This is a genomic window from Paenibacillus sp. FSL F4-0122 (assembly GCF_038002845.1).
In the GTDB taxonomy this organism is placed as follows: Bacteria; Bacillota; Bacilli; order Paenibacillales; family Paenibacillaceae; genus Paenibacillus_AQ; species Paenibacillus_AQ odorifer.
The window spans coordinates 4,670,906-5,593,651 of sequence record NZ_JBBODI010000001.1 but is presented as its reverse complement, the minus strand read 5'-3'; the positions used below and the strand labels follow the sequence as shown (position 1 = coordinate 5,593,651).

Annotated in this window: 834 protein-coding genes, 1 tRNA gene, 5 pseudogenes, 1 riboswitch and 4 other annotated features (1 of these 845 running past the window's edge); of the genes and pseudogenes, 170 read left to right on the top strand and 670 right to left on the bottom strand. The window is 43.5% G+C overall.

Features of this window, described 5'->3' with window-relative positions; all coding sequences use genetic code 11:
- Window positions 1-613: 613 nt before the first annotated feature.
- From MHH49_RS24400 to MHH49_RS24365, 8 genes are all read right to left on the bottom strand, one after another.
- Window positions 614-1,876: a molybdopterin molybdotransferase MoeA gene (locus MHH49_RS24400; RefSeq protein ID WP_076179953.1), complete on the bottom strand. Its 1,263-nt coding sequence runs from the start codon at window positions 1,874-1,876 to the stop codon at window positions 614-616.
- A gap of 168 nt (window positions 1,877-2,044) precedes the next feature.
- Entirely contained in the window at window positions 2,045-2,551 is a 507-nt protein-coding gene (locus MHH49_RS24395) for a DUF4178 domain-containing protein (protein ID WP_076130052.1), read from the bottom strand.
- A 14-nt stretch (window positions 2,552-2,565) separates the two neighbouring features.
- Window positions 2,566-2,970, bottom strand: coding sequence for a DUF350 domain-containing protein (locus MHH49_RS24390; RefSeq protein ID WP_036687618.1), 405 nt, complete (start codon window positions 2,968-2,970; stop codon window positions 2,566-2,568).
- A gap of 123 nt (window positions 2,971-3,093) precedes the next feature.
- Window positions 3,094-3,762: a PspA/IM30 family protein gene (locus tag MHH49_RS24385; RefSeq protein WP_036687619.1), complete on the bottom strand. Its 669-nt coding sequence runs from the start codon at window positions 3,760-3,762 to the stop codon at window positions 3,094-3,096.
- A gap of 70 nt (window positions 3,763-3,832) precedes the next feature.
- Window positions 3,833-4,171 carry a prenylated flavin chaperone LpdD gene (lpdD, locus tag MHH49_RS24380; RefSeq protein WP_254924479.1) on the bottom strand — a complete coding sequence of 113 codons (339 nt, stop codon included), beginning with the start codon at window positions 4,169-4,171 and terminating at the stop codon, window positions 3,833-3,835.
- A 24-nt stretch (window positions 4,172-4,195) separates the two neighbouring features.
- Entirely contained in the window at window positions 4,196-5,128 is a 933-nt protein-coding gene (locus tag MHH49_RS24375) for a dihydroorotate dehydrogenase (protein ID WP_038571513.1), read from the bottom strand.
- A complete protein-coding gene (locus tag MHH49_RS24370; protein ID WP_076144768.1) occupies window positions 5,121-5,825 on the bottom strand; it encodes a dihydroorotate dehydrogenase electron transfer subunit in 705 nt (234 codons plus the stop codon). Before MHH49_RS24370 ends, MHH49_RS24375 begins: the two co-directional genes overlap by 8 nt.
- 87 nt (window positions 5,826-5,912) lie before the next feature.
- Complete coding sequence (locus tag MHH49_RS24365; protein WP_076141996.1) at window positions 5,913-6,947, bottom strand: NADH:flavin oxidoreductase/NADH oxidase; 1,035 nt, start codon at window positions 6,945-6,947, stop codon at window positions 5,913-5,915.
- 187 nt (window positions 6,948-7,134) lie between these two features.
- Between MHH49_RS24365 and MHH49_RS24360 the strand changes: the two genes are divergently transcribed.
- Window positions 7,135-8,016, top strand: coding sequence for a polysaccharide deacetylase family protein (locus MHH49_RS24360; RefSeq protein ID WP_036687626.1), 882 nt, complete (start codon window positions 7,135-7,137; stop codon window positions 8,014-8,016).
- A 104-nt stretch (window positions 8,017-8,120) separates the two neighbouring features.
- On the opposite strand, the gene MHH49_RS24355 is transcribed toward MHH49_RS24360, so the two are convergent.
- Window positions 8,121-8,777, bottom strand: a complete 657-nt coding sequence (locus MHH49_RS24355) for a 3D domain-containing protein (RefSeq protein WP_038571518.1) — start codon at window positions 8,775-8,777, stop codon at window positions 8,121-8,123.
- A gap of 400 nt (window positions 8,778-9,177) precedes the next feature.
- Between MHH49_RS24355 and ppk1 the strand changes: the two genes are divergently transcribed.
- Entirely contained in the window at window positions 9,178-11,292 is a 2,115-nt protein-coding gene (ppk1, locus tag MHH49_RS24350) for a polyphosphate kinase 1 (RefSeq protein WP_036687629.1), read from the top strand.
- Here the strand turns inward: ppk1 and MHH49_RS24345 are convergent.
- From MHH49_RS24345 to glgB, 6 genes are all read right to left on the bottom strand, one after another.
- Window positions 11,240-12,769 carry a Ppx/GppA phosphatase family protein gene (locus tag MHH49_RS24345; protein ID WP_076273273.1) on the bottom strand — a complete coding sequence of 510 codons (1,530 nt, stop codon included), beginning with the start codon at window positions 12,767-12,769 and terminating at the stop codon, window positions 11,240-11,242. The two genes, ppk1 and MHH49_RS24345, sit on opposite strands and share 53 nt — an antisense overlap.
- A gap of 161 nt (window positions 12,770-12,930) precedes the next feature.
- Entirely contained in the window at window positions 12,931-13,653 is a 723-nt protein-coding gene (locus tag MHH49_RS24340) for an amino acid ABC transporter ATP-binding protein (RefSeq protein ID WP_036687633.1), read from the bottom strand.
- The gene (locus tag MHH49_RS31260; protein WP_235219554.1) at window positions 13,640-14,305 is read right to left on the bottom strand and encodes an amino acid ABC transporter permease; all 666 of its coding nucleotides are present in this window, start codon (window positions 14,303-14,305) and stop codon (window positions 13,640-13,642) included. The genes MHH49_RS24340 and MHH49_RS31260 overlap by 14 nt, the downstream gene beginning before the upstream one ends.
- Before the next feature lie 105 nt (window positions 14,306-14,410).
- Window positions 14,411-15,229 (bottom strand): transporter substrate-binding domain-containing protein, encoded by an 819-nt coding sequence (locus MHH49_RS31255; protein ID WP_036687634.1) that lies wholly within the window; start codon window positions 15,227-15,229, stop codon window positions 14,411-14,413.
- 327 nt (window positions 15,230-15,556) lie between these two features.
- The gene (gene glgA / locus MHH49_RS24330) at window positions 15,557-16,981 is read right to left on the bottom strand and encodes a glycogen synthase GlgA (protein WP_036687636.1); all 1,425 of its coding nucleotides are present in this window, start codon (window positions 16,979-16,981) and stop codon (window positions 15,557-15,559) included.
- Window positions 16,982-17,028: 47 nt separating this feature from the next.
- A complete protein-coding gene (glgB, locus tag MHH49_RS24325; protein WP_341138557.1) occupies window positions 17,029-18,966 on the bottom strand; it encodes a 1,4-alpha-glucan branching protein GlgB in 1,938 nt (645 codons plus the stop codon).
- Window positions 18,967-19,182: 216 nt separating this feature from the next.
- Between glgB and MHH49_RS24320 the strand changes: the two genes are divergently transcribed.
- The gene (locus tag MHH49_RS24320; RefSeq protein WP_036687640.1) at window positions 19,183-20,406 is read left to right on the top strand and encodes a glucose-1-phosphate adenylyltransferase; all 1,224 of its coding nucleotides are present in this window, start codon (window positions 19,183-19,185) and stop codon (window positions 20,404-20,406) included.
- A gap of 100 nt (window positions 20,407-20,506) precedes the next feature.
- Here MHH49_RS24320 and MHH49_RS24315 read toward each other — a convergent pair whose 3' ends face one another.
- From MHH49_RS24315 to MHH49_RS24290, 6 genes are all read right to left on the bottom strand, one after another.
- Window positions 20,507-21,565 (bottom strand): GNAT family N-acetyltransferase, encoded by a 1,059-nt coding sequence (locus MHH49_RS24315; protein WP_341138556.1) that lies wholly within the window; start codon window positions 21,563-21,565, stop codon window positions 20,507-20,509.
- A 6-nt stretch (window positions 21,566-21,571) separates the two neighbouring features.
- Window positions 21,572-23,038 (bottom strand): HAMP domain-containing sensor histidine kinase, encoded by a 1,467-nt coding sequence (locus MHH49_RS24310; RefSeq protein ID WP_051491526.1) that lies wholly within the window; start codon window positions 23,036-23,038, stop codon window positions 21,572-21,574.
- Window positions 23,035-23,733, bottom strand: a complete 699-nt coding sequence (locus tag MHH49_RS24305; RefSeq protein WP_036687642.1) for a response regulator transcription factor — start codon at window positions 23,731-23,733, stop codon at window positions 23,035-23,037. Before MHH49_RS24305 ends, MHH49_RS24310 begins: the two co-directional genes overlap by 4 nt.
- Window positions 23,726-25,006 (bottom strand): hypothetical protein, encoded by a 1,281-nt coding sequence (locus MHH49_RS24300; RefSeq protein WP_232061383.1) that lies wholly within the window; start codon window positions 25,004-25,006, stop codon window positions 23,726-23,728. The genes MHH49_RS24305 and MHH49_RS24300 overlap by 8 nt, the downstream gene beginning before the upstream one ends.
- A 34-nt stretch (window positions 25,007-25,040) precedes the next feature.
- A complete protein-coding gene (locus MHH49_RS24295; RefSeq protein WP_036687647.1) occupies window positions 25,041-25,766 on the bottom strand; it encodes a phosphonate ABC transporter ATP-binding protein in 726 nt (241 codons plus the stop codon).
- Window positions 25,767-25,856: 90 nt separating this feature from the next.
- Entirely contained in the window at window positions 25,857-26,993 is a 1,137-nt protein-coding gene (locus MHH49_RS24290; protein WP_370510531.1) for an MFS transporter, read from the bottom strand.
- Window positions 26,994-27,171: 178 nt separating this feature from the next.
- Here MHH49_RS24290 and MHH49_RS24285 point away from each other — a divergent pair, with 178 nt between their 5' ends.
- The 3 genes from MHH49_RS24285 (at window position 27,172) to MHH49_RS24275 (ending at window position 29,689) form a co-directional block, all read left to right on the top strand.
- Window positions 27,172-28,089: an ArsR/SmtB family transcription factor gene (locus tag MHH49_RS24285; RefSeq protein ID WP_036687649.1), complete on the top strand. Its 918-nt coding sequence runs from the start codon at window positions 27,172-27,174 to the stop codon at window positions 28,087-28,089.
- A gap of 36 nt (window positions 28,090-28,125) precedes the next feature.
- Window positions 28,126-28,872, top strand: coding sequence for an HAD family hydrolase (locus MHH49_RS24280; protein ID WP_076098782.1), 747 nt, complete (start codon window positions 28,126-28,128; stop codon window positions 28,870-28,872).
- 109 nt (window positions 28,873-28,981) lie between these two features.
- Window positions 28,982-29,689, top strand: coding sequence for a DsbA family protein (locus MHH49_RS24275; protein ID WP_036687653.1), 708 nt, complete (start codon window positions 28,982-28,984; stop codon window positions 29,687-29,689).
- A gap of 141 nt (window positions 29,690-29,830) precedes the next feature.
- Here MHH49_RS24275 and MHH49_RS24270 read toward each other — a convergent pair whose 3' ends face one another.
- The 14 genes from MHH49_RS24270 to MHH49_RS24205 all read right to left on the bottom strand — a co-directional run bounded on the left by MHH49_RS24270 (window position 29,831) and on the right by MHH49_RS24205 (window position 45,639).
- Window positions 29,831-30,787: an ABC transporter ATP-binding protein gene (locus MHH49_RS24270; protein WP_076098781.1), complete on the bottom strand. Its 957-nt coding sequence runs from the start codon at window positions 30,785-30,787 to the stop codon at window positions 29,831-29,833.
- Entirely contained in the window at window positions 30,777-31,763 is a 987-nt protein-coding gene (locus MHH49_RS24265) for an ABC transporter ATP-binding protein (RefSeq protein ID WP_036687658.1), read from the bottom strand. Before MHH49_RS24265 ends, MHH49_RS24270 begins: the two co-directional genes overlap by 11 nt.
- A gap of 1 nt (window position 31,764) precedes the next feature.
- The gene (locus MHH49_RS24260) at window positions 31,765-32,667 is read right to left on the bottom strand and encodes an ABC transporter permease (RefSeq protein WP_080742512.1); all 903 of its coding nucleotides are present in this window, start codon (window positions 32,665-32,667) and stop codon (window positions 31,765-31,767) included.
- A gap of 36 nt (window positions 32,668-32,703) precedes the next feature.
- Complete coding sequence (locus MHH49_RS24255) at window positions 32,704-33,666, bottom strand: ABC transporter permease (protein WP_036687660.1); 963 nt, start codon at window positions 33,664-33,666, stop codon at window positions 32,704-32,706.
- A 75-nt stretch (window positions 33,667-33,741) separates the two neighbouring features.
- On the bottom strand, window positions 33,742-35,883 hold the full coding sequence (locus MHH49_RS24250; RefSeq protein WP_052097081.1) for a peptide ABC transporter substrate-binding protein: 2,142 nt from the start codon (window positions 35,881-35,883) through the stop codon (window positions 33,742-33,744).
- A gap of 542 nt (window positions 35,884-36,425) precedes the next feature.
- On the bottom strand, window positions 36,426-37,292 hold the full coding sequence (locus MHH49_RS24245; RefSeq protein ID WP_341031491.1) for an SDR family oxidoreductase: 867 nt from the start codon (window positions 37,290-37,292) through the stop codon (window positions 36,426-36,428).
- Window positions 37,293-37,294: 2 nt separating this feature from the next.
- Window positions 37,295-37,798 (bottom strand): hypothetical protein, encoded by a 504-nt coding sequence (locus tag MHH49_RS24240; RefSeq protein ID WP_172628827.1) that lies wholly within the window; start codon window positions 37,796-37,798, stop codon window positions 37,295-37,297.
- Between the two features lie 109 nt (window positions 37,799-37,907).
- On the bottom strand, window positions 37,908-38,474 hold the full coding sequence (locus MHH49_RS24235) for a MarR family winged helix-turn-helix transcriptional regulator (protein WP_036687664.1): 567 nt from the start codon (window positions 38,472-38,474) through the stop codon (window positions 37,908-37,910).
- A gap of 134 nt (window positions 38,475-38,608) precedes the next feature.
- Window positions 38,609-38,791 (bottom strand): HAD hydrolase-like protein, encoded by a 183-nt coding sequence (locus MHH49_RS24230; protein ID WP_256715430.1) that lies wholly within the window; start codon window positions 38,789-38,791, stop codon window positions 38,609-38,611.
- Between the two features lie 50 nt (window positions 38,792-38,841).
- Window positions 38,842-39,708, bottom strand: a complete 867-nt coding sequence (locus MHH49_RS24225) for a GNAT family N-acetyltransferase (RefSeq protein ID WP_036687666.1) — start codon at window positions 39,706-39,708, stop codon at window positions 38,842-38,844.
- A gap of 130 nt (window positions 39,709-39,838) precedes the next feature.
- Window positions 39,839-40,073 (bottom strand) — a binding site (T-box leader).
- 181 nt (window positions 40,074-40,254) lie between these two features.
- On the bottom strand, window positions 40,255-41,247 hold the full coding sequence (locus tag MHH49_RS24220) for a helix-turn-helix transcriptional regulator (protein WP_341138555.1): 993 nt from the start codon (window positions 41,245-41,247) through the stop codon (window positions 40,255-40,257).
- 526 nt (window positions 41,248-41,773) lie between these two features.
- Complete coding sequence (locus MHH49_RS24215; protein ID WP_076144753.1) at window positions 41,774-42,229, bottom strand: DinB family protein; 456 nt, start codon at window positions 42,227-42,229, stop codon at window positions 41,774-41,776.
- Between the two features lie 156 nt (window positions 42,230-42,385).
- Window positions 42,386-42,874: a YfbM family protein gene (locus MHH49_RS24210; RefSeq protein WP_076103932.1), complete on the bottom strand. Its 489-nt coding sequence runs from the start codon at window positions 42,872-42,874 to the stop codon at window positions 42,386-42,388.
- A 509-nt stretch (window positions 42,875-43,383) separates the two neighbouring features.
- The gene (locus MHH49_RS24205) at window positions 43,384-45,639 is read right to left on the bottom strand and encodes a type IA DNA topoisomerase (RefSeq protein WP_076098791.1); all 2,256 of its coding nucleotides are present in this window, start codon (window positions 45,637-45,639) and stop codon (window positions 43,384-43,386) included.
- A gap of 164 nt (window positions 45,640-45,803) precedes the next feature.
- Between MHH49_RS24205 and MHH49_RS24200 the strand changes: the two genes are divergently transcribed.
- The gene (locus MHH49_RS24200; RefSeq protein ID WP_076098774.1) at window positions 45,804-46,667 is read left to right on the top strand and encodes a pentapeptide repeat-containing protein; all 864 of its coding nucleotides are present in this window, start codon (window positions 45,804-45,806) and stop codon (window positions 46,665-46,667) included.
- 14 nt (window positions 46,668-46,681) lie between these two features.
- On the opposite strand, the gene MHH49_RS24195 is transcribed toward MHH49_RS24200, so the two are convergent.
- The 9 genes from MHH49_RS24195 to pdhA all read right to left on the bottom strand — a co-directional run bounded on the left by MHH49_RS24195 (window position 46,682) and on the right by pdhA (window position 58,555).
- Window positions 46,682-48,394, bottom strand: a complete 1,713-nt coding sequence (locus tag MHH49_RS24195) for a proline--tRNA ligase (RefSeq protein ID WP_076098773.1) — start codon at window positions 48,392-48,394, stop codon at window positions 46,682-46,684.
- 394 nt (window positions 48,395-48,788) lie between these two features.
- Window positions 48,789-50,276 (bottom strand): glutamate synthase subunit beta, encoded by a 1,488-nt coding sequence (locus tag MHH49_RS24190; protein WP_036687677.1) that lies wholly within the window; start codon window positions 50,274-50,276, stop codon window positions 48,789-48,791.
- 235 nt (window positions 50,277-50,511) lie between these two features.
- Entirely contained in the window at window positions 50,512-51,003 is a 492-nt protein-coding gene (locus MHH49_RS24185) for a dihydrofolate reductase (RefSeq protein ID WP_076098772.1), read from the bottom strand.
- An 84-nt stretch (window positions 51,004-51,087) separates the two neighbouring features.
- A complete protein-coding gene (locus MHH49_RS24180; protein WP_036687680.1) occupies window positions 51,088-52,068 on the bottom strand; it encodes a thymidylate synthase in 981 nt (326 codons plus the stop codon).
- 141 nt (window positions 52,069-52,209) lie between these two features.
- Window positions 52,210-53,184, bottom strand: a complete 975-nt coding sequence (locus tag MHH49_RS24175) for a S66 family peptidase (protein WP_445667573.1) — start codon at window positions 53,182-53,184, stop codon at window positions 52,210-52,212.
- 151 nt (window positions 53,185-53,335) lie between these two features.
- On the bottom strand, window positions 53,336-54,748 hold the full coding sequence (gene lpdA / locus MHH49_RS24170) for a dihydrolipoyl dehydrogenase (protein ID WP_036687684.1): 1,413 nt from the start codon (window positions 54,746-54,748) through the stop codon (window positions 53,336-53,338).
- A 2-nt stretch (window positions 54,749-54,750) separates the two neighbouring features.
- Window positions 54,751-56,388: a 2-oxo acid dehydrogenase subunit E2 gene (locus MHH49_RS24165; RefSeq protein ID WP_341138553.1), complete on the bottom strand. Its 1,638-nt coding sequence runs from the start codon at window positions 56,386-56,388 to the stop codon at window positions 54,751-54,753.
- 106 nt (window positions 56,389-56,494) lie between these two features.
- Window positions 56,495-57,472: an alpha-ketoacid dehydrogenase subunit beta gene (locus MHH49_RS24160; RefSeq protein WP_038571553.1), complete on the bottom strand. Its 978-nt coding sequence runs from the start codon at window positions 57,470-57,472 to the stop codon at window positions 56,495-56,497.
- A 15-nt stretch (window positions 57,473-57,487) separates the two neighbouring features.
- Window positions 57,488-58,555 (bottom strand): pyruvate dehydrogenase (acetyl-transferring) E1 component subunit alpha, encoded by a 1,068-nt coding sequence (pdhA, locus tag MHH49_RS24155; protein WP_036687689.1) that lies wholly within the window; start codon window positions 58,553-58,555, stop codon window positions 57,488-57,490.
- A gap of 265 nt (window positions 58,556-58,820) precedes the next feature.
- Between pdhA and MHH49_RS24150 the strand changes: the two genes are divergently transcribed.
- Window positions 58,821-59,552 (top strand): alpha/beta hydrolase, encoded by a 732-nt coding sequence (locus tag MHH49_RS24150; protein ID WP_036687691.1) that lies wholly within the window; start codon window positions 58,821-58,823, stop codon window positions 59,550-59,552.
- Window positions 59,553-59,690: 138 nt separating this feature from the next.
- On the opposite strand, the gene MHH49_RS24145 is transcribed toward MHH49_RS24150, so the two are convergent.
- Window positions 59,691-60,155 (bottom strand): low molecular weight protein-tyrosine-phosphatase, encoded by a 465-nt coding sequence (locus MHH49_RS24145; RefSeq protein WP_036687823.1) that lies wholly within the window; start codon window positions 60,153-60,155, stop codon window positions 59,691-59,693.
- A gap of 165 nt (window positions 60,156-60,320) precedes the next feature.
- Here MHH49_RS24145 and MHH49_RS24140 point away from each other — a divergent pair, with 165 nt between their 5' ends.
- Entirely contained in the window at window positions 60,321-60,962 is a 642-nt protein-coding gene (locus tag MHH49_RS24140; protein ID WP_036687693.1) for a thiamine diphosphokinase, read from the top strand.
- Between the two features lie 295 nt (window positions 60,963-61,257).
- Window positions 61,258-61,758 (top strand): C40 family peptidase, encoded by a 501-nt coding sequence (locus MHH49_RS24135; RefSeq protein WP_036687694.1) that lies wholly within the window; start codon window positions 61,258-61,260, stop codon window positions 61,756-61,758.
- Between the two features lie 45 nt (window positions 61,759-61,803).
- Here the strand turns inward: MHH49_RS24135 and MHH49_RS24130 are convergent, their stop codons facing one another.
- The 18 genes from MHH49_RS24130 to MHH49_RS24045 all read right to left on the bottom strand — a co-directional run bounded on the left by MHH49_RS24130 (window position 61,804) and on the right by MHH49_RS24045 (window position 79,792).
- Window positions 61,804-62,523: a response regulator transcription factor gene (locus MHH49_RS24130; protein ID WP_076103939.1), complete on the bottom strand. Its 720-nt coding sequence runs from the start codon at window positions 62,521-62,523 to the stop codon at window positions 61,804-61,806.
- A 116-nt stretch (window positions 62,524-62,639) separates the two neighbouring features.
- On the bottom strand, window positions 62,640-63,680 hold the full coding sequence (locus MHH49_RS24125) for a ThiF family adenylyltransferase (RefSeq protein ID WP_076103941.1): 1,041 nt from the start codon (window positions 63,678-63,680) through the stop codon (window positions 62,640-62,642).
- A gap of 73 nt (window positions 63,681-63,753) precedes the next feature.
- Window positions 63,754-65,307, bottom strand: coding sequence for an ABC-F family ATP-binding cassette domain-containing protein (locus MHH49_RS24120; RefSeq protein ID WP_036687697.1), 1,554 nt, complete (start codon window positions 65,305-65,307; stop codon window positions 63,754-63,756).
- A gap of 114 nt (window positions 65,308-65,421) precedes the next feature.
- Window positions 65,422-66,915 (bottom strand): serine/threonine-protein kinase, encoded by a 1,494-nt coding sequence (locus tag MHH49_RS24115; RefSeq protein WP_081386913.1) that lies wholly within the window; start codon window positions 66,913-66,915, stop codon window positions 65,422-65,424.
- A gap of 123 nt (window positions 66,916-67,038) precedes the next feature.
- Window positions 67,039-68,106 (bottom strand): SAM-dependent methyltransferase, encoded by a 1,068-nt coding sequence (locus tag MHH49_RS24110; RefSeq protein WP_036687700.1) that lies wholly within the window; start codon window positions 68,104-68,106, stop codon window positions 67,039-67,041.
- A complete protein-coding gene (locus MHH49_RS24105; RefSeq protein ID WP_282579836.1) occupies window positions 68,103-68,888 on the bottom strand; it encodes an ABC transporter ATP-binding protein in 786 nt (261 codons plus the stop codon). The genes MHH49_RS24110 and MHH49_RS24105 overlap by 4 nt, the downstream gene beginning before the upstream one ends.
- On the bottom strand, window positions 68,885-69,208 hold the full coding sequence (locus MHH49_RS24100; protein WP_038571558.1) for a thioredoxin family protein: 324 nt from the start codon (window positions 69,206-69,208) through the stop codon (window positions 68,885-68,887). Before MHH49_RS24100 ends, MHH49_RS24105 begins: the two co-directional genes overlap by 4 nt.
- The gene (locus tag MHH49_RS24095; RefSeq protein WP_341138552.1) at window positions 69,205-69,549 is read right to left on the bottom strand and encodes a cyclic-phosphate processing receiver domain-containing protein; all 345 of its coding nucleotides are present in this window, start codon (window positions 69,547-69,549) and stop codon (window positions 69,205-69,207) included. Before MHH49_RS24095 ends, MHH49_RS24100 begins: the two co-directional genes overlap by 4 nt.
- Window positions 69,546-70,409 (bottom strand): deoxyribonuclease IV, encoded by an 864-nt coding sequence (locus tag MHH49_RS24090; RefSeq protein ID WP_036687705.1) that lies wholly within the window; start codon window positions 70,407-70,409, stop codon window positions 69,546-69,548. The genes MHH49_RS24095 and MHH49_RS24090 overlap by 4 nt, the downstream gene beginning before the upstream one ends.
- Window positions 70,399-71,214 carry an Fpg/Nei family DNA glycosylase gene (locus MHH49_RS24085; protein WP_094902408.1) on the bottom strand — a complete coding sequence of 272 codons (816 nt, stop codon included), beginning with the start codon at window positions 71,212-71,214 and terminating at the stop codon, window positions 70,399-70,401. The genes MHH49_RS24090 and MHH49_RS24085 overlap by 11 nt, the downstream gene beginning before the upstream one ends.
- 45 nt (window positions 71,215-71,259) lie before the next feature.
- Window positions 71,260-72,048, bottom strand: coding sequence for a TIGR01457 family HAD-type hydrolase (locus MHH49_RS24080; RefSeq protein ID WP_341138551.1), 789 nt, complete (start codon window positions 72,046-72,048; stop codon window positions 71,260-71,262).
- A gap of 293 nt (window positions 72,049-72,341) precedes the next feature.
- Window positions 72,342-73,280 (bottom strand): ribonuclease Z, encoded by a 939-nt coding sequence (rnz, locus tag MHH49_RS24075; protein WP_036687710.1) that lies wholly within the window; start codon window positions 73,278-73,280, stop codon window positions 72,342-72,344.
- Window positions 73,281-73,423: 143 nt separating this feature from the next.
- Complete coding sequence (metH, locus tag MHH49_RS24070) at window positions 73,424-76,801, bottom strand: methionine synthase (protein WP_445667572.1); 3,378 nt, start codon at window positions 76,799-76,801, stop codon at window positions 73,424-73,426.
- 179 nt (window positions 76,802-76,980) lie between these two features.
- Window positions 76,981-77,406 (bottom strand): FixH family protein, encoded by a 426-nt coding sequence (locus tag MHH49_RS24065; RefSeq protein WP_038571571.1) that lies wholly within the window; start codon window positions 77,404-77,406, stop codon window positions 76,981-76,983.
- A 262-nt stretch (window positions 77,407-77,668) separates the two neighbouring features.
- Window positions 77,669-78,454 carry an HAD family hydrolase gene (locus tag MHH49_RS24060; protein ID WP_076141988.1) on the bottom strand — a complete coding sequence of 262 codons (786 nt, stop codon included), beginning with the start codon at window positions 78,452-78,454 and terminating at the stop codon, window positions 77,669-77,671.
- Between the two features lie 34 nt (window positions 78,455-78,488).
- A complete protein-coding gene (locus MHH49_RS24055; protein ID WP_036687716.1) occupies window positions 78,489-79,010 on the bottom strand; it encodes a hypothetical protein in 522 nt (173 codons plus the stop codon).
- Between the two features lie 55 nt (window positions 79,011-79,065).
- Window positions 79,066-79,269: a DUF896 domain-containing protein gene (locus MHH49_RS24050; protein WP_076141987.1), complete on the bottom strand. Its 204-nt coding sequence runs from the start codon at window positions 79,267-79,269 to the stop codon at window positions 79,066-79,068.
- 109 nt (window positions 79,270-79,378) lie between these two features.
- Window positions 79,379-79,792 carry a LysM peptidoglycan-binding domain-containing protein gene (locus MHH49_RS24045; RefSeq protein WP_341138549.1) on the bottom strand — a complete coding sequence of 138 codons (414 nt, stop codon included), beginning with the start codon at window positions 79,790-79,792 and terminating at the stop codon, window positions 79,379-79,381.
- A 251-nt stretch (window positions 79,793-80,043) separates the two neighbouring features.
- Between MHH49_RS24045 and lexA the strand changes: the two genes are divergently transcribed.
- The 4 genes from lexA (at window position 80,044) to MHH49_RS24025 (ending at window position 82,517) form a co-directional block, all read left to right on the top strand.
- Window positions 80,044-80,670 (top strand): transcriptional repressor LexA, encoded by a 627-nt coding sequence (gene lexA, locus MHH49_RS24040; protein WP_036687720.1) that lies wholly within the window; start codon window positions 80,044-80,046, stop codon window positions 80,668-80,670.
- 177 nt (window positions 80,671-80,847) lie between these two features.
- Entirely contained in the window at window positions 80,848-81,186 is a 339-nt protein-coding gene (locus tag MHH49_RS24035; protein WP_036687722.1) for a L,D-transpeptidase, read from the top strand.
- Window positions 81,187-81,338: 152 nt separating this feature from the next.
- A complete protein-coding gene (locus MHH49_RS24030) occupies window positions 81,339-81,719 on the top strand; it encodes a hypothetical protein (protein ID WP_038571576.1) in 381 nt (126 codons plus the stop codon).
- Between the two features lie 219 nt (window positions 81,720-81,938).
- Window positions 81,939-82,517, top strand: a complete 579-nt coding sequence (locus MHH49_RS24025; RefSeq protein ID WP_076273285.1) for a hypothetical protein — start codon at window positions 81,939-81,941, stop codon at window positions 82,515-82,517.
- Window positions 82,518-82,566: 49 nt separating this feature from the next.
- On the opposite strand, the gene MHH49_RS24020 is transcribed toward MHH49_RS24025, so the two are convergent.
- The 19 genes from MHH49_RS24020 to mutS form a co-directional block, all read right to left on the bottom strand.
- On the bottom strand, window positions 82,567-83,349 hold the full coding sequence (locus tag MHH49_RS24020; RefSeq protein ID WP_076098762.1) for an MBL fold metallo-hydrolase: 783 nt from the start codon (window positions 83,347-83,349) through the stop codon (window positions 82,567-82,569).
- The gene (locus MHH49_RS24015) at window positions 83,350-83,841 is read right to left on the bottom strand and encodes a cupin domain-containing protein (RefSeq protein ID WP_051491529.1); all 492 of its coding nucleotides are present in this window, start codon (window positions 83,839-83,841) and stop codon (window positions 83,350-83,352) included. It abuts the gene before it with no gap.
- 35 nt (window positions 83,842-83,876) lie between these two features.
- Window positions 83,877-84,080, bottom strand: a complete 204-nt coding sequence (locus MHH49_RS24010; RefSeq protein WP_036687728.1) for a DUF5316 domain-containing protein — start codon at window positions 84,078-84,080, stop codon at window positions 83,877-83,879.
- A 170-nt stretch (window positions 84,081-84,250) separates the two neighbouring features.
- Window positions 84,251-85,114 (bottom strand): IS3 family transposase, encoded by an 864-nt coding sequence (locus MHH49_RS24005; protein WP_244886534.1) that lies wholly within the window; start codon window positions 85,112-85,114, stop codon window positions 84,251-84,253.
- A gap of 11 nt (window positions 85,115-85,125) precedes the next feature.
- Window positions 85,126-85,443, bottom strand: a complete 318-nt coding sequence (locus MHH49_RS24000; RefSeq protein ID WP_038573118.1) for a transposase — start codon at window positions 85,441-85,443, stop codon at window positions 85,126-85,128.
- Window positions 85,444-85,796: 353 nt separating this feature from the next.
- The gene (locus MHH49_RS23995) at window positions 85,797-86,486 is read right to left on the bottom strand and encodes a hypothetical protein (protein ID WP_341138548.1); all 690 of its coding nucleotides are present in this window, start codon (window positions 86,484-86,486) and stop codon (window positions 85,797-85,799) included.
- A 910-nt stretch (window positions 86,487-87,396) separates the two neighbouring features.
- Window positions 87,397-88,725, bottom strand: coding sequence for a type I glutamate--ammonia ligase (gene glnA / locus MHH49_RS23990; protein WP_036687730.1), 1,329 nt, complete (start codon window positions 88,723-88,725; stop codon window positions 87,397-87,399).
- A 33-nt stretch (window positions 88,726-88,758) separates the two neighbouring features.
- On the bottom strand, window positions 88,759-89,169 hold the full coding sequence (locus MHH49_RS23985; RefSeq protein ID WP_019910684.1) for a MerR family transcriptional regulator: 411 nt from the start codon (window positions 89,167-89,169) through the stop codon (window positions 88,759-88,761).
- Between the two features lie 62 nt (window positions 89,170-89,231).
- Window positions 89,232-90,506: a methionine gamma-lyase family protein gene (locus MHH49_RS23980; RefSeq protein WP_036687732.1), complete on the bottom strand. Its 1,275-nt coding sequence runs from the start codon at window positions 90,504-90,506 to the stop codon at window positions 89,232-89,234.
- A gap of 133 nt (window positions 90,507-90,639) precedes the next feature.
- Window positions 90,640-91,929, bottom strand: coding sequence for a GTPase HflX (gene hflX / locus MHH49_RS23975; RefSeq protein WP_326047267.1), 1,290 nt, complete (start codon window positions 91,927-91,929; stop codon window positions 90,640-90,642).
- Window positions 91,930-92,183: 254 nt separating this feature from the next.
- Window positions 92,184-93,158, bottom strand: coding sequence for an AAA family ATPase (locus tag MHH49_RS23970; protein ID WP_076098759.1), 975 nt, complete (start codon window positions 93,156-93,158; stop codon window positions 92,184-92,186).
- Between the two features lie 317 nt (window positions 93,159-93,475).
- Window positions 93,476-94,132, bottom strand: a complete 657-nt coding sequence (locus MHH49_RS23965) for a YdcF family protein (protein ID WP_036687738.1) — start codon at window positions 94,130-94,132, stop codon at window positions 93,476-93,478.
- 2 nt (window positions 94,133-94,134) lie between these two features.
- Window positions 94,135-94,689 carry a DUF402 domain-containing protein gene (locus tag MHH49_RS23960; RefSeq protein ID WP_036687739.1) on the bottom strand — a complete coding sequence of 185 codons (555 nt, stop codon included), beginning with the start codon at window positions 94,687-94,689 and terminating at the stop codon, window positions 94,135-94,137.
- A 186-nt stretch (window positions 94,690-94,875) separates the two neighbouring features.
- Entirely contained in the window at window positions 94,876-97,437 is a 2,562-nt protein-coding gene (locus MHH49_RS23955) for a transglycosylase domain-containing protein (RefSeq protein ID WP_076273290.1), read from the bottom strand.
- A gap of 139 nt (window positions 97,438-97,576) precedes the next feature.
- Entirely contained in the window at window positions 97,577-97,816 is a 240-nt protein-coding gene (gene hfq, locus MHH49_RS23950; RefSeq protein ID WP_036687741.1) for an RNA chaperone Hfq, read from the bottom strand.
- 19 nt (window positions 97,817-97,835) lie between these two features.
- On the bottom strand, window positions 97,836-98,816 hold the full coding sequence (gene miaA, locus MHH49_RS23945) for a tRNA (adenosine(37)-N6)-dimethylallyltransferase MiaA (protein WP_063829841.1): 981 nt from the start codon (window positions 98,814-98,816) through the stop codon (window positions 97,836-97,838).
- Window positions 98,806-99,585, bottom strand: coding sequence for a class I SAM-dependent methyltransferase (locus MHH49_RS23940; RefSeq protein ID WP_036687743.1), 780 nt, complete (start codon window positions 99,583-99,585; stop codon window positions 98,806-98,808). The genes miaA and MHH49_RS23940 overlap by 11 nt, the downstream gene beginning before the upstream one ends.
- Before the next feature lie 44 nt (window positions 99,586-99,629).
- On the bottom strand, window positions 99,630-101,615 hold the full coding sequence (mutL, locus tag MHH49_RS23935) for a DNA mismatch repair endonuclease MutL (protein ID WP_076213474.1): 1,986 nt from the start codon (window positions 101,613-101,615) through the stop codon (window positions 99,630-99,632).
- A gap of 42 nt (window positions 101,616-101,657) precedes the next feature.
- A complete protein-coding gene (gene mutS / locus MHH49_RS23930) occupies window positions 101,658-104,387 on the bottom strand; it encodes a DNA mismatch repair protein MutS (protein WP_076213472.1) in 2,730 nt (909 codons plus the stop codon).
- A 207-nt stretch (window positions 104,388-104,594) separates the two neighbouring features.
- Between mutS and MHH49_RS23925 the strand changes: the two genes are divergently transcribed.
- Window positions 104,595-105,392, top strand: a complete 798-nt coding sequence (locus MHH49_RS23925; RefSeq protein WP_038571594.1) for a GNAT family N-acetyltransferase — start codon at window positions 104,595-104,597, stop codon at window positions 105,390-105,392.
- A gap of 16 nt (window positions 105,393-105,408) precedes the next feature.
- Here the strand turns inward: MHH49_RS23925 and MHH49_RS23920 are convergent, their stop codons facing one another.
- From MHH49_RS23920 to MHH49_RS23890, 7 genes and pseudogenes are all read right to left on the bottom strand, one after another.
- On the bottom strand, window positions 105,409-106,401 hold the full coding sequence (locus tag MHH49_RS23920; RefSeq protein ID WP_256717803.1) for a putative amidoligase domain-containing protein: 993 nt from the start codon (window positions 106,399-106,401) through the stop codon (window positions 105,409-105,411).
- 467 nt (window positions 106,402-106,868) lie between these two features.
- Complete coding sequence (locus MHH49_RS23915; RefSeq protein WP_036687755.1) at window positions 106,869-107,426, bottom strand: outer spore coat protein CotE; 558 nt, start codon at window positions 107,424-107,426, stop codon at window positions 106,869-106,871.
- A 226-nt stretch (window positions 107,427-107,652) separates the two neighbouring features.
- The gene (locus MHH49_RS23910) at window positions 107,653-108,675 is read right to left on the bottom strand and encodes an HD-GYP domain-containing protein (protein WP_051491532.1); all 1,023 of its coding nucleotides are present in this window, start codon (window positions 108,673-108,675) and stop codon (window positions 107,653-107,655) included.
- 164 nt (window positions 108,676-108,839) lie between these two features.
- Window positions 108,840-109,826: an aromatic acid exporter family protein gene (locus tag MHH49_RS23905; RefSeq protein ID WP_036687757.1), complete on the bottom strand. Its 987-nt coding sequence runs from the start codon at window positions 109,824-109,826 to the stop codon at window positions 108,840-108,842.
- Window positions 109,827-109,919: 93 nt separating this feature from the next.
- Window positions 109,920-110,698, bottom strand: a pseudogene (locus MHH49_RS23900) (ABC transporter permease).
- 56 nt (window positions 110,699-110,754) lie between these two features.
- A complete protein-coding gene (locus MHH49_RS23895; RefSeq protein WP_076142119.1) occupies window positions 110,755-111,531 on the bottom strand; it encodes an ABC transporter ATP-binding protein in 777 nt (258 codons plus the stop codon).
- Window positions 111,532-111,581: 50 nt separating this feature from the next.
- Entirely contained in the window at window positions 111,582-112,604 is a 1,023-nt protein-coding gene (locus MHH49_RS23890; protein ID WP_076213466.1) for an ABC transporter substrate-binding protein, read from the bottom strand.
- A 271-nt stretch (window positions 112,605-112,875) separates the two neighbouring features.
- Here MHH49_RS23890 and MHH49_RS23885 point away from each other — a divergent pair, with 271 nt between their 5' ends.
- Window positions 112,876-114,579 (top strand): alpha-amylase family glycosyl hydrolase, encoded by a 1,704-nt coding sequence (locus tag MHH49_RS23885; protein WP_341138547.1) that lies wholly within the window; start codon window positions 112,876-112,878, stop codon window positions 114,577-114,579.
- A gap of 808 nt (window positions 114,580-115,387) precedes the next feature.
- Window positions 115,388-115,627 (top strand): hypothetical protein, encoded by a 240-nt coding sequence (locus MHH49_RS23880; RefSeq protein WP_036687997.1) that lies wholly within the window; start codon window positions 115,388-115,390, stop codon window positions 115,625-115,627.
- Window positions 115,628-116,591: 964 nt separating this feature from the next.
- Here MHH49_RS23880 and MHH49_RS23875 read toward each other — a convergent pair.
- From MHH49_RS23875 to MHH49_RS23865, 3 genes are all read right to left on the bottom strand, one after another.
- Window positions 116,592-117,455 (bottom strand): IS3 family transposase, encoded by an 864-nt coding sequence (locus tag MHH49_RS23875; protein ID WP_244886534.1) that lies wholly within the window; start codon window positions 117,453-117,455, stop codon window positions 116,592-116,594.
- A gap of 11 nt (window positions 117,456-117,466) precedes the next feature.
- On the bottom strand, window positions 117,467-117,784 hold the full coding sequence (locus MHH49_RS23870) for a transposase (RefSeq protein ID WP_038573118.1): 318 nt from the start codon (window positions 117,782-117,784) through the stop codon (window positions 117,467-117,469).
- Window positions 117,785-118,219: 435 nt separating this feature from the next.
- Window positions 118,220-118,357 carry a hypothetical protein gene (locus tag MHH49_RS23865; RefSeq protein ID WP_170914292.1) on the bottom strand — a complete coding sequence of 46 codons (138 nt, stop codon included), beginning with the start codon at window positions 118,355-118,357 and terminating at the stop codon, window positions 118,220-118,222.
- Between the two features lie 213 nt (window positions 118,358-118,570).
- Between MHH49_RS23865 and MHH49_RS23860 the strand changes: the two genes are divergently transcribed.
- On the top strand, window positions 118,571-119,197 hold the full coding sequence (locus tag MHH49_RS23860) for an FMN-dependent NADH-azoreductase (protein ID WP_038571605.1): 627 nt from the start codon (window positions 118,571-118,573) through the stop codon (window positions 119,195-119,197).
- Between the two features lie 103 nt (window positions 119,198-119,300).
- Here MHH49_RS23860 and rsgA read toward each other — a convergent pair whose 3' ends face one another.
- From rsgA to MHH49_RS23840, 4 genes are all read right to left on the bottom strand, one after another.
- Window positions 119,301-120,392 (bottom strand): ribosome small subunit-dependent GTPase A, encoded by a 1,092-nt coding sequence (gene rsgA / locus MHH49_RS23855; RefSeq protein WP_038571608.1) that lies wholly within the window; start codon window positions 120,390-120,392, stop codon window positions 119,301-119,303.
- 381 nt (window positions 120,393-120,773) lie between these two features.
- Window positions 120,774-121,445 carry an HAD family hydrolase gene (locus MHH49_RS23850; RefSeq protein WP_341138546.1) on the bottom strand — a complete coding sequence of 224 codons (672 nt, stop codon included), beginning with the start codon at window positions 121,443-121,445 and terminating at the stop codon, window positions 120,774-120,776.
- A 160-nt stretch (window positions 121,446-121,605) separates the two neighbouring features.
- On the bottom strand, window positions 121,606-122,061 hold the full coding sequence (locus MHH49_RS23845; RefSeq protein WP_036688004.1) for a DUF3939 domain-containing protein: 456 nt from the start codon (window positions 122,059-122,061) through the stop codon (window positions 121,606-121,608).
- Between the two features lie 120 nt (window positions 122,062-122,181).
- Complete coding sequence (locus MHH49_RS23840) at window positions 122,182-122,778, bottom strand: DUF2087 domain-containing protein (RefSeq protein ID WP_036688006.1); 597 nt, start codon at window positions 122,776-122,778, stop codon at window positions 122,182-122,184.
- Between the two features lie 179 nt (window positions 122,779-122,957).
- Here MHH49_RS23840 and MHH49_RS23835 point away from each other — a divergent pair, with 179 nt between their 5' ends.
- Window positions 122,958-123,962, top strand: coding sequence for a YpdA family putative bacillithiol disulfide reductase (locus MHH49_RS23835; RefSeq protein WP_036688007.1), 1,005 nt, complete (start codon window positions 122,958-122,960; stop codon window positions 123,960-123,962).
- Between the two features lies 1 nt (window position 123,963).
- Window positions 123,964-124,407, top strand: coding sequence for a DUF441 domain-containing protein (locus MHH49_RS23830; protein WP_341138545.1), 444 nt, complete (start codon window positions 123,964-123,966; stop codon window positions 124,405-124,407).
- A gap of 69 nt (window positions 124,408-124,476) precedes the next feature.
- On the opposite strand, the gene MHH49_RS23825 is transcribed toward MHH49_RS23830, so the two are convergent.
- The 3 genes from MHH49_RS23825 to MHH49_RS23815 form a co-directional block, all read right to left on the bottom strand.
- Complete coding sequence (locus MHH49_RS23825) at window positions 124,477-125,412, bottom strand: DUF4179 domain-containing protein (protein WP_076098752.1); 936 nt, start codon at window positions 125,410-125,412, stop codon at window positions 124,477-124,479.
- Window positions 125,405-125,923, bottom strand: a complete 519-nt coding sequence (locus MHH49_RS23820; protein WP_036688013.1) for a sigma-70 family RNA polymerase sigma factor — start codon at window positions 125,921-125,923, stop codon at window positions 125,405-125,407. The genes MHH49_RS23825 and MHH49_RS23820 overlap by 8 nt, the downstream gene beginning before the upstream one ends.
- A gap of 185 nt (window positions 125,924-126,108) precedes the next feature.
- The gene (locus MHH49_RS23815; protein WP_036688015.1) at window positions 126,109-127,857 is read right to left on the bottom strand and encodes an ABC transporter ATP-binding protein; all 1,749 of its coding nucleotides are present in this window, start codon (window positions 127,855-127,857) and stop codon (window positions 126,109-126,111) included.
- Window positions 127,858-127,979: 122 nt separating this feature from the next.
- On the opposite strand from MHH49_RS23815, the gene MHH49_RS23810 reads away from it, so the two are divergent.
- Window positions 127,980-128,495: a hypothetical protein gene (locus MHH49_RS23810; protein ID WP_038571616.1), complete on the top strand. Its 516-nt coding sequence runs from the start codon at window positions 127,980-127,982 to the stop codon at window positions 128,493-128,495.
- A 113-nt stretch (window positions 128,496-128,608) separates the two neighbouring features.
- On the opposite strand, the gene MHH49_RS23805 is transcribed toward MHH49_RS23810, so the two are convergent.
- A complete protein-coding gene (locus MHH49_RS23805) occupies window positions 128,609-128,926 on the bottom strand; it encodes a HesB/YadR/YfhF family protein (RefSeq protein WP_094903204.1) in 318 nt (105 codons plus the stop codon).
- A gap of 493 nt (window positions 128,927-129,419) precedes the next feature.
- Here MHH49_RS23805 and MHH49_RS23800 point away from each other — a divergent pair, with 493 nt between their 5' ends.
- The 3 genes from MHH49_RS23800 to MHH49_RS23790 all read left to right on the top strand — a co-directional run bounded on the left by MHH49_RS23800 (window position 129,420) and on the right by MHH49_RS23790 (window position 134,658).
- A complete protein-coding gene (locus MHH49_RS23800) occupies window positions 129,420-131,168 on the top strand; it encodes an ABC transporter ATP-binding protein (RefSeq protein WP_076273304.1) in 1,749 nt (582 codons plus the stop codon).
- Window positions 131,169-131,226: 58 nt separating this feature from the next.
- Window positions 131,227-133,314, top strand: coding sequence for an ABC transporter ATP-binding protein (locus tag MHH49_RS23795; RefSeq protein WP_341138544.1), 2,088 nt, complete (start codon window positions 131,227-131,229; stop codon window positions 133,312-133,314).
- A 108-nt stretch (window positions 133,315-133,422) separates the two neighbouring features.
- Window positions 133,423-134,658 (top strand): winged helix-turn-helix domain-containing protein, encoded by a 1,236-nt coding sequence (locus tag MHH49_RS23790; RefSeq protein WP_341138543.1) that lies wholly within the window; start codon window positions 133,423-133,425, stop codon window positions 134,656-134,658.
- Here MHH49_RS23790 and MHH49_RS23785 read toward each other — a convergent pair.
- The 5 genes from MHH49_RS23785 to MHH49_RS23765 form a co-directional block, all read right to left on the bottom strand.
- Window positions 134,653-135,117 carry a hypothetical protein gene (locus MHH49_RS23785; protein ID WP_038571625.1) on the bottom strand — a complete coding sequence of 155 codons (465 nt, stop codon included), beginning with the start codon at window positions 135,115-135,117 and terminating at the stop codon, window positions 134,653-134,655. The two genes, MHH49_RS23790 and MHH49_RS23785, sit on opposite strands and share 6 nt — an antisense overlap.
- Window positions 135,118-135,161: 44 nt before the next feature.
- The gene (locus MHH49_RS23780; protein ID WP_341138542.1) at window positions 135,162-135,875 is read right to left on the bottom strand and encodes a hypothetical protein; all 714 of its coding nucleotides are present in this window, start codon (window positions 135,873-135,875) and stop codon (window positions 135,162-135,164) included.
- A gap of 16 nt (window positions 135,876-135,891) precedes the next feature.
- Window positions 135,892-136,836, bottom strand: a complete 945-nt coding sequence (locus MHH49_RS23775) for an ABC transporter ATP-binding protein (RefSeq protein WP_341138541.1) — start codon at window positions 136,834-136,836, stop codon at window positions 135,892-135,894.
- Window positions 136,837-137,088: 252 nt separating this feature from the next.
- The gene (locus MHH49_RS23770; RefSeq protein ID WP_036688030.1) at window positions 137,089-137,436 is read right to left on the bottom strand and encodes a four-helix bundle copper-binding protein; all 348 of its coding nucleotides are present in this window, start codon (window positions 137,434-137,436) and stop codon (window positions 137,089-137,091) included.
- Window positions 137,437-137,528: 92 nt separating this feature from the next.
- Window positions 137,529-138,548 (bottom strand): CobW family GTP-binding protein, encoded by a 1,020-nt coding sequence (locus MHH49_RS23765; RefSeq protein ID WP_341138540.1) that lies wholly within the window; start codon window positions 138,546-138,548, stop codon window positions 137,529-137,531.
- A gap of 165 nt (window positions 138,549-138,713) precedes the next feature.
- Here MHH49_RS23765 and MHH49_RS23760 point away from each other — a divergent pair, with 165 nt between their 5' ends.
- The 5 genes from MHH49_RS23760 to MHH49_RS23740 all read left to right on the top strand — a co-directional run bounded on the left by MHH49_RS23760 (window position 138,714) and on the right by MHH49_RS23740 (window position 143,452).
- Window positions 138,714-139,232 carry a MogA/MoaB family molybdenum cofactor biosynthesis protein gene (locus tag MHH49_RS23760; RefSeq protein WP_036688034.1) on the top strand — a complete coding sequence of 173 codons (519 nt, stop codon included), beginning with the start codon at window positions 138,714-138,716 and terminating at the stop codon, window positions 139,230-139,232.
- A gap of 504 nt (window positions 139,233-139,736) precedes the next feature.
- Window positions 139,737-140,774, top strand: a complete 1,038-nt coding sequence (locus MHH49_RS23755; RefSeq protein ID WP_341138539.1) for an ArsR/SmtB family transcription factor — start codon at window positions 139,737-139,739, stop codon at window positions 140,772-140,774.
- 24 nt (window positions 140,775-140,798) lie between these two features.
- Window positions 140,799-141,596, top strand: a complete 798-nt coding sequence (locus MHH49_RS23750; RefSeq protein WP_036688041.1) for an ABC transporter permease — start codon at window positions 140,799-140,801, stop codon at window positions 141,594-141,596.
- Window positions 141,597-141,617: 21 nt separating this feature from the next.
- The gene (locus MHH49_RS23745) at window positions 141,618-142,637 is read left to right on the top strand and encodes an ABC transporter ATP-binding protein (protein WP_212592223.1); all 1,020 of its coding nucleotides are present in this window, start codon (window positions 141,618-141,620) and stop codon (window positions 142,635-142,637) included.
- Entirely contained in the window at window positions 142,634-143,452 is an 819-nt protein-coding gene (locus MHH49_RS23740) for an ABC transporter permease (protein ID WP_038571637.1), read from the top strand. Before MHH49_RS23745 ends, MHH49_RS23740 begins: the two co-directional genes overlap by 4 nt.
- A 304-nt stretch (window positions 143,453-143,756) precedes the next feature.
- Here the strand turns inward: MHH49_RS23740 and MHH49_RS23735 are convergent, their stop codons facing one another.
- Together MHH49_RS23735 and MHH49_RS23730 are read right to left on the bottom strand one after the other, a co-directional pair.
- The gene (locus MHH49_RS23735) at window positions 143,757-146,063 is read right to left on the bottom strand and encodes a thiamine pyrophosphate-dependent enzyme (RefSeq protein WP_076273308.1); all 2,307 of its coding nucleotides are present in this window, start codon (window positions 146,061-146,063) and stop codon (window positions 143,757-143,759) included.
- 25 nt (window positions 146,064-146,088) lie between these two features.
- Window positions 146,089-147,099 (bottom strand): 2-oxoacid:acceptor oxidoreductase family protein, encoded by a 1,011-nt coding sequence (locus tag MHH49_RS23730; protein ID WP_038571642.1) that lies wholly within the window; start codon window positions 147,097-147,099, stop codon window positions 146,089-146,091.
- Window positions 147,100-147,421: 322 nt separating this feature from the next.
- On the opposite strand from MHH49_RS23730, the gene MHH49_RS23725 reads away from it, so the two are divergent.
- From MHH49_RS23725 to MHH49_RS23705, 5 genes are all read left to right on the top strand, one after another.
- Window positions 147,422-148,765 carry an amino acid permease gene (locus MHH49_RS23725; RefSeq protein ID WP_036688050.1) on the top strand — a complete coding sequence of 448 codons (1,344 nt, stop codon included), beginning with the start codon at window positions 147,422-147,424 and terminating at the stop codon, window positions 148,763-148,765.
- Window positions 148,702-149,016, top strand: coding sequence for a hypothetical protein (locus MHH49_RS23720; RefSeq protein WP_341138538.1), 315 nt, complete (start codon window positions 148,702-148,704; stop codon window positions 149,014-149,016). Before MHH49_RS23725 ends, MHH49_RS23720 begins: the two co-directional genes overlap by 64 nt.
- 55 nt (window positions 149,017-149,071) lie before the next feature.
- The gene (locus MHH49_RS23715) at window positions 149,072-149,389 is read left to right on the top strand and encodes a transposase (RefSeq protein ID WP_038573118.1); all 318 of its coding nucleotides are present in this window, start codon (window positions 149,072-149,074) and stop codon (window positions 149,387-149,389) included.
- Window positions 149,338-150,264: an IS3 family transposase gene (locus tag MHH49_RS23710; RefSeq protein ID WP_341138803.1), complete on the top strand. Its 927-nt coding sequence runs from the start codon at window positions 149,338-149,340 to the stop codon at window positions 150,262-150,264. Before MHH49_RS23715 ends, MHH49_RS23710 begins: the two co-directional genes overlap by 52 nt.
- Window positions 150,265-150,355: 91 nt before the next feature.
- On the top strand, window positions 150,356-150,913 hold the full coding sequence (locus tag MHH49_RS23705) for a hypothetical protein (protein WP_341138537.1): 558 nt from the start codon (window positions 150,356-150,358) through the stop codon (window positions 150,911-150,913).
- Window positions 150,914-151,096: 183 nt separating this feature from the next.
- Here MHH49_RS23705 and MHH49_RS23700 read toward each other — a convergent pair whose 3' ends face one another.
- From MHH49_RS23700 to MHH49_RS23650, 11 genes are all read right to left on the bottom strand, one after another.
- Window positions 151,097-151,273, bottom strand: coding sequence for a hypothetical protein (locus MHH49_RS23700; protein ID WP_339210104.1), 177 nt, complete (start codon window positions 151,271-151,273; stop codon window positions 151,097-151,099).
- Window positions 151,274-151,299: 26 nt separating this feature from the next.
- Complete coding sequence (locus MHH49_RS23695) at window positions 151,300-152,751, bottom strand: nicotinate phosphoribosyltransferase (protein WP_036688051.1); 1,452 nt, start codon at window positions 152,749-152,751, stop codon at window positions 151,300-151,302.
- Between the two features lie 51 nt (window positions 152,752-152,802).
- Window positions 152,803-153,342, bottom strand: a complete 540-nt coding sequence (locus MHH49_RS23690; protein WP_341121823.1) for a cysteine hydrolase family protein — start codon at window positions 153,340-153,342, stop codon at window positions 152,803-152,805.
- Between the two features lie 29 nt (window positions 153,343-153,371).
- Window positions 153,372-154,142: an NUDIX domain-containing protein gene (locus MHH49_RS23685; protein ID WP_036688055.1), complete on the bottom strand. Its 771-nt coding sequence runs from the start codon at window positions 154,140-154,142 to the stop codon at window positions 153,372-153,374.
- 242 nt (window positions 154,143-154,384) lie between these two features.
- Window positions 154,385-154,834 carry a RicAFT regulatory complex protein RicA family protein gene (locus MHH49_RS23680; RefSeq protein WP_036688057.1) on the bottom strand — a complete coding sequence of 150 codons (450 nt, stop codon included), beginning with the start codon at window positions 154,832-154,834 and terminating at the stop codon, window positions 154,385-154,387.
- A gap of 25 nt (window positions 154,835-154,859) precedes the next feature.
- On the bottom strand, window positions 154,860-156,446 hold the full coding sequence (gene miaB / locus MHH49_RS23675; protein ID WP_038571650.1) for a tRNA (N6-isopentenyl adenosine(37)-C2)-methylthiotransferase MiaB: 1,587 nt from the start codon (window positions 156,444-156,446) through the stop codon (window positions 154,860-154,862).
- A gap of 273 nt (window positions 156,447-156,719) precedes the next feature.
- Window positions 156,720-157,814, bottom strand: coding sequence for an NADH:flavin oxidoreductase (locus tag MHH49_RS23670; RefSeq protein WP_341138536.1), 1,095 nt, complete (start codon window positions 157,812-157,814; stop codon window positions 156,720-156,722).
- Between the two features lie 149 nt (window positions 157,815-157,963).
- Entirely contained in the window at window positions 157,964-158,809 is an 846-nt protein-coding gene (gene rhaD / locus MHH49_RS23665) for a rhamnulose-1-phosphate aldolase (protein ID WP_036688060.1), read from the bottom strand.
- 43 nt (window positions 158,810-158,852) lie between these two features.
- Window positions 158,853-160,109, bottom strand: a complete 1,257-nt coding sequence (gene rhaA, locus MHH49_RS23660; protein WP_036688063.1) for an L-rhamnose isomerase — start codon at window positions 160,107-160,109, stop codon at window positions 158,853-158,855.
- A 39-nt stretch (window positions 160,110-160,148) separates the two neighbouring features.
- Window positions 160,149-161,615, bottom strand: a complete 1,467-nt coding sequence (rhaB, locus tag MHH49_RS23655; RefSeq protein ID WP_341138535.1) for a rhamnulokinase — start codon at window positions 161,613-161,615, stop codon at window positions 160,149-160,151.
- A 27-nt stretch (window positions 161,616-161,642) separates the two neighbouring features.
- On the bottom strand, window positions 161,643-162,794 hold the full coding sequence (locus MHH49_RS23650) for an iron-containing alcohol dehydrogenase (protein WP_341138534.1): 1,152 nt from the start codon (window positions 162,792-162,794) through the stop codon (window positions 161,643-161,645).
- A 358-nt stretch (window positions 162,795-163,152) separates the two neighbouring features.
- On the opposite strand from MHH49_RS23650, the gene MHH49_RS23645 reads away from it, so the two are divergent.
- Window positions 163,153-163,908 (top strand): DeoR/GlpR family DNA-binding transcription regulator, encoded by a 756-nt coding sequence (locus MHH49_RS23645; protein ID WP_341138533.1) that lies wholly within the window; start codon window positions 163,153-163,155, stop codon window positions 163,906-163,908.
- A gap of 84 nt (window positions 163,909-163,992) precedes the next feature.
- Here MHH49_RS23645 and MHH49_RS23640 read toward each other — a convergent pair whose 3' ends face one another.
- From MHH49_RS23640 to MHH49_RS23625, 4 genes are all read right to left on the bottom strand, one after another.
- Window positions 163,993-164,634: a class I SAM-dependent methyltransferase gene (locus tag MHH49_RS23640; protein ID WP_076144713.1), complete on the bottom strand. Its 642-nt coding sequence runs from the start codon at window positions 164,632-164,634 to the stop codon at window positions 163,993-163,995.
- A 183-nt stretch (window positions 164,635-164,817) separates the two neighbouring features.
- Entirely contained in the window at window positions 164,818-165,711 is an 894-nt protein-coding gene (gnd, locus tag MHH49_RS23635; protein ID WP_036688068.1) for a phosphogluconate dehydrogenase (NAD(+)-dependent, decarboxylating), read from the bottom strand.
- A 71-nt stretch (window positions 165,712-165,782) separates the two neighbouring features.
- Window positions 165,783-167,318 (bottom strand): glucose-6-phosphate dehydrogenase, encoded by a 1,536-nt coding sequence (gene zwf, locus MHH49_RS23630; protein ID WP_076296501.1) that lies wholly within the window; start codon window positions 167,316-167,318, stop codon window positions 165,783-165,785.
- 1,917 nt (window positions 167,319-169,235) lie between these two features.
- A complete protein-coding gene (locus tag MHH49_RS23625; protein WP_143763725.1) occupies window positions 169,236-169,418 on the bottom strand; it encodes a hypothetical protein in 183 nt (60 codons plus the stop codon).
- A 173-nt stretch (window positions 169,419-169,591) separates the two neighbouring features.
- Here MHH49_RS23625 and MHH49_RS23620 point away from each other — a divergent pair, with 173 nt between their 5' ends.
- Entirely contained in the window at window positions 169,592-170,479 is an 888-nt protein-coding gene (locus MHH49_RS23620) for a fructose bisphosphate aldolase (protein ID WP_036688071.1), read from the top strand.
- A 385-nt stretch (window positions 170,480-170,864) separates the two neighbouring features.
- On the opposite strand, the gene MHH49_RS23615 is transcribed toward MHH49_RS23620, so the two are convergent.
- The 3 genes from MHH49_RS23615 to MHH49_RS23605 form a co-directional block, all read right to left on the bottom strand.
- On the bottom strand, window positions 170,865-171,227 hold the full coding sequence (locus MHH49_RS23615) for a DUF1304 domain-containing protein (RefSeq protein ID WP_036688073.1): 363 nt from the start codon (window positions 171,225-171,227) through the stop codon (window positions 170,865-170,867).
- 160 nt (window positions 171,228-171,387) lie between these two features.
- The gene (locus MHH49_RS23610; protein ID WP_076273599.1) at window positions 171,388-172,221 is read right to left on the bottom strand and encodes a hypothetical protein; all 834 of its coding nucleotides are present in this window, start codon (window positions 172,219-172,221) and stop codon (window positions 171,388-171,390) included.
- Window positions 172,222-172,313: 92 nt separating this feature from the next.
- Window positions 172,314-173,897 (bottom strand): glycoside hydrolase family 43 protein, encoded by a 1,584-nt coding sequence (locus MHH49_RS23605; protein WP_076273598.1) that lies wholly within the window; start codon window positions 173,895-173,897, stop codon window positions 172,314-172,316.
- Between the two features lie 121 nt (window positions 173,898-174,018).
- Between MHH49_RS23605 and MHH49_RS23600 the strand changes: the two genes are divergently transcribed.
- Complete coding sequence (locus tag MHH49_RS23600) at window positions 174,019-174,876, top strand: AraC family transcriptional regulator (protein ID WP_051491556.1); 858 nt, start codon at window positions 174,019-174,021, stop codon at window positions 174,874-174,876.
- A gap of 7 nt (window positions 174,877-174,883) precedes the next feature.
- On the opposite strand, the gene MHH49_RS23595 is transcribed toward MHH49_RS23600, so the two are convergent.
- On the bottom strand, window positions 174,884-176,338 hold the full coding sequence (locus tag MHH49_RS23595; RefSeq protein WP_076273597.1) for a glycosyl hydrolase family 28 protein: 1,455 nt from the start codon (window positions 176,336-176,338) through the stop codon (window positions 174,884-174,886).
- 212 nt (window positions 176,339-176,550) lie between these two features.
- Between MHH49_RS23595 and MHH49_RS23590 the strand changes: the two genes are divergently transcribed.
- Window positions 176,551-177,657, top strand: coding sequence for a glycoside hydrolase family 88 protein (locus MHH49_RS23590; RefSeq protein ID WP_051491557.1), 1,107 nt, complete (start codon window positions 176,551-176,553; stop codon window positions 177,655-177,657).
- 63 nt (window positions 177,658-177,720) lie between these two features.
- On the opposite strand, the gene MHH49_RS23585 is transcribed toward MHH49_RS23590, so the two are convergent.
- The 7 genes from MHH49_RS23585 to MHH49_RS23555 form a co-directional block, all read right to left on the bottom strand.
- The gene (locus MHH49_RS23585) at window positions 177,721-178,782 is read right to left on the bottom strand and encodes a glycoside hydrolase family 76 protein (protein WP_254924640.1); all 1,062 of its coding nucleotides are present in this window, start codon (window positions 178,780-178,782) and stop codon (window positions 177,721-177,723) included.
- 12 nt (window positions 178,783-178,794) lie between these two features.
- Window positions 178,795-179,850 carry a glycoside hydrolase family 76 protein gene (locus MHH49_RS23580; RefSeq protein ID WP_256717880.1) on the bottom strand — a complete coding sequence of 352 codons (1,056 nt, stop codon included), beginning with the start codon at window positions 179,848-179,850 and terminating at the stop codon, window positions 178,795-178,797.
- 33 nt (window positions 179,851-179,883) lie between these two features.
- Window positions 179,884-180,771 carry a carbohydrate ABC transporter permease gene (locus tag MHH49_RS23575; protein ID WP_036688085.1) on the bottom strand — a complete coding sequence of 296 codons (888 nt, stop codon included), beginning with the start codon at window positions 180,769-180,771 and terminating at the stop codon, window positions 179,884-179,886.
- 33 nt (window positions 180,772-180,804) lie between these two features.
- Window positions 180,805-181,692, bottom strand: a complete 888-nt coding sequence (locus MHH49_RS23570) for a carbohydrate ABC transporter permease (RefSeq protein ID WP_036688088.1) — start codon at window positions 181,690-181,692, stop codon at window positions 180,805-180,807.
- A 64-nt stretch (window positions 181,693-181,756) separates the two neighbouring features.
- Complete coding sequence (locus MHH49_RS23565; RefSeq protein WP_036688089.1) at window positions 181,757-183,061, bottom strand: ABC transporter substrate-binding protein; 1,305 nt, start codon at window positions 183,059-183,061, stop codon at window positions 181,757-181,759.
- A gap of 44 nt (window positions 183,062-183,105) precedes the next feature.
- Complete coding sequence (locus tag MHH49_RS23560; protein ID WP_341138532.1) at window positions 183,106-184,371, bottom strand: glycoside hydrolase family 125 protein; 1,266 nt, start codon at window positions 184,369-184,371, stop codon at window positions 183,106-183,108.
- A 245-nt stretch (window positions 184,372-184,616) separates the two neighbouring features.
- Window positions 184,617-185,801, bottom strand: a complete 1,185-nt coding sequence (locus MHH49_RS23555) for a GntR family transcriptional regulator (protein WP_076200730.1) — start codon at window positions 185,799-185,801, stop codon at window positions 184,617-184,619.
- Window positions 185,802-186,184: 383 nt separating this feature from the next.
- Here MHH49_RS23555 and MHH49_RS23550 point away from each other — a divergent pair, with 383 nt between their 5' ends.
- Window positions 186,185-187,879: a M3 family oligoendopeptidase gene (locus tag MHH49_RS23550; RefSeq protein WP_076184489.1), complete on the top strand. Its 1,695-nt coding sequence runs from the start codon at window positions 186,185-186,187 to the stop codon at window positions 187,877-187,879.
- 76 nt (window positions 187,880-187,955) lie between these two features.
- On the opposite strand, the gene MHH49_RS23545 is transcribed toward MHH49_RS23550, so the two are convergent.
- The gene (locus MHH49_RS23545) at window positions 187,956-190,709 is read right to left on the bottom strand and encodes a glycoside hydrolase family 2 protein (protein WP_339809990.1); all 2,754 of its coding nucleotides are present in this window, start codon (window positions 190,707-190,709) and stop codon (window positions 187,956-187,958) included.
- A gap of 143 nt (window positions 190,710-190,852) precedes the next feature.
- Here MHH49_RS23545 and MHH49_RS23540 point away from each other — a divergent pair, with 143 nt between their 5' ends.
- Window positions 190,853-191,785: an ArsR/SmtB family transcription factor gene (locus MHH49_RS23540; protein WP_341138531.1), complete on the top strand. Its 933-nt coding sequence runs from the start codon at window positions 190,853-190,855 to the stop codon at window positions 191,783-191,785.
- A 105-nt stretch (window positions 191,786-191,890) separates the two neighbouring features.
- On the opposite strand, the gene MHH49_RS23535 is transcribed toward MHH49_RS23540, so the two are convergent.
- The 6 genes from MHH49_RS23535 to MHH49_RS23510 form a co-directional block, all read right to left on the bottom strand.
- Window positions 191,891-192,286: an iron chaperone gene (locus MHH49_RS23535; protein WP_341138530.1), complete on the bottom strand. Its 396-nt coding sequence runs from the start codon at window positions 192,284-192,286 to the stop codon at window positions 191,891-191,893.
- Between the two features lie 19 nt (window positions 192,287-192,305).
- Window positions 192,306-192,680: a DUF4180 domain-containing protein gene (locus MHH49_RS23530; RefSeq protein ID WP_341138529.1), complete on the bottom strand. Its 375-nt coding sequence runs from the start codon at window positions 192,678-192,680 to the stop codon at window positions 192,306-192,308.
- Window positions 192,681-193,079: 399 nt separating this feature from the next.
- Window positions 193,080-197,741 carry an Ig-like domain-containing protein gene (locus MHH49_RS23525; protein WP_341138528.1) on the bottom strand — a complete coding sequence of 1,554 codons (4,662 nt, stop codon included), beginning with the start codon at window positions 197,739-197,741 and terminating at the stop codon, window positions 193,080-193,082.
- Between the two features lie 133 nt (window positions 197,742-197,874).
- A complete protein-coding gene (locus MHH49_RS23520) occupies window positions 197,875-198,966 on the bottom strand; it encodes a response regulator (RefSeq protein WP_341138527.1) in 1,092 nt (363 codons plus the stop codon).
- A 3-nt stretch (window positions 198,967-198,969) separates the two neighbouring features.
- Window positions 198,970-202,080, bottom strand: a complete 3,111-nt coding sequence (locus tag MHH49_RS23515; protein ID WP_341138526.1) for an ATP-binding protein — start codon at window positions 202,078-202,080, stop codon at window positions 198,970-198,972.
- 750 nt (window positions 202,081-202,830) lie between these two features.
- Window positions 202,831-203,064 carry a hypothetical protein gene (locus tag MHH49_RS23510; protein WP_326046858.1) on the bottom strand — a complete coding sequence of 78 codons (234 nt, stop codon included), beginning with the start codon at window positions 203,062-203,064 and terminating at the stop codon, window positions 202,831-202,833.
- Between the two features lie 214 nt (window positions 203,065-203,278).
- Between MHH49_RS23510 and MHH49_RS23505 the strand changes: the two genes are divergently transcribed.
- The 5 genes from MHH49_RS23505 to MHH49_RS23485 all read left to right on the top strand — a co-directional run bounded on the left by MHH49_RS23505 (window position 203,279) and on the right by MHH49_RS23485 (window position 213,536).
- Window positions 203,279-203,926: a transcriptional regulator gene (locus MHH49_RS23505; protein ID WP_341138525.1), complete on the top strand. Its 648-nt coding sequence runs from the start codon at window positions 203,279-203,281 to the stop codon at window positions 203,924-203,926.
- A 481-nt stretch (window positions 203,927-204,407) separates the two neighbouring features.
- Window positions 204,408-205,196, top strand: coding sequence for a MerR family transcriptional regulator (locus tag MHH49_RS23500; RefSeq protein WP_036688167.1), 789 nt, complete (start codon window positions 204,408-204,410; stop codon window positions 205,194-205,196).
- Window positions 205,193-205,870, top strand: coding sequence for a GNAT family N-acetyltransferase (locus MHH49_RS23495; protein ID WP_341138524.1), 678 nt, complete (start codon window positions 205,193-205,195; stop codon window positions 205,868-205,870). The genes MHH49_RS23500 and MHH49_RS23495 overlap by 4 nt, the downstream gene beginning before the upstream one ends.
- Entirely contained in the window at window positions 205,854-206,861 is a 1,008-nt protein-coding gene (locus tag MHH49_RS23490) for an alpha/beta hydrolase family protein (protein ID WP_036688171.1), read from the top strand. Before MHH49_RS23495 ends, MHH49_RS23490 begins: the two co-directional genes overlap by 17 nt.
- Before the next feature lie 837 nt (window positions 206,862-207,698).
- Window positions 207,699-213,536, top strand: coding sequence for a bacterial Ig-like domain-containing protein (locus tag MHH49_RS23485; protein ID WP_341043139.1), 5,838 nt, complete (start codon window positions 207,699-207,701; stop codon window positions 213,534-213,536).
- Between the two features lie 79 nt (window positions 213,537-213,615).
- Here the strand turns inward: MHH49_RS23485 and MHH49_RS23480 are convergent, their stop codons facing one another.
- Window positions 213,616-214,395 carry a helix-turn-helix domain-containing protein gene (locus tag MHH49_RS23480; protein ID WP_076274782.1) on the bottom strand — a complete coding sequence of 260 codons (780 nt, stop codon included), beginning with the start codon at window positions 214,393-214,395 and terminating at the stop codon, window positions 213,616-213,618.
- A gap of 120 nt (window positions 214,396-214,515) precedes the next feature.
- Here MHH49_RS23480 and MHH49_RS23475 point away from each other — a divergent pair, with 120 nt between their 5' ends.
- Window positions 214,516-216,432, top strand: a complete 1,917-nt coding sequence (locus tag MHH49_RS23475) for a right-handed parallel beta-helix repeat-containing protein (RefSeq protein WP_341043137.1) — start codon at window positions 214,516-214,518, stop codon at window positions 216,430-216,432.
- A 123-nt stretch (window positions 216,433-216,555) separates the two neighbouring features.
- Here the strand turns inward: MHH49_RS23475 and MHH49_RS23470 are convergent, their stop codons facing one another.
- Entirely contained in the window at window positions 216,556-216,906 is a 351-nt protein-coding gene (locus MHH49_RS23470) for a hypothetical protein (protein ID WP_341043136.1), read from the bottom strand.
- Between the two features lie 297 nt (window positions 216,907-217,203).
- Between MHH49_RS23470 and MHH49_RS23465 the strand changes: the two genes are divergently transcribed.
- The gene (locus tag MHH49_RS23465; protein ID WP_341043134.1) at window positions 217,204-218,034 is read left to right on the top strand and encodes a MerR family transcriptional regulator; all 831 of its coding nucleotides are present in this window, start codon (window positions 217,204-217,206) and stop codon (window positions 218,032-218,034) included.
- Window positions 218,035-218,047: 13 nt separating this feature from the next.
- Window positions 218,048-219,073 carry a serine hydrolase domain-containing protein gene (locus MHH49_RS23460; protein ID WP_076296232.1) on the top strand — a complete coding sequence of 342 codons (1,026 nt, stop codon included), beginning with the start codon at window positions 218,048-218,050 and terminating at the stop codon, window positions 219,071-219,073.
- A gap of 81 nt (window positions 219,074-219,154) precedes the next feature.
- Here the strand turns inward: MHH49_RS23460 and MHH49_RS23455 are convergent, their stop codons facing one another.
- Window positions 219,155-219,544: a hypothetical protein gene (locus MHH49_RS23455; protein ID WP_036688183.1), complete on the bottom strand. Its 390-nt coding sequence runs from the start codon at window positions 219,542-219,544 to the stop codon at window positions 219,155-219,157.
- 131 nt (window positions 219,545-219,675) lie between these two features.
- Window positions 219,676-221,421, bottom strand: coding sequence for a glycoside hydrolase family 35 protein (locus MHH49_RS23450; RefSeq protein WP_076106200.1), 1,746 nt, complete (start codon window positions 221,419-221,421; stop codon window positions 219,676-219,678).
- A gap of 154 nt (window positions 221,422-221,575) precedes the next feature.
- Here MHH49_RS23450 and MHH49_RS23445 point away from each other — a divergent pair, with 154 nt between their 5' ends.
- Window positions 221,576-223,030, top strand: coding sequence for a sulfatase family protein (locus MHH49_RS23445; RefSeq protein ID WP_341138523.1), 1,455 nt, complete (start codon window positions 221,576-221,578; stop codon window positions 223,028-223,030).
- 72 nt (window positions 223,031-223,102) lie between these two features.
- On the opposite strand, the gene MHH49_RS23440 is transcribed toward MHH49_RS23445, so the two are convergent.
- The 5 genes from MHH49_RS23440 to MHH49_RS23420 form a co-directional block, all read right to left on the bottom strand.
- Window positions 223,103-224,602 carry an arylsulfatase gene (locus tag MHH49_RS23440; RefSeq protein WP_076146426.1) on the bottom strand — a complete coding sequence of 500 codons (1,500 nt, stop codon included), beginning with the start codon at window positions 224,600-224,602 and terminating at the stop codon, window positions 223,103-223,105.
- A gap of 15 nt (window positions 224,603-224,617) precedes the next feature.
- Window positions 224,618-226,513 (bottom strand): family 20 glycosylhydrolase, encoded by a 1,896-nt coding sequence (locus tag MHH49_RS23435; protein ID WP_341138522.1) that lies wholly within the window; start codon window positions 226,511-226,513, stop codon window positions 224,618-224,620.
- A gap of 121 nt (window positions 226,514-226,634) precedes the next feature.
- On the bottom strand, window positions 226,635-228,266 hold the full coding sequence (locus tag MHH49_RS23430) for an extracellular solute-binding protein (RefSeq protein WP_076146430.1): 1,632 nt from the start codon (window positions 228,264-228,266) through the stop codon (window positions 226,635-226,637).
- Window positions 228,267-228,323: 57 nt separating this feature from the next.
- Entirely contained in the window at window positions 228,324-229,223 is a 900-nt protein-coding gene (locus tag MHH49_RS23425) for a carbohydrate ABC transporter permease (protein WP_051491567.1), read from the bottom strand.
- Window positions 229,224-229,247: 24 nt separating this feature from the next.
- Window positions 229,248-230,216, bottom strand: coding sequence for an ABC transporter permease (locus MHH49_RS23420; RefSeq protein WP_036688194.1), 969 nt, complete (start codon window positions 230,214-230,216; stop codon window positions 229,248-229,250).
- A gap of 249 nt (window positions 230,217-230,465) precedes the next feature.
- Here MHH49_RS23420 and MHH49_RS23415 point away from each other — a divergent pair, with 249 nt between their 5' ends.
- On the top strand, window positions 230,466-231,905 hold the full coding sequence (locus tag MHH49_RS23415; RefSeq protein WP_036688196.1) for a response regulator: 1,440 nt from the start codon (window positions 230,466-230,468) through the stop codon (window positions 231,903-231,905).
- Entirely contained in the window at window positions 231,892-233,670 is a 1,779-nt protein-coding gene (locus tag MHH49_RS23410; protein WP_036688197.1) for a cache domain-containing sensor histidine kinase, read from the top strand. Before MHH49_RS23415 ends, MHH49_RS23410 begins: the two co-directional genes overlap by 14 nt.
- Window positions 233,671-233,751: 81 nt before the next feature.
- On the opposite strand, the gene MHH49_RS23405 is transcribed toward MHH49_RS23410, so the two are convergent.
- The 5 genes from MHH49_RS23405 to MHH49_RS23385 form a co-directional block, all read right to left on the bottom strand.
- Window positions 233,752-235,140: a sulfatase gene (locus MHH49_RS23405; RefSeq protein ID WP_341138521.1), complete on the bottom strand. Its 1,389-nt coding sequence runs from the start codon at window positions 235,138-235,140 to the stop codon at window positions 233,752-233,754.
- Between the two features lie 106 nt (window positions 235,141-235,246).
- Window positions 235,247-236,080: a helix-turn-helix domain-containing protein gene (locus MHH49_RS23400; RefSeq protein WP_036688203.1), complete on the bottom strand. Its 834-nt coding sequence runs from the start codon at window positions 236,078-236,080 to the stop codon at window positions 235,247-235,249.
- Window positions 236,081-236,119: 39 nt separating this feature from the next.
- The gene (locus MHH49_RS23395; RefSeq protein ID WP_038571739.1) at window positions 236,120-237,097 is read right to left on the bottom strand and encodes a formylglycine-generating enzyme family protein; all 978 of its coding nucleotides are present in this window, start codon (window positions 237,095-237,097) and stop codon (window positions 236,120-236,122) included.
- Between the two features lie 35 nt (window positions 237,098-237,132).
- Window positions 237,133-237,666: a chromate transporter gene (locus tag MHH49_RS23390; protein ID WP_036688207.1), complete on the bottom strand. Its 534-nt coding sequence runs from the start codon at window positions 237,664-237,666 to the stop codon at window positions 237,133-237,135.
- Between the two features lie 11 nt (window positions 237,667-237,677).
- On the bottom strand, window positions 237,678-238,316 hold the full coding sequence (locus MHH49_RS23385) for a chromate transporter (RefSeq protein ID WP_341138802.1): 639 nt from the start codon (window positions 238,314-238,316) through the stop codon (window positions 237,678-237,680).
- A gap of 210 nt (window positions 238,317-238,526) precedes the next feature.
- Here MHH49_RS23385 and MHH49_RS23380 point away from each other — a divergent pair, with 210 nt between their 5' ends.
- The gene (locus MHH49_RS23380; RefSeq protein ID WP_036688209.1) at window positions 238,527-239,726 is read left to right on the top strand and encodes an ROK family protein; all 1,200 of its coding nucleotides are present in this window, start codon (window positions 238,527-238,529) and stop codon (window positions 239,724-239,726) included.
- A 63-nt stretch (window positions 239,727-239,789) separates the two neighbouring features.
- Here the strand turns inward: MHH49_RS23380 and MHH49_RS23375 are convergent, their stop codons facing one another.
- From MHH49_RS23375 to tyrS, 3 genes are all read right to left on the bottom strand, one after another.
- Window positions 239,790-241,034, bottom strand: a complete 1,245-nt coding sequence (locus MHH49_RS23375) for an anaerobic sulfatase maturase (protein WP_036688212.1) — start codon at window positions 241,032-241,034, stop codon at window positions 239,790-239,792.
- A 224-nt stretch (window positions 241,035-241,258) separates the two neighbouring features.
- Window positions 241,259-241,546 carry a hypothetical protein gene (locus MHH49_RS23370; RefSeq protein WP_341138801.1) on the bottom strand — a complete coding sequence of 96 codons (288 nt, stop codon included), beginning with the start codon at window positions 241,544-241,546 and terminating at the stop codon, window positions 241,259-241,261.
- Between the two features lie 205 nt (window positions 241,547-241,751).
- Window positions 241,752-243,011: a tyrosine--tRNA ligase gene (gene tyrS, locus MHH49_RS23365; protein WP_036688216.1), complete on the bottom strand. Its 1,260-nt coding sequence runs from the start codon at window positions 243,009-243,011 to the stop codon at window positions 241,752-241,754.
- A gap of 186 nt (window positions 243,012-243,197) precedes the next feature.
- Window positions 243,198-243,428, bottom strand: a binding site (T-box leader).
- 152 nt (window positions 243,429-243,580) lie between these two features.
- Between tyrS and MHH49_RS23360 the strand changes: the two genes are divergently transcribed.
- Window positions 243,581-244,027, top strand: a complete 447-nt coding sequence (locus tag MHH49_RS23360; RefSeq protein ID WP_036688218.1) for an Lrp/AsnC family transcriptional regulator — start codon at window positions 243,581-243,583, stop codon at window positions 244,025-244,027.
- Between the two features lie 78 nt (window positions 244,028-244,105).
- Here the strand turns inward: MHH49_RS23360 and MHH49_RS23355 are convergent, their stop codons facing one another.
- From MHH49_RS23355 to MHH49_RS23330, 6 genes are all read right to left on the bottom strand, one after another.
- Entirely contained in the window at window positions 244,106-245,656 is a 1,551-nt protein-coding gene (locus MHH49_RS23355) for an acetamidase/formamidase family protein (RefSeq protein ID WP_051491568.1), read from the bottom strand.
- A 233-nt stretch (window positions 245,657-245,889) separates the two neighbouring features.
- The gene (locus MHH49_RS23350) at window positions 245,890-246,702 is read right to left on the bottom strand and encodes a DNA alkylation repair protein (RefSeq protein WP_341138520.1); all 813 of its coding nucleotides are present in this window, start codon (window positions 246,700-246,702) and stop codon (window positions 245,890-245,892) included.
- 108 nt (window positions 246,703-246,810) lie between these two features.
- Window positions 246,811-247,494 (bottom strand): Crp/Fnr family transcriptional regulator, encoded by a 684-nt coding sequence (locus MHH49_RS23345; protein ID WP_340393868.1) that lies wholly within the window; start codon window positions 247,492-247,494, stop codon window positions 246,811-246,813.
- A gap of 82 nt (window positions 247,495-247,576) precedes the next feature.
- Window positions 247,577-248,632: an LLM class flavin-dependent oxidoreductase gene (locus tag MHH49_RS23340; RefSeq protein ID WP_038571758.1), complete on the bottom strand. Its 1,056-nt coding sequence runs from the start codon at window positions 248,630-248,632 to the stop codon at window positions 247,577-247,579.
- Between the two features lie 853 nt (window positions 248,633-249,485).
- Window positions 249,486-250,604 carry an acyltransferase family protein gene (locus MHH49_RS23335; protein WP_341138519.1) on the bottom strand — a complete coding sequence of 373 codons (1,119 nt, stop codon included), beginning with the start codon at window positions 250,602-250,604 and terminating at the stop codon, window positions 249,486-249,488.
- Between the two features lie 27 nt (window positions 250,605-250,631).
- On the bottom strand, window positions 250,632-251,576 hold the full coding sequence (locus MHH49_RS23330; protein WP_036688229.1) for an NAD-dependent epimerase/dehydratase family protein: 945 nt from the start codon (window positions 251,574-251,576) through the stop codon (window positions 250,632-250,634).
- Window positions 251,577-251,677: 101 nt separating this feature from the next.
- On the opposite strand from MHH49_RS23330, the gene MHH49_RS23325 reads away from it, so the two are divergent.
- Window positions 251,678-253,324 (top strand): glycosyl hydrolase family 28-related protein, encoded by a 1,647-nt coding sequence (locus tag MHH49_RS23325; protein WP_036688232.1) that lies wholly within the window; start codon window positions 251,678-251,680, stop codon window positions 253,322-253,324.
- A gap of 6 nt (window positions 253,325-253,330) precedes the next feature.
- On the opposite strand, the gene MHH49_RS23320 is transcribed toward MHH49_RS23325, so the two are convergent.
- From MHH49_RS23320 to MHH49_RS23260, 13 genes are all read right to left on the bottom strand, one after another.
- On the bottom strand, window positions 253,331-254,497 hold the full coding sequence (locus MHH49_RS23320; RefSeq protein WP_036688235.1) for a DegT/DnrJ/EryC1/StrS family aminotransferase: 1,167 nt from the start codon (window positions 254,495-254,497) through the stop codon (window positions 253,331-253,333).
- Window positions 254,494-255,627, bottom strand: a complete 1,134-nt coding sequence (locus MHH49_RS23315) for a GNAT family N-acetyltransferase (RefSeq protein WP_341138518.1) — start codon at window positions 255,625-255,627, stop codon at window positions 254,494-254,496. The genes MHH49_RS23320 and MHH49_RS23315 overlap by 4 nt, the downstream gene beginning before the upstream one ends.
- Window positions 255,620-256,417: a GNAT family N-acetyltransferase gene (locus MHH49_RS23310; protein ID WP_076214686.1), complete on the bottom strand. Its 798-nt coding sequence runs from the start codon at window positions 256,415-256,417 to the stop codon at window positions 255,620-255,622. Before MHH49_RS23310 ends, MHH49_RS23315 begins: the two co-directional genes overlap by 8 nt.
- Entirely contained in the window at window positions 256,414-257,040 is a 627-nt protein-coding gene (locus MHH49_RS23305) for a sugar transferase (protein WP_076129746.1), read from the bottom strand. The genes MHH49_RS23310 and MHH49_RS23305 overlap by 4 nt, the downstream gene beginning before the upstream one ends.
- 24 nt (window positions 257,041-257,064) lie before the next feature.
- The gene (locus tag MHH49_RS23300; protein ID WP_341138517.1) at window positions 257,065-258,183 is read right to left on the bottom strand and encodes an LCP family protein; all 1,119 of its coding nucleotides are present in this window, start codon (window positions 258,181-258,183) and stop codon (window positions 257,065-257,067) included.
- A 3-nt stretch (window positions 258,184-258,186) separates the two neighbouring features.
- The gene (locus MHH49_RS23295) at window positions 258,187-260,097 is read right to left on the bottom strand and encodes a polysaccharide biosynthesis protein (RefSeq protein WP_076194875.1); all 1,911 of its coding nucleotides are present in this window, start codon (window positions 260,095-260,097) and stop codon (window positions 258,187-258,189) included.
- Between the two features lie 66 nt (window positions 260,098-260,163).
- Window positions 260,164-261,474: a glycosyltransferase family 4 protein gene (locus MHH49_RS23290; protein ID WP_341138516.1), complete on the bottom strand. Its 1,311-nt coding sequence runs from the start codon at window positions 261,472-261,474 to the stop codon at window positions 260,164-260,166.
- Window positions 261,422-262,648: an O-antigen ligase family protein gene (locus tag MHH49_RS23285; RefSeq protein WP_076146451.1), complete on the bottom strand. Its 1,227-nt coding sequence runs from the start codon at window positions 262,646-262,648 to the stop codon at window positions 261,422-261,424. Before MHH49_RS23285 ends, MHH49_RS23290 begins: the two co-directional genes overlap by 53 nt.
- Before the next feature lie 75 nt (window positions 262,649-262,723).
- A complete protein-coding gene (locus MHH49_RS23280) occupies window positions 262,724-263,959 on the bottom strand; it encodes an oligosaccharide flippase family protein (protein ID WP_341138515.1) in 1,236 nt (411 codons plus the stop codon).
- A 5-nt stretch (window positions 263,960-263,964) separates the two neighbouring features.
- Window positions 263,965-264,672 carry a CpsD/CapB family tyrosine-protein kinase gene (locus MHH49_RS23275; protein WP_341138514.1) on the bottom strand — a complete coding sequence of 236 codons (708 nt, stop codon included), beginning with the start codon at window positions 264,670-264,672 and terminating at the stop codon, window positions 263,965-263,967.
- Window positions 264,620-265,378 carry a YveK family protein gene (locus MHH49_RS23270; protein WP_076272693.1) on the bottom strand — a complete coding sequence of 253 codons (759 nt, stop codon included), beginning with the start codon at window positions 265,376-265,378 and terminating at the stop codon, window positions 264,620-264,622. The genes MHH49_RS23275 and MHH49_RS23270 overlap by 53 nt, the downstream gene beginning before the upstream one ends.
- A 250-nt stretch (window positions 265,379-265,628) precedes the next feature.
- Window positions 265,629-266,591 (bottom strand): permease prefix domain 1-containing protein, encoded by a 963-nt coding sequence (locus tag MHH49_RS23265; protein ID WP_076272694.1) that lies wholly within the window; start codon window positions 266,589-266,591, stop codon window positions 265,629-265,631.
- A 6-nt stretch (window positions 266,592-266,597) separates the two neighbouring features.
- Entirely contained in the window at window positions 266,598-266,924 is a 327-nt protein-coding gene (locus tag MHH49_RS23260) for a PadR family transcriptional regulator (protein ID WP_036688249.1), read from the bottom strand.
- Window positions 266,925-267,840: 916 nt separating this feature from the next.
- Between MHH49_RS23260 and MHH49_RS23255 the strand changes: the two genes are divergently transcribed.
- Window positions 267,841-267,978 (top strand): hypothetical protein, encoded by a 138-nt coding sequence (locus MHH49_RS23255; protein WP_341138513.1) that lies wholly within the window; start codon window positions 267,841-267,843, stop codon window positions 267,976-267,978.
- 147 nt (window positions 267,979-268,125) lie between these two features.
- On the opposite strand, the gene MHH49_RS23250 is transcribed toward MHH49_RS23255, so the two are convergent.
- The gene (locus MHH49_RS23250; protein ID WP_076146457.1) at window positions 268,126-268,911 is read right to left on the bottom strand and encodes an SDR family NAD(P)-dependent oxidoreductase; all 786 of its coding nucleotides are present in this window, start codon (window positions 268,909-268,911) and stop codon (window positions 268,126-268,128) included.
- Window positions 268,912-269,110: 199 nt separating this feature from the next.
- Here MHH49_RS23250 and MHH49_RS23245 point away from each other — a divergent pair, with 199 nt between their 5' ends.
- A complete protein-coding gene (locus MHH49_RS23245) occupies window positions 269,111-269,764 on the top strand; it encodes a TetR/AcrR family transcriptional regulator (RefSeq protein ID WP_036688255.1) in 654 nt (217 codons plus the stop codon).
- A gap of 133 nt (window positions 269,765-269,897) precedes the next feature.
- Here MHH49_RS23245 and MHH49_RS23240 read toward each other — a convergent pair whose 3' ends face one another.
- The 15 genes from MHH49_RS23240 to MHH49_RS23170 form a co-directional block, all read right to left on the bottom strand.
- Window positions 269,898-270,713, bottom strand: a complete 816-nt coding sequence (locus tag MHH49_RS23240) for an ABC transporter permease (RefSeq protein ID WP_036689061.1) — start codon at window positions 270,711-270,713, stop codon at window positions 269,898-269,900.
- A gap of 2 nt (window positions 270,714-270,715) precedes the next feature.
- Entirely contained in the window at window positions 270,716-271,747 is a 1,032-nt protein-coding gene (locus MHH49_RS23235; RefSeq protein ID WP_341138512.1) for an ATP-binding cassette domain-containing protein, read from the bottom strand.
- 109 nt (window positions 271,748-271,856) lie between these two features.
- On the bottom strand, window positions 271,857-272,189 hold the full coding sequence (locus tag MHH49_RS23230) for an ArsR/SmtB family transcription factor (protein ID WP_036688259.1): 333 nt from the start codon (window positions 272,187-272,189) through the stop codon (window positions 271,857-271,859).
- A 1-nt stretch (window position 272,190) separates the two neighbouring features.
- A complete protein-coding gene (locus tag MHH49_RS23225) occupies window positions 272,191-272,613 on the bottom strand; it encodes an SRPBCC family protein (protein WP_036688260.1) in 423 nt (140 codons plus the stop codon).
- Window positions 272,614-272,826: 213 nt separating this feature from the next.
- Window positions 272,827-278,334 (bottom strand): OmpL47-type beta-barrel domain-containing protein, encoded by a 5,508-nt coding sequence (locus MHH49_RS23220; protein WP_341138511.1) that lies wholly within the window; start codon window positions 278,332-278,334, stop codon window positions 272,827-272,829.
- Window positions 278,335-278,365: 31 nt separating this feature from the next.
- Complete coding sequence (locus MHH49_RS23215) at window positions 278,366-279,802, bottom strand: glycosyl hydrolase family 28 protein (protein WP_341138510.1); 1,437 nt, start codon at window positions 279,800-279,802, stop codon at window positions 278,366-278,368.
- Between the two features lie 107 nt (window positions 279,803-279,909).
- Window positions 279,910-281,496: an extracellular solute-binding protein gene (locus MHH49_RS23210; RefSeq protein ID WP_036688263.1), complete on the bottom strand. Its 1,587-nt coding sequence runs from the start codon at window positions 281,494-281,496 to the stop codon at window positions 279,910-279,912.
- 87 nt (window positions 281,497-281,583) lie between these two features.
- Window positions 281,584-282,447 (bottom strand): carbohydrate ABC transporter permease, encoded by an 864-nt coding sequence (locus tag MHH49_RS23205; RefSeq protein WP_036688266.1) that lies wholly within the window; start codon window positions 282,445-282,447, stop codon window positions 281,584-281,586.
- Between the two features lie 30 nt (window positions 282,448-282,477).
- Window positions 282,478-283,452 (bottom strand): ABC transporter permease, encoded by a 975-nt coding sequence (locus MHH49_RS23200; protein ID WP_340951379.1) that lies wholly within the window; start codon window positions 283,450-283,452, stop codon window positions 282,478-282,480.
- Between the two features lie 195 nt (window positions 283,453-283,647).
- Window positions 283,648-285,879, bottom strand: coding sequence for an AraC family transcriptional regulator (locus MHH49_RS23195; protein WP_036688269.1), 2,232 nt, complete (start codon window positions 285,877-285,879; stop codon window positions 283,648-283,650).
- 209 nt (window positions 285,880-286,088) lie between these two features.
- Window positions 286,089-286,706 carry a glycerol-3-phosphate acyltransferase gene (locus MHH49_RS23190; protein WP_076141892.1) on the bottom strand — a complete coding sequence of 206 codons (618 nt, stop codon included), beginning with the start codon at window positions 286,704-286,706 and terminating at the stop codon, window positions 286,089-286,091.
- Entirely contained in the window at window positions 286,706-287,797 is a 1,092-nt protein-coding gene (locus MHH49_RS23185; protein WP_038571814.1) for a glycosyltransferase, read from the bottom strand. The genes MHH49_RS23190 and MHH49_RS23185 overlap by 1 nt, the downstream gene beginning before the upstream one ends.
- A gap of 65 nt (window positions 287,798-287,862) precedes the next feature.
- Entirely contained in the window at window positions 287,863-289,065 is a 1,203-nt protein-coding gene (locus MHH49_RS23180) for an MFS transporter (protein WP_076146469.1), read from the bottom strand.
- Between the two features lie 10 nt (window positions 289,066-289,075).
- Entirely contained in the window at window positions 289,076-290,113 is a 1,038-nt protein-coding gene (locus MHH49_RS23175; RefSeq protein WP_076146471.1) for an ROK family transcriptional regulator, read from the bottom strand.
- Between the two features lie 221 nt (window positions 290,114-290,334).
- Window positions 290,335-292,446: a glycoside hydrolase family 52 protein gene (locus MHH49_RS23170; RefSeq protein WP_076146473.1), complete on the bottom strand. Its 2,112-nt coding sequence runs from the start codon at window positions 292,444-292,446 to the stop codon at window positions 290,335-290,337.
- Window positions 292,447-292,619: 173 nt separating this feature from the next.
- On the opposite strand from MHH49_RS23170, the gene MHH49_RS23165 reads away from it, so the two are divergent.
- The gene (locus MHH49_RS23165; protein ID WP_038571818.1) at window positions 292,620-293,534 is read left to right on the top strand and encodes a helix-turn-helix domain-containing protein; all 915 of its coding nucleotides are present in this window, start codon (window positions 292,620-292,622) and stop codon (window positions 293,532-293,534) included.
- A 76-nt stretch (window positions 293,535-293,610) separates the two neighbouring features.
- Here the strand turns inward: MHH49_RS23165 and MHH49_RS23160 are convergent, their stop codons facing one another.
- The 5 genes from MHH49_RS23160 to MHH49_RS23140 form a co-directional block, all read right to left on the bottom strand.
- Entirely contained in the window at window positions 293,611-294,447 is an 837-nt protein-coding gene (locus MHH49_RS23160; protein WP_339825428.1) for a carbohydrate ABC transporter permease, read from the bottom strand.
- Window position 294,448: 1 nt separating this feature from the next.
- Window positions 294,449-295,387, bottom strand: a complete 939-nt coding sequence (locus tag MHH49_RS23155) for a carbohydrate ABC transporter permease (RefSeq protein WP_340940446.1) — start codon at window positions 295,385-295,387, stop codon at window positions 294,449-294,451.
- Between the two features lie 83 nt (window positions 295,388-295,470).
- Window positions 295,471-296,820, bottom strand: coding sequence for an ABC transporter substrate-binding protein (locus MHH49_RS23150; protein WP_036688291.1), 1,350 nt, complete (start codon window positions 296,818-296,820; stop codon window positions 295,471-295,473).
- A 202-nt stretch (window positions 296,821-297,022) separates the two neighbouring features.
- Entirely contained in the window at window positions 297,023-298,804 is a 1,782-nt protein-coding gene (locus MHH49_RS23145; protein ID WP_076098940.1) for a cache domain-containing sensor histidine kinase, read from the bottom strand.
- Between the two features lie 32 nt (window positions 298,805-298,836).
- Window positions 298,837-300,438: a response regulator gene (locus MHH49_RS23140; protein WP_076098939.1), complete on the bottom strand. Its 1,602-nt coding sequence runs from the start codon at window positions 300,436-300,438 to the stop codon at window positions 298,837-298,839.
- A 324-nt stretch (window positions 300,439-300,762) separates the two neighbouring features.
- On the opposite strand from MHH49_RS23140, the gene MHH49_RS23135 reads away from it, so the two are divergent.
- The 3 genes from MHH49_RS23135 to MHH49_RS23125 all read left to right on the top strand — a co-directional run bounded on the left by MHH49_RS23135 (window position 300,763) and on the right by MHH49_RS23125 (window position 303,451).
- The gene (locus MHH49_RS23135; protein WP_076141887.1) at window positions 300,763-301,245 is read left to right on the top strand and encodes a MarR family transcriptional regulator; all 483 of its coding nucleotides are present in this window, start codon (window positions 300,763-300,765) and stop codon (window positions 301,243-301,245) included.
- Between the two features lie 156 nt (window positions 301,246-301,401).
- Window positions 301,402-302,637, top strand: coding sequence for an MFS transporter (locus MHH49_RS23130; protein WP_076106292.1), 1,236 nt, complete (start codon window positions 301,402-301,404; stop codon window positions 302,635-302,637).
- Between the two features lie 61 nt (window positions 302,638-302,698).
- Window positions 302,699-303,451, top strand: a complete 753-nt coding sequence (locus MHH49_RS23125) for a YdcF family protein (RefSeq protein WP_340891563.1) — start codon at window positions 302,699-302,701, stop codon at window positions 303,449-303,451.
- Here MHH49_RS23125 and ybaK read toward each other — a convergent pair.
- From ybaK to MHH49_RS23100, 5 genes are all read right to left on the bottom strand, one after another.
- On the bottom strand, window positions 303,440-303,913 hold the full coding sequence (ybaK, locus tag MHH49_RS23120; RefSeq protein WP_036688304.1) for a Cys-tRNA(Pro) deacylase: 474 nt from the start codon (window positions 303,911-303,913) through the stop codon (window positions 303,440-303,442). The genes MHH49_RS23125 and ybaK overlap by 12 nt on opposite strands.
- A gap of 100 nt (window positions 303,914-304,013) precedes the next feature.
- Entirely contained in the window at window positions 304,014-304,265 is a 252-nt protein-coding gene (locus tag MHH49_RS23115) for a YolD-like family protein (RefSeq protein ID WP_036688306.1), read from the bottom strand.
- 85 nt (window positions 304,266-304,350) lie between these two features.
- Window positions 304,351-305,169, bottom strand: coding sequence for an SPL family radical SAM protein (locus tag MHH49_RS23110; RefSeq protein ID WP_076146483.1), 819 nt, complete (start codon window positions 305,167-305,169; stop codon window positions 304,351-304,353).
- Window positions 305,166-305,699, bottom strand: a complete 534-nt coding sequence (locus MHH49_RS23105; RefSeq protein WP_076316954.1) for a methylated-DNA--[protein]-cysteine S-methyltransferase — start codon at window positions 305,697-305,699, stop codon at window positions 305,166-305,168. Before MHH49_RS23105 ends, MHH49_RS23110 begins: the two co-directional genes overlap by 4 nt.
- The gene (locus MHH49_RS23100) at window positions 305,689-306,309 is read right to left on the bottom strand and encodes a bifunctional transcriptional activator/DNA repair enzyme AdaA (protein ID WP_076106295.1); all 621 of its coding nucleotides are present in this window, start codon (window positions 306,307-306,309) and stop codon (window positions 305,689-305,691) included. The genes MHH49_RS23105 and MHH49_RS23100 overlap by 11 nt, the downstream gene beginning before the upstream one ends.
- Before the next feature lie 213 nt (window positions 306,310-306,522).
- Here MHH49_RS23100 and MHH49_RS23095 point away from each other — a divergent pair, with 213 nt between their 5' ends.
- A complete protein-coding gene (locus MHH49_RS23095) occupies window positions 306,523-307,065 on the top strand; it encodes a MerR family transcriptional regulator (protein WP_076098933.1) in 543 nt (180 codons plus the stop codon).
- A 148-nt stretch (window positions 307,066-307,213) separates the two neighbouring features.
- Here the strand turns inward: MHH49_RS23095 and aspA are convergent, their stop codons facing one another.
- Window positions 307,214-308,638 (bottom strand): aspartate ammonia-lyase, encoded by a 1,425-nt coding sequence (gene aspA, locus MHH49_RS23090; protein ID WP_445667560.1) that lies wholly within the window; start codon window positions 308,636-308,638, stop codon window positions 307,214-307,216.
- Window positions 308,639-309,038: 400 nt separating this feature from the next.
- Window positions 309,039-310,715: a hypothetical protein gene (locus tag MHH49_RS23085; protein ID WP_341138509.1), complete on the bottom strand. Its 1,677-nt coding sequence runs from the start codon at window positions 310,713-310,715 to the stop codon at window positions 309,039-309,041.
- 229 nt (window positions 310,716-310,944) lie between these two features.
- On the opposite strand from MHH49_RS23085, the gene kduI reads away from it, so the two are divergent.
- Genes kduI through kduD form a run of 3 tightly spaced genes read left to right on the top strand, consistent with a single transcriptional unit; the run spans window position 310,945 to window position 313,369 of the window.
- Window positions 310,945-311,778, top strand: coding sequence for a 5-dehydro-4-deoxy-D-glucuronate isomerase (kduI, locus tag MHH49_RS23080; protein WP_036688322.1), 834 nt, complete (start codon window positions 310,945-310,947; stop codon window positions 311,776-311,778).
- 34 nt (window positions 311,779-311,812) lie between these two features.
- Entirely contained in the window at window positions 311,813-312,568 is a 756-nt protein-coding gene (locus tag MHH49_RS23075; RefSeq protein WP_038571843.1) for a DeoR/GlpR family DNA-binding transcription regulator, read from the top strand.
- A 45-nt stretch (window positions 312,569-312,613) separates the two neighbouring features.
- Entirely contained in the window at window positions 312,614-313,369 is a 756-nt protein-coding gene (gene kduD, locus MHH49_RS23070) for a 2-dehydro-3-deoxy-D-gluconate 5-dehydrogenase KduD (RefSeq protein WP_036688326.1), read from the top strand.
- Between the two features lie 514 nt (window positions 313,370-313,883).
- Here the strand turns inward: kduD and MHH49_RS23065 are convergent.
- Together MHH49_RS23065 and MHH49_RS23060 are read right to left on the bottom strand one after the other, a co-directional pair.
- On the bottom strand, window positions 313,884-314,324 hold the full coding sequence (locus tag MHH49_RS23065; RefSeq protein ID WP_036688330.1) for a hypothetical protein: 441 nt from the start codon (window positions 314,322-314,324) through the stop codon (window positions 313,884-313,886).
- A gap of 2 nt (window positions 314,325-314,326) precedes the next feature.
- Entirely contained in the window at window positions 314,327-314,851 is a 525-nt protein-coding gene (locus tag MHH49_RS23060) for a hypothetical protein (RefSeq protein ID WP_036688333.1), read from the bottom strand.
- A gap of 142 nt (window positions 314,852-314,993) precedes the next feature.
- On the opposite strand from MHH49_RS23060, the gene MHH49_RS23055 reads away from it, so the two are divergent.
- The gene (locus tag MHH49_RS23055) at window positions 314,994-315,644 is read left to right on the top strand and encodes an NUDIX hydrolase (protein WP_076098931.1); all 651 of its coding nucleotides are present in this window, start codon (window positions 314,994-314,996) and stop codon (window positions 315,642-315,644) included.
- The gene (locus MHH49_RS23050; protein WP_076098930.1) at window positions 315,641-316,186 is read left to right on the top strand and encodes a GNAT family N-acetyltransferase; all 546 of its coding nucleotides are present in this window, start codon (window positions 315,641-315,643) and stop codon (window positions 316,184-316,186) included. Before MHH49_RS23055 ends, MHH49_RS23050 begins: the two co-directional genes overlap by 4 nt.
- Before the next feature lie 49 nt (window positions 316,187-316,235).
- Here MHH49_RS23050 and MHH49_RS23045 read toward each other — a convergent pair whose 3' ends face one another.
- Complete coding sequence (locus MHH49_RS23045) at window positions 316,236-318,311, bottom strand: beta-galactosidase (RefSeq protein ID WP_036688343.1); 2,076 nt, start codon at window positions 318,309-318,311, stop codon at window positions 316,236-316,238.
- A gap of 155 nt (window positions 318,312-318,466) precedes the next feature.
- On the opposite strand from MHH49_RS23045, the gene MHH49_RS23040 reads away from it, so the two are divergent.
- The 5 genes from MHH49_RS23040 to MHH49_RS23020 all read left to right on the top strand — a co-directional run bounded on the left by MHH49_RS23040 (window position 318,467) and on the right by MHH49_RS23020 (window position 322,873).
- Window positions 318,467-319,372, top strand: coding sequence for a helix-turn-helix domain-containing protein (locus MHH49_RS23040; protein WP_235219562.1), 906 nt, complete (start codon window positions 318,467-318,469; stop codon window positions 319,370-319,372).
- Window positions 319,373-319,425: 53 nt separating this feature from the next.
- Window positions 319,426-320,217, top strand: a complete 792-nt coding sequence (locus MHH49_RS23035) for a glycoside hydrolase family 43 protein (protein WP_143758581.1) — start codon at window positions 319,426-319,428, stop codon at window positions 320,215-320,217.
- Between the two features lie 31 nt (window positions 320,218-320,248).
- Window positions 320,249-321,235 carry a phosphotransferase enzyme family protein gene (locus MHH49_RS23030; RefSeq protein WP_076098929.1) on the top strand — a complete coding sequence of 329 codons (987 nt, stop codon included), beginning with the start codon at window positions 320,249-320,251 and terminating at the stop codon, window positions 321,233-321,235.
- 187 nt (window positions 321,236-321,422) lie between these two features.
- Window positions 321,423-322,160, top strand: coding sequence for a glycosyltransferase (locus MHH49_RS23025; RefSeq protein ID WP_076098928.1), 738 nt, complete (start codon window positions 321,423-321,425; stop codon window positions 322,158-322,160).
- Window positions 322,136-322,873 (top strand): glycosyltransferase family 2 protein, encoded by a 738-nt coding sequence (locus tag MHH49_RS23020; RefSeq protein ID WP_256717813.1) that lies wholly within the window; start codon window positions 322,136-322,138, stop codon window positions 322,871-322,873. The genes MHH49_RS23025 and MHH49_RS23020 overlap by 25 nt, the downstream gene beginning before the upstream one ends.
- A gap of 99 nt (window positions 322,874-322,972) precedes the next feature.
- On the opposite strand, the gene MHH49_RS23015 is transcribed toward MHH49_RS23020, so the two are convergent.
- Entirely contained in the window at window positions 322,973-324,583 is a 1,611-nt protein-coding gene (locus MHH49_RS23015; RefSeq protein ID WP_036688356.1) for an S-layer homology domain-containing protein, read from the bottom strand.
- A 94-nt stretch (window positions 324,584-324,677) separates the two neighbouring features.
- Window positions 324,678-326,111 carry an MDR family MFS transporter gene (locus MHH49_RS23010; protein WP_076098927.1) on the bottom strand — a complete coding sequence of 478 codons (1,434 nt, stop codon included), beginning with the start codon at window positions 326,109-326,111 and terminating at the stop codon, window positions 324,678-324,680.
- A 229-nt stretch (window positions 326,112-326,340) separates the two neighbouring features.
- Here MHH49_RS23010 and MHH49_RS23005 point away from each other — a divergent pair, with 229 nt between their 5' ends.
- Entirely contained in the window at window positions 326,341-327,018 is a 678-nt protein-coding gene (locus MHH49_RS23005) for a TetR/AcrR family transcriptional regulator (RefSeq protein ID WP_038571872.1), read from the top strand.
- A gap of 86 nt (window positions 327,019-327,104) precedes the next feature.
- Here the strand turns inward: MHH49_RS23005 and MHH49_RS23000 are convergent, their stop codons facing one another.
- The 4 genes from MHH49_RS23000 to MHH49_RS22985 form a co-directional block, all read right to left on the bottom strand.
- The gene (locus MHH49_RS23000) at window positions 327,105-328,706 is read right to left on the bottom strand and encodes a hypothetical protein (protein WP_076225154.1); all 1,602 of its coding nucleotides are present in this window, start codon (window positions 328,704-328,706) and stop codon (window positions 327,105-327,107) included.
- A complete protein-coding gene (locus MHH49_RS22995) occupies window positions 328,699-329,412 on the bottom strand; it encodes an ABC transporter ATP-binding protein (protein ID WP_076098925.1) in 714 nt (237 codons plus the stop codon). Before MHH49_RS22995 ends, MHH49_RS23000 begins: the two co-directional genes overlap by 8 nt.
- A 1,378-nt stretch (window positions 329,413-330,790) precedes the next feature.
- Window positions 330,791-332,530, bottom strand: a complete 1,740-nt coding sequence (locus MHH49_RS22990; protein ID WP_341138508.1) for an ABC transporter ATP-binding protein — start codon at window positions 332,528-332,530, stop codon at window positions 330,791-330,793.
- Window positions 332,527-334,263, bottom strand: a complete 1,737-nt coding sequence (locus MHH49_RS22985; RefSeq protein ID WP_076143862.1) for an ABC transporter ATP-binding protein — start codon at window positions 334,261-334,263, stop codon at window positions 332,527-332,529. The genes MHH49_RS22990 and MHH49_RS22985 overlap by 4 nt, the downstream gene beginning before the upstream one ends.
- Window positions 334,264-334,413: 150 nt before the next feature.
- Between MHH49_RS22985 and MHH49_RS22980 the strand changes: the two genes are divergently transcribed.
- Window positions 334,414-335,283 (top strand): LysR family transcriptional regulator, encoded by an 870-nt coding sequence (locus MHH49_RS22980; protein WP_036688370.1) that lies wholly within the window; start codon window positions 334,414-334,416, stop codon window positions 335,281-335,283.
- 8 nt (window positions 335,284-335,291) lie between these two features.
- On the opposite strand, the gene metG is transcribed toward MHH49_RS22980, so the two are convergent.
- Window positions 335,292-336,938, bottom strand: a complete 1,647-nt coding sequence (gene metG, locus MHH49_RS22975; RefSeq protein ID WP_094903715.1) for a methionine--tRNA ligase — start codon at window positions 336,936-336,938, stop codon at window positions 335,292-335,294.
- Between the two features lie 43 nt (window positions 336,939-336,981).
- Window positions 336,982-337,243, bottom strand: a binding site (T-box leader).
- Between the two features lie 125 nt (window positions 337,244-337,368).
- Between metG and MHH49_RS22970 the strand changes: the two genes are divergently transcribed.
- The gene (locus tag MHH49_RS22970; protein WP_341138507.1) at window positions 337,369-337,833 is read left to right on the top strand and encodes a DUF4362 domain-containing protein; all 465 of its coding nucleotides are present in this window, start codon (window positions 337,369-337,371) and stop codon (window positions 337,831-337,833) included.
- A 61-nt stretch (window positions 337,834-337,894) separates the two neighbouring features.
- On the opposite strand, the gene htpG is transcribed toward MHH49_RS22970, so the two are convergent.
- Window positions 337,895-339,775, bottom strand: a complete 1,881-nt coding sequence (gene htpG / locus MHH49_RS22965) for a molecular chaperone HtpG (RefSeq protein ID WP_038571886.1) — start codon at window positions 339,773-339,775, stop codon at window positions 337,895-337,897.
- Window positions 339,776-340,028: 253 nt separating this feature from the next.
- Here htpG and MHH49_RS22960 point away from each other — a divergent pair, with 253 nt between their 5' ends.
- Window positions 340,029-340,451: a VOC family protein gene (locus tag MHH49_RS22960; RefSeq protein WP_051491575.1), complete on the top strand. Its 423-nt coding sequence runs from the start codon at window positions 340,029-340,031 to the stop codon at window positions 340,449-340,451.
- Here MHH49_RS22960 and MHH49_RS22955 read toward each other — a convergent pair.
- Complete coding sequence (locus MHH49_RS22955) at window positions 340,422-341,297, bottom strand: LysR family transcriptional regulator (RefSeq protein WP_036688377.1); 876 nt, start codon at window positions 341,295-341,297, stop codon at window positions 340,422-340,424. The genes MHH49_RS22960 and MHH49_RS22955 overlap by 30 nt on opposite strands.
- A 121-nt stretch (window positions 341,298-341,418) precedes the next feature.
- On the opposite strand from MHH49_RS22955, the gene dapA (MHH49_RS22950) reads away from it, so the two are divergent.
- Window positions 341,419-342,315: a 4-hydroxy-tetrahydrodipicolinate synthase gene (dapA, locus tag MHH49_RS22950; RefSeq protein WP_036688378.1), complete on the top strand. Its 897-nt coding sequence runs from the start codon at window positions 341,419-341,421 to the stop codon at window positions 342,313-342,315.
- Between the two features lie 188 nt (window positions 342,316-342,503).
- On the opposite strand, the gene MHH49_RS22945 is transcribed toward dapA (MHH49_RS22950), so the two are convergent.
- The 19 genes from MHH49_RS22945 to sleB all read right to left on the bottom strand — a co-directional run bounded on the left by MHH49_RS22945 (window position 342,504) and on the right by sleB (window position 361,642).
- Window positions 342,504-343,892, bottom strand: a complete 1,389-nt coding sequence (locus MHH49_RS22945) for a DEAD/DEAH box helicase (protein ID WP_036688380.1) — start codon at window positions 343,890-343,892, stop codon at window positions 342,504-342,506.
- 638 nt (window positions 343,893-344,530) lie between these two features.
- Entirely contained in the window at window positions 344,531-345,103 is a 573-nt protein-coding gene (pduL, locus tag MHH49_RS22940) for a phosphate propanoyltransferase (RefSeq protein ID WP_036688383.1), read from the bottom strand.
- Window positions 345,104-345,241: 138 nt separating this feature from the next.
- Entirely contained in the window at window positions 345,242-346,207 is a 966-nt protein-coding gene (locus MHH49_RS22935; protein WP_076272315.1) for a dipeptidase, read from the bottom strand.
- Between the two features lie 121 nt (window positions 346,208-346,328).
- A complete protein-coding gene (locus MHH49_RS22930; protein WP_019910496.1) occupies window positions 346,329-346,589 on the bottom strand; it encodes a stage V sporulation protein S in 261 nt (86 codons plus the stop codon).
- Window positions 346,590-346,788: 199 nt separating this feature from the next.
- Window positions 346,789-347,583: a TIGR00282 family metallophosphoesterase gene (locus MHH49_RS22925; RefSeq protein WP_076100408.1), complete on the bottom strand. Its 795-nt coding sequence runs from the start codon at window positions 347,581-347,583 to the stop codon at window positions 346,789-346,791.
- A 211-nt stretch (window positions 347,584-347,794) separates the two neighbouring features.
- Window positions 347,795-349,339 carry a ribonuclease Y gene (rny, locus tag MHH49_RS22920; protein ID WP_370510565.1) on the bottom strand — a complete coding sequence of 515 codons (1,545 nt, stop codon included), beginning with the start codon at window positions 349,337-349,339 and terminating at the stop codon, window positions 347,795-347,797.
- A gap of 316 nt (window positions 349,340-349,655) precedes the next feature.
- Window positions 349,656-350,381, bottom strand: a complete 726-nt coding sequence (locus MHH49_RS22915; protein WP_051491576.1) for a regulatory protein RecX — start codon at window positions 350,379-350,381, stop codon at window positions 349,656-349,658.
- A gap of 110 nt (window positions 350,382-350,491) precedes the next feature.
- Complete coding sequence (gene recA, locus MHH49_RS22910) at window positions 350,492-351,556, bottom strand: recombinase RecA (protein WP_036688391.1); 1,065 nt, start codon at window positions 351,554-351,556, stop codon at window positions 350,492-350,494.
- A 300-nt stretch (window positions 351,557-351,856) separates the two neighbouring features.
- On the bottom strand, window positions 351,857-353,143 hold the full coding sequence (locus MHH49_RS22905) for a competence/damage-inducible protein A (RefSeq protein WP_341138506.1): 1,287 nt from the start codon (window positions 353,141-353,143) through the stop codon (window positions 351,857-351,859).
- 108 nt (window positions 353,144-353,251) lie between these two features.
- Window positions 353,252-353,839 (bottom strand): CDP-diacylglycerol--glycerol-3-phosphate 3-phosphatidyltransferase, encoded by a 588-nt coding sequence (gene pgsA, locus MHH49_RS22900; protein WP_036688397.1) that lies wholly within the window; start codon window positions 353,837-353,839, stop codon window positions 353,252-353,254.
- 155 nt (window positions 353,840-353,994) lie between these two features.
- Window positions 353,995-354,486, bottom strand: coding sequence for a YajQ family cyclic di-GMP-binding protein (locus MHH49_RS22895; RefSeq protein WP_036688400.1), 492 nt, complete (start codon window positions 354,484-354,486; stop codon window positions 353,995-353,997).
- 210 nt (window positions 354,487-354,696) lie between these two features.
- On the bottom strand, window positions 354,697-354,858 hold the full coding sequence (locus MHH49_RS22890; protein ID WP_169744781.1) for a hypothetical protein: 162 nt from the start codon (window positions 354,856-354,858) through the stop codon (window positions 354,697-354,699).
- Between the two features lie 79 nt (window positions 354,859-354,937).
- Complete coding sequence (locus tag MHH49_RS22885; RefSeq protein WP_036688403.1) at window positions 354,938-355,870, bottom strand: helix-turn-helix domain-containing protein; 933 nt, start codon at window positions 355,868-355,870, stop codon at window positions 354,938-354,940.
- Between the two features lie 93 nt (window positions 355,871-355,963).
- Window positions 355,964-356,731 carry a DUF3388 domain-containing protein gene (locus MHH49_RS22880; RefSeq protein ID WP_036688406.1) on the bottom strand — a complete coding sequence of 256 codons (768 nt, stop codon included), beginning with the start codon at window positions 356,729-356,731 and terminating at the stop codon, window positions 355,964-355,966.
- A 177-nt stretch (window positions 356,732-356,908) separates the two neighbouring features.
- Window positions 356,909-357,172 carry a DUF3243 domain-containing protein gene (locus MHH49_RS22875; protein WP_036688409.1) on the bottom strand — a complete coding sequence of 88 codons (264 nt, stop codon included), beginning with the start codon at window positions 357,170-357,172 and terminating at the stop codon, window positions 356,909-356,911.
- Window positions 357,173-357,309: 137 nt separating this feature from the next.
- Window positions 357,310-358,077 carry an elongation factor P 5-aminopentanone reductase gene (gene ymfI / locus MHH49_RS22870; RefSeq protein WP_036688412.1) on the bottom strand — a complete coding sequence of 256 codons (768 nt, stop codon included), beginning with the start codon at window positions 358,075-358,077 and terminating at the stop codon, window positions 357,310-357,312.
- On the bottom strand, window positions 358,078-359,358 hold the full coding sequence (yfmH, locus tag MHH49_RS22865; RefSeq protein ID WP_038571902.1) for an EF-P 5-aminopentanol modification-associated protein YfmH: 1,281 nt from the start codon (window positions 359,356-359,358) through the stop codon (window positions 358,078-358,080).
- A 2-nt stretch (window positions 359,359-359,360) separates the two neighbouring features.
- On the bottom strand, window positions 359,361-360,599 hold the full coding sequence (yfmF, locus tag MHH49_RS22860; RefSeq protein ID WP_256717312.1) for an EF-P 5-aminopentanol modification-associated protein YfmF: 1,239 nt from the start codon (window positions 360,597-360,599) through the stop codon (window positions 359,361-359,363).
- A gap of 176 nt (window positions 360,600-360,775) precedes the next feature.
- Window positions 360,776-361,642: a spore cortex-lytic enzyme gene (gene sleB / locus MHH49_RS22855; RefSeq protein WP_036688421.1), complete on the bottom strand. Its 867-nt coding sequence runs from the start codon at window positions 361,640-361,642 to the stop codon at window positions 360,776-360,778.
- 172 nt (window positions 361,643-361,814) lie between these two features.
- Here sleB and MHH49_RS22850 point away from each other — a divergent pair, with 172 nt between their 5' ends.
- Window positions 361,815-363,779 carry an AraC family transcriptional regulator gene (locus MHH49_RS22850; protein WP_341138505.1) on the top strand — a complete coding sequence of 655 codons (1,965 nt, stop codon included), beginning with the start codon at window positions 361,815-361,817 and terminating at the stop codon, window positions 363,777-363,779.
- Between the two features lie 90 nt (window positions 363,780-363,869).
- Here MHH49_RS22850 and MHH49_RS22845 read toward each other — a convergent pair whose 3' ends face one another.
- The 77 genes from MHH49_RS22845 to MHH49_RS22465 all read right to left on the bottom strand — a co-directional run bounded on the left by MHH49_RS22845 (window position 363,870) and on the right by MHH49_RS22465 (window position 443,852).
- Window positions 363,870-366,530: an FtsK/SpoIIIE family DNA translocase gene (locus MHH49_RS22845; RefSeq protein WP_076100401.1), complete on the bottom strand. Its 2,661-nt coding sequence runs from the start codon at window positions 366,528-366,530 to the stop codon at window positions 363,870-363,872.
- Window positions 366,531-366,608: 78 nt separating this feature from the next.
- On the bottom strand, window positions 366,609-366,821 hold the full coding sequence (locus tag MHH49_RS22840) for a YlzJ-like family protein (protein ID WP_076100399.1): 213 nt from the start codon (window positions 366,819-366,821) through the stop codon (window positions 366,609-366,611).
- Entirely contained in the window at window positions 366,818-367,585 is a 768-nt protein-coding gene (locus MHH49_RS22835) for a ClpP family protease (RefSeq protein WP_076100398.1), read from the bottom strand. The genes MHH49_RS22840 and MHH49_RS22835 overlap by 4 nt, the downstream gene beginning before the upstream one ends.
- Before the next feature lie 213 nt (window positions 367,586-367,798).
- Window positions 367,799-369,478, bottom strand: a complete 1,680-nt coding sequence (locus MHH49_RS22830) for a ribonuclease J (protein WP_036688436.1) — start codon at window positions 369,476-369,478, stop codon at window positions 367,799-367,801.
- A 508-nt stretch (window positions 369,479-369,986) separates the two neighbouring features.
- A complete protein-coding gene (gene dapA / locus MHH49_RS22825) occupies window positions 369,987-370,862 on the bottom strand; it encodes a 4-hydroxy-tetrahydrodipicolinate synthase (RefSeq protein ID WP_076213352.1) in 876 nt (291 codons plus the stop codon).
- 16 nt (window positions 370,863-370,878) lie between these two features.
- Window positions 370,879-372,102 (bottom strand): aspartate kinase, encoded by a 1,224-nt coding sequence (gene dapG, locus MHH49_RS22820; RefSeq protein ID WP_036688442.1) that lies wholly within the window; start codon window positions 372,100-372,102, stop codon window positions 370,879-370,881.
- 260 nt (window positions 372,103-372,362) lie between these two features.
- On the bottom strand, window positions 372,363-372,959 hold the full coding sequence (locus MHH49_RS22815; RefSeq protein ID WP_036688443.1) for a dipicolinate synthase subunit B: 597 nt from the start codon (window positions 372,957-372,959) through the stop codon (window positions 372,363-372,365).
- Window position 372,960: 1 nt separating this feature from the next.
- Window positions 372,961-373,857 carry a dipicolinate synthase subunit DpsA gene (dpsA, locus tag MHH49_RS22810; protein ID WP_036688445.1) on the bottom strand — a complete coding sequence of 299 codons (897 nt, stop codon included), beginning with the start codon at window positions 373,855-373,857 and terminating at the stop codon, window positions 372,961-372,963.
- A 568-nt stretch (window positions 373,858-374,425) separates the two neighbouring features.
- A complete protein-coding gene (gene dut, locus MHH49_RS22805; RefSeq protein WP_170914171.1) occupies window positions 374,426-374,872 on the bottom strand; it encodes a dUTP diphosphatase in 447 nt (148 codons plus the stop codon).
- Window positions 374,847-376,115, bottom strand: coding sequence for a M16 family metallopeptidase (locus tag MHH49_RS22800; protein WP_036688449.1), 1,269 nt, complete (start codon window positions 376,113-376,115; stop codon window positions 374,847-374,849). Before MHH49_RS22800 ends, dut begins: the two co-directional genes overlap by 26 nt.
- Window positions 376,116-376,193: 78 nt before the next feature.
- Window positions 376,194-377,177: a polysaccharide deacetylase family protein gene (locus MHH49_RS22795; protein ID WP_341138504.1), complete on the bottom strand. Its 984-nt coding sequence runs from the start codon at window positions 377,175-377,177 to the stop codon at window positions 376,194-376,196.
- Window positions 377,178-377,412: 235 nt separating this feature from the next.
- Window positions 377,413-379,515 (bottom strand): polyribonucleotide nucleotidyltransferase, encoded by a 2,103-nt coding sequence (pnp, locus tag MHH49_RS22790; protein WP_036688453.1) that lies wholly within the window; start codon window positions 379,513-379,515, stop codon window positions 377,413-377,415.
- Between the two features lie 293 nt (window positions 379,516-379,808).
- Window positions 379,809-380,078: a 30S ribosomal protein S15 gene (gene rpsO, locus MHH49_RS22785; RefSeq protein ID WP_036656390.1), complete on the bottom strand. Its 270-nt coding sequence runs from the start codon at window positions 380,076-380,078 to the stop codon at window positions 379,809-379,811.
- Window positions 380,079-380,226: 148 nt separating this feature from the next.
- Complete coding sequence (locus MHH49_RS22780; RefSeq protein ID WP_038571921.1) at window positions 380,227-381,174, bottom strand: bifunctional riboflavin kinase/FAD synthetase; 948 nt, start codon at window positions 381,172-381,174, stop codon at window positions 380,227-380,229.
- 37 nt (window positions 381,175-381,211) lie between these two features.
- On the bottom strand, window positions 381,212-382,126 hold the full coding sequence (truB, locus tag MHH49_RS22775; RefSeq protein WP_036688456.1) for a tRNA pseudouridine(55) synthase TruB: 915 nt from the start codon (window positions 382,124-382,126) through the stop codon (window positions 381,212-381,214).
- Complete coding sequence (locus MHH49_RS22770; RefSeq protein ID WP_036688459.1) at window positions 382,123-383,100, bottom strand: DHH family phosphoesterase; 978 nt, start codon at window positions 383,098-383,100, stop codon at window positions 382,123-382,125. Before MHH49_RS22770 ends, truB begins: the two co-directional genes overlap by 4 nt.
- Window positions 383,101-383,172: 72 nt before the next feature.
- The gene (rbfA, locus tag MHH49_RS22765; protein ID WP_036688461.1) at window positions 383,173-383,520 is read right to left on the bottom strand and encodes a 30S ribosome-binding factor RbfA; all 348 of its coding nucleotides are present in this window, start codon (window positions 383,518-383,520) and stop codon (window positions 383,173-383,175) included.
- An 18-nt stretch (window positions 383,521-383,538) separates the two neighbouring features.
- Window positions 383,539-386,199, bottom strand: a complete 2,661-nt coding sequence (gene infB, locus MHH49_RS22760; protein ID WP_036688463.1) for a translation initiation factor IF-2 — start codon at window positions 386,197-386,199, stop codon at window positions 383,539-383,541.
- The gene (locus MHH49_RS22755; RefSeq protein WP_036688466.1) at window positions 386,192-386,515 is read right to left on the bottom strand and encodes a YlxQ family RNA-binding protein; all 324 of its coding nucleotides are present in this window, start codon (window positions 386,513-386,515) and stop codon (window positions 386,192-386,194) included. Before MHH49_RS22755 ends, infB begins: the two co-directional genes overlap by 8 nt.
- Window positions 386,508-386,816, bottom strand: coding sequence for an RNase P modulator RnpM (gene rnpM, locus MHH49_RS22750; RefSeq protein ID WP_036688467.1), 309 nt, complete (start codon window positions 386,814-386,816; stop codon window positions 386,508-386,510). Before rnpM ends, MHH49_RS22755 begins: the two co-directional genes overlap by 8 nt.
- Before the next feature lie 28 nt (window positions 386,817-386,844).
- On the bottom strand, window positions 386,845-387,942 hold the full coding sequence (gene nusA / locus MHH49_RS22745; protein ID WP_036688470.1) for a transcription termination factor NusA: 1,098 nt from the start codon (window positions 387,940-387,942) through the stop codon (window positions 386,845-386,847).
- Window positions 387,943-387,968: 26 nt separating this feature from the next.
- On the bottom strand, window positions 387,969-388,436 hold the full coding sequence (rimP, locus tag MHH49_RS22740) for a ribosome maturation factor RimP (RefSeq protein ID WP_076127842.1): 468 nt from the start codon (window positions 388,434-388,436) through the stop codon (window positions 387,969-387,971).
- A 199-nt stretch (window positions 388,437-388,635) separates the two neighbouring features.
- Complete coding sequence (locus tag MHH49_RS22735; protein ID WP_076100393.1) at window positions 388,636-392,964, bottom strand: PolC-type DNA polymerase III; 4,329 nt, start codon at window positions 392,962-392,964, stop codon at window positions 388,636-388,638.
- 269 nt (window positions 392,965-393,233) lie between these two features.
- The gene (proS, locus tag MHH49_RS22730; RefSeq protein WP_036688477.1) at window positions 393,234-394,682 is read right to left on the bottom strand and encodes a proline--tRNA ligase; all 1,449 of its coding nucleotides are present in this window, start codon (window positions 394,680-394,682) and stop codon (window positions 393,234-393,236) included.
- A 25-nt stretch (window positions 394,683-394,707) separates the two neighbouring features.
- Complete coding sequence (rseP, locus tag MHH49_RS22725; RefSeq protein WP_038571933.1) at window positions 394,708-395,982, bottom strand: RIP metalloprotease RseP; 1,275 nt, start codon at window positions 395,980-395,982, stop codon at window positions 394,708-394,710.
- 247 nt (window positions 395,983-396,229) lie between these two features.
- Complete coding sequence (locus MHH49_RS22720; RefSeq protein ID WP_076106343.1) at window positions 396,230-397,369, bottom strand: 1-deoxy-D-xylulose-5-phosphate reductoisomerase; 1,140 nt, start codon at window positions 397,367-397,369, stop codon at window positions 396,230-396,232.
- Between the two features lie 23 nt (window positions 397,370-397,392).
- Window positions 397,393-398,196: a phosphatidate cytidylyltransferase gene (locus MHH49_RS22715; protein WP_038571935.1), complete on the bottom strand. Its 804-nt coding sequence runs from the start codon at window positions 398,194-398,196 to the stop codon at window positions 397,393-397,395.
- A gap of 20 nt (window positions 398,197-398,216) precedes the next feature.
- A complete protein-coding gene (locus tag MHH49_RS22710) occupies window positions 398,217-398,984 on the bottom strand; it encodes an isoprenyl transferase (protein WP_036688488.1) in 768 nt (255 codons plus the stop codon).
- A gap of 78 nt (window positions 398,985-399,062) precedes the next feature.
- Window positions 399,063-399,617: a ribosome recycling factor gene (gene frr, locus MHH49_RS22705; protein WP_036688489.1), complete on the bottom strand. Its 555-nt coding sequence runs from the start codon at window positions 399,615-399,617 to the stop codon at window positions 399,063-399,065.
- A complete protein-coding gene (gene pyrH, locus MHH49_RS22700; RefSeq protein WP_036688491.1) occupies window positions 399,617-400,345 on the bottom strand; it encodes a UMP kinase in 729 nt (242 codons plus the stop codon). Before pyrH ends, frr begins: the two co-directional genes overlap by 1 nt.
- A gap of 102 nt (window positions 400,346-400,447) precedes the next feature.
- A complete protein-coding gene (gene tsf, locus MHH49_RS22695) occupies window positions 400,448-401,098 on the bottom strand; it encodes a translation elongation factor Ts (protein WP_036688492.1) in 651 nt (216 codons plus the stop codon).
- Window positions 401,099-401,230: 132 nt separating this feature from the next.
- Window positions 401,231-401,932, bottom strand: coding sequence for a 30S ribosomal protein S2 (rpsB, locus tag MHH49_RS22690; RefSeq protein ID WP_036688493.1), 702 nt, complete (start codon window positions 401,930-401,932; stop codon window positions 401,231-401,233).
- 161 nt (window positions 401,933-402,093) lie between these two features.
- Window positions 402,094-402,750 (bottom strand): endolytic transglycosylase MltG, encoded by a 657-nt coding sequence (locus tag MHH49_RS22685; protein ID WP_076272324.1) that lies wholly within the window; start codon window positions 402,748-402,750, stop codon window positions 402,094-402,096.
- On the bottom strand, window positions 402,747-403,325 hold the full coding sequence (locus MHH49_RS22680; RefSeq protein WP_076272325.1) for a hypothetical protein: 579 nt from the start codon (window positions 403,323-403,325) through the stop codon (window positions 402,747-402,749). The genes MHH49_RS22685 and MHH49_RS22680 overlap by 4 nt, the downstream gene beginning before the upstream one ends.
- A gap of 49 nt (window positions 403,326-403,374) precedes the next feature.
- Window positions 403,375-403,689, bottom strand: a complete 315-nt coding sequence (locus MHH49_RS22675; protein ID WP_341138503.1) for a hypothetical protein — start codon at window positions 403,687-403,689, stop codon at window positions 403,375-403,377.
- 51 nt (window positions 403,690-403,740) lie between these two features.
- Window positions 403,741-405,144 carry a DUF342 domain-containing protein gene (locus tag MHH49_RS22670; RefSeq protein WP_076272326.1) on the bottom strand — a complete coding sequence of 468 codons (1,404 nt, stop codon included), beginning with the start codon at window positions 405,142-405,144 and terminating at the stop codon, window positions 403,741-403,743.
- 29 nt (window positions 405,145-405,173) lie between these two features.
- Entirely contained in the window at window positions 405,174-405,962 is a 789-nt protein-coding gene (locus MHH49_RS22665; RefSeq protein WP_036688498.1) for a FliA/WhiG family RNA polymerase sigma factor, read from the bottom strand.
- A 90-nt stretch (window positions 405,963-406,052) separates the two neighbouring features.
- A complete protein-coding gene (locus tag MHH49_RS22660; protein WP_370510564.1) occupies window positions 406,053-406,463 on the bottom strand; it encodes a hypothetical protein in 411 nt (136 codons plus the stop codon).
- Between the two features lie 2 nt (window positions 406,464-406,465).
- On the bottom strand, window positions 406,466-406,963 hold the full coding sequence (locus MHH49_RS22655) for a chemotaxis protein CheD (protein WP_036688499.1): 498 nt from the start codon (window positions 406,961-406,963) through the stop codon (window positions 406,466-406,468).
- On the bottom strand, window positions 406,956-407,549 hold the full coding sequence (locus MHH49_RS22650; RefSeq protein ID WP_370510568.1) for a chemotaxis protein CheC: 594 nt from the start codon (window positions 407,547-407,549) through the stop codon (window positions 406,956-406,958). The genes MHH49_RS22655 and MHH49_RS22650 overlap by 8 nt, the downstream gene beginning before the upstream one ends.
- Before the next feature lie 36 nt (window positions 407,550-407,585).
- On the bottom strand, window positions 407,586-408,047 hold the full coding sequence (locus tag MHH49_RS22645; RefSeq protein WP_036688501.1) for a chemotaxis protein CheW: 462 nt from the start codon (window positions 408,045-408,047) through the stop codon (window positions 407,586-407,588).
- A gap of 27 nt (window positions 408,048-408,074) precedes the next feature.
- The gene (locus MHH49_RS22640; protein ID WP_341138502.1) at window positions 408,075-410,147 is read right to left on the bottom strand and encodes a chemotaxis protein CheA; all 2,073 of its coding nucleotides are present in this window, start codon (window positions 410,145-410,147) and stop codon (window positions 408,075-408,077) included.
- 34 nt (window positions 410,148-410,181) lie between these two features.
- Entirely contained in the window at window positions 410,182-411,507 is a 1,326-nt protein-coding gene (locus MHH49_RS22635) for a protein-glutamate methylesterase/protein-glutamine glutaminase (protein ID WP_076100384.1), read from the bottom strand.
- Window positions 411,508-411,540: 33 nt separating this feature from the next.
- Window positions 411,541-412,422: a MinD/ParA family protein gene (locus MHH49_RS22630; RefSeq protein ID WP_038571955.1), complete on the bottom strand. Its 882-nt coding sequence runs from the start codon at window positions 412,420-412,422 to the stop codon at window positions 411,541-411,543.
- Window positions 412,419-413,813 (bottom strand): flagellar biosynthesis protein FlhF, encoded by a 1,395-nt coding sequence (flhF, locus tag MHH49_RS22625; protein WP_076275227.1) that lies wholly within the window; start codon window positions 413,811-413,813, stop codon window positions 412,419-412,421. Before flhF ends, MHH49_RS22630 begins: the two co-directional genes overlap by 4 nt.
- Window positions 413,810-415,843 carry a flagellar biosynthesis protein FlhA gene (gene flhA, locus MHH49_RS22620; RefSeq protein ID WP_036688509.1) on the bottom strand — a complete coding sequence of 678 codons (2,034 nt, stop codon included), beginning with the start codon at window positions 415,841-415,843 and terminating at the stop codon, window positions 413,810-413,812. Before flhA ends, flhF begins: the two co-directional genes overlap by 4 nt.
- Before the next feature lie 18 nt (window positions 415,844-415,861).
- The gene (flhB, locus tag MHH49_RS22615) at window positions 415,862-416,956 is read right to left on the bottom strand and encodes a flagellar biosynthesis protein FlhB (protein WP_341138501.1); all 1,095 of its coding nucleotides are present in this window, start codon (window positions 416,954-416,956) and stop codon (window positions 415,862-415,864) included.
- A 22-nt stretch (window positions 416,957-416,978) separates the two neighbouring features.
- Entirely contained in the window at window positions 416,979-417,764 is a 786-nt protein-coding gene (fliR, locus tag MHH49_RS22610; protein ID WP_036688514.1) for a flagellar biosynthetic protein FliR, read from the bottom strand.
- Window positions 417,765-417,773: 9 nt separating this feature from the next.
- Window positions 417,774-418,043 carry a flagellar biosynthesis protein FliQ gene (gene fliQ, locus MHH49_RS22605; protein WP_036688516.1) on the bottom strand — a complete coding sequence of 90 codons (270 nt, stop codon included), beginning with the start codon at window positions 418,041-418,043 and terminating at the stop codon, window positions 417,774-417,776.
- 21 nt (window positions 418,044-418,064) lie between these two features.
- Window positions 418,065-418,826 carry a flagellar type III secretion system pore protein FliP gene (gene fliP, locus MHH49_RS22600; RefSeq protein ID WP_076100382.1) on the bottom strand — a complete coding sequence of 254 codons (762 nt, stop codon included), beginning with the start codon at window positions 418,824-418,826 and terminating at the stop codon, window positions 418,065-418,067.
- Entirely contained in the window at window positions 418,823-419,347 is a 525-nt protein-coding gene (locus MHH49_RS22595) for a flagellar biosynthetic protein FliO (RefSeq protein ID WP_036688521.1), read from the bottom strand. The genes fliP and MHH49_RS22595 overlap by 4 nt, the downstream gene beginning before the upstream one ends.
- Window positions 419,348-419,356: 9 nt before the next feature.
- On the bottom strand, window positions 419,357-419,722 hold the full coding sequence (locus tag MHH49_RS22590; protein ID WP_036688523.1) for a response regulator: 366 nt from the start codon (window positions 419,720-419,722) through the stop codon (window positions 419,357-419,359).
- Between the two features lie 26 nt (window positions 419,723-419,748).
- Window positions 419,749-421,053 (bottom strand): flagellar motor switch phosphatase FliY, encoded by a 1,305-nt coding sequence (gene fliY, locus MHH49_RS22585; protein ID WP_036688526.1) that lies wholly within the window; start codon window positions 421,051-421,053, stop codon window positions 419,749-419,751.
- The gene (gene fliM / locus MHH49_RS22580) at window positions 421,043-422,041 is read right to left on the bottom strand and encodes a flagellar motor switch protein FliM (RefSeq protein WP_036688529.1); all 999 of its coding nucleotides are present in this window, start codon (window positions 422,039-422,041) and stop codon (window positions 421,043-421,045) included. The genes fliY and fliM overlap by 11 nt, the downstream gene beginning before the upstream one ends.
- Window positions 422,042-422,080: 39 nt before the next feature.
- Window positions 422,081-422,548, bottom strand: coding sequence for a flagellar basal body-associated FliL family protein (locus tag MHH49_RS22575; RefSeq protein WP_076100380.1), 468 nt, complete (start codon window positions 422,546-422,548; stop codon window positions 422,081-422,083).
- The gene (locus MHH49_RS22570) at window positions 422,545-422,769 is read right to left on the bottom strand and encodes a flagellar FlbD family protein (protein WP_036688535.1); all 225 of its coding nucleotides are present in this window, start codon (window positions 422,767-422,769) and stop codon (window positions 422,545-422,547) included. Before MHH49_RS22570 ends, MHH49_RS22575 begins: the two co-directional genes overlap by 4 nt.
- A gap of 89 nt (window positions 422,770-422,858) precedes the next feature.
- Window positions 422,859-423,677, bottom strand: a complete 819-nt coding sequence (gene flgG / locus MHH49_RS22565; protein ID WP_076100379.1) for a flagellar basal body rod protein FlgG — start codon at window positions 423,675-423,677, stop codon at window positions 422,859-422,861.
- A 104-nt stretch (window positions 423,678-423,781) separates the two neighbouring features.
- On the bottom strand, window positions 423,782-424,165 hold the full coding sequence (locus MHH49_RS22560) for a TIGR02530 family flagellar biosynthesis protein (protein ID WP_076100377.1): 384 nt from the start codon (window positions 424,163-424,165) through the stop codon (window positions 423,782-423,784).
- Window positions 424,162-424,659, bottom strand: a complete 498-nt coding sequence (locus MHH49_RS22555; RefSeq protein WP_036688543.1) for a flagellar hook capping FlgD N-terminal domain-containing protein — start codon at window positions 424,657-424,659, stop codon at window positions 424,162-424,164. Before MHH49_RS22555 ends, MHH49_RS22560 begins: the two co-directional genes overlap by 4 nt.
- Window positions 424,660-424,692: 33 nt before the next feature.
- On the bottom strand, window positions 424,693-426,174 hold the full coding sequence (locus tag MHH49_RS22550; RefSeq protein ID WP_076275225.1) for a flagellar hook-length control protein FliK: 1,482 nt from the start codon (window positions 426,172-426,174) through the stop codon (window positions 424,693-424,695).
- A 24-nt stretch (window positions 426,175-426,198) separates the two neighbouring features.
- The gene (locus tag MHH49_RS22545) at window positions 426,199-427,116 is read right to left on the bottom strand and encodes a MotE family protein (protein WP_076275241.1); all 918 of its coding nucleotides are present in this window, start codon (window positions 427,114-427,116) and stop codon (window positions 426,199-426,201) included.
- Window positions 427,117-427,155: 39 nt separating this feature from the next.
- Entirely contained in the window at window positions 427,156-427,599 is a 444-nt protein-coding gene (fliJ, locus tag MHH49_RS22540) for a flagellar export protein FliJ (protein ID WP_038571963.1), read from the bottom strand.
- A 9-nt stretch (window positions 427,600-427,608) separates the two neighbouring features.
- The gene (gene fliI / locus MHH49_RS22535) at window positions 427,609-428,922 is read right to left on the bottom strand and encodes a flagellar protein export ATPase FliI (RefSeq protein ID WP_036688546.1); all 1,314 of its coding nucleotides are present in this window, start codon (window positions 428,920-428,922) and stop codon (window positions 427,609-427,611) included.
- A complete protein-coding gene (locus MHH49_RS22530) occupies window positions 428,915-429,763 on the bottom strand; it encodes a FliH/SctL family protein (RefSeq protein ID WP_038571966.1) in 849 nt (282 codons plus the stop codon). The genes fliI and MHH49_RS22530 overlap by 8 nt, the downstream gene beginning before the upstream one ends.
- Complete coding sequence (gene fliG / locus MHH49_RS22525) at window positions 429,756-430,772, bottom strand: flagellar motor switch protein FliG (protein ID WP_038571969.1); 1,017 nt, start codon at window positions 430,770-430,772, stop codon at window positions 429,756-429,758. Before fliG ends, MHH49_RS22530 begins: the two co-directional genes overlap by 8 nt.
- Window positions 430,773-430,776: 4 nt before the next feature.
- A complete protein-coding gene (fliF, locus tag MHH49_RS22520) occupies window positions 430,777-432,363 on the bottom strand; it encodes a flagellar basal-body MS-ring/collar protein FliF (RefSeq protein WP_076106359.1) in 1,587 nt (528 codons plus the stop codon).
- Window positions 432,364-432,397: 34 nt separating this feature from the next.
- On the bottom strand, window positions 432,398-432,709 hold the full coding sequence (fliE, locus tag MHH49_RS22515; RefSeq protein ID WP_036688553.1) for a flagellar hook-basal body complex protein FliE: 312 nt from the start codon (window positions 432,707-432,709) through the stop codon (window positions 432,398-432,400).
- 34 nt (window positions 432,710-432,743) lie between these two features.
- Window positions 432,744-433,190, bottom strand: a complete 447-nt coding sequence (gene flgC, locus MHH49_RS22510; RefSeq protein WP_036688555.1) for a flagellar basal body rod protein FlgC — start codon at window positions 433,188-433,190, stop codon at window positions 432,744-432,746.
- A 6-nt stretch (window positions 433,191-433,196) separates the two neighbouring features.
- Window positions 433,197-433,604 (bottom strand): flagellar basal body rod protein FlgB, encoded by a 408-nt coding sequence (gene flgB, locus MHH49_RS22505; protein ID WP_038571975.1) that lies wholly within the window; start codon window positions 433,602-433,604, stop codon window positions 433,197-433,199.
- A 390-nt stretch (window positions 433,605-433,994) separates the two neighbouring features.
- Complete coding sequence (gene hslU / locus MHH49_RS22500; RefSeq protein WP_076100372.1) at window positions 433,995-435,395, bottom strand: ATP-dependent protease ATPase subunit HslU; 1,401 nt, start codon at window positions 435,393-435,395, stop codon at window positions 433,995-433,997.
- A 33-nt stretch (window positions 435,396-435,428) separates the two neighbouring features.
- Entirely contained in the window at window positions 435,429-435,971 is a 543-nt protein-coding gene (gene hslV, locus MHH49_RS22495) for an ATP-dependent protease subunit HslV (RefSeq protein ID WP_036688562.1), read from the bottom strand.
- Between the two features lie 17 nt (window positions 435,972-435,988).
- On the bottom strand, window positions 435,989-437,371 hold the full coding sequence (gene trmFO / locus MHH49_RS22490) for an FADH(2)-oxidizing methylenetetrahydrofolate--tRNA-(uracil(54)-C(5))-methyltransferase TrmFO (RefSeq protein ID WP_076100371.1): 1,383 nt from the start codon (window positions 437,369-437,371) through the stop codon (window positions 435,989-435,991).
- A gap of 8 nt (window positions 437,372-437,379) precedes the next feature.
- Complete coding sequence (topA, locus tag MHH49_RS22485) at window positions 437,380-439,479, bottom strand: type I DNA topoisomerase (protein WP_036688567.1); 2,100 nt, start codon at window positions 439,477-439,479, stop codon at window positions 437,380-437,382.
- Between the two features lie 36 nt (window positions 439,480-439,515).
- Window positions 439,516-440,634 (bottom strand): DNA-processing protein DprA, encoded by a 1,119-nt coding sequence (gene dprA / locus MHH49_RS22480; RefSeq protein WP_076100369.1) that lies wholly within the window; start codon window positions 440,632-440,634, stop codon window positions 439,516-439,518.
- A gap of 224 nt (window positions 440,635-440,858) precedes the next feature.
- Entirely contained in the window at window positions 440,859-441,788 is a 930-nt protein-coding gene (sucD, locus tag MHH49_RS22475; RefSeq protein ID WP_076100368.1) for a succinate--CoA ligase subunit alpha, read from the bottom strand.
- A gap of 62 nt (window positions 441,789-441,850) precedes the next feature.
- On the bottom strand, window positions 441,851-443,011 hold the full coding sequence (gene sucC, locus MHH49_RS22470) for an ADP-forming succinate--CoA ligase subunit beta (RefSeq protein ID WP_038571984.1): 1,161 nt from the start codon (window positions 443,009-443,011) through the stop codon (window positions 441,851-441,853).
- A 352-nt stretch (window positions 443,012-443,363) separates the two neighbouring features.
- Window positions 443,364-443,852 carry a MarR family winged helix-turn-helix transcriptional regulator gene (locus MHH49_RS22465; protein WP_235219564.1) on the bottom strand — a complete coding sequence of 163 codons (489 nt, stop codon included), beginning with the start codon at window positions 443,850-443,852 and terminating at the stop codon, window positions 443,364-443,366.
- Window positions 443,853-443,994: 142 nt separating this feature from the next.
- Here MHH49_RS22465 and MHH49_RS22460 point away from each other — a divergent pair, with 142 nt between their 5' ends.
- On the top strand, window positions 443,995-444,423 hold the full coding sequence (locus MHH49_RS22460) for an organic hydroperoxide resistance protein (RefSeq protein ID WP_076100366.1): 429 nt from the start codon (window positions 443,995-443,997) through the stop codon (window positions 444,421-444,423).
- Between the two features lie 369 nt (window positions 444,424-444,792).
- On the opposite strand, the gene MHH49_RS22455 is transcribed toward MHH49_RS22460, so the two are convergent.
- The 11 genes from MHH49_RS22455 to MHH49_RS22405 all read right to left on the bottom strand — a co-directional run bounded on the left by MHH49_RS22455 (window position 444,793) and on the right by MHH49_RS22405 (window position 454,303).
- Entirely contained in the window at window positions 444,793-446,472 is a 1,680-nt protein-coding gene (locus tag MHH49_RS22455) for a YifB family Mg chelatase-like AAA ATPase (protein WP_076100365.1), read from the bottom strand.
- A gap of 207 nt (window positions 446,473-446,679) precedes the next feature.
- Complete coding sequence (locus MHH49_RS22450) at window positions 446,680-447,189, bottom strand: metallophosphoesterase (protein WP_076100363.1); 510 nt, start codon at window positions 447,187-447,189, stop codon at window positions 446,680-446,682.
- A 174-nt stretch (window positions 447,190-447,363) separates the two neighbouring features.
- Window positions 447,364-447,780 carry a hypothetical protein gene (locus tag MHH49_RS22445; protein WP_051491578.1) on the bottom strand — a complete coding sequence of 139 codons (417 nt, stop codon included), beginning with the start codon at window positions 447,778-447,780 and terminating at the stop codon, window positions 447,364-447,366.
- A gap of 154 nt (window positions 447,781-447,934) precedes the next feature.
- Window positions 447,935-448,321 (bottom strand): YraN family protein, encoded by a 387-nt coding sequence (locus MHH49_RS22440; protein WP_038571990.1) that lies wholly within the window; start codon window positions 448,319-448,321, stop codon window positions 447,935-447,937.
- Window positions 448,318-448,620, bottom strand: coding sequence for an EscU/YscU/HrcU family type III secretion system export apparatus switch protein (locus tag MHH49_RS22435; protein WP_038571992.1), 303 nt, complete (start codon window positions 448,618-448,620; stop codon window positions 448,318-448,320). The genes MHH49_RS22440 and MHH49_RS22435 overlap by 4 nt, the downstream gene beginning before the upstream one ends.
- A complete protein-coding gene (locus MHH49_RS22430; protein WP_076100361.1) occupies window positions 448,617-450,806 on the bottom strand; it encodes a hypothetical protein in 2,190 nt (729 codons plus the stop codon). Before MHH49_RS22430 ends, MHH49_RS22435 begins: the two co-directional genes overlap by 4 nt.
- Before the next feature lie 117 nt (window positions 450,807-450,923).
- Complete coding sequence (locus MHH49_RS22425; RefSeq protein ID WP_076100429.1) at window positions 450,924-451,535, bottom strand: ribonuclease HII; 612 nt, start codon at window positions 451,533-451,535, stop codon at window positions 450,924-450,926.
- Between the two features lie 188 nt (window positions 451,536-451,723).
- Window positions 451,724-452,584, bottom strand: a complete 861-nt coding sequence (ylqF, locus tag MHH49_RS22420) for a ribosome biogenesis GTPase YlqF (RefSeq protein WP_036688587.1) — start codon at window positions 452,582-452,584, stop codon at window positions 451,724-451,726.
- Between the two features lie 29 nt (window positions 452,585-452,613).
- On the bottom strand, window positions 452,614-453,222 hold the full coding sequence (lepB, locus tag MHH49_RS22415) for a signal peptidase I (RefSeq protein WP_036688589.1): 609 nt from the start codon (window positions 453,220-453,222) through the stop codon (window positions 452,614-452,616).
- A 298-nt stretch (window positions 453,223-453,520) separates the two neighbouring features.
- Window positions 453,521-453,865, bottom strand: coding sequence for a 50S ribosomal protein L19 (rplS, locus tag MHH49_RS22410; protein WP_036688590.1), 345 nt, complete (start codon window positions 453,863-453,865; stop codon window positions 453,521-453,523).
- A 147-nt stretch (window positions 453,866-454,012) separates the two neighbouring features.
- The gene (locus MHH49_RS22405) at window positions 454,013-454,303 is read right to left on the bottom strand and encodes a hypothetical protein (RefSeq protein WP_076100358.1); all 291 of its coding nucleotides are present in this window, start codon (window positions 454,301-454,303) and stop codon (window positions 454,013-454,015) included.
- A 411-nt stretch (window positions 454,304-454,714) separates the two neighbouring features.
- Here MHH49_RS22405 and MHH49_RS22400 point away from each other — a divergent pair, with 411 nt between their 5' ends.
- Window positions 454,715-455,665: a hypothetical protein gene (locus MHH49_RS22400; RefSeq protein WP_076100357.1), complete on the top strand. Its 951-nt coding sequence runs from the start codon at window positions 454,715-454,717 to the stop codon at window positions 455,663-455,665.
- Window positions 455,666-455,723: 58 nt separating this feature from the next.
- On the opposite strand, the gene MHH49_RS22395 is transcribed toward MHH49_RS22400, so the two are convergent.
- Entirely contained in the window at window positions 455,724-455,954 is a 231-nt protein-coding gene (locus MHH49_RS22395) for a hypothetical protein (RefSeq protein ID WP_036688596.1), read from the bottom strand.
- Window positions 455,955-456,159: 205 nt separating this feature from the next.
- Between MHH49_RS22395 and MHH49_RS22390 the strand changes: the two genes are divergently transcribed.
- Window positions 456,160-456,336 carry a hypothetical protein gene (locus MHH49_RS22390; protein WP_155288145.1) on the top strand — a complete coding sequence of 59 codons (177 nt, stop codon included), beginning with the start codon at window positions 456,160-456,162 and terminating at the stop codon, window positions 456,334-456,336.
- A gap of 604 nt (window positions 456,337-456,940) precedes the next feature.
- On the opposite strand, the gene trmD is transcribed toward MHH49_RS22390, so the two are convergent.
- The 8 genes from trmD to MHH49_RS22350 form a co-directional block, all read right to left on the bottom strand.
- Window positions 456,941-457,732 carry a tRNA (guanosine(37)-N1)-methyltransferase TrmD gene (gene trmD, locus MHH49_RS22385; RefSeq protein ID WP_076100428.1) on the bottom strand — a complete coding sequence of 264 codons (792 nt, stop codon included), beginning with the start codon at window positions 457,730-457,732 and terminating at the stop codon, window positions 456,941-456,943.
- On the bottom strand, window positions 457,732-458,256 hold the full coding sequence (gene rimM / locus MHH49_RS22380) for a ribosome maturation factor RimM (protein WP_038572005.1): 525 nt from the start codon (window positions 458,254-458,256) through the stop codon (window positions 457,732-457,734). Before rimM ends, trmD begins: the two co-directional genes overlap by 1 nt.
- 89 nt (window positions 458,257-458,345) lie before the next feature.
- The gene (locus MHH49_RS22375) at window positions 458,346-458,576 is read right to left on the bottom strand and encodes a KH domain-containing protein (RefSeq protein ID WP_036688600.1); all 231 of its coding nucleotides are present in this window, start codon (window positions 458,574-458,576) and stop codon (window positions 458,346-458,348) included.
- Between the two features lie 22 nt (window positions 458,577-458,598).
- Entirely contained in the window at window positions 458,599-458,871 is a 273-nt protein-coding gene (gene rpsP / locus MHH49_RS22370) for a 30S ribosomal protein S16 (RefSeq protein ID WP_036688604.1), read from the bottom strand.
- Window positions 458,872-458,925: 54 nt separating this feature from the next.
- A complete protein-coding gene (ffh, locus tag MHH49_RS22365) occupies window positions 458,926-460,314 on the bottom strand; it encodes a signal recognition particle protein (RefSeq protein WP_036688607.1) in 1,389 nt (462 codons plus the stop codon).
- Window positions 460,315-460,335: 21 nt separating this feature from the next.
- Window positions 460,336-460,692: a YlxM family DNA-binding protein gene (gene ylxM, locus MHH49_RS22360; protein WP_036688609.1), complete on the bottom strand. Its 357-nt coding sequence runs from the start codon at window positions 460,690-460,692 to the stop codon at window positions 460,336-460,338.
- A gap of 149 nt (window positions 460,693-460,841) precedes the next feature.
- Window positions 460,842-461,489 carry a PAQR family membrane homeostasis protein TrhA gene (gene trhA / locus MHH49_RS22355; RefSeq protein WP_076275221.1) on the bottom strand — a complete coding sequence of 216 codons (648 nt, stop codon included), beginning with the start codon at window positions 461,487-461,489 and terminating at the stop codon, window positions 460,842-460,844.
- A gap of 56 nt (window positions 461,490-461,545) precedes the next feature.
- A complete protein-coding gene (locus MHH49_RS22350) occupies window positions 461,546-463,063 on the bottom strand; it encodes a carboxypeptidase M32 (RefSeq protein ID WP_076275220.1) in 1,518 nt (505 codons plus the stop codon).
- Window positions 463,064-463,226: 163 nt separating this feature from the next.
- Between MHH49_RS22350 and MHH49_RS22345 the strand changes: the two genes are divergently transcribed.
- The 4 genes from MHH49_RS22345 (at window position 463,227) to MHH49_RS22330 (ending at window position 465,042) form a co-directional block, all read left to right on the top strand.
- On the top strand, window positions 463,227-463,568 hold the full coding sequence (locus MHH49_RS22345; protein ID WP_036688616.1) for an iron-sulfur cluster biosynthesis family protein: 342 nt from the start codon (window positions 463,227-463,229) through the stop codon (window positions 463,566-463,568).
- A 14-nt stretch (window positions 463,569-463,582) separates the two neighbouring features.
- Window positions 463,583-464,143, top strand: coding sequence for a beta-class carbonic anhydrase (locus MHH49_RS22340; protein WP_036688619.1), 561 nt, complete (start codon window positions 463,583-463,585; stop codon window positions 464,141-464,143).
- A 174-nt stretch (window positions 464,144-464,317) separates the two neighbouring features.
- Entirely contained in the window at window positions 464,318-464,749 is a 432-nt protein-coding gene (locus MHH49_RS22335; protein ID WP_076100426.1) for a hypothetical protein, read from the top strand.
- Window positions 464,750-464,757: 8 nt separating this feature from the next.
- Window positions 464,758-465,042: a YxcD family protein gene (locus MHH49_RS22330; protein WP_076100425.1), complete on the top strand. Its 285-nt coding sequence runs from the start codon at window positions 464,758-464,760 to the stop codon at window positions 465,040-465,042.
- Between the two features lie 47 nt (window positions 465,043-465,089).
- On the opposite strand, the gene MHH49_RS22325 is transcribed toward MHH49_RS22330, so the two are convergent.
- The 7 genes from MHH49_RS22325 to MHH49_RS22295 form a co-directional block, all read right to left on the bottom strand.
- Window positions 465,090-466,106 (bottom strand): S66 family peptidase, encoded by a 1,017-nt coding sequence (locus tag MHH49_RS22325; RefSeq protein ID WP_339210217.1) that lies wholly within the window; start codon window positions 466,104-466,106, stop codon window positions 465,090-465,092.
- A gap of 160 nt (window positions 466,107-466,266) precedes the next feature.
- Entirely contained in the window at window positions 466,267-466,644 is a 378-nt protein-coding gene (locus MHH49_RS22320) for a hypothetical protein (RefSeq protein ID WP_036688624.1), read from the bottom strand.
- A gap of 80 nt (window positions 466,645-466,724) precedes the next feature.
- Window positions 466,725-467,075 (bottom strand): Asp23/Gls24 family envelope stress response protein, encoded by a 351-nt coding sequence (locus MHH49_RS22315; protein WP_036688625.1) that lies wholly within the window; start codon window positions 467,073-467,075, stop codon window positions 466,725-466,727.
- 28 nt (window positions 467,076-467,103) lie between these two features.
- Complete coding sequence (locus tag MHH49_RS22310; RefSeq protein ID WP_036688627.1) at window positions 467,104-468,210, bottom strand: AI-2E family transporter; 1,107 nt, start codon at window positions 468,208-468,210, stop codon at window positions 467,104-467,106.
- Between the two features lie 41 nt (window positions 468,211-468,251).
- A complete protein-coding gene (locus MHH49_RS22305) occupies window positions 468,252-469,670 on the bottom strand; it encodes a sensor histidine kinase (protein ID WP_076143829.1) in 1,419 nt (472 codons plus the stop codon).
- On the bottom strand, window positions 469,648-470,355 hold the full coding sequence (locus tag MHH49_RS22300; RefSeq protein WP_170914177.1) for a response regulator transcription factor: 708 nt from the start codon (window positions 470,353-470,355) through the stop codon (window positions 469,648-469,650). The genes MHH49_RS22305 and MHH49_RS22300 overlap by 23 nt, the downstream gene beginning before the upstream one ends.
- Window positions 470,356-470,510: 155 nt before the next feature.
- Window positions 470,511-471,350, bottom strand: coding sequence for a DegV family protein (locus tag MHH49_RS22295; protein WP_038572015.1), 840 nt, complete (start codon window positions 471,348-471,350; stop codon window positions 470,511-470,513).
- A gap of 170 nt (window positions 471,351-471,520) precedes the next feature.
- On the opposite strand from MHH49_RS22295, the gene MHH49_RS22290 reads away from it, so the two are divergent.
- Window positions 471,521-471,745 (top strand): hypothetical protein, encoded by a 225-nt coding sequence (locus tag MHH49_RS22290; RefSeq protein WP_076100352.1) that lies wholly within the window; start codon window positions 471,521-471,523, stop codon window positions 471,743-471,745.
- 308 nt (window positions 471,746-472,053) lie between these two features.
- Here MHH49_RS22290 and MHH49_RS22285 read toward each other — a convergent pair whose 3' ends face one another.
- Genes MHH49_RS22285 through MHH49_RS22270 form a run of 4 tightly spaced genes read right to left on the bottom strand, consistent with a single transcriptional unit; the run spans window position 472,054 to window position 476,322 of the window.
- A complete protein-coding gene (locus tag MHH49_RS22285; protein ID WP_305953646.1) occupies window positions 472,054-472,851 on the bottom strand; it encodes a PHP domain-containing protein in 798 nt (265 codons plus the stop codon).
- 34 nt (window positions 472,852-472,885) lie between these two features.
- A complete protein-coding gene (locus tag MHH49_RS22280) occupies window positions 472,886-473,719 on the bottom strand; it encodes an energy-coupling factor transporter transmembrane component T family protein (protein ID WP_076100351.1) in 834 nt (277 codons plus the stop codon).
- Entirely contained in the window at window positions 473,706-475,451 is a 1,746-nt protein-coding gene (locus MHH49_RS22275; protein WP_341138500.1) for an ABC transporter ATP-binding protein, read from the bottom strand. Before MHH49_RS22275 ends, MHH49_RS22280 begins: the two co-directional genes overlap by 14 nt.
- A complete protein-coding gene (locus tag MHH49_RS22270; protein WP_076143825.1) occupies window positions 475,444-476,322 on the bottom strand; it encodes a cell division protein FtsQ in 879 nt (292 codons plus the stop codon). Before MHH49_RS22270 ends, MHH49_RS22275 begins: the two co-directional genes overlap by 8 nt.
- 181 nt (window positions 476,323-476,503) lie before the next feature.
- Here MHH49_RS22270 and MHH49_RS22265 point away from each other — a divergent pair, with 181 nt between their 5' ends.
- Entirely contained in the window at window positions 476,504-477,337 is an 834-nt protein-coding gene (locus MHH49_RS22265) for a MurR/RpiR family transcriptional regulator (protein ID WP_036688639.1), read from the top strand.
- Between the two features lie 31 nt (window positions 477,338-477,368).
- Here MHH49_RS22265 and MHH49_RS22260 read toward each other — a convergent pair whose 3' ends face one another.
- The 3 genes from MHH49_RS22260 to MHH49_RS22250 form a co-directional block, all read right to left on the bottom strand.
- The gene (locus MHH49_RS22260) at window positions 477,369-477,629 is read right to left on the bottom strand and encodes a helix-turn-helix domain-containing protein (RefSeq protein ID WP_036688642.1); all 261 of its coding nucleotides are present in this window, start codon (window positions 477,627-477,629) and stop codon (window positions 477,369-477,371) included.
- 15 nt (window positions 477,630-477,644) lie between these two features.
- The gene (locus MHH49_RS22255) at window positions 477,645-478,637 is read right to left on the bottom strand and encodes a hypothetical protein (protein ID WP_341138499.1); all 993 of its coding nucleotides are present in this window, start codon (window positions 478,635-478,637) and stop codon (window positions 477,645-477,647) included.
- Between the two features lie 1,021 nt (window positions 478,638-479,658).
- Entirely contained in the window at window positions 479,659-479,961 is a 303-nt protein-coding gene (locus tag MHH49_RS22250) for a DUF6809 family protein (protein ID WP_076100341.1), read from the bottom strand.
- A gap of 105 nt (window positions 479,962-480,066) precedes the next feature.
- On the opposite strand from MHH49_RS22250, the gene MHH49_RS22245 reads away from it, so the two are divergent.
- Window positions 480,067-480,297, top strand: a complete 231-nt coding sequence (locus tag MHH49_RS22245; RefSeq protein WP_341121914.1) for a helix-turn-helix domain-containing protein — start codon at window positions 480,067-480,069, stop codon at window positions 480,295-480,297.
- A 47-nt stretch (window positions 480,298-480,344) separates the two neighbouring features.
- Entirely contained in the window at window positions 480,345-480,563 is a 219-nt protein-coding gene (locus MHH49_RS22240; protein ID WP_341121915.1) for a helix-turn-helix domain-containing protein, read from the top strand.
- A 97-nt stretch (window positions 480,564-480,660) separates the two neighbouring features.
- Here MHH49_RS22240 and MHH49_RS22235 read toward each other — a convergent pair whose 3' ends face one another.
- The 8 genes from MHH49_RS22235 to MHH49_RS22200 form a co-directional block, all read right to left on the bottom strand.
- Entirely contained in the window at window positions 480,661-482,382 is a 1,722-nt protein-coding gene (locus tag MHH49_RS22235) for a helix-turn-helix domain-containing protein (protein WP_341138498.1), read from the bottom strand.
- A gap of 108 nt (window positions 482,383-482,490) precedes the next feature.
- Complete coding sequence (locus MHH49_RS22230; RefSeq protein WP_076100332.1) at window positions 482,491-483,267, bottom strand: IucA/IucC family C-terminal-domain containing protein; 777 nt, start codon at window positions 483,265-483,267, stop codon at window positions 482,491-482,493.
- 1 nt (window position 483,268) lies between these two features.
- Complete coding sequence (locus tag MHH49_RS22225) at window positions 483,269-484,318, bottom strand: ABC transporter substrate-binding protein (RefSeq protein WP_036688650.1); 1,050 nt, start codon at window positions 484,316-484,318, stop codon at window positions 483,269-483,271.
- Between the two features lie 404 nt (window positions 484,319-484,722).
- Complete coding sequence (locus MHH49_RS22220; protein WP_341138497.1) at window positions 484,723-487,299, bottom strand: glycosyl hydrolase; 2,577 nt, start codon at window positions 487,297-487,299, stop codon at window positions 484,723-484,725.
- 520 nt (window positions 487,300-487,819) lie between these two features.
- Complete coding sequence (locus tag MHH49_RS22215; protein WP_341138496.1) at window positions 487,820-491,824, bottom strand: hypothetical protein; 4,005 nt, start codon at window positions 491,822-491,824, stop codon at window positions 487,820-487,822.
- An 84-nt stretch (window positions 491,825-491,908) separates the two neighbouring features.
- A complete protein-coding gene (locus tag MHH49_RS22210) occupies window positions 491,909-492,403 on the bottom strand; it encodes a transposase (RefSeq protein WP_341138495.1) in 495 nt (164 codons plus the stop codon).
- A gap of 252 nt (window positions 492,404-492,655) precedes the next feature.
- Complete coding sequence (locus MHH49_RS22205; RefSeq protein ID WP_341138494.1) at window positions 492,656-493,423, bottom strand: restriction endonuclease; 768 nt, start codon at window positions 493,421-493,423, stop codon at window positions 492,656-492,658.
- A gap of 296 nt (window positions 493,424-493,719) precedes the next feature.
- Complete coding sequence (locus tag MHH49_RS22200; protein WP_341138493.1) at window positions 493,720-494,484, bottom strand: recombinase family protein; 765 nt, start codon at window positions 494,482-494,484, stop codon at window positions 493,720-493,722.
- A 128-nt stretch (window positions 494,485-494,612) separates the two neighbouring features.
- Between MHH49_RS22200 and kwaA the strand changes: the two genes are divergently transcribed.
- Both kwaA and kwaB read left to right on the top strand, forming a co-directional pair.
- Window positions 494,613-495,227 (top strand): anti-phage protein KwaA, encoded by a 615-nt coding sequence (kwaA, locus tag MHH49_RS22195; RefSeq protein ID WP_341138799.1) that lies wholly within the window; start codon window positions 494,613-494,615, stop codon window positions 495,225-495,227.
- Window positions 495,224-496,195 (top strand): anti-phage protein KwaB, encoded by a 972-nt coding sequence (gene kwaB, locus MHH49_RS22190; protein ID WP_341138492.1) that lies wholly within the window; start codon window positions 495,224-495,226, stop codon window positions 496,193-496,195. Before kwaA ends, kwaB begins: the two co-directional genes overlap by 4 nt.
- Before the next feature lie 180 nt (window positions 496,196-496,375).
- Here the strand turns inward: kwaB and MHH49_RS22185 are convergent, their stop codons facing one another.
- From MHH49_RS22185 to MHH49_RS22120, 14 genes are all read right to left on the bottom strand, one after another.
- A complete protein-coding gene (locus MHH49_RS22185; protein ID WP_341138491.1) occupies window positions 496,376-497,524 on the bottom strand; it encodes a DUF3626 domain-containing protein in 1,149 nt (382 codons plus the stop codon).
- 251 nt (window positions 497,525-497,775) lie between these two features.
- Entirely contained in the window at window positions 497,776-498,420 is a 645-nt protein-coding gene (locus tag MHH49_RS22180; RefSeq protein WP_341138490.1) for a Type 1 glutamine amidotransferase-like domain-containing protein, read from the bottom strand.
- 377 nt (window positions 498,421-498,797) lie between these two features.
- On the bottom strand, window positions 498,798-499,562 hold the full coding sequence (locus MHH49_RS22175) for a VOC family protein (protein ID WP_076223167.1): 765 nt from the start codon (window positions 499,560-499,562) through the stop codon (window positions 498,798-498,800).
- A gap of 2 nt (window positions 499,563-499,564) precedes the next feature.
- Complete coding sequence (proC, locus tag MHH49_RS22170) at window positions 499,565-500,371, bottom strand: pyrroline-5-carboxylate reductase (protein WP_341138489.1); 807 nt, start codon at window positions 500,369-500,371, stop codon at window positions 499,565-499,567.
- Between the two features lie 17 nt (window positions 500,372-500,388).
- Entirely contained in the window at window positions 500,389-501,216 is an 828-nt protein-coding gene (locus MHH49_RS22165) for a MetQ/NlpA family ABC transporter substrate-binding protein (RefSeq protein WP_036688665.1), read from the bottom strand.
- A gap of 11 nt (window positions 501,217-501,227) precedes the next feature.
- Window positions 501,228-502,247 (bottom strand): uroporphyrinogen decarboxylase family protein, encoded by a 1,020-nt coding sequence (locus MHH49_RS22160; RefSeq protein WP_326047667.1) that lies wholly within the window; start codon window positions 502,245-502,247, stop codon window positions 501,228-501,230.
- A 30-nt stretch (window positions 502,248-502,277) separates the two neighbouring features.
- The gene (locus MHH49_RS22155) at window positions 502,278-502,937 is read right to left on the bottom strand and encodes a methionine ABC transporter permease (protein ID WP_036688669.1); all 660 of its coding nucleotides are present in this window, start codon (window positions 502,935-502,937) and stop codon (window positions 502,278-502,280) included.
- Window positions 502,912-503,955 carry a methionine ABC transporter ATP-binding protein gene (locus MHH49_RS22150; protein ID WP_341121929.1) on the bottom strand — a complete coding sequence of 348 codons (1,044 nt, stop codon included), beginning with the start codon at window positions 503,953-503,955 and terminating at the stop codon, window positions 502,912-502,914. Before MHH49_RS22150 ends, MHH49_RS22155 begins: the two co-directional genes overlap by 26 nt.
- A 27-nt stretch (window positions 503,956-503,982) precedes the next feature.
- Window positions 503,983-505,143: an amidohydrolase gene (locus tag MHH49_RS22145; protein WP_341138488.1), complete on the bottom strand. Its 1,161-nt coding sequence runs from the start codon at window positions 505,141-505,143 to the stop codon at window positions 503,983-503,985.
- A gap of 21 nt (window positions 505,144-505,164) precedes the next feature.
- Window positions 505,165-505,836 (bottom strand): GntR family transcriptional regulator, encoded by a 672-nt coding sequence (locus MHH49_RS22140; RefSeq protein WP_341138487.1) that lies wholly within the window; start codon window positions 505,834-505,836, stop codon window positions 505,165-505,167.
- A gap of 261 nt (window positions 505,837-506,097) precedes the next feature.
- On the bottom strand, window positions 506,098-507,450 hold the full coding sequence (locus tag MHH49_RS22135; protein ID WP_036688675.1) for a sodium-dependent transporter: 1,353 nt from the start codon (window positions 507,448-507,450) through the stop codon (window positions 506,098-506,100).
- Between the two features lie 283 nt (window positions 507,451-507,733).
- Window positions 507,734-508,381 (bottom strand): FusB/FusC family EF-G-binding protein, encoded by a 648-nt coding sequence (locus tag MHH49_RS22130; RefSeq protein WP_094901181.1) that lies wholly within the window; start codon window positions 508,379-508,381, stop codon window positions 507,734-507,736.
- A 317-nt stretch (window positions 508,382-508,698) separates the two neighbouring features.
- Complete coding sequence (locus tag MHH49_RS22125) at window positions 508,699-509,571, bottom strand: carbohydrate ABC transporter permease (RefSeq protein ID WP_036688680.1); 873 nt, start codon at window positions 509,569-509,571, stop codon at window positions 508,699-508,701.
- Between the two features lie 15 nt (window positions 509,572-509,586).
- Complete coding sequence (locus MHH49_RS22120; RefSeq protein WP_036688682.1) at window positions 509,587-510,543, bottom strand: ABC transporter permease; 957 nt, start codon at window positions 510,541-510,543, stop codon at window positions 509,587-509,589.
- A 144-nt stretch (window positions 510,544-510,687) separates the two neighbouring features.
- Between MHH49_RS22120 and MHH49_RS22115 the strand changes: the two genes are divergently transcribed.
- The 3 genes from MHH49_RS22115 to MHH49_RS22105 all read left to right on the top strand — a co-directional run bounded on the left by MHH49_RS22115 (window position 510,688) and on the right by MHH49_RS22105 (window position 515,905).
- Window positions 510,688-512,499 carry a sensor histidine kinase gene (locus MHH49_RS22115; RefSeq protein WP_036688684.1) on the top strand — a complete coding sequence of 604 codons (1,812 nt, stop codon included), beginning with the start codon at window positions 510,688-510,690 and terminating at the stop codon, window positions 512,497-512,499.
- A gap of 4 nt (window positions 512,500-512,503) precedes the next feature.
- Entirely contained in the window at window positions 512,504-514,114 is a 1,611-nt protein-coding gene (locus tag MHH49_RS22110) for a response regulator transcription factor (RefSeq protein WP_036688687.1), read from the top strand.
- Window positions 514,115-514,219: 105 nt separating this feature from the next.
- On the top strand, window positions 514,220-515,905 hold the full coding sequence (locus tag MHH49_RS22105; RefSeq protein ID WP_036688689.1) for an ABC transporter substrate-binding protein: 1,686 nt from the start codon (window positions 514,220-514,222) through the stop codon (window positions 515,903-515,905).
- A gap of 68 nt (window positions 515,906-515,973) precedes the next feature.
- Here MHH49_RS22105 and MHH49_RS22100 read toward each other — a convergent pair whose 3' ends face one another.
- Entirely contained in the window at window positions 515,974-517,107 is a 1,134-nt protein-coding gene (locus MHH49_RS22100; RefSeq protein ID WP_341138486.1) for an SGNH/GDSL hydrolase family protein, read from the bottom strand.
- 166 nt (window positions 517,108-517,273) lie between these two features.
- Here MHH49_RS22100 and MHH49_RS22095 point away from each other — a divergent pair, with 166 nt between their 5' ends.
- The gene (locus MHH49_RS22095; RefSeq protein WP_341138485.1) at window positions 517,274-517,819 is read left to right on the top strand and encodes a CDP-alcohol phosphatidyltransferase family protein; all 546 of its coding nucleotides are present in this window, start codon (window positions 517,274-517,276) and stop codon (window positions 517,817-517,819) included.
- Here the strand turns inward: MHH49_RS22095 and MHH49_RS22090 are convergent.
- Together MHH49_RS22090 and MHH49_RS22085 are read right to left on the bottom strand one after the other, a co-directional pair.
- The gene (locus MHH49_RS22090) at window positions 517,806-520,922 is read right to left on the bottom strand and encodes an ATP-binding response regulator (protein WP_341138484.1); all 3,117 of its coding nucleotides are present in this window, start codon (window positions 520,920-520,922) and stop codon (window positions 517,806-517,808) included. The two genes, MHH49_RS22095 and MHH49_RS22090, sit on opposite strands and share 14 nt — an antisense overlap.
- A gap of 197 nt (window positions 520,923-521,119) precedes the next feature.
- Window positions 521,120-521,953 carry a sugar phosphate isomerase/epimerase family protein gene (locus MHH49_RS22085; RefSeq protein ID WP_038572064.1) on the bottom strand — a complete coding sequence of 278 codons (834 nt, stop codon included), beginning with the start codon at window positions 521,951-521,953 and terminating at the stop codon, window positions 521,120-521,122.
- Window positions 521,954-522,130: 177 nt separating this feature from the next.
- On the opposite strand from MHH49_RS22085, the gene MHH49_RS22080 reads away from it, so the two are divergent.
- Window positions 522,131-523,030, top strand: coding sequence for a LysR family transcriptional regulator (locus tag MHH49_RS22080; protein ID WP_341138483.1), 900 nt, complete (start codon window positions 522,131-522,133; stop codon window positions 523,028-523,030).
- An 8-nt stretch (window positions 523,031-523,038) separates the two neighbouring features.
- On the opposite strand, the gene MHH49_RS22075 is transcribed toward MHH49_RS22080, so the two are convergent.
- The 3 genes from MHH49_RS22075 to MHH49_RS22065 form a co-directional block, all read right to left on the bottom strand.
- Window positions 523,039-524,028, bottom strand: a complete 990-nt coding sequence (locus MHH49_RS22075; protein WP_341138482.1) for an aldo/keto reductase family protein — start codon at window positions 524,026-524,028, stop codon at window positions 523,039-523,041.
- Window positions 524,029-524,239: 211 nt separating this feature from the next.
- Window positions 524,240-525,328, bottom strand: a complete 1,089-nt coding sequence (locus MHH49_RS22070) for a DUF1648 domain-containing protein (RefSeq protein WP_038572069.1) — start codon at window positions 525,326-525,328, stop codon at window positions 524,240-524,242.
- 407 nt (window positions 525,329-525,735) lie between these two features.
- On the bottom strand, window positions 525,736-525,930 hold the full coding sequence (locus tag MHH49_RS22065) for a hypothetical protein (protein WP_249267671.1): 195 nt from the start codon (window positions 525,928-525,930) through the stop codon (window positions 525,736-525,738).
- 328 nt (window positions 525,931-526,258) lie between these two features.
- Between MHH49_RS22065 and MHH49_RS22060 the strand changes: the two genes are divergently transcribed.
- Entirely contained in the window at window positions 526,259-527,467 is a 1,209-nt protein-coding gene (locus MHH49_RS22060) for a GNAT family N-acetyltransferase (RefSeq protein WP_076100315.1), read from the top strand.
- A gap of 96 nt (window positions 527,468-527,563) precedes the next feature.
- Here the strand turns inward: MHH49_RS22060 and MHH49_RS22055 are convergent, their stop codons facing one another.
- The 13 genes and pseudogenes from MHH49_RS22055 to MHH49_RS21995 all read right to left on the bottom strand — a co-directional run.
- Complete coding sequence (locus MHH49_RS22055) at window positions 527,564-528,481, bottom strand: N-acetylglucosamine kinase (protein ID WP_076100313.1); 918 nt, start codon at window positions 528,479-528,481, stop codon at window positions 527,564-527,566.
- Window positions 528,482-528,509: 28 nt separating this feature from the next.
- Window positions 528,510-530,072, bottom strand: coding sequence for a glycoside hydrolase family 3 protein (locus MHH49_RS22050; protein WP_076100312.1), 1,563 nt, complete (start codon window positions 530,070-530,072; stop codon window positions 528,510-528,512).
- A 17-nt stretch (window positions 530,073-530,089) separates the two neighbouring features.
- On the bottom strand, window positions 530,090-531,232 hold the full coding sequence (locus tag MHH49_RS22045) for an exo-beta-N-acetylmuramidase NamZ family protein (protein ID WP_076100310.1): 1,143 nt from the start codon (window positions 531,230-531,232) through the stop codon (window positions 530,090-530,092).
- 98 nt (window positions 531,233-531,330) lie between these two features.
- Complete coding sequence (locus MHH49_RS22040; protein ID WP_076100309.1) at window positions 531,331-532,038, bottom strand: PIG-L deacetylase family protein; 708 nt, start codon at window positions 532,036-532,038, stop codon at window positions 531,331-531,333.
- A 2-nt stretch (window positions 532,039-532,040) separates the two neighbouring features.
- Complete coding sequence (locus MHH49_RS22035; protein WP_256717022.1) at window positions 532,041-533,012, bottom strand: GNAT family N-acetyltransferase; 972 nt, start codon at window positions 533,010-533,012, stop codon at window positions 532,041-532,043.
- Complete coding sequence (locus tag MHH49_RS22030) at window positions 533,013-534,233, bottom strand: anhydro-N-acetylmuramic acid kinase (protein WP_076100307.1); 1,221 nt, start codon at window positions 534,231-534,233, stop codon at window positions 533,013-533,015.
- On the bottom strand, window positions 534,233-535,093 hold the full coding sequence (locus MHH49_RS22025) for a carbohydrate ABC transporter permease (RefSeq protein WP_036688719.1): 861 nt from the start codon (window positions 535,091-535,093) through the stop codon (window positions 534,233-534,235). The genes MHH49_RS22030 and MHH49_RS22025 overlap by 1 nt, the downstream gene beginning before the upstream one ends.
- Before the next feature lie 18 nt (window positions 535,094-535,111).
- A complete protein-coding gene (locus MHH49_RS22020) occupies window positions 535,112-536,014 on the bottom strand; it encodes a carbohydrate ABC transporter permease (RefSeq protein ID WP_036688721.1) in 903 nt (300 codons plus the stop codon).
- Window positions 536,015-536,118: 104 nt separating this feature from the next.
- Window positions 536,119-537,573: an ABC transporter substrate-binding protein gene (locus MHH49_RS22015; RefSeq protein WP_036688723.1), complete on the bottom strand. Its 1,455-nt coding sequence runs from the start codon at window positions 537,571-537,573 to the stop codon at window positions 536,119-536,121.
- 57 nt (window positions 537,574-537,630) lie between these two features.
- Window positions 537,631-538,536 carry an N-acetylmuramic acid 6-phosphate etherase gene (gene murQ, locus MHH49_RS22010; protein WP_042129111.1) on the bottom strand — a complete coding sequence of 302 codons (906 nt, stop codon included), beginning with the start codon at window positions 538,534-538,536 and terminating at the stop codon, window positions 537,631-537,633.
- Window positions 538,537-539,108: 572 nt separating this feature from the next.
- A complete protein-coding gene (locus MHH49_RS22005) occupies window positions 539,109-539,972 on the bottom strand; it encodes a MurR/RpiR family transcriptional regulator (RefSeq protein ID WP_036688728.1) in 864 nt (287 codons plus the stop codon).
- Between the two features lie 305 nt (window positions 539,973-540,277).
- Window positions 540,278-540,806, bottom strand: a pseudogene (locus MHH49_RS22000) (MMPL family transporter); the annotation flags it as partial.
- Between the two features lie 63 nt (window positions 540,807-540,869).
- A pseudogene (locus MHH49_RS21995) lies at window positions 540,870-540,935 on the bottom strand (hypothetical protein); the annotation flags it as partial.
- A 212-nt stretch (window positions 540,936-541,147) separates the two neighbouring features.
- On the opposite strand from MHH49_RS21995, the gene MHH49_RS21990 reads away from it, so the two are divergent.
- Complete coding sequence (locus MHH49_RS21990) at window positions 541,148-541,849, top strand: response regulator transcription factor (RefSeq protein WP_036688733.1); 702 nt, start codon at window positions 541,148-541,150, stop codon at window positions 541,847-541,849.
- Window positions 541,850-541,855: 6 nt separating this feature from the next.
- Window positions 541,856-543,250 (top strand): sensor histidine kinase, encoded by a 1,395-nt coding sequence (locus MHH49_RS21985; RefSeq protein ID WP_076100302.1) that lies wholly within the window; start codon window positions 541,856-541,858, stop codon window positions 543,248-543,250.
- Window positions 543,251-543,332: 82 nt separating this feature from the next.
- Here the strand turns inward: MHH49_RS21985 and MHH49_RS21980 are convergent, their stop codons facing one another.
- The 4 genes from MHH49_RS21980 to MHH49_RS21965 form a co-directional block, all read right to left on the bottom strand.
- Window positions 543,333-543,686, bottom strand: a complete 354-nt coding sequence (locus tag MHH49_RS21980) for a YxeA family protein (protein ID WP_036688737.1) — start codon at window positions 543,684-543,686, stop codon at window positions 543,333-543,335.
- Window positions 543,687-543,691: 5 nt separating this feature from the next.
- Window positions 543,692-545,611: an FtsX-like permease family protein gene (locus MHH49_RS21975; RefSeq protein ID WP_076100300.1), complete on the bottom strand. Its 1,920-nt coding sequence runs from the start codon at window positions 545,609-545,611 to the stop codon at window positions 543,692-543,694.
- Window positions 545,598-546,365 (bottom strand): ABC transporter ATP-binding protein, encoded by a 768-nt coding sequence (locus MHH49_RS21970; RefSeq protein WP_036688742.1) that lies wholly within the window; start codon window positions 546,363-546,365, stop codon window positions 545,598-545,600. The genes MHH49_RS21975 and MHH49_RS21970 overlap by 14 nt, the downstream gene beginning before the upstream one ends.
- 154 nt (window positions 546,366-546,519) lie before the next feature.
- On the bottom strand, window positions 546,520-547,668 hold the full coding sequence (locus tag MHH49_RS21965; RefSeq protein WP_076100298.1) for a VanZ family protein: 1,149 nt from the start codon (window positions 547,666-547,668) through the stop codon (window positions 546,520-546,522).
- 184 nt (window positions 547,669-547,852) lie between these two features.
- On the opposite strand from MHH49_RS21965, the gene MHH49_RS21960 reads away from it, so the two are divergent.
- Window positions 547,853-548,899 carry a DUF418 domain-containing protein gene (locus tag MHH49_RS21960; RefSeq protein WP_341138481.1) on the top strand — a complete coding sequence of 349 codons (1,047 nt, stop codon included), beginning with the start codon at window positions 547,853-547,855 and terminating at the stop codon, window positions 548,897-548,899.
- Between the two features lie 132 nt (window positions 548,900-549,031).
- On the opposite strand, the gene MHH49_RS21955 is transcribed toward MHH49_RS21960, so the two are convergent.
- The 4 genes from MHH49_RS21955 to MHH49_RS21940 all read right to left on the bottom strand — a co-directional run bounded on the left by MHH49_RS21955 (window position 549,032) and on the right by MHH49_RS21940 (window position 555,388).
- Window positions 549,032-550,672, bottom strand: a complete 1,641-nt coding sequence (locus tag MHH49_RS21955; protein ID WP_036688747.1) for an alkaline phosphatase — start codon at window positions 550,670-550,672, stop codon at window positions 549,032-549,034.
- A gap of 173 nt (window positions 550,673-550,845) precedes the next feature.
- Window positions 550,846-551,220 (bottom strand): hypothetical protein, encoded by a 375-nt coding sequence (locus tag MHH49_RS21950; RefSeq protein WP_076100295.1) that lies wholly within the window; start codon window positions 551,218-551,220, stop codon window positions 550,846-550,848.
- A gap of 582 nt (window positions 551,221-551,802) precedes the next feature.
- Window positions 551,803-554,391, bottom strand: a complete 2,589-nt coding sequence (locus tag MHH49_RS21945) for a metallophosphoesterase (RefSeq protein WP_341138480.1) — start codon at window positions 554,389-554,391, stop codon at window positions 551,803-551,805.
- Between the two features lie 88 nt (window positions 554,392-554,479).
- Window positions 554,480-555,388, bottom strand: coding sequence for a chitosanase (locus MHH49_RS21940; protein ID WP_235219566.1), 909 nt, complete (start codon window positions 555,386-555,388; stop codon window positions 554,480-554,482).
- Between the two features lie 235 nt (window positions 555,389-555,623).
- On the opposite strand from MHH49_RS21940, the gene MHH49_RS21935 reads away from it, so the two are divergent.
- Window positions 555,624-556,463 carry an AraC family transcriptional regulator gene (locus MHH49_RS21935; RefSeq protein ID WP_341138479.1) on the top strand — a complete coding sequence of 280 codons (840 nt, stop codon included), beginning with the start codon at window positions 555,624-555,626 and terminating at the stop codon, window positions 556,461-556,463.
- Window positions 556,464-556,483: 20 nt separating this feature from the next.
- Here the strand turns inward: MHH49_RS21935 and MHH49_RS21930 are convergent, their stop codons facing one another.
- From MHH49_RS21930 to MHH49_RS21920, 3 genes are all read right to left on the bottom strand, one after another.
- The gene (locus tag MHH49_RS21930) at window positions 556,484-557,134 is read right to left on the bottom strand and encodes a polysaccharide deacetylase family protein (protein ID WP_341138478.1); all 651 of its coding nucleotides are present in this window, start codon (window positions 557,132-557,134) and stop codon (window positions 556,484-556,486) included.
- Window positions 557,135-557,212: 78 nt separating this feature from the next.
- On the bottom strand, window positions 557,213-557,818 hold the full coding sequence (locus MHH49_RS21925; RefSeq protein ID WP_036688755.1) for a YkoP family protein: 606 nt from the start codon (window positions 557,816-557,818) through the stop codon (window positions 557,213-557,215).
- 241 nt (window positions 557,819-558,059) lie between these two features.
- Entirely contained in the window at window positions 558,060-559,328 is a 1,269-nt protein-coding gene (locus tag MHH49_RS21920; RefSeq protein ID WP_341138477.1) for a hypothetical protein, read from the bottom strand.
- Between the two features lie 269 nt (window positions 559,329-559,597).
- Between MHH49_RS21920 and MHH49_RS21915 the strand changes: the two genes are divergently transcribed.
- Window positions 559,598-560,071: a hypothetical protein gene (locus tag MHH49_RS21915; RefSeq protein WP_076275206.1), complete on the top strand. Its 474-nt coding sequence runs from the start codon at window positions 559,598-559,600 to the stop codon at window positions 560,069-560,071.
- A 102-nt stretch (window positions 560,072-560,173) separates the two neighbouring features.
- On the opposite strand, the gene MHH49_RS21910 is transcribed toward MHH49_RS21915, so the two are convergent.
- The 9 genes from MHH49_RS21910 to MHH49_RS21870 all read right to left on the bottom strand — a co-directional run bounded on the left by MHH49_RS21910 (window position 560,174) and on the right by MHH49_RS21870 (window position 569,301).
- Window positions 560,174-561,382, bottom strand: coding sequence for a hypothetical protein (locus MHH49_RS21910; RefSeq protein WP_341138798.1), 1,209 nt, complete (start codon window positions 561,380-561,382; stop codon window positions 560,174-560,176).
- A 34-nt stretch (window positions 561,383-561,416) separates the two neighbouring features.
- Window positions 561,417-562,811, bottom strand: coding sequence for a hypothetical protein (locus MHH49_RS21905; RefSeq protein WP_341138476.1), 1,395 nt, complete (start codon window positions 562,809-562,811; stop codon window positions 561,417-561,419).
- A gap of 62 nt (window positions 562,812-562,873) precedes the next feature.
- Window positions 562,874-563,425, bottom strand: coding sequence for a DUF4303 domain-containing protein (locus tag MHH49_RS21900; protein ID WP_341138475.1), 552 nt, complete (start codon window positions 563,423-563,425; stop codon window positions 562,874-562,876).
- 63 nt (window positions 563,426-563,488) lie between these two features.
- Entirely contained in the window at window positions 563,489-564,055 is a 567-nt protein-coding gene (locus tag MHH49_RS21895) for a hypothetical protein (RefSeq protein ID WP_341138474.1), read from the bottom strand.
- A 37-nt stretch (window positions 564,056-564,092) separates the two neighbouring features.
- A complete protein-coding gene (locus MHH49_RS21890; protein WP_036688766.1) occupies window positions 564,093-564,842 on the bottom strand; it encodes a hypothetical protein in 750 nt (249 codons plus the stop codon).
- A gap of 181 nt (window positions 564,843-565,023) precedes the next feature.
- A complete protein-coding gene (locus MHH49_RS21885) occupies window positions 565,024-565,641 on the bottom strand; it encodes a hypothetical protein (RefSeq protein ID WP_341138473.1) in 618 nt (205 codons plus the stop codon).
- Between the two features lie 68 nt (window positions 565,642-565,709).
- Window positions 565,710-566,282, bottom strand: a complete 573-nt coding sequence (locus MHH49_RS21880; RefSeq protein ID WP_036688772.1) for a hypothetical protein — start codon at window positions 566,280-566,282, stop codon at window positions 565,710-565,712.
- Window positions 566,283-566,708: 426 nt separating this feature from the next.
- Window positions 566,709-568,640: an AraC family transcriptional regulator gene (locus tag MHH49_RS21875; protein ID WP_076141040.1), complete on the bottom strand. Its 1,932-nt coding sequence runs from the start codon at window positions 568,638-568,640 to the stop codon at window positions 566,709-566,711.
- Between the two features lie 289 nt (window positions 568,641-568,929).
- On the bottom strand, window positions 568,930-569,301 hold the full coding sequence (locus MHH49_RS21870) for a MerR family transcriptional regulator (RefSeq protein ID WP_038572105.1): 372 nt from the start codon (window positions 569,299-569,301) through the stop codon (window positions 568,930-568,932).
- A 135-nt stretch (window positions 569,302-569,436) separates the two neighbouring features.
- On the opposite strand from MHH49_RS21870, the gene MHH49_RS21865 reads away from it, so the two are divergent.
- Window positions 569,437-570,195, top strand: a complete 759-nt coding sequence (locus MHH49_RS21865) for an SDR family NAD(P)-dependent oxidoreductase (protein WP_076100281.1) — start codon at window positions 569,437-569,439, stop codon at window positions 570,193-570,195.
- A gap of 137 nt (window positions 570,196-570,332) precedes the next feature.
- On the opposite strand, the gene hcp is transcribed toward MHH49_RS21865, so the two are convergent.
- The 7 genes from hcp to MHH49_RS21830 form a co-directional block, all read right to left on the bottom strand.
- Entirely contained in the window at window positions 570,333-571,625 is a 1,293-nt protein-coding gene (hcp, locus tag MHH49_RS21860; RefSeq protein WP_036688774.1) for a hydroxylamine reductase, read from the bottom strand.
- Window positions 571,626-571,718: 93 nt separating this feature from the next.
- A complete protein-coding gene (locus tag MHH49_RS21855) occupies window positions 571,719-573,119 on the bottom strand; it encodes an MFS transporter (RefSeq protein ID WP_143758664.1) in 1,401 nt (466 codons plus the stop codon).
- A gap of 188 nt (window positions 573,120-573,307) precedes the next feature.
- Window positions 573,308-573,865 carry a cysteine hydrolase family protein gene (locus MHH49_RS21850; protein ID WP_036688775.1) on the bottom strand — a complete coding sequence of 186 codons (558 nt, stop codon included), beginning with the start codon at window positions 573,863-573,865 and terminating at the stop codon, window positions 573,308-573,310.
- 200 nt (window positions 573,866-574,065) lie between these two features.
- Entirely contained in the window at window positions 574,066-574,674 is a 609-nt protein-coding gene (locus MHH49_RS21845) for a CPBP family intramembrane glutamic endopeptidase (protein WP_036688777.1), read from the bottom strand.
- Between the two features lie 110 nt (window positions 574,675-574,784).
- Window positions 574,785-576,107, bottom strand: coding sequence for a sensor histidine kinase (locus tag MHH49_RS21840; RefSeq protein WP_076100280.1), 1,323 nt, complete (start codon window positions 576,105-576,107; stop codon window positions 574,785-574,787).
- The gene (locus MHH49_RS21835; protein WP_076100278.1) at window positions 576,108-576,833 is read right to left on the bottom strand and encodes a LytR/AlgR family response regulator transcription factor; all 726 of its coding nucleotides are present in this window, start codon (window positions 576,831-576,833) and stop codon (window positions 576,108-576,110) included.
- Window positions 576,834-576,961: 128 nt separating this feature from the next.
- Entirely contained in the window at window positions 576,962-578,176 is a 1,215-nt protein-coding gene (locus tag MHH49_RS21830; protein ID WP_038572114.1) for an MFS transporter, read from the bottom strand.
- Window positions 578,177-578,513: 337 nt separating this feature from the next.
- Here MHH49_RS21830 and MHH49_RS21825 point away from each other — a divergent pair, with 337 nt between their 5' ends.
- The 3 genes from MHH49_RS21825 (at window position 578,514) to MHH49_RS21815 (ending at window position 582,644) form a co-directional block, all read left to right on the top strand.
- Window positions 578,514-580,094 carry a spore germination protein gene (locus tag MHH49_RS21825; RefSeq protein ID WP_341138472.1) on the top strand — a complete coding sequence of 527 codons (1,581 nt, stop codon included), beginning with the start codon at window positions 578,514-578,516 and terminating at the stop codon, window positions 580,092-580,094.
- Between the two features lie 5 nt (window positions 580,095-580,099).
- On the top strand, window positions 580,100-581,269 hold the full coding sequence (locus tag MHH49_RS21820; RefSeq protein WP_036688784.1) for a Ger(x)C family spore germination protein: 1,170 nt from the start codon (window positions 580,100-580,102) through the stop codon (window positions 581,267-581,269).
- Between the two features lie 268 nt (window positions 581,270-581,537).
- Entirely contained in the window at window positions 581,538-582,644 is a 1,107-nt protein-coding gene (locus MHH49_RS21815) for a GerAB/ArcD/ProY family transporter (protein WP_036688787.1), read from the top strand.
- A 121-nt stretch (window positions 582,645-582,765) separates the two neighbouring features.
- Here MHH49_RS21815 and MHH49_RS21810 read toward each other — a convergent pair whose 3' ends face one another.
- The gene (locus MHH49_RS21810; protein ID WP_339809818.1) at window positions 582,766-583,569 is read right to left on the bottom strand and encodes a CAP domain-containing protein; all 804 of its coding nucleotides are present in this window, start codon (window positions 583,567-583,569) and stop codon (window positions 582,766-582,768) included.
- A 298-nt stretch (window positions 583,570-583,867) separates the two neighbouring features.
- On the opposite strand from MHH49_RS21810, the gene MHH49_RS21805 reads away from it, so the two are divergent.
- The gene (locus tag MHH49_RS21805) at window positions 583,868-584,857 is read left to right on the top strand and encodes a ketoacyl-ACP synthase III (RefSeq protein ID WP_036688791.1); all 990 of its coding nucleotides are present in this window, start codon (window positions 583,868-583,870) and stop codon (window positions 584,855-584,857) included.
- Between the two features lie 17 nt (window positions 584,858-584,874).
- On the opposite strand, the gene MHH49_RS21800 is transcribed toward MHH49_RS21805, so the two are convergent.
- On the bottom strand, window positions 584,875-585,456 hold the full coding sequence (locus MHH49_RS21800; protein ID WP_076213374.1) for a LysE family transporter: 582 nt from the start codon (window positions 585,454-585,456) through the stop codon (window positions 584,875-584,877).
- 124 nt (window positions 585,457-585,580) lie between these two features.
- On the opposite strand from MHH49_RS21800, the gene MHH49_RS21795 reads away from it, so the two are divergent.
- Complete coding sequence (locus tag MHH49_RS21795) at window positions 585,581-586,135, top strand: helix-turn-helix domain-containing protein (protein ID WP_038572120.1); 555 nt, start codon at window positions 585,581-585,583, stop codon at window positions 586,133-586,135.
- A 77-nt stretch (window positions 586,136-586,212) separates the two neighbouring features.
- Here the strand turns inward: MHH49_RS21795 and MHH49_RS21790 are convergent, their stop codons facing one another.
- The 3 genes from MHH49_RS21790 to MHH49_RS21780 are packed head-to-tail and all read right to left on the bottom strand — an operon-like array spanning window position 586,213 to window position 586,897.
- Entirely contained in the window at window positions 586,213-586,419 is a 207-nt protein-coding gene (locus tag MHH49_RS21790; protein WP_143763128.1) for a hypothetical protein, read from the bottom strand.
- 26 nt (window positions 586,420-586,445) lie between these two features.
- Complete coding sequence (locus MHH49_RS21785) at window positions 586,446-586,634, bottom strand: hypothetical protein (RefSeq protein WP_036688806.1); 189 nt, start codon at window positions 586,632-586,634, stop codon at window positions 586,446-586,448.
- A gap of 23 nt (window positions 586,635-586,657) precedes the next feature.
- On the bottom strand, window positions 586,658-586,897 hold the full coding sequence (locus tag MHH49_RS21780) for a hypothetical protein (protein WP_076100267.1): 240 nt from the start codon (window positions 586,895-586,897) through the stop codon (window positions 586,658-586,660).
- Window positions 586,898-587,015: 118 nt separating this feature from the next.
- Between MHH49_RS21780 and MHH49_RS21775 the strand changes: the two genes are divergently transcribed.
- Window positions 587,016-587,642 (top strand): glycoside hydrolase domain-containing protein, encoded by a 627-nt coding sequence (locus tag MHH49_RS21775; protein ID WP_036688810.1) that lies wholly within the window; start codon window positions 587,016-587,018, stop codon window positions 587,640-587,642.
- A gap of 525 nt (window positions 587,643-588,167) precedes the next feature.
- Here MHH49_RS21775 and MHH49_RS21770 read toward each other — a convergent pair.
- A complete protein-coding gene (locus MHH49_RS21770) occupies window positions 588,168-589,994 on the bottom strand; it encodes a M56 family metallopeptidase (RefSeq protein WP_076100265.1) in 1,827 nt (608 codons plus the stop codon).
- Window positions 589,994-590,383, bottom strand: coding sequence for a BlaI/MecI/CopY family transcriptional regulator (locus MHH49_RS21765; RefSeq protein WP_076100263.1), 390 nt, complete (start codon window positions 590,381-590,383; stop codon window positions 589,994-589,996). Before MHH49_RS21765 ends, MHH49_RS21770 begins: the two co-directional genes overlap by 1 nt.
- Before the next feature lie 276 nt (window positions 590,384-590,659).
- Between MHH49_RS21765 and MHH49_RS21760 the strand changes: the two genes are divergently transcribed.
- Entirely contained in the window at window positions 590,660-591,049 is a 390-nt protein-coding gene (locus MHH49_RS21760; RefSeq protein WP_076100261.1) for a hypothetical protein, read from the top strand.
- A gap of 136 nt (window positions 591,050-591,185) precedes the next feature.
- On the opposite strand, the gene MHH49_RS21755 is transcribed toward MHH49_RS21760, so the two are convergent.
- From MHH49_RS21755 to MHH49_RS21695, 13 genes are all read right to left on the bottom strand, one after another.
- Window positions 591,186-592,061 (bottom strand): amidohydrolase family protein, encoded by an 876-nt coding sequence (locus tag MHH49_RS21755; protein ID WP_076100259.1) that lies wholly within the window; start codon window positions 592,059-592,061, stop codon window positions 591,186-591,188.
- Complete coding sequence (locus MHH49_RS21750; protein ID WP_076100257.1) at window positions 592,048-595,218, bottom strand: GNAT family N-acetyltransferase; 3,171 nt, start codon at window positions 595,216-595,218, stop codon at window positions 592,048-592,050. The genes MHH49_RS21755 and MHH49_RS21750 overlap by 14 nt, the downstream gene beginning before the upstream one ends.
- Before the next feature lie 223 nt (window positions 595,219-595,441).
- A complete protein-coding gene (locus MHH49_RS21745; RefSeq protein ID WP_036688825.1) occupies window positions 595,442-596,461 on the bottom strand; it encodes an LCP family protein in 1,020 nt (339 codons plus the stop codon).
- A 30-nt stretch (window positions 596,462-596,491) separates the two neighbouring features.
- Window positions 596,492-597,613, bottom strand: coding sequence for an FtsW/RodA/SpoVE family cell cycle protein (locus tag MHH49_RS21740; RefSeq protein WP_076100255.1), 1,122 nt, complete (start codon window positions 597,611-597,613; stop codon window positions 596,492-596,494).
- A gap of 99 nt (window positions 597,614-597,712) precedes the next feature.
- Window positions 597,713-598,246 (bottom strand): hypothetical protein, encoded by a 534-nt coding sequence (locus MHH49_RS21735; RefSeq protein WP_038572145.1) that lies wholly within the window; start codon window positions 598,244-598,246, stop codon window positions 597,713-597,715.
- A gap of 90 nt (window positions 598,247-598,336) precedes the next feature.
- A complete protein-coding gene (locus MHH49_RS21730) occupies window positions 598,337-599,722 on the bottom strand; it encodes a sensor histidine kinase (RefSeq protein WP_076100253.1) in 1,386 nt (461 codons plus the stop codon).
- 3 nt (window positions 599,723-599,725) lie between these two features.
- On the bottom strand, window positions 599,726-600,430 hold the full coding sequence (locus MHH49_RS21725) for a response regulator transcription factor (protein WP_036689130.1): 705 nt from the start codon (window positions 600,428-600,430) through the stop codon (window positions 599,726-599,728).
- Between the two features lie 139 nt (window positions 600,431-600,569).
- Window positions 600,570-601,652 (bottom strand): Gfo/Idh/MocA family protein, encoded by a 1,083-nt coding sequence (locus tag MHH49_RS21720; protein WP_076100251.1) that lies wholly within the window; start codon window positions 601,650-601,652, stop codon window positions 600,570-600,572.
- A 17-nt stretch (window positions 601,653-601,669) separates the two neighbouring features.
- Entirely contained in the window at window positions 601,670-602,587 is a 918-nt protein-coding gene (locus tag MHH49_RS21715; RefSeq protein ID WP_235219571.1) for an AraC family transcriptional regulator, read from the bottom strand.
- A gap of 2 nt (window positions 602,588-602,589) precedes the next feature.
- Window positions 602,590-603,588, bottom strand: a complete 999-nt coding sequence (locus MHH49_RS21710) for a Gfo/Idh/MocA family protein (RefSeq protein ID WP_076100250.1) — start codon at window positions 603,586-603,588, stop codon at window positions 602,590-602,592.
- A 188-nt stretch (window positions 603,589-603,776) separates the two neighbouring features.
- Window positions 603,777-604,136 carry a GIY-YIG nuclease family protein gene (locus tag MHH49_RS21705; RefSeq protein ID WP_036688839.1) on the bottom strand — a complete coding sequence of 120 codons (360 nt, stop codon included), beginning with the start codon at window positions 604,134-604,136 and terminating at the stop codon, window positions 603,777-603,779.
- Between the two features lie 42 nt (window positions 604,137-604,178).
- Window positions 604,179-604,658 carry a DUF6530 family protein gene (locus MHH49_RS21700; protein ID WP_036688841.1) on the bottom strand — a complete coding sequence of 160 codons (480 nt, stop codon included), beginning with the start codon at window positions 604,656-604,658 and terminating at the stop codon, window positions 604,179-604,181.
- Between the two features lie 190 nt (window positions 604,659-604,848).
- Window positions 604,849-605,403, bottom strand: coding sequence for a GNAT family N-acetyltransferase (locus MHH49_RS21695; RefSeq protein WP_081382550.1), 555 nt, complete (start codon window positions 605,401-605,403; stop codon window positions 604,849-604,851).
- A gap of 116 nt (window positions 605,404-605,519) precedes the next feature.
- Here MHH49_RS21695 and MHH49_RS21690 point away from each other — a divergent pair, with 116 nt between their 5' ends.
- Together MHH49_RS21690 and MHH49_RS21685 are read left to right on the top strand one after the other, a co-directional pair.
- The gene (locus tag MHH49_RS21690; RefSeq protein WP_036688845.1) at window positions 605,520-606,101 is read left to right on the top strand and encodes a LysE family translocator; all 582 of its coding nucleotides are present in this window, start codon (window positions 605,520-605,522) and stop codon (window positions 606,099-606,101) included.
- Window positions 606,102-606,120: 19 nt separating this feature from the next.
- On the top strand, window positions 606,121-606,891 hold the full coding sequence (locus MHH49_RS21685; protein WP_339809815.1) for an AraC family transcriptional regulator: 771 nt from the start codon (window positions 606,121-606,123) through the stop codon (window positions 606,889-606,891).
- On the opposite strand, the gene nagA is transcribed toward MHH49_RS21685, so the two are convergent.
- The 5 genes from nagA to MHH49_RS21660 all read right to left on the bottom strand — a co-directional run bounded on the left by nagA (window position 606,880) and on the right by MHH49_RS21660 (window position 612,486).
- Window positions 606,880-608,028 carry an N-acetylglucosamine-6-phosphate deacetylase gene (gene nagA, locus MHH49_RS21680; protein ID WP_076104968.1) on the bottom strand — a complete coding sequence of 383 codons (1,149 nt, stop codon included), beginning with the start codon at window positions 608,026-608,028 and terminating at the stop codon, window positions 606,880-606,882. The genes MHH49_RS21685 and nagA overlap by 12 nt on opposite strands.
- A gap of 23 nt (window positions 608,029-608,051) precedes the next feature.
- A complete protein-coding gene (locus MHH49_RS21675; RefSeq protein ID WP_038572168.1) occupies window positions 608,052-608,837 on the bottom strand; it encodes a DeoR/GlpR family DNA-binding transcription regulator in 786 nt (261 codons plus the stop codon).
- Window positions 608,838-609,012: 175 nt separating this feature from the next.
- Window positions 609,013-609,492, bottom strand: coding sequence for a DinB family protein (locus tag MHH49_RS21670; protein ID WP_339809813.1), 480 nt, complete (start codon window positions 609,490-609,492; stop codon window positions 609,013-609,015).
- Window positions 609,493-609,530: 38 nt separating this feature from the next.
- On the bottom strand, window positions 609,531-610,997 hold the full coding sequence (locus MHH49_RS21665) for a protein adenylyltransferase SelO (RefSeq protein ID WP_339809812.1): 1,467 nt from the start codon (window positions 610,995-610,997) through the stop codon (window positions 609,531-609,533).
- Window positions 610,998-611,196: 199 nt separating this feature from the next.
- Window positions 611,197-612,486, bottom strand: a complete 1,290-nt coding sequence (locus MHH49_RS21660; RefSeq protein ID WP_038572174.1) for an L-cysteine desulfidase family protein — start codon at window positions 612,484-612,486, stop codon at window positions 611,197-611,199.
- 138 nt (window positions 612,487-612,624) lie between these two features.
- On the opposite strand from MHH49_RS21660, the gene MHH49_RS21655 reads away from it, so the two are divergent.
- A complete protein-coding gene (locus MHH49_RS21655; RefSeq protein ID WP_445259920.1) occupies window positions 612,625-613,428 on the top strand; it encodes a lipase family protein in 804 nt (267 codons plus the stop codon).
- 302 nt (window positions 613,429-613,730) lie between these two features.
- Here the strand turns inward: MHH49_RS21655 and MHH49_RS21650 are convergent, their stop codons facing one another.
- Window positions 613,731-614,072, bottom strand: a complete 342-nt coding sequence (locus MHH49_RS21650) for a DUF4181 domain-containing protein (RefSeq protein WP_036688860.1) — start codon at window positions 614,070-614,072, stop codon at window positions 613,731-613,733.
- A gap of 425 nt (window positions 614,073-614,497) precedes the next feature.
- On the opposite strand from MHH49_RS21650, the gene MHH49_RS21645 reads away from it, so the two are divergent.
- Window positions 614,498-614,929, top strand: coding sequence for a flavodoxin domain-containing protein (locus MHH49_RS21645; RefSeq protein ID WP_076104972.1), 432 nt, complete (start codon window positions 614,498-614,500; stop codon window positions 614,927-614,929).
- Between the two features lie 56 nt (window positions 614,930-614,985).
- Here MHH49_RS21645 and MHH49_RS21640 read toward each other — a convergent pair whose 3' ends face one another.
- The gene (locus MHH49_RS21640; RefSeq protein WP_339809810.1) at window positions 614,986-617,061 is read right to left on the bottom strand and encodes a serine hydrolase domain-containing protein; all 2,076 of its coding nucleotides are present in this window, start codon (window positions 617,059-617,061) and stop codon (window positions 614,986-614,988) included.
- Window positions 617,062-617,153: 92 nt separating this feature from the next.
- On the bottom strand, window positions 617,154-617,876 hold the full coding sequence (locus tag MHH49_RS21635; protein WP_076223119.1) for an MOSC domain-containing protein: 723 nt from the start codon (window positions 617,874-617,876) through the stop codon (window positions 617,154-617,156).
- 197 nt (window positions 617,877-618,073) lie between these two features.
- On the opposite strand from MHH49_RS21635, the gene MHH49_RS21630 reads away from it, so the two are divergent.
- The 3 genes from MHH49_RS21630 to MHH49_RS21620 all read left to right on the top strand — a co-directional run bounded on the left by MHH49_RS21630 (window position 618,074) and on the right by MHH49_RS21620 (window position 621,355).
- Window positions 618,074-619,537: an ATP-binding protein gene (locus MHH49_RS21630; RefSeq protein WP_256717306.1), complete on the top strand. Its 1,464-nt coding sequence runs from the start codon at window positions 618,074-618,076 to the stop codon at window positions 619,535-619,537.
- Between the two features lie 86 nt (window positions 619,538-619,623).
- A complete protein-coding gene (locus MHH49_RS21625; protein ID WP_076316272.1) occupies window positions 619,624-620,490 on the top strand; it encodes an AraC family ligand binding domain-containing protein in 867 nt (288 codons plus the stop codon).
- Window positions 620,471-621,355 carry a DMT family transporter gene (locus MHH49_RS21620; RefSeq protein WP_256717311.1) on the top strand — a complete coding sequence of 295 codons (885 nt, stop codon included), beginning with the start codon at window positions 620,471-620,473 and terminating at the stop codon, window positions 621,353-621,355. Before MHH49_RS21625 ends, MHH49_RS21620 begins: the two co-directional genes overlap by 20 nt.
- A gap of 81 nt (window positions 621,356-621,436) precedes the next feature.
- Here MHH49_RS21620 and MHH49_RS21615 read toward each other — a convergent pair whose 3' ends face one another.
- From MHH49_RS21615 to MHH49_RS21600, 4 genes are all read right to left on the bottom strand, one after another.
- Window positions 621,437-625,918 carry a hypothetical protein gene (locus tag MHH49_RS21615; protein WP_076316271.1) on the bottom strand — a complete coding sequence of 1,494 codons (4,482 nt, stop codon included), beginning with the start codon at window positions 625,916-625,918 and terminating at the stop codon, window positions 621,437-621,439.
- Window positions 625,905-626,663 carry a DUF6063 family protein gene (locus MHH49_RS21610; RefSeq protein WP_076100230.1) on the bottom strand — a complete coding sequence of 253 codons (759 nt, stop codon included), beginning with the start codon at window positions 626,661-626,663 and terminating at the stop codon, window positions 625,905-625,907. The genes MHH49_RS21615 and MHH49_RS21610 overlap by 14 nt, the downstream gene beginning before the upstream one ends.
- Before the next feature lie 12 nt (window positions 626,664-626,675).
- Window positions 626,676-628,184 carry a hypothetical protein gene (locus MHH49_RS21605; RefSeq protein WP_141240267.1) on the bottom strand — a complete coding sequence of 503 codons (1,509 nt, stop codon included), beginning with the start codon at window positions 628,182-628,184 and terminating at the stop codon, window positions 626,676-626,678.
- Between the two features lie 371 nt (window positions 628,185-628,555).
- Window positions 628,556-628,936, bottom strand: coding sequence for a GNAT family N-acetyltransferase (locus MHH49_RS21600; RefSeq protein WP_235219572.1), 381 nt, complete (start codon window positions 628,934-628,936; stop codon window positions 628,556-628,558).
- 404 nt (window positions 628,937-629,340) lie between these two features.
- Here MHH49_RS21600 and MHH49_RS21595 point away from each other — a divergent pair, with 404 nt between their 5' ends.
- Complete coding sequence (locus MHH49_RS21595; protein ID WP_036688882.1) at window positions 629,341-630,153, top strand: undecaprenyl-diphosphate phosphatase; 813 nt, start codon at window positions 629,341-629,343, stop codon at window positions 630,151-630,153.
- A 70-nt stretch (window positions 630,154-630,223) separates the two neighbouring features.
- On the opposite strand, the gene MHH49_RS21590 is transcribed toward MHH49_RS21595, so the two are convergent.
- The 3 genes from MHH49_RS21590 to MHH49_RS21580 all read right to left on the bottom strand — a co-directional run bounded on the left by MHH49_RS21590 (window position 630,224) and on the right by MHH49_RS21580 (window position 632,176).
- On the bottom strand, window positions 630,224-630,817 hold the full coding sequence (locus tag MHH49_RS21590) for a hydrolase (RefSeq protein ID WP_036688884.1): 594 nt from the start codon (window positions 630,815-630,817) through the stop codon (window positions 630,224-630,226).
- An 85-nt stretch (window positions 630,818-630,902) separates the two neighbouring features.
- The gene (gene csaA, locus MHH49_RS21585; RefSeq protein ID WP_038572193.1) at window positions 630,903-631,235 is read right to left on the bottom strand and encodes a chaperone CsaA; all 333 of its coding nucleotides are present in this window, start codon (window positions 631,233-631,235) and stop codon (window positions 630,903-630,905) included.
- Between the two features lie 35 nt (window positions 631,236-631,270).
- The gene (locus tag MHH49_RS21580) at window positions 631,271-632,176 is read right to left on the bottom strand and encodes a DMT family transporter (protein WP_076297665.1); all 906 of its coding nucleotides are present in this window, start codon (window positions 632,174-632,176) and stop codon (window positions 631,271-631,273) included.
- A 148-nt stretch (window positions 632,177-632,324) separates the two neighbouring features.
- Between MHH49_RS21580 and MHH49_RS21575 the strand changes: the two genes are divergently transcribed.
- Complete coding sequence (locus tag MHH49_RS21575) at window positions 632,325-633,215, top strand: AraC family transcriptional regulator (RefSeq protein WP_076297666.1); 891 nt, start codon at window positions 632,325-632,327, stop codon at window positions 633,213-633,215.
- Between the two features lie 321 nt (window positions 633,216-633,536).
- Window positions 633,537-634,592 (top strand): ankyrin repeat domain-containing protein, encoded by a 1,056-nt coding sequence (locus MHH49_RS21570; protein WP_076104981.1) that lies wholly within the window; start codon window positions 633,537-633,539, stop codon window positions 634,590-634,592.
- A gap of 138 nt (window positions 634,593-634,730) precedes the next feature.
- On the opposite strand, the gene MHH49_RS21565 is transcribed toward MHH49_RS21570, so the two are convergent.
- A complete protein-coding gene (locus tag MHH49_RS21565; protein WP_232061537.1) occupies window positions 634,731-634,811 on the bottom strand; it encodes a YjcZ family sporulation protein in 81 nt (26 codons plus the stop codon).
- Window positions 634,812-635,079: 268 nt separating this feature from the next.
- On the opposite strand from MHH49_RS21565, the gene MHH49_RS21560 reads away from it, so the two are divergent.
- Together MHH49_RS21560 and MHH49_RS21555 are read left to right on the top strand one after the other, a co-directional pair.
- Window positions 635,080-635,505 (top strand): MarR family winged helix-turn-helix transcriptional regulator, encoded by a 426-nt coding sequence (locus tag MHH49_RS21560; RefSeq protein ID WP_076100224.1) that lies wholly within the window; start codon window positions 635,080-635,082, stop codon window positions 635,503-635,505.
- Window positions 635,506-635,582: 77 nt separating this feature from the next.
- Complete coding sequence (locus MHH49_RS21555) at window positions 635,583-637,001, top strand: MDR family MFS transporter (protein ID WP_370510567.1); 1,419 nt, start codon at window positions 635,583-635,585, stop codon at window positions 636,999-637,001.
- A gap of 69 nt (window positions 637,002-637,070) precedes the next feature.
- Here the strand turns inward: MHH49_RS21555 and MHH49_RS21550 are convergent.
- From MHH49_RS21550 to MHH49_RS21515, 8 genes and pseudogenes are all read right to left on the bottom strand, one after another.
- Window positions 637,071-637,464 (bottom strand): annotated as a pseudogene (locus MHH49_RS21550) (GNAT family N-acetyltransferase).
- A 40-nt stretch (window positions 637,465-637,504) separates the two neighbouring features.
- Entirely contained in the window at window positions 637,505-637,774 is a 270-nt protein-coding gene (locus MHH49_RS21545; protein WP_076100221.1) for a hypothetical protein, read from the bottom strand.
- A gap of 93 nt (window positions 637,775-637,867) precedes the next feature.
- Window positions 637,868-638,521, bottom strand: a complete 654-nt coding sequence (locus MHH49_RS21540) for a DUF421 domain-containing protein (RefSeq protein WP_036688901.1) — start codon at window positions 638,519-638,521, stop codon at window positions 637,868-637,870.
- Between the two features lie 122 nt (window positions 638,522-638,643).
- Window positions 638,644-639,882 carry an ATP-binding protein gene (locus MHH49_RS21535; protein ID WP_036688904.1) on the bottom strand — a complete coding sequence of 413 codons (1,239 nt, stop codon included), beginning with the start codon at window positions 639,880-639,882 and terminating at the stop codon, window positions 638,644-638,646.
- 460 nt (window positions 639,883-640,342) lie between these two features.
- The gene (locus tag MHH49_RS21530; RefSeq protein WP_076100216.1) at window positions 640,343-640,942 is read right to left on the bottom strand and encodes a chorismate mutase; all 600 of its coding nucleotides are present in this window, start codon (window positions 640,940-640,942) and stop codon (window positions 640,343-640,345) included.
- Window positions 640,939-641,379 carry a 3-hydroxyacyl-ACP dehydratase FabZ gene (gene fabZ / locus MHH49_RS21525; RefSeq protein ID WP_076104987.1) on the bottom strand — a complete coding sequence of 147 codons (441 nt, stop codon included), beginning with the start codon at window positions 641,377-641,379 and terminating at the stop codon, window positions 640,939-640,941. The genes MHH49_RS21530 and fabZ overlap by 4 nt, the downstream gene beginning before the upstream one ends.
- Window positions 641,380-641,585: 206 nt before the next feature.
- Complete coding sequence (locus tag MHH49_RS21520) at window positions 641,586-642,059, bottom strand: GNAT family N-acetyltransferase (RefSeq protein ID WP_036688911.1); 474 nt, start codon at window positions 642,057-642,059, stop codon at window positions 641,586-641,588.
- Between the two features lie 154 nt (window positions 642,060-642,213).
- Window positions 642,214-642,525: an antibiotic biosynthesis monooxygenase family protein gene (locus MHH49_RS21515; RefSeq protein WP_341138471.1), complete on the bottom strand. Its 312-nt coding sequence runs from the start codon at window positions 642,523-642,525 to the stop codon at window positions 642,214-642,216.
- Window positions 642,526-642,649: 124 nt separating this feature from the next.
- Here MHH49_RS21515 and MHH49_RS21510 point away from each other — a divergent pair.
- A pseudogene (locus MHH49_RS21510) lies at window positions 642,650-643,079 on the top strand (LysR family transcriptional regulator substrate-binding protein); the annotation flags it as partial.
- Between the two features lie 209 nt (window positions 643,080-643,288).
- Here MHH49_RS21510 and MHH49_RS21505 read toward each other — a convergent pair.
- From MHH49_RS21505 to MHH49_RS21480, 6 genes are all read right to left on the bottom strand, one after another.
- Complete coding sequence (locus MHH49_RS21505; RefSeq protein WP_341138470.1) at window positions 643,289-643,720, bottom strand: collagen-like protein; 432 nt, start codon at window positions 643,718-643,720, stop codon at window positions 643,289-643,291.
- Window positions 643,721-643,982: 262 nt separating this feature from the next.
- Complete coding sequence (locus tag MHH49_RS21500; protein WP_341138469.1) at window positions 643,983-644,471, bottom strand: LURP-one-related/scramblase family protein; 489 nt, start codon at window positions 644,469-644,471, stop codon at window positions 643,983-643,985.
- Between the two features lie 46 nt (window positions 644,472-644,517).
- Window positions 644,518-645,033 carry a GNAT family N-acetyltransferase gene (locus MHH49_RS21495; protein ID WP_341138468.1) on the bottom strand — a complete coding sequence of 172 codons (516 nt, stop codon included), beginning with the start codon at window positions 645,031-645,033 and terminating at the stop codon, window positions 644,518-644,520.
- 1,173 nt (window positions 645,034-646,206) lie between these two features.
- A complete protein-coding gene (locus tag MHH49_RS21490; RefSeq protein WP_076105271.1) occupies window positions 646,207-646,668 on the bottom strand; it encodes a hypothetical protein in 462 nt (153 codons plus the stop codon).
- Between the two features lie 68 nt (window positions 646,669-646,736).
- Window positions 646,737-648,029, bottom strand: a complete 1,293-nt coding sequence (locus MHH49_RS21485) for a DUF4179 domain-containing protein (RefSeq protein WP_341138467.1) — start codon at window positions 648,027-648,029, stop codon at window positions 646,737-646,739.
- Entirely contained in the window at window positions 648,019-648,654 is a 636-nt protein-coding gene (locus MHH49_RS21480; RefSeq protein WP_370510948.1) for a sigma-70 family RNA polymerase sigma factor, read from the bottom strand. The genes MHH49_RS21485 and MHH49_RS21480 overlap by 11 nt, the downstream gene beginning before the upstream one ends.
- A gap of 119 nt (window positions 648,655-648,773) precedes the next feature.
- Between MHH49_RS21480 and MHH49_RS21475 the strand changes: the two genes are divergently transcribed.
- Window positions 648,774-650,639 (top strand): LTA synthase family protein, encoded by a 1,866-nt coding sequence (locus MHH49_RS21475; protein ID WP_038572228.1) that lies wholly within the window; start codon window positions 648,774-648,776, stop codon window positions 650,637-650,639.
- 69 nt (window positions 650,640-650,708) lie between these two features.
- On the opposite strand, the gene rbsB is transcribed toward MHH49_RS21475, so the two are convergent.
- The 8 genes from rbsB to MHH49_RS21435 form a co-directional block, all read right to left on the bottom strand.
- Window positions 650,709-651,632, bottom strand: a complete 924-nt coding sequence (gene rbsB / locus MHH49_RS21470) for a ribose ABC transporter substrate-binding protein RbsB (RefSeq protein WP_036688935.1) — start codon at window positions 651,630-651,632, stop codon at window positions 650,709-650,711.
- Window positions 651,633-651,645: 13 nt separating this feature from the next.
- Window positions 651,646-652,614 (bottom strand): ABC transporter permease subunit, encoded by a 969-nt coding sequence (locus tag MHH49_RS21465; protein WP_036688938.1) that lies wholly within the window; start codon window positions 652,612-652,614, stop codon window positions 651,646-651,648.
- A 2-nt stretch (window positions 652,615-652,616) separates the two neighbouring features.
- Complete coding sequence (locus MHH49_RS21460; protein ID WP_038572232.1) at window positions 652,617-654,098, bottom strand: sugar ABC transporter ATP-binding protein; 1,482 nt, start codon at window positions 654,096-654,098, stop codon at window positions 652,617-652,619.
- A gap of 21 nt (window positions 654,099-654,119) precedes the next feature.
- Window positions 654,120-654,515: a D-ribose pyranase gene (gene rbsD, locus MHH49_RS21455; protein WP_038572233.1), complete on the bottom strand. Its 396-nt coding sequence runs from the start codon at window positions 654,513-654,515 to the stop codon at window positions 654,120-654,122.
- Window positions 654,516-654,517: 2 nt separating this feature from the next.
- Window positions 654,518-655,396 carry a ribokinase gene (rbsK, locus tag MHH49_RS21450; RefSeq protein WP_036689135.1) on the bottom strand — a complete coding sequence of 293 codons (879 nt, stop codon included), beginning with the start codon at window positions 655,394-655,396 and terminating at the stop codon, window positions 654,518-654,520.
- A gap of 27 nt (window positions 655,397-655,423) precedes the next feature.
- Window positions 655,424-656,404 carry a LacI family DNA-binding transcriptional regulator gene (locus MHH49_RS21445; protein WP_036688945.1) on the bottom strand — a complete coding sequence of 327 codons (981 nt, stop codon included), beginning with the start codon at window positions 656,402-656,404 and terminating at the stop codon, window positions 655,424-655,426.
- A 147-nt stretch (window positions 656,405-656,551) separates the two neighbouring features.
- The gene (locus MHH49_RS21440) at window positions 656,552-657,019 is read right to left on the bottom strand and encodes a DinB family protein (protein ID WP_076147540.1); all 468 of its coding nucleotides are present in this window, start codon (window positions 657,017-657,019) and stop codon (window positions 656,552-656,554) included.
- A 60-nt stretch (window positions 657,020-657,079) separates the two neighbouring features.
- Window positions 657,080-657,982, bottom strand: a complete 903-nt coding sequence (locus tag MHH49_RS21435; RefSeq protein ID WP_076317124.1) for a LysR family transcriptional regulator — start codon at window positions 657,980-657,982, stop codon at window positions 657,080-657,082.
- A 158-nt stretch (window positions 657,983-658,140) separates the two neighbouring features.
- On the opposite strand from MHH49_RS21435, the gene MHH49_RS21430 reads away from it, so the two are divergent.
- On the top strand, window positions 658,141-658,758 hold the full coding sequence (locus MHH49_RS21430; RefSeq protein ID WP_076147536.1) for a histidine phosphatase family protein: 618 nt from the start codon (window positions 658,141-658,143) through the stop codon (window positions 658,756-658,758).
- 62 nt (window positions 658,759-658,820) lie between these two features.
- Here the strand turns inward: MHH49_RS21430 and MHH49_RS21425 are convergent, their stop codons facing one another.
- From MHH49_RS21425 to MHH49_RS21415, 3 genes are all read right to left on the bottom strand, one after another.
- Window positions 658,821-659,066: a hypothetical protein gene (locus MHH49_RS21425; RefSeq protein ID WP_036688955.1), complete on the bottom strand. Its 246-nt coding sequence runs from the start codon at window positions 659,064-659,066 to the stop codon at window positions 658,821-658,823.
- A gap of 665 nt (window positions 659,067-659,731) precedes the next feature.
- The gene (locus tag MHH49_RS21420; RefSeq protein WP_076100192.1) at window positions 659,732-660,283 is read right to left on the bottom strand and encodes a polymer-forming cytoskeletal protein; all 552 of its coding nucleotides are present in this window, start codon (window positions 660,281-660,283) and stop codon (window positions 659,732-659,734) included.
- Window positions 660,284-660,467: 184 nt separating this feature from the next.
- Window positions 660,468-662,057: a peptide ABC transporter substrate-binding protein gene (locus MHH49_RS21415; RefSeq protein ID WP_051491588.1), complete on the bottom strand. Its 1,590-nt coding sequence runs from the start codon at window positions 662,055-662,057 to the stop codon at window positions 660,468-660,470.
- A 201-nt stretch (window positions 662,058-662,258) separates the two neighbouring features.
- Between MHH49_RS21415 and MHH49_RS21410 the strand changes: the two genes are divergently transcribed.
- Window positions 662,259-663,170, top strand: coding sequence for a LacI family DNA-binding transcriptional regulator (locus MHH49_RS21410; protein WP_076147527.1), 912 nt, complete (start codon window positions 662,259-662,261; stop codon window positions 663,168-663,170).
- A gap of 48 nt (window positions 663,171-663,218) precedes the next feature.
- Window positions 663,219-664,484 carry an MFS transporter gene (locus MHH49_RS21405; protein ID WP_339809795.1) on the top strand — a complete coding sequence of 422 codons (1,266 nt, stop codon included), beginning with the start codon at window positions 663,219-663,221 and terminating at the stop codon, window positions 664,482-664,484.
- Between the two features lie 248 nt (window positions 664,485-664,732).
- Here MHH49_RS21405 and MHH49_RS21400 read toward each other — a convergent pair whose 3' ends face one another.
- Together MHH49_RS21400 and MHH49_RS21395 are read right to left on the bottom strand one after the other, a co-directional pair.
- A complete protein-coding gene (locus MHH49_RS21400; protein ID WP_341138466.1) occupies window positions 664,733-665,035 on the bottom strand; it encodes a hypothetical protein in 303 nt (100 codons plus the stop codon).
- A 242-nt stretch (window positions 665,036-665,277) separates the two neighbouring features.
- A complete protein-coding gene (locus MHH49_RS21395) occupies window positions 665,278-666,327 on the bottom strand; it encodes a phosphotransferase (RefSeq protein ID WP_076272008.1) in 1,050 nt (349 codons plus the stop codon).
- A gap of 156 nt (window positions 666,328-666,483) precedes the next feature.
- On the opposite strand from MHH49_RS21395, the gene MHH49_RS21390 reads away from it, so the two are divergent.
- Window positions 666,484-668,346, top strand: coding sequence for a rhamnogalacturonan lyase (locus MHH49_RS21390; protein WP_178944157.1), 1,863 nt, complete (start codon window positions 666,484-666,486; stop codon window positions 668,344-668,346).
- 86 nt (window positions 668,347-668,432) lie between these two features.
- Here the strand turns inward: MHH49_RS21390 and MHH49_RS21385 are convergent, their stop codons facing one another.
- The 10 genes from MHH49_RS21385 to MHH49_RS21340 all read right to left on the bottom strand — a co-directional run bounded on the left by MHH49_RS21385 (window position 668,433) and on the right by MHH49_RS21340 (window position 679,678).
- On the bottom strand, window positions 668,433-669,005 hold the full coding sequence (locus MHH49_RS21385) for a DUF305 domain-containing protein (protein ID WP_076297672.1): 573 nt from the start codon (window positions 669,003-669,005) through the stop codon (window positions 668,433-668,435).
- Between the two features lie 65 nt (window positions 669,006-669,070).
- Entirely contained in the window at window positions 669,071-669,835 is a 765-nt protein-coding gene (locus MHH49_RS21380; protein ID WP_036688966.1) for an ABC transporter ATP-binding protein, read from the bottom strand.
- A 14-nt stretch (window positions 669,836-669,849) separates the two neighbouring features.
- The gene (locus MHH49_RS21375) at window positions 669,850-672,189 is read right to left on the bottom strand and encodes an ABC transporter permease (protein WP_341138465.1); all 2,340 of its coding nucleotides are present in this window, start codon (window positions 672,187-672,189) and stop codon (window positions 669,850-669,852) included.
- 34 nt (window positions 672,190-672,223) lie between these two features.
- Window positions 672,224-673,471 carry an MFS transporter gene (locus tag MHH49_RS21370; protein WP_179086768.1) on the bottom strand — a complete coding sequence of 416 codons (1,248 nt, stop codon included), beginning with the start codon at window positions 673,469-673,471 and terminating at the stop codon, window positions 672,224-672,226.
- A gap of 42 nt (window positions 673,472-673,513) precedes the next feature.
- Entirely contained in the window at window positions 673,514-674,137 is a 624-nt protein-coding gene (locus MHH49_RS21365; protein ID WP_076129871.1) for a TetR/AcrR family transcriptional regulator, read from the bottom strand.
- A 599-nt stretch (window positions 674,138-674,736) separates the two neighbouring features.
- Window positions 674,737-675,414 carry a DUF1266 domain-containing protein gene (locus MHH49_RS21360; RefSeq protein ID WP_051491590.1) on the bottom strand — a complete coding sequence of 226 codons (678 nt, stop codon included), beginning with the start codon at window positions 675,412-675,414 and terminating at the stop codon, window positions 674,737-674,739.
- Window positions 675,415-675,430: 16 nt separating this feature from the next.
- Window positions 675,431-676,915, bottom strand: a complete 1,485-nt coding sequence (locus MHH49_RS21355; protein WP_312148318.1) for a J domain-containing protein — start codon at window positions 676,913-676,915, stop codon at window positions 675,431-675,433.
- Window positions 676,912-678,612: a molecular chaperone HscC gene (locus MHH49_RS21350; RefSeq protein WP_076129873.1), complete on the bottom strand. Its 1,701-nt coding sequence runs from the start codon at window positions 678,610-678,612 to the stop codon at window positions 676,912-676,914. Before MHH49_RS21350 ends, MHH49_RS21355 begins: the two co-directional genes overlap by 4 nt.
- A 219-nt stretch (window positions 678,613-678,831) precedes the next feature.
- The gene (locus MHH49_RS21345) at window positions 678,832-679,401 is read right to left on the bottom strand and encodes a 5' nucleotidase, NT5C type (protein ID WP_076129874.1); all 570 of its coding nucleotides are present in this window, start codon (window positions 679,399-679,401) and stop codon (window positions 678,832-678,834) included.
- Between the two features lie 85 nt (window positions 679,402-679,486).
- Entirely contained in the window at window positions 679,487-679,678 is a 192-nt protein-coding gene (locus MHH49_RS21340; protein ID WP_076129911.1) for a cysteine-rich CWC family protein, read from the bottom strand.
- Window positions 679,679-679,931: 253 nt separating this feature from the next.
- Between MHH49_RS21340 and MHH49_RS21335 the strand changes: the two genes are divergently transcribed.
- Window positions 679,932-680,480, top strand: a complete 549-nt coding sequence (locus tag MHH49_RS21335; protein ID WP_076129875.1) for a MepB family protein — start codon at window positions 679,932-679,934, stop codon at window positions 680,478-680,480.
- Here the strand turns inward: MHH49_RS21335 and MHH49_RS21330 are convergent.
- Complete coding sequence (locus tag MHH49_RS21330; protein ID WP_076129876.1) at window positions 680,450-680,980, bottom strand: hypothetical protein; 531 nt, start codon at window positions 680,978-680,980, stop codon at window positions 680,450-680,452. The two genes, MHH49_RS21335 and MHH49_RS21330, sit on opposite strands and share 31 nt — an antisense overlap.
- Before the next feature lie 107 nt (window positions 680,981-681,087).
- Here MHH49_RS21330 and MHH49_RS21325 point away from each other — a divergent pair, with 107 nt between their 5' ends.
- Window positions 681,088-681,696, top strand: a complete 609-nt coding sequence (locus MHH49_RS21325) for a methyltransferase family protein (RefSeq protein ID WP_076129877.1) — start codon at window positions 681,088-681,090, stop codon at window positions 681,694-681,696.
- A 127-nt stretch (window positions 681,697-681,823) separates the two neighbouring features.
- Window positions 681,824-683,092, top strand: a complete 1,269-nt coding sequence (locus MHH49_RS21320; RefSeq protein ID WP_076129878.1) for an alkaline phosphatase — start codon at window positions 681,824-681,826, stop codon at window positions 683,090-683,092.
- Window positions 683,093-683,158: 66 nt separating this feature from the next.
- On the opposite strand, the gene MHH49_RS21315 is transcribed toward MHH49_RS21320, so the two are convergent.
- Together MHH49_RS21315 and MHH49_RS21310 are read right to left on the bottom strand one after the other, a co-directional pair.
- Window positions 683,159-683,437, bottom strand: a complete 279-nt coding sequence (locus MHH49_RS21315; protein ID WP_076306955.1) for a hypothetical protein — start codon at window positions 683,435-683,437, stop codon at window positions 683,159-683,161.
- 212 nt (window positions 683,438-683,649) lie between these two features.
- Window positions 683,650-684,171: a PadR family transcriptional regulator gene (locus tag MHH49_RS21310; protein WP_036688994.1), complete on the bottom strand. Its 522-nt coding sequence runs from the start codon at window positions 684,169-684,171 to the stop codon at window positions 683,650-683,652.
- Between the two features lie 181 nt (window positions 684,172-684,352).
- Here MHH49_RS21310 and baiCD point away from each other — a divergent pair, with 181 nt between their 5' ends.
- The gene (gene baiCD / locus MHH49_RS21305; protein WP_341087152.1) at window positions 684,353-686,278 is read left to right on the top strand and encodes a bile acid Fe-S flavoenzyme BaiCD; all 1,926 of its coding nucleotides are present in this window, start codon (window positions 684,353-684,355) and stop codon (window positions 686,276-686,278) included.
- 386 nt (window positions 686,279-686,664) lie between these two features.
- Here baiCD and MHH49_RS21300 read toward each other — a convergent pair whose 3' ends face one another.
- The 8 genes from MHH49_RS21300 to MHH49_RS21265 all read right to left on the bottom strand — a co-directional run bounded on the left by MHH49_RS21300 (window position 686,665) and on the right by MHH49_RS21265 (window position 693,701).
- Window positions 686,665-687,753, bottom strand: coding sequence for a winged helix DNA-binding domain-containing protein (locus MHH49_RS21300; protein WP_076129880.1), 1,089 nt, complete (start codon window positions 687,751-687,753; stop codon window positions 686,665-686,667).
- A gap of 90 nt (window positions 687,754-687,843) precedes the next feature.
- Window positions 687,844-688,905, bottom strand: coding sequence for an LLM class flavin-dependent oxidoreductase (locus tag MHH49_RS21295; protein ID WP_217696505.1), 1,062 nt, complete (start codon window positions 688,903-688,905; stop codon window positions 687,844-687,846).
- A gap of 26 nt (window positions 688,906-688,931) precedes the next feature.
- Complete coding sequence (locus MHH49_RS21290; protein ID WP_076129881.1) at window positions 688,932-689,903, bottom strand: ring-cleaving dioxygenase; 972 nt, start codon at window positions 689,901-689,903, stop codon at window positions 688,932-688,934.
- 87 nt (window positions 689,904-689,990) lie between these two features.
- Window positions 689,991-690,458, bottom strand: a complete 468-nt coding sequence (locus MHH49_RS21285) for a MarR family winged helix-turn-helix transcriptional regulator (RefSeq protein ID WP_076219998.1) — start codon at window positions 690,456-690,458, stop codon at window positions 689,991-689,993.
- A gap of 80 nt (window positions 690,459-690,538) precedes the next feature.
- Complete coding sequence (locus tag MHH49_RS21280) at window positions 690,539-691,252, bottom strand: CPBP family intramembrane glutamic endopeptidase (RefSeq protein WP_341138464.1); 714 nt, start codon at window positions 691,250-691,252, stop codon at window positions 690,539-690,541.
- 98 nt (window positions 691,253-691,350) lie between these two features.
- Window positions 691,351-692,691: a sensor histidine kinase gene (locus MHH49_RS21275; RefSeq protein WP_341138463.1), complete on the bottom strand. Its 1,341-nt coding sequence runs from the start codon at window positions 692,689-692,691 to the stop codon at window positions 691,351-691,353.
- 1 nt (window position 692,692) lies between these two features.
- Window positions 692,693-693,388 carry a response regulator transcription factor gene (locus MHH49_RS21270; RefSeq protein WP_076105240.1) on the bottom strand — a complete coding sequence of 232 codons (696 nt, stop codon included), beginning with the start codon at window positions 693,386-693,388 and terminating at the stop codon, window positions 692,693-692,695.
- A 109-nt stretch (window positions 693,389-693,497) separates the two neighbouring features.
- Complete coding sequence (locus MHH49_RS21265) at window positions 693,498-693,701, bottom strand: hypothetical protein (RefSeq protein ID WP_341138462.1); 204 nt, start codon at window positions 693,699-693,701, stop codon at window positions 693,498-693,500.
- A 258-nt stretch (window positions 693,702-693,959) separates the two neighbouring features.
- Here MHH49_RS21265 and MHH49_RS21260 point away from each other — a divergent pair, with 258 nt between their 5' ends.
- Window positions 693,960-694,307, top strand: coding sequence for a PadR family transcriptional regulator (locus MHH49_RS21260; protein ID WP_076129886.1), 348 nt, complete (start codon window positions 693,960-693,962; stop codon window positions 694,305-694,307).
- Window positions 694,294-695,289 (top strand): HAAS signaling domain-containing protein, encoded by a 996-nt coding sequence (locus tag MHH49_RS21255; RefSeq protein WP_076129887.1) that lies wholly within the window; start codon window positions 694,294-694,296, stop codon window positions 695,287-695,289. Before MHH49_RS21260 ends, MHH49_RS21255 begins: the two co-directional genes overlap by 14 nt.
- Window positions 695,290-695,681: 392 nt before the next feature.
- Here MHH49_RS21255 and MHH49_RS21250 read toward each other — a convergent pair whose 3' ends face one another.
- From MHH49_RS21250 to MHH49_RS21190, 13 genes are all read right to left on the bottom strand, one after another.
- On the bottom strand, window positions 695,682-696,959 hold the full coding sequence (locus MHH49_RS21250) for an alpha-L-fucosidase (RefSeq protein WP_341138461.1): 1,278 nt from the start codon (window positions 696,957-696,959) through the stop codon (window positions 695,682-695,684).
- Window positions 696,960-697,008: 49 nt separating this feature from the next.
- Window positions 697,009-697,959 carry an ROK family protein gene (locus tag MHH49_RS21245; RefSeq protein WP_341138460.1) on the bottom strand — a complete coding sequence of 317 codons (951 nt, stop codon included), beginning with the start codon at window positions 697,957-697,959 and terminating at the stop codon, window positions 697,009-697,011.
- A 28-nt stretch (window positions 697,960-697,987) separates the two neighbouring features.
- Window positions 697,988-698,680 (bottom strand): copper homeostasis protein CutC, encoded by a 693-nt coding sequence (locus MHH49_RS21240; RefSeq protein ID WP_076129890.1) that lies wholly within the window; start codon window positions 698,678-698,680, stop codon window positions 697,988-697,990.
- 24 nt (window positions 698,681-698,704) lie between these two features.
- Entirely contained in the window at window positions 698,705-700,144 is a 1,440-nt protein-coding gene (locus MHH49_RS21235; protein WP_076129891.1) for a leucyl aminopeptidase family protein, read from the bottom strand.
- A 41-nt stretch (window positions 700,145-700,185) separates the two neighbouring features.
- Window positions 700,186-701,178 (bottom strand): ABC transporter ATP-binding protein, encoded by a 993-nt coding sequence (locus MHH49_RS21230; RefSeq protein WP_341138459.1) that lies wholly within the window; start codon window positions 701,176-701,178, stop codon window positions 700,186-700,188.
- Entirely contained in the window at window positions 701,175-702,176 is a 1,002-nt protein-coding gene (locus tag MHH49_RS21225; RefSeq protein ID WP_341138458.1) for an ABC transporter ATP-binding protein, read from the bottom strand. Before MHH49_RS21225 ends, MHH49_RS21230 begins: the two co-directional genes overlap by 4 nt.
- 13 nt (window positions 702,177-702,189) lie before the next feature.
- Window positions 702,190-703,020: an ABC transporter permease gene (locus MHH49_RS21220; RefSeq protein ID WP_370510612.1), complete on the bottom strand. Its 831-nt coding sequence runs from the start codon at window positions 703,018-703,020 to the stop codon at window positions 702,190-702,192.
- Between the two features lie 147 nt (window positions 703,021-703,167).
- Entirely contained in the window at window positions 703,168-704,091 is a 924-nt protein-coding gene (locus tag MHH49_RS21215; RefSeq protein WP_036689023.1) for an ABC transporter permease subunit, read from the bottom strand.
- Between the two features lie 112 nt (window positions 704,092-704,203).
- On the bottom strand, window positions 704,204-705,808 hold the full coding sequence (locus tag MHH49_RS21210; RefSeq protein WP_076278750.1) for a glutathione ABC transporter substrate-binding protein: 1,605 nt from the start codon (window positions 705,806-705,808) through the stop codon (window positions 704,204-704,206).
- An 89-nt stretch (window positions 705,809-705,897) separates the two neighbouring features.
- A complete protein-coding gene (locus MHH49_RS21205) occupies window positions 705,898-706,902 on the bottom strand; it encodes an asparaginase (protein ID WP_341138457.1) in 1,005 nt (334 codons plus the stop codon).
- Window positions 706,903-706,930: 28 nt separating this feature from the next.
- A complete protein-coding gene (locus MHH49_RS21200) occupies window positions 706,931-708,094 on the bottom strand; it encodes an ROK family transcriptional regulator (RefSeq protein WP_256717176.1) in 1,164 nt (387 codons plus the stop codon).
- Between the two features lie 461 nt (window positions 708,095-708,555).
- Window positions 708,556-709,218 (bottom strand): MgtC/SapB family protein, encoded by a 663-nt coding sequence (locus MHH49_RS21195; protein ID WP_094903188.1) that lies wholly within the window; start codon window positions 709,216-709,218, stop codon window positions 708,556-708,558.
- A 146-nt stretch (window positions 709,219-709,364) separates the two neighbouring features.
- Window positions 709,365-709,919 carry a GNAT family N-acetyltransferase gene (locus tag MHH49_RS21190; protein WP_081387118.1) on the bottom strand — a complete coding sequence of 185 codons (555 nt, stop codon included), beginning with the start codon at window positions 709,917-709,919 and terminating at the stop codon, window positions 709,365-709,367.
- A gap of 186 nt (window positions 709,920-710,105) precedes the next feature.
- Between MHH49_RS21190 and MHH49_RS21185 the strand changes: the two genes are divergently transcribed.
- On the top strand, window positions 710,106-710,501 hold the full coding sequence (locus MHH49_RS21185) for a DUF2871 domain-containing protein (protein ID WP_076278752.1): 396 nt from the start codon (window positions 710,106-710,108) through the stop codon (window positions 710,499-710,501).
- Window positions 710,502-710,559: 58 nt separating this feature from the next.
- Here MHH49_RS21185 and MHH49_RS31250 read toward each other — a convergent pair whose 3' ends face one another.
- Window positions 710,560-713,253, bottom strand: a complete 2,694-nt coding sequence (locus MHH49_RS31250) for a glycoside hydrolase family 6 protein (protein WP_445667559.1) — start codon at window positions 713,251-713,253, stop codon at window positions 710,560-710,562.
- Between the two features lie 408 nt (window positions 713,254-713,661).
- Here MHH49_RS31250 and MHH49_RS21170 point away from each other — a divergent pair, with 408 nt between their 5' ends.
- On the top strand, window positions 713,662-714,090 hold the full coding sequence (locus tag MHH49_RS21170; RefSeq protein ID WP_076307627.1) for a VOC family protein: 429 nt from the start codon (window positions 713,662-713,664) through the stop codon (window positions 714,088-714,090).
- A 63-nt stretch (window positions 714,091-714,153) separates the two neighbouring features.
- Here the strand turns inward: MHH49_RS21170 and MHH49_RS21165 are convergent, their stop codons facing one another.
- From MHH49_RS21165 to MHH49_RS21150, 4 genes are all read right to left on the bottom strand, one after another.
- Window positions 714,154-716,496: an ABC transporter permease gene (locus MHH49_RS21165; RefSeq protein ID WP_076278754.1), complete on the bottom strand. Its 2,343-nt coding sequence runs from the start codon at window positions 716,494-716,496 to the stop codon at window positions 714,154-714,156.
- 2 nt (window positions 716,497-716,498) lie between these two features.
- Window positions 716,499-717,272: an ABC transporter ATP-binding protein gene (locus tag MHH49_RS21160; RefSeq protein ID WP_326047758.1), complete on the bottom strand. Its 774-nt coding sequence runs from the start codon at window positions 717,270-717,272 to the stop codon at window positions 716,499-716,501.
- A 159-nt stretch (window positions 717,273-717,431) separates the two neighbouring features.
- Complete coding sequence (locus tag MHH49_RS21155; protein ID WP_076190536.1) at window positions 717,432-718,706, bottom strand: HAMP domain-containing sensor histidine kinase; 1,275 nt, start codon at window positions 718,704-718,706, stop codon at window positions 717,432-717,434.
- Between the two features lie 2 nt (window positions 718,707-718,708).
- Window positions 718,709-719,392 (bottom strand): response regulator transcription factor, encoded by a 684-nt coding sequence (locus MHH49_RS21150; RefSeq protein ID WP_326047761.1) that lies wholly within the window; start codon window positions 719,390-719,392, stop codon window positions 718,709-718,711.
- A gap of 66 nt (window positions 719,393-719,458) precedes the next feature.
- Between MHH49_RS21150 and MHH49_RS21145 the strand changes: the two genes are divergently transcribed.
- Window positions 719,459-720,730, top strand: coding sequence for a serine hydrolase domain-containing protein (locus MHH49_RS21145; protein WP_076100133.1), 1,272 nt, complete (start codon window positions 719,459-719,461; stop codon window positions 720,728-720,730).
- Between the two features lie 40 nt (window positions 720,731-720,770).
- Here MHH49_RS21145 and MHH49_RS21140 read toward each other — a convergent pair whose 3' ends face one another.
- Window positions 720,771-721,130, bottom strand: coding sequence for a hypothetical protein (locus tag MHH49_RS21140; RefSeq protein ID WP_036685802.1), 360 nt, complete (start codon window positions 721,128-721,130; stop codon window positions 720,771-720,773).
- Between the two features lie 280 nt (window positions 721,131-721,410).
- Between MHH49_RS21140 and MHH49_RS21135 the strand changes: the two genes are divergently transcribed.
- Entirely contained in the window at window positions 721,411-721,620 is a 210-nt protein-coding gene (locus MHH49_RS21135; protein WP_076100132.1) for a hypothetical protein, read from the top strand.
- On the opposite strand, the gene MHH49_RS21130 is transcribed toward MHH49_RS21135, so the two are convergent.
- From MHH49_RS21130 to MHH49_RS21105, 6 genes are all read right to left on the bottom strand, one after another.
- Window positions 721,617-722,099 (bottom strand): DinB family protein, encoded by a 483-nt coding sequence (locus MHH49_RS21130; RefSeq protein WP_051491412.1) that lies wholly within the window; start codon window positions 722,097-722,099, stop codon window positions 721,617-721,619. The genes MHH49_RS21135 and MHH49_RS21130 overlap by 4 nt on opposite strands.
- Before the next feature lie 37 nt (window positions 722,100-722,136).
- The gene (locus tag MHH49_RS21125; protein WP_081382540.1) at window positions 722,137-723,240 is read right to left on the bottom strand and encodes an LCP family protein; all 1,104 of its coding nucleotides are present in this window, start codon (window positions 723,238-723,240) and stop codon (window positions 722,137-722,139) included.
- Window positions 723,241-723,248: 8 nt separating this feature from the next.
- The gene (locus tag MHH49_RS21120) at window positions 723,249-724,058 is read right to left on the bottom strand and encodes a GNAT family N-acetyltransferase (protein ID WP_076100130.1); all 810 of its coding nucleotides are present in this window, start codon (window positions 724,056-724,058) and stop codon (window positions 723,249-723,251) included.
- A gap of 206 nt (window positions 724,059-724,264) precedes the next feature.
- Window positions 724,265-724,492: a hypothetical protein gene (locus tag MHH49_RS21115; RefSeq protein ID WP_036685795.1), complete on the bottom strand. Its 228-nt coding sequence runs from the start codon at window positions 724,490-724,492 to the stop codon at window positions 724,265-724,267.
- A 64-nt stretch (window positions 724,493-724,556) separates the two neighbouring features.
- Complete coding sequence (locus MHH49_RS21110; protein WP_036685790.1) at window positions 724,557-724,757, bottom strand: cold-shock protein; 201 nt, start codon at window positions 724,755-724,757, stop codon at window positions 724,557-724,559.
- A 684-nt stretch (window positions 724,758-725,441) separates the two neighbouring features.
- Window positions 725,442-727,550 (bottom strand): methyl-accepting chemotaxis protein, encoded by a 2,109-nt coding sequence (locus MHH49_RS21105; protein WP_052097158.1) that lies wholly within the window; start codon window positions 727,548-727,550, stop codon window positions 725,442-725,444.
- Window positions 727,551-727,726: 176 nt separating this feature from the next.
- On the opposite strand from MHH49_RS21105, the gene MHH49_RS21100 reads away from it, so the two are divergent.
- Window positions 727,727-728,131, top strand: a complete 405-nt coding sequence (locus MHH49_RS21100) for a CBS domain-containing protein (RefSeq protein WP_036685788.1) — start codon at window positions 727,727-727,729, stop codon at window positions 728,129-728,131.
- Window positions 728,132-728,185: 54 nt separating this feature from the next.
- Here the strand turns inward: MHH49_RS21100 and map are convergent, their stop codons facing one another.
- Window positions 728,186-728,932 carry a type I methionyl aminopeptidase gene (gene map / locus MHH49_RS21095; RefSeq protein WP_036685786.1) on the bottom strand — a complete coding sequence of 249 codons (747 nt, stop codon included), beginning with the start codon at window positions 728,930-728,932 and terminating at the stop codon, window positions 728,186-728,188.
- Between the two features lie 399 nt (window positions 728,933-729,331).
- On the opposite strand from map, the gene MHH49_RS21090 reads away from it, so the two are divergent.
- The 3 genes from MHH49_RS21090 (at window position 729,332) to MHH49_RS21080 (ending at window position 732,768) form a co-directional block, all read left to right on the top strand.
- Entirely contained in the window at window positions 729,332-730,927 is a 1,596-nt protein-coding gene (locus tag MHH49_RS21090) for a cellulase family glycosylhydrolase (protein ID WP_076100129.1), read from the top strand.
- A gap of 648 nt (window positions 730,928-731,575) precedes the next feature.
- On the top strand, window positions 731,576-731,893 hold the full coding sequence (locus MHH49_RS21085; protein ID WP_038573118.1) for a transposase: 318 nt from the start codon (window positions 731,576-731,578) through the stop codon (window positions 731,891-731,893).
- Window positions 731,842-732,768: an IS3 family transposase gene (locus MHH49_RS21080; RefSeq protein WP_143758705.1), complete on the top strand. Its 927-nt coding sequence runs from the start codon at window positions 731,842-731,844 to the stop codon at window positions 732,766-732,768. The genes MHH49_RS21085 and MHH49_RS21080 overlap by 52 nt, the downstream gene beginning before the upstream one ends.
- A 459-nt stretch (window positions 732,769-733,227) precedes the next feature.
- On the opposite strand, the gene cysI is transcribed toward MHH49_RS21080, so the two are convergent.
- The 5 genes from cysI to MHH49_RS21055 form a co-directional block, all read right to left on the bottom strand.
- Complete coding sequence (gene cysI / locus MHH49_RS21075; protein WP_076100127.1) at window positions 733,228-734,952, bottom strand: assimilatory sulfite reductase (NADPH) hemoprotein subunit; 1,725 nt, start codon at window positions 734,950-734,952, stop codon at window positions 733,228-733,230.
- Window positions 734,953-734,998: 46 nt separating this feature from the next.
- A complete protein-coding gene (locus MHH49_RS21070) occupies window positions 734,999-736,855 on the bottom strand; it encodes an assimilatory sulfite reductase (NADPH) flavoprotein subunit (protein WP_076100412.1) in 1,857 nt (618 codons plus the stop codon).
- 234 nt (window positions 736,856-737,089) lie between these two features.
- The gene (locus MHH49_RS21065; protein ID WP_076100126.1) at window positions 737,090-740,350 is read right to left on the bottom strand and encodes an ATP-binding protein; all 3,261 of its coding nucleotides are present in this window, start codon (window positions 740,348-740,350) and stop codon (window positions 737,090-737,092) included.
- Window positions 740,328-740,708 (bottom strand): response regulator, encoded by a 381-nt coding sequence (locus MHH49_RS21060; RefSeq protein WP_036685780.1) that lies wholly within the window; start codon window positions 740,706-740,708, stop codon window positions 740,328-740,330. Before MHH49_RS21060 ends, MHH49_RS21065 begins: the two co-directional genes overlap by 23 nt.
- 61 nt (window positions 740,709-740,769) lie before the next feature.
- Entirely contained in the window at window positions 740,770-742,401 is a 1,632-nt protein-coding gene (locus MHH49_RS21055; protein ID WP_076142304.1) for a diguanylate cyclase, read from the bottom strand.
- Window positions 742,402-742,618: 217 nt separating this feature from the next.
- On the opposite strand from MHH49_RS21055, the gene MHH49_RS21050 reads away from it, so the two are divergent.
- Together MHH49_RS21050 and MHH49_RS21045 are read left to right on the top strand one after the other, a co-directional pair.
- Window positions 742,619-742,888: an ACT domain-containing protein gene (locus tag MHH49_RS21050; protein ID WP_036685776.1), complete on the top strand. Its 270-nt coding sequence runs from the start codon at window positions 742,619-742,621 to the stop codon at window positions 742,886-742,888.
- 17 nt (window positions 742,889-742,905) lie between these two features.
- A complete protein-coding gene (locus MHH49_RS21045; protein ID WP_244886527.1) occupies window positions 742,906-744,261 on the top strand; it encodes a PFL family protein in 1,356 nt (451 codons plus the stop codon).
- An 89-nt stretch (window positions 744,262-744,350) separates the two neighbouring features.
- On the opposite strand, the gene MHH49_RS21040 is transcribed toward MHH49_RS21045, so the two are convergent.
- Window positions 744,351-744,761, bottom strand: a complete 411-nt coding sequence (locus MHH49_RS21040; protein WP_232061415.1) for a hypothetical protein — start codon at window positions 744,759-744,761, stop codon at window positions 744,351-744,353.
- Between the two features lie 207 nt (window positions 744,762-744,968).
- Between MHH49_RS21040 and MHH49_RS21035 the strand changes: the two genes are divergently transcribed.
- Window positions 744,969-746,006 (top strand): glycosyltransferase family protein, encoded by a 1,038-nt coding sequence (locus tag MHH49_RS21035; RefSeq protein WP_076317180.1) that lies wholly within the window; start codon window positions 744,969-744,971, stop codon window positions 746,004-746,006.
- 13 nt (window positions 746,007-746,019) lie between these two features.
- Complete coding sequence (locus MHH49_RS21030) at window positions 746,020-747,087, top strand: glycosyltransferase WbsX family protein (RefSeq protein ID WP_036685768.1); 1,068 nt, start codon at window positions 746,020-746,022, stop codon at window positions 747,085-747,087.
- Window positions 747,088-747,120: 33 nt separating this feature from the next.
- On the opposite strand, the gene MHH49_RS21025 is transcribed toward MHH49_RS21030, so the two are convergent.
- Window positions 747,121-748,581 carry an MFS transporter gene (locus MHH49_RS21025; protein WP_326047770.1) on the bottom strand — a complete coding sequence of 487 codons (1,461 nt, stop codon included), beginning with the start codon at window positions 748,579-748,581 and terminating at the stop codon, window positions 747,121-747,123.
- A gap of 164 nt (window positions 748,582-748,745) precedes the next feature.
- Between MHH49_RS21025 and MHH49_RS21020 the strand changes: the two genes are divergently transcribed.
- Window positions 748,746-749,165 (top strand): MarR family winged helix-turn-helix transcriptional regulator, encoded by a 420-nt coding sequence (locus MHH49_RS21020; RefSeq protein WP_036685765.1) that lies wholly within the window; start codon window positions 748,746-748,748, stop codon window positions 749,163-749,165.
- A 59-nt stretch (window positions 749,166-749,224) separates the two neighbouring features.
- Here MHH49_RS21020 and MHH49_RS21015 read toward each other — a convergent pair whose 3' ends face one another.
- The 18 genes from MHH49_RS21015 to MHH49_RS20930 form a co-directional block, all read right to left on the bottom strand.
- Window positions 749,225-750,892, bottom strand: coding sequence for an extracellular solute-binding protein (locus MHH49_RS21015; protein WP_052097169.1), 1,668 nt, complete (start codon window positions 750,890-750,892; stop codon window positions 749,225-749,227).
- Window positions 750,889-752,295 (bottom strand): response regulator transcription factor, encoded by a 1,407-nt coding sequence (locus MHH49_RS21010; protein WP_326047772.1) that lies wholly within the window; start codon window positions 752,293-752,295, stop codon window positions 750,889-750,891. Before MHH49_RS21010 ends, MHH49_RS21015 begins: the two co-directional genes overlap by 4 nt.
- The gene (locus MHH49_RS21005) at window positions 752,288-754,033 is read right to left on the bottom strand and encodes a sensor histidine kinase (RefSeq protein WP_326047773.1); all 1,746 of its coding nucleotides are present in this window, start codon (window positions 754,031-754,033) and stop codon (window positions 752,288-752,290) included. Before MHH49_RS21005 ends, MHH49_RS21010 begins: the two co-directional genes overlap by 8 nt.
- A gap of 134 nt (window positions 754,034-754,167) precedes the next feature.
- On the bottom strand, window positions 754,168-756,003 hold the full coding sequence (locus MHH49_RS21000) for an ABC transporter substrate-binding protein (RefSeq protein WP_076301774.1): 1,836 nt from the start codon (window positions 756,001-756,003) through the stop codon (window positions 754,168-754,170).
- 91 nt (window positions 756,004-756,094) lie between these two features.
- Window positions 756,095-756,991 carry a carbohydrate ABC transporter permease gene (locus tag MHH49_RS20995; RefSeq protein WP_036685756.1) on the bottom strand — a complete coding sequence of 299 codons (897 nt, stop codon included), beginning with the start codon at window positions 756,989-756,991 and terminating at the stop codon, window positions 756,095-756,097.
- Between the two features lie 17 nt (window positions 756,992-757,008).
- Window positions 757,009-757,968, bottom strand: coding sequence for an ABC transporter permease (locus tag MHH49_RS20990; RefSeq protein ID WP_076215705.1), 960 nt, complete (start codon window positions 757,966-757,968; stop codon window positions 757,009-757,011).
- 1,637 nt (window positions 757,969-759,605) lie between these two features.
- Complete coding sequence (locus tag MHH49_RS20985) at window positions 759,606-761,162, bottom strand: MFS transporter (RefSeq protein WP_036685753.1); 1,557 nt, start codon at window positions 761,160-761,162, stop codon at window positions 759,606-759,608.
- 40 nt (window positions 761,163-761,202) lie between these two features.
- The gene (locus tag MHH49_RS20980) at window positions 761,203-761,874 is read right to left on the bottom strand and encodes a hypothetical protein (protein WP_036685751.1); all 672 of its coding nucleotides are present in this window, start codon (window positions 761,872-761,874) and stop codon (window positions 761,203-761,205) included.
- The gene (locus tag MHH49_RS20975) at window positions 761,867-762,553 is read right to left on the bottom strand and encodes a hypothetical protein (protein ID WP_036685749.1); all 687 of its coding nucleotides are present in this window, start codon (window positions 762,551-762,553) and stop codon (window positions 761,867-761,869) included. The genes MHH49_RS20980 and MHH49_RS20975 overlap by 8 nt, the downstream gene beginning before the upstream one ends.
- 12 nt (window positions 762,554-762,565) lie before the next feature.
- A complete protein-coding gene (locus MHH49_RS20970; RefSeq protein ID WP_036685747.1) occupies window positions 762,566-763,210 on the bottom strand; it encodes a YhbD family protein in 645 nt (214 codons plus the stop codon).
- A 272-nt stretch (window positions 763,211-763,482) separates the two neighbouring features.
- Window positions 763,483-765,330, bottom strand: coding sequence for a fibronectin type III domain-containing protein (locus MHH49_RS20965; protein WP_076179824.1), 1,848 nt, complete (start codon window positions 765,328-765,330; stop codon window positions 763,483-763,485).
- Between the two features lie 324 nt (window positions 765,331-765,654).
- A complete protein-coding gene (locus MHH49_RS20960; protein WP_051491406.1) occupies window positions 765,655-766,263 on the bottom strand; it encodes a 50S ribosomal protein L25 in 609 nt (202 codons plus the stop codon).
- A gap of 210 nt (window positions 766,264-766,473) precedes the next feature.
- The gene (locus MHH49_RS20955) at window positions 766,474-767,439 is read right to left on the bottom strand and encodes an ABC transporter ATP-binding protein (RefSeq protein ID WP_036685744.1); all 966 of its coding nucleotides are present in this window, start codon (window positions 767,437-767,439) and stop codon (window positions 766,474-766,476) included.
- Entirely contained in the window at window positions 767,432-768,415 is a 984-nt protein-coding gene (locus MHH49_RS20950; RefSeq protein ID WP_341043070.1) for an ABC transporter ATP-binding protein, read from the bottom strand. Before MHH49_RS20950 ends, MHH49_RS20955 begins: the two co-directional genes overlap by 8 nt.
- Window positions 768,416-768,426: 11 nt before the next feature.
- Window positions 768,427-769,350 (bottom strand): oligopeptide ABC transporter permease, encoded by a 924-nt coding sequence (gene opp4C / locus MHH49_RS20945; protein ID WP_036685740.1) that lies wholly within the window; start codon window positions 769,348-769,350, stop codon window positions 768,427-768,429.
- Window positions 769,351-769,366: 16 nt separating this feature from the next.
- Window positions 769,367-770,320 carry an ABC transporter permease gene (locus MHH49_RS20940; RefSeq protein ID WP_076130810.1) on the bottom strand — a complete coding sequence of 318 codons (954 nt, stop codon included), beginning with the start codon at window positions 770,318-770,320 and terminating at the stop codon, window positions 769,367-769,369.
- A gap of 64 nt (window positions 770,321-770,384) precedes the next feature.
- Window positions 770,385-772,133 (bottom strand): ABC transporter substrate-binding protein, encoded by a 1,749-nt coding sequence (locus MHH49_RS20935; RefSeq protein WP_341043069.1) that lies wholly within the window; start codon window positions 772,131-772,133, stop codon window positions 770,385-770,387.
- Between the two features lie 233 nt (window positions 772,134-772,366).
- Entirely contained in the window at window positions 772,367-773,269 is a 903-nt protein-coding gene (locus MHH49_RS20930) for an ArsR/SmtB family transcription factor (RefSeq protein ID WP_038572383.1), read from the bottom strand.
- A gap of 1,635 nt (window positions 773,270-774,904) precedes the next feature.
- Here MHH49_RS20930 and MHH49_RS20925 point away from each other — a divergent pair.
- Together MHH49_RS20925 and MHH49_RS20920 are read left to right on the top strand one after the other, a co-directional pair.
- Complete coding sequence (locus tag MHH49_RS20925) at window positions 774,905-775,198, top strand: GNAT family N-acetyltransferase (protein ID WP_036685732.1); 294 nt, start codon at window positions 774,905-774,907, stop codon at window positions 775,196-775,198.
- An 82-nt stretch (window positions 775,199-775,280) separates the two neighbouring features.
- Window positions 775,281-776,126, top strand: coding sequence for a GNAT family N-acetyltransferase (locus MHH49_RS20920; RefSeq protein WP_036685729.1), 846 nt, complete (start codon window positions 775,281-775,283; stop codon window positions 776,124-776,126).
- 97 nt (window positions 776,127-776,223) lie between these two features.
- Here the strand turns inward: MHH49_RS20920 and MHH49_RS20915 are convergent, their stop codons facing one another.
- The 4 genes from MHH49_RS20915 to MHH49_RS20900 form a co-directional block, all read right to left on the bottom strand.
- Complete coding sequence (locus MHH49_RS20915) at window positions 776,224-776,991, bottom strand: hypothetical protein (RefSeq protein WP_051491404.1); 768 nt, start codon at window positions 776,989-776,991, stop codon at window positions 776,224-776,226.
- Window position 776,992: 1 nt separating this feature from the next.
- The gene (locus MHH49_RS20910) at window positions 776,993-777,445 is read right to left on the bottom strand and encodes a flavodoxin (RefSeq protein WP_036685726.1); all 453 of its coding nucleotides are present in this window, start codon (window positions 777,443-777,445) and stop codon (window positions 776,993-776,995) included.
- Window positions 777,446-777,616: 171 nt separating this feature from the next.
- A complete protein-coding gene (locus tag MHH49_RS20905) occupies window positions 777,617-777,982 on the bottom strand; it encodes a VOC family protein (protein ID WP_036685723.1) in 366 nt (121 codons plus the stop codon).
- An 85-nt stretch (window positions 777,983-778,067) separates the two neighbouring features.
- Complete coding sequence (locus MHH49_RS20900) at window positions 778,068-778,898, bottom strand: AraC family transcriptional regulator (protein ID WP_036685720.1); 831 nt, start codon at window positions 778,896-778,898, stop codon at window positions 778,068-778,070.
- Between the two features lie 231 nt (window positions 778,899-779,129).
- Here MHH49_RS20900 and MHH49_RS20895 point away from each other — a divergent pair, with 231 nt between their 5' ends.
- Window positions 779,130-779,993: a class I SAM-dependent methyltransferase gene (locus MHH49_RS20895; RefSeq protein WP_036685718.1), complete on the top strand. Its 864-nt coding sequence runs from the start codon at window positions 779,130-779,132 to the stop codon at window positions 779,991-779,993.
- A 3-nt stretch (window positions 779,994-779,996) separates the two neighbouring features.
- A complete protein-coding gene (locus MHH49_RS20890; RefSeq protein WP_036685716.1) occupies window positions 779,997-780,743 on the top strand; it encodes an RluA family pseudouridine synthase in 747 nt (248 codons plus the stop codon).
- A 705-nt stretch (window positions 780,744-781,448) separates the two neighbouring features.
- On the opposite strand, the gene MHH49_RS20885 is transcribed toward MHH49_RS20890, so the two are convergent.
- The 6 genes from MHH49_RS20885 to MHH49_RS20860 form a co-directional block, all read right to left on the bottom strand.
- Complete coding sequence (locus MHH49_RS20885) at window positions 781,449-781,880, bottom strand: MarR family winged helix-turn-helix transcriptional regulator (protein ID WP_036685713.1); 432 nt, start codon at window positions 781,878-781,880, stop codon at window positions 781,449-781,451.
- Between the two features lie 192 nt (window positions 781,881-782,072).
- Window positions 782,073-784,514, bottom strand: a complete 2,442-nt coding sequence (gene gyrA, locus MHH49_RS20880; RefSeq protein WP_036685712.1) for a DNA gyrase subunit A — start codon at window positions 784,512-784,514, stop codon at window positions 782,073-782,075.
- A gap of 178 nt (window positions 784,515-784,692) precedes the next feature.
- The gene (parE, locus tag MHH49_RS20875; RefSeq protein WP_036685709.1) at window positions 784,693-786,675 is read right to left on the bottom strand and encodes a DNA topoisomerase IV subunit B; all 1,983 of its coding nucleotides are present in this window, start codon (window positions 786,673-786,675) and stop codon (window positions 784,693-784,695) included.
- A 169-nt stretch (window positions 786,676-786,844) separates the two neighbouring features.
- Window positions 786,845-787,834 (bottom strand): ABC transporter permease, encoded by a 990-nt coding sequence (locus MHH49_RS20870; protein WP_036685819.1) that lies wholly within the window; start codon window positions 787,832-787,834, stop codon window positions 786,845-786,847.
- Entirely contained in the window at window positions 787,827-788,807 is a 981-nt protein-coding gene (locus tag MHH49_RS20865) for an ABC transporter ATP-binding protein (protein ID WP_036685707.1), read from the bottom strand. Before MHH49_RS20865 ends, MHH49_RS20870 begins: the two co-directional genes overlap by 8 nt.
- 102 nt (window positions 788,808-788,909) lie before the next feature.
- The gene (locus MHH49_RS20860) at window positions 788,910-789,749 is read right to left on the bottom strand and encodes a GDSL-type esterase/lipase family protein (protein WP_076274742.1); all 840 of its coding nucleotides are present in this window, start codon (window positions 789,747-789,749) and stop codon (window positions 788,910-788,912) included.
- 239 nt (window positions 789,750-789,988) lie between these two features.
- Between MHH49_RS20860 and MHH49_RS20855 the strand changes: the two genes are divergently transcribed.
- Window positions 789,989-790,061, top strand: a tRNA-Lys gene (locus MHH49_RS20855).
- Between the two features lie 133 nt (window positions 790,062-790,194).
- Here MHH49_RS20855 and MHH49_RS20850 read toward each other — a convergent pair.
- The 3 genes from MHH49_RS20850 to MHH49_RS20840 all read right to left on the bottom strand — a co-directional run bounded on the left by MHH49_RS20850 (window position 790,195) and on the right by MHH49_RS20840 (window position 794,060).
- The gene (locus MHH49_RS20850) at window positions 790,195-790,911 is read right to left on the bottom strand and encodes a CAP domain-containing protein (protein ID WP_036685704.1); all 717 of its coding nucleotides are present in this window, start codon (window positions 790,909-790,911) and stop codon (window positions 790,195-790,197) included.
- Between the two features lie 304 nt (window positions 790,912-791,215).
- Window positions 791,216-793,180, bottom strand: a complete 1,965-nt coding sequence (locus tag MHH49_RS20845) for a WG repeat-containing protein (protein ID WP_326047780.1) — start codon at window positions 793,178-793,180, stop codon at window positions 791,216-791,218.
- Window positions 793,181-793,541: 361 nt separating this feature from the next.
- Complete coding sequence (locus MHH49_RS20840) at window positions 793,542-794,060, bottom strand: hypothetical protein (RefSeq protein ID WP_326047781.1); 519 nt, start codon at window positions 794,058-794,060, stop codon at window positions 793,542-793,544.
- An 85-nt stretch (window positions 794,061-794,145) separates the two neighbouring features.
- On the opposite strand from MHH49_RS20840, the gene MHH49_RS20835 reads away from it, so the two are divergent.
- Together MHH49_RS20835 and MHH49_RS20830 are read left to right on the top strand one after the other, a co-directional pair.
- Complete coding sequence (locus MHH49_RS20835; protein WP_155288159.1) at window positions 794,146-794,298, top strand: hypothetical protein; 153 nt, start codon at window positions 794,146-794,148, stop codon at window positions 794,296-794,298.
- Between the two features lie 322 nt (window positions 794,299-794,620).
- Window positions 794,621-794,830: a hypothetical protein gene (locus MHH49_RS20830; protein WP_143763778.1), complete on the top strand. Its 210-nt coding sequence runs from the start codon at window positions 794,621-794,623 to the stop codon at window positions 794,828-794,830.
- Window positions 794,831-795,167: 337 nt separating this feature from the next.
- Here MHH49_RS20830 and mglC read toward each other — a convergent pair whose 3' ends face one another.
- The 17 genes from mglC to leuC all read right to left on the bottom strand — a co-directional run bounded on the left by mglC (window position 795,168) and on the right by leuC (window position 820,030).
- Window positions 795,168-796,175 (bottom strand): galactose/methyl galactoside ABC transporter permease MglC, encoded by a 1,008-nt coding sequence (gene mglC / locus MHH49_RS20825; RefSeq protein WP_076127586.1) that lies wholly within the window; start codon window positions 796,173-796,175, stop codon window positions 795,168-795,170.
- Window positions 796,176-796,268: 93 nt separating this feature from the next.
- Window positions 796,269-797,780 (bottom strand): sugar ABC transporter ATP-binding protein, encoded by a 1,512-nt coding sequence (locus MHH49_RS20820; protein WP_076101437.1) that lies wholly within the window; start codon window positions 797,778-797,780, stop codon window positions 796,269-796,271.
- 146 nt (window positions 797,781-797,926) lie between these two features.
- Entirely contained in the window at window positions 797,927-798,997 is a 1,071-nt protein-coding gene (locus MHH49_RS20815) for a galactose ABC transporter substrate-binding protein (protein WP_094903385.1), read from the bottom strand.
- 197 nt (window positions 798,998-799,194) lie between these two features.
- On the bottom strand, window positions 799,195-800,217 hold the full coding sequence (locus tag MHH49_RS20810) for a substrate-binding domain-containing protein (protein WP_036685687.1): 1,023 nt from the start codon (window positions 800,215-800,217) through the stop codon (window positions 799,195-799,197).
- Complete coding sequence (locus tag MHH49_RS20805) at window positions 800,214-802,043, bottom strand: sensor histidine kinase (protein WP_080742537.1); 1,830 nt, start codon at window positions 802,041-802,043, stop codon at window positions 800,214-800,216. The genes MHH49_RS20810 and MHH49_RS20805 overlap by 4 nt, the downstream gene beginning before the upstream one ends.
- Window positions 802,044-802,045: 2 nt before the next feature.
- The gene (locus MHH49_RS20800) at window positions 802,046-803,698 is read right to left on the bottom strand and encodes a response regulator (protein WP_326047784.1); all 1,653 of its coding nucleotides are present in this window, start codon (window positions 803,696-803,698) and stop codon (window positions 802,046-802,048) included.
- Window positions 803,699-803,892: 194 nt separating this feature from the next.
- A complete protein-coding gene (locus MHH49_RS20795) occupies window positions 803,893-804,357 on the bottom strand; it encodes a GNAT family N-acetyltransferase (protein ID WP_232061416.1) in 465 nt (154 codons plus the stop codon).
- On the bottom strand, window positions 804,347-805,537 hold the full coding sequence (gene purT / locus MHH49_RS20790; protein WP_038572395.1) for a formate-dependent phosphoribosylglycinamide formyltransferase: 1,191 nt from the start codon (window positions 805,535-805,537) through the stop codon (window positions 804,347-804,349). Before purT ends, MHH49_RS20795 begins: the two co-directional genes overlap by 11 nt.
- 149 nt (window positions 805,538-805,686) lie before the next feature.
- Complete coding sequence (locus MHH49_RS20785; RefSeq protein WP_256715458.1) at window positions 805,687-809,373, bottom strand: dynamin family protein; 3,687 nt, start codon at window positions 809,371-809,373, stop codon at window positions 805,687-805,689.
- A 343-nt stretch (window positions 809,374-809,716) separates the two neighbouring features.
- A complete protein-coding gene (locus MHH49_RS20780; protein ID WP_036676334.1) occupies window positions 809,717-809,983 on the bottom strand; it encodes a hypothetical protein in 267 nt (88 codons plus the stop codon).
- Between the two features lie 32 nt (window positions 809,984-810,015).
- Window positions 810,016-810,696 carry an endonuclease III gene (gene nth, locus MHH49_RS20775; RefSeq protein ID WP_036676333.1) on the bottom strand — a complete coding sequence of 227 codons (681 nt, stop codon included), beginning with the start codon at window positions 810,694-810,696 and terminating at the stop codon, window positions 810,016-810,018.
- Window positions 810,697-811,009: 313 nt separating this feature from the next.
- Window positions 811,010-813,742 (bottom strand): S-layer homology domain-containing protein, encoded by a 2,733-nt coding sequence (locus MHH49_RS20770; RefSeq protein ID WP_081384340.1) that lies wholly within the window; start codon window positions 813,740-813,742, stop codon window positions 811,010-811,012.
- Between the two features lie 87 nt (window positions 813,743-813,829).
- The gene (locus MHH49_RS20765; protein ID WP_076104455.1) at window positions 813,830-814,489 is read right to left on the bottom strand and encodes a GerMN domain-containing protein; all 660 of its coding nucleotides are present in this window, start codon (window positions 814,487-814,489) and stop codon (window positions 813,830-813,832) included.
- A 116-nt stretch (window positions 814,490-814,605) separates the two neighbouring features.
- A complete protein-coding gene (locus tag MHH49_RS20760; protein ID WP_038572397.1) occupies window positions 814,606-816,045 on the bottom strand; it encodes an N-acetylmuramoyl-L-alanine amidase in 1,440 nt (479 codons plus the stop codon).
- A gap of 149 nt (window positions 816,046-816,194) precedes the next feature.
- Entirely contained in the window at window positions 816,195-817,787 is a 1,593-nt protein-coding gene (locus MHH49_RS20755) for an N-acetylmuramoyl-L-alanine amidase (RefSeq protein ID WP_341138456.1), read from the bottom strand.
- A 186-nt stretch (window positions 817,788-817,973) separates the two neighbouring features.
- Window positions 817,974-818,576, bottom strand: a complete 603-nt coding sequence (gene leuD, locus MHH49_RS20750; RefSeq protein WP_036676325.1) for a 3-isopropylmalate dehydratase small subunit — start codon at window positions 818,574-818,576, stop codon at window positions 817,974-817,976.
- A 29-nt stretch (window positions 818,577-818,605) separates the two neighbouring features.
- Window positions 818,606-820,030: a 3-isopropylmalate dehydratase large subunit gene (gene leuC, locus MHH49_RS20745; protein ID WP_036676324.1), complete on the bottom strand. Its 1,425-nt coding sequence runs from the start codon at window positions 820,028-820,030 to the stop codon at window positions 818,606-818,608.
- 903 nt (window positions 820,031-820,933) lie between these two features.
- On the opposite strand from leuC, the gene MHH49_RS20740 reads away from it, so the two are divergent.
- On the top strand, window positions 820,934-821,845 hold the full coding sequence (locus MHH49_RS20740) for a LysR family transcriptional regulator (protein WP_076101451.1): 912 nt from the start codon (window positions 820,934-820,936) through the stop codon (window positions 821,843-821,845).
- A gap of 84 nt (window positions 821,846-821,929) precedes the next feature.
- Here the strand turns inward: MHH49_RS20740 and MHH49_RS20735 are convergent, their stop codons facing one another.
- Window positions 821,930-822,127 (bottom strand): hypothetical protein, encoded by a 198-nt coding sequence (locus MHH49_RS20735; protein ID WP_076101453.1) that lies wholly within the window; start codon window positions 822,125-822,127, stop codon window positions 821,930-821,932.
- A gap of 432 nt (window positions 822,128-822,559) precedes the next feature.
- Between MHH49_RS20735 and proB the strand changes: the two genes are divergently transcribed.
- From proB to proC (MHH49_RS20720), 3 genes are read left to right on the top strand one after another with little or no spacing between them, the layout of a single operon-like run.
- The gene (proB, locus tag MHH49_RS20730; protein ID WP_076101454.1) at window positions 822,560-823,663 is read left to right on the top strand and encodes a glutamate 5-kinase; all 1,104 of its coding nucleotides are present in this window, start codon (window positions 822,560-822,562) and stop codon (window positions 823,661-823,663) included.
- Window positions 823,664-823,699: 36 nt separating this feature from the next.
- Window positions 823,700-824,947, top strand: coding sequence for a glutamate-5-semialdehyde dehydrogenase (locus MHH49_RS20725; protein ID WP_076101455.1), 1,248 nt, complete (start codon window positions 823,700-823,702; stop codon window positions 824,945-824,947).
- Between the two features lie 49 nt (window positions 824,948-824,996).
- Window positions 824,997-825,866, top strand: coding sequence for a pyrroline-5-carboxylate reductase (gene proC / locus MHH49_RS20720; RefSeq protein WP_036676316.1), 870 nt, complete (start codon window positions 824,997-824,999; stop codon window positions 825,864-825,866).
- Window positions 825,867-825,918: 52 nt separating this feature from the next.
- Here the strand turns inward: proC (MHH49_RS20720) and MHH49_RS20715 are convergent, their stop codons facing one another.
- From MHH49_RS20715 to MHH49_RS20590, 26 genes are all read right to left on the bottom strand, one after another.
- Window positions 825,919-826,644, bottom strand: coding sequence for a hypothetical protein (locus MHH49_RS20715; RefSeq protein ID WP_051490914.1), 726 nt, complete (start codon window positions 826,642-826,644; stop codon window positions 825,919-825,921).
- Window positions 826,641-827,747, bottom strand: coding sequence for a hypothetical protein (locus MHH49_RS20710; RefSeq protein ID WP_036676314.1), 1,107 nt, complete (start codon window positions 827,745-827,747; stop codon window positions 826,641-826,643). The genes MHH49_RS20715 and MHH49_RS20710 overlap by 4 nt, the downstream gene beginning before the upstream one ends.
- 15 nt (window positions 827,748-827,762) lie before the next feature.
- A complete protein-coding gene (locus tag MHH49_RS20705; RefSeq protein WP_141240287.1) occupies window positions 827,763-828,260 on the bottom strand; it encodes a hypothetical protein in 498 nt (165 codons plus the stop codon).
- Window positions 828,251-828,706, bottom strand: a complete 456-nt coding sequence (locus MHH49_RS20700) for an RNA polymerase sigma factor (RefSeq protein WP_256715977.1) — start codon at window positions 828,704-828,706, stop codon at window positions 828,251-828,253. The genes MHH49_RS20705 and MHH49_RS20700 overlap by 10 nt, the downstream gene beginning before the upstream one ends.
- Window positions 828,707-828,930: 224 nt before the next feature.
- Complete coding sequence (locus tag MHH49_RS20695) at window positions 828,931-829,683, bottom strand: DnaD domain-containing protein (protein ID WP_038572407.1); 753 nt, start codon at window positions 829,681-829,683, stop codon at window positions 828,931-828,933.
- A 31-nt stretch (window positions 829,684-829,714) separates the two neighbouring features.
- The gene (gene asnS / locus MHH49_RS20690) at window positions 829,715-831,013 is read right to left on the bottom strand and encodes an asparagine--tRNA ligase (RefSeq protein WP_036676308.1); all 1,299 of its coding nucleotides are present in this window, start codon (window positions 831,011-831,013) and stop codon (window positions 829,715-829,717) included.
- Window positions 831,014-831,034: 21 nt separating this feature from the next.
- A complete protein-coding gene (locus MHH49_RS20685) occupies window positions 831,035-832,243 on the bottom strand; it encodes an acetate/propionate family kinase (RefSeq protein ID WP_036676305.1) in 1,209 nt (402 codons plus the stop codon).
- The gene (locus MHH49_RS20680; RefSeq protein WP_036676304.1) at window positions 832,240-833,112 is read right to left on the bottom strand and encodes a 3-hydroxyacyl-CoA dehydrogenase family protein; all 873 of its coding nucleotides are present in this window, start codon (window positions 833,110-833,112) and stop codon (window positions 832,240-832,242) included. Before MHH49_RS20680 ends, MHH49_RS20685 begins: the two co-directional genes overlap by 4 nt.
- Window positions 833,113-833,245: 133 nt before the next feature.
- Entirely contained in the window at window positions 833,246-834,748 is a 1,503-nt protein-coding gene (locus tag MHH49_RS20675) for an AAA family ATPase (RefSeq protein WP_036676302.1), read from the bottom strand.
- Window positions 834,741-835,283: a hypothetical protein gene (locus MHH49_RS20670; protein ID WP_036676301.1), complete on the bottom strand. Its 543-nt coding sequence runs from the start codon at window positions 835,281-835,283 to the stop codon at window positions 834,741-834,743. The genes MHH49_RS20675 and MHH49_RS20670 overlap by 8 nt, the downstream gene beginning before the upstream one ends.
- Before the next feature lie 410 nt (window positions 835,284-835,693).
- Window positions 835,694-836,212, bottom strand: coding sequence for a cell wall elongation regulator TseB-like domain-containing protein (locus MHH49_RS20665; RefSeq protein WP_076101457.1), 519 nt, complete (start codon window positions 836,210-836,212; stop codon window positions 835,694-835,696).
- 172 nt (window positions 836,213-836,384) lie between these two features.
- Entirely contained in the window at window positions 836,385-837,686 is a 1,302-nt protein-coding gene (locus tag MHH49_RS20660) for an amidohydrolase (RefSeq protein ID WP_076101458.1), read from the bottom strand.
- Window positions 837,673-838,326, bottom strand: a complete 654-nt coding sequence (locus tag MHH49_RS20655; protein ID WP_036676294.1) for a redox-sensing transcriptional repressor Rex — start codon at window positions 838,324-838,326, stop codon at window positions 837,673-837,675. The genes MHH49_RS20660 and MHH49_RS20655 overlap by 14 nt, the downstream gene beginning before the upstream one ends.
- 130 nt (window positions 838,327-838,456) lie before the next feature.
- A complete protein-coding gene (gene dinG / locus MHH49_RS20650; RefSeq protein WP_036676291.1) occupies window positions 838,457-841,318 on the bottom strand; it encodes an ATP-dependent DNA helicase DinG in 2,862 nt (953 codons plus the stop codon).
- 126 nt (window positions 841,319-841,444) lie between these two features.
- Window positions 841,445-842,086, bottom strand: coding sequence for a tetratricopeptide repeat protein (locus MHH49_RS20645; RefSeq protein ID WP_076101460.1), 642 nt, complete (start codon window positions 842,084-842,086; stop codon window positions 841,445-841,447).
- 111 nt (window positions 842,087-842,197) lie between these two features.
- On the bottom strand, window positions 842,198-842,581 hold the full coding sequence (panD, locus tag MHH49_RS20640) for an aspartate 1-decarboxylase (protein WP_036676288.1): 384 nt from the start codon (window positions 842,579-842,581) through the stop codon (window positions 842,198-842,200).
- Entirely contained in the window at window positions 842,574-843,464 is an 891-nt protein-coding gene (gene panC, locus MHH49_RS20635) for a pantoate--beta-alanine ligase (protein WP_038572414.1), read from the bottom strand. Before panC ends, panD begins: the two co-directional genes overlap by 8 nt.
- Window positions 843,465-844,331 carry a 3-methyl-2-oxobutanoate hydroxymethyltransferase gene (gene panB, locus MHH49_RS20630; protein ID WP_036676283.1) on the bottom strand — a complete coding sequence of 289 codons (867 nt, stop codon included), beginning with the start codon at window positions 844,329-844,331 and terminating at the stop codon, window positions 843,465-843,467.
- Window positions 844,332-844,668: 337 nt separating this feature from the next.
- Entirely contained in the window at window positions 844,669-845,469 is an 801-nt protein-coding gene (locus MHH49_RS20625) for a biotin--[acetyl-CoA-carboxylase] ligase (RefSeq protein WP_051490911.1), read from the bottom strand.
- Window positions 845,459-846,808, bottom strand: coding sequence for a CCA tRNA nucleotidyltransferase (locus MHH49_RS20620; RefSeq protein WP_341138455.1), 1,350 nt, complete (start codon window positions 846,806-846,808; stop codon window positions 845,459-845,461). The genes MHH49_RS20625 and MHH49_RS20620 overlap by 11 nt, the downstream gene beginning before the upstream one ends.
- A 10-nt stretch (window positions 846,809-846,818) precedes the next feature.
- Complete coding sequence (gene bshA / locus MHH49_RS20615) at window positions 846,819-847,979, bottom strand: N-acetyl-alpha-D-glucosaminyl L-malate synthase BshA (RefSeq protein WP_036676278.1); 1,161 nt, start codon at window positions 847,977-847,979, stop codon at window positions 846,819-846,821.
- A gap of 234 nt (window positions 847,980-848,213) precedes the next feature.
- Window positions 848,214-848,906 (bottom strand): bacillithiol biosynthesis deacetylase BshB1, encoded by a 693-nt coding sequence (gene bshB1 / locus MHH49_RS20610; protein WP_038572419.1) that lies wholly within the window; start codon window positions 848,904-848,906, stop codon window positions 848,214-848,216.
- A complete protein-coding gene (gene mgsA, locus MHH49_RS20605) occupies window positions 848,903-849,325 on the bottom strand; it encodes a methylglyoxal synthase (RefSeq protein WP_036676275.1) in 423 nt (140 codons plus the stop codon). Before mgsA ends, bshB1 begins: the two co-directional genes overlap by 4 nt.
- A 15-nt stretch (window positions 849,326-849,340) precedes the next feature.
- Window positions 849,341-850,144 (bottom strand): 4-hydroxy-tetrahydrodipicolinate reductase, encoded by an 804-nt coding sequence (gene dapB, locus MHH49_RS20600; protein WP_036676273.1) that lies wholly within the window; start codon window positions 850,142-850,144, stop codon window positions 849,341-849,343.
- Between the two features lie 34 nt (window positions 850,145-850,178).
- A complete protein-coding gene (locus tag MHH49_RS20595) occupies window positions 850,179-850,700 on the bottom strand; it encodes a tetratricopeptide repeat protein (RefSeq protein ID WP_036676272.1) in 522 nt (173 codons plus the stop codon).
- A gap of 59 nt (window positions 850,701-850,759) precedes the next feature.
- Window positions 850,760-851,089 carry a nucleotide pyrophosphohydrolase gene (locus MHH49_RS20590; RefSeq protein WP_036676271.1) on the bottom strand — a complete coding sequence of 110 codons (330 nt, stop codon included), beginning with the start codon at window positions 851,087-851,089 and terminating at the stop codon, window positions 850,760-850,762.
- Between the two features lie 167 nt (window positions 851,090-851,256).
- Between MHH49_RS20590 and MHH49_RS20585 the strand changes: the two genes are divergently transcribed.
- Complete coding sequence (locus MHH49_RS20585) at window positions 851,257-852,126, top strand: YitT family protein (RefSeq protein WP_036676270.1); 870 nt, start codon at window positions 851,257-851,259, stop codon at window positions 852,124-852,126.
- Between the two features lie 60 nt (window positions 852,127-852,186).
- On the opposite strand, the gene MHH49_RS20580 is transcribed toward MHH49_RS20585, so the two are convergent.
- From MHH49_RS20580 to MHH49_RS20525, 12 genes are all read right to left on the bottom strand, one after another.
- The gene (locus MHH49_RS20580; RefSeq protein ID WP_038572421.1) at window positions 852,187-853,089 is read right to left on the bottom strand and encodes a sporulation protein YpjB; all 903 of its coding nucleotides are present in this window, start codon (window positions 853,087-853,089) and stop codon (window positions 852,187-852,189) included.
- Between the two features lie 153 nt (window positions 853,090-853,242).
- Complete coding sequence (locus MHH49_RS20575; RefSeq protein ID WP_051490910.1) at window positions 853,243-853,890, bottom strand: DUF1405 domain-containing protein; 648 nt, start codon at window positions 853,888-853,890, stop codon at window positions 853,243-853,245.
- Window positions 853,891-853,981: 91 nt separating this feature from the next.
- The gene (locus MHH49_RS20570; RefSeq protein ID WP_036676267.1) at window positions 853,982-854,854 is read right to left on the bottom strand and encodes a menaquinol-cytochrome c reductase cytochrome b/c subunit; all 873 of its coding nucleotides are present in this window, start codon (window positions 854,852-854,854) and stop codon (window positions 853,982-853,984) included.
- 26 nt (window positions 854,855-854,880) lie between these two features.
- Window positions 854,881-855,552 (bottom strand): menaquinol-cytochrome c reductase cytochrome b subunit, encoded by a 672-nt coding sequence (gene qcrB / locus MHH49_RS20565; protein WP_036676266.1) that lies wholly within the window; start codon window positions 855,550-855,552, stop codon window positions 854,881-854,883.
- Window positions 855,553-855,557: 5 nt separating this feature from the next.
- Entirely contained in the window at window positions 855,558-856,112 is a 555-nt protein-coding gene (locus MHH49_RS20560) for a QcrA and Rieske domain-containing protein (RefSeq protein ID WP_036676264.1), read from the bottom strand.
- Window positions 856,113-856,351: 239 nt separating this feature from the next.
- Window positions 856,352-856,771: a DUF2487 family protein gene (locus tag MHH49_RS20555; protein WP_036676262.1), complete on the bottom strand. Its 420-nt coding sequence runs from the start codon at window positions 856,769-856,771 to the stop codon at window positions 856,352-856,354.
- Window positions 856,772-856,955: 184 nt separating this feature from the next.
- Complete coding sequence (locus tag MHH49_RS20550) at window positions 856,956-857,135, bottom strand: IDEAL domain-containing protein (protein ID WP_036676261.1); 180 nt, start codon at window positions 857,133-857,135, stop codon at window positions 856,956-856,958.
- 246 nt (window positions 857,136-857,381) lie between these two features.
- Window positions 857,382-858,467, bottom strand: coding sequence for a hypothetical protein (locus MHH49_RS20545; RefSeq protein WP_076101463.1), 1,086 nt, complete (start codon window positions 858,465-858,467; stop codon window positions 857,382-857,384).
- Window positions 858,468-858,556: 89 nt separating this feature from the next.
- Window positions 858,557-859,144, bottom strand: coding sequence for a histidine phosphatase family protein (locus MHH49_RS20540; protein ID WP_036676257.1), 588 nt, complete (start codon window positions 859,142-859,144; stop codon window positions 858,557-858,559).
- Window positions 859,145-859,322: 178 nt separating this feature from the next.
- Complete coding sequence (locus MHH49_RS20535) at window positions 859,323-859,769, bottom strand: hypothetical protein (protein ID WP_051490909.1); 447 nt, start codon at window positions 859,767-859,769, stop codon at window positions 859,323-859,325.
- 152 nt (window positions 859,770-859,921) lie between these two features.
- Window positions 859,922-860,509 carry an RNA polymerase sigma factor gene (locus MHH49_RS20530; RefSeq protein ID WP_036676255.1) on the bottom strand — a complete coding sequence of 196 codons (588 nt, stop codon included), beginning with the start codon at window positions 860,507-860,509 and terminating at the stop codon, window positions 859,922-859,924.
- A gap of 552 nt (window positions 860,510-861,061) precedes the next feature.
- On the bottom strand, window positions 861,062-861,238 hold the full coding sequence (locus MHH49_RS20525; protein ID WP_143766109.1) for a hypothetical protein: 177 nt from the start codon (window positions 861,236-861,238) through the stop codon (window positions 861,062-861,064).
- A 196-nt stretch (window positions 861,239-861,434) separates the two neighbouring features.
- On the opposite strand from MHH49_RS20525, the gene MHH49_RS20520 reads away from it, so the two are divergent.
- Window positions 861,435-862,001, top strand: coding sequence for a helix-turn-helix domain-containing protein (locus MHH49_RS20520; RefSeq protein ID WP_038572428.1), 567 nt, complete (start codon window positions 861,435-861,437; stop codon window positions 861,999-862,001).
- 217 nt (window positions 862,002-862,218) lie between these two features.
- A complete protein-coding gene (locus MHH49_RS20515) occupies window positions 862,219-863,520 on the top strand; it encodes a CynX/NimT family MFS transporter (RefSeq protein ID WP_081382624.1) in 1,302 nt (433 codons plus the stop codon).
- 493 nt (window positions 863,521-864,013) lie between these two features.
- On the opposite strand, the gene MHH49_RS20510 is transcribed toward MHH49_RS20515, so the two are convergent.
- From MHH49_RS20510 to MHH49_RS20320, 39 genes are all read right to left on the bottom strand, one after another.
- On the bottom strand, window positions 864,014-865,108 hold the full coding sequence (locus tag MHH49_RS20510) for a prephenate dehydrogenase (protein ID WP_036676253.1): 1,095 nt from the start codon (window positions 865,106-865,108) through the stop codon (window positions 864,014-864,016).
- Window positions 865,109-865,154: 46 nt separating this feature from the next.
- Complete coding sequence (gene hisC / locus MHH49_RS20505) at window positions 865,155-866,252, bottom strand: histidinol-phosphate transaminase (RefSeq protein ID WP_036676398.1); 1,098 nt, start codon at window positions 866,250-866,252, stop codon at window positions 865,155-865,157.
- A gap of 60 nt (window positions 866,253-866,312) precedes the next feature.
- Window positions 866,313-867,137 carry a tryptophan synthase subunit alpha gene (trpA, locus tag MHH49_RS20500; protein ID WP_076101465.1) on the bottom strand — a complete coding sequence of 275 codons (825 nt, stop codon included), beginning with the start codon at window positions 867,135-867,137 and terminating at the stop codon, window positions 866,313-866,315.
- Window positions 867,134-868,333 (bottom strand): tryptophan synthase subunit beta, encoded by a 1,200-nt coding sequence (gene trpB / locus MHH49_RS20495; RefSeq protein WP_076101466.1) that lies wholly within the window; start codon window positions 868,331-868,333, stop codon window positions 867,134-867,136. Before trpB ends, trpA begins: the two co-directional genes overlap by 4 nt.
- A complete protein-coding gene (locus MHH49_RS20490; RefSeq protein ID WP_076101468.1) occupies window positions 868,330-869,007 on the bottom strand; it encodes a phosphoribosylanthranilate isomerase in 678 nt (225 codons plus the stop codon). The genes trpB and MHH49_RS20490 overlap by 4 nt, the downstream gene beginning before the upstream one ends.
- The gene (trpC, locus tag MHH49_RS20485) at window positions 869,000-869,830 is read right to left on the bottom strand and encodes an indole-3-glycerol phosphate synthase TrpC (RefSeq protein WP_076297399.1); all 831 of its coding nucleotides are present in this window, start codon (window positions 869,828-869,830) and stop codon (window positions 869,000-869,002) included. Before trpC ends, MHH49_RS20490 begins: the two co-directional genes overlap by 8 nt.
- Window positions 869,820-870,860, bottom strand: coding sequence for an anthranilate phosphoribosyltransferase (trpD, locus tag MHH49_RS20480; RefSeq protein ID WP_179087735.1), 1,041 nt, complete (start codon window positions 870,858-870,860; stop codon window positions 869,820-869,822). Before trpD ends, trpC begins: the two co-directional genes overlap by 11 nt.
- A 41-nt stretch (window positions 870,861-870,901) precedes the next feature.
- Complete coding sequence (gene trpE, locus MHH49_RS20475; protein ID WP_036676243.1) at window positions 870,902-872,467, bottom strand: anthranilate synthase component I; 1,566 nt, start codon at window positions 872,465-872,467, stop codon at window positions 870,902-870,904.
- 432 nt (window positions 872,468-872,899) lie between these two features.
- Entirely contained in the window at window positions 872,900-873,274 is a 375-nt protein-coding gene (gene aroH / locus MHH49_RS20470) for a chorismate mutase (protein ID WP_036676241.1), read from the bottom strand.
- Window positions 873,268-874,371: a 3-dehydroquinate synthase gene (gene aroB / locus MHH49_RS20465; protein ID WP_339210380.1), complete on the bottom strand. Its 1,104-nt coding sequence runs from the start codon at window positions 874,369-874,371 to the stop codon at window positions 873,268-873,270. The genes aroH and aroB overlap by 7 nt, the downstream gene beginning before the upstream one ends.
- 2 nt (window positions 874,372-874,373) lie before the next feature.
- On the bottom strand, window positions 874,374-875,543 hold the full coding sequence (gene aroC, locus MHH49_RS20460) for a chorismate synthase (RefSeq protein ID WP_036676238.1): 1,170 nt from the start codon (window positions 875,541-875,543) through the stop codon (window positions 874,374-874,376).
- Between the two features lie 192 nt (window positions 875,544-875,735).
- A complete protein-coding gene (locus MHH49_RS20455) occupies window positions 875,736-875,897 on the bottom strand; it encodes a hypothetical protein (RefSeq protein ID WP_169744788.1) in 162 nt (53 codons plus the stop codon).
- 105 nt (window positions 875,898-876,002) lie between these two features.
- On the bottom strand, window positions 876,003-876,806 hold the full coding sequence (locus tag MHH49_RS20450; protein WP_036676236.1) for a CheR family methyltransferase: 804 nt from the start codon (window positions 876,804-876,806) through the stop codon (window positions 876,003-876,005).
- A gap of 27 nt (window positions 876,807-876,833) precedes the next feature.
- Window positions 876,834-877,277: a nucleoside-diphosphate kinase gene (ndk, locus tag MHH49_RS20445; protein ID WP_036676234.1), complete on the bottom strand. Its 444-nt coding sequence runs from the start codon at window positions 877,275-877,277 to the stop codon at window positions 876,834-876,836.
- A 99-nt stretch (window positions 877,278-877,376) separates the two neighbouring features.
- Window positions 877,377-878,345 (bottom strand): polyprenyl synthetase family protein, encoded by a 969-nt coding sequence (locus MHH49_RS20440; RefSeq protein WP_076127501.1) that lies wholly within the window; start codon window positions 878,343-878,345, stop codon window positions 877,377-877,379.
- A complete protein-coding gene (locus MHH49_RS20435) occupies window positions 878,342-879,202 on the bottom strand; it encodes a menaquinone biosynthetic enzyme MqnA/MqnD family protein (RefSeq protein WP_076101474.1) in 861 nt (286 codons plus the stop codon). Before MHH49_RS20435 ends, MHH49_RS20440 begins: the two co-directional genes overlap by 4 nt.
- 4 nt (window positions 879,203-879,206) lie before the next feature.
- A complete protein-coding gene (locus tag MHH49_RS20430) occupies window positions 879,207-879,809 on the bottom strand; it encodes a UbiX family flavin prenyltransferase (protein ID WP_036676229.1) in 603 nt (200 codons plus the stop codon).
- Window positions 879,809-880,681, bottom strand: a complete 873-nt coding sequence (locus MHH49_RS20425) for a UbiA-like polyprenyltransferase (RefSeq protein ID WP_036676227.1) — start codon at window positions 880,679-880,681, stop codon at window positions 879,809-879,811. The genes MHH49_RS20430 and MHH49_RS20425 overlap by 1 nt, the downstream gene beginning before the upstream one ends.
- The gene (locus tag MHH49_RS20420) at window positions 880,674-881,420 is read right to left on the bottom strand and encodes a demethylmenaquinone methyltransferase (protein ID WP_036676394.1); all 747 of its coding nucleotides are present in this window, start codon (window positions 881,418-881,420) and stop codon (window positions 880,674-880,676) included. Before MHH49_RS20420 ends, MHH49_RS20425 begins: the two co-directional genes overlap by 8 nt.
- 9 nt (window positions 881,421-881,429) lie before the next feature.
- Window positions 881,430-882,323 carry a heptaprenyl diphosphate synthase component 1 gene (locus MHH49_RS20415; protein WP_235219377.1) on the bottom strand — a complete coding sequence of 298 codons (894 nt, stop codon included), beginning with the start codon at window positions 882,321-882,323 and terminating at the stop codon, window positions 881,430-881,432.
- A 91-nt stretch (window positions 882,324-882,414) separates the two neighbouring features.
- Window positions 882,415-882,957 carry a hypothetical protein gene (locus MHH49_RS20410; protein ID WP_038572433.1) on the bottom strand — a complete coding sequence of 181 codons (543 nt, stop codon included), beginning with the start codon at window positions 882,955-882,957 and terminating at the stop codon, window positions 882,415-882,417.
- Window positions 882,958-883,048: 91 nt separating this feature from the next.
- Window positions 883,049-883,297 (bottom strand): trp RNA-binding attenuation protein MtrB, encoded by a 249-nt coding sequence (gene mtrB, locus MHH49_RS20405; RefSeq protein ID WP_051490908.1) that lies wholly within the window; start codon window positions 883,295-883,297, stop codon window positions 883,049-883,051.
- 115 nt (window positions 883,298-883,412) lie between these two features.
- The gene (locus tag MHH49_RS20400; RefSeq protein WP_036676223.1) at window positions 883,413-883,685 is read right to left on the bottom strand and encodes an HU family DNA-binding protein; all 273 of its coding nucleotides are present in this window, start codon (window positions 883,683-883,685) and stop codon (window positions 883,413-883,415) included.
- Between the two features lie 377 nt (window positions 883,686-884,062).
- Window positions 884,063-885,541, bottom strand: a complete 1,479-nt coding sequence (gene spoIVA / locus MHH49_RS20395) for a stage IV sporulation protein A (protein ID WP_036676222.1) — start codon at window positions 885,539-885,541, stop codon at window positions 884,063-884,065.
- Window positions 885,542-885,992: 451 nt separating this feature from the next.
- Window positions 885,993-886,739: a DUF3939 domain-containing protein gene (locus tag MHH49_RS20390; RefSeq protein ID WP_256715457.1), complete on the bottom strand. Its 747-nt coding sequence runs from the start codon at window positions 886,737-886,739 to the stop codon at window positions 885,993-885,995.
- Window positions 886,740-886,769: 30 nt separating this feature from the next.
- A complete protein-coding gene (locus MHH49_RS20385; protein ID WP_036676220.1) occupies window positions 886,770-887,138 on the bottom strand; it encodes a 2Fe-2S iron-sulfur cluster-binding protein in 369 nt (122 codons plus the stop codon).
- Window positions 887,139-887,172: 34 nt separating this feature from the next.
- Window positions 887,173-887,352, bottom strand: a complete 180-nt coding sequence (locus MHH49_RS20380; protein WP_036676218.1) for a DUF2768 family protein — start codon at window positions 887,350-887,352, stop codon at window positions 887,173-887,175.
- 199 nt (window positions 887,353-887,551) lie between these two features.
- Window positions 887,552-887,827, bottom strand: a complete 276-nt coding sequence (locus MHH49_RS20375; protein ID WP_038572437.1) for a stage VI sporulation protein F — start codon at window positions 887,825-887,827, stop codon at window positions 887,552-887,554.
- A gap of 66 nt (window positions 887,828-887,893) precedes the next feature.
- Window positions 887,894-888,934, bottom strand: a complete 1,041-nt coding sequence (locus tag MHH49_RS20370; RefSeq protein WP_036676214.1) for an NAD(P)H-dependent glycerol-3-phosphate dehydrogenase — start codon at window positions 888,932-888,934, stop codon at window positions 887,894-887,896.
- Window positions 888,927-889,544: a glycerol-3-phosphate 1-O-acyltransferase PlsY gene (plsY, locus tag MHH49_RS20365; RefSeq protein WP_036676213.1), complete on the bottom strand. Its 618-nt coding sequence runs from the start codon at window positions 889,542-889,544 to the stop codon at window positions 888,927-888,929. The genes MHH49_RS20370 and plsY overlap by 8 nt, the downstream gene beginning before the upstream one ends.
- A 12-nt stretch (window positions 889,545-889,556) precedes the next feature.
- Entirely contained in the window at window positions 889,557-890,882 is a 1,326-nt protein-coding gene (gene der, locus MHH49_RS20360) for a ribosome biogenesis GTPase Der (RefSeq protein WP_036676212.1), read from the bottom strand.
- Window positions 890,883-891,058: 176 nt separating this feature from the next.
- Window positions 891,059-892,381: a 30S ribosomal protein S1 gene (rpsA, locus tag MHH49_RS20355; protein WP_170914203.1), complete on the bottom strand. Its 1,323-nt coding sequence runs from the start codon at window positions 892,379-892,381 to the stop codon at window positions 891,059-891,061.
- A 175-nt stretch (window positions 892,382-892,556) separates the two neighbouring features.
- Window positions 892,557-893,144: a lysophospholipid acyltransferase family protein gene (locus MHH49_RS20350; RefSeq protein ID WP_036676211.1), complete on the bottom strand. Its 588-nt coding sequence runs from the start codon at window positions 893,142-893,144 to the stop codon at window positions 892,557-892,559.
- A complete protein-coding gene (cmk, locus tag MHH49_RS20345; RefSeq protein ID WP_036676210.1) occupies window positions 893,141-893,851 on the bottom strand; it encodes a (d)CMP kinase in 711 nt (236 codons plus the stop codon). The genes MHH49_RS20350 and cmk overlap by 4 nt, the downstream gene beginning before the upstream one ends.
- A 206-nt stretch (window positions 893,852-894,057) precedes the next feature.
- Window positions 894,058-894,711 carry a flagellar brake protein gene (locus MHH49_RS20340; protein ID WP_036676209.1) on the bottom strand — a complete coding sequence of 218 codons (654 nt, stop codon included), beginning with the start codon at window positions 894,709-894,711 and terminating at the stop codon, window positions 894,058-894,060.
- Window positions 894,712-894,844: 133 nt separating this feature from the next.
- Window positions 894,845-896,203 carry a germination protein YpeB gene (gene ypeB / locus MHH49_RS20335; protein WP_076127490.1) on the bottom strand — a complete coding sequence of 453 codons (1,359 nt, stop codon included), beginning with the start codon at window positions 896,201-896,203 and terminating at the stop codon, window positions 894,845-894,847.
- Window positions 896,204-896,525: 322 nt separating this feature from the next.
- Window positions 896,526-897,221 carry a glutamic-type intramembrane protease PrsW gene (prsW, locus tag MHH49_RS20330; RefSeq protein ID WP_076134692.1) on the bottom strand — a complete coding sequence of 232 codons (696 nt, stop codon included), beginning with the start codon at window positions 897,219-897,221 and terminating at the stop codon, window positions 896,526-896,528.
- Window positions 897,222-897,373: 152 nt separating this feature from the next.
- Complete coding sequence (locus tag MHH49_RS20325) at window positions 897,374-897,988, bottom strand: genetic competence negative regulator (protein ID WP_036676203.1); 615 nt, start codon at window positions 897,986-897,988, stop codon at window positions 897,374-897,376.
- A gap of 234 nt (window positions 897,989-898,222) precedes the next feature.
- Window positions 898,223-898,594, bottom strand: coding sequence for a hypothetical protein (locus tag MHH49_RS20320; protein WP_076127486.1), 372 nt, complete (start codon window positions 898,592-898,594; stop codon window positions 898,223-898,225).
- A gap of 103 nt (window positions 898,595-898,697) precedes the next feature.
- Here MHH49_RS20320 and MHH49_RS20315 point away from each other — a divergent pair, with 103 nt between their 5' ends.
- Together MHH49_RS20315 and MHH49_RS20310 are read left to right on the top strand one after the other, a co-directional pair.
- Window positions 898,698-899,585, top strand: coding sequence for a polysaccharide deacetylase family protein (locus MHH49_RS20315; protein WP_282579788.1), 888 nt, complete (start codon window positions 898,698-898,700; stop codon window positions 899,583-899,585).
- A 151-nt stretch (window positions 899,586-899,736) separates the two neighbouring features.
- Window positions 899,737-901,295, top strand: a protein-coding gene (locus MHH49_RS20310) for an IS3 family transposase (protein ID WP_094903917.1) whose coding sequence is annotated in 2 segments (ribosomal slippage) — window positions 899,737-900,370 and window positions 900,370-901,295 — 1,560 coding nt in all. Because the reading frame shifts where the segments join, the coding sequence is not laid out codon by codon here.
- Between the two features lie 113 nt (window positions 901,296-901,408).
- Here MHH49_RS20310 and MHH49_RS20305 read toward each other — a convergent pair.
- From MHH49_RS20305 to MHH49_RS20295, 3 genes are read right to left on the bottom strand one after another with little or no spacing between them, the layout of a single operon-like run.
- On the bottom strand, window positions 901,409-902,227 hold the full coding sequence (locus MHH49_RS20305) for a metallophosphoesterase (RefSeq protein WP_076147343.1): 819 nt from the start codon (window positions 902,225-902,227) through the stop codon (window positions 901,409-901,411).
- Between the two features lie 17 nt (window positions 902,228-902,244).
- On the bottom strand, window positions 902,245-902,649 hold the full coding sequence (locus MHH49_RS20300; protein ID WP_076184021.1) for a hypothetical protein: 405 nt from the start codon (window positions 902,647-902,649) through the stop codon (window positions 902,245-902,247).
- Window positions 902,646-903,239, bottom strand: a complete 594-nt coding sequence (locus tag MHH49_RS20295) for a CPBP family intramembrane glutamic endopeptidase (protein WP_036676197.1) — start codon at window positions 903,237-903,239, stop codon at window positions 902,646-902,648. The genes MHH49_RS20300 and MHH49_RS20295 overlap by 4 nt, the downstream gene beginning before the upstream one ends.
- A 115-nt stretch (window positions 903,240-903,354) precedes the next feature.
- Between MHH49_RS20295 and MHH49_RS20290 the strand changes: the two genes are divergently transcribed.
- Both MHH49_RS20290 and serA read left to right on the top strand, forming a co-directional pair.
- Window positions 903,355-904,260, top strand: coding sequence for a hypothetical protein (locus MHH49_RS20290; RefSeq protein WP_076127483.1), 906 nt, complete (start codon window positions 903,355-903,357; stop codon window positions 904,258-904,260).
- Window positions 904,261-904,370: 110 nt separating this feature from the next.
- Window positions 904,371-904,601: a binding site (T-box leader), on the top strand.
- A gap of 243 nt (window positions 904,602-904,844) precedes the next feature.
- Window positions 904,845-906,437: a phosphoglycerate dehydrogenase gene (gene serA, locus MHH49_RS20285; RefSeq protein WP_036676193.1), complete on the top strand. Its 1,593-nt coding sequence runs from the start codon at window positions 904,845-904,847 to the stop codon at window positions 906,435-906,437.
- Window positions 906,438-906,811: 374 nt separating this feature from the next.
- Here serA and MHH49_RS20280 read toward each other — a convergent pair whose 3' ends face one another.
- Window positions 906,812-907,645: an SDR family NAD(P)-dependent oxidoreductase gene (locus tag MHH49_RS20280; protein WP_341138454.1), complete on the bottom strand. Its 834-nt coding sequence runs from the start codon at window positions 907,643-907,645 to the stop codon at window positions 906,812-906,814.
- 159 nt (window positions 907,646-907,804) lie between these two features.
- On the opposite strand from MHH49_RS20280, the gene MHH49_RS20275 reads away from it, so the two are divergent.
- From MHH49_RS20275 to MHH49_RS20250, 6 genes are all read left to right on the top strand, one after another.
- The gene (locus tag MHH49_RS20275; protein WP_341138453.1) at window positions 907,805-908,761 is read left to right on the top strand and encodes a helix-turn-helix transcriptional regulator; all 957 of its coding nucleotides are present in this window, start codon (window positions 907,805-907,807) and stop codon (window positions 908,759-908,761) included.
- Between the two features lie 121 nt (window positions 908,762-908,882).
- Window positions 908,883-910,133: a methyl-accepting chemotaxis protein gene (locus MHH49_RS20270; RefSeq protein ID WP_036676188.1), complete on the top strand. Its 1,251-nt coding sequence runs from the start codon at window positions 908,883-908,885 to the stop codon at window positions 910,131-910,133.
- 174 nt (window positions 910,134-910,307) lie between these two features.
- Window positions 910,308-910,404, top strand: a riboswitch (cyclic di-GMP riboswitch).
- A 155-nt stretch (window positions 910,405-910,559) separates the two neighbouring features.
- Window positions 910,560-912,200 carry a thiamine pyrophosphate-binding protein gene (locus MHH49_RS20265; RefSeq protein WP_341138796.1) on the top strand — a complete coding sequence of 547 codons (1,641 nt, stop codon included), beginning with the start codon at window positions 910,560-910,562 and terminating at the stop codon, window positions 912,198-912,200.
- Window positions 912,201-912,210: 10 nt separating this feature from the next.
- Window positions 912,211-912,579: a carboxymuconolactone decarboxylase family protein gene (locus MHH49_RS20260; protein ID WP_036676184.1), complete on the top strand. Its 369-nt coding sequence runs from the start codon at window positions 912,211-912,213 to the stop codon at window positions 912,577-912,579.
- Window positions 912,580-912,786: 207 nt separating this feature from the next.
- Entirely contained in the window at window positions 912,787-913,137 is a 351-nt protein-coding gene (locus MHH49_RS20255; RefSeq protein ID WP_076101486.1) for a hypothetical protein, read from the top strand.
- A 54-nt stretch (window positions 913,138-913,191) separates the two neighbouring features.
- A complete protein-coding gene (locus MHH49_RS20250) occupies window positions 913,192-914,184 on the top strand; it encodes a ketoacyl-ACP synthase III (protein ID WP_341122033.1) in 993 nt (330 codons plus the stop codon).
- 76 nt (window positions 914,185-914,260) lie between these two features.
- Here the strand turns inward: MHH49_RS20250 and MHH49_RS20245 are convergent, their stop codons facing one another.
- The 9 genes from MHH49_RS20245 to MHH49_RS20205 all read right to left on the bottom strand — a co-directional run.
- Window positions 914,261-914,476, bottom strand: a complete 216-nt coding sequence (locus tag MHH49_RS20245) for a DNA-binding protein (RefSeq protein ID WP_081384042.1) — start codon at window positions 914,474-914,476, stop codon at window positions 914,261-914,263.
- Window positions 914,477-914,490: 14 nt separating this feature from the next.
- Window positions 914,491-915,984 carry a glycerol kinase GlpK gene (gene glpK / locus MHH49_RS20240; RefSeq protein ID WP_076101490.1) on the bottom strand — a complete coding sequence of 498 codons (1,494 nt, stop codon included), beginning with the start codon at window positions 915,982-915,984 and terminating at the stop codon, window positions 914,491-914,493.
- A gap of 118 nt (window positions 915,985-916,102) precedes the next feature.
- The gene (locus tag MHH49_RS20235) at window positions 916,103-917,539 is read right to left on the bottom strand and encodes an ATP-binding protein (protein WP_076101492.1); all 1,437 of its coding nucleotides are present in this window, start codon (window positions 917,537-917,539) and stop codon (window positions 916,103-916,105) included.
- Window positions 917,540-918,256 (bottom strand): response regulator transcription factor, encoded by a 717-nt coding sequence (locus tag MHH49_RS20230; RefSeq protein WP_036676174.1) that lies wholly within the window; start codon window positions 918,254-918,256, stop codon window positions 917,540-917,542.
- A 76-nt stretch (window positions 918,257-918,332) separates the two neighbouring features.
- Window positions 918,333-919,595, bottom strand: coding sequence for a cytochrome c biogenesis protein CcsA (ccsA, locus tag MHH49_RS20225; protein WP_036676173.1), 1,263 nt, complete (start codon window positions 919,593-919,595; stop codon window positions 918,333-918,335).
- Complete coding sequence (gene resB / locus MHH49_RS20220; protein ID WP_038572442.1) at window positions 919,592-921,277, bottom strand: cytochrome c biogenesis protein ResB; 1,686 nt, start codon at window positions 921,275-921,277, stop codon at window positions 919,592-919,594. Before resB ends, ccsA begins: the two co-directional genes overlap by 4 nt.
- Window positions 921,277-921,798 (bottom strand): redoxin domain-containing protein, encoded by a 522-nt coding sequence (locus tag MHH49_RS20215; RefSeq protein ID WP_038572444.1) that lies wholly within the window; start codon window positions 921,796-921,798, stop codon window positions 921,277-921,279. Before MHH49_RS20215 ends, resB begins: the two co-directional genes overlap by 1 nt.
- Window positions 921,799-921,918: 120 nt before the next feature.
- Entirely contained in the window at window positions 921,919-922,677 is a 759-nt protein-coding gene (locus MHH49_RS20210) for a pseudouridine synthase (RefSeq protein ID WP_036676166.1), read from the bottom strand.
- 20 nt (window positions 922,678-922,697) lie between these two features.
- A protein-coding gene (locus tag MHH49_RS20205; protein ID WP_036676164.1) for an N-acetylmuramoyl-L-alanine amidase crosses the window boundary here: on the bottom strand, window positions 922,698-922,746 show its 3' portion. 296 nt of this gene lie beyond the right edge of the window; only the last 49 of its 345 coding nucleotides appear in the window; its start codon lies beyond the right edge, outside the window — the gene reads right to left on this strand; its stop codon occupies window positions 922,698-922,700.

The following is a 922,746-nucleotide window of genomic DNA, read 5'->3' as shown; positions in this document are numbered from 1 at the left end:
GGATTATCTCATATTTGGGTGGCTAACGGACCTCAAGGTCGCTATTGGCCTGAAATACGCAAATATGAGCTCCATGCTATGAAATAGCGACGCTGAGGTCCGAAACCCCGCTTAAAAGGTGATAAATATGCAAATAAGATCATCTGAGTCCTTAAGCATCTGTGGGTGATTAATCTCGGCACTGGCGCAGGCTAATAACTCCAACCAGCAGAGCAGCGACTCTTCCGAAAGGAGAATTGCTATGATTGTGTCGTCTACCCGGACATTTCATTCTCGCTTTTCTTCAAATTTGAATTACATTCGGCGGGCACCCCTAACCCGATTATTGTTGCACTAAAAACCCACTTACGGTACGTAAGTGGGTTTTCTTATTCTAATTTCTGGGGTAACCCTCCCTTTAAAACCGGTTGTTAGCGACTATTGGGTTAGCAGGAATGCTGTTTTTTGCTTATCTATTGTGAATTTTTCATATGTTGAAATGTTGGAAATAATACCGTTGACCTAGCAATTCTATGGCGATTTCTGTGCGTGCGTGGATATCAAATACCTTTAATTACTCCAATACCTGCGGTGAAATTTTGTTCATCATCGATGGGCAGAGTACCATCCACATCTAGCCCCGAATCTCTCCTGGCAGCTTGATCACCGTTACCTTATCTCCGGCAGATAGCCCCTTTTCTTCTGGGGGTACAACTATCAAACAGTCGCTATCCTTGATCGTGACCGTTACGGAAGATTCATCAATGAGTGCCGGATAAGCAAACAAGCTGCCGTCTTTTATTTCTAAGCGAGCTCGCACAAATCTAGTAAAATTATTCACTCTTTTATAATCTGTACCGAGTGTAACGTTCCATTCCGGTAAAAAAGGCTGAGAAGCACTTTGCATCAGTGAAATCACAGGCCGTGCAAACAGTTGAAACCCAACGAAACAAGCCCCCGGATTCCCGGATAAAGCTAACAGCAGCTTACCACCTCTAACCGCAGCAGTAGTTACGCTTCCTGGACGCATCGTCACTTTGTTGAACAACATATTACCACTTTGTTCACGAACCAAGTCGCCCATGATATCATAATCCCCCACAGAAACGCCACCCGTTGTGATCACAAAATCATAAGTTTCCAGCGCCATCTGTACTTTACTTCTAGCCAGCTCCAGATCATCCACAATAGCGCCTAACATTACTGGAACACCCCCTGTCTCTTTGACTAGAGCTTCGAGCATAGGGGAGTTACTATTGCGGATTTTGCCAGGCTCCAGCGGCTCATGCACTTCCAGCAGCTCTGTTCCTGTGGCAAAGATGGCTACCTTGGGACGACGATAGACTTTCACGGTATGTAATCCAAACGCTGCAAGAACAGCTATATCCCCCGCAGAGATTAACCTTCCTGTTGGCAATACAAGATCACCTTGGCTTAATTCGAAACCTTGAGGTGTGATATTGCTGTTTGCTTCTAGTTTTTTTCGAATTCCAACGTAAGTCTTTCCTTCCTCTTCACGTCTCTCCGTGACCTCCAGCATCACCACAGCATCAGCCCCAACCGGTACTTGTGCACCAGTCATAATTCTTGCGGCTGTTCCCGGAGTTATATCTACCGCAGGCACTGCGCCACACGGAATATTATCCACAATTTCTAACCATACAACTTGTCCATTAACACAGTTACGGGTATCCCCCGCGATAATCGCATATCCATCCATACTAGATCGATTAAACGCAGGAAATGGGTGTGGAGCAATCACTTTTTCAGCCAAATAACGTCCACAACACTCATCTAGCGATACGTCTTCTGATTCTAGCGGATTGGCATATTTGATTATTTTGGCCTGAGCTTCTTTGACTTGCAGCGCTTCCCGCTGAAATTTATTATCCTTCATAAAGACCTCCGCTCTGAAACGTCGATTTTTGCTGTAATAGGTATTATTTTAACATGAGACCTCTTGAAGTAAAATTATAAACACAAAAGGCCACCATCCATGTTTATGGGCAGCAGCCTTTTCTACAATATTTTTTCCGGTATAGTGATCTATTACTTCTCTACTAGGCTAGGATGCTCTAATTACCTTTACATCCCCAGGGATTATTTTCTCCCCTTCATAAAGCATAAACCGTCCATGTTGCCACTCTACACGCAGTAGACGTGAATCATCTGATTGATATTGCCACACATGCTGCTCTCCACCATTCATAAATGGCGTCTGACCTGCAACAGCGACAAAACCTTCATATTCTTCCTCCAGGAAAAATGTATAGCCATCGAGCTCAAGAGTTGCTGGAACCTCAGCAGGATTATCAAGCCGCCCATCGATAGGTCTGTACAATCCATATTGCAGCTGTTCCCGCTCTTCTATATGAAGATAAGCTATCTGGCTTCCATCTCTAAGGGTCAGAACTACAGCATTACGGCCCCGATTATGTGTCCGGCCAGTGACTTCATAGGTGACAAGCGATACTTCACAAATGTCTCCGGGAGACAAATTAAGCATACTTTTTTGAACTTCCTGAGGCGCTGGCTTAGAGAAAAGGTTACCTATACGTTTCCACATACTCAACTTGATCGTTCCTCCTACATAAAGGCAGTAATAATTAAAGCACCCGTAATTTGCAGTGAACCTGATAGCAGGCCATATCCGATTTTACCAAGCTGTGTACCATGATCCAGATCCAGCTTCCCCCAATTTGCTAGTAGAAGCCGAACCGTTCTTTCTAGAATTAACAAAAGTAAAAATGATACTAACGAAATCAGCAACGCATCTAGCAAACTATTGGAAGCCGCTATCGATGAAGATAAAATGAAGGCCTGAGCTAGAAGCTTCATTACAAACCGTGTAGTCACCGCCATATTTCCAGCCTTTAACTCTTCTATATCGTTATAACGAGTAAAAAGTGAATCTATATACATCAGTACAAACAGCAACACAGCGCCGCTCACCGTCCACACGACCATGGACACCAGAATATGGAGATCCATTCTATAGCCCCCGCTTAATCATTTTGCATGCCTTTCATAAGCATAGATAAAGCGAAGAAGAAACGAATTTCTGTCTCTCCTTCGCCTGTGAACACCAGCCGTGAACCGGCTAAAGATCAAATGTTATTGCTTCTCGTATTGTTTCATCAGAGCCGCCAGTTCATCTTCAACCGCTTGATCTTTGTTCAGCTTCTCGAATTCATCATCCAGAGATTTATTGCCTGAACTCATCTCATTGCTGGCTTCAGCCTGAGCTTCTGCTTGCAGCATTTTATCTTCCATACGTTTGAGACCTGCAGACGCTGAATCGGAGCTAAATCCGCTCATTGCTTTGTTGATCTCGGTTTGAGCTTTGGCAGCGTTATAACGTGCGACCAAAGTCTCACGTTTGTTCTTCATTTGGGTAAGCTGTTTGCGCATCTCTTCAAGCTTGCCACGAAGGTTATCCGCAGAAGCTTTGTTCTGATCAAAGCTTGCTTTGTATTCTACCAGTTTAGCTTCAGCAGCATTTTTCTCTTCCAGAGCACGGCGAGCAAGGTCAACATTACCCGCTTGAGCTGCTGCATGAGCCTGTTGGGTACGTTTGTTAACAAGCGCTTCTTGTTCTTCATACAGCTGTTTGAATTTCTTCTCAATGGCGATTTGCGCCGCTACAGCTTTTTCTGCATCTTCTAAATCTTCGGTCATATCACGAATGTATTGATCTGTCATTTTAATCGGGTCTTCTGCTTTGTCAATAATCGCGTTCACATTAGACATGGTTAAATCGCGCAATCTTTTAAATATAGACATGGTTTCATTCCTCCAAAAGATAATTTAATTCCTCACATGCTATCTTTTACGTAGAATTGTCACTACCGTTTCATATTTGTTGCGCTAAATATTGATTTACTTTTAAATTCACAATTTCCACGACTTCCATAATACCTTCTTTCGTGAGATTGTCATAATGAATCCCCATCACTACTGTGACCGTCTTGTTCAGCGCTTCAGCTACTCTGATCGCAATGGGCTCGCTTATCGTGTGCTCTTTATGATGAGGAACCGCTGAAGTCAGTACTTTAACCTGCTCCCCCTCCAGATAAGCAGTACTCGTAGCACCAATATGCCGAACACCTCCACTAATTAAGAGCAAGAGATCACGTCCGACAGTCGTCGCCTTCAGCTCAATATCCTCAGGATCAATCTGGTTAGTAGTCAATAGTATTCCCCTCACTACTTCACTTTATATAATGCCCCGTATTTCCTCTAGTGATTGAATATTTTCTTCAACCATAAATTGCTCAAGCTCTGCAACTAGCTGACTACCTGCACGCAAGTTCATGAAATTATAAGTTCCCACTTGGATAACTGCAGCACCTGCCATAATAAACTCGATGATATCCGTTGCTGAAGTGATGCCACCCATTCCGATCACGGGAATCGTTACGTTTTGTGCAACTTGATGCACCATACGAAGAGCGACAGGCTTAATCGCAGGTCCAGACAATCCAGCATATAAGTTATTGAATACACTGCTTCTGCGGCGGACATCAATCTTCATTCCTGAGATCGTGTTGATGAGTGAGACAGCGTCTGCTCCCTCCTCCTGACACATTTGTGCCATTTCAACGATATTTTCGGCTCCCGGCGACAGCTTTACAGCGAGGGGCAGTTTAGTTGCGCGTCTAACAGCCTGTACTACTTTTTGAGCTTCTGAAGTTTGGATCCCAAACGCAATGCCGCCCTCTTTAACATTTGGACAAGAAATATTCAATTCAATCATGTCCACTGCTGTCTTACCTGCACTCGCACGAGCATCTGCATCCCGCTGAATCATCTCAGCACCAAGAACATAATCTTCAAGTGTGCCTCCACCCAGGTTGACCAAACGAGCAGTATCGAGTGTTTCCCAATAAGGGCATTCTTTATCTATAAATGCAGCTACACCCGGATTCTCGAGTCCCACACTATTCAGCATACCAGAAGCTGTCTCATATACACGAGTGCCGGGATTCCCCGCTTTCGGATTGAGGGTTAACCCCTTGCCAGAGATTCCACCCAGCAGAGACACATCATACAGCTTGCCATATTCACGGCCAAAACCAAACGTTCCAGAGGCCATTATAATTGGATTTTTAAAATGAACGCCAGCAATTGTTGTGTTCAACTTAGTCATGGAAAATCACCTCCTCAGAAAGAAACACAGGTCCGTCTGCACAGGCCTTCTTTTGACCATCACGGCAGGATACACTGCAGACCAGACAGGCTCCAATCCCACAAGCCATTCGGTTCTCTAGAGAAAGGTATACTTTCGTTCTAATGCCTGCTTCTTCAGCAGCAATGCCTTTACGTTGAGCAGCTTTAAGCATAGGGTGTGGGCCGCAGACAAAGACATGATCATATTGGCTGAAATCCACACTATCCAAAATTAAACCGCCAACATCGACTACAAGCTCACTTGCAAGTGGGCGAAACGCTTCTGTCCGGTAAGCTTCACGGCTAAAGCCCAAAAAGATATCACTCCCCGGAAGCTGCTTCGCACAATAATAAAGCGGTGCAATTCCGATCCCACCGCCGATGAGCGCAACCTTCCCTTCGACCTGTGGAAATCCATTTCCAAAAGGGCCCTCAAGCTCTACCGAATCACCTGAACCCAGCCGTGAGAATATCTCCGTACCTTCCCCAACTACGTGATACAGAAATTCAACACTATCCTCGTGTACTTCATGTATACTTAAGGGTCTGGATAGGATGGGGTAAGCTCCCCATGCCCGTAACATGTAGAATTGACCCATTGCTCCGCCACTATTCGTCTCTACCTTAAGGTGATACACACCATCTGTCAGCCGTTCGTTACTTAGAACCGTCCCCACGTTATCAAGCTCCTTCAAATTTTATCTTTATTAAGATTGCCTTAGAAGGAGCATAAAATCTGTGACAAACTTCACATCGAAAACGGTCTAGCCTCTTTTCCAAATCCCACGTTCATAAGGTTTAGGTACATCATGTACGCCACCAAGCGCTTCTTCAGCATGTAAAGCCCAATAAGGATCACTTAACATCCCACGGCCAATAGCTACAAGCTCCGCCCTTTTTTCTGCAATGATGGACTGTGCCTCAGAATAGGCTTCAAGCCGTCCTACCGCAATTACTGGCACTTGTAATCCACTGCGAATATATTCTGCCAGATCTGCTTGGTAGGCTGGGCCCGCATTAGGTCCACCATTAGAGCCAATGGGCCCTTCACCACCTGAAGACACATGGAACATATCCACTCCAGCATCCTTATATCGGCGGCAAAACTCCAGGGCATAGGCAGCATCATATCCACCATCAACATATTCTTTCGCGGATACCCTCATGATCAAGGGCATATCTACTGGCACTACTTCTCGGATTGCTGCAACTACTTGTTCTCCAAAAAGTGCAGGATCTTGTCCATATTCATCCTCTCTGAGGTTGGACAGAGGTGAATGAAACTGGTGAATTAAGTAACCATGCGCACCATGAATCTCCACAGTATCAAATCCTGCCTCCACAGCTCTACGAGCGGCATCACGAAAGGCTTCTATCATCTCAAGGATGCCTTCCTTAGAAAGCACCTGTGGCTGCTTAGAACGAGCATCAAAAGGAATTGCAGAAGGTGCAACCGGCGGCTCAGCATCGACCGCTTTACGTCCGGCATGCCCTAGTTGAATGGCTATTTTTGCTCCATAGGCATGTACACTATCTGTGAGCTTACGATACGCCTCTATATGCGTATCACTCCAAATCCCTGTATCCCGGTTCGTTATTCTACCGTCCGGATGTACTCCAGTCATCTCGACAATGATTAGACCAGTACCTCCAATAGCACGGCTTACATAATGAACAAAATGCCAATCATTGGGGATGCCATCCTCTTTATCCACCGAATACTGGCACATAGGTGGCATAACAATACGATTTTTCAGCGTTAAACCCTTCAATTCATAAGGTGCAAACAATTCTGACATCCTTGTCCCCATCCTTCCACCTGTCTATAATTGGCCCGGGAATATCCCGTTCTATTTAGTATACACGCATTAGTGTGTGCAAGAAATCTTTACCAGAGACCTTGAAGAAACGGCATAAATTCATCCTTCAATGGAGATAACAATGAAGAATATGGTGATGATCAGGTAGTAAAGGAGGCATTTGGGGATGTATGATCAACGGAGAGTCCAGAAACTGCTAGTAGTATTAGGATCAATCATTGTCCTGCTATTTCCAACCTCTTCAGCAGAGGTTGCTTCAGCTCCAGCTCAGAATCAGAAGTCCTCACAGGATCAAATTAAAAGTACGCAGACCACTGACGAAGACAAGGCGATATCTGCGGGAACTTCTACTACAAATAATTCAACGAGCAGCAACAATAAGAACACTAAGGGCTTGTCTCTGAGTCAGCTATTACACAAATATCCCGAGACCTTTAAGACCAGCGGTCCTCGGAATAAAGTCATCGCCTTAACTTTTGACGATGTGCCTGACCCAAGGTTTACACCCCAATTGCTAGATGTTCTTAAAAAATATCATGTCAAAGCAACCTTCTTCGTGGTAGGAAGCCGAGCTGAGAAACATCCTGCTCTAGTGAAGCGGATGATTAGAGAAGGACATGCTATTGGAAATCACTCTTATGACCATCCTCAGTTTGTGAAGCTGAAGATGCATGATTTCAGATCACAGATCATTGAGACCGAGAACATTATTCAAACCTTGGCCGGATATAAACCTCGCCTGATTCGTCCACCCTATGGAGATATCTCTGAGCAACAATTGAGATGGGCAAAAAATCATGGTTATAAGCTCGTAAATTGGAATGTGGATTCGTTGGACTGGAAGGGACTTTCCAAAACTCAAGTTAGAAATAACATCTTAGCTAATGCAGGAAAAGGAGCAATTATCCTTCAGCATGGTGGAGGTGGGCCGGGTAGTGATCTTAGTGGAACGATTCAGGCTTTACCTGAGGTAATCACGATTATGCGTAAACGCGGCTATTCTTTCGTTACCGTGCCTCAATTGCTGCAGGTCTCTAAAAATAAATAAATAAATAAGAAACGGAGGCAGCCGCTAAGGACTCCCTCCGTTTCTTATTTAACCTATTTAAAACCATTCCATATCTCTGTATAAATCTCTATATTTTTATCTAGCTATTTAACAATGTATAATTGTACATATTGATAACCAAAATCCGCTACAAAGCTTTGGCTGCCTGGAATAAAGATATCGATGCGGTTTCCTTTAATGGCACTTCCCATATCGGTTGCAGTAGCCAGAAAAGCTTCTTTAGGCAATCCTGAGTGTGAATGGCCGGTAACCAACACTTTTGTTCCAAGAGGAATTACACTTGGATCAACCGCAATGGTTCCTAGCTTAAGTGGGTTTCCAAAATAATCAACCGCACCCCAGCCTCCATTCTCACTAGCCGCTGAGGAATAAGCAGAAGCCTTAACTTGTATCGTTTTCTCATAGTTAAATGACTTGCCCCATGCTTCAACTGTTTTTGATTCTGGAGTAACATTCAGGCTTGGGGTAAGCACTGGAGTTTCTGTCGTAGCTACAGACTCTGCTTGCATTTTACTAGGGATCGTTATTTTAAGTCCATCGTAAATATTAAGAGCTGCAACGTTTGGATTAGCTTTCATTAGATCATTAACACCGACATTGTATTGTTGAGAAAGAGTATAGAAAGTATTGCCTTCCTTTGCAATATGAACGCTGTCTGCAAAAGCAGGAGCGGTGTGCAGCAATGCACTAATTCCCATAACTGCAGCAAGGGTTTTAATGGTTCTGAACTTGTTCTTCATAAATGCCTCCTCTTTAGATGGGCGTAAGCGGTATGACTTCCGTATACGCTCGTGTACATTTCCTGTACTTATGTACATCTTGTGTGATGTCCTGATGTATTGTTGTCTTTTGTAAAACTGACAGGACTTAATATATCACAATTTTGTAACCTATGCGTATGTAATTGTTACCATTCTGAAATAACATGTTTAATTATTGTCTTTGATCCGCTGATTAGTTAACATAATTTTCATTATGTTAACTAATCAGCGACAATCATATCCTATTATATAAGATAATTAAATAATATTCTTTGAGATTTTACATAGATTTAACATTTCGTGCCTCATCCAATAGTAAAATGATAGAATATGATAAATAGATTTGAGATACAGACATCGAAGCATATTTGGAGGTCCCATGAATACAGAAGAGATTAAAAACAACCAAAGCAGTCCAGCCACTGCTTACCTCAATAGGGATTTGAGCTGGATCGAATTTAACCGCCGTGTACTCAAGGAGGCGCAGGACCCTGATAACCCTTTAATGGAACGTGCCAGATTTCTGGCAATCGTCTCGAGCAATCTGGATGAATTCATAAGCGTTCGCGTAGCGGGAATTCAAGATCAGATCCGGGCGGGTTATACTAAAAAAGATTTCACAGGCTACACCCCTTCCGGTCTGTATAAACGCCTCATCAAACGCGTAACCAAAATCATTGCCGATCAATACCGGACATTCCGTGATATTTCGCGGAGTTTGCATAAAGAAGGCATCGTATTTGTGGATTATAAGGATCTTACCCATGCCCAAGAGCAGTCCATAGAACAGTATTACCGGGATATCATCTATCCTGTACTTACGCCAATGGCTGTTGATCAGAGCCGGCCGTTTCCACTCGTGCACAGCCAGTTTATCTACCTAGCTGTTGTTCTTACTCGTAAGAATGGCCTTGAAGAGGAGCCTTATTTTGCTATCCTGCAAATTCCTTCGAATCTGCCAAGATGTATCCCTCTTCCACACCGCTCTAATAGTAAGAAAAGACAATTTGTATTTATTGAAGATGTGATCCGCCATCACATTCAAACCTTATTCAGCGGTTACGAACCTGTTGCGGTTAGTGAGTTTCGTTTGACTCGTAACTCAGATCTTACAATCGATGAGGAAGGTGCCGAGGATCTGCTGGAAGAGATCGAAAAAGAGCTGCGCAAGCGTCGTCGCGGGGTGCCTGCTCGTCTGGAGGTACAAAAAGGTATCCATCCCTATGCTCTTGAGCAGCTACAAGCTGAATTTGAGCTGGAGGACTTCGTATTTGAAATAGAAGGTCCGCTCGATCTGGGCTTTCTTCGTAATTTTGCCGGAAGCTTAAAAGGTTTTAGTTACTTGAACTATCCACCTATTGAGCCGGTCTACCCTGCTGAATTTCAAGAAAACGAGGATTTCTTCGAGGTGCTGCGTGAACGGGATGTATTAGTCTACCACCCTTACGAGTCTTTTGATGCGATGACAGACTTTATCATTCAAGCTTCAGAAGATGAGCAAGTGATGGCTATTAAAATGACCTTATACCGCGTCAGCGGAAATTCTCCACTTATCACTGCACTAGCCAATGCTGCGGAGTCTGGCAAGCAAGTTACAGTGGTTGTAGAGTTAAAAGCCCGATTTGATGAGGAACGGAACATCGCTTGGGCACGCCAGCTTGAAAAATCAGGCTGTCATGTCGTTTATGGTCTGATCGGACTCAAAACGCATGCCAAAGTGACCTTGATTGTCCGCCAGGAAGGCCCTGAACTGCGTCGTTACGTGCATGTAGGCACAGGAAACTATAATGACAGTACAGCCAAGGCTTACACGGATCTCAGTCTATTCACCGCCCAAAGCGATATCGGACTGGATGCTTCCGAGCTGTTTAATCAAATGACTGGATATTCGGCTAATTTTGACTGGCATTCCTTCATTGTAGCGCCAACGAATATGAGCTTATCCCTGCAAAAGCTAATGATGCGTGAAGCTGAACATGCGCGGGCAGGCAGACCCGCACGCATAATCGCCAAGATGAACTCACTCTCTAATCAGCAAGTGATCGACGATTTATATGGCGCAGCCCAAGCCGGTGTCTCCATTGACTTAATCGTGCGAGGGGTTTGCTGCCTACGTCCGGGAATAGAGGGCTTAAGTGAAAACATTACAGTACGCAGTATCGTAGACCGTTTTCTGGAGCACTCCCGGATCTATTATTTCGAAAATGGCGGCAAACCTGAGGTGTATTTATCCAGTGCCGACTGGATGACTAGAAACCTAACCCGCCGGATTGAGCTGATGTGTCCTGTCAGAGACAGCGGCATCCGTAAACAGATCGTCAAGATTCTAGAGTTGTCTCTACAAGATAATGTTAAAGCCAGCTTCTTGCAGGCTAATGGATATTACGAACAACCAGACGACAAAAAGGCCCCTTTCCGGAGCCAGTTTGCTGCAATGGATGTTACACGTTGGAAGGGAAGCCGAGTTTTACCTTCACCGCCCAAGCATTCTTAAATGCTTTTATCGCGTTCTCAATGTCCTCTAGGCCAATTAGCAGTGACGATGCGCCCTCTAAGTCTAGATGAAGCGTATTGCCGTGCAGATTGGCCTTCAGGCCGCTTACAATTCCAATCTCCGTGCTGTCCAGCGCAATGCTAAGCTGGACAAGCGATCCGAGCTTATGAATCCACTCTTCGTCGGATGGCAGCAAAATGTCCTTATGTTGTTGGGACAATTTCTGCTTCCGGCTTTTTGTGCTGTATGAGGCAATCATAGCGCAAAGAATAAGCTGACGGTGGGTAAGTCCACGAATCGGTGAATTCATCAACCAATACAAAGTATGTCGTTTGGATTGGTAATAGTTAATATTCGTTCCCGTACGATGCAGCATGATGGACACATAGATTAACATCTCGTGCTCTGCTCTATTCGATTCATCTTTAAATGCGTCAAACAGGCTGAGCGCTAGCTTGTTGATATGATCTAAATACCGTTTAGAGGTATGAATATCAAAGCGAATAATCGTGTTTAAGCTATATTCTAAAGCACTATCACGCACTGGCTGCTCCGGCTCCAACAGATCATGCAGCAAACCTTCTCTGAGTCCCTCCCCGCTGATTATCGCCTCACTCGCCCCAATATACTGATACACCGTATGGAAAATAATCAACCCGGATACAATGATATCCGCCCGACTCTTAGATAATCCATCTAAATCCTTACGTTTTTCGTAAGGCATTGAAGGTAGGGTGTTCATAAAGTGCTCGATTGTCTCACTGGTCATCGTATAACCGTGGGAGTTAGGCAATGAGTATGCTCGTGTCTTCTGATCCAGCTTCCCCAAAGAACGAACCGTCCCTCCTAAACCGAATAAAGGAAGCCCAGCTTTGGCATTTAGCCAATCATGCTCAACCAGCCTGCCCAGAACAAAGGTCTGCAGCTTGTGAATCTGCTCATCGCTCCAATTCCCACCTTGGCCAAACATTAGGTTGGTATTTACTGCCCCAAACGGGAAAGAAATGCTGTGTTGATAACGCCGCTGACAAAAAAGAGTGATTTCAGTACTCCCGCCACCAATATCAATGACATAACCATCCTCAACATTAAAGGCATTAATAACACCCAAGAAGCCATAATATGCCTCCTGGTGGCCACTGATCACCTCAATCGGAATGGAAGAAGATTGTGACAAAAAGCTTATTATTTCGCTTGAGTTAGCTGCATTACGAATAGCTGCCGTTGCACCCGCCCGAATGGTTTCCACTGCAAAAGCATTGCAGATTTCCTTAAACTGCCGCAAGACCGGAACAATCGTTTCCATGTCCTTTTGTTCCAGACTATTCTCCTTCGTAATCTTCTCACTAAGGCGAGCGGAGTACTTACACTCCTTGATGATCTTATAGCCTCCTTCGCGCGTTGTATCATAAATTACAAGACGAATGGAGTTCGAACCAATATCAATAATGCCTATCCGGCGTAGATCATCTCTCATTATGTATGTACTCCTTTTCCTGTTGATTGACTGACCATCTATTATACATGGTTTACATAAATAAATGAACTCAGTCCCAGCGATATATCCCCACATTACCCTCAGGACCCTATAACAAAACGGCCACCGGATACTTGTCCAGGGCCGTTTTGACGAATTCTTTATAATACTTTACTTAAAAAATCCTTAGTCCGAGCATGTGTAGGATTACCAAATACTTGTTCAGGAGTACCCTGTTCAACGATTACCCCGCCATCCATAAACAGAATGCGGTCACCCACTTCACGGGCAAAGCCCATCTCATGTGTAACAATAACCATTGTCATTCCGTCTTCGGCAAGCTTTTTCATAACCTCAAGTACCTCTCCTACCATTTCCGGATCAAGCGCTGAGGTAGGCTCATCAAAAAGCATCACATGCGGCTGCATGGCTAATGCACGAGCAATCGCAATCCGCTGCTTCTGTCCACCGGACAATTGAGCTGGATAAACATCCTTTTTATCTTCAAGCCCTACAGTCTTGAGGAGCTCCATTGCGAATTTATCGGCCACAGCCTGTTGCTGTTTTCTTACTTTAATCGGTGCGAGTGTAATGTTTTGCAGAACGGTTTTGTGCGGAAAAAGGTTGAACTGTTGAAAAACCATCCCCATCTTCTCACGCGTTGCATTGATATCATGCTTCTTTGAGGTGATCGATTCCCCTTCAAAAGTGATCTCTCCACCTGTAGGCTGCTCCAATAGATTCAAGCAACGCAGAAAGGTACTTTTTCCCGAACCACTGGGCCCGATTACAACGACAACCTCACCCTTTTTAATCTCCAAATCGATTCCCTTGAGAATCTCCAGCTTTCCATAATGCTTCTGCAGGTTCTTAACGGCGATCATCGGTATTCAGCCTCCTTTCGAGTCTACCTAGGATCTTGGAAAGCGTAAATGTTAGAACAAAATACATAAAGGCAGCAATCACGAGTGGTGTCATACCATCATACGAAATCGTTGTAACCGTACGAGCTTGAAACATCAAATCCGTTACTCCGATAAATGAAATAATTGATGATTCCTTGATAATGGTAATGAATTCATTACCGATTGCCGGAAGTACACTTTTAAGTGCCTGAGGAAGTACAATATGACGCATTGTCATCCCTTGTTTCATTCCAAGTGAACGTGCGGCCTCCGTTTGTCCACGATCGACACCCTGAATCCCGGCGCGAAATATTTCTGCCAGATAAGCAGAACTGTTAATGGAGAGTGTAATCGCCCCGGACTGAATCGGAGTAAACTCAATCCCAAACGTCGCCAGCCCGTAATGGATGAGAAACAGTTGCACAAGCATTGGAGTGCCCCGCAAAAATTCAACCCAAGCAGTGGCTAAGAAACGTAACACTCTCCATTTTGACATCCGTAGTAGAGAGACGATAATCCCAAGAATGAAGCCAAAAAAGACACCAAGAACAGCAAGAAGCAAGGTATATTGTAATCCAGTCAAGAAAAGATCACGATAATCATAAGCCATTCTAAATAAAGTAATATCCAATATCTTATCCCCCTATCTCCAAAAAAATAGAAAATAGCAAAGTTCCGCTATTTTCTGTAATACACATACAATTTACTTCAGCAGACCTAAAACAATCTCCATTCCTTACTTCGTGCTTTCAGCAAGCTCACTGGCTGCCGCTACATATTCATCAATCTTACCTTCTGATTCTAGACGTTTAAGTGTTGCATTTACTTTATCTAGAAGCTCTGTATTGCCTTTTTTAATACCAATTGCGTATCCATCATCTTCTACTTCAGGCTTAGCATCGGTAATTACAAGACCCGCTAAATTCTTAACAAAAGATTTGGCTACAGGTCCTTCAATAATTGCTGTATCGATACGGTTAGATTGCAATTGCAGAACGATCTCGGAGATTTTACCAAGAGAAGTGATCTTTGCGCCTTCAATCTCTTTGGCGATTTCTTCTTGAATAGAGCCTGTCTGTACACCAATTTTGGTGCCCTTCACCGCGTCCATAGTAGCGTATTTATCTTTATCTGCTTCGCGCACTACAATAGCTTGCTCTGCTTTGTAATAAATATCTGAGAGTTCAACCGCTTTTTTGCGTTCTTCAGTCGGGCTAAGACCGGAAATCACCATATCTACACGTCCACTGGACAATTCGTTAAGCAGTGAATCAAAAGGCAGATCCTTAACTTCAAGCTCAGCGCCCATGTCAGCAGCAATTTCTTTAGCGATGTCGATATCGAAACCTACGATGGTATCTTTTCCGTCCACTACTTTATGGAATTCGTACGGAGGAAAATCTGCACTTGTTCCCATAATCAGCTTTTTAGTAACTGCACCGGAATTTGCATTACCACTAGCAGCGGTATCATTATCATTTTTATTTTGACCGCAGCCTGAGAGCAGACCTACCGCTAATACCATTCCTAAACTAAGTTTACCCCATTTGTTCATTTCTATATCTCCCCTATTCATATGAAAAAATCTAAGTTGACCCAATGACTGACTTATTATAAATCAGAACGCATGAATATGCAAAGGCATAATTGTGACAATAACTTCCTTTTAATGGATTTCTATGAGGGTAATTCTATAATACACAACTAAAAAACCGTTTTTATTCACGATGAAGCAAGATTTATACATTTTTACTATCCCCTATACTAGCTAAATCATTCGATTATTCATTCCCTTCTGTCATAAAAAAAGGACTGCTCCCAGAGTATTTACCATACTCCCGGGTGCAATCCCTTATTAACCCATTACAGAATTTGTTAAACTTTATCTTGTTATATCATCATAGATGTCCATGTACTGTTGAGCGGATACATTCCAGCTATAATCTCCCGCGAATGCATTTTTTGTGATCTTTTTCCAATGTTCAGGCTGCTTGTAAAAAGAAAGTGCCCGGCGCAGCGTAAACATCATATCGTGAGCATTATAATTGCTGAACGTAAAGCCATTGCCTTCACCGGTTTCTTCATTATAAGCGTGCACAGTATCATTGAGGCCACCTGTCTCACGTACAACGGGTATACTACCATAGCGCAAAGCGAGCAGCTGACTGATGCCACATGGCTCAAACTTGGACGGCATAAGGAAGATATCGCTGGCAGCATATATTTTACGTGAGAGTGCATCATTAAATAGGATCTGTGAAGACAGCTTTGTCGGATAACGCCATGCTGCTTCCTTGAACCAACGCTCGTAGGATTCATCACCAGTTCCAAGCAGCACAAATTGAATATCATCGTGATATAGCAGCTCATCCAGCACTCGGGTAAGCAGATCTAAGCCTTTGGAGTCCACAAGACGCGTGACCATAGCTACCATTGGGATATTAGCATCTACTGGTAATCCCAGCTCTTCCTGCAAGGCTACTTTGTTCTCCGTCTTCTTGGTTAAATTGGAACGATAACGGGTGACAAGGCTGGAATCTGTCGCTGGATTATAACTTTTAGTATCAATGCCATTCACAATACCACTTAAAACATCTGACCGTGCGTTCAATAAACCATCCAAGCCGTAACCATAATAAGGTGTGCGAATTTCTTCTGAATAGGTCGGACTAACGGTCGTGACCCGATCACTGAATACAATCCCGCCTTTTAAGAAATTCACATTACCATAGTACTCCACACTACCAAAATAACTGCTATCCAGACCTAACAGCTCTCCAAGTACCTCATAAGGAAACACTCCCTGATACAACAGGTTATGTATTGTAAATACACTCCGCATTTCACTGTAAAATGGATTGTGACGATAATGCCCCTGTAGGAGCATTGGAATTACGGCCGCGTGCCAATCATGGCAATGCAGAACATCAGGCTGGAAATCAATGGCCGGCAGACACTCCAGTACTGCACGATTATAGAACGCAAACCGTTCACCATCGTCCATATAACCATAAATTCCATCACGCCCAAAATAATACTCATTGTCGATAAAATAAACGGGGATACCCTCATAGATAATGCGTTCAATTCCACAGTATTGTTTTCGCCAGCCAATTGGGACATACACTTCCGTTAAATGCTCCATTTGAGCGGTGAACTTGTCAGGAATCCCACGATATTTAGGCAAAATCACTCGTACATCTACCCCGGCAGCCTTCAGCGCTTTAGGTAGTGCTCCAATGACATCGGCCAAACCACCCGTTTTGACAAAAGGATGGGCTTCAGCTGCGGCAAATAAAACTTTCATGATTATTTCCCCCTTAAACTGTACGGATTCTCTATTCGTACTTAGATCTATAACTCTTTTGCCTCTTTATTCTTACCCATTCGTGACGTTTTTTTAAACACCAGGAAGCTAAGGGGCGGAAGAGTCAGCTCTATGCTGTTCACCTGATTGTGCCATTCCAGCTTAACGCTCTTTTGAGGGACATTGTGCAATCCGGAACCGCCGTACTCTACATTTTCGGAGCTAAAGAACTCTTCATATGTCCCAGCCCGTGGCACGCCTATACGATAATTGTGCCGTTCTACCGGTTGGAAATTGATGACAATAAGCAGCGTATCTCCTGGTTTCTTCCCTCGGCGTTTATACGAAATCACACTTTGATCATTGTCATCTGCATCAATCCACTGATAACCTTCTTGAGCATGATCCAGCTCCCACAGCGCTTTTTCGGAGCGGTACAGTTTATTAAGTGCAGCCGTGTAGGCAAGCATACGACGATGGCTCTCATAATCCAACAGCAGCCAGTCCAGCTGCTCCTGATCCTTCCATTCGATAAACTGACCGAACTCTCCACCCATAAACAGAAGCTTTTTACCGGGATGTGAGATCTGATATCCCAGCAGCTGTCTGAGCCCTGCAAACTTCTGTTCATAAGCACCCGGCATTTTGTCTAACAAAGACTTCTTGCCGTGGACAACCTCGTCATGCGATAGCGGCAATGCGTAATTTTCGGCATAAGCATAACATATTGGGAACGTAAGTAAATTATGATGATAAGGGCGCCCACCAAAATCATGTTCTATGTAGCCTAGCGTGTCATTCATCCAACCCATATTCCATTTGTAATTGAAGCCAAGGCCCCCTTCATGCACTGGTGCAGTAACCCCCGGCCAAGCACTGGACTCCTCAGCCATCATCAATGCCTTTGGGAAATAATGAAAGATAGCCTTGTTCAGATTCTGGATAAATTTGATAGCCTCCAGATTCTCCAATCCACCATTAACATTCCGCCGATATTGATGATCCCGCTTTTCGAAATCTAATCGAAGCATACTCGTAACCGCATCTACACGCATTCCGTCGATATGATAATACTCAAACCAAAACAGCGCATTAGAAATAAGAAAAGAAGAAATCTCCGGCTTACTGAAATCAAACGAAAGTGTCCCCCAGCCTGGTTTTTCAGCTAACATTGGATCGGCATATTCATAAAGTGGCGCTCCATCAAACATACGTAAACCGTGTGCGTCTTTGGCAAAGTGAGCTGGAACCCAATCTAAAATCACACCGATACCTGCCTGATGCAGCTGATCGATCAAATACATCAACTCATGGGGTTCGCCATAACGGCTGGTTGCCGCAAAATACCCCGTCCCTTGATAACCCCAGGATAGATCGTATGGATGTTCTGCCAGCGGCATAAATTCCACGTGTGTATAGTTCATCTCCACCAAATAAGGAATTAAGAGCTCGCTCATTTCCCGATAGGTGTAGAACTCTCCATCTTCTTTTTGACGCCAGGTACCGAAGTGCATTTCATAAATGTTCATTGGTTGTTGATAAGGCGCTTTGCTTTTCCGACGCCATGCTGCATCTCCCCAGCGGTAGCCATCCAGTTCTGCTACTACCGAAGCCGTTGCCGGTCGAACCTCGGCTTTGAAAGCAAAAGGATCCGCTTTTAGGAAACTTGATCCATCTGAGGCAAGAATCCTGTATTTGTAAAAAGTTCCCGGCTGTATTCCCGGAAAAAAACGACTCCAAAATCCTGAATCGGGTATCTTATATAACGAGTCCACGCCCTGTGTTCCGTCCCAATCATTATGATCACCAGCTAGTCCTACATATGTCGCATGAGGAGCCCACACGGTAAAGCGCACACCGGTAACGCCTTCTTCAGCGGCAGTGTGTGCACCCAGCATAGAATAGCTGCGATAATTGGTGCCCTCATGGAACAGATAGATATCAGCAGCTGACGGAAGGGTCTCGATTTTTGCTTTTTCAGCCAATTCTACACCACCTTTTTCAATGTGCTTGTACCTATTACCTTACCCGAATATTACCATTTTGAAAATGTTTTGATGTTAAAAGAAAAGATTTTCTGATAAAGAAATATTAATTGTAATTTTTCTGTTTACAAAGCAATATATTTCACCTATGTCGTTTCAAGCGCTTGTCGTAAGTTTATATTACAAGCATTGACAAAATAATGGGAGGGATAACAAATGAACAACAAAAAAGATTGTATCGCCATGTTATTGGCAGGAGGGGAAGGCCGCAGATTGGCTCCCTTGACTTCCAGTATGGCTAAGCCTGCAGTCCCTTTCGGTGGACAGTATAAAATTATTGATTTCCCGCTAAGTAACTGTGTAAATTCGAACATTGATACAGTAGGTGTTCTGACACAATACGAAGCTGACTCTTTGCATAATCATATCGGTGAAGGTGAGCCTTGGGGCTTAGTTAGTCAAAAGGATAAAGGTGTCACATTGCTTCCTTCAGGTGTTGAAGGCAGAGACAGTTATACAGGAACTGCTGATGCGATTTATAAAAACATTGACTTTATTGATAGCCGCAACCCAGAACATGTGCTCATTCTATCCGGTGATCATATTTACCATATGAATTACCGTAAGATGCTGAATTATCATATTGAAAAAGGAGCAAAAGCAACTATCTCCGTAATGGAGGTTCCTTGGGATGAGGCTAGTCGTTTTGGAGTAATGAACGTAAACGATGATCTGAAAATTTCCGAATTTGCGGAAAAACCTAAAGTACCAAAAAGTAATCTTGCTTCAATGGGTATCTACCTGTTCGAGTGGGCTTATCTGAAGGAGCACTTGTTGCGGGATGCAGCTAATCCTAATTCCAGCCATGACTTTGGTAAAGACGTTATTCCTACCATGCTGGATCAGAATGATGATTTATTCGCTTACCGTTTCAAGGGTTACTGGAGAGATGTAGGTACAGTCGGCAGTCTCTGGGAAGCACATATGGACCTTCTGCAAAAAGACAATGGCATGAAGTTAGACAAGACTCATTGGCCTATGTATAGTCGGGTTCGCCGGACTAAGCTTGCAGTTCATAAACCACGTGTACAGATCCCGTCAACGGACTCTCTCGTGAATGAATCCTGCTCCCAAGAAGGTAGTCTACAACGTTCTGTAGTCTTTAATGGGGTAGAAATCGGTAAGATGAGCCAGATCAAACAAAGTGTTATTATGCCTGGAGCTCGCATTGGACGTGGAGTATTGATTGAGAATGCCATTATTGGTGAAGGGGCAATCATTAAGGATGGCGCAGTCATCAAGGGAAGCATAAATAATATCGTTGTCGTTGGACCACATGAGACTGTGGCTGCCAAGCCGGCGGTCCGAAACCAACCTTCCCGTCTGTTTCAGGATGTGTATGAGAAGACAGGACGTTTGCGTGAAGTTCTTCCTTCATAACAACCATTATATAGAAAAATACTTTATATAAAAAGGGGCTGTTGTCCTGGTCGATCATGACCAGAGCAACAGCCCCTTCGGTTGTAAAGAATTAATGATCTTATGAATTACGGCTAGCCGTCCATTCTCTGTCTAATATGCTCATTTCCACACAATCTACATAATGCTCTCCGAATAAAGCGGACTCACGTTGAACACCCTCCCGCTTGAAGCCAACAGCTTCATAAGCTTTCAGGGCAGCTGTATTGAAATCGAAAGCGCCTAGAGACAGACGATGCAGGTCCAGACCTTCAAATCCAATTCGAAGCATTTCTTGTATCATCCGTTTACCAATGCCTCTACCTTGAAACTCAGGGTCCACTACTACCCTGCCGATACGTGCAGAACGATTAACCCGGTCAATGGCTGAAAAGCTAATATGGCCCACTACCTGCTGCGTAGCTTCCTGAATTGCACAGAAGATAAGGCGATCGGATAAGCCTGGATGATTAGCATCCGTTAAGTATTTAACAAGCTGCTCATCGTCTAAAGGATAAGTAAGCGAAGGTCCTGCCCACTGCTTCAGATACTCTGGAGAAACACTCCAGCGCTTTAAGTGTTCAAAATCAGATTCTGATATAAACCTGAGGATCAGACGGTCTGACTCAGCACTCTCCTCAGAATGTTCATATAAGTTCACTAAACGACCATTTCCCATATCGTTAGTGCCCATGTAGTGAAAACCCATGCTCTGATAATAACGATTGAGCTTAATGTTATGTGCCACAGTGTCAAACCTAAGACTCTTACAGCCTAGATCTTTGGCTAGAACTACTGCATATTTAAGCATTTGCTGTCCAAGTCCTCGGCCGCGGTGGGAGTCTTTCACAGCCAATCGGTGCAAATAAGCGTAGGACTCATCATTTTTACTGCCCCAGTACTGTGGATCACTGAATTGCAACGTGAACATGCCAACTACAGCCCCATCGTCAAGGGCTAAATAAACATGTCTGTCAGCGAAATATCCTGCAATATCGGTCTCATTAAATTGTCCGGGTGTCCATTGGTTAATCCCGTTACGCTCCATCCATCCTGCCGCTTCTTGCAACAGCCTCAAGATGTCGTTAACCCGATCAGGCTCTCCACGAACTATACGGATCGAATTCTTCGTTATCCCCATCTCAGGTCACGTCTCCCAATCATCTAATTCAGGAAAGGTAGCTGTAATTTGAGTTACCTCATCTGAGTTAACTTCCGGCTGTGGTTCAGTAAGAGGCAAGATGACGGTTACTTCCGTTCCCTTTCCAAGCTCACTTGCCATATCAAGTGTCCCATTATGAAGTTCTACAATCTGCTGTGAGATCGCTAACCCCAAGCCTGTTCCTCCATTAAGTGCATCCACTTGAAAGAAACGGTCCTTAACTCTGGAGATATGCGCTTCACTAATCCCTATCCCGCTGTCTCGTACCATAATCGCTGTTTCTGTAGCAGACAGCCTCTTTGCTGACAATTCAATACTGGAATCTTCATGTGAGAATTTCACTGCATTGTCTACCAAGTTCAAGAATACCTGTTTTAATCGATTGGCATCCCCTTTAACAAAGATCGCGTCTTCACATTCCAGCAGCAGATGAATTCGTTTCTTTTCCGCTTTAGCCCAAACATTCAGTATCGTCTCTTGTAGCAGTACCTTTACATCTACAACCCCAATCGACAGCTTCATTTGGTTCTGCTGCAGCTTAGAAAAGTCGAGAATTTCCTCCACCAGCCCAATCAGACGTTCACTTTCTTTGGAGATGATGCTGACTCCAAGTTTTGTCTCCTCCGGATCATACCCGCCGGAAACCAAGGTTTCGCTCCAGCCCTTGATACTTGTAAGAGGTGTCCGCAGCTCGTGAGAAATGGACGAGATAAAATCATCCTTAATCTGATTGCTGCGCACAATTTCCTGAGCCATATAATTCAGCGTTGAAGCCAAATCACCAATCTCAAATTTATAGTCTCCCTTAATCCGTACGTTGAATCTCCCCTTGGCCATCTGGGCTGAAACTGCCGTAATATTATTCAGCGGTTTCACAATCGAATTGGCCAGTCCGAAGCTAAAACCAACAACTACAGCCATAACAGCTGCAGCAATAGCAGTAGACAATAAGGTAAGATTAAGCAAATCATTATTGATTTCTTCTAGTGAAGTAATATACCTTAGGACATACTTATCCTGTCCATGAATCTGCAGCATTTTGGAAACCGCCATTACGCTCTCATTCGTGCCTGCCTGACGCCCTACCCAGCGCCCAACGCTGCCGCCAACGGCTTCTGGTACATCACTGGTCGTAATGGTCCGATCCGGCTGAAAGCCAGTGGAACTAGTGATGATATCCCCATTTAGCGATAAGATTTCCAGCTCCGTCTTACTCAATGAGAACCTCTCCAGTACTTCTTGTAGCAGATAGATGCTATTATCGCTTGGTATCATGTTTTTTTGAAAAAACGACTCTGAAACGGAAATGTGATTCTTAATCTTGCTGTATACACTGTCATAATAATATGTTCTGATGGCCAGCAGGAAGATAACTTCTACGAGGAGAAGCGCCAAAAAAACTACAAGAATGTAGTGCAGAACAATCTGTCTGCGCATCCCCTTCTTAATCATTGTCCTTGGCCTTTCCATCTATATCCGTGCCCCCATACAGTCTGCAAAAATTCCGGCTCCGAAGGATTGTTCTCAATCTTCTGGCGTAAGCGCCGGATATTTACATCTACAATTTTGGGATCACCCATATACTCCTTGCCCCACACATGATCCAACAGAAGATCGCGGCTAAGCGGAGTGTTTTCTTTTTCAAGAAAGAATTGAATCAGAGAGAACTCCGTAGGCGTCAGTTCAATGGCTACATTATCACGTTTGAATTGTTTGGTAATAAGATCCAAGCTGAAAGGCCCCGAATGAAAAGAAACCTTGGCCGACTGTTCACGATGCACATTTACTCGGCGCAGCAAAGATTGAATACGCGCAATTAGCTCTGTTGGGCTAAATGGCTTACTAACATGATCATCTGCACCTACGGACAAAGCGTAAACTTTATCCTGCTCCTGAACCTTGGCGGTAAGAAAAATAATTCCCAAGCGTTCATTAGTCTCCCTAATCCGTCTACAAACTTCAAATCCATCAATGCCGGGAACCATAACATCCAATAACGCAATATCAATATCAGGTATAGTGGTTAATTTATGCAATGCTTCATTCCCGTCAGCAGCCTCCAGCACTTCGAAACCATTACGCTTCAAATTAATGACTATGAAACTGCGAATGGACTCTTCATCTTCCAATATCAGAACTTTACTCATCTATTCCCTTCCTTTCAATAGGGGAGGCAATCTTATTGCTTCCTTCTTTAGTTGTACTTTGTTCTAGCTCACCACGGTAGCCGATGACTTTATCTAAATCCCGTCCAAGCAGCTCCCAGCCTTCATTCTTAGCCTTATCCCATTCCGAAGGAGAAAAGAAGGAAACCTCCGCAAAAGTCTCTCCGGTATCAGTCATGATGAACTTAAGGTTTTTATCCAGAACAGATTTCGTATCAATACTTACCTTTCCATGCAGCTCCGGATCAAAATTAATAGTAAAGCGATCCGATGGATCACGATATAGCTGGACTGCAAAGGTTAGGCCATCTTTTCCATCCCATTTATAATAGGAGGTGAAATAAGGAATATCTGCGGGGTCGAAATACTCCCATCCTTTTGGCGCTTCAAGCAATCCAACTTCAATAATGCCATCATGATCGATATCTTCGCTTGCAATCAGACGATCTTTGTAAGTCCTCGTATCACCTGGCAAAACCACACGCAGTTTGTTGTGCTCCATAAGAACAATTAAACTGTAGGCGGATTGGAAATCCACCGAAGCGTCCAATACGATTCCTTCTTTATCTTTGGCAATCTTTCCTGCGACAATATTGTAATAATTAAAAAAATACGGATCGATATCCTCGATCTTATCGAGCACCTTAAAGCCATCATTGTACTGATAGATCGAAATGGTTGCAAATTCATTTCTTTTAAAATAAACAACGGTGATGTCTTCAATTCCATCCTTGTTAAGATCATCAATCATATATTTGGTGTAAGGAAGTGAAAGCACTTCTTCCAATGATCCGCTGGAATAGCTATACACGACGAGGCCTTTTTCTTCCCCACGTGAATAACCTGTAATGATATTCAGCTTCCCGTCACCTGTCATATCTTTCAGATCGACGGACTCCAGCATAGTTCCATCCCCATCAAAAACAAGCTTTTTGACCCAGGCATCTCCTTGCTTCTCTAAGATCATCCCGTGAATCTCTACAGCTTCGCTTGGCGTTCTATAGAACACCAACGACTCCATAATTCCATCGTTATTGAGATCCTCTGTGAAAATTGAGCTCTCATCATTAACCGGACGGATCAACTCCGTACCCGCTGGAATATGTGAATTAATAGCAGCCATAAGTGTTGCTTTGTCAGCAGACAGCTGCGGAGCTTTCATCTTCGAAACGGGATCACTGATGAAAGTACAACCCGAAAGTACGGATAACGACAGTGTTGCAGCTGCCAGGCACCTAAGACTTTTTATACTCAACCTCATCACTCTTTTCCTTATCCGTGTCCGAACTTTACAAATTCGCGCGTTCCTGAGACGTTAATCTACGTCCCTTTATATCATGCTTAATTCGTCCATCTTCTAGTACCCATATACGTGAAGCGAAACGTTCAGCCAGTTCAATAGGCAGCACCGTCACTACGGTAAGCCCCGTCTCTTTACATAGTCTGCGCAAAGTTTCCAATACACTCTCTGCCGATTTGGGATCAAGACCCGTAACCGGTTCATCCGCTAGAATTACTTTGGCACCATGAGTTAATGCTCTAGCAATCGCTACACGCTGACGTTCACCACCGCTTAGCTGGCTAGTCTTCATCTTCGCTTTATCTAGAAGTCCAAGGGCATCTAATTCATCCATCGCACCCATATAATCATCTGAACGAACCATCCCTGTAACCATACGCCACATTGGCGTCTGTGCGGACTGGCCGATCAGCACGTTTTTCAGCGCTGTTCGGTTAGGATTGAGCTCAGCATTCTGCTCCAGGTAAGCCCACTCCCGGCGAATTTTTCTTTTTCCGGAAAAGGCACTCGCCATAATATCCGTACCGTCCACTCTAAAATTCCCTCTGTCCCACTTCTCTCGCAGCGCTAAACAGCGTAATAAAGTGGTCTTACCGCTCCCACTCGCTCCAAGTATGGCTACGAGCTCACCCGGCTCTAATTGAAATCCTATATCCTGCAGGACCGGATTTTTATCTTCCCCAACTGCCTTGGCTAAGTGTTCAACTGTGATCATAGTTCAGCCTCTCCCTGTCTTCATCTATAATCTATAGTGTACTCTGAATGTGAGTTCAATTTCCATGCGAGCACTCGTTCTTATCTTACCTCAATTTCTAGGTTGTGGCGAGAATAATAACCCAAGCAAGCCGAACACGATATATAAACCACCCATCAGGGCAAAAATACCGCCGCTTAAGCCCACTTGCAGCAACAAACCACCAATGCCGGGCCCAATAATACTGCCAATACTAAAATGGAAAGAAGCAACCACATTGGCAGCAGGCAGTAGATGTCGTGGCAAAATATCCGCGGCCAGACTTAGCCCTAATGAGAAAAAGGAGCCCACTAGTCCTCCTGCGATCATCAGAAGCACCATTGTCAACGTAAAATGGTCACCTGCCAGCGGCAACATAGTGAAGGCGATCCCGCCTCCGATCCCGGCAATAATCAGTACCCGCTTGCGGCCAAACTGGTCGCTCCACAGACCTAATGGAAACTGCAGAAGCAGTCCTCCGACCCCCGCAAAAGGCAATAACGCTGCAATTTGATCTGTGCTGTAACCGATACGCAGACCATATACCGGAAAGCTGCTATTTAAGCTGGCTTCCATAAAGCCATATAAAAGGGCTGGAATTAAAGCGAACCAGGCTAAGCTGTAACAACGACCGAAACGGCGAACCTGACTTTCACCACTCTCCGCTTTATCTGGCCGGGAATCCGGCAGAATTGTAGTCACAAGAATTAAGACTAACAAAAATAGAAATGCGAGAACAATAAAAGGCACTGCCTGTCCATAACGCAGCAGACTTATCCCAAGTGGACCCAAGCTGAAACCCAGACCATAGGACATGCCATATAGTGAAAGATTACGTCCGCGATGCTCGGCAGGTGTCATGAGCAGAACCCAAAGCTGGGCCCCGTAATTAATCGCAGCATCGCCCACACCCACAAGCAGACGCAATACAAACCATACCTTGATACCAGTAAAAAAAGGAAACATTAGCAAGCTTACTAAGACTAAACTAATCCCACCAGCTATCAATTTTTTAAATCCAACCGCTCCAAGAACACGTTCAGCAATCAAGGTCATCCCAAATGATCCTATGTATAGGGCAGCAGCATTCAGTCCGTTCAGTGACGAGGAGACTCCTTTTTGCTCCAAAAGAATGGATAGAATGGGCAGCAACAGCCCTTGGCTAAGCCCCGCGGCTATAGTAGCTGTAATAAGAATCATGAAAGTCATTTTGCTATTACTTCGTATAGATACTTTAAGCCGGTCTGACACGGATGATATCCCCCTATAATAAAAACAATGATGTAATGTAACGCCAATTGGCAAACACCGAACATTATAGTGGACAACCCTCTTCAAAACAAGAGATAATATGTAGAAGTTACGGATTTCTGGGGGTGCATGTTACATGGATTACGAATTAAAAATCGACGTATCGCCGGTTTATGAACTGCTGGACAGTTTTATGATATATGTAACCAGAAAATGGATCTCCAATTTAGACCTCGGTCCCCACTGGGTAAGTGATGTGGAAGATCGCATTACTCCTCATAAAGTAACAGCTCTCATGCAAGCTGCGGAGTGGCCATTTACGGATTATGATGTGTTATATGCTTGGGTTTACAGCCGAGGGCCCGCAACGTCAGTGCTGCATTTTCTGGATGATCTGGATTCAGCTTCTATAGAAGAGTGTTATCAGCAGATCGCACCGTTAATTCATGATTTCACCATAGATGAAGCTTCCCGGATCAAGAGCAGCTATAGTCCGCTTCTAAGACTCTGGTATGAGCAATATTTTCGTCATGTAGAACACAAGATTTTACCGTTATTAATTGAAGATGCCTCCGAGAAAAAAATGCTGGAAAGCAAAATGGACCCTATTTCTTTAATTGAATATGCATCCGGTGGTGTAGTTTTCGAGGATATACGGGATCTTAAGACTATAGTATTATTGCCTACCGTTCATAATCGACCAATTAACACCTACTGCTTCTACAAAACTATGGTGATTGTACAGTATCCTGTAGATGTGCCATTGGAAGATGAAAATGAGCCACCGATGGTGCTATTGCGCATGACCAAGGCGCTGTCAGATCCAACCAGACTCCGATTGCTTCGGTATGTCGCCCATGAACCCAAATCTCTATGGGAGATGCAGTCCGATCTAAATCAATCCAGAGAAATGCTTATGCATCACCTAATGATCCTACGCGTAGCCGGTTTACTCCGTATCCATCTTCGCGGGGAACAAGACGAGCGCTTCAGTATCCGTCCAGACGGCGCTTCTGAGCTTCAAATGTTTCTAGAATCTTATATTCACCTATAGAACACTATACAGATACAGATCCAAGGAGTGAGAGATATGAAATACACAACTCAACAGGTAATTTTCGATCTAGATGATACGCTGGTTCACTGCAACAAATATTTCGATTTAATTTTAGGGCAATATTTCGAGCTCATGACTGATTGGTTTAATGAATTTGGCCCAAGCACCAGTGAATTACGCAGCAAGCAAATAGAAATTGATGTTGATACCGTCAACACAAGTGGCCTGGCCAGCGACAACTTCCCTAAATCCTTAATCGCCACCTACCGTTATTTCTGCGCCAAATATAACCGTCCGACAGATCGCTTTCAAGAGCAGCAATTACACAAGCTCGGTCTAAGCGTCTATGACCAAGAAATTGAAGCTTACCCTGGCATGGTTGAAACACTCGATACGCTGAAGCAAGAGGGTCACCATTTATTCTTGTATACTGGCGGGGACGACACCATTCAGCAACGTAAAATTGAACAAATGAAGCTGGATGCTTATTTTGACGATCGTATCTATATTCGGAAGCATAAAAATGTTGAGGCACTTGAAAATATTTTGGCTACCCAAAGCTTTGACCGCAAACGTACCTGGATGATTGGCAACTCGTTACGTACAGATGTACTTCCCGCAGTTACCGCAGGCATTAACAGTATCTACCTGAAGCAACAAAATGAATGGAGCTATAACCTTATCGAACTGGAGCAAGAGATGCAGCAAGCCGTGATGACTATTTCGTCCATCCACGAGGTGCCTCCTGTCATTCGCTCAGCCGCTAAATTCAAAAACTAATAATCTAGCTACAACGTTACGTAGCATTGTTACAAATGACATATCTACACTACCTACTGGATGATTATACTATTTTTATAGTATTCCTATATTGTCTAGGAGGTGAGATATGAATAAGAAAGTGTCAGCTAAACAATCTCAGACCAAAAGACCTTTGCTTCCCATGATATTAGGTGTCGTTGTTGTGATCCTTCTCGCTGTAATTGTTTTCATCTTAAGCAATAAGACTGATGATACAGCAGATCTACCCAACTACACCGACGTAAAGGGAAGCATTGTCGTTGATGGGCTGAAATATGAGAAGCAACCTCATCTTGGAAGTCCTGATGCCAAAGTTAAAGTTATCGAATTCGCAGATTTCAAATGTCCCGCCTGCAAAATGTGGACTGAAAAGTATCTGGATACTTTTATTAAAGACTACGTGGATACCGGAAAAGTGGAACTTTTCTTCATGAACTTTGCATTTTTGGACCGGGACTCTTATCTTGCTGCTAGCGCCGGCGAAGCCATCTACAAGCAAAGTAACGAGAAGTTCTGGGAATACCTTCATAAGCTGTACGCTAATCAAGGCGATGAGAGCGAAATTTGGGCCACTCAAAAATTCATTCTGAAATTTGTTAAGAATAACATCGAGGGCATTGATTACGCTCAATTTGAAACAGATCTCAAGAATCATACCTATATGTTCGATGTAAAAGAAGACTTTAAGATCGCTGGTTCCTACGGAGTGAACGGCACTCCTAAATTTATGGTAAATGGAGTGCTGCTTCAGGATTCTTCCTATGAAGGGTTAGCAGCAGCGATTGACAAGCAGTAAGTAGTCTTTAAACTATGCCCTATAAGCTGTTCACTTTGAAAAAAGTGACTTCTTACAGGGCTTTTTTGTGTCTATGAATTAAAAAAGATGACTTCTGTGATATACAGAAGTCATCTGCTGATAACTTAATTAAGCCACTGCTTATTCTACCAAATGACACACGGCGCTATGGCCTTCTGACACGATTTTCCGTTCAGGCTTGACAGCCATACATACATCCGAGGCAAAAGAACACCGCGGATGAAAAGTGCAGCCACTTGGTGGATTGAGCGGTGATGGCACCTCGCCTTGAATCGACACCATCTGCTGCTTCTGCTCCACACTATCCGGAATCTTCAAAATCGAATTTAGCAAAACCTGCGTGTAAGGATGCGTAGGTTTCTTGAACAATTCATCCGCCGGAGCCTGCTCAACCACCTCTCCTAAATAAAGAACCGCGATATCATCACTCAAATACTCCACTACTGCCAAATTATGCGAAATAAAGATATAAGTCAGGTTAAATTCCTTCTGCAAATCCTTTAGTAGTTGAATGACTTGAACCTGAATAGATACATCCAATGCGGACACCGGTTCATCACAAATAAGCAATTTGGGATTCAGTGACAACGCTCTGGCAATTCCAACCCGCTGCAACTGTCCACCTGACAGTTCATGCGGATAAGCGTATTGGACTTCAGAAGGCAAACCGACCCGCTCAAGAAGTTCGAGCACACGCTCATGCCGGCTTACTTTAGTTCCAATTTTGTGGATAGCCATTGCATCTTCAATAGCGTCTCCTACCGTCATTCTCGGGCTAAGGCTCGCCTTGGGATCCTGGAAAATAATTTGCATATCACGGCGCATCGCCCGCAGCTTCTCTTTATTTGCCTTTGATAGTTCAACGTCCTCAAAAAATATTTTTCCTTTGTCAGATTCGAGTAGACGCAAAACCATTCTCCCCAAGGTTGATTTTCCTGAGCCACTTTCCCCAACAAGCCCCAATGTTTTCCCTGCTTCCAGAGTAAAAGAAACATTCTCGATGGCATGCAGCTTTTTTCCTTGTACCCGAAAAGTTTTCGAGACATTCTCTACGCGCAAGAGCGGATTATTGGGCATAGGAAGCGACCTCCTCAGCATGATGGCAGGCGATCTGATGATCGGTGCTAAAATCTCGAAGCTTGGGAACCTCATTCTGACACCGCTCAGTTGTATAGAAGCAACGATCGGCAAATGGGCAGCCGGTCAATGTCTGTGTAAGTGTCTTTGCCGTCTTTGGAATAGGCATTATTTCTTTTCCCTTGTGGCCCACTTCGATAATGGAGCGTTTCAATCCAAGTGAATAGGGATGCGCCGCCTCACTTATGAACTTGTCCGTAGTGGCTTTCTCCATGATTTGGCCCCCGTACATCACGATGATTTTGTCACAAAAGTTGGTCGCAAGGCCAAAATCATGCGTTACCATCACTACGCTCATCCCATGTTTTCTGCGCAATTCCTGCAATAGTGCAAGAATCTGCATCTGCACAGTGACATCAAGCGCGGTTGTTGGCTCATCGGCAATCAATAATTGCGGTTCACATGCCAAAGCAATAGCAATCATGATACGTTGGCGCATACCCCCGGAAAATTCGTGAGGATAACTTTTAAACCGTGATTTGGGATCCGGAATCCCCATTTCATGCAAGAGCTGAATGGTTCGGTCAAAAGCTTCCTTCCGGTTTGCATATTGATGCGTCAGCATGGCTTCCATTATTTGATCCCCGATACGCATGATCGGGTTCAAGCTGGTCATCGGATCTTGAAAAACAACGCCGATGTCACGTCCACGAATATCTTCTAATTGTTTGGGACGCATTTTAAGTAAGTCCTTACCATTAAACTGAGCTGTCCCCGATGTTATTTTTCCATTTTCGCGAATGAGCCCAATTGATGACATCAATGTAACGGACTTGCCGGAGCCACTTTCACCAACAATCCCCAAGGATTCATTTTCATTGATTGAAAAACTAACGCCGTTTACGGCATAAACTTCATCTTCACTGCGGGAGAACTTCACATGAAGGTCATCAATAGAAAGTAGCGGTTCACCCATATTAATTGCCTCCTTTCGGACTGAATGCTTCCTGGAGACCGTCTGCTACAAACAGAAACGAAAGCAAGGTTATTGCAAAGATACCTGCCGGAAAATACAGCAGCCACGGAAAGCCGAGAATATTCTCACTGGCTTGAGCAATCATACTCCCAAATGAAGGGATTGGCGGCCGAAGCCCCATGCCAAAAATACTTAAGCCTGCAATCTGGATGAGATCACCGGGAATCCCGAAGGCAAGAGAGACACCCATACTGCCGATAACATTCGGCAACATATACCTTCTAGCAATATGCGCCTGAGATGCGCCTAACGCTCTTGCCGCTTCCACCATCTCCCCGTCCCGCATACTCAGGACCAGACTTCGGATCAAGCGCGCATACCCCGCCCAGCCCGGAATCCCAATCGCTAGAATCAAAGATAAATACCCACGTCCCAGCATAATGACTAATATCAAGGCGAACAAAAATCCCGGCAAGGTCATCATGAAATCCACAGCACGCATAATAATCATATCGGCAATTCCGCCGCGCAATCCGGCCCATAAGCCCAATATGATCCCGATGATGAAGCTGACCAAAGTCGCGCCAAAGGCAATAATCAAAGCGCTTCGAACACTGAACAAAATCTGGCTGAACATGTCATGCCCCACATTATCCGTGCCAAAAATATGCTGCCATGTCGGCCCTTGATTGATGGCCAAAAAATCTCCCGTGCGATAATCATACGGAGCCACCCAAGGTCCGATAATCCCCGCGATCAAAAAAAGGACAACCCAGACCAAACCAATAACGGCAAGACGATGTCTTTTAAATCGCTTCCAACCTTGATAAAACTGGGATCTCTGAAGATTCTTTTTTCTCTTCAAAGCTACATCCGATTGAGTTGCTGCAACTGTGCCAGCCAATTGCTCCCCCTCCTAGGTTCGTATAGTCTGTGCCGCTTATAATCTGACACGCGGATCAATAAAGGCATAAATAATGTCAACAAGTAAATTCATAATCATAATCATGGATCCCAGCAGAAATACAGATGTGATGGCGAGCGGATAGTCGAAACTGGTAAATGCCGTCTGCATCACCTGACCAAGCGCTGGAATGGCGAAAATTTGCTCCACCCAGATCGTGCCCATCACTGTAAAAGCAAATTGAGGTCCGATGACGGTTATCATCGCTGTCAGCGAATTTTTGACACCATGCTTAAAAATCATCGGCCAATATTTGACGCCCTTAGCTTTTGCGGTCCGCATAAAATCCGACCTCATGGTTTCGATCAGACTGCCCCGCATATATCTGGCCACAACACCGACATTTGCCGCAGATAAACAAATAATCGGCAAAATTGCTTGCCTCCAGTGACCCCATCCCGTTACAGGCAGAATCCCTTGAAACACAACACCAAATAACAAAACCATAATCACCGCGAGAACAAATGCCGGAATGGCCTGACCCGTCAATGAGATGGTGCTTACAACATAATCGATCCAAGTGTTACGTTTGAGTGCTGCAATAATGCCAAGCGGAACCCCGATAATTACCGAAAGAACAACAGAACCAAATGCCAAAAGTGTACTGATCGGCAAAGCCTGCTTCAGTTGAGTCGCAATTTGCAAAGACGGATTCTGCATCGAATTACCGAAATCGAAGGTTAATTGATGCCATATATACTTCATGATTTGCTGCCACAGCGGTAAATTTAAACCATACCGGCTTTGAAATTGGTCCATGACTTGCTGATAGAGAACAGGGTTTTGCCCTTGCAGCGGAGCCAGTGCCGTAGCCATGGTATTCGTATTCATGAAACCGCCAGGTGAATAATACATCATGGTATAGCTGACTGAAATGACCAAAATTAAAGTGATAATGATTTGTAAAATGCGCTTTGAAATAAATTTCAATATGGTCAAATCCGACCCTCCTTTACCGATTCACGGGCACCATAATTGGCGCCCGCGATTGGTAATTATTCAACCCATTTAGGATTATTCTACAGATAAAAGATGCAGCCCATAGAAGTTGCCCCATGCCCAAGGATTTGATTGCACTCCTGTAATGCCGGGTTTTACCAAGAAGTATTGCTGTTGATAATACAACGGAATAGCATAAGCTTCTTCTAGCAGGTTATTAACTACCTTAGCCGCGATAGGAGCAGCGTCTTCGACGGTCAGCGCATTTACGAATTGCGCTTGCCACATTCTCAAATCTCTTAAGGTATCGGATTGATAACCGTTGTAGTATACCTGTACATCAAGTGCATTTTGATTCAACTTGCCACCTGGCGCGTTTGGTGCTACGAAGGTCCAAGCGGTTACAAAGGCGGCATGTTTTTCATCGTTATTTTTAGCATTTTTCCAAAGATCTACAATCTGTTGCCATTGTTCAGCGGCCGTTGGAAGCCCCGGTTGTTTCAGATAAGGCTGCCAATCCGCCGGTTGCTCTGCTGTCCATTTATCCAAAAAGGCGATATCCTCTTTGGCAGCTTTTTCTAATGCTGCCCAGTCGCTCCATTCCACACCGGCGTTCTTATTGTCCGGATCTCCATATTTTTTAATGGCCGGTTTATAATAAGTTTCCTTGGTCCAATCCACGAATTGTTTCGTAGCTTCTAATGGAGCATCCAGCGTTCCTATGGAATATAGTTGCTGCGTTGCACCCATGTCCAAACTTCCTGGTTCACTCCAGTTTGTTGCGCCCGACGCCAGAATAAAGCCCGGTTTTGCATCGCCCTGAGGTCCGCTGTACTGATAAGCGTTAAACTGCGCCTCATTGAGCTGAACTAGCTCTGTTTTGATACCAAGATTTTGTTGCAGTAATTGACCTAACGCCAAAGCGATTTGCTCACCCTGAGCATCTACTTGCTTGACCCCAACATACAGCGATAAGGTTGGCAGACCTTTACCGCCTTCATAACCGGCATCCTTCAATAATTGTTTGGCTGCCTCGAGATCTTCCGGAAGTCCTTGCTCCAGTTTTTCCGTTGGCCAACCTGGTGAAGCAAAGATATTGGTCGCCCCGCCCATGCCGTTCAGCACCGATTCTACGATCGGTTTACGTTGGATCGCTTTGGCGATAGCCTGGCGCACCTCTTTTTTGTCATATGGAGATTCCGTTGTCGGGTTGCTCCAGAGCAAATATTTGATCGCATAAGTCGCTGCAGTATACAACTGGGACTTTAGCTCATCCGTTTTCTTCACGTATTGTAAATCAGACGCGCTTTGGATTAGAACAACATCCGCATGGCCGGACATATAATCCTCCACCGGCACGGTTGTTGCCGGAAGAACATGGATGGTCTCTACATTGCCGTGATTAAGCTGGCCAGCTGCACCTACATAATTCGGATTGCTCACCATGACGAGTTCACCGTTTGGTGTAAAAGATTTAACCATGTAAGGGCCATTGCTCACAAAATTCCCCGGTTCAAACCACTTACCAGGGTTCGCTTCGACCGCTTTAGGATTCATAGGCATCGACCCGGAAAGAACCATATCACCCAGAATCGCGTGAGGCAGCGTGGTCGTAATTTCCAGAGTGTAATCATCAACTACTTTTAGACCAACTTCTTCTTTACTTACAGATCCGGCATGGTATGCATATCCGTTCTTCACAAAATTAAGCACGCTTAGCCAAAGTTGTGCGGTTGTGTTAGCTGGATCCAATTGATACATATAAGAAAAATAAAAATCATGGGCGGTCACAGGATCGCCGTTAGACCATTTGGCATCTTTACGGAGGGTAAATGTCCAAGTTTTTTTGTCGTCGGAGACGGTATAACCTGTCGCAATTTTCGGAACGATTTCATTATCCTGATTGTAGCCATAAAGCCCTTCGAGCAAAGTTCCTTGCCCTACCAGAATTTGTCCTTGCCATTGTGTAGGATCAAGCGTCGGGATCTTTGGATTGAAAACGGTTACCGAACTTCCTGCCTTAATTTCAAGATCAGCAGCACCTTCATTCTTAACTGCCGTTTGACCCACATCACTGGTTGCTTTTACCGAAGTATTGCTATTGCCTGCAGCATTTTTACCGTTCTCATTGGCACTATTAGAGGAATTACTGCAAGCAGTCACAGATAACAAAGAAAATGACAGAAGTAGAGCTAAGAACGCGTTCTTTTTTTTCATCCTCAAGTGAACCCCCTCGTACATAGTCATGAATCTAAAAAATAACATTTTATTTCTTGTTATCTATGATGTTATCCTTCACCTTCTCATGTTTTGCCCCCCTAAATTTAAACTCAGATGTTTTTTTGTGAACTTTCGAATGTCTTCTTTTGAATTTCACCTAGAAAACTAAGAGTAATCGCTTACATTCTAAAATTTTCCACAAAGATTGTCAAGAAAAAATGTTACGTTAGTTAGCATAACTCGTTATAATTAATATAACTTATTTGTTGAATATGAATTTTTCGTTAATATTTTATTAGCTTTTTTAGTGTTATTTCGTAAATAACACTAACTTATTGACGATTTTTAGCTTTTTTCTTGTAATGCTGTTATAAACGCTATAGAAGAACAAGTTCTATGAGTTCCATAGAACATAATAAAAAGAGTGTATCCCAGCAGTCATTTTATGACCTTTGGGATACACTCTGAACCATTGAGATATGGGAATCGGAATAAAATACTGCTATCGATACAAATATCAGAATAGGTGGACTCCGCCTCTACCGGAAATTATCTACACACTCATGTAGAAAGGCGTCTAGTGTGCGTGGATCTCTGCCAAGTAAACGCTTCACAGTGTCATTTGGACTTTCTGGCACCATCCTAGACATGGTTTGAATTTCCACAACGTGGTTCGCGAGCCAAGGAGGCAGATTCCCATGCTCAATAAGATTACGGAGTAGTACTTGAGGTTCCATGTTGATGTAACTTATCGGCCGATTAAGCAGGGCAGATAGTCGACTCGCGATCTGGGGATAACTGAAAATCTCCGAACCAGTAAGCGTATATATATGGCCTGATACCTTGTCGTTGGTCAGAACTTCTGCGGCAACGTCTGCAATATCGCGACAGTCAATAAAGTTACACGGTGAAACACCCATAGAGCCGAAGAAAACATTTTGGGTTGTGATTGTTGGTGCAAAGCGCATTAAATTTTGCATGAACGCATAAGGGCGCAATACGGTATGGGTGATATCCGATTCCCTCAACGTGTTCTCAATTTCTTGATGCCAGCCCGCCACTGCCACTGGAGAGCTCTGCTCAAAGGCTGGACTGGATATTTTTACGATGTGTTTGATTCCAGATTCGGTGGCAATCTGAATGATTGAGGTTTCCAATTCGATTTGTCTTGGACTGTTGGACATGGCAAGGAAGAGCTGACTAGCACCTGTAAACACGCGTCGCAGCGATTCAGGATCGGAAGCATCTACCCTTGCGACCTCAGTAGTCAATCGGCCTTTTTCTCCGATTTGATCACGCAACTTCTCTGGCTCTCTGCTCAGCGCCCTGACAGGTACGCCAAGATCAACCAAACGTTCCAAAAGCACACTTCCAATCGTACCTGTTGCTCCGATAATAACTATCATTTTTATCTTCTCCTTTTGGATGAAAAATTAGTTGTGAAGGCAAGTCGCCACCGCCATGTCACTATCGTGCTCGCTATGAATCCAGACAATGGGAAATCGATCCAGACACGATTTACCCAGGCCAAGTGATTACTCGGAATCATAATTTCTACTACAACAGATGTCACCCATGCAGCGTATAGCCCAAATGAGGACCCGGCCATTGCGAATACCCCTACCACAACCAAGTGAGGTGCACCGATGACCCATCGCAAACGGCCCACTCGGCTGTGCAACAAAAGTCCAATCATCAAGGCCATCAAGGCCGATGCACCGCCAATAGTAGTCAATGCCGCTATTTGAAGCCCCCTATCTACAGTAACCAATCCCCCGATACCTGCCATAATGGCAGGAGCAGCATAGGCCATTACAACTTCACGCCATAGTACAAAAGTCTTTTTCTTGGAACCAACAGCCTTGATGCTGTAAACATCATCTGTCTGATTCGGGTATTTCATCTGGTTCATTTAGTTGCTCCCTTCTTCTTTGAAATAGTTCAACGATTGATTTCAGTAAATTATAATTAGGCACCTAACTATATAAGAGTAAAAAAAGGCTAGCTTCACTAGCCCAATTCTACTCATTACTGATGTTTCCCTTTGGTTTCGAGCCTAATTCGCCCGTAAGTGCTGAAATGCCCTGTGTAACTCGACCTAGCAAGTCGAGAAATACGCTGCGTTCTTCGATGTTGAGCAACCCCACCATCGCTTCCAACCGAGCGAAATGCTCAGGAGCCATTTCACGGAGCTTCTTCGCTCCTTCTTCCGTTAAAACGACTGATTTCTGACGGCCATCGTCTGAGCTTAATCGCCGAGATACTAGCCCATCTCGTTCAAGAATGTCGATAAGACCAGTCACTGTAGCACGTGTAACGCCTAGATGCTCCGCTAATTGCGAAGGCAACTCTTCTCCTTCGTTATCTTCAAGATCTGCCAATAAACGATAACGCCCTGTTGATAAACCGAATCTAGAGAAATGAATCTCAGAGGCGTGTCCAAGCATGGCTCCCGCTGCCATTAGCCTAGACGCGACGAGTATAGCCTGTGCGTCTATGTCTAGGTTATAACGATCAATCTGACGCTTGGATTGTACAAGCGAGGGAATAGCCTCAATGTCGTTTATTTTTTTATTATTGTTGTTCATATATGTAGTATGGTCCCTAACTACTTTTGTGTCAACTCATTTTTTTATAACTCGTCAACCCTGGAGTTATACAGTTGGATTTGGTTGTAACTCTATATTTCTCCCAAAGCTCGATCAATCGACCTTCAAGCTCTTCAATTCAAGAGGTCCTTTGCAACAAAATCTGTTGATGCTAGCTCATACCATGTGTGACGATAATTTTCCAGAGACTGCTTACTCCATCCTGTCTCTACGAGAATTCTTTTGGCACCTACAGCTGCAGCTGCAAGCATATCTGTTGAACCTACATCACCAAAACGCGCCGTCGTATAGTGAATATTGTGCTCTTATTTTCTAAAGTAGTAGAAGTTCTGTCCGCATCATTCTACTATTCAAATTTTAACTGAAGCGAATCACAAATTGGCATATAGCCTATCTTTTGATAGATGCTATTAGATGTGGGATTTGCTAAGTCCGTATATAAGACGCACTTAATAAACCCTTTATCCAATGCAAGTTGGCTTATTTGCGCCACAATTGAAGTAGCGTAACCCTTTCCGCGCTCATATGGAGGGGTATAAACAAATGCCACGCCAATTGCCGTCTGCATTTCCCTTGTATATCCTGCCATAGATACGGGTATCCCGTTGTCCTCTAAAATATAGAGTTTCTTCGATGCTATTCGGTAGAGGTAAGGGTCTGCATCTTGCGGGATGGACATTTCTGTTTTACCATAATTCCCCGCTGCATAAAATGCTTCAGCCCAGTATGGGAAAAAGTGAATATCCTTTTCATCTAGCAATCGAACGATACCAACCTTTTGAATGTCTGGATTTACTGCAGTAAGTTCATATATACGTTGGCTCATCATTGTTTTAAAGGATATTCCCTTGCGCAAGGTATATTCTTTGGCAAAATACTCTGCCAAGGTTTTTTCGGTCATCACACCTGGAATTTCACGGTCTTTCAGCCCATCTATCAGACAGTTTATAGCTTCTGGGTTTATTATGTTGTCTGTTGCATAAAGCGTAATATTGTGTGGCGGTGTCATTATGGCGGTAAGTTGTATGCCCCTAGAATCTGAAATAGTTACCATAAGCCAATTTACAGGGTCACGCCAGTCTGTTTTGTCTTTTCCTTCATGCCCAATTATGATATTGCCAAGAGGAATCAAATTTTGTGCTTCATGACGCATCAGCATACCATAGGTATCATTGTAAAACTCATGCACATCCGTATACAACTTGAATTGCATTGCAATATCACCCTTTCATCTGCTCAACGTTTTTCCAGATTTTTCGAACTAATCGTTCTTCTTACAGTTTGTTGATTTTTCGCCTGCCAATTTAATAATTAATTAATGAAGACGCAAAAAACCCCATCCCATTAGGGACGGAGTTGCTCCGCGTTACCACCCTGATTGACGTTTATAATAAACGCCCTCTTAGCCATCGTCCAACAACGATGCTTCTTTGTAACGGTAGAATCCCGGTCCCATCTACTATAATTCGGGGGACAGCTCTGAGGTGATTTTTTGATTCGGATATCCGCTGCCTCGCACCAACCGGCAGTTCTCTGAACGGCGTTTCCAGATCTAATTGTCCTCTTCATCGCATTTGGTAATTATTAATTAAGTTTAATATAAGATAATAGGAATATTCTGTCAATAACTCAAACAACAATAGGGATCTCTAAACTTATATTGCTTCTAAAGCAGATAATCCAACTAATCATGCGACTATATGATTGCGGAGACTACACTACAGTCTGCTTATTTTCTTCATCAACACATAGCACCTGCTTAATCTGTTTCGATTAGCTTGGAGGTCAACTTCACTACTGGCCTGATATACTTCAAAAACCGCTCCGGATCGTGATAAACGTAATGGATTCTCCCAGGGGAAGTATCAAAGCAGTAACCAGTGTCTGCAAAATTAAAAGCTGCCATTGCCCTTTCCATCTTTTCCTCTACACTATGATTTTCCTGCTCATAATTGAATGGCCCATGATCAAAAACAATATACTCGGCTTCGAGAACATCAATCATAAGCATTTGTGGAGGTACTTCACCTTTATAATCAAAAGGAAGACGTACACCAAAACACTCTGTACGTGGAATACCCCAATCGCAGAGTCTGCCATCCGGGTCATTAATATAAGCCATAATCTGACCGCTGCCACCGTTAGATTCACTCCCGCCATCGTCATCCAATTTGCCCTTGATACTATCGAGTAAGCCGCAAATTGTTTCGCAGTCCTGTCCTGTAATAAGACTTTGCTTTTGCCAAAAATCCCAATACCCATTACTCTCATAGTTTTTAATGTGCAAAAATTTGTGAGTGGGAATGGTTACAAAATAAATGTTAAGATCATCTGTAGATTTCATCATACCAATCTCTCCAAATCCGAAAAAGTAGCGGTCGAAAGAGTTTATTTTTGTACGAAGGGCGACAGGCATAGGCTTTTTCCGGTATTCACTTGGAGTTACACCATATGTTCCCTTGAAAGCCCTGGTAAAAGCTTCATGTGATGAAAAACCATAATCAAAAGCAATATCCAAAATGCTCTTTTCACTATCCCGAACCTCTTTTAGTGCGAAGGCTAATTTTCTATGCCGTAGATAATCCCTAAATTGCATTCCCGATATTTCCTTAAATTTTCTCGTAGTATGAAATTCGGAATAACCTAACTTGTGAGAAAGAAATCGTAGCGTTATTGCTTCACTGTTACGATTCTTAATACACTCGTCAATTTCATTAACGATTATTTGGATTTGCTTGTGCCACTCGTACAAATGGTCTGTTCACCTCGTTTCAACCACTCTATAGTCATTGTAGAGTAATGGAATTTGCATTACTTGATTCTACTTGCGGAAAAGAGAGGAGAGGATATATTTGTTCCTTAAATCGCCCTGGAAAATATCAACGTTATCATTCAATGACAATTCAAACGTTTTGGTCCTACTATTTCGGAATCTCATCAGATTTCCTCTTTGCATTTAGTGGTCGGTGTATAACCCTATCGTTCTGTCAAAGTATTTCCGCAAGCAGCTTAAGCGTGTCATGCATTCGCAGGATGGACAAGAAGCACGGAGTATCGGGAGGCATTAAACAAAAGGGCTCGGACCCGTTGAGACATGGGAGTGAAAATCACATGCCCTTACAGTTGTTCCAAGCCACCGCCTCCTCAATTTCCTTCTTATCTCACATTTAGCTAAAGGTAAAATCCTACGAATTCATGAGCCTGCGTGAGTAAACTAGATCATATCGGATTAGTTCAATGCCCATCTCATTCCGGGTAATGGTGATGATTAGGCCCTGTTAGAGTCTCGCGAACGTGATGTAATCGACTTGGACAGGCTCTGCCAATTCGATCCGCAGTGCCCGGTTGATCTGTCCCCGGTGATATTGCCCATGTAAAATGACCTGCGACAGGATGTCACGGACGGACGTTCGGAACGGGACTCCGTTCTGGTTCGCATAGTCGATCATCACGTCCAAATCAAATTCCTCCAGCCCTTCGATATACACACGATATTGCTCGGCGTTTTCTTCGAACATCGTTCGGATCACTCTCAGGTCTTCCTCTTCCTCCCACAACGAATATTGCGCACTGCCCTTGCCCTGCAATCGGGACAGCCAGACTCGTTCCGCAACCGCGACATGCCGAACCAGCTTCAGAAGGTCATTGTTCTTCATCTCACTCTCCTCGAGCGCTTCCAAGATTCGTGCGTCCGCCCAGTACAGGTGGTCCATCATGCGCTTGATCGTCTTCATTTCCGTTTCCCCCTCTTCGTCTCATCGATTACTTGAACCTACTGTTTCCCGCATTGGTCATTTATTTCTCTAATCGTCATAATCTTCAGCAGTCCAAGGTTCTTTTTTTATCGCGCTCATTGGAATCAGGAGACGTGTATCGCCTTTTGGTCAGAATCAGAAAATATAAAAGATGAGACCTTTGCCCTCGGCTACAGTTTGGCTGTAGAAGCGCCGGATATCGTTAAAATGCTGTAGCAGGTAGGCAAAGAACGCATCCTTATCCTCGTCTGAAACAATATCAGGTTCAAGAGGATATACTTCTTCCTTGACCATGGCCGGGAAATCATACCGCAAGCGGAGCTGCGCTTCATCCAGCTCAGAAATAGCCTGAAGCGCTTCTGCAACTTGCTCAGCGCGTAAGGAAAACGCCCCGAATGAGCCAAAATCGATGCCTTTGTCTGACGTCAGCGGAACAACATAGCCAAGAGGGGCATCTCCATCGGAAATAGCTCCACAAAGCAAGTAGTGAATCGCCTCCCAGGATCTATCAATGTCCAGTCCGGGATAATCATCTATTTTCAAGCTCTTCAATGCAATGTCGCCTGCAATAATTTGCTGCACTAGGTTGTCATCCATTGCGAAGTAATATCCACGCATTCCCATGATGTCATCCTTCCTTCCATTCTAGTAGTGACTATACTGCCCTATCAAAATGTAACCTTTGAATTTATCCCGTAGGATAAAAAAAGAGTGAAGATCAGCCCCCTACGTAATCATAATATCTTGTGCGCACAAGTTACTACATCCCGTTTAAGATAGGTATGTCCTACACTCTTTACTAATGAATTTTATGTGTAAAAGATATGGTCACCCACAGCTGTCACCGAAACCAAATCCCCTATACGGCGAGTCTGACTAATAGTCATGACTATGGACCCAGCTGACGCTATTGGCGAATTTATAGCCGTTGGGGCAAGTTTGCGGACTCCAGTGCTGCTATTCTCCCGCAAGCGGTGCATATATACCCCTTTTCATGCCAATAACGACTATGCGGTCCGATAGCAGTCCAAAAAGGACGTATTCCCGCGTTTAGGGTCATCTGTGTCCGATAGTGGCTTCGTACATACAAATGTGATGTAATCACCCATGATCCATACAAACTTCCAGTTAGACTATGACTCCACTGTTAATTGACCCGTATCCATATTATTAAGCACAAGTTTCCCTTCCAGCGGGGTGCCGTCTTCGCTCGCAAGCTTCAGCTTACCCGTACGGCCCTTTTCAATCAATGCCTTTACTTGTGTATCTGTAAGGGTACGCCCGTGGTTCTCTTTCCAGATCACGAATTTGCAGCCTTCTTTGTAATGAGAGCAGCCGTAGCCTTTTTTACCCATAAAAATCATCCCGCCACAGCCAGGACGCGGGCAGTTTCCGATAATTTTCGGACCTGAATTTGCTGATTCCTCTTCGTTAGCTGGTTTACGTTTTCTTGGCGCGGCAGGTTTATCGCTAGTTTTACGAGATGTACCTCCACCACTCCGACCTTTAGCCCCTGTATTCACAGAAGGAGTTTCCCCTTCAAAAGAAGTTTTGGACGCCCGAGACTGCACACGAACCTTGTCCACGATCATACAGGCGAATCTTTTTACATTCTCCATAAATTGTCCGTCCGACGCCGTTCCTCTGGATATCTCGTTCAAGCGACGTTCCCACTGGCCGGTCATTTCAGGTGAAGTCAACAGCTCGATGCCCGCTCCACGTATCAGTTCAATAGCCGTTCGTCCTTTTTGCGTGATGGCGATTTTTTTACCTTGCATTTCAATGTATCCGACATTCTTAAGCCGTTCAATAGTTGCAGCACGGGTGGCTGGAGTACCTAGACCTGAATCCTTCATAGCATCCCGAAGCTCTTCGTCCTCAATCTGCTTTCCGGCACTTTCCATTGCTCTAAGCAGCGTGCCTTCCGTATAGTGTTTTGGCGGCTGTGTATCTTTCTCTTTAACGATAGCGTCACTACAGATCACCTCGTCTGCCGGAGCGATTGCGAACGGTTCATTCACTTCAATCTCTTCGTCTTCCTCATCATCTTTGTTTTTTCCCTTGGACGACTTTGCTTTGTCTTTTTTCTGGTCCGCGTAAATGACCTTCCAGCCGAGGCTTAATAATTCCTTAACAGTAGTTTTGAACTTTTCGTCCTCTACATCAGTCATAACCGTATGCACTTTATATTCCGCAGCCGGATAGAACTGTGACAAAAATCGCCGCACAATCAAATCATACAGCTTTCCCTCATCCGCACTAAGCCCTGTTGCTTTTCGATATGTAGGCAAAATCGCATGGTGATCCTCGACCTTCGAGGGATTGCAGATAAATTTATTTCCTTTATGAACGAGATTACGATTCGCGCCTTTCACCCATTCATCATAAGCCGTCCCTTGGAGCGCAGATAAAGTCTTATGCATCTCCGGAATATTCTGTTCTGTAACATAGTTAGAATTTGTCCGCGGATAGGATATCACCTTATGCTTTTCATATAACGCTTGTGCGATATCGAGTGTTTTTTTAGCGGAAAAAGCGTACTTCCCATTCGCCTCCCGCTGCAACAGCGTCAAATCATACAGTTTATTCGGATACTCTTTCGTTTCCTTAACCTCATAAGAGTCAATTCGTCCCGGTTTTCCTTTGACCTTGGCAGCCAGCGCCTCCGCCTTCTCACCATCAGTCAGCCGGTCACCCTGCCACATACCTTTATAAGTCATTTCATTTTGTGTAAAATGGCCCTCTACCTCAAAAAACTTAAGGGATGAGAACGCCTCAATCGTCTTCTGGCGATCATAAATAAGTGCAAGTACTGGAGTTTGAACTCTCCCCACCGACAGCAGCACATTATGTTTCGTAGTAAATGCACGTGATCCGTTCATACCGATTAGCCAATCGGCTTCACTGCGCGCTTTTGCCGCTTTTGTTAGATTCTCGTACTCCGCCCCATCCTTTAGCTCTTGAAATCCTTTGCGGATTGTCTCTGGTGTCAAATCGGAAATCCACAGCCGTTTCACAGGATGTTCAAGCTTCAAATGCCGCTGAATGAGCGAAAATATATGCTGGCCTTCCCGCCCGGCGTCACAAGAATTTACTAGCAGATCGCTTCGTTTAGCCAGCTCTCCGATTACCTTCAGCTGATCAATGGTCCGCGCATTAGGAACCAGCTTGAATTGGTCCGGAATAATGGGAAGATCATTAATATTCCATTTTTTGTATTTTACATCATATGCATCCGGCTCAGCCAATCCTATTAGATGCCCTATTGCCCATGTAATAATGTACTGCTCCCCTTCAAGATAGGAACGGTAATTTTTAGCCTTTGGTTCTATTGCGGCGGCGATATTCCGCCCCATGTCCGGTTTCTCCGCAATAATAAGTGTCTTCAAAAACATTCGCTCCTTACCTTCTCGTTCTTAAGTCCAAAATAGGTCCAGTACTCTATTATAACATTAACCTCGGTTTTTTTTAATCGACCGGACTTTTCATAGTCTTTCGTTTGATTTAAAATAAGTTGGTATAAGCGTATTCATGTATCGGAGGGAAACAAACCTTGTATGAGAATCACAGATTTACAGAACCTTTTTCTGATCGAAGCCTCTCTGCCCTGAAGGCGGATTGTGAGCAGTGCTTCGGCTTATGTTGTGCCGCATTACCTTTTGCTGCTTCCGTAGATTTCGCTAGAGACAAAGACGCTGGACAGCCGTGTCACAATCTACAGTCGGACTTTCGCTGTGGTGTACATACAGAGCTAAGAGAATTAGGCTACCGTGGTTGTACGGTCTATGACTGTTTTGGAGCTGGGCAAAAGATTTCTCAAGTCACTTATGCTGGAGAAGACTGGAGGAAAAAGCCGAAAACTGCGAAGCAGATGTTCGAGGTATTTCCGATTATGTGGCATTTGCACGAGCTGCTTTGGTATTTACATGAATCTTTGAACCTAGAAATAACCCGTACAATCCATACTGAGCTGCAAACAGCTCTCGATGAAACAGAACAGCTCACCTTACTCAATCCTGAAGCTCTTATAAAGGTGGATGTTTCCGCTCATCGAGCAAAAATCAATATGTTACTGTTGCAGGTCAGTGAAATTGTAAGAACTGACGCTCGTCGTAAACTAAAAAAATCCACGAAGAATTTCAGTCGAGGTGCCGACCTTATGGGAGCAAAGCTCAAAGGAGCTGATCTTAGAGGTGCCAACTTGAGAGGAGCCTATTTAATAGCCGCAGACCTTAGGGATGCTGATCTCAGAGGTGCAGACCTTATTGGAGCAGACTTTCGCGATACTGACCTCAAAGGTGCTAATTTAGCAGAAGCTCTCTTTCTCACCCAGGCACAGATCAATGCGGCAAAAGGCAATACTCTCACGAAATTACCAGCAGCACTCTTGTGCCCTGATCATTGGCACTCTCATTAGATTAAAAAGATCATTTATATCAGCGGTGAATAGAATTTTTTGATCCGAGACACAGCTTCCATAATTTCTAAGACTTCTTTCTCCGCTGTGTTTCGTTCCAGATACTCTACTCTTCCCTGAGATGCTTCCTTGCCCACAACTATTGATAAAGGTATCCCGATCAAGCTTGAATCTTTAAATTTCACGCCAGCGCGTTCATCCCTATCATCGATCAGCGTCTCAATGCCAAGCTTGGTTAGTTGATCATAGAGACCTTCTGCAACCGTCCGCTGCTCACTATCCTTGACGGCCATTATCAAGATATGAACCTGATAAGGTGCCAATGCTGCTGGCCACATTAATCCATCCTCATCATGATGCTGTTCAGCAATAGCGGATAAAAGCCGTGAGATACCAATTCCGTAACAGCCCATAATCATAGGTTGACTTTTGCCTGAAGAATCTAAGTAAGAAGCGCCTAGCTTTTCACTGTATTTAGTACCTAATTTGAAAACATGACCCACTTCAATCCCTTGATGAAAATGCAAAACACCCTCCAAACAATGCGGACAAACTTCACCTTCTGCTACATTCCGTAGATCCCCCACATGCTCAAGCGCAAAATCTCTACCTGGAACTACGTTACGGAAGTGATAATCTTTTTCTCCCGCCCCTGTAATCCCTTGGGTCATATCTGCTACTGCTGCATCTACTAGGACAGTCAGCGTTAAACCCACAGGTCCTACAAATCCACTCTCTACACCGGCTAAGGATTTCACTGCCTCGTAGTCAGCAAGCTTAATCTCATTCATTCCTAAATATTTACTTACCTTAATTTCATTGACTTCATGATCTCCCCGGACCAGAACAGAAAAAATCTGTCCGTCACCTTCATAGATTAATGTTTTAATAATCTGCTCTGGCCGGATATCTAGCTCCTGCTCTAGTTGCTCAATTGTGCGCAAATCAGGAGTGAGGAACTTCTCTATCTCCGGTACTTGCATGACAACTTCATTTTTTGCAGGCCGCACGGACTCTGCCTGTTCCAGATTGGCCGCATAATCACAAACGGAGCATGCAGCAATCGTATCCTCCCCAATCTCAGCCAGCGCCATAAATTCATGACTGCCGCCCTCGCCTCCAATCGCACCGGAATCCGCATGGACAGCACGGAATTTCAATCCACATCGCTCAAATATCCGGTGATAAGCCTCGAACATTTGGATATATGATTTATCGAGACCTTCCATGTTTGTATCAAAAGAGTAAGCATCCTTCATCAAAAACTCTCTGCCTCTCAGCAGTCCAAAACGTGGTCGGCGTTCATCACGGAACTTGGTCTGAATCTGATATACGGTAATAGGAAGCTTACGATAAGAGCTGATCTCATTCCGTACGAGCGTGGTTACTACTTCCTCATGTGTAGGACCTAGTATGAATTCCCGCTCATGACGATCCCGCAGCGTCATCAACTCCTTACCGTATACCTCATATCGGCCTGATTCTTTCCAGAGCTCCGCAGGCTGCATAGATGGCATCAATACCTCCTGAGCCCCAGAGAAATCCATCTCATTCCGCACAATCGCTTCTATTTTCCGTAAAATACGTCTTCCAAGCGGTAAATAAGTATACACACCCGCTGCTAATTGGCGAATATATCCCGCACGCAGCAGTAGCTGATGACTGCTTGTCTCCGCCTCTGAAGGTGCCTCACGCAGAGTTGTTAATAAAAGATTACTTTGACGCATATTTGTACCCTCCCTAAAAAATGAACGCTCTAAACGCAAAAAGACACATTCGTCAGGGACGAATGTGTCGTGATACCACCCTTATTTAACCGCCAACCCATACATAGTCTACATGGCGATCCTCGATCGAATAACGGCCGATTCCGGCAGCGGTTGTACGCTGCAGCTACCCAGGCAGGATACCATCCACACGTATTTGAGGAACCTTTCAGCCGGTGAGTTCCCTCTCTGTTCTAACGCTTCTAGGATCGTAAGTCCTTGGTCAATGCTTTTGTCATTTAAATATTGTATTAAATCTATATGAAAATAATATTTCCGTCAAGCGTCGGCTCCAAAAAAAAAGCCGCTTCTCCAGCAGGTAAACTGCTTGTGAAACGGCTTCTTAAATTAAAGCTTAGACAAGAACGCTTGAACCCATCAGATATTTATCCACTTCACGTGCAGCTTCGCGACCTTCGTTGATGGCCCAGACCACCAAACTTTGACCACGACGCATATCGCCAGCAGCAAACACCTTATCCACATTCGTGTTGAACTTGCCGTAACGTGCTTTCACATTGGTACGACGATCGGTCTCCAGTTTAAGCTCCTCAACAATATCTTGCTCTGGTCCATCGAAACCAATAGCGATAAGAGCGAGTTGAGCAGGATATACAGCTTCTGTTCCAGGAACGGGCTGATAGATTTTACGACCTGTCTCATCCACGATCCGGCGGATCTGCACGGTATGAAGCTCCTTCAAGTTCCCCTCTTCATCCCCAACAAATTTAGTGGTCATGATTGAGAATTCACGCGGATCATCACCAAAAATAGCTTTCGCTTCTTCTTGCGCATAATCCAAGCTGTACACATTCGGAAATTGCGGCCAAGGATTAGCAATCGGATCCCGTTGCAGAGGCGCTTTTTCATGTGTACCAAATTGAGTGATACTGCCGCAGCCATGACGAAGTGCTGTGGCAACACAGTCAGAACCTGTATCCCCTCCACCCAAGACGATTACATCTTTACCTTCAGCGGATACATAGTTACCATCCTCCAGATTGGAATTCAAGTAACTCTTGATCGTTCCATTTAAATAATCCATGGCATACATAACGCCCTTAAGCTCACTACCTTCAATGTTGAAACGGCGTGCTTTAGTAGCTCCACCACACAGAACAACCGCATCATATTCATCAACAAGCTGCTGAGCCGGAATGTCTTTACCGATCTCAGTGTTCACCACGAAGTTAATTCCTTCAGCAGCCAGCAAATCTACACGACGTTGTACAACTTTTTTATCAAGCTTCATAGTAGGTATTCCATATGTCAGCAGTCCGCCAATGCGGTCACTGCGCTCAAATACAGTTACAGTGTGTCCAGCCTTGTTAAGCTGTGCTGCCGCGGCAAGTCCAGCAGGTCCAGAGCCTACAATTGCAATTTTTTTGCCAGTCCGTTTCTCAGGAGGATTAGGTACAACCCAGCCCTCTTCAAAACCCTTATCAACGATCGCAAGTTCAATTGTTTTGATGGTTACCGGCTGTCCGATCAGACCCACTGTGCAAGAGCCTTCACATGGGGCGGGACAAATACTGCCTGTGAATTCAGGAAAGTTGTTTGTCTTATGCAGACGTTCCAGTGCTTCTTTCCAGAGTCCACGATACACCAAGTTATTCCACTCCGGAATTAAATTGTGTACTGGACAACCTGAGGTCCCGCCAGCCATATCAATACCTGTATGGCAATAGGGGGTTCCGCAATCCATACAGCGTGCGCCCTGTGTCCGAAGCTCGTCCTCGGATAAATGATGGTGGAATTCTTCCCAGTCCTTTACCCGCTGCTCAGGATCCCGATCACCTGGGAGCTGCCGTTTATACTCCATAAAACCTGTAGGTGTAGACATGTTTACGTTTCCCCCATCCGTTCTCTTCGTGTTGAAGTATAGTACATTGTAGCATATTGCGGCTTCGTATGGTTGTCAGCAACGCAATGAAGTACCTGCACATTCTATTCTATACCTATACATAATCATTTCTAATTTTAATTATAGTAACATTCATCACTTTTGCACAGTAATGGATAAATCTACTGATTATTTGTACTATTTCACATGTTATGTCAGAGAAAACGTTTTATTGCTATTCCGTACGTTCATAAACAAGGAAACGGTAATCATACGGATTCTTCTCATCACGAATTCCCTTGATATTGGAGACCTCTTTCCACATCCTCCAGTCAATCTCAGGAAACCGGGTATCTCCTTCAAAATCCTGATCGATCTGCGTCAACATTAGCTTTTCAGCATACGGCAGCATCAAGCGATAAATTTCTGCACCACCGATCACCATCAGCTCATCTTCTTTTCTACCCTCGCTGAGAGCCTCTTCAAGCGTGTGTAGAACCACTGCACCTTCAGCTGAATAATCAGTATCCCTAGTTAGAATTAGGCTCGTTCTGCCCTTCAAGGGCTTGCCTCCGAGCGAATCCCATGTTTTGCGGCCCATTAGCATTCTTTTGCCCAATGTTTCTGCTTTGAAATAAGCAAAATCCAGCGGTAAATGCCAAGGCATATCGTTATCTTTTCCTATGACATGATTGGCACCCATTGCCCATATTAAGCTAATACTCATGAAGTTCCCTCCTTCCTTCATACTAAATTAAAAAACTACGCTGCCAGAAATTATATTTGCGAATCTTAATTTATAACAATTACGTTATACTGCGATCGGCGCTTTTATCGAAGGATGCGGATTGTACCCCTCAATGACCAGATCTTCCAGTTCAATATCAAAAATTGATTTCTTCTGTGAATTAATAACCAGGGTAGGCAATGCTCTTAATTCTCTTGATAATTGCTCTTTCACTTGCTCAACATGGTTTGAATAGATATGCGCATCACTAATGCTGTATACAAACTCACCTACTTCTAGACCACATTCATATGCAATTAAATGCGTAAGTAATGAGTAAGATGGAATATTGAAGTTTGCCCCGAGAAAGGAGTCAGCACTGCGTTGCAGCAAGTGGCAGCTTAGTTTACCATTTGCAACATAGAACTGGAACATAACGTGGCAGGGCGGTAACGCAGCTTTACTTCCTTTTGTTCCGGCATTTATAACATCTTCCGGGTTCCATGCGCTCACGATTAAACGCCGAGAATCAGGATTTGTTTTGATCTGATGAATAACGTCTTGTAATTGGTCAATTGATTCACCAGTAGAAGATGTCCAATTCCGCCATTGTTTACCGTAAACATTCCCTAGCTCACCATATTTCGCAGCAAACTCATCATCTTCTAAGACACGATCACAGAATGATTTCATCTCTGCTTGATACACTTGATTAAAATCTTCATCAACTAAACAACGATTCCCGAAGTCTGTCATATCTGGGCCAACATATTCGTCTGATTCAACCCATCTTTTAAAAGCCCATTCATCCCAAATATGATTATTATTTTTCAATAAATAACGAATGTTGGTATCGCCTTTAATAAACCACAATAACTCACTTGCAATTAAGCGAAACGGTGTACGTTTTGTTGTAAACAGCGGGAACCCTTTTGATAAATCAAATCGCATTTGATAACCAAAAACACTAATTGTACCAGTTCCTGTACGATCTTCTTTTTTTACACCATGATCTAAAATATATCGTAAAAAATTCAAATAGGTTTGTTCTAACTCATTCGTCAATGTACTGCACCTCCGTAATATTACACCTCATATATTATATCTGAAAAATCCGAATTTTGTAGAAGGTAAGATAATTTTTAAATATATTTAATAATCGGGTTACATATTCAATTATAAAGGATTGGTTCAGCAAGTGTATCTCTACTCCGCTATCCTAAGCTCCACTCTGGCCCCATAAGCACGAACGTTTGCTTGTCCACCCACAGGAAAGGTAATCATCGGCGATGTATGTCCAAAGTCCACGTCTGCGATCACAGGAATATCAGATAATTCTTCTTTCGAGCGGATAATTGTAGTTAGCAGCTTCTTTGACATACGCGATTCTTTTTGGAATCTGCCGATCACCAACCCTTTGACCTCTTCAAACTCAGGCTGATGAATTAGGGATTGCAGATCTCGATCAAAGGTTGCAGGTGCTGACTCATAATCATCCTCGATGAACAAAATAGAATTCTTTAAACTAGGCATATACTCTGTTCCCTGCAAAAGATTTAAAGTGCATAAATTGCCACCAATAATCGTTCCTTTCGCTTCCCCATCATTGATAATGAATGGACCTTCATTTTTAATAAATATCCGGTTTTCCTGATCCAGATACCACTCATCATCACTCCAATGCTTGGAAGGCTGCACGAGAATTTCTTTATTGTCCATCATCAGCCTGCGGAAATATTCGATGGTATATTCATTATCGTGGAGCATCGCAAATGTGGAAAAATGCGGCCCGGAGTATGTAACTAATCCTGTTTGAGCATAAATCGCATTACTTAGTGCAGTAATATCCGAATAACCACATAAACGCTTTGGATTCCCCGCAATGATTGAATAATCTATATAACGCAGCAGCTGGTTACTATTGAAGCCTCCAATGGTCGTTAATATTCCTTTCACTTTGGGGTCTAAAAAGGCTTCGTGCAAATCCTCAATTCTCGAATCAATAGAAGAGGAAACAAAATCATCCGTCTCAAAAGAATTTGTTGAAATGGATATCCGAAAACCTAACCGTTCAAGCTGCTCTTTGGCAATTTTTCTTTGCTGAGCATCGATTAATGACAAACTTCTGGAAGGAGAGATAATCCGCAGCTCATCTCCAGGCTTTAATTTATCAGCTCTCATCATTTAACCTCCCTATATTCATGAATTACAGATTAGGTAATTACTCTTCCTTCCAGTATATCTCTTTTCAAAAAAGTGGAAAACACAAAAAAAGGCGGAACGCATTTGCGTCCGCCTTTCTGTTGCCTGCTAGAGCAATTTTGGAGAAAAATTATTTCATTACATGAATTGGGTGACCTTCAACCAATTCAGCAGCTTCCATGACGATTTCGCCAAGGGTTGGATGCGCGTGAATAGTCAAGGCGATATCTTCAAGCGTTGCGCCCATTTCGATTGCCAAACCAAGTTCAGCGATCAAATTGGATGCTTCGATACCAACGATTTGAGCTCCCAGTACCAAATTGTTCTCGGAGTTAGCAACAATTTTGATGAAGCCCTCTGGGCTGTTCAAAGATACTGCGCGACCATTTCCTGCGAATGGGAATTTGCCGCTTTTCACTTTGTAGCCTTTGTCTTTTGCTTCTTTCTCAGTCAAACCAACGCTTGAGCACTCAGGATCTGTAAATACAACAGCTGGGATGACTTTGTAGTCAACAACAGATGTAAGTCCTGCGATTGCTTCAGCAGCGATTTTACCTTCGTAAGAAGCCTTGTGAGCCAAAGCAAGACCTGGAACAACGTCGCCGATAGCGAAGATGGTAGGAATGCTTGTGCGTCCTTGGTGATCAACTTTGATCAATCCGCGCTCGTCGAGCTCAAGACCGATCAGGTCCAGACCAAGTTCACCGTCAGTGTTAGGACGACGACCTACAGTAACAAGCAAGTAATCTGCTGTAACTTCTTTGGACTCGCCACCAACAGAGTATTTCACGGTTACTTCTTTGTCGTTCTGAACAGCACTTTCAGCTTTAGCGTTAGTTACGATTTCGATGCCAGTTTTAGCCATGTTTTTCGCAACAAGACGAGTCATATCTTTATCGAAGCCTGGAAGTACAGTATCCAAACCTTCGATGATTGTTACTTTAGTGCCAAATTTAGAGTACATTTGACCAAGCTCGGCACCGATGTATCCACCACCGATTACGATCATGCTCTTCGGAATTTCTGGAAGTTCCAGAGCTTCAGTCGAAGACAGAATACGTCCGCCGAATGGGAAAGGTTTAAGTTCAATTGGACGGGAACCTGTAGCAATGATGCAGTGTTTGAAGCGGTAACGTGGAGATTCATGATCATTGAACACACGTGCTTCTGTGTCGCTGATAAACATGCACTCGCCGTTAAATACTTCAATTTTGTTGCCCTTCATCAAGCTAGTCACACCGCTAGTCATTTTTTTAACTACGCTGTTCTTGAACTCTTGAGTTTTGGCAAAATCCACTTTAACATTCTCAGCTGTAACGCCGAAAACTTCACCATGCTGTGCAGATTCAAATTGATGTGCAGCAGCGATCAAGGCTTTAGAAGGAATACATCCACGGTTCAAACATACACCGCCGAGTTCCGATTTATCCACGATGAGGACTTTTTGGCCGAGCTGGGCGGCACGAATTGCCGCCACATACCCACCAGGACCTGCACCAATGACCAATGTATCAATATCTAGTGAAGCGTCTCCTACTACCATAATTATACCTCCATAACCAGCAGCTCAGGATTATTGAGCAGCGATTTAATGTAGTTCATAAAGTTTTGAGCAGTCGCACCATCGATAATACGGTGGTCAAAGCTGAGTGACAACGCCATTACTGGAGCAACTACGATTTCACCATTTTTCACAACTGCTTTTTCACTGATACGGCCAGTTCCGAGGATAGCCACTTCAGGGAAGTTGATGATTGGAGTAAAGAACATACCGCCAGCAGAACCGATGTTACTGATGGAGATCGTGCTGCCCTTCATTTCGTTAGCAGACAATTTACCGTCACGGCCACGAACAGCCAAGTCAGTGATGCTGCTAGCGATCATCCAAATGCTCTTACGGTCAGCGTCTTTGATAACTGGAACGATCAAACCGTTTGGTGTATCAGTAGCGATACCGATATTGTAGTATTTCTTGTAGACAATTTCGCCTGCTTCTTCATCAATCATAGCATTAAGTGCTGGGAATTGACGGGAAGCTGCAACAAGAGCCTTAACGATGAATGGAAGGTAAGTAACCTTAACGCCTTTTTTCTCAGCAATAGGTTTCATACGCGTACGGAATGCTACCAGTTCAGTAACATCTACTTCATCCATGATGGTTACGTGCGGAGCAGTGTAAGCCGATTTAACCATTGCGTTGGAGATCGCCTTACGAATACCCTTGAATGGTACACGTTCTTCTTCAAGACTAACGTTACCGCTAGCTGCTGCAGGTGCTGCTTTAGCTTCGGTCTTAGCAGCCTTAGGAGCTTCAGACGCCGCTGCTGCTGCAGGAGCCGCAGGTGTAGAACCACCTTTCAAGAAGGCTTCTACGTCTTCACGAGTGATTTTGCCACCTTTTCCAGTTCCGTTCACTTTGGAAATATCCACTTTTTGCTCACGAGCAAATTTGCGAACGCTTGGTGTAGCCAATACATCGCGGTCAGGAGCTGGTGTTACACTTGCAGATCCGCCTTCTTTAGCATCAGCAGGGCTTGTTGCTGCAGGGGAAGAAGTAGTGTTTGCACTTCCTTTTGCTGCATCAGCTTCAGCAGATGCATGACCTTCTTGTTCAGGAACGTCGCCTTCAGCAGCGATAATAGCAACAACTTCGCCTACGCGGCAAACTTGGCCATCTTTAGTCAGAACTTCCAATACAGTACCATTCACTGGACATGGAACCTCAACTACCGCCTTGTCATTTTGAACTTCCATGATGATGTCATCATCCGTTACCTTGTCACCGGCTTTGATATGCATTTTGATGATTTCACCTTCATGCAGACCTTCACCCAACTCAGGGAAGCGATATTCAAAATTCGATGCTTTGTTAGATGCTGGAGCAGCTGGCGCTTGAGCAGCAGGAGCTTCAGTAGCAGCACCCTCTTGATCAGGCACGTCACCTTCTGCTTCGATAATAGCCACTACTTCACCGACACGGCATACTTGACCGTCTTTAGTCAGAACTTCCAATACAGTACCGTTTACTGGGCAAGGCACCTCAACTACCGCCTTGTCATTTTGAACTTCCATTACGATATCATCATCCGTTACCTTGTCACCGGCTTTGATATGCATTTTGATGATTTCACCTTCATGCAGACCTTCACCTAGTTCAGGAAATCGGTATTCAAACTTTGCCACTTTGAAAACCTCCTCGTGAAATTGGGACTAACCTTATGATTTAAACTTTATAAGATGAAACAACGTTGTCATCCATATGGATGACAACTGTTTCTCGTAAAAATATTTAGAATTCCAAAACTTTCTTCACGCCTGCAATAATACGCGCTGGGTTTGGAAGCCATGTATCTTCAATTTGTGCAAATGGATATACAGTGTCAGGACCTGCGATACGAAGCACAGGAGCTTCTAAGTGCAGTAGAGCTTTTTCATTGATTTGTGCGATAACTTCAGCAGCTACACCCGCACTCTTTTGTGCTTCTTGCACCACGATAGCACGGTTAGTCTTCTTCACAGACGCTACAATAGTGTCGATGTCGATCGGACTTACAGTACGAAGGTCGATAATTTCAACATTAACGCCTTCTTTTTCGAGTTGCTCGGCTGCTTTGGTAGCTGTATGTACCATCAGCCCGTAAGTAATGATCGAAACGTCAGAACCTTCACGTACTACGTTCGCTTTACCAAGTTCAACTGTATATTCACCTTCTGGCACTTCAGCACGGAATGCATGATAAAGGTTCAAGTGCTCCATGAAGAATACAGGGTCATTGTCGCGGATAGACGCGATTAAAAGTCCCTTAGCATCATATGGGTTTGAAGGAATTACAACTTTAATCCCTGGGCTTTGTGCGATCAAACCTTCGAGTGAGTCAGTGTGAAGCTCAGCAGCCTTAACTCCGCCACCAAAAGGAGTACGGAATACTACTGGAGCATTATATTTACCGCCAGAACGCCAGCGCAGACGTGCCGCTTGAACAACGATCTGATCCAGAGCTTCAAAGATAAAACCTACGAATTGAATTTCTGCAATTGGGCGGAAGCCTTGTACACCAAGACCAAATGCCAGACCGCCGATAGCGGACTCAGCTAGTGGTGTATCAAAAATACGATCTTCGCCAAATTCCTTTTGCAGACCTTCTGTTACACGGAAAACGCCACCTACATTACCAACATCCTCTCCGAAGATAAGAACGTTAGGGTCACGATTCAGTTCAACGCGCATCGCGTCGCGGATCGCTTCTTTCATATTCATTTGTGCCATTGCCTGATATCCCCCTTATTCAAAATCGGCTTTTTGCTCTTCCAGATGTTTAGGTGTTACTTCGAACATGCTGTCGATCAAGCCAGGTATTGTCATTTTTTCGGTTTGTTCAGCTTTTTTGATCTGCTCGTTAACAGTAGCTTTCGCTTCATCTTTCACGCGCAGTGTATCTTCTTCAGTCCAAAGACCTTTCTTCTCCAAATACTTGGCAAGACGGGCGATTGGATCCTTTTCACTCCATTGTCCTTCTTCTTCTTTCGAACGATATTTACTTGCATCGTCAGAAAGGGAGTGTGGACGGAAACGGTAAGTTACAGCTTCGATCAATGTAGCACCTTCGCCGTTGCGTGCACGTTCAGCAGCATCGCGTACAGCACTGATTACTGCAAAGATGTCCATACCGTCAACCTTAATCCCTGGAATACCAGCTGCAACCGCTTTGTGAGCGATCGATTTGGAAGCCGTTTGTTTAGCGAACGGAGTCGTAATCGCGTAACCATTGTTTTGAACAAAGAAGATTACAGGCAGTTTAAAACGACCAGCAAAGTTCAAGCCTTCGTAGAAGTCACCTTCTGAAGAACCGCCATCACCAGTGTAAGTAATCGCAACACTCTTTTGTTTTTTCAATTTGAAGCCCATAGCAATACCAGTAGCGTGCAGGATTTGCGCACCAATGATAATTTGTGGCATCAATACATTAACACCATCAGGAATAGCTCCACCATGTTGGTGACCACGGGAATATAAGAAAGCTTGGTACAATGGAAGTCCGTGCCATACTAGCTGCGGAATATCACGGTAGCCTGGGCATAAGAAGTCTTCTTTCTCCAAAGCGAACTCACTACCAATCATGGTAGCTTCTTGACCGGATACCGGTGCGTAGAAACCAAGACGACCTTGACGGCCAAGGTTTACTGCACGATCATCCCAAGTACGGGTAAATACCATACGATACATAATTTCTTTCAGTTGATCGTCAGTTAAATCTGGCATCTTATCCTTATTGATAATTTCTCCATCCGGGGAAAGTACCGATAGAGCCTCGACGTCCTCTGTATACACTTCATAAGGAACTTTACTCATTATCTTCACCTCAATAAAAAAATTTGAATATCAGCTGCCTCTGTTATAATATTATTATACACCTGTTTAGTTACTTTCGTCAAAGAAATACTTATAAAATTTATATTCCTTTAAATTTTGTATGTATAACAGGTGAGATAATTTAATATAACAGTTTAACACTTTTCCAACAAGTAAATGATTAATAACACAGTTACACATTTAATAATTTTAGCGTAACCCTGTGTGTATTGCAAAATTCGACAAGAAAGGTGACGTGACAACGATGAGCGATTCTGTTTTTCTGAAACGCACAATTGTAAAAGAAACGCTTTGGAGTGAACATCTGCAGGAGGAACGTAAATTACGTATCTATCTGCCCCCAGGCTACAATGAAGTTCTCAGTTACCCCGTGGTGTACTGCCAAGACGGAGAAGAATTTTTCAACTTTGGACGCATTGCTACACTTGCTGGACAACTTATTATAGAAGAAGATGTCGAGCCCTTCATTATCGTCGGTGTAGAAGTTAACGTCGCTGTTCGGACTCAAGAATACGCTCCGTTCGGCAGCCGATTCAAGCAGTACCTATCTTGCTTTTCCGAAGAGATTATTCCCTTCATTGAAAAAAATTATCCCGTACGCCGTACACCCGAAGAACGAATCTTAGCCGGCGATTCCCTTGGAGGCAGCGTCTCCCTCCATCTCGCACTTGCTTATCCAGCTATCTTCACACGTATCATCAGCCTATCCGGTGCATTCTATCCCGAATCACAAGCCATGCTGGCAAAAGAAGAAGATCTCGCCTGGCTTAACATTAATATGGTCGTTGGACTGCAGGAAACAGATTACCAGACTGATACAGGGACCTACGATTTTGTTCAGATGAACAGAGAAACAAAAGCGTTGCTTGAAGCACGTGGAGCTACCGTATCCTACCGTGAGAAAGACGGTCGTCATCTCTGGGGCTTTTGGCAAAAGGAACTCCCTGAATCTCTACTCTATTTTTTAAACACATAATGCCTTATTGATAGAAGCAAAAAATGAACATCTAAAGAACGTATGTAGATTTCAGCCGTGTTTGCGCTTACAGTTTAATCCAGCGAATTTCCTTAATTTACTTTAATACTAATCAGAGAGGGCTGGAACCCAACCGGGTTACAGCTTTTCTCTTATCACCATTTCAAGCAAAACGTCACAGCCTGCATTGATTAAATCATATACCTGCTCAAAATTCCCTGTAAAATAAGGGTCTGGCACTTCTCTCAATTCTTCCTCAGGCAATAAATCCATGAAGAACAAAAGCTTAGCCTCTTCCCCACCAGGAACCTTTCGAACATTCTCTCCATTAGACTTGTCCATACAAACGATATAATCAAACTTCTGAAAATCCTCGCTACTGACCAAACGCGCTGCCATATTTGCATAACTAATCATGTTTTGATCAAGTATACGTCTAGTCCCTTCATGCGGTTCCTTACCAATATGCCAATCTCCAGTTCCCGCACTGTCAACCAGAATCTTATGTGAAAGCTCTTGTTCATCAATCTTATGGCGCAGAACTGCCTCCGCCATTGGTGAGCGACAAATATTACCCAGACATACAAATAGCACGTTTACGATTTCATTCACCTCCCAATTGTTAAAACATAAGTAAATATGAATTTATGCACATAAAAAATCGCACACTATCATTTTAGCGTTGTCTTGGTCAATTGTGCAACTTTTCAATCTGCATTATACTGGGACAGGATAACCAACTAGAGTTTTAGAGGAGGAATGGATGTTATGCCATCCAAACGTGTCGTTATTTTTGCCGGTGGAGAACTATCTCCGGATTATTTCGCTCTATTAGATGAAGAAGATTTTATTATCGGTGCGGACCGGGGTGCATTATTCCTAATCTCACATGGATATATACCAGATATTGCAGTAGGTGATTTTGATTCTGTATCGCCTGAAGCTTTTCAGGATATTCAATCCAAAAGTAAAAAAACCATCACTTGTGATGCCGTAAACAAGGATTTAACCGACAGTGAGATGGCGCTCGATATTGCGATGAATCAGCAACCTGATTCTATTTTACTATTAGGAGTTACAGGCACTCGAATTGACCACTCCTTAGCCAGCATTCAAATGATGACAAGGGCTCTGCAACGTCAAATCAATTGCTACGTCATGGATTCTAATAACTATGTGACACTTACCGGATCCCAAACAGTCATTGAAGATTTGGGCTACACCTATGTATCTTTGCTTCCATTAACTCCTGAAGTAACAGGGATTACATTAGAAGGATTTCAATATCCTTTGAATGACGCCACTTTAAAGCTAGGCCAATCTCTAGGTGTAAGCAACAAACTGATTTCCTCCACTGGAACAGTTAGAATACGTAGTGGATTATTGCTGATTATCCAGAGCAAAGACTAAATACATAGTGATATAGAAACATCCTTGTAACTTTTGTTTTAAAATCAAAAAGCCGATAAATCCTTTATATATCAAGGGGTTTACGGCTTATTTTATTGTCCAAAATATCAAGTTATTAATTTTTTGTAACTTTTAATGAATTTTTAATAAAACGTTTACAACCCAGGCCCAGCCTCACTTTATTGCTGCTCTACCAAATTTTATGACATAGATAACCTGCTATACTACGAATCAGGCAAGCAAGACAAGACACAGCAAGACAGATTGATATACTAACTTTGGAGGTACTTACAACATGAATAAACAACAATGGATAAAAAAAGCGATTGTCATAGGAATGGTTACTACGATGGGCTTAGGAACAATGATGGCAACAGGCGTAGGCGCAACTAAAGTCGAAGCCGCTACAGTGTCCAAAGGACAAAGCGTTGTCAATTTCGGGAAAAACTATATGGGAACTCCATACAAATTCGGAGCATCTACTTCTACTACTAAGGTTTTTGATTGCTCTTCATTTATGAAACATATCTTTAAAAAGTATAATGTATCATTACCCCGTACAGCTGCAGCTCAATCAAAAGTAGGAACTTCTGTTTCCAAAGCAAACCTTCGTGTGGGCGATCTTGTATTCTTCTCTAGCGGCAGCAGAGCAACTGGTAAAAATGTAACTCACGTAGCTGTTTACGCCGGAAACGGTAAAATTCTGCACACTTACGGTAAACCAGGTGTTACGGTTTCTGATCTTAATTCTGGTACATGGAAAAAGACTTATCTAAAGGCTCGCCGCGTACTGTAAACAACAGCTCTATAGTAGAGTCTTTTCTATAAAAGAGAATAAGTCTCAGGATGTGGTGCTGCCTTCGGGCACCCTCATTACATATCCTGTTCCGCGAACAGTGTGAATTAACTTGTTCCGGTACCCTTTATCAATCTTTAAGCGGATATGCCTGATGTATACATCTACAACATTGGTATCTGCATGGAATTGATATCCCCATACTTGTTTGAGTATTTCCTCGCGGGAACATATAATCCCTCGATTCGCAGCGAGATAATATAGAAGATCGAATTCTTTATGCGTCATCTTAAGCTCGATCCCTTCACGGGTGACCAGCCTGCGGCTGGGATCGAGCATTAAACCATCCACCTTTAACAGATGTTTTAAATTTCGACGCCGACCCGTGAGGGTTAATAAATTTAGAATTCTACATTTGAATTCACCGGTATGTAGTGGTTTTGACATAAAATCATTCCCCCCGGCTAAAAAGGCCGCAACCGCTCCGTTACCCGATAACTCTTCGGAAATCACCATGACCGGAAGAATCATTCCCTCATCTCTTACTGCGGAAATGATTTTCCATCCTTCCCATGTTCCCACCTCGCCTAAATCAGCAAGCAGCAATACCGGTTCTACTTCAGAAATGGATAAGCGAAGATCTTCGGGATCTTCGCTTTTTGTTATTTGCAGACCGATATCATTAAACACTTTTTCTATAGCGATTCGCTCTTCTACTCCTCTTTCGTTTCCCTCAGACATATACCATATCAGTTGCTCACTCACAAAGATCCCCCGTATCCATCAGACATGCATCAGCATCCCATTAATAGATATAGAATCCCCGGAAAGCAGAGAGACCATTCCTAGGAAATGGTCTGAAGATCAGTTTATCTTGCTTTTTAACCGAAATATCGATGATAAAAGCTACGGGCGGCGGCAATATCCTTCGTCCCATGAATCAATGCCCGGCCATCTGCGAAGATCACCATCCGGTAAGGACCTTCTTTAAAGGAAATTAGATAAGGATTGCTCTCTACCTCACCGTCTCCTAAACGAGACAAGCGGCTGGCTGTTTCCTGCAGGTTAAGGCTCTGCGGCCGGGCAGGGCGGATTTGTACGGTATCCCTACCACAAAGCACATCACTTCGTTCCGTATTCAAGGCTGTTAGATAAGGGTAGATCGGATGAGTCCCACAAGAAGGGCAATTCTCCTTTTTGGCACTTTTCACTCCAATTTCTTGATGTTCATTACGCCATACATCGAAAGTGAGCAGTTTATTTCTTAATTGGTCCTTACGGTTACCGAGAAGCTTTAACGCCTCAGCTGTAGCATTTGCAGTAACCAATTGCACGGCCTGTGGAAGAATACCCGCTGTATCACAGGTATCTCCCCCTAGTGGGACTGTACCTAAAAGACAATGAAGACATGGCGTTTCTCCAGGCAAAATCGTATATGTAATTCCATAGCTTCCTACACAAGCTCCATAAATCCAAGGGATATTATTCTTTTGGGCAATATCATTAATGATGAGACGTGTATCGAAATTATCGGTCCCATCCATAATCAGATCCACCCCTGAGATGAGTCCTTCCAGTTCTTCCTTCCGCACATCCATAACATGCGCTTCTATGACAACCTCAGAATTAATCTGCTGCAGTCTGTTCTGGGCTGCTATGGCTTTCGGAGCTCGCTCCTGTGCATCCATCTCGGTATACAGCTGTTGCCGCTGCAGGTTACTCCACTCTACATAATCGCGATCAACGATAAGGACATGCCCAACACCACAGCGGACCAATGTCTCTGCAATCCCTGTACCTAACGCACCCGCACCAACCACAAGCACTTTTGATTTTGCGAGCCCCTGCTGTCCTTCAGTACCAAATGGCGCGAAACGTATCTGTCGTGAGTATCGATCTTCTCGCCCGGCGTTATGAAACATACATTATCTCCTCCCCATATCCAAAAAGCGGAGAACAGCAGGATGTCTGCTATTCTCCGGATTTATGATTATTCTATACTTGTACAGCTGACCACTGCTCAACATCCCAAATTTTCGTAACCCAATCTTCATAGAAATCAGGTTCATGGGATACAAGCAGGACTGTGCCTTTATATTCTTGCAAAGCGCGCTTCAGCTCTGCTTTAGCAATAACGTCAAGGTGATTGGTAGGTTCATCGAACAGTACCCAGTTGCTTTCACGCATCAAAAGCTTACAAAGACGCACCTTCGCTTGCTCCCCACCGCTCAGCATACTAAGCGGACGTGTAATATGTTCATTTTTTAGACCACAGCGAGCCAGATGCCCACGAACTTCGTTCTGAGTTAAACTGGAGAATTCATTCCAGACATCCTCAATAGGCGTAAGACTAGCTGCTTTCACTTCTTGTTGGAAATATGCAGGGTTCAGATAATCCCCAAGATAGGTTTTGCCGCTGTATGTTGGGATCACTCCCAGAATAGTCTTCAGCAGTGTAGATTTACCTACACCATTGCAGCCAACAATAGCAATCTTCTCCCCACGTTCAATGACCATATTTAGCTGTGGCAGCAGCGGACGATCATAACCAATCTCGAAATCAATTCCTTCGAATACGGTTTTGCCGCTTGCCCGGCTCTCTTTAAACTTAAAGGTCGGCTTAGCAGCTTCTTCAGGACGATCAATTCGGTCCATACGATCAAGCTGCTTCTCACGGCTTTTTGCCCGGCCTGAGGTTGAAGCACGCGCTTTATTCCGTTGGATGAAGTCCTCTTGTTTTTTGATAAAATCTTGTTGTTTCTCATAGGCATCGATATGCTGGTTTTTGTTCATCTCCGCCATATCAAGGAATTTCTCATAGTTCGCCGTGTAACGGGTCAATTTACCAAACTCCAAGTGATAAACGACATTAACGACTTTATTCATGAACTCAGTGTCATGGGAAATCAATATAAATGCATATGGGTACTGTTTCAAATAGTTGGTCAGCCAATCGATATGCTCAACATCCAAATAGTTGGTAGGCTCATCAAGCAATAGTACATTGGGTTTCTCAAGCAAAAGCTTTGCCAGCAGTACTTTGGTTCTTTGACCACCGCTAAGAGAAGCTACATCACGATCAAGCCCAATCACGGACAGGCCTAAACCATTTGCCATTTCCTCCACTTTTACATCAATCAGATAGAAATCTCCGATGTCCAGTTGTTCCTGAATGTCCCCCATCTGCTCCAGTAGTACTTCTAGTTCCTCAGGCGAAGCATCACCCATCTGCTCTGTGATCTTCAGCATTTCCTGCTCTAACTCAAGCAGTGGCAGAAAAGCGTCCTTTAGAACATCGCGAATCGTTTTTCCTGGTGTAAGAATCGTATGTTGGTCCAAATAACCGTAACGCACCCGAGGGGTCCATTCTACTTTACCATTATCCTTCAAAAGCTTTCCTGTCAAAATATTCATTAGCGTCGATTTACCAACGCCATTTGCTCCAACAATTCCAACATGTTCTCCTGGTAACAACCGGAAAGACACGTTCTTGAACAACGTCCGATCCCCAAAATTGTGGGAAACGTCTTCTACAGTAAGTAAACTCATAAATTCTCCGCAAGCTCCTGTCTATACTTAAATAATGCGTAAATCAAATCACGTATAAATATATATTTTATCACACTTTAGCGGAACACTGAATTAAATGTTAGTCCCAATAGCCTATCTTAAGAAAAAACCACGGCGTTTTCCATCGTTTCGTTCGCCCTTAATGTCCCCTAATAGCTCAGCAATTACATCTGCCAACTTCCCTTTTTGTAAAAATGGATCTTGCTGACACGGTAAATTATAAACCCTATCTATACCTAAAGAATTTCGCAACAGTTCAACAGATTGCTGTTCAGCAAGTGGTAAACCCACTCTCCAATCCCGTTCAGGCTGCAGCCCCTTCCTCCTAATCCATAATAAAGTTTCCTCCAGTCGCCAATCTGCGCCAGAAGCAATTAGAATGGGAATATCGCTATGTTTGATTTCTTCCAGCGCTCCATCAAATCCACCCGTGCCCAGATCTAATACCACAAATTGATAAGCCCCTCTCATAAGCTCTGCTACATCCCCATGGTGAGGTCGCTTCCAGTAATGAACCTTCCTCCAGGAAAATACAGACTCAGAGCTCTCAGCAGGAACTGAAGCGCTCTGCACATCAAGCAAATTGTGCATGCGATCATAAACCGATGAATCCGGTGATAGATCAACCCAAGCTGTTGAACCAATCTGTGCCAGATAACTGCTAATCGCAAATGAAGTATGTGTTGTTCCAAGCCCCGGCCCTACTCCAAGTAAGGCAATCACTTTAGCTTTCCGTTTATCAACTGCTAGGGGTACAGACACTGCTGAATGATTACCTTCATCCATATCAGCCTCCACGTGAACCAGTGCTTGAATAACAGCTGTTGCCTCCTGATATCTTTCCTCCGGATGTGGCCGTAATAAACGTCTTATTATCGGAATAAAAGCTGCGGGAACTTGGTCACGCAACTTATTTTCCATTCCTGACTCCCAGTGGCTGCATAATCCTCCGGTAGCCATATATAAAAGCAACGCACCAAGACCATATAAGTCAGAAACCGGTTGACTCTGCCCATTCCCATACTGCTCAGGAGCCGCGAATCCTACTGTACCAAGCTTCACCGTATCTTCAGCGATGCCTTTTCTAAAATTTCGAGCGATTCCGAAGTCGATTAACATTAATTCTTTTTGCTTAGTTAACATAAGATTGGAGGGCTTTAAATCACGATAAACAATGGGCGGATGATGACCATGCAAATATTGCAGGACTTCTAAAAGCTGTTTAGCAATTTGTAGGATGAATTCACAAGGCAAAGGTCCGGGATTATCCCTCATCAGCTGACTTAAAGTTATCCCTTCAATATAATCCATGACTAAATAAGAATACCCTTCTTTATCCGAAAGATAGTAATCAACAATACGTGGAAGCCGCGGGTGATCCAGCCCCATTAGCATCTCCGCTTCCGCTTCAATGTCCGAATGCAGCGTTGCTGAGCTAACACTTTCTTTTACAGCCCAACGTTTCCCCTTTAAACGCAGATCCTCCGCAAGATAAACAATACTCATTCCACCTGTTCCAATCTGGTCAATAATTCTGTATCTGGCGTCCATTATCTGCCCTACCCCAAGCTTCGATGCAAAATTCACTGAACTTCCCCCTTTTTCACATAAAAAAAAGAGAAAGCTTCCGCCATTAACGTTGTTACCGCAGATTACGATAACGTTAATAACGGGATGCTTTCCCTTAAGATTTTTAAATTAGGATCTTACCTAGTATTTAATCATATAAAGCGTGATCTCGTCACGATTATGAAACAGCTGCTTAGCCCGCTGAATCTGCATACGTTCGCCCTCAAACATTGCAATGATCTCTTTGATCATCGCTAGAGGTTTCTTATGCATCAGCTTTACGGTCACAATCGCTGTTCCGCCTGGTGACAGGCTGTGCAGCAGCCCGGTTACAAGCTTTGCCATCAGCTTAGGACTCCAGCTCATATCACATACAAGCAGATCAAATTCATTATCGCGGAATTTCACTTCTCCGGCATTTTTGCGCAGGATCTTCAGACCCGGGTAATTACGCAGCGATTCATGCATCAAAGCAGGGTCAACCGCTGTTACCTTCATCCCACGCTCCAGCAAGAAAGAAGTCCAGCCCCCTGGAGAGGCGCCAATATCAAGCGCATTACGGAAGCTGTAAAAAGGAATAGCGAACTCCTTCTCCGCTTCCATCAGCTTGAACTTAGCACGTGAGATTTGTCCGTCTTCCTTGCGGAAGCGGATTGCACCGCCATTCCAGCCGGATAGATTCTCTTCTGGTCTGGACACTCCTGCATATAAGGCATTCCCGTCTGCGTAGACAGAAATGACCCATGCCGGATCTTGTACTGTAAATTCTGCACCCAAGCTTTGCAATTGCTCCTGCAGCCATTCACGAAGTTCGCCCGGACTTTCCTGCCAGAAGGAAGGATCCCCTTTACGAACATTTAGGGATACTTTCTCCCCCTCTAGCTCACTGCGGCGGCTTAAATACACAGCCAAACGCTGTAGTGCTTCCATGGTTCCTTCATCCTGGAACTGCACAGGCTGTATATGACGAAGGAAAATGGGCAGATTCTGTGTGAGCAATCGTGATACTTCCTCGGGTTCAGACTGCAGGGTGGCGAGAAAGATTTCTCCCGGCAACAGCAGCGTACTCTTCACTGCGCCGAACAAGCGCCGAAGCTCTTCCTGAGCATATGGCGCAAAGCCGTGATTAGCTGTACAAATATATCGGGAGTACACTATTTCTTCCGGAGCAGTGGTCTGCTCTTCGTTATCATGTCTTAATTCGTTCAAATCGTTTTGCCTCCAGGTCTAATTTTAATCCAGGGACGACCGCTATCCCATTCTACATCAACAGGAATATCATAGGTGGCCAAGATCATTTCTTTGGTTAATACTTCTTCTTTCGGTCCGGAACCAGCTAGCTTACCGTCGCGAATTAAAGCAACATGTGTAAAAAGCGGGACAATTTCTTCCACATGATGAGTTACATAAACAACGGAGACATTACGTTGTCTCAGCTTATCTACTTCAGCCAGCATTTTTTCTCTTTCGTACAGATCAAGACCTGCACAAGGCTCGTCCATAATCAGTAGTTTGGGGTCAGCCATAAGACATCTTGCCAGCATTGCTTTTTTTCGCTCTCCCTGTGACAAGGTTCCAAAAGGATGAAGTGCCATATTGCCCAGATTCATATCCTCTAGCAAGCGGATTGCCTTCTCCTTCACTTCGTGTGGAATGCTCTCGTAGAAACGCAAATAAGCGTAAGCTCCTGTAGCGACAACCTCCCACACCGGATCATTTAAAGACATCTTCTCCATTAAGGAAGGACCAATATAACCAATTTCTTTACGAACCTCGCGTAAATCACATTGACCATATTTATTCCCCAATACCTCAACAGTTCCTTTGCTCGGGAATAAATAACCTGTCATAATCTCCAAAATTGTTGTTTTGCCAGAACCATTCCGTCCCAAAATGACCCAGTTTTCGCCTTCCTTAACTTCTAAGGACACATCGTCCAAGATTAAGCTTTCTTCTCTGCGCAGAGATAAATGTTGTAATGAAATGATCATGATATAACACTCCTTATGTATTCCAGAATCCGCTCAACTGAAACCATTGAATAATAAATATGCGGATCCTCAATCCGGTCAGCAGAAGCCACTAGTAGAGCAGGAACACTGGTAATACGGTATTGTTGTACCAGATTAGGCAACATGTTCACATTTCCAGCAACCATTTGGAGTTCAGCAGGCAACAGATGTGCCGCCACTTCCAACATGCGTTCTGTAGCCTTACAGGTACCACACAGCGGAGTATGCAAAAACACTACCAGCGGTTCTCCCGGTCTCGTGAGTATCTCCAGTAAATCCGCTTCGTTCATTTCCTTCATTTTAGTCCCGTCTCCCCAGCGATATCATGAAGCTTATCAGAACTCAGGGGACCATTAAACAAGCGCATCCCCTCAGGTTTAGCCGTGTATAAGATTTCATACATTTCTTTTCTCCCTAAAACGCTGGAGGTGTGTAGATAGATTTCACAGGGGTACAGTCCTTCCAGAACAATCCGTCTAGCCACTTCCCCACCTGAATAATCATCCGGTCCCATATCATAATCTAACGATAAAATACCGACCTCACACTCACGCAGCATCAGAAGACATTCTTCTGTTGTCCGGGCTAAAGCAAATCCAAGCCGACCTTTACGGAGATCGTCCATATAGATATGAATCACTTTCTAGCCCCCGCTTCAAACCAACTGCGAACAGTAGCTATTTCATTCCGATGACTGCCATCTGGACCCTTTTCAGTTTCCAAAACAACAGATGTTTTACGTAATGGATCAGAAGTTATTAAGCTTTCAAGACCCTTTTCGCCGATAAAACCTTTTCCTATTCCAGCATGCCGGTCCCGTCTTGAACCAAAGGGAAACTTAGAATCATTAAGATGAACAGCTACAAGATGCGGCCAAAATCCAAGCTGGTTTCCTCGTTCAAGCAAGTCTTCCGTATGCTCAGGATTCCAAATTCCTGCTGCAAAAGCATGACAGGTATCCAGACAAAATCCAATCTTCTCGGGAAACTGGCTAAGCTCACGAACCTTCACCAATTCTTCAAGTGTAATCCCTTCGGTACCATGGTTGCCCGCTTGATTCTCAATTAGCAGCTTGGCGTTACCTTCCCAGGACTGCAGCGTCTCATTCATACATTGTATAATATTTTGATAGCCTTGTAACGGCTCCATTCCAGCAAAATGTCCAAAATGAACAACAATACCTAAGGAACCACAGGCTTCAGCAATTTCCAGATCATTAAGAAGGGAGTCTACATACACCTTTCGAGGGGTAGCGTCATCCCTATTCGCAGCCATATTGATTGCATAAGGGGTGTGGGCGATAGAGGTGATCCCTTTTTCTTGGCAAAAGAGTGCACAATCCCTTGTATCTCGAATATCAACCGTCTTTAACTTCAGACTGCGCGGATTTTTCGGAAAATATTGAAAACTTGTTGCACCGCTCTCCCAAGCCAATCGGGCAGCTCTCCCATATCCACCACGAATGCTGACATGAGCCCCTATTTTGGGTTTAGGCTTCATGCTGACAGTCTGGGCAATAAAATACCTTGCGTCCAGACAGCTCTGTTTTGATAATCGTTCCCCCATCGCGTAGGCAAGGCTCGCCCTCACGGTCATAGACTTTACATTGATCATTATAGGAACCCGTAACCGTGTCACCAGTCATAAACGGCATTTCCATGTATCCGCCGATCTCTGTCGCATCAGTTAATACTTTTTGAATGCTTTGATACAGGCGGGAAATGGCTTCAGGTGATAAATTTTGTACTAAAACTGAAGGCAGAAGCCCTGCGTCAAAAGCAATCTCATCCGCATAACAATTTCCAATACCCGCCATTACATGCTGATTCACTAACAGACTTTTTAACCCACCACGCCGCCCTTTTAATATTCCTGCAAAACGTTCCGGCGTCATCCGTCGATCCAGCAGCTCAGGTCCAAGCTTACCCATCGTTGCTTCGCTTTCCTTCACGGATACTAAATGTAAGAACCCTAACCGCAGGCCCATAAAATAAAGGATCTGATCACCAAATGCGATTTCTACTTGCGTATTACGATCCGGCCGCTCTTCTTCTGAACCATAAAAAAGCAATCCACCCAGCATTAAATGCAATAGTAATCTTCGTCCATCATGGAGATGAAACAAAATGTACTTGGCGCGCCGTTCTACAAAAACAACACGCGCACCGATCAAGGCATCAATGAAAGCTTCTGTTTCCATGTTAATTGTTTTTTCTCTGTTCACAATTACATTAGTTATCGGAACATTTATAATACGCTGGCTAAGCAGCTGTCTATAATTCTCCATTTCCGGCAATTCTGGCATACTCATCGTCCCCTCTAAGTTGGTGAAGTAATAAGACCCTAGCTATTATACACCGAGAAACATTTTAAGTTCAGCTAAATCGGCACATATTTCATCGGGAGTGATCCCTGTGATACTTTTATAGTGCTCTAGATTCTCTGTAGTGGTTAATCCGGTAAGAACAAGGATTGTAAGACAGCCCGCATTAACACCGGCAGCGATATCCGTACGCATATTATCCCCAACAACAGCAGCATGTTCAGGTTGAATTTTCAGAAGATCTGTCGCATATTTGATCAGATGCGATTCAGGCTTACCGATCACTACTGGCTTCACACCACTGGCAGCCTCAATTGCTGCACCGATCGTACCCGCACCCGGCATAACCCCATCATCTGATGGTAACATTAAATCTGGATTGGTGAGCACAAACTTTGCCCCGCTCAAAATCCAACGCGAAGCTTGAGCTAACGAAGCATAATTAAAAGAACGATCGATACCTTGCACCACATAATCAGGGGATTCTGTGACGATTTGGAGCCCTGCCTCAATGCAAGCCATACGCAGTCCCTCTTCTCCAAGTATCGCCACTGTAGCCCCAGGTGATTCCTCAGCTATGTAACGTGCGGCTGCCATAGAAGAGGTACATACCTCCTCAGCTTTCGCCTCAATTCCCATTCCACTTAAGTGGGCAGCAACGTTAGCTGCCGTACGCGATGAGTTATTGGTAACAAATAAAAAAGGGATATCCGATTCACGAAGAGCCTTTATCAGCAGATCAGCACCGGGAATCATTTTATGCCCATGGTACAATGTACCGTCTAGATCAATCAATAATCCTTCAATTTGTTCCATCACTAACCCCTCAGTTTCCATAATAAATTTAATTAATATAATAAATAAATAATAGTATTAACAAACTCGCAGCCTTTGCCCTGCTTGGATTTACAGGCATACTCAAGCCCTTTAGGTGGAAGATATCACCTACTGATTTTCGGCAATATGTCCAGCCATTCGTTCGTCTTTTACTCCGTGATTACTTTAAATCTAACACACTTCGTCGAATGAAATCGAACAAGCGTCCCATCCAGCATTTTTTAGCATAGCACTGTCATTTCCTGCGCTTTCCCGGAAAATAATCATTCCCCCTATTGCCCATTTAGTCTGCGAGGTACCGGATATGCATTAAATTCCTCAGCTAATAATGTCTCAGGGAATATGAGTTCAGCTTCCTCAAGCAAAGGAATTAACTCTTCATGCGAGCTGTAACGAGAACTGAAATGAGTCAGCAACAGCTGACCTGCTTTGGCTTCTTTTGCTAACTCTGCAGCCTGACGCGCTGTACTGTGATGATATTGATACGCCATGTCAGCCAGATCATGGGCGAAGGTTGCTTCATGAACAACAAGGTCTGCATTAAGAGAGAGTTCTAAGGCTCCCGAACAAGGTCTTGTATCCCCAAGGATAGTAACAATACGTCCTCGTTTAGGTTCCCTGACAACATCAGCAGCACAGATTCGTACACCTTCATCCGTAACAACATCTTCACCTTTTTTTAATTTCCCATAAATCGGTCCCGGTTTTAAACCATAACTCTTAAGCAATTCCGTATTGAGGCTTCCGGGACTATCCTTTTCCGTTACCCGGTAGCCATAGCTGTCAATGCGGTGCTCAAGTAATGCAGCTTCAACTTTAAAGCCATCATCCTCGAATATAGTTCCTCCTGTATGCTCCACAATCTCAATCTTATAAGGAATTCGGGATTGGCTCACAGCTAAGGAGATCTCTAGGTATGCTTTTAATCCAGGGGGGCCGTACACCGTTAACGGCGCTGTCCCTCCCTGATAACCACGACTTGATAATAGACCTGGAAGACCAAATAGGTGATCACCATGCAAGTGGGTAATAAATAGTTTTTCCAGCTTTCCTAGCCGAATCGGTGAACTAAGAACCTGATGTTGTGTACCTTCCCCACAATCGAACATCCAAATACTGCGACGTTCTTCCAGCAGTCGTAATGTAACGGACGTTACATTACGTTGTAGCGTTGGTACACCTGCATTAGTACCTAAAAAATATAAATCCATTCTTTTTCCTCCCTTCTACTTATTGGCTCAACCATCTCTTTTCAATTCTAAACGACCTTCTTCCAGCAAAAAACCCCCCAGTTACGGGAGGTTCCGCTGAAAGGGATACAATCCCCTACAGACCAGGTATATAAATGAAAGAATTACAGCTTCTCTACATTAAAATACTGCGCTTCTGGATGGGCAAATACCATAGCCGAAACGGAAGCTTCGGGCTCCATCATAAAGCCTTCTGTAAGGTGAACACCGATATCCTCCGGAGATAACAACTTAAACAGTGGACCTTGATCTTCTAAATCCGGGCATGCAGGATAACCAAATGAAACACGGATCCCTTGGTATCTTGCCCCATGTCTTTGCTTCATCGTCATATCCGCCGGATCTGGGAAACCCCAAGTATCGCGCATCATATGATGGACACGTTCTGCCAGTCCTTCTGCCACTTCAAGTGCAACCGACTGCAAGGCGTGTGAACGCAGATAATCTCCGCTTTCTTTCAGCTGAGTAGACAATTCACGTACACCGTGACCTGCTGTTACAACTAGGAATCCAACATAGTCCATAATACCACTGTCAACAGGTTTCAAGAAGTCCGCCAAGCACAGATGAGGCTCTACCCCTTGTCTTGGGAAAGTAAAGGTATGCAGGATCTCGGACGTATTCTGTGGATTATACACTATAATATCATTCCCTTGCGATTGTGCAGGGAAGAATTGATACATAGCATGTGGAGTAATGGTACCCTCTAGCATCGCTTGATGGAGAATATCGTCTACGGTACCCTTCAGTTCAACAGTCCGCTGATCTCCAGCAGCTAATTGGGCTTCTACAGAACCCCGTAACCCCAAATGATGACCCAGCAGCATTTGCATATTCACATAGGGGATAATATGCCCCAATGGATAGTTACGCAGTACGTGGCGTTCTAAATCCGGTGGAACAAAAACAGGTGCATCTGGAGATATTTTGGAACGCACTGCTCTGGTTAGTTTCGGCAGTTCTTGCTTAGGCGCAACCGCAACCGCTGCTTCTGCCTCCACACGAATTTCCTCGGCAATCTTCTTCCGTTCTTCAGGGTTCATAAGCCGATTGGCAATATCCAGCCCGTCCATAGCGTCCTTAGCATACAATACTAGGCCGTCATATTCTGGACGAATACGGGTCTTCGTAAATTTACGGGTCAAAGCTGCGCCGCCAACCATAATCGGAACATCGATCCCAGCTGTACGTAAATCCTGAGCGGTGAGCACCATCTGCTGAGCAGATTTTACAAGCAGCCCGGACAATCCTATCGCATCAGCTTTTTCTCGACGGAAGGCTTCGATAATGGTCTCTGGTGGTACTTTTATACCCAAATTAATGATCTGATAACCATTGTTGGAGAGGATGATCTCCACTAGATTCTTACCAATATCATGTACGTCCCCTTTTACGGTCGCCAGCATAATTTTTCCTTTAACCGCTGTCTCATCCTTCTGCATAAACTGCTCTAGGTGATTCACAGAAGCCTTCATCACTTCAGCGCTTTGCAGCACTTCAGCAACAATCAATTCATTATTATTAAATAACCGGCCGACTTCCGACATCCCTGCCATCAGCGGTCCATTGATGATCTCCAGCGGACCAGATTTAGTCAATGCTTCATTTAGATCAGGAATGAGTCCTTCCTTCGTACCTTCAACCACATAGGAGGCTAAACGTTCTTCAAGTGACAGGTTGGAAATCTTCTCTTTTTTCTCTACTTTTTTACCACGGAAAGCAGCTACAAAAGCAGAAAGCGTCTCATCATTCGTATTATAAATCAGTTCCTCAGCAAGATGACGTTCTTCGGCAGGAATGGAAGCATACCGCTCCACTTTCTCTGTATTTACGATCGCATAATCTAATCCAGCTTTTGTACATTCATAAAGGAATACTGAGTTCAACACTTCACGTCCCGCTTCCGGCAATCCAAAGGAGACGTTGCTGATGCCCAAGATCGTATGAACACCTGGAAGTGCTTCCTTGATCAAACGAATGCCGTCAATCGTTTCTTTTGCTGAACCGATATATTGTTCATCTCCGGTTCCTACAGGGAACACCAGCGTGTCAAAAATAAGATCTTCTCCTGCTAAACCATACTTGTTCACTAGCAAGTCATAGGAGCGTTTAGCCACTTCCAGTTTATCTGTCGCCTTAATTGCTTGTCCCGTCTCATCGATGGTACCCACAACAATAGCTGCACCATATTTATGAATGATCGGCGTCACCAGCTCGAATTTTTCTTCACCATCTTCAAGGTTAATAGAGTTAATTATCGCCTTACCTTGGCAGTACTGCAAAGCTAAATCAATAACCTTAGGATCGGTAGTATCGATCATCAGAGGTACTTTAACCTTTTTCACAACCAGTTCTAAGAAAAGCTTAATATCTTCAATCTCATCGCGGTCAGGGTCTTGTACACACACGTCAATAACCTGTGCCCCACTCTTTACCTGAGCTCGGGCAATTTCTGAGGCTTCCTCATATTTACCTTCGACGATAAGACGTTTGAATTTACGAGAGCCAAGTACATTCGTACGTTCACCAACCATGTAAGGACGGTTGTCGTTCTCAATATAGATAGGCTCAATACCTGAAAGTGCAGGTGGATGATTACCTGCCAGCGGGCGTGGAGGATATTCGGAAAGTGCTTCCTTCATCGCACGGATATGCTCTGGTGTCGTTCCACAGCAGCCCCCCGCAATATTCAGCCAGCCTTTTTCAGCAAAGGCTGCAATCTTGCGAGCTAAAGAATCTGGAGATTCATGATAATGTCCATTCTCATCCGGCAATCCTGCGTTTGGATAACAGCTCACGGCTGCCGAGGAGATCTCCGAAAGCGAACGAATATGATCCCGCATGAACTCTGGACCAGTCGCACAGTTGAGGCCCATAGAGATAGGCTTCAGATGTTCTAATGAGATATAAAATGCTTCAATATTCTGACCCGCCAGTGTAGTACCCATTGGTTCAATTGTTCCTGAAATCATAACCGGTAATGTGATGCCAGTCTTTTCAAAAGCATTACGAATACCAATACTTCCAGCTTTAACGTTAAGTGTATCTTGAGAGGTCTCCAGCAGCAAAACATCTACTTTACCGTCGATCAATGCCACTGCTTGTTCCTCATAGCTATCAACTAGCTCTTGGAAAGTAACGCCTCCAGTTACTGAGAGCGTTTTTGTTGTTGGACCCATAGCCCCCACGACGTATCGCGGACGGTCAGGTGTGTCATATTTGTCTACTGCTCTGCGGGCCAACTCTGCTGCCGCTAGATTGATCTCACGTGCGCGCTGAGGAATATCATATTCAGCTAGTACAACAGAGGTTGCACCAAATGTGTTAGTCTCAATGAGATCAGCCCCTGCTTCGAGATACTGCTCATGAATCGTCTGAATGACTTCTGGACGTGTTAATACCAGCATTTCATTACAGCCATCCAGCTCATCGCCACCAAAATCTTCTCCAGTAAGAGGCACCTGTTGGATCATTGTGCCCATTGCGCCATCAAGGATCAAAATCCTTTGTTGTAAGCTTTCCTCAAGTGTATATTTAGCCAACTAATAGTCCCCCCAGTAAAACATTAGAGTAAGTTTAGCAGAATAAAGGAATTTCGAAAAGCCTTCCTTTCCACTCTGCTTTATCTGTTATTGCTCAGCAACCGTTGTGAACCTTTGAATCATGGTTTCACAGACAGCTCTTTGCTAGGCATAGAGTGCTGTGTCCGGGCTGTCACATGTGAAGTGACATTATATTGTCCTTCCTTTTCAAGGGTCCCTTCTGCTTGATAGACTCCTTTACCTATTAGCTTTCCCTTAAGCTCTATTTTCTGTCCCTCATCATTTTTATTCACAATTTCGAACAGAACCTCTTTTGCATCATCTACTGCCTCGTTATCTTGGGTCACCACAGCTTCAAAGGTTACCTTTTGATTTACAACAACTTCTTCAGGACTCCATTGTAGTTCGACTTTGATAGGTTCCATAGACATGTTCATATTCATGTTATGTATTTCTGAATGCTTGGTTCCATTTGAAGAACATCCACCTAGTACTAGAAGTGTTGCACCTAATAATACAGCGACTAATTTCTTCGATCTCATCATTTGGAGCCCTCCCAATCATTATCGAATAATAAAAATCTACCAATTCATGTTATACATCTCCATCTATTATACACATTATTATTGGTTTTTCAGTATTTTGCATCAATTCCGCATTAGACTTGTGACTTAAATCATTTACTTAAAAATCTAATGAAATCCTTATGTTAGTATGTATGTACAGAAAAGCAGCGAGTTTCTTAGGATCTCAGAAACTCGCTGCTTTTATAAAGTCTTTATGTTGGAGCTAATAGCTCTGTATATCTTACAAGGATTGAACTAGTGGAAGAAGCTCCTCAAGGTGATTGATTTCATGATCCGGATGAATATCAAGACTAGGTGCTCTACCTTTTCTATTAATCCAGACCGTGGTCAACCCTGCTGCCAGCCCCCCACGGATATCCGTTGTAAGCTTATCGCCGACCATAACCGCTTGCTCAGGAGTTACATCAAGAAGCTCTAAAGCATGCAGGAAAATTTCCTTATCCGGTTTGCCTTTACCAAAGCTTCCGGAAATCACAATATGATCAAAGAAAGGAATTAACTCTGGCACACCATCTAGTTTTTCTTGTTGCAGTGCAGGACAACCGTTCGTAAGTAGCAAAAGCTTCACTTGACCCCGTAACTGCTCCAGTACATGCATTGTTTCTTCATAGATGTATGGACGTTTTCTGCGCTCTGCTGCGAATTTAGTTGCCAAGGTCTCAGCTAGTGCTTCGTCTTCCACCCCTAAGGTTGCAAGTCCGCGACGCCAAGACTCTTTACGATAAACCGGTGCAAGCTGCTCCAATTGACGGAATTCTGGCTGTTCACCTGCCGTAAAGTTAGCCCAGAGTGCTTCATATGGATTAATTCCGATCATCTTTGTAAATGGGAACGTCTCATAAGATTCATACAAGCTACTTGCTTCCTTACGAACTGCAACTTCTAGTTCTTGTGGATCAATCGTATCCCCGGCGGCTTCACAAGCAGAACGAAATGCTTCTTCGACGCTCCGATCATCCCACAGCAATGTATCATCAAGGTCAAATAGTACAGCAGAAATTGGCATTACAGGTCTCCCTCTCCCTTTAACTGGTCTAGTTCTATTCGTGAACTACTTCAATGTTGTGAGCTTTAGCAAATGCTTCTAATCGTGTACTCATCGCATTAGTATCATAGCGATTCATAAGTCTTGTGAAAATCCATTTCGTACGTTTCCCTTTGTGCTTAATGACTACAGCTCCACGCGAAAGGGTGATTTTCTCAATATCTGCAGCTGGAAGCCCGCGTTCGCGATTGAATTTAATAGTAGACAGTCTTGCTTTTTCCACCTTCAAGTACGGACGACGGAAGAACAATAGCGCTGCCAGCAAATAGTACAGTACTACTCCCAACCAATTAGCCAGCATGCCGTTTCCTTTGGCCTGATCAATAGAACCAACTACCCAAAACATAGTGCCAAGTATCACTAACACTACCGGAAATGCAATGTTGCGACCTTTAAAGACTTCGGCATTCTGGGTAGGAGATTTAGAGGCATAAATCGTATCCTTGCCTTGTTTCTTTCTTTGCTTGTTGATTTGCTGTGTGTTGCGTTGAACCATTCTTTCCCAAGAACGGGCCATGTGCGTTCCCCCTAGTCATCCTGAAATATCTATGAAAAGGAACAGCGAGCTAATGTTAAAGCCCCTTGTTACCTTGTTCATGCTCATCGTTATCTACTACTTCAATAGTATTTAATTGTGCTCGGAAGTTATTGCGGATATTCCCCAGGTAAATTTCACGAAGCTTGGCGCGTTCCGCCACTTCCTCTTGATTAAGGCCTACGCTCTTCTGTTTGCGTGCCAATTCGTTAATTCGCGCGACCAACTCATCAATATTCAATACTTTCCCTCCCCCTATAAATTAATTCTAACTCTGCCATGAGAAAAAGAGCTTGTCAAGGTCTACTCCCTGCAAGCTCTACTGGTCATTCTATTATGTTCTCAGAAAATTAATAAATAGGTAAAGTAAGTATGTCTCCAGCGTTAATTTGACTACTCTTAATCCCACTTGAACGTTTAATTCCTTCTATATAAACAACTGTCTTCATATCAGCCGGTTTATTCTTAAGGGCAATACTCCATAGTGTATCTCCACGTTCAACCACAATCCGCTTCTCTTCCTTCATTATAGTCGTCGATCCTGCAAATACACTTCCCACTACTGTTAGGCCAGAAAATACTAGCACGATAATCAATATTAACTTAATAAAGAAGTCCTGACGGAACAACGAAATCATCCCTCCTAGCAAACGTTCCGTTATCTCTTTCACCTTAGCGGAATTACGGGCAACGTCATTATGTCCTAAAGATTCAACCACTGGGGCCTTATCGTAGATGCTGCGATATGTACTGTATTTTAGCATAATTATCATCCTCCAAACACTTGTTCTTACTTTCGAATTCATAATAACACGAACATGTGTTTTGTTCAATACTATTTCAGAACAATTGTTCTCTTTTTTTCGAGAGACTCAAGTGGTACATTTTATTATCATTTGTCTACCATTTTTTAACTCTAGCAGATTAATATTTATAATAGTTAGAACTTATGTTTGTGCGAACGGTAGTTCTATGTTATAATTTTCCCAAACATTACTATATGGGGTTGATTCCAATGTCAAAGATTTCAAGTCGCCAGCTGGCGATCCTGGAATTTATACGAAGCGAAGTCCGCAGCAAGGGTTATCCACCTTCCGTCCGGGAAATTGGAGAAGCTGTTGGCCTTGCTTCCAGCTCCACAGTTCACGGTCATTTGGACCGGCTTGAGAAGAAGGGACTTATTCGTCGAGATCCAACGAAGCCACGTGCAATAGAATTACTAGGCCAAGAGGATTCAGAGAATGTTCACCAATTCGCCCAGACCATCTCACGGATTCCTGTCGTAGGTAAAGTTACCGCCGGGGTACCTATCACTGCTACAGAGAATATCGAGGACTACTTCCCACTTCCTACTCACTATGTAGGTGACAACAAAGTATTTATGCTGTCAGTTATGGGTGATAGTATGGTGGATGCTGGCATTATGAATGGTGATTATGTAATTGTTCGCCAACAACAAACAGCGGACAACGGAGATATCGTTGTAGCCATGACTGAAGAAGATGAAGCAACCGTTAAGACCTTTTACAAGGAACGTGATCATATACGGCTTCAGCCGGAGAATCCAGCTTATGAGCCTCTTCGCCTTAATCGCGTAACTATTCTCGGAAGAGTCATCGGATTGTTTCGAGATATCCACTAAGTATGCACTCCTACCATAAAAGGCTGTTCCGCAAATGCGGAACAGCCTTTTTTCTGTGTATTTTGCTTTCTCAACCACTAACGAACATTTGTTCTCGTTCGCTAAAATGGGCATTTTCTATGAATAACCGTTTAGGCGTTCTGCTCATATCCTAATTAGAAAGGAGTGTTGTGCATAATGCCAAATTACCGAATTATTGTAGATCTGACCCAACGAATGTTATATCTTCTGGACAATGATATTGTGATTAGAGGTTTCCCTGTCGGCATTGGTAAGATGTTAACCCAATCCCCAGTGGGAGAATTCACGATTATTAACAAACAACCCAATCCAGGCGGTCCCTTTGGTGCCTTTTGGATGGGACTGTCTAAACCACACTACGGGATTCATGGAACGAATGATCCTTCCTCCATTGGGAAAGAGGTATCCCACGGCTGTATCCGGATGTACAACGAGGATGTGTTAACACTCGCAGCTATCGTCCCTATAGGAACACGAGTAACGATAAGGAATTGAATTCGCTGAGGACGTCACAGCCCCCAAATCACCATATACAGAATGGGGGTCATTACATAAGTAAGTATTTTTTCATTAGCATACTAGGAGTTTGGTGATTATATGTCGAATATTGTTAACAGGATTGCAAATTGAAAAGGATGTGTTTAGTTTTGAATAACTCAAAAATTAGAACCCTCGTCGATTTTAAAGTCGATGCACTGGGTAAGCTGTCCGGTTTACTTTTAAATGATGAACAAGCTAGTGGAAAAAAAGTGAATTTGCTCACCTCTTTTGGCAGCATTCAGGGAATCGTCTCTCCAGCCGTCTCCAACAAAGAGGATGTATTTGATTTAAAATCTTTGATGGATGATGTAATAGTAGACGAATACATATCTTATTTGGGAGCAGAACACCCTGATAAAAATTTCAGCTATAACTTTGTTGTCCTCAATGACGTTACTGTAAGACCTTATGCTAGTTATGGGACTCCGATCGAATACAAACAGCTGATTGTTTATACCGATCATATCACTGCCTTCAATTTTCTATAGGTTACATACTTACCTTAAAAAGCACCCTTGCAGCAACCCCCAATTTTGCGCCATTTGCAGAATCGGCAGGTTTCTCCGGGTGCTTTTTTTGGGCTAATTCCGAAGCCGATCCTATAATTCCACGAATTTCCCTTTTAAAAGATACTAGTGGGGATCATTCAGGCATATCTTTCAATAAGCAACAATTTGAGTCTAATGAGATAACTGGGAGGTGATTATATGCTGATTATCTTAGTGTACTTATTTGCTATTTTAGGAGTTGTTTTAATTCTAAGTGCCGCCATTATAAAATTGAAAACGCTATCCACTTCATCTGATATTTCTATGCTAGTTAATGCGGCTGCATCCTTTAACATCATTTTCACCAAAACATTCATTCCCCCCAATCAATCTCACTTGATCGCACTTAACGAACCTAATAAAAAATTAGCAATAGGCACCAGAAATCCGAAGAACAACAAAAAAGCAGTAGCAAAGCTATACTCTTTCGATAATGTAATGGGATCCGAGATTGTGGTTAACGCACTTACCCTTTCAAAAGTCTCCAAAAGACAACAAAACAGCAAAACAACTGCAACTAGTGCAGATATTAACGTCCTTAAGGAAGCTGATGAAGAAGCTAATGTGATAGAAGAACTCACGCTTAAAATATATATGAACAGCAAAGAAACGCCTGTGTATTGTATTTCCTTCTTGCCGGGTTTATTGCCTATTCAACAATCCGACAACCAGTACAAGGAAGCTTACTCCCAAGTACAACAATTGCATGCACTCTTCAGGTCAATCGTATCTGAATAATTAAGTTGTTATCGCCATACCTCTCATTTGATTTCGAAATAGAAAGAACCTAAAATTGCACACTAAACCCATCAAACTGGTGAATACCCGTACCATGTGCCACTACTTTTTGCTCACGTAACTCACGAACTGCCTTTTTGACCTCTTGTAAAATAGATGGATCTAAACCCAGCGTATTATGAGAGCCATATACTTGGGTAACCCCTGGAATTTCTGTAATCTTCTCTAAGGATGCCACTAAATCAACCGGACTAGTCGAAGGGTAAAAAGCATAGATTGGAGTAACGTCATACAATAAATCACCTGTAAACAGATATCCGTTGGCATGATCAAATAGGCTGATATGACCTGGCGAATGACCTGGTGTGTGGTAAATTTCTATTTCGCGCCCACCTATGTCGAGCACATCCCCCTCTTGTAAAAGAGCCGTTGGTTTCCCTTGAAAAGGTATGTAGGTGTTAGGATCAAAGGTTTCAGGAACAGGAAGGGTGATGTCTCGACTCATATCCTTTCGAATCTGGGCAAGGGACAAGCCTTTTATTCCGTTAATCAGCCAATCCTCATCCTCTTTATGAACATAGATTGTCTCGAATTGTCCGTGACTGCCAATATGATCTGCATGCACATGTGTAGTTATGACAGCGATAGGTAAATCCGTTAACTGATCCGTTATTCTTTTTATATTATCAATACCTAATCCCGTATCAATTAACGCGGCTTGTTTTTGCCCCAAGAGTAAAAAAGAATGCACCTTTTCCCAATGTCCATATTCACTGATTGCATAGGTGGTCGGATCAATTTCCGTTACTGTAAACCAACGATCTTTAATCAATTACGCTCCCCCATTCCATTTTTCCCTTACATGCTCTTCACCCTTATAATAATCCGCCTGTTCATCCGCTTGATAGATTTCTTGATAAGGCAAAATGTTGATTTTTCCAGAGTCTGGATATTCGCAAACATCTATTCCCTGATTCGTTCGGAGATCCAGATACCTGCATGGTGCATCCGTATGATTATAAAGCTGGTGCGCCCCTTCCGGTCCCATTTCAAAAAATATTACATCCCCTTCCGTAACCTCCGTAAAACCCTCGGGTGTTCTTAACATCGCTTTTCCCGCTAAAATCACAAATATCTCTTCAGCATTTCTATGAAAATGATAAGGATAAGAATATTTATCAGGATCTAAAGATCTGATATCAAAAACTAAATGCTTGGAGCCCACCATTTCAGCTAATCTTTCACTCGTATGCCAAGCAAACTCTGGGATCGGGGACTGTTTTTGAGTAAATGAGACCGTATTTTCATTAAAAATCTTCACCATCTGCAACATTCCTCCTCCTTATATTTTGCGTTCAATTACAACAAATAAAGAATCCCAGCTATAGCTAATGAAATAAGACCACCTAAAGCAGACCCATTCGCTACTTTGTTTTTAGCTTTACGGTCTTGCTTAGATTCCGAATAAAAGTTACCTCTTTGTTGTGTACCTGTCGTGAAGGCTCCAACACATATACCTGAAATTATAAAAAAGCCCAAGCCTATGTAAATAAAAATTTGCATGAACTTACTCCTTTGCAGGTAAGAATTAGTTATCTATATATAAGATATTTTAACATTAAATCCCTTTACTACACGCCATGACTTTCGGACCCATATGACGCTATTTGCTTATTTTCAGGCTTTGGAGCATGGTTTCGGACTCCATGGACCTCTGTCAAGAAAGTGGACAGTTACGCAACAGACATTCTAGTCAATTGCTCAGCAAAACGAACTGGAGAAAGATACCCCAGCGCGCCATGCATTCGCTTGCGGTTATAATAAAACTCAATATATTGAAAAAGTGTCTGGTAGGCTTGCTCCTTAGTTTTGAATCGTGGATTACAATAAATGAGCTCCTTTTTCAAAATGCTGTGCCACGACTCGATACAGGCGTTATCATAACAGTTACCTCTGCGGCTCATGCTGGACTCCATGCCATACGCTTTCAACTGCTTCGTATATTCATGAGAAGTATATTGAGAACCTCTATCGGAGTGATGTAATAGACCCTTTTCCGGTTGTTTAGCTTCGTAAGCATCTTGTAAGGCGCCCGAAATTAAGCTAGTTTCCATATGGTCCTCCAAGCGCCACCCCACGATTTCACGCGTGCAAAGGTCCATCACACTAGCCAGGTACAAGCGCCCTCCCCGGCAAGGAATGTACGTAATGTCGGTAACCCATACTGAATTGGGTTTGAGTATTTTAAATTGCTGGTTCAGCGTATTCGGGGCAATCGGATGGTCATGATTGGAGTCGGTGGTCTGTACGCGATACGTTTTGGAGACAATGGAGCGAAGCTTCATATGTCGCATGTACACACTCACCGTGCGTTCGGTAACGGTATAACCTTCTTGATGCAACAGGCGGGTGATCTTCGGACTCCCATACCGCTTTTGATGGTCTGCAAAATGATACTGAATTCGCTTCATTATCGCAGCCTTACGAAGCATATGCGTACTGGTTTTTTCTGTCCGCCACTTGTAGTACCCGCTCCGTGACACATGTAGGGTCATGCACATCTTCTCCAAGAGAAACTCGGAGCGATGTTTTTCAATAAACTGGAATCTCAGTTCCTTGGTTTGCTGAAGATGTGCACTGCTTTTTTTACGATCGCTAATTCCTCTTCCACATCGGCAATCTTGTTATCTTTTTCTTGAAGTTGACGTTTCATTTCTTTCAACTGTGCCTCGAGTTCCCGTACTCGATCCAAGCTAGCTGCCGGTTCATTTTTTAGTTCTCGATACTGGCTCATCCATTGATGCAGGGTACTTTTTGGGATGTTGAGCTCTTCCGCCAAGTCGCCCACTGTCTTTGTTTGCTCTTGAATGAACTGCACTGTCTGTTTTTTAAATTCTTCGTTGTACCGTTGTCGATGTTCTCCCATGTGAACACACCTCCGTGGACTCATTATCGCCAGTCTGTTAACTACTGTCCACTTTTTATTCTAGCTTCACCAGTGACGTTATTCCTAAGAATGAGGCTCATATTGAGTGTTTTTAATGCCAATAGCGACTATGGGGTCCTTTAGTATCCAAAATGTGGGATAAAGCTTCATATAAGGTCTGCTGGGTCCTATACCGGGCTCATACGCGAAATTTGCAACCTCAGCAAATGGAAATTGGCGTTCAAATGAAGTAAGGTACCAAAAAGAAGAAGAAGTGTGCCAACAACCATTTTTTGATTATGGTTATGGCACACTTCTTCTACTCCATACACCCCCTTCGGTTCTGTTTACACTTAATTCATTTCAAGTTCAAGTGTTGCCAGTGAAACCATCACCCAAGGTGCAAAGTTATTCGACGAATCACCCTTAGGATTGTGTATCCGAAAAAGAAAAGCTTCCCCCGCCTGATTTTTCCAGACCATATAATCTTCTATCCCCTTATCACTGGTAGCCTGCAGATATAATTCTGCAAAACCTAGAGGATGTTCAATTAGTTCCCCGCTATGGTCGTTTGCTTTACCAATTGCAGAAAGCTCGGTTTGTCCCTGTTGCTTCAAAGCTGTGAGATCGTAACCGGCAGGCAAGTGTTCAATTTCGGCATAATAGGTTGGATCCTCAGTTAATGATAAACGACCAGACTGTGAGTCTAGTGTGAAACCCTGAAAAACATACAGGGAATATCCATCACCTTGCCCAAGTGTACCTTCTTGCCCTGAGACCCCTCCCTCCTGTTCACCAAATGCTTTGGTCTTTGGTCGATCGGATGCTAGAGGATAAGTGGCCTCCGGACTGGCGGACTCCTGCGCCTCCATAGAAGGAGTAGCAGAAGGTTCAGGAGTGCTTGTAGCTTCAACAACTGGCATTGTCGCTGCACTTGACGCTGTAGGTTTTGCCTCGTCTGTTGTTTTATTGTTACTACATGCACCGAGAATTGAGGCAGACAGAAGAATACTAGTAACTGTAGTTAATAATATTTTTTTCATTACGCACCTCCTTATTACTATAATAGTTATTACCCACATGACTAACGTATCCTCTTATTCTTCAAATCTTTTCTTCATTTTTATTGCTACGGATTGAAAAATTTCATTCAATCGACTCACTCTTATTGACAGCTATGGAGTTGTGCTCGAAATTCAAATTGTTCCCGGACGATTCGGGCACCTACTATCTTAATTAATGCCACCAGATTCCATAAAGTGACCCATGAGATCTTAGTTCTTCTCGGTTTTATAAGGTTAATTGGACTGAGCAAGAGCAAGGTGGACGATAAATCAATTAAAGTGAAAAAAATTTACAATCACTTTTACTTTAACACTTTTAGAATATACAAAAATAATAAAATAGCGACTCACAGCCAACCGCGGGGTGGTTCTGTAAATCGCCATCCTTAATGATCTGTAACTCAGATTTGTGTCAACACTCTTTGATAAATCCTTTTAAAGTCAGAGTGATGCGGGAATATAACCAATATCTGTCATGACTATGCAGACTCGTCTGAAGAGTTATTTTTTTGATTTATAACTTCTTACTAATAAACTTATACCTTTAAAAATCAAAACCACTAATATCCCGAAAATTATCAAAGTTAATATTAAGTTTGACCAAACTATATCCAAATTCACTCCTCCGTCTCTGCATTTAATTCTTCTATATCAAATCATATCCCATTATTTATGATAAATGAACAACTTCTTACACGTTAAAATTGTTAATCAACAATATGCCAATTTTGATATTCACCTGTAAAACATCCTCGAATAACCTTAACCTCAGCTATTAGTGGGCATTTCGCGGGCATTTTTCGTAGACATATCATTGATGGTTACAAAACCACTATTTTGCCCAAACAAAAAAACCCTCAACACCAAAGGTGTCAAGGGTTTAAAGGTTCTAGTACAAAGTCATGTATTGGTTTCTTTCCCACTCGTGAACCTGAGTACGATAGATATCCCATTCGATTTCTTTCAGCTCGTAGAAGTGAGCCAGCGCATGTTCGCCGAGAGCTTCGGTAATTACATGGCTGCGGATCATTTCGCTTAGCGCTTCTTTCAAATCGGATGGCAAGCTCGGGATGCCTTCTTCAATACGCTCTTCCTCAGACATCACATAGATGTTACGGTCAATTGGGGCTGGAAGATCAAGCTTACGCTTAATTCCGTCTAGCCCTGCTTTCAACATAACAGCAAGTGCGAGGTATGGGTTAGCTGCCGGGTCCGGATTACGAACTTCAACACGTGTGCTAAGCCCTCTCGAAGCCGGGATACGAATCATCGGGCTACGGTTACTTGCAGACCAAGCTACGTAACAAGGTGCTTCATAACCAGGAACAAGGCGTTTGTAAGAGTTCACTGTTGGGTTAGTAATCGCTGCAAAAGCACGAGCGTGCTTCAAAATACCAGCCATATAATAACGTGCAGTTTTGCTCAGACCTAGCTTGTCACTTTCATCGTAGAACATGTTTTCTTTGCCATTAAACAAGGATTGGTGAGCGTGCATACCCGATCCGTTAATACCAAACAAAGGTTTAGGCATAAAAGTTGCATGCAAGCCGTGTTGACGGGCAACCGTCTTCACAACGAGCTTAAAGGTTTGAATTTGGTCAGCAGAAGTGATCGCGTCAGCATATTTGAAATCAATTTCATGCTGGCCGGAAGCCACTTCATGGTGGGATGCTTCGATTTCAAAGCCCATTTCTTCAAGGGTCAATACGATTTCACGACGGCAGTTTTCTCCTAAGTCCGTAGGAGCTAAGTCGAAATAACCACCTTGGTCGTTCAATTCTGTAGTTGGGTTACCTCTTTCGTCTGTTTTGAACAAGAAGAATTCAGGTTCAGGTCCAACATTCATCGCTGTAAAGCCCATTTCTTCGGCTTCCTTCAGACAACGCTTCAGGATACCACGTGGGTCTCCAGCAAATGGAGTACCATCAGGCATATACACGTCACAAATCAGACGTGCAACACGGCTATCAGTCACCCAAGGGAAGATTACCCAAGTATCAAGATCTGGGAAGAGATACATATCGGATTCTTCAATCCGTACATAACCTTCAATGGAGGAACCATCAAACATCATTTTGTTGTCGAGTGCTTTTTCCAATTGGCTAACCGGAATCTCTACATTCTTGATAGTACCTAACAGATCTGTAAATTGCAGACGAATGAAACGAACATTCTCTTCCTTGGCAATGCGTAAAATATCCTCTTTAGAAAAGCTCACGTGATCCTCTCCCTTTCAAAACTCTGTATATTATTATTTATTAAAAAACCGGGATAACTCACCTTGAATAAGCGATACCTGTCCCGGTCTTTTACCGGAAACTAGTTCTTGCTTCAGCAAACGGTGAAGCTGCGAATCTGATAGCTCTCTACGTCTAACCTCTGTGTCAGGGGTAATCACAGTAGCTTCTTCGGATTCCTTAGAGACTGGGTTCATTACTTGCTTGATGCCAGCAATGTTAACACCCTTTTCAATCAAGGCCTTAATTTCTAATAGGCGCTCAACATCATTAAAAGAGAACAAACGTTGATTCCCAGATGTACGTGCAGGTACGATTAGACTGTGCTGTTCATAATAACGAATTTGTCTTGCAGATAAATCAGTTAACTTCATTACAATTCCAATAGGAAATAATGCCATATTTCTGCGGATTTCATCACCCATGACTCATCCAACCTTCCAATGATCTTTTTCTGATCTCATTGTACATTTCCTAATACAGCGTGTCAATGGTGTGTAAGATTTTCTGACAGTAATTTTCGATCACGCATACTTTGGAGTGCCATCAAAACGCCATATTTGACATGGGAGTAGGTTAATCCCCCTTGCATATAGCCGATATAAGGCGCACGGATAGGCGCATCTGCCGATAACTCTAAGCTACCACCTTGTATAAACGTACCTGCCGCCATGATGACAGGATGTTCATATCCCGGCATATCCCATGGTTCTGGAACTACATGGCTGTCTACCGCCGCAGCACGTTGAATTCCCTGCACGAAGGCAATTAAGTGATCCGGTCCATCAAAGGAAACCGCCTGAATCAAATCTGTACGAGGTTCATTCCACGCTGGTTTCGTCTCAAACCCGCAGCGCTGAAATACAGCTGCCGCAAAAATACTGCCTTTAAGGGCTTGTCCAACTGTATGCGGAGCCATGAACAGTCCTTGGTATAACCCGCGGGTAGTTCCTAACATTGCACCTACTTCGCCGCCGATACCAGGAGCTGTAAGACGGTACGCTGTAAGCTCTACTAGATCTCTGCGCCCACAGATGTATCCACCCGTCTCAGCAATTCCACCACCAGGATTTTTAATTAATGAACCCGCTACTAGATCCACTCCAACCTGTGGAGGCTCAAGCTCTTCAGTAAACTCACCATAGCAATTATCAACGAACACAATAACATCCGGTTTCAATGACTTCACTCTCGCTGTCATGTCACCTATTTCGGCTACTGTGAAGGAAGCACGCCAATCATAACCACGCGATCTTTGAATTCCAATTACTTTAGTCTTCTCATTGATAGAGAGAGTTACCTCTTCCCAATCAATCTTACCCTCTGCGGTAAGGGCAACCTCCCGATATGTAATTCCGAAGTCTGCGAGTGAGCCTGTCCCATCTCCTGCTTGGCCAATCACCTTGTGTAAGGTATCGTATGGACGACCTGTGATGTATAAAAGCTCGTCTCCTGGTCGCAGCACACCAAAGAGGGCTGTTGAAATGGTATGTGTTCCTGAAGCAAAATGCGGGCGCACCAAAGCTGATTCCGCACCAAAAACGTCAGCATAGACAAGATCCAGCACTTCGCGTCCACGGTCGTTGTAAGCATACCCCGTTGAACCCGCAAAATGATAATCACTGACCTGATGACGTTGAAACGCTTCTATAACCTTCCATTGATTCTTATCGACAATTCGATCAAGAGCTTTGACTGCACCTTCGATTTCAACTTCTGCGGACTCTGCCGCTCCTAAAATATCTTCTGCAAAAACTGCCATTAGTTCTTATTCGCTCCTTACATTTACTTGCCATCATAATGACAGAAAGCGACAGTTGCCTGACGCTTTTTGTCATTAGCTATTATTTTATACCTATACTACAAGCATTTCCACTTTAGGGGAACAAAGAAGATTACGGTTGGTCCACAAAATCAGCAAGCATGTAACCCCATTTATCATAATCCTCTTTATTAAGACGGACGTTATAGATAACATCGTTCTCGTCATAGGTGGTTTCCAGAACCTCACCTACTCTGTAAAGCAGGGAAGAAATATCGCCACGGTCTCCAGGAATTCGAAAATTCAGCATATCTCCGGCCAATTCATCAGAGATAATTTCGATAATCCGGGTTAAATCCTCAGGGTTAAACGCACTGATCTTCAAAAACCCTGTGCCGGTTGGCAGCATTTCCAGTTGCTCAGGCTCACATAGATCGATTTTATTAAAAAGCACTATTTGCGGTTTGCTGGCTGCCCCTAAGTCCTGCAAAATAGTTTGCACAATCTCCATCTGCTCCTCACGCATTGGAGATGAGGCATCCACTACATGCAACACCAGATTGGCCTCATTGACTTCCTCCAGCGTTGCGCGGAAAGATGCCACAAGATCATGCGGAAGATTCTGAATGAAGCCTACAGTATCCGTAAGCACTACCTCTTTGCCACCCGTTAGCTGAAGCACACGTGAAGTAGGGTCAAGCGTAGCAAACAATTGATTTTCAATATAAACATCCGCATCCGTAAGCTGCTTAAGCAGCGTCGATTTACCAGCATTTGTGTAGCCGACTAGCGCAACCTGCACTGCCCCTGCCTTACGACGGCGTTCACGGTGCAACTCACGGGTCTTAACTACCTCATCCAACTGGCGTTTCAACTCCGTAATCCGATTGCGAATATGCCGGCGATCGGTCTCAAGCTTACTTTCACCTGGACCTCTGGTTCCTATCCCCCCGCCTAATCTGGATAAGTTTTTGCCTTGACCGGATAACCGCGGCAAAAGATAGGACAGCTGTGCCAGCTCTACTTGAATAATACCCTCTCTCGTTTTGGCCCGCCCAGCAAAAATATCCAAAATGAGCTGCGTCCGATCAATAATCTTCAGATCCAAAGACTCTTCAAGGTTCCGTACCTGCGCTCCAGATAATTCCTGATCAAAAATAGCCGTATTAGCTCCAAGACCATCAGCGGCCATGCGGAGCTCTTCTACCTTACCTTTCCCGATAAACCATTTTGAATCCGGTGTTTCCTTATTCTGACGCAACACATCCAGGACTTCAACACCTGCTGTTTCTGCTAACTGTACTAATTCCTGCAGAGAAAGCTCTGGGTCAATACCGGTACGTTTAATTTTATCTGTGACGAGAGTGACCAATATCGCCCGATCTTGAATATCCGTTTCTGTATCATGCGTAGTTATTGCCATTTATTCATGCTCCTTATGACGGTAATAGAATCTTTGTGTACCATTTAATCAGTTTTTCACTTCTTGCTGATGTTATACAGATGAAACTGTTCATTCACAGCACTTCAAAACATTTTATCATAAGTTTCATTGGTAATATAGGCTGATAATGGAACGGCTCCCCATGCTGTCAGCATTTTCATTATGATAATCTTCAATCTTTTATAAAAGATAAACCGACTAAGCACGTATAAACTTAGCCGGTGTCAATTTATTTAAGAGATTATACTCTCCCCTTTTGAATAATCATCGACCGGAAGAACAAGGTCTCTCGGTAAGATCTCCATCAAAGATTGCTTGGATATTTTGACATGTCTGCTTATTAATCTAACCGCTTGATGGCGAATTGCCTGCTCGAGGATATTGCGTACATACCGCGCATTACTAAAATTTTCTTCAATAATTTTCTCATTAAGGATTAACTCTTTTAGTTTCCCGTTTGTTTCCGGAGTAATTATATAGTCTCTTTCAGCTGCCATTTTATGTGCAATCAATATCAGTTCATCTGTTGTATAGTCCTGAAAATCAAGTTGAATTGGAAAACGTGAGGGAAGCCCGGTATTAGCCTCCATGAACATCTCCATTTCATTTGGATAACCCGCTAAGATAATGATGAGATCATCATTCCTGTCCTCCATAACCTTTACAAGACAGTCGATTGCCTCTTTCCCAAAATCCTTATCTCCGCCTCTAGCCAAGCTATAAGCCTCGTCAATGAATAATACGCCACCCATAGCTTTCTTAACAAGGTCTCTGGTCTTTTGAGCTGTATGCCCTATGTATTCCCCCACTAAATCCGCTCTCTCTACTTCGATTAATTGACCTTTACTTAATATGCCCATATTCTTTAACAGCTTGGCAACGATCCTTGCTACAGTTGTTTTTCCAGTCCCGGGGTTGCCTTTAAACAACATATGATAAACCTGATTAACTACATTTAACCCCAGTTCTTGTCTCATTTTTTCCACTTGGATAAGCGCATGAATTTCATATATAAGATCCTTCACCTTTTCAAGACCGATAAGCTCATGAAGCTCTTGCAGGATTTCTTTTGTAGATTCTAAATGATTATTTTGAGCCAGCGCGCTCTCCAATGTTTCATTCGTAATATTTGTTGGGTCTTGATTTTTGAAAGTTATATTCATTCTGGAATCATTAATGGTTATCTTTCTTAAATTTTCTTCACCCATTGTAATCACCTCGTTAGAGCATTATATGCAATAACTGAATGACATCATGCACTTGTTTTAAAGAATGGGGTTTCGACATTGGATTCCCTGCTATCTCTCGCATCTTCTACGATGGTACACGAGGATAGAATGACCGAAATACATAAAAGCCATAAGCAAACGCTTATTTTTTTATCATTTTACACTCCCATTATTTTTGATATACAAATAACAAATAGCCCCCAGTTAGAGTTTAATCCATTTGGGGGCTGGCTTTTCTAATCAAGTCTCTTCCGGAATAGGAGGCGTTATTAGAAGATTCTGATATTCGGGAACAATTACAGGAACAACTGCTGGATTTTCCATTTCGTATAGGCTAGAATTTCACGCGACTTATGCCTTGTCATCGACAGAACAGTGGATTCTGTAAGTCCCAGTTCAGGATTCACATAACCGAGCTCGTCCGCGATTTCGTGTGAACGCCATCCATGATATGTATGCGTAATAATAATTGCTGAAGACAATCCCTCACTTGTCATAATGGCTTTGCTATACAGAAGATTCTCGTAAGTGCTGGTAGCTTTATTTTCAACAGAAATGGCGCTATCCGGAACTCCATGAGCTACTAAATAATTGCGCATGCCTTGACCTTCGGTATATTTAAGATCAGGTTTATCCAAACCTCCAGAAACTATGAAATGCGAGAACATCCCCTCTTGATAAAGCTTAAGCCCGTAATCCAATCGTTCCTTCAATCCCGGGCTAGGTTCATCTCCCCACATCGACATGCCAAGAATGATCCCTGTATCGGCTTTGAGCATAGGATCTGTCGTTGCGGCTTTATTGATATTCCTCAATGCGTACGCACACCACAACAATCCAACTACAACAATAAGCATTAAAGCAATAAGCAACGTTCGTTTAGACCAAATTCGGCGTTTTTTGGGAACAATCCGAATCGGGGAAGAGTCTCTTCCATAAACGTACCATTCCATCTTTATTTCCTCCTGAATTCTCCATGATGAAATAATTCGGCACGATGTTTCAAAGAGAGAGAGAAATAAGGGAAAGCATGAGCATCGATGCCACGTAAAATAGTATGGGCAGTCTCCCAGGCTAGCTTATAATCGCTTTCTGAGATATCTTGCCTCTCCAGTGCTTCCTCCAGTTCATCCTCATCGAGCAAAAACACCTCGCCGTTCCAAAGTACTACCACGTCCAGATACAAATCGTCAAACCAAGGCACACCTTGGTCAGTGACGCCTTGCACCTTACAGGTGTCTATGTACCATTGAACAATATTTTGTTTTTCGTCGAACATAGCCGTCACAATATAGTGACTGTCTTTCGGAAAATATTGCAGCCAGGAATAACCTTTATCTGCAATACGATATGTATGTCGTCCATAGCTCTTCCACAGTGGTTCTTTCAGCCCGTAGATGGTATAAAGCGTAATATATCCGCTGAATTCCCGGCTCTCCACATAGCGGCAGGCAAAATGGCGACGCGTAATCCGGCGCCAGTTGGCCCGGTCTCCGAATTTACGTTTCATAGAAATTACCCTCTCCAGTATGGTCTATTCAGCTTAACACATTTAGAGGATACACTCAAAACATCCCGCAAAATACAAGAAATTTTTCTTCTAAACCTAACAAAAACGGCAACCTAGCTTCGCTTTTTAAATAAAGCGAAGCTGGGCTGCCATGGATAAAGCTTATTATTTGAAATTCAAACTCGTTTATTGAGCGGAAGAATCTCCGTTCACAAACCCCGCCTCTGGATCAGGGTTTGTGGACACATTCCCGCTCTCATCGCCGGAACCTTCTCCACCGATAGTGGGTTCTGGAGTTGGAGTCGGCATTGGTGTTGGCGGTGGCGGGGTGATTTCAGGGATCGTCCCTGTACCTCCGTCATTTCCGCCACCCTCGTTGCCGCCTCCGTTATTGCCACCATTTCCATTCTCTCCGTTGTTGCCACCTTCCTCTGGGGTCGGGGTTGGAAGATTAGGATCTATGGTTGGTTCAGGGGTCGGCATTTCATCCTGCACGGATACACTAACCACATTGGATGGTTCGCTCTCCACTTTCAGCGCAGGGTCATAAGAGGTTACATAATACTCGTAAACCAAACCAGGCAGTGCACTAAAATCCCCTGCGCTGGTAGTCACTGTATTTAACAGTGAGCCAAACTCAGCTTCCGATGTCTCTCTACGATAAATACGATACTCAACTCCGGAAATAGGAACTGCCTCCCAATTGAGATTTACAGTCATCGTAGAAGGATCATATGCTGCTGATAGTCCAGTAACGGTCTGAGCTGTTTCTGGTGTTTCTGTAGGCTCAGGGGCAATCTCGTTATCGATCTGCGGGAAGGATTTCTTAGGAACATCCTTCAGCGCTTCCTCCATGACCTTACCCCAGAAAGCAGCGGCAAGCGGACTGCTGTTCTTAAGCAGATGCTTTTTACTTGGCTTGTCATAACCCATCCAGACTGCTGCTGTCCATTCCGGCGTGTAGCCTACAAACCACACATCACGGTTCGAGCTGATTCCAGAATATCCACTTTGCGTCGTACCGGTCTTACCGGCCACAGGACGGTCAATCCTAGCTTTTCTACCCGTACCGCTCTCCACGACCTTCTGCATCATCTCAGTCATTTGATAAGCCGTTTCCTTACTCATCACACGCTCAGGCGTTGTATTCGCTTTGTAGACCGTCTCACCACTGCTGTCAGAGATGGATTTAATGGAATAAGCCTCTCTTAGTTCGCCGCCATTTGCAAAAGCGCTGTAGGCTTGCGCCATTTCCAGCGTATTGGTTCCTTTGCTCATGCCTCCAAGAGCCAGCGAGAGGTTCTTATCCTCGTCTTCCAATCCAATGCCTAGTTTCTTGGCAAATTTAAATCCGGTATTCACACCAATTTCATTGAGCAGCCAAACAGCAGGAATATTCTCTGATTTCTGAATGGCATCACTCATGTTGATGCTCTTAGAATATCCGTGCAGGTTGGTTGGACAATAGTTCGCGAAACATTGCTTCTCATTGCTTAGCGTTGAATTCATGGTGAATTTCCCAGATTCCAGCGCTGGAGCATAAGAGACAATTGGTTTGAAAGCAGAACCTGGAGAACGACGGCTGCCAGTTACACGACTGTAGCCTTTTTTCTCATAATTCCGTCCGCCAAGGAGTGCGACAATGCTGCCATTCTCCTGATTCACAATCGTCATTGAGCCTTGTACCAACTCTTCATCTACACTCTTTTCAAAATTATCACTATCTGCAAAAGCATCTTCAACCGTTTCTTGAGCATGCTTATCCATGGTAGTGTAAATTTTGTATCCGCCGATATTCAGATCATCTTCTGACAATCCAAATTTTTCTTCCGCCTCATCTACTGCAAAATCAATAAATGCTTGATAACGCTGTTTCTTTTCTGGCGGCTTATAGTTATAATCTACGGCTTTTGCTTCGTCTCTTTCCTGCTCCGTTATGTACCCTTGCTCATACATAAGCTGAAGCACTACTGCACGCCGTTCCTTCGAAAGATCTGGGTTACGCAGCGGGTTGTAACGAGACGGGCCTTTTGGCATCGCCGCCAATGTCGCGATTTCCCAGACCTTAAGCTGACTCAAATCACTTTTACCAAAATATCTTACTGATGCTGCTTTAATTCCGTAAATTGTACCCCCGAAGTTAATCCGGTTCAGATACATCGTAATGATCTCTTCTTTAGATTTCTGATTCTCAAGGGCTACGGCAATAGACACTTCAGTTGCTTTACGGAAAAACGTCTTGTCCCGTGTCAGGAAGATGTTTTTGGCGAGCTGTTGAGTAATGGTACTACCGCCCTCTACCATACTTCGTGCGGCGATATCCTTTACTGCTGCCCGGCCAATCGACCATAAATCCACACCAGAATGTTCGAAGAAACGTTTATCCTCTGTGGCTACAAAAGCATTAACCAATAACGGTGGAATTTCTTCATACTCTACTGGATCACTTTTCTCCAGTGATAATTCGCCGATTAAATTAGCATTGCGGTCATATACCTTAGTAGTTTCATTCACTGTTAGCTTATCTTGGTTCTCAAGCAGAAGCTTTTGACCATTTAGCATAATGAACAGATATCCACCTAATGCACAAAAAATGGCTAATGCCGTAGCGAAGAACAAGCTCCACAGCACACGCTTCTTCGTCAAAAATTTCTTTTTCTTTTTTGGTTTTGATTTTGGTTTTGATTTGGAACTGGACGATCCTCTATCTCTATTGTGATTCGTCCTGGATGTATCGTCTCTAGACATAATGCCTCCTGACTCCCTTTCGGAAATAAACATAAATGGTCTGCCATGAATGAAAAGAACAACCTTCACAGGTTGCTCTCTCACACTCTATTCAAACGATTTATAAACAAGAAAGGTTTCAATTCATTTTTGATAAATATTATTCTTCACTACTGCTGTCTTGCATCAGTGATACACTACGCTGTGGTGTGAACGTGGAAATTGCGTGTTTATACACCATTTGCTGGCGTCCATCACTGTCAATGACGATTGTAAAATTGTCGAATGCTTTAATTATTCCCCGGATTTGAAAACCGTTGGTCAGATATACCGTAGCAGGGATATTTTCTTTGCGTAGTTGGTTCAAGAATGTATCTTGGATGTTAATGGACTTGTTCATATGACGTACCCCCAATGGTTCAATTAGATTGTTCAGAAGTATATTCAAGACCTGAGAGAAACTTTCCTGCTATTATACCACGTATTTTTGAGAAATTCTCAGAAAAGTTTTGTTCACCTTCGACATCGATCCACTCGATTTCCTTCATGTGGCGAAACCATGACAACTGTCTTTTGGCGAATCGGCGAGTATCGCGTTTAAGCAGTATCACAGCTTCTTCCAGCGTCAGTTCTCCCGCCAGGTAAGCGGCAATTTCCTTGTAACCCAATCCCTGCATGGACACAAGGCTTCTGCTGTAACCGTTATCCAGCAGTCCCTTCACCTCAGCAACGAGACCATCCGCCAGCATGCTATCAATTCGGTCCTCAATACGTTTATATAGTATTTTCCGGTCCATTGTCAAACCTATGAGACATAAGTCATAGGGTGATTCCTTCTTTTGAGCAGCATGAGAAGCGGAAAGTGTAGTGTTTGTCTGGTGTTGAATTTCCAGTGCACGGATAATTCTGCGACGGTCGTTAGGATGAAGTTTGGCTGCGCTGACTGGATCAACCGCCTCGAGTCTGGCATGCAGTGCAAGCGCTCCATATTCTTCCGCAAATTGATCCTGCTCTTTACGGAAAGCTTCATCAGCCACTGCTTCCGAGAACTGAAAGCCGTAACATAAAGACTCAATATACAGTCCAGTCCCCCCTACGATAAAGGGAAGCTTCCCTCTAGCGCTTATCTCCTCGATAAGTCTAGTGCCCTGCTCTTGAAATTCAGCGGCAGAATACGCATCCTGCGGATCATGAATATCGATCAGGTGATGGGGAATTCCCTTCATTTCAGCGGGTGTAATCTTAGCTGTACCAATATCCATACCACAATAAACCTGCATCGAATCGCCGGAAATAATCTCAGCGTTATAAGCTGCTGCCAGCTCCAGACTTAACCGGGTTTTGCCTACGGCAGTTGGTCCTAACAGCACTAGAACCTTATGCCTTTCTTTAGTTGTCAATGTGTATCACCCCGTACGATGTTTTGGAGTTGCTTCGGAGCAGCTCAGTAAACCCTAGGCGTTCAAATTCGCCACTCAAAGCCTTTTCTTTTAAAAGAACAGTCTTACGGGCGACCCTAACCGCCTCTGCTACACTCTCTGTCGATAAGGCTGCACGGTTAGCGAATTGCCGCAGCGGGGAAATCGAGGCAGAACCCGTCAGAGGCACGCGAAACATAGGATCGAAGTAGACAATATCCACACTTCGATCTGGTTGAGACCGTAAATAATCCAAATGTTCACTATGCACGACATTAACTCTGCGTAAAGCCTCATTGACCTTTACTTGCCCAGAGGTGTAATGAGACATCCCTTCACTGAGCAGTGCGTACAGCGGTAATGAGCTCTCCAAAGCGGTAACCTCCGAGGACTCACCACCATGCACAGCAAACAGTAAGGAGTCGGCTCCTAATCCGGCTGTACAATCCAATACGCTATCTCCGGGAAGCATTCGAGCAGCAACAAGCATCGGCTCGATCTCACCCTTTAGGATTCGTTTAGCGCGAACGAAGCCCATGCTTGGATGAAACTCCATAGGCTCCATTCCTAAGCGGTGTAGTCGAACAGCGTCCTGAGATAGAATCAGAATATCCTCATCTCCGTAATGTTCAACCATCCTTGTAATTGAGAGTTTCTCACGTGAAGCATAACTACAACCCGTTCTCTCCGCAAGGCTTTGCGCGCGTTCTACTATTTCCATTATCGGGCTATACCCCGTAGTTATAATCATGGTGCCTCCAGTCTTGCTCTCAACAAATTTCAAAAAATGTATAATTACATAACCCGCTTGAACAATTTCTCTAAATCATAGGATGAAAAAGAGATCACAATCGGCCGTCCATGTGGGCAAGTATACGGTTGCTTGCACTCTGCAAGTCGGGATAACAGAGCTTCCACTTCCTGTTCTGTTAGTTTATGGTTGGCCTTAATCGAGGCTTTACATGAACACAGAATCGATGACTTTTCTCGTAGCTTCGCAAGATCAATCATACGCTCACTTAAGACCCACTCCGCCATTTCTTCAACGACCGCCTTCTCATCCCCTTCAGGAAACCAATAGGGCAAGGAACGAACGAGAAAGGTCTGTCCGCCAAAGTGCTCAAGGTATACCCCGGCCTGCTGAAACCAATGTAGACGTTCACTAAGCTGGCGACTTTCAGAAGGCGTGAACTCCAGCGTAATCGGCAGTAGCAGCTCCTGTGAGGCATCCTCCGGCCGACCAAATTTCTCATAGAAGTATTCGTAATTAATTCGTTCATGTGCCGCATGCTGATCGATTAAATAAAGCCCTCCATCATTCTGAGCAATAATATACGTCCCATGATGCTGACCTATATAATTAAGCTCAGGAAAGGCCGGAAGTCCAGGCTCTTCTTGTTGTGGTGGAGCCCATAGCTTCTCAACCGAAAGGAGCTGCTTCTGCGACATTGAGGTTTCTTGCGGGCGATAGCTATTGGAATAACTAGTATTCGCACTAGTTTGGCGCCCCTGCGAAGATGAAGACGGATAGCCTGACCCGTAAGCTGGAGCCACCTCGCGAGCCACCTGATGATCCGCCTGACCTTCCTTGCTAAAATCACGGGAATTACGGTCAAGGCTCGATGACTGTAGTCCACTTAAGAAGTTGGCAGATCCCGTGGGAGCTGTATCCTTCACATCACCAGTCGAAGATGACGGTGGAACGGCCCCTTTGGAAAAAGCAAATTGCTCCTGGATAAAGGAGCTGCTGCCCTTGGGTCCGATTGTTTCCTTGCTTGGACGTGGAATCAGACTTTGCCCCAGCAGTATTTTGCGGATCTCCTGCTCAACAAAGGTGTAAAGCTCATTCTCTTTACTAAATCGAACCTCCAGTTTTGCTGGATGTACATTGACATCTACCAAAGAGGGGTGCATATCCAGTTCAAGAACTAATAGCGGATAACGGTTAATCGGAAGCAAGGTATGATAAGCGCGCATGATTGCTGCGTTCAGACCATTACTGCGAATATAACGGCCACCGACAATAGTAGTGATTGCATTTCGATTGGAACGAGTCCATTCTGGACGACTAATATATCCGGAAATCCGGTAATCCAAGTCTTCTGCCGTAATCGGCAGCATTGCTTTGGCGGCATTGGTTCCGTAAACAGCTGCGATGACCTGCAGCAGATCACCATTTCCGAGCGTATGCAGCAGCTGATTGCCATTATGATGCAAGGTAAAAGAGATCCCCGGATGAGCGAGCGCCATGCGGTACATGGCATCTGAGATATGGCCCAGCTCCGTCTGAATACTCTTCATATATTTCAGCCTTGCCGGCGTATTAAAAAATAATTCACGAACGGCAAGATCACTTCCCCGGCCGGAAGGAGCGTCCTCATTTCGTATGAGATTGCCACCCTCAATGTCTACTAGGCGCCCTTTGCCGTCATCGGCAGTTGCAGTTAGAAGCGATACCTTGGATACCGCGGCAATACTGGGAAGTGCCTCTCCGCGGAAGCCTAAGCTTGTGATTTGAAATAGATCACGGCCATTCAGAATTTTACTTGTAGCATGCCGGTAAAAGGCGGTCTCACAATCTTCAGGATCAATCCCAGAGCCATTATCTTTAACGCGGATGCTCTGCAAGCCCCCCTCTTCTACCGATACCTCAATTCTTGTACTGCCAGCGTCAATCGCATTCTCGACAAGCTCCTTTACAACAGAAGCTGGCCGCTCTACTACTTCACCCGCAGCAATCTGGTTGGCAATATGCTCGTCCAATATATGAATTTTGGCCATTTCATTCACCTCTTATTTAGGCAATCAATTATTATAAAATCTTTATTGCAGATCCTTAACCTTCATCTTCAGCTCGTTCAACAGACTCATCGCCTGCAGCGGCGTCATATTCATAAGATCAGCGTCACGCACAGAAGAAATGAACTCTTTTAGCGCGGGATTCTCATGGATTTCAGTTACCGCTACTTGATGTGCACTACCTTTGCGGTTCTTGCGTGGTTCTTCCTCACCAAAGATAGACAACTGAACAACCTCATTTTCTACAGGTGCCTCAGTGATGACACTTACGGCTTGCGCCACGGAAGATGTGCTAGCAACTTCTCTTACAGCCGCCTGTCTTTCGAGGCTTCCCCCGTAATGAAGTTCAGTACCACCAGGATGGGCTGCCTGCTCAATGCTCTGTAAGAGACCATAAGCTCGGTCAATAATCCCTTCAGGAAGACCCGCAAGACGTGCACAATAGATCCCATAGCTGCTGTCAGCCGCTCCAGGAACTAGCTTGCGCAGGAAGTTTACTTTATCGCCGCTCTCTTGAACAGCCATAGAGTAATTCCGAAGTCCTTTAAGACTCCCTTCCAAATGAGCCAATTCATGAAAATGCGTCGAAACTAGAGCTTTGCAAGAAATAACATCATGTACATATTCAATAACCGCCTGAGCGATGGCCATACCTTCACTGGTCGAGGTACCTCTTCCCAGCTCATCAATAATAATCAAGCTGCGAGCTGTTGCTTTCTCTGTCATAACCTGGATGTCAGCCATTTCCACCATAAATGTACTTTGACCACCGATCAAATCATCAGCTGCTCCAATACGAGTAAAGATCCGGTCTATAAGCGGAACTTCAGCACTGTTTGCTGGAACAAAACATCCAATCTGAGCCATGATGCAGATCAGCGCCACCTGACGCATGTAGGTGCTTTTGCCCGCCATATTAGGACCTGTAATTAGAAGAATGTTACCTGCTTCCTTACTCAGCGTGCTTCCATTTGCAATAAACGCGGAATCTTTAAGCACCGCCTCCACAACGGGATGACGGCCCCCTTCAAGCCGAAGATCATAACCATCCGAAAGGACTGGCTTCACAAAACGATGTTCGGCACTAACTGCCGCCAAGCATTGATACACATCAATCTCGGCAACCTTTTCTGCAAGATTTTGCAGGCGGGGGATTTGCCCGCTGATGCGATCACGCAGCTCGGTAAAGAGGCTGTATTCCAAATCCGTCATTTTATCCTGAGCTTCAAGAATAAGTGCTTCCTTCTCTTTAAGCTCAGGTGTGACAAAACGCTCTGCGTTAGCAAGCGTCTGTTTGCGTTCATAACGTCCTTCCGGCAATGCAGCCAGATTGGATTTGGTGATCTCTATGAAATAACCGAAGATTTTGTTATAGCCGATCTTCAGTGACTTAATGCCAGTGGCCTGTCTTTCCTTAGCCTCCAGTTCAGCGATCCAACGTTTACCGTTACTGCTAGCTTCCCTAAGCTCGTCCAAACGTTCATGATAACCGGAACGGATAATTCCACCGTCGCGCACAGACACCGGGGCATCCTCGACGATTGCACGGTCAATGTCCTCTCGCAGCTCGGCGCATTCATCCATGCTTGCACCGATCTCTCGTAAAGTAGCTGAACCGGAGGTCATACATAATTCCTTCAATGCAGGAATTTGCGCCAGCGATAATTTCAGGGCATTCATATCACGGCCATTGGCGCTGCCAAAAGCAATACGACCCACCAACCGCTCCAAATCATAAATTTCTTTAAGCGCTAAACGCAGGTCCTCGCGAACGATAAACTGATTGTACAAATAATCGACAGCCTCTAGGCGCCGTTCGATCGGAGCTCGCTGCAATAGCGGCTTATCAATTCTACGGCGCAACAGACGGGCGCCCATCGACGTTTCCGTTCGATCCAGCAGCCAGAGCAAGGATCCTTTTTTGGAGCGTTCGCGAACCGTTTCGGTTAGTTCAAGGTTCCGGCGTGTAAATGGATCTAGAATCATATAATTGCCTGGTTCATAAGGAGAAATCTGACTAAGCTGCCCTAACGAACGCCGCTGGGTCTCATTCAGATAAGAGATCAGAAGCGCCAGACATTGTCCACGTTCCTTCTCTAGACGTACCCATGCCGCTTCACCGAACTGACGACGTGCCAGCTCCTCCTCGCGTTTCTCCCAAGGGGTGTAAACTACAGGTTTGGCTAACAGCGGCGTTTCGCTTCGCAGAATCTCCAACAGTGCAGCGTCTCCGATGATCTCAGCCGGTTCATAGATGCCAATCTCATCACGCAGCCATTCGGCTCCAGATAATACCGAAGTAACATATAGCTCACCAGTTGTTAAATCGCAGGCAGCTAATGCCATCATTCCGTCACTTTCGGTAACGCAAACGAGGTAGTTGTTGCTCTTGTCAGCAATGATTTTTCCATCCATCACGGTTCCTGGTGTCACGACGCGTACAATATCCCGCTTCACCATGCCTTTCGTGACTGAAGCATCCTCTAACTGCTCACAAATGGCGACTTTATATCCTTTTTCTATCAGGCGTTGAATATATCCCTCGGCGGCGTGGTAAGGCACTCCACACATAGGGATTTTCTCCTCGCCCCCGCCTTCGCGGCCTGTCAACGTAATCTCAAGCTCCTTGGAAGCCAAAATGGCATCTTCAAAGAACATTTCATAGAAATCGCCCAGTCTAAAAAATAGGAAGGCATCCTTAGCCCCTTCCTTTACCTTTAAATATTGCTCTATCATCGGCGTATATTGTGCCATGGTCAACCTCCATGCCTATTTAATGCTGTCCCCCATTATAACAGAAAATTGGTGGACAAAGTTACCCTGAAACCTCACATTAGTACAACGAAAGACTAGAATACTTATCAGACAAACACTTACAGGAGGTATATTCTTCTGCTTTTAAATATTGTAAAATATTAGCACAGAGCGTCAGCCCATATGAAAATCAAAGGAGAATACAATATGATACGAAAGCTAACGAAGGATGATCAAGAGCTGCTGATGGCGTTGCTGCGGAAAGAGCCGGCGCTTAATTTATTTATCATTGGCGATGTGGAGAATTTTGGGTTTGAACAGGATTTCATGGATTTGTGGGGAGAGATTGATCCAGCTGACGGGCGGATAAAAGCCGTTCTGCTACGCTTCTATAGAAGCTACCTTCCTTATGCAGATGGCCCTTTTGATGTCGAGGGGTTCGCTGAGATTATCCGAAAGGATAATGACATGCATATGATCTCCGGAGCCTCAGAGGTGGTGAAGGCTTTTGACGGGGAAATTAATTTCAAACAAGTAAAACAGCTGTATTTTGCTGAATTAAAAGATATGAACAATAAAATAAGTGAGTCCTTCTCTTCAGCTGAGCCTATCAAAAAAGCTACAGTTCAGGATGTAGAAGCGATTTGCGCACTCACCGATACCATTGAAGAATTTGAAAGCAGCCGGAATGGTTCAAGAACCAGCCTGCGTAAAACGCTGGAAAGCAACACCGGCCGCACGTATTATATGGAACGGGAAGATAAGGTCATTGTCACAGCTTCAACTTCAGCGGAAAATTCCATGTCAGCGATGATTGTCGGGGTTGCCACACATCAAGCATTCAGAGAGCAAGGCCTTGCTTCGCGCGTAATGGCACAGCTATGTGCAGACCTGCTTCATGAAGGAAAGTCATTATGCCTCTTTTATGACAACCCACATGCCGGAGTTATTTATAAACGACTTGGCTTTCAAGATATCGGTTCATGGACCATCGTTAACATGTAGACCAAATAGTAAAATATCACATTTTTACTTTGCTGCACCATAACTCACGTATATCACGCGACTCATCCCACGTCCGCTCAGCGGCAATATATTCGAATAAAGGCTCGATATAGGGGGCGGCAATCTCGTAGCCGCCTAGGGAACGCAGCTGCGCCAGCAATGGGGGGATTGCGGCGCGCAGCGGAGGTTTATCGCCGCTGTAGTAGGCGATATGCAGGTCTTCCCGGTCGAGCGGGCGTTGCGTCAGGTCCTCATAATGGCTCACGATTAGGTGGGCCAAATAGACCGCGCCTTTAGCGATGACCGGGGATACCAGGAAGCTCGGCAAGGTCCGGTACTCGAAGCCGCCATGCGGCTGAGTCCGGAAATCGCCGAGCACGCCGTATCGGGGACGACGCGCCCCTGCGCGGACGTCTTCGAGCAGAAGCATGGGCAGCGCGAGATAGTTATCGAGCGCGCGCAGCAGCGGCGCCGTCAGCGTCACGCCGCTGAAGTGCAGATGGCCGCCGAGGGCCCAGCCCGTCAGCGGCATGCCTCCCGCCCGCCAGCGCAGCGAGCGGTCGGCGATGAGCCGGTCCGCCAGCGCCGCGGCGGACATCAGCTGCGCCAGCAGTGCGCGCGGTTCCCCGCGCGGCTGAGGGCGCAGCTCGGCGACCGGGAACGCGCCGCGCGTTCCCGGAGGTCCGGCGTCGCAGCCAGCGACGCCGTCCGTGGGCAGGTACCGCGACGCAGGCACGACGCGGCCGGTGGATTCCCGGAGGATGATGAACTCCGGGTCCATACCCATCAGCAAGCCGCTGCGGCCCGGCTGCTCCAGAGCCAGCTCTCGTTCCAGCGCTAACGCTGCGGAACGATAAGGCTCGGGCAATCGTTGCCCGGAGGTCTTTACTAGTGGAGTGACTCCCTCCACCACATACCTCCGGTTCCCCATTGCCCTCAGCAGGACCTCACCGCTATCCAGCCCCAAGCTGTACAGCGTGCGGACAGCAATCCGCTGGAGCAATTTCATCACCCCGCGAAGCTCTCCCCGCACTCGGCCTCCCGTGGTATTGCTCTCGGCATTAGCAAAGCTCACAGCTTCGCTATAATTATCGGTGGCCACACGCATTCCAAGACCCGCTCCAAGCAAAGAGATGTGGAGCACAGTCAAATGATAAACCAATATCTTATAACACTGCCTGTGCCCCTTCTCAGTAGCGTGTGAAGCATATGTATCGACAAAACGTTTTACAGATGGCGTCAGCGTTGCTTCAACTCCGCTTCTAAGCAATCTAGACTCTCTCTCTGCCACAGACAATTCTGAATACACCTTAAGACCTTCATTCATACTCTTTAGCGCCTCCATCCGAGCGTGAACCTTTTTTCATCCTAAAAATAAATAAAAAAAGGAGGGCATTCGCCCTCTACGCCGCCGCACTCCCTACATATAATGGACCATAACCCATTGATACTCAGTTAACGGCGGCGTATCCTTCCTTACAGCTCATCATCCAGATTGTCAGGGTCCAGATCATCGTAATCGAAGCTATCACCTTCAAAATCATAATCCTTGTCTTCTGGATCATCACTTTGCTCAGTGACATACACACGGACTTTGGTCTCAGCCACCAACTCCACTTCGAATTCGCGCTCTACGCGAAGTGTCACACTGCCTCCGCCTGGCGATACGCCCGCTTCTACACAGTTGGGTTCCTGCGTTGCCTCCGCAGAGACCTCAACTGTTGAAGTGCGGTGTCTCGTGTCCAGGTAGGAAAGCGGGATGAGCTCCACATAAGAGACTGTTTCCTTTGCTACCTCGGTCTGCTTGTTCTTGTCGTACGAGTACCAGATGTTTACATCATAAGTACCAATTACTTCGATTCCGTTCCCGGCGGCAACCGCTTCGTATTGGTGGTTGATAATCCAAGCCCCCAAAATACTAGTCGGATGATGTGGCGGAGTCACGGTATGGGTTGCTGTAGAGAACTTACGACCTTTGCCGCAAATTGCCTTCGTAATGATCTCCCTTGTTTGACGTTTATGGCTTAATGACATCTTTGAACCTCCTCCATACAATCATTCACTATCAAGTGTATGCAGGTTCTAGGCATTTGTTGATTGTTAGACTATAAATAAATTTGAGTAAGCCCTCAAGAAGGCTTTTTCAGGAGACTCATAGTTCATTTTATTTCAAAATTTGTACATATATGAGTAGATTCCAAAAATGGTCCAACCTGTTCCAGAGCCATTCCTGACCCCTCAAAAAACCTTAAAACACCAGCTATTGCGGGATTACCCGCACAATTCCAAGCGATCTATGTTTGCTTAAGTCAATAAAATCCTCATCAATATTCACCAGTGGCCGCAAAGGGTCTGTAGCAAGAATCATAACAATTTTTCCTTTTCGCCCATCTGTCAATTCCACTTCGTTCCCTAGCATTGACTGCATTAACTTATTAATAAACACTCTGCAAATATAAGGGTCGAGCTTACCGAACACACTCTCCTCCATTTGCAGTAATACTTCGTATAAAGGAGCCGCTTTGCGATAAAAACGGTCGGAGGTCATCGCGTGAAACACATCAGCCACAGCAACGATTTTACTGAAATCAGTAATCCGGTTCCCAAGCACACCAAATGGATAACCACTGCCGTCCATTCTTTCATGATGCTGTAAGGCTACTAGCGCTTGGGTATGGTTTGTGCCTACCGTATCCCTGATCATCTCATACCCAAAGGTCGTATGCTTTTTCATCAGCTGAAACTCTTCGTCGGATAATGGACCGGGCTTGGTTAATATGTCATCCGGGATTCTCATTTTGCCGATATCATGAAGAGTCGCTGCAATGGTCAACATGCTCAAATCCTCAGACTTTAGCTTCAGCCATTTGCCTAGCAAGGTAGATATTATGCCCACGGCTACATTATGTCTGTATGTATAATCATCTTTGGTCTGCAAAGCAGCCAATACTCCGTAGAAGTCATTCTTTTCGCTTACCTGCTGGATAAACGGAATCACTTCATTTCTAACTTCCAGCATAGGAATTCTTTTATTTTTGTTATGACGAATCTGTTCAAAAATATTCTCAATCGCAGCTGTACAATCATCAATTGCAAGCTGGAAAAATTCCGCGCTATCCAGCTGGACGACGTCATGAGATTCCAGAGTGATCTTATGTTGTCGAATTAATCTAATATGTTCAGCACTCAATAAAGTCAATGCGGGTAAAACAAATACTCCTTTGTCATTAAAGAGGTTAGCTACAAGTTGTTTTCCGATAAATGATTCCATATCTTTGTCCATACGCCTCACCTGCCAATGCGGAAAATTCGTATATGAATTTCCTGCTTGAATTTGAACTCACCCTATAATTGTTAATCCCTTTCGGAGATCAACTTTTAGTTCATACATATTTTATCGTGATTTCAGGGGCGAATGTTAATACTTCACTTTATTAAAGCCTAATTTTAAGCTTTTTTCCGGGTGAGCAAACGTTTCTCAGGCTTATAGCTGACCGGTATTTTATGGCGTTTCGCAATTTTCAAATAAAGTGCCAATTCTCTGCAAAGCTGCAGAATCGCTGATCGCACTTCGAATTCCTCACGTGTCTCCGGCAAATCCATGCTTTCAAATTCTTGTTCAAGCTCTTCCAGCAAATGTTCCGTGCGGCCTGTATATTCTTCAGCCAAAACATCTCCGCTAAGCTGGTCGAACAATTCAGCTACCATCTCTCCATGCGGTAAATGGCGATATACTTGAGAAATCAGCTGCATCATGCTTTGAATCGATTCCAGCTGCTCCTTACGCATATAGAAATAGACATTCCAAGCTTCATCAGGATGAATCACATGATTCTCCATCTCACGAGTAGCGGCAGTCAGTCCCCGCTGCACTGCATTATCCGCATCAATTAATTCTTTGCCATCCCACATATACGCAGGTTCACGCAAAGTACGGGCCATCTGAGTAAAAATAACTGAAAAGTATCTATCCACTTCCTTGCGGATTCCATAAATAACTCCCCCGGTCTGTGGCATGTAAATCAAGTTAACCACCCCCGCTGAACCGAGACCTATGGCCAGAAGCTCTACTTGCTGCAACAACACATGAAGCGATAACTCAGCTTGTCCAAAAACACGAAACACAATAACAGAGCTAGTGACAATCCCTTCCTTGTAGCCGGACTTCACAATCATCGGAAAGCCAACCAGAACGTATAGTCCAAGCACCCAGTAATGAAATCCTAATATCCAAAATAAAATACACCCAAAAAAGAGTCCCACGAGCGAGGCCAAAAAACGCGCCGTTATCGTCCGGAAACTCCTTTTCAAGGTAACCTCCACACCCAAAATGGCTAAAAGCCCTGCACTTTGTGCATTGGGTATGCCTACTGCAGACGCGAGAAGAACGGACATTAACGTCGCAGCAGCTGTTTTAATCACACGAAATCCCATAACCCTATCTCTCCTTAAAAGCACTAACCGTTAATAGGTAAAGATATAGACATGTTACAAGATTTTGTGTACGGACACAACGTTACATTAGACTTACCGCCGGTATAACAAGCGCTTCTCCAGATACACTACCAGTTGATACATTGCCGTTGCTACGGCTGCGATAATCAGCAGACTGGACATCACAAGCGTGAAATTAAACACCTGGAATCCATATATGATCAGGTACCCAAGACCAGATTTTGCTACTAGAAACTCTCCCACGATAACCCCGACCCATGACATACCCACATTCACCTTTAGGGTAGAGACAACCGTTGGAAAAGATGCCGGAAGAATCACTTTAAAAAACACCTGAACTTTAGAAGCTCCAAAAGAACGAACCACCTTCACTAGATTAGGATCCACACTACAAAAGCTATTGTAAACAACAAGTGTAGTAATGATCACCGTAATCGATAAGGTTGTTACAACGATAGCGGTGAAACCCGCCCCGAACATTACGATAAAAATCGGCCCCAAGGCCACCTTCGGCATACTGTTAAAGACAACCATAAACGGATCAAGCACCGCTGATAAAAACGGAGACCACCAAATAATCACTGCCAGCAGCGTTCCTAACAAGGTTCCCAGAACAAACCCTACCGCAGTCTCTCCTACCGTCATCCCCAAATGAGGCCACAAGCTTCCACTGATCATATCCTGCCAAATCTGCTTGAAGATTTTTGTCGGGTAGCTGAACAATAACTCATCAATCCAGCCCATTCTTGCTCCCGCTTCCCACAGCACAAAGAACAGCAGCAACAGACTGCTTCTTACAGCAATTACCTGATTACGCTGGCGCTGCTTTCTTTTTTGAAATCCACATGCATTTGCTGCAGCCACAGTTCACGGGAAGCTAAAACTCCCGCTTGCTCTGTTCGTTTCATTAGCTTTCCCTCCCTGCGATCTCCATCTCTGTCCATACTTCATGAAAAAGCTCCGCAAACCCTGGCTGATCACGCGCATACAGCGGTGGGGCTGAGCGGATTAGCTCCGGAACAGGAAAAACTTTACGAATCTTCCCTGGATTTCGCTGCAATAAAATAACCCTACTGCTGACCGCAATCGCTTCTGACAGATCATGCGTGACCAAAATAGCCGTGGTTCCCCGGCTGCGTAAGGTCTCTGAGACTAAATCCTCCAGCTGAAGTTTGATCTGATAATCAAGTGCCGAGAACGGCTCGTCTAGCAGCAGCAGTCCTGGATTGGTAGCTAATGTTCGTACAAGAGCCACCCGTTGCCGCATCCCTCCGGATAGCTGAGAAGGATAGGCCTGTTCTTTCCCTTCTAATCCCATCTCGCGCAGCAGCTCCAAAGTCCGTTTATGACTTTCCTCGTTTAAGCTTCCGGTCAGCTCCAGTCCAAGCACGGCATTGTCAAGAATACTCCGCCAAGGAAAAAGATAATCCTGCTGCAGCATATATCCAACCTCAGGTGAAGGGCCTAGAATGGGTTGGCCATTTACGAATACTTCACCCTCAGAGGGCTGCAGCAGTCCGGCAATAATCGACAGGAGAGTCGTCTTGCCACAGCCACTTGGGCCTACTAAGCTGACGAACTCTCCTTGCTCGACATTAAGATTTAGATCCTCAACGGCCAGTGAAGCTTCCCGATCGCCGAGATAGGCATGCGTTACTCCCTTTAATTGCACTACTGGAAGCAAGGTCATCCCCTCCTTATAGTTAACAAAATCCTTTTAGGATCTTATCTCTCTTATTTAGAGCCACTGCTCTTTATGGTCTTTTCAGCTTTTTCAGCAAAAGTATTGTTCACGATTTTTTCTGCTGGAACACGTTCTTTAAGTTCACCTGCGTTATCCATAACATCTAGTAGATTATTCCATTCTTCATTATCAACAATCGGATTAATGGCGTAGGTGTCCTGTTCCTTGTAGCGTTTTACAGCAGAAATCACAATGTCACGATCCGTTTTATCAAAATAAGTTATTATGGCATCCGTAATTTCTTCAGGACTATGTTCCTTCACCCAAAGCTGAGCACGCTGTATGGCATTAGTGAACTTTTGCACGGTGTCCCCATTTTTGCTTATATAGCTGTTCTTTGACATGAATACTGTGTAAGGTAAATAACCGCTCTCTACCCCAAACGATGCCACTACAGCTCCCCGGTCTTCTCGTTCGAAGATAGAGGCCTGCGGCTCAAACAGCTGCACATAATCACCAGTACCTGAAGCAAATGCACCGGCAATATTAGCAAAATCGATATTTTGGATCAAGGTAATATCCTTCGCAGGATCAATTCCTTTTTTAGATAAAGTAAACGCGCCTGCCATTTGTGGCATTCCGCCTTTTCTTTGACCTAGGAAGGTAGAGCCCTTCACTTTATCCCAATTAAAATCTCCATCAGCCTTCCGGGCGAACAGGAATGTTCCATCCCTTTGAGTCAGCTGTGCAAAATTAATGACCGGATCATCCGAGCCCTGCTGATACACGTAAATGGAGGTTTCTGAACCAACCAACGCCACATCAATAGCTCCTGAGAGCAATGCAGTCATCGTTTTATCGCCACCGGGAATCGTCTGCAGTTCTACATCCAGCCCTTCATCTTTGAAGAAACCTTGAGTCAAGGCAACATACTCGGGTGCATAAAAGACAGAGCGGGTAACCTCCCCAATCTTCACCTTTACCGTCTCTGACTTTCCGCCGCAACCGGCAAGTACTGAAAAGCATAAAGTAATGATCATGAGCGACAATGACAGCTTTTTCCGAATCTTCATTCTTCATTCTCCTTTCTTACCGGGTCCTTCGCCCTTGCTTAAAGCATATGCACATGCCTACTGAAAGGTTAAAATCCCGAATATCGTGGGGAATTAAAAGAATATCCATGATATCAGCAGTTTTTATTGAATTTATGGATAAATATCACTGGATTTGCTGTTTTTATATCTGTGCAAACGTTTTACCTGAGGATTTGATTACAGTACTATAAGAATTAAAGCGCTTACCATTTCCTTTATAGGAAAATTGCAGCAGAAGGGGTTATTTTATATGGATAAACGAGCAACACCTATCACCAAAAAACACACAATAAACGGACTTTTGGGTCTTAGCTTAACTGCCTTTCTGCTCTCCGGGTGTTCAGGAAATAATAACAATATTTCTTCCTCTGCCTCCCCTTTTCCATCGCCAAAAGCAAATACTGTTCAGGATACTACAACAACTCCCGCTGCAAAAACGATAACTACTGACGAACAACCCTCAACGGTTTATTATGAGATTTTTGTTCGTTCATTCTATGACTCTGACGGGGATGGCATCGGTGACCTCAAAGGGATTACCAAAAAATTAGATTACTTAAATGACGGAAATCCTGACACCACAGACGATCTGGGGATCGGTGGGATTTGGCTTATGCCTATCAACCCTTCACCAAGCTATCATGGTTACGATGTGACTGATTATCGTGCAATCAATCCAGATTATGGGACGATTGAGGATTTACAGGAGCTCGTTACGGAGGCGCATAAACGTGGGATTAAAGTAATTATGGATTTGGTCGTGAATCACACCTCCAAAGAACATCCTTGGTTCGTAGATTCCGCTAAAAATAAGGACAGCAAATATCGCGACTGGTACATATGGGCTGAAGATCAAGGACGTCCTGCGAATGGAGCCAGTGCCGCTGGTAGTGGCAATGCATGGCACTCTTTACTGGGTAGTCATTATCTAGGTGGCTTTTGGGAAGGCATGCCTGATCTAAATTTTGATCATACGGAAGTTCGTAATGAAATGAAGGATATCGGCAAGTTTTGGCTGGAACAAGGGGTTGATGGATTCCGTTTAGACGCTGCTAAACATATTTACGAAGACCTTCTAACCGACAAAAGCCAAGCCACAACCCATAAAAATGTATTTTGGTGGCAGGATTTCCGCAAAGCGATGAATGAAGTGAATCCTCAAGCTTATATTGTTGGTGAAGTATGGGAGAATTCTGCAGTCACCGTAGGGGCTTATTTGGATCAAGCCTTTGACTCCAGCTTTAACTTTGGTTTAGCGGAGACTCTTATTAATTCCGTGAAAACTGAAAAAGACAGCGGGACTGCCTTTACGCTGGAACGTACGTATAATCTGTACTCCAAAATATCTGAGAGCCATTTTACCGATGCGATTTTTTTGACAAATCATGATCAAAACAGAGTCATGAGTCAATTAGACGGCAATCTGGATCATGCAAAAATGGCAGCAGCCCTGCTGTTAACCTTGCCTGGAAATCCTTTTATTTATTATGGTGAAGAAATAGGAATGCTTGGTGTAAAACCAGATGAAGGAATTCGTGAGCCCATGAGATGGATGACAGCGGATCAGGGTGAGGGGCAGACTACTTGGGAGGTCGGCAGCAATAACGCTGATGATGTTAGCATTAATGTCGAAAGCCAGACTAACGACAGCAGCTCACTGCTTAAAAGATACCGCGAACTCATTGCGTTAAGAAACGAAGTCCCTGCGCTCCGTGATGGCGGAATTCGAGACTACACTTCTGGCAATGTAGGGGTAATGGCCTACGAACGTATAACAACAAAGGATCAAGTCCTCGTTGTTCATAACCTAACTGGAGATGAACAAATCATTACGCTTCATCCAAATGTCGAAGGTATCTCTTACACCAAGATCCAAAAGACAACTGCTGACAAAGTGACCTTAAATTCAGATCAGCTTACTCTTCCTCCCTATTCAACGGTTATTGTGAAGTAGGAAAAGAGGAGGAATCTAATACCCACTCTGCCACTGAACTACATAATTGTGCTTTCGATATAGGAAGAGCTACAATCCAGTCTTGGGAAGGATCGCTGCTCATTCGCAGCAACCAGCCACTTGAATGATCGCTTATGAAGCTAGCATACTGAAACTTCCAGCCATTATCACTAGAAATGCAAAGTCGTAATTCTCCCTCTGCGTCGAAGCATTTCATCACTCGTGCAAGATGGTTGGAATGGACGTCATCCCCTGTCTCTGCAGCTAAACACTCTGAGAGACTGTGAACCGTAGAGGAATCCGAGCCTTTTTTCAGCTCCTCAAACCTTTTTTTGACATTAGCAACGCCGGAATCCCGTGAGCAAAGGGCTCCATCGCTCTCTCACATTCGAACAACTCGAGACAAAAGCTCTCTGTTTCATCTCTGCTCTTCAGCACACACGGAGGAGAGTCCGGTGTATTATTGCAGTAGGCTAGTATTTTATCCTTATGTATTTGCAAACACAGATCTTTAGTTTTCTCCTTCTCTCTATATTTGAATCTACCTATCCTTTCTGCTGTAGGCGCAGTATTTAACAATTCATTTAATACTACTTGGTCGGTTACGCGATCTGGAAATAAAAATTCCGTTAAATCCGTTAAATCCGTTCGTTCTTTCTCATTCACATTATTGTATCCTTCCTGTATTACATATAAATGTATATTAAACTAGCAATCTTTATGTTATCATAAGCTAATTTTAAGGTAAAATTAAGAAACAAGGGGTATGATCATTAACATGAAATACTTGTAGCGAGGTGATTTCAAAATGAGAATGCTCATCACATTTCAGAACAAACTTGTACCTGTGTATTTCACAACAGAAAATAAACAGCCCACTCAAAAAGTACTTAGATTACTTAACAGTACGCTGGAGCTCAAAATTCAAAAGGGCAAAAGTGCCCTCCAGAAATGCCTCAATTCTCTGATTAGTATCGAAATTAAAGGCTCTGAAGCTATATTGCACAGTTACAGTGAAAATGATTCATTGGCGCTATCCCTCTATTAATGGAGGGGTAGTTTTTTTGTCACAACATTGCAGTCCTACGCTTCTAATAAAGAGCGTCCTAAGCAACTAAGAATTGCTGCTTAGACTCGTTTTCTTTTTGAAGCTAAACTTGATCCAAAATGACACTCCGTTTGATTTAGATACCATTTGCGCATACATAGCTTCTACTATCAAAATCAGCGACCTTGGTTCTGCTTGGTGCTATTTTGTACTGCTTTGTGCTATTTCATAGCACATTTTAGATTGCTGCTTGCCGGCCATCCCCATAGCCGACTGCTATCGGACCCAGAAGACCTTAATCGCAGCTTTTTGACTCATTTGGAATCCTATTGGACCCCAGAGTCGCTATTGGTACGAAAAACACTAATTATCGACCTCAAAAAGCTGAATAGCTGCGCTGGAGTCCGAAACTCTGCTCTAATGCCCATAACTTCGCATATAACGTCATCTGAGTCCGTTGGCTGCGATGGATGTTTATTACTCGGTGGTGCAGATGTATGTATAGCGGGTTACATGACATTCCAGGGAGTTGTCACTTAACACTATAATAGCCGCTGGGACTCTTGACCATTTTGGAGCTCCCTCTAGCATCTTGATCTAAATCCGAGCCATCATTTGTATTAGATACCATTTACACATACATAGCTTCTACTATTAAAGTATGCGACCTTAGTTCTGTCTGGTTCTGCTTGAGTTCTGCTTGAGTTCTGCATGGTTTGCTTTGGTTCGACTTGGGACTGCTATATAGCAAAATTGAATTGCTGTTTACTGACTAGTCACATAGCTGACTGCTATTGGACTCATTGTTGGATGCTTTCGGACTCAGTTGACCTTAATCGCAGCTTTTTGGCTCATTTGGAATCCTATCGGACCCCAGAGTCACTATTGGCACGAAAATCACTAATTATCGACCTCAAAAAGCTAAATAGCTGCGCTGGTGGACCTCTGTCAAGAAAGTGGACAGTTACGCAACAGACATTCTAGTCAATTGCTCAGCAAAACGAACTGGAGAAAGATACCCCAGCGCGCCATGCATTCGCTTGCGGTTATAATAAAACTCAATATATTGAAAAAGTGTCTGGTAGGCTTGCTCCTTAGTTTTGAATCGTGGATTACAATAAATGAGCTCCTTTTTCAAAATGCTGTGCCACGACTCGATACAGGCGTTATCATAACAGTTACCTCTGCGGCTCATGCTGGACTCCATGCCATACGCTTTCAACTGCTTCGTATATTCATGAGAAGTATATTGAGAACCTCTATCGGAGTGATGTAATAGACCCTTTTCCGGTTGTTTAGCTTCGTAAGCATCTTGTAAGGCGCCCGAAATTAAGCTAGTTTCCATATGGTCCTCCAAGCGCCACCCCACGATTTCACGCGTGCAAAGGTCCATCACACTAGCCAGGTACAAGCGCCCTCCCCGGCAAGGAATGTACGTAATGTCGGTAACCCATACTGAATTGGGTTTGAGTATTTTAAATTGCTGGTTCAGCGTATTCGGGGCAATCGGATGGTCATGATTGGAGTCGGTGGTCTGTACGCGATACGTTTTGGAGACAATGGAGCGAAGCTTCATATGTCGCATGTACACACTCACCGTGCGTTCGGTAACGGTATAACCTTCTTGATGCAACAGGCGGGTGATCTTCGGACTCCCATACCGCTTTTGATGGTCTGCAAAATGATACTGAATTCGCTTCATTATCGCAGCCTTACGAAGCATATGCGTACTGGTTTTTTCTGTCCGCCACTTGTAGTACCCGCTCCGTGACACATGTAGGGTCATGCACATCTTCTCCAAGAGAAACTCGGAGCGATGTTTTTCAATAAACTGGAATCTCAGTTCCTTGGTTTGCTGAAGATGTGCACTGCTTTTTTTACGATCGCTAATTCCTCTTCCACATCGGCAATCTTGTTATCTTTTTCTTGAAGTTGACGTTTCATTTCTTTCAACTGTGCCTCGAGTTCCCGTACTCGATCCAAGCTAGCTGCCGGTTCATTTTTTAGTTCTCGATACTGGCTCATCCATTGATGCAGGGTACTTTTTGGGATGTTGAGCTCTTCCGCCAAGTCGCCCACTGTCTTTGTTTGCTCTTGAATGAACTGCACTGTCTGTTTTTTAAATTCTTCGTTGTACCGTTGTCGATGTTCTCCCATGTGAACACACCTCCGTGGACTCATTATCGCCAGTCTGTTAACTACTGTCCACTTTTTATTCTAGCTTCATGGAGTCCGAAACTCTGCTCTAATGCCCATAATTTCGCATATAACGTCATCTGAGTCCGTTGGCCGCTGAGGATAACTTGGAAGGTGACTTAGTGTGTAACTCGACAAATGACTTTGCATTTGTCAGCAGATTAGAGGTAGCGGGTTACCTGACGCTACAATGTCACTTGCCAAAGTAACGTTTGTGGTCGGTCAGCTTCCTTTGCTGATTCTAAGCTGAAACAATCTGCCCAAGACTAAAAACGCAGAGCAGTGATCCCCCCTTAACGGGAGGATCACTGCTCTGCTATATTTACGGACTTTTTTAACCCAAGGACTCTGTCTCATTCAGCGAAAAATCTACTATTAGGAAGAGCTAAGCAATTATCAGCTGATCTTGTAATTCTTCTGCTCTGCTTTTTCAGCTTTTTGGATTCGAAGTCTAAATAGCTTCACTAAATTCTGACGCGTATGCTCTTCGTGACAGCTGTCCAATTTTTTAATGATAAACCGATCGATGGACATGTCAATCGCTCCTTTTAGATCATTCTGGAACTTATAGAGACAGGAAATTATTTCCTGTTTCTCTTGTATCACCTATTAACCTTGTTTTCATTTTTTCAAACTCCTTGAGCATAAACAAATTTCAATGACAAAAAAATAATTTACAAACAAAAGATTACATGCTATATTAAATATAGTTAATATTAAATACACACATGCAAGGGAGAAATCATAATGTCTAAAGTTCTATTTATTAAAGCAAACAACCGTCCAGCAGAACAATCCGTAAGTGTTAAGCTTTACAATGAATTCTTGGAGAGCTACAAGCTCAACAACCCAGAAGATGAAATCACTGAGCTTGATCTGTTCGCAGAGCAACTTCCATACTACGACAATACCCTGATCACTGGTATGTATAAAGCCGCTCAAGGATACGAAGCAACACCTGAAGAAGCAGCTGGTGCCGCTATCGTTAATAAATATCTAAATCAGTTCATCGCTGCAGATAAGGTAGTATTCGGTTTCCCACTGTGGAACATGACTGTACCTGCTGTATTGCACACTTATGTAGATTACCTTTGCCAAGCTGGTAAAACATTCTCTTACACTGCTGAAGGTCCAGTTGGTCTTTTGACAGGTAAAAAAGCAATCGTTCTGAATGCAAGAGGCGGTATCTACTCTGAAGGTCCTGCAGCAAGTGCTGAAATGGCAGTAAACTTCATCGTTGGTAACCTTAACCTGTGGGGAATTAAAGATATTACACAAGTAATCATCGAAGGCCACAACCAACTTCCAGCACAATCCGCTGAAATCATTGAAAACGGATTGCAACTGGCTAAGGAAACTGCTGCATCCTTCTAAACCATAACCGTTTAGATTCAATTCAATAATTAAGGGCGCCCCTTAGCTGTCAAAAGCTAAGGGGCGCCCTTTTCCAATGTCTATGCCGTTATATCAATTCTTTTTAATATTCATCCAGCTCTTTACGCCATCCGTATCCTCTGGTTCTGGATGAACTCACTTTAGTGGAAGCTGCGCTTTTTCTCTTAAGCTTGGCTTCTTTATTATTTTGGTACAATACTTCTCGTTGTGTTTTTCGGTAGTTGATTAGTCTCTTCTCTTCCAGTTCACCTGTTTGGACTGCTTCAAGTACAGCACAGCCCTCTTCGCGTTCATGACTACAGTTACTAAACCGGCACTTAGTAGCTAGGCCGCTGATATCACTAAAGGCTAGATCAAGACCACCTTCATCTTCCCAGAGCTGCAGCTCCCGCATCCCCGGTGTATCTACGATAATCCCCCCATCCGGCAAAACAAACAGTTCACGGTGGGTAGTAGTATGACGTCCGCGGCTATCCCCTTCTCTAACATCCTGAGTAATCTGAAGGTTCTTCCCGCATAGCCAGTTGACCATTGTCGACTTCCCACAACCGGAGGAGCCCGTTAGAGCTACTGTTTGACCCTCACCAATGTAAGGCAGCAGCTTCTCGCGCCCTTCATCTTGTATTGCACTAACAGCATGTACTGATACTCCGGGAGCCGCGCTCTCCATTTCAGCGATTTTACTGTCTGCATCCGGACAAAGATCCGCTTTAGTGAGTAGAATAACTGGATTTGCCCCACTATTCCAAGCCATGATCAGATATCTCTCCATCCGGCGAACATTAAAGTCATCATTCAACGCGCTGACCAGAAATAACGTGTCTACATTGGAGGCAACAATTTGCTCATCTTGTGTATTTCCTGCGACCTTGCGTGAGATCACACTCTGCCGGGGCAATACGCCATGTATAATTCCATGCTCGCCGCCATCTTGCATTGCTAATGCTACCCAGTCTCCAATGGCAGGAAAATCACCCGAGGCTACAAATGTGTGTCTCAGCTTCCCGGCAAGCTCTCCCCACGTCTCTCCTACATCAGTTAACACTTTGTACTTACTGCCGAAATCACCAACGATTCTCCCGGGTATAAATTGTTTATCCTCTGCATGACTCCACTTTTCATTCCATTTTGTACTCCAGTTTTCATTCCAACCATATTGCTTTATGCTATTCATTCATTTCCTCCTAAAAGATATGTTTATGTTTTTTCTTGCCCCTTGGCGTTTTCCGAGAACACAAAAAGCCGCCGGAAATAAAGACTCCGGCGGCGGTATATAGACATGTGGATTTATTACACCAAATCCAATCTTTCTACACACGCAAAAAAGCCACCGGACCCTATACGGTTCCCGGCGGCTCTAATAAGCGTAATTGAGCTTACCTGCTAAACTGCACGAATCAATTATTCAGCAGCAGCTGTTCCCGGAAGACACGTATCCACAACAGTTGAGTTCATTACATTTAAAACTGTCATAAAACATCGTCTCCTTCCGAAATTTAAGATGCTGTTATCATAATTGGTGCAGCAGTAAAATGTCAACCCCAAATTTTCCAGATTACAAAATAGCCTTTAATTCTTTCAGCTCACGGATCATTTTCCAAGGTTGGATGTCCAGCTGATCGTCCCAAGGATGTTTCCTTTGCAGCCAAATTCCTTCAAGGCCAGCCTTACCTGCACCCCAGATATCATTTACCGGATGATCCCCTATAAACAAGGTTTGATCCGCAGAGGCACCCAGCTTGTCTAGTGCCAATTGATAAATCGCAGGATCAGGCTTCGCAATGCCAACTTCTCCAGATATAACTATAGCATTGAAGTACTCTCGCAGGCCGAGAATATCGATTTTGGTGTTCTGGATTTCTTTTTTACCGTTGGTGACCAGCCCCAAAGTATATCCACGCTCCACGCAATACTCCAGAACCTCCAAAGCATGCTCCATGACTGCGCCATGATTGATGTAGCTCGCATCATAATACGCCCGGATATGTTCAGCCGTCACAGGCTTTTCCCAAGGCAGGATCTCACTAAGTTCTAAGAAAAATCCGTCTTTATCACGATAGCCATCAGCGTCTCTGTGGATCATATCCTCAATCACGGCCTGCGCTTCCGCAGGTTTCAGATGCCCAAGAAAATCCTGCACGAACTGAGTGCTAAAGCTGCGAAATGTATAGTCGCGATCCATTAAAGTATTGTCCAGATCAAATAAAATAGCTTGTACTTCCTTCATCAAGCGATTCCCCTTACATGCTGTTAATTTTCAAACCTAACCTACAGAATGTAATTGTACTATGCCTTAAGAGACAAAGAAAAGACTATTCAACAAAAAGGATTTATGGCTTCCCTTTTACTGAACAGTCTTTATGAAGATTCGTATCTGCGTCATTCCTTTACTCGAAATGCTCTGCCCGATGGGTCAGCATCATTTCTTCATCCGTAATATACAGCGGAAAAGGAGGTGTTTCTTTTAGATAACTTTCTGTAGATAACAATCGATAATGAACCTCTGGCAACCAGGTGTCTTCAAGCAACGGTAGCTTGCCTGTATCACTAATATAACTGTCTACAGCAGCCTGAACTAAATCCAGATAATACGGCACTAACTTGTCTTCTTCCTCGAAAATTTCATAGGTCTCTCGTGACATATAGAAATTCCGTTCGGGTATTCCACCCAAATAACGTTTCAGGCGACTCATATCGATTCTTTTGTCCTCTAAGATTAATGCTGTTCTATTAATAGGTCCAGGCATATCTTCTTCGAACTTTCGAATCGCCTGTTTCACTTGGGGTAATGTGACGGTTACATGATCTGATTTGGGTTGCTTTTTTGTGCGTTTAAATAACATAACGAAAGTCTCCTTTCTAAATATGTCTCAGATAACGCTTACAATTCCATTTTATTCGAAATTCGAATAATTAATCAGTACATTTCAAATCGACACAGAATGTTAATATTTAAAAGATCATTATTTGACATATTCCCACCGAGTCCATACTTCTCGAGGATTTAGTTCATACTTGTCCTTCTCACGATACATAAACTGATGCATGATGAATTCACGACGAATAGTGGCGAAATCTTCATGAAACTGCTTAATAAACTCATTGATTTCCTTTTCCGTATAAACAACTCCTGGCTCCAGCTTCTCAACCATGTATTGAAGCGCTATCAATTTCTTCTTGTATTGTGCTGGAATTTGCCGCAGCCGGCCATCTTTAGAGAAAAAATTACGAATTACAGTATCCTGAAGACTATTCTCAGGTAATTGCTCTTCCATATTCTCAGCTCCTTTCGAAAAAATAAACTGCAGTGAAGCCTCAGCACCATTATTGATAAACTCCGGATTCAACTTAAAATAAACTGTATTTTTGTCGCGTCTTTCTTTTATTAGAGCCGCTTCACGTAATTTAGCCGCATGATGAGTGACTGTAGGCTGCGATAAATTCAACTTCTCAGCCAGCGCTTGCCCGTGCATTTCTCCTTGGGACAGAAGCAACAATAAGCGAAGACGCGTTGGATCAGCTAAAGCTTTATGATAACTCACGATTTTCTCCAACTGCACTGGGTTCACGCTCCTAGAATTTCACAATAAATTGAAACATTAGATATATATCTAATTATATAATAATCAACGTTATTCTTGCAATGGTTATTATACTCAATCTGCTCTTATGGAAAAATTCATGAATTTAGGGTAGGATTTAAAGAAAAGATAGTAACAATCAGGAGGTAACCCGCTTTATGAAAGATGTCATTATTATCGGTGCAGGTCCTTGCGGCCTCTCGGCAGCTATCGAATGCCAACGCCAAGGCCTGTCCAGCCTTATCATTGAAAAAAGCTTTATTGTACACTCCATTTATTTGTATCCAACAAATATGCAATTTTTCAGTACGGCTCAGTTATTAGAAATCGGGGATGTTCCGTTCACTTCGACCAACGACAAACCTTACCGTCACGAAGCGCTTGTCTATTATCGCCGAGCCGCTGAGCAATATGGTCTAGAGATCGCCGCTTATGAAGAAGCTTTATCCATTGAGCCGCTTGAAGATGGAACCTTTGCCGTACATACGTCAAATATGCGTGGTGAGCATCAGAAACGTATCACTGCTAATGTAGTTATAGCAACAGGTTATTTTGATCAGCCGAATATGATTGGCATTCCAGGTGAAGAACTACCTAAAGTTACTCATTATTTCGGTGAAGCTCATCCTTACACGGGAATGAAGGTAACTGTAATTGGCGGCAGTAATTCCGCAGTAGATGCAGCGCTGGAGCTTATGCGTGTAGGAGCTACGGTAGATATGGTATATCGTGGTGAAAGCATCTCAGAGAATATTAAACCTTGGGTTCGGCCAATCTTTGAAGGCATGGTGCAAAAAGGGAAAATCACTCTGCACTTAGGCTCGCGTGTCACTGAAATTACTGCAAGCTCAGTAATTGTTACGGATCATAAGGGGGACAAGAAAGCATTGGATAATGATTTCGTTCTTGCCTTGACTGGCTTCCGTCCTAGCCGTACCCTCCTCACTTCAGCGGGTGTGATCATGGATGACGACATGGATAAGCCTGCTTTTAACACCTCTACCATGGAAAGTAATGTTCCAGGGTTGTATGTTGCTGGAGTAATCGCCTCCGGCCGCAATGCTAACGAAGTGTTTATTGAGACCGGAAGAGGGCATGGTAAGCTTATCGCAGATCACATTGTGTCAAAAGAAAGTTCTAATCCTAAGGAGTTGAAACATTAAGATGGACATGACCTCTTTGCTTTTGCTTGGACTTACAGCGCTTGGAATTATCAGCAGCAATTCCCCTGTAACAATAGCAATGGTCGTCCTATTACTGCTAAGAGTACTTGGCCTGCAGCAAACCTTTCCTTGGCTAGAAAAATACGGTTTAACCATCGGGATTATCATCCTGACCATCGGGGTCATGACCCCATTAGCCAGCGGCAAAATATCGTTGCAGACAGTCGGTCAATCCTTCTTGCACTGGAAGTCCTTGCTTGCTATCGCTATCGGCATTCTCGTCGCTTTTCTTGGAGGCCGCGGTGCTACGCTCATGACCAACCAACCCACAGTTGTTGCGGGTCTGCTGATTGGCACAGTGATCGGGGTTGCATTATTTAAAGGCGTTCCGGTCGGTCCGCTGATCGCAGCCGGCATTTTATCACTTATGATCGGCAAAATGTAATAGAACAGCACAAAAAGACCGCTTTTGGCGGTCTTTTTTTATTGTGCCTTTTTTGAACCTTCTTCTTCATTATTCCTCCACCTGAGAAATGGACTGCGGAATTTGCTGTGCTGCTCTTTTTTCAACGACTAATAAATCTTCAACGCCATACTCTGTCTTAATTTTCTGCAACTGCTTCAAAGCCTCTTCTTCTGTATTAAAATATCCTGCTTCCACGAGATATAAGCCTTTCTGATCCTTTAACATCCGCATATCCTCTAACCCATATAACATTTCTTCAGCCATACCCAGCGCCTCACCAGAAGGCTGTGAGACCGTTCTTAAGGAATATACAGAGCCCCCTTTTGCTTCGTCTCCTTTCTCTTTTAACGTAATCACTACCTGTGCTGGCTCTTTATATTCTTTCACCTCATAAGCAACCGAGTCCGTAAGTGTGACATTGAACCGAATGGCCGAATCATCTAGTGTAATTAGTGGATAAGCATCCTGAACATATCGGCTTTGTTTTAATGTCTCCAGATCTTTGACTGCTGAGAATTTTCTGGCCCCACTTACTGTAATCGTCATTGTTGCCGGATTTTCCGTAAACTTTACGTTATATGAGCTTGCCATCTGTTGAGTTTCATCCGGATTTGCAAAATTCAAAATCAATTGATCACTATTCTTCAGTTGTTTGACCGAAATAAAATTCACATCTACTCCATCCTGAATGGTTCCCCCTCCTGCGCTTCCCTCCGTAAATTGCAGAACACTGACCAGCTTACCTAGAACCGGTATTTGATCCATACTACTCGCAAAAGCAGGAACCGTATTTACACCCACCGTAAAAGAAATCAATACAGCAGCAGCTACTGATCCTGTCCATTTCAAGGCACGTTTTGAAGAACTGTTTTTCTGTTTATAGATTTTCCCTCTTTCAATTCCTTTACGAGAAGCGAATGATAGTTCTTTAGGAATTTCAATCTCATTATAGGCTTGTTGTAGACGTTCTAGTTGCTTATCCAAAGTTCTCACTCTCCTCCATACTTATTTTTAATTTTTCCAAACCTCTATAAATAACGGTTTTGACGCTGCTCAGGGGCATATCTAGAACCTCTGCAATTTCCTTTATGGGCAAGTCCTCCAAATATCTCATCACAATCACCATTCTTGATTTTTCATCAAGGCCGCTGAGCGCTTCATGCAAGTCCATAACTTCTTCCCTAGATTTCGGAGCATAGCTGCCTCCTAGCTCTTGATCTATATACACGATTTTTTTAGATTTACGGATAAAGTCCAGCGCACAGTTGACAGCGATCTTGGTGAGCCAAGTTTTAAAATATTGCGGTTGCTTCAATTTATGAATGGAGATATAGGCTTTGAAGACGGTCTCCTGCACAATCTCCAGCGCATCCTCTTGATTCCGCACATAGGAGTAGGCCATTCGGTATAAACGCTCCTGCATGCCGTCAATAAGAACAGTAAAGCTGTCTTCATCACCAGCTATCGCCTTTTCCTCAAGCGTGGTTTTATTCACGTTCCTCACTTCCTTTCATGATGTTTATAAGCTTTAGACGCACATGATCACCGAAAAGACTCAAGTCCCCTGTAGAATTTTTGCCATAGTATAAGTTACTGTGTGCCACAAGCCTGATTGGAATTCAAAAAAAGTGGCCTTCTCTTTCGAGAGGACCACTAAAGTGTTTAATTATTCAAAACATATTAAGCGTCTAAATGCTGTACGTTAAATAATCGCGCATAACTACCCTCTATCGACATCAGCTGTTCATGCGTACCCCGTTCAGTAATTTCACCATTCTCAAGTACGACAATCTGATCTGCATGAGTAATCGTTGACAGTCTATGCGCTACAATTAGTGTAGTACGTTGCGAAGAAAGGGACTGCAGCGCTTGTTGAATTAAATGCTCCGATTCCAGATCCAGCGCCGAAGTAGCCTCGTCTAATATAAGAACCTTCGGATCCTTGAGAAATACCCTTGCGATAGCAACCCGCTGCTTCTGTCCTCCGGATAGCTTAACACCACGTTCTCCCACTTCTGTCTCATAACCCAGTGGCAGCTGCTCAATAAAATCATGCGCATTGGCAGCTTTCGCTGCTGAAATGACCTCTTCTTCCGTGGCGTTAGGATTACCGAATAAAATATTCTCACGCACAGATCCGCTGAATAAGAAATTATCTTGTAAGACCATACCGACAGACCTGCGCAAGCTTTCCTGTGTTAATTCCTGTATATCATAACCATCCATTTGGAGGCTGCCTTTACTGATGTCATAGAATCTCGGGATCAAGCTTATAAGGGAGGACTTTCCTCCACCGCTCATTCCGACGAACGCAATGGTCTGTCCGGGCTGAATACTCAGATTAATATCTTTTAAGACCCAATCATTCTCTTCGTTATATTTAAACCATACATTCTGAAAAGCAATCTCACCACGTGCATCCTTTAGCACTTTTGCTCCCGGCTTGTCTACAATATCGTAAGGCTCATTCAGCAGCTCAAGCACCCGTTCAAGAGAAGCAGAGGCTTGTGTAAGCACCGTCGAGGAATTAATCAATCTTCGCAGCGGAGAATACATCCGGTCCAGATAGCCAAAGAAAGCTACAAAGGTACCTACTGTCAAATTGCCATGAATGACCTGATAACCACCATATCCGATGACCAAAAGAGGTGCTATATCCGTTAATGTATTAATAATTGCGAAGGTCATAGCGTTCCAGCGGGTTTGCGCCATCGCTTTTTTAAGAAAGTTACCGTTGATGTCTTCAAACTGCTTCTGATCCACTTTTTCCATCGTAAAGCTGCGGATAATTGATATCCCTTGAATCCGTTCATGGAGATAACCTTGAATGCCAGCCAGAGCTTGGGAACGATCTTTCGTTAAAAGCTTAAGCCGCTTATACAATTTGTTAACAGCAATTGCGTAAAAAGGCAATACCGAGATAGACACGAGCGCCAGCACCGGATTTAAATAAAACATAAATCCCAAAGCAAAAACTAGCGTAAACGTGTCGAGCCATACATTCATCATGCCGACTTCGACCAAATTTTTGGTCTGCTCAACATCGTTAATAAATCTGGAGATGGCTTCTCCCACCTTGGTATTCTGATAATACCGCAGTGACAGCCGCTGTAAATGACTGTAAAGCTTATTTCGCATATCGAACAACACTTTACTTGTGATAAGCTGAGCAAAGTATTGGCGATAATACTCCACGGGTCCTCTTACGATAACAAATAAAATTAAGGCACCACCCAGAATAAGCATCAAATGCGATACCCGTTCCTCAATCCCCATGCTCGGGTTCATTAGGAGGTCATCAACCACGTATTTCAGAATCATTGGCAGTGTTAGCGGAATACTGAATTTGATCATGCCGATAAACAGCGTAAACACAATCAATTTCATATAAGGTCGTACAAAAGTAAAATATGATTTCCATTGCTTCACAGGAATATTCTTTCCCTTCTCTTTAGTGAGTTGCTAAGTACAGTTGACTTTTGCTCTCTACAGTGTTTTTATAATTTTAGATCATAAGTACAATTGCAGTACCGAACTTCAGGAGGATAACGATGTCTAGACAATTTGTGACGGAAGCCGTCATGATGGCGATTTACGGCCAGCTTCTCGTATCGAGCAGCCCTGTAGAATATATAGTGCCTTATACTACTGTGATGGAACTATACGAACTGCGAGACAGCGATGATCCGTTGATGAACCGTCCGGACGACGACAAGCATGTTAAGTTGAAGATTAGTGAGCTCATTGCTTATTTTGAAGAACCGCTCAACGCGAAGAAGATCAACCGCTGTTTAGCAGTGCCATGGGCGAAAAGCTCAGGTATTCTCCTTGGCGGGCAATCCAAAATCACCATCATTAACAGCATGGATACCGCTGTCTACGGTGAGATGTTCGATCCCATCGAAACAGAGCTTCTGCTGTCCTCACAACGTGAGAAAGTACCTATCCTAACGGATCAATTTGAATTGATTCAACGGATCATCGAGGGTGGAGTTCCAGTTCAGGTGTACGATATTGACGACTTCGACTTCGCTCTGGAGGAAGAAACCTCTCGCAATTTGCACTGATAACACCTATGTATTTCCAACTGGAATACCCTCATTTTTAAAGACAGCATTTGAAAAGCCCCTGCCTTTTGGCAAGGGCTTTTCCTGATTAAAATAAACAATCATTAAGACAACTATACCTGCACTTCGCCGGATACCGGCTTTGGTTCGTACTTATATTCAATGTCATCCTCTGACTCAGAGTATACGATAGATAGGTCATGACCTTCCATATACCACAAGTCCTGCTCCTCCATGTAGAACACAATATCATCCTGTTTGACCTGAATAGCTGGACGCCCAGGCGCTTCTGTAGCAATGCCCAGCGAAAAACCGGGGTGAAGTCCACCTCCCGAGCTATACCGGGGAAATAAACGAATATAGTCTCCATTCTTAAGGTCCAATTCTCTCTTAAACCAAGCTGCCGCTGCTTGACTAATTTCCATGTTCATTTCTCTCAGCTCCTTTGTATATTCTAATCATAACGAAAATAAGTCGATATTCAAACAACTTTATGCAATTAATGATTTCCCAATCCATTTAAAATTAAGTTTGACAAATTCGCGAACCGGATGATAAACTCTGAACATAACTAAACGTCTTCTAGTTATTACCAAATTAATGAAAGGGGTGAGCGCGGTGTTTACGAAGTTACAGCCATATTATTTTACTATTGTTGGAATTTTTACTCAACCGAATACCGAAGCAGCCCAAGTGATTAAGCCATCCTGAAGTTTTTGCGAGTCTTATGGACCGTATAACTTTAGTTCTTGAAGGTCTCTCACATGCTTGGTGCTGTAACGCACCGTGCGCATGATAGCTGTAAATTACAGGCATATCGTCCGTTTTCGGATGATATGCCTTTTTTGTTTGCTGAAGAGATAATCACTTGCGCTTTTATCAGCATCACAAGCAATCATTACAACCTGAAAGGAAGGGATTTACTTGTTCTCTGTTCTTCGCGATCTCGGCTGGTTTTTTCGCCGAGAAAAAAGGCGTTACCTGATTGGACTCATATTACTCATAGGTGTAGGCGTTCTTGAATTACTCCCTCCACGTCTGCTAGGCAATGCCATTGACGACATAGTACGCGGTTCGATTACTACAGCTTCGCTTGCCAAATATATCGGCATGATCTTTATTTTGCTGCTAGTTATTTATTGGATTACCTACATATGGATGCACAAACTTTTCGGAGGTTCCAACCTTGTTGAGCGCCTGCTGCGCTCCCGATTTATGAATCATCTTATGACTATGACACCCTCGTTCTTCGAAAAAAATAGAACTGGTGACCTCATGGCCCGGGCAACCAATGATATCAGAGCCGTCTCAGCTACCGTAGGATTCGGGATGCTTACACTGGTGGATTCTACAATCTACCTCACGGTTGTGCTGTTTGCGATGGGCTTTCTCGTGAGTTGGAAATTGACCCTTGCAGCAGTATTACCATTACCCCTAATTGCAATAGCTATGATTTTTTATGGTAAAGCTATTCATGATCGATACAGCTTAGCGCAGGATGCATTCGGAGATATGAATGACCAAGTGCTCGAATCTGTCTCTGGTGTACGCGTAATCCGTGCTTATGTCCAAGAGCGTCTTGATGAAAAACGTTTCTCGGATATTACTGAAGATGTTTACAACAAAAATATGGCCGTAGCTCGTGTCGATGCTTTCTTCGAACCAACTATCCGCTTCTGCGTCGGACTCAGCTACATTATTGGTCTTACTTATGGGATTTACCTTGTATTCCGCAATCAGATCACACTGGGTGATCTAGTCTCCTTTAATATGTACCTCGGTATGATTGTATGGCCGATGTTCGCTATTGGAGAATTGATCAACATTATGCAGCGTGGTGGAGCTTCCCTCGAACGTATCGACGAGACGTTAAACTCCAAACCCGATGTTCAAAATGCTGCCCATCCTGTTCAAGTTCCCCACCCTACTCGAATCGAGCTTAACGATGTGACTTTCCGTTATCCTTCTTCGACGATAGACAATCTAGTCCATGTCAACTTAACCCTGAACCAAGGGCAGACATTAGGTGTAGTCGGGCGTACAGGAAGCGGGAAATCTACACTGCTCAAACAATTGCTCCGCGAATATCCGACAGGTAATGGAGAGATCCTTATCTCTGGCGTGCCTATTCAACAGATTTCCCTGGATCAGCTGCATAGCTGGATGGGTTATGTTCCGCAAGAGCAAATTCTTTTCTCCAAATCCGTTCGGCAAAACATTCAGTTTGGTCTAGACAACGCCGATGACGATACGATTATGCAAGCCATTACAGCTGCCGCTTTCCAGAACGACCTGGGCACATTGTCCGATGGTCTGGATACTCTGGTGGGTGAACGTGGTGTATCTCTCTCCGGTGGACAAAAGCAACGTGTCTCTCTGTCCAGAGCTTTTATCGCTAATCCTGATATTCTTATTCTGGACGATGCCTTATCAGCCGTTGACGCTCGTACGGAAGCTCAGATTATCGACAATATCCGGAATGAACGTGCCGGAAAAACCACATTAATCTCTACTCACCGTCTCTCCGCCGTCCAACATGCCGATATGATTGTTGTACTGGATAACGGACAAATCGTTGAGCGAGGTACACATCAGGAGCTGTTGGATTTGAATGGCTGGTACCGTGAACAATATGATCGGCAGCAAGTCGAAAATAACTTATCGAATGATTAAACTACAACCATAAATAAACGAGCTACGACTACGCAAAACATTTTAGGAGGTGTCACGGTTGACACAAAGTACAGGCAAACGCCTGCTGGAATATGCATTGACCGCAAAGAAAACCTTTATCGCAGCCCTTCTGCTGCTTTCAATCGGGGTAGCGGCAGAGCTGGCAGGTCCATTTATAGCCAAAAGCATGATCGACAATCACATGCTGGCCATCGAGAAGCCCTATTTCAGCACCACGTCTCCCGATAAGGCGGCTGAATATAACAATAGTTTATACAAACGCGGCGATCGCTTTGAGCCTGGTGAAACTAAAGGCCAAGAAATTCGTGTTCTTCAAGCAGGGAGAAGTTTTTATTTTATTAACGAAGCTGTAACACAGCCTGACGGTGAACGAAAGTTCATCGATGGAGAGATGCATATCACCCGTGGTGATAACGAAGTTATCTATCCGGCGGTTAAGCTATCGGCCAATGAGCTGTTCGCTTTTTACAAACCTGAGCTTCCTGGAATCTATCAGTTGGTCGGAATGTATGCTATTTTTCTTGTAATCTCCATCTTTGCTGAATTCGGAAAAACCTACTGGCTGCAATCTTCGGCGAATCAGGTAATCCGGAAGCTGCGGACAGATGTATACGCACATATCCAGCGACTACCCGTTCATTTTTTTGACAATTTGCCTGCTGGTAAGGTAGTGTCGCGGGTTACAAATGATACCGAGGCGATTAAGGATCTATTCATTGCCGTCCTTTCCAATTTCAGCACCGGTATTATCAATATAACTGGCGTATATATCGCTCTGTTCTTACTTGATGTCCGTCTGGGTCTGATCAGCTTGTTCATTGTACCTATTCTTGTGCTGTGGATCGTGCTCTATCGCAAAATTGCGACCAAATACAATACGATCATTCGCTCACGTCTAAGTGAAATTAACGCCATTATTAATGAATCGATTCAGGGGATGTCAATCGTCCGGATATTCCGCCGTCAGAAGCAGCTTAGTGCAGAATTTGAGAACCTGAACGATGATTACTTGAAATATCAGAATAAAATGTTAAATCTGAATGCTTTCACGTCCCACAATCTGGTGAACTCACTTCGTAGTCTCTCTTTTGTGATGGTGCTTTGGTATTTCGGACATGGCAGTATTACTGGTTCAACCTTTGTATCCTTAGGCGTTCTGTATGCCTTTGTCGATGTGCTCGGACGTTTGTTCCAGCCTATCACAGGTATGGTGAACCAGTTGGCGAACCTGGATACTTCTATGGTATCTGCGGGACGTGTGTTTACGCTTATGGATGAACCTGGAGAGAATGTTACTGACGGCTCCATGCCACGCTACAAAGGAAAAGTGGAATTTAAGAATGTATCTTTTGCTTATAAAAAAGACTACGTCCTTCGCGATATCTCCTTTGAAGCACGCCCGGGTGAAACTGTCGCTCTTGTAGGTCATACGGGTTCCGGCAAAAGCTCAATCATCAATCTGCTGTTCCGGTTCTATGATCCACAAAAAGGCGATATTACGATTGACGGTCAAAAGGTTACGGATATTCCGAAGCAGTGGCTGCGGAATCACATGGGCATCGTGCTGCAGGATCCGTACCTCTTCACGGGCACCATTGCTTCGAACGTCAGCCTAGGGGATGAACGAATTTCACGTGAACGTGTAGAACGTGCATTGCGTGAGGTTGGTGCGGATAAGTTGCTCGCTCATCTTCCACAAGGATTTGATGAACCGGTAATTGAGAAAGGAAGTACTTTATCTGCGGGTCAGCGGCAATTGATTTCTTTTGCGAGAGCTCTCTCCTTTGACCCAGCTATTCTTATTCTAGATGAAGCTACCTCCAACATCGATACAGAAACGGAAAGCGTCATTCAGGATGCGCTGGAAGTTCTCAAAAAAGGACGCACCACTTTCATCATCGCTCACCGCTTATCCACGATTCGCAGTGCAGATCAGATTCTAGTCCTGCATCACGGAGAGATCGTAGAACGCGGCAGCCACGATGAACTGATGGCGCTTGGCGGAAGATACTTCCGTATGTACCAGCTGCAAGTAGGTGCCGCTGCTAACAGCTCTGACGATAACGCTGGCGCAAGCAACCGTCCAGCACTCGGAAACTTGCAACCCTCTCTTGAGAAAATGTAATTTACAACCCTGAGTCACTTCACTGTGATTCAGGGTTTTTTCCTGCTTGATCTTAGAACAGATGTTCTGTATTATGGAAATTAATACATAACCTTGGAGGAGCAAACGATGCTTACTTATAATTTGACTAAGAAACAAGCCAGGCTTTTTCTGCTATCTCATCAAAAGTTAACTGCTGGAGCTATCCCTTCTGGAAAACTTAGTATTTATGACTATGTTCGTCACGTAGGCTGCATCCAATATGACCCCCTTAATATCGCCGGCCATAATCATGAGCTGGTCCTCCAGGCACGGATTCCGGGATTTACGCCAGAATTGGTCCAAGAGCTTCTGTATAAAGACAGGTTGCTCGTTGATGGCTGGGACAAGAACATGTCTATTTATTGTACAGAGGATTGGCCTTATTTTAAGCGCAGAAGAACAGCTGCTGCCTCCCACCATCAGGCTAATGAACCTGTAATGGTCGCTGTAGCACAGGTTCGTGAAGAGCTTCAGAAGCGTGGACCCCTCTCCTCTTTGGATTTAGACGGAAAGGAAAAAGTAGATTGGGCTTGGGCTCCGACAAGATTATCACGGGCTGCAATGGAAAGCATGTACTTTTGGGGAGAGATTGTTGTCCACCATCGTGTACATACCCGGCGATATTATGATTTCGCTGAACGTTTGTTACCCTCAGAGCTGCTGGGTTCAGCCGATCCAAATGTCACGGAAGAACAATTTCACGATTGGTATGTGTTACGTAGAATAGGAAGTATCGGCTTGTTATGGAATAAATCTGGAGACGGATGGCTGGGCATATCCGGACTGAAGAGCAAAGAGCGTGCGGCGGCGATTCAGAGATTGCTGGAGAAGGATAGTCTCAGAGAAGTTTGGATCGAGGGGATTAAGGTTCCGCTTTATATCCGCAGTATAGATGCTCCAACCTTGGAGTCTGTGATGCTGCAAGAATCCGAAGAGACTGGGCTTCAACCACGTGATTCATTTGCGGCTGTTTTGGCTCCGCTGGATAATTTGTTGTGGGAACGCGAGTTGGTTCGGCAATTATTCGGATTTCATTACCGATGGGAGGTCTATAAGCCGGCAATAGAACGAGAATATGGTTACTATGTACTGCCAATATTATATAATGATCGTTTTGTTGGCAGATTTGAACCGGTGATGGATAAGAAGAGCCAAACATTGAATATTAACAATTGGTGGTGGGAGCCTGGAGAAAGCCTAACACCGGAGATGATTCCGGCATTAGGCGAAGCTTTAACTGCACTCTCTCGCTGTGTTAGAGCTTCATCGGTTCATTTTAGACCAGAGATTGTAACAGCTTGCGGCTTAGAAGGATTATTATAATAAGTTTTCCTCCTCTAACCCAAGCTTCGTGAACATTTCTGTGCAGTAGCCTTGCAGTTTAACTTCAAGTCTACTAGCCTTATTTTTAAATCGTTTCAGCTCCCGAATCATTTTAGCCCTTCCGGCAGGCGTAAAGGTTTCCTGTATACGTTCTTTAAAGTAATCATGAACGATGTAATTACGTTGTTTCCACACTTCCTCCAACTGAGCGGTTTCTTGCTCCGAGAAAGGAAAATGATGTTGGATTTCTTTGATGAGTTGGCCGAGTGAATTGCTGAGTTTTCGCTGATAAAGGTCTGTCAGATCTGCTTCTGTTGGCGTTTTTCCTTGTGATAGCTTAGTAAGCAATAGCAAGTTGGTAAGCTGCTGCTCGAGGGCCTGTCCATAATAAACTGCCAGTCCAAAATAGGCGAATAACTCTTTCGATTGTTCACTCTCAGGTACATATGTATCCTTCATCTTTTCCCCCACTTCTGTATCCTTGTTCCTTTTATCTATACAAGTTATGTTTTGTTGTAATCCCTCTGTCTTGATCTGTACAAATAAAAACCGATAAGCAGTGTTATATATACTAATGCTTGTGCAAATGAACCTAACAACTCCGCTAATGACAATGTATCAGCTTTCATCATGGCCTCCATTACAGGAGTTACTGGCGGCAACAACCAGATCAAAAAATGAAATATACCAGGCAAACTTTCGCTGATTTGTGCTCCACCCAGTGATAGTACAACGATAGCTAATAACATACCTGTTGCGTGACTGCCTTTTTGAATCCAAGAAGATTGAAAGAATAGGGCAATAGCCACACCAAGCATACCCAACAATCCATGTCCTATAAGCGCTAGAATTAACCGATATGCCCCAGGTGATTCTGCGAAATGACCTGTTACCCAAGGATAAAGGACAATCAATATATCTAGCAGCAACGTTAGAAATGCAAGCGTTAAGATACTACCTGCACTATGTTTTGCCGCACTTCGCATGTGAACAACTGCAATCTGCCGATGAACAGCGTGCTCATGATTCAAAAAACTAAGACTCATCCAAGCGCAGCTTATAAAGAGCATTACTGCTGTAGCGGCATAGCTATTCATAACTGGATTGGGCTTATAAGAATACAATATCAAGACTGCAATCACAATCCCCGCTAACGGGCCGAAATAACGCTGAGATCGAGTATAACTTCGCAGCATGTAAACGATAAACGGATACACGTTAGCCCCCCTTGGTTCAACTCCTAGGATTCATCCATTTTTCTAAGTCATGCGATCCTCCGCGAGGTTCTACCGATTGTATTGAACCACCCGACTCCAAGATAACCCGCAAAAAAGTATCTGATTCTGAACTTGTTACTGTCAACGCTGTACGTGCTATGTTACAACTATCCTTAAACGTATTTATTGCAATGAAACCTGCCATTTCCTTCAATTGCTGCAATTTCTGAATCGACAGATTAGACAATAGTATGTATGTAGAGGGTTTAAAGTTCAGCTTCTCTGACCCCTGAATTGACTTTACAATTTTCCCTTCATGTATGACATGAACCTGATCCGCAAGCAATTCAATCCATTGGGGTTCATGTACAGAGAAGACTATAGCAGTACCCTTATTTCTCAAACCAATAAGAAGCTCAGCTAACTTATTCATTGAGGGGAGATCAAGGCCCGACATAGGTTCATCAAGAAGCAGCAACGAGGGACTCCCCAGCAAGCTTTGAATCAAATTAATTTTTTGCAGCATTCCTTTGGAGAAATTTAGCATCGACTGCTTGCGAAAGTGCTCAAGCTTAAAAAGTTGAAATAACGTTGTTAGCTCCTGCTCGATCAGGACTGGCGCAAGGCCGCTAATCTGTCCCATACTTCGCAAGTACTGTTCTGGGGTCAGCTTCAACCCTGGAAACATCTCAGGTGCATAACCAATTCTCAGATTTGAATCCTTACAACTCAGCTTTCCAGAGGAAATATGGACCAGTCCAGCTAAGATTGACAACAGCGTACTTTTGCCGGATCCGTTCCGTCCGATCAGAGCAGTTGCAGTCCCCTTTTCAATAGTAAACGATACATCTTCCAATACGGGTCGGCGTCCATACTGTTTACTGATCTGTTCTAATTCTATCAGGGGAATAGCAACATCTATACTACCGCTGGCAAAGTTACGATCTACTAAGTTCGCCACTTAACATTCTCCCTTCATATCTACTGTTAATTCTCCGGTTCCCTACGAATTTCCTCTTCTAGGAATCAAAAAAATGAAAGAACTGCCATAGCAGCCCTTTCTAAAACTTCCTTTCTATCCAGTATTCCTCCCCTTTTTTTCTACCAGTAGCATTAATCAAACAGACCTGGATATAAAAAACCAGACTATTGCTATATTTCTACAGCAACAGTCTGGCTATTAGTTCATATATGAGAGTTAAGCTATACGATCTTACGCATATACCTCAACAGCATCGCTAATCAAACGGCATGCCTCTGCAGCTTTACGGCAGGCATTAATACATTCTTGGCAGTGATTATGTATATGCTTGCTGCTCTCATCTGCGCATGCTTCACAAATCTCCGCACATAGTTTTAGAATTCCAGATACAAACGGACTTTGACGGGTCATTGCTTGAATGGCATAAGAACAAATATCCGCACATTCACGATCGAGTCGCATGCTCTCACGAAGTGATGCAAGATCATATTCTTTTAGGCTTGAGACATAGCTGTAGTTACAGGCATTCATACTTTCGAGACAAGCGTCAATGCACTCCTGATATTGAATTCGGGTCATAGCCTTCAACCTCCTGCATTTTTAATGGGTATGCCTTACTATTAACCTACAAGATTAGGAATGAACCACAGCTTCTTCTGAAGCAGAACGGATTACAGGCTTCTTTTGATCGTGCCAGGCCGAACTAAAATACGTCCTTCCATCTCCAGCAGCTTCGTGCGTAACTCACTGGATGAGAAGTGTTCCCCGATAAATACAGCTACGTCTGGGACTTCGCCTTGAGGTGTGATTTTCATAAAATCAGCTTCACGGTAAGCATATTGAAAAAGAAAACGACTGGAGGTGTCATTAAAGGTCACAATGCCTTTAGCCCTATAAACATCCCGCGGAAGCTCCTTGACGAACTGTTCAAAGGTCTCGCTGTTGACAGGTCGTTTGAAGTAATGTGTGTATGCCATCACGTGATCATGAGAAGCATGGGTGCCTCCTAAAGGTAGTTGAGCTTCCTCATGCACTTGGCTTTCGCTGTCGCTCTCTTCAAGCAGTGTATCCGTAAGAACTCCACCTGCACTACGCAGGAGCTCCTCTGTGTCGATCTCACAACGCTCCGCTGGCATAATCGGTGCATAAGAATTCCATTTTCGCAGAACAGTTGTGATCTCTTCCGCTTCATCTGCTGAGACACGGTCAGTTTTATTCAGAATCAAAACAGATGCGCAGCGAATTTGCTCCTGCATCAGTCGATAGGTTGCCCCCTGCTGCGCACGGTACAATTCGAGCAGATGCGCGGCGTCAACGACGGTGATCAAGCTTTTTAGCTCGACTTTTTGATACAGTGAAGTTTCGGTTACACCATCTACAATTTCCAACGGGTTCGCCGCACCTGTGGCCTCAATAACAACCACATCAGGTGATTCCTTCCTGATAAGAGTAGTTAGCTCTGTGCTAAGATCCCCTCGGATAGAACAACAGATACAGCCGCCGAGCAGCTCTGCCATAGGAACGGTTTGCTCAACCAGCAGCCCATCCAGGTTCACTTCACCCAGCTCATTCATCACTACTGCCGGGCGCAAGCCCTGATCTTTCCAATGTTCCAGCAGGCGCTGCAGCAGGGTAGTTTTGCCGCTTCCCAGAAATCCTGACAATATATACACAGGTACAACCTGTTCCATGATTCATCGCTCCTTGCAAATTACGGGTATGGTAGCGAGTTTACTACATGATGCCAAAGCACGCAAGCGGCACACCTATAACCTCAAAAGAATAGCGATTGATAACAAAACTTGTCTTTGCCTTCCCCATACCCTATCATGAGAACATCTCTAATTTAGGAGCTGATCTCATTGTCATCCGTTGAAGAACATCGGAAGGAAGCACCACAATCCGTTTCCTGCTACATCATTACCGTCTCAGACACCAGAACTACTGAAACAGATACCGGTGGAGCATTAATCAAATCCATGCTCGAGGCTGCCGGGTATGAAGTTATTGGTCATACCATTATCAAAGACAACTATCAGGACATTCGTGAACTACTCTATAAAAACGCTGATCACACTGAAGTTGAGGCCGTGTTGCTGACAGGTGGAACAGGAATCTCTCCCCGTGATACCACCTACGAAGCAGTTTCATCCTTGCTTGATAAAACGCTACCGGGCTTCGGTGAGATTTTTCGAATGTTAAGCTACACAGAGGACATTGGTTCGGCGGCAATCCTTAGCCGGGCAATTGCAGGTACGATTGGCAACACAGCTGTTTTTTCTATGCCTGGCTCCACTGGAGCCGTTAAATTGGCTATGGAACGGCTCATTATCCCGGAGCTTCGTCATGTAATGCGAGAGATATACAAACAATAATCCCACCCATTTTTTTATAAACTAGACAAATAACCAAGCATGCCTTTGTTCTGTGCGTATAATACGGTAAGTTCACACACAAAGGAGCTGAAGGAAATGTCAGAAGGATGTCCAAAATGCCCGGCCCAAACTGTCACTGACCCACCTAAGGTGGTTTATCAAGATTACTACCACCCTCAAGTTGTGAATGTTATTCACCCGGTAGAAATCGTTAGACGCCATCACTGTGTCCCAGTTCCTCGTCATTGCTACACCTATTCTGTTAAAGATATCATGTGCGATAACTCCATGATGCCTAGAGGCAGAAGATAACTCTACTTCATAACTCTATCAAAAGAATCCTATAAGTGAGAGAAACATCATCCATGTCCATCGCATGGGGATGTGCTCTCGCTTTTTTCTGTATAAAAGATTTGACAAACTTGACCATTCCCCCTATAATTTTGAACACTTTACGCGAAAGTGGTTTTTGATTAACCAAACAGTTAATCGGAAAGGAAAGAGATGAGCTCACTCCAAACTTTAAATCGAAAGATCAAAACGGTCGTCAGTCCTTTTCATGAGTTATTATGCAGTCTGCATGTCTTCCATCAACCAGAACACCATCCAACAAGATTACAATGGGCTCTGGAGCTCAAGAAAAGGATGCCTCTTGCTCTACAGGAGAACATCCACACACTTGGGCAGTTGTCAGACCGTTGGATCGCTCTGCTAGATTTACCGGACCGTATGGGTGTCCCTATTTCTTGCAATCAAGGAATCACCCTACTCAAAAAACTTCCGGATGCAGAGCTAGTGTATCTATTTATGAATCAAGAAATTGCACTAAGTACCCTAGTCGAATGGCTGAATGAATCTGAAGGCAAGCGTTCGCTGATGAAGTTGAGTGGAAACGTGAAGTACCTGATAAACAATCTGGCTAGTGTTCGCAAGCTGTTAATCTCAACATTAATTACATACGAACATGATTATTTCGGGCAGGAATGGGACTATATTGAACCATTTATGAACATCTCAGCCGCTCAGTTTCAAGACTTAGCCAGTCGATCCCCGGAAAAGGCACTAAATACGCTCCACCCACGCCTCCTCGCAGAGAACGGGACTCTAACAGTTCAAAAGGCAGTAACGTATTACTTTTCTTATGAACAGCTTGGACAAGTGTACGTTTTTCCTTCTACTTTCATATTTCCGCATCTGCTTGTTGGCTGGTACGAAGATACTTTATTTTTACCACTCACGGTGGATGTTCCCGGTCTTGCCTTTAGTGAAGGACCGCCGAGTGACCTGTTGCGCCAACTCAAAGCTTTAAGTGATGATACGCGGATGCGAATTCTGAAACTACTGTGGAAAAATCCACATTGTACCAAGCAGCTTGCGCCAATATTGGGTATTTCTGAAGCTGCGGTCTCTAAACAGCTAAAACAACTAAGTGAAGCAGGATTTACCCAATCACAGCGAAAAGGGAATTATTTATTTTATTCAGTGAACAAAGAAGTCTTTGATAATCTTCTCGTTCTGCAAAGGCAGTACCTTGAACAATAAGGTTAATGAAAGGTGTGAGTACAGTTGTGGCATATCGCTATCGCAACTCTAAAAAGAAACCAAAAATCTAATCTTAGAGCCTTTCCCTGGACCTTTACATTCGGGCACATTATTGATGGAGTTTATCTAGTCATCATCTCTTATTTTTCTTATGTGTATCTAATCAATGGGGATATAGATTCAAAATTCGCTATCTATAGTGGCAGTGATGACTATCTGACCTATGTAATTATTGGAGGTATGCTCAGTATATTTTCCGTCAGTATGATGATGAATGTATCCAGGGCACTTATTACCGAATGGAGAGAAGGTACACTTGAGGCACTGTTGCTCTCCCCTTCAAGCCGGAGCGGTTATTTTCTAGGAAACGCAGTCCAGCAGTTGTATCGAAGCGGGGCGGAATTGCTGGTGGTTCTCTTCTTTGGCCTTTTGGCAGGACTTCGGCTCCCCTCTGTTCACTTTATATCTCTCCTCGTGGGAATTTTGCTGTTTTTACTATCATGTTATGCGATGGCGCTGGTGCTAGGAAGCATTATGCTTTATACAAGGGACACCTTCATTGTTCAAAATACTCTATTTACGATAACTGCTCTACTATGTGGATTTCAGTTTCCAAGGCAATACTTGCCTGACTACTTGCAGGCTATAGGTGAGATTTTCCCATTGACCTATGCGCTACAACTGCTACGAGGCACGCTGCTAACTGGAGAATCAATACGATTAATTGATGCATTGCCTATCATACTACTTAGTGTTGTATACATAACGGTTGGTCAATGGACAAATCGGCGCATAGAGCGCGGGTTGTTCGAACGTTTCTAAAACCTTGGAGGGTGAAAACCATTGATAAACATGCATGAAGTTACTAAAATTTACGAAAGCAAACATAGACTGGGCTGGTTCCGTTCGGAAAAAAGATCAGTGACTGCAGTGAAATCACTATCTTTAGATATCGCTGCGGGGGAAATCGTAGGTCTTCTCGGTCTAAATGGCGCTGGAAAAACCACTACAATACGTATGCTCTCTACTCTCCTAGAGCCAACCTCAGGCAGTATTGAAGTCGATGGAATGTCACTGCACAAGAATCGACAGGCCATTCAGCAAAAAGTAAATATGATCGCCGGAGGAGAACGAATGTTGTACTGGCGACTCACTGGTAGAGAGAATCTTCAATACTTCGGTAAACTCTATGGAATGAACAGCCCTCAAATCGCTAGAGAAGCAGAACGTCTTCTGGAGGAAGTAGGTTTGACCCAAGCTGCTGACCAACCCGTTGAGCAATATTCTAAAGGGATGAAGCAACGGCTGCAAATCGCCCGCGGACTTATCAACGATCCACAATACTTATTTCTAGATGAGCCCACACTTGGCCTTGATGCCCCCATTGCCAGGCAGCTTCGCGGTACGATAAGAAAGCTTGCACTGGACAGTGGAAAGGGTATCCTTCTGACCAGCCATTATTTGCAGGAGGTCGAAGAACTCTGTGACCGGGTTTATGTACTGAATCGAGGCGAGCTTCTGCTCTGTGACAAACCTGAGCGGATTGTCCATCAGGTTGCAGGCTCGCAAACTGCTCATTTAGAGGTTACAGGCTGGCATGAATCACTTCGTCCCAAGCTACTAGAGCATCTACGAACATATACTCAGCCTGCGGAATTAATGGGTGTCTGCGCAACAGAAAAACTTGAACTTCGAAATGATGGACTGCAGCGCATTTCTGTAAAGACACCTTCGGCTGATAGGATCATTACAGAGCTGCTGCCATGGACTACGGAGCATGGGCTTAGCATTAAAAGCTTCGCATCCGAAAAACCTAATTTGGAGGATGCGATTATCCTCCTTTCGGAAGGAAGGGTATCATGAACTTACATAGCTTATGGTTTACCCTTAGCGCGGAGATCACTAAGCAGCATCGAAATAGAGTTAAGGGACGCGCAGTGTTTTTTTCACTTCTACTCTGGCCGGCGCTCACCTTTTTAACCACCTACTTTACTATGCAGCCCTTTAGAACAGGAGCAGGATCAGCACTCTCAAAAGTAATACCAGATGGACGGATTCCCCTTTTTCTGCTGAGCGGATATCTCGTCTTTCAGTTATACTGGACGGTTGTGCAAGCCGCATGGTTATTCGAACAAGAACGCAAAGGGGGCACACTTGAGGTAGTGTTCCTAACCCCAGCGTCAAAAATGGCCTTCCTGTATGGACGTTCCATATATTCACTATTTCACGGAATATGGATGTTCGCTTGTTTCTCCATCCTGACTTTCATTTTTCTTGCGGATGCAACGACTGTTAACTGGGGCGCCTTATTGCCTGTATTAGTACTTATCATGATATCAGCGGTTATATGGGGAGCTTTGCTGTGTGCGATATCTCTATTCTCAAGGGATTCAGGGCTAATCTATTACATCTTTCAAGCACCAATGGAGCTGTTTGGTGGGGTTCGTATTCCACCAGCGGTATTCCCAGCATGGGCAACGGGCCTATCCCTTCTGTTTCCACTCACATATAGTCTGGTTCTCGTGCGCGGGGCGTTATACGATAATATCGGGATTAGCTGGTGGTGGGCTCTCGGCGCTTTAATCGTAGGTAGTTCTTGTCTTGTCATTTGTACCCGCTATCTTCTGGTTAGGGCAGAACAACATGCAAGAGTAAAAGGGAATTGGACTTTATTCTAATTGTAAATGACCAAGTCTTTAACACATAGGACCTAAATGACGTTATTTGCCGGTTCTTAGCTTTTTCAGAAGTTTCGCGGACTCCAGTGACACTATTCCTTCAAAAAGGGTTCATATTGGGAGTTTTTAGGGCAGATAACTGCTATGCAGTCCGTTAGAATTCCAAATGGGAAAGAAGACTGTGTTTAAGGTCAGTGGTGTCCGAAAACTGTTTCTTACGCGCAAATGCTCCCTAACCACAAAAAACCCGACAGACAAATCTGCCGGGTTTTTTCATATTTTATATGCTGGAGATAAACACATCTTATAAGTCAGGATGTTCGTGTTTTGCCTTGAGACGATTCCAACGGCGCTCAACTTCTTCTTCGAAGCTGTGCAAAGCTGGCTCATTCTCAGGTTTCAACAAGTGACGAGTTTTACCCATTGTCTTCAGCCATGCTGAGAGCTCGACACGTTTGCCCTTGTCTTCGGGATTATATGTGATATTCGTAGAACCATGCTCTACTTCATATAACGGGAAGAAGCAAGACTCAACAGCTAATGAAACGATGTTAGTGCCTTCCTTATCATCAGACATCCAGTTTAGCGGACATGCGATCAGGATTTTACCATACACCAAACCTTCGTTTTGTGCGTACCACTGTGCTTTTGCCGCTTTTTTCACCAGATCCTGCGGATAAGCCTCCGAACCCGTGAAGACATAAGGAATGTTAGTAGCCGCCATAATTTGTGCTGTATCTTTATGCTGAGTCACTTTACCTTGCTGCTGCTTGCCGATACTGGAGGTTGAAGTACGGTGACCCAGTGGTGTCGAATAGGACTGCTGTGCTCCAGTATTCATGTAACCCTCGTTATCGTACTCTACAATAATCATTTTGTGACCACGCAGTGCAGCTCCAATTGCCGGTCCCATCCCGATGTCCATGCCGCCATCTCCGGTTACCATAACAAACGTAAAGTCCTCTTTAAGCCCTAGTCCATCCAGCTCACCGCGACGTTTGCGTTCCCAGAACATCTCTACGACACCGGACAAGGTAGCCGCTCCATTTTGGAAAAGATTATGGATAAACGTTGATTTATGGGAGGAATACGGGTACCCCGTAGTCGTTACCATGGCACAGCCTGTATGATAAAGTGCGACGATATCCCCTTCAATCCCTTTGAAGAAAGTCTCTAGTCCTGAGAAAATCCCACAACCCGGACACGCACCATGCCCTGGGGAGAGCCGTTTAGGTTTCTTCGTCAAGCTGCGTAGCGGCGGAATCCGTACGCTTAATTTGCCCGTTGCTTCATCCTGTTTCACAGTGATCAAGCCTGTCTTCAGTGAGTCAAAGTCCATTGGCTTCAGAAGACGTTGTGGAGCTTTATCTGGTGTACCCGGATTGTGGCCGTAATAATCAAATGGTATGTCTACTCGATCTGCAGCAACAGCATCAATTGCTAATTGGAAAAATGCATGACCATCTTCTGCGTAGAAGTCCTTACCACCCAAACCGTAAATACGGCTTATTACTTTAGTCGTAGTGTTGCCATATGTGAACAGGGCTGCCTTGATTTCATTGACCATGTTACCACCGTGTCCGCCAACAGAATCTGCGCGGTCACCAACGGTGATTGCTTTAACGTTTTTCAGCGCTTCAGCAATTTGCTTCTGCGGGAAAGGACGGATCATATTCGGCGAGATTGCACCGGCTTTGATTCCTTGCAAACGAAGCTGATCTACAACATCCTTAATAATCTCAGAGGCAGAATTCATCAAGAATACTGCTACTTCAGCATCTTCCATCCGATATTCCTCGATCATTGGATAATAACGTCCGGTTAACTCAGCAAATTCCTTCGCGATTTCTTCAAAAACTTCACCCGCATTGTACATAGCTACGGACTGTTGATAACGGTTGTTAATATAGTCAGGTTCGTTCATATAAGGGCCAACGGTTACCGGATTATTGCGGTCTAAAGTATCGGTGAAACCTGTTGGAGGTTGTGCTCCAACAAATTTATGAACATCCTCCCGATGAGTAAAGGCCTGTACGCGGCGCTTCTGGTGGGAAGTGAAATATCCATCTGAAGCCACCATTACCGGAAGACGAACTTTAGCATGTTCAGCAAGCTTCAATGCCATTAGGTTCATATCATAAACAGATTGTGGATCCCGGCACATTAAAATTGGCCAACCTGTATTCAGGGCAAAATACAAATCAGAATGATCCCCGTGAATATTCAGCGGTCCAGAGATCGAACGGCAGATTAGATTCATAACCATAGGCATACGCGTACCAGCTTGTACAGGCAATTGCTCAAGCATGAACATATAACCTTGGGCACTGGTAGCATTAAATACACGTCCGCCAGCCGTTGAAGCGCCATAACAGATTCCAGCAGAGCTATGCTCGCCATCTGACGGAATCAGCATAATATCATGCTGGCCGTTCGCTTTCATCGTATCAAGAAATTGCGCTACTTCTGTCGATGGAGAAATCGGAAAATACCCCATTACATGATAATTAATCTGATGAGCAGCGTAAGCTGCCATTTCATTGCCGGATTCATATAGGAATTTCTGCTCTACTTTAGCAGAGCCTATTTCTTTTTCATAATCTATAGCCACGTGTATTCCACCTTTCCTCCGTTAATTAGGCCTCAGTAACGAGATCAAAAATATGCCGGACCGTATGACTCTCTGCGTAGCCTTCTTCCTCACGTTCGCCTGACAAGGCAGTTGTAGGACAAGCTTCTACACATTTTAAACAGCCTTTACAGTATTGGTAATCAATACCTTGCAGGAACATTTGTGGACGCCCCTTCTTATCAGGCTGCTCATCCCAAACAAAACAGAGATCAGGACACACCGTATCGCACTGCGCACAATGAATACAATCCTCCTGCTTAAAATGAGGCAGCAAACCGGAGCGAGAAATGCTCAAGTTCTTTAAAAAGCTGCTCCCAGGATTCGTAATGGTACCGCCGATAGGCTGTGTTTCATAACCCAATGCGGAAATATCAGACCGCACGAATTCAGGCATTGTCACGCCCGCAGGCAGTGGAAAATGCATAAACTTAACTTCATTAAATCCACGGTCGAAAGTAGTCAGCGCTGACTGTACTGCCTGTGGATACTTTTTGCCTAGTGATTTCTCTATAACGCCTTTCATAATTTCAGGGTCCAAGAAATCACACATCCGGAACAACGCGCCCAGCATCGCCATATTAACACGGTTTTTCTCATCTAAGGCGATAGTTGTAGCATCAACGACTGCAATAGTTCCTGCCATCATATTCAGGGAGGATTTCAATTCCTCCGGCGATTTTGCTGAGTTTACCAATACTGTGCTATGTTCATAAATTCCGCTAATTACGTTAACTGTCTTTGCTAGTGCTTCGTGAAATACCCCAACAACATGCGGGCGCTCAACCGGAGACGTGTCACGAATAGGTGTGTTCAAATCACAAAACCGGATATGCGCTTTTACCGCTGATCCCTTCTTCTCCGAACCATATGACGAAAAGCTGACCCCATTCATTCCAGCACCGACAACGCCTGCTTCCGCAAGCATTTTACCAGCCAGGTTCGCACCCAACCCTCCAATTGACTCCAGACGAATCTCAAAAAATCCGAGCTCGTTCACTTTTGGTAACTGTACCACCGACATAGCCCCTTTCAGAATGTCATCTAGTATAATATCCTTTTGACTTTTTCAACGATTGTAACTTGATTTCGCAAGACGCGAAGTGACAAATCTTGCATTTTCCAAGTGTTGCCTAAGCTTATTTATCTACTTTCATTTAGCAATAAAATTAAAAATTAAGATGTTAAATTCATCACATTGTTCATGATAAATATCACACACCGATGAAAAATCACCTCTATTTCTACAAATGTGTATCATTTATACTTTTCAACTAGTCCATTTCAGGATAAACTGATTCTTGGTGTAATTTTTTGAACCTACTTAGGAGGCATTAAATGTGAAGTCAAACGAAGCATCATTACAGAAAAAATTGCTTCCACGGCATATCAGCTTTATGGCGATGGGCGGCGTAATCGGTACGGGGATTTTCAAAGGAAGCTCTGAGACGATAAGCATTGCTGGACCAGGGGTTGTTCTCTCCTATGTATTGGCAGGCTTGCTGCTACTAGTCGTTATGGGTGCAATTGCCGAAATGGCCACGGTATACCCGAACAAAAATATGAAGGAATTCATTCGCGAAGCTTTTGGAGAACGGCTTTCCTTTATCGTGGGTTGGCTCTATTGCTTCATGTGGTTGACTGTCTGCGTGATCGAAGTGCTGGCGGCAGGAAGCTTCTTGCAATACTGGTTACCGGATGTTCCGTTATGGCTACTGAGTCTAGCAAGTGGTGCTTTAATTATTGGCATCAATATGATGAGTGTAAGCGGTTATGGAGAGACGGAGTTTTGGTTAGCAGGAATCAAAATAGCTATGATTATCATCTTTATTATCCTGGGAGCTGCATTATTGTTTGGGCTATTGCCTATGTCTGAAGGGACTCCCTATTTAAGTAATTTTACGGATTATGGCGGATTATTCCCACAAGGCTGGACACCTATCTTCTCTGCCCTTCTGGTCGTCATGTTCTCCTACGGCGGATCTGAGCTGATTGGACTAACTTTAACAGAAACTCAAGATGCAGAAAAAGTGTTGCCTAGAGTTGTCAAAAGCTTCATTTTGCGCGTTATTCTGTTCTATACGATTCCAATTCTGATCATCTGTGGGTTAATTCCTTGGAATCAGCTTAACGAGCATACCAGCCCCTTTGTGCAGGTTTTAGCAGCTACAGGACTTAAGGGTGCTGACCATGTTATGAACTTCATACTGATTACAGCTGTGCTCTCTGCTGCTAACTCCGGTATCTATGGCGCCACACGGATGTTGCACTCTTTGGCTTCACAGGGTGAAGCTCCACGTAGCTTAGCAAAGACCTCAGCAAAAGGTGTGCCGATCAACAGTCTTAAACTTTGCGCTATAGTTCTTTTTGTTGGTTCTATGTTAGCGTACTTCGCACAGGATGGACTTTTCCGGCTGCTGATGGCTGTTCCCGGCTTCGTAGTAAGCTTGGTATGGATCAGCATCTGTCTATCACAGCTGAAGCTGCGGAAAACCTATCCTAAAGAGCCAAGCTTTAAAGTCTGGGGCTTTCCTTATATAACGATTTTGACACTTATCTGTTTGTCGGTTATTACGATTTCCTTCCTTTTCGACACTCAGAACCGGATCAGCATAGGCACATGTCTGGGCTTCCTGCTGATGCTTACCATCTGGTCATTCGCGAAATTCCGGAAGAAGAACTAAACTATATATCTCGTACTTACATGAAAAAAGGTGTATCCATTATTCTTCGCGATCGCGTAGAACGGGGATACACCTTTTCTTATGGGATCGTTGATATGCCCACTCACACCAGATTCTCCTCATTCTACGGGATTTATACCGTAGATTTGCCTACTCACACCGGATTCGCCTCATTCTACGGGATTTATACCGTTGATTTACCTCCTCACACCGGATGCGCCTCATTCTACGGGATTTTGAAGCTAGAATAAAAAGTGGACAGTAGTTAACAGACTGGCGATAATGAGTCCACGGAGGTGTGTTCACATGGGAGAACATCGACAACGGTATAACGAAGAATTTAAAAAACAGACAGTGCAGTTCATTCAAGAGCAAACAAAGACAGTGGGCGACTTGGCGGAAGAGCTCAACATCCCAAAAAGTACCCTGCATCAATGGATGAGCCAGTATCGAGAACTAAAAAATGAACCGGCAGCTAGCTTGGATCGAGTACGGGAACTCGAGGCACAGTTGAAAGAAATGAAACGTCAACTTCAAGAAAAAGATAACAAGATTGCCGATGTGGAAGAGGAATTAGCGATCGTAAAAAAAGCAGTGCACATCTTCAGCAAACCAAGGAACTGAGATTCCAGTTTATTGAAAAACATCGCTCCGAGTTTCTCTTGGAGAAGATGTGCATGACCCTACATGTGTCACGGAGCGGGTACTACAAGTGGCGGACAGAAAAAAACAGTACGCATATGCTTCGTAAGGCTGCGATAATGAAGCGAATTCAGTATCATTTTGCAGACCATCAAAAGCGGTATGGGAGTCCGAAGATCACCCGCCTGTTGCATCAAGAAGGTTATACCGTTACCGAACGCACGGTGAGTGTGTACATGCGACATATGAAGCTTCGCTCCATTGTCTCCAAAACGTATCGCGTACAGACCACCGACTCCAATCATGACCATCCGATTGCCCCAAATACGCTGAACCAGCAATTTAAAATACTCAAACCCAATTCAGTATGGGTTACCGACATTACATACATTCCTTGCCGGGGAGGGCGCTTGTACCTGGCTAGTGTGATGGACCTTTGCACGCGTGAAATCGTGGGGTGGCGCTTGGAGAACCATATGGAAACTAGCTTGATTTCGGGCGCCTTACAAGATGCTTACGAAGCTAAACAACCGGAAAAGGGTCTATTACATCACTCCGATAGAGGTTCTCAATATACTTCTCATGAATACACGAAGCAGTTGAAAGCGTATGGCATGGAGTCCAGCATGAGCCGCAGAGGTAACTGTTATGATAACGCCTGTATCGAGTCGTGGCACAGCATTTTGAAAAAGGAGCTCATTTATTGTAATCCACGATTCAAAACTAAGGAGCAAGCCTACCAGACACTTTTTCAATATATTGAGTTTTATTATAACCGCAAGCGAATGCAAGGCGCGCTGGGGTATCTTTCTCCAGTTCGTTTTGCTGAGCAATTGACTAGAATGTCTGTTGCGTGACTGTCCACTTTCTTGACAGAGGTCCATTTATACCGTTGATTTACCTACTCGCAACGGATTCGGCTCATTCTACGGGATTTATACCGTTGATTTGCCCACTCACACCGGATTCGCCTCATTCTACGGGATTTATACCGTAGATTTGCCCACTCGCAACGGATTCGCCACATTCTGCGGGAGATATACCGTAGATTTGCCTACTCACACCGGATTCGCCTCATTCTACGGGATTTATACCGTTGATTTGCCCACTCACACCGGATTCGCCTCATTCTACGGGATTTATACCGTTGATTCGCCTACTCGCAACGGATTCGCCTCATTCTACGGGATTTATACCGTAGATTTGCCTACTCGCACCGGATTCGCCTCATTCTACGGGATTTATACCGTTGATTTACCTACTCGCAACGGATTCGCCACATTCTACGGGATTTATACCGTAGATTTGCTCACTCGCACCGGGTTCGGCTCATTGTACGGGATTTATACCGTTGATTCGCCTACTCGCACCGGATTCGTCCCGTTCTGCGGTATATATACCGTTGATATGCCCACTCACACCGGATTCGGCTCATTCTACGGGATTTATACCGTTGATTTGCCTACTCACACGGATTCGCCACATTCTGCGGGAGATATACCGTAGATTTGCCTACTCACACCGGATTTGCCTCATTCTGCGGGATTTATACCGTTGATTTACCTCCTCACACCGGATTCGCCTCATTCTACGGGATTTATACCGTTGATTTGCCTACTTACACCGGATTCGCCACATTCTACAGGATTTACTTATTCTTTTGGGTTTATGGTAATTTGTCGATATACTTTAACTAGTGTTCTGCTGCACAAAATGCAACGAAAGCCAAATCAGATATACGCAGACAAGCTGGCTTAATATACTTTCAGAAATAAACTCGCGGCGTTCGAAGTTAACAAACGCAAGCTTCACCCAAACGTCGGCTTCATCCAAACGCAAAAAAGCACGGGAATCTAATCCTCCCATGCTTCTTTCCATCGAAACTACAAAATCTACTCGATCTCCGGCTGAATATGCTCCGCGATCAATTGTTGCTTGTTGGTCCAGACCTTCTCACTCAGATTCACCCGGTACACCTCAGGATTGAGCTTACGCAGATATTCCGGCCAGAACAGATCCTTCTGCTCCCGATGGTAACGGCGAACTTCATTCAGATCCGGCAAAGTATAGACCTGGAAGCCGTTCACATAGATCGGCTCAAGCATAGGCAGCGCTTCATAACGCTCCACATACTTGTGCATGTATGGATGCAGCGGATTAAACAGCTTCACCCGACCGCCGTTGCGCGGAGCTTCCTCTTCCGGGAAGCAGATATAATCTGCTAGCGCTTTGCCATTTTTCCCGATAATCCGGAATACGTCCTTGCTGCCTGGCGTGGATACTTTTTCAGGGTTAGAAGAAATCTTGATCGTCGGTACCATTTCTCCCGTTGCGGACTCAATTTCTACCAGCTTATAGACCCCACCCAAAGAGGGTTGATCCGAAGCCGTAATCAATTGGGTGCCTACGCCCCACGTGTCGATGGCTGCACCTTGCAGCTTCAGATCCATGATTGTATTCTCATCCAAATCATTGGATGCCACAATCTTCACATAATCGAGCCCAGCTTCATCCAGCATGTTCCGCGCCTGCCGGGATAGATAGGCTAAGTCACCGCTGTCTAAGCGGATACCGATCATCTTTTTACCTTGAGCTTCAAGCTTTTTGGCGGTTCTAATCGCATTCGGCACACCACTGCGCAACGTATCGAAGGTATCAACTAATAGTGTAACTTCATCAGGCATCACCTTGGCATAAGCATCAAAAGCTTCCTGCTCGCTGCTGAAGCTCTGAACCCAAGAATGCGCATGTGTACCTTTGGTAGGGATGCCAAACATTTTACCTGCCAGCATGTTAGAGGTTGCATCAAAGCCGCCGATATAAGCCGCTCTAGCGCCCCAGACCGCCGCATCCGCTTCTTGTGCTCGCCGGGTACCAAACTCCAGCAGAATATCATTCGGAGCCACCTGCTTAATTCGGGAAGCCTTCGTAGCGATCAGCGTCTGGTAGTTCATGAAGTTCAGAATGGCGGTCTCCACCAGCTGCGCTTCCATGATCGTCCCTTCCACACGGATTAGTGGCTCATCCGGAAAAATCAACGCCCCTTCTTTCATCGAATAAACATTGCCCTGAAAATGAAATTGCAGCAGTTCTTCCAAAAAAGCGGGAGCGTAATTTTCTTCTTGCTCCGACAAGTAACGGATATCATCTTCGGTGAAACGCAAACCGCCGATGTACCCAACGATACGCTCTAATCCTGCGAACACGGCATAGCCGTTTCCGAAAGGTAACTTGCGGAAATAAGCTTCAAATACAGCTTTTCGCTTATGGCTTCCATTCACCCAGTGAGCATACATCATATTGATCTGATATTTATCTGTATGTAGCGCAAGTTCTCTCTTCAAGTCCTCATCTCCTAATATCCACGTTGCTGTATGTGTATGTTTTTTATAGTATTATGCCTTAACAACGTCTGCTCCTAAACTTCCCCGGAAATGATTTAGTGCCCATTTATGTCCATCCGCGTTGAAGCTGGCGACCGCATCTTCGTGCACAGTAATAATAAAACCTTTGTTATATGCATCCACCGCAGTGTGCAAAACACATATATCTGTACAAACGCCAATCAAATGAAGGTCAGTAATGCCACGTTCCCGCAGCTTAATTTCCAGATCAGTTCCACTAAAAGCGCTATATCGAGTTTTGTCCATCCAATAGATGGAATCCTGGTCAGCTTCATAAACAGTTTTCAAACTTCCATAAAGCTCCCGCCCTCTAGTCCCTCGTACATTGTGAGGTGGAAACAGTTTACTCTCAGGATGATAAGGATCATTGTCTTCATGTAAATCTACAGCCATTACAACATAATCGCCATTTTGGACAAACTCAGATGTTAATTGGCTGATTCTTGGCTCGATGTCGATTGCAGGCTGCCCAACCGGTAAATTCCCATTGACAAAATCATTGGTAAAGTCAATTACTATTAGTGCTCTCATGAGAATCGTCCCTCCCCTGATTTAAGACACTACGTATAAATGGACAACAATGGCTCGTGATCTGTAAACATATACAGCTGAGCCGGGCGTTGTGAGTATTGATTGGAGCTGAGTGCATTGCCCTCTTCATCTCTCACTTCTTTTAATATACCCTGACGGCTGCGTGTTGACGTGATTTTACGAATAAAATTTGGCTCTTTAAATTCCGGCACTACTGTCTGAATCACCTGATAAAGCTCACTTAGCGTAAAATGCCTAGGCAAAAACTGTCTTGCTATCGTTGTCTGCAGCATTTGCTGTTGGATACGTACGTATGCATCCTTGATGATTTCATGGTGGTCAAAAGCGAGCTCCAGTTCTTCTAACGCTTCCTGCAACGTAAATAAACCCACTTCACCCGCATCGTCGGAAGCTTGTCTTTGTTCCAGCATCCACTCTTCTACTAAGGCGAAAAAGGCATGGCTGATTATCCATCCCCGAGGGTCGCGGCCAGGTGTACTATAAACTCCAAGATATTCTAAGTGACCTCCATCGACACCGGTCTCTTCTTTCAGCTCACGAGTTGCAGCATCATAAATAGACTCATCTTCCTGACAGAATCCGCCTGGTAGAGCCCACATGCCTGCACATGGCCATTTTTTCCGTCTAATTAACATTACCTTCAATTCACGTAAAGGCAGCGTCTTAGTGACCGTCTTCCGTTCGCGTTTGGTCAGTGTAAACATTACAATGTCGGCCGGAACACCATCCGGTGTACGATATTTTTTGGCGTTATAGGTTAATTCCCCATTGTCGCTCATAATTGCCCCATCCTTTTCCGAAGCTGTAGTTTTACTTATTCGTATCTTTAAATGTACCAAACATGTTCTTCATAAATCAACAGCTAAATACCATTATTTTACATTATCCTTCAAAAAAGACTATATGAGAAACGACCTTGTCGTTGAATTATAAGGATTATGTATATTCTTGAATCTTACTTCTACCTCTTATATTGAAATAAAGGGACGGATCTGCATCCGCCCCCTGAACTGAGTGTGGGTTATCCGCATGTGGTCGGAGGCGCTTCGGTGCCGGCTTCCACATTTATTTTTTCCGAAACGGTATCTCTAATCACGGAAATTACCAGCTGGAGCAAATAATTAATATCGCTCTGGCTTTGCTGAAATTCATTGACGACAGGAATACCGTCGATCTCATCTTGCAGCACTTCAATTTCACGTTCAATTTTGGCGACCATATCTTTATTATTGAAGCTTTCGAAGGCTACGATTTCTTTTTGTTTTTTCTTAATGGTTGCAATCAGTCCTTGCACACGCTCGTGATTAAGAATTTTTTGCTCCGCCTGCTGAAAATGGCGAACCTCTTCGCTGGTTGAGATTAATGACGCTAATTCTTTAGCTTTGCCCATAATATCCTCGCGAACGATCAGATCACGGGTATTATAAGTCTTCATTCCATATTTATTCAACCGTTGTTCTTCTGTACTCATTAGTCATCTCCCCATTCGTATGTGATTAATGAACAGCTGCGGCCTCAACCACAATATCCCCTTTAATGTACCATGTTTTGGTATCTGTAATTCTCACGTTTACAAATGTGCCGATAAGCTCCTTCGGACCTTCAAAATGGACCAGCTTGTTAGCGCGGGAACGGCCAGAAAGGACTTCGGAGTTATTCTTACTCTCCCCTTCTACCAGCACCTCTACAACTTCACCCAGCATCCGGTCATTAATGATCCGGCTGTTCTCCTTGATGAGATCATTTAATCTTTGCAGACGTTCACTCTTCACCGACATCGGTACATTATCTTCCATAGCGGCTGCTGGTGTACCCTCCCGTGGAGAATAAATGAACGTATATGCCATATCATACCCAACCTCACGCACAAGCGATAGGGTATCTTCAAATTGCTCATCAGTCTCCCCAGGGAAACCAACGATAATATCGGTACTTAATACAGCATTCGGCACACTTATCTTAATCTTGCGTACTAATTCCAGATAAGCTTCCCGGGTATATTTACGGCTCATTTTCTTAAGAACGGCAGTACTTCCCGATTGAACCGGCAGATGGATATGCTCCACCAAGTTGCCGCCTTTGCCTAAAACCTCAATCAATTTATCGTCAAAATCTCGTGGATGCGATGTCATAAAGCGAATGCGCGGAATATCAATCAGACGCATATCATCCATCAGGTTACCGAAGGTGTAATCAATATCCGTAAAATCTTTACCGTAAGCATTTACGTTCTGCCCCAGCAACGTTACTTCCTTGAAGCCTTGGCGCGCAAGCTCTCTCACCTCAGCGATGACGTCCTCAGGACGACGACTGCGTTCTTTACCGCGTGTAAACGGAACGATGCAATACGTGCAGAACTTATCACAGCCATACATAATGTTCACCCAAGCGCGCATGCCTTCCCGCTTCTTCGGTAAGTTCTCAATAATGTCGCCTTCTTTGGACCATACCTCAACCACAAGCTCTTTACTAAATACCGCTTCTTTAATGAGGTGTGGCAACCTGTGAATATTATGCGTACCGAAGATCATATCCACGAAGCCATGCTTTGACATAATCCGGTTGACTACGCCTTCCTCTTGGGACATGCAACCGCATACCCCTAACAACAGACCCGGCTTCTCGATCTTCAGGTTCTTAAGATGTCCAAGCTCTCCAAATACCTTATCCTCGGCGTTCTCACGAATCGCACAAGTATTCAGCAAAATGAGATCCGCATCATTACGGTCAGCGACACTGCGGTAGCCCATCTGTTCCAATAGGCCCTTCATGGTTTCCGTGTCATGCTCATTCATTTGGCAGCCATAAGTCGTTATATGATAATATTTGCCCACTCCGAAATTCTGCATTTCTTCAGGAATTTCGAAATCATAATGCACTTCTATTTCTTCCTTGCCGCGCCGTTTTCCTTCTTTATAGTCAGGCTGACTATTAATTTGCACATTTCTTCCTTTAATCCGGTAAGTAACCTTACCTTCTTCTTCACTAATTACCTTTGCATCACTAAAATCAAAATATTTCGAATAATCCTTAGAACCCTTGCCGGATTTTAAGTCCGGTGAGTTGTGGTTCCCCTTTGTCATGCTGTTTTCACGTCCTCTATTGTTCAACAATTATTTTTATACTTTGCTAATTTAAAATTATAACATAATGCTGGCCTAACATAGAAGTGCCCGGTCTATTAATGATGTAAAGGAGCGTTGCATATCGACAAAAAAATACCCCGCCAACGTTTGGCAGGGTCAAGTTCTATCATATTAAGGGGGGTATGCTACTATTATAAGCAGATACACTACTCTTGAAACAGTTACACAACCTCTTACCTAAAAAAATAGTCATTGTATATTCTGCTAGTTTTAGTAAAGAGTATTCGTCGCTTCAGGAGTAAATGGGATGATTTCGTCTATCGCTCCACTTTGTACTTTGGCAGGCCAAGCTGGATCGCTAATAAGCGCTCTGCCCACTGCTACCAAATCAAACTCCTCCCGAGCGAACCTTTCAGTTAACTCATCGATATTATCCGCAGGCTTCTGAGCTTTATCTTCTGCGAAGAAATCGCTTTGCAGGCCAATAGAGCCCACTGTAATACACGGCTTCCCGGTAAGCTTCTTAGTCCACCCAGCTAAATTAAGATCAGAACCAGCAAATTCAGGTTGACTGAAGCGTCGGGTCGAGCAATGAAAGATATCTACACCCGCTTCGCTAAGCGGTGCTAGGAAACTCGCAAGTTCTTCTGAAGTCTTCGCCAGCTTCTCATCATACGCCCCCAACTTCCACTGGGAAAAGCGCAGCACGATTGGGAAGTCTGGTCCAACCGCTTGACGGCATGCTTTAATGATCTCGACAGCGAATGTTGTTCTTCCTACCAAATCGCCACCGTAACGATCGGTACGTTTATTCGTTCTATCCCAGAAGAACTGGTCTATCAGATACCCATGAGCGCCATGCAGCTCGATGCCATCAAAGCCAACGCTTTTGGCATTTTCCGCCGCTTGAGCGAAGGCTGTTACTAAGCTTTCAACCTCTTCTGTGGTCAGCGGCTCTGTCACCGGCTCACCTGCTAAATTCAGACCCGAAGGGCCTACAGGAAGGGCTTCAACGTTAGGATACTCGCCGATTGTACGCGCCATCCCCACATGCCAAAGCTGCGGGATGATCTTGCCCCCAGCTGCATGAACCTCTTCCACAACCTTCTTCCAGCCTTCTAAAGATGCTTCTTCATGTATATTAGGAATATCTTGGTGACTGACAGCCGCTGGATGATTTACCGCAGTACCCTCAGTAACAATTAATCCCACTCCACCCTCTGCACGTCTACGATAATAAGCGGCAACATTGCTTCCCGGCACACCATTCGGAGACTGCGCGCGTGTCATCGGCGCCATTACAAATCGGTTCGACAGCGCAAGATTCCCCACTTGAAAAGGTGAAAATAGTTGCTCTGTATTCATATGTTACCTCCAATTTATTAATTGATTACTTTAAGTAAGCTTATTATCTACCCAAAAGATGGGAAATGCAAATTTTAAGAAAAAGACAAAAAAAACCGGACCTCGCAGAATCTACGAATGCCCGGTTTTCACCAAATTATAATGACTCTCTAGACTTCAAGAATCCCCGCTTTAGGTGTAACTCCAAATGCTTTAGCTAAATCCCATAGCTGTTGGTCTGTGATCTTTTGTTTGATTTCTCTACCGCCAATCAAGTTGTAGATCGTTGCAGCCTTTTCAACCGTTTCTACTAGACCAAAGGTAGCATCCATGGTGGAGCCCGTGCCAAAAATCCCATGCTGCGGCCAGATGACTAAACGGTGATCCTTCATTTTTTTGGCAGTCTCACGGCCGATCTCACTGCTGCCCGGAACAATCCACGGAATAACGCTGACCCCATCAGGGAAAACAACAAGGCACTCTGTGCACATTTCCCATAGTGTTTTGGTAAACTTTAGTTCGTCCAGATCATGCGTGAAGGTCATCGCGATAACATTTGTAGCATGTGTATGCAGCACGATACGGTGTGTGGGATCTACTTTCAAGCGTTCAATATGACTCATAAAATGCGAAGCGAGCTCACTCGTAGGAACTGCCCCATTCCGCAATCCCCACAATACTTCCACACTTTCGCCATTGCCGCTAACCCTTAACACACCCAGATTCGCTTCAGGGTCTTTAATCACATTTCTGAAATATTTGCCCGAACCTGTTACGATAAAATACTTGCCTGCTAATTCTTTTACCGGAAAGGTGAGTTTGATCGTGCGCAACGGCTCCAGTACATTAATATACTTAGCCACCTCATTCTCATCCAGCAAATAGCTGACATTCCCACCATTCAGTTCATCCCAGCCAAGCTCCCACATATGACGGGTGATCTCTGACATTTCCTGAATAAATGGAGCTTCACTGCTGGCAATATAACCTTTTGACTCTAACAAGGATGTACTCATAGTCTATTCTCTCCTTTGTATTTGCTGCTCTCCGTATCCACTTTTATCTTAAAGACAAAACGTCCTGTTCATAATTTTTCACTTCAGTAAGCCATTGCTCACGCACCGGTGTACCTTGTGATGCACAGTAGTAATCCCAGACCGCTCCAAACGGATACGATTTGAACTCTTCTACCAGAGCAAGACGTGAAGTATAATCCCCGGACTGCTCGATTTGCTTAAGTTCTTCCACTGGTTCCAGCATCGCACGCAGCAACGCCTTAATAGTGTTGCGGGTGCCAATGACCCATGCCGCGAGATGATTGATACTGCCATCAAAGAAATCCAATCCAATATTCGTACGAGGAAGTAAGTCCCCACGAACTAATTCACGGGCGATTTCCAGCAGCTCATCATCCATCGTTACCACATGGTCACTGTCCCAGCGGACAGGTCTGCTAACATGCAGCAGCAGCTGCTCACTGAACATCAGAATCGAAGATAATTTATTCGAAATCACTTCTGTAGGATGAAAATGTCCCGCATCCAGACAGATTGCTTTTCCATTTGTTAAACCATAACCCATATAGAATTCATGAGAGCCAACCACATAACTTTCAGAGCCAATTCCAAACAGTTTACTTTCCAAGGCATCCATATTATAAAGCGGATCTATTTCCTGACTAAAAATCTCATCCAGCGACTCTTTTAAACGTACTCTTGGAGCTAGCCGATCTACTGGCGTATCTTTATAACCGTCTGGAATCCAAAAATTCGTCACACAAGGCTGACCCAGCTCCCGCCCAAAATGCTCAGCGATCGTACGTGAAGCTTTACAGTGTCTGATCCAGAAATCCCGAATCTCCGCGTCCGAATGACTGAGAGTGAATCCATCGGCTGCTTTCGGATGTGAGAAACAAGTAGGGTTAAAATCAAGCCCTAAGCCCTGCTCCTTCGCCCAATCCACCCAGGATTGAAAATGTCGTGGCTCTAGTTCATCCAAATCTACAGGTTCATCTGTATCTGCGTAAATAGCATGCAGGTTAACCTTATGTTTACCAGGAATAAGAGATAACGACTTTTCTAAATCTTGACGTAGTTCATCTGGTGTACCCGCCCGGCCCGGATAACTTCCCGTTACCGCAATGCCCCCGCTTAGTTCTTTTTCCTTAAAAAGAAAACCTTTTACATCATCACCCTGCCAGCAATGTATGGAAATTTTAATTTGCGCGAGTCGCTCCAGCACTTTATCCACATCAATACCGTGGGCGGCGTATAGTTTTTTGGCTTCGTTATAGCTAGTGATAATGCTCTGATCCATGCTGTTTATCCTCCTAAAATAGTGCAATGTCTGTTTCGCTTAGATAAGCTCATTCACTCTGGACAGATGAAGGCTTCTCCAGCGATTTAGAATGTTATCAAAATGCTTGATCGGCTGCGGAATGTAGGATGTTATTTCAAAAGATTGTTCGATAATAGCTCTTGCCTCAGTTATGTCTGCAATGGAATCTGTGCTAATCATCTGCACTACTATATTTCCTAGAGCAGTCGCTTCCGTTGGTCCAGCCTTTACTTCCCTGCCGATAACATCAGCTGTTAGTTGGCATAAAAGCCGGTTGTTCGCCCCGCCGCCGACAATTTGCAATCCCTCGATCCGACCTTCTGTCAGCTCCTCCAACTCTTCCAAATAAGTTAGATAGGATAACGCCAAGCTGTCAAAAACACAACGTGCTAACTGTCCAGGTGTCTCAGGAACGTGCTGCCCACTCTCCATACAGGCACTGCGGATTTCTTCTATCATGTTGGATGGATTAAGAAACCTTGGTGCATTACAAGGGATCAGGCTGCGAAACCCCTCTTCTCCCTGTGCAAGCTCTGCAAGCTCCGCAAAACTATAACAATTGTTCAGTAATCTGCGAACCTCTTGAATAAGCCATAAGCCCATTACATTTTTGAGGAATCTATAAGTTCCGTAGGCTCCCCACTCATTGGTGTAGTTAGCCTGCATGGCTTGTAGAGAATTTAGAGGCTCCGTTCTTTCTACACCGAGTAAAGACCAAGTTCCACTGCTGATATAAGCTGAACCTTCTTGAAGTGGAGCACCTAGCACTGCTGAGGCCGTATCATGGGAAGCCACACAGATCAGTTGGCATTCAGGCAGGTCATATTGTTGGATTAAAGCTTCGTCAAGAGAACCAACCACTACACCAGGCTCAGTTAATTTTGCAAATTGATCTTTCCTGATATTTAAAAATTCTAATAGGTCATCGTCAAAATCCCGGCTTTCCAGATTCAACAGCTGTGTTGTAGATGCAATAGTAACCTCATTGATCTTGCGGCCAGTCAGTCGGTAATATAGATAATCTGGTACAAGTAAAATTTGATCCGCTTGCGCTAACTCTTCTTCATTATGAACATATAACTGATTCAAGGTATTGATGGATAACTGCTGGATTCCTGTCTTTTCATAGACGGTTTGTGGTGAAAGCTGCTGTGCCACCTGATCCACAGCCAGATCCGTTCTGCGGTCGCGGTAGGCGTATACTTCCTGAACACGATTCCCTTCCGCATCTACCAGCACATAATCTACACCCCATGTATCAATACCGAGCGTACAGGTAGTAATTCCATCGGTTTTAGCCTTCCGAAGCCCGATCATAATCTGCTCTACTAAATAATCAATGTCCCAGAAACAGGAACCCTCTTGTTCCGTAAAGCTATTGCTAAAGCGATGAAGCTCTTCTAAGGAAAGAATACCTTCTTGCAATATTCCGCGCACCAGCCGCCCACTTGAGGCACCGATGTCAACGGCGATGTGATTATTCATAAACAATCTCCTATGATAAGGTGTGATTTATAATATTTTTTTGAACAGTGTAATAACTTCTTCTTTAGTAGGAATAAAAGGGTTCCCTGGTGCACAAGCATCCTTCATCGAATTTTCAGCCAGAAGATCAAGATCTACTTCTTCTACACCAAGCTCGGATAATTTGGCTGGAATCCCTACTTCTTTAGACAACGCCTTGATCGACTCAATTACGAAATCTGCGCATTGTTTATCCGTATGGTTCTCTACATTAAGTCCAATCGCTTTAGCAATGGATCTGAATTTCTCAGGCACATATTTGGCATTTTCTTCTTCCACAAAAGGCAGCAGCATCGCGTTACATACGCCGTGCGGCAGATCGTATACGCCGCCCAGCTGATGCGCCATCGCATGCACATAACCAAGCCCCGCATTATTGAAAGCCAATCCGCCAAGGAATATCGCGTATACCATCTGTTCACGCGCTTCGATATCATGGCCATTCTTCACAGTACGAGCCAGGTTAGCAAAAATAAGCTCCACTGCGGCTAGTGCCGTAGCATCAGTTACCGGATAAGCTCCTGGCGTCACCAACGCTTCAATCGCATGAGTCAGTGCATCCATACCCGTGGCCGCGGTAAGTGCAGCTGGTTTATCAACCATAAGCTCAGGATCGTTGACTGAAATCGTCGCAAGGCTGTTTTTATCTACCATAACCATCTTCACTTTGCGATCTTCGTCTGTGATTACATAGTTAATGGTCACTTCAGCCGAAGTACCAGCAGTGGTATTCACGGCGACAATCGGCAGTGATTTATGCTTAGACTTGTGTACACCTTCATATTCTTTGATATGACTGCCATTTGTGGCAATGATACCAATGGCTTTGGCAGTATCCTGTGGTGATCCACCGCCGATGGAAATCAGATAATCACAATTCTGCGACTTGAGATAATCAACGCCATCGTGGACATTTTTACAGGTCGGATTGGGTTTCACTTCATCATAGATGGCATATTCAATCCCCGCTTCGTCCAATACCGCCAGCAATTTACCAGCAATGCCACTTTTCATAAGGAATTTGTCCGTAACTACTAGCGCCTTTTTTAATTTAAGTTCTTGGATGTATGGACCAATCTCCTGCAAGCATCCCTTGCCCATAATATTGATCGATGGAACATAATACACATGCGTGCTCATTGCTTGACCAGCCTCCTAAAGTTAATTTATCAACACCAAAGTTTTACACACAACTCTGCAAGCTAGAGCGTAGTATTCCGGCTGCAGCGCCTCAGGCTGGCCTCTGAATCGCAACTGGGCCGGCTCTGGTATCTTTCAAATCTAATTACCACTACAGGACTTCTTTTCTCCTTCATCGTATGCTCCCGAATCTTTGTTGTCAACATTTTAAATATTATTTATGTTGTTTTTATTTGTTTTATATCCGTTTTGTGAATATTACTGGAAAACAAACATGATTCTACGTTGATTTTATTGCAAAACACAGATATTTGGAGCTAAGATTAAGGAATATACAGATTTCGGAAAGGTGATCCCTATGCTTGCAGCTGAAAGACGCAAAAAAATAATAGATCTTGTTCATCAGAATAAACGAGTATTAGTCTCTGATCTAAGCCGGATGTTTGAAGTTACAGAAGAGACGATACGCAGAGATTTGGAGAAGCTGGAGAAGGATGGCATTCTGAGCCGAACCTATGGCGGGGCCATGCTGAATCGTCACACGAACGAGGATTTGCCTTTTGTTACACGCAATGCGCTGAATACAGATATCAAACGGGGAATCGCCCTCAAGGCGCTCGATTTAATCAATGATGGAGATACGTTAATGGTGGATCCTAGCTCCACAGCCTTTGAGTTTCTAAAACTGCTTGGCAATAAAAACAATCTGACCATTATCACGAACTCGATTAATATTTTGCATGAGTTCTCGAATTCAGGGATGGATATCATCTCTACCGGTGGTTCTTTACGTTACCGATCCATGTCACTCGTGGGTCCTGTAGCACATGACACCATTCAAAGATACAATGTGGACACTGCGGTTATCAGTTGTAAAGGAATTGATATGGAGCGAGGCATCACAGATTCTAATGAACCGGAGTGTGAGCTCAAGAAATATATGCTACGTCAAGCTAACAAGGTCATACTCCTGGCCGATCACACCAAATTCGATAAGACCGCCTTTACGAAGCTGATCGAGCTTGGCCAAATCGACTTTTTGATCACAGACCGCCAGCCTTCTGAGGTTTGGTTGAAACGCCTGAACGAAGAGAATATCGAGCTTCTCTATTAATCGGGCTCAAACGCCTTCGGCGCCCAATTAAAAATGCCGTTCCCCAATGAGTAATGGGTGACGGCATTTGTTGTATGGAGATGATTATCTTTTTGTATAAACCTGAGAGATTGGGACCACGTCGACGGTTGATTTGGGATTTTCGCGCTTCACTTGCGTTGTGGTTTTTTTCCTGCAAATATATACAAGCGCTGGCGGAAAATTCAGCAGCACCCACTTCGTGTGTAGGATCTCAAAATGCTGGCTCAACTCTGTTTTCATCCGCGGAAAATATTCATAGGTTATAAACCACCCTCCTTCTTTTAAAGAAGACGTGATCTGTTCCATAAACCTGGTGCGGTCTGGCTTCGAGAAATTCATCAAAGACAAACTACTCACGATACAATCCAGCTTCTCCAGACTGCTGTTATGAAGCGCAAGACGCAGCCGGAGACAATCGTTGTTGCAGAAACATCCGGGGAATTCCTCTCTTAATTGACTGCGAAAATCAGGATCTATTTCAAATAGAAGAACATTCATACCGGTCTTTTCTCCACGCGGAATAAACCTTGTGATTGCACCAGTCCCCGCACCTAACTCAGCCATAGAATGCACTTGGTTCCAAGGCACTGGATCAAGCAACGTCTGGGCCAGCCAATGTGAACTGGGAGTCACACTACCATATTGTCGGGGCGCATGCAGAAATTTATTTAGAAAATGAAGTCGCTCACGAATTCCACTTTGCATGAAATCTCCCCCTTGCTTCCTAACTTACCCTTCTACCCCTAAAATATGTAAACTGCATTAAATTCGTACTCCATCTATACTTCCCATTATCTATTCCCCTTAATATAAAAAGCCCAAATTTCTCCGCAACATAAATTGCGGGAAATTCGAGCTTGTAAACACTCATTTCAGAGTCGGCCAATCTTATTTAGTTTCCACAGCGTGTCCACCGAATTCGTTCCGCAGTGCAGCTACTACTTTACCAGTAAATGTGTCAGTCTCTAGGGAACGGTAACGCATCAATAACGCCATTGCGATAACCGGAGTCGCCGCTTGTAAATCAAAGGCGGTTTCAAGCGTCCATCTGCCTTCACCAGACGAATGCATAATGCCCTTGATCTCATCTAGTTTAGCGTCCTTCGAGAAGGCGCGTTCCACAAGTTCCATCAGCCATGAACGGATTACAGAGCCGTGATTCCACACCCGAGCTACTTCCTCAAAGTTGTAGTCAAATTCACTCTTTTCCAGAACCTCAAAACCTTCACCGATCGCAGCCATCATGCCGTATTCGATACCGTTATGCACCATTTTTAGAAAATGGCCGCTACCTGCTTTACCAGCATATAAAAAGCCGCTTTCTACAGCTGTATCACGGAAAATCGGCTCCACAACTTCCCAAGCTTCGGGATCTCCGCCAACCATGTAACAAGCGCCATTACGCGCCCCTTCCATACCACCAGAGGTGCCTGCATCCATAAAGTGAATTCCGTGCTCCTTCAATTCCTCATACCGGCGAATAGATTCCTTGTAGTGCGAGTTTCCTGCTTCAATAACGATATCACCTTTAGACAATTGTGGAGTGAGTTCAGCGATTACAGAATCAACGACCTGATGCGGAACCATGATCCAAATGATTCTTGGCGTTTCCAATTGCTGCACCAATTCAGGAAGCGTAACTGCTCCACTAGCGCCTTTAGCTTTCATTTCTTCTACAGCAGGTGCATTCAGATCAAAAGCAACAACCTCATGTCCATGATCCAGCAAATTTTGACCCAAATTAAAACCCATTTTTCCTAACCCAACTAATCCTACTTTCATGTAAATTCCCTCCGATTTATAGATTCTTATGATGTATTTTAGCTAAATTGGCAAAAAAAACAGGCAGGGGCTTAAGCCCCTGGCCGTATAGATTCCTGCGCTGCTGCAACTTCTGCTTGAGCGTCGAGAACATCTGACTCCTGATCTGCATCATCAAACCACCAGCGGTCTTCACCCAAAAGCTCCATAGCCGCATTTGGACCATAAGAACCTGAAGCATAGGTATGAAGTGGCATTAGCCCCTCCTCCATAGCTTCCTGGATTGGTGTAACCCATTGCCATGACAGCTCGACTTCTTTCCAGTGAGCGAAGAAAGTGGCGTCACCACGAAGCGCATCAAAGATCAGATTTTCGTAAGCTTCTGGTACGTCTGAAGTTCCGGCTTCATAAGTAGCGAGGACAGGTTCAAGTTTCCCTTTCTGCAACTGATCCTTCGTATTCAACTGAAGCGTAATGGCTTCATTTGGACCGATCTCGATGATGAGTAGATTTGGAACGTCATTCCCTTTATTTTTGTTATTGTTATCATTAAACGGTTCTTTAAATTCTATAACAATTCTTGTTGATTTCTCTTTCATTCTCTTGCCGGTACGGATATAGAACGGAACTTCATTCCACAATGGATCATCTATAAACAAACGCGCTGCAATAAACGTCTCATTTTGTGAGGATTGGCTAATTCCTGGTTCATCTAAGTATCCTGCAACAGATTTACCTTTAATTTCACCTTCAGCATATTGTCCGCGGACAACGTATTGATTAACCTCGTCTTTACTTAACGGAATGAGGCGCTCCATGACATATCTTTTCTTCCCGCGGATCTCTTCAGGTGTACTGCCTTTTGGAAGCTGCATCGCCATCATCATGAGCAATTGCAGCATATGGTTCTGGAACATATCACGAAGTGCCCCAGCTTTATCATAATAGCCTGCCCGTTCTTCAACGCCAACAATCTCACTCGCCGTAATTTGCACATTTGCGATATAACGATTTTTCCACAGTGCTCTAAGTACAGGATTTGAATATTTTAGAACTTCCAGATTCTGAACCATTGGTTTACCCAAGAAATGGTCAATTCGGAAAATCTCTTCTTCTGCAAATACGGCATTCAAGCTGTCATTTAACTCTCTTGCTGTTTGCAAGTCTGTACCAAAAGGCTTCTCAATAATCAGACGCTTCCAGCCCTTCGTCGATCCCAGACCACTGGAGTGAATATTGGCGGCAATTTCCTTGAAAAACTCAGGACCCACCGATAAATAGAACATCCGATTCTCCGGAATGTTAAAAAATTGCTCACGACGTTTAACATGCTCCAGGAGCTTCAAATAATCCTCTGTATTACCTACATCTAGAACGCTATATTCAAAAGCTTCCAAGAAAACCTGCAACTGTGGAGACTCAACTGCCGGTTGTCTAGAAAATGTCTGCAAAGATTGCAGGACTTGCTTACGGAAAGCTTCGGTTGAAACTTCTCTTCTTCCTAATCCAATCACTGAGAGAGGACCTGAAATTTGACCATCTAAAAAGAGGTTATATAGTGCAGGATAGATTTTACGTTTTGCTAAATCTCCTGTAGCGCCAAAAAGCACAAATGTTGATGATTCCACTTTCATTCCTCCCGCTATTATATATTATTTATTAACTTACTTTTAATTACTAGCATACTCAGTAGAATCAATCATACGACTGATATTTTTATTCGTCAACCTCATTTCGACATTTACGAAAAGTTATTATTTTCACAAAGCTTCAAATTGGTAATTATGATTAATGTCACACCAATTATCTTATTGGATTATTCGTATTAAATTACTAGGAAATAATCCGCGAGCAAGTTAACAACCCGCTCCCAGCATGGGTTTAGGTGCTCTAACTTTACACACTCTGATTTAAAATTCTTCATACAAAGCTGTTTATAACATGATCAAAATTCCCAGTCGCCTAAATGTGATCATCCTTCCATTGTGTTTCAAACTAACTTTAAGTAATTGACTGGATTGGTCTGTCGCGCCTCGAAGAAGACTATGCGATTTGATTCCAAGTTTGGGAATTAAGCATAAAAAGTGACTACTTCGAGGAATATTATCAGAGAATACTTCGAAGGAATTTTCACTCAGCATTTCGGAATGACTTGGAGTCTCCCAAGAGGACAATATGTTGTAAAGAGTACCTTTGGGAACGAGTTGAGGTTTGCTAGGTGAACCCTGTGAATGTCTTGAAGTTTGCTAGGTGTGCGCTTTGGGGGATCACTTTAAAGTTCGCATAGAGCGTCTTTAGTTTCTGCTTGGAGTAACATTTATGTTTACCCGCATCTCCGACTGCTGCGAGATCGGACCTAACAGACCTTATTCGTCGATTCTCACTCGTCTGCGTTGGCTGCATGTCCACACCATGGAGGGGACGGACTCAGGTGGCCTCAAACGTCGATTCGTTCTCATCAACCGAGGCTGTATGCCCACACTAACTATGGGTTCGGACTCAGGGACATTATAAGTCGATGCTTACTCATCTGCCGAGGCTTTTTCTCCACACCATGTATGGTCCGGACTCAGGAGACGCTATTTCGCAGATTCTGATCATTTCGCCATGCTATCGGACTCAGATGCAGCTATTCGACCAAATGTACGCCTCTTTGGAGCAAAAACTTGCCAATAAGAGCTATGCGGTCCGAAACTTATGAAAAATGTTCCAATAACACTAAATAGCTGCAATACAGTCCGTTACGGTGTGTATTATCGTCAATCTTGGCTAGTCCGGACTCAGATGACCTCAAACGTCGATTCGTTCTCGTATGCGGACGCTGCAAGTCCACGCCATCGATAGTCCGGACTCAGGAGACGCTATCTCGCAGATTTTGATCATTTCGCCATGCTATCGGACTCAGGTGCAGCTATTCGACCAAATGTACTCCTCTTTGGAGCAAAAACTTGGCAATAAGAGCTATGCGGTCCGAAACTTATGAAAAATGCTCCAAAAACACTAAATAGCTGCAATACAGTCCGTTACGGTGTGTATTATCGTCAATCTTGGCTAGTCCGGACTCAGGTGACCTCAGACGTCGATTCGTACTCGTCAGTTGAGGCTTTATGTCCACACTAACTATGGGTTCGGACTCAGATGACGCTATACGTCGATCTTAATCGTCTGCTGAGGCTACCGTCCTCGCCATCGAAAGTCCGGACTCAGGAGACGCTATTTCGCAGATTTAGCCCATTTCGCCATGCTATCGGACTCAGATGCAGCTATTCGACCAAATATACTCTTCTTTGGAGCAAAAACTTGGCAATAAGAGCTATGCGGTCCGATACTCCTGAAAAATGCTCCAAAAACACCAAATAGCTGCAATACAGTCCGAACGATGATGTAGTATCGTCTATCTTGGCTAATCCGGACTCAGATGACGCTATATGTCGATTCTTAATCGTCTGCTGAGGCTACTCGTCCTCGCCATCGACGGTCCGGACTCAGGAGACGCTATTTCGCAGATTTAGGCCATGTTGCCCTGCTATCGGACTCGGATGCAGCTATTCGACCAAATCCACTCTTCTTTGGAGCAAAAACTTGGCAATAAGAGCTTTGCGGTCCGATACTTCTGAATAATGCTCCAAAAACACCAAATAGCTGCAATACAGTCCGAACGATGATGTAGTATCGTCTATCTTGGCTAATCCGGACTCAGAAGACCACACACGTCGATACCACGTCATCCTCATAGAACAGCCGGACCCAGAAGTCCTTATATCGCAGATTCAAAACTACTCATGACGAACTAGTTACCAGCCGAGTTTACAATACCATTTGTTTAGAGCCGGTACATTAAGTGTTATAGTTAATGAACATAAGAATTTTCATTCAGTTCACGAAAGGAAGGAGAATTTTCATGAATATGGAGCAATGGGAACGAATTCGGACGGGACAGGGATTTATAGCTGCCTTGGATCAAAGTGGTGGCAGTACACCAAAAGCGCTGCTGCAATATGGTGTTGCAGAGGACAGTTACTCTAATGAAGATCAAATGTATGGGTTGGTTCACGAGATGAGAACGCGCATTATCAAGAGCCCTGCATTTGATTCTAAGCATATACTGGGTGCAATCTTATTTGAGAACACAATGGATCGTTCTATAGACGGTCAATATACTGCCGATTTTCTATGGGAGAAAAAAGGTATTGTGCCTTTCCTGAAAATCGATAAAGGGCTTGCCGACCCTGAGGACGGAGTACAACTAATGAAGCCTATTCCCGGCTTGAATGATCTTCTGAAGCGGGCCAACGAACGTAACATCTTCGGTACAAAAATGCGCTCGGTGATTAAAGAGGCTAACCCTGCCGGTATAAAAAAGGTGGTAGAACAGCAGTTTGAAATCGGCAAGCAGATTTTAGCAGCGGGACTCGTTCCTATTATCGAACCGGAAGTTGATATCCACACTGCTGATAAAACAGCTTCAGAGAAGCTGCTAAAAGAAGAACTATCGGCCCAATTGTCTACGCTGGGCAAAGACGTGAAGGTCATGCTTAAGCTCTCCATTCCAACGGAGAATAATTTCTACCGCGAATTAATGGATGATCCTCACGTTTTGCGAATTGTCGCTTTATCAGGCGGTTACACACAAGCAGAAGCAAACGATAAGCTCGCCCATAATCAAGGGCTGATTGCCAGCTTCTCACGTGCGTTATCGCAGGGACTAAGCGCTGGACAATCAGAAGAAGAGTTTAACGCGCTCCTCTCCAAATCTGTAGAAGCGATTTATACAGCATCTATTAAATAAGATCCTCATTTAACCAGCACATAAAAAGAGCTGTTTCCCGACAGGTGATCCCTGCTGGGAAGCAGCTCTTTTTTATGATAAGGTTTTACTTTTAAAGTCTAGAACTTTCAGATTAAACGCCATTTCGTCTACTCTTTCAGCCCACACAAGCATGCAATAGGTTTGCTAAAGTCCCCCTTTCATCTTATCTAAAGGCCGCACCTTTACCTAAAACATATTAATCTACCACTTCTTTGCTGTTTCTTTAGTACACCTATTCATAATTTCTGCATTTAAATCAGCGCATAACCTTTCCCAATAATTTCTTGATCTTACGCAAAAAAGGGCTCCACCACGCATGTATGCGAGTAGAAACCCTACTAAAGTCCATTACTTCTAAGTTATCTTAAATCGAAACCACGAGGATTAATGCAACTAAGGCTGGAAGACCTTGCATAAACAAAATAGACTTTTTCACCGTCAGTCCGCCATATAATGCCGCCACAATAACTGTTGCCAAGAAGAAGATTTCAATTTGATGGCCGAAATTTACATTCGGATGAACCAATCCCCAAATTAAACCTGCCGCCAAAAATCCATTGTATAACCCTTGATTCGCGGCCAGAGTTTTAGAAGCATCCGCAACTTCCTGTGTCATTCCAAAGACTCGAAGCCCTTTTGGCTTTGACCAAGCGAACATTTCTAAATAAACAATATAGATATGTATTAACGCAACAACACCGACCATAATATTAGCTACCCATACCATCAAAATAACCACCTTTATTTAATTTGTGTACAATTTAATTGTATCATACCAAAGTTAAAAAGTGTATACATAATCCCATAAACAATTCGAAACTAAAAAAGAATAGCCATAATCTTCAAAAAAAGACTATCGCTATTCCATACGTAATGTTTATGAAATTCTAAAATATTTTTGCAGCAATATAAACGGTCACGCTATTGTAAAAACCATAATGAGAGCCATTGCTCCAGACGAAATTGCTAGGATCTGAAATTGCTGTGTTTTGAGAAGGTTGATGTCCATGTTTCTCTGACCATAAACCTGAGCTATTTTGAAGCATGAAGTGGTAATCAACGTTATCCTCAGGAATATCGACTTTACCATTCCCATTTGAGTCGATCCACCCCACTCTAAGTGCAATACGATGTTCATCGGAATTAATCGCTGCAGTTCGGCCCGGAAGTATCCGCCAACCCGGCTTAAAATATAAAGGATTCGTATTGCCATCTTGAACCACAAGACCAGCAGTATAATACACATTAGTAAAATAGGCAGGATCTCTGACATTTGAGACCCCGTCTCCATCACCAGGGTTGATTGCCCCTGGAAATCTTAAGGCATAACCATAACAGTTAATTCCATAGCTATTTTCGGCTGTATACGGCCATGCATGACCATAAGCGGAAGATAGGGTTGCTTGCGGAGAATCAGGTTCAAAAGTAGGTGTTATTAGCTCCGGTGCCAACAATTCATTATTTATAAGGTTGTCATCTGCTGGGGGCACAAAGCTTGAAGACTCTTTGAGTTCTCCAACAGTAGTAACATTTCCTTGTGTGTCCACAATAATCGTATCGTCGCCTTTCCATTCTCCAACCCAAACCTTTTCCGGTCCAGAAGTTTGGACTTCTTTCAAATTACTCACGTCGACGTCGATGGGTGCGGCCATTGCAGCAGAGGACAGGGCCAGATTCAGCAAGAGTGTGCAGGTTAATACGACTTTATAAGTCTTTTTCAAAATCACAAACATCCCTTTCTATGTAAGATAAGTAAAAATTAACATTTTATCCTAAAATAGAATATGAAGAATGTTATGGTTTTTTTGAACACCTATAAAGCTTTATATTCAAAATAGTCAAAATAAGCCGGCTTCGCTTGCTGATCCAAATCCTGAGCACATACCCCGACATAGGAACCGGTAAAGCCGAGCTTACCGCCATATTCATCCGAAAGCGTGCCAAAATCTAAGGGAGTACAGACAGCTGTCCAATTCACCCCATCTGGAGAGGCATAAAACAACAGATCACGTCCATGAATTTCCGCCTTTAGATAATAACGATCCCAATTCTTCACAGATAGCTGCATAGAGGAAATCTCATCGTATTTGCCACCTCTACACAGCACAACGCCCAAACTAGTTCCACGGATCTCATCTGCGGTAACACGCAAATAATAGTAATCACTGTCATCATAATAGAGGACTAGTCCAGCCATTTGCAGGAAGCTATCCGGCTTGAATTCCAGACAGGTTGTAGCTGAGCATTCAAAATGTTGAATCGGCCGGGCAATTAAGCTCTGATCATGCAGTGAAGCTAACGACTCTCTACCGCGCAGACGAAGAAACCCTGGGCGTTCCTTCAAGCTAACCCAAGATTCATCAAAGGGCACACGCAAGCTTTGGTATGGAAATCCAAGAACCTCTCCATCAAAATCATCTCTGTTTGGCAGCTCCTCAAAAGTGAATACCGGCAGCTCAGGAGCCATTGTCTCCAATGCAGGCAGCTTCCCTCCGTGGGCCAATCGCAACCAGCCATCCTCTGTCCATTCACAGCGTTGAATAGCAGTTTCCCGGCCTAACGGATTCATCGTTGACGTTCCCGGAATCGGACGTGTGCATAAATGTGCCATGTACCAGTCCCCATTCTGAGTCTCTACGAGCGATCCATGACCTGCTTGCTGAAACAGGTAGGTCAGATCATGCGCCGTGGTCATAATCGGGAAATCCGGATCAGTCTCATAAGGACCTGTGAGGCTTCGGCTTCTAGCTAAGGTAACCATATGGTTGATGCCGGTGCCCCCTTCAGCTGTCAGTAAGTAATAGTACCCATCCTTCTGGTACAATTGCGGACCTTCGGTCACTCCGATAGGTGTCCCTTTATAAATTTCATGGATAGGTCCCGTTAATTTGCCAGTCTCCGGGTCATATTCCTGCATAATGATGCCAGAGAAGTTATTGTGATTTTTACGGAAATCCCAACGCATATTAAGCAGCCATTTGGTCCCGTCCAGATCATGGAACAAAAATGGATCAAACCCGCTGCCATTAAGTCTAACCGGCTCACTCCACGGACCCATGATATCAGTCGCTGTAATTAAATAGTTATGCAGATCTTTATATACACTTTTGCGAGATTTCACATCTGTAAATAGCAGATAGAACACGCCTTGATCATAAGAAAGCGCTGGTGCCCAAATGGAACCAGAACTTACGTTACCACGCAGATCTACTTGTGAGGCTTCTGTCAGAACACGTGAAATGGAATGCCAATGGACTAGATCCTTGGAATGATGGATTTCTACACCTGGAAACCATTCAAAAGTAGATGTTGCGATATAATAATCATCCCCTACTCTAATAAAAGACGGATCTGGATGAAAACCTGCCAACACCGGATTAACAATTTTTCGCGTCATAATGTTACCCTCCACTACCGGATTTTTCATAGTTTAACGTATTTATTGTATCGCTTTCATAATAATTAAAGTTATAATGGGATATAAGAAAATGTTTATATTTTGTCATCTTGGAGGGCCTATGAAGCAGCTGTTCGAACCTGTTGTTTTTGAAGAACACAAGACCTTGATTTGGGATTATAAAATATATACCGACGACTATTACAAAGGTTATTATCACTGGCATCAATGCTGCGAAGTCATGTTCGTGTATGGCGGACAGGGAAACGTTGTTGTGAATCAGCAGATGTACGATATTCGCAGGGGAATGTTATTCTTTTTCCAGCCCTATCAGCTGCACCGGATCTATTCTGAGGTTTCTCCCGAGTGTCCTTTTGAACGAACCATCTTCTACATTGATCCACATGTTGCTGAGCACCTGCTGGAGGGTTTTGCGAAAAGAAAGGCTTTATTCACAGCGCTTTGGCAAGGAAAAAATACACATTGTGCCTTTGATCTTAAGGACCACGTTGAGTCTGTGGAGTGGATTCTGGAGCATTATAATCACAATAAAAAAGTCAGTCTGACTGAGGATACCGAAGACATTTCACTGTTAATTCTTCAATTATTGAGCAGTATAGGAACTGAAGATCAGCATGTATTCCAATCAGGAGAACGGCGAACCTTGCGCTATTCTGAGAAAATCATGAGTTTTATCGAAGAGCATTATCATGAGGAGGTTAATCTGGATCAGTTGGCTGAGGAGATTCACTTGTCCAAATCCTATATCTCCAGAATCTTTCATCAGGAAACCGGAGGAAGGCTTGTTGATTATCTGACTGCCCGCCGGATCAAACAGGCCTGCCGCTTGTTAGGAACGACAGACCTGCCTGTGGAGCAAATCGGAATCACTGTTGGTTTTCCAAATGCCTCTTATTTCAATCAACTGTTCAAAAGAGTCCTAGGGACGACTCCATTAAAATATAGAAAAAGTAATTAGATCTAATCTACACAACCGTATTTTTTTCAGTAACGAAGAGTATATTTTTAGCAAAATGATTAATATCTATCAGCTCTGGGCGGGGGGCGTCCATCAGTTCACCATTGATCCTTAAATTGACAAAGGTCACATTTTCAACAGCTCTCTCTTCGTCATATCCATAAATTCGTGAAGGGTTCGCCCTCCCGCTATAGCTGATGTCTCGAAATGTAATGTCCCGGATGCTTGTCCCCGGCTCTGGATTGTAGTCCTTATTATAGACCACTCGCACATCAATTAGCTGCCCCTGCTCAATACGTTCCACACGTATATTTTCATATAGAACATTACACACCTTATTTCGATCCCCGGCATTAATCGCCAGTGCCCCCCAATAATTCTCTTGCGGTTCGTGATGATTCAAGATATCAATATTCGCAAAAACAATAGACTCAATTACGTCACCATTCCGTTCATGGTCACCATGAGTGCCAATCATCAATGGATGAGCAACATCCGCCCACAGAATAGAATCATGAACGCTAATATTGCGGGTATCCCCATAAAAATCCCATCTTGAGCCATAGATAGCAATACAATCATCAGAATTACGCATAAAAACATCCCGGATTCTAATCTCAGAACTAGACATGATATCAATGCCATCAGACCAACCGCGAGTGCTAAACGATTTGAAATTATCAATCACAATCTGCTCAGACTGCCCGATGAAAATGCTATAATGTGGCGGATCAATCACGGTAATACCTTCCACATTTATAGATCGTGAAAAAACAATTCGTATCCCTCGAAAGGCCGAGAATCGATGAAAATCCGCAAGATAAATTACACCGCGACCACGAATGGATACATCATGAACTCCCTCGCATACCAAGGAACCTACAAGCACAGAACCTCCGGCAAGATACACCGTGGTTTCCGAAGGGACCGGCAATACTGTTTCTTCTATATAATGTGTGCCCGGAGCGAAATAAAGCACCTTCCTCTTTTCACGAGGATCAGCAGCGGTATTATCCAGCAGACGTAAAAGATCAGGTTTCCGGTGTATACCCGGTTGGACTACTAGGACATTAGCATCCTCTGGTTGAGGGGCATCCTTCTCCTTAGGGTTAGCAAATAAATGGAGATTCCGAAAAATATCACCGTTGATCTCAATCGATAACTTTTGCGGACCCGTTAGCTTAAACAAAATGGTATTTCCATGATGTTCGTAAGTGACCTCTCGCGAAGCCGGAGCAATGTTCACACAATCAATCTCCGTATAAAGACAGGTGACTTCAACTTCTACTGTACCTTCCAGATCAAAATAAGCCATGGATGCAGGACGTACCTCATGCATATCTACCTTAACCTCGTAAATAAACAAGCTATGCCATTCTCCTTCAGGCTGCCGTACTCTGACCTTATAATCCTCACGTCCCGGGAAATCTTTAGGTGCTTTATATACTTGTAAATCATCCACTTTACCATCCTCCTGTTCATTTAGATTGTATCGCTTCCAACTCCGATAAAGTTTTAATGTGTTATGCAGAAATGTTTGTATTTTGTCAGTTATAGATTAAAAGCCTGTTACAACATGACAATAATCAAACATTTCCTTATATCAAAACACAACTTTCCTGAGCTTTAGAAAGCTATACTCATAACATCCTAAATACACTGGAGGCAGTAATAATGACAAACCCTTATTGGCAAGAGATCATGGGTAGACTCGATACAAAAGTAGAACGTATGATAGAGCAAATCGGTGATAAGTGCCCGCATTTCGCCGGAAAAGATGGCAAATTTGATGATATCGGTTCAGACTGGTGGACTACAGGGTTCTGGCCTGGACTCCTCTGGATCATGCATGATATGACCGGAAAAGACCTTTACAAGGAGGCCGCTTGGCATTGGGACGGTACCTTGGAGGAATGGTTTATTAAACCAACGGTTGAGATGCATCACGATGTGGGATTCCAATTCCTACCGACAGCTGTAATCAAACATACAATTACAGGTGACGAAGATGCCCTGCGCAGAGGAATTGAAGCGGCGAATTTCCTCGCTGCCCGCTATAATCCTGTAGGTAAATTCATCCGCGCATGGAATGAAGATAAATACGGCTGGGTAATTATCGACTGTATGTTAAATATCTCCCTGCTGTTCTGGGCCAGCAAAGTGACAGGTGATCCCCGATATAAGCATATTGCAATTAACCACGCCGAGACGACGATGCAATATGGCATACGTGAGGATGGATCCACCAAACATATTATTTCTTTTGATGCAGAGACAGGTGCTTATATTGAGAATTTTGGCGGTCAAGGCTACTCGGCTGAGTCCTCTTGGAGCCGTGGAACGGCTTGGGGACTGTACGGCTTCATCAATACTTATCGCCACACTGGAGATGAACGTTTCCTGAACACTGCTAAACGGATCGCACATTATTTCATCTCTGCTTTACCCGAGGATCAAGTCCCTTTTTGGGATTTCCGCCTAGAGGATGACACACGGATGTTCCGAGATAGCTCCGCAGCCTCTATAGCCGCTTCAGGATTATTAGAGCTTGCAGATATCGTACCATTAGGCGAAAAAAGTCTATATGCAAATGCAGCGGAGCGAATTCTGCGCTCACTGACTGAAAATTACGCAACCTGGGAGCAGCCGGAGCATGAAGCGATTTTATTGCACGGAACTGGCAGTGGCGATTCCTTCATTGATGTATCCCTGATCTATGGAGACTACTATTATATTGAGGCTATCGCTAAATTAAATGGCTGGAAGCATCGAATCTTCTAATTGTAGATAGTTATTCAAACAACAAAAAGACACCTCTCTTGAGGTGTCTTTATATTTTATATGCTACTCGTTCGCCAGTGCCGCCGCACCCTCCAGCAGCATCAAGCCGCTGAGTTGAATGCTCAGCTGAACCGGAAGCTCCGGTTTCACTTCCCACGATGAACTGCACAGACCCAGTTGTTTATCGAGACCTTTTTCCCATAACTGCATTGCATTGGCCAATACGACCTCGCGAATACGGATATTTTCAGGAGATTCTTTACAGAGCTGAACCAAATAACGAATCAGAATACCCTTGAACAAACCCGTATCATCAATGCCTTCATCAGGCAGTATCAGATTAACCGGATCACATAACCGATCAATACAAGTATTAGCCGTTCGATTCGCATCTTCTAAGTAATGAACATTACCCGTATTCTTGTAAAGCTCTAGGCCAGCGCCTAGAAACACTCCCTGACAGTACGTAAACTCCCAATCGTAATCGATCTGGCCATCCCCGCGTCTATTCATCCCATCCCACACAAAACCAGTCGCAGAATCCACTAAATATGTCTTATTCCATTCATAGATACGGAGTGCCCACTCCAGATCCTCTTGCTTATGAAAAAGTTCATATAACCGGGCTGCAAGGATGACGGCAGGTGCATTGGCAGGTGTGTTTTTATAATCGAGCTGATCCTTCTTCCATGCCAGACCTCCACCCAACTGTTCATTCCAAGCCGTCTTAATATCCTCCCATAGATCAAGCACAGCACTTAAATAGGCTTCATGTCCTGTAACCCGATAAGCACGCAGCAACGCCAATGCTGTCCATTCCATATCATCATAGTAATTATGCCTGAATGTCCCCCCGTTATAAGCTTGCAGACTTTGACTTAGCTCCTTGATTCTCATAGAATACACAGGATCTCCACTACGCTCATAACCATCTACTAAAATATCAATGACATGAGCCTGCCACCAATAATAAAAGTTTTCCCCCGCAACGTTGTACTCTCTGGGATACCATTGGTTCATGATCCCAGTCTCAGCATTATAATAATTACGTAGTAGACATTGTTGGAACCACTCGGACTTTTCCTGCCAACTGACCGCTTCTATGGCTTCCTTTGCTTGTGTCATTAAGAACTCACCTCAAACCTGTTCCTTAGTTAATTCAGCCATCTTCTCCAGCAGCTTGATCGCACTAAGCTGGGAGCTGAGCTGAATTACACCAGCAGAGGACGAAGTCCAATCTGTGCCAAACAACACTATGTCCTCTGACTTTCCTTGTTCCCAGAGACATTCTGCATTCGCACGCAGGAAATCAACAGCATCAACTGCTGCAGAATCAGCTTTAACCCATTCAGCTGTATAGCGAATCAGGATCCCTTTAAACAGTCCCGCATCACCATTCCCTTCATCTGGCAGCACACCTCCCTGAGAGTCAGCAAGTTCATGGGCTGCGGCGGCAAAGGTTAGGTGAGCATCCTCTAAATATTCTTGCTCTTTAGTAATACGGTACAGTTCAACTGCTGCGCCAATGAAGACGCCTTGATTGTAGGAGTATTTCCAATCCTTATCGATCTGGCCATTGCCAGTGCGATTCATGCCATCCCATACAAAACCCGTTGCCGGATCTACCAGATGCTCTTTTTGCCATCTGTATATTTTTAACGCCCATTCAAGATTGCTAGCTTCACCAAAAGCTTGATACAAGCGTGCCGCAAGTATAGCTGCCGGTGCGTTGGCTGGTGTATTTTTATAATCCAACTGTGACTTCTGCCAAGCAATCCCACCGCCCATATGCTCGTTCCAGCCTGTCTGAATGTCATTCCATAAAAGAAGGGCTGTATCTTTATAACCTTCCACTCCTGTTGCTTGATATGCACGAAGCCACGCGAGAGCCATCCATTCCATATCATCATACAACTCGTTTGGCCATACTCCACCATTTCGCTGAAGCAGACCTTCATGAAGTGCGGAAAGCCTTTCGGCATACCAGTTCTCTCTAGTCCGCTGTAGTCCATCTACCAATACATCCACAGCATGAGCCATCCACCAATAATGAAAAATCGTGTTGCATTCTCCATTTGGACAAGGTGTTTCTATATTGTACATTTTGATCGCTTCATTCCAGAATAATGAATCCAATGCAGCTTGTGCTTGATTCGCCCGTCCCTCCCAAATCCCTATCTCCAATTGGTTCATATAGACTCTCTCCCTGGTTCGATTTTTGTTGCATTAACCCTTAATACCACTAAAGGCTATTCCCTGTACAAAATAACGCTGAAGCGCTAAAAACAACACCAATATCGGCAAGATCGCTACTAGCGCACCAGCCATCATTGGACCGTAGTCTGTTTGAAAATTATAAGAAAAAGCTTGAAGTCCCATTTGAATCGTTGCTTTGTTGGGATCATTCAGCACAATCATCGGCCATAAGAAACTGTTCCAGCCCGCTTGGAAGGTAAAGATACTTAAAGTAGCCAACGCTGGTTTAGTCAACGGCAAATAAATCCGCCAAAATATTTTAAACTCTCCACAGCCTTCGATCCGGGCCATTTCCATCATGTCACTAGGCAAGGTGAGAAAGAATTGCCGCATAAAGAACACAGCAAAGGTTCCTGAAGCGCCCGGAAGAATAATCCCCCAGAATGAGTTCATCAGCCCGTTACCCCCGCTACCAAAAATATCATTGCCTCCAAAAAGAGGAATATGGCGCATAACATAAACCGTGGGGATCATCGTCACAATGCCTGGTATCATCATCGCCGCAAGCAGCACGCGGAATATTGGCTTATTGAGCTTAAAATTCAACTTTGCAAACGCGTATCCACTGATGGAACCAAAGAACAGATTCGCCAGTACACCCGCTACTGCAAGTACAAGCGAATTCCAGAAATAGAGCGCAAACGGAACCGTAGTAAATGCCTTACGATAGTGTTCTAAGGTCAAATGTGAAGGAAACCACCGGATGGGCATGGCGAATATCTCTTCGTCAGGCTTCAAGGATGTAAGAACACTCCAATAAAAAGGTAGAAACATTACGATGGCAATAACAATGCACACTATATAATAGATAGATTTACTTAAGCTTCTTTTTAATAACGAACTTCCGCTAGTATCCATACCTCTATCCCCCTTCTGCATGGCAAGCCCGGCTTATACAATGGACTCCTCCGCCTTTGTGATCCGCATGTTTATAAGTGAGAATATGAGAATCGCCACAGCAAGCACAAATGCTTGTGCAGACGCATACCCCATTTGCAATTGATTAAAGCCCTGCTGATAGATCAGATAAACCGGGGTCTTTGTCATATTCGCCGGACCACCCTGCGTCAGCACAAAAGCTTGGTCGAACAACTGCAACGCACCAATGATTGACATCGTACTGACAAGAAAGGTCGTTGGTCGCAGCTGCGGCCAAGTAATAAACCGGAAACAAGCCAGCTTATTAGCACCGTCCAGCCGTGCAGATTCGTACAAATAGTCAGGCACGCCTTGCAGACCTGCCAAGTAGATAATCATATTAGAACCTACTGACTGCCAGAGGGTAAGCATAATAATGGACAACATCGCCGTTCGTGTCTCGGATAACCAAGCCGGACCTGTAATCCCAACATAAGACAACAATCCGTTAACCAAACCAAATTCAGGATGCAAAAGCCAGATCCATACCGTAGCTGCAGCAACAGCGGATGTAAGGGTAGGCAGATAATTCAGTGTGCGGAACAACTTTACCCCACGCCATGATCGACTAAGTAGAATCCCGAGGAGAAGCGAAATCAGAATATTAAATGGAACGAAAATGATGGAATACAGAAATACATTTCGGAATGTTTTCCATAACAAACTGTCCTCTATCAAACGGCGATAGTTATCAAAACCGATCCAATCGTTTCTACTAAGTACATCGTAGTTGGTAAAGCTTAAATATAGCGCCATTACCACGGGGATGACCGTGAAAACTGTAAACAGCAATACCGTGGGTGTAATAAACAGATAAGCCGTCCGCGCCTGATGTTTCTCTAGCTTTCTGATGGAAGCCATTTCAGCTACCCCCTCCTAAGCAAAAGGGAGGCGAAACCTCCCTTCACTTCAAATGTCTTACTTATTACTTCACTACTTCATTATCCTTCAGCATTTTGTCGCCCTCTTCTTGTGATTTCTTTAAGGTCTCATCAATGCTCATCTTGTTTTGCTGGTTAAGCTGCAAATTAGGGGCCAAAGCATCAGTCTCCATCACGGAATAACCAGGGTGGTTCGGACGAACCTTAGCGAACTCCAGCGTTTCCAGAAACGGCTGCCACTTTGGATCATCCTTGAAAAATGGATCTTCCATCGATGGCTTATAACCCGGCAGATTTAGACTCGTCTTAGCCCAGAGCAACGCGTTATCCTTGTTCGCTGTCCACCATTTGATGAACTCCCATGCCTCTTCTTTATGTTTGGAGCCTTCTGGAATCACTAGACCAAATCCACCCATGACACTGCCTTTATCACCATTTGGTCCGGCCGGAGGAGGAACGATTCCATAATCCAGATCTTTACCATATTTGTTATAGGTGCTGAGCATCCACGGACCGGAATACAGCATAGCCACTTTACCTGTGACAAAAGCATCTTGCCCTTCACCAAGTCCAAGTTCGAACCCTACTTTATATACCTTATCCTTGTTCATCAATCGATCCCAGAACTCAAGCACTTGCTTGCCCTGCTCATTATTAAAATTGGTCTTTCCATCTTCTGTAAGCATGGTGCCGCCAGCCTGTTGGAGATACATATTAAAAAGTCCCAAATCCCCCATAGAAAAACCTGCGGTCTCCAATTTATTTCCATTCCATTTGGTTAGCTTCGTAGCCGCTGCCTCTAGTTCATCCCAAGTTGTTGGAGGCTGAAGTCCAGCCTCTGCGAGCAGCTTCTTATTATAGAAAAGAGCACGTGCATCTACCGTAAGCGGCAGCCCATATAATTTGTCATCGTATGAAAGCTCCCGTAGCGATTCGCTGTAAAAATCATCTTCGGAAATGCCGTCACGCGTTAAGTATTCATCTACCGGATGCAGTACATTTTTCGGAGCATACAGCGAAGTTCTCCAACGGTCCCAAAACAGTACATCGGGAGTGCCACCATTGGTCGCAGAAGTTAGGAATTTGGTAATCATATCCTGTTGCAGCACATATTTTACGTGAATTTTATCCTGCGATTTATTAAAAGCATCCACCATGGTCTCGAATTGCTTCTGCCCCTCACCGCCCCAATCTCCCCAGAAGGTAAGCTCTGTCTTTTTCCCGGTACTGCTCCCAGCTTTGCTTGTGTTTCCGGTCTCTTTGTCCGCAGATCCGTTATTACCACCGCAGCCCGCAGCAAGTGTAGTAGTCATTACCAAAACAATGGAGGTAACCAGCCATTTTTTCATGTTCTCTATCCCCTTTAGAGTCGATTATAAAAACCTTGTTGGTCTCAACCGCGCTTAATTTGCCTACCACAGCGCATGAGTACAAGCTCACAGAACATCATGTTTGCCCAAGAGAACCATGGACGTGTAAATTCATCAGGATTATCCACATGAAACCCTTCATGCATAAATCCAGTTCCAGCATCCGTCTTCTCCAGCAGATGAAGTAAGACCTCCTGTTCCTCTATGCTGACAGATGTCATTCCCTGTATCGCTAAAGCTATGGGCCAGATATACCGATTTGGCGTATGCGGACTTCCAATGCCAGCAGCCTCTTTTCCTGCGAAAAAATAGGGATTAGTGCTACTTAAAATAAGTTCACGGGTATTCTTATAGATAGGATCATCAGCAGTCACATAACCCAAATAAGGGATGGAGAGAAGACTCGGTACATTTGCATCATCCATAATATTCACCTGTCCCAGACCATCTACTTCATAGGCATAGACCGCCCCAAACTCTGGATGTTCTACAATTCCATACTCACTTATTCCCTTATTGAGCTGGTCAGATAGTTTTCTAGCTTTCTTTTCCAGCTCCTGATCACCTAAAATCTCACGGGCAATTTCACACACATATCGTAAAACAACCACCGCGAACATATTGGCTGGAACCAAATACCCATATTCACAGGCATCGTCACTAGGACGAAATCCAGACCAAGTCATTCCGGTATAAGCCGTCAACGTCCCTTTGCCTTCTCGAGCTAACGTATCCGTGGGCGGACAGTTCATCCGTTGAAAAAGATATTTTGAATCGCGCTCATGGTTCTGTTCGGTAGTCCATAATGTTATGATTCTTTCTACGCCTGTTACAAACGACTCATTAAACTGACTAGTACGGCCCGAATTCTTCCAGAGCAGATAACTCAGTTGGATTGGATAACATAACGAATCAATTTCATATTTCCTTTCCCAGACTCCCGGGCTCATCTCCGTCAGATCCTCTTGGTGGCCATGCCCACTTTCTTCTTCATTGAATGCGTTAGCATATGGATCAAGCTGGATGTAAGTAAATTGTCTACGTACAAGTCCCTCAATCATGTCTGCAATTTCTTCATCTTCGGAGGCAAGGATTAAGAAAGGTCTGACCTGTGCGGCGGAATCCCGTAGCCACATCGCTGGAATATCTCCGGTAATAACAAAAGTGCTTCCGTTTGGCATTCGTTTTAAGGTTGTGTTCCAGGTGTTAGCCATACATTTCTCGAACATTTCGGCTAATTTCGGGCGATCACTCAGCTGTGCTTTTACGCTAGATGCCAGTTTATGCATCGACTCGGGTATTTCTCTAGTTGCTTTCAGTTATAATACCCCCTTTTTCTTTTTAACTTTGAAGCGCTTTCATTGATTAGTATATTGTCATGTAATTAGTATGTCAATATGTTTATTTTATTATAATAATATATCAATACACCTGTAATGATAAATATATATCTAAAACAATAAAAAAACCCATCCAAAAGGATAGGTTTTTATAACAACTAATATATGTTTAATTTGGAGAATAAGCCAAAAATCTATTCAGAGATGGATTGTTTAGCGGAGCTTGTGGATTCACCAGAAATCAACTCAGCTTCCAGCATTATCTTATTGGACACACTCTGCCCGTTCATAATTCGCAATACATTTTCTACTGCGAGCCGCCCCATCTCTTCTTCATTTTGCCGTAAATGGGTAAATGCATAACCCGAACCGAGTGGAGTTGGCGGACTATCAAAGCAAATGATCGAAATATCTTCTGGAATCCGTAGCCCAAGTCGTTGGACCGCTGTTCTAGCCAGCAGCGCAATATTATATTCCACAGCAAAAAGCGCCGTTATTGTTGGATTCTTTTGCAAATGAGAAATTAACCGTGAAATGTCATGTTCAATATTCTCATCGTTGAAGGAATCCGGTAGTGTTGAGGTCAAATCGCTGACCCACAATCCCTTGTCTACAGCTATTCCCCGTTCCGCATGCGCTTGAATAAATCCCTCTACCCGCTCTTCAAGAGCTGTGGTATCCGCTGGAGGTGGAGAGAGAAAGGAGATATGAGTATGCCCGAGATCAAATAAATACTCCGTACCTTTGAGTGCAGCCTGCATATTATCAGTACTGATCGATGCTGCTGCCACTCCTTTTAAATGGCGATCTACCAGAACTAGCGGGAACCGTCCTATCACCAATTTTAGAATCTCCGCATTAAAAAATTCGCCTTGAGCCGGAAAAATGATCAGACCATCTACACCTAAGCTGAGCAACTTCTGAATAGATTTCTCTTCGTTCTCCGGCACCCCAAACGTTCTTCTTAAAACCAGAAAACAATCATTGTCACGTGAAGCCTGCTCCATGCCATAAATTAAGCCTGTGCCATAGCTGTTGCCAAAGTCGGTAATAACCAGACCGATCGTCTTTTCCTCATGGTTAAAGGAATTGAAAACAGTTCCGTCGGAGACCGTCCCCGGAGATATCGCTGATTCCATGTAATCGACTGCTGGATCTGCCACAAATGAACCTCTCCCCGGTTTTCTCACAATTAATTGTTCCGCGGCGAGCATTTCCAGAGCTTTTTTACTCGTAATCCGACTAACATTATAGGCTTCAGCCAGTTCTTTCTCTGAGGGAACCCGTTCCCCTTGTCCGTAGGATTTATTAACGATAAGCTGCTTCACTTCATCAAATATTTTTTCATACATCGGTTTGGATGATGTTGTCTCACTCATGACTTTCGTTATCTCCTGACTCTAATTTTTTCATCTTATACATAATAATATATCATGATATATTAAGTTTGTCGACAGTTGTGCGGCTACAGCAAAAAAAGAGGGAGGAAGGATGTAAAGTGGAAAAATACAAAACTTCGTATATAAACAGAGATAACCCGTATTCAGTGAATGCTGGTTAAATAAAGGCTAAGTAATCGCTATAAATATCATTTCTACTATATTCTTAGATAATATCAAACCGTATTTCATCTAACAAGTTTTTACACTTTTGTCCATTTGTTCTTTTTTTATTCAAAAACAGCTAACACAGGTCTATCGTAAATTGCTGTTCAGAATATATAATAGAGACTATCTGGTATAGAAAGGAAGTTGAATAGTTAATGAAATTTAATGATTATCGCTATGAGCGCCCGGATGTAGAGAAGTTCAAACAGGATTTTAACAACCTGCTTAAAGATCTCAATGACACCGAGCCATTAGAAGTGCAAAAGGCTTCCGTTACCGCTATTAACAAGCTTCGCAATGAGTTTGACACCCTGCAGACATTGGTTAGCGTTCGCCATTCGATCAATACAACAGATGAATTCTACAAGGCTGAACAGGAATTCATGGACGAGATTGGTCCTATCGTTCAGGAATACATAACGGACTACTACAAAGCACTCGTCAATTCCAAATACAGAGCCGAATTCGAACAAGAATGGGGCACGCAGCTGCTTCAGCTTGCAGAAGTAGCTCTGCGTACTTTTAGTCCAGAAATCATCGAAGATTTACAATTGGAGAACAAACTCTCTACAGAATACGCTCAGCTTATCGCGTCCGCCAAGATTCCATTCGAAGGCGAAGAACGGACACTGACTCAGCTTACTCCATTTGAATTGTCCACGGACCGCGATATGCGCAAACGTGCTTCACAAGCCAGATATGATTTTATGTCTGAACATGAGAGTGACTTTGATCGAATCTATGACGAGCTAGTTAAAGTCCGTGACCGCATTGCTAAAAAGCTTGGTTACAGCAACTTTGTTGAGCTAGGTTATGACCGGATGATGCGTACCGATTATAACGCCGACATGGTAGCCAACTTCCGGAAACAAGTTCTGGAGCATATCGTACCCGTCTCCCAACAGCTTAAGAAACGGCAGACTGAACGCCTAGGTCTGGATGCCTTGAAGTTTTATGACGAGAACTTCAGCTTCAAGACTGGCAATGCCACTCCTAAAGGAGATCCTGACTGGATTGTAGCTAACGGATCCAAGATGTACAAAGAGCTCTCTCCGGAAACTGATGAATTTTTTACTTTTATGTTGGATAACAATCTAGTGGATTTAGTAAGTAAAAAAGGTAAGCAAGGCGGTGGCTATTGTACTTACTTCAGCCAATACCAAGCACCTTTTATCTTCTCAAATTTCAATGGAACCTCAGGGGATATTGATGTCTTGACCCATGAAGTGGGGCATGCCTTCCAGGTGTATGAAAGCCGAAATATTAATGTACCTGAATATGCTTTTCCTACTTATGAAGCCTGTGAGATCCATTCCATGAGCATGGAGTTTTTTGCTTGGCCATGGATGGAATTGTTCTTTGAAGAGGATGCAGACAAATACCGTTTCAATCATTTGGCAGATAGCCTTCAGTTTATTCCTTACGGAGTTACTGTAGATGAATTCCAGCATTTTGTTTACAGCAATCCTGAAGCAACCCCTGCTGAACGTAAGCAAGCATGGCGAGAAATCGAGAAAAAATATTTGCCGCACCGCAATTATGAAGGTAATGCTTATCTGGAACAAGGTGGATTTTGGCATAAGCAAGGCCATATCTTCGCCTCCCCGTTCTATTACATTGACTATACACTAGCACAGCTATGTGCCTTCCAGTTCTGGAAACGTTCAAATGAAGATTTTAAATCCGCTTGGAGTGATTATTTAGAATTATGTCAAGCTGGAGGAAGCAAATCCTTTATCAAGCTGGTTGAACTTGCGGGCCTGACTTCACCTTTTGAAGATGGCTGCATTAGTTCGGTCATTGGAGAGATTGAAAGCTGGTTAAACAGCATTAATGATAAAGAACTTTAATAATACCTTGCAGTACCGATAAAAAAGCAATCCCTGCTTCTTAGCTGGGATTGTTTTTTTTTCATATTAAGGTTATTTAGCGATAACGAATCAACAAGTCCAGTGGATAACGACCTGCATTACGGCCATACAAAGCTAGCCCGCCGTCCTCTGCTTGCAGCTCCAAACGGAAAACACGATTGCGATCCAGCTTCGCTGCTAACTGCCCCGGTACACTTGCCTTGCATAGGTAGCCATAAGATCCAGCCTCATCCAGCTTATTCGCTATTGGCTGATAATGCCAAGACAAAATCCCTCTGCTATCAGCCGGATCATCCGGTAAATAGAAAGAACCAATCCGCTGCCCATCCACCAGAACGTTCACTCGGGAAGGATGACGCTCTTCATCCGTCATATAATACGTATTCGGATTATATTCCACCCTCGCATCTGCCCCATGCATAAGATCAAGGCCCATATCATTAAGCTTCGTACCTTCAACATGCCGCGCCAGCAATCGTTTAGCACTTGCTTCGAAGATGATTTCGATCTCACCAATCATTGATTTATCTGCTGCATCTGGCAGTGTAACCTCGTATACATACTGACCTTGCCCAGCACCATTGATCTTAGATCCTTGGATAGCATCCCATTGATGCTTAAAGTTATGATCGGTATAAGCTCCCACTGGAATTTGAATAAATTCTCCTTCACCTTTAAACAATACAGTGTTATTACCGCCTCTTACATCAAAAGTAATGAAATTCCGCGTGATCGCTTCACCCTTCTCATTAATCAGAGAAACAGCAAGTATTGCAGCCGCCTCCTGACCAGGCATTGTAATGTTCAAAGAAGGAAGTATAGTGTTTCCAAAGTTATCCCATTTCACAGACATATGTCCACTTTGCGCAGTGACCCGAGTCCCCAAATTGTCGTACCACAGTTCCCATTTCAGCTTCAAATTATGACCGTGATAGCTGTCCGCGAAGCTGGAACCTAGCAAAGGTACTTTAACACTCTGCCCTGCTTCTACTGTCTGGCATGGAGGAGCATCTATCACGATAAAATCTGGGGAATGCAGATCCGCAATCGTCATCCCGGGAACAAAATCCCCATATCCAAAATCCTTATCGCTCCCGTCTAGCCGGTAATAACCATTGAACTCATTCGTAACATCACGGAATTCAGTAAATACGAATCCACATAGCTTATCATGCCGCCGGAATTCATTCATCATATAGCGGTAATGCCATGCCAAATCACTGTCCCCTGCACCACCTTCTATCCCCCACACATTACCGCATTCGCTGTTCATTAGAGGGGCATCAGACTGTACGTTGCCGCCAATACAGTTAAACTCCGATCCCGGGAATGTTTTATCTACAACCTCATTTAAGTGGGCTTGCAGCTGCTCGTAACCATTAATGTAAAAGTGCCATGTATTAATATCCGATTCCACATGATCATAATTACACGGCGAGTTATCCTCAACAATTCTAGTCGGATCAAGCTGCTTCGCCCAGCGATATTTCTCCCGCACCCATTCCTGTGTCTCTTTAAGATAACTACTCTGCTGCTGTACATCACTTGTGAGGCTAGCCTCCTGAGCATCTGTCTTCAAACCCCAGGTCTCGTTGAACATAACCCACGAAAAAATAGATGGATGATTATAATCTCGTTCAATCACCTCAAGGGCTTCTCTCTCATAGGAGGCTCTGGCCTTGTCATCCGGATTACCCCAGAAACAAGGCATATCTTCCATAACAAGAATGCCAAGCTTATCCGCCCAATACAGCTTACGGGGTTCTTCGGGCTTAATATGAATTCGCACCATGTTTAGCCCTAAACGTTTCATTAGATAAATTTCATCCCGCATGTCTTCATCCGTTGGATAGGTGAAAAACCCTGTCTTGTGATAGGACTGATCAAGAGTACCGTTCAAATATATCGGTTTACCATTTAAGGTGATCCACCGATAATCACGATCTTCAAAGCGGGCAGTCTGAATTTCGCGAATTCCGAAATAAGTGCTGACTGTATCTGTACCAAACGATCCACTAAGCTGCAATTCACCTTCATATAAATAAGGATTTTCTGGACTCCACAAATGCGGATTGGGAACATCGATAGACAGCTTACATTCGTTCACCCCTGCTATAAGCTGCAGCTTCTCTGTATGAACAACAGAATGATCAGCGAATTGCAGCGTAAACTCTGCCGAACCCGTTTCATGCGCAATTATTCTTGTAGTTACCTTCACCTGTCCATCTATACGGGTCACAAACTTTGCATCTTTCATATAAGTTTCGGGACGTGCTTCAAGCCATACAGGCTGCCAAATTCCACGGATTTCTCCATATCCTTGTTTGCCCCGCGCTTGATAAGCATGATCGAAATCCTCAGCTCTTACGACAATATTATTCTCACAATTAGCTGCCCAGTAAGGTGTAATATCAAATTCAAATGAACCATATCCACCTTGATGTGAACCTACATGTTCTCCATTTATCCACACATCACATGAATAATCTACTGCCCCAAAACGTAAAAACAATCGTGTTTGTTGGTCAACAGCCTGCCCATTCACGGTGCGGCGATACCAGCCTATTCCTTGTTGATCGCAGCCAATTCCGGATAAGGGACTTACCCAAGAAAAAGGTACAGTGATCATTGAGTCGTAAGCGATTTCAGGATTGGAGTACCATAACGCCTTCATACCTTCATTGTTCGGATCAAACTTAAATGACCATTGCCCATTCAAATTCATCCATTCATGACGTTGCCAATGTGGATGAGGGTGTTCAGAACGAGGAATCGCAAGTGTCTCAGAAGCTAATATAGAAGTTGTCATATGGCGAGCACAGCCTTTCAAAATAAGAAGTTGAGCCCATTTTAGCACCAGTATATGTTTTTCGCAATGTTTATTATGATTTTACAATACTCGATCTTCATTGTACAATAACCTCAACCCATCCTATACGAAAAGGAACAAATATGATGAATGATATTTCACAAGAAACGATACGTTATCCCGCGTCACGCATTTTAGATGTAGCTAAAGCACTGTCTGGTGACGTCCGCGTCCGCATTCTTGAAGCCCTTGGAGAGAAGCCTATGAGTGTCAGTCAATTAGCTGAGACGTTAAGTGTAGCTCAGCCAACGATATCTATCAATGTGCAGACGTTAGAACAGGTTAATCTTATCTCATCTACACAAGGAGCAAATCGCGAAAAAATCTGTGCGGTCACCTGTCGCTCTATTCAACTCGATCTCCCTTCAAAGCTAGGGGATGGGCTGCATCAAACTGAGGAAATACATATGCCCATCGGAATGTTCTCCCACTGCTCCATACAACCGTCCTGCGGGATGGCCAGAAAAGATGGTGGCGTCATTGGCTCCCAGGATGATCCAAGAGCATTCTACATGCCTGAACGAGTCGATGCCTCTCTCTTATGGTTCGCAGAAGCCGGTTATGTCGAATACTATTTTGCCAACCCCCTGCCTCCAGGCGTCGAGTTGGACGAAATCCGCATTTCGGCAGAAGTATGCTCAGAAGCCCCTTCATTTCGAGAGGATTGGGCCAGTGATATCAGCTTATCCATCAATGACCAGTTAGTCGGGACTTGGACCTGTCCCTCCGATTTCGGGAACCGCAAAGGGAAACTGACCCCTGAACGTTGGAGAAGTGGAACTGAATATGGAGCTCTTACTACATGGAGTGTCTCGGAATCGGGCAGCAGCTGTAATGGTTCTTTCTCATCTTCCACTACAATCAGCTCTTTAAAGCTGGCGTTTAATGAACCTATTCGTGTACGTTTTGAAATTCGGGAGGATGCACTCAATAAACGAGGACTAAATCTGTTCGGAAGTGGGTTCGGGGACTATGCCCAGGATATCATACTGGCGTTTGTACGACGTCCGAAATGAGGAAAAAGAGGCAGGAGTGCCTCGGAAGTGGATCCAATGTTCACCAGCATCAAGAAGAACATCAACAATGGATGCACACTTCCAGCCCTGACCAGATGGACCTCTCTATTTCATACCAGTAGAGACCTTATTTTGCTTCAACTTTTTTAGATTCTCAGCGACTCTGAAGGTTACAATCTTGCTAATTAATTCATAAGGCATAGGCTTATCAATAGGGAATTGAACGGAACCTTTAGCACCTTTATAGCCTGATAATTCATCTTTAAAAGCATTAATTCCACTTGGAGTTGGATAGAATCCAATATGCTTGGGATAAGCAGCGAAATGCACCAAGTTTCCGTGTAATGCAAAAGTAGGCATCTGATAGCTTATTTTTTCCTCTGCTTCCGGTGCCGCCTCTTTTATCACCTTTCTTAACGTATTAAGGATTTCCTGAACCTCAAGCGAAAACCCGGAAATATAGGCATCGATCGATTCATATGTGATTTTACTTTCATCCATGATATAACTCCTCTCTGGATCATCTCCACGATTTGCATAAATGTAGGGCCGCTAAAGCCTCAGCTTCAGTACTTTTGAACAACATTTTATCGCCTTGATTGCATTCGTAAATAAAATCATTCAGACTTTTGCTGTTATAGCTTGTAAATTCTCCTACGATAGCAACTCTCATCTGATAGTTTGTATATTTTTGTGCAATCTCACCAGCAACTCCAGACTTTAGCTCGAAAAAATCATCCGTAATCTGTTCCTTCCTCAGAAGCATTTTATCGCATCCTTGGTATTTCACATTCATCATTAAGTCTAAGGCATCCCTTACATTATTGATTATGATCTCCTCACCAGAGATTATAGCTACCGTTGAATCATTCTTATCAGCCACTGTGATTTTCATTCAAGACTACTCCTTTTCCGCGAAGAATTTCTGCAACATTTTGATTACTCTGCTTAATCGCAACCGACCATGCAGATTCATCACTTTTTATTTTAGCAGAAATGTCGGCGCCATGTTCGATTTACAACTCTATTAGTTCTACATTATCCGTATGAAAAGCAGCAGAATGTAAGGAAGTATAACCATCACTATCGAATATATTATTCTCCATATTCGCAAGGTGCGGATGAGCTTTCAGGATTTCTTTCAGCCGTTCTGCATGGCCTGATTGTGCTGTCTGAAATACATCATTAATGATTAATTATCGTATAAACGAGCTAAGCCATAAAAAGAAAAGAGGATTCGTTCAATGTTCTTTGAACGAATCCTCTAATGATCACAATTCTGGAGCTCAGTAGATTAGATTAAATCCGACTTTTCAAGTAGCCGCTTCACGATCTCTGCAACCTCAGCTCTGGTCATATCATCTTTCGGAGCAAGCCCTTTACTGCTTCTTCCCATGATAATGCCTGCCTGCAAAGTGTCAGTAACTCCACTGATTGCCCAGTTAGAAACCTCACTACTATCTGTAAATGGAGCTAACAAAACGTCAGCCGATTGAACAGAAAGCTTAGTCTGTAGCGCTGTAATTTTCATCGCTTTAGCAATAATTAACATCGCTTGTTCACGGGTAATATGTTCATCAGGGCGGAACATGCCATCTTCAAAACCATTGATTAATTGATAAGTAAATGCCGTGTTGATCTCACTGTTATACCAATCCGTGGTCTTTACATCTGAGAATGGTGTTGCAGCTTGTTCCATCTCAAGTCCCAGACCGCGTACAACAATCGCCGCAAACTCTGCACGGGTAATGGCTTGATCCGGAGTAAATTGACCACTACCTGTTCCCTCAATGACTAATCGGGAGCCCATATCGTTCACTGCCTCTTTTGCCCAGTGATTAGCTACATCACTAAATTCAAGCGGATGCCAGATTACGGAGTAAGTACCTCCGCTTAGGCTGTTGATAGTAGCAAAATATTTGCCATCAATTACAACCACTTTAGTAGGAACATGGTGTACCGAACCTTCGGAATCAACGTACACTCCAGTTGTAATCTTGTTCGGGTCCATCCCTTCAGGAATGGCTATGGTACGTTTAACATACGTATTGAATTGGGAAAGTTCAATACTCTTATCTCCGTAGATACCTCTAGCCGTAAAATTAACTGGCGCGGAAACTAATGAGAAGGATCCTTTTTGCGCAGCTGCTTCTAAAGCTTTAACTTTATCGGCTGTAGGAGCACTAATTTCAATCTGTATCTTAATATCTTGCAAAGCTACCGACTTGCCGATCTGCTCGTTCAAAGCGTCAATATTAATTTGTTGAGCAGGCAGTGTAAATGTCGCATTTCCCGCTTTAATCTCAAGAATCGCTTGATTACCCTGCATATTTTTAACCATTTGTCCATTTAATTCGCCAACTATAACATCAGATTTACTATTTGCACCGATAGAAACTACCGTACCTTTACCTTCAGTGGCGAGCTTGTCCTCTAGCTTCTTCTGATCTAACACAATGGTGGTTAACGTTTGCTCATTCCGTTTACCATTCGTTGCGGTTCCCACTATTTCCGCTTTACCATTGATTAGAATGGAAACAGCATTTACCACAGGTGCCGGAGTTGGTGATGGGGTTGGTTGCGACGGAACAACAACATCACCACCAGATGGAGTGCTAGGAACAACTGCATTGGACTCAGCAGAGGATTCGCTGATGCCAGCTTTATTGATTGCCTGTACCGTGAAGGTATAGCTTGTTCCATTCGTCAAACCACTGATTGTCAGAGGACTTCCAGTTCCTGTAACCGTCAAACCTCCCGGATTAGCAGTTACAATATATCCTGTGATTTCGCTGCCTCCATCGTTCACCGGCGGGATAAAGGTGATGATTGCTTGACCATTCTCTGCAGTTGCAGTTACGGATGTTGGAATTCCAGGTGCTGTAACTGGTTTAACAGGTGCCTTCACAGTAACGGTTGTAGAAGCCGTATAACTACCATCTTTCGTCGTTACCGTTATGATGGCTGTTCCTTCACCAATCGGCGTTACTACTCCATAAACAACCTTAGCTACTGTCTCATCGCTCGAGCTCCAGATCACACCTTTATTTGTTGCATTAGCAGGTGCTACTGTCGCTTGTAGAGTTCCCTCGCCTTCACCCACCGTTAAGTTAAGTTCTGTCTGGTCTAAAGTCACCCCAGTTACGATAACGTCAGGTGGCTTAGGAGCGGCTACATTAACTGTGGTTGTAGCTGTAAAACTTCCATCTTTCGTCGTTACCTTGATAACCGCTGTACCCTCTCCAACCGGAGTTACTACTCCATTCACTACGGTCGCAACTGTCTCATCGCTCGAGCTCCAGATCACGTCTTTATCCGTTGCATTGGCAGGCTCTATTGTTGCTTTGAGGAGTCCATCAGCTTCACCAGCTGTTAAATTCAGTGTCTCCTGATCTAGCTTCACTCCAGTTACGTCCACAACGGGCGGGATTGGGGCACTCACATTTACTACAGACGAAGCTGTAAAACTTCCATCTTTCGTCGTTACCGTAATAACCGCTGTACCCTCTCCAACCGGAGTTATTACTCCGTTCACAACGGTCGCGACTGTTTCATCGCTCGAGCTCCAGATCACGTCTTTATCCGTTGCATTGGCAGGCTCTATTGTTGCTTTTAGAATTCCATCAGCTTCACCAGCTGTTAAATTCAGTGTTTCCTGATCTAGCTTCACTCCAGTTACGTCCACAACGGGCGGGATTGGGGCACTCACATTTACTACAGACGAAGCTGTAAAACTTCCATCTTTCGTCGTTACCGTAATAACCGCTGTCCCCTCTCCAACCGGAGTTACTACTCCGTTCACAACGGTCGCGACTGTTTCATCGCTCGAGCTCCAGATCACGTCTTTATCCGTTGCATTAGCAGGCTCTATTGTTGCTTTTAGGAGTCCATCAGCGTCACCAGCTGTTAAATCCAGTGTTTCCTGATCTAGCTTCACTCCAGTTACGTCCACAACGGGCGGGATTGGGGCACTCACATTTACTACAGACGAAGCAGTAAAACTTCCATCTTTCGTCGTTACCGTAATAACTGCTGTACCCTCTCCAACCGGAGTTACTACTCCGTTCACAACGGTCGCTACAGTTTCATCGCTCGAGCTCCAGATCACGTCTTTATCCGTTGCATTGGCAGGCTCTATTGTTGCTTTTAGGAGTCCATCAGCTTCACCAGCTGTTAAATTCAGTGTCTCCTGATCTAGCTTCACTCCAGTTACGTCCACAACGGGCGGGATTGGGGCACTCACATTTACTACAGACGAAGCTGTAAAACTTCCCTCAGTAGTCGTTACCGTGATGATCGCTGTTCCAACGCCAACTGGAGTTACCACCCCGTTTACAACGGTTGCAACAGTCTCATCACTAGAGCTCCAATTTACTGTTTTGTTCGTGGCATTAATAGGTGCTATTACGGCACTAAGCGTGTCTCCTGCTTCTCCTTCCGTTAAACTGAGTGATGGTTTATCCAGGGTCACTCCGGTTACGATTACATCCCCCGTATTGTTCACGGTCACATTAAAAGTGTAGGTGTTGCTTAATGCTCCATCACTTACCTTAACAGAAATCACACTGGTGCCAAAAGCATTCGCTGCGGGTGTTATTTCTAAAGTTCGTTGCTCACCACTTCCACTTATTTTCAGTCCATTATTCGGAATTAAGAGCGTATTCGAGGAAGTAGCTGATACTTGTAGGTCATCTCCATCCACATCGAGGACCTTAAAGGATCGTGAGACCGACTTGTTTTTATCGGTTGTAGTATTCCCCATAAAACCTGTGTCCTGCTTCCAGGTTGCCCCAGTAATTGTACCGTTCTTAAGGGGAAGACCAGAGGTATTAATAGCGACATTCCCATCATTGCTATTCGCTAATTTATAGTTTAAAGCCAGATTAGGCTCCGAGCCTGTCAAGTCGACATTCATTTCTCGAACAATATCACTTTGGGTCTTGGCTTTACTCCAGAACCTAACGTCTCTCATTCCGCCGTTATAATCTCCGTCCTGTCTCCACGTGCTTTTTCCAAGCCAGTTATTCGGACGTGCAACGTTTCCTACTGTACTTAAATCCATGGCCCCTTCTGCCTTAAGTACACCATCCCAATAAATCCGTCCCTTTTTCTGACTGTGATCATAAACAATTGCGACATGAACCCATTTAGAAATCGGGAAATCCTCAGTGACATTAATATCTCCCTTATTAGTGTAGGCAGTGAAATTCATCCGTTTGCCATTAAAACCTACAAAAATATTGTGGTTCTGCTCTGCGATCGATGATTCAAAAAATCTCATCCATGTCTGAAAAGCATCTACCTTCAAAAATCCTTCAACTGTAAAAGAATTCCCATAAATCCGTTGATCCGGGAAGGTCACATAATCCCCGTTACCGTCAAAACTAAGATAGTCCCCACCATTTAGTTCTGTCAGATAAGGTGCATCGTTCACTGGATTTACAGTAATTACGGCTATACCCGGATCTGAGCTGAACGCGGCAGATACTGTGGTATTCGCATTTTTTTGATAATTTTGATAACCGGATGCTGTTGTATCCCATAGCTTAAAGCTAATGGATGCCGTTCCGTTCCAGTCTTTCGCCGGGACAAAACGGATTTTCTCCGATTTCAGCAGCAGAAAAGCATTACTGTTCGACACCGGCTCGATATTATACCAAATTCGTCCCACCGTGTTGTAATACTGCCAGGCCCCTTTGGTATTATCTAAAGCTACTACAGCAATCCCTGTTAACGCTGGATCCGATACTTTTCCTGTCAAAAAGCTGGCTACCTCAACTCCTGCGTTGGAATAGTCATCTTCATTGATCGACGTTATTATAGCTGGGCTATTCTCAATCCAACCGAAACTAGCTTTTGCACTTATGATTGGAGTTTGCATAGGACCTACCCCCTGCACCACAAGTCCAGTACATAACGAAATACTAATGCCTATTTTCATAAATGATGGCTTCAAACTCTATTTCCCCCTCTAGCATAAATCATGTCCTTAATTCGACAATAATCGAGAGTATTATACAAAATTAAGATAAACAAAAAATAAACAAAAAAAGAACCCTCGATAGCCATCCTTTCGAAGGTTCCTTCCATTACAATAACTTCTGTTTCATTAACGCTTTAAGTTTAGGATCGGGTGTTGTTCCAAGCTCTTGCTGCAGCATCTCTTCCAATTGACCAAATTTCCGCTGTGCTTCATTCATTCGCCCTAATTCAATTAATAAGTTGATGATTTCATGATAGATGTCCTCTCGCAAGGAATCTAATTTTAATATTTCTCCAAAATAGTGCAGTGCTTGCTGCTGCTGATTCTGCTCCAAATGAAATCTTGCAGCCAGCTCTAGCAATCCTATATATTCATGCTCGAGTCTGCGCGTCCTGCCACTGGCCCATTCATAGGCTTTTCCTTTGAGTAATGCTCCTGTGTATAAACCTTCTGCTTGAATCATCCATTCAACATGTCTTTCAGAGGTTTGCCTGATTTGCTTTAACAATCGCTCAAATTCATACAGATCACAATAAATGCTGCTTTCTACTACATGAATTTCATTCCTGCTAGCTTTTATATAATTGGCGCCGATTGCTTTTCGAATATAATACAGCGTCGAGTTCAGATTCTTCCACGCTTTTTCAGGCTCCAATCCGCTCCACAACGTGTCGATAATTTCCTCCCGGCTAACCGTCCCTTTACTAACCAGAAAAGCAAATAATTCTTCTGTTTTTGGACTTCTCAGCTTGATTAGCTCTCTGTTCTGCGTTCTGCGGTACACTTTTAAACCATTAAATAAAAAAACTTCTAACGTAGGCTCAGCCGTTGTATTTCGATTTATTTTTTTGAGTTTCTCTAACGTCTTAGACAACCGCTCCGCAGTTACAGGCTTCAAAAGATAATCCACTGCACTCAGGTCAAAAGCCTGCAGCGCATACTCATCAAATCCGGTTACAAAAACCACATCTATCGATTCATCCAATTCATGCAAAAGGCTAGAAAGCTTCATCCCATTCGTCTCAGGCATAGAAATATCCAAAAAAGCTACATCTATCGGATTGGCCTTCGCAAAAGCATAAGCTTCCGCAGGATTCAAAAACGTCTCATAGACATCAATCTCTCCGCTCTGCGATAAGATCCGCTTCAGGCGTTTTACCGATAACTCCTCATCATCTACAATAATCGCTCGCAGCATGCCTCAACCTCCCATCCGCTTAAGCTGCTGTATTGGAATTTCAAAAGATACCGTTGTGCCTAATCCTTCAGCACTTTGAATATGAATATTTTTTCCATATAATAGCTTGATGCGCTGACTGATATTCCACAGCCCCACCCCTCTTTTATCTACATCTGACTGCATTACTTCTTTCAATTTATGCTCACTCATTCCAGATCCATTATCCTCCACAATAAAGCTAATCACAGAATTCTCTAATTCTTTTACAGATATAATTACCGTGCCACCCCGCAAATTGGACATTAGGCCATGCCTTATTGCATTTTCGACCAAAGGCTGTAGAATCAGCGGAGGAATCCGGTAATCCGTATTCACTCTCACATCATATTCCACATTTAATCTGGCACCGAAGCGTGCTTTTTCAATATTGATATAAGCCTCTACCAGCTCAAGTTCATTCTCCAGACTCGTTAGTGAATCCAGTTGTTTGAAATCAAAGCTGCTTCGCAAATACTGGGACAGCTGCAGTGTCAACTCTTCGGCCTTCTCAGGTTCCTCCACACATAGTTCAGCAATTGAATTCAGAGCATTGTATAAGAAATGAGGTTTGATCTGGGATCGTAAAAAAGCAATTTCGGCGTCTTTGGCAGTCTTCACGGAAGCTCTCAATCGGGTCAGACTTTTAACACGTGCCATTAGCTCTTCAGCTTCAAAAGGTTTTCCCACATAGTCATTTGCACCGTTATCCATGGACATCTTCATATCGCTCACCCTGTTCTTGGCCGTCAGCATTAACACAGGCAGTTCAAAAGGAGTAAATCTCTCTCTAATCTTTTGCAGAACCTCGTAACCCGAAATGTCCGGCATGGTAATATCCAGTACCACCAGAAAAAAGTCTGTGTTTTTCGCTAGCTCCTCAAGTGCCATCTGCCCGCGATTGACAACCACAATAGAATATTTCTCTAGCTTAAACAGATTGATCATAGATTGCAGATTGGCAAAATCATCGTCCACTACTAAAATGGGCTCATTGATCTCGCCTTTGATATAAAGGGGATAACTACCATGGGAGAAACTTAATTCTTTATAAGAATGTGCCGCCTTAAGGGTTGGCCTCGAGATTGGCTTAACCGCTTTATCCCACCGTGGAAGTGTAAAAATAAACACCGAACCTTTTTCCACTGTAGATTCCACAGCTATGTTCCCACCATGCAGTTCTACTAGCTTCTTAGTAATACTTAATCCGAGCCCTGTTCCACCATGACTATGAATCTCCGCCTCATCCACCTGCTCAAAAGCTTTGAAAATACGCTCCTGCATATCCGGTGAGATACCCAAACCTGTGTCTGCCACACGTACTTCCACCCACTCCTGAATAACTCTGGCACTAATCTCTATTTCACCCTGTTCCGTAAATTTAATCGCATTATCAACCAAGTTGTGGAAAATTTGAATCAGACGATTGCCATCTGCATTCACCATAGGAAAATTCGAAGCGACTCTGTTAACGAGCAGGATCGACTTTTCTCCGAGCAAAAAAGAATGAATACCAATGACGGAATCAACAACGGCTTTCAAATCCAGGTTGCTTTTGAATAATGTGATGTCTCCATACTTCATTTTGGAATAATCAAGTAGTTCATTTACCATATGTGTTAATCTTCTGCCGCTCCCTATTACGATCGCTAGATTCTGCGCTTGTTTTTCATTAACTGGACCCTCAACCCCATCCAGCAGCGTAGCTGTAATGTTCACTATGGCATTTAGAGGTGTTTTTAGTTCATGTGAGGTGTTGGAAAGGAATTCATCTTTAATTTTATCCAGCCCGATCAGCTGGTTTTTCATCTCGTCTATGGTATGGTAGGCTTCAAAAAAACGTAGAACAATCAGCACGATCATGATGATATTAAAAGCCACAATGTAAAACTGCCCGAGCCAAAGGTTCTCTTTTATAGAAAGAGCAAACAAAATAATGTCTATGGAATATAGATTAATAGCTAGAATCGCCATAAACATCAGCAGCAATTTGATTCTATTTACTTCTGCGCTTCTGATATACAGGGTGGCCACTCTACATAACATCCAAATTAACATCAGCTCATATAAAATAATCACATACGGATAAATGACCGTGTAAGAACGAATCGGCAGGATGGCGACCAGAATTATAAAGCTGCCTAAAACAATCGTTATGGCTTGAGTAAATTTTAAAGATATTATGCTTTTGTGCATTTGGTAAAAAAATATTGCGAGCACAATAAAGCAGGAGATGGAGCTTATATCCTTTACTTTGTAGAGCACTATGAACGAAAGTTTAGGGAAAAAGAGTAAGAGTGAACGCTCGCCGATCAACCCATGATATATCGCAAACAGCAAACAAATAGTAGCAAATACAAGTAAAGAGTAATCCTGCTTACGGTATAAGGACGCTGCCCCAAAGCAGATAAAAAAGATAAGGGCAAGTGTGCCTAAAATAGCAACGGTGCTAAATTCACGGGCCGTACTCTTCTGCTGAACCTCCATCATTGCTGCTTCCTCACCAAAGGATAAAGAAACCGGAATGCCCCCATTTACATAATCGAAGTTGGAGACTTGAATTATGATTTCTACATCTCCCTTATCAGACGAAAAAAGCCCAATCAGCGGGATATTCCCTGACCGATAATCAGCTTCATTAGCAGCAGGATTTCCATCCTCAATAACTGACTGTCCATTAACAAAAATCCTGCTTGAAAAGCGGATATTTGTTTTTTTCAAGGCGAATACCCCGCTTACAGGCAGGTTTTTTAGAACCATCCGATAGGTGGCGGAACCGAAGGCGGGTAAAGGGCTTCCATTAACGATGTTGCCGTTCCACCGGGAGGGCACCTCCATCCAAGCTGTAGAATCAGGTATATCTGCGCTACCCGCCCTAAAATGCTCAGAAGTTAATAGCTGGTTCCAATAAAACTCCCATTCACCATCTAACTTGATAATCTTATCCTGTTCGTAATCCCAAGCCGCGAGATCCATGACTCCATGCTGCACTTGCAGGTGACTTCCTTGTTTATCGTGACCCATAAGAATGGATAGAGGAATCGCAGATAATAAAATTAAACCAATCAGATAGATAAGTAATGTCCTTTTGAGCATCGTATCGGCCCCTTTTATGGAAGAGTAAAGCTGCAGCAATCACCAGGGCCATCCTGCAACACGTGATGTAGAGTAAAAAGTTTAGATGAACATAGATAATTCTATAAAATTTTCTAATTTCCTTCACAATTCGACAAAGTAATGGGCCTTTATTAGGATTTTTTTCTGAAAAAGCGGGACTTGTATGAAAAGATGGTCTGATATGACCATGATGAGTAGGATGACGGTGTGAGCACGATGAGTAGGACGACGGTATGAACATGATGAGTTTAATGACGAAATGAAAGGACCAGTTGGGCGACTTGTGCTACTTTGGCAACTCGAATGTATCTGCCGCGCGCATGCGGACTCAGGAGACCTTATTTGCTGAAAAATGAGGGTTTTGCCACGCTATCGGACTCAGTTGCAACAATTCGCTCATAACTACCCCATTTTGAGTCGATTTGCAGCTAATAAGAGCTATGCAGTCCGTAACTTTTGGAATACGAGCGAAAATGTACGAATAGCTGCAATACGGTCCGTTCATGCTGGAGTTACACGACTTTGGGACATGGAAGACATGGACACAATGATAATCTGACGACTTGGACTAGATAGACAATTCTGACGTCGTTGGGAACTCTGAATACTTACACCGCACGCATGCGGACTCAGGAGACCTTATTTGCTGAAAAATGAGGGTTTTGCCACGCTATCGGACTCAGTTGCAACTATTCGCTCATAACTACCCCATTTTGAGTCGATTTGCAGCTAATAAGAGCTATGCAGTCCGTAACTTTTGGAATACGAGCGAAAATGTACGAATAGCTGCAATACGGTCCGCAACGTTCGAAAATGAATAATGATATTGCGCAGAGCACGTAATCCATTTTTGCGGATCAGTAACCACATGATGATCGTCCTAGAAAAGCCATGCGGCCGCGCGGGGGAAGAATCCGCTTTTAGAGTAACTAGTAACTTCAGCAAATTCAGCTCGTTCACCATGCTAGCTTCCTTCAACTAAAACCTAATCAGATTCGTCATCTTTATACACAGTAACTCATTGAAGAAATCTTCAGCACTCGTTATAATAGCAACTATAGGTCGTGAAGAACACGCCGCTTTTATACAATCTCTATCCTGGGCTGAGCTCAGGAGGAATTGTATGGGAGCGGCTTTTTCTTTTTTCAAAAAAAATTACTTAAGGAGGATACACAAAATGTTCAGATTCGAACAGCAACTAGAGGAATGGTTACAGATCAACTTGAATAAGGAGAACAATCCCCGCAGACAGGAGCTTCTTGCAAAAGGGTTGGGCTATGGAACAGTCGAATTTCTACGTGCGGTATGGTTTCCTGCTGTAGGAAACTTCAACTACTTGTTCCCCGAATGGGAAGTGCGCGATTTCAACAATGGTTATCGTTATCTTGATCTGGCCTATATGCCAGGTGGAGCAAAGGGCGGAATTGAGATTCAAGGCTACGGTCCGCATGCTAGAGATCTTGATGTACGACGATTCAAAGATTTATGTAGACGCCATTCCTTATTATCGCTAGACGGTTGGACCTTCCTATCCATCGCCTATCCCTCAATCACGGACGAGCCTCAGCTATGTCAACAACTAGTACTCGCATTCATCGGCAAATTCATGGCTTCAGACGTGCCCTCTTCATTAACATGGTTAGAAGCTGAAACACTTCGTTTCGCAAGACGTCTTCTGCGTCCTTTCACACCTGTTGAACTCACCCATCATCTTAGAGTCACTAATCGTCATGCCCGACGTGTTTTACATGAGTTAGTTGAACAGCAGCTACTAGAGATCGTCGGTGGAAAAGAACGGAATCGAAGCTATCAGCTTAGAATGTGATGATTTGATTTGATTAGTTTGTTTTGATTAGTTTGGTTTGATTAACAAAGTTACGTTCGGACCGTATAGCTCTTATTTCCCAATTATCTTCGTTTTCGCCACGCTATCGGACTCAGTTGCAACTATATGCTCATAACCACCCCATTTTGAGTCGATTTGCAGCTAATAAGAGCTATGCAGTCCCTAACTTTTGGAATACGAGCGGAAATGTACGAATAGCTGCATTACGGTCCGTAATGGCAACTCTAAGGTCATACCAGCAAGGCTTATACAAAAAAATGATCATGAATCTAATCCGTTGCACCCCCGCATTGTCCTTCCAAAATCTATGTCTTTTTCAATACCACCCATTACTATTACTAATCATTATTTAGAAAAAAAGTGCTCTGCTTATCCCGTATTTTAATCGACGCTTGACCTTAGGTCTGACCTAAGGTTTATAGTTATTTTATCAAATAACTTACAGTTAGGAGCACCGCCCTTGAATCCGTACCTTACAATTGGAGAACTATCAAAACTTATGAATGTATCTATCCACCAGATTCGATATTTTGAAGAAAAAGAAATCCTGTTTCCATCCTATATAGACAATAATCAGTACCGGATGTACGGCATCGATGAGATCTATCAATTGGCACATATCCTGTTGCTCCGCAAATTAAACATCCCTGTCAGTACCATTAACCAAAGTATGAATAAATCCGCAACGAATGACTACCAACAGCTGTTAGAGAAATCGCTAAACAAAATCAACTCAGAAATAAACCAATTAATAATGCTGCAACAATTTATACAAAAGGTACTAAAAGAGCATGCAGATTATGGCAACATGGAGGGGGATTATCAAATTAAACATGTGGACAATCGTTATCTGAAAAAGTGGTTGGTGCTAGAGGATAACGAAACACTAACTGCACGAAGTTTATATGAAAAAAGACCGCAGAACCATCATTTATTTGAAACAGATTTGCATTATGTATACGATTCTGAACAAGTAACCTTATGCTTTGAAACCATTGAAACAACTCCCGCCCCTGACATTTTTTTAGAAAAAGGGTGCTATCTCTATAAAGCATTTTTTGTAACTGACGATCAGGATGTAGATCATGAAATTGCCAAGCTGGAACACTTTTTAAATGGGCATCACTACATGGTATTGGGACCAATCATCATTCTGGAGAAATCATACCTATCCATGTTTAACAACGACAAGCTTCATTATGAGCTTCAAATTCAAATCGAGCATGCCCTAGCTGATACTACTAAATGAGTACAAACGAGGTTATCATCGCCCATTACCAGGAACAAGATCGTGAGGCTGTAAGCAGGCTATTGGTAGATGCATTTCATGGGAAATTTCACTCTCTCCTCTCTCTCGAGGACAATGAAATTGCTGATCTACTTATAAGACTTTGGGAACAAGATTCTACTTCCTTATCATCTAAACAAATAATCGCTTATGAAAACGGAGAAGTGGTTGGCACTATCTACTTAAAATGGCAGGATACGCTCTCCCTTAAAAAAGGATCAATTAAACCACTGAATCGGGCTCCCTTTTTGCAGCTATTCAAGAAATTTGGATACTTAAATGTTTGTAAGTTAATCCTTGGGTTATATTTTTTGGATTATCAACCTAGAGCAAAAGAGTGTTATGTGGCTCATTTGGCTGTTCGGTCCAGTCACCGTAATAAGGGAATTGGCAAAGAGTTGCTGGGTTGGGCGGCGGATTTTGTAAACAGTCATTCTGAGGTTGAAAAATTAACGCTACATGTTGCTAACAAGAATAAACGAGCCATTAATATGTACCAGCAGTTGAACTTTGAGATCCATAAATCTAACTATAGCGCGGTAAGACATTTACTTTTTAAAGAGCCTATTTGGCATTACATGACAAGAAAAACATCGCTACAATCTGGGGGATCAATGAATGAAAAAGAAAATTAAGCTAACTGTCTGGATGATTACCATTTCGTTGTTAATTGCAGCGGTCTTGTTCGTACTACAGCAACATTCTTTCTCAATGACTGAGCAAAAAATTGAAATTGATACGCCTCAAGGTCAACTAACAGGAACCTTAGTTCTGCCCGAAAGCTACTCTGGAACCGTCGGACTGGTAGTTTTTGTTCATGGGGATGGCCCAGTTAATGATACTTACGATGATGGATATAAACCTTTGTGGGAAAAGCTCGCCTCTGCCGGATATGCTTCCTTATCTCTTAACAAACCAGGTATTGGGGGTTCCTCAGGGAACTGGCTAGAGCAAAGCATGGAGGATAGAGCACAAGAAACTATATATGCGATTAACTGGGCTAAAGCCTTACCTATGATTGATGCTCAAGCTATTGGTTTGTGGGGAGCAAGTCAGGCGGGCTGGGTGATTCCCAAGATTGTTAAAAAAGTGCCTGATCTCGCCTTCAGTATTCTTGTATCCCCCGCCATTCAATGGATTTCTCAAGGACAATACAATACCAGACAAGAGATGATTTTAGAAGGTTTTTCGGAAAAGGAGATAAAAAAGAGAGAAGATTATAACGCGCAAATCCTACTGCTACTTAAGGAACAGGCGTCATATGAAAGTTACTTGCGAATTGCACAATCGGACGATTTAATTTCCAAAGAAAAATGGGGGTTTTTCTCTAAAAATTATCAGTCAGATGCGAGCGAGGATTTAAAAAACTTCACTACTCCTGTCCACTTAGTTCTTGGCGGGCAAGATATAAATGTAGATGTTGAGGAAACCGAACGTATTTACCGTGAAAAAATTCCTAAAAACCTACTCTCCGTCTTCTATCTTCCTGATGCTGATCACTCTATGCTCTCAAAAAAGAATGCCTCATCACCATTAAGAACATATTTGACCGCAGTCTTTTTCCCACGACATATTGTTGTTGAGCAATATTTAGATGATTTGGTTCACTTTGTAAGCCAGTTTTAATCTGTTTGCCATCCAATAATACACTCTCGCCAGTTGAACTCCCTACGTTCGGACCGTATAGCCCCTATCTGCCAATTTTCTTCGTTTTCACCACACTATCGGACTCCGTTGCAGCTATTTACTCTAAAGCACCCCTCAGATCCACTTTTTCAGCTCATTAAGAGCTATGCAGTCCGAAACTCAGGGAAAATGAGCGAATTAGCTGAAATAGCTGCATTACGGTCCGTAACGGCAACCGCGGAAGGAATTACCCACAGCCAAGCCCGTGTGTTGGCTTTGATTTTTCCACAAACTAAGCATTTTGTAGAATACCTAAGTCTGTAACCACTCAACTCCCTATGTTCGGACTGCATAGCCCTTATTTGCCAATTATCCTCGTTTTCGCCACGCTATCGGACTCCGTTGCAGCTATTTACTCAAAAGCACCCCTCAGATACACTTTTTCAGCTCAATAAGAGCTATACAGTCCGGAACTCAGGGAAAATGAGCGAATTATGCGAAATAGCTGCATTACGGTCCGTAACTCCAATGGCGGGCGTAATTTTCGCTCAAACGATCGCGGACTTCCACTGCGAACGTACTTATCGGCAGTTTCGGTGCCCGTAACCACCACGCCAGCGTGCTAACCACCAACACCAAGCTCCGAAAACTCCACATAAGTAGCAGAAGCAAAGGCATAAACCGGGTGTCATTAACTCAGATTCTCCCTCTCCTACTGCATAAACAGCGTTATATGGCGTATTGATTATAGCTGTACGCTTTAGTGATAACGTATAATTTCGGATGATCAAGCTTAGCTTTGGTCAAAATCGATCATATAAGGAGAGGTTTTAATCATTGAGAAAACAACAACGTTTGTTAGCCATGCTCGTAACCTTCCTGCTTTTGTGCTCCTCTTTTCCGTTATCGATGTTTGCAGAGGAAGCACCTGATCCTTATGAAGGAATGATTAACATTCAAAGTGAATGGCAAGGCAGCGTATTTGGTGATGTTGGGGGGCAAGACAAGATTACTGCAGCCAACTTTGGCATTACGGAGAACACGGATGGATCAGCTACACTGCGAAGCTCGAATGATAGAGGCAAAGTATCGGGCAGCACGGAAGGTATCGCTTATTACTTTAAAGAGGTTGATCCAAGTGTTAATTTTGAGTTGAAGGCAACGGCTCACGTGGATGCTTGGACAGCCAATAACCAAGTTTCCTTCGGAATAATGCTGCGCGGCAATGTGTGGGATAACCAATTCGGAGCCTACTCTGGAGATTACGTCGGCGTGGGTGCTTTGGATCAAGAAATGAAAGCGTTTCACAAATTGCAAAATACAAGCCTACAGAAACTTGGGTACGTGTTTGATAACGTTAATCGCCCTGCCCAAGGAGAGAATTACGAATTAAGCATCAAAAAGACCGGAAATCTGTATATTGTCCGCATCGGCAATGAAACCAAAACGATCGAAAGCTTTGACGGCTCCATTCAATATGCGGGCCTTTACACCGCTAGAAATACTACGGTTACGTTCCGTAATATTCAATTCAGTCAAGAAGGTCAAATCGAGTTAGGACCTTGGGGCTTCAGCGCCTTCGGAGGCAACACTAGTCCAACTAAGAACCCCGAGCCTATAATTGAAAGTCCAACCTCTGTAACGATGACGACTTACGGCGGCAAAATCTCCAGCAGCGATGAGGGAATATCTTTTTATTCGAAAGAGATTCCTGTGGATGCGAACTTTGAACTGAAAGCGACCGCTTCAGTGATTGCTTTTAATAGCAATAGCACTGTCAGCACACCTAACCAGAAATCCTTCGGTCTTATGCTCCGCGACAGTATTGGGACGAACGGAGATACAAGCACAACCACTTCTAACTATGCGGCGGTGGGTGCTTTGGATCAGGTAATGAAAGGTTTTTATAAAAAAGACACCCAAGTGAAGTTAAATCCTTTTAGCGATATCCAGGCCCCGTCCGCAGGAGCTGTATATTCGCTAAGTATTAAAAAAACAGGAGATACTTATCGATTAAGTGTGGGTGATCAGACCGAAATCATAACTCTGGACGATACGTTCACAGATACTCTTTTTGCCGGAATCTATGTAGCTAGAGATGCAACTGTTACTTTCAGTGACATAGACATCCAGCTTGAATCCAAAATCGTAACCAGCTTAACCGCTGATACCAGCGCAATGACGAAAACCACTTATCTGGTTGGTGAATCCCTTGATTTGACTGGATTAGTCGTTAAGGCTATTTTTTCTGATGAGAGTGAGGCCGTTTTGTCTTCTACGGATTATATTGTTACAGGCTTTGATAGCAGCAAGGTTGGAGAAAATATCATAACCATTAACTACAACGGTGCTTTCGTGAGCATTCCTTTGCAAATCGTTCCATTATCTATGACCTCATTATCAGTGAAGTATTATCCAGCTAAAACCGTTTATTATCCAGGGGATACGTTCGATCCAGAAGGTCTTGTTCTTGTTGCCAATTATAATGACGGCTTCTTGACCAAAGAACTGACCAGTGATCTTTATTCCCTCTCCATTAACGGACAACCGGTCAGCGATTTATTACCGTATCTATTTACGCAATCAGGCTCCACAGCGGTATCCGTTACTTCAACAGAGGCGCCGGCAATCACAACGACCTTTAATGTGGAAGTAAAAGCAGCGACGTTATCCGCTTTAGAAATTCGAAATGAACCTAAACAAACACTCTACTATATCGGTGACTCCCTCAAACTAGAAGGACTTGTGGTTTATGCTCATTACAGTGATGGTACACAGATTCGGCTGTTGAACAATGAATACAAAGTCTCTCCTCTCGACACCACGACATCTGGCGATAAAAAAATCACAATTACGCATAAAGGCTTAACAACCTCTTTTCAAGTTAAGGTCAACGTTAAAAAACTAGTAGGCATCGAAGTCACCAGCTATCCTAAAACTACCTTTTTTATTAACGACAACTTTGACAGCAAAAATCTGCTCGTATCCAAAGTGTATGATAATTCAGATAGAGAGAAGCTAAACAGCTATACGCTCGACACTTCCAAGTTCGACAATCAGGCAGCTGGATTGTATGAAATTGGTATACTCCCTACCGATTCTTCTATTAAGCCCATTACGTATTCCGTTACAGTAAAAGAAAAGATGGATCCCATTTGGAAAAGCATTCAATTCGGTCAGTCCACTTCAGCTGCTAACAATCAGACGATTGTCAACGAGGATGGATCCGCCCAGCTGATCGCTTTGGAAGGCGGCGGTAAAGTCACCGAAGATCATGACGGCATTACCTTCTATTACACCGAGCTAGATGCTTCGGAAGATAATTTCGTGCTGTCTGCGGATGTCCAAGTGTTGGCTTTTGCAAAAAATCCATATGACGGGCAAGAATCTTTTGGCATTATGGCACGTGACGTCATCGGCACACAAGGAAATTCTAGCGTCTTTGCATCTAATATAGCTGCCCTCGGTGGTTATAGCGGCGGGACGAAAAGCGATCTGGGCACACAGCTTTTTGTCCGCACTGGAGTTGAAAAAACGGATGGGACTGGCAGTAAAGGGATTCAAACCATCATGCTTCAAAAAGAACGTCCGGCACCTGCCAATACTGTTCCTGCAGCACCTTACCATTTAACGTTAGCAAAGACGAATAGTGGTTTTACAGGACAGCTCAATAATGGCCAGCAAGCTATTCATTTCACACCAGACATTCTTAGCGTACAGGATTCAAAAATGTACGTCGGATTCTATGCTGCTCGTTTAGCCACAATTAATGTAAGCAATATTCAATTAACAGTCACTTCAGCAGCTACAGATTCTCCTAAAATAGAACCACCTGCGATTCCCGTCACACCTAGCTTAAATATACTTTCACTAAGTAAAACCTCAGATCCAGCTTACCAAATGATTGTGCGCTCTAATGTCAACGGAACGGTGACGTTGAAGCAAGGTTCTACGATCATCGCTCAGGATATCGAGGCAATAGCTGGTAAACGTCTTTCTATTCCCACGAGACTTCTTGATCAAGGAGATACGAACTTTAGTATTACTTTTTTACCAGATGATACTCAGTATTTGACCTCTTATGAGAAGATTATCAGCAACTTTACCGTCACCCTAAAAAGTTATAACGAAGATGATGAGATCTACGTATCGCCCACCGGATCAAGCTCCGGAGATGGAACGATCAATCTCCCACTTGATATCGATACTGCGATTGATTTCGTTAAACCAGGTCAGCATATTATTGTGCTTGAGGGTCGTTATGTGCGGAAATCACCACTTGAGATTAAAAAGTACAATGATGGTAAAGCCTCCGCCAAAAAGTATATAGAAGCAGCACCAGGAGCAAGACCTATCTTTGATTTTGACAAAAAAACAGAAGGCGTTCTCTTGAGCGGAAACTATTGGCATGTGAAGGGACTTGATTTCACTCGCTCAGCTGGGAATACCAAGGGCTTTACAGTGGGAGGCAATTATAACATCGTTGAAAATAGCCGTTTCTATGCGAATGGTGACACTGGTCTACAAATCAGCCGAACAGATGGTACCGCGATAGAACTCAGTGAATGGCCTTCCTACAACTTAATTCTCAACAGTACCTCTTTCGACAACCGTGATCCATCCGACAATAATGCCGATGGCTTTGCGGCAAAATTGACTGCGGGTGTTGGTAATATTTTTAGAGGTTGTCTGGCGCATAACAATATCGACGATGGCTGGGACTTATATACGAAAGCAGGCTCAGGAGCGATAGGTTCAGTGCTGATTGAGCACAGCGCCGCCTTCAACAATGGGTTCTTAACAGACGGAACCGTAGGTGCCGGTGATAAAAATGGCTTCAAGCTTGGTGGCGAAGGCATTCATGTCACACATACCATTCGCGATTCAATCGCCTTTGGTAATGGCGCTTATGGTTTTACAAGCAATAGTAATCCAGGTGTGATCGCCATCAACAACATCGGATTTAACAATATGCGTGGTAATATAAGCTTCACCACTTATGATCACATTACTGCTGACTTTACGATTGACGGTTTCTTATCTTACCGAACTGCCAACATTGCAAAAGACCAATATCCAGCTTCTTTAGCTGCGGACAATAATTTCATGTTTGACGGTACGCGATCGGCGAATAAATCAGGTTTAGAACTGACCGATTCTAACTTTGTCAGCTTAAATCCTGTAGTCAATTACTCTCGGGATGCCGACGGGAATATAATCTGGGGCGATTTCTTGAAGTTCATTCCTTTTGATGGACCGGAACCAAGTCCGACGGCTTCTCCAAGTCCGACGGCTTCTCCGAGTCCGACCGCTTCTCCGAGCCCGACCGCTTCTCCGAGCCCGACGGCTTCTCCGAGTCCGACTGTTTCTCCGAGCCCGACGGCTTCTCCGAGTCCGACTGTTTCTCCGAGTCCGACGGCTTCTCCAAGTCCGACGGCTGCCCCGAGCTCAGGCAGTTCCGGATCATCGGTTGGAGATTCGGCCACTACTATACTCCATTTGGACGGTAGCGTAAGGATTGAGATACCTACTACTATGAATGGAGGAAAAACTAGTGCGATATTGACTGAATCTTCCTTACAAAAGATTATCGCTTTAGCCAAACCTAATTCTGCAGGCCATAAAATCCTAAGAATTCAGCTTGCAGAGGAACAATCGTCAGATGATAGCTCATTTGAAGTCACTCTCCCTGCCGCTGCATTTCTTGTTGGAACTTCCACATTGCAGCTTGAGATCAATACAACACTAGCTACCTTTGTACTTCCGGATAATCTATTCCCGGCGAAGACACTGGACAATGTGAAGACAGTTACTTTGCTCCTCAAATCTGTCGATACAACAGGAAGTTTAAAGAAGCGATTGGGTGAACGTTTGCTTATTGATTACGAGCTACTTTTGGATGGTACAACAGTTCAATTAGAGAGCTTAAATTCAGCCATACAAATTGGGCTTCCTTATCTAGAAGCTGTACCTCCATTGAACAACACCTTTATTGTAGTGTGGAACGTCAATGAGTACGGAGTCATCCAACCGGTATTAGGCGGGAATTATGATTCAGATAAGAAGCAAGCTATTTTCTCAACAACAAATTCATCTGGACAATACGCCGCCGTTTACAATCACAAAACGTTCAGGGATATAACAGATTCTCATTGGGCGAAGTTTATTGTAGAAGTACTAACATCAAAAGGTGTCATTAATGGTGTAACGGAAACAGAGTTTAGACCCGAACAGACTATTACACGTGCAGATTTCGCACTTTTATTAGTTAGAGCTTTAGGTCTATCCGCAGCAGAAGGAAATAGCTTTGCTGATGTGTCACCTAACGATTATTTTTATGAGGGACTTATGACTGCTCAGAAATTAGGGGTCGTTACGGGCCAAACCGACGGTCTTTACCACCCTCATGATTCCATCTCCAGACAAGAGATGTTTGTTATGGCAGCTAGGGCATTGAAGGCTGCAGAGGTATGGAAATCGAATACGACCTCTTCCTCTGCATTAGACGGCTACACTGACCATAATCAAATTTCTAATTATGCGGCAAATGATATTGCGGCGCTGGTATCAGCAGGTCTCATTAAAGGAGACTCTCAGCAGCAGCTTACACCAACTGCCCATTCCACACGTGCCGAAGCAGCCATGCTGATTTACAGAATTATGATGCAACAATAAAAAAAAGAAGAACTCCAAGACCACTATACTCGTGGTTTTGGAGTTCTTTTTATCCTCTTCCCTACCCTCTTAAAGTCTTCTAGTTCATTTTCTTATCAGGCGGATTGGAAACCCGATACCCTTTCGGCGATTGATGGGTGATTTTCTGAAAATTCCGATGAAATGACCGTAAGTTACTATAGCCGCAAAGGTTGGCAACTTCACCAATAGTCAGATTCGAGTTTTTTAATATATAACATGCTTGTGAGATACGATAGTGATTCAAGTAATCTGTGAAGGGCATTTTCATCAGCTGGACAAATAGCTTTGATAAATAAGGGTAATCATATTGCAGATGTTTTGCTACAGCTTTTAATGTGCAATCGGCAGAATAATTTTGTTCTACAAAAAGCAGGATTTTATAGAGCACCTTTGTTTGCGGGGACTGTTTGACTGGAGCAAATGATGTCTGACAGATCAACTGCGCGCATACACCATACAGGAAACTTTTCTGGCTATAAATTGAATCCAGCTTTGTACAATCAGGTTCATTCACAGCATGGAGAACATTGTCAGTTGGAATAAAGCTTTTATAATTCATGTGAAAATCACCTATCAATTCTGTGGAGAAGAGGATTACCATAATCTCCGAAAAATCAATCGTCTCAAATTCATGCATCTGATTAGGAAAAATAAAAACCAGATCATTTTTCTGCACCTGATAGCTTTTCCCATCAATGGTGATAGATAACTGCCCGTCGTTGACATAAATAATCTCAAATGCCCGATGAAAATGAAGTGGAAAATGATAGTTTTTCAAGGGAATGAGTTTAAAGTAATCTTTTTCGCCGACACCATGTTTTTCAAAAAAGGGCCACAAGTAGATTCTCCTTCACGAAAACACTAATTTTGTCTTAAAGTGTACTATATAAAGTATAGAACTAACAACGTTATTTCCTATAATATTGGATAAAGTCAACCAAGCGGAGGTTATAGGACAATGGAATATCACGTATCAAAAACTGGTTCAGATCAAGGTCAAGGTACTCAACATGATCCTTTTTTAACCATCAATAAAGCGGCTTCAGCAGCTGTGGCTGGGGACAAGATTATCGTTCATGAAGGGATATATCGCGAATGGGTAAAACCGAGATACAAAGGATTAAGCGAACAAAGAAGAATTATTTATCAAGCCGCTGAAGACGAGCAGGTTGTCATAAAAGGCTCTGAACATATACAAGATTGGCAGCAGGTTGAGAATCATATTTGGAAAGTGATCTTGCCGAACACGTTTTTTGGCAGCTTTAATCCGTATGTTGAGGAAGTGTCTGGCGATTGGCTCGTCACTATAGAGGAGACAAGACACTTAGGCGATGTATATCTAAATGGCATGTCTTTTTATGAGGTCAGTCAGTATGATCAACTGGCAGCTCCCGTCGAAAAGCTGGAGTTCAAGGATCTCTGGACACATGAGATGGTTCCGGTCCAAAATCCAAAACAGACGACCTATGTTTGGTTTGCCAAAGTAAGCCCTGACCACACCACGATTTACGCTAATTTCCAAGGTGCCAACCCGAACAAAGAACTGGTAGAAATCAATGTACGCAGATCTTGTTTCTACCCTGAAGAAACCGGGATTGATTATATTACTGTAAAAGGTTTTGAAATGGCGCATGCGGCAACACCTTGGGCACCTCCAACGGCAGACCAGCCCGGACTGCTGGGCACTAACTGGAGCAAAGGCTGGATTATTGAAAATAATATCATTCACGATGCCAAATGCAGCGCTATCAGTATCGGCAAAGAAGCTTCCACAGGCCATAATTACCGTACCATTCGAAAAGACAAACCCGGATATCAATATCAGCTTGAATCCGTCTTTACTGCTGAGCGTCAGGGCTGGAGCAAAGAATCGATCGGTTCACATCTTATCCGCCATAATACCATTTATGATTGCGGCCAAAATGCCATCGTCGGCCACTTAGGTTGTATTTTCAGCGAAATTCATCATAACCATATTTACAACATTGCGATAAAACGGGAATTCTGGGGCCACGAAATTGCCGGGATCAAGCTTCACGCACCGATCGATACTCACATCCACCATAACCGGATTCACGATTGTACTTTAGGTTTATGGCTGGATTGGCAGACCCAAGGGACAAGAATCAGTAAAAATCTGTTCTATCAAAATCACCGGGATTTGTTTATAGAAGTAAGCCATGGCCCCTACATTGTTGACCATAATATCTTGACAGCTAAACATGCTTTGGAGAATGTAGCCCAAGGTGGAGCCTATATCAACAATCTGATCGGCGGCAGGCTGGTTCATCGTAAGGTACTAAATCGGTCCACGCAATATCATCTTCCGCATAGTACAAAAATTGCCGGTTTCTCACTTATTTATGGTGGGGACGATCGGTTCTACAACAATATCATTGTTGGAAAAGACGGATGGACAGGCGTGGGAACATCACATTTCAATAACTACACCACCTCTTTGGCGGAGTATATCGAGAATGTCCATAAGTTACACGGTGATCTTGAGGAGTTTGAACTCGTTGAACAGCCTATGTTCATTAATAACAACGCTTATTTAAACGGTGCTGAGCCTTTCGAAAGAGAGAATGTAAAGCTGGTTGAGGAAAGCTTTGGTCCAGACTTCTTTATTGTAGATCAAGGAGATGAAGGATTCCTTTCTATTGATCTGCCTGAAAGCTTCGTTAACTTCTTAGGTGAGGTACATTCAACTGAGACTTTGCCGCGGGTGCGCATCGTGGATGCCGAGTTTGAGAATCCGGATGGCAGCAATATAATCCTGGATACAGATTTTCTGGATAAAAAGAAAGAACATAAAAGCACTTTAGGACCTCTTACACTTTTGAATAAGGGCAAAAATTATATTAAAGTGTGGTGATCGGTAAAGCAGGTGGCAAGTCCACCTGCTTTTTCATTGCTATAATTGAGTCTGCTATTTAATATCCTTAATCTTTTGAATAGATACTTCGTTTTGTTCTATTAGGATCTGATATTCAACAATCTATCCTGCTTTAAATTCTTCCTTAAATTCTTTACTGACCGAGTAATTATCTTTCGGATTGAGTGTAACCTTAAATAAATGCTTTCCATTATCTATGGGGAACTTTGCTACCCCACCATGCTTAATATTACTGTCGATCAAAGAGTTAATTTGAACGTTATTTCCTTCATCAACGGTAACAACTACACTTTTTAAAAATAACGGACTGTTATTCGTAATCAGCAAGTTATATTCTTGATCATCAGTTACATCTACATCTGTATTATTGGATATATCGGCATTGTTTTTTTCGCATCCCGATAACAGGACGATAAACAAAACGAATAAAGATACGTATTTTTTTCTAGACAAAATGTTCTCCTCTCCATTCCTATAATCTTTTCTTGTGAAAATCTTAACATGTTCTAGAAGTTTTATGGGAAATATTTGAAGGCTTTATCTAAAATGATACACTCTAATAAATAAGGGTAGCCCCGTTGGCTACTCCTTTCTGAATGGCCATTCACCTATATATTGTCGTAACCTTGGAATCGGTTTACTATTTTGCTGTTGACTTTGACCTTAGGGTAAGGTGTTAAGTAGAGCTAGAACCAAACATCGATGTTTTGGCTATGAAGCTTAATTCAAACGAAAAAAGGAGATGACTTTTTGCTGTCGATTGGAGAATTCTCGAAGATATGCGAAGTTTCTACGAAGACGCTTCGATATTATGATGAGATCGGATTAATTCATCCCGATGAGATTAACCCTGAGAACGGTTACAGGTATTACTCCATCAAACAACTTAAAAAAATGCTTTTTATCAATCGTCTAAAAGCTTATTATTTCTCGCTGGAAGAAATCAGAGACATTTTGCAATGGGAACAGGATCGTTCAGAAGAGAAGCTCTACTCAGCCCTTAATCTGAAGAAAAAAGAAATACAGGAGAAAATAAGTTCTTATGAATACACCTTAAAACAAATCAATAGTGATGTATTAAATTTGGAGAAAGGTATCCCCATGATGTCCTACCTGAATGAGATAAAAGTAGAGCTTGTTGAAACTCAGCCTATGAATATTCTTTTTACGCGTCAGATGTTGAGCAGTGATGACTATGCGCTAGGTTATGGACATTATTTTAGCGGGCTTTATGAAAAAATCGCCACTGAAAAACTCACTTTGCTCGGTACGCCAATAACAATTTATCACAGCCGTGAATATAATCCAGCCGGAAATGATACAGAGTTTGCTCTCCCCATAAAAGAGGTTGTAAAAGGTACAAGAGATTTGCCTGATGCTCTTTGTGCGAGATCTGTTCTTAAAGGCGCCTATTCAGAATTGACCTCGGTCTATGCAAAGCTGAGAGAATGGATAGAAAATGAAGGTTATGAAATGGTGAATTCGCCCTATGAAATATATGTAACGGACCCGATACAAGCCGCTGTGCCTGAGGATCTGGTTACCGAGGTCTATTTTCCAGTAAAGAAAAAAAATTCATAAAGGAGTTACTTTCATGCTCAAAAACAATTATCCAACTTCAGATTGGCAAATCTCAGCCCCCGCAAACTTGGGAATGGATGCTGATATGCTTTCAGAACTAGAATCAAGGATCAAATCCGAGTATAGCAATATCAACGGGATTGTTGTGATAAGAAGTGGAACTATCGCTTATGAAAAATATTATAATGGCGCTGGCCCGAATGACACACATCATGTGGCCTCTGTAACAAAAAGTATCATATCCGCGCTCATAGGCATTGCCATAGATGCTGGCTTTATTAACAATGCAGATCAAAAGGTACTGGAGTTTTTCCCGGACTATGTTCCAAACGCTGCTCAAGATCCGCAAAAACAAGAAATCACCTTGCACCATCTCCTTACGATGACCGCACCTTATGCTTTTGCAGATTGGCACGAACCGCTGGAGCAAATGTGTATGCAGCCTGACTGGGTAAAATATACGCTGGATATGCTAGGCCAACAAGGAACAATTGGGGATTTCAAATATTCTACCGCTGGAGCACATCTGCTTTCTGCCATCATCACGCGCAGCACTGGTCAAAGTGCCCGTGAGTTCGCCAACGAACGTTTATTTAAACCTATCGGAATGAATGAAATCCCGGATTATGAGATGAGCTCATTTGGGTTCGATGATTTGTTTGGGGTAAATGTGAAGGGGTGGGTGGAAGACCCAAATCGTATCACCACAGGAGGATGGGGACTTACATTGTCTCCACGCGATATGGCGCGTTTTGGTTTATTATATTTGAACCGTGGACAATGGGAGCAAAATCAGATCATTTCGGAGACATGGATTGAGGAATCAACAGCGATGAACCCTAATCATTACGGTTACTTGTGGTGGCTACGCGAAGAAGACGGGGTTTACACCTACTCAGCGTTAGGTGATGGTGGTAATGTCATTTGCTGCATTCCAGAAAAGGATCTTGTCGTAACCATCGCCTCAGAATTCACACTTCAGCCTCGTGACCGCTGGCCTCTGATTAAGGAGTGTATTATTCCGTCTGTAGTAGAGTAAAGAAGATAAAAAACATGCTGGTTGCCCCTTCATTCACAACTAGGAGAGCAACCAGCTGTCTACACTCTAAATCATATTGCTTCAAGGAAAAATAATATCACCTTCGTTGCTGCTTACATCAAAAAATCCAACTTTATGTTTTATAGCCAACTCCCGCATCGCCGTATAAGCTTCGTCAGCTACGGAATACGCAAAAGCCGCATAGATGACGGATGAGCCAAGCGAGTAGTCAGTTAACCGGTTATCCGTTCCGGCTTCCTCCATCGCCTCAAAAATCTCGTCCTCTACATTCATATTAGGAAATTGCTCAGACAACTCACTATAAAAGCGTTGCAGCGCCTCCGATAAAACCGATGGATCGTTATAGGCATGGTCTTCCGACCACTGCACTTGCTGCTCATACCACTCCATAAACGCTGCTCTCTCTTGCGGTGCTTTAGACGTCTCAAATGCCATCAAATCATAGCTCATTTAAAATCCTCCTCTAACCCACCCTAATCGTGCATTTTCAGTTCCTATAAATTGTTGGGCTGTTTTGATTATATATTAAAAATCATCAGACCCGTACTATAGAATCATGATACTTACTCAACCGTTAAATATCATGTGAGCTCCGGTGTATCTACAAAAGTAACCACTGGCTCCATTACGCCATGTAGTTCGAATAAGATAAGCTCGTTATCACCTTGACGCAGAAGCGGCGCTGGTAAGTATAGTGTTTTAGTTGGACCCTGCTCCCAGTAGCGCCCTAAATTAAAGCCGTTTATGAAAACCTGACCTTTACTCCATCCGTCCAGCCGCAAAAAAGTATCCTCAGACTTACTGACTTGAAAGCTCCCCCGGTAAAAAGTAGGCTGCTGACGTTGCTCGCAATCTATCGGTGTGAATGATAATCCCTTAAGATTGGTTAAAGGCAAAGAATGAATGGTCCAATCATGCAGGAATTGATAGCCGAGTCTAACGCCACAGGTTATGCCTTTTGGATCACAAAGCAGCGGGCCATAATTTACACGCCCCATATTCTCCACAAGGATGTCGATCTGCAGTCCCTCCGTTGGAACCTCTAATGGAATTCCTCGCGGATCCCAGCGTTCAACTGTACCGACAAAGGCCCCATTCGCGAATACAAGCGCACGATCACGTACTTCTTGAAGGACGAGCTCCATACTGCTGCGGGGTCCACTGATCCTCGTCGAATATAAGATGAACCCATGATTCTGACCCAGTTTCTCCATTGGCTCGGGACATGCTCTATGTTCTGGGGTAGACAAAACGTCTAACTGAGTGAACAGTGGTGCTGCTTCTGTCATCAACACTTTACCATAAGCTTGTGACTTTAATAACGGCGGTAATTCCAGTGGCGGTAACGTTACGTATTTCTCAATTATTTTTCGTGCTGCATAGAATTTTGCAGTTGGCTTACCGGATTCGTCCAGCAGCGTATCATAATCGTAGCTGGTTACGATGGGCTCATATTTGTCAAAAAGATTTGCCCCATTCATAAATCCAAAATTCGTCCCCCCATGGAACATATAGAAGTTAACAGAGGCTCCTAAAGCCAGCATTTCATCCAAAGTCTCCGCTACTTCAGATTCGGGGCGTGTATTATGCGGTTTCATCCAGTGGTCAAACCATCCATTCCAGAATTCCATACACATCAACGGTCCCGTAGGCTGATATTCACGTAGTTTAGCAAAGGCTTCCTTTGCCCGTGAACCAAAATTTACAGTGGCGAACACTCCGTCAATCATACCGCCTTGGAGCATATGATCTTCAGCTCCATCTGAAGTAAACAGCAGAACGTCCATGCCGCGGGCGATCATTCCTGCCTTTAGATCATTCAGGTAAGTCTTATCACTACCAAAGCTTCCATATTCGTTCTCTACTTGAAGGGCAAGCACAGGCCCACCGTTAGTGCTTAACAAGGGCCGCAGACGTGGAAGCAACTCATCGAAATAGGCATCCAACTTAGATAAATAGACGTTATCATTACAACGCAGTTGTATGTTATTGTCCGCAAGTAACCAAGCTGGCAATCCACCGAATTCCCATTCCGCACAAATATAAGGACTTGGCCGCAAAATCACGTGCAAACCAAGCTCTCCGGCAAGTCTAACGAAAGCCTCGATGTCAGCAAATCCAGCAAAATTGAAGTTCCCCTCCTCTGGTTCGTGTAAATTCCAAGGAATATAGGTTTCAACAGTATTCAATCCACAAGCCTTCAGCTTCAGCAAACGATCCTGCCAATATTCCGGAACGATCCGGAAATAATGAAGCGCACCAGAAAGCAACCGGATGGGTTGTTCGTCCAATATAAAATGATCCCCTGATATGGATAACTTCCGCATATAATTTCTCCTCCAACATTGAGATAGACTATTTAATTATAGGTAATAAAAATATCAACCCATATGGACGATTCTAATGAAATATATGGAGTATTCATTGGTTGCTAGGGGCTTTTGTGATGCTATACACTATATTCATAGGGGGTTATTACGGATGTCAAAAAGAACTCATATTTGGTTAATTACCACAGATCAAATGCGCGCGGACGCACTAGGTATCGAAAACGCTTCCGTACTGACACCTGAACTTGACCAGCTTGCTTCGGAAGGCACACTCTTCACTGGCGCTTACTGCGCTAGTCCCGTTTGCACGCCTTCACGTTCTTCCATTTTTACAGGCAGGTATCCGCATGTTCATGGTGCCTGGAATATCGGTACCACACTCAGAGAAGACGAACTTACCTTATGCGATCATTTAAAGAAAGCGGATTATGAAACCATCGGTATAGGAAAGATGCATTTCCGCCCTCAGATGAAGGGGAACTTTTCACAAGAATATGAAGAGCCTGCTTATCGTGACCGCGGAAGAGCTTCCGATGGAACGTACTACGGATTTGATGAACATCATATTACGGAAGATAATTGTATCGGGGAATATATGGAGTGGCTTAGACAGCGTAACCCTGAAGTGGCAGAGCGTTTCAGCAAGGACCATTACAGAGCTTCTAATGCTCAAAACGATGTGTGGGAGAGCGAACTCCCTCCGGAGCTGCATCAGACTTATTGGATTGCTGAACGGAGTATCGATGCTATCCTCGCCCACAAAACCGAGCAACCGCTATTTTTATGGACCAGTTTCGTCGATCCACATCACCCCTTTGACCCTCCAAAAGCTTACGCGGATATGTACGCTGACACTGACATTCCATCTACAGCCAGAGAAGCAGATGACGTGCATCTTCGTCCTCCACATCTGCTGCGTCAGAGTCAGGGAGGATATTGGCCTGGTGGCGGTGAGGAGCATTCTCTTGATGAAGCGCATATGAAACGGCTCACCCGAAATTATTATGCGATGATTACCTTCATTGATGCGCAGATCGGACGTATTATAAAAGCTTGGCGTCAAAAAGAAATGTACGATGATGTAGTCATCCTCTTTACCAGCGATCATGGAGAACTGCTCGGTGACCATGGACTAATTTACAAGGGGCCGTGGTTTTATGAAGGGTTAACACGAATCCCGATGATCGTACGCGGTCCTGGGATTGCTTCCGGGCAACGGGTCCCTGCTTTGATGGAACATGTTGATATTGTCCCCACACTGCTTGCAGCCGCAGGTCTCAAAACTCCCTACGGAATTCAAGGTGTGTCACAGATGGAGGTGCTGGCTGGAAGAGAGTCCCATGTGCGCAATTCTGCCCTGACCGCTTATATTGCTCATGACCGCGGCATTAACGCTAAGTGTTTGCGTACAACACGTTATAAGCTGGTGATTTTCGCAGGTGAGACCTACGGTGAATTGTATGATTTGAAAGAGGATCCTCATGAAAACTCCAATCGTTTTGAAGATCCCGATTATAGTGATATTCGCCATTCGATGGTTGAATTGCTCGTCCATCGAATGATTCAAGATCAGGACCCTTTGCCTGAACGCCGGAGTAGCTGGTAAATTCACTAACCTTTCTTTATATCCGTAACAGACGTAGGGCAACCTGTGAGTTCTGGTTGCCCTATGTTATGATTATTTCCCCAATTGGGATGCCTTTAGAATATGAGATATTGGGCGTCCGGCAATCCATTCGCCGTTGTTTACAAACCCTTCCTCTCGTCCCTCCAGCTCGTGAATAAGACGCTCTCTCCACTCTTTTATACGCTCAAATTTATCAGTACAGCCTATCGCATTAATCTTCTCTGAGGGGTCTGCCGCTAGATCAAAATACTGCTCTTCCCCTGTCTGAGAATACCAAATAAATTTCTCTCTTCCATCCGTTAAGAAGTGGTGGGACTTTTCTCCATAGGCTTGTTCCCCATGAATATAAGATCGCCATAATGTCTGATCTCCCCTGCACAGCGGCAACACACTTTGCCCTTCTACTGGAACTGGTATTTGGACGCCAGCAGCTTCAAGAAATGTGGGCATAATATCGCGAAGCTCTACAATGGAATCAGGCCGGGAGCCTGCAAGAAGTCCAAGCGTTTCTCCCGGATCAAACACTATGAAAGGAATCTTAGCACTTCCTTCATAAGGAAGAGATTTGCGGAAGTAATGGTGATCCCCCATCATTTCACCATGATCAGAAGTAAATAGAATCAAAGTTTCATTTAAAACTCCATACTCCTGCAGCCCATTGATCAACCTCCCAATTTGGTCGTCAAGATGCGTAATTAGCGCGTAATACGCCGCACGGGCACGATCCAATCTGCGCTTTGGCAAATTAGTGAACGAAGAAGTTGGATCCTTAGCTCCGTTTAAGGCCGCACTCTCGTCCACCCAGTCTCCGATTGGAGGATCGGGAAATTCCAAGTCCTTGTACATATCTAGATAACATTGTGGCGGATCCAATGGGGAATGCGGGCGAACGAAGGAAGACCATAAGAAAAATGGTTTCCCAGGGTCCCTTCTTCGCAAAAAGTCTAGCGACTCGGTCACGCACCAATTCGTGGGATGCATCGCTTCCGGCAAGTGCCAGGGGCGGGCAACCGTTGAGGCGTTGCAATCAAGGCCTAAATCAGTGATATCCGAGTTAGCATTAGTTTGTCTTCGCAGCCACTGCAAATAATCATCCACTTGATCATAGTGTTCATCCTGTAACGTTTTGCTCTTATCCCGATTGTAGTGAAGATATCCATCATGAAGCACCACATTATGGAATCCACATAGATTACGTGCAGGATACACATGCATCTTGCCAACACACTGCGTATGATAACCAGCTTGAGCAAGCTCTCCGGCAATCGTATGGGCGTAATTCCATTCAACCTTATCCCGATAACCAACCCGCCCATGTGATCTTTGCCCCATTCCTGTCATGATAGCAGCCCTGGCGGGAATACAACTGGGGGTAGCCGAGTAAGCGTGCTCAAATAAGATCCCCCTTGATGCCAGAGCGTCCAGGTTGGGTGTCTCAACGACGGGATGTCCCATAATGCTCAGGCAATCAAAACGCATCTGATCTACGGTGATAAGCAAAAGGTTGGGCTGCTTTGTGCCCTTTTGATGGTCCAGATTAGTATCAATCATAACCTCACCCCCTCCTTAAACCCCAGCGATCACGGATGGTGTTGCAATCGTGTGCCATAAATTCGCACTTATCGTCCTGGGGTCGCCCTCGTCAACAAGACCGTCGAACGTCAGAAGCTCCTCTTCTAATTCAGCAATCTGCTCCACGTTCCCTTCGACATAACGATTGATTCGATGAATCGCCGTTCTGATTCTCTCAAGCATTCCTCCCATACGAAGATCAAAAACATCAAGACCAAATACCTTATTTTCCAGCTCCCATTGCACTCGATAGTCGTCCATGAATTGTCTGGCCAAATCAGATAATTGTGGCAAAGTCACCTTGGCAAAGTGAGCCAATTCCTCTAAATTCCCCCGATGATAAGCGTCGCGTATAGAAATCCCGATTTCGCTCTTTATTTCGAGCAAGCGACACAAGCTGGCTTGTACAGAGAATAAGGATTGCCAAGGCGAATTGCGAGTGATCGCCTGTTCGAGCTTTTCTGCACTTTGCTGATAATGCTTCGAATACGCGTTAGGAATAACATGTCGATCAAACAAACCACACAAAATATCTTGATAAAGCAAGTATTTAGCCGGATTGATAGAACATCCCCCCGGAGCCGAATTACCCGGAACCAGGTTGGCTGCATCAAGTGCCATAAAGTCATCATAATTGCCTTGCACACAGCTGCTGAATCTTTCTTTGACATGGTTCTCCACGAAACATCCCGTGTAGCTCAGCTCCGCCCAAAGTTGAAGGGTAGGAAGAACCGAGAAAACGGAAGCTTCAGCGCCATTATCTCCCCATGCGGTAATCAACACTTCTTGAATTCCATGCTTAACACAGCTATCATGAGCCAGCAGACTGACATGGCGACTGAATTCATTGTTTGGCGCGAAGCCCATCCATTTCCAAGCACCACCTGCAAATCCAATATGATCATTCAGCTGCTTATGTTTGCTTAACATCCCGTCGTATTTCTCCTGCGTTTCCGAATAATAATCCCAGTAGATCAAGGTAACATCTTCAGGAATCAGCTTTACAATATCAGGGCTAATTGGACTTTCAGCATCGTAATATTCTCCGGAACTGGCCAGACGGAAAAACATGTCGCTCCACATCATCGTCTGGAAACCATATTTTCTGGCGATCTCCATAACAGTGCTAAAGTGTTTTAACATTAATGAAGATCGATCCTGATACCCATGCTTATCCAGGTATTTACCAAGTCCCATCATATGAGCTTCGTCCATCCCGATATTTATGCGGCGACTGCTTACATGAGCCGACATAAAAGCAAACATTCGATCAATTAACTTGTAAGTTCTGGAATCATCAATAAGGAGAATATCCTGGAAATCCACAAGCGGTGCATGTGCCTGCCATTTCAATGCTTGTCCGAGATGGGCCAGGGTCTGAATACAAGGAACCAGTTCTATGCCAAATAACGCGGCATACTGATCCAGCTCCCGAATTTGATCTCCTGTATATCGGCCTCGCAAATAGCCGAAATAAGGGTATCCCTCCAGTTCGTAGGTGTCTTCCGTATACAACTGAACCGTTGAATATCCCATAACCGCTAAACGCCGGATCAATTCCTTATATCCTTCATAGTTAAGAACCGCATTTCGCGAACAGTCTACCATGAAGCCTAACTGTTCATAAACCGGTCGTTCATTAATTTCAACTCGTTCTCCACGGCGTATGTTCTCAAGAAATCGGCTGAGTGCCCGGATCAACTGATGTTCCTCTTCATACACAATGGTGACCTGAGCCTCATCGTAAGATATTCGAATGCCCTTCCCTTGCTTCTTACAATTCACTGGTATCCCTGAGCGTTCCATTCGAATACTCAATATTCCCGCTACTTCTGAAACAGCTGCTAGCTGTTTCTCAGTTAACCCTGTCAAGTGAATGCTAAGGTTCATAAACTTTACCCTCCCAATCTTATAAGTATGCGGTCAGTAGCGCCGCACCGTCTAAGCCATACTTCAAATAATTAAACGGAAGATCCGGGCTACTTCCGCCCGGATCTTCTCTATTTATCCATTATTCAATACCTTGTTCCTTGGCCTTCTCATTTACTTCCTCAATCATTTTATCAAGGCCTTTTGCCTTATAATCGTTCACAATGCTATTCCAGTAACTCTCAACAGGTTCTTTGGAAAGCATGATCTTAAGCAAATCATCATGGTCAAGCACAGTAAATTTATCCTTTGTTGGGGTGGACATATAAGTTAACCGAATATCATATTCTGGAACCTTCGTATTATTCTGAATCCAGTCGATGTAATCGACAGCTTCTTTGCGGATTCCTTCGTTAGCAATCGTCGGGTTATCCATGTTATAGCTATCTGAAGTTTCATATGCCACCAAATTCTTCAGAAATCTGCTAGCTGGATACTTCTCATTTAACGAACCCTTTTCAATGACAACCTTCTGCCCATTTTCGAGCTTGTAATCTACACCTTCGATGCCATAAGTCAACAGATCCTTGCCTTCAGGAGACAACACATAATCATAGAGTGCCATGATGCGATCCATCTTTTTATCGTCAATCTTATTGCTGAAATAGCTTTCTGACCAGTATGTTTTAAAGATGGCATGTGAACGTTCACCATCAGGACCGATAAGCGGTTTGAGCGCCTTCACGCTCTCCGTCATATCCTTATCCGGATAAGCTGTTTTCCAGCGTTTTTCATACATATCGCTATTTAAATTTATGAAACCTCCACCGCTCAGGAGAGCAGCTGCTTTGCCTGCTACGAAATTGTCATAGGACTCTGCTGGTTTAACAAGCGCGATGTCTGGATCGATCAATCCTTTTTCGTACATATTCTTCATGTTTTGCAGCGCTGGCAGCGCATTTTTAGAGAATACAGCAGGGATAAACTTTCCATCCTCTTTGATCCATTTAAAATCACTGCCGCTTCCATCACTAGTAGCAACCGGGTTGCCATACAACCAGAAGAATCCGCCCAGCATCTTGGTAGTTGTCGTCGTAAGACCAGTAACATGCTTGCCTTCCGGATCCGACTTTACGATTGCATCAAGCATGGCTTCAAACTCTTGCCATGTCTCTGGTTCTTTGGTGATCCCAGCCTTTTGAGCAAGATCCCAACGATAGAAAACCATACGGTCCAGTGCACTCCAATCGACACTCGGGAACATCCGGCGAGGTACAGTATAATACTTTCCATCTACTCCTAATCCTTTAATATCTGGCGATTCGAAGTATTTTGCAAGATTCGGATACTTTGAAAGATCCGGGAGCGCTTTAACAACGCCTTGATTCACCCATTTGCGCTGATATTGTGTACCGACGGCGTCGATCGCGAAAATGTCTGGCAATTGGCCGGAGGCGGCCCACATTTGAATCTTCTGGGTATAGTCATCCCAAGACAAATTGACAGGTTTTAGTGTGATGTTGAATTTCTCCAACACTTGTTTAGCGATCGGGTCCTTTTCGAGGTTAGCAATCTCGGCATCCGCATCCCAAAACCCAAGAGAAATAGTCATTGGATCCTTGTAAGGATTATCAGTGGAGTTAGAAGAATTCGGAGATGTTTCACCGTTTGAACCAGCCTGCCCTTTGCCGTTATTGCCTCCACCGCAAGCCGTGAGTACTGAAGCCAACAAAGTTATACATAATGCCAATGTCATTATTTTCTTTCTATGCATGCTTGAAACCTCCCTTTATACTATTTTAGGATAGAATCAATCTATTTAAAATCTTTCTTATCCTTTTATTGAACCCACCATAATGCCTTTATTAAAATGCTTCTGCAGGAACGGATAAACAACAATAATCGGAATACTCGAAACTACAATCGCTGCCATTTGAAGTGCAGGTGTGTAGACCTTCCCCGTCTGCTCCTGCTCGGCCATCGTTTGTGCCATTTGGCTTAGCAAGGAATTCGAAGTAATAAGTGTCTCCCGTAGATAAATCTGAAGGGGTGCTTTTGCCGCGTCACTGATAAAAATTAATGCATACCACCATTCATTCCATCTTTCCACAGCATAGAACAAAGCAAAAGTCGCCATGAATGGAGCAGAAATTGGAATAATGATTTTGAAAAGAATGTACAGATCATTCGCCCCATCCAGCTTAGCCGATTCTTCCAAGCTTTCTGGAATGGTATTGAAATAGTTTTTCATAATGATTAGATAAAACGTATTGAGACCCGCAGGGATGATCATGACGAGTATATTGTTTACGAATCCTAGATCTTTAACGACTAAGTAAAAAGGAATTAAACCGCCATTGAAAAACATAGTGAACAAGATCAAGCTAAGCATTATGTTTCTGCCGGGCATACCCCGCTTGGATAATGCGTAAGCTCCCGCCACAGAGATTGTCATGCTGAACAACACGCCAACCACTGTTACGATGACAGAATTAAAGATGGAAGTCCAAAACTTCATATCCTGAAGCAAAAGCTTGTAAGCGGACAGGTCAAACGAAAGCGGAAAAATATAAAAGTCGCTTTTACTAATCGCTTCGAACTTTGCCACAGAGATAATAAGAACATTATAGAAGGGAAAAAATGTTACTATTGCTAGGAGCCCCAGCACCACGAATGCGACGATATCGAAAACACTCCACTTTTTTCTCTTTTTAACCGTTATGTCGGTCACTTGCTTCTCCCCTTTTCCTGCAGATTAATACAGTCCTTCCTCGCCCATCTTCTTAGCGAACGTATTGGCCGCCCATAAAAGGATTAGGCTGATAATGGACTTTACGACACCCACGGCGGTCATATATCCAAAGTCTCCTCCAATCGTGAATGAAGTCCGATAAATGTAAGTATCGATCGTGTCGGCAACCGAATATACCGGCGAACTATACAGGTTGAAAATTTGCTCGAAGCTCGAACCTTGGGTTAGTAGTTGTCCAACTTGAAGGATTAGCAGGACTGCGACTGTACTTTTCAAACCCGGCCATGCGATGTTTAGCAAACGGCGAAACCGGTTCGCTCCGTCTACTTCAGCCGCTTCAAACAGCTCAGGATTGATCCCTGCCAGAGCCGCCAGGTAAATGATTGAATCCCAACCGATCTCTCGCCACACATGCGTGATATACAGAACGGGTCTGAATGCACTTTCATCGACAAGAGGAGAATTCGGATCTCCACCAAACAGCATGATGATCTGGTTATAAATCCCGTCTTTGCTTAAAATATTGATAATAATCCCCGACAGTACAACCCACGATATAAAATGCGGGAACGTCAGGATCGTCTGAAAAAACCGCTTCATTTTTGTCCTGGAAAACTCATATAAAACAATCGCCAGGATAATGGGCATCGGGAAATGAGTGACCAGCTTCATCAAGCTGATAATGACCGTATTCCAAAACGCCTTGCGAAAATCGGGGTCGGTCAGCAGCGTTTGAAAATTCTCCAATCCAACCCAAGGACTGCCCAGAATCCCCTCACTGTAATTAAATGTTTTGAACGCTAGCGTTACACCGTACATGGGAGCATAGCTGAAGAGGGCGTACCAGATTAACACCGGTAGAACCATAAGGTAAAAATACTTGTACTGTAAAATCGTTTTCCCTAAACTTTGCTTTGGAGCAAGAGTTTTTAAGCTTCGCTTAGGCGTTCGAGCGGTTACAGAATCAGCCAATCTTCTCCCCACCTTTCTGTATGAGATTGTTATGCTTGTAAGCGATTTATATGGTAAATTATATCGGGAGTGTAAATTCTCTTGTATAGAGAATACAACTCCGGTCATGTGGATTTTTCACACCTTGGCGGGTGACCTTCCCGTGACTCGTAATATCGGACATAGTGAGCGTAAGATAGTCCATACCCCCCTTGGTCCACAATCGCTAGGATAAATCTAAGAGCTCTATAAAGAAAGGGGGATTCACTTATGCGTTCAGTGATTATTGCAGATGATGAGAAGTGGATTGTAGAAGGAATTAAAGCAGGAGTGAATTGGAAGAAATACGGCTTTGAAGTAATCGGCGATGCCGAAAACGGGCAAGAAGCCCTTCAATTAATTCAATCGCTTCGCCCCACCCTTGTTCTAACAGATATCAAGATGCCTGTTATGAATGGACTAGAGCTCATTCAACGTGGCAAGGCCATCGCACCTGATACGATCTTTATCGTACTCAGCGGACATGCCGAGTTCGCTTATGCACAAAAAGCGATGAATTATGGTACTTTCGGATATTGTCTCAAACCCTTTGAAATCGAAGAAATTGAAGGAATGCTCAACCGAATAGCCCAGCAACACGATTCCAAGACAGTTAAAGAACAACCTATCCACGACTTCGAACTTTATGAAGCGGTTTGTTCCGGAGATCTTGAACGAATTAACTTATGGTTGGATGAGAAGAAAATACCCTTGTCGAAAGATACCCCTCATATCCCCATTGTTATCCAAGGGTTAAGTTCACCTGTAGATGTCGGGCAGTTCTCTTCCCTGGTCTTCCCAATGAGCCGCCGTAGGTATGGATACTTATTAGAAGAGTGCCAATACGAAGTCTTCCTCCAGGGTCTTGAACAAACAGAAGTTGTACAAGAGTGCGGAGTCGGGATCGGTCCTCCTATTTCGGATATACAACAATTGGATGCATCTTTAGAGTCCGCCTCTCATGCTGCTTTCAGTATGTTCACAACGGGGATGCCCGGATGTTACCGGGTGAATCCACAGCAGGAAATACCGATCGACGAGAAACTCAAAGAGATTTCCCGGATTCTTCATAATAAAGACCGGCTCGGTTTCATAGCAGCCATGGAATCGATAAAGAAATTATTCAAAGAGGGAACGTTCACCATTAAAGAAGCCTATTTGCTCTATACATCGATCCTCTACTTATTTCCTCGGGAAGGGACTCGGGTTAGCGGCCGTTTTTTTGAAGGATATGAACAGCTCTATTATCGGTACGGCACGGCTGAAGCTATGATCGATGATCTGATTCTTATGACACTTGATATTTTTATGAACAGAAACGAATCTGATATTTCACGAATCTCAAACCACAAAGTCAAAGAAATCATGTTATACATCCGCAACCATTTCAATCAAGAAATTTCGATCCAGCATTTAGCCAATCAGTTTTTTTTAAGTCCAAATTATTTATGCCAATTATTCAAAAAAGAGGTCGGCGAGACCATCATCGAACATATCAGTCGTTTACGAATTGAATACGCTTGTAAAACGCTGATCGAAACCAACCTTTCCATTTACCAAATCGGTGAGAAATGCGGTTTTCAGGATTATTTCTATTTCACACGAATTTTTAAACGGCATCTCAAAATGACACCTACACAATATAGGGAACAAAACAATGAAGACATTTAAGAGACTATCCATCCGAACTCAGGTTTTGCTATTCGGGTTATTTATTGTTGCCATTATCCCAATCATCGTTTCACGAGTCTACCAACTATCAAGCGAAACTATCATTAATCAAAATACGCAATACAATACAGAGCTGGTCTCCCTCCTCAAGCAACGGATTTCTGACAACTATGCCAACGTTTCTTCCATGATGATGAATGTGGGTTACGATTCGACCGTCCAAAAGTTCCTAGTCGAGAATGATAAGCTTCGAGTCTACGATCTATCCCAAAAAGTTGAAGGATTGTTGAGCATCGCCCGAAATATGAACACGGATATCTTAGATATTATTGTTATCGGCAGCTCAAACACACGTATTTCCTTAGCAGGAAGAACAAAATATGCTATCGATCTTATGAAAACAGCTGAGGAGGATGGAATCGTTCATTATCGCGGATACAGTCCTCCAGACAAAGTCATCGACAAGAGAAAACTGCTTTTCGGGATGAACATCTTCGCTTCAGGTGACACGTCCCTATATGGTGAAAAAATTGGCTATCTCGCAGTTATTGTAGATATGAAGGCCATTCAAACTGAAATTTCTGAGTATCCCCGATTGGTCGGAACCAGCTTTTTTATGATGGATGATAAAGGCATGATCTACTCTAATAGCAATGAGCCGGAGGATATGCTCCAGCAGTTTCAAACTCGGGCAACTGGAAGGGATGGAGAGTCCATCGTCGAGACCGTTCATGGAAAGAAATATGCAATTCAGTCCTTTAGCTTACCGGAGATCTCTGGAAAAATCATAACCGCTGTTCCTGTCCATAATTTAATGAAAGAACTGGAGAAATTGAAGAAGGTCAGCTATGCTCTTCTAGCCTTAATCTTGCTGGTCGTCTCTATCCCCTATTCTGTGCTTATGATGAATCTCTTAAGACCGTTGTCTAGGCTTATGCGCTATATGAATCAATTAAAGGGCGGAAGTCTGGGGATATTGAACAACAAGGTCGATTTAAAGGGCTATGCTGAGATTGAAATCATCTCTCGACAGTTCAACGATATGACCACACGGATCCACGATTTGACGGACCAATTAATCGATGCTTCAACTCAACTTTATCTGACCGATCTGGAAAAGCAGCGGGCGGAATATTCGTATTTACAAAGTCAAATTAATCCGCATTTCTTAAGCAATACTTTAGATACAATCAAGGGCGTTGCGATCGTAAAAGGAAATCGGGATATCTTCGAGATGACTACCGCCTTAAGCACAATGCTCAAGTACAGCATCAAAGGCAAAGAGGAGGTAACTCTTGGGGAAGAGCTGAAAATCGCGGAATCTTGTGTGAGGATTTACCAAGGCCGTTTCCCGGACAAATTTACTTACAAGCTGTTGTGTCCCCAGGAATGGTTACACATTCCCGTGCCTAAAATGATCCTTCAACCTATTGTTGAAAATGCGCTTGGTCATGGGCTTGAGGCACAAGGACAAGGAATTTTGCTGATCTCCGTAGAGAAAAACGAAGCGGGGCTGCTTGAAATCGTGGTAGAAGATAATGGTGTAGGCATCGATACAACAAGACTGGAACAACTTACGGAGTTGCTGGCTGGTAAGAATATAGAATCAGGAGATCATATCGGTCTCCTAAATGTCAATAATCGTCTAAATCTTAAGTATGGCGATCCTTGCGGCGTTCTGCTGTATAGTAAGGAGGGTAGCGGGACGAAGACCGTTTTGAGGCTTCCCGGATCTTTAATAGATCCACAAAAAGCGAGAACATAAATAGGGAGGTTGCCCATTCAGGGCAACCTCCATTTCATATGTCTTTCATTCGCCGCATTTACTAGGATATTATTAAGCAGCCTATAAGGATGAGCTCAGATACTCTTTGGCATGGTAGGGTCCACCTTCCATAAGTACCGTCCATAATGGATCGATATCACAATCCATGGAGCCCATCATATTATCATGCCATTCATTCAACAGATAGACAGCCTCCATACAAACGTCTTTACGCACTTCGGCAAGATTATGTTGTTCATAAGGATCATGCTTCAAATCAAAAAGCATTTCTTGCGGGAATCCATGGTGTCCGTCATGATAGGTACGTATATATAACCAATCCGCAAACCGAACGCTGCGTTGACACACATGCGCACATTGTGAGATTACGAGATACTCACGCCCTCCCAAATCCCCCTCCAGAATGGTACCTGCATAACTTTCACCATCCCAAGAAGCAGCCGCTTTCAAATTCAAAAGGCTTGCTAATGTAGGTCCTAGATCAAGGTGATAATGTAGCCCCTCCTCCACGATTCCCTTCTTGCCCCCTGGCCAGCGAACAATCATCGGAATACGGCAAGTCGCCTCGTCTGCTGTGCCATGTTCGGAGTAAATTCCTAGTTCACCCAGACTCTCTCCATGATCCGCAGAGATCAAGATAGCCGTATCTTCCATCACGCCAAGTTCTCTCAGCTTAGAAAAAACTTTTCCGAGATGCTCGTCCAGATACTTAACTCCAGCATCATAGTTGTCAAAGATAACACGCAGGTCATCACGGTTCTCTATCTCCTGCTGATGCCTGAAATGCTGCTGATAATGCGATTTCGCGAGCGCATTCATATCTTCAATACTATGCTGCCCCTTCTTATTTCGGTGAAGCTCAAACACGTCTTCCGTGATCCAATCGGGTAAAGGCTCCTTCTCGAACGGATTACCATAGCTCTCAGGTGTACGATAAGGTGTATGCGGATCCCAGAAATTCAGGTGCAGAAACCAATTTTCGGACTCCCCATTATCCTCAAGCCATTTAAGTGCCACTGGAAGCACCTGCTCTGCCGTCTCATGCCCTCTGCCACCAACATTAAACACTTCTTGGAACCCGGCGTTAAAGGTCCAAGCCGAGTGTCGTTCGGAGAAGGTGCTGATCAATGCAGTTTTCATCGCCGCTTGCCTTAATATAGCCGGAAGGCTCTCCATCCCCAACCGGTCATTGAATTCACGTTTTGCTCCTTCTCTACGCATATCAGCAGCGGTTCCGCCATGCCCTACAATCCCATTATGAATGCCAAATCGCCCCGACATTAAAGCAGAACGAGACGGCAGGCAAGGAGCATCTGAACAATAGTAGTTGGTAAAGGTGACACCTTCTTTTGCGATTGAATCGATATTCGGGGAGGTATTCCGATGATAGCCATAACATCCCAGATGGTCCGGGCGAAGCGAATCCAAATCCAAATACAAGATTCTCATGAGTTATTCCCTGCCTTTCCTTTTCATCGAAATGGTTACGCTCGATTCGGGCAGCTTAGAATGATCTGCTCATGCTTATAAGAGTAAATGAATATGGAAAGCTCCGCTATGGAGTAGCGATGTTTGTTTTTGTAAATTCGATACTTTTCCGGTACTCTGCCGGCCCCTTACCGTATTCGCCACGAAATACCTTGCTGAAGTGTGAAGCATCATAATAACCACATCTCTGGGAGATATGCTCGATTGTATAATCCGTATATTCCAGCATTTGTTTAGCTTGCTGCAGCCGCAATTTTCGCAGCATTTGCATGGGTGTCAGTTTATATATTTTCTGAAATGCCCGGCTAAAATAAACAGGATTCATATGATAGAGCTTGGAAAGCTCCTCTCTACTAATCTCCTGATCAAGCCTCTCCTCCATATATTGCAACGCTTCATTAAAGCGGTCCGTGATAAAGGGATCTCGTGAAGAACGTCGCCCGCCAAGCTTGGTACTCTCCATAATTTCATAAAGAAGAAAAAATGCCAATGAACCAACCTGAACATTCCTGAAATCATCTTCCTCCTGCAACCACAGGCTCCGCAACTCGTCAAACCTTCGCTCATATTCGCTTCGATCCCGGACCCGAATCACCTTGCCTAAAGGGAATAACTTAAAGAAGTCATCTCCGTCTTTAACTTTAGCGTTAATATTAAACAGATAATGTACACCATCCGTTTTGGAGATCACATTAAAAGGCTCGTTAGGACGGTGGATCATCACATCTCCGGCAGAAGCAACATATTCTCCTTCGGAGGATGTCGTCAATACCTCACCTTTTTGGATATAAGAGACGGTATAACAAGACTGGACATAATCGAACAGGATCCGCTTCTGATATTGAATCTTTAGGACGTCCAGCACGTTGATGTCAAACTGACTATGGATGATAGAGGACAAGGAAGTTCCTCCTTCTTATGTAGTAGTCGTAAAAGTGCTTTAACTTGTATAATCAGCCGTACATCGAAAGCCAATATTTCCGGCAGAGCTGTCTGGAGTATTTTTGCTTCTAGCCGCCACCCGATAACGGTTGCAGTAAGATTTATGGCACAAATATGATCCTCCGCGCATCGATCTTGCGACACCACTTACTGGACCTTTCGGATTCACGGATTCGGAAGATAAATGATAGTCCTTAGTAAACCAATCCGCGCACCATTCCCACACGTTTCCTGACATATTATAAAGACCATAGCCGTTAGGCAGATAGGAACTTACAGGTGCGGTACCTGCAAAACCATCGCTGGCATGATTTTTATCGGGAAACTTTCCCTGCCATATATTACAGCGATGCTCTCCGCCTGGTTTTAATTCATCCCCCCAAGGATACCGTTTCTGAACCAGTCCTCCTCGTGCGGCATACTCCCACTCCGCTTCCGTAGGCAGACGTTTACCAGCCCAGCGACAATATGCATCCGCATCATGCCATGATAGGTGAATAGCCGGATGATCAAGTCGTTCATCTACATGGGAATCCGGACCTTCAGGATGACACCAATCCGCTCCCTCCACCACCCACCACCAGGGGGTTTGAGTGGCTACTTGGGTCACCTTTTTCCCTGTCTCCATGGAAACAAAAGAATGAAACACGTAAGACCATCCAAAACGTTCCGCATCTGTAACATAGTTTGTTTCCTTGATAAAAGCAGCAAACTGCTTGTTCGTAACCGCCGTTACATCCATCAAAAAGGAAGATAAGGTAACCTTCCTAGTCGGCCCTTCTCCATCTGCGGGGAACCCTTCCTTATCATCCGTCCCCATAAGAAAAGTGCCTCCAGGGATAAGGATCATGTCCGAGAAATCTTTTTCCCCTGTTACTCCTTGAACCGTTGTGTTCTCCTTACAAACATCAATAGATTCTTGTTTCGCGACTTGATTTCGACTAGCTGAACAACATGCCCGTATATTCTCTGACATGATTTACCTCCAATCTGGAATCGTCCCGGCTCTGTCTAAAAAAAAGCTACCCCAAGAATGCCAGAAGCAACGATAATGGTGAGCGGATGCAGCTTATATTTCATTAAACCATAAAGTGCAGCGAATACAATGATCAACATGCCAAGGGTCTGCCAAGTAATAAAAGCATGTTCCACGCTATTTAAGCCAAAACGAATCGCAGCATAGGCAATCAAGCCTGTAATCACTGGCCGCAAACCATAAAATAACGTTTTAATCCATTGACTATCCCTCACCCGATAAAAGAAGACAGAAATAACAATGATGATTAAAAATGAGGGCAGAACCATGCCTAATGTTGACACAATCGCTCCTTCCATTCCGGCTATACGATATCCGATTAAGGTTGCACTGTTCGTCGCAACAGGACCAGGTGACATCCCTGCGATGGAAACTACCTCTTGAAATTCCCCTTCGGATAACCAACCCCCAGCCATGGCTTCATGCTGAATCATCGGAATGATGGCGTACCCTCCTCCAAAAGACAGAAGACCTATTTTTATAAAAGTGAAAAATAAATTCCAAATCACATCGCTTCCCCCTAGATGTAATACTCCGGATAATTCGATTCTTCATCAGAAGCTTTCAAGGACTCCTTCTCCGTTCGAACTTGGAGCCCTAAGAGCTGTTTAATTTGCAGATATACAAACCCAATACATAAACCAACTGCAATCACGTAAATGGGATTAATTCCGAAAACCAGTAAAACAACCGGTATAACTAACGCCGTAACTGCGGTAGTCTTGTCAATTATAGCGTTCTTGGCCATTCGATATGCAGCTACTAGGATCAAAGCAATAACAGCACCATTAATCCCTTTCATAGCGGCAATGACTTTTGGTTGGTCGGCCAGTTGGGAGTACACGGCGCTAAGCAAACAAACAATGATAAAGGTCGGAATCGTTATCCCTGCGATTGCAGCAATCGCCCCCGTCACACCAGCAAGACGATAACCAATGAATGCCGCTGCATTTACACCTACACCACCAGGTGCAGCCCCAGCTAAAGATAGAATTTCATCCATCTCTTCTTCACCCAGCCATTTTCGTTTAGCGGAAATTTCCCCTTCGATCATAGGGATCATCGCATAACCTCCCCCGAAGGTTACTGGACCAATTCGAACAAATACCCAAAACAACTGAAACAGTAGACTTATCCTCAGGTCTGTATTCGGTATCATATTTGTTTTCATAGTTGTTCTCATGGAATCCACCCTTTTATAATCTGTCGTAATTTCATTATATCACTTTTTCCCAAAATGGAATTAAGTTTTTTGAACGGTAAAATACAACCAAGGGTTTATGAGTTATACTATATTCATGTTAATAAATACAAACTATATAAAAAACGATCTTACAAGTTCATCCTATATATAGCTTGGAGGTATATCGTGGAAAAGCGCTCGACACAAATTCCATCACCAAAAAAACTCCTATACGACCGAATCGCCGAACAAGGCACTGTTTCCAAGTTAGATCTTCTACAGACATTTTCACTTACCAAAAGCACAATGACGCGGATATTGGATGAGATGACCGAAGAAAGCTTGCTGATAGAAAGCGGATTTGGAGAATCTAGCGGAGGCAGAAGACCTATTTTATACCAGATCAATCCTTTCTACGGTTATATAATCGGTTTAGAGATTTCCAGGGTGTATTCTTCTCTTGGTTTATTTGATATGCAAATGAACCCAAAATCAATTGTTCACTGGCGAATGGATCAGGCATTCACACCTGAAAGATTTATAGATCATATCAGTAATCAAATACGCGCTTTCCTTCGGGACCATCAGTTAGTGGACAGTCAAATCATCGGGATAGGAATAGGGGCTGTGGGGCCACTTGATCGGGAACATGGCTTGATCCTAAAGCCGCTGCACTTCCCTTCTTCGGGCTGGAACAATCTTCCGATTTGCAAATTGGTGGAGGAACGGACGGGGTTCAAAGCTTGGTTGGACAACGGTGCCAATTCCGCATTGCTTGGGGAACGATGGTCTATCCGTCACGCAAACATTCAGCATATGCTTTATGTACATGCTGGAGCAGGACTCCGCTATGCGATGATGTCGCATGGAAGTATTGTTCATGGCACAATGGATATGGAAGATGCCATTGGTCAAATGATCATCCAGACAGATGGACCCCGATTAAATCATGACGGGAACTACGGGGCTCTGGAAGCATTTGTATCTGTGCAGGCCATAGAACAAAGTGCACGCTCGGAGGCGAAAATGGACAACGATCTGATCCTCCAAAGATATAAAGTGGCGCCTGAGAAGCTGACTTATGATGTATTGGTACAAGCCTTTAGAGACGGTAATCCACATGCGCGTGAATTATTTACCCAAGCTGCCAGCCATTTCGGGATCGGGCTCGCTAACGTTATCAACCTGTTTCATCCAGAGACCATCATTCTAGGCGGTGCGCTCATTCACTCTCACGAGTTGTTTTTCCAAACAGCGGTGGAGGTGGCACAGAGAAACACTTACCGTTATCCTGAATACCAACCTCACTTCTCCCTAGGTATATTAAAAGAAGAAGCTGTGGTGACGGGTGCGGCAATAATGGCGAGAAATCATATGGTTCTATAGCATAACAAAAAGGTTGTTTCCAATCCTTTGCATGACTGTTGGGACAACCTTATCTAGTCAAAGCTATAATGCCTGACAGCAATTTTTGAATTTCTTCCCGCTTCCGCAGAGACATGGATCATTTCGACCTGGAAGTGGTTTTGCACTTTTCCTGTACTCCAGCATCCGCTCCGATCTAAGTCGGTTCGCCAGTAATAACATGCGTTCATAGGCGTGTGAGTAGAACATTTTGTAACTATGGCAGAAATAATCAACCTCAGTCCGATCATTAACATCAAGCCAATTCCGGTTGCGCGGACATCCCCCATTGCAAAAGCTAAGGTACTCACACTTATAGCATGATTCATTCATATTGGGCTTCATTAACAAAAAATCATCATATACTGGGCTGGTTAGCAGCGCTTTCAGGTCAGTTTGGCCGATATTTCCTAGCCTATGCTCTTCATCAATAAAGAAATCGCAAGGGTAGGCATCCCCGTTCGTTTCAAGCACCATCATCTTCGGGCAACATGAGTTGTGAACGCATAACTCTGCCTCACGATGCATGAATACAAGAAGCATATTCTCAAAAATACGAATAGGAAGCTCTGGATACCCACCGTTGTACCAAAGGTCAAATGTACGGCATAAAAAGACTCCATATTGTTCAGGTGTAATTCGGAAACGTCCCGCTACATCACTTTTCTGAGAAACAAAATCCATGCAGGGGATAAACTGAATATTCGGAAAGGTATGTTCTAGATAAAATGCCATCAACTCCTCTGTTTTCGTCACGTTATCTTCATGAATCACCGTCAGAATACTATACTCCACACCCTCATTCTGTAAATGACGAATCCCACGCATAACTAGATTATAACTGCCTTTCCCCGAACCCGTTACACGATGAGCATCATGAATAGGCTCTGGGCCATCCAGACTAATCCCAACCAAAAAGTTATACCGTTTAAAAAATTTCGCCCATTTCTCATGGATAAGCGTTCCATTGGTCTGCAGTGCATTACTGATCATCGTATGAGGCGGAGCGTACTTAGCTTGAAATGAAATCACTTGTTCAAAATACGAAAGTCCGGCCAATAATGGCTCCCCACCCTGCCAAGAGAAAGTCGCTATCCCTGATGATCTTTTCATGTACTGAGCGATAAACCGCTCCAGAAGCTCCGTATCCATCACCCGGATCGGTTGCTGAGGATGTCCCCCGGCTGTACTGTAATAGCAATAATCACAGGCTAGATTACAATCCTCTGAGACGGTTTTCCACATGACATGAAGGGTCTCCTGCTTAGAGGTTTGTATACATGCAGTCATACGATTCTGCCCCTCCTATGTAATACTATCTTTGTAGAACCTAATTCCTATTTGTTCAATTAAATCATAGATCTGCAAGTCAACGATGAGTAAAACATCATAGCTGGTCGAATAACTGGGCATAAAAAAGCTGCACTCCCCATTGTCCGTTGGAACAAAGCAATAAGGGTGTGCAGTTTCTTTGTGGATGAGTCTAACTAACGGTAGTTAGAGACTAAGTCTTATTAATTACGGACGTATTCTCTATTTGCTGTTTCCAACATGGATTTCCAATCCGCAAACTTCGTCTCCCTAACAACATGACGATCAAAGAGTTCATCAGGTATGTCAGCAACATCTTCTTCTGTCTTTACTTGAAAGTTCCCTTTGGTTAAAAACTCATCGAAACTTTTGTAATTGGAATACTTACTCATAAACGCTTCATTAAACAATTTCTCGAAAGAGATGTGATTGGGATCTTCTTGATACGTTTTCTGTCCTTGTAACTCATTCATCAATTCTTCCATGGTCATTGGTTTTTGTCTTCTCAAATTACCACTCCTAATTTTCTGTTATAGTTGTAGAATATCATGTTAATCCATAAATCACACGAATCCTAAGCTTACCATAATTTTGACGATTTCACCTTTCAAATTTCACTTAATATGCAAATAGTCTCCCTCTATACTTAAAATACAACAAAAAACCTTCCTTATTCATAAGGAAGGCTTCTTATTATTAGGACAATTTCACCAGGCTGTAGTTTTTCTTACCCTTACGGATAATGATAAAACGTCCGCCGATGGCTTCGCTGGCTGTAACTTCAAATGCTACATCGCTAACTTTTTCACCGTTCATGGAAATTGCGCCTTTGGTGATGTCTTCACGCGCTTGACGTTTGGATGGCTCAATTCCTAGATCTACCAGCCACTCCACGATATTTTTGGACTCCAATGTCGTTTCGTAGGTCGGCATTTCCTTGAAGCCTTGCTCGATCTCGTCAGCGGTCAGAGATTTAATATCTCCACTGAACAGAGCGGCAGTAATGCGTTTAGCCTGCTCCAGCAATTCCTCACCATGCACGAATCTGGTCATTTCTTCAGCCAGTGTTATTTGCGCTTCACGTTTATGCGGTTCGGTTTGCACCTTTTCTGCTAGTGCATCAATTTGCTCTTTAGAGAGGAATGTAAAGTACTTCAGGTATTTCACAACATCACGGTCATCTGTATTTGCCCAGAACTGGTAGAATTCAAAAGCTGTCGTTTTGTTCGGATCCAACCAAATGGCTCCGCCAGCTGTTTTACCGAATTTTGTACCATCGGCTTTCAGCATAAGCGGGATGGTAAGTCCGAATGCCACCGCTTCAGAACCTTCTTTTTTACGAATCAGATCTAAGCCACTTGTGATGTTCCCCCATTGGTCAGAACCACCGATTTGCAGCTGCACATCTTCATGCTGGAACAGGTGCAGGTAGTCCAGGGATTGCAGGATTTGGTAAGAGAATTCCGTAAAGGAAATTCCGCTGTCCAATCTGCTTGCTACAACATCCTTGGCAAGCATCGAATTGATGCTGAAGTTTTTACCATAGTCACGCAAAAATTCGATAACATTGATTTTATGCGTCCAATCGTAGTTGTTCACCATGCGGATTTGATTGTCGCCATCAGTCACGAACAATTTTTTCATTTGTGCTGTAAGTGCATCAACGTTGGCTTGGACTTGCTCCAGCGTTTGCAAAGAGCGCTCGGATTGACGTCCACTTGGATCACCGATCGTTCCCGTAGCCCCACCAATTAGAATAACCGGACGATGTCCTGCCAGCTGGAATCTTTTGAGCACCATGAATGGAATCAAGTGGCCAATATGCATACTGTCACCAGTTGGATCTACACCGCAGTACAGGGATACCGATTTTTGATTGGTCAGTTCTCTAAGCCCTTCGGCATCTGTTTGTTGATTGATGGCATCGCGCCATTCTAGTTCGTCGATAATATTCATTGCCTTACACCCCTCAAAATTAGTAGTTATCCTATAATGAAACATCAGTCCGCCAAGCGGAAACGGCTTTGCCCTCCTGATTAGGACGGTACCGTTTCAGCGAGAAATATAAGGATCATTGATGAAGTGAACCCTATAAATCCTTATATTTAAAAACAAAAAAATCGTCCCCTTGTCTATTGTAGACATAGGGACGATTGAATAACCGTGTTACCACCCAGATTGCACCCATGAAACGCTTATGCTCAAGCATACCATTGATACCACTCTTGACGAGATATCGTTCGCCATTCCGCTCGGTGTTACCCGAGATACTCCAAAGTGTAATTCGCAAGCTTAGTGTGTACCGGGTTTCATCAACCCCCGGCTTTCTGGAACAGGGACTAAGTTACTACTGGGCTCCTTCAACGTATATCGTATATAAGATTACAGCCAGTATAGTGAAATAATTCTTTTATGTCAACTATCTTCAGCAGAGAATGCCGTCACACACTTCTACTGTAAAGCGCTACTAGGCATTTCCACTTTTTTTCTGATACAATTACGAAAAAAGAGGTGAACGAATCCGCATGCTAGATCCTATCGATAACCATATTTTGATGCGGCTGGCCCAAAACAGCAGAATTTCCTATACTGATCTAGCTAAAGAAGTCAGTTTATCAAGTGTCGCGGTGAAAGACCGTATTGATCGGCTAGTCAATCAAGGGATTATTGAACAGTTCTCGATTGTCATCAGTGCCGAAAAGTTAGGAAAGAAAATCTCCGCCTACCTGGAACTTGAAGTAGAACCTGCTCATTTGAATCATATCGTCGACGTATTAAAAGAAAACGAACGTGTAGCTGTATTATACGAAATGACAGGACCTTGTATTCTGCATATTCACATCTTAGTTGAGAATCTTGAAGAGATGGAACGGTTTATGCATGAATCAATCTATTGTCTGGATGGACTGGTACGTGTAGAAAGCCAAATTTTATTGAAACGCCACAAAAATCAAGACGGCTTAAATATATAAGAAAAAGAACCGCCTATAAAGACGGTTCTTTTCTCATCTGGATTTTTATTAGAATTATCAAATAATTGCTATTTCGTCCTACTCTGTCTTAGCCAGCTTAGCTTTATAAAAGTTCACGAAATATTCGCTGACCACAACCTTCTCATTCACAACACTTAATGGGGCTACAAGCTTCACTGTCTCTCCGTTGTAAATTCCCGTTGTCGCTCCAACCTTCATCTCCAGTACATTGCCATTGTAGCTCAGCGTAACTGTCTTAGTGGCTGGCTGCCAGCCAACCTTTGCTCCAAAGTTCTCAAAGCTGCTCCGTAAAACCACGGGCTTGCGCTCGGAATCGCCGAATTGACCTTTATCAATTAAGGCGTGAACGCCCCAGTTTCCATCCACCACTTGTGTAATTCCAAAATCAGCTGACACCGACATCAGAGAGTATGCTTCATCTTCGCTCAATTCCATTCCAGCCATTAAAAAATCTTTTGTTTTATGAGCGGCATCCTTCATTGCTTTGTCGATGGATGAGTTTTTAAAGATATCCGTCTGAGCACTAGCCCCCAGCTCCTCCAAATAATTAGCGTAGCTGAATCCATGCACGACCCACTCGTTCTCATTTTCAAGTAATGGGAAGTTTAAACCTTTCAGCTTGTTGTTAAGCGATGTTTTTTTATGAAGAATAACTTGTATATCCCCAGTGACCGATGTCTCAATCGCAGTACCGTTAATCTCCGAATCGCCTTGACCGGCATGCGGGTCACCGATCGACAGTAGTGCACCAGCTACGGATACAGGATAATACATCGTTGCACCTTCGGTAATCCGCCAATCATCTACGTTACCGCCGTTGTAAGAAGGTGGAACGGAGTCAACAACATCCGCTTCTTTCGGCGCCACACCCATTGTACCAAAGTGGAGACGCACCGGAATTTTCACACCTTTTAGCACACCGAAATTCTTATCAATCGTTTTATGGTCAACGATAACACCCGGGTAGTCAATTGTCGGGTGCACTTGACCATCCGGATCGGTTTGCACAGACCATTTGTAGTTATATACAGCTGTTGCATAATCTGTTCCACCCTCCGTATCCATCTCATAGATGGTTACTACCTCACGCTTTTTCGGCTCCTCCACCATATCTCCGTATAGATAACCCCAGTTCGCCGCGGCATTCACGCCATATGTTTTTCCAGCGTATTGTTCATTTCCATTAGGTCTCAGCTTCATGTCCAGAATCTTCACTTCCAGCACATCCCCTGGTTCAGCACCTTCTACTGCGATGGGACCCGTCATAATATGTACGCCTGGCCCGCGGAGCGCTTCGTTCTTCTCCCCTTCAATCCAGTGGAAAATATCCTCCACTCCCGCATCTCCTTTAATCATCCGCTCGTAATCATCACCAGAGTGATGTGTAATAGCCTCAACCGTTACGATGTCTCCCGAATGTACAGTCAGAGCTGGATCTCCCTTACCAATATTCCCCCATCGAACAGTCTCCGAATTCGCCTTCAGAACATGGGTTTTTGGCTTATACGCATCATTCGTTGTGTTAGCATACATGACACTGGATAACGAATTCACCACTAAAAACATGGATAACGTGACGCCTACATTACGAATTATTTGTTTTTTCATACGAAAATCCTCCCAATTAGTGTTAGTTTTTGTAACATTCGGTGTTTCTGAGTATAACAGATGACCTGAGGATTAACAATATAAATATTTTCACGAAGTTTGGTTTAAATAATAAATAGGAAGTAGTCTTTCTCTTGAATTATCCAAGTTAACTCCATAATAAAAAAACGCCAACACTTATTAGCCCATAGTGTTTGACGTTTGATTATCCAGTCTAAAGTGATGCACTAATTTTATTTTTGATCAGTAATACTTCTTGTAGCCCGGGTTACAATCCGCTTTGTTTCCTTGGTACCTGATAGGTTCAACCATTCATCACAAATTTGCTGTACCCATGCCGGATTGATTTTGCTAGCATCATTTAACCAATTGCTTACAGAATCCTGAACGTATTTTGCCGGATCAGAGTTAAGCGGTTCTAATAGCGGTAGGGCAATCGCTGGATTTTCTTTGAGCGCTGTAATATGCTTTGCCCATACCCCATGTGGGCGCGTCAATTCGACCGCAAATCTCCTAATATTCGCGTCCTGGTCATGAACCCAAGCCTTTAACGATTCAATGGACGCTTCCAGCTCGGCAATGACTGATTCCCTCAAAGCCATCCAAGAAATCTCACGCACCCCAAAATGACCATCCGCTGCAAAAGGACGGATTGCTATTAGTTTTTGAACTAGACTCCATTGATGATTCTGCCCCACGATATAAGCAGCCCAGCAGCGAACACTATCGGAGTTATGATGAGCTAACACAGCAAATAGTCGGGAACGTTCCAGCTCTGATTTACAGTCAAATAGAAGCTGCCACTCACGTGAAATCACCGGGATGAGCTTCATGATTTTCTTTTCCGATAACGCATTCAGCCTTTGTAAAATTGGTTTAGCTTCCTGTTCAAAACCTAGCTCATTCAGTACATTTTCCAGCAATATAAGATGATCCACAGCAAGCCATTCCGTTAAATTCACGCTCTGTAAATATCCTTTATTCAGCAGTTCTACAATCTCAACGGGAATTTCAGTAACCTTCCGAGCGCCCTTCCTGCGTTCCATGGAAATCGTCCCTTCACTATGATTTGAAAGCTTAAATCACCTTCATGTCATAGCTAGGATACCGTTGTTTCTAAAAATGAAGCTGTAATCTCGTTTACAACTCGATAGCTATGTTATATTTCTTTCCAAAATCTTGTCTCGCTGGATATAGATAGTTCTGAACCCTGTCTGAATAACCTCCGCTTTCACCAATTCTTGCAATGCCACTGTTACAGCTTCTCTGCTGGCTCCAATTAAATTAGCGATTTCTTGATGCGATAGAGGAACATTAATTTTGTAACAATTATCCTCATGCTCAACCCCATGCTGATCCGCTAGCTTTAAAAGAACGCACAATATTTTATCATGCAGATTTCCGATGGCTAGATTCTGAGTTAACTGACTCATACTTTTTATGCGGTCGCTCAATACTTGCAATAATGACATCATAAACCTAGGCCGGTGAGAGATGAATTCTTCAAACCTTGCAGGATCAATTGTGCAGATATGGCTTTCCTCAATCGTTTCAATATAATGTTCCTTCGTTCCAAAAGAAATCATACCCATTTCACCAAAAACATTACCCTCACTGAGGATATCCGATGTAAATTGCTTACCGTTTGCGTTTAATTGGTATAAGCGAACCTTTCCTTTTTTCACAAAAAACAGTCCTTCAGAAAAGGTTGACGGTGTTTGGATATATGTATTTTTGGGGACTACTGTTATTCGCGTTAATTCTTCCATTTCAATTAGATCTTCCAGTCCTAACGATTGAAGCAAATTGAATTGAGATAAATAATGATTTTTTTCCATTGCCCCTCCTGTATAAAACGCTATTCATTTCTTCAGTATACCTTACAAAAAAAGCCACGTCCTAAGGACGCAGCTTACTAAATTACCGGTTACTTGCTTCCCAGCGCGCTACTTCTTCCCGCACACGTGGGGCCACTTCGGTGCCCAGCAGTCTAATCGCCTGCATAACATCCTCATGAGGCATAGTACCGTGCGGCACATGTAAAAAGAATCGCGTAATTCCCACATGCTTGCGCAGATGAATGATTTTATTAGCGACAGTTTCTGGATCACCTACGTAAAGGGCGCCATCTAAGCTGCACGCTGCATCATAATCTGCACGATGGTACGGAGGTGTTCCTTTTTCCTTCGCCCGCACATTGGTCCGGGCATGCGTTGAAGGAAAAAATTTCTCCAGCGCTAACTGATTAGTCTCCGCTATGAACCCGTGTGAATGCGAAGCGATTGGAAATTTTGAAATATCATGCCCGGCTTCAGCTGCTGCTTTTTTGTAAAGCTGTACATGTGACGCATAATCCAGTGGTAGAACATTCCCTATAATCGCTAAAACAAAAGGCAAACCTAGTGATCCTGTGCGGATCGCAGACTCTGGACTTCCTGCACTCCCGATCCAAATCGGTAAAGGATCTTGAACCGGACGCGGGTAAATCCCCAAATTTTCTATAGCTGCTCGGTGTTTGCCTTTCCAGGTCACTTTTTCTGACTTTTGGATGGCTAATAACAATTCCAGCTTCTCATTAAACAGTTCTTCGTAATCCTTCAGATCATATCCGAATAGAGGAAAAGACTCTGTAAACGAACCCCGGCCGATCATAATCTCCGCACGTCCGTTCGAAATTCCGTCCAGCGTTGCAAAGTCCTGAAACACACGCACCGGATCGGCTGAAGACAGGATCATTACAGCACTGCTCAACCGGATCTTAGTAGTCAACGAAGCAGCTGCAGCCAGTACAACCGCAGGTGAAGATGCCGCATAATCATGCCGATGATGCTCACCTACTCCGTATACATCTAATCCCACCTCTTCGGCAAGTACAATTTCCTCCACTACTTCACGTAGTCGTTCTGCATGACTTATTGTCTCACCCGTTTGGACATCAGGTGTGGTCTCGACAAATGTGCTTACTCCAAGTTCCACTATTCATTTCCTCCTAATATTCTGCACGATGCATTATTCTCTGGATGTAAAAAACCATAAAGGGACTACCTAATTATTCTAACTAATTTAGTTCCCTTCGACTATAATCGAAGTTCATCTAATTAGATCCCCCTCACTATAGATCGGACTGAGGAGCCGTTATTTTAATAATTTCATTCATTTTGCTAAATTATCGGACTTAGATGCAGCTATTCGTGTAAAGTAGCTTCCATAATGTGTGTTTTTATGGAAATAAGCGCAATACAGTCCGAAACTATCGTAAAATCAACTAAAAAGTGAAAATAGCTGCAATACGGTCCGAACAAACAAAACCTCGTGTGAACTGACTACAATACAACAATTATACTGGGACTTTGCCGCCAATGTGCAAGAGTGTAGCTAATGTTAGGTAACGACGAAGTTAGTTTAATTGCCTCTACCGCAAACGCACAGTGTAGCTAATGCGAGGTTACGACGAAGTTTGTTTAATTGTATTTTGTGCAACTATATACGCTTTGAAGGTAGCCTTTGTGGATTTAGTTGCACTCTGTACACTTAAATACGAGCATTTGCCTCAATATGGCGGGATTCTAGAATAATAGTTGTAAAATATGCAATTAAACTGCCCCAAAGCTGCGAGCATAAGAGCTTAATTGTACTTTTTACAACTATTTTGCTTTTTTAATGAGAATTGAGAGGATGCTGCTAGTGCGATGTAATCGCGATGTAATAGCAATGTAATTAGCAATGTAATTAGCAATGTAATTAGCGAAGTAATCGCAATAAATGCAAAAACAAAAAAAAGACCACTAATCACCTAAACACAGACGATTAGCGGCCGGTCAAATCCAAGCTAGTTTGCATTCCCAATACTCGGAGTTATCGGCTTATCCAGCGATTTCGGTGGTTTGCTTGGGTTTATCCCTACGCCGATCCGACCGAATACATACGCTCCGCCAGGAATTCGATTCGCTAAATTCATTATAAGTGCCGAGCCTACCACACAACCGACAAATTGCAGCAGAACACTAAATAGTCCAAGGTTTTGCAACCCAAATGAAGCTGGAAGCTTGACGAATATAGCCAATAGCAAAGGATGAAGCAAGTATATGCCAAAAGAGTATCTGCTGCTCCATTCCAGTACACGTGGCACTTTCTTCATTTTCGATGCCACGGAGAAGAGCAGCAAAATCATGCTTAAGGCGAATAGAAGCATATCAATTCTTTTGGAGCTATGCGCCGTTATCCAGCCTTGACTATTCACGAACAGCACAAGCGCACCTGTCAGAACCGGGAGCGTGTATACCGCTATGCGGAACTTTTTTATTTTTTCCCGGAACCACAGCTCATTTCGTCCCAAGTAATAGGCTACTGTAAAGTAAAAAATCCAACCTGGTGCGAAAATCCAGTACATTTTATCCCAGAAATAATGGGCGGCAGCCGTATCTGCGGGCGTAGTAAAGTTGAAGAAACCCAAATAGATAACGTTAATAAGGAACGATACGATTAGAATAGTGCGGGGGTTAAGCCGCTTCGCATACGTCTGAAACCAGAGGAATAAAGCATAAAACTGAAAGATAATCAGTATAAAATAGCCATGGAAATCTCCAATCAGCAAATGACGCCAGAGGTAATACCAAAAAGCCTGCAGCAAAGGAATGCCGTCACTACCCGACATCTCCAATCCTTTTAGTCCTGCATACAAGGTCCCGAAAAAAAAGTAAGGCAATAAAATATACTTGATTCTTTTCTCCCAAAATCTCGCTGGAATTTCATTGGGATAGGCAAATGACAACACGAATTGGGAGATAAATACGAATACAGGTGTGCCAAACGTTAGCAGTAAACCCACCGATTCTACCCAAGGTGTATTTCCATCGTCATAAACCCGATAAAGAGCATGCAGCAGGGCTATACTTAAGCAGGCTACACTACGAAGAACGAACATTTCCGAGTTCATTTTGCGTTCCATGCGGAGTGCCCCTTTCAATGGGTGCTTTTAATGATCTACTGCGCTTCCTACACTTAAGCGGTCAGTAATTGTTTTTTCCAGCCCGGTATGAAAGTTATGGTTAGGGAACCAAGACAATAATTCCTGGGCTTTTTGATTGTTTAAATAGCTATGGAGAATATCCCCCGGACGAGGATCCGCATAGGTTGTCAGGAAATCCCGACCCGTGATGTCCCCTAATATCCGAACCATCGTATTTATCGAGGTTGGTATTCCGCAGCTAATATTCATCGTCTCATTATTCACTCTGCCGTCGGTCTGAACCGCATCAACGAACGCCTGCGCCACATCCTCCACATAGACGAAATCTCTAGTCTGCTCACCGTCCCCATAGATAACGAGATCCTCCCCTTGCTTTATACGATCCAGAAAAACGGAAACAACGCCAGCTTCCCCATGTGAACTTTGCCTTGGCCCATATACATTAGCGAGACGCAGTATCGTATATTTTAGCCCATGTAAGCTGGCAAACATCCGAATATATGACTCTGGTACACTTTTGGATACACCATAGCAGGACTCGGGATTTAAGGGATGCTGCTCATCAATGCTCAAATATTCCGGGTTCCCATAAACCGCTGCCGATGAGGCATAAACTAGCTTTTGAACCTGATGGATCTCGCACATGCGCAGTACATTCAGCGTGCCAACAATATTCACATTCGCATCAAATAACGGGTTCCGCTGTGATTCTCTGACGTCGATCTGTGCAGCCAGATGAATGACTGCGTTTGGCTTTTCAAGGCTAAAAACCTCATGCAAAGTCTCATCCCGAATATCGTACTTATACAAAACCGCAGCAGGATTCATATAAGTCAGACCGGAGGCTCCGGATACATTATCTACAATCACAGTTTCTATGCCCTTTTTTATTAGCCGATCAACCACATGGGACCCAATAAAGCCTAACCCCCCAGTTACCAATACCTTCAAAATAAAAAACTCCTTTCGCCCGCTAAGAGTGATCTTTGTACCGTGCATTCCCCGAAAAATTCACATAAAATACAAAATCAAAGTATAAAGGAGTGAAGTATATGGCTACTGCCCCTATTCCAGACAGCTCGGTGACTACGTCCATTCTTTCTGATGGTGCGGTCACATCTATTAAATTAGACCCTGAGACTAACGGTTATGTGAACGTCCGATCGTACGGCGCTGTAGGAAACGGTATCAAGGACGATACAGTAGCGATTCAAAATGCTATCAATGCGGGAAACGCCAAAAACAAAGTAGTAATCTTTCCTCCTGGTGTATATAAGGTATCTTCGGGACGCATGCGTAACCCCTCCGTCCTCGACTGGTGGTGTCTTCGAATTCCGGCCAAAACGAATTTAAGCTTTGAAGCCGGCTCCAAACTTGTGCTTGCCCCGAATCCACCCTCAGACACTAGGGTTCTAGTCATCTTAAATGCCTCAAATATTACAATCGCGGGAACCCTTGAAATTGATGGAAGTGCATCGACTGTTAAAACAGCCGTCAACGATCAGCTTCACGGCTTGTTCATTTCTTCTTCGCAAAATATAACGATAGAGTCAGTGTACTCTCACGATTGCTATGGGGATAATATCTTCATTGGGGGGACAGAAGAAATCCCCTCCGTTAATGTGCACATCGGATATGCACGCTGTGAGACTGCTGGACGAAAGAACTTTGTGGTCCATTTTGTAGACCAGCTTCATGTCAACAGAGCAGTCCTGAATAATAGCCGCGGTGGCGCACCGGGTTTTACTGGCGCTAACTCTCTCGATCTTGAACCCGACGTCTTTAAAGGAACGCGCAGCTTTTATCAGCGATTCGACTCCTTGACTACCATTGGTTTCGGTAACGATCTATCAGCAGGGCTTACAGATGCTATCGCTAGACTCTGGACACTCGACATCGGTTCACTAGATATGCGTGTAAGCGGATCGGTAAGTCCAGCCTTACTGTCCTATGGACTGACGCTGAAAATCAATCATTTGGCTATCCGCTCCACCGATCATAAAGCTAACTTCGGTCTACAGACGATCTATTCACAATTTATTGATATCGCTAGCGCCAAGTTCGATGGCATCGGAGGCCCTGCGATCTATGCAGCGTTTAATGCTGCCGGAGGTAAACCAAGGTTGCATATCGGTTCGTTAGGAATGTACGGCTCGGGTTCCACCTTAGCAAGTGGTGTCCGAATCGACGGGGGAGATCTTTATGTGGGGACGATGGATGCACAGGACTTAACGGGCAGTACTTTGCATTTATTCACAACGGAGTCTGACGTCATGGCTACTGTCGACAATATGATCGTCCGCAATAGCGGAACCAATCAGGTAGTGCTAGTCTCTTCTTACGGTGCAGCTAAACCGTCTCTGCGCCTCAATAATGTAGCTGTGTTCGATACCCGAGCAGTGAAAGTAAAGCGAATTCTAGAATTCGAAACACTAATCGGTATGCAAGGCACATCACTAGGTACCTTGTATAATCCTTATTCGCTTCCTGAATGGTTCTCGACCTACGGTAACTTCAAACGGGCCATTCGCCTCACTGGCGGGGCAGTGTTGCCCGCGGTGTTCATAGTGGAGGGTTCGCCCGAGGGAGTCGTAACCGCCCCAGTTGGCAGTCTGGCCATGCGAACGGATGGCACGGCACAAGCCACTTTGTATGTGAAGGAAAGCGGATCAGCTGCCAGCGGATGGAAGGCTAAATAAGATGAATCAACGGTATTGGTTACATGTCTCTATCGCATAAATGACACGTTCCAAATCCTCATCCGATAAAGAGCTTCCAGAAGGCAGGCAGACACCTGTTGAAAATAAGTTATCTGATACACTGTATTCCTCACTGTAAGGATAGTAGTAATTGCTCTCGAACAAGGGTTGTAAATGCAGCGGTTTCCATACAGGCCTAGCTTCGATATTGTGCTGTTCCAGACATGACAGAAGTTGTCGTGAAGAGAACCCCGCCACTTCTTCATCGATGGTCAGCGCACTCAACCAGTGCGTGCTGCGACAATTGCGTGCTTCCGGCATAAAATGAAGACCCGGTATGGAACCTAAACGTTCCCTATATCGCCGGCCAATAGATCTGCGCCGTTCAACCCGCTCTTCAAGCAGTTCTAATTGACCGCGTCCTATAGCTGCCAACAGGTTGCTTAACCGATAGTTGTATCCCATTTCGGAATGTTGATAATGAGGGGCAGTGTCTCGGGCTTGCGTAGACCAGAAGCGCGCCTGTTTTAAGGCTTCGGTATCGTCGGATACGAGCATGCCCCCACCTGAGGTTGTAATAATCTTATTTCCGTTGAAAGAATAGATTCCGAATTGGCCCCAGGTTCCGCTGGCCTTGCCTTGATAGAAAGCACCTAATGATTCGGCAGCATCTTCAATCAAGGTAATTCCATATCGGTCAGCTATTTCTACAATGGGCTCCATATCTGCGCTTTGTCCGTATAAATTGACGACAACAGCCGCTTTTGGCAGCAGTCCTTTGTCATTCAAATCTTGGCAGGCCCGCTGAAAAGCTAGCGGACACATGTTCCAGGTCTCAGGCTCTGAATCGACAAATACGGGGGTGGCCCCCAAATATAAAATAGGATTGGCGCTAGCAACGAACGTGAGCGTTGAACAGATCACGTAATCTCCTTGTGTGACACCGGCTAGACGAAGTGCGAGATGAATCGCCGCCGTGCCAGAGCTTAACGCTAGTGCACCCTTTGATCCTGTGTAGGCGGCCATCTCCCGCTCGAACGCATCGACTTGCGGACCAATAGGAGCAATCCAACCAGAGTGTATCGCCTCCTCCATGTAGACCTGCTCACGTCCACTAATATGCGGCGGGGATAACAAGATTCGTGGCAGAATGCTTGTTTGACGAATGCTCATGCGAAGCTCCTTTCTCCATTTGGACCGATTTCTCCAGATGGAATACATATCATATCGAGATCTGGATGCCGATAGAGCGGAAAGTAACTTCCTGATACTCTAGTGTCACAAAAGGATATGATCCGCTCATACAACTCTGGAAAAAAAATTCGTTTACCTAAGTAATAGTCAAGGGGTTCCAGTTGTGTCGCGAATCTATGCTTGAATTGAAATAAGTCGTCATTCCCCTTATATCCCCCGCCAAGATGAAAACGTTCAAAGCCATTTTCCATCCCCCACTTGGCTGCTGCGTGAATTAGCAATTTGGTAGGTGACCACTGCAGATAGGCGCGATCCCAACCACATAGGTGATAATGCATCCACGGTCGTTCATGTAACACGATGCTGGTTGCCACCGTTTTCTCCCCAACCATAGCTTCGAATAGCTCTACTCTCCCTTCAAGTAGATAACTAGTATCTTCTATAAATTTTTTGGGGAAATAATAAAAAGAATCCGCCTGTAAATCATTTAGTGTTCCGTAATACAATTCACTGAAGGACTCAATACGATCTTTCAGATTGGAATTCCGAATTGTAAAGGGCGCAGACTTTATTTTGTGAATATTCCGTTTATGATTGCTGCCATAATGCCGGATGAGCTCTGCCTCCGAACCCACAGTCAAATCAATATATATTGTATTTCTATTCCACTCAGTGGTCAGACCGCTTTGATATTCCGTAGCGTTGCCAATCAAGGGATGAAATCTTACAAACTCGGTCATGATCTTTTTCTCTCTACAGTAATCCGTGAACGTTTCACTGAATTGCCGGTACAGCTCACTTCGTTCGGCTCCTGGAGGGAGATTCGATATCGGTCCCCCGTATCCATAAGGTGTACTAATGTCGTACCAATCACCTTCAAGCCCCAGTTGGATTACAGCAGGAAGATGGCTTATGGAACGAAGCAAGTAAGGATAAATGATGAGCTGGTCTCCCTGCTTAAAAACAAACAGCTCTGCCTGCTGATGCTCTCCATCCTCAAACAGCCGAAAAAACGCTGAGGAGAAATAGATATCCTTCGTCTCTAGCTGGTTCAAATAGGCATCCCATTCCGCTGAACTAGAGCTGCCTAACACGATGAAGTTACTCATACAACACCTCTTGATTCTCCAATAGTTTGATCATACGTATACTTTCAGTGCTTAAGATTAGCCCGGGGTCTCGCTCACGCAAATAAGCATCTGAAGAAAGCAACAGCAGCCTTTTCTCCCGGTCTAAATCCATTAATACGTCTGTCAAAAGATTGCAGCCACTCCACCCTCCACTTTGCAGTTGGATACGATAATACTGTTCACCTAACCGGCCCACAACTGAAGTCTCTTCCTTCGTTCTAATCTTAAGAGAAGAGAATCCATACTTTTGATGATGTGCCTCTGCCATCGGATAATCATCTATGATGTACGCCAATGCTTCTCTATCCCTATCAATCGATGGAGCCAAATCTCTTACATACCAGTAAGTCCGGCCTTCCTCTGCAAAACCAAGCCGCAAATACCAAGCATGAGCTTGCTCATTCCACGAAAATACATCAAGTGCCAGCTTCGAAATGCCATCCTTTTGGGCTAATGTCTCCCCGTACGCCATAAGCTTGCCGCCGATGCCATCTTTTCGATAAGCTGCGTCCACATTCAAGTTATTCAGAACCAGCATCTGCTCCATTCTTCGCCATTCAGCGAATCCAATAAGAAGCTCTTCAGAATAGGCACCAATCAGCAGTGTTGCTGAATGGCTTCCGCATTTACATGCTGCTTTCAAATATTCGGGATAACCGCCACAGGCGAATATGGTTTGATTGTAGACCGACTCTGGCAAGTTGCTCTGTAAGAGCCGGCATGCAAGGTGAATATCATCTTCCTGAAGCGGACTAAACCGCAAATTCATGCCGACCCCTCCTTTTGGTTCATTCTGTACTCATCGAGCGGCAGACTATGCTCACCCGGATTGGCCACAACGTCATCTTGGCGGATCACCTTCAGCACAGTTTTGCATAAGATCAACGCATCTAATCTAAAGCTTAGCTTCTCAACATAGGTAACGTCATAGGAGAGCCGCTGTTTCCACTCCGAAGTATTACGTCCAGATACCTGCGCCAATCCCGTTATTCCGGGTCTTACAGTAAATCGCAGCCGCTCCCGTTCAGAGTAATGCGGGCTGTAACGGATGAGCAAAGGTCTTGGTCCGATCAGACTCATTTCTCCCTTCACAACATTTACTAATTGCGGGAGCTCATCCAGACTCAGCTTTCGAATCAATCCGCCGAATTTGATATAACGCCGAGCATCCGATAACGGCTGGCCCTGCGCATCATACATTTCAGCCATGGTTCGGAACTTGTAGATGTAGAAGGGTCTTTCTCCCATTCCCGGCCGCTGCTGCTTGAACAAAATAGGACTTCCCAGCTTTATCCGAAGCAGCAACGCCACCACAGCCATGACCGGACTAAACACACCTAACATAACGATCGCTCCCACCAAATCGAAGCCCCGCTTCATATGGCGATACATGGTAGTCTTTCCCCCGCCTTTCTCTTATTCCGTAAAAAGACGTTCTGTAAGTGACTTTACCTCTTCCGGATTTGCACTCCAATAATACACTTTGGTTCGAACGAGCGGATCTAGAGCAGAGCTGTTATGGCCAGGAATCTGTTCGTAAGCAAAATCCGCGGAATCCATTCCCTTGAATAGCCAAGCTAAGCTCATCAAATCACTGTCACTAAAACTCGTATCAATAATGTCTTTCTTTTCACGCAGTAGCAGTCCAGCTAGATCAGGAATATGCTCCGGACTTAATAGCTTTTTGGCTACAGCCCGAACGATATTGAATTGCTCCCGTTGGCGGCTAAAGTCACCCTCCGGAGTCGAGTAGCGCTCCCTTGCTAAATAAAGCGTGTGGGCACCATCCAGATGCTGCTCACCTTTCTTGATGGTGATCTCCGGAGTGATGGTCACATCCTGATCAATTAGCATATCGATCCCGCCGATCGAATCGATGAAATCACGAACACCGGAGAAGTTCGTCTTGATGTAGTAATGAATAGGAATATTCATAAAATCACTAACGGCTTGAATCAGTGTCAGCGTACCCTGCTGATTCCCACCCTTTGTCTCACCAACGATATGTGCATGATTGATCTTGGTATAACCGACATTCTGCACATAAACCCGCGTGTCCCGCGGCACAGATACGATATTCACCTTCCGTTGATCCGGCATCACATGGGCAACCATGATCGTATCTGCCCGCGAGCTTTCTCCGCCCCAAGTGTCTGTTCCAATTAGCACTACATTAAAGGATGAGCTTTTCTTGTCTGTTGGAGATGTCACCGCAGTTGGAGTCTGTGTAGACGTTGTAAGGGTAAGCTCATCCGTTTGAGCTTGTGGGGCTGGTGTGCTGAGCGATTGCACCATCGCTTCATTGTCCGTAACCACATTAGAGCTAGGGATCGTCAAGGGGTTAAGAATCGCCTTATTAAAACGATGCTCTGGATTCAATATCCCTCCAATCCAGATCCCCCCAACTACAACCACAACAAGAATAACAATCAGGCTGTATCGTCCCACCCGCCGCATGCGTGAATGTTTACCTGTAATTGCCTTGTCGCGCTTGCCCCATAATCTTGTCATCCATGAATGCTTAGTCGACTTCATAGGTCAGATTCCCGCATGAACTTCGGATTTAATGCGTTCAAGATCATGTGTGCCCACCTGCGGTTCTTCCTGAAAGCCCGAATAGCTTGGAATTAGCTGCTTTAGCAGTTTTTTGATCTGATGACTGCTTGGCATCAGTTCATACCGTTTGCACAAGTTCTCCAGAACCCCCAACACCAAATTCAGTTCAGATCTGGAGACACTTTGCGGGCGGCTAATCATAATACGGTAGTTGTTAGTGACCAATAACCCTTCTTCTTCAGTCAAAAGCTCCTCAAACAATTTTTCTCCAGGACGAATGCCAGTGACCACAATGGGAATATCTTTGTCAGGCTCGAGACCCGACAAGCGGATTAAATCCCTCGCTAGATCGTATATACGAACTGGCTTACCCATATCCAGCACAAACACTTCTCCCCCTTGTGCCAGCACACTTGCTTGAATAACCAACTGTACCGCTTCGGGTATCGTCATGAAGTAACGCACCATATCCATATGTGTAACCGTCACCGGGCCGCCGTTTTCGATTTGTCTTTTGAATAACGGAATGACACTGCCCCGACTGCCCAGCACATTACCAAAACGTACAGCGGCAAAAACCGTCTTACTTAAGGAATTCTGATCATTAATGATCATTTCCGCGGCTCGTTTCGTGGCCCCCATAACACTGGTAGGATTAACCGCCTTATCCGATGAGATGAGGATGAACCGTTTAGCGCCATATTTAGCACTCGCTTCCGCTACATTCCTTGTGCCGATCACATTATTTTTAACTGCCTCTACTGGATTCATCTCCATAAGAGGAACATGCTTGTGAGCAGCGGCATGATACACAATGGAGGGGCGGAACTTTTGAAAAACGTTATCGATCCGCGATACATCCTGAATGTCCGCTATAATGGGATGAATGATCTGATCGGGATATAACTGTCGCAACTCTTGTTCAATAAGATAAATGCTATTTTCTCCATGCCCCAAAAGCAGCATTTCCTTCGGACGATACGCAGCCAATTGCCGGCATAATTCCGAACCAATTGAACCGCCTGCACCCGTGATGAGAATACACTCGCTTCCCAAATTCTCACGAATCTCTTCCGTATTAATTTCTACGGGACTTCTCCCCAGCAAATCATTTACGGATACTTCACGGATCATGTTAATGGCCATTTTCCCGTCCAAAATATCGGTCATACTAGGCATTAACTTGATCTGAGCTTTGGTAGATTTGCAGATTTCGATGATCTCCAGTAATTCCTTTTGAGGAGCCGTAGGCAAAGCGATGATAATGAACGAAATATCCAGCTGCTCGACTGCCTGGGGAATGAAGTTACGGTTACCGACAATCGGCAACCCCATAAGCTCCAGCTTGCGCTTTGAGATATCATCATCTATGAAGGCAACTGGGTTCATGAATTTAAATCTTGAATGCTTGATATCTTTGGTAACGAGGATGCCTGCTTTCCCTGCCCCAACGATTAGCAGATTGCCTTCGGATGAACCCTTTGTTCCCAGTGTTTCGAATCTATCGTTGATAAGGCGGTTAACTAAACGTAAGCCGGCAATGCCGAGAAATACGTAACCCGCTGCAAAATAAATCGAAATCGGCAATCGATAGGAAGGGACGAATACATGCGCAGATACATTGACAGCGACCACTCCGCAGAGTGTTAAAGCACTCACTTTTAGCAGCTGCAATAACTCACCTATACCGGTGTATCGCCAGATATTGTTATACACCTTGAATCCAAATGAGAACGCTGCGTACACCATAATGTGAATGAGTATCGCCCACGGAAGCATCCACATGTACTGCTCAGGGATTTGAAAATCAAACCGAAGTAAAAACACAAGCCACACTGAAGCCGCTATAATTCCCGCATCCAACATGACTAAACGTACGATCCGCATTTTCATCACTTCTTTCTCCCTAATTAACTAATTATTCGTTTATTCGTATGTTGTCTTATATGCGAGAATGAATTATCTATCTGCTGTCAGACCCGGTTGTAATTCAGACGGAAATGGCTTTATCCCTGGTTCATTCAGCGCTTCTATATAAATCGAGTCCATTTCACAAAGCACCGCAGGCAATCCATAGCGAATAATCCTGTCCTTATTCGCTTTCCCCATTGCTGCGGTCAAAGCTGCGTCCGCTCGCAGTTGAACCAGTGCTTTTGCCGTAGCGGCAATATCATCCACTGGAACCAACATGCCCGTTGACTCATGCTCAATCAAATCGCGAATGCCCCGAATATGTGTGCCGATCACGGGTTTGCCTGCTGCCATCGCCTCCATAATCGCCCGGGGTAACCCCTCACGATAGGACACAAGTGCCGCAACATCACACGCTTGTAGCAAATCCGGTATATCTCTTCGGAACCCCAGAAAATGTACCTGTTCCCTAACCCCTAACCGTGTAGCAAGTTCTATAAGGGTTTGCTCGAAAGGACCTGTACCTGCGAATGCTAGATGAATATCGCTTGCTTGATCACCCAAATGATGTAGTGCTTCGATCAACTGTTTTTGGTTCTTGTTAGCATTTAACTCAGCGACGCAGAGAACAACGAATGAAGGATTATCATTGTCACTCTTAGGTAAATCAAATAGCTGGTGACGACTTTCCCCCATCATTTTTGCAATTTCATTATCCCCCTCACCGCTACCGTATACCTGAAGATCAAGTCCGACTCCGCTCACATAAGTTACTTTTTTTCGGACAGGGAATTTCTGAGCACGCTCATAATCTTCACTATTAATGGTGATCAGTACATCCGTCCAACGTGCCATCAAATACTCCAACGGATAATAAAGCATCCAGTTCAGAAAAGGAGCACCTTTAAAAAAATGAAAACCATGAGCTGTATACAATACGCTAGGGACACCTGCTCTATGGGCTGCAATCCGTCCGAGAATCGAAGCTACTGGTGTATGTACATGGACGAACTGAAATTTTTCCGCTTGGAAGCTTTTCGTTAAGATCCGCAGAGCCGTCCAATTCTTCAACTGTAAAGGACTTCGTTGTATAGGTACGTCGTGACATACAATTCCCCGCTGTTCCATGCGCTGTCTGGCTTCGCCCGGCTGAGCGTAAGCATGGACTTCACACCCTTTTTGCTGTAATAACGCCATGTAAGGTAAATGAAAACTCTCGAAATGCCCATATATGGAGGCTACAAAAGCAACCTTTGCTTGTAAGCCTTCCTCAGCTGGAACACTCCCGATGTCCTTACTTGAGCTTTTATTGAGGTTGCTCTGCTCGTTGTCGAAGCTTGCGCCCAGTTGGCCTTTCAACGTGTTGGGTTCGATAGGGCATCTCTCCTTTCAGGTTTTTGTCTGTTAACCGGATGCAAGCTCCGTTCATCGCCATCATGAACCACCAATACCGCTGGAATAACGCCTCAATGCCCATCGATAACCCAATCATCGCCGCATGGGACAGCAGCAATGCCATAATAATTGGTCTATGAATCGGATCTGCTGCACGATAAGAACGGATACCCACAATGAAGAACCAAATCATAAATCCGCCATATACAATCAAGCCCAATAAGCCGAATTCAGTCAAAAACCATATAGGGGTGTTGTGGATAATAATGCGCAGTTCGTAATTATAGGAACCAAGCCCAATGCCTAATAACGGACTTTGTGCGATCCAATCCACCGCTTTGTCAATGATGTCAAGACGCGACTGGATCTGGGAAGGTCTGCTGGACATAGACTCCAGCACATTTAGATAAGCGGTGCCTTTATACAGCAGCAGAGCTATAAAAGCCACCCCAAACCCCATACCGATCTTGATCAGTCTGGACGGTTTGGTAATCAGAAGTGTAAGTAATACTAGGAACAGACCAATCCAAGACGAGCGCGAGAAGGTCATTATAATGCCCCCGGCTAAGCTTATCGTCGCTAGTACGCTGACCCATCCCCGCAGCAGCTTTATCTTCTCCCCACTCGTCATGATATGAATGGCAAAAGCCGTCACCAGCAATCCCCCGTATGCATTGGGATCAATTAACATGCCGGACAACCGCCCGTCTTGCACCATGAACGGAACCTTTACTCCGCTGAAAAAAGCGAATAGGGCAACACCATTTAAGAGCAGCACACTGATCAGGAAAAATCGGAGCATTTTATATAACCGTTCCCAGCTATCTGCTGCTTGCACAAGCATGATGTAGGTCAACAAAAGGAGAATAAATCCAATATCTTTTTGCAGCAGGGCGTATTGAGTAATGAAGCCGTTGCGCCAAATGGATACAAAGGAAGCTAAAACAAAAATGAACAGCATGCCCCAATGCCATGAACTGAATATCCTCCGGTCCAATTTGAGATGGAATCCAGCGGCAAATAAACCTAACATTAAGAAGAGATCCGACGGTGCGATACGGAAGGCTCCCCCAAAATCAATCTGCGCCGGAAGGCATATGATGTACCCCATGACCGCAAACAGAAATAAATTGTGCATGGTGTAGGGCTTCCCTACAACAGATACAGATGTCATACAAGTCCCTACTTTCCTACTTTCCTATAAAACAAGAACTTATGCCGCCGCTTCCGATTGTTCCCGTTTTCTCACCTTTCCGATGACACGATACAGCACAACTACACTGCCAATCATCTGTACAAATAACGACGAACTTGCCCCCATTGCAGCACCTACTACCCCGTAATGAGGTACGAAGATCAGACAACACAAGCCATTAGTGAATGCTGTGCACAGAAACAATGGAATCTGGGCTTTGTACCTTCCGGTAGCCGTTATGGCGTACCACAGGTAGGATGAAATAAATACCAGCATGGTGGACGCCAGCAGCCAATGAAACAACCCTAACTCTCCTGCCACGTCTGAACTGAATAATACGGTTAACAGCTTGTGGCCAAACAACCACCCTATCAAACAAGCGACCGCACTAAACCCCAAACCCATCGCTATCATTCGGCTGAGTAAAGTGACAAACTCCTTGTGTCTCCCGCCTGCGTGCCACCTGGCAAGACGTGGTGTTATGGCTTCACCAAGTGCGGTGACGACAACATTGCAGGCAACAATCATATATGAGAGTGAAGCATAAATACCTAAGTCATGCTCCCCTTTAAAATAGGAAATCGCATATAATGGGATATTCGTATTTAACGACATCAACGCCAATACCAGGCCTAGCGGTGAACTGACGATCAGTAAACTCCATAGGCTTCTTTTGTTGAAGAGTGGCCTGAGAGAAGTGTATATTCTCGCTTTACGAGCATCATATCCAATCGTTATCGCTAACCATCCGATAATCATGACTAACAAGGCAAGAACAAGGCTCTGTGTAGGGATAAATACGAGGATGAAGATTAGAATGGAGAATAACCCTTTTGCCATTCTGGAGATTGAGATTTGATCTAATCTCTCCTCCTTTTGAATGATGCCCAATAAAATATCACTGACTGATTCAACGATTCTATACAAACCGATGAAGAAAATTACCAATGCTGTATTCCAATCCAAACCACTTATTATGCAAAAACCTGCGGTGATCGTAAACGCAAGGGCAGTTGTTATCAGCCGAAGACCCAGAAAGTCTCCAAAACTGTATTTCCCCGATGAATCAACGATTAATACGGAACGAAGATGTAGATGCGACAGCATAAAGATCGGAGCAGTAACTGCAAGCCCTAGCGAATATTGCCCCACGATTGCCGATGACCCGAATTTATTCAGCAGGATCACAATCACAAACTGAGCACCAGCGTAAGTGATATTCCCGAGCAAATAACGAAGAGAAGCAAATGACATAGACGTCAGGCCATTCCTGAAGAAGAGGCCCACTCGGCAAAATCTTCACCACGAATCTTGGAACGCCTGCTCTTTTTCCGATAATTCAATACGGCTCCCAGCAAATGTGCTCCCTGCTGCTCTAACAAGTGCTTGGCAGAACTCGTGTGCTTTAAGAGCACTTTTCCGGATTTCACAACTAGCAATACCCCCTCAGTCATCGTTGCCAAAATAAGGGCATCCGAAAATGGCATTAATACAGAGGATGAGTCGATGACAATCGTATCAAAACGCACGCTCAGCTCTGCAAACAATCGCTTCATTCCTTCAGAGCCTAGTAATTCAGCGGGATTTGGTGAAATCGGACCAGAGGTCAATACAGACAAACCTTCTGCTTCCTCAATAGAAATAATGCAATCCTCTAAGCGGGTATGATCCACTAAGATACTGCTAAGCCCGATCCAATTAGGCAGATCAAATGCCTTATGCACCGTTGGCGTACGTAGATCCCCATCAATGAGAAGAACTGTCTTACCAGCTTCCGCCATGGCAATCGCCAGGTTTATGGCTACCGTTGATTTTCCTTCATCCGGAAGCGAGCTTGTGACTAATAAAGAGCGGATCTCTCCACCAACGCGGGTATAACGAATATTGGAGCGTATGCTTCGGAATTGATCTCCGCTAGATGACTTCGGTTGTTCCAGGCAATATAATTTTGGCGTTTTCTTCTTCATAACTGGTGGCTCCTTCTGCTGATTTGGTTTTCGCTTTATTCCGCCGTTTGCGTGGCTTTAATTTGCCCACGGTTCCCAGAAGCGGAAGCTGCAAATCAAGCTGAATATCTTTGGCACTTCTCACGGGTTTCTCCATCAATTCCCGGAGGATAGAGATTGCAATCCCGGTAATCAGCGCCAATCCGAAGGCAACAGCCATATTGAAGACGGGCTTAGGTGAGACAGGATCAGAAGGAACCTTGGCACGGTCGAGAAATACAACATTCTCCACTCCCATAATCGATTGAATATTCGCATTAAAGGCCTCTCCGAAGCCATTCGCGATATCTGTTGCCCGTTGAGCTTTTGAATCAGTCACAATTACCGTTGTTACGAGTGACTCGCTATTGGTTCTTGTCTTAACATTTTTGAGTAACTCTTCTGCTGTCATTTTTAGTTGCAGCTTTCTGACGACCTCTTCCGCTATCCTGCTGCTTCGAATGATCTCCCCGTAAGTAGTGACCAGCTTTTGTCCGGCCATAATGTCATTAATTGCTTTCTGCTGCCTGTCCCCTTGAATAAGTATAGAAGCTGTCGCTTCGTATTTCGGCTGTAAAACGTAATAGCTAACACTACCAGCGAGCCCGACTGCAGCGATACATAATACAATAATGAACAGCAGCCTACGTTTTACTAGTTTCAAAATGCTGCCCAGTTCGAATTCCATCGATCATTTCTCCTAACTAGTTAATGTATTGTCGCCTCTTTAACAAGATTATTGTTGTATATTCATATTCTCTTTCTCTCAACATATGTCCAAGTCCGTACTTAAAATTTAAATGTCAAAATATTAAAGAGCTCATTTAGCTCACCTGTTAAAATCCAACAAAAAAAGGTATTCTCCAGCCAAATCTACTGGTAGAATACCTTACATATAATCTATCTAGTTCAGGAATGTACAAGTGTAGTCAACACCATCAGGAGATATCTTTACGGTTCAGAACATGATTAACATTGCTTAACATGCCGGACAGGATACCCGCAATTGGGAATACTGCCCAATTGATGTCCCAGCGCCCATAGACAAAACCCGTGAACAGAAAAATCGCCGTCGCCAAAGGCCATAACACAGCCCCAACAACTCCAACAAATCGGTTCTCTTCCTGCTTCTCTGCAATGATATTCGGCTCCTCCAGCAACTTCGTATAAGTACCCTGGATATTCCCGTAATAGATGAACAGAAACACCGCTACAGCCGCAATAAACAGAAAAGCAGCGACTCCATAGGGAGCATAGTCATCGTTGACATAGCTAGTGATGAAGATAAAAGCCGGCGACAGCACACACAGGCAGACTCCTGTAATCAGAGAAAGACGGTAAGTCGAAGCATAAAGACTTTGGCTCCGTTGAAGCGCCATCTTTAGAGCGTAAGGCAGCTGAAAACCTTGCTCCAGACTCTTAAAGCGATCAAGCTTCATTCCGCTGTGTATAAACATCCCGACCGCGATAGCGACCAGCACGAACATTCCGACCAGCCCCAGCATAGAACCTTTATCACTCATAACAGCCTTATTTTCAAATATTGTATCCAGAGTGATCAAAAACGCCACTCCGCATGCGCAGAGAAAAACGCCGATACCCGTCCATAATCCAGCGCTTCGTCTGGCCGCCGCATAAGCGTAAACCTCTTCTTCCGTCAGCACCGGAATAGCCTGTTCCGGCGCAACTGGATCGATGCCAAGCTCCGCTGTCAGCTCTTCAATATTGCCGAATTCCGATATGACGATACCAATCGCCTCATTCTCCGACTTGCCAGCAAGCTTCAGCTCTAGGTACTTCTCCTCCATCCCGGATAGCAGCTCTTGCTTCAGATGTTCCAGTTCCTGACTCTTTGGCAGACCCGCAAACATATTATCCAGATATACTATGATCGTCTCCATGCTCTATCACCACTCCTTGATAAATTGGTTTACAACTTGCTGCGTAACCTTCCATTCCTCACATTTTTCTCGGTAATAGGCGAGACCCAACGAGGTAATCCGATAATACGTACGCCGCTTGCCAAGACTCTCATCCAGATAAAAGGATTCTATATACCCGTTTTTCTCCAGTCGGGTGAAGGCAGAATATAACGTTGTCTCTTTCATGACATATTTCTCCTGCGTTAACTGCCTGATATTTTTGGAAATCTCGTACCCGTAAGATTCCCCGTCCAGCAGCATGTAGAGGATCATCGTATCATTGTAGCCGCGTATAACATCACTGCTGATCAAGAATATCCCCCCATGATTACTTCATCTGTCGTAGTAGTTGCAGTATAACATAATTACTACGACAGATGAAGTAGTTAATGGAAAAATAGGCCAAAATAATTTGAGGACCGAACCTTCTTTGATTAAATCCAATTGCTTTCTGCGCATGACGTAGCTTCCAATACGGAGTTACGTGTACGAAGGTTCATGCCAGTAGTATTTGCGGGGACGATGGTGTTTACTAGTAGGTTGTTTGCGAGGACGGGGGTGTTTACTAGTAGGCTATTTGCGTAGACTTAGATAATTACTAGTAGGCTATTTGCGAGGGCGAGGGTGTTTACCTCCCCTTACTTTGGCGGACGAGGTACTATCGGACTCAGTTGACCTTATTCGTAGAACTTCCCCACTTTTCTGATCCTATCGGACCCCAATGCACCTATTGGCGCACAAATCACCATATTCGAGCCTACTTCTAGGGAATAGCTGCACTGGAGTCCGAAACTACGCTGGAACTGCGAAAAACATACTAATAACGCCATTGGGGTCCGTTAGCCTTACTTGCCCAAATATCTATTGTAGCAACAAACCAACGCTGGTTTGTTTTCCTTTTTATTGAATCTTAATACATTAGTTAGTTAATTACCCTGGACGAGGTACTATCGGACTCAGTTGACCTTATTCGCAGAAATCCCCCACTTTTCTGATCCTATCGGACCTCAATGCACCTATTGGCGCACAAAACATCATATTTAGAACCCCTTCTAGGGAATAGCTGCACTGGAGTCCGAAACTACGCTGGAACTGCGAAAAACATACTAATAACACCATTGGGGTCCGTACCACAGTGGACAATTATGAGTCGGCGATGTGATTTAGAAGTCGATTGGTAATTTTGTTGATGTTGTTGTTGTAGATGTTGATGATGTTGGTGATGTTGATGTTGATGGTGATGGTGACGTTGATGTTGACGTTGACGTTGATGGTGATGTTGATGGTGACGTTGATGTTGACGTTGATGTTGTTGGTGGTGTTGGTGATGTTGGTGATGTTGGTGATGTTAGTGATGTTGATGTAAATTCAAGCGAACGGAGTCAAAGTCAGCAAGTCAAAACACAAAACAGCGGTTCTCTCATATTGGGGAGAACCGCTGTTTTGTTGTTTTTTTATAATTAAAATAGTTAATCATTGCTAAGGAATACACCAGCTTGAATACGTTGACCCATTAATGTCGCGTACGGAGCATGCGTCCAACAAAATAAAGCATTTGTTTACGTGTGAAAAAACGTGACATTTGAGCTGAAATATAGTTTGTAAATCCTGGGACAGCAAACACTTTTTTAGCTTGAAGCGAACGAATAGCCACTTGAACCACATTTTCTGGAGTATCTCGTTTCCCGACCGAAGCTTCATCGGCTCCTACAACATTAAAAAATTCTGTTTCCGTAGACCCCGGACATAACGCAAGAAATTGTACGCCCCGTTTCCGATTTTCCTCCCATAGCGCTTGTGTAAATGATAATACAAAAGCTTTTGTCGCTCCATATACAGCCATATTAGGAAGAGGTTGAAATGCTGCTGTTGATGCAACGTTTATAATCACTCCGCTTTTTCTTTTTAACATCTCTGGCAAAAACAAATGGGTCAGATCTACAACCGCCAATACATTTAGCATCACTTCTTCATGTTGTCTCGAACCAGATAGTTGTTCAAAAAGCCCATGCGTAGCAAAACCTGCATTATTAATAAGAATATCAACGTTCAAGCCACGTTCTACACATTGTTGATAGAGCCTCTCAGGGGAACCTTCTTGAGATAAATCAGCAACTAGAACCTCCGCTTGAATTTGAAATTCTCGTTGTAATTTTTCCGCTAAAGCAATCAATTTATCTTCAGAACGGGCGACTAAAATTAAGTGACTTCCTTTGGCTGCAAGTTCTCGAGCAAACGCTTCACCTATACCCGAAGAAGCTCCGGTAATCAACGTCCATTTATTTTGAATTGTAATCATTGTTATCATCTCTCCCTTTAATGACTATTCAGAAACAGTGTTTCAATATGAATCATTGTATCCAAGTGAGGTTTCGTTGTCAAATAAAGTTCTACACATTTAATTATTGGCTATTTCTCTTCTACATCAGTAAAATAAGGTTTAGAAATAACGGCTATCTAAAAAAAGCTAAAGTAAAGTTCTAAGGAAGTGAAACTACATGCAAAAATCGTCCGAAATATCTTCTATAGATGCTCAATCTGTTACAACCTACCCAAAAGCAAAACAACAGCATGCGGAAACATTAAGACTGAACATTATCGAAGCCGCTGCGGCCATCATGCATGAATCCGGACCCGAAGGTGTAACTATTCGCAAGGTTGCTGAAAAAATGGAATGTCCCACAAAGATCATTTATAACTTGTTTGGAAACAAGGAAGGTTTAGCGAAGGAGCTTTTTTTGCAAGGGTGTAAATTATTAGCTGCTGCCTTTCAAGCGGTTCCAAAACAAGATAATCTAAATTTATATCTTCGCGAGCTTGGACAAGCTTATTGGGATTTCTCACGGAATCATACCAGCTATTATATGGTTATGTTCGGAGGGGCCTTTAGTGAATTCAAACCGGAGGAGGAAAGCTTACATGCTATCTTTACGGCACTACAACAAGTGATAGCCCTTATTACAGAAGCGATCGAACAAGGGTTTATTAATGAGAAAGACCCTCTCCTTGTTGTTAACCTGGTATGGGCGTCATTGCATGGCGTCATTCATCTGCATTTGGGTGGACATATTCAAAATGAGGAAACTGCTAAAATATTGTATGATAGATCGGTCTCCAATTTAATTCATACCTTCTTTAAAAAAGATAAGTAATTCTAAAAAGCCTCTTTGCAAGTCCCTCCTCAACAAATTTAAGCCGTAATCTTGGGATATCCTTTGATCACGGCTTTTTCAACATAATAAAAAACACAAAAAAACGGCATTTCTGCCGTTTCTTCATCTCTAATTATGTCCGGCGCATATATGCACGCACAGTAATAGGTGCAAAAATCGCAACAATCACAGCGGCTCCGATAAGTGAGATAGCGAAATCCCAGCCTACGGTTCCAGAGTTAGCAAGCTGCCGGACAGCTGACACAAGATGCGAGATTGGATTGACTTTGACAAACCATTGCAGCCAGTTAGGCATCGTATCTACAGGCACGAAGGCGTTGGATAGAAACGTAAGTGGGAACAGCACAATCATTGATATCCCTTGTACGCTGGAAGCGGTTCGGGCAATCACACCAAAGAAAGCGAAAATCCAGCTAATCGACCAGGAGCAGACGATAACCAAAAGCGCAGCAATTGCGACATGCTCCAGACCGCCATCAGGTCGGTAACCCATAATATAGCCCATGACAAAAGTAAGCACAGTTGCGATCGTATATCGAATTGTATCTGCCAACAAAGCTCCGGCTAATGGGGCTATTCGGGCAATCGGCAATGACTTAAAGCGGTCAAACACCCCTTTATCCATGTCTTCCCGCAGTTGGACCCCAGTGACGATGGAGGTCGTGATTACAGTCTGCACTAGAATACCAGGAATAATAACGGGCAAATAGCTCACTACATCTCCTGATATGGCTCCACCAAAAATATAAGTAAACATTAGTGTGAAAATAATTGGCTGCAGCGTTACGTCGAACAATTGCTCGGGTGTGCGACGGATTTTCAATATCCCGCGATAAGCCATCGTTAACGAGTTACGAACAGATTGTTTGAAGCTCGTATGGTTTTTCAATTGTCGGGTCGCACCTGGACTAATAGTAGATGTTCTCATACTCATGCTCTTGCTGCCTCCTTATTAATTGATTCTTGTGACGCTTGGGACGGCTCATCCGTAACTCCATGGCCAGTGATCGTCAAAAACACTTCATCAAGCGTCGGTTTCTGCACACTCATCTCCGCAAGTGGAATCCCCGCTTCGCGGAGTGCAATAAGCAAATCAGTGACTAAATCAGCGTTCGCCATCGGTGCAGTAATTTTCCCAGCCTCATTCGGCACAATAGACTGGATATGCAGCACATGTTCCACAATCCGGCGCGCTTGAGCGATATCTTTAAGATTTTGGACTTTTAAGTGCAGCGAGGTGGTGCCCACTGAAGCTTTTAGCTCATCCACGGTGCCTTCTGCAACGACATGGCCATGATCAATAACTGCAATGCGATCGGCCAGCTGATCGGCTTCTTCAAGATACTGTGTAGTTAACAGCACTGTTGATCCTGTGTTCACCAACCGACGAATGGTATCCCACATTTGCGAACGTGTCCGTGGGTCCAGGCCTGTTGTTGGTTCATCCAAAAAGATAAGCGGAGGCTGGGCAATCAGACTCGCTGCAAGATCCAGACGTCGGCGCATACCGCCAGAGAAATTTCGAAGTGGCCGTTTCGCCGCCTCCGTCAGACCAAACTCTTCTAACAACTCCGCTGCCTTTTGCCGCGCCTCTACCCGCCCTAACCCTAAAAGACGTGAAAAGATAATCAGATTCTCTGTAGCACTAAGTGACTCATCCACAGAAGCATATTGTCCCGTAACCCCTATCAATTGCCGAACAATCTGCGACTCCTTTACCACATCATGCCCGAAGATTTGCGCCGACCCCACATCCGGACGAAGTAACGTAGCCAGCATCCGAATTACCGTCGTCTTTCCAGCCCCATTGGGACCAAGAACACCGTAAATTGTGCCTGCCTTAACGTTTAGATTTACTTCATCAACTGCGCGATTGTCACCAAACGTTTTGACGAGCCCACGCGCTTCGACGGCCCAATCTCCAGGGTTGGGCTCAATTATTTTTTTGCGTTCATTTACCATTACAATTCCTCCAACGTTTTAGTTTGTATTGTGATGGTAACTCCCTTTTATAAACTGAATTTAAACAACACAAAAAACCGGGGAGCGCGATCTCACGCCTCCCGGTTTATTACTTCTCCTCTGAGTCAGCCTCAACATATTCTTTAAGCGCAAACAATTTATTAGCCCAATAACCTTCAAAAAAGGCAAGCCAATCTTGCAGCTCCAGCAAAGGTTCTGGCTGAAGCTTATACCGGGTCTCCCGTCCGACTTTCTGACTGCTAACAAGCTGCGCATCGGACAATACCTGTAGATGCTTATTAACAGCGGTTCGGCTGATCGGGTAGCAATCCGTAATAGATGCTATAGACATTTCCTTATTAGCGAGCAGCTTTAGCAGACTGCGGCGGGTAGGATCTGCTATCGCCTGAAATACATCATGTCCTGCTTCAGCAACCGGCATATTAAGCCTCGATATAAGCAGGAAGTTTTTCTTGGACGATTTTTTCCCAGCCGCTGTTCATAAAGCCGCGTACGATTGGATGTGGTTGTCCAAATTCAGTAACTTTTTCAGGGTCCCATCCAGAATGAATCAAGGTAAATTCAGTTTTCCCTTCGATTTCTTTCAGTTCAAAAGCAAGATGCCAATCCTTCCCCCAATTAAAACCAACACGATTCGGAGGATCAACTTCGGTTACTTTACAAGGAGAATCTCCGAATTGTCCAGCATGCAGGATGAATTCATGACCAACAACAGGCTCGAATGTACTAGGCATCCACCAGGCTGCCATTCCTTCTGCCGTGGCAACAGCTTTCCAAACCTTTTCTATTGGCGCATCTAGTAAAATCGTTTGACGAATTTCTTGTAAGGGTTCTTGAGTTTGCATAATAAATAGCCTCCAGCATTCAATTAATATAACACCTTTTGGGTTCACTTTTGATTATAACACCTATAGGTGTTATGTCAATTTACAGAATTCCCTAATTCTCCGTTCGTTATTCAACGTCTCAATCCCTCAATAGTATCCTTTACAGCTATAAAAAGGCCCCTCCCTCGGTCATCCCGAAGAAAGGGCCTTCCTATTTCATCAGCTCTATGATCAGTTTCTTGGCTTGACAGTTACTGTGATTTTCTCACTAGATGTCTCGCCTGATGCATTGACTAATACTGCGTAATATTCATATACACCTGGTGCTTTATCTTTAAGTTTCGTAACTGTCATCTGAGCCGCAGGGGTAGCCGTGTTTAGTGTCTGGGTGTCGATCACTTCTCCATTCTCATACAAACGGTACTCAGTACCATTGGTTCCCCACCACATATTCATCACAACGTCATAAGTTCCATCCCCGCTCCAGTTGTCGTGGGATACTAATGGTTTGCCCGGCACTGCATCGATAACAGTAAGGGTAAGCGGATCGCATATCGTCGAGCCGAAGCTGTTTACCAGCTCGCAAGTGTACGTGTAGGTTCCATTTGTTTTGCCCACAATATCCGTACTCAATGTCTGCGCATTCGGTGAGCTGTCTGTCAGCATCTGGGTACTGATCAGCACATCGTTTTCATAGAGCTTAAACTCGGTACCGTTGTTCCCCCACCAAAGATTCATCGTGACGGCATAGTTGCCATCTCGAAGCCCGGTGTCGTGCCCATTATTGTCAGATAACACTGGCTTTCCAGGGGCACCACCAGCAAGCGGAGTTGTATTCTGGAGCCATTGTGACCAACGGACTAGAACCTCTGCCTGCTCAGAAGTGAACACCTGATTACTCTGGAGGTTCACTTCACTATTAAAAGCTTCCAGCAAGCTGTGAACTTCTGCGCCAGCATGCTGCTCAGCTTTTTCTTTTGCGTTAGCCAGCTGCTGCAAAAGTGAGTTGGTTACGTTTTCTAAATCTGGAGCACCCGTCTCAGCTGCAAAAGTTTCGGTTAATGCCGACAAGCTGTCAAATGTCGCATATACACTAAACGAATGCTCTGCCAACCCGACATTGCCCGCCGCATCCTCGGCTTTCGCAGTTACACTATGAGTTCCCGGTTCCAGCGTATACGCCTTTACATCTGCGAGCGTTGAATCACATGGCGAATAAGTGATGCCTGATACAGTATCAGCTGCACTACAGGTGATGTTTAATGTCTGCTCTATGGTATAGGAAATCTCTCCGTTAATTACCACCTGTGGTGCGGTCCGATCAATCTTCACCACAGCAGTCTTCTGCGGCTGTTCCACATTACCCTCTCTATCAACGCTCCAATAAACTAACTTATGTGTTCCTTCATTGGACAAAATAACTGAATTCCCGGTTTGCTGCTCGCCATCGTTTACTGTGAAATAGGTTACCGCAACACCAGAGCCCGCATCTGTAGCTGTGAAGGTTACCAACGTATCCTTGTTAGTCCAACCTTGTGGCGCATCATCCATTGTCACCGGAGCTGTATGATCTGCCCCTTTTACTACACCATAAAAGCGTAATTCTGCCATGTTTCCAAACCAATTACTACTATTATAGATCCGGATATAACGATAGGCTTCTGCATTACTAATACTTAAGGTCTGCCAATCCATCGTTTTTCCTGCAGGAGAGGAGATTGTCGTCCAGCTTGTATTATCATTCGAACCCTGAACCACAGTCCCATTGATTCGTGTAAAATAATTATCTTGCCTGGAAAGCACCTCTGCCTTGGACAGCTGAACCCTATTCCCTTCTTTAAAATCAAACGTTATAAATCCTCCATATCCACTGCCATTTACCCGAAAATCCGTAATTGAGCCTGCATTTCCATCGAATAATGATCCCGCAACATTCCTGAGATCAGTGGATGTTCTCCCACTGGAATCACTTAAATTAGTAATCGCAAGCACATTACTAATCAACTCGGTCTCATCGGGAATGTACAGAGATGAACCATCTGTAGTTGATGTTTTTTCCGGCCCCTCGATTCCCTCCTTTGTCTTGTATTTAATACTAAAGTTCACAGGTCCAGGTTGTACGTTATTGCCCATCACCGCTTCAGCCGTCCAATTGATCTTATCGACAGTAGCAATGGTTGCGACTTGACCCTGAATATTGACATTCACTTGGTTTATTGCATCGCTTGCTTTAAAAGACAATTTCACCGTGTTCCCAGACACAATTCGTTTCTGGATACTTTGGTCGGAGCTAATGGACACCGCATCAAGCTTTGAATTGATTTTAACATCACCATACAAACGTAGTTCAGCCATGTTTCCATACCAGTTGTTTCCATTGGTGATGCGGATATAACGATAGGGTTCTGTGCTGTTAATCGTCAACGTCTGCCATTCCGGCGTATTCCAGGCTGCATTAGAGATCGTAGTCCACGTCACATTGTCGTTGGAGCCTTGCACCACTGTTCCATTAATTCTGCCCGCATAATTATCTTGCCTTCCGATTACTTCTACCCTAGACAGCAATGCCTGGCCACCTTCTTTAAAGTCAAAGGTTAGATAGGCACCATAACCACTGCCATTTAAACGAAAATCCGTGATAGAACCTAAATTATTATCAAATAAAACTTTTGCTGTTGCCAAAAGATCAGCCGGATTCCTTCCACTGGAATCGATTAGATTTGCTATCTCAAGCACATTAGCGACAAGCCCTGTCTGATCTGCAATGAATAAAGTAGAACCATCTGTTGTAAAAATAGTCTCTACAGCTGCCGTTTTATAATTGATTTTAAATTTCACAGTACCTGATGGAACATTTTCATTCACCACAAGCTTAGCTGTCCAGTTGATATTGTCCACAGAACTGACTGCAACAGGTTGACCCTGTATATTGGCCGTGACATTATGGATCATTTCTGTAGACTTAAAGGATAATTGAATCGTATCCCCTGGAATAATCCGATTTTTTAAGCTTTGATCTGAGTGAATGGACACGGACTCTAATTGATTTACTGTCTCATACCGCTGGCCAAAGATTCTAAATTCAGCAATTTCCAGCATAGTACTCGAAGGCTTTATCATTTCCATTTTCAAAAATCGGAATTTTTCATGCTCCAGGCCTGCTTGAACCTCTAGTCTCTGCATCTCTTCAGTAACTGTTGTCAAACCGGGAGTTAAGCGGGTCCAATTTTCTTTGTCATTCGATCCGAACATTGCAACGCCGCCAATTCTCTCCGGAAAACTAGCTCTTACCTGAAGCTCAAAGCTTTCTGCTGATATTTGAAAATCCGGTCCTAAATCCATGTAATGCGCCCGATCCTGCGCTGTATAATACCCCACAAAACTATCATTTGTGTTGTCCAGCAGATTCGGGACTGCATTACCAAAGGTTGAGCTGACAAACATATTCGTAAAATTAACACTTCCATCTTTCATTAAAGGCGTCAATTCTTTAAGACTTTGCACTGCAAGATTCAGGTCAAATAACTTCTGATAGAAGACCTCGTCAGTGACATTAGTAATTACATCCATTACCTCAGCATGCACTTGCTTATAGTGAGCTAACGTTGCCGAAATGTAAGGCACATTAGCATGATAAGGAGAAATGACAGCGTTGACGGCAGAATGCCGATCATTCGCTACTACAACAGTAACATCCTTGGTTGTAACCGAAGTGCCGTCTGAGGCACTCACTACAAAGGAGTACGTTCCCGCATGTGCTCCAGACCAAGAGAAAACACCTGAAGTTTCATTAAACAGTGCGCCCTCAGGTAATTGATCCGCTTGATAGGCAACAACAGCCGTTGCACCTGCGTCTGTCGCAGAGAAATCAAATTGAATTGCCGCTGTAGATCCCTCATAGGTAAATAAAGATACCGGTGCCTTCCCTGATGTAAATACTGGAGGGGTAAGCTGTGCCCCAGCTTTTAAATTAATATGGTCAATATCGACTGTTGTCCCATTTCCTTTCACATTAAAATAGACAAGATCGCTGAAGCCTTGGAACTCATTGAACGCATACTGGATATACCTCCATTGCCCCTTTGTATCAGGCAGCGTAACGGTATCGCCAAACACCTCCATGGTTGCTATGCCAGTAGTCCGAATCTTAAAAGCAATGGTTCGTTCGCCGCTGCTTGCACCCACATAAGCAATTTTACTGCCCTCATCTGTTGCGGTAATCTCAACGTAAGTAGTGTCTCCTTCTTGTTTTGTGGTGGAGTGACTATCAAGCTTCGTGTACCGGTCTTCTAGTTCTCTCAAATCTGGATTCGTTATCCCCTTCGGCAGATTGAGCGTACCCTCGCCCTCTGCTTCTTTAGGGATGTACAGCCAATAATCCCCGCCTCCATCCGGAGACTCCCAATAGAAAGGCAATCTCTTAGTAAACATCTCGCTAAAGTAAGGAGCTTCAACCTCCATATTTATTCCAGCTGTATATTTATAATAATAATAAAGGTCATAGACATTACCGCCAATTCTCCCCCTGTAACCGCCAGCCAAGTGTTTATAGATAATCGTTGGATTTCCATTTACATCTGTATGTGCCGCCACTGGAATCCATGGTGTATCATGGCCAATCATATACTGCGCAAAGTAGTCGGCAGCTTTTAAAATCCGTTGATCTAGAAATTCATACGGACCCACCGCATTTGGCGCACTAGAAACAGTCCCCTCTACCGGATCTACCTTTGTTTCCTGAGCCAATAATAAACGTGATAAAATCTCTACATTCGTTATATCCCCAGCGCCATGCGCCTGATCTCTGCCCATTTCAACATGCTGAACTACTGGAGGATTAACTTTTTCCCCTGTTACAATATTTGTATCAACCCATCTGAATAATGCTTTTATCGCGCCATTTTGCCCCTGATCGACAGCGGTTTTATTGACGGTAAACCATTCAACTCCCTCATTGTACCTATCTTTATTTCCTGTAAAAATATAACCTGACATAGCTCCAAGCAGCGGATAAAGATGCTGGTTCATAAAACGATCATTGGTGTGTTGGAATGTTTCAATAACCGGATTAATAAGATTATTCGTAAAATCAGCGACATCTTGTTCCGTCCATTTCAGCTCTTCAGTTTGAGTACTTGTGTACCTTAAGATTTCCGCCGCAGTAACCATTCGATTAAGCGGAATTCCTGTATGAATATGTGCATCATTAAAATACACGTATTTCTCAGGGTCCATCTGTGACCAAATCCGGATAATATGCATGGCATTAGCTCTGTAAACCTCATCACCCGATATTACATACAATAGAGCTTGTGTATAAGCCTTCAACCCATCCGCTATAAATCTTGAATTAAAGCCTTGGCTATTAAAAGCATCGCTCGCTGGTTTCAACGGATCCGCACCACTCTGATTGTTGGAAGTGACCGTTCTTGAAGCTGCCGGAGAGAGAAGCATCTGATTATAATAAGTGATCCAGGGTTCTTTTTGCGCCCGTACCTGTGTCCTAATATTCTCAAGAATATCCTTGGTCAGGCCAACACCCGGATGTTTGAATCCGCTTTCATCTATAACCTCATTAATGGCAGGTTGGTAATCCGTAATTATCGACAGCTCTGTCGATTCTACTGCGGCTCCTTCTGCTGATAAAGGCACTAGCGTTACCAACAAACTTAAGGAAACTGTGATCCTAAAAATACGTTTAAGCGATTTTCCAAAGAGTAGCCCTCTAAGTGAATTCATTGTTCTCCTCCATTCATTTACATCCTCTGATTTAATGCAAATAAATACCGCTGACAAATTCATTCACTACAAAATGTTTGTTATTCAGGTCGACAATAACCTCTCCATTAATCTGGAGATTATAAAAATAAATGTCCTTCACACCTCTTTCCTCGTCATAGCCGAATATACGGGAAGGATGGGTATTCTTCCCATTGTAGTGGATATCGCTAAATTCAATATTTTCGATACAGCGTCCTGGCACCGGATTATAGGTTTTATTCCACACCACGCGGACATCAAACAGCTGACCTAGTTCGAAATCCTCCACCCGGATATTTTTGAAAGTAACCTTACGAATGGTATTGTTGTCCCCTGCACAAATTGCCATAACGCCCCAATAATTTTCCTGCGGCTCGTGATGTTCAAGCACATCGATATTTTCGAACCAAATATTTTCTATAAAATCGCCATTATGTTGGTGATCACCATGAATACCGACATGTATGGCATGAGCGACGTCCGCCCAGAGTATGGAATCTTTAACCGTGATATGGCGTGTGTCTCCATAATACTCTCCACGACTGCCGTAAATGGCAATGCAATCATCAGAAGTTCTCAAGAACACATCTTTAATATCCACATTTGAGCTAGCCATCATATCAATTCCATCACACCAGCCGCGTGTACTAAAAGCTTTGAAGTTATGAATGCGAATATGCTTAGACGCTCCGATATATATACTGTAATGCGGAGGATCAAGCGTGATGATCCCTTCGATCTCAATCTGTTCAGAATGCTGGATTTGAACGCCTCTTAAATAAGTCGTTTTCTCCATATCCGCCAAATACAGAACACCTCTGCCGCGAACAACAACATTCTCAGCATGGTCAATCATTATGGATCCACAAAGGATCGCGCCTCCGGCAATATAAACGGTGGTCCCAGAAGGGATATGCAGCATTGGATTCTCGAATTGATGAAGCCCGGGCATAAAATATATCGTCTGACGCTCCCCGTTAGCCCTTTCTGACAAACGCTGAACTTGTTCTGCGATAGCCGCAAATTGATGTATTCCTGGTTGGACAAGCACTACATTATCATCGTCATGTCTAGGAGGGGCTGTCTCCAAGGGGTTGGCAAAAAGATGCAAGTTACTAAAACGTTCTCCATTGATTTCAATGGAAAGCTTACACGGGTGCTCCAATGTGAACAAAAGGGTATTCTCTTCGATTTGAAAGGAGATTTGGGATGCCAAAGGGCGAATAACCGCTTGTTCAATCTGTTGTTTTTTACAATGAACAGAGACCTCCACCGTGCCATCCATATCAAAATAAACCATCGATGTCGACCGAACCTGATGCATATCCACCTTTGCTTCAAAAACAAACAGAGATTGCCATACCCCACCAGGCTCTCTTACGCTTACTGTAAAATCGTCTTTCCCCAGGGCTTCATTCGGCTGCTCATAAATAATTAATTCGCTCATTTCTACCTCCGTTATCTTAGAATCAACTCTCTTAAGGGTTTAATAAATAGGCTGGAGCAAGCTTTTGCTCCAGCCTATCATCCAGTACTAATCAGCGGGCAACCGCTCTATTTACGATCCGCCAACACTTTATTTACTTCATCCGTTACTTCCTGACCTCCGGCTTTTAGCCAGCTATCCTTGAAATTATCAAAATCTTTACCCGTGTTCGCTTCTCCTGTAATCGCCTTGATAACAAACGTATCTTGTAACGTCTTCAGATTGCCCCAATACTTGGGTTTGCTTGTCAATACCGCTGGGCCTAGTACATCAAGCAATGGTGTAACACCTGGAGTGATCTTGTCTCTCAAATCTAGCAATTCTTGTTTTACCGTATGTTTTTCCATTGAAGTGTCTGTGGAGCTAAGTGGATTATAGAAATTGCCCGCTCCCATCTTCGGAGCACTAACCTCTTCATCCGCTTTTGGAATGGCAAGGTCCCCTTCCATATCATAGCTCACCCCCAATTGACCGAAACCTGTCAGCAGAAAACCTTCGGAATCCGTCGACACATATTCAAGAATTTCCATAATTTTATGGCGTTTTTTCTCATCCTTTTCGAGTTGAACACCGAACAATACTGGCGCCTGTCTTGCACCATACGCGAATGAATAAGCAACGCCATCTGGAGCTGTAAACGGCTTGCCAGGCACGAATATTTGACCTTTCTCTAGACCAGGTTTTGCGACAAACCCAGATTCTTTATAAAAATTGCCCCACTTCCCGTTATCCACCATACCCACTTTTTGATCAGCAAATTTAATATTGATTTCGTTATTATCACTAGTTATGAATTCAGGATCAATCAGACCCGCTTTGTACCATTTGCTCAATAACGCCAATGCTGATCGTGTCTCTTCTGTAACGCCTCCATAAACTACGTTCCCGGAAGCATCCTTCTTGAATTGATAAGGGGAAACAGCATAGGCTGAGAACACACTTGTGAACAATTGTTCTGGAAGCTTGCCGCGGCCGATTAAGCCGTAAGTATCTTTCTTCCCATTTTTGTCCGGATCTTCATTAACAAATTTGGTGAGTACATCTTCAAGCTCTTCCAATGTCTTGGGTGGTTCTGAGTAGCCAATATTTTTCAGCCACGCTTCATTATAGCCCGGAATAAATCCATCAAGACCACCTGGCCAAATTTTCGGGATCCCCCAGTTTTTTTCGTTGTATAAGCCTACGCCCCATGCCCCGGAATCAACGGAATCCAATGCTGCTGCATATTTCGGCATCAGGGATTCAATTTCAGCCTTATCAATTGTCGCAATGATCCCTTGATCTGCCCATTGCACCATATCCGTTTCGTTTGCATCGACCGGGAAGATATCAGGAATATCTCCAGAAGCTAGAAGCACCGAAAATTGTTCTTTCCAAGTTCCACGTTCCAATTTAATATTTTTGATTTTTACATTAAATTTCTTCTCTAGCTCGGTTTGCACATAGTTACCGTCTTCTTCTGGCGTATTAAAGTTGTTCGCCCAAATAATTTCAATCGGAGCTTCAGCTGCTGATGTCCCCCCTTGACCTTGATTCGTCGGCTTAGCTTCGTTAGTGCTATTATTCGCCGCATTCCCGCCACAACCACTCATGACAAGTGAAGCCGATAGGGCTATCGCAGCAATTTCCAACCATTTCTTGGATGTATGCCTCATATTCTTTTATTTCCTCCCTTTTCTTGTTCATCTATATATTTAGACAGCTCGCGGATATAGCGGACTGTTTAAACCATTCTGAGTCTTCTAACCCTTAAGTGATCCAACCATAATTCCTTTGACGAAGAAACGTTGCAGGAATGGATAGATCATTAATATAGGCAGCGCTGTAAACATAATAATAGCTGCTTTGACCATTTCAGGAGCCTGCTCATTAGTAGGAAGTGGTAACATCGGATCTCCTTCGGCTGAAATAACAAGCCGTCTTAAGAAGAGCTGCAGTACAATCTTTGATTGATCCTGCATATATAACATTGCATCAAACCAAGCGTTCCAGTGCCCTACTGCAGTCCATAGGGCTAATGTTGCTAGAACAGGCTTCGACAGCGGAATAACAATCGTAAATAAGATCCGCATATCATTAGCCCCATCTATTTTAGCTGAATCCTCCAGTTCCTCCGGTATACCCATAAAGAAATTTCGCAGGAGCAGAAGATTAAACGTGCTGAGCAGGCCGGGGACAATATAAACCCATAACGAATTTATAAGTCCCAGACTTTTGATTAGCAGATAGGTAGGGATAAGCCCGCCGCCAAAAAACATCGTTACAACAATGAACATTGTATAAAATCCCCGGTGCGGCAAATATTTGCGAGACAGCGGATATGCTCCCAGTGACAGAAACACCAGTGTCAGAGCCGTTCCTACAACTGTGCGAAAAACCGTATTCCCCATCGTTTGCCAGACCGTATCAGTTGTCAGTACACGCTTCCAAGCAAAGAAGGAAACTTCTTTAGGATAGAAATGAATTCCCGGCCGAAGGGCTTCCGCAGGTGTGCTAAATGATATAGAGAGCACATGCAAGAAGGGATAAATCATCGTAATACAAAGAATGATTACAAATAGGATTAGAAAGACTTGGAATACTTTTTCACCAGTGGATAGCTTCAATTGTAGTTACTCCTTCCTTACATTCATTCATTAATAAAGACCTTCCTGCCCCATTTTTTTCGTTATGAAGTTTGCAAATAACACCAGGATAAGACCCACCACATTTTTAAATAATCCAACAGCCGTCGTTAGACTGAACTGAAAGTTTTGCAGACCTATCCGGTACACATAAGTATCTAACGTATCCGCCACTCCATATACTGCTGGTGAATAAAGTGTTAAGACTTGATCGAAGCCAGCATCCAGCACACTCCCTACCCGAAGAATAAGCAGAATAGCAATCACCGGCAGGATCGAAGGAATGGTGATAAATAACGTTTGTTTCCAGCGATTGGCTCCGTCCAGAACTGCAGCTTCGTACATTTGGGAATCAATGCTTGCTAATGCAGCTAAGTATATAATTGTTCCCCAGCCGATTTCCTTCCATATTCCTGACATAACGAGCGTAAAGCGGAAATATTTCTCGCTGCCTAAAAAGTAAATGGGATCAAAGCCGAGCCACTGAATAATATAATTGACCACACCCGAATTCGGAGATAACAGAGTGATCAATATCCCCCCAATAACGATCCAAGATAAAAAATGGGGTAAATAGGAAATCGTCTGTGCAACCTTCTTGAAGAAGGAAAACCTAAGTTCGTTAAATAACAGCGCCAATACAATCGGTGCAGGAAAACCAAAGATGATATGGTAAAAACTGATAATAAGCGTGTTCTTAATAATTTTCCAAAAGTCGGGTGAAGCTGTGAACAAATATTCGAAATGCTTAAAGCCGACCCAAGGACTTCCCCAAATTCCATCACGAATAAAATAATCTTTAAAAGCCAGTTGAATGCCATACATCGGGCCATAAGCAAATACGGTATACCAGATGATCACGGGAGCTAGTAATAAGAATAAATATTTGTTTTTTTTGTATTGGCGCCAAGTATGTGTCCACCTCGAGACTTTCGGCTTAAGATTCTCTCCCTGTTTTTGAATGCCAGCAGTGCTTGCCGGGTTCATAGTTGTTTTCTCCTTCCGAATACGATTTTGCGTTAAGACTGTGTCTGAACACCCCTTACGTTAGGGCATTGTAAGCGCTTTTTCTATTGTAAATTCATTAAAATCAGTAGATTATCTTCGTATTGGGGCTATAATTTTTCAAACAAAAGAAAAGACAATCGCGAGACGATTGCCTTTTCCACATGGATTGGAGAATTATGCACTTGAATGGCTCGAATGGTTTGCATTGCCTGCATTCCTATACTGGACCGGTGTAACTCCGTAACGTGTTTTGAATTTGTTGTGAAAATATTGCGGGTTACGATAACCCACCTGAGCAGAAATCTCAGCCACGGACAGCTGCTTTTTTTCTCTTAATAAATCAGCCGCCTTCTCCAACCGCACTCGGGTTACATATTCAGTGAATGATTCATTCATAACGGTTCCGAACAAGGTAGAAATATACGATGGCGCCAACGAAGCAACCTCAGATAATTTATTTAGCGATAAATCCTCTTGAATATTATCATCGATAAAGATTTTTAATTTATGAATGATCTCCGTATGTGCGTGATTACCTGACTCTTGAATATAAGCTGTAATTTGTGCTGATAAATCACGAATGGAATCAAGTGTTTCGGCCAACGTTTCCTTTTTGAACTCATCGAACAGACTGGAAGGCGAAACGATTTGTTGCAGATCAAGCTCAATAATGGTCTGATACAGAACCGTAACCAACTGAAGCAAGCCTAACTCAACCGTCTCCAATTGGACATCACCTTTCTCCAGGACCCTCTGGAAATCGTCCATAAACCTGTTCATCGTAACGTCATTGCCTGCCTTTAATGCATTTTTATAAAGATCAAAAGAGAATAAGTGTGGCGTAACATCGTTGAGCGGGATATGCGAATACCGCACAATAGCTTCCGAACCATAGATAAACCGATAACGATAGGCATGTAAGGCATTTTGATACGAAAAGGGGATTTCTTCAGGTGCCTGAACCTTCGATCCAAGCGCTGCTCCAAAGTGTAGTTGCTCGGGTAACCCATTTTTTATAAGCTCCAGCTCCTTCAATAATAAAAGCTCCAGCTCTTCGGGATCCTTGTTCAACTCACTGAAATAGATAATCGCCGCTTCCTGCGTATTCAAGCTGACGAATTTATAAAAGCTATAGGCAGCATGCTGTTCATAAAAAGCCCTGAATTCCTCGCAATCTCCCTTGGTTATACGAATATAGCTAGTCATGTAATAACATTGCAAAGGTAAATAGTCGTAGTAATCCGAGCCAACACCTGCACCTAATACCAGATTTTTTAGTTCATTCACTTTAGCTTTAGATTCTAAGGTTTCGATTTTTTGACCTAGCTTTGAGATTGTACTACCAATAATAGCAAACTCATTTTGCGAATAGTTTACGGTGCCTGGATGATAAAAGCTGCGAACATTGTTTACAAGCTTCTTCATAGGAACATATACACGTTTGGAGATCAAATAAGCGAATAGAAGCCCAATTAACAATACCAGGATACAGCTGATAAATATTTGACTCTTCAGCTGCTTTGATGAGGATACAAATGAATTCATAGGCCGTATTAATACGTATTTCCATTGATTATTCGAGGTTTGGTCATTTTTAAAAGACAACACATATTTGTCGCGTTTATTATAATGAATTTCCTTATTATTCCCCGCTGACTCCATCCATTGCTTAGCAGTCTTAAGCCCCTCTTCGACGTTCGAGCCCGTATGGATAATAGGGCTGCCCTTTTCATCAAAAGCATATAGCTTTTCCATCGGCGAGCTCATCGTGCTGGAAATCATTTTATTGATGTATTCTAAGCTAACGTCAATATACATGGTTCCGGTTGATGTTTTTGATAAAGCGCCATAGGGAAGGGCGATTGCGTAAGTCAACACCTCTTCTTTATCCGATAACGTTCTATAAGTCCAGCGGTTTAAGGCTGGTGTAACTGATGTTTTTAAGAAGGAAGCATCTGGAGAATTGTCCAGCTTCGAATAAAACTGGCTGTTATCGATGATATAATTACCTTTCTCGAAGTATGTGGATATTTTGTAAACGCCTTCATTAGTAAGCTTGAAAATTTCGAGATCCTTGCGAAAAGCTAATATTCTGCTCGTATTACCTTCCCATTCACTGTCCAGTAAATAATTCAGCATAGATTGATTCTCTAACGACAAGGTAGACACTGCTCGGTTGCGGATACTGTTTTCGTATTTTTGCAGCAGTGTATTTTCCACAAAATCACTTGAAGTCATCAGTCGTTGCTTGCTGTCTCTGGCAATCTCATCCACCATTAAGCGATTAGCCTGAACATACAGATAACTGCCCACAAGTCCGATTAAAACAACGGCTAATAATGTGAATGAAAAAATCAGATGGGTAAACAATGTGCCTCCATTTCTTAGTCTGCCGCCGATCTTCATCACAAGCCCCCCTTTAGTTCATAACCCTATCTCTGTAACTTTCTAAATTGAAAGCATTTATAATTAAAGATACTAAAATGCACCAACTTTAGCCATTATAAAATCTTCTGTTTAAAGATAACGCATCTTTATAAAACCGAAAAAAACAGGCTTCCCCGAAATTAATCGCTGGAAACCTGTTTATTAACCTATACGAGATAAAAGTAACTTCAATGCCCCCGCTCCCTTTTTAAATATTCCTTCACCCATGCAATCCATTCTAACCTGTGCGTATACACAAGGATTACAAAGCTCCCAAGCCATACCCATAGGATAGGAGCAGACCACTTACTGATGCACAAATAGACAAAAAGGAGCAGCATTCCGCTAACCACTTGCACACCATCCGAGACAGGTGAATTTCCTCTGCTTTTGTACCCGCTGCCGAGCACTTTCAACACTGCCAGGATGACCGCTAACGCTAAAGAGGCTTTGAATCCTGTCAATGCACTCCATACCCCAAAGGTTACGGCAATCGCCTTCCCTCCTTTTCCTTTAAGAAATGGAGAGAAGGCATGACCGGCAATAGGAGCTAAGGCAAGCGGAATAATGAAATAACCCTGACTATAATGGCTTCCCATTACCCATAAAAGAGGCAGATATCCTTTTAAAAAATCCAACAACACCCCAAAAATTCCGAATTTATACCCAGATGACTTCCAGAGATTCAAAGCCCCCGGATTACCGTCGCCTATGACCTTTAAATTCTTTTTACGCGCCAGCCCAAGCCAATAGGAAAACATAAGAGATCCCGACAAAAATAAACCCGCGACCCACAATATGATCATTAGTCCCTATGGCCTCCCACCTGGATATGCCTTCCTTTCCAGCTTACATGCCTCAGAAAAACGACCTGATATATCGAATAAAGCATAATCAAGATAAAGAAAAGAGTAGCAACCACGTGAAATACTGGAATGACGATGCCAAAAACCCCTACATATTTAATAAAATAAAAGAGCTGGAACATATAAAGGAGATAACCAAAAAGTAACGGCAATCCCCAAGAAGTATTCGCAAAAATAAACACAGTTTCTGAGATGATGAGCCCGACCACCCAAAGTGCAATTGGAATAATCGTCCGCGGGCTTAACGTTGAGGTGCTTAAGACAGCCCCTTTACTGAAGCCTTCAATTTCACTTTTTATCCCCTTCGGATACATACGAAAAGATACTAAGCCATAACCGATAAAATTCCTAATGGGAACACCTGCCGCGATAAACTTCTCTCCTAAAGACAAATCATCCAGCACTTCAGATTTAATGCTTTGATGGCCATTAACCTTTTCATAATCCTGCCTTAAAGCTAGAATACACGAACCGTATAATCCTTTTTTGGCGTTATTCTTTTCAAAAATAGATGTGAATGTGAAGATCCCCAGCATATTCATAATTAAGGCAAGTTTCTCAAACAGCTTTTCTGTATGATGAAAAGGAACTACCGAAATGACACCTTTCGATAGCTCCCTTGCTTTTAATAATGAGGCCAGAGCGTTAGGCTTTAACCGGATATCTGCATCCAGAAAAGCAAAAATATCGCCCGAGGCTTGCAAATATCCATTCCATACTGCCCAGCTCTTGCCCGTCCATCCCTCAGGGAGACTGCTATTTGCAATAACCTTAACTCCATAGCTTTCAGCAATTTCCTTGGTCCGATCCTCCGAGAAGTCATCCACAACAATAATTTCATAGGGGGTAATGGTTTGGAGCTGGAGTGAGTCGAGCAGAAAACGCAAATTATATTCTTCATTCCTTGCGGGGATGATGATGGACAATTTCTCCGGTCCTTGAAAATATTCTTGATCAGCGGCCAATATATTCTTTCTAAACAATATAAAACCGGAGAGACATCCAACACCTATAATAATTAACAACCACATGTACAGCTCCCCCCTCCTATAGCTATATATATGAAGGGTTAGTCCGTAATATATTCAATTCAAATTTAACCGACATTTACTTTTGCTGAGTAATGATTAAGCTTTTCTGTACACAAGAGCATAACGATGGCAAAAAAAACGATCATCGCAGGAAAAATACCCAGCGTGAATTTCGAAGCTAATAAGCCGATAAAAGGCGGCATCAGCGTGGTGCCGGTATAAGCTGTTGCCATCTGAAAGCCCATAATTGACTGAGCATGTCTCTTCCCGAATCGTACAGGGGTTTCATGTAGCATACACGGAAAAATGGGGGCTAACCCTAAACCTATAATCATAAATCCTACAAGTGAAACTATAGTTGGAAGCGGCAATACTAACAGCACCGTACCGATTAAAGCAATGAGTTGACCATATCGAATAAGCTGTTTATTACTCATTTTAAAAGTAATGAAACCCGTCACCATTCTACCAAAAGTAATCCCTAGATAAAAAAAAGATACCCATGTCGCTGCAGTTGATGCAGGAATATCTTTAATGTTTACAAGAAAGCTGCTCCCCCATAACCCCATACTCGTTTCTATGGCAGAATAAAATAAAAAGGTTAACATCGCTAGCTTCACCCCTCTTAATTTCCAAGGTTTTGTGTTCTCTCCGGCATGCTCTAGCTCCGGATGATTGAACTCGGGATCACTTTCAGCATTCGGGTGGTTATTACTCCCAGCCACTCTATCCCATAAAGGCAGTGTAACGAATAGAATAATGACTAAGCTCAATTGTATGTAAGCAACCGTAAGATAACCTTGCCGCCATAGACCTTCACCAGAGATAAAAGAGCCCATAATAATAGGACCCAGCGTGGCGCCCACTCCCCAGAAACAATGTAACCAACTCATATGATGGGCTTTATAGTGCGTAGCAACATAACTATTTAATCCGGCATCTACAGATCCCGCACCTAAACCGAGTGAAATCGCAGCAACAATTAACCACACTAACGAAGGTGACCATGCAAAACCAAGCAACGCTACAGCAGTCATGATGCAGCTAACAAGAGTCACTTTCCCCGTACCAAAACGTTTAAGGATAATGCCACTCATCAAACTGGACACTATTGTGCCTACTGCAATGACCATCGAAAGAATTCCAGCCGTACCTAATGAAGCATTTAAGTCCATTCTCATCACTGGCCAAGCGGATCCAAGCAATGAATCTGGCAAGCCTAAACTAATAAAGGCTAAATAAATAATAATAAGAAAAAAAGTTGCCATAGTTATCTCCTTAATTGTTCTCATCTATTTGTTGTGAAACTAATAATCCTAATCCAAGACTTTGTAATCCATTCAGATAATCACGCTTCAAGTTACTCACCGCTAACGCAGGAAGATGCTCCTTCGGAACGTATGTGGCACTTCGCTCAGCGATTTGATTAAGCATAGCTGGAGCTAATTCATCCTCACAAAAAATAATATAATGCGGATTCAAAATAGAAGTCATAGTAGCCACTAATCGACTAATCGCATCCACGCTTTGATTCGATTGCATATTTGATCCACCAGGATCTCCAGTTAATGCCTCTATGAAATTTCTATTGTCATACTGGGGCAAGAATTGAACTTCCCCTGAAAAAAACGTCTTTCCTCGCACAATTTCACCATTGACCGCGATCCCAGCTCCCGGACCATTTTTCCCTAAATACAGATACATTAGAGAAGTATTCTCTTTCAAATTTCGTTGCGTCATATAGCCGATTACAGCCGCATTCATATCATTTTCCACGATTGTCGGAATGGATAGTTGATCTTCTATGTGTTTTCTCAAATCTAAATTCTGATATTTCTCATAACCCGGAATCAGAAAAATCTGCCCATGATTCACCGCACCTGGAACTCCAATAGCCACAGAATGGATTTTAGGATTGGCCTTTTTTTCATCTTCAATAAGCGTGACCAGTTTACTAACATCTTCCTCAAGAATACTGGGCAAACTCCCTTCTTTGATTACCTCACCAATGCAATTATAGATGGTATAATTCGTTTCATTTTTTTCCAAAAAAATAGCCATACCTAACCGATAATTCGGATTGTAGGCATATCTTATTGCCCTTCTTCCACCACTTGACTCATCCAGACCGCTGATCGTTATTTCCCCTGCCTCTTCCATCTGCATTAGAAATTTACTTATCGTCGGGAAACTATATTGTAATTTATGGCTTAACTCTGCCTTCGTTGCTTTTCCTAGTTCTAATAATGCTGTTCGAATATTTCGGATAATTTCAGATTTCATTTGCAGTGAAGGAAGTCGTTTCTCACTCGCCATGGCTCTCCCACCTATAGTCATACTGACTTATTAAACGCATTTAATAAGTCAGTATGACTATAGCAGCAATTAGATCTATCGACAAGTTAATTCTTGAATGAAGACCCTTCAGTAGGGGGTAGATTGAATCAAGGAGGGAGCGTCGACACAGCAAAAAAGAGGGGTAGCCCCCTCTTAGTATTTTTGCATATTCCGTTTCTACTTATTGAAACTATCTACTCTTATTTCTCATCTAACCACAAAATCGCTGTAACGCCACGCGGATAATATTTACTGCCCGTGATCTCACCGGAAATAATCTGATCGCTCCAGCTCCAAATCGACAACTCCGGATGGGTAAGCCAAGCTACGTGAGCACGATCCGCTGCCGCTCCCCGTTCCTCCCATTCCAATCCCAGAATGCTGCGGGCGATGAACTGGGAGAGATAGATTTTGCTGAGCCAGCTATTGTTGCTAGTTGAGGAGATTTTCCAGCCTCCGTCTTCGAATAAGCATACTCCCGGCTGTAACACCGCATGCAGATGCTTGTCGAGTGCGCCAATATAGGCGGCGAACCGTCCATTACGATCAAGAGCTTCTTTGCAGCCTGTAAAGTAAGGGAACACAAGACCTTCGATAGCCGGAATGATCTTAGAGTCATTGCCTTCTCCAATGACAGCCGGAATATACCCGTCTGCTGTAACACTTGCCACCATTGTTGCGGCGCATTTTTCAGCCTGATCACCTGCTGTTTTGGACTGTTCCGCACGCCCATGCTCTGCAAATATTTTCTCCATAGCCAAGTAAGCAGCCCAGCATTTTCCTGCCAGATAAATATTGTTACGAGCCTGACCTAAAGACACATCCAGACTGTCATACGTAGTAATTTCTGCTCCGCCCATCGTACGTGAGCTATCAAGCCCCATGACACCATTTCTTTGTTCAGGATCTGGATGATCGCGATTTACCATGCTATTCAGGCATTTCTCCATAATACTGAGATTACGTTCCATCCAGCCCCGGTCGCCTGTATGCTCTACATAAGTTGCTGCACTCAGCACCCAGTTAACCAATTGTTCATGTGTCATATGTGAGAAACAACCATCAATGCCATAGACCTCATAAGCAGAATATCCCGGACGTGAAACTACGTTGGCTACACCCATATCATGTGTGAAGCTAATTCCACCTGGATACTCTGTATCCTCACCCGGGAAACGCACCGTATCTTCGTAGCTGAATCTTTCCACGAACATATCCAGTTCATTACGTACAGTCCAAGGATTCAAACGCAGCTCATAAAATAACTGATCGACGGTAAGATCAAAGGTATTCATCATCCGGTATTCGCCTTCGTTGACGATCCAAAATGGCTTATTCTTGTAGTCCAGCAATTGTGTGGAGCCATAATAACTACGTATCGCATGCGCTAACATAAAGGTTTGATCTGCGGATAGGTCATCATGAGTAAATCTATCGTTAGCTTGCTCCGCTTCTTGCTTAAGGATATCAAATCTAGCTAATGCATATGCAGCCACTGCCTCTATATTGTTGAAAAAATGATTATAATAATAGGAAGCATCAATTCCTGAGGTGACATAACCTGAACGGTGAAAACAGATAGCAAAGCGGTAAGTTTCTTTTACTCTGGCTGGAACATCCATGAGCAAAGCACCGACTCGTCCCAGCCCAAAGGTCCAATTCTCCTGCAGCTCCTCCGTTAGAATATCCTCCATTGTGAAGTGCAGTGCGGACTTTGCAGTTCCTTTTTCCGCAGCAATTGCAATAAATCTTCCTTGGCCAACGCCAGTAATCTCCGATGATACATCATCCAGTCTTCTCATTCCGCTATACACATCTGTTCCCTGAAAACCAAAGAATGCACGGCGCGAGGTTGCGGATGAGGTGTTGTCCACTTCGAGTTCAACCAGCACTGCAGGCAGCAGTACATCCTTCATTTCTTCTATAGAGGCAGTTTCTGGATCGGGTACAGAACGAACGGGGGACAGAATCCGGAAGGTCAAATCACCCGCACTCCAGCCGTCTGTGGCTACATGAAAATCTCTAGAAATCTCACGCTCTTGAAAAGGGAACAGAATATTCTCCTTGTCAGGATTAGGATCCGGATTCTCGATATCATAGCGTTTGCTCTCGTCCTCTCCTCCGATCTCATGAAATGGCAGTGTGTCATATCCCTTCCCATCAGCACGTTCTAATCCTATGAATATATTTTGTCTAGGTGGTTTTCCAATCTCCAGATCGAAACCTCCACTAGCTCCTTTGAATCCTAAAGTGAAACTCGCAAATGCACCGATCGGTGAATGATGGGCATTAAAAAATTGATTATGCGACATTAATAATAACACTCCTTCCAGCATGGTCCCGGATACTACCGGGCTATATCTCCATGTTATCGATCTTTCCGGAAGTGCAACAGGGTTAAAGCCTTCTATTATTTGGGCAAATCAAACATCAACAAAAACCTATGTTATAATGAAGCCAAACTTTACAGTAAAAGAGGATTGAAATGATCTCGAATGATCCCGCTTTTCATAATTCTATTGATGGCCAGATGGCTCCAGACATTCAAGCGGCTTTCCATATCTTCGCCGCGCATTGGAGAAAAGTAAATCCGGATTGGCAATATCCCGTACACACTCATCCCATGTTTGAGATTAACGTTGTACTGCAGGGTGAGCAACATATGACGGTCGGCAATAAATCTTTTATCCAGCAAAGCGGTGATATTTTATTCATTCGTCCCGGTGTAGAACATAGCAGCCTCGGTTCGAATGCTAGTCGTGACATGACTTATTACTGCCTGCATTTTGATATTGATGATCTGATTTTACGGCGAGCATTATTAACAGCAGACGCTGTTAGTCTAAGTGGGAATACCCCGGAGCTGCGAGCCATTCGTTCCGCTCTAGATGTGATCATTAATTCTTCCATTCTGTCAGAGTCAAAGGACACACACAGAAATCGTCTGATTACATTGCATGCTTCGCTGCAACTTCTAACCGCGCTCAGCGGCTGGGTACTTTCGGAAATGCCCCTTCTGACAGATACAGAGGCTACGGAAAATACCGTCGCTCTAGCTAACGCGATCGAAGGACTGCTGCAAGAATCTGTCTCCACCGCTGCAAGCACAGGCGAAAGAGGCGGCGGTATTGAGCACATTGCGGCAAAGCTTGGATACAGTACAACTCACTGCAATCGTGTTTTCCACCAAATTTATGGCATGTCGCCAAGACAATATTTATCCCGCTTGATCATTCGTCACGCCAAACTGCTGCTAATGGATAATAACCTATCTGTCGAATCGGTCGCCCACCGGCTGGGGTATCGGGATGTGTCCCATTTCAGCAAGCAATTCAAACGCTGGACAGGTCTCCCGCCAATGGGCTACCGCCGTTTAACCGCGAATCCAAATACGCTTTAGTGATTGTTTCGCTTACAAAAAAAGGGATGTACCCCGCAGCCCACTAAGTGGTTACAGGATATATCCCTTTTATGAATTAACCCTTCGTTGCACCAGACGCAATCCCCTTAACAAAATACTTCTGCAAGGCGATAAACACAATCAGCACAGGTACAACCGACATTGCTGTTCCTGCAAAAATCATATCCCAACGTGAGGAGAATTCTCCGATATAACGGTAAATTTCCACGACCATAGTTTTAGCCTGTCCTGAAGGCAATACCAGCATCGGCATCAGGAAATCATTCCAGATTCCAAGTCCGTTTAAGACCACCATACTGGCTGTGACGGGTCCTAGCAGCGGGAAAACAATTTTCCAGAATATCCCATAACGAGAACATCCGTCGATCTCCGCCGCTTCTTCAATTTCTCTAGGAATGCCTTTGACAAAGCTTGTATACAGCAGGCATCCAAAGCCCACCGCACCGGCTACATAAATTAGAATTGGACCGGCAAGGCTGCCGTATAACCCCAGCATTCTAAGCTCTTTAAACAGAGGAATCATATACGCCTGAAAAGGGATCATCATTCCTGCTAAAAAGTAAACGAACATGAACCGAGTCCATCTGGCATTTCTGCGTTCAATTGCGTAGCCCGCCATCGGAATAATCAAGACCTGTGCCGCAATAGAAACTGCTGTCAAAATCAGACTATTCAGAATAGCCCGTGGAAACTCTGTTTCGGTTAACAGATATTTAAAGCTGTCCAGATAAAGGGTTTTCGGAAAAGCGATTGCATCCTTCATAATCTCTGCATTACTCTTGAAGGCTGACATTAAATTAAAGAAAATAGGAAAGAAAAAGATAATAGCCACTAATAATGTAACAATGAAAAGTGCGATTTGCCCAACTCTTTTGCGTGTCTGCATCGTCATCTTAGAGCTGCACCTCCCGCTTCTGGAGAACCTTCACTTGGAAGACTGTAATGATGAGTATGATTAAGAACAAGACCATCGCCAGTGCAGTACCAAAACCTTGTCTTAATTCACCAAACCCGACTTTATAAATAATATAAGTTAATGTCTCCGTCTCAAAGCCCGGACCACCATCGGTCATGACGGCAATCTGATCAAAAATCTTCAAGGCGCTGATCATGGATAATACCATACATACAGTCATTGACCCCGCAAGCAGCGGAAAGGTAATATGCCGGAACTGTTGCCAGCCCCCTGCCCCATCAATACTGGCCGCCTCATTTAATTCCTGCGGAATGCCTTGCAATCCAGCGAGGTAAATGATCATATAATAACCCGCGCCTTTCCAAACGGTAGACAAAATAATCGACAGCATCGCATATTTAGGATTGCCCAACCAATCCACAATCCAGCTTCCGAGTCCAACAGACTCCAGGATCTGATTAAATACACCAAAGTTGTAATTCAGGATCATCGCCCAAACGAAACCCATTACGATCCCACTAAGCAACGTAGGGAAATAAAATACACTTCTGAATAAATTCCGGAACCAGCGTACCTTATCGACCATCATAGCCATTGCAATTGCTGCAATATTCTCTAGAACAACAAGTGAAATGGTCATGATCATCGTATTTTTCAGTGCGTTATGCACCCTTGGACTATTCCAAATTTCCACAAAGTTAGCGAAGCCGATATACCTTGCGTTGTCGCTAATGCCATCCCATGAGGTGAAGCTTAAATAGACACTCCCTACCGTAGGGACGATAACGAACAAGGTGTACAAAATAAATGATGGCAATATGAACAGCAGAGCGTAGGACTGCCATTTTTTCTTTTTCTTTTTCTGCTGCTCAGTGCCTATCAATGACTTGTCAGCATTTACTGCGGATGTAGCCATGGCTACTCTCCCTCCCTTAAAGACCGCGCTTGTTAAAAAGAGAACCTCTGCAGCAGCAGAGGTTGCTCGATCAGGCGCTGCTCTTACATCTGATTAGCTTTCACTTGGTTGTCATACTCTGTATCCGCATCTTTCATGTACTTCGCTACATCTCCATCTTTTACCACGAGATCCTGCAACAGTTTGTAGTACCAGTTACGGAACTGTGGAGGGATTAGATTGTCTCCCCACCAGTTATTGATCGCCAAGGATTTCACTACATTCGGGTCAGCAATAAGATCCAAAGCCACTTGCATTTGTTCACTTGTGTCATAGGTTACTTTCTCTTTTGTTGAAGGAATCGCATTTATGGTTGCTAAATAGTTCGAATACTGTTCTGGGGCGAAGAAGAAACGGATAAAGTCTTTGATGGCTTCTGTTTTGTCTGCATCCTTAGCGGCTTCAGCCGATAAAGACCAGCCTGCAGGTGACGGAAGACCTATGACATTGATTTTCCCTTCACGGTCAGGAAGAGCATAGAAGCCAAATTCAAAGTTCGGGTCCGCTTCAGCGATTTGTGTAAACATCCACGTACCGGAGTACAATTGTGCTGCTTTGCCAGAAACAAGAATCGAAGCGGTCTGATTGTCGCCCGTGCTGAGCCAACCTTTATCTACATAATTCTTGAACAATTCTTTGAAGTCCGTTATGCCTTGAACTACATTAGCATCTGTGAAGCTGACCGTTTTAGCGGTACGTTTGGAATTCCAATCTGCATCTTTCGAGTAGACCTCATCAATCAGGAATTTGTTAACCCAGAAACCCATATGGAAAATATCTTTTCCACCTACTACAATCGGAGTAATGCCCGATGTTTTCAATTTCTCTTGGATGGCGATGAATTCGTCATAGGTTTTTGGAAGCTCGGTGATCCCTGCATCCGCATATGCTTTTTTGCTGTAGATAATCCCTTGGGGAGCGTTCACTTGCAGCGGTGCGTTCCACACCTTACCATCCACTTGTGGTGGGGCTTCGAACAAATCTAGCAGATCGGAAGGCAGCTCTACAATCTTACCCGCATCGGCAAAAACTTCTGTATCACGCATTTCCACCAGGTCCGGGAATTCACCCACAGCATCCTTTGTTTTAAGCCAATCAAGATAGGCAGCGGATGAAGTTTCGCTCAAATCTTTAATAGTGACATTCGGATTAGCTGCTGTAAACTTTTTGACCGTATCTGAGATTGCTTTTTTGGTGGCCGGATCTCCGGAGGCGTAACCTATCGTAAAGCTAACCTCTTTTTTGGTCTCTTGCGGTGTATTTGAAGGCGTTTCGGATGCTGGCGTATCGGTTGCCTTACTCCCTGCATTATTATTATTTCCACCGCAAGCAGTCAAAACTGTTGTAGTGGCGAGTAACAATACGGATAGTTTCATCATTGTTTTTTTGTACATATCATAATAGCCTCCCCTTTTAGTGAACCGTGGAAACTGAAGCAAGATGTGCGCATCATCTCTCGAAAGCGTTTCCGTTGCTAATAGAATAGCATTCCTTATAAATAGTTAGAATGAACTTTTTTAAGCGGGATATGCGGTGAATTTAAGAATAAGTAAAAAAAGAACGGAAGACCGCAGTCTTCCGTTCATCGTCCATCCTTTACGCATTCTCCGAATCTGAGATTTTATAAGGGTCCTCTACAATCGGAAGCAACAATAGAATCGATGTCCCAATATGCTCCCGGCTGCTGATGGATAATCCGTATTCTGCACCGTACACTGTACGAATTCGTTCATGTACATTTTTTAGTCCAACATTTTTGCTAGGCGAACTAGGCTCTTCCAAGGTTTCAGCCAACTGCTGTACCTTTTCCTTGCTCATACCGATTCCATCATCATAGATCGTAACCAACAACATTTCATCTTTCTTTTCGATCGTCAATCCAACTGTCCCTCTGCCTTGACTGCGCAAGCCATGCTGGATAGCATTTTCAACTATCGGCTGAAGTGACAATTTCAGAATGTACCAGTTCAGATCCACTTCGGGTGAGAGATCGACTACAAGCTCAAATTTATTCTCATACCGCACAGAGATAATATAGAAATAATCCCGTAGATGCTCCAGCTCCTGTCGTATGCTTACCCTATCCTCTCCATAGTCGATTACATATTTCAACTGGTTAGAGAGCGATAAAATCATATCTGCGACCTCATCATTATCTTTATCCACCGCATTCATTCGAATGACTTCCAGGGTGTTGTATAAATAATGCGGACGAATCTGGCTTTTCAGAGCATTTAACTCCGTTTGCTTCTGCTTGATCTGGGCAACGTAAGCTTCATCGATATAGGCTTGTAAACGCTCGACCATTCGGTTAAAACCATGGCTAAGTCTACCCATTTCATCATTGCTGTTCACGACCATCTGGGTATCCAAATTACCGGATTCTACGATAGCCATTTGCTTAATTAAGTTCCGAATCGGAGCAGCCAGCCGCCTTGAGAACCAGACGCCCATGATGATCATTGCAATCGCACAAATAAACATCGCTATAAACACCGTCGTACGGGCTGAAAAAAGCTGATCGAATAAATTCGCCCGATGAATTCTGGCAGTCACCGTGCCTTTAAGAAAAGGAATCTCTTCACTGAGAACGATCATCTCCTCGTCCTTTTTAGCCCGAAAAGCCTCTCCATTCGCTGACCTTGTCTCATTCGTGAAATATACATTTCCGTCGCCATCCAGCAGAAATAATTCATCCTGTCCCCCCAGATTTAATTCTCTGAAGAACTGATTAAATAACGAAACATCCACGTCCATAAATAAGGTCCCTACTATCTTGGGATCTTTGGTGACACGCCCAGAAATATCAATTAAAGTACGGCCGATAGTGAACACACTGCGCTTTGAACCTGTGTAATATTCTTCGGAATGGGTAGGGAAAATTGCCACTTGTGAAGGATTTGGAGCCATTTTAGTTAACCACTCTTGATAAGGCAGCAGATCAAAGTTGACCCCTCTGTTTTCTTTTTCCTGATAGTAGAGCTTATCGTCTGACTCCCTATGAAAATAAACACTGGTGATGTAGGAATCACTGTAGAGAACTGTTTTTAGAAAGGTTTCAATAGGAATCGTATTGATCTGCTCCAGCTCATTTACATTATAGGTTTGATTCTGTGAATAACTCTCGATAAAACCTTCATATCGTCCCGTATACATCAGCTTAGAGACCTCATTGTACTGATTGAAGGCAGAATTCAGATTATAGCTCATATATAGTACCATTTGCTGCAAATTACTTGTTGTGTAACGCTCGACATATCCGGAAAAAGTCTGCACAGAAATGTAGCTAAGTGCAAAAAGCGGAATTAGGCCGACTAATAAAAAGGAAGCGGAGAATTTAACAAATATACTTTTGGATCTTCGGCCCCAGATAAACATGAATGAAGGTATCCCCTTTGCTATCCATCTGACTATTGGCTTTTGAAGGATTGCTTATATTCTTGTGGCAGCTTGCCATATTTCTTCTTAAACATATCGCTAAAATGCCGGGCATTGTTGTAGCCTACACTATCGGCAATCTCATAAACCATCATATCGCTTTGCAACAATAAACGAAGGGCATGATTCATCCTCACCTCAGTGACATAATTCTTAAAGTTCTGTCCGGTATGTTTTTTGAAAAAGCTGCTGAAATAATAGGAATTCATAAACATCATCCCTGCCATAGATTCCAGTGTAATATTTTCTGGATAATGCTCCTCAATATAAGCCTTCACCTGGGAAAGCTGCTTCAGTTCCTTATTGCCCATGCGACTGGCAATTTGTCCAGACATTTTGCTCAAAAGCACACGGAAATCTTCCTCCACCTCTTGAAAGGTAGAATAATTAGCCAATCGTTCAAGAATCGGATTTGTATCCTGAAGTGATGGACCTGCCTCCACACCAAATTGAATAAGCTCCTGTTCAAGCTGCAAAAATGTATTGTATACGGTAGAAACGGCTTGGTTTCTATTTCCGTCTGCCATCTGCCGGATCGTCTGAAATAATCGCAGGCACTCCTGCTCAATTTGTTCTTTATGTTGTGATTTCATGGCAATCCCAAGGGCGGACTGGATTTCATGCAGCGGAGTTTGAATCAATGATTCACTCTCATACCTGCTCTCTTTAACAGAAATCACACGATTAGGCCCTGTAAAATATTTATAATTTAGCGCTTTCAAAGCTTGACGATAAGATTCATCAGCATCATCCATACCGTCAACAGGATTGCCTACTCCAAGGGTCACCTTTAATTTCAGAAAACTTGTGATTTTGTCATGGAGATCTAAGGCAATTCCCGCTGGTTCCTCAGCATGCTCATGCTGAAGCAGGATACAAAAACGTTCCCCTTTACGGAACATATAACTATTATCGCTTTGCTCCACGGTTTCTTTAATAATGTTAGACAGTGCAAAATCAATCAGCTTACGTTCGCGTTCTTCCCATCTGGAAGGCTGCCCCGACGATTCGTCCGTCTCTACCAAACAGATACTGACGTAGCGACTTAGCGCAATAATCCCCATATCAAGCAAGGTGTCTGCTGTCCCCTTATTGCCGTCCGTCAGCTTGTCGAGCAATTCTTCGATCGTTAATCTGCGGTTTCTCTGTTCATAATGGTTTAGCTTCTCTTTGTTGCGCTCGCCTTCTGTTTCTTGACGAATAAGGGAAACGGCTTTGCTCACAACCTGTTCCAGCTGGTTTTTGTTCACGGGCTTCACCAAATAATCCAGCGCACCATATTGCAGTGCTTGACGGGCATACGTAAACTCTTGATAAGCGCTTATAAAAATAACCTTCACCGCTCTGCCAGCTTCATGAATCTCGCGGATGATATCAATCCCTGTATATCCTGGCATGCTTATATCACTAATAATCAGATCAGGATCACAATCCTCGATCTGTTGTTTCAGCTCTATTCCATCACTGGCCTCTCCAACAATGGTCAGTCCAAGCTTCTCCCATGAAATCAGTTTTTTTAGGCCTCGCAAAATCACCGGTTCATCATCTGCGAGCAGTACCCGGATACTCTTCATTATGCAGTCCTCCTACCTTCGAGAAATCATCCCACAGCTGTCCAATCATCTTAATCTTATGATAACAGACAAACAATCTTTGGTGCAGCTTCAAGCGGATGAACTTTCTTAAGAAGAAACCGCAGTTTCTTAAGATTAATTTATTTAAGCTTAAAAAGGTGGCGGGCGTAACTGCGGGGAATGTTTGGACTTCCGCCGTTACTGCTCACCTTTTATTTTTATCTAAAGTTCAATAAAACAAACTATCCTCTACTTTAATATTGTTGAAATAGAAACAAAAAATCAATATAATTTGTTAATGTAAGAGCGCTGGGAGGACAGGCCATGAATAAAGAAGAACAGGTCATGATGGGTTTCAGGGACGTATATAACAAGATGGTTTGGCTTAATAAGGATAAGATGGAAGACAGTCTTAAGGGTTATAAACCTTCTGAAGTACATTGCATCGAATACATTGAAAAAAATGCAGATTCCAACGTCACAAAACTTGCAGAGTCCTTTTATATGACTCGCGGTGCCATAAGTAAATTAACTAAGAAGCTCATCCAAAAGGGCCTCATCGAAAGCTACCAAAAATCGGATAACAAAAAAGAAATCTATTTTAGGCTTACTGAGCAAGGGAAAGTAATTTATAACGTCCATGAGGACTTGCACAAAGAGTTCCAAGAGCGGGATAAAGCCGTATTTGAGCAGGTAACTGAGGAGCAATTTGAAAGTATGCTTAGCTTCGTAGAAAAGTATAGTAGACATTTGGATGCAGAAATAAAGAAACAGGGTATAGATTTTAATCCGAATAAATTCGAATAATGAAAATGAAACTCCATGCAGCCGGGCTCTTATGAGTAAGGCTGCATTTTTATGTTCAATATTTTGTTGACACGGAAACAAAGCCGTGATAAAAATGGTGATGTACCAAATTTGTTTCCAAGGAATCAAAACATCAACTTTTGAGGAGAGAATTTAATGTTCAAATTCAGATCACATAATGAACAGAACACAGAACAATCCGTAGATAAACACGCTCTAATCTTCGGTTTGATCTCTGTGTTTCTGTGCGGAATAGGCTTCAGTATCATCATGCCCGTTGTCCCCTTTTTAGTGCAGCCTTATATAAGTAATCCGGGAGAACAGGCTATAGTTGTCACGCTGCTAACCTCTGTTTATGCAGTCTGCGTATTTTTTGCAGCCCCTGCACTTGGAGCTTTGAGCGACAAATATGGGCGTCGTCCATTACTTTTGGTATGCCTTTTGGGTTCTGCAATTGGATACTTAGTTTTTGGGATAGGAGGAGCGTTATGGGTTCTCTTTGTTGGACGCATAATAGAAGGTATAACCGGCGGAAGCATAGGTACTATCTTCGCCTTTTTTGCTGACATCATTCCTCCAGAACAGAGAACCAAATACTTTGGCTGGGTGAGTGCGGTTGTAGGTGTAGGCACCGTCATTGGTCCAACGCTAGGCGGATTACTTGCCAAGTTTGGTTATTCTGTACCTATGTATTTTGGAGCAATAATAACTTTATTAAATGTTGTTTACGGATTCTTTTTTATGCCTGAGAGCCTTGACAAGAACAATAGACTGAAAGAAATTACCTTGGTAAGACTGAATCCATTTACACAGCTTGCAAGCATATTGTCCATAAAAAACTTAAAAAGGCTACTGGTCTCAGCATTCTTACTTTGGATACCCAACGGATCTTTACAGGCTGTTTTTTCACAATTCACAATGGATACTTTCAGCTGGAAGCCTGCACTAATCGGACTGATGTTTTCAATTATGGGCTTCCAAGACATCCTTTCACAGGGTTTCATCATGCCTAAGCTTTTGCTGAAACTTAGTGATAAACAGATAGCAATTCTTGGAATGGTTTCGGAGATTATAGGCTACAGTCTCATTGCGCTATCTGCTTTGTTCTCATACTATCCGCTTTTTATCGCTGGAATGTTTATATTTGGTTTTGGGGATTCGATTTTTGGGCCTTCATTCAATGGGATGCTCTCCAAGTCTGTCGATTCTAGTGAACAAGGAAGGATTCAAGGAGGTAGCCAATCTATTCAGGCTTTAGCCAGAATGATTGGACCTGTCATTGGAGGTCAAATTTATGTATCACTTGGTCATGCCGCACCCGCTTTTATGGGGATGATCCTGATAGCTGCGGCAATATCCGTTTTGTATAAGGATACGCGTGTAAATATGTAATCTTGCAATCTCATGTTACAATACAACCTGAACTTATATTTTTAGAAGGCGGTTGATACTGTTGATTTACATCATCAAATTTGTATACAGCTTTGTGCTTCCTCCCGGCCTGTTTATCGTGCTTCTGCTAGGTCTAGTCATTTGGTTATGGAAAAAAAACCGCCGGCCAGCACTAGTTCTACTCGGGGTTACACTATTAATGTATTTCTCCATGACACCCTTAGTCAGCGATGCGCTGATCGGCAGTCTAGAACGGAAATATCCGCAGCCGAATACTTTGCAAGGAGATGTCATCGTCGTACTCGGCGGGGGCGCCAGCTCTGGTACACCGGATATAGATGGCGAGGGCAATTTATACGGATCAGCAGCAAATCGCCTGCTTACTGCTGTTCGCCTCCATCGGCAGACAGGTCTGCCAATCTTATTTTCTGGCGGACAAGTATTCTCCGACAGTGGTAATGAAGCGGATATCGCGCAAAGACAACTACTGGGTCTCGGCATACCCGAAGAGGATATCCTGATCGAGAATCAATCCCTCAACACGAAGCAAAACGCTGTAAATACCGCAGCCATCCTGCAACAAACCGGACTTAAAAAACCTATACTAGTTACTTCAGGTTTTCATATGTCCCGAGCGATGTTGCACTTTAAGAATGCGGGGCTAACAGCGCAAGCCTATCCTACGGATTATATCGCCAGCGCTGATATTGCACTGCAGCCCGCCAAGTTCAGTCCCTCCCCAGGAGCGATCTCCACAACAGGGTTAGCATTGAAGGAATATTTAGGCCAGCTTGCTGCTCGGCTATTTGATTAGTTCTGTAAACTTCGCATGCACAACCTCAGCGAGTAACTGTGGGGCTACGTCCATTTGCTGGCCAATCTTCCCAGCGCTGACAGCCATCGTGTCCAGCCCTTCTGCACTGCTGTCAATGAACGTGGGGTACAGCTTTTTCATTCCAACAGGTGAACAACCACCGCGGATATAGCCTGTCCATTTCTGCAGATCCTTCACTGGCAGCATCTCAATTTTTTTCTCTCCGGCGGCTTTGGCCGCCTTTTTGAGATCCAGCTCTTCGGCAACCGGGATTACAAATACATAAAGATTCGCACCGCTATGAGCGACCAACGTTTTAAAAACCGTCTCTGCCGCCTTTCCAATCTTCTCAGCCACAGCCGTGCCATGGATGAGTCCATCTTCATTGTCATAAGCGAACACTTTATAGCCGATTTTTTTGGCATCCAGCATTCGCATTGCGTTGGTTTTGGTTACTTGCATTGTTGACCTACCTTTCAATATCCTCTATTCCTTAACTTTATGATCAAAGAGGCCCCAAAGCTAATATAGCTTTCAGGACCTCCTGTTGCTGCCGTGCCCATTAATCTCTGGGATAATTAACCTGCATGATATCCATAAAAGGAACTTTTATGATTTCTTCATGGTTACTGAGGTGTACTTTCCCGGTTCGCGAATCCATTTCCACGATCATGCCGCGTACCTCTTCTTCTTTTCCCCATACGGTCAATAAAATCTCAGAACCTTCTTGCTTAGCTTCAACTAACTGATTACCTAACTCCTCAAGCACAAATTCATCTCTTGTGGGCCGCTTGGCCACCTTTGCTTTTGCCACACTAATCCTCCAATAAGCTATTACGGATATTAAGTATATTAAATACTAAGTATGAATGCTCTCATTTATTATACCATGTTTCAGATTAAGGCTCGAACCCCTTCTGGCTCAAGAATAGCTCCTCTTCGGAAAAAACTTGCTGAAGTCCTTCATACACTCTGCGATAGGCTGCAGGATCATACCAATCTTCCAGTTGCAGCTCTTCATATAGGGAATAAATCCCTAATCTCCGTGTGCGTTTGCCGCCGCTGCCGTCGCCCATAAAATAGTCATCCACACAGACTCTATCCACCAAAGCCCTTAAGGTCGCTGGAAAAGCTGGACTGCTTGGCAGTACTGGCGCTATAGTAGCTTGAACAGGGATGCCAGCTTCACGCAGAAGCTGTAACGTCTTCAGTCTTGCCGCAATGGGTGGAGCGCTTGGTGTGAATTTTTGCCGAATATCTTCACGGTCTGTTTCTACAGTTATACTTACTCGAACCTTATCCTCTAAACGTAATAATAAATCTATATCTCTGCGAACCAGCGGACTACGGGTCTGCACGAATAGGAAATCGGGCGGGTCTTGTACCATAACCTCCAGTAAAGATCTCGTCACCTGTTCCTTGTGCTCTACCGGTTGATAGGGATCTGTACTTGACGACATAAAAATAGAGACGGGGCCTTTCGCCTTCGCTTTGTGCAGTTCTTTTTGTAAAATCACAGCCGCTTCTTGTTTAACATCTACCCACGTCCCCCACTCCTCTTTGCGGAACAGCGAGACAGGCATCTGGCGTACATAACAATAGGAACAGCCATAAGTGCAGCCCGTATATGGATTTAAGGAATGACTGTAGCCTGACAGATAACCTGTTCCTTTATTCAGCAAGGTTTTTGGGGAGGTGTAATTGGACTCTATTTTCATATATCTGCTGTATACTCTCCTCTCTCCAATTGAAGTAGCTTGGTCTTCATATCCAAACCACCCCGGTATCCTGTTAATGTCCCATTCTTACCAATAACCCGGTGGCAGGGCACCGTAATCAGAATCGGATTCGCACCAATGGCAGTCCCTACCGCGCGCACCGCAGCTGGTTTTTGTATATGTGTGGCAATATCCGAATAGGACCAGGTTTGCCCATATGGAATTTCACATAACGCCTTCCATACCGCAAGCTGAAAAGGAGTACCCTGATAATCAAAAGGAATGCCGAAGCTCTGCCGGTTCCCTTGCAAATATTCACTAAGCTCCCTCACATAAGGCGCCATCTTCTCATCGTCCTGCACCAGTTCACTCCCCGGAAAACGACGTCTAACCCATTCACTTAATTCCTCAAAGGGTTGCTGCTGCGAACCCACATAACTTAACCCATTCTCTGTGGCAGCAATATAAAAACTCCAGTCCTTATCGGTTAATAATGTCCAGTATAGAATAGCATTTGTTTTATTCTCCATGATTCGGTCCCTCCAAAATAAAATCAGAAGCCAACGTTACTTTCTGTTTGTTAAGCTGACGAAACTGTGTAGGCGTATACCCCGTTTTTTTCTTATATAAAGTAATAAAATATGACGTATTGGGCAGACCCACGCGTAATGCAATCTCAGCAACTGCCTGCTCTGTAGTAAGCAAATACTCAGATGCCTTAGCGATTCTCTTTTGCTGTATATAATCCACAGGAGTGATTCCCTTTACTTTCTTAAAGGTTCGATGTAAATGATAAGGACTGCCATGACATACCTCAGCTAACGTTTCAAGGGTGAGGGGGGCCATATAATTATGATCAATGTATTCAGTCATCAAAGCTACCCATTCCTTATCAGGAAGACGCTCACCTGTCGGTTTACATCTTTTACAAGGACGAAATCCGGCTGCCAGTGCTTGTTCAGCATTCTGAAAAATACACGCATTCTCCCGATTGGGTGCTTTGGATTTGCAGGAGGGTCGACAAAAAATTCCTGTAGTCTTCACCGCATAAAAAAATATGTCGTTATAAGCAACATCGTTTTGCAAAATAGCCTGCCATTGCTCCTCAGTCATTTGTTCCTCATCTTCAATCCTGTTCATCGCCTTCACCTCTAATGCAATTATACCCCTGAGCAGGCTCATCTGTACTCAATTTGGAATGGAAAAGCAAGATAGTGAAATTCAAAAGAGTGAGATTGCTCGTAATTACACTTTGTTTAGCGAATACGCACTACCTTTGTCAACCGTGCAGGGAGCCGCTGCTGGACAACGAATATTACTCATAACATGACTACGTGAACTGGAGGAATCGAAATGGATATTCTAAAAACAAAAGATGCCGCAGAGCTGATGTCAGTTAGTATAACCACAATTAAACGTTGGGCTGCCATGTTCCCTGATTTTTTTCCAAAAGACCGATTTGGCCATTATGTGTTCTCAGAGCAGCAAATCGGCCTGCTCAATCATATTAAAGACCGTATTAATCACGGAGAAGCCTTGGAATGTATACAACTCACACTCACGAATGAGCAGCAAATTGCCACATCACAACAGGAAAATCCACTACAGCACACAGATGCTGAGCCTATGAAGGATATCTTGTCTCGCATCAACAATGTTGAACGTGCACTCGATCAAAAAGCCGACGAAGTAGTATTGATACAACTGCTACAGCAGCGTGAGGAGCTTGAGGATCTACGAATAATGATCAAGCAAATAGCGGCATCCATAGAACCGTTGCAAGTGTCTAACGGCAAACCGCTCACCTCTTATGAAAATTCCCAGTCCACTGCCACTACCAGGCTAACGGCTCCGCCAAGAAAACGCGGTCTATTACGTTCTTTATTTTTCTTTTAAGCCTGAAATGTAAAAAAAAGAACCTACTTCAGACAATCGCGAAGTAGATTCATATAAGTATAAACATATTTAGGATCTCCCCCTGTCACCCTAAACGGTGGCGGGGGTTTGCTTTTTCCTAGCAAAAAGCTCGATCCTCCGGAACATTCTACTCTTTATGCAATAAAGCTGCTCCTGCAATTCCCGGATGTGTCATTTCGTAAGGGTCCAGAATCAGATTAAGCTCTTCTTCGGTTAGTACATTATATTTAATGCACAATTCCCGTACAGATTCCCCAGTCAAAATCGCCTCTCTAGCGATCCGCGATACCACTTCATACCCCAGATGCGGGTTCACAGCCGTAATGATTCCGACACTCAGCTCCACATCCCGCTCAAGCTTTTCCTTATTGGCTTCAATCCCAGCCAGACAGAAGTCTGTGAAGACTTGGAAGGAATTGTTCATGATGCTGATGGACTGAATGAGATTGAACACAAGCACAGGCTCCATAACATTCAGCTCCAGTTGACCCGCTTGGGAAGCCAGACAGATCGTATGATCGTTCCCTATGACTTGAAAAGCCACCTGATTGATGACCTCTGCCATAACCGGATTAACTTTGCCCGGCATAATTGAAGATCCAGGCTGGCGTGCAGGCAATGAGATCTCATTAAACCCAGTCCGCGGACCGGAGGCCATCAACCGCAGATCATTAGCGATCTTGGACATGTTCATCATGCATACTTTTAGGGCAGCAGACACTTCTGTATAGGCGTCCGTATTTTGGGTGGCATCGACGAGATGATCTGCCGTTACGAGCGGCAATTCACTGATCTCAGCTAAGTGCTCTACAACCAATTCAATATAACGAGGATCAGCATTTAATCCTGTACCTACTGCTGTTGCCCCCATATTGACTTCATACAGATGATGACGTGTATGTTCAATACGTTTGATATCTCTTTCCAGCACTCTGCGATAAGCCTCGAATTCTTGACCCAGACGAATCGGCACTGCATCTTGAAGATGTGTCCGACCCATTTTTATCACAGGATCGAATTCATCCGCTTTTACCGCAAACACATCATGCATTCTGTGCATCGTTACAAGCAGCTGCTCCAGCAGTGAAAGTGTGGCAATATGAATTGCCGTCGGGAACGCATCATTTGTAGACTGCGCCATATTTACATGTGAATTGGGGCTTAAGTGACGATAGTCTCCTTTTTCATGGCCAAGCAGTTCTAAAGCACGGTTAGCAATAACCTCATTCGCATTCATATTTAACGAGGTACCCGCACCACCCTGAATAGGATCTACAATAAATTGCTCATGCCACTGACCCTCGATGATTTCTTCTGCTGCTTTCACTACAACTTCTCCAAGCCCTCGATAGAGACGGCCAACTTCCATATTTGCAAGCGCAGCGGCTTTTTTTACAATCCCCATCGCTTTGATTAACTCTTTGTGAACCCGATAGCCCGTAATAGGAAAGTTCTCGACTGCGCGTAGTGTCTGAATCCCATAATAAGCGTTCTTATCTACCTGTTTACTGCCTAGAAAGTCATTTTCTACACGAAATTCAGTTTCAATCACTGTTATATCCCTCGCATTCATTATGATTAGGTTTATTAGAAAATAAGTAAGCGCAATCATTTCTATCTCACTTAGATATTAACCTTTATTGTGACAAATGTCTCTCAGAAAAATAGGGTTTAATGTAATTAATTACTATTTAGTAACCTAATACCGCTATTCTAAAGGGAAATGTGCTTAGGGAGGATTGAATTACCAAATCGTTAGGTCTAGTTTATCCAGATAAATTGTCGCTCACCCCAATTATAAGTATTTTGGACAAAATCACGTTTACGGATACTTAGGTATCTATTGCGGGCTGTGCAATGGGGCATCACATCCTTTCATGTACCTCCTTATTAAAGAAGCCGGCCAAAAAGGCCGACTCGGATTACTATTTATCACAGCAATTGTGTATTTTTTATACTGAATAATGATCTAATGAGATCTGAATTCCATTAAGCTGAGCTTGCGGTAACTCTGACTCCCTACTAATACTCAGAACTAAGCTTTCACCATCCATGTTGATATAATTCGCTGCTAATACCTCTCCCACTTCGAAATTCCTTTCTTTATGAGCCATAGCTGCGGCAAAAGCCTCTAAACCAATAATACCACATTCGGCAGCTTTCTTAATGCCCAATGCTTCAACGATCACACCACCCGGCATCCCTGCGACTGATACCTCTATGAATCTGGACCGTTCCTGCAGCTGATAAGAGTGAGATAAATAAATAACAACATACGTCTCACCAACCTGCCCGTACAATGTGTTAGGCTCTTGTTTCCATTCCCCTTGGGGAAGTACACCAATGATCGTATTCTTTTCACCCTGGGGGATTGGGAATAAAGAAATAATGACATTCTTGTGATAGAGAACCTCCATATAACGGCTTTGATGGCGGGGATCTCCCTCATTGTAGCCTTGTCCCGGGTGGAAGAAATATAGCTGATTTGCGCCTCCCTCTCCACTCACAGGTAACGAAAAAGCCCAGCGAAGCTGCTCATTATCGAATTCCTCAACCCGCTCCCACATCCCGCCTGCTGCAAACTCCGCTGTAATATAAGCATAGGAATGAAGCAAAGGCTGCGGCTGTGGATCCGTTGGGACAACCTTCTGAGTAATCTTCCTTACTTCCATTGGTGTCTGGCGATTCATGGCTGCGGCTAATATTTCATCGGATGCTTGATAGAATAATAAACCGGCATACTCCGTGCGCGGCATCATCTCAGGCAGCTGGAAATCTCCAAACTGAACATAATCATGAAGCACATTAGCATCGCCGGGAACATCATGCGGCCAACCTCTAGAATGCGCTCCAACCCAAGCGCCACGCAGATAGAATTCAGCTCGTACATTCCATAAATGGTCAAGCATTTCTTTAAGGCTCGTAGTAAGCTCCGTATCCTCAGGCGGGACAAGTTCCAAGGCACAGGTGAATGCCTGCACCCAATGCCAAAACCACGGAAGACTGCCGTATTCAGGCATCCCTTTAGTTCGAATATATGCCAGCGTATCCTTCAGACTCTGCCGGCCATCCTCAAGCAATATTTCATCCGCAAACATGGTGCCAAAAATCAGCTTAGCAGCTGTATATTTAGCTTCATGATGCCCAAAAGTAACCACCGGCTTACGGTAGAAATCACTGCGATAAATATGTCCAAACGCTGTATTCAGAACTATGCGAAGTTGAGCATTTAATGCTCCTCCGTATCTTTTGCAAAAATACGCCAGCAGGTTGCCCATAAGCTCCACTGGTAACTCATGTGGTGACGCATCTCGTGGAACCGGATTCAAACCGAGCGGCCAATGACCGTATAACTCCGTGCCGGGCTGTCGGTTCTGAAGCATTAAGATCTCCAGCAACACATCCTGTGCTTTCTGTTTCGCTTGCTCACGATCAAAAGGCAACTCAAAAGAATCATCAACAGCCGCTGCAAAAAGATACGAAGCATAATAAAAGTTATTTCGCACATCATCATGGAACCAGAGTCCACTTTCCAATAAAGGGCGTTGCTCCGCTTCCAGTGCTATTTTAAAAATAATTTCTTGCTGACGTTCCATATAAGTACTCTGGATATTTTTCAACCCCGGCATTACTTTTCAACCTCCATCATTTCAGTTTTATATCCTCTTCAGGCATTCATGAAAATCGAGCATAATAGCTCTATTGTGCACACTTTCCGTTCATTTTGCAATTGGAAAAACCAATAAATAAACATAAATAAACGAAATAAAAAAGATTAGTACTTGTAAAATGAACATAAATATACTAAAGTGTACCTATACGAACGATAATATGTACACAAAGGAGATTGAACATTCAATGGAAAGACGTTTCGCATCCCATCCTAATGAAGTAAAACAATTTGACACTGAGCGCCTCCGTAAGGAATTCCACATTCCCGTTATTTTTGCTCCTGATGAGCTAAAGCTTGTCCTAACCCATGAAGATCGTATGATCGTTGGTGGAGCTAATCCTGTAAAAGAAGAGGTTGCGCTTACTACTGACCTTAAAGAACTTGGGGTTACTTATTTCTTGGAACGCCGTGAACTGGGCATCATTAATGTGGGTGGTAAAGGCTCCGTGGTTGTAGATGGCACAGAATATGAAGTAGATTTCAAAGAATGTCTTTATGTAGGTCAAGGCTCTAAAGATGTAGTCTTCAAAAGTGCAGACGCTTCCAAGCCTGCTAAATTCTATTTGAATTCTGCTCCTGCCCATCAGTCCTACCCTACTACCAAAACCACACTGGCCGATTCTGAATCCGGTGCAATGGGTGGTCTGGAGAACTCTAACGAACGGACAATCCACCGCTTCATTCACACAAATGGGGTGCAAAGTGCCCAACTGGTTATGGGTATGACCCAACTGAAACCAGGCAGCATGTGGAACACAATGCCAGCACATACCCATCCACGCCGGATGGAAGCTTATTTCTATTTTGATCTTCCGGACGATTCCGTTGTGTTCCACCTGATGGGAGAACCTGACGAAACCCGCCATATCGTAATGCATAACGAACAAGCGGTTATTTCTCCAAGCTGGTCCATCCACAGTGGTGTCGGCACTCATAACTATACTTTTATCTGGAGTATGGCTGGCGATAATAAAAGATATGATGATATGGACCCCGTATCCATGAAAGAATTACAATAGAGATAAATCAATTACGGAAAGATGAGGCAGGCGGATGAACCCGATACGACGACACGAGATGATTATGGAAGTTATGCTGAACCAAAAAGATGTAACGGTGAATGAACTGAGCGATAAGCTTCAGGTTACTGGAAAAACAATACGCGAGGATTTAAGCAGGCTGGAGGAACAAGGACTGATCGTACGTGTACATGGCGGAGCTGTGCTGGCACAAAGCGACCAGTTTGGTATTTTGCCCTCCAAGGACCCGCTGGATAAATACTCTGACGAGAAGACGGAGATTGCCTTGCGTGCGCTTGCTCATATTGAACCGGACGATATTATCGCTCTTGACGGCGGTAGCACCACGCTTGAAATTGCTCGGCGTCTGGACAATATGCCACTAACGGTAGTCACCAATGATGTATACATCATCAGCGAACTGGTTCCCAAAGATAACATCCGTCTGGTCGTTCCCGGTGGTTATCGTGTCCGTAATATGTTGGCTGGTCCTGAAGCCGTCTCCTATGTACAAAAGCTTAATATTCAAAAAGCATTCCTTTCTTCGACTGCTATTCATATAGAGCATGGACTCTCCATTTATACAGGAGATTTAATTGAGTTCAAGCAAGCCCTTGTATCTACAGCCCGTAAGGTATTCGCGGTTGTAGATCATCATAAATTCGGCCATACTGCACTGCGTACCTTCGCTTCCCTACAAGAAGTTGACGTGATCCTGACGGACAAAGGGCTCTCCCCCGAAACGGCAGAACAGTTCCGCAGTGCAGGCGTTACAATTGAATGCGGGTAAAAACCCGGAATAACAATCCATTTACAATAAAGGGGCGTAATTTATATGTCATCATTATTCAGCTTGGCAGGTAAAACAGCTATTGTAACAGGCGCAGCTCAAGGTCTTGGACAAGGAATCGCGCTTGCATTTGCAGAAGCCGGTGCAGATGTTGCATCAGTCTCCCTTAATTCGAGTGAAGAAACTGTAAATGCAGCAAAAGCTTTTGGAGTAAAAGCAGTTAGTATCGAATCTGACTTAAGTGATCATAGCAAGCTGCAAAGCACTTTTGACCAAGCGTTAGAGCTGACCGGACATGTTGACATTCTCGTAAACTGCGCCGGAATGATCCGCCGTGCACCGGCAAAAGATCATAGTGAAAAAGACTGGTTTGATGTAATCAATTTGAACCTGAACACAGTGTTCCTTCTGTCGCAAATTGCAGGCCGCCACTTCCTGGAAAGAGGATCCGGCAAAATCATTAACATCGCCTCCATGCTCTCCTATCAAGGCGGAATCAATGTCCCTGGTTACACTGCGAGTAAACACGGGGTTGCTGGTCTTACTAAAGCTTTTGCCAATGAATGGGCAGGCTCCGGTCTGAACATCAATGCAATTGCACCAGGTTATATGGCTACTGAAAATACCGCTCCAATCCGTGCCGACCAAAGTCGTTCGGACTCTATCTTAGACCGTATCCCTGCAGCACGTTGGGGAACGCCTGATGATGTTAAAGGTCCTGCCGTATTCTTGGCTTCCGCAGCATCTGACTACTTGAACGGTCACGTTCTTAATGTGGATGGCGGATGGATGGCTAGATAATCCATACAAAAATGGGTGTCCCATAGGGGCACCCATTTTTTTGACTCAGCTGACCCATCTACATACGCAGTAGCTTAAAGGATTCAACTAACCGATCTGCACACGCAGAAGCTAAAGGACTCAGCTGACCGATCTGCACATGCAGCAGCTAGAGGACACAGTTGACCGATCTCCATACGCAGCAGCTTAAAGGACTCAGCAGACCTATCTCCATACGCAGCAGTTAAAAGACTCAACTGAACAATCTGCACACGCAGCAGCTAAAGGACTCAACTAACCGATCTGCATACGCAGCAGCTAAAGGACTCAGCTGACCTTATACACCGTTTTATCCGCTATTTGGATAGCTACCGGACCTCATAGCCGCTATTGGTGCAAAAAAAGCTAATTAGAAGCTCCTTCCTGAGCAATAGCGACGCTGGAGTCCGAAAACCTGCTTAATAGGCGTTAAATTCGCAAATAGGGGCATCTGGGGCCGAAAATCTCAGTACCAGTGGTGGTTGATCCTTCTGCGTCATTTAAATAAGCTTGCAATGGAATTCACATCAAAATCACTAGTCATTCTAAAGTTTCCCGAACTGTATTTGTCCTTCTTATCAAGATCCGTCACATACAGGAAGTTAGTATCCGTAAGATTCATGCCAAACCTCAAGCTGTTATTCACAATAATACTTATCCAGTAGGTCTCCGTAGATTTGTCCAAAGCACTACTTCTTCTCAATTTTACATCTGAAAAAGCATAAATGATCTTTTCAATTTCCTTCGGATCTTCAATCACTACCTTTTCATCCACTAAAGATTTCTCAATCTCGATAGAGGTGATTTCTGTTTCGTCGATTTGATCCAACACTAAATTCTCAAATGAATTATAACTATGGTAGAGATTAATGATTACTGGGATTTCGATCAATAAAAAAATAAGTACGAGAAATACATAACGTTTCTTCATATTCATAATTATGAACTCCCTAGTTCTACAAACTCCTCTGGATGAGTGCGAATATAATCGCCAATAATTCTATGCGTATTTGGTGTCAGGTTCTTATATCGTTCAAATAACCCACTAATAACTTCTAACAGCTCAGGGTCTCGATCCAGATCCGTGATGGCTGCATCCGCCCACTCTTTACCCAGTCGATGATTTCTTTCCTCGAGAAATGTCTTTGTTTCCTGAAGCAAAAGAATCATGGGTGAATCGTCAAAAAATCGTATGCCTCCTATCACCCCTGTCCAATACCCTGGCAGGTCTTGCATGTAGGAAATCCAAGCATAATATTCCCCATCAGAATTACAGCTGTGACCATATAGCACTCTGAACATACATAATGCTTGTTGTCCCTCTGTGAGCTTCGAGATCACATCTGATTTGGTCGATGGCGATTTTCCGCGAATCAGCTGAAAGGTAGGCTCCATACAGGCCCATCCTAACCTTTCATCACTTAAAGTGTCCAAGTCTTCCTGCTTCATGGCTACTAAATTCATTTAACTCCTCCTTTGATTAACATCCAAAAATATACATATCTTTCTTAACGATGTCAATAAAAATCACTTAGGCACATGAAGCAATTCGATCGTTTTTATGATAGGCTTTAGGTAGTAGATATTTTCACAAAGGAGCTTTTCTATGCATAATGAGATACTTACTATATTTGATGAAGGCGGTCACCGAATCGGTACAGCTCCACGGGAAGAAGTACACCGGTTAGGACATTGGCACGAGACCTTCCACTGCTGGTTTATAAACAAAACCCAAGAAATCCCCTATATTTATTTACAGCTTCGTAGTGAGCAGAAACAAGAATATGCAGGATTGCTGGACATCACGGCCGCTGGACATTTGCTGACACACGAAACGGTAGATGACGGGATTCGCGAAGTTCAAGAAGAACTCGGTTTGGAGCTAGCTTTTGATGAGCTGATTCCCTTAGGTACAATTCCTTACTGTATGATCAAAGAAAATCTAATCGATAAAGAACGAGCGCATGTTTTTGTTTATAACAATCCTTATCCACTGAACGATTTTAAGCTGCAAGAAGAAGAGGTCGCAGGAATTGTTATCACAAAGTTTGCGGACTTCCGAAGCTTTTGGCAGGGAGAAATACATAGTCTACAAATCAATGGTTTCAAAGTCGATTCAAACGGGCAGAAAATCAACATTCAACAGAGTGTGGATCGGACTCATTTTGTGCCTCATGAAGCAGCTTATTTCACTCGGATCATTGAGGGCATCGAAGCAATAATTCTAACATCAACCATCGTCACGGAGGACATATGATCATTAATCCTCAAACATCTACAGTGAATGGAATCCAATACAGCATTAGATCTGCTGCCTCAAAAGACGCTAAGGTGTTGTCTGAATTAAGAGTACGTATCGATGGAGAGACTGAGAATTTAGATCGGGAACCAGGCGAAGCCTTTATTGACGAAGAAGGATTTGAACAGCTTATTCAAGCCGATTCAGAGAAAAATAATAACCTCTTTCTAGTCGCAGTAGTGGATGATCAAATCGTTGCGTTCTCCAGATGCGAAGGTTATCCCTTAAAAAGATTCGCTCATAAAGTAGAATTCGGAGTATGTGTGCTGCAGGAGTATTGGGGATATGGTATTGGAAAAAATCTTCTTGGCGAATCGATTGCCTGGGCTGACACTAACGGTATTCAAAAGATCACCCTAAATGTGCTGGAAACGAACACCAATGCTATTAAGCTTTATCAAAAGCTTGGCTTTGAAATCGAAGGGATTTTAAAGAAAGATAAACTTCTATCGGACGGCAAATTGTATAACACCATTATGATGGGAAGAGTTAAGAACTGATTCTATTCAAAAAAAAGGCAGAACCTGAAACTCAGGTCCTGCCTCTTTATTATACTAATGCTTTACGCTTCAACATCGCAAGTCCATTCACCGCTAGATTCAATAGGGCCGGAGCTGAAAGACCTGTTTCCAAGTCTGTGTATTCCGCTCCATCCAGCTCTACCGTTTGCGGACTGCCGCTGAAATTTTGCACAAAAACATAATCACTTTCGCCATCTGTGCGAAGTTGTGCAGTCACACCTGCTGGAAGCTCACTATCCATCGCACGGGTAATTCCTGCCTTAGATGTGATCGCTGCGTATAGCTCAACATAGAATGAAGTCTCTTTCACCCGGGTAGCAAGATGGTACGCATTTCCTTCACCGAAACGATTGACTGTAAGCGCTGGACGGCCTGCGTAGAAATCGTTGCGATAATGCCCCAAAGCCTCTGCACCTTCCAAATGAATCAGCTCAGCAATCTCATGCGCATCGTAGTCACCGCTTAGCTTAAGTTTATTACCTGCCTCCATTACTATCCCGTTCAGATCACGGCTGTGCAGCCCTTCTGTCTCCTCTGCCCAAATCCCCAGTGTTCTGCGCAGTGGACCAGGGAATCCTCCCAGATGACATAAATCCGTTTCGTTAACTACTCCTGACCAATAGGTTGCGAGGAATGTGCCGCCTTGCTCCACATATTTCTCAATTCGCTTTCCATTCTCTTCACTAATCAGATATAACATAGGTGCAACAACCAGCTTGTAGGCAGACAAATCATCTCCAGAGCCTATAATATCAACTGGAATGCCCAGCTCCCAAAGTGCACGATAATGCTGCAGCACCGTCTCCTCATAACGTAATCCGGAATTACGGATGCCTTGAGCATCCTTTATCGCCCAGCGGTTGTCCCAATCGAAAATAATCGCCGTCTGCGCCGGAGTGGACGTACCCACTACTTCCGTCATTCCCGCAAGCGTCTTTCCTACTTCCGCTACATCTTGGAATACTCGAGTCTCGGAATGGCCACTGTGGTCTACAACTGCACCATGGAACTTCTCACTTGATCCGCGGCTTTTGCGCCATTGGAAATACTGCACAGAATCCGAACCATGCGCTACCGCTTGCAAGGAAGACAGCTTGTGCATTCCGGGACGTTTTAGCTTACTGACCGATTGCCAGTTCGTAAGGGATGGCGTGCTTTCCATCAGCAAGAACGGTTTCTTTTTAAAAGAGCGCATTAAGTCGTAGTGCATCGCCGCCCATGCTGCCAATCTAGTATCGTCACCGTCTTCGGTATAATGCCAGTCTGGATAAGCGTCCCATGAGACCACATCCAAGATTTTGGCCAGCTCGCGGTAATCAATACCATCGATCATATGCATATTCGTCGTAATAGGCAGCTCTAGATTGTACGGACGAACCGTATTGATCTCGTGCTGGCAGAAGTCAATCGTCCGTTCACTAACAAAACGCCGCCAGTCAAGATTCAAGCCGTGTACTTGTGTCTCACCATGTGGAGCTGGGGATTCAATCTGTGACCATGAAGTATAGGTATGGCTCCAAAAAGTAGCCCACCAAGCATGATTCACCTCATCCAAACTGTTATTATATTTCACCTTCAGCCATTCTCTAAAAGCATCCTGGCAGAGCTCACAGTGACACTCCCCACCGAACTCATTCGAAATATGCCACCCGATAATGGCTGGATGCTGGCTGTACCGTTCCGCTAGCTTTGCATTTAGAATTGCAGTTTTCTCACGGTACACTGGTGAGGTATAGCAATGGTTATGACGGAAGCCATGCAAATTGTGAACACGGTTACGCTCCACTCTTAAGACTTCTGGATATTTTTGCGACATCCATGCTGGGCGGGCACCACTTGGCGTTGCCAAGATAGCGTAAATCCCATTCTCTGCAAAAGAATCAAGTACACCATCCAACCATTCGAAAGTGAACACACCCTCTTCTGGTTCAAGAGATACCCACGAGAAAATGCCTACGGACATGACATTGCAGCCCGCCAGCTTCATTAATCGGATATCCTCACGCAATACTTCCGGATATTTAAGCCATTGTTCAGGATTATAATCAGCACCGTGCAGCATGACACCAGCTTTACTGCTTATCGGGGAATGTTTTTTATTCATTGTGTACGATCATCCTCTCAATTCTGCCCATTTATGGAATGGGACTATTCTCTGATGACAGGCTAGAAGCGTAAGCTATCTAATTCAGGAATCATCATTTATACTATTTATAATATAAGAAAAGTCATTTCAATCAGTAGGAATATAGTCTCGAAGTGATAGCACAAAATGAAGATGAGGTGATAAACCTGCTGCCTTTTTCTCTGATTGAATTACCACGCGACTCTGGAACGTTACCCCTATCCCCCTACTCTGTAGGTCGTCATATCCAATTCCATCATGTGCGCCCAGCAGGATTTCCTGTGTATCAAATCTTTTTGATCCGGACCGGAACCGGTTTATTTCGTGATCTGGAAAATGGCACAGAAATCATACTGGAACCGGGGATGGCTTTTGCCTTCCCACCAGATCGAGGTCATGAATATTATCCTACCTCTCATGAACCGTGGCATGTTGGCTTTATCGGTTTTCAAGGCAGTCAAGCTCAAGGATTGCTGGAAGCGCTTGAACTGCTCCCTTCTGCTCCTTATCGACCGGAGCGTTTTGAACAATGCTGGGAAGAAATCGGCCAAATTTGGCATACGGTGAATTCTCCTGCCTCCAATCGGCAAGACGAGATGTGGATGCAGGAGTTGTCTATCACGCTCTATAGACTGCTCTTAATGCTGCGCCCTGCCAAGAGTTCACAAAGCTCCGCTAATCGTCTAGCCTTCGAGTCTGTCCGAAATGAAGCCCTAACTACAGCCGTCGGGCTGATCAACGAGCATTACACAGAACCGCTTCTGATCTCCAATCTTGCAGCAGCAGTCGGCTACTCCGTGCAGCATTTCCAGCGTTTATTCGTGCAGGAATACGGGGTCACTCCGCATAAGTATTTGCAGAATCTGCGGCTGGAGCGGGCGCTGCAATTAATGACGGAGGATGTGGAGATCCCCGTTCAAGATATTGCGCTTCAGCTGGGCATGGAGACTAATTATTTTATACGTGTCTTCCGAAAAAACTACGGCTGTACACCAGGCGTAATGAAAATACGTTTGCTACAAGGCGAGCAAATGAAGTAACGCTTCCAAGCCTAATGAAGATATTGTAAAATTAAGCAGATGATAGCTTGTGAATTGGGGGCACCACAGATGGCCTAACAGCTTGGAGTGGCACACCTCACGGCTTCGATGTATATATCAGCTCAGATCTTCAGGAATGGTCCGAACCCATTGCTGCCTTTCGTCCAGATCCTAATTTTTGGGCTGATCATCATTTCTGGGCACCAGAGGTTCACCGCTACAACGGAAAATATTATATGTTCGCTTCTTTTAAAAGACATGGGGTTCCACGGGGGACACAAATATTAAGCGCGGAAACACCTGAGGGTCCTTATCTCCCTATCAGCAATCATCCGATTACCCCTGCTTCTTGGGAGTGCCTTGACGGAACGTTATATGTAGATAAAGAAGACAAACCTTGGATGATCTTTTGCCGTGAATGGATTGAAGTGACGGATGGAGAAATGTATGCCGTTCGGCTGAAGGAGGATTTAAGCGCTAGTATTGGTGAACCCGTGCTGCTTTTCCAGGCTTCACAAGCTCCTTGGACGGTAGGTGGCAAAGAAGGGCAGTACGTAACTGACGGTCCTTTTATGCATCAGACTAGCAGTGGTGAGCTGCTTATGTTGTGGTCTAGCAGTGGAGCCGGTGGTTATGCCATGGGTTTAGCCCGATCCATCAGCGGTGACATTAGTGGACCTTGGCAACATGATCCTGAGCCTCTTTATGCCAAAGATGGCGGACATGGGATGTTGTTTCGTGATTTGACGGGCAGACTTATGCTGGCTATTCATGCCCCAAATCTCAACCCACAAGAACGGCCGCTGCTTATTGAGATCCAGGAAAGCTCCAGAACGATTCGATAAAATCATTGTAATGTAGAACGGAGTAGAACCCTTGGAACAAAAAATTAAGTCCTTATTTAATGACCAGATTGTAAGTGCCGCCTGTACGAAATATGGTATCCCCATAGATGAGCTAACGTTCATTGGCGGATTTCAAAATTTTGTTTATGAATACCAACTTAGTAACCATCAATATATTCTAAGATTTACTCATAGCTCGCTACGTAGTAAGGATTTGTTGGCGGCTGAACTTGAATGGATTCTATACATAGCAGATCATGGCGTTTCAGTATCAAGACCCGTATGTTCTCTTCAGGGTAATTTAGTTGAGCAAATAGAGATCGGTGATTCGTGCTTTAGGGTATCTTCCTTTGAAAAAGCACAAGGGAAACGAATAGGTTACCCAGACTGCCTGAAAGATGTAGAGCTCTATGAGCAGTGTGGCATGATCACTGGACAAATGCACAGACTAGCAAAATCTTATAAACCACACACCAAAAGACATGCGTGGCATCAGAACTACTACCTGCAGAATGTAACCAGGTTTATTCCTTCATCCCAAAGTGGCGTTTTAGAAAGCTGTAAGGCGCTTATGGATCGGCTAAAGCATCTCGACGCTGATATAAATACCTATGGTCTCATCCATGGGGATATCAATGTAGGCAACTTTTTGGTCCACAATGGTAAGCTGACCTTGTTTGATTTTGATGAAGCTCAGTACAGCTGGTTTGTAGAAGATATCGCCATTCAACTGTATTATCTAGTCTACGTTTACGGGGATGATAGTATGGAGGACAGGCAGCTTCAATGTCAGCGTTTTATGGAGCATTTTCTTAAAGGCTACGTTAAAGAGAACAGTATTTCAGAAAATGAGCTGAAGCTAATTCCTCTTTTTCTTCGATTAAGAGAGATTATTGTATATACAGGGATGTACCGGAGTTTTGATATGTCTAACCTAGATGATTGGACCAAAGATTATTTAACGCAGAGTAAGGCGAGAATTGAGAATGGTATTTCCATCATTGAGTCTTATTTCTGAACAAACATCCAAAGCGTTTCATATGATGTGTCTCTCTTACAAAACCCACAGCTATCACTGTGGGTTTTGTGTTCTCTAAACAAGTCCATTTTGCTTTTAAGAGGTTGATATGCCGTGACTCTATCCTAACTTGGACATATCGTATAAATGAGACTTTTCCCAAAAATGCATATGAGGGGTTGGTTAAATGAGTGCTGTACCTCACTACAAGGCGAACCAACAAGGTATTTCCATTATTACCTGTACCAATCGCCATAATTATTTAAACAACCTATTTCAAAATTACAGCAGACAAAAATATGCAAATAAAGAACTTATCATTATTATCAATAATAATAAAATTCCACTATCCCCCTACCTAACCTTAGCTAAAAAACACAAAAATATTAAGATATTTCGTAAACCTGAACATCAATCTCTCGGTTCATGCTTAAACTATGCCGTAACAAAATGCAAATATCATACCATCGCCAAATTTGATGACGACGATTATTATGCCCCTCATTATTTGACGGAAAGTAATCTGACCTTACAAAGAACTAAAGCTGATATCCTTGGAAAACGGGCTCACTATATGTATTTACTAGGTTCAAATACTTTGATTCTTCGTTTTGCAAATGATGAACACCGGACGGTTACCCATCTCCCTGGCGCTACGCTCGTCTTCAAACGAAAAGTATTCGATCATGTGAAATTTCCTAATAAAAACGTAGGTGAGGATGATCTCTTTTGCAGCAGAAGCAGAAAGAAAGGTTATAAGGTTTATTCTGCGAGTAAAAATAACTTCGTTGCCATACGTAGAAAAAACTCTTCAAAACATACATGGATTATCAGTGATAGTACGTTAATAGCTAACCATAAGATCATCCGGAATATTAAAAACTACAGGAATTTTGTTGGATGCAGTCCAAAGATTCCGTTATGAAGTTAACTGCTGAATCTACTTCATCTGCTGTGTCTATTCTAACTTGTACGAAACGAATTGATTGTATTAAAACCATGTTTGATAACTATCAACGACAGAATTTCAAATCTAAAGAACTTATCGTGATCATAAATAATGATAGCTTGAGAATAGAAGATTATATACAAGCTGCAAAAAAACATAAAAACGTACGGATCTATAAACTACCAGAATATCGTTCACTCGGGTTTTGTCTGAATTTTGGTGTGCACTTAGCGAATTATAGTTGTATCGCTAAATTTGATGACGACGATTATTACTCTGCCAACTATTTAACGGATAGTATGAACATCCTCCATAAAACTAAAGCTGATATCGTTGGAAAACGAGCTCACTATATGTATTTAAATGATAAGAAGCTACTTTTGCTTCGTTATCTTCATATGGAAAATAAACAGGTAACCAATGTTCAGGGTGCCACCCTACTCGTAAAACGAAATGTCTTCCAGCAGATTTCTTTTCCAGATTGGAATAAAGGTGAATGTGTTAAGTTTTGTGCGGATTGCGCTGCACAGGGCTTTAAGATTTATGCAGGAAATAAGTATAACTTCGCTGCGGTTCGTAGAAAAAACTCCAAAGATCACACATGGATCGTTAGTGACAAGAAACTTCTAGCTCAAAATGTTAAAGTTCTAAAGGTAAAAAACTTCAAAAAATACGTAACTCGAGGCTGATTTAATCAAACTCATTCTAGCAGTTGCGACTTAGTAACCCAATAAAAAGACTGGACAGCAATTAGCTAAGCGGCTATTCGCATCCAGTCTTTCATATTTTTAAAAAGTGTAATCGAAAAATTTCTCTGCATTCCTTAAACTAGCCCATATATCAGAGCTTTCTCCGCCTATATACCAATAAGCTACTCCAGCTAGTTTTTTAGTAACCGCTAAGTTGTATTTAGTTATTAATGAACGCCCATCCTCAATCCAAATCGTATGTTTTATAGCTTGTTTCGAGTAGCTCGCGACATATTGTCCCAGAGTAGAATTCCACACAGGTTTCGATGCATAGCTGCTGATGATCTGATTTTGCTCCGGAAGCGTAATATATTCAGAGGATAAAACCGTTCCCTTCTGGTTCAGTGTCCAATCCCGATTATATAAGGGCAATGCCAATATAACTTTTTGACTAGGTACAACTTTTAGGATTGTATTCACAGCCTTTTGATCATAAGAAAGCGAAGCATTGGACCCCGGAACTTGACTCCCGTCATAATGCTCATCATACCCCATCATCACCATGTAATTCACTTGCTTGCCTAGGGCAGCATAGTCAAAAGCTTCTGTCCAATCCGTTCCAAGATCAGGGGATACATCCATCGACAGAATAACATTGAGCGAATGCATTTTCTCGGCCAATAAAGTAATAAACGAAGTCAAATACACACGATCTTCGGCCGCTACATTTTCAAAATCTATATTTAGTCCATCTAATCCATATTTACTCACTAAAGCAGCTAATTGTTTGACTGCCGTATTCCTTGCGGTTGTACTCAACAGCATTTGATGCGTCGCTTCTTGATCCGATCGATTGCCAACCATCGCCCAGACTTGCCTTTTATTCTTTTTTGCCCAAGTTACCAGCGAGACATCTGTCGAATCCGTTACTGTCCCTGTTTTTCCAACATAATACCAACGTGGTGAGAGTGTGTTGACGTTCGATTGCAAAACATGATTCTCAAATTGTGACGTCGTGAGACCATACTGCCAGCCTATAACAATACGTTTGTCCGGATCACTTTCCAGCTCTGCCGCCCAGCTTGTATGTTGCAGCACCCGATCCATCAGCACTGCCGTCTCTTGCCTGGTTATCGGGTCCGTGGGTCGAAAATTTCCGCTATTATCGCCCTTCATTAATCCGCGATCATTAACCTTGGCTACAGCAGCACTTGCCCAGCTAGCAATTTGTTGCCGATCTTTAAAATTGGTTTGTGCGGTAGTTGCAGTGTTTGTTTGCTTTAGCGCTTTGGCTATCCACACAGCCGCTTCCTGCCGAGTAACTGCTTTTGCGGGTGCAAAAGTAGTTGCCGAAGTGCCGTTCGCCAGTTCAAGCTGAATTGCTGCCTGTATCCAGCCGTAATACCAAGCGCTTTTGGCTACGTCGGTATAAGGAGATACCGGACTCAACGCTGGATCAAGCTTCAACAGACGATCAAGAACTGTAATAAATTCAGCTCTAGTAATCGATTGAGTAGGTGAAAATTTAGTATTCGAGGTGCCAGTTAATATATTCCGGTTATATAAATCTATGATTTCTTTTTTTGCATAACTAGTGTTTATATCCTCAAAAGGAACCCCGTTATCGGCCGATATATGCTGAATAAATACTCCGGCGTATAGCACGACAGCGAGGGTCATTATAGTAAATCTAGCAAATATATTCTTCACGGGTTAAGAGATTCCCCCTTGGTTATCAATCTTTGAATTATACCAAGGATACAATCCATAAACATCGCTAAAATATTGGTAGAGTACGATAGGATCAGCTCTTCGGATTATGCAAAAAGAGACTAAGAACCACACCACACAGCACCAAGCCCAATGAAACTAGGAACGTGTCGTGGAATCCTGCAACCATAGCCTCTAAAGGTAGCTTCTGATTTCCTTGACTCATTTGAGTAGCTATATTCGAAGTCAATAAGCCCGACATTATAGCGACAGCAAAGGAACCCACAATTTGTTGTGCAGAGGCAGTAAGTGGGGTCACACGGCTGATCAAATCCTTCGGAGCGGCCTTAAGCACATGTGTACCGAGCTGCATAGTAGTTAATCCTTGGCCAAGTCCCATAATGGCAAAATAACTGATCATAACGTATACACTTGTATCATTTTGTAAACGTGACAAAAGAAAGAGTCCGGTGGACAGCAGCACAAGTCCAGAGAACACAACGGGCCGAGCTCCATACTTATCAAATAATTTTCCTCCAATAATCATGCCAGCAAAGGATATTAAAGCTTGAGGAATAACTAAAAGTCCCGATTCAAAGGAAGAAAAACCTCTGACCTGCTGCAAAAAAATTGGAATTAACAGAATCGAACCAAATAAGGCGAACTGATTAATCCAGGTCAAAATCATACCTTTACTAAATTCTAGAGATCGAAAAGAGCGAAGTTCCAATAACGGTTCTTTTTGGCGCAATTCCACGAAAATAAACAAGGCTAAAGCAATGAAGCTGAACGCAAGAGATATAATCGTTATACGATCCCCCCAGCCGTCCACTCCCCCTCTATGCACCCCAAATACCAAGCTGGAGAAAGCGAGTGGTGATAAAATCACACCCCAAATATCCAATTTAGCTTTATTCCCCTTCTCTATTACCGGAAGAAATTTCACTCCAACAATCATTGCAATAATACCAATGGGGACATTAATCAGAAAAATCCAGTGCCAGCTTGCATATTCCAACAGCCATCCTGACAGTACAGGACCAAGAACAGGCGCAATTAACATCGGTAGTCCAAGCAATCCCATGATTGAACCTCTTTTATCGGGAGGTGCGATTTTGAATGACATAGCCATACCAATTGGAGCAATCATCCCTCCGCCTAATCCCTGCAAAATACGAAAGATTATCAGCTCTGTTGTGGATTGTGCCATTGAGCATAATAAAGAACCTATGGTAAACAATACGATCGAAGCTAAAAAAACACGTTTGGCAGTAAACTTATCCGAGAACCAACCGGCCAATGGGATAATTACGGATAAAGCCAGCGTATAACCCGTGATGGCCCACTGTATTGTTTTTAGGCTAGCATCAAAGGTTTTTTCAAGCTGCGGGATCGCTACATTCATAATTGTACTGTCGAGCATAACAAGCAGCATTCCTGTTATAAGTGCCAGTATTACGGGAAGTATTGCTTTTATAGAAAATTCTTTGGTGACTGGTTGGGATTGTTCCACTTGTAGATTACTCATGGGTCTATACACATCCTTTTTAATTTTTACTAATAAAATAGCTAACCGCTGCCTCCTTTTTAAAAAATCGCACCGTTAAACTAACAGTGTAAGATTAATATAGCACCCGTTTATTTGCTTGTAAATAAAAATATCTAACAGTGTAAGATAAACCGGTAATCTAACGATGGTAGACCAGCCATCCATCTTCGCTTATGATAAAAGAAGACAGTAACAGGAGGTCGTTTCGATGAGAATCAAAAATCTGCAAATCACTGAACAAGATATAATAAAAGCTTCTTGGGAGCTGCTGGATGATATCGGCATAGAGGCATTTAGTATGCGTAAATTAGCAGAACTATTAAATATACAAGCCGCCTCTCTCTATTGGCATTTTAAGAGTAAACAGAGTATTTTCCAGACACTGGCTAATGAGATCGCCAAAGAAGCCCTCGAAACTGCGAATCTCGAAGGTGATTGGCAAGAACAGCTTTTTCATTTTGCAGATCGAATCCGCGGGGTTTTACATAAGTATCCTTGCTCGGCTCAGCTGATGATGAGAACCTTGCCTTCTGAACCTAATTATCTATCTTTACTGAATACTTTGCTTCAGATCGTGGATCATCTTCCTTTAAGCGATAGTGACAAATTCTCCTTAATTGCTTGCGTGTTAAACTATGTAATCTCTTTCGAATTGGACAAATATGAGCAGGATCGAATTGACTTAGCCATGAAAAATGAACCTAATGGAGATGCTAGAGAGGTATTTAAACAATCGCTTGAGCACTTATCAGGGGATGGACCTAATGTTATAAAACGAATGTACGAAAACAATATCTTTAATGAAATTGGCTCCGATAAGATGTTCTATACAGGTCTAAAAATAATGGTGAGTGGAATTGAACAGTTAGCTAATGAGCGACAGTAGAGCTTAGGGGATTTTTCACGACAATAAATCTTGGCACAAATAAAGGGCATCCCAGCAGCCGATTTCGGCTTTTGGAATGCCCTTTTTTAAAGAGCCCGAAATAAAAGTTCTCCTTTGGACTGAATGTATCTATACATCACTCCACATGCCACAAATATCACCACACCAATACCTAACATAACGAGATTACCATTTAGATCGGATAAAAGAAAACTCAAACCAAATGGAATCAGCAAGCTGATAAATCCTATAATCATCGCTACAAGGACCGAAGCACTTTGTTTAATTACTGAGACTTCGTTAGTCCACTCCAGTTTAGGAAGCTTCAAGTTAACGATCACACCTACCATTGCAGTAAGACAAGCGTATAGGACGGGGATTATTAGCAATAACAAGCTCTCCATCCAGCCTGTGCCCAGAGAAATCATTAGAAGCACACTACTAACAATCACAATCGGTACTGTAATGGTGAGATTCACTACGATTTTACTTAATAATATGGTTTTTGTCGGAACGGGGGCGCTTTTTAAAATCCAAATATGGTTACCTTCAAGCGAAATCGAACTCGATGTCGTACAGCTTAATGCAACAAAGAGGGAAACAAATAGTGGCGCCAATCTGCTTAGATAGTTAGAGAGTTCTGGTATTTCCATAATTTGTCCTAATTGCTCTGAGCTAACAAACAGTAAGGTAATCGCCATGACAAGTAACATAACCATACCGATACTCGTATTTAGCACATATATAGAAGAACTGAAATAGCGGCGCAGCTCTTTTTTATACAATGTGTAAAGCGGTGAAGAGACTTCAAGTGACCTCATTTGATACTTATTCTTTGAGTAAGAAGTCGTAAGGCCTGTGTGTATTGCTTTATATTTGCTGCCAAGAATAAGGGTAAACAACATAAAAGAAAGTAACGAAATCCCTATAAATAATAGTAAAGGAGCTACCTGATACGAGCAGACAGCATCTACATACATAACCGTCAAAGGATATAAGTTGAAGATTTGATCGGCAATTTGTGTGCTCATATCCGCAAGTAACTGCGGGTCATTCCCATTCATTTGGCCTGAACCCAAAATAATAACAATGATTACGGCAAAAGTCAGAATGAGACTTATTAAACGACTTCCTTTAAAACGTGAGGAAATCCAACTAATCAATGCCCCTATAATTGTTGCAGCAATGATCGGCACTAATGGGATAAATAGCAGCGTTATCATGAAAAATAAATAATATACTACTGCCGGATTTACCTTTATAGCATAAACTACACCTGCTGGCACCATCACCATCAATGAGAACAGTATATTCAGCACATAGAGCTGAACTACACGGCTTGCTACGATATGGCTCGTTTTGATAGGCAACGACATTACGAGATCGTAATCTTTGGAGCCAAATAATACCCCACTCGCCTTATAGATCGTTGTAAAAAATCCAATCAAGCAAGTAACAGCCATCATAATCGCAAGCAGCAGCTCTGGCCGGCCTATCTGTTCAAGTGTCTCTGCTATCATGAAGCTATATCCAAATGAAACTACTGCCATCATGACAATCCCTATTAAGATACCGATGCTCAGCAAAAGCATTTTTCGTCTTTCTTTCATATCCCTTGTATGCAAAGCTTTATTTAACCCAAAGGATGAGATCAGCTGAATTTTCGTCAATCGCCAGATATTAATCATGTTTAATCAACTCCAAAAACACATCTTCAAGGCTACTGTCACCTTTCACCTCTTCTGTTTTCCCATGAGTGATCAATTCACCCGCTTTGATAATGGCAATCTTATTGCAGAGCTTCTCGGCCACATCCAGTACATGCGTCGAAAAAAAGATCGCACTGCCCTGGCTGCAAATCTCCGCCATGATTCTCTTGAGCGTGTGTGCCGCTTTTGGATCAAGTCCCACAAAGGGTTCATCCAGAACGAGCAGCTTCGGTTTATGAATAAGCGAGGAGATAATCGCGAGTTTCTGTTTCATACCATGAGAATATGCGGAGATTAAATCCCCCAGATTAGAGGTAATCTCAAATTCATCGCTATACTTCTTTATCAATAACTCCCGATCCGCTTTCGATACACTAAAAAGATCACCAATAAAATTCAAGTACTGAATGCCCGTCAGATGATCGTATAGATCCGGATTATCTGGAATATACGCAGTAATCGCTTTGCAGGCTAAGGGATCTTTTTTAATGGAGTACCCACCAATCTCGATATCTCCCTCCTCAAAATCTAAAACTCCGACCACTGCTCGGATAGTTGTTGTTTTCCCCGCACCGTTATGACCGATAAAGCCATAGATGTCACCTTTTTCGACCACCAAATTCAGATCATTTACCGCCTTCTTGCCACCCTTGTAGCTCTTGGTAAAATGTTTGATTGTCAACATCTTGCCACTCCCCTTCCAATCTCATAACACTCTCGACAAGCCATATTTACTATAGCTTCGTCGTCTTCAATATACGTTTCTTATAATACGTTTAGCCCGTCCAGATAGTTCATTCATTCACAAATATTTTTATCGGAAATTCCCACTCTATAGCGCGCGAGGTGAATAGTAACCGGGTCCGTAAGGGTAAGCAATTTACTTTTGAACGCTAAACAATCGACTTCGTTGGTGCCACGGTGTATAGGACCGAGGCGCCCTTATTTCACAAAATCATGCCTTTTTCCACTCCGTTCGGACTCAGATGCAGCTATTGTGCCATATCCACTGCATTTTGCTGCAAAATCAGCCGAATAAGTGCTATGCAGTCCGTTACTTTGAAATAAGGCGCCAAAAACACTATTTAGCTGCAATACGGTCCGCAAGGGTAAACAAACTACTTTGCTGACGATGTGATAGCTACTTTGGAACGCTAAGCAAACGAATTTCTAAGCATTCTACACTGGAACAGAAGCAATCTACCTTTGGCGATGGCTGCCATTGCAACGTATTGGACCGAGGCGCCCTTATTTCGCAAAATCCCACCCTTTTCCACTCCGTTCGGACTCAGATGCAGCTATTGTGCCATTTCTGCTCCTTTTTGCTGCAAAATCAGCCGAATAAGTGCTATGCAGTCCGTTACTTTGAAATAAGGCGCCAAAAACACTATTTAGCTGCAATACGGTCCGCAAGGGTAAACAAACTACTTTGCTGACGATGTGATAGCTACTTTGGAACGCTAAGCAAATTACTTTGGGGACGGTGAGATAACTAACTTTGGAACGCTATCCAAACTACTTTGGGGACGATGAGCTAACTACTTTGAACGCTAAGCAAACTACTTTGGGGACGATGAGCTAACTACCTTGGCACGTAAGCGAACTACTTTCTAAGCATTCTACACTGGAACAGAAGCAATTTACCTTTGGCGATGGCTGCCATTCCTACGTATTGGACCGAGGCGCCCTAATTTCACAAAATCATGCCTTTTTCCACTTCGTTCGGACTCAGATGCAGCTATTGTGCCATATCCGCTCCTTTTTGCTGCAAAATCAGCCGAATAAGTGCTATGCAGTCCGTTACTTTGAAAAAAGGCGCCAAAAACACAATTTAGCTGCAATACGGTCCGCAAGGGTAAGGTAAGGTAAGGTAAGGTAAGGTAAGGTAAGGTAAGGTAAGGTAAGGTAAGGTAAGGTAAGGTAAGGTAAGGTAAGGTAAGCCAAGCCAAGGTAAGGTAAGCCAAGCCAAGCTAAGCTAAGCTTAGCCAAACTAACTACCCACCCAACAAAAAGAGCATTCCCCCCAAATTCGGGATTGAATGCTCTTTTTTTAAATGCAAAGTCTACGCTGATGCGAACTGACTGTTATATAATCTGGCGTAATATCCACCGCTGGCTAGGAGTTGGTCATGCGTACCACTCTCCACAATGTCTCCGTCCTTCATGAAAAGAATGAGATCCGATTCTCGAATCGTTGACAAACGGTGGGCAATTACAAAGCTGGTCCGGCCTGCGATCATTTTTAGAAAAGCCTTCTGAATCCGTACCTCAGTCAGCGTATCAATACTGCTGGTGGCTTCATCCAAAATGAGCATAGGTGGATCTACGAGCATCACTCGTGCTATGGTTAGCAGCTGCTTTTGTCCTTGCGACAAATTATCTCCTGAGCCACTGATCTTCGTATCATATCCCTCAGGCAGGCGTTTAATGAAGCTATGAGCATTAGCAGCCTTAGCAGCAGCGATGACCTCTTCTTCGGTAGCCTCAGGTTTGCCGTAGGCAATATTTTCTCTAATTGTGCCGCCAAACAGCCAAGTGTCCTGCAACACCATCCCGAAATTACGCCGCAGACTGTCCCGGGTAATCGTCTTGATATCCACGCCGTCAATCTTGATGGAACCCCTATCCACATCATAAAAACGCATTAGCAGATTTACCAGCGTTGTCTTCCCCGCTCCCGTCTGCCCTACAATTGCAACCCGGGTACCTGGTTTCACTTCCAGACTGAAATCATTAATCAGAGGACGTTCAGGATTATAAGCAAAGGATACTTTTTCAAAGGTAATCGTTCCTTGACTTGTATTCATAATTTTGGCGTCTGTTTCATCAGCTGGTTCTGGCGATAGGTCTAGAATGGCGAAAATTCGCTGCGCTGATGCTGTTGCCGATTGAAGCTGCGTAATCACACCTGTAATTTCATTAAACGGCTTAGCAAACAAGTTGGAGAAGATCAAAAAGCTGGACAAATCCCCTACCGTCACAAGCCCGCGAATCACCATAACACTTCCGATCATCGCGATAACAGAGAAGGTAATATTATTTACTAACCGTGTTGTCGGATTGGACAAGGAACCGTAAAATTGTGATTTCACGCCAGTCTGGTACAAAGTCTCGTTTCGTTCTTCAAACTGGGTCAGTGCACGGTCTTCATAATGATAAGCTGTGACCACTTTTTGTCCGCCAATCATTTCCTCCACATATCCGTTGAGACCGCCCAGAATTTTAGCCTGCTCCTTAAACATCTTCTGGGAGCGCATCGTAATAAATCTTGCCACAAAAAATGTAACGGGTGCTGACAGAAGAACAACTAAGGTCATTAAAGGACTAATGTACAACATGAGTGCAATTGCCCCCACGATGGTGATGATCCCCGTGAGCAGTGTTGAGAAGCCTTGCAGCAGTCCATCAGAGACCGCATCCATATCATTAACAAACCGGCTGATGCTGTCCCCTTGCGGGTGGTTATCATGAAATTTCAACGGCAAAACATTTAATTTATCAAAAAGCTCCCGCCGTAAGTCATATACAGTCCGGTAAGCAATTCGATTAGTCAGGTAGGTAAGAAGCCATCCGAAAAAGCTGCCGACAATATACACCCCTGCCAGAATCAAAAGCAGTCTAAGTACGGCGTCAAAATCAACCTCTCCCGGCCCGATCATAAAATCGATGGCGCTGCCGATAAGCAACGGGCCAATTAGACTGGCAATCACACTGAGTATTGCGCAGATTACTGCGCCTATAGCTATTTTTTTATAATGCCCTGTGTATACAATAAGTCTTTTCCAAATGTTGTTTTTGTTCATTGGCCCGACTCCTCACTTGATAGCTGGGACAGGCAGATTTCTTTATACTCTTCACAACCCCGCATCAACTCCTCATGGGTTCCGACACCGGCGATCCGCCCTTCCTCAAATACCATTATTTTATCCGCTTGTCTTACAGTGCTTACCCTCTGCGAGACAAGGAGCACGGTCATTTCCTGGCTGCTCTCTTTGAGAGCCTTACGAAGTGCCGCATCTGTGGAGAAATCCAGCGCACTGGAGGAGTCATCCAAAATAAGAATCGATGGCTTACCTACTACTGCACGAGCTATGGTTAAGCGCTGCTTTTGTCCACCGGATAAATTTAATCCACCACGAGATACTTGCGTATTCAAGCCTTCGGGTAATTTACGTATAAACTCCTCCGCTTGAGCGATAGAGGCTGCCTGCATGATTTCTTCCTCAGTTGCATCTTCCTTACCCCAACGTATATTCTCAGCGATTGTTCCTGTAAACAACACAGCTTTTTGCGGAACAATCCCTATTTTCTCACGAAGCTGGTGCAGCTTGTAATCTCTGACATCCACACCATCCACTTTCACTTCACCTTGCACCACATCATAAAAACGAGGGATCAAATTCACAAAAGTAGACTTACCTGAACCCGTACTGCCAATCAGGCCCACGGTCTCTCCGCGATTAATTACTAAAGATATATCCTCTAATGCCGATTCACCTGTCGTATTATACCCAAAGGATACGTGATCGAATTGTATAGCAGGGGCAGCATGGTCAGGTTCTGCAATCAATGCATTTCCTTCCTCGGACACGGATACCTTAACACCAAGCACTTCATTCACACGATTCGCTGAGGATGAGGCTTTTGTAAAAATAATAACCAAGTTGGAGACCACTATCAGCGCCAGCAAGATCTGAGTGATGTAATTGATGAAGGCAATGATCTCCCCTTGAGACAATCGGCCCCCATCGATATGAATTCCGCCTACCCACAAAATAGCTATGATCGCCGCATTTACTACAAGTGTAGTCATCGGCCCAAGCAAAGCAGAAATCCGCGAAACCCGGATCGCTGTAGTAGTCAAATCATCGGATGAGGCATCAAAACGTTCTTTTTCTGTACGTCTTTTGGCAAAAGCACGAATCACTCGAATCCCCGATAAATTCTCACTCAGTACGAGCGCAAGGGCATCCAGCTTCTGCTGGTATTTTCGGTACAAAGGAGCACTGCGGGTGATAATAAAATATAAAATAATGCCAAAAACCGGTGTTGCCGCTATTAGAATCAGCGATAATCTAAAATCCAAAATCATGGACATTAGGATAGCCCCGATGCAGATAAACGGTGCACGAATAACTAGACGAATCAGCATGGCCACAGCAATTTGCAGCTGGTTTACGTCATTGGTAATCCGATTAATCAGTGTAGGCGTACCTAAGGTATCCAGTTCAGCATACGACAAGGATGTAATATGTCTAAACATCTTATTGCGTAGTGTCGTACCGAATCCCTGTGAAGCCCGGGCTGCATAATATTGGCATACCATGGAGCAGCCGAAGCCAAGCAGTGACATCAGCACCATTAGGCCACCCATGCGGTAAACATAGGCGCTGTCATGATTGCCAACCCCGTTGTTGATGATCAATGCGACAATGGTAGGCAAAATCAGCTCCAGAATCGCTTCCATCAGTTTGAAGATCGGTCCAATGATCGCTTCTTTTTTGTACGGCTTTAAATATACTGCAATTTTGAACAAATTTATCCACACCCAACATAAGAAGTATTTAACCACTTGAAATATGTATAAGAACAGTTATGATTATGGCATATCTACTCACATATTAATAATATTGGATTCGTATCGCTCCCATACGATTAGCATATCTCAAGTTCGGAGGATTTTTATATGGATATTAGACAGCTTAAATATTTTATGGCGATAGCTGAGGAAGGACAGATCACATCTGCAGCCAAAAAACTGCAAATGGCCCAGCCTCCGCTGAGCCAGCAGCTAAAGCTCCTGGAGGAAGAACTCGGTGTAAAGCTAGTGGAACGAGGTCCACGCAGCGTGCAGCTCACTGAAGCTGGAGCCATTTTGCGGGACCGTGCCCAACAAATTCTGGAGCTGGCAGATTCCACTGCCCGTGAGCTCACTGATTTTGTCAAAGGTTTAAAAGGAACCCTAGCCATTGGTACAGTTTCTTCCTCTGGAGCTACGTTGCTTCAAGATCGGCTATGTGAATTTCACAAAACCTATAAAGGTGTGAAGTTTGAGATTCATGAAGGAAATACCTTTAGAATCATTGACCTCTTGAATAAAGGCATTGTCGAAGTCGGAATTGTAAGGACACCCTTTAATGGTACAAATTTAGAATGTCTTTACACACAAGCTGAACCTATGATTGCCGTAATGACACCTGAGTATGACTGGAAAACGGATGAAAACTTTATTGAGATCGGTGAGCTAAAGGATAAGCCGCTTATTATCTACCGCCGTTTTGAGCAGCTTATCCGGGAAACATGTCTTGAGAACGGCTTTGATCCGCTGATTTTCTGCATGAATGATGATGCTAGGACAACACTGCTCTGGGCAAACGCTGGTCTTGGCATCGGAATCATCCCCAAATCCGCTTTCGAATTAACGAGTAACAGTAATTTGATCTATAAAGAAATCAGTAGTGAATCACTACGCACGCGGGTCGCCGCCGTCTGGATTAAGGATAAATACTTGTCATCATTGGCTTCAAAGTTTATTGAGAGTTTCAAGAATGGATAATACCAGCTCTATTTATTCACTTGTTGTTGAACGAGCCTATCCTCTTCTTCTTTAATACGGTTAATATCAATTCGTTCAAACAATAATTGTAATTCAGTAACCTGTTGGTAAGGGGGTACCGAGCAAGGCTGCCAATTCGGTAGTTCTAACGACAGGAACCCCCTGATCTTGTCACAAGAGAACGGCAGAAACGGATGTAACAAATTCGCTAGGTTCGCAATAATCTGCACACATGTGTATATTGCAGAATCACAAGAAACCTGATCCTCTTTTATCTGTATCCATGGTTTTTGCAGGTCGAAATACTGGTTTGCCTTGCGCACATAAGAAAAAATATACTCCAGCGCATCTTTTATATTCCCAGCCTCAATAAGCCGCCCTGATTCGAGATACAAGAGGTCAATGTTGTCATTCCACCCCTTATCCAATTGCCCATTCGGCACTTTCCCTTCATAAAACTTATCTACAAAAGCCAATGAACGATTCACAAAGTTACCAAATGCTCCAAGCAGCTCTCCATTATGGCTATAAATAAACTCTCTCCAGGAAAAATCCGTGTCCCGCTTCTCGGGTCCATTGGCAATTAAGAAATAACGAATAGAATCTGGCTGATACCGCTCTAAAATATCAGGTACCCAGACCGCCCAGTTTCGGCTAGTGGAGAACTTCTGCCCTTCAAGGGTTAAATATTCGCTAGATATAATCCTGTCCGGTAAATGCAGACCTCCTGCTCCTAATAACACAGCCGGCCATATTAAAGTGTGAAAAGGAATATTGTCTTTACCATGCACATAATAAGCGGTTATCTTCCTTTTTTCCTCTAACCAAAAATCCTCCCAGCTTCCTCCGGACTGTGCAGCCCACTGCTTACTGGCTGATAAATAACCACTTACCGCCTCAATCCAAACATAAATCTTTTTATCTTCAAATCCAGCCACAGGAACATCTACACCCCAAGACAAGTCTCTTGTTACCGCGCGGTCCTGCAGCTCTTCTTGTAAATAACGTTTGGTCAGTTTTATAGCGTTATCTCTCCAAAATTGTGCTTCCGCTACATATTCCGTTAATTCAGACTGAAAATTAGATAAGCTAAGATAATAATGTTCTGTCGGCCGTTCTATTGGTGTACTCCCACATAATTTGCAGACTCTGTCTAACAAATCGGCAGGATCTAGAATGGTAGAACAATAATCACATTGATCCCCTCGCGCCCGCTGGCCACATACCGGACAAGTCCCTTCCACATATCTGTCTGGCAAAAAGCGCTGATCCACCTCGCAGTAACATTGCGCAATGGTTTTTTTATATAAATGACCATTCTCTAGTAGCTTTGTAAACAACTCTTGCACGACCTTATGATGCTGCTGTTGATCCGTTCGAGTATATAGATCATAACTAAATCCCAGCTGTTCAAAACACTTCAGAAACTCTTCATGATATCTGCTTGCAAAAGCTCCGGGCGTAATCCCTTCATTCGCAGCCTGAACCGCTACGGGTGTTCCATGGCAATCACTGCCTGATACATATAATACGTTATCCCCTTTGGAGCGAAAATATCGTGCCAGCACATCCCCAGGCAACACACTTGATAATCTCCCCAGATGTAAAGATCCATTCGCATACGGCCAAGCGCCACCTATAAACACATTACTCATTAACCTTCTCCTCCTTTTTTAGACAACAAAAAAACTCCCATCCACAAAGGACGAGAGTTCTACTCACGTGTTACCACCTAATTTTATAAATGCCTCATGACATTTACCTCTTCAGGTACGACGTTAATTAACGTTTATACCCTAGCACTGTAACGGATGCAGGTTCCGGCGCAGCCTACAACCCATAAGGTTTCGATGCGCAGCTCTGAGACCATATTCCCAAGGGTTTTCTTTACTCCTTTTCAGCGACCGGAGCTCTCTGTTGAAAGAATTGCCGTGGTACTCTTTCTCTTCTTTGCTTTTACATATTCAAGTTAGAGAAAATAATACTCAATTTGTTGTTTATTGTCAATGTGAAAAATCAAGCTCACTGTAACTTTTCCAGTTAATCTTCGTCTTTTATATAAATACGTTACAAGGAGGTCCCTCAGTGAAAAAGGTAAATTTGCTTACACTCTCTGTTCTTTTACTAGCAGGGGTATGGAGCTGCTCCGATAATCAAGTCAATTCTGTACCTAAAAGTGAGCCCTATACTTCCAAAGAAGCCATCAGTAGAGGGGATATTGTTTCTTGGGAAAAAGTGTACAACCTCGATAAATTCGAGCAATTTATAACGAATCTCTCCAGCAAAAAAGCAGACAATATACGCGTTACAAGTTACACAGATGAAGGCGATCCCATATTTAAGGATTTAAAATTTGACGGTAACGTGATTAATTACAGCTATGATACCTCTAATGATGCATTCGGTGGAAGCAACACAGGAGTCAGAACCGATACCTGCTCCGAAGTGACGAGTAAAAAAAGCACACAAGGTGAAATTATCTATTCGATCAGCGGTTGCACAAATAATGACTCTGAAATTGATTACTACCTTTTTCGCACAACAAAATGAAATGCTGAAATAAAAAAGACCACCCAATCATAATACAATTGGATGGTCTCGTTACTTCATATTATTTCATGATTTTGCAAATATCATTGGTGAATTGAACTGGATCACTAACCTGTAGACCTTCGATCAACAGGGCTTGGTTGTACAGCAGGTTCGTGTATAAACCGAGCTTTTCTTTGTCGTTCTCTGCTGCCGCCTTCAAGGACTGGAATACTTCGTGATGGATGTTGATTTCAAGTACCTTATCCGCTTGCACCTCTTGGCCATTCGGCATCGATTTCAGAATTTTCTCCATCTCGATCGTCAGCTCACCTTCTGCAGAGAGACATACCGGATGAGTCTTCAAACGTTTGGAAGCTTTAACATTTTTCACTTTGCCGGACAGGATGTCCTTCATCGCTTCAAAAAGCTCCTTGTTTTCGTTCTCTTCCGCTTCCGTTGGCTTGTCCGCTTCGTCGGCTTCGATCCCCAGATCTCCGCTGGATACGGATTTAAATTCTTTTTCCTTATAAGACTGAATCATCTTGATCGCAAATTCATCAATATCATCAGTGAAGTAGAGAATTTCATACCCTTTATCCGATACAAGCTCGGTTTGCGGGAGCTTTTCGATTCTGTCGATCGACTCTCCGGAAGCATAGTAGATATACTTCTGATCTTCTGGCATTCTTGAGACGTATTCGTCCAGTGTAACCAGCTTCTTCTCCTTGGAGGAGTAGAACATCAGCAAATCTTGAAGGGTGTCTTTGTGCATCCCATAATCGTTATAAACACCAAACTTAAGCTGTCTGCCAAAAGCATTATAGAACTGCTCATATTTCTCTCTTTCATCCTTCAGCAGGCTTTGCAGTTGGCTTTTCACTTTATTCTTAATGTTCTTAGCGATCAGAGTCAGCTGACGGTCATGCTGGAGCATCTCTCTGGAAATGTTCAAGGAAAGATCCTCTGAGTCCACCATACCTTTTACAAAACTGAAGTAATCAGGCAGCAGATCCGCACATTTGTTCATGATCAACACACCGTTGGAATAGAGCTCAAGACCTTTTTCATATTCCTTTGTGTAATAGTCAAACGGTGTATTTTCTGGGATGAACAAAATCGCATTGTACACTACAGCACCATCAGCACTGATATGAATATGTTTAAGCGGCTTATCGAAGCCGTAACGTTTCTCTGCATAGAAGTTATCGTAATCTTCTGTAGTCAGCTCGCTTTTGTTCTTGCGCCAGATTGGCACCATGCTGTTTACGGTTTGTTCTTGAACAACTTCTTCGAACTCATTCTCCGTGCCTTCTTTTGGCTTTTGTTCCTTCAAGTCCATTTTGATTGGGAAACGGATGAAGTCGGAGTATTTTTTAATGATGGATTTCAGGCGATATTCTTCCAAATATTCATCATATTGATCTTCTTCAGTATTCTCTTTAATCTTCAAAATCACATCAGTGCCGACAGAATCCTTCTCAACAGTCTCGATGGTATAGCCGTCAGCGCCCTTAGACTCCCATTTAAAGGCCTCGTCGCTGCCTAATGCCTTACTGATCACTATAACGTCATCAGCCACCATAAACGCAGCGTAGAAGCCCACTCCGAACTGTCCGATGATATTGTGGCCATCTTTAGCTTCGTTCTCTTTCTTAAAAGCAAGAGATCCACTCTTCGCGATTGTACCTAAGTTATTCTCCAGCTCCTCTTGTGTCATCCCGATACCTGTATCGGAAATCGTCAAGGTTCTGTTCGCCTTATCGGCGGTCACTTTAATATAATAATCCTCTTTATTGAAGACCAGGCCTTCATCAGCTAAGGCTTTGTAATAGATCTTATCAATCGCATCACTTGCATTGGAAATCAGTTCACGCAGGAAAATTTCCCGTTGAGTATAAATGGAGTTAATCATCATTTCCAGCAATCTTTTCGATTCGGCTTTAAACTCTTTTTTGGCCATGAATAAATAAATCTCCTTTCAAAATAACCTTATTATTCATCATTCCGTGATTAGCACTCTTCTTAGATGAGTGCTAATTCTTCTTTTTATATAACATAAACTGATTTTCAATGTCAAATTTTTTGGCTACTTTCATATGAAAATATAACCATTTACAATTCCCTTGCAATCCTATTGATTGTATGATTTAAATAGATTAGATACATAATTTCCAAATAAAGGTTTATCCATTTCGGATTTGGGAGGTCTTTAAATGAATGAACAAGCAATGTCCGCTTTAAATTCCACAATAAAAAGCCCCGTAAAGAACTTAATTGGCAGTGTATTCATTCCCGTACATGATATTGAAAAATCCCGTCGCTGGTATTGCCAAGTCCTGGGGCTTCCAGAGACAGATTGTAAGATCATGAACGGTCATTTATGCCCGCTGCCTATGCAGGGAAACACTGGAATCATCCTGGATACCATGCCGTTGTGGGGCGGCTTAGAACCTGAAGGAACACCGCCCATTACAACACCAGCTTTTTTATTACTGACCGATGATCTGCAAGCCTCTTTCAATTATGTGAAGGCTCTCGGTGTAGAGCTAGTAACTGAAATTCAAGATGAGCATTGGTTTGTTGTGAAAGATCCTGATGGGAATAAATTAATGATTTGCAAGCAACATTTGGATTAAAAATTGCAGCGGTTGTGATTTCCACTTCTTAGGGTGCATCAGAAGCTGCAGATCAAAGTGAATTTCGGGATGAATAAAGGACAGCTCCGCCAAGCTTCCTCGTTCAATTTCTTCCTCTGCCACGATTTTTGGTAACAAAGCAATTCCAAGGCCATTCATTACACAACGTTTGATGGCCTCCAGATTCGAAAGCTCAAAACCTATGCGGAATATGATCCCGTGCTCTTTTAACAAATTCTCGAACAGACTGCGGTAAATACAGCTTTCCTCCGAGACTATTAGCTCACAGTTATTCAGATCGTTTAGGGTTACCGTATCCATCTGGGCAAGCGGATGATGAATGGGGGCTATCAATACAAGCGGCTCATCTCTGACGATCGTACGCTCAAGGATGGAATCCGCAGTGGTGCGATCCAACATTAAGCCTAGATCTACTTCGCCATCTTTTATTTTGGCAAGAAGATTAGCTTCCTGCATCGTTTGCAGATGAATATCCAGCTTCGGAAATTTAGTCCTTAGCTGCTGCAGGTAAGGAGGTAAATAAAAGGCCGCTAAAGAATCTATCGTCCCAATAGTTATCGTTCCTCCGATTTGCTGGGCGATGGTTTCTTTTGAACGATCATACAAATCCAAAATCTCCACGAACAGCTTCAATAACTCTTCTCCTGGCGGGGTAAGCCGCAGCTGACGGCCATGCCTCTCTATTAAAGGTACTCCATATTCCTTCTCTATCTTCTGTATCTGCATCGTCACACTTGATTGTGCATATCCCAATTCTTCAGCAGCTCGCGTAAAGCTCTGACGTTTAGCCACCTCGCGGAAGGTTCGTAAATAGGTTAAATCCATTACCTCACCCTAACATCAATATTTTTGATGATCCATATCATTTATTATAGCTAACGACGATGCTACTTTCCATGGTAAAGTGTATGTAGAGGAATTAAAATATTTTGGAGGCCGATAATTTATGCTTACAGAACAACAGATTTATGGAGTTTATGTCCCCGTGGTCACCCCGTTCAATGCTGCTGGTGAAGTTGATTTGGATTCGTATCAGCGTTATGTAAAGAACATTATTAACAACAGCATACAAGGTCTGGTCGTTAATGGAACCACCGGAGAATCGCCCACTGTAACCGTAAATGAAATGCAGCTTCTAGTAAACACTTCCCGTGAGCTTCTACAATCCACATCAATCCCCTTAGTAGTTGGTACAGGTACCAATGATACAGCCTCTACGGTTGCACGCACGGAAATTGCTGCAAACCTTGGTGCTGATTGTGCACTAGTAGTCGTACCTTATTATAGTCGTCCTTCACAAGAGGGTATCATTGCCCATTTCCGCAAAGCAGCAGAAGTAGGCATACCTATCATGGCTTATGATATTCCAAGTCGTACAGGTACCGCCATGACGGTAGATACTGCACGTACAATCCTAGAAATGAATAATGTTGTCGGTTTAAAAGACTGCTCAGGCAGTACAAAAATGGTTACAGAGTTAGTCCGTACAGGTGCTAAACCTGTGCTTGGCGGCGATGATTCCCTCTTTTATGAAATGCTTAGCTGCGGAGCAGCTGGAGGTATGCTCGCTACTGCCAACGTTTATCCGGCAGAATGCCTTCGTATCTTTGAAGCCTTTACATCTGGTCAAGTGGACTTCGCTAAAGAAAGCTTTGAACAACTACTGCCGATCATCCGCCTATTGTTCAAGGAATCGAATCCCGCTCCAATTAAATGGATGCTTAACCAAAACGGCCTACTATCCTCGGATACGCTTCGCCTCCCTATGACTTCCATCAGCACAGGACTTCAGCAAGAACTGAGCCCCTATGTTCAGGACAATACAATTGAAGCAACCGCATAAATGAAATAACAACAGCCGTTGTACAGTGAGGAACTGTTTAGCGGCTGTTTTTTGTTGTAAATCATCAGGACATAAAACATAAAAAACTGCACCTCCAAATGTTAGTTGTGTCTAACAATTGGGGTGCAGTTCAGTTTACTCTGACGTTTTTTTATTTTGCTATAGAAACGATACGCATTCAAACTTACTTATCTGCTGCTCGTTTTTTGTCTTCCTTTTGTGAACCACTCGGACTTTGGCTTCAATGGAGGGTTAGACTTAGGTTTTGCTTTAGCTGGTTTGGATGCCGCTGATTTTGTTGCTGCCGGTTTTGTTGCCGCAGGTTTAGCAGTTGCTGGTTTGGAATTCGACGGTCTCGAAGACGATGGTCTCGAAGCTGCTGCTTTCGAACCTGACGGTTTCGCAGAACGATCTGTCTTCATTTGCGTTTTACGAGACATCGGATAAGGATGATCCTTAACTTCCGGAATCGATTTTCCAATCAATTTTTCAATATCTTTAAGGAAAGGAAGCTCTTCAGCTTCGCAAAAAGAAATTGCCGTTCCGCTCAATCCCGCTCTGCCTGTACGACCGATCCGGTGCACATAGGTTTCCGGAATGTTCGGTAGATTGAAGTTGATTACGTGAGACAGCTCATCAATATCAATTCCCCGGGCAGCTATATCCGTAGCTACGAGAACACGAGTCGCACCGCTTTTAAAATTCCGCAAGGCGTTCTGGCGATCATTTTGTGATTTATTGCCGTGTATGGCTTGAGCAGAAATGTTCACTTTAGCCAGATCGCGGGTAACACGGTCCGCACCACGTTTGGTACGAGTAAACACCAAAGCTGAGACGATGGATTTATCCTGTAACAGCAGGTTCAATTGGTTTTGCTTATTTCCGTTCTCTAATAAATAGATCGATTGATTGATTCTATCCGCAGTAGATGACACGGGTGTGATTTCTACCTTCACTGGATTCACAAGCAATGTTTTGATCAATTTAGAAATTTCAGTTGGCATCGTTGCCGAGAAAAACAGAGTTTGCTTCTTCGTAGGCATTTTGGCGATGATTCGTTTCACATCATGGATAAAGCCCATATCCAGCATCCGGTCAGCTTCATCCAGAACTAAAATTTGTACATATTGCAGATCTACACGTTTCTGATTGATCAGGTCGATAAGTCTACCAGGGGTAGCAATAAGAATATCGGCACCTTGATTCAGTGCACGTTCTTGCACTTTCTGTGACACACCGCCAACAATGGCAGCAGAGCGGATATCTGTATATTGGCTATACGCTTTTATGTTATCAGCAATTTGAATCGCTAGTTCTCTTGTCGGTGTTAAAATCAACGAGCGAATGCGTCGCACATTATTGGATTTGTTTGGGTTGGATTGTTCGCTTAACAATTGAATAATAGGCACGGAAAATGCAGCTGTTTTTCCTGTTCCCGTTTGCGCGCATCCAAGTAAATCTCTACCCGCTAATACAGCTGGAATCGACTGCTCCTGTATTGGTGTAGGTGATGTATAGTTTTCTTTGCTTAAAGCCTTCAAAATTGCAGGCACAATATTCAGTTCATTAAATGTCATTGGGTCTCCTTAATTTCTAATACATATATTCTTAACAATAAATCCTTTTGTCACGTCATAAACCATAATCATAACACAATAAGTTACATAATAATAGATTTTCTTTATCATCACACCAATTTTCATTAAAAATCCATTTCAGGATACTATTCGTTCTGCTCTTACAGAAATATTTTGCTAACCGTAAAATACTCCTCCTCAATTTATCCTGGGGCGTATCTTTTGTTGATCCTGTTGATCCTGTTGATCCTGTTGAGCAATCGGACTCAGACGCCCTTATTTTGAGGATTCATGGTTTTTGGCGATGCTATCGGACTCGGATGCAGTTATTCACACCTTCGAAGCCCAGTTCAGTACAAATATAAGGCAATAAGAGCTATGCGGTCCGATACCTTGGCAAAATAGATCAAAATGCTGAAATAGCTGCGATACAGTCCGATATGTACAAGCGGTCGGGTAAACCACGCAAACTTTACAGCACGCGGATCAGACACACAATCCTTACAGCACGCAGATCAGACACACAATCCTTACAGCACGCGGATCAGACACGCAATCCTTACAGCACGCGGATCAGACACGCACAAAAAAGCGGAGGATTTCTCCCCCGCTTCTTATCTTTGCTATAACTATGATGACTATTCTACGATTTCAGCAGTATCGCCGTTGTTGGCACCTGCAGCGTTAGCTTCGTCAGTGTCAATATGCATATCCAGTTTAAAGCTGTCTGATACGCGTGCAATTACGTTCTCCAATACGAGACCACGATCGCCTCCGAGACGAACTTTAAGCAATTGCTTATCAGCAATGCCCCAAGCTTCAGCTTCAGAAGTATGGAAGTGAATGTGACGAGCGGCGATGATAACGCCTTGTTCCAATTCTACTTCGCCAGCAGGTCCTTTAAGCGTAATGCCAGGTGTTCCATCAATATTTCCAGATTCGCGAACTGGAGCTTTCACGCCAAGTGCGAAGGAGTCAGTACGGGAAATTTCTAATTGGGAAGCCGGACGAGCAGGTCCCAAAATTCTTACTTTGTCAAATTTACCTTTGCTGCCGATAACTGCTACTTGCTCATTTGCTGCAAACTGTCCTGGTTGAGAGAGGGGTTTGAACTCCGTTAGTTGATATCCTGGGCCAAACAAAGCCTCCACATGCTCTTGCGTAAGGTGAATATGTCTAGCCGACACACCTACGGGTACAGTCTTACTCATAGTAAAGTCACTCCTTGTATTTTCTCTAGTATCTGTACAAGCCATTAACCATTATACATCTTCTTAACCAAAAATAAAAAGCCCCACATCATAACGAGGGCCTTTTTTTCGACAATTCATACTTTTAGAACAGGATTGTCATGATTTAGACACCTGTGAAGGTAAGTTTGTACGCAAGTAGGAGACCGCATTCTCATATAACCAACCTTTAACGGAAGCTTCTGGATAGTAACGAAGCAGGTGCTCGGCAAGCTCAGGGTATTTTCCCGGATGCTCCATATTCTCTACCCAAGTGTCAATGCCGTCAAAGTCCGAACCAAACATCATATGTTTCTCCCCACCCAGACTACATACATGATCAATATGCTTAAACAAATCATCTATACGAGCTTTTCCATCATCACATACAAACCACGGATAAAAGGTCAGGCCCATTCTTCCGTCCATTGCAATTAATGCTTTAATCTGTTCATCATTTAAATTTCTAACATGCCCGCAGATCTTTGCGGCGTTCGAATGGGAAGCTATAAACGGACGTGTGCTTAAGTCGGCTAGCTCCCAAAAACCTGCCTGAGACAAATGTGACACATCAAGCAACATTCCACTGTCGTTGCACCATTCGATCAGCTTTCGCCCTTTTTCCGTAAATCCGCCGTTGCGCTGCTCCAATACTCCGTCCGCTGCCCAATTGGCATAATTCCAAGTGATCCCCAAAAACCGCACGCCAAGCTCAAAGCAGAGCTGTGCATAAAATAGGTTCCCTTCTAGACCGTCTACACCCTCCAGAGAGAGCATTCCCCATGGAGGTGCTCCAGCTGCTCGTTTACCTACCTCCTCCTTCCAACGCAGCCACTGAAGGCTCTCTGCGCCTAATATTTTTTTCCGGAACAAATCAATTTGTCCTAAAACATTCTCAAAGCTAGGTCTACCTCTACTTGCCGAAAGGTATATCGCAAAAATCTGCAATTCTACACCGCCCGCTACCAACCGCTCTCCGGTAACATCCAACCGGGGATCATTTTTAAAATCCATATCCGGTGATGCTTGCATTTTACTCAGCACATCACAATGAAAATCCGCAACCTGTAGCTTATCGGTTCTCATCCCAAGCCCTCGCTTTCATGCAGCCCTATTCCAGATTCTATGCTTAAAAACGCCAGACTATATACCAAAAGCAAAAAACCTGTTTACATAAGTAAACAGGTTCATCCGTTCTATGCTTCTATTATCTGGGTTCTACAATCAATTTAATCGCGGTTCGATCCTCTCCATCAATCACAATGTCTGTAAATGCCGGAATGCAGATCAAATCTACTCCGCTTGGTGCAACAAATCCCCGGGCAATGGCAACTGCTTTGACTGCTTGATTCAGTGCTCCAGCTCCAATAGCTTGTAATTCGGCCGATCCACGTTCACGAAGAACACCTGCTAAAGCGCCGGCGACGGAATTTGGATTGGATTTAGCTGATACTTTTAATACATCCATAGTAAGTACCTCCCCTGGGAAAATAATGGTGTTCTTCCACTACTTTAGATGTTATTCGCGAGAGAAGAAATAATTCCTTCTTTTTGCGGACTACTCTGGAGAAAATGGTACAATAGATACTCTTTTTCGATATAATAAATATCACACTTTACCCTTATTCGGCGAAATTACCCAGAAAATCACTTATCTTATCCTACTACTAGCTCATTACCCATTCATCTTCACGTAGCCGTATTTTCTCCAGACGGGTAGCCGCGCCAGTATTCTCGTCTAATTCTGCAAATAAACCGTGAAGCTGCCATTTGCCTTCATCAACAACAAATCGTGCTGGAAGCTGTGTAGTGAACTTATAAAGTACTGCATCTCTTTCCATACCCAGAATCCCTTCACTTGAACCAACCATACCCGCATCGGTCAAGTAAGCCGTTCCACCTGGCAAAATCACATCATCATTCGTCTGCACGTGAGTGTGGGTCCCAACTACAATTGATGCGCGACCATCCATGAAATAGCCCATTGCGATTTTTTCAGAGGTAACCTCTGCATGGAAATCAACGAGAATGCATTTATGATCTCTACGTAGCTCTTCCACAATTTCTTCACCCACACGGAAAGGGCAATCAATCGCAGGCAAAAATGTACGGCCTTGCAGGTTAACTATAGCCAGCTCTTTCCCGTTACCTTTAACAACCGTATATCCTCTTCCTGGTGTTCCTGGAGGAAAATTAGCAGGACGGATAATCCGGGCCTCATCGTCGATAAACTCGAAGATATCCTTGTTGTCCCATGTGTGATTACCCATGGTGATTCCGTGAACGCCCCAGTTAAAAAATTCATTTGCGATCGCTTTAGTAATCCCTCTACCGGCAGCAGAATTTTCACCGTTAACTATGATTATATGTGGTTGATATTTGCTTTTTAATGAGGGCAACATCTCCCGAAGTGCCTTCCTACCTACACTACCTACGATATCTCCAATGAATAGTACTTTAATGTTTCTCTCCTCCTAATCTTAACCTCTTCATCTAACGGATAAGTCTTCATATTTAAAAGAAAAAAGGCCCCGCTTAGGGGCCAATTTTCATCAAATATAAGAAAGTATAAGTTATATCTTATCCTTTAACCTTATATTCCTAGCAGAAACATGTACCAGGAAACGATCATAAATATCGTTATTTCCGAAGCGTATGTTATCTACTTATTGCCTATTTAGCGTATTCAACAGCCCGTGTCTCACGAATAACGGTAACCTTGATATGTCCTGGATAATCCAGTTCACTTTCAATCATCTTCGTAATATCGCGAGCAAGACGGAATGCCTCTGCATCGTCAATCTTCTCTGGCTGTACCATCACGCGCACTTCACGGCCCGCTTGAATAGCAAATGATTTCTCAACGCCTTCGAATGACTCTGAGATTTCTTCCAGTTTCTCTAGACGTTTAATATACGTTTCCAGTGTTTCACGGCGAGCACCAGGTCTAGCAGCCGACAATGCGTCAGCGGCGCCAACCAACATAGCAATAACCGAGGTAGCTTCGCAGTCTCCATGATGAGATGCGATACTGTTGATAACAACCGGATGTTCCTTATATTTCTTCGCTAGTTCAACGCCGATCTCAACGTGCGAACCTTCCACTTCATGATCCAGCGCTTTGCCGATATCATGAAGTAATCCTGCACGTTTTGCAAGCACGATGTCTTCCCCAAGCTCACCGGCCATCAGTCCTGTTAAATAAGCAACCTCCATGGAGTGCTTCAATACATTTTGACCATAGCTTGTACGGAATTTCAGACGCCCCAGAATCTTGATCAAATCTGGATGCAAACCGTGAACGCCCACTTCGAAAGTAGCTTGCTCACCATATTCCCGAATCCGTTCGTCCACTTCTTTGCGGGATTTCTCCACCATCTCTTCAATACGAGCGGGGTGAATACGTCCATCAGCCACCAATTTCTCAAGTGCCGTACGGGCCACTTCACGGCGGATTGGATCAAATCCCGACAAAATAACTGCTTCCGGCGTATCATCAATAATGAGGTCGATACCTGTAAGAGTTTCCAACGCACGAATATTACGGCCTTCACGACCGATAATCCGACCCTTCATCTCTTCATTCGGCAACGTAACAACTGAAACCGTTGTTTCCGCCACGTGATCAGCTGCACAGCGTTGGATAGCGAGTGTAATGATTTCACGGGATTTCTTATCCGCTTCTTCTTTCGCCTGCTGTTCAATTTCTTTGATCATTTGTGCCGTTTCATGGCGAACTTCTTGCTCAACATTGCTAAGAATGATACTTCTTGCATCTTCGATGCTTAAATTGGAGATACGTTCCAATTCAGTGACTTGGTTTTTGTAAATAACATCAATTTGCTGTTGGGTTTCATCAATTCGTTTCTCTTTGTTAGCTACTTGTTCTTCTTTTCTTTCAAGCGATTCCATTTTTTTATCCAGAGATTCTTCCTTTTGCAGCAAACGTCTCTCTTGGCGTTGGATTTCATTCCGACGTTCACGAGTTTCTTTCTCAGCTTCAGTACGGATTCTATGGACTTCGTCCTTAGCTTCCAATACTGTTTCTTTCTTCAGCGCCTCAGCGTCCTTCTTCGCATTCTCAACGATGACAACGGCTTCTCTTTCTGCGCTTTGGATTTTAGCTTCTGCAAGGGATTTACGAATAAAATAACCGAACCCAAAGAATATTGCAGCTACAACGAGAACGATAATGACCCAGATCCATGATTCCAGCATCTGTTCACCTCCTCGTTGGTTCCTCTCCAAGGTATATCCCTGGGAATTGTGCAGTTGTTTAACTATCCGTTCATCACCATACAAAAAACCGGTAAACAACCGATTGCCATACTGCACATGCTGCACATGCACACTGCCCGCCTTATCCGGCGATTACATTTCATATGAGTTGTACGTGAACCGTTTAAAACAGTCTCCTTTTTGGGAAGGAAAAAGGATTCTAATTTTATGCCGATTCATGTTATATTTTATTATTTATAAAAAGACATTGTCAAGAGAGTCGATATACGCATTAATGTCAAGAGAATCAGTGATTCTAGTAAAACTCCTCATCTTCACCTTCATAATTGTCTTCCGCAAGTAAAGTATTGATCACTTGGCGAACCATATCGCCCGAGAATCCACGGCGCATAAGGAAGGCTCCAGTCTTTCTTCGCTTATCTGAAGCGTCTCCACGGATGAGATTCCATTTCTTGCGCCCTGTTTCGAGTGCACTCTCCAGCTCTTGTTCAGGAGTAATATTCTCCAAAGCTTCCGATATAAGGGTTTTGTCAATCCCCTTCTCACGTAGCTCTTGTCGAATCCACATCTTCCCTTTCCGCTGGTTCGCTATTCGTTGCTCCGCCCATTGCTTAGCATATAAAGGGTCATCAAGAAATCTTTCCTGCTGCAGCCGCTGCACCACTTCCGCAATAATAGTCTCTCCTATTTCCTTCTGGCGTAAACGGCGAGTCATTTCCATAGCGGTGCGTGGTTTACGTTCAAGATAACGGAGGCCTTCCACATAAGCTCGTTGACGCTCATCAGCTACAACAATTTCTTCCAAATCAGCCTTCATAAAAGAATTACCAGTAATCATTCGATATTTAATCATGACGTCCTCGTGCACAGTCATGTTATATGCTCCGAAATGTATGATATAACGGTGGTCAGATTTCTTTTGACGTTCTACTTTAGTGATCTCTAAGAGTTCTCCTTCAGGAAAATCAGATAACACCTGCTCATCTTGTTCTTCTGCTTCAAAATCCAGTTGTATTACCATAGTTGTTTGTCACCTCATAGCAATAGATCAGTTATCGTCTTACTTTCAATACTTGTTAAGAAAAGACACCCTGCAACAATCAATCACAGGGCGTCCTATTGTTTAATATACTATTCGATTTCGAGGAGCAATTTTTCTTCTTCCTCTTGCTCTGCAACAATCTCATCATTATTCGGCGCAGCAACAATAGTGGATAAATTACTTGCTTCACGGATCTTATTCTCAATAATAAGGGCAATATCCTGATGTTCCTTCAAAAACTGCTTAGCATTCTCACGACCTTGACCGAGACGCTCGCCTTCGTAGGAATACCATGCACCACTCTTATTCACGATATCCATTTCAGTACCGATATCTACAAGACTTCCCTCTTTGGAAATCCCTTCACCATACATGATATCAACATCAGCCTGTTTAAATGGAGGGGCTACTTTATTCTTCACAATCTTGATCTTAGTACGGTTACCAACCACATCGTTGCCCATCTTGATGCTCTCTACGCGACGTACATCTAAACGTACAGAGGAGTAGAATTTCAATGCACGACCACCCGGAGTTGTCTCAGGGTTACCGAACATAACACCGATCTTCTCACGAAGCTGGTTGATAAAGATAGCAATCGTATTCGATTTGCTAATGGCACCAGAAAGCTTACGAAGTGCTTGAGACATCAAGCGAGCTTGCAGTCCGACGTGGGAATCACCCATATCGCCTTCAATTTCAGCCTTAGGTACCAAAGCAGCAACGGAGTCAACGACAATAATGTCAACGGCTCCACTACGAACAAGTGCTTCGGCGATTTCCAGCGCTTGTTCACCCGTATCTGGCTGAGAAAGCAGCAATTCATCGATATTTACGCCCAAGTTACGTGCATATTTCGGATCAAGCGCATGCTCGGCATCGATAAAAGCAGCTTGTCCGCCTTGTCTTTGCACTTCTGCAATAGCATGAAGAGCAACTGTTGTTTTACCTGAAGATTCCGGTCCGTATACTTCAATAATACGTCCCTTTGGAAGTCCGCCTATACCTAACGCAATATCAAGTGCCAAAGATCCGCTAGGTACAACTTCCACTTGCATATGCGTGGATTCTCCCAGTTTCATTACCGAACCTTTACCAAATTGTTTTTCTATTTGACGAAGCGCCATATCAAGCGCTGCACGACGATCTGACAATCAGACCACTTCCTTCACTGTTTATAGTAATATAATAACGTGTTTTTAAGGTCTTGCCAAGCTTTTTTTCGAACATACATTCGTTTTTTTTGTCTTGGGCGTTATTTATCCCTTTTATTGTAAGCCTCCCTCCGGAGATAGAAGTTAATTAAATTCTCCACTTCACCGGACATCAACGACTTATGATCATGAGAAAGCATCGTGATCAAAATCTCTGCAAATATACAAAAAACCGCAGCAAAGAAATCTCAGTGCCACGGTTCTTCCGTATGTGTTTATTATAACTGGGCTAATCTCCCATTACAAGTCTGAACCCTCAAGAGGTGTCTCCACCTTGCGTTCCTCAAGTCTCCGCCAGAGACGATACAGCAAAGCCTTAACTGTTCGTAAGCGGATATTTTCCCGCGTACCTTTAAGATTAAGCTCATAAACCTCTGTCTTACGTCCCCGTTCAGCCAAGCCGATAAATACAAGTCCAACAGGCTTTCGTTCAGAATAACCCGGTCCAGCTACACCTGTAACAGATAAGCCGAAATCGCTGTCTGCAATCATTCTCACTTGGTCAGCCAACACCTCGGCAACTTCTCGGCTTACGGCTCCAGGGGCATTGGGTCCCTCCAAATAAGCACTTGGCACATTCAGCAGCTTTTTCTTTAAGTCATTTGAATAGCAGACGATTCCGCCGGCAAACATCGAAGCACTGCCTGGAATATTTGTTATACTCTCCATCAGCAAACCTCCGGTGCAGCTCTCTGCCGCACTTAAGGTCAGGCCGGCATCCGCCATCCAATCCACTATCAATTGCTCTAGCGGCACATCAATGTTCGCATACAAATGTTCCGGCAAAATCTCCTTGATTTGTTGTTCCAGTATCTCCAGCTTTTTTGTAGCTTCATGCTCAGAAGGGGCCTTTGTCGAAATACGAACAGTTACCTCTCCCTCTTTGGCATACGGAGCAATCGTTGGATCAGTCTGACTGCGAATCAGCTCAATGAGCTTGTCCTCCAGCAGTGATTCTCCGATGCCGGCAAATTTGAGCATTTTTGAATAAAGCGGTGTTTCGTTCGTCAAGGCGTGCTGCTGTAGCCACGGTACTGCTTTATCTACGAACATCGGTTTCATCTCACGAGGTGGACCTGGAAGCACAATATAATGTTTCTTCTCATGCTCAAAAGCAATCCCAACCGCAAGACCGATTTCATTCGGCAACGGTGTAGTTCCTTCAATTATAAGTGCCTGTTTGCGGTTATTTTCGGTCATAACGATCTTACGATCATCAAAGAAACGTTGTACATGATCCATCGCCAAACGATCAATGTGGAGCGTTCTACCTAGCGATGCAGCCAGTGCGTCTTTAGTCAGATCATCCTCAGTGGGGCCAATTCCGCCTGTAAAGATAATAACGTCGGCCCGACTCTGAGCGATCTCGATGGCTTGCTGCAGGCGGCTGCTGTTATCACCGACAACAGTTTGAAAGTATACATCGATCCCGATGGCAGCTAGCTCTATAGACAAAAACTGGGCATTACTATTCACGATTTGACCGAGCAAAAGCTCTGTCCCTACTGCAATAATCTCCGCTTTCATACCTGGCTTTCGCCTCCTAGTTATAATGTAGGTACACTGCTTTTAGATTTCAAAAAAGGTAATAGGTGCTTCACCTATTACCCTTCCTTGTATGTCCAGCTTACATTCTTACGCATTATGCAGCTGTAGCAGATCCTTATTCTTCACAAAATAATCAATTCCAGAATAAATAGTGATCAGCGCTGCGGCCCAAATAGCAATATCGTCTACAGGAATACTGACAAATTGAAATGGGAAATTATTCAACAACAGCAGTGAGATCGCAACAATTTGTACAACCGTCTTTATCTTGCCCCATTTGCTGGCGGCAACCACTTTTCCCTCTAGCAATGCAATCTGGCGAAGTCCGGTGACTGCAAACTCACGACTGATGATTACAATAGCAATCCATGAATCGCATCTGCCCAGCTCCACAAGTGAAATCAGAACTGCAGATACCAGCAGTTTGTCCGCAAGTGGATCAAGGAGTTTACCGAGATTGGTGACCATATTATATTTCCTAGCAATGTAGCCGTCTATTCCATCCGTGCTGGCCGCAAGCAAAAAGATTACAGCTGCTACCAAATGATTAACAGATAGCTGAAACGAGCCCCAATGTATCGGTTCTGGATAAAAACTGAAATCCACCAGTAAAAAAAACATCATAATCGGGATCAGGCAAATACGAGCTAGCGTGATGCGGTTGGGCAAATTCACTGAAGTTTTCCTCCCCTAAATCGTTCATACAAATTGCCTAAATCAGGCTAATCCATTTCTACTTAAGCAAGTATATTATAGCAATAAATAGGTGTCAAAAAAACAGAAAGCACCCCGCGTTGTTAGTGCTAATAAGCACTGCGGGGCACAAAATTCTATTTCATGTTCATGAATTGTAGATCCAGCGGCAAATCAGCTTTACGCAAAATCTGAATAATCTGCTGCAAATCATCGCGGCTCTTGCCGGTTACACGAATTTGATCCCCTTGGATCTGGCTCTTCACCTTTAATTTTGAATCACGGATCAGAATATTAATCTTTTTCGCATTCTCCTGATCAATGCCTTGCTTAAGCCCTAAACGTTGACGTACAGATCCCAGGGAAGCCGGTTCTACTTTACCGAAGTCCAGATTCTTTAGGGTAATGCCTCTTTTCACCATCTTTGATTGTAAAATATCAATAACAGCGTTTAGCTTATATTCGTCTTCAGAGGCGATTATAAGTGCGTCTTTCTCCATCTTCAGACTGCTTTTGCTGTTCTTAAAATCAAAGCGGTTGTCGATCTCTTTCTCTGTTTGGTGAATAGCATTCGTTAACTCCTGCATATCCATTTTGGATACAATATCAAATGAACATTCTGAACTCATTAAACTCCACGTCCTTTATACAATTAGTCTGCTACTATTATAAGAGAATGGTACTATTAAGTCTAATTTTGGATAAATCATTATGTAGCTCACCCGACATAGAAAACAGCCCCACTAAGTGGAGCTTTTCCTTCGAGTGAGTTTGATTCAAAGGGTAGAAACACGTCTCCACCGGAAGTACGCCGTTGGAGACGTTCATTTCTACAGCTTCTATCTGCTTCGGACCGGATTACGAAACATATCCAGAATTCCTAGCACAATATGTGCAATACCGAATCCGAGAATTCCGTATCCCCAAGCACCTGGTGTCAAATAGTATCCGATGAGACTGACAACAACCCCAAGGCCAGCTACAATCCAGCTAACTGTCATAAGATGTACACCTCACTTTGGCTAAAACTGAAAACAGTCTTATGTTCTCCCTAAAGCCAAAGTCTATACATCCTATTTGTTATTCGCCTGTCCCTTCACTTTGGGTACCTTCACTTCCAGAACCGTCGTCAAGATTAAGCAGGAGACGTGAAGAAGTCTTCTCATCCGTGATTACTTGACCATTTACGGTAATCTCAGTTGCTGGGGAATACCCAGACTTAATATACATGCCCTCACTACCAAGAACGAAGCTCATAGTTTCTCCTGCAGCTGTATTTCCGAAGGAGAGTTTTTCACCTTTAGAGTTCTCGCCTTTGTAAACTTCAAGCCAGCTTACTCCGGATGCAACAATCTCAACCTTAACTTCGCTTCCGGCAGGAGCTGTGACCTTAAATTTCGTTGTTTTGCCTGACTTCCCATCTGGTGTAACCGTGATAGATTGAGGAGTCGGCGTTGGCGTCGGTGTTGGCGTAGGCTCCGTAGTTGGCTCTGTAGTTGCTTCAGCACCTGCCGAGGAAGTAGGCGCTACAACACCGCCTCCTGATGCGGGTGGAGAAGTTTGTGCTGTATTAGGATCCTGCACATTATTGGTGATATTTGTTTGATCAACTTGATCAGGGTCTGCTTTGTTTAAACTAGAAGCATAAATGTAAATCACTACAATAATCAATATAGGGAATGTCCACATTAGCACCGTTGGCAGCCATTTTGCATTCCGTTCGGTTTCGGGTCTACGGCTGCGCTTTTGAATCACCGTCTCCATGGTCGTGTCTGCGGGTGGTGCAGGTACGTTCCCATGCTCCTCGAGCAGTTCGTCAGGACTCATGCCTACTGCTTCTGCATACGTTTTGATAAACGCCCTCACATAAAAACTTCCTGGAAGCACCTTGTAGTCTCCAGACTCGATGGCTTCCAAATACTTTTTGCGAATTTTTGTTACTTCCTGGACATCGTCAAGACTCATCCCTTTTTGCAGACGTGCCTCTTTCAATTGCCGGCCCAGTTCCGACATACCATCACCTCCTGTAAGTTCTATGAATGTAAACTTCCTTAACCAGCTTTATAAATAAACATGCTCGGAAGTGTATTCTTCATTGTTTGTGTTCTATAAATCATCACTGTAGCTCGTCGTAAACGACTCGTACAAGATTTCTTCAGTTGGATTATTCCGCAGCTCAATAATAATATCAAAGTCATCATAACTGTACTCAGATTCGCGTACGAAAATATCTGGATGCTCTATAACCTTTGTGCTTGGCATGCTCATAACATTTTGTAATAAATTATAATGTTTCTCATTAGAGCGGATCGTACTAACTATACCATCAATAATAAATACATTATGTGGGTTCATCTCATCTTCAGCCAATTGACTCCGCACCGTCTGCCGCAACAGTGTGGACGAGACAAATGTCCAGCGTTTCATAGCACAGACACTGCCAGCTATAATGGATTCCGTCTTTCCTACACGGGGCATACCACGCAGTCCTATAACCTGATTCCCATCTTTTTTAAACAGCTCACCGAGAAAATCAACCAATAGACCTAACTCATCGCGGGTGAAACGAAACGTCTTCCGATCATCTGAATCCCGTTCAATATATCGCCCATGGCGCACAGCCAGCTTGTCCACGAGCCTAGGAGACCGCAGAGCTGAAACTGTAATATTATCAACTTTTTTGAGCATTTCGCCCATCAGCATAATTTTCTCATCATCATTGGTCTCCAGCAACATTCCGCGAGTTTTTCCTTCAACTCCATTAATCGTCAGAATGTTAACTTCCAGCATCCCTAACATTGAAGCGATATCACCAAGCAGACCGGGTCTGTTCTTGTGAATCTTGTATTCCATATACCACTGTTTATATTCCACTTGTACACCTCATAGATTCCTTTTCCCTACCCTTTGCCAATACAGCAAAAAAAGCTGCCCCGGCAAAGCGGTCTTTTACACGGGTCATGTTAATGATATATAAAATAAAAATGAAAGGCAAGGTCAGTCCTGTAATAATTGCAGAAAAGCTCCCACAGGGGGAGCTTTTCCGCAAGCTTAGGCGTTGTCTTTCGCCAACTTGACCATGAGTTTAGCAATCGTTTGCTTTTCTTCATCGTTGCCGACATCCCATAGCTCTTTGATCGCACGGTTTTGAGTGTTTGCTGGATCCACTTTTTCATCAAGGAATTCCCCGATTTCAAAAGCCAGCTTTGAGATTGTGTCTTGACTCATCCCAAGTTTCTCTGCCTGTACAACCCGTTTACCTAGGAATTTCTTCCAGGTGTCAAAATTTTTGATTACGCTATCGTCTTGTGTCATCTTAAATCCTCCTTCATGTTTACGGTCGAACACCTGCATACAGGCTGTAAGCCGCCTTACGAGAGATTAAAAAACAACACTTATAATATGTCTCAGACGATAGCTTCTTATGCTGGAGCTTTTCTCCAAGTTAAGCATTACGTAATCCAGCCACCGTTAGGGCTAATGATCTGCCCAGTAATATACCCGGATTCTGGCAGTGCCAAAAAGTAAATCAATGAGGAGATTTCGTTCGGAGTAGCCAAACGTCCCGCCGGAATCTCATCCTCCAGCATCCGGACCTCATCCTCCTGTAGGTTAGACAACATATTCGTATTAACCGCTCCTGGAGCTACCGCGTTCACAGTTACGCCAGAAGGTGCTAATTCTTTGGCTAACGCCTTAGTAAAAGCATTTACTCCGCCTTTACTGGCTGAATAAGCGACCTCACAAGAGGCTCCCGATATTCCCCACACGGAAGAAACGTTGATGATTCGGCCATAACGCTGGGATACCATGTACGGCATAAAAATCTGGCTGCACATAAAGGTACCTTTCAAGTTAATGGCCATAATATCGTCCCATTCCTCTTCACTCACATCAGCCAGCATCCCGTAATGAGATTTACCGGCATTGTTAACAAGAATATCTGGCTGCATTCCATTACTTTCAAGCTTCTCCGCCATTCGTACAATCTGACTGCGATCCTTCATATCCGCATTTACAGTCATTACCTTTGCTCCAAGGGCCATACAACGCCGAGCGACATCATTAGCAGCTTCATGTGAGTGCTTGTAGTGAATAACAATATTCATGCCTACAGAGGCAAACCGTTCTGCAATGGCGCCACCGATTCCCCCGCTGCCCCCTGTCACCAGAACTGTCATTTCTCCTAATGGTTTGTTGCTCTCTCCCAAAAGCGCCATTTAAGGACTCACCACTAGTGAAACAGCGAGCTGCTCCCAATTTACATGGGCATGTAAACGCTCATTTACTTCAGCTAAAGTAATCGATTCGTAAATAGGCAGAACTTCAAACAGGTCACCACCGCGGAATTGGTAACGTGTAAATTCATGTGCGATACTTTCAGGGGAGTTCAGCATGCGCAAATATCCGCCTATTTTCTTTTTCCGTGCCCGCTCGAAATCCTTCTCAGCAAAGCCAGACTTTAAGATCTGATCCACTTCTTCTTTTATTCGTTTTAGAAGCAAATCAGGGTCCTTGGTATCTCCACCCATAGCTGAAAAAGCATATTGTTCTGAACTATTAAATTCATGACCAAAGCTGTCAGAGATCAGTTCTTCATCATAGAGCTTTTGGTACAACGCTGTGCTGCTGCCAACCAGCAAATCAAGCATAAGCTTAGTGGCCAGATCACGCTTAAGCGCAGCTTCACCTGTAAGACCATCAACTTTTTCCTTAAATCCAAACATAATCTTAGGCATCGAAACGGCGAGTTTACTTTCCAAGCGCTTCGTAGCGACTTGTTCCGGCTCCTCTTCAAAAATACGCTTAATCTCACCTTGTTTACCATAAGATTTCCCCTGCTGATTGCTGCGAATCAAGGAGAATACCTTCTCCGGATCCACACCACCTACTACGAACAACAGCATATTGCTGGGATGATAAAAAGAGTTGTAACAAGTGTACAGTGTTTCTTTCGTAATCGTACTAATTGATTCTATAGTTCCGGCAATATCAATCCGAACCGGATGTTTCGAATACATCGCCTCAATAAGGCCAAAGTACACACGCCAGTCTGGATTATCTGCATACATATTGATTTCTTGACCAATGATCCCTTTTTCCTTTTCTACATTCTCATCCGTAAAATAAGGTCGTTGCACAAAATCAACGAGTGTACTAAGGTTGGTCTCTATGTTTTCTGTTGCCGAGAAAAGATAAACCGTCTGATCGAAACTTGTAAAAGCGTTAGCTGAAGCTCCATTTGAGGCAAAAGTGGCAAAAATATCGCCTTCTGGCTCTTCAAACATTTTGTGCTCCAAAAAGTGAGCTATACCATCAGGAACAGTGGTCTCTTCTCCACCTGCGACATGAAAATGGTTATCTACAGAACCGTATTTAGTTGCAAATGTGGCGTAAGTTTTTTTGAATGTTGGTTTTGGCAATACATAAACCTGAAGCCCATTATCCATCACCTCATGATAAAGGGTCTCTTGAAGTCTGTCGTATTGAATCTGTTCCATCTCTATTCCTCCTTCCCTGTCAAGAAATAAATCGTATCCAGCTGAAAGGTCTCCGCTGCGGCTTTTACTTCCCCTGCACCGATTTGTTCCACCTCTTCTAGCAGCTGATCCGCTGTCCGTTCTTTTCCTGACAACTGGCGGTTGAAGTCGTAAGAGATCATCTCAAAAGCAGAATCCGGAATCTCGGAAAGCTGATTGCGGATCATGGCTTTGGTCTGGCTTAACTCCAGATCACTGATGTTGCCAGCTTTCATCTCTTCCAGTTGTTTCTCTATAATTTCAACAGCTTTGTTGTAATTTTGCGTTTCGATGCCTGATTGTATCGTTCCAATCCCCTTGTGACCGTCATAGCGTGAAGAAGCATAATATGCAAGACTGGCCTTCTCCCGTACATTGACGAAGAGTTTGGAGTGTGGATACCCTCCTAATATTCCGTTGTACATAAGTGCGGACGCATATGTATCGTCCTTATACGTAATTGATGTGCGCAGACCCATGTTCAACTTGCCCTGACTGACATCCAGCTTCTCCTCTACCGTCCTTACCTCGCTAACGGATACTGGGACAAACTTGGAGCTATATAAGCCCACCTCCGACTGAATGCGTCCGAAGTGATGCTGCACAAGCTTTTCAACTTCCTCAGTAGTCGTATCTCCCACTACATAGAGATCCAAAATAGCTCCATCCAGCCATGAATTATAGGATTCGTACAAACTTTTTGGGGTAATCCGGTCCAAATCCGCTCTTTGACCCAGTGGATGAAGACGATAGGGCTCGTTACGGCACATTTCTTCGATACAGCGCTCCGCTGCATAACGAATCTTATCATTTACGATAGATTCCAGCTTCTTGCGCACTGTTTCACGCTCTGTTGCAACATAGGAAGGACGGAAGCTTCCATCCTCCACCAATGGACGGGTCAGGACTTCTCCTAGAAAAGCAAAGGATTGTTCAAGCAAGCTCTCCTGACTCTGCACGAAGGAGTCATTAATGGTGTCCATGCGAAACTGAACAATCTGATAATCGCCTCTTTTATAAATATCAAAACCAAATCCAGCGCCATACAGCTCCTCCAAACGCTCGCGGAATTGAGTAGTCTCTGGGTAAGAAGCGGTACCTCTGCGGAGCACAAATGGAGCAAGTGCTGTAGGGGTGACCGTATCCTCATTAAGTGGGACGCCGGCATAAAGTGAGATGGCGTAGGTCTTGAACGCCTTGGTAGGCATCACGTGAATACGCATACCTGCAACGTTGCCATGCTGAAATACATTATTAGTCAAGTCCAAAACTCCTTTACCGCGTGGATAGTTGTTCATTAACATGTTTATGAATTAATAACCATTCTAAACCATTCCAAAGTAAGGAAGCAACCGGATGCCTCTTCCCGGTTGCTCTCTGGATTTACTTCTTTACTTATCTACATACAGAAAATATGCTGGCCGATAGTCTTGACCTGTGGACGAGTCCAAATCCATTTGGAGGTCGCCGTTTTAGGGTTGAAATAATACAAACATCCACCCGAAGGGTCCCAGCCATTCAGCGCTTGCTGCACTGCTTTTCGAGCCTGCTCATTTGGCTCCAAATAAATCTGCCCGTCAGCTACAGCTGTAAAAGCTCCCGGCTGAAAAATAACGCCAGACGGTGTATTAGGAAAGCTCGGAGATTTTACCCTGTTCAAGATTACTGCAGCAACAGCAACTTGACCTTCGAAAGGTTCGCCTCTCGACTCACCATAGACGGCATTAGCCATGATTTTGAGATCATTTTCTGATAATCCCATCGTATTCCCTGAAGACAGAGACGCTGAATCCGAATTATTGGTTGTATTTGTTTTGTTACCGGTGTTGTTGTTTGCTGTATTATTTCCGGTTGCTGAAGCAGACTCTGTCGGCTTCCAGTTCTTAGTTGCGTTATACAATTTCAGCTTAGTCTTAGCGCCTACGATGCCATCAGACTTCATTCCAAACTTCCATTGAAACCACGTTACTGAATTTTTCGTTTTCGGACCAAACTGACTGTCTATTTTCCCTTCATAAAAGCCCAGATGTTTTAAACGTCCTTGCAACTCATAAACATCCTGACCAGAAGAACCGAGTTTAATCGGAGTCGTGCTGAAGGCAGGCAAGGCCTCTTCTTCAGGATGATTTAGTTCATGGACAAATGACGCAGCAGCACTTTGCTTGGTCTGTACTATGCCATTACCCTGGAGCAACATTCCTGCAAACGGTGCGGCAGCAAGTGCAAGGGTTAAAGAAGCAAAGATCCACAACTTATGTTTCTTCATAGGGGTTCGCTCTACCTTTCTTTTGTGAGTTCTGCATGAATGGCTAAAGTTATTATGACGACTGTCAGGACATCCTATGCATTACTAAAAAAGAAGTAATAGCATTTCATTGTAATTGAGAATGATTATCAACTATAATCGAAATAAGAAAACGTTGGAGTTGATATTAATCATGAATTTAAAGGACCACATGTTATTGTGGAACCACGCATTAATAGAAATTATTGATATACGCCATACTTTTCAACGATCAGGTGATCTGAATTCACATTATCAGCTGCCCTCAAGTGCATTCTTGTTGATCATAAACGGCAAGGCCGAAATACTAATTGACGAGGTCCCGCACGAGATCAGCAACTTTCATATCCTTCATGGTGGAAAAGGAATGAACATTCAATTTTTACGCACGGAGGAACTACTGGAGTATTACTTAATTTTATATAAAGCAAACCTTTCACTCGCCTCACGCAACAATCTAAAAGCAATCATGGAACACAATAATCCCTTTAATCTCCAATATGGATTCACGCCTACTAGTCCACTGCCCTTATTTGATAAGATGGAGAACATGTTTACTGATTGGGGCAAAACAGGGCTTTTGGATCGGCTGCATGTCAAAACACTTTTTTATCAATGGATTTATGAGATGCTTAGGCAGCTGCATACGCTGGAAACACAGTTAATTCAACCTGATCCGCTAGATCAAGCAATTCGCTATATGCAGACTTATTATAAGGAAACCTTCTCTCTTGAAAAATTAGCTAAAGCGGTAAACAGCAGCCCTAGAACATTATCCAGATTATTCAGAACACAGCTGCAGACTAGCCCTGCTCAGTACTTAATCAACATCCGCATGGAAAAATCGAAAATATTGCTCCTGAACACAGAGGCTAGCTTGCATGACATCGCAATTGCAGTAGGTTATCCTGATGGCTATTATCTAGGAAAAATGTTTAAAAAATATTACGGAATCTCCCCTGTCCGATACAAAAATAAAGTTATCACCCACTCCAGTTGGCGTGATATGCCATCTCAAGGTGCACAAATTGACATTGCCCGAACACAACCTCTCCGTTATATTGATTATGATAATCATTATCAATATAACGGAGAAGGGGAATTACCAATGTTTAGAAATGCCAAACCATCATTACTGCTCACCCTGTTATTATGCTTTACCATAGTGTTAAGCGCTTGTTCCACGGGAACCACAAATTCAAATGCATCAAGCAATGGGAAACCCACCCCCTCAGCAGAAACAAGTACAGGGGCAAATACAGACAAAGCTGCTGTCGAAGCACAAACCCGGATAATTTCCACAGTTAAAGGAGACATTGCCGTTCCCACTAGTCCACAAAGAGTTGTAGTTCTTTATTTGCTCGGTGATGTACTGGCTCTCGGCATTAAACCTATAGGTGTATCCGATGTATCCGAGGGTGCAGCATTTGAAGATGAGCTAAAAGATGTGCAAAAGCTTGGCACCTGGTTTGAGGCTAGCCCTGAAGCAATCCTTGCTCTTAATCCCGATCTTATCATTGTGCCGTCAGAGGAAACTTATGAAGCCCTTCACCAAATTGCGCCAACAGTCTTAGTTCCGTATGAAAAAATGTCAACAGAAGAACGGGTGTCCTTTATTGGACAAGTCGTAGGCAAAGAAGATCAAGCAAAAGAATTATTTACTGATTTCCATAAAAAAGTTGAGGACAGCAAACAAAAGCTGCAAGAAGCTGGTATTCTTGATCACACAATATCCATCATGGAAGGTGGAAAAGACAACAGCATGGCAGTTGTAGCGAGCAAACAATTCGGACGTGGTTCACAAATCATTTATGAATATTTAGGCATGAAGGCGCCGGACATCATTCAACAGGAAATAGATACGGCGACTGGTGCGGATGGGGAATCCGTATCCTTTGAAGTCCTTGGCAAATACAGTGGTGACTATATCTTCCGCTCCTCTTATGATGGTATGGCTGATCTGACCCAAAACCCAATTTGGAACAATATCCCTGCCGTGAAAGAAGGCCGTTTGATGGAGATCGATTTTGGCTTAGGTTATTACAGTGATATCTATTCTCTAAATGTGCAACTGGATTATATTGTTGAAGCTTTGCTTGCTGCGCCAAGAGTCAAATAAGTACTCAGGATACAAAAAAAGAGATGGTCCACTTCATAAAGTGGCCATCTCTTTTACTGTCTATTGAAGGTTTCAACGGGCTTCTACAGCTTAGGAGCTGATCTTGTTATGCTGATATTGCTCAAGTGACATCAGCACCTCACGCGGCTTGCTGCCCTCGTAAGGACCGATGACCCCACGAGCCTCCATAGAGTCAATCAACCGGGCTGCACGGGTATAACCGACCCGCATACGTCGCTGCAGCAGCGACACTGAAGCCTGCTTAGCCTCTAGTACAATTTGTACGGCTTGCTCGTATAATTCATCCTGTGGCTCCTGATCCTCAGTGATTGTATCATCCACTTCAGGAACGATGGACTCATCGTATTCGGCTTCACCTTGACTGCTGACATATTGAACAATAGTCTCTACTTCTTGGTCACTCATAAAAGCTCCCTGTACACGAATAGGCTTAGATGCGCCCATTGGTAAGAACAACATATCACCTCGGCCTAACAACTTCTCTGCACCGGGCATATCCAGAATGGTACGTGAATCCACATTGGACGATACGCCAAAAGCGATCCGGGATGGAATATTAGCTTTAATTAAACCTGTGATGACATCTACTGAAGGACGTTGTGTAGCGATAATTAGATGAATCCCTGCCGCCCGCGCCATTTGTGCAAGTCGGCAAATCGCATCCTCAACATCATTGGCTGCAACCATCATCAAATCCGCAAGCTCGTCCACAATAACAACGATATACGGTAGAATAGCCGCTGGATTCTCAGCCATTAGCTTATTATAACCTTCCATATTCCGTGTTCCCGATTTGGAGAATAGCTCATAACGCTTCTCCATTTCGACTACGATCTTCTTCAAGGCTAGGCTTGCCCGCTTTGGATCTGTGACAACCGGAGCCAAAAGATGGGGAATTCCGTTATACACATTCAGCTCGACCATCTTAGGATCGACCATGAGGAATTTGACCTCATCAGGTTTAGCTTTGTATAAGATGCTTGTTATAATCCCGTTGATACAGACTGATTTACCGGAGCCAGTTGCACCGGCCACCAATAAATGGGGCATCTTAGCCAGATTGCCGATAATGGTCTGGCCGGAAATATCACGGCCAAAAGCAATCGATAATCTGGATTCAGCCTCCTGAAAAATCTGTGTTTCCATAACTTCGCGCATGGTAACAATAGACACTTCAGAGTTCGGAACTTCTATCCCGATCGCAGATTTACCCGGAATCGGTGCTTCCATCCGAATGTCTTTGGCTGCAAGTGCAAGGGCAATGTCATCCGTCAGATTTACAATACGGCTAACCTTAACCCCAATATCCGGTTGTATCTCATATCTTGTAACAGCTGGGCCTCTTACTACCTCCAGCACTTTAGCTCGTACCCCAAAGCTTTCAAGTGTTGCTTCTAATTTACGGGCTGTCTGCATATAATCATTCTGATCTCCAGCTTTGCCACCATTGTTAGGTTTAGCTAAAAGACGGAACGATGGCAGCTTATATGGCTTCGGTGGCGGTGGTGCTGGAGGAGCGGGAATAATCTCTCCATCTGGAGAAGCACCTAGCAGGCCTTCCAAGTCAATACTTACATTCTCCTCAGACTCATCCGTAGCCTGCTGCTTAACGGCATTAGCTCCGGCTACAGCAGGTTTAGCTGCTTCACCACGAGCTGCGGGTGAGAATTCACTCCACTCTTCCCGATCTTCTTCGTTTAAACCTTCTGAACGGATATGTTCAAAAAAATCTCGAATAATAGGCGTCACAGGTTCAATATCCAGATCCGCATCGTCAAAATCATGATCGATATCCTCTAATGGAATTACACGGCTATCTGGTGTTAATCCCGAAATAATCGGACCGCTCGAAGCACTTGTCACAATTGGACCCTGATCGTCATCCTCAGGATCTGCTTCCACCTGTGAACGCGTGGAGCCTGAGAACCAGCCAGATATTTTTTTCAAAAGGACGGGTTGTTTGCGATTAGGCAGATACCGATCGTCTTCGTCTTCTTCATCCTCGTCATCATAGACAGGCTGCTTCACCTGCCGAGCTTTAGCTGGAGCAGCGGCTCTAGATGGTCTCGCCGCTACTGGGACCGCCTTCGGGCGATTTGCAGCATGGAGACGAATCCCCTCCACAAACTTAACCGAGCGCACTCGCAAAAGCGTAAAAATCTCCACATATGACAAGTTGGTAATTAGCATAAAGCTGATCGCCAGCATGACGATCATAAGTAGCTTAGCGCCCAGACTGCCAAAAAGCCATAACAGCGCTGCATACTCCAACCCGCCGATGTAACCTCCGCTTATATCCTTACCCAGCATATAGACATTGCTGTCGTTCGAGCCAGGTGAAAGTGATCCCGAAAGATCATTATGTATTTGTGTCATTACATTGCCAGGATGTAACAAAGACAACGGGCCAAGCTTCTGCTCCATTGCAGATATTGTGCTCATAAGGCACATAGACAACAGAAGCAGAAGCACGCCAGTATGCCTGCTGTTCCACGAGGAAGGCCATCTTCGATGGATCATAACCATAAGTCCATAAAAAATGCCGACAAGCGGCAACACAAAATAAAATCTCCCTAATAAGTAACCCGCCATACTTGAAAGTGAGCGCCCTACGGCTGCTTCACCAGACAGTGCAATGACGGAAATAGTTATTAATAAAATTCCATATATTTCATATTTTAAAACGCTGCCGAGCAGCGCTTTTTTCTTCTTCTTTTTTCGTTTAGCCACGCCAGCCACCCCCGGAACAACATTATACCATATAATGGCGTGGCGTACCTATGTTCTCTTTTGTCAGAAATTGAATCTTTATGTTAATGTAATTATCGAACCTGGAGAGAACGCCGGATCTAGATAACGGTTCAGTGGACAATCCAATAATCTCACGATCCGCGCACGCCCTTCCTCCATCGGTTCTACCTGCATCAGCATGCCCTGCACACTCACTTCTCGGGTTGTTGCATAATTGTTAAATGCCCCCTCCCACACCTGTTCCATTGCAACTACTGTGTACAGTGTCATTGCGTAATCCCTCCTGGAGTCGATGCAGAGAAATCCCCGCCGATCATTCGGTTGAGATGCGCTAGAGCCGCTCCGATCCCGCCGACCTCATCCATAAGGCCATATTTAACGGCATCCAAGCCCCCCACAGCCGTCCCGATATCACGATTGAGCTCACCTGTCTTAAACATGAGATCACGGAACTGTTCTTCAGAAATACGCGAATGGGAAGTCACAAATTTAACGACACGTTCCTGCATTTTCTCCATATACTCGAACGTTTGCGGCACTCCGATCACTAAACCATTCATACGAATCGGATGAATCGTCATCGTTGCACTTTCGGCAATAATCGAATAAGTGGAGGAAACTGCAATCGGCACCCCGATACTATGCCCGCCTCCAATGACCACGGTTACCGTTGGCTTGGAGAGGGATGCAATCATTTCCGCAATTGCTAATCCCGCTTCTACATCTCCACCTACCGTATTTAAAATGATAAGCAGACCTTTGATGTTTTTATTCTGCTCAGCAGCCACCAGCTGTGGAATGATATGCTCATACTTTGTTGTTTTGTTCTGTGGAGGCATTACAATATGTCCTTCAATCTGACCAATAATCGTTAAGCAAAAAATATCAGGCTCTCCACTTGGGACTACCGTTTGTCCAAGCTCCTTAATCGCTCCCATTGCAGTGGGCGGCATATTTTCATTAGGATTCGGATTAGTTTCTCCTGGGACAACTTCCTCATTTTTTGCTCCATGTGATCCTTCGATGTAGTTCATCTTCGCAGCTCTCCCTTGTCATATGCAGCTCTAGTCTGCTGTTGCCTTACTAACAATCCTTAGTATGACATTTCAGGGTGCTGCCTTATGCAATTTTCAGCTTATGAAGTAATTATGACATGCAAAAACCCCTTCTCCCGAGGAAACCGTCCAATATTTCCGGGGAAAAGGGGCTCAGCCCTAGCTATATATTCTTTGAAGGAGAAACTCTCCTTACACTTCCATGATAATTGGCAAAATCATCGGTCTGCGGCGCGTTTGTTCATATAAGAAACGGCCCAGCGAATCTTTTACGCTTGTTTTAAGGGAAGCCCACTCATTTACTTTTTCACTCATCAGGCGTTGCAATGTACTGGATACAATTCGGTTAGCTTCGTCGAGCAGTCCTTCGGACTCCCGAACATAAACGAAACCACGTGAAATGATGTCAGGTCCAGAAACAATGGCACCATTCTGTTTGCTAAGTGTAACCACGACAACCAAGATACCGTCTTGAGACAGCAGCTTACGGTCACGCAATACAATGTTACCCACATCGCCTACACCTAGTCCGTCAATCAATACGTTACCAGCCGTTACTTTACCAGCTTTACGAGCGGCACCGCCTTGGATCTCAACAATTTCACCGATTTCAGTGATGAAAATGTTCTGTGGATCTACGCCAACGGATTCTGCCAGCAAAGCATGTTTGCGTTGCATGCGGAATTCACCGTGGATCGGAATGAAGAATTTCGGCTTCATGAGGTTGAGCATAAGCTTAAGTTCTTCTTGGCTACCGTGACCGGATACGTGAACGCCGGAGTTGGAACCGCTGTAAATCACATCAGCGCCAAGACGGAACAATTCATCGATGGTACGGCCTACATATTTTTCATTACCTGGTACAGGTGTTGCCGCAATAATAACGGTATCGCCTGGCAGGATATCTACTTTACGATGACTGGAACGCGCCATACGTGTCAATGCAGACATTGGCTCGCCTTGGCTGCCTGTGCAAAGAACAACGACACGATTTGCTGCCATTCTATTCATTTCTTCCGGTTCGATCAGCATTCCGTCAGGTACGTTCAAATATCCAAGCTCTGAAGCGATGGATACAACGTTGACCATACTACGGCCAATTACTGTAATCTTACGACCCGTAGATTCTGCTGCATTAACCACTTGCTGAATACGGTGCACATTGGAAGCAAAAGTTGCTACAACGACACGTTGCTCAGCCTTGCGGAAAATATCTTCCAGCACAATACCGACATTCTTCTCAGATGGGGTAAAGCCTGGTTTCTCAGCATTCGTACTATCCGATAAAAGAGCAAGTACGCCCTTTTGGCCAATCTCTGCCATCCGATGCAGATTTGCAAATTGACCGTTGACTGGGGTGTGGTCAAATTTGAAATCGCCCGTATGAACAACATTTCCTTCCGGAGTCTCAATGCATACACCCACGGAATCAGGAATACTGTGGTTGGTTCTAAAGAAAGTTACCTTAAGTGAGTTCCCCAATTGAATTTCTGAATCTTCGTTGATCAGAATCCGTTTGGTGTCACCCAGCAGGTTCGCTTCCTTCAATTTGTTCTCTACAAGACCTAAAGTTAATCTTGTTCCATAGACTGGAACATTCAAATTCTTCAGGACATAAGGCAAACCACCGATGTGATCCTCGTGTCCGTGAGTAAGCACAATACCTCTTACCTTGTCACGGTTCTCTGTCAAATACGAGATATCAGGAATTACGATGTCAATACCGAGCATATCCTCTTCCGGAAACTTGAGTCCCGAATCCACGACTACAATGTCAGCTCCGTATTGAATAACATACATGTTTTTCCCGATTTCTCCGACTCCGCCCAATGCGAAAATCGTCAATTTATCGTTGTTGTTTTTTTTGGACAAATGAATCTAACCCTCCTATGATGTTGGACGTCATACTTTTATTGGTAAATATCGAACTTCGATTATTTCAGCGGCGCTGAACACATTCTTCAAACAGCTAATAACTTCCAATCAACAAGGAAATTCCTGAAATCTGTAAAATGCGCAATGCGAAAGCTCCCGATTCCGGGCAGTAAAGTTCATATTGAAGCGGACAAACGCCGTCAAAATTCACCGTCGCGCCCCTCGCGCGAAGACATGTCATTTATTTAAACAGACTCATCTTGGGACCTATCCTGTCTCACAATGTATTACATTGACGGAAGATTACCGCATATTTAATTTTAACCGCACCCAGTCACTTAAGATCATTATACATGATTTTTTTGGCAAAAGACAAGTCATCCGCCTCGTATCCAAATTCTTTCCTTAAATTCGCCTCAATATTTCAGAAAAAAAATATAAATGCAAAAACCGGCTCCCCCAATAGAGTAGCCGGTTTAGAACGTTCATCATCAATGATTAATTCTTAGTGAAATAGACCTTTAATAAAAGCCGCTTCCGCTTCCGTTGGCGAAATAAGTGGCAATCTGACTCCGCCCACAGGGATCCCCTTGAGTCCTAAAGCATATTTTACTGCTGATGGATTGGGCAGCGGTTGTGGGCATTCAAACATTCCTTTAAAAATCGGGAACAGCTGGCGATGAATCTCTCCAGCAAGCTGAACATTGCCGGAGGAATAAGCGTAAATCATTTCTGACATCTGCGCACCAACCACATGGCTAGATACACTTATAATTCCGTATCCACCAACAGCCAGACTGGCAAGACCCGAGGCATCATCACCTGTATATACACGGAAATCATCTGAACAAGCAGAGGCAATAAGTGTTACCTGATCCACAGACGCGCATTCTTTCGTAGCAATGATGTTCGGAATCTCAGCAAGTCGCAGGGTAGTGGCCACGCTCATACTTACACCTGTTCGACCTGGAACATTATATAGAATCACTGGTAATGAAGTCTCTGAAGCAATCGTGGAAAAATGCTGATAAAGACCTTCCTGATTCGGTTTATTATAATAAGGAACGACCAAAAGCACTCCATCTACACCTATTTTCTCTGCTTCCTTCGTCAGATGAATGGAATGTTTCGTGTTATTGCTGCCAGTTCCAGCAATAACTTTACAACGTCCATTCGCCTTTTCCAGCACAAAAGAAAACAGCTGCAGCTTTTCCTCATCGCTTAACGTAGGCGATTCCCCTGTCGTTCCGCAGACAACCAAAGCCTCTGATTTCTGTACCTCAATTAAATAATCGACAAGCTGTGAAGTTACATCCCAGTTGATTTCTCCATCCCCATCAAAAGGGGTTACCATGGCTGTTATTAATCTTCCGAAATCCACTTTGAATTCCTCCTTGTCAGCGGTGCAATTCAAACATAGCATGCAGCGAACGCAAGGACTGCACCATATCTTCTTTTTTCACAAGCACCCATATCGTTGTATTCGAATCTGCGGATTGTAGAATTTGAATGTTTTGCGAGCTAAGCGCCTCAACGATGCGCGCCATAATACCAGGCACACCGTTAATTCCTCCCCCGATAACAGAAACTTTGGCACAACCCGATAAACTCTTAGGTCGCAAACCCAGCTGTTGCAGAGCAGAAATAGCCTTCTCTGATTTGTCATCAAAAACCGTATAAAGAGCTTCCGTAGGTGTTACATTAATAAAATCAACGCTTATCCCGTTATCTGCCATACTCTTAAAGATTTGCAATTGCACTCCGGTTCCGTTACCGTCCGGGCATTCTACAGAAATCTGTGTAACATTGCTGACATAAGCAATCCCTGTAACGAATCGATCCACAATACCCCCTGCTTGGATATCGTTAAATCCTTCTGGATTCGTAACCAGCGTACCTTCAGCTTCTGAAAAGGTTGAACGAACACGAACTGGAATCTGTGCCTGCATAGCAATCTCAACCGCACGTGGATGAATGACTTTTGCTCCCTGATGAGCCATATTGCAAATTTCTGTATAACTAACGTAAGTTAATGGCTTAGCATCTTCAACGATCCGTGGATCAGCTGTAAGTATCCCGTTAACATCCGTATAAATATCCACCATATCAGCATGAAGAGCAGCACCAAGTGCTGTAGCAGAGGTATCACTACCGCCACGGCCTAAAGTTGTTAAATCACCCGCTTCAGTCTGGCCCTGGAACCCGGTAACAATAACCACTTTATCCTCACGCAGCTCACGGAGAATGCGTTCCGGACGTACATCCAGAATTCTGGCATTGCCATAGTTGCTGTCTGTCAGAAATCCTGCCTGAGCTCCCGTTAATACTGTAGAAGCGATACCTTCATTCTCCAACAGCCCACATAGAGTAGTAGCTGAAATAATTTCACCGCAGCACATCAGGAGATCTTTTTCCCGGTCAGGAAGTGCATCTCCGTTCTGCACGGCCCAATCCAGCAAAGTGTCTGTTGCGTAAGGCTCTCCGCGACGGCCCATGGCCGATACAACAATAACAAGACTGTAGCCACTTGCCAGCTCTCTTTTGACATTGCGGATTACGTGTTCTCTAGCTTGCGGTGTGGATAGCGATGTTCCTCCGAATTTTTGTACCAGAATACCCATGTATAATTCCCCCATTATTATCAAAGCAAACACACTAATCATTCGTGAAAAGATTACGGTACGTGAGCTTATTCGTTAAGTAAGTTGTTAAATGGCTGTACCGCCCTCGAACCTGAGGACGGTAGCAATATTGCTTATATTTTTTTGATAGCAATGAACTTAGCTGTTTCCACTACGTTATCTTGGCACTTCTCATTGCTCATTTGGTGCATCTCCCCTTTTATTGTCCACAACAAAATCAGCCGAGCTCTGTTAATTTTCTATGCTGAATGAAACCGTTCGATGATCATCGGCTGTAGTTGTTTACCTTGCAAAGCGGCATAGCAAGCTTCCGGGATAAGATCCATGCGTGCCACGAGCGAGTTAGGTTTACCCTCAGGGTTATCTTGACCGAATGGTACAAAATAAATATGTTTAGCCACCAGAAGCTTAGCAATATTTGCGGCATTTAGGCCCAATCCATCATTTGTAGATATCGCTAGAACTAGTGGACGTCCGTTGCGCATCTGCGATTTAGCTGCCATTAGCACGGGACTATCCGTCATGGCATTAGCCAGTTTACTCGTTGTATTTCCTGTGCAAGGTGCTATTGTCAGCACATCCAGCAGCTTGGAAGGACCCAGCGGCTCCGCTTCAACAATTGTAGAAATGATATCATTCCCTGTTATATCTTTCAACTGTTTTAACCAATTTTGCGATGTCCCAAAGCGGGTGTCTGTTCCTAGTACAGATGCTGAAACTATAGGTACTACGTTTGCTCCCCCGTCTACGAAGCGCTGAATTTGTGGCATTACCTCAGCAAAAGTGCAATGAGATCCAGTGATCGCATACCCTACTGTTTTTCCGTGCCAATCCATTTTATTCGTCCCCCTTGATTAAAGCCTCGTCCGAAATCGACTGTACCAGCGCATTTGCCATAATAATCCCAGCGCTTTTTGGAGCTACAATGCCAGGGAGTCCTGGAGCCAGCATCGCCTTAATCCCACGTTTTTCAGCATAACGAAAGTCACAACCGCCTGGTGCAGATGCCAGATCAATAATTACGCAATGCGGCGCAAGCCGCGAGAGCACCTGAGCGGTGATGATCATACTTGGTATCGTATTAAATATAAGATCCACATCCGGTACGTGAAGCAGCAGCTCACTGGTCATAAAAGGCTTCCAGCCCATTTCCTCAGCACGTGCATAATGTTCTTGTTTTCTGACACCAACCTTTACACTAGCCCCCAGTCCCTGTAGACTTCGAGCCATTGTAAATCCAGTTCTACCTAAACCAAGCACCATTGATTTCGAGCTGTGAATCGTAAAATCCGTGTTCTGAATGGCCATTACCAGCGCTCCCTCCGCTGTCGGGATAGAGTTATAAATAGCCACATCATCACGATTAAGCAGTTCGATTAACTTTAGTGAGTGCTTGGTACACATCCCGCGCAAGTAACTTTTAGCCATACCGGTATACACTAAACAATCGGATGGCAGCGCAGTGAAATGCTCCTCCAGAATCGTTAAACGCTCAGAAGAAAATAGAGCACTAATATTTCCTTCATCATCACAGCCTACCGTAGGCAACACTAATACATCTGCATTACTTAGCAGCTCTACCGTCAATTGTTCCAGGCTCACCCCTGGGCTAGGGGTCTCCCACTTATCGAACCCGGCAGCGCTTACCGTCGCATCCAATTCCACACATTTCCGAATCACTTCAAGCTGTCTCGCGTCCCCGCCCAGGAACACGATCCTGACGCCAGTAAGCATAGGGATGACGCTCCTTTCAACATACACTATCGACTATAAAGCATCTTATGCTGGGCATAGTTAATGGGTGAAGAGCGGAAATGAAATCCCCGGCACGCATGGCTGATGGCTGATGAGCAGATGGCTTACGGCTGATGAGTTACGGACCGAGATGCAACTATTTGTGTATTTTTTGTCTTTTAGGAGGAGTTTCGGACTGGAGAGCTCTTATTCGACATAAACAGGTTCGATATCAGGTGTTTTTATCCAATAGTGACACTGGGGTCCGAAAACAGCCAAATTAAGAAGATTTGTTGTTAATAAGAGCGCTGAGGTCCGATAGGGGCTTCGTTTTTAATTTGACGGTAGGGTTAGAGTTGTGGCAGAGCGCCAATGAAAATGCTGAGTTTATTCGATGGGGAAATCGGATGTAGTTGGAGTAGCAGATAGCACTTTATAAAATGCTATCTGCATAACAATCGAAGAAAATAATGTTTAATGATAATTAACTCTGCATAACAAAAAAAGCTCACGAATCATGCCTTGGGCATGAATTCGTAAGCTTTTTAAATGAATTATATCAACAATCTTATTTGCCAGTATGACCAAAGCCTCCGGCTCCGCGTTGTGTTTCGGACAACTCTTCCACTTCCACCAAATTAACCACTGGAACAGCTTGAAATACCATTTGGGCAATCCGCTCATTGCGAGCGATAGCAAACGGCTCCTGCCCCAGATTGATCAAGAGTACTTTGATCTCTCCGCGGTAATCAGCGTCTATAGTTCCAGGTGTATTCAAGCAGGTAATCCCGTGCTTCAAGGCCAGTCCACTACGCGGACGGATCTGCGCTTCAAGCCCCTCTGGCATAGCCAGTGAAATCCCCGTTGGAATTAAAGCACGCTCTCCTGGTGCAAGTACAATTTCACCCGCAACTGCAGCATAAAGATCATAACCGGAAGCTTGCTCCGACATTTTACAAGGAAGATTTACATCCTCGTTTCCAGTAAGTTTATTGATTTGTACGTAATAAGACAAGATCATCTCTCCTAACATTTGCAATAGCTTTATCTGATGAGCCTACCATCGCTAAAGAAAGCGGCTCCGCGAACATATGGTCCAGCACACTGTTGATATTGTCCATCGTCACTAGCTGAATTTTGGCGATCATATCGTCCAATGTATTATGTCTTCCGAGCATAAGTTCATTTTTTCCGATACGGTTCATTCGGCTGCTAGTGCTTTCGAGACTAAGAATGAGACTGCCTTTAAGCTGCTCCTTGCCTTTTCTCAGCTCATCTTCACTGAGGCCGTTGGTAGCAAGTTCGTACATCATTTCCTTGATTAACTCCATGACATCTTTTGTTTGCTTGGGCGCTGTACCGGCATAGACCGTAAACAGACCAGAATCTGCCTGGGAGCTGTGATAGGAATACACCGAATAAGCTAATCCGCGTTTTTCACGAATTTCCTGGAACATACGGGAGCTCATCCCTCCGCCTACGGCATTATTGATCAGCACCATAGCATATTGCAAGGGATCGCCAGAACGTACGCCAGGCAAGGAAAGACAGATGTGATTCTGCTCTGTTTTCTTGCGGTGAAATAAGAGTTCTCCATAGTAATCTGGTGGAGTCAGCGGTGCACTTGTACCATGATTATCAAAAGAACCAAAATGCTGTTCCAGCAGTTCGATCAATCCATCACTAATGTTGCCGGCTACACTTATAACCGTATTCTCAATCGTGTATTGTTCCTTCATATACGCCCGAAGATCATCCGGCTTCATCTCCATCAGCCGTTCCTTCAAGCCAAGGATGGAATACGCTAGCGGATGGTCCTTGTAGGCAGCAGCACACATCAAATCATGTACAAGATCATCCGGCGTGTCTTCGCACATGGAGATTTCCTCAAGGATGACATTCTTTTCTTTCTCCAGCTCTTCAGCGTCCATCCGTGAACGGAAGAACATATCCGCTAATACATCTACAGCGATGGGCAGATGCTCATCCAGTACTTTAGCATAATAACATGTATATTCCTTTGAGGTAAACGCATTTACATTGCCCCCGATGGCGTCAAACTGCTCAGCAATATCCTTGGCGCTGTACCGATCCGTACCTTTAAAAAGCATATGTTCTACAAAATGGGATATCCCGTTGTTTCCAGGGTGTTCATTCCGAGAGCCTGTCTTTACCCAGATTCCGAAAGAAACGGACCGGCCAGTCGGGATTTTCTCCATTACCACTCGTAAACCATTGGATAACACTATTTTTTCCACTTCAAGTCCTCCTGGCAAATAGCCATGTTCTATCTAATTTAATTACACGTGCCTATAATCCTACCAGAAATACAGCTCTCACTCAACATTAGAGGGGATCAGCCGCTCTGCTGAGAGCGTTTGACTAACTGTGCCTAACTGCAACCCTTTTGCTTTGATTCCACGTATCATGGCCCTCAGAGCTTTGGAGGATGAGGCTGTGGGATGCATTAAGACTAGAGTGCCTGGTTCCGCTTTGCTTGTGATTTTGGCAACTACAGATTCAGGAGAAGGATTACGCCAATCCACGGTATCCACGGTCCATAGTACGGTCTTGAGCCCTAAACTGCTGGCAATTTCTACTGTCTCCTGATCGAAATCACCAGAAGGGGGTGCGAACCATTTATTAGTGACTCCAAGCGATTCCTTTAACAGCTTTTGTGTCTTCTCAATTTCTACAGTAGCTCGCGCACGACTTAAAGTACTCATATTAGGGTGGGTATAAGCATGATTCTCCATCTCATGACCACGTTTTAGCATTTCTTTAGCCAGCTCCGGATTTTTACTCAGCCAGCTCCCATCCAGAAAAAACGTAACTTTAACGTTCTCTTCATCCAAAACATCCAACATTGGCACAATGTACTCATTTCCCCACGCCACATTAATCATCAACGATACCATCGGTTTGGCCGGATTTCCACGATATATGGGTTCAGCTCCCAGTTGATTCAGTGATATCTGTGGTTCAATCTGCCGATACACAAATTTTATAGGTTCTTTTGGCGCCAAAAGAGCATTCCGATATGTACTCTCTACATCAATCTCAAGTCCGTTATAACCCGGAATCGCCTTCCATACCCGATCAACCACGGCATTCACTGGAGGGGCATTAAGTTTGGCTGCGGCGATCTCAATCCGTGTCCGAAGATCATTGTTCTCCGGCTTAGAAATATCCTTCCACACAGCTAGGTCATCCTGCGGCTTCAATTGCGCAAGCATGTCCTTTACCGGTCCCTGAGTGCTGCCAATTCCTATCACGATCGCAATACAAGCAACCACTAAAGCCACTTTTTCCGTCTTCATGACGACTTCCTCCCCGGCAGAAACGACTTGTAGTCCGTTCCACACGAATACAAAGACACTTTGTCCCAATCTATGAGACAAGAGAGGAATTTATGTCATAAGAACAGAGGCAAGAGGCGTGATAGTGATGCACTTTACTTTATTTCATATAAAAAAAGAGCCAGAACGCAATCGCTTCTGTCTCCTTTTATTATGCTATTAGGTACTTTAGAAAAGGTACCTCTACAATTGAAACTTAAGCTTTAGCTCCAGTTTCCGAAGTCAATACCGCTTTACGCGACAGGTTAACCCGGCCTTGTTGGTCGATTTCGGTAACTTTAACGGTAATTGTATCCCCGACAGCTACAACATCTTCAACCTTAGCTACGCGCTCAGTGGACAATTGGGAAATGTGTACCAATCCGTCTTTACCCGGAATTAGTTCAACAAATGCTCCAAATTTCTCAATACGTCTAACTGTACCCACATAGATTTCTCCGACTTGTACTTCACGCACTAGTCCTTCGATAATCGAACGTGCCTTTTGGATCATTTCTTCATCTGAAGAACCGATAAAGACACGGCCATCTTGTTCGATGTCGATTTTTACGCCGGTTTCTTCAATAATTTTATTGATAATCTTACCACCAGCACCGATAACATCACGGATTTTGTCCGGATTGATGTTGATAATAATAATTTTCGGAGCATATTTGGACAGATTAGGTCTTGGCGCAGAGATCGCTTCATTCATTTTGTCCAAGATGAACAGACGGCCTTCTTTAGCCTGCTGAAGTGCATCCTGAAGAATGTTGCGGTCGATACCGGCAATCTTAATGTCCATTTGAATAGCTGTAACACCTTCTGCTGTACCAGCTACCTTGAAGTCCATATCTCCGAGGTGATCTTCCATACCTTGAATATCCGTCAGGATGGAGACATGCTCTCCGTCTTTGATCAGACCCATTGCTACTCCGGCTACCGGTGCTTTGATTGGCACACCAGCGTCCATCATAGCCAGAATGCTGGCACAGATACTTGCCTGGGAAGTAGAACCGTTAGATTCAATCGCTTCTGATACTAGACGAATCGTGTACGGGAATTCAGTTTCACTAGGTATAACCTTGGATAATGCACGTTCTCCAAGTGCTCCATGACCGATTTCACGGCGTCCTGGTGCTCTAAGCGGACGAGCTTCCCCTACGCTGAACGGCGGGAAGTTGTAATGGTGCATGAAACGTTTCGTTTCAGTAGGATCGATTCCGTCGAGAATTTGCACATCACCTAGTGCTCCAAGGGTACAAACACTAAGGATTTGTGTTTGTCCACGTGTAAACAGACCGGAACCGTGTGTACGCGGTAACAGACTTGTATCACATTCAATCGGACGGATTTCATCAAGTTTACGCCCATCTGGACGAACCTTATCATGTGTGATTAGACGTCTTACTTCATCCTTCACGATATCATGTAGGACTTCTTTAACATCTTTCAGAAGCTCCGGTGCTTCTATGTACTTCTCTACGAAATACGCAACCGCTTCATCATTAACGACATCAATCGCTTCCTGACGCGCATGTTTTTCAGCTATTTTAACGGCTTCCACCAGACGAGCCTCAGCAAATGCACGGACCTCAGTATTCACGTCAGCATTCACTGTATGCAGCTTCACAGCCATTTTTTCTTTACCAGCCACTTTAACCAGTTCTTCAATGGTTGCAACGATCTTGCGGATTTCATCATGACCGAACATAATCGCTTCGAGCATCACATCTTCCGTCACTTCGTTCGCTTCTGCTTCAACCATCATGATTGCATCCTTCGTTCCAGCAACCACTACATAAACATCACTGATTGCTTGCTGAGACATATCCGGATTGATCACAAACTCTCCATTAATCCGACCTACAGCAACGCCGCCGATTGGTCCATCAAAAGGCACATCGGAAATACTAAGTGCAGCTGAAGTACCGATCATAGCAGCAATATCTGGTGCGCAGTCCTGATCCACACTCATTACCATGTTCAATACCTGAACATCGTTACGAAATCCTTCAGGGAACAGTGGTCTGATTGGACGGTCTGTCAAACGGCTTGACAGAATCGCTTTCTCACTCGGTCTACCTTCCCGTTTAATAAATCCGCCAGGAATTTTACCTACCGCATATAATCTTTCCTCATAGTTGACTGTAAGCGGGAAAAAATCCAGATCCTTAGGCTCTTTCGAAGCCGTAACGGTACATAATACCGAAGTATCCCCGTAACGCACCATAACAGCTGCATTTGCTTGTTTAGCCAGGCGGCCCGTTTCCAGCACAAGGCGTCTTCCACCCAGCTGCATTTCTACACGTTTTTCCATAAATACCTCCTTGAATAGTAGTAGACCCGCAGTCTAAAATAGCAGGTTCACATATCGATCTAAATGAATTGGAAAGGCTTGTCCCAAAGGGGGGCTACCTATTCTGTATGCATATAAGAAGAAACGGCTGGGCCTTACTGAAAAGTAAAGCCGCCGTTTTTGCGAATAATCTCATCGATCCTAATATTAAGTTTTCCCTAAATTTTCAAAAAGCAACCCAGCTGTCCCGCTGTCGCTCCGAGAAGGACATACGGTATACAACCAGGCTGCTTTAAGAGTAATCTTATGGAAAATTAACGACGCAATCCCAGTCTTTCGATCAGGGCGCTGTAACGTCTGATGTCTTTGTTTTTCAAATACGCCAGAAGTTTACGACGTTGTCCAACCATTTTCAACAATCCGCGACGGGAGTGATGATCTTTCTTGTGCGTACGCAAGTGGTCAGTCAAATTAACGATGTTCTCCGTTAGGATAGCAACTTGCACCTCAGGGGATCCAGTATCGGATTCGTGAGTTTTGTGCTCGTCGATCAATTGATGTTTACGTTCTTGAGTTAATGCCATCCTGTTCACCTCCTTCAATATAATCGCCACTAGCCTCGTCACCGTCGGTGAGAACGTGCAACCAAGCTAAGGTTATGATGCTGTAAGCCAGCAACGTTACTTAGTATAGCATCTCCATTAACAAAAGTAAACGGCTTGTCCGGGATGACTATAAATTATACTCCAGAATCTTCTTCGCGGTTTCTGCATCCTCGCCAATCTGAGTAATCAATGCCCCAATGGAGTCAAACTTCCGTTCTGGACGAATGTAAGATACCAATTCTACCTTAAGCTCTTGATCATACAGGTCACCCTCGAAATCAAACAGATGTACCTCAAAGCTCGGAGTCAACACACCCTCATGAAAGGTTGGTTTAACGCCCACATTCATAACCCCGTACAGAACTTTATCCTTATAAAAGACTCGAACCGCATATACACCTTTGGTCGGAATGACAAAATGATCACTGAGCTTCAAATTGGCAGTTGGAAAACCAATTGTGCGGCCTCTCTTCTCACCATGCCCCACTTCACCACGCAGATGATAGCAACGTCCGAACCAGGAGTTTGCCAGTCCCAGATCTCCATTTTGGAGACTTTTGCGAATGCCGGAGCTGCTAACCTTTTCGCCTTCAAGCAGAAAAGGAGGAGCAACTTCCACATTCATAACACCTTCACCCAGCTTACGAAGCATCTCAACATCGCCTTCACCTTGGTAGCCAAAGCGAAAGTCAAAGCCAACAACTGCAGTTACAATATGTAGCGGCAAAAGCATAACAGAGACAAAATTCTGTGGACTAACCCGGGAAAGCTGCTCATTAAATTCAATAACATACAGGATATCTACACCCATGCTGGCAAGAATCTCTTGCTTTTCAAAGGGTGGCGTCAAGTACCCTTCATAATCCCCCTTACCCATAACATCTTTGGGATGAGGATGAAATGTAAGGACTGCAGCCGGCACACCTTGTTTACGGGCTAAGGCCACAGCGGATGTAATGACACTGGCATGTCCACGATGCAGGCCGTCAAACTGCCCTAGAGCAGCCACTTGAGGTTGTGCCCATTCGGCAGCAGTCTCCGGCGACATCGGATAGGTTAACGTTACGGTTCTCACGCTGTTTCTCACCTACAATTCACTTGGTAAAATTGATTTAAGCTTGTGCAAACACTTTTACTGGGGCAATAGCACCTGTCTCTTCCAGCTCATAAATGCCAAGAAACAATCCCTGAAGATCGTATAGCCGAATTTGACCTGCTGTCTTCACTTCTGGAGCAATGAACCGCGAAGACAAACGTTGACCCTGCAGTGCTGCCTTCTTCTTCTCATCCATAACGGTATGCTTAGGCAAATGCGAAATTGCCTCATCAGCAGCGATTAAATGATCTTCTAATGTTCCGGCTTCCTTGTGCGCGGCAATATCCTCAAGGGATAAACAATGGCTGGCAGAAATTCCTGCCGACATTGTTCTCTCCAGCTTCACCATTACACCCGGCAGTCCAAGCGCACGACCGATATCAACACAAAGTGTTCGAATATACGTGCCTTTGGAGCATAATACCCGGAAAGTGATGTCGGGATGATTACCTTCCCAAGTCATATCCGTCATTTCGATTTCATAAATCTCTACTTCACGACTTTTTCGTTCAACGGTCTTGCCTTCTCTAGCCAATTCATAAAGACGTTTGCCATCCACTTTCACCGCAGAGTACATGGGAGGAACCTGAGAAATTACACCTTTGAAAGAGGCAAGCACTGCAAGAATCTCTTCCTCAGTTACATGAACCTCATCTACAGTTTCCGTAATGGTTCCAGTTAAGTCTTCAGTATCACTGGACATCCCCAGTCTCAGTGTTGCCACATATTCTTTGGGCAGCTCCTGAATATACTCCACAACGCGAGTCGCACGTCCCAGACAAAGCGGCAATACACCAGTCACTTGGGGATCTAGTGTCCCCGTATGACCAATCCGTTTCATGCCGAGAATACGACGTGCCTTGGCTACAACATCATGTGAAGTGAAGCCTGCCGGTTTATAAACCGCCAGAACACCTTCTAGTTCACTCATAAATGACGTCTTACCTCCTCAAGCACCTGAGCTATTGCCTCTTCAAGCGTAGCTTCTATACGCGCACCTGCAGCACGGGTATGACCGCCGCCTCCAAACGTTTGCGCCAATGCAGCCACGTCTACTTTACCTGCAGAACGTAGACTAACCTTGACCGCATGTTCGTGAATAACTTTAAAAAGAATGCCTACTTCCACGCCCCGAATATTACGAGGGTAGTTTACGATTCCTTCCAAATCTTCATTAGCAGCAGCACATTCGATCATATGCTCGGGTGTAACATATAGCCAGGCAATATCTCCTTCAGGAGATAATTCCAGCGTATTTAAGGCTTTATTTAATATTTTAACCTGTGGCAGCGTCATTTCTTCAAGCAATGTCTCAGCGAGTTCAGGACCGTTAACTCCAAGGGATAATAGCTCAGATACAGTTGCCATTACTTTTGGTGATGTGTTGGTATAACGAAAACCACCGGTATCTGTTAACAGACCCGTATATATAGCTGTGGCGATATCAATATCCCATTCGATCTCGAATGTCTTCAGCAGGTCGAACAATATTTCCGCTGTCGCAGCTGCATCCGGTTTGATTAAATTAACGAATCCATAACCGTTATTTGTTGGATGGTGATCAATGTTCAGGATAAGAGCCTCATTCGCAAAATAGCGGTTTGTCAGCCCTACTCGCTGAAAATCCGCACAATCCACACAGATGACGTTGCTGTATTGACGGGGCGGTTCACTAGAGGCCATATTGATGATTTCATCCGAATGCCATAGGTATTCCATTCGCTTCGGGATCGGTCCTTCATTCAGCATAGTGTATTTTTTGCCCAGACATGAGAGAAGCCAGCCCACCGCAAGGGTGGAGCTGACTGCATCTCCGTCCGGCTGAACATGCGACACTACAAGGTAATCGTCGTGTTCCAGCAGAAACTCACGGGTCTGCTGGAGACTTTGTTCATAGCTCTGCATTCGCCGTCTCCTTTTTAAAGGTTGTTCAAAATAGCATAACGCTATTTTGAACCCCACTTTAATCACTTATTTCTAATCGTTCTTATGAAGCTCTCCAAGAAGCTTCTCAATATGACTGCCATAAGCGACAGATTCGTCGATCTTGAAGATCAGCTCCGGTGTATGCCGAAGGCGAATGGCCTTGCCAAGCTCTGAGCGAAGAAAACCATTGGCTTTCTCAATCGCTTTAAGCGAGTCTGCCTTCTGCTCTTCATCCCCGAACACGCTTAAGTATACCTTGGCTTGCGATAGATCGTTAGTCACATCTACGCCAGTTACAGTTACAAAACCGATTCGAGGGTCTTTCAGACCGCTTTGGATAAGTTGACTAAGCTCTTTCTTGATCTGCTCGCCCACTCGTCCTGCTCTAATTTTAGACATCTATATTCACCTCTTCGCTTAGCGCTCTACAGTTTCCATAAGAAACGCTTCGATAATGTCGCCCTCTTGGACGTCATTATAGCGTTCCAAAGTTATGCCACATTCATAACCTTGCGCCACTTCTTTGGCATCATCTTTGAAACGTTTCAAAGTATCAACCTTACCTGTGAACACTACGATTCCGCTACGGATCAAGCGCATTTCAGCATTACGGGTAATTTTACCAGAAGTAACCATACATCCTGCAATGGTACCCACTTTGCTGATTTTGAACACGCTGCGAACTTCAGCGTGACCGATAACATTCTCTTTATAGATAGGATCGAGCATACCTTTCATGGCACTTTCGATTTCTTCAATTACGTTGTAGATAATGTTGTGCAGACGAACATCTACTTTTTCTTGCTCAGCAGCTGCTTTGGTCTGTGCGTCTGGACGAACGTTAAAGCCGATAACGATAGCATTAGATGCTGCTGCAAGCGTAATATCGGATTCAGTAATCGCACCAGCACCGCTGTGAATGATCTTCACTCGTACGCCTTCCACTTCGATCTTAGCCAAGGATCCTTTAAGCGCCTCGACTGAACCTTGTACGTCAGCTTTGATAATCACGTTAAGGTCTTTGATCTCGCCATCTTTAATGTGCTGGAACAGATCATCCAAAGTTACACGGGTGTTCGTATTCAGCTCAGATTGACGTTGGGAAGTAGAACGTCTATCAGCAATCGCACGGGCTTTACGCTCGTCTTCGAATGCCATAAACGGATCGCCAGCTTGTGGCACCTCAGTCAAACCAGTAATTTCTACTGGAGTAGATGGTCCAGCTTCTTTAATCTTACGACCTTTATCATTGACCATAGCACGTACACGTCCGAAGCAGTTACCTGCTACAAAGGCATCGCCGACTTTCAACGTACCGTTCTGAACGAGTATACGAGCAACTGGTCCACGGGATTTATCAAGCTCAGCTTCTATAACAGTACCGCGTGCCCGTTTGTCAGGGTTCGCTTTGTACTCATTAACTTCAGCTACGAGCAGGATCATTTCCAGCAGTTCTTCCAAGTTAATACGTTGTTTCGCAGAGAGGTTAACGAAGATGGTATCTCCACCCCACTCTTCAGGAACAAGTTCATAACTTGTAAGCTCTTGCTTCACCTTATCAGGATCTGCGCCCGGCTTGTCGATTTTATTAACAGCGACAATAATCGGAAGTCCAGCAGCCTTAGCGTGTGCAATAGCTTCAACGGTCTGAGGCATAACACCGTCATCAGCAGCAACTACGATAATTGTCATATCCGTAACCTGTGCACCACGAGCACGCATAGCAGTAAATGCTTCGTGACCAGGTGTATCAAGGAACGTGATTTTCTTTTGATTAATTTCGACTTGATAAGCACCGATGTGCTGAGTGATTCCGCCGGCTTCGCCTAGAGTCACATTTGTCGAACGAATAGCATCAAGCAGTGTAGTTTTACCATGGTCAACGTGACCCATAATAGTAACTACTGGAGGACGAGTCTGAAGATCCTCTTCATTGTCATTCTCTTCCACTGTTTCGAAGCTGTCCTCATCAACAGGAATCTTCACTTCTACTTCTACGCCAAATTCAGCAGCGAGTAGCAAAATGGTGTCGATATCAAGTTCTTGGTTGATGGTAGCCATAACACCCATTGAAATCAGCTTTTTGATTACTTCAGAAGCATCCTTGTGAAGCAATTTCGCTGTTTCACCAACGGTCATGCTGCCACGAACGATGATTTTCTTAGGTGTGTTATCGATCTTCTCGCGGTGTACCATTGGCTGGTTCTTGCCACGACCATTCTTACCACCACGACCGCGGTAGTTACCACCTTTACCATCATCAAAACGTCTTTGATTATTATTCGGTCTGCCACCAGTTGTGTTCTTTTTAGGACCTCTGTCATCACCGCGTGTGAAACCTCCGCCTGTGCCAGATTGACCTTGTGGACGGCTGTCAGTGCGTGGTGCACTGTTTTGTCCTTGCGGACGGCTGCCACTTGTGTTGCTTCCTTGTGGACGGCTTCCACCAGTGTTGCTGCCTTGTGGGCGGCTACCACCAGTATTGCTGCCTTGCGGACGGCTGCCACTTGTGTTGCTTCCTTGTGGACGGTTGCCGCCAGTATTACTGCCTTGCGGACGGCTGCCACCGGTATTGCTACCTTGTGGGCGATTGCCGCCGGTAGTGCTGCTTTGCGGGCGGCTGCTACTAGTACTGCTAGTACTGTTAGTACGTGGAGCACCGCTTTGTTGCGGACGTGCATTCTGCGTTGAACCTGTTTGTGTTCTGCGGGAATCTTGTCCGCTTTGGGGCCTTGGGGACGTCGTCGATTGGTTGTTGTTTTGGTTACTGTTCATACCTACCTGCTTTTCCTGTTGATTTTTGTTGGCATTCTGAGCACTTTGAGGTTCGGCTGTTACCGCACCGGTTGTTACCGGCCGGCTGCTGGTGCCGGTATCCCGCTTGGCTGCAGCGTTTGATTTGATATCCTTAAAGAACTGTTCAACTTTGTTCACGGATCCATTCTCCATGACACTCATATGATTATTCACGGGGACATTCAAACGCTTCAGAATAGTAATAATTTCTTTACTGCTCATGTTTAGTGACTTTGCGTATTCGTACACGCGCAATTTATCTTTGTTCTCTTCTTTAGTCAATAAATCCACCTCCGACAGTATCTCCGAGTTGCTTGGAGATCATTTCCGCGAATCCTTTATCCGTAATGGCCAGTACTACACGCTGGTCTTTACCAATACTTGCACCGAGTTCATCCCGGTGAAATGCGATTACTAGTGGAATATCGTAAGTTCCGCATTTATCACGGAACTTTTTTTGGGTATTATCTGAAGCGTCACCTGCCAGAACGACCAGCTTCGCCTCTGAAGACCGTACAGCTTTGAGTACAGCCTCGTCACCGGTGACTATCTTGCCTGCTCTCATGGCAAGCCCTAAATAAGAAAGCGCCTTACTCATTATCCTCACTATCCTTTGCTGCTAGAAACTGCTCTTCCACGGATGTAAACTCCCGGGCTAGCTGGGCGTAGATTTCAGGACTCACTTGACATTTCAATGCACGGTCAAGTGCTTTGTTCTTTTGTGCCAGCTGAAAGCATTCAAGCTTGCCGCATATGTAAGCACCACGGCCTGACTTCTTACCCGTCAGATCAATCAGCACTTCACCTTCAGGCGTTCTTACCACACGAATCAGCTCTTTTTTAGGCATCATCTCTTGGGTAGCAACGCATTTACGCAGCGGCACCTTTTTTTGTTTCATACCAAACGCCTCCCGTCAAGCAGGTTAATTAATCTATGGAGACGGAATCCTGATGCATTTCATCAATAGAAGATTTCGGTCTGCCGTATTCCTGCTCCGCTTGAGTTTCACTCTTGATATCAATCTTCCAGCCGGTAAGTTTAGCGGCAAGACGTGCATTTTGCCCTTTAATACCGATAGCCAGTGATAATTGATAGTCAGGAACGATAACTCTCGCCATCTTCTCCGCTTCAAAGACTTGAACTTCAAGAACCTTGGAAGGGCTTAGTGCATTCGCAACATATTCCTGCACCAGATCAGAATAACGGACGATATCGATCTTCTCACCGCGAAGCTCAGTAACGATGGTCTGAACGCGTGTGCCTCTTGGACCTACGCAAGAACCAACGGGATCTACTTCTGGATTGCGGGAATACACAGCAATCTTCGAGCGGAAGCCAGCTTCACGAGCTACAGAACGAATCTCAACTACACCGTCAAATATTTCAGGAACTTCAAGCTCGAACAGACGCTTCAGTAATCCAGGATGACTGCGGGAGAGCATAATCTGCGGACCTTTTGTTGTATTCTCAACTTTTGTGATATAAGCCTTGATGCGTTCGCTTTGTTTGAACTTTTCACCTGGCATCAATTCGCTAAGCGGAAGAACCGCTTCGATTTTACCAAGATCAATGTAAATGTTCCGCATATCTTGACGTTGAACTAGTCCAGTAACGATATCATCTTCTTTGTCGATAAAAGCATTATAGATAAGTCCACGCTCTGCTTCGCGAATCCGTTGAGTTACAACCTGCTTAGCAGTCTGTGCGGCAATACGTCCAAAATCACGTGGTGTCACTTCAAGCTCAGCGATATCTTCCAGCTGGAAATGCGGGTTAATTTCTCTGGCTGCCGGCAATGAGATTTCAGTCCTTGTATCCAGGACCTCCTCAACAATTAACTTGCGGGCAAACACTTTAATGACACCTGTATTGCGATTCATGTCAACACGCACGTTCTGTGCTGCATTGAAATTACGTTTATAACTAGAGATCAGCGCCGCTTCAATCGCTTCAAACAGCACATCTTTACTGATGCCTCTCTCCCTCTCCAGCTCATTCATTGCTTCAATAAACTCCATACTCATGAATTTCCGGCCCCCCTTTCAAGACGTTAAAAAATAATGGCCAATCTCGCACTTGCGACCTTGGCGTACGGTACTACATGTTCTTTTTTGCCCGCGGAGATGAGCAGTTCCTCGTTCTCGAACGAGAGCAAACGACCTTCAAATTCTTTGAGTCCTTGAATCGGCTCATAAACAGTCACATACACGTCCTTACCTACCGCTTTAGCTACATCCGCAGCTTTTTTGAGAGGACGCTCTGCTCCCGGCGAGGAAACCTCAAGGAAATATGCCTCAGGAATAGGATCATTCTCATCTAACTTCTGACTGAAATATTCGCTAATGATCCCGCAGTCATCAATATCAATGCCGCCTTCTTTATCTACGAATATACGCAGAAACCAATTGGAGCCTTCCTTCACGTATTCAACGTCCACCAGTTCGAAACCATTGTCGTCGAGATAGGGCCCGAGCATCTGCTCTACCGTTTGTTTAATTTTAGATTTGGGTGTGCTCAAAAGAAAATTACCTCCACGAACTTGTCTTTTGCTATATACCAAAGATAAAGAGTGGGTTTCCCCACTCTTTACACAACGGACTTATCTCATTATTACCAAAGAAATTATACCATAGGGAAACTGGACTGACAAGTGCTAGCCCTTGACTCCCCCTTTGGAGCACTCTTTTCTAGCCATGAAATAAGTGTTGTTAAAGCCTTTAAAATAGGGAAAGTTGATTGCTTTCCGGTAAGCCGCGGAAGCAGCCCATGCCAGTCAGCAGCTCAATAACCGTCTTACTTGCCTTTGATTTCTGCTGGAAATCTTCAATAGACAGGAACTCGCCAGCATCTTTCGCAGCAGCTATGTTGATAGCAGCATTCTCACCAATTCCCGCTAATGCGGAAAACGGAGGAATCAAACTCTTGTCATCAACAATAAACTTATTCGCTTCTGAGCGGTAAAGATCAATGTTTTTGAATGTAAACCCACGTGCCGTCATCTCCAAAGCCATCTCAAGGACAGGCAACATAGCCTTTTCCTTAGGCAAAGCCTGAAATCCTTTTTGCTCGATTTCTACGATCTGACGGTTGATGGCTTCATACCCCTTACAGCACAATTCAATATCAAAATCTGCTGCACGTACAGAGAAATAAGTCGCATAATATTCAATAGGATGATACAGCTTGAAGTAGGCGGTACGTACTGCAGAAATTACGTATGCAGCAGCATGCGCCTTCGGGAACATGTATTGAATCTTCAGACAAGAATCAATATACCATTGTGGGACCTTGCACTTTTTCATTTCCTCGATCCATTCGTCAGACAAACCTTTACCTTTACGAACACTCTCGGTAATTTTAAAGGCCAAGCTCGCATCCATTCCCGCTTTATAAATTAAGAAGAGCATGATGTCATCACGACAACCGATAACGGTCTTAATGTTACACGTGTTATTCTTTATAAGCTCTTGAGCGTTACCAAGCCAAACTCCAGTACCATGAGACAAACCTGATATTTGCAGTAAGTCAGCAAAGCTGGACGGCTTCGACTCAATAAGCATTTGACGTACGAACTTGGTCCCCATTTCGGGCACACCATAGGTCGCAACCGGTGATCTGATTTCGTCAGGTCTCACTCCAAGTGCATCTGTAGAGTTAAACATGCTCATAACTTTCGGATCATTCATCGGGATAGAAGTTGGATCCACACCTGTCAAATCCTGAAGCATCCGCATCATCGTCGGATCATCATGACCCAGAATATCAAGCTTCAGCAAATTCGCGTCAAAGGCGTGATAATCAAAGTGCGTGGTCTTCCATTCAGCATTGACATCATCCGCCGGGAATTGTACTGGCGTAATATCTTCTACCTCCATATAGTCTGGAACAACGACTATACCACCCGGATGCTGTCCCGTACTACGTTTAACACCTGTACAGCCAGCCGCCAGACGGCCAACTTCAGCTCCACGCCAACGTTTCTGGTGAAGTTCTTCGTATTTTTTTGCAAATCCAAAGGCTGTCTTCTCAGCTACGGTACCAATCGTTCCGGCACGGAATACATTTTTCTCACCAAACATTTCTTTGGTAAAGTTATGTGCATTCGGCTGATATTCCCCTGAGAAGTTCAAGTCGATATCGGGAACTTTATCCCCTTTAAATCCAAGGAAGGTCTCGAACGGAATATCCTGGCCTTCACCTTTGAGCTTCTGACCGCAATCCGGACAGACTTTATCTGGTAAATCGAATCCGCTCCGCACACTACCGTCCAGGAACCATTCACTATGGCGACACTCGGGATCTAGGCAAATATAATGCGCAGGCAACGGATTAACTTCTGAAATCCCAAGAAATGTAGCGACTACAGAAGAACCTACGGAACCCCGCGAGCCTACGAGATACCCATCCTGATTTGATTTTTTTACGAGACGTTCAGAAATCAAATAGTTGGCAGAGAACCCGTATTTAATAATCGGTGCAAGCTCTTTCTCCAAACGGGCAATAACTACTTCAGGCAGCTCTTCACCGTAAATGGATTTGGCTGTATTGTAGCAGGTCTCGCGAATTTCTTCGTCCGCCCCGTCAATAATTGGTGTAAATAGCTTATCTGGAAATAGCTCCAGTTCTTCAAAACGCTCCGCCAGCTCAACTGTATTTGTGACAACGACTTCCATCGCTTTTTCAGCACCGAGAAATTCGAATTCAGACAGCATTTCATCCGTTGTGCGGAAGTGTGCATCCGGTTTGCGTTGGTCTTTAAGCGGACTAAAGCCTGTGATCCCATTAATCGTAATATCACGATACAGCTTGTCCCGGGGTTCAAGATAATGCACATTCCCCGTTGCGATAACAGGTTTATTTAACTGTTCCCCTATTTCGCAAACCTTGCGGACTACATCGCGAAGCTCATCAGGGCCTGCTACAAAACCCTTGTCCACCAAGTGCATGTACATGGTCAATGGCTGAATCTCCAGCACATCATAAAAATGAGCAACCTCCATGGCTTCCTCAGTCGTTTTGTTGAGTACTGCTTCAAAAAACTCTCCACGTTCACAACCGGAAATCACTAGCAGTCCATCTCTATGCTCTTCCAGCTTGGATTTTGGAATACAAGGTACACGTTTGAAATATTCCGTATGTGACATGGAAATGAGCTTATAAAGATTTTTTTTGCCTATTTGATTAAGTGCATAAATATTACAGTGGAACGGTCTTGTGTTCGAAAGATCATTACCCACATAATCGTTTAGTCGATCAAGGCGGGTCATGCCCTTCATCTTTTCAGCATCTGCGAGCAATCCTGTTAATATACCGCCGAGTGCTATGGTATCATCAATCGCACGGTGATGGCTTTCCAGAAGAACTTTATATTTATCGGCTAATGTGTTCAGCCTGTGATTCTTCATGCTTGGATATAGTAAGCGAGCGAGCTCAAGCGTATCAAGAGATGGATTCGGAAGATCAGGTTCACCTATTTTACGTAACGAGGCCTGAATAAAACCCATATCAAACCTGGCGTTATGAGCTACAAGGATACTGTCACCCACAAATTCAACAAACTTACGCAGTACTGGTTCAAGATCAGGAGCATCCTTAACCATTTCATCCGTAATATTGGTCAATTGCTGAATATGATAAGGGATTTTCTCATGCGGATTAACAAAAGTAGAATAACGGTCTACTTCTTTGCCTTCGCACATTTTAATGGCCGCCAGCTCCGTAATATTATTGCGGGTAATCGATAAACCCGTGGTTTCTATATCAAACACTACATAGGTAGCTGTCTTCAAGTCCAAAGGCTGAGCATTCTCGACAATATTCACAGAGTCATTCACAACATTAGCTTCCACACCATAAATCATTTTTATCTTATGCTTATGAGCTGCATGGTTTGCATCAGGAAAAGCCTGAACGCCACCATGATCAGAAATAGCAATCGCAGGATGACCCCACTGGGCAGCTGTTTTGACATAGGTAGTGATCGGAGTGACCGCATCCATCGTACTCATCGTAGTGTGAAGGTGGAATTCCACCCGTTTCTTAGGAGCAGTATCTTTACGTGCAGGCGGTGCCTTAACTTCCGTTAAATCCGAAGGGATCATCACGAGCTCAGGAATCTGCATAAAACGGTCATATTCTACTTTTCCGCGTGCTCTTACCCATTTGCCATTAGCTAGCTGACTCATAACCTTCAGATCATCTTTAGTCTTCGCGAACATCTTCATTTGTAGAGAATCCGTAAAATCGGTCAGACTGAAAGTGAACAAGGTACTGCCATTGCGAAGCTCCTTACGATCCAGACCAAAAATGGTACCCTGAATTGTAATTTTCTTCTCTTCATCTTGAATTTCAAGAATCGGCACAGCCTGTTCCTTAATTTCATACCCCACTTGAAGCTTAATTACTTCATTAGGATCGCTATCATCAGCAGGAGCTTCTGTTTCAACAGCAGTCATCATCTGCTCAACAATCTCGCGTTGTTCTTGCTGAAGCTTTTGCTGAAATTCTTCGAATGCTTCAACATTATTATTTTCGTTCTCCGCCATTAGTAATTTAACTTTTAAGGAGAGACCGAAATACTTATCATAAAATTTAATAATTGCTCCATCGATGCCTTTTTTGCGAGCCAGCTCCATCGAAGTGGAATCACTCATCGTTAACATTAAAGTATCCTCTTTAAGCTCCTGTGAGGAGCGGGTCAGCCAGCCGTTTACCGATGGAATCTCCCGATGCACCCACTCCAGAAACAGTCCCCAATATTCTTGGACAAGCTCCGCTCTACTAACCTTCTCATCATATAGGAACAAAAAGCTTACTTTAGCTATATGCTGTAGCTTCTCCCGCATTCTAAGGCTAAATGTCCGATATACCTGTGCTGGAACCAGACTTTCTTTCGTAATAACGATTTGCCAGTCCCGGTTGCCGCGACTGATCTCAACACGTTCTATATACCCGTCTAAAAAGTAGGGATCCATGATTGCAGGCGGAATTTCACCCTGCTTCATCAAGAGCTCGAACCTTTTTCTTCTCTCCTGGTTTTGTTCCATGCTTTCCTCCCACCTTTAATAACCCAGTTAAAACTATCCATGATATACAGTGAAAGTACAATATGATAAACAGAAACGATGTTGTCGCCTTTTAAAGACGATAACTGTTTCTCGTAAAAATATAAGGATAATTTATAGCGAATTCCTATAAATTCTTATATTTTAAAAAGCTTCTGGTTTCAAAAAGCATTGGGTTCTTACGGCCCGCCGACTCCTCTCTCCAGAAGCTAAATTAAAATACTACAAGACTGTTGATCGGTGCCTAAAGATTAATATGCCTTTGCAAAAACCACAGTATGCTTGGCTGGTTGGCCACAGCAAATGCAGACTTGCTTAGTCTCCGCTGGATCAAAAGGAATATTGCGGCTACCCGCACCTGTCTCTTCCTTAACTTTGGACTCGCATTCTTCGGAACCACACCATCCAGCTAGAGCAAATCCACGTTTTTCATCCATCGAAGCCTTCATTTCCTCCAAGGAATCCACAGAATAGAAGTGGTCCTCGCGGAATTTCAGGGCACGTTCGAACATTTCGTTGTGAACCTGTTCAAGCATTGTTTGAACCTCTTCTACGAGGTTTTCCTGTTGAATAACCTTCTTCTCACCGGTGACACGTGAGACGAGAACGCAGACGCCATTCTCCATGTCGCGTGGTCCAAGCTCCAAACGTACTGGCACTCCACGCATTTCATATTCATTAAACTTCCAGCCTGGAGTAACATCTGAACGATCATCCACACGTACACGAACGCCAGCATTCTTCAATTCCTTGAACAGCTCGTCCGTCCGCCCAATCACAGCTTCGCGGGTCTTAGGAGGTCCGATAGGAATCATAATAACTTGCGTTGGAGCTACCTTAGGCGGCAGAACAAGACCGCGGTCATCTCCATGTACCATAATCAAGGAGCCAATCAAGCGAGTGGTTGAGCCCCATGAAGTAGTGTGTACATACTCCAAATTATTGTCACGGCTTAAATATTGAATCTCAAAAGCTGTGGCAAACTTGGTGCCGAGGTAATGTGAAGTAGCAGCCTGAACAGCGCGTCCATCCTTCATCATCGCTTCAATAGAATACGTATCTACCGCACCGGCAAAACGCTCGGAAGGTGTCTTTTGTCCAGTAATAACCGGAATGGCAAGATAGGTCTCGACAAAATCACGGTAGTTATCCAGCATCCGCATAGTTTCTTCACGAGCTTCCGCTTCATTCTCATGCGCGGTATGCCCTTCTTGCCAAAGAAACTCAGTCGTGCGGATAAATGGTAATGTACGTTTCTCCCAACGAACCACGTTCGCCCATTGATTGATAAGTACAGGAAGGTCACGATAAGATTGAATCCATTTAGAGTACATGTGGCCGAACATGGTCTCTGAAGTAGGACGAACTGCGAGACGTTCCTCAAGTACGTCACCACCCGCTTCTGTTACCCATGGCAGCTCTGGATTAAAGCCTTCAATATGATCCTTTTCCTTCTGAAAGAAACTCTCTGGAATGAACACTGGAAAATAAGCGTTTCGATGCCCAGTTTCCTTGAGGCGACGGTTCATTTCCTCCTGAATATGCTCCCATATTTCATAGCCTTCTGGCTTAAATACAATACAGCCACGAACAGGAGAGTAATCCATCAAGTCTCCTTTTTTAATAACATCAATATACCAGCGTGAGAAATCCTCGCTTTGCGGCGTGATTTCCGTAACGAATTGTTTATCTTTAGCCATGTAATGGAATGCCTCCCGAAGAAAATTAGCCGCTGATCAAACGTAAAATATCATTATACGTAACAGCAATCATTAATAAAAATAGCAGTGCAAAACCTACAAAGTGAACCATGCCTTCATGACCCGGATCCACAGGTTTGCCACGCAGTGCCTCAACACCTAGGAATGCCAGACGGCTTCCATCGAGTGCCGGAATCGGCAAGAGGTTAAATATCCCCAGATATAGACTCAAAATAGCGGCCCAGTATGTAAGATACTGAATACCTTGTTGAGCAATTTGACCGGTTACCTCAAACGTACGAACCGGACCTCCAATATCATCCATATTGAATTTATTGATCAATTGTTTAAAGCCCAAAAAGATAGCTTCTGTCGTATCGACCATAGCTTTTCCTGAACCTGTTATCGTCTCGCCAAAACCAGCTTTACGAGTAGGTAGCTCAGGAGTGATGCCTATTTTACCGCCTTCTTGTCCTTCCATACTACGAGGAACTAGCTTAACGTTAAGGGTTTCTTCTCCCCGTTGCAGCGTCCAGTTCATTTCTTTACCTTTGGACTCCGAGGTCAAGCTAATCATTTTTTTGTAATCGGCACCGATTTTCTCACCATTGATGGAGACAATGATATCGCCCTTTTGGAGTCCTGCTTCTTGCGCCGGCATTCCTTCGGAGACGTCGCCAATCTTAACAAAAGTAGGATTTTCAACTTGAATCCCGACCATTTGCAAATGAATGGCGAAGAGTACAAAGGCTAACAGAAAGTTCATCACAGGACCCGCAACGATAGCCAACGCACGCTGACCCACGGTCTTGCTGCCGAATTGACGATCTTTAGGTGCAATTTGTGTCTGTTGCGTCCCTTTAATCATCATCGCTTGCGGATGAACATCATAAGTAGTAACTTCTCCGTCCACATCTAAGGTAATCTGCAATTTATCTTCGAGATCGGTACTCAGCGCCTCACCACGGATAACATTTCTACGGGTGTCTAGTGCATCCAGATAAATGTTTTTAACTTTATTGTCTTGTCCGAGCCTTACCGCAATGGTCTGTCCAGAACCAATCTCGACAATCTCAGGATCTTCACCAGCCATGCGGGCATAACCGCCAAAAGGCAGTAAGCGAAGAGTGAACTGAGTCTCATTCCGTTTATAAGAAAACAGTTTCGGACCGAAACCGATAGCAAATTCCCTCACGAGAATACCGGCGCGTTTGGCAAAATAATAGTGACCCCATTCGTGTACAGTCACAAGTACAAAAAACATGAGCACCGTTAAAAAAACGACCTGAACCATTTCCAAACGTATCATCCCCCTTTAGGTGTAAGACCGAAGTATGTCCTCTTAATTTATCATTATTCTCCGATCAGGCACAAGAGAATCAACTGTCCCAACCTATTTTTAGGGCAAAGTAAGTATTTCCAGTCAAGCAATAACGCCATCAGTGTTCCTTAAGGAGACGGTACGCGTTTACGCGAGAAATATAAGGATAATGTATAAAGTGAAACTTATACTTTCTTATATTTTTAAAAGGAGATCTTTCTACGTTCTACAGCGTAGCTGCCAGCTCTCGAACACGTCTATCACAGGATTCAATTTGTTCCAGATTCGGATTATGCTCGTTATTATGACGATCTAGCACTTCTCCGATAATCTCCTCAATACGCAGGAACGAGATCTCATGACTCAAGAATCGAGCAACTGCTATTTCGTTCGCAGCGTTGAAAGCAGTAGTCGCCGTTCCACCAGCTTTTCCGCAATCTATCGCTAGCTTCAGTGCAGGGTAACGTTCAAAGTCCATTTCACGGAAGGTCAAACGTCCTATCTCAGCTAACGACAAACGCTGTGCCGGAGATTCCCAACGATCTGGATAAGTAAGTGCATATTGAATCGGGACACGCATATCGGGATTGCCAAGCTGGGCAATAATACTGCTGTCACGGAATTCAACATAAGAGTGAATGATGCTCTCCGGGTGCAGCAGCACATTCACTTGTTCATACGGAAGACCGAATAACCAATGCGCTTCAATAACCTCTAAGCCCTTGTTCACCATTGTAGCAGAATCTATCGTTATTTTCGCGCCCATGCTCCAATTCGGATGACGAAGCGCATCTTCTACCGTCACATCCTTAAGCTGATCACGCGTAAAGTCACGGAATGAGCCGCCGGATGCTGTTAAAGTGATGTAGGCAATATCTGAGATATTCTCGCCATTGAGACATTGATAAATAGCTGAATGCTCACTATCAATCGGCAACAGCTTAACTCCCTTACGATTAGCAAGATCAGTGACCAAATGTCCGGCCGTTACTAATGTCTCCTTATTGGCGAGTCCAATATGTTTGCCGGCTTCAATTGCCGCTAGTGTTGATTGAAGCCCTACGCTTCCCATAACAGCCGTTACGACCATTTCGGCATCGCCGCCAGCCGCCACTTCAACAAGCCCTTCATTCCCGCTGTAAAGCTCTATACCAGAAGGTAGGCTGGATCTAATCTCATCTGCCAGCTCTTTCGTTGCCACAGAGACTCTACGCGGGTTAAAACGACGAACTTGTTCCAGTAATAATGCTGTATTTGTTCCGGCCGCCAAGCCATCTACTTCAAAAGAGTCTGGGTGCATTGCGATGACATCTAGAGTCTGAGTGCCGATCGAACCCGTCGAACCTAGAACACTTATTTTTTTCATAGTTATACTCTCTCTCCCTTCGTTTAATAGTAAGGCATAAGCATTACAATATGTACGAATGGAAATACGATAATCCAGCTGTCACATCGATCAAGAATACCGCCATGCCCTGGCAAAAGTGTACCTGAGTCTTTAATGCCATACGCACGTTTATAAGCTGACTGCACAAGATCTCCAAGCTGTCCTAATATCGCACAAGAAAGCCCAATAAGCAACGCTCGTCCTATCGTCAAGTGTTCAGGAGCAAGCAGCGCAAACACGATAGAAATAAGCATCGAGATCAGTACCCCGCCAACAGCACCTTCCACCGTTTTGTTAGGACTGATGGCCGGCCAGAGCTTGTTCTTGCCAAAGCTTCTGCCTACAAAATATGCCCCCGCATCACTGCCCCAAATGCAGAACAGGAGCAAAAAAGTCCAGAACAAACCATGTCCGTCATCCGATGCACGAGCCACGGCCATATAAGAGAAGCCCATTCCAATGTATACTATACCAGTAAACAGCAAGGCTGTTACTCGAATATCTAATTTATTTTTAGTAAAAACGGTGACCAGAAGGAACAATAACAGCAGAATCCAAATCCCTTGCTCCCAGGACAACGGCGCAGTAACACCAAGCAAATTCCATGGGATCATGAAGCTTAGAATAGCTGCGTAACCCAGAACAGTAGTACCGGAAAGCGTAGGAATACCTATCATTTTGACAAATTCATAAAAACCTATAAGAGCCATAGCAATAAGCAGAACCTGATACGGCCAGTTTCCCAGTACACATAACCCTAAAAATAATACTCCGGCAACAATTCCGGTAATCAATCGCTGCTTCAAAGGTTCCATCTCCTAACAAGCTACTTCAGTCCACCATAACGGCGTGTTCGTCGTTGATATTCAGCAACGGCCTGATGCAAATGCTCTTTGTCGAACTCAGGCCAGTACACATCAGTAAACCACAATTCACTATAGGCAATCTGCCATAACATAAAATTGCTAAGCCGAATTTCTCCACTTGTTCGTATCAACAAATCAGGATCGGGTAAACCAGCAGTTAATAGTCTGTTGTTAATCAACTCTGATGTAATTTCTTCTGGCGACAATATACCAGCTTGGATATCTTTCCCTAAACTGCGCATACAGCCTTCTATTTCATTGCGTCCACCATAGTTAAGAGCAAAATTTAAGATCAATCCAGTATTCTCTTTTGTTCGAGCTACCGCCTCTTCCATAGCCTTACGGGTATATGAAGGTAAAGCGTCAGCGTCACCCATCATGCGTACTTGAACATTCTTCTCGATTAGCTCATCAAGCTCAATCGCCAGAAACTCCCCAGGCAAACGCATCAAGTAATCGACTTCTTCTTTCGGGCGTATCCAGTTTTCTGTCGAGAACGCATACATCGTTAAGTATTTAATACCTAATTCGTCTGCAGCGATCGTAGCACGTTTGACAGCCTTCATGCCGTTCTGATGACCCATAACGCGCGGTAAGCCGCGCCGTTTAGCCCAGCGTCCATTACCATCCATAATCACAGCCACATGCCGGGGAATGTTATCCGGTGAAATCTCGACTGACTGTTGCCTGTCTTTACGGCTCAGCCACGCTTGAATCCGTTTGATCATTTCCGTTTCCTCCAAGCTCTTATCAGAAAGAGACAAACCCCACCATTAACGGAGGGGCCTTAAGTCTCTTGAATATCATTAAACTTCCATAATCTCTTTTTCTTTGGAGACAAGCACTTTGTCAACTTCGGCTATGAACTTATCCGTTGTTTTTTGAATGTCTTCCTGATGGCCACGGGACTCATCTTCAGAGATACCGTTTTTCTCCATCTTTTTAATATCATCGTTGGCATCACGGCGAATGTTGCGGATCGCTACTTTCGCTTCTTCACCAAACTTCTTAGTCAGCTTAACCAAGTCCGTCCGACGCTCTTCAGTCAGCGGAGGGATAGAAAGACGAATAATGGTGCCGTCATTGGCTGGCGTCAATCCGATATCGGATTTCATGATCGCCCGTTCAATATCAGACATCGATGTTTTGTCCCACGGCTGAATCAACAGTGTCCGGGAATCCGGAGTACTTATGTTGGCCAGCTGATTAATTGGAGTAGGTGCTCCGTAATATTCAACTTGAATACGATCGAGAAGCGATGTTGTTGCACGTCCTGCACGTAATGTTGCCAAGTCACGTTTCAGCGATGAAATCGCTTTGTCCATACGCTCTTCGGCATTTTTTTTGACCGATTGTGGCATTAATCTACACTCCCTTTAACAATCGTTCCGATCTTCTCACCGAGAACGACACGTTTGATATTGCCTTGTTCTGTAATGGCGAATACAATGAGCGGTATATTGTTATCCATGCATAAAGATGAAGCTGTTGAATCCATAACACCGAGGTTTTTATTCAGAACATCCATATAAGTAAGCTGTTCGAATTTCTCAGCTGTACTATCTTTGAACGGATCAGCAGAATATACTCCGTCAACCTTATTTTTCGCCATCAGAATAACTTCTGCTTCGATCTCTGCCGCTCTAAGTGCTGCAGTAGTATCTGTTGAGAAGAATGGGTTACCTGTGCCTGCTGCAAAAATAACAACCCGGCCCTTCTCCAAGTGGCGAATCGCACGACGACGAATATATGGTTCAGCAATTTGCTGCATCGAGATCGAAGTCTGCACTCTTGTTGGCACATCAATTTGCTCCAATGCGTCCTGAAGAGCAAGTGAGTTCATTACTGTTGCCAGCATGCCCATATAATCTGCAGTAGCGCGATCTATGCCGCTTGCGCTGCCCGCGATCCCGCGCCAAATGTTACCCCCGCCACAAACAATTGCAACCTGAACGCCAAGTTCTACAACTTCCTTGATCTGTTCAGCGATGGAAATAATCATGTCGGCATCAATACCATATCCGTTTTGTCCTGCCAAAGACTCTCCACTTACCTTAAGGACTACTCTCTTAAATACCGGCTGTTCCAAATGTATACCCTCACTTTCTGCAAAAGACGGAACACTACGTGTACGTGTTCCGCTCTTCTGATGCTTGCCTTTATTCAATTCTTCATATTTATGATGAAGCTATTATTGATTAACTTGTGCCATAACTTCTTCAACAAAGTTATCCACTTTCTTTTCCAAACCTTCGCCTAGTTCAAAACGAGCAAAACGACGGATCGAGATGTTTTCTCCGATGGTGCTGATTTTTTCATTCAACAATTGGGAGATTGTTTTGTCTGGGTCTTTAACGAAAGTTTGCTCAAGCAAGCAATATTCTTCGTAATATTTACCAATACGTCCTTCAACCATTTTTTCAATGATTTTCTCAGGCTTACCTTCGTTCAAAGCTTGAGCTTTCAGGATTTCTTTTTCTTTTTCAACATCTTCTTGTGGTACTTCTTCACGACGAACATAACGAGGGTTTGCTGCAGCGATTTGCATAGCGATATCGCGAGCAAATTCCTTGAAGGAATCTGTTTTACCAACAAAGTCAGTTTCGCAGTTGATTTCTACAAGTACACCAATGCGGCCGCCAGCGTGGATGTAAGATTCTACAACGCCTTCAGTAGCAATACGTCCTGCTTTGTTTGCTGCTGCGGACAGACCTTTTTCACGAAGCAATTCTGCTGCTTTAGTAATATCGTTATTAGCTTCTTCAAGCGCTTTTTTACAATCAAGCATACCAGCGCCTGTTCTTTCACGAAGTTCTTTTACTGCTTTTGCATCAACTGCCATTGTTTATTCCCTCCAGGTAATTGTCGTTTTCTTACATTATTCGAGGCCTTTATCCTAAAAAAAGGGCAGTGAGAGGTTATCCACCTGCCAACCACCCTTTTCATTTAAGTTCTTGTATGTGCTAGTCGCTACTTAAGCAGTAGTTGTGTCTTCGCCTTGGTGAGCTTCAACAACAGCGTCTGCCATTTTACCAGTCAACAATTTAACAGCGCGGATAGCGTCGTCGTTACCTGGAATTACGTAGTCGATTTCGTCTGGATCACAGTTAGTATCAACGATAGCTACGATTGGAATACCCAATTTGCGAGCTTCTGCAACTGCAATACGCTCTTTACGCGGGTCAATGATGAACAACGCGCTTGGAAGACCTTTCATGTTCTTGATACCGCCCAAGAATTTTTCAAGACGATCTTTCTCTTTGCGAAGAAGGATAACTTCTTTCTTAGGTAGTACTTCAAAAGTACCGTCTTCTTCCCAAGATTCCAATTTCTTCAAGCGATCAATACGCTTTTGGATAGTTTGGAAGTTAGTAAGCGTTCCGCCCAACCAACGTTGGTTAATGAAGAACATACCGGAACGTTCTGCTTCTTCTTTTACGGAATCTTGAGCTTGTTTCTTTGTTCCTACGAATAGGATTGTGCCGTTGTCACCAGCGACGCTTTTCACAAAGTTGTAAGCTTCCTCTACCTTTTTGACTGTTTTTTGCAAGTCAATAATGTAAATTCCGTTTCTTTCAGTGAAGATATAACGATCCATCTTTGGGTTCCAACGACGAGTCTGGTGACCGAAGTGTACCCCAGCTTCTAGAAGCTGTTTCATGGAGATTACTGCCATCTTCACACACCTCCTAAGTTTGGTTTATTGTGTGTCTCCTCCGCCATGCGTCATCTTTCAGCAAGACTTTCTTCAGAAGAAAGCACCCCTTGTCGAAATCAACCGGCGTGTGTTTTAACACCGTCAATTACTATACCATATTATCTCAGTGTATGCAACGATCACTTTAAAGTTATTAATTTCTCTATTATAGAGTCAATACTCTCTCCCTTATTAAAGCTATAAGAACCGGATTGAATTTTCGTATTAATCTTTCGTTTGTTTGCAGCCTCTAGAAAAGTAGACTTATCCTTAATGACTCCAGCCTTTGCCAAAATATCTGTTGTTGCTGTCAATGTGCTGCCAGATGGAATTCGAACGGAAACACTAGCATTTGCTGTGACTTTAGGCGTTACAGGAGCTACAGCGGTTGGAGCGGCACTGGCCTTTGGAGTGACCTGTGGCTGCTCAACCTTGCCGTCAGTAGGCGTAGATGGCTTCTTCGGCGCAACGGCTTTATCAGAGCTCTCAGGTACTGTAGGTGACACTACCGGCGTGGGGGAGGCTGCAGCAGCCGGCGCAAAGGGGCTGACATTCTCCTTGCTTTCTGCTGTCGGCCCCCCGGTCTCTGTGACTTCCTCTTTATTATCATTCTCAGTTTCCCCTGAGGAAAGTACTGCAGCTTCATCGATGACTTTCATATTCAGTTTCTCCGCACCCTGTAGAACTTGTTCTTTGGTAAGTGGAGCCGCTCCACCGGAGATCATTAATTGAAGTAATAAAGCGCCAGTAATTAGTCCAGTGCCTAGCCCGAACAAGAATGAACGGTTCTTAATCATACCGATTCCTCCTGTTTGGCAAGTTGCAGAATCAGTTGCACTTCCCCTCGCTGAAGTCCAGCTGTCTTGGCAATGGAGTCTATCGATTTGCCCTGCTCATGCAGTTCAAACAATCTTGGGTAACGTAATTTTATCGAACTAATAGGTTTCGCTTTCACATCTGGCGACACTGAACTCATCTCTGCTTGGAGAGACGGATCTTCGTTAACACCAACTTTAACCTTCGAACCTTGTTCAACCGACACTGCAAGTTCTTTCAAACTCTTCTCTTCCTCGGCCACTCGTGCTTCTAGCTTTAAAGAGCTGTTCTGCAACTCTACCACTTGACTCTGTAATTCATTAACCTGTCCCTGCAGTACATTATGATTAGTTTGCGATTGTTGTTTAATACTACTAACTAATTGTACCAGTTCCTCATTCTCGCGCTCTATGTCTGCCATATATAGCTCAAGCGCAGCCTCTGCATCTTTGAGGCTTTGCTGATTAGCTTTTCCTTCCTTTACACGTGTGGGAAGTAAAAGGGCATAAAGAATAGCGGCGACACCTACTAGCACAATATAAACCCATGGTTGCAAGTGCCTTATCTCCTTTTACATATCAGATGTAGATTCATGTAGATTCTTATTAAAGACTTAGATCAATGCGTTGGCCTTTGTAAGGATGCTCAGCATCACGGGTTGCAGGCGGGTTCGAATGTTTATCTGACGAAGAATTGCCACCTGAATGTGGATTGCCTTTTCCACCGCCATCCCGTAAAGCTGATTCAGAAGACTCATCCACTTCAGTGCTCCGCATGGCCAATTCCTGACTTTGTTTTACATTTTGCCCAGCCAATTGATGTTGGTCGATAGCAGGACGTTGCTGAGATTCATTCTGAAGCTTGCCCGCCTCCGTGGTGCGAGGCAAAGCAATTTGCAGTTCCACCGGTTTTAGGCTCATCTTAACCCTTCTCTCACAAGTAATGGCCGGCCGCAAATGCTGCCCGCCCGATTAATTGTACGGCGTTAAAGATATATCCCCATCACTGTAAATAAACACAACCCGCTCCGTAGCATCCTTAACAAATCGGGTATATCTGCCGATCATGATCTTTGAACCGCCATAAATGGTTTTGATAACCTCAACTCTCGCTCTACCTGTATCTTCTAACATTCTTTCTATCTCTAGCACTCGTTCTTTAATTCTTTTTTCTTCACGTTGATGGGATTGTTTAGTAGCATTTAATTTGACGCGAAGCGCCACTTTATCCGCAGGGAGCTGACCGTTAGTAGCCAATTGATTTAATAGATACAAAGCTTTAGAGGTTTTATCCTCGTTCTCCAGCAGCTGCCGCAGCTCTTGACGAAGCTCGTTAATCTCATTTCTAAGCTCTGGAACCACGCCTACCTCAATCACAGTCGCAGTGGACATGGTGTTACCTATAGTTCTTGCTACAACTCTTTCTCCAGACTGAACGATTCCACCCACTATCAAACCTTTAGAGCCGTTACAGATAACATCTCTACCAGCACGTATATTGGAGTGCATAATACTCTGAGAAACAATTACATCTTCCCCAGCGGTTACGTTTCCATCTTGAATGAAAGAAACCTTCACACTTTTTCCAGCGGTAACTTGGCCTTTGTTATATCCGATAATTCCACCAGTAATTTCAATGGAGCCCCCAGAGATTAACTCTGCACCTTCAACGCCGCCTACAACCCGAATATCACCGGCAGACTTTACCGTAAAGCCTGAAAGGACATTCCCACGTATGACGACTGTACCTACAAAATCAATATTTCCAGTGCCGTAATCGACATCACCATTCACTTCATATACAGGAAACACATTGATTTTCCCGTTATCAGTTAACGTGACCAGTCCATCAATCGCTGCGTACATCGAAGTGCCGTCATTATCAATGAGTACATTTTTCCCGATTTTAAAATGAGCTTCCTTTCCAGCCTTGAAAGCAAGCTCATCACCAGTTACAGTCATCCCTAGCTTTCCAGGCTGGGCAGGGATAATTTTAGCTATTAACTTTCCTTTAAGTACATTACGAAGCCGGACCAAGTCCTTATAGTCGACCTTACCATCCGCTTTCTCAAGCGGTTTGCGGTCCTCTTCCAGATCTACTGTAAGCATAACTCGTCCATCCGTGCCATGCACAGCAGGATAACCTGCAGCAATCGGAACTTTACTCCAAAAAAACTCCTCAGGATGACTACAAATACGTTCGACAACATCACTCTTGATACCGTAGCGAATATTGTGACTGTGCAGGAAGGCTTCCAGTTCTGTAGATGAGCAGGAAAAATTCTCATCCTTTTTGGAGAACTGCAAATACGCGATCCCTTTGTCCTCCGAAAAAGTTATACTCAAGTACTGATTCAAAGCATATTGACCGATCAAATTTTGCTCCCCCTTGTCACCGCTAACGGTTAATCGTTCTGCATAAGGAGATCACGGTTCTTCTCGAGCGTTCCCCTCAGCCGCAAAATAGCTTTGGAATGCAACTGCGAAATTCTTGAAGGAGATAACGACATGACCTCTGCAATCTCACTTAAAGATAAATCTTCATAATATAAAAGGGACACAACGGTCCTTTCTTTCACCGTTAATTTCTCAATACCTTTGGTGAGCGCTTCGCGCAAGTAGAATTCATTTACCTTGCTATCCGGATTCTTAGCTTTATCGTCCACCAGTATGGACATTCGGGTCTCTGATTCCTCTTCACGAATCGGGTCTTCCAGTGAGCAAAGTGACATCACAGCCACATCCTGCAACATATTTTGAAATTCCAGTTCACTAATATTAAGGTATTGGCTCATTTCCTCGTCACTAACTGACCTTAAGTGCTTCTGCTCCAGCTGCTGATAAGCGTCCTCGATTTTTTTAGCTTTTTCCCGAACGGATCTAGGTACCCAATCACTTTGGCGTAATGAATCTAATATCGCACCACGCACACGCCAGGACGCATAGGTCTGAAATTGCAATCCTCGTTTGTAGTCGAATTTCTCAATCGCATCAATTAGTCCCATAACCCCATTGCTGGCTAAATCATCTTTGGATACATTTTTGGGTAATCCCACAGCCAAACGACTGGATACATAATCAACAATATGGAGATAACTCTCTATCAGCTTCTTTTTGGCTTCAGGGTCTCTGTGTTCTTTCCACTGTTCCCATAGCTCGTCAGTTTCCAATTGAGAAGCTTTACGCTCGTTCAATAGCTTTCACCCTTCCCAAAGTTTAGTCAGCGAGCATTCGCGGCGAAATGTACCTTCCAATAAGATCACCGATTCCGCCTCAGCCCTCACTTATTCTTCTTTCAGGTGACGAACGGCCTTGGCCAATTCTTCAGGATCCTTCATCGAAACTAGCTTAGGAGGTGTAAGAGGCTTAAATCCCTCGCTATTTTCGTTTCCTTGTCCTGGCTTCGGTTTTAGTAGATTGATTAATTCTTCATCCTCATTAGGGGTGCTGATGTCCAGCTTCGCCCCAAGTTCTTCACCGCCAGTGTCCACTTCATCCGGAGGCGATGTTTGAATCATAATAAAACCCAATACCCATCTTAAGAGAAAAGCAAGCAGAAACCAGATGATAAATGCAATTAGGCTTCTTAATAAACTAGTACCCAATACATTGTTACTGTAGGTTACAAAAAAGGTAAATATGAAACCTACCAAACCCGACACCAAGTTTATCAAAATGTTTCCAATCATATTCATAATTATAGTTCCTTAGCGCCTTTTTGCACACTGCGAATAAACAATATACCAGTGTTGCAGGCTATTTCTATCGTACGGCCATAATTGCCGCCTGTGTCTTCTGCGATTAACGGAATTTTTAAATTTTCAAGTGCTAGTTTACAAGATTCAACATTACGAGGCCCGATCCTCATGGTGTCGCTCCCCCCGGCAAAGGCAAACATTTGTGAACCTCCGGCCATCTTGGCTACGATCCGGCTCCGAACCGCCCCAAGCTCTAGCAGACGGGATAAGAGCTCCGGCACTGCGGTATCTGCAAACTTAGCGATGTTTAACTGCCCTTCCCTAGCAATCTCAGATGATGGGAGCATCACATGCGCCATCCCTGCGAGCTTTTTTCCAGGGTCAAACAATGTTAATCCCACGCAGGAGCCAAGACCTGTGGTACGAATTAAACTATCTTGGCTGCCAACGTTAAGATCCGCCATCCCTACTTTAATAATGCTTTGTTCTTCAATCATTTTCAAAAGGAACTCCTAGCGATTTGAAGATTTTCGGGAATGATTCCGGATCGGGAATAAGGAAAAATTGCCCTTCAATTTCGTTTTTCCCCTCAAAGAAGGTAGTGTCGATCAACAATGCATCGTCCCCCATCTGCCCGAATTGCAGCAGACCGTAGCTAAGGATGGCGCCAGCCATGTCCATAGCAAGGGCCGGAACCGTTGGATACATAGAAAGTGAGGTGAAGTCTGCTAGAGAAGAAAGATATGAACCTGCCAAAATATTGCCAATTTCGCTTAGCGCAGAAAGTTCCATTTCTCCAAGCTCTTCATCACTCGACAGCTCAATGCCTGCAATACGACTAAGCAAGTTCATTGCCGCTTCTGGTGACAGAATGAAAAACAGGTTACCTGGAGCTTCACCCTCCACACGTAGAAACACCGCATATACTAGTTCTTCGGCTCCGCCAACTTTATCAGTAATTTCCTCAAAGTTAAGGAGCTGTACCTTAGGAACAGCCATATCTATCGGCTTGTTCAAGAGCTGTGATAATGCGGTGGCTGCATTTCCAGCTCCAATGTTCCCAACTTCCTTAAGCACATCCATTTTGAAATCCTTATAGTGCTTAAATAGTTCCACAGGTTAGCCCTCTAGGCTTTCTAATTGAACGATTTCGCTTTTGTTAAGCACTTCTGACAAGTTGAGCATAATCAGTAAGCGCTCGTCCCCAATCTTGGCCACCCCATCCAAATACTTTGCCTTGATGCCGCCAACAACATCAGGAGGTGTATCAATAGAATCTCTGTTCAGATCTATAACATCATTTGCAGAGTCTACAATGAAGCCTACTTCCATTTCATTAACAGATACGATGATGATTCTTGTCTGATCGGTGTGTTCAGCCTCTTCGATACCGAAACGGCCCCGAAGATCAATTACAGGAATAACAACACCACGTAAATTAATTACACCTTTGATAAATGAATAGGTCTTAGGTACACGAGTTATGGGCATCATACGCTCAATAGTTTGTACCTTTTCAACTTCAATTCCATATTCCTCTACGCCTAATTTGAACACTATCACTTTAATATCTTCAGCCATGGAATGAACCTCCCTGTTCTATCCTAGTTATTTAATAAAAGCGTTGGGATCAATAATAAGTGCTACTTGACCATCACCAAGAATGGTTGCGCCAGATATTCCTTGTACTTCAGGCAAATATTTACCCAAATTCTTGATCACAATCTCGTTCTGGCCAATAAAATCCTGTACCGCTAAGGCAACTAGCCTTTCTCCTTTACGCACAACCACGATTTCTGTTTCTTCTTCAGTACTCTCATCATAATCAGGCACCGAAAAGAGACGGCTAAGAGAAACCAGTGGAATATGCGAATCACGGAATTCCACCATTTTATTGCCATGAATTGTACGAATCTGGGATTGCTTCACGATTCCGGTTTCCACTATGGAGGTCAAAGGAATGGCATACTTCTCAGAGCCTAAACGGATAAGCATTGCAGCAATGATAGATAGAGTAAGAGGCAGCTGCACTGAGAAATTAGTTCCTTTACCTGGAGACGAATAAATCGTTACATTGCCGCCTAAAGAAGAGATCTTAGATTTCACTACATCCAGCCCTACCCCGCGGCCTGAAACATCAGAAATGACCTCTGCTGTACTGAAACCTGGTGCAAACAACAACTGAAAAGCTTCATCATCCGACATACTGGCTGCCTGCTCTTGTGTTATAACACCCTTCTTCACAGCAGATTTCAGAACCTTCTCTGGATAAATCCCTGTTCCATCTTCCTCGATCTCAATAAAGACGTGATTACCACTGTGGAAAGCCCGCAAATAGACCGTTCCGGTCTCCGACTTACCAGCAGCAACACGATCTGCAATAGATTCGATACCATGGTCAACTGCATTACGCAATAAATGCACCAGCGGATCACCGATTTCATCAATGACCGTACGGTCTAGCTCAGTTTCTGCTCCTGTGATGATAAGATCTACTTTTTTGTCTAGTGACTTGGCTAGATCACGAATCATACGTGGGAATCGGTTAAATACTGTATCTACTGGAACCATCCGCAGCTTCATTACAATATTCTGGAGATCTCCACTTACCCGGCCCATATGCTCAACCGTTTCCGTGAGATCACCGTTTTGAACCTCAGAAGCCAGCTGTTCCAAACGAACACGGTCGATAAGAAGTTCACTGAATAAATTCATCAACACGTCCAAACGTTCAATATCTACACGAATGGTACGTGACGGTGCCCCACCTGTTTTGTGAGCTGCCGGTTTGTTACCCTCTTCTTTGGTTGGCAGTGGTTTAGCGGCAGAAGCGGCAGGTGCAGCTGCTGCTGGCGCCTCAGTAGTCGTGGCTGCCACTTCAGAGGCTGCTGCTGCTTCCTGACCCAGCTGTTGCAGAGAATCTTGATCCAATGCTACTGCCGATACCTTGTCAATCTCAGACAGATTTAGAATCATAGCCTGAATTTGATCAGCACTTTTTTGAGTTATGTAATAGAGAGAGAAGCTTTGATCAAATTTCTCTTGTTCAATATCCTGAACGGATGGGAAGGATTTAACCACTTCACCTGAACGCTCCAAAAGATCAAACACCATATATGCACGTACTGCCTTAAGCTGACAATCCTTGCGAATGGTTACGTCCACATATAATACTTGATGTCCTTCTTGAATCGACTGTTCTAGAACAGAAAATTGAAACTCATCTAAATGAATCGGGGTTTCAACCGCTTGTGCAGCAGGTCCTGAGACAGAAGCTGCCTCGCCACCCGCAACAGGAATCTCTCCCCGGACTATAGCCTGTAAGGAGGAGACGATAGACGAAACATCCGCTTTACCCTCGCCTCCTCCCGTAATATCCTCAACCATAGACTCCAAGGCATCCAAACTTTTGAACAACGTATCAAAAATGAAATCCTGCATGCGCAGTTTGTTGTTGCGTACCAAATCAAGAACATTTTCCATTTGGTGTGTGAGTGAAGCCAAATCTTCAAAGCCCATAGTTGCTGCCATACCTTTTAAGGTGTGCGCAGAGCGGAATATTACCTGTACAATACTAATGTCCTCAGGATTCGCTTCCAGCCCCATCATGCTCTCGTTCAATGACTGCAGATGATCGTTCGACTCATCAATAAACATGGATAAATATTGGTTCATGTCCATCAGTGAGCACCTCCCCTTTGAGTTCGCTTTTCTGTTATTTAACAGCTTGCACCAGCCTTGGAGCAATTTCTTGCAAAGGCAGTACGTGCTGGACGCACTGTAATTCCACCGCAGATCGCGGCATTCCATATACGACACAAGTTTCTTCGCTTTCAGCAAAGGTTGAGGTTACCCCAGAGTCGTATAAGGACTTCATCATTCTTGCCCCGTCACTACCCATCCCTGTCATTAGTAACAGATGACGTTCTAACGATGTGAGCGGCAGCAATGATTCAAATAAAACATCCACAGAAGGTCGATGGCCATTACGCGCCTCTTCCTTTGTGAGTACAACCGCATATTGCCCTCTAGAGGATGGGACAACTTGTAAATGATAGCCTCCAGGTGCTATATAAGCAGCTCCTTTTTGCAATATCATCCCCTGCTCAGCTTCAAGCACTTCTAGCGGGCTGAAGGTATTCAGTCGCTGAGCTAGTGATTTGGTAAAGTTAGGCGGCATATGCTGCACGATAACAATAGGCGCTGGAAAATCCGCAGGAATCTTCTCCAGAAATACCTTTAGAGCACGTGGTCCACCTGTAGAGCACCCCACAGCAACCAACTTTTGCAGATCATTACTCCCATACTTCCGGACCTGAGGATTTGCAGGAGCGTCAGAAGACACTTCCACTTTAGGCAACGGTTTTGGTGGGGTAGGGTTATTCTCTACTCGAGACCTTGCATTACTCTTTGCCGATAAAGGTGGTGGAGTAGAGATTAATGGTTTGGCTGCTCTTTTAGGAACAGTATGATCTAACGGCTGCTTCACCCGCGTTTTTTTGGTCACTTCATTTTTGAGTGAAGCTTTAGGTTCTACCTTGGGTTTGCCGGGCATCACTCTCGGTACAGTTGGCGGTGCGACTTCTACTGGCGGTATGTCTGGCAACTTAAATGCAGAAGCACGTGCTTCGCGCTGCTCCCGGGCCATCATAGCCTCTTTCATTTGTTCCCTTAAGGATTCTCCCACTCCCATGATATCCTGAGAGTTGGTAATCGAAGGTTTACGAATAAAGTCAAAAGCGCCCCATTCCAGTGCAAGAATGGTTTCCTTCATGCCCTCTTCATTGATCCCTGACAGCATAATCACTGGCAGAGGGTCTGAGGCCATTATTATTTTCAGCGCTTCCAGGCCGTTCATTTCTGGCATTTCTACATCCATAGTAACCAGATCTGGACGAAGCTCATTGATTTTTTCGATAGCCTCACGACCGTTTTTTGCTGTTGCCGTCACCTGAAAGTCAGCGTCATTTTCAATTAAATCGGAAATGATCTTGCGCATAAATGCCGAATCATCAACAACCAATACTTTATATGGCTTCATATCATTTCCACCTCTGTCCCAAATTCAGAACAACTATTTACTCCGCTTTAACCATTTATGGATAAAGCCTTTAATCCCTTGGACTTTTGTGGTCTTTTTAGAATCAATGGTCAAATAACTTAGAGCAAGCCGATGTATATCTTTTGCAGCAATACTGTTTGGAAAAGCCAATGTGAATGGTGTTTGCCTTTTGACAGCTTGCACTACATGGGCATCTGAGCTTATATGACCAAGATAAGAAATATCTAATTGCAAAAAACGACTGGCGGCCATTCGGATCTTATCGCTTGTCGCTATGGCTTCCCTTTCATCACCTGCCTGGTTCACAATCAATTTAAAGGAAGTCTCAGGATAGGAACGATTCACAACCTTCATTAATGCGTATGCATCTGTGATAGCTGTTGGTTCTGGTGTAGTAACCACTAGGCAATCGTCGGCAGAAGTTATAAACTTCATCGTTTCCTTAGATAATCCAGCACCAGTATCGAACAAAATATAATCCATGCTGTCCGCGATAAGTGTTATCTGATTTGTGAAATAATCAAGATCAGACTCTGAAAGCGTGAATAGCTCATCCATTCCAGAGCCACCTGCTATAAAAGGGAGCGAATTCGGACCGTATTGAATAATCTGCTCGATATCCGCTTCTCTTTTTAACAAATGATAAAGATTATATCTCGCCGATACGCCCATCAACACATCTATATTAGCCATGCCGATATCTGCATCGAACAGCAAAACCCGTTTGCCCATAGCCTTTAAAGTTAGAGCGAAGTTAAGTGTAAAATTCGACTTACCAACGCCCCCTTTACCACTACACACCGTAATGATCCTGGCGGATGATCCCCCTCTTACAGCTACTTTAGAATCCTGACTGGATACAAGCTGTCTTAAGGATTGTGCCTGATCCATCATGGTTCACCTGTTCCAAGAAGCAACTCACTCAGCTGTCCTTTGGTAGCCATAAGCAGGTCATCAGGAACATTTTGACCATCGGTCATATAAGACAAGGTAAGCGGGAAGTCATTCAGGACATTAAAGAGCGGGCCGTAACTCCCCGTCTCATCCAGCTTTGTGAAAATAACCTTATCCAGCCTATATCTGCCGAAATGCTCTGCAATAAGTTTCATATCACGGCTTTTCGAGGTCAAGCTAAGCACAAGATAAGTTTCACTTCTCAATTCCTTCGCAAGCAAGCTTTGCAGTTCGGCTACTAGCATATCATTACGATAATTTCGGCCAGCTGTATCCATTAATACTAGATCACAACTCTCCAAGCGAAAGAGTGCTCTTTGCAAATCTCCTGGCGATTGGACAACCTCCAATGGAACATTGAGAATAGCAGCGTAGGTTCGCAACTGTTCCACAGCTGAGATTCTATACGTATCGGAGGTGATAAAACCTACCTTGCGTCCGTGCTTAAATAGCTGTTCTGCCGCAAGCTTAGCTATGGTTGTGGTCTTTCCAACTCCAGTGGGTCCGGCAATATATACAATTTGAGTATCCCGGGCAATTCCATCAGCAATTCGTCCCGTCAGGAAACCATCAATCTGTTCTTTAAGAGATCCCATAAATTTCTCTGGTCCCCAAGTACGCCCTTCATCCACCCAACGTTCCGAGATGTTACTGATCCATTCCTCAACAAGCACAGCATCCATTTCTTGCTCTAATAAAAGATCCCGTAGCTCCTGCAGACTGTCTGGCAGTTCTCTTCCACCTGAGGATTGTCTGGCAATTCGCTCCATCCAGAGCTTCATATCTCTAATCTCACGAAGAACATCATTTTCGAGAGCAGTGGCAACCTCTGGCGATTGTTCTAATCCTAATGATTCATACAACGCTGATATAGAAGGTGCATCTTCCAGATTTAATTCAGGAAGTTTTTGCTCAGGTTCTGGCTCCGGATGCTTGGCTATCGATTCTTGTACATTGATAGCTTCCGATAAGGCTGCAGCAATCTCTGCAAACGTCCGTGACTCTTCTGGCTTTTCTAATGAAACAGAAGGTACGGAAGGTATAGAAGGTGTAGAAGGTGTAGTGGAAGCAGATGAAGCTTTTTGATAAGCCTGTGGTACTGCACTCCGTGGAATGTTCATCGCTGGCGCAGCCGGCTTTTTTGGAACATTATTCTTCTCTGCCTTTTCTACTGCTGCTACAACTTCTATTTTTTTCTTCTTAAATAACCCTAAAAATCCGCCGATTTTGATTTCCTTTGTACTTAAAATGACGGCCTCGCTCCCAAGCTCGTTGCGAATGGAAAGCATGGCGTCAGGCATCGAATCGACCACGTAACGCTTCACTCTCATAAATTCACCACTCCGACGCTTTGTATTTCAATGTTAGGCTCTAGCTCGCTATAAGACAGTACAGGAATATCCTGCATCGTTCGTTCAATCACCTGCCGCAAATACATACGAATGGTTGGTGATGTGAGCACTATTGGCTGTTGCCCTGTCTGCAGCAATCGATTAATCTGTTCACTTAACCGCTGATAGATCGTTTGTGTCGAAGTTGGATCTAGTGCCAAATAACTTCCCTGTTCAGATTGCTGCACACTCTCGGAAATTTTCTTTTCAAGATTAGGCCCCACCGTGATGACTTTCAGCGTCTCTCCTACTTGTGAGAATTGCTGGGTAATCTGTCTGGACAAGGACTGACGAACATATTCAGTGAGAATATCAGGATCCTTGGTGTATGTCCCATAATCCGCCAATGTCTCAAAAATCGTAACCAAATCTCTGATCGATATTTTTTCACGAAGCAGCTTAGCAAGAACCTTCTGCACATCCCCAATCGCCAATACGGAAGGAATAAGATCGTCGACGAGCACTGGATAATTATCCCTAAGGTTGTCCACCAGCATCTTAGTTTCTTGTCTTCCTATCAGCTCATGTCCATGACGTTTGATTAACTCCGTCAGATGTGTTGCGACAACAGATGGAGGGTCTACTACAGTATAGCCGGACAATTCAGCCCGCTCTTTAACCGATTCATCAATCCATAATGCTGGAAGCCCAAAGGATGGTTCGATGGTCTCAATACCGTTTATAGATTCATCATCATATCCTGGACTCATTGCAAGGTAATGATTAAGTAATAATTCACCACCGCCAACTGTATTTCCTTTAATTTTTATGACATATTCATTCGGTTTTAGTTGAATATTGTCGCGAATGCGAATAACAGGTACTACAAGACCCATTTCTAGGGCACATTGCCGTCGAATCATGATGATACGATCTAGCAGATCGCCTCCCTGACCTGTATCCGCCAAAGGAATAAGACCATAACCAAACTCGAATTCAATGGGATCAACTGAAAGCAAATTAATGACACTTTCCGGACTTCGTACCTCTTCAATCTGCTTCTCTTCAACAAGTTGCTCTTCGGCAATCTGTTTCTTATTTAAATTTTGTCCCATACGGTAGGCTGCAAAAGCCAGCAATCCGGCCAATGGGAGCGTTGTAATCATATGTATGGGTGTAAAGAGTCCAAGAAAAGCTACCGTAACTGCGACAATATACAACAATTTCGGATAGGACAACAACTGTCCTGTCAGCTCTTCTGCAAGATTACCTTCCGAAGAAGCTCTAGTAACAATCAAGCCGGCTGCTGTCGAAATAAGCAAAGCTGGAATTTGACTGACAAGACCGTCCCCGATGGTCAATACAGAATAAGTGGATAACGCAGTAGCAAAGTCCATCCCGTGAACCATCATACCGATAATAAATCCACCGATGAGATTGATCAGCAAGATGATAATACTCGCAATCGCGTCTCCTTTAACGAATTTACTCGCACCGTCCATGGCTCCGAAAAAATCCGCTTCGCGTTCTACGTTACGACGACGCTCACGTGCCTGGGTTTCGTTAATCATGCCTGCGTTAAGATCGGCATCAATACTCATTTGCTTACCGGGCATCGCATCCAAGGTAAATCTAGCGCCTACCTCAGCTACGCGCTCTGAACCTTTGGTGATAACAATAAACTGAACTACTACCAAGATCAGAAACACGATAAACCCAACAGCAATTTGTCCGCCAGCGATCCAGCTACCGAAAGTAGATACCACTGAACCGGCATCTCCGTAAGTCAGGATCAGTTTTGTAGTCGAGATGTTAAGTGACAGACGAAACAGTGTGGTTACTAGGAGCAATGAAGGGAAAATTGAGAATTCGAGTGCATTTTTCGTATTCATAGCAACCAGAATGATAATTAATGCGATTGAGATGTTAATAACAAGCAAAACGTCCAATAGCCAGGACGGGATAGGCAGAATCATCATAAGCACGATCCCGATGATGCCTAGCAAAACTGTTAAATCTTTAGCTTTCAATGTCCTAACCCCCCCGCCTTATCTCCTCTTACCTTTAAGCTTATATACATATGCCAGCACTTCAGCCACAGCCTGGAACAGATCATTTGGAACGACATCTCCAATCTCTGCCCTTTGGAATAATGCCCGTGCCAGCGGTTTGTTTTCCATAGTCACGACGCCGTGCTCTTTAGCCAGCTCCCGGATGCGAAGTGCTACATAATCCTGACCCTTTGCTATAATCTGCGGCGCTTCCATCTTGGTACCGTCATATTTAAGCGCAACAGCAAAGTGCGTAGGATTCGTAATGATTACATCCGCATTTGGAACTTCCTGCATCATACGCTGCATGGCCATTCTACGTTGGCGTTCCCTGATCTTACCTTTGATTAGAGGGTCACCCTCCATTTTTTTGTATTCATCCTTGATATCCTGCTTGGACATTTTCAGGCTTTTTTCATGCTCGTACTTCTGATACATGTAGTCCAGAAAAGCCATAGCCAATAGGGCAGCCCCGATTTTCAAACCAAGACTCATCGTCAGCTTGGCCGCAAATTTAAAAATCCCCTCCGCACTGATATGCGACAGGGATGCAAAGTTCTTCTTTTCTCCCCATAAAGTGCTATATACCAGATAAGCGATAATTAGAAGCTTAAATATGGATTTCAGGAACTCGACAAACGAACGCATGGAGAAAATATTTTTGAACCCTTTTATCGGATTAAGCTTGCTGAATTTAGGGGTGATCCCCTCTCCCGTGGTCATAAAGCCCACCTGCGCCAGATTGCTTACCAGCGCCATAACAAAAACTATTCCAAGTAATGGAGCTAGCAAAATCAGTATTTGTAGTCCATATTGATTAAATAGCAGCGTTATATTCTCAGGAGTAACCTCCAGTGTCATTTGATTCTGAAATACATCCATATATAGCTTCATGAAGCGCTCTTTCATAAAACCACTAAACATCATCAAGCTAACTACTGCTGATAACAACACAACTGCACCGGATAGCTCAGCACTTTTGGCTACTTGACCCTTTTTACGAGCATCTTGCCGTTTCTTCGGGGTTGCTTTTTCCGTCTTTTCACCGGCGAATTGTTGAAGATCCAGTCTATACCGCTTCGTCTTAGGCATAATACGCTCCCCTTACGGTCACCTACGGACTCTTCCCCATGAGATTCAATAAATTCTCCATGGATTCGAACATGATATCGAAGAGATTCTGAAACAGCACAGCCAGACCAGGCATCAGCACTAAAAGCAGTGCAAGACCTATAATGATTTTGAGCGGAACCCCAATAACAAATACATTATATTGCGGAGCCGTTCTCGCCAAGAAAGCAAGGCCAACATCAGTCAGAAACAGCGCAGTTACTAAAGGAGCCGACATTTGAAAAGCGAGTACAAAGGACTGAGCAAATGTTCGAACCAGAAACTCTGATAAACTCCCGTCAATCATGCCTAGAAATAAATCGTTATTCATAGGAACCCATTTATAACTGTACACAATAGCATCTAGCAGATGGTGATGACCATTCATGCTCAGAAACATTAGCAGGGCTATCATATATTTGAAATTACCAAGAATTGGAGCAGACGTTCCAGTCATAGGATCGATAACATTAGCAATACCGAAGCCAATCTGAATATCAATAAATGAACCTGCTGTCTGAATCGCCATAAACATCAAATATCCAACGAAACCTAGCAATAATCCTATTAATACCTCTCTGGCAATCAGCAAAATATAACTGAAATCCTGCGGGATCGTAAGCCCTGTTCCGTTAGCACTAAAGACAACCAATGCTACAAAAAAAGAAATGCCAATCTTAAAGGTTGTCGGGACCCCTTGTGAAGAAAATACAGGAACGACAACAAAAAAAGCGGTTATTCGACAAAAAATAAGCAAAAAGACGGGTAAACTTTGCAGTATGGTCTCCATGTTCATTGATTAACCAATATACATATAGAGATTACCCAAAATTTGGCTTGTAAAGTCAATCAGCTTCGTGATGATCCACGGACCAAATAGCAATAAAGCCAATAGCACTGCGACGATTTTGGGAACAAACGCTAGCGTCTGTTCCTGAATCTGTGTCGTAGCCTGAAAAATACTGATTATTAGCCCTACCACCAGACCAAGAATCAGCATGGGTGCGCTGACTTCCAGCACTAAATATACGGCTTGGCTTGCTAGCCCGATTATAAACTCCGTACTCATCCCTCATGCCTCCTCTTTAGGTCAGGTGTTAAAACTAAGAAGTAGTGATTTAATGACTAAGTACCAGCCGTCTACCAGTACAAAGAGCATTATTTTAAAAGGTAATGAAATCATAACCGGGGGAAGCATCATCATCCCCATGGCCATCAGTGTGCTCGCCACAACAATATCAATAATCAGGAATGGTATGAAAATTAAGAAGCCCATTGTAAAAGCCTTTTTCAATTCGCCAATTGCAAAAGCTGGCACCATCACCGTCAGTGGAATATCACTGTATGTAGCCGGTTTAGTAGATCCGGTATAACCGGTGTATTTCATAAATAACAGAAGATCTTTGGTGTTCGTCTGTTTAAACATAAATTCTTTCATCGGATCAGCAGCTTTGTCAAAAGCCTCAGTCTGGGAGATTGTCCCCTTCATATACGGCTGCAACGCATTTTCATTCACTGTGGCCAGCGTTGGTGACATAATGAACAGGGTCAGAAACAGAGCAAGTCCTACCAGCACCTGGTTTGGAGGCATAGCCTGAGTACCCAGCGAGGTTCTCACAAAACCTAATACGATTACAATTCTAGTAAAGCTAGTCATAAGAACCAGAAACGCCGGAGCAATACTCAGAACCGTAACAAGAAGAAGAATTGATATGGAACTGGTACCACTGCTTGAACCTTCATTACCGACCTGAATATTAACATTAGGTATAGGATCAGCATGTATCGGCGTCATCATAACCACACTGATAATACCGAACAGCAGAATAGCAAGAATTAGCTTCTTTTTCATATATTCCTCGACTCATCCTTAGTAACATCATCCCGAAGCAGCTCTTCCATTTTCTCTTTGCGCTCTGGTGCAGAACGAAGCTTGGATTGCAGAGTCTCGTAAAAAGATGATGTTTCACTAAGTTCAATTTCCTGAGATGGAACCTCCCCACGCAGCTTTACCTTTACCTTGGCAATAAGCGGTGCGAGGAAATTATTCTGGTTAGAGGACTGATCCTCAAATGCCGCAATGATCAATGCTACCTCATCCGGATCGGTGACTTTATCCAAAATGGATATATTTTCACCAATCCCGATTAAGTAAAGACTGCTTCCCAGTTCGATAACCTGCATCGACTTATTAGGTCCAAGCCCTATTGCACCAAGCGTTCTTATAGAACGGTTGCTCATAAAGGTCTGATTACGTCGTCCAAGAAAACGAATCAGTACCACTATAAGTACAATGATTATCGCCAGGACAATAATAACTTTAAACAAATTCAGCAGGGTGTTACTGCTTCCGAGCGTTTCGGAATATAACATGACTTTATCCTACACGCCCAACGTTTTGTTAATAGCTTCGATAACCCGGTCAGCTTGGAAAGGCTTCACTATAAAGTCTTTAGCTCCTGCTTGGATTGCATCGATAACCATAGCCTGCTGGCCCATGGCTGAACACATAATAACCTTTGCAGCCGGATCTACTTTTTTGATTTCTTTCAGGGCGGCGATTCCGTCCATCTCAGGCATAGTAATATCCATCGTGATGAGGTCCGGACGCAGTTCCTTGAATTTTTCTATCGCTTGAGAACCGTCCTGAGCTTCGCCCACTACTTCAAATCCGTTTTTCGACAAAATGTCACGGATCATCATTCTCATAAATGCTGCATCGTCCACGATTAGAATTCGGTTAGCCATTTTTACAAAATCCTCCCTAAGTATGCTTATTGTAATTTCTGAATTCGGTCCCACTGGCTGACGATATCCGTAACGCGTACGCCAAAGTTTTCGTCGATAACAACGACTTCACCTTTGGCAATAAGCTTGTTGTTAACCAAAATATCTACAGGCTCACCTGCGAGCTTGTCCAGCTCAATAATTGAGCCTTGTGACATTTCTAAAATATCTTTGATCTGCTTCTGGGTCCTTCCTAATTCTACGGTTACTCTAAGCGGTATGTCCATCAATAAATTTAAATTATTTTCATCAATATGACCAAAGGCCCCACCATTCAGATTTGCAAATTGCACAGGCTGTACATTTACATTGCGATTTGCCTCAGAATTAAGCGGTGGTGTCTGTCCATATGGCATCCCTTGCGGTGGCATACCGTATGGTGGCATCCCAGGCATTCCATAAGCCGGCATACCCGCTGGAGGATAATAATACCCGCCTTCTGGCATCCCTGGATACGCTGGCATACCCTGCGGTGGATATGGTGGTTGCGTTCCTCCTGCGGGCTGTGAGGGCGCCTGTTGCACCGGAGGTGCTGGAGGTGGTGTCTCCGCAGAATTAGTCATAGCAGGTGTTTCAGCCATTGTGACCGCTGCCTCCTCCTCTGCCGGACTAACATCACCAAGTAGCATGGATACCATATCTTTTGCGAACTGAACAGGCAAGAGCTGCATAATAGTAGAATCTATCAAATCGCCAATTTTAAGCCGGAACGAAATACGAATTAGGGTTTCATCGTCTGGCAGACTGCCTACTCCTTCTCCGCTGGACATATTCAAAATGTCGATACCCGGAGGCGAGATATTAACAAAACGATTAAAAATCGTAGACATCGATGTAGCAGAAGAACCCATCATTTGATTCATAGCTTCTTGCACAGCGCTAATATGAATTTCATTCAACTCTTCATCCTTAGGTTCGCCGGCACCGCCAAGCATCAGATCGGCAATGACCTGTGCATCCCTAATCTTAATAACAAGTGAGTTAATCCCTTGAAACCCATCCACATATTGAACGTGAACAGCTACATGCGGTTTAGGAAAAGCAATTTCAAACTCCCCGCGTGTAATGATCGAAACTTGAGGGGTTGTAATATCTACTTTTTTCCCTAGTAAAGTGGAAAGTGCTGTTGCTGCACTGCCAAACGTTATATTACCAATTTCGCCCAAAGCATCCTGTTCAAACGGTGTTAGATAGTCATCTACCGTTTTCTCCGTAGGAGCTAATGAGCCCTCCGCAGATTGTCTCAGAAGGGCGTCGATTTCTTCTTGGGATAAATAATCTTTACTCGTCAAATTCTTCAACTCCTTCATTGACAATTTCGTCTATTTGCACGGCTACCCGATCTTTAACCATTCCGGGACTTCCGATGAACTTAAGCTTCTCCCCTACCTTAATTGACAGTCCAGAATCTACGTTTCTGTTGAGAGAAATCACGTCACCGACACTAAGCCCTAGGAATTCAGATATGGATAAGCTCGATTCTCCAAGTTCAGCAACAATCGGCAGCTTCGCTTTATGAACTCTAGCTCTAATGGCCAGTAGCTCATCTTCATCCCGCGTCTTCTTCTCTGTCACAAACCATTGGTGAACAGAAAGTCTGGACATGATAGGCTCTAGAACGACATGCGGTATACAAAGATTGATCATGCCTGTTGTATCTCCAATTTTGGTACTTAGAGAGATTAATGCAATGGTCTCATTGGGCGATACAATCTGCATGAACTGCGGGTTCGTCTCAAGAGCTTCCATCCGCGGATGAATATCCAGCACCGTTTTCCAAGCCTCCTGCAGACTCTCAAAACATCTACTAAAGATACGCTCCATAATCGTTGTTTCGATCTCAGTTAGAGCATTAATCTTAGAAGGTGCAGTTCCAAAGCCCCCAAGCAACCTGTCCAGCATAGCAAAAGCAATGTTTGGATGAACTTCCATTACCATGCGGCCCTCTAAAGGTTCAGCTTCAAAAATGTTCAATATCGTCATTTTCGGTATGGAGCGAATAAATTCATCATAAGGGAGCTGCTCTACTTGAACGACATTAATCTGAACGAAGGTGCGCAATTGGGCTGAAAAATACGTTGTAAGATAACGGGCGAAATTGTCATGTATCCGTGTAAGACTGCGGATATGATCTTTGGAAAAGCGGACAGCCCGTTTAAAGTCATAAGAGCGGATTTTCTTCTGAGTTTCTTCCTTTTTAAGTTCATCGGCGTCCATCTCACCTGAAGAAAGTGCAGCAAGTAGAGCATCAATTTCGTTTTGTGATAGTACATCAACCAATTCAATCACCCCCCCATCAAAGAATTATCAGGAATAAAGCTACACAGAAGCCAAAAGGAATTTGGTGATTTCGATCTGAGTAATTTGACCCTCAGTCAATGTCTTATTGATCAGATTAATAAGCTTACTGCTAAGCTGATCTTTTCCATTCGCTCCATTAAGGTCCTCAGGTTTGGTATCTGCAAGCGTCTTGATAATTATTGGTTTGATTTTGATCTCTTTTATTTTTTCGAATTCTTCCTTTGATTTCGCAGAACTCAGTTGGAAGGCGAAATCTACTTGAAGGATAAAATCGGGATCAGCAAGATTTGTTTTGATATCAATGATCTCTGCCGTCAATTCGACGATTTCATCTGCAGTTAAATGTTTTGTTTCCACATTTTGAACAGCAGCACTTACCTCGTTCGTATCTTTCGGAAAGATCCTGTCCATTAGTAAAAATGCGGCGACCACGATCAGAGTAATCGCTAGTAATATCGTGATGAGCCACGGCATCATCTTTTTCATGTTAGCTCCTCCATTGACTGGATTTTAATGGTGGCAGCATATGTGCCTATGTCCCTGTTATAATCCCGGATCTTCGTAATAACCTCATCGGCTTTTTCGAGAACGATCAGTCTTTTTCCGGTTACGAGCGTAATATATGTATCCGGGCTTTCTTCTACCATTTCGACCAGTAGGGCATTGATCCACATCGGTGTTCCATTTAATCTCGTTACCGATATCATAACAGGCCTCCTAACAAAATAGGGGGAGGAGTAACTCCCCCACGACTCCGCATGAACCATTTAAGAAAATATAGAATTTATTGATTAAATTAACGCTTCAGGTTTACTACTTCCTGCAGCACTTCATCAGAAGTTGTGATGATACGGGAATTCGCCTGGAATCCACGCTGTGATACGATCATTTCTGTAAATTCATTGGTAAGATCCACATTGGACATTTCCAGCTGTCCAGAGATGATTGCCCCGGTGCCATCTTCTGTATTGTTCGCTGTAGTCGGAACTAGTTCGCCTTCTGCATTCGCATTAAGTGTCATACGATACAGATTGCCTCCGATTTTCTCCAGACCAGATGGGTTAGTAACCTTGGCTACACCAATCTTCACCCCAGCTCCAGTCGTTCCATCTTCCATGGTCTGAACAATTGTTCCATCATTAGAGATAGAAAACGCCGTTACATCGTCACCTAATTGAATGAGCCCACCGTCGGAATCTAAAACATGAAGTCCGTCAGCGGTAACAAGATTACGCGCAGCGTCAATGTGGAAATCTCCGGCGCGGGTCAGAAACGCAGTTTCTTGATCCTCAGTAAGCTTAACCAGAAAAAAACCATCTCCATCGATACGTAAATCTGTTGGGTTGTTGGTGGTTTGAGCACTACCAGCCAAATGTAGGGTATCTATAGAAGCAATACTAACACCTAGTCCAACTTGTTTCGCGTTTACCCCACCTTGACCATCCTCACCCGGTGCTGTAACACCAGAAACGGTTTGGCTCATAATATCCTTGAACATAACACGTCCGGATTTAAACCCGATAGTGTTGACGTTAGCAATATTATTACCGATTACATCAAGCTTAGTTTGAAAGCCTCTCATTCCTGAAACCCCTGAATACATTGATCTTAACATGTTTAATGTCCTCCCAGATTATAGAGTCCTAATAACTTTCCAAGTGAATTGGGACCGCGTCAGTCGGTCAGCGGCCGCCTCGGCTTTCCGTTAGGACCAGCCTATTATGAAATCACTATTGCACTATCGATTTGTGTAAATACATTATCTTTGATCGAGTTACCATCCATAGCAGTAACTACTGTGCGATTAGGAACGCTAACGATAAACGCCAAATCCTTCATTAATATCAAGGATTCTTTACTTCCCTTAGCAGCAGCTTTGTCCACAGCAGATGAAATTTGATCCAGCTGACCACTTCCAAGCTCTATCCCTCTTTGTTCTAGGCGCTTAGCAGCATGATTGCTGAATTTTAATAGTTTCTGTTGCAGCAAACTCTCAAAAGAAGCTCCCCCCGCCACAGACTGCTTAGGCAGCGAAGATCGTTGTAACGTTGTAGAATGCAGGGACGCAGGATACAGCTGGCCTATAGTAAGCCTGTCACTCATATGCTCGCCCCGCTTCCTCCGCTATTCTCCGGAGTATTACTATCTGTACCAGAACCGCTTTCTGGCGTTGCTGCGGCATTCTGAATTTGTGTAATATCGGTTAAAGCAATTCTGTCTTTTCCCACAACCGCATATTGAATACCATTGCTAACAACGATAGATTCAACATTACCTGTCTTAGGCAGCTTTGTGGCGGTGTCTGTCCATGTAATATCTTTACCAATCAACCCGGATACAGATCCAAGGGACTGATTCATAGCATTAAGCTGAGTAGAGATATTCATCAATTGCTCCACGGATGTGAACTGAGCCATTTGCGCAATAAATTCTTTATCTTCCATCGGTTGCATCGGATCTTGATTTTGCAGCTGAGTAATCAAAATCTTCAAAAACTGATCCTTACCTAAAGTAGAATTACCCGTTGTCCGTGCACTAGAGTCGGGAGTTGTATAATTCCACTGATCTTTAGTAGAGACCGGAACTGTTGTCGCCATAACCACTCACCTCTCTTTCGTTTGTTATTAGAGTTAAGCCTTAGCAGAAAAAGATCCACCTTGGGACTGATCTTCTTGTCCCGCATTTGAAACCCAGTCCTTCCATTCACCATTCAGCTCTGCGGCAAGAACGGCATCACTGGCTTCCTCTCTGCTTTCTTTGGAACGTCTACCCTGCTGTCCACTTCCGGAATTAGGTTGGCGTCCTTCCTGCCCCCATTGCGAATTAAGTGGGGTATTATTTTGCGTAACTTCCAGCTTCTCCACTTGAAGACCCTGAGATTGCAATGCAGCGCGAAGCTGGTTCATTTGTTGCTCCAGCATATCTTTAGCACCGGTATGTTCAGTCATGAACTGGGCAACTAAATGACCATTTTGCATTGTGATCTTAACATCAACTTGTCCGAGATTTTCTGGAAAAAGGGATATAGTCGCTTCAGCGATCCCACCTTTTTGCACAATCTCTAATTTGCCTGTAATGAAACCTGTCATTTCCTGAGCAAATTGCTGAACCGGAACAGGTGTTGCTGGCACTTCAGCCTTCAGGGGTGCTGTAATTCCTCCGCGCAGAGATAACTGACCCGCAGTAACAACCTCATGATCCCCTTCGTTAGCTGTAATTCCTAGCGTGGAATCTAGAGTGGATTCTGTTGACTTCGTTTCCCCGGTTACACCTGTCTTGATTAACGGCGTGTTCGCAGTCTCTGCTTCAGCTTCTTGCACAGTTCCTGAGGTCACTGGCGAGCTGGCAACCGTATCATTTTTCACTACAACAGCTTCTCCGGAACGATTGCTCACATTCTGAAGTGTTTTATCCGTTGGATTATTTTTGCTTTCAGTGATAGCAGGCTGTTCTACGGAAGAAACAGAAGCAGCATTCACATTGCTTGTCTTTCCCTTCCCTTTATTAGTGTTAGAGGAGGACTCTTCTAAAAGCGCTGTGAAATTATTCAATAAACTGATTCCCTTAGCTGCTACTTCCTCATTGCCACTCACTGCAGCTTCCTGAATCATAGAAACTAAACTTTGCAGGTCGTCTTGAACTGCAAATCTCAATGTATCAGCATTCTGTGCCAATGGGGACAAGCTTCCAGCCACTTCTGCTTCCGTTGTAGCAGTGCCATCCTCTGCGGCATGGCTTCCAGATAAAAGTGCAGATACCTGAAGAATCCAAGCCTGTAAGGCTACCAACAGAGCAGGATCACTACTGATACTTTCATCCAGCTTCTCAACATCAGCAGCAAGTTTTTCAAGGAGATCACCCTTCTGAGTGTCTTGCCCTGCTTGCTCTTCTCCAGTCGGCTGCACTTCCTTTAACAGGCCTTGCAGCAAAGAAGCTAGATTTCCCAATAGGGGTTCAGCTGGAGTCGACGAGGTGTTGGCATTGCCTCCCATGGTTTGTACCAGGGTTTGAGCAAATGGTGCAGCTGTCGTTGTTGTGCCCGTTGTAGTCGATGTACTCCCATTTACTGCAGTTGTGTTTGCACTCACAAGCGATTGAACGACTAAACTCATTTATTTTTCACCTCCTTTCCCTATCTATTTAGCACCCATCAGACGATTAACAATTTTCGCAGTTTGCGCGCTATCATTTTTAGTCATTTCTCCCAAAATAGATGAACGAACACTATCACTTACGGTATTCATAATCGTCACAACCTTATCAGGGCTAATCTTGTACATTTCTCCTAGTAACGATGCTGCATTAGCAGGAGTCATTGAACTGAAGGTCTGATTCAACTTTTCCTTATCCAAATTCGTACTGGTTGTCGCAGTTGCTGTTGTACCGGCGTCTTTCTTCAATCTAGATTGAAGAGCTGCAATCGCCATGTCACTCGAAGATGTAGTTTCTTTTAACTTTATCGTTACATCTGCAGCTTTTTGCGGATCCATTTTTTCCAAAATCGCAGTTTTACTCGCTTTACTCATGACACTGAAGATCTGCACCATTTCTTCTGTAGTTAAATTCTCCATGATCGGTGCAGCCTTTGAAGCTTTCATGCCCGCATACAGCTTAGCCAAATCAGAAACCTGTTTCTGATAAGGATCCTCAGCTTCTTCTGTGCTTCCCTCTGCGGTTTCAGCTTCCTTCTTCATTCCTTCAATCTGTGACTCTAGCGCCTGAACCTTGGTATCCTGGGCAGTTTTTTCATCTGTAACCTTCTTCAGGTTTTCTTCCTGCTGGGCGAGCTGAGCTTTAAGCTCCTTAATCGTTGTCGCTGAGCTCACTTCCTGCTTTTTGCTTTCTTCCTTCGGTTTAGAAGGATCTGCAGGCGGATCAGGAACCCATTTTTCCAGGATAGGAATTTTATTCGCAACTTCAAGTACATTATTACGAATGTCCATATTAAAAAGCGTCAACAGTACTCCAAGCAGTACTAGCGTGAATATAATCGGTATCATTAAGAATAAGAACCGCTCAAATTTCCCCGCTGACCCTTCATTTTCAAGTTCCATATCATTATCAATATTAGCCACTAGCGGAAACCTCCCGGGTTAGAGGGATTTCATCGCGAAGCGGACGGTTGCCATCTCATCCAGTTCGTTTTGTTCCCGTAAAATCATACTTTGCTGAAACAATGTCTCAGCCTTGTCTTTTGCCTTCAACCATACTTTTTCATCTAAAACCTTAGTGCTTAACTGATCTTGTTTCTTCTGGACTTCTTGATGTGCACGGCTAATGTCCGTATGCTTACGGGCAATGCATTTATCCAGATATTCCACATACTCCTGCATTTCACGAATCTTAACCATAGGTGTCTTTTGCTCTGCGGCATTTTGTAAGGATAGCATGATAGCACTCCGCTGAAAGATGAGTTCATCCAGGCTTCTTTCCTGTGCCTGCAATTCTCCAAGCGCGCTTGAGAGCATCCATTCTGCCTGTGTCTTCTCATTGCCCTTCAAGTCAACGACTTTTTGAAAAGTATAATGAAACCTCATAATACCGAATCAACTCCTTGAGAACTGTGAAATTAAAGACTGTTGAACTTCAGCCAGCGTAACTTTTTCATTCACCTTTTGTTTGGTGAAATCCCATATACTGTCGATAAATTCCATCGACTCGTCGATTTGAGCATTAGAGCCTCTCTGATAAGCTCCAATATTAATCAAATCCTCTGAATCCTTGTAAACGGCCATAAGGCGCTTCACATTCTCCGCTGCTGCAATCTGTTCTTCTGGAGCAATATCCTTCATTACTCGACTTATGCTGGAAAGAACATCTATTGCTGGAAAGTGTCCTTTGTTAGCAATGTTTCGATTGAGTACGATATGTCCGTCAAGTATTCCTCTGACTGCATCTGCGATTGGCTCGTTCATGTCATCACCATCAACTAGTACCGTGTAGAAGGCTGTTATAGAGCCTGTAGGACCTGTACCAGCACGTTCCAGCAGTTTGGGTAAGCTTGCAAACACCGAAGGTGTATATCCCCGCATGGCTGGCGGCTCTCCAACTGCAAGTCCAACTTCACGTTGGGCCATAGCATAACGGGTGACCGAATCCATCATCAGCATTACATTAAGGCCTCGATCGCGGAAATACTCGGCAATCGTTGTAGCGATAAGCGCACCTTTTATGCGAATCAATGCAGGTTGGTCTGAGGTAGCAACAATTACTACGGATCGCTGCAAGCCCTCTGGTCCCAAATCTCGTTCAATGAAATCCAATACTTCTCTGCCACGCTCACCAATCAGAGCAATAACATTTACGTCAGCTGATGTATTCCGGGCAATCATCCCCATCAAAGTACTCTTGCCGACCCCCGAGCCAGCAAAAATACCGACCCGTTGTCCCTTGCCAATCGTTAGCAAACCGTCAATCGCTCTCACACCGATACTAATGGGCTCCTGCACCCGCGGTCTATTAAGTGGATTGGAAGGAATATTAAAGGTAGAGCTATGTGGCATTCGTGCTGGAATGAGAGAGCCATCAAGCGGCTGCCCCAGACCATCCAGTACTTTTCCTAATAATTCAGAACCTACTTGCACGCTAAGCGGCTTACCAGTGCCCACTACATCACAACCAGGTCCAATCGCCTGCAGTTCACCAAGTGGCATCAATAGTACCTTGTTATCACGGAAACCAACGACCTCAGCTTGCAGCGGTTTGTTTCCTTTAGAAGGGTAGATGTAGCATACATCACCTATACTTGCGTCAGGACCTTCCGATTCAACCATTAGACCGATTACCTGCGTCACTTTCCCATTGATCCTCACCGGATCGAGATTACGAAGTTGCTCCTTATAACGGTTGCTATTAAGCATCGTCTTCCCCATTTCTCTGCTCATCGGTGTCCAGCGCAATTCTTACCAGCTCTTTTTTGATCTCTGCGAGCTGAGTGTCGATTCGAGCATCTATGCTGCCAAAGGAAGAGCGGATAACACATCCTTGGTCTTTTACCGTTGAGTCGGGCAAGATTTGCAGTTCAGCCTGTGAATCAACAGCTAGTGATAATTCTTCCCGAGCAGCATTCACAAAAGCGAACTGCGCTGGGGATACACAAAGTGAGATCAAACCCTGTTCTCGCTTACGAGCCAGATTTTTGCGAATTAAGTCCATTGCGAATTGTGGTTCTATCGTTAATTGCTTGTCCACAATTTTTTCTGCAATATCACAGCTTAACTCTACTAAAAAAGGCTCCGCTTCCTGAATAATAACTTCTCTAGCTTTATAAGCCTCAGTCAAAACAGCACGCGCTTCTTCCATCATCTCTGCAATCTTATGCTTCATCTCTTCCTCAGCCTGAGAAACACCTTCCTCATAACCTTGCTGATGAGCTTCAGCTTTGATAGCTTCGATCAGATGTTCATCCTGCTCACGCCGTTGTTTCCACCACTCTTCAGCCTCCGCTTTCGAGGACTCTACAATCTGTTCCGCTTCAAGAGATGCATTCCGAACCTGCTCTTCAGCAAAATCCTGAGCGTCCTTAAGCATTTGCTTACGCGTCTCTTCTGCCTCTTCACGTGCGGGATCATGATAGTCAGTCTCGCTTAAAGTCTCCTCGGGAACGGGCTCCTCAGTTAGGCCCGCATATTGCCGGGCCTGTTCCAATCTTTTAAAGACATCAACCGGAACATACTGGGAGTGTTTGATCAGCTTAGACAATGATGTCATCTCCTCCGCCACGAGCGATGATAATTTCACCAGACTCTTCGAGTCTGCGGATCGTGCCTACAATACGAGTCTGTGCTTCTTCAACATCACGCAGCCGCACAGGACCCATGTATTCCATTTCTTCTCGGAACGTTTCTGCCATACGCTTGGACATATTTCTGAAAATAACATCCCGTACTTCTTCGCTGGCAACCTTGAGAGCAAGCTGTAGATCCGCATTATCAATATCACGAATAATGCGTTGGATCGAACGATTGTCCACATTGACAATATCTTCGAATACGAACATCCGTTTCTTGATCTCTTCGGCAAGTTCTGGATCTTGAATTTCGAGAGAATCCAGAATCGTACGTTCTGTCCCCCGGTCAACCCCATTCAAGATTTGTACAATCGATTCGATACCACCAGCATTTGTATAATCCTGAGTTACTGTAGCGGAAAGCTTCTGCTCCAGCACACGTTCAATTTGCGTAATTACCTCCGGAGAGGTGCTGTCCATAACAGCAATTCTTCTCGCCACCTCTGCCTGCTTCTCTTGAGGAAGCGAGGAGAGGATTGCAGCAGCTTGTTCAAATTGCAGATAAGACAATACAAGTGCAATAGTCTGTACATTTTCATTCTGGATAAAGTTGAGAATCTGATTAGGATCCGCTTTTCGTGCAAAATCGAAAGGTCTTACTTGCAATGTTGCAGTCAGACGATTAATGACCTCCATTGCTTTTGTTGACCCAAGCGCTTTCTCCAGAATTTCTTTAGCGTAGTTAATACCGCCTTGTGATATATATTCCTGGGCGAGGCATATCTGATGGAATTCAGACATGATCGACTCTTTTTCACTGCTGTCCACTTTGCGAACATTGGCAATTTCAAGAGTCAGCTGTTCAATTTCCTCGTCTCTTAAATGTTTGAAAATTTGCGCCGATACCTCGGGCCCTAGTGTGATAAGCAGGATCGCAGCTTTTTGACGGCCACTAAGTCCCTGCTGGCTAGCCTTTGCCATTAGTTCACCTCTGTTCGTCTGCAAGCCATGTACGCAGCAGATTTACGAATTCGTCTGGCTTCTTCTTGGCCAAACTTTCCAATTGCTTACGAACTTGACTTTCATTCGTCACGCTCTCCAAGTTAATAGAAGGAAATTCAGTAGGAACCTGCAATGGAATGTCTTCATCTTCCTCTTCCACAGTCTGTTTACGACTCCGGTAGATTAGATATCCTCCACCTGCTCCAACCAGCAATGCTGCTGCTCCGATAGCCCATATCATCCAAGAAGCGAGACCACCTTTAACGGTGTTGGCATCGGTGCCACCAAATTGTTGCGAGTAGACCGAAACCTTTTTGGTCAAATCAGCGTCTGTATATGTAGTACCTGAATCTGCAAGAGAAGCGCGAACAATATTCACCAAAATATTTTGAATTGCAGCTGATGTTGCATCATCTAAAGTTTTTTCTCCTGAAGGTGGTTCAACTGCAACATTTATGGTTAAGTCTTTAACAGTATACGGACTAGCAATAACATCTTTAGTAATTCGGTTAACTTCGTAGTTCCTCGTTTCAGAAGATTCCTCCGAGGTAGAAGTATCCGCACCCGCATCAGAAGGATAGCCCGTAACATCTTGAGAACCAGTGCCAGCCACTCCGCCAGTCGTGTTTCCTTGACCCGAATACGAATTACTAATTATCTGTGAACTGATCTCAATCCCCTTCATGTTCTCTGTATCCACAGGGGTAACAAGATCTTCCTTCCGGTTTTCCTTGTCAAAGTTCAACTTTGAGAACACAAGAACATCCACTTTATCAGGACCGGTAAGAGTGCTAAGGAATTGTTTCACATTTTTCTTTACTTCTTCTTCGAATTTTTTCTGAAGAGCGAAGTTTTCTTCAACTTGGTTTGTGACACCAGCCTGTCCACCTTTAGCTGTTGGCATTAATTCAATTTCATTATTTGCAATGGTAATGTTGTCAATTGGCAAATTGGGCACAGCAGTTTTCACAAGATTGAAATACCCGTCAATATTGTCTTGAGTAGGTCTAAATCCTGGATCAAATGAAAGCACAACGGATGCAGATGCCTGCTCCTGATCAGCCTGTGAGGCAAAAACTGTCTCTTTAGGCAAATTAATCAGCACTTTTGCATCTTTAATCCCTTGCATGCGTCTCATTAACTGTTCAACTTCACCGTTTAATGCATTATTGTACTTCACGTTAAACTCGCTATCTGTTGTACCAATCATCGATGAGTTTTCATCAAAGACTTTATATCCGATAGAACCACCTTGAACAATCCCCTGAGAACCGATATCCACCTTGACCCGAGCTGCTTCTGTACTTGGTACAGAAATACTCTTTCCATCTTGACTTAATCGGTATGAAACACCTGCTGAATCTAAGGCTTTCATTACTCCAGCCGAATCCGTACTGTCCAAATCTTGAAATGCTACTTCATATTCTGTTTTTGAAAGCTGCATGGTCATAACTACGATTATTATTAGAATGATAAACAATGTTGAAAAGAATAAAATCTTCTGTTTACCACTAAATCTGTTCCAATACAAGAGAACCTTCTCCCGATATTGGGCAAATCTTTCATTCACAGTGTCACCCCATCCGAAACTAAGCTAGGATTTATTATATTTGAGTTCTCATAATTTCTTGATAGGCTTCAATCACTTTGTTCCGGACTTGTGTAGTCAACTGTAAACTCAGTAGAGCCTGTTGGGAAGAAATCATCACTTCGTCAATGTTCACTTCTCCCAATACAAATTTATTACTCATATCCTTAGCTTGTTGTTCCTGATCAGCCACTTTATTGAGCGCATCCTCAAGATAAGAGCCAAAGCTCTCCATCGAATTAGCAGGAGTGGATGAAACTTCGGAAGATGTCGGTTTCATAGCAAGCTGCTGTACAGCCTGAACCCCATTAGATATATTCTGTATCAACTGTTTCCCCCCCCTTAAGTTAATTAACATTCATTTATCTACCAATTTCGAGTGCCTTGCTTACCATAGCCTTGGATGCATTAAGCATCGTGACATTGGCATCATAAGAACGAGATGCAGATAACATATCAACCATTTCTTTGGTAATGTCTACGTTTGGCATATAGACATATCCTTCAGCATCCGCATCAGGATGGCTCGGATTGTATACCGGTTTCAATGGTGAAGTATCTTCTATGATCGACTGCACCTTAACCCCTTCATTGCTATTGTTCATTTTCGAATTTAGTATATTCGAGAATTTATTACTTTCGTTCGTTTCCAAAACAACCAACTTACGTCGGTAAGGAACAGCCTTGCCATCAACCACGGATGCTCTTGTAGTTTCAGCGTTGGCTACGTTGGAAGAAATTACATCCATCCGCAACCGTTGAGCCGTTAATGCAGATGCGCTGATCCCAAAACTACTACCAAAGTTCATACTCTCTTATCCTCCTTGAATTACGGCTCGCATCATCGAAATCTGGCTGTTAATCTGTTCAACATAAGAACTATACCTAAGCTGGTTCTCTGCGCTTAACGCCATTTCGCGATCTACATCCACATTATTGTCGTTATTGTTCATAGAGGTAGTTTCATCAGTATTCTCAACAGCAGCGGGAACAATTGTGTTGCTGCCAAATTGATAATGCCGGGTATCCGAAACTTTCGCTCTAAGTGTAGATTGGATTCCACTTTCCTGTTGTTGCAGGATACTTTCGAATGAAACATCAGAACGTTTGAAATTGGGCGTATCTTGATTAGCCACGTTATTTGCTAGAGCACTTTGTCGTTTATAGGCAGCATCAATGCCTCCCTGCAATCGTTGAAAACTGACACTATTCAGCAATCCCAAGACAATTCCTCCTTTCAAAGCTATCATAATGAAAAGAATTCCACAACTTCCATCAAAAAACCTGCTTGCTTTCGACAAATAAAGAAGAAAAATACTCAAAATTTACGGTATTCCGTCGAACGCTGTCGCAATGAATAACATTTAGCATTTTCACATACATTGATTTTCATTTAATTTGTATATTATTACAATAAGAAATAAGCCCTATCTTTTTAGAAAAGACAGGGCTTTTAGCACTTTATTACTATTTATTTACATTTTTAACTCATTATTTTCTTTTTAATTGCATGTTTTGACATATTTTTACGTTTTCACGACACCAATTTGTAATTTATCTAATCCGTTATGCCCAAATTCAAAATACATAGATTTTTTGTTTTTTTTGTCACATTAAAGAATATACTGACTTAAATCACGATCCTGAGCTATACTTGCCAATTTCTCGCGCACATACTCCGGGGTAATAACCATTTTCTCCAAAGTCAGCTCAGGTGCTTCAAAAGAAAGATCCTCTAACAGCTTCTCCAAAATAGTATGAAGACGCCGTGCACCTATATTCTCCATATTTTGATTCACTGAAGCCGCTATTTTGGCAATCTCATGTATAGCATCCTTCTGGAATTCCACTTCTAAATTTTCTGTTTTAAGCAGATTCACATATTGTTTAGTTAAAGCATTCTCCGGTTCCGTCAAAATAGAAACGAAATCCTCTAACGTTAGACTGCTCAGCTCTACGCGAATCGGAAAACGGCCTTGAAGTTCTGGAATCAAATCTGAAGGCTTAGCAATATGGAAAGCTCCGGCAGCCATAAAGAGTACATAGTCCGTCTTCACAGGACCGTATTTCGTCATAATGGTCGAGCCCTCTACAATCGGCAAAATATCCCGTTGCACGCCTTCACGCGACACATCCGGTCCAGACCCTTTTCCCTGACTTGCTACTTTATCGATTTCATCGATAAAAATAATGCCTGATTGTTCAGCCCGAGTCACGGATTCCTGGATCACATCATCCATATCAATCAGCTTGGCCGCCTCATCCTGAATGAGTACCTTGCGCGCTTCGCGAATAGGAAGCTTACGTTTCTTCGTCCGCTTAGGCAGCAAACTGCCGAACATCTCTTGCATATTCATACCCATTTGGTCGTTACCTTGACCTGCAAACATATCCATCATAGTTGGCGCTGTATCCTCAACATCAATTTCAATGATGTCATCTTCCAGCTGACCAGCTAACAGCTTAAATCTAACCCCACGGCGGCGTTCACTTAAACTTCCATCCTGCTCAGTGTCTTCTTTAGAGTCCTCTTGTGCAGAATTCCCTCCAAAAATCATCTCGAAAGGATTCTTTTGTGATTTATTTTTGGAAGAGGAAGGGACCAATATAGAAATGATCCGCTCATTAGCCAGTTCTTCCGCACGATCCTTAACCTTCTCCGTACGCTCAAGCTTGACCATACGAATAGAAGTCTCTACCAGATCACGAACCATAGATTCCACATCTCGACCTACATAACCGACCTCAGTGAATTTAGTAGCCTCCACTTTGATGAACGGTGCATTAACAAGCTTTGCTAGACGCCGGGCGATCTCTGTCTTACCCACACCTGTAGGTCCGATCATCAGGATGTTCTTAGGGACGACTTCATCACGCAGTTCCTCTGCTAGCAGACTGCGCCGATACCGATTACGGAGCGCAACAGCTACCGATTTCTTGGCTTGCTTCTGACCTACGATATATTTATCCAATTCGGCTACAATTTGACGGGGTGTAAGCGATTGATTCACCATCGTGAATTCCTCCTTGTCTCTATGGCACTGAGTCTATAATTGTTCAACAATAATGTTGGAATTAGTGTACACACAAATTTCAGATGCTACCTGAAGCGATTCTCTAGCAATATCCGCAGCGGAAAGATTGGGTGCATGACGTTTGAGTGCTCGACCTGAAGCCAGCGCAAAATTACCACCGGAACCAATCGCAAGAACGTCATCATCCGGTTCGATAATTTCACCATTTCCGGAGATCAGGAGCATTCCTTCCTTATCCATAACAATCATCAAAGCTTCAAGCTTCCGAAGAATACGATCTTGACGCCAGTCCTTCGCTAATTCAACTGCAGCCCGCTGCAGGTTCCCATGATGTTCCTCCAGCTTGCCCTCGAATTTTTCGAATAGGGTAATAGCATCCGCAACGGACCCCGCAAAACCTGCTATTACTTGTCCTCTGTACAGGCGACGGACTTTTCTGGCCGTCGTCTTCATAATAACACTCTCTCCGAATGTAACCTGTCCATCACCTGCTATAGCTGCCTGTCCGTTATGTCTTACAGCACAAATTGTAGTCGCATGAAAGCTGGGTACCATGATTGTAAGTTACCTCCTTAAGATGGGCTTTGTTCGCTATCGACAACCTCCGGCTCCGAATAAGCGAGTCCTGTACGGTTGGCATACTCGGCAAGACTGTCCAGAGCGCGATGAGCTAACATTTCATTCTTTTCCTTCTTATTGCGGATCTTCTTCTCTACCTTTGGCAACAGACCGAAATTGGCATTCATAGGCTGAAAATGCTCTGGATCGGCTGAAGTAATATAAGCTGGCATGCTGCCTAGAACAGTATCCTGCGGGAAGATCAGTCCTTCCTGTCCGAGTGCTGCCCGTGCAGCATTAATACCAGCTATGAGCCCGGAAGCAGCTGATTCAACATAACCTTCTACACCTGTCATCTGTCCAGCAAAAAAGAGTCTTTCCTTGCCTTTCATCTGATAGGTAGGGTGCAGAAGTTTAGGAGAATTAATAAATGTATTTCTGTGCATCACACCATAACGAACATATTCAGCATTCTCAAGACCTGGGATCAGCGAGAATACACGCTTTTGCTCGCCCCATTTCAAATGGGTCTGAAAACCAACAAGATTGTAAAGTGTGCCGGCAGCGTTATCCTGACGGAGTTGCACAACCGCGTAAGGAAGTTTACCTGTATGCGGATTGATAAGTCCTACTGGCTTCATTGGGCCAAATAACGCTGTTTGCTTGCCGCGTTTCATCATGATTTCGATAGGCATACAGCCCTCAAAGTATATTTCTTTCTCAAAATCTTTGAGTGCTGCTGTCTCAGCAGAAATCAACGCATCATAGAACACGTCGAACTCCTCTTCTGTCATCGGACAGTTCAGATAAGCCGCTTCACCTTTATCATAACGGGAAGCCAAATACACCTTGTTCATATCAATGGTGTCTTTCTCAACAATCGGTGCTGCTGCATCATAGAAGTAGAAATACTCTTCACCCAGCAGCCCTTTTATTTCAGCGGATAATGCCGGTGAAGTTAGTGGGCCCGTTGCAATAACAACAATCCCTTCCTCCGGTATATGCGTAAGTTCTTCATTTATGACTTCAACGAGCGGATGATTATGCAAAGTATGGGTGATCTCACCTGAGAATCCGTCCCGATCTACGGCGAGTGCTCCTCCTGCGGGTACCGCGTGTCGGTCAGCAGCACCTAATACAAGAGAGTTCAAACGCCGCATTTCTTCCTTCAATACACCTACAGCATTTCCTAATCCATTCGCACGCAAGGAGTTGCTGCATACCAGTTCAGCAAATTGATTCGTGTGATGGGCTGGCGTCTTTACTACAGGTCTCATCTCATATAATCTTACCGGTACTCCTAGTGATGCTATTTGCCAAGCGGCTTCGCTTCCTGCGAGGCCCGCTCCAATTACTGTTACTTTTGCTGTATCTGACACTGTCTTTTTTCCTCCCATAGAGACTATTAATCTGCTAATTCTTCTTCGTTGTCTAGAACCGCCTCTGTATGATCACAAGACGTACATTGTAGCTTGGTTCCTTGCTTATTACGTTTCTCAATCATCCAAGATCCACATGATGGACATGGTTTTATAGAAGGTCTATCCCATGAAACGAAATCACAACCAGGGTACTGGTCGCAGCCATAGAAAACACGCCCTTTTTTGCTGCGTCGCTCCACAACCTTACCTTCATGACATTTAGGACAAGTTACGCCAATATCCTTGATAATCGGTTTCGTGTTTCGGCAATCCGGAAAGCCAGAGCATGCTAGGAATTTCCCAAAGCGACCCAGCTTATACACGAGAGGTTTGCCGCATTTCTCACAGATCTCATCAGAGACTTCATCTTCAATCTCAATTTCTTTCATCTCTTCTTCCGCGAACACCAAACGCTTCTCAAACGATTCGTAAAACTCTGCAAGAACCTTTACCCAGTCTTCTGAGCCCTCTTCCACATGGTCAAGATCCCCTTCCATGTTCGCCGTGAACTCAACGTTTAGGATTTCCGGGAAAAATTGCTCCATCTGCTCTATAACAAGCTCGCCAAGTTCGGTTGGCATGAATTTTTTCTCTTCAATAGCCACATACCCACGCTTCTGGATGGTTTCCAGCGTTGGGGCATATGTACTTGGACGGCCTATACCCAGCTCCTCAAGCGTCTTTACAAGTCTTGCTTCCGTATATCGTGGAGGCGGTTGTGTAAAGTGCTGCTTAGGCTCGATCTCCTGCTTATTTAAAGCATCTCCCGCTTGAAGCGGCGGCAAATACTTGTCTTCATCTGTAGTTCCGTCATCGTTGCCTTCTACATAAACCTTCATGAACCCGGGGAATGAAACCTTCGAACCAACAGCTCTGAATGTAGCAGTACCTGCAGCAATATCGACCGAAAGCGTATCCAGCAGGGCAGAAGACATCTGACTTGATACGAATCGCTCCCACACTAGCTTGTAGAGACGGAATTGATCACGGCTCAAGAACTCTTTGACCATTTCAGGTTCGCGTAATGCCGAGGTAGGACGAATCGCTTCATGCGCTTCCTGTGCTCCAGCTGCCTTTTTAGAATACTGCCGTGGGGATTCTGGCAAGAACTTCTCACCATACTTAGCTGTTATAAGCTCTTTAGCTTCATCCTGAGCGGTGACAGAGAGACGCGTGGAGTCTGTACGCATATAAGTGATCAAACCTACGGTACCTTCTTTACCGAGTTCCACACCTTCGTATAGCTGCTGTGCAACAGACATTGTCTTAGCGGCACGGAATCCAAGCTTACGGGCTGCTTCCTGTTGTAGGGAGCTGGTGGTAAAAGGAGCCGAAGGATGACGTTGTCTTTCCTTCTCCTTCACATCACTCACCTTAAAAGATGCGTTCTTAATGGCTTCAAGAACCTCCTGAACATCACTTTCCTGGTTCAGTTCTTTTTTCACACCATTCAGCTTATGAAACTTAGCTTCAAAGACGGAATCCCGTATTCCAAGCTTGGCTGTTATGCTCCAATATTCGGTGGGTACAAAAGCGGAGATTTCATTCTCACGATCCATAATGATCTTCACGGCAACGGATTGTACACGTCCAGCAGATAAACCTTTTTTGACTTTCTTCCATAATAGAGGGCTAATCTTGTACCCTACCAGTCGATCCAGAATACGTCTAGCCTGCTGTGCATTCACGAGATCCATATTAATCTTACGCGGTGTCTTAAAAGCATCTTTTACCGCTTGTTTGGTGATCTCATTAAAAACAACTCTGCATTCTTGTGTATTATCTAAATCCAGCGCATGCGCCAAATGCCAAGCAATTGCTTCCCCTTCGCGGTCGGGGTCAGCTGCGAGATAAACTTTTTTAACTTTTTTACTAGCGTCTTTCAATTCCTTCAATATAGATCCTTTACCGCGGATAGTAATATATTTGGGACTGAAATCATTCTCCACCTCAACACCAATTTGACTCTTCGGTAGATCTCTAATATGTCCCATTGATGCCTTTACAATATATTTACTACCTAGATATTTGCCAATTGTCTTCGCTTTTGCAGGCGACTCGACAATAACTAATGCATCTGCCATAGACTCTTCCTCCTCGTTAACACTCGCACCTCTATATTAAATTACCTTATAAATAGCTCCTGGTAATTGTGTTACCGCTTTTTTTATGATTAAAGATAACAGAACTGAATGCAAATGTCCAAAATCCCATCCTGTTCTTACAAGCAGATCGTCCAATATAAAAGGGCCTTGATGCAGTATATGGTATAGGTGAGACTCCTCATTTGTCAATTTCTTTTCAATCATAAAGTCGTCTGCTGTCTGTTCGGTAGTGCTATTATTCCCTGTTTTTATTACGTTTGTCGGCAAATAAGAAGTATATTCTTCTATAATATCTAATCCACTGGTTACCAGCTTTGCACCCTGTTTGATAAGCTCTAACGCCCCTCTGCTCTTAGGTGATGTGATAGGTCCGGGAACTGCGAAGACATCCCTTCCAGCTTCCAAGGCAGCATCGGCTGTAATAAGTGATCCACTGCGACTGTCAGCCTCCACGACCACTGTCCCCCGTGATAAACCTGCTATGATCCGATTACGCTGTGGAAATAATCCAGGATGACTTTTAGTTCCAAGAGGATACTCTGTGATGACAAGCCCTTTTTGAGAGATACGCCGCTCCAGCTCAATATTCTCAGTTGGATAGACTTTGTCCAACCCTGTTGCCACTACCGCTATCGTCCCTCCACCGCTTCTTAGCGCCGCTTCATGACAAATGCTATCGATCCCCCTCGCAAGTCCGCTAACCACCGTTAGACCTGCTGCACTAAGCTCCTCCGCGAGAATCTCCCCTACCTTTCGTCCATATGCTGTTGGCACACGAGTGCCAACCATCGCCACACTAGGAGTTGATAACAGTTCCAAACGCCCCCGATAATAAAGGATCCACGGTGGCTGTGCCGTCTCCTTCAACAAAACAGGATAAGCCGCATCAAACACAGTGACCATCTTCACTGCACATTCTTCCATTAATAAGCGCCTTTTAGCGATCCACTCTAACGTATATATGGAAGCAAGATAATTCGACAGCTTTCTGTTCAATCCGATCGTTTCCCAATCTTTTGCACTACAGGAAAATGCTCGTTCTGACATTAAGCCGGCTCTGCGGATCTTGTCGATACTCTTCCAGCCAATCCCCTCCACTTCATTAAAACCAAACAGCAGATCTTTTTCTTCCATATAAGCTTACTCTCCTTTAATGGAAGGGTTAGCCTTCCCTATTTTGTAACATGAATTTGACGAATGCAATATTTTCTTTTAATTCAATATTTTTCTATGTTAAAAAACAAAAAAAGCAACCTTTCATCCCTTAGATAGGAACAAAAGGTTGCTTACCTCTGAAATAATTATACACGAAAGAAGCCCACTCGCGTAGAGTGAATTCCTTCAATTATATAAAATAATTAATGCGTTGTAAATGCGCTAAGAATACCGCGTTCTTCAAGCACACTCACAAGCGTTGAGCCCATTTCGGCAGGTGTAGGAGCGACCTTGATTCCGCACGATTCAAGTACGGCAATTTTCTCACTCGCTGTTCCTTTGCCTCCGGAAATAATAGCACCCGCATGCCCCATACGTTTGCCAGGAGGGGCAGTAGCACCGCCAATAAACCCTACAACCGGCTTAGTCATATGCTCACGAATCCACTCTGCTGCTTCTTCCTCTGCGGTTCCGCCAATTTCACCAATCATGATGACTGCCTTTGTACCCGGATCCTCATTAAAAAGCTTCAGAATATCAATAAACTCCGAGCCTTTAACAGGGTCTCCGCCAATACCTACAGCTGAAGATTGCCCGATTCCACGCGTGGTCAGCTGATGAACAGCCTCATAGGTTAGAGTTCCGCTGCGCGAGACAACACCTACATACCCTGGCATATGAATATAACCCGGCATAATTCCTATTTTGCATTCCCCAGGAGTGATAACTCCCGGACAGTTGGGTCCGATCAATACAGTAGAGCGCCCCTCCATATAACGGGACACCTTTACCATATCAAGCACTGGAATCCCTTCGGTAATACAAATCACCAAGTCGAGTTCTGCGTCCACGGCTTCCATTATGGAGTCTGCTGCGAATGCTGGCGGTACATAGATTACACTAGCGGTTGCGCCTGTAGCCGCCTTAGCAGCTACAACAGTATCGAATACCGGAAGGCTAACCTCACTGCCATTTTCAAGCGTGATTTTGACAGATGTTCCACCTTTACCCGGTGTTACCCCTCCAACCATCTGTGTTCCATAATCCAGCGCACCTTTAGTATGGAACAAACCCGTTGATCCTGTAATTCCCTGCGTGATAACTTTCGTATTTTTATCTACAAGAATGCTCATGCCTTAAGTCACATCCCTACTTATATTGTCAAATACGATAACTGGCTTCCTAAATCAGGCCATTATTGCACAAGAGACACAATCTTACGGGCACCGTCCGCCATAGAATCAGCAGCAACAATATTAAGTCCCGATCCAGCCAAAATCTGCTTGCCTAATCCAACATTTGTTCCCTCAAGACGCACAACCAGCGGTTTGGTCAAACCCAGTTGACTAGCCGCTTCTACAACACCGTTAGCGATAACATCACAGCGCATAATACCGCCGAAAATATTAACAAAAATCCCGTTCACCTTTTCATCCGATAAAATGATTTTAAAGGCTTCTGTTACCTTCTCGGTCGTTGCACCGCCCCCTACATCCAGGAAGTTGGCGGGTTCGCCCCCATAATACTTAATAATATCCATAGTCGCCATCGCGAGACCTGCACCGTTTACCATGCACCCAATATTGCCATCAAGCGCAATATAGCTAAGGTCATACTTCGAGGCTTCGATTTCCTTTAAATCCTCTTCATCCAAATCCCGCAGCTCTAGAATATCCTTATGACGGAACAAGGCATTGGAATCAAAATTCAGTTTGGCATCCAGTGCCATCACATTCCCATCCGCAGTCACTACCAATGGGTTAATTTCGGCAATAGAGCAATCTTTATCCACGAAAGCTAAATATAGCGCTTGCATGAATTTCACAGTTTTGCCTACCAGCTCATTGGGAATAGAGATGCTGTAAGCCAGCTTGCGCGCCTGGAAAGTCTGCAAACCCACTGCCGGATCAATGATCTCTTTAAAAATTTTCTCCGGATGTGTTGCAGCTACTTCTTCAATCTCAGTACCGCCTTCTTCAGAAGCCATCATGACCACTCGGCCAGTTCCTCTGTCAACTACGATACCAATGTAATACTCCTTAACAATTTGACAACCCTCTTCAATGAGCAGTCTTTTTACTACCTTACCCTCCGGTCCAGTCTGGTGAGTTACTAGAGTCTTTCCAAGAATCTCAGTTGCGTAACTACGCACCTCATCGATATTCTTAGCAACCTTTACTCCTCCAGCTTTACCGCGTCCACCTGCGTGAATCTGAGCTTTAACTACAACAACCGGTGTGCTCAGTGACTCTGCGGCTTCTACCGCTTCCTCCACTGTATAAGCTACTTTTCCATTCGGTACGGCTACACCGTACTTCTTAAGCACTTCTTTTCCCTGATACTCGTGGATATTCATAGCGGTAGCCTCCTAAAGTAGCGTGGTGACTAAACAGGCAGCCTGTCGTCATCTCGCTTTCCGTTTTGATTGCCGCGGGGTTAGGGATAGGCTGATGTTATACATGCAGCACTATTCCGGAACCAGCAGAAACTGATCTACCACTCGTAAAAAGAATGGCACTATTTCTGCAAGAGACATTGTGTAAATCTATAAGACTAAGCTTATATTTACCTATATGCCATACAAAGGAACCCAGAATAGTGTAACATGTTTTTAAAACGCTTACCTTAAATATATTCATGATTTGTACACATTTTTTCGCTTGATTTCATGCCGAAATGCGAACGATCGCATTGACTCCTTACTGCGCTTACTTTTTACTATCTTGGATATTAGCTTCGTGAACACGATTCAATAAGTCTTTAAACTGATCAAGTAGCTCTATGGATTCATTATTTGTCAGTGTCGTTTCTTCCATCATTTTGCCGGGAATACACACGGCATCACTTTGGAGTGCCCAGCCTTGTTTCGTTAGTGAGATTAATACTTTTCGCTCATCCTGCATCGAGCGTTCACGTATAATCAGGCCTGCGGCTTGCAAGCGCTTCAATAGCGGAGTCAGCGTTCCTGAATCCAAAAATAACGCCTCACCAATCTCTTTCACTGTACATTGCTGCCGTTCCCATAACACAAGCATTACTAGGTATTGGGAGTAAGTTAAACCGATCTTATCCAAGTACGGTTGGTACAGCTTTGTAATCTCACGCGAGCAAGCATAAATGGTAAAACAGAGCTGATTCTCGATCAGCAGCTCTGGGGTTGTAGTCATTTTCTGCATATCTTCTTCACTCATTTTCATATTTATTCACCCGCCTTATCTCTTTATTTTATCATAATTCACTCACACATCATAATAATAGCAAAAAATTAATTTGACTTTTATATTAATTGTGATAAATTAGATTGTACACAAACTAATTAATGAATAGGAGAGATTTATTATGATGACAATTCAACAAAAGATGTATGAAACAACAGTTAAAGCGGTTGGGGGAAGAAACGGTTATATAGAATCAGAAAGTCCTAAACTCAACCTTACGATCAGTACACCACGCGAAATGGGTGGCGCCGGTGGTGAAGGCACTAATCCTGAACAATTATTCGCAGCTGGCTACTCCGCTTGTTTTGACAGTGCCCTAAACATGGTTGCTCGACTTGGCAAAGTGAAGATTGAAGGCAGCGAAGTTACGGCTACTGTTAGCTTTGGTAAAGTTGAAGATGGCGGGTTCGGCATTGCGGTTAAGCTTGACGTGCTGGTTAAGGGCGTTGACAGAGAAACCGCAACATCTTTGGTAGAAGCTGCCCATGGCGCATGTCCTTACTCCCGTGCTACTCGTGGCAATATCGAAGTAGAATTGAATGTACTGTAAGAAATTATAGAGAAAAATGTATGTGAAATTCACTAAACGATCTAACCTTCGTTTGAATACGTGGCATTTCGCATTCGAAGTAGCTAACGGACACAGTTGATCTTAAACGCAACTTAATCCCATATTTGGAATGCTATCGGACCTCATGGAAGCTATTGGAATGAAAATCACCCAATATAACCTTCTTCCGAAGGAATAGCGTCTCCAGAGTCCGAACCTACGCTCCAAGGGCTAAAACTTGCAAATAACGTCCTCTAGGTCCGTTCCGTAAACATCAGAGGATAATGATGATTCGGCGGTGTTCGTAACTAACGGTCCATAATATAGAGCAGCGATTCTCCCATAACGGGAATCGCTGCTCTTTTATCTTTATTCCTCCGCTATTACCTGCCGATCCAGATTACGGTATTGCACAGCTTCCGCGAGATGTGCAGAAGAAATATCCTGTGCACCCTCTAGATCAGCTATGGTACGGGATAGCTTAATAATCCGATCATGCGCTCGCATGCTTAGACCTAAATTCTCCAAAATGTCATACAGCATTTGAGCACTCTCTCGGTTTAGGCTCGCATATTTCCGAAGGGAAGCACCGGAAAGTTCACTGTTCCATGAAATCGCCAGTCGTTTGTAACGTTTAGCTTGGATGGCCTGAGCAGCCAACACCTCCGCACGCATATCTGCTGACGATAAAACATGCCCCTGCCGATCCCATTCCTTCGGGCGGGGAACATCAACCTGTAAGTCGATCCGATCCAATAAAGGACCAGATATTTTTGCCCGATATTGGGCAATCCTGGCAGGACTACAGGTACAATTTTGCTGGGAGATACCGCTTCCAAAAAAGCCGCAGCTGCACGGATTCATCGATGCAGCGAGCATGAATTTGGCAGGAAAAGTAAAGGAAGCTCGGGCACGACTTATAGTAACCACCCCATCTTCGAGGGGCTGTCGCAGCACTTCAAGTACATTCCGGGAGAATTCTGGCAATTCATCCAGAAACAGAATACCTCGATGTGCAAGACTTACCTCACCTGGCTTGGGAATACCGCCCCCTCCAATTAATCCGGCAGAAGATATCGTGTGGTGTGGAGAACGAAATGGACGACTTCGCAGCAAACCGTTGTGTGCATCCTTCAAATTTCCAGCCGCACTAAAAATTTTGGTTACCTCCAGCGCCTCACTGTCCGACAATTGCGGAAGGATACTGGGAAGGCGTTTGATCAGCATCGTTTTGCCTGTGCCAGGTGGACCGATGAGCATAATATTATGCATTCCTGCAGCCGCGATAGTTAATGCTCTTTTCACATGTTGCTGTCCAAGCACATCACTGTAATCATCCATGATCTCATTAGCTTCGGAAGAAGCAGCCTCAGAATCAGAATATATAGGGTTATATTTGAGATGCTCTACAGAAAGAACAAGCACCGGAGGTTGTTCTTTTGCCCCCACCCCCATACTCACGGATACAGGAAAAGGAAGTGGTGATCCTTCAGATTCTTCTATAGGAACTAGCTTATCTATAATCGGACCAAAGCTGGCCACAGGTTCAGCAGCATTCACTAACGCTTGCAAATGGTTGAGGGTATAAACATTCATGCCACTAATTAAAGCGGCTTCTGCCGCATTGCCCTGCGGGAGCAGAACGGCTTTAAACCCGCTTTTACGCGCTGCTTCAACCATCGGCAGCACACCCGATACCGGACGCAGACTGCCGTCGAGCGCAAGCTCTCCAATTAAAAGCATCTCTTGAGCTGAAGGCATAATCAACTGGCCACTAGTTATCAGTATGCCTAAAGCAATCGCTAGATCAAAAGCGGAACCTTCTTTACGCAGGTCAGCTGGGGCAAGATTGATCGTAATACGCTGCTGTGGATAGCGGTAACCGCAATTTTTAACGGCAGCCCTAACTCGTTCAACAGCCTCGCGAATTGCTGAATCTGGTAAGCCAATGATATTCGTCTGCGGCAATCCATTTGCAAGATCGATTTCCACACCAATCATTACCCCTTCAATCCCATACAGACACGCGCTAAACATTTTCCCATACATAATAAAAACACCTCATCTCCTGAAATACACCCTAATTTGGGGTGTCATAGCTTCAAGAAAAAAGGTGCTTCCTTATTTTCCAAATATATATTAGCTGTTAAGTACATTATAGAAGTTGTGTCCTAACGCAATCTGTGAGCAATTTATCTTTAGAATAAGAAATTCAAGTTTTACATAAAAGCGAAAGCGCATCTCTAAAGACCTACATCAATCTCCTTCTTTAACTACGACCGAGTCCCTAATCTGCTCAAAAGTCAACGGTTTATAGTTCCAATGCTCTACACAAATGTTAAAATGATTGTTTCCCTCATATTTTTGCCCATGAATATGGCCGTGCACATTTACGTAAGGCATATGTTTATTCATGTACATAGGCTCATGTGAGAGGAAAAAGAAATCCTTATAAATCAAAGGATATTCACTAACCTCATCAAAACCTGCCTCAAGCCACCAGCTTCGGCTGCGGCCGCGATCATGATTGCCAAGGATCAGGATTTTGTATCCATGCAGCCTGGCCACAATCGCACGAGTCGCCTCCTTATTAAAAAAAGAAAAGTCTCCCAAATGAAATACTTTATCGTCCGGATTCACTACCGAATTCCAACTTTCAATCATAACTTCATTCATTTGCTCTACATCGTTGAAGGGTCTGGATTCAAAATCAATGATCAACTTATGCCCAAAATGATGATCTGATGTGAAAAAAACCTTAGCCATTTGCACCCTCCCTTTGTTCCTATTCTAATGACAGTATGTATGAAAAAAGCTCCGACTACCCATAAACCCTAGGAAAGTCGGAGCCCCGAGGACTTTTCCGCCTAATTTCTCACGAAATTATACGTATCATTCTATGTCATGAGGCGATGACGGAATACCTCTTTATTGTTAATGTTACTTTTCCCAGTCGCGCCGCTTACTCGAACGTTTATTAACATCACTCTGAATCAGTTCAGCTAAAGGAGGCGCCTCCTCATTGTCAATAAGCCAGCCACGCATCTCCTTGATCGCTTCCACCTGTCCATTGCCTTTGTCACGCCATGTAAGCAGTTCAATAACTCTAATTACAAGCGCTAAGAGACTGCTATTGCTGTTTTGCGACTTTTCAGCCCGGATTTTTTGAAATAACGCTTCATTTTCCCAATCTATTAATATTTCCTCCGCTATAGTGGGCCGCATTACCGTGAAGGTCTTATTGCAATTATCGCAACAGACGACAGATATTGGCTCTGCTTTAAATTTCACTTCAATCTTCTGCTGGCAATATTGGCATGTAAAACTAACCTGCATTTCAGAAGGTTTATTCTTCACTAGACAGCCCTCCTCATGATGACATTAAAAAGTTACTCCTAATGTTTACCCATTTCTTTTGAGAAATGACCCACAGTGCGGAAGGTATGTAAAGACTTTTTTATCAGAACAGCAGTAAATTCATAAAGAATCGCATGAGAAAAGTGAGTTACTCTTAAAACGCCTCGCGAATATGACTAAGTGAAGCTAGGCTAAGATCGTCATTTAACAAGACGCTAATTACATCAAAAGAAACCCGCCGTTCCTCATAACCCTTCATATGCAAATAAACCTGTGTTGTATTCCGAACCTGGTTTATTTTGCGAGCATTCACCGATTCTTCTGGAGTTCCCTGAAGCAGCTCTCCACTGCGGCTACGAACTTCGACAACAACAATACAGTCTTCACGCTCCGCAATGATATCAAGCTCTCCAGTACGACAACGCCAATTCCGTTCCAATATCATATATCCACTAGAAGATAGGTACTGCACAGCTCCGTTCTCTGCAGCAGTTCCTTTCTCTTTGCGGTTATAGTGTTTTCTTACATATGGCTCTTTCATTCTTGTCCCCGTTCACCAGCAGAACGATCGCTTTGATACACAAAGCTGAGGATTTCCGCCACCAGCTGATAGAGCTCAGACGGAATCTGTTGGTCCAGATCAAGCTTTGAAAGAACCTCCACGAGGGCTGCATCTTCCTGAACAGCAACCCCGCTCTCCTTAGCCTTTTGCAGAATAAGGTCTGCTATCGCGCCTTGTCCCTTGGCTACTACGACAGGAGCCTCGTTTTGTCCGGGACTATATTTGAGAGCGACCGCTTTTTTGAGCCCTTGTGAAATTGGCTGTACAGGCTCATTCATATACGGTAATCCACTCCTTTGTAAGCCTCAGGAACATAATCAACAAACTTATTAGTATTGGAACCAGCAAGCTCTTTAGGTAAATTCAATTCTGGCAAGGGTTCGGTTCTTAAACCTGATAATTGATAACCGATGGATTCTACTGCAGTTTTTATATCATCACGCCGCGTCTCCAGCAGCTCAAGCACCCACGGATGATCATTATGAAGCTTAAGACTAACGATTCGATCTACAACCTGCACGTCTACCAATGTCTGCCCTAGCTGCTTCATGTCCAAATCGAACCATAATCGACAGTTAGCTGCATCCAACTCCCCTTTGCGGCCCCGCCTGGACTGGATATGAACCGATGCAGTTTCCTGCCCATCTGGACCTTGCAGCGGCAAGAACAGTGTAACCTGCGCGAAGGGAGCAGTCCGGTCTGTATTCAGCAGCAGCTGTTGGCCTGTCAGCTGCTGCACTAGCCCGCTCGCGGCATCTTTTACCGCGGGCGGCACCTCGCTGCTGCTCATAAGCTGCAGCAGCACGCCCTTCAACGTGTCGGCAGCTTGCTCCCCGCCGACACTGCCTAGCGCGGCTGCAGCTGTCCCCGCTGCCGCTCGCGCCGTCTCCGCGGCCGGCAAAGCACCGCCGCGCACGGCCTGCTGCTCGTGCTCCGCACCGAGCAGCTTCAACACCCGCCCCACCCACGACTCCGCATCCGCGGGTGGGGCGGTGTCTGGCTGCACCGGCGAAGCCGCAGCAGCCGTGGTCTCCCCGCGCGGCGCTGCCGGCGCGGGGGCAGGATCTTGTCCCGCCGCGTCAGCGGGCGGAACGTTCGCGAGCTGCGGCATGCTGCCGCGCAGCTCGGTGAGCACGCCCTGCAGCTTCGCGAGCAGGGCAGCCCCGCTAAGCGCAGCAGCTTGGCTTGCTGCACCAGCTTGGTTTGCCGCAGCAGCTTGGCTATCTGCACCAGCTGATCCAGTGGCGCTTGTATTCGCGCCACTGACACTGCCCTGCGCTCTATCTTTATTTAGACTCATTTCATTGCCATGAGTTTCGCTCCCATTAGAACTATTTTGATTGTTTACAATCCCGTCCCCTTGCGTGTTAGCGGCACTACTCTGAGTCCCGGCAGCAATCGTAGAAGTTGTCTTCCCAGCCAAAGGTTCACCAGTATTTCCACTCTTCAAGAGCTGAACAACCTCACCAGCCTCTTCGGGCACCAGTGGCTTGGCAGTTACAATACCGGTTTCATTCTCAGGAGCTTCAGCTGTACTCGCAGCTGCACTTCCCGATATTTCTGATTTCACTGAATTCAAAGGAATTGCAGGTTCGTCAGAAATAACTCCGGCTCCCATTGCCCCTCCCGTTGCAGCAGCACTTCCGCTTGTAGTAGTAACACCAGTGCTACCTTCAGCAGGTTTACTTACAGGTTGTCCAGTCCCTTTAACCGCCACCTGGTCCATTTCCGCATCAGCATCACCTGCTGATACCGCTTCCCCGTTAATCACAGCGCCTGTACCTGTCGTTACAGGAGCATTCAGCTTTCCGGTTTGGGTACCCATTTCAGCTTTAGCTTCAGCTGTTGTTGTTTCTTCACCGGCGACTTGACCTGCCCAAATCGTAATCTGTTCTTCGAGCGCTGACAAAAGCTGATGAAGCTGCGGACCAAAAACCGCCTGCTGCAATCCTTTCACACTTTCAGGGGTAACCGGCAGGCCCCGCTTTACAGAAATGACAGCTGCATCAAGCCACTCTGAGGTCGGCACGCCCGCAGGTTTCGCACTCATTACAGCATCCAGAATCGCCGCTGTCTCTTTGGTAAGCGGAATACCACCCGACTGCATCGCCAACACAATTTCCCGACCCGCTTTGGAGTCAGTAAGCCCAAGCGATTCCAACGCCTCGCCCATGTTTTGCGGCGTAGCTAACACCATTTCGCCGAGGGAGACCGGCTTCAATACGGGCAATCCGCCTTCTCCGGGTGCTCCAACCTGCAAGTTCAGGGTCTCTCCTGGCAGTAGTGGTGTTTCCAACTCCGCACGAACAGGTGTACCTTGAATCTGCACAACGGCTTCTTTTCCCGAATCCGATACAGACAAAACAACACCACGTACAACTTGCCCTTCTTTTAATTCCAAAGACTTGGCCGCTCCCGGTTTATTATCCCCGAGCAATCCGCGGATCAATGTTCCGATATTCATACCGTTTCTCCTCCCTCCATTTTCTCTCTTCTTACTATATCGGTATTAATCCGACTTTTTTGAGCGGTGAATTTATCCAAGCTCAAGCGCCTTTGGCGTCTTTTATATTCTGATATTTTAAAAAAGGGTTTGCTGTTCAGCAAGAATCTTCCCAATAAAGCTGCGCCGATGCATAGGTGTCGGACCTAACGCCGTAATTTGTTCCCTGTGAAGCTTGGTCGCATAACCTTTATGTATCGCAATCCCATAATCAGGGTATAATTCCTCCCACACCCCTTCACACAGTCTATCTCTTGTTACTTTAGCTATAATCGAAGCTGCCGCAATGGACTGGCTGTTAGCATCCCCTTTTATGATCGCCTGCTGCGGCAACGGAAGATCTACTTTTTCAGCATCGATTAACATATAGTCCGGGGTATGACTAAGACCTTCTACCGCTTTTTTCATCGCCAGACGAGAAGCCTGCTTAATATTAATTTCATCAATCATGCGGGAATCCACATAACCTACACCAATAGCTATCGCCTGCTCCATAATAATCTCGAATAAGGCATCTCTTTTTTTCGCTGTAAGCTTCTTAGAGTCGTTGACGCCATCAATAATAAGCCCTTCCGGCAAAATCACCGCTGCTGCAACAACATCCCCAAACAAACAACCTCTGCCTACTTCATCTACGCCGGCTATACGGCGATAAGACTGTTCCCAGCCCTCTTTTTCATAGCTCAACATATCTATCGTACTCACGAATCTGTCACCGCCAATTATAATTTATTCTATAAACTACATAAGTCAGCTTACCATAGTAAAGCTCACATGGTCATGTACAAATAACCACTCCAATTTGATCCAAATCGGCAAAAAAAAGAGCCCCCGAAAAATTCCGGATGGCTCTTCCATACCCATTCATTTAAACGCCTTTAAGGTGTTTCCAGCGTAAAACGACCAAGCTTACCTGCCCGCAGCTCATGCAGCAAAGCACGTGAAGCTTTTTCCAGATCAACACGTCCACCGCTAATCAGACAACCGCGTTTGCGGCCCACGGCTTCCATAACTGCGACGATCTCATCAGGGTTCTCAAGATCCTCAGGAAGCTTCTCAATACCAAAGCGTTCTTGAAATCTGGAACCATAATCCTTCACCAAATACTTCACTGCATAAAAAGCAATGTCCTCAATGTTCAGGATTTCTTCTTTGATCGCACCCGTCACTGCCAAGCGGTAACCCACGTCTTGATCCTCAAACTTCGGCCATAAGATACCAGGAGTATCCAGAAGCTCCAGATTACCTCCTGTTTTAATCCACTGCTGGCCCTTAGTAACCCCCGGGCGGTCACCCGTAGCAGCGATACTCTTACCAGCCATTCGATTAATCAGCGTTGATTTACCGACGTTAGGAATACCGACGATCAATGCGCGCATAGCTCGTGGGTTCATTCCTCTTGCGATCTGCCGATCAATTTTTTCCTTCAGCAGCAGCTTGACCTGCTCCGGAATCTCCTTGACGCCTGTTCCAGTAGATGCATCCACAGGATGGGCAACATGCCCTTGTTCCTTAAAGTAAGCCAGCCACTTCCGAGTAATTTCCGGATCCGCCAGATCCGCTTTGTTCAAAATAATTAATCTCGGCTTGTCCCGCAAAATATCGTCAATCATCGGATTGCGGCTGGAAAGCGGCAGACGGGAATCGAGCAACTCTATAACAACATCAATCAGCTTCAGCTTATCCTCGATTTGCCGCCTAGCCTTCGTCATATGACCAGGAAACCAATGAATGGCCATTGCCGTCACCTCCTTTGACTTCTGTCAACTTAATGGTTAATCAGTGTAATATCTTTTATCGGCCAGAAGATTAAATCTGCACGACCCACAATATCACCCAGCGGCACATAGCCAATCATCCGGCTGTCTGTACTATCCGAGCGATTATCCCCCATAACGAAAATATGTCCTTCTGGTACAGTACCATCCGTGAATTTTTCATTTGGGAAATCTTTATTATTATACAGAGCGTTGTTACTATGCGCAGCATCAATAGCGCCTTGGATGTAAGTCTCGTTAACAACCTCACCGTTAACTGTAACTACATCTCCTTCTACTTTCACAGTATCTCCAGCCACACCAATTACACGTTTAATAAAATCTCTGCCTTCAGATGGCACGTGGAATACAATAACCTCACCCCGCTGCGGTGATCTTATATCGTATAAAATTTCATTAACGATAACACGTTCTCCCGTATGGAAATTAGGCTGCATGGAAGGTCCATCTACAATAAAAGGCTTGAATAAAAGCCAGCGAATCAGTATAACCAGAACTAAAGCAATCGCAATGGCCTTGACCCATTCCAGCACTTCATTTTTCTGTTTACGTGGGTTCTGCTCGCTTGATTCCAAAGTTTCGCTTTGTTCCTGCTGCATAGTTCACCGTCCTCTCTTAATACTACTCTTACTATACAACACAAAAAAACTCCTGCCAAAAACCCCTCCACAGATACTCCTTCAGGAGGCCTTTTCGGAGAAGCTTATCCCCAAGCGTATATGTCACACGCATTGTATACCAAGCTAAAACGCCCTCAGCGTCCTTTTAAGGACGGTAAGCGTTTATGCGAGAAATTTAAGAATAATGTATAACGTAAAACTTATGCTTTTCTTATATTTTCAAAAAAAAATAAAGCGAAAGGGGCTTGAACTCAAGCCCCTCTCCTCTGTCACTATTCTAGCGACGAATTTCTTTAATTCTCGCTGCTTTACCACGTAGTTCACGAAGGTAATAAAGCTTAGCACGACGCACTTTACCACGACGAGCCACTTCGATTTTTTCGAGTTTAGGCGAGTTGATTGGGAATGTTCTTTCCACACCAACACCGTAAGAAATTTTACGAACCGTAAAAGTCTCACTGATTCCACCGCCACGACGTTTGATTACAACGCCTTCGAACAACTGGATACGCTCACGAGTTCCCTCGATAACTTTTACATGCACCTTCAAAGTGTCACCCGGACGAAAACTAGGGATATCTTTACGAAGTTGCTCTTGCGTAATAGCTTGTAGGATATTCATTAAGGACTTCCTCCTTCCGTACAGGTGTTCTTGCCTCTTCCGGAGAGATCTGAGCTCTCCCTCATTATCCGCAGCGGACCACCGTATTCCACACAACAGAGTTAATAATATCATAAAGGACGGGCTAATACAACTTATTTTTCTATTTTATAACGGTAACATATCTCTTTTTTTTGCCTTAGACTGGCAGTCTTTACACAAGCCGACCACGGTTCCATTGTCTTGAGCATAGAAGATCAACTTTCCATTCTTCTTCTTGCAAGAAGAGCAAGGCTGCTCTCCTGGACTCTGTTTGGCTTTGCGATGACTGTCCATTGAGATCACATTACTGCTAGTGGTGCGCAAAGGATTGCTTGAGCTGCGTGTTTTCTTTTTCTGAACGATATAATACCCAACACCCAGCGCTAGCAAGACAAGCAAAATAACTACATATTGCATCTGGCTCCCTCCGCTCTTCATGATTTAATTGAGGTAAGAAAATAAAAAGACCGCCCTGTGATGCAAGTAAGGCAACGGTCTATATCGTATTCGCAAACTATCCTTAGCACATCTCACTATAAAAAGCGCTTTTCAGTAGCTGCTGAAGATTATATATGAGCGCATCTTCGCTCTTTTTATATGTACCTTACTCATTTTAATGTGAGCGTAAGATCTATATTTCATTTTAGCACAATTGAAATTTGAAGTGTAGTGAACACTTTTTAAATACCTAGTCTTTGGTCCAGTATATTAACCCGCCTACAGCCGTTTTTACAATAAATCCCCATAGGCTATACTTACAGAAGTACGTACATAACGTAGCGCTTAGGGAAGAACACATATACCCAAAAATAAGGAGGATTTTATTCAATGAAAAAGAGTAATACAACTAGCGTAATGGCAGCTGTAGCCGTCTTGTCCATCGTACTTCTGGCAGGATGCACAGAGTTACCGGGTAGGCAATCCGCTAATAATGAACTAGGAAAGAATATTACTGAAGATGTGCAGCAAAATATTGGTGAGGCTGTGAAGCAAGAGCTGGGTAAAGCCGCTGCAAGCGTGGAGCAAGCCGTTCAGGATACAGCTACCAAGGTGGCCGACGAAGTTAAAGCAAACAGCATTAGCAAAGAACTATCCTTATCTAAAGAGATCGGCTCTGCTTCAGTGCTTAGCATGAACAATGCAGTGGGAGAAATAGAGGTTACATCAACTACGGGTGATCAAATTAATGTGAGTGCGACAATCTTAGCCCATAACGGCTCCGCTCATAAAGCTGACCGCCAGAAAATTTTGGATGACGCTGAGATTTCAATAGACGTTAGTGGCGATACTCTGAAGGTATCTACAAATTCCAAATCAAATCCGAAGAAGGATTTATGGACTTGGGCTCAAGACAAATACGGTTATTCAGATTTTAGCATTAACTATACCATTGAGATCCCCACCCGTATGGATGAATATCAAATCACCAATAATGTCGGGCAAATTCGTCTCCGCAATCTGGACGGAAATTACCGCATCGTCAGCAACGTTGGAGCTATTGATATCGAAGGAGCTAACATCACCGGTAAGTCCACTCTAGAGTCTAATACAGGAAGCATACGTATGGATATAGCCGGAATGAAGAGTGATAGCCGTCTTAAAGCGACAACAAATGTAGGTAGCCTCAATGCTGTTCTAGCCGATGGCGTGAAATGTAGCTTGGTGGCTAAAAGTGATCTAGGCCAGATCACGGGGGTTGAGGGTGGCAAACGCGATGTTAACGGAGGAGGTCCTTTGTTGTCCTTAAGCTCAGATATAGGTGCAATTACAGTAGAGTAACCAACCACTAAAAACAGACCGTCCGGATTAGCGGACGGTCTGTTTTTACATCATCGTATCAGATTAATGCAATAGCCAACAGCGTGAACAAGCTGAGAGTTAAAATATTGTCAGCAGCATAAGGGTAACCAAAAAATGCAGAAGTCTGCACAGGTCCATTGGATCCTGTTCTTAAGTAAACATTATATCTGTCCACATCTGTAATCACACCTTCATGCTGTCTGCCATCAGTAGTCAGGATGCGTACCCTTCTATTCTTACAACGTAAGCAATTATAATAAGCCTCCACTAGTGTACTCCTCCTCATTCGTAATGATATACTCTATGGTGAGGAGTACAGGTCGGTAACGGCTAAGTTACATAGGTCATTTGTTTGGGTCGATATTTACTTTCCGTTCCCTGCATTTTTTGTATTCCCAAAGGTTATATATAAGGAAAGACATATTTCCGGCTTGTTATCCGTACCATCCTATCCATTCAAGGAGGCCAATCGAATGAATGTAGCACGTAAACAGTTTATTAAGGAAGGCGTACTGCGTATTACCATCTTTATTATTTTATCATCGCTTACCTATACCGTTCGCAACTATGCATGGGCAGTTACTGTTCTCGTATGTTTTGCGCTTTACGCTCTACTTACAGGAGTATATCGCCTCTTTCGCAAAGAGTAGAATGCGCCTCCACGAATTTTTATAGTTAACCAAACACCCCCTTTCCAAAGTGTTTTTAATTCTCCTTGAAGAGGGGGTGTTTACATTCTGATCAGAGTTACAGGGTTTGACCTCTCTTAGTAGGAACAATAAAACCATTAGATGTAGTGAACTTTCGTTCGCTACGCTCTAATGGTTTTATTGGACTTGCTTATTCATACTTAATTATTAATCTTATATGTTCAAGCTTTAAAGGGCGAATGGGAATTACGATTTGCGATTTGTATAATAATCGATAATATCATTCACGGTGCGGAGCGGCTCCGCATCTTTGTGGATCGTGTCCACGCTAGGCTTGAATTCTTCACGCGTCTTCGTAGTCACTTCAGTTCATTCCTTTCAATAGTTAAGCTTGCTGCATCGTAAGCTGCATATAGTATTACGCCACCTCTATCTATTACCCCAAATAGAAGAGTTCAACGCACCTATGCTCATTTGTTTTGGAAATTACGCAAAAAAAATACGAGATTATAGCCCTTCTTATATTTAAGTAAACATAACAAAAACGCCTCCTTAACGTAAGATACGTTAAAAAGACGTAAAATATGCCTGTTTTATTAAAATTTTACTCCGGCTTGATTTCATTTTTCAGACGTTCCAGTGTTTTCTTGTCTTTCAACGTTAGTTCTGCACTTTCGAGCAAATCAGGTCTACGTTCAAGTGTACGCTGTAACGCTTGCTCTCTCCGCCATACTTCGATGTTGGCATGATGGCCACTCAGCAACATATCTGGTACCTTCCAGCCGCGAAATTCAGCGGGTCGAGTGTAGTGAGGATATTCCAACAGCCCTGTACTGAACGAATCCGTGATCGCAGAGGTTTCATTTCCAAGCGCTCCTGGCTGTAGCCGAACTACTGAATCAATAACCGTCAGTGCCGGTAATTCTCCACCTGTTAACACGTAATCGCCAATCGACAGTTCATCTGTAACCAGATGCTCCCGTATCCGCTCATCGTAGCCCTCATAATGACCACATATAAAGATTAGATGCTGCTCTTGTGCCAGTTCCTCAGCAATCTTCTGATTATACGTCTTTCCTTGCGGGCACATAAGAATGATGCGCGGCTTCACAGAGGAAGGCGTCGGGACTGCAGATTCAGAACCATTCTCCAAAGGACTAGCCTCGATCCCCAATACATGTTCTACCGCTGCAAAGATCGGGTCAGGCTTCAGTACCATGCCCCCACCCCCGCCATACGGTGTATCATCCACACTGTTGTGCTTATTGCCTGAGAAATCACGAAAGTTCACAGCATTCAAAGATACAATCCCTTTTTCGCGTGCCTTACCAAGAATACTTGTGCTAAATACGCCTTCGCACATCTCCGGAAAGAGCGTTAGCACATCAATTCTGATCATGGCAATAGTCCTTCCATCAAGTGAACAGTAATTCGTTTGGCCTCAATGTCCACGTTCAGCACTACATCGTTAATTACAGGGATAAGGATGTCTTGCCCTTTAGCAGGCTTAACAACCCACACGTCATTTGCACCTGGCTGTAAAATTTCCGTAATTGTGCCAAGCGGTTCATTTCCAGCATCATCCGTATAAACTTCACAGCCAACGATTTGATGGAAGTAATATTCGTTCTCTGGCAGATCAACCAGATCATTACTTGGCACCTTAAGCAAACTTCCCTTATACTTTTCCACTTCGTTAATATTGGTATATCCCTTAAGCTTAACGATAAACATACCCTTATGCTCTCGAGCGGATTCTACAGTCACTTCGAATTTTGCACTGCCATCCGCAGGGATGACGAACAGCTTCTTGTCTTTAGCGAAACGAACCTCAGGAAAATCGGTATGGGATAATACTTTAATCTCCCCGCGAATTCCATGTGTATTCACAAGCCGGCCTACGGTTAATTCTTCCGTCATATAACCCTCTCCTTTACAAGCTTCATCTATATATTTGAACAAAAAGGAGCCGGGATATACTATCCCTAGCCCCTCATTGTACGCATTATTTAAGATAAAATATCTACAGTTACGCGTTTATCGCTCTTGACTGCTGCAGATGTGACTACTGTACGGAGCGCCTTGGCGATCCTGCCTTGCTTGCCGATGACCTTTCCTACATCATCTGGATGTACGGACAGCTCATAGACAATCAAGTGTTCTTTCTCCACAGCCCGTACCGTCACATCTTCTGGATGATCCACTAAAGCCTTAGCAATTACTCCAACTAATTCTTCCATAGAGGACCCTCGCAATCAGTCATTATTTCTGTTGCTTAAGCTCATGAAACTTCTTCATCACGCCTGCTTTGGAAAGCAAGTTGCGGACGGTATCAGATGCTTGCGCACCTGTTTGAAGCCATTTAAGAGCTTTTTCCTCATCGATCTTAACTACTGCCGGTTGTTCAATCGGATTATAATAACCGATTTCCTCGATAAAACGACCGTCACGAGGGGACCGGGAATCGGAAACCACTACACGATAGAAAGGCGCTTTATGCGCTCCCATTCTTTTTAGACGAATACGTACTGCCACGAAAAATCACCTCCTTATAATAGTTTCCAACATTAGTTGGACAGACATTCAAGATCATTTAAAAGGGAATTTCAGCCCTTTTCCACCACCAAGACCTTTAAGCTGCTTCATGGCATTTTTCTTGGAGGCTTTGCCGCCTCCGCCCATCATGCCGGAGAATTGCTTCATCATCTTACGCATCTCATCAAATTGTTTGATGAGGCGGTTGACCTCAGCGACTGAGGTTCCGCTGCCGGTTGCGATACGCTTGCGGCGGTTATGGTTAATGATCTCAGGCTGTTGCTTCTCCGCCTTAGTCATAGAATGAACTATGGCTTCAACGCGTCCCATTTGCTTATCGTCGACCTTTAAATCTTTAATGCCCTTGGCTTTGTTCATACCCGGAAGCATATCAAGAATTTGATCGATAGGGCCTAGCTTCTTCACCTGATCCATTTGCTCAAGGAAATCATCGAACGTAAACTCTGCATTACGCATCTTACGTTCCATTTCTTTAGCCTTGTCAGTATCAATGTTCGCCTGGGCTTTCTCAATCAGCGACAGCATGTCGCCCATACCCAGAATCCGCGAAGCCATACGTTCCGGATGGAACGGCTCCAGCGCGTCGATCTTCTCCCCTAAAGCGGCGAATTTGATCGGGCAACCGGTAACAGCTTTTACTGACAGTGCAGCACCACCACGGCTGTCGCCGTCGAGTTTCGTCAATACGACCCCTGTAAGCTCAAGCTGCTTATTAAAGCTCTCGGCTACATTCACGGCGTCTTGACCTGTCATAGCATCTACTACAAGAAGTACTTCATCAGGATTTACAACATTGTGAATCTGCTTGAGTTCTTCCATTAGTTCTTCATCAATATGCAGGCGGCCTGCTGTATCGATAATAACATAATCCAGTCCGTTATCCTTCGCATGTTGTACAGCTTGTCTGGCAATTTCTACCGGACTAGTCTGATCACCAAGCGAGAATACAGGAACCTTAATCTGTTCTCCCAGCACTTGCAGCTGCTTGATAGCAGCAGGCCGGTAAATATCTCCCGCAACCAGGAGCGGACGATGATTGCCCTTCTGTAACAGCTTAGCTAGCTTACCCGAAGTGGTTGTCTTACCAGCCCCTTGTAGACCCGCCATCATAATGACGGTCGGTGGCTTGTTCGACTTGGCCAGCTTCGCTTGGCTTCCGCCCATCAGCTCGGTTAGTTCCTTGTTGACGATGTCGATAATTACCATGCCAGGCGTAAAGCTGTCCATGACTTCCTTGCCGATGGACTTTTCTTTCACCTTAGCCACGAATTCTTTAACTACCTTGAAGTTAACATCGGCTTCCAGAAGGGCTAACCGCACTTCACGCATAGCTTCGTTTACGTCTTCTTCGGATACTTTACCTTTCCCGCGTAGCTTGCTGAACACATTCTGCAATCTTCCGGTTAAACCTTCAAACGCCATATGCAGATTTCTCCCTTCATGCTACTCTAACCTCTGCAAGCGATCCACGATCTCCGCGAACCGAAGTTTATATTGCTCAGGCAGCATCCCATTCTCCGGCAGTCTGCGCAGCTCTTCTAAATATTTAGTACGACTCTCATGTTTCACTAATAATCCAAGTTTTTCTTCATAATTCTCAAGGACTTGCTCAGCCCGCTTAATATGCTCATAAACAGCTTGGCGGCTGATTTCAAATTCAGCGGCGATTTCTCCCAAGGAAAAATCATCGTGAAAATAATATTTAAGAAACGTTTGCTGCTTATCTGTAAGCAGTCGTTCATAGAAGGCAAAAAGCAAATTGATACGATTCGTTTTCTCGAGCCTATTCTCCTGACTCATTAAGGACAACCCCTTCGTCAAGGAAAAACACTTTACACCTTCACAACGTCCCTTATGATACCTAAAAGAAAGAGAGATGTCAAGCACTTTTGCTTGTCATCTCTTTCTTTATTAAAAATCCATATTTTCCGCGATAAATCCGCTTGAAATTATTGGATTGGCAGTACATAAATCAATATGGCGAAGAAATGTGTGACACTGCCTGCAAGAACAAATACATGCCAGATCGCGTGATGGAACGGAAACCCTCTCCACACATAAAAAACTGTGCCTAGAGTATAAAGCACTCCGCCAGCCATCAGCAGAATCATACCACCGTCCGCTACAACTGCCGAAAGAGGATTCCAGGCGATAACAATCAGCCAACCCATAGCAATGTAGAATACCGTAGACATGAACAAAAACTTTTTAACAAAAAACGCTTTGAAGAAAACGCCAAATACTGCGATCCCCCAAATGACTCCAAATAAACTCCAGCCAAGTGTTCCCCGAATAGCTACTAGCAAAAAGGGAGTGTACGTGCCTGCGATAAACAGATAAATAGAGGAGTGATCGAAAAATTCGAACAAATCCTTCGCCTTGCCCTCTCTGAGACTATGCACAAGTGTTGAATTGAGATACAGAAGCAGCATTGTCGTTCCATAAATGGAGAAGCTGACCACATGCCATGCCGTTCCTTTCAGACTTGCAAAAACAACAAGCAGGACAAGTGCAGCGACGCTTAATACAGCTCCGATCCCGTGCGTAATCGCATTCGCGACTTCTTCTCTCCGGGTGTAGGTGTGAGTATTTGCCATATCCATATCCTTCCGTCTAAGCTTTCTTTCTATTATACCACGCGGACCTCACTGGATTACAGTTTGTAAATCTCCGTGTATTTCTCCTCCAAATAATCAGCCAGATAATCTGGACTGAGCGGCTCACCTGTTACTTGTTCGATAATTTGCGAAGGGGTCAGGCTTTTTCCGAAACGGTAGATTTTTTCTGTTAACCATTCTTTAATCGGCAAAAGATTTCCCGCAGCAATCAATTCATCGTAGTTCGGCAGCTCCTTGCGGAGTGTATTCAAGATTTGAGCGGCATACATATTTCCCAAAGAGTAGGATGCAAAATATCCGAAGTCTCCACCGGACCAGTGCACGTCCTGCAATACACCAAGCGCATCATTAGGCGGTGTAATACCTAAATATTCTTGATATTTAGCATTCCATACCTGAGGCAGATCTTTGACAGATAGACCTTCATTAAAAATAAGCTTTTCGATCTCGTAACGCACAATAATGTGCAGATTGTATGTAAGCTCATCTGCTTCAATTCGGATGAATGAATTTTCCACACTGTTAATAGCCCGGTAGAAATCCTCTACATCTACATTAGCAAGCTGCTCTGGGAAATGCTGCTGTAGATCACCGTAATAACGTTGCCAGAACGCACGGCTGCGGCCGATCATATTCTCCCATAGTCTCGACTGAGATTCATGAATCCCCATCGATGCGCCTTGAGCCAGTGGTGTTCCCACTAAATCTTGGCTGATATTTTGTTCGTAAAGCGCATGTCCACCTTCATGCAGTGAACTGAAGACGGCACTAGTCACGTTATCAAGTAAATAAGCGGTCGTAATACGAACGTCACCTGGATTCAGCCCTGTAGCAAAAGGATGCACACTCTCATCCAAGCGGCCTGCGTCGAAGTCATAGCCCATTTGCTTCAGAATAAAGTTACCAAACTTTTGTTGCTGCTCTTTAGGGAAAATCTGCTGCAAGAAGCTGGTATCAGGTTTATTAGGTGAAACAGCGATAGCTTCCACTAACGGAACCAAGCGGCTGCGGAGGCGACTGAACACTTCATCCACCTTCTCTACCGTGAGATCAGGCTCATACATATCTAGTAGCGTATCGTAACGTGTGCCATTTACACCCCAATAATCGATGAACTCTTGTTTCAGAGCTACGATTTTGCTCAAATAAGGTTCAAATGTAGCAAAGTCATTGTTCTCCTTAGCTTCTTCCCAGATCGTTTGGGAATGAGCAGACAGGACAGCGTACTCTTCAAATCTTTTGGAAGGAATACTCTTACTGCGCTCATACTCTTTGCGGCAATCGTTGACGATCTTTTGTTGATTAGCTGTAAGCTGGCTCAACACTTCTGGACGACTGAAAAATGCTGTGAAGTCACCCATCTCCTGTGAAATCTCGAGTCTGAACAATTCTCCACTCAGCATCCCAATCGTACCGGAACGAACTTCTACTCCCTTACGCGGTGCACCTGTCCGCAAATCCCAGTGCATTAATTCTATGGCCTCTGAATATCCACTAATTTTTGCCAATAACTCGCTGAATTGTTCCCATCGTTCCTTTACTTGTTGTTCCATTCTACTCCACCTGCTTTCTCTGTTTTACAGACTCCTCTTGATGATACTTTTTTGAATGAGTATAATCAACTTCAGAGATTACATCTCTAATTTTAAATATTTAATGAGTTACATAAGAAGCAGAGCATGCTTCGAACAAAAATCAAGGAGCGTGAACAGGGCTATGATGATTCAAGTTACACCTCTCGCAGAAAGGAAGTTGAAGGAAAGGCTTGGAGATCAGCCAGGATTTTTCAAGCTCTTTTATGATACGGTAGGCTGCGGGTGTGACGGAATTAATGTGTTACTGATTGTTTCAGAAGTGGAGCAAGGCGATTCTAGGATAGAGACGAATTCTCTTCCCTTTATCGTAAGCCGGCAACAGGAAATCTTTTATGAAGACAAGATGCGACTCGATGCAGAGGAACGTTTCTCTTCCTATAAGCTGGTCAGTGATTCTCAGATTTATGGCAACAATATCATGGTAAGAGATATGCGCAACGTAAGTACAATTCAAGGATTTTAAGGGAGGAAGCTAATATGAGCCACGTATCAGAAATTATTAACTTTAATAAAAGTTTTGTAGAGAATAAGGACTATGAAGCTTATTTAACCAGTCGTTATCCTGACAAAAAAATGCTGATCATCACCTGTATGGACACTAGACTCGTTGAATTATTGCCGAAAGCCATGAATTTCAAAAATGGTGATGTCAAAATTATCAAAAATGCTGGTGCGGTTATTTCTCAGCCTTTCGGTAGTGTTATGCGTAGTGTAATGGTAGCTCTATATGAACTAGATGCTGAAGAAGTAATCGTGGTTGGACACTATGAATGCGGTATGGCCTCCCTCAATGCGGACCATATGATCAATTCCATTAAAGAACGTGGCGTATCTGAAGAAGTGTTGTCTACACTGGAAAATTCCGGAATCAAACTTACAAAGTGGCTGCGTGGGTTTGACAATGTCGAAGAAGGGGTAATTCAAACTGTGGACCTGATTAAACGTCATCCACTGCTTCCCCCTAATGTACCTATCCATGGCATGATCATCGATCCGGCAACCGGAGCGCTTGAGCTTGTCGCTGATGGGTATAAGTAACGAATGACGACTCTCTAACTGCTGTTTGCGTGGATCCTGGATCCACGCTTTTTTTGTGCATAAAAGTATAAATTATGATAAATAAAATTGAAACCTTGTGGGGCATGTCTGCGTATTACCGACCATACACAAAAATTCATGCTCACAGGAGGGTTTTCGTACTAAATGAAACCAATGAAACGCGTAATGATGATTCTAATGGCCTTCACTCTATTTTTTGCAGTGGCTGCTCCAGACTTTGCCGATGCACGTCGAGGTGGCGGCGGTTTCAAATCCGGCACTCGCAGCTATTCAACAACTCCAAAAAAATCAACAACAACAAATAACATCAAAAAAAGTGACAGCACTAAAAGCTCCACAGCAGGATCTGCTGCTAATACGAAACGTGGATTCTTCAGCGGCGGCAGCTTAATGAAGGGCATGATGATCGGTGGTTTGGCCGGATTATTATTCGGTGGAATGTTTGGTGGAATGGGAGCTTTTGGTGACTTCCTAGGCTTTGCCGTTAATATGCTAGCTATCTATGTACTGGTTATGCTCGTGATGTCCTTCTTCCGTCGTAGAAAAGAACGTCGCCGCTTAGAAGAACAGGATGGTCGTTACTAATGTCTACAATCGTTCTAAGCATGGATGAGATCATCAATGCCCTCTGTCTGCACATGGCGGAACGAAAGGCTGTTCGCCCAGAGGATGTTCAGGTAGAACTGAGCTGGGAAGAAGATACCGGTTACTCTGCAGAGGTTTGGGTACAGGGCCGCAGTCAATTTCTAGTGGAGTCCAATATGATTGAAGCGATCCTGCGTTACATGCTCAGCGAATATGGTGTTCGCACCTATCGTGAAGATGTAAGACTGGACCTGGATGAGGAAATCACAGCGATTGTAAATACAGGGAACTAATGATAGTAAAAGGGACAACCCAAGGGGTTGTCCTTTTTGATATAACGCTATTCATAGAAATATTGCTTTACCGTCCCTACTCCATCTGCCACTTCAATTTCTGCATAAGCTCCATTAATAAAAGTAACCTGCGGCGGGACATGACCACAATCGATATCATAAACGATCGGTACCTTAAGCTCTTCAGAAAGTTCAGCATAGATATCCTCGGCAGTATAGTTATCCACAGGCCGATTAGCTGGACTTCTGCCAAACATAATCCCCGAACAATTCTCAAACCACCCTGCCAGCTTCATCTGCACTAAAGATCTGCGTAAATCCGCTGTGTTCAATTCACAATTTTCCAAATACCAAACTATAGGTTCGTCATGAATCATTTCTTGCTGAAAATGCTGGAGCTTTCCATAGGGCGTGCCGATTAAATGCCTAATTACATCTATACAACCACCCAACAGACGTCCTTTCATCGTTACAGCATCTGTAGTTAGAGACTTCCAATAGGTCTCCTCTGTCAAATGAAAAACGCATGGCGAAGGCACATCATGCTGCCATTCCCGCTGATATTTAAGAGATGAATGCTGGACAATGGACTCACCCACTGATGTCTCTAGAACCGCCTGCCAGAGGGCTGTAGTATCATCTGAATACTCTCCCCGTAAATCAATGAGATTCGCTCCGTGAGCAGTAGCCAGACCGGTTGTCAGCGTGACCGCAAGCAACAAGACGCTTATATCTGAATATCCCACGATCCATTTGTCCTGCAAAGCATCAAAATCAATATATTCCAGAGCTTCAATTAACAATTCCCCGCCCCAAGGCGGAATAAGGATATCAATTCCATCATCTTTGATCATCTCATTAAACTCATGACCTCGAACATTGGCTGGTGCAGATTTAGCCTTATCTTGCTTCCATGCCGTTTCGCCGATAATGACATTAAATCCTTGCGACTTCAACCGGCTGGAGGCCAGTGTAAGAAGTTCTGCATTTTGAATGCCTACTCCAGATGAAGGTGCTGTAACGCCTATCGTCGCATTCTTTTTCAAAAAAGGGTATCTAATCATATGCCACCTCCCAGAGTTTGTACCCATTATATCCCTAAAGTGATAATGAGAACACCTCCTTCTAACACATACTTTACGCCTACAAAAAAAGGACCTGGCGGGATGCGTCAACGTATGACCACAAATCCTGCACATGTCCTTCTTCAATTAAACCCAAGCACTAGATTAAAGAGATAGCAAGCAGTTCAAACAACACAAGCGGTAAAATCACATTATTATTGTATGGGGGACCTGGATAAGGTCCTGGATATGGGCCAGGTCCGGGGCCCGGATGAGGATGATAAGGCTGATGAGGGTTGTAAAACCCGCGGGGCATTTGCCCATTAGCCGCAACGTTCAGATACAAGTGTTTATTATCTACTCCGGCTATAACGCCTTCATGTACAAAGCCATCAATTGTCTGTACGTTCACCTTATGGTTAAGGTATGGCTTGCAAGATTGATGTAAGGAATCACGGACACCGTGCAGGTGCCGGATCACAGCAGGATCGGCCTGATAAATCACATTCTGTTGCTGCCCAGTGTTAAATGTCGACATGGATGTTCTGACCTCCGTAAATGGATTTGCTCCATTCTATGCTGAAGCCTAGATTACGGTGCCTATTAAATGGGCTATTCTTAGAATGGCAGAGCGACCTTCTCAACCTTAACATTTACGGAAACTAGAGACAGTCCCATCATATTTTCAACAGCATTTCTTACATTTTGCTGTAGCATATAGCAGACCTCTTGAATCACACATCCGTAATTAACTATGACCTGAAGATCGATGGCAACATCCACTTCTTTTACTTCAACGGACATTCCTTTTTTTACATTTTTACCGCTTAGACGTTTAGCCCAGTTGTCCGAGATACTGCTTCCTGACATGCCGGCAATACCCGGTGTGTCCAGAACCACTTGCCCGACGATCGAAGTCACCACATCATCTGAAATATGAATTAGTCCTTGCTCCGTTCCTTCATTCATAGAAATCCCTCCATAATGTTTTATTACCTTAAGAGATATCAGGACTCTCCTCTACCTCTATCTCTACCCGTCGTTGCTTGACAAACAAATAATAGGCCTTGGTCAAGACGATTTTAACAATCATATACAGCGGAATAATCAGCAATATCGCTATGATCCCGCCTAAATCCCCGCCAACCAATACCAGGATAATCGTTGTCAGTGGATGAATATCGAGCTTTTTCCCAAAGATGTAGGGAGCGATTAAATTATCCTGTATCTGCTGCGCTACCAGAACAATGATGATGGACCAGACGGCTATAGACGGCGATTGAATGAATCCGATGATGAAAATAGGGATACTAGACAGTATCGCACCAATAAAAGGCACGAAGTTCATCACAACTGCGATTACAGTCAACAGCAATGCATATTGCAGGCCGATAATAAGGAAACCAATATACATCAGAACGCCTAAGGCTAAATTAACAAGCACCCGGCCCACGATAAAGCCACTAAGCGCACTGTCGATTTCAGTCATCATTGTAGTTCCTTCTTCACGATACTTCTTTGGGAAGAAACTTACAATCTTACGTCCGAATTTCCCACCTTCCTTAAGCATGTAGAATAACATAATCGGAAAGGTGAATAAAATGATCGCAAAATTCGAAACAAAAGAGAACAGTCCTGAAACGTAATTCGTTAACAGCGTAAACCCTTTATTCAAATAATCCGTCAATGTGGAGGCTGGATTCGCATCAGCAGGGATCAACGCAGACAGAAATTCATTATCTTCTAGTTTCAATAGCTGTTGATTCAAGGAGGCAATGAGATTCGGCATATTATCGACGAAATTAACTAATTGTGTGCGAAGTGAAGGCCAAACACCGATAATAAAAGCAAACAGAAGCACTAAAATAACTACATATACGATGATAATCGCCAAAGAACGATTCAGCTTATATTTCTCCAAGGTATCGATCAGTGGCCGCAGCAGGTAATAAAAGAAACCCGCCAGCATTAAAGGCACTATAATGACACTGAACAAAGACAGGATCGGTGTGAATAAAAAATCTACGCGTGAGCCTAAAAATACAATGCCTAACACTAAAAGGATCGCTAGACAAACTCTGATGAAATTGTTCAGTTTAGCCATAGTTTCTCTCCCGTCTTCTGATTTGGATGTCTTCCAGCTCGTTATTTCGGAATCCGGATGGTGAACACCGTAGGTTCCTTCTTTCGGCGACTGAGATGAAGCGTACCCCCCATTTTCTCTGTATTTTTCATAGCTATCGAGAGACCTAGCCCTGTTCCTCCCGAAGCTGTCCGCGCTTTATCTCCCCGAACAAACGGATCAAACATTGTGGACCACAGCTCTTCTGGAATACCCACTCCAGTATCAGCGATTTCAATCGTGACTTCTTTCTCCAAAGGGATAACCTCCACACGCAAATGTGTACCTGGAGGATTATAGATCAGTGCATTGGAGATCAAATTATGAACCACACTCGAGAGCAGCTCCGCATCAAAGTTCAAGAACACATCCTCTTCGGGAACATTTAGATGCAAAACAAAGTTCTTTTGTTCAATCTCTCCGTAGGTATCTGCAATGATTTCACGAATAAATTCGCCCAGTTCTTGACGCTCCATTCGTAGCAAGAAATCCGGTGAATCTATTTTTAACAGCTCCAGCATGTTCTGAATCAGCTTAGTAACTTGTGAGGATTTATTATAAATATAGCTTAAATATCTTTTTTGGCGTTCTTCATCCTCGCCTCTACCCTCTACAAGCGCCTGTGCAAAGCCCTGTATACTCGTTATCGGCGTCTTCAGATCATGGGACAGATCAACCATCATCCGTTTCTTACTTTCCTCTGCCTGGCGTTTTTCTTTGGTCGTCTTTTCAATTACGTCTGCCATATAATTAAAAGTCTCTCCAATTTGCGAAAATTCCTTCTCTGCATATAAAGCGATTCGAGTATCATAATTCCCCTGAATCATCTGCTTCAGCCCAAGCGTGATGATACGCAGTGGTTTCCTGATTCGCCGCGCCACCCAATAACTGTACACGATAATTAGCAAAAGAATCATTCCCACACCCAAAAAGACGTAGTATGAAAGCGAATGATTAAAGTAGGCCACGAAGGGATCACTATTAATGGTGATGGTGATAGCTTCCCGCGGCAGCTTCAGCAGCAGCCACTCCGATTCGCTCTGAGCATTTACCGTGGTCAACGAGTAAAAGTAAGCTTGATCTTCTCCATTTTCCAAACTTTTTAAAAGCTGGTTACTGGTATATTGGGTTACACCGTCTTTTTTTTCTCCAACAACCTTGGTGACCTTCATGTCTTGATCCAAGACCTCGATCCATCCCCCGCTACGCAGAAGACGTTTGGTTTCTACCCCATGCTCCAGATTTTCTCGATAAGCACTAGCTTCCACCTTCAAATCAGGATCAGCAATTTTATTTTTTTCAAAAATATGGGTCACATCAAGATTAATAAACAAATAATATACAATCACAAGAAAAAACAAAATACAGATAAACAACAAAAAATCCAGCGTCAGCGATGATTGTAAAGGTCGTTGATCTCTATTGCTCCATAGGCGCTTCAATTTTGTATCCCAGCCCTCTAATAGTCTTTAAATATACTGGCTTTTTGGAGTCTTCCTCAATTTTTTCCCGGATATTGCTGATATGTACCATGATACTATTATCTTCGTACACATAGAAATCTTCCCACACGGCCTCATATATTTTTTTGCGTGTAAAGACTCGTCCAGGCTGCTTCATCATTAGTTCCAAAATTTTGTACTCGGTAGAAGTAAGCACCACAGGTTCACCTGATCGATAGAGCAGACACTGGCTTTGATCCAGCATTAATTCACCTAATACGATCTGCTCAGCTTCTTTTTCCTCAACGACTTGCGCATCGAAATGATGTACACGCCGCAGCAGTGCTCCAACACGGGCTACTATTTCTAATGGATTAAACGGTTTCGAAATATAATCGTCGGCTCCTAGTTCAAGACCCAGAATCTTGTCATGATGTTCACTTTTGGCGGATAAAAATAACACTGGAAAATGATGCACCTCGCGTATCTTTTTCAATAATTGCAGTCCATCCAGACCCGGCATCATAATATCCAGAATTGCCAAATCAACTTTATGGTTCTGCACCTGCGTTAAGGCTTCAGTCCCACTGTTCGCTTCCAAAATGTTGTACTCTTTCTCTAAATATAATCTTAGCAATTCCACAATTTCTGCTTCATCATCAGCGATCAATATTGTATACATGATAATCCCCCCATCTAACTATATTCTGTGATTATTAACAGAGCCTAAACACAATCTAAAGAATAGCTAAATTATCACATAGGAATAAAATAAAAATCGCACACGGGAAACCGTCCCATGTACGATCGTAATTTGTCTGGATTGTGAGGATCACTACTTTAAAAAGCTACGCCAATTCCGCCCTCCCCAGCATAGGTTCCCATAACCGGACCCATACTAGAGAGTAAGACTTCTTTGAAGGGATGCTTTTGTAAAATGCGTTCTTTAATCTCGAGTGCCAGCTTCTCACAATTACTGTGTACAATAGCGATAACCGCTTTCTCGTAATCATGCTGCTTCTCATCCAAATGCGCAAGCAGACGATTCAGTGCTTTTGGAAGACCCCGGGTCTTCTCCACTACTTCGACAGTGCCTTCTTCGCTGATTTTGAGCAGCAACTTTATATTGAGTACAGACGCTACGGCTCCCGAGAGCCGACTTAGACGGCCGCCTTTCATTACATTCTCCAGAGTGTCCAGCGTAAAATAAGCGTTAACTTCCTCTATCTGCTGAAGTACCTTTTCCTTGAGCTCTTGCAAGCTTGAACAAGTTAAGGACCACTGTGCCGCCAGGCCGACAATCAATGACAGCCCGCCTGAGAAGTTTTTGGAATCTATAACCTCTATTGCATTGGTATGTCCTTCATCCTTATACATTTCCATAGCAATCATAGCCGTCTGATAAGTGCTACTAATATTAGAGGACATACAAATGACCATAATGTCAGTTCCCTCCTCCACTTGCTTGAACTTCTCAAGGAATTCGTTGGGACTTGGACTAGCTGTGGTAGGCAGCTCCTTGGATTCGCGCATTTGAGCATAAAAGCTTTTCGTGTCCGTATCTGCCGGCATTAACTCATGCCCAAAATGAACCGGTAGGTGGATCACGGAAACATTATACTTCTCCATGTAGTCAAGGGGCAGGTCTGAACCGCTGTCTGTTATGATCTTGATTGCCATAATATAAGTACTCTCCTTTCAATATCAGTACTATTATAGCCACCATAAAATGAAATCTCCAGTAACCTTTATAACTTGAAAAATTCTTCGATCTGTGCTATGTCTTTCTTCCTTAACTTGTCCTTATATGATATGGTTTATGAATAAGCGTATAGAAATGGAGTGTATGTATGAGTAAGGGAAGAGTATGGAACAGAGGCAAACATGATGGTACAGGACTATCGAGAAAAAAAACCGTAGATCAAGAGGGTACAGCTTCTACTGAAACTGAATCCACAGAACCTTCGAAGGAACCTTCCAATTCAAGAATTGATACTGTAAAACCGATGAATCGCACAAATTGGGTGACCAGACCCACCCGAGTCAGCAATAAAGATTCGAAAGACAAACGATAATTCATACATTCTAAGATTTGAGGACCCAGATGACGTTATTGGCAAATTCCCAGCCTTCTGAGCAGAGTTTCGGACTCCAGAGCCGTTATTCCGTTGAAAGAGATTCATGTATGGTGTTTTTCGTGCCATTAGTGGCTATGCGGTCCGTTAGCATCCCAAATACGGAATAAAACTGCGTTTAAGGTCATCTGTGTCCGATAGTTATCTTTGTACATGCAAAAGTAATGAAATCCAGCGAACAACAAAAAGGGTTGTCCCAGTAGCCATTTCATCATTTCATGGCTTATGGAACAACCCTCTTCTACTTTCTACGCCATATATCCTAACTCCGCTTCATCTCTGGAGGGGGCTTCGCCAATTAACTGCTTCAATAGTTTTTTCATCATTACCGAAGCTTTTACTTTGGTATGAAGACACGGAGAAACCTCTATTACATAGTTTCCTTGTTTGATAGCTTCCTTCAATTCTTCCACAGTTGAGCAGGAGTCTTGCAGACGATTCACAACACTGCCATACTGCAAACACTGATGACTGTCACTGCCAGCAATCACAGGCACACCCAGCTTCTCAGCAAAGGGCGTGATCAAGTTTTTATAAGTCTCCACCCCCTGCATGTAAATATCCTTAGCGTTGAAATCAAAAGCGTCTAATCGCTGAAGCAATGCCGGATCCAGTTGATGTAAAGGCGTAGAAGTTCGGAAGGGGTGGGCTCCGATTTTCCAAAGATTATGTTCGTCGGCCATATCAAGCAACTGCTTAAAAGGTATGAAATTCCCCTCCTGTGTATGCTCATCTAGTAAAGCGCGGACAGCTAGAACATTCTCCTTTAGTCCGATCAACAGGATGTGACCTGTCTCCGCGATATCCACTTCCATGCCTGGAAACAGTTTAAGTCCGTTCACATCGTAATAATGCCCGTTATAGGGATAAGTCTGATCCAGCGCATCATACATCGCAAAGAAATTAGAAGTATTAAAATGCTCGGTCAATGCTACAGCCTGTAATCCATTTGCCTTGGCTTCGAACATCATCTCCGCAAAATATTCGGGGGAAAACGTAGATTTCTTAGATAATTTACCATGGGTATGCAGATCAATATTCATCATGTCTAATTCGTCTCCTTTGAGCTTGTAAGTTATGTTAATACACCAGTTCAGGGTAGAGATAACCAATACAGAATATCAAGATGACATAAGCAGTGGATCCGGATAAAAAGTACCAGTCGGACCGCTTCATTTTCAAATAAGATAACTTGATCTTCTTCACTTTCTTATTATTAAGCCCGTAGCTAAATCCCCGAGTCTCAAGAGCTTCAATCGTTGTTCGAGAACGTTTAGCTGTGTTCAACATAAGCGGGTAAAATGCCAGAATCACGATTCGCAAATAATACGTTATTGTTCGCCAATAGAAAATTCCATGTTGAAGCGGTCGTTGCCCTCTCAATCTAAAGGAAAGTAGAATCTGATGGAATTCCTCCAGTAAAGTAGGCAAAATACGATAGCCATAAGATAAGCTGAACGCAAAGGTATCAGGGATTCCTAAAGATAGTAAGCCGTCACTAAGTCGTTCCGGATCAAGACTTGAGAAAACCGTAATACTCGCCAGCGAAATCACCGAAAGCTTAAGCGTCAGTGTCAGCATAGGCAGCAAGGATTCAATCCCCCCGCCGAAAAAGAGTGACAATATAAACATCCAGCCAATCTGGCTGATTAAGCCGAGACATAATATAAAAATAATATAAGGGCTGACCCGGGAGAGGACGGTCGTTAAAACCATAAGCACGAACATCCCTAACAGGATTGTCCGGTTATGTACAAACCAAGGCACGATGGCAAAAAAGAGATACCAGAGCAGCAGGGTTCGCGGGTCCAGCCTGCCCAGAAAAGTGCTGCTGCTGTTATATGCGGTCCCGAGTAACTCCAATTTGATTTGTTCTACAGATATACGGTCAAGTGCCCGTTTAACGGCTTCCATGGATTGCAGCTACCTCCTTCTTTTCCACTAAACTCACAAACTCTTCTAAGCTACTGCAAATTCTAGGGAGACCGAGCATACGACTTAGCTCCATCAATTGGGTCTGAGCCAGACCCGCACGCCGTAAAAGAAGGCCGTCAGCGAAAATTTCATCCTTCGTCCCATCCGCGATTATCCGCCCTTGATGCATTACAATTATTCTGCTGGCCCATTCTGAGACAAGCTGCATATCATGAGTTGCGATGACGACCGTCTTCACATGATTACGAAGCGTCTCCAGCACATGTACCATTTCTTGTTTGGTCGAAATGTCCAGATTAGCTGTCGGTTCATCAAGCAGCATGATGGCGGGTTTAACCGCGGCACCAATCGCCAAGGATACCCGGCGCTGCTGCCCGCCACTTAGCAGTCGGGCATCCCGTTCAGCCAGCTCGCTTAAGCGAAACGCCTTTAGCATCTCATCCACTCTTTCATCCGTATCTGGTAATTTCCGCGCCTTCAGATAATAAGCGATTTCCTTACGCACAGAATCCTCGATAAACATTTCCTCCGGATTCTGGAATACGTAAGCTACCGTACCGGAGAGACGTTCAGGCGGCAACCCGTTCACCGTCATTTCTTTAACCTTTACGGTTCCAGCTGTAGGTCTGACAATACCAGCAATCAGCTTCATTAATGAAGATTTACCTGCTCCGTTGTTGCCAATAAGAGCAATGGACTCTCCCTGCCGCAGTTCTAGCTGAATTCCATTCAGTACAGGATGCAGCACCTTATGAATCGTACGATAAGAGAGGTGGACATTCTCCAGCTGAACGATAGAACTTTCTTCTTTTGCTGCTATGGGGAGCTGCTCTTGAATTCGTCCGATTGGAAGTGTCTCCACATTAGCATCCTGACGAAGAATCATGCGGGTACTGCCTTCCTCAGCATTTAAGGGAAACAGCTTTGACTTCTGATCATCAGGCTGTAGCAGCCAAGCCGCCCGGGTCACATCCGTTGGGTAAATGCCCAGCTCTAGCAATTCTTCTACAGATGACAAAGCTTCACGCACAGGCTTCTGCCAGCGCATTTTACCCTGATCCATCAGGACAACATTTTTACAATAATCTGCAATAAATTCCGCATGATGCTCAATCACTACAATGGTCTTTCCATGCTCCTCATTCAAACGCTGCAAAATATCATAGATATGACGGGCATGCTGCGGATCAAGCTGGGCTACGGGTTCGTCAATAACCAGAATTTCCGGATCCATAGCTAATGCTCCGGCCAGAGCGAGCAGATGTTTTTGCCCACCACTTAACTGCCAAATGAATTCATGCCTCAAATCACTAAGTCCGGTTAACGCAAGCGCACGCTCTCCCCGTTCCTTGTAATCCGTAAACCCATAATTCAGAGGTGTAAAAGACACATCATCAAGCACCGTCGGCCTTACCAATTGATTCTCGAAATCCTGATAAACATAACCGATACGTTTGGACAGCTCTGCTACACTTTTTCCATCCGCAGATTGGCCGCAAACTGTCACCTCTCCACTGAAATCACCAGTGTAATAATGAGGAATTAAGCCGTTAAAGCATTTGCAGAGAGTAGATTTCCCGGAGCCATTACTGCCGATGATCGCAATAAAATCTCCTTCTCCCAGTCGTAAGTCTACGTCTTGCAGTACTGGTTGTTCAGCTCCCGGATACGTAAAGTTAATTTTGTTCAATTCAAGAATTGTATTACGCATCTGCTTGACCCGCTTCCTGTCTTTTTCGTGCCGAACGCCGAAGCAGTGTAATAATCGCCGTTGCCGCTACAACAGCCGCTACCAACATACTGAGCCAAATCAAGGTCTTTTCATTCGATTCCGCTCCTGCAAGCTCAAAATCACCGAAGTTCCAGCCCGATTCCGATAACAATTCTGACCCCACCGCTACCATCACTAGAAAGGTTCCGGCAATGACCAGCTTAGGAGATAGCCACGCTCCTGTTGCATATTTCATATTCCGCTCACGCGGCTTCATGCCAAGCAATGGTTCAATTTTTCCATATAAACGCGGAACCAGATACATAGTAGGAATTAGCGCGAACAAAATGCCGGAGAAGAGTACATCATTCAGGAACCCTACTCCCTCAATTACAACGATGCTTTCAGCCAGCCCTTTAACAGCCTCTAGCTCTTCTACCCCTACCCATACCTTCACAATATCTATAACGGAGCTAAAAAACTGGTGAATCGCCACGCCGGTAATCGCAGCCACTCCAACCTGTCTACGATTCTTCGGATCAGATACCATGCGGCCTGCGGTATACATCGCCAGTGAGAAGGTAATGAATTTCTCCAGCTCCCCTAAACCTCCAAATTGGCCTAACATCAATTCCCCGAAGATTACCTCACCAACAGCTGCTCCGACCGCCGCATATAAGGGGTGAAACAACATACATAATGTCAAAGGAATGAAAGCGAAATATTCAATGGATAATTCAATCGGGCCCAGTTTGATCCCAGGCACTAGCTCGGTAAACATATTGGACAACCCGTAAAGCGACATCGACAGTACAAAAATCATCATTTTTTGTGACTGAGTCAGTGTGTAACGCGTTTTTATCGTGCTCATGAAATATTTGGCCTCCCAATAAGAATTTATCTTCATTATAAGAAGGCCATGTCATCACAGCTTTTTTCATTTGTTAAATGAGAGTAATATTTTTTTCAATATTTTTAACGTTGTAAAAATATTTACAACATATTCGCACGTTATATTCTATCTATCGCATCATCATAGGAGGATTGAGAGATTGTATAAAGATTGGAACCACCGCGCTTTTTCGCCTAATCAACGGATAATTGCCGACTTTATTCAAAAAAATGAGCAACGTGTGGTCTACATGACCGAACAAGAAATGGCAGACGAGCTGCATTTGAGCATCGCCTCTGTTTCACGGTTCTGGAAAGCTGCGGGGTACAAACATGCCAAAGATTTTAAAAACCGGCTCCGTTTCCGCTTTGAATCCACACCTTCTGTAAAAATGCGTGATGCCATGCAGCGATCAGACGATACCTCACTCCCTCAACTGCTGCTGGACAATTGCTCACATCATTTGCAAGAAACACGCCGCTATTTAAGCGACGATGTACTAAAGCGTGCAGTAGATGCAATATCAACAGCTCGGATTATTTATGTATACAGCCCTGGCCCTTGCGCCGGATTAGCAGAGCTAATGATCTATCGAATGGCGCGTTTTGGTCTTCAAATGAAAAAAATGGCCCCCAGCGGCCATGAGCTGCTAGAGACCTTAATGCATGCTGACAAACAAGATGTCTTGCTTGTCTTTGGATTTGTGCAAATACTGCCTGAGATTGAAGTCATACTGAACCATGCACGTGAAGTAAATTACCAGGTCATCCTGATCACAGATAGACTCGTCTACCCGCGATCGCAAGATGCAGATATCGTGCTTTATGCCGGGAGAGGTGAGGTTTGGGAGTTCCACTCCATGGTTGGCCCCACCTATATTATTGAGAATCTGATCCTTGGAGTGGGATTAGCGAACAGGGACAGTAGTCTAAGCAAGCTGGATAAATTGCAGCAATTGCGCGCGCAGTATGGGGGGAAGCTCCCGCGGAGTTAGGTTTAGATTTGACTGCAAGGTGAAGAGAAATTTAATTCATTCCTAAAGCTTCTTTAATTTGTGGGATAGATAAACCGTTTGCTTTCATTTCTTTGATCCAAAGAATGCGCGCGACGGTTTCTTCTCTTTTATATCTGCGTGTTAAGTTCTCCTCTGCCTGTTCAAAGGGCAGCATGCCTTCTTCTGTGTAATGTTTGAGTGTACTATAACGAGCATTTGTGATTCTTACTAATTCCCCTATCGATACATATTCTGACGCCATAATATTCTCCATGGATCGTTGTCTAGACATTGATAACCAACTCCTTTACAGCGGGCGCTTCGGAATAAGACGCACACCTTGAATTGGCACTTTCATCATTACAAAATGTGGGATCGCATCGTAGACCAAATTATCAATTTTAAGGGTAGCAATCGATCCTCTCTCCAGCACCTTAACTTCATGTCCATAGGACATTAATCTTGTAATAACTGCGTCTAACCTTTGATTAGAATTATCAAACCAAGACTCTGTTTCTATAAAGACAGCTCGTGATCGCTCTAGGGCAGGGAAGATAAGATTGAGACTACTGCCGATAAATGTCTTCGCAAACTTTGTCTTCAATGCTAAAAAACGTTTGATGCCTAACTCAATTCCATGGCGGATTTGTATAGGAAACAATGCCTTTGCCCATAAGTTACTTTGGTATAGATCATGTAGTTTGATATTCACCTGTTCTAATTCGTTCAGTGAGAAGAAATCTTGCATACATCCACATTCACGAAGTAGCCATAGCATACAAATGACCTCGTCCGTAACTGGGCCCTCTTCCAAAATCTCTGCCCGCATATTCTCTGTAATGCTCGTGTACGCCTCCATATTACTGCGATAGGCTCTAATTTCAACTTCAGCAGAATCAAAATATATGTCGCTCCCTATCAGGCTTGGTATATCTTCAAGCAAATTCATTGCTTGAAGATCATCTGAAATCGCGGTTTCGAACTTTTTTAAATGATGGTTAGACTTCCTCGAAGCCTTCTTTAACCACCAATTTAGGTCACCCTTCACCTCAGCACTATTATGAAGTAAGGATTGTAGAACAGTTTCTCTATAGAGTGTTGAATGAGATTGATCAAGTGCTTCCTTGTGCAAAGTTAACTTGTTCTCAGATTGTGTAAAACATCCCTCTAAGTAAAGCTCCAATATAACCGCTGCTGCCATGCAGCGCAAAGACACTTTCTTGACAGTAGTCATCTGAAGACTTCTCTGAGCATTAAGCGCGATCAATGAAAAACTTGGTGCTAATTTAAGATCCATCATAACCATCCACCCCTATCCATTAATTCGTATTTACAGGATGATATTTATTCCGTATGGTGAGCGTTTGATTTACTTACTACTTACTACTTACTACTTATCACTTACAATACACCATCTTTACAATAATTGTCAATGGTCTGGAATAACGTAAAGAAGGCCCTGCCCATAATGGTCAGGCCCCGATTTTATAGACACTAAAAAAAGACCCTAGGCTATAAGCTGCTTCCGGTAATCAACCAGGGTAGCTTAGAAACAGGAGGATCAGTTCTAACGGGAATTTATGTAGCCAATGAAGCAATTGGAGCATCCGGCTGGTCTCAAAAAGAAGTCGACTTGTTAAGTTAAATAAAGAAGGCTGGCCATGTGAGCCTGCCTTCTTTATTCACTCGAATCACTCGGATCAATAAGTAAATTGGTTAACTCTAGATTTTCAACCTTGTCTTCTTTGACGACAAAGGCAAGGGAAGGATGATAGAATCCTTAGTCAAGCTTGGTACCGTTCACCCAATAGTTAACAACACCATCTACTTTCTTTTCGCTGCGGGATGCCTCAGGGATAGCTGCAATGATATCCTTTTCACTGCTTCCGATAACGATATTTTTATCCGTCCTAAGCGAAGAAAGAGAGCTAATCGGTATATCAACTACGCCTCCGACTGGCTTAATTTCTCACTACGGTAAAACTGATCGTCAAAATTATCTTTTTCATATAACCAGCGGATGTTAGGGGGTTCCCCCCACTTCCGTCATCCGTTTCGAATAAATTCCCGCTCCGCTTTTTTCAAATGCTTTAATGAATTTTCGAAAGAATATGGAAACTTAGTCCTAAGTTTAGAGAGTTTTTCAACATCTCCCATAGCGATAGCTTCCTTAATAGCAGGAACCAACTTCGCTTGAATAATGCCCCAACTTTCTGCCTGAAGAAGTTCGTCTATCAACATATGCGGTTTGGAATGATATTGTTCAATTTTTGTTCTCCTCTTCTCGATTTCTACCCTCTAATAGCTCTATCTTTATTTTTTCAAGACATAGCTTCTCCCTTAGAGTGTATAAGTTCATCCTTATGTTCTAATACTTCTATTATCATAGCAGCCCCCGTTCTGAATCCGAGAGTATAGGCGGAAGCGGATGAGATAGAGTTCTGCATGCCACTCAGATCCAAGGCTTGTTCAATCATAGTAAAGTCTTCTATAGATAACTTTGCTTTTAGGATGTCCATAAACTCTGAGATTAGCTTGGAGTTCTGTATATACTCGGGATCGCGTAAACACAAAAGTTCACTTGGACAGATTTTCCCGTAATATAAATCCTCCAAAAGACTCACCAGTCATCCCTCCCAAATCATCTCTTCAATCATCTTAGCGAATTTATCGCTAAAAATCAATAGCGAATAATTCGCTAAGATATGCTTGCCTTGGAGGTGTTTAGTATGTATCAACGTATCCGAGATTTACGTGAAGATAAAGATTTGACTCAAACCCAAATGGCAGAGTATTTGCAATGCAGCCAGAGGATTTATAGTAATTATGAACGCGGTGATGTTGATATTCCCACGGCCGTTCTGATTAAGCTAGCAGATTATCATAAGACGAGTACTGACTATTTACTAAACAGAACGAACCAAAAAACTCCTTACTCTAAAGTTAAATTAAAAGAATGAGTAGATATCGCAGTTTTCAAAGGATTTCATCCTTATGCTGATGAGCATTGTACACAGGAATCCGTAATTTACGCGCAGACAAAGATCTGACACAGCAACAAATAGAAGAGCTTTTACATATTACACAAGCCACCTACTCCCGCTATGAAAATGGAAATTTGGATGTTCCGAGCGCCGTTTTAATTACGCTAGCTAATTTCTATAAAGTAAGCATCGACTATATTTTAGGTCAGACAGATAATTCTAAATGCTATCCCAACAAATAATAATCCGCAGCACAAACAAGCTCCTGTGATAATCACAGGAGCTGTTCACGTTTAGGCTAAAAATAGCCTGAAATTAGGGGATCCTCTTAGATACCGCTCAGGCCAGCAAGGTACGGGCTACCTGATCCACAATGTAATTGATACCTGTCGGTCCGTAGCAGCCGATCCATGTAGCGGCATCTACCGGGTATATATACGGCCGCTCATCGGAATCCAACATCCCTCGCACGCTTTGCTCTGTCGCAGATATCCCCTCCTGCATCATCTCATTACTAAGTAAAAAATAATGGCTGGCATGCACAGCCGGCAGTCTATCAACTGTAATATGATAAGCCGTGTCGGAAGTGTCTGCGACAAATAGAGGAGCTGGCAGACCAAGATCCCGGTACAGCACGGCACCTGTGCGATGGGAGGCAGTATGCACCCGTACCAGCGACTCACGCGGACGGATCAAGGCCACGCTCTGACCCGCCAGCGCCGTTGAAAGCTGCTCAGACAGCAATGCTGTTCGGCGCAGGTAATCCGCAATAATACGCTCCACCTCTGTCCGCTTGTCCGTCAATTCACCGAACAGGCCCAGAATCGTCTGCCAGCTCTCATTCCGTTGAAACATTAGGGTTGGCGCAATCCGGCTTAACCGTTCATAATGCTGAGCATGCACCTCAGTACAGACAATCAAATCCGGCCGCAGCCGTTCGACAGCTTGCAGGTCCGGGTACTCATAAGTTCCGAGCATTTCCGTTGTCTTAAGCCTTTCCCTGATATATTGGGGGAATTTTAACGCTGCACTGCCCGTTCCTACACTCCCTGCCGGAGATATCCCAAGCGCAAGCAAATGGTCTGCATATTGAACGTCGAGTACGGCGATACGTCTCGGAGAAGCGGTGACGCAATATTCGCCTCGCATATGACAAATTACCGGGCCTTGCAGCGTCTCGTACGATGAGGCCAGGCGATCCGGCAGCCCAGAATATGCTGAGAGAGCACCGATCCCTGAAGCGGCAGTGCGCCTGTAGATCTGCGGGGGAACTCCATGATATTTCTTAAATGCCCTGCTAAAGTAATACATGTCGCGATAGCCCGTTTTTTCTGCAATTTCGCCGATGGGAGCATCCGTATGACGCAACATCCGCTCGGCACTCTCCATCCGCAGCTGGATTACATATTCCATCGGTCCTAGTAACTTCTCCTGTTTGAATCGCCGCTGTAACTGTCTTGTACTGCATCCGGCAAGCGCTGCCAGCTCCTTAAGCTCCAGCTCCTGACGATAATGCCCCGCTATATAGGCAGCGACAACATCCACCATATCCGCCTCTGTGCCTTTCTGACCACATTCATACTCCATAATAAGCTCGTAAAGCATTCCTTGCAGTAGCGCATTCGCATGGAAACGCTCCAGCCCTTCGCCCCGGCTCCATTTGGCTTCGATTTGTTCCGCAGTCTGATGCAGTTCAGCCAGGAGCACAGGACGATGAACAAATGAAGTTCGTAATGGGTGATTGCGCTGCGGAAACAGAACATGGGCAGCCCCCAACATTGGAAAAGCCTTGTATATAATAACAGTATAATGAATGGTTTCTGATCCAGCAGTCAAAGTAAATGCTGATCCCTTGACTGCGTGACAAGCGAAATAGGCCTGGATATGGCAAATTTCGCCATCCATCACAAGCCTACCTTCCCCGCCGCCTGCCAGCAGCAACACATTGGCTGTTAATCCGGTTTCGCTCATAACGCCGCCGGGTGGCAAAGTACCGCTACGCACATCAAGCATTTTGATCGTTGTATCACTCCATAAACTTGCCTGTTCTTTCAGCGGCATTTCTCTCATCTCCTGACAATAGCATCCTCTGTTAAACGGGCGCACTCGAATAGGATTACATGCTTTAGTGAAAGCGCGTCCGCAACATAAGTGAGTGCGTTGCTGTTGTCATTTTAATTGAGATTCATTCTCATTGTCAATTTTCGGACATTTTCCGCAATATTCCGCCGACATCCTGTAATAAAAACAGCAGGTGATACGCTTGTTTTTTGCAACCGGAGCCAGGTCATTGTTCTCTGTGAACCGGGTAAACGGATTGCGTCTTGCGCCGAACAATTGTCCGGGAGCTATCCGGGTCAGGAAGGCAAAATCGGCTTGCATTCGTTGCCTCTCTTGCCCAAATTCACCTGTTCCAGGAGAATACAACGGGGCAATGCGTACCATAATATTCTCCCAAAGTACTGCCATGGAGACGGGACCAATTGCAGCAAGCGTGTGCAGCAGCGGCGCAAGACGTTCCGCGAAAATTTCCTCTACGATCTCTTCTCGCCACGCTTCCCTGTCTTCCGGTGCCGCCGTCGCTCGAAGCCCGTTCAGCGCAAGGAAAGGAAAACGCGTATCCCCTTTAAAAGCTGGGGAAGCCGGATGATAGAGGAAGCAGTTCTCCAGCGGGATGGAGACTTCCCGGTTATGAAGGGTCATAGCGGTCAGCATCGGCGCGATCCACAGATAACCGATCCGCTTGGCCAGCATGGAAGCGGCAACCTGCATATCAGGCGCACCGATATAACCTTTAAGCCAGCTTACATATTCGCGGCATGCAGCTTCTTCGTGCAACTGGCTAAGGGCAATTGTACGAACGTTGCCTTCAGGTAGTTCACCTACCCACAGACGGTATTCCTCCGCCATTTGCTTCCAGGTGGCAGACGACAGATAGTTGTCCATTTTAATGCGATCCCAACAGCGCTTCCGCGGTTTGATCTACAATAATATTGAGGGCAATTGGTCCATAATAAGCGATCCAGAGCGTTGAATTCACATTGTATACGCGGTTATTTTTAACGGCATCATGAGATTTCCAGACTGGACTGTTCGCCATTGCCTCTGCCTCTTTGGCAAACAATTCATCCGATAACAGGAAATAGTGATCTGCTCCAATATCAGCGATGGTCTCCATCGAAATTTCAACGGAGGTATCATCTTTGATCTCCTGAACGAATGCAGGGATATTCAATCCCAAATCCTCATAAAGAATGCTTCCGGTCCGATGTTCGGGACCGTGTACGCGAATACCTTCCGGTCTTGGGCGAATCAGAGCTACCGTTTCGTCGCCCAGCTTCGCCGACAGCTGCTCCCGCAGTCCGACGATTTTGTCCTCGTAGGCTTGACGCACTACCTTCGCCTCCGCCTGCTTGCCCGTTATCATACCGATGGTAGCCGATGTATCCCGCCAATCTTCATAGAAGTCGAGTACTATTGTGGGCGCAATTTTACTGACGCTGTCATACACCTGCTCCTGAAAATCGGTCATCAATATAAGATCCGGATTCATCGCTACAATAGCTTCAAGATTGGGCTCATCGCGTGTGCCCAGGACCTTCACATCACCCAATTGTTCACTTAAATATTCTGGAAACTTTGCATCTTTCGCTCCAGCTACAACGCTGCCTGCCGGATGCTCGCCTATCGCTAACAATTGATCGATGAATTTCACATCAAGCGCGGCGATGACCTTCGGCTTCTCAGTCAGCGTATATTCGCCCTTCATATGCGAGATGGTAACCGGGAAGGCTGCAGTCTGAGCCTGTGTCTCAGATGTAGGTGACGGCTCGGCTGAAGCAGATGGCAGTGCGGCAGTGCCCGCATTTGCTCCCCCTCCAGTACCGCAAGCCGTTAGCACAAGTACCAGCGCCATCATCCATATCATTAATAGTCCTGCTTTTTGGGCAGCATCTACCTTTCTACCGGTTGCTTGCCTCTTCTTTGTTCTTTTCATGCTGACTCCCCCTTATGTATGATAATGATTTTCATTATCAGATCAATAAAGTGAGTATAATCTATCTTCATACTCTATTTCCATGTACTTTTGCGACATTGCAGCAGGATTAATGCGACATTGCACACCATAGGAACGACTCAGGAGAATCGCGACTGACTACAAAAATTCCACACAAGCACCTAACTCCCTAATTTTAACAAAAATTTCTTTGCTCCAGTTCTACAAATAGCCAACACAGTCGATGGTAATCTCGCTCAATTCAAGCTTTTCCTTCTCCAGAAACTGATCATCGAGCAATCTGGCTACTTCAGAAATGGTTCTCCCATTGCACTCCCTGCTTTTTCCCAAAATGAAAAAAAGCATCTTTGTTTTACACAAAGATACCTTTTTTCATTAAAAGCTTATGGCTCAATCCCCCACACAAGCTGACCATTCATATACCCGGTGACCTGTTCATTGTTGATGAACTGACTGCTGGATGCCTTGAACGAATAATCATTAACCTGGTTGAAATTGGACCAGTCGGTTTTGGAGAAACGGGTTTGAATTTCTGCGCTCTGACCTGGATTAAGTGTTCCAGCCGAACTCGTGAAACCAATTTCCAAAACATAATCTGCACTGGCAACAGGAGTCGCCAGCTTAATGAAATTGCCGGTTAGATTCGCATTTCCGATGCTGGCCCAGTCGATCCAGAAACTCTGATCTTTCTCGCCATCAATCGTATAGTAATACCGGACCTTCACATCACTTAGTTGAATCGCTGAATCACCGGTATTGACTACTTTGATTTTGGGTGAAATCCCGTTAGTGGAGGCACTTGTGTTGCCATTAAAAGCTTGGACCGTCAAATCTCCAGTGGGTACTGGAACACTGCTATCCGTTACGTTCACTGTAAGAACAGCATTATTTCCTCCATTAAAATGAAAGGTTAGGGTATTCTGTCCCAGCGGAAGCGTGGAAAGATAGGATTTTTTCAGAACAACAGCAGCGCTTGATGCCGTATAATCCTGACTCGCTAAAAGTGTGAAATTTCCATTTGTGATACTTGCAAGCTGGTGTCCATTTAAGGTAAGGACTACGGAAATATCCTGGGTTAGATTCGCCGCTTTATCAAATGCAGCGCTCACGGGCGCAATGGATGCGCTTGGCGTGGTATCGACAATTTTCACTTTTAATACGGGATCTTGTCCTTTATTAAAATCAAAGATGATCGAATGCTCGCCAACCGGCAGTGTCGCCAGAAATGCTTTTTTGAGCATTAGCGTATTTCCACTCAAGGTATAATCCTGAGTCTCTATTAATGTATTTGCGCCTGCCCGGAGAGCGGTTAACGTATTGCCGTTTAAATTCACGGTGATGGCTTTGTCACTCTGATTGGAGGCATTTTTATCAAATTCGACGTTTGCAGGTGTGATAGACGCACTTGGAATTGGATTGTTAACCTTCAAATCAGGTAGCTCATCGAGCGTGATTACATAATTGCTTTGGTACAGCGTTGTTAAGGTAGCCGGATAATTAAAGGCGGAACTCATGAGATGCTCACCATACCACGGTAAGAAATAGAGCCAGCCCGATTTTTCCTCTGTCAGATTTTGAACGCTTGGAACGGTGTCGTTCTCCGTCATGGCTACCATTTTCGTACCGCCCGTTAAATCAACAAGCTGATAGAAAATCGAGGTAATCGCGTCCTCATTGGGCACACCAGACAAACCGTCATAGCGGTTATAGATCGTGTTGTATTTATCATAGCCTACAATATCCACCTGATCATCGCCGGGATACCATGCGGGAGAAGTGCTGTACACGTAGCTGTTGTAGGTCCAGATCAAATTGTGCAGACCGTACGTTTCTGTAAGTTCAGTATAGAGCAGGTCCCACAACTGCTTGTACACCTCCGAGCCTGCCGAAGCCCACCAGAACCATGCACCTTCTCCATTCAATCCACCGTTGCCCTCCGCCTCATGGAAGGGTCTGAAGATAACCGGCACATTGTTATTTTGCAGAATCTGCAGTTGCTCCGCCAAATCCCCAATGGCCAGTTGTACATATTGGTATTCTTTCGTACCTGGAACTACCGCATTGGCTGTATTAAAATTGGTTTCTGTCGGCTTGTAGGTAGCTTTCTTCCAATCTACAAATTCCCCGAGCTGATAGGCGGTGAAATCTCGGGGCACAGTGATATGCCAGCTGTTTGTCGCGATCCCGCCCCGGTTATTCACCCAATCGATCATCCGGGCGGTCGTACCATCCTCCCAGCCGTAAAGCGGATTGTAATTCATCAGATCAAATCCGCGGATCGCCGGATACTTTCCCGTTAAATTGTGAATCCAATCAAACTCCAGCTCGGAATTGCCGTCATTTCCGCCTCCGTAAATCTCCTGCTGGCCGGAGATCATATGATTGCCGTAAACCTCCGTTAAATAATTCATCAGAAGCTGAGTTTCCGGAGTCGCTTGAGTATCGCTGAGGACAGGTTGCACATCCAGGGGATCAAGATCGGCATAATCCACAGTGAAGGTATCAAAATAAGCGAAACCCCAGCCAGCCTTCAGTTGAATAGTGTTGCTGCCTTGATTCAGCTTGTGATAGCCAAAATCGAAATTCGACCATGTGGTCGTATAGGGCAGCATATACGAACCCTTCGTAACGCCGTTAACGGCTAAAGATTGAAGCCTGCCGTCAGCACTGAGCTCCTGCATATAACGTGTGGAGATCGTATATATGCCGGTTTCTGGGACAGTCACTGTGAAGGAAATTGTACCGGAATTCTGCATCCAGACAAATCCGCTTCCAGAGTATCCGGGTTTGGGCTGTCCGTAAATTTGGGTCGTCACTTGAAGATCGGAGGTGAGCTGAGCGTTTTCGCTTTCAATTGTGAAAAGTGCGTTGTCTGCATGAACGGGCGGCGCTGTCATCAATCCAAGTAGCAGAGTAAATGCCAGCATCATTGTGATTGCCTTCTTGAGCAAATTTTTCATTTTCACCTTTCCTCTCTATGTTAAATATGGTAAATAAAAGTTCAATATGCCATCTCTTGGATGCGCTTTCATAGATAAGATAGCATATATTCCATATTTTGTAAATCTACCAAATTGAGAAAATTTCCACATGCAAAAAAACTCCCACCAATATTTATTAGGAGGAGTTAAATAACATTGATTCATACAGACTACTCATCAATGACAGGTACGTGTGGGTCAATAAGTAGATATACTCAATAGAAAGGAAGACGAGCTTGTTGTTGCGCTTGGAGATTTCAAAAGCTTCTTCTGACTAAGGGAACCTGTTCACCGGGTTATGGGCATGTTGCAGCAGATGCGGCGACTTTTCCTTGGCTAATTTATTGGGTACTTTGTGAGTTGTCATGGGGTATCACCTCGTTTCGTGTTGGATTTGGGTAAAGTATTGCTTAGGGTTAGTTTACCCAAAAAGGTGGGGGAAGGCTCATGAACGAAAGTGATTTTTACTCGATGACTAACCAAGCCCACTTATTTTTGATTATTCAATGTGTTTCAGGTATGGTGTTACTAAAATCATCGCTGTTGCTGCTTCTTGTAATATTTCAGATATATCATCAATTTTTTGCACCGAACTAATGTGTTCTACTATGATGTCCAAATCACTCAAACCATTAATTATAATACTTAATAATTCTAGTACTTCAGGCTCCTTATAATCGCTTAATGCAGTAATATTTTGTATGAAATCACCATTAAAATCTCCGAAGATTTTTGCAATTTCTATCAATAGCGTATTTAAATAAGCAGAAAACCCTTCGCTTAGACCATGTTGGTGATCCACAATTTCATCTATGGCCTGATTATACTGTAAAATAATTAGCCTTAATCTTCCCACATTTGCAATAGCATCTCTCCATTCTGTAAATGGTGCAATATCTAGACCAAATAAAGAGTATATCTCTAAAGGAATTTCTACTGGAAACATTGGAGACGATGGATCTCCATACATATCAACAACTCGATGCATTGGCATGTCAAAACCGCTTAATATCGGAAGTCCTTTATACAAGGGTACGAAAACGATTTCGGGCCAATGTGTTTCTAATATCCATCTTGAACTGTTTAATTTCACAGCAGTGTTCCAAGATTTATGAAGTTTACCACAAAGCAATTTATATTGTTCTTCAATTGTTTTTGTCTCAAATATGGAATCTTCATACAATACAAATTTCACTCTGCTTTTCCCTTCCATTTCCTGATTAATCACCGAAATTTTTGGTCCTAAAGATACTATAGCTTCCTCAAATTTATTAAATATAAAAGATTCTGATTTTTTATACGTTTGTTTAGCGTTGTACGATAAAATAAAACCTCTAGGTTTTTGATTTAAAACACTTTCCCAGACATTCAGAGCTGTTATCATTCCCTCAATTTCTTCATCAGCAAAAATAGAGTAGTTATGATCAACATATGCTTTAAATAATGTTCTGAACTCTTTTTGCACTGATGACAGTGCCTTAGATGATTCATATATATTTTTCAGCGATAAATCTGACTTTATTTCCTCATTTTTAATTCGGGAAACTAATACATCTTCAAACTGGTTAAAAAAGTTATGAAGACCAGAGATCATATCTCTTAAGGATCTCCTGAAATTTTTATAAGGCTGAATAGATATATTGATAAATTGTGGCATCGAATCTGATGCATGACTTTCACTATGTAAACCATAGGGATCAAGAATAGTTTTGGGTAGAAGAAAATCTTTTTGAAGTGATTTTTTCAACGATTCTATCTTCGTCATAGTTCTTTTGGCTTTTACATTATCCCAATAACGTTTTTTATATAGATTATCAACCAAATATATAAACTCACGTAAAGTTTCTGTAATTAGCCTACGAAGAACATAAACTTCATCTAAATAATTTATCCAGTTATTGGGACGATGCGTTAGTTCAATACGTGAGATAAGCCATGAGTTTACTTCGGTAATCCATCGATCAGGACGATGCTCTTTTGTAATTTTTTTTTCAAAGTCAAAGGGTTTGATACCTAAGTCACTTAATAAATCTACACCTATTAATTTTACTGAAATTGTTTCTTTCTCTGGATACAAGCGACTCAGAAGATTAACCATATTCATAGTCCAATAGTGATTCAAGTTCTCCTGCTTTTCAACTTCATTATTTTGTTTGAAATACGGTGGGACAAAGCGACATTGAACATCAGACTCAGCTATGTCCAAAAATAGTATATTATAATGCTGAATTAATCTTTCACGTAAAACGAATTCACTCATAGTATATAGTTCTAAAAATCCCTGTTTATAAAAGCCCAGAGCTGCATCAATTTTACTTTCTACATTTCCGTCTTTCATTAAAGATAGTATTTCTTGATTTGAAAAATTCATTATAATTTTTTTCTTTCGTAATGCAGCCCAAAATAATGTGTATCCAAGATTAGACCATTCAAGGTCACTGGATGGAAGTCCTTGCGGAATCGACGATAGTTCTAACCATCTATCAGTTATTGAATATGAAATTGTGAAGCTAAGAAGGGATTTTTTAATTTCTTCAAGGTACGGAAGGATCTGAGCACTAAATTGAACAAGCCCTGCCGCTGCAAATTCTCCAGGTAATATTTCTCCTGTAATATCCATTGGAGCAAATGGCAACCATCCTGCTCCTCTTTCAGCAACAATACGCTCAAATGCCTCCCTGTTCTGTACAACATATTGTTTGACATCAAGCCAGAGCATAGTGTTTAAAATTCTACCATATGCAACCCAATCAACATAATGTATTCTTGCAATATCACTGATTACTCTGCTATCAATTTCATTATTCGTAAAATAATGAAGAAGAAGCATTTGTGGAAACTGATTTTCTACACAAGGTAAGCTTTGTAATAACAAATCTTTTTCTTTAAATACCATACGATTTTGAAGAATTGAATAAATTATATCTGCTCTTAGAGAATGCAACGATTCAATATAGTTTCCATCCAAAGAACTACGAATTAAATACTCATCACTTAGTCGTTTCAAAGCGGCTATAGCATTTGTACATTTCACTGCTTGTATAGCTTTGTCAAACAATATGCAACCATCTAGTTTCCCAACATAACAGACAAGAAGTAAAAGATTCAACCATGTATCATCAACACCTTCATCAATTAAATGATCTATTTGAGTACTCAATCGTTGCTTCAAACTCTCATTATTGTTAAGAAGATATACAAATTCAAGCAATGGCCCTTCATGACCAAACTGCTGCCAGGCTTCTTCGAAGGTTCGAAATGAGGCATGAGGATTATCCATTGTTATTTTATAATATATATTCATTGCTTCCTCTTCGGAGAGTGTTAATTCGATCAACTCAAAAGCTACCTCGTTCATGTCTACATTTGACTGTTTGAAGTCTTCTTCACGAATTGATATAATGACAGGCAATTTAACACCTCTTACTTGAAGCTCTCGAATTAACCAAGTCCAGTGTATTTGTCCAGGATTGACATCAATATATAAAATAATAGTTGTTGAATGATTAGATAGTCCCAATATCGCTTTTACTAGATTTTCTGCTTGTCCTTGTGTTTGAATTTGTCTTACACAAAACACAAGTTCTTCAGCATAGTTTTTAATCAAATATTTATAACATAACGAAGTTTTCCCTTGTCCAGAAGCCCCCTTAATAATTGCTGCTTTATTTTCAGCAAGCGCAGCTTCAATTTTTTCTAGCCAGTTTATTCGTTCGAAATCCAGTGAAAAGCGTATATGAGCAGGATGAGCAGAAACACCTTGTTCATATTCTGATTTCATTTCTTCATAACTTTTATAATTCTCAATATCGGACAACCTTATAAGAGAACTTCCATATTCTCTGAAATATCCATCTATTGCAGCCATATCACGACCAATTTTATGTATCTTTTCTTGCCAAATTGATTTTGAAGTATATCCTTTGGCTTTTGAAAGATCTGAGACATACTGTATTAGTAAATCCCTCATAATAGTAGGAGCAATCATTGTTGGAATATAGCCTTTAATTTGTTCTGCTATTTTAAGTTGAAGAGCTTCTTTGTCAACTTTTTCAAATACCATTCTCTCCGTAATCCATTCAGCTTCATCTAACAAAAAATTGTGGTTTTTCACAAGTTTATCCTTAATACTCTCTAAAGAAGTAGCGACTCCATTAATAAACCCATTAAGTTCATCTCCTAATTCTCCAAAATGTACAACCTTTGCAACTAACCTCTTCGATTCTGACTTTCGCAAACTTAACACTCTTCGAAAGAAACCCTCATTTTTCAGTGAAGCACTAGTAGAAGCAAGACTTGATATACTTAAATCAGAACCTAAGTCTTTAATTTGTACTACCTCTGATACTTTACCATCACTTTTAATCAGTAAATCTTCAAGCTGTTCTGGATAATATTCTAGTGAGTCCATATCCTCAACTACTCTTGCAGCAATATATAAAGTTTGGGAAGAATAGCCTTTCCATGAGGCTTGTGCTCCTAAATCAGATTTGGTGAATGGCATTTTTTTGTGCCTCCAAAGTTTTTTTCAATTTTACTAGGGTCTGTACGCAAACTTATTAGAGCCATAAACGAATGGAAAGCAGTGTCAAAAAAGCCATGAACATGTTCGCTGTTTTTTCATAACGAGTGGCCAGACGGCGATAGTTTTTACTTTATTAAAAAAGCATTCGATCAAGTGACGTTCTTTATACGTTTCAGTATCTAACGTGCGCTTTACCCGCCGATTGCGTTTACTTGGGATAACCGGAGTGATTGCACGGCTTTGCAACAGCTCCAGAATGGCGTTGGTATCGTAGGTGCGATCCGCTAATACTTGGCCTGGGCAGAGATCCAGTTCATGAAGAAGGCGGTAGCCGGTGACCGAATCGTGGTCTTGTCCTGGTGTCAATTCGAAAAAACGCAGCAGATAGCCAAGCGCATCCACCATGGCATGAATTTTATTGCTTAATCCTCCGTGCGATCGTCCGATGGCTTGACCATCCTGCCACCTTTTGCGCCCGCTCCATGTTGATGGACGTGGGACGATGGTGGCATCGATCATGACTTGCTCCCAATCCGGTTCGATGGCGACATGCTTCAATTTTACTACATTTCTATAAGTTGTACAGTTTGCGTACAGGCCCTAAATCATCGGATAACTGCTGAATTAAATTCCTCACTTGTTATTAACAGAAATTCAAAATAACTTTACAACTACTCTTCTAACCTATAGTACAATTCATTCTCTCAATTAAGTTTAACTTGAACTTAATATTTTTTAGCTATTTGAAAAATTCAATAATATAAAAAAACCTCATAGAATTATCATAATTTTATAAGGACCTCCACAATGTTATATTAGTACATAATCCTGCTTTAATTCTTCCAGACTAATTGGCAATGCAATCCACTCATGGTCATTTATAGGCTCAAGTGGAAGAATTACAAAATCTGCATCATTGTTAATTTTATGCTTTTTAGATGTTTCTAAAAATGTTATTATGGCCTTTAGCTGCTGCTGATTTACTCCTCTAACAACAGAATTTTTATCATTCATCAACGAAAGAAATTTCTGTGCAACTCTTTTTGAATAAAAAAGAGGAATCTGCTTGATAGAAGAATGACTTGGTGCGCATGTATAGGTCCCTGTTACTTCCCCGTTAATTGTTTCCATCAAAGTCCAGAAAGGTTGACCAATTATTGTTTCATTTGGAAGAAACGCTTGCTTTAATTGCAACGATAGAATTTGCATTAAATTTGGTAAGTCATCAATTGTTAATATTGAAATACCGTAATGCTCAGCATAATCTTTAGCTCCAGATTGATAACCGACTTTTGTAACCATTACACCTGTTACATTATTAACATCATTTATTTTGCCGTGAAATTCAGTTACCTTGCCTTTAGAGATAGGTACATTATAATCCTTACACTCAATTGCTACCTTATGGAGTGCATTAGCCTTAGTAAACTCATAAAAAACATCAAATTCATGCTTTACACCTGAGCGACCAATAATTACAGCATTTTTAGATATAATAGTATTTCGATCTTCTAATCTTATAATTGATTCATAAACATAATGAACGAAACCTTCAAACTCGCTTCCAGCTTTCAACATTCATTCCCCCTCTAATTAAATCATTGACAATGAAGTCAACCATTTTTTCATCTCCTTGTATTTATCGTCAAAACAAGTCCAGACAATTAGTGTAAAAAATACGAAAATACGAAACTAATTCCTATTTACTGGATTTAATAAAAGAACCATCACCTATAACAAACCGTCAACTCCACCCTATTCCCTTCCCGATTATACACAATCCGCTCCACCAAATTCTTCAACGTCCGATTCTTCTCTCCACTCGTCACTGAAGCGCTCCACAACTCCCTAAACTGACCAACTCGCTCATATATCTACTCAACAGTCGGATAATTACCTTCGTCTACTACAACCTTCCGTAAATCCTTCAACTCTTCCTCCAGCTTCTGTATCTGCCGTGACCGAACAGCTTTACGCTCTAAAAATACCTGCTTCGTTATCATGTCCTCTTCATACGATTCATGCAGCTTGTCCAACGCTCGCTTCTGCTTCTTAAAATCCTGCGCTTTGACCTCGATGATCACTTGAGTATCATTATACCGACTGCCATGCATTTCAATCTCCCGCAAAATGTTTGGATCAATATGGATAATCCGATCATACAGAGCATTGAAAAATTCAGCATCCATTACCTTGCCACGCCGTTCAGATTTGCTGCCATCTTTATACTTGTGATAGCACAATGCACTCAAGTGCTGCCCCTGCTTCTTGTTCTTACCCACCCGGAACCTCATCCGCGAACCGCATTTCTCAAAATAAAACAAACCTGACAAAGGAAAAATGTTACGTCTTGAATTGGGATTCAACATGCGATTCTTAAGCAGCCGCTTCATAATCGCTTCATGTTCTTCCAGCGTTTTCAGCTTTTCATGAGTTCCCATGACTTTAATTCGCTCTTCTTCAGGAACCAATTCCACCTGTCCACGTTTGGAACGGCTTTTACCATAAGTGATGTAACCCACCAAATGGATTTCACTTGCCAGCAACAGTTGAACCGTAATATTTGACCAACCCATCAATGACAAGTCGGTTACAGTCACACTACGAAGCATGATAGATAAGAAGACAGGGTTTACCATTATCAAAAGCTTCTTCAAACAATTTATTGCAAGAAATAGTTCTTTAGTCATAAATCTGTATGTTTTTTCCTTGGAAAATGATATAAAATAGATGAAACTATATTAATTTGTAACTACTAACAACTAAACTGCAGGAGGCGACAATTATAAGCAGCGGCCAACAATTCAGTAGCACTTGGGATAAAATTGAATTATATGTTATTTCGCTATGGCTTCTCTTTCTTCTAATTATCATAGCTACCATTGATATTCCTGTTAGTTTCAGCAAAAACGCACAATTTATTGGAATTAAAAAATTAGTCAGCATGAATTCAGTTCCCTTAATTTCATTATTATTACTTCTTATAGGGATTGCTTTTATAGGTCGATTTAAATATAAACTGCAAGGTAGCATGAAAACCTTTACAGTGATTGAAGTGCAAGATGGTAATTTTGAGCATCTAACCTTCTTGACAACTTATATTGTACCTCTTATTAGTTTTAATCTAGGAGAAACAAGAAATGTATTAATTTTATTTTTACTACTGATAGCCATAGGTGCTATCTGCATAAAAACCCAAATGTTTTATGCTAATCCAACACTAGCAATTTTGGGATTTCATATTTATATAATCTCTGGAACTTTTAGAACCGGCACCAGACTTGGAATAATTGTTATATCAAGAGATAAAATTGTTGCTGGTAGTAGGGTTAAATATCGTAGACTTGACGAAAAAATATACTTTGCGAGGTTAATTCAATGATAATAAATGAACTTGTCACATTGTTACGCGAAACACTAATAAATGAAGAACTAATCACTGCTGAGATTTACTTCATACTTAAACAAGATCAAGATACACTACTTCGTTTCATAGACATAGAAGGAGAAACACAAGAAGAACTTACTAAACAATTTATTGAAAAAATCAAATCTGAATTAATAGAAACAGAATCTTTAGATTTAATTAGTATTTCAAATGCAGATGATCGAACCAAGGTACTTTATGAATACGATTTAGATGAGGTACCTGAAGAAATAAAGTTAATTAATACAATTATAGAGGATGAAGACATTCCTTTATTCGATTTTAAAACTGATGAATTAAACCAAATCAGAGGTATTGTCGTTTTAATTTCCAATAATAACCATAATCTTTTGCTATACAAGAAACATTATCCTGTAAGTTTAATAAAAAAAGATAATACTTTTACTTTCAAACGTATTGGAGACCAAAAACGTTTTGTAAGTGTCGAAGAAGATATAGTCAGAATTAACACTAATTTCGAATTTCTGATGATTGACAATAGTTTGATTATTAAAGAGCTTGCAACACTTGAAAAATTTTTTGGGTTTCATGAAATAATAAAGAAAAAAGCCCAAGAATGTATTGTTGCAATAGAACAATCAGGACTGCTTGAAGACCCTGATGTATTACAAGAACTTATCGACGATATATCGTATTCGCGGAAACTAACGAAAGTTTTAAGTTTTTCACCTGTGCTTAATAAAATCCCGACCCCATCCGTTATTGCTTTCACTGACAACTATCCTGCACTCAAAGGACAATTTCAATATAATGCAGATAAAAGTAAAATAATTTTGACTACTAAAAAATCAAAACATTTATTCGCAAAATTGTTAAATGATGATTTTTTACAATCAGAATTGACAAAAATGTTCTATGATAGCTTGGCTAAAGATACCATTCTAGAAACTGCTATAAGTTAATTAGCATTAATTGATCTATCAAGAGCCTTGCAGATTGCATGAGCTCTTTTTTATTGATTCACCCAAACATCCCATCAATAACAAGTCAAATATCCCATACGGAGGGAAATTCGCTTGCTTATTTATTTATTTATTTGTTTGTTTACTTAAATGCCTTAACTTCAAGCGTACCAAGGCTTCTTACAACTTAAAGTTTCGGAGCGGCTTTCCGTACCGTACCAAAACATGCCATAAGAGTTTTAATTCTTGAAGTACTTCTTTTTCTGTTCCTCGGTCCCGCCATGCTGAAGGATCATGCTTTAAGTGCATAGCAGCAGATCCAATCATGCTCGCATCAATATAACCGTGATGAGCAATACGCTTAGCCAAGGAGGGCATCGTAGGCCCTCTAAAATCTGAAGGCACTTCGTCTACCCACATCGCGAATCCCATATGCCAATAGAGTTGGATGGCATACTGTAAACATATTTGCTCCAGGATTTGCCCTGTTGGAGTGCCCTTGAATGAAGGATCGGCTACTAAGATTTCCACATCTTCCTTTAGACGGATATTTCCATGAACCTGCGCTTCAATATAGTGGTTAAGATTACGTTTAGCTTCACCCTTTGAAGGGTCTGTAAACGGCATTGTGAGGTTGACCCGAAGATGGTCGACTAATTTTTGTGATTGAAGATCTTTTTCCCCTAGAGCGGAATCTCTTAAGAAAATCTCCTCTAGTAATGCCGCCATCATATCATCAAATTCTGCAAATGTTCCTTTCTGTACAGGGTTTTGATGCGAATCCATATAGGTGTATGTACTGCGATAAGAAACCTCAGGGGATAGGAGGAAATAGCAGGAGCCAAAGCGCGGAGCTGGCCCATCCGAATGACGCATCAAATCAAGAGCGCCATATTTAGGGCGTTCGCTATTCGAAGCACCCTCTTGTTGGTATGCCCCTCCAAATAGTCTTTCCTCCCACAAATCACGTTGACCGCCCGGATAGGCTGATACACTACCACTGGATAACAAGGTCTCAAATTGGCTCTTGTACACGCCTTGCTCCAATAGCGCCTCTGCAACACTTTTCTTTACCGGATCTAGTCGATCTGGATGGAAATGTAGAGCAATCTTCGCATGTGACTTTATTTTGACCACAGCATCTTCAAACTCTTCCCGATCCACATTAGACATTTGAAGAATTTCATGGATAGTCTGAACTGCTTCACTTTTTCGAGTTCGCGCGTAATTCGTAACATATTCTAAAACCGATAATTGTGACTCCGATAGTTCCTCAGTGAACTGAGACTCTCTTATTTTATTGGCATTTGCATCGCCTTTCCACTCCATTGCTTATTCACTCCTTTCTAGACCCAGTCCATAAGAAAAGAGACTTGATTTCTCCTCTCACTGTATCAAACGCTTCTTCACTTGAAACTTCATATCCTTACAATCGCGGAATCCGATAACTTTACGTGGATCTGGAATGATATAAATTCAAAATAGTAATCAACTCGATTTGCTCGTAAGGTGCTGTCAAATAGGGACTCAAAACAAATACTATTCAGTTAACCCTCAGTGTCACAACCACTCAACTATAATTAGAGCGTCTCAGCCAATTTCTGAATCTTTGAGTGAGAAATTAAATATACATTGCCTATAATGTCGATTTTGCTGTCCTTCACACGTACAGCACCATCTTTGTCTGCCGCCACATAAATATCCATTTTATTCGATAAAGGGAAACGCTCCTCAATCATCGCGGTGTTATCATGATCAAAATGAGCTTCAAAAGAAAAGTGATTAAGAGCCATACCTTCACAAACAGTGCATTCATCCACATATTCATCAGACATGTTCATCCCACCAGCACTTGTTCCCATTACAACAGCATTGCTTTTTTTAATCAAATCCGATAATTCATATTCCGTCACAAGGTGCTTTTGGTCGCGAGCCGTTCCACCACATAAAAAAACGACAGAGGCATTTTGAATTAATCGCTGGGCATCTTCCTTCTGCGTGCGGTCATCAATGAAATGATATTCATCAAAATAAATGTTAGCCTGATTAAACCATGTCCTTTCAAAAACACTATCAATATTAACTTGTTCATCACTAAAATCAGACGATTCAGCGCTAATCATAACGAGCGATTTTCTGTCTGTTATATCCTCATGCAACACATTGACTAACTTCTCAGAAAAACCCTTATCATAAAACCAATCTAAGTAATAGTGAGTTTTCATCCGTAATTACCTCCATATGTAATATTTAAATTTATCCATTATGTTTATCAAAATCCATAGTGCCAGACAAGATAAAAATGTCTATAGTAATATAAATTTAGAGGCATAATCAAGGTTTTTTATCTGCGCTTGATCCACACTAAGCTTATCCGGAGTGGAAATAGGCCACGTATTTTTGTTCTGCACCGATTATCTTCACCTCCTTTTATACCATGGATATCGTACCATATAATGGAATTCAATAAATCTTACAAATTGATTAAAACAAAAAAATGCCAGCATCATTAGTACCTTCGGTGAATAGCAAAAAGACTTACTCGAGGGATCGATCCCTTCAAGTAAGTCTTTATTTCTAAAGTTATAAAGATACTAGTCCCTTAAACGAAAACATACTCCCCATCACCAATCCGAATCGTCTTCCCTTTCAGCTCTAACGAATCCGTTTCAAAAACCACCTGCTTGAATTGGTTCTCGTCTCCTTGCACGAAAGCAAATGATCTATCGCCAATCTTAAGGCTGAAGGTATCATCCTCTGACTTCGTAACAGGCAGTCCGAATATGGTTCCCCAATGGTTGGCTGCAGCTTCAGGATCGGAGACATGAAATACAGCACGGACGATTTCGACTTCTCCCGCAGGATGAGGCTTAATGACTCCAGATGATGTTAATCTTTCCACTCGCTCTGTATCCGTTCCGCTCCATTGAATGATGAACGGATAGACCAGTCCCCCAAAGTCACCAGCAATGGTCATCATCCGCCACTCTATTAATCTGCCCTCGTTATCTAGACGCTTACCATCGATAATTGGAGATAATGATAAGCCTGCTGCTTTCAGAGAAGCCGCTACTTCTTCAATATCATCCGTCCGGATAACTACTCTACTTAGAACTTCATGTTCTGGTAAAAGTTCAACTGCATCTTTCACCACTAGATTATGTTCAGTTGCCTTTGCCAGCTCAAGATTCTCAATGCCCAGAAACTCGAGATAGGTTAGCCCAAAGTAACTTAAGGCATTATAGGTTCCCCAATCTTTATGAGATCCTCCTTTAAAAGCAACCAATCCATGAGCTCCAAAGATCTCAACCGGTTTGGCCAAATCATTGACATAGTGAACTAAATGATCCCATTTCATCGTTGCCATGATTACTTCACTCCCAGCTCAGTAGTACGTTTTACGGCTGCCAGAACACTTCTTTGCAGGCCCGCTGCGAAATCACTGTTGTTTAATTCGTACAAGCCATGCATGCCGACACCGCCAGGTGAATTATTAATATCCAGCAGCTGTCGTGGATGCAGCCCTGTCTGTTGCAGCATTGCTACCGATCCCATCATATTCTCCAATGCAACCTTCCAGGCTTGCTCACGCGGCAGTCCGGCAAGTACACCTGCATCCACGAGAGATTCAATGAAATAATAGATATAGTTAGGACCCGCCACACCAAATCCAGTGAAAACATCCATTAACGCCTCATCCAGATATTGTACTTTTCCAAAGCCAAGTAAAAAATGATCCACTTGATCACGAGTAGCATAAGCATTTAACGCTACACCGCTATAGCCATATCCTGTATCGGTTAAAGTATTGGGGATAACCCGGATAATGGACCGTTCAGCTCCAAAATACCCAGCTAATTGATCATTCGTCACACCCGCCACAATCGATACGATAGCGGCAGAAGCTGTAGCGAATTGTTGTACGATTTGACCAAGTGTAGTTAAATCATCCTGTGGACGAACTGCCACTACTATTACATCTGCTGTAGACAGGTTATGCTCTTGTGAACTCTCCGTATCTACACCATATTTGGTATTCAAAAACTGCAGCCGCGCTTCATTAATATCCGATACACTAATTTGATTTACAGACAAGGTGTTATTCGCTATACATGCGCGGATGATCGCTTCCGCCATCTGTCCGCCACCAATAAAATGAATCTTTTCTTTGGTCACTCCGTTCACTTCCTTAATTAATTGTTGTCCCAAGCTTCAGGTAGAATGAAACCATCATATTTTTCTAATCCATGAATATATTCTTCAAACTCTTTGGATTCATAAGCAGCTTTCAAATCTTTAGCCCACTGTGAATTTTCATCCTTTTTATTAACCGATACGATAATTCTGTGTTCCATAGGTGTGTTTTCTATTTTCAAAGCATCCGTAATCTTTCTGTCCGAATTGGCAATATAATTACCGTTTACAACGCCATAATCAACATCTTGAAGGGAGACAAGGATTTGAGCTGGGTCCAGTATTTTAATATCAATATTATATTTATCCGGTTCCATACTATTAATATTGAAATCCGCTACGCCCGCCCCTTCTTTAATTTTGACCCAACCCAATTCTTCCAGAATACGTAGTGCACGCTCTTGGTTTACCGGATCGTTCGGAACAGCTACGGTTGTACCGTCTTTAACATCGTCTAGCGTGGTATGATTTACAGAATAAAGACCTTGTGGAGCACCTGGAACATAAGCAATTCCGACCATATCTGCATTGATTTCTTCGTTAATAGCCTCCATATAAGCTGTACTTTGGAATATGCTTGCGTCAATGGAGCCTTCCTTCATTGCTGGATTGACCTGCATGTTTTGCGAGAAGGTTTTAATGTCAACGGAATACCCTTGTTTCTCTAGAATCGGTAGAATCGATTGGCGGAATTGTTCCTCATAGGTTCCGACACCAAATCCAACGGTAAGTTTTTTCTTATCTCCAGAATCCCCCGCCTCTTTATTGCCACAAGCCGTCAACACTGCAAGAACACCTATCATCATCACTAACATTAACTTTTTCATACTTACTTCCCCTATTCCAATATAGATTTTTTAAATTGTGCCAACGCCTCATCCGTCACATTGAGTGGGATTGCGCAATTTGGAGATAGAATAAACGGCTGGTCTTTCATTAACTTTAATGCATCTTCAGCCTGCTGCTTGATTTGGGCAATATCGTTTACCGCAAACAACCCATGATCGACTCCCCCCACTTTAGTAGCTTTGAGATTTGCCTCTAACCCTGGATTCCCCTTGGCTATCGTATCCCAACTGATCCCGTCAATCCGATAATCGTTGAACTTCTCAGGCTGGGCGTAAGCTCCACAAGTATGAAGAATGTTTTTTCCATAGCTTGCTGCTTCTAACACAATAGAATCATAAGGTCTGGACAGCTCATCAAACATTGCTTCATCAAATAATCCTGGGTGAGCTGTGCCCGTCACTGCGTAGAACAAACCGTCAGAACCCGCTTGCTGTAACTCTTGTACATAATCGGCTAAAGTTAAGGAAATCGCATGTAGCGCATGGTGTGCTGCCGCACGATGTTCTTTAAACAAGGATTCCAAAGTTACCGGGTGCTCAATACCAAACACCGTTTTAGTAACGTAAGCAGAACGTCCTACAATAAATAGCAGCACTGTTAATGGTGAAAATACCGTCTGGATTAGCGGGGTATCTGGTAACCCTTGGCGAATTTTTCTAACCGCATCTAAATGCTCTGCCAAAGGGGCTGACTGGACTGCCTTTTTAACATCGATATCCCACAGACTAGCCGCTGTTGGAATAGCCGTCGTTTGCTGTCTCGGAAATACGGTCTGATAATCCGTAAAATCGTATTGATTCCCCCAAGCTTCCGCCAGATAAGTCGCTCTTGGATTAATCTTGACCCAATCCCAATCATATTTTTTCGTAAAAGAAATCGTAGTTTCTGCTAAATCATCTGCAGTTTGTTCTTTGTCGATAAAATGGCGCCAACCACTTCCGATTGGACGATCCGCCCGTTCTCCTGATAATAATGCGTTAAAACGATCTTGCTTACTCCATTCACTCATCTGTCGAGTCCCTCCCAGAATATGTAGTAACTAGTAACGGCGAATTTTTCTTGCTAGCGTGTTGCCTAAAGATTGAATCCCTTGCACTAAAATAATGAGGATAATCACGGTGGCTACTACGACAACAGTGTCAAAGCGTTGGTATCCATATACGATCGCCAAGTCTCCCACGCCGCCTCCCCCTACCGTTCCAGCCATTGCAGTTGCACCTATCAGACCAATCGTCGCTGTTGTAAGAGACAGGATTAAGGATCCAACCGCCTCTGGCAATAAAAAGTACCAAATGACTTGAAAAGGAGTGGCTCCCATCGCCTCAGCGGCTTCAAGGATTCCCGGATTCACTTCAAGCAGTGAGTTCTCTACCAACCGCCCTATATAAGGTGCGATATAGATAATCAAGGGTACGATCGCTGCGCTTGTCCCAATTGAAGTATGAACAATCAATCGTGTGAAAGGCACAATCGCAACCAGTAAAATAATAAAAGGTAATGAGCGAATGATGTTGATAATCGGATTTAGTACGGCGTAAAGCGCTTTGTTCTCCAAAACCCCACCCGGACGAGTGATGACAAGCAATATCCCAAATGGGATCCCAATCAGGGAGCCAACAAACAAGGAGAACCCTACCATTTGAATTGTTTCTATAATCGCCTGCAGAAATTGATCACCTGTTACTGTGGTCGAAAACATTAGATTCTACCTCCTCTACACCGACTCCATTTCTTGTTAAGAAAGATAATGCATTGTTAATCTCTGCTGCCTCACCATCGAATTGAATGATCACTGTTCCCAGTGTTGTTTCTTGAATCTCCGTCGTATTCGCAAATAAAATATTGACCTTTATATCGCAGGAGCGAATCATTTCAAACAGGATAGGCTCAGAGGCACTTGCTCCCACAAAATTAAGCTTGTACAGCTGACTTCCGGGTTCTGTTTTGATAGATTTCCGCACGCTAGAGGTCATGCTATTTTGAATAACCGTCTTCACGAAATTTTGCGTGGTCAGATGTTTTGGACTTCCGAATACATCTAGAACACTTCCTTGCTCAATAATCCGGCCTTCTTCCATGACCGCTACCTTGTTACAAATCTCTTGAATCACGGACATTTCATGTGTAATGATCATCACGGTAATGTTGTATTCAGCATTGATTTTTTTTAATAGCTGTAAGATAGAATGTGTGGTCTGTGGATCTAAGGCTGAGGTCGCTTCGTCACATAAAAGGATAGACGGATTCGAGGCAAGCGCTCTAGCAATCCCGACACGTTGCTTCTGACCACCTGATAACTCACTCGGGTAACTCCCCGCTTTGTCACTTAATCCAACAAACTCTAGCAGCTCCATTACCCGCTGGCGGATTTCATTTTTATTCTTTTTTAGGAGAACTAGAGGGATCGCCACATTATCAAATACTTTTTTAGATTCTAGTAGATTAAAATGTTGAAATATCATTCCGATATTTTTCTTAGCGGTACGCAACTCTTTATCGTTGTATGTTCCCAAATCACGTCCAGCGACCATAACTTGTCCTTTGGTGGGTCTTTCCAAATAATTGACTAAACGAATTAATGTACTTTTCCCAGCACCGCTATAGCCGATAACCCCGAATATATCGCCTTTTTCGACCTTTAAATCGATTCCTTTAAGAGCATCAATAGTGATCCCTTTCCGAGTGAACGATTTGTAAACATTCTTTAATTCAATCATTTCCATTCCCCTCAATCATATATAGGATTAAGCTTCCTTTTGCAGCTTCACCAGCGCTTGTTCTGCCAATAAAGCGAAATACTTAGCAGCTGGTAATATCGCAGCTTCATCAACATCGAAACGAGGGTGATGTAAGGGATAGGCTGGACCTGATCCTATATTCACAAAAGCACCCGGTATCTGTTGTAAATAAAAAGAGAAATCTTCTCCACCCATCTGTGGAGGAATATCATGTACTTCATAGCCGAAATCTGAGGCGATCTCTTTGGTAAAGTCCGCCCATTCCCCATGATTTATCGTTGCGGGTGGACCTGGATACCAATGTAACTCTGCCTCTGCCCCAGCTCCCGCAGCAATCCCTTCGATAAGACGAGTCATTTGTATCGGAATATTGCGGCGAATCTCTTCATTGTAAGTTCTTACTGTACCTTCTAATTCGACTTTTTCCGGCAATACATTCCATGTGAAGCCTCCATTAATTCGGGTAACACTTAACACTACTGGTTCCGTGGTGCTGTTTTGACGACTTACGATGGTTTGTAGAGCGGTAATGATTTGAGCCGCAGTTACAATCGTATCCACACCTTTTTCAGGATAAGCAGCATGAGCGCCGACACCTTTTATTGTAATTTCAAACCGGTCAACACCGGCTGTTAAAGCTCCTGTTCTTGTTCCAAAAGCTCCTGTAGGCAAGTCAGGTGAATTATGGAGACCAAATATAGCCGCCACATCCTGGAGTCCTCCCGAGGCTAAGACACTTTCCGCCCCATGCCCTGTTTCTTCCGCGGGTTGAAACAATACTCTAACCTTTCCAGGTAATTCACTTTCACGAGCCTTTAATAATAATGCAGCACCTAAAATAGTAGCCGTGTGAAAATCGTGACCACAGGCATGCATCTTTCCTGGGATCTCTGAGGCAAAGGACAATTCAGTTTGTTCCTCTATGGGAAGTGCATCAATATCACAACGAATGGCCACTATGGGTCCGTGACCCTGCCCGATCTCTGCGATGAGTCCGGTTTGTAAAGGCAAGTCAAGGATGTGAATATTGGCTTGGGTCAGCCATTCCCGTAATTTTGTTGTGGTTTTAAACTCTTCATACGCTAATTCAGGCTCACGATGCAGGTTTCTGCGAACCTCTATTAATTGATTAGCTAAAGCTTGCTCAACCTCATTTAGTGGTTTCATAGGTGATGTACTCCCCTTTCGTTATGCTTCCAGCTTTTCTTCAATCCCTTTGATGCGATCAAGCGCAGTCGATAGACTGCTTAAAATATGATCTTGCATGGCTTTTTCAGCACCATCTTCATTTTTAGCAGCGATCATTTGTAAAATAAGATCATGTTCTTCATCCGCTTGTGTGTTCCAATCCCCATGCATAGAGACGAATCGACAATAACGAAGCGAATGATCTCTTAATTGATTCAGAACCTTCTCGAAGGTTTTTAGTTCGCTGATTTCTGATAAATAATCATGGAACTCAAATCCATATGTAACAAAATTCTGATTATCACCAAGCTGGAACGAGTGTTTCATTTTTGTAATCATCGTCGTTAAGTTCACAATATCTTTCTCTGTGGCATGCTTAGCTGCACTTCTTGCAATATAGCCTTCAAGCATGCTGCGAATAAGAAATATTTCTTCAACCTCTTTACGGGTTACTGAAGCTACCCGCAGTCTTCCATTTGGCTGTCGAACCAGAAAATCCTCGTTCTCCAATCTCTGTATCGCCTCTCTTAGAGGTGTGCGGCTGACTCCGAGCAAGGTCGCCAAATTTTCTTCATTTACAGGTTGATTCGGTTCAAACTCGCTATCAATAATTTTTTGTTTTAATTCATAGTAGGTATTATCCTTTGATAACCTTCGTGATCGTATGGCCATTTCTATACTGCTCCTCATCGATAATATGTGGGGTCCGAACCCCAATAATATATTTGTATAATTGTATACAATTATTAGTTAAGGATTGATTAGTTAGTTACATTCCCTTCCATACCGTTCAAGCTTTTTTATACTATATTCCAATTATTCCACCTAGTCAAGTAGGAATTAAAAATCAATCTAATCCCCTCTTTTCAACACAAAAAAACCCTACAACCAACAAGGGTCGTAGAGCTATTTTTGAATAAATAAATTTCAGAATTAGAAGGAAATAATCCCCGAGGTATGGAGCAGCACTAGGAACACTAGGATCGGCGCCACATAACGGAGCATAAACAGCCAAACACGGAACCAGCGTGCCTGTAGTCCAGCGGCTTCCGCTGCACCTTTCCAGAAATAACCGGCGAAGATGGTAATCAGCAGACCTCCAAGTGGCAGCATAATGTTAGAGGTGATAAAATCCAGCCCATCAAATAGAGATTTGCCACCAATCGTTAGCTCCGGGAACATTCCCAGTGACATCGCTAAAGGAATACTAAGAAGGAAACAGATCAGCGTCAAAATCCAAACCGAACGTTTCCGGCTCCAATTCCAGCGCTCCATTGTGAAGGATACAGGCACTTCAAGCAGCGATACAGCTGAGGTTAGAGCAGCAATCGCCAGCAAGATAAAGAACAAACCGCCGAAGAGCGCACCAAAAGGCATAGCCGAGAAAGCGGCTGGCAAAGCGATAAAAATCAGCGAAGGCCCCTGATCAGGAGCAATACCAAATGAGAACGTCGTCGGAAAAATAATCAAGCCTGCGATAAAAGCATATAACAAATCTCCCGCACCGATTGCGATGGCAGCGGTACCCAGCGATTGTTTTTTATCAACATAAGATCCGTATGTCAGGAGAATCCCCATCCCGAGCGATAATGAAAAGAAGGCATGTCCCAATGCAACTAGCGCAGATTCCGCTGTCAACACTGAAAAGTCCGGTTTTAGGAAAAAGGATACCCCTGCGGATGCACCCGGTAAGGTTACCGCGCGAATCATTAACACTACAAGGAGTACGACCATACCAGGAATTAATACTTTGTTAAATTTCTCAATTCCGCCTGATACGCCAAGGATGACTACACCCGCCGTAATTAAAATGGCTATCCCCTGCCAAACGATCGGCATATATCCGGAGACAAACGAATTGAATTCGCCTGCATAATCAGTAGTGCTGAATAGTTGTCCATTAAAAGCAATCATCGAATAGTTCAGCGTCCAGCCAGCAACAATAATATAAAAGGAGAGAATTAAAAACGGCGCAAGCACCTGCAACATTCCAGCTGCAAACCAACTCTTCCCGCCTCCAGCCCGCATAAAAGAGGTCGCCGCGCTACCACGCCCGCTGCGTCCGATAGCCAGTTCTGCCAACAGCACCGGTAACCCTATCAGCACCAAACAGACGATGAAAAGAAGGAAAAAAGCTGCCCCCCCATTTTCTCCTGTAATATAAGGAAACTTCCACATATTCCCTAGCCCAACCGAGCTGCCGATGGCGGCAAAAATAAAGCCCGCGGAAGAGAAGCGTTCCTCCTTCTCCGAGAGAAGATTTTTGTTACCCTTAATTTGATTCATTATAACGCCCCGTTTTCTTTTTTAGACCTCATTATAGCTTAAGTAACAAAGCACGTCATATGGAAATTTTCTGACTATTCTTATAACTACTCAAATTTTCTGTTTGTAAACGCTTATATTATTCATTCAGTCACTGAATCTTACGAAGAATTATACTACTAACTCCCCTTTCTCATTATATCCACAAATGTCCCGCCCCATTGCTTCAATAAAACGAATTGTCTATATCCTGACGATATCTTTTAACAAAAAAGGCTCCCTCTAAGGGAGCCTTTTCTAAACATTATTTGCGGACAGAGAGAATGAACCTCTCAAGCTTAGCTGTATCGGTTATGCTCCGATTACATTCCAGATTATCCAGACATACGTATTGACCCACAGCAGAAATATTATCCGGCGAAACGTTCACATTCTTGGTCTTAACATAAAAGAATGCCAGCTCATGATGCCGATTACAGAACATGCAGTACCCTTTTTTGTGCGTTGGTGTGATTCTACCCTCAATACCAATGAACTGTCCTTCGTACGGATAGATAATGAATAATTTATTACTGGCAATATCTATCCAACTCAAATATGTTATGTTGCGATAGTCGATGAGTTGTAGATCAGGTACTTTCAGTTTCTTATTCTTAGGGAATAGCTTCTGAATCTGCTTCAGCGTAATCGTCGGATATGACTCTAGGTATGGTTCTAATTCGCTAAGATACCTCTGGAAATCTTCTGCAGTTTCGAAGGTCGATATTTGTTCCAGCATCTGCATGTGATTCTCCGTAAGAGAAGGAAATGCCTCAATAATGTTCGTAGCAGCACTATATCTTACAGTCTCCAAGACTCTGCGATCCGCAACGGTTCGCAGGGTATGCAGAACAAATTTCGTTTGTTTCTTAATTAAGTTATATTGATGGTTTCTAATAAATGGTGTACACATCGCTTTTCAGCCCCTTATTTATATTAAAAGTTCATAAGGTGCAAAGCCCATTTATAGAAACGATAAAATTAAGTTGGGCGATATATCCATCCATCGCACCTCACGCAAAGTATCGCCCTATATTAGGCTTTGCGTGAGGAACTTCTAGCTAATGGGCATTTCAACATTAGCACTGTACCACCTCCGAGCATATTTCATGCCAAAAGTATAGCACCGTATTTTAGAAGGCGCAATTCATCTCGGGTGTCTATTTTGCATGCCATACCTACAAAAAAAGGGAGCTACATGGACTAGTCCAGTAACTCCCTCTTTTTTGACTATTCTTTTACAGCGCCCACTACGATCCCTGTTACAAAATAACGTTGCAGGAATGGATAAACCAACAATATCGGTAGCGCACTTATGAAAATCTGTGAAGCCCGTATGGTACGTTGAGATAAGTTAGCTACGGCTGACGGATCAAGCTTAGACATATCTGCCTGAACGATAATGGTCTGCATAAACGTCGCCAGCGGCAGCTTATCCGAATCTCTGATATAGATTATACCGTCAAAATAAGAGTTCCAATGACCCACCATCATGAATAGGGAAACCGTTGCAATGACTGGTAAGGAGACTGGTAAATATATTTTCAAAAAGGTCTTAAAATGTCCTGCCCCATCAATAAAGGCCGCTTCCTCAAGGTCCTTAGGTACACCACGGAAGAAGTTCAGCAGCAAAATGATGTTAAATACGGCAACCAATCCAGGTAGGATAAGTGCCATCAAAGAATTCATCAGCCCAAGCTTTAGAATCAGGATATATCCCGGAATCAGACCCCCACTGAACAACATGGTTACGACAAAATACCAAAGATAGATATTACGCGCCCGGAAAACTCTAGTTTCCTTAGAAAGAGCATAGGCTGCAACCGTATTTACTACCAGTGCAAGTGCTGTTCCTAGTATTGTCCGCTCTACCGACACCCACAGGGATGTAAGAAAATTAGTGTTGTTAAAAGTTTTTGCATAGGCCTCCAAAGTAAAGCCAATTGGCCAAAAGGTGACCAATCCAGCATTGGCTGGGGCGGACGCACTAAGAGATACCATGAGTAAGTGATACAATGGCAGCAAGCAGAGCACCGAAAGGATAGTTAGGAGCACATTGTTGAATATGCTAAATATTCGATATGGAAGGGTTTTATGGTACATTTGTTGTCATCCTTTCTAGAAAATTCTGTACCCTGCAAATCTATAGGCAAGTCGGTATGAAATAACGATTAGAATTAAACTAATTGCCGATTTAAAAAGATTAACTGCGGTCGCAAAGCTGAATTGTCCGCTCAGAAGACCTTCTCTGTACACAAAGGTATCAATGATATCCCCTTGTTGATAGATCAAAGGACTATATAGGTTAAATACCTGGTCAAAGTTGGCGTTCAATACATTGCCCAGTGCCAAGGTCGCAATTACAATAGCAATTGGAATAAGTGCTGGTATGGTAATATACATCGTTTGCTTCCAGCGACCTGCCCCATCCACTTCAGCAGCTTCATAAAGTGATGGATTAATGCCGGATAGCGCAGCTAGGAAAATGATCGTGTTGAAACCAAATTCTTTCCAAACATCACTGGCTATGATGGTAAATCGGAACCAGTTGCCGTCCCCTAGAAAAAAGATCGGTTTTATGCCGAAAACGGACGAAATAAACTGATTGACGATCCCTGTTTGTGCTAGGATATCGATCAGAATTCCTGAAAGGGTAACCCAAGACAAGAAATGCGGTAGATAGACGAGTGTTTGAATAGATCTTTTAAGACCCATATTCCTTACCTCATTGAGCAACAAGGCGAATATAAAAGGAATAATCAGGTTCAAAACAATTTTGGAGCAAGCAAAAAACAGTGTATTCCAAGTAATTTGCAGGAAATAATCGTTCTCCCACATGTACCTGAAATGCTTAAGTCCGACCCATTCGGAATCAAAAAATCCTAATGCAGGCTTATAATCCTGAAATGCCATGAGTATTCCTGACATGGGGATATAAGAAAAAATAAAAACCATAATTGCCGCCGGTAATACCATGAAGTGGAGCACCCATGGTTGTTTATAGCCTTTTTTTCTTTTTCTTTTTATACTTGGTTTATTTTCCAGGCCTACCTGCTGTATTGAATTAGCCTCCATAGCTCTCTCCTGTTCCCAAAAAAAATATTTTGTGTGTGATGGGGATCTCTGCTATAAATAGTATCAGGCGTTTCTCAGGTTTGACTATATAACATTGTTAGGCTTGATATGGTTTTATTAGGACATCATCTGGAGGGTACATTTATGAATATTTGGAAGCGCTTTACATCCCTGAGAGAATTAACACAATCGCGGTTTAGTTTGTTTGCCAAAATAAACTGCCTGATCATACTCTTGTTCATCCCCATCATTATCATGTATACCTTTTCAAATAACGTCACCTACGATGTTGTGAGTAAAGAGCTGCAGGTGTCCAATACGAAGCAGCTCACTTTTCTGTCCAGTCAAATTGATTCACGTATTAATCAGATGATGGACTTCACCCTTATCCTTTCTAGAGATCCAAATGTCAGAGCCTTCAACGGATTAAACATTTGGGCTGATCGATATGATCAGATGCAAACCCGGTATGTCATTCAGGAAAAGATGGTGCTTCAATCCGGGGTTGCAGATATTTGGCCTGCCAGATATGCCGTACATTCACAGCAAAATAAAGATGTCATCTCCAACTACAATCGAGCATTTGGGTATGATGAGGATTACTTAAAAAGAAATATGAGTGGAAAATGGACGTATGGCGATCATAGCTTGGAATCTAAAGACGAGCTAAAATCCTTCTACTGGTTCTATACAGATTCCTTAGCTCAGCCGGGGATGTTGACGGGAAGCAACTTGGTGATTGAAGCCAGCTTCAGTTATGAGAATATTCAGAACATGCTGGATACGTACAAGGAAGGTGGACAAGGTGATCCTTTTCTCTATCATAAAGGGAACTCTCCGATTCTGAATCGCAGTGCGGACAAGCAGTTATCTGAAGAACTCATTCGTTACCTGGATAAACACTCACCTGAGAACACTACGCAGGATGTAGTCAAACTCAATGGCAAGAACTACCTGGTCAGCTCTGTGAAGTCCTCCTATTTGGATTGGAATTTAATAGATGTTGTCCCTCTATATCAAATCCTAAAACCCATTTCGCTCAGTCAGGATTTGTTCTATATCTCGATGATTTTGCTGTTTGTTATGGGAATTTCCGCTTCCATATTACTATACAGAAATGTTCAGTACCCTATCAAAAAGCTAATTAAAGGCTTACGGCGCGTGCAGCGTGGAGATTATTCTGTACGTCTTCATAACGAGGGCCGGAACGAGTTTTCGTTTCTATTCCATCGCTTTAATGATATGTCCCATCAAATTCAAGACCTGATAGAGAATGTGTTCAATGAGAAAATCCGTGCCCGCGAAGCTACACTTAAGCAGCTGCAGGCGCAAATCAATCCGCATTTCCTCTATAACTGCCTTGGTTATATTATCAATATGGCCCAGATGAAGGATGAGGACGCTGTTGTCTCAATGGCTTATAATTTAAGTGCTTACTATCGTTATACTACCCGAATGGAACGGGAAACCGCGTCACTGGATGAAGAAATCAAGCTGCTCGTCAACTATTTGGATATTCAAAAGCTGCGCAATGCCAGAATTGATTATCATATCGAAATCCCTGAGAACATGTTAAGCCAGTCTGTGCCACGTCTAATGCTTCAGCCTATTGTGGAGAACTCAGTCATTCACGGAGTGGCCAAATCGTATTCATCGGGTGAGATTAGCATTAGTGGTGAGATTTCGAACGGCTTCTGCAAGATTTATATTGATGACGACGGGCCTGGCTTGAATCCGGAGCAGTTAGAAGCTTTGAATCGTAAAATGCAGGAGCCATTGCAGGAAGAAATGGGCTGTGGGCTCTGGAATACGAATCAGCGGATCATGCACCTGTTCGGTAATCAATCCTGTCTAACCTTTAAACCATCCCCTCTTGGAGGTTTCCGAACAGAGATTATCTGGGAAATCCCTACGGAGGATGAATATTCTAAATTTAAGAATCATCAAGGAGAATAACAACATGCAAATGATTATAGTAGACGATGAAGCGCACTGGGTAGATAATCTTGCCATGACTAAACCCTGGCATACGCTAGGAATTGAACAGGTGCATAAAGCGTATTCGGCACGTGAGGCGCTACAAATTATCGATACCAACCCGATTGATATTGTGATCTCGGATATCCAAATGCCCGAAATGACGGGAATTGAATTAATAGAGCGGATAAGAAAACGTGATAAAAAGATTAAATGCATTATTTTATCAGGCCATTCGGAGTTCGATTACGCCAAAAAAGCACTCCAGCATAATGCTGTCGATTATTTGCTTAAGCCACCTACCGATGATGAAATTATCGGTGCAGTCAAAACTGCCATCGAACAATTGAACACAGAATGGGAACTTATCAGTTCGCTTAAACGAACCCAGTTTACCCTACGGGAAAATCTGCCGCTTTTACGTGGTCAACTGCTGCTTGATGCCTTGCAAGGTCATCAATTTCAAGCTGGCGAATGGGAACGGAAGCTCGTAAATTATGATTTGCCCTTCCATTCTGGCGATTGCGCTTTGATGCTTGTACGCATGGAAGAAGAATTTAGCCATTATAACAATAATGATCAAACCTTAATTGAATATGCCATCATCAATATGGCTGAAGAGATTATGGGTGAATTCATGCAGGTCTGGGGCGTTAAAGAAGAACATGGATATCTTGTGTTTCTGCTTCAGCTTAAAGAGAAAGGATCCGACATCGGCAAAGAAACCATCCTAGAAAAGCTTTCTTTACAGCTTCAGTATAAGGTTAAGCAATTTCTGAAAGGTTCCCTGTCCATAGTAATCACCGAGTGGTTCCAGTTTCCCGAGAAGGTGTCGAGCCGTTTCCGTCAGGCTACAGCTTATTTCCGGCAGATCGTGGGAGACGAGCGCGAATTCGTAATGCGGGTCAGCGAATTTGAACCTTCCACCACCCAAGGACCTTTGGATGCCCTTTACACCCCGCCGACACTAATTCACCTGCTTGAAAGTGGGCATTGGGATGCTGCGGAAGAGAAACTACTCGCTGTCTGCGCGGAGCTGGATGAGAAATGGTCTGAATCGTGGGAGCATTGCATGGAGGCAGGTTTTTTAATCACTGCATCCTTCACGAATCTCGCACACCGAAATGGACATACTCTAGCTAACTTAGTGGGAGACGATCTCGGTTGGTTGCAAAGCGGTGAAGCGTTCTCGACCATCGGTAAACTTAGAAAATGGTCCCTCAGCATCCTGAGCAAATTGAAAGAAGGAACGTCTAACGAAATTAAGGACATCAGGTCTGAATATGTGAAAAAGATTCAAGATTTCACAGACAAAAACCTGCATTTAGATGTTTCATTACGGGTTCTGGCTGACCATGTAAACCTCCATCCGACTCATTTATCAAAAATTTATAAGATTGAAACGGGTGAAGGAATAAGCGATTATATCTCGCGCCTGCGCATGGATCGGGCCTGCCATAAGCTGAAAACCACTTCTAAAAAAGTCTATGAAATCAGCATGGAGATTGGCTATATGGACCCTGCTTATTTTATAAAAGTATTCAAACGACAGTTCGGAGTAACACCGCAGGAATATCGAGACAATAATAAATAGCATGATAGAGTCCTATCGAAACTAAAAATCTCATATAGATGCCATCCCCGACTAGTTGTTAAAGTTACACTTGTAAAGATCATACACAGTAGGGGGAATTAAAGAATGATCAAGTTCAAAAAAATGTGGTCGTTGTTAACGGTCACAGCACTTATCACACTCACAGCCTGTGGCAGTGGCGGCGGAAATAATGAAAACGCCAAACAAAACAATACCACATCGTCTGAGACTAGTTTATCTGAAGCAGATGCTGCTTTTGAAAAAGGTAAATACGATCCACCCATCGAGTTCAGTTCGGTATTGATGCCGAAGAAATATGTTCAAGGCGATACAAAAGAAAACAATGTTCACGATCGCTGGATGCTGGAAACACTGGGCATGAAGCATAAAGATACTTGGTATCCTGCCAATGACGATCAATACAGACAAAAGCTTCAGCTTGCCATTGCTTCTGGCGAAAAGCTGCCTGACTTCGTTTCTGTACCAACCAATGCAGTGTTGACCAATCAACTGATTGATTCCGGTCAGTTCATTGCTATCGATGAGTTGTTTGACAAGTATGCTAATAAAATTCTAAAAGATCATGCTGCAGCACACCCAGAACTTTGGTATCCATTCACAAAAGACGGTAAGAAATACAATATGCCGATCCTTGAATATACCGATAATGACGATACCCTTCTCTGGTTACGGGAAGATTGGATGGAAAAGCTGAACCTTCAAGCTCCAAAAACAATCGCCGATCTTGAGATCATTATGGACAAATTCAAGAACGAAAACCCTGACGGTCTAGCACCTAAAGATGTTTTCCCACTTGCGATTTCTTTGAAAAACAATACAAACACCTGGATGGGCCAACTAGACTGGTTATTCGGTGCTTACGGTACGATTGAAGAACAATGGAATAAAGATGCCGACGGCAATCTAGAATACGGTTCCATAAATCCTGGAGCTAAACAAGCCCTTGCTAAGCTTAGTGAGTGGATGGAAAAAGGTTATATTCACACAGACTCCGCACTTTGGGATGAAGGTAAATCTGCTGAAAGCTGGACAAAAGGCGCCGCAGGTATTCTACCAGGGGCAAACTGGGTTCCAGACTGGCCAGCTCCCGATCTTATGAAAAATGTACCTGGAGCGAAGATCAAAGCTTATCCGGTTCCAGCAGGTCCAGACGGACTCATCGGTACCAAATGGCAGAACTCTGGGGTAAACGCTAGTATCATGATTAACAAAGATGCTAAGCACCCTGAAGCAATTTTCTTATACTACAACTACTTGCTTGATAACCTAGCTAATCCTGCAGCTGGTAGTGAATTTGAATACGGCTTTGCTAAAGGCTACGATTGGGACATGATTGATGGAAAGCCTACTAGTGATAAAGAGAAGATTAAAGACTTCTCCAATGAGTTTCCTTTCTTAACTGGACCGGCTCGTATTCCTGATCTGTTCATGAAGACATTGGTTAAACTTGCTGATGGTGAAACACCTGTAACTCCTTATGAAAAACAAATGGCTGAGTTCCGTAAACCGGAAAACTGGGCCGCTGCAAAAGTTGTTATGTCGCAAATAGACATTCGTAGACAGAACTATTTCACTGGTGCTGCGACACCAACGATGGTATCCAAATGGAATCTGCTTCGTCAATCCGAAATGGAAACCTTCAACAAAATCATTTACGGCAAGCTTCCAGTAGATGCCTTTGACTCCTTTGTTTCCAACTGGAAAGCAAATGGTGGTGACCAAATCACCAAAGAAGTTAACGAATGGTTCAAGTCTGTATCCACCAAATAGACTAAAGTAAATAAAACAAGCCGGAGCGTGTTCCTTACGCTCCGGCTTGTTTTTTTATGAATTCATCATTAACTTTCGCCCGCTAGAATCCCTTTCAAATACCCCGTCAACTCTTTTGCCGCTTGTTCATGAGCTAATGCTCCCGGATGACTTCTTGCCCCTATGGTCTCATCCGTCATATTTGGAAGCTGCAACACTGAAACCTGCTTGTCCCCTGTTTTCTTGCTATAAACATCGACCGCTCGGTAGATCGCCGGCATCATGGGGATACCAAGCATCCCGTATGCCCATACGAGATGTGCATGTTGATTATTTTTTCTAAGCTTCATCAGAAATTTCTCGGCGGCATCGACAAAAGCTTGTATATCATCCTCATGATAGGTCCCGTCTTCATTTAAGCGTTGTTTATGGCTCTCCCCTGTTACCTCATCTTTCCATTCTGGCGATTGAAAAGCGCCCCCATCATTTGTTCCTAGATTAACTACCACAACATCTGGCTGCCAGGATTCAAAAGAGTGTTCTTGAAAAGCTCCTAAAGCTTCGTTCTTTGCTCCAGTTAGAAGACCACAAACCTGTTCATAACCATCAGGGATATTACCGTGCGGATTATTATCCCAGCTAGTAAGGACACCCCAGCCACTTTGAGAAATAACTCTATATTCTGCATTTAAAGCATCTGCCGTCATACTAGTATAGTTGTTAATGGCGCTAAACCACATTGGAATCCAGTCTTCTTCAGCCTTGGCACCTATACTTCCTTCTCCGGATGTTATACTGTCACCTATGAACTCTATCTTGTGGGGTTTGTCCGCAACGGGCAGAAATTCCCCATCCATCTTCACCGCATGTATCTGCAAAGAGCAGCCAGAGTCTCCACTCATTGCCTGCACATCTTTTACAATACGGACATTTTTCACAACACGATCATTCATGCCTCTAAATACACAAATCCAATACCGGCCTGCTACTAACATTTGTCTGCTTACAGGAACGGAGTTGATCAGGATGCTAATCCAAGGTTCATAAACATCATAATCTGCTTCTACTTCAAGCCATAGCTCAGAACTTTTAACATTTAATTCGACCGCACTGCCTGTCCAAAATAACGTTAGTGGAGAAAGTAAACCTGTTGTTCTGCCGTGAATTTTCAGATGTTCGATATCAGCTAATGTATGTACCTTTAAGTTTGTATTCTGCTTCATAAAATCCCTCCTAAATTACTACTAGAATCCTAATCTACACTTCTACTTCACTACTTCTTCAATACTATCTTATAATCCTTTTCCAAATAGCATATAGCATATAGCATATACTCTGCCTCTGGTACAATAGAATTAAATGAGGTCATGAACAAAGGTGGGATTGAAGTTGAAAGTTATACCTAACTGTATTACACTTGGCAGAATTATTTTGGCAATCATGCTGTTATTCTTCGAGCCCCTAAGTTCGCCCTTTCTTGCAATTTATATCCTTTGCGGAGTCACCGATCTGATAGATGGTCCAATTGCCCGAAAATCAGGCACAACAAGTCATCTCGGAGCAAAGCTGGATTCTGCTGCCGACACAATACTAATCGGGATCAGCTTATTTACTTTGTATCCGCTTCTAAGTCTCACACTCGAATTCATCCTATGGATCTTCTTGATCGCGGTCATCCGCTTAACAGCGATAGGGATTGCCCTTCGCAGATTCAAAACTTACGCAAGCATCCATACCTACGGCAATAAACTCACCGGGCTCCTCCTATTTGTAACTCCTATATGGCTTTGCCATAGTAACCACACCATTTGGACAACCAATGTCTGTATAGTTGCAACCTTATCCGCCGTGGAAGAATTGATCATTCAAATCACATCCACTCAATTACAGCTAGACAGAAAAGGATGGTTTTACAACCATCCTAATCAGGAATAATGAAAGACACCGTAGTTCCCACCCCAGAAATACTTTGAATCTTCAAGCCTTGTCCATATAATTGTGTTAATCTCCGATCGGTATTAAGGAGACCAATTCCTTGATCCTTAAGACTTTTTGGCTGTAATAACTTGCTGACTTGAGCTTCATCCATTCCAATCCCCGTATCTGCAATGATAAAATGAACAGCCTCCGCATGTGTCTCGATGTGAATACACAAGGTTCCACCTTTTGCCCGACTTAAGATCCCATGCCGGACGGCGTTCTCGACCAGTGGCTGAATCGTCAGCGGAGGAATTAGAAGCTGGAGATTCGCGTCTACTTCCCATTCAACTTGCAGCCTCTCCTCAAAACGCTGCTGCTGGATATATACATAATTCTCGACCAGCTCCAGCTCTTGCGACAGCGAAACAAGTTTGCCTGCATTTAAGAAGTCAAAGCTGATCCGCAGATAAGTAGTGAACGCATCTGAAAGATCTTTCATTTTGACAGTGTCAAAATCACTCAAGGACATAATCGAATTTAATGTATTAAAGAGAAAATGTGGATGGATCTGCGCTTGTAAATAAGCAGCCTCCATTCTCAAACGATCATTGACTGCTTGCTTCATAGAAGTGAGCGACGAAGCACGATACTTCAATTCCATGGCATCTACTGGCTTGGTTACATAGTCATTAGCGCCAGCCAAGAAACCTGCGTAGACATCCTCCTGTTCACTCCGGGCGGTCAATAGAATAATAGGAAGTTCATACATCGTAAACCGCTCGCGTATCAATCTTGTCAATTCATAACCAGACATGCCCGGCATCATCACATCAGCGATAACCAAATCGAACTGCTCATGATGCAACATATCCAGCGCCTCACGGGCTGAAGTCGTTGTATCAATCCGATAAGCTCCATCTGATAAAATATTTTGCAAAACTTTTAAATTGACCGAATCATCATCAACTGCCAGCACATGTATGATATCAGCGTCTGTATCGAGCTTCGAGAGTGGCTCTACTTCCTTTGTATTATAGGTGGCAGCCACCATAGCTGATTTCTCAGCAGTTATCCACGTGCTGAATGGTGACAATGGATCCGAATCTTTTTCTGCATAGACATCCGGAATGGATGACTGCAAGCTCCCTTTGGCTACAGGTAATTTGAAGCTGAACTTACTTCCCTGACCCGGCTGCGATTGCAGCAATAATTCACTGCCATGCAGTTCGACCAGCTCCTTACAGATGCTTAGTCCCAGCCCAATGCCGCCTTGACCGTAAGCCCCTTGTTCATAGCGCATAAAAACACGCTTTTTCAAAGCTTCATCCATGCCTACTCCTGTATCCGTAACATGTATCCATACATCCCCACCCACTTGTTCTGCGGCCAGTTCAACACTTCCCTGTTCGGTGTACTTTAGTGCGTTATGAACTAAATTAATCAGAATCTGCACCAATCGCTCCTCATCCGCATAAACACGAGGCAGTTTCTCATCTATAGACATTCGAAGCTCTACCTTCGTCCCACCGGTTAAGAAGCGTAACATATCCAGTACACCTTCAGCCAATGACCTCACTTGCAAGACCTTTATATTCATCACAATCCGCTTATCCTGCAATCGCACAACATCAAGCAAGTCATTCAGCATAAGCGACATCCGGCGACTGACCATAATTAGCAATTCCATGTCACGCTGGCTCTCTTCATCCAGCACATGTTTTTTTCTTGTTAACACACTTTGGGCAATATTCATAATCCCATGCAGTGGAGTGCGCAGCTCATGTGACGTATTGGCTAGAAAACGGTCCTTTAATTTATTGGATTCCGCCAATTGAGCGTTCAGTAACACATTTTGATGGGATTGATGAAAATATCTCCTAAACCAATAGGCGGAAAATGCGGCAAGGGCAGCTATTAAATCTACGGGATAAAACATAAATTGTGAGCTACTGGCATAGTAGACAGCCCCCCACAACATATTATTTAGTACTGCTAACACTGAAAACAATAAAAATAGAGCACCTTCAGCTCGTAAGGATACCATCTTCCAAAAATAATATACCGTCCAACACACTGGAACGTAATACAGGATCATGTAATACCCTTTTCCGATGATATATAACACTGCCTCTTCAGGACCTACAATAATAAATAAAGTAAAAATGAGAACTGACAGGATGTAACTATAAAACGCCTTGCCTTTCCGTCGATTCCCCAATAGTTCTCTTCCCATCAATAAAAGGAATAGACAAAACCCTATATACGAAAGAACCTTTAACCTCAACATCCAGGCAAAATCAACATGAAGAAACCGGAACATTAGTCCATTATGTTCAACCCCAATGGATACAGCCGCAGCGACCATCATGAGGAAAAAAATAATCAGCTCTGTTTTTCGTACATCCATCAGATAGATAATCAATAAATACAACCCATGTAGAAGAAGCATGACCCCTACGACTAGCTGCAAGCCAATGGAATTCCAGTATATAGTGTCTACTTCATGTTGAATGCCAAACTCCACGGACCGAATTATGCCCCCTTTTAGTGGAGACTCATAGTTTGACGTCCGAACAAATAGATCCAGATGCTTCTGATCTGTAGGTGTATAACTGATTAAGAATGCTTTCGTCACATAAACATGCTCTTCCTTCTCGTCAGATAACACACCAAACCGTGCGAGCACTGTTCCATTGATCTCCACTTCAGAAGAAGTATAGATGGACTGGAACCAAAAGCTTAGCGGCTCAGACAAGGGTTGATCTAGCAAAATACGCATATGATAAGTTCCGTATCCATATGCCTTTTTTTGCTCTGAAGGATTAAATGCGGTACTCCAGTTACCCGGCACCTGAAGCATTTGGCCTTTTAAAACGCTATCCACATTGGCGGCATTCACCCATTGTTCAGGATAAAACTCCCATTCTCCATCCAATGGAAAAGAGCTTAGTGATTCAAGGTCTACTCCCCGCAAATCGAGCACACCTTGCTCCACTACAGGAGGATTAGACAGAGTAAAATGATTGTACCAGCTCCAGCGTATTGCAATCAGCAGGCAGATGAATACTACTATGTACAACATATGACTTAACTTAATTTTATTCTCCGAAGTTCTCATAGACTCCTCATTCGTCAATAGTATTTAATAGTGCTATATCCCTATCTCCAACTTTGAGCAATACAGTATGATTATACTATATTAAGAGGCCTATAGACGTATGTAATCCTATGTTTAGAGGAAAAAAATCAACTATCCCATAGAGCAGATAGTTGATTCCTTCCTTAACGCTTCTTCTAATGTAGAGTTCGATGTGTTTAGATTTCTAGCAATGAGAATACTTTATCGAAACCTGCTTTGGAACGGGAAAATAATTCAGATGAACTGTGTGCGGAGGCTGGTGCCAGCACTTCTTGGGCGATAACGCCGGTATACCCGATCTTTGTAAGGCTTCCCAGGAAGCCTGTAAGATCAATAGCCCCTTCCCCTGGATACAATCGATCAAAATCAAGCAATTCTTCTATGGGCAGAGGTTTAGCATCATTGATATGGACATACGCGATTTGATGCGGTTGTAATTTCAGCAGATCCTCACTTGTTAATCCATTTGTATGCCAATGATAGGAATCCAGCAACAAGCCGATATTTCTCACTTGAATGGTGTCTATCCAGTTCAACGTATCATGCATCGTCCAGATCAGCGGATTTGCCCATTGTGTACGTAAGTGATGAGGGCCAACGAACTCTAAGGCTAGCGAAATACCATAAGCGCCTAATATTTCTGCACATAGTCTTAAACGTCTAGTGGCTGCAATCATAAACGGTGCGACCGGAAGATCAGTCGAAGGTAAAATATATGTGCAGCATGTGGTGCACTTTAAGTCAGCAGCGGCCTCAGCCATCTGGGTAAGCGATTTCAGACTCTCCCTAAAGCTATCCTCTGTCGTGCGCCAATCTACCTCTAAACCAAAAGATCCTAGCATGACGCCATGACTTTCCAACAATTGAACTGCCCCATCCTTGCCATATTGCTGTACCAACTCTAATGGATTGACGTCTATGGACCGAAACCCGAATTGGCTCGCAAGTCTGATGTATTCTTCATTGGAACTAATCTCACCCAAACCTGCTGTTGTTAATCCTCTTATCATCGTAGATCTCCCCCTTTATGACCAATCAAACAGTACATCATTGTTCTGGGTACCCATTCCAAGTCTAGCGCATTTGGCACTCGAATAAAACACCTCAAAGGACATGTCATTCCTTTCATTTTTCTTCAAAGATCCTTATACTTGCTTGAAGAAGCATTTCAAGGGAGAATGAAAAGTATGGACATAAAAAAATTGCAATACTTTATCGCAGTAGCAGAGGAACTGCATTTTAACCGTGCAGCAGAGAAGCTAAATATGACACAGCCTCCCTTAAGCCAGCAAATTCAAGCTCTGGAGAATGAAATTGGTGTGAAACTATTAGAACGGAACAAAAGACAAGTTCGTCTCACGCCAGCGGGGGCGGTATTTCTAGAAGAGGCTAAATCCATTTTATCTCAACTGGAACGCTCTATTAAAACAACACAATTAGTCGATCAAGGAATTATCGGACATTTGAACATTGGATTTATAGATTCTGCAGCTGGTGGAGTATTGGTTAATATGTTAAAAATGTTTCGGGAACGTTATCCCCAAGTACAACTCAGATTACATGAGATGACGTCTGCTCAGCAGTGGCAGGCTTTACATGAAGGAACGATTCACATTGGATTTGTACGTTATACAGAGTCGGGCAAACATATCGACCATCGTCCCTTAGTCAATGAATCGCTTATTGCCGTTTTGCCAGAGCAGCATCACCTATCTCAATTACCGGTGTTATCCATTTGCTCTTTAGCTTTAGAGCCGTTTATATCGTTCCCGCGTCATTTAGGAGCTCCTTTTCATGACCTCATTATGAGCTTCTGCGCCCAACACGACATGTATCCGAATGTTGTACAGGAAGCCATTCAGATGTACACCATTGTAAATTTGGTAGCTGCTAATCTTGGAGTTTCTATTGTTCCCTCTTCCGTTGCTATTTTTCAGCGCGAAGGTGTCGTATTTCGTGCCTTTGAAGAAAGCACACCATCGATTCCCCTTTATGCCGCTTGGAGAACCGATTGCGATCGTGCCTCCTTATCCGCGTTACTAGAGATCATAGGACAAATGAGTTCAGAAGTTATTAATGGTGAATGATATAATATTCAGCCCGTTTTTCTAGGATCACGTTCAACGAGTCCTTCTAGCACCCTATCGATTTGCATCATAACTTCCCTATCCAGACGAACTCCCGCAGCTTTGGCATTTTCTATTACTTGCTCAGGCTTGGATGCCCCAATAATTGCAGATGAGACTTGTGGATTTTGCAACACCCATGCTATAGCCAACTGCGGAAGCGTCAACCCAACTTCACTGGCGATGGAAGAGAGATTCGAGACCGCCTCAAGCACCTCAGTCCGAAGCCACTGACCCGCCAATTTATTCATAAATGGTGAGCCCGCAGCGGTTGAAGCACGAGAACCCTCTGGCAATGGTTGCCCTGGCATATATTTACCTGAAAGAATCCCTTGAGCAAGCGGTGACCAGACCACCTGTCCAATCCCTTCCCGCTCACAAGCTTGAACTACCTCCGTCTCCATCACGCGCCATAACATCGAATATTGAGGTTGACTAGCCACCAATGGCACCTTCAATTCCCTCGCCAAAATAGCACCTTCTGCTATCTGATCCGCCGTCCACTCACTTATCCCGACATAGAGAACCTTACCTTGACGCACCAGATCCGAAAAAGCCAAAAAGGTCTCTTCAAGGGATACTGTTGCGTCAAAGCGATGCGCATAATAGATATCAATATAATCGGTCTGTAATCTGTTCAGTGAAGCATGGCACGCCTCCATAATATGCTTGCGAGACAGACCTCTTGCGTTACGTCCCGTCCCTGTGGGATGGCACACCTTGGTACACAATTCGATATCAGCTCTGTGCACTCCTTTTAATGCTTGGCCCAGCACCATCTCAGCTTTCGTATCGGAATATACATCTGCAGTATCAAATGTTGTGATCCCTACATCCAATGCAGCGCGAACACAAGCATGGGCAGTATCATTGTCCACTTGAGCACCATGTGTAATCCAATTACCATAAGCAATCTCACTTAGATGTAAGCCACTAGTTCCTAATTTGCGATAGTTCATTTTATACCCTCCTTTAGATAACAATCTGATTGTAACAAAGAGATATTAATACGAGAAATACTCTTTAATATGCAGTTTAATTCAAAATAGATATTACTGAGACACTTAAAGATAATAAAAAAACACCCTTTAGGCGTTTTTTTCGGTAAATATTCTGTTTCGAAACTCTAACTTCGTCTATACTCCGGTGAGTATTAACCTCCAAGCTTTGTTACCGCACCACAACTAACAGTACAATAATTCCGAGCCAAAACAGCCAGCTTACTGGGTGACCGAAATTTAATCCCCAGCCGACTCCGAGCCTTTTCTTGACGATTAGGTTTGGATCTTTGCTATTGAAATAAATCATACCTAATAGCCATTTTTCATCATCATGGACAGGTCTGACATTGGAGCTATCGGCAGATCGCTCCAAGCGGCTTTCACCCTGACCAGCCCAGAACGTTAAGGCCAAGGCGTATAGGATGATAAGGGCTATTATGATTAGGATAATAGGGATAGCGAAATTCATGTTAAGCTGAGATATCATATTTAGTTGCACGACGGAAAACAGGATAACTATTAAGAAGCTTGCTGTAAGCATAAAATATGACCAAGTACGGCGGTAAGTTGCGTCTTGTCTGATGGAACGGTTAGGATCATTGGGTTGAACCTGCTGCTTCACTCTGCGAATACTCCAATTCTCAAATATGAACAAAAGTGTTATGAACACTTGCATGATCGTAGGCATAAACACAGAACTATAAGATTTAGCTGCATAGCCGTCTACGTTCCAACTGCTGTTGTAATGGATCGGAATCTGATCAGGAATCAGATCGTAGTTGCGTAGCACATTTACAATAGTAACAACAATAATTAAAACATGAATGAGGAACCATTTATTAGACAAGCCAATGTTTCTTTTCCGAAATCCAGTGTCCACTGCCATGATCGATGGTTCCAGAGCAATAGGCAGCATAGGTAGTAAACTTTTCATTTTGAAATAATAGCTAATGTTTATGACTAGGGAGATTACGACCATGGCGAGTGAATAAGTGACAATGATCCAACTTGGTTGCTTGGAATGTTCATCACCGTATATTAGACAGAGGATACAAATAATGAATAGGATGGTATGTAAGGTAGCACTAATCCTAGCATATGACTTCCGCATCTGGCGCAGAGGCTCACTATGGAATTGTACAGGGCTGACGGTGACCCCAAAACTAATCGTCTCTCTTGTTAAATAAGGCATGCTTACCATGAGTACAATGGCAGGTACAAATACTAAGATCATTACTATAACAGGCATTATCGTCATATCATTCGCCTCCTCTTATACATAAGTGTGTATTTGAAAACTCTATAACCCTTATAGCATAGGCGATTCATCACTATGCCTTTTTGCGTATGATTATCCTATTAACTTAGGATAGGTAATCGGCTTGAACATAAATTTTATTATAATCGATTTTAGTGAATATAGGGGTGAAATTAACAATTTATCCAGTTTTTTTGCTACGCAGAGCTACTCATCTGACAACTGAATTATGGCAAGTACATCTGTTTGAAATTCTGTGTAGGTAAAGGACTCGCCTCGTATCTGCAATGGTGCGGATTACTTCGTCAGAGTATAAATAAGTCCTTCCATGCTTAATATAGTACTTGCTCAGGTTTGTTCCATTAAGATATTTCTCTACAATCGCTCGATAAATCGGACGCTTCATTTCATCCACTATCAATGATAGAATGCACCGTTTCATTCGATTCAACATCAAAATAGCCAACATACGGCGTATTTTCTACTTCCGCTGATAATCGGATTTTCAGTGCAGGGAAACCATCTATTCCTAGCGACCTGCAAAAACGAACAACCGCCGCACTGCTTGCCTCCGCTTTTGTCGCTAACTCATGTATGGTCATATGCAGCACTTCTTTAGCATTTGCAAGAATGTACTCCGCTACTTTTTCTCTGATTCTGGCAATTCATTTAAGTCTAGCTCAATTTGCGAAATCATACTTCCCCGCAATTAAACCCGCTCCAACAAATGCAGGAATCATTGGTATGAAAATATTTCCGATTTTTCACAAAAAGTTCTTGAACGGTTTATCTATGATTCCACACGTTCCATTATTGACGAATTTTTTTTTCAACATTAAACTATAAGTTAAGAAATTAAATTTCAAAAAAAACCGTTTTTTTTCATTTATTAAATTTATCCCAACATTACGGCGCAGGAGGAAATGAAAGATGACGACGACACCAAACATCATCGTAATGAACCATCCAACTAGAGAGCAGCTTGAAAAGATTTACGATATTTTAGATGAATGCTTTTCCGTAGGCCGAGCTTTTTTCCAAGAAAGATTAGACCTCGACACCACATATGATCCAGATACAACATGGTTTGCGATGGTAGACGGTAAGATTGCATCCAATGTACAAATTTTCCCGTTTCATATCAGAGTCGGTCAAGCGATCTTGAAAACAGGTGCAATGGGGAGTGTCGGTACAGATCTAAATTACCGCGGGCTGGGGCTTGCACACAAAATTCTTCATGCGCAGACCAACTATATGAAAGAAACCGATTATGATATAAGCTTGCTTTTGGCTAGCAAGCATGCGTTTTATGAAAAGGCTGGCTGGAGACTTATTCCGGAGACTGCTTTCGCAATTGAAAAACCAGCAAGTTTGGAGCAGCAGCAAAACAGTGATGAAATCATTCCTTTTGAAGCCTGTTATCTTGATGATATCCGTTTCATCTATGAACAATTCAATAAGAATCGTACCTACACCGTGATCCGAAGTAGAACGTATTGGAATGATTTATTGACCTGGCCGGAATGGAAGAAAGTTGACTGCTTGCTCCTTCGCAGAAATGGAAAAATCGTCGCTTATGGCATCATTGAAAAGAAAGATACTGAACAAGTATTTATTAATGAATTATTGTATTTGAACGAAGCCGAAAACGGCGTTGAAGCTTTGTTTCATGCCTTATGTCAGCTGCGTCAAAATGCAAAGCAAATATTAGCGATGCTCCCAGAGGACCATAAGCTATATTCCTATTACCAACAGCATCAAGCTAATTCAATTCAAATCAATATGGCGATGTGGAAAATGATCAATCTCAGTTCAACTTTCCATAAGCTTCAACCTGAATTAGAAGATCGCCTAAACCGTAGCAACATAATTGCAGACCAGGAGCTGCATATTGCACTTCGCAGTAATGAGGACTGTATCTACTTGGATTATAAGCAAAAGCAGCTTTCTGTTTCCGATGCTAGTAATCATACCAATCCCTATACTTCAATAGAAGTAGATGAACGCGAGCTAATGACTTATATCATGTTCGGCTATAATGAAGCAGGCGCAGCAAAGGACAGTACTGAGCACGCTAACATCCTTCAAGCTCTATTTCCGAAACAACAAGCCGTGTTTTATTTGACTGATAAATTTTAAGCCATTTTTGATTCCTACCATTTTAAAATAAGGGTGTGTCGCAAGTCCAACTGCTCGGACTTATGACACACCCTTATTTTTCCATAGCGACAAAAACTAGTCGTTGTTCTTTTTTGATCTTCCTAACAGGACAGCACCGTAGGCTGCATCCTTAATCGGCAAAATCAACTTTGTTTGCGGGTAGCTCTGTGCGAGCTTTCGCTCCAAGGCTTCTTTCACAAAGCGAGACTTTTGCAGCACACTTCCTGCAATCGCAATCGGACTTTCATATAGCTTAAGCCGTTCAATAACAGGCACAACAAGCTCATATAGATTGGCTGCACATTTCTCCGCTAACGCTATTGCATGTGCATCGCCCTTCTCGCATGCGGTCGTCATAATCGGTGCGAGCTGCGCAATATCTTTTTTCGTCGTATTTTTATCATAAACAAAGCCAATAATCTCTTTCACAGTGCTTAATCCAAGCTGCTCATATACCATCGCTGGGATGACCGTATCGGTTATTCTTCCGTCCTCCACTTGAACTAATCCGGATAATAGATCGCGCCCAATACTATAACCGCTTCCCTCGTCATCAATCAGATGACCAAAACCTCCTGTGCGATGCTGCTCTCCTTTTTCATTGACCCCAAAGCAAATCGATCCTGTACCGGCAATGAGAATGATGCCTTGCATTGCATTTTGTGCCCCGTATAATGCGGTTTCTTGATCGCCAGTAATCGTTAATGGCCCGATATAACCGTTATTTCTCACATGCTGTTCCAAAAAATTGATGACCAGCGGATTACTTATTCCTGCCGCACCTATACATATATGAGCAACTTCTTGTAAATTACTGCAGTAGAGCTTCATTTGACTAAAAATTTTCTCAAAGGAAGCGGCAATAGCATCAGCATCACCACCGTTATAATTAATAGGCCCTACAGTAAAGGTGAATAAAGAGTCTTCCTGGTCATGCGTAATGGTGACAGCTGTTTTCGTGCCACCCCCATCAATTCCAACGATAAATGCCATACCTATGTCCCCTTGTTGTACTTTTTATCTACATCTGTATCGTAATCTTGGCGGTGGGTACAACCTCACCATTTAGGATTGGAAGGAGTGATTTGAATGCATCAAGTGTATACTCAAATGCCGCAATTCCGCAGAACTCGCCTTCGATTAACGGTAAATCATACGGGCGACCTAATGTAATGGCCGTTACTTTGCAGCCTGCTGCCAGCAGCTTCTGAACAAGCGCAAGCTGACCTTTGTTTTCACGCGCATTAAACAAGCCGATAACAATATGCTTGTAGCCTTGTACCTTTGGAAGCGCAGCGTTGATTTGCTCCTCGCTCGGGTCAATGTCGATAATCTCATAAGCTGTATTAAAATGCTCCCCCATATATTGCGGAAAGCTAAGAGCTTGATTCAAGCTGCTGGACGCAAGATCGGTGCGGTATGAATAGGAACCCATAAATAACACTTGCTCGTCACCGGTATGAATGGGCTGGAGCTCACCTTTAATGAGGCAGATCGTTTCCGTACGCATTAGCTCATTTGCTCGGCGATGTACATCGCAGCCAACTAGTTCATAATCTAGCTCCTCAATCGTCGCATATTGTGCTTTATAAGCTAAAATTTTTGTAACAGCTGCATCAATTAGCGCTTCATCCAAATCACCGGTGGCTACAGCTTCTTCGATCAAATGAATCGCTTCCTTCACTGTCTCAGGAGTATGACTAATGAATACCAAATCAATACCTGCTTTAACAGCTCCTAACGCTCCTTTTGCCGTACCATAGTATCGTTTGATCGCATCCATTTCTAAACAATCCGATACAACTAACCCTCTATATCCTAATTTTCCTTTTAATATCTCTGTAATAATGGTATGAGACATAGTTCCGGGCACACCGGATTTTTCAATTTTCGGAAATAAAATATGTGCACTCATAATCGCTTGAGCTCCTTGCTCAATTGCTGCCTTAAACGGCAGCAGCTCAAGCTGCTCTAATTCCTCAAGTGTTTTTTCAATGCTAGGCAAGCCAATATGTGAATCGACATTTGTATCACCATGACCTGGAAAATGCTTAAGTGAGGACATGACGCCTCCATCGAGCAAACCCTTCATCATTTGAATTCCATACTGGGATACTGTTGCAACAGAATCACCATATGAACGAACATTTATGACTGGATTCAATGCACTATTGTTAACGTCCATAACTGGAGCTAGATTAAAATTAATACCTAATGCTTTCAATTCTCTGGCAGTCATTCTGCCTGCTGCATACGCATTTTCAGGTCGTCCTGAAGAAGCAATTGCCATGGCTCCAGCAACATTGGTCGCGTCTTTAGGCATACGAGTGACTCGACCGCCTTCTTGGTCGATCGTAATAAAACCCGGGATACCAGTATGTGTCGTGTACCATTGCTGCAGCTCAGTAACAAGCTGGCCTAATTGATATTTATTGTCGATATTATGTGAGAATAAAATAATATTGCCCACTTTATAATGCTCAATAACTTCCTTCAGCTCAGGAGTGATCTCGGTTGAAGGGAAGCCTGTTACGAACATTTGTCCAATCTTTTCGCGCAAGCTCATATGTTCTATTGTTCTCATCAATTATTCACCTTCCTCTAGCGATATAAATGATACTGCTGTGTTATTTCTGCAAATTGCTTGCTTTCCGCTGCAAACTGTTCAAGCAGCTGCTTAGCTTGCATATTTTCCGTACGATACATGCTGTCTCCCCCCAGCAAATCGATAAATGGGCGAGAGCCCTCCTTCACAGGAGGCAGGAATGAAAATTGCTCGTACAAATCTCTTATCGTAAATAATAAGGTTACCCCAACTTCTAAAGGCCTCAGCACTTGGAGATCTGTAATGTAAATTTGTACCCCGCCGCATAGCTCGCCACAATGTTTAGATGACGTTGGCTTGAAATAAACTGGACGAAAAAGCACACCCGGGATACCTTTTGCATTCATCTCATCTGCCAATTGCTGCGCTTGAATGAACGGAGCACCAATCATTTCAAACGGGAACGTTGTGCCTCGTCCTTCCGAGCAGTTCGTGCCTTCAAATAAACATGTTCCTGTATATAATAACGCTGTTTCATATCGTGGCATTCCAAGTGAAGGATGAACCCAAGTTAATCCTGTATCCGGGAAGGACATGCTCCGTTCCCAGCCTTCCAAACGAACGACATGCAGCGATGCATTCCAATTCATTTGATCATTTGCCATCGTTGCTACCTCACCTGCTGTTAAGCCGTATCGCACGGCTAGCTCGTAATTTCCAACAAATGATTTGAAGCCGGGCTTCAAGACATTCCCTTCTACCGTTACCCCGTTAAGCGGATTAACACGATCAAGAACAACAAATTCCACACCTGCATTTGCACAATCTTCAAGTGCATATAGCATCGTATAAATAAATGTGTAATAGCGTACACCAACATCTTGAATATCGTATACAATGATGTCTACTTCATTCAGCATTTCTTTTGTTAAACGCTTGGAGTCTTTACGGTACAAGCTATAGACTGGAACATTCGTAAAAGGATCCATGTAAGTGTCTACTACTGCCCCTGCATCCAAATCTCCGCGAACGCCATGCTCAGGTGAAAACATCGCAGCAAGATTAAAATTTTCATGTAATATAGTAATCGTTGATGCAAAATCCTTCGTAAGACCTGTCGGCGCTGTAATCAATCCTACGCGCTTACCTTCGAACAAATAACGATAATTCGTTATAGAATCAATCCCATTTAACACCATATGAAGCTGCCTCCTAGCTGCTTTTTCGCATAAATGGATAGAACAAGGGAATGTTTCCTGCTATACATAGAAACACTCCCTCTTAGCTAGTTGAATAGTTACCAAAGACTAGACTGCCTAACCTTCACCGTTTCAGCTGGCACCATAAATGCTTCTGCATATGTCTTTCTTGCTTCACAGCCGCGAACAACTGCTAGTGCTTTATAATAATCCATGTATTTGAAAGATTTGCTATTCGTCACAAACCAATGCTTGCTTAAAGCATCTATCCATAGATCAAATGCCGCTTGATCGAAATCCACATATACGTAAGGGACATAATCAACCGCATCCTCCCAGTTTTCGGAGTAATATAATCTTGCTGCAAAGTGCGCGGGGAGCGCTCGTTCAAAGGATGATAGACTTGCGAAGAAACGGGCATCATTTACGATATGATGCGTTAGCGCATGGTCCTTATGCATACTGTTTTTCCAGTGTGTAATAATAATGTTAGGCTTCACGCGACGAATTACATCACAAACCTCCATACGAATTTCTTGATTGTCAGGCAACTCTCCGTCACAATAATCATCGAATACAATGGCTTCACCGCCTAGCATATCCGCAAAAACCTGTGCCTCTTTCACTTTTTGCTGACGATATTCCTTTATATCCTGTCCTGCCGGGACCCCTCGTTCACCCGCAGTTAACGCTAGTGTCACAATGCGATCTCCCTTTAAACTATGACTAGCGAGTACACCACCAGAAGCTAGCTCCACATCACCAACATGTGCTCCAATTGCTAATACTGTGAATTTTTCGCTCATCTTTAAAGTTCCCTCCGCAATATAGAAAATTGTTTTTCAATAGTAAAGCCCGCTTTTTGATAGATTCGAAGAGCCGGATTATTATTTCCAGTGAATAGAGAGATATATTGACAGCCCACATTTTGAAAAGCTTCAACCATTCTGAAAAATAATACACTGCCAAGGCCATGACCCTCATGCTCTGGGTGCACTCCGATACCGCAAAAAAATGCTCTTCCATCAGGCTGCGAAATAATTGGACCCGCAAAGCCCACAACCTCGTTGCCGTACACAGCTACTACAAGTGGTGCGCCAACCTTCACATAAGTAACAACATCCTTCTTCCACTGCGGATTTTGCAGGGCAGCAAGCGTTGCTTCAAGCCCTGTATGTAAATCAGGGACATAGGAAGTAATGTAATAGTCCTTGCTATTTGCATTGGTTTCCTTATCTAAAATATCTTCGGGAACTATAAAGCTTCCGAGTCTTAAATACATGCCGCATTGCCTCGCTCGATCTTCGTAGCCTCTAGCAATTAAAGCTTCATATAATGGCTGGTCCTTACTGATGCCCGGGGCATTATTATGCTCATGCTGAGGTGCACTTGGTATACTCCACTTCAGCTTAACAGGGTTGAAAAACAATACATCCGCTTGTCTTTTCCCAAGTTCTTGGAATCTTTTTTCTAAACGCAATAGAAAAGCATCGTAAAGCTCCAGAGAAGCCACATGGGTATCTATAATAACACTCGTAATATAACCCGCCACATCTCCAAGAGGGAGATCGTCACCGCAGCAGCCAGCTGCAAAACCAACAATCCCTTTTTCGTCACAGCCTACCCATATACAGTCAGCGTCAAAATAAGGATGGTCGATGAATGTATCTTGAAACTCTCGCTCTGTAAATGGCTTATAATCATATTTTGTAGCCTCACGATTCCAAAGCTCTACAACTGCAGAGTGATCTTCAATTGAAAAGGTTCTGATTTGCATCATTTAAGCCTCCTGTGAACGTCCAATATAGGGCCAGGAAATTTTGCCCATTACTACTGGCTGTGAAGCTCCAGTTACTAGCGGGATATTGTTTGGTAAGCGCTCCATCGTGTAATACGCTAGCAGAGCAAAAGCAATTGCTTCCTTAGCATCACTATTACCACCGATATCCTCCTGCGTCAGCACCTGCACGTTATGCGGTGCAAATAAGTGTTGTAAATCACGCAAAAGCGTCTTGTTATAGCTTCCACCGCCGCCAATTAACAATTGCTCAGCCTGATGCTGCGGTGCAATATACCGTTCATAGCTATCGACGATGCTCCAGGCAGTTAAGTACGTAGCTGTTGCAACAACATCTTCCGCTTTCCAGTTATTAACCTTCATCATTTCAATAATTTGTGCCACGTATTGTTGGCCAAACCGTTCTCTGCCTGTCGATTTTGGTAACGGCATCGTATAATATTTATCCTGCTGCATCCATTTCAATAGCTCATCAATCACTTGACCGCCCGCACCAATTTCGCCATCAACATCCATGGTCATTGGTGCAAATAATTGCGATACAAGGCCATCGATAATCATATTTCCAGGACCCGTATCAAAAGCAAATACCTCATCCGGTGAGGCATTTACAGGCAAAACAGTCACATTGCCTATTCCGCCAATATTTTGCATCAGAATTGTTTTCTCTGGATTGTTAAACAATAAGTATTCGGTAAATGGTACTAACGGAGCTCCTTGTCCACCCATTGCCATGTCAGCAACTCGAAAGTCTGATACGCAAGGAATTCCTGTGCGATTGGCGATAACTGCACCATCCCCAATCTGAACAGTACAATGCAGATTATAGCCGCCCATAACATTCTCTTCCGGAGCATGATAGATTGTTTGACCATGTGATCCTACTGCGAATATTTGCGAAGGCGAAAGGCCGCATTTCCCTATAACGGATAATGTGGCTTGGGCGTATAATTCGCCAAGCCACATATTCATTGCGCCAACCTTATCAATCGTAGCTTTAGCGGGATCAAAAAGCTCAAATATGGAGTTTCTAACTTGCACCTCAAAAGGTGTGTTTTCAAAAGCCAGTAATTCAATCTCTACTCCATGCTCTTTTTCGGCTGATGGGAAAAGCTTAACTACTGCTGCATCAATACCATCTACTGATGTACCTGACATCAAGCCAACTAAGTATGTTGCATCAACTTTTGATTGTTTGTCCATTAACCTTTCACCGCTCCAACTGTTACCCCTTCAAGGAAGTATTTTTGTAAACTGAAGAACAAAATAAACATTGGAACTGCTGAAATGGTTGCCCCCGCCATCATCGGTGCAAAGTAAGTTGTATTCGCAAAGCGAAAGTTTTTCAAGCCGACCTGAATGGTTTGCATATCCATCGTATTCGTTACTAGGAACGGCCAGAAAAAGTCATTCCATGCCGCCATGAACGTTAGGATTGCTAGTACTGCCATAATTGTTTTAGATAGAGGCATAATGATATACCAGAAGATTTTAGGCTGGGAACAACCTTCGATTTTAGCAGATTCAATAATTTCACCTGGAATGGAGGACATGAACTGCTTAACCAAGAAGATATTGTATACCGTTACTATGCTCGGCATAATCAACGCTGTGTACGTATTTTGTAATTCAAAAATGTTTACGATCAAAATATATAGTGGAACCTGAGTGACTTGAACAGGAATCATCATAGATCCCAGCAAAATAGCGAACAAAATGTTTTTCCCTTTAAATTTCATTTTTGCAAAAGCATATCCAGCAAGTGTAGCAAAAAATACGTTAGATACCGTGATACACGCTGCCACTATAAAGGAGTTCAATAACCAGTCCCATGTATGTGGGCTGAAGTTAAAGAAGAATTTATAAGATTCAAATGAAATCTTCGATGGTAGGATAGAATAGCTCATTGCACCAGCTTCTACCGGATCACCGAACGAGGAGATGACCATAAAGTATATCGGGAATATGGTAGCTGCGGCAAATAGGATAAGGAACGTAATGTTTGCACCATTACGTATAAACAGATACCCTTTGCTTCTTAAGCTATTGTTGTACAAACCCATAGTATTCTGCTCCTTTTCCTAGTATTCTACATCTTTACCTATAAACTTGAATTGAAGGAATGAGATAAATCCGATAATCGCTGCTAGAACTAATGATTGTGCCGCTGCCTCACCAAACTCAAAATATGTGAACGCATTGTTAAAGATTAACAAACCTACCATTGTTGTTGCATGGTCTGGTCCACCGCCTGTCATAAGATAAGCGTTTTGGAATACTTGGAAGGAACCGATAACACCAGTAACAAGTAGGAATAGCGTTGTTGGCTTAAGGAAAGGGACAACGATAAACCAAAGCTTTTGCAGGAAAGACGCGCCATCAATTTCAGCTGCTTCATAATAGCTGTTATCAATAGCGAGTAATGCGGCTATATAAATAATAATTGCTGTACCATGACTTGATAACCATGACATTAATACAAGTGAGAACATTGCAGTTGCACTGGAACCAAGCCAGTTTTGATTTTCAATACCTAAAAAACTCACGAGCTTATTGGCAATACCTGATTTTAACGGATCGAAGATCCACAGCCACACAACAGAAAGCGCTACACCAGATGCTACGGCTGGCAAGTAATATAGTGCTTTAAAGATCGTTTGTGTTTTTTTCTTGAAAGGAATAATCAAAATTGAAATTAAAAATGATAGAAGAATATTAAACGGAACAGTTAATAGCGTATATACTAACGTATTTTTCAGCGCTTTCCAGAAAAGTTCATCTGAAAAAGAGTTAACGAAGTTATCCACGCCGACAAAAGTGGATCCTAATGGACCATATTTTTGTAAGCTGATAATAAAAGCATTGATGACTGGATATGCGGTAAATAAAGAAAACGCAATAAGTGCTACTGCGATAAACGCGTATCCCCAACCTGAGTCACTTTCGAGTTTCAATTTTTTTCTTTTAGTCAACGTTTGATTCATTGGGTCGCACCTCTCTTCTAAAAACAGTACAAGCTCTAGCTAATTTAGAAGGAAAGCTGTACGTTCTAGCTACGCACAGCTTTCACATGTCAGCCTACGACAGACTAGTCAACTACAATACCATCTTTACCGAAAGATTTAATTGCAGCTGCTTTAACTGCATCATACATTTCTTGTGGAGCAATCTCATTTGCAAGTAAGGCTTGTAGTTTAGGAATAATAACTTCTGTTTCAATTTTTAATGCTTCAGCAGCCAGATCAGTAGGAATATCTGTACGAGCCGGAAGCGCTTTTGCCATCATAGCTTTACCTGCAGCAACGTTATCTTCGTTACGAGGGAATTTTTCAAGTACTTCTGCATTACGTGCAGATTCAGTAATTGGTGATAAGAACAGCTCATTACTGTAGTTAGCAGCAATTGAACCAGAAGACAAGAAATTCGTTGCTAGGGCAATATTTTTGATGTGCTCTTCAGATGGAGCTTTTTTACCACGAAGTGCGATATAACCATCAACGATTGAAGTAGGGACATAATCGGCACCGTTGAATGTTGGGACTGGAAGTGAAATATAATCAACTTCAATAGAATCTGCAACAGCTGAACCATCGTTCGCTTTAATCTTCTCATTGTTTAGACGAGCAGAGTTTTCAAATGCAGATAAACCTTTACCTGTGATCATCGTTTGACCCGTTAGGAACATGTTCCACCGTTTACCAGCATCGATAGAGCTTAGCTCTTTAGGCATAGAACCATCGTTGATCATTTCGCGAATAGATGTAAGTAGCCCCAAGAAGTTTTTGCTTGTATACGTATATTTAAGATCTTTATCGAAGTAATCTGGTAAACCAGCAGTTTTAGCAAGAATAGCTAGATAGTCTTTAGATGCTACACCAGATGTTGCGAACACGAAACCATAACGAGTAGTTTCACCTTTATCATTTTTCACTACGCCTTTAGAAATTGCATTACGGAACTCTTCATAAGTCCAACCGTTTTGTTGAATGCTTTTCCAATCAATTCCGGCTTCTTCAAGGAATTGTTTGTTACCACCGATAGTGTGGATTTCCATATACGCTGGTAGGCCGTATTGAGCGTCACCTAGTTGGAAATATTTCAATGGAACTTCGTCATAATCTGCCTTGGCTTCATCAGAAAGGGCACCGTTAAGGTCGATTAGTACATTAAGTGCTGCATATTTCGAAATTCCTGAAGCACCGATAAAAGCAATATCTGGAGGAGAACCTGCATTTACTTGAGTATCAAGTTTTTGCGTCATATCTTCCCAGCTCGCTGGCTCGATTTTCAAAGTCAAGTTAGGATGTAGTGTATTAAATTCTTTTTCCATATCAGCAAAACGTGTTTGATAGTTCGCTGATATCGGAGGTAAAAGTGCTGTAATCGTATCCTTTTTAGGCTCAGAACCACCGTTACTAGTTCCTGTGTTACCGGAATCTGTAGAAGCTGGAGCGTTATTTCCGTTTCCTCCGCAAGCCGATAATAGTGATACCATCATGATTCCTGACAAAAACAGAGTTAATCCACGTGATCTTTTTTTCATCGAAAACAGCCTCCTCAATTATTAATAGCATCCATCCTGTTATTCCACTTTTCACACCTAAACCAATGATGCGATTGCCTGTTTCAAGCGTCCTCCGTTTGTGTTAAGTACTTGTTCTGCTTCTTTTGCATCTAACCCCGATTTAATCATCATAATTGCCAGCTTACAGTTCATAGATGCTTTTTCAAGTGTTTCTGCTGCGGTTGATGTATCTACACCAGTCGTGTTCATGATGATACGAATCGAGCGATCTACGAGCTTAAAATTACTAGCCTTCAGATCAACCATCAAGTTGTTGTACGTTTTTCCTAACTTGACCATTGTGCATGTTGTCAGCATATTAAGCACCAACTTCTGAGCAGTTCCTGCCTTTAATCGAGTCGAACCGCTAATGACCTCAGGTCCTACAACAGGTGTTATACAAACATCTACAATGGGTTCGAACTTTGAGCCTCTGTTGTTACAAACACCGATAGTGGCTGCTCCAAGTTCCTTTGCTTTCGCTAAAGCTGCAATAACGTAGTTTGCACTACCGCTTGCCGAAATCCCAATAAGTACATCTTTGTTTGTTACACCAATGCTTTCGATTAATGCGATCCCTTCATCCATATCGTCTTCACAGCCTTCAACCGCAGTACGCAAAGCAATATCACCACCAGCAATATAGCCCTGCACCAAGGAAGGATCTGTACCAAAGGTAGGAGGACATTCGGAAGCATCCAGAACACCTAATCTTCCTGATGAGCCAGCTCCTATGTAAAACATTCTTCCACCATTAGACAACCTATGATGTAGAATATCTACCGCCTTTGCAATCTGCGGAATCTCCTCAGCTATAGCTCTGGGGACTAGTGCATCTTGTTGATTCATTAACTGGATCATTTCTTCCGTAGTACATTCATCAATCATTAATGTGTCTGGATTCACAGCCTCTGTTGTCAATCCCGCAAGGTAGTCATTCATAGCCATCCTCCTTCTTCCCAGCCTTAATCTGTCATTTAATTAACAAAACGTGTTAGATTAACTTACAATTATTATGTTCTTATACTAATACAACACCATCGCTTCGTCAATAGATTTTGAAATATAATTTCATGAAGAAATTAAATTCTGATGTTTTATTTCATTCCTTACATACTATGTTATACCACATTTATAAAGCGCTTACAAGATGCAATTTAAATTTTTAACAATTGCTTTGATCGCTATGGCTCTAAGGTTAAAGCGATTTAAAAAAATGTATTATTTGCTGATTATCGCTCCAAACGAAACATAAAGTTACATCATCCGTGTTCAACCGGATGATGTTTCGTCTTCAATTCCATTCATTTTCTTCCTCATAATTGTGTGCCAAGCTATTAATTATTGAATTAAACTACTTATTATATTCATTAGATCAACGTATTCATCATGTAGATAATCTGACATGGATTGATAAGTAGTACATTTTAGTACACGAATAAGTGAATGAAATACAAAAAAAGAAAGCATTGATCCATGATCAATGCTTTCCTCCACATTCATTCTATCAGAACCTAATTTCTAAGTTTTTTCTTTAATATATTATGCGTTTTTGTTAAGTAGGTTTTTACTTCTTCATATTCAGCACTTGCGACACCAGCAAATAATATGTCGATGATCGTAAGCATCGCAATACGCGAGCCCATAGCCCCACTGCGGATTGTTATTTCAGGTGTGGATATGCTCAATACAATATCCGCCCGCTCCGCAAGCTCACTTTTATTGTACTTCGTAATCGCAATACATTTCGCTCTATTCTTTTGGGCAATTTCCAGTGCATCAATAATATCACTAGTTGCTCCAGAGTTAGAAATGAAAATGGCAACATCATCTTTCTCAAGTAAAGTTGCTGCCGTGAGCTGACTATGACCATCTGTATAGGCATGACACATCTTATTAATTCGCGAGAACTTCTGTTCCCCGTCCATACAAACGAGTCCCGAAGCACCTATTCCAAAGAAAACAATTCGCTTACTATGACATAGTAATTCTACAGCTCTTGTAATTTCTTTTCGATCAATAACACTAAGCGTATCCTCAATGGACTTGCAATTATTCAATGAAATATTTGATATAATTGTCGAGAGATCATCACCTGGCTGAATATCTGTATATTGAGCCTTTGAATCCTCATCACGAGAACCCAAAGATGCCGATATACTCACAATAAAATTGCGGTATCCGCTGTAACCCATCGTCTTACAGAAACGAAGGACAGATGCATCGCTTGTCTTACTCGATTGAGCCAATTCCTTAATCGACAAATGAGGGATCTCTTCCGTATTTTCTAAAATGTAATCTCCGACCAATCGTTCAACTGGTGTATAACTCTCTCGCATATCACGAATTTTAATTAATACGTTGTCATTTAGACTCATAATCTACCTACTCTAGATTTAATTAACACCTTTATTAATATCATAAACAATATAAACAACCTATTACAATAACAAAATACGTTTCGGCATATCAAAAGCTAATATTAATTAATCTATTAAAATCATCCTACTCTTAGGTCATCTGGTGACTTTACGTTGATTATAGCGTAATAAAGTTGTAAGGTATAGTCGATAATTATATACTTTCTGATATGGTGAAACAAGGGACCACAAAGGTCCCCGAAGATTCTTTCTATTGTTCTCAGCATACGTAATACGCATGTATTTTTAAATTTTACTGCCCTCTAAATATGACTCGATTTGTCAACTACATTCTTTGATGTAGCACCGTTGCTTGAACCATTTAATTTGCTAGCAAGCTGCTTTAATGCAGTCAAGAACACCGGCATGGCCGCTACACTTAGTAATAATAGTGCAATGATTAATACGAATGCTACCTGTATAAGTGTCATTACGCCCGAAGGAATCAACGCGGCGCAGGTGATCCAACATCCCCTTCAAGCTCGTTATACCGCATCATCAGGAATATGCTGTAATCAACGCCCAGGGCTGCAATCATAATGAAGCTGAAAAATGGAACGATCCAGCTCAAGATTTCACTGATTCCAAGAGAAGTAAGTACACTAGCACCAAGGAAGCAATAATGAACAGAGAACTGGACACAGAGCGCGTAATGACTATTAGCACAATTAAGATTCCGACCAGCATAATCACGGCTGTACGTACAAAGTCATCCTGTGAAATATTCTGCAAATCAGCATTGGTTGCAGTTGTTCCTGTTAAGGCTGCTTGCACTCCTTGCAAGTCGCTGCCCCATCTAATGGCATTCCAAAAGCTGTCTGCAAGTTCTTCTTCGAGCTCAAGCGAATACAGTAACTCACCTTCTTCCATCATTTTAGCGAACTTCTTCAAAGGGCCATATACAGTGCAGATCAATGCCATAGAAGGCAGGGGGCGTAACAATTTCTCCTCCTTACTTGATTTGGCTATATCTAGAATGAATTTTTAATAAATCACCAAATATTGCTTTGCTATGTTCGTCTAAGTAATACCCATCTTCATGCAAGCCTTTCTTTTGCGATTTTTTTGCGCAAGAAATAAAGAGTCCTTTATAATGTAATAATGTACATAAAGACGGATTTGGAGGGAAATAAATGGCAAGTCGTAAATGGGTATTAATCATAGACGATGAAGATGATTTAGCGCGTCTAATGAAGGCTGTTTTACATAAAGAAGGTGTTCCAGACGTTGTAACTGCCGGGACCGTTGCAGAGGGTTGGGACAAGTTCCAGGAGTATAATCCTGAGCTTATATTGCTAGATATTATGCTCCCAGATGGAGAAGGATATGACTTATGCAGAAAAATTCGGGAAACATCAAATGCACCCATCTTATTTATGTCTGCAAAAGACGAGGAAATTAATAAGCTGTTAGGACTGGCGATAGGTGGCGATGATTATATTACTAAACCGTTCAGTCCGAAAGAAGTCGCTTATCGGGTAAAGGCACAACTGAGAAGAGCTGGCTTTACAGAAGAAAAAAAGGCTCCGAAAAGCTTACAAGCTGGTCCCTTTGAGCTTAGTGCCAATGAGACAGAATTAAAAAAGAATGGCGAGGTCCTCGTGCTAACCGCCAAAGAAGTCGGTTTAATGAGCTGTTTTATGCATCATCCCAATCAGATTCTAAGCAAAGAAACCTTGTTTGGACAGGTGTGGGGTGAAGATTTTTTTGGTTCCGATAATACAGTGATGGTACATATTCGGCGATTACGCGAAAAAATTGAGGCCGACCCTTCAAATCCTTCCTTTATTTTGACGGTTAAAGGGTTAGGTTATAAATTACATACCAAGGAGTGAGACTAGTTGAAATGGAAATTGACACTCCGCTTTTTAAGATCGGTTATGACTATTGTTGTGATCGTTGGTATTGTAAACGCGATTTTGTTCCTTTCCCTATTCTTTATAAAGGTAAATAATAATAACTTTGGCACTGAAGAAGCATCTGCAGAAACCTTTAGCCGAACCTTTTCACAATACGTAGAACTGCAGGCTGGCAAACCTGTTGTGAACGAAGAAGGTCTCAAAAAACTACAAGAAATGAGCGCCTGGGTACAATTCTTGAATGACCAAGGGGAGCAAGCAGCAGCCTTTTATACCCCTGAAGAATTGAAAACAGAGTATTCTCCTATTGAAATTGTCCAAATGTATAAATATAAAGAATTAGATGCACGCACGACGGTTTTTGTCAGCGAAGCCCAAAATTTCAGTTACTTTTTAGGGATTAATAATCCTAAAATAGGCCGCTACGTAATGACCTATGACTACGCTGAAATTTTCAAAGATGTTAATGTTTTTCTTTCCATTTTTTTAATCGTTGATGTGCTTATTGTAATCATCATTGGATTTCTATTTGGGAAAAAGTTAACTGCACCCCTTCATACATTAATAGAGGGTATTCAACAGCTCAGGGAACGACGTTTTAAGAAAATGCCTACTCCCAAAGGTGTTTATGAAGATGTTTTTCGTAATATGAATGAACTATCTGAAAAGCTCGATCGGCATGAAGAGGAGCGTAAACGTCTCGATCAAATGCGTGAGGAATGGATTAGCAATGTTTCACATGACATGAAAACACCACTTGCTTCTATTCAAGGTTATGCAGAATTTATTAACGACAGTGCCACAGATTTAACAGCCCAAGAATTACAGGAATACACGTCAATTATCAAAAGTAAATCGATGTATATGAAAGATCTGTTAGATGACCTCAATTTAACAACACGTTTACGTAATCACCAGCTATCCCTGCAATTTGAAGAGGCGAATCTCGTTCAGTTTCTACGAGAAATGACGATTGAACTTTTAAATGACCCGACCTTTGGTGAACGGCAGATAGAGTTTGAGGCGAATGTGGCTAAAGCAATGCATAAAGTAGATAAAAAGTTACTAAAACGAGCGATCCTTAACTTGATCTACAACGCGCTGGTGCATAACGATGAAAATGTCGTGGTGAAGATTCGAGTGGATACAGGTCCAGAATCTCATACCCAAATTTCGATTTCTGATAATGGCCAGGGTATTCCAACTAAAGATCTGGAACAGGTTTTCGAACGCTACTATCGGGGTACAAATACAACCAGCAAGCATGGTACTGGTTTAGGAATGGCCATCGCAAGAGACATTATTTGGGCTCATGAGGGGAACCTCGATATGACGAGCATTGAAAATACCGGAACCACCATTACTATACTTTTATAATACAAATGCCTTACTTACTCATTAGGCAGAGGAAAGGGCTGTGCTCCATTACCTTTATTGGAGACAGCCCTTCTTCAATTTATTAGTTTTTTATTGCTTTTAGCGGAATATCCTCTACTTTCACTTCATCGTATGAGGAGACTTGATCACCTTTTTTTACATACATTTTTAAGTAGGCGCCTTTACGAAGATTTTTTTGTGCATTAAATTCCAGTGGAATTGTATTACCTTTAGCATTTGTAGCCTCTAGTGTATACGAATAGGAAGTCATCACTGTACCATCACTCAGTTTATATTCATGGGGTTCCCCATCCTCTGTAATTTGTAAATAGTAATTTTCGGCATTCATGCGATTGAAATCAATCTTTGCTAGAGCAAAGACACCTACAACCCCAATAACAAACAAAATACCCATAGTAATTAGAAATTTTTTCATCTCAATCATCCTTCTGTTCTATTATTTAGTGTGATAATACGATTGTATGAAGCTACGGTTAAGAAATAATACAAACCGTAAATTACGGTATAAGCAATCATCCAGAGCAACACTGGCTTTGCTAAATCTATCATCAGTAGACTAGAGAATGCTTTTAAAGCCACTACACTATGCAATAACCCTACTATAAGCGGTACAACAAAGATAACGAATACCTGTGACGCAATGGATTTCTGCGTTTCTTTTGCACTGACACCCATTTTATGCAGCATATTGTACTGTGCTTTATCCTCTTCTGCCTCTGTTAAAACTTTAAAGTAAATGATACTGCCTGTTGCAGCCAGAAATACGAGCCCAAGGAAACTGCCTATAAAAAGTAGAGAACCCACACTTTCCAAGCTTGTTTGGTAATCTTGAGGCCTACTGGAAAATGGCGCTTCTTCAGGCAAATGGTTTGCAATTTTTGCAGATAAATCCACAGAGGCATCCTCTATCCCAAGAACACGATAGCGTAGCACTTCTCCATCATTCCGTAATACTTTATACTGTTCATCCGAGACTACAACTGTTATACCTGCTGTGCCTGCATTCAATACGGTTTGTGTTTTAAAGCTTTGGAATGTGAGTGGATGGCCGTTGCCTGTTGTTATAGTTTTTCCTGTATACATAGGTGAGAACCTTTTGTCATATCCGATATCTAAAATAACCGCGTAACCATCCTTTACATTTAATTTTTCTTTATGCTGTACATTTGCTAAGTTGTTGTATGTTTTTTCATCGATAACTGTATACCCTCTTTTATCAGAGCTATCGAACGAGGATGGTGAATTTAATTCTTTCGTATGAAACGTAATGGATAGCGCATCGATATTTTCATCGTATTTTGTAGCTGGCAGTACAGCATTTACTTGTTTATCCATTTCTGCATCTGTTGATTGATACATAAAGGTATTCGGATTAATCGTTTTTGCCGAGTCATTCGTATTGTAATACAGGCTATAGACCGCTCCACCGGCAGTTACTGTTGTAGCACTCAACACAGCAATCACAGTTAATGTACGTGCATTCCCACGGATACGATAGAGCAGCTGCGATATGGTTATTACATGAAGGCCTTTCCACAGCCACTTTTCATTTTTCTTAATCATTGCTAACACAAAGCCAGTCACACTGTGGAACAATAAAAATGTACCCACAATTACCGTTGTTAAAATAATTAATACGGTCATGAGAAATCCGATTTTTGCCCATACCTTAGAAGTGAAAAGGTCCTGCATTGCAAGCCAATAGCCCAAGACAATAAGTAACACTCCAAGAACAGCTACTATCATAGATGGTTTAGGCGCCACTTCTCCCTTTTTGGAAGCATGAAATAAATCAATCAGCTTAAATTGATAGATCAAGCGGTAGCCTTGAAATGATGTCACTAAGAAAATAACCAGAAATACGATAGCCGTGTTCATCGCAGCCGCCATTGAAAAAGTAAAGGGTGCTACAACGTCATAACCCATTAAATGAATCAAAATCGTCATAAATCCTTTTGAACAAAGGAAGCCAAATACAATCCCTACTATTAAAGAGAATAATCCTAATAATAAATTTTCAAAAAAGAGCATAAAACCGATTTGACGATTACGTACCCCCAGCAACGCATACAGTGCGACTTCTTTTTTACGTTTTTTCATAAAAAATGAATTGGAATAAGCTATAAATATGAACACGAAAAAGATAAGAATGACTGCCGCGCCACTCATTAGGGAACCCAGTTTTTGGGATGAAGCCGTCTGTTCTGCTATCGTATCACTATATTTTAAGGTCACAAATGTAAAGTAAATGATGATACTAAACACCATCGATGCAATGTATAAAAAATATTGCGAGAAGTTTCTGGCTATATTTTTTCTTGCTAGACTAAATAACGTCATCTACCTCACCCCCAATGGCCGCATGAACATCTAAGATCTCTTGGAAGAAGGCTTTGCGTGTCTGATCACGACGATAGATTTCTGTTGAAAATGAACCATCCTTGATGAAAATAATCCGGCGGCAGAAGCTTGCGGCAAAGGCATCATGGGTTACCATCATAATGGTCGAATTGTTATTTTCATTTAAAGTACTTAAGCTTTCCAATAAATCTGTTGCTGATTTAGAGTCAAGTGCACCTGTTGGTTCATCAGCCAAAATCAGTGCTGGCTCTGTCACGAGCGCTCTAGCCGCAGCGGTTCTTTGCTTTTGACCCCCAGAGATTTGGTAAGGATATTTCCCCAGTAAATCTTCAATCCCAAATACTTTAGAGATCTGAGTCACGAGGTGATTAATTTTCTTCGCTGGAATTTTAGCAATCGCCAGGGGAAGCAATATGTTCTCCTTTACCGTCAAGGAATCGAGTAAATTGTAATCTTGAAAGATGAACCCGAGATGTTCACGCCGGAAGTCTGACAAAGCTGCTTCCTTCAGATCATGAATACTCTTGTTCTCCATATATATCTTTCCTTCTGTTGGAGAATCTATGGTTGCTAACAAATGTAGCAAGGTTGATTTTCCCGCTCCGGAAGGTCCCATAATCCCTACAAACTCACCTTCATGAATGTCAAAAGACACGTTTTCCAACGCTGTGTAAGCAGCACTTAACTTCCCGTACACTTTTTTTACGTTTTCTACTTTTAATAATGGTTCCATTCATTTCACCTCATAATTTGCTGATACTTATACTATAGGCACCGAACCTTACAGCAAATTCATGCCAACCTTACAACAAGCTTAAATCTACAAAAAAAGGGATACCCTGTAGCCATTTAAGACTACGGAGTATCCCTTTGCTATTGAATAGCATTCATTTTTTTCTGGTTGTATATAAATCAGAAGCTTCATCAAAGTAAAAGCGGCGTTTTTGTTTGCCAAACACGACTAAGACAATATGGATGAACAACACGATCGTTAAAATAATGGAGGTCAATCCAGCACCTAGCGTTAAGAAGATAGATGCCTTATAAAATGGAGAATCCATTGATATTTCCACATTATTCAAAATATTCGCAATGACTGTTATGAAGTACATTGCGTAAATGGCACCAAAGCGTTTAAATAATCGCTTGTTAGTTTCCACTCGACTTATTTTACTGTCATAGTGATAACGCATTATTTTCGTACCGATTGTCGATCCATTCCAAATCATCGGAATAATAAAAAAGGTTACAGAAAGTGTAATTGTGCTCGCAATAAATTCACTAACCATATTAACGTTGGTCATACTCAACACAACTTTAACTACTACGTTGCTGATAAATAGATCAATAATAACAGCCAGTAACACAGACATCCCTCTTACTTCATCAAGAGCTAATAATCTTTCTGCTTTCTCCTTAATTTTCTTTTTTGATGGGAATAACGCCAACACGGCTGGAGCAATAAAGAACCCCAGTACTCCGCCAGAAGTATTTAACAATAAATCATCCACATCAAAAATACGATAAGGGCAATTATAAATCCCGTAAATACCGGTTACCTGTGTTATCTCATAAAATAAAGTTAATAGGAACGTGAAGCCTAGAGCTTTCTTCCAATATTTTTTATCATGAAAAAAGTATCGCAGATAAACACCAAAAGGTAATAATAGCAAGAAATTAAAAAAAGCTTGATAGAATGAGGGTTGGCTAAATAACAGTCTATAAGTAGCTGGCTGTGATAACACGATGCCACTATTGCCAAAGGTGCCCACTATAAATTGAAATGGCATAAGTGAATAATGTTGTGTGCCCGTTTTTTGAAGAGAACAAGTATTACGTATTTCCGGCAACGGCAACAATACTAAAAATAACGCTGCTAGAAAGTAAAAGATAAACGAAAACGAAATTAACGTGGTAGAAAAGGGAAGGTAATTATATTTTCTATAGGTATAAATGAGCCATGGGATAAATAAGGCAAATGCTAAAACCACAAAAAAGATCGCTGCCACAAAGATCGGTTGAGTATATGCTGACATTTCTAGTTCACACCCCAAAATGATTTAGTATTCATATTAACCATAAAACTGATTCTAATTCAACTGGAGTTGGAACATTTTATCAAATTTAAGGATCCTGTAATGTTGGCATCAATTTAATGTAAGGTTCGCAACTTATACTAACTCCTAGGCAAATAAAAATATTTTCAAAGGAGCACTATTAATGAATCCCTCCATTTCGCAAAAAGAAAGAATCATTTCACTCGACATCATTCGCGGACTTGCTCTTTTCGGCATTCTGCTTATAAATGTTGGAGCCTTTAAAGTTATTATGGAAGGAGATCCCTTACCAGACTATAGTGGCATTAATGGAATCATCCATAGCTTGATAATCATCTTCGTACAAAAAAAGTTCTTTTCTATTTTTTCCTTTCTATTTGGTGTAGGTCTATACATTTTCGCCTCAAGAGCCGAAAGCCGGGGAGATAAACCCAGATGGCGTATGGCTAGACGTTTACTAATCCTTTTGCTGCTGGGAATCATTCATGTATTTATCTTTTGGGGAACCATTCTGCCCGCATACGCCATTATCGGATTGTTTCTGATCCCTTTTTATCACACAACGGTTTCTACACTTAAAAAATGGCTGGTAGGTATGACATCCATTTACATCATTTCCTTGGTGACAAAAATATTTTTACCCACTCTAGGAGTTATATCATCTATCCTTGATATTTTTTCTAATGACGCTATACAAATCTTTATTATGTTTTTAGCTGGTTTTTTAACCGCAAAGTCAGGTTGGCTGACACACATACAAGAATTGTCTAAACCAATTAGAGGGATTCAAATGGTATCATTTCTGTTGTTCATTGGTTTTTCACTATGGATTTGGAACGCTTCTCAAAGTGGGAACAGCAATGTAGATTCAGTTACGGGCTTAGGATCTCTCCCAACCACTTTGTTCTACTTAACAACATTGTTTCTACTATTAGAAAATAAACAAATGGTGAAATTCCTGAAGCCCATATCACGGGTGGGTCAAATGGCGTTTACAAATTATGTTGCACAAAGCATTATAGGGACGGCAATCATTTCAATGATAGGTCTAGAAGTCGTTTCACCAAAAGATATTCTCTACATCGCAGTTCTGATTTATATGATTCAAATCATTTTTAGTAACATCTGGTTCAAGTTTTTCTCCATGGGCCCTTTAGAAAAGGTTTGGCGCTTGATGACCTATGGAACAAAGCCTGCAATCAAACGATAAAAAGCTTCGCTTTCCTCATCTCAATTCAAGTCGAAATTTCTTATCTCAACCCAAAAACCCCTTTTAAAAAGGGGTTTTCAAGTTTAAGCGCTTTAACTTTTACGCAACAGATCACAACATGAACTTTAAGAATTAGAGAATTAAGTCTAAAGCATCCTGCGAAATCCACACTTTATCTTTAATCATTACCGTCAGCACATTTAGTTTCGTTGTTTTGCCATCCTGTATGGCAATATTTTTATCTATAGGCAGCTTGAGAACTTGGCCTGCTTTTTTCACTACAACCACCGGATTATTCTTATCGGTCTTATCTAGGGTAATCGTAGCTCCTTTGGCCTTGAATTTATCACTGGATACGTATAGTGTATCCTGAAGCTGCGCCAGATTGAGTCCGGTCACTTCTTGAATATACTTATTCACATCCGTATTCTGGATTACACCGCTGTTCACGAAATCAGTCGGTTTAAAATTAGCCGGATGGTAGGCGAACAATCCAACTTCTTCCGATGTGTGATCATCCGTAGAGAAGGTTACACCTATTTTATCCCCCAAAATTTTACCGATGACCGGCGAAAGGTTATCCTGCATTCCCAATCTGACTTGATCTGCTTCTTCTTTGGTTAGATCACTAAGTCCATAATGATCTGCAAGGACCTTTTTGAAATTGCTCTCATTAATACTGCCTTCAATGTAATAACTGGTATGCTTCGCTTTCTTCAGCACGGAGATTAGGTCTTTGGTAGAATCATAGTTCGTCATATTGAGTCCGCCGGTAGCATGATCCGAAACCGATAAGACTGCTGTATTGCCATCTTTTTCTGCAAAGTCAACAGCGGCTTTAAAGGCTTTATCAAACGCTAAGGTCTCACTCATAATACCCACTGGATCGTTATCATGACCATACCAGTCAATCTGGCTTGCTTCGACCATCAGAATAAAACCGTTCTCGTTCTGCGACAACTTCTCTATCGCTACTTTGGTCATTTCAGCAAGGCTCGGTTGCTTTTGCGGGTTCAGGTCAAAATCAGCATCCAGTGCTTCGGGGTTGAAGAGACCCCAGATTTTATTCGTTTTAGAATTCATTAACCCTGCTTTATCCGTTACGTATTCATACCCATTTGATTTCAGAACTTTGGTTAAATCTTCTCCGTCCTTGCGGTTAATGTCTTCTTTGCCGGGTACCAAATACCCGGAACCACCCCCAAGTAGAACATCTACACCACTATAGACCATCTGTTCTGCAATAGACTGCGCATTGTCACGCGTGTATGCATGACTTAAAAATGTAGCCGGCGTCGCATCCGTTAATTCACAAGTGAATACCGTTCCTGTACTTTTCCCTGCCATTCTCGCTGCATCCATAAGGGTAGGCAGAGGTTTGTTCACGTCCTCTGGCTTAACTGCGCTTATGAAAGGCATCGTTATTCGGTCTGGAAGTATGGATACCGTCTCACTCTTAACCTTATGGCCTGTAGCATAAGCCGTAGCTCCCGCAGCGGAATCTGTGGTCAGTGAATCCGTAGAATATGTTCTCACCAGCCCGCTGAAATACTTATCCATCGCAAGCGCCTGCCCTCCCTGATACCATCTGGCCAAGTTCACATCGGATAAGCTCATCCCATCCGTAATAAACAGGATTACGTTTTTGACCGATTTGTTGGTAGGAGCATCAGAGTTATTGGCGCCATCGGCGTAGGTCGTTCCGTTGCCTGCTGCAAGCAGACTGCAAATCATAACTGTACTGCAAATTCTCCCGATAACCTTTTTGCGCATTTGAATCCTCCTCTAGCAGATTTTGTTAAGTACGTTACTAGTTTAAAGGAGGATTGTTTGCGGGAGCAGCACCTATTCTCTTATTTTATATTAAATTCTATGCATATTTTGTCTTGACCTGTGCTACTGATATTTGTAAAAAAGGGGCGCCCTAGGGCGCCCCCTTTGCATTATTATTGTCTTATTACGAGGACATCTCGAGGCGCTCTACCAGTTCTTTGAATTTGCGAAATTTCGGAGCTTGTAAGGATACGTCCTACCAATATCAACGAAGATGTGACATTGTTAAAGTTAAAATTATTCAAGTTCGCTACGTTTTGGCTGCCACGGAACACACGGAACGATCCCTGAAAGTTAATTCGCGAAAAAAGCACAAGCGTTACTTGAGAGCTTTCCACAACATTTCTGAGACGGAAACTCGAGAGAACGTTGTTAAACCGAAACGCTCCAAGATCACGAACCGCAACTCCTCCACGTCTGAATCGAATCCGACGATTGGTAAAATTAGTACCCGACCAAAGAGTAAGACGTATATCACTGTTAGCCAACTAAATCAACTCCTTTTCTGAGATTGATATAGTTTATTACTAACTTCAAAGAACGGTACAAGACAAATACAGTTGTACAAATGTTTGTTTTTCAGATTTCCCTATGGTGGTATTATCCAAATAACCGTATCGAGCCTCGGATATGTTAGCAATTGAAGTGATTTTTACAGTTATATTCGTCTAACTATTAGACACTTTCTTATACGTTAGGTGCGAATATGAAAAGAATAATTCAAGCATTCGGGTATTTAGGTAGTACAATTTTGGCTGCAGCTTTACTATCATGGATCTGCGTATTTTTGATTCACGGCTTACCTGGTGTCTATGCATGGATGGCACTTAAATTTTTCATCCCCATTCTAGGTTTCGTAGGACCCAACCCAAACCCTCTTGCCGATTCTGGCCGAAGGTCTGCCGTTATACTTTGACGGAACAAAAGTCACGCCAATGCGCAATGAATCATGATCTGGTAAAAAGTGAGGCTATCTTTCTGAGGAGTTCCGTAGGAGGAATGGACAGCTTCAACAACTAAAAAAAGGCGTTAACGGATGCCTAAGCCCCGTCAACGCCTCCTCTATCCTTTCATTGTATTCCTGCCTCTGCTGGAAGCGAGTTATTTCTTGTCCCCACTGCTTTAATAACGAAATTGTAGGCTTTAGCAGAATCTATGCCGTTTAATGTATAGCTGTAACTCGTCTGACCGCTTACCGTCGGTACATACACGCTCCAGTTTGTGCTGACTTTATCATTTTTCTCGTAAATCCGGTAACCTCGCACCGGCTCAGAACTATTTGCTGGCGCTTTCCAAGAAAGAACTGCACGGTTCCCTGACTGTCTTACTGCGCTTGGATTTTGGACAATGCCGGGTTTGACATCAGTCCGTTTAATACTGTAAGCATCATAGACGGCAAGGGGTTTATCTTTAACTGCTGTGTAGGATGTGAATTTCAGCACGTCGCTTGTAATGGAAACATCCACGAACATTTTCTTGTTGGGCTGATCGTTTTTTGCTGCAAAAAAAGTGTCTGCATCTGGATTAATAGCATAGAATTTCGAAGCTGCCGAGTTGCCCATTAGATATACGGTCCCTTTGGGATTCAGCACATTTCCTTGCTCATCGGTAATGACATTCTTAATCGGAACGTTGTTCAGCATTTGAAAAGACCTCATATACATATGGTCATGACCTTCAAAAACCATATCCACACCCAGCTCATCAAATACAGGAATCAGATATTTCCGGTAAAATTCTACCCGGTCGCTTTCTGCCGAAGCATTATCCCCTGAAGAATACGCTCCCTTATGCATCGAGACAAATTTCCACTTTTTATCGGTCTTTGCCACCTGATTCCGCATCCATTCCAATTGTTTGGTGAACTGAATATCCGCTTTGTATGGCTTGACCTCCCCTTCGTACTGGGAATTGATCTGCATAAACAGGGCATCGCCGTATTCGAAAGCATATACCGAACCGTCATGAGCACCCGTCCCGACATCTTTTGGAAGATTAAAATGGTTATAGAAGTTGTTATTCGGATAATCTTCTATCTCATGGTTGCCGATAATCGGTGCAAATGGCACATTGGCAAATTCCTTTTTCGGCACACCCAAGAACCACTGCCACAGCTGCTCCAGATCACCGTCATCCGTTAGATCCCCTGTAAGAAGAACAAACTTGGGATCTACCGTTTTCTCAATAGCTCTCTTAAAAGTATCCTGCCACAGATCAAAATTCGATTTACTTGAGCCTTGGGTGTCGGTTACATAGAGGAAATGGAAATCCTGATTATCCGCCTTGTCCGTGGTAAAAGAACCCGCCTCGCTCCAGCCGTCCGCATCACCGTTACCGGCCCGGTAGATATATTGGGTTCCAGGCTTAAGACCGCTTGCAATAACCTTGTGGCTGGCGAACTTTTTATACTTTTTAGAACTTCTGTCTCCTGATGTCATTAAGGTTTCAATAACTGTTGAGCTGCCCTCATAAGAAGCTGCCAGTTGTTCCGGAAACTCGCTTCCTCCCGCATTGGAGGCCTCCACCACTTGCACTACTGTACCTCTGACGGTTTCGGCTGTATACCAGTCAAAGGCGATACTTGTCTTTGGGTCCCCGTTAAAAGTCATGTTCAGCAGCGTTGGTGTTTTGATGCCGGTATCCGGAGACTTTGTCTTAAAGCTCCAGGTAATATCGTTCTCAGGTGTCCGGCCATCCGCAGTCCCCTTAACAAGCTCTTTAGGGACGGTCACGTTGTAAGTTTTGCCGGCAGTAAAATTAGGGTGGCTGACTCTGACTGTGTCTTGACCGAGGAGCGAAGCAGAAATGTTATTAAGAGGGAGATTGTTTTCCGTGATTACAACTTGATAACCACTGTCGAGACTGATCGCTTTGTTAAACTTCACTGTGATCTCTGCGTTAAGGGAAACATCTGCAGCCCCTGAAGCGGGAGTTTTGCTTACCTCAAGTGTGGGAGTGTCCCCAGGTTCGCCGCTGCTGCGTGTTCCTTTAATTATCACATCTTTGATTCTGCTTGAGCCTGAGCTGGACACCGTTCCCCCGCTTACACTTTTCGCAGAGTTTACCACCCAGCGGATATAGAGTACATCTTGATTGTTTGTTCCCGCAGGCAAAGCGAGGTTAGTTAATTTGCAGGAATTATTGGAACAATTAAAATTGTTCTGGGCTAAAACAAGGTTGCCGCCCGTAACATCTGTCCATTCCTGTTGATCTATACTGTATTGCACCTTAAAATCCCTGGGTCCTGTACTTGAAGAAGTTTGCTGTGAAGAGAGGAAGATACCTTCGAAACCTTTGGTAGAAAGCGTGGCAAGCCAGTATTTCAGGCCCGTTCCTTCATGCCACCCCTGGTTGCGTACGCTGTTCTCACCTGACTCATAGGTGTACGCATTCGTATTAGTTCCTACATCACGAATGGATGAAGCCGTCTGATATACCCCGTCTGTAGCCGGAAATACACCGTTCTCGCCTTTGTCTTTAAAAATCCACTGGGCAATCGTTTCCTGAACTGCAGTTGCTTCGCTTGCAAGATCTTCCTCATTTCCCTCTCTTCCTGCTGAGACAAACCCGGTCAACTCCATGGCAAGCAGCAAACCTATAACCATTAGACTGATTACCTTGTAAAATCTATTTTTGAGATAAGATTGGTTGTTATCCATTCAGCCCATCTCCCTCTTCCTTAATCTCACTTATCATCGAACCGCAGTCACCGAGAAGAACGGTGGTTCTACTGCCCTTACATTCCTGTTATTGGAGTTCCCAGTCGGTGACTTGAAGAATTGCCGAATCTGCACCTTTCAGGTCTGTCTCTCCCATGTTCAGCAAATTGCTCCACTGCTTCACACGGTTCTTGCCGTTAGGCGGAGAGTTGTACTCATTAGTATCCACAATCTTGGTCCGTTCTTTATAAAATTTGGTCATGAAAGTCTTCTCATCCGTGCTGCTTCCGGATTTACCCAAAAGCCCTTGAAGGGTCTCGGAGCCGCCGGTAGCTCCATGGTTCAGCGCTGCATCCACGAAGGAACCAATAGTTAATGCCGAGTTAAAGCCGCGTTTGCGGGCCTGCTCCACACTGTATTTAATATAGATATTGTAGAACGTTTTCCACATAGCCTCTCTCCACTCGGGATCATCTTGCAAATTGCCGATTTTTCTACAGAAGCTCTCTTCGCTTTCATTGATCTCGAGGATCTTCCCTTTCATCGAACCCTTAACACCGATCCGGGCCAATGCACCTTTAACCGAAGGATTACTCGCGCCTTTAGCAGCGTCATATGCCTTGAACAGATCCGGACCGTCAGGACCGGTATCATTTGAGCCGCCTGTAGTTGCACCAAATATTCCAATCGTATACCCGCGGTCATCATCAATATCTTCACAATATCCGTAAAAATCGATCCAGTTCAGATCATCCTGCTCCGGTTTGTTGACAAGCATCATAATATTGTTCCACTGCTCACCATCCAGTCCTGTGTTGTCACGCAAGAATTGAAGTGTTGCCGGTGAAAAATTAGAATCAGGGTTCCCTGCCGCATAACTTTTCTGTTGAGATGTTTTGGACAGACAGCCATAAGAAAAAATCATTGAAAAACTGAGCACGATCAACAATGAAAATTTCATCTTCTTGGAAACCTTACTCTTCGTTGAATTTAGCACCGCAATCTCTCCTTTAATTGAATAGTTTAAGCGCTTTAACTTTTAGCGGCAGTGAACCTTATCCCCAACCCATCTGAGCATGACAGCCCTCCTTTTACCAACACTTGGTAATTCAGTTCAAGCTTATCTCAAAAAGTTTGTCCAAACAGCACGTATTTTCTTGTATTTATTAATTTTTATACATATGTTGCTACAAACCATAGATTAAGTCTACAATCCTCTTAGGAGGTGCTGAATGAAGCCGGTATTTTATGAGTCTACTCTTTTTGACATCAGCCGCAAGAAACAGGTATACACCAGCATGCCTGCAAGACACTATCATGATGCATATGAGATTCTGTATTTAATATCCGGGGATTTTTATTATTTTATAGGGGACAGAACCTATCAGGTTGCGGGCGGAACACTGCTATTTATGGATATTCACGAAATGCACAAACTGGTCAATTCAGGCTGCAATATGTATGAGCGGGTAACACTCCTGTTTAAAAAAGAATTCCTGCAGCATTTCTGCACCGGCAGTCAATGTGAGGAACTGCTCGAATTGTTCAAAAGTGATTACCGCGCTTTGAAGATGACCGGGATGGATCAATATTTCATCGAACAGCTTTTTCAGAAGATGATCCAGGAGGGAAAGAAGCAAGCCCGCGGATACGAACAGTACCAACAAATATTATTGGTGGAGCTGCTCCTCTATCTTAATCGTAAACTATTTGACAGCCGCACAGCTTCATTTGTGGAATCCAATCGTACACATAAGAAAGTCCTGGACATCGTTAATTATGTAAATCAACATTATATGGAACCGCTTAAGCTCTGTGAGATTTCACGGCAATTCGACATAAGCTCTTCCTACCTTTGCCGCACTTTTAAAGAATCCACCGGGTTCAGCTTCATTGAATATATCAATAACATCCGCATTAAAAAAGCGCGTGATTTGCTGGTTGGCTCTTCTTTTAATGTTACAGAAATTGCAGGAATGGTTGGGTTCGATAACACCTCCCACTTTGGACGAACCTTCAAATTAATAATGGGCATCTCGCCGCTCTGCTTCCGCAAACAATTTAAGTCTTAATAACAAATCACTGGAATACGTTAAGACATTTCATCAAGCCGAACAAATTGCAGGTTTCTTGTCTGCAGTTGGTTTAGCACTTCTTCTAAAGCTTGCAGCATAAAATAAGGAGCATGCCGGTCCGCGCCCGCAGTCTCTCCACTGTCGTGAAGTAAAACAACGGAGCCATCGGTGATTCCACCTAATAGAATGGCCTGCATCCGGGTTTGACAGGCCCGGACGTTCCAGTCACTCGCCTTCAGCGACCATAAAACAATTCGATACTGCTTGTGCCGAAAGAAATCAAATAGATTGATTAATCCCCAGGGTGGACGGTAATGATTGGGTCTGATTCCGACAATAGACTCTATAATATCAGCGGAGCGTTCCAGGTGTTTTCGCCTAATAGTACTGGGCAGCATCAGCCAATTAGAGGTATGGCAGTAATTATGGATGCCAATCTGATGGCCTTCCCGATCCATTCTTCTGATCAGATCTGGATACTGCTCCGCTCGCGATCCAAGCACGAAAAAAGTAGCCTTCACTTGATGTAACTTCAATAAATCCAGCAATTCCGGTGTATATTTCGGATGTGGCCCATCATCAAAAGTGAATGCCACCTGTTTTTTTACCGTTCCTTTGCGAAAGACACCAAAGCCGCTCACTCGCGTAATCAAACTTGGAATAAACATGTAAAGAGTAGCGGCACATAGTATTCCTCCTATCAGATATGTAAGTATGATTACACCTCCTTATAACAAGCCTAAGTCCTATCCAGAGTAGTTCTGTCCGGGTGAGAATCGATTTTTCAGTGAGGCGCGTGAATGGATCAGTAACATCGGGACCAGTTGCTCTGTTCGCCGATTGATTCTTTGTCTCCCTTCCGGATGCATGGCAGACAGCAGCAATCGAAGATAGATGGTGGTGATGCGTTCGAAAACGCCGGACTTTATATTTTGTTGTTCAAAACCAAGACCGTGTGTTAATCCCCGATGGAGCAGTGTAATCCCCAATAAAGCCTTGACCTGCCTGAACTCGGACTGCGATTCGAAGGCTTCGTTGATTTGGTGCATTGATTTGCGCAGCATGCGAGCCGTTTGCAGTGCGGCACGATCCGATCCTTCGGACCGGATCAACTTCAGGATTCTTTCATTGTCGAGGTGGAGTTCTCCCACCCACTCTCCCTGATTGATGACCGTGGCGTCTTGGCATACAATAGGCTGTCCCCGGTGCTTTTTTAGCATCACGGTACATATTCCAAAGCGTGACTTATGCGATCCGCGAAAATGTGAAAGCAACGCAAAAGCTTTTTCCCACATCATCCAGACGGACTGCACCGTGTTTTTACGTATTTTGAAACCCAACTCATTCACCATCCTTAAAACGGTTATTGTCTCTCATTTCATCCATTGTACCTAACGGAACTTTCTTTTTTTCTAACGTCTACTTATATTTGACGCTATACACCGGAATTTCTCTGCGTGTATATCAAATTTTTATACAATTATTTTCATTAAGTCTAAATTTTTGGCATCCAACTACATAAAGAAAAACCCATGTCTCTTGGACATGAGTTTCGGATGTTATCTTTTTGACTAAATCAATCTGGTTTCACTATCAATCCAAACTACCCAACTCCACCACAACTCCGCTAGTAGCCTTCACTGCAAAATCACAATCCAGCTTCCCGCACAGCACATACTTCTTCTGCCCAGGATTATACACATAGACGGGTGTTAATTCGAACCATCCCCTGAGCTTGTCATAAGCTTCGTCATGGCTCACAGCAATTTCCCCTTCGCTCTGGAACTCATCAAACGTATCGAGCATTAACTTGTTATCCATATAATTTATAACCTTATAATTTTTCGTATCGATAAACAGGAGGATCTTACGCTGAAAAATACGATTACTTGGCGCATTCCTCCTCAATGTCGCTTGAATATGTCCTCTTTCCCGATGTAAAGTCTTCAGTATCCATTGTCCGGATTCATCCGGATAGAGCTGGCTTAAACCAGCTTCGACTGCGGCTATACATTGGGCTTGTTCTACGTCTGTGATTGAAAATGAATCTGGATGCGGCTCACGTGCTACTGCCTGTTCGATTGTAACTACTTCTTGCAGACGGATCTCCGTCCTTGCGAACTGTTCCGTGTCCACTTGCTCCCAATGTATTACTTGATCAATATTCAGTCGTGCTCTCGTACCTGATATCATCTCAAATGGAATTGTGGTTGTTCCATCATTTGTAATGTAGATTTCTTCTATCCCATAGATCGGCAGGAGATGCTTCATCTCGTACACTGGATATTCGATAAGCTGTAGTTGTTTTTTCGCCAGTGGCTCTACCGCTTGAAGCGTGAGAGAATAATGCTCTTTGTGCACAAGGGAGCTAGAAGGAAACTGGCCATATACACTATAAAAAATAATCCTACCTTCCGCATCGAAGCGTAACTCCATTCGCCCGCCGGGGGAGATGGGGATACCGTCTATACATTCGGCAAAATGATATTCTCCTCTTTCTTCCTTCAATAGGTAGAATTGTTTACCATATTCAAGCCCTACTTCAGCTTCCATCCACTGAATAACGCCGTTTATTTCAATGTTTTGGAATGGTGTTCGATTTGCATAAGATTTCCCTCCAACAAAAATAACACTTTTATAGTTGCGGGATAGTAAGTCAAGCGTAATGACTGCAGTTCCTTCCGGATTATAATCCTCCTTCCATTCCTTAATGTGAGAAGGAAACCATTCCATACTAAGCAAATAGTCGGTTTCTCCCAGCATCGTAACTTCGCGATAAATTTCATTTGTATGTAAGTAGTAGTTGTCCAATCCATAGGTTTGCTGTGTAGCATTAACTAGTTCTTTGATTCGGAAATCCATATCAGTGCACCCCACAAAATTGATGCCTATATCATATCATTACTTAGCAATGATTATGAAGCGCAACGAATCATATCTGCTACATATTCTAAGAGCTTATGTAATGGGTTTTTCTGGTGTTCAGAAAATGATCAGTAGCTTGGGGTTTAATAATGCAGAGTGTATCAATCTATTGTACCAAGTCAGGGAAATTCACCCTACTGACTCATAATCTTGCCAGAATACTAAACATGTATAGTGAACACATATTTTAATGGAGGTATATCATCATGATTGACATCATCGACGGAAATGCGGCATTAATACATTTTTTTCCACTTCCGGCGCATCTTTATTCTAAGAATATTGCTTGTATTGTTGCTGTGGCTCATGAAGAAGAACGGGGTCCAAATTTAACAGCCCTCATAAATGCTCTATACTCGAAGGGATATACAGATCTTGAACATCTATTAGATTCCACATGGAAAAAACTATACCAAGTTCCGAGGTTGGGCCAGCAAAGACTGGTGCTTCTACTTAGTTTACTAGAACGAATTTCTGCAGATCCCAAGACAATAGAAAACTATACAACTGTCCCTCCTGTTACCATCCACAGTAAAAAGGAAATGAAAGAATTAACTTTAAAGAGGATCATTAAGAAGTATAACGAAACATCTGTAGAGGTATTAACTGAAGACAGCGAAAAAGAAGCTCGTTTAAAGAAAATTAAAGATAGACTCCGAGAAATGGGGATGATCGTATAACAAAACCCCGCCAGTATAGTAAAGTGCACCCCTTAGAATAGACATTGGATAAACCCCTGGGTCAATCCGATTTCTATTCTAGGGGTGTGACATTCAATTCATTTAGTAATCGCGCGCTGCATCGAACCAGTGTTGAGCCATCTCCTCTGTGATAGGCTGGCCAATCAAGTGGTCAGACTGGCTAAGTTGCCATACCGCTTCACCAAGATCTTCTCGTTCGGTGGTTTCGATGCCCTTAAGATTGTTGAAGCGCACGGTGAAAGCGGTAATGGCGGCCTCTGCTTCAGCAAAGCTATGGGCCTCGGACAAGGTTACCTGTGCAACGTTGTAAGCTTCATTAGCCAGCTTGGCTAGACGTTTAGTCCAGGAGGAGAATGGGCGGCCAAACTCGGTCGTCCACCACTCTGGCTTTCGTAATTGGCTCACTGAAGCATGGTCGATCCAAGGACGGATTTCAGCGCGAGTTTTCATTTGCTTTTTTAGATGCTTGCCAGCGCTCTCTTCCACATTGTAGGCGATAAATCTGTCAAGCATCGGCCACGCGTTCAAGGTCGGCAAATCCTCCAGATCAGGCATGAAGCGCAGCTCCAGATTCGTTAACTCGGTATGATGAGCCAATAGATTCAAATCGCAGAAGTTTCCCCACAAACTCAGTGATTTAAGGTTTGGGTACCGGTTTAGACACTCTAGCGAGATGGGCTGTCCCAGCGGTGCGTTATGTAGCGTCAAGCTCGTTACCTGGTGCAGCTCCCCCATATCGGGCAGCAAAAAAGGGGAATCATTCTTACGTCGGCCGGTGCGCGGTGCTAGTGTAAGAGAAGATGGCATATCACCTGTGGCCGAGAAGCGTGATAGATCACCAGACACACTCAGGCGGAAAGGCTGCTTCGGAAGTATTAGGCTAAGGGACCTCCCGGATGGTTCCAACTTGACATGCAAGCCATGCAAATTGGACTGACTGGCGTCCGCCACCGTGTCTGCAGACAGGATCGGAGTCCATATCATCTCTTCAATGGGACGTTTCTGTGCCCAGTCAAAGAAGCCTAAATCACTGCCTGTATAATGCAGAAATCTCGGCCAGGGAGAGCCGGCCGGTGTGGCAAAGACATCGAATACGGTCCAATCGATAGGCGCATCAGACGCGACATGAAGGTCAACCTTTTTCCCCAATTGCGACGGACCCATGGATAGACTGCCCACACCGGGCTTAAGGACAAGAGTATGACTACGTGGACCTGTCAGGTTGATAGGATAACTACCAACTTCTCTAACAGAACCAGCTGAAGGACCAGCTTGGCTATCATTTGGCATTTCTATCATCCTTTCCTCTAAAGCATATCAAGATCTAACTATTCACACCTGACTCTATCTTCTCAGTAATAAATTGTTTAAATCTTGTAAAATACCGCTCTGATGCTTCCCAGCGCCTAAGATCCAAATAGGGCATGTCCTGCTTACCATATTGATCGGGCGGCTGATAATGCCGGGAAACATAAGTTCCATTGTCCAGTGTATAAAAATAATACGCTTCATCTGGAGTCCTGATTTCAATCCGACCATGTAGGAGGTCTCCGTCCTCGTCCGTATGCGTTTGACGGAAGCTGTAACATTTGGAGCCGTCCCAGAACCCGCCATTCTCCTCCACTTCCGAATATAATTCCTGAATTACAGTGTGTTGCAAAATGTCTTGCACATACTGTACCTCAATGTTTGGTAAATAAAGCTCAGCCATATTAACGCAGGTCAGCAACATCGTCCAGCAATCGCTAATCTCTGCTAGTTGTTCCTGAGTCTCTTCTGTAATGTCCTCCCACTCAGACCCTTCTTCTATGGTTCTCTTCAACAAACCGACAGAATGATCTTGCTCCAGCCAAATATAATAGTGATGCCGGTTATCATTCATATAAACGCTAAGATCCCGCTCATCCCCGTCAGCATCAATATGCTCCAGTTGAACTTTGAAAAAAACGTCTTGCTCGCGAAAATTAAAAGAAGGCTTGTCACTTGGCATTAAAATACACTGCGTCAACTTCAATATATTTTCTTCATTGATCGTGTTATGGGTGAAATATAAATGAACTGCGTTCTTGCTAGTGGGGGATTCATTTATTTTTTTTAGAGCAGAACGGCCTTCTTTAATTACGTTCACCAGTGTGGCAAAGGAAAAGTCCTCCTCATCCTCATCCATATCCAAAAAAACTTCATCAATCAACACCTCATGAATGTCCACCGGAAGCTCCTGAAATACGCCGTCCCCCTCCCACACATTTACTAAGCAGGCGATCGATTTATGTCCGTCCACTTTGAAACTGTACTCGTCATCCTGAACTAAAACCGCAGCGCTGAGATCACCTTTAACAATCGTTTCCCCATGATTGTAGGAGCCGCATAATATTTCCTCAATCATCAGGTTGCCCGAAACATAAATTTCCTGACCGCCTACAGCTATATTTTTTGCACTCAAATTACCGGTCACCAAAAGCCCTATGGCGCCATCAGTTTCTTTATTATAAAGATTGTCTACAGTAAAATTTCCTTCTATAAAAATGATGATTACCTCTTTTTGTTGCGGGAAAGGTTGCTCCCAATCTAGATTAAGAGAAGGCAGCGTCAAATCCCCTTCATAATAAGCGGCAAGTTGCTCGTCACTAAAATCTTGGTAAAACTTCGCCCACCAAGATCCTTCGGGAAATTTATCTGCTAGCTGGCTAATAGGAATGAATCGGAAAAGATTGCTCATACATTATTTTTCCCTTCATTTTAAATCCGAATATAGTAGACGGTTTCCGAAAGCGGATGCTTCTACTCCGCCGCTTCCGCCAACCATACTTGCATAGCCGAAGATTCTGCCCGATTCAAACGGAGGGCGATCTCAGTATTGATCTCATCCGGCGGCATGACTTCGACAAGGACGCATACTGACTCTCGCAGTTGATTCAAGGCAAACACACCTTCATCATCGAGCATTTTCATCGCCAGCTCCATGGCCTTCAGCCTCAAATCAAACTCACGATTCCCTTCGTCATTCTCAAGATCCGCAATGAAAGGACGCTCGGTAAATCGTTGTTTAACGTTATCGAAGTTCTCATCGCCGAAACAACAATAGGGCGAATCCGCATAAGACCATTTGATAAGTTCCGCAATCGTCGATGCCGGTGTGTCACTTTCCACTCCTTGCCTGGCTGCTTCCATCTCCAAAGCTTCCCACGACCAGGCGGAGATACTTGGCGCATGTCCCTCGCCAGTAGTGTATAGAGTACAGTAATAGTAACGTTCGCCATTTTCAAAAAGAGTGCGAAAAGACGTTCTAGCAGCATCGGCGATCTCTAACGCCAGCGTCTCTATTTCTTGCATCGGCTTCCTCCTTTCCGTTAGTGGATCCGCTCAGGCAGGATGTCTTCTATTAGCTCTAGCCTTCTACAAATGATATGGCGGCGCTTTTTCTACTACAAGGTTATCAGGATGAATATCAGTTGGCTCATAGTCATTCATACGGAGAAGGATATACTCAATCTCTTCTAATGGCATCTGCAATTTCTGGCTGACTTCATAAAGACCCATGTCTTGCGAAAGTAGTTTCCGTGCTTGATTTAACTTTCCATTTAGCCAATTATTTTCGAGCATCCATTTTTTCACTAGGTCCAGTAGTTGATTTTGGGTTTTCTTATCTGCATGCTTATTATATTTAGCAACTGACTCTGACAAATAGTTAAAAAGGTGAATACCTAATCCCTCACGTTGCTCATGCTTGGACATCCGTTGGTATTGCTCATAACTTATGCTGATATCTAATTCGAGGGTATGATCCCTGCTATCAAACCGTCTGGATGTTTTTCGACCATAACCTTCATGTAAAACACGCAAAACAAAAAAGATATCATAGGGAAACTCCCATGTATTTGCTAATTCCTCTAAGGGCAGCAGTTCATCTCTCAATTGACCCACACACGTTCCATGTGTATCCAAAGTAAAAACTAGTTTCATGCCTACCTCCCTCTCCCATACGTAAGGAGCACCCAGATCAGCTGTTATTTTCTGAAATCGCTTCGCAGCCTTTCGACAAGAGCCACTGCTCCATATCGGCAAACGCCTGCCCCGTATCCTGTTCATAGAAGACGGCCACCTCTTGCTGGTAGGCATAATTCAATCGTACATAGCCTCCCAACTGCCGGTAGAACAGGAAACAAGCATAGGCATTCTCATTAAACAAATCCGGCGGAAATTCATGTTGGCACAATCCAGCCAGTTCGGGTAGCGTAAGCTGGTCCTGCCCTTGTGGCAAACGCAAAAAGCGATGGCTGCGAGTGCCCGTCCACGGTTCATAATAGACGCTCTCCCCTTGAATGATTCCATACACCTGACGATATATTTCGTCCAGCACCAAAGCGTACATCCCCTCGTCTTCCTGCTCCGGTGCCTGCAGGAAAATCGCCTTCACGTGCTCCGCATGCCGAGGTAGCCAGAGCAGCCCAGCTGTCTGTGGATACACTGCCAGAAAATCACCGTCAACCGTTGTACCTATAACGATACACTCCCCGATCTGTTGCTCAGTAATGGGGCTGTTTTCGTCATGCTCCCATAATCCGTACTCTGCAAAAGGTTTGAGCACCTCCGCATCCGGAAGCTGAACATTCAACCACCCTCTGTAAGTTCCTTCGCCGAATCGCCGCAAAAACCGGAGGTAGCCCGGTGGATAAACAGCGGCATCTTCCTTCGCAAGTGCTTGGTTTTGGTCATCAGACAGCGGTTTTGGCCGAGATACGATGTACATAAATACTCCTCCTGCTGCCCCCAACATGCAACTCTTCCAAATAAGAGAATTCTTTAAAATATTGCAGGTTGAGGAGCTTTTTTATCCAAGATAATACTGAAATTTTAGAGAGTGCAACATATCAATCCCCAATTTTTGAATTCTCCAGCTTGGCCAGTGCTTCGGTGTCATTTGCCCTGAACTATTTTCCACCCATCACAAGCCCATATTTATTGAAAATCCACGATTTGCTCAAATCTTGCATCGCACCATGGCTTATACGCACAGAAGGCTTTTGCTCCTTCATAGCATCTGCATCATGCGCCGAGAAGCGAAGCGGCCTTGTCATTTTTTTAATAGCACCCGTTATTTCATCGAAAAACGTATATGTTAATGGCTTATGGTCCCGAATATCCTCATAGATATAATACTTCCCTTTTTCATCTTCCAAATCTATTTGAAAGCCTTTAGGAAATGATAGCAAGATACACGGCAGTTCATCCTCTGCCCATTGTCCGTAATATGGAAAATAGACACCTTCATTTCTCGCGAAAAATCCAGAGCTTTCATTATCAGACGCAACAGAAATAGAATAAACAAAGAAAGGGAGACCCTCATTCCTTTTTTCTTCTGCCGTAAAATAATCATAAAAGGTCTTATACGCCTCATACACCTGATTCAGATCATGCTCTGTCTGGGCATAATTGGTTAGATGAAATTGCGCTTGCTTATGTTCAAAAAGCTTCAAAACGCTTTCAAACTCTTCCGGCCTTATGAAGAATCTAAGCTTATAAAATCCGCTGTTCTTTAATCTATCCATTTCTTTTCGCTCACCGCCATGTACTAAAATGTCATCTCAGCTGTCCTTAGCCATTTGCTCGTGTATTTTCAAAATTCATATTTCACAAATCGTTTTCTGAGAGTTTCTTCGTACGGGATCCACTCCCAATCACTCCATAAAGACATACTTACGAGTTCTGACAGCTTATCTACGGCTTGTCCCGGACTCGTTATGTCTATGAAGCCGTCAAAATCCTCATTACGGATATCCAACGCTTTTCGCAGGTAGTCATCATTGAGACGCTCTTCCCGGAGTTGTTCATATTCATCCCTCGTCCACTGTTCACAAAAGATCTTTTCGGCTTGAATGTCTCCATTCTCGAACAACGACAACTCGAATATTTCCTCATTCATATATCCTGCGGTCATCACTGGCTCCCCGATAAGCTGGGACAACGTTTTGCCGGCCTCCTTCACCGTACCCCATACAAAGTAATCGTGGAGCACGCTGATCCAGTTCTCGTTGCTTTTGCTTACGTACATGACAACTTTGCTCTCTGGAGCCTCATGATTGGACTTGCCTAATACTTTGGCATGCCCTTCGCTTAGCTCTCTTAATGCTTCGACAGTCTTCTCAAGGTTGTTCGACTTGATATGCAAATTTGCGAATGATCTTCCCACGAGATGGCCTCCTCTAATCGCTTTTTTTACTCAGCCGGATTCTATTTATATCCTATTGATCAGCTCTATGAATGTCTCTTATTTCCATTATAGTGATCGCTTGTCCTGAGTCTACCTACTTTTCACCTGAATTTTGGAAATAACCTTCGCAAAGGAAGAGATATAACCTTGTCCGTTCAGCACAATCTCTAGCTCCTTCCCTCCTTCTCGCTTCGCTCACTCATTAAAAAAGGAGGGTATCCCTACGTCAATTTATGACGTTTGGGACACCCTCTGTCGAACTATTCCACACCCTTATTACAGCACTCTCCAACTTTCCGCTCAAAAATTTCCTGTCGTCCCTAATGGTACGGATCAGCGCGCTGGCTGTAACGGCAAGTTCTGATTTTAACTTACCGTTGTTCGATCAATCCATACTTTGGGCAGTTACCGACTCGCTGCCTCCATGATCCAGTCGGTCAATTCGTTGATTTGTCTTTTCACGGCGATTGGGTCGCGGTACCAGGATTGGTTCTCCGTCCATAAAAATACCCGATTGTTGCGAATCGGCTCGAGCGTCCCCCAGATCGGATCAGCCTGCAGCGATTCCAAGCTGGCTTCTGTCGTCAGAATCAAATAATCACCCATGTACTCCGAAAGTTTCTCCAGCGAAAATTCATAGTAGGATTCTTTCAGCATAAATTCTGGAACCGTCGTCGGCGGTTTCAGCCCCATTATTTCATACATTAGCCGGCCGCCTCGTCCCGACTTCGGACCAAAAAGGCTCACGTTTCCATCGTACTCTTGCATAATTGAAAGCGTCTCTCCTTCGGGAACGGCTTGTTGGACTTTCTCCCGAATGTCTGCAATGTCCTTCTCGAATTGTTCGTTCCATTTCTCCGCTTCCTCGCGTTTATCCAGCAAGTCGCCGAAATACATCATTTCCTCCTGAATGGATGCAAACTGATTGTAAGGAACAGATACCGTAGGTGCGATCATCTGATATTTATCGACTACCTCAGGCTGTGGATTATGCGTTATGATTAAATCCGGATTGAGCTCCAGCAGCTTCTCTAATGAGTCACCTACATCCGTCACGACGTCCAGCATTCCCTCAAGATAAGGACTCGACATCAAGAACGATTCGGCTGCGATCGGCTGGACTTCCAGCGCAAGTACGGTGCCGAGATAAGAAATTGCCGCTACGCGCTGAGGATGTGCAGGAACCTCGACATCGCCGAAAGCAGTCTTAACTACCTTGATCTCCGAAGATGTCAAAACCTCTGACTCTTGGGTGACCATGGTTGGAGAAGCGCTGACGGCAACCTGGCTGTTCGTTGCGCCTCCGTTGTTCACCGCCCCACCACAAGCTGTTAACATCACGGTCAAACATAACAGCATCACTGCATAAAAACTTCTGGTTGCTCTAGTCATTTTATTCGCCCCATCCTGTTGAAATTGATAATCAATATCACTCACATAAAAAGGATAGCTTAATGACCGGCTTAGAACAACGGACGATTGTGACATATTCCTTGCATAATCTGAAACGAACTGGCCGTATCGTTTACGATATTGGCCTGGCGTCATGCCGGCATACTTTTTGAACATGCGGCTGAAATAAATGAGGTCCGGATAACCGACATGTGATGCTATTTCCTGTTGCGTTGCTATCGTGCCGGCCAGCAGAGCCTTCGCATCTTCCATTCGGAAACGAATGACGTAGTCCAGCGGACTGAGCCCCGTCTGTTCTTTAAATTTTCGCGAAATGTATTGTTGGCTGTAATTCAATTGCCGAGCAAGCTCCTCAAACGAGATCGGCTGGCGGTAATTCCTGGACAAATGCCGAATAACTTGCTCCGATAAAGATGGCTCACCGGCTCCGAACAGACGCTCCCTCAGGACAGCGTGAACGAAGCGGATAAAGTCTCCCTTGGCCGACAGCCGGGTCAATCCGTCGTCAGAATTAAGCCAACCGTCGCGTATCGTTTGAAGCAGCTCGAGCATGGCCAGCGGTTCGCCAGGCGGGAACCCCCAGCTTTCCAGAAACGGGTCGGATTCCTCCATCATCATATGAAATTCGCGCGAGGCCGAAGCGGGGAGAGACGCTTTGTAGAGTACGATATATACATTCAGCGCTTCTCGGCTCCGAACCGTCACCAAAGAGCCTTTGCCGGCGTGCAGTACATGAAAACGATCGCACAGCCACACCTCATCATCAACCCACAACTCGCCTTGTCCTTGGAAAGCGAATATAAATGCGCTTGCTGGCAAACGGTATTGATTCAAATCGTTCTCGGTTCCGGCCTGCTTTAGCCTTACGTCCAGCACACTCATAATCACCTGGTTCCATATTTGTATAAGTTTCAGAACGTCCATAGCTGATTCGCAAACTCCCTTTAAATTCTCAAGAGATAATCATTCTCAATTGAATCATGTTTCTAAACACAATAACGAATACATCTAGCGCTGTCAATAAGGTATTGCCGAATGAGACGAGGATGCGAATAGCGAGGCATACGGCTATTTTGCCGGAGTCTAGCCCAAAAGCAAAAGACGCTAGTTCCGCAAACATACGTGCGGAACTAGCGTCTATCAATGAATCGTGAGGGCCCTTTCTTTGAACCCTCAATTATCTTAATCATTAGCATACTTTTATGTTGCCTGCTTAGTGAATGCCTGTCTCTTTCGTAAGGGAATTTTTGTAGGCTGCAATTTTGTCTTTCAACATCTTCTCTGTGGCTGTTAAGTTTCTGATTTGGCTCTGTATAGAGTTACTATGATTCTCAAGAAGGTTCAAGCGGGCTTGGGCCGTATGCTCTCCTTCTAAATATAACTGCGCATATTCTCTAATTTGTGAGATCGGCATTTGGGTTTGTTTCAACCTCATCACAAATCGCAGCCAAGCAAGATTGGAGTCATCATATATTCTTTCTCCATTCGCATTCCGTATCGGAGCAATAATCTTTTCCTTTTCATAATATCTCAGTGTATATGCGGTAATCCCTAGTAATTTGGCTACATCGCTGATCGTATACATACAAGCCCCCGAATCTATGTTGATTTTAAGAGTCCCCATAATTATAAAAAACATTTGACTTAGAGTAAACTCTAAGCTTTATGATTACATCGTTGTTGAAACACTAAATATTCTTGTAAAAACGGAGGAATTCACATGAAATATACTGTAGTTACAGGCGCCAGTTCAGGTATAGGTTATGAAACCGCTCTAGCCTTTGCGGCTCGCGGTAAAAACTTAATTGTTACAGCCCGCAGAAGGGAGCAACTGGAGGAGCTAAAATCTGAAATCAATCATAACTACCCCGATGTAGTTGTCGTTATTCGAGTGACTGACTTATCCGTTTCTAGTAATGCTTATAAGCTTTATGAGGATCTACAAGGGTTCGAAATCGAAACTTGGATCAACAATGCGGGATTTGGAAATTTCGCTTCAGTGGCCAAGCAAGATTTAGATAAAATTTCTGCAATGCTGCATCTGAACATTGAATCGTTGACGATCCTTTCCTCTCTATTCGTTCGTGATTACTCCAATGTTGAAGGAACACAATTAATCAACGTTTCATCCGGTGGCGGCTATACGATTGTGGGAAATGCCATTACGTACTGTGCGACTAAGTTCTATGTGAGTGCCTTTACTGAAGGACTCTCTCATGAGTTGAAGAGTCAAGGTGCACTTATGCAGGCTAAAGTGCTGGCACCTGCCGCAACAGAAACAGAATTCGCGAAGCTTTCTTTCGATGTCCCCGAATTCGAATATCATGGGACTGTGCCGAAATATCATACCGCGAAGGAAATGGCTGTATTCATGCTTGATCTGTATGACAACGATCATGTTGTGGGGATTGTTAATGGTTTGACGTACGAGTTCGAGTTGAGAGATACCCTCTATAATTATGTGGCGAGCACGCGATAAGTTCATCTCGTAATGGCAAGTTAAGAAGCATGATCATCCTTTACGGATCGCCGTGCTTCGACAATGATGTATCTCCTAAATCCCCTATCAAAAAAAGGCTGCCAATCCCTTATGGGCGGCAACCTTTGATTTTTACTCTACGACAACGCCAACATCGCGTTCATATCTTCCTCAGCAGTAGTAATTAGCTTCAATCCAAAAAGCTCTACCAACACATCCAGTACACCTGGCGAGATGAACTCGGGTGGCTTTGGTCCGATGCGGATGTCCTGAATGCCGAGACTGAACAAGCCTAGCAGAATGGCCACTGCTTTTTGCTCAAACCAAGACAGCACGATGCTGACAGGCAGCTCGTTCACCGTACACTCAAATGCCTCAGCCAGAGCCATGGCAATCTTCACTGTAGAACCGGAATTATTACATTGCCCAAGGTCAATGTAACGCGGAATACCGGTGTCTCCAACGGTGCCATAATCTACGTCATTAAAGCGGAACTTTCCGCAAGAAGTAGTTAAAATGACGGTATCGTTCGGTAAGGAAGTCGCCAACTCACGGTAGTAATTCCCGCCCGTACCTGGCGCATCACAGCCTGCAATGACGAAAAACCGGCGGATATGCCCGTCTTTGACTGCTTGAATGATCTCTGGTGCTAACCCGATTACAGTTTCATGATGATATCCGGTCGTGAGTACCAGATCTGACTCTACATCAGCCGCAGGTAGGGACAACGCTCGATTAATTAGTGGGGAGAAGTCGTCGCCCGTTATTTTCTCTACACCTTCCAGCCCCGCTACTTCATATGAGAAAAAGCGGTCTGCATAAGTGCCTTTAATCGGCATTACACAGTTTGTGGTAGCAAGAATTGCACCGGGAAACTGCTCAAACAATCTACGCTGATCATACCACGCTTTGCCGATGTTGCCTTTAAGATGCTTATACTTTTTGAGTGCAGGATATCCATGCGCAGGCAGCATTTCTGAGTGAGTATAAATGTTGATGCCTTTCCCCTCTGTCTGCCGCAGTAATTCCTCCAACGCATATAAATTATGTCCAGTCACAACAATACATTGACCTTCAATTTTGTTCTGACTGACTGTGATTGGTTGCGGAATGCCAAAGCGGTCCGTATGCGCACGATCCAGTACATCCATGATGCGCACCGCCGCATCTCCGACCTTCATCGCCATCTCCAAATGTTCCTGCGTATTAAAGTTGGAATTGGTCAACGTCATATACAAAGCTTCGTGGGTGATACGATCCACCTCGGGGTCGCTATATCCTAGCTGCCGGGCATGTGTCGCATAAGCTGCAATTCCTTTTAATGCAAAAATCATCGTATCTTGTAAACTCGCAATGGTTTCATTTTTGCCACATACCCCTACAACGGTGCATCCGCCATTCGGTGTCTGTTCACATTGGTAACAAAACATATCGTTATCCTCCATATCTAGATAATCATTCGTTACTTCCAACGTAACAGAACACCAAACCTTGAGTTGTGATTACACACACATTTTTTTAGATCAAGCAGATTTAAATGACCTTCTATTTATAACAATCATTAATACAATAACGCCTAAACAAATGAAAATATTAATCTCAAAAACCAATTTGAACGCCTGTAACTGACTCCCTTGTCCTGTCTCTCCACTCATCACACCAAGTCCAAGTGCTGAGCCAAAGACCATCCCCGCATTTCTTGTTAAAGCAATTAATCCGCCAATCGAACCCACGTATTCCCGAGGTGTCTGCTGCATAATGAAGCTATTATTAGGAGAGGCAATGAGCCCCATACCAAGGCCTATAAGAGATAGAATCGCCGCGATTCCATAAACCGGTATATGGTCTAAATACACCAGCAACAAGATAAACCCGCTTCCCATACAGCTCAGTCCCATAAGCATCAGACGATGAGAGCCATAACGGTCGGAACAGTAGCCTGCGAGAGGACCTGCAAACGCCAAGGCAATGGGATAAGCCGCCATAATATATCCTGTCGTAGATGACGAGAACGGAGCCGCCGCCCCCATCAAATAAAATGGAATAAGGACAAGCAATGTATTAGACAGAATAAAAGAGGCACAGCTAACGATCAAGCCTCCCGCTACAGTTGGAATTTTCAAAGCTTGTAAGGGTAGAAAAGGATTCTTTTGCTTCCGTTCCCAGAATAGAAAAGTAATCAGTAACAAGAACCCCCCCACCAAACTTGTCATCGTCCACACGGACACCCAGCCCCATTTGCTCCCATTTGTTATTACGAGAAGAACCAAGGTGATGAATGCCATAAACAAGCTGGCCCCCACGAAGCTGATAGCACCCGGTTTGCGCTCTTGCACACGGTTGGGTATGTACCGATATGCCATAATTGTAGCCACAATCGCCACAGGAACATGGATTAAAAATAACCATTTCCAGCTCAGCCACTCTGCAATCAAACCTCCCGCTATAGGTCCCGTCATCCCGCCCAGTGCGACAGCTGTACTTAAAATTCCGAGTGCACGTCCTCTTTGCTCTTTCGGCATATGAATGGTGATGAGCGCAATATTAGTTGCTTGGAACATCGCAGCTCCTACTCCCTGTATAACTCTGAGCGTTAGCAATATTGGTAAATTAGGTGAAAAAGCGACCAGGATGGAACCCACAGTAAAGATCACAAATCCAAGATTGTGAATCCGGCGAAAACCATAACGGTCGCCCAGTTTCCCCATAACAGGAAGAAGTGCCGTAATCACTAGCAGATACCCTGTTGTGATCCATAATCCCTTCCCAAGCTCTGTCTGAAAATAATCCACAATAAAAGGAAGCGACACATTCACAATTCCGGCTGTAAAATGGGAAATAAACGCCCCCATACAAATAGCCGCCATCATCCCCAGCCGCTGCCCGTGTCTGCTTTTAAACTCTATATCTTTTGCTGCTATCATGTTGATCCCGTCCCTACTCATATTGTTTAAGAATTATTAACAATTATAAGTAGATCCCTTGCAAGAACAATCCCATAAAGATGGGATGGAAATGGTTTAGGCGAATATGTCTATCAGAATAGGTGAGGAAAATCAGAGGTAATGCAAAACAGCAAAAAGCGGCACATTTAAGTGCCGCCTCTGAATTATTATCTATAAGAGTCATGCGTTGGGCGAAACAAATCTTCTTCGGAACTTCTGACCATAGAAAAATGTTCGACATTGTAGTGCCCATGTAATGTTTTATTGTGATGCTTGATGATTTGTTCTGCACTTAAAACATCATTGCCCGTTGTAGAATGACCATCTCCGACCAATGTAACATCCATGCCGCTAACCGTAGCCGTCCGAACCGCAGTATCGATGCAGTGTTGAGTTTTACATCCCATAATGACCACATGCTCAATCTGCTGATCTTTCAGATATTGTAGCAGTTCAGTTCCGTGAAAAGAATTCGTTGCCAGCTTATCAAAGATTTTGGCATTTACAGACCTATTGATTTCATTGTGCACTTGAAAGCCTGCACCTGTTCCTTCAGCGACATCAAGATCCCTAACAAACACAACTTCGACATTGGCTTCTTTTGCTTGTTCAATCACTTTATTAATATTCCGGATAAGCTGCTCTTTATTGAATACCGCACTTTCCTTTTCGTTTCCATCCATTAATTCTTGTTGTGCATCGATGATTAATAATACCTGATTCAAATGATTTTCCCCTTTCGAATGGTGGGGAACGCTAACACGCTTGATCAGTTAAACGTTTTCCCCATATAATTTTGCAAGCTGACATTGTTTTTCATAATATCTACCTCCCAATAAAAATGGTATATAAACTTTAATCTTATAATTTAAGACTTTTTTAGTTTACCATATTTTTAAAATGTACTCTCTAAAAACTTTGATCGCTACATCCATTGATACATCATAAAAATGGAGGAAATCAGATTAGTCAGCCCGTGCAGGACCCAACCTGGAATGATCGAACCGCCGGATAACTTCTCATTCAATATTCCGATACTCCAACCCACAAGACCCGTAAGAAGCATTACAACAGCAGAATTCAAAAATCCGGCACTACTGTATAACAGCACAGCATGTACGACACCAAATAATAAAGCTTGAGCACAGTTTCCAATTCCGAATCCGAATTTCGAACTTAACCGTTTTCCAATGAAGCCGCGGAACAGAATCTCTTCGGACAAGCTAGTCTGCAACCAAGAATAAATCAATGCCGGAATCAAACCTTTAAGACCTGTACCATAAAACTGTGAGCTGGCCAAAGTATTCCTATCCAGCATGTAGATTGCTGTAAGCATTCCCAGACTGGTGAATATAGTCATCGTAAGTATAAAACATAGTATGAACTGCTTCCTAGAAATCAATTGGGGTTTCTTCCAGCCAATCCACATGGCAAAGGATGATGTTGTTCTGCTTGTAAAAAACCAGTATGTATAGGGAATGATGCTGAATAAGATGAGCTGAAGGACTGCACTGATGAGCAATGACAATGTCAACGGAATACCCTCCCTTTAATAAGAACAGCCTCAATATATCATGGACCGCTGCTTGCCCGCGGGAAGAGACCGTAACTTGCAAGTTAGGTGGAGTAGTTGGTTTCGGATTGCTACTCAGGCAGTGGTAATACCGCCAACATCATGAACTGCCCATTCTCATATCTGAAACTGACGCTTCCTTGAAGCTGTTGAACCGCATACTCAATGCTTTCGATTCCGAACCCTCTACTCCCAAAGTTCCGCTTGCTGGACAAAAAAGAGCCCTGCCCGTCCTCTGTAAGCAGAGATGCAGGATTCTTTAAAGAAATCACCAATAACCCTTCGGTATAAATTACTTCCAGCTCAATAACATTCTGCTCTGACTCTGGTAATCTCTGAACCCCTTCAATTGCATTATCTAATGCATTGCCTAGAATAATTGCAATATCAACCTCTTTGCCTGCAAGTGACAGGTCCTGCGGGATGCGAAAATGAGATTGCATTGTAACTTGATGTAGCTCAGCTTTTGCGAATTTCTCATTATAAATGGCATCAATAGCGATATTTCCAGAAGAAATAAACTTTTCTCCCGCCTCCTGTGTCGAAGCAACCTCTGCAATATATCGCTTGGCTTCTTCTAAAGCGCCTTCATCCAGCAGAGAATGAATAAGGATCAGCACATGATTCAGATCATGCCGCAAACGCTGTGCTTCCTGATTATCTTTCAGTTTACTCGTGTAATCCTTCACTTGCTGCTGAAGCACATGATTATGGAATTCGATCTGCATCCGTTTCATTAACTTTTGATATATAAACATTACAGCCACATTAATTACAAGAATCCCAAGCAGGATGAATACAAAATCAAGCGGAATATTAAAAGGTTTATCACTGGAATGTCTCAGATTCACAATAATAATAAGCAAAGAACCCGCCGAAACAAGATTCAACACAGCCCAATCCTGATTCGACAATAACGTAGTGGTGTCCACTTTGAATAACCGCAACAATAGCAGACATAACATGATGCTTAGCAAGATAACAAATAGGAAAGAAAAAGATAACCACCAAAAATTAGCTTCATTTATTCCACCGGTATTGAGCGGGATATGCTGAATCCCATACCATACCAACATTTCAATAACAACCGTAAACACTGTATAGAAACTGCTAAAGAACAGCTTTTGTAGCACACTGCCGCGGAAATAAACAATAGTAATCAGACTATACACAATCAGGTGAAGGATGACCGAATCAACTAGAGATAAGCTAGCAGCAGTAAGCGATTTAACCATATAAAAGATAATAAGACAGCCTATAAATGACTTTTTGCTCCTGTTCAGGATTAGAAATTTCTTGAGAAAAATATAAAATGTGACCCCTTGCGGAACATATATAAGGATGAGCATAAATACACCAAAAAAGTAAGGACTAATCTCCCGGATGAAAGACATTTATCTTAAGAGCCTCTTTTCTATAAAGGCATGGTAAGACCGTAAAGAATCAGAGCTTTTACTGCGGCTGACTGGAAGTTCCACCCCGTTCTTCAGCTGAATAAGTTCCTTGCTTAAAGAACGAACATGCAGCCAATTTACCAGGAATCCCGTATGTACGCGACAGAAATCATGTGATCCCAGCTGTCCTTCCAACTCTCCCAGTTTACCATAATACGAGTAAGTCTCTTGTTCAGTATAAAGGACCAACTTTTTACCTCGTTCTACCGTGATATACATAATATCATCTACCCTTAAATTATAGCTCATATGATGGATTGAGAATGTCAGCACATTGTTTCTTTGCAAGCATTGCTGAATGGCTTTGACTGTGGCGGTCTGCAGTTCATGTTCATCAATAGGTTTCAGCAAATAGCGAAAGGGATGAACCGCAAAGCTTCTTCTCATATAACTTGTATGAATGGTGACATAAATAATTAATACCCTGGCATCTTTGAGCCGGATCTTCTCTGCGACTTCTATACCGTTATACTCGGGCATCTCCATATCCAGATAAACTATATCGTATGCGGTAGACGTCATTGTCTGAAGCAGGGTTTGGCCTGATTCATAAATCTCAATAGAGGCGGTCATCCCTTGCAGGCTAGTCATCTGCTTCTTGAGTAATTCTTCCAACCGCGAGGCATCTTGCCTCTGATCGTCACAGATAGCAATGTTAAGATTCATATTATGTATCCCTCCAAGTGAACGTAATTCTATCATATTATAATTTGGAAAAATATGAAGAACCGCCAAAAAGCCGATCCTCTCGGACCGGCCAATAAACTCTTTTCATAGGAAAGTTTTTACCCTAATCAATTCATCGGAATCGCGGACGCCAGCCGCCGAAACTGGATGAAAATAAACAGAGCGGTCAGCATCACCACAATTCCTGAACCGAGGAACCATAGCTGCACTCCGTATCGATCCACTACAGGTCCTGCCAACAGCAGTCCAATTGGCGAAGACAACATCATAATGCTGGTCACAAGTGAAATGACACGCCCAAGCATCTCGGGTTCAAAAGAACGCTGGATCATCGCCATGAAGGGACCATTGAAGAAGGGTGCCGCACTGCCCATGAAGAACGAGAGAATGGCAAAGATCACAAATGCATTCGGACCAATCAAACCACTGATCACACAGGTAAGACCGATGACTAGCAGACCTACGCTCATATAGCTAATGTCGCTCCATTTTGATGAGAACATCGACAATAGCAGACCACCTAAAATCATCCCGATGCTGAACACCGCTTCCACCAGGCTGGCACTGTATCCTCCACGGCCAAAATGAGACAAAGTCATATAAGGAAACAGTGTCGCCAGCGGCATAAATGCGATACTAAACACCGCAGTAGCCCCCGTAATCAACACAATGGGTTTCGCTTGAATGAGTGCGTTCCAGCCCAATCGGAATTCTTGAACGAAAGACGGCGCAGCTGTAGCCTGCACTTTAGGCTGATGGATCTTCACCATGAACAGCATCAGATTCGCAATCAAAGCCCCGGCCACATCGAGTAGCAATACCGCCCCAAGCGAAGTTGCCGAGTAAACCGCTATCCCAAGTGCAGGACCAATTACATTCGAGAAAGAGAACACCATCTGCTGCCAGCCCGCGACTCTTGTCAATTCTTCTTCAGGTGCAATCAACGGAACAGCCGCCTGAAAAGCCGGGGCATGAAAGGCCGAAGCCGCTGAACGCAAGCTCAGAATGACATACACAAAACCAAGTCCCGGTTCCCCCCACATGAAATAAATACCTAATATCAGACTGAAAAGCGCTATTGCGCTATCAGCAATAATCATTGTTATTTTACGATTCCAACGGTCCAGCCAAACCCCTACGAAAGGACCCAAGACCGCTTGCGGCAAAAACGCTGCCAACCCAGCAATCATCAAAACTGCCGCTGACCCTGTCGATTCCGTCAAGTGCCAGATCACCGCGAATTGAACCATCGAACTCGTGAGAATCGAGAAAATCTGTCCGCTAAAAATAAGGGCGAAGGCTTTTTTCCATTGTATTTGCATAAGGTCATCTCCTTTGATTAAATACTTAAATAAACTCATTCCATGAGCATAGGCACACTGAAACAGGCACATCACAAATAAACTCATTTCCTTATCTCAAAAAAATGAATGAGTCCACTTGTCTTGCACCACGGACTACCATAAACGAATGGAATGGGTCACAAGGAGCACCTCCTGAAAAAATTATGTTCATTATAACATCGCAACTCCTCCATGAGCCAGTTCCAATTGTTCATTTTGCGAAGAATTTGATCTATCTCTATCTTCCGAATAAATTCCTAAATAAGGGAGAAGATAAAAATCACACTTAACATCTAATTTATTTAAGGAGAATTGCATGCGGAAATTTTTTAACGCCAAGACGCCTCCGTCTAATCCTAAGGTGCCCCCTCAAATCGAAGCCGAAAATGAGCTTTCAATGAAGGATCTTTCTTCCCATGCTATCTCTGCGTCTCTCGAAGACAACTTGCAGATTATTAATGACTGTTTTGCCAATTGCTCAGACCTAAAGGTTATTCCATGGCATTATGGCCCGGATCTTAAGTATGAAGCCTCATCCGTCTATTTCAATACACTTACTAAGTCTGACCCTACAAATTATTTTAAAGATGTCTTGCAAAATATAGTTCCGCATGAGCTGGGGCCCACCTTGGACGTAACCGTTGAAGATGTCATCTCTTATTTTGAAAAAAATGGTGTTTCATCACCGCTGCTTGAATTAATGGACAATATCGGTCAAGCCATTAAGGGGATTCTTGATGGGAAAGTTGTCCTTTTCTTTACAGGTTGGCAAAAAGCCGTTGCCTATTATGCCTTTGATGTAGAACAGCGCCAAACCTCTGAGCCCATTTCAGAGCCTACTGTTCAAGGTCCCCACGTCAGCTTTATAGAAAGCTTAGAGCGTAATATAGGTGTTATTCGTAGTTTGCTAAAATCTACTAATCTTAAGTTCGAGTTCTTTACCTCTGGTAAGCAGGTTCAAAGAACGTTGTCCTATGGTTATCTGGATGGAGTGGTGAAACCAGAAGCATTAAATCAATTCAAACAACGTATAGCAAGTATTGATCAGGAAGAAATTCTTGACGTCTCCTATCTCGAAGAGTGGATCGGTGATTCTCTCTACTCACCATTTCCACAAGTCCGCTACACAGAACGACCGGATACAGCTATAACAGCTCTGCTAGACGGGAAGATTATTGCTATGGTTAACGGAAGTCCTTCCATTCTGATCTGTCCCGGGAATTTCATGGAGTTTTTTACGAATAGCGAAGATTATTACTACCGAACCATTTTTTCATCATTGATAAGATTGATTAGGGTCGCTGCCTTCATCATCGCCCTGCTGTTACCCAGTACCTATATTGCCTTATCCAACTTCCATTCCGAACTAATTCCCACGGTTCTGCTGCTTGCCATTCTAAACACACGCGAAGGAATCCCCTTTCCGGCTATGGTTGAAGCTTTGATCATGGAGTTTTTCTTTGAGCTTTTGAGAGAGGCGGGCATACGCTTACCCAGACCGATTGGATCGGCCGTCAGTATCGTTGGGGCATTGGTCATTGGACAAGCGGCTATTCAATCGCAGATTGCCTCTCCGGTCATGGTCATTGTCGTCGCTTTGACGGGCATTGCCTCATTTGCGCTACCTCAATACAATATGGCAATTGCGCTGCGGATTTTACGGTTTCCCTTAATGATTCTCGCGGCAACGTTCGGAGGACTTGGCATCATGGTCGGTTTTATTCTAATTTACCTCCATCTGGCTACCTTGCGCTCTTTAGGAGAACCGTATTTAGACTCGTTAGCTCCGCTAGATCTCAAAAGAGTACGTGATTCTATTTTTCTACTTCCGAGAAGACTGCTGCTTCATTCACCACGGAATCGACACCTATATAAAAAGACTTCAGGAAGGAAGTAGATATAGTGAAGCGACTTACTACCATACTAATTTCCCTTCTTGTACTCACTCTAACTAGCGGATGCTGGGATAATAAAGAATTGGACGAGTATGGGTATGTGCAGGCGGTCGCCATTGACCAAAGCGAAGACAATCGGATTGTGATCACGACACATTTCTATAATCCTTCCACCAAAATAGAAATGGGACAAGCAGGGGATCCAGCGTCGAAGGGAATTAATATTGTTACAAGTGGAGAAACCTTTTTTGAAGCAATAAGGGAGATCCCGGCAAAATTTGGTCGAAAAGCCAAATGGGATCATATGCGTGTCATATTAATCGGGGAGCAACTAGCCAGAACCTCGAACATCCGGGAGGTGCTTGATTTTTTCTCCAGAGATCAAGAACCGCGTGGTACCGTTCTTCCTCTCATCGCTGAGCAATCTGCGGCACCATTTTTAGATATCAACCCGTTTATCGAGCAGACCATTGGTCAACAGTATAAGAGAATGGAGACGAGCGGTGCTCTATATGCCGCAAAAACTTCCAAGATTCCTCTCTATGAGCTGGCTATACAAATGTGTAGCCCCTCCAATACTTCCATCATCCCTTACCTGCATAAGACCAGTTTGGATCATAAACCATTGATATCTGGGCTGGCTGTAATCCATGACGGGAAAATGATTGACATCCTAAAGGAAAAGGATACAGAAGCATTCATGATGCTGACGGATAGATATATCTATGGAGTACTAGAATTTCCTTGCCCGGATGAGACCGAAGAACCGCTGCGAAAAAAAGAAACGCTTGAAGTGCTTACCTTCAACAGTACGCTTACTCCAACCGTGAAAAATGGTTCTGTATCCGTCGGTGTAAAAATTGCTATTGAAGGGATGATCGGAGAATTACGTTGCTCACATATAAAAAACAATAAGGACATGAAGCTTTTTGAGCAGCGTGTCATAACTCAGGTTGAACAACAGGTTGAGCATGCAACCAAGTTTTTGAAAACAAAAAAGATCGACGCACTCGGAATTGGCAATCAGATTTACCGGAAAAATCCGCAGCTGTGGAAACAACTAGAGCCTCAATGGAAGGATACATTCGCCCAGACTCAGTTCGATATCAACGTTGATGTCAAAGTGTTAAGCACTGGAATGAACTCAGGTACAATATTCGGAACAAAGGAGAAGTAGCTATGGTGGGAAAAATAATCTGCGTCCTCTTATTAGCTTCCGCTATGCTAGCCCATGACATTCCAAGGTTTAGGCAAGCCTCCATCCGCGATCGAGTAGTTTATGGAGTATTATTACTACCCGTACTTTATCTCGGATTTATCTTTATTGCAGCTAAGCCATGGCCCAATTTAGACTCCATCTTCAATTTACTTACGGCTCCAGCTGAGCACATCGTCCATTGGATCAACCCAACCATTTCATAAGCTTAAAGAATGAGGAGGAACGTATGAATAAGCAAGAACGTGTTAGCTCGATCCAAATGTCCATGCTGTTTCTCTTCTTTATGACCGGTTCCTCAATCGTCATCGTCCCTGCATCATTAACTAACTTTGCCGGCAACGGAGCCTGGATATCCCTCTTAATCGCCTCGGCCATAGGAATGCTTCTGCTTTCCGGCATTCTATATTTGAACCGACGAGCGCCAGATCTTTCGCTTGTGGAACAAAGCCGCTCCGTACTTGGAAACGGACTGACCCTTGTCCTCCTAATTCCTTTCACTTGTGTGCTGTTTTGGAATGTCGCAGGAATTGTAATTGAGATCGGAACCTTTTTCAAAAGTACGATGTTAAAAGAAACGCCCACTTACGCGGTAAACACCATGTTTTTTATAACGATTGCGATGACAGCTCTAGCTGGAATCGAAGTGATTGCCCGTATGGCAGCCGTCCTAATGTCACTAATGTTCGGATTTATCATCTTAGTCTGGATACTCGTAGCAGGGTTGTATCATCCCGAATACCTACTGCCCATCATGCCTGATGGATTTAGGCCTATCCTAAGCGCTGCATATGTAGTCTATGGCTTTCCCTATTCCGAGCTTATCGTTTTTTCGATGATTTTACCGTTCGTGCGTAAAGAAGACAATTCTAAACTGGGAAAACAAATGTATCTTGCACTCATCATCAATGCCCTGACGTTAATTGCTTCTGTCATTAGCAGTATTATGGTACTGGGACCACTGTCCGGCAGCTTAAAATATTCATTATATCAGTTGGCGAGACTCATTTATTTTCAGGAAACCATTGAAAGAATCGAATCCGTGATTGGTTTTTCACTCATTATCGGCTTCTATTTCAAGGCTTCTATCCTGCTGCTTATTCTTATTAAAGTACTAAAGGAGCTTCTGAGATTGAAGGATGAACGTTTAATTGTTTTCCCTCTTGCTTTTGTTTGCCTGCTGTTATCTGTAACGACTTACACACAAGAGTCTGAGCTTGAGGAAATCGTGAATATTACATGGCCCTTGATCACTAACCTAGCTTACACCCTGCCATTTCTTCTGATTCTATTGGTCACTTTCATTCGTTATCATATAAAAAAACACAAAAAATAACCCGTTCTATACGGATTCAATATCCCCTATCTCATTTTGCAGACTTCAGAAAAGTAGGGATGCCCTACAGCCACTTTTAGCTTATTAGGACACCCCTGTTAAGTTTATTACTTTAATCGCACTAACCAATAAATTCTTGAACCCACTCGCTGTTATAGTAACCTATTCCAATTTCTGTGAAGCTGCTATTCAGGATGTTGGCACGATGGCCAGGACTGTTCATCCATTGGTTCATTACTTCTTCTGCACTCGACTGACCTTTGGCGATGTTTTCCCCTGCTGAATTGTATGAGATCCCGAAGGCTTTCATCATATCAAACGGAGATCCATACGTAGGAGACTGATGGTCAAAATAATTGTTGTCATACATATCCTGCGCTTTAGCCAAAGCCATTTTCGAAAGTTCGCTATTTAAACTAAGGGGCTTCAAGCCTGCATTCGTTCTTTCTTTATTCACCAGATCCAATACTTGCTGTACTAATTGGGATGTATTGGCGGATGGTTGTGGATTTGCAGACTTCTGCGGGACAGCAGAATGTTGCGGATTTGCAGAATATTGTGGTTTGGCCGACTGCTGCGGATACGTTGTTTGGTCTGTTGTGCCTCCTGTAGGTGGATTGGTGCGGATGAACCCATCCAGCCATTTCGTTACATCGCCAGGAACTTGTTTAGTCTTAATTGTTGAATTCCCTGCATTCTCCGTGGAAATGGAAGATGCTTGCGTTAAAGTTGACGTTGAAGTAGTTTTACGAGCATGATTGTCAACCTTCGTTTGTTGAGTAGTCATTTGGTTGTTGGCCGAGTTATTACCCGAACAAGCAGTAACGAGTAATAGCGCTACTATAACGATAAATGGTTTAATAAGAACCCCTCCTGATTTGGCAAAGTAGTGACTTAATCGAATAAAGTTTTTGTAAAGTACCACTGATTTATTCATCCCTAATTCAAAAATATAAAAAGCAAAAAAGTCCACCCGCAACATGGTTGCTGTGGACTTAATTTTAGTGGATATATTAGATTCGTTGATTTTGTTACACTTTTAGGAATTTATAGAATTTTTTACTAATTAGTGTTATGCTTTATTAAGATAATAAACTATAACATCACAAATTTTTTTGGACAAACAAGCTTATAGAAATGAGCAGGCGTTGTTAGGTAAACAGATACTTTTAGATTACTTAATGTAATGTGATTGCAAAATTATTACAAGGGGTGATCATGCTATGTTAGAAGGTATCTCGATAAAACAAGTCTCCATTTATTGTCCTGAAAGAGTGATTAACAACCAATATTTTATTGACCATTTTCAAAAGCAAGGCATAGATATTAAGCGGATTCTTAAAAAGACAGGCAGAAAAAACCGCCATGTTATTGAAGGAACGAAGGAGAACTCGTTGACGATGGCGATTAATGCCGCTCAACAAGCAATTGATGGTGCTACATTGAAATCTGCAGATATAGACCTGATTCTTTTTTCCAGCTCAACTCCGGAATATCTATCACCAACGAATTCATTGCTTATTCACAAAGCTATCAAAGGTAAAGATGATACGCTTTGCTATGACTTGAATGGGAATTGTATAGGAATGTTTATTGCGGTTGAACAGGCTGCTCGTACTTTATACGATGATCCTGATAGAGATAGAGCGTTGGTTATCGGTTCGGATTTTTTAAATTTATGGGCTGATCCATCACATCCAATAACATATTCAATTTTTGGCGATGCCGCCGTAGCCCTCATTTTAGAAAAAGACCATTCAGAGAGTGGATTAATTGACGTAAGGTATCTTTCGGACAGCCGTTTTACAGAAGAAATTGTGTACCCCGCTCAAGGATTGGCTAAGTCTTTGCGTGATGGGGCTGAACACCGCTACTTACACTGGGGGAGATTCAGCGGAATAGACAGTGTACGATTTGCGGAAACATCTATTGTTGAATTATTGAACAAACATCACCTAACATTCGAGGATATACAAGTTTTTTGTTTTTCACAATTTACATTGGCTAATATTAAATTACTTCAGGCTAAGCTGAACCTGGATCAGCATAAAATAATTTATGTAGCCGACGAATATGGCTATACTGGCACAAGCAGTCCCTTTCTGGCCTTATATTGTGCAATTGAACATGGTTTGATCAAACGTGGCGATAACTTGTTATTTTGGACATTGGGATCAGGTTATCAAGCCGGTTCAATGTTATGGCGTTATTGACATGAGGCTTCATTTATTCATCCTATCACTATCGAAACTCCACAATACACTAACAACAATCCCATCAGTATATTAAATTGACTTCTATATTTAGATATCATTTTTTTGAAAAGAGAACCACATAAACACCAACTAAAAGTGCCCATAAAACCTATGAGAGCTAAGACTATAGAGTAACTCAATAAACTAAAATAGGAAGAATGAGAGGTAAGAATAAATGTAGATGTAACTGTGATTCCATATAATATCCCTTTTGGATTAATAAATTGTAAAAGCATACCCGGAATAAAGCTGTTGTGTTTATCGCCACTTCCATCATTTTCTTGATGTTTACTTGTAATAATTTTAAATGCTAAATAAAACATGTAGACTCCGCCTATCACAGCCATAATAGATTCAATCTTTGGGATAAGATTAATCAGAAGTATATTAAAATAGCAACATAACAATATGATCACGAAAAAACCTGTGCCCACTCCTAAACAGAATTTCATTGTTTTTCGTAAACCAAACTGGTTTGCAAAAGTCATTGCCATAATGTTATTGGGTCCCGGAGTAAAGCTAGCAACAAATGCATATAAAAACAAAGAAACAATCACTAACTCATTTCTCCCCTTCCCTTTTTGTATGTTATAATGTATTTATCGAACGTTATAACGTCCTCATGTGCGTTTTATTGTATATCTTGGTCGTTATAAAGTAAATAGGGAGTGGAGAATTACCGTGGAAGAGATAAATCAAATCATTGCGGAGAATATAAAAAAGATTAGAAGAAGTAAAGATTTAAGCCTGGAAAAGGTGGCAGAATTAACAGGAGTAAGCAAAACAATGATTGGTCAAATCGAAAGAGGCGAATCAACACCTACCATTACAACCATTTGGAAGATCGCTAATGGATTAAAAACTTCATTTTCTACGCTAATAGATTACCCAAAGCCTGACACAAGAGTGATATTAAGAAATGAAATTCAACCACTGCTTGAAGACAACGGAAAATATCGAGTGTATCCATCTTTCCCATTTGATGAAAGCAAACGATTTGAGGGTTATACAGTCGAGATAGACGAAGGTGGATACCTTGATGCCAATCCACATATGGAAGGAACTGAAGAATTAATCACTGTATTTGATGGTGAATTGTCTTTGCGTGTCAATGATAATGAATATCTATTAAAATCTGGTGATTCTATCACGTTTAACGCAGACAAACCCCATGTATATTATAATCCAGGAGAATCATTGACCCGTTTAAGCATGATCTTATACTATTCTAGTTAGCAAAAAAACCAAGGTTCTTAAACCTTGGGATCAAATCTTACTATGATAACCTGCGGAGACGCCACTCAGCCTCCCCATTATGAATCGTCCAGCATAAACTTATAAACCTTACCGTCTTGTACATATTCATTATTAAAAAGCAGGGCATCCCCTTCTCTTTTCAGGAACTTCAGATTATCTCCAAAAAAAGGAAGGTCGTTTGTTTCGGCATATTTTTGCTGCTCTACGTCAAGAAGTGCCTTGTACAACAATGTTTTGGCACTTGTTTTGCGATCTATCATCATGAGGAAACCTTGTTGATTGGACCGAATCAGCAGAAAATCCTCGTCCATTCCTGGCGAATGACCATTCCATCCTTAATAATCATCGTATACCATTTATTATTGATATGTGGTTCTCCGTAAACATCTGTTACGGTTAGATAGATTAGACCTTTCGGCGTCTTCTGAAAATCGAATTGAACAGCATCGAATAACTGCGAACCAAGGTTCGTTAGCAAGCGAGTTTGTCCTGCGGAATCTGTTAGATATAAACTCCCTGTTTACTTCCAATACGAACGGCTATCTTTTTTCCCCATCCAGTAAACTTCGCTCTTTGATGCGATTTATCCCATACAACCTTCAACCCTGCCGCTTCCCAGTGACTAGCTGATACATAAGTAATCCCATCCTTTACTAGTGCAGCGCTCCTACCTTTCCCGCCTCCATCCATAATGAAAGTAAAATAAGCGATCAAAGTCTCTCCTTCTATTAATCCTCTCAATCTGCCTCTTTTTCTCTCATTTCGTGGTTCCCCCAAGAATCTGTGAAAGTTTTCTCATATATTGATAGGGAGGTTGGCGCCAAACCTTAAACAAAATAATTGAAAGAAGGCAATTACAATGGCTTTAGGTTGTGATACAGCTACAAATGTAACAGCAGCAAGATTAACTACACTTAAAAATAATAAATTCACATTCGTTTGCCGCTATTTAAATCGCGTGGAAGGATATCAGGATGGTCTCACCTCAGCTGAGATTACACGGATTTCAGATGGGGGATTATATATCATATCCCTTTATCAAATCAGCAAATCGCTCGATCATTTTACGAAAGCCAATGGTGTTAAAGATGCTGAAACGGCTGTAGGCTTAGCAAGTGATTTGGGACAAACCAGCAGCACTCCGATTTATTTTGCCATAGACCGCGATATGACCTCTACCGAAATCACAAACAATATAGTACCTTATTTTCAAGGCATAAAATCAGTGCTAGACAGCAGTACTAAAAATTCCAAAGGCTATAAAATGGGTATCTACGGATCACGAGCAGTCTGCTCTCATATTCGAGGCACTAATTCCGCCACAACACGTTACACCTTCATCGTAGATAATGACTGGCAGGGAACCTTCGATGATTGGAACCTGCGACAATATAATTTCAACACTGAGGTAGGAACGAGCACTGGCAAAATCAACGTAGACTATGTAGAGTCCTCCTCACATAGCGGTGGAGGCTGGAAAAAGTAATTTATTCCTCTTTTATCGGTGACGAGGCGTTATACTAAAGCAGATGATGATAGATTCAAATAAAGTCTCGTTATTAAAAAAATAGTAAAAAGACAACCAGGCATTGACTATCCGATTATTGGAGAAGCTCTGCCTGGTGTTTTTGGTTTGTAGCGGAAGTTTAAGCAGATAATGATAAATCGTAGCTATCCGACTTTAAGGTCTCCTTTGGGCAACCCTCGGAGAAAAATCGCTGTAACTTTATGCAACCTATGAGATAACTGCACTCTATACACTTATTTCGTCTGTAAAAGGCTAACTTCTCACTTTAACTGTATTCTATACAATTAAAAATCACAGTTATCAGCTTTAGCGGCAAAAAACTAAAAAATAGGTGTACAAAATACAACTATCTTCAGGAGCGAGTTTTTCGAGCGAAAATAGCTGTACGAAATACAATTAAAAGCCACTACATATTAAAATCGTCAGCCCTCCATATAAAAAAGGGGCGGGATCTTTGTAGACCACCCCCTGCTCCACTTGCTCCTATTTAGAATCGCCCATTTGATCATATGCTGAATCATACGTCCACTTCAGGCCGTTGTCCTTACTCGACAGATAGATGGTACCTACAGTGTTGCCCTCTTTGCTGAGCAGAATAGGATACAATCCCTCTTTTCCATTAAAAATAGGTGAAAGCGGCGTTTTTTGATATTCATCAAAGGTTTCCGGCAGGGATACCACGAGCTTTTCCCATGACTTACCCTTACCTTTAGTCCAATAAATAACAGGCCCATTATCTTCATAATATCTGAACCCCAAGAATCCGATATCCTTGTTAGAAAACCCTGCCCCGGCTAAACTTTCCGCGTATAAATCGTTAGGATTTCCAAGCTCCGTCCATGTCTTCCCGCCGTCAGAGGTCTGATATACATAATTTAGCGAACGTCCCACACCTACAGAACCTCCGGAGACGATCCAACCATTTTGCTTGTCAGTAAACCCGATGAACTTGGCATCATAACCCTTAGCACCTTCAATGTTGTAGTTATTCCACGATTTCCCCATGTCATCGCTGATTAATACATGTAGAGGGGATTCTTTACCATCCGCAAATCCATATACAATTGCGGTTTTGTCCTCGGAGATATAAAATCCGGTATCCGCTCTCCCCATCCCCATTTCAGTTCCAGTCGTATCAAGTTTTAAAGGCGTTTGCGCTTGGATCTCCCCTTTCCGATAGGAGACAGAGACATTACCATCCTCGTCCATGGAATACGTATTCCCAGCGTCACGCACAACAACTTGTTCACCACTAGAGCTGTAGGAATAAATAGTACCTGGTTTGAGCGCCGTATCTGTAGATTGTCCGGTTAGGTTCGTACAGGCTGCTAGCACTGCAGTTATACCAACCACCATTAAGACCGCAAGAAATGCACCTACTCCATTTCGTTTTTCTTTCATATTTAAAATACTGCCGAATCGCTGCTTCATCGAGTGTTTTCCTCCTGCAAAATTCGTTGATAAAGCTACATGCCGAGTAGCATTACTTTGCATAACCGATAAAATAGCTTCGCAGTATTTCTTTCGATATGCTGCATTTTGCTTACGTACAACGGTGTCATCACAATAAATTTCAATTTCGCGGACAGCTTCGCGTGCCATGAACCAGACCAATGGATTAAACCAATGCACTGCCTGCACAATCAGTAGCAACAGCTTATATATGATGTCATGCCTTTTGTAATGGACCAGCTCATGTTTTAAGATAAACTCCAGCTCTTCCTCACTATATTGATCATGCGGCAAGAATAGTGTTGGCTTGTAAAAACCCATTAGCATCGGATTCGGAACTTTACTGCTTATCAGAACCGGAATGGCGGGTGTTACATGCATTTCTTTAGCGACTTGTTTGAGCTTGGAGAACATATCCTCTCTCTGAAGAGGGCTGCTCCAACGTAATACCTGTTTTCTGAAAAAGAAATAACTAAGCAAATGATACCCTAAAAAAAGCACAGCTCCAGTAACCCAGATGTACGCTAAGATATTAGTTATAGAAGGGATATGGCTTACATCCCCTGTCTGGACCGGCTGAGAGATTACTGACGTATCCGCCTGCAAATTCTGGGACACTGAGCTTTGAAAGACAGTTGCTATGGCCTGACCTTCGGGTAGCTGAATCGCCACAGGAGGATTGGTAAAGGAAAAGTTGAATGGCAACAATAATCGCAGGGTTAGGATCAACCATATCCAATAGCTCAACTTAGCCGAATAATGTTTTCTTAACAAGGGAGTTAATGTGATTAAGCCGATAATAACTAAACTTATGGTCACAGAGATAACCAGAAAATCTGTAAAAAGACCTGTTATCATCAGGATTCCTCCTTATCTACTCTATCGAGCATTTCCCGCAACTCAGCAAGATCGCTTTTATCAATCGCCTTCCCATTGTATAAGGACATCACCATATCCTGCACAGAGTTGCCAAAAAGCTTTTCAAGGGTAGACTTCCCTTCGCTCTCTTTATAATCTGTCTCAGAAATTGCAGCGAGATAACGGTTGCTCCGCCCTTCTTTTTCGCAAGATAGAAAGCCCTTTTCAACCAGCCGTGACAGCACTGTCATCAAAGTTGCAAGCGCCCACTTACGTTTATCCCCCAGTTGATTCAAAATGTAAGAGGAGCTAACCCAACTCTCGGCTCGCCAAATCACCAGCATAATTTCCAGTTCAGCATCTGGCAAGCGTTTGATTTTGATATTCATCCCTATTTCTCCTTGTTATACATTTGTGTAATACATTCATTATACAAACGTATAATTAAAAAGCAAGCACATTATTTCTAAAATATGTATACATTCTTAGACGTTTATTATTTTAATAAAGGTTTCACCAGTCCAGTAGCAAATAATAAATAGAACCCTAGGAACTTTTATAAGATTCCAACAATGAGATAACCAACGCACACTCAGCTGAAATTTATAACTATTTTGGAAACTAAGTGATTGGTCTGCATTATTCTTAAGTAAGGAGGGCAGGTTATGAAAAAATTTAGTATTCTATCATTTTCACTGATAATTTTACTGATTTTATTATTTGTATTAGTCAGACCCACGCAAAAGATCTTAAGTGTCAATCTTGTATCCGAAACAACAGAAATCACTTATACTGACCGTGAAAGCCTTCAAATCTTCGAAGATGCTATAAGAACTGTAAAAAAAGTACGCGGGTCTGTTGATGTCGGTCAACCAACTTATCGAATGACTGTTACTTACGCTAATTCAAAGGTGGTCGGATTCAGCCTTTATATGGATTTTAAAACGAAAGATGGTTTCCTGATTAAAGCTAGCAATAGCGAAAAGATGCTGGATTTAAGAAATAAGAATTCGGTTGAGCTAGCTGATCTGTTAAGTAAAGAAAAGGAAGATTAAAATTTGGAAACTCAATCTAAAAATAGGCATGGTTTCATACAAATGCAAAAATAAGCCACCCTTTAGTACTAACTAAGGATGGCTTGTTCGTAATTATATTATTTTCCTGCGCTTAAAATATACTGTCCCGCTCCGCTCAGAGCGCTGCAATTCTCTGCTGGATGCGTGGGAATAATGCAAAGGCATTCTCATAAAATACTTTCTCGTGGTGCTGCTCAGGCACAAGTCGGCGGACGAACTCCGCATACAGGTCAATAGGCGCGAGTGGCCAATCGGTACCGAACAACATTTTTTCATAGTGATCAGAGTATACCAGCGCCCGGCGAAAATGATCCATAAACAGGGGTTCATTCATGAACCGCTGAAAATGAGGCCGATCACCAACAACGAGACCGGACAAATCGGCATAGACGTTCGGATTCTTGGCGACCACTTCGGCAGCATCCATCACCCATGGATCGCCTAAATGGCAGATCATAAAGTTCACGTCGCGCCGTTGGAACGCTAGTTCGTCCACGGTAAGCGGATGCGCATACTTAAGCAATCCATTCATCGAATACGTATCACCGGTATGAATAACCACAGGCGTGCCATACTTGGCCGCCAGCTCATAGATCGGCGAGTAGATTTTGTCATAAACGTAATGATGATAGTACCCGGCATAAAGCTTAATACCAGCTACCTCAGGAGCTTGCAGCCGTGCCTCAATTCGGTCCAGCTCATCCAAAGCATCCTTTCCTCCGAGCATATTCGGATTAATGCCCACGCATTCCATTAAGAATGGCGGCACACTATCTTCCAAGTCAAGCCCCATCGGATTGGGAGAGGCAGAGTCAGGAAAGGCACCCTTCGTCTGCTCCGTGACCCCCATTCCAATGCCGAGAACAACGTCGTTCTTGTCAAACTCCGCTTTGAGCCCAGCAGCTGTGTAATCAACTTTGGAGAGGTCCTGTGCTGTCTGATGAAAGCTATCGATGTCCGACAGATGTATGTGAATATCAATGATTGGCATTTATAGTCTCCTTTTTGTCAGAAGCACTAGCAAAGGTCACCTTCATAAGATTACGAATTACCTCTGGATCCAGAGCGAGCTCTCCCATGATCATGAAGGTCGGCTGTGTCCAAGCGGTTTCTCCGTTCAGAAGTAGTAGATGGTGATTCACACCATATGTGAATACCTTATTGTTCACGTAAGACATAGCTCTCTGATTAGGATAACTATGCACCACATGCAGCATGTCTTTACGCGAAGTTGCACCGATTCGGATAAGCCCCTTGGATTCCAGATGGGCTTCGACCTTCCCGATAGGGAAGTTGCCTTCCTCTGGGAGCTCCATCCAGCCTTCCGAATAGATTGGTGAAGGCTTAAAGTAACTATCCTCGGATAGCGAATAATGCGGCAGCGTCATTCCACTTTCATTGGTTACTGAAATCAACACACAGAGCACAGGAACTCCGGGCAGCATGAGGTAATGCTGATTGATCGTGATCCCCCGGTTTGCTTCCTGCTTCTCCATCGAAGTGGTCAGTCTCAAACCCTTCCAGACGTTGCCGTGATCATCCATCTGCTCCGTCCAAGCTGCGCTTCTTGGCTCCTGCAACCGGCTAAATCCGCCTATTCCAGAAATACCCACACCGAGTCCACCATGCCAAGGATTCCACCAGGAGCGTGGTTCTGCTTTCGGAAAGGTGCTGTCCAACCACTCTTCTCCTCGGTGCTTCAAGGAATGCACAACACTGCCGAAATCAGGAGCAGCTGCAATAGATAGAACTCCGTTGGTCACTGTGTAAATGGGACCCGCAGGTCCTTCTTCTATCCCACAAACAACGCTTGTTTCCGTTTGTGGAAACCAGAGGCCTGTTCGCTCTTGAATGCGGTCCTCACCGCGATAGACGACCCGGACCTTACGGCCAGATTCGTTGTGTTCTGGTGATTCTGTATCCTCAGTAGAGAGCTCAAAACCTGCGGAGTGCAAATTTTGTCCTCTTTGCAACTCCATCTCAGCGACACTTCGCTCCTCTTCTCCATCAGCCTGTACATACAATTCAAGGCTTCCATCAAGCGGTGTCACCTTTCGTTCGATTAGCTCGGCATGAAGTGCCCCTGCCGCAAACGGATTTCCACCGCCGAGCGTTAGCTCAAGATGGTCATCCAACACCGGTATGACCGAATTCTGCTGTTTTAGGGCAAAGGCGCGAAATTCCGACCACTTAAGGAAGGTGTTAAGAGCAAACATCATAGTTTTTGTCCGTACGACATCTCCAGCGGAGATTCGGCCAAGATTATGCTCCAGCCCAAGCGGGTATTCCGGGCGAAGTAATTTTAGCGAAGGATCCCAGCAGATTCCGCATGTGACGTTCTCTTCCTTGCAGAACAACCAGTTCTCCGTAATTTGTGCACTGTCCCAAAGACTTGGATCGCCTGAGTAAGCATCGCCCATGTCCACGTATTGGCCCTGATATGGCAAGATAAGCTGTTTACCGAAAAAGCCGAAATTCGTCAACAGATACATGTCTTCTTCCAGGATGTCACTATTGGTATTGCAGACCTCGCTATAAAACTCAGCGATTCCGTTAGCAAATAGCTTAGCCACTCTTTTTATCTCAAGACCCGGAAATTCTTCCGACTCGTAAAGGGCTTCGAGCACCTGACTCTCCCCTTCAGAATAGATCTTTACTTCTTTGGCCTGTTTCTTAGAGAATTCTTCTGCGAATGGCTTGCCTAACTTCGGATGGGTCAACCAGAAATTATGGCTCGAGCCGGGATATTCAATCCACATTCCATTGTCGGTATTATTAAGATGAATGGAGTAGGCGCCATTTACAGCCACCCACTGATCCCCGTTTTCCCCACCAAAGCGGCCATGCGTTCCCTTCATTAGAACGGATAGCTTGCTGATAAAGGTGACTGCCTTCTCTCCAACCGGAACGGCCGTTACCTCAATAGCCTGTGAATAAAGACCGTATGACTTTAGGGTAAAGGGTACTTGAATAGAAGCCTTACTCTTAGCTGGAACAGTAAAGCTTACTGTACGGTCCGCCCACATCAGGAATTCGTCTTCGGGCAAATCAAAAGAAAATTCTGCTTCTGAAGCAAAATTATTCTCCACATTAAGGTACAGTTCCGAAGGAAGACCCAGATATAGTTCCCGGTGTGGCAGCGCTATCTTCATTTTGAGTGGGAATTTAGGAGCAACGCCAATGCGGAATTCAGCACGCTTGCCACCGATGATCCACTTGCTCAAAACAACGGGGTGTGTCTTCTTATCGTTCTGCTCTTCCCGAACCGAATCAAGCTCAAAATCACCTTCCACGATAACCGTTTCACCTGGTGCTAGTGTTCGCGCAGCAGATAGAGTAAAACGGATATTTTTATCGTTCTGGCCTTCGATCTCAATGGCCAGCTCAGACGCCGAACGATTCTTGATGCGATAGCGAATCTTGTAGGTCGAACCGAACACAAGATCATGATCATCAATCTCCGTGGAGATTTCATAGTCTGGTGTATCAAGAGCGGTCAGACCGCGGCCAGTCTTCTCGAATTCCGCCCGCAAGGAGAGTTCTCCCTTTTGCCAAGTATAATCAAAGAAATCAAAGCCACGCTCCTGGCGGCCATCTGGCTGGATGGGAAGTTCACGGGTACTGTCTGCATACCAATCCAGTTCTTCAAAATAAGGAGCAAGTGCTTCCGTTTGCAATACAGTTGGAATGAAGTTCATCAGATGGACGTAATCTTCATTTTTCTCCCAAAAAAATCCGCATTTCTTATACATCGGTACGGCTTTCGTATTACCTGCCCAAGTGAACAGATCAAGACGTGGCCAGCCCGCTTCTATTGTTTGGCGAACAGCGTTCAGAATCAGATTGCGGCCAACCTTGTATCCGTGATAATCGGGGCGCACATTTAATAGCGGGACATACAAAGCCCCTTCATCTTGACGGTAGTGGGCGAAGCTGCAGAAGCCGACTACCTCTTTGCCATCAACGGCAAGAAAGGCATTAAGATTGGACGAGATCTCCATCTCACGGCGCACACTGTCCTCAGTTCTCTGATTAGTGCCTCCGCCCCAGCTTTCGTTGCTGCGGTTCCACATTTCTGCGACCGCCCCAGCATAAGAAGAATCGTATTCGATAATGCGGATTTGTTCCGCTGTAGTTTTTACAGTCATGCTCTCATCTCCTTATTCCTCAAAAAAATATGAGTATGTATTCGCATAAAGTTATTGTGGATAAGCTCTCTACAACATATTGAAATAACTCCTACGAGTTCTTATTATACTATTAATTGGAAGCTCAATACGAGGTAAAAAACTCTTTCACCTTATTTTCTACATAAACTCACAGCCGGCAGAAAGCTACAAAAAAACTGCTCCTAAGAGCAGTTTTTTGATGTTAATCCACCGTCCCAACATTCTCCAAGTGTAATGAGCTTTCGGAGCTGACGCCTGCTTCCGTACTCAGAGTAGTAAGTGCTTGTTTTAGATCCTCTTTATTCACATAGACATACGGACTCTTCCAAAGAGATTCCACATGTAAGGAATTAATATGCTCTGGTTTAAGTTTAGGGAAGTTGAATAACCACTGCTGCAGATCTGCTTGAGGAATATCCGTCTTCACATTTTCACCAATGATATCCAATACATTTCCCCATTGGGACACGCCTTGGAAATTTCCTAGCTTATCCAGAATCTGCTTGATTACTTGCTGCTGCCGATCATTGCGCTGGAAATCGGAGGATTCAGCCGTTCCTTGATTCGATTTACGGTACCGTACAAAATCAAGAACTTGTTTGCCATCCAGCTTCTGCAAGCCTTTCTTTAAATCGATGTGTGTACCATCTGCCGTATCGGTATATTTCATATCCATATCGACATCTATAGTCAGTCCGCCAAGCAAATCCACGGTCTTCTGCAACACATCAAAATTCACCACAACCATGTGCTCTATCGGCAGACCGAGCAAATTGCTGAAGAACTCTTTTGTATTTGGAATAGCCTCTGTTTTGTCTTTTATGTAATGATAAGCATAATAATAATTGGCTTTGCGGGAAGGCAACGATTTAGGTTTTAGCAACAAATCCCGTGGTAATGATAAGAAACTCGTCGACTTCGTGTCCGGATTGAAGCTGACAAGCATCAGAACATCGGTATTCATTACTCCACCACCGCCATCCCGACTATCTACCCCGGCTAGCAGAAAAATCATAGGTTCAACCGATACCGTCTCCTTTTTTTCCTCTGGAGCAGCTGTGGGCTGGATGGTGACTGGAGCTGCCATACGCTGTATCGCATCATCCGTCTTTTTATATAAATACCCTGCATATACTCCAATCCCTATAATAGCTGCGCCTAAGACAAGACCAATGCTCGTCAGAATTTTACGGGTTGTTGTCCACTTGCGTTTGTTAGACATAATTTCCTCCACTCAGTTCCAATAGCTAATTCAATCAGTGCTTTCATCCTTATGAACTTTAACACTTAACACCATGCCAATCGCAATCATATTAGTTAGCAATGAGCTGCCTCCATAACTAATAAAAGGCAATGAAATCCCCGTCAGGGGCAGCAACCCAATATGCATCCCAAGATTAACGGAAACTTGAAAGATGAACATGGCGATAAACCCGGTGACAATATAGGTACCCGCACGGTCCCTACTATCCAGCGCAATAAAGATCATTCGGTACACGAGCAGTAAATAAAGCATCAGCAGCACGGATGAACCTATAAAACCGTATTTCCCCCCGATGACTACATAGATCGAATCGGAATACGCATATGGAATATATCCTTTTCGCAAAAAAATACCTTCATTGCCCGATAATCCTCCGGAGCCAATGGCTATCATTGCGTTTTTCACATGCCAAGATTTATCAGGATCGCTCTGCGGGTCCAAAAAGGATTGGATTCGTGACAGTTGATGGGGCTCGACAATCTTGGATAACAAGTCGAAGTTGGCATAATACAGCCATAGTATCGTGCCGATCGAAATAATCACAACACTAAGGATCAGAATCATATATAGAGCACGGATGTTGCCAATCCACAGCATACTAAGTAATATGCCAACAAATACGAGTGCTGTACCCAAATCGGGCTGCTCCATTATTAAAATGAAAGGAATTAAAAAAACGAAACAAACCGGTACTAAATCTTGAAAAAACCGCAGCTGCTGGCCCTCTCGTGTACCTAATAGATGAGCAATGAGCAGCACCGTACATATTTTAGCCAGCTCGGAGGGCTGAAGCTGAAAGCTCCCAATGCTTAACCAACGCACGGCACCATTGAGATTTTCTCCAACCAGCTTGACTAGTACGAGTAAACCTATGCCCACGCCATAAAAGAGATACGCTAACCTGCCTAATAGAATCTTATAATCTACCAAAGCAATGAATAACATGGGTAGGCAAAATAAAGCAAATAAATACAAATAACTTATGTAAAGACCGTCTAACCGCGTATCCGTAGTCGCTTCATAAATAGCAACAGTACCCACGCCAACTAAGCAGGTGGTGAGAAAAAGTACGGATCTGTCCAGCTTTGCAATTTTGGTAGAGATGAGCATAAAACAACCTCTATTTAATTTCTGTAGTTTTCTTGTTGTGCTGAGCACTTTTACTTCTTTTTTTCACATTGAAGCGCTACGGATGATTAAATTGAATGATTACCTCAGATCAAATTTGCCCTGATACGCTTTCTTCGATAACAGCTTCAGTTTATCTTCACTTAGCGTATAGATATCCAGACCATTCCCAGCCTCACCCAATGACCAGCCCAGCGCGAGCTCCTTATGGCCATCTTCATCAACATCAAAGAATCCGGCATAATCTAGACCATACCCAAACCCCTCAACCTCGGAAATCTTCTGCCAAGCTTCATTTTCCTGCCTCAACAACATTGCTTTTATAGTATATCCTTTGTTTTTACTGTACTCATACACAACTACGGCTTCGTCAATTCCGTCTCCATCCATATCGCCAAAAGAGATGGCATTATCCTCTTGTCCCTTCATCGGAGTTATCAATTGAGCTTTGTCTGGAAGCCACTTAATAAATTCCTGGCTCGTTTTGTCTCGCTCTAGGCTTGCTTCTGATGATGGAGGTTTAATCAGCTCTCCGGGTGTTGCCGGGACTCCGCATCCTCCGAGCAAAAATAAAGTTGTAAACAGGGTACCAATTTTTATGAATTTGCCCGGCATTTGGATCATCGACTCCTCGCTTGTCCGCATATATAGTATTTTATCTTTGAAAGAGGTGAAAGTGGTTATGAAATAGTTAAATTTGAATTCTTATTCTATCGGTAAGTCAAATTGGACAATCGTTCCTTTGCCTAAAGTGCTGCTTATTCGCAGCTCTCCATGATGCAATTTAATGATCTGTTCCGAGATGGATAAACCCAAGCCACTGCCCGAAGCCTGTTGATCCCCTTTGTAGAATTTTTGCCGCACATTCTCTAAATCCGTCTCTGCGATACCTGAGCCTGTATCCTCTACAGAAATCACGACTTTCCCTGGAACCGTATGGGCGCTGATTAAAATCCGATCTGATGAACCAGTAAATTTGAGTGAATTATCAATGAGATTAATCATGACTTGCTTCACACGATTCTCGTCAGCTTGAATCACTGGCAGATGTTCTTCTATTTTCACTTCTAGTGAGATGCCTTGTCGGGTCGCTCTAGGGGTAAGTTGTCTGCCGATATGCTGCAGCAGTTCTGTTAGATCCACTGATGTGAAGTGAACGGCGATTCTTCCGTTATCCAACTTAGAGAAATCCAACAATTCATCCACCATATGAGTTAACCTGTCACTTTCGGATTCAATAATATCAAGCCCATCATAAAATAGAGGTTGATTACTCACCTCACTCGCCTTTAAGGTAATTGCCCAACCTTTGATCGAGGTCAAGGGTGTTCGCAGTTCATGGGATACGGAAGCGATAAAATCATTCTTAAGCTGTTCACTCTTGGAGATTCGGCTTGCCATCATATTTAACGTATCCGCCAATGAACCAAGCTCATCTTGATAGCGCTTATGCACTCTGATGCTGAAATCTCCTTCGGTCATCTGGTCTGCTGCCTGCTTCAGATCTTTAATTGATCTGGTTATGGTCCAAGACAGCAATAATCCAAGTAAGGTGACAATGCCAATAACGATTATCCCCACCCCGATCAGTAAAACCGTAATATGTTTAACTGTATGTATAGTTTCCGTTAAGGACGTGATAAATCTGACTCCCCCCACTATGTTTCCATTAGCCTGCAAGGGATAAGATACCGCGTAAATTGCTTCCTCTGTGTTAGGGTCCGCACCTTTCCAACTGCCGGGCTGCCCTTTTATTGCTGCTTGTACATCTATGTACTCAGTCATAGTTAGATCGCCTTGAAGTCCATTTGAGTCCTGCAACAGCCAGCCTTCAACATTAATAATCTGCACCTGTGCATCAGAATGACTCGCAAAACCCTTCAGTAACCTATCCGATTGTTCCACCAGATCCTGGTCCCCAAAGTATTGCTGAAAAAAAGAAGCCGATAGCTCTGCTTGATTCATCAAGGTTTCCTCTATGTTATGAAAATAATAATATCGCAAAGATACATTAAGAATGATTTCAAGAATGAGCACAGTAAGACAAATGAGTATAAAATAGCTTCCTACTAATCTTTTCTGAATCCCCATTCTTCAACCATCCTTTCTAAAGCGGTAACCGAGCCCCCATACCGTCTCAAGCCAATGCGGATTAGAAGCATCAACCTCAATTTTCTCTCTTAACTTACGCACATGAACATCCACCGTTTTGGGATCTCCAATATAATCCTCTCCCCAGACAAGATTCATTAATTCATTTCTAGAGAGTGCTGTATCCGGATGCTCCAGAAAGGTTTTCATCAACTGAAATTCCTTCGGAGTTAATTCAATGCTGTCATCCTGCTTAAACATCTTGTTCGCGTTCAAATCCAGCCGGATCGGTCCAGCTTGAAGTATAGTTCTTTGCGGCTTTAGAGCGGATTCTGTACGGCGCAAAATAGCTTTAATACGTGCTACCAATTCTAATGGATTAAAAGGTTTAACAATGTAATCGTCAGCACCCATTTCAAGGCCATTGATTTTGTCCAAATCCTGTCCACGTGCGGTTAAGAAAATGATGATGACCCCAGCGTCTTTCTCTCTTAGCTTTCGGCATATTTCGAACCCATTAGAATCAGGCAACATGATATCCAGAACCATAACATCTGGACGGCTCACCTCAAAGCTCTGCAATGCTTCTTCTCCACAAGCAGCTTCACTAACCACAAACCCATTATTCGTTAAATTTATAGATATAAAACGTCTAATATTATCGTCATCTTCCACAATAAGCACATGATTGCGATCAACAGTATCCACGATTTCCACCCCTATTACCCAGAGTCTAAACAAGTAAAAAAACAAAAAAACTCTCCCGGTAAAGAGAGAGTCTTGTCTCGGATCCCTATAATTAAATCACAAGTGGATATTACTCTAAATCGCTATAGTTGTCAAAAATCTAATCCAGATACACAGCCTTGCCGGTCTGCGCCGATTCATAAATAGCTTCCAATATTTGCGAAACGACAAAAGCCTGTTCAGGAGTTACAACCGGGTCTTTATCCTGTTCAATCGCTTCAATCCACTTTCTTAATTCTATATCCGGAGCACTTTCAGCTTTTCCTTCATAATAGGCAACACCGCCTGCCCCAAGCTCAATTTTATTGGTGTACAGCTTGCTGAATTTCTCTCCGTTAATTCTAAGTCCGTCCTTCATATCTGCGCCTGCTTCCGTCCCACTTAAGCTGCATTTCGCTTCATGTATGTCTAGTGAATTCAGAGCCCAGCTCGCTTCCAGCATGATTGTTGCACCATTCTCCATTACGACCATTCCAAAGGCTGAATCCTCTACGGTGAACTTTTTAGGGTCCCACGGTCCCCATGCGTTGGCGGCTTCTTCTTTTTGTGAAAGTTCATGATATTTAGTGCCCAGCACAACTTTTGGTTTATAGTTATCCATCATCCAAAGGGTTAGATCCAGCGCATGGGTTCCGATATCGATAAGCGGACCGCCGCCTTGTTTCTCTTCATCAAGAAATACTCCCCAGGTCGGTACGGCTCTCCGTCTGATGGCATGTGCTTTTGCAAAATAAATATGACCAAGCTCTCCGGACTCACAAGCTTTTTTCAAATATAAGCTGTCTTCTCTGTACCGGTTGTCATATCCAATGGTCAGCTTCTTGCCTGTACGTTTCGCTGCTTCAACCATTCGTTTGGCATCTGCCGCCGTCTTAGCCATTGGTTTTTCGCACATCACATGTTTTCCGGCTTCTAGAGCAGCGATTGATATTTCCGCATGGACATCATTAGGCGTAAGCACATGAATAATATCAATGGATTGATCTTTTAATAGTTCAGTGTAATCCGTATAGACAGTAGCTTTATTATTTCCGTATTTCTCCGCTGCTTCTTCAGCACGTTCTTTAATAATGTCACAAAAAGCCACGATTTCAACCTTACTTTGTCTGCTCAAGCTTGGAAGATGTTTGCCATTCGCAATACCACCACATCCAATAATCCCTACACGAAAAACCTTACTCATATCCTTCACCCTCACCTCTAATGGATTTGTTTGCTGTTTCGATAAGTTGCCGGTGTCATACCTAACCGCTTGCGGAAGACAATATGCAAATAGGTAGCATTGGTAAACCCTTCCGACTGTGCGATTTGTTCTATCGGATAATTGCTTTCTTCAAGCTTGCGGCAGACCGCTTGCAATCGAATATCCTCAAGCGCCCTACTGAATGATTGTTCTGCATTTACTTGCTTAAACACCCGCTGCAGCTGCCTTGAACTAATATTTAGCTTTTCCGCAACATTTTCTAAGGTAACCGTTCCTGAATAATTCGCTTCCATATATTGCATTGCGTATTGATACCGGTAAGTCAGCATATCTCTAACCGGCGCCTCCGTGCGGATCCCGCCTGAATCATACGCTCTAACGGCCTTTAGTAAAATACTGATCACAAGATGCTTAATTGAAGTATAATATCCGGTCAACTTCCCATCGCATGCTTCGTACGCTTCTCGAAAACACTTCATAGCCCCGTGATAGTCTTGTGCTGGAACCAAGGGTAAACACTTCAGCTTCTCCACACAGGTTTCAGCTTCCGCAACCTCCCAAAGATCAGCATCATCCCTGATCCTCTTTTTGATGTCAACATGCAGACATAGCTCTTCCATAGATTCATCAGCATCCGCCTCTTGACGATGCATAACACCTGGTCCGGTTAGATAGAACATTCCTTCTGAAAGAGGATATTTTTGATCCCCAAGAATGACTTCTCCCTTCCCGCGCGGAATGAAATGAAATTCAAATTCAGAATGATTATGGAACTCGACTACTCTGCCCGGTGGAAAAGATGTCAAATGAAATCTAAACACTGTAATCTCGTAATGTCCCCATAGAATCGTGATATCCAATCTTTCAAGCATATCCTGCTTCTCAAACATCATCTCATAGGGAAAGCTGCTCAACGTTAAGTCCTCCCAATCGGAATTACACAGCCTTCTTTAGCCGAGCGGTTCGCCGCCTCCATTAATCTGGTAAGCTCAACTGCCATTTCAACATTTTGAGTGCCAAGTGTATTATTTTGAATATGATCAACCCATTGATGGAAGGCGCTTTCACGATTGCTTTGCAGGGCTACTTCTTTCCAGCCTTCTTCTTTATCCGTGGATTTGTTCGTTCTAAGAAGAAGCTTATTCTCTGGTGTTCCGTAAAGCAGCGTTCCTTCAGTTCCATGCACCTCGATAGTAAACGGCGAATGACTATTCACGAAACCAGCCTCCACCACACCAATTGCTCCTGAATCCGTAAATAGTGTCACTACGGCATTATCTTCCACTTCTTTACCGGTTACATAACCAAAATTAGCACTTACCCCAGTCACATCTTGATCTAAGAAAAGCTTCGCCAAATACATGGGATGACAGCCCAGATCAATCAAAGCTCCGCCTCCACATTGCTCCAAGCTAAAGAAATGATCAGGAAGCCAGCTTTCCGTTGCTCCGTTATGGGATAAGCGAACTCTAACGTAAGTAATCTTGCCGAGCAGTTCCTGACTTAGAATCTCTTGAATAGTTAATGTATAGCCGTCATTTAAACGAGGCAAGGAGACCGTTAGCTTCACTTTGTTCTCGTTAACTTCTGCGATGATTGCGTTAACTTCTTTTAACGTTGGGGCAATAACTTTTTCTGTGAAAATATGTTTACCCGCTTTGGCCGCAGCCATGATTACGTCTCTATGCATATTCGTTGGTGCATCCACGATAACGGCATCTATATCCTCTTGCGCAAGCAGATCATCCAGTGATTCAAAATAAGGAATATTCAAGCTTTCCGCAGCTTTGTTCCCACGCTCTACGTTTTCGTCCCAAACTGCAGCTAATACGGTATCTTCATGCTCCTGAGCTTGCTTGGTATAATCCCATGCATGCACATGCCAATAGCTGAGCTTACCAATTCTAATGGTCATTTACTTGTGCCTCCCGTATATATGTTATTCTGACATCTGCTATAAAAATAACACATAATAAACAGCTTTTTTAGTAGGAAAATGCGACAAAACATATATAATATTACGACACATAAAATCCGGAGTGAAATACGATCCAAAAAAAAGAAACCCTTGCTATGAAAGCTAAAGGTTTCCTTATACTTGGCTTAATGGGTAAGTGGCTTATTATATCCTTTGTCATCAAAGGGTTGCAATTTCTCGAACCACTTCTTTTTCAATAGTTTAAGCTCCCAGCGCACGTCGGTTAAGTCTTCTGACTCCTTCTGCTCTAATACCTCATAGCTGAAAGCTTCTGCTCCAAGTTCCTTCCAGTCCTTTTGCAGCTCTGCATTCGCAAATCTGCCCATATCTAATTGCATCTGTATAGTCATCCATTTATTCTTCAGGTTGGGATAGCTGTCAACGAATATTTTTCCGCTTATTTTGTTTGTAATTTGAATAGCACCCATGTAAGTCTTGAGCTGCTTATATTGCTCCTGAAGTTCTTTACGTTTGCTTTTGTCCATTATGATTCATGATTCTCCTTCCACAAACAATTCTGCTAAATTTCAGTACCCCATTTCTTTTAATAAACGGGACAATACCGAAAGTCGTTCTCCAATCATTTCACCATCATCACTAAGCGCCTGGGCGAACAGCTTAATATCATTATCAATCATGGGATTGTCTGCACAGACAGATACACTCATTGCATCTCCTTGCAGCCCAACACGATCAATCATAGGGCTCTCGGGATCATACATTTTCGGAAAACGATAGGCCTCTTGAAAATACAAACTACTTCTGCAAATCAAAATTGCCAGGTCAAGCACTCTGTGCATTGGCAGCTCTTCGGACTGTCTCGACCATTTGTCCCCTGTATGTCTCCATACCTTTGCTGAGATGTCGACTTTTCCTCTATCGTTCCATTGTGCTAATCCTAGGGACAGACCTTTTGCATCTGTGTCCCCGGCGTAGCGGCCATCAACCTGCTCGTAATTTTCTGACACGATTACAGGTTTATGTTTTAGAGTTGTTGGAATTTTCATGATTAGTCACTCTCCATTTTATGATTTACTAATTTACTCATTTACTAAATTACTAATTTACTAAATCTAAGATTCATATTACCCGGCAAAAGATCATCTGTCAAACGACATTACACCCGTTTTATCCAACAAAACAAAAAATCCCTCTGCGCGCAGCAAAGGGACTGTTATTTTTATGAAAAATATATCTCTAGCTTAAATGATCACTCACATTACACAACCAAACCATATGGACGGAATCAGGTCCCCAATAGTCTTCCACTACTTTATAAGGTTTCCCAAATTTACGTTGCCACCTGATTTGTGCACGTTTATACCCGCTGTCCAGACAAAACCGCTCTACCCCTTGCTTTTTTAGAAATATCATCATTTCCTTAATTAAGGCTGAACCCACACCTTGACCCTGATAACTTGGCATAATGTATAGACTGCCCAATTCCCCTATTTCATCTAACTGATGATCCGTGCAGGTTTGAATATCTTCGCCACAAGCTCCAAAGGAAATCGTACCGACCACCTGCTCTTCTATTTTTGCAAGAAGGAAGTAAGGCTCCGCAGTTGTAGTATCCAGTGAAGTCATCACCATTTGCTTTTTATGATCTATTTCACTTTGGATATCGTCTTGTAAATGATCAAGCCCTTCTTTTTCAAAAGCATCTGGGATTGAAATTTCAAAAACAGAGCATGTGGATTCAAAATCAGCTGGAGAAAGTGTGCTTATGGCCATTTGATTACTCTTATTCATTGATTCGTACACCTCTTCTATTCCCGGCCGGAATTCTTAAAAATCCTGCAATAATATACTATCAGCATTCAGACTGAAAGGTTTATATTCATAGAACTACTTTACTGGAGGTCATCATGAATATATTGTCCTTTCTGATCTATTGCGTTGTCGCTACATTTACACCCGGTCCTACCAATATTGTTATTCTTTCTTCCGTGCAACATTCCGGGGCTAAAAAATCAATGGGGTATGTATACGGATCCACGCTGGCTTTTGGCTTATTACTTATCATTTCTACTCTGCTGAACCGTGTTCTAGTAGAAATCATCCCAAATATCCTGATCATTATGCAAGTCATTGGGAGTTTATATATGCTCTACCTTGCTTATAAAATCTTTAAAATGGGTTCAATGGAAGACCAGCCTGACCCCAATGCCAATTTCCGCTCAGGCGTGCTTATGCAGCTTGTGAATCCTAAAGTGCTAGTATTTACACTAACGGTCATTCCCAACTACGTAATGCCATTCTATACCTCTTCGCTTGCCTTGTTTATGTTTGTTATAATTATAACTGTGATCGGATTTTTTGCATTTACGACATGGGTTGTATTTGGGACAATCTTCAGAACATTTATGAAAAATCATCAAAAAGTTCTAAATACCGTGATGGCACTGTTTTTAGTATACTCAGCCATTATGATATCGGGAATCCTATAAAGTCGCGGAGGTTAAGAACGTGGAGAGATTTAACTATAAAAAGTCAGCAGAGATCCTGTCCTTATCCGCCAGCCTTACTGATTTCACCTATAAAAAACATTGCCATGAGGAATATGCACTCGGTGTGACCCTTCGTGGCATTCAGCAATATAATCTTGACGGTAGTTTGCAATCCTCACATAAAAATGGCGTAATGTTGTTTAATCCAGAACAAACACATGATGGCAATGCGTATGATAAAGGTGGCATTGATTATGTCATGCTTTATATTAAGCCAACCCTAATGCGAGAGATACTAGATAAAAAAGAACTCCGCTTCGCCACTCCTATCTTATACGATGACAAATTGGCGCAGTGCATATTAGCCCTAAACCATGCCATCCAGAATGGCAAAGAGGAGTCTTTGTGCAGTGAACTGTTATTCACTCTGGTTCATTTAGTATCTAATACTGAAATAGTTACCGATCGTAGAACGAATAATAAATTTCTCAAAAAAGCAAAGGAAATGATGTACTGCAGTTTAGACCATGTGCTGAAGCTGGACGATCTCTGCACAGAGTTTGGTCTGTCCAAATATCAGTTTATTCGCGAGTTTAAGACACATACAGGAATATCACCCTATCAATATTTCTTAAATTGCAAGGTAGAGCGTGCCAAGCAGTCCATTGAGAGAACCAAGGATATCTATGCAGCTGTTGTAGATTGCGGATTTGTGGATCTAACTCATCTGAACAGGCATTTTAAAAGCGTGTTCGGAATAACCGCACATGAATATCGGTCACAGCTGTAAGATTTGCCCTCCTACCATTGTCCAGAGCACTTTAAATTCATCATCCAAGAGGACTAGGTCAGCATCTAAGCCAGTGGTTATCGTCCCCTTTTGTTGAAGTTCAAGAATATTAGCAGGTGTAGTTGAAGCCATTTGTACGGCATCTGTCAGCGAAATTCCAGTTTCGACAGTATAACGTAAGGCTTCATTCATGGTAACTGTACTGGAGGCCAGCGTGCCATCTTCCAATCGCGCTATGCCCCCAGATACCGTAACCTGATGTCCTCCAAATATATAGTTCCCATCCCCTAACCCCATTGCTTGTAACGCATCTGTGATCAAGACCATTCCTTCTGGTCCTTTCATGGTATGCATCAATCGGATAATTGCAGGATGCAGATGGACATTATCCACAATAGCTTGCAGGCTTACATGTTTCTCTTCGAAAGCGGCAACCACAATCCCCGGATCGCGATGATGGATCGGCCGCATGCCATTAAAACAATGCGTAACATGACTTGCCCCAGCGGCAAAAGCTTGTTTGGCTTCCTCATATGTGGCATCCGAATGAGCAATTGCTATCACCACTCCCCGTTCCTTCAAAAAGGAAAGAAGCTCCATGCCTCCCGGCAGCTCAGGAGCAATCGTAACCATTTTAATGAGTGATCCAGCTTCTTGGAAAATGAGCTTCATTTCTTCTAAGTTAGGATGCCGCAGATACTTTTCATTTTGCATTCCTTTTCTCTTGGGGTTTAGATAAGGTCCCTCTAAGTGAATGCCTGCGATCTTTGCTCCCACTTCATGCCCAATTACACGTTTGACACTACGAATCATCTCTAAAAGATCTTCCATCGTAGAACTCACAGAGGTAGCCAGAAATGAGGTGCAACCAGATGCTGCGCAAGCCTTCGATACTTCTTGAATACTCTCTGCAGTACCGTCCATCATATCAAACCCGTTAGCACCATGAATATGCACATCTATCATTCCGGGCACTAACAAATGCCCTCCGCCATCAATCCGTTCATACTCACCCTCTGGAATAGAGGTATCTCCTGAGTCTATCCTCATCACTTTTCCTTCAGAAATCCATACATTGGCCGCTGAAACTATACTATTCTGAAGCACTACTTGTACATTTTGCAAAATATAAGTCATAAACGTTCTCCTCCATTTCGTTATCACTCTTGATTTCGAACCTCTTCAGCTTCATCTTGACACTCAATAACTGTGATGTTCTTCTGATCTAGAACTTCTCTGATCTCGATTGGAAGCTCTCGATTTGTAATTAAAATATCAATGAAGTCAAAGTCTAGCCGATAAAAGGATTTGGCATTAAATTTGGTGTGATCGGCTACTAAAATCACTTGATCAGATCTTCGAGCCATTTCTCTTTTTACCCGCGCATCTTCTTCATAAGGATAATAGAGCCCATCAGCACAGATCGCCGACGCTCCAATAAAGGCTTTATCCGCACGAATTTCACTAAGTTTATCGATAATGGAAGAACCATATAACAAGCGGTTTTTCACATTCAAGTAACCACCAAGTACATAAATTTGCAGATCCTCACGATGGGATAAAATCCCTACATTATCTATTGAATGCGTGACAACCGTAATATCCTGTGCACTAATTTGTTCAGCAACAAACTGTACAGTGGTCGATACGTCTAAAATCACAGTCTCACGATCTTGGATAAGCGCGGCTCCGATCTTCCCTATTCTCTGCTTACTCTCGGATTCATCGATCAAACGATCCTGGTAAGATAATAATTCTTTTTGTAATTCTGGTAACGCTAGACCGCCATGCGTCCGAACAACGACGCCCTCTTGTACTAACCTAACAATATCCCGTCGGGCAGTATCTCTTGAGACTTCAAATTGCGTACAGATATCTTGAACACTCATTGCTTGGTGTTGTTTCAAATATTCGAGTATTTTTAATAATCGTTCCTCTTGATACATAAGGTAATCCACCTCCTAAAGTCATCATAAGTCATTTAATAAGTATTTACAAGCGTTTATGAGTATATGATTAAGCATATGTAAGTATTAATACGTAAAAAAAGACGAAAGCCAGATGAATGTGCATCCGCTAACGCCTTTTTAATTTTATTTTTTTAGGATTTACTTCACAATGTCACTTCACCTTGCGGTTCCAGCTTTTTTGTATTTTTCGAATAAAAACAATCTGGCCCACATGATAAGCATTATGGGTTGTTACATTTCCGAGTACTTCCCACCATTTACTGTCTGGGAATCCTTGAACATCAGCTTCCAATTGTTCTTTCTTAATCAATTCCTGCCAATGTAAAAGAACCTCTAAAAGTTGTTTTTGCAACGCTTCGAACGTTTTCCCTTCTGCAACGACAAAGGTATTATTATTATCCACTGAAGGAACCACATGAACACTGGCTTCTTTATACCTTGTTTGCCAAGTTTCATTCCAGTAAAGCAGATGCTGCACAATCTCAGCAATACTATTGCTTTCTTCCGTTACCTTCCAAAAAGCTTCTTCTTCACTTAAGTCTTTAACCGCCACTTCAAAGGGCACATACCAACTCGGATCATTTGCATTGGCCAGCAACTGGTTGGCTAGAACATCATAAGCATGAAACATTCTTCCTTCCCCCATTTTCCAGATAGATTATAAGCAATTTAAGTACCGCAGAATGTACGATATGGACATGCGGATTCCTCAGGAAGTGCCGAGTATTCCTCTTGTTCAGGGGAGTAGGCGTATGGGTTAGACAATGCTTGAAGTAACCTCTCCATCACATCGTAATCTTTCCGCTCTACCGCCGCCTCAAGCGCTTCTTCCACACGATGATTCCGCGGAATAATCGCAGGATTACTGGTACGCATCAGCTCCTGTGAAGAGGATTGTGATTCCTGCTGCCTGCTAAGGCGCGCCTGCCACAGCTCATTCCATTGCTTAAATTCAGGAGTGCCAAACAGATCAGCATCTTCCATTACGCCTAAAGTTAAAGACCGAAATGTATTAGTGTAGTCAGACCGATATTTTTGCATCAGTTCAAGGAGGGTATCAATCAGAGCAACATCCTCTAACTCTTCGTTAAAGATTCCCAGCTTCGCTCTCATTCCCGTTAGCCAATATTGATAGGACCGCTCCGAAAAATCTGAAATTGCCTCCTCAGCCAGCTTAATCGCCTGTGCCTGATCGTCAGCCAGCAATGGCAGTAGAGTCTCGGCAAATCTGGCGAGATTCCATGCGCCAATCCCGGGCTGATTGTGGTAAGCATAACGACCCTGCTGATCTATGGAACTAAATACCGTCTCAGGATTATACACATCCATGAAGGCACATGGACCATAATCAATCGTTTCTCCGCTAAGGGCCATATTATCGGTATTCATCACTCCGTGAATAAAACCTACAAGCTGCCATTTAGCAATTAGCGCTGCTTGACGTTCCATTACTTCCCGAAGCAGAACAAGATATGGATTAACTTCCACAGGAGCTTCTGGATAATGTCTATGCAACGTGTAATCAGCCAGAATACGCAGATCCTCCACAGTCCCCCATGCAGCAGCATATTGGAAAGTTCCAACACGCAAATGACTCGCCGCGATCCGGGTCAAAACAGCCCCCGGCTGTTCCGTTTCTCGAATTAGCGACTCCCCTGTAGCTACCACCGCCAAGCTGCGAGTCGTAGGAATCCCGAGTCCATGCATAGCTTCACTGATGATATATTCGCGTAACATCGGTCCAAGCGCTGCCCGGCCATCGCCACCACGAGAGTATGGGGTTCTTCCCGCACCCTTCAACTGAATATCTACACGATCACCTTGAGGGGTGATCTGTTCGCCCAGCAGCACTGCTCGACCGTCTCCCAACATGGTAAAATGTCCGAATTGATGTCCAGCATAAGCTTGCGCAAGCGACACGGTACCTTCAGGAACTTCGTTGCCGGCAAGAATCCCAAGGCCCTCCTTGCTCTGTAGTGCTGTGCTATTCAGCCCTAGAGTAGCAGCCAATGGTTCATTAAAAATAATCAGTTCCGGTTTACGCACAGGCGTTGGCTTAATTCTTGTAAACATTGATTCCGGCAGATGAGTATAACCATTCGCAAAATTCCAGCCTATATCTATTTTCTCTGTCATATTATCTCCTTTTTATACCCTCAGTCTCTATGCCTTTATTAACTCAGAATAAGTTATGTTAAAATTTAATGCAAATCTTCTCGCAGACCTATGTTTTTGCCGAAGTGTTACAAAGACCGCCCGGCTTCCTGCCATTTTATGCAGGGAACCGGGCGGTCTTAATTATGATGTTCTATCTTGTTTTCAACTTATTTGGAAGCTAATTCGCTCCGCCTTTGGAGAGCATAATATTGAGAATGGTCTTGTCAGTTTCCGCCAGCCCTTCCTGAACCAAACGCTCCATGTTGCGGATGGTATCTTCCACCTCTTCGAAAATCACACCATCCTTGGTTGTAGGAGCAATGTTGTTCATAGCCAGTGTGGCTGCCTGGATCGCCGTATTGGTGGAGGTGGAAATCTTCAGCGCACAGGTAGAATTCGCACCGTCACAGATCATCCCTGACAAAGAAGCTATCGTATTCTGTATCCCATGCTTGATCTGCTCAAGACTGCCGCCCATGAGATAAATGATCCCGCTATTTGCTCCTACTCCTCCTGCAATCCCTGAACCACATAATGGGGACAAACGCCCGATATAATGTTTGATGTGCACAGTGACCAGATTGCTCAGTGCAAGCGCCCGAGCTAGCATTTCTTCATCTTTGCCCAGCAATTCCGCCAGAGCTATAACGGGTAGTGTACAGGCGATGCCTTGATTACCGCTGCCCGCAGTTGTCATCACAGGCATTGCACTGCCATCCATTCGAGCATCTGAAGCCGCTGCAGTGGCCGCGATAATTCTGTTCGCTACATCATTGCCGAACAGATTCACCGCAGATTGCTGATTCATTTTCTTACCTACCTGCAAGCCATAATCGCCTCGCAATCCCTCATCGGAGATCGCTTTGTTCATCCGTGCCCCTTCCAAGAGAAAGCTAAGCTCTGAAAAAGGAGCGTTACAGATAAACTCGAATATCTGGTCTACTGAGCCCGCATACTCTTCCGTGTCGGAAAGACTAGGCTTGCCACAGTCGGCTTTTGAATTCCGGGGTGTTATTTTCTCCCCGTCCAGAGCCAAATATTCTATATGGGTGTGCTCTCTGGCAATAATGGCAGTCGCCGTATGGTTCTGCGTAAACAACTGGGCTTCAATATATAATTTCTCAGGAGTGTCCTTTATCTCCACTTTTAGCAGCTTTCTATCCAGCAGGTCATTTGCCATCTTCAACTCAGCCTGTGTCAGACCTGACAGAATTTCCAGTTCCTTGTGAGAACGGCCGACCACCGCTCCAAGGGCTGCTGCGATGGGCAGGCCTGTCTGGCCTGTCCCGGGAATGCCCACTCCCATTGCATTTTTGATAATATTACCGCTGAGATGCAGCTGAATCCCCGTAATTTCTTCCTCGAGAAGCTCTGCCGCCAAGGAGACGGCATACGCAACTGCAATCGGCTCCGTACAGCCTTCTGCCGGTACGACTTCCTTGTGTAAAATTTCCAATAAGTTGCTCATGTATGCATTTCCCCCTTCTCTCTCCTGTTGGAGTTATTTATATATAGTAACTCAGAGAGAAGTTTCAGGGAATCCTTTTTCTTAGGAATCACTCCTTCATCCCCCTAATATAGTGTAGGAAAGAAAGGCGGGATGCACGTGAGTAAGAGGAATGAGCAAGGGCAAAGGGCGATCTTTCTAGCTGCAGTCTGCGGGCAGACCTATACACAATTTTCAAATATAGATGGAGTTTTCGTCATTCCATTAGATTATCAGCTATGTCATCCCATTGAAGCACAATCCTTCAATAATGTATGGGAACGTTTCGGCTTTATTTTGGAGTCTCCACAAGAGATTATTATTGCCTTTCGGGGAACCAGTACGACGACCAATTGGATATCCAACGTCCTCGCTTCACAGGAACGGTTCAAATATCTTAAAGAAGACTCTCTCACCCATCGTGGCTTCACCAACATTTATTCTTCAGCTCGGGATGGCATCTTCTCTACGCTCTCCAAGCTATCTCCCGACAAGACCTTATACATTACGGGCCACAGCCTCGGTGCAGCGCTCGCCACCTTATGTACCTTAGATATTGCGGCAAATACCTCTTACACCACACCTAACCTCTATACTTATGGTTCCCCACGGGTAGGCGATCCGGACTTCGTTAATATTTTCAAACAATATGTGCGGAAGAGTTACCGGTATGCCAATCTTTTTGATGTTGTAACCTACGCACCTCCACATGTCTATAAGCTCCCCAAACGGGAAAAAAAGTATTATTACAATCATGTCCACACTTTTAACTCACTGTCTTTCCAAAATGGATCTACAAGTGGTAATCACGTAATCAGCAGCTATTTCGCCGAGCTCTCCAAGCTCCAACCGGAATTCGCTCAAGAATTATGTATAACGAACCCTGGATTCTGTCCACTCGTGGCTACGAAAGCAGAAGTATAATGTGAACACAAAAAGGAGGTGCCCAACACGCCATAAGCTGGCTGCCGAAACACCTCTTTTCTTCGTATGATTCGATGCCATCAGCAGTTACAAAGTCACTAACGGACTCCATTGACACTAACAGCAGTATATTTCCACTTTAAGAATTCCATCGGACTCCATGGCCACTATTGGCATAAAAAACACCTAATATAAGTCACTTTCTAACGAATAGCTGCACTGGAGTCCGAAACGCTGCCCAAAAGGCGATTATTTTGCAAATAACGTCATCTGGGTCCGAAGCCGGTACGAATGAAACTAGATCAGAATATAAAATAAACTAATACCACACCCAGGACTAACAGAATAAGTGAAACTATGTGCTGTTTCGTATGTTTTAGAAATTTCCAGTCGATGAACGACTGAAACCCTATTGCTACTACTATAACTACAATCCAAAACCATTTTATAACCGTACCCTCTGGGCCATCGGCAATTATTATCACAATCCCCGTAATTAATCCCACAAGTGCAAGTATAAGCTTCCCTTTTATATTAAGCTCATAACCGTCTTCAGGAAGTTTTTCTTTGTCCGGGCCAACAATCCATATCCTTAGAAATAGATTAGAAAAAGCAAGTATTATAAGTATAAGTCCAATTTTCACTTTCGTTCACCTCCACCCTTATATAGAATTCATTCGTATTTATTTCTGATCATTAGTTCTTTGATTTCTTTTAACTCATTTAATATTTCTTTTGATAGTTGCGTACTTCTAGAGTTATCGATGCCTACTTTAATCACAAATATTCCAAGCAACAAATAGATGATTAGCATTACGATGATCCCCAATTTACGTTCACTCCTCTTTTTTTGTATATTTCATTAAAGATATTGTTAGCATTAGATTAATATTATTCCCATGATACCATAATAAGGATATCTAATTAACACTCAGGAGCTTGCCGTTGGCTTGACAAATGATCAGTATATTCGATAAAATATATTATATCTTGATAATCAAGATAATTGATTTGCGAGATTTTTTCCATGAGGGAACGCGATTAATCTTAACTGAAAAGAGGGAACACAATGGCAGTACTTATTCTATACGCTACAAAATCTGGAGCAACAGAACAATGTGCAAAAGTATTATCAGAAGAGCTACCTCAGAGCAAAATTTGCAATATCGAACTAGAAAAGCCAGATATCGAGGCATTTGATAGCATTATTTTAGGGGCAGGAGTAAGAGATGAAAAAATATATAAAGCCATTCGTGACTTTATCAAAAAAAATAAAGATGAGTTACTGACTAAGAAGATGGGCTACTACATTTGCAACGAGAAACCCAAGAAAACCGAAGAATTAATAGAGAAAAATTTCCCTGATGATCTGAAAGAAGCTGCGATTTGTATTGAATCTTTTGGAGGTTATAAGGCATATAAGGCTCCAAAGGAAGGTACTGATCAGCTCAAAGGGATATTGGTAGATAAAATAAAAGAATTCTCACAAAATTTCAAATAAAAAATCCTGTTACCAAGACGAAAATCTTGATAACAGGATTCTTTTTTTATATACGTTTATTGCGCCTTGAGGGTCACTTCAAACTTCGCACCGACATCACCTACAAATACAATTTTGCCGTTGCTAGGAAGTTTGACTTGCTTAAGACCGCTAATGGTAAAGTAATTCACACATACACCATTCACATCATAGACGGCAAAGGAACTCTTGGTTGGCAGCTCTACTGTCATTATCTTACCTGTTGCCGTTTCAGGAACTCCATACCATCTAGCGTATCCATCTGATTGGATAGTTACCATAGATTGCGGGCCTGCATAAATAGGTTTAACTGCATCTTGATGTATAAATAATTGATTGCCAATCTTTAAATACTCCACACCATTTTTATTTTCAAAAATAAGATCCGCAAGATCGCGCCCAGCGATGGTTGGGATTTGCACGGTCATTTCTGCTTTATTAGGTCCAGTTATTTTATTCGAGCCCATATAACCAGGTGCGTCAGGGAACATAGCGATTCCAGCTACCGGCATACTCATGTAATATTGGGAGCTGTACTTCTCGCTGACATCAAAATACAATTTCCCTTGACGCTGCTGCCATGCAGTAATGACCTCTTGAGATAGGGCATTAGGTTCAAGCTTCTCAGCTGCATATTGGGTAACGGCAGTTTCACCAAGTCCTGGAATTACCCCATACCCTTGACTCCAAAGATAGATACGGCCATTGCTCTCCTTCACAAAGCTAACTTTACTTGTACCCTCGGCATCTAAAAATTCACCGTTCGAATTATATGAAAATTTCTGCGCTGGCATTGTAGGAGCTATAATCGAAGATATACTCAATTCCCCAGCTTTACTAACTTCTATCTTCATTAGTTGCGTAGAATCACCATAGACACCCGCATAGTTTACCAATTCTTGCGGCATATCCTCTTTGTTCGAAGCTTTAAAGGTAGGTGTAGCTTTCAGTTCCTTAATAACTCCCTTTTCCTGTAAGGCACTGAGTAAAATTTCGTTGGCAAGCATCTGGTCCGTTGTACTTGCTCCGCCAGAAGATATTACTGCTGCTGCCATCCGTTGTTCGGGCAATACAACTAATGAGGTATGATACAGACCCGTATCTCCCCCCTTTGTCAAAGCCTTGATTTCGTACTGGTTAAATGGATATAAGTTCACACTGTCCCAGCCTAATCCATAAGCTAACGAATTATCTGTTCCCTTAGGCCATATTCCACGCTTATATTCCTCTTGTTCCATCGCTTTCACAGACTTTTCTGACAAAATGCCAGTCGATTGGCCCGTAAAAATAGTTGCAAAGCGCACCAAGTCCTCTGCAGTGGAATAGATACCACCTGTTCCAATCACATTAATGGTTTCTTTGGGTAAAGCTGCTGAGTAGGTAGCATTGTAGACACTAGCCAGCTGAGAAGAAGCTACAGAATCTACAGGCGTTTTCGTATGTTCAAGCCCTAGAGGTTCTGTGAAATTTTGATGAATGAATGTGGTAAAGTCCGTGCCGCTGACCTTTTCAACAATCAACTCAGCCAGCGTAAATCCATCATTACAATATACTGAGTAGGCACCTGGATCGGCCTTCAGACGTTGTGTTGACAACGTTTCTAGTAAACTATCTTTTGCAATAGGATCAGAATCATTAAATAAGAAAGAATTGGATAAGTTCGAGCCAGCAAGACCTGAGGAATGATTCAACAGCATCCGTACAGTGATTTGCTTATAACGAGGATCTTCCATCGTAAAATTATTCAAATAAGATACGACTGAACCGTCCAAGTCTACTTTCCCTTGCTCAACAAGCTTCATAATAGAAGCTGTTGTATACATTTTACTCGTTGAGCCAATTCCATACATCGTTGTAGCGCTTGGTGCTGTCTTACTCTCCACATGACTATATCCAGATTGACCGCTCACAACGATATTATCGCCATCAATAAGAGCATATTGGAGACTAGTCGTTCCCAGCTTTTCCGTTAAGAATGCTGCCTTCTCTGCTGCCACCTTCTGAGTGTTCACATACGTTTGCCCTTTGCCGCTATCTGCTGCTAATGCACTCGTAGGGACATACATTACCAGTAGAAGCAATGCAACTAATAGGGATGCCAAATTCTTCTTCATACATAACCTCCCGATATGAAATCGTCATCCTTTAAAGGATAATTTATCCATGGAGTAATGTAAAGGAAGTTTGCAATTTTGGGACCATGTATCTAATCTACTAATTCTACTTTATCTCCGATTCGAATTTGCCCAGTTTTGATTACTGAAGCATAAACTCCAAAATGCAAATCAAACTCTTTATGCAGTTTTTTCAAAAGTACTGGGTCCTTCTGGAGACTATCCGGGTCCATCGTAATCACAACACATCTCTCGCAAAAACTATCTACCTGTAGCTGTGCATCCCCAATGTTGAGCCGGCGTCCAATCCAATCTCCTTCAAAAAGAGAATCATCATTCAGCGCAATAACAAAATTCCCGCGAAAACGCCGTTGATCCAAGGAATGCCCCCAGGTTGCCTCCAGTTTTTTTAAGCTGGCATCCGTAATGAGTAGAATACTAGCGCCATCCACGGATAGGAGCTGCGGATGTTCTGGCTGAGGATGTACAGCTTTTAGACCAGACATAGTGATTGGAGTTTTGGTTTGGCTTTGGATTTCTTCCAATAGAATATCATCCCATCCAAAGGTTCGCCCGTCTGATGCCGTTACATGGATTTGTCCATCTATAAATTGCGCTTGATAGGTAAGCATATTCGGAATATTTCTAGCGGTGATATATTTTCGCCAGCCCTCTTTTGACTCATCGTAAAAGGAGCAAAAACGGTCACCAAGCATTCCATACGGTTCAATCATACAACTTTCTAAATTCTCACCCGCAAATGACTTGACCGGGTAACGATTAATTCCTTGAATTTCACCAACAACTGATAACATGATACAACGCCTCCACTTGTCTTAAAATGCAACGTATCTTCCCATTCTACCTGATTTTATTTAACTGTTGTATGAATATCTAATAACCCAGAAATTTTATATGTTTTATTGAGTTATATGTTTTATACTATGACTGTTGGATATATTGCATTTTGAGATAACACTCACTCCCCTATAAAGAAGAGAGGTAACCTGCTGTGCGGACAAATGATTTTCAAGGTTTTGACTTTGTTTTTACCCAAGCCGTGATGGGTATGGCCCTTATTTCGCTTGATGGAACGTTCCTAAAACTGAATTCAGCATTATGCGACCTCTTGGGGTATGATGAAAACGAGTTAACGACACCCTCTCCAACCGTCCGTACCCTTCTAGATCAGATTCATAAATTCATTTCATTAGGAAGCTCTCTTCCATCTACGAGTACTGATCCGCAGAGACTCGAATTAGATTATTTCCATCCAACCGGACACCGGTTATCTTTAAACGTCTCCATATCTATCCTTCCGGATGACAATGGTGAACCCATATTTTATCTTACTCAATTCGAGAATAAGACCCTGATCAGGGAGATGGAGACTCAGCTTCAGGTTGTGAAGACCCATCTACTTGAAAAAGAGAGCTCTTTTCTACAGCTGCTGGAGGAACTGCCTCAGCCCGTGCTTATCACTAGGGGAGGGATTGTTCTATATGCAAATTCGGCAGGTTTACAATTAATCCATGCAGAAAGCCTAGATCAAGTGCTTGGTCTATCGACTATGGATATTGTAGACTACTCTAATTATGAAATTCTCTCAGAACGAAGAAAGAAATTCAACACTGATAGAACAACAGGTTCTGTCTGCTACCTGATTAATTGTTTAAATAACCAGCAGAAATATGTGGATGGAATTACATTGCCAATCATTTATGAGGGAAACGAAGCGTACATTGGCATATTCAAAGATATATCCGAGCAAGTATTGGAAGATGAACGACTGATACAGTCCGAGAAATTATCTACAGCAGGACAGTTAGCCGCTGGAATCGCTCATGAAATACGGAATCCTCTGACAGCCATTAATGGCTTTATGAAGCTACTGCGCTCTTCCGAGCGGATGAATGATAAATATATTTCCATTATTGAGTCAGAATTGAAACGCATCGAGTTCATCGTCAACGAACTGCTTGTCTTATCTAAACCCCAAACCACTCATATTAGTAAACCAGTGGATTTATTGTCTTTGCTGGAACAAGTCACCACACTAATGAATGGACAAGCTGCTCTAAAAAATCTCAAGATCCTCCCTGTCTGTACTGATCAATCCATTTGGATTAATGGTGAGGCTTATCAGATGAAGCAGGTATTTATTAACTTACTTAAAAATGCGATGGAAGCAATGAATCATGGGGGAAACATCTATATTCATGTGCAAACCTATGACAGAGAAGCCCGAATCAGTGTGCAGGATGAAGGCTGTGGGATGACAGAGAAACAGATCAATGCCCTTGGCAAACCATTTTATACGACCAAAGAAACAGGAACAGGCTTAGGTTATATGATCACACAAAATATTATACATAATCATGGCGGAGCGATCTCTGTAGAAAGTATTCTGGAGCAAGGAACAACTTTTACTGTGAGTATTCCAACGATCATTACACCTGAGGAACCTATCATGTAGAAGATGTGGTATCGCAACATCATGCAAGAATGCCCCTAATTTTCACAATATAATGGTTATACATAATTGGAAAAGAAGGTGCAGCAATGACTCGAGAAGTTCGAACTGTCGTTTTCGATCATGACTTAAAATTTGAGGCGTATCGATTCGAAGGTATTATGCAGAAGTTTCCCAACCATTTTCATGACTATTATGTCATAGGTTTTATTGAACAAGGAAAGAGACATCTGCTCTGTAACCAAGAAGAACATATTCTTAACAGCGGAGATGTGGTCATCTTTAATCCGGCGGATCCTCATGCCTGTGAACAGATAGACGGGAGAACGCTTGACTATCGCTGCATCAATATTCAGCCGGAAGTCATGCGTGAGTATGTGCTAGAAATTACCGGCATAGGCTACTTACCGCGGTTCACACGCAATGTTCTCTACCAAAGTGAACTGTCGAGCCCTTTACACGATCTGCACCAAATGATGTTAGAGGATCAATCCGATTTTCAAAAAGAAGAGTTGTTTCTATTTCTCCTTGAGCAGCTTTTGAGAGAATACATGGAGACAGAAACCCCCTATCCACAAGAGCCTACTTCTGAAATTAAAATCATTTGCGATTACATAGAGTTACATTATGCGCAGAACATTACGCTAAACCAGTTAAGTGAATTAAGCGGCTTAAGTAAATATCACTTGCTGCGTTTATTTACCAGACAGAAAGGAATATCACCTTACCGTTACTTGGAAACTATTCGCATCAACCACGCCAAAAAGCTTTTAGAACAAGGAATATTGCCAATAGAAGTGGCCTCTCTAACCGGATTCAGTGATCAGAGCCATTTCACAAATTTTTTCAAAAGACTCATAGGCTTAACCCCTAAGCAATATATGCGTATATTTGTTCAGCAAACGGGAGTAAAGTCATCAAGGAACTTACGAAATGATAAATCAACGCAAGATTAACACAGGACATCTGCTGGCATTACTTACGATTTTAATCTGGGGAACCACCTTTATCTCCACTAAAATACTGTTAAAAGACTTTACGCCTGTGGAAATTCTGTTCTTCCGTTTTCTTATTGGGTACTTTGTACTGTTACTGATCTATTCACGTCCAATCCGAACTACATCCTTTAAAGAGGAATTACTCTTTATCTCAGCAGGTCTTTGTGGGGTCACGTTATATTTTCTTATAGAAAATATTGCCCTAGTCTATACCCTTGCATCCAATGTAGGTGTGATTGTCTCCATCGCTCCATTTTTCACGGCGGTGATCGCTCATTTCTTTTTAGAAGAAGAGAAATTTCGTAGGCAGTTTATTATAGGATTTTTGATAGCCTTGGCAGGAATTATATTAATTGGGCTGAACGGGAGTTTTCTTCTGCAGCTGAACCCCATCGGTGACTTGCTGGCATTGCTGGCACCTGTGGTTTGGGCAATTTATTCAGTGTTGATGAGAAAAATAAGCGTATTAAAGGTTCATACTATAGGGGCTACCCGCAGAGTATTTTTCTATGGTCTGCTGTTTATGCTGCCTGCTCTGTTTCTGTTTGATTTTCAGCTAGGTCCGAGTAGATTTAAAGAAATTTCAAATGTAGCTCACCTGCTTTTCTTAGGTTTGGGTGCCTCGGCACTGTGTTTTTTGACTTGGAATAAAGCTGTAGGGATTCTAGGGGCTGTAAAAACAAGTGTATATATCTATATTGTTCCTGTAATTACAGTGGCAGCTTCCGCCCTTGTTCTGAATGAAAAGATCACCTGGGCAATTCTAACGGGAACTTTTTTAACGCTTATCGGTTCTTATATTTCCGAACGCAAACCTAAATAAACAAAATATCTTTAACATTTAATAAAAAGAAGCCCCAGCAGCGTGATGCATACTGGAGCTTCTTTAAGTTTCATTCCATACTCAGAACAACGAGACAGGAATAAGCTTTCTTCCTCCCTTGATCAGGGTTGATTCCAGCATGTCCCCTTTGACGCCTCCAAAATAAAGCTGCCAATACACGCCAAAACGCACGCTGACATCATTCTTCACCAGCTCCGGCGGCGTAACAATCAGCCATTGGAATTTGAGCGCCTTGGAAATTTCGAAGACGGGGTCAAGCACGTTATTGGAGACCATTTCTCCGAAAGGATTGTCATATAAAAAGACCGTCCAGCCTTTATTCTCACGATTCACACGTTTATGCGTCATGATCATCATTGCGACCAGCAGCTGTACAGATTGACGTTGCCCACCACTGCCGACTGCTTCATCCAGTGCGCCGCGATTAATAATCTCCCAGTCCGAATAATGATAATCTTCCGGTGCGGCGTAGAGGAAATAATTCTCCGTTACCGGTTTATACACTTGAAGTATCGGAAAGCGGTTCTGCAGCGCCGCATAGACAATTCGTCCGTCATTAATAACCTCTTTGATTACCAGCGCCGGCACTTGTTCTATCTTTGGATACTTTTTGAGCAATTCATTGATGCATTGATTGAAGTAGTCACTCACCATCGGCTCTACCTCATCGCTTGTTCTTGGCACATTGATATTCTTGTAATTCAGACGTACCAGCGGAAAGGCATAATTATTCTCGTTATGAATAATCATCCGGCGTTCCATTCGCTTCATAATATCAATGATTTGTACCACTCGTAGAGATGCCCGGCCTACCCACATCTTGCGGGAGAGATCCATGCCTTCCTTATCACTTTGAATGCTCTCGATCTGATCGCTCGAACTGCGTAACATGGAATCTAGGACTTGCAGTGCAATGGCGAAATTATCCCAATGGACCGTATTCAATCGATCTAGAATCTTGGTCTCCAGTTCGGAATTCCGTTCATTTTTCGCAAGTTTTTCGGTTAAGGAATTTTTCTCTTCCTTCACCTTTTTGGAGATCTCATCCTGTCTAATCCGGCTATCTTTAATGCGGAGAAGCCAGTCGGCTACTAGAGGCTCGCAGCTTTCTCTAACCCTCAGCGTTATTTCTTCTGGTACACTCCGTAGGTTGACGCGATCCTCAATATGCGCATTCATTATTTTGATTTGATTGGATAAAGTCTGGATGAGGACATCCATTCGATCCAAGGATCTTTTACACTGGTTAAGCATAAGCTCATTCGCTTGGCAGCGCTCCTGAATTTCTGTCTCCTTATCCTCTAGCGCCTCATTCCAAAGCTCCACGGCACGTTCATGTTTCTCCTTGATACCCTTCTCTACTTTGCGCAACTCTTTCTGCAAGTTCTCCAATTCAGTCTGGCAGCGGATGTAACCGTCGTGAACAATCTGATAGTCTTCCTCTAACGAAGTAGTATCCGTCTTTTGGCGATTTCTTGCAGCCATAATAGACTCGGACGTTTCCGTAGGTTCAGTCGCCTTCCGCCAATTCACATCTACTTGATTCAGGCTGGATTCAAGCTCAGCCAGATTCTCGCTTGCTGCCTTAATCTGTGCAGCTCTTGTCCGAACTTCCAGCTCATTTTCGGTAAGTGATTGCTGCAGGCTTTCAACGGTACTGAGCTGCTGCAAGAGAAGATTCTGCTCTACAGGATCTACAGGTATGACTTCTCCTTCATCAGAAAGCTGGTGATCTGTTGGGAAAACAATCTCAGGAAACCATCGTTGCAGTCTAGGGAACATCGCATATTCGGTTTCTCTCGTCCATTTATTGCGTTGTCCGCTCAAGCTTTCCATTTGCACCTTTAGGTGTTCAAGCTGCTGATCTTTACCTGCTAACTCTTTGCTCACCAGATTCTTTCGTTCGATTATTTTTTGTTTTTCCTTATAATCTTGTTCCTGTTTCTTCGTCCGTTCAATCCAAGCTTGCAGAACCCCCGCTCTCTGCTCATGTTCCACACTTAGAACTTTGTTCTCAGCGAGCTCTCGTCCGATCCGGGTAAGCGTCCCCTCATTCTCATCCATCTCATTGCTCAGATTGATAATGCTCTGCTGAAGTTCAGCCTGCAGTTTAATAAGCGCATCATGCTTGGCTGTAAGCGTCATGGTATTCTCGACTTGAAATAAACGTTCATACTCCTGACGCACCGATTTCAACTTAGATAAATAGGCTTCAGAGTCCTGAAGGATCTGCTCCTGTTCCTTGAGCTTCCCCTGAATACTGCTCTTCCAATCCTGGAAACGATCCGGCTGCAAGACCATTTGCGGCCCTTGATTCGCAAAAAGCATGAAGGATGCTTGATGCGAAGCTGCCATCTCTTCACGAATAAAGATCGGCACCGCTGATTTCAGCAAGGTGTCCTTCATCAGTTCCGGCTGAATTTTATCAGCTTCGCGCCGGGTCAAAATCAAACTATATGGAAGTAACGGATATTGCTCCAGTTCTTCCTCACGTTCAAGATACGGACGGTCATTTAAGTAGGAACTACCTAGCGTTGATTGAATCTTTAACGAATCGAGTGTATCTTTGACCGTCAGAATATCTGAATTGGGTAGCCAGTAGGATTGGTTCTGAAGTTCCACATCCATGAGCTGATTATAGTAATCCCTTCTGGAACGTTTAGTCTGTTGCTCTACTTCATCTATTTTTCGGATAAAACGTGCCGGGATAACATCTTGTTCTTCAAAAAGGCCGGTAGCACCTAAACGATTATGCTCTTCATACATTTCCAGCAGTACAACGAGCTGTGACCATAATTGGGATTCTTTCTGAGTCTGTGACTCAAGCAGAACCCCAAGCTCGTCCGCTTCACGCTCATAAGAACGCCGTTTCTCACTCAGCTCAGCATGACTCTTATGCAGTGCCAGCTTCCGAATCTCTTCCTGCTTGTGCTGTTCTTCCAAGTCTCCAATGTCTTGAAGAATCGTTTTGGCCGCTGAGACCGTACGCTGCAGCGCAGCTGCCGGAGAATGGGCGGCATCCTGCCCATATTGGGCTGCGAATGCTCCGAGTTCTTCCGTATATTGCCGAATAGATAAGGTCAATTCATTGATCTGATTATCCAGCCCCGCCAGCTCTACCAAGAAACTTTCCCTTTCCTTGCGCAATTCCCTTTCTTCCGCCGTCAGGTCTTGCTGCGCTGTCTCAAACTCTCTAATCGTTTGCTGCCAGAGATTAAACACCACATCCCACTGTTTCCGCAGCTGTTCCTTGGCTGTCTGAATGACCTCTTGCCGTTCTTTCATCTCCAGAGAACCTTCGATAGCTTGAATTTCTTTTTGCCACTGCTCAATTTGCCGGGTATGGAGCAAACGTTTAGCCAGAAAATAAGCTACTTCAAGCTTCTTCTCTTGCGCTTTGGAATCCTCCAACCGACCACGCGCACGGCTCTGATCATCACTGAGCTTCTTAAACTCTTCTTGCTTCAGTTCCGTTTCTTCCTTGCTGCGTAAGTATTTAAGATTGTCTGTCTCAAAGCGCAGTTGCTTCGCATCCTGATAACGTCCAGCCAGTTCATCAGCAATCTTACTTCGCTCAACTTCTGCATTTCTCTGCTCTTCATAGATAACCGTATAGATTTGGCGTCCACGTAGTTCAGTTTCTTGTACTACGTTTTCCGCCTCCACGCCAAGTTTCACCAGCTCATAAAGCGGTGCAGCCATACCAAGAAACTCTGAATAGACCTGCTCCCGCTGTTCAAGCATCGGCAAGCGCTGAGCCACTGTTGCTGTATCGATAAACATCCGCTGCAGCGTATTGTCGTCTTCCTTTAATCCTTCATTCAGACTAGATCCGATTTCAGGAATAATCAGCTTTTCGAACAAGTTATGATTGGTGAAGGCATCATTCTTTTTAAAATAACCTTTGATACCGCCCTCTTCACCATTGATCCGCCGCATATTACGCCACTCGGCGATATGGATATCCCGGATAGCCAGGAAGTCATAATATCTTTTCAAATCCGAGCTATGGCTGCCAAAAGGTACAATCTCCCCCCGCCGATCGCGTACAAATTGCTGGATCGTTTCAAAACTCGTAGGTTCAGCAGTCACTTCGTCAAATAACGGCAACGTTGATAGCGTAAGTTCAGCCGCTTCACCGTAATCTGTAAGTGCGTACAGCAAGTAATCCACTTTGATATCCTGCTGATCAAGCGAATTATGTGCCGTCATAGCGATTCCCGTAGTCATATACTCATTGCGCTCATTGTTGTCGAGATGCCATTCGATAGCTACGTGAAAAGTGTACGGTTTAAGTTGTTTTTTATGATTATGAAAAAAAGCCTCAACCTGGTTCTCACTGTCTTTGCCCCATGGTGTTTTGGGCATTAACAGCTGAAAAATGGATTGCAGCAGTACTCCCTTTCCACCGCCATTCATGAGCGTAATAAGCGTATTAGCGGGTCCCTCTTCGTTGCAGAGGTCCAGAATCATATCGTCGTATTTCTTGAGCATCTTCTCGTATTTAAGTCCTGTAATTCGTATGCGTTCAATCCGCGGCATAGGTAGCACCGTCTTTCTCAGCTAAAGTTCTTCCAATGAGGCTCTTTAATTCCTGGTATCGATCGACATCATGATATAAATAACGCATTCTCTCATACAGCTCTTCCCGAGGAAAGATACGCTTCTCTGTCTCAGAGATGAATACGAGCTTCTCCTCTTCCAGAAGTTTCATGCCTTCATGGATCAGTCCAATTCGTGAGCCTGCGCCTCTGGTCAGAAGATCGCTTTCTTCCTGACTCTTAGTCTGCATGTAGAGACTGGTCCATACCTTAAACATCGCTTGGATATCAAGCTGCCACTGCTGGCTAAATCGCCCATCCTCATCCATCTGAATCCACGTCTGAAAGAGCGAGGACACCTGATCAGCAATTTGAATATAGGACATACTGTCCTGCCCCGACTTAAAATGAGTCTCATCCTGATCCATTTCGGCCAGAAAAACCAGAATAATAATATTGATAATATGTAAGTGAGTTTTACGCTCAACACGTGAATATTTGTTCTTTAACTGGGTGAAATTGGTTGCAAACACTGACCCCAGTGGATTAACCAGCAGATGGAGACGGTGCCCCGAATTCATCACCCGACAGCCCCCTTCTTTAGCAACATACTGAAGCGCATCATAAGTTCCTGCATCCTGAAGGCATTCTGCCGCTGCAGGGTCATCGAGAGGAATTACTTTTTTACGGAGCAATTCAAAAAATAGCCGCGAAGCTTGCTGTACCTGTTCTAATGTATAACTCATGTTAGTAACTTCTCACCTCTCCACGATCGTAATCATATATGGACTCATATCCAGACCAGGACACCGTACCCTTGAGGCTGGCTCTGGAGCAATGCTCGTCCGCAGCATTTTGCCGCGTAAACTCTCAAACAGAAGATCTTCTGCAAGTACATATTGGATTAGCTGTTGGCATTCATCAGAAACGCCGCCACCACCTTCTGGTGCCTGTTCCTGCACTAAAATCTCTGTATGAAAAAACTGCACCCACAGATCAACAGCATCCGGTGTATTTGCCCACCCTGTTAGTTCTTCGGCGGAAAAAGCCTCTGCAGTAAAGGTAAAGCTTCCCTGCTCAGCCAAGGCAGTAAAAACCGGCTTCCACAGATCCACTACTTTTGCCCATGGGATACCTTTAGGAATATATTGAACAGGCTCTGCGTCCACCTCATCTTCGAAATCATCCATCACTAAGTCGGGGATAAAGCCTACCTCTTGTTCCTCCCAAGCCCAAGGAAGCGGATAAACGAAGTCCTGATTCGGAGCGAATAATCCGCTGAGCAGCAGTTCAAGACTGTCACCGCTTGGCAGACCCTCTTCTTTCACCCATTCCTCCCATACGTGAGTACGGAAGTTAAACCCGGCTGCTCCCCAGAATAATTCAGGAAAGTTCAATCTTAAATTGGTCTCCATCTCAAAAATATTCAACACTACCTCAGCCAGCTCATCGTGTACACGCCTAGAAAGCTCGACTCGTTCAGAGAGAATACGGATCTCATTGAAGTCGATTACGTCTTTCTCATCATTGGCCAGCCGGGCCAGAGAACGGTGAATACTGTCAAAATGTTTGCGTTCCTCCTCGAACTGATGATGAATCTCTTCGAGTCGCTGATGCCGAGCCACTCCGAATTCACTAAAAATATGCTTTGGATTGCGGCGTAACGCATTGCGGTATTCTTGCTGTTGCTGGGTCATCTTACGGACACGGGAGATCAGTTCATTAACATCCTGAAGAGCCCGAGTTACGCGCCCATGTTTAATATGCATTTGAATCTCGAGCAGTTTGATGCTGATCTGAAATTCATCAATAATCTCATGGCTCATAAAAATGAGCTCCATTGCATATTCGGAGAGACGATAGATGGTTCTGCCATTCTCTTCCCAACTGCTGCGGGTCGCATCCTCGTCCACCGTGAAATACTTATATTTCTGCACGGACATTTGCCGGGTCACATCATCATAGAAAAAGGATTCGAAATCTCCACCATTCCCGCTCCACAATAAACCGTCCACGAGACGCTCTACGGATTCGGTAGTCCCAAGATTGGCGATATTAAAACGTTCCAGTGCAGTCCAAGTAAGTTCTATAATATCCTCTTTGGATCTTCTCTCATTCGATTCTAGCTCCAGATAATAGACTTGCAGCAGAACGCTTAAAGACACCATTTCTTTGTACGGTTGGATTTCGCCAAGGTTCATGCCAGCCCCCAAATTCCACAGGGGATTCAATCGTTTGTTTCGTTCGCCAAAATCCGACCAATTCATCTTTCTGCTAACCTCGCCATCACTTCATAATTTAAAATTTCCTGCGGAACTCTCCGGTCCTCTTCTCCCTGTACGGACAACGCCATACTTATTCTCGATCACCCTCACTAAAAGAAATAAAACCCCTATACATCCTGTATAGGGTTCTGAAACACGGGAATATATGTTTCTATTATAACAATCCTTCGAAGCTTATGCTATTTTTGTTAAACAAAATAATAGATTCTAGCCGGATGACAAAAGATCGCGGAATTACAGGGAGAAATCCCCTGATTTTTCTCTTGAAGCTTCATTAACCCTTATGGACTAAGCAAAAAAAGGCTGCCCCAAAAACCATGAATTGGCTGAATGAGACGGCCCTTTTTTATTAACTACTCAGCAACTCCTTGCGTAAACGCCATACAATACTGCTCAAGTGGGCTATTAGGTAGAGGAATGACTTTAACCGTACGGAAATGATAATGCTCATAGATGGGCAAGTTGCTCGGCGTCTGTGTCTCTAACGTGCATAATGTATTGTTCACACGACATTCCGCGAGCAGCGGTGTCATGATTTTTGATACATATCCTTGGCCTCGATATTGTTCTTGCACTGCAAGCATATCCAAATGTTTATACTTCTGATCCCCAAACATTGATAACCATAAAGAACTCATACTACGCAAAATAGATAAACCACGTATAAATCCTCGCACCCCAATGATTCGGCAGATCGGTAATGACTTGATGATCGCAAGGACTATCTGTTTCATATACCTGACGTTCGAAATCAATGTCCCTGTCTGACGCTCCGAATGGAACACTAAAGCCACTGCTTCAAAGTTAGTAGAAGTCGTTAGTAAATCCGAATATGGATACAACATCTCAATGTAACGATGAAAAAAAATATTCAACACGCGTAATCTGGTTGATTCATCAGGCAAGATATGCTGATATAACGGATCATTTTTAGCAAATGCTTCGGCCAGAACACTGGCTGCTCTCGGAATATCATGCTGCTGAATTTTTAGTAATGTACTACAAATAGTTCCACCTCATTTAATAGTCTTACGAATTAGTATAACTCGTCCAATTGAATATGGCACGATGGTTCTATTGTCATTTCTTTATTGAATACGATATGATTGAAAAGATTACAAAAATACTGGGAGGTAAAATGGAAGATATTATACTGTGGCTTAAATACTTGTTTCTAGGGTTTGTTCAAGGGGCAACTGAGCCAATCCCCGTCTCTTCGAGCGGCCATTTGATCATCGCACAGAAATTGCTAGGCTTAAAACAAAATGGGCTATCATTTGAAATCTTAACAAATACGGCTTCACTAATCGCGATTTGTTTTATTTTCCGTAAAGATATCGGAAGATTGATCACTGGATTCGTTCAATTTATTCTGACCCGCAAAGAGGAATATAAGTCAGATTTCCTGTTCTCTTTGTACATCATCATCGGTACCTTGCCTGCGGTAATCGTTGCTTTACTCTTCAAGGATCAGATTGAGGATATCTTCTCGTCAGTTCATACCGTATCCATCGCCTTGCTGGTTACAGGGGTAGCTTTATGGTTGATCCGTAACCTTCGCGGCCGTAAACAAGATGGTGACTTAAAAGCGAAGGATGCAGTTATAGTCGGACTTGCCCAAGCAGTCGCCCTTATTCCTGGGATAAGCCGCTCTGGTGCAACTGTCATCTCTTCCATCGCTGTGGGAATGAAGCAAGAAACTGCTTTACGCTTTTCTTTTATGCTTTATATTCCTGTCAGTTTGGGCGGACTTGTTATGGGTGCATCTGATATTGCCCACGATCCTAACCGCTCGCAGCTAGCAATTCCATACTTGATTGCATTTATTACTACACTTATCGTTACTTATTTCTCCATGCGCTGGTTTATGGGGATTATGGCTAAAGGTAATTTGAAGTATTTCTCTTATTACTGCTTCTTAGCTGGGATACTTCTCCTCATCTTTATGTAAGACATAACTTCAATTAAAAAACCTCATGACAATCTCTGAAATTACAGAGAGAGCCTGAGGTTTTTTTATACTATTTCAACATGGATATTACTTCATCGCTCGACCGGATCTTACCTATACGAGGGAAGATAGTTTTGCATACATAATCATGCTCTTCTTTTACCATCGCGGTCATAGCGTCTTCTACAAAAACTTGATGATAACCAAGCTGATAAGCTTCTCTTGCAGTAGTATCCACACCAATCGAGGTAGAAATACCACATAATACGATCGTATCTATTCCGCGGCGCCGTAACTGCAAATCAAGATCTGTACCGAAAAATGCCCCCCACTGCCGTTTGGTAATCAGATGTGCATTTTTGATATTCGCTAATTCTGGCACGATGTTGTCCCAACCTTCTGGATAGGTGACAGAATTCATTTGTAAATCAGTTTTAGGTTTAAGCATATCTTGCCCATCTAGCCATGACACCCTCACTAGAACAACAAATCCTCCTTTCTCCGTAAAGGATTGAGCTAATTTGCAGGCATTCTCAACCACCTGAGCACTTGTATGCGGCCCCTGCTTTGGACTGAGGACAATTCCTTGTTGCAGGTCGATCACGACTAGCGCCGTTTTACTTGCCTCAATACTTTCAGATACTAAGCTTGTTAATTCTTCCATGGTCTTCTCTCCGATTACTATCAATTTTGTGTACATCTTAAAATAGACCCACTGTTAGTTAGTTTAATACAACAATTACCCTATATTACCCAATAGGTGTCCCATTAGGTAATTTAATATCTGGCTTCAAGAGAACCACATCCCCTTTATCCGGTATTCCTCCAAGAACTAATACTTCTGATAGGAAACCCGCTATATTTCGAGCAGGGAAGTTAACTACCCCAATGATTTGTTGCCCTACAATCTCTTCAGGCCTATATCGTTTAGTAATCTGTGCACTTGATGTTTTGCTTCCGATATCGGGTCCAAAATCAATTTGGAGTTTAATCGCAGGTATTTTTGCTTTTGCAAAAAACTCCGCTTTAATAATCGTTCCAACACGAACATCAAGTTTCAAAAAATCATCAATAGTTACCATTTCCCATCCCCCTATACATATTTCCGACTACTCATTTACTTATTTTGAATGTAGTACTTTAAAGATTTCGACCAAAAATACATTCCCATACCGAGTAAGGTTATTATGCCGCCTAAAAGCTGGAATAATGACATAGTTTCCCCTAATAATAGGTATGCAAGGACAATGGCAAGAACAGGCTCACCAATAATCCCAACCGAGACAGTAGTTGCTCCAATCGACTTTAACAAAAGGTTAAAGATGTATTGACCAAAAATAGTTGGAATTATTGCAAGAAGCAAAAAATAAATCCAATCTGATGAAGCATAATTAATTAATGAGACATTATTTATCAAATTGTACACGAGCATAACAGTACCACCAATAAAAAAGACGAAAATGCTGTATATATTTGCATTGATTTTGCCGCTTACTTTTTGCCCGGCCAACAGATAGACTGAAGCGCAGAATGTGCCAATTAACGATAAAGCATCGCCGATTAGTGCATCTTTCGAAACCCATATGTCTCCCCATGCAATAACAATCGAACCTAAAAGAGCAACAATCAGGCAAAAAACGGTTAGCAGGTTAACATGTTCTTTGAATAAAAAGTAAGACCCCATCATAACAAATAGCGGCTGTAACGATAAGATCACCATGGAGCTTGCAACTGAAGTATAGACCAATGATTCCATCCAGAATAAAAAGTGTAACCCTAGAAATAGGCCGGATAAAACAACGATGGCCCAATCTTTTTTATTCATCTCAGCAGAACGAGCCATTTTCCCAGATGTAAAACAGAGCATGATGATTACAGAAATAAACAGTCTATACATCCCAGCCACTGAAGTAGGTGTATCTGAAAGTTTAATCATAATTGAAGAGATAGAAACGGACAAAATACTAATAAATAACAGAATAAACGGATGAAATAGTATAGACGGTTTATTTGAACTAACCATAGTTCCTCCAAAATGTGTGACAATCCCTGTGCACAGAATTGTATGATAAGTCTAGGCTGGATATAATAATATCATCGCCAGGGTCTATATTGTGCAACTATATCTTTAATTTATATTGAAATATCGTCAAATAAGGAGAATAAGCACTTTGAAAAAGCAATTACACGAAGCCATTCAATTTCCTGATGATTCATTTCCATACATCCTGTACACTCATACCAATTATGAATCTATTCCTAATGGCAGAGGGGTTAACGATCTACATTGGCACCAAGAACTACAAATTACTTTAGTGACCAAAGGGAAACTAACCATACAAGTTAACGGAATCAATTATGATTTAGAAACAGGTCAGGCCATCTTTATTAATAAGAGCGTACTTCATATTGTTACATACCTTAGCCAAGAGGGTGAATATGTTAGTTTTAACTTCCCAGAGAAGTTACTTGCGTTTTATTCTGATAGTGCAATGGAAAAAAAGTATGTACTACCGTATACCAATTCATTCTTGTTAAGTTTAGAAATCAAAGGGGATAAGGACTGGCATAATCAAATCCTACAAATTCTTTGGGATATGAAAAAAGAATTTGAATCGAAAAAAAAATGGGGATGGGAGTACGAAGTTTCTATCAAAACTGCCCAGTTATGGTTAATCCTTATATCAAATTTTTCTCTATCCTCCGAGGAATCGTCTAAATATAACAGACTCCAGCAAGAGAGACTACAATTAATGCTTAGCTTTATTCACAAAAACTATTCTAATAATTTGACATTGAAGGAAATAGCAGATATAGCACATTTAAGTGTATCGGAGTGCACTCGAGGTTTTAAAAAAAGCATCCATATGACTCCGTATTTCTACTTAATTAAATATCGCATTAATAAAAGCTGTGATTTGTTAATAGCAACTGACTACACGATAACTGAAATCGCACAGCGAGTTGGTTTCAATAACGCAAATCACTTTATCCAGTCTTTTAAAAAACACTTAAATATAACTCCTAAGGAGTTCAGAAAAATTAGAAATGAACGAACTTAAAAAACAACAAAAGCAGAGTCGATCGCTTTGGCTGACTGCCAAATCGTGTTTATTGAGCTATCGTTCTCCGTTAGCGTAATTTCGAAGTCCTTCGTAAATCTCGAATTTATTTCCAAGACACAAGCTTAATGTTTTCATTTTCTAATAGTCTATGATTTCGGGATCGCCTTATAAACGATATTCCATTCTCTTTTCCAATAATGTTACGTCTATATCTTCAACCTTTTCGTCCTGCATGAATTAGTGTTCAATTCTCCTATATGATAAACTTGCAAGAAGTTATCTGCTATTTATCTATTAATAAAGGAGCGGAAAAATGATATGGGCAAAAAGAAAAAAACATTACCCGCCAATTTTGCCGAGCTGGTTAAAACGAATGATATATCTGCCTTAAAAGAGGTATTTGAGCTATGCGAATGGGATGCCCGCGGGGGTTACAGCAAAGGTACCGCCCTCAGCTTCCGGCAAATACCGGATGAAATGGTTTCCTGGCTTGTGGAGCAGGGTGCTGACATCAACGCTGCTGACAACTATAAGCGTACCCCTCTTCATGCTCAGGCTGCAACCTGGTCCGGAAATGTCCCCTTACTCCTTGAGCTAGGTGCAGATATGGAAGCTCTGGATTACCAGAATGAGACACCGCTGCACTCAGCAGCAGCTTCTTACAAAACAAAAGTAGTGCGGGATCTGGTGGAACGCGGTGCAAATGTCCATGCAGAAAATAAGCGAAAAAACACACCTCTCGCCAAAGGATTATTACAATGCCGGAATATCGATATAGTTCACATGGCAGAAATCTCGCGAATTATGCTGGATGCAGGTGCAGCAATTACGCCGGAGATGAAGGAATCCGTGCGGCGTATCGGCAAGGATTTTGAATTCGTCAGAACAAATTACAATAAAGATCGACTGGATGAAACTGCAAATGCTCTCCTGGAGCTGTACCGGCAATTTGATGTCGAGCCTATAGCGAAACTGGAGAGACATGACGGAATTTCTCCCATCAAGGTAACGGCAGCCGCATGGCCCGCACAGCACCAAGAGCTGTGGGATTTTCTTGTCCCTGCTTCAGGACATGCGACAACGGTGCAGGGTGAGGTTATCCGCATCACAGGGCGGGTGTCTCATGAAATACTTAATAATGGCGGAGGAAACTGGGATGCCGATTACCGTAAAATGCTGGATGCACTGATACGGCATTTTAGCACGGGCACGCCTTTAACGCCCGCCCTTCTTCAAGAGGCAGCTGCACTCGCCAAGCGGTTCCGCAACATTGCTGGCAATGAGCAACCAGCCAGATTATGCGAGCTGGCGGTGCAATGGGTACTTGCCAATCCTCAGCCCATTTCTATGACACAACCCGATTATTCCCGTTAAGTCTTCTATATGAATATTCATGACAACATTAACCACCGTAAAAATAATCCAGAATCCTTAACGTTGTCAATTATCTAACTAAAGAAAACACAGAAACGCCCCGAAGAAAAAAACTTCGGGGCGTCGATTTACATAATTCTAGATCCAACAAGTTTTAAGGATAATGACGAGAAGAATGTAAAGCACAAGAATCGTACCCGTTGATGTCCAAGGATTAATACAAACTGGAGCCTTTTTTTGTTCTTGAACGCCCCCAACACAATTATATCCCATTTTAATCCCTCCCTAATTACTTTTTTTTTTAATTTCACAACAGCATATGACTATGTATCATCAAATGATTGGGCATTAAACAACTTTGTCGCTTGTATCTAAGCCTATGATTCTATTCATTTTCTTTAACTTGACAAGCATGAGTTACTGTATGCTAATATAGACAAATCAATAACGTTGATATATCATCTATTATTCAATTAGGAGAGATCATATGGATTCAAGAGAACCTTTAGGTTTGGTCATTCGAGATTTGCATTTAGAAATAGCAAATTATTTAACAAAGTTACTTGCTCCTTTTCGACTTGCACCTGAACAGCATCTACTTATGGCTCTGATTCTTGAGAAAGAAGGTCTATCTCAGAACGAGATTGCTGCTAATCTTGGTAAGGACAAAGCCAGTGTTGCCAGAATGATCGCCAGCTTAGAGAGCAAAGGTTACATACGCAAAGTAACAAGTGCGCAAGATCGCCGAGCGGTAAATGTATATGTAACAGAAGAAGGACGGAAATTAGAGAATACTATAAATGAGGTGACGGTCAATTTAAACGAAATTATCGAGTCAGGATTATCTGCTTCAGATTACTCAACGTTAAAGACTTTGCTAACACATGTGCTGAATAATGTAAGAGATGCTTAAAGCATTTCTCTCCCCCTTATAGTTGATATCATCTATCCTGTAAAAATAATCCGAATCAAAATACTGAAAAGAGGTTCATCATTATTATGGAATCATCATCAACTGTTCAAGTTAAACGTCCAGCCCTCATGGCCTTCTCGCTTATGTTAGGTGCATTCGTCGGGCTATTTAGTGAAACCGCCTTAAACATGGCTTTTACAAATTTAATGGATGAATTTTCAATCAACGCCTCAACGGTTCAGTGGCTAACCACAGGATATTTACTTGTATTAGGTATCCTCGTTCCAATATCCGCCCTATTAATGCAATGGTTTACCACTAGACAATTATTCACCGCTTCCTTGCTATTTTCTATTATCGGTACTTTAATTGCTGCCCTCTCCCCTAATTTCAGCTTATTATTAATTGCACGATTAGTGCAAGCCTTAGGGACAGGGTTATTGCTTCCATTAATGACCAATATTATTCTTATTATTTTCCCTGCACATAAACGCGGAACTGTCATGGGAATGATGGGGCTCGTTATTATGTGTGCACCGGCCCTTGGACCTACTCTATCTGGTTTAATTGTAGATCATTTTGGCTGGGAGTATATCTTTTGGATAAGCTTACCTTTATTGTTATTTACATTAGGTTTCGGATTAACATTCATCAAAAATGTAGCCAACATCACAAAACCTAAAATAGATATTTTATCCATCTTGCTTTCTACGCTTGGATTTGGTGGAATCGTCTTTGGTTTTAGTAACTTTGCTGATCATTCTTTGAGTGAAATCATTGTTTTGTTGCCTCTTATTATTGGTTTCATCAGCTTAATCTTGTTTGTATTACGGCAATTTAAATTGGAAACCCCAATGCTGAATTTACGGGTATTTAAATATCCCATGTTTACGATAGGTCTTATAATGCTCTTTTTAGGAATGATGATCATTTTATCTTCTGCAATTTTATTACCTTTATATTTAAAAGGAGGTTTATTGTTATCGGCCACAATGGCTGGTACTCTACTTCTTCCAGGCAGTGTTATTAACGGGGCTATGGCTCCAGTTACGGGTAGAGTATTCGATAAATACGGTCCGAAATTATTGCTGCCGCTTGGATTTTTTATCGCAACCATTGCTGGTTTTCTATTTACAAGAAACTCTACTGAAACCAGTAGCCTAACCTTTATATTAATACACTGCGCAATGTTTATCGGATTAGCAATGGTCATTATGCCCGCTCAAACCAATGGGTTAAATCAATTACCTGTGAAATACTATCCGGATGGGGCTGCTGTTATGAGTACACTTCAGCAAATTGCAGGTGCTCTTGGTACAACGTTCGCTGTTACGCTAATGTCTAGCGGACAAACACGATTCGCAAACACACATCCAACCGCTGCACAGCCTGAAATATTAACCGCTGGAATTACACATGCTTACTTATTTATCGCAGTAATTGCAGGTATTGGATTTATTATATCGTTATTTGTGAAGCGTATTCGAGTGTATTGATTTGTATGTTAAAAAGACAGTGGGCATGAACTGCCCGCTGTCTTTTTTTTAAAGTATAACCCTAAGGCTTTAACTCATATGTTTTTCATAAAAAACTAATGTTAAGTTGTCATTTATTTTTTTGGTTTCCCCCGTGCTTCTATACCCTAACTTTTCATATAAATAGCAATTCCTTTGCTCCTGTATAATACTATCCAGCTCCCATTTCTTTGATGCTGACCCGATAAGTTTTATTATCCTTCTTAACGATGCGGACACCGCCCACAGCAATATCAAAATACTTAATCATATAATTATCTGCAAAAGACTGATTAATTCGATCCCTTATTTGTTCCACAGTTTCATTGGCTGGGCTGGTTTCATAATCTTTATATTTCTCCAGCAATGGCATAAAGGCTTTAACTTGCATTTCATGAATAAACGCTGCGTCGCTTGCGTCTGCTTTACATAAAGAAATCTCCATAAAGTTATCCCCCTCCGAAAGTTAGTTAATATATAAGCTGTCAGATATTCTTTTTATCCTCCGGTTTAGAGGAATCTCTAAAAGAGCCCAAGATCCCCGTAAACAGTCCAATTAATCCTATAAAAACACCTATCCCCTGACCACCCTCATAGGCTAATATCACAACTACTCCAAACAATGTAATGTGAAGACCAAAAAGCTGAGTTTGTAGGACACTAGGCCGGATAAAATCTAATAATGCTCCTGCGTGAAACATTACAACAACTAGCACAATTAGAGCGGTTAAGATCCATAATCCTAAACTAATCATCCTTACCTCCATTAAGATTTATTATTCACTAGGCACTCCTGATTTGAAAAAAGACACTTGAGCCTCCCGGCTCCAGCGTCTCATCTTGTTGATTTATGGTCTGTTTTTGGGAAGGATATAGAGCGTTCCGTCTTCTTTATATTCAGCATAGGCAATATCCTCAATGTAATTATAGCCCTGCTCTCTGACGCGTTCCTGAATCTGCTCCTTGTTCATCGATCTGCCCCGCATGGACTCTTCCAGTACCCTGCCTTTATCAATAACTGTTATGGAAAAAGCAGAAGACTGCTCAGCTTCAGACTTGCGCATAACCGATAGAGAGCCGTTCGTTTCAAGCAGAGCATACCGTACTTCACTTAGGGAAAAGATATTTTGTTGCCTCAGCATGAACAATAGTTGGGTATACTCAATATCGTATTTCTCCAACAAATCCTGATTCACTTTGCCATCGTCAATTAGCAGCACTGTCCGGCCTTCCGCCATGTTCCCGAATTTCACAAAATGGGTGGTCACCTTTTCGAACAAATAAGATAATGCGGTCCAAACAAAAAGAGCAAACAGCAGATGCCAGATCTTCACCTCATCATCATATATCGTATTGCCGACAATTTCACTTAAAATCAATGAAGACAGAAAATCGAGTGGTGTCAATTGACTAAGCGTCTTGCGGCCGGTAATAAAGGTAATGATCCACAAACCAAAAAAGCTGATGACCAATTTGACGCCTATAGTTACAAATATCTCCATTGCTGCACCTCCAGATGGGACTCGCGCAGGCACGTTGCCCTTTTTACACGAAATCCATTCATGAAAGGTATTACACACTCCTAGTGGGGTATAAACAGCAAAAGATACTCTCTGCAACTTGCCTATGTTGGGATGGTTATAAGGAATGTTGTCCCTTTGCCTTTTTCACTATAGACTTCAATATTTCCTTTCACTTTATCGACGGTACTGTAGACCATAAGCATACCCAGCCCCGTCCCTTCTGCTTTAGTAGAATAATATGGTTTACCGAGTCGCGATATTTCATCTTTAGTCATGCCGACTCCGTTATCTTTGATACTGATCATAATATTTTGCTTTTTTTCAAATATATCGATAAATAGCGTTCCGCCATCGGTTTCCTTCATCGCTTCTATACCGTTTTTATATAAATTAATTAGACACTGCTGAATCTGGTTCCGGTCATAATTTTTATTTAAGGAATTATTAAAATTGAATTGAACATCTACTTTGTGCATGGTGGCATAAGGCATTATGATATTTTTAGTATATTCTGATTCTGCCTTCATATTGGAGTAAACCATGTTTTCAGATTGTGGCTTGGCAAAGGAGAGATAATCACTTACAATTTTTTCTGCTCGCTGTAGCTCTTGTAGAGACAACTCTACAAATCCCTTTTCCTCTGGCGTCATTGTTTTAGATTTATTTAATAGCTGCAAAAAACCACTAGTCACTGTAAGTGGATTTCTGATTTCATGGGATACACTTGCCGCTAGCTCGCTGACGACATTTAATCTTTCCGATTGGACAATCCGTTCCCGATTTTTAATATTAGATATAATTTTTTCAATCAAAATCATAATGACACTCATCACCCCAACATGAGTCGTCAAAGCATTTAATGAAAGAATCCAAAATTGCCTGTCTAAAGAATCCTGAACCAAACCTAAAATAAACAGATAAACCCCCATAATTAGCAAAGCAATCAGATTTGCCGCAATCACACGACCTTTCGATGGTAATTTTAAAAATCTGTTTTTATATAACGGCACCAAAATCAGAATCGCCGTCGCAAATAGAAACGAATAAAATACGCCATCTCCACCCACATAGAATCTGTACGCATTCAAAATAATATATAGAGGAAAAACATTCCTATATCCTCCAAAGAGTGCCACAATAATAAACGGAATGTACCTTAAATCAAAAATATAGCCAATTTCTAGTCTGATAGGTTTAGCGATACAGAGACTCATGGTCACTGCTGACATAAAAACGAGAATCAATCTATTGTAGGAATAGGCCCGATTCTCAAAAAATATCAGAAATGTTAATACTGGAAAAAGCAAAAACAAAAAATTCAAAAGTAGGGTTTCAAACAAGAGATGACTTCCTTTCAGCCTTTTGCTGCGTAAATGAATATATTCAAGGTTATATTAAGGGTTTTAGATCATTACCTAAGCTAACATTATAAGTCACAGTATTGACTATACACTATGTATTTCTCAACCATTTTTCAAATAATCCCAAAAAATCATACTATAGAACCACAATTAGCAAAAAAATACAGACATCTGAAGTCTGTGTGGGGTCATCAATTTTCGTATTCCTGAATATCTACCTTGTAAACTGTACCTTCGTAGTTTTTATGGCTGGAAATGAATCATTGAATTTGTTTTACACAGAAAACAGCCATCCCCTCAGGATGGCCGGTTTTTAATTCACTAAAATCCGTTAACTGTGATATGGAGCGGCGCCTAATTTAACTTCGCTCGGATCTCCACTTTTGATCATAGCAATGGAGACAGCTATAAGCAATATTTTCCGGTGAATAAATAAGTACTACAGCCTAAAAACAATTTGATCTCCTGTCTCATTGTTCTTGAAGGGTTTACCATATTTCCTGAACTCTAATGTAACGCCTGAAGGATCGTCAGAAAGCGGTGGAGAAATCACGTAATTATAAGAAGCTTGTCCGGTTGAACTTCCGCCATTCGTCATTCGACTATCATATTCTTCTCCTATAAACAGCTCGAAAAAGCTATGGCTATGAGAATTTGCTGGAAGCTCAGTTGTCATGTCCCAATCTATATTAAGGGTGACCACACTAGCATTACTGTATTGACGTATAGAGGTCAGTGTATAAAATAATTCATCTTTCTCAATTGATTTAAGAACTGCAATATGTTTTCTAAAATCAATTGGCTCAACCATCGGTTTAAAATGATCTTCACTTAGCAATGTCCCAAATACCGCTTTCAAAAAATCCTCATAGAGCTCATAATTTTCTGCCCATTTAGAGATAGATTCAAACGGTGGGAATCCTGGATTATTATTCGAGATTTCCTTTCGTTGCTTGATCAATGCACATATTTGCTCGTCGATATCCTTAATTTGCAGATCGTAATGTTCAGTTGGTCGTACAAACGGCATCCTTTTCATTTTGAACCTCCTTTTTGCACAAATGCAAAAGAAATCTCAGCTTCACATACCAGCTCACTATTTACTGTTGCGATGCCTTTGCCTTTTACAATCTCACCTTTCATCCGATTGACTTCGAATTCGAGAAGAAGCTGATCCCCAGGCGTTACTTGGCGCTTAAAACGGGCATTATCAATGCCAACTAATAACCCTATCTTGCCCATCAGCTTTTCGTTTTTGCACATTGTGATTCCTCCTACCTGGGCTAATGCCTCCACAATTAAAACACCTGGCATAACAGGATGCTCAGGAAAATGGCCGCTAAAAAACGGTTCATTAATGGATACATTTTTTATACCTACTGCTCTCTTGTTCTCCTCCAACTCAATAATTCTGTCCACTAAAATAAACGGATACCGATGAGGAATAAGTTCTACAATCTGCTGTATATTTAGCATAGTTCCCGTCTTAGCCTCCTAAAATACTTTTTGGGTAATTTTAACACCAGAATAGATTTTGTACTACTCAAAAATACCAAAGCAACTGGCCTATAACATCACTTCTGGAGAACCAAAAAAACAACGGCAGCCCTGAACTAGTAAATAAAGTCCACGACTGCCGCTTTTTATTGATCTACTATATCCTGTTAGCTTAAGATTCAAACTCAATTAACAAACACCTGTGTCTTTCTCCCTGCTTCAATTCGTTCAGTGAATTTTCCGCCAGTGTATTCCTCTATTACCTTTTTCCAAAAGCGTTGTGCGGGCTCATTATTATCTATTTGATAAACTTCCCATTGCCCCTTATGTAAATTAAAAATATCTTTTGCAACTAGTCTACCTAATCCTACTCTCCGATACTTTTTTATAATAAAAAACTCTGCAATGGAAAAGTATAAATCATCATCTCTATTTTTTAATTTGACTAAAACGAATCCAGCATTTTTCTCATTCAGAGTTAACAGATATGGGAAATTCGACTCTTCTGTCCAGTAATCGTTGAGAGGATAATCATTAAATTTTCCGTTTTCTTCAAGGTGCAAATCCATATACTCGGAGAAATCATACATATAAAATTGCATTAGGTTGTTGAGGATTTCTTTTTCTTCAAGGGTCGCCCTTTTAATTTGATAGTTCATTTAATAATCATCCCATATCTATATTTTATCTAATTAGTAACGGAATCTTCTATTTTCTCGGATAAGTTTCTTCGCATCCTTTTGAAATAAAATGATTGTTGTTGTACGCTTCAATGGATTGATTCCCAATTACTTTGCAGTGATATGTTACCACTCAAGAATACTCTCTTTCAACTTTACAAATTTTTACTTTGTAATTTTGGTACCATTCTTTCTTACCTTTCTCCTGAGCAACTTTGTGAGATTGATGCTGTTTCCAGTTACTAATCGCCTCTAAGCTCTCCCAATAAGAAATCGTAATACCCGCTCCTGAAGAATTCCGGACACTTTCCACTCCTAAAAACCCTGGTTGCGCGGACGCAAGCTGCTCCATTTTTTCAGCCATAATGTTATATCCGTTATCCCCCTCCGTACGTTGACTTGAAAATATGACTGCATAATAAGATCCGTTTGATTCATGAACCATTCCGCTCAAACTCCCCTTTAATCGTAGATGTTTTTATATAAAACAGATTATACTATTATAATTAAGATAAAAATAATGAATATTAATTATTAGTTTAATGAATTTTTTTCATATATTATTGAGGAGAGAAATCATTATGAATCTTTTAAAATATCAGATTTTCAGTAAGGTAGTTGAGATTGGCACTGTGAAAATAGGTACTTTCTCTAGTGTATCGATCCAATGGATGCCCCAAATCATTAAACAATTTCAAAATCAGTTTCCACATATTGAAATAAAACTACTTGATGGTAACTACTCTGAAATAGAAGAATGGATTGCCGATGGAACCGCTGACTTGGGATTTGTAAATCTGCCTAGTAAGTATACTCCCCGAAATGATTCTGTCACATCTCCCCGACAATGTATGTTATCGCCCATTAGAAGGAGAGCATTATCGTTCTATTGGCATTGCAGCCGCCTCCATTAAAAATGCCTCTCCAGCGGCAAAAAAACTAATTGAATTCATAACACAATGGATCACCCAACGTGCCCAGCCCTCCGCATTACCGTGATTTATGATATGACTCAACGCGCTGTCTGTAACAGCAAGCTTTAAGGCTATCCTTCGTAGAGTAGTCCTTTTTTTTATCCAGCATTGACGTTAGCGTCAGGGGAAACGATTCTTTACTATGTATCTTTTGCGTAATTCACAACTCCCGGGACACGATAATTTGTACAACATAGAGAACAGCCTGCTGGCTGTTCTCTATCGCTGTCTGCCTTAGAAGCACGTGAACGAGCTAATCCGATTCAAATCAATGCCGAAGTACGACCAGAAAAAACCGTTCCATCTGAACCCTGCAATAGAATTACGTCCGACGAATACCGGAAAGAACCAGAATTGCTCGCCGTTGTTCAGCCAAATGTATGTGTTGCGGAACAGGCAGCGTCTGATCCCGCCGGGATCAATGGCAAATGTGGTAGACGTCATTTGCGGCACGAATTGCGGTGGAGGAGCCGTCGGCGCTTGAACGCCTCCTGGTGCACCCCCCGGAAATTGTCCGGGGGTTCCCGGAAACCCTGGTCCCCCGGGTCCTCCAGGTCCTCCAGGTCCTCCGGGTCCTCCCGGCATGCCAGGTCCGCCAGGTCCGCCAGGTCCGCCCGGGAATCCTGGAAATCCTCCGCCGGCTCCCGGTGTTGGAAAAAATCCCATATGTGATCGCTCCTTTCAATGAGTAGGCATAATCATCATATGCATTCGTGGAAAGGGCGCTTGGGCGCAATGGGCGTTTTTTCAAAAAATGAAAATCAACAATAAGATCTAACATAGGCAATATCAAAAAACTAAACTTGCTCCTACTTATAGTACGGTTCAACGCATCATAAATAAACTAAGCCAATTACACTCATCAGCACCTGCTGAATTAATTCCGTCCACGTCACCTTGTTAAGTTTTCAACTTTAACGTTAAATCGTCACTGATTAGATGCAGAAGCTTGGTCAGCCTTCACACAATCAATAGCGACAACAAACGCAATCATGAGCGTTTCCATCTCATCATTCAATATTTGAACCTTATAGCTATCACCCCAAGTGAACCACTCTTTGTTCACTTTACCGATGACTACACCACGCTGTAAAACCTGAAAATCCATGTCCCACCAGTTACCATGTACCTCAATGTCAGCCGCATCAATCGTATAACGTGCTTTAAAGAAAGAAAACTCCTTCTTAATCGTCAACACCTCTCGACCATCTACTTCTACAAAAAACTTTGGTAAAAAACTGAACACTTTTTTCGTAATAAGTGCAACTTCATCTCTTGTTGTATTCATAATAGAGAAAGTCTTGGGAATTTGCATAAAACTGCCCTCTACGTAATAGACATCTTGCTCCTGCTGATTTTTTACCGTGAATTTACCACTTAGACTGAATACCTTTTGTTTTATATAAAGTTGCTTCATTCTAAGCCTCCTATCGCTCCTTAGTTAACATCATTTAAGAGAAATGTTATAGTTGTTTTGTCATAATAAAGTCTATTTGTTCCTCATCACCCATATAAAAAGAATGAGTTCCTGTATGAACAAACTTCATTTTTTCATAAAAGCTAATGGCGTTCTTATTTTTATCCCAAACCCCCAGCCAAATCTTCTCTTTATTACATTGTATCGCTATTTCTATAGCTTTATTTATTAGATATTGCCCAAGCCCCTGTTTATGAAATTTTTTCCTAATATAAATCCTCTCGATTTCAAGCGAATCATTGCCCATTACTTCAGATTGAGCATCATCGGTGTTAACCTTTAAATACCCAGCTATTTCTTCATTAAAATAAATAAAATAGAATTCCGATGAGCTATCCGACAATTCTTTTTCTAATTGTTTTAAGTTAAATGCTCTATCCAAGTAGGCTTTCATATTTTCAGGTGAATTCTGATTACTAAATGTCTCATTAAATGTTTCAACACTAATTCCTTGAAGTGAACCTAAATCTTCGAACGTGCACTTTTTTATATTTATAGCCATTGTGTTTTCTCCTTTTAAAATATCAATTTACAAATAAACTCTTATTTTGAGCTCCATTTATATGGTGTTATGCAGATGTGACAGGAAAATAGTATACCATAATTGTTGTATTTGCAACAAAAACTAAGTGTTTTCCATTCATTCCACCTATTAGCGTATTGGCGTAATCAGTCTCTATGCGGCAGTCAGGACTCCAAAAGTGGAAGCGAACGAGGTTTTTGGGGTTCGATGATGGATGGCGGTTACTTTCGGACCCAGATGACGTTATTTGCGAATATTTCGGCTTTGGAGCAAGGGTTCGGACTCCAGTGCAGTTATTCCCCCGAAAAGGCTGCTTTCGGGGTGTTTTTCAGGCCAATAGCGACTATGCGGTCCGTTAGAATTCCAGAAGTGGGATATGACGCGTCTAAGGGTCATCTGAGTCCAATAGATGCTTCCGGGTGCGCAAATGTGATCGAAGAAAGCGTGACTTAAAGGTGATGATAGCGGAAGTGAGCCAACTTTGAGAAATCGGTGATGAGAATGTCAGCGTGGCTTGGGGGTTCGATGATGGAGAATGTCAGCGGGATTTGGAAAATCGGTGATAGCAGTAGCAAACGAAGGTTGAGGATTCGGGGATAGAGAAAGCGAGCGACGTTTGGAGTTCGATGATGGATGACGGTTACTTTTCGGACCCAGATGACGTTATTTGCGAATATTTCGGCTTTGGAGCAAGGTTTCGGACTCCAGTGCAGTTATTCCCCCGAAAAGGCTGCTTTCGGGGTGTTTTTCAGGCCAATAGCGACTATGCGGTCCGTTAGAATTCCAAAAGTGGGATATGACGCGTCTAAGGGTCATCTGAGTCCGTTAGCCACTTCCGGGTGCGCAAATGTGATCGAAGAAAGAGTAGTTTTTGGGGGATAGCGGAGGTGACAAAATTAGAGTGTTCGATGATGGAGAATGTGCGCGAGGTTTGGGAAATCGGTGATAGCAGCAAACGACGTTTCTGGATTTGCGGATGGAGGAAGCGAACGACGTTTCTCGATTCGCAGATGGAGGAAACGAGCGACGTTTGGGGTTCGATGATGGAGCAAAAAAAAATGAGGTGCCCCAGTAGCCATTTTCGGCTTTTGGGACACCCATCCTCTCCGCAGTGCGCATATAGCGCGGTATGGTGGACTGGTCAGAGCCCGGTTAAAGCCATCTCATAAATCTTTTTTTAGATAGTTTAATCTGATTATGTTCGGCCCATGCGGTTAGTTCTTTCATTCCCTTGTATTCTTCGTCAAGAAAACTAAAACATAATCTATAGGGAGGAAATTTGTGATCTACAGGTTTAATGCCTATTACGGGTATGAAATAGCCCTTTACATAAATATTCTCAATTTGTTTCGCTTGAATTTCTTTGTTATCTACTAGTATAGAGTCTGGAAGAATCCGAACCTCAATGAACTTTCTAATCGTAATGATCCTATAGAGCAATATGATTACAACAATCAGACAGAAGGTCAACCATATATAACCAAAATAAAGTAATACTTTATACTCCATATTATTTCTGGCATTTAACAGTAGTATGCTACTTGAAAAAATCATAGAAAACAGAAGCGACATTAACGACGGACGACTCACCTTATAAGCTCCTATATTTTCCATAACCCCCTCACTTTCTCAGACTATTATAGCTTACTATATTTCATAAATTATGGATATGGCACCTCTTTTTAATCCACTGGAATCTCAATCACCTTGTTATATTCCTTCATATAATGTATTCCTTCTATCAGAATATTTTCAGGTTTCGTTTGTGTATCAAATAATAAGGTGCGTTCCTTCATGAGTTTACCGTTGTTTTGTTCTGACTCTTTTTGATTAATTGTTGTTTTTAAAGCCGTGTTTTCGCCAGCATTTTCTATAGACACACCATCCAGCATTACATCCTCATCTGTAGCAATAGTTACTTCAATCCCTTGAGCGGTATTGGACACATCCTTAATCCATAATTCTTTATCCCCCAGTAGAATCGGCTCATTACTATCAGCATTTAGAGGATACTTCTCTTCCAGCTTCTGATATCCAACAAACTCTTTAACAACCAGCTGCAATGAATGTAGTTCTTTTGGCAAGGTGTCATAACGAATATCAAATGATCTCCCACCCAGCGAGGTTTTATTGCTACTACCTAATATTTCTACAGGCTTTCCATTGGCAATTAATTGAATGCCTTCTAGCCCTAATCTTATTCGATCGAAATTCTCGACATTCATACTCCCTTTAATCACTGTCATGGTTGGTGTGGCCGTGATCGATTTGAAGGTAATTGATCCTTTGTCGGCTTTGACCTTTTTATTAATCGACTGTTTGATCTGAGTCACCATCGCTTGATTTGGATTATAAGAAAACGTTATGCTCCCTTCACTCATCTGCCCTTTCTGTAGAGGTCCCCAGTAATGAAGTGTTAGTTTTTTCGAAAATGGGCTTACGCTATCAAATGTCATCGTGCCTTTTATTTCTGTATGTTCGTCATTGTTTAAAGATACACCACTTCTTATGTTGGAATTCGTGAGAAACCCTTCTATTTTAGAAGGACTAAAATGATCTCCCGTCTCCTCTAGTCCCTTAGGATTGTTTAACGTGTAATACACAATAAATTGATTGGCATCTGCCATAATTCCGTTAATCTTAAGTTCTGTTCCATCTGCTAACGTCGTCTTTTTGTCTATGCTTTGTCCCATTCCTTGTTCATTGAGTTGTTGTAAAGTTCCCTCTAGCACCTCATCAAAACCAAATAACTTTTTTCCATAATAAGCGAAGGCATTATAGCTGTTTCCAGTAACCACTATCACTAATAAGATGACGGCTGCAATCTTCCAGAGGGGGGAGCTTTTTCTTTTTATTCTTTTTGGGGGTGCCGAGTCTAAAGCATTTCTTAATCTCATTTCTAAACCCTCAGGTGCAGTTATGGACTCTAAATTCCTCTTCTCATCCACCAATCGTTGTTCGACGTTATCGTTCATCAACATCACCTCTGTAATGATTTTTTAGCGTTTGTAATCCATTGTAGATTCTTGATTTAACAGTTCCGATCGAGACCTGTGTAATGTCAGCTATCGTTTGATAATCGAGATCATGAAAATACTTTAATTGAATTGCTTCTCTTTGCTGCTCGTTCACATGTAACAATAACGCCTGCATATCCATTTGCTGTTCACTTTTATGATAAGGATCGCCTGGTGCAACATGGACGCTTTCCATCTTATCATTGGAGCTCCAATCCTCTAATAACACCAGTTTGCTTCGCTTATGAAGCTGCCTTTTGCAGCCATTTACCAAAATCGTTTTACTCCAGCTGTAAAAAGACTCCTCTTTCTTAAGTTGATCAATCTTCTCGTATAACGTAACTATCATTTCCTCCATGGCATCCATTGCATCTTGCGCATTTCCCATATAGCTGTACGCAAGCCTATAAAAAACATCTTTTTCAGACATAATTAAGTGCAGCAAAACTTCTTTATTTCCTTTTTTGGCTTTTTTCACCAATCGTATAACATCCATGCCTTCACCTCTCTCCCCTATATGAGTCAGGAGCACTGTAAAAAGTTCATCTTCATAAAAAATTTTTATATATTGCGAACTATTCAATCCACCTAAACTGTAATATTAAGGAAAATTTCACTCAGACATACCCAAATCTAGTTGATTTTAAACGCTTCAATGTAATAGAATGAACTAATCTAAAAAGAAAAGGATGGGCATAAGCAATGCCGTTTAAAGAACCTCGTACCCTCAGTAAAAGATCCCTGCTATTCTTCTCTCTCATTATGCTTGTAAAAAGCTATTTTGCCTGGTATTTTCTATTTGAAGATGGCCCTACTTGGACCACTTGGCTTAAAGAAATCCCTTTTGTACTTCTAGTCTTTTGCTTGATTGAATGGTTCGCTACGAAACGAAAAATTGCAATTTACATGCTTGTCAATGTGTTGATTACTACTCTATTTTTCTCATTAATTGTATATCATAATCATTTTGGCATCATTGCTACTTCGCAAGTATTAGATCAGGTCAAACAAGTGGGAGCCGTAAAGAAAAGTATATTTTCGGTCCTTCGTCCTCAATATATGCTTATCTTTGTGGATATCATTGTCATCAGCTTGGTGATGTTTAGAAAACAGAAAGCACTGGATTGGAAAAAAGCCATGTCGCGCAAAAGTAACCGTAAAGCGGTGGCAGTCCTGTTCTGTATTTCCATCATCATTTGTGCAATGAATATTTTTCCAAACCGTGCCAGTATGAACGAAACGATTAAAGCGGAGCAAATGGGCATTCTTAATTATGAAGCCTACTCTCTGCTAGCTGATCAAGAGGAAGAACAAATTGACGTCTCTGAGATTACGCAATCCACTATTGATAAAACCAAAGGAATTCAAGCGATCTCTAACCCGGTTTTATTTGGAGCCGCCAAAGGAAAAAATCTAATCATTCTGCAAATGGAGTCTTTCCAGAACTTCTTAATCAATCTAAAGATTGATGGACAAGAAATCACACCAAATATGAACAAGCTTGCGGCCAGCAGCTTCTACTTCCCGCGTTTCTACCAGCAGGTTGGACAAGGCAACACTTCTGACGCAGAGTTTATTGTAAACACTTCTTTTTATGTACCACCTGATGGTCCAGCTACCCAAATGTACGCTCCTAAAGAGCTTCCAAGCTTACCCAAGCTGCTGCAAGCACAAGGTTACGATACGGCAACATTCCATACGAACGAAGTCGACTTTTGGAACCGTGGTGAGCTTTATAGTGCTTTGGGATTCAATCGTTATTATGATAAAACTTACTTCGGGGAAGAAGACACAGTATTTTATGGCGCTTCTGATGAAGTTTTGTATGAAAAAACCGCTGCAGAGCTGGCAAGAATGGATCAGGATAACCAGCCCTTCTACTCCCATGTAATTTCGATGTCATCTCATAACCCGTTCTCCATCCCAGAGGATAAATACAAAATGACACTTCCAGTGCGATTCGAAGGAACGCTTGTTGGCGATTATATTCGGGCTCAGAATTATGCTGATTATGCGCTAGGACTTTTTATCGATGAGCTCAAACAAAACGGAGTGTGGGATAACAGCTTGATCGTATTGTACGGGGATCATCGTGGGCTGCCTATCTTCTCTCTAAAAGAGGATGATCATCTCCTACTGGAAGAGATTCTCGGCCATGAATATTCGGAACGTGAATTGATTAATATTCCGTTGATCATGTCAGCGACAGGGATTACAACACCTAGTGTAAAAGAACAGCTGGGCGGGCAAGTGGATATTTTACCTACCGTATCTAATTTATTGGGTGTCTCTCTTACAGATCATATTCATTTCGGACAAGATCTCTTGAATCAATCAACATATAACTTACTTCCACAACGGTATTATTTGCCAACAGGATCTTTCGTAAATAACGAAGAGCTCTTCTTATCCGGCAGTGGCTTCGAGGATGGCCAGCATTATACTTTATCTGGTAACGGCGATCAACCTCTGCAATCCACAGAAGACGAATTCGAGCGTGCCTTACAGCTGCTCCATTTGTCAGACAGCTATGTTACACAGCTACCGGATAGAGTTATTGAAGAATAAGCTGCAATGTACAGCAAAAAAGACTGTGCTCGCCAAATCGGTGAGCGCAGTCTTTTTCTATAATGGTTATTATTTTGACTCTTTAACAACTAGTTTAAGCGGTGCCGCAATCAGCTTTTCTACGGTTTTGCCTTCTAATACATCCTTAGCGGCTTGAATGGCTAGTTGGCCAATTAATTCAGGCTGCTGAGCAACGGTTCCTGTTAATTTACCAGCTTCGATGGATTTAAGTGCATCTTCATTTCCATCAAAACCAATCACAGGGATATTCTTGCCTGAACTTTGAATGGCTTCAATGGCACCTAGCGCCATTTCATCATTATGAGCGAAAACTGCTTGTACGCCAGGATTTCCTTGTAGAAGGTTCTCCATAACGGTCAGGCCTTTCGTACGGTCGAAATCAGCCGTTTGCTTAGCAATGACATCTAGCTGGCTGTCCGCAATTTCATGGAATCCCTTACCGCGTTCCCGAGTCGCTGACGCTCCTGGGGATCCTTCTAGCTCGATGACCTTTGCACCTTTCCCAAGCTGCTCTACAATATATTCTGCCGCCATAGAGCCACCCTTTACATTGTCAGAGGCAACTAGAGCTTTGATATCCCCTTGATCTGCGGAACGGTCCAACGTAACGACGGGAATATTTAAACTGTTAGCTGTTTGCACTACCGTCGAGATCGCTGATGAATCTACAGGATTGATCAATAACGCATTCACACCTTTTTGCATCAAATCTTCGACGTCATTACTTTGTTTAGCAGAATCATTTTGGGCATCAATGACAAGGACTTCCAAGCCTTGCTTCTTAGCCTCGGCCAAAACACCATCTTTAACGGATACAAAGAAGGGGTTATTCAATGTAGATATGGATAATCCAATCTTCATATTCTCCATGCTTCCACCACTGCTAGGCTTAGCCCACTCTGGAGGCTCCAAGGAACATCCTGTCATGAGAATTAATAGTAAGGAAGTAAGAATCAAAGTTAACTTTTTCATGTTGGAATCCCCCTTATACGGCTTTCTTACGGTCTATGAGTACGGCAATGGCAATAACGATCCCTTTGACCACCATCTGGTAAAAAGAGGATACGCCGAGCAAGTTCAAACCATTGTTCAAAATCCCGATAATCAGTGCACCAATCAATGTGCCTACGATACGTCCACGACCACCAGTTAAGCTCGTACCGCCTAATACTACAGCTGCGATAGCATCCAGCTCATAGGATGTGCCTGCTGTGGGTTGTGCTGAGTTCAATCTGGAAGTCAGGATAGCTCCTGCCAATGCGGACAACATACCGGTCAATGAATAGATCATAATTTTAATGCGGTCTACTTTAATCCCTGAAATAATTGATGCTTTTTCATTACCACCAATGGCATAGGTTTTACGACCAAATGGAGTTTTGTGCAATACAACCCATAAGACTGCGAAGACGATGAGCATTGTTATAGCAGGTACAGGTATTCCCAGTAAATATCCACGACCAAACAATTGGAAGGTCATGCTGTCTCCAAGACCTGTGATTGGATTACCGTCTGTGTATACAAGAGTTAATCCCCGGAAAATCGTCATGGTCGCCAACGTAGCGATAAATGGTGCCATTTTACCTTTGGTAATCATGAGTCCATTGACCATCCCCATCACACCACCCGCTAAACAACCTACAATAATAGCTAAGACAGGATCCCAACCTGACAACATCAGGTTAGCTGTGAAGGCACTGGATAGGGCTAGAATAGAACCCACCGATAAATCGATACCACCCGTTAGAATAACAAAGGTCATCCCAAAAGCGATAAGCGCATTTATGGCAACTTGTCTAAGCAAGTTCAGGATATTAAGGGGCTCCATAAAGCTTGGGTTCAACACCGTAACGATAACAATTAGAATAATCAGCCCTAGTAATGGACCTAGCTTCTGTGTAATTTGCCCGATTTGAAAACCTTTATTTTCTCTCTCACCTTTGATAGTTGTCATTACTATTGCCCCCCTGTAGCTAACGTCATGATTTTTTCTTGCGTAGCTTCTAGTTGTGATAGCTCTCCACTAATTTCCCCTTCATGAACCACTACGATCCGGTCGCTCATTCCTAAAACTTCAGGAAGCTCTGACGATACCATGATAATGGCGACTCCACGTTCCGTTAATTCGTTCATGAGCTGGTAGATCTCCCGTTTAGCTCCTACGTCCACTCCACGGGTAGGTTCATCGAGGATAAGCACACTTAAGCCAATCCCAATCCATTTAGCGATGACCACTTTTTGTTGATTCCCCCCGGATAAATTCCGGACTAAAGTGGAGGAAGACTGTGTCTTGATGTGCAGCCGTTTGATAAGTATGTCTACAAATTCTTGTTCTTTTTTATCAATGATTACACCCTTAGGAGCGAAGCTATATAAATTTGTAAGGACCATATTGTCTCGAATAGAGAAATCAAGCACTAACCCTTCATCTTTCCGATCCTCCGTAACGAATCCTATCCCCACCTTCATCGCATCATTGGGATTTCGAATCGTGACCTTTTCTCCCCGTACCATAATCTCACCACGGTCTAACGATTCCAATCCGAATAAGGTTCTCATCATTTCTGTTCGTCCAGATCCCATTAATCCTGAGAAGCCTAAGATCTCACCAGAACGAACGGAGAAATTAACATCTTTAAATTGCCCTTTTTTCGTGGCATTTTTGACTTCAAGAACAACCTCTCCGGGTTTGGAGGTACGCTCAGGAAACCGGTCAGTTAATTCACGCCCTACCATCTTCCGAACTACATCATCGAAGTTAGTCTCTGGAATGGGCTTCGTGTCTACTGTTTTCCCATCTCGCATGACCGTTATTCGGTCACATATCGTAAAGATCTCTTCCATCCGGTGCGAAATATACACGATGGAGACGCCTTCCTTTTTAAGGGAAGTTATGACTTCGAACAATTTTTGGATTTCCCGTTCGGTTAATGCCGCTGTCGGTTCGTCCATGACGATAACTTTTGCATGAGTCATAAGCGCTTTTGCAATCTCAATCATCTGTTTCTCACCTACCGAACATTCCCCCGCCTCTTGATTTAAGGGAATCGTTACGGAGAGCTTACGAAATTGTTCATTTGCTAACGCTTTCATCTCTTTCATATTTAAGATCCCTAGTTTGGAGGTTCGTTCCTTACCAATAAACAGATTATCTAGAACCGTCATATCCGGCCACACGTTCAGCTCCTGATGGATAAAAGCGATCCCATAACGTTCAGCCTCTTTGGGATTATTAAAGTATGTTTCCTGACCATCTATAGTAATGGTCCCTTGATCACGCTGATGCAGTCCAATCAGAATGTTCATCAGAGTAGACTTGCCTGCGCCATTTTCTCCCATCAGGGCATGAACTTCGCCATCCTTCAGTTCAAAATCCACACCCGTCAACACACGGTTAGCCCCAAAAGATTTATAAATATCTTTCATCGTAATGTGCATACGCTTTGAACCCCCTTTTTATCAAAAATAGACCCCGGCTTGTAAAATACAATTTGCATAAGGCTTAGCTTCCCCCGTACGAATGATGACCTTCGCATGCTGGGTTAACCATTTAAATTGTTCATGTGAAATCGCCTCTATAGGTATTTCCTTAAATTTGTCATTCAAGTATTCAGAGGTATCTTTATTTTTTTCAGCTAATTCCTCTGCTACGATAACTTTCTCAATGACCATATCCTCTGAAATGATTTCGACAAGCTCTTGAAAGCTGGGAACTCCCAATTTAAGTGCTAAATCAATCTTTGGAACACCAGGTGGAACGGGTAATCCAATATCAGCAATGACAATCGTATCGGTGTGGCCTAAATCAGTAAGCACTTTGGAAATATGACTGTTTAAGATTCCTTGTTTTTTCATAATTAAAGACTCACCTCCACCTCTACTCTTGTTGGCATGCCACCTTGGGCACCAAATTTTGTGACGGATAAAGAAGCCGCGCGATTGGCAAACTTTACACTAGTTCGAATAGACTTGCCTTCAGCTAGAGCAACAGCAAATGCCGCATTAAAAGTATCTCCTGCTCCAGTGGTATCTATAGCATTTACTTTATAGGTGGGAACTAAAACTTCCTGTTTACCATCGTAATAACGCACACCATTGCTGCCCTCGGTTATAAATAACTTATTGGGATATTTGCGTAAAGCTTCAGCAGTACTCATCTCAGGAAATAATATTGCACATTCATGTTCATTGGGTGTTAAATAGGTGGCATTGTTTATAATCGTTTCACTGATAGGACGAGCAGGTGCTGGGTTAAGCAACATAGGCACATTGAATTTGTGGCAAATCTCACTTACAAAAGACACCGTTTCTTCCGGAATTTCTTGTTGGATTAATACCATGTCAGAGCCTTTAATATTCTCAAGTGCCCGTTCAACCAATGCAGGAGTAACTAAATCATTGGCTCCTTTTACAACGATAATGCTGTTATCGCCTTCCGCTAAAATGATGTGAGCTGTTCCGCTTTCGGCATGTGTAACCGGTTCCACATTGGCGGTAAAAACGCGATTCTTTTTCAGATTATCCATGATAGCGGTACCATAGAAATCATCACCTACACAACCAACCATCGTAACTTCTGCTCCAAGACGGGCTGCAGCGACTGCTTGGTTCGCGCCCTTACCGCCCGGAACGGTGGAGAATTGTTCTCCAAGCACAGTCTCACCCGCGTGAGGTCGCTTATTCGAAGTCACTACTAAATCCATTGAACAGCTGCCAATTACACAAATCTTAGCCATTTTCATCAACCTTTCTCATGTTGTCATCTATTCTTTACTTCTTGTAGTTTCCCGCTCCACAAAGCTAACGGGTAGTTGAATAATCTTCTCTTCCACCTTATCTTGCTCAATTAGCTTAATAAGTAAACCCGCGGCTTCTCTACCCATATCATGTGCCGGCTGGCGAATGGTGGATAAAGCAGGTGACAACAAGCTGCTAAGCGGGATATCATCAAATCCGATGATTTGCAGATCCTGCGGCACTCTTTTACCTAAACGATGTGCTTCATGAATGACTGCCGTCGCCACAATATCATTACTGGCAATTACGCCATCTGTATCTATATATTTAGCAAATAACTCCACAGCCCATTGTTCTGCTACTGTATGGGAGAAGGATGAAGTTTGGATCACATTATAGCTGATTCCCATTTCATTAAGTACTTCAATCGCCCCAAGAAATCGATCTTGTGCAGGTTTGATATGCGCCGGTCCTTGTATTACTGTGATTTTTTTGCTTCCCCGTGCGATAATCTCTTGTGCTGCAAGACGTCCGCCCTTTTTGCCATCTGCGTATACGGAAGGGCTATCGTTAGAAGTACGGTCCAGAAATACGACCGGAATTTTCAAGTTAGAATAAACGTCGCTCTCAGGGAAGTTGGTTGACGATATCATGCCAATGACATTATTTTGGATAAAGGTTTGAATATAATCCATCTCTTTGTCCTCGTTCTCATCACTATTGCCAAAGATGATCCGATAACCTTGCTCCTGCATCCGATCCTCTATCCCCCGCGCTAACTGCGGGAAGAAGGGGTTGGTAATATCAGGCAAGAGCAGCCCGATTAATTTAGATTTCCGCTTGTACAATGATCTTGCAACCTCATTAGGGGTATAATTCATTTCTTTGATCGCTGCCTCAACCTTTTTGCGAGTATCGATATTCACATATCCAGATTCATTTATAACCCGTGAGACTGTTGCTACCGAAACTCCAGCTATTTTTGCGACATCTTTGATCGTCATCATTCTTTAATTCATCCCCCAATGTGTAACCGGTTACATGTATTACATAAATTAGATTATCACATAACCTTTTCATTTACAAATCTTTTTTTTGATCATAAAGCTAACAAAAGATACCAATTATATATCGATATCTTTTGTTATTTGAATTTATTTATCTGCAAAGCGATTTAATAATTTTATTGTATTGAAGTGCATACCTTCATGGTAAAGTGTGAAATTTATGAATTCACCGATTGAATTTAAGGTTAATCCACTTCCTGTTGTAAGAGGGGTTACTTGCTCACTTAAGCGATTGTGAAAAGCTTCCTGGATCCGTTTGGGTTGCTCCGTAAGCATCTCAAGTAAAACTTCAAGCGTTGGCGGTTCCTCATTCCACTCGGCTGGTTTAGTCCCTTTCGCAAATAAGCGTTCAAAGCTTGCCGGCAATTGCATAAGCTCCCTAGCAGAATGAAAGGCAAACTTCTCTTGCACCAAATAAATATGTCCCAAGTTCCAGCGGATATTGTTATTAAAACCTTCTGGAATACTATCTAAAATTTCCTCAGATAGTCCCTCGACAGCACGCACAGTAACACTACGCACAAACTTAAGTTGTTTGAATATGATTTGATCCATTATGACCCCTCCTAACTTTTATCCATAGTTTACCATAAGCTTATCTTTAATTTCCTAATATTATTTTAAACTTAATTGTTTCATAACGAGCGTAATAAACGACTGCATATAGCTTTCTTGAAGTTCCTTCTTTCTGTAACCCATCCATATCGAATGCTTGGAGACTACATTTTCTACTGCTACATTAGCTAATGTTCCCTGATCAAGATAAGGTTTCGCCAACAAAGCGGATACATAACTAATTCCATAACCGGCAATCACAGCTTGAATAACTTCATTCACTCCATTAAATTGAAGCCCAATCGTTGGTTGCTGTACACTTCTTTCTTCACACAACCGGACAAGCCGCTCTCTGGCTGCACTGCCCTCTTCTCTCATAATAAATGCTTCAGACATCACTTCTTCAAAGCTAACCTGCTGATTGGCATAAGGATGATGGGAAGAAACCACGAATACATACTCGTCCCTATATAACTCCCGATGTTCGAACACTCCTGTATTATGCGAAGGAAACTCCATATCACTGTAAATCGCCACGTCTGCTTCAAAATTATTCAATTTTTCCATGACTCCATGAGAATTAGTAGTAGTGATCTGAATGTTAACTTCCGGAAAAGATTGTTTAAATAATGACGCCCACCGGGGAATGAGGATGCTTGTCGCCAAATAATTACCTGCAATCCGCAGATTCCCCTCAGGAAATTTGTGATAGTCTTCAATGATTTGCTGGACTTGATCACCCATGGCAAAAAACTTCTCAAGAGGTTCGATTAACCTTTTTCCTAAAGGGGTGGGCACCATCCTCTTTCCTTTAATTTCAAATAATAAAATATGATTCTCCCGTTCAAACTTACGGATTTGCGCTGATATAGCGGGTTGACTGATATGCAAACGTTCAGAGGCTTTGGTCACACTACCTGTGATCGCAACGTAATAAAACAATTTTAATACATGATAGTTCATCGTGATCTCTTCCTCACTTCATAAAATAATATCTGTATTCGCCGCTTATCCTCAGTCATTTTACTATAACTATACATTATGGATGTTAACTATTATATATTGTTTATTTATATTTATTTCTTTTATACTTACAACTATTCATAAGGGAGGTTTTGTTAATGACAAAGACAGTATTATACTTAACCCGCCACGGGCAAACAGAATGGAATTTACAAAAACGAATGCAAGGCCATCAAAATTCTGCGCTTACAGCCTTGGGCGAACAGCAGGCGGAATGGTTGAGAGATCGTTTGCAAGTAGAAAACTTAGGCGCAATTTATTCTAGTACTAGTCCAAGAGCATTGCATACTGCACAGATTTTACGGGGAAAGCGGAGTTTACCTATTCATCAGCAAGTTTCTTTAATGGAAATTAACATGGGGAGCTGGGAAGGAATGAATACGGATCAGATACAACTAGAATCCCCTTTACAATATTCCCATTTTTTCACCAGACCCGATCTATATATTCCTCTAACCTCAGGTGAAACTTACAAGCAGCTTGAACAAAGAGTAGTGCCGACAATGGAGCGCATCATAAACGATAACGTAGGGCTAGAAGTGCTCATCGTCACCCATCGGATGACTTTAAAAGTCATTATGGCTTATTTTCTCAATAAATCATTGCAGGAAATAGGGGAGTTACCGGATATTCTCTCTACTGCATTATGTAAAGTAACCCTAACTGATAACAATACAACCATCGATCTGTATGGAGATACTTCACATTATCAATGACTATGGGTCAAAAAATAAAAAGGTAACTCCGATTAACGGGGCTACCTTTTTAGCGTTCAACATTAAATATCCACACTTTTGATTATAAAACTGCGGACCTTCATCCATTTGCCTGAAATGAATTCATCAATCGTTTTCGTCTTTGGTCTAACGCAAAAGCGGTGTTTTGCCCCTTTATCAAAGCCCACAGCTTCAAAAATTAGGCTGTCCCCTATTTGCTCCTTGAAGAACACCTGCTTTAATCCCAACCTATTTAACATTTCAAGCTTTACGCTCTCAATATATGTGCGCGAATACTCCTTAGACATATGTGTTCCTCCTAGTAGTGGTAGTAATATTATAAGTCAATAGGAAGAAAATCAACAATAGTTCATATATTCATCATCCACAAAAAAACAACCAGGCAGCAATTCTCCGTTATTGGAGGTTCGCTGACTGGTGTTTTGGGTCTGTTGTGATTTGCTTGATAGGTTATGAGCTAAGCTTAATCATTCGTAGCTTTCGGATAACCACTCCGTTGTAGCGCACTATCTTGATATATCTGTAAGATAACTGCAATCTATAATCCACAAGGGCTAATTCTAACTTTAAGTGTATTCTATACAATTAAAAACTAGAGAAATAGCCTATAGAGTATTAAATCAGTAAAATAGATGTACAAAATACAGCTATTTTCATTGGCCGGGCGTTTTGAGCATTTTAGTTGTACAAAATACAGTTAAAACCATCTACTGTACACTTCAATGTTTCATACTCCATTACTTCATACTCCATTACTTCATACTCCAATAATTCACTGCTTCAATACTCCATTACTTGTTACTTCGAAGCCGTTGGCTCTCATATGGTAACTAGATGGGGTGTAGTCCATTATGAGTCAGCCCATTCATTACTGATTCCTTTTGCCTATCCTATCCGGATAATTCTATCTATTTAGTCCTTCTACTTCTACCTAATCGAAATCATCACTAACTTATTTAACTTCAGTTGCCCCAGTCACTTTACCTTCAATCCCTGCAGTTGCTTTCACATCTTCGTTTGCGAAGTAAAGATTTCCATCAATAGTCGAGGTTTCATGCAGGTTAAATCCGTTCGCTTCTACATAAACATCACCTTTAATGGTTCCGCCTTGAACTCGCAAATTTTCACTTTGTACGGTTAACTTAGGTACAGTGAGTGTGTAATTGGCAGTAACTTTGTGATCAGCGTCTTGGGCATAAAGAGCAATCTTACGGTAGATGTCGCCGTCTGCGGCCCCTTTATCATGGAATTCGCCTTCAACAACAACATCTTGGGCAATGGTCACATCATTTAGAATGGCAATAATCCAGTTTCCATCTTTACTTACAGCCTTGGTAAACGCATCTGCTTGATTTACGATTGAAGCTGTAGTAACTGCATCCGTTTGCTCTGTAGCTGGAGCCGTAGTAGCCGCTGAATTAGTTGCATTATTATTATTCGCACCACAACCAGACAAGACTGCAACCGAGACGCCTGCTACTAACATCATTTTAAATAACTTCATTTTAAATCCCCCTTGTTTTTGATTATAAATTAATTATATATTAAAATTTTTAATAAACAGGTGAAAATTTTCACAATATTGTGTCGTTATCTGAAGCGGTTTCACAAAGGTGATTAATTCCATACAAAAAGGACACTCCCAATAACTGCGGAAGTATCCTCATAGTCTTTATTACTATAATTTTTTAGATTAAATACCCTCTTGAAAAAGATATGGAACCATCATACTCTACACTTACTTTTTTAATGTTAGGTTTATGCAAAACATCAGCATAAAAATAATACAGCGGAAGGATGACCATTTGGTCAATGAGCATTTTTTCAGCTTTTGCATAAAGCTTGTTTCGTTCGCTAGTGTCTAATGTAAGCCTAGCTTGTTTAATATAACTATCATAAAGTGCACTGCTCCAGCCCGAATCATTATCGCTGCTCCAAGATGTGAAATAATCTAAAAAAGTCGATGGATCGTTATAGTCGGCTGCCCAAGCCGCTTTTGCCATTGTATAATTCAGCTTAAGACGATTATCAAGCAGATCTTCCCAGGGTTGAACCTCAAAGCCTACTGTAATGCCCAGATTTTTGTTCCAGCTGTTAATAACGGCTTCTGCAATTTCTTCATGACCTTCATTTATAATAATCGAAAAACTAGGAAGCTGAGTTAAGCCCTCTTCCTTCAAACCTTCCTGAAGTAATTTCTTAGCCTGTATTACATCCTCTTTGAAATACCGTGTATCAATAATCTCTGATCTAAAATTCAACTTGGAACCACGAATACTCCGAGGAATAAAACCGTAAGCAGGTGTACCATAGCCGATAGATTCTCGGTTAGCTGCCATGGCTAATGCTTTACGTATCTTCAGATTTTTGAAAGGTGCTTTGCTTAGATTGAACTGATAATAATATGTAGAAGCATACGGCAAAGCATATAACTCCTGAGGGAATACAGAATTTAAAGAAGCCTTATCTATCAGCTCATCTTTTGCCCCTACCCAGTCAACTTCATTGTTTAAGTAGGCCATAGTTGGCGAAGGTGTTCCAGCTTTAGGCCGAAGTAGATGCACCTCTGAGAAACGAATTTCTTGCGCCGCATAATAGTTTGGATTTTTAATTAGATGAATCGAATTTTCATCCCACTGTTGCAGTTTAAAAGGGCCATTAGTAACCATAGTTTTAATATTGTACGCCCAATTCTTATCTGCTTTCGCGACTTGCGCATTAATTGGCATGTAAATACTTTCCGCGAGAAGCTGCGGGAAATGTGAAGTTTTTTCATTCAAAGTCACTTGGAGTGTATCGTTATTTAACGCTTTCACACCCACTTTCGAAGACTCCTTTAGCTTCCCTTTATGATAATTCTCTGCGTTAGCAATTATGAACATTTTGAATGCATAGCTATTCATAGACTGAGGTGCAAGCGCTTGTTTCCATGCATACTCAAAATCTGAAGCCTTAACCTGCTGCTGATTACTCCATTTTGCGCTCGGCCGCAAGGAGAACGTGTATGTTTTCCCATCCTTGGAGACTGTCCACGACTTGGCTATCCCGGGAACCGCCTCTCCCGCATCATTCAAACGCACCAATCCCTCAAATATCCCTTTAATGACCGTAGTCGTACTACTATCTGTGGAAGAGGCAGGATCTAGATCTACAGGAATATAATCAAAACCAATACGCAACACCTGTTTAGCCTGTACAGCAGATGCAGTGTTCCCTTCACTTACATTTAAACCTATTAGTAATACTAAAACAAAGAGAACATGGAGCAATTTTTTCATCGACACTTCCCCTATTTCTATTATTTTTATTAACTAGAATAACATGGAATCTATTGATTCCGATAGATTAATTTCACCGTAATTCTTCCATTTCTAGAACCTAGCAGGGTCATCTAACTGCACACTCACTTCCCATTGACGCTTTGGGATCAGAATGTTAATCTTTAGAAAATATCACAAGGATAAGGGAGCTATTTACTGGTGAAAAAGACAACCATGAAGGACATCGCACTTCGTGCCAATGTCTCCGTCGCAACAGTGAGCTATGTTCTGAATCGTGTCGGCAACCAAACCATTCCTGAGAAAACGCGCCAGCAGATTCTTCAGCTTGCCGAGGAACTACACTACATACCCAATCTGGCGGCACGTTCACTTGCGAATCAGAAAACAGGATTGGTAGGTGTGCTTGTTAACACCTCAGCCCATACACCACACTGGAAGCTCCATGCCCAGTTCTCATTTATACATGCCTTGGAACAACGGTTAACAAATGCTGGTTACCATACGCTGCTATATTCACTTGATGTTGATCAGCCTTCTTTGGATATTATCGTAGAAAGAAAGCTGGAGGCTGTATTTCTAATCGATGTGCGCGAGGAAGCCTTTTATTCGATCTCCAAGCATTTTGTAGAAGGAATTCCTTTGATTCTGATCGACAGCATGATTGAAGATAAACTCTTTAAGCAGGTCCTTTTCAACTATCGAGCAGCTCTACAAAAGGTAAAACCACAGGACCTTTCACAGGTATGTTTAATTATGGAGAGCTTCAATAACTCTTTCCTCACCCGCTTTATTCAGGACAGTATTCCATTACCTGAAGAAGCGATATTTACCGTTGTCAATTTGGAGGAATTAAATACATTCTTACAGGAGGGGGGCTATAAAGAGGCCATTGTCATTAATGAGTTTATTGGAAGTTACGTTGAAAAAAACGGGAGGTTCGAACAACTCTCTGTTCTTTGCACCTGCAATTGTCCGGAAATATTAGGCGATGACGTTCATAAATTCATTTTCACAGGGGATAAAGCGGCTACTGCATTTGAACTAATGGACAAATTATTGCATCATTCTGACTACTCCGCACAAGAAAATAATTGTTATTTTGTAGAATAATTTTTTTGTCTATTCACTTAAGCGTTTAAGTTGAAGGGAGCATAACTTATGTCTGGTCCTGTATTAGTGAAACAAGTTCCCCCTGCTGTTCAAGCTCATCCCTCTCTTTGGAGAAATCGGAGATTCCTGCTGCTACTCAGTTCGTACTCCATTTCCTTATTCGGTAACACTTTTCATAGTATTGCTTTAAGTTTATGGGTACTGCAAACGACCGGCAGCGCCAAAATGATTGCCATCATCACGATAATCAATTTAGTGCTCAGTTCTTTACTTGGATCGATAGGGGGAACTTTTGCGGATAGGGTCAATCGTCGAACCCTCATGCTGATCACCGATCTGATAAGTTGCGGACTCGTAGTGACACTTGCTTTAGCCATTTCCCTGCCCTCTACATCGTTCATTATAGTCGCTATACTGACGGGTCTTACGACCGTTTCAGCTTTATTCCAGTCCCCGGCATACCAAGCTTCTATCACTACTGTTGTTGGTAAAGAACATCTACAAAAAGCGGTAGGATTGTTGAACTTGTCTGAAAACATCTGCCGGACTATTGGTTATTCAGCCGGTGGGATTTTCGTAGCGAGTTTTGGAGCAGCCGACGCTATTTTATTTGATGGAGCTACATTTTTCCTCTCCTTTCTGCTCGTTTTAGCAGTTCGCTCCCTTCCTTTGCCAACTCAATTAAATAACGCACCCAAGAAAGAACGGAAATTCACACAGGATCTGGTTGATGGAATTCGCTATATTAGGAGGTATCCTTTCGCACGCGCCGTTATGATTATGCTTCCTACCTTAACCTTATTTTTTGTCCCCTCCCTGATGTTGACGCAGGTTATGGCCGTCAAAGTGTGGGATTCCACTCCCTTTCAGTTTGGACTTATTGAAGCCTGTATTCCACTTGGTTATATGATCGGGTCCGGACTGATCTTGCTGCTTGGCTCCAAATTGAAAAACAGAGGTTTCCTTATTATGACTGGACTGCTATGTCTCGGTCCCCTGTACCTCCTGTTATCATTCGTCACTTCCGCTGCGATTGCCATTCCTATCATTCTTGTGATTGGCTTCATGTTCTCATTCTCCACGTTGCTGATTAATACAATCCTTAGGCTGGAAGTTTCAGAAGACATCCAGGGTAGGGTGTTCGGTGTATTAGGTTCTATCATGAGTGTAGCCCCATCCATTGGTCTTACTGCTGTCTCGTTCTTGTCTGATCTCTTCAGCCCTGGTCCTGTCATGGGTTCAATCGGAGTCTTACTGCTGCTGTTTGCCTTATCAACTATCACTAAATTAAAGGTAATTCGAAACTACAAGTAATTTCAGAATGTATCCTGTGTTCTTTATCTCCCTCTTTTTCTAATAACGCGTCTAAGATGAAGCTCAAACAGTAATAGAACAACCAGAAAAATCAATAACAGGAGACCCGCTATTCCAGTTAGAAACGGAAATAGGAGTGGGAAGAAAATACTAGGATAGGCCTTAGTAACATCTGAATAATACCCCATACCTATAAGGGAGGTACCGGAGAACTCGATTAGCTTGACACCTAAATGATTGTTGCTTCTTTATGCATAGCTGAGAACCTCTTCGTCTACATCTCCGTTTTGTGCAATCGTGATGATTTTCCATTTTCTTGTTTCCATGGGTTGACTATCATCGGTCAGTCTTTGGACTATACTTACTTGTTCCTCACCAGTCTTTCGGTCCTTTACTGTGAGAATATCTATCCACGAAAAATATCTGCTGCCTCTGTCCCGATTGGATAGCCATATTTCATCAGGGGTGGAGATTTTTTGATCATTTAATAAGAACTGAACTTTGACAATATCACCAGACGGGGCCTTCTCCTCTTCATCCCATGGAGTCATATCTGCTTTCCTGCCTGTTTTCACGTATATAGTTGAACAATGGGTTAAAAGAAATCGCCAGTAAAAATAGCGAGACGCCAGATATAACTATAAACTTCTTCATAAGTCCTCCTTTTTAACTTACAGTCAGTTTAAACTTTTGGCGTGAACCCCCATCCGGTCCATCGGGAACATATTCCTGCAAAGGACTAAATCCTAATTTCCGATAAAACTCCCTGGCAGGTTGGCCTGCTAAATGATCCTCACCAAAGGTAGTGACGGTTATCTAAATCTCCCAACCATAATAAACATTGTGGAATAAAATCTGCATAGTTCTGTAATGCATTAATCGTACGGATTACCTCACAAGTACCCAGCTCCCGTTCTGCGTCATCCGAGCTCTCCAGTCCTAGCGAACGTCTGATATTGTAAGCTAACCATTCTAATTTTCCCAAAAAGCCATAGTTGAGCACAACCTGCCAATCCGCATAAATCTCTCCGCCATGCTCCAGATAGCTGTTAATCAAATTTGAGAATGCCTTTTTGCTTAAATCTCCCGATTCAGAACCTGACCAATATAAAGCTACATCTATCAGCTCTAACGTCGGATGAATAGGTCCTGCTGCTTCCCAATCGATTATTATTGGAGCTTGCCGCTCATCCCACAAGACATTTTTGGGGTCTAAATCCCGATGGCTGATAACATAATGATTCGTCAATAGACTCGCTGAAGAATGAATCAATGCCTCCCAATTCTCTATCTTATGCAGGTGATCTGCCAGCAAGCTTGACCATTCTGCACGCTGCTGCTCTCCTTTGAGAGCAAGCTCTTTCCAATTGGCAACTGCAGCATTAGACGCTATAAGCGTTTCAAAGTGATGATCATCCGTTCCCTGTGAGAAATCGATGATGTGGAGCTGCGCAAGAATTGCCCCAATCTTTTTACAACAATCTAAATCTATTTCACCTAAAGGTAATGCCTTCCCCTGAACCCATGGAAACAATAAATAAAATTGCCCCTCAACCTCGTGCATACTACTGCCATTAGATACGATTGCCGGAACAGCATGGATCCCCTTTTGATAAGCCAGATTCGCAACCATTTCAGAAAAAATATAATTAGACATGGCTGTATCTCGTTGCATAATTTGAGGATTTAAGGCCTTTACTGCGTATTGCGCTTTATCCGTTTGCAGGCGATACATTCTGTGCAAGAGTCCACCTGTTATCGGTTCAGGTTCATTCATCAACAGACCCAGATTATATTTGGCACAAAGTGTAGCGAATTTTAAATTATAGCTTATATTTTCCATGTTATGTATTCCTTTCTGTGTGAGTAAAGTCGTACTCATTTAAAATGGTTCAAGTAAATTTAAAACATATTTTTGTCTTTATGAAATATTATGTACTGTTCACTATGACATCCTGTGTAACCCTCGTGAACCAAAAATGAAAAGGAGGCTTCGTTAATGAGTAAGCGGTTACATCAGTCAGGATATCTTGTAATCATTTGGTTTTTAGTCTTTACGTTAGGGACGGCAGCTTTTGGCTCTCTTTCCTCTGTTTCGGCAGCAGCTGCCCGGCAAGCGGAAAAGCTAAGTCGGGGACTAGTAGCAGTCAAGGTATCCAGCGGTGTATTTGTGAGCTGGCGGCTACTCGGAACAGAAGAACTGTCGGTTTCTTTTAATTTATACCGCAATGGCACAAAAGTAAACGTTACCCCAATCACGGACAGCACGAATTATCAGGATAACGCCGGCACAGCTTCGTCTAGCTATACAGTTCGAGCAATCGTTGGCGGTATTGAGCAATCTGATTCTCCAGCAGCAAATGTATGGGCCAACAATTATTTGGACGTTCCAATTCAAATTCCGGCTGGCGGCACTACGCCAGATGGCGTAAGTTATACCTATAGTGCCAATGATGCCAGCGTGGGTGACTTAGACGGTGACGGGGAATATGAAATCGTATTGAAGTGGGATCCTTCCAATTCCAAAGACAACTCGCAAAGTGGCTATACTGGCAACGTCTATCTGGATGCCTATAAGCTGAATGGAACTCGGCTATGGCGAATTGATCTGGGCAAAAATATTCGGGCTGGCGCACATTATACTCAATTTCTAGTCTATGATTTCAATGGTGATGGTAAAGCCGAAGTAGTCTGCAAAACAGCAGACGGTACGGTTGACGGAGTTGGCGTAACCATTGGAAACGTAAGTGCAGATTATCGCAATTCCAGTGGATATATCCTGACCGGACCTGAATATCTGAGTGTATTTTCCGGACAAACGGGGAAAGCCTTAACCACAATTGATTATGTTCCTGCCAGAGGAACGGTATCCAGTTGGGGTGACAATTACGGCAATCGAGTAGACCGCTTTTTAGCAGGAGTAGCCTATCTGGATGGAGTACATCCAAGCATCATTATGGCACGTGGTTATTATACACGCACAGTCGTTGTAGCTTTTGACTGGAATGGCAGTGCTTTGACTCGTAAATGGACCTTTGATAGCAATAGCTCCACCAATGCTGGAACCGCCGGTCAAGGTAATCATAGCTTAAGTGTAGCCGATGTGGATAACGATGGTAAGGATGAGATCATTTATGGTGCCTTAACCATTGATAATAACGGTGCGACCTTATACAATACAGGGCTGGGTCATGGAGACGCGCTGCATGTAGGCGATTTAAATCCGAACCGCCCCGGTCTCGAAGTTTTTAAAGTCATGGAAAATACTAGTTCTCCCTATGGCGCTGCGGTATGGGATGCTGCAAACGGGACGGTCTTATGGGGTGTATACACGGGAAAAGATACCGGCCGGGGGATGGCTGCCGATATTGATCCCAATTATCCCGGGGAAGAGGTATGGGCTCACGGCGTTGGCCTCTACTCCATTACAGGCACCAAAATAAGCAGCACAATGCCTTCTGTGAATTTTGGAATTTGGTGGGATGGCGACTTGTCCCGCGAACTGCTGGATGGTGTCAAGATTGATAAATGGAACCCTGCAAGCAACTCCGTTACCAATTTATTAACCGGAGCGAGCGTAGCATCCAACAATAGTACCAAAGCAACGCCAAGCCTACAGGCCGACCTGCTTGGAGACTGGCGCGAAGAGGCTATCTGGAGAAAGTCCGATAACTCGGCTCTACGAATCTATACAACTACGAACATCACCACTAATAAAATATATACCTTAATGCATGATCCAGTATATCGGTTGAGCATTGCCTGGCAGAATACAGCTTACAATCAACCTCCGCACACAGGATTTTTCCTAGGCAACGGTATGCCCACTGTGTCTAAACCCAATATCTACGTAGTGCCGTAAGCTTTCTAAAGAATTAGTAAGTGAATAAAAAAGCAATTGCAGTTATCCGGATGTGCCGGGGCAATTGCTTTTTTGTTCGGTTTATATCAGCAATGATCGAGGTGCGTTAATAGTTTTTTTAATTGTTTAATGCCTTCGCATTGAGTGGTTATTATTGCATATAAAATAGGTTTTAGTGCTGGGCAGATATTAAACTGTAAAACGTTGTTTGACATTCGTACAGCGCCCTCATGATGGGGTATCATCTCTCGTACAAAATTCGCATTCACTCCGTTGGTTACAGTTGCCGATCCCATTTCTGAGAACATCGTTTGCGTTATTTGCTCGAATTTCTTCATGTATTGAGATCGTTCAAAATCTGTATTCGTCAGCATTCTACATTTGCACTGGATAGCTTGCATATTGGAGATACTTTTGGTTTGTGCTGAAATGATACTTGTAGCAATACGCTGTATTTCAAGATTGGTCGTGTATTTAAGAATATTACGAGACATCTCAATAGCTGCGATATGATGCGGTATCATCTGTTGAATAAAGGTGTCTGATATACTACACGATAGCGGAACACATGTCATTCTTCTAATCATGGTATTTAGAATATTATAATAAGCATTCAGATAAGCTTGTGTCACATTGCTTAGTTTGCAGTTTCTATCCATAAGGTTCATAACTCCTTTCTGGATAGTGTATGAGAAACGTTATGGGTATGATCCTAGATCCCCAATCAGAATCCCAGCTTTAATAGCCAGGCCGCAAGCTTCTCCTCCCGCCTTTTCAATTCACCATCTACGCGATTATATTTTCCAAGCCGTTGCTCAGCTGCAATGCTGCCATCTAGCATATATAAGACACGCTCAGCTTGAGCAGCGACTTTGGCATCATGTGTGGCGATTATAAGCGTTGTTCCTGATTGATTAATATCTGCTAATATGTCCATGATTTCACTAGCTGCTTTTGAGTTAAGCGCCCCGGTTGGCTCATCGCCAAACAATATATCTGGCTGATTAATGAGTGCTCTGCAGATTGCTGCTCTTTGCAATTGTCCTCCTGACACCTGTGTAATATCACGTTCAGCCAGCGTAGCAATTCCTGTTTTGTTCATTAACTCGGCTGCTCTTTTATTGATAGTTCTACGGCTGCTGGTTCTCGCCCGATAAGCAGACAGGATGATATTGTCGCGGATATTCAAGTTTTTTAACAGATGCATTTGCTGAAAAATAAAGCCCATATGCTTTAAGCGCAGTCCGGCTAATTCGTTCTCTGAAACTCCGCTGATCTCCTGCCCTTTAAAAATAACACTTCCCGCTGTCAACTTATCCATCCCGCTGATCGTATACAGCAATGTTGATTTTCCTGAACCAGAAGGTCCCATGACAGCTATGAATTCCCCCTGTGACACCTGAAGCTGAACATCCTTTAATATCGACTGCGGAGTTCCTTGCCCTGTTGAATAACTTTTTTTTAACCCCTTCGTCTCTAATATGAACATTCTGCCACCTCCTATCATTCGACAATTAGTTTGGCTATACTGGATTTTCTCATTGAGATCGTGCTTGTTACGGTGGTGAGCGCTACAATCAGCATGAAAAGTAGCGGAAGAATAAGATAGGCTACCGCCGGATTGATTACAAACTGTATCTTAGAAGCACCCATAAAAGAGCCTAGCATTTGAGCAATTTTTTGCCCGAGAGTGTTAGCCGCAAAAGTACCAAGAATGACGCCCAGCCCTGATATTATCAGCATCCTTACCAGATACTGCCTACGAATATCTCCTAACGTAAAGCCAACACTTCTCAAAATAGCGGTTTGCGAAGAATCCTTGGCAAGCAGCATTTTCAGAAATAAAGAGGTAATCAATACCGAAATCGAAAATGCGATAACGATGGATAAGCCTGTAACTAGCTTCAATTGGCGAATTGTATTTCCTAATGTTTGAGCTAAATAGCTTTGCAGATGAGTGATTTTTGCTGGATAAAATAAATTGGTGTACTGATCCATTTTTGCCTGGACGGAAATTCCCGGGTTCACATCCAAAGCTACTACATACCAGAGAACCGTCTTCGGATCATATGGCAATTGCGCTTTTGCGGTTCGGCCACCATTAGTTATATCCTGATAGATCCCGCTAACAGTCAATTTTTTTGCCACCCCAGCAACCTCTAAAAAAACGGTATCCCCCACCTTTTTATTCAGTTCCTTGGCGTTCAGGTCAGAAAGAGCGATCTCACTTGCACTGCTAGGAGTTCCTCCATTAACATACGAGAGCGGAAAAATAGTAAAGTCACCGGTTTCAACATTTAGCGATTCCCATACACCATCACTACCTAATACCTTAAATCTAGAAGTAATCAGTGGAGATAATTTAGAGATGTCCGGGTCATTTTCAAGCTTGGTTATCATCTCATTAAAACGCTTCTCTATTTGGTTCGATTGCTGCAAATCTATACGAATATCGCTCTGACCGACGCCCATATAAGAAACAAACCGGGGAGACTGAAGGGTATTCAATATATTCACTGGCACTAGAATGATAAACAAACTGATCACAAATACGAAGAACAATAATCCGTACATGGTGAAGCGCCCGTAAACATCTTTTACCCCGAGAAAAGCATTCACGTTAACAAATTTACGCTTACTAAGTGAAAATCTGCTTGTGTTAATCCTTGCTTCACCCCTCGTACCTGACCGTAAAGCTTCTACAACCGTGATGCGATTAAAGCGTCTAAGAATCATCCGGCAAAAGAATACAACAACTCCAAAGATCAAACCTACCGCCAGGACAGGAACAAAATATTGAAGTATACTGGCAGGAGCAACGCCCAAATACAAAGTAATATTGGCTGTAAACAAACGCACCACACCTAAAGATAGTAAATATCCACATACAGAGGCGACGGCTGCCATCACGATATATTTTGCTAAATAAATGCTGCGAATATCTTGCTGCGTGATCCCAATCGCTTTCATGACACCTATCTCTCTGTAATCCTCTTCCAAGGTAGCGATCATCGTAAATCTGAGACATAAAATAGCAATCAGCATCAGCAGAACACTTACCAAAATAATAACAACTGCGATAATCCCATCCGTCAGTGCATTCAGCGTTTTAAATAAAGGATAGTCAATAGAGGGGCCTTTATTGGGCAGATTTGAGGATTGATACTCATTGCGGAAATCATTGAGCTTGGATAGATCCGTAAGCTGAAATTCAATCAGGTATTCAGGTTCGCCGAGCTTTTGTTTAAGCGCTGTAAAGTCAGCAGCGTTTACGACAAAACGTTTGGAGCTGACCATGGCTGGATTCATTTGGACATCCCTTACAAAATCAGTAATCACAAACTTTTTATCGAACTGTTCACCTAAAACGCTAACTACGTCGCCGATTTTCAGATTCTTTTGCTTCATATAATAAATGGGGACAGCGATTTCTCCTGCCGATACCTCAATCACCTTGTTCTCTAAATTCAGCAGCAAATCAAACGAAGGATTCTGCTCTACAAAGCCGATATCCATCACGCTGTTTGCTTCCGAGCCTTGGTTACTGCCTAGATAAACGTTAGATCCATCCAAGTTAAGCATCTCTACGGTTTGTTGATCTTTCACCAGTGGATTAGTAGCTGTAAAGCTCTCGATTGCTGAGCTGTCGATTTGTCCTGCGTGCATCTGCACGAAATGAGGGGCTTTAGATTTAATCAATAGCTGATTCAAGGACCCCGACAATTCTATAATCACTTGCGACGCTGAAGCAACAAGCAAAGCCGATAACATGATAAACACAAATAATCCGAAGGTAATGATTTTATTGCGTTGAAGGTCTCTTTTTACAATTCGTAGCAGCATTGACGGGCCTTCTCCTCTCTAATACGGAATTCAATTATTCACGTTCAAGGCAGCGAATTGATTTCATTCGGGGGATCACAAATGCCATAATAATGATGAGCAAACCAGAGATGATAAATAATAAGCCGATTCCCCGTCCTTCCCCTGTGCCTATCACCTTACCTACTGATGAAGCAAGCAGACCTCCCTCTCGTAAAAGAGGATTAAACACTTGATCAGCCAATATGCCAGCAAAAGCATACGCAGCCACATAACCAAGTTGTGATAAAATGCCAATGATCCCCCATGCCCGCCCCTGTGTGTCATTTGGGATATGGTTGCGAATCATAACGTCAGCACTGGTATTAACAAAAGGCAACGTTGCAAAAAATAAAAAGCCAGCAGCTGTAATAAAAGCAACATTCGTGGTCAGACCCACCAAAGAAAAAAACAGTCCGGCGAATCCTAGGCCGAGCGCTAATACTTTGATATATTTACGATCGATGCTAAAAACTCCAATAATCAGACTGCCGAGCAACATCCCTATAGCACTTACAGATAATACCGTGCCTAGAGTTTTCGTATCCGTAAAGGGTAAAAGCATAGGCGTATATAAGGTTTGGAGAAAACCCACATAAAAAGTAACGACAGACAAAATGATCGTAAGCTGCAGTACACCTTTCGTGTAAATAAGAGCATCCCAGCCCTCCTTCAAATCTTTTACAAACGACTGATTCGTTGGAACTCTGTGTTCAGTCTGTAGATTCCTGCGAACAGCCATCACTGCAAGAACTGTAACTAGAAAGGTTGAGATATCTATAAGCAGGATAGTTTTTATATCCATAAAGCTAAGCAAAATCCCGGCAAGGATAGGGGAAAGAAGATATTTTGAGGACGCAGCAAGCTGAACTAAACCACTAGCCTTGGCAAATTGCTCCTCTGTTAATAAATCTGTAATGGTAGCCTTGTAGGCAGGTTCAAGCAAGGATACAAAAATCGAACTAAACGTCACGCCCAGACAAATCTGCCATAAATGAGGTTCACCCAGCAGCATGATGATGAGAACATATACAAGTCCAAAAGCAGACAACAAATCCCCTGCTATCATCATCAATCGCCGATCAAACCGATCCGCTAACACGCCGCCAAAAGGACTGAGCACAATGGAAGGGAGAAAAGCACATAAGGTTAAAAGTGCCACGCTAGAGGCAGTCTGTGTCATCTGGAACACATAAACCCCTAAGGTGAAAGCTGTCAACCCGCTGCCAACACTGGATATCCACTCCCCCATCCAAATGATCATAAAATTTCCGAAGGATTTGTTGTTCAGAATATTCCCTCTCCCCTACTCAAACATTTGAAACACATAGTCGAAGCTGCCCTTCTCCGCCCCCAGCGTAATTTCCATCGTATAGATAAAAGCTCTTATCTTCTGGATGATTTCCTCAGGCTGCCACTTGAATATCCCTTCATCAAAAAGAAATTGAGAGGTAATCAATAGAAATTCCATCGTCTCCCGGGGATACGGATTGTGAAACAGTCCCTCCTCTATGCCCTGCTCAATGACCTCCGTCAAAACAGGAGTTAGCCGCAAAATGGTTTCCACCAAGCTTTTCTGGTGCAGCTGTGCATTATCAGCCTGATGGAACTGCTCAATCATTTGGCTTTTTCTGTCCGTATCCGGCTTTTGCGCCATAATGATTTGCAGCAGCTTTTCATGAACGGTCAGCTTAGGATCTGCAGCAATTTGCTTAGCAGCTGCTACACCAGCATCAATAAATCGCAGCACAACAGCATCCATGACCTCTTCCTTCGATTTAAAATAATAGTAAAAGGTTCCCTTCGCAATACCTATAGCCTGCAAGACATCATTCACTGTCGTTTTGGTATACCCTTTCGTAAAAAACAGCATTTCTGCTGTATCCAATATTTCATTTCTACGTTCTTCCGCTTCTTTGGAAATTCTCATCTGCAACGTCCTCCATTCTATCGACCGACCGTCGGTCTATTCCAATTATATACAAATATTAGATCGTGTCAAGATTAATCCGGCATCACAAAAAAGAGAGAATTCCAAAAGCTACGTTATAGCAGCTGGAACTCCCTCGTTTTGGGATATACTGTTGGGTTTAACTGTTGAGTTTTAGTCTTACTGTTTACTGTTTGGTCTTATTGTTTACTGTTTGGTTTTACTGTTTGGTCTTACTGCTGCATCTTATTTTTAGCTTGCTCTTTGATCTGATCCATGGAGATACCTTTGCTCGCGTTGTAACACTAAACTACTAAACTTCGTTTGCTTGGATCACATTTGCACTTACGACGCAGCTTATCGGACACAGCTGACCTTATACGCTGCATTATCCCCCATTTGGATTCCTAACGGACCGCATAGCACCTATTGGCATCAAAAACACCACAAAAGACCGCTTCCTCAAGGAATAGCTGCACTGGAGTCCGAAAACCGGCTCAAAGGGCTATAAATTTGCAAATAGCGTCCTCTGGGTCCTTAAGCAACACGGGATAGGGATTCAATAGGTAATCAATAGGTATTAATTACCTAAGTTCGGACTAAGTGGCTTCCGGCTGGAGATTTTGCCCCCAAACGGCTTCCCTGTATAGAATGCTGCTATTTCGCATGAGCTTCTGCAATCCCGTCTCAAATAGATTATCTAATCCGCCGGATTGTACTAATGAAAATTTGCTGCCCAAGGAATAGGCTATATAATAATCCGCCCAACTGCTATAACGTTCTTGTAGCTGCCTTGCGGCTTCTATTTTGTATTCCCAGGCTTCTTCCTTCTTCAAATAATCTTCAACATAACCAATCCGGCTCAGATAAATTACCCAAGCTAACCCAAAAGCAGAAATGTCACCAGAAGGCAACTGATGTATACCTTGTGCAACAACCTTCAGATTAACAAAATCCTCATGATCCTTATGTGCCTCAAGATATTTACTGCGTGAGGTTTCGGAAAGTGTGGCTAAACGAGCATGTAAAGATCTATATTCTGCACGGTTGCCATCTTCTAGAAGCCAGCGAATCTGGCGATGAAAGGAGTTAGCATCCTCGATATTCCATCTTTCACAAGCATTTTTGATTAAACCTCTTTTGAAGAAGACATTACTGAAATCAAACTCATAAACCACATAGTATCTCCCTAAGAGACCACGTATGCAGGTAGAGGAAAGACAGCGGAAATACATTTCCAATCGTTTTCTTTGCTTAACATTGTATTCCTTCAGCATATAGAGCCTCCTGATATTAGTTCGTGAATAGGTATGCTGTTTTGCAAATCTTCCTGATTTTCCATAGAAAAATAAGAATGAACACCGCATTGACAAGCGGGGGAAGCTCAGATACTGAAAAATAATATATGGTATATACCAAAATATAGAACCAGCTTAATTTCAGGAAAAGCAATAGATAGAATAATATAGACCCTATAATGCTCTTTCCAATGCTTACGAGCGAAGAGATACGAAGACGTTGTGGATACAGTTTTTTGTTCTTCAACATGAACTTATTCGCAAGGTAACGAAAATGAATGAACTCGTCCTTTTTAGGCTCATTAGTCTCCGTTTGTGTAAGAGCTTCCTCAATTTGAGAACATGCAATCTTACATTCCAGAATTAAACATTGCACATCTCTATTTCCAGCATCCTCTTGCAGCAAATATTCACAATCCTTCATCGCTTCCTCATAACGCTGCAAATAGTAGAGAAGCCGGCCTCTTAATAAGTAACCGTCTCTTTCGTTAGGCCACATAGTGGTTACTCGGTCCAAGCACACCAGCGCTTCCATATAATCAGCAGTATCCAGACAATTCTTAGCTCGCAATAATTGCAGATCCGGATCATTCTGAAACAGCTTATTTGCTTCGTCGAGCAGTTGACCCGCTTCAGTATGTTTATCCTCCATCAGCATGAATTGAGCGGATCGCCTCAGATTTAGATAGTGTTCTATGTCAAACTCAAGAGACTCCTGCAAAAGGAAACACTCATAACGCATTTCCATGCTTCCGTCGACCTGCCCTAGTATGTACTCAACTAACTTATTATCATAACGTTGAAGAAATATTTCCTTGTCCTCACGAAAATGAAAAAATGAATCCAAAGCCTCCCATACGGCATGAGGCAAATTTCGATACTGATCAAGGAACAACATAAGCTTATCCCTTAGCCGATCACGATGCTCTATACTCCACATGAAATCTTCATTCAAAAGTGAATGCCACGAAGCTTGTTTAATCCGCCGCGAGAAATCCGCATACAGTTCCCTAATTTGTCTGTCAAAAATATCTGCTGGCTGTTCTTGAAGATCAGCATCAAGTTGAATGGGAAGTGGGCGAAATAGCGCCCACTCGTTTTCATGCGGTATAGTAGTAGCCCCTTCTACTTCCTCCTCGGTGTCTTCCTCCGCAACTTCTTGTTCTTCCTCCTCGCTTTCTTCCTCCTCAACTTCATCTACTCGTATTACTTTTTCTGCTTGTATCACCATTTTTTCTATTTCTTTTGATATTGCTTCTGCTATTTCTTTCTTATCCTCACCTACCAATGAAGGGACAGTGCTTGCTATACGCTGCCCGGAGCGGGCCCATTTCACAGCTGTATCATAAGCTTCTCTAAGCTGCTGGTATCCTTCAGGGTCATCTTCGGGGTGATGCGATTTCAGTTTTTTGGCATAGGCCTTTTTGATGATAGCTAGTTCATCTGTGGGTTCAATCTCCAACATACTCCAGATTGTCATGTGAAGTATGACCACCCTTCAATTTCCGCCAATTGCTCATTGAAAGCTTGTGCCGCTTTTTCAATCACTTTCTCGTTCTGAGTATATAAAGCATCTTCGAATACTTTCAGACACTGTGCGATAAATTTCCGTTGGTCCCCAAGCACCTCTTCATATAAACGCTCACCTCTAGCAAGCAGAAGCCTGTTCTCGGTACGCTCACGCGGATGAATTTTGATACTCCGCAGTTCCAGTAAACGAGCTTCAATTTGCTTTTTCGTCATTCCACCAGCATTTTGCTCAATGATCATCTGATGCTTCTGACCTGTTGAAACGGTTGTAACCTCCACCTCAAGAATCCCATTCACATCATATGTATATCTCACATCTATACTTTCTTCTCCCCGAGGTGCTTGCGGAATCTGAAACTCCATTTCTCCCAGGAAAAGATTATTTTCAACGCGAGGACTCTCCCCCTGATACACATCCACACTTATGATCTTTTGATTATCTGCGGCTGTATATAGACGTTCTACCCGGCTAACAGGAATCGGAGTGTTACGTTCAATGATCGGAAAGTAATGTCCAGATGACGTTTGTCCGCTTGAACCTCTTCGCAGAACACTGGTTCCTAATGTATAGGGGCAAACGTCCGTCAAAATCATTTCATCCAGCGCTTGATCACGCTGCTTCAGCGCCACCTGAACCGCAGCTCCCAGTGCGACGGTCTCATCTGGGCTGATATTCGCATAAGGCATTTTCCCGAACATACGGCTGATAATTTGCTTAATCAGAGGCATTTTAGTCGCACCCCCAATCATCACAATCCCATCCAGATCGGAAGGCTGCAGAGAAGCATCCCGCAATGCTCTTTCTATCGGCTGTCTTAGACGTATTAGTAATGGTTGTACCAATTGCTCAAGCTCTGAGCGTTCTATAGTCAGCACGTATTCTTCCTCTTTAATAACTATCCGCATAGTCGCAGCAGACTCTGTACCAAGAATTCGTTTACTCTGCTCAGCCTGCTTATACAACATCGACCTCGTTATTGGTGTTAACGATTCAGCGTCCAGCTTATTCTTTTGGATAAAATAGGCCACTAGTATCTCTGTGAAATCTTCCCCGCCAAGATAGTTATCTCCGGCAATCGACTTAACATCCATTACCCCTTCGAAAAGCTCCAGGATTGACACATCAAAGGTTCCTCCACCCAAATCAAAAACAAGAAATGAAGTCTCCTGATTCTGATGCAGGCCATAAGCGAGTGCCGCCGCCGTAGGTTCACTAATAAGCCGCTCTACTTGTAAACCAGCCATCTCAGCCGCTTTCTTAGTTGCTTTCCGCTGAACATCATTGAAATAAGCCGGAACACTGATTATAGCTTTCGTTACGGACTCACCTAGATGATTTTCCGCATCCTCTTTCAGTGATCGCAGAACAAAAGAAGATAACTCTTCAGGAGTAAAAGTCATCGTACCTAGCGTGTATTTCTTTGCTGATCCCATAAAGCGCTTAAAAGTCGAGGCGGTTAACTGTGGATGTGTAATCAGTCTTTCCTGTGCGATTCTTCCAACTAATACTTCTCCCCCTGCATCTACACTAACAATCGAGGGTGTTACATGCTCCCCGAGTACATTGGGAATAATTACAGCCTGACTGCCGTCCCAATAAGCAGCAAGACTATAGGTCGTTCCTAAATCAATTCCGATTGTTCTCACTACTATCTCCACTCCTTTTATATACAATAATATACAAAGAAAAGAGTCCAAGAATCGAAATGTCACTAATTCAACATATTTACATCCAGAGCATAATAATGAAATTGCGCTTCTGCAATAGACATAAAAAAGGTATCTCAAAAGCCACAATGGCTAATGGGATACCTTCATTTTTTGGCGGAGGATATTTTTCTGTACATCATCTATAAAAAAACAGTCTCATTCGTTCTCTGGACGTCCTAACATCTGATCTATCTTCTCTTTTGCACCTTCCCATGAGGTCAATAATGGAAAAGCATATTGTTCACGGGCCCGCAAATTCCATGGATGCGGAATACAAAGCACTTTTCTTCCCTCCTGCAATGCCGGAACCAGGTTATGCACCCCGTCATCGATCAATAGATCGTAGTTAATAAGATTTTTTCGCTTACAGGTAAAGAAATTTTCAATCGGAATAAACGGCATATGCTTCTGCAGCCAGTTCCATTTTTCCACCACCGACTGGGGTTGGGCTGCCGTAACTATAATTACATCATAAGCGTTATGCAGCTTCTCCATTTCTCCTACGACATGTTCGTCAAACAGTTCAAGCTCTTCATACAGACCGGGCCGCCCATAGAAAATCTCTTGTGTACAATCCGGATGACGTAAATGATCCGTATTCCAATCAAGCATTTCCTCATACCGCAGCAGATGCGTGGGAAAATCATTATTATTATGGTATATGGCTCGCTTCACTAGATGGCAAATTGTATCATCCATATCTACTGCAATTATTGGCTTCCTCATCTGCGCCTCCATTATTTTTTTAGATTACACTTTAATTATATACAATGAAATTACGGTTTTCGTCGAGAGTTAATTAAAATCCCCGTTAATGTTTATTAAATGCTTCTACGCATTTTTGGCAGATACAAGCTTTCCCTCTCAGTTCTTCCGGGATCTGTTCTTGCAATTCGAGTGGAATTTCTGTATGGAAACACCAACAGTCACCGCCTTCAGCGCCACAACGATTCAATTCTTTACATAAAGGACAATGGCGTTCTTCAACCAGTATGTTCATCATATTCAAAATTTCTACTCCCCCAAAAATCACAAACTATTTTTCTTTGGAAAACCATATCAATAAAATAAATCCAACAAATGACAAAACGCCAGTAAGTAAAACAAACAACTCCCAGAATAGGTTACCGCCATAACCATTTATAAAGATTCCAACTTTAGCATAACTTCAATTTCTCTATTATTCCTACACTTGTGAACTCGGTTCACTTGCATTAAGATAGTGAACATTACGAACTCAAATGGGAGAATAACAGATGAATGATAAGAAGCTGAGCTTTTTAGATACCCTACATAGTGACTTACTTGCTACCATGGAAGAAGTATATAATCCTTGCAGGTTTGATTGCTCCGATCCAATTCTTGAACCGCAAAATGCAGAATACGGAGCATATATCTTTACCTTAAATGCACTGGCCATTAGATTCCGGGTGGCTAAAATCACACCCACTAAAGTCGGGCAATTTGTGACACTATGGGAGCGAATTGGAGATCATCCCATCCAACCCTATGACATCTCAGATCCTGCTGATCTCTTCGTTATAAGTACACGAAATGGGAATCACTTTGGCCAATTTATTTTTCCAAAAGCTGTCCTAAGAGAACAAGATATTCTATCTGATAAAGGTGAAGGTGGAAAAAGAGCTTTTCGAGTCTACCCGCCTTGGGACATTCCCACGAGTCGCCAAGCTCAAAAAACGCAAACATGGCAGTCGGAATATTTCTTGGATATCCCTGCAAATAAACCCGTAGACTACCTTCGTGCGCAAGCACTTTACGGTTTACCCGTAAATCTTACGGTCTGACCTATCTCCTCCACATGTTCCTTATCGCCCTGCAAAATAAAATAATAGTATACATCATCTCCTATTTTCACCGCTTCGGGATATTTAATTATAAGCGCCGCTTGATGATTCCATTCCTCCCCTTGGTCAGCAGAAGGCATAATCAACTTTGCCTTCTCTTCCTCTTTCAACCTCTCTAATGTCAGTTCAGTAATTTGCGGATTGGACCCATAAGGCTTCAGCTGATGGGAGGCAACGATTTCAGCAACTTCATCTATTGATTGTCCCTCTCCAGACATAGCGGATAATTGAAAAAAACCATCCTCCCCCTGACCCTTCTTATCATCTGCTGAATCTACGACCCATTCCGTTGGATACTTCAAAGAGACTCCATAAGCATTGGAAGTAAAGGTTGCAAGCCCAGTTTGCGTAACCAGCATACCGATTACAGTACCTGCAAGTACAATAACCGCGATAACCAACACCCATAGCCACCGTTTTTTGTATACTCTTATTTTCACGATATCCCCCTAAATCAATAATTAGTTGACATGTACAATATTAGGAAATAAGATATAAACAAACACATGAGCAATCATTCATATGTATTAGTGAGGAGGAAATTAAAATGAGCGATCTTAAAAATATCCTATCTCTACTTCTTTTCTGCATCTTCCTAATTTCTTATCTATTAAAGCTCCTTATACTTTACAAGAAAAACCACATTAAAGGAAACGTTCTGGCTAAAGGCGCTAAACTATCTAAGATCCATTATACCGAGCTATTGGTAAAAACCTCTACTTTTTTATGGGGCGCAGCATGGTTTGTTTTTTCCGTAGCAGAGTCCTTTATGGTTACACTTGTAGACAAAACGTTTGATATTCCTGTAATTCACTTTAGCGGTGTGGGTGTAGCTGCCCTCGGATGTTCCATTTTCATTCAAGCTATGATTGCTATGCGCACTTCATGGAGAGTTGGGATTGATAAGACTACTGTAACCAAACTCATCACACACGGTATTTATAAATATAGTAGAAACGCTGCATTTGTCGGGTTTGATCTCATGTTTTTGGGATTGTATCTGATGTACCCCAATCTGTTAACACTCCTAATATTCATTCTTAACATTGCCGCGATTCATTTACTAATTCTTCAAGAAGAGCAACATTTAAAGTCCGTATTCGGAGACGAATATATCCAATATGCCAATAATACACCCAGATATTTTTTATTTTAAAATCTTTTATCAAGCTCCGATAATTTATATTCACTATACCATTTTACATTTTTTACAAGTCCAGAAAACATTCTCTTAATGTAACTACTATAATATGAGACTGTAAACATACATTAGGAGGGAAATTATGAAATCACCGAAAAAGTATGGCGTCAGAACAGCAATTGTAGCGACAGCGGCAACTGCTCTTTTTGTATCCAGCATAGTCACTACAAATGCACCTAATCAAGCAGACGCAGCATCTTCGAACACAAGAAATGTAATTCTGTTTATTGGAGACGGAATGGGTGCTGCTCAGCGTGATGCCATCCGGCTTGCCACCGTAGGTGAAAAAGGAAATCTAGCAATGGATTCCATGCCATACGTTGGATTAATTCATACAAGCTCCACTGTCCCTGTTACAGATTCGGCTGCTTCTGCTTCTGCTTATGCCAGCGGTGTGAAGACTTATAATGGTGCTATCGGAATGGATGCCGATAAAAAAAGTGTTAAGACCATTATGGAATATGCTAAAGATGCCGGGAAATCAACAGGTGTCGTTACCACTAGTCAGATTACAGACGCGACTGGCGCCGCATTTGGTGCTCACGTTGAAGACCGCTCAAAGCAAAGTGATATCGCTCTTCAGCTTCTGACAAAGAGCAAGGTTGATGTTCTGCTCGGTGGGGGTGAGGATTTCTGGTACCCGGCAGGCAATCCCGGCAAATTCCCAGATGAACCCGCTGAAGATCCTTCAGAAAAAAGCAAAGGAACGCAAGGTAACCTTGTGGATAAAGCTAAACAATTGGGCTACACCTATGTAACGAACAAAGCGGATATGCAAAAAGCAAAAGACGGCAAGCTGCTTGGAATATTCGCAAACGAGGAAATGTTCCAGCAAAAGCCTGAGGGTGAAGGAGATATTTATAATCCGGTGGTATCGCTGCCCGAGATGACTAAGAAAGCTATAGATACGCTAGCAACAAATAAAAAAGGATTTTTCCTTATGGTGGAAGAAGAAGGCACTGACGAATTTGCACATCAAAACAACGCTAAAATGACGATTAAATCAGGTCAAGAACTGGACAAATCCGTGCAAGTAGCCAAAGACTTCGCCAAAAAGAATCCAGATACACTGGTTCTAGTGCTTGCCGACCATGAGACCGGCGGATTTTCTATTGAAGCAGTTGACGCAGATGATGAGTCCGGTGACGGCATATCCAAAGAAGACGGTCCTTTCGCCATCGCCAATTCCAAACACAATTTTGTAGTGGACTGGACGACCTCAGGCCATACTGCGGTTGATATTCCAATTACAGCTATGGGCAAAAATGCACAATTATTTACTGGAATCTACGAAAACACCGAAGTATTCACCAAGCTTATGCAAGCATCAGGTTTTAAAGCCAAAAAATAAAGGCGAACAATAAAAGACTAGCCAGATTTTTTTCTGGGTAGTCTTTTTTATTTTAAAATACAGTATTTACTTAGCATCTGTTCGCACAACAAAAATGATATCCTTAGTCTGATCCGCCCATTTACCTGTCAGATGAAATCCTCTGATCGTTGCTCCAGGCTCAAGCGCACTCTCATCATCCAGTTCTATGCCCACCTCTCTGGAGAGGGTCTGAGATTGAATCACTTTTCCATCCATATGAATGGTTATCTCTGGCATCGCCGTGCTGCTGACTTCCTCACGATCACAAATGGTTAATACAAGCAGAAGTACAAAACTTAGGACTGCGATGTATATTCTTTTCAAGAAGACACCCCTTCTTCCCATTGTTCAACTAATCTGATGTGAAATATTCGATTCCCAATATGATCAAACCCAAAATAAAGATGATGATATCAATCACAAGCGGAAAACCTAAAGCTAAACTATGAATCGATTTTACAAATATACCGTTAATTAACGATTACAGCGAGGTGTGTTTATAAAATTCTATTTTTATAGCTAATCCAACGGTTTCCTTATGCTTCTAATTTACGTGACAGCTCCTTAATTAACTCGATCTCTCGTAAAACCATACTTCGGGTGTAAAAATAGAGCTCCTCAGAGTAATCCATATCCTCACTATTGCCAACTACTTTGGATAACTGCTGTAAATGGTCCAGCTTTTCGTTCATATAAGTCTCTCTGTAATCAAGCAATCTTCTACGTGTCTCCTGATCCAAAAGCTCATAATAAGCAAGACGAATAGACCATTCATTATCAATTCGAATAGTCTCCAGCGTAAATTCTGTTAAGCAGGTGTTAAACCGCTCCTCACCCTCAGTAGTTATAGAATATACATAACGTTTAGGCCGGCGTTCCTGAATTTCCGTTTTTTTGATTACCCATTTTCGCTTTTCAAATAATTTCAGCTTTGGATAAAGCGAGTTATTGTTTACGATTTTATCATTGCCCATTACAAAAATAATGTTTTTTTTAATTTCATAACCATGTTTGGCCCCTTTCATTAATTGGGCCAGAATCAAAACTTCAATATCCATAATCATCCTCCGGGCTTCCGGAATACGTATCCGGTTCATCATTTTCTTATATTACCTCAATTACTACATTCCTGCCAAATCACTCGTGATTTTTTGCACATACTTCCACCCTGTTCTTTCGCTAATATAGGTTAAAATAACCTATTTATTTTCAACCTATATGTAGAGAGGAAGTTATCATATGGAATTCACACATTTATTTAGCAAGGGCACAATCGGAAATATGGAGCTTAAGAACCGGGTCATTTTACCAGCGATGGGCACGAAAATGAATGCGCCGGGTGGATACGTCAGTGATCGTCTGATTGATTACCATGTAGCACGAGCTATAGGCGGCAACGGCTTAAATACTGTAGAAGTAACAACTATTCACCCAACGGCGGCCTCCGATGATGCTCCTGCCCTTTATGATGATAAATTCATTCCAGGTATGGCTCAATTAGCATTAGCTATTCGAGAGGCAGGAGGCAAAAGCTGTCTACAGTTATGGCATGGAGGTAAAGTAACTCCCAACCTAATTCAGGTCTCCTCTTCACCTGTTCCGTTTGAAGGCGTGACTCATATACCACGTGAACTTGCGCATCATGAAGTCGGCGAGATGGTTCAAGCTTACGCAGATACAGCATTACGTGCGAAGAAAGCCGGATTTGACAGTGTGGAATTCCATGCCGGCCATGGTTATTTGCCCCAACAATTTCTAAGTCCTGCAATGAATTTTCGTCAGGATGAGTACGGCGGTTCTTGGGAGAATCGCTGCCGCTTCCCGCTGGCTTGTATCCGGGCTATCCGGAAAGCGGTTGGACCTGGGTTCCCTATCTTGATGAGAATCTCTGCGATTGAGGATCTACCGGGCGGACTTACGCTGGAAGATATGAAGCTCTTCTCAAAGCTCGCTGAAGAAGCTGGAATTGATGCTATTAATGTATCTCGTGGGGTCCCTGCTGGCGCTGCGATTAAATATGAAGTTCCGCCGATCGATTTACCTGTAGGCTTCAATGTAGATAACGCAGCACAAATTAAATCTGTGGTTAACATCCCTGTTATTGCCGTAGGCCGTATTAATGATCCAGCAATTGCAGACCGGATTATTGCGGAGGGTTTGGCTGATTTTGTAGCCATTGGGCGTGCGCAGCTGGCAGATCCGGAATTCTGCAATAAAGCTTTAGCCGGACGTGCAGACACGATCGTTAAATGTGTGGGTTGCGACCAAGGCTGCTTCGATGGATTCGTGAATCCTAATGTTCCATTTATCAGCTGTGTGTTTAATCCTGCAACCGGCCGTGAAAGTGAATATGAATTGCAGCAAACGGGTATCCCCAAAAAAGTACTTATTGCTGGTGGTGGCCCTGGCGGATTAGAAGCAGCTGTCACCCTGAAACGACGTGGGCATCATCCAATATTATGCGAAAAAAATGACATTCTGGGCGGACAGCTTTATATTGCCGGTGCCGCACCACGTAAAGAGGAAATGGCTGCAGCCGCTCTGAATATGGGAGAAACCGCTAAACGAGAAGGTGTAGACATTCGAATGAATACAGAGGTTACACCTGAATTAATCCAGGAAATTGCTCCAGATGAGGTCATTCTTGCAATCGGATCTTCTCCTATTATTCCGCCTGTGGAAGGCATCGACAGTTCACATGTGGTCAATTCACATGATGTGTTATGGGGAACGGTTCATCCAGAAGGAAGAGTCGTTATTATCGGCGGTGGTTTAGTGGGGCTTGAGGTCGCAGAACTGCTTGTAGAGCGCGGACATCAAATCACTGTAGTTGAAATGCAAGCTGATGTTGCTAATGATCTAGGGCTTCTGCGGAAAATCTGTGTCATGGAAAGTCTATATGGACATGGCGTTGAATTAATGACCAACAGCAAATGTATGGCGATTCAAGGGGATAGCGTAATTGTTGAAAAAGACGGCGAACGTCACAGCCTACCTGCTGATTATGTAGTAATTGCTGTAGGTTCACGCGCCCTCAACAAACAAATCCTTCAGGATTTCTTGGAGGAAAGCTCCATCCCTTATCATGTAATTGGCGATGCGGTGCAAGCGCGTAGAGCGCTGAATGCGATTTGGGAAGGCGCTGAATTAGCTAGACGAATCTAATTAAGCTAACTATATGCTTCATGAAAATAACCCGGCAGGTCCGCCCTGCCGGGTTATTTTTTACTCAGAGTGCATTCGTGAGCGGCTATTCGGTAATCGGTATCCATTTAACCCTTCACCCTTCACCCATTATGCCGTTCGGACTCAGGAGACGCTATTGAGCTAAAAATAGCCTTTTTACGAATCTATCGGACCTAGATGCCGCTATTCCGCAAAAATAGGGGTCAAAAGAGGTGCTGCGACGGGAATAACTGCAGTGGAGTCCGAAAAGCTCAGCAAATCAGCATTTAGGTGCTAATAAGTGCAACGGTGTCCGTTAGCGAGAGAGATGCGCACAAAAGTATGGTAAGAAAAATGAAAATGGTGAGAATAGTGAAATACTCATCTCAATGACCACTCACATTCATTTTGAGTATCGGCAGCCCAATAAATGCGGCATATCGCTCAGCTTCTTTAAGTACCAACTTTTCCGTATCGCCCAGCTCGGCAAAAGGATGGATCATAATCTCAATCCCCTTGGTCTTTAAGGTTCTTTTCCATGTACCCACCACCTGACCCTCCACAACAATCGTCGGAAGAAAAACACCATTATTCCCCGGAACTATTAAAGGAGCAACGTCGGGCTCTAGAACGGCACTTCGGTCTTTATAACCCAGAATGTACTCATCAAAACCCGGAACCAGATGAACGCCGGAGTCCTCAGCAGCTGGCTCTAGCCGATCAGCAGACATCCAATACTCACTGCCATCAATAACCTCTGATTGCAGTTGACTTTTGGCCGCTTCCAGACCTCTTCTAGCATCGGTAAGGGTGATGCCTGCCCACCAAGCAAAATCTTGAACAGTTGCTAAACCATGTCCGGTGAAATATCTCCGAGCGAGTTCATACAATGACTCATCGTAAGAAAGTTCTCGAAACTGTGGCACCCATTCCTCTAACAAAACAATCGTTTGCTGCTTACCATTCATCGGTCCGAAACAAATCAACCCTTGGTACGCAACATTCCACAACATATGATAACCACGCTGGTTCCCTGTGTGAATACCTTCTTCTTCTATTAGCTGAAGTAAAAGAGCACGATCTAGCTGCTTTCCACCTTGTAAAGCATTAACTATAATATGTCTACAACGTTCTAGTGTCTGATCATCTAGCCCAAGCTCTGCATTCCGCCGCTTTGTTTGTCCTGCTAAACGCGGCACAGATAGCTGATGCATCCACTTTACATCTTCCGGTGGGACAAAATGAAGCGTACCTCGCAGCGTCCAATTCAGAATCATCTTGCGATCAGCGATAGCACGCTCTATATCAGCTAAACTCGAAGATGGAATACGTAACCCGATCGCCCACATCGCCTGCATGTAATCCTGCGCCTGTACTGCCCCTAATTCTTTAACGACCTGTTCGGGCTTGATTAGCTTGGAATCAACGATCTTCTGGTTGTATAAACGTTGCGCAGCTATCATTTTATTCGTCACACTTTGCCTCCTTAAGTGATCCTTCTCAAACCATCGTTTAACCTTATTGGAATAATTTTAATATAATTTTTTCCAATCTCATAGTTTTTCTTATTTCTTAGCTGTGGCCCGTCTTACGGCTGGTGCGACTACCGATCCCAACAAATCAATGATTTGCTCAACCTGAGCATAAGGTAAACCACCAATATCAATCTGAGCCAGAAAACGATTGTGTCCGTACAGCTCATGTTGATAAAGGATTTTTTCAATAACCTGTTGTGGGCTGCCTACGAGCAGCGCATTTCTCACACTCATGGCTTCAGCAAATTGGTCTTTAGGGTACGCTGATCCACGAAGCTCTTTCATCATGTGATTTAAATATGGGTAATAGTTACGGAATGCTTGCTGTGAATCTTTATCGATATATAAAAGGGTGGTTGTACCCACCGGCAGCTCTGCCGGATTAAAACCTGATTGTGCGGCAACCTGACGATACATATTCACAGAGGTCTTGAACGCTGAAGCAGGTCCACCTAGAACAGCCAGCATCATCGGGATGCCCATTCTTCCTGCCTTAACTGCACTTGCCGGAGGTCCACCAACCGCTCGCCAGATAGGCAGTTTACCATTCAGAGGCTTCGGAAAAATCTCCATATCATTCAGAGCAGGACGGAATTGCCCTTCCCAGGTAATTCTTTTTTCGTTATTTATTTTCATAAGCAATTCAATCTTCTCTTCGAACAATTCTTCATAATCCCTCACGTCATATCCGAACAGTTCATAAGCTCCTAATCGTGATCCACGTCCAGCAACAATTTCTGCTCTGCCTCCGGATAACAAATCCAATGTCGAAAAATCTTCATGTACACGTACAGGATCTGCTGTGCTCAATACAGTCGCTGAACTGATAAGCTTGATTCGTTCCGTTGCGTTTGCTATAGCTCCAAGTACGACCGATGCTGCTGAAGTAATAAATTTCGCCTGATGACTCTCCCCCACTCCAAATACATCTAATCCAGCATCCTCTGCTAATTTGGCGGCAGCAATGATCTCTTGAATCCGTTGTCGTTCACTGATTGGTTTACCTGTTAAGGCATCTGCAACATGATCACCTAAAGTATATAAACCTATTTCTAAACCCTTATTCTCGTCGATTCTATATTGTTCCATCATGATGATGTCCTACTTTCTTAGCTGTATTATTGGATAGGATGAAGCTTCGATGCAATCTCTTCCCGGCGTTCTTCCAGAAAAGAAGGCAAGGTCAAATTCTCGCCCAATGTGTCAAAAGATTCATCAATCTCAAACCCTGGACCATCTGTAGCAAGCTCGAAAAGAATATGGTTCGGATCACGGAAATACAAGGAATGGAAGTAATAACGATCAATGACCCCTGTGTTCTTGAACCCTGAAGCTGTGAATTTAGCAGCCCATGCGGTTAATTCTTCCAGATCCTTCACTCTTATAGCCACATGATGGATACTCCCTCTTCCCGGTCTTTCCCGGTCTTGATCATTAACTTCTTTGAGCTGAAGTTCAGTGTACAAGCCGCCTTTAGCTGTTTCATAAATATCCACCATAACCTTCGGATCACCCATGGATGGCACTCTACGAACTTGTGTATAGCCTAAAATATCCTCCAAAACAGCCTTTGTACGGCTAGCCTCACGGACAGTCAATTCAACGGGACCCAATCCAACAATGGCATATTGTGGTGGAATATCATCAGTAATCCAAGGTTCTACCAGCTGAGTCACATTATCTTTTTCTGCGGAAACCAGATGAACCGTTAATTCATCACTATCCTGAAAAGTAAGCGAATTGCGCTCCTCTATACTTACGATAGCTTCATGAGCAACTTCAAATGTATCTAATCTGCTAGCCCAATATACTAAAGCCTCATCGCTAGGAACGAGAAGAGAGATTGCAGAAATACTGTTCGTTCCTTTCCGGGTCTGGCCTGCATTCGGCATTTCAAAAAAGGATACCTCGGTGCCTGGAGCGCCATTAGAGTTGCCATAGAATAAATGGTACATGGTTGGATCGTCCTGATTTACGGTTTTTTTGACAAGTCTTAGTCCCAGTACCTCTGTATAAAACCATAGGTTTTGTTTAGCGTCTTTAGTAATCATTGATACATGATGTTGTCCGGTTATTTGTGGTTGGCTCATTTTAATTTCCTCCTAATATGATTATGGTTTACTAGTAAACTGATGCTGAAAAAAGGAAGCTTTATTCAGAATAAAGCTTTTACAATACTACTGAACTCCTTGTGGAATTCGATTCTCATTCAGGCTATGGCGGTGAATCTTCTTAAGCATGCTGTAAAATACTTTCTTCTCGTCGTCCGTCAGTGGATCGAATAACGAAGCTTGGAAATCCGATTGCAAAGGAAGAACCTTCTCGATAAGCGCCTGGCCCTTTTCAGTTAAAGAAATATACTTCACCTTCCAATCCTGCTTGCGTTCAATCCATCCTTCTTTTTCTAATCTGCCAAGCATATGTGATACTCCACCTTTAGTAATGGTTAAATGCTCGGCCATTTCCATCTGTGTCACAGGCTGATGTAATAGTATTTGTACTAACGCATCAAACTGGCTAACCGTTAAATCAAACTGCTTCAAGAACTCATTGGAAAGATCGTTACTATTGTCATAAACTCTTACCAGCCGCAGCCAGATCAATAAGCTTAGTTTGTTGTCTTCAGTGAATCCATTGTCTCGCATTATGCCACATCCATTACTTTGGAATTGGATCTACTTGATTATCAGTTTACTAGTAATCTGATATGAAGTCAAGTTTCGTATTAACTTAAGAAATAGAGAAGCACAGATAAACCATTACTAAACATGTGCGCGCCTATAGGCACTAATATATTTTTTCTTTTCTCATATAGGTAGGCAAAGATTAATCCAGCAGCCATATAGGAGAAGATATTCCACATTTCGTTATAGTTGCTCTGGAACACCACGGCTCTATAGACATGCTGGAAGCCAAATAAAAAGGAGGATATCAGATAAGCCAGAAGACGACTTTTCCTGCGGATCGTTCTATAAATGGTAACCCGATATACTAATTCTTCAATCACGGGGCCAATCCATACCACGTTCACTGTAAAAATAAATGGATACGAGGACAACATTGCCCGTAAATCCACCTCATTAACAGACTTTGTAATAGGATGAAAAATGGAAATTAGTGTGGGGATCAACATACTTCCGATGATAATAATCAAACAAAGTCCCCAAACCATCCATAACATATTACGGACCCAGTATTGTCCGAAATCTTGAATAGCTTGTTTATAGAATCTCCTAAAACCTATAATCACTCCTATGTAGATCAGACTATTCAACATTAAGGCCATTCGATTTTGTTGTTCTGGCTGCCAAATAAAAACATGGTTAAGAATTCCCATAACCGGCCTGATCAAGAGAATGGAGAACAATCCTAAAAAGTACATTACTGCTAATATAACGCCTAAGATCAATTGCCTTTTACTTAATTTTTCATCAATCATTATAATCTATTCCCCCAAGTAAAATTGTTAATAGACTGAATATCAACCATTTTAGCATTGGGAAATTTCATATGACTTAATGTAATCTTACATAGACCTTAAATTTGCCGGTTCAGCTCAATTATAATTTCAAACTGGTTATCTTGCGTATTCAGCTGAACAGTCCCTCCATGAGCAGCTATTATTTTTTGAACAATGAGTAACCCTAATCCAGAACCTGCCGGGTTCAAGGCTGATGGTTGGCCGTAATTAATAAAAGTAAGCTTGGCTCCATCATTCACCTTTTCCAGCACAGCTTGAAACGTAGAACCTTGCTCCTGATAAGCGATGGCATTATAAAGCAGGTTTGAGAATACTCGATTCATTCTTTTTTTATCAAACTGTAGAATTATTTCTTCTGGCTCGATTACAAAATCAGGGATCATACCCGCAGCCTCAAGCTCGGGCAACATATGTATCATTTCTTCTCTCAAATATTCTGAGAAATCATCTGTTGTAACATCCAAGCGGAATTCGGGACTTTCCATTCTCGATAATTCAAACAAATCCTGAATCAATACATTGGCACGGATACTATTTTCGTATATTATTTTGGCAAATTCCAAATGTTCTATCCGACCGCTCACCTGTTCTTTTAGTTCAAGCTCTGCGTAACCCATAATACTTGTTAATGGATTTTTTAAATCATGTGATATATCCAATATTAGATTTTTTCGATTGTTTTCACTCTGTTCTTTTAACGAGGTCTGGATCTGAATCACTTCTGCCATATGATTAAAAGCCTGCTCCAGTTGACTAAACTCCCGATTCCCGCCTACCTGCACTCTTGCTGAATAATCCCCATTCTTAACCTTTTCAACAGCAGCGGACAACTGGTCTAAGGGTTTAATGAAACTAACCGCCGTAATTCTCGCATAAATCATCGTGCTTAGAATCAGAATCAACAAATAACCTAACGCAATAAACCCAAGCATTTGAAGGGTATGATCCTGCATAGGTGAATCTGAATTCCAATGGAAACTACCTGTCATTTTCACTTGTATAGGTAAAGAGACGATCAGCCAAAATTGTTCCTGCTCATTATATTCAACAGTGATCATATCTTTGTTAGCGCCAGTATTCATTAGAAAATCCGTAAATTCTTTGACACTAATCTGCTTGGACGTAAATGGATTGTTGCCAATGGAATGTATGACTTCGTAATTGGAATTCACAACCTGTAAACTGCCCCCGACATCATTAACAACACTAGTGTCAATTCTTTGATAGTCATTTTGCATAAGCTTAGCAGCCGTTAACTGATTATAAATAATTTCCTTAGATCCCAGCCTGTTCATGCAAAACAAAGCAACAATCACCAATATCGTTATAACCGTTGTTATAAGAAAGATCGCGATATAGTTTTTTAACAATTGATAGGATATATTTTGTTTTCTCATCTTATTTACCTGGGTTGTAGAATTTGTAACCTAGTCCACGCACTGTAACGATATATTCGGGATGGTGCGGGTCCCGTTCGATCTTATTCCTTAGACGGCTGATGGTAACCATAATCGTATTATTATCACTATAGAAATCTTCTTCCCACGCCGCTGCATATAACTTTTTGGGCGTAAAAATTTGATTAGGACTCTGCATCAGACATTGTAATACCTTATATTCCTTGGCATTTAGAAGAACTGGACTTTCATTTATGTACAACATACATTCCTTTAAATTCAGCTTCAATTCTCTATGTTGGATTGTTTCTTCAGTTATCGATTGGCTAAGATCGTATACATTTCTTCGTCTCAGCTGCGCCTCAACCCTAGCCACAAGCTCTGAAGCACTAAATGGCTTCACCATATAATCGTCTGCTCCAAGGCCTAAGCCCACTATCTTATCAATTTCTTCACCGCGGGCAGTTAACAAGATAACCGGAATATGGCTTTTCTCTCTTATCTGTCGCAGCAGATTAAGCCCATCAAGCTTGGGCATTACAATATCCAGAATGGCAAGATTTATTTCATGTTGATTAACAACCTCTAAAGCCTCAATGCCATCCTTGGCTTCGAATACTCGATAGGATCGATCTTCTAAATGTATTTTCACTAGTTTTCTTATATCAGTTTCATCTTCAGCAATCAGTATATTCATCGCTTAATTCCCCTAACTATTCTCAAATAGCTGAGTCTTTTCACTCAGTATAACTTGCCAATACCACTTCGGTATATAAAGCCTAAAGAATACATCTGGAACATCATGATTAAAATACCAATGGATCACCATAATCAAATCTATTAAAATCAACAATTCCAAGTTCCTCGACTTCGTAATGATCATACTCCCGTTTTTTCTGATCATAATGGGAAATCTCCGCCGTTCTCAACAATAACTCTCTACCCTTATGAACCGGTTCAACTACCTCCCATGTAGAAGCATTCGGGATGTCACTAAAAAATGGAATCATTTCACGACCTCCTTTTAATCAAACTGCTTCACAAAATTGAAAAATTTTCTTATTTATTTCTCAGAAGATTATTTTATTCAATTGATGTTGGAACAACAATAGTGTATGATGCATAGTATAGATCGAATACTGTATGACACATAGTAAGTATAAACGACTTCGACGTCCTCTTAAGGACAGCAAGCGTTTAAACCAAAAATATAAGAACAATTTATAAGAGATTATAAATCCTTATATTTTAAATAATGAGGTGGGTGAATGAGTACTTTATTAAATTCTTTAATCACAGAGCTTAGAAGAGGTACGTTAACGCTAGCCGTTTTAAGTCAATTACGAACGCCCCAGTATGGATATTCGCTCGTTCAATTGTTGGAGGAATCCAGCATCATCATCGATCAAAGCACCCTATATCCATTACTTCGCCGATTAGAGAAACAGGAATTAGTGACGAGCAGCTGGGACACATCCGAGAGCAGACCCCGTAAGTATTATGTTCTAAGTGACTATGGCGTAGAGATTTTTTTACAGCTAAAGGAAGAATGGCTTAAGAATTCGAAAGAACTCTATGGCCTATTACAAGGGGAGGATGACCATGAAGCTGATTGAGATTTACATTCATGAAGTTACTCGGAGGTTACCAGAACAAAATCGGGAAGACATTGCATTAGAATTACGATCAACCATCGAGGATATGTTACCGGATGATTATGACGAAAAAGAGGTAAAAGCCGTCCTTGCAAAATTGGGCAATCCAGCTATTTTAGCTAGTGAGTACCGCGATCAGCCCATGTATCTCATCGGCCCACGCTATTTCGATTTATATGTTACGTTATTAAAAATGATTATACCCATCGCTGTAGTTGTTTCTTTAATCGCTCTGGTTGCTGATTACTTGATTGGCTACAGCGGCGATAAAACAGTTGCGGATATTGTTACTGCAGTTATAAGTACAGGAATTGGAACCTTTCTTGAAGTAGGCATCCAAGTCTTTTTTTGGATAACTGTTGTGTTCGCTATTATCGAACGGGCAGATAAAGGAAAGGAAGGTCATCCTCTTACTACAAAATTAAGAAAATGGACTCCTGATGATTTGAAGGATATCGCGCTTGTCCATAAGAAAAAAGCAATTACAAGCTTCGAAGTGTTCGGAAGTTTACTGTGGACTGCCATTTGGGCTACTGTTTATTTTAATGCTGAACACCTGATCAGAGTCTATAGAGGCGGTGAAGGCGCACTTAACTTCGTAGCCCCAGCTTTTAATCAGCATGTGTTACTTGATTATTGGCCTATTATTCTTATTGTGATCGGATTAGAAGTCGCATTAACTATATATAAATTAATCAAGAGACAATGGACTAGAGAATTAGCATTATGTAATACGGTCCTTGAGCTCATTGTACTTATTGTATTCGCTGTTATCCTTATAAATCCGAGTGTATTTAACCAAGAATTTATTAATTACATGTCTAATTTATTAAACACTACAGCTAACCAATTTGAAACGGGACTAGTAGGTGGAGGAATAGCAATCTTGATTTTAGTCGCGGTCCTCAATATATATGAGGGCTTCCGCAAGGCTCGCCTTTAGTATTCACAGAACGGCGATTCTCCTGTTATTTGGAGAATCGCCGCTTTGTTTTCTGACTCGTTGAATGCCTGCTTCAAATGCTTCAACAACTTCAACATTGTCACCCCCCTCTGAGAGTTGCGGACCCAGATGACGTTATTTGCACATTTTCTGCCTTTGGAACAGGGCTTCGGACTCCAATGACGCTATTCCCTAGAATCAGCTCCATATCGAGGGTGTTTCAAGCCAATAACGACTATGCAGTCCGTTGGCATCCCAAAAGTGCGATATTTCTGGGTTTAGAGTCATCTGTGTCCGATAGGTGTTTCGTATGTGCAAATGTTGGCGAAGAATACGAAAAAAAGGAGTTGTCTCAGCAGCCATTCAGGGCATATGGGACAACTCCTTCTGATTTAATTAAATAGTTCAAGCTCGATAACCGTATCCATCTCATCAGGTAACATCGCGCCTTTTAATGTAATAAAAGCTCCACCGTCAACATCCGAATATTCCTCAGCCATCCACGGCACCTCCACCTTTAGCTCGGTACCATCACGTAGTAATCTAGCCTTATTAATCTTCCCTTTCAAGCCTTGGAAATAGATCGGGCCAATTCCACGGTCGTAGACATGCGCATACAATTTATTGCCCTTTTGCGTATAACGTCCCCACTCTGGCTTAGGTAGCGAAGACTTCCCGCATCCATAAATACTATCTCCATTAAGGCGCATCCACTCCCCAACTTCGTCAAGGATAACCAGGGATTCCCGTGTCATTTCACCTTTAGCATCTGGTCCAACATTGAGGAGCAGGTTACCATTCTTACTGATACATTCGACCATCGTACGAATGACTTGCTTGGTCGATTTATAATTCTTATCCTCGGAATGATAACCCCAGTTGTCATTAAGGGTAATGCAGGCTTCCCAAGGGATGGATTGGCCGTTTACGTCAACAATGCCGCCAGGTGGAATGATCTGCTCGGGGGAGAAGAAATCTCCAGCATATTCCTCAGGTTCTGCCGCACGAATATTGCCACCTAATCGATTGTCGATAATAATATCAGGTTGTATGGAACGAATCATCCGGATAAGCTCCGTCGCCTTCCACTTCTCCCCTGTCATATTATCGTAGGAGAAGTCAAACCACATAATGTCGATTTTACCGTAATTGGTGAGCAGTTCCTTTACTTGCCCATGCATATACTCCAAGTATCTATCGAAATCAATCGGCTTATCTTTGACCGCTTCGTTATCCCGATCAGGATGTGCCTTATCTCCATAACCGGGATAATCCTCATGGTGCCAGTCTATGATAGAGTAATATAGACCAACTGCAATCCCTTCAGCACGGAAAGCGTCTACATATTCCCGCACTAGATCACGCCCAGCGGGCGTATTAGTCGCTTTGAAATCAGTCAGCTTACTATCGAACAGACAGAACCCGTCATGATGTTTGGTCGTAAGCACAGCATATTTCTGACCCGCAGCTTTGGCTGCACTTGCCCATTTCTTCGGGTCATATCGAGAGGCGTCAAATTCATCGAAATACGTCATGTAATGCTCTCTACTCATCCGCTCGTTGCCGCGTATCCATTCCCCTCTAGCAGGAATTGAATATAATCCCCAATGGATAAACATCCCGAACCTATTCTGTAAGAACCATTTCGTTCTTTCTTCTCTTGTACCCATCTCTCCAACTCCTCCGTTAATGAAAGCTGTGATCAATCATTCACTCCACCTAAGCGGTATGAAATAATGCAGCTGCTCCAATTAGGCCTACATCGTCTTTGAGCGCGGCAGGTTCAATTGTAAAAGTACCTTTATAAGGATCCATGACAAATAGCTCCGTCTTCTCCACCAGTGCAGGGAATAACAAATCTCCAGCCTTACTCACGCCTCCACCGATTACGATCCGATCAGGATTGAACGTATGTACTGCATTGGCTAGACCTAGTGCCATATAATGAATACTCCGGTCAATAACCTCGACGGCCACGGGATCGTTAAGTGCCATGGCTTCAAATACGTGCCGCGAAGTAATTTTTTCTCCATTTATATTAGCCAGTTCCGTAATCATCGACGGTCTGCTCTCCATACTTCGCAGCGCCATATCCCGAATCGCTGTGCCCGAAGCGAAAACTTCCCAGCAGCCGAATCTTCCACAGCTGCATTCCGTTCCGTTCGGGTCAATAATATTATGACCTAGTTCACCAGCAAATGAATTTTTGCCAAGAAGCAGCTTACCGTCAATGACGATACCTGCTCCAATCCCTGTGCTAAAGGTAACATAAACCATGTTGTCTGCACCTTTGCCAGCACCTCGGACATACTCGCCCCAAGCCGCAGCGTTCGCATCATTCACTACCTTTACTTCAACGCCTAGCTCCAACTCCATCCAGTGCTTCAGTGGAACATTGTCCCACTCCGGAAGATTCGTGCCGTGAATAACGATCCCGTCCTGGCTATTTACAGCTCCGGGAGAAGCCAGACCCACTCCTGTGAGTGGTCGCCCTTCGGATACGGAGCGGATCATATCGATCATTCGCTGCACCACTTCTTTAGCGGTACGTGCCCCAGCCGTTTCCATCAATTCCCGTTTCAACACGGTCCCCTTTGAATCGAACAATGCTGCGGCAATTTTTGTGCCTCCTAAATCGATTCCAACTACGTAGCTCTCAACCTTCTGCATAACCCATTCACCTTTTCACTATCTATTATTAGCCGTTAGAATGAATACTCTCCGCTAACGCCCGTAAGGCTGCTGGATCGATTGGCGACAAAGCGTCTTTATCATAACGAACAGCCGACCCAAAATGCACTTCTGTTACTCCAGTCTGATGTATAAATGAAGTAATACCTTCCGGCTTCAGACCGCTTCCAGCCAGTATACTTACCGATTTACCTCTTGATTCCTCGACTAGCTTCCGCATAGCAGGAATAGCTTCAGGAGCCGGACCTGGCCCGGCAGAAGTGAGCACACGCGTAATTTGCGGATACTTACAAAGCGTTCGATAACCTTCTATTTGATCCTTCAACTCATCAAAAGCACGGTGGAAGGTTACTTGCAATCCCTCGGTCAACGGCAATAATGTTTCAAGCGCTCGCTCGTCGATAGTCCCTTCCGGAGTTAACGCACCAAGCACAATCCCCGCCGCACCGCTGGCTGCAATTTGCTTTATCTCTGCTGCCAACGTCAAAATGTCATACTTTGAATAGCAAAAAGAACGGCTGTGCGGGCGAACCATAACAAACGCAGGAATGTTAACCGATTTGGCAACTTGTTGCACCAATCCTATCCCTGGTGTTAATCCGCCTTCCGTAATCGCAGTAATGAGCTCCAGGCGGTCAGCCCCATTCGCTTCGGCTGTAAGAGCATCGTCCATACAAGTAGCGATGACTTCCAATCTCATAACTTTCCTCCACTCTTCCGGTTGTTATTGTTGTGCCTGTTTCATAACATAATCAGCGAGCAGTCGAGCACCATAGCCCGTTGCTCCAGCTTCTGAATACCCCACATCCTGTTTGTACTGAACCGTCCCAGCCATATCAATATGGACCCAGCTCAGCGATTCCGCTACAAAGCGCCGTATAAAAAGCGCTGCTGTAATCGCACCTGCAAAAGGTGAAGTACTAACGTTGCGCAGATCAGCGTAATTGCTTCGAAGATCGACTTCGTATTCATCCATAAGCGGCATGGGCCACAGTCGTTCTCCATTGCGCTCACCGATTTCGACGAGGCTCTGCGTCATCTCTCCATCACCCCATATGCCGGCGATACCTAATCCTAACGCTGCGCCAACATTTCCAGTAAGTGTTGCAATATCAATGACCTTAGTTGCCCCGATATTTGCTGCATGAATAAGAGCATCCGCGATAATAAGCCGCCCCTCGCCATCCGTATTTGCAACCTGAACCGTCAGCCCATTAGGATAGCGTATAACAGACGATGGCAGCATTGCTTCAGCATCTGGTACGTTATCAACAACTGGGATCAACGCGGTCAAATTTACATGAGCTTGATTCCGTACTAAAATATCCAGCGCCCCAAGAACAGCTGCTGCGCCACCCATGTCCATACGTGCATCGCTAATATCACTTGCGGTCTTAACATTCATCCCACCCAAATCGAAGGTAACACCTTTACCCACCAATGCCAGCATTGGCAATTCAGGGTTACTCTCATAGCGAATTTCAACGAGGGCTGGGGAGTGTTTACTGCCAGCTCCAACCGCCAGCAACCCATTCATCTGTAGGTCAACCAGCTCCTGCCCCCGGTAGACATGAACTTTCACTGCTGCGTTATCACGCTCGAAATATTCGACCATCCATTCTGCGAACCGATCCGGATTTAGAGTCCCGGGCACCTCATTCACCAGATCGCGAGCAACCACTGCTCCTTCAGCACGCATGCGGCCAGTACTTAGTACAACTTCCAGTTCAAGCTTTGTCAGTTCAGGCCAATCGGCTGTCTGGAGCAGCAAATCAACTGAAATGTCTATTTTAGTAACGCCACGATAGGTTTGAAAACGATATAATCCAAGAAGCCAGCCTTCAATCCATGCTTGCAGCTCATCCGCAGCGGAAATATTACTTTCTGCTGTCCTACGAACAAATGAAGCTGAATTTCTTCCTTCTCTTAGGGCTGTACGGGCGGCAGATCCCGCTGCTCGGCGAACTTTCTCAAGCGTAAGAGCCCGGCGTTTTCCCATTCCAATAGCTATCACATCGGACTCTTCCTCAGAGCGAGCATATAACCATGTCACACTGCCACTCTGTTTGTGAGCTTCTCCCAGCCGAAGAGGAAAAGCCTCCTCTTCATAGGCTAAGTAGATAAGCGTATCCGCCCCATTAGCGGAATCGAACAAGATATTCATAGCTGTCCCTTCTTTTCCGTAAAGTGTACTCACATTTTAAATTATCGTTCTAGTTTCAACATTTCTTCATCAAAGAGATGACAAGCGAGCTCATGACCTGGTTCAACTTCCCGGAATACAGGCACATGCTGCTTACAGATTTCCATACAGGAAGGGCATCTTGTATGAAAACGACAGCCCGTCGGCGGATCAACTGGACTTGGAAGATCCCCTTTTAGAATAATGCGTTCCTTCTTCAAGCTTGGATCGGGCACGGGAACTGAAGATAGCAGCGCTTGGGTGTAAGGATGCAAGGGACGGTCATACAATGAATCCTTATCAGCCGTCTCCACAAGAGAACCCAGATACATAACCCCAATTCGATCACTAATATGCTCGACCACACTGAGATCATGAGAGATGAATAAATACGTCAGGCCATATTCCTCCTGCAAGTCCTGTAACAGATTCAACACTTGGGACTGAATCGATACATCCAGCGCTGACACGGGTTCATCCGCCACAATTAGACTTGGGCGAACGGACAGAGCCCGGGCAATCCCAATCCGTTGCCGCTGTCCACCGCTGAACTCAAACGCGAATCGCTCGGCGTGGAAACTGTTCAATCCAACGGTCTCTAGCAGTTCGCAAGCTAGTTTATCCCGTTCTTTAGAGGACAGCTTTGTATGAATAAGCAGGGGTTCGGCGACAAGATCCTTCACCTTCATGCGGGGATTAAGTGAAGCATAAGGGTCTTGAAACACCATCTGCATATCTTTGCGCAGAGGCCGCATTTGGTTGTCTGAGATATGGCTAATATTTTGTCCCTTAAACCATACTTCTCCATGATTGGGTTCCAGTAAGCGAGTCACCAGCCTGCCCGTAGTCGATTTCCCACAGCCACTTTCACCTACAAGGCTGAACGTTTCTCCCTTACGAATGGCGAATGAAATCCCATCAACGGCGTGTAAATATTTAGTCGTTCCGAAGAAGCCCTTCTTCACAGAAAACAACTTCTTCAAACCCTTAACCTCAATTAATGGAGTCTCTTTCATAAACATCCCGCTCCTTCCGTGTCCACCTGCTGTGTAAGCCAACAACGGCTTTTGCGCTCTAGCCCCTCAATCGGAAGTAGCTCAGGTTCTTGCGACAGACAACGCTCCATGGCAAATTCGCAGCGTGGCGCAAACTTACAGCCGGCAGGCATTTGTGAAAGGTCTGGCACATTCCCTTTTATAGACTCCAAGCGATGTACATTCTGGCGCAGCTTAGGTACCGATTGAATCAATCCCTTGGTATACGGATGTTGCGGTCTGGCGAACAGCTCCTGAACAGAGGCTTCTTCCACCACACGACCTGCATACATAACAACTACCCGGTCACATAATTCGGCAACTACTCCAAGATCATGGGTAATGAGCAGCATTCCCATATCCTGTTCATCTTTCAACTGCTTCATCAGATCAAGAATTTGCGCTTGAATCGTTACATCGAGTGCGGTCGTGGGTTCATCGGCAATCAACAGCTTTGGATGACAAGACATGGCCATTGCAATCATAACCCGCTGTCTCATCCCCCCGGATAGTTGATGCGGATATTCATCGATTAATTCCTCTGCGCGAGGGATACCTACAAGCCGCAACATATGAATGGCATGCTCACGAGCCTTCTTGCGCCCATAACCCAAATGCAGCCTAATCGGCTCTGTTAATTGCAGCCCAATCCGCAGCACTGGATTAAGAGAGGTCATCGGCTCCTGAAAAATCATTGCCAGATCATTTCCCCGGATTTGGCGCATCTCCTTCTCAGAAATCTTCGTCAAGTCCTTTCCTTCAAAACGCACAGAACCTTCAGAAATTCTGCCCGGCGTATCTTTAAGCAACCGCATGATCGATAATGAGGTTACACTTTTGCCACAACCAGATTCACCAACCAGGCCTAGCACTTCACCTTTTTTAATAGCAAAGTCTACCCCCGCAACCGCAGTTATACTTCCATCGCCGCGTTTGAACTCCGTTTTCAGCCCTTGTACATCCAACAAATGTTGAGTCATGTCTTGTCCCTCCTTAGTTTTTCATTTTGGGATCAAGAGCATCACGCAGTCCGTCCCCGACCAGGTTAAATGCAAGTACTGTTAAAAAGATGGCTATCCCCGGAAAATAAACGATATGTGGAGCAATACTTAAATAATCCCGTCCCATACTTAACATTGCGCCCCAATCGGGCTCTGTTGTTTTTGCACCCATTCCGAGAAAGCTCAATGATGCAGCGGCCAAAATCGCTCCGCCAATCTTCATGGATAGATTAACGATAATGCTGGGCACGGTCTCAGGAAAAATATGACGCCAAATAATCCGGCGATGCTTCGCTCCCATGGAACGAGCCGCTTCCACAAACAATGTTTCTTTCGCAGACAGCGTTACGCTCCGAATAATTCGGGCGAACGATGGAGTACCAAAGACTGCAACTGCGATAACAACGTTGGATAGACCCGGACCGAGAATGGCGACGATCCCAATGGCAAGCAGCAAGTCAGGAAAAGAAAATAGTACATCACTGCCACGCATAATTATCCGATCTAGCCAACCGCCATAATATCCGCTTAACAGACCTAGGATAGTTCCAAGTACACCTGCGATTAAGACGGAACTGAGACTGACCGCTAAGGTTAAGCGAGTACCATCAATCAAACGGCTTAGAATATCACGGCCATATTCGTCTGTCCCGGCCCAATGTGCAGCAGAAGGACCTGCCATAAGAGCATCGTAGTTTGGTTCATCAGGATTATACGGGGTCAAAAATGGCCCGAAAATTGCAATTAGGAATAGCAATATAATAAAAAATGCGGCCACAAGGGGCATCTTTTGTTTACTGAACTTACGTAAAAAAACACCCATACGGCCTTTTGTTTTCTCCGGGGCCAGTACCTCTCCGGGTAATGGAGATTTTGCTCCCATCACCGCCGAATTGTCACTCATGATATCCCTCCTGATCCTAAATTCACCCTATAAATCTATTGAAATTCTGCTTCTTAGTCGCATTAGCTACTGAGAAAACCTTATTTTCGGATTAAGTACGCCATACAATAAATCTACTAATAGATTGATAAGAATAAATTGTGTAGCAAACAGAAGCAGTAAGGCTTGAATGACTGTATAATCCCGGAACAAAATGGAGTCTACTAGCAGCCTGCCAAGACCCGGAATACTGAATACCGTCTCAACCATTACAGAGCCGCCGAGCAGAAACCCAAACTGAAGTCCAGCTACGGTAACCACCTGAATCAAAGAGTTGCGCAGCGCATGCCTGCCGATAACAACATACTCGCGTAAGCCTTTTGCACGTCCTGTACGGATATAATCCTCCCGAAGGGTCTCCAGCATAGATGACCTAGAATAACGGGCCAACATAGACATAATTCCCATCCCGAGTGTAATGGAAGGAAGAATATAGGACTTCCAGGAATCAACACCACCCGTTGGAAACCAACCAAGCTCTACCGAGAAAATTTGAATGAGTACCAAGCCTAACCAAAATCCAGGAATAGACATCCCTGAAATGGCTGTCAACGTCCCTAAATGATCCGGCCACCGATTGCGATAAACGGCTGAAACCACGCCAATTAGAAGACCAATAATTAGAGCCCAGGCCATACTAAGAAAAGTCAGCCACAACGTAGGCATTACTCTGCTTTCCAGCATGTCAGTAACCGGGATCCCTGAACGGATCGAATTGCCCAGATTACCACTTAGCAGATCACCCATGTAGTTTATGTATTGCTTCCACAAAGGCAGATTGAGACCCAGCTGCTCCTGAATTCCACGAATTTCTTCAAGCGTGGCATCTTTACCGGCAATAAGTCGGGCTGGATCGCCTGGGATTAAGTGAATAAACAAAAAGACAAGCACCGATACAATGAACAACAGCGGAATAACCCCGAGGAGTCTTTGTAAAGCATATCTACCCAACTCATAAGCCCCCTTCAGTATCGACAAATGATTTAGTGAGGCCGCTTCCCACCATACTACAGAAGCGGCCTCGTTCATTTCTTGGGATATTAAACCTAACGTTTGTTTAGCATTATTTCACTTCTGCATTCAGGACATTAATGGAACCATCCGGGAAGACCTTAACTCCTTCCAGATACGATCTTTTGCCTGAGATGATTTGGTCGACGCCCATGAATGCCCATGGAGCATCTTCCCAAATTGTTTTTTGAATATTGCCATAGATGGATTTAGCCGCTTCTGGATCAACAGATTTATTCGCCTCAGCGATCCATTTGTCTACATTTTCATTTTTGTAATAGGCTGTATTTGAGCCAGCAGGCGGGAACATTTCACTACTGAACAACCCTCTGGTTGCACCATCTGCATCTCCTGAAGACGGAGACCAGCTGACATACCACATTTGAATTTTCGCTTCTTCTGGTGTCTTAGCAGAGTTAATTTGGTCGGACAATGTGCCGCCTTCCATGGATTTCACGTCTACCTTAATCCCTACAAGTGCTAGCTGTTGCTGAATAAATTGCATCCCCTTCATAGTTTCGGATTCATTTTCACCCCAAATTTCGGTTTCGAATCCATCAGGATAACCTGCTTCAGCAAGCAATTGTTTAGCTTTTTCAATGTCATAGTCATAACCTGTTTGCGGGGAATAGTATTGTGTTTTGGAAGACATCGTGGAATCAAGCTTAGCACCAAGACCCGATTTCACAACTTTGATATAAGCTTCTTTATTGATAGCATAGTTAATGGCTTGACGAACCTTCACATCATCGAAAGGTTTTTTCATCGTATTCAACGTTACATAACGGACGATTGTCGAATCGATGGTATCTACAGTAATTCCTTCAAGACCTTCAACCTCAGATACTTGCTCCGTTGGCATTGGATAAATAAAATCTGCCTCGCCGGTTTTTAGCATGGCTATCCGTGATCCATTCTCTGGCACAGGTCTAAAGGTCACACTATCCACTTTTGGCAAGCCCGCTTGCCAGTAATCAGGGTTCTTAACGACAACCAAGCGGTCGCCTTGCACCCATTCTTTGAACTTAAATGGTCCCGTCCCTACAGGATTTTTCGAAATATCGGTGCCATTTTCTTCTAAAGCTTTCGGACTAATAATAGGTGCCATAGCTACTTTATTTAAAAATGCGTTGTACGGCTCACTGAGTGTAATAACCACGGTTTTAGCATCAGGAGTCTCCACTTTCACTACCTTTGCGAAGCTTTTGCGCAGTCTCAGATTGTTCTTCTCATCTTGAATACGGGCGATGTTTACTTTAACCGCTTCAGCATTAAAGTCAGTACCGTCTTGGAATTTAACATTCTCTTGCAGCGTGAACGTGTAGACCAACCCGTCTTCACTTATGGAATGGCTTGCGGCAAGAACAGGAACCACGTTCATATTCTCATCAAAACCCATCAGACCTTCGTACATCGTTCTGGCAGCGCTGATTGAATGCGTATCGCTTGCGTTATGAGGGTCCAGCGTAATAAAGTTAGAATTGATGGCAATTACAATGTCTTTATCATTCTTTGTAGTTGGGGTGCTAGTTTCAGTTCCACCAGCAGTATTGCCTTTTTGTCCCTCGTTGCTCGCTTTGTTGCCGCACCCTGCAGTCACTACTACTGTAATAAGCAGCAGCATGAACATTGACCATACTTTTCCTTTTGCTTTCATTTTTTACACTCCCCTATTCAAACGATGTATTAGAAAAGCTTCTAGTCCGATTAATCACCAAACTTGAAGATTATTCTTGACCTTATGCTCTAGATCTCCCATTGAAATACAGCACGGCGTTCGCCGACTACAGTACCGCCATCATTAACAATCGTGTTAGGCACGAGTGCATATAGGCGATCAATTGTGTCTTGATTGCTGTAACCAATACGTTCTAGAATCGATGCGATAATACATGGCCAGACTTGTTCTGATCCGTCGGATACTTTCAGTGATATACCCATTCGTTCCTTACGGAGTCCGATACCGTATACCCCTTTTGCTCCACCTTTAGCCGTCAGATTGTCATCCTTCAGGAGCTCTGAGCATACAAATTTCGTGTCAGCAATCATAACCGGGTTATCGTTCATAAGTTTTGCAATGGCAGCGGCTGCGTTACGTATATCCGTATCCTCAATCAAATCGGGACACGCTAGCTTTAGATAGGAATAAGCGATTTTATGAAGCGGAAGTGCGAAGATAGGAAGTCCACAGCCATCAATACCTTGCGGGATGGACGCTTTGGGAACTTCAGCGATATAAGCCATTATCTCAAGAATCTCCTGTTGTACAGGATGGTTAGGATCGTAATAAGTGTTTATATCCCAACCCATATATTTGCTAAGGCCCATTAATCCTGCATGTTTGCCTGAGCAGTTATGAAAGATTTTACGAGTGGGCTCATTTGCCCGGTGACGTTCTGCTTTGGCTTCTTCATTCAGCGGGTATGTAGAGCAGCAATGTAGTGACTCTTCTTTTAATCCCATTTTCTGAAAAAGAGCTTCAAGCGCTTCAATATGGAAGGCTTCTCCCCGGTGTGAAGCGGTAAACAGCGAAGCTTCTTTACTTGTCAAACCATATACTTCATCGATCCGGCGTTTCATTACCGGCAAAGCTTGGAATGGCTTAGCAGCAGAGCGAAGATAAGTCATATGCTCCGGATCGCCTGCTTTGTACAAAATGTTGCCCTTCTCATCAACTACACTAACTGCACCATAATGCACATTCTCCAGCAGGCCCCCACGATATTCTTCTACCAATGTTGTAAATCCCATCTGTACAACCTCCCCAGCAGTAGTTAATTTAATCTAAGGCAAAAAATCGATTCTGCGATAAAAGTCCCGATCCGATAATTACACCCTTCTCATTCAGCAACGAGCGATGAATCGTAAAGGAACCACGAAGCGGCTCCCAGGTAAAGCGAGAGAGGTACAGCTGCTCAACTTCTTCGTATATATCCGGGAATTTGTCCACGAGTTCTCCACTTAAAATCACGCTGTCGGGGTTATACATGCATACGACATTATTAATGGTGATGGCCATATACATGAGTGCACGGTCGATCAAGTGCATCGCCCATTGTTCTCCTGCATGTTTTGCTGCGAATAACTCCTCAATCGTACGGATCGGGCGAATCCGATTAGCTTCAGATAATAAAGAACTGATATTTATATAGGTCTGTAAACAGCCCGCTTTGCCGCACTCACACATCATTCCGTTAGGATCTACTGTCGTGTGCCCAATTTCACCCGCACTGTTCATCACCCCTCGATAAATCTCTCCCTCGAGAATCATCGCAGAGCCCACGCCTTGACCGAAACCCAATAATGCCGTACGGCTGGAGCCGACTGCGGCTCCTTTAAGATGTTCAGCAAGAGCCCTTACTTTCAGCTCATTGTCCACAGCGATTTCAAAACCTGTCAGCTCTTTCAAGCGTTTAGCTAACGGCACATTTTTCCATCCTAGCTGAACAGAGAAGACAACAATTCCTTCTTCGTTATTCACAATGCCGGGAAGTCCAACGCCAATACCCACGATACGTGTTCTGTCAATCACATGCTGCTGGAACAATTGCTCAATGGCTTCATGAATCCGTTCCAGCGTTCGATCCGGGCTTTCGTCTGGTGTACGGGGAAATTGACTACTGCAGATAAGCTGTCCTTGTAAGTCCACAATTCCAATAGACATAAGACTGCGATCCAGTTCAACGCCAACCGATAATACAGAAGCGTCCATCATACCTATTAACGTTGATTTCCGACCTAATCCTGATGATACCTGCTCTGAATCGAGTAAATATCCTTCCTCCGTCAACTCTCCGACAATTCGACTTACAGTCGTAGGACTCATACCAGTCTGTTTAGCAATAGAAGCGCGAGAAATCGGTTGTTGATTTTTTATAATTTCGAAAACCGTTAAACGATTTTGTCGCTTCATAAAATCCTGATCGTGCTTTTTCACGGGCATTCTCCTAATTATTTTCTCCAGTGCATTAATTGGATTAATAAACCACAAAAACAAGAAAATATTTGCAAATAAAGCGCTGATAATGTATTCTTTGATTTAAATTTTAATTTAGTTTCTCCAGTGATGGGATTAATAATAAAGGGTCATGGTTTATGTGTCAATATAAATGACATATTTTTTATTTAAAAATAAATGTAAGCGGTTAACGAAAGATAACCAACACAAAAATCACTCAATATATAACACAGACATAACATATAAGCCCGTGAATTAGCATTTAATTTGAATCTTGAACCTATTAATTGGAATAGAAAGACTGAAAGTGGTATTTTGCTTGGATTAATGTGAGGGTGTGTGAATCGATGGTAAATTGAAGGTAACACTCGCATCAAAAGGAAACTCTCAAAAAGGAGATAGCTTTTGATGCGAAGTGAGTTAGTTACATCGAAGGTGCTAAAAAATCATTGAAACTCAACGGTCTTAACCGCTGCGTCCTCTTGGATCATCGATAACAATTGTACTGGATTAAATGATTCAGGCAATCTTACAACGATTTCTACGTTTAATTCGGATTCTACACTGTTATTTTCAGCATGAAAACTTAGAACAGCGATTTTGTGTTCTTTAAGCAACTCTTGAATTCGGCCCATAGCGCCTTCTGTGTTAGCTAGACTTATAACGAGCTGTTGGGTTTTTGGTGCGGCCAGCCAGCTGTTACGACTGTGTAAGATCTTTTGCCCAAGTAAAATGATTATCGTTGCTCCTACGCCAAGAATATAAAGACCAGACCCTATAGCCATGCCCACTCCGGCTGTTGCCCAAATCCCTGCAGCAGTAGTGAGCCCTTTGACTGTGTGTCTTTGCATAAAAATCATTCCTGCGCCCAAAAAACCTACTCCGCTTACTACCTGAGCAGCTATCCGAGCGGGATCAAGAGAAAGATTAGGCCAATCCGCTTGATCCTGAAACCCATATTTGGAGATGACCATCATGAGTGCAGCACCTAAGGCCACAACAAAATGTGTTCTAACTCCAGCTTCTTTCATCCGGCTTTTGCGTTCATATCCAACTAATACGCCACAAATTCCCGCGCCAATTACACGAAGCAAATACTCAAACTCCATACCTTCACCTTCTTTCATCATGATATGTATGTTGGATTAGTACCACGTAGGATAAATTCGATAATCTATTTATTGTATCACAAACAAAAAACCATAATACGTCCTCTCGCATTATGGTTAACTCGCATTTTTTAATTTTATACTTCTTAGTTCGTATCGGAAGCTAACAAAGAGCAAATCTCCGCATCTACAAATCTACCTTTTTCAAAAAAAGATTCGCGCAACAATCCCTCATACTTAAAGCCCGCTTTCAAAAGAGACTTCTTGGAGGCAATATTAGCCGGATCATAAAACGCCTCAATTCGATGGAGCTTCATATGCTCAAAGCCATACGCAATAATAGCTGTCAGGACTTCTGTCATCACACCCTGCCGCCAATAAAGTGGAGATAATTCATACCCAATCTCTGCTTTGAAATTTCTGTGCGCCCAGTTATGATATCCGCATGAACCCATCATTATATTATCCTCACGCCTGGCTATTCCCCAGCGAATACTTTGTTTGCCTTTGAAACGTTCATCCCATCTTTCGATAAGGTTGATCGCTTGCTGTATATCGGTAAAGCTATCCAGATCATAATACTGGGTCACTTCATCTTTTGAAAAATAATTATATATTTCTTTAGCATCATCCAGTGTAATTCTTCTCAAAATAAAGCGGTCTGTTTCGAGCACAGGAAATCCTTCAACGTTATCGATCATATTTTCCTTAAGTCTCCTCTCATTTCTCTAGTAGTACAGTTCGTCGTGGAAAGTGAAACTTCCTTTAGGATATAATGTATTTTATAAACTAGTGATTTTTTTCACCTTGTAATCATTTGTTCATATTGCGTTCTTAATTGCTTGATACACTTCAATCATAACGATAACTACAAAGGAGATATTCTTATGAAAAAATTGTATTACACGTCTTTTTTCTATGCAATTCTTGGTTTGATAGCCGGAGTGGCCTATCGCGAAATTACTAAAATGAATGATTTCACAGGAGATACTATATTAGTTGCGCTTCACACTCACATTCTAGTCTTAGGATTCTTTTTCTTTATTATTGCTATAATCTTAGACAAGTTATTTAATATCCATGAGGCTAAATCTTTTGGTGCATGGTACATTGTCTATAACATTGGTCTTCTAATCACGATTGGTGCAATGGCTACACGTGGAATGCTGCAAATTAACGGCAGTGATATTAGCTTCCTGCCCCATATTGCGGGGCTTGGTCACGCCATTGTTGGGGCTGGAATCATCTGGCTGCTCGTGCTACTCGGTAAACGAATTAAATAATACAGAAAGAGCCGCCAGGATCACTCCAGCGGCTCTTTTAATTATCCCCTGCTTTCCGTTACGGAGCAATCCCCCATACGAGAGCATCACTTTGATAAAGCGTCACTTTATCCCAGTTAGTATAAGCAGTTTTAGTAGCATCAAAGGAGTAGTCATTGGCTTCGTTAAAATTAGTCCAATCTGATTTATATATTCTGAGTTGAATATCTCCGGACTGGCCTCCAGCTGGAATGGAACCAGCCGAAGAAGCAAACGAAAGTTCAACGTAAGTGTCTGCATTCGTGCCTGTGTTGTCTGCAAAGGCGACTTGAACATTATTATTGCCGATCTGTGCCCAATCAATTGTGCCATTTAACGTCTGATTACTATCTTTAGTGAAATAATAACGGATTTTAAGTTCGCTTAAGTTCACTGCGGTTGTGCCGTTATTTTTAATATTAAAATAAGGTTTGATCTGATTGTCTGTCGCATTAGTATCTCCCGCCCGATACTGCAACGTCAGACTAATTGCTGCCGGAACTTGTGGAACAGCACTCGCTTGTGCCGAATTCACACTCTCTCCTGCACTATTGGTTGCGCTTACAACATAGTAATAGGTTGTTCCGTTCGTTAAGCCCGTGTTAATGTAGCTCGTTGCCGTTAGCCCTGTTGCTACAGTGGTATACGGCCCTCCGCTTGTGGTTGCACTTTTCACAGTGTAACTAGTCGCACCACTGGATGCACTCCAGCTCAGGTTTACTTTTGCATCTCCTGCTGTCGCTACCAAATTGGTTGGCGCCGCGGGAACAGTCGCAACTGCTGCTGGAGCCGCACTCGCTTGTGTAGAATCCGCACTCTCTCCCACACTATTAGTTGCGCTTACAACATAGTAATAAGTTGTTCCGTTCGTTAGGGCGGTGTTAGTGTAGCTCGTGGTCGTTAGCCCTGCTGCTACAGTAGTGTACGGGCCTCCGCTTGTGGTTGCACTTTTCACAGTGTAGCTAGTCGCACCATTGGATGCGCTCCAGCTCAGGCTTACTTTTGCATCTCCCGCTGTCGCTACCAAGTTAGTGGGTGCCGTCGGAACAGTCGCCACTGCTGCTGGGGTCGCACTCGCTTGTCCCGAATTCACACTCTCTCCCACACTATTGGTTGCGCTTACAACATAGTGATAGGTTGTTCCGTTCGTTAGGGCGGTGTTGGTGTAGCTCGTTGACGTTAGCCCGGTTGCTACAGTGGTATACGGCCCTCCGCTTGTGGTCGCTCGTTTTACGGTGTAACTAGTCGCACTGCTGGATGCCGTCCAGCTCAGGCTTACTTTTGCATCTCCCGCTGTCGCTACCAAGTTAGTGGGTGCCGCTGGAACTACAGTGCCCCCTCCGTTACTCAGAGGAATTACAGGGTAAGCATTCTGTACCAGCTGAACAAATTGATCATGGAACCAGTGGCCTGATACAGGCGCATTAGGTAATGCACCGGTCAGTGTGCCGCTTGAGCTGGTATAAGTCGGATCACACATTCTGTCAAAGCCCTTGCCCTCATTATTTGGAATGGCACTGCTGGAGCCGTCAGATTCTCCCGGAGGTTTCACCCAGACGAATGCATCCAAATGTGAGGCTGCATAACCTGCGGGTGCTGCTTGTGGAACTTCTCCAATTCCGGCACCGCTGGCATTACACCAATTGCCGCGATGGAGACGTTTATCAATCCGACCGGAATCCGCATAAGCGTTAACGGTTGTTCCGCTTGCACTAGTCGGACGATTAGGTCCTCCCCACCCGTTACGGGAAGTATCAATAAGGAAGCCGATCGTGGAAGGCCAACCTTTTGCTACAAAACCTGAATACAAAGCTGCTGTGAAATCAGCTTCATCAAAATACGGATTCCATTCATAATAACTTGCAGAACGAAGCTGCTGGCTGCCTATCGTAAGATTCGGATCTGGAAGATTAGGTTCTACTAGTGGAGTGGTATTGGCTGTATTCGTAATGAATCCATCGACACTAGCAAGTCCAGCTGTAGTGCCTGACACAACCGAAGTAAAGAGGTCGATAGCGGGGCCACGGTTAGTATCCCATCCGAGCCAGCCGGAGTGACCAATATCCATGTAAGTATACACATTTGGAATGGCATGGAGAGCATTTAAAGTGTAACGTGTAGCATCACGGTAAATATTCGTGGAGTTAGCTTGAGCACACTGTGGTGTGCTGAGATTGGTAACAAGATTCGGAAGCGAATCCGGCTCTACGATAGTCACTATCCGAATGTCACTATATTTGGGCTTTGCAAAAATACTGGCGATTACGTCAACATAATCTGATTTGTAGGTTGTCAAACCCGCTGCTGTCAGTGGCAGCTCGCCATTGGAGGCCAAAGCGTGGCAATCCCGCCCAGGCATATCATAAATTACGAATGTGGCTGTAATCGGCGTGTTTGGTTGCTTTTGCGCGAGTACGGAATCTAATGTTTCCTCAAGACTTTTTCTGCCTCCGTTTTCTGTCCCGCCATAAATTGCAGCAATTCGATCCAGCCATACGGCTGTCGGATATTTTTTAATGGTCTCCATCTTGGAAACTAAAGTACTATCGGTAACCTGAGCAATAGAGGTATCAATCAGTGCGGCATAATCAGGATTAACATATGCTGTAGCTCCTACAAACGGATTGTCAACATGTGCCTCACTGGCATACGTGGTAGAAGGAGCATATCCGGTGATAACTAAAGCCATGATCGTAAGCAATAACAACATTTGCTTCCTTAGTGCTTTTGTCATTTATTATTCTCCTTTCGACAATTAAATAAATTCGTAAATAATTTATTAATAGCCACGCGATGCTACAATTGCAGTATTCACTCCTTTAAAGAATGGTCACCTCCTCTATGCCTTACCCGCACTCATCATCACCTCCTCTCCGTTTTAAAGATCTAACAAGAGCCTAAATACCCTAACTATTTAACATAAATATAATTTTATTTAATTTATAGAAAATTATCCCTTTTCTTGAATACTACCATATCCTATTTTTAATTAGAAGATAGTAGATGAAATAAAAGTTTAATAATGAGACTATAAGAATATTTGTTTATAAACTGGTAAATGATACAATGTGGAAGTGACAAGGTATTTTGAATTTTAAGTATTTTCGAAGTAACGCTAACAAACCTTTAAGGAGTGAAAAAAATGTCCATCGATGTTTATCTTAATTTCAATGGGAATTGTCGTGACGCAGCAGAGTTTTACGCAGAGGTGTTTGGCACTGAACGTCCACAAATCATGACCTTTGGTGAAACACCACCCGATCCCAATTTCACTCTTCCTGAGGAAGCTAAAGATTTGGTTATGCACACCCGCTTGAATATCGAAGGCAGTAATGTAATGTTTTCTGATGTTTTTCCAGGCATGCCTTTTATCGAAGGAAACAATATTAGTCTTTCCGTAGTTAGTAAGGATTTAGATAACATAAAGAAATATTTCGATAAGCTTCAAGAGGGCGGTAAAGTAGTTATGGAACTGCAAGAAACCTTCTGGAGCTCTTGTTATGGTAGTCTAAAAGATAAATTCGGCATCGACTGGCAATTCAATTATGATGACGGACGAATGAATATGTAATAAAAAACAACGGGCATGGAGTAACTAACCTCCTGCTCGTTGTTTTTTTGTTTTTCGCTTAAATTAGTCCATAATCAAATCGTACACACTAACCTTCCGAATTCGCCGGGCAACAAGCATAGACACCGCATAAGCGACTACTAGAATGGCTGCACACAATAGCAATACTTGAGGCAAACTAACCGCCAGTTGGACATTATAAATCCCTAAACTCGAGAGCAATAGTACAAACGCTGAGTCTGAGAAAAAATACCCCCCTATGCTCCCCAAAGCTACTCCCACCACAATCACCGGAAACAGACTAAAGGTAATCTGCGTCATCAGATTAAAAGTGGTGTAACCCATTCCTTTAAGAATGCCGAACTCACGTTTCCGCTTCAGAATCAAAGTCTTAATCACTAAATACAAAATCAGACTGACTACTATAATCGTCACCACAGTGATGACTGCTGTCATAGAAGATACTGCGGCAGTGAATGTACTGAGCGTACTATCAACCGTTTCTCGAATGTTAGTAATGTTCCATTGCTTAGGGAAGCGTGCTTCCAGATCCTTCACAAAAGCTTGCGCATCTCCCCCCTCTTTCAGATACACATTGATGGACAGAGGGGTGTACTCCGGTTGAAGTCTTCTCATTCCATCACCGGTCATACTCGCCACCATTCCAAGTTGGCTAATCTGCTGGCTTAAGCCAGTAACCAAATAATTCTCCGTCACACCATTAAAAGTGATCGGGACCTCGTCCCCTATTTCTGAATTTTCCAACTTAGCAATAACACCGGAAATCACAATTTCATTATCATAAATTGGCTCTCGCCCTTTGTATATGGTTTGTGTCTCCAGCTTGCTATAATCGTCAGATACCCGGAGCATAAAGCTGGTGTTCTTAATCGAAGCGACCATGCTATCCAATACAGTCAACTTTTCAACCCCTGGCATGGCTTCTAATTCTGTAAACTTCCCCTGCTGTAGGTCACCGTTTTTCGGCAATAACAAAAAGTCGCTGCGTTCTATACCTACCAGTTCTATAACTGCTGAGGTGTCTCCCTTAAAGTTGAAATTCAATATAGAGCAAAAAATACTAGAAAAGGTTAATCCGGCAACGATCAATACGATCATCATATTCTGTTTTGCCTGCCTTACTAAAGCTTTAAGGCTTAAGCTGAATTGCAGATTCATCCGGGATGTTTCGAGTGGAATTGGGTTCCGCTTGAAATTGTGAGTGAGGATTCCGCTCTGCAGAGCTGTAATCGGAGTAATGTTCCGAATTCGCCGGCTCGACAGATAGGTAACAAGTAGCACTAGTCCAGAGACAATAACCAAACTAAGCACTGCACTGACCCCTTCAAAGGATATTGGCCACAAAAGTCCGATTGAAGACGAAATCATATTCCCTACCAACGGCATAACCAGCCCAGATAACCCGCCTCCCGGTATAGCTGCAATGATGGAAACTGAGGTGAACTGTAGCAGAAGCGCATTTTTAATCTGCCATGAAGTATAACCGTTAGCTTTTAAAATACCGATGTTCGTTAAATTGTCTTCAATATGCCCCAATATTTGAAACCTGATGACAATAAGCGAGATTAGAACCATAATCAGTGCAAACACGATTAAAATGGCTGCTAAAAGATTAACAAAAACACGGTTCCCTTCGAGACCAACCTCTGCCCGCATGACTTGAAATTGATCCGTACTTCCTGAGGCAAAAATCCGCTCACTAAGCATTTGCTCCAGCTTTACATCCTTTGAAGGATCGGTTAAATCTGCTGATAGAAAGCTGTACTGAGCTTCAGTTCCAAGACGTTCCCCCAACTGTTTATAACCTTCATCATTCAAAAATACTTTTAAAGCTCCATTAGTTAACGTCCCTAGCAACGGCTCCTCAATAAAGCCACCTATAGTATAAGAAAATGAGTTATTATCGTATACAAAAGTAAAAGTATCCCCAAGGTTATACCCCGATCCAACATGGAACAAATAAGGCAGATAGATCATATTCGCATCCTTAGATCCTAGTGGAGTCGTTGTCTTGAACAGTCCCTTGGTCCGCGGTGTATCCATGTTAAGAATTATAAAAGCTACCGTAGTGTCCGTTTGTCCGTACTTCATTTTAGCATCTGCTAACAGAATTGCTGCTTCATTCTCCCAGGATTCTGTATATGAATAACTATCCACAAGCTCCTCATACTCTTCTAGATAATCATCTTTTGGAAAATATGCACTTATTTCTGGAGTCCTTAATTCAGTCATTTTTTCTTGCTGGAAGGAATTGAGCTTCAAAATGACCGTAAGACCAATGTTCAGCAGCAGCACAGCTATCATGATAAGAATGAAGAGCGTAACCGTAGCACTTTTTCTTTTACGAATATTGGACCAAGCTAATTTTCCTATTAGGCTGCTCATCCCTACCACCCCAATTCGGTTAGAAAGGACTGTAATTGCTGCTGCCGTTCAGGTCCGTTATCTTCGCTATAAGGGGTAAGACGCAAATCTCCCACGATGACTCCATCCCGCAAATACAATATCCGATTTCCACGCAACGCGGTTTTAAGATCATGAGTAACCATAATTATACTTTGCCCTTGTCTATTCACCTCAGTAAGGACGCGCAGTACACCTATTCCTGCTGAACTATTTAACGCACCCGTCGGCTCATCGGCGAAAACCGCTTTTGGACTGTTGATCAATGCCCGGATAATCCCCGCCCGCTGAGCTTCGCCACCTGAGATTTGCGCCGGAAACTTGCCCCAGGCAGAGTCATCCAGACCTACATCAGAGAGTAGCTTTTTGGCTTTTTTTACAGCACCTGCTCTATCCTTTTGTACAAGAAAAGCACTTGATAATACATTGTCGAGGACACTCATCGTATCCAGCAGATGAATCTGCTGAAACACGAACCCACAATTCTTCCGCCGGAATATCGCAAGCTGATCATTACTCATGGCTGTAATATCCTGACCTTCAAATAGAACCTCTCCAAGTGTTGGCTTATCCATACCCGAAATGGCATACAGCAGTGTTGATTTACCAGAACCAGAGCTGCCCATGATAATCGTAAAATCACCATGATATAAGGTCAGATCCAGATTTTTCAAAACATGCTGCTGAGTTCCTCCATGGGAGAAGGTTTTTCCAAGCTTATTAGTCTGCATCAGCACTTTATTATTCACTTCGCTCATGTTGAACACTCCATTTACATTCATGCTCATTAATTGCGCTAAAAAAAATCATAGCTCTACGCGAAATATAATGGCTGCAATCACAAACTCATTCGTAATTGCAACCTTATCGTACGTTAAATGTTCTTAACATGTCTTTGTGCAATCCTTAGCTAATTCTTAATTCTGTCCTGCTAAAGGAATTAGCAGTTTGACTGTAAATCCGTCCTCCCGATTGGAGCACAGAATATCGCCTTGCATTTTTTGCATCATATAACGGGAAATGTACAGGCCTAGACCTGCACCATTCTGGCTCACGGCCAGACTGCCCCGAAAAAATTTATTGAATACTAAAGGCAGCTCCTCTTCAGGAACCCCGGGACCATAGTCCAGAATATCTACCTCCAGATAATGATCCGTGATCTCAAACTTAATATCTATGGGTGTGTCTGTGTAGGCATATTTGTAGGAATTATTCACAACATTATCGATCACCTGCTGCAACCGCAAGGGGTCCACCGTAATGAGACAGTCAGGCACAGACGCTGCTGAAATCCGTTCATAGAAATTTACATTATTTATAATTTGGATCAGCAGGTGGCTTTGCTCTTCCGTTAAGCTGACTTTAAGTTCATTTAGTTCCTCCAAGGTCGAATGGAACATATCAGTCACCAGACGATCAATCTGATCTGCTTTGGAGTACAAAGTGTTAAGCTGTCTGCCGGTCTTCTCATCCCTTGCGCTTAATAACATCAGTTCCGTGATCGCCTTTAACGAAGCAACGGGTGTTTTAATGTCATGACTGAGACTAGCAACCAGTTCCTTTTTACTTTTATTCGCCAAATATTCGCTGTGTCTAGCCGCTGCAAGCTCTTCCCGCATCATATCAAAGCTTTCGGTAAAAGCACCAAACAGATGATTACGATCCATCTCCAGCGGCACTTCCAGATCACCTCTCGCGATATGCTTCGCGAATTGCTGCATTTTGCGGAACGGACGGAGAACCGATCGATTCAGGAACCAAATATAGAGAACGCCTAGAACCGTAAGCAGAAGCAGCATCACAATAGAAACTTGTATAAATTGTTTTTTCATATGTATAAAGATCGCACGGTAATCATTATTAATAATCACCTTCCCCACCATCTTATCCTGAACAAAAACGTCCACTAGAGTATCCCGATTATTGATGGCTTCGTTAACAGTAACGGAAATCGCATTTCCCGTCTGATATTTAAGTACTCCCGTGGTATCTATAATGGCAAATTCATAAGGACTTTCCTTGTACAGCTTCGGATCAAGCTTGTCCCAGTTCTGTTCCGTGAGCTTCACAATGGTATTGATCGCCACTCTATCTGTTCCTGTCTCCACCTGCAAATTAAGAATTAGGAAGGTGAGCGCTAAACTTGCGGCAAATATAGTAAGCAGAAGGGCCAACAGCAGTTTTTTTGTCATAACTATTTGTCCTCAAAAGCATAACCGATGCCCCATACTGTACGGATGTACTGAGGATCATTAGGATTCTGCTCAATCTTCTCACGTAGATGACGGATATGTACATTTAAGGTGCCATCCCCCGCAAAAACATCTCCCCATACCTCAGTAAATAACTCCTCTTTGGGGATTACCCTATTTTTCTGCTGAATCAAATAGCTGAGCAATTTATATTCCATCGTTTTCAGCTTGAGAGCTACGCCATTAAGGCTTGCCCTCCTAAGTTCGGGGTCTATCTGGATAGGGCCGGCTTGGAGGATAGCTGCCTCAGCTATAACTTCGTTATTGTGGCGTTTAAGCACCGCCTTCACTTTTGCGAGCAGCACTCTCAGGGTATACGGCTTATGAATATAGTCATCTCCTCCGATATCAAGAGCAATCAATACATCATCTTCACTGGAGCGGGCACTAATAAACAAGATAGGAATCCCCATCGTCTGACGCAGCTCTTTGCATAACTGGAAGCCGGATTCACCGCCTAAATTAATATCAAGCAGTAACATTGAGACCTGATGCTCACGCAAAAAGCTCCGGCAGGCAGCAGCGCTTGTAACAAACGCGGTTTGAACATCAAACAAATTAAAATATTCGCAGGTGCTCTCCGCAAGTTCAGTTTCATCATCAATAATTAAACAATCATATCTCATGGATTTCTCTCCGCTTCAACAGAATTTAGTATTATGTTAGAATATGCCTTTAAGGAGGGGTTACCTGTGGATAAACAATCCCAGCGTCTGGAGCAATATTTAGAAAAATACGAACAAAGCTGGCCACTGAGCGGCACAGTCTTAATAGCTCAGCATGGAGAAATCAAGCTACAAAAAGCATACGGATATGCGAATCTTGAACATCAGGTTCCGAACACTATAGATACCAAATTCCGGATCTGGTCATTAACCAAGTCATTCACTGGCATGGCAATTCTGATGCTAAAAGAACAAAAACGTCTGCGACTGGAAGATCCGATCCTTAAGTATCTTCCTGAACAGCATGCATTCGAGGGGATTACCGTCCTTCATCTGCTGGGACATACCTCGGGTATAGCCAACTACACTTCTCTACCCGAATATAATCAAAAATTAAATAAGCTGAAGCTGACTCCACTGGAGATGTTACAGCTATTTGTGAGTCAAACGCCTGCATTTATGCCTGGCACATCGTTTTCCTATAATAATTCAGGTTATTATTTATTAGGAATGATTATTGAGAAGATTACAGGCATGACATTTGAAGATTATATCACTACTTTTATATTACAGCCTCTTGGCATGGTAAATACAGGAGTTTATAACAATCAGCAAATCATTTCAAAATTAGCCTCACCTTATCATTCCTCATGGGGTGAGTATACTCAGGGTGAATACATAAATATGAGCTCTATCCTATCAGCGGGTGCTATGTATTCGACGGCTGCTGATCTTTTCCTGTGGGATCAAGCGTTATACTCCGATCAATTAGTATCCCACGATACTTTGGAGATGGCTTTTCATTCAAGTAATCTCAAATATCGTTTTGGTTGGTTTTTGGACGAACGTTATGATCGCAAAAGAATGTATCACGGCGGCGCTTATCGCGGCTTCCGAAGTGAAATGCACAGATATCCAGAAGAGCAGACGACCGTCATCATGTTGACCAATTATGATTGTGTCCCCATTACCAAGTTAACGGAATCTCTATCTGGATTAGTATTCGGTGAGCCTGCCGAGATGCCGATATTCCCGCAAGCCTTCCCACTTGATGATAGCATGTATGCTGAATATATGGGGACCTATGAGGGATTTGGCTGCAAAGCGAGCGTAGAGCGTAGGGGCCAGGACTATTATTTTGTCTGGAATGATGAAGAGGTTACACCGTTCTATCCTATCTCAGAAACAAGATTCCATCATACCAAGCATGACAGTGAATTTGAATTTAAACGGAATGAACAGGGTGAGCTTTCATTTCTGGGGATGAAAAAAAACAAACGAGTGCCGCATAAGCCATGAAATGGCTGCTGGGGCACCCGCCTTTTTTTTCAGCTAAAGCCTAAGCCTTGGCCAAAATAATAAATTGTGTGAGCATCACGATTACCGCTGAAGACACCCCCAGCGAATTAATGATTGTTAAAGCATTTGGATAACTTTCTTTCCGAAATTGTGAGAACAAAGACACCGTCCATAACACGCTGAAAAATAACGACGACAACCCAGATACAGCTTCACTATCAATTCGTCTGCTCCGGAGAAACAATCCGGCAAGGGTGGCGACAGTATAAACAATATATATTACTAGCTCTATCGATGTGATAACGATCGCCTCGCCGGCAGAGAACAAACGCATTAACAAGTATTGAAAACCTAAACAGATAAACACAAGCTGGTTAAAAGATAGTCTCTTCACTCTCATAGCTTAGCTCCTTTAGGATATATTTTCACAAAAGACAACGCTTACATTGTACTAGTGATTGAATATATCTTCTGTGACTTTCCATACCCTGCCAAATATTAGTCAGATAATATCCTCACATACAAAAAAGGAAGTACACTTTGCGAAAAAGATCCGCAAGGCATACTTCCTTTTTTTTACGATTCGATTGTAGATTTAGACGGAATGGGACATCTTAGTTCCAAAATAGAATGAACAGTGGATTTATAAGATGTTTTCTTAAAATTAGGAGGTCATTGCTGTGAGAAACAAACAATCCATTGTCTTCGTGACCATTCCATTATCCGAGATCAAGAAGTTCATCCTTATTGATATTGTTGCTGGATGGGTCTTTTATTTTGCTATAAAATTTCCCTTCCATTCCTTAATTGCCGCCTCTGCCGGAAGCATGTTTGGTCCTATCCTCATACGCCAATCCATGAAGTTAGTTCAAAATCGCGCCAAGTTTTAAGGTTTCAAGAACTGCTCAATCTGTTTTTTATGATGCTTATCATGTGGGATAAAACTTCTCAAATACTTGCGAACGCTGAATTTTTTGCGATCTCCGTCCTTATATTCCTGATTGAATTCATCTTCCGTTAACCCTGCAGCTGCATCTATGATTTTAGTTCTATAACGTACAAATTGTTCAATTAATGTTTGTTCAGATAATAATTTAGCATATTCTACAGCGTTAGCATTAAACTCGTTAAAATCCAAATGCTTAGTTGTGATCGGTTCCCGGAGAATTATTTTCTTAATCGCACCTTCATAAAAATATTTATCCCATAACATGAGATGACAGATGATATCCTTTACAGTCCATTTACCAGCTGCAATAGGCTGATTCCAATGTTTGTCTGATACTTCCCCTAAAGATTCTACGAACGGGATGAGGGACTTAAATTCGAGTAACATTTGCTCATTTGTTTTTGCAGCCAGAGAGATCAACCTCCACATGAAAAATAAAATAATTCAGTCACAACATCTATGCTGCGTCATCCGCAGAAGCTGCGGCCAGATCCATATCGGTAGAGTCAGGATTCAGCCAAATCTCAATCAACTCATGGGTACGCTTCACATCATTTTCGTCAAGCATATAATACCATTGATCCTTCCGTCTGCCTTCACCCTGCAACATATGGCTTGTAATCTCAGGAGTACCCCCCTCGAGAATTACTCTTTTCGCCAAATCAAGAATAAAGTCTGACTTCATATTGGTTTGGAAATTACTGCCTGCTATTTCGATGATTTTCTGTATATTAAGGATATTATCTACTCTCTTCATCCGTTCAAGCGCAGATTTCAAAAAGATCCGCTGCCGCTCCGTTCGTTTAAAATCAGAATCCTCACGGTATCTTACATACATTAATGCTTCAGCGCCAGAATAAATCGGTTTGTTCGGTTCAATTCTTAATTTCTCATGATCCGGGCTCTTGTTCTCAATCACCTTGGTAATCGGAAGTTCAACACCCCCTAGAGCATCTGTAACGCCCACAAGACCGTTGAAATTAATAGTAGCGTAATATTCGATAGGCGCGTTTAATAAATTTTTAACGGTGTCTACACTCATCTGAGGACCGCCATAGGAATGTGCTGCATTAATCTTGGTTTCTTTCCTAGCTCCTTTAACCTTTTCCGCTCCGATAATTTCTGCATAGGAATCACGAGGGATCGACACGAACAATACTTTATGATTAACTGGCCGGATCACAGTATATATAATCGAATCAGAAAGGCCGTTCTCTTTTCCCCGCTGATCAGTACCCAGTAAGAGGATAGAAAATGGACGATCCTTGTTATCCGCCGTTGGTTGTAATCCGGGAGCTTCAGCGTTTTCATTATTTTCTAAAGGAACGTATGATCCATCAAGCGTGTGTTCAATAGTCGGAGCCACAACGTTATTAAATCCGAAAATCAGCAGTTCTTTACGAAAAACATAAGATCCTAGCCCAGCAATAAGCACGATAGCAAGCGTAAATAGCCAGATCTTTTTTTTCTTGCTGGTCTTAGTTTTCTTCTTCACCTTTTTTTTCTCAATTCTACTTAAAGAAAATGAAGAAGCTGAATGGGTAATCTGTTTATTTTTCATTCGGATCCTTAACCCTTCCTGATGACGGATTCTACCAGCCGGTAATAGGGAATCATGTAGGTTGTCTCAAAGCCTAATCTATGCGCTAAGTTGAAAGAACCCTCGTTATCCAGACGACACGCCCACACCGGCTCAAGCTGATGTTCTAGACAGTATTCGATTAAGGCTGAACAGACAGCGTAGGCATAGCCCTTCCCCCGATGTGCTTCTGAGGTTTCTATGCCTATTTCCAGTTGATGCTCATTAACAAAACCCGAAAATGCCGTAGAGGCAATTTCCCCAGCGTCAAGAATATTAAAGCCCAGCCCCTCGGCAAGAAATTGCTCTTCATTCCTCCAAAACGCCTTAGGATTGACACCTCCTGTTGCCGCCAAAAACCGTTCTTTGTTCATTCGCACCACTTCAAGGTCTTGGTTAAGATAAGAAGCTTTCTGGTTCAGATATTTCTCGCGGTTAAAGCTGAAGTTGACCCTTGTATTTCTATGGAGCATTTCCTGTTCACTCCAATGAGCGATAACTTCCGGCCAGCCTCCCGCTGGATCAGCCTGCAGAAATTCTTGATGATGCCGAATCATATTTTTATTGGTTATGTAATCAAAAAGGTCGCGCTTAAACTCTTCATTATCCGACTCTCCAATTAATAAAGACATTCCACAAGGGTGTGCAATGTAAAAAGCACGCGGGTTAACGATATCGTCAACATATACGCTGCCAGCAATGACTTGCTTCACCACTGACTCGGCAAACATCGTATTTATTTTCACATTTTCTAAAGGCTCAATAGCTTTGTAATAATCTTTACACTCTAGTCGTTTCATAATTTTCTCCTTAGATATCACGTAATGTTTGATAGATAACCACCAGCTTGTGAGAATATTTTTTACTGGATGACACCGTTACCTAAAATATCCCATTATTATAGACGATCTTCGGGTCGATAAGTTTCTATTTATAAGAAATTTGTGAGACAAAAAAAGACCATATCCTATCAAGGATTGGTCTACCCTATTTATTAATGCTGATCTTAGATTTTTTTCACAATCATATCGATCTCGCTCTTCAGTAAAAGATATCTGACGACACTTCTCATGATCGGAACTTTAGTCAACTTATGCTGATCTACATAACTTTTCATTTGATCTTTAGACAGCCCAAGCAAGCTTCCCGCTTCAGATACCGTCAATACTTCCTTGTTACTTGTAGCGTTAAAGGTTTTCTTAACTTTTAAATTCCAGTCTTCAAACACCTGCATTTACATCCGCCACCTTTCTATAAAAAAATCCCCAAACGATAGGTTTGGGGATTCATTTTACTACTTACAGTTTTACAACATTCTCAGCTTGTTGACCACGATTGCCTTGAACTACGTTAAATTCTACACGTTGTCCTTCATCCAGGGACTTGAATCCGTCACCAGTAATTGCGCTGAAATGTACGAATACATCTTCTCCACCTTCAACCTCGATAAAACCAAAACCTTTGTCTGCGTTAAACCATTTCACTGTTCCTGTTTGCATAATATAATTACCACCTTATTTTTATTTACATGTTATTCTTATCCTCAAAAAATCTCTTACAAAATCTCTAAAAAAATAAAAATTCACATATGGTACAAGGTTATTAACGTCTAAAGAATAACCCTCTACGCTATGTGAATTCGCCAGGTAAATACTTTCGATAGATTGATTATAGCACAGCTAACACCAAATAGATACTCTTCTGCATTATGAACAAAATGGGAAGAAAGAAGGAGCTGTGTCATAAGTGATTCTACGAGTGGAGACTGACCTCCTCACTTTCAAAATCTTAAAATCAACAAAACAGCGATTCTTCTGTTCTCGAAGAATCGCTGTTCGGCGTTTTTTGGTCATTCGCGGTCTGCTTCAACTACACTTTCATTATCCTGCGGGGCTTTCGGACTCAGTTGACGTTATTTACATGTTTTTATCCTTTACAGCTAGAATTCGGACACCAGCGACGTTATTCCTTGGAAAAAGGCTCATATTAAGCATTTTTTGGGCCAATAGCTGCACTGGAGTCCGATAACATTCCAAATATCGGATAATCCTACGTTTAAGGACCACTGTGTCCCTTAGCAGGTTACTAAGCGTATTTTCCAGTGACTAAGCATGTGCTTTCGACACAGCAGTCATTTTCATAGCTTAGGGGATAGCCCTTTTTCTAAAATTTGAAAAGGGAATTTAAATTTTAAAATAGGACAATTTATCCAACAGGTCTTGCACCATTGAGCTAAGTGACTCCGACGAAGCTGAGATCTCTTCCATAGAAGCAAGCTGCTCCTCTGAGGCTGCTGCCACACTTTGGGAGTCAGATGAAGCTTCCGAAGCAAGATCGGCTAATTGTTTAACTGTAACTGAAATTTGCTCCGTACCCGCGGTCATCTGCTGTGCAGCTGCTGACACCTCTTGGATTTGATCAGTCACCTGCGTCATCTCTGTCAGAATCGAAGTAAATAAAAGATCACTATCAGATACACTTTGCACACCAAGAATTACTTTTTCATTGCCGACAGCCATTGCTTGTGAAGCTTGATTAGTATCTTGCACCACATCTTCAACCAAAGCAGTAACTTGTTCGGCAGCTTTTTTAGTCTGATCTGCCAGCATACGAATTTCTGAGGCCACTACAGCAAAACCTCGGCCATGTTCACCCACTCTGGACGCCTCAATAGCCGCATTTAGTGCCAACAGATTGGTCTGTTTACTTATGTTCGAAATCAGGCCTATAATCCCGCTGATCTGAGCAGATCGTTCGCCTAAACGTTCGATTGCCAGACTCGTCTCATCCACAGACAGCTTTAACTCTGACATTTGGTTCACTGCCATTTGAAGCTGCGCACTACCCTTTTTCGTCTGATCGGTAACTTCATCTGCAGACGCAGACACCGATGACGAAGAGTCAGCGATCCGTTGCACTCCAACATTCAGCTCGCTCATCGCCATTGAAGAATCACCCGCATAATCACTCTGCAGCTGCGCTCCTTCGGCTACTCGTCCAATTGCCACAGCAATTTGTTCAGCAGCTTTCCCAGTCTGCTCAGCGTTAGCTGTCAGCTCTTCAGAGGTAGCTCCCACAGACATTGATAAATCAGCAACAAGTCCAAACATTTCTCGAAGCTTATGGGTCATATGATTAAAATGTGTAGCCATCTTGCCGAATTCATCATCATTTCGAACCTGCAGGGTTTGAGTCAAATCACCCTGAGACATCAGCTGCAACTTATCAGATAACAAGCGAAGCGGTTTAACTACCATCAACCATAGCTGAAGACCAACAATAACAGCTAAAATCAAAATACCAATAATCATAATGATAAAAAATTCTGTTTTGGCTTGTTCATAATCAGCCATGATAACATCCTTAGAAATCGCTGTCTGTGTGTACCAGACCTGGTCACTTCCAGGCATTGGTATCGGAACAAAAGTCCGCAGCACGTCTTCTCCCTTGGAATTTATCGTGTATCCCAGTGTGGCCTCCCCATTCTTCACACGCTTCCACAGTAATGTTTTATCTTCTGTATCACCGAACTCTTTGAGTACACTTTGAGGATCATTTGGATTGGCTGCATATTTGCCATTACCAGTGATTAAAGAAACATAACCTCCCAGAGGTTTATAGTTAACAGCTTCTTCCTGCAATTGGGTTAACGAAACATCGAACCCTACAGTCCCAAGAAATGCACCCGTTTTATCCAAAATCGGCAGCATGACCGAAATCATCTCTATTGCTCCACCAGTCGTCTCATAGGAATAGGGTTCAATATAGACCGGTTTTTTCTCTTTTTTAGGTAAAAGGTAATAATCACCCGCACCTTCTACATCGTAATTTTTTAAGGGTTCAACCTTAATTGCACCTTGATTTCTAAAGACATAAGGAATAAAACGCCCCGTACCGTCATCATATGGCATCTTATTTATATTAGCCTGATCGTTCTGATCAAAAGCATTGGGTTCCCATAATATGCTCATCCCAAAAATTTCTGGTCTGTGCTCCAGCATAGTTTTCATTGTAGAAACAACATCTTCACGGTCCAAGGTTTGACGTTCTCTTGATTCAATCAGTACCTCAGCGAGCGCTTCACCCGTCGACTGAATGTCTATCATTCTATTCTGAATGGTCTCCGCATAACTTTTCCCTGCGATCTCTGCCTGAAGTTCACCGTTGGATATGCTCACACTACGCAGATTAGCCAGGTTTGCGACTAAACTAAAGAAAAAGATCACAATAATTACTAAACTTACCACCATAACAAACTTAAACGTTAAAGAAAGCCTTCGATACAATGCCATCTGAACAACTCCACTCTAGGATAATATATCTTTAATCGACAAAATACGACCTCTATTCAATAGGACTTATTACCTATAATTCAAGGGATGAAAATTTAAAATTCTATCCATTCCAAAAGTATGTTTAAATAAAAGTAGCCTAATCAAAAAAACATAATACAAAGGAGTTCATGCCGATGGAAATATCCTCTTTTTTGTTGCCAAAAGATCAAGTTGCCTATATCACTAACTCACTATCCATGCTGGAAGCCTTAGAACAATTAGAACAGCACCATTACACGGCTATCCCTATTATTGATAATGAAGGAAAATATGTAGGAACACTTTCGGAGGGTGATCTATTGTGGAAGCTAAAAAACACAGCAGACTTAACCTTTGACAATATAGGGGAAGTTCAAGTAAGCGACATCCAAAAGCATGTTCATAACGAAAGTGTTCTCATTAATGCAGAAATGGAAGATATGCTGACGCTCGCTGCGGATCAGAATTTCGTTCCTGTGATTGATAATGAGGGTGTATTTGTTGGAATTATTAGGAGAAAAGATATCATTGAATATTACACTCGCAACATTACGGATTAATAAAAAATGACCAATCTCCATTACGGAGACTGGTCATTTTATTTTTCATCAAAATTACAGTTCAGTCAGGATAATCGTTCCTTGTGGGGTAATCGCTAAAGTATGCTCATATTGTGCTGACAATCCGCCGTCAATGGTACGCGCAGTCCAACCATCCGCATCAATTTTTGTTCTGTAACTGCCTGTGTTCAGCATGGGCTCAATGGTAAATACCATCCCCTCTTTAAGACGAGGCCCTCTCCCTGCTGGACCATAGTGAGGCACTTCCGGAGCTTCATGCATTTCTGAACCGATCCCGTGGCCAATAAAATCACGTACTACAGAAAATCCGTTAGACTCTGCATAAACTTGGATGGCATGCGCAACATCCCCGATACGGTTGCCTGCAACCGCCTGCTCGATTCCACGGAATAACGATTCCTTAGTAGTGTCTAGAAGTTTGGTCGCCTGTTCACTAATATTGCCAATGCCGTAAGACCAGGCCGAATCTGCCAACCAGCCGTTTAAGTTAACAACCATGTCAATGGTTACGATATCCCCGTCTTTTAGCGGCTCTTTTTTCGGGAATCCGTGGCATATTACATCATTTACAGATGCACAGGTTGCGTACGGGTACCCATTATATCCTTTTTGCTCAGGAGTAGCTCCTTGAGACAATATAAATTTTTCTGCAAATTCATCAATTTCCCAGGTCGTAATACCAGGCTGCAAAATTTGCGCAATTTGACGATGACATTCAGCGAGAATTTTTCCCGCCGCACGCATTTTTTCGATCTCTTCCATCGTTTTCATGATAATCATAATATCGCCTCTTCTGTACAGAACTCATCGCTCTCGGGCAACGGTTCTTCTTTTGTATTTAGTTTACCCTTTATATTATGAAAGAAAATCGCGAGAAATCCAAATCATTAGTCAAAAAAAATTATATTTTCCTTCCTGAATCTAAAAATAACATCATTTTTTTATGATAATGTTAGATGAAAGACGAGTGCCTGATCAGCACTTCGTCTTATTTTCTAATAAAACATAAAATTATTGTTATCGTTAAATTATTTATTATTCCTAAAAATTCCTTTATATGTTATATTCAAAATAACTGAGGAGGTGATACATGCCTGTAATTGAGTGCATTTACTGCAACCACCTGAAGGATACGCATAATCTAAGAAGCAACCCTATTTGATTAAGGAGGAAATGTTGATGAAATTCAGTAAGCATTTTTCGTTCCGGAAAATCAGTTTGTTAGTATTAATTAGTATCCTTACTCTTTCTATTTCTTTACCTCAACAGCAGGCAGCGGCAGCAAACACTTCTGTTAAGGGCTTTTATGTAAGCGGTACCACTTTGTATGATGCCACCGGCAGTCCTTTTGTAATGCGTGGGGTTAATCATGCACACACTTGGTACAAAAACGATCTGGCTACTGCAATACCGGCCATTGCAGCCACTGGCTCCAATACCGTCAGAATTGTACTTTCTAATGGCAGCAAGTGGTCTCTCGATACCTTGGCGGATGTCCAAAATATTCTTAAGCTTTGTGATCAGTATAAATTGATTGCCATGCTGGAAGTGCATGATGCTACTGGCTCAGACAACACATCTGATCTTAACGCTGCAGTCAACTATTGGATCAGCATCAAGGATGCTTTGATTGGTAAAGAAGATCGTGTCATTGTGAATATTGCTAATGAATGGTACGGTTCTTGGAACACTGCAACATGGGCCAGTGGTTACCAAGCGGCAATTCCTGCGTTAAGAAATGCGGGCATTAAGAACACTTTAGTTGTAGATGCAGCGGGATGGGGTCAATACCCACAATCCATTTTCACTAGTGGTCAGGCTGTATTTAATTCAGATACCTTAAAAAATACTATTTTCTCGATTCATATGTACGAATATGCCGGAGGTAATGCTGCTACCGTTAAGAGCAATATCGATAGTGCCTTGGCCATTGGAGCCCCCGTGATTATCGGCGAATTCGGTGACAAGCACACGGGTGGAGATGTCGATGAAGCCACCATTATGAGCTACACTAAGGAAAAAAAGGTAGGATGGCTCGCCTGGTCCTGGTATGGTAATGGCGGAGGCGTCGAATATCTGGATCTAGCCAGCGGTCCAGCAGGAACACTCAGCAACTGGGGAAATACAGTCGTTAATGGAGCAAACGGAACCTTAGCAACCTCCGTGCTTAATAAAATTTATACAACGCCTGGTTACCAACCTGTGCCGGATGGTGGCACTACTCCTACACCTACACCTACACCTACACCTACGCCAACACCAACGCCAACACCAACACCAACGCCAACAGCAACACCTACAGCCACTCCTACCGGCTCGCCATCCAGTAATCTGGCACTTTACTACCGTGCAGCAGATACCAATGCTACAGATAACTCAATCAAACCTTACTTCAACATTTATAACAACGGAACAACGGCAGTCAATCTAAATGGACTGAAAATTCGTTATTACTTTACTAAAGATGGAAGCGCCTCCCTCAATGGTGTGATCGATTGGGCGCAGATCGGTGCTTCTAATATATCAGTTGCCCTTGGGTCCACTAGTGGAACGAACGCCGACTCTTATGTTGAGCTTACTTTCAACGCTAGCGCGGGCTCCATACCTGCCGGTGGACAGTCAGGAGAAATCCAATTACGAGTGCATAAAAGCGACTGGTCTAACTTCAATGAAGCAAATGACTATTCGTTCGACCCAACCAAAGTTTCCTTCAGCACTTGGAACAAAGTAACCTTGTATCAAAACGATGTACTGCTCTCCGGCATCGCTCCTTAAAAACATAAACCAGCGAGCCTCCCAAGATTGGGGACTTGCTGGTTTTTAAAATTAGATCTGTTGTAGCGCAGATGTTAGGATAATGCTTACTTATAGTAGCTCAAAAGATGACTGTTGCTAGATTTGTCAGTCAACAGTGATCTACTGCTGTTAGTCTGCTCCCGGACTGTTGTTACTTTGATGTTAGTCTACTGTCGGACTGTTACTACTTTGATGGATCTGTTGTAGCGCAAATGTTGGGATCTTACTAGATTATTGTAGATCAAATAAAGGCTGCTGCTAGATTTGTCAGTCAACGGTGATCTACTGCTGTTAGTCTGCTGCTGGACTGTTACTACTTTGATGTTAGTTTACTATTGCTCGTCTATTGTTCCGCTAGTCGGTTGCTGCTCTTTTGTTTGGCTATTCTGCGTACTACTCTACTGTTGCTCCTACTGATCTGATTTCACTCTTTCACACGATCTAATTCGACTCTTTCATTACTCTGACGTTAATCTACTATCGCTCATCTGCCGCTCATCTGCTGCTCATCTGCCGTTCTTTACTTTTTGAACACTCGGTTGTGGTTTTCGGACTCAGTGAAGCTAGAATAAAAAGTGGACAGTAGTTAACAGACTGGCGATAATGAGTCCACGGAGGTGTGTTCACATGGGAGAACATCGACAACGGTACAACGAAGAATTTAAAAAACAGACAGTGCAGTTCATTCAAGAGCAAACAAAGACAGTGGGCGACTTGGCGGAAGAGCTCAACATCCCAAAAAGTACCCTGCATCAATGGATGAGCCAGTATCGAGAACTAAAAAATGAACCGGCAGCTAGCTTGGATCGAGTACGGGAACTCGAGGCACAGTTGAAAGAAATGAAACGTCAACTTCAAGAAAAAGATAACAAGATTGCCGATGTGGAAGAGGAATTAGCGATCGTAAAAAAAGCAGTGCACATCTTCAGCAAACCAAGGAACTGAGATTCCAGTTTATTGAAAAACATCGCTCCGAGTTTCTCTTGGAGAAGATGTGCATGACCCTACATGTGTCACGGAGCGGGTACTACAAGTGGCGGACAGAAAAAACCAGTACGCATATGCTTCGTAAGGCTGCGATAATGAAGCGAATTCAGTATCATTTTGCAGACCATCAAAAGCGGTATGGGAGTCCGAAGATCACCCGCCTGTTGCATCAAGAAGGTTATACCGTTACCGAACGCACGGTGAGTGTGTACATGCGACATATGAAGCTTCGCTCCATTGTCTCCAAAACGTATCGCGTACAGACCACCGACTCCAATCATGACCATCCGATTGCCCCGAATACGCTGAACCAGCAATTTAAAATACTCAAACCCAATTCAGTATGGGTTACCGACATTACGTACATTCCTTGCCGGGGAGGGCGCTTGTACCTGGCTAGTGTGATGGACCTTTGCACGCGTGAAATCGTGGGGTGGCGCTTGGAGGACCATATGGAAACTAGCTTAATTTCGGGCGCCTTACAAGATGCTTACGAAGCTAAACAACCGGAAAAGGGTCTATTACATCACTCCGATAGAGGTTCTCAATATACTTCTCATGAATATACGAAGCAGTTGAAAGCGTATGGCATGGAGTCCAGCATGAGCCGCAGAGGTAACTGTTATGATAACGCCTGTATCGAGTCGTGGCACAGCATTTTGAAAAAGGAGCTCATTTATTGTAATCCACGATTCAAAACTAAGGAGCAAGCCTACCAGACACTTTTTCAATATATTGAGTTTTATTATAACCGCAAGCGAATGCATGGCGCGCTGGGGTATCTTTCTCCAGTTCGTTTTGCTGAGCAATTGACTAGAATGTCTGTTGCGTAACTGTCCACTTTCTTGACAGAGGTCCACAGATGACGCTATTTGTGCAATTTAAGCCGTTTTGAGCAACTTTCGGACTGGAGAGACGCTATTCCTCTGAAAAAGGCCTATTTCGGCCTCTTTTCATACCCATAACAGCGCTGGTGTCCGAATACTCTGCAAATTGGCAAGGTTTCAGAAAATAAGGGCTCCTGAGTCCGTCACCTTGTTAGTCTACTGCCGCTCGTCGCGCTCATCTACTGCTCTACTATCGCTCATCTACTACTCATCTTCCGCTCATCTACTACTCGTATGCGCTTATCTGCTGCTTATCTGCTGCTCATTTACTCTTGTCTACCGTCTTTACCTCTGGAGCATTTTGTGTACGACACGACACCTCGCGCACCTAACTACGCCCAAACCACAAAAAATACCCCGGCAGCCATCCAACTGGCCCCGGGACATTTTTAAATCTACTTTCATTTAGTCATGGAAATTAAGTCCAGAGGTAACGGCTTTAACATAATCTGCACGGATCACGAAATCTCCAAAATGCTCACCTTGTTGACGTTCTTTGGCATATCGGTGAAGAATAGGTTCAAGCGTCTCTAGGATCTCCTTCTCATCTATGTTTTCTTTATACATTTTATTGAGGCGATCACCCGTAAAGCCTGCTCCTAAATACATATTATATCTGCCTGGAGCCTTGCCGATAAACGAGATTTCACCCAGCGCCGGTCTAGCACATCCATTAGGGCAGCCGGTCATCCGGATTACAATTTCCTCGTCGCGCAAACCAGCTTTATCTATAACAAGCTCCAGCTTATCTATCAACGAAGGCAGATAACGTTCCGCTTCAGCCATCGCAAGTCCGCAGGTTGGCAGTGCTACACAGGACATGGAGCTGCGCCGCAATGCAGAAAGATGTGCTCCATCTGTAAGTCCATGCTGTTTAGCCAGCTCAGCTACTTTTCGTTTTTTGGCAGTAGTGACGTTGGCAATCGTTAGATTCTGATTCGGCGTTAGCCGGAAATCTCCAGTATGGATTTTAGCAATCTCCCGCAAGCCAGTCATCAAGGTGTATCCTTCTTGGTCATGAATCCGTCCGCTTTGGATATAAAGTGTCAGATTCCATTTTCCATTGGTACCCTTCACCCAGCCGTAACGGTCTCCGTTGTGATCAAAATGATAATCATGTGCCGCTTCAAGCTGCCATCCGAGTCTTTCATGCAGTTCGTCAACGAACCATTCCAGACCGTGGCGGTCAATCGTATATTTGAACCTTGCATTTTTGCGGACAGAGCGATTGCCATAATCCCGCTGGATCGTTACGGTCTTTTCTGCCACATCAATCAACTGTTCGGGACGGCAAAAACCAATAATACGTCCCAACTGAGGATAAGTACTGGTATCCCCATGAGTCATCCCCATACCGCCGCCTACAGAAACGTTAAAGCCTACTAGCTTCTCATTTTCCAGAATAGCGATAAAACCCAGATCTTGCGAGAATACATCCACATCATTAGAAGGTGGCACCGCTAAACCAATCTTAAATTTACGAGGTAAATATACCGGACCATAGATTGGTTCTACTTCCGCACGTTCGCCTAAGCTATCTACTACCTTTTCACCGTCTAGCCAAATCTCATGGTAGGCGGGAGTACGTGGGGATAAGTGATCACTCACTTTGCGCGCCCATTCATAGACCTCTGCATGCACCTCTGACTGGTAAGGATTCGGATTACTCATTACGTTACGGTTAACATCGCCGCAAGCTGCCAGCGTCGTCATCAGCGTATCATTAATGCTGCGAATGGTTTTCTTAAGATTCCATTTGAGTACCCCGTGCATTTGAAACGCCTGTCTGGTAGTCAGACGTAAGGTCCCATTACCGTATTTTTGTGCCAGATCATCCATCACTAGCCACTGCTCTGGTGTCGCTACCCCGCCTGGGGCAACTACACGAAGCATGAACTGAAATGCAGGCTCCAGCTTTTGCCGTTCACGCTCATTGCGTAAATCCCGATCGTCCTGCATATAACTTCCGTGAAATTTCAGCAGCCGATTATCATCTTCCGGCAAACCTCCGGTAATCGGATTGCTTAATGTCTCAACAAGCGCGCCCCGCAGATAGTTACTCTCTTGCTTAATGTGTTCAACATCACTTGGAGGCCCGCCGATCGGCTTAACCTTTTCATTGTTTGCCATTGTTGTTATCTCCCCCCGAAGTCATTCGATAACTTTCCTCTATCCATTAGTAAACATCACGTTGGTAGCGCTGCGCCTGCTGCATATTATCCAAATAAGCTGCCGCTTCTTCAGGACTCAGCCCACCCTCATGCTGGATGACAGTAATCAGAGCAGAATGAACATCATGTGCCATATGCTTCTCGTCACCGCAAATGTAAATATGAGCTCCCGCTTGCAGCCATTCGTAGACCTCGCGGCTCTTTTCCAGAATGCGATGCTGAACATATACTTTCTCTTCGGTATCACGGGAGAAAGCAACATCCAGCTTAGTTAACAAGCCGTCTTTTAGCATTCTCTGCCAGTCCGTCTGATAGAGGAAGTCCGTCACGAAATGCCGATCTCCGTAGAACAGCCATGATTTACCTTCCACCCCAAGCTCGCCACGTTCCTCCAAGAAAGAGCGGAAGGGTGCAACGCCTGTCCCCGGTCCAATCATAATGATCGGCGCATCAGGATTTGTTGGAAGCTTAAAGTTAGGATTATGTTGAATGTAGATGGGCAACGTATCTCCCGGCTGGACTCTTTCAGCACAATGTACCGAGCAGACCCCATAACGCTCACGGCCATGTGCCTCATAACGTACAGCTCTAACCGTTAAATGAACCTCATCTGGATTAGCTTTATAGCTGCTAGCAATTGAATAGAGTCGTGCTGGAAGCTTGCGCAAAATAGTCACAAAGTTACTGGCTGAACCTTCCCATGGAGAGAAGTCCTGAACCAAATCGAGCAGATCGCGGCCTTGAATATATTCCTTAAGCTGTTGCGCACGTTCTGGCGCCAATAAATCCTTTAGTTTGTTAGAAGAAGATAACTTCGCCGCTTGCTCAAGCAACGGTTTGGTTAATACAGTGATTTCATAGTGGTGAAGAAGTGCCTCACGTAAGGAACCTTCTTCCCCTTTTTTATTAAATGGAACAATATCATTAGGATTCCAGCCCATAGTATGAATAATAGCGTCTACCAATTCAGGATGATTCTCCGGGTAGACACCCAGCGCATCCCCTGGCTCAAATTGTATGTTAGAGCCTTCTAGTGATAGCTCCAAATGGCGGGTCTCCCGGTCGGAACCGCGTCCGTTCAGATTTAGATTTTCTAATACTTCCGCTTTAAAAGGATTGTTGCGGGTATACAAAGGCTCCTGAGAATCTGTGTCTTCCGCAGCTTGAACCGCTTTTGCCGCAATGGCCGGAGCATTTAAATGTGCATTTAAGGCACCAATCACGCCTTCAAACCATTCGGTAACCGAATCATCATAATCAAGATCACAATCCACACGCGGACTTAACCGCTTGCCGCCAAGTTCCTCAAGCCGCTGATCGAAGTCTTTGCCGGTCTGACAAAAGAATTCGTAAGAGGTATCCCCCAGTGCCAACACTGAGAACTTCAGATTCTCTAATTGAGGGGCTCTTTTGCTATAGAGAAATTCATGGAACATCCGTGCATTATCTGGCGGCTCGCCTTCACCGTGAGTACTGACCAGCAATAGGAGGTTCTCAACCTTCTTAAGTGCATTGGGCTTAAAGCTGTTCATCGCAGTGATCGTGACCTGAAATCCTTGCTCCTCCAGCTTGCGGGACAAGCTCCCAGCCAGCCGTTGGCAATTCCCTGTCTGGGACCCAAACAACACGGTCACTTCACGTGAAGCTACAGGTTGACTAACGGCACTACCTTCCGCATTTCCTATCGTATTTGATTGCACTGCTTGAACCCCGGCACCTGCCGATGGTGCAGTAGTAAGGCCCATGGCCGACAAATAACCGCTAAGCCATATTTGCTGTGTCTCCGTTAAGGATGGTAGAAGACGATTGAGTAGCTCGACTTGGCTCTCGTTAAAAGGACTGTTCGTTACCTGTAGTTGCAACAATATCCACCTCTCCTAAACATGAAATCTTCTGATGATCCGTACCTCATGAAATCAGGCTATCACAATAATTGTAAACGATCAATGATGTCGATTTAACCTAATAATTGTAATTTATTGAAAAAGTATCTATATAGTACGTAAAAACCGATCAAAACAGTATGATTTAACCTGTTTTGATCGGTTTCATTATAAAAAGTGATACTATTTATAAAATATTGTGATAAATAAAAGCTATAATTTTTGCTTACTTTCGGGAAATAACACCTCGCCGATCCCCGTCTTAATCTTCACTATCTCCTCAAGCGTATTCGATAGCTCGCCGGGCGGATAAGGTTTAGTTAAATATTTTTGAATTACATCGTTTAATTGATTCTTATCCGATTGATCCAGAGCAGAAGAAATAACGATAGGGATATTTTCAGTTCTTGGATCTTCTTTAAGCATTCGGATCAAATCCCAGCCATCCAGCTCTTCACCCAACATCAAATCTACCACTATCGCCACAAATGGTGTTTTCAAGGCCTGATCAAAAGCTTGCTGTGGATGGTAATGATGGGTAACACGGAAGCCCTTCCCTTTAAGCTCTTCTGATAAAAGCAACGAAAGACTGTAATCATCTTCAACGATCATTACATTAGGCTTGAGCTCTTTATCGGTGCTCCATTTATTAAGCTCATCCTGTTGCCGGCTCGCTTCCGCATGGAGGATAGGGAGGCTAAACCAGACGGTAGTGCCTTCTCCTTCTACGGAATCTATACCGATATTTCCCTTTTGCTTCTCAATGATCTCCTTACAGATAGCAAGTCCAAGTCCTGTTCCTCCAATTCTTTTAGAGGCGCTATTATCCACTCTTCTGAATTTTTGGAATAGCTGTCCTATTTGATCCTTAGGAATGCCAAGACCATTATCCTGGATACGTACAATAATCCTATCCGACTCGTTATGCAGCAGTACTTTAACTTCATTGTTATCAGGCGAGAACTTAATCGCATTACTTAACAGATTCGTCAGAACTTGGACAATCTTATCCTTGTCCACATCAACATCCGCATTCAAAGCCTCATCCACTAGGAGCACATGATGGGTACTGCTCAGTTTATATTGATCAATTACGCCTAATACAATTTCACTGAGATTCAAATGCTCCGTGATATATTGCTGCTTACCTGACTCCATTCTCTGCAAATCAAGAAAATCATTTATGAGCTCCGTCAGTCGTTTAGCTTCTTTATGAATCGTCTCCAGATATTTAAGCTGCTTCTCAGGCTTCATGGTCTTAGACAATAGCAGTTCTGTGAAACCAAGCACACTCGATAGCGGTGTTCTTAGCTCATGACTTACCGTACTGACAAGATCAGATTTCATAAGGTCCAGCTCATATTCTCTAGTGATATCTCTGTAGACAAACAATGTACCAATACGCAGCTCGCGACGGAATACAGGGATCGCATACACATCAATATGCTTCATCGATTCAGTTCCAATGGAGTATTGCATGCTGCTGGATTCCAGAGCATCCTCAGCAATCGCTTTTTCAAAAAACATCCGAAGTTCATGGTTCTCATTCGAGTGCTCGATGAAATAATCCATCCATTTCTGTCGGGGAATCAAAGTTCCTTCTGTCCACTCATAATTAAAAATGTTGCTCAACGCTTTATTCATCTGCAGGAGCATACCTTCTGTATTCACAAATTGTATGCCCTCGTTCACATTATTTACGATGTCCCGATTCAGCTTTCGTCCATGTTCAATCTCTTCATACATGAATAAACGTTCAATCGCCAGCGCTACGCGGTTCATCATCCCCTGAACCTCATTAATCTCTTCTTTGCTGAAGGAATGACCAATCCGGCTGCCACAGAACACTGCAAGAATCTCATCCTCTGCGTTCACAACAGTAGTGTAGAAGTCGTAAACATAGACCTCACTCGCAGAAATCCCTTGCTCTGGTTGTGTGGCCAAACGCTTGATTAGGTACGTTTTTTCCGCTTGCAAGCGATATAACATCTCATTGTTCTCATGATCAAGATAACGCTCCACATTCTCCTGCGGAATGCCTTTCACAGCTGCGATATTATCTTTCACAAGCAGGAAGAAACTCGAATCAAAGGCATACAAGCGATGCATAAACTCAATAAACTTATCAGCAAATTCATGCTTATCCAAGGTATAAGTAATATCATGATTCAGCTGATTATTAAGCTCAAGCATCATCTTGGTCTGTTCTGTATTTTTTAACGTTTCGGCTAGCTCCTGCTGTACGCTCTTCATTGAGGTGATATCGTTCGCAATAAGGATGTATTGATAAATCACACCCTCTTCATTCAGGTACGGCACAATCGTTAGTTGCAGCCAGATGGGCAATCCGTCTTTGGCTAGAATCTGCAGCTCATTGTTCCACACTCCGCCTGTATTTAATTTGTTAAAGATTTTCTGATAACCCTCGTCAGAGATATTATAAAGTTCAAATAACTTATAGGTGTAACCGATAATCTCAGACTTTTTATAGCGGGTATATCCACTTAAATTATCATTCGCGTAGGTAAAGACACCTTTAGCAGTAAGGATCCCGACCGCAGACGATTGATCCAAAGCTTTCATCATACTTTCAATTTCACTAAGCGAGCGTTGCAGCCTATATTGCTGATCCTGAAGTTCATCCTGCTGCGCATGCAGCTCTTCATTCTGCATCATTAATTCTTCTTCTTTATCTTGAATACTTCTAGCCATATTAAGAAAAGCATCATAAAGTCGGCCAATTTCATCTTGATTCTTAAGCTTGCCCAGAAGAATTTCTTCTCCTGCAGCCAGGGAATGGGTTGCCCCTTCCAGCTTCAGAATAGGATCTATAAGGTTCTTCAGAATCCGCCAGATCATAAAGGTGAAGATTAGCAGAATAATCGTGCTGAAAAAGAATGCGATAAAGGTAAATTCATTGGCACGTTTGATGTAATCCATAGCCATAGTATTTAATGCGGCATCGGATCGTTGCTTGTACTCTTTTGTATACATTAAAAAATCATTCACTGATTTCGTGTTGCCATCTGCGGATAGAGCTCTCAAAGACACATAATCGTCTGCCTCGACAAACCGAATCGCTTCAGGTAAAACTTTAGTTTTGTACTGAACATAAAATGCTTTCAAACCATCTCTAAACAAGGCTTCTTCCGGAGATAAATTGAGATTAGAATAGGTATCCAGAATCTTATCAAAGTTAACAAGTCCTAGGTTTAGGAGATCTAATTCATTGGCACTCTTAAGTGCGCTGAATCCCCTCGCTCGGAAAAAAACCTCATTTAATGCAGTCGCCAATTCGTTAATCGTGTCCGCCTTATTCTGCAGAACTTCACGGTCTCTACTTAATTTGTTCTGCTCATTATTTATGAAAAATAAAAATACAGATCCCATAATAATGATTAACGAAAAAACCAAGGCAATGATACGAAAATATCTATTTTTAATACTGTGATTAGAGCTGCTTCCCTTTGTCACTTAGGATCCCCTCCACAATCTGCAAGAGTTCCATCGGACTAAAAGGTTTTGGCATAAAATAACGTGCGCCTGCATCTACCGCTCGAAGACGATCTACATCTTGGGCTTTGGCTGTTAACATTAAAATAGCTGTAGCCTTCTTTTTCTCATCATCCAGTTGGCCTAGGACTTCAATCCCTGTCATTTCAGGCATCATATAATCCAATATCACCAAATCATAATGATCCTGTGACAATTTTGAAAGCGCCTCTAATCCGTTCTCGGCAGTATGGATCTCCACGTCTTCCAAATCTTCTAAGGTGTCTACAATTAACATTCGTAATACTTCTTCATCATCCACTACCATTACCTTTTGCATAGCTGCCTAATTCCCTCCGCTTTAGATCTCTCCTGGTGCTCACAACATATTCAGAAACCAATTAGAACAAAAATCTATGAGCCAACCGCTCTATTCTCGACAATAACTCAGGCATATGAACCGGTTTCACTACATAATCATCGGCACCCATCTGCAGGGCATGTACAATATCCGCCTGATTATTTCTTCCCGTCAGCATGATCACTAATATATTTACTTCCGGATACGTTTTGCGGATTCTTTCCAGAACTTCTACTCCATCCAGATCAGGCATCACACCATCCAGCAAAATAATATACTTCTCATCCACGGCATACCAATCCGATTGCAGAAAATCAAGCCCATTCGCATAGCTGCTAACCTTCACCTCAGCAATATTATCCGGCTCCCAAATGGCGAACTGACTGGTCACAATTCTACGAATTAGCGTATCATCATCTACAACAATCACATTCAGAACCGAATGCTTTTTAGTAGTGGATAAATGGTCCGAATAAAGCGTTGTCTGATTCCTTCCAGCATGCTTACTGGCATAAAGAGCCTGATCTGCTTCCTCAATCAATTTATCGGCTATATTCTCGGCATCTGTTACCTCAGAAATCCCGCTAGAGATGGTCACATGAAAGATTTCATTTTTCGCAAAAAAGTCAGTAGCCGCAAACCGCTCTTGAATACGCTGTATAACCAACATTGCAGATTCCGCATCCGTGTGAGGTAAGAACACTGCAAACTCTTCTCCCCCATAACGGCAAAAGGTATCCTCCAGACGGATGGAATTCTTCACAAGCTCGGAAAAGCCCTGCAGAACTTCGTCTCCAATTAGGTGACCATATGTATCATTAACGTTTTTAAAATAATCCAAATCAATCAGCGCTAACGAAAATACGCGGTTAGTCCGCTTAAAATCACCAATCAACTGCTTCATGACTTGATTAAAGTGTTTGCGATTGAATGCGCCGGTCAAATCATCCACGATGATGGACTCCTGCCATTCTCTCTTAAGCTGAAAGCGATTTTTGATCAATACCAGAAATAAATCAATATCTACAGGCTTCGGTAAAAAATCCATCACCCCCAGCGAATACGCATGCATTTGCGTCGCTTTGGAGTACTCCCCACTTATAATGATAATGGGAATTCGTTCTTTTTTAGCCTTGCCGATAATTTGGTTCAACACCTCAATCCCACTTTTATCCGGTAAAAGAATATCCAGCAGAATGAGATCTGGTTTCGTTTCATAAAAGATTTTGAGTCCCCGTTCAGCAGATAAGGCTATGCTTACATAGTAATTCTGCTTCTCCAATGACTCTTTCAGATAAGCAACTAACTCTACATCGTCGTCGATAAGAAGAATATCATTCTGCGTGAGCGTCTCAGCAGGTCCCTTTTTATCCAATGCTTTAACAGAGCTTGAAGCTGCCAATGAATGGACATTAAACAATGGAATCAGTGGATATAAATAATCCCCCCATTCCTCAACCGACCAACTCTTAAGACTGCTTTCCATGAAATAGGGCAGCGTATCCTCGGCAAATTGTTCGACATCTGGTAATCCGACAGTTCCAGCAGTGCCTTTTAAATTATGCAAAAAACGATAAATGTCCTTTTCCTTCACTTCCGCCTGTTCCGTCCATTCCTGGAGGGTCATCTTCGTTCTTTGCTCAACCATGTCTTTATATTTTTGTGTAGTCATATTTACTCCTTCAGACTATCATATCAAACTCTCAGTTCATCACATTTTTTATAGGCTGTCAAATGAATTTTCTATAATTTCAGCTGTCAAAATAAATATTTAATCAAACTGACAAAAAACCTTTGGTTGAAGCTTGTTTCATCATTTGCAATAATAGTTGGAATGGTTCATTCCGTATACACGGTGAAATCAATAAATACAAAGGGAGGCTGTATTCATGAAGGGAATTATTACTGTATTGGGAAAAGATAAAGTAGGGATTATTGCTAAAGTATGTACATATCTAGCCGAACACAATTTGAACATTCTGGATATTTCGCAGACGATCGTTCAGGATTATTTTAACATGATGATGATTGTAGACATTTCTAGCTCAACTAAAGCTTTTGAGAATATCGTAGAGGAATTACATTTGCTTGGCGAATCGATTGGCGTGGAAATCAAGCTTCAGCATGAGGATATTTTTAATATTATGCACCGAATCTAGGAGGATGGCTGACCATGATATCACTAGTGGAAGTACAAGAAACGAATAAGATGATTCGTGAAATGAATCTGGATGTGCGTACCATAACAATGGGGATCAGCCTCATGGATTGTGCCCACACGGATATGCGCACCTTTAATCAAAATGTATATGACAAAATCACCAGATCCGCTGAAAAGCTCGTAAAGACGGGTGAAGATCTGGAAAGACAATTTGGGGTTCCTATCGTTAACAAACGGATTTCTGTCACACCCATCGCTATTGCCGCTGGTGCGGTGAAGACAGATACCTATGTACCTGTTGCTGAAATCCTGGACAAGGCTGCAAAAGAGGTAGGCGTTAACTTTATTGGCGGCTTCTCTGCACTTGTACAAAAAGGTTGCACCAAAGGCGATCGTATTCTGATCGACAGTATTCCTGAAGCATTGGCAGTCACTGAAAGAGTCTGCTCCTCGGTCAATGTCGGTTCCTCCAGAAGTGGAATCAACATGGATGCTGTGAAATTAATGGGCGACATTATTATCCAAACTGCAGAACGCACCAAGGATCGGGATTCCATCGGCTGCGCCAAGCTGGTAGTCTTCTGTAATGCAGTCGAGGACAACCCTTTTATGGCCGGAGCATTTCACGGGGTTGGGGAGCGGGAATGTGTCATCAACGTTGGCGTCAGCGGTCCTGGTGTAATCAAACGTGCGCTTGAAGAGGTTCGAGGGCAGGATTTTGAAACCTTATGTGAAACCATTAAACGGACAGCCTTCAAAGTCACACGTGTCGGTCAGCTAGTTGCTCAAGAGGCTTCCAAACGGATGAATGTTCCTTTTGGGATTATCGATCTATCCTTAGCCCCTACTCCAGAAATCGGAGATTCCATTGCCGAAATCTTTCAAGTCATGGGTCTGGAGGAAGCTGGCGCACCGGGAACAACCGCTGCTCTGGCGATCCTAAATGACAATGTTAAAAAAGGTGGCGTGATGGCCTCCTCCTATGTAGGTGGCCTTAGTGGAGCCTTTATTCCAGTCAGTGAAGATCACGGCATGATTCAAGCCGTTCAGCGGGGTGCCCTTACACTAGAGAAACTGGAAGCTATGACCTGTGTTTGTTCCGTGGGACTGGATATGATAGCTATCCCAGGAAGCACCACCAAGGAGACCATTTCCGGTATCATCGCGGATGAAGCTGCAATCGGCATGGTGAATAACAAAACCACTGCGGTTCGCGTGATTCCAGTAATCGGCAAGGACGTAGGTGAAATGGTCGAATTTGGCGGCCTGCTCGGATATGCACCAGTCATGGCAGTGAACGGCTTCAACTGCGCGAACTTCATTAATCGTGGCGGACGAATCCCAGCTCCAATTCATAGCTTTAAGAATTAATAGAAACCTCAAACAGCAAGTCCCTATTTGTACTTAGGAGACTTGCTGTTTTTTATTAATCTGATGCTGAGAATGTTAGTTTACCTTGATTAAGCCCGTTGGATGCCAATATTAGGTGTTCCGCCAGTCAAATCGATAAATAATACATAATCATTTCCATCTGTGCCCTTCAGCACGAGACCAGTCTGACCTACAGCACCTACAGAAAAGTATCGAACTTGTTGCAGGCTGGTAGGAGCGCCTGGTGGCAATGTTGCTTGGTTCGTAGCGATCAACCGGGTTGCAGCTCTAATGGTGCCTGCCCCGCTAATTTCACCGGTTACCCCCAGATGACCAAGTATGGATTCACTGCCGTTCACATTTAGGCTTCCCATTATGGTCTGACTACCATTCAAATGCAGATTCGAATCGATAGTCTCATTTCCATTAACGTGCAGATCATTTTGAATGGTCTGACTTCCTGTAACTAGAACGTTATCGAAGGTTGGCAAGGCGATCATCCCTTTCAGGTTTTATAGCATATCTTATGTTAAACAAGCCAGCCCTGTCATAGATAGATATACAGCTTTCACTAAATCCGCTTTTTATCTTCAGGGCTCTGATTAATGGTCTTATACCTAAAGTCAAAATAACCCCCTACACATATAATGATTAGCAAGACTCGGTGCTAGAGCGGACGACTGGCTCCACAGAATACAGGAGGAATTATGAAGAAGACAGCTAATAGGCTCACTCCTGAAAGGCCTTCAAGTCACGAAGTCACCATCAGCCAAGTTAATCCATCGCAACACCATAACCTCATCCTTGAGATGAACTCTTATAGAGCAGAGCCGCTGCAACGGGAACTCAAGCAATTAAGAATATTGCTGCTGGTTCCTACAGAGGCCAGCGATAAAATGCCTAATGTACGACTTTTTAAAGATCAACTAAGGCATTTGGTCAAAGAAGTACTTGCTATTAAATTCCAGCATAATCTGGAGGAATATTTAGCCCATTTTCAACCTGATCTAATATTAGCTCTAGGATCGGAGACTCTATTTCCGGAGGAGAACCTCCCTGCTCTGAAAACTTCCAACGTTCCCAAAGCGGTATGGATGGCAGATGCAGCTTGTCTTACTCCAACAGAACGTAATCTGGCATTGTTATTCGATTATATTTTCACACAGAACATAGCTAATCTGATCTATTATCAGGGTTTATGGGGCAAGCATTCCAGTTATCTCCCATATGCTGCGGATACGGATCTCTATTATCCAAGACGTGTGGAGGACTGTTATCAGAGTGACGTACTCATTCTCGGCGATTTTCAAATCGATAGTGTGCTTTACACGTTGGCGTATTCAGACCTGCTTCAAGGCCTTAAGGTAATGATCGCCGGGCGTGGTTGGGACCCCCCCAGAAATTTCCTGGATATCACCCATAGTAAAGATATGTCCAGTTATTATAATGGAGCAAAAATCGTCATCAATTGCACTGGTTCTATGCAGCAGATTATGGAGGTCACCGCTTGCGGTGTATTTCAGTTAGTGGAGGATCATCCCCATCTTCATAATTACCGAATTGCAGAAGAAGATCTCATTCGTTTCCAGAACTTCAAAGAGCTCTCCGATAGCTTTAAGCACTATTTTTCACATAGTGAAGAAAGGAGAATTTCTGCCTCTCGTGCTCTAAAGGAACTTAAATATAACCATTCTTATATCCAGCAAGGAAAGTTACTGCTGAGAAAAATATTCAAGGAACCATAGGGGGTGGCATGACTTGAGATGCATTGCTTTTGTATTGCCTCAGTTTCATCAGATCACAGAGAACGATTCCTGGTGGGGTGAGGGTTTTACAGAATGGACAAATGTCAGGAAGGCTGCAGCCCTTTATCCTGAACATGATCAGCCCAAGAAGCCATTAAATAATAATTACTATGATTTAACGGATCCTAAAGTGAAACAATGGCAGGCAGAGACTGCAAGGGCTCATGGCATTTACGGTTTTTGTTATTATCACTATTGGTTTAATGGCAGGCGACTACTGGAACAACCGGTTCAGCAGATTCTTGCGAGCAAAGAGCCTGACTTCCCCTTTTGCCTTTCTTGGGCTAACGAACCATGGACACGTAGCTGGGATGGCACCGAAGAGGATGTACTGATGCCACAGGAATACGGAGAAGAACGGGATTGGCGAATGCACTTTTTTGCATTGCTGGAAGCCTTCAAAGATGATCGTTATATCCGAGTGGAAGATAAGCCTGTCTTTATCATTTATAGATCTGCTAGTATCCCGCGCTGTGAAGAAATGCTTCAATATTGGCGCGAATTGGCTCTGCAGAACGGACTTAAAGGACTTCATCTGGTCCGGACACTGGGCGGTTTCCCCCTACAGAAAGAGCAAGGATTCGATGCCAGTCTGGAATTTGAGCCGCATTACACATTCGCACATGGCGGGGTTAAGCATTTATGGAGCTCAAAGCAGGTGGAGGATCAGAGGCATATCGTAATTGATTATGATGAGTTATGGGAATCCATGTTGGAGCGGACACCCCATAGGGACGGAGAAATCATATATCCGGGAGCCTTTGTCAACTGGGATAACACACCACGGAAAGGCCCTGCCGGACAAAGCACCTTAGGTGCTAATCCTCAAAAATTCGGCCAATACCTTTCACGACAAATTGAGCGCGCCAAAAAAATGTTCAAAAGTGAATATATTTATATCAACGCCTGGAATGAATGGGCTGAAGGCGCCTATCTGGAACCGGATGAGCGTTATCAATATCAATACTTGCAAGCCGTTAAGGAAGCCCTACAATTTCATCACAAAGAAGATCCTTCTTAGCCGTAGCGCCAGAAGGATCTTTTTCATTTTATGTTATCTTTCCGATGACTGCACTCTGGCGCTTCTTGCACTCACCAATCTCCAGCCAGTTAATAAAGCAGCCACTAGACATATGGATGCCGAGGTTACAAACACTACATGCATACCCTCGATAAATAACTCTGGTCGGCCGGGAACTAACCCTGTCACTCTATAGCCGGCTTTACTGCTCATCACTTGAAAAAGAATTGTAGTAGCAATTGTAATGCCGACAACCATACCGACATTACGAACTAACGAATTGACACTACCCGCAGAACCAAGCTGTGTTCTTGGTACCTTAGACATAACAAGCGAGTTGTTCGGCGATTGAAACAGGCCACTTCCTATACCCAGCATAGCGATCCACACACCTACCAGCACAACAGAACTTCCTACATGAAGCTGTGCTAATCCGAACTGTGCAATAACCATGACCACCAGCCCCGCAAAAGTCAAAAATTCAGAGCCTATTTTATCCGATAGCGCACCACTCATTGGAGCCACGACTACCATACATATCGGCAACAACATTAACAAGAAGCCTGCATAGAATGGCGATAAACTAAGCATGTTCTGTGCATAAAACGGCGCGATAATATTGAAGCAGAAATTCGCTGTAAATACGAGAAAACCACATAATATACTTAAAGAAAACAACGGATTCTTAAATAATGACAGCTGCAACAACGGTTCTTTTCTACGAAGCTCCGTCCATATGAAAGCAATGAAGCTGACGACAGCAACAATTATTGATGTAACAATTAAGCTGTTACCATACCCTAGCTGTTGTCCTAGTAATAATCCTGCGAACAAAGTAATAATAAAAACAGCGAACAGTAAACTGCCCGGCACATCAATCGAAGATTTCACTCTCGTTAAATCCTTAGGCAATACCTTCCAGCCAAAAAATATAGCGATCAGACCAATAGGCACGTTAACCCAAAAGATATACTCCCAGCCTAAGGTGGAAACCATAATCCCGCCTAAACTTGGACCAGCTATACTTCCTAGAGACACGAATGTACCAATGAAACCAAGGGCTTTACCACGCTCCGTGGCAGGAAAGATATCCGTAACAATTCCCTGACTGTTCGCCATGGTCATCGAAGCACCCAAGGCTTGAATAACACGCGAAGCGATCAAGGCTGGTAAACTTACACTAAGCCCACACAGCATAGATCCAATAACAAATATAATGGTGCCAATCTTAAAGATTCGAATCTTTCCTACGATATCTCCAAGCTTGCCGAAGAAAAGTATCGCTGCACAGATCGCCATTAAATAACCTGTAGTTACCCATTCGATTTGCGCCATGGGCAGCTTCAGTTGTTTGGATAGCTCAGGCAGAGCAATATTGACAATACTACCATCAAGGGTGGACATAAACGTAAAAATATTCAGAACAATTAAAATCATCCAGCGTTTCTTCTGAATTTCTTTATCCTCCTGGTAGGTTGCACTTACAGAACTCATAACTAACACCTCATTAAATATTAATAATCACCGTTTAGTTGCGCACGCAACCAAACTCGCCATACCCAGTGTACAACAATTTAGTTGCGTGCGCAACGACTTTATTGTACACTTTATTTCAAGGCAACAAATGAGCGAACATATAACCCAAAGAGGTGTCTATATTGGCAAGAGAGCCTATCGGGAAGCTAATTTCCCATCTTCACCGTCAAAATCAAAAGAAACTGGTTAAGCAATTTGTCCCCTATGGAATCGGTAGTGGTGGACAGCATAGCTTTCTTAAATTAATTCTTTCTCGGCCAGGCATTACACAGGATCAGTTAACTGCCGAATTGAAGTTCGATAAAGCAACTACAGCACGTTCTGTGAAGCAATTAGAGAATTCGGGGTATATCGAGCGCAAAGACGATCCTAATGATCGACGCTCCCACCTTCTATATCCTACCCCGAAAGCCATCGATTTCTTCCCAGTTTTACAGTCCATCTTAGATGAATTTAATAAAAGCCTTGTGGGCCATTTAACCGATGAAGAAGTAGAGCAACTACATTTCCTGCTGCAAAAAATCAGTACAAACGAAGAATAGAACATAAGAAAAAGGATGTCCCAAAGCCACTCGGCTGTTGAGGCATCCCACTTTTACGTTTACTTTTGCTTTACAATTTCAGCAACTTCTTCCGTAATCTCTTCCCCGCCCATACTCTTCCATTTAGCTACAAACACATCAAAATCACTAAGCGGTGAATCACCCACAATAATATTTAAGAACGTCTCATTCTCCAGATTCTGCAGTTCCGGCCATTTGGTCTTCATAAGTCGGGTGTTCCCATAAAAGACCCCACGCACTCCCTCTATAGCAGTTGAGGTTAACACAGCTACTCCATATTTATACGCATTCGCTGCTTTCCAGCCTTCAAGATCTTTTTTGGGCTGCTCTGTTTCCGCTACCCATTGATCATAAATGAGCCGGGTATCAGAATTTAATGTATCTGGGTCTATCTTTCCGTGCAAAGCCTGCTGGATATCAGCATAATGTTTCTCAATCGCATCCCTATAATCTATCAAAAGATCGAACGGATAATAAGCACGCAGCTGAATGCCTGTCTGCGCAGAGAAATCACCCAGCTTTTTTACCTCCTCTTGATTAGGATCTTGTCTTCTTTCGAGTCTTGTAAACACGTTCAATTGCTTGATTACAGCCTCTGGATGTTCAAACCCTTTACGCACAACAAGATATCGATCTGTTACCGGAGCCAAATGAGCGACAAACTTACCGGAATCATCAACTGGAGCTGCATATGCTCTCCATTCTGCCTTCGTATCCAAAGCCACTGCCTCTGACAAAGGATAATAAGGCATCCACCAAGGACCAAAAAACATCCCTGATTTACCTGTAATAATAGGCTCCTGAGTTTCCTTATATAGTGCAAAGTCCGGATCCAGCAACCCGTGTTTATACCAATCAGCAAGTTTAGCAAGCGCTTGTTTGGTTTCTGGTGTAATGGAGCCATACACGATATTTCCGTTGTTATCCTTAATCCAATTCGTGGGGAAAGCATGAAATGCACTAAAAACAGCATCCAGACCATTAACTAATGGTTTAGTTCCATATACGATATTTTTGTAGCCGCTTAGACCGACGGTATCTCTTTTTCCATTCCCGTCAGGGTCTTTTTCAATAAAAGCTTTGGCAATTTTCTCGATGTCTTCAAAAGTTTGTGGAGGTCGCAGCTCCAGCTTCTCCAGCCAATCCTGACGTACCCAGAGCAGCACGGGAGAGTCTGCATCAATAGCTACATTCGGTAATCCATATAATTTACCGTCGCGGGAAGCGTCCTCTAATGCCTCTCCCTTTGTAGAATTGTACATATCCTTGATAAGTTCAGATCCATATATTTTATATGTCTCTGTCAAATCTTCAATCATGTCATTATCAATTAATTTCTTCAATTGATCCCGATCCACAACCATGGCATCAGGCAAATCGTTGCTATCAATGGCAAGCTGCACCTTTTGCGTAAAAGCATCCTCACCCTTCGCTTCCCAGGAGTGAACCACTTTGATATTCGTAATGCTCTCTAAATAACGGGTGATTGGATTGTTATCGTTGCTGTCACCTGTATTAAGTCGCGAGTCGGGAACCTTAAATCCCACCCGGATCACAATCGGATCCTCATATTTACTATAAGCGATAGAAGTATCTTCATCCCCTGCCTGAGGGCTTGCAACTGAATCTACAGTACTGATATTGTCACGACAAGATGTCATTCCAATGACCATAAACACTAGAAGGATAGATTTCCAAAATTTCATATTTGGTTTTTCCCCTCCGCACGGAATTCACTTGGTAATTTACCAATACGTTCTCTAAACAATCTGCTGAAATAACGATCATCCTCAAAACCGGACCGCGAAGCAATCTCACAGACGGGAAGTGTAGTCTCCAGCAGCAGTGATTTGGCAAGCTCCAGCCGCATTCCCCGTAAACATTCACCAAATGTCTCTCCGGCAAAACGAGCGAAACATTGGCTGAAATAACCACGGCTCATATTAATGACGGCTGCTACGTCGCTCTGATTGATTTTGTCACCTGCATGGCTCTGCATATAACGAACTGCGCGAATAAGACAAGACATAACCTCTTTAGTTAATCCAAGCTCCAGCATTCTTCGTCCCACATGATCAGAAAATCGCCGCAGCCAGTTCTTCCAATGGCACCAGTTCAGATTATGGGAGATGTCCCTTTCCAGTTGAGCAGCATCTTCAGGCTTTAAAAGTAAAGAGCTCCAGCTTTGTATTAGAGAGTGTGCAAACGCCAGAAACTGATCAGAACGGGGTTTCTGCTGAAGTATGTTTGCTACAAACTTCTCCCACTCATTTCCATCAATTGTCCACTTTAGATTCTGTGCTTGCTCCAGCAGATTATCCGCCTCTTGTTTTGAATAGGGAGCCCCTGGTTCCTTCTTTATGTCTTCATATTTCAATGAGGTCAAATCCTCAGGTTCAGGATGATAAAATAGAATACGGCGTAATTTCACAGTGAGCTGTTCCTCCAGTTCCTGCAAGGGTTGATCTCTCAATCCACTGATCAGCGCGGTCTGCCATCGTCCGGATAGCTGGATCTTAAGCTCACGTTTGCTCTCATCTATTGAGAAACGATGTAATAAGGGCGACATCCACATCTCATGAAAAGTAATGAGCGGATTATTTTTCACGCTGGACAGCTGAAATAATTCTTCTTCATTGCATTGATGATTTAGTGGCAAATACAGCAGAGCCTTATCAGCAGCCATACGTTTACTTTCCCCACGAACCAGAGCATCCCGTGTATTGTCCTCCCATTTAATACGATCGACAAGACGTCTGATGGTTTCATCCGCATTTTCCATCTCAAGCAGTGTTTTTACAATATAGTCAACGGCTCCTAAACGCATAGCCTCCTGAACATAGTCAAATTCATGATGACAAGTAAGAACAACACAGCGAATGCCTGCGAACCGTTGTCTAACCATTTTAATGAGCTCGAAGCCTGAAATGCCTGGCATGGTCAAATCCACAAATAATAAATCTACTTCCTGCTGTTGAAGCAGCTCCAAAGCAGATTTACCATCACCTGCCTCCCCAACTATAACAATCCCTAAGGATGACCAGTCGATCAGGGATATGAAGCCTTTTCGCACGAGTCTCTCGTCATCGACAACTACAGCCTTAATCATCGAAGTCCTCCTTACCTTTCCTCGGAATCACAATGGATACAACCGTACCTTCTCCTGGCTTACTGAACATCTCTAGTTTCATTTGTTCTCCATAATAGGTTCTAAGCATCCGGTTCACATATGAAAAACCAATTCCAAGTCCCCGTTTTTTCGCTCCATCATCAGACAACAGCTGATCTAATGTATCTGCATCCATCCCAGCGCCATTGTCTCTCACACATAGCTGAACCTCTCCTTCACCATGTTTCGTTATCTCAACATCTACCTTGCCATTATCGCTTAATCCATGATAAATCGAGTTCTCCACCAGAGGCTGAAGCAAAAATCTCGGGACTGCCACAGACAATACATCCTCATCAGCTTCAACGTTAAATTCAAATTCATAATCATAACGAATACGCTGCAGCTCCATATAATTTCGAATCGCTTCAATTTCCTCGCCAATGGTAACAATGATGCTTTGCTTGCCCAGATTATAATGCAGCACCTTTACAAGAAGAGTGACCAGCTTGTCGATCTCCTTCTGGCCGTTTAGCCGGGCCATCCACTGTACCGTATTTAAGGTATTATGCAAAAAATGAGGATTGATCTGGCTGAGCAACTTCTCAATCTCAAATTGGCTTTTCTGTTTCTCATTATGGGCAACCGCAACAATCAGCTCATTCACCTGTTTTTTCATCTGCTGAAAGTTGGTAAGCACGAAATCAAATTCTTCCACATTCGTATAGGCTACCGGAGCGGTAACATTTTCCGCCATTCGGTTGATTTCAAGGTTGACCTTACGCAACGGACCATAAATTTTCCTCCAGATGATCCAAGCCAGAAATCCGGCAAAAAGAAGGGTAGAGAAGGCAAGTAAGATCATTTTATAAAACCAAGAATAAATTTCACTGTTGAATTCTGATTTTTTCACAACAGCAATAAGCTTCCAGCCCTGAGGACTCCCGTAACGAAAAAGATGATATCCGCTTAGCGTTTCATGGGTGAGATTGGAGTTGCTTCCCGCAGCTTTAATAATACTTAGCGGAAGTTTGCCATCGATCACTTTTGTACTATTACCTTGCTGATTGACCAGCAGATGATTTACTTTCATCCCGTAGGACTCCTGATTGAAGATTTTGCGAAACAAACTATAATTCGTCTCCAAATAAATATAAAGCTTATGCTGGCCCGGCACACGGACAATTCGCTGCTCCGAGAACACGAGATTATCTCCAACAGCGTACATAGTGGGATGTGGTCCATAATAGTCAGCCCCGTTATATCGCATAAAAGACGGCAATGTACTGATATCAAAATTTCTGCGTGCGCTCATGTTGGTGAACAGAACGGGATCATCGCTGTCCGGCATAATGTAGGCTGTAAGTCCAATATAAGGGTTCGTAAAATTGACTAGATTGATCTTCTGGTTGATGGAATTCATCATTTGCGATTTGCGAAAAATTTGTTTTTCCTGAATAAATGAGGACATCTCCTGCACAATCTGACCGTCCAGAGCAAACTGTTTGGAGGCAAAATCCATATTGTCGATGGCATTCTCCAGGCTTGAGGCTTCCTGTCTCAGACTAGCGCTGATCCCGTTGCCAATTTTACCTGAAAGGATGGAGTAAATAGAGGTGTAGGTTACGAATCCTACTAAGAGAAGCGGAAGTAGTGTTCCGATTACTAGATAGATAAATAAGGTATTACGTAAGGATTTGACAGCTGGAGTATGACTCCGCAGGGGTACTCTTACCATCTGGATTATCCTCTTCTTTCTATCTGAAAGCGTTTTATATTAATGTGAGAATACCACATTTATCCTTAATTGAATAGAATAAGGCAGAACAGCCTCCACGCCGCCCCGCCTTATTTTATAGTTACTAGCCGTGTTTATTTAACGCTTTTACGGGCCTCGAACAATTCCTCAGCCTTTTTAATCGAGAAATCCATAACTTCAGAATACCCAAGACCATTTACCTTATCATGCATTTCTTTATTCAATTTATCGTATTCCGCTTGATCTTTAGCAAAGACCATTTTCCAGGAAATCTGTTGAATAACCGTACCGATTTGTTTATTCTTTTGTTCCACTGTTTTATCCATGGTTAATGGTTCTTTGCCAGTGAAGCCTTGTGGTGCTACAGCCAATAGATTGTTTTTCTCAAAATACTCCTTAGGAGTCAGAACACCCATTTTCGCTCTCCAGTCACTATCAAGCTTGGATGGGTTACGCTCTAGGGTTGTTGTCCACAGATTATGATCGAATGGCTCACTATTCTCTGGATTCACCATCGCCGGAACCACAAACGAGAAGTTCATTTGATTGGAGCCATAGTAGTAGTCACCCCCGCCGTATTCAGCAGGAACTTGAGTATTCTGTTGATCAGTATAAGCTTTCCAACCAAAATCAGTCACTGCAGGTTTGCCGTTTGCATCAATATCCCAAGTCAGACCTTGAGGTCCGTTAGGTACTGCTGTACCACTTCCTGCAGAGATCATTGCACCTTCCGGTGTGTACATCCAGTTAATGAATTCCATAATTCTAGCAGGTTCCTTAGCTTTTGCGCCGATTGCAATAATACCGTTACCACCGTAAACATTGAAGCCTGTGGAATACATCAATTCATCTTTGAACGGAACCAGCGCAAAACCTTTACCTTCGGCTGTTCTTTCTGGTGTATTGTAGTTAGCAGCTCCAAGCCATGGGAACCAAGAGAACAATAGACGACCATCTTTGTATTTCGCTACAACATCGTCAAATTTTTGCGTCATAGAGTCCGGATCAACCAGACCCATTTGGTTAGCTTCAAAATACAGTTTGAGCGATTTCATGTACCAGCTATCTTCGGATAAGAAGTCATAATACTTTTCTTCATCTGCCTTAACATACACAGCAGTATCAGGAATTTCGTCATAGCCCATCATGTTTGCGAACTGTTTAGCCAATGTCATTTTATAGTTGCCATCCCAATCAGACCACATCGAGAAAGCATAGGTTTTTTTGCCTTGTTCATTCTTAGGCTCGAGCTCTTGCATTTTTTTCAGCACAGGCAGATAATCTTCAATCTTTGTAATTTCTGGCGCTCCAATTTGTTGGTAAAGATCAAAACGCAGGTCTGGACCCCAAGTCATATCTTTTCCTTCAGAAGGTCCGGATGGATTAGAAGCTACGCTGTTCCCCATACCAAAGACTGATGATCCACCGCCAAAAGCTACCTTAGCTTTTTCAATAGCTTTTGGAAAAGTGCTAGAAATGTCTTTTCCGTATTTGTCCAAAAGACCGTCCTGTGTCCAGTCCAAGAGCAGCTTTCCTTTGATGGCGTTTGGATAGTGGTTCTTGTCGTCACCGAAAATGATGATATCTCCAAGATCTCCGGAAGCCATCATTGCAGAGATTTTGGTATCTCCACCAGTTAGGTTTGAAGCCACAATGTCCATTTCGATGTTGAACTTATCCTTGATAATTTTTGCAAACCATCCAGTCTGTGGACCGGCATAGTTAGCGGTTGTTGAGAATACAGTCAGCTTCAGCGGCTTGGAATGATCAAGCGCTCCGTCATCCGGTGCTGCTGTCTCTTCCGCCGGGGCATTCGTGGCAGCCGACGTAGGTTTCTCTGTGCTCGTGTTTTTGCCCGAGTTAGCCGTATTATTCCCCCCGCCACATGCTGCAAGAACGAAGACCAGGATTACGGATAGCATGACAAGCGATGCTCTTCTTATTCTCATTGCTTTATACCCTCCCTTTCATCTCTTCACTTATAGTTCAACTCTGCTTATTGCAGAGGAAAACCCAGTTCTGGTCCAGAGCGGCAACCCATCAGCCTTTAACCGCACCGATCATAATTCCTTTGACGAAAAAGCGTTGGAAGAACGGATACACGATCAAAATCGGCAATACGACGATCATCGTTACAGTCATCCGCACAGAGGTTGGAGTCTGCATATTCGCTGCACTAGCGGCCATATCTGGCGAATTACGAATTAAGGCTGCGAGCGAGCTGGATTCGTTCAAATAACGCCATAATAAGAACTGGAGCGTAAAGTATTTCGTATCTGTCATCAGAAACGCCGTATCAATAAAGGCATTCCACTGATTCACCGCTGAGAAAATCGTAATCGTAGCCAAGATAGGTGTTGTAAGAGGAACAATGATACTCCAGAACACCCGGAAGTAACCTGCTCCATCCATTGACGCTGACTCCTCAAGTGAGGGCGGAATAGCCTCGACGAAGGTTTTGACCAAAATGATATTAAAAGGAGTAATAATGGTTGGCAAAATATAAGCCAGGTAATTATTAGTCAGATGCAAGTTATGCATGGTGATATACCATGGGATCAGCCCTGCGCTGAAATACATCGTAACTACAACACTGCGGTACCAAATACTCCGGCCCCACATTTCCTTTTTGGTGAACAAGTACCCAAGAAATGCCGAAGATCCAACGGTGAGCAAAGTACCAACAACTGTTCTATAAATAGAGACTGTAGCCGCATGACCTAAACCACTGATTCTTAGAACCTTACTATAGTTATCAAAATGGATCTGCCTTGGATAAAATTTGATATACCCTGCTGCGCTAAGATCATTCGAACTGATCGTATTAATGAACAAATAGTAGAATGGATAAATGCATGACAGGGTGAACAATCCAAAGAGTGTGTAGATAATAATTTGAAAGATTAATTCTCCAGAAGTTAGTTTTTTCTTTCTCAAATGGGATCACCCCTGCCTTAAATGATAGATTCGTCACGCACCATCTTGGATAATGTGTTTGCCGCGAACAGTAGAATTACACTAACGACCGACTTCAGCATACTGACAGCTGTGGCAAACGGAAAGTTGTTAGCGAACGCAATATTGTATACATAAAGATCCAGCACTTCTATGGAATCTTTATTCATCGCATTTTGAAAGGCAAAGTACTGCTCCATCCCGTTATTGACCAGGTTACCTATGGAGAGCAGCAGTAGGACAAAGAAGGTTGGGATAAGACCCGGAATGGTAATATGCCAGATTTTACGGAACCGGCTTGCACCATCCACCTCTACGGCTTCATACAACTCCTGATCAATGCCTGCGATTGCAGCAAGATAGAGAATGGCACCCCAGCCTAACGATTTCCACCAATACCAAATGATCATCGTGACCCAAATATTTGAGCTGGAGGCTAAAAAGTTATAACCCTCATCAACGATTCCAAGCTGCACTAAAATGTGTGTGATGACCCCGTTATCAACGGAAAACAACGAGAAGGCCAATGCATATACCAGAATCCAGCTGATAAAGTTCGGAATCGTGGTTAGCGTCTGCACCATCTTGCGATACCAGCCTGACTTAATCTCGGTCAGAAAAATCGCAAAGATCACTGGAAATATCGAGGTAATTAGTCCAAGTGAACTCATGGCAAGAGTGTTCTTCAGCACGCGCACAACCTCTGCGGTCTGTGTTGGATTGGATACAATCGTCTTGAACCATTTCAACCCGACATATGGCGTGTCAGACAACGGTATTCCGGGAATGAAATCATAAAATGCATAAATCCATCCGCTGATCGGCAGATAATAGAAAATAAAGGTGACAATAAGAAACGGAAAAGCCATGAAGAACAATTTATGTTTGTTCTTCATCTTCCAGCGGGATCGATGAACCGGATCGACGCTGGGAAGTAATTCACCAGAAGGTACCCCCATGTCGGAATCTCCTATACCCAGATTTTGATTACGTTTTCATAGTATCAGAACCTTTGCGTATGACGAGATAGATCACAGAACGGCCTCACTGGAGAACCGTCTGATGCTTGTGAACCAAATTCGCATATATTTCGACCATTTTCTACCTAATCACTGTGGGTCTAGTGATGGAGAGCCTACATGCCTTTTGGCTTATAAAAAGCGGCAGGATGACGGGAATTCCCCTCATCCTGCCGCTGAAAGAGATGGTTTCTAAGGAGCGCTTGGGAGCTATGGGCAACTAGACCCTCCTCGTTCACTACATCAACTATGGTGCGTTTTGTCCTCTTCATCTGCTACATCAACTATGGTGCGCTTTGTCCTCTTCGTCCGCTACATCAACTACGGTGCGCTTTGTCCTCTTCGTCCGCTACATCAACTATGGTGCGCTTTGTCCTCTTCGTCCGCTACATCAACTATGGTGCGCTTTGTCCTCTTCGTCCGTTATGGTCTTTCACACTTCATAGATCTCGCATCGGACCCAGATGCACTTATTTCCGGGATTCAGTGTTTTTCCTCGTGCTATCGGACTCAGGTGCAGTTATTTACTCAAATATAGCCCTAATACGAGCATACGCATGCCGATAAGAGCTATACAGTCCGAAATTATGGCAAAGTAGCTCAAAAATCAGCAATAGTGACTATACGGTCCGCAACACTCCACGCATCATTTTTTGGCACACTTCTATCTAGAATCCATCACATTTTCTTGTACTATCGGACTCATTCTAGAATCCATCACATTTGCTCATGCTATCGGACCCAGATGCACTTATTTCCGGGATTCAGTGTTTTTCCTCGTGCTATCGGACTCAGGTGCAGCTATTCACACAAACATAGTCCAAATATGAGCAAATTCATGCCCATAAGAACAATACAGTCCGAAACTACCGCAAAGTAGCTTAAAAATCAGCAATAGTGACTATACGGTCCGCAACACTCCACGCATCATTTTTTGGCACACTTCTATCGAGAATCCATCACATTTGCTCAAGCTATTGGACTCATTCTTGGGTTCATCACATTCCCTCTTGCTGTAGGACCCAGATGCACTTATTTCCGGGATTCTGCGTTTTTCCTCGTGCTATCGGACTCAGGTGCAGCTATTCACACAAATATAGTCCAAATATGAGCAAATTCATGCCGATAAGAGCTATACAGTCCGAAACTACGGCAAAGTAGCTCAAAAATCAGCAATAGCGACTATACGGTCCGCAACACTCCATCCATCATTCTTAGGCACACTACTATCGAGAATCCAGCACATTTGCTCAAGCTATCGGACTCATTCTTGAATTTATCGCATTCACTCATGCTATCGGACTCATTCTTGGATTCATCGCATTCCCTCATGCTATCGAACTCAGATGCACTTATTTCCAGGATTCATCGCATTTACTCATCCTTCAACGCAGCTCCCTTACTTCGAGGGTTCATGCTCATTTGTACTCCCAACCACACATAAAAAAGCAGCCTCTCAAATGAGAAGCTGCTCCATCACTTTACAACCATAGTTTGTTTACACCAATCACTGCATTCCGTATAATACGCACTATTTTCCGCTCATTATTCGAATGCCCAACGTCTTCCGCCACAGCCTAATGCCCGGGCGTCTGAACTTCCCCCTCCGCGGAGGCATCCATTTTCTGACGCCCCATAAAAAAGGAAGCCAGCAAAGCTAATGCAGCTGGAATAACCGCCCAAGCGAAGGTGTTCGCAATGGAAGAGGAAAGTCCCTCTGTAATTTTGCTCAAAATTTCCGGTGGAATGAGTGCTCTAGTCTCAGGCGACAGCAGGGAATGCGGATCTTTAAAATCCATAGCCCCCACAGCCCCCACAGCCCCCGCAGAAGCAGCTCCTCCTCCATTTGCTGTGAGCAACTTAGTTAGACTGCCCGAGAAATAATGGCTTTGAATAATGCCAAATGTAGTAATTCCAATGGTCATGCCAAGCGAACGAATGAAATTCAGTGTTGCGCTGGCGGAGCCGCGTTGCTGCGCAGTCAGACCATGAATAGCTGCTGTGCTTAACACAGAAAAGGAAGCGCCGATGCCCAATCCGATTAAAATCATGTACAAGGTAACCAAGAGACGTGAAGCTTCCGGAGTAAGCGTTGCTACCAGTCCTGTGCCGATCACCAAAAGTACAAACGTAGGTATCAGCAGATTGCGGTAACTGGTTTTTGCCATCAGGAATCCTCCCGTTGTGGCGGTAATTACTGAGCCGACCATCATCGGCAGCAGGACAAGTCCTGAATTGGTAGCCGAACCCCCTAATACACCTTGGATAAAGATCGGGATATATACGGAAGCCACGATAAATGCAGCACCGCTAAATAGCGCACACAGAATGCTGACGGCGTACAGTCTTTTTTTGAATAAAGCAAAGGAAATGATCGGCTCTTTCGCTCTCGTCTCTACAAAAAGGAACACTGCCGCCAATATAGCAAAAGCTGCAAATAAGCCGAGGATCATCGATGAGCTCCAAGCGTACTCTTTTCCACCCAGCTCCAACGCAAACATTAAGCAAATGACAGAGCCCAGCAGTGTGCCCGCACCCAGCCAATCAATAGGTTGTTTAGAATGCTCGTGTGATTCTTTATAAAAGAATACGACCATCACAAAAGCCAACAGTCCAAGCGGCAAGTTAATATAAAATATCCACTGCCAAGCAATATGATCGGTGATATACGCGCCTAGCAATGGACCAAAAATACTTGATAATCCAAACACCGCACCAAATGCACCGCCCAGCTTGCCCCGTGTCTCCAGTGGTACGGCGTCGAACATTATGGCAAAAGCAATCGGCACTAGCGCGCCGCCTCCAATTCCCTGAACCGCCCGATAAGCAGCCAGCTGAGTAATTGTATCTGCCGTCCCGCAAAGCGCCGAACCTGCCATAAATACAAAAATCCCAAAAATAAAAAACTTTTTACGCCCATACATATCAGACAGCTTGCCAAAGATAGGCATCCCCGCCATCTCAGCTACGAGATAAGCTGATGTTACCCAGACAAATTTGTCCATACCGCCTAGTTCCCCAACAATATTGCCCATTGCTGTAGCAACGATGGTGCTGTCCATGGAGGCCATCAGTATTCCTAACAGCAGACCTGCGATAACAATGCCCAGATTGGGCGCTTTGGCAGCACTCATTTGTTCCACTCCCCATTGTAAAAAGATCTATAACTATGTGTTACAACTTCACTTGATGCCTCACTATTGCATTCTTGTGAATCTCCAAATCACTACGGTATTCCACAGTATCAATCTCACAGTCCACACCGATGATTACCCGATCTCCTCTGACAATATTTGCTTTTGTATTATTCAGCTCTATCGTATCGCCTTCAATGAGCCCAGCCTCAAAAAGCACTTTAGGATTCTGCTTCATCAAATGCAGGAATTTTCCGGTCTTGCTTTTTTTGATCGTTAAAGCACTGCCTCCAACCTCTTTCGCTCTACTTATTCCATATAAATTGATCTCCAGTTGCTCCGCACTTAGCAGTCCTGCCACATTGAGAGCGCCCGAAATACGCAGATGTTCACCTTCACAATCACCATTGACCTCCAAATTACCATTAAGATGAATATCGTCGATTTTTACGGAGGTTGCTTTAATTTCACCCTGACCCCGCAAGGAATCCCCTTCAAGATTACCCAAAAGTGTCATCTCACCGGTTATTTTCATTTTGGTCATTAGCAGGTTTCCATCTACTCTGGCATTTCCAGTCAGGCTCAGCTTCTCACAATCTACATCACCTGCAAAATGACCTTCCCCAGTAACTTTAATGTCCCGAAAGAAGCCTCCCGCTGAGGTCGTTGTGCCTATTATTTTCAAATTACTCCGAGTTGTTTCTTCACTCACCGATCTTCTCCACCTTTCCAACCTTTGCTTCTGGATGTACTGTGATCTGATCACGATACTCTATCCGTTCGATAGTACAGCCTGGCCCTACAATCACAATATTGCCCCTGATAACATCCGCTATTGTATACTCTAAATCAATAAAATCTCCTTCAATAGTCCGAGCCCGCAGCTCCGATCTTAATTTAGGGATGATTCCACTTAACATTTTGCTCCAGACTCCACTATTCGTTTGCCGGATCACTAGACTCTCCACACCAATTTCATGCGCCTTTCCCTGCCCTTGCAGTTTGAAGTCTACATGTCCTGCACTAAGTAAACCTCCGACACTAAAGCTTCCTTCCCCCGCAAAATCCTCAAGCTCACAATCACCCTTGATATTCAGCATTCCATGAAGAGTGCAACTTTCTCCCCGAAAGCTCTCACCGACAGTAATCATTCCATCCACCTTTAGGGAGTTAAAACGCAAATGTCCCAGCACTTTCATCGTCCCATTGCATTCCGCTTCTTCCGCCGAGAGATCATTCTTCAAATTCATATGCCCATTTCCTTTAAAAATTCGCGTCACGATGGGTCCCGTTACTTTGCCTACACCATCGATTTGCACACTGTTATAAGTACCTCCTGCCCCCCCGCTGACTCCGTTTATAATCAGATCCGGCAGCTGTCGTTTATCCATTACAGTAACCCCCTATTCAACAAGCTTAAAAGCAAGCTTACCTTTCAATTGTTCTATTACATCTGCACTGAGTATTTTACTGACCAGCTTTACCCCTTCATCGAACCATAACTCCGCTGGTGCCTGAGCCAGAATAAAGGATGACACCCCCATTTTGCGGATAAAAAACAACTCCCAGCTTTCACTCTCAAGATTGGAGGCTTTATTCATTAAGGTTCGAAACAGGAGCTCTGCTTCCTCCATATTCATCTCCCCTGCACTAAGCAGGCGGTCTACAGCCAATAAATAAGTGAGCTGATCGAAGCTATATCCATTCTTGACACCAAGCCTCTCTCCAAATTTGCCCAGTGTCACTGACGAAACAATGTTACGTTCTATAATTTCCGCAGAAGATACACTTACTCTGTCAAAAGAAGCCTTATCTGATAGCTTATCAGCCATTTCATCCAAAGAAAGTCCATCTTTCATATTCACAATATTATCGATACGGGACAAGATCATGTCTTTTGGAAAAAAAGTCTCCTGTCCAGTAAACGTAGATTTACGGATAAACCATTCCTCTGGAATCAACTGCTTCCGCTTCCAGCGGTACAATTGCCCATAGGATATACCGGTTAATTCCAATAGCTGCTTCTTCGAGATCAAATCCTCTTCCATGCTTATCACTCCTTGAAGCCATCGTAACATAACACTGTTACGTTGTAAAACCAATAAAATAAACTCACCTCATACCTACCTACGCTAGTAACCATCGAGTCCTAACGTCTCCCCCAAAGATTTTAAAGCATACCTTAAGAGCAGACCTCCGTCTTGAGAAGGATTTAACGGTTATTCACTATTTTTCCCACAAAAAAAAGACTGCCCCCGCCGCTTATAAATGGCAGCATGGAACAGCCTTCTCTTAGAATGATTTTTACGAACTGCTAATCTTACTGAACAAAAGTATAATGTGCTGAATCATATTGCAGGCCGGATTTCTCATAAGTGAACCAGTACTCAATACTGCTGCCAGCGCTTAATCCACTCACCGTCTGCTTCCATGTTCCTGAGTTATTAGTCATCCGGTAATTAAGCTGGGAACCACCGCTAATCTTGTAATGTACATCTACATAAAGAGCACTGGTTACAGGTGTAATATAGATACTCGCCTCTGTAGCAGAAAGTCTCGTTACCCCTGCTGTAAAGTCAGCCGTCACATGATCACCGCCACCGCTGCCTCCAGTGGAATTAGTAGTAACTGTTGCGGTATTACTAGCGGAGGATAAATTACCTGCTGCATCCGTAGCTTTTACTGTAAACGTATAGGCTGTGCTTGGAGTAAGTCCACTAACAGTAGCTGTAGTTCCCCCCACAGTGGACACCTGCTGTGTTCCGCGATAAACAATATAACCTGTAACGCCAACATTATCGGTAGAAGCGGACCAGGTTAAGCTAACTCCTGTATCCGTCTTACTGGTTACCGTTAGATTAGCGGGAGCGGTTGGCGCGGTTGTATCCCCAGTATTACCACCACCCGTCAAATATTGACCTGTGAATGGATTAAACCGGTGCAGGGACATTATTAACCAGCCTGTGCTGGAAACACAGTTTTGCTGCGCCATCACCCAATAACTGTTGCTGGACCCTTTCAGCGAGTAGGGAATACCCCCGAGCGAAGCACCGCTTGTGCCTTGTTTTTTAATAATCTCTGTATTAATGGCGTCTGCCTTTGAGGCATTGCCTTGCAGATAATAAGCGAGTGACATGAATGCGCTTCCTTCAAACCATACGTCAGCACCCGTATTGCCAATTTGATTTCCGTTATCGTCATACGCCGGCAATACTTCGTCTGTCCAGTCAAAGTCGTATCCGGTGAGCGTATTCCCAGCATCATTGTAAGTAAGCGTCTGCTTGTAACGCGGATTTGCTAGTGTTCCCGGGGTGCCGGAGGCATTTTCCACATAGGTTAAGCTTGCGCCGTAGTTATGGGCCCCGGATACGCCTAAAGCTAACACTCCCCAAGGGTTCACGTCTAAAGGTATTTTGGGGTCGATCAGATTTGTATCGTTTTTCCAGCCCCCCTTGAAACGTTTGACAGTGTCATCCCACACATAATTATCCAGGAAGGTTTTGACTCCAGAAGCCGCACTGTTATAAGTCGCTGCCTTTGAGGAATCCACCGAAGCATAATACTGCAATACCCGGTAAATATCGATATTGTGCTCGGTTGAGCTCCAAGGCTCATCGGAATTACTCCAACCACTCCATCCTCCTGCAATACTGCCATTAGCCTTTTTATACTGTAAACTCCAATCGAGTGCTTTAAGTGCCATCGGACGATACCGTGTATCATTATATTGCTTCTCATAAGCCATAGCAGCCATTGCCATCCATACAACGGGTCCTACATGTTTACGGATTTCTTCTCCGAAGCCGTTGTTATACCAATAAGAATTCAGCCAGAAGCCGGAAGGATCTTGAATGTCCCGCATTTTGTTCAAAACCTGCTCTGCCCGCGTCCGTTCACCCTTTACAATAAAGGCGATAGCTGCAACCGCTTGATCATACGTGTATACAATCTGTTTGGGGTTGTTCGGTCCCCAGAAATCTTCAAAGCTATCTACCAGTCCCTCAAAAGCATACCCCGCTGTTGCATCCTGCTGGGCTTTCAACCAGATTAAAGCACGATTTGAAGCGTCACTTGCAGCATCTGCATTCGCTTTTCCACCAAAGGGCAGAGCTACCCCAAGCACCAGCAAACTTGTCATTAAGATCGAAAACAGCTTCCTCATCTTCATAACTTTCCTCCTCTTAATCATGATGAACTAGGCAATGAGAGTTCTTTGAAGCATAAAAACTAAAGCGTTTTCAAACAGCAACAACAGGGACTTTTGAATATTTCACCATGGTAATTGTCCTCATTTTCAGGCTTAGAAACCCGTTCGTCAACGATTTTATGTAAATTTTTAACTAAATGAGGCGAAACAACCAAAATTGCCATTTGAGAAACCATACGAAAGACCAGCATCTTTTTTATGAATTCATATTTATGAAGGCAAAACAAAAAGAGCAGACAGCTCCTTTATAAGGATTCTATCTGCCCTTTACTATTTATCTCTATACTATTCTGCTTTATCTTCGCCAGCAGTTTCAGCTGCAGCGGGTTCAGCAGTATCTTCTTCTGTTGGCTCTTGCGCTGCTGGAGGTGAAATACGGACAATCAAAGTGTCCTCAGGCGTCAATACTTCCCAGCCTTCATGCTTCGGCAAATCAGATACCAGCAATTGATCACCAATATCTAGTCCACTGATATCCACTTCAAAGGATGCAGCTATTTTATCTGGAAGTGTGCGAATATCCAGCTCATGCAATTCAATTTGTTGCACACCGCCGCTCTTCACACCTACTGGTTCACCTGTAAAGTGGAACGCTACTTTTGTATCCAATTTGGCCTTCATATCAATCTGCTGAAAATCAATGTGCAGCAGTTGTTTGGATATTGGCTGACGTTGGATTTCTTGAATAACCACGTTCTTTTTGCCCGAGTCTGGCAATTCCAAAGTAAGAACAGCCCGTGGGTTGCTGGCTAAAATACCTGAAATTGTCTTAGCATCCGCTGTAAAGGACTGGCTATCTGAACCTGCACCGTACACGACTACCGGTACAAAGCCTTTTCTGCGCTGTGAAGAAGTCGAGCCGGATCTTTCTGTCAAACGTACTGTTGTATTCACGATGATTCCTCCTAAGTAGGGATTTTATACTAGACCGATTAGATATGTACGCCTAACCTAACCACTCTCTAATTACCCCATTGACCTGGCTTTGAAACCTCTCAAGACTTTTGAGCCCAGGCAAAAATAAGGTCAAATTGTATTATTATACAATTCAACATTAATTATTCATGTCTTAGGAGTAAATCATTGCTATATTTGTGACAACTATCAAACTAAATGACAAGCTACAAAATGGTTACTGCCAACATCACGAAATACCGGGATTTCAGATCTGCAAACCTCTTGCGCAAAGGGACAACGGGTATGGAATTTACAGCCAGAAGGCGGGTTCACCGGACTCGGAATATCTCCCTTAAGTACAATCCTTTCCCTTTTCAGCTTTGGAATAGGAATCGGAACAGCCGACAGCAGCGCTTTGGTATACGGGTGGAGCGGATTCTTAAACAGTTCATCTCTTGAAGCCGTCTCCATCATAGAGCCCAGGTACATGACACCGATTCTTGAACACAAATGCTCCACAACACTCAGGTCATGGGAGATAAACAAATACGTTAACCCTCGACTCTGCTGGAGCTTACTGAATAAATTAATAATCTGTGCTTGGATGGAAACATCCAGTGCTGAAACTGGTTCGTCTGCAATGATCAGCTCAGGATTCAAAACAAGCGCACGGGCGATCCCGATCCGCTGCCGCTGCCCCCCGGAGAATTCATGCGGAAAGCGATCAATATGATAAGAAGATAAACCGCAAGCCGCTAGCGCTTCAAGCACCAGATCTCGCACCTCGGACCTTGAGCATAAACCATGATCCAGTAAAGCTTCACCAATGGCATCACCTATACGAACCCGTGGGTTAAGAGAGCTATAAGGATCTTGGAAGATCAACTGCATTTGGGGCCTAATATTGCGTAATTCAGCAGGAGACAGGGAGTGAATGTCTATCCCTTTGAATTTGATCTCACCTGCCGTTTTATCCGTTAGCCGTAAAATCGTCCGTCCGACTGTACTTTTGCCGCTCCCAGATTCCCCTACAAGCCCAAACGTCTCCCCAGGTTGAAGTGTGATGCTAATATCGTCAACAGCCTTTACATGCCCAACGGTTCGGTTAAGCAGCCCCTTAGTAACAGGGAAATATTTCTTTAAATGATTGACCTCAAGCAGTGCCTCAGGCATGAACAACCGCCTCCTCATACAACCAGCAAGCTACCTTTTGTCTGCTGGCCACCTCTTTAAGCCGGGGCTGCTGGCTGACACATACAGGCATGCAATGCTCACAGCGGTCATGAAAATAACAAGAGGGCACCAGCTCAAGCGGATTTGGCACTTGACCTGGAATGGAATACAGCTCATCCTGTCGCTGATTGATTACCGGCTTCGATTTGAGCAGCCCTTTTGTATAGGGATGTTTGGGGTTGTTGAACAATTCAACAACTTCCCCCTCCTCCACAATCTTTCCGGAATACATAACAATCACATAATCGGCCATCTCTGCCACTACGCCAAGATCATGGGTGATTAGTAGAATGGACATGCCCGAGCTATCTTTAATTTCACGCAGCATATCCAGAATTTGCGCTTGAATCGTTACATCCAGCGCCGTGGTCGGTTCATCAGCAATCAAAAGTTTTGGACTGCAGGCAATGGCAATAGCAATCATGATCCGCTGCAGCATACCTCCACTTAATTCATGCGGGTAACTATCAGCAATTTGCTCTGGTCGTGATATGCCTACCTGCTTAATCAGTTCAATCGCCCGGATACGCGCCTGTTTCTTGTTCATCTTCAGATGTACAATCAGCGGCTCCATGATTTGCTCACCGATCTTGATTACAGGATTAAGGGAGGACATGGGCTCCTGAAAGATCATCGCGATTTCATTCCCGCGGATGGTTCGCAGTGTGTTTTTGTTCATTTTCAACAAATCCTCACCCTGAAAATCAATTTTCCCTTGGGCTACCTTGCCCCCGGGTTCCTCAACAAGCCCCATGATGGACATCGCGGTCACGCTTTTGCCGCAGCCCGATTCTCCAACGATACATACCGTCTCTCCCTCGCGAACACGGAAGCTTACATCATCAACGGCTTTCACTTTTCCTTCTTCCGTGAAGAAGTATGTACTTAGACCGTCTATATTCATTAAATCACTCATCTGAGGGTCACCTACCTCTTCTGTTTAGGATCAAGCACGTCCCGGAGTCCGTCTCCAAAGATATTGATCGCGATCACTGTCGCAAAAATCGATAACCCTGGTGGAATCCACAGCCACGGCCGATCCTGAAAGTCGATCATATTATTCGCAGCATCAATCATATTGCCCCAGGTTGGAGTTGGCGGCATAACACCTAGCCCAAAAAAGCTAAGAACCGATTCACTCAATATAGCGCCACCGATGTTAAGTGTAGCCATAACGATCAGTAACGGAACGATATTCGGCAGCAAATGATTAAATAATTTACGTCGGTCACGGAGGCCTAATACTACCGCCGCCTGCATAAACTCACGTTCACGCAGGCTAAGCATTTGCCCCCGTACCATACGTGCCATACCCGGCCAGCTAACAATACTAAGCATCAGCATAACGATATACATCCGATAATCCGTTGGAATCTTCCACTCCGATAATAACGCACCAAAAATAAAGAGCAGTGGCAGACTCGGGACCGTCAATAAAAGATCTGCAATCCGCATAATGATTTGATCGGCAATACCGCGGTAATACCCAGCAATAGCCCCCAAAAGAGCACCGATGAACACCGAAAGAACCATTGATGCTAGTCCTACGGTCAGTGAAATGCGCCCCGCCTGCATTACCCGGGTCAGAATATCTCTGCCCAATGCATCAGTGCCCAGCCAATGCTTCATATTGGGTGCCTTGTTCATCATAGCCATATTAATTTTGTTATCCGTATAAGGTGAGAACAGCGGACCAATAAAACAAAGCGCAAACATAAAGATCACCACCACAAATCCGGATACCGCCAGCTTGTTCTTTAGCAACCTCCGCATGGATTGCCGGAATAAAGAGGATTTTCCTTTGGTGGTCTGCGGCTTCGCGATCCCAGCTACATTACTTTGAACTGCCACGTCAGCTTCCTCCTCTCTATAGCCGAACTCTAGGATCGGCAATCCGGTACAAAACATCCGAAAGCAACGTTCCTATGACGGTAAGTATGGCAATAAACATCGTAAAGCCCATCAGCAAAGGATAATCCCTTAGTCCGAAGGACTGCATATACAGTTGGCCAATCCCAGGCCAATTGAATATTTTCTCAATAATAAGTGATCCGCCAAATAGTGCTGGAAGCTCAAAACCAACCAGTGTAATTGCGGGCAGCAAGGCATTACGTAAGGCGTGTGTAAAGAGCACCTTGCGTTCTTTTAGGCCTTTGGCGCGTGCCGTACGGATATAATCCTGTTTTAAGACATCAATCATATTGCTGCGGAAATAACGGGTGAGCGAACCTAATCCCAGAAGGGTCATAACTACAACCGGAAGGGTCATATGCGTTACGATCTCCTTAAAGTAAGCCAAACCCGTAGCATTACTCCCCGTGGTGATTATTCCACCTGGAGGCAGCCACTTGAGATCGACGGCCAGGATTTTGATTAGGAATAAGCCTATAAAAAATGACGGCAGCGACATTGCTGCAAATATAGCGATCATCACGAGTGTATCGAACCAGGAATATTGCTTATAGGCAGAGATGACGCCAATAATGACCGCAATCACCCACGTTAGAAACGTAGATACGGCAGCCAGCAAAAAGGAATTCCAAATATAATCATTAAAAAGCTGCAGCACAGGCTTTTGTTGAGCTAAGGAATACCCGAAATCACCATGCAGCGCATTCTTCATCCAGATCCCATACCGTTCAAGCACAGGCTTGTTTAAGCCGTAGATTTCACGAAGCTCAGCTTTGCGTTCAGCGGTCAATTTAATATTTCCGGTTATGAAATCACCGGGAGTTGAAGCATACAGACAGAAGATCAATAATGATGCCGCAAATAAGATGATGACCATGTACAACAGTCTTTTCGATAAATAAGCGCTCATGACAGACTCCTTATGATTCGTCCCCTGCCCTTGAATCCAGTCAGGGCAGGGGACACTGGTTTATTTATTTCAGGCTCCAAGTTGGCAGACTGCCAGCAAGACCGATGAACGGGCTGACCGATAGATTCTCAATACGTCCGTTATAGGCGTATACTGTCTTTTTATAACTTGTAAAAATAATAGGCAGTTCATCATTGAAAAGCTGATACAGCTCTTTATATACCGCTTTGCGTGCCTCAATATCAGTAGTGGCCAAGGCTTTGTTGTACAGCTCCAGGAATTTCGGATTGTCATAATCCGTGATTTCTCCATCGAAGAATTGCATGAACCCGTCAGACGGATCAGTCAACATGCTTGTGGAGAAGGATACGAGATCGTAGTCCCCACCTTCTACTTTCGATACCAGTGAGTTAAAGTCTGCGAAAACCTCAGGCTGGAATTCGATACCCAGCGCTTCAAAATTCTCTTTAGCTACAGCGATGAAAATATCTGTGTTTTTACTCTTCGAACCGAGGTAATGGATGGACAGCGGTTTGCCATCTTTTTCACGGATCCCCCCCGCGCCTACCGTCCAGCCAGCTTCATCGAGTAATTGTTTTGCTTTTTCCGGATCATATTTGTAAGGATTAATACCTTCCTCAGTGTAAGACCAGGAAATCGGCGATGCCGGGATGTTGGCAATAGAACCTGCACCTTGTGCTGCATCCACATAAATACTCTGACGATCCAAACCGTACACAATAGCTTGACGTACAAGCTTATCCTTGAGCTGCTCATGCTTCAGGTTAACTTGCAAGTAACCATAGGTACTTGGAGTGTAAGGAATAATATTCACAAAACCGAGTGCTTTCAGCTTCTCGATATTCTCGTCTGTCGCACTAAAGGAAGCGTAGTCCACTTCACCAGTTTCTACGAACTGCCACACGTCGCCTTCCGTAGTTTTGTAGATGAAATGCTCCGTCTTTGGTTTACCTTTGAAATAATTCTCATTCGCTACAAAACGCACTTCTTGACCAGGAATAAATTTCTCCAGCTTGTAAGGTCCATCGCCAAGTGGCTTCTCATGTAGCTTTTTAATGTATTCAAGATTTCCAATTTTATAGTCCTTGCCATAGTAAGCTTTCGACAGTACGTTCGAGCCGAGCTGTACTAGTGCCGTTGCGTTCGGTTGCTCAAGGGTTGCTGAGATCGTCTGTGGATCAATTACTTTAATGCCCTCAACTGTAGGGGATGTACCTTCCTTGTAGGCTTTGCCGCCTTTAACATTTAGCGATGGAAGCTGGGAGCTACCGTCATACGATTTGTCGTATTGGATCGTCCATGTAAATGCCACATCATCCGCTGTTAACGGTGAACCGTCGCTGAATTTCAAATCTTTTCTCAAGTGGAACGTGTATGTAAGCTGATCATCTGAAACATCCCAGCTCTCCGCAAGCTCCGGCGTTGGAACGCCTTTGTCATCAACAGTTACGAGAGAAGCGTATAGCAGTGAAGAGACATTGCCATCATAACCACTTTGTTGAAAATAAGGAGTGAACGCTCCGCTTGGGTCCGTAAGCCCGACGATAATGGTATCTGTACGTTTCTGGGCCACCGCTGGAAGTTTGGATAAATCCGTGGCAGTAAAAGGTTCGCTTAGAGCACCCGCAGTAACAATCTCTGGTGCAGTGGTTGCTTCCACATTGGTTGAATTAGTCCCTGCAGCCGCATTGTTTGCGGATGAGGATTCGTTATTACTGTTGTTAGCGCAAGCAGAAAGTAACAGTGACCCCGTAAGCAGTAATGAAGTGATTACAATCGCATTTTTTCTCATGTACCTATCTCCCTTTTCTCTCTGATAGAATAATAACTATAATTCCTACCCGTTAAGTATGAATAACATCTGATGTTCATTATAGAAAGGTTTTCGAGTTCTGTAAAGAGAGAACTTCAAAAAAATTCTCCATAAACAGAATTAGGCGATAATTAAAACAAATAAAAAAGCCAAAACCCCTCTCTGCATAAGAGAAGCCCTGGCTTTCAGACGGTTATTTTTTTTCAAAATCATTATTTCAAATACTCGAATAGCTGCTCATTCATCCGATGAATACCTTCAAGACGCAGACTGTATCCGGTGACATTCTCTCCTTCAATATAGGCATGAAGCAAACCTGCACAACGAAGATTAAAAATATGATCATGCACAATCCCCTTCGAGATCCCCGCATGCTTAACAATTTCGGTAAACGTCTTACGGCCATCACTAAGGGCTTGGAGGATTTTTAGCCGGCTTTTTTCACTCAGACTACGGATCGCTCTGTACATAAAAGGGGAGATTTCCTCATTCTCCATCGATATCCACGCCGCATAATGGCAGATCGTTAATTCCCCATAGCAATAGATAATATTAGCAGGCTGAAAATGATACTGTGGAATCAGTACGAGCTTCTTAAGCCCATCCGTAGGCATGAAGTAAAATCCGTTGGTCGTCTTGTTCACGAAATCCGCAGTGTCCAGTTCATTAAGCTCCGTGTTCTTCGAATCCGCATGCTGCTGCAGTTTGCTCAAAATCGCAGGATTGCATTGGCTAAAGTACTGGCGGTTCCACTCGGAAAGTAAAAATACTACGCGGTTACGGTAATCCTCCATATGGCTTGGAAATACCTTTACATATTTTGATAAGGTCTCATATAACTCACCAACCGATAACCGTTCAATCCAGTTCAACACACTGTCTACATCATCCTTAAATGGACAACAGTAAATGAGCAGATTCAACATTTTCCACTCATTGTTTAGTTCGGTTTCTTTCAGACGGGATAACAGCTCTTCACTGAGCGTGCTTTCAATTTCATTAGCCCACGCTACCCCTAAATCAATCTTCTTATAGGATTTTTTGCAGAGATAAGTATGTAAGCTGTTCAACAATTCATAAATCGATCCAAATTCAACCTCAACCTTGTATTCCACAATGATTCCTCCTGCTAGCGGTTCTTTTCAGTAGTGAGATATTCTCTTAATCTTATTGTATTATCCTGAGAATACGCAAGCTACTCTATAAACGGGAGTGTATAAAAATTCATTAGCTGCTGTTTCAGCACCGAATTTTCTGCATTTCACGTTGATTTAGCTGTCATTTCCGCGAGCGTGGGCGCTATCGGACACAGCTGAGCTTGTGCTAATAGCGTCTGCTCGATCCGCAGGCTTCAGCGGGAGATCAGGACTCTGCGCTATCGGACTCAGTTGACCTTGTGCTAATAGCGTCTGCTGGGTCCGTAATCTCCAACGGGAGATCAAGACTCTGCTCTATCGGACACAGTGGACCTTGTGCTAATAGCGTCTGCTGGGTCCGTAATCTCCAGCGGGAGATCAAAACTCTGCACTATCGGACACAGTGGACCTTATTCGCAGTATTATCCCCTTTTTTGTGTGCTATCGGACTCCATAGGCGCTATTGACACTATAAATGCCTATTTCGTGCCTATTCCAAAGGAATAGCTGCACTGGGGTCCGAAACTTTACTCAAAAGGCTAAATATGTGCGAATAGCGTCTGCTGGGTCCGAGAGGTTCTACGGAGGTTTAGGATTTTGTTCCATCGGTCAGTTGACCTTGTGCAAATAACGTCTATTGGGTCCGTAAGCTCCTGCGGGAGATTAGGATACTCTTCCATCGGACACAGTTGACCTTATTTGCAGTATTATCCTCTTTTCAGCATGCTATCGGACTCCATAGGCGCTATGGGCATAAAATAGGCCTATTTCGTGCCTATTCCAAAGGAATAGCTGCACTGGGGTCCGAAACTTTACTCAAAAGGCTAAATATGTGCAAATAGCGTCTGCTGGGTCCCTAAGCATCAGTGGGGAATTAGGATTCTGGACCGTAAGCATCAGCGGGGGATTAGGACTCTGGTCCGTAAGCTTCTGCGGCGGATTAGGATCCTACGCTATCGGACACAGTTGACCGTATTCGCAGTATTATCCCATTTTCAGCATGTTATCGGACTCCATAGGCGCTATGGGCATTAAAAATGCCTATTTCGCGCCTATTCCAAAGGAATAGCTGCACTGGGGTCCGAAACTTTGCACAAATGACTAAAAATGTGCAAATAGCGTCAATTGGGTCCGTTAGATTCCGCAGAGATTAGGACAAGCGAGAGTTAAGGGTTCGGGGTTCCATGGTTCCAGCGTTCTGAGGTTCCGAGGTTCCAAGGGTTCGGGGGTTCCATGGTTCCAGCGTTCTGAGGTTCTGAGGTTCCGGGATTCCAGCGTTCCTAGCGTTCCCAGCATTCCCAGCATTCCAGCGTTCCCAGCGTTCCCAGCGTTCCCAGCGTTCCCAGCGTTCCCAGCGTTCCCAGTGTTCCCAGCGTTCCCAGCGTTCCCAGTTTTCAGCTTACCAAAACAAATACTCGAGGTTAGTTAACTCTCACTTGCTATATTCTGCTTGACCAAGTTGCCCACATGAACAAAAAATACAGCGCAGCGATCCACGGGTAACAAGGAAAGCAACATTCAGCCCGAAGAACAATCAATCTGGTTCGTTCCTCGCTTTTTGCAATTCATGGTAGTAAAATATAGGCAATAACTAATTAGGAGTGAAGCCATAAGATGCAAATTCAAAATGAAAACGGACGTTTTTTTGTTGCTAATGACGGTAAAGACCTTGCCGAAATCACATACAGTTTGGATAAAGAAACCGGGGAATTGGTCATTGACCACACTCGTGTCTCCGAAGAACTGCGCGGTCAAGGTACTGGACAAGAGCTTGTACGTGCTGTTGTGGACAAGGCTCGGAATGAGAATTTAAAAATTGTACCCGTGTGCTCCTATGCTGCGCATCAATTTGAGAAGCACCCGGAGTACAAAGACGTGCTGAGCGGGAATACTGGCGGGAGAGCTTAAAACCTGCTCCCGTTTCCGCGAAGCTTTTTTAGTAACTATGCGAACTTATAATAGTTCAAATACACTTTAGGGGGAAACGGGTTTGACGACTGCCGACACTTTTAAGAATATTGAGGAATTGCAACAACGCTGTGAGCAATATGAAGGAATCTCATTAAAACTGAATTGGGATATGCTCCGCCAGCCATCAAGCGCAGGTGATACGGAATGGCTTGTGACTTATGAGGACGAATTACTGGTCGGTTTCTTGGGACTCTATGGTTTTGGAAGCGATATGGAGGTCTGTGGCATGGTTCGGCCAGGCTACCGTCGACGCGGAATCTTCACCTCTCTGTGGAACCGAGCACAAACCATAATCAAACGCAATAAAGTCTCTACTCTTCTTCTAAATGCACCCGCCGCTTCTTCATCTGGAACTGCTTTCCTGCAAACCTTGCCTCTACAGTTCAATCACGCTGAATATCAAATGAAATGGGATGGGAATTCCATGGTTTCTTCTGATGTTAGCTCAGCAACAGGGACTGTGGTCTTACGGCCAGCTCGTGAAGAAGAGGCACACATTCTGGTCGAACTGGATTGTGGAGGTTTTGATATGAAGACAGAAGATGCTGCCGAGCAGTATGAGTTGCACAAACAGGAAGGTATGCAAGAGAATATTATGATCGAGATGGACGGCAGGCCTGTTGGGAAAATGCGAGTGTGGACTGAAGATAATGAATCCTGGATCTATGGATTTACAGTCGACAAAAAGCTACGTGGGCTTGGCATTGGCCGCAGCGCCCTTCTTCAGACCATCGAACGAGAGCGCCAAAATTATAATGGTGTAAATCTGGAGGTCGCACTGGATAATCCCAATGCACTTAAGCTGTATGAGAGCTGCGGCTTTGTCATTCAGAATAAACAGGATTATTACCGATTTATCGGCTAATCCCCCGACCTAACTCTTGAGATTTTAATAAAGCAGTAACAATAAGACCTCCTTACTTGCTGGTGTTCTAACCTGCAGATAAGGAGGTCTATATTTATTATAGTAAATAATTCGCTTCGCCTCTCTCATTTCTACGATCGCTGCAGCTTAAGGAACCGTCAGCTAACACTTCACGCTCAAGAAATACGGATAACAAACGCACATAATCCAGTGACTCCATAAGCGAGATTGCCTCTCCAGCAAAGCAGTATTTACGTCCATCCAGCAGCGAGAAAACTTCCACGGTCTCCGCTGGCTCACCATAAGCATGATGGCAAAAAACATTGGCCATATGCATAAATCCAGTGATGATATCCTCATTGCCATTAACCATAAACTTCTGAATGTTCACGCTCCGGCCACTTTTTGAAGAGTTCCAAGCCAGCTGCGTAATCATCGATAACTCCAAATTCAGCGCTGGAACTGGGACATGCCACTGTTCATATAACATCACTGGAATCTCCTGTAGATGATTGCTTGAAACGATACGCATAAGCTCATCAGCTACACTCGTTTTGATATCCCAATATTGCAAAAGGGAGGGAAAAGCATCTCCCCTAGGAGGCCACCGGCGTTCTAACAGAAATTGTATAGGTGTCTCTCTTCGCACTTCCGGCAGCAGACTATAGAAGTCATTAAGTGTATGCCCCACAGCATATTGAACCTGCTGGCGCCAGCGTGGGAGCCCCGTCGCTGGAGCTCCGCTAGCTAAATTCTCAGTCCCGCCCAGCATAATATGCTCCATGCGATAATCGTGCAGCCGTTTATACGGAGGGGTATGTACATCCCTTGGTTTGTTAAACCAACTTCCCACTGGCCCACCCATCTTAGGTTACCGCCATACAGACTTCGATAAATTGACGGCCGAATTGACGGCAGGCTTCTTTTTCGGCAGCATTAGGGCCATACTCAATCTTTAGGCTATCTTGCAAAATGACTGCTCCACGCTCCTTTAACTTCTCCTCGATAACATCCACTGCCCCACAATAAATGGCGTAGCCTGTATCCCCACTACCAAAAACTGCTGACTTCATGGCAGTCAAATCAAGTTCATCCATCTCCTCATAGAAATCAAGAGATTCATCCGGCAACTCTCCGTCTCCCCAAGTATATGCCCCTAGCAGAACGCCTTCATATGATTTTATCTCAATCGCATTACATTCAGTGACCGACTTCAAAACAGCCTCACCGCCTGCTTGGCGTATTCCTTCTACAATCAATTCAGCCATTTCTTCAGTGTTGCCAGTTAAACTAGCATATGCCACAAGCACTTTAGCCATAAACTCCTGTTCCTCCCCTACTAACACCTTAAATTTAAATCATATACGCTTCACCTCATTCTATTTGATAATGATTATCATTGTCAATAAATAAAGTTAAAAAAACGCAAACTCCCCGTTATTACACACGGTTGAAGTTTGCGCACCGTCTCATTTTTCTTAAAAAGAAGCTTAATAAGCACCTTCCAGCAAGGTTATGTGATTCCCATCAGGATCACGAAAATTCATTTCTTTACCGCCATATTCCATCGTAACAGGTGGCTGACAATCCAGTCCCTTAGCTTTCAACTGCTCGTATGTCTCATCAAGATTATCACAGCCGAATACTAAATTAACAAAACCTGTCGTAAGATTTTCCCACTTTGCAGCATCCCAAATAATAATTCCCGGCTGTTTCTTGTCAAAACCAAGCTTTGCCCCGTCGAAATTACCGTAGCCTTCGAAAGGCATAGGAATTCCTAGTACCTCCGTATAAAATTTAGCTGACACCGCAGTATCTTTAGTGTAAATGTTAGTCCCTTCAAAAGACGAAATCATAACTTGTCCCCTCTCATTTTCATAATATGTCTCATTTCTTACATGGGTTTAGTCTAACAAGGTTAACACGCTTTGTATTGCAAAATTACGACATTCTTCGGCCTGCATAGACCAAGGCTTCAAGTGGGGTTCTTCCTGCATATTTTTTGAAATTATTGATAAAATGGGACTGGTGACTGTAACCATACGCGAAAATAAGATCCTGCATATTCTTTGTCTGCCCAGGTAAATGACACATCTCCCGCCATACATTCTGAAACCGCACGAGATCTGCTGTTTTTTTGGGCGATACACCTATATATTCTTGAAAAAGCCGTTCAAGTTGTCGTCTGCTTAAATTAGAACTGGTCTCCAAATCCTCTGCGGTCACAATCCCTTTTTGTTTAACCATAGTATAGACTGCGTTCATCATCCGATTGTTAGTCCGCCCTCTACGCTCAAGACGACGAAGCAGATAGGCTTCAGCGGCTGCAATCCTTTCGTCCATCGAGTTTACTTTCTCCAATAGATGACCAAGCTCTTTTTTAAAAGTGCCAAAATAATGTTCTACATCGACATGTGCATTCAAGACATTCCGCAGATGATCATCTGCAAAAAAATGAACCGCCCAGAAATGAAACCGGATACCAAAGGTTGAACTCCCCCCTGGCTTTCCGTCTGAAGAGACTTCAAATGGAGTGTCATTGATACCGGAGAAAAAAGTGTTTGTATTGCCTGATTCTCTATCCAAATCCCAAATAATATCCATACAGGTATCCGGAATTATTGTCTCCGTCTCAGGTTGTTGTATAGACTCCACATCTACAGAACCCCAAAAACAGCGAATAAACGGCTGCAAGGCATGGCTGGGCAGAAACTCACTAGTGTGGTTGGGTTTTGCAGTTATAGGGAAATACAGCGGTGAGAGATTGAACATAGCTTTAGTTCTCCGATCGTAAATAGGGTAAGAACTCTACTATCTGATCATACACAATCAAGTCTTGCAGCACCAGTTGAATAGCCGCATAAGCATGGGAATATTATACACCTCATTAGCATTGGACAAAATAATTGGTGAAGCTGGCTGAGGCGTAATTTGTTTGTAGCAATCAGGTGAAATGTTGTACAATAAAGGCTAAATGAATTTTTTTGAAGGATGGATTAAATCATGTATATAGCGAGCGATTGGAAAGACTATGAAGTAATTGATACAGGCGGTGGAGAGAAGCTCGAACGCTGGGGCGATATTATCTTGCGTCGTCCTGATCCACAGATTATTTGGCCTCTAAATAATGAGACCGCTAAATGGCGTGATGTGCACGGACATTATCACCGTTCCTCCGCTGGTGGCGGACAATGGGAAATGAAAAAAACCATTCCGGACGATTGGAAGATTAGCTATGGTAAATTAAAATTCCACTTACGTCCTACAAACTTCAAGCATACAGGACTATTCCCGGAACAAGCAGCCAACTGGAGCTGGATGATGGACAAGATTGCAGCGGCTAACCGTCCAATCTCAGTGCTGAATCTTTTTGCTTACACAGGTGGAGCTACTGTGGCAGCGGCGAGTGCCGGTGCGTCTGTCGTTCACGTAGATGCAGCCAAAGGTATGGTGCAGTGGGCGAAAGAAAACGTTCAGCTGTCTGGTCTTGGAGAACGTCCAGTCCGCTTTATCACGGATGATGTATTCAAGTTCGTACAACGTGAACAACGCCGCGGAAGTAAATATGATGCGATTATTATGGACCCTCCTTCTTACGGAAGAGGACCTGGTGGAGAAATGTGGAAGCTTGAATCAAGCTTGTATCCTTTCCTTGAGAGCTGTATGGAGATTATGAGCGACAACCCTTTGTTCATGCTCATTAATTCCTACACCACAGGAATTTCTCCAACTGTACTGCGCAACATGTTGTCCATGACCATGGGCAAACGTTATGGCGGAAAGCTTACCTCCGGCGAAATCGGTCTTCCGATCACCTCCTCCGGCATGAATCTGCCATGTGGTATCCTGGGTCGCTGGGAGGCGTAAGCCATGACACAGCATAGTTCCGGCAACAATGAGGCTGTAAGCGGCGGATCACAACGCTTTGAAGTGTTGTACGAAGACAACCATCTTCTGGGGATTGTAAAACCCGTGAATATTCCTGTTCAGGAGGATGCAACAGGCGATCCTGACCTGCTGAACCTGCTGAAAGAAGATGTGAAGGAACGTTTCAACAAACCCGGCAACGTCTATATCGGTCTGGTCCACCGTTTGGATCGACCGGTTGGGGGAGCAATGATTTTTGCCAAGACTTCCAAAGCGGCTTCAAGACTATCCGAGAGTGTCCGTACTCACGGCTTTCATAAGGTGTATTTAACAGTCGTGCATGGTAAACCGCCAGCCACTCGTGGCCGTCTTACAGATACGCTGCTTAAAGACGCAAAGAGTAACACCGTCACTGTGGTTCGAAAAGGAACTCCCGGCGGCAAGGAAGCAATTCTGGATTACACAGTTCTTGACAGTGCAGAAGGATACAGCCTGCTTAAGATTGATTTACTTACAGGCCGTTCCCACCAAATTCGGGTGCAGCTAAGTTCGATCGGCTGCCCATTATACGGTGATCAGAAGTACGGGGCTTCAGTGAACAGACCGGGGCAACAAATTGCGTTATGGTCAGCACTTGTAGGATTCCCTCACCCTGTTACTAAAGAAGAAGTGGAACTCATCTCTCTGCCCCCACAAACCCATCCTTGGGATCTGTGGCCGCGGGAAACACTAAAAAAAGGGCTGTTCTAAAGCAGCCGTTTCTAGGCATTGAAACGATAAAAACGAGGCAGTGATTCTCCGGTTAGTGGAGAATCACTGCCTCGTTTTTGGTTCTGCGTCTGCTACTTGAACAGACTATGGGAAGAGGGTCCACGTTGGAGTGTTCTTCCTAGCTCCGCAGGATATGCTTAGTCCGATTATTCCAGCCGGGCATTGAATATCCCTTTGAGATTAAACATCCTTTCGAAATTAAACATCCCTTCCAGCCTGAACTTAGCTAACGGTAACCCGCTCAGTTTAGCTGAGGATCAGCAGTGGTTCAGCAGTGGTTCAGCAGTGGTTCAGCAGTGGTTCAGCAGTGGATCCTAGATGGAATCTGAAATGAAAAGTAAGATAACTGCATTCTATACACTTATTCCGAATAAAAAAGCAGTAGATCGGATTTTAAGTGTACTTTTTACAATTAAAAATCAGGGAAACTGCAAAAAGAGAAGTAAATCAAGAAAATAGTTGTATAAAATACAGTTATATTTCATCAATCGAGTAATTAGCAAACAATAGCTGTACAAAATACAACTAAATGCATCTAGATTCATCTAGGTGCCTCTAATTGCTCTAAAACACTCTAAATGCTTCTACATACTCTAAATACTTCTAACACTCTAAATGCTTCTACATCCTCTAAATGCTTCTACATACTCTAAATGCACTAGTGATACAGCAAAGCTATTTGCTTCAAGGTGTTGAGCCCTCCGGTGTGGTTGTAACAACCATTTTGCCCATTAAGTAGAGCAGTAACTGTTGGTTATGAGAGGAGATCGGATCAAGCGCTTCCGCAAAAAAATCACTGCGGATCTTTAGACCACGTGCAGTTTCTTCCTTTCCAGTCTCCGTTATGCTCACCCATACAATCCGCCGGTCCGAAGCATCTCTTTCCCGCACAATAAGCTCATGCTTCTCCATCCGATCAAGTAACATCGTAACCGCTGCAGGACTGGTCGCCAAATGTGGAGCCAGATCAGAAGGCTTCATCGCGTCGCGTTCCTGAAGCAGTTCAAGTACAGTAAGTTGGGCATCCGTCAGCGTTGGAGCAAGATTACTGTCCATATGTAATTTATAATCTTTTAAAATCTTATGCCAAATTTTACTGAATTCAGAAGCATGCACACTTATTCCTTCCTTTCCTCGCGGTTCTATCCGGTATATCTACATTTTCGCGAAACAACTTCCATTTCCTGCAAAAGAAGAAAAAATAAATCTGCCGGACCTTCAGCATAAAAAAATAAAAAACGACGCTTAGTCAACCCTCCAAAAGAGCGGACTAAACGCCGTTATAAAATCACTTGTTAATCGCTAGTTTTAATGAACTGATGGGAAAAGATTTATGATCTCATCCTTTTTCTCCACAGCTACAATCTGTTTGCCTGTAGAACGACGCTCGCCCAGCGGCGCTGATTCAGAGGAGAACGTATGGTGGGCATTCTCACGAGTAACGGCATTCAGTTCTAATGGCTCCTTGCAATAGAAAGCCCCTGCTAACCTGCTGCCATTTGGACGTATTCGTTTGCCTTCCTTGAATTCGAAGGTTGGCATTCCTTTGCCACCACGGCTTTGTGATGGATAATCCACAAGTAATGAACGTTTCGCATAACCAATATCAGAAATAGCAAGGATTTCGCCTTCATCTTCGCTGACCCAGAAGCAGGAAATCACCTCGTCGCCCTCGCGCAGCTGAATTCCTCTTACACCAGATGCAACGCGACCCATAGGGTTAACCTCATTCTCATGGAATCGGATACTCATTCCCTCACGGGTAACCAGCACAATGTCCTTGTCATTCGTACTGGAAGCCACTGTAATGATCTCATCACCCTCGGCTACCTTACAGGCCGCTACAGCTCCAGAACGGCTTGTAGAGTATTCCTTGAGCTCTGTACGCTTCACCTGACCCCGACGGGTGACGAACACAAGACTTTGCTGCGGATCATCTAGATTATTAACCGGAATCACACTAACGATTCCATCTCCTTTAGACAATCCAATGACATTCACAATCGCTGTACCAGGCTCTTTCCATTTAAACTCCGGAATCTGGTGCACAGGAAGCAAGAAGTATTGCCCCTTGCGGGTAAATACCAGCAGACTGTCACGGGTATTCACATCCAGCAGCCTGACGATATGGTCACCTTCTTTGACGCCTGAGGTATGACGCTCCCCACCTGAACGGGTGAAGGAAAGCATACCAGTCCGCTTAATATAACCATCTGCTGAAAGAGCAACTAGCACATCCTCCGCGTTGACCAGCGCTTCAAGGCTAACCTTGAGCTCCTCTACTTCGCCTTGGATCAGAGAACGGCGATCAATGCCGTATTTGTCGCGAATCTCCAGCAGTTCCTTACGGATTACAGAAACTAGCTTTTTGTCGCTTTCCAAAATGCCGCGCAGATGTGTAATCTTTGCCATCATTTCATCTAACTCTTTCTGGAGTGAAGTGATCTCCAGATTGGTCAGACGATACAATTGCAAAGTAAGGATCGAATCGGCTTGGCGTTCACTGAAGCCGAACATCCATACGAGATTGTTCTGAGCATCCTGACGGTTTTTCGACGCTTTGATCGCAGCGATAACCTCATCCAGAATGTTCAGTGCTTTAACTAAGCCCTCTAAGACATGAGCACGGTCTTCTGCGCGTTCCAGATCGAACTGGGTGCGATGAGTCACAACTTCACGCTGATGCGCGATATAAGCTTCCAGGATGGCTTTTAGACCAAGCTGCTGAGGCGCTTTGTTAACAATAGCAACCATATTGAAGTTATAGGTAATTTGAAGATCGGTTTTTTTGAGCAGATAGGCCAACACGCCTTGAGCATCAGCCTCTTTTTTGAGTTCGACTACAATCCGCAATCCCTCACGGCCGCTCTCATCACGAACCTCGGCAATGCCATCGATCTTTTTCTCCAGCCGAATATTCTCCATGGAAGTAACCAGCCGTGATTTTACAATCTGGAATGGAACTTCCGTAATCACGATTTGCTGCTTGCCGCCCCGCATATTCTCAATCTCTGTCTTGGAGCGCAGGTAAATACGGCCTTTACCTGTGCGGTAAGCATCCATGATGCCGTCTCCGCCCATGATCGTGCCGCCTGTAGGGAAATCCGGACCTTTCATAAAGGTCATAATTTCTTCCAGCTCAATATTTGGCTTCTGCATCACTGCGATACAAGCGTCAATTACTTCACGCAGATTATGTGGCGGAATTTCAGTAGCAAAACCCGCAGAAATCCCACTCGTGCCATTTACGAGCAGATTCGGATACCGGGAAGGAACCACAACAGGCTCTTTGGCGGTATTGTCAAAGTTATCTTTAAACAAGACGGTCCGCTTCTCGATATCACGCATCATCTCCATTGCAATGGGAGACAGCCGTGCTTCTGTATAACGCATTGCCGCAGCTGGGTCATCGTCCATGGAGCCCCAGTTGCCGTGACCGTCAACTAGCACATGCCCCATCTTCCAAGGCTGTGCCATACGTACCATACCATCGTAAATAGAGGAGTCACCATGTGGATGGTAATTACCCATTACATCTCCGACGGTTTTGGCTGACTTGCGGTATGGCTTGTCAGGTGTGTTGCCGGAGTCGTACATCGCGTAAAGAATCCGGCGCTGCACGGGTTTAAGTCCATCACGGACATCGGGGATTGCCCGGTCCTGAATAATATATTTGGAATACCGACCAAAGCGGTCACCGACGACCTCTTCCAGAAATGCCGGCAAAAATTGTTCTGATAAACTACTCACTTTGCTCACCTTCTGTTCCTCAAACTGCCCGTTTTAAAATAGTGTGGTGATTCTCGGGTACTTCAGGGATTTTTGGAATTCCGGGCACTATCGCTCCTACAGTTCCAAAAATCTTCTAGGTCCCATAAATCACCAAACTCTTAGAAAATCGGGATTATCGTCACTTGCAGCACTGACATTACTCTACAATTTCGGTGAAATCGACATTTTCAACAATCCAGCGTTTACGTGGATCGACTTTGTCACCCATAAGTGTTGAAACACGGCGCTCCGCCTTAGCGGCATCCTCAATCTGTACCTGAAGCAGCGTACGCGACTCTGGATTCATCGTTGTCTCCCACAGCTGATCGGGGTTCATCTCACCCAACCCTTTATAACGCTGAAGCTCGAAGTTTTTGCCGAATTCCTTTAAGTAATTTTGCAGCTCTTCATCACTCCATGCATACCTTACGGTCTCCAGCTTACCCGTTTTGCGGGTCAACTTATAAAGTGGAGGCTGAGCAATAAAGACCTTACCTGCATCTAATAAAGGCTTCATATAACGATAGAAAAATGTCAGCAGCAGCACCTGAATATGCGCTCCATCGGTATCGGCATCGGTCATAATGATAATTTTGGAATAATTGCTGTCTTCGACAGTGAAATCCGGACCAATTCCAGCGCCTATCGTAGAAATAATTGCTTTATACTCGTCGTTCTTCAGGATGTCCAGCAGCTTAGCCTTCTCCGGATTCATCGGTTTACCTTTTAGCGGCAATATCGCTTGAATCTTAGAGTCACGGCCTTGCTTAGCCGAACCACCCGCGGAATCACCTTCCACGATGAACAGCTCCGTACGTGTAACGTCCTTTGATTGTGCAGGAGACAGCTTACCGCCAAGATTCGAGCTTTCGCTGCGTTTCTTGCCTGTGCGGATCTCATCGCGGGCTTTACGTGCCGCTTCCCGGGCTTTCGACGCTTGAATCGATTTCTTCAGCAGGCTCTGCGCAACTTGTGGATTTTCTTCCAAGAAACGCGCCATATTTTCAGAAACAATATAATCTACTGCACTACGGGCGGAAGCACTGCCAAGCTGATCCTTTGTCTGTCCAACAAATTCAACCTCGGACATTTTTACACTAATGACAGCCATCATGCCTTCCCGCAGATCATTACCTTCCAGGTTTTTATCCTTTTCTTTAAGCAATTGCGTGCGGCGGGCATATTCATTTAATACACGAGTGTACGCAGTTTTAAAGCCGGTCTCATGTGTGCCCCCGCTGCGAGTTGGAATGGAGTTTACGAAGGAAGCCAAGGTTTCTGTGTAGCCTCCGTTGTATTGAAGAGCTACTTCTACCTCGATATCATCCTTTTCTGCACTGAAATGAATAACATCATGGAGAACATCCTTACCTTCGTTGAGGAACTGCACAAATTGACTGGCTCCACCTTCATAAAAGAATTCATCCTGACGGTTGCTCCGCTCATCTTGCAGTGTAATACGCAGACCGGAATTCAGAAAAGCAATCTCCTGAACCCGCTCTGCCAGCGTGTCATAATTCAGAGCAATTCCATTTGGGAAGACACGAATATCTGGCTTGAAAGTAATTTTCGAACCAGTTTTATTGGTGTTACCCAAGATTTCAAGACCAGTTACAGGTTCGCCGACATGCTCTTTGCCCTTCTTGTCCACCCAGTACTCAAACCGCTGACGATGGATTTTGCCCTCACGATAAATTTCTACTTCGAGCCATTCAGACAAAGCGTTTGTGACAGAAGCCCCTACGCCATGCAAACCGCCTGATTTTTTATAACCCGATCCACCAAACTTACCGCCCGCATGCAAAATTGTAAATACAACTTGCGGTGTAGGTACCCCTGTCTTATGCATTCCAGTCGGGATCCCCCGTCCATTATCGCTAACGGTTACCGAGCCATCCTTGCGAAGCAGTATGTCAATCTTTGTACAATACTTGGCTAAATGCTCATCTACGGCATTATCTACGATTTCCCATACTAAATGATGTAGTCCTGAAGAACTCGTACTGCCGATATACATGCCAGGTCGTTTGCGTACTGCAACCAGACCCTCGAGCACTTGAATGTCGTCAGCATCGTATCCAGTACGGCCATTCTCGCCGTTATTAGAAACTTCAGCAAACATATCGATCTGTTCGAGCATTCATGCTCCTCCTTCTTTTCTCTATACTAAGAAGAAACGGCTTGGCCGTCCTTTTTGTTAAGAACGGTATCCGTTACTGCCAAAAACCTAAGGATAGAATATAACGTGAAATTATACTCTCCTATATTTTTAAGAAATGCAAACAAACGTTTTGGTCACTTTGTTCATTCTAATTCAAAATATCCCTTTTCGTAAAGACGGCGAATGAAATGATCACCGAAGCGGCTCCCCATACAGCCAGCACAGCCATGGAAAATGACAAGGACATCCCTTCAATGGGGGCGGGAGTACCAGACAAATAGCTGGTCAGTCCAAGATTTACCATAAATAAATATTTCGCTGTTGTCCAGGCAGAGGCCATATTGGTCAGTATACTACCTGCAATCAACGCGGCCATCATAACTACTATACTCGCGGCAGTACTGCGAACAAGCACCGAGATCATGAATGCGAGCAGTGCAACCACTACGCTGACGAACCAAATCAAACCACCTTGCATAAGCATATATTTCCACTGAGGCACTGCATGTACAGTAGACATATCTAGCGAATCACCACTGATTTTAAAGCCTGTGAAAACAGGAATGTTAAAGCCTTTAAAACCAAAGGCGAGACCAGAGATAAAGTAGCTGATTGCAAATGTGGAAAGTACGATAAGCGAGACAAACATTAGCAGTGCTGTCATTTTGCTAAAAAGCACCTTCCAGCGCTTGACCGGCCTAGTCAACAGCATTTTGATAGTTCCAGTTGTCCTTTCGGCCGAGACCAAATCTGAGGCCACCGCCATAATAAGCAACGGAATAAATAATGTAACCGAATTATCCATAAATTCACGGGTAAAGGTAACCCCGCTAGGTTCATTCGGATTAACGTCATGGTGAAGATAATACTGAAGCTGTTGTACAAATATTCGCCGATAAGTCTTCCATTCCTCTGGAATCCGGTCACTTCCCAGTGAATTTTGATTATCGATAATCTGCTGCTGGATCTCAAGCCGCCAATCGGAATTAAACTTCTCCCGGCTCCGTTCGGCTGAACGCATCTGTGCATAGGTGAACATAGGCACCAGTACAATCAGAATCAGCAGTATAACATAAAACCGTTTCTTTTTTATAATCTTCAAGCACTCATTACGGATTAGCGGAAGCAAGTTACTCAACATTCTCACCCTCCGTTAGTTTCAAGAATAGCTGTTCCAGTGTCGGATTAATTTTATGCACAGCCCTCACCTCGATTTCAGCAGTAACCATTACGGCGACAATCTCGGGGATCAGATCCTGATCCATGATCGTTATTAAAGAATTTGGGCCCATCCCTGCAATAATTGAGTCATCTAATGTGACGTCTTCCAGTTTCTGAATCTGAATATCTGAACGATCAGCCAGCATTTCCCGAGCCTCAGCAAAAGGCTCCAGCTCCCAAAGTACATACGGTGAATTACGAGCGATCAGCTCATCTACCGCACCAACAGCCAATACACGCCCTTTACTAATTATCGCTACACGGTCGCAAAGAAGTTGAATTTCGCTTAGCAAATGGCTCGATACGAACACCGCCAGCCCTTCATCCGCCAGCTTGCGAATGAATTCTCGCAGCTCCTTAATACCTTTAGGGTCAAGTCCATTCGTCGGCTCGTCCAAAATAAGCAGCCGTGGACGTCCCAACAGTGCCTGCGCAATGCCTAATCGTTGTCTCATCCCAAGCGAGTATGTACTTACCTTATCATGTATCCGCTGATCTAATCGAACAATATCTACCACTTCGCTAATACGTTCATTGTCTACACCAGGCTGCATCCGGGCAAAATGCTGCAAATTCTCCCACCCGGTCAAATAGGTATATACCTCAGGATTCTCAACGATAGAGCCTACATATTGCAATGCTTTTTCCGGATTTCGGTTCACATTGTACCCACATACTGTAATCTTGCCCTCAGTAGGACGAATCAAATCCACAAGCATGCGGATCGTGGTCGTCTTCCCAGCGCCGTTAGGGCCGAGAAAGCCGAAAATCTCCCCTTTTCTCACATCGAAAGTAACATCATCTATTATCCATTTCCGTCCTATTTTTTTACGTACCCCGTCCACAGACAAGACGACTGTGCCGGAGTCTTCACTATTCGCTTTTGTCATATTTAATTTAGCTCCTTGTGACTGTCATTTTCTCGGTTTGTACTTGCTCAAAGGGCATTTACCTACATGATCTTACTGCAAAATTTAACACTCACCTATATACTACTGCACAGCCTGTATGAACCGTTCTCCGATTCGCTGATAGCCATCACCATTAGGATGAAAATGATCGGTGGATAGATACTTGTCCAAATGTCTGTTAAACAAGTCAAACGTAGGAACCAAGGTCATGTTGCTATGCTTATTAATAATATCCATTGCCGTATTATTCCACTTCGTTACCGCTTGATTGCCTGGTACCAGTAATTCTGGAATATCGCCAAAGGGATTATACAGCCCCATATAGTAAATTTGCGCATTTGGATTGATCTGTGAGATTTTATCGAGAATCTTCTCCAGTCTAGCTGCTGCCTCTGGCAGAGCGGCTAATAAAGACTCTGGAGTCAGCTCCTGCTCAGTGGTTGATGAAGTTGTGTTTCCTTGCTGCGCCCCATTATTCTCAAGAATATCCGAATCCTTAAACAGATCATTTCCTCCGACAGATAGCAAAACAACATTCGACATGCGCAAGGCATACTCCACACCATCTTCGTTCAGTTTGCTTAACAGCCCGGCAGTAGTCAACCCGTTAATCCCCATATTGCCTAAAAAGTCTACTGTGACACCTTTTGCAGATAAACCAGTAACCGTACGCTTAACAAACCCTTCTCCGGTGTTATCACCAGTCCCCTTGGTAAGCGAATCCCCGAGCGCAACAATTTTGAGGAGCTTGACAGTCTCCGTCACCGGTGCGGCTGTTTGCTGAGGCAAGCTGCTCTCGGTAACCTCTCCGACCGGATAGATAATATCTTTAACCGCATAAACTAAACCAACCATCAAAACTATAGTTGTTACTATGGAAATCAAGCTGACGCTGCGCCATGTCCATTTCGAATCCTTCAAAGCTATCCCTCCGTATGCCGTTCTATTATGTATTGTTCCACAATTTACAAAGATCTTAACTATGTTACATAAACATAATTCTTCCATAGAAGTTTTGCAAATGTCTAGCAAAGAAATAAATCCCGCTGTTACAGTGTTTATGCCGAGGAGCGAGTGTGGACTTTTTTGAAAATAAAAAAATACTGGCTTTTTAATTAATGCCATTATATAATATTTCCCGTTGACTCTTTAGACATTACGGGTTATTAGCTTAGCTGGTAGAGCAGCCGACTCTTAATCGGCAGGTCGCAGGTTCGACCCCTGCATAACCCATAGAGCTAGACAGAAGAAGTAAGGACAAGTTCCTTGCTTCTTTTTTTGTTGCATTTTTGATCTTCACCACACAAAAAAAACCGCTCCCCGACTTACATCGGAGAACGATTTCTTCCTGAAGCATCTACTCGTATTATTTACCAATAAACTCTTGAACCCAGTAATTATTATCATAACCTACACCGATATAATTGAAGTTAGCATTCAAAATATTAGCGCGGTGACCTGGACTATTCATCCATGCCTTCATAACTTCTTCTGGTGTTTTTTGTCCCATTGCGATGTTCTCGCCTGCGGCTTTATAAGTGATGCCAAAGGATTTCATCATATCAAATGGTGAACCATACGTAGGTGAAGTATGTGAAAAATAGTTATTCGAACGCATATCCGTAGCTTTTGTAGCGGCAACTTTGTGCAGGCTGTCCAATCCAGCTACAGGTGACAAACCAGCTGCTGCACGTTCTTTGTTTACCAGCGTTACGATTTGCTGAACATAGGTTCCTTTATTGCTCACAGCACCTGTTGTAGTTGTATTATCTGTCGGCTTAGTTACAGTAGTTGTGTCTGCTGGCTTTGTAACCGGTTTTGTAGTTGTAGTTGTGGTCGTGTTGTCTTTGTTTGGTACTGTTCCAGTTTGCGGCTTAGTCACCACGATTGTGCTATTCGAAAAAGGGAATCCCTCAAGATTAGCTTGTTTAAAATATTGTAATATTTGCTCATAACTTGTGCCTTTTATTGTTACTGTCGATTCATTCGATGCCGCATTTGCTTCCAATGGAAGAGAAATACTAAGTGCCATAACAGCTGCCACACTACCACCGATGATTGCTTTTAATGTCTTGTTCTTCAATCTGCCATCTCCTTTTTTCTTGCGTGTAATATATGCTTGTGCCTAGAGTGACCATCTACAAATGTTACAAAGTTGTAATTTGTTCCTCAGTCATTGTAGCATAAATCTCTCAAATGTGCGCTTCTAATTTTTTACATATAATAGTCTTGACTGTAAGATTTCTGATTCCTAGATACATTCGCTTTCTTTCGCTGTTTTCCTGCCTAAAAATACCAATTCATCTATTATTCGCGAAAGAAAGCACAAAAAAAGTCGCCCTCCCCGAAAGGACGGCAACTTCAGCAAACCTATGGATAGCTGTCAATTAATGAAACGACTGCCAGAACTCGCCCTCCGTAGAGATCAATCCCATGATCTCCGCATAAGGAATCCGGAAGGTTGGAAAACCTGCAGAATACGGAGCGATCTCATAAGGTGCGAAATACAGATACAACGCTTCATTATCCACAAAGAAGGGTTGATCCGAGGTAATTCCTTTATACGTATCCGGAAAAACATATGAATATTGTGGATCGTTCTCGATCTGTTTGCCCACAATTTTACTGAGCTTCTCCACATATCTGCTGCCTGGCTTGAACAAGTCCCCCAGCTTATAGAACCTGCCGCTGCGCAAATTAATATGCGGATAGATTTTGGTAGGCATTCCATGTGCTGCTCCAAAAGGAAAACGATACCCGGTCAGCTCCAGCACCAGCAGGTTTTTACGGAAGAAAGAGACTGAAAAATCACCATTATAACTAAAGTCCTGGGAAACCCCTCCACTCCCAACGTCTTCAGCAAGGGATAGCTTGCGCAGCTTATCGTTAACCTCTCGCGAAACTTCCGCACTTGCAATCCCCTCAACGACCGGATAATACACCAGATAATCCCTGTTCGGTTTGTATTTCTTCTCCACTACGGAATAGGGAGGTCTCAGCGGAATGACTCCATTTTGGCGCCAAACCTGCTTTCCCTGCCGATCATAATAAGATGTGCGTTGATCTACATCTGCTCTTATCAAACGTCCGCTAAGGGTGAGTGTTCCTGCCCCTGGAATAACTGGGGGCTGGGCTGCCTTTTTTCCACTTCTATCGATAAAATAGGTATCTTTAGCATCAAATACAGACGCCAATCCCTCCTGGTAATTGTTCACGCCAAGCAGGGTGTGATTGCTCAGGACCGCTCCCGTTTCCGCATCTGCAATTACATAACGTGATCCGCGATAAGGCTGGCTGGGGAATACAGGCGTTCCTATGGCTACTCTGCCTTCACCTAGCTGCGATACTTCATAATATTTTGCCGGGATGATCATTTTCCCTTGTTTATCAATCAGCCCGTAGGCGTTGCCATAATTCTCAGCGGTATTCACCACCGCACGTCCCTCTGAAAAAGGTAAAGCAGAGGTGAATTGCGGCTGAATAGCTACAGAACCATCCGTATTTAAATAGCCATATTTACCGTTTTCAGTCGCTTGATAGGCGAGTAAACCTTCTCCCGGACTTCCTACGAAAGGATAGTTGTAAGTATGCAGGATGTTCCCAGCCGGATCGATGAGCGCATACTCTCCTTCTTTGATTTTAACCAAAGCCACGCCGTTCATAAAATCATTGGCATCCACATAAATCGCGGGCAGCACCTCTTTACCTTGCGCGTCCACATATCCATATAGCGATTGGCCACCGGTTGTATTTTGTTTTGAAAATAGTGCACGCCCCTCATGTAATGAGTTCAGATAATCATACCGGGCGGACGTCACTTCTTTGCCTTTTTCATCAATAAAAGTGTACCCCTTGGCATCCGACACGACCGCGCGCTCTTCCGAAAAAGGCGCAATAAAGGAATAGATCGGCTTCACTCGTTCTCTTCCAGTGCTGTCAATGAGCCCGCTGCTATTTTTTCGCTGAACTACAGCAAGACCGTTCTTTTGAAAATCCTCAGCATATTCGTACCGAGGTTCAATCTGAACACGGCCTTCGTCATTAATATATCCCCAAAGTGTGCCCTCTTTGAGATTAAACGGCGCCGGATGCAGACCCGTGGTCCGCAGATCGTCCCCCACCCACTCCGGCAATAAGTATGGCGCCTCAAAAGGCTTATTAGAGTAATCTACACGATATAATCCCGCTTCTGCCGGAATCGTGACAAATAACTCCTCTTCCGTGCGTATGAAATCCTCATCCTGCTGAGTAATATATTCGTTCCAGCCAATGCCATCCCATTTCCATACATCCGCCTGTATCAGACCATTGTCATTCCCTTTCCCCAGCTCATTCAACCTAATCCTTAACATCCAGTCGCTCCCCTTTAACAAAGGCATTTGCCTATAGAATATGGGAGAACGTTGGTTTATGTGCTTTTTGATCTTTGGGGTTGGGGGGAGAGGAGCTTTGGTGGGGAATCCGCAGAGGGGGTAGGCGTATTCTAGGGCATTTTCGCCTCTCTTTCGTCCTCTGTATATCATTTCAGCTAATTCTGCGGGATTTTTACCTTTCTTTCATTCGCATCACGTAGCTCGTTTCAGCCAATTCTGCGGGATTTTTACCGTTCTTTCACCCCACGTCGCTCATTTCAGCCAATTCTACGGGATTTTTACCGTTCATTCGCCTCACATAGCTCGTTTCAGCCAATTCTGCGGGATTTTTACCGTTCTTTCACCCCACGTCGCTCGTTTTAGTCAATTCTGCGGGATTTTTACCGTTCATTCGCCACACGTAGCTCGTTTCAGCCAATTCTACGGGATTTATACCGTTCTTTCTCCTCACATAGCTCAGGTCGGATAGATCTGCGGGATTTTTACCGTTCATTCGCCATACATAGCTCGTTTCAGCCAATTCTGCGGGATTTATACCGTTCTTTCGCCTCACATAGCTCGTTTCAGTCAATTCTGCGGGATTTTTACCGTTCTTTCTCCTCACATAGCTCGTTTCAGTCAATTCTGCGGGATTTATACCGTTCTTTCGTCCCACATAGCTCGGTTCAGCCAATCCTACGGGATTTATACCGTTCTTTTTCCTCACATAGCTCAGGGCGGCTAATTGTACGGGATTTATACCGTTCTTTCGTCCCACATAGCTCATTTCAGCCAATCCTACGGGATTTATACCGTTCTTTTTCCTCACATAGCTCAGGGCGGCTAATTGTACGGGATTTATACCGTTCTTTCGCCTCATGGTGCTTCTGTTCTGTTACTAATATTAGTTTGTTGATATTGTTGGGGAGCTATGATGAATATGATGTGTTTTCGTGGTGCTCCTGATGGCGATGGTCGTGTTATTGCTGCTGATATTGATTTGTGGCCGTGATTGCTGTGTTCATGCTGATAATATTGAGTGGAGTGTGATAGCCGTGTTTGTGTTGATGACATTAATTGGTGATGGTAATGATGCTGTAGATGTTCCGTGGCGGTGAAGGTGCAACTATTGGGTCGAGTAAATCCTATTGGTGGAATATTAGATTTGATGGAGCAAGGGTGGCAATGTTGATTGAAGTTTGTGGTGGTAAATAATGTTGATGTTGATGTTGATTTTAGTGTTGCTGGCGCTGTTTAGTTGTGGTTACATTTTCGCGGGTAGTTTTTGTGGTGTGTTTGTTTCATGTTGGTAGTAGCCATTGTTAATCTGTGTGTTGGTGGTGTTGACGCTATTTGGTCGTGGTGTCATCTTAGTGGGTATTTTTGGTGTTGTGTGTAGTTGGTAGTACTTTAGTTAGTGGTGTTTTGGTTGACAGTCCTGTGGTTGACAGTGCTGTGGTTGGCAGTACCGTAGTTAGTAGTACTTTAGTTAGCAGCGCTGTAGTTAGCAGTGCTGCTAGTGGCATTATTGGTGTAATTAATATTATTGGTGTAATTGATATTATTGGTGTAATTGATATTATTGGCGTAGTTGATGGTGGTGCCAATGGTACTAGTGGGAGCGGAATTGGTTTATCCCCAACTAATTAAACCAGTTTTTGTGGGTAGTTTTTCATACATAGTTATGGTGGGTAGTTTTCGTGCTCGTGCGTAGTTTTTCTATGCGAGGAGCAAGGGGGCGACGTTAAGTACTTGTGAATTGGTACTTGTGAATTGGTACTTTTAAATTGCTTTTTATGAATCGGTACTTTTAAATTGCATCTTATGAATTGGTACTTTAAATTGGTTCATATGAATTGCATCTTATGAATTGCTTCTTATGAATTGCTTCTTATGAATTGCTTAATCTCAGCAAGCGAAATGGACAAACCAAAAAGCGTTTGCCATAAATAGCAAACGCTATGATCACCATACATCCAACACGCAACTATTTCTTCGAAGAATACTTCCGCATATCAAACGCGACGGCGGCGATGATGATCAGACCTTTGATAATCAACTGATAGTAAGGGCTGATGCCGATAAAGGTCAGGCCGTAGTTGATTAAGGTAAAGATAATAACACCGACCAGAACACCTGGCACTGTTCCGATACCACCGGTTGTGGACACCCCGCCCACGACGCAAGCAGCAATCGCATCAAGCTCATACATGTTCCCGTAGTTATTGGTTGCGCCACCTGTTCTGGCAGCCTCCAGCACACCCGCCAAACCATAAAGGGCTCCAGCAATCGCATAGATGTAGATCAAGTTCTTGGAAACATCGATGCCAGATACTTTTGCTGCCTGCATGTTACCGCCGATAGCGTACATGTTCTTGCCCAGCTTAGTTTTATTGAACACCACCCATACGATGGCGGCGACACCCAAGGCTATCAGCACGATATACGGGATTGAATATTGCCCCTTGCCAATAAACCCGGAACCGATTGTAGTGAAATCTGGACGCAGACCGCCAATCGGCTGTGATTGGTTGGGGTCCATGTCAAAGTACAAGGAATTCAAGCCGTAGACGATAACCATCGTACCCAGTGTTGCGATAAACGGCGGGACGTTCAGCTTGGAGACGACAATACCATTGACGAGTCCGCAGAGAAGGCCAGCGATAATAGCTATAAGGATCGGAAGCCACACTTGCACCTGCGGCAGATCAGGAAAAAAGCGCCGGGAATAATCCGGAATTTGCAGCATCGAAGCAGAGATTACCGCTGTAAAACCAACCACACGTCCAGCAGACAAGTCCGTCCCAGCTGTGATAAGGATGAAGGCAACACCAAGCGCGATGATAATCCGTGTTGACGACTGAATTAGAATGTCCCGTAAAGTATTTACAGAGATAAAGGCCGGCTCATATAAGGCAATACCCATAATTAGAATTACCAAGACAATATAAATAGCATTTTGAGTAATAAAAGATTGGGCTCGTTTAGCGTTCATTAGTAGTGTTCCTCCTTAAAGTTACGCGAAGAGTACTTCTCTTCGTAAACCAAATCTAGTTTCGCCCAGCAAAACTATCATTGAAATCCTATCCTAATGCTGTGCAGCGAGCCGCATAACTTCGGTTTCCGTAGCTTGCTCGCCTTCTAGTATTCCGGTAAGCCTACCCTCCGACATGACCATTACACGGTCAGACATTCCGAGCAGCTCCGGCATTTCTGAGGAGATCATAATGATGCTTTTCCCTTGCTGCGCCAAGTCGGCAATAATCGAATAAATCTCAAATTTAGCCCCTACGTCGATACCGCGAGTCGGCTCGTCCAGAAGCAGGATTTCGGGCTCGGTTAGAAGCCATCTGGCGAGCAGCACCTTTTGCTGATTCCCACCAGAAAGATTCATGATCAGCGTTTTGGTTGTTGGAGTTTTGGTCCGTAATTTTTCAATCATTTTATCGACTTCTTCTTTTTTCTTTTTTCCATCTAGTAGAAGTAGTAGTTTCTGGTATCGATGCAGATTAGCGATTGCGCCATTTTCATGAACAGACAAGACTGGAAAAATACCGGTGACACGCCGTTCCTCCGTAAGCAAAGCCATTCCGTGTTTCTTAGCATCCTTGGGAGATTGGATATGAATGCGCTTACCATCGATAGAAATCGTCCCCGATTTGATAGCCCTCAGGCCGAATAATGCCTCAATAACCTCTGTTCTCTGAGCGCCTACCAGACCACCAATCCCTAAAACCTCACCTCGTCTTAATTCAAAAGAAACATCTTTAAACGATCTTTCTTCAGGGGAGGTTAATCCTTCAACCTTCATATATACTTCGCCAGGCACGTTAAAACGTTCTGGGAATCGATTGGTCAAGTCGCGGCCGACCATTTTGGAAATGATAAGATCTGTAGTCAATTCCGCCGCTGGCCAGGTTCCGATTTTTTTACCGTCCCGCATAATGGTAACCTCGTCAGAAATTTCGAGAATCTCTTCCATTTTGTGAGATATATAAATAATAGCTACGCCTCTACTCCTAAGGTCCCGTATGATCCGAAATAAATGCTCCACCTCCACACTGGTCAGGGAGGAAGTAGGTTCATCCATTACAATAACGCGGGAGTGAAAAGAGACAGCCTTCGCAATTTCAATGGATTGGATTTTGGATACAGACAGCTTACCCACTAATGTCTCGGGATTCAGATCGATATCCAGATCTTTAAACAAATTCTCCGTGTCAGTGTACATTTTCTTATGGTCAATAAACTGAAAAGGTCCAATCCCTTTGGTTGGGAAACGTCCTAACCAGATATTCTCCATCACACTTCGGAACGGCACGGGATGCAGCTCTTGGTGAATCATGGAGATCCCATTTTTCAAAGCGTCATTTGAGCTTCCGATAGAGGTCTTCTCACCCTCCAAAAAAATCTCACCGGCATCCGGTGAATAAATACCAAAGAGACATTTCATTAAAGTGGACTTACCCGCACCATTCTCGCCCATAAGGGCATGCACCGAACCTGGTCTGACCTTTAAACTAACTGCATCCAGCGCTTTGACGCCGGGGAATTCTTTAGTAATATCATTCATTTCTAGCAAAAACTCAGCTTTTTCCATGTTGTTACGCCCCCTACGCTTTTTTCTTTTTTCATGAGAGGCACAGCGGTTTCATCCTGTTCCCTGCCTGAAAGAAATCCGAGGAGCGAATATCCGCTCCCCGTTGCTGCCATATGATCATGAATTCCATCTAGATTAGAGCGTTATTATTTGGCGTCATCGATATTGTCTTTGGTGATCTTTTTATAGGAAATCCACACGTATTGGTTGTCTGTGATATCAAAGCCTACGTTATCTTTTGTAGGTGTTTCTCCTTTAGCAAGCAGAGCAGCAACTGTGATCGCAGCTTTACCTTGGTTGTTCGCATCATTCAGCACGGTACCAAGCATCGTTCCATCTTGCAGCGCTTGAATCGCAGGAGCAGTAGCATCTACACCTACTACCGGCATGAATTTATCACCCGTGAAGTAACCTGAAGCTTTCAGAGCTTCGATGGCACCGAGAGCCATATCGTCATTGTTCGCAAGCACAGCTTCAATTTTGTCGCCATGGGAGCCAAGGAACGCTGCCATTTTTTCTTGCCCTTTTACGCGGTCCCACATCGCAGTATCTTCAGCCAGCTTTTCTACCTTGATGCCGGCATCTTCAATTGCTTGGATGGAGTAAGTAGTACGAAGCTCAGCGTCTTGGTGCCCCGGTTCGCCTTTTAGCATTACGTATTGGAGGACACCGTCGCCGTTTTTATCCGCTTCAGGATGTGCCTTCCAGTAGTCCACGATCAGTTGACCGGACATAGTTCCGGATTCTTCCGCTTTAGCGCCTACATAATAAACCTTATCCCATTTCTTCATATCTTCTGGCAGCGGCTCGCGGTTCAGGAAAACCACCGGAATATTTGCCGCTTTTGCTTTTTCGATAATAACGCCAGCCGCAGTACGGTCAACCGGATTGATCAGCATGCCTTTATATTTTTTGGTGATGAACAAGTCAACTTTGTCATTTTGTGTGGGTTGAGAATTTTGGCTATCTACGATATCTACAGTAGCAATGCCTTTGGCAGCAGTGTCGATTGCGTTACGAACACCTGTCATGAAGGTATCGTCAAATTTGTAAATGGCTACCCCTACTTTTGGCGTTTCAGTGGAAGAGCCCGCATTTTCAGTTTTTGGAGCGTTGGTAGCTTTACCACTGTCTGCATTATTGTTGCTATTGCCACAGCCTGCCAGGGCGGCACCCAGTATTGCGCTTGCTAAAAGAACGGAAGTGATTTTTTTCATTATTCATTGACCTCCTGTTTATACTTCTTTTTTTGGTTTAACCCTGAATTCTCTCGGGCACATCCATATTATGCCTTAGGTGAAAACGGTTTCGAATATAAAATCCTACTCACTTTTATAAAAATTCTACTGAACCCAAAAAACGAATACCTCCCATTTTAAGGATGGCATTCGTCTTTTCAAAAATAAACCGTCCACTATCTGACGAAGGGAAATAACAATTTCTGATTCTCAGGCCACAGCATATTGTCCAAATCAATGAGTTTAGTGCCCGTATCGACACGTTCAGGAACATCCATTCCTTCGATTACCTCAACGGCATGTTTTACGGCTAAATACCCGTTACTAAAAGGATTTTGGATTACGGTCGCTTGAACCGTACCCTCCTGCAGCAACTCCATCATTGACGGGGAGCTGTCGAACGCAACCATTTTAATATTATGCAGCCCTCGGCTCTGGATAGCTTTTGCCGCCCCCTGTGAAGCTGTCTCATTCAAGCTGGCGATCCCGCGAAGATTTGGATGTTTCAGCAGCATTAACCGTGTCAGCTCTTCAGCATCACTAATACTCGAAGTGGTATAAGAAATCTCTACTACCTGTATGTTCGGATATCGGGCAGCGTAATTTAAAAATCCCTTTTCCCGCTCCTCCGCGTCCCTAGCACCATATTCAATGCCGTTTGAAGACTCCTGCTCCGCCCCCAAAGATGAATTTGTGAAGTTAATGATGCCGACCTCCCCGTATCCATTTAGCAGCTGAATGAGTCTTTCTGCAGACTTTTGTCCCGCTTCATAACCGTTTGAACCCACATAGGCTCTTACTCTGGCCGAACCGACTTCTGCATCCACAGACAATACGGGAATCTTGGAATATGCCGCCCGATCAACCACTTGTGCAAGTCCCATATAGCTACTGGCAGCTAAAATAATAACGTCCGCTTTTTCTTTAATGGAGTCCTCAACCATTCTGACCTGTTCCGCAATATCACTCTCAGCATTCGGAGCTTTGAACGTTAGTTTCACATTAAATTCCTGTGCCGCGGCTTCTGCACCCAATCTAACTGTATTCCAATAGTCACCTTTGTTCATTTTTACAATAAGATGAATATTGCGGGTTTTGTTCGTGTTGATATAATTAGGTGCCGAATTAAAACAAGAGGTGATAGTTGTCCATAACACCACACATACCAGCAGGGTTAGCCAAAAACGAACGATTCTCATACCGATGTCTCATCCTCCTCATGTCCAGGATTGCCCTCGCCTGCTGCGAGTGCCGGGAAGATAAGAGTAACCGTAGTGCCTTCTTCAATTTCACTTTCAAAAGAAAGACCATAATCACGCCCATAATACAGCTCAATACGCTCGTTTACATTTCTAACGCCTACCCCGGAGCCATGCATACTCTTACTGCCGCCAGTCAAAAGAACCTTCATAGTCTCCTCGGACATTCCCAGTCCATTATCACGAATGCGGATGATGACAAGATCATCCTTCAGCTCCGCTTGGATCGAAATAAAACCTTCATCAGGCATCATTTCAATCCCGTGATACAGGGCATTCTCCACAATAGGTTGTAAAATTAGCTTAATAGTCTGACACTGCAGCACTTCATCCTGAGCCTCGATCTCGTAGCGGAACTTATTTTTGAACCGAAAGCTCTGAATCACAAGGTAATGACGAACATGATCAAGCTCTTCCTGCACGGTAATCATATTATTCCCTTTACTAAGGCTAATCCGGAAAAACTTCGATAAGGACTGAATCATCGTGACTACCTCCTCAGTCTTGCCGCGTTCAGCGAGCCGGATCACAGAATTCAAGGTATTGTACAGAAAGTGCGGATTGATCTGGGATTGCAGTACTTCAAGCTCACCTTTACGTTTGGTTTCCTGTTCATAAATAATCTGATCCATCAGTTGGCGGATACGTTGCAGCATAAGGTTAAACCGTTTGGACAGCTGTTCCACCTCATACGCCCCACTGACATCTATTCGGGTGTTGAGATCCCCTTCGCCCACCTGCTGAAGCGTCCGTTCCAGCTTGCGGATAGGGCGGGCAATACGTGCAGATAAAAAGACGGATACAATAATTACGCATAAAATGACTACCGCTAAAAACCAGGATAAAAAAGTGTTTAGATCGCGTTTGGTGGTTACAATCTCATCGTAATAAGCCACGCCCACGATCTTCCAGCCTGTCTGTTCCAGTGTTCTTACGGTGATAAAACGTTTTTCACCCGTAGACTCATCCAAATAACTACGAAAAGCATATTCCAGTACTGGCTCCACATTCTCATATTTTAAGCCAGCGTAAATCAGCTGCTGCTGGGGATGGTACACAATATTTCCTAGCTGATCGAGGATGTAAGCGTATCCTCTTTTGCCAAGCTTAACCTGCTTGCTCAGCTCATCAATGGTTCGAAAGTTAAAATCCATCAGCAGGATGCCGGTTTTTAAGACTCCGTTCTCCTTATATTGAATTAATTTGCTGATAGACACGACCCAGATATATTGACCTTTGAATAAATTCTGAATATGAGGTGCGGAATAGGAGAGCTCTGATGTTCTTTGCGCCGTCGTAAACCAGCTCTGAGTCTCCAGCTGTGTGTTGCTGCGCAGCTTCTGACCGGGTGTACCCACGACATATTTCCCCTGTGGTGTAAAAACAGCCGCCGAGACCAGATCCTCTCTGCTCCCCATTAGCATAGCCATTCTTTCCGTCAATAAAGCGGAATCCACGGAAGGGCTATTCGTAATCTGCTCCTCCGCTGTCTCAAAAATATTGCGCATTCCCTTAACATAAAGACCCAGATTGTAATTCACTTGCTCAATGATCTGCTGCATATTCATATTGGCATTCTCTTCTGCGGTCTTGGCAAACTTGTTGTACAGCATAAGACTGACAACGACAGCTACCAGCACGGCAACAGATGTAAAAGTGAGTGTAATCGTAACTTGAATGCTTCGGAGCTTGGAGGACAACCGACGTTTTCCGCCTTTGGGATGCTGCGGTCTTAGATGAAAGGAATATGGTTTATCCTTCAGCATCTTTACCCTCCTCTGGAGCTGTTTTTATACTCTTTAGGAGATTGGCCATATTTTTTGCGGAAACAAAAGCTGAAATAGTTAGGATCGGCAAAACCTATTTTTTCTGCAATTTCAAAAGCCTTCAGCTCCGTGGATCGCAAAAGTTCCTTGGCTGCTTCTAACCTAATTTGCAAAAGATAACTAACGAACGTCATTTTCATTTCCTTCTTAAAAATACTGCTAAAATAGCCGGTACTTATATGTAAATGCTGACAAACCTTGCCGATGGAAATATCAGATTCAACATAGTGGCTGCGTATATATTCTTTAGCTTCATCAATAAGCAGCTTATAGGAAGATTGACGTTCTAATGCAATCGTATCCATTAAACCGCTACAGACTGCAATAATCCATTGCTTGGCTTCGGCCATACTATTAAATTTATTAATGGCAGTTAGCGACGAAATGCCAGAACCAATATACTTTGCAGCCTCACTGCCGGATTCTTTAGCCACTCGCAGGATAGATGTAAAAATCTCCAGCAAAAAAATCTGATAATCCTGTGTAGACACCTGCTCTGCGTCAAGACCAGCAAATAACTCCTCAACAACCTCTTTAAGTTCTTGCACCGTACCTAGTTTAATCGTCCGGATTAAGGATTGCTGGGTTAGTTCATCATAGGTTAGCAGTGTGCTGGAACGTGACTCAACATCCTCAATCCAGATCACCCGGTTATTGCCGAGAATAAGCCGATAATCTAATGCCTGCATGGCATCCCCAAATGAATTAAATAACAAAGCAGGCGATGAACAGACCGTTCCGGAGCCTGCCGTTACCGTCAGCTTCAGAAAACGCTGTACGTTCTGGCGGATTTCTTCAAGAAGCTCAAAAGTCTTTCCAGTGATATCAGTTTCTTCCCCTTCTTCATGGATTGTGAGCAATACGACCTCATCACGATGAATAAACACCCTTCCAAAACCATGCTTCAAGCATATTTCTTCAGCAATATTCAGCACAGCGAATAGCTGTAAATTCTTTTCACCAGTGTCTCGTAAAGAAATTTGCCTGCCTGCTGCACCCCCAGCCGATTCCCGCTCAGGACGAATATAATCCACACTAATTACCGAAGCCTGAAACCACCGTCCCGTTAATTTTATGCCATATTCAGAGCTTTTCTCAGCAATTTCATCCGTACGCAATCTACGCGAAATAAGGGACGATAAAAATTGCTCCCTTAACACAGGCAGACTTTTCCGGTAATGCTCACTGAGTACAAATACATTTTCTTTTTCTGCAATTTCAGCCTCGATAGTGGCTCTAACCTTAAGCAATACTTCAATTAATTCCTGCGAAGAGAACGGTTTCAAAATATACTCATCAATTTGCAATTTTATCGCCTTCTGAGCATATTCAAATTCATCATACCCAGTCAAAATGATAATCTTAGTGTTAGGATGATGACTACGAATCCATTCAGCCAACTGAAGTCCATTCATAAAAGGCATTTGGATATCGGTAACTACCACATCCGGCAGCAAACGGTCTATGGCATCCGCAGCTTCCCGTCCATTCTCCGCCTGCTCAACAATCTCAAATCCGTAACGCTCCCAGTCAATCTGCCCGATAACGCCTTCCCTAACGTCTTCTTCATCTTCAGCAAGAACTAGCTTATACATGTCTCATCCCTCTTTGGAAACGTTTTAGATGTCATAAATTTTATTGTATATGATTCAAACCAATCCATCTATGGTTAAGTTATTTAAATAGTTTTAGGTATTAATATATTAAATACATATAAAAAAAGAGTTCCAGAGCAAAAAAAAACCATCCCGCCGTAGCTGGGATGGGGATGATCGGTAACCTATAAGTATTATAGCAACGCTTTGTTAAAGCGATAGCCTGCTGTCTTTTCGAAACCGATATGACGATAAAAAGCATGTGCCGGTGCGCGTTCTACGCGGTTGCCACTTCTGAGGAAAAGCTGACAGCAACCTTGCTCACGTGCCCATTCTTCTGCTGCGGCCACAAGTCTTTTACCGAGTCCGTTTCCTCTGAGTTCTTCTGATACGATAAGTGCAGTAATCTCTGTGATACAATCTGTCTGTTTGTAATACGAGCTTACCTGTCTAAGGCCGATCATACCCACAACTTCATTATTCAGCTCTGCTACAAGTGTGCATTGGAGATTGCTGTTCTCCATGCTTTCCAGTCTCTCTTTCATCACGCTTAGCGTTGTTGGATAGCCGAATTCCCGCAGAAGCGCTGTAACTCTCTCCAGATCATTCAAGCCGCATTTGCGAATTTCCAGTACAGGTGCCATGGTACTACTGTTCATCCTCATATACCTCCACTTTTAGCATAGACGCCGCCTGCTTGGCTATCGTCCGCGCGATTTCCACATCTTCCGCCGCACTTAACGCTACTGCCATCCGCCGACCAGGACGAACTTCCGGTTTACCAAATACGCGAACCTGAGTCCTGGGCAGTTCCAAAGCTCCTCCAATTCCGGTCACAGCAAAGGCTCGTCCTTCTCCATCAGCCTTCAGCGTAGCTGAGGCACCAGGTGTCAGCAATTGTATTGACTGGACAGGAAAACCAAGAATAGCTCTGACATGCACTGCAAATTGAGATAAATCCTGCGTCGCCATCGTGACCATCCCCGTATCATGGGGTCTAGGTGACACTTCACTGAACAATACGCCTCGATCTGTCAAAAAAAGTTCCACTCCAAAAATACCGAAACCTCCGAGCTGATCCGTTACTGCTTTTGCAATAGATTGCGCTTCTTCAAGCAGCTCTGGCTTCATAAAGTGAGGCTGCCAGGATTCCACGTAATCTCCATCCTTCTGAATATGTCCAATAGGTGGACAAAATACCGTTCCAGATACAGAACGCACCGTCAAAAGAGTAATCTCGCTCTCAAAAGTAACAAAAGCCTCCACGATAACTCGCGTTCCTTTAGCTCTCGCTCCATCCAAAGCAGTGTTCCAGCAGTTTTCTGCATCCTCAGGGCTTTTGCATACGCTCTGACCCTTGCCAGAAGAACTCATAATCGGCTTAATGACACAAGGAGTGCCTAGCTCGGCTATAGCTTGTTGCAGCTCTTCCAGACTATCCGCAAAACGGTAATCAGCGGTTGGCAGTCCAAGGTCTTCAGCCGCAAGACGACGAATCCCTTCTCTGTCCATGGTCAGCCGAGCCGCCCGCGCCGTCGGAACAACGAAAAAGCCTTCTTCTTCAAGCTCTTGAAGAGCATGAGTGGCAATTGCCTCAATCTCCGGAACAATGACATCCGGTTTCTCAGAGCGAATCAGCGCTTTCAGCGCCTCTGCATCCAGCATATCAATTACATGTGAACGATGAGCTACACCCATCGCCGGTGCATCGGTATAACGGTCTACAGCTACGGTCTCTACGCCAAGGCGTTGAGCTTCAATTATGACTTCCTTACCCAGTTCCCCGCTGCCCAGCAGCAACAGCTTGCGGCTTTGAGCTGAAAAAGGAGCTCCCCACATTGTCGATTCCAACCTCTTTCGGCAAATTGACTGTCTCGTTTTTATGAATTTCAGAAAACGTAACAGTTTCATTGTATATTTTCAGGCTTCTTTATTTTCATCCATCATACGCCAGATTGCAAGTGTTCTTCGACATTTTCCTACAAACTTCACAGAACTTTGTCGACTTTATCAACGAAAGTTTGTTCTAGACGTGATAATTGGTGGCTTATTTGGCCCCAATGATCTGCAGTCTCACCCCCTTTAAGGAGATCTAACATCGCTTTCTCTTGCTCCGCAAGCCCTTCTTGCAGGCTTTCGGCAGCAGATTTTAATTCTCTGCTGATATTCTCGACGTAATGAGCAATTAATTTTCCCTTCTGCACTGCCGCTGCAAGATTAACCGCTTCTTTCAAAAGCGGCTCTGCCGCACCTTTGACCAATTCCCGCCCAGTTCCCTCAAAGAAATAACGCGGGGATTTGAAATGGCCCCATAAAGCGGACCACTGCACAGGCTGAAGCTGGCATTCCAGATCCTTAGGAGATGGCCAAGCCTGCTCCTCATTCTCCATAAGATGAAATTCCTCCGTGGAAAAGAGTAGCTCTGTAGCTGCCGCTTCAGCAGCTTCATGAACAAGCCTGCGTCCCGTGCTCTCTAGCCGCAGCGTTGTTGCCCATAGCTCTTGCTCAAGCTCGCGCTGAGTAGTACGCATTAGTTCGGCACTACAGGCAGAGAAAATGGCTTTTAAATTCCCTGCATCCTCACGCAGTAAGGAGGGATGAAAAGATTCCTGAAAATTTCTATTGAAGGAGAAGCTAATCCGCTGGCACACATGATAGATCAGTTCTTCACTTTCGTGAATAAGATCTCTGCTAGGACGTTCCTCAGTCTCCAAAAGAGACAACCGCTTCATGGCGAACTGACGCCGTTCCTGCAGTTCTTTTAACCCGGCTTCACGCTCGCCCGCCGCCTTGGAAGCCAGATTCTGCCATTCCTCAGCCCGGCGCCGAACCGATGCGATACTCTCAGCAGCTGCGTTAAGTGAAAGCTGAGGAAGCTCATCACCAGCAAAGCTGGATAATGCTTGCTCAAATTCATTGAAGCGGGAGGTTCCATAAAGATCGTGATTATGTTGAGTTTTAGCTTCTAGAGCAAGCAAGCTGGACAAAGCATAGATTCTCGGAGACCGCAAACCTCCGGCACGCAGATTTTGAACGACATGTGCTTTAACCTCATCTAGTTCTTCTTCGCTTGAAGCGAGATCGGAGGCATTAATAATAAAGAACATTTTATCGAGAGCAAAGCTGTCTTTAATGCGGCCCAGCTGGGCCAAGAGGCCGCGATCCGACTTCGAAAAAGCGTGGTTATAATAGGTCACAAAACAGATCGCATCCGCATTTTTCATGTAACTAAAGGTTACGCCAGTGTGGCGTGCATGCAGTGAATCTGCTCCTGGTGTATCTACGAGCACAATCCCGCTCTCCGTCAAAGGACAGGCATAATAGAGGTCAATCCCCTGCACAAAGCAAGCTCGGGTCTCTTCCGCAACTAGGTTTCGATATTCTTCCAAATCAACGGTCCGCACCGTTCCTAGCAACGGCTCCGCTTCAGCCCAACCGGATGCTGCGGCTCTTAGAAATCCTGCATGCGGCAGCGCAGAGGGGTGGATTCCCCGTGTTGGCAGGCTCGCAAGTACTGCTGTCCACGTATCCTGTTGCGGCTCTCCAAGCTGCAGCACGCTAAAGGAATGGCAGATGTCATCCCAGAAATCGGCCATGCTCTTCATCGTTACAACCGCGCTGGCATGGCGGAAGTCTCCTTCCGGCGCCAATATGCGGTTAACTGCGGCCGTGGCAGGGTGTGGCGACACGGGCAGCACTTCTTCGCCGAGTAAAGCGTTGGCGAAGGAAGATTTGCCTGCGCTGAACGCACCGAACAGCGCAAGGGTAAAGCGGCCGCCGGCGAGATCCTCCGCCCGTGCGGCCAGACTGCGCGCCGCCGATGCCATCGCTGGCTCGCGGCGCAGCAGCTCTGCCGCAGCCGCCAGCGCGTCAGCGGCTGCCGAGAGCCGGCGGCGTCCGCCCGCCGGCGAAGCCGTTCCCGCCGCCCAGCTTGCGGCGGCGGCACTTCCAGCCGCGGCGCGTTCGCGCGGCTGGGTCTCCCGCGGTGCGGCGCTCTGCGCAGCCGCACGCAGGGTGACCTTCACCTCCGGCAGGATGCCGGGGGTGAGGGTCCGGCGCGGCGGCAGCAGCGCCGCTAGCTCGTGCGCGCGGGCGTCAGCCGCGCGGTCCAGGGCGGCTATCGCGCGGGCAGCGCTCGCCTGCCGCGTAAGGGCCTGTTCGCGGCGCTGGAGTTCCGCGCGCTGCTCCTCGATAAGCGATGGCAGCTTCGCCAGCAGCTCATCGCCAACTAACAGCGCAGCGCGGCGGAATTGGCTCTTCAGATCTGCCGCAAGTGTGCGGCAAAAATTGAGCAGCGCCTCGCCGCTATACCCCGTTCCCGGCTTAACTGCAGCCGCCAGCCATTCCTGGCTCACCGCCGGGAACCCTTGCTTCAGAGTCGTCTCTGCCTCCTCTGCCCACAGTCCGAGATTCTCCGCCCATTGACGTACCAGCTGAATCAGATGCCATTCCAGCTGAGCGGAAACCTCTCGGGCCAGTAATCCTTGCCAGGCATCCAGTCGTTTGTCTTGTTCCTTCTCCCGCCGTCCGGCTGTAGAGAACAAACCTAAGCGGAAGCCTGGACTGACACTCTCCACATAGCTCCCTGCCGCCTCTCTAACATCCGCAGGCATTAAGTTAGCATTATTGAGTAAGGCATCAAGATCACTTCGCAGGCTCGCTCGTGATTGCTGAGGCAGCTCCTCAAGCAGTGCCTTCTCTTCCTCCAGCGATTTCAGCTCATCCATCACAACTGTAATCTCTGCACCCTCTAGCTCAGCTAAAAGAGTTTCCCGTTCCTCCTGCTGGTCTTCACGGAACGCGGTTAGCGAAGAATCTGCTGTATGATGAATGGAACGTGACAAGCTATATTGAAGCAATTGTTCCCTGTGCTCCAACAGCTCTGTTATAAGGTTCAGCAGATTATCCCAATGATTCAATGGGTGCTCTTTCATTTTGAGTGAGGTAAACAGAATCCCCGCACAATGAATCCCCCACTGCTCAAAAGCATTTTCAAGCTGGCGTTTATATTCTTCAATGGAAATTTCTTGTTCTCTGTGCTTGTCTATCTGATTAACAATAAGATAGAGCGGTTTGCCCCAGTCACTAAGATTTTTGGCAAATGCTAAATTATTCTCTGACTGTACATGGTTATAATCCATAACATAAAAGACGACATCAGCTAAATGCAGCGCGGAACGAGTGGCCGCCTGGTGGCCATCATCCGTCGAATCCACGCCAGGTGTATCCAATAGAACACCATGCTTCCCTAGAAGAGGAATCTCATTCCAGACTTCAATAGCGGAATATTCTCCGCCATTTCGACAATATTCCTGTAATCTTTCTGGTGTTGTCTCTACAGGGTCAGGTTCATTTTCACTTCCCTCAACCCTTGGATAGATAAGCACTCGTGGAGCCCCGCTGCGGATTGAAACAATATTGGCACTAGTCGGCACAGGTCCGGAGGGCAACACTGAGCTGCCGCATAAAAGATTAATCATGCTGGATTTCCCTGCCGAAAAATGCCCACAAAAAGCAAGGGTCAGTTCATTCCCACCCTCTTTATTTTGTAAATCTTCATATATTCGTTCAGCGCTCTCATCGCGCCAGTGGCGCATTAAATCTTTCAGTTGGGAAAGCAGCGATGCTGTTTCACTTAATGTCTCTCTCTGAATTCTAACCCGTTCCGCTCCCACAGACATTCCACCTCCACAGTTACCTTCTAATCATGCACTGATCTTAATCCATTCATGAATACTGATTTAAGCTCTTTTTTATGCAAAACTTATATAGGTGCAATTTCTGAAATTTAGCGCGGAACATTTTTATAAATAATAATTACAGTTTATCACCAGTTTGACACAAATTAAATACACACTACTTACAAAATAACCTATCATCTCCTACGAAATGATACAAAAAAAGAAGCGACGTTGTCGTCCTGTAAAGCCAACAGTCGTTTCTCGTAGAAATATAAGGATATTCAATAAAAAAAGGAGCCAGCCCCAAGGGCTGACTCCATTTCAGGTCACTTCTCAATTATGCAGTTTCCAAAACAGGCAACAGAATTTCGAATACTTTTCCGTGCTGCAGAATAGTCAATCCACGAGATTTGTCTCTCATTACGACAACCTCTGGTTTTACAGACATACGCTCCAGATAGTGCTCAGGCACATCACCGGAATGACTGATCGTAATGCCCTCTACTTCTTGCTCTTCATTTTCTTCCAGCGGGCTTTCCACTACGCGGTCAAAAATATCCGAGAATACCTCAAAATTATCTGTGTATACAGAAATGCATTTCATCTCTATCCCATCCTCTTCTTCAACTCTAACTTTTAACTTTTTGGCGTATGATCTTTAGCTTTCCTGACGACAGCCGTTTTCATACGTTTTTTGCCCTCTCGACATACATCAAGGAGCGGACAAACCTGACATTTTGGATTCTGAGCCTTACAGTGATATCGTCCAAAAAAGATTAGCCGGTGATGCGTGAGCGTCCATTCATCACGTGGCACAGCCTTCATCAGCTTTTTCTCCACTTCCAGCACAGAATCTTTCCAGCCTGCCAATGCAAGTCGTTTAGCAACCCGCTCCACATGAGTGTCCACAGCAATGGCAGGAACTCCAAATGCGTTGGACACTACTACGTTAGCGGTTTTACGACCTACTCCTGGCAACGTTACAAGTAAGTCATGTGCCTCAGGCACTTCTCCGCCATACTGTTCTATGAGTATAGAGCACAGGCTTTGGATATGCTTAGCTTTGTTACGATATAAGCCGATGCGCCGGATATCCCCCTCCAATTCCTCCAGCGGCACAGAAATATAATCGATGGGGGCTTTGTACTTTTGGAACAGGTCCTCGGTCACTTTGTTCACCGTTGCATCCGTACATTGGGCTGACAGCAGCACCGCTATTGTTAATTCAAAAGCGTTACTGTGATTCAGCTCGCAATGTGCATCCGGAAACAAATCTCCAATCGTATCCAAAATGTGGCGGACGTCTGCAGCTTTCATAGTGTCCCCTCCACGGAGCAAAAACGCTCAGAAAATTCTAACGAGCGTCTCACCTCAAATGTTAGAAATATAAGCAAAGTACGTATTATAACGTATGGATTCATACATTTCAACACATACGATACTGGCATTATATTTCAAGTATTAACGCCTTGATTGTCCTAATAAGAACAGTAAGCGTTTAAGAGAGAAATATAAGACATACAGTATAGGAGCAATACTTATACTTTCTTATATTTCAAAAAAAACGTCTTGACGCAGGTAAAGCCCCCTGTGTCAAGACGGTGATTCACTCAGAAATCCACCATTGCAACTATTGTTTCACAATTTCAACCAAAATATCATTATTGAAATACATTATAATATTATCATTTTCTTTCAAAGATTGCACGGATAAAGTCGAATCTCCCTGATGAATATAAACATTAGCAGGAACAAAGAATTGATATTTATCGTTCAAATTAGGTCTCTTCGTCACCAATGAGTTTGTTGCACTCTCATAACGTGAGAATGTTCTACTGAGCTGAGACATAATACGAATCGTTGTAGATCCATCCGGATCCTTGCGAATCTCTACTCTGTCCCCTGCCGTCAAGTTGCTAAGAGCAGTCGTTGTCGAGCCGTCACGAATGATTTTGACTCCTCCACTTACTGCTAAGGTCTGTGCAGCTCCAGCATAATCCTTCACGACTACGCTATTCCCAGCGGCATCTACAGAACTTACCTGGCCTGTTGTGAGCTTAACTGCTTGAATAGCCAGCGGTGAGCTACCATCAAAGGTCACATTAAGATAATCTCCCGCTTTTAAATCCGTTAGCTTAATGCTCTCACCAGCTTCATTGGTCAACGGGATTGCCAAAGTATTAATATCACTGGTTCCCCCATTCCATTTGATGCTCAAACGGTTGGTTCCGGAATTCACCGTTGCCGCTTCAACTTGCAGCACAGTCTTCACTTTCAATACCGCTATCAGATCCTGGCCTGTAGTCAGTGAGGCAGTTATATTGCTTCCAATAGGAACATCGCTTAGGGTTGGACTAGTCTTGCCAAAGAGATCAACAAGTTGCGGATAAGGCATCGTTAAACTTTGTCCATCATTAAGCTTCAGAACAAGAGTTTTCGACGTAGAATTAACAGCCGTTAAAGTTCCATCGTACTTTGTGACAATTTCCAAAGACAAAGCACGCTGTCCTATTGCCTTCAGATTAACTTTGCGGTTCTCGATAAGTTTCGCACCCATATTAGTTAAGTTAGGCAATGCACCTTCATAAATCAGCTTTGTTTTCTCATCCAACTGAACCACATGGGCTTTTTTGCTGCTATCCATAACTGTAAGGAGCTGTGTTTTGCTATTATAATCCACAATTGTTGCTCCACTATACTGCTCAATTTGGCGGCTTAACACTTCAATTTTGGTGACTTGATCGCTGCTGTTTAAGGTAACCTGAATCTTGTCCCCACCTACTGCATCAGCAATAAGATCATCAGCTACTGCTCCACTCATGTTCGGAATAACAATCGTCGGTTTAGTGCCAAGCAGTTTAACCTCACGATTTCCGTCTGCTTTTTTGTAAACAACTGTGGAACTAGTCAGCTCGGTAAGTACCCCGTCAACTGTCCGTTCAACACCTTCTGTCACTTCTACAGTGCGGATCACATTATCTTGAATCGTATATTTGACCGCATTACCTGTCTTCAAATCTGCAGGTTTCAGCACTGATGCTTGAGAGCTGAATAATGAAGTCCCATCTTCCCATTTAAAAGTTTCTACAGTACCCGCAGTATTTTTGAAAGTAATGCTTTTACCAGTAAGATCTACACTTTGAATAGTGCCTGTTGTTGTTTTGTTAACAACCCCTGAAGTCACTTGAACCTTTACTACTTTATGTGAACCACTATACGTTTCACGTTGCAGTGAAACTACACTATCTGTTACCAGCGAAGCAGGTTCAATTCCAGCTCCATTTACATCCACAAAGGAAGTAGTCTCATCGTAGTAGTATTCTGTGAACCCTGTTGGTGACTTTAACCAAAGCTTATTACCTGGAGCTACCATGGCGAAGTTTCCTGACAGAGTCTCTACTTGTTGTGTAGGGTCAGTCACTTCAACATAAGCCGCGTTATATGTCGCGCCAATTACAGTAACCTTAGTGTAGGGTTGGACATCACTTAGATTGATTCTGCTTTCAGAAGCACTTGTGTAATAAGCAGTGCTTGCTCCCAGGGTATATGTAGAAGTCTTTCCGTTGTTATAGACGGATAGTTTCCCATCTGCTAATTGACTGATCGTTCCTGATACCGTGTTGTCGTATTCAACCGTATTGTGAGCTTCAGCGCGACTGAAAAAAGTCGCCAATTGCGCACGTGTTACAGCGCCTTGCGGATCAAAACGATTGCCATCAAGTCCATTGGCTAGGCCTAAATCAACGGCAACGTTGATGTAACCACGTTTGTTGGCAGACACTTTGGTATCATCTGCAAAGCCAGTTGGCTCACTAGCAGCCCCTGCTGCATCTGCGCTTTTTCCAAGGGAGCGGATTAACAGCTCCGCAATCCATTCCCGGGATGCTTTACGCTCTCCCCAAGAAGTCTTCAGATTATCTGGAGCCATTTCGGTTGCTTTATCGAGTAATCCTTGTTGAAAAGCCAACACAACATAATCCTTGTAATAATTCGTAACCTTAAAATCGGTAGGCAATGCTACCGCAGAAGAAGCATCCACTTTATCCTGCAACTTCATAAACCGCAGGGCCATAAGCACTGCTTCCTGTTGAGTTACAGAATCTCCAGGACGGAACAATCCATTATTCCCAACCACAATTCCTTGTGAAGCGAGTTTGTAAATATGTTTTTCAGCCCAGAAGCCTGTCTTCACATCGCTAAAAATCCCTACAGATTGAGTAGTGGTTGATGTCGGTGTAGTGGCAGCTGTGTCTGCAAACACTGCACTTGCACCACCAAAAACCATAACACCAGCCATAACAGCCGACACTGCTTTATTAGAATAAGCCTTCAATGGACGTTTTGACCTTTTTTGCGCGGACAATAGATTATTCCCCTCTCTATGACTCAAATAAATAGTATGTTTAAAAATTCGTCAGCTAGATGCCTAATTCCTTTGTTGCATGACCAATTAAGAATTATCTCTAGTCATAGGATGCAATAGGTCCACATGGCCCATCAGACTTTCTACCTTTTCACCATCAACTAAAACTTCGATACTCTTTACTTCCGCAAATTGAAAATAAGTTTTGGCAAGTGAAGTAATGGCAAAGGATTCTCCACCCGCACCAAGCTGAGCTTCATCTGGTTTATGAATATCCATTACGATTTGACCTTCAACGAATTTCAGTGATTTGAGTTCAATTTTCCCCCATAAAGGTACAAGATCTGTATTCTCATTACTTTGCAGTGCTTTGAACGTCTCTGTATATTTCTCAGCATCGTCAGAGTAGTTAATCGTAGTCTTAGCAGGCACTAAATCCATAATTTGCGAATCTGTGTAATAAACTTCAATACTCTGGCTTTGCTTTTGTGTCTCATTTTCTACCGGCTTCGATGACGGCTGTGTTTCTGCATTAGTATTATCTGCTGTCGGTTGCGGAGTGCTAGCCACTTCGCTTTCCTGATCATCAGACGGAGCTGGGGTACTTTCTCCCGCACCACTTACAACGTTTGTAGTATCTTGCTCCACTCCATTAGCAGGAGCTGCAGTAGGCTTATCTCCACAGCCAGCAATCACTAGTAGAAGCAGCGCAGCAACCCCAACCATAGTCCATTTTTGTTTAAACATTAATAAACGCCTCCTCTAGATGAATACGGGCAGACAGGTACCGCAAAACCACTTCTTGCCTTTTTATAGATAAAAGCAGAAAGCTGACTTTGCGGCGCTCGTCTGCCACTGGTCTGTTATTTTATACCCAAATATTCCTTGATTCCACTCACTATTGAAGCAGCAACTTTGTTTTGTAATGCTTCCGTAAATAGCAATGTCTCATCCTTCTTATTGCTAAGGTATCCTACTTCAAGTAGAACAGCAGGCATTTTCGTTTCACGAATGACATGGAAATTCCCGTATCGTACACCGCGATCACTAAGCCCTGTAGCCTCAACTAGATACTTATGCATCACTTTCGCTAAGGCCTTACTGGCTTCCCGCTGATAATACGTTTCTGTCCCGCTTGCCGCAGAAGATGCGGAACTGTTGGCATGTACAGAAATGAATAGATCTGCTTTTAAATTATTAGCCATAGCCGCCCTATCCTTGAGCTCCAAGAATGTATCGTCACTGCGTGTCAGTACGACGTCGATATTACTTTCTTTTTTCAGCAATGCTGCTGTCTTAAGTACTATAGCTAAATTAAAATTCTTTTCGTATTTTCCTGTTACTCCTACTGCACCAGAATCTTTAGCTCCGTGCCCTGCATCCAGTACTACGAGCTTCTTGCCATCATTACCTGGCTGTGTTGAAGTATCATCCGTACTTTCTGCATTCAGGTCAATGATAACCAACTTAGAATCAGTTCCAGATACGCTGATGTTATAATTCTTAGGATAATTCAAATCAATTACAAAACGTACAGTATAAGGGTTGGAGCTATAAAGCGAATACCGGACGCCTGATACATCAGGATAATCCTTCACTTCCAGTTTGCCATTCAGATCAGGATCAAGAACTTGTCCCGTACCAAACAGATCTGAGAAAGTGGCATTAGGAAAATCAATAACTAACCGATCCGGCCCTGTCATTACACTTACTTTTGGCGCTGAATTACCTTCCATCGCAATGCTCAAACGATTCTCACTAAAGCTCAAACCATTTATCATGGTTAAATTCTTAGTAGGATCTACCGGCGGAACAACCTCAGATCCACCATTTCCAGAGTTTCCATCTGAACTTCCGTTTTCATTTGAGGATCCTGGGGTAATAAGGTACACGATCTTCTTTGCATTATCCCAAGTGACGGTGAGACCAAACTGCTCACTTATGAACCGTATAGGTACAAGTGTCGTATCACTCCGCAGGACAGGTGCAGTGGTAAGCTGTACTGTTTTGTCATCAACCGAAGCTGTCTTTTGATTAACAATAAGTTTGATGACCTTACCTTGCTGTTCAATCGTCACCGTTTTGCTTTTTTGATCCCAGCCCACGGTATAACCAAGACTCTCGGAGATCAATCTCAACGGTACCATGATAGTATCATTCACATTTTCAACCGGTACTTTTTGCCCTGCAGTAATCTCTTTGCCGTCCAGATAAATCTTGCTATTCGCGGCAGCAGCATGTCCATGCTCAGGCAAAACCAACACAAAGAGCAACAAAAACAACATCAAACTGAATTTCTTCATTCTTCACCTCTAAGAATCTAGTATTCGCCTGTGAATGGCGATCGTGGTGCCCTGTCTCCGTCAACCTCAGACCTCTATTAGACGCTGGTAATCTATAAAGGTTGCGAATATATTCCATAAAAATTGAGAAATCTCACCAACCTCAAGTCTTAAAGCCCCAGATATTCCTTAATCCCGGCAACAATTTCTCTCGCTAATTTCTCTTGAAGCTGCTCACTATACATCGCCGACTCATTCCCTGAATTTGTAAGATATCCTACCTCCAGCAAGACTGCCGGCATAGTAGTTTCTCGTGTAACATGTAGGCTTTTCGTACGAATCCCGTTGTCTTTAAAACCAGTAGCGGCTAATAAATGCTTATGCATAATCTGAGCAAGAGGCAGACTATCACTGCGAGAATAATAGGTTTCACTGCCATTTATTTTATCTCTATTTGGATATCCAACATCTAGCGAATTCGCGTGCACTGAAATAAAGAGATTCGCTTTAGCAGCCTCCGCAATTTTCACGCGATCCTGAAGCCCCAAGGTAGCATCATCCGTTCGAGTAAAGACCACGTCAACTAATGCTTCCTGCGTTAACAGCGTTTGTACTTTGCGGATGACGGCCAGATTGAAGTCTTTTTCCAGCTTGCCTGTGAGACTGACAGCTCCAGATTGAGTTCCGCCATGCCCCGCATCTAGAACTACAATGGGTTTACCTAACGTTCCATTAGCCCCTGGGGTGTTGCCTCCGCTGCTAGTTACATTCAAATCAATCGTAACCAGCCCGGTGCTTTCATCCGTACTAAGCTGGTACGGTTGATTTCCAACCGTTTGAATTACGAATCTGACAGTGGACGGACTCACACTGAACAGTGCATAACGGATCTCAGAAACGAGCGGGTAGCCGACAACGTCCAGCTTACCTTGAGGACCTCCAGTGCTGGTAACACCCGAAAGACTTCCAATGAAATTCGGATCGAAAGCAGCACCCGGAAAATCTACGACGATTCGATCAGGGTTTCTCATTTTTGTAACGTTTGGCTTAGTAGCCCCCGATACAGCGATAATAAGCCGATTCTCAGTGAATACTGCCCCGTTTACTAGAGGGCCTGTTGGAATTCCTGCTGTGCTTCCTGGTGCCGTAGTTGTTTGTGGAACTGGTGTCGGGCTGGGTGAAGTTACTACACTGCCAGCAGTTGTCCCGTTGTCACTTCCCGGCGTAGCACTTGGAGTTGGGACAGGTGTAATAGTTGCTGTTGGATTGGTAGTATTCCCCTCAGGTGTCATTGCAGAATTGCTAACTTGTCCACCTGTCAAATAGACGGTTTTATCAACATTATCCCAGCCCACCTTTAAGCCGAACTGCTCGCTTACGAAACGAATTGGAACGAGTACTGTGCCGCCACTCTGCTTAGGAGCTGCATTTAAATCAAACGTCACCCCATCTGCATCAGCTGTTTTCCGTCCTACCGCCAGCTCAATGCTTTTACCATCCTGGTGAACGGTTACTTTCCGGGTCTGCTGCTCCCATAACACCTCGAATCCAAGATTCTCTACTACCACTCTGACCGGAATCATAACGCTACCATTTACGTTTTCGAGCTTAATTCCTTTTGGCAAAGCAAGTTCCTGATTGTCCATAATAATTCTGCCTGCGCTGCTACCAGCTGCGGCAGCTTCTTGTCCGGTGGATGATAATAATAATAATGGCAGTAACAAAAGCAGCAATATACGAAGCCCAGCTCTTCTCATTCTCATTTTCCGCTCCTTCTGCAAGTAATAGATCCTAGATAAGTATTTAGACGACAGAAATCACCAAATGTTTCCTTAATGACCAATGAATATATCGATTATAGCAAAAAAACTTCTATTTCCGACACCCGGAAATAGAAGTTTTGCGTATTTTTTGTAAAGTTTAAGAATCAGACCAGTTATATCCTCTTTTTAAGAGAATAGCTTGGCAGCATGACGCTCTTCATAAGCAGCAATTTCATCCGCATGTTGAAGGGTCAAACCGATATCATCCAAGCCTTGCAGCAGGAATTGACGACGGTGCTCATCCAGATCAAAGTTGATGCTCAGTCCGAATTCATCTTGTAAAGCGTTGTTCTCAAGATCAACTGTCAGCTTGTAGTCCTCATGCTCAGCTGTCCGTTTGAACAATTCATCCACTTGCTCTTCCGAAAGCTTAATCGGCAGAATGCCGTTCTTAAAGCAGTTATTGTAGAAGATATCCGCATAAGAAGGTGCAATTACAACTCTGAACCCGTAATCCATAATCGCCCATGGTGCATGCTCCCGAGAGGATCCACAACCAAAGTTAGCGCGTGAGATCAGAACAGAAGCCCCTTGATAACGTGGTTTATTCATTTCGAAGGCTGGATTATCGTTACCTTCTTCATCAAAACGCCATTCATAGAACAAAAACTGTCCAAATCCCGTCCGTTCAATCCGTTTCAAAAACTGTTTCGGAATAATCGCATCCGTATCTACATTTACCCGGTCAACTGGTGCAACAATTCCTGTTAATTTTTTAAAAGCATCCATAGTTTTATCCTCCCGTGTTCTCTCTAGTTCTATGAGCTGACGGCTTCCGTCTTATAATTCCAATCACGTACATCAGTGAAACGACCTTTGATCGCAGCTGCGGCTGCCATAGCTGGAGATACCAGATGTGTACGTCCTCCGCGTCCTTGGCGTCCTTCAAAGTTACGGTTCGAGGTAGATGCACAGCGTTGTCCAGGCTGCAGAACATCCGGGTTCATGGCCAAGCACATGCTGCATCCCGCTTCACGCCATTCAAAGCCAGCTTCAGTAAAGACTTTATCAAGTCCTTCTTTCTCAGCCTGCATCTTAACACGGCCCGAGCCTGGAACAACAATGGCAGTAACCTTTTCAGAAACCTTATGACCTTTAGCTACCACTGCTGCAGCTCTCAAATCTTCGATCCGTCCGTTAGTGCAGGAACCAATAAATACATAATCAATCGGAATTTCAGAAATAGGTGTTCCAGGAGTCAAATCCATATATTCAAGCGCTTTTTCAGCAGCTTTACGTTCATTTTCAGTGGTGAAGTCAGCCGGATTCGGTACGCTGGAGTTGATGTCAGTACCCATGCCCGGGCTAGTACCCCAGGTCACTTGTGGAATCAATGTTTCCACATCAAATTCAACAACCGTATCGTACTGAGCGCCCTCGTCGCTTACAAGACTCTTCCATGCTTCTACAGCAGCATCATAAGCCTCGCCTTGCGGTACGTATTGACGTCCACGCAGATAATTAAAAGTAGTTTCATCAGGGGCAATCAAGCCAGCTCTTGCTCCACCTTCGATCGACATATTGCAGACAGTCATACGTTCTTCCATCGACAATTCACGAATAGCTTCGCCTGTATACTCAATTACATAACCTGTGGCAAAATCAGTACCGTACTTAGCAATAACACCTAGGATCATATCTTTTGCTGTTACGCCAGGGTTACGTTTGCCTGTAAAGCGTACTTCCATTGTCTTAGCTTTGGATTGCTGCAAACATTGCGTAGCCATTACATGTTCAACTTCACTAGTTCCGATACCGAATGCCAGTGCGCCGAATGCACCATGCGTGGAGGTATGGCTGTCGCCGCAAACGATAGTTTTGCCAGGATGTGTCAAGCCGATTTCAGGACCCATTACGTGTACAACGCCTTGATCAATATCATTCAGATCGAACAGTCTTACACCAAAATCAGCACAGTTCTTAGAAAGGGTATCAATTTGTTGCTTGGAGATTGGATCTTTAATGTTAAAACGATCTTTAGTTGGTACGTTATGATCCATCGTTGCGAAGGTCAGCTCAGGACGGCGAACCTTCCGGTTGCTGAGACGAAGCCCTTCAAAAGCCTGTGGAGAAGTTACTTCATGAACCAAATGCAGATCAATATAAATAATGCTAGGTTTACCTTCCTCTTGATGAATAACGTGATTCTCCCAAATCTTCTCAAACATTGTCTTGTTGCTCATAATTTCACCTCATTAATAGAATCGTTCATTGGAAGAGAGCGTGGAGTCTCTCTTGAATGATCTAAATATAACACCCCTGTCTTTATAATTCCAAGATATGATATCTATAAAAGTGATAGCCTGAACCTATAAGCTGAGTTAGGGTATGTTGAGGCGCAATATGTAGGAGCGATGAGCAAGCGGGGTATGTAGCAGCGTTGCGCAAGCGGGGTGTGTAGCAGCGTTGCACAAGCGGGATATGTAGCAGCGATGCGCAAGCATAGTGTGTAGAAGCGATGCACAAGCATAGTGTGTAGAAGCGATGCGCAAGCGCAGTGTGTAGAAGCGATGCGCAAGCGTAGTGTGTAGAAGCGATGCGCAAGTGTGATGTGTAGGTGCGATTCGCAAGTGTAATGTGTAGAAGCGATGCGCAAGTGTGATGTGTAGGTGCGATTCGCAAGCGTAGTGTGTAGAAGCGATGCGCAAGCGCTATATGTAGGAGAGATGTGCAAGTGTGATGTGTAGGTGCGTTTAGTTGTATTTTGTACAGCTATATTCCTGTGAATCATTCGTTAATGAATATAAGTGTATTGTGTACAGCTATTTTCTTGAATTATCGCCTTATAGCTGGGAACTCTAGTTTTTAGTTGTATAGAATACACTTAAAACCAAAATGATCCCTTTTGCATACGAAATAGCTGTACAAAATACAGTTATTTCATAGATACTCTCAAGATCCGGCGCTAAAAATATACTGTTAGAGGATATCGGATACTTCGGTCAGTGTTGGGGGGTTAATCTCTTGAAATCAGGCCCGCAAATCCTGAGGAGCGATGAAGTGAAGGCTCTTTCGGGTTGCCTATACAAAACTATAATCCAATAGGATATACTTATAAGTAAATCATTTTCCTAAGGAGTTCATACATGGAACTGAGACAACTGCAGTATGTGCTGCAAATCGCAGCCGAAAAAAACTTCTCTCGTGCAGCGGACAAGCTGCATATTGCCCAGCCCTCGCTCAGCCAGCAGCTTTCCAAACTGGAAAAAGAGCTCGGCGTAATGCTGTTTCAGCGTAATACCAGCTCCGTTGAGCTGACCTACGCAGGTTCTAAATTCGTTGAACAAGCCCAGATTATCATTGACGCAGTGGAGCTGCTGCGGCAAGAAATGTCCGACATATCAGAACTGCGTACTGGACGTGTAGTTGTGGGTAGTATGCCGATTACAGGTGCACATCTTCTGCCGCATGTACTTCCAGTTTTTAAACAAAATTATCCTGAGGTAGAAATAACGCTGCTCGAAGACTCGTCAATGAACCTAGAGAAGCTCACGGCAAGTGGCCAAACCGATTTAAGCCTGCTCTCCTTACCCCTCGAAATTCCTGCACTAGCTTATGAAGAGCTTGGAGAGGAAAGAATCGATCTCGCTGTTCCTCCTGAACATCCACTCGCTAAACGAATCCTAGATGGAACACGGACCTCACTTGAAGAGCTTAAGGACGAACCTTTTATCGTACTTAAGGAAGGTCAGGGCTTCCGCAAAATGACTGTGGAACTATGCCGGAAAGCCGGATTCGAGCCACGAATCGTTTTCGAGAGCAATAATATGGAAACCGTTCAATCCCTAGTGGCAACAGGTATGGGCGTGACTCTTGTTCCTCGTTTTATCGCTCGTGCACCGCGGAGTGAATTTGTTCCAGTCTACTTACCGCTTGCTGATCCAGTGCCTAGTCGTACGCTAGTTGTAGCATATCGACGCGGACGATATTTGTCCAAAGCCGCAAAGGCTTTTGTAGAAACATTCAAATCAACCGTGTCTGAATTAACGGAAGAATAGAATATATACAAATAAAGTGCCCCAGTAACCATTCGTGTGGTTGTCGGGGCACTTTTCAGGTGAACCTCTTGTAACAGTACTAGATTATTTACGCAAATTACGCTGTGTAATCAGGCGGTTCTGATCATCCGACACACGTGCTTTACTTGAATCAGCCAATCCCTTATCAACTGGAGCCCCGGTGTGCTCTTCCACAAATTCACGAGTCACACTATTCTGAAGCTCTGCAACTTCGTTTGAATCTTGATTCTGTCCCTGCTCGGCATTGTTGTCTTTAGTCAATTTAATCCACCTCCTGGTAACAGATTATAAGTTCTTTACCCCTTCTCTTTGAGGTTAAACATAATATATAGAGCTTTCTGCATGAAGAAATATATCCTACGTTTTCCCTTTGCAATGCAACCAGCTCCATGGTATTCTATTGAAAATAAGTGAAACGTGCAGACGGGACCAGTAAGAATGAGTCTAACCGCGCCTAGAGAGTAGATTCCGACAGGCTGAAAGAATTTACCGCGGTTTTCGTTCCGAATCCTACCCCCGAGCGGCCTGTGTCTAACAGGACGGATCCTCCCGTTATGAGAATGAAGTCGGATGATCCCTCATCAATGAAGGTGGTACCGCGGAAGTTTATAAGCTTTCGTCCTTTGCTAAGTCTAAGGATGGGGGCTTTTTGTTGTTTTCAGGACTTAATAAACGAAGAGGATGTGGACAGAAATGACGACGCGAATCGTGGTCAAAATAGGCAGCAGCTCGCTGACCGGACCCGAGGGCGGTTTGAATCGTGAAGCAGTCTCCTTTTTTGCCTCAGAGATTGCCGAGTTGAAGAAAAACGGCTGTGAGGTGTTGTTAGTAACCTCTGGTGCGGTAGCCGCAGGCTTCCGCAGTATCGGTTATCCAGCACGTCCGAAGCTGCTGCATGAGAAGCAGGCCGCTGCGGCTGTTGGCCAGGTGCTGCTGATGCAAGCCTATCAGGAAGCTTTTGCCCAGCATGGAATTACTACCGCGCAAATATTGCTGACTCGCACCGATTTCTGCAGCCGCAGAGCCATGAATAACGCTATGATGACTGTAGAAGAGCTACTTCGCCAAGGAGCGGTGCCCGTATTTAACGAAAATGACACTGTCTCCGTAGATGAACTGAAATTTGGCGATAACGATACCCTCTCTGCGCTAGTAGCCAACCTGTTAAAAGCCTCTAGACTACTTGTCTTAACCGACATGGATGGTTTATACAGTGGAGATCCCCGCAAGCATCCGGATGCTGTCCGCTATCAGTTCGTAGATGACATTACACCGGAGATATATGCTATTGCTGGTGGAGCTGGCTCTAGTGTTGGAACAGGCGGTATGCGATCAAAAATCGATGCGGCCAAGATCGCTACTCGGGGTGGTGTTCCTGTCTTTGTCGGAAGAGCCACCGAACCTGGAGATTTACAGCTTGCTGCAACAGGAGAAGGCAGGGGCACTTATTTTGCAACGAAGCTATCCTCTCTTCCCGTCAAAAAGCAATGGCTTGGCTTTATGTCTACCCCTCTCGGCTCCCTATACGTGGACGAAGGGGCTGTAGAAGCTTTGCTTCATGGCGGTCACAGCCTGTTGCCTGTAGGCGTCAAACAGACAGAGGGTAGCTTTCACGCAGGAGATGTTGTAGAAGTACTTGGACCCGACTCCAAATTGCTTGGACGTGGGATTGTAAATTACGATGATGCTCAGCTGCGCAGCATTCAAGGTCTGCCAAGCCGTGAGATTGTACCAAAGCTGGGAGAAGTACACCGGCTTGAGGTCATTCACCGTGACGAATGGATTACACTGAGATAAACATTTTTTTCAATTCAAATATAGGGAGGAATCGTCATGAGTGAAGTAATTAATAAGAGTAAATTAGCCAAGGAGACTACAGGAGTTCTAGCAAGCTTAACAACTGGCCAGAAGAATGAAGCACTGCTGGTCATGGCCGATGCGCTTCGCCGCGAAGCTCCCGCCATTATCGCCGCCAACGCGGAGGATTTGGAACGAGGAAGACTTAATGGAACTCCGGAATCCATGCTCGACCGGTTGGCGTTAGATGTGGGCCGGATTAACAGCATTGCCGAAGGCCTGCAACAAATCGCTGTATTACCGGATCCTATCGGTGACACGCTAGAAAGCATTGAACGTCCTAACGGCCTCAACATCCAGAAGCTGCGTGTTCCGCTTGGTGTGATCGGCATCATCTACGAGGCACGTCCCAATGTAACTGTTGATGCTGCAGGTCTATGTCTCAAAACCGGCAACGCTGTTGTGTTGCGCGGGGGCTCCTCTGCCCTGTCCTCCAACCGTAAAATTGTCGAGGTCCTGCACAATGCTCTTGCTGAAACCTCAATGCCGCCTAACGCGCTTCAGCTGATTGAAGATCCTAATCGTTCTTCAGTAGATGAAATGCTAAAGCTGAACGGACTTTTAGATGTGATTATCCCGCGCGGAGGCAGCTCTCTTATTCAAAATGTAGTCCTTAACGCAACCGTTCCTGTAATTGAAACTGGAGCAGGCATCTGCCATACTTATCTCGACACAACTGCCTTGCCAGAAATGGCACGGGACATTAGTTTAAATGCCAAAGCTCAGCGCCCTTCGGTATGTAACTCTATGGAAACACTACTCGTTCATCAGGATTACGCGAGCAAATATCTGTTATCCTTAGCCGAAGCATTTCGTGAGGTTCATGTAGAACTTCGTGGCTGTCAACAAACCATCTCTCTTGTCCCATGGGTATTACCTGCAACCGTAGAAGACTATGCTACAGAATACAACGATTATATCCTTAATATTAGAATCGTCAGTGATTTGGAAGAAGCTATGCAGCATATCGCGCAGTATGGTACGAAACATTCGGAATGTATCGTAACAGAAGATCAGGAGAACGCCACACGCTTTTTACAAGAAGTGGATGCTGCCGCTGTTTATCACAATGCCTCAACCCGCTTCACGGATGGCTTTGAATTTGGATTCGGTGCAGAGATTGGTATCAGTACCCAGAAACTCCACGCTCGTGGCCCGATGGGTCTGCCTGCACTAACTTCAACCAAATATAAGATCTACGGAACGGGACAAATTCGGGGTTAGTATGCACGTTTAAGTATTCTATCACACAACTTTTAGGAGGATTTTAGCCATGTGTCAGCAACCTTCAGTTCCACTCATGAATCATAATATTGTTTTTTATGGCGCAGGCTCCATGGCAGAAGCCATCGTTCGCGGGATGATTAGCCGCAATATCGTGAAGTCCGATAATGTCATCATGCTCAATCGCAGCAGCAGTGAACGTCTGGCAGAACTAAAAAGCCGTTATGGTGTAATAGGCACAAATGATCCCGAACAAAAAATAGAATACTTACGGAACGCACCAGTAATAGTACTGGCAATGAAACCTAAAGATGCCGCAGAATCCTTACGCGGACTAGGTCCAATTCTTTCTCCGGATCAGATCGTAGTTTCTGTCATTGCAGGTCTATCTATTCGCACCATGCAAGGTCTACTTGGCAAAGCCCAGCCTATTGTTCGCACAATGCCTAACACTTCCAGTTCCATCGGTCTGGGTGCCACTGGTCTAGCCTTCTCCAAAGAAGTAGACGAAAGAGGCCGTCGCCTTGCTCTTAATATCTTTGAGGCTGTCGGGCTTACAACAGTCATTGATGAGGAACGTATGGAAACCTTGACCGGAATTTCAGGCAGCGGGCCTGCGTATATCTATTACATGATGGAAGCCATGATCGCCGCTGGTATCCGTGGTGGGCTGCCACTTGATCAAAGCACCGAATTAACTGTTCAAACAGTGCTGGGTGCTGCCCGAATGGTACAACAGACGGGAGAAGAACCCGCAGCACTCCGTAAGAAGGTTACTTCCCCTAACGGTTCAACACAAGCAGCTATAGAAGTGCTTGAACGAGGGGAATTCTTTGAAACTGTGATTGCTGCAGTTAACCGATGTGCCGAGCGCTCACGTGAAATGGGTGCTGCCCTAGAGAAAGAGCTTCGTTCTTAACCAAAAAAAGATCGCAGCCCATCCCCTCATCGGGTGGGAAGCGATCTTTTTTTTATCTTGTTACAACATTTCCATAATTATCTCTTACGATTACCTTTAGATTTACAGGAGCCGCAATGGTCACGTTCAATGCATTCCTGGAGTTATCGAATACTAGATGTCTAGGTATGTCTCCTAAAATGACGTAAAATGTGTCTCCGACTTGTTTAGTTTGCAACAGCCGCTTCTCTTGCTCTTGCTTGAGTTGCCCTTCTGCCGTGGAATAACTCCCAAATACATTCAACTCGTTCCCAGCCGTTCGATCAACCATAATTCCATAAGGTTCAGCAGCCTGGATTATAAGTGTGCCTACACCCTGTGGAACATTCCCCTTCCATTCCGGCAAGGAATAATTCTCCTCCGTAGATGAGATCACATGTCTAAGTTCTTGTGTTAATCCTAAAGAGCTGACTCCTGCGAATACTAAACAGCACACTGCCAGAAATCCGACGAACAGAACACTTAGCACATCATAGTACATTTTCCCTTTACCACGGAACCATAAGGTGTAAATTACAATTTCTAAACCAAGTAAGATAAAAATGAGCGGCCACCAAGCAAGTGTTGTCTCGAACACATCCGCTCCTTTCCACTGCGAGACCATTATTAATGCCCCGAGAAATAAAAGGCTCAGTCCCATCGACAACGTACCTACACGCCAACTTCTAGATTTCCCTTCGTTCACTGGAAACTCGCTAGTTACCATGACTCCCGGCTCTACTTCTACTGGATTATTCAAGATTGACCCCCCGCCCCTTTTCTACTCTTATTATTCTTACTTCCAGTCATCAGCTTCACCCCACCACCAATCAATAACACGGAGACGACAATGGTCTTAAAATATTCATTTACGCGATATTCCAGCCGCCATTCTGGAAATCTGATATCGATGGCAGGAACTGCGACATTCACAACAATAAAGTATAATCCGAGACACATCAGGACTGCACCGAGCCAACCTTGATGATTTAAGAAACCTTCGATAACCGGCTTATCCTGCAAAGGTTCACGTCCATATCGGCTAACTAACTGTAAGCCATCGAATAAGCTATAGAACCAAATGACCGGGATGAGGAAAAACAGCAATGTTAACCGCAAAAGATCCATGACATAGATACTTCCTAAGAAAAGAAGCATGAGCTGGAGCCCTCTTTTTTGCAGTCCCAGATACATCTGTCCAGCACCAGGAAATGCGGATAGTAATGTCGCTAATACTTTGCTGCGTCGTCCTTCCTCACGTCCAGCCTCCATCTCTTCGAATAATGTGCGGTCAACAAGCATTTCTCCTGCTTGTTTACGATGGATCAACTGAACTGCATCAAACATGCAATACAGCCAAATTACTGGCAATACTCCAAACAGCAGCAAAAATGCATCACTCGAAGTAATTCCGGCCAAGAACAACATAACGGTCATGAATCCGAAAAAAGAAATCAGAAAGGATAGTCCACGCTGCATCAGCCCCATATGAAAATGACCCAATCCAGGAATGAAAGACAATAAGATGACATGCACACGTTCATTATCCTCCGTCTTTACGGGCATAGTAGAACTAAAATCCAGCATTGATCCATCAGGCGCTACAATTGGAGTGGGCATTTGCAGTAATTTAATTACCAGATGAATCATCGAAAGGATCCATAGAAGTAAGAATCCGATCACTCCCAATGCCAGAATTCCCTCATCCCCTTCAGCCATAGCGATTAAGAATGACATAAATAACACACCAAAGCTTAGCAAAAAATAAACAATCCCTTGTGGGCGTCTTCCCATATAATAATGACCTGCTCCAGGAATCATATTAAGAAAAAGACCCTTAATTTTATTACGCTGCTGTTGCATTGTTCATTTCTCCTCTCATTTCTGTCTTCCGTCCATAATCCGGCTCAACCATCCGCTGGTGGCTTGCATGAATTGTTCGCTATAAGATGGCGAATTATCTTTCTTAGGGACAATAAGCTCCATTTCACCCGTGAGTAACTTATCAAACATCCCGGAAGACATAATCAACAGCGTTAACGAAGCAGCAACGGCATAATGAAAGATTGTTTTTTCATACCAGCGATAACGCCGTGATCCTTCTTCTTTCCCCGCTACTTCTTCTATGACTACTGAAGATCTCACCGTAGCAACCCAATCTCCCATAACTCTCTCTGTAAAAGCAGACGAATTCTCCAATGAAGGCAGATCCTCCTTTAGCTCATCCAGCATCTCCATGTATGAAACAAATGTGTCTTCATCCTTGAGCAGCATTAGTTCCCATTCTTCTCGCTCTATACTATCTTCTTGCCCTTCAAGATAAGCTTTTGCCTGCTCGCGGCGAATTAGGTTTTCTCCACTCTTCATCATAGCCATTCGTCCTCCTTCCAATGTTTTCGCATCCATTGTCTCGCCCTATATAGTCTGGACTCCACCGTCTTCAGAGTAATTTCATTTTCAGCAGCAATTTGCTCATATTTTTTATTTTCCAGATAATAAGCCACCATAATTTCCCGATGACCCTCCGGTAAATTGTTGATCTCACCCGACAGACGATTCATCCGGTCACGACGGACAACAGTGGCTAGTACATCCTCCTCATTAGAAGGTGTCTGGCTCAGCACAAGCTCATAGTCAACAGGTAACTCTCGTAGCCGATCACGTTTACGTTTGGCATCAATAGCCTTATTTAAGGCGATCCGCGTAATCCATGATTTTAAGCCTTGATAACGGTAGTCAGGGAGAGATTTATACATCTGGAGAAAAGCTTCCTGAGCAGCGTCTTCAGCCGCTTTAACTTCACGTAATACAGAATAGGTGATTTTGTATATATGCTGACTGTATGTATTTACAAACTGGCGAAACGCATCTTCGTCTCCTTGGCAAATCCGCTTGATTAATAGCTCTTCCTCAATGACTCTCCCCTCCTTCCCACAGCAATAGACGCTGAGTTCTTCGCCTACCCCTGCACTTATCTAAAAAAATAAAAAAAGAACCGTACAGACTCTAGCAATAGCTAAAGCAATACGGTTCTCTCCTAAACGATCTATCTTCCACCATTGCGGAATTTTTGTGTATACGTCTTAACATCCTGAGCGTTCTTGACCCGGTTACGGGCCCATTCCAGCAATATCCGGTCGATATAACGAAAATGAACCTTCCCCGCAAATACGGATTCCTTGAGTGCTAACAGAATCAGCTCCTCAGGATATCGGTCTTGATCCACCCAGCTGGAAATCGTCTCACATTCCATTGGAGACAGCGGGCGCCCGAATTCCTTCTCGAAAATACTGAATAGATTCCGGCTCTCCTCTTTATCTCCAAGTGAAGAAGGAGATGTGGGGGGAGTTCCGAATCCTCCACCTGACGCAGCAGCCCGGGGAGCTGATGTTCCATATGCTCCCTTGTCCTTATCTTGCTCATTTTCTTGTACAGCTGTCGCAAGATAAGCACCTAGCTTTCCATATAGCCCTGAGAAATTGTAGCGTTCATAATGGATATCTCTTAGCTCATCGTTGTCTCCATCGATGCTAATGAAACCTTCCTTCATGAGCTTCTGCAATTCTCCGGCGAGAACGGAAATGCTACGACCAGTTACAACCTGAAGCTCCTCCAGAGAAGGGAACTCAATCCCTTCTACTTGCCTGAAGGAGAGCAGATGAATCAGCAGCATGGCTTCACTTCCGCTTAAATTCAGCTTCCGGTAATACTTCAGTAAAGCGTAAGGTATGACGGCCATTCCGTTCTCCAGACCGAAGGAGACGCCTTCGCTCCAGGTACTCCATGTCTTGCCGTCCATGTGCTTCCCCCTTTGTTCAAATCCTAAGAACTTATGGGTAGAGGCGGTACAGTGTACGTGGGAATGGAATAGTCTCACGTACATGGTCAAGACCACAGATCCAAGCTACAGTACGCTCAAGCCCAAGTCCAAAACCGGAGTGAGGTACAGATCCGTAAGTACGCAGATCCATGTACCATTTATAAGAATCCATCGAAAGATTGTGCTCTTTATAACGCTCTTCAAGCAGCGCAGGATCATCGATCCGCTGTGAACCCCCAATAATCTCTCCATAACCTTCAGGAGCGATCATATCAGCACACAGTACGACTTCAGGACGATTTGGATCCGGCTTCATGTAGAACGCTTTGAATGAAGCAGGATAATGAGTAATAAATACAGGTTTATCGTATGCTTCAGCGATTGCTGTTTCATGAGGTGCACCGAAATCATCACCCCAAGCAATATCTTCAAAGCCTTTATCATTCAAGAACTTGATCGCATCGTCATAAGTAATGCGTGGGAATGGTGCTTTGATATTCTCCAGCTTGGAAATATCGCGGCCTACCGCTTCCAACTCCGCACGGCAATTCTTCAATACGGATTGCACTACGAAGCTAATAAACTCTTCCTGAACCTTCAAGCTTTCTTCATGATCTGTGAAGGCCATTTCCGGCTCGATCATCCAGAACTCGATCAAGTGGCGACGAGTCTTAGATTTCTCCGCACGGAAGGTTGGTCCAAAGGAATATACACGGCCCAGTGCCATAGCTGCAGCTTCCATGTATAACTGTCCGCTTTGGGTCAGGTAAGCATCCTCATCGAAGTATTTCGTGTGGAACAAGTTAGTAGTTCCCTCTGCTGACGTTGGCGTCAGAATCGGAGGATCCACCTTTGTAAATCCGCTCTCGTTGAAGAACTGTTGGATTGCCCGGATAATCTCCGCACGAATAACCAGAACAGCCCGCTGCTTCGAGGCACGGAGCCAGAGGTGACGGTGATCCATCAAGAAATCAACGCCATGCTCTTTCGGAGTAATTGGATAATTCTCTGTAAGGTGCAGAACTTCAATTCCGGTAACAGTCATTTCAAAACCGGATTGACTGCGAGGCTCCTCACGAATAATACCAGTCACATACAATGAGCTTTCCTGCGTGAGGCTCTTAGCTGCGTCCCATACCTCTTCAGGCACTTCTGATTTCACTACAACTCCCTGAATATAACCTGTACCATCGCGAAGCTGCAGGAACTGAATTTTACCACTGGAGCGCTTGTTGTTTACCCAACAACCGATAACAACACTTTCTCCAACATGTTCATTCACGTTCTTGATTACACTCTTGTTAGCCATGCCTTCAATCTCTCCTCTAATTTAGCCGTTAATTCCTTGCACAATACGGTTTGTATCACGTGCGATGACAAGTTCTTCGTTAGTCGGAACTACAAGCACCTGCACTTTGGAATCTACCGTAGAGATACGACGCGGGTCGCCGGAGCGAACTTTGTTAGCTTCAACATCCAACTCAATACCCAGGAACGTAAGGTTATTTAGCAGTTTCTCACGTAGCAATGAAGCATTTTCACCAACACCAGCAGTGAATACGATAGCATCTACACCGTTCATAGCAGCCGCATAAGAACCGATATACTTGCGCAAGCGGTACTCATACATTTCAAAAGCTAGCGTGGAATTAGGCTCACCTTTTTCCATACCCTCAATAATATCACGCATATCACTGCTTACGCCCGAAATTGCTAGGAGTCCACTATGTTTGTTCAACATGGAGTTAACTTCTCCTACGGACAATTCTTCCTTGTTCATCACGTAAGGAACAATTGCTGGATCAAGATCACCACTGCGAGTACCCATCATCAAACCTTCCAGAGGAGTCATACCCATGGAAGTATCCACAGACACTCCATCTTGAACTGCAGTTACACTACCTCCGTTACCGATATGACAAGTAATGATCTTCAGATCTTCCAACGGACGCTCCAAGTACTCCGCAGCAGCTTTGCTTACGAAGTCGTGTGATGTACCGTGTGCGCCATACCGACGAACTTTATATTTATTGTACAGTACTCTAGGAATCGCGTACATATAAGCTTTTTCAGGCATTGTTTGGTGGAATGCAGTATCGAATACAACAACCTGCGGTACACCCGGCATATTTACTTCAGAAGCCGTAATCCCCATCATTGCTGCTGGGTTATGCAGTGGTGCAAGGTCAAACAATTGACGAATTTTAGTCTTGGCATCAGCGTCCACAAGTGCGGAAGCTTTGAAGAATTCACCACCATGTACTACACGGTGACCCACAGCATTGATTTCTTTAATGGATTCAATAACGCCATGCTCTTTATCCGTTAGGCAAGCTAGAACTTTACGAATCGCTGTGTTATGCTCCAAAATTTCACTTACTTCTGTTACTTCAGCTTTACCAGTAGGTTTATGGTTCAGAATGGAGGAATCCATCCCGATACGTTCCACCAAACCTTTAGCCAAAACGGATTCATCAGCCATATTGTACAATTGATATTTTAAAGAAGAACTACCGGAGTTAATTACTAGAATATTCATATACGGTCACCATCCTTGTCGTACTGGAAGAAGCCTTCGCCTGATTTCATACCCAATTGTCCTGCACGCACCATCTTCTTAAGGATCGTGGAAGGACGATATTTCAGCTCACCATATTCACGGAACATATTTTCAAGTGCAGCAAGAACCGAATCCAGACCGAATCTGTCAGCCATTTCAAGCGGTCCATATTGGAATTGATAACCAATACGCATAGCATCGTCAATATCCTGTGCGGAGGCAACGCCTTCTTGCAGCACGTGCATAGCTTCATTGATAAACAAGCAAATGAGGCGTGATGTTACAAATCCTGGGGATTCATAAATCATTACACCTTTTTTCTCAACAATTTCATCAACAAAGGATTTTGTATCTTCAAAAGTAGCATCTGAAGTTTTCAGACCGCGTACAATTTCAACAAGATCCACTTTAGCTACAGGGTATATGAAATGCATTCCGATCACGCGTTCCGGATACATTGTAGAACTTGCAAGTTCAGTCAAGCTAAGTGTTGACGTATTGCTGGCAAGAATAATGTGGTTTGGACATACTTGATCCAGTTGATTTAATATTTTTTTCTTTTCTTCTAAATCCTCAACGATTGTTTCGATAACCATGTCACAAGAGCTCAGCTCTGCGAAATGTGTCACTTTTTGAATGCGGCTAAGAATCAGCTTCTTCTCAGCTTGAGTGATCGCCCATTTCTCCAGTTGCTTATCTAGACTTGTCTCGATCATTTCGTAGGAGTAGTCCAGTTTCTCAGGGGTTTTCTCCACCAGCAATACATCCAGGCCCTTGGCTGCCAGCATTTCGGCAATCCCTTGTCCCATTGTGCCACCGCCGATGACACCAATTTTCTTGAAATTCATAAAAAAGTCTCCATCCTTTCAGGTATCTATACTTTTGTATTGTACCTTGTCTGTCGCAAAAATTTATAAAGCCCGACATATAATGATATCTTAGCATGCCTGAAAAGTAAAAAAAAATAACCAGCATAAATATTTATGCTGGTAAACGCACGCTGTCACGAAATTGACATCGAAATTGCTCTCCAGAGAGCACTTCTTCCTTCATTAAAATGTCAAGGGAGTAATCAAATACATTTCGTTGCTTTTCAAGGTGGTCGTGAGTACGAACCATCAGTTCATCCAAAATTTTACTGTTTTCCTTCATAAGTTCTTCAGTGGTAACCATTTCCAGCTTGGCGATACCCAACGAAGTCAATCCGGATTTCATCATGGTTTCGACAATATTCAGGGCCTGATCAAAATCGCCACGCGAACCTGTGCTTCGTCCGCCATAATACATTTCTTCTGCAGCCGCTCCACCAAGTGCGATCATAATCTGATCTTCGAGATAATCTTTGGTGTACAAATACTGCTCTTGCTGAGGATTGTGACGTACATAACCAAGGGCTTGCCCCCGCGGAGTCAGCGTAACCTGACTAACACTTCCCGGACGAAGCAGCTCTGCCATAATGGCATGTCCCAATTCGTGGATTGCCACCCGTTTTTTCTCTTCGTGGTTAGTTTCTCTGTCCGTTTTTTCCCCCATCATAACCTTGTCAATCGCCATCGACAGATGCCGCTGCTCAACCTCTGTTAATTCCTCACGCATCATATAAATTGCTGCCTCATTCATAACACTTTCGAGCTGAGCACCGGAAAAACCATAGGCTTCTTCGGAAATTTTGTCGAGGTTCACATTTGCATGAAGCGGCTTATTTTTGGCATGCAATTCGAGAATCGATTTGCGGCCTTTTTTATCAGGCATGTCCACTTGAATATGACGGTCAAACCGGCCAGGACGCAGCAATGCTGAATCAAGCATTTCTTTACGGTTAGTGGCTGCTACCAGCAGAATGCGCGGCGTTTCGTTGTTATAGATCCCGTCCATCTCAGTCAACAGCTGATTCAAGGTCTGATCATATTCTCGCTGCTGTCCGCCTTCACGCTTACCGCCAATTACGTCAATTTCATCTATGAAAATAATAGCGCTTTGCTTGTTTTCCTTAAGGGCGCGGGTACGGGCATCCTTAAACAAATCGCGGATACGGCCGGCACCGACACCTACGTACATTTCTACAAACTCACTGCCTGATGCTGCCACAAATACAGAGTTCGTATAATGTGCTGCTGCTCTAGCCATAAGGGTCTTACCTGTTCCTGGAGGGCCTGTAAGCAGAATCCCTTTCAAAGGCCGAATCCCGAATTTGCTGATTTCCTCATGCCGGATCAAAAAATCCAACGCTTCACGAAGCTCCTGCTTTGCATTGTCTTGCCCGCCAATTTCTTCAAAAGTAAGCTTTGAAGGTCCATCCTTCTTGCGTTTCTTCCCGGCACCTGCATTTACCGCAAGTCCGCCTCTTAAATGAGCAATGATAAGTAAAGCCGTGAGCATCCCAGCAGCAATAACGATCGGGAATATATTAATGCCTAGAAAAGCCATAAAAATAAACAAGACAGGAACAAATCCGATTAGAATTTCTTTAAGGTATTTAGGCATTATTCCATACCCCCAATGTCGCAGGTTTGCGCGGCAAAATAATAAATTTGCTTTCTTTTCCATTACTCAAGCTTACATAGACATTATTGTCGTCAATTTCTGTTGAGGCTATCACATTTTTATATTGCGGATATTGCGCTTTGAGTCCATCAAGTTCTGTGGGTATAAGTGTATATTTACGGCTCTCCATGGCTTCAGCTACAGAGAACATCGCTTTATCCCAGTATTCATCCAGCAGTTCACTGGAGTTCTGTTCTACATCAAGTTTCAGTGTACGTCCATCAATCATCGATTTTCCTTCTTTAGAGACGTACTGAACCAGTTCACGTAATTTCGTGCCTGGCTGGAGATCAAGTTTCAAAGTGACCTCATTGCGGTTAATACTGATATGAGAATCATTGACGCCCTCATATTGAGATACAATCTTCTGAAGTGGTTCCTGCATTGCAAACTGACGATACAAAAAGAAGCCACCAAACAATAGAGTAGCCGACAGTAGAGACGTTATCAGCACAGGTACAAGACGTAATTTCAAGAAACGTCCTCCTCTCAAAGATGACAAAATATAAAGCTCAGTATAATAATTTATAGCTACTTGAGAGCTCATCAGAGAGACTGAAGTCTCTTATTGCTGTTCTAATTACAAGTAGTAGTATATCACAGGTGTATATACTAATTTCAAAATAAATGTGAATATATTTAAAATTTAATTTTTTAAATATTTCCATCAATACCAAATATATTCCTCGTTTTCGACAAAATCGGCCTTGATTTTTAATCAATCGGCCTATTTTTGTATGTGAATTTAAGAGAATATTCGGTGATAACCACCCATTCAGTATATCACTTAGTATATCACTTTTGTACATCAAATAAATGTAAACAAGCGAACTTATAATAAGTTCGCTTGTTTACATTGCCACCCTTAATTTCCTTATGTTCGGCTTAACTTTTAGGTAAACTGTAACCTTCACCCATTCGGGACCCATCCGAAAACCGATAAAATTGATAATAATACCGACCGCTCTGTTTATAAAAAAGCTGCCAAGCATACTCTCCGTTATATACTCCCGGCAGCAAGCGTTCAATCGTTATGTCCGGAAGATCAGCTTTGATAATGCCGCGTATTTGGGCTTCTGAGGTTCCTTTACTTAGTTCCTCAGCAAACACTGCGTCGTCGCCTTCAGCAAATTTTCCATCTACCGTAAAGCGGACCCAGACCATAAGAGCAGTCCCGGCTTCATTTTTTCCTGTTAAAACCCAGTACACTGCATTTTCATCCCAAACCGATTTTTGTGCTTTGGTTACCTCTGTTAGACCCGCTCTGGTTTTGGCAACATCCTTGGCGATATCCTGCTCGTTCCATTGATCTTTCATAATATAGGCATAGAACTGGATAAGTCCAAACCCCAGGAGCAGAATCAGAACTGACCCCAGGAGGATCCATTTTTTCCTTTTCTTCAAGGTACAGCTCCCTTTCTAGTAATATATCTTTTTTGATTATATAACACACCCGCGTGTTTATCCAAAATTTCATAATTTTCTAGCTTTCCCAGCCTTTAAAATGTACAAAAGGCCGCAACTTTTGCTAAAAGCAAAAAGTCGCAGCCTATTATTTATTCGTTATTATCCAGACTTAACGCTTCAATAAACCTTCGAAGGCTTCTTGCGCTTTACGCCGGATAGCTTCCTCATCCAGGGTTAAGCATTGCCCATGCTTGATGACCTGTTTACCATTCACCCACACATGCTCAACATCCTTAGCGCTAGCAGAGTAAACTGCATGAGACAACAGATCTGTGTGTGGCAGCAAATGCGGCTGATCTATATCAATTGCAATGAAATCAGCTTTCATCCCAACAGCAAGTCTACCTACATTATTTAAAAAGATGGACTGGGCGCCATATTCTGTAGCCATACGTAGAGCTTCTGGAGCTGGAACAGCCGTTGGATCACCGCTGACACCCTTATGAATGAGAGCTGCAAGCCGCATCTCTTCAAACATATCCAAGTTATTGTTGCTGGCCGCGCCATCCGTGCCAAGAGACACCTTCACACCAGCTTTTAGAAGATCAGTAACCCGAGCCACTCCGCTAGCCAGCTTCAAATTACTGCCCGGATTATGAGAGACACCCACATTATGGCGAGCCAAGATCTCAATCTCTTCATCATTTAAATGAACACCATGTGCAACTATCGAGGGACGTGTGAACATTCCAAGCTTCTCTAAGTGAGCTACAGGACGCAACCCGTAATCCGCCACATTTTGTTCCACTTCACGTTTCGTTTCGGACATATGCGTATGCATCGGTAAATCCAGATCATGCGCTGCCTGCACGAACTTAACCAGGAAGTCCGGAGGGCAAGTATAAGGGGCGTGCGGCGAGATCATAGTAGTAATTCTACCGTCCGCCTTTCCATGCCAGTTACGGGCAAAAGAAATCGCTTCCGCAAGCTTGTGATTCTGTACATCCTCTGGACATAACCCGATCACACCACGCATCAATACGGAACGGATACCTGATAACTCAGCTACCTCAGCTACTCGGTCCATATGATCATACATATCGAGGAAGGTCGTAGTTCCACCCTTCAGCATTTCCAATACAGATAAGGAGGTTCCCCAGTATACATCATCACCGGTGAACTTTTCCTCCATCGGCCACATTTTCTCCTGAAGCCACACTTGTAGCGCTAAATCATCTCCATATCCACGCAGCAAAGACATCGCCGCATGACCATGTGTGTTTACAAGTCCAGGCATGAACAGCAGACGACTGCCATCAACCACTTGCACTCCAGCTTCCATCTGAGGCTCTTCTTTTCCTATGTAAGTGATTAAATCATCTTCAATAGTCATATATCCACTCAGAACCGGCTCATCCGTTCCCGGAGTCAGAAAATACCCGCCCTTAATTATCGTTTTATTGCTGTTCATGTTCGCTTTCTTCCTTTCCATCCCGCAAGTAATAAGCAAGACTTTGCAGATCAGTTGTAAAATCAGCTGCATGCACCCGGATATTCGGTGGTGTCTTCAGAATCACAGGGGCAAAGTTCAAAATCGCTTCAATCCCAGAAGAAATGAGAATATCTGCTACATTTTGAGCTTCTGAATCAGGTACGGTAATAATGGCAATGCGAATACCTTGCTCACGAATCGTGCTGCCTAGTTCATCCATTGGTTGCACAGTAAGGGAGTTGATCTTACGTCCAACCTTAGGAGCGTACGAATCAAATATAGCCGTGATTTTCATTGTATCTTTAAGATATGCATTGTAATTAGACAAGGCATGTCCGAGATTACCTGCCCCTACTAAAGCTACATTAAGCTGTTGATCCAGCTTCAGAATATGACGGATTTTCTCAATAAGATACGTTACATCATAGCCGATACCTTTTCTGCCGAAGTCACCAAAATACGCTAAATCCTTACGAATCTGTGCGGGATTAAGATCAAGCTTTTGTCCAAGTTCCTGAGAGGAAACTGTTAATATTTCGCGATTCTGGAGATCATTCAAAAAACGCAAATACACAGGTAGTCTGCGAACAACGGCTTCTGATATTTTATCCGATTTCATATTTTTCCTCCTAAAAATAGTAATGTTCTTGTGAAAATCCATATTCAAACGTATACCTCTCCTTATTAAGGGCGGTACTGTAACTTACCGCCCTTAAGGATAAGGAGGAGCTAAACTGAAGACGAGCATTTTAAGAAGCGCCGCCATCCTCTAGCCATTCCGCTATGCGGGGGACCATTTGATCAGTCAGCATATGCTCCATTTTGGGACCAGGCAATGAATAAAGGAAATACTTCCCGTAATGAGATTCAATAACCCTTGTATCATAAACAATAACTATTCCGCGATCCTGCGCCGTGCGAACCAGTCTTCCGAATCCCTGCTTAAAACGAATAACCGCTTGAGGAACAGATAATTTCATGAACGGATTCTTCTTCTGGGCCTGCAATAACTCCGACTTCGCTTCCGCCAACGGGTGATTCGGTGGTTGAAACGGAAGTCTCACGATGGCCAGGCAAGTCAGTGCTTCACCTGGAATATCTACACCTTCCCAGAAGCTGCTCGTCCCCAGCAGAACGGATGCTGCACTGTCCTGAAAGCGGCGGATCAGCTTGCTCCGGCTGCCACCTTCCACGCCTTGACCAAGCACCGTAATCTCTTGTGAGGCCAAAGCCTCTTTAAGCGGATCATATACCTGACGCAGCATTTTATAAGAAGTAAACAGAACCAGCATCCGCCCACGTGTTGTTTTGGCAGCTTCTGCTAACGACTGTACGAGTGTATCGACAAATCGAGCATCGCCCACACTGCCCTTCACACTAGGAAAATCACGCGGTATAACTAGCAGCGCCTGCTCGCGATACTTAAAGGGAGATGGAAGGAGTGAGGTCATTAGACGTCCCTCTTCCGCAGCTTCGTTAAGTCCGAGATTATCAATCATAAACTGAAAAGATTTATCTACAGACAGCGTCGCCGAGGTAAGCACGATGCTTTTTTTCTTATCGAAGAACAACTCTTTAAGCTGGCTGCTAACATCCACAGGGACGGCATACATCTGCAGTGATTTGCTGCGGTAATTTCCATTTGCCTCCAGCCAATATACTACATTATCGTCATTCAGCCCCATAAAGAATCTTACTTGCTCACGTATGGAAGCCAAATCCTTAAATAAACCGCTAATATCAGTAACAAGACTGTCTGCTGAGGATTGGCTTTCCTGGTCACGCATCTCATTAAGCATTTTATCACCCTTACGGATGATGTCGCTTAACGTCAGATTCATAGTGTTCTCAAGCGCAACTAATTCATCCCAATCCTTCGGCTTACGGGCGGGAAGCAAACGCATAACCAGTTGTCCCGCTTCCCCTGCTGCCGCATCACTGCGTTCCGGCAAAAGGCTGAACAGCTTGTCGCTGAGTGCATCCCAGGTTTCTTTGACAGTAAGCAGATCCGGGTAGATCCGATCGATGACTCCGCTCCATTCTGAAGCCTCTTCACTGCCTGACGACTGTAAGATCTGGCGCAGAGCAGGAAGCTGTCCGTTTCGGCTATCTTTATACAGTCGCGATAACGTGTGTGCCACAGTGAAATGCTTCATATGCATGCCAAGATGTTTACCAGCCACATCTTCTAAATGATGTGCTTCATCAATTACAAGATGCTCGTAAGCTGGAAGCAGCTGGTGCCCAGCTTTAACATCTGCGAATAGCTTGGAGTGGTTCGTAATGACCACGTCAGCAATCCCAGCTTCATGCTTGGCCCTATGATAATAGCATTTGCGGAACCAAGGACAGGAACGGCCCAGACAGGAATCGGTATCGCTTGCCACCGTCTCCCAGAAATCACCGCCCCGGCCGCTTAAATTCAGCTCTTCATCATCCCCTGATTCACTTTGAGTGAGCCATACGATCATCTGAGCTGCAGTAAGCGCATCTTCCCTTGGGCTTATAAAGTCCTTTTTATTAATTTTATGCTCAAACTTACGCAGACACAAATAATGTCCTCTTCCCTTAAAAATAGCAGCTTTAAACGGAAAAGGAACTACCTGCGTTAACAAAGGGATATCCCGCTCGCGCAATTGGTCCTGCAGATTAATGGTATGAGTGCTGACCATGACTTTTTCATTGGTGCGAACGCTTTGATAAATGGCAGGCAACAAATAACCGAGCGATTTACCGGTTCCTGTGCCCGCTTCGATCAGTAGGTGTTTGTCTTCGGCAAGTGCCGTCATCACCTCATTGATCATAATATCCTGAGCTTCCCGGCTTTCATACTGCGGTAATGTGTCTTTAAGTCGTTTGGTTACTTCGTCCATATAATCAGTAAAAGATAAATTCGCTAGCGGATTCTCAGCATGCTCATCTCTAGGTGGCGCTAACTCCGTCCAGTCTCCTACTGCAAGCGCTAATTGACGATAGAAAGTCAGATCACCTTCGGGCTGTAGCGTCTCCGCTTCCCGCTCTCGCAGCAGACCATCAAAGTACCAGCCCAGATCACTATCCTCTTCGGTAAACAGCTCACAGAGTCTCTGGATCGTAAGCAGCGGCAGCTCGTAGAGCTCCTCCAGACATTTCAACAGCACTAAAGCAGTCGCAAGTGCATCACTATCTGCCTGATGCGGACGATCATGTGTCACTCCAAAATGAGCACTGACAGAGCCTAGCTGATAAGATGTGAGCGAAGGAAAGCAAATTTTCAGAAAATCAATCGTATCCAAAATCCGCCCTTGAAATGGCAAATAACCACAACGATCTAAAGCATTTTGTAAAAAATGGAAGTCGAAAGCGACATTATGCCCTACAAGCACAACATCATCCAAGAGCGGAACAAGCTCCATCATCATCTCATCCAGCTCAGGCGCATCCTTCACATCATCATCGGTAATCCCCGTCAGACCTGTTATAAAAGGAGGAATCGGCGTTCCGGGCTTGACATAGGAACCATATACCCGGGAGATGGACCGGTCTTCTTCTATAATTGCAAGGCCAACCTGGATAATTTCACCCACGGATTGGGTTCCTGTTGTTTCAAAATCAAGCACGGCAAATTTCATTATAATTCTATTCCCTTTCAATTGAGACTCTTAATCAGCATAACAGAAGTTGCGAAAAAAGGCGATGCACACCACTGGTTCAGGGGATGCATCGCTTGAATAGAAATTTCCAAAACCGTTATTCTTTTACAAAAGGGAAACCAGCTGATTTCCAAAATGCAGCTTCCCTCCACGACGGCGGCATACCTCTAAGTTAACGTTTGGCTCCGGAAGCGCCGGGTCATGCTGCAAGGCAAGGTCAAACAATTCCTGCGCTTCATTAAAACGTTCCTGTGAGGCTCGTATGCAGCCTAAAGCATTATATACCATGGCTTTCAGCTTGGTCTCCCGTATCAAGCCCAGCATATGGTTCAGATGACTCCAAGCGGCTTCACCGTCACCTTCCTGCAGATAAGAGATGGCTAAATATAATCGAGCAGCCAAGCTATCCGGGTATTGCGCAATAACTTCTTTAAACTGATCAATACACTTTCCATACATCAGCAGCTTATAATATCCCTGACCTCTTACAAAGGAATCCATACACAGCTCTGGTGCTTCCTGTTCCGGCACTTCCTCTTCGACCACTGCTGTAAAATCCGCACTTTCGCGAAAGTGACTTAGCTTCTCAGCAAAAGCGAGCCATTCATCCATCACTTTATCGCTCAGTCTATGCAGCATATTATAATTGCATAAAAGCTCGTTCCGGCGGGCACCCTCCGCTGTAGGGTAATCTGTTATGATCTCCTGAAGCACCTTGTTCATTTCAGCAAACAAATGTTGAAACATGGGCTATCCCCCCTTACTGAAGATGAAATCAGTTCAGCTTGCCTGACTTCATTTTCTGCGAGATCGGGGTCTTTCATCCCTGCCATTCATTACATGGCGTAAGTCCATACATTAAGCGATTGTAGCATGCAATTCATGATCAGCCAGCTTCACTGGTTTGTTATTCTCATCCACGAATACCACCGTTGGCTTATGTGACTCCAGTTCTTCCGAGGACAACATCGCATACGAAATGATAATTACTGTATCGCCCGGCTGAACAAGACGAGCTGCGGCACCATTAAGACAGATCACTCCGCTTCCACGCGGTCCAGGGATTACATAGGTCTCCAGTCGCGAACCATTATTGTTATCCACAATTTGAACTTTTTCATTCTCAAGAATGTCCGCGGCTTCCATCAAGCTCTCATCAATGGTAATACTGCCCACATAGTTTAAATTCGCTTCCGTTACTGTTGCGCGGTGAATTTTGGATTTCATCATATGTCTAAACAAGTGCAGCAACCTCCTTTGGAATAAATACATTATTATCAATCAAGCGTGTTCTGCCAAACTTCACGGCAAGCGCTATAATAATTTCCCCATCCACTTCTGATAAAAGAGCTTCATCCTCTAATCCTTCAAGATCAGGGAATGTTAGGATCTCCGCATAATCAATCACCGCTAGAGGAGAGCTGGAAATAACCGATGTCAACAATTCCCGCACTTCAGCAACGGTTCTTACTTTTCCTTCTTCAATAGACTGACGTGCTTCACGTAAGGAACGAGATAACACCAATGCCTGACTACGCTCCTCTGGAGACAAGAATACGTTACGTGAGCTGAGCGCAAGTCCATCCCCTTCACGAACGATCGGACAAGGGATAATTTCGACATTCATATTAAGATCGGACACCATTCGGCGAAGGACAGCAACTTGTTGAGCATCCTTCAGCCCAAAGAAAGCATAATCCGGCTGTACAATATTGAAGAATTTATTAACCACTGTGGTTACACCATCAAAATGCCCAGGGCGGGAAGCCCCACATAGCCGGGTAGTAAGCTCCGATACCGAGACAGTAGTCCGAGTAGGCTGCGGATACATTTCTTCCACACTGGGGATAAATACAATATCTACTCCCTCACGTTCAGCGAGTTCCAAATCACGACGCTCGTCACGCGGATAGGAATCATAATCCTCGTTTGGCCCGAATTGCAAAGGATTCACAAAAATGCTCATTACCACTGTGTTGCTCATTTCTCCAGCCCGGCGAAGCAGACTGGCATGTCCGTCATGCAAGTATCCCATCGTAGGAACGAACCCAATCGGGGCGTGCCCGCCTTGTCTCATATACTCCAAAGCTTCGCGCAGCTGCTCAATGCTTCTGACGACTCTCATTTATTTCCCTTCCTTTCTGGCAGCGCCATATAAAGATTCCAAGACTGTTTCATCTGCATTAAAAACGTGGCCTTCATCTGGGAAGGAACGTTCCTTCACTTCCTTCACATACTGGCTTATGCCCTCACGGATCACATTACCCACATCCGCATAGGTTTTGACAAAACGTTTCTCACGATAAGGTGAGGCATAACGCAGCAAATCATGGAAAACCAATACCTGTCCATCACAGTAACGGCCTGCACCAATCCCAATGGTTGGGATGCTAAGCGCTTCAGAGATTGCCTGGGCTACTTCTTCCGTTACCAGCTCCAAAACGATTGCAAAAGCACCTGCTGCCTCAAGCGCCTTAGCTTCATCCATCAGGCGTTGGGCATCCTTGGCGTCTTTGCCTTGAATCCGGTAGCCACCAATCATATTCACGGATTGAGGAGTAAGCCCGATGTGTCCCAGCACAGGGACTCCCGCAGCCACAACCGTAGCTACAGTCTCACAAATCTCAAGTCCACCTTCCATTTTGACGGCATGAGCCCGCCCTTCCTGCATCAATCTGCGCACACCCCGCAGGGTTTCATCTATACTCCCGTGATACGTCATAAATGGCATATCAGCCACGATAAATGTACTTTGTGCTCCTCGAGTTACCGAGCGGGTATGGTACACCATATCTTCAATCGTTACCGGTAAAGTTGTATTGTATCCAAGGACTACATTCCCAAGAGAGTCACCAACCAAAATAAGGTCGATACCTGCTTCTTCTGCAAGAACTGCAGATGGATAATCATAAGCGGTCAGCATGCTCAGTGGCACACCTTCTGCTTTCATTTTTTTCATTTTTACAATATTTAGTGCTTGTTTGTTTGCCATTTCTCTTTTCGTCCTCCTTTTTTAAGTAACCTGCCCGTAAAAATCGCAACAAAAAAACCTTTTAGCAATCATTTGCTAAAAAGGTCCGAAGGGCAAAAAAGAGTCACTTGCGATCGTCCCTTCTGTCTCGGTCCTTACGGCTCAGAGCAGAATCCAACGTAACCGTCAAACGCAGTTATGAAGGTACTTTCAGTAATAAAAAATATAAAAAGTTCTACAATTCAAGAGTACAGTTCGATAAACGATACCGCCTCCGACCCATAGTATATCAAAAAGAGCGCGGAATTACACGAAAAAAATATGACAAGGGATGATACCCCTGTCATATAAATAAATCTTATAAAAGTTCAATTTCACCTGAGCATACGTTAGAGATCTCTCCTGAGCTGTTTTTAAGCAGTAGACCACCTATTTCATCCAAACCCACTACCACACCTTCAGAACGCCCCTGAGGGCTGTTCAGTGCGATCTGGCGCCCCAAAGTCACAGACATGGACTCCCAAAGCTCCTTTATAGGTTTAAAACCTTGCTTCATGTACAGATTGTAATGCATATCCAGTTCGTCCAAAACCGCCCTTACCAGCTCAGAACGGTCAACTGGAGCACCCCCCCGCTCAATCCGAAGTGAAGTGGCGACCTCCTGCAGATGATCAGGATAATCTTCCTCTGTCATGTTCGCGGAAATGCCAATTCCAGCAATGCAATAATGAAGCTCCCCTTCTCTTAGAGAAGATTCGAGTAAAATCCCACAAATCTTACGACCGCCTGCGAGCAGATCATTCGGCCATTTGATGCCGGCATCTACACCGGTCACCCGTCGAATTGCCTTGCAGACGGCAACTCCAGCCAGCAATGTCAGCTGCGGAGTCTCCGACAAGGGTAATTGGGGCCGTAACACAATACTCATCCAAATGCCCTTGCCACGGGGAGAGAACCACTTTCTTCCCATTCGGCCTCGGGCACCCGTCTGTTCTTCTGCGATGACGGTTGTTCCTTCCGGCGCGCCGTTTTCCGCTAAAAACTTAGCTTCTTCTTGTGTGGACACCACAGATTCCAGCAACTGAACGTTGCCTATCCAATTCGAAGCGGAGGTCTCTCGCTTCAGCTCAGTTAGCGACAGCGCTTTATCATCGCTCATGTCCATCCATCCTTTTTGCTTCAAGCAGCAATAATTGTTTATCATTAGGTAAATCACCTGAAGCGACCGCTTGCAGGAGTCCATTTAACATTTTGCCGAGCCATGGCCCCGGACGTTTGTCCAAAGACTCCAGCAGCTCATTGCCTGTAATCTCAAGCTCCGAAAGGCTGGTTAGCGGCATTTGCGCGATCCATTCTCTTGCCGCTTGTACATTTACAGCGGCAGGTGAGGTTGAGGCCTCTGACGATTCCACGACGGAAAAGACAGAAGAGGCCGCAGTGGGAAGAGTAGGTGCGGCTGCTGGCAGGATCGCCAGCAGCGAGAGCCACCCTTCGGCGGCTTCCACGCCGAAGGCCAGCACAGCGGCGATCCATTGCCGCCGCAGACCTTCCATGCCGCCCATATCCGGCGGCATGCCCTCTAGCGCAGCGGTCCAAGCTTCGCGGACCCGCAGCACCTGGACGATGCCGGTCCGCATCGTCCCCGAGAACGTCCATGCCCGCAGCAGCACATCGGCCTCTTGGGCCGACTGCTTCAGGGCATGGAGGAGAAGCGCCCACCGCAGGCGGGCGCTCTCCAGTTCCCCGATCCCGGCCGTTAAGGCGGCAGCAGCCGCCATATCGGTTCCGGTCCAGGGGAACGGGGCTTTGCCGCGCGCCAGCAGCTCGCAGCGCGCTAGCATGCCTAGGCCGCGCAGAGGATGCGGCCCCTCGACGATGCGGTCCAGCTCCGCGCGGACACGCTCCACAGCAATATGCGCCAGCTTATCCCGCTGGCGCATCAGGCCCCTCCACGTGTTCTTCGCGATGGAGAAATCCAGCACCGATGCAAAACGAATGCAGCGAAGCATGCGAAGCGCATCTTCGTCAAACCGCTCCTCCGCATCGCCTACACAGCGAATCACCTGCAGCTGTAGATCCTTCTCACCTGCGAATGGATCAATAAGTTCCCCATTTAATCCACAGCAAATCGCGTTGATCGTGAAATCACGACGACGAAGATCCTCCTTCACATCGTTCACGAAAAAAACATGTTCAGGACGACGATGGTCTACATAACCACTTTCTGTCCGGTATGTCGTCACTTCAAACCCGCAACCATCCTGTATCACGGTGACCGTACCATGAGCTAATCCTGTTGGCACACTGCGCGCAAAGATAGCTATCACTTCCTCAGGCAGTGCTGAGGTTGTAATATCCATATCATGCACTGGCCTACCTAATAGCTCATCGCGAATACATCCTCCAACCCAATAAGCCTCGTGGCCATTTTGGGTTAACTCGGAAATTACAATCTCCGCTGCAATTGCCATCGCAGAAGGTGCCATTGTCCATTCCATATGTGACTCCTTACCCCCGAACTGGGTCCAGTCCAAGTACCTTGCGCCCCAGCACCCGGTAATAAATATCTTCATATTGTTTCGTTATCGAATCCTTACAAAAATCTTTGCAGGCTGTTTGTAAACAAGCTTCTCTGAACTGTTGCACCATACGTTCATCCGACAGGAGCTTAACTGCATATTTAGCCATAGCCGTTGTATCGCCAATCGGTGCAAGGAATCCAGTCTTTCCATGCTCTATAAGCTCAGGAATGCCTCCGGTTTGCGAGCCAATCGTCGGTACGCCGCAAGCCATTGCTTCCAGAGCAACCAGACCAAAGCTTTCCTTCTCGGAAGGAAGCAGAAGCAGATCAGCTAAAGAGATCACCTGAGCAATTTCATCCTGCCTTCCCAGAAAACGAACTTTATCTTCCAGACCCATTTCACTAATTTTGGCTTGGATTTTGGGAAGATCCGGACCTTCACCTACAAGCAGCAGGCGGGAAGGCAGTTCACGATTCACTTTGGCAAAAACGTCAACAACATCGCTGACTCTTTTTACAGGACGGAAGTTACTGATATGCATCAGAATCTTCTCATCAGGCGCTGCGAAATCTCCCCGCAGATCCGTTACATCACGCGGATAATAGACCCGATGATCCACGAAGTTATAAGTGAGATCAATGTCGCGGGTAATATCGAGTACGTCCCGTGTTTCTCTGATAAGATCCTGAGAGACCGCCGTAACGGCATCACTTTCATTAATCCCCAGACGAATCAAATCTTTAAGCGATTCATCCTGACCAAGCACCGTTATATCCGTGCCATGCAAAGTCGTTACAACCTTCATATCGTTCCCAAGCATTTGCTTTGCAAGGAAAGCACACACTGCGTGTGGCACTGCATAGTGAACATGGAGAAGATCCAGATTTTGCATTTTGGCAACCTGAGCCATCTTCGTAGCAAGCGCTAGATCGTACGGGGGATAGCGGAATACATAATAATCGTTTACTTCTACCTCATGGTAAAAAATATTTTTCTGAAACGTTCCCAACCGGAACGGGATACTATGTGTAATAAAATGAACTTCATGACCCTTCTCGGCCAAGAGTTTACCTAATTCAGTCGCAACTACGCCTGAACCGCCAAGAGACGGATAACAGGTAATTCCTATTTTCAGCATACGATCCATCTTCCTGTCTCCTTCTTCTCCAGTATTGATTCGTGTAATGAATCATCTATTGTTTGTCGGCCGCTTTCAAAAAAGCGAAGCGAACACCGTTTCTTTCAAAATCACAGGACTTCATTTCTCTAAGCTGTTCAAAAAAAGCTCTCAGGAGCGCAATGGCGTATTAATTCCAAGCACTCCTGGATCAATCATAATCAGCTTATTATATTATCATACAAACTTCGTTATATCCGTTCCTTAAGTAAACAATTCCACCGTATGAGGTACCTTCGTTGCAAACCCTTCTGCATAAGGAATCAGCCTGCGCTGGCCAAGCAGCATATCTCTCGAACGGACTCGTTCAATGTAGCCTTCCGTTAACGGTGTGGATACAGCATCCTCACCCGGAGGTTTGGTGAACTGGGAGCGATAGCAGGACAACGCCTGCTCCTTCAAGCCATATTGCTCAGTAACATCAACAATAAGATCGGTACGTCCTAAATCATTGATAAAATAGAAGTACAGCTGTGGAGCAGGAATTGCCGGCTTGTCCGGCATATATTTACGTAGCTTGGCATTAAAAACAGCCTCTTCCACCAGCTTGCTACAGGCGATATGATCGGGATGACGATCCTCCCAATAAGGAGCAAAAACTATCGTAGGAGAAAAGCGGCGAATTTCAGCAGTCACAGCCGCAACATGCTCTGCTGTAATAAAAAGCCCTCTATCTGGCAGACCCAGGTTTGTCCGCACGGATGCTCCGAGAAGGTCTGCAGCTTGCTGCGCTTCTTGCTTGCGAAGTTCTACTGTACCGTTCGATGACATTTCCGCGGCTGTTAAATCACAAAGTCCCACCTTAAGTCCCGCAGCGGTATGTTTTGCAATTGTTCCTGCCATACCGATCTCCGCATCATCTGCATGCGCACCAAATACAAGAATGTCCAGCTTCATTCATCAACACCTGGTTTGTATTTATGAACCAGTGCACGCCAAGCAAAATCACCACGATCAATCGCCTTCACAAGAACCTCCGCTGTGGCAATATTCGTAGCTACCGGTATCCCGTATACGTCACATAGACGAAGTAGAGCTGAAATATCAGGTTCATGTGGCTGCGCCATTAATGGATCACGCATGAAAATAATAAGATCCAGTTCATCCTGTGCTACCATTGCACCGATTTGCTGATCTCCACCTAATGGACCAGACATGTAACGATGAATTTTTAAGTTAGTTACATCCATAATCCGTTGGCCAGTAGTCCCTGTAGAAAAAAGTTCATGACCTTCAAATACATGTTCATAAGCTAATACAAAATTTACGATTTCATCTTTTTTACGATCGTGGGCAATAAATGCGATCTTTAACATGGTGTTCTCTCCTGTCTATTCTATAAAGTGCTCGAATCCATAGATCAAGCCTGTATATCCCATTACCTTTTCAATACCCATCTTAACGCCTGGCATATATCCCGCACGCTCATAAGAATCATGGCGAATCTTCAAGGATTGTCCGAATCCGCCAAAAATCACTTCTTCTTGAGCAAACACACCAGGAAGACGGACACTATGTATCCGGAATCCGTTATAGTAACCACCACGGGCACCTTCAATGGTTTCTTCCTCTTTAGGATTACCTTGACGAAGTTCCTCACGAACTTCCGAAATCATCTCTGCGGTTTTGACCGCAGTTCCAGATGGAGCATCCAGTTTCTGGTCACCATGATACTCTATAATTTCCAGATGCGGGAAGTACTTTGAAGCTTGCGCCGCAAATTTCATCAATAGAATAGCCCCAATGGAGAAATTCGGAGCAATAAGTCCGCCTATCCCCTGTTCTTGACACTGCTTGTCCAGTTCCACCATCTGCTCCGGTGTGAATCCGGTTGTACCGATAACCGGACGCACTCCGTACTTAATAGCTAGCGCTGTATTCGTATACGCTGACTGTGGTGTAGTGAAATCCACAAGGACATCTCCGTTGCTTCCCGCGAGGGCGGCCTCAAGATCAGAAGTTACAATAACGCCTGAGTCTTCCAGACCTACCAGACGCCCTGCATCAATATCGCCCGAAGAACGATCTACTGCTGCTGCTAACTCCAGCTCTTCGTCCTGCAATACAAGTTTAACAACCTCTTTACCCATTCTTCCGCCTGCGCCGGATACAACGACCCTGATCTTGTTATTCATATTTTTTCCATCCTCGCTCTCACTAGTTATATAGTTATTGCATATACGATTGTATGGATTTCTGAAGGTCTCTCATCAATTCCCGCAAGCCAGAATCATCCGGATGTAACGAAATCACTTCTTTTAAGGCAGTCATAGCCTGTAAATGTTCATTCACTCGACTATGCGCGATAGCAAGCCATACATAAGCATCCCCATATAATGGATCAAGGGTAATCGCCTCTTTGAGCAGTGTAATCGGATGATAAGGGTTGCGAGTTTTGTTGTCTTCATCTTCTATCAACCGTTTGGCTTCCTGTACATGCATCATAGCCTGCAAATGCTGCAGATGCAGACTATACTCAGGTTTGCTGGTGTCCAGCTTTACAGCAGCCTGAGCATGAACTAAAGCTTTATCTAGCATACCACTGCGGGCATACGTTATGGAACAACGATATCTAACCTCGGCATCAGCAGGGCTTGCCGCAATTGCAGACTCGAAGCAAACAATAGCTTCGGCAAAGTCACTGCGCAATATCGAGCGGTAAGCCTCTCTTACATAATCCTTATGATCCATATACTCACCATCCTCACGGCTAAATCCCGTTCGTTTGGTACAGCATATGTTATAGAGGCCTAATCGGTGTCTTTCGGTGTCCAACGTCCCGCATCACGGGTATTAAATTTATGCATTACCTTATTATGCGCTTCCGTCAGGTCTATCCCGAGAGAATTTGCAAAACAAACGGTAATAAACAGAATATCTCCCAGTTCAAGTTCAATGGAGTTCTCAGCTTCATCAGACTTCTTAGGCTTCTCACCGAACTCATGATTGACCTCTCTAGCCAGTTCTCCGACTTCCTCGGACATGCGGGCCAGCATAGAGAGTGGACTGAAGTACCCTTCCTTAAACTGCGATATATAAGCGTCTACTTCACGCTGTATGTCACCAAGACTTTTGTCCATAAAATGTAACTTCTCCCCCTCTGTATATCTTGCCTTCTGTTTGCCCCTATGTTATCGTAAAGACGTTTTGAAGACAATCTTTTTTGAATATTTTAACACACGCAAGAAAAGGTATACTTATTATAGGAAAAGAAAAACTGCCTACAAAAGGCCTAACGAGGGATTTCATGAATTCAAAAAAGGTAATTACAATCAGCAAGACAGTCGCTCCCATCTTGCTCGGAGCCGCAGTATATGCCTTCGGGCTACTGTATTTCATCATTCCAAATCAGTTGATGGAAGGCGGCGTAACCGGGATCACACTTCTCCTTAATTATGCCTTTAGTATTCCCATCTTTTTATCCACACTGCTGATCAACCTTCCTTTGTTTCTGCTGGGCTGGAAAGTCCTAGGCGGGCGGCAAATTGTGTATACAGGTGTAGGGATCGGGGCGTTGACCTTTTTCCTGTGGGTTTTCGAACGAATGATTACTGCGGGATGGATTATCCCCTTCAGTACCGAACACGACTTTATTCTTGCGGCACTGTACGCAGGAGTAACGCTTGGAACGGGGCTTGGGCTAGTATTCCGTTTTGGGGGTACAACAGGTGGTGTTGATATTGTCGCAAGAATTCTGGGACGGAATTTTGGCTGGAGCATGGGGCAGATTATTTTGGCCATCGACATTATTATTATTGGCTCTTCCATCCTCTACATTCCTAAAGAAAAAATACTTTACACACTTGTCGCAGTTTTCATCTCATCACGAGTTATAGATTTTATCCAAGAAGGTGCCTATGCCGCCAAGGCATTTACAATTATCAGTGATGATGCACCGCAAATTGCCGATCTGATTACAGCGGAAATGGATCGTGGTGTAACCCTCATCCCTGCCATTGGTGCTTATTCCAAGCAAGCTAAATATATGGTGTACTGTGTAGTCTCAAGGCAAGAAATTCGCCGGCTAAGTCTGCTGGTCAAATCCGTTGATCCACGCGCCTTCGTAATTATTAGCGATGTACACGACGTACATGGAGAAGGCTTTCGAGAAACCTAAATAAAAAGGAGTGTAGGCCATTTCAAGCCCACACTCCTTTTTGCTGTTTATAATTTCACCCTACGGAATCGGCTTCCAATTCTGATTCTGACCACGGTACTTGCGATAAGCTACATAGGCTAACGCAGCTATAATGAAGCTTGCTGCTAACCCTCCCCAAATCCCAAATTCTTGCGATGCCAGCGGCAAGGACAATGCGGGTTCATCCTTCTCTTTTCCGAACATCACTCTTACCGCATCCTGACCATAAGATACAATTTCAAGCAGGCGGGCACGTTCAACTTTTTGTGAGGACGAAGGAATGCCGGCCGCATATGAAAGCCAAGAATCAAAAGCACTCACAACTTCAGGCTGGCGGGAGACAATCACTGCCGGCCGGATGTTATCATACCTGCCCTGCAGTCTTTCCAGAGCTGTTTTCCAGCCCGCCAAATCATTTGCAACCGCACTTTGCTCCATCGCATTTAGATCCTCACGAATCAGCTTGTAGTACTGAAGCCAGATAGGCTGACGCGGATGATTAAGACTATTGGCAGCTAGACGTAGCTTGGCGGCTGCCGCTTCCCATTGCTGTGGATTTATTTTCGCGCCTGCCACGGTAGCCTTCAGGTCCATAATGACCCCTGACAACGCATTAATCCCCTCCACAGAGGTCATTCCCTCAAAGGATGTGGACACAAAGATCTTGGAGATCGCTTCGGTCTCCTGTCGGACCTTCATTACATCCCCTTCCAAAACATACCCATACAACGCCTCAGCGGCTTGTTCCAGCTGCTGTGCTCCAGTCTTTCCGCTCATTACTGCCAAACCGTTACCCGAACTAACGTCGGCGCTTTGCTTCGAAGCATTGCCAGACCCTTCGCCATCATCCCCTAGCGCTGCTGAAGCCTTTACAACATCCATACTGGTCAGTAGCCAGCAGAATACTAGCACAACCACTACATAATATCTCCCGCGGAGCATGAAACTCCCCTCCTACCCAAGAAGAAACGACGTTGTCGTCTTTTAAAGACGATATTCGTTTCTCGTAAAATTATAAGGATAAAGTATAGTATAAAACTTATACTTCTTATAATTCTAAATGTATGGCAGGGGGACAAGGGATAGAACTGCTTACTAACGTCTATTCTTGAACTGATAGATTGACTCTACCGGTCTTTGTCTTCTACTAAACAACCAAGCAGCTGCAACACTAAGCAGCGTAAGCGCCATAGTAAAGTACTGTACCTGAATTACATAATCGTTCAAAACAGAAGGTAACCACGGATAGATTCCGTAAGAATAATCCAGCATATCGTTGGCGAGTGTCCATAGTAAGGCTAATGGAATCATTTTGCGGAAAGAAAAAAACCTTGCATAAATCAACGCTTCAACTGCCATCCCCGTATGGGAGATTACCAGCATCCAATCTTTCCAAACCAAAACATCACCGTGATAACCCCCGGCAAAAATAATGCTCACTGCCCATATCCCGTACTTCACTGACGTAACGACCGCCAAAGCCTCAATAAGTTCCCTTACATTGTTTCCTGTGTAGCTTTTTGGAGGGAAGAGCATCAGCAACAGAGCTAAGGTAAAAAACAAACTTGCGGTTGGGCTATCCGGAACAAATGGAAGCAGCCAGTGTGGATAATTAGCCGCAGTGAACTCCAGTTGATTGCCATACCATATGTAGCCATAAATTGTGCCCAGGAAATTTACGATAAATAACAACCAAATAATTCCCCGGTTCTTAAACAGTTTGTTAAACCAATGAACTGGCATACAGATTATTAACCTCCCCAAGTAGTGGCACTTTACATTTAGACATACAAAAACCTGACCGCATGCACGATCAGGTTGCGTTATCATTATTTTACTGTTCGCTTTTTTGTTTGGCAAGCCAGCCGGCCAAGGTATCGATATCCGCTTCTGACAGACCTGCTCCCAACGCGGTATCGTACATTTTTGGCATCTGCCCTTGACCCTCTTTTATAATAGTAAGGATTGCTTCTTTGTCATGAGTGTCCCCAACTCCGCGAAGCGAAGGTCCGCCTGCCCCTTTCAAATCCGCTGCGTGACAGGTGATACAAGTGGCTTGTTTGTAGAGCCCCATAGCTGGATCATCCTTGTCCACAATCGCTACTTCTTTTGCCTTAACGGCGCTGGAGGTTGGAAGACCTTTTGCCCTGTTCTCCGCCGCCTTTTCTTCCCGTTGAACATCTTCAGGAATCTGACCCGTTTCAGCCATTTCATGTTTATATTCAGTCCAGGCTGTATTGGTCAAATAAACAATTGCTGCTAGGGACAAGAACATCAAAGATGAAGCAATCGGCCTACGGTAAAAGCGACGCTCTCTACCCGTATCCAAAAAAGGAGCCAACAGAAGTGAACCAAAAGCCACACCAGTAACTCCTAGTGTACCCAGAACGATATAATCGCCCGAAGCATAAGGGAGCTTCAAATACTGATAGAGAAACAAGAAATACCAGTCAGGAATCGGGATAACCGTAGCACTAGCATTTGCTGGAAACCCTAGCGGAGCTGGCTCTGAAATAGTAAGTACTAATATTCCTACAAGTACAACGACTCCGACCATCCATTCCTTCAATAGAAAGTTAGGGATAAAGGCTTCCGATTTGCCGGGGTAAGCCGTGTAGTCCGGAGGTGTGATAAATCCGTTCCCTTTACGAACTCTGGAATCACCGACATATACAACCTTTTCCTTAGAATTGTTTCCATGCGCCATCCGTATTCCTCCTCTCTCAGATTAACTTACAACGGTCCGGAAATCCCTTGTCTGCGGATCATAATAAAGTGTCCTACGAGCAGACTAAGAAGCACCGCTGGGAGGAAGAATACATGTAGTGCGAAAAACCGAGTTAAGGTTTCGGCGCCAACAATCGTTCCGCCTTGCATCAGTTCCTTCAGCACCGGCCCCATTACTGGAACAGAATTGGCTATTTCGAGAGTTACTTTTGTTGCGAAATAAGCTTTATTATCCCAAGGCAACAAGTAACCTGTTAAACCAAGTCCCAACATTACGAAGAAAATCAGCATTCCAACTACCCAGTTCATCTCACGCGGCGCTTTGTAAGAGCCTGTAAAGAAGACGCGCATCGTATGAAGGAACATCATAACAATTACTAGACTTGCACCCCAGTGATGCATCCCGCGGACAATCTGTCCAAATGCAACACTTGTCTGTAAATACTCAACACTAGCATAAGCATTAATAATGTCCGGAACATAATACATCGTTAAGAACATACCTGATAAAATCTGAATGACTGTAATAAAAAAGGTCAGTCCGCCAAAGCAATACACGAACGCAGAGAAATGATGGGCCGGATTAACATGCTCAGGAACCTCGTGATCGGCCACGTCTCTCCAAATTGGCGTAACATCCAGACGTTCGTCAATCCAGTTATAGACATTTTTAAACATCAGAACTACGCCTCCTCACGAGCTACTGTATTTGGCACAATGTCTCCCAAAAGCACCCACCCGTTATCGAATTTCGTTTTATACTGATCAAGCGGCTTAGGAGCAACCTCGAGATTTTTGCCAAGCTTTGTATAACGTGCACCATGGCAAGGGCAGTGATATTCGTCCGGATGAGCTTTATTGTTGTTCCACCCGACCGTACATCCCAAATGTTTACAAATCGGTGAAAGCGCATAAATATCACCCTTCGCGTCTTTCCGGATCCACGCAGTGAGTGTCGCTGTACTGTCGTACCATCCGTCCTTCTGTTTCAATTCAAAAGTAAATTCCTGGGGCTCTTCGGTGATTTTGCTTATCTCAGCAACCTTGATAAAATCTCCAGCACCCTTCTTATGTAATATCGGATCTACGACAAAACGGACCATTGGAAGAATTGTACCCGCCCCCATAAAAGCAGTGGCGCCACCAAGCGTGTAGGTCAAAAATTGCCTGCGCGACATCTCTTTACGGCTGGGTGGTTGTTCAGGCCATGTCTCCTGTTGTTCATTATGGCTGCTCATACTGTTATATAACCCCCTTCTCAAGATATAAGAAAGTATCTGTGGTGTCCGATCAGAGATGTCTCAATATAAATAATCCGTTTTCAAATCTTTTCAATGAAATACATCACATACCATTTGGATTCAACCTAATAATAGCTTAGGCTCCAAAACCCGTCAAGAATATTGTCTAATTTGTGACAGGCTAAAAAGCGGTTTCAACCTGTAATTGTTGAATTTCTGTCACATTTATAAGGAGTTCATCTCCGCCACATCTCTTGAATTTTGATACTAATTCCACTGTTATTCTTCCCTTCTGGAGAAGCCTCAATGATAGGCAGAGAGAGAACTAAATCGCTTTCATAGATTTGGCTTTCTTGGAGAGGTACATCCGCTGTCAACACCACAACATGCTGGAAACCACTGGATTTGACTTTTTGGCAAATCTCATTAATTAAATTCACATAACCCTCTCCAGCATACTGAATGGCTGGGTAAGTCACGATCCGCCCCTTGAACGGTATTTCCACCATATCCATGAAATTACGTAATCTTTCGAGTGCCTGAACGGTCTCAGGAGGACTCTCAAGTCCAGTTAATCCTGTAAAAGGTATGAGACATGTATCATAGAATTTTCGATTTTCTTCCCAAGTGTCCACTTCAAAATCGCTGAATTTCATTCCCATTCATCTCCCTATGTATAATTGTTAATCTTTTTGATCTTTCGCAGATCTTCCTGAAGTTATAGAACCCATTATATTGAAGGAGGAGGATGAACGTCCAGATTTAGATTTTTTATTTTCGTTCGTTTAAGCAAAGTGAGTAGATTATAAGCAAAAAAAGAAATGCGCTAAGCGCATTTCTTTATGCCAAACTTTTAAGTTCCTCAGTAAGATTTCGGAAAGCCATCTCATCTCCGGTAGCCAGCGCCGTGTCAATCTCACGGTGCAAGATGTCGGAGCGACGCTTTCGCAGCGCTTCATCCCACACCATTTCTGCCGCAAGTCCTAGCATCACTTCATACGTAGCCTTCATTTTGTCCATTCGATACACCTCCGCTGTTTAAGAGATCCTTTTTTCTTGTTATTTGATATTTTGATATCCATCAAGATGATTATGTTTTCGGTTTCAAGAGAAGCGGCACCTACTAAAGCATATTCATCAATCCTGTCTTCGTTCTACATATTTGCCCATTACGCTCAATACTTCCTCTATTGTACCCATCAGCAGCATTAACGGATTCCTACATCTGCGTATGTAATCCCCATAAGCCTTTTCGCATGCGCACCTCTACCGAAGATACTTAGGTACGGCTGTCTCTATCCCCCATGGCGTCATCATCACAGCGAGTCCACCAGAAGTCTCGCCCAATTTAAGCATCCCTAGGTGCACCATCATCCGTATTATTCGTTGCTCTAGAATAGAAGCAGCACTGTCATAATAAAACGGTTTAATTAGCCACCCCACACCATCCACTAAAGAAGGTACTGTCACCCAATTACCGGCGCTAATGCTTATCCAATACACAAGTGAAGGTAGATTTGGCACAGCCCCTTTATATAGTCTTAACCAAAAAGAGAATATCTGCATCAACGAATCACATTTTCCATCGTTTAACACAGCCTCACCGGTCGCAGTAAGCCTTAGCCGGAAGCCTTCCTCAGAGATCCAGCGGCGGTGACGAATATAGTCATACAAAAGCGCAAATCTTGGAGGATAATGCTCACAAGCTCTCCCATAACCAAACCTCCAACCGCCTTTGCTAAGAAGCTCCTCCGGAATATGAAGCGCGTTCATCACACCTTGCTGGTACCGCCTATACATTGCCCCTTCCTGATTCAGTTCTGGCTCATTGTCCTTAATATATCTCAGCAGCATTACCAGATCACTGATCATTAATTCTCCTTCACTGCGATACATAACAGGTTCAGGGCTAGTTGCGATGCTCTCTTTGATATGTGCACTCATCGTCTCCCGAAAACGTTCTTTTAAATCTTTGGGTACCTGGTACAAATATCTGGTCTGCTGTGAGGAACCACTAAAAAGCCAGCCTCCACTTTTGAAACGAGAGACCATCTCCCGGAAACCTCCAGTTTTCCCTTCAGGTGCATCAAAGGACGCTTGCCTTGCCACGGCCAACAAATCCTCAAGACTAAAGTATGTGCGTTCATCAAAAAGCAATGTATTCAAAAACCGTAAATCCTCCGGTGCGCATTCCCGGATATGAGACTCCATAAAACTTCTGCTTCCAAGCATAATCAAAATACTTTGGATCAAGTCGTGTTTGGAATTCTGTTTGCATTCACACCGGTAGCGGCCCGCTATGGCGGTCAGCTGTCCAATATCTGCATAAGTAAGCATATCCGCCAGATTCATGTTTTATCGCCTCACCGTTTTACTACCATTATGGGGAATACTGCCTATTTTATTCCCTTTATTGCAAAAAAAATAACCCGAAGCCCGGGTTAATGCTGATTTTGCAGGATATGGCGAGTACAATTATATAAAATAGGATTCCATTCCCGCTCTTTCTTCTCCAGAATCGTCAAGGATAGATTGCCAATTCGTTCAGAATACTTATCCTTGTAAAGAGCAGTATACAGCTGAGCAAGAAATCCTCCATGGGATATGACGAGTATATTCCGATTGGGATGCAGTGCAGAAATATCTTCCATAAAAGCAAGAGCCCGAGCCTGAAGCTGTTCGTCGGTTTCTTGACCGAGGGAGAGCTGGCTCCATTCCTTACCCCACTTCTCTTCACGTTCTGCGGCAGTAAGCCCTTCTACCTGCCCATAAGCACGTTCCCGGATACGCTGATCAGGTTCTAATAGCGGAATTCCTAACTTGTCAGCAATAATCTTACCGGTCTCAGCAGCGCGGGAAAGATTACTAGTAACGCAGTAGTCCCAGCTGTACGGTTCCTGTAATAAGCGGTCAGCAAGCATTGCAGCTTGCATCCGTCCTTCATCATTAAGTGGAATATCACTTTGTCCCTGTATTTTCCCTATCGCGTTCCAGTCCGTCAATCCATGGCGTATCAAGCCGATTAGCATGTTGCCTCCCCCTTTTCAGCAAAGTATTTGTCTCTTAATGTAACATGGATGAAATAAAAAGTCTTCTTTTTATGAGTTTTACAATGCAAAAAGCCCCTCATTACATTAAGTAAAGGGACTCCTTCAATGTTCTGAATATTATAAACAACGGAAGCAAAGACATACGTCTAATAACCCTCTATGATCGGCGATAACGATTCAGCCTAGTTAATGAAAATACTGCAAAGCCTACACCTAACATCGATAACATCATCCAGTATTGAGGATGAGTGGGTCCCATACTTACTACAAGGGGTTCAATGATCCCACCTTCAGAGCCCAAGATTGGATACGTTGATTGCCATTCCATCGAGGATCCAGCGACACCTGTCTCCACAATTCCACTCTGAGCAACAACTGCATCACCTGGAGTTCTGAACATCGTAAAATAAAGAACGCTGGACAGAAATATTGCCAGAAAGCATGCGATCCATAAGCTAAGCCGATGGCGAACAATAGCAGAGGTCCCAGCAGATTTCCCGTCACCAGGCATCAACCATGGACTCTCTAAATAAATCCGCTCCATGACTTTAACATTTATGGCTTCAGCACGCTCTTCACTGATCTCTTCCCTCAAATCTTGCATAAGCAGGCTGCTCTCTTGCCATAGAGCCCATTCTGCAGCGCAGTAAGGACAAGTTTCAATATGTCTTTCAAGTAAAATCCGCCTAGGATGTGTGGGGGGAGCGTCCCACAAGAGCGGAATACATTCTTGCGCTTCCCTGCAATTCATTCGCCTTACACCCTCTCAACCTGCTCTTCAACTTCAGGCTCATTGAAATAGGATTCGAGTTGAAGCTTCACACTACTCCTGGCACGAAACAATAATGATTTCACTGAGCTTACACTCTGATCTAAAATTTCTGCGATTTCTTGATAGTCCATTTGATCATATTCACGTAGGATAAGTGCAGAGCGTTGTTTTTCGGGAAGATTATTTATCGCCTCACGGACCAAATTCATCCGTTCATTGCGCAATGCAGCCTGCTCGGGTGCAACTTCAAACGGTGCTACTGGTGTATATCCACTCTCTTCCAGAGATACATTACCGGCACGGTTCTTGCGAAGCTCACTTAGCACAGTGTTGCGGGCGATAGTGTACAGCCATGTTGAGAATGAAGCATCTACCTCTCGAAAGGAATGCAAGCTACGAAATGCCTTGTAGAAGGTCTCCGAACAAAGGTCCTCTGCGATAAGCTCCATATGTGAATTTCTAAGCATATGATATACAAATGCTAGTATTTTACGTTGATAACGACGCATTAATTCTGAATATAATTCTGTGTTTCCTTGTTTGATTTGCTGGATCAACTGGGAATCCGTCATGGTGAGATTGGCCCTCCTCGCCCTTGCACGTCTTTTCCCATCCGGTCCGTACTTATTATACCGGTTTGGGCTTTAAAAGTTGCGGTGTTACTGCAAATTTTTAGTTTTTTTATGAAATACACCTATGTATATTCAACTACCCGATAATTAAGGCATGATGTATATGAAGAAGACAAAAAGAAATAAGGCATACTTCTAATTTTACATAAATATAGAAACGAATCTAGAAACATACCTGCTCTATTGTACCACATATTCTCATAGGATGACATTAATAGACTTAAGATAGGTCCTCTCGCCAACAAGACCCGACATTGGATTTCTGACTTAGAATCCGGCTTTAAAAATAACACATTTATCAATTTTTAAAAACTGTTGACAAAATGTAAACGTATACATATAATAAAAGTACAGTATGGTTTCTCTCCACTCCTATCCAATACTTAACGGTTCCAATTTATTGTGAACTGTAGCCGCTTACTTTGTAAGCGGTCTTTTTTTGTCCTGAAAGCGCTCTACCTTTTTTTAGATGATCAATATCAGATTATTTTACTATAGCGAGCGAATTAGCTTCCACAAATCCCCACAATCATCTATTACCCCGTCTGCGTCCACTTGAAGAGGTATATGCTCATTACGTTTCCAAATGCCTTGCAGCCCTGCGTTACGGCTCGCTTGTACGTCATTCATTGGATGATCACCTACAAATATAGCCTCCTCTGCGCTCACCCCATTGGTATCCTTCCTTTTGCAAAAATAAAGGATTAAACCGGGGACGGTGATAAGCTTACGGGCAGGTTCGTTACATAGACGTCAGATTTTGTTTAGCTGCGTGTGTTATCCACCCTCTAATCCTAATCGTATGGAAAAGAGTCAAAATAAACAATATACTAGCTATAAAGTTATTTATTGAGGTGAATTTGAAATGGATGAAATCGATGAATCAAAACAACTGGTACTACAAATCGGCGGTGCCTTGAAAAAGTACAGAAAAGAAAAAAACATGAGCTTAGATGACTTAGCGGAATTAACAGGCGTAAGCAAACTTACTCTGGGGAATATCGAACGTGGCGAGACAAATCCAACTTTGGCGATAATATGGAAAATTTCAAAAGGCATATCTTTGCCCCTATTAGCTTTGTTCAAATCTGAAGACCCTGTTAGTCTGTATCGAGCAGGTGAAGGTCTCCGGTTTTCTAATGATCAAAAGAATTGGATCATTGAACCCGTCTTTAAAAACGTAAGCAACGATATTGAAATGTGTCGGGCTTACTTACAGCCAAATAGTTCGTATCACCCTGAAGGTCATCATGTGAATACAACTGAAATTGCGACAGTAATGACTGGTTCCATTGAAATTCGAGTCGATGGAGAAATGTACACATTGAATCAATATGATACGATCAGTTTTCGTGCAGATCGCCCTCACTCTTATACCAATCATACAAATAGCGAAACAGTGCTCCATATCTCCTTAAAATATGGTTTCTAAAAGTCGAAAATTTCACCTATAAAATGCAACTCAGTATTCCATTCTATATGGAAACTCTGAGTTGTATTTTTTTAACTAATTTAAGCATTTCAAGATATAGAACAATCTCAATAAAGTAAACTTTAAAATACTTATTGTTAAATTTAATATATTATACTATACTTTCATTGTCCGCGCGGATATTAGTACGCATTAATTCTGGGAGGGAAAATGAAGAATGCCGAATAAAAAATTCGTACCATCATCTTTAGGGCTGCTACTACTCGGCATTATTATTATTGCCGCAAATTTACGTGCTCCCTTAACCTCGGTCGGTCCTTTAGTGGGTCTCATAAGGGATGACGTTCATATTTCCAATACTTTAGCAGGCTTGATCACAACGGTACCTTTACTTACCTTTGCTTTATTATCGCCTCTAGTACCAAAACTAGGACGTAGGTATGGAGTTGAACTTTTAATTTTGTTCGCTCTGATCTTTTTGACTGTTGGTATTGTAATACGTTCTTTATCTGGGGCTGCAAATCTGTATATTGGAACTGCAATTCTTGGATTTGCAATTGCCGTTTGTAATGTATTAATGCCAAGTTTAATCAAACGCGATTTCCCTAATAAAATCGGTGCCATGACTGGTGTATTTGCAATTTCAATGAGTTTATCTGGAGCGATCGCCTCGGGAATCAGTGTACCGCTAGCTGCAAACGCAGGTTTAAAATGGCAGGGTGCATTGGGAATTTGGGGGATCCTAAGCTTTGTATCGATCCTTTGCTGGTTGCCTCAATTAAGGAAGCATACGAAGCAAACAGCCTCGACAAGTCAACAGATGGCCGGCAATGATGTGAATGTTTGGCGTTCCCCTCTTGCCTGGCAAGTAACCTTGTTTATGGGGATGCAGTCTATGATTTTCTATGTGCTGATCGCATGGTTGCCTGAAATTTTAAAACAGCAAGGCATTGACTCAAGCCAATCAGGATGGTACCTCTCAATAATGCAGTTAGCGCTGCTTCCATTTACCTTTATTGTCCCCGTTATTGCAGGGCGAATGTCAAATCAACGTTCGTTAGTGTTCATCACAACCATTTTGCTTTTGACGGGAACGCTCGGACTGCTTTACGGAAGCTCCAATATCATTCTGTTGTGGATTATCATACTCGGAATTGGTGGAGGCTGCGCCTTTAGCTTGTCCATGATGTTTTTCGGTTTACGTACTAAAAGTGCGCATCAAGCAGCGGAACTATCTGGTATGGCGCAATCGATCGGATATCTGCTTGCCGCAATTGGTCCTGCCCTTATAGGATATTTGCATGACACGACAAATAGTTGGAACCTGCCACTTTTCATACTGCTTGGCGCTTCGGTTTTACTCTTTATTGTCGGTCTAGGAGCAGCAAGAAATCGTTTTGTAGGTAGCCAAGCTAGTTACGACGAAGAAAACTCAAGTACCAGAGAATTTCATGGAAATACTGATCTAAATGAAGAAAGCGAGTTTGGGAACAGTTGCAACAAACCAAACCTAAATTAGAGTCTGCGGGTATAAATCCGGAAGCATTTTGCGGCACTCCTTTCTTTTCTTCGTTGATCCAATAAACATTTAGCTTGTGCGAAGACGCTATCGGACACAGTTGACCTTAAATGCAGCATTAATCCACATTTGGGATGCTAACGGACCGCATAGCAGCTATTGGCACGAAAAACACCCAATATAAGCCTCTTCATATGAAATAGTGTCAGTGGAGTCCGAAAGACTGCTTTAAAGGCAAAAAACGAGCCAATAACGTCATTAGGGTCCGTAAGTACTAGGTGGTACTTATACTGGTACTTATACTGGTACTTATACTGGTACTTATAGTGATACCGATGGCGATGGCGATACCGATGACGATACTGACGGCGGCATGTTGAAGTAAGCAACCAACAAACCAACAAACAAAAAAAACAGCGATTCTCTATTCACATGAGAATCGCTGTTTTGCTGTTTATTACGATTTGAAAATGAACCCGAGCGAACCTTAATACTACACGTATACCGTATAATCATGATGCTGCAACAGGATCTTCGCCCGCTCCATATCGTTCTCCTGACGGAAAGAGAGACGCATAATCCCCGGAACATCTTCACGGCTTTCGATAATTTGTACGTTGCTAAGGTTAATTCCTTGATCCCCCAGCTCTGTAGCAATACGACCGATAATCCCCGGATGATCCGGTACATCAATATGTAGGTCAAATAAAGGTGCTATCATACCTTTACGCCGTTCAGGCAATTGACTACGGAAGCCATTGGCTTCATGAAATGCCTCTTCAATCCCTACACCATCTTCACTTTCCAGCAAACGAACAAAAGAAGAAACTTCCTCGTTCCAATCCTTCAACAAACGAAGCATCACTGAACGATTGTTTAACAAGATATCACGCCAAATAATTGGATCACTGGACGCAATCCGTGTAATATCCCGAAAGCCCCCTGCAGCTAACGTACTATACAAGGAGTCAGTATCATCATAAGCTTTAATCTGATTTACCAGCGCAACCGCAATAATATGTGGCAAATGACTAATGGCGCCTACAATCTCATCATGACGTTCTGGATTAAGGCGTACAATCTGCGCTCTAGTAAGGTGGAGTAAGGACTCCAACGCATGATAAGCCTCGTCTGGCACTCCCGGTGGAGGTGTTAATACGTAATAGGCATTCTCAAACAACAGCGATGAAGCTGCCTCAACACCTGAACGCTCTGATCCTGCCATAGGGTGACCGCCGATAAAATGTACTCCAGGAATATCCAAAGAGACCGCGCATGCGGCAATACTAGCTTTCGTACTTCCAACATCTGTAATGATGCAGCCGGGCTTGAGCGGCAATTTGCTTAACTGCTGCAAATAATCCTCTAGCATACCCACAGGCACACATAAAAAAATGAAATCGGCATCGATTGCCGCTTCCTCCACAGACAATGTGGCACTATCGACCACACCTCTGCTAATATACTTACTCGCGGATTCAGGACGGTGGGCATGGCCAACGACGGTCAGGCCCTCCTTGCCTTTAAAGCAAAGGGCCAGTGAGCCTCCGATCAGACCGACACCGAATATTGCTATTTTTGTCGTCATGTTCTTTGAACTACCTGCCTTCTTTAGTCTTGACTTGCTGTTATTACTAGGCGCGTACTCCACTCTCTATAAGAGTTTGTTCCAGCGCGGTGATAAAAGCTGTATTCTGCTCAGCCGAGCCCACAGTAACCCGAATATAAGTCGGATAAACCTGATGACCCGCTCTTACGATGATTCCTTTACGCATCAAAGCATCAAAGACCTCTGTAGCAGGCTTACGAACATCTACCATAATGAAGTTACCGTGTGCCGGGAAGGATTGTAGGCCCAGGCGTTTGAATTCACCTTGCAATTGAACAATACCCGCGCTATTAAGACGACGGCATTCCTGTACGTAATCTTGATCATTCAAAGCAGCAAGAGCTGCAGCTTGAGCAAGACGAGAGGTATTAAATGGCTCGCGTACCTTGTTGATCAACGAAATGATCTCAGGACTCGCAACACCGTATCCAATACGCAATGCAGCTAAGCCATAAATTTTGGAGAATGTGCGAAGCACAACCAAATTCTTGTAACGAGTCAGTAACTGGATGCCATTGGAGTATGAAAGATCTGTTACATACTCACAGTATGCCTCATCAAGGACAACCATTACATTGGAAGGCACAGCATCCAGGAAAGAAACCAAAGCTTCCTCTGGTACAATCGTACCTGTTGGGTTATTCGGATTACAGATCCAGATAACCTTAGTACGGTCTGTTATACGGGCCAGCATTCCATCCAGATCATGTGTCCCTTTTACAAGTGGCACCTCAATAGATACCGCACTTTCGATGTCTGCGTTACTCTTATACACGGAGAAGGTTTGGTCCGCCATGATTGTCTCATCACCCGGTAAGAAAAAGGCACGAGCAATAAGTGCAATAATCTCATCTGAGCCACAGCCAAAAATAATATTGTCGTTATTCACGCCAAGACGGCTGGAAAGTGCTGAAGTCAATTCAACGGCCGAGCCGTCAGGATAAAGATAAAGATTCTCAAGTTCTGCTAGAATTGCTTCTTTTGCACTCGGTGAAGCTCCATACGGGTTCTCATTGGATGCAAGCTTAATAACCTCACTTAGGCCAAGCTCCTTCTTGACTTCGTCTATAGGTTTCCCTGGTTTGTAGACAGGGAGATTAACTATATTCGGTTTTGGATTCATACAATAGTCCTCGCTCTCCATAGTTGATTACTCCACTATACACAGGTCAGAATGACACTGTTATGGTCTTTTTAATTGTGCCACAAATTCTCGAATTTGCAACAGCCCCTCATTCCGCGTAGCAGGATGATCGAGCAGCGGAATTACTTCTTCTATTTTGCGGACAATGGCACTCCCTACTACAACACCATCGCAAATCTGAGCAAAACGGGCAACCTGTTCGCCAGTAGAGATCCCAAATCCTACAGCCACTGGCAGATCCGTAGCTTGACGAACGGAAGCAATAAAGGCTTCTACATCCGCATGGAAAGAGGATCTTTCTCCAGTCACCCCTAATGAAGATACACAATAGATAAACCCGCTCGCACCGGATACAATCTTTGCAATACGTTCGCTTGAGGTTGGTGCAACTAAAGGAATGAGGTTGACTCCAACTTCATCACTACGGCGCCGCATCTCCGCTGATTCCTCAACGGGAAGATCCGGGATAATAAGTCCGCTAATTTCATGCTTGTTCAGATCAGCAAAAAACGTATCAAGACCCATTTGCAGGATAGGATTGTAATAAGAAAACAAGATAAATGGCAAACTGCTGCCGGCTTCACGAGCCTTTAACGCGGTCTCCATGCAAGTGCGCAGGTGAACTTCACCCCGCAGTGCCCGGGCAGATGCTCGCTGAATTACAGGGCCGTCTGCAAGCGGATCAGAGTAAGGTACTCCCAGCTCCAGAATATCTGCACCTGCTGTCTCCAGTTCAGTAATGATGGCAAGAGTAGTCTCCAAATCTGGATCTCCAACAGTCAGAAAAGGAATCAATGCGGTCCGGTTCTCAGCTTTAAGCTTCCGGAATACCAAATCCATCCGGTTTGTAGTTTGGGTTGTCATTCAGTTCCCTTCCCTTCTGTATACGCCATAATGGATTCTACATCTTTGTCTCCCCGGCCTGACAGGCAGATGACAACAATATCATCCTTGGTAAGGGTTGGACCCAATTTCACTACATGAGCTATCGCATGTGCTGATTCTAACGCTGGAATAATACCTTCCGTTACGCAAAGCAGCTTCAGTGCATCTAGCGCCTCTGCATCTGTAATCGGTACATATTTTGCGCGTTCGATATCTTTTAGATAGGAGTGTTCAGGACCCACACCAGGATAATCCAGGCCTGCGGAGATGGAATGTGCTTCTGTTACTTGTCCATGCTCATCCTGCAGGAGATAACTCATCGAACCCTGGAATACGCCATGAGTTCCTTTACTCATTGTTGCCGCATGAAAAGGGGTATCAATGCCTTTACCAGCCGCCTCTACACCAATCATACCGACACTTTCATCCTCAACGAATGGATAGAACATACCGATGGCATTACTGCCACCGCCTACAGCAGCTACGAGCAGATCCGGCAGCCTTCCTTCAGCCTCCAGAATCTGGCGCCGTGTTTCATCCCCAATAACCCGCTGAAAGTTACGAACCATCATCGGATAAGGATGCGGTCCTACAGCTGAACCCAATATATAGAAGGTATCGTCTACATTGCTAACCCAGTAGCGAAGCGCTTCGTTGCCGGCATCTTTTAAAGTGCGCGATCCGGAAGTAACGGGAATCACTTCTGCACCAAGCAGCTTCATCCGGAATACATTAAGGGCCTGGCGGCGCGTATCCTCTTCCCCCATAAACACCTTACATTCCATACCTAGCAGAGCTGCAACTGTAGCTGTGGCTACACCATGTTGACCCGCGCCAGTCTCAGCGATTACCTTCGTTTTTCCCATCATTTTGGCCAAAATCCCTTGACCAATCGCGTTGTTAATCTTATGGGCACCTGTATGATTCAAATCTTCACGCTTCAAATATATTTTAGCTTCTCCCAGATGTTTGCTCAGACGTTCCGCATAATACAGCGGGGTCTCCCGTCCGGAATACTGCTTTAATAGATAATCTATTTCTTCCTGAAAAGCTGGATCTGCCGAAAACTTACGGTAGGCCTCCTCCAACTCAATCAATGCATTCATCAAAGTCTCGGGCACGAAGCGGCCTCCGAATGAACCGAAACGTCCATGCTGGTCCGGTACTTGTATCATGATTGCTTCACCCTTTCCACAAAAGCTGTCATTTTTTGAATATCCTTAATGCCGTCAGTCTCTACTCCACTCGATACGTCTACCCCATACGGGACATAGGTATCAAGCAATTCACCAACATTATCTGAATGAAGCCCTCCAGCCACAAACAAGGGCAAGCCATGTCGTACTGCAATTTCTTGGTACTCAGGTAATTTGTTCCATGCGAAGGTTCGGCCAGAGCCGCCGCTCTGCAATGGATCATAAGTATCTAATAAAACCGCATCTACTGCAGCTTCGTAATCTTCCAAGGTATATTCATTTTCAGCTTTATCCCGCTCTTGATCAGCAACGGACAGTGCCTTCCATACCTGAACCTGTGGATAAGCTTGGCGAACCTGCTGGCAAAAAGCCGGGCTCTCCTGTCCATGGAGCTGAATTACATCTAAATGCACCACAGACAACAATTCGTTCAACTCATCCAGCTCCGGATTAACAAAAACTCCTGCAGCCTTAGGAATTTCACCAGTCTTCCAATTTGGAAGTTCTGCAATCAGTTCGGCAGCACGCTCTATGGATACCTTCCGGCGGCTAGGTGCAAAAACAAATCCGATATAATCTAGTGGTAAGTGTAACATAGATTTTAGCACTTCAACGTCCTGAAGTCCACAGATTTTTACTAATGTCTCAGCCATGCCGGACACGGTCCTTTCCGTTAGGAAGCTCACCGAGCAAACCGTTAACCGCATCCTCTACGTTAGCTTGACGCATTAGATACTCCCCAACGAGCACTCCGTGAGCACCAGTAGTTCTTAGGTAGCCGATGTCTTTTGACCCGGAAATCCCACTTTCGCTGATCACTGGAACACCTTGCGGCACAAGAGCTGCCAGCTCGGCTGTTGTCTCCAAAGAGGTCTCGAAGGTACGTAGATTACGGTTATTAATTCCTAGCAGGACGTTAGGTTGGGTTATCTTTTCTGTGCTCAGTACAACCGCCAGTTCATTTCGGTCATGCACCTCAATCAAGATATCCAATCCAAGCCCTGAAGCTATATCTATAAAATGAGACAGTTGTGCCGGTGTCAAAATAGCGACGATCAACAACACGGCATCCGCTCCGAGAAGACGTGCTTCGTAGATTTGCTTCTCATCGATAATAAAATCTTTGCGAAGCAGCGGCAGATTTACAGCTTCCTTCACTTGCTGCAGATAAGCTGCGCTGCCCTGGAAATATTCTGTGTCCGTCAGAACAGATAAACAATCAGCGCCTCCAGCTTCATATCCTTTTGCAATGGAAACAGGATCAAAATCTTCACGGATCAACCCTTTGGAAGGAGAAGCCTTCTTCACCTCAGCGATCAAGCCCATATCTCTGTTCTTCCCTTGGGTCAGAGCCTTACGAAAGCCTCTTGTTGCCGGAAGAAGAGCAATTTCACGCTCTGCTTGTGCCAACAAAAAGTTTTTACTGAGCAGTTCAACCTCTTTAATCTTAGTCGCGACAATTTTATCAAGATACATAATTAAGTTCCTCCGTCATAGCTACAAGCTGATTAAGCTTGGATAATGCCTTGCCTGAATCCACTACATCTTTTGCTCTCTCTACGCCTCCGGCCATGGTATCTGCCAGACCAGCAACATATATACAGGCTCCGGCGTTAGCAAGAACGATATCGCGATAAGGATTAATCTGCCCTTGAAGGACCGAGGTAATAATCGCCGCATTTTCAGCTGCATCTCCACCCAGCACAGCTTCCAGTGGATGTCTGTTAAGACCTAATGCCTCTGGCGTTACCTCATACGTGGTTACGGTGCCCTCTTTTAGCTCAGACACTAATGTAGGGGCCGAGATGCTGATTTCATCCAGACCATCCAAGCTGCTAACAACCATCGCACGCTTGGACCCCAGCTCCTTCAGTACATTAGCCACCGTCTCTGTCTTATTCCGATCATAAATCCCCAGCAGCTGACGGTCAGCACCCGCGGGATTCGTAAGCGGACCAAGCATATTAAAAATCGTCCGCACTCCAAGCTCTTTACGCGGTGCCGCCGCATGCCGCATCGAAGGATGATAGATTTGCGCGAATAAAAAACAAATGCCGATTCGATCCAAGCATTCCCGAGCCTGATCCGCATTCAGATGAATGTTGACGCCCAAAGCTTCAAGTACATCTGCACTTCCTGCTCTACCGGAAGCTGAGCGGTTGCCATGTTTGGCAACTCGTACAGAAGCCGCTGATGAAATAATCGCTGAGGCGGTAGAAATATTAAACTTATGGATGCCGGAACCGCCCGTACCACATGTATCTAGCAGACGCGCTTTTTCAGTAAGGACAGGTGTGCCGAAACCTCTCATGGCTTCCGCAAACCCCGTAATTTCCTCCACGGTCTCTCCCTTAATCCGTAAAGCGGTCAGCAGTGATCCGATTTGCGCCTGAGAAGCCTCTCCCAGCATGATTGCACCCATTATATCCCGTGCTTCTCCACGTGTCAGACTTTTGCCTTCGATTAGTCCAGCGATTCCTGATTGTATCAATTTTGTTGCATCCATAATGTTCATCCTCCCAGCCTTAATGTAATCTTTTATATTAATCAAACCACCTGTTCAGGGGTATATGTGTACATGTAATCTTGATTGATGACTTGTTTCTCTTTTATCTCGGGTGGGAACATAGCCTCTGCCATACGAATAGCTTTTAGCATGCCCTTCGCTTTATTCACCGTCTCTTCATACTCTTTCTCCGGAACCGAGTCCCAAACGATACCCGCCCCAGCCTGCACATATGCTCTGCCCTTACGGAAGATAATTGTACGGATGGTGATACAAGAATCCATATTTCCCGAGAATCCCAAATATCCAATCGCCCCCGCATAAGCACCACGGGCTTCTCGCTCCAATTCAGCAATAATCTCCATTGCCCGTAGCTTAGGTGCTCCTGAGACAGTACCGGCTGGCAGACAGGAGAGAAAGGCATCAAAGAAATCTTTATCCTCGCTAAGCGTGCCTGACACATTCGATACCATATGCATGACATGAGAGTATCTTTCAATTTCCATAAAGGAATCGCATTTTACAGAACCGAATTTGGACACTCTTCCTAGATCATTACGACCTAGATCAACTAGCATCAAATGCTCTGCACGTTCTTTTTCATCCTCCAGCAGCTCCGCGGCGTAAGCACGATCCGAAGCTTCACTTTCACCTCTTGGTCTTGTTCCGGCAATCGGCCGTGTCTCCACACGGTTTCCATCTACCTTTACGAGCGCTTCCGGTGAGGTTCCAACAATAATCTCTTCATCCATTTTCAAATAATACATATATGGAGATGGGTTAAGCGTCCTGAGCATCCGGTATACATGCAGTGGAGAAACCTCCGTTTCAATATGCAGGCGCTGCGACAACACCACTTGAAAAATATCGCCAGCCCGAATGTATTCCTTCGCTTGTTCTACGTTGTTGATATATTGTTCTTTAGTCAGGTTGGAATGAATCTCACCCAGCTCAATATCCTGCGGAATGCTGCGGCGGTTCACATTTTCCTTTGGCCCTTCCTTTTGCAGCTCTTCGGCCATATCCTCAAGCTTACGACTTAAGCTTTCGTAATTGGATTTGATATCTGAGTCCGTATCACCGTCTTTAACATGCAGGTTGCCAACTAGGAGAATTTGTTGTTTCACATGATCAAAAACAATGATGCGATCACAGAACATAAACCGGATATCATCCATTTGGAGATCATCTACTGGATGCTCAGGCAGCTTCTCATAATATTGCAGCAGATCATATCCAAAAAATCCGATAGCTCCTCCAGTAAATGGCGGCATCTCATCCAGCTTAGGGCTACGGTATGAACGAAGCAGTGCTTTAAGCTCCTCAATCGGCTTTCCATGCAGCTGTTTTTTCTTACCGTCGATCTCTACGTTAATTGCACCCTTTTTTCCCGATATCATTAAAAAGGGATCGCTGCCGATGAACGAGTACCGGGCCCATTGTTTGCCGCCCTCTACACTTTCTAGTAAGAACGCGCGGTCACGTTCAGCAAAACGTTGGAATAACCGGATAGGTGTTTCCATATCAGCCAGCAGCCGCTTCACAACAGGAATCAGATTATAATCCTGCGACAGCTTTACCACCTCTTGAACACTCGGATTCGTCATTTTTAGATGCCCCCTTAGTTATATAAATCTTTCCGAAACACAGAAAAACCCTCTACCAAAGTAGAGGGTTTGTGTAAGTAAGTATATGTTTTTGAGCAATGATCAGCATCGTTATGTTGTGCCTACAGACTTATCTCTAAATAAGATACATCACGGATGTGAAATAACACTCCAGTACATATCAAAATAAAGACTCTGCGTACACAAAAACTGCTAATCAGGCATAAACGTCTTCAGCGTCCTTATAAGGACGGTAAGCGTATATGCGTGAAATATAAGAATGTATAGAACAAAGCTTATACTTTCTTATATTCGCAAAAATTTCTTGCACTCTGCTCAACTATACTCATCTCAACTCAACTAAACTCTTCTATACTCGGCTAATTACACTATACATGATGACAAGGGTCATTGACAACCCACAACTCAAATTTAAGACTTACTCTGCGACAAATCCGGACGAAGCTTCTGAGCTTCATTCAGATATACATGGCGGATCTCACGCTGTGATTTATCCGTATTAAACTGCACCATTAACCGGATACACATCGGCAGACTGCCTTTAACAGGGATCTCCGTTGAACACATAAGTGGCACCATTTCCCAGCCCTCAATCTCACGAATGGCTCTTGCCGGAAAAGTAGCATCCAGATCATTGGTCATCGTAATCCATACATTGCTAATATCCTCAGCTATAACATCATTACGTTCTACGATCTCCCGCAGCAGCACAACGGTTTCACGCAAAATCTCTGTTTCTTCGTTATTAATCACGGTAGTTGCTCCGCGAATCCCTCGATTTACCACGGTTTCCCCTCCTTTTTAAGCTCTGCGAGAACCTCTCGCACAAGCGATTCCTGTACATCGTTTACAATGCTTACGGCTCCTATGGCATCAGGCACAATAAAAGTCATTCTGCCTTCTTTGAATTTCTTATCATGCATCATTGCTTCCATTAGCTCCTCTTCATCATATTCAGAAGGAAGCTGTATAGGCAATGAAAGTGCAGATAACATAGATACTGTATCCTCATAAATGGATCGATCATGTCCAAGCTTTACAGCCAGCAGCGCCGAACCCGCCATACCAATCGCAATCGCTTCACCGTGCAAAAATACGCCATATCCGCCAACCGCTTCAATAGCATGTCCGATCGTATGTCCTAAATTCAGAATCGCCCGAAGTCCATGCTCACGTTCATCGTTCGCTACGACATGAGCCTTGATTGCACAACCGCGCTCAAGGGCATAGCCGAGTGCTTCAGCATTCAGAGCAAGCAGCTCATCAGCATGTTCACGGCACCAATATGCGAATTCTTTGTCCATAATCAGACCATGCTTCACTACTTCAGCCAGGCCAGAAGAGACTTGGCGTGGCGGAAGCGTGCGAAGGGTATCCAAATCGTAAAGCACCAGCGAAGGTTGATAGAACGCACCAACCATATTTTTGGCTAGTGGATGATTGACAGCCACTTTGCCGCCTACGCTGCTGTCATGGGCTAGAATCGTCGTTGGAATTTGTAGAAATCCTATTCCGCGCATGTAGGTAGCTGCTACAAAACCAGCTAAATCACCAACAACCCCGCCACCTAAAGCCAACACAGCTGAGTTGCGATCCAGTCCCGCTTGAATCGCGGTCGTCATAACCTCTTCATACACGGTTAATGATTTGGATGCTTCCCCTGCCGGCATAATGTGGCTGACTACGGTATAGCCTTGCTGACGTAGAGCTTCTTCAAGCGACGGTAAATACAGTGGAGCTACTTCACTATCACTCACAACCAGTAGTGGGCTGCGAGTGGACAGTCCAGCCTCAGCACAGTACTGGCCAATGTTCTGCAGCAGACCACTACCGATGTGAATTGGATAAGAACGATCTCCTAAATCTACATTGATCGTACGCATGATTAATAACTCTCCAATTGTGCAAGATAGTTTTCATAGTTCGCTTTAATTTCTTCGAGAGAATCCCCGCCGAATTTATCAAGAAAAGCTTTGGCAACTTCCCATGCCACTACGCTTTCCAGAACCACACATGCCGCTGGAACTGCACATGCATCCGAACGTTCTACTTGAGCTGTAAAAGGTTCTTTCGTATCGATATCTACACTTTGAAGTGGCTTATACAAGGTAGGAATAGGCTTCATAACACCACGAACCACTATCGGCATACCATTCGTCATCCCGCCTTCAAAACCGCCTAAACGATTGCTTGCGCGATAGTATCCTTTAGAAGCTTCATACATAATTTCATCATGGACTTGCGATCCACGCAATTTACCTGCTTCAAACCCAATGCCGATTTCAACGCCTTTGAAGGCATTAATCGACATCACTGCCCCAGCGATCGCCCCGTCCAGCTTCCGGTCTGACTGTACATAGCTGCCAAGTCCGATGGGCAGTCCTTCGACGATACATTCAACGATTCCACCGATGGAGTCGCCCTCTTCCTTGATCTGATCTATGTAAGCCTCCATTTTCTGTTCCGTTTCTTTGTCGACAACTCTGACAGAGGACTGTTCTGTGCGTTCAATCAGCTCATCGATAGGCAGATCATTAGCAGGTGCCTCGATTTCACCAATACGAATGACTTGACCTGCTACTTTCACACCAAAAGCTGCCAGCAGCTGTCTGGCTACAGCGCCACATGCAACTCTGGCTGCTGTTTCGCGGGCACTGGAGCGCTCCAGAACATTGCGAAGATCCGTATGATTGTACTTCAATCCACCATTCAAATCTGCATGTCCAGGACGCGGCCGATTTACCCGGCGTTTTTCTTCATCACTGCCTGGAATAGGTTCAATATTCATTATGTTCTTCCAGTGAGTCCAATCCTTGTTCTCTACTACCAAGGCTACCGGAGCACCTGTAGTATAGCCGTGACGTACTCCACCGACTATTTGTGCCGTATCTTTCTCAATCTGCATGCGGCGTCCACGTCCGTATCCCTTTTGTCGACGATGCAATTGAAAGTTAAGCTCTTCAAAATCCAAAGTTAAATTACTTGGCAATCCCTCAATAATAGCCGTTAGCTGGGGGCCGTGCGTTTCCCCCGCTGTTAAATAGCGTAAACTCATGATGTCTTCCCCCTTTTATACTTTTAAACTGTAAACCGCTAAAATCCTATGATCTTTGCTCATTATAGTATAGGGAATCCGCTTTGACAAGAAAGGGCTCTCCCTAGAAACACTCTATGTATATCGAAATAAAAAGCGCCATCCATACCCTTAAGAGTATGAATGGCGCTCCTCGGCTGGGTCCTCAGCTTGTTAGCTGCCGAGCCGCTGACTTGGTGGAGGGAATGTAGACTTACGCTCTTCCAGCTGCAGAAGGCGCTCCAATTGCATTTCTTCCACACCGAGAATTTGCCCGCACTCACGAACGGTGATAAAGCCTCGTTTGTACGCGGCAATGACCTTGCTTTTGTCCATCGGTTTAACTTTCCTTTCACTTAGCGTACAGATTCTACTATCCAGTATCACTGAACTTTTGCGAAAGTATACCTTTGAAGTTAATGGCGAAGGAGCAAAAAATATTTATTTTTTACGATAGAAAAAAGTTTCCGTCGATTCAAAACCGTATTGAGCCGGTGTAAAGATTTGCTCTGTGCTGCCCACAAACAAATAACCACCCGGACGTAAGCTAGCCGAAAACTTATGATAGAGCTTGTTCTTCGCCTCTTCAGTAAAATAGATCATTACATTGCGACAAATAATAAGATCAAAACCTTCGTCGAACTTGTCCAAGAGCAGATTCTGTTTGCGGAAATCTATGTTTTTCTTAAGTGAATCGCTGACCTTGAAAACAGGGCCTTCCGGTGTAAAGTAACGTGCTGCCACGTCTTTCGGCACATCCTTTAAAGAACGTTCCAAATAAAGACCTTGCTTTGCTTTGGATAAAGCGCCATCATCAATGTCAGTGGCAAGAATGCCTGTCTGCGCCAATATATTCTTGTCCGACAAAATCATAGCCAGCGTGTAAGGCTCTTCGCCAGTGGAACACGCCGCGCTCCACAGCTTTAATTTGCGGCCCGACTGCTGGAGGTCAGGTAGGATAATATCCCGCAAAACTTCCCAGCGATTCGGATTCCGCCAGAACTCAGAGACATTGATCGTCATTCGATCTAAAAATTCATAAAATAAGTCCTTATTTTTCATCATCGCTGCAAAAAAATCACTGAAGGTATGATACCCATTCTTCATCCGAAGAGTCGTCAAACGCCGCTTCATCTGCGCTTCTTTATATTGAGCCAGATCAATTCCGGTGCTTTGTTTAACGTTGTGAATAAATCCGCTATAATCCGGATCTGTTGTTAATGCTGCAACATTACGATCAGACATGTTAATCCCCTGCCTCCCACCTGGACCTTACATCCAGACTGCGATGTCTTTGTTATACTGATTCAGTTCATCTGGAGCAAAGAAATTAGCAATTTCCCGTTCTGCACTTTCAGGCGAGTCTGATCCATGAATTAGATTAAGTGGTGTATGGCTGGCAAAGTCGCCACGAATCGTGCCTGGCAGAGCTTCTCCAACTTTTGTCTTGCCTATGAGTGTCCGGGATAACGTTACAACATCATCGCCTTCCCATACCATTGCAAACACTGGACCTGAAGTGATGAAAGAGACCAGCTCCGAAAAAAAGTCTTTGCCTGCATGCTCAGCATAATGTCTTTTCGCTTGATCCTCACTAACTGTAATCAGCTTAGCAGCGACCAATTTAAACCCCTTATCCTCAAAGCGGGTAACAATACGCCCTATTAATCCACGTTGAACTCCATCAGGCTTGACCATCAGATACGTCTTTTCCATAGAAGCACTCTCCATTTTCCCATTTGAAGGGTTGTTTTGACGCTATCTTAACAGAAACATTGCTTTCTGGAAACGTTTAATTTCAATCTCACCAGAAGATCAATAACTTCTTCCTGTTATAAAATAAGCAATATCACGCAGATTGCGCTTAGTCTTATTGTTAGGCAATTGTTCCAGCGCCGCCAGCGCCTTGTCGATATAACGTGAAGCGAGCTCCTCAGAACGGGCGATTCCGTCTCCGGAAAGAATGAGATCAATCGCATGTCCTACCGTGCTATGTCCCTCACGTATAGACTTCAGTTCCTCAAGCAATGACTCGCGCAGTCGCTCATCCTCAAGACTATAAATCACTGGAAGTGTAATGTTTCCTTGCCGCATATCACTGCCCGGAGGTTTACCGATCTGTTTCTCTGTGCCTGAGAGATCCAGTAAATCATCACGAATCTGGAACGCCATACCCACGTTATATCCATAATTATAAAGCAGACGAGCTACTTCTGGATCTGCTTCAGCAGCAAGAGCGCCGAGTTGGCAGCTAACTGCAATCAGCAGGGCTGTTTTGCGGCGGATACGCCGTAGATAATGACGTACACTTTGCTCACTGTTGAAAAAGTCACGAATCTGCTCCATCTCTCCGATCGACATTTCGATCATCGCCTTAGACAGAATTTGATGAATTCGTGGATTCTTCAGCTCCGTAGTCATAACCAGCGCTTTTGCATATATGTAGTCACCAGTGTACATGGCAATTTTATCGCCCCATTTTGCTTTCACGGTGAGTTCACCACGGCGCAATTCTGCATCGTCGATCACATCATCATGGACCAGTGAAGCGCTATGGATCAACTCTAACGGTATCGCCACCCGTTTCAGTTTTTCCAGATCATACTTACCGAATTTTCCGCCCATTAGGACAAATACGGGACGTAATCTTTTGCCGCCTGCCTTTAATAAATGCAGGGAGGTTTCTGTAAGCAGATCGTCATCCCCCTGTACACTGCGGTACAGCTCTTTTTCAATCTGATCCATATCTCTGTTCAGTAATCCGAATATTTGCAGTCGTTTCATTCTTTCACCCGTGTCAACAGTTTATGGCTCCAAATCTCCATCTTCACTTCCTGCGGCAGCAGGCCCATCTCATAGGCATAGCGGAAATAGAGGTTCAAACCTTGCTGCTGCCTTTCTCCAAAATCATAACATAAATTGCGGAAGTACCCTTCCCAATAAGACTTTGTTCCTCCAATGTTAGAACAAGCTGCTTGTACAATAGGATCTAAATCTCTCAATCCCCGCATTTTACTCTCGGCAAAAGCCTCTGCAATCTCAGAAATAGCCTCCGGTTTGTCCTCAGCAGCCTTTCGGTTCACTGCCCAGACCGCAAAGGTCATCCCTAAGCCCGTCCATTCCTTCCAAACCTCAGCTAGATCAGTAACGATATAACCTTGATCCTGCCATGAGGCTTTAATAGCATTATCACCAATTAATAAGCAGGCATCCGCTTCATGCATCATGGCATCCAAATCAGGATTAGCGCTAATATATTCCGGTTTATTGCCAAAAGCTTTTTCCATTAAAATTTTCAGCAAATTTACCGAGGTTGCAGAAGTATTCGTAACAGCAATCTTACCGCTACCAATCTGAGCAAATGGCACCCTGGAAAAAAGGAATATTGATCTCACAGGACCGTCCGCGCTAACCGATAAATCAGGTAGTAGTAATAATTTGTCACTGGCCTCAGCATAAGCAAAAGAGGATAAAGCACCTACATGAATAGTTCCACGGCTCATCCCCTGATTAAGAATGGCAGGTACCTCACTCACCATCTCTGCAGGATATTTTAATGCAGAGGGATGAAAATTGTGAAATACCGGCCATGAGTTGGTATAGCTGATTTTGCCGATGATGGTGTGGCTGTTATTGTCCATCCTTTCAATCCCCCCATCTTCGAAATAAATTGTGTTCAATATTAAAGCTGTCAAGCACTTTGCCCACCATGAAATTAATCAGATCATCCATACTTTGCGGCCCGAAATAAAAAGCCGGCATTGCGGGAATCATCCGAACTCCCAGACGGGACAGCTTCAACATATTCTCTAGATGAATGGCATGCAGTGGAGTCTCACGAGGAACAAGCACCAGTGGGCGTCCTTCCTTGAGCATAACGTCAGCAGCACGTGTCATCAGATTATCAGAGGTCCCATTCGCTACCGCGGACAATGTTCCCATAGAGCAAGGCATAATAATCATCCCTTCCACACGAAACGAACCACTTGCAATGGATGCGCCGATATCCGCAACAGGATGATAAAGCAGAGAACCGGGATAGCCTTTGAACCTTTCGTTCAAAAAGCCCTCCCGGTCTGATGCGATATAGCCAAGTTCTTCTTTAAATACGCGCCAGCCCGCATTGCTAACCACCAAATGCACGGAGTAGCCTAGTGACAGCAAGGTTTCAGTTAGACGAACACCATATATCGCACCGCTTGCTCCTGTAATTCCAACCACGATGTTTTTCGGTTTAGTAAGCGTCATTAGTAGAACTGCACCACCAAGTCAATCAAAGTGAAAGAGAACACTACGATGCTCAATACGCCGTTCATAGTGAAAAAAGCAGTCTGCAGACGGCTCAGGTCACTCGGAGATACAATGTAATGCTCATAAAAGAGAATAATATATGCGATGATCATGCCTGCTACATACCACCAGCTTAAATCCGTCATAAACAGCAACGATACGAATCCAATCGCCGTGAGAATGTGAAATACGCGGGCAATAATGAGTGCACCTTGAACCCCGAACCGAACCGGAATGGACTTCAAGCCCTCTTTTAGATCAAACTCAACATCCTGACAAGAATAAATTACATCAAAACCTGCAGTCCAAAACACAATAGTGAAGTAAAATACCATTGAAGTCCAATTCACGCTACCGGTCACAGCTACCCAACCGCCTAAAGGTGCAAGCGCAATGGTCAGACCGAGGATAAGATGGCAAGCCCATGTAAAGCGCTTCGTAAATGAATAAATAACAAGAAGGAAAACTGCGATTGGCAAGAGCTTGGCCGACAAAGGATTCAGCTTAAAGGCTGCCCAAAAGAGTAAGAAAAACGAAATGCCGATAAAAATGACGACTTCACCGATCTTCAATAATCCTGCAGGAATAGCCCTTCCCGCTGTGCGAGGATTCTTAGCATCACTTATCCGGTCAATCAGTCGATTCAGCCCCATAGCAGCGCTCCGTGCCCCAAACATAGCCACTACGATCCAACCAATCTGGCTCCAGGAAGGTAGCGTGCCAGACATGACAACGGAACCAAGTAAAGCGCCCATAAAAGCAAAAGGTAAAGCAAATACCGTATGTTCAAACTTGATCATTTGTAAAAAGATACCGATTTTCTTAAACATTCCCGTTCTCCTTGAGCCCAATATGTAATGCCGCGATGCCTCCGGTCAAGGGGAAGGATTCCACTTTTTGCAGTCCGGTTTCACGGAAAATAGCAGCTAATTGCTCCCGGTCAGGGAACAGCGCCAGCGATTCTGGCAGCCATTTGTATTGCTCATACCTTTTAGCGAATAACTTGCCCAGCAATGGAAGTACACGCTGAAAATAAAAGAAATAGATACCTTTAAACGGTTGTTTCATCGGCTTGGAAAGCTCCAGGCAGACCACCATTCCTCCGGGTTTTACCACGCGTTTCATCTCGTTCAGCACTTGAACAAGATCCGGTACGTTGCGGAGTCCAAAACCAATCGTTGCATAATCGAATGCATTGTCTTCAAAAGGCAACTCCATAGCATTGCCCTGTACGAGAGAGATCCGGTCCTGAAGCTTGCGCTCCTCCACCTTACGGCGCCCCACTTCAAGCATGCCAGCACTAAAGTCAAGTCCTATCACATTCCCTGTCTGTGTGGCTTCTGCCAAGGCAATGCTCCAATCGCAAGTGCCGCAGCATAAGTCTACAGCTGAATCCCCGCGCTTCATGCCCATCTTCTTCATCGTGAACTTGCGCCAAGCCTTATGGCGGCGAAAGCTTAAGATATCATTCATCAAATCATATTTACCTGCAATACTCTCAAACACCGAGTGCACAAACTGTTCCTTCGGCTTGCTGTTATCACCCACAGCAGTTGTAGTTTTGTCCATAGTCATCCACTAACCCTCCACGGCTGCTTGTCCTGAGACTTTCATCTGCAGGAGAATACGATCCAGCGCTATCTCAAGCTCTCTAAGCAGGCTTTCGTCTTTAACGCTTTGTAATAGTCCCTGAATCGACTGAATCGACTGATGGAGCTTGTCCGTCAGCAGAGAATCACATTTATATTTCATCTTCAGCATCTTCCAGTCCTTCTGATCAAGGTTCTGGTCTTGAAGCTGTTTGCGTTCTTCCTCTGTCGCTGACTCCAGCATCTTCCAGTAGCAATAACCATTGCTAGCATTCTCAAGGTTATCACAACGCTGAAGCTCTATGGCAACAGTTTCGCACTGACTGAATTCTGTCAATAACTTCTCCCACAACTCCACTAAGGAATTCTCGATCATGGGCGTAAAAGAAAGGAACAGCCGCATATTGAGCTGTACCATGTGCCTCAAGTATTGTTCAGCCGAAAGACGGATTCCTCTCATCTTCACATAGAGGTTCGCTTTCAAGACATTAAAATCAGCAATCGCCTTACTCAAGATTCCAACCATCTCAATTTGATCACTCTTTGCAAGCAGATGGTAAAACCAGCTACTGAAATAATCGCCAGCCAATACCTTTAATTGACGGGAACGCATAGGATCTCCACCGCGTCTATCATTCGAGCGGTCAATTACCTCATGTGTATCTAGTCCAAGTTGAATAAGTGCTGTTACGAGCGTATACAACTCACCAGCATTTCCTTTAACAGAAGATCCATGGTTTAGAAAAATATATAACAAATGACCCCGGCCATCAGAAAACGGCGGCAAATCCGTATGCTTCTGAATCATGTCGTAGTCGGTGTAGGGTTTTGCCAGTTGCGGTATGCAGTACGGTTTCATTTCAGCCTCCGAAGCCATTGACATTAATAATAATTCCTTTGTTCACAATCTTGTCTATTATATCACATGTTTTTTTGTCACGCACTGTGGTACGACTGAGTTTCTTTTATTCTTCTCAAGGATAAATGAACTGCTTCTTCCAGAGCTCAGTCTCACTAATACGGAAGCCCGTCTTGAGTCGCTCGGATATGGGGAGATTACCCGCAGACTGAAGTTCATTCTGGAGTTCAGCCGACCACTCCGTGCGTCTGATATCCCCTGCTAGCAGCAGCCGGCGGCTATCCAGCCATTTATCCATGACCACGATACGCAGCAAAAGCTGATCCACATTCGAGGTTTCTTGAAAAGCAAAAGAAATAGCCTGCGCCATATTTCGATAAAGCTCCTGGGGTTCATGATCATTTCCGCTCACTTTTAAATCCAGTGACAGAACGTGATCCTCCCAGCCTACGCTATCAATGGATAAGGTCAATGGAAGTGCGCCAAGAACATCAACAAGATTATCATTGTCTAGCACTGTGTTATGGCCGCCAGTAAAAGTCTCTACTGCACCATTGCGTTGCTGTAAGGTAGAATCCATATCTGCCACTTTGGGCAATATTACAGCAGAGGTTGCAGTCAAGAGTAATACGGCTCCGACCCACCAGGCCTTGTTCATGAACACGCCTCCTTATCCATAATTCCCCTCTTAGCTAATACGATCATTTATCTTTACTATATTTTGAAAAAAAGCAGGCTATGCCTGCTTTTCAGCTTTCACTTTCCAATTGTCCGTGCTTTGTCCATATTTCAGCCTTACCGCGAATCTTCATCGCTGAGGTATGATCAGTAAACTGGGCAATCAATACCTCGCCCTTATCCAGCTTCTCTGTATGATGAAAACGTGTATCTGTACCTCTGGTTAGCCCAATGACCTGAACGCCATTATCTTTAGCTTTAACCACAATATAGTCGCTGCCCGTTGGAAGCGGAGTAGTACCCGTATTTTTATCCATCATCACTCATCCTCCTCTAAACCTATTATACAGTTCATAGTATTTCAAAAAACAAATGCCGCCTTGGAGGGCGGCATAGTTGTTCTTAAAAGACTATGGGATAGGTATGTAGAAATCTTTATTTGATTCCGTCTTTCAGCGCCTTACCGGGTTTGAATGCCGGTACCTTGCTTGCAGGAATTTCGATTTCTTCACCAGTTTGCGGGTTACGGCCTTTACGTGCAGAACGCTCACGCACTTCAAAGTTTCCGAATCCAACCAGTTGTACTTTATCACCGCTTTGCAGTGCTTCTGTAATTGCTTCGAAAACCGCATCTACAGCTTTAGTAGCATCCTTCTTGGGAAGTTCAGTTGCTTCTGTAACTACATTGATCAAATCTGATTTATTCATGTTTTCTCACCTCCCTGAGTAAATTCTCCGGTATCATACACTGTTTCCGTTTCAACGTAAAATATACGTGATAATCCCGTTTAAAACTTAACTTTGGCGCCCTTAGACCTTGAAGCGCAACAAACTTATAGTAATACAGCCCATCCATAAATTCAAGCTGTTACTCAAAAAAGGAGCAGAAATTATCATCTATCCGTGCATATTTATCTAAATTCGATCTAATTTGTTAGACCTATAGGAGCAGTTTAGGTCTTTATTTCATCAGAATAATTGAGTCAGATTCACCGTTATTATAGGAACTAGGAATCAAGTTTTAGGATATATACAAATAAAAAGAGCAGGATTTCTCCCACTCTTTGAATTTATTTATATTCAGCTTAGAGAATAATTGCAATAAGTCCGCCGGAACCCTCGTTAATAATGCGGCCAAGCGTTTCTTGCAGCTTGTAGCGTGCATTATCCGGCATCATAGCTATCTTGCCTTGAATGCCTTCTCTAACAATGGAGTGCAGGGAGCGGCCAAAAATATCGGATTCCCAAATCTTAATAGGATCATTCTCAAAGTCCTGCATCAGATAACGAACCAGCTCTTCGCTTTGCTTTTCCGTTCCGATGATTGGCGAGAATTCAGACTCCACATCCACCCGAATCATATGAATGGACGGTGCAGTAGCCTTTAAGCGAACCCCGAAGCGAGAGCCCTGACGTATCAGTTCTGGCTCGTCGAGCGCCATTTCGGCTAAGGATGGAGCCGCGATACCATAACCTGTAGTCTTGACCATTTCCAATGCTTCTGAGAATCGGTCGTATTCTCGTTTCGCATGCGAGAACTCCTGCATAAGCTGGAGCAAATGATCTTTACCGCGGATCTCAACCCCGACCACTTCCATCAGAACTTGATCGTACAGCTCTTCTGGAGCATACAGGTCGATCTCTGCTACGCCCTGACCCATGTTCATACCACTTAGGCCAGCTTTATCAATAAAGTCATATTCGGTGAACTGAGATACGAGGCGGTCAACATCCCGCAAGCGGCGAATGTCTTTTACCGTATCGCGAACGGAGTTCTCATAACTACTACGCAGCCAGTGGTTTTCTCCAAGCACCATAACCCAGCTTGGCAGGTTTACATTTACTTCATGCACTGGGAATTCATAAAGCACTTCCCGCAGCACACCAGTTACGTCATCTTCGCTCATGTTTGCGGCGCTTAGCGTCATAACTGGGATATCGTATTTGATGGCTAGCTCGTTACGGAGCTGCTGCGCTTCCTCACTGCGTGGCCGGGTGGAGTTAATGACAAGCACAAATGGCTTACCCACTTCCTTCAGCTCTGCAATGACGCGCTCTTCAGAGTCCACGTACGAGTTCCGCGGAATTTCTGCAATCGTACCATCTGTTGTTACCACTACACCTAGCGTTGAATGCTCCTGAATAACCTTACGTGTCCCGATTTCTGCCGCTTCCTGAAAAGGAATAGGCTCTTCAAACCAAGGTGTAGAGATCATTCGTGGTCCATTTTCATCCTCGTAGCCTTTTGCACCTTCTACAGCGTAACCCACACAGTCTACCAGACGAACATTAACCTCAAGCCCTTCCGCAACCTTGATTTGGACTGCGTTGTTAGGCACAAACTTCGGTTCTGTCGTCATAATCGTTTTGCCTGCTGCGCTTTGCGGAAGCTCATCCACAGCTCTTACTCGATCAGCCTCATTCGTGATGTTTGGCAGGACAATTGTTTCCATGAAGCGCTTGATAAATGTCGATTTCCCCGTGCGAACCGCGCCGACGACGCCAAGATAAATGTCTCCGCCGGTACGCTCGGCAATGTCCTTGAAAATATCCACTTTTTCCAAAAGAGATCCCCTCCTCATATTACTCCGAAGAAAAAATGCCTGAAGAGCATCGACTTCGCGTTCCGCCGGTAATCTGACCCTTGCAGGACATCAACCGGACTTATCGTATGCCCGCCCGAAGCCTAGCTGCTTTCGACCGGGACGTACTTGCCCCGCGCTAAACTCCGAATGCTCGGACATGCATTTGGACTAGTATCATCATATGTATCCGGAACGAATTTATGACCCGTATTCGCGCATTTCCCAATGTAATTTCAAAAAAGTTAAGTCTGCGCGCCGCAAGGCGTCTGACGCCCGGAAGCTTACTCATCCATCTTATGAGCTAGGATTCTTTGATAGAACTATTTTTAGTGGATGCTGAGATTACAGGACTTGGTGTAAAAGGATATAAACAAAAAAACGCCTAATACCCCGGATAAAACCGAAGCTTAGACGCTCTTAAACTTTCACTCTAACTTGGAGGCTGCGGGATTGGCTGATTGTTAATCCATAGATACGGCAAAGACTTCACGGGAACGTAATATGAAGCTTCCTCCAGATCCAGTCGCAAGTCCTGATTCTTGTCGCGCTCTCCACCCTTCTTATCGACGGCAGCCATGATATCAAAAACATAATCTACGTAGACAGTTCCATCCTTATCCATGATAAAGTCAAGAACTTGACCGGAATAGACACTAGTTAACGTTATAGAGCTTGTACCCGCCTGCTTATGATCAATGGTATACAATCCGGGGTATAGCTCATCAAGCACAGGCAGGTTGCCGCCATGAGCTGATTTATAGCGGTTAACCTGTCGTTGCACGTCATTCACCTTTTGAACCGTAACAAGGTCCATCACCTTCACCACAGGATCAATTTCCTCATTCAAAATAAGAAAATAAGCACTTCCACCCTGCTCAAAAGCGGTAGCCGGTATATCATCCAAATATCCCTTATTATTCAGCTTCCCCAAGTCGATACGAAACTTCTCATACCTTGGAGTAGTTTCATCCGCATTAAGAATGGGCAGTACCCCTTCCTCCTGTTGATAATCATCAACGGCTGCTTGTATCCGTTTAACACTTTCCCGATAATTAACACTAGCCCGCTTCTCTTCACCTGGGTATAGACAGCCCGAAAGCGTAAGCGCGAGCGATACCATCCCTAGCAAAATCTTGGCCCCTGCCTTCAGTTTCATTTTATATCCTATAAACTCCAACCGAGTCCCTCCCACGGTGACATTCTTACGCTACCACAGCTCATCTTCTTCCCCACGCCGCGCTGCTTCAAGCTTACGGCGCACCGCAGCCTTCAGTGGATCTTCCGGCACCTGAACGGTTACGTCGCTCCATACGGCAGCCTGACAGGCCAGACGCGTTCCTTCTTCTAAGGCCGATCCAAGCTTACGCCGCTCAATATCACCGGGAGGCCTTACTGCAGCAGCCTCTTCCTTCGCGACTGTAACCTTGCACATCAGACAGCCTGCTTTGCCTCCGCATCTAGTTGTTATTGGCACTCCTGCTTTACGAGCAGCCTCTAATAACGAAATGCCACGGTTCACAACAGCTTTACGGCCTTCTGGTTGAAATACAACGGTAACTCCTTTTTGTGATTTCATGATGTTACTTCCTTCCTCAACACTATGTAACTGCTTACATAATTGAAACAACTCCGCCCAATAGGCCCACTAACATGATGACAAAAGCAAGTATAGACAGTACAGCCTTAAGCAATCCCTTGGTTTTGCTCCGAGCAAAAGTTATAAGAAATACTGATAATCCCATAATCAGCATCGCAATCAGGGATAACCACATTTTTGTCATCGGATCCATGGTCAAAGCCCCCATTCGCCTGTAATTTATTAGGGACTATTATATCATGACCTTATCCTTTTCTGTAAAAAAACATCATTTTTTATGTATTATTTTAAATAAACTATGCTTCGTGAAAATTATCAGGAATATAAAAAAAAAAGCAAAAGACGACGGAATCATTCATTGATCCGTTTTCTTTTGCTCACCCAACATAAAGCTATTTTTTAAGCATCATTTTCATTAAAGACTCCATTGTGCTGGAACCTGCGCCGCCTTTTTTAACGGCATTGATAATCTCCTGCACAGTAGCTTCACTGACCGGCACTTTCGCCATTGATGACACCTGCTTAATTAACTGGCGGAGCTGGGCTTCATTCTGCGTAGTTCCTGGCTTTACCGTACTGGCTAGCTTTTTGACGGCACTTTCCGTAATGTTCTTGCCCGCCTTTTTGTTAATGGCGTTCAATGCATCCTTGGAAAAATCTCTGCTCACTTTTCATCCCTCCTCCGTCAATCCCCATTACAACATATGAGAATTTGCGGAAAAAGGTGAACAGGATCAGGAATGCCACTGCTCCCAAGTTTCCTGGGAGATCGACTCAAGCTCAGGTTTACGATCACGCCCCATCAAGGCTTCAACCGCACTGCGTGGGCTTCTTCCTTGAAAGAGCACATGATAAATCTGATCCGTAATCGGCATCTGCACACCCAGTTTGAGCGAAATTGCATAAGCTGCTTCGGTAGTACGAATACCTTCGACTACCATCCCCATGGATTCCAGCACCTCGGCCAGCGGCTTACCTTGACCAAGCATGGACCCAGCGCGCCAGTTACGGCTGTGCTGACTAGTAGCTGTCACAACAAGATCGCCAATTCCGGCAAGTCCGGCAAAGGTCAAAGGATTGGCTCCAAGCTCAACTCCCACCCGAGAGATCTCAGCGAGTCCACGGGTTAAAAGCGCTGCTTTAGCATTGTCCCCATATCCAAGGCCATCGGATAGGCCTGCACCAAGGGCAATAATATTCTTAAGAGCACCGGCAAGCTCTACCCCAACCTGATCACGATTCGTATATACACGGAAATCGTTGTTGATGAACAATTCCTGCGCTTCGGCGCTACGCTTGTCATCAGGTGAAGCAACTACAACTGTTGTAGGGCACAGACGTACAACTTCCTCTGCATGACTTGGACCGGAGAGCACAACGATCTGCCCTTCGTCACAGCCCAGTTCCTCTGCAATTACGATAGACATCCGCTTATTGCTTTCCGACTCAAAGCCCTTCGTAGCATGGACACATAACATGTCATCCTTCCAGAATGGCTTCAGACTGCGAGCAACCTGCCGCATTCCTGAAGACGGAGCCACAATTACAACCGCCTTAGAACCGGACACTGCCGTTTCCATATCCGTAGTTGCAATAATGTTAGCTGGCAGAGCGATGCCAGGCAGATACTTATTATTCGTATGAGAGCCATTGATCTCGGCAGCTTGATCAGAGTTGCGTGTCCACAGATAAACTTCCGAGTGGTTTGCAGCCAGCACACTAGCCAGCGCAGTTCCCCAGCTCCCCGCTACAAGTACGGTAACTTTATCAGACAACACGATTCCCTCCTTTAACTTTTGAGCCTATCTTGTTCTCACGGCCTTCTACGATCTTTACAATATTCGTCCGGTGCCGCCAGAAGGCGAAGACCGCAATAATAATACTGGTCCAGAGCACAGGTTGTGTAAATCCTGTCAACAATAAAGCCACTGGTGTCAGTGCTACAAAAATTAATGAGCCAAGGGACACGTAACGTGTGATAAAGATAGACAGGATGGCGATGATACCGGCGAGCAGCGCTGGCCATAAACAAAGCGTAGCCATAACACCGATCGTAGTAGCAATGCCTTTCCCCCCACGAAAACGAAAATAGAGCGGCCAATTATGTCCGATGATGGCAGCGATTCCGCAAAGAGCCGGAACCCAGGTTCCCCATCCGCCGACCCAGGTTCCTAACCATACAGCGGCAACCCCTTTCAGCACATCCAGCAACAGCACTAATATTGCAGGACCTTTACCCAATACACGCAGTGTATTGGTAGCCCCCGCATTTCCGCTTCCGTATTGACGGATATCAATTCCCTTTAGCAACTTTGCAAGCAGTACACTAAAGCTGACAGAACCAAGCAAATAGCTTACAACGATAACCAGAAGTTCAAGCGCCACACTTCTTCTCCCCTAACCTTCGTTTTCGGATTTGCGCCGTGTAAAGAGACGGATTGGTGTTCCTTCGAAATTAAACGCTGCGCGAATTTTATTCTCCAGATAACGTTCATAGGAGAAGTGCATCAGCGATGGATCATTCACGAACACCACAATCGTAGGCGGCTTCACCGCAACCTGCGTTACGTAGTTAATACGCAAGCGACGGCCTTTGTCAGTTGGTGGAGGGTTAATCGCGATTGCATCAGATACAACGTCGTTCACCAAATGTGTAGTAATGCGCAGTGCGTGCTGTTGAGATACATGCTGTACAACAGGCAGCAGTTTTTGCAAACGCTGTTTGGTTAAGGCCGACAAAAAGACAACCGGTGCGTAACTCATAAACAAGAAATGGTCACGAATCTTAGTCTCAAAGTTTTGCATAGTCTTATCGTCTTTCACAATGGCATCCCATTTGTTCACAACAAAAATAGATGCTTTACCAGCTTCATGTGCATAACCAGCAATATGCTTGTCCTGATCGATGATGCCCTCTTCGCCGTTAATTACAACGAGGACCACATCAGCCCGTTCAATCGCACGCATAGCACGCATAACACTGTATTTCTCAATGTTCTCGTATACCTTGCCTTTTTTACGCATACCTGCCGTATCGATAAGCACATAACGTTGCCCATCACGTTCAAAAGGAGTATCGATAGCATCTCTTGTTGTCCCTGCAATATCACTGACGATAACACGTTCTTCGCCCAAAATCGCGTTGACCAAAGAGGATTTCCCTACATTCGGACGGCCAATCAAAGCTACACGAATGACATCCTCATCGTATTCATCATCTATTTTCTCAGGTAGGCGCTCAACTACAGCATCTAGCAAATCGCCGAGTCCGGTTCCGTGACTACCAGAAATTCCGATTGGATCCCCAAAACCAAGGCTATAGAACTCATAAATATCATCCGCACGCTTCATATTATCCACTTTGTTGATGGCAAGAACGACCGGTTTACCTGAACGGAACAGAATCTGAGCTACCTCTTCATCTGAATTCGTCACACCACTCTTTGCCTCACACATAAATACAATAACATCCGCTTCTTCAATCGCCAGCTCCGCTTGAACGCGGATTGATTTCAGAATTGTGTCTTCTCCATCAATTTCAATACCTCCGGTATCAATCACACTGAACGACTTACCGTTCCAATCTGAAATACCATAAATCCGGTCACGTGTAATCCCCGGTTTATCTTCTACAATGGCTAATCTATCGCCAATCAGCCGATTAAATATCGTCGATTTCCCGACGTTAGGCCTCCCAACGATTGCCACAACGGGTCTTGCCATATTCATTCCTCCTGTCATCCTTACGTTACTCATCATAGCAAAAAACATTTAAATTGGCTAACAATCATGTTAACTCTCATCAATCCTGCCGGTTCCGAAAAAAAGACAATCGGCGAACCCCCGTATCGAGGGCTCGCCGATTACTTTACCCGTATATTCAAAAGCTCGTTTAGGGATTAGTTATTACCCTTAAATTTGTCCAGCTTATCACCAAAACGTTCAGCAAGCGTAAAGCTAAGGCCTTCGTTGCTAAGGGAAACGTTAGGGTTGTTCAGAACTTCTTTAGGAGCTCTGTCTCTGCTATTGCTGCGTTCAGGTCTAGCAGATGGAGCTGGAGCTTCTTCAGTTTCTTTGATGCTCAGGCTAACACGTTTCTCGGATGGATTGAAGTCCAGAACTTTCACTTGAACTTCTTGTCCTTCTTTCAATACTTCGTGTGGAGTAGCGATGTGTTTGTGGGAGATTTGTGAGATGTGCACAAGACCTTCCACACCCGGAAGCAATTCTACGAACGCTCCGAAGTTCACAAGACGTTTTACAACGCCTGTTACAACATCACCGATGTTGATTTCGCCAGCAGCAGAGTCCCAAGGACCTGGAGCAGCAGCTTTGATGCTCAGGCTGATTTTTCCTTTTTCAGGATCAACCTTCAATACTTTAACACGTACTTTATCACCTTCGGATACTACATCAGAAGGTTTCTCTACGTGACTCCAAGCGATTTCAGATACGTGTACAAGACCGTCAACTCCGCCCACATCAACAAATGCGCCGAATTGAGTCAGACGTTGTACTGTACCTTCGATGATTTGGCCTTCAGATAGCTCAGCCATAATTTTCAGCTTGTTAGCTTCGAATTCTTCTTCAAGAACTTCTTTAGCAGACAAGATTACTTTGCTGTTCTCACGGTCAAGTTCTTTCACTTTAACACGCAAGGTACGGCCTTTGTAATCGCTGAAATCTTCAACGAAATGACGCTCTACCATGGAAGCTGGAATAAATCCACGAGCTCCAACATCAGCTACTAGGCCGCCTTTAACAACGTCAGCCACAGTAACTTCGAAAGCTTCTTGGGAAGCGAAGTATTTCTCAAGATCTTCCCATGATTTTTCACTATCAACTGCACGTTTGGAAAGAACAAGGCTTTCCTTGTTGTCGTTGATGCTGACAACTTTACATTCTACTTCCTGTCCAACTTCTACTGCTGCAGCAGCGTTGTCCAGTTGTACTGCGGACAATTCGCGAATTGGAATCACACCGTCGTATTTATATCCAATGCTTACATAAGCTTGGTTATCTTCGATTTTGACGATTGTTCCTTTCACGGTATCGCCTTTTTTCAGAGAAATGATTTCCAAGTCAGCTTGGTTAGTCACTTCTTCTTCGTTAACGGCAGCAACTTCTTCTACAGCTCCGTTATTTTCTGTCACAGCGGAATCCACCGCTTCTACGGATTCATTCTTTTCCGCAGCTTCCTGATTTTTAATTTCTTCAGACATGTGATTAGCCTCCTCGATTCAAAACCCCATTTATTTAAACCTGCGTATAGCAGAGTTCAAAACAAGCAATGCTTGATATTGCCACTTACACTTGATGATAGTATGTTCCAAAAAATAGCGGCTATGCCGTTATTTAATCAAAACATTGAGCAAAATTTATTGCTCTGCTCATCCCTTAACTAGCACTTGGTTTACCTGTCTCTTTCATCTCACGGATGCGATCCATAATGACATCGGTAACAGCCTCGAGAGATTCGCTCCCCGCACCGGCAAATTGACTAAGGTCTACAGGAGCACCGTAGACAACGACCATGCGTCGAAAAGGTTTATACTGGCCGATAATAGCCGCTGGAATAACTGCTGCGCCACTTCGAAGTGCAAAGCTAGCAGCACCCTTCTTGGCCACTCCGGCATCAGAGTTACGCGTACCCTCCGGGAAGATACCCATGACATTACCATTACGAAGTGTGTTAAGGGCCGTTTTTATGGATTCTTTGCTTACGCCGCCACGTTTCACCGGAAAAGCACCCAATTTATTAATGAGCCAGCCGAGCACCGGAACCTCAAACAGTTCAGCCTTAGCCATATACTTTACCTGACGGTCCAGCTTAATTCCAATAGTCATTGGATCAAGCAGACTAATGTGGTTAGCGCAGAGCAGTACCCCGCCCTCCTTTGGCACATTTTCTTTCCCCACAATCTTAAGCGGGAAAAGGATTGCGTAAATCAAGCGAAGCAATCCAACACAAATTGCATAAATCATAAATGATTTCTCTCCCCGTCAACATGAGATCTACAGTGGGATACAATGGCCTCCACAACTTGATCGATATTCATTAAGGTCGTATCCAGAAGAATAGCATCCTCTGCACGGCGCAGCGGTGAAATCTCCCGTCCTTCATCCAGACGGTCCCGCTTTGCAATATCGTGTTCAAGCTGCTGAAGCGTCACCGATTCCGCGTCTCTCAGTTCCTTATAACGACGGAGAGCTCGTTCTTCCACACTTGCCGTCATAAAAATCTTTACCTCGGCATCCGGCAGCACGGTTGTACCGATATCGCGGCCATCCATTACCACGCCTTTGCGAAGCGCCATCTGACGCTGCAATTGACTCAGTCTGGATCTTACATCCTCGATCTTCGCATACTGCGACACAAGGCCGCTAACCTGAAGGCTCCGAATATGTGGGGTCACGTCTTCCCCATTAATCAGCACCTTCTGAATGTCTCGTTCCGGAATAAGTTCAATCACCATGTCGCGAACCTTCTCGTTCACTCGCTGCTGATCTTCCGGTTCAATGTCTTCTTGGATCATATACCAGGTGATTGCCCGGTACATTGCACCAGTATCAACATAGATATAAGACAACTTCTGGGCTACCAATCGGGCTACAGTGCTCTTGCCTGCCCCGGCAGGTCCGTCGATGGCGACGTTTATTCTGTCATAAGTATGTGTACCCTGCCTATCCAACGGGGCATTCCTCCTCAAACACTCTTTCATAAAAAAACATCTAGCGTTACGAAAACTATTCCTGCAATATCAAGGAGCACACATAAATTGTTATGCTTGATGATATTATCAAGAAAAAAGCAGGCATTGCCTGCGACTTATAAAATTATACCACAGTTTATACTTCAGTGCAAAATCAGACAGCTTAATAGAGCTGTTAAAAATGCTTATCTGTTGCGGAAATCAAACTGACGTTCGAAGCAATAACGGATAATTTTCTGGCGTTCCAAATCTGAAATAGCGACAAATTTCAACATGGCTAAAAGACGTCCATTCTCAAGCTTTTTAATGCGCACTACTTCACCTTCAAAATTGACATGCTCCGTGCTTCCGTTTCGATAAGGAACCAGTACCCAGCAGGACAATTTATTACCAACCTCCAGCTTAACCTGGTTATCCACCAAAAAGGAGATTCCTCCGCCACCAATATCATCTGTACGAACCAGGAACCGTTTGCCAAGGCTATCCTTCACAGCAAGCTCTAGATCAGCATTCACTCGGAAAAAGCTTCTTCTCTGGATCTTAAATATCGAATCTGTCTCCGGCTTTTGAATCCTGACCATACGAATTACATCTTCTTTAAAGCCCAGCACATAAGTATTAAAGTAATTTTTAATGCCACCCTCAGTTAAAAAATAGACCGAAAGCTCGTCCCCCATAAAGAGCCTTTTTAGACGACCATTGCTCTCCTGCATAGGAATTTCAATCAGAAATGCGTCTTCTTCCGTCTCTGCAATTCTTGATCTATATTCAACTTCTGCTTCAGCAGCGTCACTGGAAGCAACCTGTATGTATAGATATTCGTTAATTTTAGGATACAAAGATGTCACCGCCACATCAGTTTAGTAATTATCACTACCCCTGATTATAGCATGGGAATATCAGCCAGTCAGATATATTTTATAGATATTGCAAAAAAAAGGGACGCACCCAACTGCTGGATGCGCCCTCCCTTTATTTTGCCTCAGACCCCGAAGAAGGTCTGATTTCTTCCACAGACTCTTCAATGCCATCCTCGGCGTTAATGTAAATACGATACTTTGAGCCATTGACCCCTCCACCGAACTCGTAAGTCAAGACCTCGACGGAATCATCATTTTTAATCCAGGACAGGCGATTGTATTGCTCCTTGAAATCAGAATTCAGAAATTTTCTCGCCTCTGCAAGGGTAAGCTTTGGTTTTGGAAGCTTCCGGTTGTCCTTGTGCTCATTGACGTATTCGCTGGCCTCAAAACCGATGGTATCACCTGTATCCAGCCCCATACGAATGGTCATCTTTTCAGGATAAATCAATACATCATTCTGTTTGGTTACAAAGGTCAAATTTCCGATATTATCGTAACGATCAGCGCTGACTGCAGTCATATGGGGATATCCTTTTTTCTCAAGAAACTGCTCTGCTTTGGTAACGGCTTCTTTAATAGAAACTTTGGCAGGGCCAACCTCACGGTTGTCATAATAAGAGATCAGCAACCCGCCATTTTTGGTGAAATCCATACTAATGGTGTGCTTCTTATTCGAAGCGCTAACAGTTGCTGTATAGGATGGCCATTCGGTGTTCTTCCCATTTTCTTTAACATCCACTTTAGCATTGGAGCCCGCATCCGCGAACTTCAACGCCTTACGTTTGATGTCTTCGGCAGTCACGGGGGTACCTCCGAGCATTTTGACGGAACGTTTATCGTAGATGCTTGCTACTGAAGGTCCCCAGTCTAACTCAGGGTATGCCCCTACACGTTTATCCACTGTTTTGAAGCCGTCAATAATCGTGTTGTCCTCCGCTTTATTTTCTGTCGCCAACGCCGTTTCAACATCCATCCAGCGCAGCCGATTGCCAATGACTTTATTTTGTACCTCTTGCAAATCCTTAGAGATTTCTCCTGAGTTCTTGTACAATGCTTTTAGATTGCTCAGCTCTCCATCTGTCAGAGGTTTTTTAGTGAAGTCACGAATCCCGGCTTTATAAGAAAAGTTGGAGATTTTGGACAGAAACTCCTCTGTTTTGCTAAATGGCAGCAAGGTCAGCGGCAGCTGGTTAATCTCATTTTGGGCCTCACTAGTCATCCGCCACACATTCACAAGTCCTTTACGGTGCATCCCATTAGAAGCAGAGTTAACCGCAAGCGTATTTCCAAGCTCACCATGAAGACGGTCCACATGATAGGACAAATCATGAAAGGCGCGTTGATATTGGTTCTCCGCCTTAATTAGTATTGAATTCTTCTCCTGATTCTCCTGATAACCCCACACAAGCGCACCAATCAGCAGCAGCGCGGTCAGCGGGAACATTACAGCACTTAATCTTTTGTACATAGGGCTACAAGACTCCTTTCGATAGCTTATTGGCGTTAGTTTGACAATAAACTAGGAGTCTTATGCACTGAAGTTGCTACACAATGTGACTATAACGTCCGCTCAAGCTCTCTCTTCAATCTCAAAGCCACTGCTATTACTGCAAAGGCATTGTTTAAAGCCGGTTTGAATGACACCATGCTCTTTAATCCCTCTTAATATGTAGGTCTCACCACACTGTTTGCAAACGATACGTACTTTTATACGCAAAAAAAGACACCTCTCTCCTCTCTGGAATTCCTTACTAGGAACTGCCCTTCGAATATAAGTGTGTCCATCTCGATTATAGGTTAACCTCTTCTTCACGTTTCAGAAAGCGGAAAGGAGAACGGCTGTTGGCCCTAGCAACCTTTCCCATACCTCCATACCATAGGATAGCCATCAGAGGCACAATAAACCATATCCAATAGTTGGCTGTCGTACTCAAAATAAAGTCATATATTCCATGCCACATCCATGGCAACAGGAGAGAAAACACCAGAATTCTGCGGGTATGAACTCCTTTTGAGAACTTCGCCCTTCCCATATGGTAGCCCATGATCACACCAAACATAGCGTGTCCAGAAACCGGAAGAAGTGCTCTTAGAAACATTGATCCGATTGAAGCGTTGCTATACCAAGCGTACATTACATTTTCTATTGTTGCGAAGCCGAGCGAAATCGCCACAGCGTATAGTATCCCATCATATGGCTCGTCAAATTCGGTATGATTGTAAATCATATGGTACAGCACAAACCACTTTAGACATTCTTCCACGCCAGCGGATATGAGAAACGACTCCACGTAGGGACCACCATTTAGTCCCAGCATCAGCCCTCTCTGAATGATCATTACTGGAAACACAATCAGAAGGCCGAGCAAGAATACTTTAATGACTACATGAAGCGGTTCTTGATCATACTTGTCTTTCAGATAAAAAAAGGTCAACAGAGCAAGTCCCGGCGCTACTGCCGACGTAATGACCGATAACACGAGCACCGAATAACCTCCCTACACCCCTAAACCCTATTACTGCCGTTACACAGCAAGGTAGATGATAACTTTGATACAAGAATGACCGACATATCACCAACAACAAGACTAGGGCTGATCGGCCTAAACAATGGTCATCAGCCCCTAGTCTTGCCTAATTACTCCTGACGCTTAAAATGAGTGCACAATAACTGGACCGCATTCTCCGGCATCACTGTTTTCCCGTATTCATCGAGAACAGCTTCTGTGACCGGTGAGGAATCTCCAAACTCAGCAAGTACGCCAACAAGACCTGACAACGCCGTTTCTTCAAATTCCTTTGGATCGAAATACAGATACCATTTATTGTTATAAGAATACAGTTTCCCCTGGGAAGTAATATTACCGATGAGCACATGAGCCGCTTCAACCAGAACCTCGAAATCGCGGAATGCATATACAATGGAGTCGCTTTGTTCAAGAGTAACTTCCATTTCATAAATCTCTTCTGGCAATTCTTCTTCCCCGGACGCACCGTACTGATGGTGATCATATTTTCCTCGGGTCACTATAACGACCATGCCTTGCGCGGGCAATGCGAAAACTTCTACGGCAAGCGGACCCGTGGCATCAAAACCTAGTTCACTATATGCTTGATCCATCATCTCCGTAAACAGGTCATGAACCTTAGGAACTTCCTGCCACATGTCTTCCTTCTGGATGCCCCGCTCGCTCAGGTCGTCAAAAGTGAGGAAAATCCGTATCTTATCTTGACTTAATCGCTCTATTCTCATGACAGGATCCTCCTTTTGCAAGCTCATTTATTATAATGTATGATGAGTCCCGAGTAATGAGCCAAAAATGGTTACTATGTAAGTATGTTATCATTTTGCCGAGATAAATGCACGTAAATAAATATATAAAATCCTCTCTATTGAATAAACCATTTTCAAGGCCCTGAATAATAAAAAAGAATCATTCTGCGGAATATTTCATCCCCAAAATGATTCTGATGGAGTCCTTTACGGTTACAATCCCGGTATGGTTGTATGCGTTTCTTTAAGAATCTGCTCTACTTCGCTCTTTACTTCAGGATTGCTGCGAATGAATTCCTTTAACAATTTAAGATTGGATTCCTTCGACTTCACTGGTGATTCAGTCTTATGATCAGAGGTTGCGCTGCTTGAACCGTTACTTTGAGCATTACTGCTTGAAACAGCAGTGTTACCAAAACCAGTCGTGGCCATACCGATTATTTTTTCTTTTGCTTTATCTGCAGCCCCACTCATGGAACCACCCGATTGCCCTAGCGAAGACATTAAAGAATTCCGCTTTTTGGACATAATCATACTGGCTGCGGCGCCCATCAGCACCCCGCATAAAAATGACGAAGTATTCATATTTCCAGCCTCCTTGTATGGTAAAATCATGTTTAGTGTTCGCGGAAAGATTCCGGCTCATACAACCTAATAACAAGAAAGCGAGTTGAAAAAAGTGGGTAAAATGACATCAGTGCTCCTATTGGCTACCTTGCTGCTTACAGCCTGTGGCAACAGCGGTGCAAATGGAAATACAGCCAAGGAAACAAACACCACAAACAATCCGCCCACGGCGGCAGCTACACAAAGCGCAGAAACTACGGCGCCAGCACCTGAAGCAACAGCCAGTCCTACCCCTGAAGCAACAGCAGATGGAGGTACTACAGGAAATAGTACAGCCAGTAAGGGTGAAGCATCCGCTGAAATTCCACTGCTGTACCATATGAACAAAAATTACGACATCGTCCCTAACGAGGAAGCTACAAATAAAAAAGTGGTTCTGCTCACTTTTGACGACGGTCCTAAAGATGCTGCAATGATTAACCCTTTGATGGATGTTCTGGACAAACATCAAGCTAAAGCCATCTTTTTCGTAAATGGTTATCGTGTTAAGGAGCATCCTGAGCTTCTGGAGTTAATACATAACCGCGGTGGAATTATCGGCAACCACAGCTGGGATCATATTGTATTGAAAGACAAGTCCTATACTGAGGTTAAAAAGCAAATCGAAGATGTTCAAAATATTGTCAAAGAAACATTGGGAGAAGCTCCTCACTTTTTCCGTCCGCCACATGGTGCCGGTGGGGATGTTGGCAAGAAGGTCGCGGCTGAGAATGGAATGTTATACATGACCTGGTCTGTAGGCTCACTTGACTGGGAAATGAAAGAAAAGGAAACGGGTAAGACAGAAAAATTGATCAGTAATGTTACCGATCAGCTGCATTCCGGCAGTAATATCCTGATGCATGAGCTACCATGGACCGTTGAGGGACTGGATACCTTGCTCACTACACTTGAGGGTAAAGGCTACAGTTTTGTTGATCCGCGCAGCATTGAGCTAAAAATGCGTTGATCTTCTCATCTTTACATGTCCGATAGTTGCTTCGTCAGTGCAATTGTTTTCGAATCAAACAAAAATAGAAGGGGGTTCCAAAAGTGATATGCTCCCCATATAGTAGACAGGTGAAATAATAAAAACCTGTCGCTGTATGGGGAGCATTTTTATGGAACAAAAAAAGTATACAGCACTGGAAAAGTTAACGATTCTCCAAGAAATTGAACGGGGCGACATTGGTTTGAAAGCTGCGGCCCGGAAGTATGGAATATCCAAAAACTCTATAGTGAAGTGGCGGCAACGTTATCAATTGTATGGATACGAAGGGCTGGAAGTCCGAAGCTACAATCGTACGTATTCTGCAGAACTTAAACTCTATGCCGTTAAGGATTATCTCGAGGGAGGATTGTCGCAAAACCAAATCATCTGCAAGTATAAGATTGCAAGTGCAACCCAACTCGCCAACTGGATTAGGAAGTATAATGGTCATAGCAACAGCTTAACAGCTCATTCAGGAGGAACTAAAGCTATGACCAAAGGACGCGTAACCACTTGGCAGGAACGGATAAATATCGTGCTGTACTGCCTTTCGAACGGAGAAGACTATGCGAAGGCGGCAAGCCATTTTCACGTGTCTTACCAACAAGTATATAGCTGGGTAAAGAAGTACGAAGCAGGTGGTGAAGAGGCATTACGAGACGGTAGAGGACGCACCAAAGCGCCTGAAGAACTTACGGAAGCAGATCGCCACAAACTCGCGATGCAAAAGCTGGAATACGAGAATGCACGCCTGCGTGCGGAGAATGCTTTTCTAAAAAAGTTAGAGGAACTCGAAAAGAGGAGGCGTTAAGAACCATTCGCCAGGTGAATATCTACCTGGCCATTCAGGCTGTTCAGCAGGAACAGTCTTGCTCCATTCGGCTTTTGTGTGACATCGCAGGGATTTCACGGTCAAGTTATTACAAATGGTTGAATCGCAAACCCAGTTTTCGAGAGGCTGACAACGAGAAACTGACAGAGGCCATGCTCCTCTTGTATGAGAAGGTGGAACGAACCTTTGGGTATCGCCAATTGACCCTGCATTTGCGCAGACAAATGGATAAATCTATTAACGCAAAGCGAGTGTACCGGCTGATGAGATGCCAAGGTATCCAGTCAGTCATCCGCAGAAAGAGAAAGAAGTATGTAGGCTCCACGCCTCAGCAGGTTGCAGAGAATGTGCTGAACCGTAATTTTGAGGCTGAAGCTCCAAACCAAAAATGGGTAACGGATGTAACGGAATTCAAATACGGCAACGGCAAGAAGGCGTATTTAAGTGCAATAAAAGATCTGTATGACAAGTCCATTGTTGCTTACGTTCTGGGTCATTCCAATAATAATTCGCTAGTTTTTAACACACTGGAATTAGCTTTGCAGGCAGCACCGGAGAGCCGAACCTTACTCCATAGCGACCGTGGTTTCCAGTATACCTCTCTGCATTTTAAGAAGATGCTGGACGATGCAGAACTGAAGCAAAGCATGTCCCGAGTAGGCTGCTGCATTGACAATTCGCCGATGGAATCCTTCTGGGGAACATTGAAATGTGAGAAGTACTACTTACATACCTACCAGACCTTTGAAGAACTCCAAACAGATATTGATACCTACATTCACTTTTATAATAACGAACGGTTACAGGCAAAACTAAACGGCCTCAGTCCCATTGAATTTAGGACTAAGGCCGCTTAAACTACTTTTATTTTTTGTGCTGTCTACTTGACGGGGTGCAGTTCAGAGCCATTTGCATGGCTTTGGAACCCCCTTTTTACGCTACCAGTTTTCCTTACTGGAAAGAGTATGCACTATTGGGTTGATTTACGCAGTGTCAGCACATGCATTTCAGCAGGACTGCCCCAGCGAAGTGGCAGATGTGCTGTTCCAAACCCTCTGCTGATCAGCAGCAGGGCATTTTTTGCGGAACCGTCCCCTCTTGGCCAACTAAACTTTCCAGCGTCATATTTATGATAGAAATGCTCTACATGTCTTTGACCCACAAATGGAAGGATCACCTGCCCCCCATGCGTATGACCTGCCAGAATCAGGTCCGCTGGCACACTCTGGCGCTTCGATAACCAAAGCGGATCATGTACAAGAATAATACGACAGGTATCTTCAGCAGAAGTGTTTGTGGTTAATGGCGGAAAAGGACCGTATGGAGTTTTGCCCCCATTTTTCGGAAAATCAATTCCGGTTAACCAAAGTTTAGCTCCCTCACGTTCAAAAGCCACATTTTCATCCATTAACAGTTTTGCACCACTGTCCTGAATAATCTCATCTACCCTTGAAATATTAGCCCGGTAATCATGATTTCCATGCACAACATAGGTAGATGCAATAGAAGTAACTAGAGTCATATTATCGACAAGACGATTTAAAGGACTATCTTTTTCCGTTAGATCTCCTCCCAGAAAAACAACATCTACCCCACCCTTTAATGGTGTCAGAAGCGCGGAAGGAAGGCGGCGGCGATGGATATCTGTTATAAACAAGATACGAAATCCATCAAACTCTTCAGGTAGCGAATCTAGCATTATTTCCTCGGTAATAATTCTGTTTCTAAAAGCATTAATCACCATAATTATGACAACGGCCGCAGCTATCAATAAAATGACCAAAGCCATTCCCCATGCCCATGTGCTCACCATAATGTGCTCAGCGGAGGCGCTCCTTCAATTCCCCACCAAAGCAGCCCGATTAGCAAAATAACAAAGGTAAAAATCAAAGAATTTACAAACATCTTGCTTAAACGAACTTTTTCTGAAGAATAAGTATCTGAACGAGAAGGAACAGATTCTTCGTCCTTCTCTTTACTTCCTGTGGAAGAGCGCTTTGCAGAACCTGCTGGGCGGCGAGCTTTTCTTGATAAAGTTGCTGTAGAAACCCGAGCGGTAGCATTTTTCTTTATAGGAGTAGACTTCTTTTCAGGAGTAGCCTTTTTTACAGCCTCCGAAGTCCGCTTCTCTTTTTTACTTTTGCCAGGATGTTTGCTTTCACTTTTGTGTTGTTTTTGTCGAGACTTTACCCGGCTTAATTCCTCACTCATGATTCCCTCCTATAGCGGATCACCAGACCTGAGATCAGGTCGATGAAGAAGTGACATAGTATAGGGGCCCAGAGGCTGCCCGATTGAATGTAAATATATCCAAGACCATAACTGCTTAAGAATACCCAGCCGGTAGGTACAAAGTGACGTAAATAACGGACATGAATAAGAGCAAATACTATACTCGTCCAATAAGGGCCAATGGAATATTGGATGGCTCCGCGGAATAAGAGCTCCTCACATACCGATACAATTGCTGCTATGACGATAATATGCCACACAGGGCGATTTCGAAATAAAAGGTCGTTTATTCCACCATCATCCATGCTTTCCTCAGGGACAATATGTGTCAATAAATAGTCAACAATTAGCATTGCAGCAGCAAGACCAAGGCCCCATGCCACAAAATGTACTTTTTCTGGAATAATTAATAGCTGAAAAGGATTTCTTTTCTGAAATAATATCCATATCAAACCGATAATTAATGTGAGCCCCTGAGTGATATAGAGATTGAGCAGCAGAAGACGGTCTGTCAACTGGCCTGGTTCTACCTTTTTAACCTTAATCTCGCCAAATTTGAATTTTTTCATCGTGACCTGCCTGTTCTTTATTTTTTTCGGGCCGCTCCGAGAGAGAAACCGTCCATAGTGTTGCTATCAATACATAATACATAGGATAATCCCCCCAGAAAAAGGAGCATTTATTATGAGCAAACGTAAGTCCCGCAATCAAATGTTATACACGCTAGTTTTTTTGTTTTTCTTAGTTTGCGCCTTCGCCGCATTTTTTACTGGCGTCAAGGTTGGCGCAGACAAAACTGAAGCCAAATATGACAATCAATCAAGCATGAATGGATTAGTAGAATTCACGGGCTCGTATCAACAGCAGGATCTTGTTACTTTCTATCATAACGTATTTTTGCCCTATCGGGAATTCAAGCGGAATTGGAACATTCAAGTAGATAAGTTAGCGCGCAGCACAGATGCTCGTATGAATGCGGCAGTAATGAAGAATCTAAGTATTCTAGCAGACCAGCAATATGAAAGAGTTAATCAAGATTCAATTTTCACTAACTCTCCTCTATTACATCAGTCACAGGTCAATGTACTCAAAAGCTTAACTTTATTTTCTAAGGCCTCCGGCAAAGTCTCTACCAGTGCCTCTGGTGCAGAGACAGCCAAGTTATTGAAAAATGATGAATTTACAACCGGCGCCGTGAAGTACGGTCTGTTAGCACAAAAGAACTTCTATGATTCTATGCTAAAATGGGGCTCTAAGACAAACCAGAAAATACCTTCTGCACCTGGCGAACTAAAAACGATGTCTTTCATCCAGTGGAAAAAAATGCCGCTTCTTTTGAAGAATGCTTCTATCGCTGACATGATGCTGAATCGCGGAATTTTTGCAGGTTATGATCCTCAGGACATCACTGCTAAAATAGACGATATGATTTACTCAGGCACTGCAAGCTCATTAAATCTTTCGGATATCCAGTCCTCAGTAACCTTGTTGATTTCTACAGGTGCTGTGCAGGAACAGGATTTTGTAAAATGGCGGGAACAGTATTATAACAGGGAGACACTTCCACAGCTTCCGTTCTTTTTTGAATAGAACCAGTTATTGAATCATAACGAAAAATGAAGTTCACTTCAAGAAACGCTGCTTGCAAAGCCTATTGACACAACTTGCATACCGTGTTACATTATGAAAAAATTAATCATTCAAAACCGATGATGGAACAAAGATCCTGGAAGTCTTCAGAGAGCCGGTGGTTGGTGCAAACCGGTGACGAACAGCTATCTTTAGCGCTCCTGAGATATTGTATCGAACCTTAAAGTAGGTACAATCGGATCAACTCCGTTAACAGTGTGGCCTATGCAGGCCAATGAGGCTGCTTCTTCCAAGTTGCAGTGAATTAGGGTGGTACCACGAAGATAACTCTCGTCCCTTACTACGGCAGTAGTATGGGGTTGGGAGTTTTTTTAATTCCCTAATCCCCCATAAATACTACCTTATGCCCAAAGTTACCGATTTCGCGGTACTCTTGCACGCTGTTTCTTTTGTGCGACACCGCGTTGATCTACTATTATTACATGTTTTTCTCTACTAGTTCGTGAACCTTCTGGTATTGTGGACTGCCCATCAGGGCGTCCTCGACATATAAAGCTTTTCAACTTTAAGGGGGATAAGAAACCATGTTTAAAGTATTAGTATCGGATCCAATCAGTGATTTGGGCATTCAGCAATTGATGGACGCAACAGATGTAGTTGTAGACAAAAAAACAGGTCTCAGTGAAGATGAGCTCGTTGCAATCATCGGTGAATATGATGGTCTACTCGTCCGCAGTCAAACTACAGTAACTGAAAAAATTATCGAAGCTGGAAAAAACTTAAAGGTCATTGGTCGTGCAGGTGTGGGTGTAGATAATATCAAGCTGGAAGCTGCTACTCAACGTGGGGTTGTTGTTATCAACGCTCCTGATGGAAATACCATTACAACTTGTGAGCATGCTTTTGCAATGATGATGGCTTTGGCCCGTCACATTCCACAAGCTTATGCAAAAACAATTGGTGGAACCTGGGATAGAAAAACCTTCGTGGGTGTAGAACTTCGCGGCAAAACATTAGGTGTACTGGGAATGGGCAGAATCGGTAGCGAAGTGGCAAAACGTGCCAAAGCTTTCGGCATGGAAATCCTTGCTTTTGATCCTTTCTTAACTGCTGAGCGTGCTGAGAAACTGGAAGTAAAATTAGCTTCCGTTGACGATGTAGTCCGCGGAGCAGACTTCATTACTGTGCACACTCCACTTACTCCGGAAACACGCCATATGATTTCCCGCCCGCAATTTGAAGTGATGAAAAAGGGAATGCGCATCATCAACTGTGCCCGTGGTGGTGTAATTGATGAAATGGCGTTAGTAGAAGCTATTGATAGCGGTATTGTTGCTGGCGCTGCATTTGACGTATTCGAAAAAGAACCGCCACAAGCAGATCACCCATTCTTGTCGCATCCAAAAATTATCGTGACTCCCCACTTGGGCGCTTCTACAATTGAAGCTCAGGAGAATGTAGCGATCGATGTATCGGAACAAGTACTGCATATTCTGCGTAATGAACCGTTCATCAATGCTGTAAATATTCCTCCAGTTGCTCCAAGCGTAATGAACAAACTCCAGCCTTACTTCACACTTGGTGAGAAGCTGGGCAGCTTTGTTACCCAGATTACAGATAGTGCTATTCGTGAAATCCATGTTGAGTATGCGGGTGATCTGTCAGATGTCGATACCCAACCACTTACCCGCTATATTGTGAAAGGCGTGCTCTCCCGCCACTTCGCTGAGGATGTTAACATCGTTAACTCCATGCACTTGGCAAAAACACGCGACGTTAATGTAGTAATAACTAAAGCGTCCAAAACTAAAGGCTTCACTAATCTGATTACCGTGACCCTTAAAACAGATCACGACCAAGAACGTCTCGTAGCCGGAACATTGCTGCAAGGTTATGGAGAAAGAATTGTTCAAGTGAACAAGTTCCCGGTTGATATCGCTCCTGAAGGACATCAAATTGTAGTATCCCATAACGACAAACCAGGGATTATCGGACTTGTGGGCACATTGCTGGGCGAAAATGATGTCAATATCGCCTCCATGCAAGTGGGACGTAAAATCGTTGGTGGCGAAGCAATCATGCTGCTGACCGTTGATAAAGCTGTACCTACTCATGTGCTTGTGAAGCTTGCTGGTCTACCAGAAATCAACACTGCCGAAGAAATCATTCTTCTGTAAGCAATACGATAGAAATCAAACAACAGAGCAGCGATTCTCCTCTTATAGGAGTTTCGCTGCTTTTGTTGTTGATCGTTGACCCGTTTCGGCTTCATTTACAATATCGAATCGAGTTCCCTCGTGGAGGCTTACGGACACCCTTGAGGTTACGGACCCAGATGACCCTATATGCAATAATTTCGCCTTTGAAGCAGGGTTTCGGACTCTAGTGCCACTATTCCTCAAGAAGAAAGCTAAATCAGGTGTTTTGCCTATCAATAGCGTCTATGGGGACCGATAGCGTTCTAAATATACGAAAATGCTGCATTATAGATCAGCTGTGTCCTATACTGCTTCACACGCACATATGGGATCAAACAGATCAAGTTTGCTGTTTAGACTAAGAATGCGGGAACAGTCCGCCCATCGATGTCGGTAAATCCATACTTTTCAGCCAGCTTAGCAACCTGCTGCGGTTGACCGGTCATAGACATAACCTCAGGATCGGTTGCGAGAGCAGCGGCTGCCCTACCGATATAGGTTGTGGATTCAGTCATCTGCAATTCTTCAACCTCATGCCAATGCTCCTCATCCGTGTTCATGCTCTCCAACACCGCCTCTGTCCTCATCCAGCCCGGAGTAAGAGGAATAACTGCAATGTTGTCCTCTTTAAGCTCAATCGATAACCCGTAGGCCATGCGCACAAGTGTATTTTTAGAAAGATCATAATAGAAGTTTCCGAGATATTTGTAATGATCCCAAAAGGTTGTGTGGATGATTAGACCGCCAGCTTTTGCCTCGCGCATTAAAGGTATGGCGTAATAATTTGTTACCAACTGTGCCCTCACACCCGCATTAAACATATTGTCCCAATGCGCTGTTGGAAGCTCCCAGAAAGACTTCTGCTCAATAAGTAAATCGTTGCCGCCCCATACATTGTTGACTAAAATATCAAGCCGCCCTTGCTCTGAAGCAATCTGGCGAATGACCGTCTCTGTCTCCTGATCTTTTGTATGATCACATCGTATGGCGCTGCCGGACCCTCCCTCCGCTTTTATTTCCCTAAGCACGTTATCAATGCTCCACTTGCTTTGCCCTGTGCCAGAGACCTCTGTCGTTCTGCCCGTAATATAAACGAATGCACCTTTCCTTGCCAGCTCCAATGCAATTCCTCTACCAGCACCTCTGCTGCCTCCGGTGACCAATGCTACTTTTCCTTTTAAAGACATGTTCTCAATCCTTTCTACATTTGTTTTTCTCTAAATGTTCTATATTTAATCCTTACCTTATATAAGTATAATTCTTTAATATGACATCAACTGACATATATAATATAATAATTAATTAAGAACTGACTAACATTTATTAGGAGGAGGAATGTTCCCTTAATGAGAGCCGATCGTTTGTTATCCATCTTACTTTTGCTGCAAAATCGTGGAAAGATGACGTCCCGTGAGCTAGCCCAGACCTTAGAAGTGTCTGAACGAACTGTGTTTAGAGATATGGAAGCCTTATGTACAGCAGGAATACCGATTCTTGCCGAACGGGGACGCGAAGGGGGCTGGATGCTCACAGAAGGATACCGAACCTCGTTAACGGGTATGAAGCCCTCAGAGATTGCTACTCTGCTGCTGTCCGCAGACTCCTCGATTTTAAAAGATCTGGGTATACAAAACGACTTTTCTTCTGCCGTACTCAAGCTGGAGGCTGCTTCGCCATCTAGGACGAATAATCCAGCCAGTTACCTAAGCCAGCGCATCCATATTGATGGTGCCAGCTGGCACCCTTCCGACGAGACCTATCCGTTCCTATCTATCCTGCAGGAAGCTGTTTGGGAAGATCGTAAAGTAAAGATCACTTACCCACGGAATGACGAGACGAAGGAACGTTTTATTGAACCTCTTGGGTTAGTCGCAAAACGTGGAGTGTGGTATGTAGTGGCACGAACCGAGGGTGATATGCGGACTTTTCGCGTGTCAAGATTAATACAAGCTGAAGCAACTAATGAATCATTTGTCAGACCTGAGACTTTTGATTTAAAAAGCTACTGGGAACAGTCGACTTTAGCTTTTAAAGCAGCTCTGCCAAAATATGTAGTGAAATTAAAGGTGAATGAGTCTATTCTTAAAGAATTACAACGTGAAAGATATGTAACTATAACTTTAGTAGAACCCTCTGCTAATACTGGGTGGATGAACGTAGAGGCCGAGTTTAATACTATAGAATCTGCCTGTCGTATCGTACTCTCTTTTTCTCCTTCAGTTATTGTTTTAGCTCCTACCGAACTAGTAGGGATGGTAAAGTCTGCTATTAAAACAATTTCCACAATATATGAGGAATTTTGACATGAATTCTAAATATCTACTACTTAAAGAAGATTTATGACACTTCTCTATAGACCAATGACCTATAAATCCCCTATAATAACACCATTACATAAAATTTAATAAGGGGGACATTTTACCAATGAGCTGGATGCACAAACTTCCGTTAAAACAAAGAATTGTTGCCGGATGTTACCTCGTTGCCGCACTGTTTGCAATTCCTGTCTTAGTTACGTTAATGATTCTAGGTCAATTTCTCGTAGGAATTATACTAGTAGTTGTTCTTGCAGGTCTGACTTTACCTGTTGCTCGCTTCGTGGAGAGAACGCTTACATCATCTTTTGATGATATTGCTAATGTATCTCACAGTATTTCGAAGGGGGATTTCACTAGCAGAGCGGACGAAAATGGTTCAATGGGTGACGTAAGCCGCTCCTTTAACACAATGATTGATAAGCTCAAGAAGATTCTGACCGATGCATCGCAGATCACCCGTCAAGTAATGGATGCAAGCCGCGGAATCGAAGATAAGAACCAGAACCTGAAAATTGTTATGGCACAAGTAGCCTCTTCTTCTACCGAGCTCGCTCTTGGTGCAAATGAAATATCTACGGATATCGCTGATATGACAGAATCCATTAAAGACATTGAGACCAAAGTATCCAATTATACGAACTCCACCAAAGAAATGAACAGACGTTCAATACATACCTTAGAACTTGTTGAGCAAGGGCGCCAATCCGTAGATACACAGGCTGAAGGCATGCGTAAAAACATAGAGGCTACACAAAAAGTGGCTGATACTATTGAAGCTCTCTCACAAAATGCCCGCGGGATTACGATGATCACCAAGACCATCACAGAGATCGCTGAGCAGACCAACCTGCTGTCACTCAATGCCTCCATCGAAGCTGCTCGTGCCGGAGAGCATGGTCGGGGTTTTGCCGTTGTCGCTCAAGAGGTTCGCAAGCTTGCTGAGGAATCTACGGCTTCCACAAAAGAAGTATTCGGTTTGGTCCGCAGCATTGAGTCAGATATTAAACAAGCCATCGATAATATCGCCATCAATGAAGAGGTTGTGCAGGTTCAGAATGAAATGATCACTCAATCTGCCCATATTTTCGCACAAATTGTACAAAGCGTGCAGTACATTACCGAGCAAATCTCTTCATTCTCTGCGGAGAGTGATCTTATGCTAGAAAGTGCCTTGAAAATTTCCAGTGCAATTGAGAATATCTCAGCAATCACCGAAGAAACCGCTGCAGGCACTGAAGAGGTATCGGCGGCTATGAATGAACAGATTAATGCCCTGCAGTCTGTTGCAGAAGAAACGGAAAAAATGACCCAGGCCGTATTTAATCTGCAAAAAACCATTCATATCTTTAAATTCTAGTTCAAAACTATCAACTGCCACCTAAGCTGAGTCTTAGGTGGCAGTTTTTTTCGCGAGACAAAACTTCATCTCTTGGACAAGACTTTCGTCAAATTTCGAGTTTTTTTAGCGGATTATGTTGACAAAAATTAATGAGGAATATATTGTAAAGGAAAATTATTCTTATCAACTATAAATTAATATTGGCAAAATCCTCGAAAGAGGATGACGCAAAACCATGGATCTACAGCCTCATTTTTTCGTTTGAGGCCATGATTGCCAGGTTGCAGAGGAACCAGGACGGCTGAACTATTGTTCAGTCTTAGCGGCGCCTTATGCCACCAACCTGTGCTTACTATAGAGCACAGGTTTTTACTTTTTGAGTATATTGATCTATCGTATCTATTCGGTAGATTAATAACTAATATATATCAAAAAACTTGTGAGGTGTTTCTTTTGAAGACAGTCGCAGATTACATGGCGGAAGCACTACGTAACCTAGGAGTCACCCATTCTTTTGGGATCATTGGCAAATCGATTTGTCCAATAGTTCTAAAGATGGTCGATTACGGTATTGAATTTATTCCCGGCAGACATGAAGCAAGCTCCGGATTCGAAGCAGCAGGGTATGCGCTGAAAACGGGTAACCTAGGCGTAGCATTTGGTACTTCTGGTCCTGGTGGAACTAACCTGCTCACAGCAGCAGCTCATGCGAAAGCTAACAACCTACCTGTCCTGTTTATTACTGGCCACCAATCCATTACAGAGCTTGGAATTCCTCAATGTCAGGACTCCACCTCTTTTCTGGCTGATTTAGCTGATATGTTCAGACCTGCCACCTTGTTCAGTAAATTGGTTGAACGTGGGGATCACTTTGGTACTATTTTTAATCATGCGATTTCTGTGGCCCTGGCCAAACGGGGTCCTGTTCATCTTTGTATTCCTTTTGATGTACAAACTGAAGTATTGGAAGAATGCAATATTGTAATCCCTGAAAGAGAGTCTCTAATTAGTCAAGCTAATATCGATAGAGTCATCGATGCTATTCAAGCTGCTAAGAATCCTTTGATTATTGCGGGTAAAGGAATTAACCGCTCCGGAGCACATAAAGAGCTTGTTCAACTCGCAGAAACTTTTAATATTCCTGTAGTAACATCTCCTGGTGGAAAAGGGGCTATAGTCTGGGATCACCCACTCTATCATGGTCCTATTGGCGTTGGCGGTTCGACCCACGGGGATGATTTATTGAATAAAAGCGATCTGTTTATAGTGCTTGGATCACGTTTAAGTGATATGACCATCTGTAATCTTAAACGGGAGAATCATCCAGCAACTTTAATTCAATTTGATATTGATCCAACCTTTGTCGGAAAAATCCTATTGTCCAAAACAATACCGGTCACTGGGGACCTGCGCGATAATTTGGTGCACTGCCTAAATCATATTGACCCAAGCACAATCACCAAACGTGAGGCTTTGGCCAATGCTGATTATTCAGAAGAGCTTCCAACCCTCAAGAATCTTTCACTGGCTTCAGTAATGAGCACTTTAAGTGATTTGATCCCTTATAATAATTCAATTTTCGTTGATGATGGAAGCCATGGATTCCACGCTGCAAAATGGTACAAGGTTAAGAAACCGGGCAGCTTTGTTTTTGATGCTTATTTTGCTTGCATGGGTAATTCGATCGGCATGGCTATTGGTGCAAAAGTTGCAGCTCCTGAAGAAACTGTCCTCTGCATTACAGGTGATGGTTGTTTCATGATGCTCGGCACTGAGATTAACACCGCTGTCTGCAAAGATATCCCTGTCATCTTTATCGTGGTCAATAATAAGCAACTAGATATGGCTCTTAAGGGTATGGAGAAAACCACAGGTCGTATCGATGGAACTCTATATGAAGTACCAATGGACGCCGTGAAATTCGCTGAATCTCTAGGTGCTAAAGGCTACAAATGTGAGACTGCGGATGAATTCACAGCTGCAATTAAAGATGCGGTAGCTCTAAACCATGTTGCCGTTATTGAACTACTAACAGACCGTGATGAAGTCCCTCCGACTGCACACCGTACTTTGAACCTAAACTAGGAGGCTAACCATGAAGGAAAATATCAACAGTGGTCTCAACCACTTCACGAATCTATCAGGAGACTATGGCGCAAAAGCACTAGCTCCAATTAAAGACCACTTCCCTGACTTGGCTGAATTTATTATGGGGAATGCCTATGGCGATATTTTTCAACGTAATACTATAGCCCCTGACTGGAAGGAAATTGCAGTCATTTCATCTTTAATTTCAATGGGTCAATTCGAACAGCTGGGTGTTCATTATGTCATGGCCCTTCGTGTTGGAGTCACCGTAGAACAGCTTAAAGGTATTCTATTACACTTAGTACCCGTTATAGGGGCACCTAGAATCATCACAGCTTTTAATATCCTGCTTGCAACCATAGAAGAAATCCAATAACCCAACAGTTCGACAACAATATACAAAATTCGACTTTATTATTGCATGCACTTGAAAAATATGCCTATAATAGAGTCGGAATATCCCAATACTTGCTGTATAGTGTCGAATTTTGACTTTTATAAAACAGCTAAGTGGATATATAAAGGGCTGGATATTGCAGTCGAACTGTTTTGGACAAATTCAATCTATGGGAGAGATTTAGGCATGGGAAGTTTCATTTTGAAGACAGACACTGCAAATAAGGTTATTAACATTGAGTTGGATGGAACATTTTCTGAAGAAGATGGTCTAAAATCTATTCAAGCTTATCAACAAACTATCAATCCAATTACTCCAGCTGACTATGAACTAAAAATCGACTGCAGAAAGCTAAATGTAACTGCACCAGATGTGGTACCTCTTTTAGAAAGCTGCTTTGTAATGTTTAAGAATGATGGGTTTGTAAAAGTAAATCTAACGCTTGAAAATAACCCGATCCTCAAAATGCAGCTTTCCCGTCTTGGCCGTAAAGCTGGACTCGATAACATCGAGATCATTTCTGCGGTTACAGTCTAGATCTTTTAATCTTAATATGTAGTCCACATTTTACTGCTTTCCTGGAGGCGTATTATGACCGGAATTCGTATTAAAGGCATTGATATCTATCATCCCAGCAATATAGTTGGTAACGACTTTTTCATTAAGCATTTTGACGAAAAAGGCATTGATATTCGAGGTCTATTATCCGCATTAGGTCGTATTACACGGTATAGTATTAAGGATGCGGATGAGAATTCCCTTACGATGGCTTTTGAGGCTGCCCGGAATGTTCTGGAGAAAAGTGGTCTCACAGGTGCCGATATCGACCTTATTGCCTATGCAAGTCAAACTCCTGAGTATATCTTTCCTACCAACTCATTAATGATTCACCGTTTGATCAAAGGCGCATCCCATACAATCTGCATTGACAGCAATGCTAATTGTGCGGGTATGACGGCTTCAGTGGAACAGGTTAGCCGTCAGATGCAAGCGAATCCTAGGATTAAACGAGCGTTGATAATCGGCTCCGATTATGTAACCCCTCATGCCGATAAGAATGATCCAGTCTACTACGCTAACTTCGGTGATGCAGCGGCGGCAGTCATTCTTGAACAAGCTGAGGATGTAGTCGGTTTCATTGACTCTATCTACCAAACGAATCCTTGTGTTTGCGATAATTCCAAGTTCCCGTGCGCAGGCCTGGCTAAACTGGGTAAACAAGGTGTAGCGGCTGGAGAGTTTAATGTGAAGTTTATTCCTTTTGATGATTCCATTTGCATAGATGCTGCTTCTGAGTCTATTCGTACTCTACTGTCTAACAACAATATCGCGCCTGAAGCCATTAAAGCAGCCTGCTTCTCACAGTTTTCATTGCCTAATATCTTAGAGATGTGTGAGAAAGTCGGCATTGATCGCAATGTAGCGGTATACATAGGAGATGAATTCGGATATACCTCTACCAGCAGCCCATTTATTGCTCTACATAAAGCTGTAACTACTGGAAAGATCGAACGTGGTGATAAAGTCCTGTTCTGGACAGTGGGCGCCGGTTGGCAAAATGTAGCATTTGTTATTGAATATTAGGAGCTGTATAACAAAAAGCGGCAAGCTAGGGATTCACCTAAGCTTGCCGCTTTTTGTTATAAATATGAACGCAACATCAGGACTTACTTGCAAAGGTGAGCCCCTTTTCCGCGAGAGCACTCCGCAGTAGAACGATCGCCTTTGGCCCCAATCCATGTAGCTGCAGAAGCTCTGCCTCCGTAAGCTTGCTGAATTGTTGAAGCTGAACATATCCAGCCCCATGCAGGGCTCGAAGCGCCGGCTTAGATAGTCCGCCCGGCAGATCAGATTCGTTTCCGTTAACCATAGACATATACAGCCCCTTTATCACTGATATCCTTCATGCTTCTCCCAACCCATGGTACGCGCTACAGCGTCCTTCCAGGCGTTGTAACGACCTTCCCGCTCAGTAATACCCATCTCAGGCGAGAAGACCCTCTCAGCCTTGTTGAAGCTCTCTAGCTGGGCACGTGTCCAGACTCCGGACGTTAACCCGGCCAGAAGCGCTGCACCTAGCGCTGTTGTCTCCGCATATGTGGTTCTAGTAACCTCACTGCCCAGGATATCAGACTGGAACTGCATCAGCAAATCGTTACGCACAGCTCCGCCATCCACACGAAGGCCGGTCAATGGCATGCCTGCGTCTTTTTCCATAGCTCCTATTACATCTCTAGATTGAAAGGCTAAGGACTCCAATGTAGCTCGTACCAGATGTCCTGAGGTAGTGCCCCTGGTGAGGCCAAATATGGCACCACGGGCGTACATATCCCAATAGGGTGCCCCCAGTCCGGTAAACGCAGGCACAACGATAACCCCTTCGCTGTCCTCTACTTCCCTTGCTTTAACTTCTGAGCCTGCTGGCTCCTCTATAAGACCAAGCCCCTCCTGCAGCCACTGAACAGCCGCTCCGGCTACGAACACACTGCCCTCGAGGGCATAATAGAGTTCATCTCCCATACCCCAAGCTACAGTGGTCAACAAGCCATGGCTGGAGGCTACAGCTTCTGTGCCTGTGTTCATAAGTATAAAGCAGCCCGTACCATACGTGTTTTTGGCACTGCCGGGTTCTAGACAAGTATGTCCAAACAATGCAGCCTGTTGATCTCCAAGTACAGAGCGAATTGGAATATCCGCCCCAAACCACTGTTTGTCTGCTATTCCAAATTCGCCGCCAGACATTCTTACTTCTGGCAGAATGGTACGCGGAATACGAAGCTCTTGCATTAGCTCTTCATCCCAGCACCGTTCATGAAGATTGAACAGCATCGTACGTGAGGCATTGGTAACATCAGTGACATGTACGGCTCCGCAAGTAAGTCTCCAAATTAGCCAGCTGTCGATCGTACCTGCCAGAAGCTCCCCTCGATTCGCCCGCTCTCGGGCACCATCCACGTGATCCAGTATCCAGGAGATTTTGGTAGCTGAGAAATAAGCATCTACAACAAGGCCCGTCTTGCTCGCAATAACTTGCTCCAGCCCTTTACTTTTAAGTTCTTCACATTGCTCTGCAGTACGCCTGTCCTGCCACACGATCGCAGGGTATATCGGTTTGCCCGTTGTTTTATCCCAGATTAAAGCCGTTTCTCTCTGATTGGTTATTCCGATGGCAGAGATCTCCTCAACCGCTATGCCACCCCGCGCAATCGCGTCTCTTGCCGCTGCGAGCTGTGACTCCCAGATTTGCTCAGGGTCATGCTCTACCCAGCCTGGATGGGGGAAGGATTGCTTAACATCATATTGACCTTGTGAGACCCATTTAGCCTCCGTATCGAACAATATGGCTCGTGAGCTGGTAGTACCTTGGTCTAAAGATAAAATCATTCTATGCCCTCCCAAGCAAAACCTACAAGATATGTTCCACGATGAACAAGATTAATGTGTTTGTTTCAACAAAAAGCACCTCTGCTGTCAGAGGCGCTATCACACATTGTGTTTGGAATTACTGTTTTTCGACAGGAAGTCTTAGCGTAAAGGTTGTACTTTCGCCTAGTTTGCTTGAAGCGGAGATGGTCCCGTGATGCGACTCTACAATATTTTTAACAATCGCAAGCCCAAGTCCTGTTCCACCTGATTCTCCCCGTACACGCGCCTTATCAGCTTTGTAGAAGCGGTCGAATATATACGGCAGATCCTCTGGTGGAATTCCCACCCCTTCATCCTGAATTTTAATCTCAAGATAACGACGACCTTCTAATACACAAGTTCCTGTATGAACTGTGATTTTTTTGCCACCCTGTGTGTGGCGGAAAGCATTATCGAGTAAATTGGTTAGGACTTGTTCCAGTTTATCCTCATCCGCTGCCTTCAGAACAGCAATATCGCTCTGTTGCTGCAAGTGAAGATGGATATCGCGCTCTTTGGCACGTACAGAAAATTTACGGTAGACTCGTTCCAGCAGTTCATTCATGTCCACCTGAGCTTTCATCATATCCGTATGTCCGGCTTCCATTCGGGCAAGATCAAGCAAATCCTTAACCAGACGCCCCATACGCAGTGATTCGTCATGAATGACCTGGATCAGCTCACTGCTTTCTTCGGGGGATGAAGCCATCCCGTCCAATAAAGCCTCACTGTACCCTTGCATCATCGACAACGGAGTGCGTATTTCATGGGAGACGTTAGCAACGAAGTCTCTGCGCATCTTTTCCAGACGCACCTCTTCCGTCACATCCCGCAGTACAGCAACTACTCCCCGGATGCTGCCTTCAGAATATAATGGTGCCATATGAACAGACCAGACGCCCTGCCGCACATGTACATTGGAGCGGTCATCGCCACCTTGTTTCAGGGTGCTTAAAAATAAAGGACGCAGGGGAGGCGGAACACTGCTCTCAGCCGTTTCGGGATGGAGCTCAGCATCACTCGCATGTTCCCACTGCAAATCGCTCCAGCTCTCTAGCAGAGCTTGGCCGTGCGGATTGGTCAAAATAATCTGCCCTTCAATATCAAAGGTGATCACAGCATCGCTCATACTGCGCAGTACGCTAGATAAATGCCCCTTCTCATGATGCAGACTGCGAATATTCTCTTCAAGCTCCTCAGCCATATGGTTAAAGGAAGTCGCCAACTGGCCAATTTCATCACTTGTGACCAGCGTAAGCCTTGTTCCGTATTCTCCCCGGCGAATGTTATTCGCAGCTTCAATGACACGCTGCATCGGCTGGGTGATTTTGGTAAACAAAAATAACGCAAAAAATGTAGTCAAAGAAAATCCGATCATACAAGTATACATAAATAAACGTTTGATATCTCCGGAATTGGCAAAGTTACTGTCTATGTAGGGAAGCAAAAATAACCCCAAGGTAATAAGTACGACAGCGACCAGGCAGATGATCGTAACCCACAGTTTGCCGACAAGACTTCTCCAGAAGTTCACTTATTTAGGTACCTCTAGTTTGTAGCCTACGCCCCATACGGTCGTAATCATCGCTGCGGATTCCGGTGATACTTTATTCAGTTTTTCACGAAGGCGTTTTACGTGAGTATCTACAGTACGCAAATCTCCGAAAAATTCATAATTCCAGACATCCTTAAGCAGTTCTTCACGAGAAAATACTTTATCCGGCGAAATAGCCAAATAATGCAGAAGTTCATATTCTTTAGGTGTCAAACTCACTTCTTCACCACCAGCAGTCACACGGTGAGCATCATGCTCAATAATAAGATGAGTAAATACAATGTTATTGCTGGAATTGCTCTCCTTGGACAAGAAAGCAGTTGCCGAAGAACGGCGCATAATAGCCTTCACCCGGTAAATGACTTCACGTGGACTGAAGGGCTTCACAACGTAATCGTCTGCGCCCATCTCAAAGCCCTGAACACGGTTGATCTCTTCGCCTTTAGCTGTAAGCATTAACACCGGTGTTGACTTCACTCCTCTGAGTCTTGTCAGCACTTCCATCCCATCGATGCCAGGCAGCATAACATCCAGCAATATTAGACCGTAGTCATTTGCTGTTGCTTTACGAAGAGCGATTTCTCCGTCTTCCGCTTCATCGATTTCATAACCTTCTTTTTCAAGATACATCTTTAGCAGGCGGCGAATACGTTCCTCATCATCCACTACCAGAATTCTGTTTAAATGATCTGCCATTTCACTACAACCCCTTCATCAATACAGTAGAACGTAATCTTTAAACCATTGTGCAACGTTAACAGGTAAACTATGCTCAGTCCGTCCCCGCGTAAGAATGAAGTCCGGCGATGACTAAATTAACGCCAACCAGAGTAAACATTACGACCAGGAAGCCAAGCACAGCCAGCCAGGCAGATTTTCTTCCTTGCCATCCACGAGCCAAACGTAAATGAAGATAAGCGCTATAGAAGAGCCAAGTGACAAGCGCCCAGACTTCCTTAGGATCCCATCCCCAGAATCTTCCCCAAGCGATTTGCGCCCATATCATTGCAAAGATCAAAGCGCCTAATGTGAAAATAGGAAAGCCAATGGCTATCGCCCTATACGTAATCTCATCTAGATCGCCCTCATCAATTCCGTCCATCACTGGGTGTAAAGCAGTGCCCAGCGGTTTACGTACGATCAAGCGAAGAACTCCGTAGAGGATTAATCCGGAAAGGAGTGACCAAATTACAGTATTAAACTTCCGTCCAGCATTTACACCATTCATCCAAGATGGTGCCTCAAAGAGTGGTTCTTTTATGCCAAGAAACGACTGGAAGCTCTCAATTTCGCTATTGTGAGGTGCCACAATCGGCGGCATTCGATAACTCACTTTCTCTATTGTACTATTTTCCTGCCCGGGGCTGTCAATCGTAACGTTCGGACGGACAAAAACAGTTTCGTAGCCTGCTCCGCGGAATGCAAAAACAGAACCCAGAAACCCAATTATAACAATGATTGAAAAGAGAGTAAATTCGACCAGCCTCTGTTGCTTGCGATCCGCCTTCTCTTTACTGGAAAAATTGACTGTTCGCAGCAGATACATCAGTCCCGCCGCAAACCCTACTGCGAAGAAGGATTCACCTAGTGCAGCCAGTGTTACGTGTATCTTTAAGTAGTTTGATTGAAGAGATGGAATCAGCGGCTGTACTTCCTGTGGAAACACTGCAGCATAAGCCATCACAATAATACTGATTGGAACTGCAAAGAGACCCAGGATTACCTTACGATAAATAGCGTACATCACGGTAAAGGCAACCATGACCATCATCGATAAAAAAGTCATGAACTCGTACATGTTGCTGACCGGAATATGCCCTGAGCCCGCCCAACGTGTAAAGAAATAAATAAGATGAAAGATAAGACCTATTGAAGAGAAAATAAAAGCAATTTTGCCCCAACGTGCGGTATGTTCCTCCGGCTTGCGGCCTGACCACTTGCGACCCATGATGGCGATAGTGAATAACATAAACGAACCGCTGTATAATAAAAATGCGGCAATAAAGACAGCGCTGCTGATGTCGAGCAAGCTCATGAAAGGCCTCCTCCATTATCTAATGATTTTTCATCGACTACCAGATCTACTTTTTCTAAAATAGAAACGATCTCACGGCGGAAACCGAACCAGTTCTTGTTCGTATGTCCTCCGAGGATGAGCTCCCCGTTAGCAACGGTAAGCCAGATACGTCTATGCTGCCAGTAGAAGCCAAGCACTAAACCCAGCATCACGATTGCTGCACCTAGCCATACAAACGGCATTGCACGATCAATACGTATATTCAAGTAAGTAGTCGATTCCGAAAAATCAACGTCGCTCATGTTGTCCACTTCAAGCTCAAGAAATCTATTGCTCCCGCCAAGCTTATCGTTAATGGCAGCCTGTTGAAACTGCGCCTTATCCACCTGTTTAGGAAAATAGAAATACTGCTGCCCTTCCGCCGGGAGATCCGGACCTTGTATCAGGAACAAAAAAGCAGGTGCATTCGGATAAGGTGATTTGGAAATCGGCTGTCCATCCTCATTTAGACCAAAATCCATATACTTTTCTTTCAAAGTTAAAGTATAAGGACCCGCCTGAATTGCCCGCGGAGGATTCTTCATGTCCAGCTTAAATTTGCCGAACGCCTCGCCAGTGGTGGAATTCTTAAGCTCAGGCTGTACCGAACGCAGCACCGGGGTCAGATCATAATCAAACTGATACGCTTTCAATCCTTTATAATCCAAAGGTGAATTTACTTGGATATCATGTTTCGTCACCTCGGATAGCTGTGGTTCCTTCGAAGGGTCTCCACAATCCGCGGTGCATTCATAAAGCACAGCTTGGGTCTGGAATAGCTTTGGAAGTATTTTTTTGCCTCGAAATTCCTCAGGCATCTCTTCCTCCGTATAAAACTCCACGGTGAATTTCTCATTTTTCAAATAATAGGTGGTGTCCGGAATCTGTGTGATCTCCCCTTGCGGGAAAGCAAGATGCTGATCCATGTTCAGTCCCGGCAATCCTCTTGCTAATACAGCAAGTAAAAAAATAATTAAGCCAATATGTATTACATAAGGTCCCCAGCGGCTGAAGCGATGTTTCTCTGCCAGCAGAGCTCCTCCATCCGTCTTCACGCGATAGCCCTTTTTACGCATTGGCTGAATTACCCGGGCTACCCAAGCTTCTGGTTCCTCTTGTACTTCAGTTACTAACACAGCTTTTTGCCGAGTTAAGAACTGACGATGTTTCCGAATCTTCTGCCTGGTTAAGGCCTTATAGAGCGGAAGTACTCGGTCCAAGCTACAGATCACAAGTGAAGCGCCGATCATTACGAGTAGAGTTACAAACCACCAGGATTCGTATGTATGTGAAAGTCCAAGTTTGTGATAAATATATCCGGCTGTTCCGTACTCTTGCTTGTAATAAATTGAGGCATCAATATTAAGAAAAGTACTCTCCTGCGGGAAAATCGTCCCTAACATAGAGCCTATAAGTGTCAACACGATCAGATAGATCGCTATTTTGACGGAAGAGAAAAAGTTCCACACCCGATCAATAATCCCCGGGTTAACGCGCTGAGAACGGCGAGCTACGCCATCGTAACGCATTTCCAAATTCTCGCCCCAGTCTGATTCTTTACCCAACGGCTTCCCGCATGCTTCGCATAAAACAGTGCCTACAGGGTTCTGGTGACCACATTCACATTTGGTATTGGTTATAAATGCCTCGCGTTCACTCATCAATCCACCAGCTTCCCAATTTGATCATCAAGTGAATTCAAATCAAGCTGGCCGATATGAATGTTGTCAATTTTACCCTTGGAATTAATGAATAAGGTAGTTGGCAGCGGAGAAATACCATAACTTCGTACAGCATCACGTCCAGTGTCCATCAAAATCGGAAAATCGATGTTTACTTGCTTCACAAAATTCTCGACAGTCATCCGGTCTTCGCCCACATTAATGCCTAAGACCACTACGTCCTTGTCCTTCCATTTCTCCCATTGCGCTTGGAGAGCCGGCATTTCTTTGACACAAGGTGCACACCAAGAGCCCCAGAAATTAAGCACAATAGTCTTGCCCTTATATTCGTCTAGGGTATGAGCCAGACCGTCAAGCCCAAGCAAATCAAAGGAAGGTGCTTTGCTCCCTTCCTCTGGTTTGCCGCTTCCCCCAAATACAGAGGAACCGATGGCATAACCGCCCACTATAACAATTAGAAACAGAATCACGATTTGAATTGGTTTTCTTGCTTTACCCACACGTAAAGCCCCCTTCTGTGACGCAACTCATACTTATGTTGTAAGGTGTGAACATCCTATGAACATTATAGCGAATTTCGTCACAGCTTTAGGGGGTTTAATTGTGAATATTCTGTGTCTTTATGACTCTTTACGTGGAGTTCTTTCTTTAAGCAATCCTGCTTTGGCAATTTGCTGCAGATGGTTAATTTCATCCTTGGTCAAATGACGGTATGAGCCACGTTTGAGATTTTGCAGCATAATATCCCCGAATGAAATCCGTTTCAGACGGAGTACGGGGTGTGAAATCGCATCAAACATGCGTCGTACCTGACGATTACGTCCTTCGTGAATCGTGATGCTGATTACCGCTTCTTTATTTGCTTCATCAATATCCTTGTACTCTACTTCCGCAGGCGCTGTCATGCCATCTTCCAGCTTAATGCCAGCTTTCAGCTTGTCCAATGCAGTACCATGCGGTATACCCTTGACCGTAGCATGATACGTCTTAGGTACATGGTGCTTCGGATGGGTTAGCAAGTTAGCAAAGTCCCCATCATTTGTCAGCAGCAGCAAACCTTCCGTATCGTAATCGAGCCGGCCTACAGGGTAAACCCGTTCAGTAATTCCTTTTAGGTAGTCAGTTACAACCTTACGACCCTTTGGATCGGAAGCGCTTGTGATAACTCCCTTAGGTTTGTTGAACATAATATAGATTTTGTTCTCGCCCCGGATCAGTCTACCGGAAACTTTAATAATATCTGTTGCGGGGTCCACCTTCGTGCCAAGCGTAGTTACGAGTTCCCCGTTGACTTCCACTTTACCGGCCAAAATCATTTCTTCACACTTACGTCTGGACGCCACACCGGCCTGCGCCAAAATTTTCTGTAATCTTTCCATATTCGACTAGTCACCTCAGATCAATGATAACCATCAGAGGGATAAATCACAAGTTCATTCCAAGGAAAA

Bases quoted from the DNA above. Each gene is read 5' to 3' on its own strand.
- MHH49_RS24400 (WP_076179953.1), bottom strand. From the start codon at position 1,876: ATGAAGGATAATAAATTTCAGCGGGAAGCGCTGCAAGTCAAAGAAGCT.
- MHH49_RS24390 (WP_036687618.1), bottom strand. From the start codon at position 2,970: ATGGATCTCCATATTCTGGTGTCCATGGTCGTGTGGACGGTGAGCGGC.
- MHH49_RS24385 (WP_036687619.1), bottom strand. From the start codon at position 3,762: ATGTCTATATTTAAAAGATTGCGCGATTTAACCATGTCTAATGTGAAC.
- MHH49_RS24375 (WP_038571513.1), bottom strand. From the start codon at position 5,128: ATGACTAAGTTGAACACAACAATTGCTGGCGTTCATTTTAAAAATCCA.
- MHH49_RS24365 (WP_076141996.1), bottom strand. From the start codon at position 6,947: ATGTCAGAATTGTTTGCACCTTATGAATTGAAGGGTTTAACGCTGAAA.
- MHH49_RS24360 (WP_036687626.1), top strand. From the start codon at position 7,135: ATGTATGATCAACGGAGAGTCCAGAAACTGCTAGTAGTATTAGGATCA.
- MHH49_RS24355 (WP_038571518.1), bottom strand. From the start codon at position 8,777: ATGAAGAACAAGTTCAGAACCATTAAAACCCTTGCTGCAGTTATGGGA.
- ppk1 (WP_036687629.1), top strand. From the start codon at position 9,178: ATGAATACAGAAGAGATTAAAAACAACCAAAGCAGTCCAGCCACTGCT.
- MHH49_RS24345 (WP_076273273.1), bottom strand. From the start codon at position 12,769: ATGAGAGATGATCTACGCCGGATAGGCATTATTGATATTGGTTCGAAC.
- MHH49_RS24340 (WP_036687633.1), bottom strand. From the start codon at position 13,653: ATGATCGCCGTTAAGAACCTGCAGAAGCATTATGGAAAGCTGGAGATT.
- MHH49_RS31255 (WP_036687634.1), bottom strand. From the start codon at position 15,229: ATGAACAAATGGGGTAAACTTAGTTTAGGAATGGTATTAGCGGTAGGT.
- glgA (WP_036687636.1), bottom strand. From the start codon at position 16,981: ATGAAAGTTTTATTTGCCGCAGCTGAAGCCCATCCTTTTGTCAAAACG.
- MHH49_RS24320 (WP_036687640.1), top strand. From the start codon at position 19,183: ATGAACAACAAAAAAGATTGTATCGCCATGTTATTGGCAGGAGGGGAA.
- MHH49_RS24315 (WP_341138556.1), bottom strand. From the start codon at position 21,565: ATGGGGATAACGAAGAATTCGATCCGTATAGTTCGTGGAGAGCCTGAT.
- MHH49_RS24310 (WP_051491526.1), bottom strand. From the start codon at position 23,038: ATGATTAAGAAGGGGATGCGCAGACAGATTGTTCTGCACTACATTCTT.
- MHH49_RS24305 (WP_036687642.1), bottom strand. From the start codon at position 23,733: ATGAGTAAAGTTCTGATATTGGAAGATGAAGAGTCCATTCGCAGTTTC.
- MHH49_RS24295 (WP_036687647.1), bottom strand. From the start codon at position 25,766: ATGATCACAGTTGAACACTTAGCCAAGGCAGTTGGGGAAGATAAAAAT.
- MHH49_RS24290 (WP_370510531.1), bottom strand. From the start codon at position 26,993: ATGACTTTCATGATTCTTATTACAGCTACTATAGCCGCGGGGCTTAGC.
- MHH49_RS24285 (WP_036687649.1), top strand. From the start codon at position 27,172: ATGGATTACGAATTAAAAATCGACGTATCGCCGGTTTATGAACTGCTG.
- MHH49_RS24280 (WP_076098782.1), top strand. From the start codon at position 28,126: ATGAAATACACAACTCAACAGGTAATTTTCGATCTAGATGATACGCTG.
- MHH49_RS24275 (WP_036687653.1), top strand. From the start codon at position 28,982: ATGAATAAGAAAGTGTCAGCTAAACAATCTCAGACCAAAAGACCTTTG.
- MHH49_RS24270 (WP_076098781.1), bottom strand. From the start codon at position 30,787: ATGCCCAATAATCCGCTCTTGCGCGTAGAGAATGTCTCGAAAACTTTT.
- MHH49_RS24265 (WP_036687658.1), bottom strand. From the start codon at position 31,763: ATGGGTGAACCGCTACTTTCTATTGATGACCTTCATGTGAAGTTCTCC.
- MHH49_RS24250 (WP_052097081.1), bottom strand. From the start codon at position 35,883: ATGAAAAAAAAGAACGCGTTCTTAGCTCTACTTCTGTCATTTTCTTTG.
- MHH49_RS24245 (WP_341031491.1), bottom strand. From the start codon at position 37,292: ATGATAGTTATTATCGGAGCAACAGGTACGATTGGAAGTGTGCTTTTG.
- MHH49_RS24240 (WP_172628827.1), bottom strand. From the start codon at position 37,798: ATGAACCAGATGAAATACCCGAATCAGACAGATGATGTTTACAGCATC.
- MHH49_RS24235 (WP_036687664.1), bottom strand. From the start codon at position 38,474: ATGAACAACAATAATAAAAAAATAAACGACATTGAGGCTATTCCCTCG.
- MHH49_RS24225 (WP_036687666.1), bottom strand. From the start codon at position 39,708: ATGCAATTCAAGTTGTATACGGATGTGCATGAGTTTTACAATGATACC.
- MHH49_RS24215 (WP_076144753.1), bottom strand. From the start codon at position 42,229: ATGAAGACGATCAAGCGCATGATGGACCACCTGTACTGGGCGGACGCA.
- MHH49_RS24210 (WP_076103932.1), bottom strand. From the start codon at position 42,874: ATGGGAATGCGTGGATATTACTTCGCAATGGATGACAACCTAGTGCAG.
- MHH49_RS24195 (WP_076098773.1), bottom strand. From the start codon at position 48,394: ATGCGTCAAAGTAATCTTTTATTAACAACTCTGCGTGAGGCACCTTCA.
- MHH49_RS24190 (WP_036687677.1), bottom strand. From the start codon at position 50,276: ATGTCTACACCTACAGGTTTTATGGAGTATAAACGGCAGCTCCCAGGT.
- MHH49_RS24185 (WP_076098772.1), bottom strand. From the start codon at position 51,003: ATGAGTATTAGCTTAATATGGGCAATGGGTGCCAATCATGTCATAGGA.
- MHH49_RS24175 (WP_445667573.1), bottom strand. From the start codon at position 53,184: ATGAGAGCTGATAAATTAAAGCCTGGAGATGAGCTGCGGATTATCTCT.
- lpdA (WP_036687684.1), bottom strand. From the start codon at position 54,748: ATGGTAGTAGGAGACGCTTCACTAGATATTGATACATTGGTCATTGGT.
- MHH49_RS24160 (WP_038571553.1), bottom strand. From the start codon at position 57,472: ATGGCACAAATGAATATGAAAGAAGCGATCCGCGACGCGATGCGCGTT.
- pdhA (WP_036687689.1), bottom strand. From the start codon at position 58,555: ATGAGTAAAGTTCCTTATGAAGTGTATACAGAGGACGTCGAGGCTCTA.
- MHH49_RS24150 (WP_036687691.1), top strand. From the start codon at position 58,821: ATGAGCGATTCTGTTTTTCTGAAACGCACAATTGTAAAAGAAACGCTT.
- MHH49_RS24140 (WP_036687693.1), top strand. From the start codon at position 60,321: ATGCCATCCAAACGTGTCGTTATTTTTGCCGGTGGAGAACTATCTCCG.
- MHH49_RS24135 (WP_036687694.1), top strand. From the start codon at position 61,258: ATGAATAAACAACAATGGATAAAAAAAGCGATTGTCATAGGAATGGTT.
- MHH49_RS24125 (WP_076103941.1), bottom strand. From the start codon at position 63,680: ATGTTTCATAACGCCGGGCGAGAAGATCGATACTCACGACAGATACGT.
- MHH49_RS24120 (WP_036687697.1), bottom strand. From the start codon at position 65,307: ATGAGTTTACTTACTGTAGAAGACGTTTCCCACAATTTTGGGGATCGG.
- MHH49_RS24105 (WP_282579836.1), bottom strand. From the start codon at position 68,888: ATGATCATTTCATTACAACATTTATCTCTGCGCAGAGAAGAAAGCTTA.
- MHH49_RS24100 (WP_038571558.1), bottom strand. From the start codon at position 69,208: ATGAAGGAAATGAACGAAGCGGATTTACTGGAGATACTCACGAGACCG.
- MHH49_RS24090 (WP_036687705.1), bottom strand. From the start codon at position 70,409: ATGAAGCCTAAACCCAAAATAGGGGCTCATGTCAGCATTCGTGGTGGA.
- MHH49_RS24085 (WP_094902408.1), bottom strand. From the start codon at position 71,214: ATGCCAGAATTGCCGGAAATGGAGAATTATAGACAGCTGCTTAGCCAG.
- MHH49_RS24080 (WP_341138551.1), bottom strand. From the start codon at position 72,048: ATGGAACAAATTGAAGGATTATTGATTGATCTAGACGGTACATTGTAC.
- rnz (WP_036687710.1), bottom strand. From the start codon at position 73,280: ATGGATTTATATTTTTTAGGTACTAATGCAGGTGTACCAACGCTACAA.
- metH (WP_445667572.1), bottom strand. From the start codon at position 76,801: ATGGGCACAATGATCCAACAGGTGCCTCTTACTGGAGAAGATTTTGGT.
- MHH49_RS24065 (WP_038571571.1), bottom strand. From the start codon at position 77,406: ATGATGAGATCGAAGAAATTAGTCGCTGTATTATTAGGTGCAACACTT.
- MHH49_RS24060 (WP_076141988.1), bottom strand. From the start codon at position 78,454: ATGCCAATTTCTGCTGTACTATTTGACCTTGATGATACATTGCTGTGG.
- MHH49_RS24055 (WP_036687716.1), bottom strand. From the start codon at position 79,010: ATGGCCCGTTCTTGGGAAAGAATGGTTCAACGCAACACACAGCAAATC.
- MHH49_RS24045 (WP_341138549.1), bottom strand. From the start codon at position 79,792: ATGCTAAAATACAGTACATATCGCAGCATCTACGATAAGGCCCCAGTG.
- lexA (WP_036687720.1), top strand. From the start codon at position 80,044: ATGTCAAAGATTTCAAGTCGCCAGCTGGCGATCCTGGAATTTATACGA.
- MHH49_RS24035 (WP_036687722.1), top strand. From the start codon at position 80,848: ATGCCAAATTACCGAATTATTGTAGATCTGACCCAACGAATGTTATAT.
- MHH49_RS24025 (WP_076273285.1), top strand. From the start codon at position 81,939: ATGCTGATTATCTTAGTGTACTTATTTGCTATTTTAGGAGTTGTTTTA.
- MHH49_RS24015 (WP_051491529.1), bottom strand. From the start codon at position 83,841: ATGGTGAAGATTTTTAATGAAAATACGGTCTCATTTACTCAAAAACAG.
- MHH49_RS24010 (WP_036687728.1), bottom strand. From the start codon at position 84,080: ATGCAAATTTTTATTTACATAGGCTTGGGCTTTTTTATAATTTCAGGT.
- MHH49_RS24000 (WP_038573118.1), bottom strand. From the start codon at position 85,443: ATGGGAGAACATCGACAACGGTACAACGAAGAATTTAAAAAACAGACA.
- MHH49_RS23995 (WP_341138548.1), bottom strand. From the start codon at position 86,486: ATGAAAAAAATATTATTAACTACAGTTACTAGTATTCTTCTGTCTGCC.
- MHH49_RS23985 (WP_019910684.1), bottom strand. From the start codon at position 89,169: ATGGGTGATGAAATCCGCAGAAATATGGCATTATTTCCTATTGGAATT.
- MHH49_RS23980 (WP_036687732.1), bottom strand. From the start codon at position 90,506: ATGGCAGTTTTTGCAGAAGATATTTTAGGAGCGGCAGAGTCCGCAGAA.
- hflX (WP_326047267.1), bottom strand. From the start codon at position 91,929: ATGGCAATAACTACGCATGATACAGAAACGGATATTCAAGATCGGGCG.
- MHH49_RS23970 (WP_076098759.1), bottom strand. From the start codon at position 93,158: ATGGGTGAAGAAAATTTAAGAAAGATAACCATTAATGATTCCAGAATG.
- MHH49_RS23965 (WP_036687738.1), bottom strand. From the start codon at position 94,132: ATGGAATGGTACGTTTATGGAAGAGACTCTTCCCCGATTCGGATTGTT.
- MHH49_RS23960 (WP_036687739.1), bottom strand. From the start codon at position 94,689: ATGAAACGTAAATTCGGAGACCGGGCCAACTGGCGCCGGATTACGCGT.
- MHH49_RS23955 (WP_076273290.1), bottom strand. From the start codon at position 97,437: ATGTCTAGAGACGATACATCCAGGACGAATCACAATAGAGATAGAGGA.
- hfq (WP_036687741.1), bottom strand. From the start codon at position 97,816: ATGAACAAGTCCATTAACATCCAAGATACATTCTTGAACCAACTACGC.
- MHH49_RS23940 (WP_036687743.1), bottom strand. From the start codon at position 99,585: ATGATTATAACTACGGGGTATAGCCCGATAATGGAAATAGTAGAACGC.
- mutL (WP_076213474.1), bottom strand. From the start codon at position 101,615: ATGGCCAAAATTCATATATTGGACGAGCATATTGCCAACCAGATTGCT.
- mutS (WP_076213472.1), bottom strand. From the start codon at position 104,387: ATGGCACAATATACGCCGATGATAGAGCAATATTTAAAGGTAAAGGAA.
- MHH49_RS23925 (WP_038571594.1), top strand. From the start codon at position 104,595: ATGATACGAAAGCTAACGAAGGATGATCAAGAGCTGCTGATGGCGTTG.
- MHH49_RS23920 (WP_256717803.1), bottom strand. From the start codon at position 106,401: ATGAAATTGCTCCAGCGGATTGCTGTCCGCACGCTGTACAGCTTGGGG.
- MHH49_RS23915 (WP_036687755.1), bottom strand. From the start codon at position 107,426: ATGTCATTAAGCCATAAACGTCAAACAAGGGAGATCATTACGAAGGCA.
- MHH49_RS23910 (WP_051491532.1), bottom strand. From the start codon at position 108,675: ATGGACAAAGATATGGAATCATTTATCGGAAAACAACTTGTAGCTAAC.
- MHH49_RS23905 (WP_036687757.1), bottom strand. From the start codon at position 109,826: ATGGGATTTCGTGTGATTAAAACAGCTGCTGCGACGTTAATGTCCGTT.
- MHH49_RS23890 (WP_076213466.1), bottom strand. From the start codon at position 112,604: ATGAAGATTCGGAAAAAGCTGTCATTGTCGCTCATGATCATTACTTTA.
- MHH49_RS23885 (WP_341138547.1), top strand. From the start codon at position 112,876: ATGGATAAACGAGCAACACCTATCACCAAAAAACACACAATAAACGGA.
- MHH49_RS23880 (WP_036687997.1), top strand. From the start codon at position 115,388: ATGAGAATGCTCATCACATTTCAGAACAAACTTGTACCTGTGTATTTC.
- MHH49_RS23870 (WP_038573118.1), bottom strand. From the start codon at position 117,784: ATGGGAGAACATCGACAACGGTACAACGAAGAATTTAAAAAACAGACA.
- MHH49_RS23865 (WP_170914292.1), bottom strand. From the start codon at position 118,357: ATGTCCATCGATCGGTTTATCATTAAAAAATTGGACAGCTGTCACGAA.
- MHH49_RS23860 (WP_038571605.1), top strand. From the start codon at position 118,571: ATGTCTAAAGTTCTATTTATTAAAGCAAACAACCGTCCAGCAGAACAA.
- rsgA (WP_038571608.1), bottom strand. From the start codon at position 120,392: ATGAATAGCATAAAGCAATATGGTTGGAATGAAAACTGGAGTACAAAA.
- MHH49_RS23850 (WP_341138546.1), bottom strand. From the start codon at position 121,445: ATGAAGGAAGTACAAGCTATTTTATTTGATCTGGACAATACTTTAATG.
- MHH49_RS23845 (WP_036688004.1), bottom strand. From the start codon at position 122,061: ATGTTATTTAAACGCACAAAAAAGCAACCCAAATCAGATCATGTAACC.
- MHH49_RS23835 (WP_036688007.1), top strand. From the start codon at position 122,958: ATGAAAGATGTCATTATTATCGGTGCAGGTCCTTGCGGCCTCTCGGCA.
- MHH49_RS23830 (WP_341138545.1), top strand. From the start codon at position 123,964: ATGGACATGACCTCTTTGCTTTTGCTTGGACTTACAGCGCTTGGAATT.
- MHH49_RS23810 (WP_038571616.1), top strand. From the start codon at position 127,980: ATGTCTAGACAATTTGTGACGGAAGCCGTCATGATGGCGATTTACGGC.
- MHH49_RS23805 (WP_094903204.1), bottom strand. From the start codon at position 128,926: ATGAACATGGAAATTAGTCAAGCAGCGGCAGCTTGGTTTAAGAGAGAA.
- MHH49_RS23790 (WP_341138543.1), top strand. From the start codon at position 133,423: ATGCTTACTTATAATTTGACTAAGAAACAAGCCAGGCTTTTTCTGCTA.
- MHH49_RS23785 (WP_038571625.1), bottom strand. From the start codon at position 135,117: ATGAAGGATACATATGTACCTGAGAGTGAACAATCGAAAGAGTTATTC.
- MHH49_RS23770 (WP_036688030.1), bottom strand. From the start codon at position 137,436: ATGACCCGAATTCAATATCAGGAGTGCATTGACGCTTGTCTCGAAAGT.
- MHH49_RS23765 (WP_341138540.1), bottom strand. From the start codon at position 138,548: ATGGAACAGGTTGTACCTGTGTATATATTGTCAGGATTTCTGGGAAGC.
- MHH49_RS23755 (WP_341138539.1), top strand. From the start codon at position 139,737: ATGAGCTCACTCCAAACTTTAAATCGAAAGATCAAAACGGTCGTCAGT.
- MHH49_RS23740 (WP_038571637.1), top strand. From the start codon at position 142,634: ATGAACTTACATAGCTTATGGTTTACCCTTAGCGCGGAGATCACTAAG.
- MHH49_RS23720 (WP_341138538.1), top strand. From the start codon at position 148,702: ATGTCTGGGCTTCCTGCTGATGCTTACCATCTGGTCATTCGCGAAATT.
- MHH49_RS23715 (WP_038573118.1), top strand. From the start codon at position 149,072: ATGGGAGAACATCGACAACGGTATAACGAAGAATTTAAAAAACAGACA.
- MHH49_RS23700 (WP_339210104.1), bottom strand. From the start codon at position 151,273: ATGGGAGGATTAGATTCCCGTGCTTTTTTGCGTTTGGATGAAGCCGAC.
- MHH49_RS23690 (WP_341121823.1), bottom strand. From the start codon at position 153,342: ATGAGAGCACTAATAGTAATTGACTTTACCAATGATTTTGTCAATGGG.
- MHH49_RS23685 (WP_036688055.1), bottom strand. From the start codon at position 154,142: ATGAGCGACAATGGGGAATTAACCTATAACGCCAAAAAATATCGTACA.
- MHH49_RS23680 (WP_036688057.1), bottom strand. From the start codon at position 154,834: ATGAGTACAGAAGAACAACGGTTGAATAAATATGGAATGAAGACTTAT.
- miaB (WP_038571650.1), bottom strand. From the start codon at position 156,446: ATGACAAAGGGGAACCACAACTCACCGGACTTAAAATCCGGCAAGGGT.
- MHH49_RS23670 (WP_341138536.1), bottom strand. From the start codon at position 157,814: ATGAATACAGAGCAACTATTTTCACCTTTTCAAGTGGGGAATCTTGCG.
- rhaD (WP_036688060.1), bottom strand. From the start codon at position 158,809: ATGAGTACATCCTTGTTAGAGTCAAAAGGTTATATTGCCAGCAGTGAA.
- rhaA (WP_036688063.1), bottom strand. From the start codon at position 160,109: ATGGATCAGAGCATTATCACTAGCTATAACGAAGCCAAAAAACTATAC.
- rhaB (WP_341138535.1), bottom strand. From the start codon at position 161,615: ATGAATAATCACATCGCCGTTGACATCGGTGCCTCAAGTGGGCGGCTG.
- MHH49_RS23650 (WP_341138534.1), bottom strand. From the start codon at position 162,794: ATGAGCACGCATGTGTATTATGTTCCATCGATCAATATTATGGGCAAG.
- MHH49_RS23645 (WP_341138533.1), top strand. From the start codon at position 163,153: ATGCTTGCAGCTGAAAGACGCAAAAAAATAATAGATCTTGTTCATCAG.
- MHH49_RS23640 (WP_076144713.1), bottom strand. From the start codon at position 164,634: ATGCAAAGTGGAATTCGTGAGCGACTTCATTTTCTAAATAAATTTCTG.
- gnd (WP_036688068.1), bottom strand. From the start codon at position 165,711: ATGAAAGTAGGATTAGTTGGGTTAGGAAAAATGGGTTTTAATTTGGGT.
- MHH49_RS23625 (WP_143763725.1), bottom strand. From the start codon at position 169,418: ATGACGTGGTATCGACGTGTGTGGTCTTCTGAGTCCGGATTAGCCAAG.
- MHH49_RS23620 (WP_036688071.1), top strand. From the start codon at position 169,592: ATGAATATGGAGCAATGGGAACGAATTCGGACGGGACAGGGATTTATA.
- MHH49_RS23615 (WP_036688073.1), bottom strand. From the start codon at position 171,227: ATGGTATGGGTAGCTAATATTATGGTCGGTGTTGTTGCGTTAATACAT.
- MHH49_RS23605 (WP_076273598.1), bottom strand. From the start codon at position 173,897: ATGACGCGAAAAATTGTTAATCCGGTGTTGGCAGGTTTTCATCCAGAT.
- MHH49_RS23600 (WP_051491556.1), top strand. From the start codon at position 174,019: ATGAAGCAGCTGTTCGAACCTGTTGTTTTTGAAGAACACAAGACCTTG.
- MHH49_RS23590 (WP_051491557.1), top strand. From the start codon at position 176,551: ATGACAAACCCTTATTGGCAAGAGATCATGGGTAGACTCGATACAAAA.
- MHH49_RS23585 (WP_254924640.1), bottom strand. From the start codon at position 178,782: ATGACACAAGCAAAGGAAGCCATAGAAGCGGTCAGTTGGCAGGAAAAG.
- MHH49_RS23580 (WP_256717880.1), bottom strand. From the start codon at position 179,850: ATGAACCAATTGGAGATAGGGATTTGGGAGGGACGGGCGAATCAAGCA.
- MHH49_RS23575 (WP_036688085.1), bottom strand. From the start codon at position 180,771: ATGGATACTAGCGGAAGTTCGTTATTAAAAAGAAGCTTAAGTAAATCT.
- MHH49_RS23570 (WP_036688088.1), bottom strand. From the start codon at position 181,692: ATGGCTTCCATCAGAAAGCTAGAGAAACATCAGGCGCGGACGGCTTAT.
- MHH49_RS23565 (WP_036688089.1), bottom strand. From the start codon at position 183,061: ATGAAAAAATGGCTGGTTACCTCCATTGTTTTGGTAATGACTACTACA.
- MHH49_RS23560 (WP_341138532.1), bottom strand. From the start codon at position 184,371: ATGCATAAACTGGCATCTAGCGTAAAAGCACAGCTGAGTGATCGCCCG.
- MHH49_RS23555 (WP_076200730.1), bottom strand. From the start codon at position 185,801: ATGAGTGAGACAACATCATCCAAACCGATGTATGAAAAAATATTTGAT.
- MHH49_RS23550 (WP_076184489.1), top strand. From the start codon at position 186,185: ATGAAATTTAATGATTATCGCTATGAGCGCCCGGATGTAGAGAAGTTC.
- MHH49_RS23545 (WP_339809990.1), bottom strand. From the start codon at position 190,709: ATGACAACTTCTATATTAGCTTCTGAGACACTTGCGATTCCTCGTTCT.
- MHH49_RS23540 (WP_341138531.1), top strand. From the start codon at position 190,853: ATGATGAATGATATTTCACAAGAAACGATACGTTATCCCGCGTCACGC.
- MHH49_RS23535 (WP_341138530.1), bottom strand. From the start codon at position 192,286: ATGGATGAAAGTAAAATCACATATGAATCGATCGATGCCTATATTTCC.
- MHH49_RS23530 (WP_341138529.1), bottom strand. From the start codon at position 192,680: ATGAAAATCACAGTGGCTGATAAGAATGATTCAACGGTAGCTATAATC.
- MHH49_RS23520 (WP_341138527.1), bottom strand. From the start codon at position 198,966: ATGCTGCGAGCGATTATTGTAGATGATGAGGAGTTATCGGTAAAACGC.
- MHH49_RS23515 (WP_341138526.1), bottom strand. From the start codon at position 202,080: ATGCTCAAAAGGACATTACTTATCTATCTGATTGGTTTAATTTTATTA.
- MHH49_RS23510 (WP_326046858.1), bottom strand. From the start codon at position 203,064: ATGGTGAACGAGCTGAATTTGCTGAAGTTACTAGTTACTCTAAAAGCG.
- MHH49_RS23505 (WP_341138525.1), top strand. From the start codon at position 203,279: ATGTTCAGATTCGAACAGCAACTAGAGGAATGGTTACAGATCAACTTG.
- MHH49_RS23495 (WP_341138524.1), top strand. From the start codon at position 205,193: ATGAGTACAAACGAGGTTATCATCGCCCATTACCAGGAACAAGATCGT.
- MHH49_RS23490 (WP_036688171.1), top strand. From the start codon at position 205,854: ATGAAAAAGAAAATTAAGCTAACTGTCTGGATGATTACCATTTCGTTG.
- MHH49_RS23475 (WP_341043137.1), top strand. From the start codon at position 214,516: ATGGAATATCACGTATCAAAAACTGGTTCAGATCAAGGTCAAGGTACT.
- MHH49_RS23460 (WP_076296232.1), top strand. From the start codon at position 218,048: ATGCTCAAAAACAATTATCCAACTTCAGATTGGCAAATCTCAGCCCCC.
- MHH49_RS23455 (WP_036688183.1), bottom strand. From the start codon at position 219,544: ATGAGCTATGATTTGATGGCATTTGAGACGTCTAAAGCACCGCAAGAG.
- MHH49_RS23450 (WP_076106200.1), bottom strand. From the start codon at position 221,421: ATGCGGAAGTTATCCATATCAGGGGATCATTTTATATTGGACGAACAA.
- MHH49_RS23445 (WP_341138523.1), top strand. From the start codon at position 221,576: ATGTCAAAAAGAACTCATATTTGGTTAATTACCACAGATCAAATGCGC.
- MHH49_RS23440 (WP_076146426.1), bottom strand. From the start codon at position 224,602: ATGATTGATACTAATCTGGACCATCAAAAGGGCACAAAGCAGCCCAAC.
- MHH49_RS23435 (WP_341138522.1), bottom strand. From the start codon at position 226,513: ATGAACCTTAGCATTCACTTGACAGGGTTAACTGAGAAACAGCTAGCA.
- MHH49_RS23430 (WP_076146430.1), bottom strand. From the start codon at position 228,266: ATGCATAGAAAGAAAATAATGACATTGGCATTATGTATAACTTTGTTG.
- MHH49_RS23415 (WP_036688196.1), top strand. From the start codon at position 230,466: ATGCGTTCAGTGATTATTGCAGATGATGAGAAGTGGATTGTAGAAGGA.
- MHH49_RS23410 (WP_036688197.1), top strand. From the start codon at position 231,892: ATGAAGACATTTAAGAGACTATCCATCCGAACTCAGGTTTTGCTATTC.
- MHH49_RS23405 (WP_341138521.1), bottom strand. From the start codon at position 235,140: ATGAGAATCTTGTATTTGGATTTGGATTCGCTTCGCCCGGACCATCTG.
- MHH49_RS23395 (WP_038571739.1), bottom strand. From the start codon at position 237,097: ATGTCAGAGAATATACGGGCATGTTGTTCAGCTAGTCGAAATCAAGTC.
- MHH49_RS23385 (WP_341138802.1), bottom strand. From the start codon at position 238,316: ATGATACCGAATACAGACCTGAGGATAAGTCTACTGTTTCAGTTGTTT.
- MHH49_RS23375 (WP_036688212.1), bottom strand. From the start codon at position 241,034: ATGACTGCATGTATACAAACCTCTAAGCAGGAGACCCTTCATGTCATG.
- MHH49_RS23370 (WP_341138801.1), bottom strand. From the start codon at position 241,546: ATGACCATGGAAGAATTGATGAATGAGTTACAAGGACAGAAAACGTAT.
- tyrS (WP_036688216.1), bottom strand. From the start codon at position 243,011: ATGAATATTATCGACGAACTAGAATGGCGCGATGCCATCAATCAACAA.
- MHH49_RS23360 (WP_036688218.1), top strand. From the start codon at position 243,581: ATGCTAGATCCTATCGATAACCATATTTTGATGCGGCTGGCCCAAAAC.
- MHH49_RS23355 (WP_051491568.1), bottom strand. From the start codon at position 245,656: ATGAAAAAACAAATAATTCGTAATGTAGGCGTCACGTTATCCATGTTT.
- MHH49_RS23350 (WP_341138520.1), bottom strand. From the start codon at position 246,702: ATGGAACGCAGGAAGGGCGCTCGGAAGGTTACTGAAATTCCCGTTGAG.
- MHH49_RS23345 (WP_340393868.1), bottom strand. From the start codon at position 247,494: ATGGAAAAAAATCATTATTTATCTCAATTCAATTTGCTTCAATCGTTA.
- MHH49_RS23335 (WP_341138519.1), bottom strand. From the start codon at position 250,604: ATGGAACGCAAAATGAACTCGGAAATGTTCGTTCTTCGTAGTGTAGCC.
- MHH49_RS23325 (WP_036688232.1), top strand. From the start codon at position 251,678: ATGGCTACTGCCCCTATTCCAGACAGCTCGGTGACTACGTCCATTCTT.
- MHH49_RS23320 (WP_036688235.1), bottom strand. From the start codon at position 254,497: ATGAGCATTCGTCAAACAAGCATTCTGCCACGAATCTTGTTATCCCCG.
- MHH49_RS23315 (WP_341138518.1), bottom strand. From the start codon at position 255,627: ATGAGTAACTTCATCGTGTTAGGCAGCTCTAGTTCAGCGGAATGGGAT.
- MHH49_RS23310 (WP_076214686.1), bottom strand. From the start codon at position 256,417: ATGAATTTGCGGTTTAGTCCGCTTCAGGAAGATGATATTCACCTTGCA.
- MHH49_RS23305 (WP_076129746.1), bottom strand. From the start codon at position 257,040: ATGTATCGCCATATGAAGCGGGGCTTCGATTTGGTGGGAGCGATCGTT.
- MHH49_RS23300 (WP_341138517.1), bottom strand. From the start codon at position 258,183: ATGAAGTCGACTAAGCATTCATGGATGACAAGATTATGGGGCAAGCGC.
- MHH49_RS23295 (WP_076194875.1), bottom strand. From the start codon at position 260,097: ATGAAAATGCGGATCGTACGTTTAGTCATGTTGGATGCGGGAATTATA.
- MHH49_RS23285 (WP_076146451.1), bottom strand. From the start codon at position 262,648: ATGCACAATTTATTTCTGTTTGCGGTCATGGGGTACATCATATGCCTT.
- MHH49_RS23280 (WP_341138515.1), bottom strand. From the start codon at position 263,959: ATGTCATTTGCTTCTCTTCGTTATTTGCTCGGGAATATCACTTACGCT.
- MHH49_RS23275 (WP_341138514.1), bottom strand. From the start codon at position 264,672: ATGAAGAAGAAAACGCCAAAATTATATTGCCTGGAACAACCGAAGTCA.
- MHH49_RS23270 (WP_076272693.1), bottom strand. From the start codon at position 265,378: ATGGAATTCGAACTGGGCAGCATTTTGAAACTAGTAAAACGTAGGCTG.
- MHH49_RS23265 (WP_076272694.1), bottom strand. From the start codon at position 266,591: ATGGAGACGATCATAGTATATCTGGATAATATGTTTGCGGGTCTGCCA.
- MHH49_RS23255 (WP_341138513.1), top strand. From the start codon at position 267,841: ATGTTGATGGTGATGGTGACGTTGATGTTGACGTTGACGTTGATGGTG.
- MHH49_RS23250 (WP_076146457.1), bottom strand. From the start codon at position 268,911: ATGATTACAATTCAAAATAAATGGACGTTGATTACCGGAGCTTCTTCG.
- MHH49_RS23245 (WP_036688255.1), top strand. From the start codon at position 269,111: ATGCAAAAATCGTCCGAAATATCTTCTATAGATGCTCAATCTGTTACA.
- MHH49_RS23240 (WP_036689061.1), bottom strand. From the start codon at position 270,713: ATGAGAACATCTACTATTAGTCCAGGTGCGACCCGACAATTGAAAAAC.
- MHH49_RS23235 (WP_341138512.1), bottom strand. From the start codon at position 271,747: ATGGTAAATGAACGCAAAAAAATAATTGAGCCCAACCCTGGAGATTGG.
- MHH49_RS23230 (WP_036688259.1), bottom strand. From the start codon at position 272,189: ATGCCGGTTGCTGAAGCAGGACATGATGTATTTCAGGCGATAGCAGAT.
- MHH49_RS23225 (WP_036688260.1), bottom strand. From the start codon at position 272,613: ATGCAAACTCAAGAACCCTTACAAGAAATTCGTCAAACGATTTTACTA.
- MHH49_RS23220 (WP_341138511.1), bottom strand. From the start codon at position 278,334: ATGAATTCACTTAGAGGGCTACTCTTTGGAAAATCGCTTAAACGTATT.
- MHH49_RS23215 (WP_341138510.1), bottom strand. From the start codon at position 279,802: ATGAGCGAATTAATTATTTATGAGCAGCCGAATGAAGCCCTGGGGAAA.
- MHH49_RS23210 (WP_036688263.1), bottom strand. From the start codon at position 281,496: ATGAGGCATACATCCAAGAAATGGTTGGAAATTGCTGCGATAGCCCTA.
- MHH49_RS23200 (WP_340951379.1), bottom strand. From the start codon at position 283,452: ATGAACCCGGCAAGCACTGCTGGCATTCAAAAACAGGGAGAGAATCTT.
- MHH49_RS23195 (WP_036688269.1), bottom strand. From the start codon at position 285,879: ATGAAGATCGGCGGCAGACTAAGAAATGGAGGCACATTGTTTACCCAT.
- MHH49_RS23190 (WP_076141892.1), bottom strand. From the start codon at position 286,706: ATGATCATATTGTGGGTCGCGGGTTTATTTTTGTCGGGATCTCTTATG.
- MHH49_RS23185 (WP_038571814.1), bottom strand. From the start codon at position 287,797: ATGTGGTTGTTAATTATTATAGGTGTTGGATGTCTCTCCGGTTTTATA.
- MHH49_RS23180 (WP_076146469.1), bottom strand. From the start codon at position 289,065: ATGGCAACTTTTTTTCTTATTATTATTTATTTAGCCTTTATTAGTTTA.
- MHH49_RS23175 (WP_076146471.1), bottom strand. From the start codon at position 290,113: ATGGCGAGTGAGAAACGACTTCCTTCACTGCAAATGAAATCTGAAATT.
- MHH49_RS23170 (WP_076146473.1), bottom strand. From the start codon at position 292,446: ATGTCGCATAATCAATTTTTTAATGCCCATCATTCACCGATCGGTGCA.
- MHH49_RS23165 (WP_038571818.1), top strand. From the start codon at position 292,620: ATGATCTCGAATGATCCCGCTTTTCATAATTCTATTGATGGCCAGATG.
- MHH49_RS23160 (WP_339825428.1), bottom strand. From the start codon at position 294,447: ATGACGATGCAGACACGCAAAAGAGTTGGGCAAATCGCACTTTTCATT.
- MHH49_RS23155 (WP_340940446.1), bottom strand. From the start codon at position 295,387: ATGGCTACATCCGCAGTAAATGCTGACAAGTCATTGATAGGCACTGAG.
- MHH49_RS23150 (WP_036688291.1), bottom strand. From the start codon at position 296,820: ATGTACAAAAAAACAATGATGAAACTATCCGTATTGTTACTCGCCACT.
- MHH49_RS23145 (WP_076098940.1), bottom strand. From the start codon at position 298,804: ATGTTTATCTGGGGCCGAAGATCCAAAAGTATATTTGTTAAATTCTCC.
- MHH49_RS23140 (WP_076098939.1), bottom strand. From the start codon at position 300,438: ATGAAGAGTATCCGGGTACTGCTCGCAGATGATGAACCGGTGATTTTG.
- MHH49_RS23135 (WP_076141887.1), top strand. From the start codon at position 300,763: ATGAATAAAGAAGAACAGGTCATGATGGGTTTCAGGGACGTATATAAC.
- MHH49_RS23130 (WP_076106292.1), top strand. From the start codon at position 301,402: ATGTTCAAATTCAGATCACATAATGAACAGAACACAGAACAATCCGTA.
- ybaK (WP_036688304.1), bottom strand. From the start codon at position 303,913: ATGCAAGTAACCAAAACCAACGCAATGCGAATGCTGGATGCCAAAAAA.
- MHH49_RS23110 (WP_076146483.1), bottom strand. From the start codon at position 305,169: ATGAAAATAGAGTCCAATTACACCTCCCCAAAAACCTTGCTGAATAAA.
- MHH49_RS23105 (WP_076316954.1), bottom strand. From the start codon at position 305,699: ATGGAGAATAAAACAAATGCTATTCTATACTGGACATTATTAACCGAT.
- MHH49_RS23100 (WP_076106295.1), bottom strand. From the start codon at position 306,309: ATGAACAGGATTGAAGATGAGGAACAAATGACTGAGGAGCAATGGCAG.
- MHH49_RS23095 (WP_076098933.1), top strand. From the start codon at position 306,523: ATGGATATTCTAAAAACAAAAGATGCCGCAGAGCTGATGTCAGTTAGT.
- MHH49_RS23085 (WP_341138509.1), bottom strand. From the start codon at position 310,715: ATGCCGGGGTTGAAAAATATCCAGAGTACTTATATGGAACGTCAGCAA.
- kduI (WP_036688322.1), top strand. From the start codon at position 310,945: ATGGAAAGACGTTTCGCATCCCATCCTAATGAAGTAAAACAATTTGAC.
- MHH49_RS23075 (WP_038571843.1), top strand. From the start codon at position 311,813: ATGAACCCGATACGACGACACGAGATGATTATGGAAGTTATGCTGAAC.
- kduD (WP_036688326.1), top strand. From the start codon at position 312,614: ATGTCATCATTATTCAGCTTGGCAGGTAAAACAGCTATTGTAACAGGC.
- MHH49_RS23065 (WP_036688330.1), bottom strand. From the start codon at position 314,324: ATGAATATGAAGAAACGTTATGTATTTCTCGTACTTATTTTTTTATTG.
- MHH49_RS23060 (WP_036688333.1), bottom strand. From the start codon at position 314,851: ATGAATTTAGTAGCCATGAAGCAGGAAGACTTGGACACTTTAAGTGAT.
- MHH49_RS23055 (WP_076098931.1), top strand. From the start codon at position 314,994: ATGCATAATGAGATACTTACTATATTTGATGAAGGCGGTCACCGAATC.
- MHH49_RS23050 (WP_076098930.1), top strand. From the start codon at position 315,641: ATGATCATTAATCCTCAAACATCTACAGTGAATGGAATCCAATACAGC.
- MHH49_RS23045 (WP_036688343.1), bottom strand. From the start codon at position 318,311: ATGAATAAAAAACATTCCCCGATAAGCAGTAAAGCTGGTGTCATGCTG.
- MHH49_RS23025 (WP_076098928.1), top strand. From the start codon at position 321,423: ATGAGTGCTGTACCTCACTACAAGGCGAACCAACAAGGTATTTCCATT.
- MHH49_RS23020 (WP_256717813.1), top strand. From the start codon at position 322,136: ATGCAGTCCAAAGATTCCGTTATGAAGTTAACTGCTGAATCTACTTCA.
- MHH49_RS23010 (WP_076098927.1), bottom strand. From the start codon at position 326,111: ATGAGTAATCTACAAGTGGAACAATCCCAACCAGTCACCAAAGAATTT.
- MHH49_RS23005 (WP_038571872.1), top strand. From the start codon at position 326,341: ATGAGAATCAAAAATCTGCAAATCACTGAACAAGATATAATAAAAGCT.
- MHH49_RS23000 (WP_076225154.1), bottom strand. From the start codon at position 328,706: ATGATTAATATCTGGCGATTGACGAAAATTCAGCTGATCTCATCCTTT.
- MHH49_RS22995 (WP_076098925.1), bottom strand. From the start codon at position 329,412: ATGTTGACAATCAAACATTTTACCAAGAGCTACAAGGGTGGCAAGAAG.
- MHH49_RS22990 (WP_341138508.1), bottom strand. From the start codon at position 332,530: ATGAACAAAAACAACATTTGGAAAAGACTTATTGTATACACAGGGCAT.
- MHH49_RS22980 (WP_036688370.1), top strand. From the start codon at position 334,414: ATGGATATTAGACAGCTTAAATATTTTATGGCGATAGCTGAGGAAGGA.
- metG (WP_094903715.1), bottom strand. From the start codon at position 336,938: ATGAGTAATGTGTTTATAGGTGGCGCTTGGCCGTATGCGAATGGATCT.
- htpG (WP_038571886.1), bottom strand. From the start codon at position 339,775: ATGGCCAAAAAAGAGTTTAAAGCCGAATCGAAAAGATTGCTGGAAATG.
- MHH49_RS22960 (WP_051491575.1), top strand. From the start codon at position 340,029: ATGAATGAACAAGCAATGTCCGCTTTAAATTCCACAATAAAAAGCCCC.
- MHH49_RS22955 (WP_036688377.1), bottom strand. From the start codon at position 341,297: ATGGATTTAACCTATTTACGAACCTTCCGCGAGGTGGCTAAACGTCAG.
- dapA (WP_036688378.1), top strand. From the start codon at position 341,419: ATGCTTACAGAACAACAGATTTATGGAGTTTATGTCCCCGTGGTCACC.
- MHH49_RS22945 (WP_036688380.1), bottom strand. From the start codon at position 343,892: ATGACATTTAATGAACTGAATATTGTGCCTGCAATTTTGAAGGCTTTA.
- pduL (WP_036688383.1), bottom strand. From the start codon at position 345,103: ATGAGTAAGACTGTACCCGTAGGTGTGTCGGCTAGACATATTCACCTT.
- MHH49_RS22935 (WP_076272315.1), bottom strand. From the start codon at position 346,207: ATGAGAACCGATAAGCTACAGGTTGCGGATTTTCATTGTGATGTGCTG.
- MHH49_RS22930 (WP_019910496.1), bottom strand. From the start codon at position 346,589: ATGGATGTATTAAAAGTATCAGCTAAATCCAATCCAAATTCCGTCGCC.
- rny (WP_370510565.1), bottom strand. From the start codon at position 349,339: ATGCTGGAATCATGGATCTGGGTCATTATCGTTCTCGTTGTAGCTGCA.
- MHH49_RS22915 (WP_051491576.1), bottom strand. From the start codon at position 350,381: ATGGTAATACAACTGGATTTTGAAGCAGAAGAACAAGATGAGCAGGTG.
- MHH49_RS22905 (WP_341138506.1), bottom strand. From the start codon at position 353,143: ATGAAAGCGGAGATTATTGCAGTAGGGACAGAGCTTTTGCTCGGTCAA.
- MHH49_RS22895 (WP_036688400.1), bottom strand. From the start codon at position 354,486: ATGAGTTCAGAATGTTCATTTGATATTGTATCCAAAATGGATATGCAG.
- MHH49_RS22890 (WP_169744781.1), bottom strand. From the start codon at position 354,858: ATGACAGTTAGCTGGATTGTAGCTGGCCTTGGGGTTGTTGTCAGTCTC.
- MHH49_RS22885 (WP_036688403.1), bottom strand. From the start codon at position 355,870: ATGTCGGAACTGGGCCGGCAATTGAAAGAGGCACGTCTGCAAAAAGGG.
- MHH49_RS22875 (WP_036688409.1), bottom strand. From the start codon at position 357,172: ATGACACAAGACGATAGCGTAATCAAAAATTTTGACACCTGGAAGAAA.
- ymfI (WP_036688412.1), bottom strand. From the start codon at position 358,077: ATGGCGCTTTTGGGAGAGAGCAACAAACCATTAGGAGAAATGACAGTT.
- yfmH (WP_038571902.1), bottom strand. From the start codon at position 359,358: ATGGAACAGATTCAATACGACAGACTTCAAGAGACCCTTTATCATGAG.
- yfmF (WP_256717312.1), bottom strand. From the start codon at position 360,599: ATGCGTATTCACGTGATGCCTACCAAGGCGTTCAAGACCTACGCCATC.
- sleB (WP_036688421.1), bottom strand. From the start codon at position 361,642: ATGAAGAAACATAAGTTGTGGATCTTTGCTTCTTTAACCCTTGCACTT.
- MHH49_RS22850 (WP_341138505.1), top strand. From the start codon at position 361,815: ATGAATTTAAAGGACCACATGTTATTGTGGAACCACGCATTAATAGAA.
- MHH49_RS22840 (WP_076100399.1), bottom strand. From the start codon at position 366,821: ATGACACTGTACACAGTAGTTGCAATGGAACAGGTGTGGGAGGGGGCA.
- MHH49_RS22835 (WP_076100398.1), bottom strand. From the start codon at position 367,585: ATGAACTACATCGAAGGATCACATGGAGCAAAAAATGAGGAAGTTGTC.
- dapG (WP_036688442.1), bottom strand. From the start codon at position 372,102: ATGGGTATTCTGGTACAAAAATTCGGAGGAACATCGCTATCCACACCG.
- MHH49_RS22815 (WP_036688443.1), bottom strand. From the start codon at position 372,959: ATGGATTGGCACGGAAAAACAGTAGGGTATGCGATCACTGGATCTCAT.
- dpsA (WP_036688445.1), bottom strand. From the start codon at position 373,857: ATGCTTACTGGCGTCAGGATCGTGTTCCTGGGCGGGGACGCGAGACAG.
- MHH49_RS22795 (WP_341138504.1), bottom strand. From the start codon at position 377,177: ATGAAGACGGAAAAAGTGGCTTTAGTGGTTGCTTGTATTGCGATCGTG.
- pnp (WP_036688453.1), bottom strand. From the start codon at position 379,515: ATGGAAAAACGTGTAGAAATGCAGCTGGGTGGAAGACGCCTTGTGCTG.
- rpsO (WP_036656390.1), bottom strand. From the start codon at position 380,078: ATGGCATTAACTCAAGAACGTAAACATCAATTGATCGACGAGCACAAA.
- truB (WP_036688456.1), bottom strand. From the start codon at position 382,126: ATGAGTGAACTAGAAGGTGTTCTGGCGGTTTATAAACCGGCAGGCTTC.
- MHH49_RS22770 (WP_036688459.1), bottom strand. From the start codon at position 383,100: ATGCAGAGCTATGAACAAAGTCTCCAGCAGACCCGTGAGTTTCTGCTG.
- rbfA (WP_036688461.1), bottom strand. From the start codon at position 383,520: ATGTCTAAAATTAGAGCAGGACGAGTGGGCGAGCAGATCAAGAAAGAG.
- MHH49_RS22755 (WP_036688466.1), bottom strand. From the start codon at position 386,515: ATGAGTAAGGCGCTTTCTTATTTAGGGCTTGCCATGAGAGCAGGCAAG.
- rnpM (WP_036688467.1), bottom strand. From the start codon at position 386,816: ATGAAACAAAAAAAGGTGCCGCTGCGTAAATGCGTTGCTACCCAAGAG.
- nusA (WP_036688470.1), bottom strand. From the start codon at position 387,942: ATGAGTATGGAGTTTATTGAAGCAATGAATGAGCTGGAGAGGGAGAGA.
- MHH49_RS22735 (WP_076100393.1), bottom strand. From the start codon at position 392,964: ATGGAACAAAACCAGGAGAGAAGAAAAAGGTTCGAGCTCTTGATGAAG.
- proS (WP_036688477.1), bottom strand. From the start codon at position 394,682: ATGGCTAAAGATAAACAATTCGTTACGGAAATCACGCCGCAAAGCGAG.
- MHH49_RS22720 (WP_076106343.1), bottom strand. From the start codon at position 397,369: ATGAAAAAAATAAGTGTTCTAGGTTCGACGGGTTCGATCGGCACTCAG.
- MHH49_RS22710 (WP_036688488.1), bottom strand. From the start codon at position 398,984: ATGATCAAACGGATTCAAGCGTGGCTGAGCCGTAAAGACAGGCAACAG.
- frr (WP_036688489.1), bottom strand. From the start codon at position 399,617: ATGCCACAATCGGTCAAAAAAAATGCCGAAGAGCGTATGGACAAAGCG.
- tsf (WP_036688492.1), bottom strand. From the start codon at position 401,098: ATGGCAGTTGATGCAAAAGCAGTAAAAGAACTTCGTGAAAGAACAGGC.
- rpsB (WP_036688493.1), bottom strand. From the start codon at position 401,932: ATGGCAGTAATCTCCATGAAACAGCTTCTAGAAGCTGGGGTACACTTC.
- MHH49_RS22685 (WP_076272324.1), bottom strand. From the start codon at position 402,750: ATGATTAAGAACCGTTCATTCTTGTTCGGGCTAGGCACTGGACTAATT.
- MHH49_RS22675 (WP_341138503.1), bottom strand. From the start codon at position 403,689: ATGAGCCTAAAACCGGTGGAACTGCAAATTGCTTTGCCTCGCACCACG.
- MHH49_RS22660 (WP_370510564.1), bottom strand. From the start codon at position 406,463: ATGAATATGATTGGAAACATTTTGATAAACTTGGTGTCGGGTTTGGTA.
- MHH49_RS22655 (WP_036688499.1), bottom strand. From the start codon at position 406,963: ATGATTGAAGAACAAAGCATTATTAAAGTAGGGATGGCGGATCTTAAC.
- MHH49_RS22650 (WP_370510568.1), bottom strand. From the start codon at position 407,549: ATGGATGTGCTTAAGGAAGTTGGGAACATTGGAGCTGGAAATGCAGCC.
- MHH49_RS22645 (WP_036688501.1), bottom strand. From the start codon at position 408,047: ATGGCTGAAGATATTAAAGTGATAGTGTTCAAATTAGGCGTAGAGGAA.
- MHH49_RS22640 (WP_341138502.1), bottom strand. From the start codon at position 410,147: ATGGACATGAACCAATATTTATCCATGTTTATTGATGAGTCGAACGAT.
- MHH49_RS22635 (WP_076100384.1), bottom strand. From the start codon at position 411,507: ATGAAGCCATATAAAGTATTGGTTGTTGATGATTCGGCATTTATGCGC.
- MHH49_RS22630 (WP_038571955.1), bottom strand. From the start codon at position 412,422: ATGATGGATCAGGCACAATCCTTAAGACAGCTTGTATCCAGTCAGGAT.
- flhF (WP_076275227.1), bottom strand. From the start codon at position 413,813: ATGAGAGTGAAGCGTTACGTGGTCGATTCGATGCCTGACGCCATGCTT.
- flhB (WP_341138501.1), bottom strand. From the start codon at position 416,956: ATGCCTAAGACGAAGCGGTATAGACTGGATCTTCAACAATTCGCCGGT.
- fliR (WP_036688514.1), bottom strand. From the start codon at position 417,764: ATGGAGACCATACTGCAAAGTTTACCCGTCTTTTTGCTTATTTTTTGT.
- fliQ (WP_036688516.1), bottom strand. From the start codon at position 418,043: ATGAGTACGGAGTTTATAATCGGGCTAGCAAGCCAAGCCGTATATTTA.
- fliP (WP_076100382.1), bottom strand. From the start codon at position 418,826: ATGAAAAAGAAGCTAATTCTTGCTATTCTGCTGTTCGGTATTATCAGT.
- MHH49_RS22595 (WP_036688521.1), bottom strand. From the start codon at position 419,347: ATGTTATATTCCGAAACGCTCGGAAGCAGTAACACCCTGCTGAATTTG.
- MHH49_RS22590 (WP_036688523.1), bottom strand. From the start codon at position 419,722: ATGGCTAACCGAATTCTAATCGTGGACGATGCAGCATTTATGAGAATG.
- MHH49_RS22575 (WP_076100380.1), bottom strand. From the start codon at position 422,548: ATGAAAAAGATGATGCCGTGGCTCATCACGATATTACTAGCGATTACT.
- MHH49_RS22570 (WP_036688535.1), bottom strand. From the start codon at position 422,769: ATGATATCGGTAACGAGATTAAATGGAACACCGATGTGGATCAATGCC.
- flgG (WP_076100379.1), bottom strand. From the start codon at position 423,677: ATGTTAAGATCAATGTATTCAGGGGTTTCAGGAATGAGAGGCTTTCAA.
- MHH49_RS22560 (WP_076100377.1), bottom strand. From the start codon at position 424,165: ATGAGTGACAGGCTTACTATAGGCCAGCTGTATCCTGCGTCCCTGCAT.
- MHH49_RS22555 (WP_036688543.1), bottom strand. From the start codon at position 424,659: ATGGCGACAACAGTTCCGGTCTCTACTAAAGATCAGTGGAATTATACA.
- MHH49_RS22550 (WP_076275225.1), bottom strand. From the start codon at position 426,174: ATGAGTTTAGTCGTTCAATCGCTTGTGAGTGCAAACACAACTGCAGTA.
- MHH49_RS22545 (WP_076275241.1), bottom strand. From the start codon at position 427,116: ATGGAACTTGAAAATGAAGGGTCAGCGGGGAAATTTGAGCGGTTCTTA.
- fliJ (WP_038571963.1), bottom strand. From the start codon at position 427,599: ATGAGGTTTCATTATACTTTTCAAAAAGTCGTTGACTTGAAGGGCAAT.
- fliI (WP_036688546.1), bottom strand. From the start codon at position 428,922: ATGCTTAATAGCAACCGTTATAAGGAGCAACTTCGTAATCTCGATCCG.
- fliG (WP_038571969.1), bottom strand. From the start codon at position 430,772: ATGGCAAAGGCTAGCCAGCAGGGACTTAGTGGCCGTCAAAAAGCTGCG.
- flgC (WP_036688555.1), bottom strand. From the start codon at position 433,190: ATGAACTTTGGTAGTAGTTTTGGGATCAGCGCATCTGCATTAACGGCT.
- hslU (WP_076100372.1), bottom strand. From the start codon at position 435,395: ATGGTGAATCAATCGCTTACACCCCGTCAAATTGTAGCCGAATTGGAT.
- hslV (WP_036688562.1), bottom strand. From the start codon at position 435,971: ATGGTACCCAGCTTTCATGCGACTACAATTTGTGCTGTAAGACATAAC.
- trmFO (WP_076100371.1), bottom strand. From the start codon at position 437,371: ATGGGAGGAAAAAAGACAGTGTCAGATACAGCAAAAGTAACAGTAATT.
- topA (WP_036688567.1), bottom strand. From the start codon at position 439,479: ATGGCAGATGCATTAGTTATTGTCGAGTCGCCTGCAAAAGCGAAGACA.
- dprA (WP_076100369.1), bottom strand. From the start codon at position 440,634: ATGGAAGAAAAAGATCTGCTGTTTGGTTTTAATGAAGTGGAGGGGATT.
- sucD (WP_076100368.1), bottom strand. From the start codon at position 441,788: ATGAGCATTCTTGTAGATAAAAATACGAAAGTTATCACGCAGGGAATT.
- sucC (WP_038571984.1), bottom strand. From the start codon at position 443,011: ATGAATATCCACGAGTATCAGGGAAAAGAAGTGCTTAAGAAGTACGGT.
- MHH49_RS22465 (WP_235219564.1), bottom strand. From the start codon at position 443,852: ATGAAAATGAGTGAAGAAGATATGCAGAAAATGACTACAACCCCAGAG.
- MHH49_RS22460 (WP_076100366.1), top strand. From the start codon at position 443,995: ATGATGACAATTCAACAAAAGATGTATGAAACAACAGTTAAAGCGGTT.
- MHH49_RS22455 (WP_076100365.1), bottom strand. From the start codon at position 446,472: ATGTATGGGAAAATGTTTAGCGCGTGTCTGTATGGGATTGAAGGGGTA.
- MHH49_RS22450 (WP_076100363.1), bottom strand. From the start codon at position 447,189: ATGGCTAAGGTTTTTTTCACATCAGATCATCATTTTGGGCATAAGTTG.
- MHH49_RS22440 (WP_038571990.1), bottom strand. From the start codon at position 448,321: ATGAAAGAGCCATATGTAAGAAAACACTATAACCGCAAAGAGAAAGGA.
- MHH49_RS22435 (WP_038571992.1), bottom strand. From the start codon at position 448,620: ATGAATGAGCCTGTACAGCCAATTTCACAAGGGCTCAAAAAAGCGGTC.
- MHH49_RS22430 (WP_076100361.1), bottom strand. From the start codon at position 450,806: ATGAATATCGGAACATTGATCCGCGGATTGCTCGGGGATAATAAACCG.
- MHH49_RS22425 (WP_076100429.1), bottom strand. From the start codon at position 451,535: ATGTTGAGCTATGAAAAAGAGGGCTGGGAACAGTCTTATCGCCGTATA.
- ylqF (WP_036688587.1), bottom strand. From the start codon at position 452,584: ATGGCCATTCATTGGTTTCCTGGTCATATGACGAAGGCTAGGCGGCAA.
- lepB (WP_036688589.1), bottom strand. From the start codon at position 453,222: ATGCAGCAGGAACAAAGCGAAACTTTGGAATCAAGCGAGCAGAACCCA.
- rplS (WP_036688590.1), bottom strand. From the start codon at position 453,865: ATGAATATCCTACAAGCTATTACGCAAGAGCAACTTCGTAAAGATATC.
- MHH49_RS22405 (WP_076100358.1), bottom strand. From the start codon at position 454,303: ATGCAATATGTAGTTATTTTGCTTGTCTTGCTAGCGCTGGGTGTTGGG.
- MHH49_RS22400 (WP_076100357.1), top strand. From the start codon at position 454,715: ATGAAAAAGAGTAATACAACTAGCGTAATGGCAGCTGTAGCCGTCTTG.
- MHH49_RS22390 (WP_155288145.1), top strand. From the start codon at position 456,160: ATGAATGTAGCACGTAAACAGTTTATTAAGGAAGGCGTACTGCGTATT.
- rimM (WP_038572005.1), bottom strand. From the start codon at position 458,256: ATGACGGAAGAATTAACCGTAGGCCGGCTTGTGAATACACATGGAATT.
- MHH49_RS22375 (WP_036688600.1), bottom strand. From the start codon at position 458,576: ATGGAAGAATTAGTTGGAGTAATTGCTAAGGCTTTAGTGGATCATCCA.
- ffh (WP_036688607.1), bottom strand. From the start codon at position 460,314: ATGGCGTTTGAAGGTTTAACCGGAAGATTGCAGAATGTGTTCAGCAAG.
- ylxM (WP_036688609.1), bottom strand. From the start codon at position 460,692: ATGAGTCAGGAGAATAGGCTCGAGAAAACGAATCGTATCAATTTGCTT.
- trhA (WP_076275221.1), bottom strand. From the start codon at position 461,489: ATGGCAAATACTCACACCTACACCCGGAGAGAAGAAGTCGCGAATGCG.
- MHH49_RS22350 (WP_076275220.1), bottom strand. From the start codon at position 463,063: ATGGAACAACAAGTAAAGGAACGATGGGAACAATTCAGCGAGTTATTG.
- MHH49_RS22345 (WP_036688616.1), top strand. From the start codon at position 463,227: ATGATGATTCAAGTTACACCTCTCGCAGAAAGGAAGTTGAAGGAAAGG.
- MHH49_RS22340 (WP_036688619.1), top strand. From the start codon at position 463,583: ATGAGCCACGTATCAGAAATTATTAACTTTAATAAAAGTTTTGTAGAG.
- MHH49_RS22335 (WP_076100426.1), top strand. From the start codon at position 464,318: ATGAAACGCGTAATGATGATTCTAATGGCCTTCACTCTATTTTTTGCA.
- MHH49_RS22325 (WP_339210217.1), bottom strand. From the start codon at position 466,106: ATGATTAGATACCCTTTTTTGAAAAAGAATGCGACGATAGGCGTTACA.
- MHH49_RS22320 (WP_036688624.1), bottom strand. From the start codon at position 466,644: ATGTCGACATTTAACACTGGGCAGCAACAGAATGTGATTTATCAGGCC.
- MHH49_RS22315 (WP_036688625.1), bottom strand. From the start codon at position 467,075: ATGAATGAAGGAACGGAGCAAGGACTAATTCATATTTCAGATGATGTG.
- MHH49_RS22310 (WP_036688627.1), bottom strand. From the start codon at position 468,210: ATGGCTAAACTGAACAATTTCATCAGAGTTTGTCTAGCGATCCTTTTA.
- MHH49_RS22295 (WP_038572015.1), bottom strand. From the start codon at position 471,350: ATGGCAATCAAGATCATAACAGACAGCGGTTCAGACCTGCCCCTTGAC.
- MHH49_RS22290 (WP_076100352.1), top strand. From the start codon at position 471,521: ATGAGTAAGGGAAGAGTATGGAACAGAGGCAAACATGATGGTACAGGA.
- MHH49_RS22285 (WP_305953646.1), bottom strand. From the start codon at position 472,851: ATGATGAATATTGATCTGCATACCCATGGTAAATTATCTAAGAAATCT.
- MHH49_RS22280 (WP_076100351.1), bottom strand. From the start codon at position 473,719: ATGGAAGCCGTTAAACGGGCACTTGACCGTATATCTGTAGAACAAATC.
- MHH49_RS22275 (WP_341138500.1), bottom strand. From the start codon at position 475,451: ATGCGTAATACAATTCTTGAATTGAACAAAATTAACTTTACGTATCCG.
- MHH49_RS22270 (WP_076143825.1), bottom strand. From the start codon at position 476,322: ATGAGCACGATAAAAACGCGTTACACACTGACTCAGTCACAAAAAATG.
- MHH49_RS22260 (WP_036688642.1), bottom strand. From the start codon at position 477,629: ATGTCTAGACAACGATCCATGGAGAATATTATGGCGTCAGAATATGTA.
- MHH49_RS22255 (WP_341138499.1), bottom strand. From the start codon at position 478,637: ATGATGGATCTTAAATTAGCACCAAGTTTTTCATTGATCGCGCTTAAT.
- MHH49_RS22245 (WP_341121914.1), top strand. From the start codon at position 480,067: ATGTATCAACGTATCCGAGATTTACGTGAAGATAAAGATTTGACTCAA.
- MHH49_RS22235 (WP_341138498.1), bottom strand. From the start codon at position 482,382: ATGCCGCTGAAAGAACAGGCAAGTTTATGGAGTGATACAACGATCAAA.
- MHH49_RS22230 (WP_076100332.1), bottom strand. From the start codon at position 483,267: ATGGACAACTATCTGTCGTCTGCCACCTGGAAGCAAATGGCGGAGGAA.
- MHH49_RS22225 (WP_036688650.1), bottom strand. From the start codon at position 484,318: ATGAAAAGAACAAAGAAGAGGCAAGCAACCGGTAGAAAGGTAGATGCT.
- MHH49_RS22220 (WP_341138497.1), bottom strand. From the start codon at position 487,299: ATGAAAAATTTGCTCAAGAAGGCAATCACAATGATGCTGGCATTTACT.
- MHH49_RS22215 (WP_341138496.1), bottom strand. From the start codon at position 491,824: ATGCCATTCACCAAATCTGATTTAGGAGCACAAGCCTCATGGAAAGGC.
- MHH49_RS22205 (WP_341138494.1), bottom strand. From the start codon at position 493,423: ATGTTGAAAGCTGGAAGCGAGTTTGAAGGTTTCGTTCATTATGTTTAT.
- MHH49_RS22200 (WP_341138493.1), bottom strand. From the start codon at position 494,484: ATGGTAAACCCTGTCTTCTTATCTATCATGCTTCGTAGTGTGACTGTA.
- kwaB (WP_341138492.1), top strand. From the start codon at position 495,224: ATGATAATAAATGAACTTGTCACATTGTTACGCGAAACACTAATAAAT.
- MHH49_RS22185 (WP_341138491.1), bottom strand. From the start codon at position 497,524: ATGGAGTGGAAAGGCGATGCAAATGCCAATAAAATAAGAGAGTCTCAG.
- MHH49_RS22180 (WP_341138490.1), bottom strand. From the start codon at position 498,420: ATGAAAACTCACTATTACTTAGATTGGTTTTATGATAAGGGTTTTTCT.
- MHH49_RS22175 (WP_076223167.1), bottom strand. From the start codon at position 499,562: ATGGCAACGATGAAATGGGATCATTTAGTTCACTATGTCAATGATTTG.
- MHH49_RS22165 (WP_036688665.1), bottom strand. From the start codon at position 501,216: ATGAAAAAGTTAATGTTAGTGATGATGATAGGTGTTCTTGCAGTGTTG.
- MHH49_RS22160 (WP_326047667.1), bottom strand. From the start codon at position 502,247: ATGAGTGAATGGAGTAAGCAAGATCGTTTTAACGCATTATTATCAGGA.
- MHH49_RS22155 (WP_036688669.1), bottom strand. From the start codon at position 502,937: ATGTTTTCGACCACAGTAACAGGTGATCAATTTCTGCAGGCGATTATA.
- MHH49_RS22150 (WP_341121929.1), bottom strand. From the start codon at position 503,955: ATGATTGAATTAAAGAATGTTTACAAATCGTTCACTCGGAAAGGGATC.
- MHH49_RS22145 (WP_341138488.1), bottom strand. From the start codon at position 505,143: ATGAAACCACTAAATGAGGTTGAGCAAGCTTTAGCTAATCAATTAATA.
- MHH49_RS22140 (WP_341138487.1), bottom strand. From the start codon at position 505,836: ATGGCCATACGATCACGAAGGTTATCAAAGGATAATACCTACTATGAA.
- MHH49_RS22135 (WP_036688675.1), bottom strand. From the start codon at position 507,450: ATGAATCAAATTAAGGGTAACAAAAATCTTCTCTCGGAGAAGGAGGAA.
- MHH49_RS22130 (WP_094901181.1), bottom strand. From the start codon at position 508,381: ATGTGTACACCATTTATTAGAAACCATCAATATAACTTAATTAAGAAA.
- MHH49_RS22125 (WP_036688680.1), bottom strand. From the start codon at position 509,571: ATGTACCATAAAACCCTTCCATATCGAATATTTAGCATATTCAACAAT.
- MHH49_RS22120 (WP_036688682.1), bottom strand. From the start codon at position 510,543: ATGGAGGCTAATTCAATACAGCAGGTAGGCCTGGAAAATAAACCAAGT.
- MHH49_RS22115 (WP_036688684.1), top strand. From the start codon at position 510,688: ATGAATATTTGGAAGCGCTTTACATCCCTGAGAGAATTAACACAATCG.
- MHH49_RS22110 (WP_036688687.1), top strand. From the start codon at position 512,504: ATGCAAATGATTATAGTAGACGATGAAGCGCACTGGGTAGATAATCTT.
- MHH49_RS22105 (WP_036688689.1), top strand. From the start codon at position 514,220: ATGATCAAGTTCAAAAAAATGTGGTCGTTGTTAACGGTCACAGCACTT.
- MHH49_RS22100 (WP_341138486.1), bottom strand. From the start codon at position 517,107: ATGAAGCAGAATACAAACTTAAAGGTACATACATTAGCTGATATCGAA.
- MHH49_RS22090 (WP_341138484.1), bottom strand. From the start codon at position 520,922: ATGAGAACTTCGGAGAATAAAATTAAGTTAAGTCATATGTTGTACATA.
- MHH49_RS22085 (WP_038572064.1), bottom strand. From the start codon at position 521,953: ATGATAAGAGGATTAACAACAGCAGGTTTGGGTGAGATTAGTTCCAAT.
- MHH49_RS22080 (WP_341138483.1), top strand. From the start codon at position 522,131: ATGGACATAAAAAAATTGCAATACTTTATCGCAGTAGCAGAGGAACTG.
- MHH49_RS22075 (WP_341138482.1), bottom strand. From the start codon at position 524,028: ATGAACTATCGCAAATTAGGAACTAGTGGCTTACATCTAAGTGAGATT.
- MHH49_RS22070 (WP_038572069.1), bottom strand. From the start codon at position 525,328: ATGACGATAATGCCTGTTATAGTAATGATCTTAGTATTTGTACCTGCC.
- MHH49_RS22065 (WP_249267671.1), bottom strand. From the start codon at position 525,930: ATGACCATACATGAGTTAGCGACAAAAGCGGAGGCAAGCAGTGCGGCG.
- MHH49_RS22060 (WP_076100315.1), top strand. From the start codon at position 526,259: ATGACGACGACACCAAACATCATCGTAATGAACCATCCAACTAGAGAG.
- MHH49_RS22055 (WP_076100313.1), bottom strand. From the start codon at position 528,481: ATGGCATTTATCGTTGGAATTGATGGGGGTGGCACGAAAACAGCTGTC.
- MHH49_RS22050 (WP_076100312.1), bottom strand. From the start codon at position 530,072: ATGAGAACAATAGAACATATGAGCTTGCGCGAAAAGATTGGACAAATG.
- MHH49_RS22045 (WP_076100310.1), bottom strand. From the start codon at position 531,232: ATGGTGTTAAATGGGATTGATTCTATAACGAATTATCGTTATTTGTTC.
- MHH49_RS22040 (WP_076100309.1), bottom strand. From the start codon at position 532,038: ATGAGCGAAAAATTCACAGTATTAGCAATTGGAGCACATGTTGGTGAT.
- MHH49_RS22035 (WP_256717022.1), bottom strand. From the start codon at position 533,012: ATGATGCAAATCAGAACCTTTTCAATTGAAGATCACTCTGCAGTTGTA.
- MHH49_RS22030 (WP_076100307.1), bottom strand. From the start codon at position 534,233: ATGGACAAACAATCAAAAGTTGATGCAACATACTTAGTTGGCTTGATG.
- MHH49_RS22025 (WP_036688719.1), bottom strand. From the start codon at position 535,093: ATGGGTTTGTACAACAATAGCTTAAGAAGCAAAGGGTATCTGTTTATA.
- MHH49_RS22020 (WP_036688721.1), bottom strand. From the start codon at position 536,014: ATGAATCAAACGTTGACTAAAAGAAAAAAATTGAAACTCGAAAGTGAC.
- MHH49_RS22015 (WP_036688723.1), bottom strand. From the start codon at position 537,573: ATGAAAAAAAGATCACGTGGATTAACTCTGTTTTTGTCAGGAATCATG.
- murQ (WP_042129111.1), bottom strand. From the start codon at position 538,536: ATGAATGACTACCTTGCGGGATTGACAACAGAGGCTGTGAATCCAGAC.
- MHH49_RS22005 (WP_036688728.1), bottom strand. From the start codon at position 539,972: ATGAGTCTAAATGACAACGTATTAATTAAAATTCGTGATATGCGAGAG.
- MHH49_RS21990 (WP_036688733.1), top strand. From the start codon at position 541,148: ATGGCAAGTCGTAAATGGGTATTAATCATAGACGATGAAGATGATTTA.
- MHH49_RS21980 (WP_036688737.1), bottom strand. From the start codon at position 543,686: ATGAAAAAATTTCTAATTACTATGGGTATTTTGTTTGTTATTGGGGTT.
- MHH49_RS21975 (WP_076100300.1), bottom strand. From the start codon at position 545,611: ATGACGTTATTTAGTCTAGCAAGAAAAAATATAGCCAGAAACTTCTCG.
- MHH49_RS21970 (WP_036688742.1), bottom strand. From the start codon at position 546,365: ATGGAACCATTATTAAAAGTAGAAAACGTAAAAAAAGTGTACGGGAAG.
- MHH49_RS21965 (WP_076100298.1), bottom strand. From the start codon at position 547,668: ATGTCAGCATATACTCAACCGATCTTTGTGGCAGCGATCTTTTTTGTG.
- MHH49_RS21960 (WP_341138481.1), top strand. From the start codon at position 547,853: ATGAATCCCTCCATTTCGCAAAAAGAAAGAATCATTTCACTCGACATC.
- MHH49_RS21955 (WP_036688747.1), bottom strand. From the start codon at position 550,672: ATGCGCAAAAAGGTTATCGGGAGAATTTGCAGTACAGTTATGATTTGC.
- MHH49_RS21945 (WP_341138480.1), bottom strand. From the start codon at position 554,391: ATGGATAACAACCAATCTTATCTCAAAAATAGATTTTACAAGGTAATC.
- MHH49_RS21935 (WP_341138479.1), top strand. From the start codon at position 555,624: ATGAAGCCGGTATTTTATGAGTCTACTCTTTTTGACATCAGCCGCAAG.
- MHH49_RS21930 (WP_341138478.1), bottom strand. From the start codon at position 557,134: ATGTTTATTCCAAGTTTGATTACGCGAGTGAGCGGCTTTGGTGTCTTT.
- MHH49_RS21925 (WP_036688755.1), bottom strand. From the start codon at position 557,818: ATGGTGAATGAGTTGGGTTTCAAAATACGTAAAAACACGGTGCAGTCC.
- MHH49_RS21920 (WP_341138477.1), bottom strand. From the start codon at position 559,328: ATGGATTTCCGAATCAAAGAACTAGTTAATGCTACACAGCAAACCTAT.
- MHH49_RS21915 (WP_076275206.1), top strand. From the start codon at position 559,598: ATGATTGACATCATCGACGGAAATGCGGCATTAATACATTTTTTTCCA.
- MHH49_RS21910 (WP_341138798.1), bottom strand. From the start codon at position 561,382: ATGCCAAATGATAGCCAAGCTGGTCCTTCAGCTGGTTCTGTTAGAGAA.
- MHH49_RS21905 (WP_341138476.1), bottom strand. From the start codon at position 562,811: ATGAGCAATCTTTTCCGATTCATTCCTATTAGCCAGCTAGCAGATAAA.
- MHH49_RS21900 (WP_341138475.1), bottom strand. From the start codon at position 563,425: ATGCAAGAAATAGAGACGCTGGCGTTAGAGATCGCCGATGCTGCTAGA.
- MHH49_RS21895 (WP_341138474.1), bottom strand. From the start codon at position 564,055: ATGAAACTAGTTTTTACTTTGGATACACATGGAACGTGTGTGGGTCAA.
- MHH49_RS21890 (WP_036688766.1), bottom strand. From the start codon at position 564,842: ATGTACATCGTATCTCGGCCAAAACCGCTGTCTGATGACCAAAACCAA.
- MHH49_RS21885 (WP_341138473.1), bottom strand. From the start codon at position 565,641: ATGGATAGATTAAAGAACAGCGGATTTTATAAGCTTAGATTCTTCATA.
- MHH49_RS21875 (WP_076141040.1), bottom strand. From the start codon at position 568,640: ATGGACGTTCTGAAACTTATACAAATATGGAACCAGGTGATTATGAGT.
- MHH49_RS21870 (WP_038572105.1), bottom strand. From the start codon at position 569,301: ATGTATACGATCAGCGATGTAGCCAAATTACTAGGGATTACCGCATAT.
- MHH49_RS21865 (WP_076100281.1), top strand. From the start codon at position 569,437: ATGAAATATACTGTAGTTACAGGCGCCAGTTCAGGTATAGGTTATGAA.
- hcp (WP_036688774.1), bottom strand. From the start codon at position 571,625: ATGTTTTGTTACCAATGTGAACAGACACCGAATGGCGGATGCACCGTT.
- MHH49_RS21855 (WP_143758664.1), bottom strand. From the start codon at position 573,119: ATGATAGCAGCAAAAGATATAGAGTTTAAAAGCAGACACGGGCAGCGG.
- MHH49_RS21840 (WP_076100280.1), bottom strand. From the start codon at position 576,107: ATGTCTTTCATCCGGGAGATTAGTCCTTACTTTTTTGGTGTATTTATG.
- MHH49_RS21835 (WP_076100278.1), bottom strand. From the start codon at position 576,833: ATGAATCTTAACATTGCTATCTGTGACGATCAGAGGCAAGATGCCTCG.
- MHH49_RS21830 (WP_038572114.1), bottom strand. From the start codon at position 578,176: ATGCAAATACAATGGAAAAAAGCCTTCGCCCTTATTTTTAGCGGACAG.
- MHH49_RS21825 (WP_341138472.1), top strand. From the start codon at position 578,514: ATGCGGAAATTTTTTAACGCCAAGACGCCTCCGTCTAATCCTAAGGTG.
- MHH49_RS21815 (WP_036688787.1), top strand. From the start codon at position 581,538: ATGAATAAGCAAGAACGTGTTAGCTCGATCCAAATGTCCATGCTGTTT.
- MHH49_RS21805 (WP_036688791.1), top strand. From the start codon at position 583,868: ATGTTAGAAGGTATCTCGATAAAACAAGTCTCCATTTATTGTCCTGAA.
- MHH49_RS21790 (WP_143763128.1), bottom strand. From the start codon at position 586,419: ATGATGATAGATCGCAAAACAAGTGCCAAAACATTGTTGTACAAGGCA.
- MHH49_RS21775 (WP_036688810.1), top strand. From the start codon at position 587,016: ATGGCTTTAGGTTGTGATACAGCTACAAATGTAACAGCAGCAAGATTA.
- MHH49_RS21770 (WP_076100265.1), bottom strand. From the start codon at position 589,994: ATGATAACAGGTCTTTTTACAGATTTTCTGGTTATCTCTGTGACCATA.
- MHH49_RS21765 (WP_076100263.1), bottom strand. From the start codon at position 590,383: ATGAATATCAAAATCAAACGCTTGCCAGATGCTGAACTGGAAATTATG.
- MHH49_RS21760 (WP_076100261.1), top strand. From the start codon at position 590,660: ATGAAAAAATTTAGTATTCTATCATTTTCACTGATAATTTTACTGATT.
- MHH49_RS21755 (WP_076100259.1), bottom strand. From the start codon at position 592,061: ATGCCAATCATTGATATTCACATACATCTGTCGGACATCGATAGCTTT.
- MHH49_RS21750 (WP_076100257.1), bottom strand. From the start codon at position 595,218: ATGACTGTAAAAACTACAGCGGAACAAATCCGCATTATCGAATACGAT.
- MHH49_RS21745 (WP_036688825.1), bottom strand. From the start codon at position 596,461: ATGTCTAACAAACGCAAGTGGACAACAACCCGTAAAATTCTGACGAGC.
- MHH49_RS21740 (WP_076100255.1), bottom strand. From the start codon at position 597,613: ATGCTCATCTCTACCAAAATTGCAAAGCTGGACAGATCCGTACTTTTT.
- MHH49_RS21735 (WP_038572145.1), bottom strand. From the start codon at position 598,246: ATGCCGGGCAAATTCATAAAAATTGGTACCCTGTTTACAACTTTATTT.
- MHH49_RS21730 (WP_076100253.1), bottom strand. From the start codon at position 599,722: ATGGGGATTCAGAAAAGATTAGTAGGAAGCTATTTTATACTCATTTGT.
- MHH49_RS21720 (WP_076100251.1), bottom strand. From the start codon at position 601,652: ATGAGTAAGGTTTTTCGTGTAGGGATTATTGGATGTGGTGGTATTGCG.
- MHH49_RS21710 (WP_076100250.1), bottom strand. From the start codon at position 603,588: ATGACCATTAGAATTGGTAAGCTCAGCTATTGGCATGTGCATGCATGG.
- MHH49_RS21705 (WP_036688839.1), bottom strand. From the start codon at position 604,136: ATGGACAAAAGCAAACGTAAAGAACTTCAGGAGCAATATAAGCAGCTC.
- MHH49_RS21700 (WP_036688841.1), bottom strand. From the start codon at position 604,658: ATGAAAATTCCAACAACTCTAAAACATAAACCTGTAATCGTGTCAGAA.
- MHH49_RS21695 (WP_081382550.1), bottom strand. From the start codon at position 605,403: ATGAATAAGAGTAATCAAATGGCCATAAGCACACTTTCTCCAGCTGAT.
- MHH49_RS21690 (WP_036688845.1), top strand. From the start codon at position 605,520: ATGAATATATTGTCCTTTCTGATCTATTGCGTTGTCGCTACATTTACA.
- nagA (WP_076104968.1), bottom strand. From the start codon at position 608,028: ATGACTTATATTTTGCAAAATGTACAAGTAGTGCTTCAGAATAGTATA.
- MHH49_RS21675 (WP_038572168.1), bottom strand. From the start codon at position 608,837: ATGTATCAAGAGGAACGATTATTAAAAATACTCGAATATTTGAAACAA.
- MHH49_RS21670 (WP_339809813.1), bottom strand. From the start codon at position 609,492: ATGTTTCATGCTTATGATGTTCTAGCCAACCAGTTGCTGGCCAATGCA.
- MHH49_RS21665 (WP_339809812.1), bottom strand. From the start codon at position 610,997: ATGACAGAGAAAATAGATATAGGCTGGAATTTTGCGAATGGTTATACT.
- MHH49_RS21660 (WP_038572174.1), bottom strand. From the start codon at position 612,486: ATGAGCAACTTATTGGAAATTTTACACAAGGAAGTCGTACCGGCAGAA.
- MHH49_RS21645 (WP_076104972.1), top strand. From the start codon at position 614,498: ATGGCAGTACTTATTCTATACGCTACAAAATCTGGAGCAACAGAACAA.
- MHH49_RS21640 (WP_339809810.1), bottom strand. From the start codon at position 617,061: ATGAAGAAGAATTTGGCATCCCTATTAGTTGCATTGCTTCTACTGGTA.
- MHH49_RS21635 (WP_076223119.1), bottom strand. From the start codon at position 617,876: ATGTTATCAGTTGTTGGTGAAATTCAAGGAATTAATCGTTACCCGGTC.
- MHH49_RS21625 (WP_076316272.1), top strand. From the start codon at position 619,624: ATGACTCGAGAAGTTCGAACTGTCGTTTTCGATCATGACTTAAAATTT.
- MHH49_RS21615 (WP_076316271.1), bottom strand. From the start codon at position 625,918: ATGCCGCGGATTGAACGCATACGAATTACAGGACTTAAATACGAGAAG.
- MHH49_RS21610 (WP_076100230.1), bottom strand. From the start codon at position 626,663: ATGAGTTATACATTAGAACAGGTACAGCAAGCTTCGCGGCTATTTTTT.
- MHH49_RS21605 (WP_141240267.1), bottom strand. From the start codon at position 628,184: ATGAATTGGTCGGATTTTGGCGAACGAAACAAACGATTGAATCCCCTG.
- MHH49_RS21600 (WP_235219572.1), bottom strand. From the start codon at position 628,936: ATGAAACAGATAGTCCTTGCGATCATCAAGTCATTACCGATCTGCCGA.
- MHH49_RS21595 (WP_036688882.1), top strand. From the start codon at position 629,341: ATGGAAGATATTATACTGTGGCTTAAATACTTGTTTCTAGGGTTTGTT.
- MHH49_RS21590 (WP_036688884.1), bottom strand. From the start codon at position 630,817: ATGGAAGAATTAACAAGCTTAGTATCTGAAAGTATTGAGGCAAGTAAA.
- csaA (WP_038572193.1), bottom strand. From the start codon at position 631,235: ATGGTAACTATTGATGATTTTTTGAAACTTGATGTTCGTGTTGGAACG.
- MHH49_RS21580 (WP_076297665.1), bottom strand. From the start codon at position 632,176: ATGGTTAGTTCAAATAAACCGTCTATACTATTTCATCCGTTTATTCTG.
- MHH49_RS21570 (WP_076104981.1), top strand. From the start codon at position 633,537: ATGGGCAAAAAGAAAAAAACATTACCCGCCAATTTTGCCGAGCTGGTT.
- MHH49_RS21560 (WP_076100224.1), top strand. From the start codon at position 635,080: ATGGATTCAAGAGAACCTTTAGGTTTGGTCATTCGAGATTTGCATTTA.
- MHH49_RS21545 (WP_076100221.1), bottom strand. From the start codon at position 637,774: ATGATTAGTTTAGGATTATGGATCTTAACCGCTCTAATTGTGCTAGTT.
- MHH49_RS21540 (WP_036688901.1), bottom strand. From the start codon at position 638,521: ATGGAGATATTTGTAACTATAGGCGTCAAATTGGTCATCAGCTTTTTT.
- MHH49_RS21530 (WP_076100216.1), bottom strand. From the start codon at position 640,942: ATGAAAAGGATGCCGTTTGTACGACCAACTGAACATTACGATCTGCAA.
- fabZ (WP_076104987.1), bottom strand. From the start codon at position 641,379: ATGCTAAATATACAGCAGATTGTAGAACTTATTCCTCATCGGTATCCG.
- MHH49_RS21520 (WP_036688911.1), bottom strand. From the start codon at position 642,059: ATGAACTATCAAATTAAAAGGGCGACCCTTGAAGAAAAAGAAATCCTC.
- MHH49_RS21515 (WP_341138471.1), bottom strand. From the start codon at position 642,525: ATGGTTCATGAATCAAACGGATCTTATTATGCAGTCATATTTTCAAGT.
- MHH49_RS21505 (WP_341138470.1), bottom strand. From the start codon at position 643,720: ATGGGATTTTTTCCAACACCGGGAGCCGGCGGAGGATTTCCAGGATTC.
- MHH49_RS21500 (WP_341138469.1), bottom strand. From the start codon at position 644,471: ATGAAGCAACTTTATATAAAACAAAAGGTATTCAGTCTAAGTGGTAAA.
- MHH49_RS21495 (WP_341138468.1), bottom strand. From the start codon at position 645,033: ATGGCTATAAATATAAAAAAGTGCACGTTCGAAGATTTAGGTTCACTT.
- MHH49_RS21490 (WP_076105271.1), bottom strand. From the start codon at position 646,668: ATGGAAAATATAGGAGCTTATAAGGTGAGTCGTCCGTCGTTAATGTCG.
- MHH49_RS21485 (WP_341138467.1), bottom strand. From the start codon at position 648,029: ATGAACGATAACGTCGAACAACGATTGGTGGATGAGAAGAGGAATTTA.
- MHH49_RS21475 (WP_038572228.1), top strand. From the start codon at position 648,774: ATGCCGTTTAAAGAACCTCGTACCCTCAGTAAAAGATCCCTGCTATTC.
- rbsB (WP_036688935.1), bottom strand. From the start codon at position 651,632: ATGAAAAAGTTAACTTTGATTCTTACTTCCTTACTATTAATTCTCATG.
- MHH49_RS21465 (WP_036688938.1), bottom strand. From the start codon at position 652,614: ATGACAACTATCAAAGGTGAGAGAGAAAATAAAGGTTTTCAAATCGGG.
- MHH49_RS21460 (WP_038572232.1), bottom strand. From the start codon at position 654,098: ATGCACATTACGATGAAAGATATTTATAAATCTTTTGGGGCTAACCGT.
- rbsD (WP_038572233.1), bottom strand. From the start codon at position 654,515: ATGAAAAAACAAGGAATCTTAAACAGTCATATTTCCAAAGTGCTTACT.
- rbsK (WP_036689135.1), bottom strand. From the start codon at position 655,396: ATGGCTAAGATTTGTGTAATTGGCAGCTGTTCAATGGATTTAGTAGTG.
- MHH49_RS21445 (WP_036688945.1), bottom strand. From the start codon at position 656,404: ATGATGACGATCAAAGATGTCGCAAAAATAGCTGGAGTTTCGGTAGCA.
- MHH49_RS21440 (WP_076147540.1), bottom strand. From the start codon at position 657,019: ATGGATCAAATCATATTCAAACAACTTAAGTTTGTGCGTAGTGTTACT.
- MHH49_RS21435 (WP_076317124.1), bottom strand. From the start codon at position 657,982: ATGAACTATCATGTATTAAAATTGTTTTATTACGTTGCGATCACAGGT.
- MHH49_RS21430 (WP_076147536.1), top strand. From the start codon at position 658,141: ATGACAAAGACAGTATTATACTTAACCCGCCACGGGCAAACAGAATGG.
- MHH49_RS21425 (WP_036688955.1), bottom strand. From the start codon at position 659,066: ATGTCTAAGGAGTATTCGCGCACATATATTGAGAGCGTAAAGCTTGAA.
- MHH49_RS21420 (WP_076100192.1), bottom strand. From the start codon at position 660,283: ATGAAGTTATTTAAAATGATGTTAGTAGCAGGCGTCTCGGTTGCAGTC.
- MHH49_RS21415 (WP_051491588.1), bottom strand. From the start codon at position 662,057: ATGAAAAAATTGCTCCATGTTCTCTTTGTTTTAGTATTACTAATAGGT.
- MHH49_RS21405 (WP_339809795.1), top strand. From the start codon at position 663,219: ATGTCTGGTCCTGTATTAGTGAAACAAGTTCCCCCTGCTGTTCAAGCT.
- MHH49_RS21400 (WP_341138466.1), bottom strand. From the start codon at position 665,035: ATGACTCCATGGGATGAAGAGGAGAAGGCCCCGTCTGGTGATATTGTC.
- MHH49_RS21395 (WP_076272008.1), bottom strand. From the start codon at position 666,327: ATGGAAAATATAAGCTATAATTTAAAATTCGCTACACTTTGTGCCAAA.
- MHH49_RS21390 (WP_178944157.1), top strand. From the start codon at position 666,484: ATGAGTAAGCGGTTACATCAGTCAGGATATCTTGTAATCATTTGGTTT.
- MHH49_RS21385 (WP_076297672.1), bottom strand. From the start codon at position 669,005: ATGGATAGAAACTGCAAACTAAGCAATGTGACACAAGCTTATCTGAAT.
- MHH49_RS21380 (WP_036688966.1), bottom strand. From the start codon at position 669,835: ATGTTCATATTAGAGACGAAGGGGTTAAAAAAAAGTTATTCAACAGGG.
- MHH49_RS21375 (WP_341138465.1), bottom strand. From the start codon at position 672,189: ATGCTGCTACGAATTGTAAAAAGAGACCTTCAACGCAATAAAATCATT.
- MHH49_RS21370 (WP_179086768.1), bottom strand. From the start codon at position 673,471: ATGATCATTTGGATGGGGGAGTGGATATCCAGTGTTGGCAGCGGGTTG.
- MHH49_RS21365 (WP_076129871.1), bottom strand. From the start codon at position 674,137: ATGAGAATTTCCAAAGAAGCGGAAGAACGTAGAAATGAAATATTGGAT.
- MHH49_RS21360 (WP_051491590.1), bottom strand. From the start codon at position 675,414: ATGCTGAAGGAATACAATGTTAAGCAAAGAAAACGATTGGAAATGTAT.
- MHH49_RS21355 (WP_312148318.1), bottom strand. From the start codon at position 676,915: ATGACAATCTGGAGTATGTTGGAGATTGAACCCACAGATGAACTAGCT.
- MHH49_RS21345 (WP_076129874.1), bottom strand. From the start codon at position 679,401: ATGAGGAAGCCAATAATTGCAGTAGATATGGATGATACAATTTGCCAT.
- MHH49_RS21340 (WP_076129911.1), bottom strand. From the start codon at position 679,678: ATGATGAACATACTGGTTGAAGAACGCCATTGTCCTTTATGTAAAGAA.
- MHH49_RS21335 (WP_076129875.1), top strand. From the start codon at position 679,932: ATGAATGATAAGAAGCTGAGCTTTTTAGATACCCTACATAGTGACTTA.
- MHH49_RS21325 (WP_076129877.1), top strand. From the start codon at position 681,088: ATGAGCGATCTTAAAAATATCCTATCTCTACTTCTTTTCTGCATCTTC.
- MHH49_RS21320 (WP_076129878.1), top strand. From the start codon at position 681,824: ATGAAATCACCGAAAAAGTATGGCGTCAGAACAGCAATTGTAGCGACA.
- MHH49_RS21310 (WP_036688994.1), bottom strand. From the start codon at position 684,171: ATGGATATTGAAGTTTTGATTCTGGCCCAATTAATGAAAGGGGCCAAA.
- baiCD (WP_341087152.1), top strand. From the start codon at position 684,353: ATGGAATTCACACATTTATTTAGCAAGGGCACAATCGGAAATATGGAG.
- MHH49_RS21295 (WP_217696505.1), bottom strand. From the start codon at position 688,905: ATGATGGAACAATATAGAATCGACGAGAATAAGGGTTTAGAAATAGGT.
- MHH49_RS21290 (WP_076129881.1), bottom strand. From the start codon at position 689,903: ATGAGCCAACCACAAATAACCGGACAACATCATGTATCAATGATTACT.
- MHH49_RS21285 (WP_076219998.1), bottom strand. From the start codon at position 690,458: ATGCGAGACAATGGATTCACTGAAGACAACAAACTAAGCTTATTGATC.
- MHH49_RS21280 (WP_341138464.1), bottom strand. From the start codon at position 691,252: ATGATTGATGAAAAATTAAGTAAAAGGCAATTGATCTTAGGCGTTATA.
- MHH49_RS21275 (WP_341138463.1), bottom strand. From the start codon at position 692,691: ATGAGAAAACAAAATATATCCTATCAATTGTTAAAAAACTATATCGCG.
- MHH49_RS21270 (WP_076105240.1), bottom strand. From the start codon at position 693,388: ATGAATATACTGATTGCTGAAGATGAAACTGATATAAGAAAACTAGTG.
- MHH49_RS21265 (WP_341138462.1), bottom strand. From the start codon at position 693,701: ATGATTCCATTTTTTAGTGACATCCCGAATGCTTCTACATGGGAGGTA.
- MHH49_RS21260 (WP_076129886.1), top strand. From the start codon at position 693,960: ATGAGTACTTTATTAAATTCTTTAATCACAGAGCTTAGAAGAGGTACG.
- MHH49_RS21255 (WP_076129887.1), top strand. From the start codon at position 694,294: ATGAAGCTGATTGAGATTTACATTCATGAAGTTACTCGGAGGTTACCA.
- MHH49_RS21250 (WP_341138461.1), bottom strand. From the start codon at position 696,959: ATGGGTACAAGAGAAGAAAGAACGAAATGGTTCTTACAGAATAGGTTC.
- MHH49_RS21245 (WP_341138460.1), bottom strand. From the start codon at position 697,959: ATGCAGAAGGTTGAGAGCTACGTAGTTGGAATCGATTTAGGAGGCACA.
- MHH49_RS21240 (WP_076129890.1), bottom strand. From the start codon at position 698,680: ATGAGATTGGAAGTCATCGCTACTTGTATGGACGATGCTCTTACAGCC.
- MHH49_RS21235 (WP_076129891.1), bottom strand. From the start codon at position 700,144: ATGAATATCTTGTTCGATTCCGCTAATGGGGCGGATACGCTTATCTAC.
- MHH49_RS21230 (WP_341138459.1), bottom strand. From the start codon at position 701,178: ATGAAAGAGACTCCATTAATTGAGGTTAAGGGTTTGAAGAAGTTGTTT.
- MHH49_RS21225 (WP_341138458.1), bottom strand. From the start codon at position 702,176: ATGACTCAACATTTGTTGGATGTACAAGGGCTGAAAACGGAGTTCAAA.
- MHH49_RS21220 (WP_370510612.1), bottom strand. From the start codon at position 703,020: ATGGGTGTTTTTTTACGTAAGTTCAGTAAACAAAAGATGCCCCTTGTG.
- MHH49_RS21210 (WP_076278750.1), bottom strand. From the start codon at position 705,808: ATGAAAGCAAAAGGAAAAGTATGGTCAATGTTCATGCTGCTGCTTATT.
- MHH49_RS21205 (WP_341138457.1), bottom strand. From the start codon at position 706,902: ATGGGATTTACAACATTGGTAGAAGAATATCGTGGGGGCCTGCTGGAG.
- MHH49_RS21200 (WP_256717176.1), bottom strand. From the start codon at position 708,094: ATGCCCGTGAAAAAGCACGATCAGGATTTTATGAAGCGACAAAATCGT.
- MHH49_RS21195 (WP_094903188.1), bottom strand. From the start codon at position 709,218: ATGGAGTTTGAGTATTTGCTTCGTGTAATTGGCGCGGGAATTTGTGGC.
- MHH49_RS21190 (WP_081387118.1), bottom strand. From the start codon at position 709,919: ATGATCGATAACGTTGAAGGATTTCCTGTGCTCGAAACAGACCGCTTT.
- MHH49_RS21185 (WP_076278752.1), top strand. From the start codon at position 710,106: ATGAAAAAATTGTATTACACGTCTTTTTTCTATGCAATTCTTGGTTTG.
- MHH49_RS31250 (WP_445667559.1), bottom strand. From the start codon at position 713,253: ATGACAAAAGCACTAAGGAAGCAAATGTTGTTATTGCTTACGATCATG.
- MHH49_RS21170 (WP_076307627.1), top strand. From the start codon at position 713,662: ATGTCCATCGATGTTTATCTTAATTTCAATGGGAATTGTCGTGACGCA.
- MHH49_RS21165 (WP_076278754.1), bottom strand. From the start codon at position 716,496: ATGAGCAGCCTAATAGGAAAATTAGCTTGGTCCAATATTCGTAAAAGA.
- MHH49_RS21160 (WP_326047758.1), bottom strand. From the start codon at position 717,272: ATGAGCGAAGTGAATAATAAAGTGCTGATGCAGACTAATAAGCTTGGA.
- MHH49_RS21155 (WP_076190536.1), bottom strand. From the start codon at position 718,706: ATGACAAAAAAACTGCTGTTGGCCCTTCTGCTTACTATATTTGCCGCA.
- MHH49_RS21150 (WP_326047761.1), bottom strand. From the start codon at position 719,392: ATGAGATATGATTGTTTAATTATTGATGATGAAACTGAACTTGCGGAG.
- MHH49_RS21140 (WP_036685802.1), bottom strand. From the start codon at position 721,130: ATGAGAGTGAAGAGACTATCTTTTAACCAGCTTGTGTTTATCTGTTTA.
- MHH49_RS21125 (WP_081382540.1), bottom strand. From the start codon at position 723,240: ATGAAAAATAAACAGATTACCCATTCAGCTTCTTCATTTTCTTTAAGT.
- MHH49_RS21120 (WP_076100130.1), bottom strand. From the start codon at position 724,058: ATGAAACGACTAGAGTGTAAAGATTATTACAAAGCTATTGAGCCTTTA.
- MHH49_RS21115 (WP_036685795.1), bottom strand. From the start codon at position 724,492: ATGCAGGTGTTTGAAGACTGGAATTTAAAAGTTAAGAAAACCTTTAAC.
- MHH49_RS21110 (WP_036685790.1), bottom strand. From the start codon at position 724,757: ATGCAAACAGGAACAGTGAAATGGTTTAACGCAGACAAAGGTTTTGGT.
- MHH49_RS21105 (WP_052097158.1), bottom strand. From the start codon at position 727,550: ATGGCATTGTATCGAAGGCTTTCTTTAACGTTTAAGTTTGTTATGGTG.
- MHH49_RS21100 (WP_036685788.1), top strand. From the start codon at position 727,727: ATGGAAATATCCTCTTTTTTGTTGCCAAAAGATCAAGTTGCCTATATC.
- map (WP_036685786.1), bottom strand. From the start codon at position 728,932: ATGATTATCATGAAAACGATGGAAGAGATCGAAAAAATGCGTGCGGCG.
- MHH49_RS21090 (WP_076100129.1), top strand. From the start codon at position 729,332: ATGAAATTCAGTAAGCATTTTTCGTTCCGGAAAATCAGTTTGTTAGTA.
- MHH49_RS21085 (WP_038573118.1), top strand. From the start codon at position 731,576: ATGGGAGAACATCGACAACGGTACAACGAAGAATTTAAAAAACAGACA.
- cysI (WP_076100127.1), bottom strand. From the start codon at position 734,952: ATGGCAAACAATGAAAAGGTTAAGCCGATCGGCGGGCCTCCAAGTGAT.
- MHH49_RS21060 (WP_036685780.1), bottom strand. From the start codon at position 740,708: ATGCAAAAGGTAATGGTAGTGGATGATGAAGAAGTATTACGAATGTTA.
- MHH49_RS21055 (WP_076142304.1), bottom strand. From the start codon at position 742,401: ATGACTACACAAAAATATAAAGACATGGTTGAGCAAAGAACGAAGATG.
- MHH49_RS21050 (WP_036685776.1), top strand. From the start codon at position 742,619: ATGAAGGGAATTATTACTGTATTGGGAAAAGATAAAGTAGGGATTATT.
- MHH49_RS21040 (WP_232061415.1), bottom strand. From the start codon at position 744,761: ATGATCGCCTTGCCAACCTTCGATAACGTTCTAGTTACAGGAAGTCAG.
- MHH49_RS21035 (WP_076317180.1), top strand. From the start codon at position 744,969: ATGAAGAAGACAGCTAATAGGCTCACTCCTGAAAGGCCTTCAAGTCAC.
- MHH49_RS21025 (WP_326047770.1), bottom strand. From the start codon at position 748,581: ATGAGTTCTGTAAGTGCAACCTACCAGGAGGATAAAGAAATTCAGAAG.
- MHH49_RS21015 (WP_052097169.1), bottom strand. From the start codon at position 750,892: ATGAAATTTTGGAAATCTATCCTTCTAGTGTTTATGGTCATTGGAATG.
- MHH49_RS21010 (WP_326047772.1), bottom strand. From the start codon at position 752,295: ATGATTAAGGCTGTAGTTGTCGATGACGAGAGACTCGTGCGAAAAGGC.
- MHH49_RS21005 (WP_326047773.1), bottom strand. From the start codon at position 754,033: ATGGTAAGAGTACCCCTGCGGAGTCATACTCCAGCTGTCAAATCCTTA.
- MHH49_RS21000 (WP_076301774.1), bottom strand. From the start codon at position 756,003: ATGAGAATAAGAAGAGCATCGCTTGTCATGCTATCCGTAATCCTGGTC.
- MHH49_RS20990 (WP_076215705.1), bottom strand. From the start codon at position 757,968: ATGGGGGTACCTTCTGGTGAATTACTTCCCAGCGTCGATCCGGTTCAT.
- MHH49_RS20985 (WP_036685753.1), bottom strand. From the start codon at position 761,162: ATGAGTGCTGCCAAAGCGCCCAATCTGGGCATTGTTATCGCAGGTCTG.
- MHH49_RS20975 (WP_036685749.1), bottom strand. From the start codon at position 762,553: ATGGATAAACGACAGCTGCCGGATCTGATTATAAACGGAGTCAGCGGG.
- MHH49_RS20970 (WP_036685747.1), bottom strand. From the start codon at position 763,210: ATGGAAGAGGATTTGATCTCGAAGAAGCAGCTATTGGAATTAACCGGT.
- MHH49_RS20965 (WP_076179824.1), bottom strand. From the start codon at position 765,330: ATGAAGATGAGGAAGCTGTTTTCGATCTTAATGACAAGTTTGCTGGTG.
- MHH49_RS20955 (WP_036685744.1), bottom strand. From the start codon at position 767,439: ATGCCTGAGGCACTGCTTGAGGTCAATCATTTAAAGAAATATTTCCCT.
- MHH49_RS20950 (WP_341043070.1), bottom strand. From the start codon at position 768,415: ATGAGTGATTTAATGAATATAGACGGTCTAAGTACATACTTCTTCACG.
- MHH49_RS20940 (WP_076130810.1), bottom strand. From the start codon at position 770,320: ATGAGCGCTTATTTATCGAAAAGACTGTTGTACATGGTCATCATCTTA.
- MHH49_RS20935 (WP_341043069.1), bottom strand. From the start codon at position 772,133: ATGAGAAAAAATGCGATTGTAATCACTTCATTACTGCTTACGGGGTCA.
- MHH49_RS20925 (WP_036685732.1), top strand. From the start codon at position 774,905: ATGCAAATTCAAAATGAAAACGGACGTTTTTTTGTTGCTAATGACGGT.
- MHH49_RS20915 (WP_051491404.1), bottom strand. From the start codon at position 776,991: ATGGGTGGGCCAGTGGGAAGTTGGTTTAACAAACCAAGGGATGTACAT.
- MHH49_RS20910 (WP_036685726.1), bottom strand. From the start codon at position 777,445: ATGGCTAAAGTGCTTGTGGCATATGCTAGTTTAACTGGCAACACTGAA.
- MHH49_RS20905 (WP_036685723.1), bottom strand. From the start codon at position 777,982: ATGATTTCGTCTTTTGAAGGGACTAACATTTACACTAAAGATACTGCG.
- MHH49_RS20900 (WP_036685720.1), bottom strand. From the start codon at position 778,898: ATGTTCAATCTCTCACCGCTGTATTTCCCTATAACTGCAAAACCCAAC.
- MHH49_RS20895 (WP_036685718.1), top strand. From the start codon at position 779,130: ATGTATATAGCGAGCGATTGGAAAGACTATGAAGTAATTGATACAGGC.
- MHH49_RS20890 (WP_036685716.1), top strand. From the start codon at position 779,997: ATGACACAGCATAGTTCCGGCAACAATGAGGCTGTAAGCGGCGGATCA.
- parE (WP_036685709.1), bottom strand. From the start codon at position 786,675: ATGCTCGAACAGATCGATATGTTTGCTGAAGTTTCTAATAACGGCGAG.
- MHH49_RS20865 (WP_036685707.1), bottom strand. From the start codon at position 788,807: ATGACAAAAGCGAATAGTGAAGACTCCGGCACAGTCGTCTTGTCTGTG.
- MHH49_RS20845 (WP_326047780.1), bottom strand. From the start codon at position 793,180: ATGTTAAGGATTAGGTTGAATGAGCTGGGGAAAGGGAATGACAATGGT.
- MHH49_RS20840 (WP_326047781.1), bottom strand. From the start codon at position 794,060: ATGAGGCGAAAGAACGGTATAAATCCCGTACAATTAGCCGCCCTGAGC.
- MHH49_RS20835 (WP_155288159.1), top strand. From the start codon at position 794,146: ATGGCGATGGTCGTGTTATTGCTGCTGATATTGATTTGTGGCCGTGAT.
- mglC (WP_076127586.1), bottom strand. From the start codon at position 796,175: ATGAACGCTAAACGAGCCCAATCTTTTATTACTCAAAATGCTATTTAT.
- MHH49_RS20820 (WP_076101437.1), bottom strand. From the start codon at position 797,780: ATGGAAAAAGCTGAGTTTTTGCTAGAAATGAATGATATTACTAAAGAA.
- MHH49_RS20815 (WP_094903385.1), bottom strand. From the start codon at position 798,997: ATGAAAAAAATCACTTCCGTTCTTTTAGCAAGCGCAATACTGGGTGCC.
- MHH49_RS20810 (WP_036685687.1), bottom strand. From the start codon at position 800,217: ATGAGAATCGTTCGTTTTTGGCTAACCCTGCTGGTATGTGTGGTGTTA.
- MHH49_RS20805 (WP_080742537.1), bottom strand. From the start codon at position 802,043: ATGCTGAAGGATAAACCATATTCCTTTCATCTAAGACCGCAGCATCCC.
- MHH49_RS20800 (WP_326047784.1), bottom strand. From the start codon at position 803,698: ATGTATAAGCTAGTTCTTGCTGAAGATGAAGAAGACGTTAGGGAAGGC.
- MHH49_RS20795 (WP_232061416.1), bottom strand. From the start codon at position 804,357: ATGAACAGTAGTACCATGGCACCTGTACTGGAAATTCGCAAATGCGGC.
- purT (WP_038572395.1), bottom strand. From the start codon at position 805,537: ATGTGGGGAGCTCCTTTTTCAGCTCAAAGCCGCAAGCTGTTGCTGCTG.
- MHH49_RS20780 (WP_036676334.1), bottom strand. From the start codon at position 809,983: ATGAAATGCATTTCTGTATACACAGATAATTTTGAGGTATTCTCGGAT.
- nth (WP_036676333.1), bottom strand. From the start codon at position 810,696: ATGAAAGCTGCAGACGTCCGCCACATTTTGGATACGATTGGAGATTTG.
- MHH49_RS20765 (WP_076104455.1), bottom strand. From the start codon at position 814,489: ATGTTTAAACAAAAATGGACTATGGTTGGGGTTGCTGCGCTGCTTCTA.
- MHH49_RS20760 (WP_038572397.1), bottom strand. From the start codon at position 816,045: ATGAAGAAATTCAGTTTGATGTTGTTTTTGTTGCTCTTTGTGTTGGTT.
- MHH49_RS20755 (WP_341138456.1), bottom strand. From the start codon at position 817,787: ATGAGAATGAGAAGAGCTGGGCTTCGTATATTGCTGCTTTTGTTACTG.
- leuD (WP_036676325.1), bottom strand. From the start codon at position 818,576: ATGGATGCTTTTAAAAAATTAACAGGAATTGTTGCACCAGTTGACCGG.
- leuC (WP_036676324.1), bottom strand. From the start codon at position 820,030: ATGAGCAACAAGACAATGTTTGAGAAGATTTGGGAGAATCACGTTATT.
- MHH49_RS20740 (WP_076101451.1), top strand. From the start codon at position 820,934: ATGGAACTGAGACAACTGCAGTATGTGCTGCAAATCGCAGCCGAAAAA.
- proB (WP_076101454.1), top strand. From the start codon at position 822,560: ATGACGACGCGAATCGTGGTCAAAATAGGCAGCAGCTCGCTGACCGGA.
- MHH49_RS20725 (WP_076101455.1), top strand. From the start codon at position 823,700: ATGAGTGAAGTAATTAATAAGAGTAAATTAGCCAAGGAGACTACAGGA.
- proC (WP_036676316.1), top strand. From the start codon at position 824,997: ATGTGTCAGCAACCTTCAGTTCCACTCATGAATCATAATATTGTTTTT.
- MHH49_RS20710 (WP_036676314.1), bottom strand. From the start codon at position 827,747: ATGCAACAGCAGCGTAATAAAATTAAGGGTCTTTTTCTTAATATGATT.
- MHH49_RS20705 (WP_141240287.1), bottom strand. From the start codon at position 828,260: ATGGCTATGATGAAGAGTGGAGAAAACCTAATTCGCCGCGAGCAGGCA.
- MHH49_RS20695 (WP_038572407.1), bottom strand. From the start codon at position 829,683: ATGGACGGCAAGACATGGAGTACCTGGAGCGAAGGCGTCTCCTTCGGT.
- asnS (WP_036676308.1), bottom strand. From the start codon at position 831,013: ATGGCTAACAAGAGTGTAATCAAGAACGTGAATGAACATGTTGGAGAA.
- MHH49_RS20685 (WP_036676305.1), bottom strand. From the start codon at position 832,243: ATGAATATTCTAGTAATTAACTCCGGTAGTTCTTCTTTAAAATATCAA.
- MHH49_RS20680 (WP_036676304.1), bottom strand. From the start codon at position 833,112: ATGAATTTCAAGAAAATTGGTGTCATCGGCGGTGGCACAATGGGACAA.
- MHH49_RS20675 (WP_036676302.1), bottom strand. From the start codon at position 834,748: ATGCCTAAATACCTTAAAGAAATTCTAATCGGATTTGTTCCTGTCTTG.
- MHH49_RS20660 (WP_076101458.1), bottom strand. From the start codon at position 837,686: ATGAACAGCAATAAAACGATAATTAAGGGCGGGTATTTTCTGACTCCG.
- MHH49_RS20655 (WP_036676294.1), bottom strand. From the start codon at position 838,326: ATGAAATCGGATAAAATATCAGAAGCCGTTGTTCGCAGACTACCTGTG.
- dinG (WP_036676291.1), bottom strand. From the start codon at position 841,318: ATGAAATTTGCCGTGCTTGATTTTGAAACAACAGGAACCCAATCCGTG.
- MHH49_RS20645 (WP_076101460.1), bottom strand. From the start codon at position 842,086: ATGTTTCAACATTTGTTTGCTGAAATGAACAAGGTGCTTCAGGAGATC.
- panC (WP_038572414.1), bottom strand. From the start codon at position 843,464: ATGAGAGTCGTCAGAAGCATTGAGCAGCTGCGCGAAGCTTTGGAGTAT.
- panB (WP_036676283.1), bottom strand. From the start codon at position 844,331: ATGGCAAACAAACAAGCACTAAATATTGTAAAAATGAAAAAAATGAAA.
- MHH49_RS20625 (WP_051490911.1), bottom strand. From the start codon at position 845,469: ATGAGCGATGATAAAGCGCTGTCGCTAACTGAGCTGAAGCGAGAGACC.
- MHH49_RS20620 (WP_341138455.1), bottom strand. From the start codon at position 846,808: ATGGAATGGACAATGGCACCTTCTGCGATGGCAATTGCAGCGGAGATT.
- bshA (WP_036676278.1), bottom strand. From the start codon at position 847,979: ATGGATCGTATGCTGAAAATAGGAATTACCTGTTATCCGTCTCTTGGC.
- bshB1 (WP_038572419.1), bottom strand. From the start codon at position 848,906: ATGAAGCTGGACATTCTTGTATTTGGTGCGCATGCAGATGATGCGGAG.
- mgsA (WP_036676275.1), bottom strand. From the start codon at position 849,325: ATGTTAAAGATCGCATTTATTGCCCACGATCGTAAAAAAGATGAAATC.
- dapB (WP_036676273.1), bottom strand. From the start codon at position 850,144: ATGAATAACAAGATCAGGGTCGTTGTATCCGGCGCAGGCGGAAGAATG.
- MHH49_RS20595 (WP_036676272.1), bottom strand. From the start codon at position 850,700: ATGGATCATAAGGATTATGTAAGAGAGGCTTACCGCTCGATATTGCGC.
- MHH49_RS20590 (WP_036676271.1), bottom strand. From the start codon at position 851,089: ATGGACAAAAGTCTTGGTGACATACAGCGTGAAGTAGACGCTTATATA.
- MHH49_RS20585 (WP_036676270.1), top strand. From the start codon at position 851,257: ATGAATTCAAAAAAGGTAATTACAATCAGCAAGACAGTCGCTCCCATC.
- MHH49_RS20580 (WP_038572421.1), bottom strand. From the start codon at position 853,089: ATGCTCCGCGGGAGATATTATGTAGTGGTTGTGCTAGTATTCTGCTGG.
- MHH49_RS20575 (WP_051490910.1), bottom strand. From the start codon at position 853,890: ATGCCAGTTCATTGGTTTAACAAACTGTTTAAGAACCGGGGAATTATT.
- MHH49_RS20570 (WP_036676267.1), bottom strand. From the start codon at position 854,854: ATGGCGCATGGAAACAATTCTAAGGAAAAGGTTGTATATGTCGGTGAT.
- qcrB (WP_036676266.1), bottom strand. From the start codon at position 855,552: ATGTTTAAAAATGTCTATAACTGGATTGACGAACGTCTGGATGTTACG.
- MHH49_RS20560 (WP_036676264.1), bottom strand. From the start codon at position 856,112: ATGAGCAGCCATAATGAACAACAGGAGACATGGCCTGAACAACCACCC.
- MHH49_RS20555 (WP_036676262.1), bottom strand. From the start codon at position 856,771: ATGAAATTCAGCGATTTTGAAGTGGACACTTGGGAAGAAAATCGAAAA.
- MHH49_RS20550 (WP_036676261.1), bottom strand. From the start codon at position 857,135: ATGGACAAAATGAAGGCTACGTATGAAGTGATGCTAGGACTTGCGGCA.
- MHH49_RS20545 (WP_076101463.1), bottom strand. From the start codon at position 858,467: ATGAATCTGGCGGATATGCTTACTTATGCAGATATTGGACAGCTGACC.
- MHH49_RS20540 (WP_036676257.1), bottom strand. From the start codon at position 859,144: ATGCTAATCGGCTTGATACGCCATGGATTGACGGACTGGAACGCGATA.
- MHH49_RS20535 (WP_051490909.1), bottom strand. From the start codon at position 859,769: ATGCAAGATTTGAGGGAAGAGATCAGTGAAGAGCGTGCTGAAGCCATA.
- MHH49_RS20530 (WP_036676255.1), bottom strand. From the start codon at position 860,509: ATGACGGATTCCCAGTTGATCCAGCAAATCAAACAAGGAAACACAGAA.
- MHH49_RS20520 (WP_038572428.1), top strand. From the start codon at position 861,435: ATGGATGAAATCGATGAATCAAAACAACTGGTACTACAAATCGGCGGT.
- MHH49_RS20515 (WP_081382624.1), top strand. From the start codon at position 862,219: ATGCCGAATAAAAAATTCGTACCATCATCTTTAGGGCTGCTACTACTC.
- MHH49_RS20510 (WP_036676253.1), bottom strand. From the start codon at position 865,108: ATGACGACAAAAATAGCAATATTCGGTGTCGGTCTGATCGGAGGCTCA.
- hisC (WP_036676398.1), bottom strand. From the start codon at position 866,252: ATGAATCCAAAACCGAATATAGTTAATCTCCCTGTCTACAAACCAGGG.
- trpA (WP_076101465.1), bottom strand. From the start codon at position 867,137: ATGACAACCCAAACTACAAACCGGATGGATTTGGTATTCCGGAAGCTT.
- trpB (WP_076101466.1), bottom strand. From the start codon at position 868,333: ATGATACAAGTACCGGACCAGCATGGACGTTTCGGTTCATTCGGAGGC.
- MHH49_RS20490 (WP_076101468.1), bottom strand. From the start codon at position 869,007: ATGGCTGAGACATTAGTAAAAATCTGTGGACTTCAGGACGTTGAAGTG.
- trpC (WP_076297399.1), bottom strand. From the start codon at position 869,830: ATGTATCTTGATAAAATTGTCGCGACTAAGATTAAAGAGGTTGAACTG.
- trpD (WP_179087735.1), bottom strand. From the start codon at position 870,860: ATGGATGCAACAAAATTGATACAATCAGGAATCGCTGGACTAATCGAA.
- trpE (WP_036676243.1), bottom strand. From the start codon at position 872,467: ATGACGAATCCGAGTGTTCAAGAGGTGGTAAAGCTGTCGCAGGATTAT.
- aroB (WP_339210380.1), bottom strand. From the start codon at position 874,371: ATGCGTACGATCAATGTAGATTTAGGAGATCGTTCTTATCCAATTCAC.
- aroC (WP_036676238.1), bottom strand. From the start codon at position 875,543: ATGAGTTTACGCTATTTAACAGCGGGGGAAACGCACGGCCCCCAGCTA.
- MHH49_RS20455 (WP_169744788.1), bottom strand. From the start codon at position 875,897: ATGGACAAAAGCAAGGTCATTGCCGCGTACAAACGAGGCTTTATCACC.
- MHH49_RS20450 (WP_036676236.1), bottom strand. From the start codon at position 876,806: ATGTCTGATCGTAATGTTGCAGCATTAACAACAGATCCGGATTATAGC.
- ndk (WP_036676234.1), bottom strand. From the start codon at position 877,277: ATGGAAAAGACGTATCTGATGGTCAAGCCTGATGGAGTTCAACGTGGA.
- MHH49_RS20440 (WP_076127501.1), bottom strand. From the start codon at position 878,345: ATGAAACGACTGCAAATATTCGGATTACTGAACAGAGATATGGATCAG.
- MHH49_RS20435 (WP_076101474.1), bottom strand. From the start codon at position 879,202: ATGGACAATAACAGCCACACCATCATCGGCAAAATCAGCTATACCAAC.
- MHH49_RS20430 (WP_036676229.1), bottom strand. From the start codon at position 879,809: ATGACGCTTACTAAACCGAAAAACATCGTGGTTGGAATTACAGGAGCA.
- MHH49_RS20425 (WP_036676227.1), bottom strand. From the start codon at position 880,681: ATGTTTAAGAAAATCGGTATCTTTTTACAAATGATCAAGTTTGAACAT.
- MHH49_RS20420 (WP_036676394.1), bottom strand. From the start codon at position 881,420: ATGGACAAAACTACAACTGCTGTGGGTGATAACAGCAAGCCGAAGGAA.
- MHH49_RS20415 (WP_235219377.1), bottom strand. From the start codon at position 882,323: ATGTCAATGGCTTCGGAGGCTGAAATGAAACCGTACTGCATACCGCAA.
- MHH49_RS20410 (WP_038572433.1), bottom strand. From the start codon at position 882,957: ATGAACAAGGCCTGGTGGGTCGGAGCCGTATTACTCTTGACTGCAACC.
- mtrB (WP_051490908.1), bottom strand. From the start codon at position 883,297: ATGATGGATAAAAATACGGGTACTACTCCGCTTCCAACGGGCAGCGAC.
- MHH49_RS20400 (WP_036676223.1), bottom strand. From the start codon at position 883,685: ATGAATAAATCAGATTTGATCAATGTAGTTACAGAAGCAACTGAACTT.
- MHH49_RS20385 (WP_036676220.1), bottom strand. From the start codon at position 887,138: ATGAAATCACAAAAAGGAGTTACCGTTGTATTTCAACCAGAAGGCCGT.
- MHH49_RS20380 (WP_036676218.1), bottom strand. From the start codon at position 887,352: ATGGATCCGATGACAAAAATGTGGTTATCCCTGATTGCGATGCTGATT.
- der (WP_036676212.1), bottom strand. From the start codon at position 890,882: ATGGCAAGACCCGTTGTGGCAATCGTTGGGAGGCCTAACGTCGGGAAA.
- rpsA (WP_170914203.1), bottom strand. From the start codon at position 892,381: ATGTCTGAAGAAATTAAAAATCAGGAAGCTGCGGAAAAGAATGAATCC.
- MHH49_RS20350 (WP_036676211.1), bottom strand. From the start codon at position 893,144: ATGATTTATGCAATTTGTGTTGGATTGCTTCGCTTGATTTACGCAATC.
- ypeB (WP_076127490.1), bottom strand. From the start codon at position 896,203: ATGTACAAAAGATTAAGTGCTGTAATGTTCCCGCTGACCGCGCTGCTG.
- MHH49_RS20325 (WP_036676203.1), bottom strand. From the start codon at position 897,988: ATGAGAATAGAGCGATTAAGTCAAGATAAGATACGGATTTTCCTCACT.
- MHH49_RS20320 (WP_076127486.1), bottom strand. From the start codon at position 898,594: ATGAATACTTCGTCATTTTTATGCGGGGTGCTGATGGGCGCCGCAGCC.
- MHH49_RS20315 (WP_282579788.1), top strand. From the start codon at position 898,698: ATGACATCAGTGCTCCTATTGGCTACCTTGCTGCTTACAGCCTGTGGC.
- MHH49_RS20305 (WP_076147343.1), bottom strand. From the start codon at position 902,227: ATGGCTTTGGTCATTTTATTGATAGCTGCGGCCGTTGTCATAATTATG.
- MHH49_RS20300 (WP_076184021.1), bottom strand. From the start codon at position 902,649: ATGAGTGAGGAATTAAGCCGGGTAAAGTCTCGACAAAAACAACACAAA.
- MHH49_RS20295 (WP_036676197.1), bottom strand. From the start codon at position 903,239: ATGAAAAAATTCAAATTTGGCGAGATTAAGGTTAAAAAGGTAGAACCA.
- MHH49_RS20290 (WP_076127483.1), top strand. From the start codon at position 903,355: ATGAGCAAACGTAAGTCCCGCAATCAAATGTTATACACGCTAGTTTTT.
- serA (WP_036676193.1), top strand. From the start codon at position 904,845: ATGTTTAAAGTATTAGTATCGGATCCAATCAGTGATTTGGGCATTCAG.
- MHH49_RS20280 (WP_341138454.1), bottom strand. From the start codon at position 907,645: ATGTCTTTAAAAGGAAAAGTAGCATTGGTCACCGGAGGCAGCAGAGGT.
- MHH49_RS20275 (WP_341138453.1), top strand. From the start codon at position 907,805: ATGAGAGCCGATCGTTTGTTATCCATCTTACTTTTGCTGCAAAATCGT.
- MHH49_RS20270 (WP_036676188.1), top strand. From the start codon at position 908,883: ATGAGCTGGATGCACAAACTTCCGTTAAAACAAAGAATTGTTGCCGGA.
- MHH49_RS20260 (WP_036676184.1), top strand. From the start codon at position 912,211: ATGAAGGAAAATATCAACAGTGGTCTCAACCACTTCACGAATCTATCA.
- MHH49_RS20255 (WP_076101486.1), top strand. From the start codon at position 912,787: ATGGGAAGTTTCATTTTGAAGACAGACACTGCAAATAAGGTTATTAAC.
- MHH49_RS20250 (WP_341122033.1), top strand. From the start codon at position 913,192: ATGACCGGAATTCGTATTAAAGGCATTGATATCTATCATCCCAGCAAT.
- MHH49_RS20245 (WP_081384042.1), bottom strand. From the start codon at position 914,476: ATGTCTATGGTTAACGGAAACGAATCTGATCTGCCGGGCGGACTATCT.
- glpK (WP_076101490.1), bottom strand. From the start codon at position 915,984: ATGATTTTATCTTTAGACCAAGGTACTACCAGCTCACGAGCCATATTG.
- MHH49_RS20230 (WP_036676174.1), bottom strand. From the start codon at position 918,256: ATGGCAGATCATTTAAACAGAATTCTGGTAGTGGATGATGAGGAACGT.
- ccsA (WP_036676173.1), bottom strand. From the start codon at position 919,595: ATGAGCTTGCTCGACATCAGCAGCGCTGTCTTTATTGCCGCATTTTTA.
- resB (WP_038572442.1), bottom strand. From the start codon at position 921,277: ATGAGTGAACGCGAGGCATTTATAACCAATACCAAATGTGAATGTGGT.
- MHH49_RS20210 (WP_036676166.1), bottom strand. From the start codon at position 922,677: ATGGAAAGATTACAGAAAATTTTGGCGCAGGCCGGTGTGGCGTCCAGA.